825 protein-coding genes, 12 tRNA genes, 2 pseudogenes and 3 riboswitches (2 of these 842 running past the window's edge) are annotated in these 899,178 nt (G+C 68.5%); of the genes and pseudogenes, 445 read left to right on the top strand and 394 right to left on the bottom strand.

Annotation, left to right across the window (positions count from 1 at the left end; genetic code table 11):
- Nucleotides 1-607, top strand: the 3' portion of a protein-coding gene (locus ACMX37_RS14650; RefSeq protein ID WP_483146635.1) for an LON peptidase substrate-binding domain-containing protein. Its footprint begins 5 nt before the window's first position; 607 of the gene's 612 nt are visible here — the last part of the coding sequence; its start codon lies off the left edge, out of view; the stop codon is at nt 605-607.
- A 16-nt stretch (nt 608-623) separates the two neighbouring features.
- On the opposite strand, the gene ACMX37_RS14645 is transcribed toward ACMX37_RS14650, so the two are convergent.
- From ACMX37_RS14645 to ACMX37_RS14635, 3 genes are all read right to left on the bottom strand, one after another.
- Nucleotides 624-2,372: a methyl-accepting chemotaxis protein gene (locus ACMX37_RS14645; RefSeq protein ID WP_483146634.1), complete on the bottom strand. Its 1,749-nt coding sequence runs from the start codon at nt 2,370-2,372 to the stop codon at nt 624-626.
- Nucleotides 2,373-2,478: 106 nt separating this feature from the next.
- Nucleotides 2,479-3,345 (bottom strand): S-methyl-5'-thioadenosine phosphorylase, encoded by an 867-nt coding sequence (gene mtnP, locus ACMX37_RS14640; RefSeq protein WP_483146633.1) that lies wholly within the window; start codon nt 3,343-3,345, stop codon nt 2,479-2,481.
- A 34-nt stretch (nt 3,346-3,379) separates the two neighbouring features.
- On the bottom strand, nt 3,380-4,084 hold the full coding sequence (locus tag ACMX37_RS14635) for a glutathione S-transferase family protein (protein WP_483146632.1): 705 nt from the start codon (nt 4,082-4,084) through the stop codon (nt 3,380-3,382).
- 188 nt (nt 4,085-4,272) lie between these two features.
- Here ACMX37_RS14635 and ACMX37_RS14630 point away from each other — a divergent pair, with 188 nt between their 5' ends.
- The 3 genes from ACMX37_RS14630 to ACMX37_RS14620 are packed head-to-tail and all read left to right on the top strand — an operon-like array spanning nt 4,273 to nt 8,337.
- A complete protein-coding gene (locus ACMX37_RS14630) occupies nt 4,273-5,700 on the top strand; it encodes an aldehyde dehydrogenase family protein (protein ID WP_483146631.1) in 1,428 nt (475 codons plus the stop codon).
- A 4-nt stretch (nt 5,701-5,704) separates the two neighbouring features.
- Nucleotides 5,705-7,051 (top strand): phosphotransferase, encoded by a 1,347-nt coding sequence (locus tag ACMX37_RS14625; protein ID WP_483146630.1) that lies wholly within the window; start codon nt 5,705-5,707, stop codon nt 7,049-7,051.
- Entirely contained in the window at nt 7,051-8,337 is a 1,287-nt protein-coding gene (locus ACMX37_RS14620; RefSeq protein WP_483146629.1) for an acyl-CoA dehydrogenase family protein, read from the top strand. Before ACMX37_RS14625 ends, ACMX37_RS14620 begins: the two co-directional genes overlap by 1 nt.
- Nucleotides 8,338-8,344: 7 nt before the next feature.
- On the opposite strand, the gene ACMX37_RS14615 is transcribed toward ACMX37_RS14620, so the two are convergent.
- From ACMX37_RS14615 to ACMX37_RS14580, 8 genes are all read right to left on the bottom strand, one after another.
- Nucleotides 8,345-9,643 (bottom strand): APC family permease, encoded by a 1,299-nt coding sequence (locus ACMX37_RS14615; RefSeq protein WP_483146628.1) that lies wholly within the window; start codon nt 9,641-9,643, stop codon nt 8,345-8,347.
- 66 nt (nt 9,644-9,709) lie between these two features.
- The gene (locus tag ACMX37_RS14610; protein WP_483146627.1) at nt 9,710-10,696 is read right to left on the bottom strand and encodes a bile acid:sodium symporter family protein; all 987 of its coding nucleotides are present in this window, start codon (nt 10,694-10,696) and stop codon (nt 9,710-9,712) included.
- 76 nt (nt 10,697-10,772) lie between these two features.
- Nucleotides 10,773-11,498, bottom strand: coding sequence for a sigma-70 family RNA polymerase sigma factor (locus tag ACMX37_RS14605; protein ID WP_483146626.1), 726 nt, complete (start codon nt 11,496-11,498; stop codon nt 10,773-10,775).
- Nucleotides 11,495-13,510 carry a flagellar biosynthesis protein FlhA gene (locus ACMX37_RS14600; protein WP_483148421.1) on the bottom strand — a complete coding sequence of 672 codons (2,016 nt, stop codon included), beginning with the start codon at nt 13,508-13,510 and terminating at the stop codon, nt 11,495-11,497. The genes ACMX37_RS14605 and ACMX37_RS14600 overlap by 4 nt, the downstream gene beginning before the upstream one ends.
- A gap of 92 nt (nt 13,511-13,602) precedes the next feature.
- Nucleotides 13,603-14,622, bottom strand: a complete 1,020-nt coding sequence (locus tag ACMX37_RS14595) for a transglycosylase SLT domain-containing protein (protein WP_483146625.1) — start codon at nt 14,620-14,622, stop codon at nt 13,603-13,605.
- A 104-nt stretch (nt 14,623-14,726) separates the two neighbouring features.
- Entirely contained in the window at nt 14,727-15,092 is a 366-nt protein-coding gene (locus ACMX37_RS14590) for a flagellar protein FlgN (RefSeq protein WP_483146624.1), read from the bottom strand.
- 4 nt (nt 15,093-15,096) lie between these two features.
- Nucleotides 15,097-15,402, bottom strand: a complete 306-nt coding sequence (flgM, locus tag ACMX37_RS14585; protein ID WP_483146623.1) for a flagellar biosynthesis anti-sigma factor FlgM — start codon at nt 15,400-15,402, stop codon at nt 15,097-15,099.
- Between the two features lie 77 nt (nt 15,403-15,479).
- Nucleotides 15,480-16,019, bottom strand: coding sequence for a flagella basal body P-ring formation protein FlgA (locus tag ACMX37_RS14580; RefSeq protein WP_483146622.1), 540 nt, complete (start codon nt 16,017-16,019; stop codon nt 15,480-15,482).
- A gap of 189 nt (nt 16,020-16,208) precedes the next feature.
- Between ACMX37_RS14580 and ACMX37_RS14575 the strand changes: the two genes are divergently transcribed.
- Nucleotides 16,209-17,276: a GGDEF domain-containing protein gene (locus tag ACMX37_RS14575; protein ID WP_483146621.1), complete on the top strand. Its 1,068-nt coding sequence runs from the start codon at nt 16,209-16,211 to the stop codon at nt 17,274-17,276.
- Between the two features lie 4 nt (nt 17,277-17,280).
- Here ACMX37_RS14575 and ACMX37_RS14570 read toward each other — a convergent pair whose 3' ends face one another.
- Nucleotides 17,281-17,760 (bottom strand): hypothetical protein, encoded by a 480-nt coding sequence (locus tag ACMX37_RS14570; RefSeq protein WP_483146620.1) that lies wholly within the window; start codon nt 17,758-17,760, stop codon nt 17,281-17,283.
- Nucleotides 17,757-18,431 (bottom strand): MotA/TolQ/ExbB proton channel family protein, encoded by a 675-nt coding sequence (locus tag ACMX37_RS14565; protein ID WP_483146619.1) that lies wholly within the window; start codon nt 18,429-18,431, stop codon nt 17,757-17,759. The genes ACMX37_RS14570 and ACMX37_RS14565 overlap by 4 nt, the downstream gene beginning before the upstream one ends.
- Before the next feature lie 234 nt (nt 18,432-18,665).
- Between ACMX37_RS14565 and flgB the strand changes: the two genes are divergently transcribed.
- From flgB to ACMX37_RS14500, 13 genes are read left to right on the top strand one after another with little or no spacing between them, the layout of a single operon-like run.
- Entirely contained in the window at nt 18,666-19,019 is a 354-nt protein-coding gene (gene flgB, locus ACMX37_RS14560) for a flagellar basal body rod protein FlgB (protein ID WP_483146618.1), read from the top strand.
- A 23-nt stretch (nt 19,020-19,042) separates the two neighbouring features.
- Nucleotides 19,043-19,435, top strand: coding sequence for a flagellar basal body rod protein FlgC (gene flgC / locus ACMX37_RS14555; RefSeq protein WP_483146617.1), 393 nt, complete (start codon nt 19,043-19,045; stop codon nt 19,433-19,435).
- Nucleotides 19,435-19,755 carry a flagellar hook assembly protein FlgD gene (locus ACMX37_RS14550; protein ID WP_483146616.1) on the top strand — a complete coding sequence of 107 codons (321 nt, stop codon included), beginning with the start codon at nt 19,435-19,437 and terminating at the stop codon, nt 19,753-19,755. The genes flgC and ACMX37_RS14550 overlap by 1 nt, the downstream gene beginning before the upstream one ends.
- Before the next feature lie 32 nt (nt 19,756-19,787).
- Nucleotides 19,788-20,603, top strand: a complete 816-nt coding sequence (locus ACMX37_RS14545; protein ID WP_483146615.1) for a flagellar hook-basal body protein — start codon at nt 19,788-19,790, stop codon at nt 20,601-20,603.
- A gap of 13 nt (nt 20,604-20,616) precedes the next feature.
- Complete coding sequence (locus ACMX37_RS14540) at nt 20,617-21,363, top strand: flagellar basal body rod protein FlgF (protein WP_483146614.1); 747 nt, start codon at nt 20,617-20,619, stop codon at nt 21,361-21,363.
- A 23-nt stretch (nt 21,364-21,386) separates the two neighbouring features.
- Nucleotides 21,387-22,178, top strand: coding sequence for a flagellar basal-body rod protein FlgG (gene flgG / locus ACMX37_RS14535; RefSeq protein ID WP_483146613.1), 792 nt, complete (start codon nt 21,387-21,389; stop codon nt 22,176-22,178).
- Nucleotides 22,179-22,186: 8 nt separating this feature from the next.
- Entirely contained in the window at nt 22,187-22,915 is a 729-nt protein-coding gene (locus tag ACMX37_RS14530) for a flagellar basal body L-ring protein FlgH (RefSeq protein ID WP_483146612.1), read from the top strand.
- 22 nt (nt 22,916-22,937) lie between these two features.
- Complete coding sequence (locus ACMX37_RS14525; RefSeq protein ID WP_483148420.1) at nt 22,938-24,044, top strand: flagellar basal body P-ring protein FlgI; 1,107 nt, start codon at nt 22,938-22,940, stop codon at nt 24,042-24,044.
- Complete coding sequence (locus tag ACMX37_RS14520; RefSeq protein WP_483146611.1) at nt 24,041-24,340, top strand: rod-binding protein; 300 nt, start codon at nt 24,041-24,043, stop codon at nt 24,338-24,340. The genes ACMX37_RS14525 and ACMX37_RS14520 overlap by 4 nt, the downstream gene beginning before the upstream one ends.
- Complete coding sequence (flgK, locus tag ACMX37_RS14515) at nt 24,340-25,680, top strand: flagellar hook-associated protein FlgK (RefSeq protein WP_483146610.1); 1,341 nt, start codon at nt 24,340-24,342, stop codon at nt 25,678-25,680. Before ACMX37_RS14520 ends, flgK begins: the two co-directional genes overlap by 1 nt.
- Nucleotides 25,681-25,695: 15 nt before the next feature.
- On the top strand, nt 25,696-26,616 hold the full coding sequence (locus ACMX37_RS14510; RefSeq protein WP_483146609.1) for a flagellin N-terminal helical domain-containing protein: 921 nt from the start codon (nt 25,696-25,698) through the stop codon (nt 26,614-26,616).
- An 18-nt stretch (nt 26,617-26,634) separates the two neighbouring features.
- The gene (gene motA, locus ACMX37_RS14505; protein WP_483146608.1) at nt 26,635-27,498 is read left to right on the top strand and encodes a flagellar motor stator protein MotA; all 864 of its coding nucleotides are present in this window, start codon (nt 26,635-26,637) and stop codon (nt 27,496-27,498) included.
- A 1-nt stretch (nt 27,499) separates the two neighbouring features.
- Nucleotides 27,500-28,402 carry a flagellar motor protein MotB gene (locus ACMX37_RS14500; protein WP_483146607.1) on the top strand — a complete coding sequence of 301 codons (903 nt, stop codon included), beginning with the start codon at nt 27,500-27,502 and terminating at the stop codon, nt 28,400-28,402.
- Between the two features lie 27 nt (nt 28,403-28,429).
- Here ACMX37_RS14500 and ACMX37_RS14495 read toward each other — a convergent pair whose 3' ends face one another.
- Nucleotides 28,430-29,926, bottom strand: coding sequence for a beta strand repeat-containing protein (locus ACMX37_RS14495; RefSeq protein ID WP_483146606.1), 1,497 nt, complete (start codon nt 29,924-29,926; stop codon nt 28,430-28,432).
- A gap of 283 nt (nt 29,927-30,209) precedes the next feature.
- Nucleotides 30,210-31,022, bottom strand: coding sequence for a flagellin N-terminal helical domain-containing protein (locus ACMX37_RS14490; RefSeq protein WP_483146605.1), 813 nt, complete (start codon nt 31,020-31,022; stop codon nt 30,210-30,212).
- A 439-nt stretch (nt 31,023-31,461) separates the two neighbouring features.
- On the opposite strand from ACMX37_RS14490, the gene ACMX37_RS14485 reads away from it, so the two are divergent.
- The 18 genes from ACMX37_RS14485 to ACMX37_RS14400 are packed head-to-tail and all read left to right on the top strand — an operon-like array spanning nt 31,462 to nt 46,849.
- On the top strand, nt 31,462-32,619 hold the full coding sequence (locus ACMX37_RS14485; protein WP_483148419.1) for a sigma-54 interaction domain-containing protein: 1,158 nt from the start codon (nt 31,462-31,464) through the stop codon (nt 32,617-32,619).
- On the top strand, nt 32,616-32,978 hold the full coding sequence (gene fliE / locus ACMX37_RS14480) for a flagellar hook-basal body complex protein FliE (protein ID WP_483146604.1): 363 nt from the start codon (nt 32,616-32,618) through the stop codon (nt 32,976-32,978). The genes ACMX37_RS14485 and fliE overlap by 4 nt, the downstream gene beginning before the upstream one ends.
- A 3-nt stretch (nt 32,979-32,981) precedes the next feature.
- Nucleotides 32,982-34,643 carry a flagellar basal-body MS-ring/collar protein FliF gene (gene fliF, locus ACMX37_RS14475; protein ID WP_483146603.1) on the top strand — a complete coding sequence of 554 codons (1,662 nt, stop codon included), beginning with the start codon at nt 32,982-32,984 and terminating at the stop codon, nt 34,641-34,643.
- Nucleotides 34,640-35,671, top strand: coding sequence for a flagellar motor switch protein FliG (fliG, locus tag ACMX37_RS14470; RefSeq protein ID WP_483146602.1), 1,032 nt, complete (start codon nt 34,640-34,642; stop codon nt 35,669-35,671). The genes fliF and fliG overlap by 4 nt, the downstream gene beginning before the upstream one ends.
- On the top strand, nt 35,655-36,317 hold the full coding sequence (locus ACMX37_RS14465; RefSeq protein ID WP_483146601.1) for a FliH/SctL family protein: 663 nt from the start codon (nt 35,655-35,657) through the stop codon (nt 36,315-36,317). The genes fliG and ACMX37_RS14465 overlap by 17 nt, the downstream gene beginning before the upstream one ends.
- Nucleotides 36,314-37,648, top strand: coding sequence for a FliI/YscN family ATPase (locus tag ACMX37_RS14460; protein WP_483146600.1), 1,335 nt, complete (start codon nt 36,314-36,316; stop codon nt 37,646-37,648). Before ACMX37_RS14465 ends, ACMX37_RS14460 begins: the two co-directional genes overlap by 4 nt.
- A complete protein-coding gene (locus tag ACMX37_RS14455) occupies nt 37,641-38,078 on the top strand; it encodes a hypothetical protein (protein ID WP_483146599.1) in 438 nt (145 codons plus the stop codon). Before ACMX37_RS14460 ends, ACMX37_RS14455 begins: the two co-directional genes overlap by 8 nt.
- Nucleotides 38,079-38,104: 26 nt before the next feature.
- Complete coding sequence (locus tag ACMX37_RS14450) at nt 38,105-39,712, top strand: hypothetical protein (protein ID WP_483146598.1); 1,608 nt, start codon at nt 38,105-38,107, stop codon at nt 39,710-39,712.
- 32 nt (nt 39,713-39,744) lie between these two features.
- Complete coding sequence (locus ACMX37_RS14445) at nt 39,745-40,344, top strand: flagellar basal body-associated FliL family protein (RefSeq protein ID WP_483146597.1); 600 nt, start codon at nt 39,745-39,747, stop codon at nt 40,342-40,344.
- On the top strand, nt 40,341-41,291 hold the full coding sequence (locus ACMX37_RS14440; protein ID WP_483146596.1) for a FliM/FliN family flagellar motor switch protein: 951 nt from the start codon (nt 40,341-40,343) through the stop codon (nt 41,289-41,291). Before ACMX37_RS14445 ends, ACMX37_RS14440 begins: the two co-directional genes overlap by 4 nt.
- Nucleotides 41,288-41,644: a FliM/FliN family flagellar motor switch protein gene (locus ACMX37_RS14435; protein ID WP_483146595.1), complete on the top strand. Its 357-nt coding sequence runs from the start codon at nt 41,288-41,290 to the stop codon at nt 41,642-41,644. Before ACMX37_RS14440 ends, ACMX37_RS14435 begins: the two co-directional genes overlap by 4 nt.
- Before the next feature lie 18 nt (nt 41,645-41,662).
- Nucleotides 41,663-41,971, top strand: coding sequence for a flagellar biosynthetic protein FliO (locus ACMX37_RS14430; protein ID WP_483146594.1), 309 nt, complete (start codon nt 41,663-41,665; stop codon nt 41,969-41,971).
- Complete coding sequence (gene fliP, locus ACMX37_RS14425) at nt 41,971-42,771, top strand: flagellar type III secretion system pore protein FliP (RefSeq protein WP_483148418.1); 801 nt, start codon at nt 41,971-41,973, stop codon at nt 42,769-42,771. The genes ACMX37_RS14430 and fliP overlap by 1 nt, the downstream gene beginning before the upstream one ends.
- Nucleotides 42,768-43,040, top strand: a complete 273-nt coding sequence (locus ACMX37_RS14420) for a flagellar biosynthetic protein FliQ (RefSeq protein WP_483146593.1) — start codon at nt 42,768-42,770, stop codon at nt 43,038-43,040. Before fliP ends, ACMX37_RS14420 begins: the two co-directional genes overlap by 4 nt.
- 10 nt (nt 43,041-43,050) lie before the next feature.
- Nucleotides 43,051-43,836, top strand: coding sequence for a flagellar biosynthetic protein FliR (locus ACMX37_RS14415; protein WP_483146592.1), 786 nt, complete (start codon nt 43,051-43,053; stop codon nt 43,834-43,836).
- Between the two features lies 1 nt (nt 43,837).
- Complete coding sequence (locus tag ACMX37_RS14410) at nt 43,838-44,980, top strand: EscU/YscU/HrcU family type III secretion system export apparatus switch protein (protein ID WP_483146591.1); 1,143 nt, start codon at nt 43,838-43,840, stop codon at nt 44,978-44,980.
- A 30-nt stretch (nt 44,981-45,010) separates the two neighbouring features.
- Nucleotides 45,011-46,468 carry a flagellar filament capping protein FliD gene (gene fliD, locus ACMX37_RS14405; RefSeq protein WP_483146590.1) on the top strand — a complete coding sequence of 486 codons (1,458 nt, stop codon included), beginning with the start codon at nt 45,011-45,013 and terminating at the stop codon, nt 46,466-46,468.
- A 15-nt stretch (nt 46,469-46,483) separates the two neighbouring features.
- Entirely contained in the window at nt 46,484-46,849 is a 366-nt protein-coding gene (locus ACMX37_RS14400) for a hypothetical protein (RefSeq protein ID WP_483146589.1), read from the top strand.
- Between the two features lie 15 nt (nt 46,850-46,864).
- On the opposite strand, the gene ACMX37_RS14395 is transcribed toward ACMX37_RS14400, so the two are convergent.
- The 5 genes from ACMX37_RS14395 to ACMX37_RS14375 form a co-directional block, all read right to left on the bottom strand.
- Nucleotides 46,865-47,743 (bottom strand): alpha/beta hydrolase, encoded by an 879-nt coding sequence (locus tag ACMX37_RS14395; protein WP_483146588.1) that lies wholly within the window; start codon nt 47,741-47,743, stop codon nt 46,865-46,867.
- Nucleotides 47,744-47,811: 68 nt separating this feature from the next.
- Nucleotides 47,812-49,320, bottom strand: coding sequence for a lipopolysaccharide biosynthesis protein (locus ACMX37_RS14390; RefSeq protein WP_483146587.1), 1,509 nt, complete (start codon nt 49,318-49,320; stop codon nt 47,812-47,814).
- The gene (locus ACMX37_RS14385) at nt 49,313-50,416 is read right to left on the bottom strand and encodes a GNAT family N-acetyltransferase (protein ID WP_483146586.1); all 1,104 of its coding nucleotides are present in this window, start codon (nt 50,414-50,416) and stop codon (nt 49,313-49,315) included. The genes ACMX37_RS14390 and ACMX37_RS14385 overlap by 8 nt, the downstream gene beginning before the upstream one ends.
- Nucleotides 50,417-50,516: 100 nt before the next feature.
- Complete coding sequence (locus ACMX37_RS14380; protein WP_483146585.1) at nt 50,517-51,629, bottom strand: S-(hydroxymethyl)glutathione dehydrogenase/class III alcohol dehydrogenase; 1,113 nt, start codon at nt 51,627-51,629, stop codon at nt 50,517-50,519.
- A gap of 54 nt (nt 51,630-51,683) precedes the next feature.
- Nucleotides 51,684-51,869, bottom strand: a complete 186-nt coding sequence (locus tag ACMX37_RS14375) for a C1orf53 family protein (protein ID WP_483146584.1) — start codon at nt 51,867-51,869, stop codon at nt 51,684-51,686.
- Between the two features lie 151 nt (nt 51,870-52,020).
- Between ACMX37_RS14375 and ACMX37_RS14370 the strand changes: the two genes are divergently transcribed.
- Complete coding sequence (locus ACMX37_RS14370; protein WP_483146583.1) at nt 52,021-54,441, top strand: M1 family metallopeptidase; 2,421 nt, start codon at nt 52,021-52,023, stop codon at nt 54,439-54,441.
- The gene (locus tag ACMX37_RS14365) at nt 54,441-54,947 is read left to right on the top strand and encodes a DUF6702 family protein (protein WP_483146582.1); all 507 of its coding nucleotides are present in this window, start codon (nt 54,441-54,443) and stop codon (nt 54,945-54,947) included. The genes ACMX37_RS14370 and ACMX37_RS14365 overlap by 1 nt, the downstream gene beginning before the upstream one ends.
- Before the next feature lies 1 nt (nt 54,948).
- Here ACMX37_RS14365 and ACMX37_RS14360 read toward each other — a convergent pair whose 3' ends face one another.
- The 4 genes from ACMX37_RS14360 to ACMX37_RS14345 form a co-directional block, all read right to left on the bottom strand.
- Entirely contained in the window at nt 54,949-57,132 is a 2,184-nt protein-coding gene (locus tag ACMX37_RS14360) for a putative bifunctional diguanylate cyclase/phosphodiesterase (RefSeq protein WP_483146581.1), read from the bottom strand.
- A 90-nt stretch (nt 57,133-57,222) separates the two neighbouring features.
- Nucleotides 57,223-58,875, bottom strand: a complete 1,653-nt coding sequence (locus ACMX37_RS14355; protein WP_483146580.1) for a DUF885 family protein — start codon at nt 58,873-58,875, stop codon at nt 57,223-57,225.
- Between the two features lie 164 nt (nt 58,876-59,039).
- Nucleotides 59,040-59,126: transfer RNA gene (locus ACMX37_RS14350), tRNA-Leu, on the bottom strand.
- A gap of 109 nt (nt 59,127-59,235) precedes the next feature.
- Nucleotides 59,236-60,270, bottom strand: a complete 1,035-nt coding sequence (locus tag ACMX37_RS14345; RefSeq protein WP_483146579.1) for a zinc-ribbon domain-containing protein — start codon at nt 60,268-60,270, stop codon at nt 59,236-59,238.
- A 166-nt stretch (nt 60,271-60,436) separates the two neighbouring features.
- On the opposite strand from ACMX37_RS14345, the gene ftsE reads away from it, so the two are divergent.
- From ftsE to ACMX37_RS14325, 4 genes are read left to right on the top strand one after another with little or no spacing between them, the layout of a single operon-like run.
- Nucleotides 60,437-61,177, top strand: a complete 741-nt coding sequence (ftsE, locus tag ACMX37_RS14340; protein ID WP_483146578.1) for a cell division ATP-binding protein FtsE — start codon at nt 60,437-60,439, stop codon at nt 61,175-61,177.
- A complete protein-coding gene (locus ACMX37_RS14335; protein ID WP_483146577.1) occupies nt 61,174-62,121 on the top strand; it encodes a cell division protein FtsX in 948 nt (315 codons plus the stop codon). The genes ftsE and ACMX37_RS14335 overlap by 4 nt, the downstream gene beginning before the upstream one ends.
- 10 nt (nt 62,122-62,131) lie before the next feature.
- Complete coding sequence (locus ACMX37_RS14330; protein WP_483146576.1) at nt 62,132-62,662, top strand: YdcF family protein; 531 nt, start codon at nt 62,132-62,134, stop codon at nt 62,660-62,662.
- Entirely contained in the window at nt 62,659-63,351 is a 693-nt protein-coding gene (locus tag ACMX37_RS14325; RefSeq protein WP_483146575.1) for a lysophospholipid acyltransferase family protein, read from the top strand. The genes ACMX37_RS14330 and ACMX37_RS14325 overlap by 4 nt, the downstream gene beginning before the upstream one ends.
- 6 nt (nt 63,352-63,357) lie before the next feature.
- Here ACMX37_RS14325 and ACMX37_RS14320 read toward each other — a convergent pair whose 3' ends face one another.
- Together ACMX37_RS14320 and hisC are read right to left on the bottom strand one after the other, a co-directional pair.
- Complete coding sequence (locus tag ACMX37_RS14320; protein WP_483146574.1) at nt 63,358-64,266, bottom strand: prephenate/arogenate dehydrogenase family protein; 909 nt, start codon at nt 64,264-64,266, stop codon at nt 63,358-63,360.
- Nucleotides 64,263-65,369, bottom strand: a complete 1,107-nt coding sequence (gene hisC / locus ACMX37_RS14315) for a histidinol-phosphate transaminase (RefSeq protein ID WP_483146573.1) — start codon at nt 65,367-65,369, stop codon at nt 64,263-64,265. The genes ACMX37_RS14320 and hisC overlap by 4 nt, the downstream gene beginning before the upstream one ends.
- 150 nt (nt 65,370-65,519) lie before the next feature.
- Here hisC and metX point away from each other — a divergent pair, with 150 nt between their 5' ends.
- The gene (gene metX, locus ACMX37_RS14310; protein ID WP_483146572.1) at nt 65,520-66,620 is read left to right on the top strand and encodes a homoserine O-acetyltransferase MetX; all 1,101 of its coding nucleotides are present in this window, start codon (nt 65,520-65,522) and stop codon (nt 66,618-66,620) included.
- A complete protein-coding gene (gene metW / locus ACMX37_RS14305; protein WP_483146571.1) occupies nt 66,617-67,219 on the top strand; it encodes a methionine biosynthesis protein MetW in 603 nt (200 codons plus the stop codon). The genes metX and metW overlap by 4 nt, the downstream gene beginning before the upstream one ends.
- Here metW and ACMX37_RS14300 read toward each other — a convergent pair whose 3' ends face one another.
- Nucleotides 67,220-67,612 carry a VOC family protein gene (locus tag ACMX37_RS14300; protein WP_483146570.1) on the bottom strand — a complete coding sequence of 131 codons (393 nt, stop codon included), beginning with the start codon at nt 67,610-67,612 and terminating at the stop codon, nt 67,220-67,222.
- 111 nt (nt 67,613-67,723) lie between these two features.
- Here ACMX37_RS14300 and ACMX37_RS14295 point away from each other — a divergent pair, with 111 nt between their 5' ends.
- From ACMX37_RS14295 to ACMX37_RS14280, 4 genes are all read left to right on the top strand, one after another.
- A complete protein-coding gene (locus tag ACMX37_RS14295; RefSeq protein ID WP_483146569.1) occupies nt 67,724-68,113 on the top strand; it encodes a hypothetical protein in 390 nt (129 codons plus the stop codon).
- A 78-nt stretch (nt 68,114-68,191) separates the two neighbouring features.
- Nucleotides 68,192-68,860: a glutathione S-transferase family protein gene (locus ACMX37_RS14290; protein WP_483148417.1), complete on the top strand. Its 669-nt coding sequence runs from the start codon at nt 68,192-68,194 to the stop codon at nt 68,858-68,860.
- Nucleotides 68,861-68,932: 72 nt separating this feature from the next.
- Nucleotides 68,933-69,340, top strand: coding sequence for a peptide-methionine (R)-S-oxide reductase MsrB (gene msrB / locus ACMX37_RS14285; protein WP_483146568.1), 408 nt, complete (start codon nt 68,933-68,935; stop codon nt 69,338-69,340).
- A 119-nt stretch (nt 69,341-69,459) separates the two neighbouring features.
- Nucleotides 69,460-71,631, top strand: a complete 2,172-nt coding sequence (locus ACMX37_RS14280) for a transglycosylase domain-containing protein (RefSeq protein WP_483146567.1) — start codon at nt 69,460-69,462, stop codon at nt 71,629-71,631.
- A 69-nt stretch (nt 71,632-71,700) separates the two neighbouring features.
- On the opposite strand, the gene ACMX37_RS14275 is transcribed toward ACMX37_RS14280, so the two are convergent.
- The 3 genes from ACMX37_RS14275 to hflK all read right to left on the bottom strand — a co-directional run bounded on the left by ACMX37_RS14275 (nt 71,701) and on the right by hflK (nt 75,364).
- Nucleotides 71,701-73,239 carry a Do family serine endopeptidase gene (locus tag ACMX37_RS14275; RefSeq protein WP_483146566.1) on the bottom strand — a complete coding sequence of 513 codons (1,539 nt, stop codon included), beginning with the start codon at nt 73,237-73,239 and terminating at the stop codon, nt 71,701-71,703.
- 177 nt (nt 73,240-73,416) lie between these two features.
- Entirely contained in the window at nt 73,417-74,262 is an 846-nt protein-coding gene (hflC, locus tag ACMX37_RS14270) for a protease modulator HflC (protein WP_483146565.1), read from the bottom strand.
- 4 nt (nt 74,263-74,266) lie between these two features.
- Nucleotides 74,267-75,364 (bottom strand): protease modulator HflK, encoded by a 1,098-nt coding sequence (gene hflK, locus ACMX37_RS14265; protein WP_483146564.1) that lies wholly within the window; start codon nt 75,362-75,364, stop codon nt 74,267-74,269.
- Between the two features lie 132 nt (nt 75,365-75,496).
- Between hflK and ACMX37_RS14260 the strand changes: the two genes are divergently transcribed.
- From ACMX37_RS14260 to ACMX37_RS14245, 4 genes are all read left to right on the top strand, one after another.
- Nucleotides 75,497-76,504, top strand: a complete 1,008-nt coding sequence (locus ACMX37_RS14260) for an Mrp/NBP35 family ATP-binding protein (protein WP_483146563.1) — start codon at nt 75,497-75,499, stop codon at nt 76,502-76,504.
- A 3-nt stretch (nt 76,505-76,507) separates the two neighbouring features.
- Entirely contained in the window at nt 76,508-78,793 is a 2,286-nt protein-coding gene (locus tag ACMX37_RS14255) for a molybdopterin cofactor-binding domain-containing protein (protein ID WP_483146562.1), read from the top strand.
- Between the two features lie 79 nt (nt 78,794-78,872).
- Nucleotides 78,873-79,907, top strand: a complete 1,035-nt coding sequence (hemH, locus tag ACMX37_RS14250) for a ferrochelatase (protein WP_483146561.1) — start codon at nt 78,873-78,875, stop codon at nt 79,905-79,907.
- 66 nt (nt 79,908-79,973) lie between these two features.
- Complete coding sequence (locus ACMX37_RS14245) at nt 79,974-81,401, top strand: cytochrome P450 (RefSeq protein ID WP_483146560.1); 1,428 nt, start codon at nt 79,974-79,976, stop codon at nt 81,399-81,401.
- A 228-nt stretch (nt 81,402-81,629) separates the two neighbouring features.
- Here the strand turns inward: ACMX37_RS14245 and ACMX37_RS14240 are convergent, their stop codons facing one another.
- Nucleotides 81,630-81,788: a DUF1674 domain-containing protein gene (locus tag ACMX37_RS14240; RefSeq protein ID WP_483146559.1), complete on the bottom strand. Its 159-nt coding sequence runs from the start codon at nt 81,786-81,788 to the stop codon at nt 81,630-81,632.
- Nucleotides 81,789-81,844: 56 nt separating this feature from the next.
- Here ACMX37_RS14240 and ACMX37_RS14235 point away from each other — a divergent pair, with 56 nt between their 5' ends.
- Nucleotides 81,845-83,095 carry an RsmB/NOP family class I SAM-dependent RNA methyltransferase gene (locus ACMX37_RS14235; protein WP_483146558.1) on the top strand — a complete coding sequence of 417 codons (1,251 nt, stop codon included), beginning with the start codon at nt 81,845-81,847 and terminating at the stop codon, nt 83,093-83,095.
- A 53-nt stretch (nt 83,096-83,148) separates the two neighbouring features.
- Here ACMX37_RS14235 and msrA read toward each other — a convergent pair whose 3' ends face one another.
- Nucleotides 83,149-83,700: a peptide-methionine (S)-S-oxide reductase MsrA gene (gene msrA, locus ACMX37_RS14230; RefSeq protein ID WP_483146557.1), complete on the bottom strand. Its 552-nt coding sequence runs from the start codon at nt 83,698-83,700 to the stop codon at nt 83,149-83,151.
- A gap of 97 nt (nt 83,701-83,797) precedes the next feature.
- On the opposite strand from msrA, the gene ACMX37_RS14225 reads away from it, so the two are divergent.
- From ACMX37_RS14225 to ACMX37_RS14210, 4 genes are all read left to right on the top strand, one after another.
- Complete coding sequence (locus tag ACMX37_RS14225) at nt 83,798-84,682, top strand: class I SAM-dependent methyltransferase (protein WP_483146556.1); 885 nt, start codon at nt 83,798-83,800, stop codon at nt 84,680-84,682.
- 60 nt (nt 84,683-84,742) lie between these two features.
- Entirely contained in the window at nt 84,743-85,609 is an 867-nt protein-coding gene (gene aguB, locus ACMX37_RS14220; protein ID WP_483146555.1) for an N-carbamoylputrescine amidase, read from the top strand.
- A gap of 14 nt (nt 85,610-85,623) precedes the next feature.
- On the top strand, nt 85,624-86,124 hold the full coding sequence (gene folK, locus ACMX37_RS14215) for a 2-amino-4-hydroxy-6-hydroxymethyldihydropteridine diphosphokinase (RefSeq protein ID WP_483146554.1): 501 nt from the start codon (nt 85,624-85,626) through the stop codon (nt 86,122-86,124).
- A gap of 30 nt (nt 86,125-86,154) precedes the next feature.
- A tRNA-Lys gene (locus tag ACMX37_RS14210) sits at nt 86,155-86,230 on the top strand.
- Nucleotides 86,231-86,433: 203 nt separating this feature from the next.
- Here the strand turns inward: ACMX37_RS14210 and ACMX37_RS14205 are convergent.
- Nucleotides 86,434-86,724 carry a hypothetical protein gene (locus ACMX37_RS14205; RefSeq protein WP_483146553.1) on the bottom strand — a complete coding sequence of 97 codons (291 nt, stop codon included), beginning with the start codon at nt 86,722-86,724 and terminating at the stop codon, nt 86,434-86,436.
- A 420-nt stretch (nt 86,725-87,144) separates the two neighbouring features.
- Between ACMX37_RS14205 and ACMX37_RS14200 the strand changes: the two genes are divergently transcribed.
- A complete protein-coding gene (locus ACMX37_RS14200; RefSeq protein ID WP_483146552.1) occupies nt 87,145-87,651 on the top strand; it encodes a DUF305 domain-containing protein in 507 nt (168 codons plus the stop codon).
- A 6-nt stretch (nt 87,652-87,657) separates the two neighbouring features.
- Here the strand turns inward: ACMX37_RS14200 and ACMX37_RS14195 are convergent, their stop codons facing one another.
- Together ACMX37_RS14195 and ACMX37_RS14190 are read right to left on the bottom strand one after the other, a co-directional pair.
- Nucleotides 87,658-87,978 (bottom strand): MliC family protein, encoded by a 321-nt coding sequence (locus ACMX37_RS14195; RefSeq protein WP_483146551.1) that lies wholly within the window; start codon nt 87,976-87,978, stop codon nt 87,658-87,660.
- A gap of 61 nt (nt 87,979-88,039) precedes the next feature.
- Nucleotides 88,040-88,762, bottom strand: a complete 723-nt coding sequence (locus ACMX37_RS14190; protein WP_483146550.1) for a queuosine precursor transporter — start codon at nt 88,760-88,762, stop codon at nt 88,040-88,042.
- Nucleotides 88,763-88,977: 215 nt separating this feature from the next.
- Here ACMX37_RS14190 and ACMX37_RS14185 point away from each other — a divergent pair, with 215 nt between their 5' ends.
- From ACMX37_RS14185 to ACMX37_RS14175, 3 genes are all read left to right on the top strand, one after another.
- Complete coding sequence (locus tag ACMX37_RS14185) at nt 88,978-90,456, top strand: NupC/NupG family nucleoside CNT transporter (RefSeq protein WP_483146549.1); 1,479 nt, start codon at nt 88,978-88,980, stop codon at nt 90,454-90,456.
- A gap of 53 nt (nt 90,457-90,509) precedes the next feature.
- Entirely contained in the window at nt 90,510-91,451 is a 942-nt protein-coding gene (locus ACMX37_RS14180; RefSeq protein WP_483146548.1) for an isopenicillin N synthase family dioxygenase, read from the top strand.
- Between the two features lie 266 nt (nt 91,452-91,717).
- Entirely contained in the window at nt 91,718-95,038 is a 3,321-nt protein-coding gene (locus ACMX37_RS14175; RefSeq protein WP_483146547.1) for an outer membrane beta-barrel protein, read from the top strand.
- An 88-nt stretch (nt 95,039-95,126) separates the two neighbouring features.
- Here ACMX37_RS14175 and ACMX37_RS14170 read toward each other — a convergent pair whose 3' ends face one another.
- The gene (locus tag ACMX37_RS14170) at nt 95,127-98,120 is read right to left on the bottom strand and encodes an ATP-binding protein (protein WP_483146546.1); all 2,994 of its coding nucleotides are present in this window, start codon (nt 98,118-98,120) and stop codon (nt 95,127-95,129) included.
- 164 nt (nt 98,121-98,284) lie between these two features.
- On the opposite strand from ACMX37_RS14170, the gene ACMX37_RS14165 reads away from it, so the two are divergent.
- From ACMX37_RS14165 to ACMX37_RS14155, 3 genes are all read left to right on the top strand, one after another.
- Nucleotides 98,285-99,016 (top strand): energy transducer TonB, encoded by a 732-nt coding sequence (locus ACMX37_RS14165; protein ID WP_483146545.1) that lies wholly within the window; start codon nt 98,285-98,287, stop codon nt 99,014-99,016.
- A gap of 85 nt (nt 99,017-99,101) precedes the next feature.
- Nucleotides 99,102-100,142, top strand: a complete 1,041-nt coding sequence (locus tag ACMX37_RS14160) for a mannose-1-phosphate guanylyltransferase (protein ID WP_483146544.1) — start codon at nt 99,102-99,104, stop codon at nt 100,140-100,142.
- Between the two features lie 23 nt (nt 100,143-100,165).
- Complete coding sequence (locus tag ACMX37_RS14155) at nt 100,166-100,939, top strand: class I mannose-6-phosphate isomerase (protein WP_483148416.1); 774 nt, start codon at nt 100,166-100,168, stop codon at nt 100,937-100,939.
- Here ACMX37_RS14155 and ACMX37_RS14150 read toward each other — a convergent pair.
- The 5 genes from ACMX37_RS14150 to ACMX37_RS14130 form a co-directional block, all read right to left on the bottom strand.
- Nucleotides 100,936-103,488: an HWE histidine kinase domain-containing protein gene (locus ACMX37_RS14150; RefSeq protein WP_483146543.1), complete on the bottom strand. Its 2,553-nt coding sequence runs from the start codon at nt 103,486-103,488 to the stop codon at nt 100,936-100,938. The genes ACMX37_RS14155 and ACMX37_RS14150 overlap by 4 nt on opposite strands.
- Entirely contained in the window at nt 103,485-104,075 is a 591-nt protein-coding gene (locus ACMX37_RS14145; protein WP_483146542.1) for a biliverdin-producing heme oxygenase, read from the bottom strand. Before ACMX37_RS14145 ends, ACMX37_RS14150 begins: the two co-directional genes overlap by 4 nt.
- Nucleotides 104,076-104,221: 146 nt before the next feature.
- Nucleotides 104,222-104,521 carry a polyhydroxyalkanoic acid system family protein gene (locus tag ACMX37_RS14140; protein WP_483146541.1) on the bottom strand — a complete coding sequence of 100 codons (300 nt, stop codon included), beginning with the start codon at nt 104,519-104,521 and terminating at the stop codon, nt 104,222-104,224.
- A gap of 3 nt (nt 104,522-104,524) precedes the next feature.
- Nucleotides 104,525-105,343, bottom strand: coding sequence for a hypothetical protein (locus ACMX37_RS14135; protein WP_483146540.1), 819 nt, complete (start codon nt 105,341-105,343; stop codon nt 104,525-104,527).
- The gene (locus ACMX37_RS14130; RefSeq protein WP_483146539.1) at nt 105,343-106,554 is read right to left on the bottom strand and encodes a toxic anion resistance protein; all 1,212 of its coding nucleotides are present in this window, start codon (nt 106,552-106,554) and stop codon (nt 105,343-105,345) included. The genes ACMX37_RS14135 and ACMX37_RS14130 overlap by 1 nt, the downstream gene beginning before the upstream one ends.
- A 215-nt stretch (nt 106,555-106,769) precedes the next feature.
- Here ACMX37_RS14130 and ACMX37_RS14125 point away from each other — a divergent pair, with 215 nt between their 5' ends.
- The 3 genes from ACMX37_RS14125 to ACMX37_RS14115 all read left to right on the top strand — a co-directional run bounded on the left by ACMX37_RS14125 (nt 106,770) and on the right by ACMX37_RS14115 (nt 108,958).
- Nucleotides 106,770-108,269 (top strand): TIGR00341 family protein, encoded by a 1,500-nt coding sequence (locus ACMX37_RS14125; RefSeq protein ID WP_483146538.1) that lies wholly within the window; start codon nt 106,770-106,772, stop codon nt 108,267-108,269.
- Between the two features lie 125 nt (nt 108,270-108,394).
- Complete coding sequence (locus ACMX37_RS14120) at nt 108,395-108,751, top strand: DUF4440 domain-containing protein (protein ID WP_483146537.1); 357 nt, start codon at nt 108,395-108,397, stop codon at nt 108,749-108,751.
- Between the two features lie 30 nt (nt 108,752-108,781).
- Nucleotides 108,782-108,958: a hypothetical protein gene (locus ACMX37_RS14115; RefSeq protein WP_483146536.1), complete on the top strand. Its 177-nt coding sequence runs from the start codon at nt 108,782-108,784 to the stop codon at nt 108,956-108,958.
- A gap of 42 nt (nt 108,959-109,000) precedes the next feature.
- Here the strand turns inward: ACMX37_RS14115 and ACMX37_RS14110 are convergent, their stop codons facing one another.
- Nucleotides 109,001-110,734, bottom strand: coding sequence for a fatty acyl-AMP ligase (locus tag ACMX37_RS14110; protein ID WP_483146535.1), 1,734 nt, complete (start codon nt 110,732-110,734; stop codon nt 109,001-109,003).
- A gap of 254 nt (nt 110,735-110,988) precedes the next feature.
- On the opposite strand from ACMX37_RS14110, the gene ACMX37_RS14105 reads away from it, so the two are divergent.
- The 4 genes and pseudogenes from ACMX37_RS14105 to ACMX37_RS14090 form a co-directional block, all read left to right on the top strand.
- A complete protein-coding gene (locus ACMX37_RS14105) occupies nt 110,989-111,543 on the top strand; it encodes a regulatory protein RecX (protein ID WP_483146534.1) in 555 nt (184 codons plus the stop codon).
- Nucleotides 111,537-112,055, top strand: a complete 519-nt coding sequence (locus tag ACMX37_RS14100) for a DUF192 domain-containing protein (protein ID WP_483146533.1) — start codon at nt 111,537-111,539, stop codon at nt 112,053-112,055. The genes ACMX37_RS14105 and ACMX37_RS14100 overlap by 7 nt, the downstream gene beginning before the upstream one ends.
- A gap of 44 nt (nt 112,056-112,099) precedes the next feature.
- Nucleotides 112,100-112,531: an NADH:ubiquinone oxidoreductase subunit NDUFA12 gene (locus ACMX37_RS14095; protein WP_483146532.1), complete on the top strand. Its 432-nt coding sequence runs from the start codon at nt 112,100-112,102 to the stop codon at nt 112,529-112,531.
- Between the two features lie 167 nt (nt 112,532-112,698).
- Nucleotides 112,699-112,935, top strand: a pseudogene (locus ACMX37_RS14090) (DUF2155 domain-containing protein); the annotation flags it as partial.
- Between the two features lie 35 nt (nt 112,936-112,970).
- On the opposite strand, the gene aat reads toward ACMX37_RS14090, so the two are convergent.
- Entirely contained in the window at nt 112,971-113,798 is an 828-nt protein-coding gene (aat, locus tag ACMX37_RS14085; RefSeq protein WP_483146531.1) for a leucyl/phenylalanyl-tRNA--protein transferase, read from the bottom strand.
- Between the two features lie 94 nt (nt 113,799-113,892).
- On the opposite strand from aat, the gene ACMX37_RS14080 reads away from it, so the two are divergent.
- The 8 genes from ACMX37_RS14080 to ACMX37_RS14045 all read left to right on the top strand — a co-directional run bounded on the left by ACMX37_RS14080 (nt 113,893) and on the right by ACMX37_RS14045 (nt 118,150).
- Nucleotides 113,893-113,968 (top strand) — tRNA-Trp (locus ACMX37_RS14080).
- A gap of 189 nt (nt 113,969-114,157) precedes the next feature.
- On the top strand, nt 114,158-114,400 hold the full coding sequence (gene secE / locus ACMX37_RS14075; RefSeq protein WP_483146530.1) for a preprotein translocase subunit SecE: 243 nt from the start codon (nt 114,158-114,160) through the stop codon (nt 114,398-114,400).
- A gap of 55 nt (nt 114,401-114,455) precedes the next feature.
- Complete coding sequence (nusG, locus tag ACMX37_RS14070; RefSeq protein WP_483146529.1) at nt 114,456-114,992, top strand: transcription termination/antitermination protein NusG; 537 nt, start codon at nt 114,456-114,458, stop codon at nt 114,990-114,992.
- 149 nt (nt 114,993-115,141) lie between these two features.
- On the top strand, nt 115,142-115,330 hold the full coding sequence (locus ACMX37_RS14065) for a hypothetical protein (RefSeq protein ID WP_483146528.1): 189 nt from the start codon (nt 115,142-115,144) through the stop codon (nt 115,328-115,330).
- Nucleotides 115,331-116,216: 886 nt separating this feature from the next.
- A complete protein-coding gene (rplK, locus tag ACMX37_RS14060) occupies nt 116,217-116,648 on the top strand; it encodes a 50S ribosomal protein L11 (protein WP_483146527.1) in 432 nt (143 codons plus the stop codon).
- 4 nt (nt 116,649-116,652) lie between these two features.
- Nucleotides 116,653-117,345, top strand: a complete 693-nt coding sequence (gene rplA / locus ACMX37_RS14055) for a 50S ribosomal protein L1 (RefSeq protein ID WP_483146526.1) — start codon at nt 116,653-116,655, stop codon at nt 117,343-117,345.
- Nucleotides 117,346-117,488: 143 nt separating this feature from the next.
- Nucleotides 117,489-117,707: a hypothetical protein gene (locus ACMX37_RS14050; RefSeq protein WP_483146525.1), complete on the top strand. Its 219-nt coding sequence runs from the start codon at nt 117,489-117,491 to the stop codon at nt 117,705-117,707.
- A gap of 125 nt (nt 117,708-117,832) precedes the next feature.
- On the top strand, nt 117,833-118,150 hold the full coding sequence (locus ACMX37_RS14045) for a hypothetical protein (RefSeq protein WP_483146524.1): 318 nt from the start codon (nt 117,833-117,835) through the stop codon (nt 118,148-118,150).
- Here ACMX37_RS14045 and ACMX37_RS14040 read toward each other — a convergent pair.
- The 4 genes from ACMX37_RS14040 to ACMX37_RS14025 are packed head-to-tail and all read right to left on the bottom strand — an operon-like array spanning nt 118,109 to nt 122,387.
- Nucleotides 118,109-119,008, bottom strand: a complete 900-nt coding sequence (locus ACMX37_RS14040; protein ID WP_483146523.1) for a GNAT family N-acetyltransferase — start codon at nt 119,006-119,008, stop codon at nt 118,109-118,111. The two genes, ACMX37_RS14045 and ACMX37_RS14040, sit on opposite strands and share 42 nt — an antisense overlap.
- Nucleotides 119,009-119,021: 13 nt before the next feature.
- Complete coding sequence (locus ACMX37_RS14035; RefSeq protein WP_483146522.1) at nt 119,022-120,002, bottom strand: polysaccharide deacetylase family protein; 981 nt, start codon at nt 120,000-120,002, stop codon at nt 119,022-119,024.
- 55 nt (nt 120,003-120,057) lie between these two features.
- Nucleotides 120,058-120,819, bottom strand: a complete 762-nt coding sequence (locus tag ACMX37_RS14030; protein WP_483146521.1) for a competence/damage-inducible protein A — start codon at nt 120,817-120,819, stop codon at nt 120,058-120,060.
- A gap of 59 nt (nt 120,820-120,878) precedes the next feature.
- Nucleotides 120,879-122,387, bottom strand: a complete 1,509-nt coding sequence (locus ACMX37_RS14025; protein ID WP_483146520.1) for a flavin-containing monooxygenase — start codon at nt 122,385-122,387, stop codon at nt 120,879-120,881.
- Between the two features lie 303 nt (nt 122,388-122,690).
- Here ACMX37_RS14025 and ACMX37_RS14020 point away from each other — a divergent pair, with 303 nt between their 5' ends.
- Entirely contained in the window at nt 122,691-125,267 is a 2,577-nt protein-coding gene (locus ACMX37_RS14020) for a TonB-dependent receptor (protein WP_483146519.1), read from the top strand.
- A gap of 150 nt (nt 125,268-125,417) precedes the next feature.
- On the opposite strand, the gene ACMX37_RS14015 is transcribed toward ACMX37_RS14020, so the two are convergent.
- Both ACMX37_RS14015 and ACMX37_RS14010 read right to left on the bottom strand, forming a co-directional pair.
- Nucleotides 125,418-126,581 (bottom strand): acyl-CoA dehydrogenase family protein, encoded by a 1,164-nt coding sequence (locus ACMX37_RS14015; RefSeq protein WP_088913234.1) that lies wholly within the window; start codon nt 126,579-126,581, stop codon nt 125,418-125,420.
- 120 nt (nt 126,582-126,701) lie between these two features.
- Nucleotides 126,702-127,502 (bottom strand): crotonase/enoyl-CoA hydratase family protein, encoded by an 801-nt coding sequence (locus ACMX37_RS14010; protein WP_483146518.1) that lies wholly within the window; start codon nt 127,500-127,502, stop codon nt 126,702-126,704.
- An 89-nt stretch (nt 127,503-127,591) separates the two neighbouring features.
- Between ACMX37_RS14010 and ACMX37_RS14005 the strand changes: the two genes are divergently transcribed.
- Complete coding sequence (locus ACMX37_RS14005; protein WP_483146517.1) at nt 127,592-128,860, top strand: acetyl-CoA C-acetyltransferase; 1,269 nt, start codon at nt 127,592-127,594, stop codon at nt 128,858-128,860.
- Nucleotides 128,850-130,388, top strand: coding sequence for an acetyl-CoA acetyltransferase (locus tag ACMX37_RS14000; RefSeq protein ID WP_483146516.1), 1,539 nt, complete (start codon nt 128,850-128,852; stop codon nt 130,386-130,388). The genes ACMX37_RS14005 and ACMX37_RS14000 overlap by 11 nt, the downstream gene beginning before the upstream one ends.
- Before the next feature lie 103 nt (nt 130,389-130,491).
- On the opposite strand, the gene ACMX37_RS13995 is transcribed toward ACMX37_RS14000, so the two are convergent.
- Both ACMX37_RS13995 and ACMX37_RS13990 read right to left on the bottom strand, forming a co-directional pair.
- Nucleotides 130,492-131,130: a carboxymuconolactone decarboxylase family protein gene (locus tag ACMX37_RS13995; RefSeq protein ID WP_483146515.1), complete on the bottom strand. Its 639-nt coding sequence runs from the start codon at nt 131,128-131,130 to the stop codon at nt 130,492-130,494.
- Nucleotides 131,130-131,657, bottom strand: a complete 528-nt coding sequence (locus ACMX37_RS13990) for a VOC family protein (protein WP_483146514.1) — start codon at nt 131,655-131,657, stop codon at nt 131,130-131,132. The genes ACMX37_RS13995 and ACMX37_RS13990 overlap by 1 nt, the downstream gene beginning before the upstream one ends.
- 126 nt (nt 131,658-131,783) lie before the next feature.
- Here ACMX37_RS13990 and hppD point away from each other — a divergent pair, with 126 nt between their 5' ends.
- The 5 genes from hppD (at nt 131,784) to bchJ (ending at nt 136,462) form a co-directional block, all read left to right on the top strand.
- Complete coding sequence (hppD, locus tag ACMX37_RS13985; protein WP_483146513.1) at nt 131,784-132,899, top strand: 4-hydroxyphenylpyruvate dioxygenase; 1,116 nt, start codon at nt 131,784-131,786, stop codon at nt 132,897-132,899.
- Nucleotides 132,896-133,546 carry a dioxygenase family protein gene (locus ACMX37_RS13980; RefSeq protein WP_483146512.1) on the top strand — a complete coding sequence of 217 codons (651 nt, stop codon included), beginning with the start codon at nt 132,896-132,898 and terminating at the stop codon, nt 133,544-133,546. The genes hppD and ACMX37_RS13980 overlap by 4 nt, the downstream gene beginning before the upstream one ends.
- Before the next feature lie 14 nt (nt 133,547-133,560).
- Nucleotides 133,561-134,124: a VOC family protein gene (locus ACMX37_RS13975; protein WP_483146511.1), complete on the top strand. Its 564-nt coding sequence runs from the start codon at nt 133,561-133,563 to the stop codon at nt 134,122-134,124.
- A 129-nt stretch (nt 134,125-134,253) separates the two neighbouring features.
- Nucleotides 134,254-135,867 (top strand): magnesium-protoporphyrin IX monomethyl ester anaerobic oxidative cyclase, encoded by a 1,614-nt coding sequence (gene bchE / locus ACMX37_RS13970; protein WP_483146510.1) that lies wholly within the window; start codon nt 134,254-134,256, stop codon nt 135,865-135,867.
- Nucleotides 135,857-136,462 carry a bacteriochlorophyll 4-vinyl reductase gene (gene bchJ / locus ACMX37_RS13965; protein WP_483146509.1) on the top strand — a complete coding sequence of 202 codons (606 nt, stop codon included), beginning with the start codon at nt 135,857-135,859 and terminating at the stop codon, nt 136,460-136,462. Before bchE ends, bchJ begins: the two co-directional genes overlap by 11 nt.
- On the opposite strand, the gene ACMX37_RS13960 is transcribed toward bchJ, so the two are convergent.
- From ACMX37_RS13960 to ACMX37_RS13945, 4 genes are read right to left on the bottom strand one after another with little or no spacing between them, the layout of a single operon-like run.
- Entirely contained in the window at nt 136,459-137,439 is a 981-nt protein-coding gene (locus tag ACMX37_RS13960) for a hypothetical protein (RefSeq protein WP_483146508.1), read from the bottom strand. The genes bchJ and ACMX37_RS13960 overlap by 4 nt on opposite strands.
- A 44-nt stretch (nt 137,440-137,483) precedes the next feature.
- Entirely contained in the window at nt 137,484-137,807 is a 324-nt protein-coding gene (locus tag ACMX37_RS13955; RefSeq protein WP_483146507.1) for a hypothetical protein, read from the bottom strand.
- Nucleotides 137,800-138,015: a type II toxin-antitoxin system antitoxin gene (locus tag ACMX37_RS13950; protein WP_483146506.1), complete on the bottom strand. Its 216-nt coding sequence runs from the start codon at nt 138,013-138,015 to the stop codon at nt 137,800-137,802. Before ACMX37_RS13950 ends, ACMX37_RS13955 begins: the two co-directional genes overlap by 8 nt.
- A gap of 7 nt (nt 138,016-138,022) precedes the next feature.
- A complete protein-coding gene (locus ACMX37_RS13945) occupies nt 138,023-138,796 on the bottom strand; it encodes an SPFH domain-containing protein (RefSeq protein WP_483148415.1) in 774 nt (257 codons plus the stop codon).
- Nucleotides 138,797-139,103: 307 nt separating this feature from the next.
- Here ACMX37_RS13945 and ACMX37_RS13940 point away from each other — a divergent pair, with 307 nt between their 5' ends.
- Together ACMX37_RS13940 and ACMX37_RS13935 are read left to right on the top strand one after the other, a co-directional pair.
- The gene (locus ACMX37_RS13940) at nt 139,104-141,092 is read left to right on the top strand and encodes a TIR domain-containing protein (protein WP_483146505.1); all 1,989 of its coding nucleotides are present in this window, start codon (nt 139,104-139,106) and stop codon (nt 141,090-141,092) included.
- 52 nt (nt 141,093-141,144) lie between these two features.
- Nucleotides 141,145-141,375 carry a hypothetical protein gene (locus ACMX37_RS13935; RefSeq protein WP_483146504.1) on the top strand — a complete coding sequence of 77 codons (231 nt, stop codon included), beginning with the start codon at nt 141,145-141,147 and terminating at the stop codon, nt 141,373-141,375.
- Between the two features lie 54 nt (nt 141,376-141,429).
- On the opposite strand, the gene ACMX37_RS13930 is transcribed toward ACMX37_RS13935, so the two are convergent.
- The gene (locus ACMX37_RS13930; RefSeq protein ID WP_483146503.1) at nt 141,430-142,872 is read right to left on the bottom strand and encodes a trypsin-like serine protease; all 1,443 of its coding nucleotides are present in this window, start codon (nt 142,870-142,872) and stop codon (nt 141,430-141,432) included.
- Between the two features lie 70 nt (nt 142,873-142,942).
- Nucleotides 142,943-145,213: a trypsin-like serine protease gene (locus ACMX37_RS13925; RefSeq protein WP_483146502.1), complete on the bottom strand. Its 2,271-nt coding sequence runs from the start codon at nt 145,211-145,213 to the stop codon at nt 142,943-142,945.
- A 205-nt stretch (nt 145,214-145,418) separates the two neighbouring features.
- Here ACMX37_RS13925 and ACMX37_RS13920 point away from each other — a divergent pair, with 205 nt between their 5' ends.
- The gene (locus ACMX37_RS13920) at nt 145,419-147,392 is read left to right on the top strand and encodes a hypothetical protein (protein ID WP_483148414.1); all 1,974 of its coding nucleotides are present in this window, start codon (nt 145,419-145,421) and stop codon (nt 147,390-147,392) included.
- On the opposite strand, the gene ACMX37_RS13915 is transcribed toward ACMX37_RS13920, so the two are convergent.
- From ACMX37_RS13915 to ahpC, 5 genes are all read right to left on the bottom strand, one after another.
- The gene (locus tag ACMX37_RS13915) at nt 147,389-148,555 is read right to left on the bottom strand and encodes a GNAT family N-acetyltransferase (protein WP_483146501.1); all 1,167 of its coding nucleotides are present in this window, start codon (nt 148,553-148,555) and stop codon (nt 147,389-147,391) included. The two genes, ACMX37_RS13920 and ACMX37_RS13915, sit on opposite strands and share 4 nt — an antisense overlap.
- Nucleotides 148,552-149,391 (bottom strand): transcription factor jumonji, JmjC, encoded by an 840-nt coding sequence (locus ACMX37_RS13910; RefSeq protein ID WP_483146500.1) that lies wholly within the window; start codon nt 149,389-149,391, stop codon nt 148,552-148,554. Before ACMX37_RS13910 ends, ACMX37_RS13915 begins: the two co-directional genes overlap by 4 nt.
- Before the next feature lie 176 nt (nt 149,392-149,567).
- On the bottom strand, nt 149,568-151,787 hold the full coding sequence (gene katG, locus ACMX37_RS13905; RefSeq protein WP_483146499.1) for a catalase/peroxidase HPI: 2,220 nt from the start codon (nt 151,785-151,787) through the stop codon (nt 149,568-149,570).
- Between the two features lie 265 nt (nt 151,788-152,052).
- Nucleotides 152,053-153,642: an alkyl hydroperoxide reductase subunit F gene (gene ahpF, locus ACMX37_RS13900; protein ID WP_483146498.1), complete on the bottom strand. Its 1,590-nt coding sequence runs from the start codon at nt 153,640-153,642 to the stop codon at nt 152,053-152,055.
- 210 nt (nt 153,643-153,852) lie between these two features.
- A complete protein-coding gene (ahpC, locus tag ACMX37_RS13895; RefSeq protein WP_483146497.1) occupies nt 153,853-154,419 on the bottom strand; it encodes an alkyl hydroperoxide reductase subunit C in 567 nt (188 codons plus the stop codon).
- A gap of 444 nt (nt 154,420-154,863) precedes the next feature.
- Between ahpC and ACMX37_RS13890 the strand changes: the two genes are divergently transcribed.
- Together ACMX37_RS13890 and ACMX37_RS13885 are read left to right on the top strand one after the other, a co-directional pair.
- A complete protein-coding gene (locus ACMX37_RS13890) occupies nt 154,864-155,136 on the top strand; it encodes a hypothetical protein (RefSeq protein ID WP_483146496.1) in 273 nt (90 codons plus the stop codon).
- A gap of 51 nt (nt 155,137-155,187) precedes the next feature.
- Nucleotides 155,188-156,144 carry an NAD-dependent epimerase/dehydratase family protein gene (locus ACMX37_RS13885; protein ID WP_483146495.1) on the top strand — a complete coding sequence of 319 codons (957 nt, stop codon included), beginning with the start codon at nt 155,188-155,190 and terminating at the stop codon, nt 156,142-156,144.
- A 24-nt stretch (nt 156,145-156,168) separates the two neighbouring features.
- Here ACMX37_RS13885 and aroC read toward each other — a convergent pair whose 3' ends face one another.
- On the bottom strand, nt 156,169-157,245 hold the full coding sequence (gene aroC, locus ACMX37_RS13880; protein ID WP_483146494.1) for a chorismate synthase: 1,077 nt from the start codon (nt 157,243-157,245) through the stop codon (nt 156,169-156,171).
- A gap of 146 nt (nt 157,246-157,391) precedes the next feature.
- Between aroC and ruvA the strand changes: the two genes are divergently transcribed.
- Genes ruvA through ruvB form a run of 3 tightly spaced genes read left to right on the top strand, consistent with a single transcriptional unit; the run spans nt 157,392 to nt 159,402 of the window.
- Nucleotides 157,392-158,000 (top strand): Holliday junction branch migration protein RuvA, encoded by a 609-nt coding sequence (gene ruvA / locus ACMX37_RS13875; RefSeq protein ID WP_483146493.1) that lies wholly within the window; start codon nt 157,392-157,394, stop codon nt 157,998-158,000.
- On the top strand, nt 158,000-158,377 hold the full coding sequence (locus ACMX37_RS13870; protein WP_483146492.1) for a hypothetical protein: 378 nt from the start codon (nt 158,000-158,002) through the stop codon (nt 158,375-158,377). The genes ruvA and ACMX37_RS13870 overlap by 1 nt, the downstream gene beginning before the upstream one ends.
- Nucleotides 158,374-159,402, top strand: a complete 1,029-nt coding sequence (ruvB, locus tag ACMX37_RS13865) for a Holliday junction branch migration DNA helicase RuvB (protein ID WP_483146491.1) — start codon at nt 158,374-158,376, stop codon at nt 159,400-159,402. The genes ACMX37_RS13870 and ruvB overlap by 4 nt, the downstream gene beginning before the upstream one ends.
- Before the next feature lie 576 nt (nt 159,403-159,978).
- Here the strand turns inward: ruvB and ACMX37_RS13860 are convergent.
- From ACMX37_RS13860 to ACMX37_RS13840, 5 genes are all read right to left on the bottom strand, one after another.
- Complete coding sequence (locus ACMX37_RS13860; RefSeq protein WP_483146490.1) at nt 159,979-161,034, bottom strand: hypothetical protein; 1,056 nt, start codon at nt 161,032-161,034, stop codon at nt 159,979-159,981.
- A gap of 280 nt (nt 161,035-161,314) precedes the next feature.
- The gene (locus ACMX37_RS13855; protein ID WP_483146489.1) at nt 161,315-162,010 is read right to left on the bottom strand and encodes a prolyl hydroxylase family protein; all 696 of its coding nucleotides are present in this window, start codon (nt 162,008-162,010) and stop codon (nt 161,315-161,317) included.
- A gap of 34 nt (nt 162,011-162,044) precedes the next feature.
- The gene (locus ACMX37_RS13850; protein WP_483146488.1) at nt 162,045-162,548 is read right to left on the bottom strand and encodes a rhodanese-like domain-containing protein; all 504 of its coding nucleotides are present in this window, start codon (nt 162,546-162,548) and stop codon (nt 162,045-162,047) included.
- A gap of 8 nt (nt 162,549-162,556) precedes the next feature.
- A complete protein-coding gene (gene acnA, locus ACMX37_RS13845; protein WP_483146487.1) occupies nt 162,557-165,229 on the bottom strand; it encodes an aconitate hydratase AcnA in 2,673 nt (890 codons plus the stop codon).
- A gap of 119 nt (nt 165,230-165,348) precedes the next feature.
- Nucleotides 165,349-166,251, bottom strand: coding sequence for a DMT family transporter (locus ACMX37_RS13840; RefSeq protein ID WP_483146486.1), 903 nt, complete (start codon nt 166,249-166,251; stop codon nt 165,349-165,351).
- Between the two features lie 160 nt (nt 166,252-166,411).
- Here ACMX37_RS13840 and ACMX37_RS13835 point away from each other — a divergent pair, with 160 nt between their 5' ends.
- A complete protein-coding gene (locus tag ACMX37_RS13835; protein ID WP_483146485.1) occupies nt 166,412-167,857 on the top strand; it encodes a L,D-transpeptidase family protein in 1,446 nt (481 codons plus the stop codon).
- Between the two features lie 206 nt (nt 167,858-168,063).
- On the opposite strand, the gene ACMX37_RS13830 is transcribed toward ACMX37_RS13835, so the two are convergent.
- The 5 genes from ACMX37_RS13830 to ispG are packed head-to-tail and all read right to left on the bottom strand — an operon-like array spanning nt 168,064 to nt 171,953.
- Nucleotides 168,064-168,765 (bottom strand): murein L,D-transpeptidase catalytic domain-containing protein, encoded by a 702-nt coding sequence (locus tag ACMX37_RS13830; protein WP_483146484.1) that lies wholly within the window; start codon nt 168,763-168,765, stop codon nt 168,064-168,066.
- Between the two features lie 45 nt (nt 168,766-168,810).
- Entirely contained in the window at nt 168,811-169,758 is a 948-nt protein-coding gene (locus ACMX37_RS13825) for a histone deacetylase family protein (RefSeq protein ID WP_483146483.1), read from the bottom strand.
- 4 nt (nt 169,759-169,762) lie between these two features.
- Nucleotides 169,763-170,308 carry a manganese efflux pump MntP gene (locus ACMX37_RS13820; protein ID WP_483146482.1) on the bottom strand — a complete coding sequence of 182 codons (546 nt, stop codon included), beginning with the start codon at nt 170,306-170,308 and terminating at the stop codon, nt 169,763-169,765.
- Nucleotides 170,305-170,802 (bottom strand): thioredoxin family protein, encoded by a 498-nt coding sequence (locus ACMX37_RS13815; protein WP_483146481.1) that lies wholly within the window; start codon nt 170,800-170,802, stop codon nt 170,305-170,307. Before ACMX37_RS13815 ends, ACMX37_RS13820 begins: the two co-directional genes overlap by 4 nt.
- Nucleotides 170,799-171,953, bottom strand: a complete 1,155-nt coding sequence (gene ispG, locus ACMX37_RS13810) for a flavodoxin-dependent (E)-4-hydroxy-3-methylbut-2-enyl-diphosphate synthase (RefSeq protein ID WP_483146480.1) — start codon at nt 171,951-171,953, stop codon at nt 170,799-170,801. The genes ACMX37_RS13815 and ispG overlap by 4 nt, the downstream gene beginning before the upstream one ends.
- A gap of 104 nt (nt 171,954-172,057) precedes the next feature.
- Between ispG and ACMX37_RS13805 the strand changes: the two genes are divergently transcribed.
- Nucleotides 172,058-172,996, top strand: coding sequence for an alpha/beta hydrolase (locus ACMX37_RS13805; RefSeq protein ID WP_483146479.1), 939 nt, complete (start codon nt 172,058-172,060; stop codon nt 172,994-172,996).
- Here ACMX37_RS13805 and ACMX37_RS13800 read toward each other — a convergent pair.
- Together ACMX37_RS13800 and ACMX37_RS13795 are read right to left on the bottom strand one after the other, a co-directional pair.
- A complete protein-coding gene (locus ACMX37_RS13800; protein WP_483146478.1) occupies nt 172,993-173,943 on the bottom strand; it encodes an SDR family NAD(P)-dependent oxidoreductase in 951 nt (316 codons plus the stop codon). The genes ACMX37_RS13805 and ACMX37_RS13800 overlap by 4 nt on opposite strands.
- Nucleotides 173,944-173,959: 16 nt before the next feature.
- Nucleotides 173,960-174,472: a GNAT family N-acetyltransferase gene (locus ACMX37_RS13795; protein WP_483146477.1), complete on the bottom strand. Its 513-nt coding sequence runs from the start codon at nt 174,470-174,472 to the stop codon at nt 173,960-173,962.
- A 74-nt stretch (nt 174,473-174,546) separates the two neighbouring features.
- On the opposite strand from ACMX37_RS13795, the gene ACMX37_RS13790 reads away from it, so the two are divergent.
- Entirely contained in the window at nt 174,547-175,611 is a 1,065-nt protein-coding gene (locus ACMX37_RS13790; protein WP_483146476.1) for an isoaspartyl peptidase/L-asparaginase family protein, read from the top strand.
- A 112-nt stretch (nt 175,612-175,723) separates the two neighbouring features.
- Here ACMX37_RS13790 and bla read toward each other — a convergent pair whose 3' ends face one another.
- The 8 genes from bla to ACMX37_RS13750 form a co-directional block, all read right to left on the bottom strand.
- The gene (gene bla, locus ACMX37_RS13785; protein ID WP_483146475.1) at nt 175,724-176,659 is read right to left on the bottom strand and encodes a class A beta-lactamase; all 936 of its coding nucleotides are present in this window, start codon (nt 176,657-176,659) and stop codon (nt 175,724-175,726) included.
- The gene (locus ACMX37_RS13780) at nt 176,656-177,594 is read right to left on the bottom strand and encodes an RDD family protein (protein WP_483146474.1); all 939 of its coding nucleotides are present in this window, start codon (nt 177,592-177,594) and stop codon (nt 176,656-176,658) included. Before ACMX37_RS13780 ends, bla begins: the two co-directional genes overlap by 4 nt.
- Complete coding sequence (locus tag ACMX37_RS13775; protein ID WP_483146473.1) at nt 177,591-178,676, bottom strand: stage II sporulation protein M; 1,086 nt, start codon at nt 178,674-178,676, stop codon at nt 177,591-177,593. Before ACMX37_RS13775 ends, ACMX37_RS13780 begins: the two co-directional genes overlap by 4 nt.
- On the bottom strand, nt 178,673-180,040 hold the full coding sequence (locus ACMX37_RS13770; RefSeq protein ID WP_483148413.1) for a DUF58 domain-containing protein: 1,368 nt from the start codon (nt 180,038-180,040) through the stop codon (nt 178,673-178,675). Before ACMX37_RS13770 ends, ACMX37_RS13775 begins: the two co-directional genes overlap by 4 nt.
- A gap of 10 nt (nt 180,041-180,050) precedes the next feature.
- Nucleotides 180,051-181,013: an AAA family ATPase gene (locus tag ACMX37_RS13765; protein ID WP_172835916.1), complete on the bottom strand. Its 963-nt coding sequence runs from the start codon at nt 181,011-181,013 to the stop codon at nt 180,051-180,053.
- On the bottom strand, nt 181,010-182,314 hold the full coding sequence (locus ACMX37_RS13760) for a DUF4350 domain-containing protein (protein ID WP_483146472.1): 1,305 nt from the start codon (nt 182,312-182,314) through the stop codon (nt 181,010-181,012). Before ACMX37_RS13760 ends, ACMX37_RS13765 begins: the two co-directional genes overlap by 4 nt.
- Complete coding sequence (locus tag ACMX37_RS13755; protein ID WP_483146471.1) at nt 182,311-183,015, bottom strand: hypothetical protein; 705 nt, start codon at nt 183,013-183,015, stop codon at nt 182,311-182,313. Before ACMX37_RS13755 ends, ACMX37_RS13760 begins: the two co-directional genes overlap by 4 nt.
- Before the next feature lie 61 nt (nt 183,016-183,076).
- Nucleotides 183,077-183,982: a prephenate dehydratase gene (locus tag ACMX37_RS13750; RefSeq protein WP_483146470.1), complete on the bottom strand. Its 906-nt coding sequence runs from the start codon at nt 183,980-183,982 to the stop codon at nt 183,077-183,079.
- Nucleotides 183,983-184,079: 97 nt separating this feature from the next.
- Here ACMX37_RS13750 and ACMX37_RS13745 point away from each other — a divergent pair, with 97 nt between their 5' ends.
- Nucleotides 184,080-184,811 carry a c-type cytochrome gene (locus ACMX37_RS13745; protein WP_483146469.1) on the top strand — a complete coding sequence of 244 codons (732 nt, stop codon included), beginning with the start codon at nt 184,080-184,082 and terminating at the stop codon, nt 184,809-184,811.
- Between the two features lie 42 nt (nt 184,812-184,853).
- Here ACMX37_RS13745 and ACMX37_RS13740 read toward each other — a convergent pair whose 3' ends face one another.
- Together ACMX37_RS13740 and ACMX37_RS13735 are read right to left on the bottom strand one after the other, a co-directional pair.
- Entirely contained in the window at nt 184,854-185,513 is a 660-nt protein-coding gene (locus tag ACMX37_RS13740; RefSeq protein ID WP_483146468.1) for an RlmE family RNA methyltransferase, read from the bottom strand.
- Nucleotides 185,510-186,802 (bottom strand): Ppx/GppA phosphatase family protein, encoded by a 1,293-nt coding sequence (locus tag ACMX37_RS13735; protein WP_483146467.1) that lies wholly within the window; start codon nt 186,800-186,802, stop codon nt 185,510-185,512. Before ACMX37_RS13735 ends, ACMX37_RS13740 begins: the two co-directional genes overlap by 4 nt.
- A gap of 182 nt (nt 186,803-186,984) precedes the next feature.
- Here ACMX37_RS13735 and ACMX37_RS13730 point away from each other — a divergent pair.
- Nucleotides 186,985-187,058: transfer RNA gene (locus tag ACMX37_RS13730), tRNA-Gln, on the top strand.
- 33 nt (nt 187,059-187,091) lie between these two features.
- Here ACMX37_RS13730 and ACMX37_RS13725 read toward each other — a convergent pair.
- From ACMX37_RS13725 to ACMX37_RS13705, 5 genes are all read right to left on the bottom strand, one after another.
- Nucleotides 187,092-187,445, bottom strand: a complete 354-nt coding sequence (locus ACMX37_RS13725) for a tyrosine-type recombinase/integrase (protein WP_483146466.1) — start codon at nt 187,443-187,445, stop codon at nt 187,092-187,094.
- Nucleotides 187,446-187,529: 84 nt separating this feature from the next.
- Nucleotides 187,530-189,302: an ABC transporter ATP-binding protein gene (locus ACMX37_RS13720; RefSeq protein WP_483146465.1), complete on the bottom strand. Its 1,773-nt coding sequence runs from the start codon at nt 189,300-189,302 to the stop codon at nt 187,530-187,532.
- Nucleotides 189,299-190,219 carry a glycosyltransferase family 2 protein gene (locus ACMX37_RS13715; protein WP_483146464.1) on the bottom strand — a complete coding sequence of 307 codons (921 nt, stop codon included), beginning with the start codon at nt 190,217-190,219 and terminating at the stop codon, nt 189,299-189,301. The genes ACMX37_RS13720 and ACMX37_RS13715 overlap by 4 nt, the downstream gene beginning before the upstream one ends.
- Nucleotides 190,219-191,337: a glycosyltransferase family 2 protein gene (locus ACMX37_RS13710; protein WP_483146463.1), complete on the bottom strand. Its 1,119-nt coding sequence runs from the start codon at nt 191,335-191,337 to the stop codon at nt 190,219-190,221. The genes ACMX37_RS13715 and ACMX37_RS13710 overlap by 1 nt, the downstream gene beginning before the upstream one ends.
- Before the next feature lie 72 nt (nt 191,338-191,409).
- Complete coding sequence (locus ACMX37_RS13705) at nt 191,410-192,480, bottom strand: acyltransferase family protein (protein ID WP_483146462.1); 1,071 nt, start codon at nt 192,478-192,480, stop codon at nt 191,410-191,412.
- A 316-nt stretch (nt 192,481-192,796) separates the two neighbouring features.
- Here ACMX37_RS13705 and ACMX37_RS13700 point away from each other — a divergent pair, with 316 nt between their 5' ends.
- Entirely contained in the window at nt 192,797-193,684 is an 888-nt protein-coding gene (locus tag ACMX37_RS13700) for an LOG family protein (protein WP_483146461.1), read from the top strand.
- On the opposite strand, the gene thiD is transcribed toward ACMX37_RS13700, so the two are convergent.
- From thiD to glmM, 4 genes are all read right to left on the bottom strand, one after another.
- Nucleotides 193,651-194,481: a bifunctional hydroxymethylpyrimidine kinase/phosphomethylpyrimidine kinase gene (gene thiD / locus ACMX37_RS13695; RefSeq protein ID WP_483146460.1), complete on the bottom strand. Its 831-nt coding sequence runs from the start codon at nt 194,479-194,481 to the stop codon at nt 193,651-193,653. The genes ACMX37_RS13700 and thiD overlap by 34 nt on opposite strands.
- Nucleotides 194,482-194,556: 75 nt before the next feature.
- Entirely contained in the window at nt 194,557-195,789 is a 1,233-nt protein-coding gene (locus tag ACMX37_RS13690; RefSeq protein ID WP_483146459.1) for a hypothetical protein, read from the bottom strand.
- 48 nt (nt 195,790-195,837) lie between these two features.
- Nucleotides 195,838-196,062 (bottom strand): DUF1272 domain-containing protein, encoded by a 225-nt coding sequence (locus tag ACMX37_RS13685; RefSeq protein WP_483146458.1) that lies wholly within the window; start codon nt 196,060-196,062, stop codon nt 195,838-195,840.
- A 119-nt stretch (nt 196,063-196,181) separates the two neighbouring features.
- Nucleotides 196,182-197,519, bottom strand: coding sequence for a phosphoglucosamine mutase (gene glmM / locus ACMX37_RS13680; RefSeq protein WP_483146457.1), 1,338 nt, complete (start codon nt 197,517-197,519; stop codon nt 196,182-196,184).
- A 94-nt stretch (nt 197,520-197,613) separates the two neighbouring features.
- On the opposite strand from glmM, the gene ACMX37_RS13675 reads away from it, so the two are divergent.
- Together ACMX37_RS13675 and ACMX37_RS13670 are read left to right on the top strand one after the other, a co-directional pair.
- A complete protein-coding gene (locus tag ACMX37_RS13675; protein WP_483148412.1) occupies nt 197,614-198,906 on the top strand; it encodes a dicarboxylate/amino acid:cation symporter in 1,293 nt (430 codons plus the stop codon).
- 76 nt (nt 198,907-198,982) lie between these two features.
- Nucleotides 198,983-199,591, top strand: a complete 609-nt coding sequence (locus ACMX37_RS13670) for a superoxide dismutase (protein ID WP_483146456.1) — start codon at nt 198,983-198,985, stop codon at nt 199,589-199,591.
- Nucleotides 199,592-199,662: 71 nt separating this feature from the next.
- On the opposite strand, the gene ACMX37_RS13665 is transcribed toward ACMX37_RS13670, so the two are convergent.
- Both ACMX37_RS13665 and ACMX37_RS13660 read right to left on the bottom strand, forming a co-directional pair.
- A complete protein-coding gene (locus tag ACMX37_RS13665) occupies nt 199,663-200,286 on the bottom strand; it encodes a sigma-70 family RNA polymerase sigma factor (RefSeq protein ID WP_483146455.1) in 624 nt (207 codons plus the stop codon).
- Nucleotides 200,283-200,510, bottom strand: a complete 228-nt coding sequence (locus ACMX37_RS13660; protein ID WP_483146454.1) for a NepR family anti-sigma factor — start codon at nt 200,508-200,510, stop codon at nt 200,283-200,285. Before ACMX37_RS13660 ends, ACMX37_RS13665 begins: the two co-directional genes overlap by 4 nt.
- Before the next feature lie 147 nt (nt 200,511-200,657).
- On the opposite strand from ACMX37_RS13660, the gene ACMX37_RS13655 reads away from it, so the two are divergent.
- The gene (locus tag ACMX37_RS13655) at nt 200,658-202,457 is read left to right on the top strand and encodes a CHASE domain-containing protein (RefSeq protein ID WP_483146453.1); all 1,800 of its coding nucleotides are present in this window, start codon (nt 200,658-200,660) and stop codon (nt 202,455-202,457) included.
- Nucleotides 202,458-202,589: 132 nt separating this feature from the next.
- Here the strand turns inward: ACMX37_RS13655 and ACMX37_RS13650 are convergent, their stop codons facing one another.
- Together ACMX37_RS13650 and ACMX37_RS13645 are read right to left on the bottom strand one after the other, a co-directional pair.
- Nucleotides 202,590-203,378: a response regulator gene (locus ACMX37_RS13650; protein ID WP_483146452.1), complete on the bottom strand. Its 789-nt coding sequence runs from the start codon at nt 203,376-203,378 to the stop codon at nt 202,590-202,592.
- Between the two features lie 375 nt (nt 203,379-203,753).
- Nucleotides 203,754-204,929 carry an N-acetyltransferase gene (locus tag ACMX37_RS13645; RefSeq protein ID WP_483146451.1) on the bottom strand — a complete coding sequence of 392 codons (1,176 nt, stop codon included), beginning with the start codon at nt 204,927-204,929 and terminating at the stop codon, nt 203,754-203,756.
- Nucleotides 204,930-205,075: 146 nt separating this feature from the next.
- Between ACMX37_RS13645 and ACMX37_RS13640 the strand changes: the two genes are divergently transcribed.
- Nucleotides 205,076-206,191 (top strand): fatty acid desaturase family protein, encoded by a 1,116-nt coding sequence (locus ACMX37_RS13640; RefSeq protein WP_483146450.1) that lies wholly within the window; start codon nt 205,076-205,078, stop codon nt 206,189-206,191.
- A gap of 13 nt (nt 206,192-206,204) precedes the next feature.
- On the opposite strand, the gene ACMX37_RS13635 is transcribed toward ACMX37_RS13640, so the two are convergent.
- The 7 genes from ACMX37_RS13635 to ACMX37_RS13605 all read right to left on the bottom strand — a co-directional run bounded on the left by ACMX37_RS13635 (nt 206,205) and on the right by ACMX37_RS13605 (nt 213,128).
- Complete coding sequence (locus tag ACMX37_RS13635; protein WP_483146449.1) at nt 206,205-206,714, bottom strand: GNAT family N-acetyltransferase; 510 nt, start codon at nt 206,712-206,714, stop codon at nt 206,205-206,207.
- Complete coding sequence (gene lptG, locus ACMX37_RS13630) at nt 206,711-207,826, bottom strand: LPS export ABC transporter permease LptG (protein ID WP_483146448.1); 1,116 nt, start codon at nt 207,824-207,826, stop codon at nt 206,711-206,713. The genes ACMX37_RS13635 and lptG overlap by 4 nt, the downstream gene beginning before the upstream one ends.
- A gap of 10 nt (nt 207,827-207,836) precedes the next feature.
- Nucleotides 207,837-209,090 carry an LptF/LptG family permease gene (locus tag ACMX37_RS13625; RefSeq protein WP_483146447.1) on the bottom strand — a complete coding sequence of 418 codons (1,254 nt, stop codon included), beginning with the start codon at nt 209,088-209,090 and terminating at the stop codon, nt 207,837-207,839.
- A gap of 102 nt (nt 209,091-209,192) precedes the next feature.
- The gene (locus ACMX37_RS13620; protein ID WP_483146446.1) at nt 209,193-209,699 is read right to left on the bottom strand and encodes a DUF427 domain-containing protein; all 507 of its coding nucleotides are present in this window, start codon (nt 209,697-209,699) and stop codon (nt 209,193-209,195) included.
- Nucleotides 209,696-210,103: an ATP-dependent Clp protease adapter ClpS gene (gene clpS, locus ACMX37_RS13615; RefSeq protein ID WP_483146445.1), complete on the bottom strand. Its 408-nt coding sequence runs from the start codon at nt 210,101-210,103 to the stop codon at nt 209,696-209,698. The genes ACMX37_RS13620 and clpS overlap by 4 nt, the downstream gene beginning before the upstream one ends.
- A 185-nt stretch (nt 210,104-210,288) precedes the next feature.
- Nucleotides 210,289-211,098, bottom strand: coding sequence for a phasin family protein (locus ACMX37_RS13610; RefSeq protein WP_483146444.1), 810 nt, complete (start codon nt 211,096-211,098; stop codon nt 210,289-210,291).
- Nucleotides 211,099-211,211: 113 nt separating this feature from the next.
- Nucleotides 211,212-213,128, bottom strand: coding sequence for a PHA/PHB synthase family protein (locus ACMX37_RS13605; protein WP_483146443.1), 1,917 nt, complete (start codon nt 213,126-213,128; stop codon nt 211,212-211,214).
- Nucleotides 213,129-213,287: 159 nt separating this feature from the next.
- Here ACMX37_RS13605 and ACMX37_RS13600 point away from each other — a divergent pair, with 159 nt between their 5' ends.
- The 7 genes from ACMX37_RS13600 to ACMX37_RS13570 all read left to right on the top strand — a co-directional run bounded on the left by ACMX37_RS13600 (nt 213,288) and on the right by ACMX37_RS13570 (nt 217,874).
- The gene (locus ACMX37_RS13600; protein ID WP_088913335.1) at nt 213,288-214,487 is read left to right on the top strand and encodes an LL-diaminopimelate aminotransferase; all 1,200 of its coding nucleotides are present in this window, start codon (nt 213,288-213,290) and stop codon (nt 214,485-214,487) included.
- A gap of 105 nt (nt 214,488-214,592) precedes the next feature.
- Nucleotides 214,593-215,195, top strand: coding sequence for a hypothetical protein (locus ACMX37_RS13595; RefSeq protein WP_483146442.1), 603 nt, complete (start codon nt 214,593-214,595; stop codon nt 215,193-215,195).
- A 25-nt stretch (nt 215,196-215,220) separates the two neighbouring features.
- Complete coding sequence (locus ACMX37_RS13590; RefSeq protein WP_483146441.1) at nt 215,221-215,583, top strand: hypothetical protein; 363 nt, start codon at nt 215,221-215,223, stop codon at nt 215,581-215,583.
- Nucleotides 215,584-215,587: 4 nt separating this feature from the next.
- Nucleotides 215,588-216,094, top strand: coding sequence for a hypothetical protein (locus ACMX37_RS13585; RefSeq protein ID WP_483146440.1), 507 nt, complete (start codon nt 215,588-215,590; stop codon nt 216,092-216,094).
- Nucleotides 216,095-216,155: 61 nt separating this feature from the next.
- Nucleotides 216,156-216,584 (top strand): JAB domain-containing protein, encoded by a 429-nt coding sequence (locus ACMX37_RS13580; RefSeq protein WP_483146439.1) that lies wholly within the window; start codon nt 216,156-216,158, stop codon nt 216,582-216,584.
- Nucleotides 216,581-216,970: a hypothetical protein gene (locus tag ACMX37_RS13575; protein WP_483146438.1), complete on the top strand. Its 390-nt coding sequence runs from the start codon at nt 216,581-216,583 to the stop codon at nt 216,968-216,970. The genes ACMX37_RS13580 and ACMX37_RS13575 overlap by 4 nt, the downstream gene beginning before the upstream one ends.
- An 82-nt stretch (nt 216,971-217,052) precedes the next feature.
- Entirely contained in the window at nt 217,053-217,874 is an 822-nt protein-coding gene (locus tag ACMX37_RS13570) for a crotonase/enoyl-CoA hydratase family protein (RefSeq protein WP_483146437.1), read from the top strand.
- Between the two features lie 10 nt (nt 217,875-217,884).
- Here ACMX37_RS13570 and ACMX37_RS13565 read toward each other — a convergent pair whose 3' ends face one another.
- Nucleotides 217,885-220,203, bottom strand: coding sequence for a trypsin-like serine protease (locus tag ACMX37_RS13565; RefSeq protein WP_483146436.1), 2,319 nt, complete (start codon nt 220,201-220,203; stop codon nt 217,885-217,887).
- Nucleotides 220,204-220,266: 63 nt separating this feature from the next.
- Complete coding sequence (locus ACMX37_RS13560; RefSeq protein WP_483146435.1) at nt 220,267-221,046, bottom strand: acyl-CoA thioesterase; 780 nt, start codon at nt 221,044-221,046, stop codon at nt 220,267-220,269.
- A 138-nt stretch (nt 221,047-221,184) separates the two neighbouring features.
- Here ACMX37_RS13560 and ACMX37_RS13555 point away from each other — a divergent pair.
- The 3 genes from ACMX37_RS13555 (at nt 221,185) to ACMX37_RS13545 (ending at nt 224,898) form a co-directional block, all read left to right on the top strand.
- Nucleotides 221,185-221,258: transfer RNA gene (locus tag ACMX37_RS13555), tRNA-Cys, on the top strand.
- 50 nt (nt 221,259-221,308) lie between these two features.
- A tRNA-Thr gene (locus tag ACMX37_RS13550) sits at nt 221,309-221,384 on the top strand.
- A gap of 400 nt (nt 221,385-221,784) precedes the next feature.
- Nucleotides 221,785-224,898 carry a TonB-dependent receptor domain-containing protein gene (locus tag ACMX37_RS13545; RefSeq protein WP_483146434.1) on the top strand — a complete coding sequence of 1,038 codons (3,114 nt, stop codon included), beginning with the start codon at nt 221,785-221,787 and terminating at the stop codon, nt 224,896-224,898.
- Nucleotides 224,899-224,992: 94 nt separating this feature from the next.
- Here the strand turns inward: ACMX37_RS13545 and ACMX37_RS13540 are convergent, their stop codons facing one another.
- Nucleotides 224,993-227,734 (bottom strand): TonB-dependent receptor plug domain-containing protein, encoded by a 2,742-nt coding sequence (locus tag ACMX37_RS13540; RefSeq protein WP_483146433.1) that lies wholly within the window; start codon nt 227,732-227,734, stop codon nt 224,993-224,995.
- Between the two features lie 539 nt (nt 227,735-228,273).
- On the opposite strand from ACMX37_RS13540, the gene ACMX37_RS13535 reads away from it, so the two are divergent.
- From ACMX37_RS13535 to ACMX37_RS13520, 4 genes are read left to right on the top strand one after another with little or no spacing between them, the layout of a single operon-like run.
- Nucleotides 228,274-229,302, top strand: coding sequence for a glycosyltransferase family 2 protein (locus ACMX37_RS13535; protein ID WP_483146432.1), 1,029 nt, complete (start codon nt 228,274-228,276; stop codon nt 229,300-229,302).
- Entirely contained in the window at nt 229,289-229,978 is a 690-nt protein-coding gene (locus ACMX37_RS13530) for a class I SAM-dependent methyltransferase (RefSeq protein WP_483146431.1), read from the top strand. Before ACMX37_RS13535 ends, ACMX37_RS13530 begins: the two co-directional genes overlap by 14 nt.
- 4 nt (nt 229,979-229,982) lie before the next feature.
- Nucleotides 229,983-230,366, top strand: coding sequence for a GtrA family protein (locus ACMX37_RS13525; protein WP_483146430.1), 384 nt, complete (start codon nt 229,983-229,985; stop codon nt 230,364-230,366).
- Nucleotides 230,363-231,958: a hypothetical protein gene (locus ACMX37_RS13520; protein WP_483146429.1), complete on the top strand. Its 1,596-nt coding sequence runs from the start codon at nt 230,363-230,365 to the stop codon at nt 231,956-231,958. The genes ACMX37_RS13525 and ACMX37_RS13520 overlap by 4 nt, the downstream gene beginning before the upstream one ends.
- Here the strand turns inward: ACMX37_RS13520 and ACMX37_RS13515 are convergent.
- On the bottom strand, nt 231,940-233,664 hold the full coding sequence (locus ACMX37_RS13515) for an N-acyl-D-amino-acid deacylase family protein (protein ID WP_483146428.1): 1,725 nt from the start codon (nt 233,662-233,664) through the stop codon (nt 231,940-231,942). The genes ACMX37_RS13520 and ACMX37_RS13515 overlap by 19 nt on opposite strands.
- A 113-nt stretch (nt 233,665-233,777) precedes the next feature.
- On the opposite strand from ACMX37_RS13515, the gene ACMX37_RS13510 reads away from it, so the two are divergent.
- Complete coding sequence (locus ACMX37_RS13510; RefSeq protein ID WP_483146427.1) at nt 233,778-234,665, top strand: NAD(P)H-binding protein; 888 nt, start codon at nt 233,778-233,780, stop codon at nt 234,663-234,665.
- A gap of 51 nt (nt 234,666-234,716) precedes the next feature.
- Here ACMX37_RS13510 and ACMX37_RS13505 read toward each other — a convergent pair whose 3' ends face one another.
- Complete coding sequence (locus tag ACMX37_RS13505; protein ID WP_483146426.1) at nt 234,717-236,642, bottom strand: beta-galactosidase; 1,926 nt, start codon at nt 236,640-236,642, stop codon at nt 234,717-234,719.
- A complete protein-coding gene (locus ACMX37_RS13500; RefSeq protein WP_483146425.1) occupies nt 236,639-238,741 on the bottom strand; it encodes an alpha-galactosidase in 2,103 nt (700 codons plus the stop codon). Before ACMX37_RS13500 ends, ACMX37_RS13505 begins: the two co-directional genes overlap by 4 nt.
- Before the next feature lie 109 nt (nt 238,742-238,850).
- On the opposite strand from ACMX37_RS13500, the gene ACMX37_RS13495 reads away from it, so the two are divergent.
- The 8 genes from ACMX37_RS13495 (at nt 238,851) to ACMX37_RS13460 (ending at nt 249,560) form a co-directional block, all read left to right on the top strand.
- Nucleotides 238,851-240,335 (top strand): sodium:solute symporter family transporter, encoded by a 1,485-nt coding sequence (locus tag ACMX37_RS13495; protein ID WP_483146424.1) that lies wholly within the window; start codon nt 238,851-238,853, stop codon nt 240,333-240,335.
- On the top strand, nt 240,332-241,369 hold the full coding sequence (locus ACMX37_RS13490; protein WP_483146423.1) for a UDP-glucose--hexose-1-phosphate uridylyltransferase: 1,038 nt from the start codon (nt 240,332-240,334) through the stop codon (nt 241,367-241,369). The genes ACMX37_RS13495 and ACMX37_RS13490 overlap by 4 nt, the downstream gene beginning before the upstream one ends.
- 16 nt (nt 241,370-241,385) lie before the next feature.
- Nucleotides 241,386-242,570 carry a galactokinase gene (gene galK, locus ACMX37_RS13485; protein WP_483146422.1) on the top strand — a complete coding sequence of 395 codons (1,185 nt, stop codon included), beginning with the start codon at nt 241,386-241,388 and terminating at the stop codon, nt 242,568-242,570.
- 96 nt (nt 242,571-242,666) lie between these two features.
- Complete coding sequence (locus ACMX37_RS13480; protein WP_483146421.1) at nt 242,667-243,647, top strand: ArsR/SmtB family transcription factor; 981 nt, start codon at nt 242,667-242,669, stop codon at nt 243,645-243,647.
- Nucleotides 243,644-244,573, top strand: coding sequence for a methylenetetrahydrofolate reductase [NAD(P)H] (gene metF, locus ACMX37_RS13475; protein WP_483146420.1), 930 nt, complete (start codon nt 243,644-243,646; stop codon nt 244,571-244,573). The genes ACMX37_RS13480 and metF overlap by 4 nt, the downstream gene beginning before the upstream one ends.
- Nucleotides 244,570-245,613 (top strand): homocysteine S-methyltransferase family protein, encoded by a 1,044-nt coding sequence (locus ACMX37_RS13470; protein WP_483146419.1) that lies wholly within the window; start codon nt 244,570-244,572, stop codon nt 245,611-245,613. Before metF ends, ACMX37_RS13470 begins: the two co-directional genes overlap by 4 nt.
- Before the next feature lie 55 nt (nt 245,614-245,668).
- Nucleotides 245,669-248,329 (top strand): methionine synthase, encoded by a 2,661-nt coding sequence (metH, locus tag ACMX37_RS13465; protein ID WP_483146418.1) that lies wholly within the window; start codon nt 245,669-245,671, stop codon nt 248,327-248,329.
- Nucleotides 248,330-248,360: 31 nt separating this feature from the next.
- Entirely contained in the window at nt 248,361-249,560 is a 1,200-nt protein-coding gene (locus ACMX37_RS13460) for a serine hydrolase domain-containing protein (RefSeq protein ID WP_483146417.1), read from the top strand.
- 79 nt (nt 249,561-249,639) lie between these two features.
- Here ACMX37_RS13460 and ACMX37_RS13455 read toward each other — a convergent pair whose 3' ends face one another.
- The gene (locus tag ACMX37_RS13455; RefSeq protein WP_483146416.1) at nt 249,640-250,839 is read right to left on the bottom strand and encodes a cation:proton antiporter; all 1,200 of its coding nucleotides are present in this window, start codon (nt 250,837-250,839) and stop codon (nt 249,640-249,642) included.
- 140 nt (nt 250,840-250,979) lie between these two features.
- Nucleotides 250,980-251,080, top strand: a riboswitch (glycine riboswitch).
- Nucleotides 251,081-251,240: 160 nt separating this feature from the next.
- On the opposite strand from ACMX37_RS13455, the gene gcvT reads away from it, so the two are divergent.
- The 4 genes from gcvT to gcvPB are packed head-to-tail and all read left to right on the top strand — an operon-like array spanning nt 251,241 to nt 255,717.
- Complete coding sequence (gcvT, locus tag ACMX37_RS13450; RefSeq protein WP_483146415.1) at nt 251,241-252,374, top strand: glycine cleavage system aminomethyltransferase GcvT; 1,134 nt, start codon at nt 251,241-251,243, stop codon at nt 252,372-252,374.
- Between the two features lie 3 nt (nt 252,375-252,377).
- Nucleotides 252,378-252,749: a glycine cleavage system protein GcvH gene (gene gcvH, locus ACMX37_RS13445; RefSeq protein WP_088913358.1), complete on the top strand. Its 372-nt coding sequence runs from the start codon at nt 252,378-252,380 to the stop codon at nt 252,747-252,749.
- Nucleotides 252,750-252,787: 38 nt separating this feature from the next.
- Complete coding sequence (gcvPA, locus tag ACMX37_RS13440; protein WP_483146414.1) at nt 252,788-254,161, top strand: aminomethyl-transferring glycine dehydrogenase subunit GcvPA; 1,374 nt, start codon at nt 252,788-252,790, stop codon at nt 254,159-254,161.
- Entirely contained in the window at nt 254,161-255,717 is a 1,557-nt protein-coding gene (gene gcvPB / locus ACMX37_RS13435; RefSeq protein WP_483146413.1) for an aminomethyl-transferring glycine dehydrogenase subunit GcvPB, read from the top strand. The genes gcvPA and gcvPB overlap by 1 nt, the downstream gene beginning before the upstream one ends.
- Nucleotides 255,718-255,831: 114 nt before the next feature.
- Here the strand turns inward: gcvPB and ACMX37_RS13430 are convergent, their stop codons facing one another.
- The 3 genes from ACMX37_RS13430 to ACMX37_RS13420 form a co-directional block, all read right to left on the bottom strand.
- Nucleotides 255,832-257,142 carry a lipopolysaccharide biosynthesis protein gene (locus ACMX37_RS13430; RefSeq protein ID WP_483146412.1) on the bottom strand — a complete coding sequence of 437 codons (1,311 nt, stop codon included), beginning with the start codon at nt 257,140-257,142 and terminating at the stop codon, nt 255,832-255,834.
- 25 nt (nt 257,143-257,167) lie between these two features.
- Nucleotides 257,168-258,001, bottom strand: coding sequence for an NTP transferase domain-containing protein (locus ACMX37_RS13425; protein ID WP_483146411.1), 834 nt, complete (start codon nt 257,999-258,001; stop codon nt 257,168-257,170).
- Between the two features lie 117 nt (nt 258,002-258,118).
- The gene (locus ACMX37_RS13420; RefSeq protein ID WP_483146410.1) at nt 258,119-259,612 is read right to left on the bottom strand and encodes a CoA-acylating methylmalonate-semialdehyde dehydrogenase; all 1,494 of its coding nucleotides are present in this window, start codon (nt 259,610-259,612) and stop codon (nt 258,119-258,121) included.
- A 156-nt stretch (nt 259,613-259,768) separates the two neighbouring features.
- Here ACMX37_RS13420 and ACMX37_RS13415 point away from each other — a divergent pair, with 156 nt between their 5' ends.
- On the top strand, nt 259,769-260,674 hold the full coding sequence (locus tag ACMX37_RS13415) for an SMP-30/gluconolactonase/LRE family protein (RefSeq protein WP_483146409.1): 906 nt from the start codon (nt 259,769-259,771) through the stop codon (nt 260,672-260,674).
- Here ACMX37_RS13415 and ACMX37_RS13410 read toward each other — a convergent pair.
- Together ACMX37_RS13410 and ACMX37_RS13405 are read right to left on the bottom strand one after the other, a co-directional pair.
- A complete protein-coding gene (locus ACMX37_RS13410) occupies nt 260,671-262,023 on the bottom strand; it encodes a M24 family metallopeptidase (protein WP_483146408.1) in 1,353 nt (450 codons plus the stop codon). The two genes, ACMX37_RS13415 and ACMX37_RS13410, sit on opposite strands and share 4 nt — an antisense overlap.
- A 57-nt stretch (nt 262,024-262,080) precedes the next feature.
- Nucleotides 262,081-262,860 carry a citryl-CoA lyase gene (locus ACMX37_RS13405; RefSeq protein WP_483146407.1) on the bottom strand — a complete coding sequence of 260 codons (780 nt, stop codon included), beginning with the start codon at nt 262,858-262,860 and terminating at the stop codon, nt 262,081-262,083.
- 92 nt (nt 262,861-262,952) lie between these two features.
- Between ACMX37_RS13405 and ACMX37_RS13400 the strand changes: the two genes are divergently transcribed.
- The 8 genes from ACMX37_RS13400 (at nt 262,953) to ACMX37_RS13365 (ending at nt 271,538) form a co-directional block, all read left to right on the top strand.
- Complete coding sequence (locus ACMX37_RS13400; RefSeq protein ID WP_483146406.1) at nt 262,953-264,113, top strand: CaiB/BaiF CoA transferase family protein; 1,161 nt, start codon at nt 262,953-262,955, stop codon at nt 264,111-264,113.
- Nucleotides 264,094-264,909 carry an IclR family transcriptional regulator gene (locus ACMX37_RS13395; protein WP_483146405.1) on the top strand — a complete coding sequence of 272 codons (816 nt, stop codon included), beginning with the start codon at nt 264,094-264,096 and terminating at the stop codon, nt 264,907-264,909. Before ACMX37_RS13400 ends, ACMX37_RS13395 begins: the two co-directional genes overlap by 20 nt.
- 250 nt (nt 264,910-265,159) lie before the next feature.
- Entirely contained in the window at nt 265,160-267,355 is a 2,196-nt protein-coding gene (locus tag ACMX37_RS13390) for a TonB-dependent receptor (protein ID WP_483146404.1), read from the top strand.
- A 17-nt stretch (nt 267,356-267,372) separates the two neighbouring features.
- A complete protein-coding gene (gene wrbA, locus ACMX37_RS13385) occupies nt 267,373-267,975 on the top strand; it encodes an NAD(P)H:quinone oxidoreductase (RefSeq protein ID WP_483146403.1) in 603 nt (200 codons plus the stop codon).
- Between the two features lie 18 nt (nt 267,976-267,993).
- Entirely contained in the window at nt 267,994-268,542 is a 549-nt protein-coding gene (locus ACMX37_RS13380) for a VOC family protein (protein WP_483146402.1), read from the top strand.
- Between the two features lie 24 nt (nt 268,543-268,566).
- Nucleotides 268,567-269,382, top strand: coding sequence for an alpha/beta fold hydrolase (locus ACMX37_RS13375; RefSeq protein WP_483146401.1), 816 nt, complete (start codon nt 268,567-268,569; stop codon nt 269,380-269,382).
- Nucleotides 269,379-270,506: a cobalamin-independent methionine synthase II family protein gene (locus ACMX37_RS13370; RefSeq protein WP_483146400.1), complete on the top strand. Its 1,128-nt coding sequence runs from the start codon at nt 269,379-269,381 to the stop codon at nt 270,504-270,506. Before ACMX37_RS13375 ends, ACMX37_RS13370 begins: the two co-directional genes overlap by 4 nt.
- 60 nt (nt 270,507-270,566) lie before the next feature.
- The gene (locus tag ACMX37_RS13365; protein ID WP_483146399.1) at nt 270,567-271,538 is read left to right on the top strand and encodes a zinc transporter ZntB; all 972 of its coding nucleotides are present in this window, start codon (nt 270,567-270,569) and stop codon (nt 271,536-271,538) included.
- Nucleotides 271,539-271,559: 21 nt separating this feature from the next.
- Here ACMX37_RS13365 and ACMX37_RS13360 read toward each other — a convergent pair whose 3' ends face one another.
- A complete protein-coding gene (locus ACMX37_RS13360; protein WP_483146398.1) occupies nt 271,560-273,710 on the bottom strand; it encodes a PAS domain-containing protein in 2,151 nt (716 codons plus the stop codon).
- A gap of 392 nt (nt 273,711-274,102) precedes the next feature.
- Here ACMX37_RS13360 and ACMX37_RS13355 point away from each other — a divergent pair, with 392 nt between their 5' ends.
- From ACMX37_RS13355 to ACMX37_RS13345, 3 genes are all read left to right on the top strand, one after another.
- Nucleotides 274,103-275,257: an HWE histidine kinase domain-containing protein gene (locus ACMX37_RS13355; protein WP_483146397.1), complete on the top strand. Its 1,155-nt coding sequence runs from the start codon at nt 274,103-274,105 to the stop codon at nt 275,255-275,257.
- 38 nt (nt 275,258-275,295) lie between these two features.
- A complete protein-coding gene (locus ACMX37_RS13350) occupies nt 275,296-275,685 on the top strand; it encodes a response regulator (protein ID WP_483146396.1) in 390 nt (129 codons plus the stop codon).
- A 297-nt stretch (nt 275,686-275,982) separates the two neighbouring features.
- The gene (locus ACMX37_RS13345; RefSeq protein ID WP_483146395.1) at nt 275,983-276,825 is read left to right on the top strand and encodes a GIY-YIG nuclease family protein; all 843 of its coding nucleotides are present in this window, start codon (nt 275,983-275,985) and stop codon (nt 276,823-276,825) included.
- A gap of 228 nt (nt 276,826-277,053) precedes the next feature.
- Here the strand turns inward: ACMX37_RS13345 and ACMX37_RS13340 are convergent, their stop codons facing one another.
- Both ACMX37_RS13340 and ACMX37_RS13335 read right to left on the bottom strand, forming a co-directional pair.
- On the bottom strand, nt 277,054-277,563 hold the full coding sequence (locus tag ACMX37_RS13340) for a hypothetical protein (protein WP_483146394.1): 510 nt from the start codon (nt 277,561-277,563) through the stop codon (nt 277,054-277,056).
- 11 nt (nt 277,564-277,574) lie between these two features.
- The gene (locus tag ACMX37_RS13335) at nt 277,575-278,105 is read right to left on the bottom strand and encodes a hypothetical protein (protein WP_483146393.1); all 531 of its coding nucleotides are present in this window, start codon (nt 278,103-278,105) and stop codon (nt 277,575-277,577) included.
- Between the two features lie 87 nt (nt 278,106-278,192).
- On the opposite strand from ACMX37_RS13335, the gene ACMX37_RS13330 reads away from it, so the two are divergent.
- Entirely contained in the window at nt 278,193-278,456 is a 264-nt protein-coding gene (locus ACMX37_RS13330) for a sulfurtransferase TusA family protein (RefSeq protein WP_483146392.1), read from the top strand.
- Between the two features lie 503 nt (nt 278,457-278,959).
- Here the strand turns inward: ACMX37_RS13330 and ACMX37_RS13325 are convergent.
- Entirely contained in the window at nt 278,960-279,721 is a 762-nt protein-coding gene (locus ACMX37_RS13325) for an HNH endonuclease family protein (RefSeq protein ID WP_483146391.1), read from the bottom strand.
- A 119-nt stretch (nt 279,722-279,840) separates the two neighbouring features.
- Between ACMX37_RS13325 and ACMX37_RS13320 the strand changes: the two genes are divergently transcribed.
- Nucleotides 279,841-279,914, top strand: a tRNA-Gly gene (locus ACMX37_RS13320).
- A gap of 624 nt (nt 279,915-280,538) precedes the next feature.
- Here the strand turns inward: ACMX37_RS13320 and ACMX37_RS13315 are convergent.
- Entirely contained in the window at nt 280,539-281,588 is a 1,050-nt protein-coding gene (locus tag ACMX37_RS13315) for a phage portal protein (RefSeq protein ID WP_483146390.1), read from the bottom strand.
- Between the two features lie 12 nt (nt 281,589-281,600).
- Complete coding sequence (locus ACMX37_RS13310; RefSeq protein ID WP_483146389.1) at nt 281,601-283,511, bottom strand: terminase large subunit domain-containing protein; 1,911 nt, start codon at nt 283,509-283,511, stop codon at nt 281,601-281,603.
- Between the two features lie 151 nt (nt 283,512-283,662).
- Here ACMX37_RS13310 and ACMX37_RS13305 point away from each other — a divergent pair, with 151 nt between their 5' ends.
- The 27 genes from ACMX37_RS13305 to ACMX37_RS13175 all read left to right on the top strand — a co-directional run bounded on the left by ACMX37_RS13305 (nt 283,663) and on the right by ACMX37_RS13175 (nt 303,917).
- A complete protein-coding gene (locus ACMX37_RS13305) occupies nt 283,663-284,544 on the top strand; it encodes a GPO family capsid scaffolding protein (RefSeq protein WP_483146388.1) in 882 nt (293 codons plus the stop codon).
- Between the two features lie 75 nt (nt 284,545-284,619).
- Nucleotides 284,620-285,735, top strand: coding sequence for a phage major capsid protein, P2 family (locus ACMX37_RS13300; RefSeq protein ID WP_483146387.1), 1,116 nt, complete (start codon nt 284,620-284,622; stop codon nt 285,733-285,735).
- Between the two features lie 164 nt (nt 285,736-285,899).
- Entirely contained in the window at nt 285,900-286,637 is a 738-nt protein-coding gene (gene gpM / locus ACMX37_RS13295) for a phage terminase small subunit (RefSeq protein WP_483146386.1), read from the top strand.
- Between the two features lie 185 nt (nt 286,638-286,822).
- Entirely contained in the window at nt 286,823-287,329 is a 507-nt protein-coding gene (locus tag ACMX37_RS13290; RefSeq protein ID WP_483146385.1) for a head completion/stabilization protein, read from the top strand.
- Nucleotides 287,330-287,331: 2 nt separating this feature from the next.
- Entirely contained in the window at nt 287,332-287,547 is a 216-nt protein-coding gene (locus ACMX37_RS13285; RefSeq protein WP_483146384.1) for a tail protein X, read from the top strand.
- Between the two features lie 40 nt (nt 287,548-287,587).
- On the top strand, nt 287,588-288,058 hold the full coding sequence (locus ACMX37_RS13280; protein ID WP_483146383.1) for a phage tail protein: 471 nt from the start codon (nt 287,588-287,590) through the stop codon (nt 288,056-288,058).
- Nucleotides 288,051-288,530: a phage virion morphogenesis protein gene (locus ACMX37_RS13275; RefSeq protein ID WP_483146382.1), complete on the top strand. Its 480-nt coding sequence runs from the start codon at nt 288,051-288,053 to the stop codon at nt 288,528-288,530. The genes ACMX37_RS13280 and ACMX37_RS13275 overlap by 8 nt, the downstream gene beginning before the upstream one ends.
- A gap of 60 nt (nt 288,531-288,590) precedes the next feature.
- Nucleotides 288,591-289,511, top strand: coding sequence for a baseplate assembly protein (locus ACMX37_RS13270; RefSeq protein WP_483146381.1), 921 nt, complete (start codon nt 288,591-288,593; stop codon nt 289,509-289,511).
- Nucleotides 289,508-290,146 (top strand): phage tail protein I, encoded by a 639-nt coding sequence (locus tag ACMX37_RS13265; protein ID WP_483146380.1) that lies wholly within the window; start codon nt 289,508-289,510, stop codon nt 290,144-290,146. Before ACMX37_RS13270 ends, ACMX37_RS13265 begins: the two co-directional genes overlap by 4 nt.
- Nucleotides 290,146-291,405, top strand: coding sequence for a gp53-like domain-containing protein (locus tag ACMX37_RS13260; RefSeq protein ID WP_483146379.1), 1,260 nt, complete (start codon nt 290,146-290,148; stop codon nt 291,403-291,405). The genes ACMX37_RS13265 and ACMX37_RS13260 overlap by 1 nt, the downstream gene beginning before the upstream one ends.
- Nucleotides 291,402-291,857 (top strand): hypothetical protein, encoded by a 456-nt coding sequence (locus tag ACMX37_RS13255; RefSeq protein WP_483146378.1) that lies wholly within the window; start codon nt 291,402-291,404, stop codon nt 291,855-291,857. Before ACMX37_RS13260 ends, ACMX37_RS13255 begins: the two co-directional genes overlap by 4 nt.
- Complete coding sequence (locus ACMX37_RS13250) at nt 291,857-294,523, top strand: hypothetical protein (protein ID WP_483146377.1); 2,667 nt, start codon at nt 291,857-291,859, stop codon at nt 294,521-294,523. Before ACMX37_RS13255 ends, ACMX37_RS13250 begins: the two co-directional genes overlap by 1 nt.
- 33 nt (nt 294,524-294,556) lie before the next feature.
- Nucleotides 294,557-294,928, top strand: coding sequence for a hypothetical protein (locus ACMX37_RS13245; RefSeq protein WP_483146376.1), 372 nt, complete (start codon nt 294,557-294,559; stop codon nt 294,926-294,928).
- Complete coding sequence (locus ACMX37_RS13240) at nt 294,925-295,206, top strand: hypothetical protein (protein ID WP_483146375.1); 282 nt, start codon at nt 294,925-294,927, stop codon at nt 295,204-295,206. The genes ACMX37_RS13245 and ACMX37_RS13240 overlap by 4 nt, the downstream gene beginning before the upstream one ends.
- Before the next feature lie 53 nt (nt 295,207-295,259).
- Nucleotides 295,260-295,868: a TIGR02594 family protein gene (locus tag ACMX37_RS13235; RefSeq protein WP_483146374.1), complete on the top strand. Its 609-nt coding sequence runs from the start codon at nt 295,260-295,262 to the stop codon at nt 295,866-295,868.
- Nucleotides 295,865-296,092 (top strand): hypothetical protein, encoded by a 228-nt coding sequence (locus ACMX37_RS13230; protein WP_483146373.1) that lies wholly within the window; start codon nt 295,865-295,867, stop codon nt 296,090-296,092. The genes ACMX37_RS13235 and ACMX37_RS13230 overlap by 4 nt, the downstream gene beginning before the upstream one ends.
- Nucleotides 296,089-296,439, top strand: coding sequence for a hypothetical protein (locus ACMX37_RS13225; protein WP_483146372.1), 351 nt, complete (start codon nt 296,089-296,091; stop codon nt 296,437-296,439). The genes ACMX37_RS13230 and ACMX37_RS13225 overlap by 4 nt, the downstream gene beginning before the upstream one ends.
- Before the next feature lie 22 nt (nt 296,440-296,461).
- Entirely contained in the window at nt 296,462-296,596 is a 135-nt protein-coding gene (locus ACMX37_RS13220) for a hypothetical protein (RefSeq protein ID WP_483146371.1), read from the top strand.
- Nucleotides 296,597-296,605: 9 nt separating this feature from the next.
- Nucleotides 296,606-297,202 carry a phage baseplate assembly protein V gene (locus ACMX37_RS13215; RefSeq protein WP_483146370.1) on the top strand — a complete coding sequence of 199 codons (597 nt, stop codon included), beginning with the start codon at nt 296,606-296,608 and terminating at the stop codon, nt 297,200-297,202.
- Between the two features lie 209 nt (nt 297,203-297,411).
- Complete coding sequence (locus tag ACMX37_RS13210; RefSeq protein WP_483146369.1) at nt 297,412-297,783, top strand: GPW/gp25 family protein; 372 nt, start codon at nt 297,412-297,414, stop codon at nt 297,781-297,783.
- 18 nt (nt 297,784-297,801) lie between these two features.
- Nucleotides 297,802-298,968 carry a phage tail sheath subtilisin-like domain-containing protein gene (locus ACMX37_RS13205; RefSeq protein ID WP_483146368.1) on the top strand — a complete coding sequence of 389 codons (1,167 nt, stop codon included), beginning with the start codon at nt 297,802-297,804 and terminating at the stop codon, nt 298,966-298,968.
- A gap of 48 nt (nt 298,969-299,016) precedes the next feature.
- A complete protein-coding gene (locus ACMX37_RS13200; protein ID WP_483146367.1) occupies nt 299,017-299,526 on the top strand; it encodes a phage major tail tube protein in 510 nt (169 codons plus the stop codon).
- 172 nt (nt 299,527-299,698) lie between these two features.
- Complete coding sequence (locus ACMX37_RS13195) at nt 299,699-300,049, top strand: phage tail assembly protein (RefSeq protein WP_483146366.1); 351 nt, start codon at nt 299,699-299,701, stop codon at nt 300,047-300,049.
- Nucleotides 300,049-300,177: a GpE family phage tail protein gene (locus ACMX37_RS13190; RefSeq protein ID WP_483146365.1), complete on the top strand. Its 129-nt coding sequence runs from the start codon at nt 300,049-300,051 to the stop codon at nt 300,175-300,177. The genes ACMX37_RS13195 and ACMX37_RS13190 overlap by 1 nt, the downstream gene beginning before the upstream one ends.
- Nucleotides 300,174-302,348 (top strand): phage tail tape measure protein, encoded by a 2,175-nt coding sequence (locus ACMX37_RS13185; RefSeq protein ID WP_483146364.1) that lies wholly within the window; start codon nt 300,174-300,176, stop codon nt 302,346-302,348. The genes ACMX37_RS13190 and ACMX37_RS13185 overlap by 4 nt, the downstream gene beginning before the upstream one ends.
- Nucleotides 302,349-302,364: 16 nt before the next feature.
- A complete protein-coding gene (locus ACMX37_RS13180) occupies nt 302,365-302,886 on the top strand; it encodes a phage tail protein (RefSeq protein WP_483146363.1) in 522 nt (173 codons plus the stop codon).
- Nucleotides 302,883-303,917 (top strand): contractile injection system protein, VgrG/Pvc8 family, encoded by a 1,035-nt coding sequence (locus ACMX37_RS13175; protein WP_483146362.1) that lies wholly within the window; start codon nt 302,883-302,885, stop codon nt 303,915-303,917. The genes ACMX37_RS13180 and ACMX37_RS13175 overlap by 4 nt, the downstream gene beginning before the upstream one ends.
- Here the strand turns inward: ACMX37_RS13175 and ACMX37_RS13170 are convergent.
- Both ACMX37_RS13170 and ACMX37_RS13165 read right to left on the bottom strand, forming a co-directional pair.
- Nucleotides 303,914-304,495, bottom strand: a complete 582-nt coding sequence (locus tag ACMX37_RS13170) for a hypothetical protein (RefSeq protein WP_483146361.1) — start codon at nt 304,493-304,495, stop codon at nt 303,914-303,916. The two genes, ACMX37_RS13175 and ACMX37_RS13170, sit on opposite strands and share 4 nt — an antisense overlap.
- 9 nt (nt 304,496-304,504) lie before the next feature.
- A complete protein-coding gene (locus ACMX37_RS13165; protein ID WP_483146360.1) occupies nt 304,505-305,176 on the bottom strand; it encodes an XRE family transcriptional regulator in 672 nt (223 codons plus the stop codon).
- Nucleotides 305,177-305,261: 85 nt separating this feature from the next.
- Here ACMX37_RS13165 and ACMX37_RS13160 point away from each other — a divergent pair, with 85 nt between their 5' ends.
- The 27 genes from ACMX37_RS13160 to ACMX37_RS13030 all read left to right on the top strand — a co-directional run bounded on the left by ACMX37_RS13160 (nt 305,262) and on the right by ACMX37_RS13030 (nt 320,767).
- Entirely contained in the window at nt 305,262-305,624 is a 363-nt protein-coding gene (locus ACMX37_RS13160) for a YdaS family helix-turn-helix protein (RefSeq protein ID WP_483146359.1), read from the top strand.
- Nucleotides 305,621-306,064, top strand: coding sequence for a hypothetical protein (locus tag ACMX37_RS13155; RefSeq protein WP_483146358.1), 444 nt, complete (start codon nt 305,621-305,623; stop codon nt 306,062-306,064). Before ACMX37_RS13160 ends, ACMX37_RS13155 begins: the two co-directional genes overlap by 4 nt.
- 278 nt (nt 306,065-306,342) lie before the next feature.
- Entirely contained in the window at nt 306,343-306,705 is a 363-nt protein-coding gene (locus ACMX37_RS13150) for an ogr/Delta-like zinc finger family protein (RefSeq protein WP_483146357.1), read from the top strand.
- Between the two features lie 75 nt (nt 306,706-306,780).
- Complete coding sequence (locus tag ACMX37_RS13145) at nt 306,781-306,912, top strand: hypothetical protein (protein ID WP_483146356.1); 132 nt, start codon at nt 306,781-306,783, stop codon at nt 306,910-306,912.
- Nucleotides 306,909-307,190, top strand: a complete 282-nt coding sequence (locus ACMX37_RS13140; protein WP_483146355.1) for a hypothetical protein — start codon at nt 306,909-306,911, stop codon at nt 307,188-307,190. Before ACMX37_RS13145 ends, ACMX37_RS13140 begins: the two co-directional genes overlap by 4 nt.
- The gene (locus ACMX37_RS13135) at nt 307,187-307,489 is read left to right on the top strand and encodes a hypothetical protein (protein ID WP_483146354.1); all 303 of its coding nucleotides are present in this window, start codon (nt 307,187-307,189) and stop codon (nt 307,487-307,489) included. Before ACMX37_RS13140 ends, ACMX37_RS13135 begins: the two co-directional genes overlap by 4 nt.
- Complete coding sequence (locus ACMX37_RS13130) at nt 307,486-310,134, top strand: bifunctional DNA primase/helicase (protein ID WP_483146353.1); 2,649 nt, start codon at nt 307,486-307,488, stop codon at nt 310,132-310,134. The genes ACMX37_RS13135 and ACMX37_RS13130 overlap by 4 nt, the downstream gene beginning before the upstream one ends.
- Nucleotides 310,131-310,679: a hypothetical protein gene (locus ACMX37_RS13125; protein WP_483146352.1), complete on the top strand. Its 549-nt coding sequence runs from the start codon at nt 310,131-310,133 to the stop codon at nt 310,677-310,679. Before ACMX37_RS13130 ends, ACMX37_RS13125 begins: the two co-directional genes overlap by 4 nt.
- Nucleotides 310,672-310,845 carry a hypothetical protein gene (locus tag ACMX37_RS13120; protein WP_483146351.1) on the top strand — a complete coding sequence of 58 codons (174 nt, stop codon included), beginning with the start codon at nt 310,672-310,674 and terminating at the stop codon, nt 310,843-310,845. The genes ACMX37_RS13125 and ACMX37_RS13120 overlap by 8 nt, the downstream gene beginning before the upstream one ends.
- 181 nt (nt 310,846-311,026) lie before the next feature.
- Nucleotides 311,027-311,341, top strand: coding sequence for a hypothetical protein (locus ACMX37_RS13115; RefSeq protein WP_483146350.1), 315 nt, complete (start codon nt 311,027-311,029; stop codon nt 311,339-311,341).
- Complete coding sequence (locus ACMX37_RS13110; RefSeq protein WP_483146349.1) at nt 311,338-311,661, top strand: hypothetical protein; 324 nt, start codon at nt 311,338-311,340, stop codon at nt 311,659-311,661. Before ACMX37_RS13115 ends, ACMX37_RS13110 begins: the two co-directional genes overlap by 4 nt.
- A 30-nt stretch (nt 311,662-311,691) precedes the next feature.
- Nucleotides 311,692-311,910, top strand: a complete 219-nt coding sequence (locus ACMX37_RS13105; RefSeq protein ID WP_483146348.1) for a hypothetical protein — start codon at nt 311,692-311,694, stop codon at nt 311,908-311,910.
- On the top strand, nt 311,907-312,497 hold the full coding sequence (locus ACMX37_RS13100; protein WP_483146347.1) for a J domain-containing protein: 591 nt from the start codon (nt 311,907-311,909) through the stop codon (nt 312,495-312,497). Before ACMX37_RS13105 ends, ACMX37_RS13100 begins: the two co-directional genes overlap by 4 nt.
- Nucleotides 312,494-312,763: a hypothetical protein gene (locus tag ACMX37_RS13095; RefSeq protein ID WP_483146346.1), complete on the top strand. Its 270-nt coding sequence runs from the start codon at nt 312,494-312,496 to the stop codon at nt 312,761-312,763. Before ACMX37_RS13100 ends, ACMX37_RS13095 begins: the two co-directional genes overlap by 4 nt.
- A complete protein-coding gene (locus ACMX37_RS13090; protein WP_483146345.1) occupies nt 312,760-312,924 on the top strand; it encodes a hypothetical protein in 165 nt (54 codons plus the stop codon). The genes ACMX37_RS13095 and ACMX37_RS13090 overlap by 4 nt, the downstream gene beginning before the upstream one ends.
- The gene (locus tag ACMX37_RS13085; RefSeq protein WP_483146344.1) at nt 312,921-313,052 is read left to right on the top strand and encodes a hypothetical protein; all 132 of its coding nucleotides are present in this window, start codon (nt 312,921-312,923) and stop codon (nt 313,050-313,052) included. The genes ACMX37_RS13090 and ACMX37_RS13085 overlap by 4 nt, the downstream gene beginning before the upstream one ends.
- Before the next feature lie 75 nt (nt 313,053-313,127).
- Nucleotides 313,128-313,424, top strand: coding sequence for a hypothetical protein (locus ACMX37_RS13080; RefSeq protein ID WP_483146343.1), 297 nt, complete (start codon nt 313,128-313,130; stop codon nt 313,422-313,424).
- Nucleotides 313,425-313,447: 23 nt separating this feature from the next.
- Nucleotides 313,448-314,038 (top strand): HNH endonuclease signature motif containing protein, encoded by a 591-nt coding sequence (locus ACMX37_RS13075; RefSeq protein WP_483146342.1) that lies wholly within the window; start codon nt 313,448-313,450, stop codon nt 314,036-314,038.
- Entirely contained in the window at nt 314,038-314,319 is a 282-nt protein-coding gene (locus ACMX37_RS13070) for a hypothetical protein (RefSeq protein WP_483146341.1), read from the top strand. Before ACMX37_RS13075 ends, ACMX37_RS13070 begins: the two co-directional genes overlap by 1 nt.
- Complete coding sequence (locus ACMX37_RS13065) at nt 314,316-315,044, top strand: DNA methyltransferase (RefSeq protein WP_483146340.1); 729 nt, start codon at nt 314,316-314,318, stop codon at nt 315,042-315,044. The genes ACMX37_RS13070 and ACMX37_RS13065 overlap by 4 nt, the downstream gene beginning before the upstream one ends.
- Nucleotides 315,041-315,553 (top strand): ASCH domain-containing protein, encoded by a 513-nt coding sequence (locus ACMX37_RS13060; protein ID WP_483146339.1) that lies wholly within the window; start codon nt 315,041-315,043, stop codon nt 315,551-315,553. The genes ACMX37_RS13065 and ACMX37_RS13060 overlap by 4 nt, the downstream gene beginning before the upstream one ends.
- Nucleotides 315,553-316,599, top strand: a complete 1,047-nt coding sequence (locus ACMX37_RS13055) for a phage Gp37/Gp68 family protein (RefSeq protein WP_483146338.1) — start codon at nt 315,553-315,555, stop codon at nt 316,597-316,599. Before ACMX37_RS13060 ends, ACMX37_RS13055 begins: the two co-directional genes overlap by 1 nt.
- On the top strand, nt 316,592-316,831 hold the full coding sequence (locus ACMX37_RS13050) for a hypothetical protein (RefSeq protein ID WP_483146337.1): 240 nt from the start codon (nt 316,592-316,594) through the stop codon (nt 316,829-316,831). Before ACMX37_RS13055 ends, ACMX37_RS13050 begins: the two co-directional genes overlap by 8 nt.
- Nucleotides 316,828-316,995 carry a hypothetical protein gene (locus ACMX37_RS13045; protein ID WP_483146336.1) on the top strand — a complete coding sequence of 56 codons (168 nt, stop codon included), beginning with the start codon at nt 316,828-316,830 and terminating at the stop codon, nt 316,993-316,995. The genes ACMX37_RS13050 and ACMX37_RS13045 overlap by 4 nt, the downstream gene beginning before the upstream one ends.
- Nucleotides 316,996-317,094: 99 nt before the next feature.
- The gene (locus tag ACMX37_RS13040; protein WP_483146335.1) at nt 317,095-318,702 is read left to right on the top strand and encodes a recombinase family protein; all 1,608 of its coding nucleotides are present in this window, start codon (nt 317,095-317,097) and stop codon (nt 318,700-318,702) included.
- Between the two features lie 16 nt (nt 318,703-318,718).
- Nucleotides 318,719-318,946 (top strand): hypothetical protein, encoded by a 228-nt coding sequence (locus ACMX37_RS13035; protein ID WP_483146334.1) that lies wholly within the window; start codon nt 318,719-318,721, stop codon nt 318,944-318,946.
- A 369-nt stretch (nt 318,947-319,315) separates the two neighbouring features.
- Complete coding sequence (locus tag ACMX37_RS13030; RefSeq protein WP_483146333.1) at nt 319,316-320,767, top strand: helix-turn-helix domain-containing protein; 1,452 nt, start codon at nt 319,316-319,318, stop codon at nt 320,765-320,767.
- Nucleotides 320,768-320,792: 25 nt separating this feature from the next.
- Here ACMX37_RS13030 and ACMX37_RS13025 read toward each other — a convergent pair whose 3' ends face one another.
- The 7 genes from ACMX37_RS13025 to ACMX37_RS12995 all read right to left on the bottom strand — a co-directional run bounded on the left by ACMX37_RS13025 (nt 320,793) and on the right by ACMX37_RS12995 (nt 329,061).
- Nucleotides 320,793-321,317 (bottom strand): hypothetical protein, encoded by a 525-nt coding sequence (locus ACMX37_RS13025; protein WP_483146332.1) that lies wholly within the window; start codon nt 321,315-321,317, stop codon nt 320,793-320,795.
- A gap of 39 nt (nt 321,318-321,356) precedes the next feature.
- Complete coding sequence (locus tag ACMX37_RS13020) at nt 321,357-321,974, bottom strand: hypothetical protein (protein ID WP_483146331.1); 618 nt, start codon at nt 321,972-321,974, stop codon at nt 321,357-321,359.
- 198 nt (nt 321,975-322,172) lie between these two features.
- Entirely contained in the window at nt 322,173-324,449 is a 2,277-nt protein-coding gene (locus ACMX37_RS13015) for a penicillin acylase family protein (RefSeq protein ID WP_483146330.1), read from the bottom strand.
- Between the two features lie 119 nt (nt 324,450-324,568).
- Nucleotides 324,569-325,330 carry a TorF family putative porin gene (locus ACMX37_RS13010; protein WP_483148411.1) on the bottom strand — a complete coding sequence of 254 codons (762 nt, stop codon included), beginning with the start codon at nt 325,328-325,330 and terminating at the stop codon, nt 324,569-324,571.
- Between the two features lie 492 nt (nt 325,331-325,822).
- Nucleotides 325,823-326,818: a DUF6733 family protein gene (locus ACMX37_RS13005; protein WP_483146329.1), complete on the bottom strand. Its 996-nt coding sequence runs from the start codon at nt 326,816-326,818 to the stop codon at nt 325,823-325,825.
- A gap of 262 nt (nt 326,819-327,080) precedes the next feature.
- Nucleotides 327,081-328,151: an NAD(P)-dependent alcohol dehydrogenase gene (locus ACMX37_RS13000; RefSeq protein WP_483146328.1), complete on the bottom strand. Its 1,071-nt coding sequence runs from the start codon at nt 328,149-328,151 to the stop codon at nt 327,081-327,083.
- Between the two features lie 115 nt (nt 328,152-328,266).
- Nucleotides 328,267-329,061 (bottom strand): SDR family oxidoreductase, encoded by a 795-nt coding sequence (locus tag ACMX37_RS12995; RefSeq protein WP_483146327.1) that lies wholly within the window; start codon nt 329,059-329,061, stop codon nt 328,267-328,269.
- 173 nt (nt 329,062-329,234) lie between these two features.
- Between ACMX37_RS12995 and ACMX37_RS12990 the strand changes: the two genes are divergently transcribed.
- From ACMX37_RS12990 to ACMX37_RS12965, 6 genes are all read left to right on the top strand, one after another.
- Nucleotides 329,235-330,275, top strand: a complete 1,041-nt coding sequence (locus tag ACMX37_RS12990) for a phytase (protein WP_483146326.1) — start codon at nt 329,235-329,237, stop codon at nt 330,273-330,275.
- A gap of 10 nt (nt 330,276-330,285) precedes the next feature.
- Complete coding sequence (locus ACMX37_RS12985; RefSeq protein ID WP_483146325.1) at nt 330,286-331,644, top strand: alkaline phosphatase PhoX; 1,359 nt, start codon at nt 330,286-330,288, stop codon at nt 331,642-331,644.
- A gap of 10 nt (nt 331,645-331,654) precedes the next feature.
- Nucleotides 331,655-332,218: a hypothetical protein gene (locus tag ACMX37_RS12980; protein ID WP_483146324.1), complete on the top strand. Its 564-nt coding sequence runs from the start codon at nt 331,655-331,657 to the stop codon at nt 332,216-332,218.
- Between the two features lie 124 nt (nt 332,219-332,342).
- Nucleotides 332,343-332,804, top strand: a complete 462-nt coding sequence (locus tag ACMX37_RS12975) for a Dps family protein (protein ID WP_088913387.1) — start codon at nt 332,343-332,345, stop codon at nt 332,802-332,804.
- A gap of 70 nt (nt 332,805-332,874) precedes the next feature.
- Nucleotides 332,875-333,489: a 6-phosphogluconolactonase gene (locus ACMX37_RS12970; protein WP_483146323.1), complete on the top strand. Its 615-nt coding sequence runs from the start codon at nt 332,875-332,877 to the stop codon at nt 333,487-333,489.
- 4 nt (nt 333,490-333,493) lie between these two features.
- The gene (locus ACMX37_RS12965; protein WP_483146322.1) at nt 333,494-333,973 is read left to right on the top strand and encodes an NUDIX domain-containing protein; all 480 of its coding nucleotides are present in this window, start codon (nt 333,494-333,496) and stop codon (nt 333,971-333,973) included.
- On the opposite strand, the gene dinB is transcribed toward ACMX37_RS12965, so the two are convergent.
- Complete coding sequence (gene dinB / locus ACMX37_RS12960; protein ID WP_483146321.1) at nt 333,970-335,103, bottom strand: DNA polymerase IV; 1,134 nt, start codon at nt 335,101-335,103, stop codon at nt 333,970-333,972. The two genes, ACMX37_RS12965 and dinB, sit on opposite strands and share 4 nt — an antisense overlap.
- A 127-nt stretch (nt 335,104-335,230) precedes the next feature.
- Between dinB and ACMX37_RS12955 the strand changes: the two genes are divergently transcribed.
- Nucleotides 335,231-336,475 (top strand): multidrug effflux MFS transporter, encoded by a 1,245-nt coding sequence (locus tag ACMX37_RS12955; protein WP_483146320.1) that lies wholly within the window; start codon nt 335,231-335,233, stop codon nt 336,473-336,475.
- A gap of 141 nt (nt 336,476-336,616) precedes the next feature.
- Here ACMX37_RS12955 and ACMX37_RS12950 read toward each other — a convergent pair whose 3' ends face one another.
- From ACMX37_RS12950 to crtY, 7 genes are all read right to left on the bottom strand, one after another.
- On the bottom strand, nt 336,617-338,167 hold the full coding sequence (locus tag ACMX37_RS12950; protein WP_483146319.1) for an acyl-CoA carboxylase subunit beta: 1,551 nt from the start codon (nt 338,165-338,167) through the stop codon (nt 336,617-336,619).
- Between the two features lie 108 nt (nt 338,168-338,275).
- A complete protein-coding gene (locus ACMX37_RS12945; protein WP_483146318.1) occupies nt 338,276-340,180 on the bottom strand; it encodes an acetyl/propionyl/methylcrotonyl-CoA carboxylase subunit alpha in 1,905 nt (634 codons plus the stop codon).
- Nucleotides 340,177-340,665, bottom strand: coding sequence for a nuclear transport factor 2 family protein (locus ACMX37_RS12940; RefSeq protein ID WP_483146317.1), 489 nt, complete (start codon nt 340,663-340,665; stop codon nt 340,177-340,179). The genes ACMX37_RS12945 and ACMX37_RS12940 overlap by 4 nt, the downstream gene beginning before the upstream one ends.
- Nucleotides 340,666-340,800: 135 nt before the next feature.
- Nucleotides 340,801-341,754, bottom strand: a complete 954-nt coding sequence (locus ACMX37_RS12935) for a phytoene/squalene synthase family protein (RefSeq protein WP_483146316.1) — start codon at nt 341,752-341,754, stop codon at nt 340,801-340,803.
- 10 nt (nt 341,755-341,764) lie between these two features.
- A complete protein-coding gene (locus ACMX37_RS12930) occupies nt 341,765-342,346 on the bottom strand; it encodes an LOG family protein (RefSeq protein ID WP_483146315.1) in 582 nt (193 codons plus the stop codon).
- Nucleotides 342,343-343,905 carry a phytoene desaturase gene (locus tag ACMX37_RS12925; RefSeq protein ID WP_483146314.1) on the bottom strand — a complete coding sequence of 521 codons (1,563 nt, stop codon included), beginning with the start codon at nt 343,903-343,905 and terminating at the stop codon, nt 342,343-342,345. The genes ACMX37_RS12930 and ACMX37_RS12925 overlap by 4 nt, the downstream gene beginning before the upstream one ends.
- The gene (gene crtY / locus ACMX37_RS12920; RefSeq protein ID WP_483146313.1) at nt 343,902-345,149 is read right to left on the bottom strand and encodes a lycopene beta-cyclase CrtY; all 1,248 of its coding nucleotides are present in this window, start codon (nt 345,147-345,149) and stop codon (nt 343,902-343,904) included. Before crtY ends, ACMX37_RS12925 begins: the two co-directional genes overlap by 4 nt.
- A gap of 212 nt (nt 345,150-345,361) precedes the next feature.
- Here crtY and ACMX37_RS12915 point away from each other — a divergent pair, with 212 nt between their 5' ends.
- The 5 genes from ACMX37_RS12915 (at nt 345,362) to ACMX37_RS12895 (ending at nt 350,894) form a co-directional block, all read left to right on the top strand.
- Nucleotides 345,362-346,339, top strand: a complete 978-nt coding sequence (locus ACMX37_RS12915; RefSeq protein WP_483146312.1) for a MipA/OmpV family protein — start codon at nt 345,362-345,364, stop codon at nt 346,337-346,339.
- An 86-nt stretch (nt 346,340-346,425) separates the two neighbouring features.
- Entirely contained in the window at nt 346,426-347,706 is a 1,281-nt protein-coding gene (locus tag ACMX37_RS12910; RefSeq protein ID WP_483146311.1) for a metal-dependent hydrolase family protein, read from the top strand.
- 34 nt (nt 347,707-347,740) lie between these two features.
- A riboswitch (TPP riboswitch) is annotated at nt 347,741-347,850 on the top strand.
- A gap of 40 nt (nt 347,851-347,890) precedes the next feature.
- Nucleotides 347,891-349,762: a phosphomethylpyrimidine synthase ThiC gene (gene thiC / locus ACMX37_RS12905; protein ID WP_483146310.1), complete on the top strand. Its 1,872-nt coding sequence runs from the start codon at nt 347,891-347,893 to the stop codon at nt 349,760-349,762.
- Nucleotides 349,763-349,853: 91 nt separating this feature from the next.
- A complete protein-coding gene (locus ACMX37_RS12900) occupies nt 349,854-350,324 on the top strand; it encodes a hypothetical protein (RefSeq protein WP_483146309.1) in 471 nt (156 codons plus the stop codon).
- A gap of 57 nt (nt 350,325-350,381) precedes the next feature.
- Nucleotides 350,382-350,894, top strand: coding sequence for a Rid family hydrolase (locus tag ACMX37_RS12895; protein WP_483146308.1), 513 nt, complete (start codon nt 350,382-350,384; stop codon nt 350,892-350,894).
- A gap of 195 nt (nt 350,895-351,089) precedes the next feature.
- On the opposite strand, the gene ACMX37_RS12890 is transcribed toward ACMX37_RS12895, so the two are convergent.
- Nucleotides 351,090-351,794 (bottom strand): hypothetical protein, encoded by a 705-nt coding sequence (locus tag ACMX37_RS12890; RefSeq protein WP_483146307.1) that lies wholly within the window; start codon nt 351,792-351,794, stop codon nt 351,090-351,092.
- Nucleotides 351,787-353,130 (bottom strand): solute carrier family 23 protein, encoded by a 1,344-nt coding sequence (locus ACMX37_RS12885; protein ID WP_483146306.1) that lies wholly within the window; start codon nt 353,128-353,130, stop codon nt 351,787-351,789. Before ACMX37_RS12885 ends, ACMX37_RS12890 begins: the two co-directional genes overlap by 8 nt.
- 114 nt (nt 353,131-353,244) lie before the next feature.
- Between ACMX37_RS12885 and ACMX37_RS12880 the strand changes: the two genes are divergently transcribed.
- Nucleotides 353,245-353,850, top strand: coding sequence for a hypothetical protein (locus ACMX37_RS12880; RefSeq protein WP_483146305.1), 606 nt, complete (start codon nt 353,245-353,247; stop codon nt 353,848-353,850).
- 272 nt (nt 353,851-354,122) lie between these two features.
- Here ACMX37_RS12880 and ACMX37_RS12875 read toward each other — a convergent pair whose 3' ends face one another.
- Nucleotides 354,123-354,878, bottom strand: coding sequence for a GGDEF domain-containing protein (locus ACMX37_RS12875; RefSeq protein ID WP_483146304.1), 756 nt, complete (start codon nt 354,876-354,878; stop codon nt 354,123-354,125).
- A 263-nt stretch (nt 354,879-355,141) separates the two neighbouring features.
- On the opposite strand from ACMX37_RS12875, the gene ACMX37_RS12870 reads away from it, so the two are divergent.
- From ACMX37_RS12870 to ACMX37_RS12860, 3 genes are all read left to right on the top strand, one after another.
- On the top strand, nt 355,142-355,354 hold the full coding sequence (locus tag ACMX37_RS12870; protein WP_088913406.1) for a cold-shock protein: 213 nt from the start codon (nt 355,142-355,144) through the stop codon (nt 355,352-355,354).
- Between the two features lie 71 nt (nt 355,355-355,425).
- Nucleotides 355,426-355,656: a hypothetical protein gene (locus ACMX37_RS12865; RefSeq protein ID WP_483146303.1), complete on the top strand. Its 231-nt coding sequence runs from the start codon at nt 355,426-355,428 to the stop codon at nt 355,654-355,656.
- A 91-nt stretch (nt 355,657-355,747) separates the two neighbouring features.
- Nucleotides 355,748-356,101, top strand: coding sequence for an HPF/RaiA family ribosome-associated protein (locus ACMX37_RS12860; RefSeq protein ID WP_233996870.1), 354 nt, complete (start codon nt 355,748-355,750; stop codon nt 356,099-356,101).
- Between the two features lie 24 nt (nt 356,102-356,125).
- Here ACMX37_RS12860 and ACMX37_RS12855 read toward each other — a convergent pair whose 3' ends face one another.
- Both ACMX37_RS12855 and ACMX37_RS12850 read right to left on the bottom strand, forming a co-directional pair.
- On the bottom strand, nt 356,126-357,352 hold the full coding sequence (locus ACMX37_RS12855; RefSeq protein ID WP_483146302.1) for a hypothetical protein: 1,227 nt from the start codon (nt 357,350-357,352) through the stop codon (nt 356,126-356,128).
- Between the two features lie 73 nt (nt 357,353-357,425).
- On the bottom strand, nt 357,426-358,682 hold the full coding sequence (locus ACMX37_RS12850) for an FAD-binding domain-containing protein (protein WP_483146301.1): 1,257 nt from the start codon (nt 358,680-358,682) through the stop codon (nt 357,426-357,428).
- Between the two features lie 63 nt (nt 358,683-358,745).
- Between ACMX37_RS12850 and ACMX37_RS12845 the strand changes: the two genes are divergently transcribed.
- On the top strand, nt 358,746-359,180 hold the full coding sequence (locus ACMX37_RS12845) for a COG3650 family protein (protein ID WP_483146300.1): 435 nt from the start codon (nt 358,746-358,748) through the stop codon (nt 359,178-359,180).
- A 29-nt stretch (nt 359,181-359,209) separates the two neighbouring features.
- Nucleotides 359,210-359,617 (top strand): GFA family protein, encoded by a 408-nt coding sequence (locus tag ACMX37_RS12840; RefSeq protein ID WP_483146299.1) that lies wholly within the window; start codon nt 359,210-359,212, stop codon nt 359,615-359,617.
- On the opposite strand, the gene ACMX37_RS12835 is transcribed toward ACMX37_RS12840, so the two are convergent.
- A complete protein-coding gene (locus ACMX37_RS12835; RefSeq protein ID WP_483146298.1) occupies nt 359,614-361,083 on the bottom strand; it encodes a S41 family peptidase in 1,470 nt (489 codons plus the stop codon). The genes ACMX37_RS12840 and ACMX37_RS12835 overlap by 4 nt on opposite strands.
- Before the next feature lie 241 nt (nt 361,084-361,324).
- On the opposite strand from ACMX37_RS12835, the gene ACMX37_RS12830 reads away from it, so the two are divergent.
- On the top strand, nt 361,325-361,915 hold the full coding sequence (locus tag ACMX37_RS12830) for a YbhB/YbcL family Raf kinase inhibitor-like protein (protein WP_483146297.1): 591 nt from the start codon (nt 361,325-361,327) through the stop codon (nt 361,913-361,915).
- Between the two features lie 31 nt (nt 361,916-361,946).
- Nucleotides 361,947-362,198 carry an SWIB/MDM2 domain-containing protein gene (locus ACMX37_RS12825; protein ID WP_088913414.1) on the top strand — a complete coding sequence of 84 codons (252 nt, stop codon included), beginning with the start codon at nt 361,947-361,949 and terminating at the stop codon, nt 362,196-362,198.
- A gap of 40 nt (nt 362,199-362,238) precedes the next feature.
- On the opposite strand, the gene ACMX37_RS12820 is transcribed toward ACMX37_RS12825, so the two are convergent.
- The 3 genes from ACMX37_RS12820 to ACMX37_RS12810 are packed head-to-tail and all read right to left on the bottom strand — an operon-like array spanning nt 362,239 to nt 363,304.
- A complete protein-coding gene (locus ACMX37_RS12820; RefSeq protein WP_483146296.1) occupies nt 362,239-362,472 on the bottom strand; it encodes a DUF3253 domain-containing protein in 234 nt (77 codons plus the stop codon).
- Nucleotides 362,469-362,867 (bottom strand): DoxX family protein, encoded by a 399-nt coding sequence (locus ACMX37_RS12815; RefSeq protein ID WP_483146295.1) that lies wholly within the window; start codon nt 362,865-362,867, stop codon nt 362,469-362,471. The genes ACMX37_RS12820 and ACMX37_RS12815 overlap by 4 nt, the downstream gene beginning before the upstream one ends.
- The gene (locus ACMX37_RS12810) at nt 362,864-363,304 is read right to left on the bottom strand and encodes a cupin domain-containing protein (RefSeq protein WP_483146294.1); all 441 of its coding nucleotides are present in this window, start codon (nt 363,302-363,304) and stop codon (nt 362,864-362,866) included. The genes ACMX37_RS12815 and ACMX37_RS12810 overlap by 4 nt, the downstream gene beginning before the upstream one ends.
- Before the next feature lie 51 nt (nt 363,305-363,355).
- Here ACMX37_RS12810 and ACMX37_RS12805 point away from each other — a divergent pair, with 51 nt between their 5' ends.
- Nucleotides 363,356-364,672 (top strand): dipeptidase, encoded by a 1,317-nt coding sequence (locus ACMX37_RS12805; RefSeq protein WP_483146293.1) that lies wholly within the window; start codon nt 363,356-363,358, stop codon nt 364,670-364,672.
- Here the strand turns inward: ACMX37_RS12805 and ACMX37_RS12800 are convergent, their stop codons facing one another.
- From ACMX37_RS12800 to ACMX37_RS12770, 7 genes are all read right to left on the bottom strand, one after another.
- Nucleotides 364,673-364,834: a hypothetical protein gene (locus ACMX37_RS12800; protein ID WP_483146292.1), complete on the bottom strand. Its 162-nt coding sequence runs from the start codon at nt 364,832-364,834 to the stop codon at nt 364,673-364,675.
- 85 nt (nt 364,835-364,919) lie between these two features.
- Nucleotides 364,920-365,243, bottom strand: a complete 324-nt coding sequence (locus ACMX37_RS12795; protein ID WP_483146291.1) for a hypothetical protein — start codon at nt 365,241-365,243, stop codon at nt 364,920-364,922.
- A gap of 111 nt (nt 365,244-365,354) precedes the next feature.
- Complete coding sequence (dapD, locus tag ACMX37_RS12790) at nt 365,355-366,191, bottom strand: 2,3,4,5-tetrahydropyridine-2,6-dicarboxylate N-succinyltransferase (protein WP_483146290.1); 837 nt, start codon at nt 366,189-366,191, stop codon at nt 365,355-365,357.
- 174 nt (nt 366,192-366,365) lie between these two features.
- Nucleotides 366,366-367,448, bottom strand: coding sequence for a phosphotransferase family protein (locus tag ACMX37_RS12785; protein ID WP_483146289.1), 1,083 nt, complete (start codon nt 367,446-367,448; stop codon nt 366,366-366,368).
- Nucleotides 367,448-368,536 carry a Zn-dependent alcohol dehydrogenase gene (locus ACMX37_RS12780; RefSeq protein ID WP_088913422.1) on the bottom strand — a complete coding sequence of 363 codons (1,089 nt, stop codon included), beginning with the start codon at nt 368,534-368,536 and terminating at the stop codon, nt 367,448-367,450. Before ACMX37_RS12780 ends, ACMX37_RS12785 begins: the two co-directional genes overlap by 1 nt.
- A gap of 118 nt (nt 368,537-368,654) precedes the next feature.
- A complete protein-coding gene (locus tag ACMX37_RS12775) occupies nt 368,655-369,989 on the bottom strand; it encodes an acyl-CoA dehydrogenase family protein (protein ID WP_088913423.1) in 1,335 nt (444 codons plus the stop codon).
- 91 nt (nt 369,990-370,080) lie between these two features.
- Nucleotides 370,081-371,574, bottom strand: coding sequence for an MFS transporter (locus ACMX37_RS12770; protein ID WP_483146288.1), 1,494 nt, complete (start codon nt 371,572-371,574; stop codon nt 370,081-370,083).
- Between the two features lie 200 nt (nt 371,575-371,774).
- Here ACMX37_RS12770 and ACMX37_RS12765 point away from each other — a divergent pair, with 200 nt between their 5' ends.
- The 3 genes from ACMX37_RS12765 to ACMX37_RS12755 all read left to right on the top strand — a co-directional run bounded on the left by ACMX37_RS12765 (nt 371,775) and on the right by ACMX37_RS12755 (nt 375,071).
- A complete protein-coding gene (locus ACMX37_RS12765) occupies nt 371,775-372,968 on the top strand; it encodes an acyl-CoA dehydrogenase family protein (protein WP_483146287.1) in 1,194 nt (397 codons plus the stop codon).
- 150 nt (nt 372,969-373,118) lie between these two features.
- Nucleotides 373,119-374,258 (top strand): acyl-CoA dehydrogenase family protein, encoded by a 1,140-nt coding sequence (locus tag ACMX37_RS12760; RefSeq protein WP_483146286.1) that lies wholly within the window; start codon nt 373,119-373,121, stop codon nt 374,256-374,258.
- Between the two features lie 3 nt (nt 374,259-374,261).
- A complete protein-coding gene (locus ACMX37_RS12755) occupies nt 374,262-375,071 on the top strand; it encodes an SDR family oxidoreductase (protein WP_483146285.1) in 810 nt (269 codons plus the stop codon).
- Between the two features lie 17 nt (nt 375,072-375,088).
- Here the strand turns inward: ACMX37_RS12755 and ACMX37_RS12750 are convergent, their stop codons facing one another.
- The 4 genes from ACMX37_RS12750 to ACMX37_RS12735 all read right to left on the bottom strand — a co-directional run bounded on the left by ACMX37_RS12750 (nt 375,089) and on the right by ACMX37_RS12735 (nt 377,690).
- Nucleotides 375,089-375,991: a hypothetical protein gene (locus ACMX37_RS12750; protein ID WP_483146284.1), complete on the bottom strand. Its 903-nt coding sequence runs from the start codon at nt 375,989-375,991 to the stop codon at nt 375,089-375,091.
- 103 nt (nt 375,992-376,094) lie between these two features.
- Complete coding sequence (gene gmk, locus ACMX37_RS12745; protein ID WP_483146283.1) at nt 376,095-376,745, bottom strand: guanylate kinase; 651 nt, start codon at nt 376,743-376,745, stop codon at nt 376,095-376,097.
- 42 nt (nt 376,746-376,787) lie between these two features.
- Nucleotides 376,788-377,204, bottom strand: coding sequence for a hypothetical protein (locus tag ACMX37_RS12740; protein WP_483146282.1), 417 nt, complete (start codon nt 377,202-377,204; stop codon nt 376,788-376,790).
- A 6-nt stretch (nt 377,205-377,210) separates the two neighbouring features.
- Complete coding sequence (locus ACMX37_RS12735; RefSeq protein WP_088913431.1) at nt 377,211-377,690, bottom strand: SspB family protein; 480 nt, start codon at nt 377,688-377,690, stop codon at nt 377,211-377,213.
- Between the two features lie 136 nt (nt 377,691-377,826).
- Between ACMX37_RS12735 and hisB the strand changes: the two genes are divergently transcribed.
- From hisB to pal, 12 genes are all read left to right on the top strand, one after another.
- On the top strand, nt 377,827-378,435 hold the full coding sequence (gene hisB, locus ACMX37_RS12730; RefSeq protein ID WP_483146281.1) for an imidazoleglycerol-phosphate dehydratase HisB: 609 nt from the start codon (nt 377,827-377,829) through the stop codon (nt 378,433-378,435).
- A complete protein-coding gene (gene hisH / locus ACMX37_RS12725) occupies nt 378,428-379,054 on the top strand; it encodes an imidazole glycerol phosphate synthase subunit HisH (RefSeq protein ID WP_483146280.1) in 627 nt (208 codons plus the stop codon). The genes hisB and hisH overlap by 8 nt, the downstream gene beginning before the upstream one ends.
- Complete coding sequence (hisA, locus tag ACMX37_RS12720) at nt 379,051-379,782, top strand: 1-(5-phosphoribosyl)-5-[(5-phosphoribosylamino)methylideneamino]imidazole-4-carboxamide isomerase (RefSeq protein WP_483146279.1); 732 nt, start codon at nt 379,051-379,053, stop codon at nt 379,780-379,782. The genes hisH and hisA overlap by 4 nt, the downstream gene beginning before the upstream one ends.
- Nucleotides 379,779-380,540 carry an imidazole glycerol phosphate synthase subunit HisF gene (gene hisF, locus ACMX37_RS12715; RefSeq protein ID WP_483146278.1) on the top strand — a complete coding sequence of 254 codons (762 nt, stop codon included), beginning with the start codon at nt 379,779-379,781 and terminating at the stop codon, nt 380,538-380,540. The genes hisA and hisF overlap by 4 nt, the downstream gene beginning before the upstream one ends.
- A 119-nt stretch (nt 380,541-380,659) precedes the next feature.
- Nucleotides 380,660-380,977 carry a phosphoribosyl-ATP diphosphatase gene (locus ACMX37_RS12710; RefSeq protein ID WP_483146277.1) on the top strand — a complete coding sequence of 106 codons (318 nt, stop codon included), beginning with the start codon at nt 380,660-380,662 and terminating at the stop codon, nt 380,975-380,977.
- The gene (locus ACMX37_RS12705) at nt 380,977-381,357 is read left to right on the top strand and encodes a histidine triad nucleotide-binding protein (protein WP_483146276.1); all 381 of its coding nucleotides are present in this window, start codon (nt 380,977-380,979) and stop codon (nt 381,355-381,357) included. The genes ACMX37_RS12710 and ACMX37_RS12705 overlap by 1 nt, the downstream gene beginning before the upstream one ends.
- 94 nt (nt 381,358-381,451) lie before the next feature.
- On the top strand, nt 381,452-381,901 hold the full coding sequence (locus ACMX37_RS12700) for a YbgC/FadM family acyl-CoA thioesterase (RefSeq protein ID WP_483146275.1): 450 nt from the start codon (nt 381,452-381,454) through the stop codon (nt 381,899-381,901).
- A gap of 4 nt (nt 381,902-381,905) precedes the next feature.
- Nucleotides 381,906-382,613: a protein TolQ gene (tolQ, locus tag ACMX37_RS12695; RefSeq protein WP_483146274.1), complete on the top strand. Its 708-nt coding sequence runs from the start codon at nt 381,906-381,908 to the stop codon at nt 382,611-382,613.
- Nucleotides 382,613-383,056, top strand: coding sequence for an ExbD/TolR family protein (locus ACMX37_RS12690; RefSeq protein ID WP_483146273.1), 444 nt, complete (start codon nt 382,613-382,615; stop codon nt 383,054-383,056). The genes tolQ and ACMX37_RS12690 overlap by 1 nt, the downstream gene beginning before the upstream one ends.
- A 13-nt stretch (nt 383,057-383,069) precedes the next feature.
- Entirely contained in the window at nt 383,070-383,972 is a 903-nt protein-coding gene (locus ACMX37_RS12685) for an energy transducer TonB (protein ID WP_483146272.1), read from the top strand.
- 1 nt (nt 383,973) lies between these two features.
- Nucleotides 383,974-385,374, top strand: a complete 1,401-nt coding sequence (gene tolB / locus ACMX37_RS12680) for a Tol-Pal system beta propeller repeat protein TolB (protein WP_088913441.1) — start codon at nt 383,974-383,976, stop codon at nt 385,372-385,374.
- Between the two features lie 78 nt (nt 385,375-385,452).
- Nucleotides 385,453-385,968, top strand: a complete 516-nt coding sequence (gene pal, locus ACMX37_RS12675) for a peptidoglycan-associated lipoprotein Pal (protein WP_483146271.1) — start codon at nt 385,453-385,455, stop codon at nt 385,966-385,968.
- 4 nt (nt 385,969-385,972) lie between these two features.
- On the opposite strand, the gene ACMX37_RS12670 is transcribed toward pal, so the two are convergent.
- On the bottom strand, nt 385,973-386,122 hold the full coding sequence (locus tag ACMX37_RS12670) for a hypothetical protein (protein WP_483146270.1): 150 nt from the start codon (nt 386,120-386,122) through the stop codon (nt 385,973-385,975).
- Nucleotides 386,123-386,259: 137 nt separating this feature from the next.
- On the opposite strand from ACMX37_RS12670, the gene ACMX37_RS12665 reads away from it, so the two are divergent.
- Nucleotides 386,260-386,793 carry a J domain-containing protein gene (locus ACMX37_RS12665; protein WP_088913443.1) on the top strand — a complete coding sequence of 178 codons (534 nt, stop codon included), beginning with the start codon at nt 386,260-386,262 and terminating at the stop codon, nt 386,791-386,793.
- A gap of 116 nt (nt 386,794-386,909) precedes the next feature.
- Here ACMX37_RS12665 and ACMX37_RS12660 read toward each other — a convergent pair whose 3' ends face one another.
- The 7 genes from ACMX37_RS12660 to pdeM form a co-directional block, all read right to left on the bottom strand.
- Nucleotides 386,910-387,746, bottom strand: coding sequence for an SDR family NAD(P)-dependent oxidoreductase (locus ACMX37_RS12660; RefSeq protein ID WP_483146269.1), 837 nt, complete (start codon nt 387,744-387,746; stop codon nt 386,910-386,912).
- Between the two features lie 60 nt (nt 387,747-387,806).
- Entirely contained in the window at nt 387,807-389,120 is a 1,314-nt protein-coding gene (locus ACMX37_RS12655) for a cystathionine gamma-synthase family protein (RefSeq protein WP_483146268.1), read from the bottom strand.
- A gap of 166 nt (nt 389,121-389,286) precedes the next feature.
- Nucleotides 389,287-390,711 carry an SLC13 family permease gene (locus ACMX37_RS12650; RefSeq protein ID WP_483146267.1) on the bottom strand — a complete coding sequence of 475 codons (1,425 nt, stop codon included), beginning with the start codon at nt 390,709-390,711 and terminating at the stop codon, nt 389,287-389,289.
- A gap of 99 nt (nt 390,712-390,810) precedes the next feature.
- Nucleotides 390,811-392,037, bottom strand: coding sequence for a DUF547 domain-containing protein (locus ACMX37_RS12645; protein WP_483146266.1), 1,227 nt, complete (start codon nt 392,035-392,037; stop codon nt 390,811-390,813).
- A 141-nt stretch (nt 392,038-392,178) separates the two neighbouring features.
- Nucleotides 392,179-393,309 (bottom strand): DUF547 domain-containing protein, encoded by a 1,131-nt coding sequence (locus ACMX37_RS12640; protein ID WP_483146265.1) that lies wholly within the window; start codon nt 393,307-393,309, stop codon nt 392,179-392,181.
- 238 nt (nt 393,310-393,547) lie between these two features.
- On the bottom strand, nt 393,548-394,027 hold the full coding sequence (gene infC, locus ACMX37_RS12635; RefSeq protein WP_483146264.1) for a translation initiation factor IF-3: 480 nt from the start codon (nt 394,025-394,027) through the stop codon (nt 393,548-393,550).
- A gap of 137 nt (nt 394,028-394,164) precedes the next feature.
- Nucleotides 394,165-394,872: a ligase-associated DNA damage response endonuclease PdeM gene (gene pdeM / locus ACMX37_RS12630; protein ID WP_483146263.1), complete on the bottom strand. Its 708-nt coding sequence runs from the start codon at nt 394,870-394,872 to the stop codon at nt 394,165-394,167.
- Nucleotides 394,873-394,986: 114 nt separating this feature from the next.
- On the opposite strand from pdeM, the gene hemF reads away from it, so the two are divergent.
- The 3 genes from hemF (at nt 394,987) to ACMX37_RS12615 (ending at nt 398,360) form a co-directional block, all read left to right on the top strand.
- Nucleotides 394,987-395,844, top strand: a complete 858-nt coding sequence (gene hemF, locus ACMX37_RS12625; protein WP_483146262.1) for an oxygen-dependent coproporphyrinogen oxidase — start codon at nt 394,987-394,989, stop codon at nt 395,842-395,844.
- Between the two features lie 64 nt (nt 395,845-395,908).
- Nucleotides 395,909-397,999 (top strand): RelA/SpoT family protein, encoded by a 2,091-nt coding sequence (locus ACMX37_RS12620; RefSeq protein WP_483146261.1) that lies wholly within the window; start codon nt 395,909-395,911, stop codon nt 397,997-397,999.
- Nucleotide 398,000: 1 nt separating this feature from the next.
- Nucleotides 398,001-398,360 (top strand): VOC family protein, encoded by a 360-nt coding sequence (locus ACMX37_RS12615; protein ID WP_483146260.1) that lies wholly within the window; start codon nt 398,001-398,003, stop codon nt 398,358-398,360.
- A 78-nt stretch (nt 398,361-398,438) separates the two neighbouring features.
- Here the strand turns inward: ACMX37_RS12615 and ACMX37_RS12610 are convergent, their stop codons facing one another.
- Together ACMX37_RS12610 and ACMX37_RS12605 are read right to left on the bottom strand one after the other, a co-directional pair.
- Nucleotides 398,439-398,708 carry a DUF1905 domain-containing protein gene (locus ACMX37_RS12610; RefSeq protein ID WP_483146259.1) on the bottom strand — a complete coding sequence of 90 codons (270 nt, stop codon included), beginning with the start codon at nt 398,706-398,708 and terminating at the stop codon, nt 398,439-398,441.
- Between the two features lie 299 nt (nt 398,709-399,007).
- The gene (locus tag ACMX37_RS12605; RefSeq protein WP_483146258.1) at nt 399,008-400,063 is read right to left on the bottom strand and encodes a peptidylprolyl isomerase; all 1,056 of its coding nucleotides are present in this window, start codon (nt 400,061-400,063) and stop codon (nt 399,008-399,010) included.
- A 261-nt stretch (nt 400,064-400,324) separates the two neighbouring features.
- Between ACMX37_RS12605 and ACMX37_RS12600 the strand changes: the two genes are divergently transcribed.
- Nucleotides 400,325-400,415 (top strand) — tRNA-Ser (locus ACMX37_RS12600).
- Nucleotides 400,416-400,696: 281 nt separating this feature from the next.
- On the opposite strand, the gene ACMX37_RS12595 is transcribed toward ACMX37_RS12600, so the two are convergent.
- From ACMX37_RS12595 to ACMX37_RS12585, 3 genes are all read right to left on the bottom strand, one after another.
- A complete protein-coding gene (locus tag ACMX37_RS12595) occupies nt 400,697-402,226 on the bottom strand; it encodes a sulfatase family protein (RefSeq protein WP_483146257.1) in 1,530 nt (509 codons plus the stop codon).
- Between the two features lie 26 nt (nt 402,227-402,252).
- Nucleotides 402,253-403,497 (bottom strand): hypothetical protein, encoded by a 1,245-nt coding sequence (locus tag ACMX37_RS12590; protein WP_483146256.1) that lies wholly within the window; start codon nt 403,495-403,497, stop codon nt 402,253-402,255.
- 71 nt (nt 403,498-403,568) lie between these two features.
- Nucleotides 403,569-406,691, bottom strand: coding sequence for a TonB-dependent receptor (locus ACMX37_RS12585; RefSeq protein WP_483146255.1), 3,123 nt, complete (start codon nt 406,689-406,691; stop codon nt 403,569-403,571).
- A 367-nt stretch (nt 406,692-407,058) separates the two neighbouring features.
- Between ACMX37_RS12585 and ACMX37_RS12580 the strand changes: the two genes are divergently transcribed.
- Both ACMX37_RS12580 and ACMX37_RS12575 read left to right on the top strand, forming a co-directional pair.
- Nucleotides 407,059-410,493: a glycosyl hydrolase 2 galactose-binding domain-containing protein gene (locus ACMX37_RS12580; RefSeq protein ID WP_483146254.1), complete on the top strand. Its 3,435-nt coding sequence runs from the start codon at nt 407,059-407,061 to the stop codon at nt 410,491-410,493.
- A 28-nt stretch (nt 410,494-410,521) separates the two neighbouring features.
- A complete protein-coding gene (locus tag ACMX37_RS12575; protein WP_483146253.1) occupies nt 410,522-411,448 on the top strand; it encodes an ROK family protein in 927 nt (308 codons plus the stop codon).
- Nucleotides 411,449-411,451: 3 nt separating this feature from the next.
- Here ACMX37_RS12575 and ACMX37_RS12570 read toward each other — a convergent pair whose 3' ends face one another.
- From ACMX37_RS12570 to ACMX37_RS12555, 4 genes are all read right to left on the bottom strand, one after another.
- On the bottom strand, nt 411,452-412,684 hold the full coding sequence (locus tag ACMX37_RS12570; protein ID WP_483146252.1) for an ROK family protein: 1,233 nt from the start codon (nt 412,682-412,684) through the stop codon (nt 411,452-411,454).
- Between the two features lie 105 nt (nt 412,685-412,789).
- Nucleotides 412,790-414,403: a sulfatase family protein gene (locus ACMX37_RS12565; protein WP_483146251.1), complete on the bottom strand. Its 1,614-nt coding sequence runs from the start codon at nt 414,401-414,403 to the stop codon at nt 412,790-412,792.
- Nucleotides 414,404-414,410: 7 nt separating this feature from the next.
- Nucleotides 414,411-415,232: a class I mannose-6-phosphate isomerase gene (locus tag ACMX37_RS12560; protein ID WP_483146250.1), complete on the bottom strand. Its 822-nt coding sequence runs from the start codon at nt 415,230-415,232 to the stop codon at nt 414,411-414,413.
- Between the two features lie 11 nt (nt 415,233-415,243).
- Nucleotides 415,244-416,569 carry a sugar MFS transporter gene (locus ACMX37_RS12555; RefSeq protein ID WP_483146249.1) on the bottom strand — a complete coding sequence of 442 codons (1,326 nt, stop codon included), beginning with the start codon at nt 416,567-416,569 and terminating at the stop codon, nt 415,244-415,246.
- A gap of 251 nt (nt 416,570-416,820) precedes the next feature.
- Between ACMX37_RS12555 and ACMX37_RS12550 the strand changes: the two genes are divergently transcribed.
- Nucleotides 416,821-417,843, top strand: coding sequence for a formylglycine-generating enzyme family protein (locus ACMX37_RS12550; RefSeq protein WP_483146248.1), 1,023 nt, complete (start codon nt 416,821-416,823; stop codon nt 417,841-417,843).
- Nucleotides 417,844-418,390: 547 nt separating this feature from the next.
- Here the strand turns inward: ACMX37_RS12550 and ACMX37_RS12545 are convergent.
- From ACMX37_RS12545 to ACMX37_RS12535, 3 genes are read right to left on the bottom strand one after another with little or no spacing between them, the layout of a single operon-like run.
- On the bottom strand, nt 418,391-419,311 hold the full coding sequence (locus tag ACMX37_RS12545) for an SDR family NAD(P)-dependent oxidoreductase (protein ID WP_483146247.1): 921 nt from the start codon (nt 419,309-419,311) through the stop codon (nt 418,391-418,393).
- Nucleotides 419,312-419,324: 13 nt separating this feature from the next.
- Nucleotides 419,325-420,338, bottom strand: a complete 1,014-nt coding sequence (locus ACMX37_RS12540) for an NAD-dependent epimerase/dehydratase family protein (protein ID WP_483146246.1) — start codon at nt 420,336-420,338, stop codon at nt 419,325-419,327.
- A 7-nt stretch (nt 420,339-420,345) separates the two neighbouring features.
- Complete coding sequence (locus ACMX37_RS12535; protein WP_483146245.1) at nt 420,346-421,551, bottom strand: acetyl-CoA C-acyltransferase; 1,206 nt, start codon at nt 421,549-421,551, stop codon at nt 420,346-420,348.
- A 105-nt stretch (nt 421,552-421,656) separates the two neighbouring features.
- Between ACMX37_RS12535 and ACMX37_RS12530 the strand changes: the two genes are divergently transcribed.
- The 5 genes from ACMX37_RS12530 (at nt 421,657) to ACMX37_RS12510 (ending at nt 427,598) form a co-directional block, all read left to right on the top strand.
- Entirely contained in the window at nt 421,657-422,301 is a 645-nt protein-coding gene (locus tag ACMX37_RS12530) for a TetR/AcrR family transcriptional regulator (RefSeq protein ID WP_483146244.1), read from the top strand.
- Nucleotides 422,302-422,369: 68 nt separating this feature from the next.
- Nucleotides 422,370-423,980, top strand: a complete 1,611-nt coding sequence (locus tag ACMX37_RS12525) for a class I adenylate-forming enzyme family protein (protein WP_483146243.1) — start codon at nt 422,370-422,372, stop codon at nt 423,978-423,980.
- Complete coding sequence (locus ACMX37_RS12520; protein ID WP_483146242.1) at nt 423,977-424,762, top strand: enoyl-CoA hydratase/isomerase family protein; 786 nt, start codon at nt 423,977-423,979, stop codon at nt 424,760-424,762. Before ACMX37_RS12525 ends, ACMX37_RS12520 begins: the two co-directional genes overlap by 4 nt.
- A gap of 118 nt (nt 424,763-424,880) precedes the next feature.
- Nucleotides 424,881-427,046, top strand: a complete 2,166-nt coding sequence (locus ACMX37_RS12515) for a TonB-dependent receptor (protein ID WP_483146241.1) — start codon at nt 424,881-424,883, stop codon at nt 427,044-427,046.
- 96 nt (nt 427,047-427,142) lie between these two features.
- On the top strand, nt 427,143-427,598 hold the full coding sequence (locus ACMX37_RS12510) for a MaoC family dehydratase (RefSeq protein ID WP_483146240.1): 456 nt from the start codon (nt 427,143-427,145) through the stop codon (nt 427,596-427,598).
- Nucleotides 427,599-427,611: 13 nt separating this feature from the next.
- On the opposite strand, the gene ACMX37_RS12505 is transcribed toward ACMX37_RS12510, so the two are convergent.
- The 10 genes from ACMX37_RS12505 to cphA all read right to left on the bottom strand — a co-directional run bounded on the left by ACMX37_RS12505 (nt 427,612) and on the right by cphA (nt 438,089).
- Nucleotides 427,612-428,487, bottom strand: a complete 876-nt coding sequence (locus ACMX37_RS12505) for an alpha/beta fold hydrolase (RefSeq protein WP_483146239.1) — start codon at nt 428,485-428,487, stop codon at nt 427,612-427,614.
- Nucleotides 428,488-428,489: 2 nt separating this feature from the next.
- Nucleotides 428,490-429,506, bottom strand: a complete 1,017-nt coding sequence (locus ACMX37_RS12500) for a zinc-binding dehydrogenase (protein WP_483146238.1) — start codon at nt 429,504-429,506, stop codon at nt 428,490-428,492.
- A 16-nt stretch (nt 429,507-429,522) separates the two neighbouring features.
- Nucleotides 429,523-430,068 (bottom strand): 2,4'-dihydroxyacetophenone dioxygenase family protein, encoded by a 546-nt coding sequence (locus ACMX37_RS12495; RefSeq protein WP_483146237.1) that lies wholly within the window; start codon nt 430,066-430,068, stop codon nt 429,523-429,525.
- A gap of 16 nt (nt 430,069-430,084) precedes the next feature.
- Nucleotides 430,085-430,900, bottom strand: a complete 816-nt coding sequence (locus ACMX37_RS12490) for a metal-dependent hydrolase (protein WP_483146236.1) — start codon at nt 430,898-430,900, stop codon at nt 430,085-430,087.
- A gap of 157 nt (nt 430,901-431,057) precedes the next feature.
- Nucleotides 431,058-431,234 (bottom strand): hypothetical protein, encoded by a 177-nt coding sequence (locus ACMX37_RS12485; RefSeq protein ID WP_483146235.1) that lies wholly within the window; start codon nt 431,232-431,234, stop codon nt 431,058-431,060.
- Between the two features lie 77 nt (nt 431,235-431,311).
- Nucleotides 431,312-432,268, bottom strand: a complete 957-nt coding sequence (locus ACMX37_RS12480) for an NAD(P)/FAD-dependent oxidoreductase (RefSeq protein ID WP_483146234.1) — start codon at nt 432,266-432,268, stop codon at nt 431,312-431,314.
- Nucleotides 432,265-433,614 (bottom strand): NAD(P)/FAD-dependent oxidoreductase, encoded by a 1,350-nt coding sequence (locus tag ACMX37_RS12475; RefSeq protein ID WP_483146233.1) that lies wholly within the window; start codon nt 433,612-433,614, stop codon nt 432,265-432,267. The genes ACMX37_RS12480 and ACMX37_RS12475 overlap by 4 nt, the downstream gene beginning before the upstream one ends.
- Entirely contained in the window at nt 433,607-434,425 is an 819-nt protein-coding gene (locus ACMX37_RS12470; protein WP_483146232.1) for a cyanophycinase, read from the bottom strand. The genes ACMX37_RS12475 and ACMX37_RS12470 overlap by 8 nt, the downstream gene beginning before the upstream one ends.
- Nucleotides 434,422-435,306, bottom strand: a complete 885-nt coding sequence (locus tag ACMX37_RS12465) for an isoaspartyl peptidase/L-asparaginase family protein (RefSeq protein WP_483146231.1) — start codon at nt 435,304-435,306, stop codon at nt 434,422-434,424. The genes ACMX37_RS12470 and ACMX37_RS12465 overlap by 4 nt, the downstream gene beginning before the upstream one ends.
- Entirely contained in the window at nt 435,303-438,089 is a 2,787-nt protein-coding gene (cphA, locus tag ACMX37_RS12460; RefSeq protein ID WP_483146230.1) for a cyanophycin synthetase, read from the bottom strand. The genes ACMX37_RS12465 and cphA overlap by 4 nt, the downstream gene beginning before the upstream one ends.
- Nucleotides 438,090-438,460: 371 nt before the next feature.
- Here cphA and ACMX37_RS12455 point away from each other — a divergent pair, with 371 nt between their 5' ends.
- The 6 genes from ACMX37_RS12455 to ACMX37_RS12430 all read left to right on the top strand — a co-directional run bounded on the left by ACMX37_RS12455 (nt 438,461) and on the right by ACMX37_RS12430 (nt 443,968).
- Nucleotides 438,461-439,438, top strand: coding sequence for a methyltransferase (locus ACMX37_RS12455; RefSeq protein WP_483146229.1), 978 nt, complete (start codon nt 438,461-438,463; stop codon nt 439,436-439,438).
- Nucleotides 439,435-440,667, top strand: coding sequence for a dicarboxylate/amino acid:cation symporter (locus ACMX37_RS12450; protein WP_483146228.1), 1,233 nt, complete (start codon nt 439,435-439,437; stop codon nt 440,665-440,667). Before ACMX37_RS12455 ends, ACMX37_RS12450 begins: the two co-directional genes overlap by 4 nt.
- 143 nt (nt 440,668-440,810) lie before the next feature.
- Nucleotides 440,811-441,224, top strand: coding sequence for a hypothetical protein (locus ACMX37_RS12445; protein ID WP_483146227.1), 414 nt, complete (start codon nt 440,811-440,813; stop codon nt 441,222-441,224).
- On the top strand, nt 441,221-442,516 hold the full coding sequence (locus ACMX37_RS12440) for a PQQ-dependent sugar dehydrogenase (protein ID WP_483146226.1): 1,296 nt from the start codon (nt 441,221-441,223) through the stop codon (nt 442,514-442,516). Before ACMX37_RS12445 ends, ACMX37_RS12440 begins: the two co-directional genes overlap by 4 nt.
- Before the next feature lie 37 nt (nt 442,517-442,553).
- Nucleotides 442,554-443,300 carry a cytochrome c oxidase assembly protein gene (locus tag ACMX37_RS12435; RefSeq protein ID WP_483146225.1) on the top strand — a complete coding sequence of 249 codons (747 nt, stop codon included), beginning with the start codon at nt 442,554-442,556 and terminating at the stop codon, nt 443,298-443,300.
- Nucleotides 443,297-443,968 (top strand): cytochrome b, encoded by a 672-nt coding sequence (locus ACMX37_RS12430; protein ID WP_483146224.1) that lies wholly within the window; start codon nt 443,297-443,299, stop codon nt 443,966-443,968. Before ACMX37_RS12435 ends, ACMX37_RS12430 begins: the two co-directional genes overlap by 4 nt.
- Before the next feature lie 85 nt (nt 443,969-444,053).
- Here ACMX37_RS12430 and ACMX37_RS12425 read toward each other — a convergent pair.
- Nucleotides 444,054-444,701: pseudogene (locus tag ACMX37_RS12425) on the bottom strand (c-type cytochrome); the annotation flags it as partial.
- Between the two features lie 3 nt (nt 444,702-444,704).
- Here ACMX37_RS12425 and ACMX37_RS12420 point away from each other — a divergent pair.
- From ACMX37_RS12420 to ACMX37_RS12395, 6 genes are all read left to right on the top strand, one after another.
- On the top strand, nt 444,705-444,995 hold the full coding sequence (locus tag ACMX37_RS12420; RefSeq protein WP_483146223.1) for a c-type cytochrome: 291 nt from the start codon (nt 444,705-444,707) through the stop codon (nt 444,993-444,995).
- A complete protein-coding gene (gene coxB, locus ACMX37_RS12415; RefSeq protein WP_483146222.1) occupies nt 444,961-445,941 on the top strand; it encodes a cytochrome c oxidase subunit II in 981 nt (326 codons plus the stop codon). Before ACMX37_RS12420 ends, coxB begins: the two co-directional genes overlap by 35 nt.
- Complete coding sequence (locus tag ACMX37_RS12410; RefSeq protein ID WP_483146221.1) at nt 445,938-448,472, top strand: cbb3-type cytochrome c oxidase subunit I; 2,535 nt, start codon at nt 445,938-445,940, stop codon at nt 448,470-448,472. Before coxB ends, ACMX37_RS12410 begins: the two co-directional genes overlap by 4 nt.
- On the top strand, nt 448,472-448,771 hold the full coding sequence (locus ACMX37_RS12405) for a hypothetical protein (protein WP_483146220.1): 300 nt from the start codon (nt 448,472-448,474) through the stop codon (nt 448,769-448,771). Before ACMX37_RS12410 ends, ACMX37_RS12405 begins: the two co-directional genes overlap by 1 nt.
- Before the next feature lie 106 nt (nt 448,772-448,877).
- The gene (locus tag ACMX37_RS12400) at nt 448,878-449,984 is read left to right on the top strand and encodes an AI-2E family transporter (RefSeq protein WP_483146219.1); all 1,107 of its coding nucleotides are present in this window, start codon (nt 448,878-448,880) and stop codon (nt 449,982-449,984) included.
- 118 nt (nt 449,985-450,102) lie between these two features.
- Nucleotides 450,103-450,447 (top strand): hypothetical protein, encoded by a 345-nt coding sequence (locus ACMX37_RS12395; protein WP_483146218.1) that lies wholly within the window; start codon nt 450,103-450,105, stop codon nt 450,445-450,447.
- A gap of 78 nt (nt 450,448-450,525) precedes the next feature.
- On the opposite strand, the gene ACMX37_RS12390 is transcribed toward ACMX37_RS12395, so the two are convergent.
- Together ACMX37_RS12390 and ACMX37_RS12385 are read right to left on the bottom strand one after the other, a co-directional pair.
- On the bottom strand, nt 450,526-451,242 hold the full coding sequence (locus ACMX37_RS12390; protein WP_483146217.1) for an anti-sigma factor family protein: 717 nt from the start codon (nt 451,240-451,242) through the stop codon (nt 450,526-450,528).
- A complete protein-coding gene (locus ACMX37_RS12385) occupies nt 451,239-451,703 on the bottom strand; it encodes an RNA polymerase sigma factor (RefSeq protein ID WP_483146216.1) in 465 nt (154 codons plus the stop codon). The genes ACMX37_RS12390 and ACMX37_RS12385 overlap by 4 nt, the downstream gene beginning before the upstream one ends.
- A gap of 108 nt (nt 451,704-451,811) precedes the next feature.
- Between ACMX37_RS12385 and ACMX37_RS12380 the strand changes: the two genes are divergently transcribed.
- Nucleotides 451,812-453,071 carry a S8 family serine peptidase gene (locus ACMX37_RS12380; RefSeq protein WP_483146215.1) on the top strand — a complete coding sequence of 420 codons (1,260 nt, stop codon included), beginning with the start codon at nt 451,812-451,814 and terminating at the stop codon, nt 453,069-453,071.
- 98 nt (nt 453,072-453,169) lie between these two features.
- Nucleotides 453,170-454,057: a hypothetical protein gene (locus ACMX37_RS12375; RefSeq protein ID WP_483146214.1), complete on the top strand. Its 888-nt coding sequence runs from the start codon at nt 453,170-453,172 to the stop codon at nt 454,055-454,057.
- 309 nt (nt 454,058-454,366) lie between these two features.
- Here ACMX37_RS12375 and ACMX37_RS12370 read toward each other — a convergent pair whose 3' ends face one another.
- From ACMX37_RS12370 to ACMX37_RS12335, 8 genes are all read right to left on the bottom strand, one after another.
- Entirely contained in the window at nt 454,367-455,359 is a 993-nt protein-coding gene (locus ACMX37_RS12370; RefSeq protein WP_483146213.1) for an SDR family oxidoreductase, read from the bottom strand.
- A 166-nt stretch (nt 455,360-455,525) separates the two neighbouring features.
- Entirely contained in the window at nt 455,526-456,092 is a 567-nt protein-coding gene (locus tag ACMX37_RS12365) for a lysozyme inhibitor LprI family protein (RefSeq protein WP_483146212.1), read from the bottom strand.
- A gap of 11 nt (nt 456,093-456,103) precedes the next feature.
- A complete protein-coding gene (locus ACMX37_RS12360; RefSeq protein ID WP_483146211.1) occupies nt 456,104-457,000 on the bottom strand; it encodes a CPBP family intramembrane glutamic endopeptidase in 897 nt (298 codons plus the stop codon).
- A 45-nt stretch (nt 457,001-457,045) separates the two neighbouring features.
- Nucleotides 457,046-459,088 (bottom strand): M13 family metallopeptidase, encoded by a 2,043-nt coding sequence (locus ACMX37_RS12355; RefSeq protein WP_483146210.1) that lies wholly within the window; start codon nt 459,086-459,088, stop codon nt 457,046-457,048.
- Nucleotides 459,089-459,236: 148 nt separating this feature from the next.
- A complete protein-coding gene (locus ACMX37_RS12350; RefSeq protein WP_483146209.1) occupies nt 459,237-460,031 on the bottom strand; it encodes a hypothetical protein in 795 nt (264 codons plus the stop codon).
- Nucleotides 460,032-460,147: 116 nt separating this feature from the next.
- Nucleotides 460,148-460,942 carry a CPBP family intramembrane glutamic endopeptidase gene (locus ACMX37_RS12345; RefSeq protein WP_483146208.1) on the bottom strand — a complete coding sequence of 265 codons (795 nt, stop codon included), beginning with the start codon at nt 460,940-460,942 and terminating at the stop codon, nt 460,148-460,150.
- Nucleotides 460,939-461,619: a hypothetical protein gene (locus tag ACMX37_RS12340; protein WP_483146207.1), complete on the bottom strand. Its 681-nt coding sequence runs from the start codon at nt 461,617-461,619 to the stop codon at nt 460,939-460,941. The genes ACMX37_RS12345 and ACMX37_RS12340 overlap by 4 nt, the downstream gene beginning before the upstream one ends.
- 41 nt (nt 461,620-461,660) lie before the next feature.
- Nucleotides 461,661-462,332, bottom strand: a complete 672-nt coding sequence (locus tag ACMX37_RS12335) for a hypothetical protein (protein ID WP_483146206.1) — start codon at nt 462,330-462,332, stop codon at nt 461,661-461,663.
- A 77-nt stretch (nt 462,333-462,409) separates the two neighbouring features.
- Between ACMX37_RS12335 and ACMX37_RS12330 the strand changes: the two genes are divergently transcribed.
- On the top strand, nt 462,410-463,678 hold the full coding sequence (locus ACMX37_RS12330; RefSeq protein WP_483146205.1) for a helix-turn-helix transcriptional regulator: 1,269 nt from the start codon (nt 462,410-462,412) through the stop codon (nt 463,676-463,678).
- Between the two features lie 13 nt (nt 463,679-463,691).
- On the opposite strand, the gene ACMX37_RS12325 is transcribed toward ACMX37_RS12330, so the two are convergent.
- Both ACMX37_RS12325 and ACMX37_RS12320 read right to left on the bottom strand, forming a co-directional pair.
- Nucleotides 463,692-464,849, bottom strand: a complete 1,158-nt coding sequence (locus tag ACMX37_RS12325; RefSeq protein WP_483146204.1) for a L,D-transpeptidase family protein — start codon at nt 464,847-464,849, stop codon at nt 463,692-463,694.
- 38 nt (nt 464,850-464,887) lie between these two features.
- On the bottom strand, nt 464,888-465,280 hold the full coding sequence (locus ACMX37_RS12320; RefSeq protein ID WP_483146203.1) for a SpoIIAA family protein: 393 nt from the start codon (nt 465,278-465,280) through the stop codon (nt 464,888-464,890).
- Nucleotides 465,281-465,500: 220 nt separating this feature from the next.
- On the opposite strand from ACMX37_RS12320, the gene ACMX37_RS12315 reads away from it, so the two are divergent.
- From ACMX37_RS12315 to ACMX37_RS12305, 3 genes are read left to right on the top strand one after another with little or no spacing between them, the layout of a single operon-like run.
- Nucleotides 465,501-466,076, top strand: coding sequence for a hypothetical protein (locus tag ACMX37_RS12315; RefSeq protein WP_483146202.1), 576 nt, complete (start codon nt 465,501-465,503; stop codon nt 466,074-466,076).
- Complete coding sequence (locus tag ACMX37_RS12310; protein WP_483146201.1) at nt 466,073-466,519, top strand: phage holin family protein; 447 nt, start codon at nt 466,073-466,075, stop codon at nt 466,517-466,519. The genes ACMX37_RS12315 and ACMX37_RS12310 overlap by 4 nt, the downstream gene beginning before the upstream one ends.
- Nucleotides 466,520-467,398 (top strand): DUF3618 domain-containing protein, encoded by an 879-nt coding sequence (locus tag ACMX37_RS12305; protein WP_483146200.1) that lies wholly within the window; start codon nt 466,520-466,522, stop codon nt 467,396-467,398.
- 43 nt (nt 467,399-467,441) lie between these two features.
- On the opposite strand, the gene ACMX37_RS12300 is transcribed toward ACMX37_RS12305, so the two are convergent.
- The 8 genes from ACMX37_RS12300 to ACMX37_RS12265 form a co-directional block, all read right to left on the bottom strand.
- Complete coding sequence (locus tag ACMX37_RS12300; protein WP_483148410.1) at nt 467,442-468,026, bottom strand: DUF1989 domain-containing protein; 585 nt, start codon at nt 468,024-468,026, stop codon at nt 467,442-467,444.
- Nucleotides 468,026-468,715 (bottom strand): guanitoxin biosynthesis heme-dependent pre-guanitoxin N-hydroxylase GntA, encoded by a 690-nt coding sequence (gene gntA / locus ACMX37_RS12295; RefSeq protein ID WP_483146199.1) that lies wholly within the window; start codon nt 468,713-468,715, stop codon nt 468,026-468,028. Before gntA ends, ACMX37_RS12300 begins: the two co-directional genes overlap by 1 nt.
- A gap of 85 nt (nt 468,716-468,800) precedes the next feature.
- Nucleotides 468,801-469,823, bottom strand: a complete 1,023-nt coding sequence (locus ACMX37_RS12290) for a Gfo/Idh/MocA family protein (RefSeq protein WP_483146198.1) — start codon at nt 469,821-469,823, stop codon at nt 468,801-468,803.
- Nucleotides 469,820-470,776: an MDR/zinc-dependent alcohol dehydrogenase-like family protein gene (locus tag ACMX37_RS12285; RefSeq protein ID WP_483146197.1), complete on the bottom strand. Its 957-nt coding sequence runs from the start codon at nt 470,774-470,776 to the stop codon at nt 469,820-469,822. The genes ACMX37_RS12290 and ACMX37_RS12285 overlap by 4 nt, the downstream gene beginning before the upstream one ends.
- A 3-nt stretch (nt 470,777-470,779) precedes the next feature.
- Nucleotides 470,780-471,889 (bottom strand): inositol-3-phosphate synthase, encoded by a 1,110-nt coding sequence (locus ACMX37_RS12280; protein WP_483146196.1) that lies wholly within the window; start codon nt 471,887-471,889, stop codon nt 470,780-470,782.
- A gap of 26 nt (nt 471,890-471,915) precedes the next feature.
- The gene (locus ACMX37_RS12275) at nt 471,916-472,836 is read right to left on the bottom strand and encodes a beta-xylosidase (protein WP_483146195.1); all 921 of its coding nucleotides are present in this window, start codon (nt 472,834-472,836) and stop codon (nt 471,916-471,918) included.
- The gene (locus tag ACMX37_RS12270) at nt 472,833-473,651 is read right to left on the bottom strand and encodes a TIGR04290 family methyltransferase (RefSeq protein ID WP_483146194.1); all 819 of its coding nucleotides are present in this window, start codon (nt 473,649-473,651) and stop codon (nt 472,833-472,835) included. The genes ACMX37_RS12275 and ACMX37_RS12270 overlap by 4 nt, the downstream gene beginning before the upstream one ends.
- A 2-nt stretch (nt 473,652-473,653) precedes the next feature.
- Nucleotides 473,654-474,250 (bottom strand): histidine phosphatase family protein, encoded by a 597-nt coding sequence (locus tag ACMX37_RS12265; RefSeq protein ID WP_483146193.1) that lies wholly within the window; start codon nt 474,248-474,250, stop codon nt 473,654-473,656.
- Between the two features lie 241 nt (nt 474,251-474,491).
- Between ACMX37_RS12265 and ACMX37_RS12260 the strand changes: the two genes are divergently transcribed.
- Genes ACMX37_RS12260 through ACMX37_RS12230 form a run of 7 tightly spaced genes read left to right on the top strand, consistent with a single transcriptional unit; the run spans nt 474,492 to nt 482,081 of the window.
- A complete protein-coding gene (locus tag ACMX37_RS12260; RefSeq protein ID WP_483146192.1) occupies nt 474,492-475,607 on the top strand; it encodes an NAD-dependent epimerase/dehydratase family protein in 1,116 nt (371 codons plus the stop codon).
- A complete protein-coding gene (locus ACMX37_RS12255; RefSeq protein WP_483146191.1) occupies nt 475,604-476,686 on the top strand; it encodes an SDR family NAD(P)-dependent oxidoreductase in 1,083 nt (360 codons plus the stop codon). The genes ACMX37_RS12260 and ACMX37_RS12255 overlap by 4 nt, the downstream gene beginning before the upstream one ends.
- A gap of 5 nt (nt 476,687-476,691) precedes the next feature.
- Nucleotides 476,692-477,795: a glycosyltransferase family 4 protein gene (locus tag ACMX37_RS12250; RefSeq protein WP_483148409.1), complete on the top strand. Its 1,104-nt coding sequence runs from the start codon at nt 476,692-476,694 to the stop codon at nt 477,793-477,795.
- Nucleotides 477,792-478,889 (top strand): CgeB family protein, encoded by a 1,098-nt coding sequence (locus ACMX37_RS12245; RefSeq protein WP_483146190.1) that lies wholly within the window; start codon nt 477,792-477,794, stop codon nt 478,887-478,889. The genes ACMX37_RS12250 and ACMX37_RS12245 overlap by 4 nt, the downstream gene beginning before the upstream one ends.
- Nucleotides 478,886-479,977, top strand: coding sequence for a CgeB family protein (locus ACMX37_RS12240; protein WP_483146189.1), 1,092 nt, complete (start codon nt 478,886-478,888; stop codon nt 479,975-479,977). Before ACMX37_RS12245 ends, ACMX37_RS12240 begins: the two co-directional genes overlap by 4 nt.
- Complete coding sequence (locus ACMX37_RS12235; protein ID WP_483146188.1) at nt 479,974-481,068, top strand: CgeB family protein; 1,095 nt, start codon at nt 479,974-479,976, stop codon at nt 481,066-481,068. Before ACMX37_RS12240 ends, ACMX37_RS12235 begins: the two co-directional genes overlap by 4 nt.
- Nucleotides 481,065-482,081 carry an NAD-dependent epimerase/dehydratase family protein gene (locus ACMX37_RS12230; RefSeq protein WP_483146187.1) on the top strand — a complete coding sequence of 339 codons (1,017 nt, stop codon included), beginning with the start codon at nt 481,065-481,067 and terminating at the stop codon, nt 482,079-482,081. Before ACMX37_RS12235 ends, ACMX37_RS12230 begins: the two co-directional genes overlap by 4 nt.
- Nucleotides 482,082-482,091: 10 nt before the next feature.
- Here the strand turns inward: ACMX37_RS12230 and ACMX37_RS12225 are convergent, their stop codons facing one another.
- On the bottom strand, nt 482,092-482,868 hold the full coding sequence (locus ACMX37_RS12225; protein ID WP_483146186.1) for a 2-keto-4-pentenoate hydratase: 777 nt from the start codon (nt 482,866-482,868) through the stop codon (nt 482,092-482,094).
- A 118-nt stretch (nt 482,869-482,986) separates the two neighbouring features.
- Nucleotides 482,987-483,130, bottom strand: coding sequence for a hypothetical protein (locus tag ACMX37_RS12220; protein WP_483146185.1), 144 nt, complete (start codon nt 483,128-483,130; stop codon nt 482,987-482,989).
- A gap of 89 nt (nt 483,131-483,219) precedes the next feature.
- On the opposite strand from ACMX37_RS12220, the gene ACMX37_RS12215 reads away from it, so the two are divergent.
- Genes ACMX37_RS12215 through ACMX37_RS12205 form a run of 3 tightly spaced genes read left to right on the top strand, consistent with a single transcriptional unit; the run spans nt 483,220 to nt 487,096 of the window.
- Entirely contained in the window at nt 483,220-484,761 is a 1,542-nt protein-coding gene (locus tag ACMX37_RS12215; protein ID WP_483146184.1) for a DUF4153 domain-containing protein, read from the top strand.
- An 11-nt stretch (nt 484,762-484,772) separates the two neighbouring features.
- The gene (locus ACMX37_RS12210) at nt 484,773-485,483 is read left to right on the top strand and encodes a response regulator transcription factor (protein WP_483146183.1); all 711 of its coding nucleotides are present in this window, start codon (nt 484,773-484,775) and stop codon (nt 485,481-485,483) included.
- On the top strand, nt 485,480-487,096 hold the full coding sequence (locus ACMX37_RS12205; RefSeq protein ID WP_483146182.1) for a sensor histidine kinase: 1,617 nt from the start codon (nt 485,480-485,482) through the stop codon (nt 487,094-487,096). Before ACMX37_RS12210 ends, ACMX37_RS12205 begins: the two co-directional genes overlap by 4 nt.
- Nucleotides 487,097-487,275: 179 nt before the next feature.
- On the opposite strand, the gene ACMX37_RS12200 is transcribed toward ACMX37_RS12205, so the two are convergent.
- The 9 genes from ACMX37_RS12200 to ACMX37_RS12160 form a co-directional block, all read right to left on the bottom strand.
- Complete coding sequence (locus tag ACMX37_RS12200; RefSeq protein WP_483146181.1) at nt 487,276-487,599, bottom strand: cytochrome c; 324 nt, start codon at nt 487,597-487,599, stop codon at nt 487,276-487,278.
- Nucleotides 487,596-488,792: a molybdopterin-dependent oxidoreductase gene (locus ACMX37_RS12195; protein ID WP_483146180.1), complete on the bottom strand. Its 1,197-nt coding sequence runs from the start codon at nt 488,790-488,792 to the stop codon at nt 487,596-487,598. Before ACMX37_RS12195 ends, ACMX37_RS12200 begins: the two co-directional genes overlap by 4 nt.
- Nucleotides 488,789-489,400, bottom strand: coding sequence for a 3,4-dihydroxy-2-butanone-4-phosphate synthase (gene ribB / locus ACMX37_RS12190; protein WP_483146179.1), 612 nt, complete (start codon nt 489,398-489,400; stop codon nt 488,789-488,791). The genes ACMX37_RS12195 and ribB overlap by 4 nt, the downstream gene beginning before the upstream one ends.
- The gene (locus ACMX37_RS12185; RefSeq protein WP_483146178.1) at nt 489,400-489,972 is read right to left on the bottom strand and encodes an NADPH-dependent FMN reductase; all 573 of its coding nucleotides are present in this window, start codon (nt 489,970-489,972) and stop codon (nt 489,400-489,402) included. Before ACMX37_RS12185 ends, ribB begins: the two co-directional genes overlap by 1 nt.
- Nucleotides 489,969-491,459 (bottom strand): glycerol-3-phosphate dehydrogenase, encoded by a 1,491-nt coding sequence (locus ACMX37_RS12180; RefSeq protein WP_483146177.1) that lies wholly within the window; start codon nt 491,457-491,459, stop codon nt 489,969-489,971. The genes ACMX37_RS12185 and ACMX37_RS12180 overlap by 4 nt, the downstream gene beginning before the upstream one ends.
- On the bottom strand, nt 491,459-492,553 hold the full coding sequence (locus tag ACMX37_RS12175; RefSeq protein ID WP_483146176.1) for a YeiH family protein: 1,095 nt from the start codon (nt 492,551-492,553) through the stop codon (nt 491,459-491,461). Before ACMX37_RS12175 ends, ACMX37_RS12180 begins: the two co-directional genes overlap by 1 nt.
- A gap of 114 nt (nt 492,554-492,667) precedes the next feature.
- Nucleotides 492,668-493,948 carry an MFS transporter gene (locus ACMX37_RS12170; protein WP_483146175.1) on the bottom strand — a complete coding sequence of 427 codons (1,281 nt, stop codon included), beginning with the start codon at nt 493,946-493,948 and terminating at the stop codon, nt 492,668-492,670.
- Nucleotides 493,949-494,058: 110 nt separating this feature from the next.
- Nucleotides 494,059-496,374, bottom strand: coding sequence for a TonB-dependent receptor (locus ACMX37_RS12165; RefSeq protein WP_483146174.1), 2,316 nt, complete (start codon nt 496,372-496,374; stop codon nt 494,059-494,061).
- Nucleotides 496,375-496,493: 119 nt separating this feature from the next.
- Nucleotides 496,494-496,628, bottom strand: coding sequence for a hypothetical protein (locus ACMX37_RS12160; protein WP_483148442.1), 135 nt, complete (start codon nt 496,626-496,628; stop codon nt 496,494-496,496).
- On the opposite strand from ACMX37_RS12160, the gene ACMX37_RS12155 reads away from it, so the two are divergent.
- From ACMX37_RS12155 to ACMX37_RS12120, 8 genes are all read left to right on the top strand, one after another.
- Complete coding sequence (locus ACMX37_RS12155; protein WP_483148408.1) at nt 496,570-498,522, top strand: alpha-glucosidase; 1,953 nt, start codon at nt 496,570-496,572, stop codon at nt 498,520-498,522. The genes ACMX37_RS12160 and ACMX37_RS12155 overlap by 59 nt on opposite strands.
- Nucleotides 498,519-499,523 (top strand): LacI family DNA-binding transcriptional regulator, encoded by a 1,005-nt coding sequence (locus ACMX37_RS12150; protein WP_483146173.1) that lies wholly within the window; start codon nt 498,519-498,521, stop codon nt 499,521-499,523. Before ACMX37_RS12155 ends, ACMX37_RS12150 begins: the two co-directional genes overlap by 4 nt.
- A gap of 2 nt (nt 499,524-499,525) precedes the next feature.
- The gene (locus ACMX37_RS12145; protein WP_483146172.1) at nt 499,526-500,440 is read left to right on the top strand and encodes an aldo/keto reductase; all 915 of its coding nucleotides are present in this window, start codon (nt 499,526-499,528) and stop codon (nt 500,438-500,440) included.
- A gap of 127 nt (nt 500,441-500,567) precedes the next feature.
- The gene (locus tag ACMX37_RS12140; RefSeq protein WP_483146171.1) at nt 500,568-501,659 is read left to right on the top strand and encodes an LLM class flavin-dependent oxidoreductase; all 1,092 of its coding nucleotides are present in this window, start codon (nt 500,568-500,570) and stop codon (nt 501,657-501,659) included.
- Nucleotides 501,660-501,873: 214 nt separating this feature from the next.
- Nucleotides 501,874-503,070, top strand: coding sequence for an acyl-CoA dehydrogenase family protein (locus ACMX37_RS12135; RefSeq protein ID WP_088913512.1), 1,197 nt, complete (start codon nt 501,874-501,876; stop codon nt 503,068-503,070).
- A gap of 25 nt (nt 503,071-503,095) precedes the next feature.
- The gene (locus tag ACMX37_RS12130; protein WP_483146170.1) at nt 503,096-504,226 is read left to right on the top strand and encodes an acyl-CoA dehydrogenase family protein; all 1,131 of its coding nucleotides are present in this window, start codon (nt 503,096-503,098) and stop codon (nt 504,224-504,226) included.
- Between the two features lie 102 nt (nt 504,227-504,328).
- The gene (locus tag ACMX37_RS12125) at nt 504,329-504,853 is read left to right on the top strand and encodes a sigma-70 family RNA polymerase sigma factor (protein WP_483146169.1); all 525 of its coding nucleotides are present in this window, start codon (nt 504,329-504,331) and stop codon (nt 504,851-504,853) included.
- Nucleotides 504,854-504,855: 2 nt separating this feature from the next.
- Nucleotides 504,856-505,500 carry an NrsF family protein gene (locus ACMX37_RS12120; RefSeq protein ID WP_483146168.1) on the top strand — a complete coding sequence of 215 codons (645 nt, stop codon included), beginning with the start codon at nt 504,856-504,858 and terminating at the stop codon, nt 505,498-505,500.
- Here ACMX37_RS12120 and ACMX37_RS12115 read toward each other — a convergent pair whose 3' ends face one another.
- The 4 genes from ACMX37_RS12115 to ACMX37_RS12100 form a co-directional block, all read right to left on the bottom strand.
- Nucleotides 505,501-506,586, bottom strand: a complete 1,086-nt coding sequence (locus ACMX37_RS12115; RefSeq protein WP_483146167.1) for a PepSY-associated TM helix domain-containing protein — start codon at nt 506,584-506,586, stop codon at nt 505,501-505,503.
- The gene (locus ACMX37_RS12110; RefSeq protein ID WP_483146166.1) at nt 506,586-508,709 is read right to left on the bottom strand and encodes a TonB-dependent receptor; all 2,124 of its coding nucleotides are present in this window, start codon (nt 508,707-508,709) and stop codon (nt 506,586-506,588) included. The genes ACMX37_RS12115 and ACMX37_RS12110 overlap by 1 nt, the downstream gene beginning before the upstream one ends.
- A gap of 152 nt (nt 508,710-508,861) precedes the next feature.
- Entirely contained in the window at nt 508,862-509,893 is a 1,032-nt protein-coding gene (locus ACMX37_RS12105; protein WP_483146165.1) for a LacI family DNA-binding transcriptional regulator, read from the bottom strand.
- A gap of 8 nt (nt 509,894-509,901) precedes the next feature.
- Nucleotides 509,902-511,230 carry an MFS transporter gene (locus ACMX37_RS12100; RefSeq protein WP_483146164.1) on the bottom strand — a complete coding sequence of 443 codons (1,329 nt, stop codon included), beginning with the start codon at nt 511,228-511,230 and terminating at the stop codon, nt 509,902-509,904.
- A gap of 178 nt (nt 511,231-511,408) precedes the next feature.
- Here ACMX37_RS12100 and ACMX37_RS12095 point away from each other — a divergent pair, with 178 nt between their 5' ends.
- From ACMX37_RS12095 to ACMX37_RS12080, 4 genes are all read left to right on the top strand, one after another.
- Nucleotides 511,409-513,871 carry a TonB-dependent receptor domain-containing protein gene (locus tag ACMX37_RS12095; RefSeq protein WP_483146163.1) on the top strand — a complete coding sequence of 821 codons (2,463 nt, stop codon included), beginning with the start codon at nt 511,409-511,411 and terminating at the stop codon, nt 513,869-513,871.
- Between the two features lie 97 nt (nt 513,872-513,968).
- Nucleotides 513,969-515,054, top strand: a complete 1,086-nt coding sequence (locus ACMX37_RS12090; protein WP_483146162.1) for a glycoside hydrolase family 68 protein — start codon at nt 513,969-513,971, stop codon at nt 515,052-515,054.
- Nucleotides 515,054-515,923 carry an ROK family protein gene (locus ACMX37_RS12085; protein ID WP_483146161.1) on the top strand — a complete coding sequence of 290 codons (870 nt, stop codon included), beginning with the start codon at nt 515,054-515,056 and terminating at the stop codon, nt 515,921-515,923. The genes ACMX37_RS12090 and ACMX37_RS12085 overlap by 1 nt, the downstream gene beginning before the upstream one ends.
- Before the next feature lie 51 nt (nt 515,924-515,974).
- Nucleotides 515,975-516,874, top strand: coding sequence for an alpha/beta hydrolase (locus ACMX37_RS12080; protein ID WP_483146160.1), 900 nt, complete (start codon nt 515,975-515,977; stop codon nt 516,872-516,874).
- A 108-nt stretch (nt 516,875-516,982) separates the two neighbouring features.
- On the opposite strand, the gene eda is transcribed toward ACMX37_RS12080, so the two are convergent.
- The 4 genes from eda to ACMX37_RS12060 all read right to left on the bottom strand — a co-directional run bounded on the left by eda (nt 516,983) and on the right by ACMX37_RS12060 (nt 522,335).
- A complete protein-coding gene (gene eda, locus ACMX37_RS12075; RefSeq protein ID WP_483146159.1) occupies nt 516,983-517,591 on the bottom strand; it encodes a bifunctional 4-hydroxy-2-oxoglutarate aldolase/2-dehydro-3-deoxy-phosphogluconate aldolase in 609 nt (202 codons plus the stop codon).
- Nucleotides 517,591-519,402: a phosphogluconate dehydratase gene (edd, locus tag ACMX37_RS12070; RefSeq protein WP_483146158.1), complete on the bottom strand. Its 1,812-nt coding sequence runs from the start codon at nt 519,400-519,402 to the stop codon at nt 517,591-517,593. The genes eda and edd overlap by 1 nt, the downstream gene beginning before the upstream one ends.
- On the bottom strand, nt 519,395-520,834 hold the full coding sequence (zwf, locus tag ACMX37_RS12065; RefSeq protein ID WP_483146157.1) for a glucose-6-phosphate dehydrogenase: 1,440 nt from the start codon (nt 520,832-520,834) through the stop codon (nt 519,395-519,397). Before zwf ends, edd begins: the two co-directional genes overlap by 8 nt.
- A 211-nt stretch (nt 520,835-521,045) precedes the next feature.
- Nucleotides 521,046-522,335, bottom strand: coding sequence for a sugar MFS transporter (locus ACMX37_RS12060; RefSeq protein WP_483146156.1), 1,290 nt, complete (start codon nt 522,333-522,335; stop codon nt 521,046-521,048).
- Between the two features lie 152 nt (nt 522,336-522,487).
- Here ACMX37_RS12060 and ACMX37_RS12055 point away from each other — a divergent pair, with 152 nt between their 5' ends.
- Nucleotides 522,488-523,510, top strand: a complete 1,023-nt coding sequence (locus tag ACMX37_RS12055) for a LacI family DNA-binding transcriptional regulator (RefSeq protein ID WP_483146155.1) — start codon at nt 522,488-522,490, stop codon at nt 523,508-523,510.
- 45 nt (nt 523,511-523,555) lie between these two features.
- On the opposite strand, the gene ACMX37_RS12050 is transcribed toward ACMX37_RS12055, so the two are convergent.
- From ACMX37_RS12050 to ACMX37_RS12035, 4 genes are all read right to left on the bottom strand, one after another.
- The gene (locus tag ACMX37_RS12050; protein ID WP_483146154.1) at nt 523,556-526,321 is read right to left on the bottom strand and encodes a phosphoenolpyruvate carboxylase; all 2,766 of its coding nucleotides are present in this window, start codon (nt 526,319-526,321) and stop codon (nt 523,556-523,558) included.
- Nucleotides 526,318-527,313, bottom strand: coding sequence for a glucokinase (locus ACMX37_RS12045; RefSeq protein ID WP_483148407.1), 996 nt, complete (start codon nt 527,311-527,313; stop codon nt 526,318-526,320). The genes ACMX37_RS12050 and ACMX37_RS12045 overlap by 4 nt, the downstream gene beginning before the upstream one ends.
- 92 nt (nt 527,314-527,405) lie before the next feature.
- Complete coding sequence (locus ACMX37_RS12040; protein ID WP_483146153.1) at nt 527,406-529,538, bottom strand: S46 family peptidase; 2,133 nt, start codon at nt 529,536-529,538, stop codon at nt 527,406-527,408.
- Between the two features lie 60 nt (nt 529,539-529,598).
- On the bottom strand, nt 529,599-530,255 hold the full coding sequence (locus ACMX37_RS12035) for a DUF1826 domain-containing protein (protein WP_483146152.1): 657 nt from the start codon (nt 530,253-530,255) through the stop codon (nt 529,599-529,601).
- A gap of 169 nt (nt 530,256-530,424) precedes the next feature.
- Between ACMX37_RS12035 and ACMX37_RS12030 the strand changes: the two genes are divergently transcribed.
- The 10 genes from ACMX37_RS12030 to ACMX37_RS11985 all read left to right on the top strand — a co-directional run bounded on the left by ACMX37_RS12030 (nt 530,425) and on the right by ACMX37_RS11985 (nt 558,732).
- Nucleotides 530,425-531,282 (top strand): hypothetical protein, encoded by an 858-nt coding sequence (locus tag ACMX37_RS12030; RefSeq protein ID WP_483146151.1) that lies wholly within the window; start codon nt 530,425-530,427, stop codon nt 531,280-531,282.
- Nucleotides 531,283-531,611: 329 nt separating this feature from the next.
- Entirely contained in the window at nt 531,612-533,390 is a 1,779-nt protein-coding gene (locus ACMX37_RS12025; RefSeq protein WP_483146150.1) for a ShlB/FhaC/HecB family hemolysin secretion/activation protein, read from the top strand.
- Nucleotide 533,391: 1 nt separating this feature from the next.
- Nucleotides 533,392-543,324 carry a beta strand repeat-containing protein gene (locus ACMX37_RS12020; protein ID WP_483146149.1) on the top strand — a complete coding sequence of 3,311 codons (9,933 nt, stop codon included), beginning with the start codon at nt 533,392-533,394 and terminating at the stop codon, nt 543,322-543,324.
- Between the two features lies 1 nt (nt 543,325).
- Nucleotides 543,326-546,400 (top strand): CHAT domain-containing protein, encoded by a 3,075-nt coding sequence (locus ACMX37_RS12015; RefSeq protein ID WP_483146148.1) that lies wholly within the window; start codon nt 543,326-543,328, stop codon nt 546,398-546,400.
- A 21-nt stretch (nt 546,401-546,421) separates the two neighbouring features.
- Nucleotides 546,422-548,476, top strand: a complete 2,055-nt coding sequence (locus ACMX37_RS12010) for a CHASE2 domain-containing protein (RefSeq protein WP_483146147.1) — start codon at nt 546,422-546,424, stop codon at nt 548,474-548,476.
- The gene (locus ACMX37_RS12005) at nt 548,463-549,209 is read left to right on the top strand and encodes a hypothetical protein (protein WP_483146146.1); all 747 of its coding nucleotides are present in this window, start codon (nt 548,463-548,465) and stop codon (nt 549,207-549,209) included. Before ACMX37_RS12010 ends, ACMX37_RS12005 begins: the two co-directional genes overlap by 14 nt.
- Before the next feature lie 210 nt (nt 549,210-549,419).
- Complete coding sequence (locus ACMX37_RS12000) at nt 549,420-550,787, top strand: multiheme c-type cytochrome (RefSeq protein ID WP_483148406.1); 1,368 nt, start codon at nt 549,420-549,422, stop codon at nt 550,785-550,787.
- Between the two features lie 2 nt (nt 550,788-550,789).
- Nucleotides 550,790-552,745 carry a heme-binding protein gene (locus ACMX37_RS11995; RefSeq protein WP_483146145.1) on the top strand — a complete coding sequence of 652 codons (1,956 nt, stop codon included), beginning with the start codon at nt 550,790-550,792 and terminating at the stop codon, nt 552,743-552,745.
- 54 nt (nt 552,746-552,799) lie between these two features.
- Nucleotides 552,800-554,596 (top strand): hypothetical protein, encoded by a 1,797-nt coding sequence (locus ACMX37_RS11990; protein WP_483148405.1) that lies wholly within the window; start codon nt 552,800-552,802, stop codon nt 554,594-554,596.
- On the top strand, nt 554,596-558,732 hold the full coding sequence (locus ACMX37_RS11985) for an LVIVD repeat-containing protein (RefSeq protein WP_483146144.1): 4,137 nt from the start codon (nt 554,596-554,598) through the stop codon (nt 558,730-558,732). Before ACMX37_RS11990 ends, ACMX37_RS11985 begins: the two co-directional genes overlap by 1 nt.
- A 122-nt stretch (nt 558,733-558,854) precedes the next feature.
- On the opposite strand, the gene ACMX37_RS11980 is transcribed toward ACMX37_RS11985, so the two are convergent.
- The 4 genes from ACMX37_RS11980 to ACMX37_RS11965 are packed head-to-tail and all read right to left on the bottom strand — an operon-like array spanning nt 558,855 to nt 564,961.
- Entirely contained in the window at nt 558,855-559,739 is an 885-nt protein-coding gene (locus tag ACMX37_RS11980; RefSeq protein WP_483146143.1) for a phosphodiesterase, read from the bottom strand.
- Nucleotides 559,740-559,741: 2 nt separating this feature from the next.
- Nucleotides 559,742-561,544: a cytochrome c3 family protein gene (locus ACMX37_RS11975; protein WP_483146142.1), complete on the bottom strand. Its 1,803-nt coding sequence runs from the start codon at nt 561,542-561,544 to the stop codon at nt 559,742-559,744.
- A gap of 10 nt (nt 561,545-561,554) precedes the next feature.
- A complete protein-coding gene (locus tag ACMX37_RS11970; RefSeq protein WP_483146141.1) occupies nt 561,555-562,433 on the bottom strand; it encodes a hypothetical protein in 879 nt (292 codons plus the stop codon).
- Nucleotides 562,433-564,961: a cyclic nucleotide-binding domain-containing protein gene (locus ACMX37_RS11965; RefSeq protein ID WP_483148404.1), complete on the bottom strand. Its 2,529-nt coding sequence runs from the start codon at nt 564,959-564,961 to the stop codon at nt 562,433-562,435. The genes ACMX37_RS11970 and ACMX37_RS11965 overlap by 1 nt, the downstream gene beginning before the upstream one ends.
- A 121-nt stretch (nt 564,962-565,082) precedes the next feature.
- Here ACMX37_RS11965 and ACMX37_RS11960 point away from each other — a divergent pair, with 121 nt between their 5' ends.
- Nucleotides 565,083-566,033: a tetratricopeptide repeat protein gene (locus ACMX37_RS11960; RefSeq protein WP_483146140.1), complete on the top strand. Its 951-nt coding sequence runs from the start codon at nt 565,083-565,085 to the stop codon at nt 566,031-566,033.
- Between the two features lie 22 nt (nt 566,034-566,055).
- Here ACMX37_RS11960 and ACMX37_RS11955 read toward each other — a convergent pair whose 3' ends face one another.
- The 5 genes from ACMX37_RS11955 to ACMX37_RS11935 all read right to left on the bottom strand — a co-directional run bounded on the left by ACMX37_RS11955 (nt 566,056) and on the right by ACMX37_RS11935 (nt 572,109).
- Nucleotides 566,056-568,092, bottom strand: coding sequence for a TonB-dependent receptor (locus ACMX37_RS11955; protein WP_483146139.1), 2,037 nt, complete (start codon nt 568,090-568,092; stop codon nt 566,056-566,058).
- Between the two features lie 41 nt (nt 568,093-568,133).
- The gene (locus tag ACMX37_RS11950) at nt 568,134-568,673 is read right to left on the bottom strand and encodes a cytochrome b (RefSeq protein ID WP_483148403.1); all 540 of its coding nucleotides are present in this window, start codon (nt 568,671-568,673) and stop codon (nt 568,134-568,136) included.
- Nucleotides 568,674-568,788: 115 nt separating this feature from the next.
- Nucleotides 568,789-570,216 carry a porin gene (locus ACMX37_RS11945; RefSeq protein ID WP_483146138.1) on the bottom strand — a complete coding sequence of 476 codons (1,428 nt, stop codon included), beginning with the start codon at nt 570,214-570,216 and terminating at the stop codon, nt 568,789-568,791.
- Between the two features lie 148 nt (nt 570,217-570,364).
- On the bottom strand, nt 570,365-571,321 hold the full coding sequence (locus ACMX37_RS11940) for a quinoprotein relay system zinc metallohydrolase 1 (RefSeq protein ID WP_483146137.1): 957 nt from the start codon (nt 571,319-571,321) through the stop codon (nt 570,365-570,367).
- Entirely contained in the window at nt 571,318-572,109 is a 792-nt protein-coding gene (locus ACMX37_RS11935; protein WP_483148402.1) for a quinoprotein dehydrogenase-associated SoxYZ-like carrier, read from the bottom strand. The genes ACMX37_RS11940 and ACMX37_RS11935 overlap by 4 nt, the downstream gene beginning before the upstream one ends.
- A gap of 71 nt (nt 572,110-572,180) precedes the next feature.
- Between ACMX37_RS11935 and ACMX37_RS11930 the strand changes: the two genes are divergently transcribed.
- The gene (locus ACMX37_RS11930; RefSeq protein ID WP_483146136.1) at nt 572,181-572,768 is read left to right on the top strand and encodes a rhodanese-like domain-containing protein; all 588 of its coding nucleotides are present in this window, start codon (nt 572,181-572,183) and stop codon (nt 572,766-572,768) included.
- A gap of 27 nt (nt 572,769-572,795) precedes the next feature.
- Nucleotides 572,796-573,089, top strand: coding sequence for an EthD family reductase (locus tag ACMX37_RS11925; protein WP_483146135.1), 294 nt, complete (start codon nt 572,796-572,798; stop codon nt 573,087-573,089).
- A gap of 55 nt (nt 573,090-573,144) precedes the next feature.
- On the opposite strand, the gene ACMX37_RS11920 is transcribed toward ACMX37_RS11925, so the two are convergent.
- The 3 genes from ACMX37_RS11920 to ACMX37_RS11910 form a co-directional block, all read right to left on the bottom strand.
- Nucleotides 573,145-573,726, bottom strand: a complete 582-nt coding sequence (locus ACMX37_RS11920) for a c-type cytochrome (RefSeq protein WP_483146134.1) — start codon at nt 573,724-573,726, stop codon at nt 573,145-573,147.
- 85 nt (nt 573,727-573,811) lie between these two features.
- Nucleotides 573,812-576,175: a TonB-dependent receptor gene (locus ACMX37_RS11915; protein WP_483146133.1), complete on the bottom strand. Its 2,364-nt coding sequence runs from the start codon at nt 576,173-576,175 to the stop codon at nt 573,812-573,814.
- Between the two features lie 18 nt (nt 576,176-576,193).
- Nucleotides 576,194-577,159 carry a PQQ-dependent catabolism-associated beta-propeller protein gene (locus ACMX37_RS11910; RefSeq protein ID WP_483146132.1) on the bottom strand — a complete coding sequence of 322 codons (966 nt, stop codon included), beginning with the start codon at nt 577,157-577,159 and terminating at the stop codon, nt 576,194-576,196.
- A 143-nt stretch (nt 577,160-577,302) separates the two neighbouring features.
- Here ACMX37_RS11910 and pedF point away from each other — a divergent pair, with 143 nt between their 5' ends.
- The 4 genes from pedF (at nt 577,303) to ACMX37_RS11890 (ending at nt 581,240) form a co-directional block, all read left to right on the top strand.
- A complete protein-coding gene (gene pedF / locus ACMX37_RS11905; protein WP_483146131.1) occupies nt 577,303-577,737 on the top strand; it encodes a cytochrome c-550 PedF in 435 nt (144 codons plus the stop codon).
- 34 nt (nt 577,738-577,771) lie between these two features.
- A complete protein-coding gene (locus ACMX37_RS11900) occupies nt 577,772-578,614 on the top strand; it encodes a substrate-binding periplasmic protein (RefSeq protein WP_483148401.1) in 843 nt (280 codons plus the stop codon).
- A gap of 134 nt (nt 578,615-578,748) precedes the next feature.
- A complete protein-coding gene (locus ACMX37_RS11895; protein WP_483146130.1) occupies nt 578,749-580,494 on the top strand; it encodes a methanol/ethanol family PQQ-dependent dehydrogenase in 1,746 nt (581 codons plus the stop codon).
- A 92-nt stretch (nt 580,495-580,586) separates the two neighbouring features.
- Nucleotides 580,587-581,240 carry a response regulator gene (locus tag ACMX37_RS11890; protein ID WP_483146129.1) on the top strand — a complete coding sequence of 218 codons (654 nt, stop codon included), beginning with the start codon at nt 580,587-580,589 and terminating at the stop codon, nt 581,238-581,240.
- 3 nt (nt 581,241-581,243) lie between these two features.
- Here ACMX37_RS11890 and ACMX37_RS11885 read toward each other — a convergent pair whose 3' ends face one another.
- The 16 genes from ACMX37_RS11885 to ACMX37_RS11810 all read right to left on the bottom strand — a co-directional run bounded on the left by ACMX37_RS11885 (nt 581,244) and on the right by ACMX37_RS11810 (nt 598,671).
- Nucleotides 581,244-583,442, bottom strand: coding sequence for a hybrid sensor histidine kinase/response regulator (locus ACMX37_RS11885; RefSeq protein ID WP_483146128.1), 2,199 nt, complete (start codon nt 583,440-583,442; stop codon nt 581,244-581,246).
- Nucleotides 583,442-584,665 (bottom strand): FIST N-terminal domain-containing protein, encoded by a 1,224-nt coding sequence (locus ACMX37_RS11880; RefSeq protein ID WP_483146127.1) that lies wholly within the window; start codon nt 584,663-584,665, stop codon nt 583,442-583,444. The genes ACMX37_RS11885 and ACMX37_RS11880 overlap by 1 nt, the downstream gene beginning before the upstream one ends.
- Nucleotides 584,666-584,679: 14 nt before the next feature.
- Nucleotides 584,680-585,081 (bottom strand): DUF779 domain-containing protein, encoded by a 402-nt coding sequence (locus ACMX37_RS11875; protein ID WP_483146126.1) that lies wholly within the window; start codon nt 585,079-585,081, stop codon nt 584,680-584,682.
- Between the two features lie 118 nt (nt 585,082-585,199).
- Nucleotides 585,200-586,720 carry an aldehyde dehydrogenase gene (gene adh / locus ACMX37_RS11870; protein ID WP_483146125.1) on the bottom strand — a complete coding sequence of 507 codons (1,521 nt, stop codon included), beginning with the start codon at nt 586,718-586,720 and terminating at the stop codon, nt 585,200-585,202.
- A gap of 174 nt (nt 586,721-586,894) precedes the next feature.
- Entirely contained in the window at nt 586,895-588,250 is a 1,356-nt protein-coding gene (gene gdhA, locus ACMX37_RS11865; protein WP_483146124.1) for an NADP-specific glutamate dehydrogenase, read from the bottom strand.
- Between the two features lie 120 nt (nt 588,251-588,370).
- A complete protein-coding gene (gene hemN / locus ACMX37_RS11860) occupies nt 588,371-589,681 on the bottom strand; it encodes an oxygen-independent coproporphyrinogen III oxidase (protein WP_483146123.1) in 1,311 nt (436 codons plus the stop codon).
- Between the two features lie 89 nt (nt 589,682-589,770).
- Nucleotides 589,771-590,013 (bottom strand): hypothetical protein, encoded by a 243-nt coding sequence (locus ACMX37_RS11855; protein ID WP_483146122.1) that lies wholly within the window; start codon nt 590,011-590,013, stop codon nt 589,771-589,773.
- On the bottom strand, nt 590,010-590,171 hold the full coding sequence (gene ccoS, locus ACMX37_RS11850) for a cbb3-type cytochrome oxidase assembly protein CcoS (RefSeq protein ID WP_483146121.1): 162 nt from the start codon (nt 590,169-590,171) through the stop codon (nt 590,010-590,012). The genes ACMX37_RS11855 and ccoS overlap by 4 nt, the downstream gene beginning before the upstream one ends.
- Nucleotides 590,168-592,318 carry a heavy metal translocating P-type ATPase gene (locus ACMX37_RS11845; protein WP_483146120.1) on the bottom strand — a complete coding sequence of 717 codons (2,151 nt, stop codon included), beginning with the start codon at nt 592,316-592,318 and terminating at the stop codon, nt 590,168-590,170. Before ACMX37_RS11845 ends, ccoS begins: the two co-directional genes overlap by 4 nt.
- Entirely contained in the window at nt 592,315-592,770 is a 456-nt protein-coding gene (locus tag ACMX37_RS11840; RefSeq protein ID WP_483146119.1) for a FixH family protein, read from the bottom strand. The genes ACMX37_RS11845 and ACMX37_RS11840 overlap by 4 nt, the downstream gene beginning before the upstream one ends.
- On the bottom strand, nt 592,770-594,197 hold the full coding sequence (ccoG, locus tag ACMX37_RS11835) for a cytochrome c oxidase accessory protein CcoG (RefSeq protein WP_483148400.1): 1,428 nt from the start codon (nt 594,195-594,197) through the stop codon (nt 592,770-592,772). Before ccoG ends, ACMX37_RS11840 begins: the two co-directional genes overlap by 1 nt.
- 109 nt (nt 594,198-594,306) lie before the next feature.
- On the bottom strand, nt 594,307-595,233 hold the full coding sequence (gene ccoP, locus ACMX37_RS11830) for a cytochrome-c oxidase, cbb3-type subunit III (protein WP_483146118.1): 927 nt from the start codon (nt 595,231-595,233) through the stop codon (nt 594,307-594,309).
- Nucleotides 595,226-595,387 (bottom strand): cbb3-type cytochrome oxidase subunit 3, encoded by a 162-nt coding sequence (locus tag ACMX37_RS11825; RefSeq protein ID WP_483146117.1) that lies wholly within the window; start codon nt 595,385-595,387, stop codon nt 595,226-595,228. The genes ccoP and ACMX37_RS11825 overlap by 8 nt, the downstream gene beginning before the upstream one ends.
- On the bottom strand, nt 595,384-596,151 hold the full coding sequence (gene ccoO / locus ACMX37_RS11820; protein ID WP_483146116.1) for a cytochrome-c oxidase, cbb3-type subunit II: 768 nt from the start codon (nt 596,149-596,151) through the stop codon (nt 595,384-595,386). The genes ACMX37_RS11825 and ccoO overlap by 4 nt, the downstream gene beginning before the upstream one ends.
- Before the next feature lie 22 nt (nt 596,152-596,173).
- The gene (gene ccoN / locus ACMX37_RS11815; RefSeq protein ID WP_483146115.1) at nt 596,174-597,841 is read right to left on the bottom strand and encodes a cytochrome-c oxidase, cbb3-type subunit I; all 1,668 of its coding nucleotides are present in this window, start codon (nt 597,839-597,841) and stop codon (nt 596,174-596,176) included.
- Between the two features lie 92 nt (nt 597,842-597,933).
- Nucleotides 597,934-598,671, bottom strand: a complete 738-nt coding sequence (locus ACMX37_RS11810; RefSeq protein ID WP_483146114.1) for a Crp/Fnr family transcriptional regulator — start codon at nt 598,669-598,671, stop codon at nt 597,934-597,936.
- A 148-nt stretch (nt 598,672-598,819) separates the two neighbouring features.
- Here ACMX37_RS11810 and ACMX37_RS11805 point away from each other — a divergent pair, with 148 nt between their 5' ends.
- Both ACMX37_RS11805 and acs read left to right on the top strand, forming a co-directional pair.
- Nucleotides 598,820-599,500 (top strand): OmpW/AlkL family protein, encoded by a 681-nt coding sequence (locus ACMX37_RS11805; RefSeq protein WP_483146113.1) that lies wholly within the window; start codon nt 598,820-598,822, stop codon nt 599,498-599,500.
- 168 nt (nt 599,501-599,668) lie between these two features.
- Nucleotides 599,669-601,600 (top strand): acetate--CoA ligase, encoded by a 1,932-nt coding sequence (gene acs, locus ACMX37_RS11800; protein ID WP_483146112.1) that lies wholly within the window; start codon nt 599,669-599,671, stop codon nt 601,598-601,600.
- Nucleotides 601,601-601,603: 3 nt separating this feature from the next.
- On the opposite strand, the gene ACMX37_RS11795 is transcribed toward acs, so the two are convergent.
- The 5 genes from ACMX37_RS11795 to ACMX37_RS11775 all read right to left on the bottom strand — a co-directional run bounded on the left by ACMX37_RS11795 (nt 601,604) and on the right by ACMX37_RS11775 (nt 609,490).
- Entirely contained in the window at nt 601,604-603,319 is a 1,716-nt protein-coding gene (locus tag ACMX37_RS11795; protein ID WP_483146111.1) for an MFS transporter, read from the bottom strand.
- Nucleotides 603,320-603,371: 52 nt separating this feature from the next.
- Nucleotides 603,372-603,812 (bottom strand): META domain-containing protein, encoded by a 441-nt coding sequence (locus ACMX37_RS11790; protein WP_483146110.1) that lies wholly within the window; start codon nt 603,810-603,812, stop codon nt 603,372-603,374.
- Between the two features lie 148 nt (nt 603,813-603,960).
- A complete protein-coding gene (locus ACMX37_RS11785; protein WP_088913565.1) occupies nt 603,961-604,260 on the bottom strand; it encodes a lipocalin/fatty acid-binding family protein in 300 nt (99 codons plus the stop codon).
- Nucleotides 604,261-604,376: 116 nt separating this feature from the next.
- The gene (locus ACMX37_RS11780; protein ID WP_483146109.1) at nt 604,377-607,229 is read right to left on the bottom strand and encodes a M16 family metallopeptidase; all 2,853 of its coding nucleotides are present in this window, start codon (nt 607,227-607,229) and stop codon (nt 604,377-604,379) included.
- 47 nt (nt 607,230-607,276) lie between these two features.
- Nucleotides 607,277-609,490 (bottom strand): acylase, encoded by a 2,214-nt coding sequence (locus ACMX37_RS11775; RefSeq protein ID WP_483148399.1) that lies wholly within the window; start codon nt 609,488-609,490, stop codon nt 607,277-607,279.
- Nucleotides 609,491-609,705: 215 nt separating this feature from the next.
- Here ACMX37_RS11775 and clpB point away from each other — a divergent pair, with 215 nt between their 5' ends.
- The 3 genes from clpB to ACMX37_RS11760 all read left to right on the top strand — a co-directional run bounded on the left by clpB (nt 609,706) and on the right by ACMX37_RS11760 (nt 618,285).
- Nucleotides 609,706-612,282, top strand: coding sequence for an ATP-dependent chaperone ClpB (clpB, locus tag ACMX37_RS11770; protein ID WP_483146108.1), 2,577 nt, complete (start codon nt 609,706-609,708; stop codon nt 612,280-612,282).
- Between the two features lie 365 nt (nt 612,283-612,647).
- A complete protein-coding gene (locus ACMX37_RS11765) occupies nt 612,648-616,148 on the top strand; it encodes a TonB-dependent receptor domain-containing protein (RefSeq protein ID WP_483146107.1) in 3,501 nt (1,166 codons plus the stop codon).
- Nucleotides 616,149-616,296: 148 nt separating this feature from the next.
- Nucleotides 616,297-618,285, top strand: coding sequence for an alpha/beta hydrolase family protein (locus ACMX37_RS11760; protein ID WP_483146106.1), 1,989 nt, complete (start codon nt 616,297-616,299; stop codon nt 618,283-618,285).
- A 69-nt stretch (nt 618,286-618,354) separates the two neighbouring features.
- Here ACMX37_RS11760 and ACMX37_RS11755 read toward each other — a convergent pair whose 3' ends face one another.
- Nucleotides 618,355-618,933 (bottom strand): hypothetical protein, encoded by a 579-nt coding sequence (locus tag ACMX37_RS11755; RefSeq protein ID WP_483146105.1) that lies wholly within the window; start codon nt 618,931-618,933, stop codon nt 618,355-618,357.
- Between the two features lie 251 nt (nt 618,934-619,184).
- Between ACMX37_RS11755 and ACMX37_RS11750 the strand changes: the two genes are divergently transcribed.
- The gene (locus ACMX37_RS11750; protein WP_483146104.1) at nt 619,185-622,160 is read left to right on the top strand and encodes a TonB-dependent receptor domain-containing protein; all 2,976 of its coding nucleotides are present in this window, start codon (nt 619,185-619,187) and stop codon (nt 622,158-622,160) included.
- Nucleotides 622,161-622,292: 132 nt separating this feature from the next.
- Here the strand turns inward: ACMX37_RS11750 and ACMX37_RS11745 are convergent, their stop codons facing one another.
- The 6 genes from ACMX37_RS11745 to ACMX37_RS11720 all read right to left on the bottom strand — a co-directional run bounded on the left by ACMX37_RS11745 (nt 622,293) and on the right by ACMX37_RS11720 (nt 631,939).
- Nucleotides 622,293-623,996: a tetratricopeptide repeat protein gene (locus tag ACMX37_RS11745; RefSeq protein WP_483146103.1), complete on the bottom strand. Its 1,704-nt coding sequence runs from the start codon at nt 623,994-623,996 to the stop codon at nt 622,293-622,295.
- Nucleotides 623,978-624,724, bottom strand: a complete 747-nt coding sequence (locus tag ACMX37_RS11740; RefSeq protein ID WP_483146102.1) for a 2OG-Fe(II) oxygenase — start codon at nt 624,722-624,724, stop codon at nt 623,978-623,980. Before ACMX37_RS11740 ends, ACMX37_RS11745 begins: the two co-directional genes overlap by 19 nt.
- 1 nt (nt 624,725) lies before the next feature.
- Entirely contained in the window at nt 624,726-625,262 is a 537-nt protein-coding gene (locus ACMX37_RS11735; protein WP_483146101.1) for a hypothetical protein, read from the bottom strand.
- Between the two features lie 91 nt (nt 625,263-625,353).
- On the bottom strand, nt 625,354-627,228 hold the full coding sequence (locus ACMX37_RS11730; RefSeq protein ID WP_483146100.1) for a tetratricopeptide repeat-containing sulfotransferase family protein: 1,875 nt from the start codon (nt 627,226-627,228) through the stop codon (nt 625,354-625,356).
- A 5-nt stretch (nt 627,229-627,233) separates the two neighbouring features.
- Nucleotides 627,234-628,751, bottom strand: coding sequence for a putative 2OG-Fe(II) oxygenase (locus ACMX37_RS11725; protein ID WP_483146099.1), 1,518 nt, complete (start codon nt 628,749-628,751; stop codon nt 627,234-627,236).
- Nucleotides 628,752-628,822: 71 nt separating this feature from the next.
- Nucleotides 628,823-631,939 carry a TonB-dependent receptor domain-containing protein gene (locus tag ACMX37_RS11720; protein ID WP_483146098.1) on the bottom strand — a complete coding sequence of 1,039 codons (3,117 nt, stop codon included), beginning with the start codon at nt 631,937-631,939 and terminating at the stop codon, nt 628,823-628,825.
- Nucleotides 631,940-632,282: 343 nt separating this feature from the next.
- On the opposite strand from ACMX37_RS11720, the gene ACMX37_RS11715 reads away from it, so the two are divergent.
- A complete protein-coding gene (locus ACMX37_RS11715) occupies nt 632,283-633,455 on the top strand; it encodes an acetyl-CoA C-acetyltransferase (protein ID WP_483146097.1) in 1,173 nt (390 codons plus the stop codon).
- A 26-nt stretch (nt 633,456-633,481) separates the two neighbouring features.
- Nucleotides 633,482-634,267, top strand: a complete 786-nt coding sequence (locus ACMX37_RS11710) for an SDR family NAD(P)-dependent oxidoreductase (RefSeq protein ID WP_483146096.1) — start codon at nt 633,482-633,484, stop codon at nt 634,265-634,267.
- A 103-nt stretch (nt 634,268-634,370) separates the two neighbouring features.
- Here the strand turns inward: ACMX37_RS11710 and ACMX37_RS11705 are convergent, their stop codons facing one another.
- Nucleotides 634,371-634,652, bottom strand: coding sequence for a hypothetical protein (locus tag ACMX37_RS11705; RefSeq protein WP_483146095.1), 282 nt, complete (start codon nt 634,650-634,652; stop codon nt 634,371-634,373).
- 197 nt (nt 634,653-634,849) lie between these two features.
- Here ACMX37_RS11705 and ACMX37_RS11700 point away from each other — a divergent pair, with 197 nt between their 5' ends.
- On the top strand, nt 634,850-635,722 hold the full coding sequence (locus ACMX37_RS11700) for a crotonase/enoyl-CoA hydratase family protein (protein ID WP_483146094.1): 873 nt from the start codon (nt 634,850-634,852) through the stop codon (nt 635,720-635,722).
- Nucleotides 635,715-636,197 (top strand): MarR family winged helix-turn-helix transcriptional regulator, encoded by a 483-nt coding sequence (locus ACMX37_RS11695; protein ID WP_483146093.1) that lies wholly within the window; start codon nt 635,715-635,717, stop codon nt 636,195-636,197. Before ACMX37_RS11700 ends, ACMX37_RS11695 begins: the two co-directional genes overlap by 8 nt.
- Nucleotides 636,198-636,273: 76 nt before the next feature.
- Here ACMX37_RS11695 and ACMX37_RS11690 read toward each other — a convergent pair whose 3' ends face one another.
- From ACMX37_RS11690 to ACMX37_RS11660, 7 genes are all read right to left on the bottom strand, one after another.
- A complete protein-coding gene (locus ACMX37_RS11690; RefSeq protein ID WP_483146092.1) occupies nt 636,274-637,269 on the bottom strand; it encodes a type II secretion system F family protein in 996 nt (331 codons plus the stop codon).
- 19 nt (nt 637,270-637,288) lie between these two features.
- Nucleotides 637,289-638,260, bottom strand: coding sequence for a type II secretion system F family protein (locus tag ACMX37_RS11685; RefSeq protein WP_483146091.1), 972 nt, complete (start codon nt 638,258-638,260; stop codon nt 637,289-637,291).
- 121 nt (nt 638,261-638,381) lie between these two features.
- Nucleotides 638,382-639,662: a pilus assembly protein CpaE gene (locus tag ACMX37_RS11680; protein WP_483146090.1), complete on the bottom strand. Its 1,281-nt coding sequence runs from the start codon at nt 639,660-639,662 to the stop codon at nt 638,382-638,384.
- Nucleotides 639,663-639,665: 3 nt separating this feature from the next.
- A complete protein-coding gene (locus ACMX37_RS11675) occupies nt 639,666-640,331 on the bottom strand; it encodes a CpaD family pilus assembly protein (RefSeq protein WP_483146089.1) in 666 nt (221 codons plus the stop codon).
- A gap of 19 nt (nt 640,332-640,350) precedes the next feature.
- On the bottom strand, nt 640,351-641,940 hold the full coding sequence (locus tag ACMX37_RS11670; protein ID WP_483146088.1) for a type II and III secretion system protein family protein: 1,590 nt from the start codon (nt 641,938-641,940) through the stop codon (nt 640,351-640,353).
- 44 nt (nt 641,941-641,984) lie between these two features.
- The gene (gene cpaB / locus ACMX37_RS11665; protein ID WP_483146087.1) at nt 641,985-643,106 is read right to left on the bottom strand and encodes a Flp pilus assembly protein CpaB; all 1,122 of its coding nucleotides are present in this window, start codon (nt 643,104-643,106) and stop codon (nt 641,985-641,987) included.
- Nucleotides 643,107-643,195: 89 nt separating this feature from the next.
- Nucleotides 643,196-643,699, bottom strand: a complete 504-nt coding sequence (locus ACMX37_RS11660) for an A24 family peptidase (RefSeq protein WP_483146086.1) — start codon at nt 643,697-643,699, stop codon at nt 643,196-643,198.
- A 131-nt stretch (nt 643,700-643,830) separates the two neighbouring features.
- Here ACMX37_RS11660 and ACMX37_RS11655 point away from each other — a divergent pair, with 131 nt between their 5' ends.
- The 3 genes from ACMX37_RS11655 to ACMX37_RS11645 are packed head-to-tail and all read left to right on the top strand — an operon-like array spanning nt 643,831 to nt 646,133.
- A complete protein-coding gene (locus ACMX37_RS11655; RefSeq protein WP_483146085.1) occupies nt 643,831-644,784 on the top strand; it encodes an alpha/beta fold hydrolase in 954 nt (317 codons plus the stop codon).
- Nucleotides 644,781-645,896, top strand: a complete 1,116-nt coding sequence (locus tag ACMX37_RS11650; protein ID WP_483146084.1) for an NAD(P)/FAD-dependent oxidoreductase — start codon at nt 644,781-644,783, stop codon at nt 645,894-645,896. Before ACMX37_RS11655 ends, ACMX37_RS11650 begins: the two co-directional genes overlap by 4 nt.
- A gap of 60 nt (nt 645,897-645,956) precedes the next feature.
- On the top strand, nt 645,957-646,133 hold the full coding sequence (locus ACMX37_RS11645) for a YegP family protein (protein ID WP_483146083.1): 177 nt from the start codon (nt 645,957-645,959) through the stop codon (nt 646,131-646,133).
- 136 nt (nt 646,134-646,269) lie between these two features.
- Here the strand turns inward: ACMX37_RS11645 and rnhA are convergent, their stop codons facing one another.
- From rnhA to ispH, 3 genes are read right to left on the bottom strand one after another with little or no spacing between them, the layout of a single operon-like run.
- The gene (gene rnhA, locus ACMX37_RS11640) at nt 646,270-646,728 is read right to left on the bottom strand and encodes a ribonuclease HI (protein ID WP_483146082.1); all 459 of its coding nucleotides are present in this window, start codon (nt 646,726-646,728) and stop codon (nt 646,270-646,272) included.
- Between the two features lie 25 nt (nt 646,729-646,753).
- On the bottom strand, nt 646,754-647,737 hold the full coding sequence (gene thrB, locus ACMX37_RS11635) for a homoserine kinase (RefSeq protein ID WP_483146081.1): 984 nt from the start codon (nt 647,735-647,737) through the stop codon (nt 646,754-646,756).
- A 21-nt stretch (nt 647,738-647,758) separates the two neighbouring features.
- Nucleotides 647,759-648,736: a 4-hydroxy-3-methylbut-2-enyl diphosphate reductase gene (gene ispH, locus ACMX37_RS11630; RefSeq protein ID WP_483146080.1), complete on the bottom strand. Its 978-nt coding sequence runs from the start codon at nt 648,734-648,736 to the stop codon at nt 647,759-647,761.
- A 72-nt stretch (nt 648,737-648,808) separates the two neighbouring features.
- Here ispH and ACMX37_RS11625 point away from each other — a divergent pair, with 72 nt between their 5' ends.
- The 9 genes from ACMX37_RS11625 to tatC all read left to right on the top strand — a co-directional run bounded on the left by ACMX37_RS11625 (nt 648,809) and on the right by tatC (nt 656,271).
- Nucleotides 648,809-649,459 (top strand): hypothetical protein, encoded by a 651-nt coding sequence (locus ACMX37_RS11625; RefSeq protein WP_483146079.1) that lies wholly within the window; start codon nt 648,809-648,811, stop codon nt 649,457-649,459.
- Nucleotides 649,460-649,661: 202 nt separating this feature from the next.
- A complete protein-coding gene (gene argS / locus ACMX37_RS11620; protein WP_483146078.1) occupies nt 649,662-651,404 on the top strand; it encodes an arginine--tRNA ligase in 1,743 nt (580 codons plus the stop codon).
- A gap of 27 nt (nt 651,405-651,431) precedes the next feature.
- On the top strand, nt 651,432-652,136 hold the full coding sequence (locus tag ACMX37_RS11615; RefSeq protein ID WP_483146077.1) for an SPOR domain-containing protein: 705 nt from the start codon (nt 651,432-651,434) through the stop codon (nt 652,134-652,136).
- 133 nt (nt 652,137-652,269) lie between these two features.
- Nucleotides 652,270-653,292, top strand: coding sequence for a beta-N-acetylhexosaminidase (nagZ, locus tag ACMX37_RS11610; protein ID WP_483146076.1), 1,023 nt, complete (start codon nt 652,270-652,272; stop codon nt 653,290-653,292).
- Nucleotides 653,289-654,074, top strand: a complete 786-nt coding sequence (locus ACMX37_RS11605; RefSeq protein WP_483146075.1) for a segregation and condensation protein A — start codon at nt 653,289-653,291, stop codon at nt 654,072-654,074. Before nagZ ends, ACMX37_RS11605 begins: the two co-directional genes overlap by 4 nt.
- Complete coding sequence (gene scpB, locus ACMX37_RS11600) at nt 654,071-654,697, top strand: SMC-Scp complex subunit ScpB (protein WP_483146074.1); 627 nt, start codon at nt 654,071-654,073, stop codon at nt 654,695-654,697. Before ACMX37_RS11605 ends, scpB begins: the two co-directional genes overlap by 4 nt.
- 106 nt (nt 654,698-654,803) lie before the next feature.
- The gene (locus ACMX37_RS11595) at nt 654,804-655,043 is read left to right on the top strand and encodes a twin-arginine translocase TatA/TatE family subunit (RefSeq protein ID WP_483146073.1); all 240 of its coding nucleotides are present in this window, start codon (nt 654,804-654,806) and stop codon (nt 655,041-655,043) included.
- Nucleotides 655,044-655,082: 39 nt separating this feature from the next.
- A complete protein-coding gene (gene tatB, locus ACMX37_RS11590) occupies nt 655,083-655,469 on the top strand; it encodes a Sec-independent protein translocase protein TatB (protein ID WP_483146072.1) in 387 nt (128 codons plus the stop codon).
- Nucleotides 655,462-656,271 (top strand): twin-arginine translocase subunit TatC, encoded by an 810-nt coding sequence (gene tatC / locus ACMX37_RS11585; RefSeq protein ID WP_483146071.1) that lies wholly within the window; start codon nt 655,462-655,464, stop codon nt 656,269-656,271. The genes tatB and tatC overlap by 8 nt, the downstream gene beginning before the upstream one ends.
- A 142-nt stretch (nt 656,272-656,413) precedes the next feature.
- Here tatC and ACMX37_RS11580 read toward each other — a convergent pair whose 3' ends face one another.
- Nucleotides 656,414-658,060, bottom strand: coding sequence for an amidohydrolase (locus ACMX37_RS11580; RefSeq protein WP_483146070.1), 1,647 nt, complete (start codon nt 658,058-658,060; stop codon nt 656,414-656,416).
- Between the two features lie 153 nt (nt 658,061-658,213).
- On the opposite strand from ACMX37_RS11580, the gene ACMX37_RS11575 reads away from it, so the two are divergent.
- From ACMX37_RS11575 to ACMX37_RS11560, 4 genes are all read left to right on the top strand, one after another.
- The gene (locus tag ACMX37_RS11575) at nt 658,214-659,476 is read left to right on the top strand and encodes a threonine ammonia-lyase (RefSeq protein WP_483146069.1); all 1,263 of its coding nucleotides are present in this window, start codon (nt 658,214-658,216) and stop codon (nt 659,474-659,476) included.
- 220 nt (nt 659,477-659,696) lie between these two features.
- Nucleotides 659,697-660,554: an arginyltransferase gene (locus tag ACMX37_RS11570; RefSeq protein ID WP_483146068.1), complete on the top strand. Its 858-nt coding sequence runs from the start codon at nt 659,697-659,699 to the stop codon at nt 660,552-660,554.
- Entirely contained in the window at nt 660,523-662,904 is a 2,382-nt protein-coding gene (locus ACMX37_RS11565; protein WP_483146067.1) for an autotransporter assembly complex protein TamA, read from the top strand. The genes ACMX37_RS11570 and ACMX37_RS11565 overlap by 32 nt, the downstream gene beginning before the upstream one ends.
- A complete protein-coding gene (locus ACMX37_RS11560) occupies nt 662,904-667,157 on the top strand; it encodes a translocation/assembly module TamB domain-containing protein (protein ID WP_483146066.1) in 4,254 nt (1,417 codons plus the stop codon). Before ACMX37_RS11565 ends, ACMX37_RS11560 begins: the two co-directional genes overlap by 1 nt.
- 22 nt (nt 667,158-667,179) lie before the next feature.
- Here the strand turns inward: ACMX37_RS11560 and ACMX37_RS11555 are convergent, their stop codons facing one another.
- Nucleotides 667,180-667,743 (bottom strand): lysozyme, encoded by a 564-nt coding sequence (locus ACMX37_RS11555; RefSeq protein WP_483146065.1) that lies wholly within the window; start codon nt 667,741-667,743, stop codon nt 667,180-667,182.
- A gap of 168 nt (nt 667,744-667,911) precedes the next feature.
- Here ACMX37_RS11555 and ACMX37_RS11550 point away from each other — a divergent pair, with 168 nt between their 5' ends.
- Together ACMX37_RS11550 and ACMX37_RS11545 are read left to right on the top strand one after the other, a co-directional pair.
- Nucleotides 667,912-668,151, top strand: coding sequence for a helix-turn-helix transcriptional regulator (locus ACMX37_RS11550; protein ID WP_483146064.1), 240 nt, complete (start codon nt 667,912-667,914; stop codon nt 668,149-668,151).
- The gene (locus ACMX37_RS11545; RefSeq protein WP_483146063.1) at nt 668,148-668,810 is read left to right on the top strand and encodes a hypothetical protein; all 663 of its coding nucleotides are present in this window, start codon (nt 668,148-668,150) and stop codon (nt 668,808-668,810) included. The genes ACMX37_RS11550 and ACMX37_RS11545 overlap by 4 nt, the downstream gene beginning before the upstream one ends.
- A 73-nt stretch (nt 668,811-668,883) precedes the next feature.
- Here the strand turns inward: ACMX37_RS11545 and ACMX37_RS11540 are convergent, their stop codons facing one another.
- Together ACMX37_RS11540 and ACMX37_RS11535 are read right to left on the bottom strand one after the other, a co-directional pair.
- Nucleotides 668,884-672,525: an autotransporter domain-containing protein gene (locus ACMX37_RS11540; RefSeq protein ID WP_483146062.1), complete on the bottom strand. Its 3,642-nt coding sequence runs from the start codon at nt 672,523-672,525 to the stop codon at nt 668,884-668,886.
- A 156-nt stretch (nt 672,526-672,681) separates the two neighbouring features.
- Entirely contained in the window at nt 672,682-673,641 is a 960-nt protein-coding gene (locus ACMX37_RS11535; RefSeq protein WP_483146061.1) for a calcium/sodium antiporter, read from the bottom strand.
- A gap of 147 nt (nt 673,642-673,788) precedes the next feature.
- Between ACMX37_RS11535 and ACMX37_RS11530 the strand changes: the two genes are divergently transcribed.
- Nucleotides 673,789-674,850 (top strand): hypothetical protein, encoded by a 1,062-nt coding sequence (locus ACMX37_RS11530; RefSeq protein WP_483146060.1) that lies wholly within the window; start codon nt 673,789-673,791, stop codon nt 674,848-674,850.
- Nucleotides 674,828-675,499 carry a hypothetical protein gene (locus tag ACMX37_RS11525; protein ID WP_483146059.1) on the top strand — a complete coding sequence of 224 codons (672 nt, stop codon included), beginning with the start codon at nt 674,828-674,830 and terminating at the stop codon, nt 675,497-675,499. The genes ACMX37_RS11530 and ACMX37_RS11525 overlap by 23 nt, the downstream gene beginning before the upstream one ends.
- Nucleotides 675,500-675,581: 82 nt before the next feature.
- Here the strand turns inward: ACMX37_RS11525 and glnA are convergent, their stop codons facing one another.
- The 5 genes from glnA to ACMX37_RS11500 form a co-directional block, all read right to left on the bottom strand.
- Entirely contained in the window at nt 675,582-676,991 is a 1,410-nt protein-coding gene (gene glnA / locus ACMX37_RS11520) for a type I glutamate--ammonia ligase (protein ID WP_088913615.1), read from the bottom strand.
- 67 nt (nt 676,992-677,058) lie between these two features.
- The gene (locus ACMX37_RS11515) at nt 677,059-677,397 is read right to left on the bottom strand and encodes a P-II family nitrogen regulator (protein WP_054119870.1); all 339 of its coding nucleotides are present in this window, start codon (nt 677,395-677,397) and stop codon (nt 677,059-677,061) included.
- Nucleotides 677,398-677,629: 232 nt separating this feature from the next.
- On the bottom strand, nt 677,630-678,559 hold the full coding sequence (argC, locus tag ACMX37_RS11510; protein WP_483146058.1) for an N-acetyl-gamma-glutamyl-phosphate reductase: 930 nt from the start codon (nt 678,557-678,559) through the stop codon (nt 677,630-677,632).
- Between the two features lie 5 nt (nt 678,560-678,564).
- Nucleotides 678,565-678,927, bottom strand: coding sequence for a hypothetical protein (locus ACMX37_RS11505; protein WP_483146057.1), 363 nt, complete (start codon nt 678,925-678,927; stop codon nt 678,565-678,567).
- Nucleotides 678,928-679,024: 97 nt separating this feature from the next.
- Complete coding sequence (locus ACMX37_RS11500) at nt 679,025-680,410, bottom strand: leucyl aminopeptidase family protein (protein ID WP_483146056.1); 1,386 nt, start codon at nt 680,408-680,410, stop codon at nt 679,025-679,027.
- Between the two features lie 63 nt (nt 680,411-680,473).
- On the opposite strand from ACMX37_RS11500, the gene ACMX37_RS11495 reads away from it, so the two are divergent.
- Nucleotides 680,474-681,343 carry a PdaC/SigV domain-containing protein gene (locus ACMX37_RS11495; protein ID WP_483146055.1) on the top strand — a complete coding sequence of 290 codons (870 nt, stop codon included), beginning with the start codon at nt 680,474-680,476 and terminating at the stop codon, nt 681,341-681,343.
- Between the two features lie 32 nt (nt 681,344-681,375).
- Nucleotides 681,376-682,203 (top strand): type I methionyl aminopeptidase, encoded by an 828-nt coding sequence (gene map / locus ACMX37_RS11490; protein ID WP_483146054.1) that lies wholly within the window; start codon nt 681,376-681,378, stop codon nt 682,201-682,203.
- A gap of 56 nt (nt 682,204-682,259) precedes the next feature.
- On the opposite strand, the gene ACMX37_RS11485 is transcribed toward map, so the two are convergent.
- The 3 genes from ACMX37_RS11485 to ccmA are packed head-to-tail and all read right to left on the bottom strand — an operon-like array spanning nt 682,260 to nt 684,183.
- Nucleotides 682,260-682,922: a hypothetical protein gene (locus ACMX37_RS11485; protein ID WP_483146053.1), complete on the bottom strand. Its 663-nt coding sequence runs from the start codon at nt 682,920-682,922 to the stop codon at nt 682,260-682,262.
- The gene (locus tag ACMX37_RS11480; RefSeq protein ID WP_483146052.1) at nt 682,919-683,572 is read right to left on the bottom strand and encodes a heme exporter protein CcmB; all 654 of its coding nucleotides are present in this window, start codon (nt 683,570-683,572) and stop codon (nt 682,919-682,921) included. Before ACMX37_RS11480 ends, ACMX37_RS11485 begins: the two co-directional genes overlap by 4 nt.
- A complete protein-coding gene (ccmA, locus tag ACMX37_RS11475) occupies nt 683,569-684,183 on the bottom strand; it encodes a heme ABC exporter ATP-binding protein CcmA (RefSeq protein WP_483146051.1) in 615 nt (204 codons plus the stop codon). The genes ACMX37_RS11480 and ccmA overlap by 4 nt, the downstream gene beginning before the upstream one ends.
- Before the next feature lie 63 nt (nt 684,184-684,246).
- Here ccmA and ACMX37_RS11470 point away from each other — a divergent pair, with 63 nt between their 5' ends.
- Nucleotides 684,247-684,537: a 4a-hydroxytetrahydrobiopterin dehydratase gene (locus ACMX37_RS11470; RefSeq protein ID WP_483146050.1), complete on the top strand. Its 291-nt coding sequence runs from the start codon at nt 684,247-684,249 to the stop codon at nt 684,535-684,537.
- 107 nt (nt 684,538-684,644) lie between these two features.
- Here ACMX37_RS11470 and ACMX37_RS11465 read toward each other — a convergent pair whose 3' ends face one another.
- Nucleotides 684,645-685,451 (bottom strand): SDR family oxidoreductase, encoded by an 807-nt coding sequence (locus ACMX37_RS11465; RefSeq protein WP_483146049.1) that lies wholly within the window; start codon nt 685,449-685,451, stop codon nt 684,645-684,647.
- A 55-nt stretch (nt 685,452-685,506) separates the two neighbouring features.
- A complete protein-coding gene (locus ACMX37_RS11460) occupies nt 685,507-685,701 on the bottom strand; it encodes a hypothetical protein (RefSeq protein ID WP_483146048.1) in 195 nt (64 codons plus the stop codon).
- 200 nt (nt 685,702-685,901) lie between these two features.
- Between ACMX37_RS11460 and ACMX37_RS11455 the strand changes: the two genes are divergently transcribed.
- The gene (locus ACMX37_RS11455) at nt 685,902-686,213 is read left to right on the top strand and encodes a GIY-YIG nuclease family protein (RefSeq protein WP_483146047.1); all 312 of its coding nucleotides are present in this window, start codon (nt 685,902-685,904) and stop codon (nt 686,211-686,213) included.
- 107 nt (nt 686,214-686,320) lie between these two features.
- On the opposite strand, the gene ACMX37_RS11450 is transcribed toward ACMX37_RS11455, so the two are convergent.
- Nucleotides 686,321-686,938 (bottom strand): DNA-3-methyladenine glycosylase family protein, encoded by a 618-nt coding sequence (locus ACMX37_RS11450; protein ID WP_483146046.1) that lies wholly within the window; start codon nt 686,936-686,938, stop codon nt 686,321-686,323.
- Between the two features lie 106 nt (nt 686,939-687,044).
- Between ACMX37_RS11450 and ACMX37_RS11445 the strand changes: the two genes are divergently transcribed.
- The 33 genes from ACMX37_RS11445 to ACMX37_RS11285 all read left to right on the top strand — a co-directional run bounded on the left by ACMX37_RS11445 (nt 687,045) and on the right by ACMX37_RS11285 (nt 722,194).
- Nucleotides 687,045-687,362, top strand: coding sequence for a 2Fe-2S iron-sulfur cluster-binding protein (locus tag ACMX37_RS11445; RefSeq protein ID WP_088913628.1), 318 nt, complete (start codon nt 687,045-687,047; stop codon nt 687,360-687,362).
- Between the two features lie 18 nt (nt 687,363-687,380).
- Nucleotides 687,381-687,752, top strand: coding sequence for a DUF1905 domain-containing protein (locus ACMX37_RS11440; RefSeq protein ID WP_483146045.1), 372 nt, complete (start codon nt 687,381-687,383; stop codon nt 687,750-687,752).
- Between the two features lie 108 nt (nt 687,753-687,860).
- Nucleotides 687,861-688,883 carry a cysteine synthase A gene (locus tag ACMX37_RS11435; protein ID WP_483146044.1) on the top strand — a complete coding sequence of 341 codons (1,023 nt, stop codon included), beginning with the start codon at nt 687,861-687,863 and terminating at the stop codon, nt 688,881-688,883.
- The gene (locus tag ACMX37_RS11430; protein WP_483146043.1) at nt 688,880-689,317 is read left to right on the top strand and encodes a hypothetical protein; all 438 of its coding nucleotides are present in this window, start codon (nt 688,880-688,882) and stop codon (nt 689,315-689,317) included. Before ACMX37_RS11435 ends, ACMX37_RS11430 begins: the two co-directional genes overlap by 4 nt.
- Entirely contained in the window at nt 689,298-690,089 is a 792-nt protein-coding gene (locus tag ACMX37_RS11425) for a hypothetical protein (protein WP_483146042.1), read from the top strand. Before ACMX37_RS11430 ends, ACMX37_RS11425 begins: the two co-directional genes overlap by 20 nt.
- 392 nt (nt 690,090-690,481) lie before the next feature.
- Nucleotides 690,482-690,973: a division/cell wall cluster transcriptional repressor MraZ gene (locus tag ACMX37_RS11420; protein ID WP_483146041.1), complete on the top strand. Its 492-nt coding sequence runs from the start codon at nt 690,482-690,484 to the stop codon at nt 690,971-690,973.
- Nucleotides 690,970-691,914, top strand: coding sequence for a 16S rRNA (cytosine(1402)-N(4))-methyltransferase RsmH (gene rsmH, locus ACMX37_RS11415; RefSeq protein ID WP_483146040.1), 945 nt, complete (start codon nt 690,970-690,972; stop codon nt 691,912-691,914). The genes ACMX37_RS11420 and rsmH overlap by 4 nt, the downstream gene beginning before the upstream one ends.
- Nucleotides 691,911-692,477, top strand: a complete 567-nt coding sequence (locus ACMX37_RS11410) for a hypothetical protein (RefSeq protein WP_483146039.1) — start codon at nt 691,911-691,913, stop codon at nt 692,475-692,477. Before rsmH ends, ACMX37_RS11410 begins: the two co-directional genes overlap by 4 nt.
- Nucleotides 692,474-694,225, top strand: a complete 1,752-nt coding sequence (locus ACMX37_RS11405; RefSeq protein WP_483146038.1) for a peptidoglycan D,D-transpeptidase FtsI family protein — start codon at nt 692,474-692,476, stop codon at nt 694,223-694,225. Before ACMX37_RS11410 ends, ACMX37_RS11405 begins: the two co-directional genes overlap by 4 nt.
- Entirely contained in the window at nt 694,225-695,700 is a 1,476-nt protein-coding gene (locus ACMX37_RS11400; protein ID WP_483146037.1) for a UDP-N-acetylmuramoyl-L-alanyl-D-glutamate--2,6-diaminopimelate ligase, read from the top strand. The genes ACMX37_RS11405 and ACMX37_RS11400 overlap by 1 nt, the downstream gene beginning before the upstream one ends.
- Nucleotides 695,701-697,173, top strand: a complete 1,473-nt coding sequence (locus tag ACMX37_RS11395) for a UDP-N-acetylmuramoyl-tripeptide--D-alanyl-D-alanine ligase (protein ID WP_483146036.1) — start codon at nt 695,701-695,703, stop codon at nt 697,171-697,173.
- A gap of 51 nt (nt 697,174-697,224) precedes the next feature.
- Nucleotides 697,225-698,295: a phospho-N-acetylmuramoyl-pentapeptide-transferase gene (gene mraY / locus ACMX37_RS11390; protein WP_483146035.1), complete on the top strand. Its 1,071-nt coding sequence runs from the start codon at nt 697,225-697,227 to the stop codon at nt 698,293-698,295.
- Nucleotides 698,296-698,311: 16 nt separating this feature from the next.
- Complete coding sequence (gene murD / locus ACMX37_RS11385) at nt 698,312-699,685, top strand: UDP-N-acetylmuramoyl-L-alanine--D-glutamate ligase (protein WP_483146034.1); 1,374 nt, start codon at nt 698,312-698,314, stop codon at nt 699,683-699,685.
- Nucleotides 699,682-700,911: an FtsW/RodA/SpoVE family cell cycle protein gene (locus ACMX37_RS11380; RefSeq protein WP_483146033.1), complete on the top strand. Its 1,230-nt coding sequence runs from the start codon at nt 699,682-699,684 to the stop codon at nt 700,909-700,911. The genes murD and ACMX37_RS11380 overlap by 4 nt, the downstream gene beginning before the upstream one ends.
- Complete coding sequence (gene murG / locus ACMX37_RS11375) at nt 700,908-702,131, top strand: undecaprenyldiphospho-muramoylpentapeptide beta-N-acetylglucosaminyltransferase (RefSeq protein WP_483146032.1); 1,224 nt, start codon at nt 700,908-700,910, stop codon at nt 702,129-702,131. Before ACMX37_RS11380 ends, murG begins: the two co-directional genes overlap by 4 nt.
- Entirely contained in the window at nt 702,128-703,564 is a 1,437-nt protein-coding gene (gene murC, locus ACMX37_RS11370; protein WP_483146031.1) for a UDP-N-acetylmuramate--L-alanine ligase, read from the top strand. Before murG ends, murC begins: the two co-directional genes overlap by 4 nt.
- Before the next feature lie 83 nt (nt 703,565-703,647).
- Nucleotides 703,648-704,526, top strand: coding sequence for a UDP-N-acetylmuramate dehydrogenase (murB, locus tag ACMX37_RS11365; RefSeq protein ID WP_483148398.1), 879 nt, complete (start codon nt 703,648-703,650; stop codon nt 704,524-704,526).
- Nucleotides 704,527-704,617: 91 nt separating this feature from the next.
- Nucleotides 704,618-705,607, top strand: coding sequence for a D-alanine--D-alanine ligase (locus ACMX37_RS11360; protein ID WP_483146030.1), 990 nt, complete (start codon nt 704,618-704,620; stop codon nt 705,605-705,607).
- Nucleotides 705,585-706,511, top strand: coding sequence for a cell division protein FtsQ/DivIB (locus tag ACMX37_RS11355; protein WP_483146029.1), 927 nt, complete (start codon nt 705,585-705,587; stop codon nt 706,509-706,511). Before ACMX37_RS11360 ends, ACMX37_RS11355 begins: the two co-directional genes overlap by 23 nt.
- Nucleotides 706,511-707,851, top strand: coding sequence for a cell division protein FtsA (ftsA, locus tag ACMX37_RS11350; RefSeq protein WP_483146028.1), 1,341 nt, complete (start codon nt 706,511-706,513; stop codon nt 707,849-707,851). The genes ACMX37_RS11355 and ftsA overlap by 1 nt, the downstream gene beginning before the upstream one ends.
- Nucleotides 707,852-707,985: 134 nt before the next feature.
- A complete protein-coding gene (gene ftsZ / locus ACMX37_RS11345) occupies nt 707,986-709,704 on the top strand; it encodes a cell division protein FtsZ (RefSeq protein ID WP_483146027.1) in 1,719 nt (572 codons plus the stop codon).
- A gap of 65 nt (nt 709,705-709,769) precedes the next feature.
- Complete coding sequence (locus tag ACMX37_RS11340; RefSeq protein WP_483146026.1) at nt 709,770-711,356, top strand: tetratricopeptide repeat protein; 1,587 nt, start codon at nt 709,770-709,772, stop codon at nt 711,354-711,356.
- A 151-nt stretch (nt 711,357-711,507) separates the two neighbouring features.
- Complete coding sequence (locus ACMX37_RS11335; protein WP_233996898.1) at nt 711,508-712,014, top strand: type III secretion system chaperone family protein; 507 nt, start codon at nt 711,508-711,510, stop codon at nt 712,012-712,014.
- A gap of 114 nt (nt 712,015-712,128) precedes the next feature.
- Complete coding sequence (locus tag ACMX37_RS11330) at nt 712,129-712,920, top strand: pyrroline-5-carboxylate reductase family protein (protein WP_483146025.1); 792 nt, start codon at nt 712,129-712,131, stop codon at nt 712,918-712,920.
- Nucleotides 712,921-713,063: 143 nt separating this feature from the next.
- Entirely contained in the window at nt 713,064-713,810 is a 747-nt protein-coding gene (locus ACMX37_RS11325) for a Bax inhibitor-1/YccA family protein (protein ID WP_483146024.1), read from the top strand.
- Nucleotides 713,811-714,006: 196 nt separating this feature from the next.
- Nucleotides 714,007-714,954, top strand: a complete 948-nt coding sequence (locus tag ACMX37_RS11320; RefSeq protein WP_483146023.1) for a hypothetical protein — start codon at nt 714,007-714,009, stop codon at nt 714,952-714,954.
- A 111-nt stretch (nt 714,955-715,065) separates the two neighbouring features.
- Nucleotides 715,066-715,141, top strand: a tRNA-Ala gene (locus ACMX37_RS11315).
- A 192-nt stretch (nt 715,142-715,333) separates the two neighbouring features.
- Nucleotides 715,334-715,526, top strand: a riboswitch (cobalamin riboswitch).
- A 114-nt stretch (nt 715,527-715,640) separates the two neighbouring features.
- Nucleotides 715,641-717,581 carry a TonB-dependent receptor plug domain-containing protein gene (locus ACMX37_RS11310; RefSeq protein ID WP_483146022.1) on the top strand — a complete coding sequence of 647 codons (1,941 nt, stop codon included), beginning with the start codon at nt 715,641-715,643 and terminating at the stop codon, nt 717,579-717,581.
- Between the two features lie 14 nt (nt 717,582-717,595).
- Nucleotides 717,596-718,102 (top strand): hypothetical protein, encoded by a 507-nt coding sequence (locus ACMX37_RS11305; RefSeq protein WP_483146021.1) that lies wholly within the window; start codon nt 717,596-717,598, stop codon nt 718,100-718,102.
- Entirely contained in the window at nt 718,099-719,013 is a 915-nt protein-coding gene (locus ACMX37_RS11300) for an ABC transporter substrate-binding protein (protein WP_483146020.1), read from the top strand. The genes ACMX37_RS11305 and ACMX37_RS11300 overlap by 4 nt, the downstream gene beginning before the upstream one ends.
- Before the next feature lie 48 nt (nt 719,014-719,061).
- Entirely contained in the window at nt 719,062-720,138 is a 1,077-nt protein-coding gene (cgtA, locus tag ACMX37_RS11295; RefSeq protein WP_483146019.1) for an Obg family GTPase CgtA, read from the top strand.
- 26 nt (nt 720,139-720,164) lie between these two features.
- Nucleotides 720,165-721,280, top strand: a complete 1,116-nt coding sequence (gene proB, locus ACMX37_RS11290; protein WP_483146018.1) for a glutamate 5-kinase — start codon at nt 720,165-720,167, stop codon at nt 721,278-721,280.
- A complete protein-coding gene (locus ACMX37_RS11285) occupies nt 721,277-722,194 on the top strand; it encodes an NAD-dependent epimerase/dehydratase family protein (RefSeq protein WP_483146017.1) in 918 nt (305 codons plus the stop codon). Before proB ends, ACMX37_RS11285 begins: the two co-directional genes overlap by 4 nt.
- Before the next feature lie 31 nt (nt 722,195-722,225).
- Here ACMX37_RS11285 and ACMX37_RS11280 read toward each other — a convergent pair whose 3' ends face one another.
- The 11 genes from ACMX37_RS11280 to ACMX37_RS11230 all read right to left on the bottom strand — a co-directional run bounded on the left by ACMX37_RS11280 (nt 722,226) and on the right by ACMX37_RS11230 (nt 731,591).
- The gene (locus ACMX37_RS11280) at nt 722,226-722,846 is read right to left on the bottom strand and encodes a hypothetical protein (protein ID WP_483146016.1); all 621 of its coding nucleotides are present in this window, start codon (nt 722,844-722,846) and stop codon (nt 722,226-722,228) included.
- 80 nt (nt 722,847-722,926) lie between these two features.
- A complete protein-coding gene (locus tag ACMX37_RS11275) occupies nt 722,927-723,703 on the bottom strand; it encodes a phosphoadenylyl-sulfate reductase (RefSeq protein WP_483146015.1) in 777 nt (258 codons plus the stop codon).
- Nucleotides 723,693-724,148, bottom strand: a complete 456-nt coding sequence (locus ACMX37_RS11270) for a DUF934 domain-containing protein (RefSeq protein ID WP_483146014.1) — start codon at nt 724,146-724,148, stop codon at nt 723,693-723,695. Before ACMX37_RS11270 ends, ACMX37_RS11275 begins: the two co-directional genes overlap by 11 nt.
- Complete coding sequence (locus ACMX37_RS11265) at nt 724,145-724,546, bottom strand: RidA family protein (protein ID WP_483146013.1); 402 nt, start codon at nt 724,544-724,546, stop codon at nt 724,145-724,147. Before ACMX37_RS11265 ends, ACMX37_RS11270 begins: the two co-directional genes overlap by 4 nt.
- Nucleotides 724,533-726,197, bottom strand: a complete 1,665-nt coding sequence (locus ACMX37_RS11260; protein ID WP_483146012.1) for a nitrite/sulfite reductase — start codon at nt 726,195-726,197, stop codon at nt 724,533-724,535. The genes ACMX37_RS11265 and ACMX37_RS11260 overlap by 14 nt, the downstream gene beginning before the upstream one ends.
- Before the next feature lies 1 nt (nt 726,198).
- A complete protein-coding gene (locus ACMX37_RS11255; protein WP_483146011.1) occupies nt 726,199-726,498 on the bottom strand; it encodes a DUF2849 domain-containing protein in 300 nt (99 codons plus the stop codon).
- Nucleotides 726,495-727,253, bottom strand: a complete 759-nt coding sequence (gene cobA, locus ACMX37_RS11250; RefSeq protein ID WP_483146010.1) for a uroporphyrinogen-III C-methyltransferase — start codon at nt 727,251-727,253, stop codon at nt 726,495-726,497. The genes ACMX37_RS11255 and cobA overlap by 4 nt, the downstream gene beginning before the upstream one ends.
- Before the next feature lie 67 nt (nt 727,254-727,320).
- The gene (locus ACMX37_RS11245) at nt 727,321-728,352 is read right to left on the bottom strand and encodes a mechanosensitive ion channel family protein (protein ID WP_483146009.1); all 1,032 of its coding nucleotides are present in this window, start codon (nt 728,350-728,352) and stop codon (nt 727,321-727,323) included.
- Nucleotides 728,349-729,542: a cystathionine beta-lyase gene (gene metC, locus ACMX37_RS11240; RefSeq protein WP_483146008.1), complete on the bottom strand. Its 1,194-nt coding sequence runs from the start codon at nt 729,540-729,542 to the stop codon at nt 728,349-728,351. Before metC ends, ACMX37_RS11245 begins: the two co-directional genes overlap by 4 nt.
- A complete protein-coding gene (locus ACMX37_RS11235; protein ID WP_483146007.1) occupies nt 729,539-730,396 on the bottom strand; it encodes a sulfurtransferase in 858 nt (285 codons plus the stop codon). Before ACMX37_RS11235 ends, metC begins: the two co-directional genes overlap by 4 nt.
- Before the next feature lie 49 nt (nt 730,397-730,445).
- Entirely contained in the window at nt 730,446-731,591 is a 1,146-nt protein-coding gene (locus ACMX37_RS11230; RefSeq protein ID WP_483146006.1) for a hypothetical protein, read from the bottom strand.
- Nucleotides 731,592-731,763: 172 nt separating this feature from the next.
- On the opposite strand from ACMX37_RS11230, the gene queF reads away from it, so the two are divergent.
- Nucleotides 731,764-732,234 carry a preQ(1) synthase gene (gene queF / locus ACMX37_RS11225; RefSeq protein WP_483146005.1) on the top strand — a complete coding sequence of 157 codons (471 nt, stop codon included), beginning with the start codon at nt 731,764-731,766 and terminating at the stop codon, nt 732,232-732,234.
- A 115-nt stretch (nt 732,235-732,349) separates the two neighbouring features.
- On the opposite strand, the gene ACMX37_RS11220 is transcribed toward queF, so the two are convergent.
- A complete protein-coding gene (locus tag ACMX37_RS11220) occupies nt 732,350-734,542 on the bottom strand; it encodes a putative bifunctional diguanylate cyclase/phosphodiesterase (protein WP_483146004.1) in 2,193 nt (730 codons plus the stop codon).
- Between the two features lie 360 nt (nt 734,543-734,902).
- Between ACMX37_RS11220 and ACMX37_RS11215 the strand changes: the two genes are divergently transcribed.
- The 4 genes from ACMX37_RS11215 to ACMX37_RS11200 all read left to right on the top strand — a co-directional run bounded on the left by ACMX37_RS11215 (nt 734,903) and on the right by ACMX37_RS11200 (nt 745,865).
- Entirely contained in the window at nt 734,903-740,368 is a 5,466-nt protein-coding gene (locus ACMX37_RS11215) for an AMP-binding protein (protein ID WP_483146003.1), read from the top strand.
- A 106-nt stretch (nt 740,369-740,474) separates the two neighbouring features.
- Nucleotides 740,475-744,167 carry an SDR family NAD(P)-dependent oxidoreductase gene (locus tag ACMX37_RS11210; protein ID WP_483146002.1) on the top strand — a complete coding sequence of 1,231 codons (3,693 nt, stop codon included), beginning with the start codon at nt 740,475-740,477 and terminating at the stop codon, nt 744,165-744,167.
- A gap of 10 nt (nt 744,168-744,177) precedes the next feature.
- Nucleotides 744,178-745,104 (top strand): acetyl-CoA carboxylase carboxyltransferase subunit alpha, encoded by a 927-nt coding sequence (locus ACMX37_RS11205; protein ID WP_483146001.1) that lies wholly within the window; start codon nt 744,178-744,180, stop codon nt 745,102-745,104.
- A gap of 83 nt (nt 745,105-745,187) precedes the next feature.
- On the top strand, nt 745,188-745,865 hold the full coding sequence (locus ACMX37_RS11200; RefSeq protein ID WP_483146000.1) for a hypothetical protein: 678 nt from the start codon (nt 745,188-745,190) through the stop codon (nt 745,863-745,865).
- Between the two features lie 223 nt (nt 745,866-746,088).
- Here ACMX37_RS11200 and ACMX37_RS11195 read toward each other — a convergent pair whose 3' ends face one another.
- Nucleotides 746,089-746,373, bottom strand: coding sequence for a hypothetical protein (locus ACMX37_RS11195; RefSeq protein WP_483145999.1), 285 nt, complete (start codon nt 746,371-746,373; stop codon nt 746,089-746,091).
- A gap of 32 nt (nt 746,374-746,405) precedes the next feature.
- Nucleotides 746,406-746,897 (bottom strand): GIY-YIG nuclease family protein, encoded by a 492-nt coding sequence (locus ACMX37_RS11190; RefSeq protein WP_483145998.1) that lies wholly within the window; start codon nt 746,895-746,897, stop codon nt 746,406-746,408.
- A gap of 212 nt (nt 746,898-747,109) precedes the next feature.
- Here ACMX37_RS11190 and ACMX37_RS11185 point away from each other — a divergent pair, with 212 nt between their 5' ends.
- Complete coding sequence (locus ACMX37_RS11185; protein ID WP_483145997.1) at nt 747,110-747,811, top strand: hypothetical protein; 702 nt, start codon at nt 747,110-747,112, stop codon at nt 747,809-747,811.
- On the top strand, nt 747,811-748,200 hold the full coding sequence (locus ACMX37_RS11180) for a reverse transcriptase-like protein (protein ID WP_483145996.1): 390 nt from the start codon (nt 747,811-747,813) through the stop codon (nt 748,198-748,200). Before ACMX37_RS11185 ends, ACMX37_RS11180 begins: the two co-directional genes overlap by 1 nt.
- A gap of 110 nt (nt 748,201-748,310) precedes the next feature.
- Here the strand turns inward: ACMX37_RS11180 and ACMX37_RS11175 are convergent, their stop codons facing one another.
- Nucleotides 748,311-748,751, bottom strand: a complete 441-nt coding sequence (locus tag ACMX37_RS11175; RefSeq protein ID WP_483145995.1) for a hypothetical protein — start codon at nt 748,749-748,751, stop codon at nt 748,311-748,313.
- Here ACMX37_RS11175 and ACMX37_RS11170 point away from each other — a divergent pair.
- From ACMX37_RS11170 to ACMX37_RS11160, 3 genes are read left to right on the top strand one after another with little or no spacing between them, the layout of a single operon-like run.
- Complete coding sequence (locus ACMX37_RS11170) at nt 748,744-750,315, top strand: recombinase family protein (RefSeq protein WP_483145994.1); 1,572 nt, start codon at nt 748,744-748,746, stop codon at nt 750,313-750,315. The genes ACMX37_RS11175 and ACMX37_RS11170 overlap by 8 nt on opposite strands.
- The gene (locus ACMX37_RS11165; protein WP_483145993.1) at nt 750,312-751,208 is read left to right on the top strand and encodes a plasmid partitioning protein RepB C-terminal domain-containing protein; all 897 of its coding nucleotides are present in this window, start codon (nt 750,312-750,314) and stop codon (nt 751,206-751,208) included. Before ACMX37_RS11170 ends, ACMX37_RS11165 begins: the two co-directional genes overlap by 4 nt.
- Nucleotides 751,205-752,095 carry a plasmid partitioning protein RepB C-terminal domain-containing protein gene (locus ACMX37_RS11160; protein WP_483145992.1) on the top strand — a complete coding sequence of 297 codons (891 nt, stop codon included), beginning with the start codon at nt 751,205-751,207 and terminating at the stop codon, nt 752,093-752,095. The genes ACMX37_RS11165 and ACMX37_RS11160 overlap by 4 nt, the downstream gene beginning before the upstream one ends.
- Nucleotides 752,096-752,284: 189 nt before the next feature.
- Here ACMX37_RS11160 and ACMX37_RS11155 read toward each other — a convergent pair whose 3' ends face one another.
- The 4 genes from ACMX37_RS11155 to ACMX37_RS11140 are packed head-to-tail and all read right to left on the bottom strand — an operon-like array spanning nt 752,285 to nt 758,349.
- A complete protein-coding gene (locus ACMX37_RS11155; protein WP_483145991.1) occupies nt 752,285-754,495 on the bottom strand; it encodes a TniQ family protein in 2,211 nt (736 codons plus the stop codon).
- Between the two features lie 8 nt (nt 754,496-754,503).
- The gene (locus ACMX37_RS11150) at nt 754,504-755,400 is read right to left on the bottom strand and encodes a TniB family NTP-binding protein (protein ID WP_483145990.1); all 897 of its coding nucleotides are present in this window, start codon (nt 755,398-755,400) and stop codon (nt 754,504-754,506) included.
- Nucleotides 755,393-757,594, bottom strand: a complete 2,202-nt coding sequence (locus tag ACMX37_RS11145) for a Mu transposase C-terminal domain-containing protein (protein WP_483145989.1) — start codon at nt 757,592-757,594, stop codon at nt 755,393-755,395. Before ACMX37_RS11145 ends, ACMX37_RS11150 begins: the two co-directional genes overlap by 8 nt.
- A complete protein-coding gene (locus tag ACMX37_RS11140; protein ID WP_483145988.1) occupies nt 757,594-758,349 on the bottom strand; it encodes a hypothetical protein in 756 nt (251 codons plus the stop codon). Before ACMX37_RS11140 ends, ACMX37_RS11145 begins: the two co-directional genes overlap by 1 nt.
- Nucleotides 758,350-758,586: 237 nt before the next feature.
- Between ACMX37_RS11140 and ACMX37_RS11135 the strand changes: the two genes are divergently transcribed.
- Nucleotides 758,587-759,204, top strand: a complete 618-nt coding sequence (locus tag ACMX37_RS11135) for a hypothetical protein (RefSeq protein WP_483145987.1) — start codon at nt 758,587-758,589, stop codon at nt 759,202-759,204.
- 84 nt (nt 759,205-759,288) lie between these two features.
- Here the strand turns inward: ACMX37_RS11135 and ACMX37_RS11130 are convergent, their stop codons facing one another.
- The 4 genes from ACMX37_RS11130 to ACMX37_RS11115 all read right to left on the bottom strand — a co-directional run bounded on the left by ACMX37_RS11130 (nt 759,289) and on the right by ACMX37_RS11115 (nt 762,775).
- Entirely contained in the window at nt 759,289-759,870 is a 582-nt protein-coding gene (locus tag ACMX37_RS11130; RefSeq protein WP_483145986.1) for a hypothetical protein, read from the bottom strand.
- 518 nt (nt 759,871-760,388) lie between these two features.
- The gene (locus ACMX37_RS11125; protein ID WP_483145985.1) at nt 760,389-761,156 is read right to left on the bottom strand and encodes an HNH endonuclease; all 768 of its coding nucleotides are present in this window, start codon (nt 761,154-761,156) and stop codon (nt 760,389-760,391) included.
- Nucleotides 761,157-761,327: 171 nt separating this feature from the next.
- Complete coding sequence (locus tag ACMX37_RS11120; protein ID WP_483145984.1) at nt 761,328-761,795, bottom strand: hypothetical protein; 468 nt, start codon at nt 761,793-761,795, stop codon at nt 761,328-761,330.
- Nucleotides 761,795-762,775, bottom strand: a complete 981-nt coding sequence (locus ACMX37_RS11115) for a hypothetical protein (protein ID WP_483145983.1) — start codon at nt 762,773-762,775, stop codon at nt 761,795-761,797. Before ACMX37_RS11115 ends, ACMX37_RS11120 begins: the two co-directional genes overlap by 1 nt.
- Before the next feature lie 217 nt (nt 762,776-762,992).
- On the opposite strand from ACMX37_RS11115, the gene ACMX37_RS11110 reads away from it, so the two are divergent.
- From ACMX37_RS11110 to ACMX37_RS11100, 3 genes are read left to right on the top strand one after another with little or no spacing between them, the layout of a single operon-like run.
- Complete coding sequence (locus ACMX37_RS11110; RefSeq protein WP_483145982.1) at nt 762,993-765,869, top strand: SNF2-related protein; 2,877 nt, start codon at nt 762,993-762,995, stop codon at nt 765,867-765,869.
- Between the two features lie 30 nt (nt 765,870-765,899).
- A complete protein-coding gene (locus tag ACMX37_RS11105; protein WP_483145981.1) occupies nt 765,900-769,196 on the top strand; it encodes a DNA methyltransferase in 3,297 nt (1,098 codons plus the stop codon).
- Nucleotides 769,196-772,534, top strand: coding sequence for a hypothetical protein (locus ACMX37_RS11100; protein WP_483145980.1), 3,339 nt, complete (start codon nt 769,196-769,198; stop codon nt 772,532-772,534). Before ACMX37_RS11105 ends, ACMX37_RS11100 begins: the two co-directional genes overlap by 1 nt.
- 333 nt (nt 772,535-772,867) lie before the next feature.
- Here the strand turns inward: ACMX37_RS11100 and ACMX37_RS11095 are convergent, their stop codons facing one another.
- From ACMX37_RS11095 to ACMX37_RS11080, 4 genes are all read right to left on the bottom strand, one after another.
- Nucleotides 772,868-773,800, bottom strand: coding sequence for a helix-turn-helix transcriptional regulator (locus ACMX37_RS11095; RefSeq protein ID WP_483145979.1), 933 nt, complete (start codon nt 773,798-773,800; stop codon nt 772,868-772,870).
- A gap of 527 nt (nt 773,801-774,327) precedes the next feature.
- Nucleotides 774,328-774,400, bottom strand: a tRNA-Thr gene (locus tag ACMX37_RS11090).
- A 28-nt stretch (nt 774,401-774,428) separates the two neighbouring features.
- Nucleotides 774,429-775,313: a hypothetical protein gene (locus tag ACMX37_RS11085; RefSeq protein WP_483145978.1), complete on the bottom strand. Its 885-nt coding sequence runs from the start codon at nt 775,311-775,313 to the stop codon at nt 774,429-774,431.
- Nucleotides 775,310-776,629 carry a replication-associated recombination protein A gene (locus ACMX37_RS11080; protein ID WP_483145977.1) on the bottom strand — a complete coding sequence of 440 codons (1,320 nt, stop codon included), beginning with the start codon at nt 776,627-776,629 and terminating at the stop codon, nt 775,310-775,312. The genes ACMX37_RS11085 and ACMX37_RS11080 overlap by 4 nt, the downstream gene beginning before the upstream one ends.
- 116 nt (nt 776,630-776,745) lie before the next feature.
- Here ACMX37_RS11080 and ACMX37_RS11075 point away from each other — a divergent pair, with 116 nt between their 5' ends.
- Together ACMX37_RS11075 and ACMX37_RS11070 are read left to right on the top strand one after the other, a co-directional pair.
- Nucleotides 776,746-777,402: a PadR family transcriptional regulator gene (locus tag ACMX37_RS11075; protein WP_483145976.1), complete on the top strand. Its 657-nt coding sequence runs from the start codon at nt 776,746-776,748 to the stop codon at nt 777,400-777,402.
- Nucleotides 777,403-777,481: 79 nt separating this feature from the next.
- On the top strand, nt 777,482-777,916 hold the full coding sequence (locus tag ACMX37_RS11070; protein WP_483145975.1) for a hypothetical protein: 435 nt from the start codon (nt 777,482-777,484) through the stop codon (nt 777,914-777,916).
- An 18-nt stretch (nt 777,917-777,934) separates the two neighbouring features.
- Here the strand turns inward: ACMX37_RS11070 and ACMX37_RS11065 are convergent, their stop codons facing one another.
- The gene (locus ACMX37_RS11065) at nt 777,935-779,134 is read right to left on the bottom strand and encodes a glycosyltransferase family 4 protein (protein ID WP_483145974.1); all 1,200 of its coding nucleotides are present in this window, start codon (nt 779,132-779,134) and stop codon (nt 777,935-777,937) included.
- Nucleotides 779,135-779,291: 157 nt separating this feature from the next.
- Here ACMX37_RS11065 and ACMX37_RS11060 point away from each other — a divergent pair, with 157 nt between their 5' ends.
- The 3 genes from ACMX37_RS11060 to ACMX37_RS11050 all read left to right on the top strand — a co-directional run bounded on the left by ACMX37_RS11060 (nt 779,292) and on the right by ACMX37_RS11050 (nt 783,454).
- On the top strand, nt 779,292-780,470 hold the full coding sequence (locus tag ACMX37_RS11060) for a phosphoserine transaminase (RefSeq protein ID WP_483145973.1): 1,179 nt from the start codon (nt 779,292-779,294) through the stop codon (nt 780,468-780,470).
- A gap of 149 nt (nt 780,471-780,619) precedes the next feature.
- A complete protein-coding gene (gene serA, locus ACMX37_RS11055; RefSeq protein WP_483145972.1) occupies nt 780,620-782,206 on the top strand; it encodes a phosphoglycerate dehydrogenase in 1,587 nt (528 codons plus the stop codon).
- Nucleotides 782,207-782,338: 132 nt separating this feature from the next.
- On the top strand, nt 782,339-783,454 hold the full coding sequence (locus ACMX37_RS11050) for an ATP phosphoribosyltransferase regulatory subunit (RefSeq protein ID WP_483145971.1): 1,116 nt from the start codon (nt 782,339-782,341) through the stop codon (nt 783,452-783,454).
- Nucleotides 783,455-783,522: 68 nt separating this feature from the next.
- Here ACMX37_RS11050 and ACMX37_RS11045 read toward each other — a convergent pair whose 3' ends face one another.
- Nucleotides 783,523-784,587: an alpha/beta hydrolase gene (locus tag ACMX37_RS11045; protein WP_483145970.1), complete on the bottom strand. Its 1,065-nt coding sequence runs from the start codon at nt 784,585-784,587 to the stop codon at nt 783,523-783,525.
- 141 nt (nt 784,588-784,728) lie between these two features.
- On the opposite strand from ACMX37_RS11045, the gene ACMX37_RS11040 reads away from it, so the two are divergent.
- The 3 genes from ACMX37_RS11040 (at nt 784,729) to ACMX37_RS11030 (ending at nt 787,724) form a co-directional block, all read left to right on the top strand.
- Nucleotides 784,729-786,018 (top strand): adenylosuccinate synthase, encoded by a 1,290-nt coding sequence (locus tag ACMX37_RS11040; protein WP_483145969.1) that lies wholly within the window; start codon nt 784,729-784,731, stop codon nt 786,016-786,018.
- Between the two features lie 33 nt (nt 786,019-786,051).
- Nucleotides 786,052-786,606: a L,D-transpeptidase family protein gene (locus ACMX37_RS11035; protein ID WP_483145968.1), complete on the top strand. Its 555-nt coding sequence runs from the start codon at nt 786,052-786,054 to the stop codon at nt 786,604-786,606.
- A gap of 89 nt (nt 786,607-786,695) precedes the next feature.
- Entirely contained in the window at nt 786,696-787,724 is a 1,029-nt protein-coding gene (locus tag ACMX37_RS11030; RefSeq protein ID WP_483145967.1) for a MarR family transcriptional regulator, read from the top strand.
- A 17-nt stretch (nt 787,725-787,741) separates the two neighbouring features.
- Here ACMX37_RS11030 and ACMX37_RS11025 read toward each other — a convergent pair whose 3' ends face one another.
- Genes ACMX37_RS11025 through argH form a run of 4 tightly spaced genes read right to left on the bottom strand, consistent with a single transcriptional unit; the run spans nt 787,742 to nt 791,443 of the window.
- On the bottom strand, nt 787,742-788,551 hold the full coding sequence (locus tag ACMX37_RS11025; protein WP_483145966.1) for a precorrin-2 dehydrogenase/sirohydrochlorin ferrochelatase family protein: 810 nt from the start codon (nt 788,549-788,551) through the stop codon (nt 787,742-787,744).
- A gap of 7 nt (nt 788,552-788,558) precedes the next feature.
- A complete protein-coding gene (gene lysA, locus ACMX37_RS11020) occupies nt 788,559-789,818 on the bottom strand; it encodes a diaminopimelate decarboxylase (protein ID WP_483145965.1) in 1,260 nt (419 codons plus the stop codon).
- A 12-nt stretch (nt 789,819-789,830) separates the two neighbouring features.
- Entirely contained in the window at nt 789,831-790,070 is a 240-nt protein-coding gene (locus ACMX37_RS11015; protein ID WP_483145964.1) for a hypothetical protein, read from the bottom strand.
- Nucleotides 790,067-791,443 carry an argininosuccinate lyase gene (argH, locus tag ACMX37_RS11010; RefSeq protein WP_483148397.1) on the bottom strand — a complete coding sequence of 459 codons (1,377 nt, stop codon included), beginning with the start codon at nt 791,441-791,443 and terminating at the stop codon, nt 790,067-790,069. Before argH ends, ACMX37_RS11015 begins: the two co-directional genes overlap by 4 nt.
- A gap of 31 nt (nt 791,444-791,474) precedes the next feature.
- Here argH and ACMX37_RS11005 point away from each other — a divergent pair, with 31 nt between their 5' ends.
- A complete protein-coding gene (locus ACMX37_RS11005; RefSeq protein ID WP_483145963.1) occupies nt 791,475-792,032 on the top strand; it encodes a TlpA family protein disulfide reductase in 558 nt (185 codons plus the stop codon).
- A gap of 1 nt (nt 792,033) precedes the next feature.
- Here ACMX37_RS11005 and asd read toward each other — a convergent pair whose 3' ends face one another.
- The 3 genes from asd to ACMX37_RS10990 all read right to left on the bottom strand — a co-directional run bounded on the left by asd (nt 792,034) and on the right by ACMX37_RS10990 (nt 793,785).
- Nucleotides 792,034-792,879 (bottom strand): archaetidylserine decarboxylase, encoded by an 846-nt coding sequence (gene asd, locus ACMX37_RS11000; RefSeq protein WP_483145962.1) that lies wholly within the window; start codon nt 792,877-792,879, stop codon nt 792,034-792,036.
- Nucleotides 792,880-792,923: 44 nt separating this feature from the next.
- Nucleotides 792,924-793,676, bottom strand: coding sequence for an SDR family oxidoreductase (locus ACMX37_RS10995; RefSeq protein ID WP_483145961.1), 753 nt, complete (start codon nt 793,674-793,676; stop codon nt 792,924-792,926).
- Between the two features lie 33 nt (nt 793,677-793,709).
- A tRNA-Val gene (locus tag ACMX37_RS10990) sits at nt 793,710-793,785 on the bottom strand.
- A 68-nt stretch (nt 793,786-793,853) separates the two neighbouring features.
- Between ACMX37_RS10990 and ACMX37_RS10985 the strand changes: the two genes are divergently transcribed.
- The 3 genes from ACMX37_RS10985 (at nt 793,854) to ACMX37_RS10975 (ending at nt 796,444) form a co-directional block, all read left to right on the top strand.
- A complete protein-coding gene (locus tag ACMX37_RS10985) occupies nt 793,854-794,438 on the top strand; it encodes a GNAT family N-acetyltransferase (protein WP_483145960.1) in 585 nt (194 codons plus the stop codon).
- A 32-nt stretch (nt 794,439-794,470) separates the two neighbouring features.
- Nucleotides 794,471-795,469 carry an asparaginase gene (locus ACMX37_RS10980; protein WP_483145959.1) on the top strand — a complete coding sequence of 333 codons (999 nt, stop codon included), beginning with the start codon at nt 794,471-794,473 and terminating at the stop codon, nt 795,467-795,469.
- A gap of 204 nt (nt 795,470-795,673) precedes the next feature.
- Complete coding sequence (locus ACMX37_RS10975) at nt 795,674-796,444, top strand: hypothetical protein (protein WP_483145958.1); 771 nt, start codon at nt 795,674-795,676, stop codon at nt 796,442-796,444.
- On the opposite strand, the gene ACMX37_RS10970 is transcribed toward ACMX37_RS10975, so the two are convergent.
- From ACMX37_RS10970 to fmt, 3 genes are all read right to left on the bottom strand, one after another.
- Nucleotides 796,428-797,540: a zinc-binding dehydrogenase gene (locus ACMX37_RS10970; RefSeq protein ID WP_483145957.1), complete on the bottom strand. Its 1,113-nt coding sequence runs from the start codon at nt 797,538-797,540 to the stop codon at nt 796,428-796,430. The two genes, ACMX37_RS10975 and ACMX37_RS10970, sit on opposite strands and share 17 nt — an antisense overlap.
- Nucleotides 797,541-797,845: 305 nt before the next feature.
- Entirely contained in the window at nt 797,846-798,592 is a 747-nt protein-coding gene (gene truA / locus ACMX37_RS10965) for a tRNA pseudouridine(38-40) synthase TruA (RefSeq protein ID WP_483145956.1), read from the bottom strand.
- Between the two features lie 81 nt (nt 798,593-798,673).
- Nucleotides 798,674-799,579 carry a methionyl-tRNA formyltransferase gene (gene fmt, locus ACMX37_RS10960; protein WP_483145955.1) on the bottom strand — a complete coding sequence of 302 codons (906 nt, stop codon included), beginning with the start codon at nt 799,577-799,579 and terminating at the stop codon, nt 798,674-798,676.
- A gap of 115 nt (nt 799,580-799,694) precedes the next feature.
- Here fmt and recR point away from each other — a divergent pair, with 115 nt between their 5' ends.
- The 6 genes from recR (at nt 799,695) to ACMX37_RS10930 (ending at nt 803,508) form a co-directional block, all read left to right on the top strand.
- Nucleotides 799,695-800,291 (top strand): recombination mediator RecR, encoded by a 597-nt coding sequence (gene recR, locus ACMX37_RS10955; protein WP_483145954.1) that lies wholly within the window; start codon nt 799,695-799,697, stop codon nt 800,289-800,291.
- A gap of 66 nt (nt 800,292-800,357) precedes the next feature.
- Nucleotides 800,358-800,933 carry a peptide deformylase gene (locus tag ACMX37_RS10950; protein ID WP_483145953.1) on the top strand — a complete coding sequence of 192 codons (576 nt, stop codon included), beginning with the start codon at nt 800,358-800,360 and terminating at the stop codon, nt 800,931-800,933.
- A gap of 203 nt (nt 800,934-801,136) precedes the next feature.
- Entirely contained in the window at nt 801,137-801,529 is a 393-nt protein-coding gene (locus ACMX37_RS10945) for a DUF1622 domain-containing protein (protein WP_483145952.1), read from the top strand.
- A gap of 49 nt (nt 801,530-801,578) precedes the next feature.
- The gene (locus ACMX37_RS10940) at nt 801,579-803,054 is read left to right on the top strand and encodes a DNA recombination protein RmuC (RefSeq protein WP_483145951.1); all 1,476 of its coding nucleotides are present in this window, start codon (nt 801,579-801,581) and stop codon (nt 803,052-803,054) included.
- 5 nt (nt 803,055-803,059) lie between these two features.
- Entirely contained in the window at nt 803,060-803,317 is a 258-nt protein-coding gene (locus ACMX37_RS10935; protein WP_483145950.1) for a DUF3291 domain-containing protein, read from the top strand.
- Nucleotides 803,318-803,328: 11 nt separating this feature from the next.
- Complete coding sequence (locus tag ACMX37_RS10930) at nt 803,329-803,508, top strand: hypothetical protein (protein WP_483145949.1); 180 nt, start codon at nt 803,329-803,331, stop codon at nt 803,506-803,508.
- On the opposite strand, the gene ACMX37_RS10925 is transcribed toward ACMX37_RS10930, so the two are convergent.
- The 7 genes from ACMX37_RS10925 to ACMX37_RS10895 form a co-directional block, all read right to left on the bottom strand.
- On the bottom strand, nt 803,505-804,302 hold the full coding sequence (locus ACMX37_RS10925) for a TrmH family RNA methyltransferase (protein ID WP_483145948.1): 798 nt from the start codon (nt 804,300-804,302) through the stop codon (nt 803,505-803,507). The two genes, ACMX37_RS10930 and ACMX37_RS10925, sit on opposite strands and share 4 nt — an antisense overlap.
- A gap of 87 nt (nt 804,303-804,389) precedes the next feature.
- Nucleotides 804,390-804,668, bottom strand: coding sequence for an HPr family phosphocarrier protein (locus tag ACMX37_RS10920; RefSeq protein WP_088913720.1), 279 nt, complete (start codon nt 804,666-804,668; stop codon nt 804,390-804,392).
- An 11-nt stretch (nt 804,669-804,679) separates the two neighbouring features.
- Nucleotides 804,680-805,108: a PTS sugar transporter subunit IIA gene (locus ACMX37_RS10915; protein ID WP_483145947.1), complete on the bottom strand. Its 429-nt coding sequence runs from the start codon at nt 805,106-805,108 to the stop codon at nt 804,680-804,682.
- Nucleotides 805,109-805,215: 107 nt separating this feature from the next.
- Nucleotides 805,216-806,139, bottom strand: coding sequence for an RNase adapter RapZ (rapZ, locus tag ACMX37_RS10910; protein WP_483145946.1), 924 nt, complete (start codon nt 806,137-806,139; stop codon nt 805,216-805,218).
- Between the two features lie 5 nt (nt 806,140-806,144).
- Nucleotides 806,145-806,624, bottom strand: coding sequence for an HPr kinase/phosphorylase (locus ACMX37_RS10905; protein WP_483145945.1), 480 nt, complete (start codon nt 806,622-806,624; stop codon nt 806,145-806,147).
- The gene (locus ACMX37_RS10900) at nt 806,621-808,183 is read right to left on the bottom strand and encodes a sensor histidine kinase (protein WP_483145944.1); all 1,563 of its coding nucleotides are present in this window, start codon (nt 808,181-808,183) and stop codon (nt 806,621-806,623) included. Before ACMX37_RS10900 ends, ACMX37_RS10905 begins: the two co-directional genes overlap by 4 nt.
- Complete coding sequence (locus tag ACMX37_RS10895; RefSeq protein ID WP_483145943.1) at nt 808,176-808,955, bottom strand: response regulator transcription factor; 780 nt, start codon at nt 808,953-808,955, stop codon at nt 808,176-808,178. Before ACMX37_RS10895 ends, ACMX37_RS10900 begins: the two co-directional genes overlap by 8 nt.
- A gap of 338 nt (nt 808,956-809,293) precedes the next feature.
- Here ACMX37_RS10895 and ACMX37_RS10890 point away from each other — a divergent pair, with 338 nt between their 5' ends.
- Both ACMX37_RS10890 and ACMX37_RS10885 read left to right on the top strand, forming a co-directional pair.
- On the top strand, nt 809,294-810,907 hold the full coding sequence (locus ACMX37_RS10890) for a phosphoenolpyruvate carboxykinase (RefSeq protein WP_483145942.1): 1,614 nt from the start codon (nt 809,294-809,296) through the stop codon (nt 810,905-810,907).
- Nucleotides 810,908-811,027: 120 nt separating this feature from the next.
- A complete protein-coding gene (locus ACMX37_RS10885) occupies nt 811,028-811,351 on the top strand; it encodes a hypothetical protein (protein ID WP_483145941.1) in 324 nt (107 codons plus the stop codon).
- An 18-nt stretch (nt 811,352-811,369) separates the two neighbouring features.
- On the opposite strand, the gene ACMX37_RS10880 is transcribed toward ACMX37_RS10885, so the two are convergent.
- The 3 genes from ACMX37_RS10880 to ACMX37_RS10870 form a co-directional block, all read right to left on the bottom strand.
- Entirely contained in the window at nt 811,370-812,962 is a 1,593-nt protein-coding gene (locus tag ACMX37_RS10880) for a tetratricopeptide repeat protein (RefSeq protein ID WP_483145940.1), read from the bottom strand.
- 61 nt (nt 812,963-813,023) lie between these two features.
- A complete protein-coding gene (locus ACMX37_RS10875) occupies nt 813,024-814,685 on the bottom strand; it encodes an FAD-dependent oxidoreductase (RefSeq protein ID WP_483145939.1) in 1,662 nt (553 codons plus the stop codon).
- Between the two features lie 77 nt (nt 814,686-814,762).
- Complete coding sequence (locus ACMX37_RS10870) at nt 814,763-816,619, bottom strand: DUF885 domain-containing protein (protein ID WP_483145938.1); 1,857 nt, start codon at nt 816,617-816,619, stop codon at nt 814,763-814,765.
- 74 nt (nt 816,620-816,693) lie between these two features.
- Between ACMX37_RS10870 and ACMX37_RS10865 the strand changes: the two genes are divergently transcribed.
- Nucleotides 816,694-816,906, top strand: coding sequence for a hypothetical protein (locus tag ACMX37_RS10865; protein WP_483145937.1), 213 nt, complete (start codon nt 816,694-816,696; stop codon nt 816,904-816,906).
- A gap of 31 nt (nt 816,907-816,937) precedes the next feature.
- On the opposite strand, the gene ACMX37_RS10860 is transcribed toward ACMX37_RS10865, so the two are convergent.
- Together ACMX37_RS10860 and ACMX37_RS10855 are read right to left on the bottom strand one after the other, a co-directional pair.
- The gene (locus tag ACMX37_RS10860; protein WP_483145936.1) at nt 816,938-817,618 is read right to left on the bottom strand and encodes an energy transducer TonB; all 681 of its coding nucleotides are present in this window, start codon (nt 817,616-817,618) and stop codon (nt 816,938-816,940) included.
- A gap of 280 nt (nt 817,619-817,898) precedes the next feature.
- Nucleotides 817,899-818,555 carry an alpha/beta hydrolase gene (locus ACMX37_RS10855; RefSeq protein WP_088913730.1) on the bottom strand — a complete coding sequence of 219 codons (657 nt, stop codon included), beginning with the start codon at nt 818,553-818,555 and terminating at the stop codon, nt 817,899-817,901.
- A 175-nt stretch (nt 818,556-818,730) separates the two neighbouring features.
- On the opposite strand from ACMX37_RS10855, the gene ACMX37_RS10850 reads away from it, so the two are divergent.
- The 3 genes from ACMX37_RS10850 (at nt 818,731) to ACMX37_RS10840 (ending at nt 821,236) form a co-directional block, all read left to right on the top strand.
- Entirely contained in the window at nt 818,731-819,702 is a 972-nt protein-coding gene (locus ACMX37_RS10850) for a cysteine desulfurase family protein (RefSeq protein WP_483148396.1), read from the top strand.
- A 107-nt stretch (nt 819,703-819,809) separates the two neighbouring features.
- The gene (locus ACMX37_RS10845) at nt 819,810-820,904 is read left to right on the top strand and encodes a cysteine desulfurase family protein (RefSeq protein ID WP_483145935.1); all 1,095 of its coding nucleotides are present in this window, start codon (nt 819,810-819,812) and stop codon (nt 820,902-820,904) included.
- On the top strand, nt 820,901-821,236 hold the full coding sequence (locus ACMX37_RS10840) for a 2Fe-2S iron-sulfur cluster-binding protein (RefSeq protein ID WP_483145934.1): 336 nt from the start codon (nt 820,901-820,903) through the stop codon (nt 821,234-821,236). The genes ACMX37_RS10845 and ACMX37_RS10840 overlap by 4 nt, the downstream gene beginning before the upstream one ends.
- A gap of 6 nt (nt 821,237-821,242) precedes the next feature.
- Here ACMX37_RS10840 and ACMX37_RS10835 read toward each other — a convergent pair whose 3' ends face one another.
- Both ACMX37_RS10835 and ACMX37_RS10830 read right to left on the bottom strand, forming a co-directional pair.
- The gene (locus ACMX37_RS10835; protein ID WP_483145933.1) at nt 821,243-821,662 is read right to left on the bottom strand and encodes a YidH family protein; all 420 of its coding nucleotides are present in this window, start codon (nt 821,660-821,662) and stop codon (nt 821,243-821,245) included.
- Between the two features lie 16 nt (nt 821,663-821,678).
- Complete coding sequence (locus ACMX37_RS10830) at nt 821,679-822,212, bottom strand: type 1 glutamine amidotransferase domain-containing protein (protein WP_483145932.1); 534 nt, start codon at nt 822,210-822,212, stop codon at nt 821,679-821,681.
- A 148-nt stretch (nt 822,213-822,360) separates the two neighbouring features.
- Here ACMX37_RS10830 and parC point away from each other — a divergent pair, with 148 nt between their 5' ends.
- Nucleotides 822,361-824,670 (top strand): DNA topoisomerase IV subunit A, encoded by a 2,310-nt coding sequence (parC, locus tag ACMX37_RS10825; protein ID WP_483145931.1) that lies wholly within the window; start codon nt 822,361-822,363, stop codon nt 824,668-824,670.
- 54 nt (nt 824,671-824,724) lie between these two features.
- Here the strand turns inward: parC and ACMX37_RS10820 are convergent, their stop codons facing one another.
- From ACMX37_RS10820 to ACMX37_RS10795, 6 genes are all read right to left on the bottom strand, one after another.
- Nucleotides 824,725-825,255 (bottom strand): hypothetical protein, encoded by a 531-nt coding sequence (locus tag ACMX37_RS10820; protein WP_483145930.1) that lies wholly within the window; start codon nt 825,253-825,255, stop codon nt 824,725-824,727.
- 258 nt (nt 825,256-825,513) lie between these two features.
- Nucleotides 825,514-826,698, bottom strand: coding sequence for a CCA tRNA nucleotidyltransferase (locus ACMX37_RS10815; RefSeq protein ID WP_483145929.1), 1,185 nt, complete (start codon nt 826,696-826,698; stop codon nt 825,514-825,516).
- A complete protein-coding gene (locus ACMX37_RS10810; RefSeq protein WP_483145928.1) occupies nt 826,688-827,296 on the bottom strand; it encodes a CoA pyrophosphatase in 609 nt (202 codons plus the stop codon). Before ACMX37_RS10810 ends, ACMX37_RS10815 begins: the two co-directional genes overlap by 11 nt.
- A complete protein-coding gene (locus ACMX37_RS10805; RefSeq protein WP_483145927.1) occupies nt 827,293-827,847 on the bottom strand; it encodes a DUF1285 domain-containing protein in 555 nt (184 codons plus the stop codon). Before ACMX37_RS10805 ends, ACMX37_RS10810 begins: the two co-directional genes overlap by 4 nt.
- 54 nt (nt 827,848-827,901) lie before the next feature.
- Nucleotides 827,902-828,447, bottom strand: a complete 546-nt coding sequence (locus ACMX37_RS10800) for a GNAT family N-acetyltransferase (protein ID WP_483145926.1) — start codon at nt 828,445-828,447, stop codon at nt 827,902-827,904.
- On the bottom strand, nt 828,447-829,631 hold the full coding sequence (locus ACMX37_RS10795; protein WP_483145925.1) for a PQQ-dependent sugar dehydrogenase: 1,185 nt from the start codon (nt 829,629-829,631) through the stop codon (nt 828,447-828,449). Before ACMX37_RS10795 ends, ACMX37_RS10800 begins: the two co-directional genes overlap by 1 nt.
- Here ACMX37_RS10795 and ACMX37_RS10790 point away from each other — a divergent pair.
- From ACMX37_RS10790 to ACMX37_RS10770, 5 genes are all read left to right on the top strand, one after another.
- The gene (locus ACMX37_RS10790) at nt 829,630-830,253 is read left to right on the top strand and encodes a ribonuclease HII (protein WP_483145924.1); all 624 of its coding nucleotides are present in this window, start codon (nt 829,630-829,632) and stop codon (nt 830,251-830,253) included. The genes ACMX37_RS10795 and ACMX37_RS10790 overlap by 2 nt on opposite strands.
- 62 nt (nt 830,254-830,315) lie before the next feature.
- Nucleotides 830,316-831,035, top strand: a complete 720-nt coding sequence (locus tag ACMX37_RS10785; RefSeq protein ID WP_483145923.1) for a hypothetical protein — start codon at nt 830,316-830,318, stop codon at nt 831,033-831,035.
- A 189-nt stretch (nt 831,036-831,224) separates the two neighbouring features.
- Nucleotides 831,225-832,388, top strand: a complete 1,164-nt coding sequence (locus ACMX37_RS10780) for a DNA methyltransferase (protein WP_483145922.1) — start codon at nt 831,225-831,227, stop codon at nt 832,386-832,388.
- A gap of 9 nt (nt 832,389-832,397) precedes the next feature.
- Nucleotides 832,398-833,510 (top strand): dihydropteroate synthase, encoded by a 1,113-nt coding sequence (folP, locus tag ACMX37_RS10775; protein WP_483145921.1) that lies wholly within the window; start codon nt 832,398-832,400, stop codon nt 833,508-833,510.
- A gap of 313 nt (nt 833,511-833,823) precedes the next feature.
- Nucleotides 833,824-834,972: an alkaline phosphatase D family protein gene (locus tag ACMX37_RS10770; protein WP_483145920.1), complete on the top strand. Its 1,149-nt coding sequence runs from the start codon at nt 833,824-833,826 to the stop codon at nt 834,970-834,972.
- Between the two features lie 4 nt (nt 834,973-834,976).
- On the opposite strand, the gene ACMX37_RS10765 is transcribed toward ACMX37_RS10770, so the two are convergent.
- Nucleotides 834,977-835,735 (bottom strand): SDR family NAD(P)-dependent oxidoreductase, encoded by a 759-nt coding sequence (locus ACMX37_RS10765; RefSeq protein WP_483145919.1) that lies wholly within the window; start codon nt 835,733-835,735, stop codon nt 834,977-834,979.
- A 31-nt stretch (nt 835,736-835,766) separates the two neighbouring features.
- The gene (locus tag ACMX37_RS10760; RefSeq protein WP_483148395.1) at nt 835,767-837,203 is read right to left on the bottom strand and encodes a sigma-54-dependent transcriptional regulator; all 1,437 of its coding nucleotides are present in this window, start codon (nt 837,201-837,203) and stop codon (nt 835,767-835,769) included.
- A gap of 298 nt (nt 837,204-837,501) precedes the next feature.
- On the opposite strand from ACMX37_RS10760, the gene ACMX37_RS10755 reads away from it, so the two are divergent.
- The 15 genes from ACMX37_RS10755 (at nt 837,502) to ACMX37_RS10685 (ending at nt 850,093) form a co-directional block, all read left to right on the top strand.
- Entirely contained in the window at nt 837,502-837,624 is a 123-nt protein-coding gene (locus ACMX37_RS10755) for a hypothetical protein (RefSeq protein ID WP_483145918.1), read from the top strand.
- A gap of 10 nt (nt 837,625-837,634) precedes the next feature.
- Nucleotides 837,635-838,756, top strand: a complete 1,122-nt coding sequence (locus ACMX37_RS10750; protein ID WP_483145917.1) for an NAD(P) transhydrogenase subunit alpha — start codon at nt 837,635-837,637, stop codon at nt 838,754-838,756.
- Entirely contained in the window at nt 838,753-839,118 is a 366-nt protein-coding gene (locus ACMX37_RS10745) for a hypothetical protein (RefSeq protein WP_483145916.1), read from the top strand. The genes ACMX37_RS10750 and ACMX37_RS10745 overlap by 4 nt, the downstream gene beginning before the upstream one ends.
- A gap of 1 nt (nt 839,119) precedes the next feature.
- Complete coding sequence (locus ACMX37_RS10740; protein WP_483145915.1) at nt 839,120-839,401, top strand: NAD(P) transhydrogenase subunit alpha part 2; 282 nt, start codon at nt 839,120-839,122, stop codon at nt 839,399-839,401.
- 3 nt (nt 839,402-839,404) lie between these two features.
- Entirely contained in the window at nt 839,405-840,859 is a 1,455-nt protein-coding gene (locus tag ACMX37_RS10735) for an NAD(P)(+) transhydrogenase (Re/Si-specific) subunit beta (RefSeq protein WP_483145914.1), read from the top strand.
- On the top strand, nt 840,859-841,200 hold the full coding sequence (locus ACMX37_RS10730; protein ID WP_483145913.1) for a hypothetical protein: 342 nt from the start codon (nt 840,859-840,861) through the stop codon (nt 841,198-841,200). The genes ACMX37_RS10735 and ACMX37_RS10730 overlap by 1 nt, the downstream gene beginning before the upstream one ends.
- Nucleotides 841,201-841,257: 57 nt before the next feature.
- The gene (locus tag ACMX37_RS10725) at nt 841,258-842,457 is read left to right on the top strand and encodes a parallel beta-helix domain-containing protein (RefSeq protein WP_483145912.1); all 1,200 of its coding nucleotides are present in this window, start codon (nt 841,258-841,260) and stop codon (nt 842,455-842,457) included.
- Entirely contained in the window at nt 842,454-843,470 is a 1,017-nt protein-coding gene (locus tag ACMX37_RS10720; protein WP_483145911.1) for an SO2930 family diheme c-type cytochrome, read from the top strand. The genes ACMX37_RS10725 and ACMX37_RS10720 overlap by 4 nt, the downstream gene beginning before the upstream one ends.
- Nucleotides 843,467-844,453, top strand: a complete 987-nt coding sequence (locus ACMX37_RS10715; protein ID WP_483145910.1) for an alpha/beta fold hydrolase — start codon at nt 843,467-843,469, stop codon at nt 844,451-844,453. The genes ACMX37_RS10720 and ACMX37_RS10715 overlap by 4 nt, the downstream gene beginning before the upstream one ends.
- A gap of 82 nt (nt 844,454-844,535) precedes the next feature.
- Nucleotides 844,536-845,240 (top strand): aspartate/glutamate racemase family protein, encoded by a 705-nt coding sequence (locus tag ACMX37_RS10710; protein WP_483145909.1) that lies wholly within the window; start codon nt 844,536-844,538, stop codon nt 845,238-845,240.
- Between the two features lie 288 nt (nt 845,241-845,528).
- Nucleotides 845,529-846,692, top strand: a complete 1,164-nt coding sequence (locus ACMX37_RS10705) for a deoxyguanosinetriphosphate triphosphohydrolase (protein ID WP_483145908.1) — start codon at nt 845,529-845,531, stop codon at nt 846,690-846,692.
- Nucleotides 846,685-847,407, top strand: coding sequence for an NAD(P)H-binding protein (locus tag ACMX37_RS10700; protein WP_483145907.1), 723 nt, complete (start codon nt 846,685-846,687; stop codon nt 847,405-847,407). The genes ACMX37_RS10705 and ACMX37_RS10700 overlap by 8 nt, the downstream gene beginning before the upstream one ends.
- Nucleotides 847,404-847,853, top strand: coding sequence for an ABA4-like family protein (locus ACMX37_RS10695; protein ID WP_483145906.1), 450 nt, complete (start codon nt 847,404-847,406; stop codon nt 847,851-847,853). The genes ACMX37_RS10700 and ACMX37_RS10695 overlap by 4 nt, the downstream gene beginning before the upstream one ends.
- Before the next feature lie 73 nt (nt 847,854-847,926).
- Nucleotides 847,927-849,492, top strand: coding sequence for a long-chain-fatty-acid--CoA ligase (locus tag ACMX37_RS10690; protein WP_483145905.1), 1,566 nt, complete (start codon nt 847,927-847,929; stop codon nt 849,490-849,492).
- Between the two features lies 1 nt (nt 849,493).
- A complete protein-coding gene (locus tag ACMX37_RS10685; RefSeq protein ID WP_483145904.1) occupies nt 849,494-850,093 on the top strand; it encodes a DUF938 domain-containing protein in 600 nt (199 codons plus the stop codon).
- Here the strand turns inward: ACMX37_RS10685 and ACMX37_RS10680 are convergent.
- The 3 genes from ACMX37_RS10680 to ACMX37_RS10670 all read right to left on the bottom strand — a co-directional run bounded on the left by ACMX37_RS10680 (nt 850,090) and on the right by ACMX37_RS10670 (nt 851,430).
- Nucleotides 850,090-850,221, bottom strand: a complete 132-nt coding sequence (locus ACMX37_RS10680) for an Entericidin EcnA/B family protein (RefSeq protein ID WP_088913760.1) — start codon at nt 850,219-850,221, stop codon at nt 850,090-850,092. The two genes, ACMX37_RS10685 and ACMX37_RS10680, sit on opposite strands and share 4 nt — an antisense overlap.
- A gap of 100 nt (nt 850,222-850,321) precedes the next feature.
- Nucleotides 850,322-850,453, bottom strand: a complete 132-nt coding sequence (locus tag ACMX37_RS10675; protein ID WP_483145903.1) for a hypothetical protein — start codon at nt 850,451-850,453, stop codon at nt 850,322-850,324.
- Nucleotides 850,454-850,518: 65 nt separating this feature from the next.
- On the bottom strand, nt 850,519-851,430 hold the full coding sequence (locus ACMX37_RS10670) for a DMT family transporter (protein WP_483145902.1): 912 nt from the start codon (nt 851,428-851,430) through the stop codon (nt 850,519-850,521).
- Between the two features lie 65 nt (nt 851,431-851,495).
- Here ACMX37_RS10670 and ACMX37_RS10665 point away from each other — a divergent pair, with 65 nt between their 5' ends.
- A complete protein-coding gene (locus ACMX37_RS10665; RefSeq protein WP_483145901.1) occupies nt 851,496-851,750 on the top strand; it encodes a hypothetical protein in 255 nt (84 codons plus the stop codon).
- A gap of 4 nt (nt 851,751-851,754) precedes the next feature.
- Here ACMX37_RS10665 and ACMX37_RS10660 read toward each other — a convergent pair whose 3' ends face one another.
- Entirely contained in the window at nt 851,755-853,284 is a 1,530-nt protein-coding gene (locus ACMX37_RS10660) for a TadA family conjugal transfer-associated ATPase (RefSeq protein WP_088913763.1), read from the bottom strand.
- A 197-nt stretch (nt 853,285-853,481) separates the two neighbouring features.
- On the opposite strand from ACMX37_RS10660, the gene glmS reads away from it, so the two are divergent.
- Nucleotides 853,482-855,317, top strand: coding sequence for a glutamine--fructose-6-phosphate transaminase (isomerizing) (gene glmS, locus ACMX37_RS10655; protein ID WP_483145900.1), 1,836 nt, complete (start codon nt 853,482-853,484; stop codon nt 855,315-855,317).
- Between the two features lie 180 nt (nt 855,318-855,497).
- Entirely contained in the window at nt 855,498-857,756 is a 2,259-nt protein-coding gene (locus tag ACMX37_RS10650) for a putative bifunctional diguanylate cyclase/phosphodiesterase (RefSeq protein WP_483148394.1), read from the top strand.
- A gap of 9 nt (nt 857,757-857,765) precedes the next feature.
- Here the strand turns inward: ACMX37_RS10650 and purQ are convergent, their stop codons facing one another.
- Nucleotides 857,766-858,455, bottom strand: coding sequence for a phosphoribosylformylglycinamidine synthase subunit PurQ (gene purQ / locus ACMX37_RS10645; protein ID WP_483145899.1), 690 nt, complete (start codon nt 858,453-858,455; stop codon nt 857,766-857,768).
- Entirely contained in the window at nt 858,455-858,688 is a 234-nt protein-coding gene (gene purS / locus ACMX37_RS10640; RefSeq protein ID WP_483145898.1) for a phosphoribosylformylglycinamidine synthase subunit PurS, read from the bottom strand. Before purS ends, purQ begins: the two co-directional genes overlap by 1 nt.
- Before the next feature lie 315 nt (nt 858,689-859,003).
- On the opposite strand from purS, the gene ACMX37_RS10635 reads away from it, so the two are divergent.
- Nucleotides 859,004-861,226: a TonB-dependent receptor gene (locus ACMX37_RS10635; protein WP_483145897.1), complete on the top strand. Its 2,223-nt coding sequence runs from the start codon at nt 859,004-859,006 to the stop codon at nt 861,224-861,226.
- Nucleotides 861,227-861,305: 79 nt separating this feature from the next.
- Here the strand turns inward: ACMX37_RS10635 and ACMX37_RS10630 are convergent, their stop codons facing one another.
- The 7 genes from ACMX37_RS10630 to infA form a co-directional block, all read right to left on the bottom strand.
- A complete protein-coding gene (locus ACMX37_RS10630; RefSeq protein ID WP_483145896.1) occupies nt 861,306-864,188 on the bottom strand; it encodes a M16 family metallopeptidase in 2,883 nt (960 codons plus the stop codon).
- An 87-nt stretch (nt 864,189-864,275) separates the two neighbouring features.
- Complete coding sequence (gene purC, locus ACMX37_RS10625; protein WP_088913768.1) at nt 864,276-865,079, bottom strand: phosphoribosylaminoimidazolesuccinocarboxamide synthase; 804 nt, start codon at nt 865,077-865,079, stop codon at nt 864,276-864,278.
- Nucleotides 865,080-865,102: 23 nt separating this feature from the next.
- Nucleotides 865,103-865,177 (bottom strand) — tRNA-Phe (locus ACMX37_RS10620).
- Between the two features lie 129 nt (nt 865,178-865,306).
- Nucleotides 865,307-865,492 (bottom strand): DNA gyrase inhibitor YacG, encoded by a 186-nt coding sequence (locus tag ACMX37_RS10615; RefSeq protein WP_088913769.1) that lies wholly within the window; start codon nt 865,490-865,492, stop codon nt 865,307-865,309.
- Entirely contained in the window at nt 865,489-866,442 is a 954-nt protein-coding gene (locus ACMX37_RS10610; protein WP_483145895.1) for a ribonuclease, read from the bottom strand. Before ACMX37_RS10610 ends, ACMX37_RS10615 begins: the two co-directional genes overlap by 4 nt.
- Nucleotides 866,435-867,007 (bottom strand): Maf family protein, encoded by a 573-nt coding sequence (locus tag ACMX37_RS10605; protein WP_483145894.1) that lies wholly within the window; start codon nt 867,005-867,007, stop codon nt 866,435-866,437. The genes ACMX37_RS10610 and ACMX37_RS10605 overlap by 8 nt, the downstream gene beginning before the upstream one ends.
- Before the next feature lie 18 nt (nt 867,008-867,025).
- Nucleotides 867,026-867,271 (bottom strand): translation initiation factor IF-1, encoded by a 246-nt coding sequence (gene infA, locus ACMX37_RS10600; protein WP_007163491.1) that lies wholly within the window; start codon nt 867,269-867,271, stop codon nt 867,026-867,028.
- A gap of 238 nt (nt 867,272-867,509) precedes the next feature.
- On the opposite strand from infA, the gene ACMX37_RS10595 reads away from it, so the two are divergent.
- Nucleotides 867,510-870,749, top strand: coding sequence for a porin family protein (locus ACMX37_RS10595; RefSeq protein ID WP_483145893.1), 3,240 nt, complete (start codon nt 867,510-867,512; stop codon nt 870,747-870,749).
- 224 nt (nt 870,750-870,973) lie between these two features.
- Here ACMX37_RS10595 and ACMX37_RS10590 read toward each other — a convergent pair whose 3' ends face one another.
- Nucleotides 870,974-872,167, bottom strand: coding sequence for a BaiN/RdsA family NAD(P)/FAD-dependent oxidoreductase (locus ACMX37_RS10590; protein ID WP_483145892.1), 1,194 nt, complete (start codon nt 872,165-872,167; stop codon nt 870,974-870,976).
- A gap of 65 nt (nt 872,168-872,232) precedes the next feature.
- On the opposite strand from ACMX37_RS10590, the gene uvrC reads away from it, so the two are divergent.
- Both uvrC and ACMX37_RS10580 read left to right on the top strand, forming a co-directional pair.
- Nucleotides 872,233-874,194, top strand: a complete 1,962-nt coding sequence (uvrC, locus tag ACMX37_RS10585) for an excinuclease ABC subunit UvrC (RefSeq protein WP_483145891.1) — start codon at nt 872,233-872,235, stop codon at nt 874,192-874,194.
- Nucleotides 874,195-874,232: 38 nt separating this feature from the next.
- On the top strand, nt 874,233-874,916 hold the full coding sequence (locus ACMX37_RS10580) for a beta/gamma crystallin-related protein (protein ID WP_483145890.1): 684 nt from the start codon (nt 874,233-874,235) through the stop codon (nt 874,914-874,916).
- Between the two features lie 55 nt (nt 874,917-874,971).
- On the opposite strand, the gene ACMX37_RS10575 is transcribed toward ACMX37_RS10580, so the two are convergent.
- Nucleotides 874,972-875,889, bottom strand: a complete 918-nt coding sequence (locus ACMX37_RS10575) for an OmpA family protein (protein WP_483145889.1) — start codon at nt 875,887-875,889, stop codon at nt 874,972-874,974.
- A gap of 169 nt (nt 875,890-876,058) precedes the next feature.
- On the bottom strand, nt 876,059-877,597 hold the full coding sequence (locus tag ACMX37_RS10570) for a carotenoid oxygenase family protein (protein WP_483145888.1): 1,539 nt from the start codon (nt 877,595-877,597) through the stop codon (nt 876,059-876,061).
- A 149-nt stretch (nt 877,598-877,746) separates the two neighbouring features.
- Between ACMX37_RS10570 and ACMX37_RS10565 the strand changes: the two genes are divergently transcribed.
- On the top strand, nt 877,747-878,562 hold the full coding sequence (locus tag ACMX37_RS10565) for a universal stress protein (protein WP_483145887.1): 816 nt from the start codon (nt 877,747-877,749) through the stop codon (nt 878,560-878,562).
- Between the two features lie 40 nt (nt 878,563-878,602).
- Here ACMX37_RS10565 and ACMX37_RS10560 read toward each other — a convergent pair whose 3' ends face one another.
- The 9 genes from ACMX37_RS10560 to hisG all read right to left on the bottom strand — a co-directional run bounded on the left by ACMX37_RS10560 (nt 878,603) and on the right by hisG (nt 888,988).
- Nucleotides 878,603-879,949 carry an MFS transporter gene (locus ACMX37_RS10560; RefSeq protein ID WP_483145886.1) on the bottom strand — a complete coding sequence of 449 codons (1,347 nt, stop codon included), beginning with the start codon at nt 879,947-879,949 and terminating at the stop codon, nt 878,603-878,605.
- A gap of 170 nt (nt 879,950-880,119) precedes the next feature.
- Nucleotides 880,120-881,037, bottom strand: a complete 918-nt coding sequence (locus tag ACMX37_RS10555) for an acyl-CoA thioesterase (protein WP_483145885.1) — start codon at nt 881,035-881,037, stop codon at nt 880,120-880,122.
- 22 nt (nt 881,038-881,059) lie between these two features.
- Nucleotides 881,060-881,938 (bottom strand): cupin-like domain-containing protein, encoded by an 879-nt coding sequence (locus ACMX37_RS10550; RefSeq protein ID WP_483145884.1) that lies wholly within the window; start codon nt 881,936-881,938, stop codon nt 881,060-881,062.
- Nucleotides 881,935-883,095, bottom strand: a complete 1,161-nt coding sequence (locus tag ACMX37_RS10545; RefSeq protein ID WP_483145883.1) for a GNAT family N-acetyltransferase — start codon at nt 883,093-883,095, stop codon at nt 881,935-881,937. Before ACMX37_RS10545 ends, ACMX37_RS10550 begins: the two co-directional genes overlap by 4 nt.
- Before the next feature lie 189 nt (nt 883,096-883,284).
- A complete protein-coding gene (locus ACMX37_RS10540) occupies nt 883,285-885,405 on the bottom strand; it encodes a sodium-translocating pyrophosphatase (protein WP_483145882.1) in 2,121 nt (706 codons plus the stop codon).
- Nucleotides 885,406-885,552: 147 nt separating this feature from the next.
- A complete protein-coding gene (thiL, locus tag ACMX37_RS10535) occupies nt 885,553-886,428 on the bottom strand; it encodes a thiamine-phosphate kinase (protein WP_483145881.1) in 876 nt (291 codons plus the stop codon).
- 105 nt (nt 886,429-886,533) lie between these two features.
- Nucleotides 886,534-887,001 (bottom strand): transcription antitermination factor NusB, encoded by a 468-nt coding sequence (gene nusB / locus ACMX37_RS10530; protein WP_483145880.1) that lies wholly within the window; start codon nt 886,999-887,001, stop codon nt 886,534-886,536.
- On the bottom strand, nt 886,998-888,296 hold the full coding sequence (gene hisD / locus ACMX37_RS10525) for a histidinol dehydrogenase (protein WP_483145879.1): 1,299 nt from the start codon (nt 888,294-888,296) through the stop codon (nt 886,998-887,000). The genes nusB and hisD overlap by 4 nt, the downstream gene beginning before the upstream one ends.
- Nucleotides 888,293-888,988, bottom strand: a complete 696-nt coding sequence (hisG, locus tag ACMX37_RS10520; RefSeq protein WP_483145878.1) for an ATP phosphoribosyltransferase — start codon at nt 888,986-888,988, stop codon at nt 888,293-888,295. The genes hisD and hisG overlap by 4 nt, the downstream gene beginning before the upstream one ends.
- Nucleotides 888,989-889,033: 45 nt before the next feature.
- On the opposite strand from hisG, the gene ACMX37_RS10515 reads away from it, so the two are divergent.
- Nucleotides 889,034-890,128, top strand: coding sequence for a DUF2332 domain-containing protein (locus tag ACMX37_RS10515; RefSeq protein ID WP_483145877.1), 1,095 nt, complete (start codon nt 889,034-889,036; stop codon nt 890,126-890,128).
- Between the two features lie 117 nt (nt 890,129-890,245).
- Here the strand turns inward: ACMX37_RS10515 and ACMX37_RS10510 are convergent, their stop codons facing one another.
- From ACMX37_RS10510 to ACMX37_RS10495, 4 genes are read right to left on the bottom strand one after another with little or no spacing between them, the layout of a single operon-like run.
- Complete coding sequence (locus ACMX37_RS10510; RefSeq protein ID WP_483145876.1) at nt 890,246-891,139, bottom strand: alpha/beta fold hydrolase; 894 nt, start codon at nt 891,137-891,139, stop codon at nt 890,246-890,248.
- Nucleotides 891,139-891,948, bottom strand: coding sequence for an SDR family NAD(P)-dependent oxidoreductase (locus ACMX37_RS10505; protein WP_483145875.1), 810 nt, complete (start codon nt 891,946-891,948; stop codon nt 891,139-891,141). Before ACMX37_RS10505 ends, ACMX37_RS10510 begins: the two co-directional genes overlap by 1 nt.
- Nucleotides 891,949-891,998: 50 nt before the next feature.
- Nucleotides 891,999-892,451 carry an NUDIX hydrolase gene (locus tag ACMX37_RS10500; RefSeq protein WP_483145874.1) on the bottom strand — a complete coding sequence of 151 codons (453 nt, stop codon included), beginning with the start codon at nt 892,449-892,451 and terminating at the stop codon, nt 891,999-892,001.
- A complete protein-coding gene (locus ACMX37_RS10495) occupies nt 892,448-892,696 on the bottom strand; it encodes a BolA family protein (RefSeq protein WP_483145873.1) in 249 nt (82 codons plus the stop codon). Before ACMX37_RS10495 ends, ACMX37_RS10500 begins: the two co-directional genes overlap by 4 nt.
- A gap of 97 nt (nt 892,697-892,793) precedes the next feature.
- Between ACMX37_RS10495 and ACMX37_RS10490 the strand changes: the two genes are divergently transcribed.
- Nucleotides 892,794-893,387 carry a DnaJ domain-containing protein gene (locus ACMX37_RS10490; RefSeq protein ID WP_483145872.1) on the top strand — a complete coding sequence of 198 codons (594 nt, stop codon included), beginning with the start codon at nt 892,794-892,796 and terminating at the stop codon, nt 893,385-893,387.
- Between the two features lie 4 nt (nt 893,388-893,391).
- Here the strand turns inward: ACMX37_RS10490 and aac(6') are convergent, their stop codons facing one another.
- From aac(6') to ACMX37_RS10475, 3 genes are read right to left on the bottom strand one after another with little or no spacing between them, the layout of a single operon-like run.
- Nucleotides 893,392-893,838, bottom strand: coding sequence for an aminoglycoside 6'-N-acetyltransferase (aac(6'), locus tag ACMX37_RS10485; RefSeq protein ID WP_483145871.1), 447 nt, complete (start codon nt 893,836-893,838; stop codon nt 893,392-893,394).
- Nucleotides 893,835-894,467 carry a glutathione S-transferase family protein gene (locus tag ACMX37_RS10480; RefSeq protein WP_483145870.1) on the bottom strand — a complete coding sequence of 211 codons (633 nt, stop codon included), beginning with the start codon at nt 894,465-894,467 and terminating at the stop codon, nt 893,835-893,837. The genes aac(6') and ACMX37_RS10480 overlap by 4 nt, the downstream gene beginning before the upstream one ends.
- Nucleotides 894,468-894,486: 19 nt before the next feature.
- On the bottom strand, nt 894,487-895,326 hold the full coding sequence (locus ACMX37_RS10475) for an oxygenase MpaB family protein (RefSeq protein ID WP_483145869.1): 840 nt from the start codon (nt 895,324-895,326) through the stop codon (nt 894,487-894,489).
- A 117-nt stretch (nt 895,327-895,443) separates the two neighbouring features.
- Here ACMX37_RS10475 and cobS point away from each other — a divergent pair, with 117 nt between their 5' ends.
- Together cobS and ACMX37_RS10465 are read left to right on the top strand one after the other, a co-directional pair.
- Complete coding sequence (cobS, locus tag ACMX37_RS10470; RefSeq protein WP_483145868.1) at nt 895,444-896,433, top strand: cobaltochelatase subunit CobS; 990 nt, start codon at nt 895,444-895,446, stop codon at nt 896,431-896,433.
- Between the two features lie 49 nt (nt 896,434-896,482).
- Entirely contained in the window at nt 896,483-898,678 is a 2,196-nt protein-coding gene (locus tag ACMX37_RS10465; protein ID WP_483145867.1) for a transglycosylase domain-containing protein, read from the top strand.
- Nucleotides 898,679-898,795: 117 nt separating this feature from the next.
- On the opposite strand, the gene ACMX37_RS10460 is transcribed toward ACMX37_RS10465, so the two are convergent.
- Nucleotides 898,796-899,178, bottom strand: partial view of a PaaI family thioesterase gene (locus ACMX37_RS10460; RefSeq protein ID WP_483145866.1) — the 3' portion only. 13 nt of this gene lie beyond the right edge of the window; only the last 383 of its 396 coding nucleotides appear in the window; its start codon lies off the right edge, out of view; its stop codon occupies nt 898,796-898,798.

The following is an 899,178-nucleotide window of genomic DNA, read 5'->3' as shown; positions in this document are numbered from 1 at the left end:
CAAGCGACTTGCCATCTTCCCCCTGACGGGCGCGGTGCTGTTTCCCGGGATGCAGCTGCCGCTCCACATCTTCGAGCCGCGGTATCGCGCCATGGTGGGCGATGCGCTCATTCGCGACCGGCTGATCGCGATGATCCAGCCCCAGCGTCCCGTCGAGGGCGCGCCGCTCTATCAGGTCGGCTGCGTCGGGCGGATCGGCGAGATCCAGGCGATGGACGACGGGCGCTATAACCTCATCCTCGAAGGCACCGCCCGGTTCCGGCTGGTGCGCGAGCTTGAGGTCGCCACGGCCTATCGCCAGGTCGAAGCGGACATCTATGACGAGGCCGAGGACGAGACCCTCACTCACGCCCAGCGCGGCGGGTTCGAGCGCGAGGCGCGGGCCTTCGCCGACGCCCAGGGCTATTCGGTCGACTGGGATTCGGTCGAACGGCTCGACGACCGCTCGCTGATCAACGGCGTCTCCCAGATCGCGCCCTTCGATCCGGCCAGCAAGCAGGCGCTGCTCGAGGCCGAGACGCTGGCGGATCGCTGCGAATTGCTGGTCCAGCTGATGCAGTTCTACGGTCGCCACGACGGCGGCGAGGAAATCGTCACCCTGCAATAGCGGGGGCGCGTCGGCCTCAGCCGTAGAGCCGCAGGTCGACCGGCGCGCTTTCGGCGCTCGCCGGCGCGGTGCGGGTGAACACCGCCGTGCGCTGGGTCAGCCGGGTCACTTCCTGACGCAGCAATTCGCTCGCCGCGCTCGACTGCTGCGCCATTGCGGCGTTCTGCTGGGTGTCGCGCTCAAGCGCCGAGACGGCCGCGTCGACCTCGTCGAGATGCCTCGCCTGCGCGCTCGAGGCGGCGGCGAGGTCCTCCACCCGCTGACTGACGCGGTCGATAATCGCGATCATCTCGCGCAGGGCATTGCCCGAAGACGCCACCTGCTGCGACCCGTTGGCGATGCTCTCGCCGCTCCTGGCCATCAGCTGCTGGATCGCGGTGACCGCCTCGGAGGACCGCTGCGCCAGTGCCCGCACCTCGTTGGCGACGACGATGAAGCCCTTGCCCGCCTCGCCCGCACGGGTTGCCTCGACCCCGGCATTGAGCGCGAGGATGTTGGTCTGGAAGGCGATGTTCTGGATAAGGTCGGTGATGTTCGCGACCTCGGCGAAGGAGGTCTGGATCTGCGCCATCGCCTCGATCGCGGTTTCGACGATCTGGCGGTTGCTGGTCGCGTTCTGGCGGGCCAGCGCGACCTCGGCATTGGTCTGCTGCGCCAGTTCGGAACTCGACTGGATGCCCTTGTTGGTGCGCTGGAGCGCGGCGGCGGTCTCCTCCAGCGTCGCGGCCTGGCGGGCGGTGCGTTCGGACAGGTCTGCGGCGGCCTCGTTCACCTCGCTGGCGCTGCGGTGGATTTCGTGCGCGGAGTGCACCACCGAATGGATCACGTCGCGCAGTGCCGCCTGGGCCTGGTTGAAGTCCATGCGGATGCCCTTGTAGGCCTCGGCAAAGAAACTCTCGATCGGCTCGTCGAGATTGCCGGCCGCCATCGCGCTCAGCCGCTCGCGCAGCACGCCGACGATTCGCCTGCGCTCGGCATCGGCCTCCTGCGCCTCGAGGGCGCTCTTGCGGAACACCTCGATCGCGCGGGTCATGGTGCCGATTTCGTCGCGGCTGTGGTGCTCGCGCCGCCCCGCATCGAGATCGCCGTCGGCCATGCGCTGCATCGTTTCGGCGGTGCTCGCGATCGGCACGATCACCTTGCGCCGGAGCATGACCAGCGCGCCGCCGATGGCGAGCAGCACGATCACCACCACCGCAACCAGCCCGGCGAAGATCGCCGTCAGCGTGCCGTCGGCGCTCTGTTCAAGCTCCTTCTGGCGCTCGGCCGCGCCCTTGACGAGCGCGTCGATCCGGTCGCGATGCCGCACATAGACCGCATCGAGCGCAGCCAGCGCGCGCGCCTTGGCATCCACGTCGCCGGCCCGAGCCGCCGGGATCAGGCGGTCGTCGACGATCTGCCAGAAGGCGGCGCCGTCCTCCGCGACCGTGGCGGCGATGCCGGCCTTGAGTGCGGGATCGAGATCGGACTCCGCCCAGTGATCGGCACGCTCGCGCCACTGCCGTTCGAGCACCTCCAGCTTGGCCGCGAGATTTTCGACCTGGTCCGGCGCCCGGGCGACCAGATTGGTGACCAGATAGGCTTCGACCAGATAGGCGGGCGGCGGCAGGATGTCGGCGTTGAACTCGTGCAGCTGCTGGTTGACGCGGTGGATCTCGCCCCCGAAGCGGACGGTGTTGATCCCGTAGGCACTGAAAAGGATTGCGAAGGCGAGGATGCCGAGCAGCGCGAGGCCGCCCCTCTGGCTCGTGTGCTGGATGCTCATGGACGGGCGGCCCGGTTGTTCCTTGCAGGGAGTTTCGACGCGTGACTCGTCGCCCTGTTAACCGGAAAGGATTGAGGAGGCCGCGCCCCGCTCTCCGTGAAAAGCCCTAGCCGAACAACCGCCCCGCCACCGCGTCGAGCTTCGCCATCAGTGCCGGGTCGTGCTCGTCGGGCGCGGTGATCACGGCATCGTCCAATGCGGTGTCGATCGGGGAGGGCTCGCGCGCCTCGGGCAGGGCGGCGATGAAGTTCTTCACCATCGCCCGGGCGAGCGCGCCGTTGGCCTGCATCTGGTGGACGACCTCGGCCACATCCACCGCCTCGCCGTCGCGCCAGCAATCATAGTCGGTGACCATGCCGACGAGGGCGTAAGGCAGCTCCGCCTCGCGGGCGAGCTTGGCCTCGGGCATGGCGGTCATGCCGATGACGTCCGCGCCCCATTGGCGGTACATCCGGCTTTCGGCGCGGGTCGAGAACTGCGGGCCTTCCATGGCGAGATAGGTCGCTCCCACCGCGACCTTGCCCTTGGCGGCGGCGATGGCCTTCGCTGCCATGTCGGACAGGCGCGGGCAGACCGGGTCCGCCATCGAGACGTGGGTGACGAAGCCGCTGGTGAAGAAGGTGCTGGGGCGCGCCACGGTGCGGTCGATGAACTGTTCGACCACGGCAAAGCGCCCCGGCTCGAGCTCCTCGCGCAGGGAGCCCACCGCGCTGATCGCGAGGATATCGGTGCAGCCGGCGCGCTTCAGCGCATCGATGTTGGCGCGGGCGTTCAGTTCGGTCGGGCTGATCGGGTGGCCGCGCCCGTGGCGGGGGAGGAAGCGCACCTTCACCCCGCCGAGTGTCCCGCACAGGATCTCGTCCGATGGATCGCCCCACGGGGTCTCGATCGCGATCCACTGCGCGTCCTCGATGCCGTCGATGGCATAGAGGCCCGATCCGCCGATGATCCCGATGCACCATTCGCTGGCCATGCGTGGCTCTACCCTCTCTTGCTCCCTCAGGGCCTTAGGTCAGGTCGAAGCGGCTGGGCAAGGCCTTGCGGATGATCCTGTCCGCAGCCTGGTAGGGCCCGGCGATCTCGGGGAGCGCGAACATCGCGGCGAAATGGCGTTCGAGCGCGGGCCAGCGGCCGAGCGGCATCTCCGCGACCAGCGCGATCTGGAGCATGACGTGGGCGACGGTGATGTCGGCGATCGACAGCGCATCGCCGGCGAAGAACGCCGCGCCCGAAAGCCGCGTCTCGAGCACGTCAAACAGCGGCGGCATCTGCTTGGCCCAGGTCTCGCGCGCCTTGTCGAGCCCCGGCTCCTCGCCCTTGGAGACCGCGAAGAAGATCGGCCGGAAGATGCCGAGGCCGCCCGCCATCGCCAGCGATGTGTCGGCGAATTCCTCGATGAACAGCGCCTCGCCATAGGCCATGGGCTCTGCCGGATAGAGCGCCGGTTCGGGGTGCTTCTTCTCGATATAGGCGCAGATTGCCGAGGAATCGGGGATCGTCCCCCCGCTGCCCTGCTCGGCCACGCTGCGGTCGCGCAGCACCGGGATGCGCTTCATCGGCGAGATGTCGACGAACCATTCGGGCGGCGAGAAGACATTCACCGCCTCGACCTCGTGGGGGACGCCCTTGAGCAGGCACAGGCTCGCCACCTTGCGCACGAAGGGCGAAACGGGGCTGCCGTAGATCACCAGATCGGGGCGGGGGTCGGTCATGCGCGTCGGCTCCTCTCGTCGGTCTCCGGCCGCTTCCATAAGCGAGGCTGCGAATAGCGCAATCGTCAGGTGATCGCGCGCGGGCCGGTCGCTAGGCTGGGCGGCAAAGCAGCGATTGCGTTTTCGGATGCAACGCGCCAACCTTGGGCGAGAGAGACGAGTCCCCCATTCGTTAGAGAGGAACGAACATGGTCACCCAGTACAAGAACCTCATCGGCGGCGAGATGATCGCGACCGACCGCTGGCTCGATGTCGTCAACCCCGCCACCGAGCAGGTGATCGGGCAGGTCCCGGCCTGCGGCAAGGCGGAGCTCGACAAGGCCGTCGCCGCCGCGCGCGCCGCATTCAAGACCTGGAAGAACACCCCGATCGAGGAACGCCGCGCCGCGATCATGGCGATCTCGGGCGCGATCAAGGCCAATGCCGAGGAGCTCTACCGCCTGCTGACCAGCGAGCAGGGCAAGCCCCACGACCAGGCCCGCGGCGAGATCTATGGCGCGGCCGGGATGGCGGCGGCGCAATCGACGCTGAGCCTCGACGAGGAGATCGTGCAGGACGACGACACCCGCCTCCACCGCGTGCGCCGCGTGCCGGTGGGCGTGGTCGGCGGGATCGTGCCGTGGAACTTCCCGGTGATGATGGCGATCCAGAAGATCGTCCCCGCGATGCTCTCGGGCTGCACCATCGTCCTGAAGCCCTCGCCCTTCACCCCGCTCACCACCCTGAAGATCGCCGAGCTGATCGCCGGCGTGGTGCCCGCCGGTGTGGTCAACATCATCACCGGCGAGGACGACCTCGGCCCGATGATCACCAGCCACCCGGACATCGACAAGATCACCTTCACCGGCTCGACCGCGACGGGGAAGAAAATCATGGAGGGCGCCTCGGCCGACCTCAAGCGCATCACGCTCGAACTGGGCGGCAACGATGCCTCGATCGTGCTCCCCGATGCCGATCCCAAGAAGGTCGCCGAGCAGCTGTTCTGGTCGAGCTTCTCGAACGCCGGGCAGATCTGCGTCGCGGCCAAGCGCGTCTATATCCACGAGGACATCTACGATGAACTCAGCGCCGCCATCGTCGAATACGCCAAGACCGTGAAGGTCGGCGACGGCAGCGAGCAGGGCACGGGCGTCGGCCCGATCCAGAACAAAAAGCAGTATGAGCGCGTGCTCGAGCTGATCGAGGATGCGAAGTCGAACGGCTACAAGTTCCTGCTGGGCGGCAACGTTGACCCCTCGGGCACCGGCTACTTCGTGCCGCTGACCATTCTCGACAACCCGCCCGAGGATGCGCGGATCGTGGCCGAGGAGCAGTTCGGCCCGGTGATGCCGCTGATGAAGTTCTCCACCGAGGAGGAGGTCATCAGCCGCGCAAACAATTCCGAATACGGCCTCGCCGGCGCGGTGTGGACCGGCAATCCCGAGAAGGGCGTGGAGATCGCCGAGCAGCTCGAAACCGGCACGGTGTGGATCAACGAATACCTCCACCTCTCGCCCTTCGCGCCCTTCGGCGGGCACAAGCAGTCGGGCTTCGGGGCCGAATACGGCAAGGAAGGCCTCAAGGAGTTCACCTACGCGCAGGTGATCACCGTGAAGAAGGACAACGTCCCCGCCTGAGCCTGTGGGGATCGGCGTTGACGATCTGAGCGCCGGGCTGGCGCGGGTGTGTGCCCGCGCCGGTCTCGGCGCTTTGTCTTTGGCGCCGCAGCGCCTGACGGGCGGGGCGGTGATGGAAAGCTGGCGCTTTTCGGCTGGCGGTTCCGATTACGTCCTGCGCCGCGCGCCGAGCCTCGCCTTCATGGAGGGGCGGCCCTATGGCCACGCCACCGAGGCCGCGCTGATCGAGGCGGCCCGCGCCAAGGGCGTCACCGCGCCGGAGGTGGTGGCGGTACTTGAGGAGGGCGACGGGCTAGGCTCGGGCTTCTTGATGCGCGCCCTGCCGGGGACGGCTGATCCCAAGGTCATTCTCGCCTGCAACGATCCCGACGGGCTGCTGCGAGTCATCGCCCGCGACCTCGCCCGCATCCATCGCTTGCGGCAGGCCGACGTGCCCGCAGGCGTGCCGGTGATGGACTACCGCGCCGCCATCGCCGACCTCAAGGAGCAGTTCATGACTGCGGGCGGTGATCGCCCGATCATCGCGCTCGGCCTCAAATGGCTCGAGGACAACTGCCCCCCGCCCGTCGAGCCCGTCCTCAACCATGGCGATTACCGCATGGGCAACCTGCTGGTCGAAGGCTCGCGCCTGACCGGCGTGCTCGACTGGGAGATCGCCCATTTCGGCGACCGCCACGAAGACCTTGCCTTCGGCTGCATGGCCGTGTGGCGCTTCGCCCGCTACGACCGCCCCGCGCTGGGGCTGGGGAGCATCGACGACTACATCGCCGCCTACGAGGTCGAGGCGGGCGTCACAATTGATCCCGCAAGGTTCCGCTTCTGGACCATCTACCGCACCGTCTGGTGGGCCTTGGGTTGCCTCAAGATGGCCGCACAGTGGCGCAGCGGCGCGGACCGGATGCTCGAACGCGCGGTGATCTCGCGCCGGACCAGCGAGCAGGAACTCGACCTGCTGTTACTGCTCGAAAAGGATGCGCCGGAGGAGGAGCGGGCGCGGCCGGTTGTCCTGGAAACCCGGCCCGCGCCCAGGGGCGAGGCGACCGACGGCGAACTCGCGCAGGCGATCTTCGAGTGGCTCGGCAGCGTCAAGGACCGCTTCGAGGGGCATGACCGCTTTCAATACGCTGTCGCCCGCAATGCCTTGGGCATGATTGCGCGCTTCTCCCTTGGCTCGATCCCGGCGACCGAGAACCCTGCCCTCGCCACCCGGATGCTGGCCGGGGAGACAAGCCTTGCCGATCAACAGGTGCTGGCGGAATTGCGAGGCGCGATACTCGCGGCCGTCGCGCAGGATGTGCCGAAATATCCCGCGCTGGCCCAAGCGCGAAGAAAATGGACCGGAGAGAACTAATGGACTTCGCCATCCCCGCCGACCTTCAGGCCTATCTCGACGAGCTCGACGCCTTCATCGCCGCCGAGATCAAGCCTCTGGAGCAGCAGGATGACAACATCCGCTTCTTTGACCACCGCCGCGAGCACGCGCGCACCGACTGGGAGCGCGGCGGGCTGCCCCGGCACGAGTGGGAGGAGCTTCTGAAGGAGGCCACCCGCCGCGCCGACAAGGCCGGGCATTGGCGCTTCTCCGCGCCCAAGCGCTATGGCGGCAAGGACGGCAGCAACCTGTGGATGGCGGTGATCCGCGAGCACTTCGCGCGCCAGGGCTTGGGCTTGCACAACGACTTGCAGAACGAGCACTCGATCGTCGGCAACTTCCCCTTCGTCGCCATGTTCGACCAGTGGGGCACCGAGGAGCAGAAGCAGGAGTTCATCCTCGGCGGCTTCGAGCGCACCCGGCGCGTCGCTTTCGGGCTGACCGAACCGCACCACGGCTCCGACGCCACCCATATGGAAACCCATGCCGTGCGGGAGACCCGTGACGGGGTCGACGGCTGGCTGATCAACGGCGAGAAGATGTGGATCACCGGCATGCACGTCGCCACCCACTGCGCGATGTTCGCGCGGACGGCGGGCAAGGCGGGGGACGCGAGCGGGATCACCTGCTTCCTCGTCCCCAACCCCACGCCCGGCCTCGAGATCGACGAATGGATGTGGACCTTCAACATGCCCACCGACCACCCGCGCCTCAGCGTCACCAACGTCTGGGTGCCCGACAGCGCGATCCTCGGCGTGGAGGGCCGGGGGCTGGCGCTCGCGCAGAGCTTCGTCCACCAGAACCGTATCCGGCAGGCGGCGAGCTCCTGCGGGGCGGCGCTCTACTGCATCGACGAGAGCGTGAAATATGCCCGCGAGCGCAAGCCCTTCGGCGAGGAGCTGGCGAGGAACCAAGCGATCCAGTTCCCGCTGGTGGAGCTTGCGACGCAGGCCGAGATGCTGCGCCTCCTCATCTTCAAGACCGCGTGGGAGATGGACAACATGCCCCATGAGCAGATCGAGAAGACCATCTCCGACAAGGTCTCGATGTGCAATTACTGGGCGAACCGGCTGGTCTGCGAGGCGGCGGACCGGGCGATGCAGGTCCACGGCGGCATCGGCTATTCGCGGCACAAGCCCTTCGAGCACATCTATCGGCATCACCGCCGGTATCGCATCACCGAGGGCTCGGAGGAGATCCAGATGCGAAAAGTGGGGGCTTACCTGTTCGGCTACCTCGGGCCGAAGCGGGGGATGTTCTCCTGAAGCGCGGCTAGTCGAATTCGGGCTCGGGGACGAATGTCTCGTCGCGCCGGGCGACGAAATACAGCCCCGTGCCGAGCACGACCAGTGCGCCGAGCAAGCCGAACGCCGCGAGGTTCGCTTGCGCCGACGCGAAGATGGCGAAGGACGCGGCGATCGCGATGCACAGATACCAGCCCGGCCCCACGCCGACCGGGTGGCCTTCCTGCCCCCTGCGCCGCAACACGATGAAGGCACCGAGCGCGCTCAGCGTGATGATCTGGGAGGCAAGGCCCATGACCTCGGCCAGGAAGGCAAAGCCTCCGGTAAGCGAGAGCAGCACGATCAGCCCGGAGAACAGGTAGATGGCCCGGTCAGGCACTTCGCTGTGCGGCGCGAGGTGCGCGAAGGTGGCGGGAAGCAGGCCGCGCCGCGCCATCCCGTAAAGCACGCGGGGGCCTGCCATGTACATCGAGTGCTGGTTCGTCGCGATCGAGAAAATCGCCGCGAGCGCCATCAGCAGGCTGCCCGTGTCGCCGAGCAAAGCACCGCCCATCGCGGCTAGAGGGGTACCTCCATCGCCCACCTCTGGTGCCACGGCGTTGAAGGCAAACTGCACGAACATGTAGAGCGCAATGGTGCTGGCGAGCGAGACGATGATCGAACGCGGGATGGTGCGCCGCGGGTTGGCGACCTCGCCCGCCGCGTAAGTGTTCGAGAACCCGCCCGAAAAGGCGTAGTAGACGAGCAGCGCAGTGCCCTCCACCGCGCCGAACGTCGGCATCGTGAACTCGGCTACGATGCCCGCCTTGGCATAGCCGACGACGCAAACCAGCAGGATGGGGCAAAGCTTGAGCGCCGTGCCCACCAGCAGCCCGCCCACCGCTGCCTTCATCCCGAGGATGTTGATCCAGGTGAGCAGACCGATCAGCGCCAGGACCGTCAGGGTATGGATCTGCGGTTCCTCGAAGAACGGGAAAATCGCCGCAAGATAGGTCACGAGCACATGAAAATTCGCCGCGCGCGAGGCGATGACGGCGCAAAGCAGCAACCAGCCGATCTGGAACCCCGGCCCGTCACCGAAGGCGGCCTGCGCGTAGAGCTGCGGCCCGCCCGATTGGCGAAACATCGAAGCCAGCTGGGCGATCACCAGCGCCGAGCATCCCACCAGCGATCCCACCAGCAGGATCATCCACGGCGCGAAGTTGCCGAGCGCGCTGTAAAGAATCGCGGGCATGGCGAAGATGCCTGCACCGATCATGCCGTTGACGTTCATCAGTGCCGAGGCGAGCGGCCCGACGACGCGTGGCGGCGCCGCTGTGTTTGCCATGATATTGCCCCCGACATCGCCCCCCGCGATGTCCCCGGGTCCAGCATCGCAGCAATCTTTTCCATGTCAATCGCGCGTGCCGGACCGCTCCGGAGCCCGCCGCCGCCACCGCCCCGCGAGCAGGCTCCCGATCACCACGTGCCACACCGCCGAAATCGCCGCCGGGACGGGGGCGAGGGCGGCCTGCGCCACGTCCGCGAACTGCGCGGCGAAGGCGGGGGTCTTTGCCAGCCCTGAGCCGAGGCCCGAATTCTGCATCCCCACCTCGATGCTGATCGTCCGCGCCTCGACCTCGCCCAGCTTCAGCACCCGCGCCAGCAGGTAGCCGAGCGCGAAACCCAGCGCGTGGAGCAGGAAGGTCGCCAGCAAGAGCACGCCCGCATTGGCGATGATCTGCGCCTTCGACCCGCCGACGATCCCGCCCACGATCAGGATCACGAGCACGATGGCGACCAGCGGCAGCACCGCGTTCACCCGCGCCGCGGCGCGTGGGAACAGGCGGTTGAGGAGCGTCCCCGCCACCACCGGCACCAGCACGATGCTCACCATCTGGACCAGCAGGTTGAACCGGTCGATCTGCACGTAGGCTCCGGCCAGCCACCCTGTCAGCAGCGGTGTCAGCACCACCGCGGCGAGCGTCGAGGCCATGGTCATCGCCACCGACAGCGCCACGTGCCCGCGCGCGATATAGGTGACGATGTTCGACGCGGTGCCCCCCGGGCAGCACGCGACGAGGATCAACCCCACCGCCAGCCCCGGCTCCAGCCCCAGCCCCTTCGCCACGACGAAGCCCGCCACCGGCATCACTGTGAATTGCAGCGCCACGCCTGCCAGCAGCGCGCGCGGCATCGCTGCGAGCGCCCGGTAATCCTCGAAGGTCAGCGTCAGCCCCATTGCCAGCATGATCACCCCGAGCGCGAGCGAAAGCAGCGGCTGCCCGGCGAAGCGGATGCTCCCGTCGGTCATCCAGGTGAAGGCGGGCGGGAAAAACCACGCCAGCGCCACGCCCGCCAGCGTCAGGATGGCGAAATTGTTCGTGATCGTGCGCAGCATGGCCCGGCGGTTCCCCCTCGGCGATGCCCTAGCATCATCGAAGGCCCTCGCCAGCCCCGCTATCCGCACCGGGGCGTCAGGCCGCCTCGAGCAGCGCGCGCAGGTCCTTCAGCGCCTTGGCCCTGAGCTGGTGGACGCGCGGCACGCTGACCTCCAGCACGGCGGCGATCTCGGTGAGGTTCAATTCCTCGACGAAGAACAGTTGCAGCACCAGTTTCAGCCGGTCGGGGAGCCTCACCATCGCCGCGATCAGCCGCTCGCGATCTTCCGCCTCGCACAGCGCCTCGAAGGGGTCGGGATCGTCGCTGGCGAAGGCGAGGTTGCTTTCGTCATAGGCGTCCTCGATCGGGGTGAGCTTGACCCCCGAGGCCTCGATCGCGAGCAGTTCGGCGTCCGAAATGTCGAGCCTTTCGGCCAGTTCCGCACGACTTGGCTCGCGGCCCAGTGACCCGCGAAGCGAAGCGAGCGCCCGCTCGTAGGCCGATCTCTTTGCCCGCGCGGTGCGGCTGTCGTGGGCAGTGCGGCGCACCTCGTCGAGCATCGCGCCGCGCACCCTGATCTTGGCATAGGCGGCAAAGCCGTCCTCGGTCGGCCCGGCATGGCGCTGGGCGCATTCGGTGAGCGCGAGGATGCCGGCCTGCACCAGATCCTCGATCTCCAGACCTTCCCGGCCTCGCCCGTTGATGTGCCAGGCGGTGCGGCGCACCAGCGGGAGGAAGCGGCGCACCCGGTCCTCCACCTCGGCGCGCGACGGCGCGTAGGGCTGGACAAGAGCCCCGAAAGCGGCGTGATCGTGCTTCATGCGGCAAGCCCCTCGGGGGCGGCGAGGACGGGGGGCTCGCCGCCCGCGCCGATGGTGCCGACCACGGCGATCGGCTGGCTGGCAGGCAGTTCGGCGATCGAGAGCACGAGGCAGCGGGGCGCGCGCAGCTTGAGCATCGCGGCGAGCGCGCGGCGCGCGGGGGGCTGTACGATCAGCGCCAGCGCGCCGCCCTCGGCATCGGTGATGGCGTTGATCTCGCGCAGGATCATCGCCCCGCAATCGGGCTCGATCAGCGGCTGACCGGTGGCAGGATCGAGCATCCCGCCGAGGATCGCCGCCTCCAGCCCCGCATCGAGCGTGACGACCTTGAGCGGCTCGTCCGGCCCGGCGATGCGCGCCACCAGTCGCCCCGAGAGGTCGGCGCGCACGGCGTCGATCACCGCGTCGAAATCGCTGGTCTTCTGCAAGGCCAGCGCGAGCGCGGTGAACAGCGGCTGGGGGTGGGCGAGCCCGATCCCGTCGGCCATCAGCGCGCGCAGGGTGCGGGTCAGCGCGGCGAGGGGGAGCGGGTCGGGATGCACCGCCTCGACCAGTGCGGGGGCGCGGGTCTTCAGCCCGTCCACCCATTCACGCACCTCGTCAGGGCCCAGGAGCTGGTGCGCCTCGGCAAGCAGCGCCTGATTGGCGTGGGTGGCGATGACGGTGGCGGGATCGACCACGAGGAAGCCCTCGGCCACGGCATGGTCGCGCGCGGCGGGGGCGATCCACAGGGCGGGGCAATCGAAGGAGGGGTCGCGGGTCGGCTCGCCGGTGAGCCCGTGCCCGGGGCGTACGTCGCCCGCGTCGATGGCGAGCAGCTTGCCGGGGCGCACGCTGCCGCGGGCGATGCTCACCCCGCCCATCAGCACGGCATAGTCCTGCGCCGCCAGATCGAGCGAATCGCGGATCCGGAACTGCGGCAGCACGAAGCCGAGATCACGCGAGAGCTGCTTCCTGATCCCGGTGATGCGGGTGACGAGGGGCGCTCCCTGACTTGCATCGACCAGACCGACGAGGCCGTAGCCGAGCTCGATCGTCACCAGCGTGCTGTCGGCCACATCGGCCAGAGCGATGTGATCGGGGGCGACCTCCTCGGCGGCCTCGATCACCGGCTGCGGCGCGGCGGCACGGCGTTTCAAGTGCCACCAGATCGCGGCAGCGATGGCTGCGCCGGGGAGGAAGAAGGCCTGCGGCATGGCCGGCACGAGACCCACCGCGCCGAGGATCAGCGCCACCGGCAGCCAGCCGCGCGGGTCGGCGAACTGGCCGCCGATCTGACCTGCAAGATCGCGCTGGTCGCTCACTCGCGTGACGATCGCCGCCGCCGCAATCGAGAGCAGTAGCGCGGGCACCTGCGCCACCAGCGCATCGCCGACGGCAAGTGTCACATAGGCCTCGCCCGCCTCGGTGGCACTAAGACCGTGGGAGATCATCCCGATAGCGAAGCCCGCGACGATATTGACCCCGAGGATCAGCAGCGCCGCCATCGCATCGCCCTTCACGAACTTGCTCGCACCATCCATCGAGCCGTAGAAATCGGCCTCGACGGTCACCTCGCGGCGGCGCTCGCGCGCTTCGTCGGCGGTGACGAGCCCGGCGGCGATGTCGGCGTCGATCGCCATCTGCTTGCCCGGCAGCGCATCGAGCACGAAGCGCGCCGAGACTTCCGAGACGCGGCCCGCGCCCTTGGTGATGACGATCATGTTGATGATCATCAGGATCGCGAAGACGAACAGGCCGACGACGAAATTGCCGCCCACCAGGAAGGCGGCGAAGCTCTCGATCACGTGGCCTGCCGCAGCCCCGCCCTCGTGGCCGTGGACCAGCACGACGCGAGTCGAGGCGACGTTGAGCGCGAGCCGCAGCAGGGTCGCGAACAGCAGCACGCTCGGGAAGCTCGAGAAATCGAGCGGACGGCGGGCGTTCAGCGCGACCATCAGCACGGCGATGGAAATGGCGATGTTGAGCACGAAGAAGATGTCAAGCAGCAGCGCCGGGATCGGCAGCACCATCAGCGCCAGCAGCGCGAAGATGCCGACAGGCAGCGCCAGCGCGGCGGGCACCTGACCGAAGCGGGCGGACAGAGGGGCGGGCACGGCAGGCGTCACAGGCCGAGCGCCTTCAGCCGCTCATAGGCGCGGCGCACCTGCGGCGGGGCGGCGGGATCGGTGCCGAAGGTGCTGCCGAGGATCTGCGAGATCGGCGGCCTGCGGTCAGGGCGCAGCGTGGGGGACGGCAGCGAGGACTGGGTCAGGGCCGGGGGGATGCCGGGGCCGAACACCGCCTCGTCGGCGATCAGATAGGGGGCGGGGGTGAAGCCCGCGCCGACGCCGGTCGGCCTCCCATAGTCCGCGCGCGCAAAATTCGCCGCGCGCCCGTCACTGGCGCGGCCCAGCGCGCGGCCGAGCTTGCCCTCGATCACGTCCATCACCTGCGCGAGGCTGCGGGGGGTGCCGTCGGGGGCGTAGAAGATGCCGCGATTGGCGGCGGCCGGGCGGGCGAAGAGCGCGGGCGCGCTCTGGTGCGGGTCGGCCTGCAATTCGGACAGGAAGCGCCCCGCGCCGCCCGCACCGAGGAAATGGGCGAGATAGAGCTCGCCATGCCCCGGCTGGCGTCCGAGGATCGGCATCAGGTGCGCGCGGTTGTCCTCGGCGAGGCCGGCGGCCATCAGCGATGCGATTGCGGGATCGCTGCGCAGCGCAAGGATCGCCGCCCTCTGCGACGGATCGGCGACCCAGGCGCTGCCTGAGGCGGCCACGTCGATCTGGTCGGCAACGTGGCCCAGCCCGAAGCGGTGGCCGTGGCGCTTCATGGTGTCGAGCCAGGTGCTTTCGATGAACTGGTAGAGCCCGGTCGCGCTCGAAGTGGCGGCGCGGGCGTCGGGGTCCAACGCGGATTCGACCTCGGCCTGGGCGAGAAGGTAGTCGAAATCGACGCTGGTCGCCCGCGCGGCATTGGCGATCGCGGCCTCGACCGGTCCGCGCGGCGCGGCGATCTGGCGGGCGGCGGGCGCATCGCGCCCCTCGGCCCCTGCGCGCACCGCGGCATGGGCGCGCGCGGCGCTTTCGAACCCGGCGCGGATCGAACCGGCGGGCATGTTCAGCGATGTCGAGGAATGGCTCACGCGCCCTCCACCTGCTGCGGGCGCGCGCGGGACTGCGGCGCCTTCCGGGGTGGATTTAGCAAAGCGCGTGCCAGACGGGCCGGGTCTGGCCTCCGCAAGAACCCCTAGGCACGCGCCGGGGCGTAGGTCACCCGGGGCAGCCGCCGCGGCCCGCCCAGCGCCTCGATCCGCGCCGCGACATTGGCGGCGAGCAGATTGCGCACGCGGCGGTTGACTTCGTTCAGCTGGCGCGCGGTCTCGGCAAGGGTGCGGGTCTCGCCGTCGAGCGGCTGGGGGCCGATCGCGGCGATTTCATCGCACAGCGCCTCCTTGTCCTGCGCCGCGCCGACGAGGCCGTCGGCATCGAGCGCGGCAAGCGCCTGCCGCTCGCGTTCGAGAACGGCAATCATCTGCCGCAGGGCACCGGCCAGCGGGGTGGCCGGGGCGGGCGGCGCGGCGGGGCGGCGCGCGGGCACGAAGACCTCGGCCACGACGTCAGCTCCGCTCGGGCAGCGACAGGCTGACCTGCGCGGCGATCATGGCGTCGGCGATGCGGGTCGGCACCAGCGGGTAGGAGCCGTCGCGTAGCGCTTCGCGGATCTGGGCGACGCGCTCGGCATCGACCGGCGGGCTCACCGCTTCGGCGGCGGCGCTCACCTCGAGGCTGATGCCCGGCGCCGCGCCGGGAGTGGCGGCGGCGGGAGCGGGACGGGTGCGCGCCTCGATCTGCGCGCGCTCGCCGGGGGTCACGGCGCGGGCGGCGCTGACGCTCGGCAATTTGCTCAGTTCGACAGAGGGCATTGGTCTATCCTTCGATCAGGTCTCTGCGGGCGAGAACGGCGGCGGAAAGGGCAGTTTAAGGGCCGGCGGCGCAGGCATCATCCGGCGGGGATGACGGCGAGGCCGGGGCGCTCGATCCGGGCGCGCAGGCCCTCGGCCTTGCGGCCGGTGCGCACGAAGATCCAGTCGCCGACGCCGCCCGCCTCCATTGCCTCGCCGGACTGCTGGACGCTGAAGCCGCGCCCGCGCACCATGATGGTGAGCGCATCGCCGCGCCTGACGGCGGGCGCGACGCGCGCGGCGGCGGGGCCGCCCTGCGGAGGCGCGACGGCGACGAAGATCCGCCAGCTGGAGGGGCCCGGGCACTCGACCTGCACCGCCGTCCTTGCAGGCGTGTGCCAGCTCACCGCCAGCGCCCCCCCGCAGGCGGCGAGCCGCAGGCGCGGATCGGCAGGCACCCGCGCGCCGCCGGGGGTGCCGGTCGCCGCGCCGGTGAAGGCCGCCACCGCACGGTCGATCTCTGCCGGATCAGTGACGCGCGCCTGCGCCGCCGCGGGGGGATCGCACAGCGGCAGCAGCATCGGCAGGACCAGCGGAATGAACCGCCAGCCTTGGAGCCGGGATGTGGTCGTGTCCATGTGTCGGGCCTTTCGTGTCGTGCGCGCCGGGATCGTGCCCGGCGCGGGAATTGGTGCCCGGGGAGCAGCAAGGGCCATGCCAAGCGCCTCGCTACGCAGTTTCCCCGGGTTGGGCCGCGCGGGCGCTTAAGCATAAGCCGCTAAGTCCCGCGCCACCGACAATCACCAGCTTCAAGCCCGCGACCTGCCATGCCCTTTGCTTCCGGTTTCTCCCGTGCCGCCCGTGCCCGCGCCAAGTCTGCCGATGCCTCGGCTCCCCCCGAAGGCCGTGCCGAGGAGGCGCGGCGCCAGCTGCTCGAGCGGATCGGCGATTTCGTCATCCGGCACGATCTCGCGGTGACCGCCCAGAACCTTGCGACCGTGTGCGGCGCCCTGTCGGGATCGCACCCGGAACTGGCGAGCGCGCTGGTGCAGCGCGAGGCTTCGGGCGAGCCGGTCGACCAGCGCTGGCTCGACACCCTGGCGCGGCTCGATCCCGACGGGCACAGCCGCATCGCCGCGCTCGAGACCCTGTCCGACAAGCTCGAATATGCGCTGATGCGCTTCGCCCAGACCGCGCGTGCGGCGCAGAGCGAGACGAGCGACCATCGCGGCGCGATCGGGGTGCAGATCGAGACGCTGGCCGGACCAGAGGGACTGGCGCAGGTGCTCGACCTGTCGCGGGCGATGCTCGCGCGGATCGAGCAGGCCGAGGCGGCGATGGCGCGCAGCGAGGCGGAGGCCGCGTCCCTGCGCCAGAGCCTCGCCAAGGCGCGGATCGAGGCCGATGTCGATCACCTTACCCGCCTGCCCAATCGCCGCGCCTTCGAGCGGCGGCTGGTCTCGGCGGCGATGGAAACCCGGACGAAGGGCGAGCCGCTGGCGATCGCCTTCTGCGATGTCGATCATTTCAAGCAGGTCAACGACCGCCACGGCCACGCGGCGGGCGACCGGGTGCTGTGCGCGCTGGCGGCGACCCTGACCGAGATGGCGGGCGATTCCTGCTTCGTCGCGCGTCACGGGGGCGAGGAATTCGTGCTGCTGTTTTACGGTCTCGGAAAGGAGGCCGCCAAGGGCCGGCTCGACGCGATCCGCCGCGCCCAGGGCGCGAAGCTGTTGATGAACCGCGATACCGGCCAGCCTTTCGGGCGGATCACCTTTTCCGCTGGCGTGGCCGAGGTGACAGAGGATCCCGACATCCGCAGCGCCCTCGCCCGTGCCGATGCCGCGCTCTATTGCGCCAAGCAGCAGGGCCGCAACCGGGTGGAGCTGGGCTGACCGCTCAGGACTCCCCGCGACCGGTCTCCGCCAGCTGCGCGTCATAGGCGAGGCTGGCGGAAAGCTCCTCCTTGCTGCCCGCGGTGATGACGATCCGCACCCGCGTGCCGCGCGCCCGCGCCTCTGCGGCGAGCGCCTGCGCCCGCGCCCAGGCCTGCGCCTCGCCGCCTGCGGGATGGGTGGCGAGAACCGTCAGCGTCGCGCGCGGATCGGGAGCCTGCGCCGCGAGCCATTCGCCCAGCGCCGGACCGCCGGGGACGGGCCGGAACAGCGCCTGCGCACCCGCGATCTCCGGCAGGGGCACGCCTTCCGCCTCCTTGTCGCGCGCGGCCCGGTCGGCGAGCCGTTGCCCGGTCTCGGCCTCGGCGGCGGGCATGGCCGAGAGCGTCAGCAGGAACAGGATCAGCGCGAGATCGGCGAGGATCAGTTGCCAGCCGTGTCCCGTGCGCGCGCCCGTTCGCGGATGGGCGGCAAGGCTGCTCATGCGACACCCCTGAGGTGGGCGCGGCGCGCCCGGTCTGCGGCCTCGGCACCGCATATCTGGACGATGAACCATTCGGCGAGGGTGTCGCGCTCCTGCTCCTCGGCAAGGCCGCGCCGCTCGATCGCGCTCGCCAGCGGATAGCACAGCAGGTGCGCGATGAGGGCGCCGTAGAGCGAGGTCAGCACGGCGGTGGAGACCGCGTGCATGATCACCGCGCTTGACCCCGCACCCGCAGGCGGGGCGAGCTGCGAGAGGCCGTAGAGCGTGCCGACCAGCCCGAACACCGGGGCAAGCTCGCCCGCCCAGCCGAACACCTGCGCCGCATTGACCCGCCGCGCCTCGTCGAGCGCGCGTTCGGCGCGGCGGACCCCGCCGAGCGCCTCGAGCGCGCCGTGGCGCAGGTATGTCTCGAGCATCAGCCCCAGTGCGCGGTCGGGCGGCAGGGCCGGGTCGGCGCGGTGATGGCCGTCGCGCCGGATCGCCTCGATCGCGCGGGCGAGCGCCCTGCGGTTGGCCTCGACCGCGAAGCCGCCGCGCAGCAATCCGCCGGCTGCCCGCAGCGCCGCGCCGAAATCGCGCCACCCGCAGCGCGCCACCGTGGCGAGCACGGTTCCCGCGATCACAATGGCCAGCGAGCCGGGATCGAAGAGCGACGACAAACTGGGCGGCATGGCGGATCCCTCCTGCTGGTGACACCCACAGAACGGCAGGGAATTGAAGCGATTAAGCCCGCCTGCGCCAGCGGCACGGGCTTGCCCCGTCGTGTCCGTGCGGGCGGCAAAAGCCTGCCGCCCCCGGCGGGTCTCGCCCTCGCCCGCCCCGTCGCACGGTGGTTTGGCACGCTTCCTGCTGACCATCGCCCCGACCCCGCGGGCCCGCCCCGCAGCAGCAAGGAGCCCCGACGCGTGAACGAGCGACTTTTCGGTATCCACGGCGCCGCACTCACCCTGCGTTCCGAGCGCATGGGGGTGATCGCGTCGAACATCGCCAATGCCGCGACCCCCGGCTACAAGGCGCGCGACATCGATTTCAACGCCGCGCTCGACGCCCGCCTCGCCCGGGCGCGGGGCACGACGGCCGCCAATCCGCAGGCCGGGATGGTGTGGCGCGCGCCGACCATGCCCTCGCTCGACGGCAACACGGTCGAACTCGCCCGCGAGCAGGTCGCCTTCGCCGAGAACGCGGTCGCCTATTCGGCGACGCTCAGCTTCGTGCAGGGGAAGGTCAACACCATCACCCGCGCGCTGAAGGGCGAGTGAGCGCGATGCCCGACCGCAGCCCCATGACGCTGTTCTCCATGACTACCCGCGCGATGAGCGCGCAGATGGTGCGGATGAACGCGGCGACCTCGAACCTCGCCAATGCCGGGTCGGTCTCATCGAGCGAGGAGGGCGCCTATCGCCCGATCCGCGCCGTCTTCGCCACCGAGCTCGACCGCGCCTCTGGCCTCGCCGGGGTCACCGCCGGCGGCCTCGTGCGTGCCGAGACCGCGCCCACGAGGCGCCACGATCCCGGCCACCCGCTCGCCGACAAGGACGGCTTCGTCTTCGAGGCCCCGGTCGATGAGACCGCCGAGATGGTCGAGATCATGGAGAGCGCCCGCCAGTACCAGAACCTGGTGCAGGCGCTCCAGACCGCCAAGCAGCTGATGCTCGAAACCCTGAGGAGCCAGTGATGACCACCACCACTACCACCGTCGACCCGGCTGCGCGGGCCACGCTCGACCGGCTCAACACCCCCTCCCGGCTCAAGGGCAGCGGGATGCAGACGCTCGGCCAGGCCGATTTCCTGCGCCTGCTGACCACCCAGCTGACCATGCAGGACCCGCTCGCGCCCGCCGACAACAAGGAGATGCTGGCGCAGATGGCGCAGTTCTCCGCGCTCGCCGCCCAGACCGAGAGCGGCGCGACGCTGGAGGACATCTCTGCCAAGCTCGACCGCCTGATCGCGGCGCAGGAGGCCACGGCCCGCGCCGTGACCGCCCCGCAACCCTGAACCGCCCCACCCGCTGAAAGGATCACAGCACCATGTCGTTCTTCACTTCCCTGTCCGGTCTGCGCAACGCCGAGACCGACCTGCGCGTCATCGCCAACAACATCGCCAATGCCGAGACCGTGGGCTTCAAGAAAAGCTCGGTGCAGTTCGCCGATCTGGTCGCCACCGGCTCCGCCACCGATCCGCGCCGCAGCCCGGGCATCGGCGCGACCATCGCCGGGATCACGCAGGATTTCGTGCTCGGCCCGCTCGAACAGACCGGCCGCAGCCTCGACCTCGCGATCGACGGCGACGGGTTCTTCGCGCTCTCCAATCCCTTCTCGGGCGAGGTGTCCTACACCCGCAACGGCAATTTCCGCCTGACCGCGGCGGGCGAGCTGGAGGATGCCTGGGGCAACCGCCTGCAGGCCTTTCCGGTCGACGCCGCGGGCAATCCGACCTCGAACGTGCCGGCGGATGTCGACGTGCCGATCACCAACGCCGCCGGCTCGACCCTCGCCAATGTCACCATCAACGTGCGCGGGATCGTGATCGCCGCCTATGCCGACGGCAGCACCGCGCCGGTCGGGCAGGTGGCGCTGGCGACCTTCCCCGCGCCGGGCGGGTTGCGCACCATCGGGCAGACCAAGTTCCAGGCGACCGGCGATTCCGGCGCGGCAGTTTTCGGCAATCCCGGCATCGGCTCCTTCGGCGAGATGATCAGCGGCGCGCTCGAACGCTCGAACGTCGATCTGGCCGAGGAGATGGTCTCGCTGCTCACCGCGCAGCGCAACTTCCAGGCCAATGCCCGCGCGATCGACACCGCGACGCAGATCTCCACCACCGTCATCAACCTGCGGCAGCAGTAAGGGGCGCTGAGGCGTGGACCGGCTGATCTACACCGCCATGACCGCGATGAACGCGGCGATGGACCGGCAGCGGGTGGTGGCGAACAACCTCGCCAACGCTTCGACGCCGGGCTTCCGCCAGGAGGTCTTCGCGGTCACCCCGGCGACGCTGAAGGACGGCTCGCTGCAGGCCCGCGCCATGGCGCGCGGCAACGTGCGCGGGGCGGACATGAAGGCCGCCCGGGTGGTGCCGACCGGCAATCCGCTCGATGTCGCGCTGGAGGGCAAGGCGCTGATCGCCTTCCAGTCCCCCGACCGGCAGGGCGAGATCTACTCCCGCCGCGGCGACCTGCGGGTGGCGGCCTCGGGGGTGCTCGAGAATGGCGAGGGGCTCGCCGTGCTGGGCGAGGGCGGCACGCCGATCACCGTGCCCCCGGGCTTTGCCGTCAGCCTCGCCGCCGACGGCACGGTGCTGGCCAGCGATCCCGCCACGCCCAATGCCGCCGCCGAGGCGATCGACCGCATCCGGCTGGTCAATTCCGAAGGCAGCCCGCTCGCCAAGGGGATCGACAGCTTCCTCAAGGTGCCCGGCGGCGGTGTGCTGCCCCCCGATCCCACCGCCCGCCTCAAGCCCGGCGCGCTCGAGATGTCGAACGTCGAGACCGCCGACACCCTCGTCCAGATGATCGAGGCGCAGCGCGCCTTCGAACAGCGCGCGCGGATCATTATGACGGCGGGCGAGATCGACGAGGCCGGCAGCGGCCTCATGGCGCTGCGCTGACCCATTCCAAGGAGACCTGACCCATGCCCACTTCGGCCCTTCACGTCGCCCGCACGGGCCTGGAGGCGCAGGACGCGCGGATGCGCGTCATCGCCAACAATCTCGCCAATATCGGCACCACCGGCTTCAAGCGCGACCGCGCCGACTTCGCCACGCTCGCCTATCAGGAACAGCGCGTCGCGGGGCAGGCCTCGACCGGGCAGACGGCCTTTGCGGTGGGCCTCAACCTCGGCACCGGCGTGCAGGTGCAGGGCACCACGCGCATCTCGACGCAGGGGACGCTCGCGAGCACCGGCAACGTGCTTGACCTCGCGCTCGACGGGGACGGGTTCTTCCAGGTGGAACTGCCGCCGGGCGGGCAGATCGGCTTCACCCGCGCGGGCAACTTCACGCTCTCGAACGACGGCACGCTGATCACCGCGCAGGGCTATGCCCTCCAGCCGCCCTTGCAGGTGCCCGCCGGCGCGCAGTCGATCACCATCGCACCCGACGGCACGGTGAGCGCGCTCACCCCCGGCAATGCCGAGCCGACGCTGCTCGGCCAGCTGACCGTGGCGAGCTTCGTCAATCCGGCGGGCCTGCGCGCGATCGGCGACAACTTCCTCGTCGAAACCGCCGCCTCCGGCCCCGCCGAACTGGGCTTCGCGGGCGAGAACGGGCGCGGGCAGATCCGTCAGGGGATGCTCGAACAGTCGAACGTCAACGTGGTCGAGGAGCTGGTCGAGATGATCGAGGCCCAGCGCGCCTACGAGATCAACTCCAAGATGGTGAGCGCGGTCGACGAGATGCTGCGCAACGCCAACCAGACCCTGTGAGAAACAGCGTGAGGCATCGCATGAAGGGCCGTCTCGCCATCCTCGCCGCGCCGCTGTGGCTCGCCGCTTGCGGCGGGCTGGGCGGCAAGGGCCCCGCGCCGGGCTTTGCCGCGCCGCCGCCGCCGGGGGCAGCGCAGGTCGCTGCAGGCGTCAGCGATCCCCTGCCGGTCAGCGCGCCGCCGCCGATCAGCCCTGCGACCAGTGCAGGCGCGATCTTCCAGACGGGGAGCGGCTATGCCGGCCTCGTCACCGGCACCCGCGCGCGCCAGCTGGGCGACATGGTGACGATCATCCTCACCGAGGCGACCACCACCACCAAGAGCACGCAAGGGCGAACGGCGCGCGAGGGAAGCTTCGGCATCACCCCGCCGACCCGCGGCCCGCTCAATTTCCTGAACCCCGAGGCCCTTAAAGCTGCCGCCGAAGGGTCGTTCACGGGCGGGGGCAATGCCGCGCAGCAGAGCCGCCTCAACGGTGCGGTCGCGGTCACCATCGCCGCGATCTACCCCAACGGCACCGCCGAAGTGGTCGGAGAAAAGCAGATGATGTTCAGCCAGGGAGACGAGTGGGTGCAGTTCGCCGGCCGCATCCGGCTGGTCGACATCGACAGCGACAACCGCCTCGCCTCCTCGCAGGTCGCCAATGCCCGGATCATCTATTCGGGCAAGGGTGCCGTCCAGCAGGCGAGCCGCCCCGGTTGGCTGAGCCGCTTCTTCAACATGATCTCGCCGTTCTGAGGGGCCGCACGCGATGAACAGGATGCGCATTCTCCTGCCGATCCTCTACCTGCTGATCGCGCTTGTCGCCGGACAGGTGCCGGCCCCCGCCGCTGCCGAGCGCATCCGCGATCTCGGCCAGTTTGAGGGGCTGCGCGCCAACCAGCTGACTGGCTACGGCGTGGTCGTGGGCCTGCAAGGGACGGGGGACAACAATCTCGAATATGTGACCGAGGCGATGCGCGGGGTATCGGGCCGGCTCGGCCTGCCGCTGCCGCCCGGGGTCTCGCCGATCCTGCGCAATGCCGCCGCGGTGATCGTCACCGCCGAACTGCCGGCCTTCGCCAAGCCGGGGCAGCGGATCGACATCACCGTGTCGACCCTGGGGCAGGCGCTCAGCTTGCGCGGCGGGGCGCTGGTGCTGACCCCGCTCTACGGCGCGGACGGGCAGATCTACGCGATGGCGCAGGGCAATGTCGCGGTTGGCGGGCTGGGGGTGACGGGGCGCGACGGTTCGCAGGTCAGCGTCAATGTCGCCACGGTGGGCCGGATCGCCGACGGAGCGACCGTGGAGCGCGGCGTCGCCACCGGCTTCGATGCATCGCCCACCCTGCGCTTCAACCTCCACAAGGCCGATTTCCTCACCGCCGCCCGCGTGCGCGACGCGATCAACGCGCGCTGGCCCGGCATCGCCACCATCGCCGACGGGGTGAGCATCGAGCTTGCCCTGCCGCAGGGCAACGACGTGCGATCCGGGCTGATGGCCGAGATCGAGATGCTCGCTGTCTCGCCTGCGCCTGTGGCGGCCAAGGTGATCGTCAACAGTCGCACCGGCACGGTGGTGATCAACGATGCGGTGCGCCTCTCCCCCGCAGCGGTCAGCCACGGCAAGCTGGTGATCCGGATCGAGGAGAACCCGGTGATCGTCCAGCCAGCGCCCTTCTCAGACGGCGTGACCGCGCAGGAGGAGGCGACCGACATCACCGTGGACGAGCGGCAGGACCGCGTCGCCTACATGCCCGGCGCCGCCTCGCTGACCGAGATCGTGGATGCGCTCAACCTGCTGGGCGTCGGCGCCTCGGACCTGGTGGTGATCCTCGAGAGCCTCAAGCAGGCCGGCAGCCTGCAAGCCGAGATGGTGGTGCTGTGATCGGCCCCGTCACCCCCTCCGCCGCGCCGCTCTCCCCCGAGCGCGCCGAGCTGCGCAAGGCCGCCGAGGGCTTCGAGGCGATCATGGTGCGCCGGATGCTCGCCACCGCGCGCGCCGCGAGCTTCGCCGAGGACACTCCGCTCACCGGCGGGGGCATGAAGCAGTTCACCGCGATGCGCGACGAACACCTCGCCGAGATCGCCGCCAGGTCGGGGGGCTTCGGGTTTGCCCGCAGTATCGAGGCGAGCCTCGCGCAACATCTTCCGGCTAGGCCCGAGGAACAGGGGAACAGCTGATGCCGACCGCGATCTTCACCATCGGCCGCTCGGGCCTCACCGCGACCCGCCGCAGCCTCGAGCTGACGGCGCAGAACATCGCCAATGCCGAGAACCCCGACTATTCCCGCCGCAGCCTGACCCAGGGCGAGCTGGTGATGACCGGTTCGATCGGGGTCAATGCGCAGGATTCGCTCGGTGGGGTGCGCCCCGGGGCGATCGAGCGGGCCGAAAGCGCGTTGGTGCAGCGTCAGGCGCGCGATTCCTCCTCGGCGCTGGCTGCGGCGGAGGCCGAGTTCCTCGCGCTGCGCGAGGCGGAGAGCGCGCTCGAGACCTCGGGCGTGTTCACCGCCCTCGTCGATTACGAGGCGGCGCTGACCCGACTTCAGAACAATCCCACCGAACCCGCGCTGCGCCTCTCGGCGCTCGAGAGCGCGCGCAAGGTGGCGGGCAATTTCCGCATCGCCAACGGCACCCTCGCCAATGCCCGCAGCCTCGTCCAGGCCGAGGTGAGCGCCGAGGTGCTGACGGTGAACGAGCTGGCGAACGAGCTTGCCAAGATCAACGCCGACCTCGTCGGCGCGCGCGAGGGCACCGCGGGGCGCGCGGGGCTGCTCGATGCGCGGGACAAGGCGCTGCGGGCGCTGGCGGAGGAATTCGGCCTCCAGCCGGTCTTCAACCCCGATGGCACCGCCGACGTGACGCTGACCGGCACCCCGCCGCTGGCGCTGGTGACCGGTGCGACCGCCCAGCCCGTGACCGTCACCTATGCCGCCGACGGCACCGCCGCCTTCACGGTCGGCGGCATCGCCTTCGCCCCCACGGGCGGGGCGATGGCGGGCCGCGCCGCCGCGCTTTCCGATATGGCCGGGCTCCAGGCCGGGCTCGACGCGCTGGCGGTCTCGGCGATCACCATCAGCAACACGGCGCAGGCCGTCGGCGTCGGCGCTGACGGCACGACCGGCCAGCCGCTGTTCGCCGGAACCGGCGCGGGCAGCATCGCCGTGGTGCTGTCCGGTGCGGGCGGCCTCGCCACCGCTCCCGCCGGTGCGCCCGCAGGCAGCCGCGACACCGCCAATCTCGCCGCGCTGATCGCCGCGCTTGCCGCTCCGACCGGGCCGACCACCGGCGTCGACAGCCTGCTGCTCGGCCTTTCCAGCCGGGTTTCCGCGCTCGAGACCCGCACCGAGGGCCTCTCGGTCGTCGCCGCCAGCGCCGAGGCCGAGCTGCTGCGCGAGACCGGCGTCGATCTCGATACCGAGGCTGCCAATCTGGTGCGCCTGCAACAGGCCTTCGAGGCCAACAGCCGGGTGATCCAGGTCGCCGCCGAGCTGTTCGATACGATTCTGGGCCTGAGGTAAGGGAGCCCCACAGAGATGAGTTCCATCACCAATTCCGCCGGGTCCTTCTTCAACCGCTCGCTGGCGCAGATGGCGGCCCTGCGCAACGGCATCGAGCGCACCCGCACCCAGATCGCCACGGGCCGCACCATCGAGCGCGGCTCGCAGGATCCCGCCGTCGCCGCCCAGCTGCGCAGCGTTGCGCGGCGCGAGGCGCTGGCGCGGGTCGAGGGCGACAATGCCGCTCGGCTCGGCCAGGACCTCGGCGCGGCGGGCGACGAGCTCGAGGCGGTGACCGTGCTGCTCCAGCGCGCGCGCGAACTGGCGGTGCAGGCGGCAAGCTCGCCGCTCGGTGCCAACGGGCGGCGGGCGGTCGCCTTCGAGCTCGAACAGCTCGGGCAGGAGCTGTTCAGCCGCGCCAACGCCACCTCGCTGACCGGCGAGCCGCTGTTCGCGGGGCAATCCTCGGGCGCTGCCTTCACCCGCGATGCCTTGGGCAATGTCACCTATGCCGGCACGCCCGAAAGCGGGGCCGTGCCGGTCGCGCCGGGCACCGCGATCGAGCGCGGACTGCCGGGGAGCGAGGTGTTCGAATTCGATTTCGGGGGCACGCCCTCCAGCGCCTTTTCGGTGCTCGGCGGGCTTGTCGCCGCGCTCCAGGGCGGCGCGCCCGATCCGGTCGCGGCTGCCAGTGCCGCGATCGCGGGGATCGATGCCGCGCTCGATGCCACCAATCGCGCGACCACCATCATCGGCACCCGCATGGCGTGGGTCGAGCAGGTGCAGCAGCAGCAGGCCGACCGCAGCATCGCGCTGGCCGAACGCCGCAGCCGCGTCGGCGACACCGACATCGCCGATGCCGTCGCCCGGCTCCAGCAATCGCTGACCGCGCTCGAGGCGAGCCAGGCCGCCTTCGCCCGGGTCAGCGCGCTGACCCTGTTCGAAGCGCTGCGCTGATCCGGGGAGCAAGGGTCCGTGTTCGTCGCCATCGGCATCGTCGTGCTGCTCGCCATGGTGTTCGGCGGGTTCATCCTCGCCGGCGGGGCCATGGGCCCGGTGCTGGCCGCACTCCCGCTCGAATTCATGATGATCGGCGGGGCCGCCACCGGCGCGACCCTGATCGGCAACTCGATGCACGAGATCAAGCTGCTCGGCGCGGGGCTGGGCAAGATCTTCAAGGGGCCGAAATACTCCCACGAGGACCACATCGACGCGATCGCGCTGACATCGAAGCTGATGAAGCTGCTGCGCTCGGAAGGCGCGGTGGCGCTCGAGAGCCATGTCACGGAGCCGGGCTCCTCGACGATCTTCTCCGAATATCCGCGCCTTCAGGCCGATCCGGTGGTGACCGCGATGATCTGCGATCCGCTGACGCTGATGGTGGTCTCCTCGGGCACGCTCGATACCCACGCGGTCGAGGACGTGATCGACAGCGCGATCAAGACCCAGCTCCACGAGATGGACGAGCCCCAGCACATGATCCAGTCGCTCGCCGACGCGCTGCCCGCGCTGGGTATCGTCGCGGCGGTGCTCGGGATCATCAAGACGATGGGCGCGATCAGCGAGCCGCCCGAGATCCTCGGCAAGATGATCGGATCGGCGCTGGTGGGGACGTTCCTCGGGGTGCTGCTCGCCTATGGCTTTGCCGGACCGCTGGGGGCGCGGCTCAAGCAGATCAACGCCCACGACAGCCAGATCTTCCATTCGATCAAGCAGGTCATCATCGCCAGCCTGCACGGCTATCCGCAGCCGCTGGTGCTCGAGGCGGCGCGCTCGGGCCTGCCGCCGGCGCACCGGCCCAAGCTCACCGATCTGCTCGACATGATGCGGGGGCGCTGAGGTGGCCGAGGCCGACGCCAAGCTTGCCCCGATCATCGTCAAGAAGGTCACGATCGTCGAGGGCGGCCATCACGGCGGGGCGTGGAAGGTCGCCTATGCCGACTTCGTGACCGCGATGATGGCCTTCTTCCTGCTGCTGTGGCTGCTCGGCGCGACCGAGGAGAAGCAGCGCAAGGGCATCGCTGATTACTTCACTCCCACGCTGGTCAAGCTGCGGCAGGAAAGCGCCGGGTCGACCGGGTTGCTGGGCGGTTCCTCGTTAACCGATCCGGACAATTATCCGAACCGGCAGGGCCAGACCGGCACGCGGTCGATCACCATCCCCCGCGGCGTGACCGGCGGGCCGAGCGAGGCCGGCGGGCGCGGCGAGATGGAATCGAAGAAGCTCAAGGAGCTCCAGGACAAGATCGACCGCAAGCTCGTCCAGCGCCGCCAATTGAAGCATCTCGCGCGGCAGGTCAGGGTGATGCGCGCGCCCGAAGGGATCCGCATCGATCTTATGGACAACGCCGATTTCTCGATGTTCGAACTCGGCACGACGATCCTGACGAAGGAGGCGCGCGGGCTGCTGGAGGTGATGGCCGAGACCCTCGCCGAGGAGTCCTCCCCGCTGATCATCCGCGGCCACACCGATTCGCTGCCGTGGCGCGGCGGGGTGACGACCAACAACTGGCCGCTCTCCACCGGCCGCGCCGAGGCCACGCGCCAGGCGCTGGTGCTGGGCGGGGTGCCGCAGAAACGCTTTGCCCGGATCGAGGGCGTCGCCGAGACCGAGCCGCTGGTCGCCGACAACCCCGCCGATCCCCGCAACCGCCGCATCTCGCTGCTGCTGCTCGAGAGGCGGGCGGTAGCAGGGCAGACCACGCCGCCGCCCACCGGCGCCCAGGGCAGGCCGCCGCGCTGACGGCGGCCCGGCTGCGGGGCGTTGCGATCAGCTGCCCTGCGTGACGGTGGCGGTGTGACCGGCGCCCGACTGGGTGATGGTGGACAGGTTGGCGTTCGAGTTCTGGGTCACGGTGGCGGTGTGGCCGCTACCGCTTTGCAGGATGTTCGACAGGTTGTCCTCGCCCAGCTGGTCGACGCTGGCGGTCTGATTGTTGCCGGCCTGATCGACCATCGAGGTGTTGTCCGCGCCGTTCTGGAGCACGTCGGCATTGAGCAGCACCGCCCCGCCCGCGCCGGTCTGGATGACGGTGCTGGTGTTGCCGCCCGATCCGCCCTGGGTCACGTTGGCGGCGAGGCTGTCGCCCTGCTGATCGATAAGCGCGCGGTTGCTGCCCGAGAGCTGGGTGATGGTCGCCTCGTTGTCGCGGCCACCGTCACCGCCCTGGGTGATCTGCGCGCCGAACAGGAAGCTGCCCGACCCGATGTTGTCGTCGCCGATCTGGGTGATCGTCGCGCTCTGGCGTTCGCCTCTCTGGGCGATGTCGGCGGTGTTGTCGTTGCCGTCCTGCGTGACGAAGGCGTTATGGTCGCGCCCTAGGCCGCCGCCCTGTGCGACATCGGCGGTGTTCCCTTCGCCGTTCTGCCGCACGTCGGCGAGCTGGTTGTTTCCGAGCTGGTTCACCGTGGCATCGTTGTCGGCGCCGTCCTGCCGCACCTGCGCATCATGATCGGTCGCGGCATTGCCGCCCTGGTTGATCGACGCGGTGTTGAGATCGCCGCCCTTCTGTTCGACGAAGGCCGTGTGCAGCGCGCCGACCTGACGGATGGTGGCGGTGTTCTCGTTGCTGAGCTGGACCACGCCCGCCGATGCGGTGGTGCCCACGCCGTTGGCGGCACCGCCCTGAACGATGTCGGACAGGTTGTCGTCGCCGTCCTGCAGCACGTTCAGCACATGGGCGCCAACACCTTCCTGGGTCGCCAGCGAGGTGTTGTCGTTGCCGTCCTGGGTCACGATGGCCTGGTTGAGCCCGCTCGACTGGGTCATGGTCGAGGTGTTGCCGTCACCCCCCTGCGCGATCGTCGCGGTGTTGAGGTTGCCCGACTGCAGGAGGTCGGAATCGTTGTCCGACCCGGTCTGGGTGACGCTGGCCAGATCGAGATCGCCGCTTTGCGAGATGTCGGACTCGTTGCTGTCATTCTCCTGGACGACGGTGGCGGTCGAGAAGTCGTTGGTCTGCGAGACCACCGACACGTTCTCGCTGCCGCTTTGCGTGACGTTCGCGGTGTTGTTGTCGTCGGAGCTGCCGGTGCCGTTGTCCTGGGTGATGGTCGAGGTGTTGAGGCTGCCCGACTGGTCGAGCGTTGCCCGATTCAGATTGCCGCCCTGCGTCACGGTCGAGATGCCGTCGCTGCCCGACTGGGTCACGGTGACCGCACCGTTCGTGCCGGTCTGGGTGACAGAAGACTGGTTGCTTTGTGCCAGAACGGGCGCAGCCGCCGCAATTGCCAGCGCCGAGGCGCTGAGCACCACTTGAACTTTCATGACAATTCCCCCCCGTCGCACCAAGGGGGCCGGGATCTGCGCGCAAATTCCCGCGTCAGCCGCCCCCCGCGGCCCGTGATTTTCATCCAAAAGCTTGAAGCGACTCGTATTTTTTTAGGGTGAGTTTACGTCTTGTTAACTAATCGTAAAGCCTGAATCTGTGCGGCTTCCGCGCCGGCTTCTTGCTGTCCCGCGTTCGGACAGCGAGAAGCCCGGAGCCGCAAGGCTCCGGGCTTGCCGGTCCGTCCCCAGGGGAAAGGGGCGGGTTGCGGGGATGGGCGGCTTAGCGCAGCAGCGACAGCACGTTCTGCTGCGACTGGTTGGCCTGGGCCAGCATCGCGGTCGAGGCCTGGCCGAGGATCTGCGCCTTGGCGAGCGCGGTGGTTTCCACCGAGTAGTCGGTGTCCTGGATCCGCGAACGGGCATCCGACAGGTTGGTCGATACGTTGGTCAGGTTGTTGACCGCCGACTGGAGGCGGTTCTGGCCTGCACCGAGCGTGGCGCGGGCGGTCGAGACGGTTTCGAGGTTGGTGTCGATGGTGGCGAGCGCCGCTCGTGCAGCGGTGCCGTCGGCGCCCGTGATCGTGTAGGTCGCCGATCCGATCGCGCTGAGATCCGTCATGGTCAGGTCGATCGCGTCGGAATCGTTGGCGCCGGCCAGAACGGTGATGTTCGCGGTCTGGGTCAGCACGGCGATGCCGTTGAATTCGGTGTTGGTCACGATCTGGCCGATCTGCGCGCTGAGCTCGGTCACTTCGGCCTGGATGTTGGTGCGGTCGGTTGCCGCATAGGTGTCCGAACCGGCCTGCACCGCCAGTTCGCGGATGCGCTGGAGCATGTTGGTCACTTCGTTCAGCGCGCCTTCCGCCGTCTGGGCGAGGCTGATCCCGTCATTGGCGTTGCGCACGCCCTGCTGCATGCCGCGGATCTGCGAGGTCATCGAGTTGGCGATCGCAAGGCCGGCGGCGTCGTCGGCGGCGCTGTTGATGCGCTTGCCGCTCGATAGGCGCTCCATCGCGGTGCCGAGCATCTTGCCGGCCGCGACGGCCGAGTTGGTGGCACGCAGGGCCGAGGTGTTGGTGTTGATCACGTTCATTGTTCAAACTCCCGAATGGTCAGGCAGGACGAACAGGCCCGTCGCTGCTGGCCCTAAGAGCGGCCATGCGGCAGGATGTTTAAGCCGGAAAAATATATTTGATAAAACAGAGGTATAGAGGATTCGCTCCCGACCCGCTCCGGGGCCCGACCGGCTCCGCCCGGGGGCTCGCCGTGGCCCGTCTAGGGGAAGCTACGGGGGCTTAAATTTGCCTCGTGTCCAGCCTGTGTGCGGCAGGGACTTGCCACAGGCAACACAAGCAGGGGCAAGCATGATGCAACCGGCGAACGGCGCGATCCGCCGCAGGGCAGCACCGCCGCGCGAGGCGACGCAAGGCAGCGGCGGCGGGCACGACATGCTGATCGGCATGACGGTGCCGCTGATGGGCGGCAGCTGGCAGCGCGACCGGATCGTGCTCGGCGACGGCCTGCCCCCCCAGATGGCGGCGGGAATCGCGCGCGGCGGCAAGATCGCGATCACGCTCGATCACGCAGAGGGCACCGCGCCCGCGCTGGCGCTGACCGGCACCAACCGCGTTACGCTTTCCTATGATCCCGCAGCCCTTTCCTCGGCCCGTGCGGCGCTGATCGCGGCATCGGCGCAAGGGGGCTGGCCGGTCGCGGGCGATCCGCAGTCGCTCGCCCTGCTGACCCTCGCCGAGCGCATCGCGGCGAGCGACATCCCCGTCCTGCTCGAAGGACCGACCGGCACCGGCAAGGAGGTGCTGGCGCGCTTCGTCCACCGCCTCTCGGCGCGCGAGGGCGGCCCTTTTGTCGCGGTCAACTGCGCCGCCATGCCCGAAGCCATGCTCGAGGCGCTGCTGTTCGGCCACCGCAAGGGCGCCTTCACCGGCGCGGCCGAGGCGGGCGAGGGCCTGTTCCGCGCGGCCGACGGCGGCACGCTGCTGCTCGACGAGATCGGCGAACTGCCGCTGGTGCTCCAGGCCAAGCTGCTGCGCGCGCTTCAGGAGGGCGAGGTGCTGCCGCTTGGCGCGACGAAGCCGGTGAGAGTCGACGTGCGCGTGATCGCCGCCACCAACCGCAACCTCGCCGAGGAGGCCGCCGCCGGGCGCTTCCGCGAGGATCTGCTCTACCGCCTCAACGTCTTCCCCCTGCGCCTGCCCGCGCTGCGCGAGCGGCCCGGCGATATCGCCCCGCTCGCCTTCGCGATGCTGCTGCGCCATGCGCCCGCCCCCGGGCAGCCGGGCTGGATCGCGGGCGATGCCCTCGCGGCGCTGGAGAGCCATGCCTGGCCGGGCAATGTCCGCGAGCTCGAGAACGTCATCCGCCGCGCGATCCTGCTCGCGGGCGACGCGGCGGCGATCGCGCCCGGGCACATCGTCTTCGACACCGCCGTGCGCCCCGCCGCCGAGGCCGCGCCCGCCATGCCGGTGCCCGTTGCCGCCGCAACGCCGCGCTCGCTTTCCGATGTCGCCTTCGTCTCCGAGGCGCGGGCGATCCTCGAGACGCTCAGCCGCCACGGCGGCAACCGCGCCGCCACAGCCCGCAGTCTCGGCATCTCCGAGCGCACCCTGCGCTACCGCCTCGCCTCGATGCGCGGGGCCGGGATGCTCGCGGCAGCAGGAGGTGCGGCATGAGCGCCCTCAGGACAGGCTTCGGCGTCGAGGACGTGATGGCGCTGCGCAGTCAGGTGCTCGCCCGCAGCGCTGCCCTGCGCGCCGTGCGCGCAGCGAGCGAAACGGGCGGCGCGCTCCAGGCCCCCGGCCGGGCGCCGGGCGCGGGCTTTGCCGACACGCTCAACACGGCCCTCAGGCAGGTCAGCGCGGTGCAGGAGCATTCGAGCGCGATGCAGGTCGCCTACGAGCGCGGCCAGGTCACCGACATCGCCCAGGTGATGCTGGCGCGGCAGGAGGCGGGCGTTGCCTTCGAGGCGACATTGCAGGTGCGGAACAAGCTCCTCAACGCCTATCAAGACATCATGCGGATGGGGGGCTGATAGATGGCCGACGCCGCTCTGCCCGTTCCCGCCGATCCCCCGGGCCTGCCCGCCGCGCCTGCCGCCGGCGGATGGCGCGGGATGGTCCCGCCGCAGGTCGCCGGTTTCCTCGGCCAGCCCGCTCTCGCCCGCGCCTTGCCCGCGCTGGCGGGCGTCGGCGCGCTCGCCGCGGCGGCGGCGCTGTGGATGGCGATTTCCTCCGGCCCCGACCGCGTGCTCTACACCAGCCTGACGGACGCCGAGCGCGCGAAGGTTGTCGAAACGCTCGAGGCGGGCGGGATCGGCTACAGCATCGACAACGGAACCGGCGCGCTCTCGGTCGCCGAGGGCGACGTCTACCGCGCCAAGATGCTGGTCGCGAGCAATGCCGGGATCGCCGCGCCCGAAGGGGCCGAGGCGATGCTCGACGCGATGCCGCTGGGCACCTCGCGCACACTGGAGGGCGAACGCCTGCGCCTCGCCCGCGAACGCGAGCTGATGCTGACGATCCGCGAGATCGACGGGATCGAGAGCGTGCGCGTCCATCTCGCCACCCCCGAACGCTCGGTCTTCGTGCGCGAGAACAACCCGCCCAGCGCCTCGGTGATGGTGCGGCTGGTGAGCGGGCGCAACCTTTCGCAGGATCAGGTCGGCGCGATCGTCAATCTCGTCGCCGCCTCGGTGCCGGGGATGAGCGCGGATGCGGTGCGGGTGGTCGACCAGAACGGCCGCCTGCTCTCCGACCCGCGCGAGGCGGCGGGCGAGGGTCTGACGCTCCAGCGCGAGCACGAGGCGAAGCTGCGCGAACAGCTCGATGCCCTGCTGCTCCCCCTTCTGGGCGAGGGCAATTTCAGCGCGCAGGTGCAGGTCGAGCTCGACCGCGAGGAAGTCACCACCGCGCGCGAGACCTATGAAAAGGAAGGCTCGATCCGGACCGAAAGCGCGCGCGAGGCGACCCGCACCGGGGCTGCGCCCGCGGGCGGCGTGCCGGGCGTCGCGGCCAATACTCCGCCCCCGCAGGCGCAGCTGGTCGACGGCGCGCCGCAGCCCGCTGCCCCCGCCGCTGCCGGCGCCACCGACACCGAAACCGCCACCGACCGCGCCTATGAACTGGGCCGCGAGGTCGCCGTCACCACCGCCGGGCCGGGGCGGCTCAAGAAGCTCTCGGTCGCGGTCGCGGTCAGCGACAAGGCTTTGAAGGCCGCTGCCCCGCTGACCGCGCAGCAATTGCAGGCGCTGGTTAGCGCCGCCGTGGGCGCCGATGCCCAGCGCGGCGACAAGGTCGAGGTCGCGGCGAGCAAGTTCGAGCCCGCAACGCTCGAACCGCCTGCCTTCTACGAACAGCCGTGGTTCGCGATGCTGGTGCGCTACGGCACGGCGCTGATCGCGGTGCTGCTGGTGCTGCTCCTCGCGGTGCGCCCGCTGATCGGCAAGCTCAGGGGTAAGGGCCGGGACGATGCCGCGGCTCCCGCACCGGGCGAGGACACGGTCGCCATCGCGGCCGGCGATTCCGACGGGGCAGGAACCGCGCTCGCCGGGGACAACGGCATCGCGCTCGATGACCTGCCCCGCCAGGTCGAACTCGCCCGCCGTCTCGCCGCGAGCCAGCCCGAACGCGCGGTCGAGGCGTTGCAGCGGATGCTCGAGGCGCCCGACGCGCGCGGGCCCGAGGCGGAGGCGGCATGATCCCCGAACCGCTCCCTGCGTCCACTCCTGCGCCCGCCCTGCTCAGCCGGGTCGATCGTGCCGCGGTGTTCCTGATGCTGCTCGGCGACGAGGAGGCGACCGGCCTGCTTGCGCGCCTCTCCCCGGCGGAGCTGGAGAAGCTCGGCGCGGCGATGCTGGCGCTGGGCGAGATCGAGCAGCCGCACATGGCCGAGGCGCTCGCCGATTTCGCGGGCGAGGCGGCGCGCGAGGTCCTGCCCCGGCGCGGGCGCGACGACCGCGTGCGCAGCCTGCTCGACAAGGCGCTGGGCCCGGCGCGCGCGGAAAGCATGATGCAGCGCATCGAACCCGAAGCGGCGCCGCGCAGTCTCGAACTGGCGAAGTGGCTTGCGCCGGGCGTGCTGGTGCGGCTGATCCTCGACGAGCACCCGCAGGTGATCGCCGCGCTGCTGCTGCTGATCGATCCCGAACCCGCCGCCGCGGTGCTGGCGATGCTCCCGCTCGAGCTCCAGACCCTCGTGGTCGAGCGCGTGGCGAAGAGCGGCGCGATCTCGCAGGCCGCGGTCGCCACCATCGACACGCTGCTGACCCAGCGCATCAGCGCGACCTACGGCACGGCGGCGCTGATGCTGGGCGGCCCGCGCGATGCGGCGAACCTCATCAACCTTGCCGCGGGCGAGCTGCGCAACACCGTGCTCCCCGCCATTGCCGAGCGCGACGCGCCGCTGGCCGAGAAGATCGAGGAGGAGCTGTTCACCTTCGAGATGCTGTTCGAACTCGACCCGATGTCGATGGGCCGCCTGCTGCGCGATGTCGACAACGAGAAGCTGGTCGATGCGCTGAAGGGCCTCAGGGAGCCCGAACGCGCGCCCTTCTTCGCCGCCATGTCGAGCCGCGCGGCGGACGGTGTGCGCGACGAGATCGAACTGCGCGGGCGCTTGGCCAGGAGCGAGGTTGCCGCGGCGCAGAAGGCAATCGTCGAGATCGCCCGCGGGCTTGCCGATGCGGGCGAGATCGTGATCGGAAGCGGCAATGGCGAATTCGTCTGATTGGCTCGGCCGCCTGGCCGGGGCCGATGTCGACTTCGCCTCCGATACGGATGCGCCCGAGTGGCTCGCCCTGCTGGATACGGCGGGCGCCTTCCGCGAGGCTGCGCTGTTCGGCGAGCCTGCTCGGGAGGCCGATCTGCCCGAGCCGCTCCCCGAACGCGAAGCCGCCGAGCCCGCTCCCGATCCGTTGGCCGAGGCCATCGCCCTTGCGCGCGCCGAAGGCTTTGCCGAGGGCCGCGCCGCTGCCGAGGCCGAAGGCGAGGCGCGAATGGCGCGCCAGCGGGCCCTGCGGCTGACGTTCCGCGCGCTCGACGAGGCCGCGCTCGGCGTGCTCGCCGATGACCTCGCCGCCACCGTCGCCGCGCTGTGCGAGGCTGTGCTCGGCGAGGCGGCGCGCGATCCGGCAGGGCTGCTGGCGCGATGCCGCGATGCCGCGCGCCGGATCGGCGAGGCACCGGAGGCGCTGGTGCTGCATCTCCATCCCGACGACATCGCCCTGCTCGGCGAGGAGGCGCTTGGCACGATGCGGGTCGCGGGCGATCCTTCGCTCGAACCCGGCAGTGTCGTGATCGAGGGGCCCGACGGCTCGGTGGCAGACGGCCCTGCCGAATGGCGCCGCGCCATCGCCGCCGCGCTGCGCCCATGATCGCCGAACTCCAGCTCGACCTCGCCCGGATGCGCACCGCGCCGGTCGCCGCCGGGCCGGTGCTGACGGGGCGTGTGGTCGCCTGCGACGGCGGGCTGATCGAGGTCGCGGGCCTGCCCCTTCCCGTGGGCTCGCTGGGGCTGATCGAGAACGATGCGGGGGCCGAGTGCCTTGCCGAGGTGATCGGCTTTCGCGCCGGACATTCGCTGATGATGCTGCTGGGCGATGCCATGCTGCTGCGCCCGCAGGCGCGGGTGCGGGGGCTGGGGCAGCCGGGGGAGGTGCGGGTCGGCGAGGCGCTGCTGGGCCGCGCGGTCGACGCGCTGGGCGAGCCGGTCGACGGCGGCCCCCGGCTCGATTGCAAGGAGGTCTGGCCGCTCGCCGGGAGGCGCGAGGGCGCGCTCGAGCGGGCGAGTGTCGAACAACCCTTCGATTGCGGGGTGCGGGCGATCAATGCCCTGTGCGCGATGGGTGTCGGGCAGAGGCTCGGGATCATGGCCGGATCGGGCGTGGGCAAATCGGTGCTGGTCGACACCATCGCGGGCCACGCGGTCGCCGATGTCACCGTCGTCGCGCTGATCGGCGAGCGGGCGCGCGAGGTCTCGGACTTCGTGAACCGCCACATGGCCGGGCATCGGCGCGGGGGGATCGTGGTGGTGGCCGTGCCCGCCGACCACGCGCCGAACCTGCGGCTGCGGGCGGCGCAATATGCCTCCTCCATCGCAGAATACTTCCGGGCGAAGGGCAAGCGCGTGCTGCTGATCCTCGACAGCCTCACCCGCGTCGCCCACGCCGCGCGCGAGCTGGCGCTGGTGCTGGGCGAGCCGGGCGCGGCACGGGGCTATCCGCCCTCCGCGCTGGCGGCGATCACGCGCCTTGTCGAGCGCGCAGGCAATTCCGCGCGCAGCGGCGGGGCGGTGACGGGGATCTACACCGTGCTCGCCGACGGGGACGATGCCAACGATCCGGTGGTCGACACCGCGCGCGCGATCCTCGACGGGCATATCGTCCTTTCACGCGAGCTGGCGGCGCGGGGGCACTATCCCGCGATCGACGTGCCCGCCTCGCTGAGCCGGGTGATGGACGATGTGGTGAGCGCGCCCGTCGCCGCCGCGGCGCGGCGTCTGAGGGGTCTGATCGCGGCGCGCGAGAGCGGGCGCGATCTGGTGATGATGGGCGCCTACCGCGCGGGCGGCGACCCGCTGCTCGACGAGGCGCTGGCCCTGAGCGGCCCGATCGACGCCTTCCTCACCCAGCCGCGCGGGCAGGCCGTGGCGCTGGCGGAGAGCCATGCCGCGCTGCTCGCGCTGATGGCCCCTGCCGATGCGTGAGGCGCGCCGCCTCGCGCTGCTCCGCCGCCAGAGTCTGATCGCCGAGGTGGCGCGCAGGCAGGCCCTGCGCGCGCTGGCCGAGGCGCTCGAGGCCGAGGCGCGCAGCACCGCGCTCGCCGCGCGCAGCCAGCGGCTTGTGGCGGCGAGCGCGCCGGGCAAGGGGCCGACCACCGGCTCGGCGCTGGCCGCGCGTGCCGAGTTCACCGCGGGGCTCGCCAGGCTGGCCGTCCAGGCCGGGGAGGCGGCGCGCGATGCCGCCCGCCAGCGCGACTGGCAGGCCGAGACCCTGACCTGCGCCGAGACCCGCGCGCGGCGGCTCGCCGAGCTGGCCGCCGAGGCGCGCGCTGCGCTTGCCGCCGCCAAGGATCGCCGCGAGGCGGCGCGCGCCGTGCCGCTGGCACGCAAGTTGCACAGCCGCCCGCACAACTGACTGAAGCCGCAACGAGGTTGCCCGCCATGATCCCCTTCCTGCCCGAACTGCCCGCCACGCCCGCACTGCCGCTGCCCGCATCCGGCCTGCCGGACACCGGCGCAGGCATGGGCATGGGCATGGGCATGGGCATGGGCAGGGGCAGGGGCGCGGGCGCGGCGAGCGGCGGCGGGCTGGATTTCGCCGCGCTTCTCGGCGCTGCCGCCCTCCCGCCGCCGCCTGCCCTTCAGCACGGGACGCAGGCGGAGGACCGGCCCCTGCCGGGCGCGGCGAGCCTGCCCTTCCTCACCATGCCGGAGGAAGCGGCACCCGTCTGTTCCCGCGGGCCTGCGCAAGAGGTCCCTGCGCCGCCGGCTCCTGCTGCGGACCGGCTGCCGGACGGCCGGTTTCTGCCGGACGGGGGCGAGATCTTGCCGCACGCTGCCCCGCAAGCGGCTGCGTTGCGCCCGCCTGCATCCGCCCCGGCTGCCGGAGCGCCCCCTGCCCCCGTGCCCGTGCCGGTGACGCAGGCTGCGCCCCGCGCGCCTGCGGCGATGCGCGACCCGCGACCGGCATCCGCCGCGCCTGCCGGAACGACAGCGGCACCCGATGTCATCCTGACCGGGGCTCCGCGCCGGGCCGAACCGGACGAAGCCGCCGAACCGCGCGAAGCGTCCGCACCCCTTCCTTTCGCGGCGGAAACCGTGCCTGCTGCCCCGTCACCGCCGCCCGTGCCTGCCGGCGTGACGCCTGCGGTTGCGCCGGAGCCACCCGCTGCCCTGCCCGCGCCGGTCGAGGCGCCCCTTCCTCCCGCCATTATCCTTGCCGCCCCCGTGACCGTTCCCGCCGCCGCGCCCCTCGCGCTGGCACGGGCGGGCGCGCTTGCGGTGCCCGTGACCGGCGCGGATGCGCCCGCTCCGGCGAGGGTTGCGCTGGCGCGGGGGGCCGCGCCGCGCGCAGCCGCTGCCGATCCGGCGGCGCCTGCGGTGCCGGCCTTGTCCGTGCCCTCTGCACTCCCGGTCGCCGAACCCGCTCTGCCGGAGCCGGGACCGGACGCCCTCCCTGCGCCCGCCCCCGCCCCGTCGAACACGCCGGTTGCGAGCGCGGTGCCCGCCGCGCCCGCGCCTCTGCCCCCGCAGACCTCGCCCGCGCCCCAGCCCGCCGCCGAGCCCCGCCTGTCCGGTCCGTCCGCGCCGGTCGAGACCGCCATCGCCCAGGCCGGCACCCTGCGCGAGGCCCTCCGCGCCCAGCGGCCCGAGATGGTCGTGCGCCATGCCGAGTTCGGGATGATTGCGCTGCGGCTCGAACCGGCCGCGCCCGACCAGTGGCGCGCGGTGCTGGCCAGCCGCGATCCGGGCTTCGTCCCGGCGATCCAGGCCGCACTCGCCGAGCGGGCGCTCGCCCCGCTCCCGGCGGCGACCGACGGCGGCACGGGGATGGGCCAGAACGGGACAGGCGACCAACGCTACGGGGCTTCCCCTAACGGGGGCCAAGGATCGTCTCAACCATACCCGGGCCAATCGGGTGGCCGTGACGGCGAGGCTGCGCCGGACCACCGCCGCCCCTCGACCGCCGCCGCACTCGCGGCCCGCGCGGGGGAGCCGGAGGAGGACCCCGCGGGCGCCTCGAGGGCACCGGGCGGCCTGTTCGCCTGATCGCATGGGCAAGGCAAGGGAGCTGACAGGGCATGGCCAAGGGTAAGGACAAGGCCGAGGGCGCCGATGGCGGCGGCAAGTCCGGCAAGGGCGGGATGATCAAGATCATCCTCGGCGCGGTGCTTCTGCTCGGGGTTGGCGCGGGCGGGGCCTATGGCGCCTTCGCGATGGGCCTGATCGGCGGGGGCGGCGGCGCGAAGGAGCCCGACGAGCCCAAGCTGGTGCTCAAGACCGATGCCGATCCCTATCCCCTGCCCGGCGCCGAGAAGGAAAAGGACGCCGCCGCCCCCGTCTATGGCGAGGGCGGGAGCAAGTACCGCACCGCCTATTACTCCTTCGCCGAAAGCTTCACCTCCAACCTCGCGGATTCGCCGGGGCTGGTGCAGGTCGAGCTGGCAGTCTCGACCCGCCGCGACGGACGGGTGCTGCAATGGGTGAAAACGCACGAGTTGGCGATCCGCTCGGCGATCCTCGCCCAGCTCGCTGCCACCACCGAGGCCGAGGCCTATGACGTCGAGGGCAAGAAGCGCCTCGCCGGGCGGCTGACCAAGGCGGTCAACCAGGTGCTCGAGGAGAACGAAGGCTTCGGCGGGATCGACGCCGTCCACTTCCGGGGGTTCCTGGTCCAATGAGGATGAAGCACGCCTTCGCCCCCGCGCGCGCCGCCGCGCTGCATTGCGCCGAACTCACCGAACGCGGCCCCAACCCGGCCGAAAGCGCCGCGCTGATGGCGGCCTGGCGGCGCGATCTGGGGCGGCTGCTGGCCGACGACCTCTCGGCCCTGCTCTCGGGCGACCGGCTCGAGGTGAGCATTGCCGAGCCCGAGCGCATGACCGGCGCCGACGCGCTGCGCCGCATCGGGCCGCTCGCCGCCAATGCCCTGATCCGCTGCGGGGCGGGCGGGGAGACCGCGCTCGTCAGCTTCGATTTCGCCACTGCCATCGCGCTCACCGACCGCAGTTTCGGCGGCGACGGGCGGGTGACGGGGAACGTGCCCGAGGCGCTGCCGCGCTCGGCCGCGCTGCTGACCGAGGAGGCGGCGACGATGATCGCCGGGGCCATCACGGTCGCGGGGTTCGGCGACCTGCCGCCCCCGGCGGGGCTGGCGAGCCGCGGCGAGGTGATCGTGCGCAGCGAGAGCGCCGCGCGCCTCAAGCCCTTCGCGCTCGATGCCGGGGCGCTGGTCTTCACACTCGAGATCGCCAACCGCCAGGGCTGCACCTGGCGCGCGGTGCTGGCCGTGGCCGCCGAGCGGATGACGCGTCTGCTGCCCGGCGGCGGGCGACCCCCGCGCCCGCGCGCGCCCCGCGCCCCGGCAAGCGGGCTCGCCGCGCCCTTTGCCGCCGTGCCGGTCCCGCTCCACGTGGTTCTGGCCGAGTTCGACCTCTCGCTGGCGCGCCTCCAGACGCTGCGCCCGGGCGACATGATCCCGCTCGCGATCGGCCGGCAGGTGCCGCTGATGGCGGGCGAGACGCTGGTCGGCCACGGCAGCGTCGGCACCGCCGAGGATCGCATGGCGATCCGCCTCACCCGCATTCCGCCTGTCGTTTCCACCCCATCCGAAGGGATCGCATCATGACCGTCCATCAACCCGCCGCTTTCGCCCGCTTCGGGGACGTTGCCGTGCGCCTTTCGGTCGAGCTCGGCCGCGCCGAGATGCCCTTGCGCGATGTCCTGATGCTGGGCGAGGGCAGCACTGTGCCGCTCGACCGGATGACCGACGAACTGCTCGACGTCACGGCCAATGGCCGCGTTATCGCGCGCGGCGAGGTGGTGGCCGAGAAGGGGCGCTTTGCCCTCAGGATCGTGAGCCTGCTGGGCGAGGAGGGCGAGGAGCTGCCGCCTGCAGGCGAGGCTGCCGCACCGGAAGCGGCGACCGATTCCGCTCCCGCTCCCGCTCCCGCGCCGGGCGCGCTCGACGACGCGCTGTAACGGGCCGGGACCGGGCCGATGCTCGAATATCTCCTGCGCCTCGCGCTGCTGCTGCCGGTCCTGGCGGGGCTGATCTGGGGGAGTCTGTGGCTGACCCGCTGGCTCCAGACCCGGCTCGGCCAGATGCCGGGCGCGGGCGCCGGGACGGGCCGGCAGCTCCAGCTGGTCGAGACCAGCCTGATCGCGCCCGGCATGAAGCTCGCCGTGGTGCGCTTCCATGATCGCGAGATCCTTGTGGGCTGCACCCGGCAGGGCATGGTGCGCCTTGGCGAAGCCGGGCTGCGCGAGGCCCCCGCCACCCCCGACACGCAGGTGGAGACGGAATGATGCACCGCCTCCCGCTTTTGCGCGCGGCCCTGCTGTGCCTTGCCGCGTTAACCATGTTCTGCGCGCCCCAGATGGCGCTCGCCGCCGCGCCGGTGCCCGACCCGGTCGCGGCAGGCGTGGGCACCGCCATCGAGCGCGCGCTGGGCGATGAGGGCGCCGGCGATGACAGCCCCCTGAGCCTCTCGCTCCAGCTGCTGGTGGTGATGGGCCTGCTCACCATCCTGCCCGCGCTGGTGCTGATGATGACGAGCTTCCTGCGCATCCTCGTGGTGCTGGCCATATTGCGCCAGGCGCTGGGGTTGCAGGGCTCGCCCCCGGGGCAGGTTCTGGCGGGGCTCGCGCTGTTCCTCTCGCTCTTCGTCATGGCCCCCACGCTCGACATCGTGAACGCGCAGGCGATCGCCCCCTATGCCGCCGGCGCGCTGTCTGCCGATGCCGCGATTGGCAAGGCGGGCGAGGCCTTCCACGCCTTCATGCTCGCCCAGACCCGCGAGGCGAACCTCGTGATGTTCACCGACATCGCCGGCGGCGGCACCTTCAGGAGCGGCGCGGAGGTGCCCTTCTCGATCCTGCTCCCCGCCTTCGTCACCAGCGAGCTCGAGACCGCCTTCCAGATCGGCTTCATGATCTTCCTGCCCTTCCTCGTCATCGACCTCGTCGTGGCGAGCGTCTTGATGAGCCTCGGCATGATGATGCTCTCGCCCACGATCATCTCGCTGCCCTTCAAGCTGCTGCTGTTCGTGCTGGTCGACGGCTGGGCGCTGCTGATGGGCAGCCTCGCCCTGAGCTTCGCGACATGACCGAGGACGCGCAGCTTCTTGCGCTCGCCGATCAGACCCTGTGGGTGACGGCGCTGATCGCAGGGCCGGTGCTGATCGCGACGCTGATCGTGGGCCTTGTGGTCGGGATCGTCCAGGCCGCGACCTCGGTGAACGAGCAGACGCTCTCCTTCATCCCCAAGCTCGCGATCACCGCGCTGGTCTTCGTCGTGCTGGGCGCGGCGATGATGGGGCTGCTCGCCGATTTCACCCGCGAGATCATGGCGCAGGTCGCAGGGCTTGCGGCGTGAGGGGGGCGGCGTGAACGTCCTCGATTTCGGCCTCGGCAGCATCGAGGCGCAGCTGTGGCAGATCCTGTTCCTCTCGATCCGCTGCGGCGCGGCGCTGATGGCGGCGCCGATGGTGGGGGGGACGGCGGTGCCGGTGGAATTGCGCATCCTCCTTTCCCTCGTGCTCGGCCACTTCATCGCCGCCTGGGTGCCGATCGCCCCGCCGCCCGCCATGCTCAGCATCGCCGCGATCCTCGCCGTGCTGCACGAGATCGCGGTCGGGCTGATGCTCGGCTTCGTGCTGCAACTCGCCTTCGCCGTCCCGCTCCTCGCCGCCGAGCAGATTTCCGGCACGATGGGGCTTGCCATCGCCACCTCGATCGATCCGGCAAGCGGCGCGCAGGCAGGCGCGCTCGGCACCTTCTTCGGGCTGGTGATGAGCCTGCTCTTCTTCGCCACCGGCGCGCACCTGCTGTGGTTCGAGCTCTTGGTCGAAAGCTACCGCCTGCTGCCCGCCGGGCAGTTCGCCTTCGGCGCGTGGCGGGCCGAGGCGGTGGTGATGTTCTTCGGCTACGGCCTCGCCGCTGCCGCCGCCATCGCCCTGCCGGTGGTGCTGGTGCTGCTGCTGGTGCAGATCGTCACCGGCCTCGTCGCCCGCTCCGCTCCGGCCCTGAACCTCTTCGCGCTCGGCCTGCCGGCTGGCGTGCTGGCGGGGATCGCGGCGCTGATCATCGCCATGCCGGTGATGGCCGGGCAGATGCGCTGGGTGATCGAGGCCGCGCTCGACCAGTCCGCCGCGCTCGTGGGCCAACCCTGACATGGCCGAGGAGACCGCCGGCGAAAAGACCTTCGCCCCCACCCCCAAGCGGCGGCAGGACGCGGCGAAGAAGGGCGACGTGCTGCGCTCGAAGGAGCTCGGCGTCGCCGCCGCCACGGGCGCGGGCGCGCTGGCGCTGTGGGGGCTGGGTGCGTGGCTCAACGAGGGCATGGCGCGGATCGCGCGCGCCGGCTTCGTCTTCGACCGCCGCGCGCTCGAAGGCTTCACCCCGGGCGCGGCTATGGGCGATGCGGCGCTGGCCGCGCTGCCGCCGGTGATCGCACTGGGGCTGATCGTCGCCGCCGTCACCGCCGTCTCGCAGGTGCTGCTGGGCGGGGCGGACGGGCGCTTCGTCATCGGCAACACCGCCTTCAAGCCCTCCCGCATCAACCCGCTTGCCGGCTTCAGGCGCATCCTCGGCTGGCAGGGGCTGATCGAGCTCGGCAAGGGCCTCGCCAAGCTCGCCCTGCTGGGCGGGATCGCGTGGTGGTGGGGCAGGGACCGCGTGCCGCAACTGCTGATGCTCGGCACCCTCCCGCTCGAGGCGCAGCTGGCGCAGGCCGCCGAGGCGATCGCCAGCCTCGTGGGCGCGCTGCTGGTCGGCCTCGTGGCGATCGCCGCGATCGATTACCCGCTGCAACGCTTCCAGCGCGACAAGCGGCTGAAGATGAGCCTTCAGGAAATGCGCGAGGAGAACAAGCAGGCCGAGGGTTCGCCCGAGATGCGTGCCGCCCGCCGCCAGCGCCAGCGCGATCTGGCGCGCGGGGGCGTCGCCAAGGCGATGAAGGAGGCGCAGTTCATCATCGTCAACCCGCTGCACTTCGCCGTGGCCCTGACCTACGACCCGGCCCGCGCCCCCGCCCCGCTGCTGCTCGCCAAGGGCCGGGGCGAGACCGCGCTCGCGATGCGCGAGATCGCGGCGGAGGAAGGCCTTCCGGTGCTCGAATACCCTCAGCTTGCCCGCGCGGTCTATTTCACCACCCGCCCGAACCAGATGGTGCGCGAGGAGCTCTACGTCGCGCTCGCCTCGCTCGTCGCCTTCGTCATGGCATTGAAGCGCGGCCAGCGCCCGCGCCGCCCGGTGGTGGAGGTGCCGCAGGGGCTGAGGTTCGACGGGGACGGGAGGCCCGAGAACCATGCTTAAACTTCCCCGCCCGCACCCGTTATCCGTGCCATGACAACCGCAGGCTCCTCGATCATCTCGGCCCTCGGCGCAGGCAGCGGCGTCGATTTCATCAAGCTGGCGCAGGACATCTCCGCCGCCAGCTTCGCGGCGCAGCGCAACCAGCTGACGGCGCGCAGGACGACGCTGGAGGCGCAGATCTCGGCCGCGGGGCAGCTGCGCCGATCGGTCAACGAGCTGGCGAGCGCGCTCGGCGACCGGATCCGGAACGGCGACCTCGCCCCGCGCGGGACGCTCGCCAATGCCGCGGTCGCCACGGTGAACGTGTCCCCGGGCGCCTCGCCGCGGGGGAATTTCGCGCTCGAGGTGACGCAGCTCGCTTCGGGCCAGACGCTGCTCAGCCGCCCCTTCGCCAGCCGCGACGCGCTGGTGGGGGAGGGCACGCTGACCCTGCGCTTCGGCACGGCGGGTGCCTCCAGCTTCACCCCCGACGTGGCCCGCGCCCCGATCGAGATCACCCTGACCGAGACCGACACCCTCGCCAGCCTCGCGGCCCGCATCACCCAGGCGAGCGGGGGGAGCGTGCAGGCCTATGTCGCCACCGGCACGGGCGGCGCGCAGCTGGTCTTGAAGGGGCAGGAAGGTGCGGCGAACGGCTTCGTGCTCGAAGCCGCGCTGCCACCGTCCGCGCCGCCCGATCCCGACCCCGCGCCGCCGCTCGCGGCGGGCGATCCGCGCTATCTCGCCTGGACGCCCGCCGAGGGCGACACGCTGCGCACCGGCACCGCGCGCGATGCCGCCTTCCGGCTCGACGGGGTGGCCATGACCAGCCCCACCAACCGCGTCACCGGCCTGCCGGGGGGCTTCGGCCTGACGCTGACGGGCACCAATGCGGGCGCGCCGACCGCGCTCACCTTCGCGGGCAACAGCACCGCGATCTCGGCCGTGATGACCGATCTCGTCGCGGCGCTCAACGACATCGTCGGGCAGCTCAACGACCTCGCCGCGCCGGTCGGGGGCGAGCTGGGGAACGATCCCGGCGCGCGCGAGCTGCGCCGCGATCTGGCGGCGCTTGCCGGACAGGTGCTGATGCCCTCGGCCCCCGATGGCGCGCCGCGCACGCTCGGCGACCTCGGCGTGGCGCTGAACCGCGACGGCACCTTCCGGCTCGACAGCGCGCGGCTGGGTCGCACGCTCGAGACCAGCCCCGAAGCCGCGGCGGCGATGTTCACCACCGGGGTGACGGGCGTGTTCGCGGCGATCGACCGGCTGGCGCGCGAGACCGGCTTTGCCGCCGATCCGGGCTCGCTCGGTGGCTCGCAGCGGCGCTTGCAGCGCCAGCTTCAGGCGAGCGACGATCGCCTCGCGCGGATCGCCGAGCAGCAGGAGGCGCTGCGCGAGCGTCTGACCCGCGAATTCACCGCCTCCGAGCGGCGCGTGGCAGCCTCGCAGTCGACCCTCGCCTTCATCCGCCAGCAGGTCGACATCTGGTCGGCGCGCGAACGGTAAGGGGGAGGCGCAGGGATGCAGATGCTCGCCCGCAACCCCGCCGCCGCCTATCGCCGCGTCGCGCTCGAGGCGCGGATCGAGGCTTCGGGCGGGGCGGATCTCACGCGGATCTGTCTGGAGGAGTGCGAGGCCGCGATCGGGCAGGCGCATGGCGCGGTCATGCGCGGGTCGTCGGCAGGTCGTGAACCGCTCGTGCGCGCCCAGACGATCATGCTGTGGCTGGCCAAATCGGTCGCGCCCGGGCATCCGCTGGGGGCGAGCCTCAAGGCCTTCTACGGCGGCCTGGCCGCCCAGATCGGGGCGCAAATCCTACAGGCGGATGCTGCGGCGCTTCAGAATATCCAGAGCGATATCAAGGATATACTCGAAGCAGCGGGCTAGGCTGCCGGCAATGTTTCACGTGAAACCTGCAAAGTCCCCGATGATCCGCGCCGCATCCGCCGGGTCCTGGAAGGGGTGGAAGTGGGTCATGTCCGGCCGGTAGAGATCCACCCCCTGCGGCAGCACCTTCGCCAGCTCCGGCCAGGTCGGCGAGCTCTTGAAATCGTTGAGGCTGGTCATCTGCGCGCGCACCACCAGCACCGGGATATCGACACGCCGCGCCGCTTCGAGAATGCCGCCGTTGCTGCGGCTCGAGGCATAGACGCTGGCCTCGACCTCGGGGGCGCAGGCGAGTTCCAGCCCCTCGCCCGAAGCGGCGGGGACAAGCCCGTGGCGGCAGTAATCCTCGAACACGCGGGGGTCGAACAGGTCATAGGGATCGCGCGCGGCGAAGCGTTCGATCATCGCCTCGGCGGATGGGAAGTCGCGCTTGCGGCGGATCGCGGGGTGAGGGTTGTCGGCGGTGTAGAGCGGTTCGCCCGCGCCGTAGAATTCGGGCGCGAGGATCACCGGATCGAACAGCACCAGGCGGGCGAACGCCCCTGGGCGGTCGGCGGCGACCTGGAGCAGGGTGTGCGCTCCCATCGAATGGCCGATGCCGATCACACCGCTCAGCGATGATTGCTCAAGGAATTCAGAGACATCTCTGGCCAGAAGCCGCCAGTCGGTGATCGGCCCGGCGCGCGAGCGGCCATGCCCCCGCAGGTCGAGGGCGTGGGCGGGATGCGACGGGAAATGCGCGATGACCGTGTCCCAGACCCGGCCGTGAAACCCCGTCGCATGGGCGAAGACGAGCGGCACCCCGCCGCCCCTGGACGCCCATTCGTGGACCGCGAGATCGATGCCGTTGACGGGATGGAGGCGGGTGACGGGGGCAGGGCGCGCGGTGGTCATGCCGCCGCACAAGAGCATCGCTCGGCCCAAGTCAATCGCGCGCTTTTGCCAGTTCCGGCACCGCGCGTTCACTCCGCCGGAGCGGGCACGGCGGCGCTCCCGGTCTCGCCGCGGTTGCGGATGAAGCGCAGCGCCTCGAGAAGGCGATCGGGCGCGATCCGGTGGAGGAGGCCGAGGTAGAGCGCGACGCCGACCGGCACCGCGATGGCGAGCGCGGCAAGATCGGGCGCCCCCGCGAGGCCCCGCAGCACCAGCGCCACCCCCGCCGCCATCGCCAGCGCAGCGGCGAGCGGCGGCAGGATCGCGCGGGCGAGGCCCGCCAGGCTGAAGCCGATCACCGGGCGCGACAGCAGGATCGTCGCCCCCGTCAGCACCGCCATGCCTCCGACCCAGCCCCAGGCGAAGCCCGTGAGGCCCCACCACGATCCGGTGAAGAAGGCGATCGGCATCACGACGCTGCCGACCACCGTCACCCTCAGCGCGATCCCGGGAAAGCCGCGCGCGTTGGTCGCGGGGGAGAACAGGATCTGCAATGTCAGCATCGCCATCGCGCCGGCAAGGATCGGCAGCAGCGGGGCGATCTCGACCCATTTCTCGCCGAGCAGCACCGGCACCAGCACCGGGGCGACCACGGCAAGTCCGGCATAGGCCGGCAGCGCCACCAGCATCACCAGCCGGATCGTGGCGATGAGGGCCGGGGCGATCATGTCCGCCTCTCCCTCGGCCTGCTGGCGCGAATAGGCGGCATAGGCGACCTCGTTGATCGGCGGCACGAACTTGGCGGCGAGCAGCTGGGCGAGGAACAGGCCGGTGGTGTAGACCCCGAGATCGTGCGGATCGAGCACGCGTCCTGCGATCACGATGTCGGCCTGGCTCTGGGCGAACCAGAACAGCTGGGTCGCGGTCATCACCCCGCCGAAGCCCGCGATGTGCCCCGCCCCGCCGAAGCGGAACACCGGGCGGATCGGGGCACCCGCGGCCCATGTCATGCCCACGGCCTCGGTCAGCAGCATCGCCATCGGCGCGGCGACCAGCGTCCACACCCCCCAGTCCGACAACGCGCCGGTGAGCGCCGTCACCGCGCCGACCACGGCCGCGGCAAGGCGCACCTGCGCCGGACGGCGGAAGTCCATCCGGCGCGAGAGCATCGCGTGTGGCACGGCGCAGAACGGCACCGCGAGATAGAGCACCGCCTGCACCCGCAGGAGGTCCGCCACCATCGGCTGTTCGAACCACAGCGCGACCAGCGGCGCGGCGAGGAACTGGACCAGTGCCAGCACGCCGTTGAGCAGGATCAGCATCCCCAGCGTCTGGCGCAGCCGTTCCTCGCTGACGGTTTCCTCGCGGATCAGCGCCGAGGCGAGACCCCAGCCGTTCATCGTGTTGAGCAGGGTCAGCATCACCTGCGCCATCGCGAACAGGCCGTAGTCCTGCGGGGCGAGCAGGCGGATGACGATCAGGGTCGAGGCCCAGGAGACGAGCTGGGTCAGCACCTGGCTGCCCGAGCGCCAGATCACCGCGGTGCGCACCTGCGAGGCGAGCGAGGGGCCGGGGACCACCGGATCGGCCTCAGCCACGCCTGGCTCCGGGCTGCTCGAGGCGGGCAAGGCGTCCGGGCACCATCGGTTCGCCCCACAGGCGGGCGAGCATCGTGGCGGCGGTGCGGCTGCGCACGAACAGGAGATCGCTCATGGCATAGCCTTCGGCCGCGCCCATCTCCTCCTTGTAGCCGCTGTCGCCCACCCCGAGATCGAGCACACGCTGCCCTGCGGCGATGGCGTCCTCCATCGAGCGGTAATTGGCGAGCTTGCCGATGTTGAATCGCTTCATGTCCTCGACATAGCTGCTGGCGATGCCATAGCGCACCGGCCCGTCGTCGAGGTCGAAGCAGAAGGTGATCGGCCGGTCGTCGAGCATCAGGATCGCGGCCGAGAGGTTTCCGGCGATCACGGGATCGCGCAGGGCATCCTGCCACTGGGCGCGCTGGGCGGGGGTCATGAACTTCGCGCCGCGCCCGTCGGTGGTGCGGGCGATCCAGCTTTCGGCCTCGATCCGGCCCATGTCCTCGAGCGCCGTCTCGTTCCACCCGCTGCCGCGGACGTGGTGCCAGCGCAGCGTGCCGAGCTGCTCGAGCTTGCGCCACGCGGCGCGCAGCTTCTTGCCGACCGAGGGGCGGGGCCACCCCTTCGCTTGCGCGGCGTCGAGATCGACCAGCCAGCTGACGCCGGCGGGGCGGGCGAGGATCGTCCAGTTGGCGAGATGCGCCGCCTCGATCACCCGCGCGATCGTCGGGTCGCAGGTGCGGGCCGGGCCGATGCGCCATACCGGGCCGAGGCCGTAGGAGGCCGCATGGCCGAGCGCGTGGGCGAGGTCTGAGACGCCGCAGCCGGGCGCGATCAGGGGCGAGCGCAGCGGCCAGTAGCTCCCGGGCACCTTGCGCGCGCCCGCCACCTGCGGGCCGAAGGCGACGGTCGGGATCGCGGCGAGAGGCGCGCCGTTCGCGCCGCGCAGCACGAGGGTGCGGCCCTTGTCCGCCTGCCCCGCGCCATACCACGCCGCGCGCAGGAAGCCGTGGCCCGAGAGGTTGCACGCCGCCAGCGCGTCGATCTCGGGGCAGAAGCCCTCGACCGCCGCGACCGTCAGGTGATCGGCTGCAATCCTGCTCTCGTACATTCCTCACCTGCCTCGCCCGCGGGCGTCAGGCGAAGGCCATAGCAAGGGGGCGTAACCACGCGGTTAACCACGGACTTTGCCCGAGCGTGCGCGGCAGAGGTCAGTAGACGACGACGGAGCGGATCGACTTGCCTTCGTGCATCAGGTCGAAGGCGGTATTGATCTCCTCGAGACCCATGACGTGGGTGATCATCGGATCGATCTCGATCTTGCCGGTCATGTACATGTCGACGATCTTGGGCACGTCGGTGCGGCCCTTGGCCCCGCCGAAGGCCGTGCCGCGCCAGTTGCGCCCCGTCACCAGCTGGAACGGGCGGGTGGCGATCTCCTTGCCGGCTTCGGCCACGCCAATAATGACGCTGGTGCCCCAGCCGCGGTGGCAGGCTTCCAATGCGGTGCGCATCACCTCGGTGTTGCCGGTGGCATCGAAGGTGTAGTCCGCGCCGCCATCGGTCATCTCGACCACCTTCGCCACGATCTCCTCGCGGCTCATTCCCTTGGAGTTGAGGAAGTGGGTCATTCCGAAGCGCCTGCCCCATTCCTCGCGCGCCGGATTGATGTCGACGCCGACGATCAGGTTCGCCCCCGCCAGCCGCGCGCCCTGGATGACGTTGAGGCCGATCCCGCCGAGACCGAAGACCACCACGTTGTCGCCGACCTGCACCTTGGCGGTGTTGGTCACCGCGCCGACCCCCGTGGTGACGCCGCAGCCGATGTAGCAGGCCGACTGGAACGGCGCGTCCTCGCGGATCTTCGCCACGGCGATTTCAGGAAGGACGGTGAAGTTCGAGAAGGTCGAGCAGCCCATGTAGTGGTAGATCGGCTGGCCCTTGTAGCTGAAGCGCGTGGTGCCGTCGGGCATCAGGCCCTTGCCCTGCGTCGCGCGGATCGCGGTGCACAGGTTGGTCTTGCCCGAGAGGCAGCTTTTGCACTGGCGGCATTCGGGGGTGTAGAGCGGGATCACGTGATCGCCCGGCTTCACGCTGGTCACCCCCGCGCCGACCTCGCGCACGATCCCCGCGCCCTCGTGCCCGAGCACAGAGGGGAAGATCCCCTCGCTGTCGAACCCGTCCAGCGTGTAGGCGTCGGTATGGCAGATGCCGGTCGCCATGATCTCGACCAGCACCTCGCCGGCCTTGGGGCCTTCGAGATCGAGCTCGACGATCTCGAGCGGCTGCTTGGCAGCAAAGGCGACGGCGGCGCGGGTCTTCATGGGGCGGAACTCCTTCGCGCCCGCTATTCCCGCAGGTGTGCAGCTTTGCAAGTCTCAGCCGCGGCCCGGCACAGCCTCGTGATCGTAGGGGCAATGGCGGCATCCCGAGCCGCAGCACTTGCCGCGCTTCAGGTGCGCAAGGCGGGTGAAGACGGTGTAGCCGGTTTCGGGATCGCGATAGGTCGCTTCCCCGCCGGCGCAGGCGGCTTCGTGCAGGGCATGCCATTCGGGCTGCGTCATGGTCGCATCCGATAGGGCCAAAGTGTCCGCGATGCCATGCACGACATAAAATTGCCGCCCGGCGCACCATACCCGCTTGCGCGCTTGCCTGATTTGCGCTCTCTCACGCGCCTGCCATTCTTGCCGGAGAACGCTCTTGCGCCTCGTTCTGTTGCTTGCCGCCCTGTTTCTCGCCGTTCCCGCCCACGCCCAGGGCGTGCAGCAGACCAAGGGGGGCTTCGAGGACAAGTTCCGCCAGCTCGACGAGGTGCTGCCCGATCCCAACACCTACCGCAACGCCAGCGGCGCGCCGGGGCACGAATACTGGCAGCAGAAGGTCGATTACAAAATCACCGCCGAGCTCGACGAGACGAAGCGCCGCCTGACCGCGCGCGCGACGGTGCGCTACACCAACAATTCGCCCGACGCCCTGCCGTGGCTGTGGATGCAGCTCGACCAGAACATCTTCAAGCGCGATTCGATGGCCGAGCTGACCGACGTGTTTGGCGGGGCCGGCCGGCGCGGGCCGAAGGTCGCGCTGGGTTCCGGCAACGAGCCGACCAAGCTGTCGATGGACGAGCTGCGCCGCCAGCAGTCGATGGCCGACAATGATTACGGCTACGACATCGGCGCGGTGACCACGCTGACGGGCGCGAGGCTGCCGCACACCATCGTCGGCACCCTCATGCGCATCGACCTGCCCGAACCGCTCGCGCCCGGCGCGACGACCGAATTCGCGATCGAATGGGCCTTCAACATCGTCGAGGAGGACGCGGTCGTCGCGCGCTCGGGCTACGAGCACTTCCCCGACGATCCTAGGAAGGGCGGCAACGACATCTTCCTGATGGCCCAGTGGTTCCCGCGCATGGTGGTCTATTCGGACTACGAGGGCTGGCACAACAAGGAGTTCCTCGGTCGCGGCGAGTTCACGCTCGAATTCGGCGACTACGAGGTCGAGATGACCGTGCCCGACGACCACATCGTCGCTTCCACCGGCACGCTCCAGAACCCGGAAACCGTGCTCACCGCCGCCCAGCGCCAGCGGCTCGAGACCGCGAAGAACGCCTCGGCGCCGGTCTTCGTCGTCACCCCGCAGGAAGCCGCCGCCGCCGAGGCCGGCAATCCCCGCGGCAAGAAGACCTGGAAGTTTGCCGCCACCAACGTGCGCGATTTCGCCTGGGCCTCGAGCCGCAAATTTATGTGGGACGCGCAAGGAGTGAAGCAGCCCGGCGCCGAGCACGAAACCGTGCTCGCCATGAGCTTCTGGCCCAAGGAGGGCGGCGATCTGTGGAAGAAGTATTCCACCGCCGCGGTGGTGCACACCCTGAAGGTCTATTCGCGCTTCAGCTTCGACTATCCCTATCCCACCGCGCAGTCCGTGAACGGGCCGGTCGGCGGGATGGAATATCCGATGATCACCTTCAACGGGCCGCGCACCACCCTCAACAAGGACGGCAGCCGCACCTATTCGCTGGCGGAGAAGATGTTCCTCGTCGGGGTGGTGATCCACGAGATCGGCCACATCTACTTCCCGATGACGGTGAACTCGGACGAGCGCCAGTGGACCTGGATGGACGAGGGGATCAACTCGTTCCTGGATTCGGTCGCGGGCTACGAGTGGGACCCGAACATGCCCTGGACCCGCAGCCTCGCGCGTGACCTCGTGCCCTACATGGTCTCGAACAACCAGCAGCCGATCATGACCCAGTCGGATTCGATCACCGATCTGGGCTCGAACGCCTATGGCAAGCCGTCGGCGGCCTATCACGTGCTGCGCGACACGGTGATCGGACGCGAGCGGTTCGACTTCGCGCTCAAGGAATATGCGCGCCGCTGGAAGTTCAAGCGGCCGACCCCGGCGGATTTCTTCCGCACCATCGAGGAAGCCTCGGGCACCGATCTCGACTGGTTCTGGCGCGGCTGGTTCTACACCACCGACCATGTCGATATCAGCCTCGATTCGATCTACCGGCTGAAGATGGACAGCAAGAACCCCGACATCGACCTGCCGCGCCGCCGTCAGGAGCGGGCCGAGGAGCCGACGCCGGTCGGCATCGGGCTGAACAAGGAGCAGGGGCTGCCGATCTGGGTGATGGAGAACCCGGGCGTCACCGATTTCTACGACAGGAACGACGAATTCACCGTCACGCCCAAGGATCGGAAGGGCTACACCGATTTCCTCGAAGGCCTCGCCCCGTGGGAACGCGCCGCCTTCGACCGGGCGGTGAAGGAGGATGCGAACTACTACGTCCTCAACTTCACCAACAAGGGCGGGCTCGTGATGCCGATCATCCTCGGCCTGACCTTCAAGGACGGATCGAAGCAGAAGCTCAACATCCCGGCCGAGATCTGGCGCCGCAATTCCAAGGAAGTCGCCAAGCTGCTGGTCTTCCCGAAGAACAAGGAGCTGGTCGAGGTGATGGTCGATCCCGACTGGGAGACCGGCGATGCCAACCTCGAGGACAACCACTACCCGCGCCGCATCATCCCGAGCCGGATCGAGGCCTTCAAGGACGAGGCGTCGAAGTCGCGCGTCAGCCGTGATCTGATGGGCGAGGCCGCGGGCGCCGAGCCGGTCAAGAACCGCAAGTGATGCTGCGCCGGCTGCTGCTGCTGGCCGCGCTTGTGCTGGCCCCGCTCGCGGGCGGGGCGGTGCTGGCGCACCAGCAGAAGATCGCGATCAGCACCATCGCCCTCAACGCGCGCAGCGGCGCGATCGAGATCGCGCACCAGGTGCCGGTCCACGATGCCGAACACGCGCTGAGGGCACAGGGGGCCAAGAGCGCCGACATCATCGGCTCGGAAAAGAGCCGGGAGGCCTTTGCCCGCTATGTGACGCGGCGGTTTCTCCTGCAGGTCGACGGCAAGCTGGTCGAGCCTGCCTATGTCGGCAGCGAGATCACCGGCGGCAGCCTGTGGGTCTATCAGGAGGTGCCGGCACCCGCGGGCGGGCAGGCGGTGCTGCGGTTCAATTCGCAGATCCTCACAGATGTCTGGGCGCGGCAGGAAAACCGCGTCAACATCGGCGGCGGGACCAAGGTCAACACCTTCATCTTCAGGGCCGGTTCGGCGCCGGTCGATGCCCCGCTGACGCCCTAGCCTAGGCGCTGCGCCGGGCGACCACATCAGGGACCGCGAAACGGTCCTGCAGGTCATCCAGCAGCGCCGGGCGGCCATAGCGATAGCCCTGCACATGGCGGCAGCCGATGGCGCGCAGGAAGGTCTCCTGCTCCTCGGTCTCCACCCCTTCGACCACGACGCGCAGGCCCAGCGAGTGGCCCATCTGCACGATCGCCTGGATGATGAGGCGCGATTGGTGATCCTCGCGGATCGCGGCGATGAAATCGCGGTCGATCTTGACCTTGTGGATCGGGAACTGGCGCAGGTGCGTGAGCGAGGAAAAGCCCGTGCCGAAATCGTCGAGGCAGATGGTGAAGCCGCACTCGTCGAGCATCGCCAGCGAGGTGCGCAGGTGCCCGCTCGCATCGAGCAGCATGGTCTCGGTCACTTCGATGGTGATGTTGTGCGGCCCCAGCGGGCTGTCGTCGATCACCTCGATGAGGTGGCGCACGAAATCGCCATGCCGGAGGTCGGCGTCCGACAGGTTGATGCCGATCCGCGTCTCGGGACCGAACAATGCGAGGATCGCCGGCCCGTCGGCGACGATCTGGTCGAGCATCACCCGGCTGACCCGGCGGGAGAGCTCGGGATCGAGCAGCGCGGAGAAGACATCGCTCGCCGCGAGCAGCGTGCCCTCGGCGTCGCGCAGCCGCAGCAGCGCCTCGACCGAGACGATGCTGCCGCTCGCCAGTTCGACGATCGGCTGATAGGCGGCCATCGCGCGGCCCGAATTGAGCGCGCTGCGCAGCCGCGTGATTGCCTGCTGGCGCTCGGACTGGCGGGCCTCGATCTGCTCGTCCCAGCACACCACCGACCCGCGCCCCTCCTCCTTGCCGCGATAGAGCGCAAGGTCGGCGCGGCGCATGATCTCCTCGCTGCTCGCGGCGCTGTCCATCCGCGCCACCCCGCAGGTCGCGCCGATCCGGATCTGGCTGTTGCCGAGCGGCGGCATCTCCCCGAGTTCCGCGAGCAGTTCGTCGAGAAAGCCGGTGACCTCCGCCAGTGCCATGGCCGGGGGGAAGAGCATCGCGAATTCGTCCCCGCCCCAGCGCGCCAGGAACACGCCTGCGGCTGTGCGCATCTGCAACTGTGCGGAGATCGCTTCGAGGACCCGGTCGCCGACGAGGTGGCCGAGCGTGTCGTTGACGTCCTTGAACCCGTCGAGATCTAGCAGGGCGATGGCGACAGGCTCGCTCTCGACCCGCTGCATCGCCGCCGCCAGCCGCCGGTCGAAGGTCGCGCGGTTGTAGAGCCCGGTCAGCCGGTCGCGCTCGGCCGCGCGCTTGAGGGCGACGTTGCGCAGGTGCTCCTCGGTGCAGTCGAGGATGATCCCGGCGACGCAATCGGGCTGTCCGTCGACATCGATGCGCTCGCCCACCACGCGGATGCGGCGCTGTTGCCGGTCGCGGCGGGTGATGGTGGTTTCGAACATGAACGGCTTGCCGCCCTCGATCGTGTCGTCCATCGCCTTGCTGACCATCGCCCGGTCTTCCGGCTGATAGAGCTGCACGACGTCGCGCACGTTGATCGAATGGCCCGGCTCCAGCCCGGTGATGGCATAGACCTGGTCCGACCAGTGCAGCCGCCGGGTGGCGAGATCGACCCACCAGCTCCCGACATTCACGGCGCGTTCGGCCTGGCGGAAGATCTGGCTGGTCTGGCGCAGGGCGGCATTGGCGGTGCTGAGCGCGCGGGTGCGGGCGTGGAGCGCGATCGACTGTTCGGCGAGTTCCGCCAGCATCGCCAGCGGCGCGATCTGCTCCGGGCGGAAAGCGTCGGGTTCGGGCGAGATGCAGCACAAGGCGCCCAGCAGAACCCCCTCGTCCGAGCGAATCGGCACGCCGAGATACGAGCGGATGAAGGGGGCCCCGGTCACCAGCGCATTGTCGACGAGGCGCGGATCGGTGCGCGCATCGGCGATCAGCATCGGCTGCTCGCTCTGGATGCAGACCGCGCAGAACGAATCGCCGATCGGGGTTTCAATGAGGTCGGTGCCGGTGCGCCCGAGGAACCATTGGCGCTCCTGTTCCACCACCGAGAGCAGGGCGATCGGGCAGCCGAGCATGGTGCTGGCAAGCAGGGTGATGCGCGAGAACAGATCCCGGTCCGGGATTGCCTCGAGTCCGAGATTGCGGATGGTATCGAGGCGCAGCGGGTCGGTCACGCCCGCGGCTGTGCCTTCGAAGCCCTTAAGAAAACGTGCCCTGACCGGCGCGTATTGCCGCAAATTCTCCGTGGCTCCTCGCGCGCCGCATCATCGCGCGGGCGGGATCGGCGGCGTCGTCCAGAACAGCGCCACTTCCTCGCCATATCCGGTCATCTCGTATCGGGTCAGGGCGATCGGCAGCCGGCCCGCAGCAAGGAAGGCATCGTGGAACTCCCGCAGGCTGAAGGCGTCGCCGAGCTGCGCGGCGCGATCGGCAAGCAGGGCGTCCATCTGGAGCTTGCCGATGGTATAGGCGACCCCGTAGCCCGGCGGGCGGCGCAGGTAGATCTCGGCATCGACCCGCGCCACGTCCTCGTCGAGCCAGGGGGTGCGCGCGCGCATCGCCGCGACCGCCTCGGGCACGGTCATGCGGTTGTGCTGCATGGCGATGTCGGCCGGCACGCGGGCGGCGCGGAAGATGCCGAAGAGCTGCATGAACTCGTCGGCGCGCGGGGTGTGGCGGGTGCCGCCCGCCAGCATCATCGCCTCCTCGAGATAGGTCGCCCAGCCCTCGGCCCGCCCGCCGTCGCTGTAGGGGCCGCGGATCGGGCGCCTGTCGCGCGCCGCCAGCACGGCATCGAAGCGGTGGCCCGGTATCACCGCGTGGAGGTGATCGGGGATCGGATCGCGGAACTGGATCTGCTCCCAGAAATTGGGGCCGCCGGGGCGCTCGATATAGGGGGTGTTGGTGCCGAGCTCGCCGACATAGTCGGGGATGGTGACGATATCCTCCTCGGTGAGGAAGCGGCGCACGGCGGCGTCGGTCGCCCTGATCTTGTCGGCCTGCTCGGCGGCGCTGCGGGACAGGGTGAGCTGCGGCAGGTCGCGGTTGCGGTGGCGCAGCAGGGCGAGCGCGGCGGTCATCCGTTCGTGCTCGCGTTCGGCAAGGGTGAGCATCTCGGCGGCGGTCAGCGGGATCATGCGGACGTGGCGGATATACCAGTCGTATCGCTCCGCCCCGACCCCGCCGGGCGCGGTCATGCGCGGCCGCTCGGCCCGCAGCCAGTCGCGGAACGCGATCACCGCCGCCCGCGCGGCTTCGACATCGGCGACAAGATCGGGCCGCGAGGCGCGGCTGCGCGCCAGCAGATCGTCGTACCAGCCGATGATCCCCGCCGGGGGCACCGCGCGATAGGGGTGGTAGTGGTTCACCCCGTCGCTGTTCTCGAGATTGTGGATCGCCAGGTCGGCGAAATCGCCCGCCACCTCGGTGAGGTTCTGCCGGCCCGAGGCGAGCATCGGCGCCACCATCGCAAGCCGCGCGCGCAGCTTGGCAATGTCGGCCTCGCTTCCCGTCACCTCGCTGAAGGCGACCCCCATCAGCGGATCGAGGTAGAAGCCCGGGTCGCGCTTCCACGGGCGCAGCACCTCGAGGTTGAAGCGGTAGCCGTTGAGGATCGACTTGACGGCGAGGTAATCGACCTGCCCTGCGCGCGACCAGCTTTTCACCGGCAGGGCGGCGAGGCGCGTCTCGAAGGCGGCGAGCCCGGCCAGCTTGCGCGCCATCAGGTCATCGGCATAGACCTCGCCCACGCGTGCGCCGGAATCCATCACCACGCCGGCGGTGAAACCGGGCAGCATGTAGTCGCGAAGTTCCTCGTGCAGCGCCAGCAGGGCGTCGTATCCGGCATCCGTCTCCCCGGCGCGGAGGCCGCCCGCCCAGAACAGGGCGAAGCCCAGGAACGCCAGGAACCACCGCATAACCCCTCCCCCGCAAACCGCTCGCGCCGCAAAAACCGCAGGCCTCGTCCCGCGATGATGGAGCAGATTATGCGCTTATCCAAGAGGGTGCCGAAGCGCGCGGCATCGCGCCCGCCACGGCCCGCGGGCCGTGCCCGGGAGGATGGATTCCATCGGGATTGAAATGGTGCGGTCGAGAAGACTCGAACTTCCACGGGCTTTCGCCCACAACGACCTCAACGTTGCGCGTCTACCAGTTCCGCCACGACCGCACTCGGGGTTTGCCGGGGCAGCCAAAGCGCTGGCCCCGCGGTAGGAGCGCGCCCCTAGCAAGGGGTTTGCAGCCGCGCAAGCTCTTTGACGAAGACTTTCTCGCGCGCCCTAGCGCGGCGCCCAGCCGAGCGCCGCGCCAGCCGCGCCGGGCGGGATGTTGGCGATCGCCTCGGTCACGGTCACGGTCTCGCCCGGGGCGAGGCGGCGCTTGGAGGGGACCACCACCCAGTCGCCGATATTGCGCTCGCGCCGGTCGCTGAACACCACCAGCACGTTGGGCACATCGAGGCTCTCGCTCGCGGTGTTGGTGATGGTGCCGCGCACGCGGAAGATCACCTCGCCGCTCTCGAGCGGTTCGCGGCGCTGGTCGGCCTTGGGAAAGTCGAGCTCGAGCCCCGGACGCCCGACGCCGAAGGTCGGCCGCTGGAGCGGCAGCCAGTCCGGCAGGCCGTAATAGTTGACCGCGACCGCCGTGCCGGTCGCCAGCGCGGCGAACAGGGCCGCGGCGAGCGTCCACATCCTGAGCGTGTTGCGCGGCCGGGTGAAGGGCGCGCGGTAATCGAACTGCGAGCCCTCGCCACCGTCCGCGTCCTCGGCATAGCCCTCGTCATCGTCGAAGGGCGGGTCGGGTATGTTCTCTCCGGGGGTGGCCGCATCGGGGAAGGAGGGTGTTTCCGCAAAGACCGGCGGCGGCGGCGGAGGGGCCGGTGCAGGCTCCTCCTGGGCGGCGGCGGCGCGGCCCTGCCGCAGCGCCCGCACGGCCAGCGATGCGCTTTCGGGGGTGTAGCTCGGCTCGACCGGGTCCGCCGGGGTGCGCCAGTGGCTCACCGAGGGACCGCCGCTGTCCGCCTCGGGCACCGGAGTGGGCGAGGGCGGAGACGGGGGCGGAGGCGGCGGGGCAACCGGCGCAGGCCGGGGCGCGGCCGCAGCGGGTTGAGGGTCGGGTCGGGGCTGGTCGGGTTCCGGCCGGGGTGCGGGTGCAGGGGCGGGCTGCGGGTCTGGCGCAGGCGCGGCCCCGGTCTCGATCGGCTCCTGGAACCAGCTGTGCTTGCACTTGGCGCAGCGCACGGTGCGCCCCTCGCTGCCGATGGCAGCATCGGGCACCGCGTAGCGGGTGCCGCAGGCTGGGCAGGCGATGATCATGTCACACCCGGTGATAGTCCACAGGCCTGCGCAAACAAGAGGAAGCACCCCCGGGCCCCCGATTTACCCTCTGTTTTCCACATTGCGGGGCGTAAATCGGGCATTCCGGACCGCTCCCGGCGATCACCGGCTTTCCCGCCGCGCGCCCCCCTGATAGGTGCGCGGCATGAGCGAGACCCTCGACGGCCACGTGAAATTCGACAATGTCGGGCTGCGCTACGGCACCGAGCCCGAGGTGCTGAGCAATCTCAGCTTCACGCTCTATCCCGGCAGCTTCTACTTCCTCACCGGCGCGAGCGGCGCGGGCAAGACCAGCCTGCTCAAGATGCTCTACCTTGCCCAGCGGCCCTCGCGCGGGGCGATCCGGATGTTCGGGCAGGATCTCGTCACCATGCCGCAGAGCCGCCTGCCGGAACTGCGCCGGCGCCTCGGGGTGGTGTTCCAGAACTTCCGGCTGGTGCCCTACCTCACCGCCTTCGACAATGTCGCCCTGCCGCTGCGCCTTGCGGGGACCGACGAGAAGAAGGTGGTGAAGGCGGTGGGCGACATGCTCGATTGGGTGGGCCTTGCCCACCGCGCCCACGCCGTGCCGCCGACCATGTCGGGCGGCGAGCAGCAGCGCGTCGCGATCGCCCGCGCGGTGATCGCCCGCCCGAAGATGCTGATCGCCGACGAGCCGACCGGCAACGTCGATCCCGACATGGCGCTGAAGCTGCTGCGGCTGTTCGAGGCCTTGAACAACCGCGTGGGCACCACCGTGGTGGTCGCGACCCACGACGTGCACCTCCTGAAGAAGGTCCCGGATTCGCTGATCATGCGGCTGCACAAGGGGCAGTTGTCCGACCCGACCGGCGCGCTGCGCTATCCGCCCCGCCCGTCCGGGCCTACGGGAGGCAGCGCGGCATGAGCACGCTGCCGCCCCTGACCGGCGCGCCAGAGGATCCGGCCGAGGATGCGCCCCCCGTGCGTCCGAGCGGGCGCGCGGCGGCTCGGCTGCTGCCCCCGACCCGCCTCACGGGGCCGATCCCCTGGGTGATCGCGATCCTGATCGCGCTGGTGGTGATCGCCGCCGCAGGCGGGCTCGCCCTGCGCAACCTCGCCACCGCCGCGAGCGCGGGCCTGTCGAGCGCGGTGAGCGTCCAGGTGATCGAGCCCAACCCCGATCTGCGCCCCGCGCGGGGGCAGGCGGCGGTCGCGGTGCTGACCGGCATCGAGGGCGTGAGCGCGGTGCGGTTGGTGCCCGAGGCGGAGCTGGTCGCGATGCTCGAACCCTGGCTCGGTCCGGTTGCCGGCGAGGGCGACGTGCCGATCCCGGCGCTGATCGACGTGGAACTCGCCGGCAAGGCGGGCCCGGCCGAGATCGCCCGGATCGAGGCGGCGCTGGCCGCGCAGGTGCCGGGTGCGCGGGTCGATGCCCAGGGCGATTTCCTGCGCCCGGTGAACGATGCGCTGGCCGCGCTGCAGTGGCTCGCCCTCGCGCTCATCGCGCTGGTCGCGCTGGCGACGGCGGCGGCGGTGTGGCTGGCAGCGCGCAATGCCTTCGCCGCCGCGCGCGACACGGTCGAGATCATGCACCTGCTGGGCGCGAGCCAGAGCCAGATCAGCGCGGTGTTCCTGCGCGACGTGCTGCGCGAGGCGGCCGCGGGCGCGCTACTCGGCACGGGGCTGGGGGTGGCGGCGGTATGGCTGCTCGGGCGGCAGTTCGCCGCGCTCGGCAGCGGCATGGTGAGCGGCGGCGGACTGATGCTGGCCGACTGGCTGGCGATCGCCGCGATCCCGCTCGCGGGCGTGCTGCTCGCACTGGTGACGGCCCGGATCACCATTGCGCTCGCCCTCAAGGACATGCTTTAGGCGCGTGACGATGATCCGGCGTGCCCTTTCCCTGTTGTTTCTCGCCTGGGCGATCGGCTTCCTGTGGTTCGTGGTGGCTCTGCCCAAGCCGTCGGACGGCGTGACCACCGATGCGGTTATCGTGCCCACCGGCGGCCCCGGGCGGATCGCGCGCGGCCTCGCGGTGCTCGATCAGGGGCTGGCCGGCAAGATGCTGGTCAGCGGGGTCGATCCCGAGGTGCGCCCGCAGGAATTCGCCGCCCAGTTCGGCGTCTCGCCGCGGCAGATGGCCTGCTGCGTGACGCTCGGTTTCGCGGCGGTCGACACCCGCTCCAACGCCGCCGAAACCGCCAAGTGGGTGGCGCAGAACGAGGTGCGCTCCCTCAGGCTGGTCACGACCGACTGGCACATGCGCCGCGCCGCGGGCGAGCTTGACCGGACGCTGCCCGAGCATGTCACGGTGGTGCGCGACGCTGTGCCCTCGCAGCCCGATCTCGGCACGCTGTTCCTCGAATATCACAAGCTGATCGCGAGCCGCGCGGCGGGTCTGGCCGACCTTTGAGCTGGCTGATCGCCGCGCTGCGCTCGCTCGCCTTCTACGTGCTGTTCTATGGCGGCAGCGTGCTGCTGGTGAGCGCCTCGGTGGTGGCGGTGACGGCAAGGCCCGGCTGGCTGCGCGGCATCGTCGGGCGGTGGGGGCGCTGGCACCTGTGGTGCGTCGAGAAGGTGCTCGGCATCAAGGTGGTGCTCGACGGGACCCTGCCCGAAGGTCCGGTGCTGATCGCGGTCAAGCACGAGGCGTTCTTCGAGGCGATCGACACCCCGCGCCTGTTCGCATTCCCCGCCGTCTTCGCCAAGCAGGAGCTGTTCCGCATCCCGGGCTGGGGCTATTCGGCGCTGGTCTACGGCCTCATTCCGGTGGCGCGCGAGGAAGGCGCCAAGACCCTCAGGCAGATGCTTGCGACGGCGAAGGAGCGGGTGGAACAGGGCCGCCCCTTGGTGATCTTTCCCGAAGGCACCCGCGTCCCCGTTGGCACCCGTCCGCCGCTCCAGGCGGGGTTTGCCGGGCTCTACAAGCTGCTCAGGCTGCCGGTGGTGCCGATCGCGGTCGACAGCGGTCGGCTGTATCACCACCTGGTGAAGCGCCCGGGGCGGATCACCTACAAGGTCGGCGAGACCATCCCCGCGGGCCTCCCGCGCGAGGAGGTCGAGGCACGGGTGCACAAGGCGATCAATGCATTGAACGGGTAACTGCCGTCATTCCCCGTGTTCGCGGCCGAAATCGGGGCGGCGATCGTCCTGCCCCTGCTCGATCACCGCGCGGCGGATCGCGCGGGTGCGGGTGAAGAGGTCGAACAGCGCCTCGCCGTCGGCCGACCGGATCGCGCGCTGCATCGCGGTGAGGTCCTCGACGAAGCGTCCGAGCATTTCGAGCACGGCGCCCTTGTTGCTGAGGAACACGTCGCGCCACATCACCGGATCGGAGGCGGCGATGCGGGTGAAGTCGCGGAAGCCCCCGGCGGAATACTTGATGACCTCGCTCTGGGTCACCTCCTCGAGGTCGCTCGCGGTGCCGACGATGGTGTAGGCGATGAGGTGCGGGATATGGCTGGTCACGGCGAGCACGAGGTCGTGGTGCGCCGCGTCCATGATCTCGACCTTGGAGCCGAGGCCGGTCCAGAAGTCCGACAGCGCCGCGACCGCCTCTTGGTCTGCGCCTTCGGGCGGGGTGAGGATGCACCAGCGCCCCGCGAACAGCGTGGCGAAGCCCGCGTCCGGCCCGCTCTGCTCGGTCCCGGCGACAGGGTGGGCGGGGATCACGCAGGCGCCCGGCAGCGCCTCGGCCAGCGCGCTCGCCACCGCCGCCTTGGACGAGCCGACGTCGCTGACGATCGCGTGGGGGGCAAGGCCCGGCGCGATCGCCCGCGCGGCATCGCCCATCGCGCCGACGGGGACGCAGAGGATCACGAGGTCGGCATCGGTGACGGCGGCTTCCGCCGTCTCGCAGACCGTGCCCACCAGCTCGCGCTCGGCGGCCCTTGCGCGCACCGCGGCGTCGCGGTCCCATCCGGTGGTATGGATGTGCGGGCTGCGCGCCTTCGCCGCCAGCCCGATCGAGCCGCCTAGCAGGCCAAGGCCGATGATGGCGACCCGCGCAATGGTCATGCCGCTTCCCCGCACAGCGCGCGAAGCGTCGCGATGACGCGGGTCATGTCGTCGGTCTTGCCGATGGTGATGCGCAGCGCGTCGGGCAGGCCCTGCGAGGGCAGGTGGCGCACGGCATAGCCGGCGTCCGCCAGCGCCTCGAGCGCCCGCGCGGCGCTCACCGCGCCCGCGAAGTGGACGAGCAGGAAGTTCGCCTCGCTCGGCGTCACCGACAGGCCGTGGTTGCCCAGCGCCGCCACCGCCTCGGCCAGCCGCGCACGCTCGCGGGTATTGTGTTCGCGCGACGCGGCGACGAAGCCCTGGTCGCCGAGTGCCGCCAGCGCCGCCATCTGTCCCGACGCGGTGACGTTGAACGGCCCGCGGATGCGGTTCAGCACGTCGACCAGCCCCGGCGCGCCGGTGCCCCAGCCGATCCGTTCGGCGGCAAGGCCGTAGATCTTGGAGAAGGTGCGCGTCACCAGCACGTTGTCGGCCCTGGCGGCGAGCTCCATCGCCGCCGATTGCAGCGCCGGATCGACATATTCGCCATAGGCCTCGTCGACGACCAGCAGCACGTCGGCGGGCAGGCCGGCGTGGAGCCGCGCGACCTCGGCAGGGGGGAGGAAGGTGCCGGTGGGATTGTTCGGATTGGCGAGGAACACCACCCGCGTGGCGGGCGTCACCGCGGCGAGCAGCGCATCGACATCGGTCGCGAGATCGCGGTCCGGTGCCTCGACCGGCGTCGCCCCGCAGCGCCGGGCGGCGATATCGTAGACCGCAAAGGAGAAGCGGCTGAACAGCACCTCGTCCCCCGGCCCGGCAAAGCCCTGTGCGGCAAGGTTGAGCAGCTCGTCCGAGCCGGTGCCGCACACCACCCGCGCCGGATCGAGCCCGTGGAGCGCGGCAATCGCTTCGCGCAGCCTGCGCGAATCCGGATCGGGATAGGTCGCCGCCTCCCCGCGCGCGGCGGCCAGCGCAGCGAGCGCCGCAGGGCTGGTGCCCAGCGGGTTCTCGTTGGCCGACAGCTTCACCAGCGGCTTGCCGGAAGCCGATTGCGACTTGCCGGGCTGGTAGGCGTGGATCCCGAGGATCCAGGGCTTGGGTTCGGGTCTTGCGATAGTCATCGTGATGCGCCGCTTGAAGAAAAGGCAGTGGTTGGGCAAGCCCAGCTTCGCTTCCGACAAGCTCAGCACGAGCGGAATTTGCGAAAAGTTTCGTTAGCCGTTCGCCCCGAGCTTGTCGAAGGGCCGTTTTTCCGCTTTCGCAGCTTTCGCATGAACGCCGCCCCGCCCGTCTCCCCGGTCTACCGCGTCCCCCACCCCCTGCCGCTCGACAGCGGGCAGGTGCTGGACGGCTGCGACATCGCCTACGAGACCTACGGGACGCTCGCAGCCGACGCCTCGAACGCGGTGCTGGTGTGCCATGCGCTGACCGGCGACCAGTATCTCGCCAGCCCGCACCCCATCACCGGCAAGCCCGGCTGGTGGGAAAGGATGGTCGGCCCGGGCAAGCCGATCGACACGGACCGCCATTTCGTGATCTGCGCCAACGTCATCGGCAGCTGCATGGGATCGAGCGGCCCCGCCAGCCTCGCGCCTGATGGCCAGCCTTACGCGATGCGCTTCCCCGTCATCACCATCCGCGACATGGTGCGGGGACTGGTGGCCCTGCTCGACGGCCTCGGGATCGCGCGCCTGCACGCGGTGGTCGGTGGGTCGATGGGCGGGATGCAGGCGCTGAGCCTTGCCGCGAACTGGCCCGAGCGCGCGGCGCGGGTGCTGGTGATCGCGTCCACCGCGCGGCACTCGGCGCAGAACATCGCCTTCCACGAGGTCGGGCGGCAGGCGATCATGGCCGACCCGGCATGGAACGGGGGCGACTATTACGCGGGCGACGCCAAGCCCGACAACGGCCTCGCCGTGGCGCGGATGGCGGCGCACATCACCTACCTCTCCGAGGCGGGCCTCACCGAGAAGTTCGGGCGCCGGTTGCAGGACCGCGAGGCCAAGGGCTTCGGCTTCGACGCCGAGTTCCAGGTGGAAAGCTACCTCCGGTATCAGGGCAGCGGCTTCACCCGCCGGTTCGATGCGAACAGCTACCTCTACATCACCCGCGCGATGGATTACTTCGATATCGCCGAGGAGCACGGCGGGAAACTGGCCGATGCGTTTGCGGGGACGCAGGCGCGCTTCTGCATCGTCAGCTTCGATACCGACTGGCTCTACCCTACCGCCGAAAGCCGCCACGTGGTTCACGCGCTGAACGCGGCGGGGGCGAAGGTCAGCTTCGTGGAACTCTCCGCGCCCCACGGGCATGACTCGTTCCTCCTCGAGCACGACCAGCTCGACCGGGTGGTCAAGGGGTTTGTCGAATGACCCCCCCCAATTCCCCGCTACGCCCCGACCTTGCCGCCATTGCCGCCCATGTCGCGCCCGGAAGCCGGGTGCTCGACATCGGCTGCGGGGACGGCGCGCTGATGGCGGAGCTGGAGGCGACGAGCGGCTGCGATGCGCGGGGCATGGAGCTCGACGGCGCGCTGGTCGAACGTTGCGTCGCGCGGGGGCTTTCCGTGGTGCAGGGCGATGCCAATCTCGACCTCGCCAACTACCCCGACAAGGCGTTCGACTACGCGATCCTCAGCCAGACGCTGCAGACCGCGACGCGGCCCGACCTGATGCTCGACGAGCTCCTGCGCGTCGGTCGGCGCGCCTTCGTGTCGTTCCCCAACTTCGCCCACTGGCGCACCCGTGCGGCGCTGCTGTTCGGGGGGCGGATGCCGGTCACGCGCGCGCTGCCGGTCAGCTGGTACGAGACCGAGAACATCCACCACGTCACGGTTGAGGACTTCCGCGACCTTGCAAAGCTGAAGGGCGCCAAGGTCGAGCGCGCGTGGTTCTTCGCGAACGAGAAACAGATCGGCGCGCCAGCGGCTAACTGGCGCGCCGAGTTTGCTGTCTTCGAATTGAGTCGCTGATCAGCCCGCCCGGTGCAGGGCGCAGAGCTTGTGGCCGTCGAGGTCGAGCACATAGCCGAGATTGAGCGTGCCCATCGACCCCACGCGCGGTCCCGGCGGGTCCTCGATCGACTTGCCGCCCGCAGCCACGGCGGCATCGTGGAAGGCCTGCACCTGTTCGAGGCTGTTGCAGGCGAAGCCGATGGTCGACCCGTTCGAGCAGGTCGCGGGCTGGTCGTTGATCGGCTCGCTGATCGAGAACATGCCCCCGTTGTGCATCCAGAAGGCGCGCTTGTGGCCGGTGGCGGCGACGTTGATCATCCCCGGGCCGGCGCCGAGCACGCCGAGCACGCTGTCGTAGAAGGCCTTGGCGCGGTCGAAATCGCTGGTGCCGACCATGATGTGACTGAACATGGATTGGTGTCTCCTCTCATAGGACAGGTTGCGGATTAGGACGGAAGCTTCCCGCCCGCAATGCGGATTTCCGGTAGCCTTTGGTTCAGGTGAGGGGGCATAGGGAGAGCCATGCTCACGCCCCTCCTCGCCGCCGCGCTCGCGCTTCAGGAAACCCCGGCCCGGCCGGCTCCGGCCCCCGAGGCCGACGTCATTGTGATTGAGGAACTGCCGATCGAGCAGGCCGCCGCCGCGCGTTGCGCGCTCGCCTATGCCACCATCGGCCAGTGGCAGAAGACCGGCGATCCGCGCGGTGCGGCCTATCCCGACGTCAATGCCCGGGGCGGGCGCGAGTTCTTCGTCCGCGTCATGGCGCAGCTGATGGACACCGGCCTGACCCGCGAGAACATCGTCGCGATCACCGCGCAGGGGGTCGAACGGAACAACACCCCGGAAGGCGCCGAGCGGATCGCGCAGATGATGCCGGCCTGCGAGCTGATGAAGTCGGCCGCGGGGCTGTAGCGCCGCCGACATATCCCCCGCGCGCCCATGATGGGGCGCTGGATTCCCCGGGCCAAACGAGGCATGGAACGGGCCACCATGTGGCTCCTCTACCAATTCCCGCTATGCCCCTTCAGCCGCAAGATCCGGCTGCTGCTGAGCGAGAAGAACATTCCCTTCGATCTGGTGCGCGAGGACCCCTGGGCGGCCTCGGACCTGTTCTTCAACCTCAACCCTGCCGGGCGCACGCCCGTGATCGTCAATGCGGAGAAGAACATCACCATCCCCGACAGCCGCGCGATCGCGGAGTATTTCGAGGAGACGGTGGACCGCAATCCGATGATCAACGGCACCGCCACCCAGCGCGCCGAGATCCGCCGGCTGGTCGCGCTGTTCGACGAGAATTTCTACGCCGATGTCACCGCGCCGCTGCTCTCCGAACGCATGAAGAAGCGCATCCTGCGCCAGCCGCCCGACAGCGGCGCGCTGCGCAACGCGATGAAGATGGCGCACGGGCATCTCGACTATCTCGACTGGCTGATCGACAACCGCCCCTGGGTGGCGGGCTCGACCATGAGCCTCGCCGATCTGGCGGCGGCGGCGCAGATCTCGGTCGCGGACTATCTCGGCGGGATCGACTGGGCGGGGCACGAACAGTCGCGCGGCTGGTATGCCGTGTTCAAGAGCCGACCGAGCTTCCGCCCGCTGCTGACCGAGCGGATGGACACGATCAAGCCGCCTGCGCATTATGCGCTGCTGGACGGGTAAGTAACGAACGCCACCTCGCTTGCGAAACGCCACTCTCGGCCCAATATTGGCGCCAACGAGAGAGGTATTCCCATGACCGACGATCCCCGCACCATCACGGACGCCGAGTGGCGCGCAAAGCTCACCCCGATGCAGTATCACATCCTGCGCGAGGCGGGCACCGAGCGCGCCTTCACCGGCGAATACGACAAGTTCTACGACGAGGGCGAATATCACTGCGCCGCCTGCGGGACGCAGCTGTTCTACAGCACGGCCAAATACAATTCCGGCTGCGGCTGGCCCGCCTTCACCCGGCCTGCCGATGACGAGGTGATCGAGGAGCACCGCGACACCTCCTACGGCATGATCCGCACCGAGGTGCGCTGCGGCAAGTGCGGCGGGCATCTCGGCCATGTCTTCCCCGACGGCCCGCCCGAACAGGGGGGCCTGCGCTACTGCATCAATTCCGCCGCGCTGATCTTCACCCCTGCCGGCAGCTGAGCCCGCCGCCGCAACCGGGGAGAGCCGCGCAGCGCTGGGTTCACCCCCGGTTACAACTTGCCTATGCAAGGGGCCGCATTTCCGCCCCGGTTCAGGGGAGCATCAATCGGGCACGGGCCATGTCGAGACGGGGTGAGCAGTTGCAGAACAGGCGCGCGCGCGGCAAGCGCCGGGCGGCGGCGGAGCGATCCGGCGCGGCCGACCCCGCTCCGCGCGGCCCCGGCAGCAAGCCGCCCCGCACCGGCTGGCGGTTGTGGCTGCGCCGCCTGTTCGTGTGGGGTGCGGGTGTGGCGGTCCTCGGCCTCGTGTTCCTCGCCTTCGCGGTCGGCTTTGCCGCCTCGTCGCTGCCGAGCTTCGCCACGCTTCAGGCGACCCAGCCCGGGCAGACCATCATCATCCGTGCGCGCGACGGACGCGAGATTGTCGAGATCGGGCCGAGCTTCGGCGAATGGCTCGAATACGAGGAGATCCCCCGCAGCATGACCGACGCCATGGTGGCGGTGGAGGACAAGCGCTTCCGCTCGCACTTCGGGGTCGATCCCGTCCGCCTGACCGGGGCGGTGGCGGAATGGATCACCGGCTCGCGCGCGCGCATCGGCGGCACCTCGACCATCACCCAGCAGCTGGCGCGCAACCTGTTCCTCAACAACAACCGCACCCCCGACCGCAAGGCGCGCGAGGCGGTGCTGGCGATGGCGCTCGAATGGAAGTTCTCCAAGGAGGAGATCCTCGAGCTCTACCTGAACAAGGTCTATTTCGGCGGCGGCGCCTACGGGATCGACAGCGCATCGCGCAAGTTCTTCAGCCACCCGGCGAACGAGCTCAGCGTCGAGGAGGCGGCGATCATCGCCGGGCTGGTCAAGGCGCCGAGCCAGTATTCGCCCACTGCCGACGTGCAGGCCGCGGTCGACCGCGCCAAGGTGGTGCTGCGGCTGATGCGCGAGCAGGGCTTCATCAGCGCCGACCAGGCCGATGTCGACGTGAGCACGGTGCAACTCAAGGAGCAGGCCGGGCAGAACTCGGTGCGCTATTTCACCGACTGGGTGCTGCCGCAGCTCGATATCATCCTGCCGGAAACCTACGAGCCGATCGAGGTGTGGACCACGCTCGATATCGGGATGCAGCGCGCCGCGACCGCCGCGATCGAGGCCAACACCCCGAAAGGCGCGCAGGGCGCGCTGGTCAGCCTCGACCGCGACGGGGCGATCCTCGCGATGGTGGGCGGCACGGACTACGTCGCCAGCAACTACAACCGCGCCACGTCCGCGCTGCGCCAGCCCGGTTCGGCGTGGAAGCTGTTCGTCTATCTCGCCGCATTGGAGGCCGGCTACACGCCCGAGGACAAGGTGGTCGACACCCCCGTGACGATCGACGGCTGGAGCCCGCGCAACTCGAATGGCCGGAACGTCGGCGAAACCGACCTTCGCACCGCCTTCGCCTATTCGATCAACACCGTCGCGGCGCAGCTCGGCAACGAGGTCGGGTTCGGCACGGTCGCCTCGATGGCGCGGCGGTTCGGGATCGATTCCAAGGTCGACACCAATCCCTCGATGGTGCTGGGCGCCTCGGAGATGCGGGTGATCGAGATGACCCAGGCCTTCGCCGGGGTGGCCGCCAAGGGCGCGCCGGTCGAGCCCTACGGCATCACCAAGGTGACCGGCGCGAGCGGCGAGGTGCTCTATCGCCGCGAAAGCCAGCGCCAGTCGCCGGCGGTGCCCGATTACGTCGTCGCCGGGATCACCGATCTGCTCCAGGCCGCGGTTCAGACCGGGACGGGGCGCGCCGCGGATATCGGCCGCCCGGTGGCGGGCAAGACCGGCACCACCTCGTCGAACAAGGACGGCTGGTTCATCGGCTTCTCCAGCGGCATCACGACCGGCGTGTGGATGGGCCGCGACGATGCCAAGCCCGTCCCCGGCCTCCAGGGCGGCCGCGCCCCGGCGCAGGCCTTCGCCGCCTACATGCGCTATGCCGTCCGGGACCGTCCGGTCGAACCCTTCGACGTCACGCTCGAGCCGCCCGAATGGCTCGAACCCGACGAGGAGGCGCTGTTCGGCGAGCCGGAGGACTACTACTACATCGACGAGCAGGGCAACGCGATCGAGCCGAGCCGCCGCGATCCGGGTGCGGGGCCCTTCGGCGTGGAGGGCGAGCGCGGCCCCAACGCCCCGCCGGCCGCGAGCCAGGACTTCCTCGAGGAGGCGACCGGCGGCGCCCTGCCGCAGAACCAGCGACCGCCACCGCGCCGTCCGCCGCCGCAGCCGCCGGCGCTGAAACCGGGCGAGCAATAGGCCGAGTCATACGAAAAGGGCGCCGGGATCGGATCCCGGCGCCCTTTTCGTTGGCTCTTGCAGCGCGTGTCAGCGCAGGCGGACGGCGATGAAGGCTGGCGGGTTGGGCCCGCGCTGGATGCGCAGCAGGATCGCCTCGCGCTTCTCGGTGCGGGCGGCGGTGACCTGCGCCACCAGCGCCTCGACCGAGGCGACCGGCTGGTAATTGGCCGACAGGATGATGTCGCCGCGGCGCAGGCCCTTGCGGGCGGCGTCGGCATTGGGATCGACCGCCGCGACCACCACCCCCTTCGTCTCCGCGGGCACGCCGAGCGAGCGGGCGATGCCTGCGCTCATCGGCATGACCTGCATCCCGAGTGACTGCTCGATGGTCGTGTCCGAGGTGCCGGGCGCCATCGGCTCCTCGGCATTGGGATCGAAGGTCTGGTTCTGCGCCTGCAGCTCCTGCTCGCTCGGGCGCTTGCCGAGGGTGACGTTGATGGCCGTCCGCTTGCCGTCGCGCAGCACCTCGACCGGCACGGTCGTGCCCGGCTGGAGATTGGCGACGAGGAAGGAGACGGTCTGTTCGGCGGTCACTTCCTTGCCGCTGATCTTGGTGACGATATCGCCCGCCCTGATCCCGGCACGGCCCGCGGGGCTGGTGTCCTCGACCGACTGCACCAGCTCGCCGCGGCGCTTGGGCAGGCCGAGCGAGGCGGCGAGGTCCTCGTCGATCGGCTGGAGCCGCACGCCGAGGTATCCGCGCTGGATCTCCTGGCCCGAACGCAGCTGGTCGACGATCGGGGCGGCGATCTCGGCGGGGATGGCGAAGCCGATGCCCACGCTCCCGCCCGAAGGCGAGAAGATCGCGTTGTTGATGCCGATCACGTTGCCGCGCATGTCGAACAGCGGGCCGCCGGAATTGCCGCGGTTGATGCTCGCGTCGGTCTGGAGGTAGCGGTCATAGGCGCCGCCCTGGCCGGTGTTGCGGTAGACCGCCGAGATGATCCCGCTGGTCACCGTCCCGCCGAGGCCGAAGGGGTTGCCGATCGCCACCACCCAGTCGCCCACCCGCGCCGCGCTCGAATCCCCGAAGCGCACGAAGGGGAAGGTCTTGTTCGAACGGATCTTGAGCACCGCGAGGTCCGATGCGGCATCGGCGCCGATCACATCGGCTTCGTATTCGGTGCCGTCCGACAGGGTGATGGTGATCGCCTCGAGCTTGGCGCGGGTGTCGGGCGGGTTGATCACGTGATTGTTGGTGACCACGATCCCGTCGGCCGAGATGATGAAGCCCGAACCCAGCGACTGCGCCTCGCGGGTCTGCGGCTGGGCCCCGCCGCCGCCCTGGCGACGGTTGAACAGCTCGGCGAAGGGCGTGCCGGCGAAGGGATTGTTGGCGACCTCGACCCGCTGGCGGGTGGCGATGTTGACCACCGCGGGCTGGAGCTGGGCGGTGAGGTCGGCAAAGCTCGCCGGAGCGCCCGCGACCGGCACGACCCGGTCCATCACCGCATCGTCGTTCTGCGCCACCTGCGCGCCGAGCGGCGAGCCGGTGATCAGCGAGATGGCTGCGCCGCCCACCAGCAGCGCGCTCGACAGTCCGTATACGTAGCGCACGTTGTTCACGTCCTCTTGGTCCTTATCCTCTGGAGGAATGCGCAGGGCCCCCGCGCCGTTCCTCAAACCCTTTGACGGGGCCGGCACGAAGGCCGGCGACCCGCTGTGCAAATGCCCTTTCCGGGGCTGAACGCGGATTGAACACCCGCGCCCTTCAACGCCGTTCGTCGGCGCTTTGTCGAATGGTCAGTTCCCGCCCTTGAACTGGCGGAAATACTCGCTGTCCTCCGACAGCACCATCGTGCTCTGCCCTTCGCCGGCGAGGAAGGTCTGCCGGTAGCTCTGCATCGCGCGGTAGAAGTCGTAGAACTTCGGGTCTTTTCCGTAGGCATCGGCGTAGATCTTCGCGGCCTGGGCGCTGGCTTCGGCCTGGATGATCTGCGCATCGCGCTGCCCGGCGGCGCGGATCGTTGCGGCTTCCTCCTGCCGGTCGGTCTCCATCCGCGTGAAGGCGGCATCGAGCGGACGGCCTTCGGGAAGGTCGGCGGCCTTGATGCGCACGTCGAGCACCTGCGCGCCGTAGATGCGCGCCTGCTGGTCGAGCGTGGCGGTGATGTTGGCCATCGCCGTCCCGCGCTCGGCGTTGATCAGCGCCGAGAACGGCCGCCGCCCCAGCTCCTGCCGCAGCACCGAGGTGAGGATCGGCAGCAGCTGCGCCTCGAGCTGGCGCTCGGTCCCGGCCTTCTCGACCAGCTTTACGGGATCGATGATGCGGTAGCGCGCATAGGCATCGACCTGAAGGCGCTGCTGGTCGTTGGAGAGCACCTGGGTGCGCTCCATGTCGAGATCGAGCACCCGGCGGTCGATCATCCGCACCTCCTCGACGAAGGGGATGCGGAAATTGATCCCCGCGCCGGTCGAGCCATAGGGCACCTCGGGGCGGAAGATGTTGAACACCCGGTCGGGCTGGCCGGTGCGGATCACCACCGCCTGATGGGTTTCCGGGACGATCACCACGCTGGCGAGCAGCGCCACCACCAGCGCGACGAGGGCGATGACGATGTTGCGGGTGCTGCGGAAGACGTCGCTCATGGCCTCACTCCCCCTGCGTCTGCGGCTGCTGCTGCGCGCGCCGCTTGAGTTCGGGCAGCGGCAGGTAGGGGGTCACGTTGCCGGATTCGACGATCGTCTTGTCGGTCTTGGACAGGATCTGCTCCATGGTCTCGTAATAGAGGCGGCGCCGCGTCACTTCGGGCGCGAGCTTGTATTCCTCGTAGATGTCGTTGAACTCGCGCGCGTCGCCCTGCGCCCGGGCGAGCACCTGCTGGGCCACGGCGCGCGAACGGTTGATCGCCGCGTCCGCATCCTGCTGGGCGGAGGAGACGTCCTTGAAGGCTTCCTCCACGCGGCTCGGCGGGTCGACCTTGTTGATCTCGATGCCCTGCACCTGGATGCCCGAGCGATAGGCATCGAGCCGCGCCTGCATCGCCGCGCGGACATCCTGCTCGATCTCCGCCCGGCCTTCGCCGGTCAGCACCGTGTCGAGGTTCTGCTTGGCCACCGCCGCGCGCATCGCCGCCTCGCCGATCTCCAGCAGGGCGTTGCGCGGATCGTTGAGCTGGTACTTGTAGAGCGTGAGGTCCGAGATGTTCCAGCGGATCAGGTAAGAGAGGTCGACGAGGTTCTGGTCGCCGGTCAGGATAAGCTTCTCGGTCTTGGTGCCGGGCACCTCCTCCAGCCGGACCTGCGTCACATTTTCCTTCTCGACCATGTGGATCGGCCAGGGTGCGGTGATGTTGGTGCCGGAATCGAGCGTGTCGTAATACTTGCCGCCGAGCCAGGTGACGACCGCCTGTTCGCCCGGCTGGACGAAGTGGAAGCTCGTCACCGCCGCCCACACCAGCGCGACCCCGCCGATGATGACGGGCACCCAGCTCTTGCCGCCGGGCCTCTCGGGCAGGCGGAAGGTCGGCCCGCCGGGGCCGCCGCCGCCCGCGCGGCGCGGGCCTTCGGGGCCGCGGTTCTTGAAGATGTCCTCGATGCTGGCCGAGCGCCGCTTGCCCGGCTCGCCCCCGCCGGGGAGCCAGGGATTGCGCGGGCCCCCGCCCGAGCCGCCGCCATCGCCCGAAGGACCGCTCTCGCCCGGCTCGTCGTCGTTGCCGCCGCCGCCCCAGGGGTTGTTCCTGCCAGCCATGGCCAGGCCCTTGAGGCCAGTGCCAAGACGTTCTCTCCAGCCGTCCAATCTCTGCATAGGCCGTTTATAGGCACGCGGTCCGGCGAAAAACAGGGGTTCGCTGCGTGAATTTGGTGTTAGAGGCGTGGCGCAATGGACAACCCTGCCAATACCCCCCGTGACCCGGAAGCCGAAGAGGCGCTGATCCGGGCGGCGCTCACGCCCGAAATCAACCACCGCCTGCGCTCGGCCCGCATCGTCGCGCGCCGCGCCGTGATCGTCGCCGAGGCCGGCGACCTGTCCGACGCGGGGCGCAACGATCTCGAAGGCGCGATCACCTCTGCCCTCGGCGCCCTGCCCGAGGTGGACGAGGTCCGCGTCGCGCTCACCGGAGAGCGCCGCCGCCGCCGGCTGATCGCGGTGGGCTCGGGCAAGGGCGGGGTCGGCAAGTCGACGCTCACCACCAATCTCGCGGTCGCGCTGGCGCGGATGGGCCGCCGCGTCGGCGTGATCGATGGCGACATCTACGGCCCCTCGCAGCCCAAGCTGCTGAAGACGGAAGGGCTGAAGCCCGCCGCCACCCCCGACGGCAAGCAGCTGGTCGCGATCGACAGCCCCTATGGCGTCAAGGTGCTCTCGATGGGCCACATCGTCGCGCCCGGCAAGGCGCTCGCCTGGCGCGGGCCGATGACCGGCAAGGCGCTCTCGCAGCTGGTCGATGCCGACTGGGGCGAGAGCGATCTGCTGCTGGTGGACCTGCCGCCGGGAACGGGCGATGTGCAGCTCTCGATGCTCTCCGCCCACAAGCCCGACGGGGCGGTGCTGGTCTCGACCCCGCAGGATCTCGCGCTGATCGATGCCGCGCGCGCAGGCCAGCTGTTCGATCAGGGCGAGGTGCCGATCATCGGCCTCGTCGAGAACATGGCGGGCTATTGCTGCCCCGAATGCGGGCACATCAGCGATCCTTTCGGCAGCGGGGGCGTGGAGAAATTCGCCGCCGCGCTCGAGATCCCCTTCCTCGGCCGGGTGCCGCTGACGCTGGCGACCCGGATCGCGGGCGACAAGGGCGTTCCCCCTGCCGCTGGCGAGGGCGAGGAAGCCGCCCCGTTCCGCGCCATCGCCGAAAAGCTGGCGCGCTGGCTGGATACCGGGAAGCTCTAGGGCATGGCGATCACGCGGCGCGGACTGCTGGCGGGGGCGGCGGCCGGAGGTGGCCTCGTGGTCGCCTGGTGGCTGATGCCGCGCAGCTATGCGAGCCCGCTGGTCGCGGCGAGCGGCGAGCACGTGTTCGGCGCCTGGCTCAAGATCGCCACCGACGGGGTGGTGACGGTCGCCGTCCCGCAGCTCGAGATGGGGCAGGGCATCACCACGCTGCTGCCGCAGATCGTCGCCCAGGAACTCGGCGCGGACTGGCGGCAGGTCGCGGTCGACCCCGCGCCGGTCTCGGGCGCCTATGCCAATGTCCCGCTGGCGAGGAAGTGGATGGCGCTGTGGGACCCGGCCTTTGCCGGCCTTTCGGAAGGCAGCGACGATCTCATCGCAACGCGCTTCGCCCAGTCGCGGCGCTTCAACGCCACCGCTGCGGGGACCGCGCTCGAAGCCTACGAGGTGCCCGCCCGCGAAGCCGCCGCCGCCGCGCGCGCGATGCTGGCGCAGGAAGCCGCGTCGCGCTGGGGCGTCGCATGGGAGGAATGCGAGGTCGAGGGCGGTTTCGTCACCCACGGCAGCCAGCGCGCGAGCTTCGGCGAACTGGCCGAGGCGGCGGCGGAATGGACGCCGCCCGATCCTCCGCCGCTGCGCCCCGAACCTCCGCGCGAGAAGCCGCTCCCCGCCGATGTCGACGGCGCGCCCGCTTTCCCGCGCATCGACCTGCCGTCCAAGGTCGACGGCTCGTGGCGCTTCGCGGGTGACGTGCGCCTGCCGGGGATGGTGTTCGCCTCGATCCGCCACGGCCCGGTCGACGGCTCCGAGCTCGCCGGCTTCGACAGGGACGCCGCCGCCGGGATTCGTGGCCTTGCCGGGATCGTCGAGAGCAAGCGCTGGCTGGCGGTCGCCGCCGACACCTGGTGGAGCGCGGAAAGCGCGCTCGCCGCGATGAAGCCGCGCTTCACCACCGCCGCCCCGGTCAACAGCCCCGACATCGCCGCGCGACTCGGCACGCTGCTGACCGCGGGCAAGGCCCATGTCATTGCCGAGACCGGCTATGGCCGCGAGGCGATGCAGCGGGTCGACATCGGGCGGCGCTACGAGGTCGAACCGGCCTATGCTGCCCCGGTCGAAACCGCCACCGCGACCGCGCGCTTCGCCGACGGGCGGCTCGACCTGTGGATCGCCACCCAGGCGCCCGAACAGGCGCGCATCGCCGCCGCCCGGGCGATCGGCATCGCGACCGAGGACGTCGCGCTCTACCCCGTGGCCGCCGGCGGCAGCTTCGACGCGCGGCTTGAGCACGACCACGCGATCGAGATCGCCCTGATCGCGCGCGAGCTCGGACGCCCGGTGCAGCTCGTCTGGCCGCGCCGCGACGAGCTGATCCGCGCCCGCCCGCGCGCGCCCTACTGGATGCTGCTCGGCGCGCAGGTCGCCAAGGGCGGGACGAAGGGCGAGGGCGGCGCGATCGACGCGATGCGCATCCGGATCGCCACGCCCCCGGGCGCCCGCGAGTTCGGCAAGCGGCTGTTCGAGAACCTCACCCCCGCCGCCGCCATGCGCGAGACGGCGGGCGAGCCCGATCCGCTCGCCTGCGAGGGCGCGGTGCCGCCCTACCAGATCCCGGCGCTGCTGGTGGAGCACATCCCCGCCGAGATCGGCCTGCCCGTCGGCCGGGTGCGCGGCAATTCCCACGGCCCGACGATCTTCGCGATCGAGAGCTTCATCGACGAGATCGCGGCCAAGCACGGGCGCGAGCCGCTGTCGTTCCGGATGTCGATGCTGGGCGCCGACGTCAGGCTCGCGGCCTGCCTCCAGCGCGCGGCGCAACTCGCCGGGTGGGACGGGGGCGCCGACCAGAGCGGGCAGGGCCTCGCCTGCGCCCGCATCGGCGAGGGGCCCGAGGCCGCCCGCATCGCCTGCGTCGCCACCGCCCGGCAGGGCGAGGGCGGGGTGCGGGTGATCCGCCTCTCGGCCGCGGCCGACATCGGGCGGATCGTCAATCACGACATCGCCAGACAGCAGATCGAGGGCGGGCTGGTGTTCGGCATCGGCATCGCGCTCGGCAACCCGCTGGAGCTGCGCGCGGGCCTTCCCACGGTGGCGAGCGATGCGGCGCTCGGCCTCCCCACGCTTGCCGATTGCCCCGAGATGCGGATCGAATTCATCGAGAGCGAAGCCCCGCCCGCCGATCCGGGCGAGCTTGGCGCGGTGGTCGCGCCGCCCGCGATTGCCAATGCGCTGTTTTCGGCTACAGGCTTGCGGCTGCGGCGCCTGCCCCTACTTTCGGACGGCATATGACCCCGACATTTGTGCCACAGCCAGGGCAGGCAATCGCCGCCTGCCGGAAACGAAACGTGCACCGCGCGTTAGGCCGGTCATGACCTGGCAGACCCAGCGCCTTCCGGGCGACCATCCTCCTGCAAAAAGCGGCCGCATCGGCGTGCTGCTGATCAACCTCGGCACGCCCGACGGGCCCGACCCCGAATCGGTGAAGCGCTACCTCAAGCAGTTCCTCTCGGACACGCGGGTGGTGGAGATCCCGCCGATCGCCTGGCAGCTGATCCTGCGCGGCATCATCCTCAACACTCGGCCCCAGAAAAGCGCCAAGGCTTACCAGAAGATCTGGACCGAGCGGGGATCGCCGCTCGCCGACATCACCGCCCGCCAGGCCGAGGCGATGGCGGGCAGGTTCGGCGACAAGGTGCAGGTCGACTGGGCGATGCGCTACGGCAATCCGTCGATCGAATCGCGTCTCACCGCGATGATGGCGGACGGCTGCGACCGCATCCTTATCGCCCCGATGTATCCGCAATATTGCGCCGCGACGACGGCGACGGTGTTCGACGAGATCGCCCGCGTGCTCAAGGCGATGCGCTGGCAGCCGACCCTGCGCTTCGTGCCGCCCTATCACGACGATCCCAACTACCTCACCGCCCTTGCCGAGGACCTCACCCGGCAGGCGCGCGCGCTGTCCTTCACCCCTGAGGTCATGCTGCTCAGTTTCCACGGGATGCCGCAGCAGACGCTCGAGAAGGGCGATCCCTATTACTGCCACTGCATGAAGACCGCCCGCCTGCTGCGCGAGATGCTGGCGCAGCGGCCCGAGTTCGAAGGCGTGCGCTTCGAGACCACCTTCCAGTCGCGCTTCGGCCCCGCCGCATGGCTCGAACCCTCGACCGACGCGACCCTGATCGCCGAAGGGGAGAAGGGCACCAAGCGCCTCGTCGTCGCCGCCCCTGGCTTCGCGGCGGATTGCGTCGAGACGCTCGAGGAACTGGCGATCGAGGGGCGCGAGGAATTCTGCGAGGCGGGCGGCGAGGATTACGCCGTGCTCGACTGCCTCAACACCTCGGATGACGGCCTCGCCATGATCGAGACCATGCTGCGCCGCGAGCTTTCCGGCTGGATTTGACGCGGAGCATTATTTACACCAGAGTCAGTTGCGAATCCGAACCTTCACCGGAGCATCGAGAGAGACATGGCCACCCTTGCCGAAGCCCCGCAGGACACCGAAGCGACCGGCGGCAGCGCCCCCTCCGGCGCACCCCGCCACTGGAACGAACAGCGCCTGACCGAAGCCGATCTGGCCCACATCCCCGGAGAGGCGGGCTGGCCGCTGGTCGGCAACACCTTCACCATGCTCGCCGACCCGCACGCCTTTGCCGAGCGGATGATCCGCACCCACGGCAAGGTCTACAAGAACCGCGCCTTCGGCGGCTGGCAGGTTGCCCTCATCGGGGCCGAGGCGAACGAGCTGCTGCTGTTCAACAAGGACAAGATCTTCTCCTCCGAACAGGGCTGGGGCCCGATCCTCGACCAGCTGTTCCCGCGCGGGCTGATGCTGATGGATTTCGAGCATCACCGGATTGACCGCCGCGCGCTCTCGATCGCCTTCAAGCCCGAGCCGATGCGCCACTATTCGGGCGCATTGAACCGCGGCATCGCGCGCGAGGTCGCCACCTGGGCGGGGCCCAAGACCTTCTATCCGGCGATCAAGAAGCTCACCCTCGATCTGGCCGCCGACAGCTTCATCGGCCTGCCCTGGGGGCCGGAAGCCGACAGGATCAACGAGGCCTTCGTCGACATGGTGCAGGCCTCGGTCGCGCCGGTGCGCCGGCCGCTGCCCTTCACCAAGATGAAGAAGGGCGTGGATGGCCGCGCCTACCTCGTCGATTATTTCACCAGGGAAACCCTGCGCCGCCGCGCCGAGGGCGGGGGGCAGGACATGTTCAGCCAGTTCGCCACCGCCACCCGCGAGGACGGGAGCCTGCTGCCGGTCGACGAGGTGGTCGATCACATGAACTTCCTGATGATGGCCGCGCACGACACCATCACCTCCTCGGCGACCTCGCTGATCTATCACTTGGCCACCAACCCGGCCTGGCAGGAGAAGATCCGCGAGGAGATCATGGCGGTCACGGGCGGCCCCGACGGCGACGGCAACCCGCGCCCGCTCGACTACGACGATCTGGCGAAGCTCGACCTCACCGAAATGGCCTTCAAGGAATCGCTGCGGATGATCCCGCCGGTTCCCTCGATGCCGCGCCGCGCGCTGCGCGAGTTCGAATATGGCGGCTACCGCATCCCGGCGGGCGCGATGGTGGGCATCAACATCCACTGGACCCACCATTCCGAGGAATACTGGGAGAACCCCTACGCCTTCGATCCGATGCGCTTCACGCCGGACAAGGTGAAGGCGCGGCACAAATATGCCTGGGTGCCCTTCGGCGGCGGCGCGCACATGTGCCTGGGGCTCCACTTCGCCTACATGCAGGTGAAGATCCTGATGGCGCAGCTGCTCCAGCGCTACCGGATCGAGGCCGCGCCCGGCTACAATCCCGAGTGGCAGGACTGGCCCATCCCGCAACCCAAGGACGGGCTGAAGGTGACCTTCACCCCGCTCTAGGCGTGTTTCCTACTTGGCGCGTCTGGCGTAACCGGCAGGCGGCTCTTTGCGATCGTCGGGTCATGCCGACCCTTGGGCGGGGGTGTTTCCGCACGGCTGAAACGGCCGCTGGGATGCCAATTTGGCCGGCAAAGTGTCAACTTCAGTTTTGCCGTGCAAGCCTTTGAAAGATCATCAGAATTCCTGCAGGATTGCGAAGTTTACAGTGTCAACTTTGTAAACTTCGGCTCAGAAATCGACCGCGATCCCGTCCTTCTCCCAATCGCCGTAGCGGGTGGGGGAGAGCTTCTCCTCGTTCGCGACGGGCTTCGGCGCGGGGACGGGATCGTTGGTCCAGTGGGCCGGCTTCTTGAAGGCCTTGGCGGCCTCGGACTTTTCCTTGGTCATGCCGTCCCAAATGCGCGTGCTGGCACTTTGTTTCAAGGACGGTTAGGGGCGCAGGCATGGCTCTCCCCCCCGGACTTCCCGTGCGCCGCGCCGCGCTGCGCCTGCTCGACGCCGTGCTGCGGCGGGGCGAGACGCTGGAGCAGGCGGAAGGGCCGGCGCTGGGCGATATCCGCAAGGCCCCCGACCGCGCCCTCGCCCGCGCCATCGCCGGGGAGACGCTGCGCTGGCTGACGGACCTCGACGCGCTGATCGATTCGGCGACGAAGCAGCGCCTGCCCGAAGACGCCAAGGCGCGAATGGTGCTGCGGCTGATGCTGGCCCAGACCCTGCGGCTGGAGACGCCCCCGCACGCGGTGATCGCGACCGGCCTCGCGCTTCTCGAAGGCGGCCCGCGCAGGCTTGCCCACGGGGTGTTCTCGGCGCTGGTGAAGCAGGGCGCGGCCCTGCCCGAGGTGCCGACCCTGCCCGAGCGTGTCGTAGCCCGCTGGGGCGCGGAGCGGGCCGCCGCGATCGCGCCCGGCCTCGCCTTCCCGCCCGAGCTCGATCTCGCCCTGCGCGACCCTGCCGAGACGCAGACCCGCGCGGTGCAGATGGGCGGCATCAGCCTCGCCCCCGGCCATGTCCGGCTGCCGAGGGGCGCGGCGGTGGAGAGCCTCGAGGGCTTCAGGGAAGGTGCATGGTGGGTGCAGGACCTCGCCGCCTCGCTCCCCGCCCGGCTGCTGAGGCCGGGAGATGGCCGCAGCGCGCTCGACCTCTGCGCCGCGCCCGGGGGCAAGACCATGCAGCTTGCGGCGGCGGGCTGGAAGGTGACCGCGCTCGACCTGTCGAAGCGGCGGCTCGACCTCTTGAAGGACAACCTCAAGCGCACCGGTCTCAAGGCCTCGCCGGTGCGGGCCGACGCCTTGGCGTGGGAGCCCAAGCACCGCTTCGACGCGATCCTGATCGACGCGCCGTGCACCGCGACGGGCACCTGCCGCCGTCACCCCGATGTGCTCCACCGCATCGGCAAGGGGCTGGTGGCGGAGATGGTGGAACTGCAAAGGGCGCTGGCCGCGCGGGCGGCGGGCTGGCTGAACCCCGGCGGGGTGCTGGTCTATGCGGTGTGCTCGCTCGAGGCCGAGGAGGGCGAGGAACAGGCGGCGTGGATCGACGCCGAACTGGGCCTCGCGCCTCGGCCGGTGATGCCGGACGAACTCCCCGCCGGCCTCGCGCCCACCCCGGAGGGCTGGCTGCGCACCCATCCGGGGTTGCTCGCCGGGCAGGGTGGGCTGGACGGGTTCTTCGTGGCCCGGTGGGTGAAGTCATAGCCACACCATCGCCCCGGACCTCATCCGGGGCGACAGTGATCGAGGTCAGTCCCTCACTTCACGTATTTCTGGAAGCTCTTCCTGAGCTTCATCAGCTTGGGCGGGATCACAGCGAGGCAATAGGGGTTCCGCTGGCCCTCGCCGTCCCAGTATTCCTGGTGGTAGTCCTCGGCCGGATACCATTCCGCCGTCTGGACGCCGCCTGACAGGCCTTCGATGGTGGTGACGGCCGTCTTGCCGTTCTCGGCATTCCAGCGCGCGATTGCGGCCTCGGCCTCGGCGCCCTGCTCGTCCGACAGCGGGAAGATCGCGCTGCGGTACTGGGTGCCGATGTCGTTGCCCTGGCGGTTCAGCTGCGTCGGATCATGCGTGCCGAGGAACACGTCGTAGATCTCGGGCAGGCTGATCACCGCCGGGTCGAAGGTCACGCGGATTCCCTCGGCATGGCCGGTCGTGCCGGTGCACACCTCCTTGTAGGTCGGGTTCGCCTTGGTGCCGCCGATATAGCCGCTCTCGACGCTCTGCACGCCCACCACGTCGCGGAACACCGCCTCGGTGCACCAGAAGCATCCGCCTGCAATGATCGCCGTTTCCAAGTTGCTCATCGAATTCTCCGTTGCTTTGTGCCAGAGATAGGGCAGCACCCCGCGCGTTGCCACGTGTGGCCTGCCGATTATTTCCATTTGTCCGGAGAGAGACCCGATGAACAAGCCGATCCTCGCCCTCGCCGCCGCGAGCGGCCTCGCCTTCGCCGCGCCCGTGCTGGCGCAGCACGCCGGCCACGAAGGGCACGGTGCCGAGACCGAAGCGCACATCAAGGACACCGCCGCCTTCATGAAGCATCACGGCGAGGCGCTGTCGGGTGCCATCAACCACCCCACCCGCAACGAGGACCGCGCCCGTGACGTGCACCGTCACCCGGCCGAAACCCTCGCCTTCTTCCATGTCGGCCCGCACATGAAGGTCGGCGAATACTCGCCCGGCGGCGGCTGGTATTCGCGCCTGCTCGGCCACTATCTGGGCGGCGAGGGGCAGCTGGTTGGCCTCTACACCAACCCGCTCACCGCCTCCGCCGACCCGGCCCGCCAGCAGCGCATCCGCGATGGCGCTGCGGGCTTCGGCAAGGAAGTGGCGGGCTACACCGGTCTTCCGGAAGAGAAGTTCAGCGGCCTCACGCTCGACAAGGCGGCCGAGCAGAAGGGCACCTTCGACCGCATCCTGGTGATCCGCGCGATGCACAACATCATGCGCGCCGGGATCGCCGACACCGAGATCCGGGCGATGCGCGAGCTGCTCAAGGACGACGGGCTGATCGGCATCGTCCAGCACCGCGCCAAGGCCGATGCGCCGTGGTCCTACGCCAACGGCACCAAGGGCTATCTCAAGCAGCAGGACGTGATCGATTTCATGCGCCTCAACGGCTTCGAACTGGTCGCCTCGAGCGAGATCAACGCCAACGCCAAGGATCCGGCCAACCATGCCGAGGGCGTTTGGGAAATGCCCCCCACGCTCGCCACCAAGCGCGAGGACCTTAAGAGCCTCGGCGAGAGCGACCGCATGACCCTGCTGTTCAAGAAGGCGAAGTGATCGCCGCACCCCGGGGGCGAGAGGTTCCCCCCCGGGGCGAATCGCTGTAGGGGCGGCCGCATGACCGCCATCACCGTCGCCGCCCTGCAGCTCCCCCTCGGCTCCGATGACGAAGCCGCCAACATTGCGGCCGTCGCCGCGCTGGTCGAGGAGGCTGCCGCGCAGGGTGCGCAGCTGATCCTGCCGCCCGAGCTGTTCAGCGGCCCCTATTTCTGCCGCGAGGAGGACGAGGCGCTGTTCGCCCTCGCCCGCCCGCTCGCCGAGCACCCGAGCGTGATCGCGATGCAGGCGCTCGCCGCGAAGCTGAAGGTGACGATCCCCACCAGCTTCTTCGAGCGGGATGGGCACCACTACTACAACACCCTCGCCATGATCGGCCCGGATGGCGGGATCATGGGCACCTATCGCAAGAGCCACATTCCCGACGGGCCTGGCTACGAGGAAAAGTACTATTTCCGCCCGGGCAATGACGGGTTCAAGGTGTGGGACGTGCCGGGCGAGGGTGGCGCGCGCGTCAGGGTCGGCGTCGGCATCTGCTGGGACCAGTGGTATCCCGAAGCCGCCCGCATCATGGCCCTGCTGGGCGCGGAGCTGCTGATGTATCCGACCGCGATCGGTTCGGAGCCCTATGACCCCGGCCTCGACACCAGCCGCATGTGGCGGCGCGCGATGCTCGGCCATGCGGTGTCGAACTGCATGCCGGTGGTGGCGGCGAACCGCATCGGCGAGGAGTGCGGGCAGCGCTTCTACGGCCACTCCTTCATCACCGACGAATGGGGTGATTTCGTTGCGGAGTACGGCGCGGGGGAGAGCGGCGTGCTGGTGGCGCGGCTCGATCTCGCCCGCGCGGCGACGCACCGCGCCGGCATGGGCTTCTTTCGCGACCGCCGCCCCCAGCTCTACGGGCGCATCGCCGAGGACATCTAGGCGCGAAGGCCCGCTTGAGCAGCACCTATCTGATCGCGCTGGGGAGTAACCGGCGGCACCACCTCTACGGCGCGCCCGAGGGCGTGGTGCGCGCCGCGATGGAGGAGCTTGCCGCCTTCGGCACCGTCACCGCGCGCTCGCCCGTGATGACCACCCCGGCGATGGGCGCGGCACGGCGGCGCTTCGCCAATGCCGCGCTGGTGCTCGAGACCGAGCTCGCCCCGCCGGCGCTGCTGGCGGCGCTCAAGCGCACCGAGCGGGCCTTCGGCCGGCGGCGCGGCCGGCGCTGGGACGACCGGGTGCTCGATTGCGACATCGTGCTGTGGAGCGGGGGTGTCTGGCGGTCGGGCATGCGGGGCGAGGGCCTCGCCATCCCCCACCCGGCCTTCGCTTCGCGGCGCTTCGTGCTCGATCCGGCATGCCGCATCGCCCCGCGCTGGCGCGATCCGCGCAGCGGTTTGACCCTCGGCCAGTCCCAAGCCCGCTTGACCCGCCCGCGCCCCCTGCCTAGGTGAGCGCGCTCGCCGCGATAAGGCGCAGCGCGTGGGCCCGTAGCTCAGTAGGTAGAGCAGCTGACTTTTAATCAGCGGGTCACAGGTTCGAATCCTGTCGGGCTCACCATTTGTTTTTGTTCTGTTTTTTTGGCTTATCGGCGTGCTAGGTTTCGCTGAGAAAAGGCGGTCTAGCAATCACCTAGCTATCACGATGGGGAGAAATTTGCTCGCGCAGCTCATTGCGGCTCGTCTGCCAGAAGGCGCGCGGCGCAGCTTTCACATGGGAGGATTGCCCAGTGTCTCGATTTCTCGGGATTGAGGGCGAGCCATCTAAAGATTGATCAATTTTCCGTCACGAAGGCCTTCGATTCGCTGGATGTAATTCGAGTACATCCCGACGCGCGCATACTGCTCAGGAATGCGATAGCGCAAAGCAAGCTGATGGTCTGTGATCAGTCCTGCGCCATAATCCTCTCGATAGTGCCGCCGCAATTCGAGCGGGAAGAGGGTTTCCAAGGCAAGGATCTCTGCAAACTGCTCAGAGTCATGAGGCGCGAACGCTTCAAGCGTTGCACTAGCGTCCGACACAAGGAGCTCTGACAGCTTAAGCAGTGCATCCATGCCCGTAACGCGGTTGGTGGGATCACCCCGAAGCCCGCCAGCTTGCTATCCCACACGAAGGCATCCTTCGCCCCCGGCTTGAGTGTGTCGAGCAGTTGCTTGGTAATCCGCGCGGTTGCCATGTGATTGCTATTCCCATTGTCAGCAATCACCATAGCAGGAAGAATGGGGAACAACAAGGAAACATAGGGACGATGGCCCCAGCAAAGTCAGGGCGCAGCTAAATTCACGCCGAGAGAGTAGCCACTAACTTTTAATCAGCGGGTCACAGGTTCGAATCCTGTCGGGCTCACCAATCTTTCTGCGCGACCCCTTCCGCCCGCGCGCGGTTCGCGGTGCCTGTGCCACGGCACGGCCCGGTTTGGTGAACATCGCGCCGGACCCGGCGGTTGTCCCCGCATCATCGCGAGGGAGACGAGCATGGGACCGCAGCACGACAGCACCGGCAGCAACCCCTACTGGCGTTTCATGGCGATGATCGCGGCCGGAACGGTGGTGATGTTCGGCCTGATGTATCTCAACACCTACGCCCTTGATCATGTCTTCTGGAGCGAGACGCGGTTCTTGATGGCCTTCGTGATGGGGGCGGCGATGATGGTGGTGATGCTCGCCTTCATGTGGGGGATGTATCCCAGCCCGGCGCGAAACCTGATCGTCCTTGCCGTCGCGGCGCTGGTCTTCGCGATCGCCCTGTGGCTAGTGCGCAGCCAGCGGACCGTGACCGACACCGAATACATGCGCGCGATGATCCCGCACCACTCGATCGCGATCCTGACCAGCACCCGCGCGCAGATCCGCGATCCCAGGGTGCGCGCCCTGGCCGACGAGATCGCCGCGACCCAGCGCCGCGAGATCGCCGAGATGAAGGCGCTGATCGCGGATATCGAGGCGAACGGCGTCAGCACCGGGGCGGGCGCGCCGCGCTGAGCGGCATCACATCCCGCGCGGCACGGCCACCTTGCGGCAGGTCATCGGCGCCATCCGGCCCACGGTCCAGATCGCCTCGTCGCCCTTGTTCCAGAACTGGTGCGTCGGGCTCATGTATTTCGCGCCCGAGGCGGAGCGGTCTGCGGGAATGGTGACGGGAGCGTTGTCGTTCATCTGCACCATCACCCGGTCGCCATCGAGCGTGTCGACCTTCAGCCGCGTGCCGTTGCCGCAGTCGAAATAGCTGCTCGCGCCCGGCCCGCCGACGCTCTGGGTGCAGCCCGCCAGCGCCAGGGCCCCGATCGTGCAGAGGATAACCTGTCTCATGTGCCTCTCTCCCTCCGTTTGGAGCGGAGGGTATGGCCGGAGCATGGCGTTTTTGTGGCTGCTAGGCCTGGCCCTTCCTCGCATCGAGCCAGCGCGCCGCCTGCACTCCGAAAGTGATCAGGAACGGCACCATCACGAGGCTGAGGAACACCTTGGCCAGCACCTGCCCGATCATCAGGTCGGTGATGTCGAATTCGCCGTAGAAGGCGAGCGTGATGAAGATCACCGAATCGACGGCCTGGCTGAGCGCCGAGGCGACCGCGCCCCGAACCATCAGCCCGATCGTGCTCTCGCCGCTGCCGCTCCCGCGCAGGCGGTCGAAAATCCAGATGTTGAGCAGCAGCGAGGTGATGTAGCTCGCCGGTCCCGCCATCCACACGCGCCAGGTCGACTGGTGCACGCGCTCGAAGGCGGCGAGATCCTCGGGGCGGAAGGCGAGCATCTCGGAGGAGGCGGGCAGGGCCAGTACCAGCTGCATCAGCACCGCCGATAATCCCAGCGGCAGGAAGCCCCACCACACGATCCGCTTGGCCGCCTCGCGCCCGTAGAGCTGCGACAGCGTGCTCGAGATCACCACCAGCAGCAGGAAGGGGAAGATGCCGCTCTCCACGGCAAGGTCCGTCGGCCAAAGCTGCACCTGCTTGAAGGCGAGCACCCCTGCCAGCACCGTCATCCCGCCGTAGAGCAGCGTGAAGACGAACATGCCGAGGGGCATCGCGATGCCCGAAGGTGCGGTGGCGGCAAAGGGGGCGGCGGCCGGAACGGCGGGTGCGGGCGTATCCATCGCGCCAAGTGCTAGCCAGCGCGCCGCGAAAAGAAAAGCGGCGGCGCCCTGCCTGTCACCGCACTTTGCCCACCGCTTCGCGCTGCCGTCCGCCGCATCGCCGCTTGCAAGTCACCGCGCAAACTGCCACGCCAAGCCGGTGCGTGCCGGAGCCGGGCTGCGGCACGTGAGGGGTCGACACGCTTTTCCAGCCAGAACAAGGGCCATTCGCTGCCGTGAACGAGAGTATCACGTCCATCCTGCTGAGCCTTGCCGGCGTGCTCGCCATCCTCGCCATCGCATTTGCGCTGTCCTCGGCGCGGCGGCAGATCAACCTGAGAGTGGTGGGCTCGGCATTCGGGCTGCAGGCGCTGACCGCGCTCGTCGTGCTGCGCACCGATGCCGGCGTCGCGGTGATCGGGGGGCTGTCGCAGGGCGTGATCGCGCTGCTCGATTTCTCCAAAATCGGCATCACCTCGGTGTTCGGGCCGATGGAGAACAACCCCTTCGCCAACACCTTCGTGATCGCCGCGCTGCCTGTGATCGTGTTCTTCGCCGCGATCGTCTCGATCCTTTACCATCTCGGGATCATGCAGCGGCTGGTGCGCTGGGTCGGCGGGGCGATCGGCTGGATCACCGGGATCAGCAAGGTCGAGGCGCTGGGTGCCGCGGCCAACATCTTCGTCGGCCAGTCGGAAAGCCCGCTGGTGGTGCGCCCCTATCTCGCGGCGCTCAGCCCGGCGGGCCTGTTCACGCTGATGAGCGTCGGCATGGCCGGTGTGGCGGGCACGATCCTTGCCGCCTATGCGAGCTTCATCGGCGAGGAGGCGGTGCCCTTCCTGCTCGCGGCCGCCTTCATGTCGGCGCCCGGCGGCATCCTCATGGCCAAGATCATGATGCCCGACGTCACCGGACCGGGCGGGCGCGACCCCGCCGTGGGCGCTGCCGCCGTCGCCCGGGCGCGGGGCCGCAACAAGGCGCTGACCGAGGCCACCCGCGTGGTGATGTATGACGAGAACGGGCAGGAGGTCGAACTCCCGCAGGCCCGCATCAGCGCGGTCGGCCCCGCCTCGATCCTCGAAGGCGGCGCCAAGGCCGACGAGGTGAGCGCGGCGGAGACCTTCGAGGAAGGCCAGCGCCCCGCCAACATCATCGAGGCGGCTGCGCAAGGCACCCAGACCGGCGTCAAGCTCGCGGTCGCGGTGGGCGCGATGGTGATGGTGTTCGTCGCCCTCGTCGCGCTCGCCAACGGGATGCTGGCCGGGATCGGCACCGGCATCGTCAACCTCGCCGCCGGCGCAGGCAGCCCGCTTTCGCCCGAGGCCGCAGCGTGGCTCGAGGGGGTCAGCTTCCAGAAGCTGCTCGGCTACATCTTCGCGCCGGTGATGTTCCTGATCGGCATTTCCGACTGGCAGCAGGCGCAGATCGCGGGCGGGCTGTTCGGCACCAAGATCGTCCTCAACGAATTCGTCGCCTTCATCGATCTGGGCGCGATGGGGCCGGGCGCACTGACCGCACGCAGCCGCGCGATCATCACCTTCGCGCTGTGCGGCTTTGCCAATTTCTCCTCGATCGCGATCCAGATGGCGGTGACCGGAGGGCTTGCCCCCAACCAGCGCCCGGTGATCGCGAAGCTCGGATTGAAGGCGCTCGCCGCCGGGAGCCTCGCCAATCTGATGAGCGCCGCGCTCGCGAGCCTGTTCCTGCCATACTGACCGGTGCCCTGCCCCCTTGGCAGGGGCTCCCCGGCAGGTGTAAGGCGCCCGGCATGACCAATATCGCCCCCGGCATCGCCTCCGTCAGCCTCGCCCAGCCGCTCGAAACCATCGCCGACGAGCTCGGCCGCAGCTTTTCCGAATACGGCTTTGCCGTGGTGCGCGATCACGGGATCCCGCAGGAACTGATCGACGAGGCGGAAGCCGTCTCGAAGGCGTTCTTCGCCCTGCCCGACGCCGCCAAGCGCGCCTACCGGATCGAGGGCGGCGGCGGGGCGCGGGGCTACACCCCCTTCGGCACCGAAAAGGCCAAGGACGCCGAGGTCTTCGACCTCAAGGAATTCTGGCACGTCGGCCGCGATCTGCCGGAGGGCCACCCGCTCGCGGAATTCATGGCCCCCAACATCTGGCCCGCCGAGGTCGAGGGCTTCCGCGAGACCATGAGCGCGCTGTTCGCCGCGTTCGAGACCGCAGGGGCCCGCGTGCTCGAGGCGATCGCCCTGCACCTCGGACGCCCGCGCGACTTCTTCGCGGCGAGCGTCGAGGATGGCAATTCGGTGATGCGCCTGCTGCACTACCCGCCGCTCGGCGAAGGCGCGCCCGAAGGGGCGATCCGCGCTGCCGCGCATGGCGACATCAACACCATCACCCTGCTGCTCGGCGCCGAGGAGGCCGGGCTCGAATTACTGACCCGGCAGGGCGAATGGCTGCCGATTCCGGCGGTGAAGGGCGCGCTGGTCATCAATGTCGGCGACATGCTCGAACGCCAGACCGCCGGCCGGCTGCGCTCGACCACGCACCGGGTGGTGAACCCGCGCGGCGAGGCGGCGAAGCGTTCGCGCTATTCGATGCCGTTCTTCCTGCATTTCCGGCCCGACTTCCTGATCGAGCCGCTGCCCGAGTGCATCGATCCGGACGCCGCGACTCCGCCGCCCGCGCCGATCACGGCGCATGATTTCCTGATGCAGCGCCTGCGCGAGATCAATCTCGCCTGACATCGCACGCGAAGCACGCTTCGTCGGTCCGTCCCTGAATTGGGCGCGGCGTTGCTGCGATGCAACACCACTTCGCGCAACCCCCTGACTCAGGGGGCTTTTTCGGCGCGCGGGCGGGGCGTTTCCGCAAAATCGACGGCCTGACGCGAAGAGAGTCTTGAAACTGTCACAGAACCGTCGCTTTTCCGCAAGCCAGCGGGCCTAGGGCTGCCCGGCATCGACCTCTCCAAATCACGATTTCCACTTCGCAAACAGGGGCCTCAATCATGAAGCTTAAGTATCTCCTTGCCGCGAGCATCGTCAGCCTCGCTGCGACGACCACGATCGCTACGCCGGCTTTCGCGCAGGAAACCACTTCGTCGGTTCGCGGTAACGTGACCGACCAGAGCGGCGCGCCGATCGCCGGTGCGACCGTCACCGTGACCCACGTTCCCTCGGGCACGACCTCGACCCAGACCACCGACGCGAGCGGCGGCTTCAACGCGGCCGGCCTGCGTCTCGGCGGCCCCTTCAACGTCACCGTGACCGCCGACGGCTTCGAGACCGTCGAGCAGGAAATCGGCTTCCTCGCCGCCGGCCAGGCCCAGCGCCTCAGCGTCGCGCTGGTCGAGCAGGGCCAGGCGATCGTCGTCTCGGGCGCGCGCCAGACCTCGTCGATCAAGCTCGCCACCGGCGCCGCCACCGTGCTGAGCGCCCGCGACATCCTCGGCGTCGCCAACATCAACCGCGACATCCGCAACCTCGCCGCGCGCAACCCGCTCGTCAACCTCGACGCGACCAACAACGGCGCGATCAGCATCGCGGGCGCCAACAACCGCTACAACCGCTTCACCATCGATGGCGTGGCCTTCGGCGACCCCTTCGGCCTCGAAGCCGGCGGCCTCGTTTCGGCCCGCGGCCCGGTGCCGCTTGACGCGATCGGCGAATTCGCCGTCGAAATCGCGCCGGTCGACATCCAGCAGGGCTTCTTCCAGGGCGGCGCGATCAACGCGCAGCTCAAGTCGGGCGGCAACCGCTTCACCTTCCTCGGCGGCGCCTACTACCAGGACGACAGTCTGCGTGGCGACCGCGCGCGCGAGCTGACCCGCGTCGGCGCCTTCGAATCGCAGATCTACACCGCCCAGGTCACCGGCCCGATCATCAAGGACAAGCTGTTCTTCGCGGTCACTTACGAGCGCACCCGCGATACCGTTCCGGCGGACGTGGCGCCCTCGCAGCTCGGCATCACCGATGCCCAGCTCACCCAGATCAACGACATCGCGCGCAACACCTACCAGTTCGACACGCTGGGCGTTGCCAATGACATCGTCGAGAGCGACGACAAGCTCGTCACCAAGCTCGACTGGAACGTGGCCGACGGCCACCGCCTGAGCGCGACCTACATCTGGAACGAGAGCGCGCTGCTCGCCGGCCAGACCGGCATCGGCCAGATCAACGCCAACAACCCGACCTTCAACCTGCTGTCGAACAACTACACGCAGGGCGCGAAGAACCACTTCGGGATGATCCAGTCGAACAACCAGTGGTCGGACAACTTCTCGACCATGCTGCGCGTGTCCTATGCCGACTACGTGCGCCTGCAGGTGCCGATCGGCGGCAACCGCGACTTCGGCCAGTTCCAGGTCTGCCTTGCCGACAACCCCTCGGCGCCGCCGCTGGTCTGCCCGGCCGGGACCCGTCGTCTCCAGTTCGGCCCTGACATCAGCCGTCAGGCCAACGAGCTCGACAGCCAGAGCCTGAACATCGAATTCGCCGCGACGCTCAACCTCAACAACCACACCGTCAAGGTGATCGCCGAGCGCCGTACGCAGGACATCCGCAACCTCTTCGCCCAGCGCGTTTCGGGTGCGTGGTACTTCGACGGGGTCAGCGACCTGCAGGCCCGCCGCGCCAACGAAGTCGACATCGCCGTGCCGCTGCGCGGCGGCATCGACACCGTGACCGCGGACTTCGAGAACAACTCGTGGACCTTCGGGATCATGGACACGATCGACGTGACCGACACCCTGACCGTGGTGGCCGGCGTGCGTTACGACCTGTTCGACACGCCCGACCGTCCCTTCGCCAACGACGCCTTCCTCGGCCGCTTCGGCTTCTCGAACACCGCCACGCTCAACGGGCGTGACCTGTTCCAGCCGCGCTTCGGCATCAACTGGCAGCCGACCGACCGCCTGACGGTGCGCGGTTCGGCCGGGATCTTCGGCGGCGGTAACCCCAACGTCTGGATCTCGAACAACTACTCGAACCCCGGCCCGACGATCGGCCGCGTGCAGGTCCGCCGCGTGCCCGGCGCCACCCCCGCGCAGGACACCTTCACCGTTTCGGGCGTCACCGGCTTGTCGGCGGCGCAGCAGAACGCGATCGGCGCCGCCACGCTCAACAACGTCTCGGGCGGCACCGGCATTCCGCAGGCGCTGGTCGATGCGATCCGCACCACCGGCACCGCTGCCTCGCCGACCAATGCGCTCGATCCGAACTTCGAAGTGCTCTCGCAGTGGCGCTTCTCGGGCTCGGTCGACTACGAGGCCGATCTCGGCTTCCTCGGCGATGGCTGGACCTTCGGTGCGGACGTCGTCTATTCGAAGGTGCGTGACGCGCTGGAGTGGACCGACCTGCGCTCGGTGCCCAACGGCACCCTGCCCGACGGCCGTACCCGCTACAACGTGCTCCCCGGCCAGGGCACCACGGTGAACACCGACGTCCTGCTGACCAACACCGATTTCGGTGACAGCTGGAACATCGTCGGCCGCTTCGACAAGCGCTTCGACAGCGGGTTCTTCCTCAACGGCGCCTACACCTATGGCGACGTGCAGGACCAGAACCCGGGTACCTCGTCGGTGGCGTTCTCGAACTACCAGAACACCGCCGTGCTCGATCCGAACTTCGCCGCGCAGGGCATCTCGAACTACCAGCGCGACCACCAGTTCCGACTGGTGGCGGGCTATGACAACGAGCTGTTCGGCGACAACATCACCCGCGTCGAGTTCTTCTACAACGTGCGTTCGGGCCAGCGTTACAGCTACACCTTCGCCGATCAGGCTGCCGGTAGCGCCCGGTCGACCGTGCTCGGTGTGACCGGCCGCAACGAGCGTGGCCTGCTCTACGTGCCGAACGTGAGCAGCCCGACCGCCGATTCGCGCGTGCTCTACGCCTCCAACTTCGACTTCGCCGGCTTCCAGCAGTTCGTGCTGAATTCGGAACTGGCGGACTTCCAGGGCCAGATTGCGCCGAAGAACATCGCCAAGACCCCGTGGGTGCACAAGCTCGACCTGTCGGTGCGCCAGCAGGTTCCGCTGCCGCTCGGCGGCAAGATGGAACTGTCGATGGAAATGGAGAACGTCCTCAACTTCATCGACAAGGACTGGGGTACGATCCGTCAGGTCGGCTTCCCCTACACCGCGCCGATCGTGAACGTGCGCTGCCTGACCACCCCGGGCAACGCCGCGAGCGTCGCCACGGTGGCCCAGCCCTGCGCCCAGTACCTCTACGAGAACCGTTCGGGCACGACCTTCCGTGCGCCGGTCGAGGCGACCAACATCAACGGGTCGCTGTGGGGCGTGCGCTTCGGGGTGCGCGTGCTGTTCTGATCGCATCGCGCGAGCGAACCACTTCGAAGGGCGGCCCGGCAACGGGCCGCCCTTTTACTTTGGCAAGTGGGGCGGCTGACCTGCCGGATCAGGAACGGGCCATGCGCGCCGTGCCGGCCGCTGCCGAGCGGTCGGCCTCGGCCAGCAGCGCGGTGGCCAGCGCGGCGCAGGTCGCGGCGTCGGCGCCGCCCATCAGGGCCCGCTCGAGTGCGCCCGCGGCCTCGCCCAGCGCGGCCTCGCCGAACATCGCTGCCGTGCCCGCCAGCTTGTGGAGCAGCCGGGCGAGGTCTTCGGCCCGATCCTGCGACGCCTCCGGCCCCGAGGGCGCAGCGCCGCCGAGCCTGCCCGCGGCCAGCTCCGCCCGCACCGCCGCCAGCGCATCCGCCCGCCGCGCCTCCCACCGCGCCACCAGCCGCGGCGATCGCGCGAGGGCCGAGACACGCTCCGCCCGGCCGAGGGGAATGCGCGCGATGGGCGCATCGCTGCCGGCGCTCTCGACGATCCGCGTCGGCAGCCAGCGTTGCAGGGCGCGGGCGAGCTCGGCGAAGACCACCGGCTTGGCGAGGTGCCCCTGCATCCCCGCTGCCCGCGCCGCGGCGACATCCTCGGGAAAGGCATTGGCGGTGAGCGCGATCACCGGCAGCAGCCCGGGCCCGATCCCCTCGTCGCGGATCGCGCGGGTCGCGGCGAGCCCGTCGCAGCCGGGCATCTGCACATCCATCAACACCAGATCATAGGGCCGCCCGCGCATGACCTGATCGATAACCATCGCGATCGCCTCGTTGCCGTCATGCGCCAAGTCGACTTCCTGACCGCAGCGTTCGAGCATCTCGCCGATCAGCTCGCGGTTGATGTCGTGATCCTCGGCGAGGAGAATGCGCGACGGCACGAGCGCCGCGGCAGGCAGGTCGGCGGCCGCTAGCGGGGCGGGCAGGGCCGTATCGGGCGCGGGCGGGGCGAGGGTCGCGGGCAGCACCAGGGTGAAGCGCGAGCCTTCGCCGGGCACGCTCTCCACCTCGATCCGGCCGCCCAGCAGCGCGGCCAGCTGGCGGCTGATCGAGAGGCCCAGACCCGTCCCCCCGAACCGCCGCGCGGTGCTCGCCTCGCCTTGCGTGAAGGGATGAAAGATCGTCTCGAGTTGGCGCGGGCTGATTCCGATGCCGCTGTCGGCGACGGTGATCCGGACCTCCTGGCGACACAGGCGGTAGCCGACCCGGATGTGCCCTGCCTCGGTGAACTTCACCGCGTTGCCCATCAGGTTGAGCAGGATCTGCCGCAGCCGTAACCCGTCGGTCAGCACCCAGGGCGGGCGTTCCTCGCTGTAGCGGCAGGCGGATTCCTCGCCGTGATCGCAGGCCACCTCGAGCGTCAGCCCTTTCCGGCTCGCCGCAGGGCGATGGAGCGCGGCGCATTCGGTGATGCTGGCGTGGAGGTTGACCGGCGCCCGGTCGATCGCGAATTGCCCGCTCTCGATCTTGCTGAGGTCGAGCACATCGTTGAGCAGCATCATCATCGACCGGCCCGACTGCACGATCAGCTCGGCAAAGCGTCGCTGGTCGGCCGCCAGCTCGCCCTGGAGCATCAGCTCGGCGAAGCCCAGCACGCCGTTCATCGGGGTGCGGATCTCGTGGCTCATGTTGGCGAGGAATTCGGACTTCGCGCGCGCCGCGTTCTCGGCATGGCGGCGGGCGCGGGTTAGCAGCAGTTCGAGCTCGACCCTCTCGGTGACGTCGCGGGCCGCCACCACCACGCCCTCGCGCGCGCCGGTCAGCGGATCGTGGAACACCGCGCAGTCGGCCTCGAGGAAGACCGGCGAGCCGTCGGGCGCGTCGGCGAAGCGGCGATAGGTCACGCGCTCGTGCACGCTGGTCCCGTCGAGCAGCCGCTCCAGCGCCTGCACCGTGCGGTCATGGGCATCGGGGTGCAGGCGCGCGGTGAGATGCTTGCCGATATAGGTCTCTGGCGGGACCCCCATGACCGTGTGCACGGAGGGAGAGGCATAGGTGCACACGCCCGACAGGTCGAAGCGCAGGATCGCGTCGGTGATGTTGTCGGCGAGCAGATCGACCTCGCGCTTGCCCGCAGCGAGTCGCGCCACCATCCGGTCGCGCCCGGTGAGGATCGCTGCGACCGGCAGGCCGGTGAGGAAATTGGCAGCGATGAAGGCCTGCAGCAGGTGGAGCTGCGCGATGCCCCCGCCGCTCGCCGCCGCGATCGGGCCCTCGCCCGCGAAGGTCATCGCCCCGGCCACCACCGCCACCCCGCCGACGTTGAGCGCGCTGCCGAGACTGCCCAGCCGGAAGGCGTGAAGCAGGGTGATCGGCTGGATCAGGAACATCAGCGGATAGAGTGTCTGGTCGAACACCAGATAGGCGCTGACCATGCCGCCGCCGAGCAGGGCGACCGCTTCCGGCAGGCGGGCCGGCGCCGGGGGGAGGCGGCCGCGCAGCCGGTCCACCAGCAGCAGCGCGGCGGGCACGATCAGCACCATCGCCATGCTGTCGGTGAGGAGCCACGTCACCGCGCCCGCGCGCAGCTGTTCGAGGCTCGTGCCCATCACCGGCAGCGCCACCAGCGCCGAGAGCACCGGCCCCACCATCCCGCCCGCCCACACGAATCGGGCGAGATCGCCGAGGCGGGTCATGTCGGGCGGCGCCCGGCCCGGCACGCGCGCAAGCGCCAGCACCGCCACGATCTCGACCATGTTGGCGATCGAGAAGACCAGTGCGACGGCGTCCGGCAGCTTCACCACCGCATTGGCTGCAAGGCTCGCGGCGAAGCAGGCGGCGAGAAAGGGCACCTCGCAGCGCAGCCCGGCGCGCAGCAGCACCGCGACGGCGCAGGCATTGGCGAGCCAGATCGGGCTGACGGTCTCGCCTGCGCGCGAAAGCATGAGGCTGAGACAGGCAAGCGCGAGATAGCCCGCCCCGCCGACCAGCGCCGCGACGAGGCTGCGCCGGTCGGGCGGCCCGGCCGCGATTCCGGCGAGCGCCAGCGCCTTTCCGAGAAGGGCAAAGGGCGCTCCCGCCCCCCGCGCGCGGGGGCGCGCGGCAGGCACCGGTGCCTCGCAGGCGACACCCATGCCGGCATCCGGCGGATCGCTGCCGCCGTGCCTTTCGTGATTCCCTGCGCGCCCGATCGCTGCGCTCCATCGCCAATTGCCGGAGTGTTGCTATAGTCGGCCCGAGCGGATTGCAGGGACAACTGCATCCGGAATGGAGGAAACGGACAGGCAGGCGCGCGGCGATGGCGACACAACAACCCTTCGGCGCCCGGCGCAAGCGGCTCAGCTGGCCGCTGATCGCCGGCATCGTCCTGCTGCACATTGCCGCGCTCTACGGCCTCGCGCGCGCGCTTGCGCCCGACATCACCGCCGCGGTCGAGCGCGAGGTGGTCTCGGCCTTCAGCATCGCCACGCCGCCGCCGCCCCCGCCGCCGCCGCCCCCGCCGGAAAATCGCCCCGAACCGGATGAAGGCGCACAGGGCGCCCCCGGGCGCGAGGCGGTGGCGAAGCCCGTGACTGCCCAGCCGCCCAGGGTGCGGGTCAGGAAAGACGAGCCGCTACCCCGCGCCGCCTCGACCGGCACCGCGAACCGCTCGGGCGCGGCGGCGGAAGGCGAGGGCACGGGCGCGGCAGGCACGGGGCTCGGCACCGGCAGCGGCAATTCCGGCAGCGGGCGCGGCGGGGTGGCGGTATCCAAGCCCGTCCACATCTCCGGCAGCATCGACAATGCCCGCGACTTTCCGGTGCCTCCCGGCGGGCGCGAGGCGCGGCGCGGCACGCAGGTCATCGTGCGCGTGACCGTGGGCACGGATGGCCGCGCGCGCGATTGCAGCATCTACCGCCCCAGCCCCGATCCCGAGGCTGACCGCATCACCTGCCGCCTCGTCGAGAGTCGCCTCGGCTTCCGCCCGGCGCGCGATGCCGCCGGCAATCCGGTCGCCGCGCCCTTTTACTGGCGACAGCAGTGGTTCTGATGCGATAGGTGGCGGAATAATTCCGCCCAGTGCTACGTTTCGTCCAAACTTGCTGATAGGGCCGGACCAGACGAGGGGCATTCGCGTGACTGCAATCCATCCTGTGATCCTTTGCGGCGGCGGCGGCACGCGGCTTTGGCCCGTGAGCCGCAAGGCGCGGCCCAAGCCGTTCCTGCCGCTGCTGGGCGAGGAGACCCTGTTCGAACAGGCGGTGCGCCGGGTCGCCGGAGACGATCGCTTCGCCCCGCCGGTCGTGGTCGCGGGTGCGGACCATGCCGATCTGATCGAAGCGCAGCTCGGACCGGGTTCCGGCGCGCGGCTGGTGATCGAGCCGGCGGCGAAGAACACCGCGCCCGCCATCGCGCTCGCCGCCGCGCTGCTGCCGGGCGACGCGGTGATGCTCGTCTGCCCGAGCGACCACCACATCGCCGACAGCGACGCCTTCCGCGCCGCAGCCCTCGCCGCGGCGGCCCTCGCGCGGGAGGATCATCTCGTGAGCTTCGGCATTGCCGCGGACCGGCCCGAGACCGGCTACGGCTACCTGCGCCGCGGCACGCCGCTTGCCGGGGGCTATGCGATCCGCGAATTCGTCGAGAAGCCCGACCGGGCGCGGGCGGAGGCCTATCTCGCGAGCGGCGAATACAGCTGGAACGGCGGGATCTTCGCCTTCCGCGCCGGGCACCTGCTGGCGGAACTCGCCGCGTATCGCCCCGAGATGGCGCGGCTGGTGTCCGATGCGGTGGCGGGCGGCCGGTGGGAGGGCGCGCGCTTCCATCCCGCGCCAGCGCCCTTCGCCGCGATCACGGGCGATTCGATCGACTATGCCGTCATGGAGAACACCGCCCGCGCGGCGATGGTCCCGGCCGATATGGGCTGGTCCGACATTGGCAACTGGGCCGCGCTCGCCGACGCGCTGGCAGGCGAGGCCGACGGGCAGGGCAATGTCGTGCGCGGGGCGGTCGACCTTGCGGGCTGCCGCGATGTCTTCGCCACCACCGATGGGCCGCGCATCTCGGCGGTCGGGCTCGAGGGGGTGTGCATCGTCGTCTCGGGCGGCGAGGTGCTCGTCACCACCCGCGACGGCGCGCAAGGCGTGGGCAAGCTGCCCGGGGCGGCAAACCAGTGACGGCCCGCCGGCTCTCCACGCTGATGGTCGAAAAGGTCTGGGGCCGCGAGGTGCTGCCTGCTCCCTTCGCCGCGCCGCCCGGCAAACGGATCGGGGAGATCTGGTTCGAGCCCCCGCCGGAACTGCCGCAGGTTCTGGTCAAGTACCTCTTCACCAGCGAGAAGCTCTCGGTGCAGGTGCACCCCTCCGACGCCACGGCGCTCGCGCAAGAGGCAGGCAAGGAGGAGTGCTGGCTGGTGCTCGATGCCGAGGAGGGGGCGAGCCTTGCGATCGGTTTCACGCGCGAGGTGACGCGCGAGGAGATCGCCGCCGCCGCGCAGGACGGCAGCATCGAGTCGCTCCTCGCATGGCATCCGGCACGGCCCGGTGATCTGTTCTACCTGCCCGCCGGCACCGTCCACGCGATCGGCCCGGGCCTCGCGCTGGTCGAGGTGCAGCAGACCAGCGAAACCACCTTCCGCCTCTACGATTACGGCCGCCCGCGCGAACTGCATCTCGAGCGGGCCCTCGCTGTCGCTTCGGGGGGGCGCTATCCGCCGGGCAACAAGCGGTCGATCGCCGCCGGGCCGGTGCTGGTGGATGGTCCGCACTTCCGCCTCGACCGGATCGAGGGCATCCCCGATGCGGCGACCCTGATGGCGTGGAGCGGGCCGCTGCTGGCGCTGCCGCTGGCGGGAGAGGTTGCCGCAAAGGACGGGTCGGCCCGGGCGGCGGCGGGGGAGTGCCTGGTGGCGGACGGCCTCGACAGTCTCGATTTCAGTGCGGCGCAGGTGACCCTGCTGGCCCGCGCGGCCTAGGCGGGCTCCGCGCCGACGAGCAGCCGCTCGATCTCGGTCATGCCGTAGGGCTTGCGCAGCACCGCCGCCGCACCGAGCCGCTCGAAGCTGCCCGCCCCTTCGGCATAGCCCGTCGCCAGCACGAAGCGCACGCCCGCCGCGCGCAGGGCCTCGGCGATCGGCTCCGAGCTCTCCCCGCCGAGGTTGAAGTCGATGATCGCAAAATCGGGCGGGCTCTCCGCGATCGCCGCCAGCGCGCCTGTGACCGAGCTTTCCAGCCGCACCTCCGCCACCCCGAGGCGCTTCAGGTTCTCCTCGGTGTCGAGCGCGATGATGATGCTGTCCTCGACCACCAGCACCCGCGCGGGCGCATCGGGCGGCAGGCGGTCGGCGCGCAGCGGATCGGGCGTGGGCGGAGCGAGGCGCCGCCCGGGCGCATCGGGCGCGGCAAGATAGCGCGCGGGAACGAGGAATTCGGCCTCCACCCCGCCGAGCTTGTAGCGCACGTCCGCCTCTCCGCCGAGATCGTGAGGGATCGAGCGGGTGATGATCGTCGAGCCGAAGCCGTGGCGCGTCGGCGCGGTCACCGGCGGCCCGCCGCTCTCGCGCCAGCGCAGCGCGAGATCGCCGAAGGCGGTGCGCGCAAGGCTGACCTCGACCGTCCCGGCGCGGGCCGAGAGGCTGCCGTATTTGGCGCTGTTGGTCGCCAGTTCGTGCACCACCAGCGCGAGGATGGTGTAGGCCTCGGGCGTCACCAGCACGTCATCGCCGCTCAGGCGGAAGCGCGTGCGGGCCGTGCCGCTATAGGGCGCAAGCTCGGCCTCGATCAGCCGCGCGAGGCTTGCCGGGCCCCAGTTCTTGGCGGTGATGTTGTCGTGCGCGCTCGCCAGGGCGGCGATGCGCCCGCCGATGATCGCGGCAAAGCCGGGCACCGAGAGCGCCTCGGCCTGCGACTGCGACACCAGCGCGCGGATCAGCCCGAGGATGTTGCGCACGCGGTGGTTCAATTCGGCGATAAGGAGGTCCTGCTGCTCGGCCGCGCGGGCGCGCTCGCGGGTGAGATCCTCGCTCATGCGCAGGATCACCTCGATCAGCGTGCGGCGCAGGCGCGCGGCGATCTCGCATTCCTCCGCGCTCCATTCGGCCGAATGGCCGCGCACCGTTTCGGCCCAGGCGGCAAAGCTCGCGCGCGGCTGGAGCAGTTCGCCGGGCGCGGCGACCGCCTTGGTCGGATCGCCCGCCCATTGCACCACCCGTTCGAGCGGTCGGCGCCACAGCACCAGCGCATCGCGCGTGCCGCGCGACAGCGGCAGCACCAGCGCGCCCGCCGCACGGTGCGCGAAGGGCGCGGCCTCGGCGATCTGGTCGGCGAGGCGGGTGGTGGCATGGGTCGCCCCGCCGAGCGTCGTCGCCAGCAGCGGCGCGACGTTGCGGAAGGCGTCCTCGTCGGGCGCATCGCCGCTGGCGCGATATTCCCCGTCGGCGAAGAGCGAGATGCCGTCGTGCTGGATCGTGCCGCGCAGCAGTTCCTCGATCATCGGCAGGCTGTCGGCGAGGCTGACCCCGCCCGCCAGGCGCAGCAGCAGGCGGTCGTTCAGCTGCCGCGCCCGTTCGCGCAGCCCTTCGGCCTGTGCCACCAGGATGCGGTCGAGCATCAGCGAGAAGGTCTGGCTCAGCAGTTCGGCCACGGTGCGCAGCGAATAGGGCGGCAGGCGGGCCTCGCGGTGGTGGCACGAGATCATGCCCCACAGCCGGTCGTGCCGGACGATCGCGATCGCCAGCGAAGCGCCCACCCCCATGTTGCGCATGTAGGCGAGGTGCATCTTGGAATGGGCCCGCAGCATCGACATCGACAGGTCGAGCGGGGTGTCCTCCGGCCCCAGCGCGGGGACAATGGGCACGGGCTCGGCGGTCATGTCGGCGATGACGCGGAAGCGGTTGCGGCGGAACAGCTCGCGCGCCTGCTGCGGGATGTCGGCGGCGGGGTAGCGCAGTCCCTTGAAGGGCTCCAGGCTCCCGTCCTTGTCCTCGGCGATCACCTCGCCGCTTTCGTCGGGGTGGAAGCGGTAGATCATCACCCGGTCGTAGCCCGTCATTTGCCGCACCAGCCGCGCCGCGGTGTCGCACAGGGCCGCTAGGCTCGATGCCTGTTCGAGCTGGGCGATGACGGGAACGATCATGCTGACATGGTCGGCAAAGTCGCTCGCGGCGTGGGGCTCGAACTCGATGACCGACAGGCCGCAGGAGCGGTGCACGGCGCAGTCGAACAGCGTGCCCGTGCCGGCGAGATCGAGCCCGAAGCGGCGTTCGAGCATGTCCACCCCGGCAAGCCCGCCGAGTGCCTGTTCGAGCGTGGCGAGGGCCCCGGGAGCGAGGATCGCGGCAAGCGGGGTGCCGGGAGCCGGTGTCTCGGAAAGACCGAGCAGCTCTGCGACATTGGCCGAGGCGTGCACCACCTGCCCCGCGGCATCGGCCGCCAGCAATCCGCCGAAGCTCTGGATCGCGGCGATGTGGTGGATAGGCTCGCGATCGCATTCGGTGAGCGTGTCGCTGCGTTGGTGAAGGTTCATGACGCAGCGCCTTCCGGCACCTGCGCGCCCTCGGCGACGGCGAGGAAGTGGGCGAAGACGGCCTCGGCCGCGCGGGTCGCCCCTTCGGCTTCCTCGGCCCCGGCGGGGCGTTCGACCTTCTCCCTCAGGCCCTGCCAGAAGGCCATCATCGCCCCGTCATCGAGGAAGGCCACCGGCCAGGCGCCGCCGCCGATGCGGGCGACCTGCCTCGCGATGGCGCGGTTGCCGAGCGCCGATCCGGCCAGCACCCAGGCCGTGCCGAGCGCGTGCCCTGCGCCGGTGCGGCCGAGGGTGAAGAGCGGTGCGGGTGCGGGCAGGGCGCAGCCCAGAGCGTCAAGGTCGCGCGCGATCAGCCCGGATTGCGGCGGCGGGGCAAGGCCGCGCGGCGCATGGGCGCCGATCCAGGCTTCCAGAGGCGCGCGGGCGGCGTGTTGCAGGGCAAGGAAGCGGGCATAATCGGCGCGGGTCTGCCATCCGCTAGCCGCCTGCATCGCATGGTCGAGCAGGTCGTGCGCGGCCATCGTCGCGCTGCGCAGATGCGCGCGCAGGCTTTCGCCCGGGTCTGCATTATCCGTGACCGGTGCCATGCCACCCGTCCTTCCCGTCCGAATCGACCACCAAGCCGATCTGCCGCACGATCCCGAGTGTAAGGCAAATTAGGCAAACAATATGTACAGATATTGTTACATATGCAGGCCGTCATGGCAATCGCCCGCGCGCAGCGGGCCCCGGTTCAGGGGGCGAGCAGCCGCCCGCCTTCCTTCTTCACCGCCGCCTCGAGCGGGCCTTTCATCACCGAGAGCAGGAGCGGCAGGTCCATCTCGATCACCACCTCGTGATCGCGCACCTCGACGCCGCCGGGGATGGCCTGGCCCATGACCTCCGCGGTGATGTTCATGCGGTCCTCGTGCGGCCAGCCGGTGGTGACCTTGGCCAGGCCTGCCGGGAAGAACCCGCCGATCTCGTCGGCATGGGCGCGCATCCGGCGGCGGACCTCTTCCTTGGTGAGGTTGTGGGGAAGGGTCACGCGCATGGCTCAGCGCTCCTGTTTGGTCGGCAGAGCCGCGAAATCGGGCAGGGGCACGCCGGTGTCGGGCATCCCCGTCATGTCCTCGAGCGCCTCGGCACCGCCGTAGCGGTATTCGAGATAGCGGCTCCTGATCGCGAGATCGTCGAGCGCGCCCTCGGCGAGGCGGCGGGTGACGCGGTCGACCTCGCCCGAGAGCTTCTCGAGGCTTTCGGTCAGGCGTTCGTCGGCGGTCTTGCCGGCGTGTTCCTCGCCGCGCAGGTGGGCCGGGATCTTGCGGTAATTGTCGATGGTCTCGGGGATGTATTCGCCCACAAGCTCGCGCACCTCGGCCATCGCCGGTTCGTTGTCGCCGAGGCCCTTCAGTTGCAGCCCCAGCGCATCGAGCTGCACCCCGAGCCGGTCGACCACCGCCTGCGCCGGCGGAGGCAGGGCGGGACGCTGCGCCTCGAGCCACAGCTCGGTGCGGGCAACCATCTGGTGCGGATTGCCCTGCTTCAGCTCCTCGCGGCGCGGGGTCTTCACTTTCCCGGTCGCGGCGAACATGGCGAAGACGATCGCGGTGAGCGCCACCACGGTCATCACGCCCCAGAAGCCGATCCCGCCGATGATCGCACCCGTGATCCCGGCCCCGATGTAGAGCGCGAGCAGCGTCAGCACGATATTGCGCGCCTTCCTGAGCAGCGCCTTCGTCTTGACCTCGGCCGAGGCCTTCCCGATGCTCGCCCCGCGCGGTGCAGGGCGATGGGTACCGCCCTCGCGCTGGGTGACGAGGCTCCGCTTGGCCTCGCGCAGGATGCGGTCGGATTCGCGGGTGGTGTCGGGCATCAGCGGTCCAGCGCCAGCAGCGAGGGCGTCTGCGCGGCGACCTTGGCCTGGGCCTGGGCCTGGCCTTCGGCGCGGGCGATGTAGCCCTTGGACTTCTCGACCTCGGCGGTCAGCACGGTGACGGTCTGCTTCATCGAATCGAGCGCGCGGACCTTGAAGTTGTCGACCTCGTCCATCGTGTCGTAGATGTTCTGGAAGGCGCGCTGGAGCGTCTCGAGCGGGATCGTGGAGGAGGCCGCCTGCTCGTGGATCTGCGCGGTCTGTTCGCGCAGCAACGCGCTGGTCGAATCGATGATGTCGCTGGTGGTCTTGTTGAGCGCGGTGATCTGGCCGAGCACGAGCCGCTGGTTGGTCATCGCCTGCGCCACGGTGACGGCAGTGCGCAGCGCGCCGACCGTGGTGGTGCTGGCGCGGTCGACGCCCTTCACCAGTTCCACGTTGTTCTTCTTGACGAGGTCGAGCGCGAGATAGCCCTGCACGCTCACCGCCATCTGGGTGAGCAGGTCCTGGGTGCGCTGGCGGACATAGAACAGCGCGCTCTCGCGCAGCGCCTTGGCCTTGGCGGGATCGGACGAATCCAGCTCCAGCGCCTTCTGCTCGAGCCGCTCGTCGAGCGTCTTGGCGATGTGGATCATCTGCTCCAGCTCGCCCATCGCGGTCCACAGCTTCTGGCGCTCGGTATCGATCGCGGCGTTGTCGAGATGCAGCTCCTTTTTGCCGCTTTCGAGCCGCTGCAGGATCGACGCGATGTGCCCCTGCGCGGAGGTGTAGCTGTCGAAGTAGTTCTTGATCTTGTTGCCGAAGGGGATGAGCCCGAGGATCTTGCGCGGCCCCGACAGCTTGCCCTGACGGCCGGGATCGAGGTCTTCCACCGTGCGGCGCAGCTCGGCGAGATCCTTGCCGACGCTGCCGTCGGCATCCATCGCGCGCACCGGGCGGTCGAGGAAGCGGTTCGACATGGCGGCGGCGGCGCGGATCTGTTCCTGGCCCATACGGGTGATCTGGTCGACCTTCTCCCCGAAAGCGGGCGAGTTGGCATCGACCGAGACCAGCTCGTTCACGAAGGCATCGACCTTCGTGTCGAGCTTCGACTTCTGCTCGGATGTGACCGGCACCAGACCCGCGGCCTGCTCGGGCGCGACCTGGGGCACCGGATCGGGCGGGGTGAGGGTGAAGTCCGTCGCGGTCGCCGTCTTGGTTTCGGTGCTCATGCCTCGTCTCGTGCTCCCTCTGGGCCACCGCGCCACACAAGGCGCGAAAACGGCCGTGCCCACTGTATTAGTGATCTAAAACACGCCTTTCAAGCGCGCGTGCACATGCTACGCCTGAATCGCTCCCTGCGTCCATGCCCGCAAGGCCCGCTTGGCAATCCGCCGCAGGGCGGGCTAGGCTGCGGGCGCAAAAGGCGAAAGGCGAGGGGCTGACGATGAACCAGACCACGGATCAGGCCCCGCTCGGCGGCATGCTCGCCGGGGTGCGCGAATGGTGGGCCGTGCACGTCATCGGCCGCGTCGACCAGGCCGAGGTGACCGAGCGCCGCCGCGAGGACGGCCAGCTGTCCGAACACTACCTGTTCATGACCGCGATGAGCGGCGCCATCGCGATCCTCGGCCTGCTGCTGTCCTCGCCGGCGGTGGTGATCGGGGCGATGCTGCTCTCGCCGCTGATGGGGCCGATCATGGGCCTCGGCTTCGCGCTCGCGATCGGGGACTGGGACTGGCTAAAGCAATGCCTGCGCACGCTCATGATCGGCAGCGTGATGGCGGTGCTGCTGTGCGCGGTGCTGGTGTTCGTCTCGCCCATCCAGGCCGTCACCACCGAGATCGCCGCGCGCACCCGGCCCAACCTGTTCGACCTGTTCGTGGCGCTGTTCTCGGCCCTTGCCGGGGCCTATGCGATGATCCGCGGGCGCGAGGGGGCGATCGTCGGCGTCGCCATCGCCACCGCGCTGATGCCGCCGCTCGCGGTGGTCGGCTACGGCCTTGCCACCTGGAACTGGACGGTGTTCTCCGGCGCGCTGCTGCTGTTCGTGACCAACTTCATCACCATCGCGCTCACCGCCTTCGGCATGGCCAAGCTCTACGGCTTCCGCGCCAACCTGTCGAAGGGCCAGTCGCAGGTGCAGAGCTTCATGGTGGTGGCGGTGTTCATCGCGCTTGCCGTGCCGCTCGGCTTCTCGCTCCAGCGGATCGCGTGGGAGGCCAACGCCCAACGCATCGTGCGCAGCGAGATCCGTGCGCAGTTCGACGACCGCTCGCAGCTCGATGTCCTGGAGATCGATTTCGCTGCCGCCCCGGTGGGGGTCCATGCGGTGATCTTCACGCCGATGCTGCAGGCCGGCGTCGAGGCGCGGGTGGAGCGCGCGCTGGCCGAGCGGCTGGACGAGCCGGTCAAGCTCGATCTGGTGCAATACGAGGTCGGCACCAATGCCACCGCCGCCGAGCGCGCCCAGCTTTCCGCCGCGCGCGAACGCGACGAGCGCGCCGCGACCTCGCGCGCCGCAGCGCTGACGGCGCGGCTGGCGCTGGCTGCGGGGGTGGAGCCGGGCGAGGTGCTGATCGACAACGCCCGCCGCCGCGCGCTGGTGCGGGCGAAGCGGCTGGAGGGCGCGAGCCTTGCGACCTACCGCGCGCTCGAAGCGCGCATCGCCGCGAGCGAGCCCGAATGGCGGATCGAACTGGTGCCGCCGCCCGCCGCCCTGCCGGACGCGATCGCCTTCGCCGAGGGCGCGCCGACCGAGGCGGGCGCCCGCGCGCTGGCGCTGACCGGCTGGGCGGCGCAGCGGCTCGGCCGCGCGGTGGTGCTCACCGGCCCCGCCGCAACTGCCGAGGCCGCCGCCGAAGTGCTGCGCGAGGCAGGCGTCGCCGCCGAAACCCGCGCGGGCGCGGCCCCCTTGCGCGCAAGCTGGGCCGAGGAGGCGGACTAGGCCGCCCGCCGGTCCGCCTGCTCTGTTGGCGGGATGCCAGGCACCGGTCGTCCCGATCGCGCCCACCCCTGCGGAACGATCGCCCGCGCGGGCGCTACCCCAGCGCAGCCGGAAGGAGTCGGGTGATGGAAGATGCGCGGGTGTGGGAGTTCGAACGGAGCCTTTGGACCGGTGGTCCCGAGACCTACGAGGCGCTGATCGACGACGAATGCCTGATGGTCCTGCCGGCACAGCCCTATGTCTTCACGGCCGGGCAGGCGGTCGCCGCGGTCGAGGACACGCCGCGCTGGTCGGAAGTGACCTTCAGCGAGGAGCAGGTCGTGCGTCCCCAGGAGGGGCTGATCGTCCTTGCCTACAGGGCCGAGGCGACGCGTTCCGACCGCAGCTATGTCGCCTTCTGCACCAGCACCATCCGCAGGCTGGCGCATGACGAATGGCGGGTGGTGCAGCACCAGCAGACCGTGCCGCTCACCGCCGGCTGAACGCTATTTCGATTGCGAGGAGATGTGATCGTGGCCACCATCCCGCCGACTGAGCCCGACACTGTCGAGCCTGCTGTCCCTCCCGAGGAGGCGCCGCCGCAACCTGCCGAACCCTACAGGTCGCCGCCGCCCGAGACCGAGCCTGTTCCGCCCGATATCGACGAGCCGGGCCGCGGTCCCGACGAGGCTCCGCCCGAGAAGATCTGACGGGCCGGCTTACGGGGCCCGGAGGTTCAGCCTTGAGGCGCCTCAGGCTGCCAGCTGGATGGGGACGATCTCGCCTGCGAGGTAAAGCTTCTTCGCCTTGGCGCGGCTGAGCTTGCCCGACGAGGTGCGCGGCAGGGTGCGCGGGGGCACGAGTTCGACGATGCAGCTCATGCCGGTGACCGAGCGCACCTTGTCGGCGATCTGGTCGCGCAGACGCACCCGCTCCTCGGGATCGCTCACCTTGCAGTGCACCAGCACTGCGGGCGCTTCCTCGCCGTTCTCCATCTCGATGGCGAAGGCGGCGATGTCGCCGTGGTTGAAGCCGGGAAGCTGCTCCACCGCCCACTCGATGTCCTGCGGCCAGTGGTTCTTGCCGTTGATGATGATCATGTCCTTCGCCCGGCCGACGATGAACAGGTAGCCCTTGGCGGTGTAGCCCATGTCCCCGGTGTCGAGCCAGCCGTCAGCCAGGCAGTCGTTCGTGGCTTCCTCGTTGCGGAAGTAGGAGTGCATGACGGAGGGGCCCCGGCACCACACCTTGCCGATCTGGTGATCGCCGCGCGGATTGCCGTTCTCGTCGCGGATCGCGACTTCCATGTCGGGCAGCGGCTTGCCGCAGTTGACGATCGCGCGGTAGCGCGCCGGGCGGGAGAGGTCGCGCGGGGCGCCCGAGAGGCGCTCCTCCTCGACCAGCTCGACCCGGATGCCCTCGCCCGGCGGCATCACCGTCACCGCGAGCACCGCCTCGGCAAGGCCGTAGGAGGGGGTGAAGCTCGCCGCCTTGAAGCCTGCCTCGGCAAAGGCGTTGACGAAGTTCTGCATGACGTCGGGCCGGATCATGTCCGCCCCGTTCCCCGCGATCCGCCAGCGCGAGAGGTCGAAACGTTCGGCGACATGGCTCTGGCTCGAGATGCGGCGGGCGCAGATGTCGTAGCCGAAGGTCGGGGAATAGGAGAGCGTGTTGCCCGGGTTGCGGCTGATCATGTCGAGCCAGGCGAGCGGGCGGCGGGCGAAGGCGTCGGGCTTGAGGTAGTCGCCCGAGACCTGGTTGGCGATCAGCGAGAGCAGGCAGCCGACGAGGCCCATGTCGTGATACCACGGCAGCCAGCTGACGCAGCGGTCGTTGGTGCCGAGGTTCATCGTCTCGGCGTGGCCGTAGAGATTGTGCAGCAGCGCCCGGTGGGTGACGGCCACACCGGTCGGGAAGCGGGTCGAGCCGGAGGAATACTGGAGGTAGCAGATATCGTCCGGGCTGGCCTCGGGCAGGGTGACCTCGGGAGCCTCGCGGCGGGCAAAGTCCTGCCAGCTTTCGGCGGCGCAGCCCTGCCGCGCGGCGGCGGCGGCGGCCATCTCGGCGATCTCCTCGGGGTAGAGGAGGAGCTTGGGGTCGGAGCTCATCAGCTGGATCGCCAGCTGGTCGATGTAGTTGTCCTTGCCCCCGAAGGTGGTCGGCAGCGGCAGCGGCACGGGCCAGGCACCGGCATAGACGCAGGCGCAGAACAGCGCGGCGAATTCCGCGCCGGTCTCGGCGATCAGGGCGACGCGGTCCTCCTTGCCGATCCCCGCCGCGACCAGCCGGCGTGCCATGACCAGCGCATCTTCGCGCATGGTCTTATAGGGGTAGACGCGCGCCAGTTCGCCACGCATGTCGTGGAAGTTGAGCCCCTTCAGGCTCTGCGCAGCATAGTCGATAGCGTCGTTGAAGGTTGCGAATTGCGCACGGATTCGCGGCAGGTCGCAGTCGTTCGGCGTCGGCGTCAGGGCGGCGTCGGTCATGGTTTTTCAGCGATACCCGTCAGTTGCGGCGCGGTTCATGGTGGCACCCCTTCCGCGCTCTGGCATAACCCCGTGTCGCCGGGCATAGTCCGGCGTCTTCCAGAGTTCGCATTTGATAAGGAAAGTGGCACGAATAAGGCGAAATGGTTTCAGGTAAAGCGAATTCGTCATCGGCCGGTCGCGATACCGGTGAGGATCGCCGTACCCGGCGGCGGGGCGAGCGGCGGGCCAGGCCCCCGCTCACCGAGGCGAATTTGCGCGACCTGGCGCTGCATTACGCCGCCCGCTTCGCCTCCACGGGAGCGCGGCTTGAGGCCTATCTTTCGCGCAAGATCAGGGAACGCGGCCTCGCCGAGGATGACGAGGGGCGGACCATCGATCCCGATCTCCCCGCGCTCGTCGCCCGGCTGGCGGAGCTCGGCTATGTCGATGACGATGCCTATGCCCGGATGCGCGCCCGCGATCTGGGGGCGCGGGGCTATGGCGCGCGGCGGGTGGAGGAGAGCCTGCGCCATGCCGGGGTCGGCGATGCCTTGCGTGCCGCCCACGCCCCGGGCGAGGCGGCGAGCCGCCGCGCCGCGGTGCTGATGGCACAGAAGCGCCGGCTCGGCCCCTTCGGCGGGGCAGCCGACGACGACGCCGATCCGCTCGCGGCAGGCAAGGCCCGCGAAAAAGCCGTTGCAGCAATGCTGCGCGCAGGCCACCAGTACGAGCATGTGAAGGCCATCCTCGCCGCCACGCGGATCGAGGAGGTCGAGGAATGGCTCGCGGAACCGGGCGATGATGAAGGGACAGGCGGGACATGGTGAGGCACATTCTGGCCGCAGCGGGGCTGATGCTGGGAACGCTTGCTGCCTGTTCCCCGGGCGGGGGCGCGACCGCGACTGCGCAGAGCCCCGCGCCGCCCGCCGCCACCGCCGCCGCGCGCCACCCGGTCTCGGGGCTTCGGGTGATCGACCTCACCGTCGAGCGCGGGGGCAAGCGGCTGCCCTTCCGGGTCGAGCTTGCCGACACGCCCGAGGCGCAGGCGCGCGGGCTGATGTTCCGCACCCAGCTCGGCGATAACGAGGGGATGATCTTCCCCTCGGCCGTGCCCGAGACGCGCAGCTTCTGGATGAAGAACACGCCCCTGTCGCTCGACATCATCTTCATCGGGCCGGACGGGCGGATCGCCAACATCGCGGCGAACACCGTGCCCTATTCGCTCGATTCGGTGACCTCGAAGGGGCTGGCGAGCGCGGTGCTGGAACTGCGCGCCGGCCGGGCGAAGGAACTGGGGATCGTGCCGGGCGACAAGGTGAGTTACAGCCTGCCCCGGTGATCTCCCCCTTGGCGCTCCCCGCCAATTCGGCTAGGCGCGCCTCCATGGGAATCCTGATGAAGATCTTCACCTGGTGGGACGGTGCCACCATCGGCACCCACCTCTGGGCGAGCCGCGCCAAGGGCGAGCACGTCGGCACCGATGCCGCCGGCAACAAGTATTACCGCGCCCGCCCGAAGGCTGCGGGGCCGAACGACGGCTCCTATACCAGCCGCGAGAAGCGCTGGGTGATCTACAACGGCGCCAACGATGCCAGCCGCGTGCCCAGCGAATGGCACGGCTGGCTCCACGGCACCTATGACGAGGTGCCCGAAAGCCACCTGCCGCCGCCCAAGGTGTGGGAGGTGGACTACACCCCCAACGCCACCGGCACCGCGGCCGCCTATCGCCCGCAGGGTGCGCTCGAACGCGGCGGCCAGCGTGCGCGCGCCGTCGGCGATTACGAGGCCTGGACCCCCGGCGCCGCGGACGGCTGAGGCACCGCGTGCGGGCCTTCGTCCTCGTCCTGCCGCTGTGCCTTGCGGCCTGCGACTACTTCGCCGCGCCCGAGGGCGAGGCGGTCAAGGTCCCGCTCGAGGACGCGACGCCCGCACCCGCGGCCGCCGCCACGGCTGCCCCCGCCAATGATTACGGCGCGACCCCGATGAACGAGCGGGTCGCGGTGCTCGGCCTGCTCAACAAGCGCAACAACGTCTCCGAAGAGCTCCGCCTCAAGCCCGGCGAGGCGCGCGAGGTCGGGCCGGTGATCGTGCGCGTCTCCGCCTGCGAGCGCACCGCGCCCTGGGAGATGCCGCAGCAGACCGGCGCCTTCGTGCAGGTCGACATCCGCGAGCGCGGGGCGGCGCAGCACCGCCGCGTGTTCTCGGGCTGGATGTTCCTCGAATCGCCCAGCCTCAACGTGGTCGAGCACCCGATCTACGATGTCTGGGTCAAGGATTGCACGATGAGCTTCCCGGGCGAGGAGGGCCCCGCCTCGCCCAAGGCCGAAGCCTCCGGCCGTCCGGCCGCCGGTCCCTCGGCTTCGCCCACGGCTGCGTCGACGCCGGCTGCCCCTGCGCCCGCCGCTCCGGCTCCCGCGCCGCCTGCGACATAGCTCCCGGCAAAGGCGCGCCATGCCATGCCGAGGCTGGCGGGCGGCTGCCCCTGCGCGCGCTCGACCAGCCGCCGGTAATCGGCCTGCGACAGCTCGCGTGCGCCCATCGAGCGCAGGTGCTCCGTCATGAACTGGCAGTCGAGCAGCACCATCCCCGCCCGCCGCATCAGCGCCACCAGCCAGGCGAGCGCGACCTTGCTCGCGTCGGGCACCCGGCTGAACATGGATTCGCCGCAGAACACCCGGTCGAAGCTGACCCCGTAGAGCCCGCCGACCAGCTCCGGCTGCCCGCGCGCGCCCTCCTGCCAGCATTCGACCGAATGGGCGTGCCCGGCGCGGTGCAGGCCGAGATAGGACTGGACGATGCGTTCGCTGATCCACGTCTCGGGATGGTCGGGGCGCGGCTCGGCGCAGGCGCGGATCACCTGTTCGAAGGCGCGGTCGACCGTCACCGTGAAACGGTCCGCGCGGATCACCTTCCGCAGCGACTTCGACAGGTGCAGCCCTTCGAGCGGGATGATCGCCCGCTCGCGCGGCTCGACCCAGAACACCTCCGGATCCTCGCGCCGGTCGGCCATCGGGAAGATGCCGCTGCGATAGGCGAGCAGCAGGGTCTCGACGGGGATCGGAGGGCGTTGCGGCGCGTGCATGGTTGCAGCGCACAATACATGGCCGCCCCCTGCGAGGCAAAGAGGATTGCCTATCCCGGGCGCCTTGGCTAAGGGGCGCGCTCCAACGTGCTGCAGGGGTGTAGCTCAGCTGGTAGAGCATCGGTCTCCAAAACCGAGGGCCACGGGTTCGAATCCTGTCACCCCTGCCATTTCTCCGCCATCGCCGGTCCCCGCCGCTCTCTTGCAATCGCGGCCCCGTGCGCGTAAGGGCGTCGGCGTCTTTCCGACATCGGCAGATCATCCAGCCCCTCCGGCGACCTTGTCCCGGGCGGCGCGGAGCCCTACCTGAAAGCCGGCCGGACGAGACGTGAAGGCATTACGCGAAGGAACGAGGCTGCATGGCCGACAAGATGATCGCCCCCAAGGACGGGGCCGAGGAAAAGAAGCGCAAGACCTCGCCCGGCGAGTTCTTCAACCAGGTCAAGGCCGAGTCGAACAAGATCGTCTGGCCGACCCGCGAGGAGACGGTGCGCACGGCGATCTTCGTGTTCATCTTCATGCTGATCCTCTCGCTGTTCTTCCTCGGCATCGACAGCGCCTTCGGCGCGATCGTGCGCGCGCTGATCGGCCTGCTGCAGTAGGCCGACCCGCCCCCCCGATTCCTCTGCCCGTCAGACCCAATTCCAAGGACGACCCATGGCCCGCTGGTACATCATCCACGCTTACTCCGGTTTCGAGAACAAGGTGCGCGACGCGATCATCGCCGAGGCCGAACGCCTCGGCCTCAGTGAAGGCGTCGAGGAAGTGCAGGTCCCGACCGAGACCGTGACCGAGGTGAAGCGGGGCAAGAAGGTCCAGGTCGAACGCAAGTTCATGCCCGGCTACGTGCTCGCCAAGCTGAACATGACCGACGACATTTACCACCTCGTCAAGAACACCCCCAAGGTGACCGGCTTCCTCGGCTCGGGCAACAAGCCGCAGCCGATCTCCGAAAAGGAGGCCGCGCGCTATTTCGGCGGCGTCGCCGAGGCCCAGGCCACCCCCAAGCGCGACATCAGCGTCGATTACGAGATCGGCGATTCGGTCAAGGTCAACGCCGGGCCCTTCGCGAGCTTCAACGGGATCGTGGAAGAGCTCGATTTCGACAAGCAGAAGGTCAAGGTCAGCGTGTCGATCTTCGGCCGCGCCACCCCGGTGGAACTGGGCTTCGAGGAAGTCGAACTGGTGAAGTGAGGGGCCTCCGTGTGCGTGCCCGCCTGCGCGGGCACGTCCTCGGTGCTGTTCCCTCCGCTACGCTCCGGGGCACCTGCGGCTCGCGCGCGTGCGCTCGCGGCCTCTTTGAGGCCGATGCGTCACCGGTCTCCATGGTTTAGGGTCGTGGTGTGAAGACCCGCCCAGGCATCTGCCAGAAGAAGCGCCGCTTCGACACGCGCGAGGCGGCCGAGGCGGTCGCCGTCGCTGCCGACACACCCTTGCGCGCCTACAAGTGCGCGCTGTGCCGCCGCTTCCACCTCACCAGCCGGACCAAGGGCCTGCGCGTCCCGCGCCCGTCCGCTTTCGGGAACGCGTAGCGCGGGCGCGAATGGCCGGAGGTGGGTGGTTTTCTGCCTCCACGCCGCTTCAGTCATCGCTCCGTTCGTGGGAGAGCCTCGACTTTATGGAACCCGCAATCCTGATGAGTGCTCGCCCTAAACCGAACTCCAGACCTACGTAGGCAAGCAGTAGGAGCAGCACCACGCCCCCTCCTAGCAACTCCGCCGTATGGTCCCTGGGAGTGCCCAACTCCGCGACAAGTGTCTCCCCAAAGCTTCCGCCGTCGTTCACTGAGACCGTCCAACCAGTTGATGCGTCAACGCCGCACTATGCCCCAAGCTCTGATTGACCGCTATGGGGTCGATGGCTGAAAGGCAGGTTCAGGTCGGAACGGGGTCGAAGCCGCCATCCCTTAATCGTCGCCCCGGACTTGATCCGGGGTCAGGCTTTTCTTCTTCTGCGCGCGAAGGGAGGGCAGCCAAGCCCCGTGTCGAGCACGGGGCGACGAGCGGGGGACGGGTCGCGGCATTTCCTACACCGCTGGCAGCCGCTACGATGCGCCCCGGTTCTTTCCCATCGTTGTGCCCGGCCTGCGAGGCCGCCCGATGCCCGGGGCGCGAAACAAGGCCCCGCTTCCCTGTCCGTCCGCTTGGCGGATTCGGGTGTTAGCGTCTGAAACTGCTAGGAAAATGGCTGCGCCACCAAGCGGACAGCGTGTCCGCTTTGTCCGCTTGCGCTGCGCCGCCGCCACAGGCGGGTTGCTTTTTTCCCGGCTTGCGCCTAGGCGCGCGCCTTCGCTCGGGCTTCGGCTCCGGGTGATTCCGTGCGGGAGCCCTCGCCATGCACAAGGCAGGGGCGTTTGACCGCTTAACATGAGCCGGGCTGGAAACAGCGCGGCAAGAGTGCGAACAGGAGCAAGGCCTCATGGCCAAGAAAATCGAAGGCTATATCAAGCTGCAGGTGCCCGCGGGCTCTGCAACCCCCTCGCCGCCGATCGGCCCGGCGCTGGGTCAGCGCGGCGTGAACATCATGGAATTCTGCAAGGCGTTCAATGCCGCCACGCAGGAAATGGAAAAGGGCATGCCGATCCCGACGGTCATCACCGTCTACGGCGACCGTTCCTTCACCTTCGTCACCAAGACCGCGCCGGCGACCTACTTCATCAAGAAGGCCGCCAACCTCAAGTCGGGCTCGAAGGAGCCGGGCAAGGTCTCGGCCGGAACCATCAAGCAGTCGCAGATCCGCGAGATCGCCGAAGCCAAGATGGTCGATCTCAACGCGAACGACATCGACCAGGCGATGAAGATCATCGCCGGCAGCGCCCGCTCGATGGGCCTCGAAGTGGTGGAGGGCTAAGCACATGGCAAAGATCACCAAGAAGGCGAAGGTTCTGGCCTCGCTCGACCGCGAGAAGCTCTACACCATCGAGGAAGCGCTGGGCGTGCTGCGCCAGTTCAAGGGCAAGTTCGACGAGACCGTCGAAGTCGCCATGAACCTCGGCGTCGACCCGCGTCACGCCGACCAGATGGTCCGCGGCATGGTGTCGCTGCCCTCGGGCACCGGCAAGGACGTGAAGGTCGCGGTTTTCGCGCGCGGCGACAATGCCGAGAAGGCGCTGGCCGCCGGCGCCGACAAGGTCGGTGCGGAAGACCTCATGGAAGACATGATGGCCGGCAACCTCGACTATGACCGCGTCATCGCCTCGCCCGACATGATGGGCGTGGTGGGTCGTCTGGGCAAGGTGCTCGGCCCCAAGGGCCTGATGCCGAACCCGAAGCTCGGCACCGTGACCCCGAACGTGGCGCAGGCGGTCAAGGACGCCAAGGCCGGCCAGGTCGAGTTCCGCGTCGAGAAGCAGGGCATCATCCACTCCGGCATCGGCAAGCTCAGCTTCTCGGACGAGGCGCTGAAGGCGAACTTCAAGGCGCTGACCGAAGCCGTCGTGAAGTCCAAGCCATCGGGCGCCAAGGGCAAGTACGTCCGCAAGGTCTCGCTGACCTCGTCGATGGGCCCGGGCCTCAAGGTCGACCTGTCGGAAGTCGAAGGCGCATAAGCCTTCGCTGGGTCAACCGGTGGACACGAAAAGGGGTCGGAAGCCGCGCTTCCGGCCCCTTTTGCGTCGGGCGGCAGGGGAAAGGCGACCGGCGGCGGACCATCGGCCCCGCGGAAGGGGTAGCCCCTGCGAAGGAGCGCCCCATGCTGAAAGCCGCCATCGTCATAATCCTGCTCGTCACGGTCCTTGCGACCTATCTCACCGATTCGTTCATCGCCCCGCCGATCGGCGCGGCCCTGCTGTTCGTCGTGCTGCTGGCCAGCTGGCTCTACAACCGGGGCGACAGCCGCGCGAACCGGCGCCGGTCGGAGGATGCCACCCGCCACCAGCGGGAGGAACGCGCGCGCGGCGGCGACAAGTAGGCTGGCGGACGGGCGGCATGGGCCATTTGGCCCCTTGCGTTTCAGCCCGATTGCACCATCTTCCTTCATGGTTGCGCGGAACCTCTCCCCCTCCCCGCCCGCGCGCCGTGAAAGAGGTTCGCACCATGCCTGTTCCTTCCGAACGTCTGGCCGGATGGCTGTCGCTCAAGTGGCTCGTTGCAGGCGTCGCGCTCGCGGCTGACGGGCTGCTGATCAGCTATGATCTGCGGCTCGGCATCGCGGCGGGCTCGCTGCTGGCGGCGGTGGCCGTGATCTGGCTCTATATCGCGCTGCGCTACGGCTCGCTCAGCGGCACGCCTTCGGTGCGGATGGTGCCGGTCGAGCGGGCGCGCCAGCAGGAGAACCTGCGCCGCATGGCGGCAGCGCGCGACTTTGCGCGCTCAGGCGCGCAGCAGGGCGCGGATCCGGCCCAGCGCCCCTGATTGCTCGGCGAGCGCCTTGGCGCCCGCCACCCCCGCATCGAATCCCGCCCGCGCGCCCAGCAGGGTGCGATTGGCGAGCGTCGGCTCGAGCAGCACGAGGCTCGAACATGCCGCGTAATGCGTCCCGAACATCTCCTTGTGCGCCCCGTCCCCCTCGGTGAAGTCGAACCAGCGGAAGCGCCGTTCCGCGAAGAGCCGTTCGAGCGCATCCATCTGCAGCACCGTGCCGACCGAAAGCCGCGCCCAGTCGGGATCGTAGCCGAGGTGGGCATAGACGAGCGTCTGGCCGACGACCGGCAGGGACAGGTAGGCGACCGGTGCCCCGCCCGCATGGAGCAGGAAGGCGCGCATCAAGCCCGCCTCCGCCGCCTCCAGCATCGCCCGGCGCGCAGGCTCGTCCCCCGGCAGCCCGGCATCGAGCAGCCGCGCCTGGTAGGTGCGCGCCGACAGCGGCAGGGCAGCGGCGAGAAAGGCTGCGATCTCGTCCGGGGTGCGGTGCTCGGTGACGGTGTAGCCGCCTGCCTCCTCGGCGAGCTTCCTCGCCTTGCGCCGCAGGGTCGAGCGGGTCTTGCCCGAGAACTGAGCCATATAGGCCTCGAAGTCCTGTCCCATGTCGATGTAGTGGCGGCGGTAATCCTGCCGGCCGCCGGCGATGAAGCCCGGATAGCGCGCGGTGACGGCGGGGAGGCGCCCGGTCGGGGCGGAGAGCACCCGCACGCCGTCGCGCTCGCCCGGCGGGGCATCGGGCAGGGTGCCCGCGAGCACGTCCTCGAGGCTGAAGGCCCAGGTCGAAAGGCGGCGCGGCACGCTCAGCAGGCGGCGCGAGCCGAGGGTGAAGTCGATTGCCGCGCTGGCCATGCCGGCGGTTCCCTCAGAGCGCGCCGTAGAGCGTGTTGGAGACCAGCTGCTCGGCCAGACGCCGTCCGGTGCGCATCGCGCTCGCCGGGAGCGGCTGCGCGCTCGCGCCGGTGAGGCGCAGGACCGGCGGGGTGTTGGCATAGGTGCCGGTCGTCACGCCGCGCATCGTCGCGAGCGTCTTGACGAGCCCGCCGAAGCGGCGGCGCACGATGTGGTTCACCGCGAGCTTGCGGCGGTTGATGAGCTCGAAGGAATGGCTCACCAGCGTGAAGCTGTCGCGGTCGCTGTCGCGCGCGTGGCGGATCGCGCCGAGCATCTCGCCCAGCGTCAGCGCGGTGATCTGGGCGTGGCGCAGGCCGCCTCCCATCGTGCCGATGCTGCCGACCGGCACCTCGATGACCCCCATGTGGCCGACCGGATCGCGGTCCTCGCTGCCGAGGCTGATCGCGCAGGCGCTCGCGCCCACGAGAGCGGGGCAGTGGCTCGAATCGTAGTCGATCCCGATCGCCGCGAGCGCGCGCAGCGTGTCGTCGTCGGCGCCGTAATTGCCCGCGCGGAAGGCGACCGGGGCAGGGGCTCCGGCGGCGATCAGCGTGGCGCGGGCATAGTCGAGGATCGCGCATTGCTCCTCGAAGGGGAAGTCGGCGAGGTTGTGGCCCGTCGCCTTCGAGGGCAGCGGATTGGCGCTTCCGGCGATGGCGAGCCATTCGGTGTGGCAGTGGAGCTGCACGTCCTGCCCGGCCTCGAGGATCGGCCCGACGATGTCCTCGATCGCGGCAACGCCCCACACCAGCGCGGGCATCGGGTCGACGAAGAACACCGCCTTCTGGCCGTATTCGGCCAGCAATTGCAGCTTGTGGGTGATGCCCGCAGGGCCTTCCGGCGTGATGCAGGCGATCGAGCGGGCGTAATTGTCCGCCCGGTCGACCGTACCCGGCCCGGTATAGAGACCCGAGGAATACTCGGTGTCGATGGTGATGAACACGCGGGTCATGCAAGGCTGGCATAGCAGCCAAGGGTTAAGGCGAGGTGATGATATTTCCTGCCGGTCAGATCCCGCCGGGGGTGAAGTCGTGGCCATGGGTGGCGAGCCCGTCGGTCAGGCTGTCGCAGCAGCTTCTCAGCGCCTCGGCCGAGGTCGAGCGGACCACGAAATTCGCCCCCACCCGCCCTTCGCGGAAGAAGGGGTAGGAGCCGATCTGGCAGCCCTCGTGCGCGGCCTCGACCTCGCGCAGCAGGGTCGCGACCTCGCTTTCGGCGACCCAGCATCCGATGGTCTCCGACAGCAGCGGCGCGCCGCCCTCGAGCTGGCCGGTGAGCGCGTCGAGCATTCCCGCCGTGATGTGCGGCACGCCTGCCATCAGGAAGAGGTTGCCGCGCCGGATGCCGGGCGCGCCGGACATGCGGTTGGGGATCAGCTCCGATCCCTCGGGCACGCGGGCCATGCGCAGGCGCCCTTCGTTGAGGCCGCCGCGGGTTTCGTAATACCTCTCGAGCAGCGCGCGGGCCTCGGGGTGTATCACGACCGGCACGCCGAGGGCGGCGGCGACCGCATCGACGGTGATGTCGTCATGGGTCGGCCCGATTCCGCCGGTGGTGAAGAGGTAGTCGTAGGCAGCGCGCAGCGCGTTGACCGCCTCGACGATCCGGCTCTCCACATCCGGCACCACCCGCACCTCGGCAAGGCGGATGCCCTGCACCTGCAACCAGCTTGCGACCTGCGCGATGTTCTTGTCCTGCGTGCGGCCGGAGAGGATTTCGTCGCCGATGACGATGAGCCCGGCGGTCCAGATCTTGTCGGGAGAGGTCATGGGCTGTGGTTAGGCCAAGGCGGGCGCAATCGGAAGAGATTACCGCCCGCCTTTCGCCCTTATTCCGCCGCTTCGAGCTGCTCCTCGCCGTGCCGCGCGTTCGCGCCCGGCTTGGTGAAGGTAAGGATCCCGTCGGTGAGCGGGTCGTCCTTCATGCGCTTCCTGTCGACCACGTATTCCTGGTTGAGCCGCCAGGGATAGCTGACCGAGTTTCTCGGCATGATGTGCTTGCCGCGCTGAATGTAGCCGCTCGAGAAATCGAACACGTCGTCCTCGACGATCGCGGCCTCGCCTTCGGGCGTCAGGACGGGGGTGGCGATCGCCGTGCCGGTTGCGCGCATTTGTTCGAGCACGCGGCACACGTAGTCCGAATTGATGTCGGCCCGCAGGGTCCAGCTGGCATTGAGATAGCCGAACACCACCGCAAGGTTGGGCAGGTTCGAGAACATACAGCCCTTGTAGTAGAACCGCTCGTTGAACTGCACCGGCTCGCCCTCGACGCTGACCGCGATCTTGCCCGCGACGGCGAGCTTCAGGCCGGTCGCCGTCACGACGATGTCGGCAGGCAGGAACTGCCCGTCGGTCAGCCGCACGCCGCCCTTCTCGAACTTCGCGATATGGCCGGTCACGACGCTCGCCTTGCCCGCCTTCATTGCGCGGAACAGGTCCTCGTCGGGGACGAGGCACAGGCGCTGTTCCCAGGGGTTGTAGGGCGGGGTGAAGGCGGACTTGTCGTAATCCTTGCCGAGCGCCTTCTCGATCTTCTTGTAGAGCGCGTCCTTCACCTTCTGCGGGTTGTCGCGCGCCAGCTTGAAGGAGAAGTCCTGCATCTTGATGTTCTTGAACCGGGTGATCCGGTAGGCGAGCTTTTCGGGCAGGATCGCGCGCAGGAAGTTGGCGATGGCGTCCTTGGCCGGGCGGGTGAACATCCACGTCGGCGTGCGCTGGAGCATGGTGACGTGCCCCGCCTCGCGCGCCATCGAGGGGACGATGGTGACGGCGGTCGCGCCCGATCCGATCACCACCACGTTCTTGCCCTTGTAATCGAGGTTCTCGGGCCAGAACTGCGGGTGGAGGACCTGGCCGTCGAACTCGCCGAAATCGAAACCCGGATCATAGGGCTCGTCGTAATCGTAATAGCCCGCGCCGAGGTAGAGGAAGTTCGCGGTCATGCGGGTGCGCGAGCCGTCGGCCTTTTCCATCTCGACGTGCCAGCGCGCCTCATCGTGGCGGAAGTCCGCGCTGATCACCTTGTGGCCGAGGCGGATGTGCTGGCGGATGCCGCGTTCGTCGACGATCCGGTCGAGATATTCGAGGATCGCGGGGGCATCGGCGATCGACTTCTCGTGCCGCCACGGCTCGAAATCGAAGCCCAGGGTGTGCATGTCGCTGTCCGAGCGGATGCCCGGGTAGCGGAACAGGTCCCAGGTGCCGCCGAGATTGTCGCGCCGCTCGACGATGCAGTAGCTGTGGTGCGGGGCCTTCATCTCCATGTGCGCGGCCATGCCGATGCCGGAAATGCCGGCGCCGACGATCAGGACGTCGAAATCGGGTGGTGATGCAAGCATGACGGGTCTCTCTCTCCCTTGTTGACACCGATGTAACCACAGGCCCCGGGCAAAAGCGAGTCTTGAATGGCAAATTGCAACCGACCATGCACCGACGGCACCGGTTGCGGCACGGGGCAAGATTCTTGTCGCGCCGGCGCGCGCCCCGCATCATTGCTGCGCTGCAACAGGGGATGTGGCATTTTTGCTACTGTCTATCATAAGTTGGCTATGACTCTTGTTAGGCGGCGCGGCGCTGATAGTTTCCCCCTCACAAGCCAAGACCGGCATCAAGACCGGCTGGAATGTGGAGAGAGGACAGCCATGACGCGCAAGTTCGCAACTTTCGCCTGCGGCCTGATGGCCTGCAGCGCATTGACCACCCCCGCCTTCGCCCAGGACGAGGATGCCGAGGCACAGGCTACCCGAAACGCCGACAACGTCATCATCGTGACCGCGACCCGGCGCGCGCAGGACGTGCAGGACATTCCGCTCGCGGTGACCGCGATCGCGCCGCAGCAGCTCGAAGCGCAGCGCGTCGTCAACATCCAGCAGATCTCGGCCCTCGCGCCCTCCTTCACCGCCAGCCAGGCGCAGCTCGCCTCGGGCTCGGTGGTGCTGCGCGTGCGCGGCATCGGGACGACCTCGAACAACATCGGCTTCGAAAGCGCGGTCGGCATCTTCATCGACGGCGCCTACCAGGCCCGCCCGGGCGTGGCGCTCAGCGAGTTCGTCGACGTGGAACGCGTCGAGGTGCTGCGCGGCCCGCAGGGCACGCTGTTCGGCCGCAACACCTCGGCAGGCGCGCTCAACATCACTAACGCCCGGCCCGATGTGACCGAGTTCGGCGGCTTCGTGAATGCCGAATACGGCAATTTCGACGAAATCAGCCTGCAGGGCGCGGTCAACCTGCCGATCGTGAAGGACACCGTCGCGGTGCGCCTGACCGGTGCCTACCGCCAGCGTGACGGCTTCCTCACGGTGGTCGACCGCACCGGCCGCGAGGTCGGCGACACCAATGATGTCGACCAGTGGCTGGTCCGCGGCCAGATCGGCTGGGACACCGAAAGCGGCCTGCGCGGGCGCATCATCGCCGACTACTCGAAGAGCCAGTCGAGTTGCTGCGGCGCGATCGAGCTCTACCAGTCGCCGCTGGTGACCGGCGGGGCCTATGGCGCGGTCGGTCTCGGGGCGAATGGCGGCAACGGCCAGCCCTTCGTCAGCACCGCCCCGCGCGACAATGCCGCCTTCGAGCGGGCGATGGACAACCGCATCGTCTCGGCGAACTTCGCGCCCGAGGCCGATATCGACAACTACGGCGTGACCGGCGAACTCGAATTCCCGGTCTCCGAGAACGCCGACCTCATCTTCATCGGCTCCTACCGCAAGTACCAGAGCTTCGAGCGTTACGATTCCGACTTCACCGGGCTCGACATCTTCAACGTGCCGGGGCTCGACCTCGAGATCGACAACTGGACCGCGGAACTGCGGCTCCAGGGCGAGACCTTCGGGGGCAAGCTCAACTACATGATCGGCGGGTTCTATTCCGACGAGCAGATCGACCAGTCGGTCAGCTTCTCGCTCGGGCAGGACTACGGCGAGAACGTGGGCGCCCTGCTGTTCCCGGCCACGAGCGGCGCGCTCGGGCCCAATCCGCTGACCGTGTTCACCGGCCGCGATCCGGCGGGCACGACCAACACCAACCGCTTCCAGCAGGACGCCAAGAGCTACGCGATCTTCACCCACAATTCGCTGGAGATCACCGACGGGCTCGAGCTGACCCTCGGCGCGCGCTATTCGTGGGAAGACAAGTCGGGCGGGTTCACCCAGACCGCGGTCAACAACCAGATCTGCCCGGCGACGCTCAACGCGATCGGCGCCGGCACCGGTCCGGCGGTGGTGCCCGCGGCGCTGCGGCCGACCTTCGTGGCGCTGGGCTGCTTCGGCTTCACCGCGCCCGCCAGCCTGCCGCAGGCCGCCGTCCTGCCGCTGCCGCGCACCTTCCAGTCCAACTTCAAGGACGAGGAGCTGATCTACACGATCAAGCTCGGCTACGAGTTCAGCCCCTTCGTGACCTCCTACGCGAGCTTCACCCACGGCTACAAGGCGGGCGGGATCAACCTCGACACCACCGCCGCGGTGAACGGCGCCGATCCGACCTTCCTTTCGGAAGAGGTCGATGCCTGGGAACTGGGCGTCAAGGGTCAGACCCCGAACGGCGCGCTGACGCTCAACATCGCGGCCTTCTACGAGGAGTTCACCAACTTCCAGGTGCTCGAGTTCACCGGCACGGCCTTCGCCACCTTCAACGTGCCGATCGCCGAGACCCGGGGCGTGGAAATCGAAAGCCTCATCCGGCCCAACGACGAACTCACCTTCAACCTCGCCGCGACCTTCCTCGAAGCGAGCTACCCCAAGGACTGCGCCGGCAACCAGACCGCGCCGCAGGTGGTGTCGCTGTGCGGCTATGACCTGACCAACGCGCCGCAGGTCGTCGCGCTGGCGGGGGCGATGTGGGAGAAGCCGATCAGCGATTCGGCGGAGTTCTTCATCACCGGCCAGGTCCGCATGGAGAGCGACCAGCGCACCTCGACCCAGGCGATCGTCCCGCCGACGGTGGCGGCGGGCTCCTCGCAGGCGGCGGTCATCGCGGCGGCCGCGGCCCAGCCGCTGATCATCGCCGACGTGCAGGACGGCAAGGCCTTCGTGAACCTGCGCGCCGGCCTGCGCTTTGCCGACGGCGCCTATGCGATCGAGGGCTGGGTCAACAACCTGACCGATGAGGTGGTGCGCGGGGTGACCTTCAATACCACGCTGCGCGGCTCGGGCGCGGCCAACTCGCGCTCGGCCTTCACCCTGCCGCCGCGCCAGTACGGCGTGACCCTGCGCGCGAAGTTCTGAGCGCGCTCGACAGTTAGCTCCGAAAAGGAGCGGGAGAGGGGGCGGTTCGCGCGGAGCGAGCCGCCCTTTCCTTTTCTCTCTCAGCTGCCGGACATTGAAAAGGCGGCCCTTTGCAGGGCCGCCTTCGCAGTTCGTCAATCTGATGCTGCCTTACATGCTGCGGGCTATGAGCATTTTCATGATCTCGTTCGATCCGCCGTAGATGCGCGCGATGCGGGTGTCGCGGTACATCCGGGCGATGGCGTAGTCGTTGATGTAGCCCGCGCCGCCGTGGAACTGGAGGCACTTGTCGACCACTTCCGATTGCAGCTCGGTCACCCAGTACTTCGCCATGCTCGCGGTCGCCACGTCGAGCTTGCCTTCGAGCAGCTTGGCGATGCAGTCGTTGACGAAGACGCGGGCCGCCGTGCCGCGCGCCTTGAGGTCGGCGAGGGTGAACTGGGTGTTCTGGAAATCCCAGATCGTCTTGCCGAAGGCCTTCCGGTTCTTGACGTATTCGACCGTCACGTCGAGCGCCTTCTCGATACCCGCGATGGCGCCCATCGCGATCACGAGGCGTTCCTGCGGCAGCTCGCCCATCAGCTGGTAGAAGCCGCGCCCCTCGATCCCGCCGAGCAGGTTGTCGGCCGGCACGAAGACGTTGTCGAAGAACAGTTCCGAGGTGTCCTGCGCGTCCAGCCCGATCTTGTCGAGCTTGCGCCCGCGGGTGAAGCCTTCCGCGCCTTCGGTCTCGAGCAGCAGCAGCGAGATGCCCTTGGCGCCCTCGTTCGGGTCGGTCTTGGCGACGACGATGATGAAGTCGGCGAGCTGGCCGTTCGAGATCCAGGTCTTGGAACCGTTGAGGCGGTAGCCGTTGCCGTCCTTCAGGGCGGTGGTCTTGATGCTCTGGAGGTCGGAGCCCGCGTCGGGTTCGCTCATGGCGATCGCGCTGACGAGATCGCCGCTGACGAGGCGGGGCAGGTATTTCTGCTTCTGCTCCTCGGTGCCGTGGCGCACGAGATAGGGCAGGATGATGGTGTTGTGGAGCGAGGCGCCGAAGCCGTCGACGCCGTATTCGCCCTGCTTGGAGATCACCACCATGTCGTGGCGGAAGTCGCCGCCGTGGCCGCCATATTCGGTCGGGACCGAGACGCCGAGCAGGCCCGCGGCCCCGGCCTCGCGCCAGAACTCGCGTTCCACCATCCCGTCCTCGCGCCATTTCTCGACCCGCTTCTGGGGCGCGTGCTGGGCGTAGAACTTGCCGACCGCGTCGGCGAAAATCGCGATTTCCTCGTCTTCCATGAAGGCGGGCTGGGGCACGTCGATGACGGGCATTTCTCGATCCTCTCTCTCAACTCAAGGAACCGTCCGCCCTGAGCCTGTCGAAGGGCTGCACTTCTCTCTGGAAGAAAAGAACGGTGCTTCGACAAGCTCAGCACGAACGGAGGTTTGTTCTTACTTGCCGGTCCAGTTGGGCTTGCGCTTCTCGGCGAAGGCCGCCGCGCCCTCGCGGGCATCGTGGCTGACGAAGACCGGTCCGATCAGCTCGCCCTGCTTGGCGTAGCGATCTTCCATCGCCCAGCCGCGCGACTGCTTCATCACCTGCTTCGACACGCGCACCGCGAGCGGGCCGTTGGCGGCGATCCGCGCGGCGAGCGCCTTGGCCCCCTCGAGCGCGCTGCCCTCGGTCACTTCGTTGATGAGGCCGAGCTGGTAGGCGCGGGCCGCGTCGATGAAGTCGCCGGTCAGCGCCAGTTCCATCGCGATCCGCTCGGGGATCTGGTCGGGGAGCATCATCACGCCGCCGGCGGCCGCCACGAGGCCGCGCTTCACTTCGGGGATGCCGAACTTGGCATTGGCGTTGGCGACCACGAGATCGCAGGCGATCATCAGCTCGAGGCCCCCGGCAAGCGCATAGCCCTCGACCGCGGCGATCAGCGGCTTCTGCGGCGGGGCCTGCACAACGCCGCCGAAGCCGCGGCCCGGAACGCTCGGCGATTCGCCGCGCAGGAAGCCCTTGAGGTCCATGCCCGAACAGAAGGTCCCGCCCGCGCCGGTGAGGATGCCGACGCGCAGGTCGTCCTCCGCGTCGAGCCGGTCCATCGCCGCCGCGATCGCCTCGGAGGCGGCCTTGGTCATGGCGTTCTTGGCTTCGGGGCGGTTGATGGTGACGACGAGGACGCCGTCCTCGACTTCGGTCAGCACTTCGGGGGCAGCGGTGTCGCTCACGGGGCTCTCTCCTATCGATTTTGCCATTACGTTTCGAAACGCAATTCTTGTGCGAGTGGTGCAGCCGGTTTACGGACGCGTCAACCGCATTTTCGCTATTCCGGGAGAGGACCACCATGGCCGAAGCTTACATCATCGACGCAGTGCGCACCCCGCGCGGGATCGGCAAGCAGGGCAAGGGCGCGCTCGCCGCGTGCCACCCGCAGCACCTCGCCGCGACGGTGCTGAAGGCGATTGCCGAGCGCAACAAGCTCGACACCGCGACGGTCGACGACGTGATCTGGTCGGTGAGCACCCAAGACGGGATGCAGGCGGGCGACATGGGCCGCATGGCCGCGCTCGATGCGGGCTACGACATCACCTCCTCCGGCACCACGCTCGACCGCTTCTGCGGCGGCGGGATCACCAGCGTCGCGCTCGCCGCCGCGCAGGTGATGAGCGGGATGGAGGATTGCGTCGTCGCCGGTGGCACCGAGATGATGAGCCTCACCGCCGCCATGAGCCAGGAGAAGATGCGCGCTGGGATCAAGCCGCCGATGATGGGGAGCTACAACCAGCGGCTCCAGAAGGTGCACCCGCAGTCGCACCAGGGGATCTGCGGCGATGCCATCGCGTCGCTCGAAGGCTTCACCCGCGAGGAGCTGGACGAGGTCGGCTATCGCTCGCAAGTGCGCGCCGCCGCGGCGATATCCGAAGGGCGTTTCGCGAAGTCGGTGGTGCCGGTGGTGGCCGATGACGGCAGCGTGATCCTCGACCGCGAGGAATATCCCCGGCCCCAGACCACCCGCGAGGACCTTGCGAAGCTCGAACCCGCCTTCCCCAAGATCGCCGATGTTCCGCTGGACGAGGCGGGCACGACCTTCCGCAAGCTGATCAACCAGAAATATCCCGATCTGGAGATCAAGCACTTCCACCATGCGGGCAATTCCTCGGGCGTCGTGGACGGCGCTGCTGCGGTGCTGATCACCTCGAAGGCCTATGCCGAGAAGCACGGCCTCAAGCCCCGCGCCCGCATCGTCGCCACCGCCAACATGGGCGATGATCCGACGCTGATGCTCAACGCCCCCGTCCCGGCGGCGAAGAAGGTGCTGGCGAAGGCCGGCCTCTCGAAGGACGACATCGACCTCTACGAGATCAACGAGGCCTTCGCCGTGGTCGCCGCCAAGTTCGTGCGCGATCTCGAACTCGACTGGGACAAGGTCAACGTCAACGGCGGCTCGATCGCGCTCGGCCACCCGATCGGTGCCACGGGGTCGATCCTGATCGGCACCGTCGTCGACGAACTGGAACGCCGCGGCGGTCGCTATGGCCTCGTCACGATGTGCGCCGCGGGCGGCATGGCCCCGGCGATCATCGTCGAGCGGGTCGACGGCTTTGTCGACTGAGGTTGCAGACAACACCCCCGTCATCATCGGCGTGGGGCAGTTTTCGGAGAGGGTCGGCGAGCCCGGCTATGCCGCCCTCTCCTATATGGACCTCGCCGGGCGCGCGCTGGCGGGGGCGATTGCCGACAGCGGGGCGACGGGGTCAGTGGCGCAGGCCATCGACACCCTCGCCGCGATCCGCGCCTTCGAGATGTCGCGGCCCGATCGCAAGCCGCCGTTCGGGGCAGCAAACAATGTGCCGCGCGCAATCGCGAAGCGCGTGGGGGCGAACCCGGCGCGTGCGATCCTCACCACCACCGGCGGGCAGACCAACCAGCAGCTCGTGGGCGAGTTTGCCTCGGCCATCGCGGCAGGCCAGAGCAGCTGCGCGGTGATCGTCGGCTCCGAGGTGATCTCGACCGTGCTGGCCCTCACCGCCAAGGGCGAGATTCCCGACTGGTCGGAAGAGATTGGCGGCGATTTCGAGGATCAGGGTTTCGGCGTCGAGGAGCTGATGGAGCCTGCGCTCTTCTCCCACGGCGCGAGCGGCGCGATCCCGCTCTACGCGCTCGCCGAGAACGCGCGGCGGCACCGGCTGGGCATGGGGTTGGAGGAATACCGGCTCGAAATCGGCAGGCTGTTCGCGCCCTTCACCAAGGTTGCCGCTGCCAACCCGCATTCGGCCGCGCCGGTGGAGCGCACCGCGGAGGAACTCGCCACCGTCACCGACCGCAACCGCATCGTCGCGGAGCCCTATCCGCGCATGACGGTCGCGCGCGACCAGGTGAACCAGGCGGCGGCGGTGATCGTCGCCTCGGCGGGGCTGGCGCGCGAACTGGGCGTGCCCGAGGACAAGTGGGTGCACATCCACGCCGTCACCGCCGCGACCGAGCTCAAGCTCTCGCAGCGGCCCGACCTCGCCGACAACCCGGCCTCGCTGGCCAGCGTAGATGCGGCGCTGGCACGGGCGGGGAAGGGGATCGCCGACATGCGCTACCTCGACTTCTATTCGTGTTTCGCGATCCCCGTGTTCAACCAGTGCGACCATTTCGGCCTTTCGGCGGATGATCCGCGCGGGCTGACGCTGACGGGGGGGCTCCCCTTCTTCGGCGGGGCCGGGAACAACTACTCGGCCCATGCCATCGCCGAGGCCGTGCAGCGGGTGCGCGGCGACCGGGGCGCCTTCGCGCTGGTCGGTGCGAATGGCGGGTGGATGAGCAAGTATGCCACCGGCATCTATTCGACGCAGCCTGCCGACTGGTCCGCCAACGATCGCTTCGCCGTGCTCCCCAAGGCGACCGACAAGGTTCCGCTCGCCAAGGAACCGGTGCCTGCCGCGACGGTGGAAACCTACACCATCAACCGCGGCCCCAAGGGCGCCGAGGCGATCTTCATCGGCCGCTCCGACGCGGGCGAGCGGGTGGTGGGCAATGCCGACCTGACCGATGCCGCCACCGCCGAGGCCTTCGAGAGCGGTGAGCCTTTCGGCAAGCGCCTGTCGCTGACGCAGGACGAGCGGGGGCGGACGGTGGGCAAGGTTACTCCCTGAACCCGTTCGCCCTGAGCCTGTCGAAGGGCCGTTCTTCCTTCGGGAGCGAGGCTCGAAAAGAAGGACGGTGCTTCGACAGGCTCAGCACGAACGAGGTTCGAGTTTACCGCCTAGCCCCGCCCAGGAAATCCAGCGCATCGAAGCCCTCGGGCGCGGGCACTTCCACGATCGGATCGTCGCGGTCATCGAACTCGGTGCGCAGCGCCCGGCTCATCACCGCGTGCATCTGGTAGAGGCAGGTGATGTAGGTGAGCTCGAGGATCTCCTCGTCGGAGAACTGGGCTTTCAATTCCGCGAAGAGTGCGTCCGGCACCCGCCCGCCGTGGCACACCAGCCGGTCGGCATAGGCGAGCACGAGGCGCTCCTTCGTGTCGAACACCTCGGCGGTCTGCCACACCGGCAGCGCGGCGATCTTCTCCTCGCTCACCCCCAGCCCGCGCAAGCTCTTGCAGTGCTGCGAGAAGACGAACTGGCTGCCCGTTGCCCATCCCGCCCAGGTCTGCCCCAGCTCGCGCAGCACCGGATCGAGCTTCCTCTCGGGCGAGCGGTAATAGGCGAAGCCTTGCGCGGCGTGGCGCAGCGTGTCGGGGGAGTTGGCGAAGACCGTCCACCAGTCACCTCGCGTGCCGGTCGCGGTGCCCGGCTCGGCCACGGGATCGCGCTCCCCGAACAATTGCGCATAGAGCGGCTGGGCGACCTTGGCGTCGGCCTCGGCGCGGGGGATTTCGCGCAGGCGCGGCATCAGGCGTCCTCCGCCATCGTCGCGGGCGCGTGGCGCACGTCCTCCGGCCCGAAGGCGCGGGTGGTGGCGGCGAATTCGAGCATGATGCCGTTGGGGTCGGTGAAATAGACCGAGCGCACGAACACCCCCTCGTGCGTCTCCTTGGCGTAGCCCGAAGGGCTGTCGTCGTGGTTGAACACCATGTGGGTGTGCGGAACGCCCGCCGCCTGCAACCGCTCGAGCGCCGCTTCCAGCTCGCTCTCCTCCATGTCGAAGGCGAGGTGGTTCATCGAGCCCACCGCCGTCTTGGCGTCGAAGGGGAACTGCTTCACCGAGGCGATCCCCGGCGCCGCAGGGGGCGCGTCCTTCCACCAGAAGAACGCGACCGCATTGCCCCCGCCCGCATCGAAGAAGAAATGCTGGCCGCCGTCGGGAAGCTCCACCGTCTTGAACAGTGGCATGCCCAAGACCTCGGTATAGAACCGCGTCGTCTCCGCCATGTCGCGGCACACCAGCGCGATGTGGTTGATGCCCTTGGTCCTGATCATCGGCTTCTCTCTCCTCCGGCGCGAGACTGCCCCGATCCGGCGCGGCTGGCAATGCTTGCGCGAATCGGCCAATTCGGGTAGATGGTTTCAATTGAAACTATCTCGCCTCCGCAGGGGATCAGCATCATGAACGTCCAGAGCCAGGATCTTTTCGACAACCCCGCCGGCCTCGACGGGTTCGAGTTCGTCGAGTTCTGCGCGCCGGAGAAGGGCGTGCTGGAACCCGTCTTCGAGGCGATGGGCTTCACCCGCGTTGCGCAGCACCGCTCGAAGGACGTGCACCTGTGGCGGCAGGGCGGCATCAACCTCATCGCCAATTACGAGCCGCGCTCGGCTGCGTGGTATTTCGCCCGCGAGCACGGCCCCTCGGCCTGCGGCATGGCCTTCCGCGTGCGCGATGCGGCCAAGGCCTATGAGCACCTCATCTCCCGCGGGGCCGAACCGGTCGCCGTTCAGACCGGGGTGATGGAACTGCGCATCCCCGCGATCCGCGGCATCGGCGGCGCGATCCTCTATCTGGTCGACCGCTACGAGGGCGCGGAAGGCGGCAACGGCCTCACCATCTACGACATCGATTTCGAATATCTCCCCGGCGTCGAGCGCCGCCCCGAGGGTGCGGGCTTCCACACCATCGATCACCTTACCCACAACGTTTATGGCGGGCGGATGAAGTACTGGGCCGACTACTACGAGACCCTGTTCAACTTCCGCGAGATCCGCTTCTTTGACATCAAGGGCGAATACACTGGCCTCACCTCCAAGGCGCTCACCGCGCCCGACGGCAAGATCCGCATCCCGCTCAACGAGGAAGGCGAGGGCGGCAAGGGCCAGATCGAGGAGTTCCTGCGCGCCTTCAACGGCGAGGGCATCCAGCACATCGCGCTCATCTGCGACGATCTGGTGACCTGCTGGGACCGCCTCCAGAAACTCGGCGTCCCCTTCATGACCGCGCCGCCCGCGACCTATTACGAGATGCTCGAAGGCCGCCTCCCCGGCCACGGCGAGGATGTCGAGGCGCTCAAGATGCGCGGCATCCTCTTGGACGGCACGACGGAAGGCGGCTCCCCCCGCCTGCTGCTCCAGATCTTCGCCCAGGCGCAGGTCGGGCCGGTGTTCTTCGAGTTCATCCAGCGCAAGGGCGACGAAGGCTTCGGTGAGGGCAATTTCAAGGCCCTGTTCGAAAGCATGGAACGCGACCAGATCATCCGCGGCGTGCTCAATGTCGAGGAACCGGCGGAGTGATCGCCGCGCGGCCCGTCCTTGCCGCGACTATGCTGCTCGGACTTGCGGGCTGCGGCGTGGCGGGCGCGCAGGACGATGACGCTGCGCCTCTGGCGGGCAAGGCCCGCGCCGATCTCTACCAGTGCGAAGGCTGCGAAGGCGCGCTCGAGGCCGATGCCGCTTCGCTCGCCAGACATGCCGAGATGGCTCCCGCCGGCGAGCCGGGCGAGCCGCTGCGCATCGAAGGCACGGTCTATGCCGCAGGCGGCAAGTCACCCGCCGAGGGTGTGGTGATCTATGCCTACCAGACAAACGCCGCGGGGCTCTATGCGGGCGGCACACCGGAAACCGAGGCCTCGCGCCGCCATGGGCGGCTGCGGGGCTGGGTGAAGACCGGCGCGGACGGGCGCTACAGCTTCGTCACGATCAAGCCCGCCCCCTACCCGGACGACACGATCCCGGCCCATGTCCACTTCACCATCCTCGAGCCGGGCAAGCGCCCCTACTGGATCGACGACATCGTGTTCGACGGCGAGTTCGGCGTAACCGACGCCTATCGCCGCAGCATGACGAACAAGGGCGGCAACGGCATCGTCCCGGCCACCCGCGACGCGCGCGGCGTCTGGCAGGTGACGCGCGACATCATCCTTGAACGCCATCCCGAGTGAGAGAGCAGAGCGCCATGACCCATCCCGTGAACCTCGCCGGCATCCACCACGCCGCCTATCGCTGCAAGGACGCGAAGGAGACGGTGGAGTGGTACGCCCGCGTGCTCGGCATGACCTACACCACCGCCTTCGCCGAGGATCACGTGCCCTCCACGGGCGAGTATGATCCTTACATGCACATCTTCCTCGATGCGGGGAACGGCAACATCCTCGCCTTCTTCGAGCTGCCGAACCAGCCGGAAATGGGCAAGGACCCGAACACGCCGCAATGGGTGCAGCACCTCGCGCTGAAGGTGCCTTCGGAGGAGGCGCTGCTGGCGGCCAAGGCGCATATCGAGGCTGAGGGGATCGACGTGCTCGGGCCGACGCATCACGGCATCTTCAAGTCGATCTACTTCTTCGATCCCAACGGCCACCGTGTGGAACTCGCCGCGGACATCGGCACGGCCGAGCAATACGAGGAACTCGCCCGCGTCGCCCCGGTGATGCTGGAGGAGTGGTCGCAGACCAAGAAGGCCCCCCGCCACGCCGACTGGCTCCACGAGATCGCAAGGGCGGAGCACGCCGCGAAGGGGTGATCCCGCGCCGCTCGCCCCCTATTCCCACCCTCCCCTTGGGGAGGGGGGTTTTAACATTTGATCCAGCGCAAAGCCCCCACGCGCCAACTCCCCCACCTTGAGCGCACTCAAGAGGGGGGGAGTCGGCCCATGCGCATCCTGTTCGTTCATCCCAATTACCGTTCCGGCGGGGCCGAGATTGCCGGGACATGGCCGCCCGCGTGGGTCGCCTATCTCACCGGCCCGCTGAAGCGCGCCGGGTTCGACGACATCACCTTCATCGACGCGATGACTGAGGGTCTCTCCGACGAGGACCTCGCCGAGCGGATGCGCGCTCTCCAGCCCGATGTGGTCGGCACCACCGCCATCACCCCCTCGATCTACGCGGCCGAGCGCGTGCTGGAGGTCGCCGCACTCACCGTGCCGCGCGCGGTCAGGGTGCTGGGCGGCATCCACGCGACCTTCATGTATGCTCAGGTGCTTGCCGAGGCGCCGCATATCGACGTGATCGTGCGCGGGGAGGGCGAGGAGATCGCGGTGGAGCTGTTCACGGCGATCAAGGAAGGCCGCTGGCCGCACGAGGCGCGCGCGATCAGGGGCCTCGCCTTCCGCGAAGGCGACAAGGTCGTCGCCACCGAGGCCGCCGACACGATCAAGGACATGGCCTCCATCAAGCCCGACTGGGACATCCTCGACTGGAACCAGTACACCTACATCCCCCTCGGCACCCGCGTCGCCATCCCCAACCTCGCGCGGGGCTGCCCCTTCACCTGCTCCTTCTGCTCGCAGTGGAAGTTCTGGCGCGACTACCGCGTGCGGGACCCGAAGGATGTCGTCGATGAAATACAGGAGCTCCACGAGAAGCACGGCGTCGGCTTCTTCATCCTCGCCGACGAGGAACCGACCATCAATCGCAAGACCTTCATCCGCTTCTGCCAGGAATTGATCGACCGCGGGCTGCCCGACAAGGTCAAGTGGGGCATCAACACCCGCGTCACCGACATCTACCGCGACAAGGAGCTGCTCTCCTTCTACCGCAAGGCGGGCCTCGTCCATGTCAGCCTCGGCACCGAGGCGGCGGCGCAGATGAAGCTCGACCGCTTCAACAAGGAAACCAAGGTCGAGGAGAACAAGGAGGCGATCCGCCTGCTGCGAGAGGCGGACATCTTCGTGGAGGCCCAGTTCATCGTCGGCCTCGACAACGAGACGCCCGAGCTTCTGGAGGAAACCTTCCAGATGGCCTGGGACTGGCAGCCCGATCTCGCCAACTGGGCCATGTACACCCCCTGGCCCTACACCCCGCTGTTCGAGACGCTGAAGGACCAGGTCGAGGTCCATGATTTCAGCAAGTACAACTTCGTCACCCCGATCATGAAGCCCGCCGCGATGGAGCGCGGGGAGCTGCTCGACGGTGTGATGAAGAACTACCGCCGCTTCTATATGAGGAAGGCGCTGTTCCACTATCCGTGGCGCGGCACCGGCTTCCGGCGGCGCTACCTGCTGGGGTGCCTGTGGGCCTTCCTGCGCGCCGGGTTCAAGCGGACCTTCTACGATCTCGGCAAGGCGGGCTACTGGGGGCCGCAGACGAAGAAGAGCGTCGAGTTCCACTTCGACGAAAGCCGCGCCGCCGCGATCGACGCCGCCGCCGACTGGGAAACCGCCGCCGACCGCGCCGCCCAGGCGCAGGAGCGCCGCGAGGCTGTCCGCAGCCAGATGAAGCAGCGGGGTGAGCAACGCCGGCGGGACCGGATCGATGTCGATTGAGGCTCGCCTTCAGGGGCGCCGCAAACCCGGCGCGCTGATCGGGCCCAATGCGGTGCTCAAGGCGGTGGAGGTGATGGAGGAGCGGCTCGGCGATGCCGAGACGCGCGCGATCCTCCTCGATGCGCAGATCCACCGCCTGCCCACGGGCGAGCACATGATCCCCGAGATCGAGGCGCTGCGGCTCCACCGCTGGCTGTCGCTGCACGATCCGATGGGCGCCTTCGTCGTTGCCGAGGAGGCGGGCCTGCGCACTGCTGACTATATCATCGCCAACCGCATCCCGCGCGCGGTCTGCTGGCTGCTGCGGCGCCTTCCGGCGATGCTGGCCGCGCCGCTGCTGATGGCGGCGATCAGGAAGCACGCCTGGACCTTCATCGGCGCGGGCGCCTTTGCCGCGAAGGGGGCGTGGGGCTTCACCATCGACCGCTCCGCCGCCGACGATCCCACCATGCCGCCCGACAGCCTGTTCCACTGGTACGCGGCAGTCTTCACCCGGCTCTACCGCGAGCTGGTGGCGGCGGGCTGCACCTGCACGGTGATCGAGCCCGGCTGCGAGATCGTGCCGCGCCGCGACTACCGCATCGCCCGCGCCTAGCTGGCGGGCGGGGTGCCGCAGGCGAGGCGGATCTCGTTCTTCTCGAGATCATAGGTGAGCTCGGAGCAGTGGGCGATCTGGTTGCGACCTATGCGGGTGAGCATGTCGACCCGCCCGCGCGGCTTGCGTTCGGATACGACGATCTCGTTCGGGTCGAAGCCCGGATCGTTCTCCCCCGCCTCGCCGACATTGCGGGCCTTGCCGTAATCCGCGAGCCGCACCGCAAAGCGGTCGATCAGCAGGTCGCCGAGTTCCAGAGGCCGGGCGAGGCGCATCATCCGCGTGCGGCGCTCCACCCCGAAACGCATCCGCAGCTTGCCCTCGCTCCCGGGCAGGAACCCGCCGTCGAACCGCGTCGCGAGCCAGTTTGCGGTCGGCGCGGTGACGACATTGTCGGTGTAATCCGTGGCGAAGATCGCCTTGAGCCTCCGCCCGTCGGCGTCGATCTCGGTGCCGACCCGCATCGCGCGCTGTCCGGCAAAGCGTTGAAGCGGGAAGCGCTGGATCGTCTGTTCCCCGACCGGTGCGGCAAGCGGCATGACGACGCGCTTGTAGGGCAGGTTATGGATGCCGATCGTGCCGTCGGCCAGCATTGTGGGCAACCCGAAGCTCCACATCACCGGCAGGGTTGCCTTGCGGTCGCCGAAATCGGCAATCCGCAATGTGCCGGCCGATTTCAGCACATCGCCATTGCCGTAATCCCAGTAGGTCTGGAAGGTGGCGCCCCACCCCAGGCGCACCACGATCCTGGGATCGATGGCCGCCGGGCCGGAGGCGTCGGCGGTGACCAGCAGGCGCAGCGGCGTGCCGTCGATCACCACGGTGATGATGTGGTCTGGCGGGAGCACCAGCTCCTCGGCGGGGGCTTTCCGTTCGGCCGTGACGATGATGCCGGAGCCGGCGTCGGGCGTGTCCTGCGCGGCGAGCGGAAGCGGGATCAGGACGAAAGCGGCGAGCAGCGGCAGACGGAATGACATGGCATTTCAACGCTTTTTCCGAAGCACGGTTCCCCTGCCCAGACCTATTTCGGGCGCCGCGCCTTGCGTTCCGCCTCCCGCTTTAGCTTGAGCAGTTCCTGGACATCGACCACCTCGGCGCGGGCGCGCATCCACATGATGCCGCCGATCGCCCACACCGCCATCGCCAGGAGGAAGATCGCAAGCACGGCGGCGAACGCGGGGCTTGCGGGCCACTTGTGCGCGAACAGTGCGAAGCCCCCGATCAGCGGAAGCGGCAGCGCAAGCCAGGTCAGCATCAGCCGCCATCCCCGCGCCCCGCGCGGTTCGATGTTGAAGCCCACCCTGCCGTAGCGGGTGAGGATGAAGGGTTTGTCCTTGTCACGCATCTCCGGCTCCTTCGCTTCTCGCACCCGGCGGGCGGCCGCGCTTCGGTGTCTCGCTGCGGTCCACCTTCACGCCCCGCCGCGCCAGCGCCTCGCGCAGCAGTATCTCGATCTCGGCGTTCACGCTGCGCAGCTCGGCATCGGCGAGCCGCTGGACCGCATCGTGAAGCGCCGGATCGAGACGCAGGGCAAAGGCCTTCTTCGTACTCATGGCAGGATCAGTAGAGCGATCCCGCGTTGACCACCGGGGTCGTGTCACGCTCGGAGCACAGCACCACCATCAGGTTCGACACCATCGCCGCGCGCCGCTCGTCGTCGAGGTGGACGACGTCCTTGTCGCTGAGCTGTGTCAACGCCAGCTCGACCATCGAGACCGCGCCCTCGACCAGCTTGGCACGCGCGGCGATCACAGCTTCGGCCTGCTGGCGGCGCAGCATCGCGCCGGCGATCTCGGGGGCATAGGCGAGGTGGGTGAGGCCGCATTCGTCGACCGTGATCCCGGCGACCTGCAACCGCTCGATCAGGGCGAGGCGCAGCTCGGCGCCGACCTCCTCGTGGTTGCCGCGCAGGGTGACCTCGAGATGCTCGATGTCGTCATAGGGATAGCGCGAGCCGATCGCGCGCACCGCCGCCTCGATCTGGGCGGTGACGAATTCGCGGTAGTCGTCGACGTCGTAGAGCGCCTGCGCGGTGTCGGTCACGCGCCAGACGACCTGGGCGGCCATCTCGATCGGGTTGCCGCGCGCGTCGTTGACCTTGATCTTCTCCGAGATGACGTTGTTGGCGCGCACCGCGATCTTGCTGCGGGTCAGCCACGGGAGAACCCAGCGCAGGCCCTCGTTGCGGTCGGTGCCCTTGTAGGCGCCGAACAGCTGGATCGCGGCGGCCTCGTTGGGGTTGATCATGTAGAAGCCGGTGAGGATGAACAGCCCGGCGACGCCGGTGACGATCGCGCCGATCACCCTGAGCCCGTCGGGCTCCTCGGGCGCCATCGCGCCGATGAACAGCCAGACCGCCAGCGCCACGAGCACGAGGCTGGCCAGAAGCATCACATAGCCGCTCTGGGTCGAAGCCGGGACTTCCCGGCTGCGGTTGAGGGCGGGGGTATCGGATGGGGACATGACGAATCTCCGGTTTCGGTATTATTATGATATCATATTTATATCATGGATCAGCGGCGTCAAGCGACTTTCGGACGAGCCAGTGCCGGGCCGATACGCAACATCCCTTGGCGAGGGGGTGCGTTTCGCGGTAGCAGGGGGGCATCGGGCAACGATCGCGAAAAGGGGGGCAGAATCAGTGGACAGCACAGACGACGCATCCCCTGGTCCCCGCCCCCTGCTGTTCGTCAGCTATTCGCGCGGCGATCTCGCCCGCACCCGTCCCGTCATCGACCTGCTCGAAGGGGCTGGGTTCGACGTGTGGTGGGACGGACGGCTCGAGGGCGGCGAGAACTATCTCCAGACCACCGAGGCCGCGCTCGAGGGCGCGGATGCGGTGGTGGTGCTGTGGTCGGCCGCATCGACCCAGTCGCACTGGGTCCGCGACGAGGCCCAGCGCGGCCGCGAGCGCGGCTGCCTCGTGCCGCTGACGATCGACGGGACGATGGCGCCGCTCGGCTTCCGCCAGTTCCAGTTGCTCGACATCAGCGGCTGGGACGGCCAGCCGGGCAGCCCCGAGGCGGCGCGCATTCTCGTGGCGGTCAGGGCCAAGGCCGGGAGCGGACAGGGAGCAGGCCCGGCGCCGCGCATCCCGGCGGCCCCTGCTGCCGCTCCGGCTCCCGCCGCACAGCCGGCCGGCGGCTTCGCCCTGTCGCGGCGCACGCTGGTGATCGGCGGCGCGGGCGTGGCGGGGGCGGCGGGGCTGCTGGGGGCGTGGCAGTTCGGGATCTTCGGCTCGCCCGCCTCGGCGGCGATCTCGATGGTGGTGCTGCCCTTCGCCAACGAGACCGGCGATCCGGCCAAGCAGTATTTCTCCGAGGGGCTCTCGCGCGAATTGCGGAGCGTGCTCGCCCGCAACCCGCGGCTCCAGGTCGCCGCGCCGACCTCCTCGAGCGTGATCCAGAGCGAGGACGATTTCGCCATCGGTCGCAAGCTTGGCGTCGGGCACATCCTGCGCGGCAGCGTCCAGCGCGACACCGCGCGGGTGCGGGTCAGTGCCGAACTGGTCGAGATCAAGGGCGGGCTGGTGCGCTGGGCCGAGACCTACGACCGCGCGCTCGAGGATGTCTTCGCGGTGCAGTCCGAGATCGCGCAGACCGTGGCGGTGTCGCTGGTCGCCGAGGTCGCCACCGCCAGCGAGGCGCAGAAGGCGGCGGCGGCCCAGCAGGATGTCGGCGGCACCCAGAATGTCGCCGCCTATGAAGCCTTCCTGCGCGGCTATGCGCTCTACGAGGTTTCGGCAGGCACCGAGAGCGATCGCGCGGCACTGACGCAGTTCGACGCGGCCATCGCGGCCGACCCCGGCTACGCCGCCGCGCACGCGATGCGCTCGACGATGCTGGCGGCTATCGCGAACAACGTGGCGAGCGGCGAGGCCGAATCCGCCGAGCTGTTCGGCGAGGCGATAGCGGCCGCCGAGCGCGCCCTCCAGATCGAGAAGCGCCTGCCGCGCGGGCACCTGGCGCTTGGATTTGCGCTCAACAACGGAAAGCTCTCGCGGGCTGAGGCCACGCCCCATTTCCGCGCCGCGCAGGAGCTCGCGCCGGGCGATGCCGACGTGCTGCGCTCGGTCGCGGGCTTCCTCGCCTACGGCTCCGAGGTGCCACAGGCCGAGCAGATGATCGCCAAGGTGCTCGCGCTCGATCCTCTCAATGCGCGCGCCTACCGTTCAGCGGGGTATATCTCGCTGTTCGCGCGCGATTACCCGTCGGTCGTGGCGCGCATGGAGCGCGGCCTCGCGCTCAATCCGAGCCTGTCGAGCGCACAGTTCGGCATCGCCATCGCGCGGCTGATGCAGAACGATCCTGACAGCGCGCTCAAGGCCGCCGAGGCCGAAGTCGGCGAGGCCTATGCGCTCACCGCGATCGCGGTCGCGCGGCACCGGCTCGGCGATGCGGCAGGATCGGACGAGGCGCTGGCGAAGCTGGCGAGCGCCTATGACGACAGCAATTACCAGCAGGCCGAGGTCCACGCCCAGCGCGGGAACACCGCAGAGGCGCTGGCGCAGCTGGAAAGGGGCTATGAAATGCGCGATCCGGGGATGCTGTGGATGCCCAACGACCCGCTGCTCGATCCGCTGCGGGGCGAGCCGGCGTTCAAGAATTTGCTTTCGCGCCTCGGATCATGATAGCACCCCTCGGTCGCGCCCAATGGGGGGCGCGCATGAGGGGGTTGTTTGCATGAAGAAGATTGTGACCTTCGCCGCTGTCGCGGCTGGCGCCCTGGCGCTGTCGGCCTGCGGCGGCAAGACGGAAGAGGCCCCCGCGGCCGAACCGACCGCCGAGACTGAAGCCATGGCTCCGGCGGAAGAAACCCCGGCCGCCGAAGCGACCGATAGCCTGGACCCGACCGGCAACCCGATCCCGCCCGCTGCGGCTGCCGGCGCCGAAGCGGCGCCCGCCGCCGAGTAATCGCCGACCTGACCCTGCGCGGTCGGTGCCGACCGGCACCGCGCCGTGCAGGGTTCAGCGTGCCTCGCTGGCGATGCGTCGCCAGACCTGCGGCGGCAGCTGGGACTGCAGCCACGCCGCGACATTCCTGTGAGTGACCCGCACGAACTGGCTCGGCAGATTCGCATCGCCGCATCGTTTCGCGCCGCTTATCACGCCGATCAGCACGGGCGACCTCGTTCTCGCATCGTCGATGACCAGCGGTCCGCCGCTATCGCCGCCGCAATTGTGCCGTCCCCTTCCTTCCCCTGCGCAGAGCACCGAATCGAGCAGCAAGTTGCCGAAAGGGTTGCGCCTGATGCAGGATTCGCGATCCAGCAGATAGACTTCGCCCTGCCGGAGCACGCTCGAGGTTCGCTTGGCATCGGGCGAGGTCATGCCAAAGCCCAGCACCCTTGCAGGCTGCTGCGTCCCGATCCGGCGCTGTTGCAGCGGCACGGTATCGAGCGCAACCGGCGTGATGCTTCTGCCTCCGGCAACCCGGCCGCGCCGCTGCGGCGCTTCGGCGATGCGGATCAGCCCGATGTCCCAGGCCAGGCTCTTTTCCACCGCCACCGGCTTGAACCTCGGATGCCTGAAGACACCCGTGATCACGTGGGTGTTGCCTTGCGTTTCGTCGAAGGGATTGCTGACGCCCAGCCTTATCGTGTGTCCGCTTTCCGCCGTCACCGTCGCATTGCCCTCGGCGTCCTGGAGGCAGTGCGCTGCGGTCAGCACCCAGCCCGGCGCGATCAGGGATCCGCCGCAGGCCACGCGGGACTGGAGCGGGACACTTTCGGGGCGCCAGATGATCGCGACCCAATTGGCGCTGCCCGGAGGCAGAGGCAGGCCCCGGTTGATGCTTACCGCCGGCACGCAGTTGCTCACTTCCACCCCGTCGACCTCGGTCCACCTCTTGATACCGGGGCGGCCATTGACCTCGCAGTAGTCGTCAGCCTTCGTCGGATCGTCTGCCGGTTCCGGTTCCAGCGCCTCGCAGGCGTCCTGCTGGCCCGAGCGGCACAGCCGGCCCATCAGGTCGCGGGCGCGGGGAGCGTCGGCGGGGAGCAGCTCGCCCGAACCCAGTTCGCCCGCCAGCGTGCGGCAGGCGCCGAGCGATCCGCTGTCGCAGGCGCGCGAGAGGTAGGCGGTCACCACGGCAGAATCCGTGCCGCTCTCGTCCAGCGCGCGCTCGATCAGCATCAGCTCCCCGACGGTCGCGCAGGTCTCGGCCGCCTCCGCGATGGTCGCGGGGCTGTCGCACACCGGGCGCAGCAGGGCGAGGGCGCGGGGGCGGTCTGCGATGGGATCGTAGATGTCGGCCAGCCGCCTGCCCAGCGTGATGCAGGCGGCGCGTTCGCCCTTGCGGCAGGCGGTGTCGAGCGTGCGGACCTCGCGCGGATCGGCCTTGGCCGGGGACGCGCCCAGCACCGCCGCCGCCAGAACCAGACCTGCCAGCGCCCACCCCCGCCTGCCCATCGCCGTTCTCCCGCTTGTCCGGCAAATATGCCCTTTTGCAAAATGTTGCGCAATCAGCCTGGAACGGGGATCAGCGCCCGCCCGGGGCTGTCCTGAAGCCGGGCAGGTTCTCCTCCAGCCACGCCTGCACCAGCGGATGTCCGATCCGGACATAGCGGCTGGGCTTGCCGGTGGTACCGCAGGCATTTCCCGCGCTCACCACCCCGATCAGCGTCGGCACGCCCTTCTGGTCGCCATAGGTGACGAGCGGCCCGCCGCTGTCGCCGTCGCAGGCCTGTTCGCCGCTCTTTCCGGCCGCGCACAGGATCGAATCGCGGCGGTGGTCGCGGAACGCGGTGAGCTGGGTGCATTCCTCGGCGCCGCGGAGCATCAGCCGCGCGGCCTGCAACTGCGCGGGAATGCTGCCGGACGCGGCCTGCGCGAAATCGGCCCGGCGGCGGTCGACATACCAGGTGCGCCCGAAGCCGAAGGTGAACACCGGCGCGCCGGCGAGGATCGGCCGCTGCGCCGGCGTGCGCCGGTCGAGGTTGATCCGCGCCACGCCGGTGACGAACTCGCCCTTGGTGCCGCTGCGCGGGTCATACTCGACCAGTGCGATGTCGAAGGCATAGGTCTTCGGGTCGAAGCGCGGATGGCGGATCGCGCGGCGGATCGCGTAACTGTTGCCCTCGTCCTCGAACGGCCGGATCAGGCCGAGCCGGACCCGGTGGCCGCCGGTGACGATGTCGGTGTTCTCGATGTCGACGAGACAATGCGCCGCGGTCACGATCCAGCCGGTGCGCACCAGACTGCCCCCGCACAGCACCCTGTTCGCGCCTGTGACTTTGGTCCGCCCGATCTGCTCCGGCCGCCACAGCAGCGCCTGCCACGGCGCCTGCTCGAGCCGGGGGACCGCAAAGCCGCCGATCACCCGCCCGATATTGATGCACAGCGTATCGCTGTAGGTGACGCCCTCGAAGATCGCGGTGTTGGTCTGGCAGCGCCGCGCTTCGAATGCGGCGTCCTGCCGTTCGCGTTCCTCGCGGGCGATGCGCTCCTGCTCGGCGATTTCCTCTGGCGTCTGGATCGGCGGGTCGAAGCCCTCCGCCAGCGGCGCGGGGGCTGCCGGATGGTTGAAGCGCACCAAGGCGTCGCAGGCCTTCGCCCGCCCGGCGTCACATTGCACCAGATAAAGCTCTGCCGCCCGCTCCTTGTCGAAGGGCAGCATCCGGCCCTCGGCGAACTCGTCGGCAAGGGTTTCGCAGGCTCCTCGCTCCCCCGCCTCGCAGCCGCGCACGAGCAGGGCGACGGCGCGGCTTGCTTTCGCGTCGCTGTCGGGATCGCTGCTGCCGTAGAGCGTGTATTCGCCTGCCGGCCGGCACGCCGCGGCCGCCCCTGCCTCGCAGGCCGCGGCGAGCACCGCGATGGCGCGGTCGCGATCGAGCAGCACGCTGTCCCAGCGATAGAGCATCAGGCCGAGTTCGGTGCACGCCGCCAGCACGCCGCCATTGCAGCCCGCCGCGAGGTCCGGCTCGCGGGCAAGGTCGGCGGCTTCGGTGCAGGCGGACTGGTCGCCGCCCGCGCAGGCGTGTGTGAACAGGGCGGTGGCGGCCGCCCGTCCGCCCGGCCCCTGCGCAAAGGCAGCCTTCGCCAGAATGATGCAGCCCGAGGTGTCGCCCGCGGTGCAGGCCAGTTCGCGATAGGCCAGGGTGCGCGGCCCCTCCCCGTTCTCCTCCCCTTGCCAGTATTGCAGCGCATCGGCGCAGGCCTCGCGCCCGCCCGCGCGGCACTGCCGGTCGATGAGGGCGAGGCCCTCGGCAAGGCGGCGCGGCGTGCGCGGCTTGGCCAGCAGCATGGCGGCCAGAGACCGGCACGCCTCGGCGGTCCCTTCCGATGTCCGGCAGTCGGCCCGCAGCTCTGCCTCGACTTTGCGCGGATCGGGCGGCGGGAGGTTACATCCGGCGGGGACCCCGAGGCGGCAGGCCCGCGCCGTGAGCCATTCGGCCTCGGCCTTGTCCTGCGGGGAGCCGCGGTGCAACAGCAAGGCGGCGAGCTGCGCGCAGCCCGCGCCGTCGGCGGCGTTGCAAGCCCGGCGGTAGAGCAGCTCCGCGACCGGCCGGATCTGGGGCCGGCCCTCGCCGCGCTGGAAGGCGTCCCCGAGTGCGACGCAGCCGGCGGCAGTGCCCTCGTTGCAGGCCGCTGCGGCCGCGTCGGCGGCGACCGCCTCGCGGGCGGCGATGTCGGCGGGCGGGCTCTGCGAGGCACGGTAGCCGATGTCGACAGTCCGCGGGTAGGCGATAGCGGCGGGCGCTTCATCGGGGTTCGCTGCGCGGGCCCCCGACGCCAGCGCGATAAGGGCCATCACTAGCATGGCCATGCGCAATGCCGCCCTGCTCCCGGCCATCCCCCTGTCTCCCCAATAACTTGCGCGATGATGCCTGCTTCGCGGGACATCGTCAAACCCGCGCGCGCGGGGGTCGCTTCGCGGTTGCAAGCGGACGGGGTGAGCGATTAAGCACGATGCCACGGCCCGCGTCGGCGCGCGGGCAGGGGGAGACGACGTGCCGATGCCTGCCAGCCTGCCTGCCCCCGTCCGCGACAGCTGGCAGCCGCACCTTTCGCTCGGGATCACCGGGCACCGCGCCTCCAACCCCGCCTTCTCGGCCCACGCCCCCGCCATCGCCGCCGCGCTCGAGGCGCTGTTCGCGCGGATCGACGCGATTGGCGAGGGTCTGCCGGGGACGCGGGGTGCGGTGCGGCTCCATTCGCTGTTGGTCGACGGCACGGACCAGGTCGCCGCCGAGGTCGCGCTCGCCCGCGGGTGGGAGCTGGCCGTGCCGATGCCCTTCGGCGCGGCGCTCAATTGCGCGATCAACGCCCATGCCCTGACGCTGGCCGATGTCGATGCCGTGCTGGCAGGCCGGCCCGCGGGCGATCCCGCGGTCGAGGCCAGAGCCGCCGCGATCCGCGCCATCACCGCGCGGGCGAGCGTGTTCGAACTCGCCGACCGCGACGCCGAGGTCGAGGCGCTGTGGCGCGCAAGCCTCGCCGCGCCCGACGACCGCGCCGCCGCGCGCGCCTTCGAGGCGCTGGCGTCCGACAATGTCGCGCTCGCCGGGCGGGTGATGATCGAGCGCACAGATCTCGTCGTTGCGGTGTGGGACGGAAAGGTCGCGAACCTGCCCGGCGGCACCGGTCACACCGTCACCGCCGCGCTGGCGATGGGCGCGCCGGTGCTGCTGATCGACCCTGCGACGCCCGAGACCTGGCGCATCCTCGGGCGGCCCGAGGAACTGCACCAGCCTGCCCCGGCCGAGCCCGATCTCGCGCGGCTCGAGGCGATCATCCGCGCCGCGGTGGTGGTCGAGGGCTGGAGCCCGGCGCTGCTCGCCGCCGAGCAATGGCGCCCGCGCTCGAGCAAGGCCTTCGGCCTCTATCGCCGGATCGAGGCGGTGTTCGGCGGCGGCGGGGCGGGGGCCTTCGGCTCGCTCCGGGTCGACTACGAGGCGCCCGGCGCGATCGTCGGCGGCAGCGGGGCCGGGGTGGTAGCCGCGGCCGAGGCGATGCCCGGCGGCGATCCGCGCGTGGCGCGCGAACTGGCGGCGGACGTCCTGCCGCTGTTCGCATGGGCCGACGGCGTGGCGAGCCGGCTTGCCGATGCCTACCGGTCCGGCATGTGCGTCAACTTCGTGCTCGCCGCGCTGGCGGTGATCATCGGCATCGCCTTTCTCCCGCTGGGGCTTGCGGAATACAAGTGGATCTTCGCCGGGGGCGAGCTGCTGCTCCTTGGCGGAATCCTGGTGCTCACCGCGGCGGGATCGCGGCTCGGCTGGCACCGGCGCTGGTTCGCGATGCGGCGCGTGGCCGAATATCTGCGCCACGCCCCGGCGCTGCTATTGCTCGGCGTCGCGCGGCCGACCGGGCGCTGGCCGAGAAGCGGAGGACACGGCAGCGGCGGGACGGAATGGCCCGAGCACTTCGCTCGCCACGCGCTGCGCGATGTCGGCCTGCCTGCGGTCGCCGCCACGCGCGATTACCTGCGGGCGGGGCTGGCGGGCACGGTGCTGCCCCATGTCAGCGCCCAGCGCGCCTATCACACCGCCAAGGCGCACCGGCTGGAGACGGTCCACAGCCGGCTCGACAGGGTGGCGGCGACCTGCTTCAAGCTCGCGGTGGTCTCGGTGCTGGCCTATCTCGCGCTCAAGGGCGCGGGGCTGGCGGGGCTGGTGCCCAAGAGCCTCGCCGCCGATCTCTCGCCGATCTTCACCTTCTTCGGCGTCGCCTTCCCCACGCTCGGCGCGAACCTTTCCGGGATCCGCTATTTCGGCGATTTCGAACGCTTCGGCGCGATCTCGCGGGTCGCGGCGGAGAAGCTGCGCGAGATCGAGGAACGCATCGGCCTGTTGCTTTCGGGCGCCCCCGACGCGCTCACCTACCACGCCGCCGCCGACCTGATCCACGCGCTCGACGAGGCGGTGGTCGAGGAGATCGCGAGCTGGCAGTCGGTGTTCGGCGCCAAGCACCTCGCCCTGCCGGCCTAGCGGCTGACCACCCGCCGCCGCGCCGCCTGCGCGTGCATCAGCCTGTCGAACAGCGCGCGCCGCGCCGGACCGCCGATCGCCACGGCAAAGTCGCCGAAGGCGCGGCGGTCGGGCCATAGCGGGTCGTCGGGCGCGTCGGGCACGGCGCAGGTGTCGAACAGCGTCAGCCCCTCGGCCGCCGCCAACCCGGCGACCCGACGCATCAGCAGGCGGCCGGGGGCGAAGCTGCGGAACCGCTCGTCGAAGGCCATCTTGAAGCCGTAGCCGCGGCCGCGCTGGACGAGCCAGCTGGTCATCGCCACGATCGTCTCGCCCGTCGTGAGGCTGGCGAGCCGCACGGCCCCGCGGCGATGGCCTTCGCGGATCACCTCGCGGAACAGCCCCGCAGTGGCGGCATGGCAGCCGAGCGCGCTCGCCGCACGCCCCTTCCACCCGGCCCGCTCGAGCGCGAGGAAAGCTGCCAGCCACGGCTCGCAGTCCTCGGCGTGATCGTGCAGCACCAGCCGCACCTCGCCGTGGGCCTCGGCAAGCCTGCGTTCGAGGCCGTCGAGCCGCTTGTGGAGCTTCTTCGCGGCCTTCGGGTCGCCCGCGCTTCCCGCCAGCCGCGCAGGCCGCGTGAAGCTGCGGCACTGGTGGAGCGTGCGGCCCTGCTCGGCGCACAGGCTTGCCAGCGCAAGGGTGGCGGGATCGTCGAGCGGGAGGGTGTCGGCATAGATTCCGAGCGCCAGCCCGGGATGGCGGTCGAGATGCCCCAGCAGGGCCTCCCAGAACACCTTTTCGGCCCCCGGGCGCACCAGCGGCGTGCCGATGAACTGGTTGGCGCTGTGCCAGCTCTGGCGGCTCGGCAACGGCCAGCGCCCGATCACCGGATCGAGCGTCAGCGGCATCGCGCCGAGCCAGCCGCCAGCCGCGTCCTCGACCACTGCGAGGCGCAGCGAGCGCTCGCGCCCGCAATGGCGCAGCGCGGGTTCCATGAACCAGTCGGCGGCAAAGACGTTGCCGGCCGCCGCGCAGGTGGCGAGTTCGGCCCAGCGCCGCCGGTCAGGCAGCAGCAGATTTCCCGGGCGGTGGAAGGCGACCCGCGCCGGCGCCACCCCGCGCGGATGGGCCAGCGGGCGCGGGCGCGGCGCGATGTCCAGCGCGCTGTCGTCGAGCGGTTTCACAGCAGGCCGATCCTCTGCCCCACGCGCTTTGCTGCGGCCCGCAGCCAGGGCACATGCGCGGCGGAATGTGCGGCCGGGTCATAGGCGGGCAGGCCCACGCGGCGCATCACCGGGTTGAGCCGGAGCGCATCGGCCACCGCACGGCTGCGGCGGCATTGCCAGGTCACCGACAGCGACACCGAAAGCGCATCGCCCGCGTGCACCCAGTGCGGCGCGCAATGGGGCACGAACAGCGCATCCCCCGGTGCGAGCCGGTGCTCGGCCCCGGCTGCCGCATATTCGGGGCTCCAGGAAAGCATGTTCTCCCCCGCCACATGGTAGGCCTCGCACCGCGCCAGATCGAGATAGGGCGGAGAGGGCGGATAGGTGGCGAAGACCTTGTCCCCGGCGATCTGGAACAGGATGTTGTATTCGGCATCGAAGTGGAACGGGGTGTGGGTGCCGGGGGCGGAGATGAACACGAAGCCCTTGATGTCGCACACCGGCCCGGTCGCGGGGCCGATCGCCGGGGCAAGCTCGGCCAGCAGCCGCTCGAACAGGGCGCGGTAGGCCGGCAATTGCTCGATGTAACGTAGCATGATCCAGGCGCCGTCGATGCATCCGGCTTCGATCGCGTCGGCCGGGTGGGTGTCGGCCTCGATCATACGGAAGGCCTCGCCGTTGCCGGCATCGTGGATGCGCCGCTCGACCTGTTCGCGGGGCAGGGCCCGCGCGGCCTCGGCCAGCGCAGGCAGACCGAGCAGCGGCTCGGCGGCGAGGTTGTGGCGCAACAGGCCCGGCGCGCGCGGATAGTGCTGCGCCAGCCGGGGCACCGATTGCGGGGCGATCAGCGACATATCTGCGGCCCTTTGAAGGTATCTCTGCCCGATTTTCAGGGACTTATCGCAGCAGCGGTGAAAGGCCGGTTAATGCTGTCCGGACGCGCGCGGGCAGGCCGGAACCGCTGGCGGCCGCAAAGCAAAGGGCCCCCGGTGTCGCCACCGGAGGCCCTTCGTGTTCAGCCTGTCACCGCTCAGGCGTGGTATTTCGCCCAGGTCACATCGAAGCGGTCCGCGTTCATCACCTTGGTCCAGGCCGAGATGAAGTCGCACACGAACTTGCCCTCGTTCCCGCTCTCGGCATAGACCTCGGCCTGCGCGCGCAGGATCGAGTTCGACCCGAAGACGAGATCGGTGCGGGTCGCGCGCCACTTTTCCTCGCCGGTCGCGCGGTCGACGCCGACATATTCCTCGTCCCCGCTGTCATCGACCGGCGACCACTTGGTCCCCATGTCGAGCAGGTTGCGGAAGAAGTCGGGCGTGAGCTTGCCCGGGGTCTCGGTCAGCACGCCGATGCGGTGGCCGTGGTGGGCGTGATCGCTCACCGCGCCCAGCGCCCGCATTCCGCCGACCAGCACGGTCATCTCGGGCACCGACAGGCCGAGCAGGTGCGCCCGGTCGATCAGCATTTCCTCGGTGCGGACCTGCGCCTTGGTCTTGAGGTAGTTGCGGAAGCCGTCGGCGAAGGGCTCGAGCGGCTCGAAGCTCGCCGCGTCGGTGTGCTCCTCGGTCGCATCGCCGCGCCCGCCGAGGAAGGGCACCTCGACGTCGAAGCCGGCGTCCTTCGCTGCCTTCTCGACCGCAGCCGAGCCGGCCAGCACGATCGCGTCGGCCATGCTCAGCGAGCCGCGATGCTGCTCGATGGTGTCGAGCACCTTCGAAAGCTCTGCGGGATCATTGACCGCCCACGAACGCTGCGGCTCCAGCCGGATGCGCGCGCCGTTGGCACCGCCGCGGTGGTCGGAGTTGCGGTAGGTCGAGGCCGAGGCCCAGGCCGCCTTGACCAGCTCGCGCACCGACAGGCCCGAGTTCAGGATCGCCGACTTGAAGCGGGCGACTTCGGCATCCGAAGGCATGGTGCCGGCCGGAACCGGGTCCTGCCAGATCAGCGTTTCCGAAGGCACTTCGGGCCCGAGGTAACGGATCTTCGGCCCCATGTCGCGGTGGCACAGCTTGAACCACGCACGGGCGAAGGCATCGTCGAGCGCCGCCTGATCGTTCAGGAACCGCTCGGAAATCTTGCGATATTCCGGGTCGTTCTTGAGCGCCATGTCGGCGGTGGTCATCATCGTCGGCACCTTCTTCGACGGGTCGCGCGCGTCGGGAGCCATGTCTTCGGGATCGGGGTTGATCGGCTGCCACTGCCAAGCCCCGGCGGGGGACTTCACCAGCTCGAAATCGTACTTGAACAGCAGGCGGAAGTAGTCGTTGCCCCACTGGGTCGGGTTCGGCGTCCATGCGCCTTCGATCCCCGAGGTGGTGATGTTGCCCTTGGCGATCTCGTCGGCGTCGTTGAGCCAGCCGAAGCCCATCAGGTGCAGGTCTTCGCTCTCCGGCGCGCCGCCGAAGGTATCCGCAGGGTGCGCACCGTGGGCCTTGCCGAAGGCGTGGCCGCCGGCGGTGAGCGCGACGGTTTCCTCGTCGTTCATCGCCATGCGGGCGAAGGTCTCACGCATGTCGCGGGCCATGCCTTCGGGGTCATGCGGGTTGCCCTGCGGCCCCTCGGGATTGACGTAGATGAGGCCCATCTGGATCGCGGCCAGCGGATTTTCCAGCGCGCGGCCTTCCTTGGGATGGATGCGGGTGGGAACGCCTTCGTTGACCCACTGCTCCTCGGTGCCCCAGTAGACGCTCTCGGGCTCGAACACGTCGGCACGGCCGCCGCCGAAGCCGAACACGGGGCCGCCCATGCTCTCGATCGCGACATTGCCGGTGAGGATGAACAGGTCGGCCCAGCTGATGTTCTTCCCGTACTTCTGCTTGATCGGCCAGAGCAGGCGGCGGGCCTTGTCGAGGTTGCCGTTGTCGGGCCAGGAGTTGAGCGGAGCGAAGCGCTGCTGGCCGGAGTTCGCGCCGCCGCGCCCGTCACCCGTGCGGTAGGTCCCTGCGGCGTGCCAGGCCATGCGGATGAAGAAGGGGCCGTAGTGGCCGTAGTCCGCCGGCCACCAGGGCTGGCTGTCGGTCATCAGCGCCTTGAGGTCTTCCTTGAGGGCGTTGTAGTCGAGCGCGTTGAAGGCCTCGGCGTAGTCGAAGTCCTCGCCATATGGGTTTGCGCTGCGGCCGCCCTCGGTCAGGATGTCGACCTGGAGCGCCTGCGGCCACCAATCGCGGTTGGTCCGGCCCAGCAGATTGCGCATTTCCATGCTGCCGTGGAACGGGCAACCGCCGCTCATCTCTCCGGTTTTTGCGTCCATGAATGTGTCTCCTCTCACATCTGGGGGTCAGACTCGCGGGTCTGCCGCGTAGCCTACGGTGAGAGAATGACGCTTTGAGGATGTTGCGTCCAATCGATTAATGCGTGCTTTTTGATTGAGCGGGGCGATCAGTGGGGGTGCGGGCAAATAGAAAGGGTGGGCCGTTTCGGACCCACCCCCGGCCCCTCCCGCAAGCGGGAGGGGAGTGCCAGCGCCAACCGCTTCCCCTCCCGCTTGCGGGAGGGGTCAGGGGTGGGCGAGATTCTCAAGCCGCCTTGGCCACGTCCTCGACCGGCTCGTTGCGGATGAGGAAGTCGAAGGCGCCCAGCCCTGCCTTCGCGCCTTCGCCCATCGCCACCACGATCTGCTTGTGGGGCACGGTGGTGCAGTCGCCCGCGGCGTAGATGCCCGGGATGTTGGTCGCGCCGTGATCGTCGGTGACGATCTCGCCGAACTTGGAGAGTTCGAGACCCGTCTCGCGCAGCCATTCGGTGTTGGGGACGAGGCCGATCTGGACGAACACGCCTTCAAGATCGATGCGACGCTCATCGCCATTGGCGCGGTTCTTGACCACGATGCCGCTGACCTTGCCGTTCTCGCCGAGGATCTCGGTGGTCTGGCCATTGGTGATGATCTCGACGTTCGCCATCGAGCGCAGCTTGCGCTGGAGCACCTCGTCGGCGCGCAGCTTCGTGTCGAATTCGATCAGCGTCACGTGGCCGACGATCATGGCGAGGTCGATCGCCGCCTCGACGCCGGAATTGCCGCCGCCGATCACCGCGATGTTCTTGCCCTTGAACAGCGGGCCGTCGCAGTGCGGGCAATAGGCCACGCCCTTGTTGCGATACTCCGCCTCGCCCGGCACGCCGAGGTTGCGCCAGCGCGCGCCGGTGGAGAGGATCAGCGAGCGGGCCTTGAGGGTCGCGCCGTTCGCCATCACGACCTCGTGATAGCCGCCGACATCCTTTGCCGCGCGCAGTTCGACCGCGCGGGCGAGGTCCATCAGGTCGATGTCGTACTCGCCGACGTGCTTCTTCAGGCTGTCGGTCAGCTTCGGGCCTTCGGTGTAGGGGGTGCCGGGGAGGTTCTCGATCCCGAGCGTGTCCATGAGCTGGCCGCCGAAGCGTTCTGCCGCGATGCCGGTGCGGAAACCCTTGCGCGCGGTGTAGACCGCCGCCGCCGCGCCAGCAGGACCGCCGCCAACCACCAGCACCTCGAAGGGCGCCTTCTGGCTGAGCTTCTCGGCCTGCTTGGCATCGGCGTTGACGTCGAGCTTCGCGAGGATCTCGGCAAGTTCCATCTTGCCGTTCCAGAATGGCGCGCCGTTAAGGAAGGTCGCCGGCACGGCCATGATGTCGCGGCGCTCGACTTCCTCCTGGAAGGTGCCGCCCTCGATCAGGGTCGCGGTGATGCGCGGGTTCTCGAGCGCCATCAGCGTCAGCGCCTGCACCACGTCGGGGCAGTTGTGGCAGGTGAGCGAGAAGAACATCTCGAAGTGGTAATCGCCCTCGAGCGCGCGGACCTGCTCGATGAGGTCGGCGTCGACCTTGGGCGGATGGCCGCCGGCCCACAGCAGCGCGAGCACCAGCGAGGTGAATTCGTGGCCCATCGGGAGCCCGGCGAAGCGCACCCACTTCTCCGCGTCCGAGGCGCGGCGGATCACGAAGCTGGGCTTTCTCGCATCGGTCCCGTCGAAGCGCGCGGTCACGAGATCGTGCAGCGAGGCGATCTGTTCGATCAGCTGGCGCGTCTGGCGCGACTTCTCGCTGTCGTCCAGCGAGGCGACCAGTTCCACGCCTTCGCGAAGATTGCCGAGATAGGTCTTGAGCTGGGCCTGCATTGCGGCGTCGAGCATGGGTGTCCTCCGGGCGCGGATCATCGCGCGAGACATATGTGTTCGGTGTGTCGGGCAACACGGGACCGGATGCCGCCGCCCCGAAAGGGGGGGAGGGGCGGGAAACATCCGGTCCCGGCTACGACCCGAGGGCTCCTTGAAAGGCTCTCGGGATTTGCGGCCGCGCGGGGCCGAGGGGGGAGGGGAGAAGCCCCGCGCGTGCCGGTTCGCTTAGATCTTGCCGACGAGGTCAAGCGAGGGGGCGAGGGTGTCCGCGCCTTCCTCCCACGCCGCCGGGCAGACCTGGCCGGGGTTGGCGCGCACGTACTGGGCGGCCTTGATCTTGCGGGTCAGTTCGTTGGCATTGCGGCCCACGCCCTCGCAGGTGATTTCCATGATCTGGATCACGCCGTCCGGGTCGACCACGAAGGTCGCGCGGTCGGCGAGACCGGCGCCTTCACGCAGCACGCCGAAGTTGTTCGACAGCACGTGGTTCTGGTCGCCGAGGAACGGGAAGGTCAGCTTGCCGATCTTCTCCGAGGTGTCGCTCCAGGCCTTGTGGCTGAAGTGCGTGTCGGTCGAGACGGCATAAACTTCCACGCCCATCGCCTGGAGGGTGGCGTACTTCTCGCCCATGTCCTCGAGCTCGGTCGGGCACACGAAGGTGAAGTCCGCCGGGTAGAAGAAGAACACCGACCACTTGCCCGCGAGGTCCGCGTCGGTGACGGTGAAGAAGTCCTTGCCCTTCTGGAAGGCGGTCGCGGTGAACGGCTTGATGGTCGAACCGATGATACCCATGGGAGTTTGTCCTTATGTTGGGTCTTGAAGAAGAGGGGTCGTTTCCGACACTGCCCAGATAGGGCTTTTTGCGCTGCACAAAAGATCATTTGTGCGATTGCGAAAATCGGAATTTTCAATCGTGGCGACAGGAACCGGGCCGGATCTCGCCGCAAGCGACGTTAGCGGGATTGCGCAACGCGTCAGGTGCCCCCCGATCGACCAAATGGCGACCAACCGCCTCTCCTGTGCCACGAGCCGAGATGCGGGGCGGAAGGCTTGTAACATTGTATCTTGCGCAAAGGATTTAGCCCGGCGAAAATTGCGCTCGATCAAATTAACCCGACACTCACCGGCCCTTCTGGGGCCTGTCTTGCCGGCGCTCAATTTGCCAGCCCCCAAGCCACATGGCATGGCAAATGCTCGGGCGGGGAAACAGGCTGTCGAAGAGCCGGAGAGGATTGCATGTCGAAGGATTACGGCAAGCCCGGGATCACGCCCGTCGAATTCGATTTCGAGAATTCCGGGCTTCCCTGTGCCGAGGCCTACATGACCCTGTCGCGCAAGGATGTGCTCGGCATTGTCCATTCGGCCTTCGAGGAACTTGGCGGACAGAGCGAGCGCCTCCTGACAGTCAAGCGCGACGTGCTTGACGAAGTGAGCGAGGGGCGCCTCGCCCATGCGCTGCGCACCGCCATCGTCGGCGCGGGCAAGGCCTGCTGCACCTGCTGTTCCTGACCTGCGGCCCGGCCGCTTGCCTGTCGGACCAGGCCTGCTAGCACGCGCGTCATGCGGGTGCTTCTCACCGGATCGTCGGGCTGGCTCGGGCGCTTTCTCGCGCCGCTGCTGAGCCGCGCCGGGCACGCGGTCACCGGGCTCGACATTGCGCCGGGAAGCCATACCGACACGATCGGGAGCGTCGCGGATGCGGGCCTCGTCGAGCGCCTGTTCGCCGAACATCGCTTCGAGGCGGTCGTCCATGCGGGTTCGCTGCACAAGCCCGACATCGTCCGCTATCCCGCGCAGGCCTTCGTCGACGTCAACGTCGCAGGCACGCTGCACCTGCTCGAGGCGGCAGTGCGGCACGGGGCGGGCCGCTTCGTCTTCACTTCGACCACCTCGCTGATGATCACGCAGGCGATCCGCGACGAGGTGGCGACGCAGGCGGTGTGGCTCGACGAGCGCAGTGGCCCGCTCGCCCCGCGCAACATCTACGGCGTCACCAAGCGCGCCGCCGAGGAGCTGTGCCGGCTGTGGCACGACCTGCACGGCCTGCCGGTGATCGCCCTGAGGGTCGCGCGTTTCTTTCCCGAGGATGACGACACCCATGCTGTCCCGGCGGGCGAGAATCTCAAGGCCAACGAGTTCCTGAACCGCCGCCTGACGGTGGAGGACTGCGCGGCCGCCCACCTCGCCGCGCTCGAGGCTGCGCCGCGGATCGGCTGGGGGGTCTACGTCGTGAGCGCGCCTCCGCCTTTCGCCCCTGCCGACGCCGCGCGGCTGAAGGCTGATGCAGCCGGCCTGATCGCCGAACGCTTCCCCGATGCCCCCGCGCTCTACGCCGCGCGCGGCTGGGTGCTGCCCGGCACCATAGGGCGGGTCTATGATCCCTCGGCCATCGAACGCGATCTCGGCTTCCGCTGCGAGACGGACTTTGCGGCCGTGCTGAAGGCCTTGGAGGCGGGCGGCCCGTTGCCCTTCACCCACGATCCGGGCTACGTGCCGCCGAAGGAGTTCGTGCGCTAGCCGACCTGCGCGTTCTTGTTCGCGCTACCGCTGCGCTACTTGAGCGCGGTGCAGGAGCTTGTGGTCGGCGAGCACCAGCGCCATCATCGCCTCGACCACCGGGGTGCCGCGAATGCCGACGCAGGGATCGTGGCGGCCCTTGGTGACGACCTCGACCGCCTCTCCGGCCGAATTGATCGACTCCACCGGGGTCAGGATCGAGGAGGTCGGCTTGAACGCCACCCGGCACACCACCGGCTGCCCGGTCGAAATGCCGCCTGCCGTCCCGCCTGCGTGGTTGGCGAGGAATTCCGGCTTCCCGTCGGCGCCCGGGCGCATCCGGTCGGCGTTCTCCTCGCCGGTGAGGCGCGCGGCCTCGAACCCGTCGCCGATCTCGACGCCCTTGACGGCATTGATGCTCATCATTGCGCTCGCAAGGTCGCTGTCGAGCTTGGCATAGATCGGCGCGCCCCAGCCCGCGGGGACGCCGGTCGCGACACATTCGACGATCGCACCGAGGGACGATCCGGCCTTGCGCGCCGCATCGACCTTCTCCTCCCAGCGCTTCGCCGCAGCGGCGTCGGGGCAGAAGAAGGGGTTATTGGCGATCTCGCTGTAGTCGATGTTCGCAGGGTCGATCCGGTCGCCGCCCAGTTCGCAGACGTAGGCGGTAATGGTGACCTCGGGGATCACCAGCCGCGCCACCGCGCCCGCCGCCACCCGGGCCGCCGTCTCGCGCGCGCTGGAGCGCCCGCCGCCGCGATAGTCGCGGATGCCGTACTTGGCGTCATAGGCGTAATCGGCATGGCCCGGGCGGTATTGCCGGGCGATCTCGGAATAGTCCTTCGAGCGCTGGTCGGTGTTCTCGATCACCAGGCTGATCGGCGTGCCGGTGGTCTTGCCCTCGAAGGTGCCGGAGAGGATGCGCACCAGATCATCCTCGCGCCGCTGGGTGGTGAAGCGGCTCGTTCCCGGCTTGCGGGCGTCGAGGAAGGGCTGGATGAAGTCCTCCGAGATCGCGAGCCCCGGCGGGCACCCGTCGACGACCGCGCCCAGCGCAGGCCCGTGGCTCTCTCCCCAGGTGGTGAAGCGCAGCACGCGCCCGAAGGTGTTCCAGCTCATGGGGCGGTGCTTTTACCCAAAGTCCCGTTCGTGTCGAGCGCAGTCGAGACACCTGAGCCGGGGCCTCTCGACTGCGCTCGAGGCGAACGGGGATTGTAGCGGGGTTCGCTCTAGCCAAACCCGCACGATTGCGGCAGGAACAAAACATGATTGCGAAGCTCTCAGGCAGGCTCGATGCAACCGGCGAGGACTGGGCGGTGGTCGATGTCGGCGGGGTGGGCTACCTCGTCCACTGTTCGAGCCGCACCCTCGCCGCGCTGGGCGAGGTGGGGGAGGCCTGCACGGTCCACACCGAGTTGCAGGTGAGCGAGAACGACATGCGGCTCCTGGGCTTCGCGGAAGCATCCGAGCGTGACTGGTTCCGGCTGCTGACCGGCGTGCAGGGCGTGGGGAGCAAGGTCGGCCTGGCGATCCTTTCCGCCCTCTCGACCGCAGAACTGCGCGACGCCTGCGGTAAGGGCGACGCGGCGATGGTGGCGCGCGCGCAGGGCGTGGGGCCGAAGCTCGCGGGCCGGATCGTCAACGAGCTGAAGGACAAGGCAGGCGGGATGCCCGGCGGTTCGGGCGGCTTTGCGCCGAGCACTGCAGCAGCACCCGCAGGGAGCAAGGGCGCGGACGCGGCGAGCGCGCTGGAGAACCTCGGCTTCAAGCCCGCGGTGGCCGCACAGGCCGTGGCCCGCGCGCTCGAGGAACTGGGCGAAGGCGCGAGCGAGGGCGACCTCATTCGGGTCGCGCTTAAGAAGGCAGCGGGGTGATGCGAGGCGACTGGCGACTGGCGATCCTTGCGATCTACATCCTCGCAAGTGTCGGCCTGCTCTTTTCTGCGGGCTTGCCGGAGGATCTTTCCCAAACGGTGTTCTATGCCTTCATCTTGACCGTGATGACTGCGCCGCTCCTCCCGCTCTGCCTCTGGTCTTCACAAGCCAAGGTCAACGGCGCTGCTGCCATAGTGATCGGCGGCGGGGGGCTGTGGCTGATCATTGACACGATGTATTTCCAGCCGTCCGATGGACAGTCCGCGCTCGTCTTCCTGTTCGTCCCCGTCATGCAACTCATGGCCGTCGCGGTCTTCGGCCTGGTGTTTGCGATCATCTTGCGCCTGTCGCGGAATCAGGATGGCGCGGGACAATGACTGACCCCCTCCACGCCCCCATTCGCCAGCCCGGCGACCCGGACGCCGCCCTGCGACCGCGGCGGCTCGCCGAGTTCGTCGGGCAGGAAGCCGCCAAGGGGAACCTTGCCGTCTTCATCGCCGCCGCGCGGGCGAGGGGGGAGGCGATGGATCACACGCTGTTCTTCGGCCCTCCGGGCCTCGGCAAGACCACGCTGGCGCAGATCATTGCGGGCGAGCTGGGCGTGGGTTTCCGCGCCACCTCCGGCCCGGTCATCGCCAAGGCGGGGGACCTCGCCGCGCTGCTCACCAATCTTGAACCGCACGACGTGCTGTTCATCGACGAGATCCACCGCCTCTCGCCGGTCGTCGAGGAGGTGCTCTATCCGGCGATGGAGGACCGCGCGCTCGATCTCATCATCGGCGAGGGGCCCTCGGCGCGCAGCGTCCGCATCGACCTGCCGCCCTTCACGCTGATCGGGGCGACCACGCGCCAGGGCCTGCTGACCACGCCGCTGCGCGACCGCTTCGGCATCCCCGTGCGGCTCAACTTCTACACGCATGAAGAGCTGGAGCGCGTCGTCACCCGCGCAGCGGGGCTGATGGGCCTCGCGATCGCGCCCGACGGTGCGCACGAGATCGCCCGCCGCAGTCGCGGGACGCCGCGTGTCGCGGGGCGGCTCCTCAGACGCGTGCGCGACTTCGCCGATGTTGCCGGCAGCGCGACCGTCACCCGCACGGTGGCGGACGAGGCGCTCACGCGGCTCGAGATCGACCGCCTCGGCCTCGACACGATGGACCGCCGCTACCTCGGCATGATCGCCACCATCTACAAGGGCGGCCCCGTGGGGATCGAGACCCTCGCAGCGGGCCTCGCCGAGCCGCGCGACACAATCGAGGAGGTGGTCGAGCCCTACCTCATCCAGCTCGGCCTCGTCGCCCGCACCGCGCGCGGGCGGGTGCTCAACGATGCCGGTTGGGCGCATCTCGACCTGATTCCCCCCCGGGAATCGCCTGGCGGACAGGGCGGGCTGTTCGAGGACTGAGTCTGGCGCGTTAGCGTTAACCCTTCGGCTAACCGCTGCCCCCTTTTCGGTGCCAGTTCGGGACAGCGCGCCCGAAATCCCGCGAAATCACGGCAATTCCGGCCGGTTGGACGCCCCGCACAGCGTTAACGCGATTGCCCCTGTTCGGCTTCTGACATCAAAAGAAGGCTGGATTTGGGGGAGGTGCGATCATCGCGCTCCGGCCCTCGCAGGCAACAGGGTTACGATAATGTCGCTCAAACTGGCCATCGCGAAGCTTTCCGCCGCTGCCGCGGGTGTCGCTCTGCTTCAGGGCGGCGCCGTGCGCATGGCGGAGCCGATGAACACCGACGCGCCGGACTATTCGACCAACATCGACGGCAAGCTGGTGAAGGTCGATCCGGTGACGGGGGCGCGCTACATCAAGGGCAACCCGCGCATCATCGAGGTGCCCGAGCAGCGCCGCCGGCGGATCGTCGAGCGCACCATCGAGTGCCAGCCGGTCGGCCCCGGCCCCATCGGCGCGCCGAGCGTTCCGGCAGGCGCCGTCCAGGCCTATTTCAATCCCGAGGAATGCCCGCCGATCGCGCAGATCGCCTACATGCCCGCGCCGCTTCCCCCGCTTCCCCCGATCTCGGGCGGCGGCGGGCCGGGTGGCGGCTGGGGCGGCGGCTTTGGCGGCTTCGGCGGCGGCCTGGGCTTCGGCGGTGGCGGTTTCTTCGGCGGCTTCTTCGGCGGCGGCGGTTCGTCCTCGGGCGACGTCTCGGTGGTGAGCACCACCACCACCGGCGGCGGCACCAGCGGCACGACCTCGGGCGATTTCCCGCCGGCCCCGCCGACCTCGTCGGGCTTCCCTCCGGCGCCTCCGACCTCATCGGGCTTCCCGCCGGCACCGCCCACCAGCAGCGGCACGACCAGCAGCGGCATCGTGATCGACATCCGGATCGACAATTCGACCTCGACGACCTCGTCCTCGGGCCAGATCACCTCGTCGACCGGGGCGGTGTCGACCTCGACCTCGACCGGCGCCGTGTCGAGCAGCACCGGTGCGGTGTCTAGCACCAGCACTTCCGGCAATGTCTCGTCGTCGACCGGTTCGGTGTCGAGCTCGTCTGGCAATGTCTCGAGCAGCACCGGCAGCGTCTCGAGCTCCTCGGGCAACGTCTCCAGTTCCTCGGGCAATGTGTCGAGCAGCACCGGCGGGGTATCGAGTTCGTCCGGCAACGTCTCCAGCTCGTCCGGCAACGTGTCGAGCTCGTCGGGCAACGTCAGTTCCTCGACCGGTGGCGTGACAAGTTCGGGTTCGTCGTCCTCGTCTTCCTCGAGTTCGTCGTCCTCCTCCTCGTCGTCTTCGTCCTCGTCCTCGTCTTCTTCTTCCGGCGGAAGCAGCGGCAAGCCGGGGGGCAGTTCGGGCGGCTCGGGTTCGGGCTCGTCCTCGTCCGGATCGTCGAGCAGCAGTTCGTCGTCTTCGTCTTCGTCTTCGTCCTCATCGGGCGGAAGCAGCGGCAAGCCGGGCGGCAGCTCGTCCTCGGGTTCCTCGGGCGGTAGCTCGTCCTCCTCGTCCTCCTCTTCGAGTAGCAGCTCCTCGTCGTCCTCGTCCTCGGGCGGGGCGACCAGCGGCGGCAGCACCTCGGGCGACATGACCAGCAGCACCAGCAGCTCGTCGAGCAGCAGCTCCTCGTCGAGCTCCAGCTCCTCGACCTCGACAGGGTCGAGCGGATCTTCCGGCTCCAGCGGGTCCTCGGGATCGAGCTCCTCTAGCAGCAGCAGCTCGTCTTCCTCGTCTTCGTCGAGCAGCAGCAGCTCCTCCTCGACTTCGGGCGGTCACGATGTCCCGGCTCCGCCGATGACGATCCTGTTCGGCCTCGCGGCGGCGGCGATCCTGCGGCGCCGGCACATTACCGGCGCTTGAGAGGCAACGGACGCCGCCCGATCAGGCGGGGTTGATCAGGCGCCACGGCTCCTGGCGGTACCAGCGGGTGATGATGTGCTTGATGCCGCGCTTGACCGGCATCCCGGCGTGCAGCGTCGCCATATTCGGGTGCCCGTCGGGGGTCATGTTGTTCCACAGCATCAGCGTGCCGGTCTCCGGACGGAAGCTGTGGCCGAGCTTGGGAAAATCGGTCTCCCCGCCCTCGCGCGGCTCGTTGAGCCAGATCATCGCCGTCCAGGTGCGCTGACCGCCACGGCTGGCTTCATGCTGCCAGTAGCCTTCGCCGACCGCGAAGAAATCGAAGTGGTGCTTGTACTGCTGCCCGGCCTGGTATCGCTGCCCCTGGATCACCTCGCCGTGGTTGTCGTCGATGCCCATCAGGTCCGAGATGTATTGCTCGCAGCTTCGCGTGAGCGGGTCGTTGCGGCCGAAATGGTGGGTGAAGCTGGTGCGGAAGCCCTCGCGCTCGGTGCCGCGGTAGAGGGTCGAGGGCGTCGCTTGGTGGTTGATGACGTGCACGATCTCGCGGCAATCGCTGCGCTTGAGGAAGCCCTTCACGCGGAACACCTCGGCCCGGTCGGTGGCGATGCGCTCGACCGCGGGATGGCGCAGCAGGCGCTCGCGCACGATGTGACCGAACCACGCGAGCTTGCGCGGGTCGGCCATCGGATCGAAGGCGGTGAGGGTCCCGGTCATCCCGCCGCATTAGCACGGCAGGGTTAACGCCCGGTCAGCGTTTGGCGACCGGCTGGCCCGCAGCCTCCCAGGCGATGATGCCGCCCTCGAGGTGCGTTGCCGGAGCGCCTGTCGCCTCGGCCAGCTTTTCGGCGGCGATCGCCGAGCGGCGGCCCGAGCGGCAGTAGAGCACCACCTCGCGCCCGTCGTCCGTGGCGATCGCGGCGGGATCGAAGCGGTCAAGCGCGATGTGTTCGGCGCCGGGGATGGTGCCCTCGGCCACTTCCTCGTCGGTGCGCACGTCGATCAGGCGGACATCGCCCGCCTTGATCCGTTCGGCGAGTTCCTCGGGCGAGAGCGACACGAGCGACGCCTTCGCGGGCAGCGGGGCTGCCGCATCGTCCGTCGTCGCCGCCATCGCCAGTTCGAAGCCGAGCGGCCCGGCCGGTGCATCGCCCTTCCTGCCCTCGCCGCTTTCGCCCCCGCAGGCCGCCAGCGCCAGCATCAGCGGCGCGAGCGGGAGGGGCGACATCAGCAGGGCGAAGTCGGTGCGGGTCATGCCTCTCCTTATGCCGCAAGCTTGCGCAGAACGTAATGGAGAATGCCGCCGTGGCGATAATACTCCATCTCGTTCGCGGTATCGATGCGGCACAGGGCGGTGAAGCTGAACTGCGAACCGTCTTCACGGGTGACTTCGACCGTGACGTCCTGGCCCGGCACCAGATCGGCAAGGCCGCGGATCGAGAAGCTGTCGGTGGCCGCAAGGCCCAGCGTCTCGCGGGTGTCGCCTTCCTTGAACTGGAGCGGCAGCACGCCCATGCCGACGAGGTTCGAGCGGTGGATGCGCTCGAAGCTCTCAACGATCACCATCCGCACGCCGAGCAGGATCGTGCCCTTGGCCGCCCAGTCGCGCGAGGAGCCGGTGCCGTATTCCTTGCCGCCGATGACGACGAGGGGCGTGCCGTCTTCCTTGTGCTTCATCGCCGCGTCGTAGATCGGCATGGTCTCGCCGCCATAGGTCGAGAAGCCGCCTTCGACGCCGGGGACCATCTCGTTCTTGATGCGGATGTTGGCGAAGGTGCCGCGCATCATCACTTCGTGGTGGCCGCGGCGCGAGCCGTAGGAGTTGAAGTCCTTCTTGGTGACCTGGTTCGACATCAGGAACTTGCCCGCAGGCGAGTCTTCCTTGATCGAGCCGGCCGGCGAGATGTGGTCGGTGGTGACGCTGTCGCCGAGGATCGCCAGCGGCTTGGCATCGACGATGTCGGTGACCGGCGCCGGGGTCATCGTCATGCCCTCGAAATAGGGGGGGTTGGCGACATAGGTCGACCCGGCGCGCCACTGGTAGGTGTCCGAGGGCTCGACGGTGATCGCCTGCCAGTGCTCGTCACCGTCATAGACGTTGGCGTAGCGCGATTCGAACATCGAACGGTCGATGTTGGCGGCGCGGTGCTCGGCGATTTCGGCGTTGGTCGGCCACAGGTCGGCGAGCATCACCGGCGCGCCGTTCTGGTCGTGGCCGATCGGGGTGGTGGTGATGTCCTCGGTGACGGTGCCCTTCAGCGCATAGGCGACCACCAGCGGCGGCGAGGCGAGGAAGTTCGCGCGCACGTCGGGCGAGACGCGGCCCTCGAAGTTGCGGTTACCCGACAGGACCGAGGCGGCGACGATGTCGTTGCCGTTGATCGCGGCGCTGATGGGCGCCGCCAGAGGCCCCGAGTTGCCGATGCAGGTGGTGCAGCCGTAGCCGACGAGATCGAAGCCGACCGCGTCGAGGTGCTCCTGTAGGCCCGACTTCACGAGGTAGTCGGTGACGACCTGCGAGCCCGGCGCGAGCGAGGTCTTGACCCACGGCTTGGGCTTGAGGCCGCGCTCGTTCGCCTTCTTGGCGACGAGGCCGGCGGCGATCAGCACGTCGGGGTTGGAGGTGTTGGTGCAGCTGGTGATGGCGGCGATCACCACGTCGCCGTCACCGATGTCGTGGTCCTTGCCGTCCACGCCGACGCGGGCCGGGGCGCTCTTGCCGTAGACCTTGGTAAGGTCGGAGTTGAACAGGTCGTCGACCTCGGGGAGGATCACCTTGTCTTGCGGGCGCTTCGGCCCGGCGAGGCTGGGTACGACGGTCGCCATGTCGAGCGAGAGGGTCTTGGTGAAGACCGGCACGTTGGCCGGATCGAACCACATGCCCTGCGCCTTGGCGTAGGCCTCGACCAGCGCGATGGTTTCCTCGCTGCGGCCGGTGAGGCGCAGGTAGTCGAGGGTCTTGTCGTCGATGCCGAAGAAGCCGCAGGTCGCGCCGTACTCGGGGGCCATGTTGGCGATGGTCGCACGGTCGGCGAGGGTGAGGTTGGCGACGCCCGGGCCGTAGAACTCGACGAAGCGGCCGACGACGCCGACCTGGCGGAGCATCTGGACGCAGGTCAGCACGAGGTCGGTCGCGGTCACGCCCTCGGCCATCGCGCCTTCGAGGTAGAAGCCGACCACTTCGGGGATCAGCATCGAGACCGGCTGGCCGAGCATCGCGGCTTCCGCCTCGATCCCGCCGACGCCCCAGCCCAGCACGCCGAGGCCGTTGATCATGGTGGTGTGGCTGTCGGTGCCGACGCAGGTGTCGGGATAGGCGACCATCACGCCGTCAGGGCCTTCGGAAGACCATACCGCGCGGGCGAGATGCTCGAGGTTCACCTGGTGGCAGATGCCGGTGCCCGGGGGCACGGCGGTGAAGTTCTGGAAGCTCTTGGAGCCCCACTTGAGGAAGTCGTAGCGTTCGGCATTGCGCTCGTATTCGAGCGCCATGTTGGCTTCCATCGCCTTGGGGTGGCCGAACTCGTCGACCATCACCGAGTGGTCGATCACGAGGTTGACCGGCACCAGCGGGTTGATCTTGGCGGTGTCGCCGCCGAGCTTCTTGATCGCGTCGCGCATCGCGGCGAGGTCGACCACGCAGGGCACGCCGGTGAAGTCCTGAAGAAGCACGCGCGCCGGGCGGTACTGGATTTCCTCGCCGGTGACGGGGTTGTTCTGCCAGTCGACCAGCGCCTGGATGTGCGAGCGGTCGACCGTGAAGCCGCCGTCCTCGAAGCGCAGCAGGTTCTCCAGCAGCACCTTCATCGAGATCGGAAGGCGGGAGATGTCGCCCAGCTGCTCGGCCGCCTTGGCCAGCGAGTAATAGGCGTACTGCTTGCCGTTCACGTCAAGCATCTGGCGGGTGCCGAGCGAATCCTGGCCGATAGCGGTCATGAGAGGGTTTCCATCCTTCTGGTTGTCCCGCCCCCGATCCACCAAGGGCTTGGGATTTCGCCCGCGCTCCTGCGCCGCCTCGCGCGCGAGGTCAAGGGGGGCGCCGTCGGGAAATGGTCTCAGGCGGCGGCGACCGGGGCGGCGCGCTGCGGGCGGGTGGCGAGCCAGCAGCCGGTGACGATCAGCGCCGTGCCGGCCAGCGTCGGCAGCGTCACCGGCTCGCGGAAGAACAGCCAGCCCATGCCGGCCGCCCAGACGAAGCCCGAATACTCGGTCGGCACCAGCACACTAGCCTCGGCACGGGCATAGGCCCAGGCGATCGACAGCGAGCCCGCGACGGTCAGCGCGCCGGCCACCACCAGCGGCCACAGCGCCGCGGCCTCGGGCGGCTGCCACAGCACCGGCGCCAGCGTCAGCAGCACCAGCCCGCCGATCCCGCTGTGGAAGGTCGCGATCTCGAGCGGTCCGGCCACCTGCGCCTGCCGCCTGATGACGATGAAGTTATAGGCGTAGAGCAGCGCCGAGACCATCAGCGAGGCGATGCCCCAGGCGGCGTCCTCGTCGAACCGGCCCTCGCCGATCCGCCCGCCGACGATCACCAGCGTGCCCGCGAAGCCGAGCAGGCTCGCCCCGATCGCGGCGCGGCTGATCGTCTCGCCCAGCAGCACCCGGGCGAGGTAGAGCGCGATCAGCGGGGCGATGAAGGAGAGGGCGATCGCCTCGGCGAGCGGCAGCAGGGTCAGCGAATGGAAGAAGGTCAGCGCCATGAAGGCCGACACCACGCCGCGCTCGGCATGGAGCCGCCAGACCGCGCGGGTCGGCATGGCGGGCCCGCGCGAGAGCCACACCGGCGCGATCAGCGCCGCCCCGATGAAGGCGCGCAGCACCGTCGCGGTATAGGCCCCGATCAGGAGCGAGGCCTCCTTCATGAAGGCGTCCATGAGCGACAGGAACCCGACTCCGGCAAGCGCGGCGGCGAAGGGCAGCAGGGCGGGGCGGTGCGGCGGCATGAGCGGTGCCATAGGCCTGCGGGCGCGCGAGGTCACGCTGCGGCCACAGGGGTGTGAACATTAATGCAGGTGAAAGCCAAGATGGTTGATAGCGGCATGGCGCTGCGCGTAAGGTCGCGGCGCGGTTGGTGCGGCGCAAGGATGCCGGCACGGGGCAAAAAGGCAGCAAGTGATGATCAGGTTTTCGGGCAGACTGGCTGGCGGCGCAGCGATCGCCGCGCTGGTGGCGACGGCGACGGCGGCGATGGCGCAGGAGGGCGGGGCGCTCAAGGGGCCCGGCGTGATCCGCGGCGGCCAGCAGACCGGCGGGCCGGTGACCGTGCAGATTCCCGCGCCCGCGCCCAGCCCCTCGCCGACGCCCAAGAGCTCGGATGCCTTCACCCAGGCCTTCCCGACCGTCTCCGAACCGGTGGTGCAGGGCGGCGACAAGCCCGTGGTCCCGCTGGTGCAGGACTGGACCGTGGCCAACGCCGCCAGGCTCGTCGCGGTGATCGAGGGGATCGGCGCCGAGGGGCTCGACCCCAAGGACTACGACCTCGCCCCGCTCAAGGTCGCGCTCGCCTCCGGCCCGTCGAAGGAGCTGAACGAGCTCGCCTCGCAGAGCTTCATCTGGCTGGTCGAGGACCTGCGCGACGGGCGCACCCCGATGGAGGCGCGCCAGCAGTGGTTCGTGGTCGATCCCGACCGCGAGGCCCACCCCTCGGGCGAGGTGCTGGCCGAGGCGCTGAGGACCGGTGACATCGCCGGCACCCTCGCCAAGCTGAACCCCACCCACCCCGATTACGCCAAGCTCAAGGCGGAACTGGCCGCGACCCCCGCGAGCAATGCCGCCCGCCGCAAGCTGATCCGCGCCAACATGGACCGCTGGCGCTGGCTGGCGCGCGACCTCGGCTCGCAATACCTCATCACCAACGTGCCCGAGTTCCAGCTCCGGCTGACGGTCAAGAACCGCATCATCAGCACCTACCGCACGATCGTCGGCAAGCCGGGGCGCACCGCCACCCCGCAGCTCGCCGAGATGGTCGAGGGTGTGGTCTTCAACCCGACCTGGACGGTGCCGCAGTCGATCGTCAAGGGCGAGGGGCTGGGCGCCCGCGCGCTCGCCAATCCTGCCTGGGCCAAGCGCAACGGCTATGTCGCGACCAAGGGCGCCAACGGCTACATCACCGTGGTCCAGCAGCCCGGGCCGGGCAATTCGCTCGGGCAGATGAAGCTCGAGATGCCCAACCCGCACGCGATCTTCTTCCACGACACGCCCTCGCGGCACCTCTTCGCCAATGCCGACCGGGCGCTCAGCCACGGCTGCGTGCGGACCGAGCGGGCGCTGGAGCTGGCGATGACGATGGCGATCCTCGGCAAGGGCGCGACCAAGGAGGAAGCGGTCGCGATCTCGACCTCGGGCAAGTACACCAAGGTGATGCTCGAGAAGCAGTGGGCGGCCTACATCACCTATTTCACCATGGCGACCGACATCAACGGCCAGATGGCGACCTTCAAGGACATCTACGGCCGCGACGCGCCGGTGCTCGCCAGCCTCGACAAGCCGCGGGTGCGCAACCGCAGCATCCTGCCGACGGACGAGGTGATCGTGATCGAGGACGATCTGCGCGACAGCTAAGGGGCCAAGGCGAAGTTTACAAAGTTGACACTGTAAACTTCGCAATCCTACAGGAATATCTCTGCCATTTCATTGGCTTGCAGGCCAAAACCGAAGTTGACAGGTGTTCGGCGCGTTTTCCCGCTCGAGCTACAGTGCGGCAGGGCTTCGACGATGCGAAAGATCGGCTGCCTGCCTAGCTTTCGCCCGCCGGGTAGGAAAGCGTCCTAGTAGGCCGAGAGAGCAGGACGCGCGCCGGCCTCGAACGGGGCGCGCTCATAGAGCGCAAGCTCCGGCACCGGCTGGATCGAGCCGTCTTCCTCCAGCCCCATCGAATCCGCATAGAGCAGCCGCCCGCCCGAAAGGTGCAGCAGCGCCTCGCGGAACTGTTCGGTGCCCATTGCGAAGCACCCGTTGGAGCGGCCGAGGCGACCGAATTTCTCGAGGTGCGACGTCTCGGCATAGCTGGCGTGATGCATCACGATGTAGCGCCTGAGCGCCGCCTCGTTGGTGTGGTCGAGCCCGCCCAGGCGCACCGAGGTGCCGTAGCGGCCCTTGTACCATTCCCACGTCACATAGGCGCCGCGGCTGGTCGCGTTCGAGCCTTCGGTGTTCGAGAATTGCTTGAGCCAGCCGTCATGCTGCGGGTCGGAGCCCATCCCGTGGCTGACATGGTGCGAGACGATCTCGCCGCGTTCGAGATTGACGAAGTGGAAGCGCGGCTTGGCCGAATGCAGGCCGAAATCGGCGATGCCGACGATGTCGTGCCGCCAGATCGAACTGCCGGCGCGGGCCAGCTCGCGCTTGGCGATGTCGAACAGGATGCGGTCGCGCGGGGAGCCGGTCCTCACCGAGGCGAAAAGGCGCGCAGGCAGCGCCAGTGTCGCTCCCGCTGCCAGAGTGCCCTTCAGAATGTCGCGACGCTTCATTGTTCCCCAACGTAACCCGCGCGCGGCTGGTTCCCAATAAGGGTGTCAACGGTTCATCGCAGCTGTGCCCCGATTCGTGGAGCGCGGTGCGGGAAATGCGGCGTTCTCCTGCGCCATCGCGAGCATCGAGGCGGCATGGCGGGCGGCGACGGCGCGCGCATCGTCGCCGTAACCGCCGCCCAATGCGCTGGCGACGACAAGGCCACGAGCGCGGCACGACCCGACAACGAAGCGGTCGCGCAGCGCCAGCCCCGCGTCGGTCAGGGCGAGCCGCCCGAGCTTGTCGTCGCGGTGCGGATCGACCCCCGCCTGATAGAGCACGAAATCGGGGGCGAAGCCCTCCAGCACCTGCGGCAGGTGGCGCGCGAGGGCCTCCATGTAGCCATCGTCGTCGAGCCCGTCGGGCAGGCCGACATCGAGGCTGGAGCGGGCCTTCCTCACGGGGAAGTTCTTTTCGGCATGGAGCGAGAGGGTGAAGATGTCCTCCCGCCCGGCGGTGAGGCTCGCGGTGCCGTCGCCCTGATGCACGTCGCAGTCGACGATCAGCACCCGGGAGGCCTGCGCTTCTGCGATCAGGCGGTTGGCCGTCACGGCGAGGTCGTTGAAGACGCAGTAGCCCGCGCCCGTGTCGTGGAGCGCATGGTGGCTCCCGGCGGCGCTGTTCGCCGCATAGCCGTGCCGCAGGGCAAGCTGCGCCGCGAGCCAGGTGCCGCCGTTGGTGTGGCGCACGCGGGAGGTGATCGCTGGGGTGACGGGAAAGCCGATCCGCCGCTCCTTGTGGCGGGGGACTTCGGCGCGCAGCACCTCGTCGACATAGTCGGGGCAATGCACCGCCTCGAGCCATTCGCGGGGCATGGGTTCGGGGGCATGGACGGTCAGCGGCGCACCCGAGGCGCGCAGTTCCTCCATGACCAGATAGTATTTGTCGAAGCGGAAGGTGCCGCGTTCCGGGCGCGGGGCCATGTAGTCGGCATGGTGCACGACGTGGAGCATGGCGTCACAGCCAGCCGGAGTGTTCGGCGAGGATCTTGCACCCGAGGCCGATGAGGATGATGCCCCCCGCGCGTTCGGCCCATTCGCCGAGGTGATCGCCCGCGCGCCGCCCCAGCGCCACGCCCGCCCCGCTCAGGGCGAAGGTGACGAGGCCGATCAGGCCGACTGCCGTCAGCGGCGCGACGCCCAGCGTCGGCAGGGTGATGCCCGCCGCCAGCGCGTCGATGCTGGTTGCCACCCCTGCCACCAGCAGCGCCCGACCGGTGAGCGCACGGGCGGCCTCCGCCTCGCCGACATGCCCGCCGAGCATCCGCAGGCCTAGGAAGGAGAGCAGGCCGAAGGCGATCCAGTGGTCGATCGCCGCGACATAGGCCAGCGCCACCGCGCCGATGCCCCAGCCGATCAGCGGCATCACCGCCTGGAAGGTGCCGAAGGTCGCCGCGATGGCGAGGCCCCCCGCTGCCGAGGGCCGGAACCGCGCGCCCTGCGTCAGCGCGACGGCGAAGGCGTCCATCGCCAGCGCCAGCGCGAGCAGCAGCGCCGCGATCACGGCGCGGGCTGCCCGGCAAGGGCGGCGAGCTCGGCGTGGATCGCCGCCTCGCTGCGGCTTGCGGCGTTGCGCCATGAAGCGGCGGTGTCGAGGTTCACGGCTTGGCCCTTTGCGGTCAGCACCAGCAGCGCGGGGGTGCCGGCCATTTCGGCAAGGCCGAAGCGGCGGGCGATGTCGAGATTGCGCCCCTCGCCGGTCTGGGGCGTGCCGACATCGACGAAGACGACCTCGTAGCTTTGCGCCGCCAGCGCGGCGAAGCGTGGGGTTTCCAGCCACCCGGCGAGCGCGCGGCTGTCGTGACACCAGTTCGCGCCCAGCACCAGCAGCACCCGCTTGCCGCTCGCCGCGGCGCGGGCGAGCGCGGCGTCGACATCGCGCGCGGCGTCGGCTTCGGCGGCGTAGGGGCGTGCCTCGGGATGGGCCGCCGCGTCAGGCGTCGTCGCGCAGGCGGCAAGCGCCAGTGCGAGGCCCGCGGCCCAGGCGCGGCGGATCACTCTGCGGCGACGGCTGCTTGCGGCGCCGCGTGGGGATCGAAGGCGGTGGCCTCCCCGCGCTCGATCTCGGCGGCCTTTTCCTCGACGAGGCGCACGATGTGGTCGAGCATGTCCTCGTCCTGCACGGTGTGGTCGGTCACGCCGCGCAGGTAGACCATGTGCTTGCCCGCGCCGCCCCCGGTGAGGCCGATGTCGGTCTCGCGCGCCTCGCCCGGGCCGTTGACGACGCAGCCGAGGATCGAGAGGCTCATGGGCGTCTTGATGTGTTCGAGCCGCTGCTCCAGCGCCTCGACCGTGCGGATCACGTCGAAGCCCTGGCGCGAGCACGAAGGGCACGAGACGATGCGCACGCCACGGGTTCTGAGGCCGAGAGCCTTGAGCATCTCGAAGCCGACCTTGATCTCCTGCTCCGGCTCGGCCGACAGCGAGACGCGGATGGTGTCGCCGATCCCGGCCCAGAGCAGCGAGCCGATGCCAATGCTCGACTTGACGGTCCCGCCGATCAGCCCACCGGCCTCGGTGATCCCGAGGTGCAGCGGGCAATCCACGGTCTCGGCGAGGCCGTGATAGGCGGCCACGGCAAGGAACACGTCGGAGGCCTTCACCGCCACCTTGTATTCGTGGAAGTCGTGGTCCTGCAGCAGCTTGATGTGATCCAGCGCGCTTTCGATCAGGGCCTCGGGGCAGGGCTCGCCGTACTTCTCCAGCAGGTCCTTTTCCAGCGAACCGGCATTGACCCCGATGCGGATCGCGCAGCCATTGGCCTTGGCGGCGCGCACCACTTCGGCGACGCGGTCGGCCGAGCCGATGTTGCCGGGGTTGATGCGCAGGCACGCCGCGCCCGCGTCTGCCGCTTCCAGCGCGCGCTTGTAGTGGAAGTGGATGTCGGCGACCACCGGGATGCGCGCGGCGCGGGTGATCTGCTTGAAGTTCGCGGTGGATTCCTCGGTCGGGCAGGACACCCGGATGATGTCCGCGCCCACTTCCTCGCAGCGGCGGATCTGGTCGATCGTCGCCTTCACGTCCTCGGTGGGCGTGTTGGTCATGGTCTGCACGGTGATGGGCGCATCCCCGCCAACGGGGACGTTGCCGACCATGATCTGACGGCATTTGCGGCGCTCGATCGTGCGCCAGGGACGGATGCTGGACATGGGAACGCATATAGCCGCGCGCACGTGACGGGGCAATGACCGCGCGCACGCGCTTGACACGGGCCCTGCCCGCGGCAGTCTGCGAGGGCCGAAGGGGAGAAACCATGCTGACCGAAACCGCGACCGAACTGCGCAGCGCGAGCCCGAGCCTGCTGATGCGGGCGATCAAGTGGCTGGTGAGCCGGCAGGAACCGGTCTTCCCGCTCGACGAGGCGGGGTTCCACGCCGCGATGGCGGGCCGCACGCTGCCACTCGACGCGCCGATGCCCGAAGGTTTCCGCAAGCGTTTCGCGGTCGAGGAGCGCGAGGTGCTCGGCCACAAGGTGGTGACGCTCCACCCCAAGAGCGGGCCGGGCGCATGGCACATGATCTATTTCCACGGCGGCGGCTTCGTGCGGCCGATGTTCAAGGTGCACTGGCCGCTGGTCGCCGAGATGGTGAAGCGGTGCGGAATCAGCGTCACCGTGCCGCTCTACCCGGTGGTGCCCGAGGCGAGCTACGCCGCGCAGGACGCGCTGGCCGACGCGGTCCATGCCGATCTCGTCGCGCGGCACGATCCGGCGAAAATCATCCTCAATGGCGACAGCGCCGGCGGGCACATGGCGCTCGCGCTGGCGCTGCGGCTGGCAGGCGGGAGCGGACCGCTGCCGGGCAAGCTCGCGCTGTTCGCGCCGTGGCTCGATCTCGGCCTCGCCGACCCGGCCATCGCTGCGGTCGAGCCGCATGACGTGATGCTCAAGATCGGCACCCTGCGCGCCTGCGGGGCACTGGTGGCCGAGGGCCGGGAGCTGGACGATCCGGCGGTGAGCCCGCTCTACGCGCCCGCCGAGGCGCTCGCCCAGCTCCCGCCGACCCGCATCTTCACCGGGCGGCACGACCTGTTCATCGTCGATTCGCGGACCTTTCTCGCCCGCCTGCGCGCCGCGGGCGTGGATGCGAAGCTCTACGAATACGAGGCCGCGCCGCACGTCTTCATGGCGATCACCCCGACCCGCGAGGCGAAGGACGTGATCCGCCTGCTGGCGGAGTTCATCGCCGCCTAGCTCGGGAACTTCGCCCCCGTCAGCTGCTCGCTCAGCGCCCATAGCCTTTCGGCATAGCTGGGGTTGAGCGCGTAGGAGCGCACGCCGCTCACCTGGGATTCGTCGTCCACTTCGGCAACGTGGCAGTCCTCGCAATAGACCCCGCCGCGCCCTTCGAGTTCCTCCGCGGTCGCCGCCCAGCAGCTCGTCGCGGCGCCTTGGGGAATGGTCTTCCAGCGGAAGTTGCTGTCCGATGTGGTCACCCGCTGCATCAGCCCGTCACGCATCTCGGGCGACATGTGCCGCCCGAGATTGGTCTCGATCCCGCCCGGGTGCACCGCATAGGCGTGGATGCCGAGCACCGCGAAGTGCTGCTCCAGACCGACGGTGAACAGCACGTTGGCGGTCTTGGACTGGCCGTAGCTCGTCCAGGGATCATAGGGGCGGTGCTGGTAGTTCGGGTCCTCGAAATTGACCGGCCCCATGAAGTGCCCGCGGCTCGACAGGTTGACGATGCGCTTCAGGTGCCCGCGCTCGATCAGCGGCATGAGTTCCGCCGTGAGCGCGAAGTGGCCGAGGTGGTTGGTCCCGAACTGCATCTCGAACCCGTCGGCCGTGTGCAGGAAGGGTGTCGCCATCACGCCCGCATTGTTGATGAGGATGTCGATCTTCTGGAACCGCTGGCGCGCGCGCGAGGTGGCGGCGCGGATGTTCTCGAGGCTGGTCAGATCGACGGTGATGGTGTCGAGCTGCGCCCGCGGGTGATCGGCATGGATCGCGGCGACGCTCTCGTCCAGCTTGCCCTGGTCGCGCCCGGCCATGACGACATGCGCGCCCCTGCTCGCCAGCGCGCGGGCGGTCTCCTGCCCCAGCCCCGAATTCGCGCCGGTGACGAACACCGTGCGCCCCGACAGGTCCTTGCCTTCCAGCACCTCGTCGGTGGTGCTCGCCCAGCCGAATTCGCTCATCGTCCCTCTCCCGTGGTTACAGCTTGAGCTCATACAGGAATTCGGGGTCGATATGTTCCCCGACCCTGAAGGTAATGTCGGCGATCTTGCCGAAGCCGTGGCGCTGATAGAAGCGCTGGGCGCCGAAGTTCTCGGCATAGACGCTGAGCAGCACCGCATCGTGGCCGTGCTCGCGCGCGTGGGCGAGCGCCCAGTCCATCAGCTGCGCACCGATCCCGCCGCCGGTGAAGCCCGGCAGGGCATAGAGCTGGCCCAGTTCAATGGGGTCGCGCGCGTCGGTGTATGCGCCGAACTTCGTGGGGTAGCGCAGCTTGCAGAAGGCGACGAGGCTGCCCTCCACCTCGACGAGGCGGTGGGTGCATTCATCGCCCGCGATCTCGCCGGTGACGGCCTCGGGGTCGTGCACCTCGGCGAGGAAGGCGGCGAGGTCCTCGGGGCGGTAGAGGTGCCCGAAGGCGGCGACGAAGGTGTCGGCGCCGAGCTTCGCAAGGGCGGGGGCGTCGGCAAGGGTGGCGGGGCGCAGGATCATGCACTCGCCCTAGCGCGCGGGGGGCGTGCTGTTAAGCTGGCGAAAGCCGCAGGGCCGCGTTACACCCCTGCCCCATGAAGAAGCTCATCGCGCTCGCCGCTCTCGCCCTCATGACCCAGCCCGCCCTTGCCGAAGACGCCCCCGAATGGTCGCTCGCCATCCACGGCGGCGCGGGCACGCTCGATCCGGCGCAGATGACGCCCGATAAACGTGCCGCCTACGAGGCGGATCTGCAACGCGCGCTCGATGCGGGGTCGAAGATCCTCGCCGAGGGCGGCGATGCGATGGACGCGATCAAGGCGGCGATCATCATCATGGAGGATTCGCCCCTGTTCAACGCCGGCAAGGGCGCGGTGTTCACCTGGGACGGCACCAACGAGCTCGACGCCTCGATCATGGACGGGCGCGACCGGTCCGCCGGGGCGATCGCGGGGGTGAAGACGGTGAAGAACCCGATCCTCCTTGCTGACAGGGTGCGCACGGACAGCGAGCACGTGTTCCTGATGGGCGCGGGCGCCGAGGCCTTCGCCGCCAGCAAGGGCTTCGCCGTCACCCCGCCCGAATACTTCGCCACGCCCGCGCGCCGCGAATCGCTGGAGCGGCTGAAGGCCGAGAGGCTCTCCGCGCTCGATGTCGATCACAAGTTCGGCACGGTGGGCGCGGTGGCGCTCGACAAGAAGGGCAATCTCGCGGCCGGCACCTCGACCGGCGGGATGACCGGCAAGCGGTGGGGGCGCATCGGCGATGCCCCGGTGATCGGCGCGGGCACCTATGCCGACAACCGCGCCTGCGCGGTCTCGGCGACCGGCTGGGGCGAGTATTTCCTGCGCGTCGGCGTCGCCCACGAGATCTGCGCGCGGCTGCGCGCGACGGTCGAGGTCAAGGCCGCGATGGCGGACGACACGGCGCCCGATCCCGTCGTGCGCACCGAGGAGGTGCAGTACATCGCCGATGCGGTGATGGAGGACGTGAGGCAGATGGGAGGCGATGGCGGGGTGATCCTCGTCACCCCCGCCGGGCAGGCGGTCTTCAGCTTCAACACCACCGGCATGTATCGCGGCCGGGCGAACAGTGCGGGGCTGAACGAGGTGGCGATCTTCGGCGGCGAGGAAAGGGCCTCGGCGACGCCGGATCATTGAGCGGCAACCAAACCCGTTCGTGCTGAGCTTGTCGAAGCACCGTCCTTCCTTCTCGACCTTGAAAGAAAGAAGGACGGCCCTTCGACAAGCTCAGGGCGAACGTTGTCTCGTATCAGTAGATCTTCCCCACCAGCGGCAACCCGCGCTCGGGCTCGGCGAATTCCTTGATGATGCGCCCGACCCGCGCGAGCGTCTGTTCGCCGATGGGCTGCATCTGGTCGACCGTCTGGCGCGCGCGGAAATAGCAGGCGAAGGTGATCGGGGCCTGACCCTTGGGCCCTTCGGCAAAGCCGATGTCGATGTAGTTGTATTCGGTCCCGCCGATCAGCCCGCTGGTGCCGGTCTTGTCGCCCGCGACCCAGCCTTCCGGCAGCCCCGCGCGCACCCGCCTGAGGCCGGTTTCGGTCTCGATCATCCAGCCCTTGAGCTCGGCGCGCTGCGGTTCGGGCAGCACGTCGCCATAGACGATCTTCGCCACCGTGCGCGCCATTGCGGCGGGCGTGGTGGTGTCGCGGAATTCGGGCGTGGGGACGAGGTTCATCTCGGGCTCGTAGCGGTCGAGGCGGCTGACCTCGTCGCCGAGACTGCGCCAGAAGGCGGTGAGCGCCGCCGGACCGCCAAGCTCGCGCAGGAGGATGTTGGCGGCCGGATTGTCCGAGGTGATCTGCGTCGCCCGCGCCAGTTCGCGCAGGGTCGCGCCCGTCGCCATCCGCTCGCGGGTGAAGGGCGCGTGGTGGATCATGTCCGCCTCGCTCCACGTCACCCGCCGGTCGGCATTTATCGCGCCTGCCGCGTGGCGCTGGAGCAGCAGCGCAGCGAGGCTCAACTTAAACGAGGAGGCGTGGCCGAAGCGCTTGTCCTGGTTGATCCCGACCGAGCGCCCGCTCGCGGTGTCATGGATCTCGACCCCGAGCGTGCCGTCGCCGGCCGCCTCGATGATGCGCAGCTCCGCCGCCAGCCGGCCGAGCGGGCTCTGGTCGGGCGGGATGCAGGCGCTTGCGCCCAGCGCCAGGGATCCACCGATGAAGAACCGTCTGTCGATGCTCATGAGTGCTTGTCCGCCTTGCGTTTGCCGAACCGCATGTCGGCCTCCAGCTTCGCGCGCAATTGCGCATAGAAGGCCTCGAGAAAAGCCCTTTCGTCGCCCGCGCCCGGGTCCCAGCCGATCTTGCGGCAGATCGTGGCGTGGACCGCCTGAAGCGCCTCGGGCGGCGAATCCCGCAGCATCCTCTCGAGCGTCTGGAGCTCCTTCTCGCCATAGACCGACAGCTCGGCCTCGCCGAAATCGTAGCGCACCCCGGTCACCGTGCTCGCGCCCTCGGCCGCGGCCGCGCCCTGCGCCGAAAGCGCGGCGGCAAGGCGCGCGCTGGGGCGCTCGACCACCCATGTTCCCGCGACGATGTCGCCTGCGCGCAGGGCGTCGCGGTTGAAGAAGGGGAACAGCAGGAACAGCGCGAACCAGGCCGTCACCGCCCAGCCGAGGAGGCCGATGTCCTCGCCGTTCTGGGCCATCACGGCGAGAACCAGCAGGGTGATGAGCGGGTAGAAGATCTCGATATCGCGCAGCAGGTTGCGCGCGATCACCGCCTCGGGCGTGAGCCGTGCCCCGCCGCGCGCGGCGACGCGGATGCCGGTGATGCGCTTGCCCAGCGTCGCCCCGCGCGGGCCGAGCTCCTGCACGAGGAAATAGCCGTACCACACCACGAACACGAACAGCGCGAAGACGATGCCGAGGAACTCGAGCGCCGGTGGCGGCATCCCCGCGGGATCGAAGCCGGTGCCGCCTAGCATCCCGTCGGCGATGCGGCGGACCACCAGCTGGAAGGCGACGAGACCGGCGACGATAATCGTCACGTCGATCGCCAGCGCGCCCGCACGGGCCGAGCGCGGGGCGATGGTGATCGGCAGCGCCAGCCCTTCGGGCGTCACCAGCGTGCGCACACGCTTGTTGGCGGCGGGCGTCTTGGCAGCGCGCCTGCTCATGCCGGCCCCTGCGGCAGCGCGGCATCCTCGGCCGGCGGGGCGGGGCGGTAGAGGATGAAATAGGCGAGCCAGAAGGTCAGCATCGTGCCCCCGATCAGAAAGCGCCCGCCCGTGCCCTCGACCAGCTGGCGCGGGAAGGCCTCGAGCAGCGCGGCGACGATCATCATGATCACGACCCCCACCATCACCACCGCCGCGCGGCGCCCGGCGGCGGCGGCGGCATCGAGCACCGGGAGCTTGCCCGGAAAGGCCATCGCCCGCCCGATATGCAGCCCCGCCGCGCCCGACAGCAGGATGCCGAACAGCTCGGTCGTGCCGTGGACCGAAAGCCAGGCGGCAAGCTCCACCACCAGCCCCTGCGTGTCGAACAGCCACAGCAGTGCGCCGAGCAGGGCAAGGTTGTGGACCAGCAGCATCAGCGAGGGGATGCCGAAGGCGAAGCCCAGGGCGAAGGCGAGGATGCACACCGCCGAATTGTTGCTGAACAGCTGCGCGGCGAAGCCCGCAAGCCCCGCCGCGCTTTTCTCGTTGGCGAGGGTTTCGAGCAATTGCTCGCGGGTGGCGCCGGGCACGCGGGTCTCGCCCATGCCGGCGGGGAAGAGGCGGTAATACCACGCCTCGTCCCGCGCCACGAGCAGCCAGCCGACGATCGCGCCGGCGACCATCACGAACAGCGCGATGCAGATGTCGAGCCACAGGGCCCGCACCGCGCGGCTCCATCCGCCGAGGAGGAACCCGCGCAGCCAGCGCGCGAAGCCCTGCCGCGGCCCGTAGACCTGGAACCACGCGCGCTGCACCAGCGCCTCGAGATAGGCGAGGGTCGCGGCGTCGAGCGAGGTTTCGCGCGCCACCGACAGCGAGGAGGCGGCGGTGCGGTAGAGCGCGGGGAGCGCGATCAGGTCCTCGTCGGCGATGCGCTTCAGGCCGCCCTTCTCCATCCGCGCGAGGATCGCCTCGAGCCTGCGCCAGTCGCCCTCGCGCTCCAGCCGGAAGCGGTCGGAGCGCAGCGCCGCGCTCTCGATATCGGGCGGGGCGGCAACCTGCCCGCGCCCGAACCATGCGGAGATGACGGGGGCCTTCATCCTATCGCCTCGCTGGCGCGGATCGCCAGATAGCGGTCGATCAGGCGCGGGCCGATGCTTGCCCACGGCGCCTCGAGCACGTCGATCCCGCGCTGGCGCAGCCGCTGGAGCACCAGCTTCCTCTGCTGCGCGAGGCTCTCGGCGGTGACCGCGCGGGCGAGGGTGGCGATGTCGCCCGGCGGGGCGGCGATCAGCTCCTCGACCTCGCTGTCGGTCATGGTGACGAACAGCACGAGATGCTTGTTCACCAGCCGCCCGAGGCTCTCGACCATCAGTTCGGCCGCCGTGGGATCGGTGAAGTCGGAGAACACCACCACCAGCGAGCGGCGCTGGAGCCGCGCGGTGAGGGTCGCGAGGGCTAAGGTGAAGTTGGGCTCGACCGGCTCGTAGTCGAGCCCCGCCGCCGCGCTCTGGAGCCGGTGGAAGGCGCGGGCATCGGCGATGAAGGGGGTCATCAGCTGCGGGCGCCTCGCAAAGCCGAACAGCGCGACCTTGTCCCCGCCCTTCAGGGCGACATAGCCGCAGGTCAGCGCGGCGGAGACGGCGCGGTCGATGCGCGGCAGGCCGTCGACCGGCTCGCACATCGCCTGTCCGCAATCGAAGGCGAAGACGATCTGGTTGTTGCGCTCGCTCTCGTTCTCGCGGGCGAAGAGCTTCGTGTGGCGTGCGCTCGCCTTCCAGTCGATGCGGCGGCGGTCCATCCCGGGCTCGTATTCGGAGAGCGCCTCGAACTGCGTGCCCTCGCCCCGGATGCGCCGGTTGATGAGGCCGAGCTGGGCGTTCCTGAGGAAGGTCTGCAAGTCGGGTGCGCGCACGGGCGAGAGATCGGGCCAGATGCGCACCGGCCTGCCCAGCGCGTAATCGACCTGCCGCCCGCCGAGGCCGAGCGGCCCGGTCCAGCGGATCCATGCGCGTTCGATCATGGCGGTGCCGCGCCGCTCCGGCGTGAGCGTGGTCTCGCCCCGCCAGCCCGCACCATGCGGATCGGGCGCGAGAGCGAAGCTCGCCAGGCCCTCGGCGGCAAGGCGCGGATCGCAGGCGAGCGCGGCCTCGGCGCGGGAGGGCTGGCGGCCCCCGAAGCGCGCGGTGACGGCCAGCTGGCTCGGCTGGCCGACCTCGATATCCTCGGCGGTGCGGATCTCCCAGCCCTCGAGCTTGCCGGTCATCAGCGCGTCGGCCGCGATCAGCACCAGCAGCGCGCCCCCCAGCAAGGGCGCGGCGATCCATGCGCCGGGCGCGGTCGCGGCGATCACCACCGCGACGGGCGCGAGCCCCGCCGCGATCCACGCCGCGCGCTCGGTCGGCGCGACGATCAGCAGCGGCCGCAGCGGCAGCAGCAGGACCCCGAGAACAAGGCGCAGGATGCGCAGCACGCTAGCGCGGCGCCTCGGTCGCCTCGACCAGCTCGGCGACCAGCGCCTCCATGTCGCGGCCCTCGATCTCGGCGGCGGGCGAGAGCGTCAGGCGGTGGCGCAGCACCGGCACGGCAAGCGCCTTGACGTCGTCGGGGATGACATAGGCGCGCCCCTCCAATGCCGCGCGGGCGCGTGCGGCACCGGCCAGCAGCACGGCGGCACGGGGGGAGGCGCCGACGGTCAGCTCGGCATGATCGCGGGTCGCGCGCACCAGCCGCACGACATAGCGGGTGATCTCCTCGGCGACGGTGACCTGCGACAGCGCCGCGCTGGCGGCGGTGATCCCGGCGGCATTGGTGACCGCCGCGACCCCCAGATCGGCGGGGCGCTGCGGCCCGGACCGCTGGCCGTAGGTGGCAACGATCCGCGCCTCCTCGTCCTCGGCGGGGTAGGGCACCAGCAGCTTGAACAGGAAGCGGTCGAGCTGCGCCTCGGGCAGGGGATAGACGCCCTGGTTCTCGATCGGGTTCTGGGTCGCCACCACCATGAAGCGGTCGGGCAGGTGGTGGGTCTCCCCGTCGAGCGTGACGCGGCGTTCCTGCATCGCCTCCAGCAGCGCGGCCTGGGTCTTGGGCGGGGTGCGGTTGATCTCGTCGGCGAGCAGCAGGTCGCAGAAGATAGGCCCCCGGGTGAGGGTGAACTGGCTGGTCTGGAAGTTGAACAGGTTCGACCCCAGGATGTCGCCCGGCAGCAGGTCGGGGGTGAACTGGATGCGCCCGAAATCGAGCCCGAGCGCGGTCGCGAAGCTCTGGGCGAGGAAGGTCTTGGCGGTGCCGGGAGGGCCCTCCAGCAGAACGTGCCCTTCCGAGAGGAGCGCCACCAGCAGCATGTCGACCATGCCCTCCTGCCCGACGATCGCCTTGGCGATCTCGGCGCGGATGGCGTCGGCGAGGCTGCGGACGTCGTCGAGTGTCATGGTCATGCGCTGGCTTGTCCCTGTTGGAGCTTGGTGGCGAGGTCGTCGAGGTCTTGCGCCGCGGCTAGGATGTCGGCGGGCTTTTCCGCCGCCTCCAGCCGCGCGGCGCGGCGGGTGAAGGGTTCTTCGGTCGGCAGGCGGCGGGCGAGCGCGGCGTCGATTGCCTCGGGATCGGGCCGCGAAAGGCCGAGCCGCTCGGCCAGCCGCCGCGCGGCCAGCGCCGCATAGGGCCGCCGCAGCAGCGCAAAGCGCCGTGCGCGCACGATCAGCCCTGCGCCGTTGAGGATCAGCTGGCGCTTGCCGAAGGCGATGTCGGGCGCTGCCGCAGCGGGCGGGCCGAACCGCTGGAAGGCGCGCCAGCCGACGATCAGCAGCGCCACCATCAGGCTCAGCGTCGCGGCGAGGAAGGGCGGGCGGAAGGCCAGCGTCAGCAGGTTCTCCGAAGCGCCGAAGCCGTTGAGCGTCAGATCGAAGGTCACCTCGTAGATGTCGCCCTCGTCCGCCAGCCGGTCGACCAGCGCGATCGCCGCCGCGGCGCGGGCGGGGTCGGCGAGGCCATAATTGTTGGCAAGGTCGGGGTCGGCGAGGAAGATGACCGGGTAGGCGGGATTCTCCTCGTCGATGCCCTCGCCGGGGTTGACCGAAAAGGCCAGCACCCGCCCGCCGTCGTCGCGGATCAGCACCTCGTGCGGGGCGGCGGGGGCGGCGAACAGGGTCGGAGCGGCGGGCAATGCGCCGGAAAGGCCCATGCCGCTCCAGCGCCCCGGCGCCGGCGGCTCGGCGGGCTCCTTGGGCGGCCAGACCGGCTTGGGGAAGACCTCGTGATCGAAGCGGTAGGACTTGGACAGCTCCTCCGCCCAGGGCGCCGCGACGGCGCGGCCGAGCAGCACCCAGCCGCGCCTGAACTTCTCGCGCGCGCTCGGGGGGAGTTGCGGGGGCGGAGGCATGGCGCGCCACTTGGGCATGATCACCAGCGTCGGCCCGATGAAGGTGCGATCCTGCAGAATCTCGTCGATCGCCTCCGGGTCGGCGAAGGCCGGGGGTGTGATCACCAGCAGCCCCGTCGTCTGGAGCCCCCCGGGGCTGCGGGAGCGTTCGACATCGTAGTCCTGCGCCTCGACCAGCCGGACGAGACCGGCATAGCCGTTGAGGCCCACGCTGGACGCATGGGCCTGCCCGTTGCCCGGGTCGCCGCCGAAATCCTCGCCCGCCGCGATCAGCGCGAGCATGGCGAGGAACAGGGCGAGGCCGCCCGCCACCAGCGCGAAGGCGCCCGCCCGCGTGAAGGCCGGCCCGCCGCCGCTCATGCCGCGCGGCCCTGCGGGTCGATGCGGGCGAGGGCGAATTCGGCATAGGCGGCCCGCGCCGCCTCCCAGTCCGCGCGTTCGAGCGCCCGCAGCGCGAACAGCGAGGCCTCGACCCGCGCGGCGATCACCCCGAAGGCGGCACGCGCGGCATCGGGCAGCGCGGGCAGGGCGGCGAGTTCGCGCGCGGTGCTGGAGGGCTCGACCCAGTCGGGCCGGGCGGCGGCGATATGCCCGACGCTGCGCTGAAGCAGCAGCCGCGTCGCCGCGTCGAAGCGGCCCTCGGCGGCGAGCTTGTCGGCATCCTCGAGCAGGGCGAGGCTGGCGGCGACCTCGGGCCGCCATTCCTCCGCCGCCGCGCCGCCGGTGCCTGCGGGCCGGCGCAGGCGCAGCAGATCGGGCGCGATCAGGCGCACCAGCAGCACCAGCGCGAACAGGCAGACGATCCCCGCCACCACCCATTGCAGCCACCACCACGAATCGCCCAGCGCCGCGCCGACCGGCCCGAGCCAGTCGCCCAGCGTCTCGAGCAGGTCGGACAGCAGCCGTTCGAACCAGCCGGGCTTGCGGGGGGGGATGTCGGGAATGGTGACCGGCGCGAACTGGACATTGCCGTCGGCGCGCAGGGCCTCCCATCCGGCGGGAGGCGCTCCGACCGGCTCCGGCGGTGATCCTGTAGGCGTGTTTGCGGCCGCTGCGGTCATCCCGGGCATGGTGGTGGCATGCCCTCTGCCGCTGTGCAACGGGAAAGGTGCCGCCCCCGCCCTATCCCCGCGCGCGGCCCTGCGCGTAGCTGCCGAGAATGCGCAATTCCTTGGAATGGAACGCACATTCCTCCAGCGCCCGGTCGACTGCCGCATCCCCCGGCGCGCCGATGATATCGGCGTAGAAGGTCGTCGCGGCAAAGCTGGTGCCCTGCTGGTAGCTCTCCAGCTTGGTCATGTTGACCCCGTTCGTGGCGAACCCGCCGAGCGCCTTGTAGAGCGCGGCCGGAATGTTCTTCACCTCGAAGATGAAGGTGGTCATCACCGCCTCCCCCGCGAGCGCCGCGGGGGCGAGCGCCTCTTTCGCCAGGATGACGAAGCGCGTCATGTTGTCGGCGCTGTCCTCGACATTGTGCTCGATGATGGTGAGCCCGTAGAGCTCGGCGGCGAGCGCGGGGGCGATGGCGGCGACGGTGGGATCGCCGCGCTCGGCGACGTAGGCGGCAGCTCCCGCGGTGTCGGCGTGGCTCAGCGGCACGATCCCGCGCGCGCGCAGGTAACGGCGCGACTGGCCCAATGCCTGCGGGTGGCTGTAGGCGGCCTCGAACGTGCGCCCCGGCTCGTTGGGGCCGAGCGCCATCAGCGCGTGGTGAATCGGCATGAAATACTCGCCGACGATCGACAGGCCGCTTTCGGGCAGCAGGAAGTGGATGTCCGCGACCCGCCCGTGCTGCGAATTCTCGATCGGGATGATGGCGTGGCCCGCCCGCCCGTCCTTCACCGCCTCGAGCGCATCTTCGAAGCTGAAGCAGGGCAGCGGCAGCATGTCGGGGCGGGCCTCGGTCGCGGCGCGGTGCGAATTGGCACCGGGCGAGCCCTGGAAGGCGATCGCGCGCGCAGGCTCGGCCGCGGCGGCGGCGCGCATCCGGTCGACGATTTCGAGAGCAGGGCCGGGGAAGGATCGCATAGCCCCGCGCGCCTAGAGCCTCGTTGCATTCCGCGCAAGAATTCGTGCCACGATCGGTCTTGCGCGCATCGCGGGGCGACACTATGAGCCGCGCGGGATGACACAGGACAACTCTTCGCAGGATAGCGCCGCAGGCCAGAACGGTGGCGGCGATCTGTTCAACACTGCCGCCGGCTGGGTGCTGTTCGCGGCCGGTCTCGGGCTGGGTCTTTCGATCCTCTCGGGCAAGTATTTCCACGGCGACGATCCGCAGCGGCCCGAAAAGCTCGGCTACGTGATCGAGGGCGCGGTGGAAGAGAGCGCGGGCCCGGCCGAGATGTCGATGGCCGAGGCGCTCAACACCATGCCCGCCGCGGAACTGATCGCGGCCGGCGAGAAGGCCTATTCCAAGTGCCAGAGCTGCCACACCATCGACGCGGGCGGCGCCAACGGCATCGGCCCGAATCTGGCGGGCGTGATGGGCGGTCCGGTCGCGGCCAAGGGCGGCTTTGCCTACAGCGCCGAACTCAAGGCGCTGGGTGGCACCTGGGACTGGGACAAGATGAACGACTGGCTCAAGAACCCCAAGGGTTACGTGCCGGGCACCAAGATGAGCTTCGCCGGCTTGTCCAAGATCGAGGACCGTGCCGCAATTGCCGCCTACCTCAACTCGAAGGGTGCGAACCTGCCGATCCCGTCCTTCGTCGCCGACGCGGCGGGTGAGGGCACGGCGGTCGATCCGGCCGCTGCTGCGGCCCCGGTCGACGGCGAGGAAGCGAGTGCGGTGGAATCCGCCGGCGGTGCCAGCGCCGACCAGCCGGTCCCCTCGAACCCCGGCACCGGCCGCTGAGGCCTTGCCGGGCTGGCACGCGGCGCGCGGGTTGCGTGCCGCCTAGCCCTTGAACCCCTGAGCGATCACGTACCACTCCGACGAGCCCTTGCGGCTCGCCGGGGGTTTGGCGTGCTTGACGGTCGCGAAGTGCTTCTTGAGCAGCGCCAGCAGGTCGGCATCGGTGCCGCCCGCCAGCACCTTGGCGACGAAGGCGCCGCCGGGCGCGAGGTTCTCCGCCGCGAACCACGCCGCCGCCTCGACCAGCCCCATCGTGCGCAGGTGATCGGTCTGCTTGTGGCCGACGGTGTTCGCCGCCATGTCGGAAATCACCAGATCGGGCGGGCCGCCGAGCGCATCGGCCAGCATCGCGGGGGCCTTGTCGTCCATGAAGTCCATCTGGAAGATCGTCACGCCCTCCAGTGGCTCCACGGGCAGGAGGTCGATCCCCACCACCTCGGCCTTGGGCTTCTTCGCGCGCACCACCTGCGCCCAGCCGCCCGGCGCAATCCCCAGATCGACCACGCGGGTGGCGCCCTTGAGCAGGCCGAACTTCTCGTCGAGCTCGATCAGCTTGTAGGCCGCGCGGCTGCGATAGCCGTCGGCCTTGGCCTGCTTCACGTAAGGGTCGTTGAGCTGGCGCTCGAGCCAGCGCACCTGCGATGCGGTGCGGCCCCTGGCGGTCTTGACCCGCTTGCCGGTGTCCTTGGCGCCGCGCGTCATCGGGCAGGCCGCCCGGAGCCGTTTGCGCCGCGCTGGCTCTTGAGCGCCTTGAGCGAGCGTTCCGACTGGCGTTCGGCGGCCATGATGCTCCTCAGGATCCCCTCGCGGATGCCGCGGTCGGCCACGCCCAGACGGCGCGCGGGCCACAGGTCGAGAATCGCCTCAAGTATCGCGCAGCCCGCCACCACCAGATCGGCGCGGTCCTGCCCGATGCAGGGCAGGGTCGCGCGCTCGTAGGGGGTCATCACGGAAAGCCGCGCGCTGATCTCGCGCATCTCGCCTGCCGGCACGATCAGCCCGTCCACCGCCTTCCGGTCGTAGCTCGGCAGTTCGAGATAGAGGCTGGCGAGCGTCGTGACCGTGCCGCTGGTCCCTAGCAGGCGGATGTCGGGATGGCGCGCCGCGGCGGCGACCCGTTCGGCGAAGGGGGCAAAGCTATCGGCGACCATCGTGCGCATCCGGGCGAAGCGGGCGATCCGCGCCGCCTCGCTGTCCTCGGCGCGGCCGACCGTGTCGGTCAGCGAGACCACGCCCCAAGGGACGCTCTGCCAGTCGATAATGCGCGGGACGCGGTTGGTTTCATCCGCCTCGACCAGCACGAGCTCGGTCGAGCCGCCGCCGATGTCGAAGATCACCGCCGGCCCCTCGCCTGCCTCGAGCAGGATGTGGCAGCCGAGCACGGCGAGGCGCGCCTCCTCCTCGGCGCTGATGATGTCGAGCGCGATGCCGGTCTCGCGGCGGACGCGTTCGATGAATTCCGGGCCGTTCTCGGCGCGGCGGCAGGCCTCGGTCGCGACGCTGCGCGCGAGGCGCACGTTGCGGCGCTGGAGCTTGTCGGCGCAGATCGCGAGGGCGGCAAGCGTGCGGTCCATCGCCGCGTCCGACAGGCGCCCGCTGGTGGCGAGGCCCTCGCCCAGCTTCACCACCCGGCTGAAGGCGTCGATCACGGTGAAGTCGCGGCCCGAGGGGCGGGCGATCAGCAACCGGCAGTTGTTTGTCCCGAGGTCGAGCGCGGCGTAGGCCTCGCCGTGGGCCGCGCCCCGGATGGCGCCGATGTCGGCGAGATCGGGATCGGCGCGGCCTGTGCCTGCACCCGTCGCGCCGCCGTTGCCGGGGCGCACGGGGCGGCGGGCTTCGCCGTTTGTGCCCCTCGTCCGGCCATCGCGGCCAGAGGGGCGGGGATCGGGCTGAGGGGGGCGCTTGTAGCGGAAATCGGCTACCTTGCCGGACTTGCCGCCCCGGTGTTTCCCAGCACTTCTATTCCTGTCCGGCGGGAGTGTTTCCGCCATGATCGCACTGCTTCCATATCCACCATGCGCGATGCCTTCGGGCCGCATGGCACTTGGCACCAAGCTACCCCATGCACGGCGCGAGAGCAAGCAGGGGGCACGCAACCCGCTTGACCTCGGCCCCGCACGAAACTAGGGAGCGCGCTCGCAGACAGCGCCGGACATGATCCGGCGCCCGGCAATGCCCCGTCCTCTAATGGTAAGAGAGCGGACTCTGACTCCGTCAATCAAGGTTCGAATCCTTGCGGGGCATCCAGCCACAACCGAGTTCCAGCGGATTTCTAAGATGTTAAGGCGCTTGGGTGTCTGACTTTTCCGCTTGGTTAGACACTTCCGTGCCGTAGGCACGAGCCATCGCGGCATCGGCTCGGGCAGCGTTACCGGAATCGCCAGCATATCGGCGGTACTCTCTCACCGTCTTGTGGCCCGTGATCGACATGCCTTCTTCGTCGCTGCAGCCCGCTTCCCGAAGACGGCGCGCGGCAGATTTACGCAGTCCATCCGCCGAACAATGTGGAAGCCCTGCCTTGATGCAGGATCTCTTGATGAGATTGTAGAAGCCCTTTGCCGTGAAGGGCTTGCCAGCTTTGTCTTCGAGAAGGAGCTTCGGCCCGAGCGACCAGATGCACCACGAATGCCGCACTACGCACCACCAAGTTGATCACATTCGAGCCTCGGTCTGGCGGATCGTGCGTGCCTTGATCTGCCGGACAGCGTTTCGAGTAAGTTACCCCATTTTTGCGAAAACCCGCTCCAGATCGTCCTGCGGCGCGGAGATTACCCGGCCTTCGCGCAGCAGAACGATGTCGTCGCAGAAGGCGAGCGTCTTCTTGTGGTGCGAGATGACGATGGTCGTGCCTCGGCCTGTGCGAGTCTTCATGGTCTCGATGATCGCTGCTTCCGAGATCCCGTCGAGCGCGTTGGTCGCCTCGTCGAGGATCAGGATATCTGGATCGCGCAGCAGCGCCCGCGCGAGCGCGAGCCGCTGCCGCTGGCCTTCGGAGATGAAGGCACCACGATAGCCCAGCCACGTCCGGTAGCCCTGCGGCAGGGCGGTGATGAAGCCATGGGCTTCTGCCATGACGGCGGCGCGCTCGATCTCGGCGGCACTCGCACCGGGCTTGCCGTAGGCGATGTTGTCGGCGACGGTTCCCTCCGCCAGCTCGAGGTCCTGGCTCGCCAGGGCGATGTGGCTGCGCCATGCGGCGGGTTCGATCGTCCCGAGGTCGGTGCCGTCGACCAGGATCCTGCCACCCGTGGGCGCCAGCAGGCGGCAGAGCAGGTTGACCACCGTGCTCTTGCCTGAGCCGGAGCGCCCGACGAGAGCGGTGGCGCGCCCAGCGCGTATCGTGAAGTCGGCCGAGTGGAGAACCTGGCGGCGGTCTGTCCCGGGATAGGCGAAGTCGACAGCTTCGAAGGCGATCTCCTTCGCCAGTCCGGCAAATGGCTTTTCTCCAGAAGGCGCGTGCGCCGAGTCGCAGCCCGCGCTCACCGCGCGCACCTCTTCAAGCGAACCGCTCCAGCCGTGGAGCAGCGACCAGTTGGTCTGGATCTCGCGCAGTTGCGGTTGCATCCGGTATAGCAGGATCACGAAGGAAGCGATCAGCGGGAAGCTCGTCCCTGCCGCCCATGCGGCAATGATGATGCCGAAGAACAGGACCACGTGCAGCAGTTCGGTCAGCGCCGGCAGGGCCGCCGAACGCCGATCGAGCGCGAAGGCGGCGGCGCGCAGTTCCTCGGAATGCTGCGCGAAGCGCTCGGCCTCGGTCCGCTCCTGCTGGAACAGTCGCACCACACGCCCCGAATGGACGAGGTGCAGCATCGCCGAGGCCATTTCGCGGTTGGTCTCGGCCAGAACCCGTCCGAAGGGCTTGAGGCGGACCGAGAGCAGGTAGTGCAGCGCCTGCACGAGCAGGAAGCCTGCCGCCGCGAGCAGAGCCAGCTGCCAGGACAGCGCTACCAGGATCAGGCCGAAGATCGCCGCGGCGCTGGCGGCGATGGCGAGCTTCAGGAACACCTGCACGGCGTCGGCCATGCGCCAGGATTCGTTCGACAAAACGTTCAGGATCCGGCCAGGCCGCTCGGCGAGGAGGTAGCCGAAATCGGCCGAGAGGATGCGCTCGGCCAGCGTGGTGCGGGTGCGGTGCCCGCCCGATCCGTAGAGATGGCTGACCAGCAGCGCGTTGGCGTAAGCCACCACGTTCTTGAGCGCGACGAGGAGGATGATCAGCCCGCCAAGCATGACGAGGCGCGTCCCGGGTGGCAGGCCGACGCCGAGCCCGGCGAACAGTCGGCCGATCAGGCCGCTCGCCGCGTCGCCTTCGACGATGATCGACAGCACCGGGACGATCAGTCCGATCCCCACGCCCTCCAGCGCGGCGGCAAGAATGCCGAGCGCGATCACCATCGGCAGCAGACGGCGCTTGTCGCCGAGCGCCTCCAGCGCGGTGCGCAGCACCGTCCCGGCAGGAGGGGTCGGTGTTTCCGGAGCGCCGCTCACGTTCCCGTTCCCCGGCGTTGCAGGGCCCAGTAGCGGCGCATCCCGGCGAGCATGGTGGCGAGTACAGGGAAGTGTGACAGTCCCAGCGCGGGGTCGAACCGGCGCCCGGTCATGGCCTCGCGCACACAGGCTCGCACCAGCCAGCCGAACTGGCGGCGCATCCACGGCGAGGAGTGCAGGTGCTTGACGAGCAGCGCGCCGTTGCCGAAATTGTAGTCGGCGTGGACGGCCTTGATTGCGGCGCGGGTGGCGCGGCCGTGGTGGTGGCTGACCGCGAAGTGCGGTGCGTAGATCACCGGCACGCCCGCCTCGTAGGCGCGCACCACGTAGTCGGTGTCCTCGGCGGAGCGGAACAGGCCCCCTGCGCCGAAGCGCGTGTCGAACAGTCCGATCTGCGCGAAGGCGGTGCGGTCAAAAGCCAAGTTGCAGCCGAGCAGGAACCCGCCGGGTACGAGCCCGTCATGAAACCGCTCGGCCTGCTCGCCCGGACGCACGGTGTATTCGAAGTCGCGCGGGTCCCCGAGTGTCACCCGCCCGCCCATGACCGCCGGGCCGTCCGCTTCCTCGAAGGCCCGGATCAGCCCTGCGAAATAGCCGGGTGCAAGCCGGCAATCGTCGTCGGTGAAGGCGAGGATGTCCGCCCGCGCCGTCTGCAGGCCCGCGTTGCGGGCGCGGGCGAGGCCTTGGACAGGCTCATGCACCAGCCGTGCGCGCACATTTGCCTGCGCCTCCATCGCCCCGAGCACCGGCGCCGCGCTGGCGCCTGCGGAATTGTCCACAAGGATCAGTTCGACCTCGATCTGCGGCGCCGCAGCGGCGGCCGCGCGGATCGAGGCAAGGCAGTGCGCCAGCGCTGCGGGCCGCTCGCGGGTGCATACGATCATCGAGACGTCGGGAACGGGACTGCCTTGCGCCATCAGGACGATCGCCCCTGCACGCGGAAAGGCCGCGAGGTCGCATGGCGCTGCACCGCGTCGACCACGGCAAGGCCCCGCCACAGCATGTGTGCCTCGCCGAGCCAGGTGCCGCTTGCCGCGATGATCCGCTCGCGCCGCCGGACGAGCGCGCTGCGGCCGGTGCCCTCAAGCATCCGCTGCACGAGCCGCGCATCGCCCTCGTCGCGAACGAGCGTGTAGAAGAAGTAGAAGAGGTGGACGACCCCCTGCCTCCAGCTCTCCCGCTCGGCCTCGGGGCGCGTGGGAATGACCGCCTCGATCGCCGCCAGCAGCCGCGTCAGCCGGTCGATCGTGGTCGGGGAGGGCGCGCTCACCACCGCCTCCATCGCCTCCGGGTCGGCGAGTTCGCAGTCGGCAAGGTTCTCGGCGACGATCCGCACATGGGTGTGGCGCATTTCGCGCTTACGCCGCGCGCTGACGCTTGCTTCGTGCACGCGATAGCCGACGAGGCTGCGCCGCTCGGCGATGACCGGGTGGGCGAAGGCGATCCGCCGGAACAGGTCAAAATCCTCGGCATGGGGGTAGCGCGGGTCGTAGCGCAGCATGTCGGGCGGAAGCACCGCGCGGTCGAACATCACCGTCGAATGGATGAAGATGGTGTAGAACCGCGCGAGCACCGCAAGATCGCCCTGGGTGTAGATCGGATCGAGGCCCCCCGGGTTCATGCGTCCGCCGAACAGCGTATCGAACCCAGTCCCGCACATCGCCGCGCCCGGGCGGGCGGCAAAGGCAGCGAGTTGGGCGGCGAGGCGCTCGGGATAGGCAACGTCGTCGGCATCCATGCGCGCGATGAAGCGCCCGCGCGCAAGGCCCAGCCCTTCGTTGAGGGTGGCTATGAGGCCGCGGTTCTCGCGACTGACGATCCGGATACGGTCATCCACGCGTTGCGCCGCTCGCAGAATCGCCAGCGAGTCATCGGTCGATCCGTCGTCGATCGCGATGATCTCGAAGTCGCGGTGCGTCTGCGACAGCAGGCTCGCGAGCGCCGTACCGAGGAACGGCTCGCCGTCGAACACCGGCAGGAGGATGCTGACGAGAGGTTTGATGGCGAGCGCTCCAATTTCGCCGCGCGGGCGCACGGCTGATGTTGTGGCAAGCGTTCCACCCCCCCTGCCGATGCGAGCCGATGCCCTATGCCACGAGCAGGCGCGTTAACCTGCTTTAACCTGCTTGGTGGGTGGCGCCGCGCCGGGCGGACGGGTGTAGGGGAAGTGCCGTTTGTAACGGTTGATTGGTTCTTCCAACAAAAACCATGAGAGCGAAGCGGCCAAAATAGCGAGGCCTCCGCAGACGATGAAGCGGGACCAGCCGTTCTCGGCGAAACCCGGCACGTCGGGGAACAGCGTCAGCACCGCCCACAGGACGAAGAAATGGTAGAGGTAGATGCCGTAGCTGATCCGGCCGATGAAGCGTATCTGGCGATTGGCGAGCACCCGTCCGATCGGACCACGGAACCCGTCGACTGCGCCGTTGACGGCATAGAGCAGCACCGGCACCAGCAACACCTCGCGCGCAGCCCACTGCGCCCACAGCCCAAGCGCGCCGGAAGGTTCGCTGACATAGGCGACGCAGTATCCCGCGAGGCTCAGCGCGGCAACGAACCCGAGGCGGCCGCTGATTGGCACCTTGTCCTCGGCGCGATACGCCGCCAGTAGCGCGCCTGCGCCCAACGCATCGAGCGCCGCGGGGGGGAGCAGATCGCGGGTGATCGACGGCTCCAGCGTTATCGGCAGGAAGGCCCTATAGGCGATCGACAACGCGATCGCCGCCCAACACACCGCCTTCAAGCGCCGTGCGGGCGTCAGAAAGATGATCAGCGGCCACAGCGCGTAGAACTGCTCCTCGATGCTAAGGCTCCAGGTGTGGCCCATGATCCACGGGTTCCACTCGTCGCGGATCGCGTAGAGGAAGTTTGAGAGGAAGGTCACGTACCACTTGAGGGTGCCGATCTCGGTGACCGCGCCGACCACGAAGACCGCGAGCACGAGAAGGAGGTAGGCCGGCGCAATGCGCAGCACGCGGCGTGTGTAGAAGGCCGCGAGCGCCGTCTTCAGTCGGAAGTCGTCACTTCGGGCAACGTTGATGAGGATGCGGCTGATCAGGAATCCGCTGAGGACGAAGAACAACCGAACGCCCTGATGTCCGGCGAGTGAATGCTCGGCCAGAAAATGCGCGTAGAGCACGCCGCCCACTGCCAAGGTGCGCAAGCCGTCGAGCTGCACGTCGTGCGTTGTTGGGCCCGCCAGCAATCCTGCTACCTGCTTCGGAAGAGAGGCGTAACGTTAGCCTTGCCTGCGCAATGTTTTCATACCTCATGTTAGCGGATGCATGTTGAACCGGCGCGCTTGCGGCTAGGCACGAATCCCGCAGAAATCCGAGAGCGCAGTTCGGGCGTTAGACAGTTCAACCATTTGAGGAAACGAGATTGTCGATGTCCTTGCGGGGCATCCAGCCACCTTCCCGATCCCGATGTCGCCCGCGAAACACACTGTAACCCAAGGTATTGCGGGTCCGAGAGGGGGCCACTAGGGGTCAAGCATGACCGAAAAAGATTTGACCGACCGCAAGTTCTATCGTGCGGGCGAGGAGACCCGCTTTGCCGAGGGCGCGCCCGAGCGCACCCCGCAGACCGCCCACCCGGCCTACAAGCTCGCCTTCCGCGACACCGATTTCCTGCTGCGCGACGAGCTGCGCCCCGTGCGCTTCCAGCTCGAGCTGCTGAAGCCCGAGATGCTCCTCGACGAGGCGCGGGTCGGCTCGACGCTGGTGATGTACGGCTCGGCCCGCATTCCGAGCCCGGCGCAGGCCGAGGCGCTGGTCGAGGCCGCGAAGAACGGCTCGGAATATGAGCAGACGGTCGCCGCCCGCCTCGCCGCGAAGGCGAAATACTACGATGAGGCTTATGCCCTCGCCCGGCTCGTGAGCGAGAAGGGCATCATCGAGAACGGCCTTCGCCAGTTCGTCGTCACCACCGGGGGCGGCCCCTCGATCATGGAGGCGGGTAACCGCGGGGCTTCGGACGCGGGTTCGGAATCGATCGGGCTCAACATCGTGCTGCCCCACGAACAGGCGCCCAACCCCTACGTGACGCCCTACTTGAGCTTCCAGTTCCACTACTTCGCGCTGCGCAAGATGCACTTCCTGTTGCGCGCCCGGGCGGTGGCGGTGTTCCCCGGCGGCTTCGGGACCTTCGACGAGTTCTTCGAGCTCGTCACCCTGATCCAGACCGGAAAGATGAAGCCGATGCCGATCATCCTGTTCGGCAAGGAGTTCTGGAACCGCGTCATCGATTTCGAGGCGCTGGCCGAGGAAGGCACGATTTCGAAGAGCGACCTCGACCTGTTCACCTGGGTCGAGACGGCCGAGGAGGCCTGGGCCTGCATCGCCGAATTCTACGAGATCAGGGACCCTTCGCCCGAGGCCTGAGGCCGCACCGCCTGATGCCCCAGCGGCCCGCTCCCCGCGCCGAAGCCGGGGGCGGCTTCGATGGCGGCAAAGACGAAGCGGCGGGCCTGCGCCACCGCCCCGGCAAGGCTCTCGCCCCGCCCGAGCAGCGTCGCGATGGCTGACGACAGGGTGCAGCCGGTGCCGTGGGTGTGCACCGTGTCGATCCGGGCGTGATCGAAGGCGACGGGAGCCTCGCCCGGGACGATCAGCACGTCGGTGATGGTCGCGCCCTCGGCGTGGCCGCCCTTCGCGAGCACCGCCGCGCCGGTCCGGCGTGCCAATTCCTCGGCGGCCTCGACCATCGCCTCCCGGGTCGGCAGGGGATGGCCTGCGAGGTGCGCGAGTTCGGGGAGGTTGGGGGTGATCAGCGCCGCGCGCGGGAAGAGCATCTCGCGCAGGGCCGCGACCGCATCCGGCCCCGCCAGCGCCGCGCCCGAGGTCGCGATCATCACCGGATCGAGCACGACCGGCGCGGCAAGGCCCTCGAGCGCGTGCGCGACGGCGGCGATGACCCCGGGCGAGGCCAGCATCCCGATCTTGACCGCGTCCACTCCGATATCGTCAACGCATGAGGCGATCTGGCGCGCCACCATGTCGGGCGCGATCGCCGCGACCCCCTGCACGCCCACGGTGTTCTGCGCAGTGATCGCGGTGATCGCGGTCATGGCATAGCCGCCGAGCATGGTGATCGTCTTGATGTCGGCCTGAATCCCCGCCCCGCCCGAGGAATCGGACCCGGCGATGGCGAGGATGCGGGCGGGGTGCGCGCTGGTCATGCGCGGGCCATAGCAAGCCCGCGCAAGGGCGGGGACCCCTTTCGCGCCCGGCCGCTCACCCGCGCGCGTTCAGGCCTATTCGCACAGCCCCGCGGCGCGCTCGGCGAGGCCCTTGAGCCCCTTGCACTTGGGCTTGCGCGGCTTGGCGGGTTCTTCGCTGCCTGTCGCGCGCTCGCCCATGCCGCCCATCATGTCCTCCATGCCCGGGATCAGCATGGTCGAGGAGCGGAAGCGCACCCGCGCGATCCATTCGGGATTCCACGGCTTGCGGGTGTCGGCGGGGCGCGGGGGAAAAGCGAAATCGGCCTGCGGGCCATAGGCCTGGAGCGAGATCATCAGCCCCTCGCCGCTCGCCTTGATGACCTCGGCAGGAACGGTGCAGTCGCGCTGTTCGGGCGGCATCACCGTGCCCGCGGCAATCAGCTTTCGTACCCCTGCGGGCGAGATCCAGTCCCACAGCGGCCCGCCGAAGGCCTGCTCCTTCGAGGAGGCCCACCACACCATCTCGGTCGGGGCATCGCCTCTCCCCGCATCTTTCGCGCCCATCGCCCAGGCGTAATAGCCCGTCGCCTTCTCGAGCCCGCCCCACGACAGCCGGCTGCCGCCGCCGGGTGCGGCTGCGGTGCGCGCCTCGAGCGGGGGCATGAAGTCCTCGGCGAGGTTGAAGGATATCTCCTTGGCGTAATTCGCGGTGATCCGGTGCGCGCCGAGCAGCGAGGCATTGGCGGGGACTGTCTTGCCGTCGCTATCGTTGGGCCAGCGGGTGTAGGTGGCGCTGTTGGAGACCCTGACCTGCCAGTCTTCGGGCAGGTCGACACCTGACATGAACAGGCCTGGCGGGATCTGGCCCTTGGCCATCTTCGCGAAGTCGATCACCACCGGCTGGCCCTTGGGCGCGTGTTCGCCGCAGCCCCAGAACAGCAGCAGGCGGCCCTTGGGCATCTGCACCTCGCCCTGCATCCCGCCCGGCTCCCGCGTGAGCGGCAGCAGGCGCACCGATGGACCGAGCCCGGCGAGCTTTGGCATGAAGTGGTCGGCCTGCGGCTTGGGCGCCGTCGTGGAGGCGCCGTGGTGCAGATCGAGCGTGCGCACCGCCTGCGGGGGACGGCCGCTCATCATCCCCATCACCGCGCCCAGCCCGCCGCCGCCTCCGCCGGCCATCGCCCCCATGCCGCTCATGGTGGCGGCATCCATCGCGTAGCGCACCGGCGCGGGCGCAGCGGTTTGCGAGAGCGCCGTGGCCGAGAGCAGCGCCGCCGCGCTCCCCAATCCGCCCAGCAGCATCAGACCCGGCACAGACAGTCGCATGGTGATTCTCCCCCTCAAGGAGCCACCAGCATAACACGACCGTGCCGGTCAGCCCTTGTATTTGCGCGTCGTGGAGGGCGGATACTTTGCGTGCAGCGCCCGTGCGCGGGTCGGGCGGTCCATCAGCTCGCCCCCGCAATTGGGGCAGCGGTCGTCGAGATCCTCGGCGCACTCGGCGCAGAAGGTGCATTCGAACGAGCAGATGAAGGCGCCCGGCGCATCGGCGGGGAGCAGCACGCCGCAGGTCTCGCAGTCGGGGCGCATCTCGAGCATCGGATCAGCCTTTCAATTCACGTTCGTGCTGAGCTTGTCGAAGCACCGCATTTTCTTCTCTTCCGCTTTCCCGAAAGAAGGGCGGCCCTTCGCCAAGCTCAGGGCGAACGGGCATGGTCTTACACCGCCGCCCTGACGGCTTCGCAGATGGTGTCGACCACCTGTTCGACCTGGCGCTGGTCGTCGCCCTCGGCCATCACCCGGATCACCGGTTCGGTGCCCGAGGGGCGGATCACGAGGCGGCCCTTGCCCGCCAGCGCGCCCTCGGCCTCGGCGATCACCGCCTTGACCGCCGCGTTCTCAAGCGGCTTGCCGCCCTCGTAGCGCACGTTCTTGAGCAGCTGCGGCACCGGGTCGAAGACGTGGAGCAGCTCGCTCGCCGGCTTGCCCGAGCGCACGAGGCTTGCCAGCACCCGCAGCGCCGCCACGGTGCCGTCGCCCGTGGTGCCGTAATCGAGCAGGATCATGTGGCCCGACTGCTCGCCGCCGACGTTGTATCCGCCCGCCTTCATCGCCTCGAGCACGTAGCGGTCGCCGACCTTGGCGCGCACCAGATCGAGCCCGCGGCCCGCCAGATAGCGTTCGAGCCCGAGATTGCTCATCACCGTCGCCACGATCCCGCCGCCGCGCAGGCTCCCGCGCTCGTGCATCCGCCCGGCGATCAGCGCCATGATCTGGTCGCCGTCGACCGCGCGGCCCTTCTCGTCGACCACGATCAGCCGGTCGGCATCGCCGTCGAGGGCGATGCCGATGTCGGCGCCTTCCTCGACCACCTTGGCCTGGAGCGCGGCGATCGCGGTCGAGCCGACGCCGTCGTTGATGTTGGTGCCATTGGGCGAGACCCCGAGCGTCACCACGTCCGCGCCCAGCTCCCAGATCGCCGAAGGGGCGACCTGATAGGCCGCGCCGTGGGCGCAATCGACCACCACCTTGAGGCCGTCGAAACGGATTTCGCTCGCCACCGACTGCTTGACCGCGTGGATGTAGCGCCCCCGCGCATCCTCGATCCGCCGCGCGCGGCCGATCTTCTCGGCAGGCGCTAGGGGGATGTCAGTTTCCATCAGCCGCTCGATCTCGGCCTCGGCCTCGTCCGAGAGCTTGAACCCGTCCGGTCCGAACAGCTTGATGCCGTTGTCGGCATAGGGGTTGTGGCTGGCCGAGATCATCACGCCGAGATCGGCGCGCATCTCGCGGGTGAGGAGCGCGATGGCGGGCGTGGGCAGGGGGCCGGTCATGATCACGTCGATCCCGACGCTGGTGAAGCCCGCCACCAGCGCGCTCTCCATCATGTAGCCCGACAGGCGGGTGTCCTTGCCGATCACCACCCGGTGCCGGTGCCCCCCACGCACGAAATGGCGACCAGCCGCCTGCCCGACCTTCATCGCGGTCAGCGCGGTCATCGCCCCCGAATTCGTGCGTCCCCGGATTCCGTCGGTACCGAACAGCTTGCGTGCCATGATCGCGGCCTTGCCCCAAAAGATTGTCTCGTGCTTCTGGCGCGGTTATCGCGCCAAGGGAAGGGCGAGGCGCCCGCTTAAGGACACTTCATTGCTGGAAAACGACAGGACGCAGCCCGACGCATCGGGGCAGGGCAAGTTCGCGCTGGTTTCGATCCGCCTGCCGGTGGCGCTGACCTTCGCCGCTCTGGTCGGCGGGCTGCTGGCCGGCATCCTCGGCGCGATGGCGGGCGCGCCCGCTGCCGTGGCCGAGATCGCCGCGCTGATCGGCGGATTGTGGCTGCGCGCGCTGCAGATGACGATCATCCCGCTGGTCGCCGCGCTGCTGGTGCTCGGCCTCGTCCAGATGATCTTCGCTGCCCGGGTCGGCACGGTGGCGCGGCGGATGCTGGCGATCCTCGTCGCCGCGCAGCTCGCCGGCGCGACCTTCGCGACCATCGCCATGCCCGCGCTGCTGCGCGCCTTCCCGGTGCCCGCCGGGGCCGAGGCCTTCCTCGCGCAGACCCCCGCCGATGTGGGCGAGGTGCCCGCGGTGCTCGATTTCCTCGCCTCGCTCGTCTCGCCCAACATCGTCGCCGCCGCCGCCGAGACAGCGATGCTGCCGCTGACGCTGTTCTTCGTGATGTTCGCGGTCGCCATCACCCGCCTGCCGCTCGATCAGGGCGAACGGCTGACAGGCTTCTTCCACGCGCTTGGCAATGCGATGCTGCTGATCATCGGCTGGGTGCTCACCGCCGCGCCCGTCGGGGTCTTCGCGCTGGCCTATGGCGTGGGCATCCAGAGCGGGAGCGGGGTGTTCGCCGCCCTCGGGCACTATGTCGTGACTGTCACGCTGATGGGCACCTTCGTGCTGGCGCTGGCCTATGGCGTGGCGGTGCTGGGCGGCGGGATCGGCCTCATGCGCTTTGCCAAGGCGATGCTGCCCGCACAGGCGGTGGCGCTCTCGACCCAGTCCTCGCTCGCCAGCCTGCCGGCGATGCTCGACAGCGCCGGGCGACTTGGGCTGCGCGCCTCGACCGCCGAATTCGTCCTGCCGCTCGCCGTGGTGGTGTTCCGCGCGACCAGTGCGGCGATGAACCTGGCCGTGGTCTATTACGTGGCAGCACTCGCCGGGGTGGAGGTGCCGCCGACGGTCGCCGTCGCCGGGATCCTGATCGCCAGCGTCATCAGCCTCAGCGCCGTCAGCCTGCCCGGTTCGATCAGCTTCGTCGTCTCGATCGGGCCCATTGCCCTTGCGATGGGCGTGCCGGTCGAGCCGCTCGCGCTGCTGGTCGCGGTCGAGATGCTGCCCGACCTGATGCGCACATTGGGCAATGTCACCATGAATGTTGCTGTCACAAGCGCGGTTGACCGCAGCGCGCAAACCGGAGAGAGCGCGGCGACTTGAAGGTGCAACCCTTCACGCTCATCTGCGTTGGGACATCGTAACCGTCGAAATTCACCACACGACCCTGGAGGATACCATGGCTTTCGCACTTTCCCCGCTGCCCTATGCCGACACCGCGCTCGAGCCGGCCATCTCGGCCGAGACGCTGTCGTTCCACCACGGCAAGCACCACCAGACCTATGTCGACAAGATGAACGCGGCGATTGCCGGCACCGAGCACGAATCGAAGTCGCTCGAGGAAATCGTCGCCGCCTCGCGGGGCACCAACCAGGGCCTGTTCAACAACTCGGCCCAGACCTGGAACCACGCCTTCTACTGGCATTCGATGGCGCCCTCGACCACCGAAGCCTCGCCCGAACTCGCCGCCAAGATCGACGAGGCCTTCGGTTCGGTCGATGCCCTGAAGCAGCAGCTCAAGGACCGCGGCGTCGGCCACTTCGCGTCCGGCTGGGTGTGGCTGGCCGAGAAGGACGGCAAGCTGAGCATCGAGGAAACCCACGATGCCGACACGCTCGCCGACAGCGGCTTCAACCCGCTGCTGGTGCTCGACGTGTGGGAGCACGCCTACTACCTCGATCACCAGAACAAGCGCCCGAGCTATCTCGACGCGGTGGTCGAGAACAAGCTCAACTGGGCCTTCGCCAGCGAAAACCTCGCGCGCGGGACGGTGTGGACCTACGCCTGATCTTTTCGCAGGTTAGCGAGTGAGGAAGGCCCGGGGCGGAAACGCCTCGGGCCTTTCTGCTGTTAAGGGGATCAACCCCGCGAACGCACCCCGTTCCCCGCCGCGACCTCGTCGAGCTCCTCGAGGATCGCGGCATGGGCGACATCGTCGTCGGTCGAGCGGCGCGGGATGCTGCCGTTGGCGAGCATCTCGGTCAGCGCGGCGCGGGCGCGGCCGACGCGGCTCTTGATCGTGCCGACCGCACATCCGCAGATCGCCGCCGCCTCCTCGTAGGAGAAGCCCCCTGCGCCGACCAGCAGCAGCGCCTCTCGCCGTTCGGCCGGCAGCGTCAGCAGCGCGCGGTGGAGGTCCGAGAGGTGGATCGGCTCCTCCTGCCCGGCGGGCGCCGTCAGAATGCGTTCGGCGACGCCCTCGTCATACTCGCCGCGGAAGCGGTTGCGGCGCATGTCGGTGAGGTAGGCGTTCCTCAGGATCACGAAGGTCCAGGCGCGCATCGAGGTGCCCGGCTCGAACCGGTCCTGCGCCGCCCAGGCCTTGAGCAGGGTTTCCTGCACCAGATCGTCCGCAAGGTCGGGCCGGCCGCACAGCCCGCGGGCGAAGGCGCGCAGGTGGGGCACGACCTCGGTCAGCTCGCGCTTGAAATCGCGCTTGTCGCCCGCCGAAAGCGTTCCGCCGGGCTCCCCCCCTTGGCTCATTGGCCGGTGTCCCGGTCATCGCGCGAGCCGCCTCGGTCACCCGTCTTGCCGCGGGTGGGAGGGATTGCGTCGAGCCGGTCGAGCAGGTCCTTGAAGCTGTCGGGCAGCGCCTCTTCGACCACCGAATCATAGAGCTGTTTCAACCCGTCGGCCCATTCGGGCGCGCGCCGGGTGGCGTCACCGCCGCCGCTGCTGCCGCTGCCCTGTCTGTGATTCGAGGCCATTGCTCGGTCTTGTCCCTGATCCCGTGTCCCGGCCTCCCATCGAGGCCGATGCCGCTCCCGCGGGGTCGTGACTTGCCTGCCTGTGGCGCGCCGCCCGAACCCCCGCGAAGCCGAGTTTGGACGATTCGGGAACGATGCGCTACCTGTTTGGTTCCGCCAGCGGTCCGAACGTCCCGTTCGGGGCCAAGGCTCGCTCAGGACAGGCCCGTCATCGAACCGCTCGCGCTCAGCCCCCACACCGATCCGGCCGCCCCGCCGCCGCCGGCCTCGAGCGGGCGGGCGCGCCGCTGGCTGGTGCTCTATCCGCGCGCCGTGCCGCTGCTGATCTTCCTCGCGCTCGCGGCGATCACCGCGCTCAGCGTCTTCGCCATCGAGAGCAACGCCCGCGCCCGCGAACGCGCGGTCATGCGCGAATATGCCCAAGGCGTCGCCGCCGCGCTCGACCGCAGCGGGGCGGGCTTCACTTCCTACCTGCGTGCCGGCGCGGCGCTGTTCGCCAGCGTCGATGAAGTGAGCCCGGCGACCTTCGACAGCTTCGTGCGCGCCTTGAAGCTCAACACCGAATATTCGGGCGCGGAAGGGATCGGCTGGATCCCGGTGATCGAGGCGCGCGATCTCGACGCCTTTCTAGCCCGCACCCGCGCCAGCCAGCCCGCCTATCCGGAAATCTTCCCCGCCCCCGCCAGCACCACCAGTCGGGTCGCCCCGGTGGCGATGTTCGCGCCGGAGACCGCCTTGAACCGCCGGGCGCTGGGCTACGACATGTATTCCGACGCCGCCCGCGCCGCCGCGATGGCCGAGGCCGAGCTGACGCTGCGCCCGGCCGCCTCGGGCCGCATCGTGCTGCGCCAGGAGACCAGCGGCACCGCGCCGGCCTTCGCGATCTACATGCCGGTGTTCCGGATGGGTCCGGGCGAGGAGGACCGGCGGCTGACCGGCTTCGTCTACACCCCCTTCCGCGCCCGCGAATTCCTCGATGCCGCGATCGACCGCGAGGGGCAGGGGCGCTTCGGCGTCAGGCTCTACGACGGCGAGGTGTCGACCGGGCACCTGCTCGTCGCCCATTCGATCGGCGGCGCTTCGGGCGAGACCGCCCAGCAGGAAGTCACTATCGCCGACCGCAAGCTGATGCTGGTGATCGAGCGGGCCGGCACGCAGGTGCTTTCCCCGCTGTCGATGCTGACGCTCGTGTTCGGGCTGGCACTGGCGAGCCTGCTGATGCTGCTCGCCCGGCTGCTCACCCAGCAGGCCTTCGAGGACCAGGCGCGGCTGGCCTTCTTCGAGGAGCAGCACTCGATCAGGAACTCGCTCACGCGCGAACTCAATCACCGGGTCAAGAACACGCTCGCCAACGTGCTCTCGATCCTCTCGCTGACCCGCCGCCGGGCGAGCGGGCTCGACGATTTCGCGGACTCGCTCGAAGGCCGCATCCGCGCGCTTTCGGCCACGCATGACCTGCTCACCGTGACCGACTGGGGCACGACCCCGATCCGCGCGGTGATCGAGGCGGAGCTCCAGCACTTCCGGGCGGTGCTCGACGATGCGATCCTGCTGGACGGGCCGGAGCTCGAACTGGCGCCCAACGATGCGCTGTCCTTCGGCCTTGCGGTGCACGAGCTTGCCACCAATGCCGCCAAATACGGGGCGCTGAGCGTGCCCGGGGGGAAGGTCACGATCCGCTGGCAGCGCGGAGGTGTGCCCGGGGCCGAGACAGAATGGGCCGAGGTCGAATGGCAGGAGACCGGCGGTCCGCCGGTGGCCGCCCATCGCCGCCGCGGCTTCGGCACCGAGTTGATCGAGAAGGTCGTCGCGCACGAACTGCGCCAGCCGGTGACGCTCGACTTCGCACCCTCGGGGGTGCGCTGCGTGCTGCGCGTGCCGGTGCGCCGCCCGGCGGATTTCCGGATCAGGGAGAAAGAAGCGGACCGGCGGGTGGTGAAGCCTTAGTTTTTGGCCACCTTCGGTGACGCAGACCGCCCGCCCCGCCTCCCCCCCCGGCCACCAATAGTACCACTATGTTATGGTGGCCGGGTGGGGAGGCGGGGCGGGGGGTCTGCATCGCGCGTGAGCGCGATCCCGTTACAAGGGCCTGGTCGACCCGAAGAACAGCGCCTGGCTGATCGCCGCGCGCACCGTCGCCTCCTGGAAGGGCTTGGTGACGAGGTAGGTCGGCTCCGGCCGGTCGCCGGTCAGCAGGCGTTCGGGATAGGCGGTGATGAAGATCACCGGCATGCTGCCCACGCCCAGGATGTCGTCGACCGCATCGAGGCCCGAGGAGCCGTCGGCGAGCTGGATGTCGGCGAGCACCAGCCCGGGCATCGCCTCGGCGACGGCGGCGCGTGCCTGGGTGCGGGTGGCGGCGGTGCCGCTGACCGTGTGGCCGAGGCCGGTGACGAGGTCTTCGAGCTGCATCGCGATCAGCGGCTCGTCCTCGATGATGAGGACGCTGGTGGACTGCTCGCGCTCGATCTCGGCGATCGCCTCGGCCACCAGTGCCTCGATCTCGGCAGGGGTGCGCTCGAGGATCGCGGCGGCTTCATCGGTGGTGAAATCCTCGAGCGTCGTCAGCAGCAGCGCCTGGCGCGCGGGCGGCGTGATGACCCCGAGGCGCGCCTGCGCGCCGGCCTCGTGCTCGCTGGTCGGCGCGCCGGTCGCGGCCCCGCCCGAGGCGCTCGACCACACCTTGCCGAAGGCGCGGTAGAGCGGCACCCGCCCGCCCGCGAGGCTCGCCTTCAGGTCCTCGTCGGCGAGCACGGCCTCGAGCATCTCGCGCACGAAGGCGTCGCCGCTGGTCTGCGATCCGGTGAGCGCGCGGGCATAGCGGCGCAGGAAGGGCAGGTTGGCCGCGATCTGGCTTCCGAGCGACATGAGGTTCCTTTCGCGAGTCTGGCAAGACGGTCGATTCGGCCATAGCCGTTCCCCGCCCTGCCGTCGCCCCCATCCGGCAAGCGGCTGGAATCGCGCTTCTTCTACGCAGTATTGCGAGGGGCGAAAAAATTTTCGGAAGGCCGGGAACCGCTCTCGGGTCCGATCATTATAGGTCTGTCACCGCCGAGACCCCCCTCCCGTCCAAGCGGCTGGTGATACGATCCCGAAAGGCCTCCGTTGTTATCGCAACGGAGGCCTTTTTTCATTTCGAGCCAACTTCGGTGGCGCAGACCCCCGCCCCGCCTCCCCACCCGGCCACCAACGATACCATCAGGCTATGGTGGCCGGGTGGGGAGGCGATGCAGACCAGATCCATCAACCCAGCCGCTTCTCGTAGATCGCATATTCGCGATTTATCGTGCTCTGGATCGTGTCGGCGATCGCAACCATTCCCTGGTTGTCCTCGAGGATCCAGCCGATCTCGCCGCGCGTGGACTGGAACTTGCCGTTCGCCTCCAGCCGGATCGCCTCGATCATCATGAAGGCGAGCTGGCTGGCCAGCCGGGAATTGTGGAGCTCCTTCAGCACCCCCATCAGCGGCACCCGCATCCCTGCGCCCTTCGGATGGCGCAGCCAGCGAAGCATGGTGATCCAGCCGAAGGGGAAGAGCTTGCCCCTGATCTTCGCCAGCGCGTCGTTGACGTCGGGCCAGGTCAGCATGAAGGCGACCGGGCGGCCATCCACCTCGGCAATCATGTTGAGTTCCTCGAAGATCAGCGGGCGCAGCTTCTTGCCGGCATAGGCCACTTCGGCCGGCGTGAAGGGGACGAAGCCCCAGTTGTCCGACCAGGCATCGTTGAGGATGTCGAGGATCGTCGCCACCTCCGCGTCCCAATCCTTCTTGCGCACCCGCCGCACGTTGATCCGCGCATTCTTCTGCCCCGATTGCACGATGCGCTGCACCAAGGGGGGGAAGGGCTTGGTGATGTCGAGATCGTAGGTGTAGAGCGTCTTGGCGCGGGTAAAGCCCGCCGCCTCGATCCAGCCTGCGTAATGCGCTGGATGGTGCCCCATCATCAGCATCGGGGCGTGATCCTGCCCCTTCACCAGCAGACCGGGCTCCTCCCATACCGACAGAGAGATCGGGCCGAGCACCCGCGTCATCCCCTCGCCTGCCAGCCACGCCTCGGCGGCGGCGAGCAGGGCGCGGGCCACGGCCTCGTCCTCGGCGTCGAAATAGCCGAAGAAGCCGGTGCCCGGGCCGAAGCCCTGTTCGGGCGGCATGGCGAGCGCGAGTTCGTCGATATGGGCCGAAATGCGCCCGACCGGCACGCCCGCGCGCGAAGCGATGAACAGCTGTACGCGGGCGTGGCCGAAGAAGGGGTTCTTGTCCGGATCGACCAATTCGAGCTGTTCCGAGCGGATCTGCGGCACGAAATGCGGCAGCCGGTCCGAAAAGGCGCGCCCCAGGTCGACGAAGGCCGCCCGCTGGTCCTTGCCGGCGACCGGTTCGATCCTTATCTCTGCCGCACTGGCCGCCACATCTGTCACGCCCCGGTCCTCGTAGTTTGTTCTGGGTCAAGGTGTCTGTGTCCCGCCCGCGTCAATGACGCAAGGCTGTCGATCACTGTCACCAACAACCCGCGTTTGGCTTGCACCCCGATTTCGGGTAGGGCGGCCGCAGGATTTGCACCGAAATGACCCCGGATCTCTCTTTGCACCCGACCATCGATCCTGCCCGATCGGACCTGCGCGAACCGGCGCCGCGGGCGACCCGCGCGGCCTTCATGGCCGAGGACGACAAGGCGATGCTGCGCGCCGCGCGTGACCTGACGAAGGGGCTGGGCGAGGCGAAGCCGGGCATCTACTGGCCCGACATGCTGGTCTCGGCAGGCGTCGGCTATGCCGCGATTGCGGCGGCGATCCTGTCGCAGAGCCTTGCGGTGCAGATCGCCGCCGGCCTCGTCGCGGCGCTGGCGCTCTACCGTGCGCTGATGTTCATCCATGAGCTGACCCATATCCACCGCGACGCCCTGCCGGGCTTCCGCACGGGCTGGAACCTGCTCGTCGGCATCCCGCTGCTGACGCCCTCCTTCATGTACGAGGGCGTGCACACCATCCACCACAAGCGCACGCAATACGGCACGCCCGAGGACCCCGAATACCTCCCGCTGGCGCTGATGAAGCCGTGGAGCCTGCCGCTGTTCGTGCTCGTCGCGATCCTCGCGCCGGTGGCGCTGATCATCCGCGCGGCGGTGCTTGTGCCGCTGGGGGCGCTGATCCCGGCGGTCCGCACCTTCACCTGGGAGCGGTTCTCGGCGCTCTCGATCAATCCCGATTTCCGCCGCCGGCCGCCCGAAGGCGACTTCGTGGGGCGGGTGCGCTGGCAGGAGGCAGGCGTCTTCGTCTGGTCGTGGGCGCTGATCGGCAGCACCTTCGTGATCGGCTGGCAGCCGCTTGCCATCGCGCTGGCGATCCTCTCGCTGACGGCGGTGCTCAACCAGCTGCGCACCCTCGTCGCGCACCTGTGGGAGAACGAGGGCGAGCCGATGACGGTGACCGCGCAATTCCTCGATTCCGTCAACGTACCCCCGCCGGGGATCGCCGCGGAGATCTGGGCGCCGGTCGGCCTGCGCTATCACGCGCTCCACCACCTGATGCCCTCGATGCCCTATCACGACCTGCCCGAAGCCCACCGCCGTCTGGCGCGCGAGCTGGGGACCGGATCGACCTACGAAGGCGCCAACCATCCCGGGATGCTGGTGCTGGTCGGTCGGATCGCGAAGAGCACGATGGGGAAGAAGGCGGCCTAGGCCCGCGCCCCACTCAATCCAGAAAGCAGATCATCGCGCAGCGCCGGTCGGCGGGCAGGCCGTCCTCGACCTCGTTCGCCAGTTCGCCTGCGAGGCGCGGGTGCGCATCGAGCGCGGTGACCTCCTCGAAGCCGAGCCGGGCGTAGAACGGGGCGTTCCACGCCAGATCGCGGAAGGTGGTGAGGGTCAGTGCCCTGAAGCCGGTGTTGCGCGCGTCGATCATCGCAGCGCGCACAAGCCCCGATCCGATCCCGCGCCGCTGGAAGACGGGCGCGACATCCATTTCCCAGACGTGCAATTCCCGGCTGAAGGGCTGGGCGACGAGGAAGCCCGCCATCGTCTCGCCGGAATGGGCGACGAGGCTATGGCCCCTCCGGATCAGGCGGGCATAATCGGCTTCGGTGCGGGTGCGGGCCGGGTCGATCGACGCTTCGCCCGCAAAGGCGATGGCGGCTGCCCGCTCGATCGCGGGCATGGCAGCGGCGTCTTCGGGACGGGCCAGCCGGAGCGACCAGTCCTTCACTCCTCGGTCCGGATCAGCACCGTCTCGCCGACCAGAAGGAACAGCAGGAACGGCGCCCAGGCGGCAAGGAAGGGCGGGTAGCCGCCGAAGCTGCCCATCGCCAGCGCGGCGTTGTCGACCACGAAATAGGCAAAGCCCAGCGCCATGCCGATGATCGCGCGCACGAACAGCTGGCCCGAGCGCGCAAGACCGAAGGCGGCGACTGAACCAAGCAGCGGCATGAGCAGCGCCGAGAGCGGCCCGGAAAGGCGGTGCCACCACTTGGCGCGCATCTCGTCGGTGTTGCGCCCGGCCGCCTCGTAGGCATCGATGCTCTCGCGCAGCTCCCAGAAGCTCTGCGCGTCGGCGTCGACCGATTGCAGCATGATCCGCTCGGGGCTGAGGTTCTCGCCGACCACCATCGCCGCAGGGCGATCGGTGACGGCGCCGGCGACATCGAACTTCACCGGGTTCTCGAGCCTCCAGCCCGGCGCGGCGAAGGTCGCGCGTGGGCTGCGGACCTGTTCGCGGATGATCCCCCCAGGGGTGCGGGCATACCAGGTGACGCCGGTGAGGACGATCTGCTCGCCCGCCCCGGCGAGCGTCGCGGCGGCGAGGATGTGGTCGCCGTCGGTGAGGTAGATGTTCGAGCGCATTCCGCCCCCGGCCCCGTCGCCCGCCGCCTCGGGGATCGGACCGTATTCGGCCGCCTGCCACGCCTTCAGCGTCGCGTTGGCGCGGGTGACGATCCGCTCGTTGAAGCCGAAGCTCACCGCCGACACCACCGCTGCGGTGAGCAGCAGCGGGGCGAGCACCTGATGCGCAGAAAGGCCGGCCGCCTTCATCGCCACCACTTCGGAATTCTGGTTCAGCGTGACCAGCGTGATCAGCGTCGCCAGCAGCACGGAATAGGGCAGAAAACGCGCCGCCAGCTGGGGCGCGCGCAGCGAGGCATATTGCAGGATTTCGGCCTGCCCGTTGCCGGGGGCGGCGAGGATGTCGCCGGTCTCGGACAGGAGGTCGAGCGCCAGCAGCACCAGCACCAGCATCACCAGCACGGCGAGGATGCGCACCACGAAGAGCTTCGCCAGATAGAGCGTCAGCGTGCGCGAGGGGAAGAAATCGAGCTGCATCCTTGCGTGCCTACTCCGCCGGAGCAGCCTCTGCCGCCGGATCGTCCGGGAGGCGCCACGCGCGCGGCTGGCGGCGGGCGAAGAGCTTGCCGATACGCTTGGAGAGCTTGGCGAAGGCCATCTCCAGTGCCCCGATCGCCTGCCCGCCGGGGACATAGGCGACGCGGTAATACATCCACAGGATCAGCCCTGCGAAGAGCACGAAGGGCACCCAGAAGGCGAGAACCGGATCGAGCCGGCCGATCGCGGCGACGTCCTCGCCGTACTGGTTCACCTTGTGATAGGCGACCACCATCACGATCGAGACGAAGACGCCCAGCGCGCTGGTCGATCGCTTGGGCGGGATCGCCAGCGCCACCGCCAGCAGCGGCATCAGGAACATCATCACGATTTCGACCAGCCGGAAGTTGAAGCTGGCGACGCTGGCATCGCGCGCGTCGGGGGCGCTGTCGCGGCTCCAGCCGATGCGGAGCAGTTCGGGCAGGATGTATTCGCGCGTCTCGTCGCCGCGGGCGCGGAACTTCTCGATGGCGGGCAGATCGATCGGCAGGTCGTGGCGGCTGAAGCTCAGCACCCGCGGGGTCTGGCCCTTCATCCCCGTGTCCTGGATGATCGTGCCCTCGGTCAGGCGCAGGATGATCGTGTCGGGATTGTCGCGGGTGGCGAGGAAGGCGCCCTCGCGCGCCGAGATCGACAGCACCTGCCCCTTTGCGTTGGCGACCCGGGCGAAGATGCCGACCAGCCGGCGCCCCTCGTCCTCGCTTTCCTCGATGCGCAGCGCCATGCGGTCGGCGAGGGTGGTGAACTCGCCCACCTTGATCGAGGCCCCGAGCGCGCCCGAGCGCAGCTCATATTCCATCTGCTCGTAGTAGTAGCGGCTGATCGGCTGGATGTAGAACACCAGCGCGACATTGACCGCGACCAGCACCAGCGTGATCGCATAGGGCATGCGTAGCAGCCGGTTGTACGACAGGCCGACCGCGCGCATCGTGTCGAGCTCGGACGAGGTGGCGAGCTTCCTGAACGCCAGCAGCACGCCGAGCAGGAGGCCGAGCGGGATCGCGAGGCTCGCATATTCCGGGATCAGCGCGCCCAGCATCTTGAAGACCACGCCCACCGGCCCACCCTCGACTGCGACGAAATCAAACAGGCGTAGCATCTTGTCGAGCATCAGGAGGCTCGCGGCGAGCGCGAAGACGCCCAGCATCGGGACGATCGTCAGCCGCAGGATGTAGCGGTCGATGCTGGGGAGGAAGTTCGGCAAGCTCGGTTCCGTCGATTGCGCGCGGGCGGGAATGCCCTAGCCGCTTCGCGCGCGCGCGTCATGTCCCCAATTGCTGCGGCGTGCGCGCCTTGCGCCGGAGCCTCACCAGAAGCGGCTGCCGGGAATGCCCTTGAAGGGCCCGGCCTCGCGGCGGGTGATCCACCCGCCGTAGAAGCTGCCTGGCTGGGGCGTGACCTCTTCGCCGTCGACCGTCACGTTGTCGAAGGGCGCGGCGTAGAAAGCGATATGGCCGGCGATGCTCGCGAAGGCCGGCGTGGGCGAGGGGTAGGACCAGCCGGCGGCGGCGATCCGCTCGCGGCCGATCACCACGTCCCAATAGGCTGCCTGCCCCTTCCATTCGCACAGCGAGCGCGCCGGATTGTGCACGAGGTGTGCCATCGCGATGTCGGCTGGCGGCAGGTAGTAGGTCGGCGGGTGCGAGGTTTCGAGCGTGCGCCACGCGGCGCGGGTGTCGGCCAGCACCACGCCCTTGTGGACGATGCGGATATGGCGCGGCGTCCTTTCGGCGATGGCGGGGCGGGGGTAGTTCCAGACGCTTTCCTGGCCCGGCAGCACCGGATCGGGCTGCGGGTGGTGCGCCTGCCTCACGCCTTCTCGAGCGTGCACTGGAGCGGGTGCTGGTTCTGCCGGGCGAAGTCCATCACCTGGTTCACCTTGGTCTCGGCGACCTCGTAGGTGAAGATCCCGCACACCCCCACGCCGCGCTGGTGGACGTGGAGCATGACGCGGGTTGCCTGTTCCAGATCCATGCTGAAGAAGCGCTTCAGGACCAGCACCACGAATTCCATCGGGGTGTAGTCGTCGTTCAGCATCAGCACCTTATACTGGCTGGGCTTCTTGGGCTTGGCGCGGGTCTTGGTGGCGATGCCGACCTGGCCCTGCCCGCCGCCCTCCTTGCCGCCCTCGTCATCCTCGGCCGCGCGCACAGGCACGGCCTGCGGCACGGTCAGCACGCCGGCAGCGGCGCGGTCGGAGAGGGCGGGGATGCGCATAGGCCTCCATTATGGGATTCGCCGGCCGAGGTGCAAGCGGTTGCTTGGATTTGTTTGGTCGGGTGCGGCGCACAGAAAAAGGCCGGCCAGACGCTGGTCTGGCCGGCCTTGCGCCTTGCGGCGCGCTCTCGTGGACCGGGTTGGGAGAGAGAGGAGAGAGGCCCGATCCAGGAACTTGTCGTCGCTTACGCGGCGGTCTTGACCTTCTCGACCGCGACGCTGACGCGGTTCGAGATCGGGGCGAAGGCATCGTTGTAGAGCTTCACCCAGGCTTCGGTGCGCTTCGAGCCGTAGGCGACCAGAGCGTCGAAGTTGCGACGGGCGATCTCGCCCTGGAGCTGCATCAGCTCGGTCGGCGACTTGACGGCGGCAACCTTCTTGGCGTCTTCGGTGACGGTCTCGATCACGGTCTTGCCGGTCTCGACGTTGTCCTTGAGCAGTTCCTGCGCGCCGGCGAAGAAGATCTTGCCGCTTTCGACGACGGCTTCGACGTTCGCCTTGGTGAACTCGGTCGCCTCGGTCGCGAGCACGGTGCTCTTGGCGTAGGTTTCCTTGGCGCGGGCCTGCACGTCGGCCAGCATTTCCTTGGCGGTGGCGGTGATGTCGGTGTTCTTGGCGGTGTCCATGATGGTGTCCTTGAGCTTGATGACGGGATTGGTCTTCGGCGCGGCGGCGGGCTTGGCAGCCTTCTTGGCCAGCACGGGCTTCTTGACCGGGAGCTTGGCAGTTTTGGGCGCCGCCTTCTTGGCGGTCTTGAGGGTCTCGGCGGCGGCCTTTGCGGCCGGCGCGGCCTTGCGGGCGAGCGGGGCCTTCTTCGGCGCGGCGGCAGGCTTGGCAGCCGGGGCCTTCACGGCAGGAGCCGCAACGATCTTGGCCGAGGCTTCGGCATAGGCCTTCTCGGCAGCGGCATCGATCTTGGCGACCGGAGCCTTCGGCGCAGCCACGGCTTCGGGCGCGGCCTTCACTTCACCGGCAGTGTTCTCGACTTCGGACATGACGACCTCGCTTCATGTTGCACTGCACAAAATAGTTAGTGCGGATGCGAAGTCAAGCATTTTTGTGCAGTGCACAAAAACGGTGCAAATCCCTGAAACTCAGAAGTTTGCCTTTAGCGGGTTTTCACATAGCGCCCCGGGGCGTCCTCGATCACCCGGTCACCCTTGCCGCCCGGCACGCGCTTGCCCTTTGCCGGCACCCGGGTGTCTGACTGCTTGTGGAGCCATTCCAGCCAATGCGGCCACCAGCTGCCCGGATGCTCGGTCGCGCCCGCGACGAAGTCCTTGAGGCTCGGCGCTGCGCTGTCGCCCACCCAGTACTGGTATTTGCCCGCAGAGGGCGGGTTGACCACGCCCGCGATGTGACCCGAGCCCGCCAGCAGGAATTCCATCGGACCGGTGAAGTGCTTCGTAATGCGCCACACGCTTTCGGCCGGCGCAATGTGGTCCTCGCGCCCCGCCTGCACGAAGCTGGGGGTGGCGACACGGGTGAGATCGATCGGAGTGCCGTCAGCCTCCAGTGCGTCAGGCACCACCAGCCTGTTGTCGCGGTAGAGATCGCGCAGGTAGGCATTGTGCCACTTGGAGGGCAGGTTGGTCACGTCGCCGTTCCAGTGGAGCAGGTCGAAGGCTGGATAGTCCTCGCCCAAGAGGTAGTTGTTGACGACGTAGTTCCAGATCAGGTCGCGACCGCGCAGCGCGTTGAAGGTCGCCGCGAGATAGCGCCCGTCGAGATAGCCCTGCGGCGACAATTGCCCGATCATCTCGAGCTGGCCCTCGTCGATGAAGTGCTTGAGGTCGCCCGCGCGCTCGAAATCGACCTGCGCGGTGAAGAAGGTCGCGCTCTTGACCTTGTCCGCCTCGCCCCGCCGCGCCAGCACCGCAAGCGTTGCCGCCAGCGTCGTCCCCGCCACGCAATAGCCGATGGTGTGGACGGCCGGCACATCGAGCCGCGCGCGGACATGGTCGATGGCCTCGATCTGGGCGCGGATGTAATCGTCCCACACCACATCGGCCATCGTCTCGTCGGCGCTTTTCCAGCTGACCACGAAGACCGAGATTCCCTGATCGACCGCCCACTTGATGAAGCTCTTCTTGGGCGTCAGGTCGAGGATGTAGAAGCGGTTGATCCACGGCGGGAAGATCACCAGCGGCACCTCGAGCACCGTCTCGGTCGAGGGCGTGTAGTGGATCAGCTGGTAGAGCGGGGTCTCGTGCACCACCTTGCCCGGGCTCGCGGCGAGGTTCTCGCCAAGCCGAAAGGCATTGGGATCGGTGTGGGTGAGCTGGCCGCGCTTGAGGTCGTTGACGAGGTGCTGCATCCCGCGCACCAGATTGGCGCCCCGCGTCTCCATCGTGCGCTTCAGCACCACCGGGTTGAGGGCGAGGAAATTGTCCGGGCTCATCGCCTCGGCCAGCGCCGAGACCGCGAATTCGAGCTGCTGGCGCTTGGCTGGGTCGAGCCCCTCCATCCCCCGGACCGCCTGCCGGAAATAGTCGGCGAGCATCAGGTAGGTCTGGTGGAGCAGCAGGAAGGCGGGATGCTCGCGCCAGGCCGGATCGGCAAAGCGGCGGTCGGACTTGGGCAGGGCTCCGACTTCGGGCGCCTCGCCCATCTTGCCGCCGGTGGCGCCCGCCGCGAAGCTCTGCATCACTCCCGACCACAGCTGCATCTGGTCCTGCGCCAGCTTGGCCGAGGCCTCGAACATGCCCTTGGGCAACTGCCCGAGCATCGCTTGCGACATCACCAGCCACTGCGCCGGGTCCATCAGGTTGGCGCCGGTGCTTGCCTTGTCGGCGGCGGTCTGGGCCTGATGGGTGGCGAAATCGAGCCACAGCTGCTGGAGCTGGGCGCCGGTCGCCGCCCATTCGGCGAGTTCGCCCCCGTCCATCCCCGCCGGCATCGCCCCGGCCATCAGCGATTCGGCGCCCTTGCCGCCCATCATCTCGCGCAGCGCCTCGCCCTGCATGTCGAAGAAGCCCTTGAGGCCGTCGCCCGCTGCCGCCATCAGATCGCCATCCCGTGCCATCGCCTGCAACCGTCCCTTCCGCGCCGTTCCGTCCCCGTAGTGCCGCCAATCCGGCCGGACCGCAATTGCCGAAAACGCCTTCCCTCGGTCGGCGGGTTTGGCCTAGGGAGAGGGCGGCGGCCCCTATCGACCCCGCCCGAGACAAGGTGATGACGGACCATGAATGACCAGTTCTATCGCATGAAGCGGATGCCTCCGTATGTGATCGCGGAGGTCAACGCCATGCGTCATGCCGCAAGGCTGGCAGGTCAGGACATCATCGATCTCGGCATGGGCAACCCCGACCAGCCGCCGCCGCAGCATGTCATCGACAAGCTGTGCGAGGTGGCCGCCAAGCCCGATGCGCATGGCTATTCCCAGTCCAAGGGCATCCCCGGCCTGCGCCGCGCCCAGGCGGGGTATTACGCCCGCCGCTTCGGCGTGGAGCTCGATCCCGAGACCGAGGTGGTGGTGACGATGGGCTCGAAGGAGGGCCTGTCGAGCCTCGCGACGGCGATCATCGCGCCGGGCGACGTGGTGCTGGCACCCAACCCGTCCTATCCGATCCACACCTTCGGCTTCATCATTGCCGGCGCGACGATCCGTTCGGTGCCGACCACGCCCGACGAACACTACTGGGAATCGCTCGAACGGGCGATGAACTACACCGTCCCGCGCCCCTCCGTGCTGGTGGTGAGCTACCCCTCCAACCCCACCGCCGAGACGGTGGAGCTGCCGTTCTACGAGCGGCTGGTGGCATGGGCGAAGGAGAACCAGGTCTGGATCGTCTCCGACCTTGCCTATTCCGAGCTCTATTTCGACGGCAAGCCGACCCGCTCGATCATGGAAGTGCCGGGAGCCAAGGACGTGGCGATCGAGTTCACCTCGATGTCCAAGACCTATTCGATGGCGGGCTGGCGGATGGGCTTTGCGGTCGGCAACCGCCAGCTGATCGCGGCGCTGACGCGGGTGAAGTCCTATCTCGATTACGGCGCCTTCACCCCGATCCAGGCCGCAGCCTGCGCGGCGCTCAACGGGCCGCAGGACATCATCGAGAGCAACCGCCAGCTCTACCACAAGCGCCGTGACGTGATGGTGGAGGCCTTCGGTCGCGCCGGCTGGGACATCCCGCCGCCGCCTGCCTCGATGTTCGCCTGGGCGCCGTTGCCGCCGGCCCTGAAGAGCATGGGGAGCCTCGAATTCTCCAAGCAGCTTCTCACGCAGGCGCAGGTCGCCGTGGCCCCCGGCGTGGGCTATGGCGAGAACGGCGAGGGCTATGTCCGCATCGCGATGGTCGAGAACGAACAGCGCCTCCGCCAGGCCGCACGCAACATCAAGCGATACCTCCAGTCGGTCGGGGTCAACAGCTCGGCTGCCTAGAGCGTTTGAATGGTCCGTAGCATTCTGATCCGAAATGGAAGAAATCCTGTCCAGTTTGCGTTAGTTTCAGGGTAAACAGCCGATGAACTGTTGAAGGAGTGGGTCATGGAGTCCGGTGCCGCACGGCGGCTTACCGACAGACAGCGCGCGGTGATGGAGCGGATCGACCGGCGCGTTCCGATCAAGGTAATCGCCGCGGACCTCGGCGTGTCCGAGACGCGGATCAACCAGCATATCCGCGCCCTCAAGGACTTCTACGATGCCGCCAGCCTCGGCGAGCTGGTCGAGAACTACCGTGCCACCCTCGCTCCCGAAGCGGCCGAGGAAGCCGCCGCGCGCGACCTCGGGGGTGTTGCGGATGAAGCTTTGCTCAAGCCCTTCAGCGAACCTGCATACACAAATTCTCAGATTAACCCGGTAGCTGATCCGGCTGAACACGACGGCAGGGATGACCCGGGTCGGCTTGTCCTCAGCGATGCGATGCCGCTCATAGAACAGGCGCCGTGGCTGAGGTCGGGCGAGCCCCGGGTGGTCCCCGGAGTGCTCGATGGTGAGCATGCCGTCCTGGTGCGACTAGGGGCGATCGTCGGGATCGCCACGGGCATCCTGGCCTCGGTGGTCCTGGCGATCACGGCCGCGATGACGCTCAGCGCAGCGACGGAAGGCAAGGCTTACCTCTCCGTGGAAACCGGGGTCGTGACTGGGTGAGCGCCGGTCCGGCAGGAGACCGACGATGGACAATCGCATTCTCGCTGACGCACACAATCTCAAGAAGCTGGTCCGCGAAGCCGAAGCGCTCGCCGACGAATCGATCATCGCCATGGCGCGGCTCAAGCAGGCCATGCTGTCCGCCCGGCAGAACCCCCTGGTCGAGGTCAGCACCGGCCAGCGTGCGCTGCTGCGCCTGACCGAGGCCGAAAGCCAGGCGCTCGCCATGTCGACGAGCCTGCTACGGGTGCATGACGAGTTGAGCAAGGTCGCGCGCACCCACGTCCAGGCGAGCGGCGATCCCGGCGATCCGACCAAGATCCCGCCGAGCGATCTCGACGCCATGCCGGTGCGGCACATGCGCGACATGGAGCGGGTGCAAGCCTGATCCGATGGAGCACTGGCTCGAACTCTTCAACACCTACCGGGTCCCCGCCCAGCATCTGGTGAGCTTCCTGCTGGCAGGAGCGATCTGGCGCTGGGGCGGGGCGCCGGAACGCTGGCTGATCTCCATCTTCCTCGCCACGATGGTGCTGCCGGTTTACGTGATCTGGGGGTTCGATCTGGGCACGAAGGTGGTGGGCACCTTGCCGGGCGCCATTGTGGTCGTCGATGTGATCGCCACTTTCCTGTTCGTGGCCGTGGCGCTCAACGCCAACCGCAACTATCCGCTGTGGATCGCCGGCTTCCAGCTCGTTGCGCTCGGGGCGCATCTGGTGCGGGTGATGGTCGAAAGTGCCTCGCCGCTCGCCTACGCGATCCTGATCATCGGGCCGTCCTACTGCCAGCTGCTGGTGCTGGCGGTCGGGTTCGTCCGCCATGTCCTGCGCGAACGGCGGTTCGGCCCCTATCGCGAATGGCGCGAGGCCGCGCCCTTCGCCCGCGGATTGCAAATCTGACCTGAGGGGAGTTCCCCATGCCTGAATCTGCCGTCTCGCCCCTTCGCCGGGGCAACCGTCCGTGCTGACCACCGCGCTCGCCCGCACTTCCGGCGAGGATGCGCTCTCGCAGGAGCAGCGCGCCGCCGCGATGATCGGCTACCTGCGCAGCGTCGTGCTCGCCCCGCCTGCGCAGTTCGAGCGCGGCCACGCGGTCTTCGTCGATGCCCGGAGCGTCTGGCTTGGCGATGCGCCCTGCGGCATCGGCACCATGACCACGCTCAGCCTCAGGATGCGGGCACTGCTGGGCGAGGCGCTGCGTCACGATGCGGCTGGGATCATCCTCGCCCACAGCCACCCTTCGGGCCACTGCCGGCCGAGCGGCTGCGACATCGCCGCCACGCGCCGGCTCGCCGAGGTCGCCCGCGCACTCGACATCGCACTGATCGATCACCTGATCTTCACCACCGAGGCGGTCTATTCCATGCGCGCCGGAGGGCTGCTGTTGTGAACGCGCCGCTCCCCCCCCGCCACTTCCCCGGCGCCGCCGCAGGTGCGGGCGGCGTCCGCCGCTTTCGCGAGGCGGGCGACCTGACGCTCGATCTCAAGCATCGCGACGGGCGGGTGGACGACCGCTGGCTCGGCCTGTCCCCGTGCGAGTTCGGCCTTGTGTGGCGCCTGGCCGAACAGCCGGGCGAGCGCGTCACCGTCGGGCAATTGCTGGACGAGGTCTGCCTCGTCGCCTTCGGTCAGGCGTGTGGAGCCCTTCCGGAGGAAATCGCCGGCGCGCGCGCCAAGCTCGGCGCGGCGGGCTTTGCGCACCTGATCGGCGGCGACCCGGCCGTCGGCTATGTCCTCGAATTGCCTTACGCGTCCGGCCTGATCCGCCCCGGCTGAGAGGCCGCGCATGCTCTGGACAGGGTGCGGCGGATCGGCCAATCTCGCCTGCCAGACACAGCCTTTCCAAGGGATCACGCCAATGTCCGCCACCGCCGCCGCCACGATCGCCAACGACCGCGTCGCCATCACCATGGGCGAGGACGGGGTCGCCGAAGTCCGCTTCGTGCGCGCCGACAAGATGAACGCGCTCGACCCTCAGATGTTCGAGCGAATCATCGAGGCAGGCCATGCGCTCCAGCGGATGAAGGGCCTGCGCGCGGTGGTGCTCTCGGGCGAGGGCCGGGCCTTCTGCGCCGGACTCGACCTGTCGAATTTCTCGAGGCGCCCTCCCGAGGACGAGCCGGGACTCACCGAGCGCACCCATGGCAACGCCAACCGGGCGCAGCAGGTGGCGATGCAGTGGCGCAAGCTGCCCGTGCCGGTGATCGCCGCGGTCCACGGCGTGTGCTTCGGCGGGGGCCTGCAGATCGCCAGCGGGGCCGACATCCGCATCGTCCACCCCGAAACCCGCATGGCGATCATGGAGATGAAGTGGGGCCTCATCCCCGACATGGGCGGCTATGTCCTGTGGCGCGGGCTGGTGCGCGACGACGTGCTGCGCGAGCTGATCTACACCAACCGCGAGTTCAACGGGGCCGAGGCCGTTGCGCTCGGCCTTGCGACCCATGTCGACGACAACCCCCGCGATCGGGCGCTGGCGCTGGCCCGCCAGATCGCGCTCAAGAACCCCCACGCGATCCGCGCCGCCAAGCGCCTGCAGGCCGCGATGCACGAGCGCGAGACCGATGCGATCCTGCTCGAGGAAAGCATCGAGCAGCACGCGATCCTGCGCAGCCGGAACCAGGTCGAGGCGGTGATGGCCGAGATGGAGCGCCGCAAGCCGAACTTCGAGGACGTCTAGGCGGCCCTCGTCAGCGGGCGGCCTTCATCGTCCGCTCGATCCAGTCCCTCACCTTGGCGACGCGGGTATACTGGCTGAGCCTGCCGGTGGTGCCGCATTTCTTGCCTGCGCTCACCACCCCGATCAGCACCGGCCTGCGGCTATCGTCGCCATAGGTCACGAGCGGGCCGCCGCTGTCGCCGAAACAGGTTTGTTCCCGCTTCCTGCCGCCTGCGCACAGCGCCGCGTTGTCGAGCGCCTTGCGGAAGCCGGTCAGCGCGGTGCAGACCGGCTCGCTCACCAGTTCCATCGCGATCACCTGGAGATAATCGGTCGCGGCGCTCTTCTCGGCTGCGGTCCAGCCCCAGCCGAAGGAATAGACCGGCATTCCGTTGGCGATGCGGCGCTGGCCCAGGGGAAGCGGATCGAGCGTGATCGCTGCAATCGGCAGGCGCGACCAGGGCTGATTGGATTTCCCCCGGTCGGGTGCGCGGTGATCGTAGCGGATCAGCGCGATGTCGAAGAGATACTTGTTCCCCTTGTCGAACCCGGGGTGGGGGAAGGCACCGAGGATGGGGTAGCTCACCCCCTCGTCGACCTGCGGATTGAACACGCCGAGCCGGATGCGGTGTCCGCCGGTCACCACATTGACGTTGCTGTCGACAAGGCAATGGGCTGCGGTCAGCACCCAGCCGGGTGCGATCAGGGAGCCGCCGCACAGCACCCGCTGTGCCTCGCTCAGCTCGCTGCGGTTGAGCGTGGCGGGCCGCCACAGCAGCGCCTGCCACGGCGCCTGCCCCGGGCGGGCCCTGTCGCTGCCGATGCCCTTCTCGCGCTGCGAACAGTTCTCCTGGATCACCAGCGCCCCGCGGAACATCGCGCTGGCCGTGAAGCAGTCGGGAATGAGAGCGTAATCCATCCAGGTCTTCGGCTGGGTCGAATCGAGCGGCGCGACGTAGTCCTCGCTTGCGGGCCTGATGCGGGCGGCGGGGACGAACCCGGCAAAACGGCTCTCCGCGTCGCAGGCCGCCGCCGCGCCGGCATCGCAGAGCGACGCATAGAGCAGGACAGCGCGGTCCTCGTCCTTGTGGCCGAAGGTGCCCTCGGCGAGGCTATCGGCAAGCCCGAAGCAGGAATCCGGGTCGCCGGCCGTGCAGCCGGTTTCGAGGAGGTCGCTCTTGCGCGCCGGGTCACGGGTGACTGCCGCCGCATCCTTGCAGGCATCCCCGATACCGGCGCGGCAGGCCGCTTCCAGCAGCGCGAAGGCCTGCGCCGCGTCCCATTCCGGGGAGAGCACCACCGCAAGCGCCCGGCCGAGCGCGGCGCAGGTGCGCGGTTCCCCGGGTACGCAGGCGCTGCGCAGCTCCGGCATGGCGCGGAGCACCGTGGAGACCTCGCAATAGCCGGCATCGATCCGGCAGGCTGCGTCGGAATAGGCAATCGCCCGCGCGCGGTCCGCCGCGCCGCCGACACCCCTGAAGGTGCGCGCGTTCATGTCGATGCATTCCGAGGCATCGCCGGATCGGCAGGCAAGATCCTTGTAGCGGTTGACCTGCCCCTCGTCGCCCTCCGCCAGACCGATCATCTCCTGGCAGGCCGCGACCACCTGGTCCCGGCACATGATGTCGAGCATGGCGGTGGCCCGTTCGATGTCGCCCGGAGCGCCGGTCTCCCGCAGCAGGGTGGCAAGAGAGAGGCACGCTTTCGTCCCGCCCCTGGCGCAGGTGCTTTCGAGCAAGGCGTCCGACCGGGCGAGGTCGAGAGCCGGCAATGGGCCGACCCTGTTGCGGAAACCGTCTTCCGGTTCGGCGCCGCGCAGGCGCGAGGCGAACAGGTCGCAGCTGTCGAGGTGGCCGAGATCGCAGGCCTTCTCGATGTAGGGGTGCATGTCCTCGAAGCCGGGGGAGGCCTCGTACGCGATGCCGACCTGCGCGGTCTCGACCAGCGTCGCGAGCGCGGCGCAGCCGTCGCCCGCACCCGCATCGCAGGCCTCCTTGTAGAGTGTCTCGGCGATGCGCGCGATGGGCCACACGCCGTCACCTGAAAGGAAGGCATCTCCCGCGTTCACGCAGGCCAGGGCATTGCCGCTGTCACAGGCTGCGAGATCGGCTGCGAGTTCACCCTCGAGCCTTTCCCATTCCTCGTCGCTGTAGGTCTTGAGATTGATCCGCTGCGAGCGTTCCTTGGGGCTCAGGCGCCGGGCCAGCGGATCGAGGCCGTTGGCGTCGATATCGATGACCCTCGTGTCGTCCGGCTGTCCGGGTTCCTCGGCGGCGGCGATCTGTGCGGTGCCGAGCAGGACGAGGAAGGCCAGCAGCCGAAACCCGAAAGCCTGACGAAACAGCATCATGCACCCCCTCACCCCGGGGTGCAGTCCATCAGAGACTCCCTGCCGCGTCAAGTGCGGGGGCGGCTAGCCGAACACGGCCACGCACTGCATCCCGTCGAGCACTTGCCTCCCCTCGGCATCCCACATCCTCAGACGCTCGGAGGAATACCCGGCGTCGGCGTGCTGGCTGGCGTTCTCGGCGAGATACCAGCCATCACGCGAGCGGCTCCCGGGATCGAGCACGTTGAAGGACCAGTTGATCGAACTGATCGGTCCCTGCCGCCGCATCGCCCGCATCGCGCCGGGCGGCATGACATCGCCCATCAGCACAAGCGTTGCGACCGGATCGAGATCGTGTGCCTCGGTCAGCCGCGCCCAGCGCCGCACGGTCGCGCCCCGGTCGGTGCCCCTGGTCTGGCCGTGGCGCAGCTCGAAGTTCTTGGCGACGAAGGCGGGCGCGAACTGGTGGGTGACCACGGCGTTGTCCTCGGGCGGGCCGGGCCAGTCCTCGGGCATGGCGCAGGGGTGGACGGCATTCGCCTCGCGTCCCTCGCCGAACAGCCAGTAGGCGGACAGGGCGACGCGGCCCTCGCTCAGGATTTCGGAGCGGACCTGCGTCACGTTGCGGCCCTGACGGACGATCTCGGCGGTGAGTTCGATCTCCTCGCCCACGGGCGCGACGAAGGCGATTTGCCCGGCGCGCAGGGGCGGAAGGCCGGTGAAGGCGCGGGTCGCCATCGTGTAGGCCACCAGCGCCGAGGCACCGCCATAGAGCGTGCGGCCCTGCATCCAGTCGGCGGCATGGACGAGGCGGGCGGGGCCGGGCTGGCCGGTAACGGGTTCGAGCAGGCTGGCGATGGTCATGGCCCTGCGCTTTGCCTTGCCTCGTGTCCCGCGTCCAGATTGCCGTTGGGGAAGGTGGGCCGCGCGAACATAGATTGCCAAGCCGCCCCCGAATCGCTAGGGCGCGCCTTCCGTCCGGGGCATCGTCCCGGAAGGCTCGGCCCGATGGCGGAGTGGTGACGCAGCGGACTGCAAATCCGTATACGCCGGTTCGATTCCGGCTCGGGCCTCCACCTTTGCATTGCGCCCGCGCGCCCGCCGGATTAGGGCCGCGAGCAGGAATGCCGCTTTAGCTCAGTCGGTAGAGCACATCATTCGTAATGATGGGGTCACGTGTTCGAGTCACGTAAGCGGCACCACCTGCCTGTTTCCCGACATCGCTGGACGTCTTGAAAAACCGCCATTTTTGCGGAAACCGGCTTGCATCGGGATCACCCGAGGCAGGCGCCGGCAGGCCGCGTGCAGCGCATGCTGCTGGTGCAGCCGGAGAGCGAACTGCCGCGACGGCGCTGCTCGCTCGGTAAGCTATAACCTGGATCAATAACAATGATGTTTCGCCGAACAATTCGACGAACGGCCCTCCTGTCACGATTATTGCTTACTCTTGTTGTAATCTGACAACATCAGGTAATTCTGCGACGAAATGATCGTCATTGCGCGGGCGCCGGCCGGGCCCCGCCTCTAGTCTCTCGGTCAGACACCAGACGTGTCCTCTGCGGAGCCGTCCGCAATTGCATGACAGATGAGAGGCTTACCCCGATGACAACCTTTTTCTCCGCCTCCGCGCGGACCGGACTCTTTGCCGGCGCCGGCCTGGCCGCGCTCACGATCGCTGCTCCGGCGGTCGCGCAAGACCAGGCTGCCAACGACACTACTGTCACCTCCGCTGCCGATGACGCCGAAGCCGGCCTCGGCAATGCGATCGTGGTGACGGGCTCGCGCATCCAGCGGCCCAACCAGCAAAGCACCTCGCCGATCGTGTCGCTCTCGCTCGACGAGATCCAGTCGACCGGCGAGATCAACCTCGGCGATGCGCTGAACGATCTGCCCTCGCTGCGTTCGACCTTCAGCCAGTCCAACTCGACCCGCTTCATCGGCACGGCCGGGCTCAACCTGCTCGATCTGCGCGGTCTCGGCACCAACCGCACGCTGGTGCTGGTCAACGGACGTCGTCACATCACCGCGCAGCCCGGCGTTCCGACCAGCGTCGACATCAACACCATCCCCAATGCCCTGGTCGACCGCATCGACATCACCACCGGTGGCAACAGCGCGGTCTATGGTGCCGACGCCGTCGCGGGCGTGGTGAACTTCATCCTGAAGCGCGATTTCGAGGGTCTCGAAGGCCAGATCCAGGGCGGTATCGCCGATGGCGGCCATCGCAGCACGATCTTCGCCTCGCTGACCGCCGGCAAGAACTTCGCCGACGGCCGCGGCAACATCGCGGTGTCGGGCGAATACAGCCGCCAGGAAGCGGTCTACTTCACCGACCGCGACGAGATCACCGGCGCCTTCAGCGGCCGCCGCCAGCTCCAGCTCGTCGAAAACACCATCGGCGAGCCCGCCGGCGGCAACGGCGTGCCCGACCGGGTCTTCGTCGAGGGCGTGCGCAACATCAACATCGCCGAGGGCGGCCTCTTCACCGCGGCCTGCCCCGGCCTCGTCACCGGCCAGCCGACACCCTTTGGCTGCACCGGCGAGCGCAATCAGGCCGGCAATCCGCTGGGCCAGACCTTCGTCTTCGGCGCGAACGGCGAACTGCTGCGCAATACCCCGCTCAAGGACTTCCGCACGGTCGGGTCGGCCAACTCGATCGGCGGCCTCGGCTCGACGCTCGGTCTCACCGGCCAGCTGGCACCCGAGATCGACCGCAAGGCGGTGAACCTGCTCGCCAGCTTCGAGGTGTCGGAAGCCTTCCGTCCCTTCGTCGAGGCCAAGTATGTCCGCATCGACGCGATCCAGGAGGGCCAGCCGACCTTCTTCAACAACACCTTCTCGATCAACAACCCGTTCCTGACCGATCAGGCCCGTTCGACGCTGACCCAGGCCGGCGTGACCGGCAACTTCTCGGCCTTCCGCTTCAACGTCGACTTCGGCGGGCGCGGCGAGGATCACCGGCGCGAGACCTGGCGTGCGGTGGTCGGGGTCGACGGGACCTTCAACGACGACTGGACCTACGAGGTGGCGTTCAACTACGGCCGGCTCGAGACCTTTTACGAGACCGAGGGCAACGTCCTGCTCTCGCGTTATGCGAACGCGATCAACGCGGTGCGCAACGGGTCGGGCCAGATCGTGTGCGGCATCAATGCCGATGCCAATCCGAACAATGACGATGCGGCCTGTGTGCCGGTGAACCTGTTCGGCTTCGGTGCGCCCTCGCGCGCGGCGCTCGATTACTTCGTCGTGAATTCGAGCCGCGAGCAGGAGGCCGAACAGTACCAGGTCACGGCCTTCGTGTCCGGCGACACCTCGGGCTTCTTCGAACTGCCGGGCGGCGCGATCCAGTTCGCCCTTGGCGGCGAATATCGCAAGGAAACCGCCTTCTCGGCCTTCGACGAGACGACCCGTTCGGGCGCGACCTTCCTCAACGCCATCCCGATCTTCGATCCGCCGGCGCTCAAGGCCAAGGAAGCCTATGCCGAAGTCCGCATCCCGATCCTTGCCGATGTCCCGTTCTTCCGCGAACTGAGCGTCGAGGGCGCATTCCGCATCGCCGATTACAACATCGGCAATGTCGGCACGACCGAGGCCTACAATGCCGGGATCATCTGGCAGCCGATCGACAGCGTCCGGCTGCGCGGCAGCTATGCCCGTTCGGTGCGCATCCCGACCCAGTCGGACCTGTTCGCCGAGCCGAGCCAGACCTTCCTCAACGGCCTCGTCGATCCGTGCGACTCGCGTTTCATCAACGACAACCCCAACCGGGTGCGCAACTGCGCGGCGGCCGGGGTGCCGACCACGGTCGAGGTGGGCGGGGTGGCACAGCCCTTCACGAACATCCCGGCATCGGGGATCCGCGGCCTCAACGGCAGCAATCCCAACCTCGATGCCGAAGTGTCGGACAGCTTCACCGCGGGCGTGATTTTCCAGCCGGAATTCGTGCGCGGCCTGTCGCTCTCGGTCGACTACTACAACATCCAGATCGAGAATGTGATCTTCGCACTCGGTGCGCAGACGATCATCAACCAGTGCTACGACAACCCCTCGGGGGTCGACAATCCGTTCTGCGCGTCGATCTTCCGTCGTCCCGACGGGACCTTCCAGGGCCAGTCGGACCGGTTGCTGGGCGGCTCGACGGTCACCTTCCCGCTCGCGCCGACCGACCGCTCGTTCATCTCGGGGCCGTTCAACTTCGCCCGGCAGAAGACCTCGGGCATCGATTTCGATCTCAACTTCCAGCGGGATCTCGGCCCGGTGGCGATCAGCTTCCGCGGGCTGCTGTCCTACGTGATCGAGCGGGACAACTTCACCGACATCGACGATCCGAACTTCATCAACCAGCAGCTTCTGGAGCTTGGCGACCCCGAGTTCTCCGGCAGCATCATCCTCGGGCTCGATTTCGGCGTGCCGCGCCTGACCTACAACATGCGCTACATCGGCGAGCAGTTCGTCAACACCTTCGAGACCTTCAACCCGCTGCAGGGGCGCCCGCCGGAGAACCCGGACTTCTCCACCCCGAGCATCTATCCGGAAACCTTCTACCACAATTTCCGGCTCGATCTCGAAACCGAGGGCGGGCAGTCCTTCTATGTCGGGGTCGACAACGTGCTCGACACGATCCCCCCGCTGGGGCTGGACGGGACGACCGCCGGCAGCGGCATCTACGACAATATCGGCCGGTTCTTCTACGCAGGCTTCCGCTTCAGGTTCTGATCACGGCGACACATCGCCCTGTGCAATGGAAAAGGCCCCGGGAGACCGGGGCCTTTTCTGTTGGTGCGATCACGGGCGTTGCCGCCCTGGGCGATCAGAAGGCGAAGCTGATCCGGCCGTAGAGGAACCGTCCGTTGAAGCCGAAAGGCGAGAAGGACGAGAACGGCAGGAAGTAGTTGTTGACCGACAGGTTGCCCGGCTGGCCGGTGACCGGATCGGTGGCCCGTCCGGTCGGGTTCACGGTCGGGTACTGGTCGAACAGGTTGTTCGCCCCGACCGCCAGTTCCAGCCCCTCGGCAAAGCCCTGCGGGCGCAGGCGCAGTTCGAGGTCGGTGATCCAGCGCGGCTCGAGCAGCACGTCGTTGATCGGAGTGGCGCCGGCGGAGAAGACTTCGCCAAAGCGGTTGGTGCGCAGCGTCGCGCTCAGCCAGTTCCACTCCCAGTCGGCGCCCAGGTTGATGCGGTCGCGCGGCTGGCCACGCTCGATGCGCAGCGATTCGAGCCGTCCGAAGAGGTCGATGCCGGGCACCTGCGCAAGGCTGCCGGGGGTGGTCCGGCGGTCCGTGATGTCGATGTCGTTCCAGTTGTATCCAGCCGTCAGCGACAGCGTGCCGAGGTCGCCCAGCCCGGTGCGATAGGTCGCGATCGCATCGAAGCCGCGGGTGCGGGTGTCGATGCCGTTGAAGAAGAACCGCGCCGCCGAGATGCTGGTGAAGCCCGCGGCGTTGAGAATCTGCGCGATCCCGCGGCCCGGGTTGGTGCCGGAAGGATTGCCCGCCGCATCGCGGCTGGCGGTGAGGTTGTCGGTCAACACGATGCGGTCGTCGATGTCGATCTGGTAGTAGTCGAAGGTGACGTTGAGCCCGTCGATCCGGTCGAACACCGCACCCGCCGACCACGAGAACGACTTCTCGGCCTTGAGCGGGGTCGCCCCCAGCGCGATCGCGACCGGGTTGTTGACCGGCAGGGTGACCGCATCGACCAGCACGCCGCCGATGTTGTTGGTGGCGGCGGCCGCGAAGAACTGCTGCTGGAGCGAGGGCGCGCGGAAGCCGGTCGACACCGCGCCGCGCAGGGCGAAGCCGTCGAACAGCGCAAGGCGGCTCGCCAGCTTGCCGTTGAGGGTCGAGCCGAAGTCGGTGTAATCCTCGAACCGGCCCGCGACCTGGATGTTGAAGCCCTCGGAGATGTCGGTGTCGAGTTCGGCATAGAGCGAGACGTTCTCGCGCGAGTTGGGGAGCGTCACGTCGACCCCGCCGATGCGCGGCTGGAAGCCCGGGAACACCTGCGCGCCGGGCGCGGCGAAGGCGGTTGCCCCGGCCCCGGTGATGAAGGAGTTGTTCGCCCCGACCCGCACGGGCCCGGCGACATAGCTGTTCAGCTCGCCCGCACCCAGCTGGTACTCCTCGCGCCGCCACTCGGCGCCGAAGGACAGGGTCATCTGCTGGATGCCGGCGATCTCGATCTCGCGGCTGACGCCGAGGTTGGCCATCAGCTGGCTGTAGTCGATCGTGCCCGCGTCGAACTCGGTCTGGCTCGCCGCGCCGAGCGAGGCGTTGACCGAGTTGGTGACGCGGAATTCGGTGCGGTTCTCGCCGTAGGACATCGACAGGTCCCACATCCAGCCGCTGAAATCACCCTCGAGCCCGCCGACGATGGAGAAGTCGGTGGTGTCGGTGTTGATCAGCGGCAGGAAGCCGTCGGGATAGATCGCCAGCACGTTGCGGTTGTCGGCCGCGCGGCGGTAGAAGCCGGCGGATTCCGCATCGCGCGTGCCGTAGCTGCCGAAGGCGTAGAACTCGACATTCTCGTCGAGCGGGATGCCCATGTTGACGACGATGTTGAGGTCCTCGGTCGCCGGGTCGCCGTAGCGGTGGTAGCGCCGGTCGAGCGTGAGCTCGCGCGGGTCGAGCGGGCCGCTCTGGGCATAGTTGCGCCGCGGATCGTAGCCGGTCCGGTTGGTGTCGTTGCGGTCGCGGTATTCGGCGGTGATGTTGAGGAAGCCCTCGGGCCCCAGCGGCAGGCCGATATTGCCCGAAACGGTCAGCACCTCGCCGTCGGTGACCTTGAGGTCGCGCCCGTTGGTGTTGAGCTGCAGCACCCCGTCGGGGGTGAGCGTCGGCACGGCGCCCGCGGTGCCGTTCACGCCGGTCACTTCCTGCACGCCGGCGATGCGGGTGTTGAAGCCGCCGTAGTTGACGAAGAACCGCCCGCCTTCACGCGCATCGTTGAGCTGGAAGTTGATCACCCCGGCGATCGCGTCGGAGCCGTACTGGGCCGCAGCGCCATCGCGCAGCACCTCGACCCGTCCGATCGCGGAGGAGGGGATCTGGTTGAGGTCGACCGCGGTCGAACCGCGCCCGACCGAGCCGTTGAGGTTGAGCAGCGCGGCGACATGGCGGCGCTTGCCGTTGATCAGCACCAGCGTCTGGTCGGGGCCGAGGCCGCGCAGGGTGGCGGGGCGGATCGCGTCGGTGCCGTCGGTGATCGAGGGCTGCGGGAAGTTGAGCGAGGGCACGAGGTCGCGCAGCAGGCGCGCGGTCTCGACGAGGCCCGACTGGCGCAGCTGTTCGCCGCCGATCACGTCGATCGGAACCGGGCTTTCGGAAACGGTGCGGTTCGAGCGCCGCGTGCCCGTGACGATCAGCACGTCGCCGCTGTCGACGACGTCGTCAGCTGCCTCACCGGCCTGAGCCGCGGCCTGGGCGGCGGTGGTGACAATGACCGGGGCCTCGGAATCCGCGGCTTCCGCGGCGGCGGCCGGTGCGGCGCCGGTCAGGGCCGCGCCGAAGGCGATGGTCGAACCGGAGAGAAGCGCCTTTTGAATATTTCGCATTGTTCTTCCTTGTCTGTGTCTCGAATCCTGGATGCGCGGCGGCGGGGTGCCTCGCACACGGGGCTGCACGCCCGGATGGCCGGACGCTGCGTTCAGTCCCCTCGTGTCGTCTTTGCGGGAGGTCTTGGCTGCGCCTCGCGCGCTGCCCGTTCCCGCTCTTGGCATCAGCCGGACGCGACCCCCGTGCGACCCGCTGGCCTGCCAAAACTTGCGGCCGGCACGCAAAGGGTCAATGAAAAACAATCGCAAGGCGCCGCTTTGCGCACAATGCTTGCGCCGTGTCATGCTTTTGCAACAGTCCCCGCGCCCCTGCCGCCCGTCGGGGGAGCCGGGCGGGCCGGTCCACGAGAAGCCTTGATATTCTGCGGCCCATGCAGGATATAGCGCCGCCTGCGGGCGGGGCCGGACAGAACGCCGGTCGCTCAGGTCCCTCGGGCGGCACGGCACGGCAGAAGCGGGCGCACGGCCCGCCTCTTGCCGGGAACCACGGCCCGACGATTTCGGTTAGCTGCATCGGTCGCTTCAGGAGGAACTGGAACTTGCACGTTCCGCACACATTTTCGGGCTCCTGCGAGCTGTCCGTCGTCATCCCGGTCTACAACGAGGAGGCCGGGCTCGACGCGCTGGTCGAGCGCGTCACCGCGGCGGCGCGGGCGATCTTTGCCGACAACTACGAGCTGATCCTCGTCAACGACGGGTCGAAGGACGCCAGCTGGGCGGCGATCTGCCGCCACGCCGACCACGATCCGCGCATCGTCGCCATCAACCTGGCGCGCAACCACGGGCACCAGCTGGCGCTGACCGCGGGCCTCAATCACGTGCGCGGCGAGCTGGTGTTCGTGCTCGATGCCGACCTTCAGGACCCGCCCGAACTGCTCGGTCCGATGCTCGAGCAGGTGCGCGCGGGCTATGACGTGGTCTATGGCCAGCGCATCAAGCGCCACGGCGAGACCGCCTTCAAGCGTGGCACCGCCTCGCTGTTCTACCGCATGCTGAGCGCGATGGTCGACACCCCGATCCCGCGCGACACCGGCGATTTCCGGCTGATGACCCGCCGGGTGGTGGACCAGCTCAACGCCATGCCCGAACGCTACCGCTTCATCCGCGGTCTCGTGAGCTATGTCGGCTTCAACCAGACCGCCTTCCCCTACGAGCGCGACCCGCGCTTTGCCGGGGAGACCAACTACCCGCTGCGCAAGATGCTGGCGCTGGCGGCGGATGCGGTGACCAGCTTCTCGGTGGTGCCGCTGCGCTTTGCCTCGCATCTCGGGATGCTGTTCGGCCTCGCGGGCCTTGCCGCGCTGGTGTGGGTTGCCTGGGGGTGGCTCCGCGGCGGCACGGTCGAAGGCTGGGCGAGCCTTGCCGCGGTGACGCTGATCATGGGCAGCGTGCAGCTGCTGGTGATGGGCGTGTTCGGCGAGTATCTCGGCCGGATGTACATGGAGGCCAAGCAGCGCCCGCTGTTCATCGTCTCCGAGGTGCGCCGCCACCCGATCGCCGCCAACGAGGAGCCCGATGCCGCCGCAGCCGCGATCCAGCCGGACGAGGGCATCCGTGTCGCAGGCTGAATTCGACGCCTACGTTGACGAATACGACGCGCAGCACGCCCAGTCGGTGCGGCTGAGCGGCGAGGACCCCGACTTCTTTGCCGAATACAAGGCGAAGGAGGCCGCCCGCGCGACGGCGGCGGCGGGCGTCCACCCCCGGCGGATCATGGATTTCGGCGCGGGGCGGGGCAATTGCATCGCCCATCTCCAGCGCCAGTTCCCCGAGGCCGCGCTGACCGCGCTCGACGTGTCGGCGCGCTCGCTCACCCACTGCGAGGCCCGCGCGATCCGCCCGCTCGAGACGGTGTGCTACGACGGGCAGACCCTGCCCTTCGATGACGCGAGCTTCGACCTCGTCTTCACCGCCTGCGTCTTCCACCACATCCCGGAAGCCGACCACATCCGGCTGCTCGCCGAGATCCGCCGGACGCTTTCGCCCAAGGGCCGCTTCATCCTGTTCGAGCACAACCCCTGGAACCCGCTGACCCGCCACGCGGTCGCGACCTGCCCCTTCGACGCCAATGCGGTGCTGATCAGCGCGCCGGAAATGCGCCGCCGGTTCCGCGCCGCGGGGTTCGCCGACGTGGACCTCAGGTGGACGCTGTTCTTCCCCGGCTTCCTCGCCGCGCTGCGCCCGCTCGAGCGCGGGCTCGGCTGGCTGCCGCTGGGCGCGCAATACTGCCTCGTCGCGCGCTGACCCGATGCTGGCCCGCCTGTTCCGTTTCCTGCTGACCGGCCTTGCCAATTCCGCCGTGGGCTGGGCGGTGATCTTCGGCGGGCTGTGGGCCGGCATGAGCGGGCTTGCCGCCAATGCTGCTGGCTATGCGGTGGGGCTGGTGCTGTCCTTCACCCTCAACCGCCGGTTCGTCTTCGGCGCGCGGGGTGCGGTGTCGCTTGGGGAAGTCACGCGGTTCCTCGCCGCCTTCGCCGTCGCCTATGGCGCCAATGTCGCCGTGCTGCTGGCGGCGCAGAACGTGCTCGGGGCGGACAGCGCGCTCGCCCAGCTGCCGGCGATCGCGGCCTATGTGGCGATCTTCTTCCTGCTCTCGCAATTCGTCGTCTTCAGGCCCGCGGCGACCGAATGAGCCTTGCCTCCGCCTTCCCCGGCGTGCCGCCCGGCGGCGCGCGGCAGCCGCTTGGCTTCTTCGACCGCTGGCCGGTGATGCTGCTGGTGTGCCTCGTCGCGATCCTGCCGCTGCTGCCGGTGGGGATCGCGCCGCTGACCGATCTCTATGGCCACCTCGGCCGCCATGCGGTGCAGACGGAACTCGCGAGCCGCCCCGGCCTCCAGCCCTATTTCAGCTACGACTGGCAGCTGATGGGCAACCTCGGCGGCGACATCCTCGTGCAGGTGCTGCACCCGCTTTTCGGGATCGAGGGTGCGGTGCGGGCGACGGTGATCCTCACGCAGCTGCTCGGCGCGCTGGGGCTGATGCTGGTCTCGCGCGAGCTGCACGGGCGGATCACGCCCTTCGCCATCGCCGCGATCGCGCTGCTCTATGGCTATCCCTTCAACTACGGCTTCATCAACTACACGCTGAGCATGGCGCTGGCGCTGCTGGCCTATGCGCTGTGGCTGCGCCTGCGCCGCGAGGGCCGCGAACGGGCGGCGGGGCTGTGGCTGGCGGCAGCGGGCGCAGGCGTCTGGGTGAGCCACACCTACGGCTGGGCCTTCCTCGGGCTGCTGTGCGGATCGACCATGCTGGCCGAGGTCTTCGCCGCGCGGATGCACCCTTTCGCCGCCGTGCGCCGGATCCTTGTCGCCTGCTCGCCGCTGCTCCTTCCGCTGGTGCCGATGGTGATCTGGCGCGCGGGATCGAGCGGCGCGGCGATCTCGGGCTGGGACTGGGAGTTCAAGACCAAGTGGCTGATCGCCCCCCTGCGGACCTACTGGCGCGATCTCGACGAATATTCGGCCGCCGCGCTGGCGGCGTTCCCGCTCTGGGCGCTGTTCAGCCGGACCGTGCGGATGCACCGCGGCATGACCGTGGCCGCGGTGCTGTGCGCGCTGTTCTTCCTCGCCCTGCCGTTCCGCGTGTTCGGATCGGCCTTCGCCGACATGCGGCTGCTGCCCTATGCGATGGCGGCGGCGCTGCTGGCGATCGGGCCGGTGCGGCTCGGCGCGAAGACGCTGGCCGTGGCCGGCGCACTGGCGCTGGCGATCTTCGGTGTGCGGATGGTGACCACCGCTGCCGCCTATGTCGAGCAGGATCGCAAGGTGCAGTCGGCCCTGCTCGCGCTCGACAAGGTGCCCGAGGGTGCCCGGGTCGCGTTCTTCTCGGTCAAGCCCTGCCTCACCCCCTGGGCGCTGGCCCCGCTCGATCACCTTGCCGGCGCGGCGATGGCGCGGCGCAGCGCCTTCGTGAACGACCAGTGGCAGCAGCCCGGGGTCAACCCGCTCAAGGTGCGCTATCCCGCCGCCGAGCCCTTCACCCGCGATCCCTCGCACCTCGTCCAGCGCGAGGACTGCGCCCGCCCGACGACGCGCCCCAAGCTCTCCGCGGCGCTGGTGAAGCTGCCGCGCGAGGCCTTCACCCACATCTGGATCGTCGGCGAGTATGCCCCCGACATGGCGCCGCCCGAGGGCTTCGTGGCGGTGCCGGTCGCCGGGCGCAGCCTGCTCTTCGCCGCCGCGCCTGCGCCGTCCGCCAGGCGCGCTCAGGCCGCGGCCCGGTAGCCGCTCCCGCGCACCAGCCTGCCGGGCCGCGCGCCCGTGCTCTCGTCGAAGCGGCGGATCACCTCGCCCGCCACCATGGTCGCCTCGTAGCCCGCCGCGCGCTGGTGCAACCGGCGACCGCCGGCGGGCAGATCGCGGACGACTTCGGGCAGGTGGAGGGTGAGGCGATCGAGGTCGATCACGTTGAGGTCCGCACGCCTGCCGACATGCAGCGTGCCGCGATCCGTGAAGCCGACTGCCCGCGCCGCCTTGGCGGAGAGCATGTGCACCGCCTCGGCAAGGTCCAGCCCGAGGGGGCCGCCTTTCTGCACGAATTCGGTCAGCAGGTAGGTCGAATAGCTCGCATCGCAGATCGCCCCGTAATGCGCCCCGCCGTCGCCGAGCCCGGGCACGCAATAGGGATGGCGCAGCATCTCGTGCGCGCTGTCGAGCGAGGCATTCTCGTAATTGCCGAGCGCGGCAAGGAACAGGCCGCGCCCTTCCGTCTCAAGCAGCCGGTCATAGGCGACCTCCTGCGGGGTGCAGCCGCGCGCGGCGGCCTGCCCCGCCATGCTCATGTGCGCGGGCGGGGCGTAGTCGGGCGGATTGTCGAGCGGGAACAGCCAGCGCCAGTTGCGGGCGAGCTCGTTGAAGGGATGTCCCGGGGCGAAATCCTCCACAAGCAGCGCCGCGCGCATGGAGGGATCGCGCATGGCGGCGACCTGCTCGGGGATCGGAAGGTGCGCGATCTTCGCCCATGACGGGCACAGCACGAAAGGGTGCACCGTCAGCTCGAGGCCCGCGATCAACCCGATCGGGCGCGGCATGACCTGCGCATGGGCGACGCCGCCTGCGGCATTGGTGCGCTCGAGCATCTCCAGCACGCGCCGCCAGCGCGGCGGCCCGTCGTTGCCCGAGGCGAGCGTGAAGGTCGCCGGACGGCCGCTGGCGGCGATCATCCGGTCGATCACCGGGTATTCCTTGTCCCACCCAACGAAGGCATCGAGCACCACCTGGAACGTCCCCGCGCCCGCATCCGCCATGCCGCGGCCGATGGCTTCCAGTTCGGCGATGTCGGTGTCGAAGGTCGGGATCGCCGCGCCGTCTGCGGTCTTGTGGATCGACAGGCGCGAGGTCGCAAAGCCCAGCGCACCCGCCTGCATCGCCTCGGCGGTGAGGCGGCGCATCAGGGCAAGGTCGTCCCCGCTCGCGACCTCGCGCGCCGCGCCCCTTTCGCCCATCGCATAGACCCTCAAGGGCGAGTGCGGCAGGTAGGCTGCGACATCGATATCGCGCTTCCCGGCGGCGACCTTGTCGAGATATTCGGGGAAGGTCTCCCAGTCCCAGTCCAGCCCCTCGGTCATCACCACCCCGGGGATGTCCTCGACCCCCTCCATGACGTTGATCAGCATATCGTGATCGGCCCTGCGGCAGGGCGCGAAGCCGACCCCGCAATTGCCCATCACCGCGGTCGTCACCCCGTGGCTGGAGGAGGGCGAAAGCTCCTCCGCCCAGATGCACTGCCCGTCGTAGTGGGTGTGCACGTCGATGAACCCGGGGGTGACGATTTTGCCTTTCGCGTCAATCTCTTCCGCGCCGCGCCCGGCCACCTTGCCGATGGCGGCGATACGGCCGTCGCGGACCGCGATATCGCCCTCGACGAGGTCGCCGCCAGTCCCGTCGGCGATCGTCGCGCCGCGGATCACCCAGTCATGTTCGGCCTGCATCGGCTCGCTCTCCCTGTCCCCGTGCCGAGGATGAAGCGGAATGCTGGGGGAGGCAAGACCGGCGGGGCAACTGCCAATTTTGCGCTCGGCCGCAGGGCGGGTAAGGAGGGGGAATGACCGAGGGCACTCCTACGCCGCGCCGCATCCTGCTTGCCGGGGCGAGCGGCACGATCGGGGCGGCAGTGCTGCGGCGATTGCAGGCCGAGGGGCACGCCGTCACCGCCCCGGACCGCGCCGCGCTGGCCGATCCGCAGGGGTTGATGGCGACGGCCCGTCCCGAGGTGGTGATCTCCTGCATCGCCTCGCGCTCGGGCGCGCCGCGGGATGCACAGGCCGTTGATTATCAGGCGAATTCCGACCTTCTCCGGGCCGCCCTCGCGGCGGGGGCGGGGCATTTCATCCTGCTCTCGGCGATCTGCGTGCAGAAGCCCTTGCTCGCCTTCCAGCACGCCAAGCTCGCCTTCGAGGCGGAGCTTGTCGCGAGCGGGATCGGATACACCATCATCCGCCCCACCGCCTTCTTCAAGTCCTTGTCCGGGCAGGTGAAAAGGGTGCAGGCGGGCAAGCCCTTCCTGATCTTCGGGGATGGCAACCTGACCCGCTGCAAGCCGATCAGCGACGATGATCTCGCCCGCTTCATCGCCTCGGCCATCGACAATCCGGAGATGCGGGACCGAATCCTCCCCATCGGCGGCCCCGGCCCGGCCATCTCCCTGAAAGAACAGGGAGAATTGCTTTTCCGCGTTGCCGGCAAGCCGCCGAAATTCAAATCGGTCTCGCCGAAGATCTTCACCTTCGCCGAGCGTCTGCTGGCCCTTGGCGCGCCCTTTTCGGGGTGGTTCGCCGAGAAGGCCGAATATGCCCGCATCGCGCGTTACTACGCGACCGAATCGATGCTGGTTCTCGATCCCGAAACCGGCACCTATTCCGCCGAGCTCACCCCGGAATTCGGTTCCGAGACGCTGGAATCGCACTACCGCACCCTGATGCGCGGGCAATGACAGCGGGATGACCGCGCAACGACTGCGGGATGACCCTGTGCGAAAAGGCGCTCAGACCGGGGCCGGGCGAGGGGCGATATCCCATGCTGCCGGGCCGAGCGTCCGGCCCAGATGCGGGACGAAAACGTCTTTCGTCGCATGGTTGAACGTGAAGACATGCGCCTCGCTGCGGCGGACCCGGATGCCTTCCGGACAGTCGAGCAGGGCGACACCCGCCTCGCCCGCCATCCGTTCGACCAGCAGCGCCAGCAGGGCGCGGTCGGGCCAGACGGCGCAATAGCGCACGCGGTCCTTGTAGGAAACGACCGCCCGGCCCGCCGCGTCGACCAGTTCGGGGGCGAGGTCGCCGACAAGATCCTCGCGCCAGCGGGTCACGGCGAAGCCCCCTGAATCCTTGGCCGCACTCTCCGCCACCCCGTCGCGCAGGGACTCGACCCGGGTGACGGTCACACCGGTCAGCGACCGCAACGCGCCCGGGGCGAGGCCTTCGGGGATCGCGAAGCTCGCCGTCTTGCTCCCCGAACGCGGTCCCAGCAGCACCGGACATTCCAGCGCCGCGAGCCTTTCGGCGAAGCCCTCGGGCACGATCGGCAGGCTGGGGACCAGCACCATGCGGTAGCCCGTGAGGTCCGCCCCGGGCGCGACGATATCGACGTCCAGCCCCCGCGCGCGCAGTGCCGAATAAGTCTCGAACACCAGTTCGAGATAGCGGAAGCTCTGCCCCTGCGGCTGGATGCCGATCACCCATGCGGCTTCATAGGAGAACACCAGCGCCGCCGGGGCCTTGGTGCAAGCCTGAGGCCCGATCCCGTCCAGCACCGCCGCCGCGGCGCGCACCTCGTCTGCGGCTTCCGCCTCGCTGCTGTCGGGGCGCAGAAGGCCCGCGTGCATCTGCTCCTGCGCGAAAGGAGCCTGCCGCCAGCGGAAATAGCTCGTCAGCTCCGCCCCGTGGGCGCAGGCCTCGAGCGTCCACAGCGCGACCATCCCCGGCAGCGGCGCGGGGTTGAAGCGCGCCCAGTTCACCGGGCCGGGCTGCTGCTCCATCACCCCCCAGCGACCGTTCGAACAGCCGCGATAGAGATCGTGATGGAAGGCGGCGATATCGGGGTGGCCCTGCCTGAGATAGGCGCGCTTTTCTTCCGAGGAGAACCAGAACTGTTCGAGGAATCCCAGCGGATAGGAATCCCACGTCGCCACGTCGATGTCGCGGCCGACGGCGTGGTGATCGAACTCGGTGAAGAAGCCCATGAAATTGTGGGTGATATCGACGCCCGGCGAGAGCCTGCGGATGATGTCCACCTGCTCGCGATTGAAGCTCGCGACCTGATCGGAAGCGAAGCGGCGATAGTCGAGCCAGTGCGCGGGGTTGGCCTCGGTGACGGTGAGGTGGGGCGGATCGACCTCGGCGAAGCTGCGGTATTCCATGCTCCAGAAGACGTTGCCCCAGGCCGCGTTGAGCGCCTTCACCGTGCCGTAACGCGCCGCCAGCCAGCCCCGGAAGGCGCTGGCAGCGGCGGCGGAGAAGCTCAGCACGGTATCATGGCAGCCATATTCGTTGTCGGTCTGCCACATGGCGATTGCCGGATGCGCGCCATACCGCTCGGCAAGTGCGGTCACGATCCGGCGGCACTCGGCGCGGTAGCCCTCGTGGCTGAAGCAGTAATGCCGCCGCGAGCCGAAGCCGCGCGGGCGGCCCTTCTCGTCGAGGGCGACCATGTCGGGCATCCGGTCGACCAGCCACTTGGGGGGCGTGGCGGTGGGGGTGCCGAGGATGACCTTCAGCCCCGCCGCGTGCAGGGTGTCGATGGCGCGGTCGAGCCAGCCCCAGTCGTAATGGCCGGGTTCGGGCTCGATGCGGCTCCACGCGAACTCGCCGATCCTGACCAGCGACAGGCCCATTTCGCGCATCCGTCGCGCATCATCGGCCCACCACTCCTCGGGCCAGTGTTCGGGATAGTAGCAGCAGCCGAGTTTCATCCGGGCAGTCTTTCCAATGCGATCAGCCACGCGGTTTCGGGGTGGGTGAGGGGGAGGGCGAGGCCCTGCGTCATCAGCGCAGTGCCCGAGAGGACGAGACCCTCGCGCCACTCATCGGCACGGGCGAGATAGTGGCGGGCCTTGGCGGGCCACGGTTCGGGCAGGGTGACACGGTAGCGTGCATCAGGGTCGAGGCTCGCAAGGCGCAGCGGCGCGGCGTCGAACACGGGCGAGAAGGCGGTTTGGGCGACCAGCGCCAGCGCCTTGCTCTCGTGCGTCACCATCATGGCGGTGACGGCAGGATCGGGGTGGGCGAGGCGGTGCAGATCGCCCGCGTGCAGCACCCCGCGCCATGCCTTGTAGAGCGCGATATGGGCGGCGAGGCATTCGCGTTCCTTCTCGCTCATGCGCGCGGGGTCGGCCTCGACCCCCATGTGCCCGAACACCGCCACCTTGGCGCGGAAGTCCATCGACAGGCGCCGCCCGGTGATCGGATTGGGTGATGGGCCGACATGGCTGCCGAGCACTTCGAGTGGGAGGAACTGGCTCCATGCCGGAATGATCCGCAGGCGCTCGATCGCGTCGTTGTTGTCCGAGGGCCAGACGCGGTGGGTGCGCTTGAGGACGCCGAAATCGATCCGCCCCCCGCCGCTCGAACAGCTTTCGATCTCGACATGGGGGTGCGCGGCGCGCAGGGCATCGAGGAGGGCGTAGAAGCCCTCGGTCTGGCGCGGGGCCGAGGGGAAGAGGTCGCGGTTGTGGTCCCACTTGAGGTAGGCGATGGCGTTCTCGCGCAGCAGCGCGTCGAGGCGGCCGAGCAGATATTCCCGCACGTCCTCGCGCGCCATGTCGAGCGCCAGCTGGCCGCGCATGGTGGGGCGCTCGCGGCCGGGCGTGTGGAGGCACCAGTCGGGATGCCGGCGGTAGAGGTCGCTGTCGGGCGAGACCATCTCCGGCTCCACCCACAAGCCGAAATCCATCCCGAGGTCGTGGACGCGGGCGATCAGCGGGCCAAGGCCTTCGGGGAAGACGTCGGGAGAGACGAACCAGTCGCCGAGGCTGCTGCGATCGTCGCGCCGCCCACCGAACCAGCCATCGTCGAGCACGAAACGCTCGATGCCGAGGCTGGCCGCGTCGTCGGCGAGGCGCATCAGGGCGGGCTCGGACAGGTCGAACCCGAGCGCCTCCCACGAATTGAGGTGGACCTTGCGCGGCCCCCATGCGGCGCGGGCGGGCAGGACTTGGGCGCGCAGATAGGCGTGGAACTGCTGCGCCAGCGCCGTGCGGTCGGGGGCGAGGGCGAAGGCGGCTTGCGGCGTGGCGAGACGCTCGCCCGGGGCCAGAACCGTCGCGCCCGCCTCCGGCCCTGCGCCCATGAGCAGCAGCGGGCGGCCATCGGCGGACCCGTGCGTGTCGGGCTCGAGCGCCAGCCACCCGTTGCCGCTCCATGCGAGGTGTGCGCCGAGCACTTCCTCGCCGGCATGGAGCAGCAGCCATCCCGCTCCGGCAAAGCCCGGCTTGCCGACTGCGGCCCTGCGGGCGAGGCCGTCGGAAGCGATGGCGCGGCGGTGCTCCTGCATCTCGCCCGCCCAGCGGCCCGCATAGCCGGTGCATTCGGTGAAGCGTGCGGGCACCGGCAGGGCGAGGGCGGCGCAATGTTCCATCTCGAGCGGGGTTTCGCCGACATTGACGAGGGTCAGGCTGGCGCGGACCACATCGCCCGCGCCGATCCGCCAATGCACCATCGCGACCACGCCCGCGGTCTCGTCGGCGAAGGTGAGATCGAGCCGATCCGGCCCGTGCATCCAGCGCGCGATGCGGCAATCCGTCACGATCGAAGCCCCGCCGCGCCGCAGCGCAAAGGCCGGCGTCCCGCTCCATCCGCCCTTGCGCTCGGGCAGAAGCCCCGGCACCGGGGGCAGGTCGGGCTGGCTTTCGTGCCGCCCGCGCGCGGTCGCGGCGGCGAGCGTCGCGAGATCTTCGCCCCCCGGCAGGCGCGCGCCGAGGTAGACGATGTCCGCCCCCCGATGACCTGGGCCCTCCGTCTCCAGAACGAAGACCAGCGTCACCTTCTCGCCGTCCAGCCTGACGAATTCCACGCGAAGCCCTCTCCCGTCCCCGGGCGCCGGTGATGACCGGCGCTTGCGGGCTTGTCCGCAGCCCGCCATTGCGCTGTAACCCCGCTGAACGGGAGGGGAAAGCGCGCAGATGTTCGATGCCATGCCGGCGACAAGCCTGATCCAGATCGCCGTCTGCGTCGGCCTGACCGGGCTGGTCGCGCTGGTCACCTGGGCGACCATCCGCCGCGACCGCCACGACGGGTCGAGGAAGGACGTCTATCTCGCCGGCGGCAAGCTCTCGTGGCTCTTCGTGGCAGGCTCGATCACGCTCACCAACCTCTCGACCGACCAGCTGGTGGGGATGAACGGCAACCAGATGCTGCTGCTAGCCTGGTGGGAGATCGCGGGCTTCGTCGGGCTGATGATCCTCGCCTTCGTCTTCGTGCCGATCTACTACCGCAACAACTGCACCACCGTGACCGAGCTGCTGGAACAACGCTATGGCGGGCGCAGCATCCGCACGCTGATCGCGGGGCTGTTCCTTGCCGGCAACGTGCTGATCTACCTGCCGGCCGCGCTCTATTCGGGCAGCCTGTTCATGCGCGCGCTGTTCGGCGAGGGGGTGCCGCTGCTCGCCTTCGCCACGATCCTCGCGGCGATCTCGGCCGCCTACGCGATCTTCGGAGGGCTGCGCGCGGTCGCGGTGATGGACACCTGGTCGGGAATCGGTATCCTCGGGCTTGCCATGCTGATCGTGGTGCTGGGGCTGGCGGCGGTCGACTGGGACATCGTCACCGGAGTTCCGGCGGAGCGCATCACCATGCTCGGCGGGCCCGACAGCCCGATCCCCTGGCCGACCCTGCTGACGGGGATGATCTTCATCCAGATCTTCTACTGGTCCACCAACCAGAACCTCACCCAGAAGGCGATGGCCGCGCCCAGCGTCCGCGAGGCGCAGAAGGGGGTGATGGTGGCCGCGATCATCCGCATCCTGATCGTCCCGCCGATCGTGGTGATCCCCGGGGTGGTCGCCTTCAAGCTGTTCGGCGTCGTGGGCGACAAGGCCTACGGGATGCTCGTCGCCGAGATCCTGCCACCCTGGCTGTCGGGCGCCTTCGCGGCGATGGTCGCGGCGGCGGTGATCACCACCTTCAGCGCGGTGCTCAATTCCTCCGTGGCGCTCTATGCGGTCGATTTCCACGAGCAGTTCGTGGGCGAGGTGAAAAACCACTGGAGCCTGTCCGCCGTGGTCTGCACGCTGCTGACCGTCACCGCGATCCTGCTGGTGCCGATGTATGCGAACGCCACGAGCATCATCAACCTGCTCCAGCAACTGAACGGCCTCACCTCGATGCCGATCCTCAGCGCCTTCATCGCCGGGCTGCTGTTCCGCGGCGTCAGGGCGCCCGCGGCGATCGCCGGGGTGGTGTGGGGCGTCGCGCTCTACGCGCTGTTCACCTTCCACCTCGAGCCCGCCGGGATCGTCACGCTGCACTATATCCACTTCATGGTCGTGACCCTGGTGACGAGCGTGATCGCCGCGCTCGCCTTCAACCGCTTCGTGCTGGGCGGGCGGGCCACCTTCGCGCCGCGCTCGGCCTTTGCCGGGCAGGCGGGGGGAGCGGCGGGGTGAGCCTCGACCCGGCCTCTCCGCACACCCGCCCGCATCGGCGCTTCAACCCGCTCACCGGCGGCTGGGTACAGGTGTCGCCGCAGCGCATGGGGCGGCCCTGGCAGGGCGAGACCACACCCCCCGAACCGCTGCCGCCGGCTTACGATCCGGCCTGCTACCTGTGCCCCGGCAACACCCGCGTCGGCGGCGAGCGCAACCCCGATTACGCGGGCGTCCATGTCTTCGACAATGATTTCCCCGCTCTGGCCGACGAACCGGGTGGCGACACGCATGACGACCCCCTGTTCCGGGCCGAGGCCGCGCGCGGGGTGTGCCGGGTGATCTGCTTCTCGCCCGATCACGGCCGCTCGCTCCCGCTGCTTGCGCCCGACCAATTGCGCGCCGTGGTCGATTGCTGGGCCGACCAGACCGCCGAACTCGGCGCGCGCTTTGCCCATGTGCAGGTGTTCGAGAACAAGGGCGCGATGATGGGCTGCTCCAACCCGCACCCCCACGGACAGGTCTGGGCGAGCGCCCACCTGCCGCAGGAGATCGCCGCCGAGGATACCCGCCAGAGGGACTACCTCGCCGCCCACGGCAGGCCGATGCTGCTCGACCTTGCGGCGCGCGAAGCCGCAGGCGAGCGCGTGGTCGAGAGCAACGACGACTGGCTCGCCGTCGTCCCCTTCTGGGCGGCCTGGCCGTTCGAGACCCTGCTGCTGCCGCGCTTTGCCGTCCAGCGGATGCCGCAGCTCACCGGCCCGCAACGCGACAGCCTCGCCGCGATCCTCAAGGCGCTCACCACCCGTTACGACAACCTCTTTGCCACCAGCTTCCCCTATTCGATGGGCTGGCATGGTGCGCCCTTCGCGGCAGGGGCGAGCGATCACTGGCAGCTCCATGCCCATTTCTACCCGCCGCTGCTGCGCTCTGCGAGCGTGCGCAAGTTCATGGTCGGCTACGAGATGCTGGCCGAACCCCAGCGCGATCTCACGCCCGAGCGCGCCGCAGAAATGTTGCGTTCGGTGAGCGGCTTGGTGCATTACGCCGGCTGACAGGGGGCACGCATTCATGGATCGCCGCGAAAGACTGATCGCCCGCGCCCGGCAGGGCTACCGGCTTGCCTTCGGGGTCGAGCCGACCCGCTTCGTGGCGGCGCCGGGCCGGGTCAATCTGATCGGCGAGCATGTCGATTACAACGACGGCTTCGTCCTGCCCTGCGCCATCGACCGCGAGACGGTGATCGCCTTCGGCCCGGGGGCCAAGGACGCCAAGGTGCCGCGCTGCGAGGCGGTGGCGCTCGACATGGGCGACATGGCGAGCGCCCGCGACGGGTTCGATCTCGCCGGCTCGATCCCGCGCGGGGAGAACAACTGGCAGAACCACGTGCGCGGGGTGATCCAGGCGCTCGGGCGCTACGGGCACCGGATCAGGCCGATGCGCATGGCGATCGCGGGCGACGTGCCGATCGGGGCAGGCCTGTCCTCCTCGGCGGCCTTCGGGGTGGCGGTGGCGCTGGCGGCGTCGGAGTATTCGGGGCTGGGCCTCGCGCCAGAGAAGATCGCCAAGATGGCCCAGATCGCCGAGAACGACTTCGTCGGCTGCGCCTGCGGGATCATGGACCAGATGGCCTCGGCGGCAAGCGTGGCGGGCCACGCCCTGCTGCTCGACTGCCGCTCGCTCGAACACATGCCGATCCCGATCCACCGCCGGCTGGCGATCACCGTGATCGATACCGGCCTCAGGCGCAGCCTTACCGAGAGCGCCTTCAACGAGCGCCGCACCGAGTGCGAGGCGGCGGCGGCGCATTTCGGGATCGCCGCGCTGCGCGATCTGGAGGCGGACCGGCTCGAGGCCGCCCATGCCGATCTCGATCCGGTGCTCTACCGCCGTGCGCGCCATGTGGTCAGCGAGATGGGCCGGGTCGAGCCGGTGGCGGTCGCGCTGGCGACCGGCGACACGGCCGCGCTCGCCGCGCTGATGCGCGAGGCGCATCTCTCGCTCTCGGCCGATTTCGACGTCTCGCTGCCGCCGATCGACCGGCTCGCGGCGCTGGTCGCCGAGACTCTGGGCGAGGCGGGCGGGGTGCGGCTGACCGGCGCGGGCTTCGGCGGCTGCCTGGTCGCCGTCACCCACAAGGATGCGACCGGCGCGATCGACGATGCGATCGCGCGCTACAACACCGATGCCGACCTGCCGGCGCGCGCGGACCTGTTCCGGCCGAGCGACGGCGCGGCGCCGATTGTGCTGGGCTGATCAACCACTTCGCGCATCCGCCCGACCGGTTTCGGCGCGCTCGCCCTCAGAGGGTGATTTACACATATAAAAATGTCTTTATATGATGTCCGCACAATGGTGATCGAGGACATCTTCAAGGCGCTGGGCGATCCCACCCGGCTGCGCATCGCCCGCCTGCTGGGGACCATGGAGCTTGCCGTGGGCGAGCTCGCGCAGGTGCTGGGGCAGAGCCAGCCGCGCGTTTCGCGCCATGTCGGCATCCTGTGCGACACCGGCCTCGCCGAGCGCCGCCGCGAGGGAAGCTGGGTGTTCCTGCGCCAGAGCGAATCGGCCAGCCCGGTGATCGAGGCGGTGCAGCGCCTGCTCGCCATCGCCGAAGCCGAGGAACCCGCCTTCGCCGCCCTGTGCGAGGCCGATCGCAAGAAGCTCGCCGCGATCCGCGATGCGCGCGAGGCGGCCGCCGAGACCTATTTCGCCCGCCACGCCGGCGAATGGGACGAGCTGCGCGCGCTCCACAGCGCCGATGCCGAGGTCGAGACCCGGCTTGCCGAGGCGCTCGCCGAGGCGCCGCTCGGCCACCTGCTCGACATCGGCACCGGCACGGGCCGCATCGCAGAGCTCTTCGCCGACAAGGCCGAGCGGGTGGTGGCGCTCGACAAGAACCTCGAGATGCTGCGGGTGGCGCGCGCCAAGCTCCAGCACCTGCCGACGGCCCTCGTCGAACTGGTGCAGGGCGATTTCGCCGACCTGCCCTTCGCCGATGCCAGCTTCGATACGGTGATCCTGCACCAGGTGCTGCATTTCGCCCCCGATCCCGCCCCCGCGCTGGCCGAGGCGGCCCGCGTGCTGCGCGGCGGCGGGCGGATCGCGATCGTCGACTTCGCCAGCCACGATCACGAGGAACTGCGCACCCGCCACCAGCACGCCCGCCTCGGCTTTTCCGACCGCCAGATGGCCGAGCTGCTGCGCGCCGCCGGCTTCGCGGTCGCCGCTCCGCTGGCGCTCGACGGCGGGGCGCTGGTCGTCAAGATCTGGACCGCCAAGCGCCGCGCCTCCGCCACCCCCAAATCCGCTGCCCTGGAAACCGCGAAATGACCCCGACCCTCGACCAGCTTCAGGAATACCGCACCGCGACCGACACCCCGCTGTTCTCGGGGCTGCCCGGCGATGTCGCGGTGAGCTTCGAATTCTTCCCGCCCAAGAGCGCGAAGATGGAGGAGCAGCTGTGGGATGCCGTCACCCAGCTGAGGCCGCTGGGGCCGAGCTTCGTCTCGGTCACCTACGGCGCGGGCGGATCGACCCGCGAGCGCACCCATGCCACGGTCGCGCGGATCATCGCCGAGGCGAAGATGCCCGCCGCCGCGCACCTCACCTGCGTCGCCGCCTCGAAAGACGAGATCCGCGAGGTCGCCGAGCAATACTGGGAAGCGGGCGTGCGCCACATCGTCGCGCTGCGCGGCGATGCGGGCGAGCCGGGCGCGCCCTTCACCCCGCACCCCGAAGGCTATGCCAGCGCCGCCGAGCTGGTGGCGGGCCTCAAGGCCATCGCCCCCTTCGAGATCTCTGTCGCCGCCTATCCCGAGACCCACCCCGATGCGCTCTCGCCGCAGGATGACATCGACAACCTCAAGCGCAAGCTCGATGCCGGCGCCACGCGGGCGATCAGCCAGTTCTTCTTCTCGGCCGAGACCTTCTTCCGCTTCCGTGACCAGTGTGCCGCAGCGGGGATCGACGCGCCGATCCTCCCCGGCATCCTCCCCGTCACCAATGTCGCGCAGGCCCGCAAGTTCGCAGGCGCCTGCGGGGCGGCGATCCCGGCGTGGATGGATGGGCTGTTCGAGGGCCTCGACGAAAAGCCGGCCGCCCGCCAGCTGGTCGCCGCCACCCTCGCCGCCGAGCTGTGCCGCCGCCTCTATGCGGGCGGGGTGCGCGATTTCCACTTCTACACCTTGAACCGCCCCGAGCTCGCCTACGCCATCTGCCACATGCTCGGGAAGCGCCCGCAGGAGACCGGACAATGAGCGCCCGCCAGCAACTGCTCGATGCCGCGAAAAGCCGCGTTCTGATCTTCGACGGCGCCTTCGGGACGCAGATCCAGAACCGCAAGCTGACCGAGGAAGACTACGCCGGTTCGCTGGGCCTGCCCGCCGACCAGAAGGGCAACAACGACATCCTCGCCCTGACCCGCCCCGACGTGATCGCCGACATCACCCGCGCCTATCTCGATGCGGGCTCGGACGTGGTCTCGACCAACACCTTCTCGGCCAACCGCATCAGCCAGGCCGATTATGCGGCCGAAGGGCTGGTGCGCGAAATCAACCTCGCCAGCGGCCAGATCGCGCGCGCGCTCGCGGATGAATATGCGGCCAGGGACGGCAAGCCCCGCTTCGTCGCGGGCGCGATCGGGCCGACCAACAAGACCCTCTCGCTCAGCCCCGATGTCGAGGACCCGGGCTTCCGCGAGATCGACTTCGATTACCTCGTCGACGTATACCACGAACAGGCCGCCGCGCTGGTCGAGGGCGGGGTGGACTTCATCCTGATCGAGACCGTGTTCGACACCCTCAACGCCAAGGCCGGGATCATGGCGGTGAAGAAGCTCGAGCGCGAGCTGGGCCGCGAGGTGCCGGTGATGATCTCGATGACATTGACCGACCTGTCGGGCCGCAACCTTTCGGGCCACACCGTCGAGGCCTTCTGGTACGCGGTCCGCCATGCGAAGCCGCTCACCATCGGCCTCAATTGCAGCTTCGGCGCCGAGCAGCTGCGCCCGCACGTCAAGGTGCTCTCGCAGATCGCCGACGCGCTGCTGCTGATCTACCCCAACGCGGGTCTGCCCAACGAGCTCGGCGCCTATGACGAGGAGCCGGAGACCACCGCCGGGCTGGTCAAGGACTGGGCCGATCACGGGCAGGTCAACATCCTCGGCGGGTGCTGCGGCTCCTCGCCCGCCCACATCGCCGCGATCGCCAAGGCGGTCGAGAACAGCGCGCCGCGCGCCATCCCGCAGCCCGAACCGGCGATGAAGCTGGCGGGGCTCGAGGCGTTTATTGCTGCATAGAAGAACCCGTTCGTGCTGAGCTTGTCGAAGCACTGTCCTTTTCTTCTGAAGAGAAGTGCAGCCCTTCGACAAGCTCAGGGCGAACGGAATTGAGAGACACAAAGTGACCCAATCCTCCTCCCGCTTCATCAATATCGGCGAGCGCACCAACGTCACCGGCTCGGCGGCGTTCAAGAAGCTCATCATGGCCGGCGACTATGCCGCCGCGGTCGAGGTCGCGCGCCAGCAGGTCGAGAACGGCGCGCAGGTGATCGACGTCAACATGGACGAGGGCCTGCTCGATGCGGTCCACGCGATGACCACCTTCCTCAAGCTGATCGCCGCCGAGCCGGATATCGCCCGCGTGCCGGTGATGATCGACAGCTCCAAGTGGGAGGTGATTGAGGCGGGGCTCAAGTGCGTCTCGGGCAAGCCGATCGTCAACTCGATCAGCATGAAGGAGGGCGAGGAGGCCTTCCTCGAGCACGCCCGCAAATGCATGGATTACGGCGCGGCGGTGGTCGTCATGGCCTTCGACGAGACCGGGCAGGCGGACACGAAGCAGCGCAAGGTCGAGATCTGCAAGCGCGCCTACGACCTGCTCGTCAATGAGGGCTTTCCCCCTGAGGACATCATCTTCGACCCCAACATCTTCGCGGTGGCGACGGGGATCGAGGAACACAACAACTACGGCGTCGACTTCATCGAGGCGGTGAAGGAACTCAGGCAACTCTGCCCCCACGCGCACTACTCGGGCGGCCTTTCCAACCTCTCCTTCTCCTTCCGCGGGAACGAGCCGGTGCGCCGGGCGATGCACTCGGTGTTCCTCTACCACGCGATCCCCGCGGGCCTCGACATGGCGATCGTCAATGCGGGCCAGCTCGACGTTTACGACCAGATCGACCCCGCCCTGCGCGAGGCGTGCGAGGACGTGATCCTCAACCGCGATCCCGACGCCACGGAACGCCTCATCACGCTCGCCGAAAGCTTCAAGGGCAAGGACGCCAGGGCCGAGAAGGAAGCCGAGGAATGGCGCGGCTGGCCTGTCACCAAGCGGCTCGAACACGCGCTGGTGAAGGGCATCGACGCGCACATCGTCGAGGACACCGAGGAAGCGCGCCAGTCGGCCAATCGCCCGATCGAGGTGATCGAAGGCCCGCTGATGGACGGCATGAATGTCGTCGGCGACCTGTTCGGGAGCGGCAAGATGTTCCTCCCCCAGGTCGTGAAATCCGCGCGCGTGATGAAGAAGGCCGTCGCCCACCTCATCCCCTTCATCGAGGCCGAGAAGGACCTCCTCCCCGAGGAGGACCGCAAGGCCAAGGGCAAGATCATCATGGCGACGGTGAAGGGCGACGTTCACGACATCGGCAAGAACATCGTCGGCGTGGTGCTCCAGTGCAACGGATATGAAGTGATCGACCTCGGCGTCATGGTGCCCTGGCCGACGATCCTCGCCGCCGCCAACGACAACAAGGCCGACATGATCGGGCTGTCGGGCCTCATCACGCCCTCGCTGGACGAGATGGTGACAGTCGCCGAGGAGATGCAGCGCGCCGGCATGACCATGCCGCTGCTGATCGGCGGGGCGACGACCAGCAAGGTGCACACCGCGCTCAAGATCGACCCCGCCTATGATGGCCCGGTGATCCACGTGCTCGATGCGAGCCGCGCGGTGGGGGTGGCCTCGAAGCTCCTCTCCGACACCCAGCGCGACGATTACGTGGCCGAGGTCGCCGACGAATACACCCATGTCCGCGATGCGCGGGCGGGCAAGAGCGCCTCGGTGCTGCTGCCGCTCGAGGAAGCGCGGGCCAATTTCTACGACGCCTTCCTGTCCGACAAGCCCGCGCCGCCGGAACAGCCGGGCGTGCATGTCTTCCCCGACTGGGACTTGGCGCACCTGCGCGACTTCATCGACTGGACGCCCTTCTTCCGCGCCTGGGAACTCCACGGCAACTACCCCGCGATCCTCACCGACGAGGTGGTGGGCGAGACCGCGACCCAACTCTTCGCCGATGCCAATGCGATGCTCGACCGGATTATCGCCGAGAAGTGGCTGACCGCGCGCGGCGTTGCGGGCCTGTGGCCCTGCGCGCGCGACGGGGATGACGTGACCATCCACCTTGTCGACCAGGAGGAGCACGTGCGCCTCCCCTTCCTGCGCCAGCAGGTCAAGAAGAGCCGCGACCGCGCCAACATGTGCCTTGCCGACTTCATCGACCCGGCGGGCGACTGGATCGGCGGCTTTGCAGTCGGCATCCACGGGATCGACAGTCATTCGGCGCGCTTCCAGGCCGACAAGGACGATTATTCCGACATCCTGCTGAAGGCGCTGGCCGATCGTTTCGCCGAAGCCTTCGCCGAAGCCCTCCACCAGCACGTGCGCACCACGCTGTGGGGCTATGCCCCCAACGAGCAGCTCACCAACGCTGCGCTGATCAAGGAGGAATATCGCGGCATCCGTCCGGCGCCGGGCTATCCGGCCTGCCCCGATCACTCGCTGAAGCCGATCCTCTTCGACCTTCTGGATGCGCCCGCGAATGCCGGGCTGACCCTCACCGAAAGCTTCGCCATGTGGCCGACCGCAGCGGTGAGCGGGTTCTATTTCGGCCACCCCGAGGCCGAGTATTTCGGCGTCGCCCGCGTGGGCCGCGACCAGCTCGAGGACTATGCCCGCCGCAGGGGCGTGAGCGTCGAGCAGGCGGAACGCTGGCTCAGGCCGAATCTCGATTGACCCTGCGCGCAGGGCGGCGATGATGCGCGGCATGATCCGCCGTATCATCGCCGCCCTTGCCTGCCTCGCCGCCGTGCCGCTCGCCGCGCAGGATGCGCCGCCGCCTGCGGCCGTCGTCGTCTATTTCGACCAGCAGACGGTCCGCCCGCTGATCGTCGAGGGGCTGGCCAACAAGGCCACCGGACGCGCGGTAGAGGCCAATGATCCGGTGCGGATCGCCAGCGTCTCCAAGCTGGTCATGGCGCTCGCGGCGCTGCGGCTGCGGGCCGAGGGCAAGGTCGATTTCGACCGGGACGTGTCGGACTATCTCGGCTGGAAGCTGCGCTCTCCCCGGCACCCCGATGCTCCCGTCACCCTCACTCACCTGCTGATGCACCGCGCCGGCCTGTCGGACGCAGGCGGCTACAGCATCCCGCTCGGGGAGAGCCTCGAAGCGAAGTTCGCCGACCCTGGCTCCTGGCGCGACACCGGCCCTCCGGGCGCGGCGGCGTTCGAATATGCGAACCTAGGCTCGCCGCTGGTGGCGACCGTGCTCGAGGCGGCCTCGGGCGAGCGTTACGACCGCCTCGTCGAGCGGCTGGTCTTCGCACCGCTCGGCGTGAAGGCCTGCTTCAACTGGATCGGCTGCGGCCCCGGCATGGCGGCCCGCGCGGTGACGCTCTACCGCGACACCGGCGAGATCGCCGCCGACGGGCCGGACCGGCTGCCGCCCGCCTGCACGATCCCCGTCGCCGCGGGGACGCCTTGCGACCTCGACGCCTATGTGCCGGGCACCAACGCCTCGGTCTTCTCGCCGCAGGGGGGGCTCAGGATCGGAATGGTGGACCTCGCGAAGATCGGCCGCGCGCTCGTCGCCGAGCAGGAAGGCGTGTTCGAGCGCGCCACCATGATCCCCGCGCGCGACGCGCTGCTGGCCGGGCGCAATCCCGGGCAGGCGCTGTTCTGCCGCTACGGCCTCGCCATGCAGCTGATCGAGGCGGAGGAGGCCCCGGAGGATACGGACGAGGCCTGCGACGATGCGCTGTTCGGGCGCGGCGTGCCCTATATCGGCCATTCGGGCGAGGCCTACGGGCTGCTCTCGGGCCTGTTCTTCGACACGTTGGAGGGCCGGGGCTTTGCCTATTTCACCACCGAGAACCCGCCCCCGGCGGGCGGCGAGGACACCGGCACCTTCACCTCGCGCGAACGCGAACTGATGGCGCGGGCGCTGGAGATGGCGGGGGAGCGATAATCCCGTTCGTGTCGAGCGCAGTCGAGACACCCAGACAGGCCTCTCGACTTCGCTCGAGGCGAACGGAATCAGGGGCGGACTAGGCCTCCGCCTTCACCCGCTCGCCCAGCTTGGCGATGAGCGGCGTCGCGAATGGCTTGGTCAGCATCGTGCTCCCCACCGCCATCAGCAGCAGCGCAGTGAAGGTCGTCGGCGTGATCACGGCCTTGTCGAGCAGGATGTTGGCGAAGATGATCATGATCAGCGCCTTGGTCTGGAGCAGCCAGCCGATGAGGCTCGCCTCGGTGCGGCTCCAGCCGAGCAGCCGCCCGGCGATGTGGACGCCGAGGATCTTCCCGCCCACCGCCGCCGCAAGCAGCAGCGCGGCGACGCCGAAGACGGCGAGCCCGCCGCCCTCCCACTGGGTCCTGAGGCCCGTGGAGAGGAAGAACACCGGCATTACCGTCAGCAGCACGACGTTGCGGAAGCGGTCCATCGCCTCGTGGCCGAACCACTTGGCGTCGAGCACCACGCCCGCGAGGAAGGCGCCGACCATGTAGTGCAGCCCCGACCAGTCGCCCGCAAGGCCGCAGACGGCGAGCCAGATCAGGCCCACCGGCCAGCGGTCCGCCTCGGACAGGCGCGCCATCAGCCAGCGCACCGCCAGCGCGGCAAGCGCGAAGCCCACGAGGAACACCGCCTGCCGCCCGATCCGCTCCCAGTCGAGCAGGATGATCGCCAGCACGCCCCAGATCGCGATATCGTCGAGGCTGGCGTAGCGCAGAATGCGCTGGCCTAGCTGTTCGCGCAGGATGCCGAGCTTCTCCATCAACAGCACGAGGATGGGGAGCGCCGTCACCGCGCAGGCCATGCCGATGCCGAGCAGCGCCTGCCAGTATTGCCCGCTCGGGCCGCGCCAGCCAGGGAATTGCAGGATCACCGCCGCCGCCGCCGTTCCCCCCAGCAGCGGCATCCCCAGCGCGAGGCCCGCGGTCAGCCCCGTCTCGCCGCGGTGCTTCCACGCCTGGGAGAGGTCGAGCTCGATCCCGGCGATCCACACGAACAGCATCACCGCCCACCACGCCACGCCGTTCAGCGCCACGATCACGTCCGGCCGGAAGACGAAGGCGTAGTAGTCGGGAAACACCGCGCCGAGCACGCCCGGCCCCAGCAGGATGCCGCCCACGATCTGCACCACCACCAGCGGCGCCCAGTAGTCGGTGCGCAGCAGCCGCCACACGAGCCACGGCACCGCGAAGATGATCGTCAGGGCGATCAGGTAGATTTCGGTGAGGTTCATCCCGCGCCGGTGTCTATTCAGCCGCGCCGCCTTCCGCAAATGCGTTTTTCACACGGCAAACCGGCGATCGCCCGATTGACGCGGTGCAGCAATTCGGACAGGGCAGGGGCGTCTTCCGCCCGAGGAGCGATTCTCGTGCGGGCAGGCGAGCGGGAGAGCCCGATGCCCTTCGCGAAAGGGCAGAGGCGCCGAAGGAGCAACCGCCCCGGAAACTCTCAGGCCACCGGACCGCTCGGCTGCATGACACTCTGGAAAGCGTCCCGGACCTGTCCGGGGCCACCGAAGGGGAGGCTGGCCGCCTGCGGCCCGCCGAAGCTCTCAGGTCACCCGACAGAGGGGGCAGTTAATGGGTAGCGCGCTGGCGCTGCCGGACTGCCGTATTCTGCCCGGGAAGGCCCCTGATGAGCGACCACGATAGCGACGACACTCTCGAAGACCTGCCGCTCGAGGCGCTGCCGCTCGATGCCTGGCACCGCGCGCGGGGTGCGCGGATGGTGCCTTTCGCGGGCTACGAGATGCCGATCCAGTATGAGGGCATCGTTGCCGAGCACACCTGGACGCGCGAGAGTGCGGGCCTGTTCGATGTCAGCCACATGGGCCAGCTGGTGCTTTCGGGCGAAGGGCTTGATGCCGCTGTCGAAGCCGTGCTGCCGATCGACCTGTCGACGCTCAAGCCCGGCGCGCAGCGCTATTCGCTGCTGCTGGACGACGAGGGCGGGGTGCTCGACGACCTGATGGTCTCGCGGCTTGCGGACGGTTCGCTCTACCTCGTCGTCAACGGTGCGACCAAGTGGGACGACATCGGCACCCTGCGCGAGGCCCTGCCGGACGACATCACCCTCAACCATCTTGACGAGCACGCGCTGCTGGCGCTGCAGGGGCCGAAGGCGGTGGACGCGCTCGCCCGCCACGTGCCGGATGCGGCGGCGCTGACCTTCATGAAGTTCGGCCAGTTCACCCTCGCGGGCCATCCGGTGCAGATCGCGCGGGCGGGCTATACCGGCGAGGACGGGTTCGAGATCTCGCTCCCCGCCGAGGCAGCGGCCGAAATCGCGGACCTGCTTTGCGCCGAGCCCGAGGTGAAGCCCATCGGATTGGGCGCGCGGGATTCGCTGCGGCTCGAGGCGGGCCTCCCGCTCTACGGCCACGACCTCTCGCCCGAAACCAGCCCGATCGAGGCCGGGCTGATCTTCGGCATCAACAAGCGTCGCCGCACGGAAGGCGGCTTCCCGGGCGCGGACCGGATCATCCGCGAAATCAATGAGGGCACGGCCCGCAAGTGGGTCGGCCTCAGGATCGAAGGCCGCCTCCCCGCGCGCGAGGGCGCCGAGGTCTTCGTCGGCAGCGATAAGGTCGGCACCGTCACCAGCGGCGGCTTCTCGCCCACGCTCGGCGCGCCCATCGCCATGGCCTATGTCGCTGCCGCCCATGCCGCCAACGGCACCGCTCTCGAGGTGGAGGTCCGGGGCAAGCGCCTCGCCGCCACCGTCTCGCCCACACCTTTTGTCCCGCACCGCTATCACAGGGGGAACTGAACCATGCCGCGTTACTACACTGACGAACACGAATGGATCGACGTCGAGGATGACATCGCGACCGTCGGCATCACCGATTATGCGCAGGGCCAGCTCGGCGACATCGTCTTCGTCGAACTGCCCGAAGTCGGCGCGATGATCGAGCAGGGCAAGGACGCGGCCGTGGTCGAGTCCGTCAAGGCCGCTTCCGACGTCTATGCGCCCATCACCGGCGAGGTCACCGAGACCAACAGTGCGCTCGAAGACGACCCCTCGCTGGTCAATTCCGCGCCCGAGGACGGCGGCTGGTTCTTCAAGATGACGATCGCCGATGCGGGCGAGCTCGACAAGCTGATGGACGAAGACGGCTACAAGGCCTTCGTCGAGAGCCTCTGACACCTCCCACCTCCTCTCCAAGCCGAGGCTGAACACCCATGCGCTACCTTCCTTTGACCGACACCGACCGGCAGGCGATGCTGGCGAAAATCGGCGCTTCGACCATCGACGACCTGTTCGTCGATGTGCCCGAGGTCGCCCGTCTCGACGGGCCGATCCACGGGCTGCCGATGCACGCCAGCGAGATGGCGGTCGAACGCCACATGAAGGCGCTGGCGGCGAAGAACCTGGTGGCAGGCGAGGTGCCGTTCTTCCTCGGCGCGGGGGCCTACCGGCATCACGTGCCCGCCAGCGTCGACACGATCATCCAGCGCGGCGAGTTCCTGACCGCCTATACGCCCTACCAGCCGGAAATCGCGCAGGGCACGCTGCAGATGCTGTTCGAGTTCCAGACGCAGGTCGCCCGCCTCTATGGCTGCGCGGTGGCGAACGCCTCCCTGTATGACGGCTCGACCGCGTGCTGGGAGGCGGTGGCGATGGCGACCCGCGTCACCAAGAGGAAGCGCGCGGTGCTCTCGGGCGCGCTGCATCCGCATTATGCGCAGGTGGTGAAGACCATGGCGCACTTCACCGGCGACACCATCGCCGACGCCCTCCCCGCGATCACCCCCGATCCCGAGCTTTCGGGCCTGATCGGGCGCATCGACGAGGAGACCGCCTGCGTCGTGGTGCAATATCCCGACATCCTCGGGCGCATCGCCGACCTCACCCCGATCGCCGAAGCCGCCCATGCCAAGGGCGCGCTGCTGGTGGTGGTGAACACCGAACCCGTGGCTCTCGGCGCGATCAAGTCGCCGGGCGAAATGGGCGCGGACATCGTGGTGGGCGAGGGCCAGTCGCTCGGTGTCGGCCTCCAGTTCGGCGGGCCCTACCTCGGCCTCTTCGCGGTGCGCGATCCCAAGCATGTGCGCCAGATGCCCGGGCGCCTGTGCGGCGAGACGACGGACGCCGAGGGCAAGCGCGGCTTTGTGCTCACCCTCTCGACTCGCGAGCAGCACATCCGCCGCGAGAAGGCGACCAGCAACATCTGCACCAATTCCGGGCTCTGCGCGCTGGCTTTCACCGTGCACATGACCCTGCTGGGCGAGACGGGCCTCAGGCAGCTGGCGGCGGAGAACCACCGCCTCGCCTGCCTCGCCGCCGATCGGTTGGCGAAGGTGCCGGGCGTCGAGGTGCTCAACAACGCCTTCTTCAACGAGTTCACGCTGATGCTGGGCGGCAAGCCCGCACGGCAGATCGTGCGCGACCTTGCCGACCGCGGCGTGCTCGGCGGAGTGTCGCTCGGGCGGCTCTACCCCGGGGTCGAGGCGCTCGAACACGCGCTGCTCGTCGCCGTGACCGAGACCACCACCGAGGAAGACATCGAGCGGCTCGCCCAGGAGCTTGAAGCCAGCATCAAGGAGACCGTGTGATGAACGCCCCCAACAAGAGCGGCTGGAAGCCCGAGATGCAGGTGTCCGAGGACGGTTTCCACGGCGGCCCCGCCACCGTCACCGGCAACCGCGGGCTGATGCTGGAAGAACCGCTGCTGTTCGAGATCGGCCGCGCCGATGTGACCGGCGTCGACCTTCCCGCGGTCGACACCAACGCGCCCAACCGCCTCGGCGGTCTCGCCCGTGAGGAGGCGATCGGCCTTGTCGGCCTGACCGAGCCCGAGACGGTGCGCCACTACACCCGTCTCAGCCGCCAGAACTACGGGATCGACCTCGGCTTCTTCCCGCTGGGTTCGTGCACGATGAAGCACAACCCGCGCCTCAACGAGAAGGTCGCGCGCCTGCCCGGCTTCGCCGACATCCACCCGCTCGCGCCCCAGAACGCGGTGCAGGGGGCGCTGGAGGTGATCCACCAGCTCGGCCAGTGGCTCTGCACCCTCACCGGCATGCCCGCCGTTGCGATGAGCCCCAAGGCGGGCGCCCACGGCGAGCTGTGCGGCATTCTCGCGATCCGCGCCGCCCACGAGGCGCGCGGTGACGCGCGCGAGGTGGTGCTGGTGCCCGAGAGCGCCCACGGCACCAACCCCGCGACCGCCGCCTTCGCGGGCTACCGGGTCGAGGACATCCCCGCCACGCCCGAAGGCCGCGTCGACGTGGCGGCGCTGAAAGCCCGCCTCGGGCCGGACGTTGCGGGCGTGATGATCACCAACCCCAACACCTGCGGCCTCTTCGAGAAGGACTTCCGCGAGATCGCCGACGCGGTTCACGCGGCGGGCGGCTACGTCTATTGCGACGGGGCCAACTTCAACGCCATCGTCGGCAAGGTGCGCCCCGGCGACCTCGGCGTCGATGCGATGCACATCAACCTCCACAAGACCTTCTCGACCCCGCACGGCGGCGGCGGTCCGGGTTCGGGGCCGGTGGTGCTGTCGGAAGCCCTCGCGCCCTTCGCCCCGCTGCCCTTCGTCCGCAAGGACGATGCCGGGGGCTTCTACCTCGTCGAGGAGGAAAACCGCGAGGAACGTGGCCCCAGCTTCGGGCGCATGACCGCCTTCCATGGGCAGATGGGGATGTTCACCCGCGCGCTGACCTACATCCTCAGCCACGGCGCGGACGGCCTCAAGCAGGTCGCCGAGGACGCGGTGCTCAACGCCAACTACATCCTGCGCAGCATGGAGGACATCCTCCACGCCCCCTTCGGCGCGAGCGGGCCGTGCATGCACGAGGCCCTGTTCGGCGACAAGGACTTCACCAACGGTCTCTCGACGCTGGATGTCGCCAAGGGCCTGATCGACGAGGGCTACCACCCGATGACGGTGTACTTCCCCCTCGTGGTCCACGGCGCGATGCTGGTCGAGCCGACCGAGACCGAGAGCAAGGCCGCGATCGACCAGTTCATCGCCGCTTTCCGCGGTGTGGTGGAACGCGCGCTGGAAGGGGACGAGGGGCTGAAGCAGGCGCCCTACTACTCGCCCCGTCGCCGCCTCGACGAAACCGGCGCGGCGAGGAAGCCGAAGCTGGCGTATGAGGGGTGACTGAGCACAGCTTCCGTTCGTCCTGAGCTTGTCGAAGGACCGTCCTGTTCTTCCGGGCCGCGCAAGCGCCAGAAGGAAAGTGCAGGGCTTCGACAGGCTCAGCCCGAACGGGCTTCAGATTTTCGGAGGGGCGGGCCGCTGGTCCGCCCCTTCTTCGTCCGGCTCCACCACCAGCCTGAACTGCTTGAGGTTCACGATCGCCACGTAGAAGCCGACCACCGCAAGGATGCTCGAGCCGAGCACCGCAAAGCCCGCCCCCTGCGCCCCCTTCCAGTCGATCGCCATTTCCAGCATCAGCAGCGCGAGGATCGTCGGGAACAGCCGGACAAGGAAGGCGACATGCGCCTTGCCGGCCGAGACCAGCAGGCTTTCGAGGCTCGCCCCGACCAGTTCGACCGCGCCGGCGATCGAGAGGATGATCATCGCCCAGTAGAAGCCGGTGAACTCCTCGCCCGCGACCAGCGCGATGCCCTGGCGGCCGAACAGGATCGCGGTCACCACCGCCGTCACCCCTGCCATCGCGGCGATGTTGGCCATGCGCCGCGCGATCTCGACCGCCCCGTCGCGCGACTGGACGAGCTCGGGCAGGATCGCCTTGGAGATCGTCTGCGCGAGCGCGATCAGGGCCACGCCCAGCTGGTTGGCGATGCGGAAGCCGCCCGCCAGGTAGGCCCCGCCGAAGGTGCCGACCAGCAGGATCATCACCTGCTTGCCCGCCACCGCGAGGCTGCCCGACATGTTGGTCGACCACACGAAGCGCCATGCATCGCGGTGGCGTGCGGGGATGCTCCGCAGGCTCACCGAGGCGAGGCTCACCGGCTGCACCCGCGCCGCCACCATCCACAGCGCGAGGAAGGTCAGGACCTCCGAGGCCGCATAGGCGAGGATGAAGCCCGTCACGTCCGGCATCAGCCACCATGCCAGCACAGAGCCGAGCGTGCGCACCACCGGCTGCACCGCCTCGGCGCCGGTCGCCTTGCCATAGGCCGAATGGAGGCGCAGGATGCCCGTAGGCGTGGTGCGGATCGTCGCCAGCGAGATGACGCAGAAGAACAGCGCCAGCCACAACAGCTCGCGCGGCACGTCGAGCCACAGCGGCGCGGTCATCACCACCAGCACCGACACCAGCGATCCGCCGATCACCGAGATCAGATCGAGCCCGACGGCAAAGCCGGTCGCCTCGCGCGCCCGGGCGAGATCGACGCCGGGCGCATCCGGGTCCGCGCCCCAGCGCACGATGAACTGCCAGGTCTGGAAGCTCGAGAAGCCGACCATCGCCTGCGCCAGCGCGATGATGAGGGCGAAGTGGCCGAAGCCCTCCGTCCCCAGCGTGCGCGCGGCGATCGCGAGGTAGACGAGGCTCAGCACCGCGTTGAACCCGCGTCCGCCCAGCAGCCAGCCCATGTTGGCGAAGACCCGCTTCATGGTGACCCTTGTGCCTCGCGGAAAATCAGTGAGCAGCAGATACGCGAGGTGCGACAGCCTCTTTGCGTTCGCGGCAGATAAGGATTTTTTCCGTCACCGCAAAGGTCGTTTCGTTGTCGACGTCGATGGCATAGTGGCCGTCCGACAGCACCACCGGGACAAGCCGGAGCCCGAAGCGGCGGGAAATCTGCGCGAAAAGCTTCTCCTTGGTGCCGTTGCCGAGCATGAAGCGGAGGAGGTTGAGGAGCCCGAAGGCCTTGATGATGCGGCGCGGGAACTTCACGAACTGCCCGCCCTCCCGCCAGATCTCCGCCGCCTTGACCGCGCGCTCGCTGCCCAGCCAGTAGAGGTTGCAGTTGGAATAGCCCCCGTCGCGGAACTTGTAGAAACGCTGCTGGCCCTGCGGATCGGCGGCCTTGACGTCCTCCTCCCGTGCGAGCCCCGCTGCGCCCTCGGCCCGTGCGGCGCGGCATCCGGCGACGAATTCGCCGTAGCCCTCGGGCGTGACGAGGCAGTTGTCCGCAGTGGTGATCATCACCGGGAATGCCGCCCCCTCGGCCCCCGCCACGACGGAGTCGACCAGATTGTGATGGCCCGCGACGAAGGACAGCCGGCCCGCCCGCACGAGCGCGGCTATGCCGGGCAGGGCGGCGATCTCGTCATGCTCGTGAGCGACGATCCGGATCGCGCCGACATCGGGGCAGGCGGCGACCTGCTGCACCACACGCTCGATCATCGGCACGCCGCCCACGGGCACGACCGCCTTCTGCGCCACACCCGCGCGCGCCGCGAGGGGGTCAAGGGCGCCGGCACGTCTGCCCGCGAGGACGAGGGCGGTGACTTTCCTGCAACTCTCCATAGCTTCGAGACATAACCCGAAGCGTGTGACAGTTCCAAGGCGTCGGAACGTTCTTTCCGCAAGACGAGCGGAATCTGTTGCAGTTTTTGCCTTATCTTGCGCAGCGAAACGGGACGATCACCCCATCGTCGGGATGACGAAGGCGTTGCTGCCGTCGCCGCCGCCGTCTGGCCAGCGCTGGGTGATCTTCTTGTTCTTGGTCCAGAACCTCAGACCTTCCACGCCGTACTGGTCGATGTCGCCGAAGCCCGAACGCTTCCACCCGCCGAAGGAGTGGTAGGCGACCGGCACCGGGATCGGCACGTTGATGCCGACCATCCCGACATTGACCCGCGCCGCGAATTCGCGCGCGGCGTGGCCGTTGCGGGTGAAGATCGCGACGCCGTTGCCATACTGGTGCTCCGAGGGGAGCCGCAGCGCGTGTTCGAAATCGGCAGCACGCACGATCTGGAGCACGGGGCCGAAGATCTCCTCCTGATAGGAGCGCATCTGCGGGGTCACGTGATCGATCAGCGTCGGGCCGACGAAGAAGCCCTTCTCGTGGCCCTGAAGCGTGAAGCCGCGCCCGTCGACGACGATCTCGGCGCCCTCTTCCTCGGCGGTGGTGATCCACTGCTCGATCCGCGCCTTGTGCTCGGGCGTGACGACCGGGCCGTAATCGGCATCGGGATCGTTGGAGACGCCGATGCGCAGGCCCGCGATCGACTTGAGCAGCTTCTCCTTGAGCTTTTCGGCGGTTTCCTCGCCCACCGGCACCACGACGGGAAGCGCCATGCAGCGTTCGCCCGCCGAGCCGAAGGCCGCGCCGGTCAGGTCGGTCACGACCTGATCCAAGTCCGCATCGGGCAGCACGATCCCGTGGTTCTTCGCCCCGCCGAAGGCCTGGACGCGCTTGTTGTTCGCCGAACCGCGCGCGTAGATGTACTGCGCGATGTCGGAGCTGCCGACGAAGCTGATGGCGGCGATATCGGGGTGATCGATGATCGCGTCGACCATCTCCTTGTCCCCGTGGACGACCTGCAGCAGGCCCTCGGGCGCGCCCGCTTCGACGAACAGTTCGGCCAGACGCACCGGCACCGAGGGGTCGCGTTCCGAAGGCTTGAGGATGAAGGCATTGCCCGCCGCGCACGCCATGCCGAACATCCACATCGGGATCATCGCCGGGAAGTTGAACGGGGTGATGCCCGCGCCGATGCCGAGCGGCTGGCGCATCGAATAGACGTCGATCCCCGGCCCCGCGCCGTGGGTGTATTCGCCCTTCATGATCTGCGGCAGACCGCAGGCATACTCGATCACTTCAAGGCCGCGCTGCACGTCGCCGCGTGCGTCGGGGACGGTCTTGCCGTGCTCGGAGGAGAGCATTTCGGCGAGCGACTGCATGTTCGCCTCGACCAGTTCCTTGAAGGCGAACATCACCCGCGCGCGGCGCTGCGGGTTGGTGGCAGCCCATGCGGGCTGGACGCGCTTCGCGGTCTCCACCGCCCGGGCGAGCAGGGCGGCATCGCCGAGCGCGACTTCGGCCTGCACCTCGCCGGTCGAGGGGTTCCAGACCTTGTGCTTGCGGGTGGGGGCGGGGGTCTCGCCGACGATGAAGTGGTCGATCTGACGCATGTGGGGGTCTCCTGTCTGGCGCTCCCCATGCCCCCCGCGCGGGCCTCATGCAACCCTTGCGGGTCCCCTCAAAAGTGCTGGCATGGCGCGGCGCGGCAGGGCACTCTGCTCGCAGGACGGAACGAGGAGGAGCAGGCGATGGGCAGGGCTTGGACAATGATCGCGGGGCTGGCGGCGGCATGGACGGCAGGCGCTCTCGCCGCCGAGGAGGCTGCGCCGCTGATCGTCGAGGGTAGCCTCGAGCTTGCCGCCACCGGCTACACCTTCACCGAAGGCCCGGCGTGGGACGGGGCCCGGCTGATCTTCAGCGACATTCCCGGCGACACGGTCTACGTCCTGACCCCCGGCGAGGGCGCGCCCGAGGTGCTCTACACCCCCAGTGCCAACGCCAACGGACATACCTTCGACCGCGAGGGCAGGCTGCTCAACGCCGAACATGGCAGCGGCGAGATCACCCGCTGGACCAGCGAGGGCGGACGCCAGACCATCGCCGCGCGCTATGAGGGCAAGCGCCTCAACAGCCCCAATGACGTGGTCGTGCGCAGCGACGGGCTGATCCTGTTCACCGATCCGCCCTATGGCCTCGGCCAGCGCGCGGCGGAGCTGGCCTTCTCGGGCGTCTTCGCGCTCGACGAGGCAAGCGGGCGGACGGTGCTGATCGACGACGCGCTCTCGCGTCCCAACGGCCTCGCGCTCTCGCCCGACGAGCGGGTGCTCTATGTCGGCGACACCGCGACGCAGACGCTCTGGGCCTATGATCTCTCCGCCGATGGCACCGCCTCGGGCAAGCGGCTGGTCGCGGATGTGACCGACGAGAGCAAGCCGGGCCGCGTCGACGGGGTCAGGGTCGACACCGAGGGACGGGTCTGGTTCACCTGCCCCGGCGGCATCTGCGTGGTCGATCCCGCGCGCGGCGCAGTGATCGAGCGCCTTGCCACCCCCAAGCGCGCCACCAATCTCGCCTGGGGCGGGGCGGATCTCTCGGAACTCTACATCACCGCGCTGACCGACGTTTACCGGGTCAGGACCCGTGCGCGCGGAACGGGATCGTCGAGCCGCTAGTCCGAGGGAATCAGCGTGATTTCGGTCTGGCGTCCGTCGATGTAGCGCACGCTCTGGCCGTCGAAGAAGGCGTCCTCCTCCGTGCGGAAATCGACCCGCTGGCCGCCCCATTCGGGCACGTTCGCGTAGGACGTGAGTTCGATCGACCAGGCGGTGTTCGCCCGGATCGGGCCGTCCCCGCGCGGATCGGCGTTCTGGTTGTCCCAGAAGCCGATGCTCGGGCCTGCGCCGTGGCCGTGGTGGCCGATGGGGTGGGTGTAGATCGAGGGATCGAGCCCCGCCGCGATCGCATCGGCGCGCGCGATCGCCAGCGCCTCGTTGCCCGAGCGCCCGACCCTGAAGGCGCGGGTGAGGAAATCCTGCACCCTGTTGCTGTTCGCCAGCCCCGCCCTCAGGCCCGCGGGCGCTTCGGTCTCGCCGGGCTTCAGCACATAGGCGAGGTGCTGGGTGTCGGTGTTGAGCCTGAGGTAGGTGATGCCGAAATCGGTCCACAGCAGGTCGCCCGGCCGGATCACCTCCGCGCCCTCCAGCATCCCCTTCGCGCCCTGCCGCTGGATCGCGACCGAGGGGTGGAACCACGGCGTCAGGCCGAGCTGCATCAGCCGGTCGCGATACCACCACTGCACCTCCTCGGCGGTGGTGACGCCGGGGGTGATGACCTTGCGCGAAAAGGCCTCGCCGATCACCGCATGGGCGATGCGCACCACGGTGGGATAGAGCGCCATCTCGGAGGGCAAGCGGGTCTCGAGCCAGCGGATCGCGAGCGTCTCGCCCGAGACCACGCGGCCCTTGAGGCCGGCGGGGAGGGCGGCCATGAAGCGGTCGTACTGGCTCAGGGTCATCCCGTCTGCGAACTGGTAGAGATCGCTGGAGTTGACCGCGATCTTGGCCGGATCGCGCGCGGCGATCAGATCGGCGACCGCCTGCCACTGGTCGGGCTGCTTGTCCGGGTCCCACGCGGGGGCGAACAGCCCGCCGAGGCCGTAGCGGCTGACCGTCAGGCGCTCGACCGGCTTGCCCTCGCCGGGATCGTGGAAGATCAGGATCGTCCGCCGCCGCGCATGCATGTTCTCGGCGTCGAGCATGGTGGCGACAACCGGCTCCTCGAAATATTCGCGCGCGACCAGCAGCCACAGGTCGATCCCCTCCTCGCGCATGATCTGCGGGACGATGGTATCGAGCCTTTCGGCGAGGATGCGGTTTTCCAGCGCCGCGCGCTCGCGGGGGGCGAGGATCGGGGGGAGGGTGGGAGCGGCCTGCTCCGTCTCGGTGAGAGGCAGGGGTGCATCGGCGAGCGCGGGTGTCGCCGCGAGCGCCGCTGCCAGTGCGATGAGTTGCCGTCCGATCATGCCCATGCCCCTTGTCCTTGCCGCGGGACAGTGGCGCGGGGCACTCCCGGGATCAAGCTATTCGCCGCTGCCGTCGTCGAACCCGATGCGCTCGGCCGCCGCGCCCGACATGATGAAGCCGATCGGACGCTCGGTCTCCTCCTGGAGATGGGCGATGAGGCTCGCGGTGCGGGCGAGGAGCGAGATGCCCTTGAGCGCCGCGAGCGGAAAGCCCGCGTCGAGCATCACGGCAGGGATGGCGCCGTTGACGTTGATCGGCAGGCTGCGGCCGATGGCCTCGGGCAGCACGGCCTCGATGGTGCGCAGCATGGCGATGTGCTTGCCCTCCATCCCGTGCTCCTTCGCCAGCGCCAGCAGCCGGTGCGCGCGTGGATCGCCGCCCGAATGCTGGGGGTGGCCGAAGCCGGGGATCGCCTTCTTCTCGGCGCGCAGGGCCTTGACCGCCGCGGTGGCGGCAGCGGCGGGATCGCCCCCTTCGGCGACGACCTGCGCATAGAACCGCCCCGCCACCTCGGCGCTCCCGAGCACCACGCTCCCGCAGCCGAGCAGCCCCGCAGCGACCGCGCCGTGGAAGGCTTCGGGCGCGGCGGCGTAGGTCATGCGGGTGGCGACGACGCTGGGCACCAGCCCGTGTTCGGCGATGGCGCAGAGCACCGCATCGGCCAGCGCCTTCTGGGGCGGAGAGGGCATGGTGCCCGTCACCAGGAGCCAGAAATAGCTGGTGAAATCGACCTGACCGATCACCTCGGAGCACAGGTCGAGCCCGCGCACGGTGATGCTGGTCGCATCGGAGGTGCAGATCGAGGTGACGGCGTTATCCTGCTTGCCGATGCGCATCCCGGGTCCTTTTTCGCTAATCGAAGTTGATTTCGGTATGCGAAGAATATAGTATCACATTCTCCAACAGGCAAGCAGATGGGATACGCAGGATGACCGCTCGGCCCCTAGCAGGCGTTACGGTGCTCGAAATGGGCACCTTCATCACCGGGCCTGCCGCGGGGATGCTGCTGGCCGACCTCGGCGCGGATGTGATCAAGATCGAGCAGCCCGGCACGGGCGACCCCTTCCGCAGCTTCAAGGGCGAGCTCTACTCGCCCCACTTCCAGACCTATAACCGGAACAAGCGTTCAATCACGATCGACCCCAAGAAGGAAAGCGATCTTTCGGTGCTCGATGCGCTGGTGGAACGCGCCGACGTGTTCATCCAGAACTTCCGCCCCGGCGTTGCCGACCGGCTGAAGGTCGATGCGAAGCGGCTCCAGGGCATCAACCCGCGCCTCGTCTATGCCGCCATCTCGGGCTTCGGTAGCGAGGGGCCGGAGCGTGACCGCCCCGCCTTCGACACCGTCGCCCAGGCCGCGAGCGGGTTCCTGCGGCTGCTCGTCAACCCCGAGCACCCCCGCGTCGTCGGCCCGGCCATCGCCGATGCCATGACCGGCTTCTACACCGCTCTCGGCATCCTCGCCGCGCTCAACGAGCGGCACTGGACGGGGCGCGGCCGGGTGGTCGAGACCTCGATGTTCGAGGCGATGTGCCACTTCAACCTCGACGATTTCACCCACCTGCTCTCCGCCGACCAGGTGATGGGGCCCTACAGCCGCCCCCACGTCTCGCAGAGCTATGTCTTCCAGTGTTCGGACGGCAAGTGGCTGGCGCTGCACATGTCCTCCCCGCCCAAGTTCTGGGAGAACCTCGCCGCCGCGATCGGCCAGCCCGACATGCTGGAACGGCCCGAATTCGCCACCCGCGAGGCGCGCATCGACCATTACGAGGATGTCGTCGCCTTCCTCGCGCCGATCTTCGCCACCCGCACCCGCGCCGAATGGACCGCCGAGCTGACCCGCCTCGAAGTACCCAATTCGCCGGTCTACGACAGTGCCGAGGTGCTCGCGACCGAGCAGGCGAAGGTGCTCGGGCTCGAGGTCGCCGATCCGGACGGGCCCAAGGGGCCCTTCCGCACCATCCGATTCCCCCTGTCCTTCGACGGCGAGCGGATGGACAGCGTCACTGCGCCGCCCCTATTGGGGGCAGACGATGCGGCGATCCGCCGCTCCATCGAAAGGCCGGTGCATGGGATCCGCAGAGGCTGAAGCGGCAGGAAAAGACCCGGAGTTCCTCTCGACGCTCGAACGCGGATTGCGCGTGCTGAAAGCGTTCGACGAGGATCATCCGGAGATGACCCTCTCGGAGGTCGCCGCCAAGACCGCGCTGCCGCCCGCCGTGGCGCGGCGCTGCCTGATCACGCTGGTGGAGCTGGGCTATGTCGGCCAGCACGAGCGCAAGTTCCTGCTGCGCCCGGCGGTGCTGACCATCGGTTCGGCCTTCCTCGCCTCGATGCAGATCGAGCAGGTGGTGCTGCCGCCCTTGCAGGCCCTGCGCGACCAGACGGGGGACAGCGCCAGCCTTGCTGTGCTCTCGGGCGCCGACATTCTCTATGTCGCCCATGTCTCGACCGACCGCAGGTTCCGTGTCGCGGCGGGGGTGGGGACGCGCTTTCCCTTCCACGCGACCTCGCTCGGCAAGGCGATTGCCGCGCACCTGCCCGAGGACGAACGCGCCCCGCTCTATGCCCGCGCCCCCTACCAGCGTTTCACCGAGCGCACCGTGACCGACCGTGCCGCGATGGCCGACCGGCTCGCCCTGATCGCCGAGCGCGGCTATGATTCGGCGCTGGACGAGCTCGATTACGGCATCGTCTCGGTGGCGGTGCCGGTCTTCGGGCGCGACAGGCGCGTGATCGCGTCGATCAACTGTTCGACCTCCACCACCCGCATCTCGCAGGACGAGCTGGTCCGCACCCGCCTTCCGCTCTTGCGCCGCGCGGCGGGCGAGATCGAGGCGGCGCTGAAGCGCTGGCCGGCGCTCGAGGCGAGCCTGCGGCCCTGAGGGGCAGGCCCCAAGCGCATCGTGACGGGTGCGCGACGACATCGCGACGAGGTGACAACGACATCGCCACCGCTCCGGCATGACGCGGGAGCGGCGGGGCGCATCCGGCGCGCCCTCCCGTGGCCAATGCGCCACAGCACCAAAGTTTCGCATATCGAAGTTGACTTCGCATTGCGAATTTCATAACCAGCCAATCAGGGAGGGGTCGCCACAAGAGCGGCGCGTCTGCGCGCGCACAGGGGAGAGAGATATGAAGATTTCGGGCATGGGCCGCGTCACCCGCAGCCTCCTCGGCAGCACCGCCATCGCGGCCGCCACCCTCGTCGCCGCGCCGCTGGCCGCGCAGGATGCCGCGCCGGCCGCGGACACCGTCGACAACCAGGGCATCGTCGTCACCGGCCTGCGCCGCAGCGAGACCCTGCAGGACACCCCCGCCGCCGTCACCGCCTTCGATTCGCAGGCGATCCAGAACGCCGGGATCGAGCGCCCGGCGGACTTCATCGCGCTCACGCCCAATGTGAACCTCGTCGAGACCCAGAACGCGGGCAACGCCTTCGTCATCATCCGCGGCATCACCCAGAACCGCAATTCCGAGCCCAGCGTCGCGGTGATCGTCGACGGGGTGCAGCAGGTGAACCCCGCGCAGTTCAACCAGGACCTGTTCGACATCGAGCAGATCGAAGTGCTGAAAGGCCCGCAGGGCGGCCTCTACGGGCGCAACGCCATCGGCGGGGCGATCATCATCCAGACCAAGAAGCCGACCGACGAATTCTCCGGCAACATCACCGCGGGCGTGGACAATGGCTTCGGCTACTTCCTGCGCGGCGGGATCAGCGGGCCGCTGGCCGAGAACGTCAAGTTCCGCATCGCCGGTTCGTGGTACGACACCGAGGGCTTCATCCCCAACACCTTCCTCGGGGAAGATGCCGACCCGGTCGAGGATTTCTCGCTGCGCGGCAACCTCATCGTCGAGGCGACCGACCGGCTCACCTTCGACCTGCGCGCGAGCGTCAACCAGTTGCGCACGCAGGGCTTCTACTACAACATCGTCAATGACGTGAACACCATCGCCCCGGTGCGGGTGAACAACCCGGGGCGCAACGACCGCGACATCTACAACGTCGCGCTGAAGGTCGAATATGCCGGCGACAACGCGGTCCTGACCTCGATCTCGTCCTATGACACGCTTTCGGAAATCGTCACCGGCGACGCGTTCAACTTCCTGCCGATCCGGGAATCGCTGCTGTTCCAGTTCTTCGGCTTCGACATCAACCAGAGCCAGTACCTCAACGTGAAGGCGTTCAGCCAGGAAGTCCGGCTGGCCTCGCCCGAGGACGGGCGCGCCTTCAACTGGATGGTCGGCGGCTACCTGATCGACACCACCCGCTATATCTCGACCGGCAACCTGATCGACACCGGCAACGGGGTCACGGCGGTGTTCCGCAGCCCCTCGACCAATCCGCTGAACCCGCAGCTGACCTTCCTCGCCGACGGGCAGGAGAACTTCGCCTGGGCGCTGTTCGCCAATGCGGGCTACGAGTTCTCGCCGGAGTTCCGGGTCGATGCGAGCCTGCGCTATGACCGCGACCGGCGCGAGCAGACGACGCTGACCCCGCAGAACTTCCTGCCGGTGGTGCCCGGCGTGCCGACCGCGCGCAGCGGCGAGGTGCGCAATGTCGTGTTCGACGACTGGCAGCCCAAGATCACGCTGACCTGGGAACCGAGCGCCGACCTCACGCTCTACGGTGGCTATTCGCGCGGCTTCCGCTCGGGCGGGTTCAACCAGACGGGGGTGGGCGCCGAGGCGCGGCGCGCCGGGATCGTGGGCGTGGGCGACATCTTCCAGGCCGAAACCGCCGACACCTTCGAACTGGGCGCCAAGGCCCAGCTCGGCCCGGTGCGGCTGGCGGGCGCGGCCTACACCACCAAGTCGAAGAACGGCTATTTCTTCGTGTTCCTCGCCGACAGCTCGACCCAGAACCTCGGCAACATTCCCGAGACCCGGATCAACGGCTTCGAGCTGGAGGCGACCGCCGAAGTCCTGCCCGATTTCGACATCAACGCCGCGATCGGCGTGACCGACAGCGAGATCAAGGACTTCCCCGACGCATCCGTGATCGGCAACGAGGCGCCGCAGATCAGCCGCTACACGCTCAACCTCGGGGCGCAGTATGCCGGCGCGATCAGCGACAGCGTCGATGGCCTTCTGCGCGTCGATTACCGCCGCATCGGCAAGACCTGGTGGGAGCCGTTCAACACCACCGTGCGCGATCCGGTCGACATCGTCGACGCGCGCGCCGGGGTGACGCTGGCCAACGGGGTGTCGATCACCGCCTTCGCCCAGAACCTCTTCAACGAGATCTACAACGCCGAATTCTCCCCCGGCGGCTTCGTGTTCCGTGCCCGCCCGCGGCGCTACGGGGTCGAAGTGGGCTTCAAATTCTGACTTGAGGAACGACTGACATGACCAAGGTGCTGGTGCTCTACTATTCGAGCTATGGCCATATCGAGGCGATGGCGGCTGCCGTCGCCGAAGGGGCGGCCAGCGTCCCCGGCACCGAGGTCGTCGTCAAGCGCGTTCCCGAACTGGTGCCGGAGGCAGTGGCGGCGGCTTCAGGAATGAAGACCGATCAGAGCGCTCCGATTGCGACCCCGGACGAGCTGGCGGACTACGACGCCATCGTCTTCGGCACACCCACCCGCTTCGGCAACATGGCCGCCCAGATGAGGAACTTCCTCGATCAGACCGGCGGGCTGTGGTTCCAGAAGAAGCTGGTGGGCAAGGTCGGCTCCGTGTTCGTCTCCACCGCCAGCCAGCACGGCGGGCAGGAGACCACCATCACCTCGTTCCACACCACGCTGCTGCACCACGGCATGGTGATCGTCGGCCTGCCCTACACCTTCGAGGGCAATGCCGAGATGGGCGAGATCAGCGGCGGCACGCCCTACGGCGCCTCGACGCTGGCGGGCAACGACGGCAGCCGGATGCCCTCCGAAAACGAGCTTGCGGGTGCCCGATTCCAGGGGGCACATGTCGCGCAGATCGCTGCCAAGCTGGCGGCCTGATTCAGACAGGGAGAGAGCATGATGACCAAGATCCTCGCCAACCGCCTGCACCACACCGCCTATGTCACCAAGGACCTCGAGGCGACCCGCGCCTTCTACGAGGACGTGCTCGGCTTCCCGCTGATGGCGACCTATTGCGAGAAGGACGAGCTGTTCGGCAAGGAGCGCACCTATTGCCACGTGTTCTTCGAACTGGCAGACGGCAGCGCACTCGCCTTCTTCCAGTTCGCCGACCCCGAGGACCAGGCCGAGTTCGGGCCGGACATCCCCTCCAGCCCCTTCATCCACATCGCGCTGCATGTCGACAAGGACGGGCAGGACGAGCTCGCCCGCCGCATCGCCGCCGCCGGGATCGTCGAGCCGCAGACCTATGTGCTCGAACACGGCTACTGCAAGTCGCTCTACGTCACCGACCCCAACGGGATGATCCTCGAATTCACCCATGACGACGAGCGCGCCGCGCCGCTGGACGCCGAGCGCCGCGCTACCGCGCACGCCGAGCTGAAGCGCTGGCTGGCGGGCGATCACCACAACAACAACCCGTTCCGCGCCGCCGAAGCGGCCTGACCGGGCGCGGGGTGCAGAAGCGACATGCTTGCCGCGCGCACCCCGCAGCCTGACGGCCCGTGGCATGGGCAGGTGGCCGTGGCAGGCGGCCATCTGCCCATCTGCATGGCAGGAGACGGCGCACCGCTGATCCTGCTCCACGGCTGGACCCTCGATCACCGCATGTGGGCCCCGCAGCTCGAAGGGCTGGCGGACAGGTTCTTCTGCGTCGCCCCCGACCGGCGCGGCTGCGGGCGCGCGACCGCGCCGCCCGATCTCTCGCGCGAGGCCGAGGACGTGATCGCCATCGCCGACGCGCTCGGCTTCGAACGCTTTGCGCTGGCCGGCCTGTCGCAGGGGGCGGTGGTGGCGCTCGACGTGGCCCGCAAGTTCGCCTCGCGCCTGACCGGTCTGGTGGTCTCGGGCGCGCCGCTGCCGGCGCTGGTGGAGCGGCAGGAGGTGATCGACATCGACCGGTTCCGCGCACTCGCTGCCGCAGGTGATCTGGAGCGCCTGCGCGTCGAATGGTCGCGCCATCCGCTGATGGAGACCCACACGAGCGAGTCCCGGGCGCTGATGCTGGACATCCTCGCCGATTATGACGGCCGCGACCTGCTCTCGCACAGCCACGCCCCCGGCTTCCCACGCGAGGCGGCGGCGCTGCTGGCGATGCCGGTGCTGGCGATGACCGGTGCCCATGACACCCTGTGGCGGCGCGAATGCGCGCGCGTGCTGGCGACGCTGGCACCGCGTGCCCGGCACTTGGAGATTCCCGCCGCCGGCCACCTCGCCAATGCCGACAACGGGCAAGCCTTCAACGCCGCCGTCGCCGCCTTCCTCAATCCAAAGGCCCCGAAATGACCGAAAAGCGCTTCCTTACCACCCATGTCGGCAGCCTGCCGCGCCCCGAGGCCCTGCTCGATCTCGTCTTCGCGCGAGAGGGCGGGGAGCATGTGTCGGAGGAGGCCTTCGACGCGGCGGTGGAAGAAGCCACGGCCTATGTCATCCGCCGTCAGATCGAGGCGGGGGTGAGCATCGTCAACGACGGCGAGCAATCCAAGCCCTCCTATGCCACCTACATCAAGCACCGCCTCTCGGGCTTCGGGGGCGAGGCGGGGCAATACGAATTCGCCGACCTCGAGGCCTTCCCCGGCGCCAAGGCGCAGGTGTTCGGCAACAAGGGCCGCGCAAAGCGTTCCGCGCCCGCCTGCACCGCGCCGATCGAGGTGATCGACATGGAGGCCCCGCGCATCGACGCCGAGCGGCTGAAGCGCCTCGCCAATGGCCACGCCACCTTCATGTCCGCTGCCTCGCCCGGGGTGACCGCGCTCTTCTTCCCGAACCAGTACTACGCCACCGACGAAGAATATGTCTTCGCCCTCGCCGAGGGCCTGCGCCACGAATACGAGACCATCGCCGCCGCCGGGATCACCCTGCAGGTCGATTGCCCCGACCTCGCGATGGGCCGCCACGTCCAGTTCACCCACCTCTCCACCGAGGAGTTCCGCAAGCGCATCGGCATGAACATCGCCGCGCTCAACCACGCGGTGCAGAACATTCCCGCCGAGCAGCTGCGGATGCACCTGTGCTGGGGCAACTATCCGGGTCCGCACCACTGCGATGTCGCGCTCGACGAAATCGCCGACATCGTGTGGAGCGCCAAGCCGCAGACCGTGCTGCTCGAAGGCGCGAACCCCCGCCACGCCCACGAATTCGCCTTCTTCGAGCGGCACCCTCTGCCCGAGGGCAAGATCCTGTGCCCGGGCATGGTCGAGCCGCAGAGCCCTTACATCGAGCACCCGGAACTCATCGCCCAGCGCATCGGTCGCTATGCCGATCTGCTCGGGGCCGAGCGCGTGATGGCGGGGGTCGATTGCGGCTTTTCGGTCCACGCGGGCAGCAATGCGCTCGATCCGGAGATCGTCTGGGCCAAGCTCGCCGCGCTTGCCGAGGGTGCGGCGATCGCCAGCCAGAAGTATTTCTGACGAGCCGCACCCCGCCCCCGGCTTGCCGGAGGCGGGGCAGCGGGGCTAACGTCGCGGGCGATGGACGCCACAACCCGCCCGATCCACGTGCAGGCCCTGAAGGTGCAGGGCGGCACCGTCAGCGAGATCGGCCCGCTCGATGTCGCCACCTTCGACGGCTCGGGCTTCGTCTGGCTCCATGTCGAGAACATCGGGCACGGCGAGAGCATGGACCTGCCGGGCTACGTCCCGCCGATGGCCGCCAATGCCCTCGTCGCCCACGAGACCCGCCCGCGCTGCGACGATGTGGATGACGGCGCGCTGATCAACCTGCGCGGTACGGGCCTGGACACGATGCAGGATTCCGACGGCCTCGTGTCGATCCGCGTCTGGGTGGAAGGTTCCCGCGTGACCTCGGTCAGCCGCCACCGCCTCGCCGCGCTCGCCAAGGTCGAGGCGGCGATGCGCGCCGGGCGGCTGACCGACGGGGGCGATTTCGTCGCCGCGCTGGCGCAGGCGATCTCGACCGAGCTCGATCCCCAGGTCGCCGACCTCGGCGACAGTCTCGACGATTGCGAGGGGATGCTCGACGGCGGGGACATCTACGCGCTGCGGCGCAAGATCGCCCATATCCGCTCGCAGGCGATCGTGCTGCGGCGCTTCGTCGCGCCCGACCGCGATGCGCTGGCGGCGATGGCGCAGCTCGAATTCGACTGGATCAGCAAGGACGACCGGATGCACCTGCGCGAGGCGGCCGACCGCTTCGCGCGCATGGCGGAAGAACTGGAGGCGGTGCGCGAACGCGCGGCGCTGCTCCACGAACAGCTCACCGACCTGCGCGCCGAGAAGATCGACCAGCGCAGCCTCGCCATCGCGGTGACGGCCTTCATCTTCCTGCCGCTGACCTTCGTTACCGGCCTCCTGGGCATGAATGTCGAGGGCATCCCCTATGCCGCCGAGCCCTGGGCGTTCTGGGGGGTGGTGGTCTTCTGCCTCGCCATCGCGGCGGCGGTGCTGGCGTGGTTCGTCTGGCGCCACTGGCTCGACGACTGATCGGCGCCGCGCCGCGCGGCTCTAGGGCACCCCCGCTGCGCGCCGTCCCGCCGCCCGCCTCAGCGCCGCGGCAAGCAAGTGCGGATCGACCGGCTTGGTGATTGTCTCCGCCGCCAGATCGGGCGCGATCTGCTCTTCGGGTTCGGCATAGCCGGTGCAGTAGATGAAGGGCACGTCCAGCGCCCGCAACGCCCGCGCGACCGGGGCATTGCTTCGCGAGGAAAGATTGATGTCGAGGATCGCGAGATCGGGCACCTGCTCGCGGATCAGCGCCATCCCGGCCTCCACCGAATGCGCCGGGCCGACGACGGTGCAGCCGAGGTCCTCGACCAGATCCCTGAGCGTGAGCGCGATCAGCGCCTCGTCCTCGAGCACCAGCACGCGAAGTCCAGCGAGGTCCGTCTCGCCTGCCGTGCCGGGCCGGTCTTCCTCCGGCGCCCTTCCCGCAGGCGCGCGGCCGGGGCGATCCTCGACCACGTTGCCGGCTGCGGGGAAGGTGATGCGGCACCGCACCCCCTCCGGCGCCCAGTCGATCGCGACCTGCCCGCCGAGCTGGTGCTCGATCGCGCCGCGCACCGCGGTGAAGCCGAAGCCCGGGTTCGTCGGCATCACCACCGCGGGGCCGCAGGCTTCCTGCCAGCCGAGTTCCAGACGGGCCGCGCCTTCGCTCCCTGCCAGCCGCCACACGACGCTCAGCTGCCCGCCCTCGACCGACAGCGCCCCATAGCGCGCAGCGTTGATCGCAAGCTCGTGCAGCACCATCGCAAGGGCCTGCGAGGCATTGGGGGCGATCAGCAGCGAAGGCCCCGCGATCCGGATCTGCTCCGTCCCGCGCCCGAACGGCGCCAGTTCCTCGCGCACCAGTGCCGAGATCTCGACACCGTCCCAGCGGTTGCTCGCCAGCAGGCTGTGGGCGCGCGCGAGCGCCTGGATCCGCCCGGACAGCATCGCCTTGAACCCCGTCACGTCCTCGACCCGCGTCAGGCGCACGATCGACTGCACCACCGCCAGCAGGTTCTTGGCCCGGTGATCGACCTCGTCGGCCAGGAAGCGCAGCCGCCGCTCGGCGCGCTGCCTTTCGGTCATGTCGAGCGATATGCCGACGATCCCCTTCACCTGCCCGTCGGCATCGCGGAACGGGGTCTTGACCGATAACCAGTGGCTCATCCGCCCGTCGGGCAGGACCAGGTCCTCCTCGAGCTGCCGCGAGACACCCTCGTCGAGCACCATCCGGTCATGCGCCATGATCGCGCGGGCCTGTTCCCCGTCGCCCATGATCTCGACGTCGGTCCGGCCGGTGAATTCCTCGGGCGGGCAGCCGACCGCCTCGGCCATGCCGCGATTGCCGAGAAGGACGCGGCCCTCGGTGTCCTTGACATAGGCGGCGCCCGGGAAGCTGTCGAACAGGGTCCGCAGCAGGGTGTCGGCCCGGTCCCGCTCGCTCTCGATGGTGCGCATCGGGGTGGCATCGAAGTTGATGCCGAGCAGGCGCGCTGGCCGGCCTTTGGCGTCGCGGAACAGCTCCGCGCGGCCTGCCATCCAGACGGTCGCGCCGTCGTCGCGGATGTAGCGGAATTCGAGATCGAGCCGGTCGTGCCCGTCCCGCGCGGCTTCGAAGGCGGCGATGGCGCGGGGGCGATCGTCCGGGTGGATGCGGTCGATCACCGCCTTCACGCTCGGCTGGTGGTCGGGGCCGAAGCCCGCCAGCTCGTAGAAGGAGGGCGACCACCACAAGCCGCCGGTCTTGAGATCGAGATCCCAGATGCCGATCTTGCCGACATCCTGCGACAGGCTCAGCCGCGCCTCGCTCTGGCGCAGGTTGCGGTAGGAGGTGCGCAGGAGATGCGCGACCGCGATCAGGGCGCCGTTGGAAAGCGCGAACAGGATTATGTTCACGAGGCCGGTCGGCTCCAGCGAGAGGGTCCCCGTCGGCTCCAGCCAGAACAACGTGACCGCAACCGCGGAAATGGCCAGCGACATGAGGCCCGGCCCGAGCCCGCCCACCAGCGTGCAGGCCAGCACCACCGGGTAGAACAGGGAGAAGGGCACGATGCCTTCGCCCAGCACGTCGAGCGAGCGTCGCAGCACCACGGCCATGAGCGTCAGTGCCAGAGCGAAGCCATAGATGAACCACCACGGCCTTCGGCTCAGGAAACCGGGCCTTTCGGCCACCCCGGTGTAATGCCGGGTGTCGTCCGCTGGCGTTTGAACGCCGACGCTCTTTGCACTCTCAACCAATTTTCGCCCTCAGCCGGATCCCGCATTTTTTGCGAATCGCCGCGTATCAAATGTAATGACGCTTCCGGCGGGCCATGTCCTTTGAGATAAAGCCCGGGTGTTCTTTAATCCATGTTAGGTTTGATGACTAATCAACCATGATCTTTATCGCACGGCCTGCGGTTGGTTTTTGGGTTTATTGACGTATGTTCCTTTTCAGGACAGCGATTGACGCTTGACGGGGTGAAATCTGTCTGGTGTGGACAGTTTCAGGCTCCCTGCATCCCGTCGACGGAGCCGGTGCGACACGCAGGTGCCGGCCCCGAGATGGACGCGAGGACTACCGCATGGAACACCATGTCATCCACTATGGCGAATACATGCCGCACGGCATGTGCCTGTTGTGGCAGCCCTGGCTGGTCCTGCTGTGGGCCGGTTCCGACCTGCTGATCTTCCTGTCCTACACCGCCATTCCGGTCGCGCTGTTCATGGTGCTGCGCCGGCGCACCGAGATGCCGCAGCCGGCGCTGGTGGTGCTGTTCGCCGCCTTCATCCTGCTGTGCGGCATCACCCATCTCTTCATGATCGTGACGCTGTGGGTGCCGATCTATCCCTTCGTGGGCTGGCTCAAGCTCGCCACCGGCCTCGTCTCGATCGCCACGGCGGTGATGCTGTTCCGGCTGATCCCCGGCATTGTCAGCCTGCCCTCGCCGGCGGCGCTCGAGACGCTCAACCGCGGCCTCCACGAGGAGATCGCCGCGCACAAGGCGACGCTCGCCTCGCTCGACCTGCAGGTGCGCGAGCGCACCGCCGATCTCGAACGGGCCACCGCCGCGCTCGCGGTGCAGGCGCGCGAGGCGGTGCATCGCAGCAGCAACCTCCTGTCGGTGGTGCACACGCTGGCGCTGCAATCGGCCAAGGGCAGCCGGAGCCTCGCCGATTTTCTCGATCCCTTCCTCGGCCGGGTGCGGGCGCTCGCCGATGCCACGCGGTCGATGGGCGCGGACGGCGAGGCGCGGGCGCGGCTCACGGCGGTGGTTGAGGCGGCGCTCGCCGTGCCGAGCGCGACCTATGGCGATCGCATCGACCATTCCGGCCCGCCGCTCGATATCGGCCAGACCGCCGCCCAGCAGCTGAGCCTCGCGCTGCACGAGCTTGCCACCAACACCCACAAGTACGGGCTGGGCGCCACCGATGCGCTGCGCGTGAGCGTCACCTGGTCCGTCACCGGCGAGGACTTCGCGCTGCTCTGGCGCGAGCATGGCGGTGCGGCGGCATCGTCTGCCGCGGCAGGGGAGCCGCCGGCCGAGGGGTTCGGCACCACCCTGCTGATGAGCATCGTCCCGGCGACGCTGCGGGGCAAGGCCGAGCGCCGCTTCGATGCGGGCGGGATGACCTACCGGCTGGTCGTGCCGCTGGCCGCGATCCGCGACTGGCCTTCCTCCGGCGGTGAGGCGGACCTCGCCAGCCGGATCATCGAGGCCAGCTTCAGAAACGAATAGGTTCGGCCGCAAGGGCGACGAACGAGGGACATTTCTTCATGCCGCAGAGCAGGCTTTCGGGCCGCCACATTCTGATTGTCGAGGACAATTTCTACCAGGCCGAGGATACGCGCGACAGCCTTGCCCGGGCCGGAGCGGTGATTGCCGCCTGCCGGGGGACGCCGCCCGATCTCGAGGCCCTGCTCGCCGAGGCGCGGGTCGACATCGCGCTGCTCGACATCCACCTCGGGCCGGTGCGGTCCTTCGATCTCGCGCGGGCGCTGCGGGCGCGCTCGATCCCGGTCGTGTTCCTGACCGGCTATGATGCGGGCGTCGTGCCCGCCGATCTCTCCGACATTCCCCTGATCCCCAAGCCCGCCGACACCGCGACGCTCGTCGACACCCTCGCGCGGCGCCTGGAGGCCGAAGACGCGCCCCGCAAAGAATAACCCCGCTCCGCCGGTTGGGCCGGTCCCGGCGAACGGGTGTTGACCAGCGCCGCCCCCTCGTGGCAAGGGGCGGGCGCATCAGGCAGCCGGACCACCGGCCCCGCCAGCGCGATGCGGGTGTAGCTCAATGGTAGAGCAGAAGCTTCCCAAGCTCCCGTAAACGGCGGATTTCTGCGAGTTTCGGTGTATACCGAGCGAAAAAGCGCCCTTTAGATTTCCGACACTTGCTGAAGGAGTGTAAACCGAAAAGAAGGATGATGGTGCAACTTGTTGCACCGCTCACGGGGGGAGAAACTCGTGCCACTGACCTTCAATCTCGTGCTCCGGGAAGCGGGTATCGACCCGCGCGATGTCCGGCTCATGCGCCACCAAAGCGTTTCTGATGATGGGCTTACTCCCTATGCGATTTGGCGCGATGATCGGGCAGAGTTCGAGCGGTATCAGAGCGCCCAGCGCGCCAATCGCCGGAGCTACTTCGCAAGTCGCTATTGGGCGAGCTTCGTGGTCCCTCCTGACAGGAGCACGCTATTTGTTGGTCTCTACGAGGTGTTTGGACATCAGCCTGCCCCGGACGAATGGACCGATCCGCTTTGCCGTCAAACGCGTGCTGAGATGGCGATCGAACTCGACCTCTACGAGTTTCGGCGACTGCCAGAGTTCGAGCACCTAGCCGGATGCCTAAGGGTAGAATGGGGCGCAGGTGCGCGCTCATGGGCGCAGAGGGCAGATCGCGATACCGGGGACAAGCGGATCATTGAATTGACGCAGGGCTTCAGGGAACCTGACTTCCCCGGCTTCACACGGTTTATCGGAGACCTAGGGAGCCTACCGAGCCTGCCCGCCTCATGGATTGCCGTGCTCACGGCAAGCAGGGGCGTCTACCTTCTCACGTGCCCACGCACGCGAGAGCAGTATGTGGGATCAGCGCACGGTGTAGGCGGGTTTTGGGGACGGTGGCAGTCTTACATCGCGACAGGTCACGGCGGAAACGTCGGCTTGAGAAGCCGAGACCCCTCGAACTATCAGGTCAGCATCCTTGAGGTGCTCGGCTCAGCAGCAACCGCAGATGAAATCATCGCCGCAGAGCAACTCTGGAAGGTCAAGCTCCAAAGCCGCGAAATGGGGCTCAACTTCAATTAGAAGGTTCGTCTTCTTGATCGCGTCGGGCCATTTGTATCGCAATCCACTCGACACCCGGTCGGCCCAGCATATCGGGCCGCCTACTGATCTCTTGGAACGACAAGCCAGTAGAGAAGGCGATCCGCTCCAGTTCTCCCGATGAGACTTCGTACTCATGTCGGCGGTTCTCAGCGTTATTTCCAGAGCGATAGGTAAGGTAGATTTTCCCCGACGAGGTCAGAAGTTCCTTTAGGCGCTTGTGCTCGCAAGGTCCTCTGCTAGCCGATCATAGTACGCGACAGCTGCAATTCGGTTAGATTTGCTCATTTCGGATTGTCTGTCTCTCCAAACCACTAAAGCAAGTGCGATACTCGTCACCACTGCTAATCCTAGAAGTATTTGAAAGGTCACCCGAACGACAAAGGGCTGTTGTAAACCTTTCCCCTTCGCGCTCACAAACCCAGAAGGCAAAGCCTGTGAGAGCCAAGTCAAGTACTGCTCCATGATGTAGCGGAGGCGGTGGAGAATTACGATTAGGCCGATATTTCCTGCTGTGGCCATCAAGAGGAGGGCGAGTTGGAACGAGTGTAAGCCCTTCGCACTCGATACGCCAAACCACAATCCACCCGTCAAAGTCATGGCGATGAGTGGTATCTGCCACATCAACTGGTTAAGGGAGCGAAACGTCTCCACATTTTGATTGTATGCCGCAACGGTGAGTTCGTCGTTGAGCTTCGGATCAGACGGCGTTTGCGTCATGGCTCAATCGATTATTCCCAAGCGCGAATACGTCTAGTCTTCGCGTCAACGCGAACACGAGAAAGCGCTTGTCCCACCGGGAGATCAACGAGGCTTGAACCCTGTCCAAAGATCGCACGGGTAGCACCGGGTTTTGCTTGCGTATTGAAGCCAAGGGTCAATCCCATGTTATCGAGATACGCCGGACGATAGCCGCGACCAATCAAATTCACCCAGAAGGTGTGGTCGGCATCGGGAGCGGTGACAGCGACTGTGACTGGTAGCTCAAACGCGGCCGCAGCCTGCTCGATTTCGCTTTGCACCTTTTTGATGTGACCAATCACGAGCGGGCTTTCGACGAGGGTGTCGTTCGCCACGATGTGGACCTGTCGGGTGCGCTCTGACCGTGGGATCGCCATCAGGTGCTCGATAACCAAATGTGTAACGAGTGTGCTGTCCTTACCGCCTGAGAAACCCACGACCCACGGGTGCTTGTGATCCATTGCATACTCGGCCGCTATCTCTTTGCGGGCGGCTTCAATAAGTTGGTCGTATTCGAGCACTTTTTATCCCTCAGTGGCATACGTCGCCTTAGCGAGCGTTCCAGCACCCTTCTAGACAGATCGGGCTAAGATCGGCAAATCGCTGACATGAACAGCCAAACTATCGACTTATCCGGACTGGAGTGCCCTGTCCCATCCATCCGGACCAAGCGGAAGCTGAACGCAATGACGGCAGGCGCTCGACTGACCGTCATATGCACTGATCCGATGACCGCTCTCGACATACCGTTTCTAGTGTCTCAGCTTGGCCACCACCTCGTTGGACTTGAAGAGGGCCCAGATAAGCTCATTTTTGAGATCGAAGTGGCTCAGGGAGCCAACAAGGGAGAGAACACTTGGCCAACGGTTTAGGCGACTAGATCACATGAAGGTCCTTACGCCGGGCGGCTCGAACAGGGAGGCAGCGAGGTCGTTTGGTTCCACAAGGCCCTGCCCAAGTGGGAAAGCTTAATATGGCTCCATGAAGGGCCGAGAGCGTCCCACAGAAGTCGTTTTCGCGCTTCGGGACGTTTGCCCCGTAGGGTCATAGGGTCATGTGGGACGGTCTAGTCGCGGAGCGGGTTACAGTGCCCGCAGGCCCCGGAGAAAGACCCGTCCGCCCGGCCAATTGAGCGAGTGTAGCCACGTAACTCATCGACCGTTTCGCCAACCACCTTGTGATAGCCGCGTCCTGTGTATGCCCCATCATCTCGTGTTCTGGCGATAGTCCGGCAGTCGGCGCGATGCAGGACGGTGTAATTCGGGCCGGGATTGCTCCGGACATTCAAAACGAACCCGTTGGGGTTGCCGCTGATCCATCGTCTATAGCCTTGATCGTCGTTCGCGAACTCGTGCATTGTCTCCTCCGGCAGGGATTAGGCGGCGGTTGCAACGGGTTGCATCGTCAATCCAAGCAAGGCCGCAGGTGAGGGCCAAATCGCAGCCGCAGCCTCAAATAGCGACGCTGCGCGCGCCGACATACAGTCTTCATCCCATTGCTCCGGATAGTCACGCAACAACCGGGCGTTCAGTTCTAGCTTGGTGTGATCGCGAAGCCCCTTCTGTTTGGACGGTTTACCTTCAGGCGCGATCCAAGGTCCGTGGCTCATGTCTTTGTTCAAGGCGGCGCTGACTAGCGTCAGATTGCCGATGCCCTGAACCTTCCAATTTCGATCTTCGCGCGACATCTGCGGGTCGAGCGCCCAATGCTCCTCCCACTTCTGCGGCATGATGTGCTCAATCTCCAACTTGTCGAAGTTGAACACCAGCACTGGCTCAGACTTGAGATTGCTGTGCTGATAATGCTCCTCGATGGCGCGCAGGATCATCAAAACCCGGTTGCGACGGAGGTAACCGTAGAACTTCTTGTTCAGCCAATCCGACTTCAGAGCATCATCGCTCGGCCACCTATCCGGTCCGTCCGGTGAAGCAGAGAGCGCGGCGATTAGGGCTGGTCCGGCAGGTTCATCTGGCACACCGAGCGTGACCCCATCACTGGCGAAGAGAAGCGCACCCCGAAGCGGCTGCATGATCTGCGCGGGACCTTCGCCACCCGCATCATGACCCAATCGAAGGCCGCCCTTACCAATAGCGAGGTCGCCGGGATCATGGGTTGGTCCGTCGAGCAGGTCGATCAAATCCGCAAAAGATACGTTGACGACAAGGCCATTGTCGTGGAATTGACGCGTCGCCTCAGCGGCTCGGTGTAAACCACACTGTAAACTGCCGGGTTCTCGATAGCCTAAGCTATTGAAATGCGGGTGTAGCTCAATGGTAGAGCAGAAGCTTCCCAAGCTTACGACGAGGGTTCGATTCCCTTCACCCGCTCCACCTTTAGAGTAAGTCGGGCAGCTCGGCTCCGCGCGCAGTGATCTGCAGCGCCGGCCAGCTTGATGCCTCATGTCAGCCCCATTGCGCCACCGACCGCGAAAATCCGCAGAGTTTCGTCACGCACGCTTAAGTGATGGGTATGCTCGGGAACGACATAACATTTATAACATTGCCATAAAGTCAACAACTTACACCATAATATAGACATAACATTGATGTAACCAGATTATGTCCTCGGACCCCAATTTTCTCGGTTGTAGAAACCTCGGAAAATCAATGAGGTAATGTCTGGGCCTCAAAAATATTATGTCAGATTATGTCGCGGACATAATCTCGGAAACCGCAGAATTCTGCGGGTTTCAGGGCCGTTTTGAGCCGATGTTACAAATGTTATGTCTCTCCCGACCATACCCGGCTCTGTAGCCATCAGCCTGGCCACCGGATCTTGCATAACGTTCGCCGCGAAAGCCGAAGGCGTGGCGTGGGGGCGACCGCGGCGCGCGGGGGGGCGGGGGGAGGCTTTGCCCCCACGGGCCGAGTTCGGGCGCTGCGCACGCGAAAACGCCCCCGGCGACGGGCCGAGGGCGCCTGAAGTGTGTCTGAGAGGCTTTTCAGAGGGGGCGATCAGCCCCGGCGCAAGCTTCCTGCCGGCGTGATCGTCCCGTCTGGGTTGAGCTGGTCACCGTTGCTCATCGTGAACGGGTCGAATCGCAGGACCTCCACCCCGAACCAGTCGTTCATTTCCAGCATCCGCCCCATGATGGGGACGATCTCGAGGCGCATGAAGACGTCGAGTGTCTCGCTCACGTTGCCAAAGCCACCGGCGTTCTGCGGGATGATCCCGATCAGCTGGGGCGGCACGCGATGGGCGGAGAGCAGATCGTCGCGGCTGATGTTCTTCACGTTCATGAACTCGTCCTTCGCCGCGACGTCGGCGATCGGGTGGATCTGCACACCGTCCTTCTTCCCGCCCGGAGTGTAGAGGAACAGGTTCTTGAAGTTGCCGACCCCCTTGGCCGACTTGAACTTCTCGACCAGCGCGTCGACCGTCTCCTGGTTGATAAGCGTGTCGGAGACATGGAAGACGAACCCGGCGTGCGCGCCGTTGAGATAATAGCGTCGCCGGAACAGGGTCGCATTCTCGTTGAGCAAGCCCGACTGCAGCGCCGAGAGCCATTCGGGCATGCCGTAGATTTCCTGCGCCACGTCGGGCTGCTGCAGCTGATAGACCGTGCCGGGCTCGAACCGGTAATCGGGCTCGATGCCGTTCTCGACAAACCAGAAGACCCCCGGATCGACCCCGCGCCGGGTATGCCGGGCCGGGGTGAAGGCTGCGCGCTGCATGCCGCCCGCCATGTTGGGCACGCGCTCGAGATAGCCGTTGCCCATCTGCAGGAAGTCGATGACGAACCGCTCGAAGTCGTTCTTGCTGAGCCACCGGCTCGGCACCTGCTGGCTGACCAGAAGATTCGTCTTCAGCGCGATCGCGCTGCGGTGGTGCGGGCTCATGTTGAACACCTGGGCGAGCCGCACCATCGGCAGCGGCGGGTGGTACCAGTTGGTGTTGCGCCACACCTCGAAATACTGGGGCAGATCGCGGCGATCGATGACGCTCTCGGGATCCCCGAATGCGAACTGCGCGGTGGTGGCAAGGGCAGGGACGGTCTCTTCCATGGCAGGCGATCCTTAGTCCGAAAAGGCGACGACGGATGATCCCGCGCCGCTGGCAGCATGCTCGACATCGAGCGGTTCGTTGGAGAAAGCGTGCATGCACGCCCAGGCGATATCGGCGTGGCCGATCACCCCGTTGCGCGGGCTGGTGTAGGTCACGCCCTTGCCGCTGGCGGTGAGCGCGGGCTTGATCGCCATGAAGGCCTGCAGCACGTCGGTCCAACCCTGGTCGAACTCGACGCGGCCCGTGCGGAACAGGTTCTGCGCCTTGATCACCATCGCGGCCTTGCTGGCGAGCGAGTATTCGATCTTGCGCGCCTGAGGGAACCAACGCCGCACGATCTCGTAAACCGCCTGCCCGTGCCCCCCGGTCACGTCGATCGCGATGTCGGTGACATGGTAGACCTGCGCCAGCTGGCGGATGCGGTCGGCCTGCCCCTGATAATCGAGCCCGTTGAGCTTGTACTTGTCGAGGATGCGGAACTTGCCCACGCCCGGCTGATCGGGCGGCGCGATGATCGCAAGCGCCGCATCATCGCGGCCCTGCTTGTTGGGATCGTAGCCCAGCCACACCGGCTTGTCGGCGAAGGGGCGCAGGCCCGGAACCTCGACATGCGCGGGGTGAAAATCGCGCCAGGTGTAGAAGCTGTCCACCATCGCCGGGCGCAGCAGGCGCCAGGGGAAGCTCGAGGCCGCATCGTCGACGAATTCGCACTCGTAGAGGTTGCGGAACTCGTCCTCGCTGCTCTCGACCCGCAGTTCGTCCACGTCGATCAGGTCGCCCATCCCTGCGGCGACGGCATCGTGCACCGTGACGATCTGGCACCAGCTGCCATCGGGCATGATCGCCCCGTCCTTCAGCGCCTTGTGCGTGAGGTCGAAGAACTGCTGCTGGTTCTTGGGTCGGCCGCCGTTCCATTCCTCGCCCGACCAGAAGGCATAGGCCTGGTGTGTCTTGGTCGAGGGAGTCGAGAAGTAGGTGCGCTTGTAGATCGTGTGGGTCGCCATGGCGGCGGCGACCTTGCGCAGCTGGGCGAAGCCGACCGCCCAGAAGAATTCGTCGAAGTAGAAATCGCCGCTCTCGCCCTGGGCGGTGTTGGAATTGGTCGAGAGCGGGTAGAGCCCGACCGGATCGAGGGCGAGCGGCTCGCCGTCGGCATCGACCAGCGCCGACAGGTCGAGCATCATCGGATCGCCCTTCAGGTCGACGCCGGTCACCCGCTTGACCCAGCCCACGATCTCCCGGCGGAACTTCATCGCCTGCCGCTTCGAGGCCGAGAGGAAGATCTGGTTGCGGGGCTGCTCGCCGGCCAGCACCGCCTCGGCGATCTTGGCCACCGCCTCGCGCGCGAAGTACCAGGTGGCGCCGATCTGGCGGCTCTTCAGGATCTTGCGGGTGCGCTGGTTTCGCTGTTCCCACCAGACCTGCTGGTGGCCGAAGTTGTGCTCGTGGAAATCGTCGAGCAGCGCCTGCCACTGCTCACGGGTGAGCTGGTTCTTGCGTTTCTCGGCGCGCTTGGCCTTGGCGCTGTCATCGTTCCGGCGCTCAAGGTTGGGGTTGAGGTCCCCCTCTTTCCCGCTCGCGGTGTACTTCCGGATGCGGGCGGTGCGCTCCATCTGGCGCATCAGGAAATCGACCCGCTTCATGTCCCCTTCGGTGAAGGGTTCCTTGTCGAGCAGGGTGGCGATCTTGGCCTCGATGCGATCATCGACGATGTCGACGGGCGCGGCATTGGCCCACTTGTCGCGCCGCTTCCAGCTGCCGACGGTCTGGTAGGGGATACCGTATTCTTCGCTGATCTGGGCCACGGTCCACCCGCGCCAGTAGAGCGAGCGCGCAATGCGCCGCATCGCCGTCCAGGCTTCGCGGCCCTCGGAGACTTGGGCACTGACGTCTTCAGGGGCTGGGGCCTTGGGCAGGTGCATGGCCTTGCCATGCACCCCCCGCACGGGGGGCGCGCCAGAAGCTTGCGCGGTGGATTGCGCTTCCACCGGCCCGCGCCGTTGCGTCCTGACCCCGTGGCGGGGCCTTAGTGCCTCCAACGTCCCCGAGCCACAAGCTGGAGCACCCAGACCGATGAAGACCAAGCGTTTCCTGCTCGCCACCTCCGGCGCCACCGTCGATGGCCGGGTAATCGAAGCCGAGCACCTGCGCCAGATGGCCAGCAGCTACGACCCGAAGGTCTATTCGGCCCGCCTCAACATCGAGCACATTCGCGGCATCAGCTCCGACGGCCCGTTCCGCGCCTATGGCGACGTGCTCTCCCTCGAAACCGAGGAAATCACCGTCAACTTCAACGGCAAGCCCGAACAGCGCACCGCGCTCTACGGCGTCTTCGACGTGACCGAGGAAGCCCAGGCGCTCAACGCCGCCGGCCAGAAGCTCTATCCCTCGATCGAGATCCATCCGGACTTCGCGGGCAAGGGCTTCGCCTACCTCATGGGCTGCGCGCTGACCGACAGCCCGGCCTCGATCGCCACCGATCGCCTGCAGTTCACCAGCCAGCTTTCGGCCGCGGTGCCCGGTATCCAGCGCTTCTCGCGCGAGGAAGCGGGCGATGCCGCGCTGCTCGAATTCGACACCCCGGGCACCCCGGAAACCGCCGGGCTGCTGTCCGGCCTGAAGGGTGTGCTCGACAGCTTCGCCGACCGCTTCGCCCCGAAGACCCCGGCGCCCGCGCAGACCCCCGCGCACACCCCCGCTCCGGCCGTCGATCCCGCCGCGGCGCCCGCTGGCTTCACCGCCGATGATCTGCGGACCGTGTTCACCGAGCTGGCGAGCTCGATCGACAAGTCGATCACCAGCCTGCGCCAGGAGACCCGCGAGGCGACCGACGCGCTCGAGGTGAAGTTCAACACCCTCAAGCAGGGCCTCGAAACCACGCCGGCCGCCGGCCACACCGCCCGCACGCCCAGCACCGGCGGCCCGGGCAGCGGCCGCTTCCGCACCAACTTCTAACCCCCGAATCTTCTACCCCCAGCGCCCCGACAGACCGACCTTCGCTCCGCCTCAAGGCCAAAAGGACCCGAAACAATGCTGAATGCCACCCGTGCCCTCTTCATGGCCTATGCCTCGCATGTCGCGATGGCCAACCATGTCTCCGACGCGACGGTGAAGTTCGCGGTCGATCCGAACGCCGAGCAGATGCTCGAAGCCGAAATTCGCAACACCAGCGAGTTCCTCGGCATGATCAACATCCTGCCGGTGATCAATCAGCAGGGGCAGGTGCTGGGCGTGGGCGTGTCGCGCTCTATCGCGGGCCGGACCGACACCAGCGGCGGCACCCGCCGCACGCCGACCGATCCGGGCGCGGCGAACGAAAAGCACACCTACCTGTGCCAGAAGACCAACTTCGACTGGGCGCGCCCCTACGCGATCCTCGATGCCTGGCGGCATAACCCCGATTTCGAGCGCCTCATGCGCGACGATATCGTGCGCCAGATCGCGCTCGACCGGCAGATGATCGGCTTCCACGGCACCAGCGCCGCGGCGACCACCAACCGTGTCGCGAACCCGCTGCTGCAGGATGTGAACATTGGGTGGCTGCACAAGATCCGCACCGAGGCCCCGGCCCAGGTGATGGACGACGGCGCGCTGACCGTGCTCAGCAACGGCGCGAACAACGCCGCGCTCAAGGCGATCTACGTCAAGCCGGGCGTGACCCTGTTCGATGCCAGCGAAGCCAACGCGGTCACCGCCGACGCCGATTACGCCTCGCTCGATGCGCTGGTGCGCGATGCGATGCGCGGCATCCATGAAAGCCATGCCGACGACACCGACCTTGTCGTCATCGTCGGCCGCAACCTCATGGACGACAAGTACTTCACGATCGCGCAGGAAACCGGGGCGACCGCGACCGAAGTCGAAGCGACCGATCGCATCCTGATGTCGACCAAGATGATGGGTGGCCTGCGCGCCATGCGGGTGACCGGCTTCCCGGCCAACTCGCTGCTGATCACCAAGCTCAGCAACCTGTCGATCTACTACCAGGAAGGCTCGCGCCGCCGCCAGCTCAAGGATGAGCCGGAATACGACCGCGTCGCGAACTACGAGAGCGTGAACGAGGCCTATGTGGTCGAGGAATACGAGCTCGCCGTGCTGGTCGAAAACATCGTGATCGGCGGCGCACCGGCCCGCCCGGCGCCGTAACGGGACAACCCCCCGAGGGGCTTTGAAGGCGGTGGCTGACATCCGGGTCGGCGCCGCTGGAGCCAGCAGCCAGTGGGAAGAGCAGCGGATTGGAAGCCGCAGCCCGGTTCCCACCCCCCGCCGCCGGATCGAGCGGGGATCAATTCCAGAGCGAGGTGACCCGCATGTCCCATTCCCCCTTCCTGCGCCAGCGCCAGCAGAAACTGGCCGCGCTCGCCGGCTCTGCCCTAGCCGTCGTTGCCCTCGCCGAGCCCGATCCCGAAAGCGCCTCGGGTCAGGAGTACGCCGTCCTGCGCGCCGTGCTGCATGACAATCTGCGCAAGCTGCAGGACGTCGAAAGCCACGAAGCGCGGATCCCCATGAAGCGCGACTTCATGACCGAATTCGCCCCCTGGATCGCGGGCGTCCTCGAAGCCGACCAGCCCGTGCAGGACGAAATCCTGATGACCAATCTGGTCTGGGCGATCGACTGCAGCGAGTTCGATCTCGCGCTGGTGCTCGGCCGCTTCGCCCTGAAGCACGGCCTCACCCTGCCCGAACGCTACAGCCGCACAACCGCCTGTTTCCTGCGCGAGGACATCGCCGAGATCGCGCTCGCCCAGCCCGGCGCCGTGCCGCATGATGTTCTGGTCGAGATCGATCAGCTCACCTTCGGCGCCGACATGCCGGACGCCGCCAAGGCCAAGCTCGACAAGGCACTGGGCCGCAGCTGGCTGGCCAAGGCCGAAGACTTCGACCCCAGCGACGAAACCGGCCCGGCCGGCGGGGCCGGGGCCTATGCCACGGCAGGCCTCGAGCACCTGAAGCGCGCGCTCAAGCTCAACGCCAAGGTGGGCGTGAAAAAGGACATCGATCGCGCGGAGAAGATGCTGCGCGATCTGGCGGCGAAGAACGGCCAGTAGAAATTCCGGCCCGATCGGGCCGACACAGCGCGCCCCACGGCGTCGGGGAGGGCGGACAGGAAGGCGACGGGATTACCTCCCCCCGATCGCCTCGCTTGTCCCCACCCTCCCCACATCGGGGAAGCGCCAGCAACGTGAAGGGAGGTGATCATGTCCGCTGCGGGTGAGCAACAAAGGCTCCCGACATGACCGGCCTGACCGCGCCGCCCGACAATTTCGTGCCTGCCGGAATCACGGTCGAGGCCGATGGCTGGTTCCCTGCCACCCTGACCGAGGACGTGCGCAAGGCGATCCGCATGGGCGAGGGCACGGTCACCGACCAGCGCCTCGTGCAGGCGATCGAGGGTGCCATTCTCTCTGGCCTGCGCGACATGGCCGACTGGCGCGCCGCCCGTGTGCTCGAAGGCGCGGCCGAGCTGGCGGACGTGACCGAGGACCAGATCAACGGCAAGAACAAGGCCGAGCTGATCTGGCAGCGCATCGTCACCTTCTATGCGGCGGCCGAGCTTGCCGACATGCACGTCGATGTCAGTGCCACCGACGAGGCGATCGACCGCAACGAGGAAAAGCGCGACACAGCCGGGATCTACCGCACCAAGGCCTATGATGCGGTCGCCGATCTGCGCGCGATCGGCGCGGCGGATGATGAAGCCAAGGCCCGCGCCGCGCGCAACCGGGTGGAGCTTATCTGACCATGATTGCCGTCGCGCAGCACGGCGAGACGCTCGATGCCATTTGCTGGCGCGTTCTCGGCCGGACCGAGGGCGTGACCGAGCAGGCCTATGATCTCAACCCCCACCTGGCCGATCTGGGGCCGACCCTGCCGGGCGGGACGCGGGTGACCCTGCCCGATCTCGCCACTCCCACCGCCGCGCCGCCGACGCGCGCCACCGTCAAGCTCTGGGATTGATCATGTCCTCAAGTAGCGAAGCGATAGGACGCAAGGACCGGTGAGTAAAGCAAAGTCCCTCCGCGCCGCCTTGACCGCCGCCATCCCCGAGCTGCGCAACGAACCCGGGCGGCTGAAGCTGTGGATCGAGAACGGCGCCGTTCTCGCGCGCGGCACCGACAGCCACGGCTTTGCGCTGCAGTATCCGCTGTCGGTCCTGATCGAGGAGGCGAAGACCGATATCGCGATCATTGCGCTCGCCATCACCCGCTGGCTGCGGGTCAACCAGCCCGATCTGCTCGCCCCCAATGGCGACAGCTTCCAGTTTGAAAGCGACATCCTTGATGTCAGCACGGCCGACATCCTGTTCACGATCAACCTGACCGAAAATATCGCCGTCGTGCCGCAGCCGGACGGCAGCTGGCAGGTGACCTATCTCGAAGAGCCGGACCCGCTGTTCGCCGATGGCCTCGCCTTCGAAGGCGTCGACCCGATCCCGCCGCTGGCCGAAGTGCGGTTGAGCGATGGCTGATTACGATTCGAACGCGCTGGCCGCGCTCGATGACTGGTTCGGGCAGATGCTGGAGGGCCTGTCTCCCGCCCGGCGCAAGCGCGCGGCCATGAAGCTGGGCAAGGCTCTGCGCCGGTCGAACCTCGATCGCATCAGCCAGAACGTCGAGCCCGATGGCGGCCCGATGGAAAAACGCAAGGCCCGGCTCGACCAGCGCGGCCGGGTGCGCCGGAAGGCAGGCGGCCGGATGTTCCGCAAGCTGCGCCTGGCGCGCGAGTGGTCGATCAGGGCAACCCCCGACAGCGTCGAGATCTCTCCGGCGAAGAACGACCGGATCGCCGCCATCCACCATTTCGGCCTGCGCGGGCGGGTCGGCCGCGCCCCGGACGGAAGCGAGGTCTTCACCCGCTTTCCCGAACGGCGGCTGCTCGGCTTCGACGATGCCGATCGCGAAGCGGTGCTCGAGGTGGTGTCGGAGATCTTCGAGCGGTGAAACCGGCTTTCACCTGCCTGCGCCCTTCCATTCGCGCGCGCGTGACAGGCAGGTGGCGGCATGGCCAGCACCCCGCTCAACTTCACCAGCGCCAGCTCGACCGCGATTGATCTTTCGCGGCTGCCGCCGCCCGATGTGATCGAGCAGCTCGACTTCGAGGCGATCTACGCCCGCCGCCGTGCCGATTTCCTCGCCCGCTATCCCGAATTCACCGCCTTTGTCGAGAGCGACCCTGCGATCAAGCTGCTCGAGACCGGCGCCTATGCCGAGCTGGTGCTCCGCCAGCGGATCAACGATGCCGCGCGTTCTGTGCTGGTCGCCTATGCCGGCGGCGCCGATCTCGACAATCTGGCCGCGCTGTTCGGCGTCACCCGCCAGCAGATCGCGCCCGCCAATCCCCAGACCGGCGCGCCAGCGATTTTCGAAAATGACGCCGCCCTGCGCCGCCGCGTTTTGCTGGCGCCCGACAGTTACAGCGTAGCGGGGCCGGCCAGCGCCTATGTCTTCCACGCTCTCAGCGCCGATGCCGATGTCCTGGACGCCAGCGCCATCAGCCCGCGCCCTGGCGAAGTGACCGTCACCATCCTGTCGCGCAGCGGCGCCGGCGGCGCTCCCTCGCCCGAAGTCCTGGCGGCGGTTCGCGCCCTGCTGAACAGCGATGGCATCCGCCCGCTGACTGATCGCGTCACGGTCGCCGGCGCGGCCAGCGTTTCCTTCGACATCGACGCCCAGCTGGTCCTATTCCCTGGACCCGACCAGCAGCTGATTCTGGACACCGCAAACGCCGCGCTTGACCAGCTGCTGCAGTCGAGCCGCCGCCTGGGCCGCGACATCACCCGATCGGCGATCATTGCCGCGCTTCATGTCGGCGGCGTCCAGAACGTCATCCTGGCCGCGCCGGTTTCCGATGTCGCGGTCGACCTGACCCAGATCGCCAATGTCGGGACGCGCGCGGTCAGCGTCGCGGGCTTCGGGTCATGACCCTGCTGCCGCCCAACGCGACCGCCTTCGAACGGGCGCTGGATGCGGTCGAAGCCGACAGGCTGGGCGCGCTGCCGGTTCCGATCGGCGATGTCTGGTCGCCCGAGCGCTGCCCCGCCCAGCTGCTGCCCTGGCTGGCCTGGGGCGTGTCGATCGACATTTGGGACACCGCCTGGCCGGAACAGGTCAAGCGCGACGCGATCGCCAGCGCGATCGATGACCAGCGCCGCAAGGGAACGAAGCTGGCCGTGCGCCGCGCCCTGGACCGCATCGACCCGCTGATCGGCGTGACCGAATGGTTCGAAGATCCTGCCAATCTCGAGCCCTTCACCTTTCGCCTGGACCTGCCCGACCGCAACACCAGCGCAATCGACTATGACAGCGACACCATCGGCCAGCTTCTGACCGACATCGCCGCGGTCAAGCCGCTGCGCGCCCATGTCATCGCGTCCTATCGCATCTATGCCCAGGCGCAGCTGGGCGTCGTTTCCGGCGTCACCTTCGGCGCCTTCGGGCGGGTTGAAGCCGAAGCCGACCTGACCGCCGCCGAAGACCCTGTCTGGCAGGCCTACCTGCAAAGCGAAATCGGCGAGCCGCTTCGGGACGAAGCCGGCGCCTTCCTGGAGTCCGCCTGATGACCTTCCCCCTGACCATCACCACGGCAGGGCTCGATGCCCTGGTCGACGCCCAGACCGGCGTGACCGCTGCCATCCAGGTCGACGAAGTCGGTTTCAGCGACCAGGTCTTCACGCCCGCGCCGACGCTGACCGCGCTGCCTGGCGAAGTGAAGCGGATTGCCAGCGTGTCGGGCGCGGTCATCAGCGAAACCATCATCCACATGACCGCGCAGGACTCGAGTCAGGACGCCTATGACGTTCGCGGCTTCGGGCTGTTCCTGGCCGATGGAACCCTGTTCGCGGTCTATAGCCAGGCCGACCCGATCGTCTCGAAAGCGCCGATCCTCAACCTGCAGCTGGCCTTCGACATCGCGTTTCAGGATGCCATCAGCGGCGACATCACCTTCGGCGATGCGACCTTCCTGTTCCCGCCGGCGACCGAAACCGTCAAAGGCGTCGCCGAAATCGCGACCCAGGCTGAAGTCGACGATGGCGAGGATGACGAACGCATCGTCACCCCGCTGAAGCTGGCGACCCGCCTGGCCGAAGCCTTCGGCGCCATCGTCAGCGCGACCGAAACCGTCGAAGGCGTCGCCGAAATCGCCACCCTGGCCGAAGCCCTGGCGGGCGAGGATGATGACCGCATCGTCACCCCGCTAAAGCTGGCCGGCGTTCTGGAACCCGTCATCGCTGCGATCGCCGCCGAAGTCGTCAATCGCGCCGCCGCCATCGTGGCGGTCGAAGGCCTGATCAATGCCGAGCAAGTCGCGCGCCAAGGCGCAGACACCAGTCTGGCAGCGAACATCGCGGCGATCGCAGCGCGCACCATCACAGGTTCGGGGCTCGCCACCGGCGGCGGTTCCCTGGCTGCAAGCCGCGTCATCGCGGTCGCGGCTGCCAGCGCCGCGCAGGTCAGGGCGGGAACCGTATCGACCGCCGCGATCACGCCCAGCGCGCTGGGACCATTCTCCAAGAGTTTCGGAATGAACGGCTATTGCACGGTTCCCACCGCCGACCCTGCCAACACCCTGCTTATTCAATGGGGCCGCTTCACGGCGGCGCCGAACGGGACCACTTCGGTCAGCTTTCCGATCGCTTTCAGCCAGCCTTTCGCGGTCATCGTCGACGGCACGAGCGACAGCAACACCAACCGCCAGGATAACTATCCGGCGGTTCGCGATGGCACCGTCACCCAGACCGGATTCCAGGTCTTCCAGGCGAATGACATCAGTGATGGCTGCAACTTCATCGCGATCGGAAGGATTGATCTGTCATGACCGTTTTCTTCGCAATGGTCCCCGATGCGAGCGGCCAGCCCCAGCCCGCATTCTTCCTGCGCCGGTCGCAAGCGCCCGAAGGCGCGGTCGCGATTCCCGGCCGGCGTCACGCGCAGCTGGTCGAAGCCTTGGCCGATGGCCAGACCGTCACCGCGGGGCGCGATGGCAAGCCCAAGGTCGCCGCCCGCCGCGTCGACGCGACCATCCAGCGCTCCCAGCTGGTCGCCGCGATCAAGCGCGAAGCCGCCCGCCGCATCGACCAGGTCAGCCCGATCTGGCGCCAGCTGAACGACACCCGTTTGCCAAGCCCTGAAGGCGCCCGCCGCTTCGCCCAGATCGATGCCATCCGCGACGCATCGAACGCGATCGAGGCGCTGCTGGCCGATGTCGCCGCCCGCGATCTGGTCGCCTTCCCCGTTTCCGACAATCCCGCCTGGCCGGAGTTTGATTGATGCCGAAGATTAGCGACCTTCCCCAGACTGGACCGATCACCGGCGCCGAACAGCTGGTCGTCGTCCAGGCCGGCGCGACAAAGCGCATGCCGCTGGGCGCGTTTCTGGAAGACACTGTTGAAGCGGTCACAGCTGAAGCGACCGACGCAAAGAACCAGGCGCAGCAGGCAGCAGCCGATGCGGGCGAGGTTCTTGCCGATGTCGAGGAAGTCGGCGCAGCGCAGATCGCGGCAGTCGGCAACGCCGGCACCACCCAGCTTCTGACCCTGGAAAGCGCGGTCAGCGCGGGCGCGCTGGCCGTGTCCCTGCAGTTCCATAACCAGGCCGAAATGGTCACGCTGAAGGACCGCCTGGCAGCCCTCGCGCGCGGCGCGACCCCTGCTGTCGCGCTGGCCGCTCGCGTCCTCAATTCGGGCTGGGTTCTCGAAATCGATGTCGCCGAAGCCAACGCCGGCGGGACGTTCAACGCGGGGCTTATCGAGCTTCTGATGTATGACAAGGGCTTCGACCGCAACGCGCAAGCGGTCATCCGAACCCGTGTCCTTCGCGCCCGCCGCGCCCTGCGGCGCCCGCATCCGAACCAGGCGCAGGGCTTCCAGACCATCGCCGGCGGGATTGCGACCTGGCGCCTGTCGCTCGATCGGCAGGCATTCGCCAGGGCGAAAGCCAACACCGGCGGGCAGCTGGTCAATTCCGGCTTTGACCCGATCCTGCGCCTGAACGCGGGATGGTATTCGGTCGGCGGCAATGCGGCACCCGTCCAGGACGGGATGCGCGTCGCCAACAATTCGACCGAAGCCTATCCCAACATCGCGCTTCGCAACTTCCTGCCGCCCTATCGCCTGCTGGGCGCGACGGGCCGCTTCGAAGTCTCTGGGAACAGCATCCACGCCGCCGAAGGTCGAACCCTTGCAGCCGCGCGCTGCGACATCACGGGGCTGACCAGTGGCGTCACGCGCTCGCAGATTGTGGCGGCGATGACCGCCAGCACCGCTTTCCCGAGGCGAACGAACGCTGTCCCCGTCTTCGCCGCGCAGATCGACATGACCGCTTTCACTCAGGGCGAGGAAGTCGAAGAACGCTGGCGCGGCTATCCCTTCATCGGCGACACCCCGATCGACAGCCAGGCCGGTTCCTACCTGGCCGCGCAGTTCTGCAACTATCGGCACACGGTCAACCATGCCGGCACATTCGGCAGGGTCTTTGCGGTCGTCAATCCGGCGACGGGCAGCGACACTACCGGCGCGGCATCGACCGTAAGCGAAGCCGCCGCGCTCGCCACGCCCTTCCTGACCGAGCGCGCGGCACTTCGCGCGGCGCTGGCGCTGAACGTGTCGACCTATGGCCGCAACAATCAAAGCGGGATCGAAATCTGTTTCAGCGACACCACGCACACCCTGACCCTTCTGAAGACCGTCAGCGGCACAGGCACGGCGGCGAACTTCGACGCGAGCGAAATCGGCAAGGGCGGGACATGGTGCATCTACCGACCTGTCACCGGCGCGACGAATTGCCGCCTGCAGCGCGATGTCGGCTTCACTGCGGGGCGCACGGTTCCGCGCCGGACCTGTCTGCGCGGCTTTGCGGGAATTGATCTGATCGGCGTCACCAGCGGAACGCCAGCCTTCTTGGACGGGGGCGAGGTCAATGGCTTTGCCTACGGGCAGGAAATCTGGATCGACAACTCGCCCTTCATCGACGCGCAGGGCACGGCCAGCACGGCTGTTGGGATCTGGCAGGGCGGCATGATCTTCATGACCAACTGCGCCCAGCCCGCGCTGGGGCGCTGGGCGTTTGGGTTCGGCAATGTGCCGAACGAATATCTGCTGTTCCGCGACACAGACATCGCTGCGGTTCGCGAGTGGCCTTCCCTGTATGCAATCGGCGGGGTTGCGACCGATGCTTCGACGGGGGGCACCTTGATCGAGACTTCGCCGACGATCACCAGCAAGCCCGCGCAGGACAATATTGTTCTGGTCGGAGTGACCATCCGCAGCAGCAATGCTGGGAATTTCCCCGTCAGGTATGGGTCGAACAGGACGCTGACAGCAGTCGGCGGGCTGAACATTCTCGTCGAAGTCTATGGCGCGACCGGCCAGGGAGCGATGAATCTGGCTGGGGACGGGGTCAACATCGCCCAGAGGAACTTCTTCTTCGACTACGTCACCCTCGTCGGCGGTCGCCTGAACATCGGTTACGAAGACAGCTTCACGATGACCGACAGCGGCGACGCGGAAGAACAGCTGAAGAAGATGATGATCTTCAGACGGTCGGCGCTGTTCGAAATCAATACGAAGACCGACCTTCATCAGAATGTCGGCGCGCGCATTCACACCTGGAACGTCGCCCACCGTGTCGGATGGGAATACGTTCGCGTCCTGCAGGCCGCATCGGATGGCAGCACCGCGCCAGGCAACGGGGCATGGATGGGCGAGGCCTGGCCGGCATCGATCACTTACATCGGGCCGGATGCGCGCGCGCAGTTCACTGACTGGCGGGCGAACCACCGCGCGCCGGCGGTCACCGGCACGGGGGGCGGCAACTACATGCCAGTCGCCGGTTCGGTCCTGCTGGGCGTCATTCCAGCCAATGACGAAGCCTGCCCGATCGACCTGGTCGGCAATCCCCGAAACGGCGCGCTCGGCGCCCTAGAGCGCGCGGCGTGATGTCGCGCGAACCCCTGCCCAGGAGTCGCAGCTGTGCATGAACTGAAGATGCAATCCCTTAGCGGCGCACTGGCCGGCGTGTCCGCAATCATGGGCTTCGCCGCGCCCTGGCCGCATGTCATCGCAGGCCTGTTCTTCGCGATCGCGGGGGGCTTTGTCGGGATGACGGTTTCCCCTTCGACCGAACGCCTGGCGCTGCCGCTGACTGTCATCGTCGCCCTGGTCATCGGCATCTTCGCGGGGCTCGCCCATCCGCACTTCGCCGGCGGCGGGGCGATCTTCTCCTGGATTTCGGCGCTGCCCATCCAGCTGGTCATGGGCGTCGCGGGGCTGGCTTCGCCCTGGCTCGCCCGCCGCGCCGCTGCCGGCGACATGTCGCTTCCCTGGAAAGGGGGTGTGAAGTGACCATCCTTCTTACCATCGCCGACCTCGTGCTCGCGCTGGCGCTGTTCTGGCATTCGGCCAACAGCCCGGCGCGCGACGCGGTGCTGCGCGCCATGCTCTACGCCTTCGCCTTCGCGGTCATGTGCTTCGGCGCGGCACGTTTCCTCACGCTGTTCGGCGCCGCGCAGGCTGACTGGCGCTGGATGATCGACCTCGGCCACCTCTCCCTGATTGCCTTCGGGATCATGTGGGTGGCGCGCGAAACCGGCCGCATGGCCATGCTGAAAGGGAAATCCTGATGCACGATCCCCGCGCCCCCATCTTTGCAGCGGTTCGCCAGGCGCGACCGGCCGTGTTCAACGATCCGGTCGAGGGTCCGCTGCGGATTCGTGCGCTCGATAATGTGCTCGACGCGCTCGAAGTGCCGCGCGCCGGGCAGGCACCGGCAAGACCCGCCCCTTCGCCTTCACCGACCGCCAGCGAGCCGCGCTGGCTGGTCGAGGCGCGCAGGCTGGACGGCACGCGCGAAATCCCGGGGCCGAAGCATAACCCGTGGATCGTGGCGGGCTGGAAGCGGCTCGGCGCGGCATGGTTCACCGACGACGAGACACCTTGGTGCGGGCTGTTCGTGGCGCATTGCATCGAGCATGCGGGCCTGCCCTATCCCAAGCTGTTCCCGCGCGCGAAGGCGTGGGCGGATTGGGGCGTGCCCTGCCCGCCCATCGTGGGCGCGGTGGCGGTGTTCGGCCGGCAGGGCGGCGGCCATGTCGGCTTCCTCGTGGGCGAGAGCCCCGCGAATTACTACGTGCTGGGCGGCAATCAGAAGAACGCGGTGAACATCATGCCGCTGGCCAAAAGCCGCGTGGTGCCGAATGGGATCCGCTGGCCTGCGCAGCTCGGCCGACCGGCAGCGGGCTTGCCGAAGATGACAGGGGGCGTCGTCTCGACGAACGAAGCATGAAGCTTCCCCCGATGAACATGGCCCTCGCGCGCATCCTTGCGGGTGGCGGTGCTTTCGGCCTGGTCCTGCTGGTGTTCGGCATGATCGCCTTCAATCCCGAACTGGCCAAGGATGACCGGTTCAAGAGCCTCTCGCAGGCAGTCGTCATCCAGGGGCTGATCGGCCTCGTGATGGCGTTCCTATTCACGGGGCAGAACGACAATCGGGGAGGTGACGAGCCATGATCTTCGCATTCGGAACCCGCCTGCTGCTGGCCTTCGGCCTTGGCGACAAGCTCGCCAGGCGCTTCGCCTGGTTGCCACCGCTCATCCTCGTCGGGCTTGCCATCTGGCTTGTCATGTCGATCGCCAGCAACTGGTTCGAGCAGACGCTCGACACCGCCATGGAATCCGGCGCGGCGGAGGCCGTCGCTGCCGGGCACGAACAGACCCTCGACCAACTGGGAGACGCCAACAATGCCGAAGCTGACCTTCGCACTTCTGGTGAGCGCAGCGCTGCTCGCTACTCTGAGTGCCTGCTCGACAGTAGGGACAAGCAAGCCTGCGAGCGCTTCAATCCGGCAGCTGACTAGCTGGTGCCAGGGCGACCGTCTGGTGAGCTACGTGCCTGCCCCTGCGGCCGGTGCTGACGATCCCGGCAACCGCTTCGACACGGACGAGACGGTGCGCGAGCTGCAGGCGCACAACGCGCGATTGCGCGCCGCTTGCCCGCCGGATCCGAAGCCGTAGGATCCGCGCATGATCCGCCCCGCCCCGCAGGAAGACATCCCCGCCGATCTCGCCAGCCTGATCCGCATCGGCACGGTGATCGAGGTCGATCTGGCCGAGGCGCGCTGTGTCGTGCGCTTCGGCGACCCGGACGATCCGGCGCCTGCCCAGACCGGCCCGATCCGCTGGCTAACCCCGCGCGCCGGGCTGACCCGGGTCTGGTCCCCGCCCAGCGTCGGCGAGCAGGTGCTGCTGGTATGCCCTGACGGGCAGATCGGCGCGGCCGTGGCGATCACAGGAATCGTGCAGGACGCCTTCCCGCCGCTCGGCAGCACCGCCGCGGAAATGATCGAGTTCGCTGACGGGGCCAGGATCACCTACGATCCGGAAGAAAGCACGCTGGTTGCCGTGCTGCCGTCAGGCGGCACCGTCGACGTGACGGCCGATGGTGGGATCACACTGCGCGGTGATGTGACGATCGTCGGCAACCTCGGAGTGTACGGCAGCGCTGCTGTAGACCAGACCCTGACGGCCGCCGAGGACGTGATCGCCGACGGGATCAGCCTCAAGTCGCACAAGCACGGCCAGGTGCAGGCCGGCAGCTCGCAGTCGGGAACGCCGGTCTAGGCCTTCGATTGCGCCGCGAAGGCGGTTCCGCTACTCAGTCCACGGTGCCGCCCGCGTTGGCTAGGGGCGGTTGCAAGGGCGGCCGTCGTCATTGGGAGGCGGCGACCGCCCGATGCACCAGAATTCGCGAGCCTAAGGTTCCGGTTGAAGCCGCTCTCACCCTCCACCCCTCTGGCATTGCGCGCGCGAAGCGCGTTTCCCTCCTGCCCATGCAGGGCATGGACGCCACCACCGGAAAGCCGATCGGCGATGAGCGACACCTCGCGCAGTCGATCCGCGATGTCCTCTCGACCCCGATCGGCTCGCGTCCGATGCGGCGCGACTATGGCTCGCTGCTGTTCGAGCTTGTCGACAGGCCGATCAACGGTGCGATCCGCCTGCTGCTGCAGGCCGCTACGGCGATCGCGCTGCGCCGCTGGGAGCCGCGTTTGCAGCTAACCCGGGTTACGCTGGCAGGCGAGCCCGCTGTCGGCCGCCTTACAATCCGCATCGAAGGACGGCGCACCGATCTCCCTCCGTCGAATGCGCTCACCACCCTCACCATCCCGATCGACACCCGTCCCGCATCCGCTGCGCGGTAGGACTGAAAGGAAGACCCGATGACCGTTCACGGCCTGACCATCACTGAATCCGCTTCCGGCCCCCGCGCGCTCGGCGCCGTCAGCCTTGCCGTGATCGGCATCGTTGCCACCGCCACTGCCGAAGGTGCGCCGGCCCAGGCCGAACTCGATGCAGCGTTTCCGCTCAACACCCCGGTGCTGATCACCGGCGGGGTGGACGTGGCGGCCGGCAAGGCGGGCACCGGCGGCACGCTCGGACCGGTCCTGCGCGCGATCGGCGATCAGGCGAGCCCGGTGGTGGTGGTGGTGCGCGTCGCCGCCGGCATCGACGAGGCTGCGACCAACACCAACGTCATCGGCAGCACCGACGGCACCACTTTCACCGGCCTGCAGGCGCTGGCGGTGGCTGAGCAGCGCCTGGGCGTGAAGCCCCAGATCATCGCCGCCCCCGGGCTCGATACCCAGCCCGTGATCGAGGAGATGGTCAGCATCGCGAAGAAGCTGCGCGGCTTCGTCTATGCCGCCGCGGAGGGTGACGACGTCGCCGAGGCGCTGACCTATCGCGAGAACTTCGGCCACCGGGAACTCATGCTCATCTGGCCGGGCACGAGTGCGGCCTTTGCGGGCGATATCGTCGCCCGGGCGATCGGGCTGCGCGCGCAGATCGACGAAAGCGTGGGCTGGCACAAGACGATCAGCAACGTGCCGCTGGCGGGGGTCACCGGCCTCGATCGCGACATCAGCTTCGATCTCACCGACCCCAGCACCGACGCCGGCGTGCTCAACGCGGGCGAGGTCACCACGATCATCCGCCAGAACGGATTCCGCCTGTGGGGCAACCGCACCTGCGCAGACCCGGAGGCGAACCCGAGCTTCGTGTTCGAAAGCGCGGTGCGCACCAGCCATGCGCTGCAGGAGATTGTCGGCCAGATCGTCAGCCCCTTCATCGACCAGCCCATGACCGTGGGCCTGATCAAGGATCTGCTCGAAACCGGCAACGCGCGCTTCCGTCAGCTGGCGGTGCAGGGCGTGATCCAGGGCGCCGAGATGTTCTTCGATGCCGACCAGAATTCCGCGCAGGAGCTGGCGGCGGGTCGGCCGCGCTTCCGGATCCAGTTCACCCCGGTGGCTCCGCTCGAGAACCCCAACGTCGATCTGGTGATCACCGACTTCTACTACACCGACTTCGCCGACCAGCTGGTTTGATTGGTCCTCAAGTAGCGAAGCGGTAGGACAACGAAAGGACCTTCCCCCATGGGCATCCCGAAGAAACTGAAGAACCTCACCGCCCATGTCGACGGCGTGAACTACATCGGCCAGGTGGTCGAGTTCGAGGAGCCGCCGCTGGCGCTGCAGACGGAAGAGTACCGCGGCGGCGGCATGATCGGCCCGGTGATGATCGACATGGGCCTGCAGGCCATGCAGGCGACCATGAAGATGGGTGGCCACGTGGTCGAGCTGATCCGCAAGTTCGGCGCCACCCGCGTCGACGCGGTGCGCGTGCGGCTGACCGGTGCCTTCCAGCGCGACGACACGGGCGAGGTCGAGGTGGTGGAATGCTACATCGGCGGCCGGTTCAGCGAGATCGGGATGGGCACCGGCAAGCCGGGCGACGACACCGAGCACGATTACACCGTGCCCCTGTCCTACTACCGCCGGGTGGTGAACGGCCGCGTCGAGATCGAGATCGACATGGTCGCCGGCACCTTCATCGTCGACGGCATCGATCGCTACGCCGAGATCACGGCCGCGCTCAACAGCTGACAAGGTCCCGTCGGCCGGCGCTGTGCGGGGCGGCCGGTCGGCGGATGGGGCGGGACGGCACCCCCCTCCAAGGATCCCGGCCGTCCCGTCCCGCTTCGCCCCGCCCGGATGCCGCCAGTGACGGGGACCTGTCCTCAAGTAGCGAAGCGGTAGGACAACAAGGAATCCCCGCATGGCCGACAATCCCGACCCCGCAGCCGACACCGGCAACAAGTTCGAAACCGTCACGCTGGTTGAACCGATCCGCCGGGGCGACCAGGTGATCGACAGGATCACCCTTCGCAAGCCCCGCGCCGGTCAGATGCGCGGGCTGACCCTGCAGGACCTCATCAGCAGCGACGTTGGCGCGATCCTCAAGGTGATCCCGCGCATCAGCGATCCCGTTCTCACGCCGCACGAATGCGACGATCTCGACCCGGCCGACCTGACCGAAATCGGGGGCGCGATCCGTGGTTTTTTTATGACGGCGGGCGAGAGGAAGATGCTCGAGGCGATGATCGCGGAAAAACAGCCGAAGACCTGATGGCCGATATCGCCGGCATCTTCCACTGGCCGCTGAGCGAACTGAAGGCGCTCGACCTCGACGAACTGGCCGAATGGCGCGAGCGGGCGGTGGCATGGTGGAACAGGGTCAACAAGGCTAGATCATGAGCAACAAGCTTTCCCTGCTGGTGAACTTCGTCGGCGTCGACAAGATGTCCGGCGCCCTGCGCAACATCATCGGGCTGGGCAAGCAGGGTTCGCGCTCGCTCGGCGAGATGGCCAAGGAAAGCCGCTCCCTCAACCGGGAGCTGCGCGAGGTGCGCAAGGAAATGGCCGGCAGCGCGCAGGCGAGCCTGCAGCTGGCAGGCCGCGAGCGCGAGCTCGAGAGCGCGATCGCCAGGACCAATGCCGAAATCGCCGAACGCAAGCGGCTTTATGCGATCGAGGCCGGTCATCGCGCGGAGCTGGCCAAGGCCGATGCGCTGCAGCAGAAGGGCCGGGACAACATGGTGCAGGGCGCATCGATCGCCGCGCCCCTGATCCTTGCGGCCAAGGCTGCCGGTGACTTCTCGAGCGGCATGGTCGACATCCAGCAGAAGATGGGTCTGACCAACAAGGCGACCGACGGTTTGGCGGGCCGGATCATCTCCATGGCCGACAGGGCGCGGATGATGCCGGAAGAAATGCGCGCCGGCCTCGACATGCTTGGCGGGCTGGGCGGGCTGACCCTTCAGCAGATCGAAGCCGCCATGGCACCGGCGGGTCGGCTCTCGACCGCTTTCAAGGTCGAACTGCCGGATGCAGCCGCCAGTGCCCATGCCAGCATCACCAACCTCAAGGTCCCGGCCGCGCAGGTTGCCGCTGCCTTCGATGCCATGGCTGCCGCCGGCAATGAAGGCGGGTTCGAGGTTAAGGACATGGCCCGGCACTTCCCCGCGCTGACCGCCCAGATGCGGGCGCTGGGTGACACGGGCGTTCCTGCAGTCGCCGACCTGTCGGCGGCGCTGCAGATTGTCCGGAAGAGCTCGGGTGATGCCGACGAGGCCGGGAACAACGTGAAGAATCTGCTGGCGAAGATCAACGCGCCGAGCACCATCCGGGCTTTCGAGAAGAACTTCGGGGTGAACTTGCCGGCGGCCATGGAGAAGCTGACGAAAGAAGGGAAAACCTCGCTCGAGGCAATCGCCATGATCACCAAACAGGCGACCGGTGGGGATCTGAAGAAGCTCGGCTTTGCCTTCGAGGACATGCAGGCGCAGTCGGCAGTGCGCGCGCTCATCCAGGACTTGGATGAATACCGGGAGGTGCGCGCGAAGGCGATGTCGTCGGGTGGTACGGTTGATAAGGCCTTCGATCAGCGTGTCATGCGCGACGCCAACGTGAACTGGAAGGCTTTCATGGGCAGCGTGTCGGGGCTCGCGATCACGCTGGGTGCGACGCTTCTCCCTACCCTCACCAGCACGGCGGATAGCATCAACGTGCTAGTGCAGGACGTATCGGCTTGGGCCAAAGCAAACCCCGAGGCGGCCGGCACGATCATGAAGATTATCGGTGGCTTGGCCATGTTCAAGGTGGGGTTAGGCATCGCGCAGTTTGCGCTCGGCGGGTTCCTGAAGCCGATGTCGCTTTTCCACTCGGTCGTTATGAAGATGGGTGGCTACGGTACGGTCTTCAGCATCGTCCGCAATGGCATGATGTTCATGGCCAAGGGTGTGGTGAAGGCTGGCCTGATGATGCTCGCCAACCCGATCGTCGCCATCATCGTGGGAATCGTCGCGGCGCTCGCGGTGGCCGGGTACCTGATCTACACTCACTGGGACACGATCAAGGCCGCGTTTCAGGCGGGATGGGACTACGTCACCAACCTGCTTAGAGGGGCAGGGGACTGGCTTTCCAACATCGGCCAGCAGATGATGAACGGCCTGCTCCTCGCGATCGATCCCATGGCGCTGGGCAAGAAGCTGGTCACCATGGCGAAGAACGGGATCGCCGCCTTCAAGAACTATCTCGGCATCAAGTCGCCGTCGCGCGTGTTCATGGGGCTGGGCGAGGATACGGCCGCCGGCATGGCGCTGGGCCTGCAGCGCGGGCAGCGCGGAGTGCTGGGTGCGGCCGGGCGGATGGCCACAGGCATGGTCGCCGCCAGCTCGCTGGCCGCCGCTCCCGCCATGGCGGCGCCGTCCGGCGGACCTTCGCCAGCGCCGGGCAGCGGGCTCGCGGTCACCATCCACATTCACCAGCTGCCCGGGCAGGATGCCGCTGCCCTTGCCGAGGAAGTGCGCCGCCAGCTCGAACGCCTGGCCGGGCAGGCTGCGCGCAGTTCGTACAGCGACCAATAGAGGGGATTGAGAGAACATGGCCTCGCTTCCCCCCATCCCCGGCCTGCCCGTGATCCCCGGCCTTTCCGGCCTGCGCGATCTGCAGCCGCGCACCCCGGCCGCGTCGCGCGAGCTGCTGACACTTGGCATGTTCGTCTTCAGCATGGACAGCGCGCTCTATGAAGCGCTGACCCGCAGCCGCGAATGGCGCCATGCCACCGCCGAACGCTTCGGCGCACGGGCAGCGTCGCAATATGTCGGCCCGGGCGCCGACAATATCAGCCTGTCCGGGCGGATCGTGCCGGAGATCGCGGGCCGGTATTCGGCGCTCGAGACGCTCGCCGACATGGCCGCCACTGGCGATTCATGGCCGCTGATGGACGGGCAGGGACGCATCCTCGGCCATTACCGGATTGTCCGGCTCGACGAAGATCACGCCGTGATCATGGCAGGCGGGATCCCGCGCAACATCGCCTTCCGGCTCGAGCTCGAGCGCAGCGACGACGATCAGGACGCGCTGGGCAGCATCGCGGTGGCCCAAGGAAACCCGGGCGCATGACGGCCAATCGCGCCGCGATCCGCCTGACGCTGGAGGATGGCACCGATCTGGCCGACAGGATCCGGCCCCGGCTTGTCAGCCTGCGCCTTTCCGAGAAGCGCGAGGACGACGCCGACGAGATCGACCTCGTGCTGCACAACGCCGACGGGCTGCTGGCCATCCCGCGCACGGGGGTGAGGCTGGCACTGGCGCTGGGCTGGGAAAGCGGGGCGGACGTACCGGCGGGTCTGGTCGACAAGGGCCGGTTCACGATCGACGAGATCGAGTTGTCAGGTCCGCCCGATCAGGTTTCCATCCGGGGCCGCAGCGCGGACCTGACGGGCGCCCTGCGCAAGCGCGAGACCACGACCTGGCGCAACACCACGCTGGGCAGCATCCTCGGCGCGATCGCCGCGCGTCACAACCGTTTCGCCCGGATCGGCGGGGGGCTGGCCGACGCGGCGATCGACGTGATCGAACAGGAAGGCAAGAGCGACATGGCCTTCGTGCGCGATCTCGGGAAGCGATATGATGCGGTCGCCACCTGGAAGGATGACTTCCTGCTGTTCCTGCCTATCGGCGGATCGGCGACGGCCGCCGGCGCGCCGCTGGCCGGGCTGGTGCTGACCCGGCGGGACGGGTGGCAGTGGACGTTCCGCGAAGGCCAGCGCGAAAGCTACAAGGGCGCCGAGGCGCAGTGGCAGGACAGCGCGGCCGGACGGCGGCGGACGGTGAAGGTGGATGGGCCTGCCACCGCTGCGCGTGCAGGCGACACCGCGCCGACAGAGCCGAAGAAGCTGAAGCGGGTCTATGCCAGCGAGGCCGAGGCGCGGCAGGCGGCCGAGGCGGCGGCGAGCCGCGCCGCCCGGGTGCCTTACGAATTCAGCTATGACCTCGCGATCGCCGATCCCGGGATCCAGCCCGACATGAAGATCACGCTGCGCGGATGGAATCCGGTGATCGACGGCATTGCCTGGCTGGTGAAGTCGGTCGAGACCAGCTTCGACGCCAGCGGCGGGCTGCGGCAGAGGGTGGAGCTGGAGAGCGCTTAATCCGGCGCTTGCAAGGTGTTCATATCGACACCGAGCGCAACGAGCGGGCCCATCATGCCGGCCACGCACCCGATGGTCCCGGATTGGATCTGTTCCAGTGAGTCTTGGACGCCCGCCATCTTCGCTACGCCGCCGTCGCCATCGAGTATCTCACCGATGTCGTCGAGCGCAGCCCACTTGTTGATGTAGACCGTCGAGCAACTCTCCCTCGCTTCGCTCAGCTTGGCGTGTTGCTCTTTTCCAACGGAGACAGGAACCTCGATGGCCTTGATGTCTGAACCGACACCAAGGCAGCGATCTTCCGCTAACTGCACCTTTCGATAGGCGGCGACGGGATCTCCTTCGCCAAGGGCCTTCCCCGCGATCGCGAACTGGCTGTCGCAGGCCTGACCGGCGGCGATCACTCCCTTGTAGAATGCGACGGCGTCCTGTTTGGCGGTTTCCCCCGGCTTCTCGGGCACGCTGGGTTCGCTCGTTGATGAGCAAAATGCCAACACCAGAACAAGCCCCAGCGTGATAACACCGCAGCCGACCGCAACCGACTTAGCGTCGCCTTGAGCCCCCGCATCCTTCGTCATTCGCGCCCCCTAAACCCGCCGACCGATCCAGATCACCCGGCCGATCGTCTGCACCTCGCCGTCATAGGCGGTGAAGTTCTCCACGGCGGGGTTGTCGCTGATGATCAGCGCCCCGCCGTCCGGCTGCATGCGCACCCGCTTGATCATCCCCAGATCGCCGTAATTGAGGCACCACAGCCGGTCCTGCTTGACGATCGTCTTCTGCGCGGTGTCGATGATGACGAAATCGCTGTCGAGGATCGTCGGCATCATGCTGTCGCCTTCGCCCCGGGCGACGAACAGATCGCCGAAGGTGCCGCCGATCATCGGGCGCAGCCATTCGCGCGGGAAGGGCACCAGCGCGGTCTGGGCATATTCCTCGAACACGCTTCCGCCGCCCATCGAATAGCCGATGTCGAGCTGGGGGATCATCACCATGCCATCGGGAACCTCGCTGGGCGGGCCGCGCCATTCCAGCCTCTGTTCGCCGAGGGGCAACGTGGGATCGTCGGTTTCCCCGAGAAGGTACTCGGGTGTTGTCTTGAGGGTGCGGGCGATCTGGTAAAGTCGCTGGGGCTGGTGCGTCTCGCCCCGAACGATCTTGCTCACCGCTTGGGGCGAAACCCCGATAGCGCGCGCAATATCCGCCTGGCTGATCCCTGTGGCGTCGATGCGCTCTTGGATTCGCTGCCCCACCGACATGCCCGCAACTTTCGCAACCGCAGTTGCCGGTGGGAAGTCAAGAATGCTTGTTGACATTATCAACCTAGGTTGCCAACAAGCAAATATGGTTGACAAGCCCACCCCCTTTGAAGCGCTTCATCTGGCCGTCGAGAGGGCCGGGTCACAGGCCGAGATCGCCCGCATCGCTGGCGTCTCAACCACAGCCGTGTGGAAGTGGGTTCAGTCATCCAAGCGTGTCCCGGCAGAGTTCGTCCTCAAGATCGAGGCCGCGACCGGCGTCTCCCGCCACGACCTGCGCCCCGACATCTACCCGCGCGAGACCATGACCGATCGCCACGTCGGGGCGCGCTTTGCGGGCGTCGATCGCCATGCCGGGCTCGATCCAGTCCATGGTGCCTATCCTACCGCGCTCCGCAACGGCGTCGATTTCAATCGCGGTGCGGCTTTGAAGGGGGCAGCGCGGTGACCAAGCGGCGTGAACCCCTGACCTACCACCGTGCGCTCACCACGATCGCCGCGCGCATCGGTTGGGATCGCTGTGCCGCGATCTGCGGTGTGACCGAGCGCACGGTGCGTTACTGGTCGGACCCTGACTGCGAGACGGAGATCCGTCTGCTCGATGCCGAGCGGCTCGATCGCGCCTTCATCGAGCATGGCGGCGACCATGCACCTTTCCTTCGCCTGTTCGAGCTCCGGCTCGACGTCAAGGCGCGGGCCGAGGACGCGGATCTGGTCAGGCTGGCAGGGGAACTTGCCAAGGAATCGGGCGAAGCGATTGCCGCCACCATCGCAGCGAGCGCGCAGGCCGACTGCCCCCGGCACCAGCAGCGCGCACGGCAGGAACTCGAAGAGGCGATCGCGAAAATGACCGATTGCCTCGCCTCGCTCGGAGGCGGCGATGCCTGAGTGCAACAACATCGGTTCGCCGCTGGGGCGTGGTTTCGCCCAGCTGCATGCGCTGGAGGGCGGGGCAGGCGAAATCGGCCGCGCACCCTTCCGCCACAACCAGTTCCTGCGCGTGCTCGCCGCCACGCTGGGTTCATCTTCCCCGAAGGGGATTGCACACACCGCCCGACCAGCGACGGTGCGAAGCCATGGCACCGGCAGGAGTGAGCGGGGCCCCGAGGGGAACAGAGAGACCCCCGCGAATGCCATGGAAGCTGGGAACCTTTCAGGGGGCGGCCATGCGTGAGCGCGCGCCCAGCATCGAGCGGCCGATGGTCGAGGCACCCTTGCGGTTCCGGCTGCAGCCCGGTGGCAAGCGCGGGGGCGACGGGTGCTTCGTGCGCTGCCCCAAGTGCGATGCGCCGGGCATGATCCGCCGGTCCGACCGCCCGACGCCGACCGTCACCCAGATGACCGTGCACTGCACCGACAGCGCCTGCGGCCACACCTGGCGCGCGGACATCGTCTTCGTTCACACGCTGGTCGAAGGCAACATCGACCGGCCCGACCTCGACCTCCCCGTCTGTCCCAAGAGCGAGCTTGTGCATGTGCGCCCGCCATCGCGCGACGGGCCGGACGGGCAGGAAAGCCTGTTCGGCTGACCGGGCAGCAGGCCCGGCACCACCCACCACCACCCGAAATCTTGGCGCGGCCGCGATTGCCGCAAGGGGGACGCTTTGACCTTTCCGATCCGATACCACCGGCCCGAACGGCCTCGCCCAGACCATCTCGCCTCGCTGTGGTGCGCCCCCGGCCTGTTCGCCGCAGGGGCGCTGATCGGTCACCTGATCGAGGCGGTGGCCCGATGACCTGTCTGCGCACCGCTGAGGCCGATGTGCTTCGCTTTATCACCGGGTTCGAGATGAAGCACGGTCGGTGCCCGTCGACCACCGAGGTCGCCGAGCTTCAGTTCGACGGTGACACCATGACGGTTGCGGGCGCGATCGGCAGCCTTGTCAATCAGGGCAAGCTTCGCCGTTCCCTGCATTCACGCCAGCGCAAGCTGCAGGTCTTGCAGCCGCTGCCGGTTCCCCGTGCGCCGGATGGCGAGCCGCTGCACTTCGTCCGGATCGGGGGTGCCGCATGAACGGTTTCCGTCCCGGAGACCGCGTCCTCTACCGCGATGGCGACCGCTTCGGCGTGGCGCAGGTCGAACTGGTAAAGGACCGCCACCTCACGGCTTTCCCCTTCGATGTCGCACACCGCCGCTGGTCCCGTCGCAACCGGCGGATCGCGGCCAGCTTCGTCATCGGCAAGCTGCCCCCGCGCGAACATGCCGACCGCATCGCTGCCCGCATCGAGGTCCTCCGCCACCAGCGCGAGGCCCAGCGCCAGATCGCCAACCGCCAGTTCGAACAGGCCGTTCTGGAGCTCGTGCATCCGTGAGCCTGCAGGACGAGATCATGAAGGGCCTGCAGGCCCGCTTCCAGTTCCGCAAGACCAAGGGGGACTGGCTGCAGGAAGGCACGTGTCCGCAATGCGGCAAGCGTGAAGCCTACTGCGCGGCCAAGGAACCCAAGATCGTGCGCTGCGGCCGGGCCGAGCGGTGCGGGTGGGAAGACTCTGTCCGCAACCTGCTGCCCGACCTGTTCGAGGACTGGTCGAAAAACCACAAGCCGACGCCGGAAAGCCCGAACGCCACCGCCGATGCCTACCTGCAATTCGAACGCGGGCTGGATCTGAAGCTGCTGCGCGGCCTCTACACCCAGGAGGTCTACAAGGATTACGACAGCGGGCAGACCTCGGCCGCGATCCGCTTCCCGATCGGCGACAGCTACTGGGAACGCCTGATCGACCGGCCCGGTCGCTTCAGGAAGAAGGCGCACTTCCGCAAGGGTGGCAGTTGGGGCGGGCACTGCTGGATGCCGAACGGCACCAGCTTCGAAACACTCGCTCAGGCCGATGAGGTGTGGATCACCGAAGGCATCTTCGATGCGACCGCGCTCACTCAGGGCGCGGGCCTTGCCGCCGTGTCGAACATGTCGACCGGACCCTATCCCGAACACTTCCTCGAGGCGCTGGCCAAGGCCTGTCTCGATGCCAAGCGCCGCGACAGGCCCACACTGGTTTTCGCCTTCGACGTCGGCGCCGCTGGCGTGTTCTATTCGAAGAAGCACATCGAGCGGGCGAAGCGCGAGGGATGGGAAGCCACCGCCGCGCAGGTCCGCCCCGATGGCGAGGGCACCAAGCTCGACTGGAATGATCTGCTGCTGCGGCACCAGAGCTGGAAGGGCGAACCGGAGGAAGCCCCCCTCGCCCCCGCGGCGATCGCCGACTACCTCTACAACGGCAAGATCACGATCGCCGCCACTCCGCGCGAGAAGGCCAAGCTGATCGTCGAGCGGAATCCGGCGCGGTCCTCGTTCCACTTCCGCCACGGCAACCGCATGTTCTGGTGCCGCGTCACGATCGACGACGATGGTCGCCAGCAGATCGACACCAAGGAAATCTGCAACTGCGCCTGGCGCATCCTCTACCGCGAGTATGACCCGGTCGAGGATCAGGCGACCTTCTTCCTGCAGGTCGATTTCCCTTGGGGCGACGAGACCGTGCGCGCCCGCTTCAGCGCCGCGGCGGTCACCAACGCTGCCGAGTTCAAGAAACGTCTGATGACCTTCGCCGGATCATGGTCCGGCACCACCGAGCAGCTCGACATCATCGTCAAAGCCCAGACCCGCCAGCTCAAGAAGATCGAGCCGCTGCGGGTGCTGGGTTATTCGCGCAAGCACCAGGCATGGGTGTTGGGCGACATCGCCGTGCACAAGGGCCGCGTGGTCGAACCGAATGCCGAGGAATACTTCGAATTCGGGAAGCTTTCCGCCAAGCTCGCCAGCCCCGAACGCCCGCTCGAGATCAACTACGATCCCGACAGGCTGTCGACCGCATGGGTCGACGATCTCTGGACCGCCTACGGCGCCAAGGGCGTGGTGGTGCTCGCTTTCTTCATGATGGCGATCTTCGCGGTGCAGATCCGGCAGCGCGACGGTTCCCTGGGCTTTCTCGAGATCACCGGTCTGCCCGGAGCCGGCAAGTCGACGCTGGTCGAATCCCTCTGGCGGCTGCTGGGTCGCCCGGACTTCGAAGGCCTCGATCCCGTGAAGACCAGCGCCGCGGGTCTCGCCCGTGAGCTGGTCAAGTTCTCCAACCTGCCGGTCGGCCTGATCGAGAGCGGGCGCGAGGAAGACAAGGCCCATTCGAAGAAGTTCGATCCCAACGAGCTGCTGGTGCTGTTCAACGGCCGATCGCCGCGCACCATCGGGCGCCGCAGCGGCGGTTACGAGACCGACAGCCAGCCCTTCCAGGGTGCGCTCTACCTCATGCAGAACGAACGCATCTCGGCGATCCCGGCGGTGCTCGAGCGGCTGATGTCGCTCAACTTCGACAAGTCGCACTTCAGCGAGACCGGGCGCGAGGCGGCGTCCCGCTTCAAGCAGATCCCGCTGGCAGAGGTCTCCGGCACGATCATCCACGTCGCCCGGCGCGAGGAAGCCTATCTCGAGGCGCACCAACGGCGGTTCGCCCACCACATGAAGGACATGCGCCGCCGGGTCGAAGGGCTCGAGAACGATCGCGTCATCCTCAACCACAGCCAGCTCGCTGCCGCGATCGAGTGCCTGCCGCCGCTGTTCCCGAACTGCCGCCCCGAATGGGTGGCTGAGGCGGTCAGGCTGGTCGACGCCATGGCGATCGACCGCCAGCAATCGACCGGCGGCGATCACCCGCTTGTCGCCGCCTTCTGGGAGAACGTCGAATATCTGCTCGGCCGCGAAAGCCCGGGCGATCAGGAACTCGGCAAGAGCCTCAACCGCCACCGCAAGCCCGACCAGCAGATCGCGATCAACCTGCCCGATTACGAGGCACGCTGCCGCAACGCCGGTCTCAGCCCGCCCAACCTCGATGCCCTGAAGAAGCACCTCAAGGGCTCGAAGTCGCGCCGCTGGCTCGCCTGCAAGGCCGTGAACGCCGCCGACGGCCGCACTCAGCAGTGCTGGGTCTTCCAGATCCCCACCGAGAAAGGGCCCTTCGTATGAGCGCCGCCTTTGCCCGCCCCACGGGCCGCTGGTCCTCGCCCGCGATCGACGACACGGTCAGGCCCGGCGAGCGCCGCTGGCCGGCCGAAGGTCGCCCGGCGATCATCCTTCCCGAACCCCCACCCGCCTGGGCGGATTTCGGCGATCTGCGCCGCATGGCGGAAGCGATGCTGGCGAGCCGTCGCGAAAGCTTTCCCAGGCGCGTCGCCGCTGGCGAACTCGCCCAGGACGAAGCCCAGCGCGAGCTGCGCGCCTTCGCCGATCTGGTGCGCGACTGGGAGTTCATCTGCGACGGGGAGGGCGAGCCTGCCAGCAGCGCCACCGAACAGGACCGGCGCGATGCGCTCGACCAGGCGATCACCCGCATCGCTGCCTATGCCGCGCAGCACGGCGGTTTCTCCGACCAGCTCGAAGATCAGGCGCACCGCGTGATCGCCCTGCGCTGGCACCTCGAGCCGGGCCGGCGGACCGTGGCGCTCGCCCGCATCACCCATCAACTGCGGGCAGAGGCCCGTGCTAGCCAAGGGGAATCCCAGCATGCGTGAGCTCAACCGCCCGCAGCCCATCCACCCGGCCGATTGCGCCTGCACGCGCTGCGATCCGCGGCTGCTCGCAGGGCGCCGCCGCCTGACCATCGAACATGCCCTCGCCGGGCTGATCGTCGCCGCGTCCTTCGGGGTCGCGGCTCTCGCCATTCTTGGCGCCAACTGAAGGGAGTCCCTGACATGCTAGGCCATCTGTTCGAATGCGAATGCGGCAACTGCCACCGGTACCGGGAAGGAGTCATCCCGCCCAAGGCCCCGCCGGGCTGGCTGATCGGCCCCAACGGCAAGCCCATCTGCGATGATTGCGCCAGCGCCCAGCGCGCCCGCCGGAAGGGGAGGGCTGCGGCATGATCACCGAGAAAACCGCGCTCGACATCGCAATGGCCTATCGGGAAATCGCGCATGGCGAAAACCTGTTGAAAGAGGTCAAAGATACCCGCGACCGCTTCGCTAGCAGAGACATTCGCGATGCCTTCGGTCGGCGGGCCGATGGCCTCGAACTCGGCGTTCCGTCGGGCGAGGGATCGAAGCGCCTCTTTCAGGTCAAGTGGTCGCTGGCAGAGCCAGTCATCGAGGCGCACATCGCCGACAAGAAGGCCGAGCTCTCGGCATTGATGGTGAAAGCAGCCGCGGAGCTTGCCAATCCATCAGGTGCAGCATGACCCGCGCGCTCCCTACCCTGCGCATCGGCAGCCACGCCGCAATGTCGATCGACATCGATCACGTTCGCGTCTTCGCCGAGGATGCCGAGGCGTTCCGCGGCGTGATCGCCGCCCGGGCCGCGCTGGTCGAAAAGCAGATCACCCGCTTCGTCCCGCCGCACCGGGCGGGACAGGGCCTGTGCGAGGAAGCGCTCAACCTCACTCTCGATGCGCTGCTCGAGCTGCGCAACGCCGGCACCGATCGCGACAAGGCGATCCGCCACCTCGAACTCGCCGCCGCAATGGCGATCACCACCATCAACACCCTTCGGCAGGAGTAACCCGCGATGCCCTGTGACTGCGTAGAAAAGATGAACGCCAAGATGGCGGAACATAATACCAAGCTCGTCCTCACCTTTGGTTGGTTCAAAGACGGCTCCACTTTCACGCGACCCACCATCGAGACCGAAAAGATCGAGAAGAGGGTGCGCAAGGGCCCCGCGATCGCGGTCCCGACCTTCTGCCCCTTCTGCGGCAATCCCTATGAGCCCCAGCCAGCGGCCCCGAAGCCGGAAGGCGGTGCTGCATGAGCATCCCGCCCTATCCCCTCTCGTGGCCCGAAGGCCTGCCCCGCACCGAACCCAAGGTGGAAAGCCAGTTTCGAACCTCGCTGTCGGGCGCGCTCGACAATGTCCGCAAGTCGCTGACCGCTTTCGGCAGCGACACCGGCAAGAAGGTTGTCGACGTGGTGATCACCTCAAACGTCGCCGGGATCAGCCTCGAACCGCCAAAGGATACCGGCGTTGCCGTCTGGTTCGAATGGGATGGCGAGCGCCGCTGCATCGCGGTCGATCGTTACTGGAAGGTCCAGTGCAACCTGCAGGCGATCCACCATATCCTCGAGGCGCGCCGAACCGAGATGCGTCACGGCGGGCTGCATATCGTCCGCCAGACCTTCAAGGGATTCGCCGCGCTGCCTGCCCCCGAACAGTGGTGGCAGGTTCTCGGGGTGGGAATGCAGGCCACGGCTGCTGAGATCACGCACGCCTATCGAACGAAAGCGCACGCCGCACACCCTGACAAGGGGGGCAGCGACGCGGCCATGGCGAGGCTGAATGCGGCGCGCGACGAAGGGATGAAGAACCCGACGGCGCGTGCGACTGGCGGTGCGGCATGATCATCGTCCGCGTCGAACTCCACTCCGCGATCGACGGTCAGAAGACCGAGCTCGCCCGCATGATGATCGACAACGTCGGCGGCACCCCGACAATCGGCAATTACCGCTGCCGCACCTATCGCGGCCGGTCGGCCGAAGACCTCGACCGCGCGATGTTCACAGACTCTGTGACCCGCGAAGGCTCGGTCGAAGGGCACCGCCGCCTCGATCTTCATGTCTGGCACCTGGTCGCGAAGGCCCTGCAGGCGATGAGGTACGGCCAATGACTGACCTCGACGCCCTCCGCCCCAAGACCCTCGCAGGGGTCAAGCGCCTCGCCAAGCAGCTGAAGCGCCGTGACGGCATCCAGTACGCCGACGCGCTCGATCTCGCCGCCCAACAGGCAGGCTGCGCCGACTTCCAGACAGCAAGGATCGAACTCGCATGATCCCCCGTATCACCATCGCCCGCTGGAGCGGCTCCGATGACGGCCTCTACGATTACGCCGGCCGCTCGCTCGCCATCGAATGGCTGGGCCTCATCCTCGAACTCAACTTCGGAAAGGCGCGCCCATGACCCGCTCGCCCGTCACCTCACGCGGCGCCCTCTACCGGGCGTCCGTCCGCCGCCAACTCGCACAGGAGACCGCACATGAAGAACAAGCTTTCGGACCTCAACAATCACCTCTTCGCCCAGCTCGAAAGGCTCTCGGAAGAAGGCCTCACCCCCGAGCAGATCGAGCAGGAATGCCAGCGCACCGACGCGATCGTGGATGTCTCGGACCAGATCCTGCAGATCGCCAACACCCAGCTGAAGGCGGCAACGCTCATCGCCAACCACGGCGATCGCTTCGCCAAGATGCTCCCCGCGATCGGCGGGACCGAGCAGGCGACGGCGCTCCCGGGACCTGCCGGGGCCGCGCAATCCGGTACAGCCGGGAAGAGCTGACCTTCCTCGAAGCCAACGCCACTATGCCGCGCCGGGATCTCCACGCGGCATTCGTGGCGCGCTTCGAGCGCCCTGAGATCGTCCTCGACCACATCAAGGCGCTCTGCACCCGCAGGGGCTGGAAGACCGGGCGCGACGGGTGCTTCGTGAAGGGGCAGACCCCGCCCAACAAGGGGAAGAAGGTCCTCTCGCACCCCAACTCGGTCCGCACCCAGTTCAAGCCCGGCCAGCGCACCGGCATCGCCCAGAAGCACTACAAGCCGATCGGCTACGAGCGGATCACCATCGACGGCTACCGCGAGCGCAAGATCAACGACGATCTGCCGTTCAACCGCCGATGGAGGCTGGTGCATCTGATCGAGTGGGAAGCGGCCAACGGCCCTGTCCCCAAAGGCCACGCGCTCAAGTGCCTCAATGGCGACAAGCTCAACTGCGACCCCTCGAACTGGGAGCCGATCCCGCGCGGGATGCTGGCGCTCCTCAATGGAGGCCGGTTCCGCAAGACGCTCCCCTACGACGAAGCCGCGGCCGAATTGAAGCCGCTGGTCATGGCCACGGCCAAGCTCAAGCACGCCGCCCACGAAAAGCGCCGCGCGGCGGGGAAGGGGGCGTAATGGCGGCCCAACTCGACATGATCGAAGACATCGAGCGTCGCGAGCCGCAGGACTTCGGCGAGAAAGGCAAGCGCGCATGGTTCTGGCAGGATGGGCACTGGCAGGTCGGGACCGCATGGGAGATCGACCAGCAGGGCCGCGTAAACGGCATGTGCCGCGACTATGGCCCTTGGGGCTCGCGATACCCCGGTTCGATGCCCCTGCAGACTCATGGGCGCTGGCCGCAGGAAGAGGTGCGCTGGAAGCGTCCGCTCGACCAGTACCGGGGGCCGATCCGGTGACAGCCATCTTCACCATCGAGAACGAACTGCCCGGCAGCGGCACCCTCACCATCCGCCTGGGCAACCGCGTCACCCTCTACCGAGGCGACGCCTACGCCATCCGGCCCACTCTGGGCTGGATGGACGCCGACGTCATGGATCCGCCCTACCTCTTCGACAACAGCGGCGGCGGGGCCTTCCGCAAGAGCCGCGAAGGCAGCAATCGCATCGTCGAAGAGCAGCTCGACCAGGGCTTCGATCACCGCATCATCAACCCGCTGCTGTGCGGCGCGGCCGTGGTCTTCTGCCACAACGATCAGCTCCCCCAGCTGCTGCCCTTCATGGCCGGCAGCTTCAGCCGTTTCGCGCTGCTGATCTGGGAAAAGCCCAACCCCATGCCGATGCGGAACAAGCACTACCTGCCCGACACCGAGCCCTTCGTGCACGCCTGGTCGAAGGGCTATGCACCCGTGGGCGACCACCACGACATGCACCGCACGATCCGCGCGGCCTCGGTGAAGACCAGCGCATTTGATCACCCCACGGTGAAGCCCGACGCCGTCATGGACAAGATCGTCCGCAACGTCGCCGGCAGCACCATCTGCGATCCCTTCATGGGCACCGGCTCGACCGGCGTCGCGGCCGTGAAGGCAGGCAAGGCCTTCGTCGGGATCGAGCAGAACCCCACCCACTTCGAAACCGCCTGCCGCCGCATCGCGGCAGCACTGGAAGGAACCGCACCATGAAAGCACTCACCATCTGGCAGCCATGGGCCAGCCTGATCATCGCCGGGGCCAAACCCTACGAGTTCCGGGGCTGGCGCCCGCCCGCCTCGATCATCGGCCAGCGCATCGTGATCCACGCGGCTGCTCGGAAGATTGATCGTGGCGAAGCAGAGATGCTTGCCGACATTTTTCGCTTCCGCAAGGTGAATGACCTCGCGCGCCTCGCCGCCGCCGAGACATGTCTCCATCCCGATCTGGCGATGCCGATCTTGGCGAGGGCAATCTATCCTCACACCTGTGGCGGCCCCCTGCCTATGTCATCCGGCCTCGGCACCGCCATCGTCGGCGAGCCCCGCCTCGGCACCGAGATTGCCGAGGAATTCGGCGTCCCCCGCGCCAACGACAGCGACCGCGACCAGCACGCCAACTGGGGCTGGCCGATGCTCGGCATCGAAGCATGGCCCGAACCCATCCCCATGCGCGGCGCCCAAGGCCTGTGGAACTGGCCCACCCCCGAGGAGACGATCTGATGCCGACCGATATCGAATGGTCCGACGAAAGCTGGAATCCGATCCGCGCCCGTGCGCTCGATAATGGCATGATCGGGTGGCACTGCGAGCACGTTTCGCCCGGCTGCGAAAACTGCTATGCTGAAGCGCAGAACATGGCGCGCCGCTTCGACCTCGGCACCGACCTCGCCTACAAGCCCGGCCACCGCAAGGACATCGAGGTCTATCTCGACGAAGCCGCGCTGATGAAGCCGCTGTCGTGGAAGAGAGGCCGCAAGGTCTTCGTCTGCTCGATGACCGATCTGTTCGCCGATTTCGTGCCCGACGCTATGATTGACCGCATCTTCGCGGTGATGGCGCTGGCCCCGCAGCACACCTTTCAGGTGCTGACGAAGCGCTCGGCGCGGATGCGCGAGTATCTCGCCAATACAGGGGACTTTGGCATCTGCCATGGCACCCCTCGCCGCGTGTGGCAGGCGATGTATGGCGAGGCCAAAACCCGCGCTGCGGCCGAGACGCTTGATAGCTGGTACGGCGGCCCGAGTTCGGCTCAATGGCCTCTCCCGAACGTCTGGCTCGGCGTCAGCGTCGAGGACCAGCAGCGCGCCGACGAGCGCATCCCCGACCTCCTCGCCACCCCCGCCGCCGTCCGCTGGATCAGCGCCGAACCGCTGCTCGGCCCCATCAACATCATCGACGCAATGTGGGCGCGCGATGGCTTCTCCAGCATACATGCCACCATCGACTGGGTGGTGTGCGGCGGCGAGAGCGGGGCCAAGGCCCGCCCGATGCATCCGGCTTGGGCCCGTAACCTCCGCGACCAGTGCACGGAGTCCGGCACCGCCTTCTTCTTCAAGCAATGGGGCGCATGGTGGCCGAACCCGCCGGAAGCGACGATGACCATCCAGCAGTTCAACCGGCAGCTGCGCTACATCGACGTCGACACCGGTCGCGAGAAAACCGATCCGACCCGCACCAGCGATGCCTCAATGCGCAAGGTGGGCAAGAAGCTATCCGGTCGCCTGCTCGATGGCGTCGAACACAACGGGATGCCGGGCGATGTCTGATCCTCGCATCGAATGGCGCCCGTGGCACGGGATTGAGGCCCTCTACCTCGGCGAGATCATCGTCGGCCGCGTCGCACCGGATGGCGGCCAAGGCAACAAACCCCGCGCGATCTTCAACCTCGCCGCTACGGAGAGCGCGGCATTCTGGTTTACCCGCAGGTCGGTCGAACAGGCGAAGGCGGAAGTTGAATGTCGCCTCGCCGAATGGCTGGGGCGCGCTGGCCTGCGATGAAGACCTTCGATCGCATCTGGTACTGGCGCACCACGCTGCCCCACCGCAAGGGGCAGCGCTGCCGCATCCTCGCGCGCGGCACCATGAACGCCTGCCAGATCGAATTCGAGGATGGCGAGCGTCACATCGTCTCCCGCTTCGCGGTCAGGAAGGCCGCACCGTGAACAAGTCGCCGCCCCCTGCCATCTTCGAACTGGCGAAGGTGCTTGCGCGCGCGGCAGTGGCGCGGGACATTGCCCGCTCACGGGAAACCGATTCGACCCATGCGAACCCTGATCTACGCCCGCTACTCGACCAGCCTGCAGAATAGCCGCTCGATCGAGCAACAGATCGGCGTGTGCCGCGATCGGGCGAGCCGGGAAGGTTGGCCGGTGATCGAGGTCTTCACCGATTACGCGATCGGAGGCGGGGCAGGCACCAGCGAAGCCCAGCGCCCCGGCATCGCCGCGATGCTCGCCCGGGTTGAGCAGGGCGATATCGACCAGGTACTCATCGACACCACCAGCAGGCTCGCCCGCAACCAGGGCGATGCACACCACCTGCGCGAGCGGCTCAACTTCCACGGCGCGCGCCTCTTCACCTTGGGTGACGGGGAGATCGACAGCTTCAAGGGCGCGATCAAGGGCCTGCTTGATGAACAGCAGCGGGTGGAGCTGCGCCATAACATCAAGCGCGGGCAGGCGGGCACCGTGCGGCAGGGTCGGAGCCCCGCGGGCCTCGCCTATGGGTATCGCCTCGCCAACCGGATCGACGAAGGGGGCAGGGCGGTGCGCGGCCTGCGCGAGGTCGATGATGATCAGGCCGCGATCGTGCGCCGCATCTTCACCGAATACGCCGCCGGCAGAAGCCCGGTCGCCATCGCCCGCCAGCTCAACGCCGAAGGTATTTCCGGTCCCCGCGGAAATAGCTGGCGCGCCAGCACCATCCGCCCCGATCGCACCCGGGGCAATGGCATGCTCTCCAACCGGCTCTACATCGGCGAGCTGGTCCACAATCGCACCAGCAAGGTGATCGAGCCCGTCACCCGCACCACCCGGATCCGCCCGAACCCGGAAAGCGCATGGATCATCGAGCAGGTCCCACAGCTGCGAATCATTGATGACGCCCTGTGGGAAGCGGTGCAGGTCGAGCTTGAACGCAACCGGGTCGAGGCGAAGCCGGTCAAGGCCCGCCGCCCCCGCCACATTCTCTCCGGCCTCGGCCAGTGCGGCACCTGCGGCAGCGCATGGAACATCAGCACCGGCCGCTTCTGGTCCTGTGGAGCGCGCCGCGACGGCGGCACTTGCACCAACAACCGCACGATCAGCACCGAGAGCTACGAGCGCGAAGCCCTCGCCGCGCTGCAAGAGCACCTGCTGGATCCCGATGTCGTCTCGACCTACGTCCGCGAATATCACGAGGAATACGCCCGCCGCGCCCGGCAGGCCCGCCAGCGCAAGGCCACGCTCGAGCGCCAGCTGCAGTCCGCAACCGCCAAGGTCGAACGCCTGGTCGCCGCCGTCGCCGAAGGCGCGGGCGAATTCGCCGAGATCCGCGAAGCCCTGCGCGCTGCCCGCCTCGATCGCGATCGCCTCTCCGCCGAGCTGGCCGAGATCGACGCCGTCCGCGTCATCGCTCTGCATCCCGCCATCGCAGAGGAATACCGCCGCCAGGTCGAAGACCTGCGCACCGCCCTCGCCGAACCTGCCGCCCGCGAAGCGGCGATCCCCGTCCTGCGCGAACTGATCGACCGCATCATCCTCACCCCCAAGCGCGCGGGACGGGGTGTTACAGTCGAGGTGAGACCCCGCCTCGCTGCCGTGGTCGAACTCGCCACCGGCGAGCAACGGCGCGGCCCGACGGTAGGTCAGTCCCTCGCCCGCCGTGGATGAACGCGCGCGCCTGCGCATGACCCTCGATCGCGTGCGCGATCTCCCCGACTTCTACCCCGGCGACCGCATCTGGTGGCTCTACTTCCGCGAGGCCGTCCAGCACTGGCTGGAGAAGCACCAGCACCCCGGGATCCGCGCAGCCCATGACGGCGTGAAGGCTTTCCCCGAAAACCTCCCCGACGAACGCACCCGCTGGCTGGCGCTACGAGACCAGGTGCAAGCCCTGCTCGATCGCGGCACCTGAGACCCCTCAGGAATCGAACCCGCAGCCACTTACTCTAAAGCCCAGTTCCCTTCACCCGCTCCAGCGCTCTCTCACCGCCAGTGATGATCACCTCGTTGCCGGGGATCGCCGCGCCGCAGGTTCCGGCGAGCAGCCCGACCGTATCGCCCGGCCGGCATGAGGTGATCTTGACGCATTGGTGATGCCATAGGCGTTGATGATGTCGCGCAGCCCGAGTTCATCGTGGATGCGTTCGACGAGCACCTGCGGCACCGTCCGCGCAGCCCATTCTCTGGTTCCCCATCTGGGCAGCAAGGAACTGCAATCCCGGCGCAGCCCGCCCTGTCTTGCAAAATTGCAAAGACGGGTTTTGCAAACTAGACTCCGGCAATGGGCAAGCGGCACAGGATCTTTGCAGGGGCGCAGCTGCGCGTCCTGCGCGAGCGGCGGGGCCTCAGGCAGGCCGATCTGGCGGGGCAGCTGGCGATCAGCCCTTCCTATCTCAGCCAGCTCGAACATGACGACCGCCCGCTCACCCCGCGCCTGATCGAGCGGGTCGCGAGCCTGTTCCCGCTCGACTGGCAGGACTTCCCCGGCGAGGATGCCGAACAGCTCTCGCTCTCGCTGCGCGAGGCGGCGAATGATCCGCTGTTCGATTCACCCCTGCCGCCCGACGCGATCGCGCGGCTGGCCGAGCAGCAGCCCGCCTTCGCGCGGCGCTTCGTCGAGCTGCACGCCGCCTTCCGCCGCACCAGCCAGCGGCTCGAAATGGTCGACGAGACGCTGGCGGTGGACACGGGCGAAGGCGCCCGTCTGCCGTGGGAGGAGGTGCGCGACTGGTTCCACCTGTCCAACAACTATGTCGATCCGATCGACCGCGCGGCCGAGCGGCTTGCGCGCCTGATCGCGGGGCCGGACGCCGTGCCGAGCACCGAGGCGTTGCAGCAGCACCTCGCGCAGGTTCACGGGATCGCGGTGGAGATCCGCCCGGCCGAGGCGCTGCGCAGCTTCGATGCGCAGGGCAAGGTGCTGCGGATCGATTCGGGCCAGCCGGGCGCCAGCATCCGCTTCCAGATCGCCTATCACGTCGCCGCGACCACGCTCGGCCCGGCGATCCGTGCGATCGCCGACGCCGCCCGCCTGCGCAGCGAGGTGTCGCGCGAGCTGCTCACCATCGGGCTGGCCAATTACGCCGCCGGGGCGGTGCTGATGCCCTATGGCAGCTTCCGCGCGATGGCCCGCGCCTTCCGGCACGATGTCGACCGTCTCGCCCTGCATTACCAGACCAGTTTCGAGCAGACCTGCCACCGGCTTTCGACCATGCAGCGCGAGGGCGAGCGCGGCCTGCCGATCTTCTTCTGCCGGGTCGACATGGCGGGCAACATCACCAAGCGCCACAGCGCCACCCGCCTCCAGTTCGCGCGCTTCGGCGGTGCCTGCCCGCTGTGGATCGTGCACGAGGCCGCCGCGATCCCAGACCGGATCCTGGTCCAGCTTGCCGAAACGCCCGACGGGGTGCGCTATGTCTCGATCGCCAAGGGGCTGGTCAAGACCGCGGGGCGGTTCGACCGCAATCCGCGCCGCTATGCCGTCGCGCTGGGCTGCGAGGCGCAGCACGCGGGCGATTTCATCTATGCCGACGGGATCGATCTCGAATCCGGACGCTCGGTGACGCCGATCGGGGTGTCGTGCCGCATCTGTCCCCGGCCCGATTGCGAACAGCGCGCCTACCCGCCGAGCGACCAGACCATCGCGGTCGACCTGTTCCGCCGCGGCGTGGTGCCCTACGAGATGAACACGCGGCCCCTTGCCGACAATCCGGGACGCCCGCGCGGCGACTGAGCAAAGCCGCCGGTTTCGGGGCGGGTCAGGCGGCGGGGGTGAGGATCAGGACCTTGTCGCCGTCGGGATCGGCGGAGAGCTTCTCGAAGAGGTCCTTGCCGGCCGCGCAGAAGCCGTCCGGGTCGGTGGCGTGCTGCGCGAGCGCGCCGCCCAGCATCGTGTGGTAATGCCGCAGGACCTGGTTGACGACCGGCTGGGCCTTGTCCTGCTCCAGCCCTTCGAGGGCGGGGGCGAGGCTGCCGAGCATCACGGCCACCTGGCGCTTCTTGTCGACCGAATAGGCCGCACAGCTTGCGCCGACCGCCTCCTGCTTGGCGACCAGCACCATGCGCAGGAACAGCGGGCCGAGCTTGGCCTCGTCGGTGATGACGGGCTTCAGGTCCTCGAGCACGTGCCCGTTGACGGCGACGGCGATGCGGGTCGAGAGCGTGGTCTCGGCGCGGCTGATCTTCTTGCCCGCGGGTGCGGGGGCGTCGGCCGGCTGGGCGATGGCGGGACAGGCGAGCCCCAGCGCCACCAGCGCCGGGATCAGGGTGAGCTTGCGATGCATGATGAGCGATCCTTGCAAATGGCGTTTCGTGGCGGGCGGTCACACTTTCTTGAAGTCGGTCCGGCCCGAGCTGTAGGTGTATTCGCAGCGCCAGCGTTCGTAATTCACCGTGGCCGAGCTGCGGCGCGCCTGGAGGTAGACCCGCGCGCGCTTGGAATCGTGCGGCTGGCTCGATTCCACGTTGATGTTCCTGAGGCCGCGGTCCTCGGCGCGGTCGACACAGACCCGGCGCGCACGGTCGAGATCGCCGTTGCCCCAGCTTCCGCCGGAGCCGCCCCAGCCGCCGCCACCCGAGCCGCCCCAGCTGCCGCCCGAACCACCCCAGCCCGAGCCCGAGCCGAAGATCCGCTGCGTCCAGCTGTAGGAATAGTGCCCGCGTTCGTAGCAGGTACGCTGGCGCGGGAAGCATTCGACATTGCGCGCGGGGCTGAAGGGATCGCCGTAGCGGTCGCCGTCCCACTGGTTCTTGTCCTTGTCCTTGCCCGAGGTGGCGATCGCGATGCCGATCCCGAGCGCGGCGATCCCGGCGACGATGGCGGCGGTGTTGTCCTTCTTGTCCTCGTCGCTGCGCTTCTCGTCCTGGGCGATGGCGGGCATCGGCGTGAGGGCGCTGGCGAGCAATGCGAGCGTGCCGGCGGTGATTGCGGTCCGTTTCATGATCCGTCCTTGCGCAATGGGTGACGGCGCCCCGCAGCCGGGACGCAGGGCCAGCGATGACAGACGAAGCACGCAAGTTCGGCGCCAGCGGCAACGCGGCCCGATCCGGTGCGAGATCCCCAATCCCCTACCCCGGCGCAAGATTACGACGATCCAGAGCTTTTCACCAGCCGGATTCTTGCGGACGGGGGCGTGATTTCATTCGCTTATGCGGCGTGGCTTGCCGATCGCGGCTGCACGGATGTCGGCGCGGTGGAAGGGCAGGCGGTGCCACTGCTTCTCCGCATAGGCGCGGGTCTGGTCATAGGCGTGGGGCGAGGCCGGGTCGGTCGACTGCGAATAGCTGAGGATCGCATCGGCCACCGGGCCCTTCGCGTCGAAGCCGACGATCTGGATGTAGCTCGTCCCGTGGCGCGGGATCAGCTTGCCGCTCGCGGCGCGGTCGGATTCCTGCATGTTGAGGATGCCGAGCCAGCCCGGCCCGCCGTGGATCGGGATGGCGTCGTTGCCGGCCATGACCAGCTGTTCGTCCCCCCAGCGCGAATCGAGCGCGAGCCCCTGTTCCTCCATCGTCGTGACGACCGAGGCGAGCGCGGCGAGCAGCTTGGCGCCGTTCTCCCCCTCGGTTCCGAGGTCGCGCGGGGTGTTCACCGGATCGGCCGGGTCGAAGGGCACCGCCCACAGCCCCTTGATCGAGCCGATCCCCTGCCAGAAGGCGCGGAACAGGCGCGCGCCGCGGCTGTCGGCATCGAAGCGGCGGTCCCACTTGGCGAGTGCCGCGCAGCCGCGCGCGGCGGCACCCTCGGCGGCCGGGCAGAGGGTCAGCAGTTCGGGGAGGACGAGCTCCGCCACGAGGCTCTTGTTGCCGAAGGCGAGCGCCTTCGCGCGGGCATGATCGAGCTTGCCCGCCGCCAGCGCCGCGTCCGTCTCGATGAAGTTCGAACGGGTGCGCAGCGAGCGCGCGGTGCGGTAGTCGCCGAGGATCGGCGACAGCTCGCGGTGCGGGATCGCCGGGTTGCTGATCCAGTAGCTGTCGTTGGAGTTGGTCAGCCAGGTCTTCACGGTCGTGGCCGCCTGATCGCCCGCCGGCATCAGGCCGGGGGCGGGGGTGCCGGGGTCGGCGTCCCAGTCGCAGGACGACTTGCTGCCGTCGAGCAGGATCGCGAGTTCGGCGAACAGGCCCGAGATCGGCGTCGCGCAGGCCTTGGCCTTGGCGGCGGAGACGTTGGGCACGGCGGTGACATCGGCATGGAGCGCGTCGCCGTGGCGGTCGGCGGCGATGGTGTTGACCCAGGGGATGCCGAGCGTCTCGCTGACGGCAGCGCGCACATCGGCCACGTTCTTCGCCTCGCCGATGCGCAGCCAGGTCTCGATCCCGCGCTGGTTGCCGCGGTTGGCATCCTTCAATGCGAAGGCGCTCTGCTTGCTCCAGGTGATGCCGCGGTCGGGGATGATGAACAACGGACCCCAGCGGGTCGACCAGAGCGAGCGGGTGACGTCGGGCTGGCCCTCAGGCATCGGCACGGTGACGGTCTGCGCCGTCATCGCCTCGCTCTTGCCGTCGACCAGGTAGCGGGTCGGGTCGGCTGGATCGAGCGCCAGCTGGTAGAGCGTGAAATGCCGCGCGGCGGTGACGGTGTGGGTCCAGGCGACATCCTTGTTGAAGCCCAGTGTCGGCATCGGGGTGCCGGCAAGGCCCACGCCCATCACCTCGTAGCCGTTCGGGCCCTTGACGTGCACCTGCCAGAAGCGGTTGGGGCCCTTCCACGGGAAGTGCGGATTGCCGATCACCATGCCGCGCCGGTCGGCGGTGACATCGCTGCCGAAGGCCCAGCCGTTGCTGCCCATGCCGAGTTCCTTCGGGTCGGGCATATTGATCGCGACCTTCGGCGCGGGGCTCCCCGGCGGGGCGGCGTTGGCGATGGCGGACGCGAGGTTCAGCGAGCTGGCGAGGAGCATCTGCTTCTCGTTGAGGCGCAGCATGTCGTCGTCGGTGATGGGCCGCACCCAGGCCTTGCCGCGGCATTCTGCGGGTATCCCCTGCGCGCCCGCGTCCCTGAGGAAGCGGTTGTAGCCCGCGACATAGCCCGCCATCAGGTCCCGGGCGCGCGGCGAAAGCGACTTCGCCCCCTCGCGCAGGGCGGGCAGGTCGATCACCGCGCGGAAGAACACGTCGGAGGAGAGGTTGTCGACCTCCTCGAAGCCGAGCACCGCCTTGGCCGCGGGGCCGAAATGCTTCGAGCGTTCGCCCGCTACGGTCGCGAATTCCTCGGCCAGCAGGCAAAGGTTGTCCTCGGCATAGGCATAGGCGACCCCGAAGCCGACGGAGCGCCAGTCGCGCGCCTCGATATGGGGGATGCCGTAGGTGGTGCGGGTGAGGGTGGCAGAGGCGCGCCCGGCCGCCTCGGCCGCGCCCGACTGGGCCACGAACACCACAGCGGCAGCCGCCGCCGCCCCGACGAAATTGCGCATCATTGTCTCTCTCTCCCGCCGCCCTGTCGGGGCGCGGGGCGGAACCTATCGGGGGCCTGCGCAAAAGAAAAGGGGCGCCCCGCCGGTCCGGCAGGGCGCCCCCCTCCTGCGTCACGATCCGCTCAGAACGAGGCGGTGATCGAGAACACCACGGTCGCATCCGAGATCGAATTGCCCGCGAGCGTGGCGAAATTCGGGCGGAGGCGGTTGGCTTCGGCTTCGGAGATGTCAGTGTCGACATAGGCGACAGAGAGGGTCAGGCCCGAGATCGGCACGATGTCGGCGCCGATCAGCCAGTCGAAATAGGTGCCGGTGGGCGCGATGCTGGTGCCGTTGGGGCCGAGGCCGGGGTTGCCGTCCGAATAGCCGAGGTGCGCCTTGAGCGTGATCGGTGCGCCATCGACCGCATAGGCAGCGTCGGCGGCGAGGTAGAGGTTGTCCTCCTTGTCGCCGGGATCGAAGCCGCCGCCCACGGGGAAGACATTGCCGAGCGCCTCCTGCGAGGGGGCATAGGCGAGGGTCCCGGTCAGCGAGACCGGGCCGACCGCGCCCGAGAGCCGCGCGTAGAGCTCGGCGAAGTCGGTGGTGTCGGCGCCGCTCGGATACATGAACCAGGTCACGCCGGTATCGAGCGTGCCTTCGCCGACCGGGAACTTGAACCCGGCGATCAGGTCGAGCTCCATGTTGGCCCCGCCGAAGGTGCCCCAGCCCGCGAGGTTCGATCCCCAGGTGCCGACATAGAAGCCGCTTTCGTGGCTGATCGTGATGCCGCCCTGCACCGCCATGCCCTCGTCGCTCTGCGAGACGCCGCGGAAGCGGTAGTCGCTGGTCAGCGTCGCGGCGCCCGAGATGGTGATGGCCGGGGTGTCGTCTTCCTGACCCATCGTCCGCGCCGGATCGAGCGGGGCAATCGCGGGCAGGGCGAGGGACGCGGCCTCGGCTCCGGTAATGACGATGGCGGTGTCTGCTTCGGCTCCGGTGCCGGCCGCGGGGCTGGTGACGGTTTCCTGCGACTCCGCGGCGAAGGCGGGAGTGGCAAGGCTGGCGGCGAGTGCGACAGCCGAGGCGGCTGCTGCGAAACGGATGGACATAAGGAACGCTCCATGAAGAGGTTGGATCGTTCCACCTGCGCGGCGTGCAGGGATTATTCTCCGAAGAATCGGGCCCCCGTCACGTCACGGTCATCATCTTGCAAGGGCCGTTTGCGCACAAAGCTTATGTGGAGGGCGGGATTCTTATTATCTTCTTGCGTGTCATTCCTGCAACAGTTTGAAGGTTGGAAGGCCGGAAGATCGCGCAGCGCCTTCTCCGGAAGCACGAAGGGCGCTGCCGCCATCGCCGGCAGCAGCGCCCTTGGCTGCCTCGGGGCCGGGCGATCAGAACGACATGCCGACCGCGAGCTTGTAGAAGTCGCCGCGGTTGCCGGCGGCGCCGCCGCCTTCCTCGATGCCGCCGGTGAAGCGGGCGAAGAAGCCCTTGCTCAGCGAGAACTGCACGTAGGGGCCATACCATTCGTAGACGTTGGAGGCGCTCCCGCCGGGCAGGTCGGCACGGGTGTTGGCGAGGAACTCGATATGGGCGCCGGCCGAGAAGTTGCTGGTGAACTTGTAGCCGGCGTTGATCCAGGTGTGCAGGAAGTCGAGCGCGCCGACATTGTCGCTGCGGTTGCGCAGCGCGGCGTAGTAGCCGCCGTAGAACTCGCCTTCGAACTTGTCGTCGCTGTAGTTGATGGTGAGGCTCGGCACGATGCCGTCGAACACGTTGCCGCCGTTCAGCGTGGTGGTGGTGTTGCGGGGCCCGCGTCCGAGGTTGCCGCGCGACAGCAGCGCGCCGTTGGTGATGCCGATCTGCGGCTTGATCGCCAGCTTGCCGTCGGCGGCGATGAAGTTGGCGCCGATGCCGAATTCGGTCCACAGGTCGGAGCCGAGGCCGGTCGCGCTCGAGAAGTCCGAGGTGGTCCACAGGATGCCGTAGAAGCTGAGGTCGACCTTCTCGCCGACCGGGATGAGGCCGTTGAAGGTGGGGTAGAAGCCGAAGAAGGCATCCTGGTTGAGCACGACGGAGAAACGCTCCCCGCGCCCGCCCGAGCCGTCCTGCGCGGCGGCGGCAGCGGCAGCGACCATGACCGTGCTCGAGACGGCGGTCTCGCCGGTGCCGAGGCCCACGGGAATCGCGGTTCCGGCCGGGGCGGCGCCCACGGCGAGGTCGAAGCCGGCGGCTTCGTCATCGGCGGGTTTGGCGGCGTTGGTGACGACGATGGTGACGGCCGCGGCATCGATCGCGGCGGCGTCCGGCCCTTGCGCGAGGGCCGGGGCCGACAGGGCGCAGCCCAGGGTCAGCGCCGAGACGGCACAAGCAAAACGAAGTTTCATATGGAACGCTCCTGAAAGAGAGGTGGGACCGTTCCGCCTGCGTGCCGCGACTTGACCTTCTTTTGTTTCGAACGGGCTCCGTTCGCAGCAAGAAAGCCAAATAACGCCCGCCACACACCACACAATTCGTTATGTGGGGCGATCTGTCATATTATCCGGATACTGTTGCTGCGATGAAACAAATTCCAAATACTCATTCTATACTTATAAGAGTATTCGAGTAGATTTATCATCGAAGATAGCAGAACATGCAGATGTCTGCTCAGGCGGCGCGCAGGCTCTCCATGTCGATGACGAAGCGGTACTTGATGTCGCTGGCCTCCATCCGGTCGTAGGCGCTCTGGATGTCCTGCATCCGGATCACCTCGATATCGGGCAGGATGCCGTGCGCGGCGCAGAAATCGAGCATCTCCTGTGTCTCGGCGAGGCCGCCGATGCCGCTTCCGGTCAGCACCTTGCGCCCCAGGAGCACGCCGGTGTGCAGCTCGGGCATCATGTCGATCATCCCGACCAGCACCTGCACCCCGTCGATCCGCAGCAGGTGGAGATAGGGCGTGACGTCGTGGCGCACCGGAATGGTGTTGAGCACCATGTCGAACCGCCCGCGTGCGGCCTTCATCGCCGCCTTGTCGGAAGTGTTGAGGAAGGCGTGGGCGCCCAGTTTCTCGGCATCGGCGCGCTTGCTCTCGCTGCGCGAGAGCACGGTCACCTCGGCCCCCATCGCCGCCGCCAGCTTCACCCCCATGTGCCCCAGCCCGCCGAGCCCCGCGACCGCGACCTTGCTGCCCGGCCCGACCTTCCAGGTGCGAAGCGGCGAGTAGGAGGTGATCCCGGCGCACAGCAGCGGCGCGGCCTCGGCCAGCGGCAGGCTGTCCGGCACCTTGAGCACGAATTCCTCGCGCGCCACGATCCGTTCGGAATAGCCACCGTGGGTCGGCGAACCGTCGCGCCGGTCGGTGCCGTTGTAGGTCCCGGTCATCCCGCCATCGAGGCAGTATTGCTCGAGGTCCGCCTCGCAATGGGCGCATTCCATGCAGGAATCGACCATGCAGCCGATCGCCACCCGGTCGCCCACCTTGTGGCGGGTGACGCTCTCGCCGACCGCGGCGACGATGCCGACGATCTCGTGCCCGGGCACCACCGGATAGGTCGTGCGCCCCCAGTCGTTGCGGGCGGTGTGGAGATCGGAGTGGCAGATGCCGCAATGGGTGATCTCGATCAGCACGTCGTCGTGGCGCAGCCCCCGGCGGGTGATCGACATCGGTCCGACCCCGCTGTCGGGCGCAGTCGCGCCATAGGCCTTGGTGGGGTATTCGTTGGTTGCGGTGGCCATGGGTCTCTCCTTCGCATTCGGCAATGATCGAGCCGCAGGCTCGCAAGGGCAAACGCCCGCCGGCCGGTAGGCCGCCCCCGCGGAGGCGTTGGCGCAGCCAACTAGCCGTGAGCGATCATTTGGGCGGCATCCTGATCGCCCCGTCGAGCCGGAACTGGTGGCCGTTGATGTAGCTGTTGCGCGCGATCTCGAGCACCAGCGAAGCAAATTCCTCGGGCTCGCCGAGGCGCTTGGGGAAGGGCACGCTGGCATTGAGCTGCGCCCACATCGGCGGGTTCCTGTCCTTCATCCCCAGCATCAGCGGGGTGGCGAAGATCCCCGGCATGACCGAATTCACCCGGATGCCGAGGTCCATCAGGTCGCGCGCCATCGGCAGGACGAGGCCGTTCACCCCGGCCTTGCAGGAACCGTAGATCACCTGCCCGATCTGCCCGTCCTGCGCCGCAACGCTGGCGGTGAGGATGATGCAGCCGCGCTCCCCGTCCGCGTTCACCGGCTCAGCATTGGCCATGCCCAGCGCCGAGATGCTGGCAACACGGTAGCTGGCGACGAGGATGCCCTCGGCCCCGAAGGCGTAGTCCTCGGTGGGCAGGCGCTTGTAGGCCCCCGCCTCCTTGTCCCAGCCGAGCGTCTTGCCCCGCCGGCTCGCCATCGCACAGTGGAGCGTCACGCGCTCCTGCCCGTGCGCGGCGCGGGCGGCGGCGAAGCCGGCCTCGACGCTGGCCTCGTCCATGATGTCGACATGATGGAAGGTCCCGCCGATCGCCGCCGCATGGGCCTCGCCCGCCTCGTCGTTGATGTCGAAGATCGCGACCTTGCATCCCGCATCCGCAAAGGCCTGCGCGCTCGCCTTGCCGAGGCCGCTCGCTCCGCCGGTGACGACCACGGCCATGCCGCTTTCGAATTTCATGGCTTCCGTTTCTCCCACAATCTGTTTTGCCCGTGGCTAGGCCTTTCGCGGCGGCGGCGCTAGCTCTCGAAATTGCGGGACGCCCGGATCGGCGGCGCGCGGGGACGGTCGCCTAACTGTCATGCTTGCGGCCTAGAGGCAGGCCATTCGGGACGAAAACGGGGTATGTCGGCATGATCAGACCTTTCCACGGCTTTGCGCTGCTCGCGCTCGGCATCGCAGGCGCCTGTGCGACGGTTCCGGCGATCACCGGCGATCCGGCGGTCACCGTCACCGCGCGGGCCGAGACCCCGCCGGTCGGCACGGCGCGCGAGGATGCGGCCGACGATCCGGCGATCTGGCGCAATCCCGCGAACCCCGCCGCGAGCCTGATCGTCGGCACCGACAAGAAAGGCGGCCTTTACGTCTATGACCTGAAGGGTGCCCAGAAGAGCTTCCTCGCCGGCCCCGGCCTCAACAATGTCGACCTGATCGAGCTGTCCGCCGGCCACGTGCTGGTGGTGGCGAGCGACCGCAGCGACCTTGCGACGGTGCAGCTGTTCCTCGCCCTGCTCGACACCGCCACGGGCCAGCTCGCGCCGGCGGGCAGGATCGCGGTCGGCCCGGGCGAGGGCTACGGCATCTGCATGGTCAAGCCCGCCGGGCGCGAGGGCGTGATCGCCTTCAGCGCGCCCAAACAGGGCACGATCTACCGCACGCTCATCACGCAAGGGCCGGGCGGCACCTTCAGCGGCACCACGACCACTCTCGCGCAGGTGCCGACCCAGACCGAAGGCTGCATCGCCGACCCGCGCACAAACACGCTCTACATCGGCGAGGAAGATGCCGGGATCTGGGCGATCGACATGACCACCGGCGCCAAGCGCATGGTCGCCGCCGTCGACAACAGGATGCTGGTCGCCGATGTCGAGGGCCTCGCCATCGCACCGGAAGGCGCGGACGGCGGCTATCTCGTCGCCTCCTCGCAGGGCGACAATGCCTATGCCGTCTTCCGCCTGCCCGATGTGACGCCGGTGGGCCGCTTCCGCATCGCGGCGGGGGCTTTCGGCAGCGTCGAGGAGACCGACGGGATCGAGCTGGACAACCGCGATTTCGGACCCGATTTCCCCGGCGGCATCTTCATGGCACAGGACGGCATGAACGCGCCCAAGGCCCAAAACTTCAAATTCGTGCGGTGGGACGATATTCTCGCCGCGCTCCAGACAGGACAGTGACCCCCCGACCATGACGACCACGCCCATCGCTCCCGATCGCCGCCACTTCCTCGGCACCGCCGCCACCGCCACCGCCTTCGCGGCGCTCGTCGCCAGCGGCTGCATGGCGCGGGGCAACGCAGGATCGGCGGGGGTGACGGGCACGGGCGGCAGCGCCGCGCCCTACGGCCCCTTGCGGCCCGACCCTGAGGGCTTTCTCGACCTGCCCGAAGGCTTCTCCTACCGCGTCATCTCGCGCCTCGGCATGGCGATGGACGACGGCGGCACCGTGCCCGACCGCGCCGACGGGATGGGGTGCTTCGACCTCGGCAACGGCGAGATCGCGCTGGTGCGCAACCACGAGCTTCAGCCGCGTCACGATGCGGGCGGGCCGATCGCCAAGGGCTACGGCAAGCGCAATGGCGCCTTCGTGCCGGGGGGGACGACCACCATCGTGCTCGATGCGGCGAGCCTGCAAGTGAAGCGCCAGTTCCGCAGCCTCGGCGGCACGATCCGCAACTGTTCGGGCGGGGTGACCCCGTGGGGCAGCTGGCTGACCTGCGAGGAAGCCCCGACGGGCCCGGGCCAGCCCTATGGCGAGGGGCTGGAGCAGGATCACGGCTGGGTGTTCGAGGTGCCCGCCTCGGCCCCCGGCCTTGTCGATGCCGCGCCGCTGAAGGCGCTGGGCCGTTTCAACCACGAGGCCGCCGTCGTCGATCCGGCCACGGGCATCGTCTACCAGACCGAGGACCGCGACGATTCGGTGCTCTACCGCTTCCTCCCCAAGACCCCCGGGCGCCTTGCCGAAGGCGGGCGGCTCCAGGCGATGGTGGTCGAGGGGCTGCGCGACACGCGCAACTGGAACGGCACGGCGATGGAGGTGGGCAAGCCCTACCGCGTCTCGTGGATCGATCTCGATGAGGTGGAAGCCCCGAAGGACGACCTGCGCCAGCGCGCGGCGGCGCGCGGCGCGGCGCTCGTCGCGCGGGGCGAGGGGCTGCACATGGGCGAGAACGCGGTCTTCGCCTGCTGCACCAGCGGCGGGGCGGCGCAGCTCGGGCAGATCCTCAAGCTGACCCCGGGCCTCGCCGGCGCGCCGGACACGGTCGAGCTGTTCTTCGAAAGCCGCAGCAAGGCCCAGTTCGATTACGGCGACAATCTCACCGTCGCCCCGAGCGGGCACCTGATCGTGTGCGAGGACCAGTACACCGACGTGGTCGACAACCACATCCGCGGCATCACCCCGGCCGGCGAGGCCTATCCGCTCGCCCGGCTGCGAGCCCAGACGGAGCTTGCCGGCGGCTGCTTCTCGCCCGATGGCAAGTGGCTGTTCGTCAACGTCTATTCTCCAGCGGCGACGCTGGCGATCACCGGCCCCTGGGCGGCCTGACCGGGACGCGGTGGACGGCTTTCTCCTGTCGCTGCTGCTGGTCGCCGCACTCGCCGCGGGCGGGCGCGACCAGTGGATGGTGGCGCGCTGGGCCGGGACGCTGGGCCAGAGCGGGCAGCTGCTGGCGGTGGCGGTAGTCTCCTCCTGCCTCGCCGCCGGCGCGATGGCCTGGATCGGCGCCGAGTTCGCCAGCATGCTCCCGCGCCGCGCGGGCCAGATGCTGGTCGCCTTCGCGCTCGCCGTGGCCGCCGCCGAACTCGCCCTGCCGGTGCGCCCGAAGGCGCCGGACGAGCCGACCCGCTCGCTCGGCGCGATCCTCGTGGTGCTGCTCGCCCGCCAGATCGGCGATGCCGCGCGCTTCGCCGTCTTCGCCCTCGCCGCCTGGACCGCCTTGCCGTTCACCGCCGCCCTCGGCGGCGCGCTGGGCGGCGCGGCGGCGGTGGGGCTGGGCTGGGCGGCAGGGCCCGAGGCGCTGGCGCGGCTCCCCTTGCGGATGGTGCGGATCGCGCTTGCCGTGGCCCTCGCCCTCACGGCGCTCTTCATCGGTCTCGACGCCCGCTTCGCCGCATTCTGATCGCTTTTGTCGATCACGGCGAGGACAATTCTCCCGAAACCCAATCCATTTTCCTGCATTGGGATAATGACCATATGGGCGACACCCCTAAGTCACCCGCGAAACACAAGACGGAGAAAATGCAATGGCCGACGCCAAAGCCAATTCGAAAGCCGCTCTCATCGATGAACTCAACGGCCTGCTGGCCGATCACTTCGCCCTGTTCATCAAGACCAAGAACTTTCACTGGCACGTGCGCGGCCCGCGCTTCCGCGACCTCCACCTCTTGTTCGACGAACAGGCGCTGGCGATCCGCGACCAGATCGATGTCATCGGCGAGCGGGTGCGCAAGCAGGAAGCCACCACGCTGACCTCGGTCGGCTCGGTCGCGAAGAACACCCAGATCAAGGACCAGGACAGCGCCACCCTGAGCGCCGAGGAGATGATCGCCGAGCTGCGCGACGACAACCGCAAGGTCGTCGAGCGCCTGAAGCGGATGAAGGAACTCGCCGAGGAAGCGGGCGACAACGCGACCGACGGCCTGCTCGACGACTGGACCGACATGGCCGAGGAACGCGTGTGGTTCCTCTCGTCGCTGCTCGCGTAAGCGGCACGGCACAGCGATCCGCGAAGGGCCGTCCCCATTGCCGGGGGCGGCCCTTTTGCTATGGGAGGGCATGGCCGAAATCACGATCATCGAGAGCGCCGATGCCGCCGCGATCGCCGACTGGCTGGCCGCGCATCTCGCCGCGCCCGGCGCCGTCAGCCTGCCGGGCGGCTCCACCCCCTTCCCGATCATCGCCGCGCTGATTGCGGGTGGCCGGGTCGACTGGACGGGCCGTGCGGTCTGGCCCAACGACGACCGCATCGTGCCCGAGGATCACGAGGCCTCCAACACCGGCAAGCTGCGCGCGCTGCTCGAGCCCGAGGGCGCGGTCGTGGTGCCGCTGGCCGAGGATGCCCGTCCGCCGCAGTTCGCGCTGACATGGCTCGGCATGGGGCCCGACGGGCACATCGCCTCGCTGTTTCCCAACACCGATCCGCAGGTGGATGACCCGCAGACGGTGCGCCGTCTCACCCCCGATCCGCTGCCGCCGCACGCGCCCTTCGACCGCATCACCCTGACGATCCCCGCCCTTGTCGACACGCAGGCGATCCTGTTCACGCTCGGCGGAGCCGCGGAGAAGCGTGCGGTGTTCGAGGCGGCGTTGCAGGGCGACAACGACCTGCCCGTCGCCCGCCTGCTCGGCGCGGCGCGCGCGCGGGGCATTCCCGTCACGGTCTTCGCCTGAGCCGATGCCGAACCTCCTGCCCGCCCCGCTCCACCGCGCGCTGATGCCGCTGGCGCATGCGGTCCGCCACGCCTGGCGGCGCTGGCGCAAGGCGCCGATCGCGGGGGTGAGCGTGATCGTCACAAATCTTTCGGGTGATGTGCTGCTGCTCCGGCATTCCTATGGCCCTGCGGTCTGGGCCCTGCCGGGCGGCGGACTTGGCAGCGGCGAGGACCCCGCCGAAGCGGCGCGCCGCGAGCTGCGCGAGGAGTTGGGGGTCGAACTCGTCCGCCTCGAGCCGGTCGGCACGATCGAGGAGGTGCTGTCGGGATCGCCCCACACCGCGCACATCTTCACCGGCGTGTGCGACCGCCACCCCGAGCCCGACCGGCGCGAGGTGACGGAGGCGCGCTTCTTCCCCTCGCACTCGCTCCCCGAACCGCTCGGGGACACCACCCGCGCGCGGATTGCCATGTGGAAGGCGCGCGGGGTGGGGCAGGGCTAGAGCAGCGAGAGCTGCGCCTCGTCGCGCGCAGGCTTGTCGTCCTCCGCGCCCTCCAGCCCCGAGAGCGTCAGTCCCATCAGCCGGATAGGGCCGCGCAGGGGCAGCTCCGCCTCGAGCAGCGCGCGGGCGAGCTGCGCGAATTCCGCCTTGCCGCTCACCCACCGCGGCAGCGAGGTCGCGCGGGTCATGGTGCGAAAGTCGGTAAACTTGAGCTTGAGCGTCACCGTCCGCCCCCGTGCACCGGCCGCCTCGATCCGCTCCCAGACGATGTCGATGATGTTGGCCAGGGTCTCGCGCAAAGCGGCGCCGCTGCCGATGTCCTCTGAGAAGGTGCGCTCGCCGCCGACGGATTTCCTGATGCGGTGCGCACGCACGGGCCTGAGGTCGATCCCCCGCGCGGCGCGGAACAGATAGTCGGCCATGCTTCCGAAATGCTGGCGCAGGAAGGCGATGTCCTTGGCCGCGAGGTCCGCGCCGGTGAGGATGCCGAGCTTCTGCATCTTCTCCTCCGCCCGCGGGCCGACCCCATGGAAGCGCCGGATGGGCAGGCCCGCGACGAACTGCGCGCCTTCGCCCGGGCGGATGACGCACAGGCCGTCGGGCTTGTTCTGGTCGCTGGCGAGCTTGGCGAGGAACTTGTTGTAGCTCACCCCTGCGCTCGCGGTCAGCTGCGTCTTGGCGCGGATTTCCTGCCGGATCAGCTCGGCAATCCGGGTGGCGCTGCCGATCCCCAATCGGTCGTCAGTGACATCGAGATAGGCCTCGTCGAGGCTCAGGGGCTCGATCACCGGAGTGTAGTGCTCGAACACCCGGCGGATCTGGCGGCTCGCCTCCTTGTAGGCATCGAAGCGCGGGCGCACGAAGACGAGGCCCGGGCACAGGCGCGAGGCGGTGACCGAGGGCATGGCGCTCCTCACCCCGAACTTGCGCGCCTCGTAGCTCGCGGCGGCCACCACCCCGCGCCCGCCCGCGCCGCCGACCGCCACGGGCCTGCCCTTCAGCTCGGGATTGTCGCGCTGTTCGACACTGGCGAAGAAGGCGTCCATGTCGACATGGATGATCTTCCTGAGGCCCGGGCTGCCTGCGGTCTCGTTGTCGTCATCGTCGTCGGGCGGTGCGGCGCTGGCCATGTCCGGCAAATAGAACCTTCCCCCGCACGAAGGAACTGTTGCTGGAACAATTCGCCCCGCCTGCCATTTTGTGCAGATGCGAAAAGAACAGTGGTCATCCGGCGAACCGATGGGCAAGGGCCCGGCCATGGCCACCTCGCTCGCCCCCGCCACGCCTGCCCGCAAGGCGCTCGGAGAGACCGAGCTCATGTGGATGATGGCGCTGCTGATGGCATTGAACGCCTTCGGAATCGACGCGATTCTCCCCGCGCTCGAGGCGCTCGCGGCCGATCTTTCGGTGAGCGGCAACGACCGGCAGTTTGTGATCGGGATCTACCTGCTCACCGGCGGCATCGGATCGCTGGTGCCCGGCGCCCTCGCCGACCGTTTCGGGCGGCGGCCGATCCTGCTCGGCTCGGTCGCGGTCTACATCGCCCTGTCGCTGCTGTGCGCGCTGGCGCCGAGCTATGACGCGCTGATCGCCCTGCGCGCGGTGCAGGGCTTCTTCGCCGCCGGGATCGTCGCCCTGCCGCCCGCGATCATCCGCGACCGGGTGGGCGGCGACAAGATGGCGCGCATGATGAGCCTCATCTTCGTGATCTTCCTGATGGTCCCCGCCGTCGCACCGAGCATCGGCGAGGCGATCCTCCAGGTCGGCAACTGGCGCGCGATCTTCGGCGCGGGTGCGGTGCTGGGCGTGGTGATGGGCCTGTGGGTCTTCGTCCGCCTGCCCGAAAGCCTGTCCGAGGCGAACCGCCAGCCGATCCGCCCGCGCGCCATCGCCGCCAACATGGGCCGCGCGCTCTCGACCCCGAGCGTCGCGGGCTACGTGATCGGCTCCGCGCTGGTGTTCGGGGCGCTGTTCGGCTTCATCAACTCCTCGCAGCAGCTGATCACCGAGACCTTCGGCGCGGGCGACATATTCCCGATGGTCTTCGCGATCTGCGCCGGGTCGATGGCCTTCGCCAGCTGGTCGAATTCGCGCATCGTCGAGCGGTTCGGCGCCCGCCGCGTGAGCCACAGCGCGCTGTTCGCCTTCATCGCGGTGAGCGCCGCGCAGGTGATGTTCGCCTTCCAGCCGGACGAGAGCCTGTGGGTGTTCGTGCCGCTGATGGCGATCAACATGGCGCTCCTGGGCTTCATCGGCAGCAATTTCGGTGCGATCGCGATGAACCCCTTCTTCGCCATCGCCGGCGCGGCGAGTTCGGCCCACGGCTTCGTCCGCATGACCACCGCCGCGCTGCTCGGCGGGGCGATCGGATATGCCTATGACGGCACGGCGCGGCCCCTGGCGTTGGCCCTTCTGGCGAGCGGGCTCACCTGCCTCGTGCTGGTGCTGTGGAGCGAGAAGGGCAAGCTGTTCGGGCCGAGCGACGCGGAGATGGGGCGCTAATCCTCCCCCTTGGGGGAGGGGAACCATGCGCAGCATGGTGGAGGGGCAGGTGCCGTTGGTTCCGAACCCCTCACTGTATTGAGCCGCCGAGCGTGCCCCTCCACCACCCTGCGGGTGGTCCCCCTCCCCTGAAGGGGAGGACTACTCAGCCCCCAACCGCCGCCACGCCAGCCCTGCGAACTCGCAGAGCAGGGGCCGGGTGTCGCGCGGGTCTATGATGTCCTCGACGTTGAACCGCTCGGCTGACCGGAACGGCGAGGTGACCTTGGCGAGCCTTGTGCGGATCTCCTCCAGCAGGGCGTCGGGGTCTTCGGCGGCTTCCAGCTCGGCCTTGTAGGCGACCTCCAGCCCGCCCGCGATGGGGAGCGAGCCCCAGTCGCCCGAGGGCCAGCAATAGCGGTATTGATACCGGTCGGCATTGCTCATCGCGCTCCCGGCGATTCCGTAGGCGCGGCGCAGCACCACCGACGCCAGCGGCACCGTCGCCCGGTAGATCGCGTTCATCGCGTTGACCCCGTAGCGGATCGTCCCCGCCATCTCCGCCTCGCGCCCGATCATGAAGCCCGGATTGTCGACGAGGTGGACGATGGGCAGGCGGAACTGGTCGGCGAGCTTGACGAAGCGTTCGACCTTCTCGCTGGTCTTGGCCTCCCACGACCCGCCGAGATAGCTGGGGTCGGAGGCGATGACGAACACCGGCCAGCCGTCGAGCCGCGCGAGCGCGGTGATCGCGGCGCGGCCCCAGTGCTTGCCGATCTCGAACACGGTGCCGGCATCGAACACCATGTCGAGACAGCGGCGCATTGAATAGACCTGCTTCTCCTCGCGGGGGACGAGGCTGAGAAGCGCCCCCTCGCGGCGGTCGACCGGATCGCCCGTCTCCACCCGGCGCGCGGGCTGGCCGACATATTCGGGCATGAAGCCGAGGAAATGCCGGGCGCGGGCGAAGGCCTCGGCCTCGCTCGCCACCTCGTCATCCACCACGCCGTTGCGGGTGTGGATCGCGCTCCCGCCGAGCGCCTCTTTCGCTTCCTCGTGATTGGCCGCGCCGCCCTTGTAGGCGTCCCCCAGCCCGTCGACCACCGCAGGCCCCGCCGCGAAGATCTGCGAGAGGCCCTTCACCATGATCGAATAGTGGCTCGCCACCGTCCGCGCCGCGCCGAGGCCGGCCGTTGGTCCCAACGCGAGCGCCACCACCGGCACCGTGTCGAGGTTCGTCACCACATCGCCCCAGCCGGGCACGGCGGGGATATAGGTCGCGCCGATCTGTTCGAGCGTCTTGACGCTGCCGCCGCCGCCCGTGCCGTCGATCATGCGGATGATCGGCATCTTGAGCTGGTGCGCCATCATCTCGGCCTGCACCATCTTGCGCGCTATCCCGGCATCCGCCGCCCCGCCGCGGATGGTGAAATCGTCCGCCGTGGCGACGACGGGGCGGCCGCCCACCAGCGCCTTGCCGAAGAGGAAGGGGGCGGGGGTGACATGCACGAGGTCGCCATTGGCGTCATACTTGGCGCTGCCGGCGATCTTGCCGATCTCGCGGAAGGAGCCTTCGTCGCACAGCGCCGCGAGCCGCGCGCGGGCGTCCATCTTGCCCTGCCCATGCTGGCGCGCGACCTTGTCCGCGCCGCCCATCTGCTCGGCCAGCGCCTCGCGTTGGCGCAGTTCTTCGAGTTCCTTCTGCCACGACATCCCAATCTCCGTTCGGGCTGAGCTTGTCGAAGCCCCGTCCTTTGTCTTTGGATGCGGTGCTAGAAGAAAGTGCCGCCCTTCGACAAGCTCAGGGCGAACGGAGAGGCGTTATTCCGAAGCAGGCACCACCCGGCAGAGCACCGCCTCGACCTGCACCTGCGACCCCGCGCTGACCTCCAGCCCCTCGACCACCCCGTCGAAGGGCGCGGTGAGGGCGTGTTCCATCTTCATCGCCTCGAGCACCATGAGCCGCTGCCCGACGGTGACGGCCTGCCCCTCGGCGACATCGACCGCGATGACCTTGCCCGGCATCGGCGCAATGATCGCACCATCGGCGGCGGAGGCTTGGCCGGTGCCTTCCGGACGCTCAAGCCTGATCCGATGGGCATAGCCCTTCTCGAAATAGATCCGGGTCGGCCCGTCGATTACGCTTGTTCGCTTGGTGTCGAATGCCAATGCGTGTTCACCGACAGCCACTTCAACCAGTTCGCCATCGGCTTCGAGCCTCACGGTTCGGCGCTCAGGTCCGTTCAGCCGGAAGCCGAACCGCAATTGATGGAGCTGATAGAGCGGGTTGTTTAGGCCGCCCGGCACGAGTTCGGTGGAGAAGTCATCGGCAGCATACTGAAGCAGGGCGTCATCGGCCTTCGGCACGGCGATAAGTCGTTCGAGGTTGTCGCCGATGAAGCCGGTCGTCATCGCGCCTTGCCGCACGAGCGGTTCGTCACACAGGCGTGCAAGGAACCATGCGTTTGTCTTCACAGGTTCGACTTCCACCGCTTCACAGGCGTCGATCAGATTGTCGAGCGCATTGTCACGGTCAGCGCCCCAGCAAACAATCTTGGCAACCATCGGGTCGTAGAACGGGCTGATGATGTCGCGCTCTTCGACCCCAGTCTCGATGCGGTCGCCTGCTCCCAAGTTGAGGTAATCCAACCGCCCCGTGCTCGGCAAAAACCCCTTGGCCGGGTCTTCCGCATAGAGCCGCGCCTCGATCGCGTGGCCGTTGATCGACAGTTCCTCCTGCCGCTTCGGCAGCGGCTCGCCGCTCGCCACGCGCAATTGCCATTCGACCAGATCGACCCCGGTGATTTCCTCGGTTACGGGGTGCTCCACCTGAAGCCGGGTGTTCATCTCCATGAAGAAGATGCGGTCTGCGCGCAGGCCTTCGGAGGCGTCGGCGATGAATTCGATCGTGCCCGCCCCTTCGTAATCGACCGCCTTCGCGGCGCGCACGGCGGCGGCGCAGATCGCCTCGCGGGTGGCCGCGTCCATGCCGGGGGCGGGGGCTTCCTCGATCACCTTCTGGTGGCGGCGCTGGAGCGAGCAGTCGCGTTCGAACAGGTGGACGACGTTGCCGTGGCTGTCGCCGAACACCTGCACCTCAATATGGCGGGGCGAGGTGATCCACTTTTCCAGCAGCACCTCGTCATTGCCGAAGCTCGCCTTGGCCTCGCGGCGGCAGGATTCCAGCGCGGCCACGAAATCCTCGGGGGCATCGACCTTGCGCATCCCCTTGCCGCCGCCGCCCGCGACCGCCTTGATGAGGACGGGGTAGCCGATGGCCTCGGCCTCCTTGGTCAGGCGCTCGACCGACTGGTCGGAGCCGTCATAGCCCGGCGTCACCGGCACACCGGCGGCGCGCATCAGCTGCTTGGCCGCGTCCTTGAGGCCCATCGCGCGGATGCTGGCAGGCTTGGGACCGACCCAGATCAGGCCCGCATCCAGCACGGCCTGCGCGAAATCGGCATTCTCCGAGAGGAACCCGTAGCCCGGATGGATCGCATCCGCCCCGGTCTGCCTGGCCGCCGCGATGATCTTCGCGCCGACAAGGTAGCTCTCGGCGGCGGGCGAGGGGCCGATATGCACCGCCTCGTCGGCGCTGCGCACATGCAGCGCCTTGGCGTCGGCGTCGGAATAGACCGCGACCGTCGCGATCCCCATCGCGCGCGCGGTGCGCATGATCCGGCAGGCGATCTCGCCGCGGTTGGCGATCAGGAGCTTGGTGATCATCGCGCGGGCTCCTCCGGAGCGCCGAGGGCGGCGCAGCGTTCTGGCACTTCCATCGAGAAGCTGGTGTTGGCCACCTTCCAGCCCCTTTCGCCCCGCACGAGGCTCATCGAATTGATCCCGCAATGGCTGGTCTTCCCATCGGAGATGAAGCGATAGGGGCCCCACACCTGCGCCATGTCGCCATCGACCCGCACGGTGTCGTAGCGCATCACCTCGTCCACCATCGCCGTGCCCCTGGTCCAGCGTGCGAGGTGATCGGCGACGGGGATGACCATGATGCGCGGGGTGGCCGGGTTCATGCGGTCGCGGACATAGATCATCCCGCGCGGGTCCATCTCGCGGGCGAGCGCGGTGCGATCCTCGCTGCGCAGGGCGGTGAAGAAGGCGTCGACCGCGGCGGTGACGGCAGCCTCGTGCGGCAGAGGCGTTTCGGCGGCAAGCGGCGCGGCGGCGAGGAACGCGGCGGCGGTGAGAAGGGCTTTCATGCCTGCCGGATTAGCCCCGACTGGCGATAAAGAAAACCGTTCGTGCTGAGCTTGTCGAAGCACTGCACTTTCTTCTGGATCGGTCGGAAGAGAAGGACGGCCCTTCGACAGGCTCAGGGCGAGCGGACAGTGGAGTCACCCCTTGGGCCGGTAATCCGCAATGCCCCAGTCGATCCCGCCCTTGGGCATCTTCTCGCGGTTGATCACTGCCGAGAGGAAGGCGCGCACGCCGTAGAGCGCCTTCTCGCCCCTAGGCACATAGGTCCGCGAGTTCCACGCCTCGGTCCCCCGCGCGCGCACCTTGCGGCCGATCGCGCCGTAGATCCTTGCGGCGGAGAGCACCGCCCAGCGGCTGCGGAAGGGGAGCTTGGCCGCGCCCACCCTTGCTGCCGCCTCGTGCTTCTCCACCAGCGCGACCAGCCGCGCGGCCATCTCGGCGAGTTCCTTGCGGTGGTGCGGCTTGGTGTGCTGGCCCGGCTCGATGTCCTGTTCGACCAGCCATTCGACGGGGAGATAGCAGCGCCCCGCCGCATCGTCCTCGACGATGTCGCGCGCGATGTTTGAAAGCTGGAAGGCGAGGCCGAGATCGTTCGCCCGGTCGAGCGTTTCCTGATCCTCGGGCGAGACGCCCATCACCACCGCCATCATCACGCCCACCGCGCCCGCGACGTGGTAGCAATAGCGCAGCATGTCGGCCTCGGTGCGCGGGCGCCAGTCCTCGGCGTCGAGCTGGAAGCCGGCGATCACGTCCTCGGCCATCTGCGGGGTGAGGCCGACTTCAGCGGCGACCACGCCCAATGCGTCGAAGGCCGGATCGCCGGTGGGTTCGCCCGCGAAGGCCAGCGCGGTCAGACGGCGGATATGGGCGAGGCGTTCGGCAAGGTCGGACTGGTCGCCCAGTTCCCCGCCCAGTTCCTGGTTGTCGGCGATGTCGTCGGCGCGGCGGCACCAGGCGTAGAGCAGCCACGCCCGCTCGCGCGTCTCGCGGTCGAACAGGCGCGCGGCCGCGGAGAAGCTCTGCGAGCCGTGCTTGATCGTCAGCCGTGCGTGTTCGACCAGCGCGGCGCGGGTGGCGGCATCGACCCCCATGACGCGGACCCTACAGCTCCTCGGCCTTCATGCGGAAGATCGGGGTGTGCGGCTGGTAGGCTTCCATCTTGGCGAGCAGTTCGTGGATCGAGGTCGCCGCGATCAGGATGTTCTGGTGCGCGGGCCGCACGAAGCCGACCGCCGCCATCTTCGCGTTGAAGGCGAGCAGATCGTCGTAGAAGCCGAAAGCGTTGAGCAGGCCCACGGGCTTGGAGTGGTAGCCCAGCTGCGACCAGCTCATCGCCTCCCACAGCTCGTCCATCGTGCCCACGCCGCCCGGGATGGTGACGAAGCCGTCGGAGAGGTCGGTGAACTTCTGCTTCCTCTCGTGCATCCCGCTTACCGTGACGAGCTCGTCGCAATCGTGGTTGGCGACTTCGGCCCGCACCAGGCTTTCGGGGATGATTCCGATCACCTCGCCGCCCGCATCTTTCGCCCCCTTGGCGACCGCGCCCATGAGACCCAGCCTGCCGCCGCCATAGACGACCCCGATCCCGCGCCGCGCGAGTTCGGTGCCGACGTCATGGGCGAGCTGGATGTAGCGCGGATCCTCGGGCGAGGCCGATCCGCAGTAGACGGCGAGACGTTTCACGCAGGCACCCTCGCCAGATCCTCCAGCATCAGGCCGGCGGTCGCCTTGGCGCTGCCGACCACGCCCGGGATGCCCGCACCCGGGTGCGTGCCCGCGCCGACGAGGTAGTAGTTCTCGATCACGTCGTCGCGGTTGTGGCCGCGCAGCCAGGCGCTCTGCCACAGCACGGGTTCGAGGCTGAAGGCGCTGCCCATGTGGGCGTTGAGGTCGGCCTTGAAGTCCTTGGGCGCGTAGCTGAACTTGGTGATGATCCGCGAATGGATGTCGGGGATCAGGCGCCGCTCCAGCTCGTCGAGGATCATCTTTTCGAGGCGCGGGCCGACCTCGTCCCAGTCGAGCGGCATCTTGCCCATGTGGCTGACCGGCACGAGCGCGTAGAAGGTGCTCTTGCCCTCGGGCGCCATGCTGGGGTCGGTCACGGTCGGGTGGTGGAGGTAGATCGCGAAGTCCTCGGGCACCACGCCGTTCTTGTAGATGTCGTCGAGCAGGCCCTTGTAGCGCTTGGCGAACAGGATCATGTGGTGCGGGATGCCGGGCCAGGTGCCCTCGATCCCGAAATGCACCACGAAGAGGCTGGGCGAGAAGCTCTTGCGGCCCAGCGACTTGGCCATCTGCTTGCCGCGCGCGCTCTGCGACATCAGGTCCTTGTAGGAATGCATGATGTCGGCATTGCTGGCGACCGCGTCGAACCGCTGGCGGAAGCCGCTCTTCGTTTCCACTTCCGTGGCGCGGGTTCCCAGCGTGTGGACCTGCACCACCGGATCGCCGACGCGCATCGTGCCGCCGAGCCGCTCGAAATGGCGCACCATTCCCGCGATCAGCCGGTTGGTGCCGCCGCGCGCCCACCACACGCCGCCGTCCTTCTCCAGCTTGTGGATGAGGGCGTAGATCGAGGAGGTGTTCATCGGATTGCCGCCGACCAGCAGCGTGTGGAAGCTCAGGGCCTCGCGCAGCTTCTCGTTCTCGACATAGCTCGACACCATCGAATAGACCGAGCGCCACGCCTGCTCGCGGATCAGCGCGGGCGCGGCCTTCAGCATCGACTTGAAGTCGAGAAAGGGCTTGGTGCCGAGCTTCAGGTAGCCCTCGCGGTAGACCCGCTCGGAATATTCAAGGAAGCGCGCGTAACCCGCCACGTCGGCGGGGTTCAGCTTGGCGATCTCGGCGTTGAGGCTCGCCTCGTCGTTCGAATAGTCGAAGTTCGTGCCGTCGGGCCAGTTGAGGCGGTAGAAGGGCATGACCTTCATCAGCTCGACATCTTCCGAAATGTCGTGGCCGGTCAGCTGCCAGAGCTCCTCGAGGCACGGCGGATCGGTGATGACGGTCGGGCCGGCGTCGAAGGTGAAGCCGTCCTTCTCCCAGAAATAGGCGCGCCCGCCGGGCTTGTCGCGGCTTTCGATCACGGTGGTGGCGATGCCCGCCGATTGCAGGCGGATCGCCAGCGCCATGCCGCCGAAACCGGCGCCGATCACGCAGGCGGTGCGGCCTTCGTAGCGTGCCGCGAGCGCGGGGTTCACGCCTTTCGCGCCCGCAAGGTTGAGCTTCGCATCGGCGTTCATGCCGGGGTCTCCATGTTGAGAGGCTTGCCTGAAGAGAACAGCGCGCGGATCGCGCGCGGGATAGCTACGGGGGGCTTGCCGGTAAGGATGCGCAGGCGATCGGGCCATGTCGAGCGGCCCGCGTAGAAGCGTTCGACCAGCCGGCCCTTGAGCGCGTAGAAATGTTCGAAGACGACCACCCGCTTGTCGGGTTCGGCCGCCTCGAACAGCATCCGGCTGAGCATCCGGTAATAGGCAGTCGCGCCCCAGTGGCGGGTCGCGCGGCGCTTGCAGAAGGCGGCGAGTTCGGTGCCCGACACTTCCGGCCGCCGCGCCAGCAGCCCGGCGATGGCGAGCGCGTTGTCGACCGCGAAGGGCAGGGTGTAGCTCGTCAGCGGATGCGAGAAGCCGCCCCGCGCGCCCGCCAGCGCCACCCCGGGGATCGCGACCTCGGCCAGCGCGGCGCGGAAATCCCCGCCCGAGATCACCGGCAGAATGCCCGCCTCCTGGTCGATCACCTCGCCCTGCCAGCCGTGGCGGCGGGCATATTCGGCGACGCGGCCCTTCAGCACCTCGGCGTCCATCTTCGGCTGGTCGGCATAGTAGGTGTCCTCGACGAACACCTCGGTGGGCGAGAGGGGCAGGACATAGACGAAGCGGTAGGCCGCGCCGTTGCCGTGGGGCGCGACCTGATCGACGCTCGCATCCATGATCACGGGGCGGGTGAGGCCGTGGGGCGTCTCGCAGCGGAAATGCTGGCCGAGGAACACCTGCCAGCCGCCCGCGAGATGCTTCGATGACTTGAACGCGCGGCAATCGATCACGCGCCTGGCCGCCAGCCGGGTGCCGTCCGCCAGCGTCACCCCGCCCGCATCGAGCCCTGCGACCTTTGTCCCGAGCATCACCCGGCCTTCGGGCAGTTCGCCCATCAGCGCGCGGTGGAACTCGGCGCTGGCGAGCGAGCGGTAGGAGGTCGGCAGGGTGCGGCCATAGGCGGGGAAGGTGATGTCGTAGCCCTCGTCCCAGCCGTTCAAGCCGAAGCCCGCCATCAGCCCGCGCGCCTTGGGACGGATGTCGGTCTCGAACCAGCTCCAGCGGTGGTGCCCGCCGAGCGTGCGACCGGCCTCGATCACGAGGAAGCGGCAGCCGGGGACGTGGCGGTGGAGCGCGAGCGCGATCAGCCCGCCCGCAAGACCTCCGCCGACGATCACCACGTCGTGGGGGGCGGCATCGGCGGCGGCGGGGCTGGCGGGTGAATCGACCATCTCCACAATGCCCTAGGCGAGAGGTGCGCAATGGGCAATCGCGCTGCGCCCCCTCGGGCAATTGCCATGTTGCAACATCACGCGCGGGAACCTATGCGCGCGCCGCCGTTTCTCGCACCAGACCGCGCATGGCCCGGGCCGGGGTGCTCGTGCCGCCGCGCAGGAATGTGCAGGGACCGCCCCGAATTCCCCGCAAGAACAAGGATCGCACCATGTCACCTCGCCCGGCCCTCGCCCCGCTCGCCCTCCTCGCCGCCCTTGCGGCAACCCCCGCGCTCGCCGCCGGGGATGAAGGTGCCGCCGCAGACAGCGAAGCGACGGCCAGGGCCGAGGACGCGCCCGAGATCGTGACCGTTGCCGCCCAGGCCGCGCCGCAGGGTGCCCCCGCCGGATCGCCGCCGCCCTTCGCCTTCACCAAGCCGGTGTTCGACGACACCTGGGCGACCATCGGCCTCGGCGCCGGGCTGGTGCCGAGCTATGCCGGGTCCGACGACTACATCGCCTTCCCCTTGCCGCTGATCGTCGGCCGCGTCGGCGGGGTGGGGATCAGCCCCAACGGGCCGGGCTTCCTGATCGACCTCAACCCCGGCAAGCCCGGCCTCGTGCCGCAGAAGGGCGCGCGCATCGCTTTCGGCCCGGCCTTCCGTTTCCGCAACGACCGCAATGTCCAGATCAAGGACGATGTCGTGGCGCGCGCGGGCAAGCTCGACGCGGCGCTCGAGGTGGGCGGCCATGTCGGGCTGGTGTGGCGCAGCGTCGCCAAGCGGCTCGACCAGCTGAGCGTCGGCGTGCAGGCGCGCTGGGACGTGCTTGGCGCGCACGAGGGCATGGTGATCGAGCCGCAGATCACCTACCGCGCCGCGGTGGGCCGCAGCTTCGTGCTCCAGGCCCAGGCCAGCGCGGAATTCGTCGACGACAATTTCGCCGATTACTACTTCACCGTCAGCCCCGCGCAGGCGCTCGCCACCGGCCTGCCGCGCTTCCGCGCCGACGGCGGGCTCAACCGTGTCGGCACCACGGCGATCCTCTCCTACGATCTCGACCGCAACCCGCTGAACGGAGGGTGGGGCCTGACCGGCGTGGGCGGCTATTCGCGGCTGATCGGCGACAGCGCCGACACGCCCTACACGGCGCTGCGCGGCGATGCGAACCAGTTCATCCTCGGGCTGGGCCTGTCCTACACCTTCTGATCCGCTGCGCCCCTGACGCTCTTGCCTTGATCGCCCGGCCGCGCCATCAGGTGCGCGGGGTCGATCGAGGCGAGGGAGACAGGATCATGCGCAATTTCCGGAACATCGTGCTGGCAGGGCTGGCCGCCACAGGGAGCCTGCTCGCCGCGCCGCTCGCCGCCGAGACGGTCGCGATCCGCGCCGGGAGCGTCATCGCCGACGCTGCGGGTGAGCCGAGCGGCCCGGCGACGATCCTCGTCACCGACGGCAGGATCGCCGGCATCACCCCCGGCCACGGCCCCGTCACCGCCGACCGCGAGATCGACCTTCGGGGCAAGACCGTGCTGCCTGGGCTGATCGACCTGCACACCCACCTCACCGGCGATCCCGGCGGCGATTTCTGGAAGGAGGCGGTCGAGCCCGACGAATGGGGTGTGGTCGTGGGCGCCAAGAACGCGCGCCTCACCGCGCTCGCCGGCTTCACCACCGTGCGCGAGGCGGGGAGCGGCAAGGACACCGCCTTCTCGCTCCGGCGCGGCACCGCCGAGGGGCTGGTGCCGGGCCCGCGCATCGTCGCCGCCGGCCCCGCGCTGTCGATCATCGGCGGCCATGCCGACACCAACGGCTTCCGTTCCGAGGTCAACGAACTGCTCGATTCGGGCTTCACCTGCACCGGCGCGGTCGAATGCGCGGCCAAGGTGCGGCTCGCCAGCCAGAACGGCAGCGACGTGATCAAGATCACCGCCACCGGCGGCGTGCTGAGCCAGCAGGGCCGCGGCCTCGAGGCGCACTTCACGCCCGAGGAAATGAAGGCGATCGCCGACACCGCCCACTCGCTGGGCCTCAAGGTCATGGCTCACGCCCATGGCGCGCGCGGCATCCAGCAGGCGGCCGAGGCGGGGATCGATTCGATCGAGCACGGCACCTATCTCGATGAAGCCGCCGCCAAGGCGATGAAGGCCAGCGGCACGGTGCTGGTGCCGACGCTGATGGCGCTCGAGGGCGTCTCCGAGGGCCTCGGCAAGGGCGTCTACACCCCGGTCGTCGAGGACAAGATCCGCGCCGTCCAGCCGCTGATGAACTCGCTGGTGAGCCGCGCGCGCCAGTTCGGCGTCACCGTCGCCTTCGGCACCGATGCCGGCGTCTACCAGCACGGTCGCAATGCCGAGGAACTGGGCCTGATGAAGAAGCAGGGCATGTCCGACCGCGAGGTGCTCGCCTCGGCGACCACCGTGGCGGCCAAGGTGCTCGGCATGGAAAACCAGATCGGCCGCCTCGCGCCGGGCTATTCGGCGGACATCATCGCGGTCGAGGGCAATCCGCTCGCCGACGTGACGGTGCTGGAGAAGGTCGGCTTCGTCATGGTGCGGGGGCGGGTGATCGAGTGAGGCTCGACACCCCGCCGCAAAGGCTCTAATCCACACGCCATCCCCGGGGAGCGCGCTTGCGCTGAGAGGTGGGTGTAGCACCCCACGACCCGTCGAACCTGAACCTGTTAACACAGGCGGAGGGAGTGGGCTGGTCGCTGTGCCAAACCCCCGCTCGCTTTCCGCCGTGAGGAGAGAGAGCATCATGGCCGACATCAACAGCCCCGTCGAAATCGGCGTCACCACCGGTCCCATCCGCGGCAGCCGCAAGGTCTATGTCGGCGCGCGCACCGGCAGCGGCATCCGCGTGGCGATGCGCGAGATCGACCTCGAGGGCGGGGAGCCGAGCGTGCGGGTCTACGACACCTCGGGACCCTACACCGACCCGAACGCCCACATCGACATCAACGCCGGCCTCGCCCCGCTGCGCCGCGACTGGATCATGGCCCGCGGCGATGTCGAGGATTACGAGGGCCGCGAGGTGAAGCCGGAGGACAATGGCCGCCTCGGCCCCGACCGCTCGGGCGGCGTCGCGCAGTTCCCGAACACGGTGAAGCGCCCGCTGCGCGCGAAGGCGGGGATGAACGTCACCCAGATGCACTACGCCCGCCGCGGGATCATCACGCCGGAAATGGAATATGTCGCCGAGCGCGAGAATCTCGGCCGCGAGATCGCCAAGGACCTCGTCCGCGACGGCGAGAGCTGGGGCGCGGAGATCCCCGATGTGATCACGCCGGAGTTCGTCAGGTCGGAGGTGGCAAGGGGCCGCGCCATCATCCCCTCGAACATCAACCACCCCGAAAGCGAGCCGATGGCGATCGGGCGCAACTTCCTCGTCAAGATCAACGCCAATATCGGCAACTCCGCAGTCGCCTCGGACGTGGCGCAGGAAGTCGACAAGATGGTCTGGGCGACCCGCTGGGGCGCGGACACGATCATGGACCTCTCGACGGGGCGCAACATCCACGACACCCGCGAGTGGATCATCAGGAACTCCCCCGTCCCCATCGGCACCGTGCCCATCTATCAGGCCTTGGAAAAGGTCGGCGGCATCGCCGAGGAGCTGACCTGGGAGATCTTCCGCGACACGCTGATCGAGCAGGCCGAACAGGGCGTCGACTACTTCACGATCCACGCCGGCGTCCGCCTGCCCTACATCCCCATGACCGCCAAGCGCGTCACCGGGATCGTCTCGCGCGGCGGCTCGATCATGGCCAAGTGGTGCCTCGCCCACCACAAGGAGTCCTTCCTCTACGAGCATTTCGACGAGATCACCGAGATCATGAAGGCCTATGACATCGCCTATTCGCTGGGCGATGGCCTGCGCCCCGGCTCGATCGCCGACGCCAATGACGAGGCGCAGTTCGCCGAGCTCTACACGCTGGGCGAACTCACCAAGCGCGCCTGGGCGCAGGACGTGCAGGTGATGATCGAGGGCCCCGGCCACGTGCCGATGCACAAGATCAAGCAGAACATGGAAAAGCAGCTGGAGGCCTGCGGCGAGGCGCCCTTCTACACCTTGGGGCCGCTCGTCACCGACATCGCGCCCGGCTACGACCACATCACCAGCGGCATCGGCGCGGCGCAGATCGGGTGGTACGGCACGGCGATGCTCTGCTATGTCACGCCGAAGGAGCACCTCGGCCTCCCCGACCGCGACGATGTGAAGGTGGGCGTCGTCACCTACAAGCTCGCCGCCCACGCCGCAGACCTCGCCAAGGGGCACCCCGCCGCCCAGGTGCGCGACGATGCGCTGAGCAAGGCGCGCTTCGAGTTCCGCTGGCGCGACCAGTTCAACCTGTCGCTAGACCCCGAGACCGCCGAGCAATACCACGACCAGACCCTCCCCGCCGAGGGCGCGAAGTCGGCGCATTTCTGCTCGATGTGCGGGCCCAAGTTCTGCTCGATGAAGATCACGCAGGAAGTGCGCGACTTCGCCGCCAGGCAGAACGCCGGGATCGAAACCTTCGTCGCCAGCGAGGCCGAGGCCGAGGCGGGCATGGCCGAAATGAGCGCCAAGTTCCGCGAGGTCGGCAACCAGCTCTATGTCGGCGCGGGAGACCGCGAGCACGATTGAGGCGCACAAGTCCCCCTCCCGCTCGCGGGAGGGGTCAGGGGTGGGCCAGCGGGCCGCGAGGCCCGCGCCCGGACATGAGGGGGGAAGTGACATGACCAAGGCTAGGTCCATCGCGCTGGCTCTGGCGGCAGGCGCATTCGTGCAGGCTCCGGCGCAGGCGCAGCAGGTCGACTGGGCGGCGGCCAAGGCGGCGTTCGACGCGCCGAAAAGCCAGCCGCCCAAGGCCGTCACCCGCGGTGATCTGATCGCCTGCAACGTGTTCTGGACCGAATGGATGCGCCAGGGCGTCGGCCCGGCGACAATTGCGAAGGAACGCGGAGCCGATGTCCATCCTGGGCTGCTCGAACAGAATGTCTATGCCAACATGACCTCGACCGGCCTGCGGCTCGCCACCAAGGTTCCGGGCGAGGATATGGCGCAGATCAGAGCCCAGACCGACGCGATGACACGCCAGATGGAGCGCGCGGCCGACGAGACGGTGAGCAAGGCGCTGAAGGGCGACATGGGCACGATGCTGGGCATCATGGGTCTGCTGGGCAGCTGCCAGATCATGTCGGACTGAGCGCAATCAGAGCCCCGCGCCCACCCCAACCCCTCCCGCTTGCGGGAGGGGCAGGGGGTGGGTAAGCTTCCGGCCTTCAAGGGGGAGGGAACCACGATGCACCACACCACCATCCGCGCCGCCGCCGTGCTGGCGCTTTCGCTCGCCGCCACCACCGCCGCCCACGCCGAGGCGCCGCCCAAGCAGACGCTCATGCCCGAGGACCCCGAGGCCCGCGCCTTCCAGGAGGCGGTGGGCTTTTCCGATGCGGTGGTGCACGGCGACACCATCCACCTCTCGGGCGTGATTGCCGCGCCGCTGCCGGGCGAGACGGGCCTCGTCCCCGCCTATGAACGCGCCTTCGCCCGGATGGACGCGACGCTGAAGCGGCTCGGCGCGAGCTGGGACGACGTGCTGGTGTTCGACACCTTCCACGTCGGCCCGATGGCCGCGCAGCTCGACGATCTGGTGACGGTCAGAAGCCGCTACATCAAGGCCCCCTTCCCGGCCTGGACCGCGGTGGGCGTGGCCGAACTCTACGAACAGGATGCGGCGACGGAGATCAGGCTGACGCTGCGCAAGCCGGGGTGAAGGGGCGGATGTCCCCTCTATTCGAGAAGGGGGCAGAGGGTATCGGCTCAAGGCTGCGAGGACAGGGCGAGCGATGCGAAACCGAACTCTTCGGTTCAATCCCTATCCAAAAGGGAAGGGGCATTGCAGCGTATGACGATCTCAGCGATGGAGGGCGAGAGAGTCAGTAGCCGGAGAGAATTAGCGGCTCGAGAATTACTCGATGCAATTCTTCTGTTCAGACGCAGGCACTGGAATTTTCCAAACAATCACGTCTGTGTAGCGGCGATCGGACTTGGGATAAGTCTCTTTAGTAAATTCCAAGCCGCAGACCTTTGCAACGATTGTTTCGCCAGGTTCAAACGAAGAAAAATACCCGGGTGACCTATAAATATTCGTGCTGTTCACGCGATCTGGTGTGAATATTTCAATGGGGGTCAGCGATGGTTCTTGGTGCCCCTTGATTCCGTCCCCGGTCGTTTCGACCAATCCCCCTTTTCCGTCCGATTCGAGGTTTGGCCGTTCAAGCCACGCCTGGATTTCAATTCGTGGCGGCGCAGGCTTCGCAGGGTCGGCGTCTTCAGTCGCCTGGGTTTCAGATGCGCCCAAGCCATAGGCGCCGATCGTGACAAAAAGCGATATCAGTGCTGCACCCAACAGCGTCCTTACGAGCCGAGGCTCTTTCTCGGCGATCGCGAGGACGCTGATTGTAAGAACCACGAAAATGGAAAAACTGACAGCAGCAATTGCATAAAGCGATAGACCTGCCAGCCAAGTGACGGGTGCACTAATGATGGCCACTGCATTTGCTGCAATAGCTAAGTGCCGCTCATACCTCTGTGGCACAAAGCCGGCATCGGATTTGCTCTTGCGATCCTCCGGAAGACCTTCAGGCGAGTCTGGCGTGTCGGTCTTATTCATATTCAACAGGGATACTGTGCTTTTGTTCGCCGATGTTGAGGATCCAGTTCAGAACGATTGTCAGGATCGTTGCCGTGACGATACCATTGATCTCCGCACCAGCTACCTTGAAGGTCAGATTGCCCGCACCAGCCACAAGGCCGATACCGGCAACGATCAGCGTCTTGCTTTCCAGGAAGTTAATCTCGCCGTCGATGATGCCGCGTTGCCATATCGAGCCCGCTGCTGCGGTAATGAGGCCAAACATGGCCAGCGAGAGGCCGCCGATAACTGGAAGAGGAATGCTCAGAATAACTGCACCAAACTTTGGCGAGAAGCCAAGAGCCATTGCGATTAACCCTGCTGCAATAAACGTGATGGATGAAAAGTTATTGGACAGCCGCATGACAGCCATGTTCTCGGCATAGGTGGTCAGGCCAGGGCCTCCAAGCAAGCTCGAGCCCATCGTTCCAACAGCATCGCCAAGAAAAGTCTTTCCGATTTTGTCGTCAAGATTCTTGTTGATCATTGCGCCAATTGCTTTCACGTGACCCAAATTCTCAGCAATCAGGACTATAACGACTGGTGCAATGGTCAAGGCTGCCCCGATCGTGAAAGTCGGAGCTGTAAACTCTGGGATACCGAACCATGCTGCATCGGCAATCGCTGCAGTTTTTATCGGATCAATAAGTTGCAGAACATTGCCGCAAACGAAGTAGAAAACATAACCGACCACGCCGCCGATCAAGATCGGGATAACTTCGAAAATCCGCAGAAAACTTTTCTTTCCGTCATTTTTTCTCACAATCCTTCCCGGTGCATAGACACTCCATGCCACGACCACCAGTAAGGTAACGAAGGCCGAAGCGATGCCGATCGGCGACGACCCGATTTGCGAAATGGCAACCCCGGCGAGGCTGATCCCGATGATTGCGACGATTGTGCCGCTCACAAGATCAGGCAGAAGTCTTTCGATGAACTTCGGGCCAACAAGAATTACCAGGCCCGCGACTAGCGCATAAATTACCCCAGCAACAAAAATGCCACCAAGTGCAATATCGATGTTCGGATTGGGGCCGCTCCCGGAATACCCGCTTGCGACACCTACCGCTGCGATAAAGGCAAATGACGAGCCAAGATAGCTCGGAACCTTAAAATTTGTAATGAAGATGAACACTATAGTTGCTATGCCGGATAAAAAAATCGCGGTGTTAGGATTAAATCCCATCAAGATGGGTGCTAACACAGTCGCGCCGAACATTGCCATCACATGCTGAAGGCCTAGGCCAAAGGTGATAGGCGCTGGCGGATGATCTTCCGGCAGGAAGAGATTCGTTTTCGACGTATCCGAAGTCATGCCGCCCCCCTGTTAGCTAACAGATAGCAGCACAACCTCGAGTGAATTCCAAGACAAAACTTGCTGTGGTGATCACCCCTTTCCTACACCCCCCTCTCTCGTCATCCTCGCCCGATGACTCACGCTCCCGCTCCGCGCCCTTCGGGCCGTTCGCCGCAGTCTGCCGCGCTTGCCACCATCCGCCGGGATGGGTGGACCATCGAGCGGCAGACCGCCTTTCTCGAAGCCCTCGCCGCGGGCGCCTCGGTGGCTGGGGCGGCGCAGCAGGTGGGGATGAGCCGGCAGGCGGCCTATGCCCTGCGCGCGCGGTTGAAGGGCGAGCCCTTCGATCAGGCTTGGCAGGTCGCGGTGCGCTGCCGACTCGACGAGCTGCTCGACGCGGCGCTCGACCGGGCGCTCCCCGGGGTCGAGGTGCCGCACTTCCACAAGGGCCATGTCGTCCACGTCTCGCGCCGCTATGACGAGCGGCCGACGGTCGCGCTGCTCAAGGCGCGCGAACCGGCGCGCGGCGGGCAAAGGGCACCGCAGGGGCATCCGGCGCAGCGTTACGGGCGCGAGGATTTCGCCGCCTTGCTCGACCGGGTGGCGCAGGGCCCCGAGACATGGGACGCCGAGATCGAGGAGGAATACCAGGCGCTTCTCGCCCACGAAGCCGAGATCGACGCCGCCGAGGCCGCCGAGAAGGAAGCGCGCGAGAACGGCGAGTATGACGGGGACTAGGCCCGCCGAGGGGCGAAAAACGCCGCGCAAAGTGTCAACTTCGCTCTTGGCGCGCAAGGCTCGGAAAAAACAGCAGAAAGTGTGTAGGGTTCCGAAGTTTACAGTGTCAACTTTGTAAACTTCGAAGGGGAGGATCGGCCCGCAAAGCTTGGGCGATGGCCCGGTCCGCCAACGGACGGACCGCAAGGCCGAACGGCCGCCCGCAGGCGCCCGCAGCGAAGCGGAGGAACGGCGCCGCGGACGAGGGCGCGGAGGCGCCCTCGAAAGACAAGCTACGCCGCCTTCTCGATCCGGTTCCGCCCTGCCTGTTTGGCGGCGTAGAGGGCGGTGTCGGCGCGGGTGATCAGGCGGTCGGTCGCCTCGCCCCCGCGGCGCGCGGCGAGGCCGAAGCTGGCGGTCACGCGGTGGGGGCCGGCGGGCGTGATCAGCGGGGTGTCGGCGACCGCGACGCGCAGGCCCTCGATCCGCGCGGCGAAGGCGGCGAAGTCGGCGGTGCGGGCGGCGATCAGGAACTCCTCGCCGCCGATCCGGGCGATCAGCCAGTCGGCCGGGATCATGCGGCGCAGCATGGCGGCGAAGTGGACGAGGCTGGCGTCCCCGCCGTCGTGGCCGAGCCGGTCGTTGACGCGCTTGAAGAAGTCGAGATCGGCGATGGCGAGCGCGAGCGGCTCGGCGGCGGGGGCCCCGGTCCATGCGGCGAGGCGGGCGAGCGCGTGGCGGCGGTTGGCGAGGCCGGTGAGCGGGTCGGAATGGGCGAGCCGTTCGAGCTCGGCGCGCGAGGCCTCGAGGCGCAGGGTGAGGTCGGCGATCCAGGCGAAGGCGAGGCTGGCGACGACGAGCGGGATGGCGACCGCGGCGGTCATCGTCCCCGCGTAGTCGATGGTGCCGAACTGGGTGAAGGAGAGGTGGGCGAAGGCGGCCGAGGCGAACACCGAAGCGCCCACGACCAGCGCCCCCGTGCGCCACAGGCGGCGGCGCAGGGCGGGCGTTGCGCCGGGCGCGGCGCGGGGGGCGGCAGGCGGTTCCATCGCGCCGCAGGATACAGGAAAGCGGTGCGACAAGTCTTAACGCGGCCCTGCGTGGAGCGATGCGATTAGGTCGTGGGGGCAAAGCGTGCTACAGGGGTCCCGCTGACGTCGAAATTTGCGACGGACTTCCGACTTTGCGCTCCGCCGCTTGCCTCAGGGCCCCGGCGTTAACCAGACGACGACTTCCTTTCATCGGACGGCCTGACGCACGACCCTCCGGCATGTTGCCGGGGGGCAACCAACTGTTCTTGAAAGGAACACCCATGAGCAGCAAGACCGGAACCGTGAAGTTCTTCAACACCGACAAGGGCTACGGCTTCATCCAGCCCGACGACGGTTCGTCGGACAGCTTCGTCCACATCACCGCCGTGCAGGCCGCAGGGATGCACAGCCTCGATAAGGACCAGCGCCTGAACTACGATCTGGAACGCGGACGCAACGGCAAGGAAAGCGCCGTCAACCTTTCGGCCGCCTGATCCGAATACCGGGGGCAGGTCCGCGACTCGGCGGCCTGCCCCCCATGACCGACTCCCGCCTACCCCCTCCCATGGCAGGACACCCCCCGATGGCCCAGACCTACGAATTCTATCGCGAGCGCGCCGACGAAGCCGCCGCCCTCGCCGAGAAGGCGACCCTCGAGAACGTGCGCGAGCGCGAGCTCAGGTCGGAGAAGACCTGGCGCGGCCTGGCCGAGCATGCCCGCAAGACCATCGTGGAACGCGAGAAGGCCGAACTCGCCCGCGCCGAGCGCCGCGCGGCGGAGGACCCGTCGCGCTGAACGGCTCGCCCGATTGCGCTGGAAAGACGCGGGCAGATCATCCATATTCTTCCCGGGCAACAGGATACTCAAGCCAGAGGAGAAGATGCCCATGAGCACCATGCAGTTCCAGTTCAACACCGATAGTTCGGTGATGGGAACAGAGGAAGTGGCGCAGCGGATCGAGGCGCAGGTGCGCCAGCGGCTGGAGCGTTTCTCCGATCGCCTGACGCGGCTCGAGGTTCACGTCTCGGACGTCAACGGGCGCAAGCACGGTGCCGACGACAAGCATTGCACCATCGAGGCCCGCCCGCGCGGCTCGCGCCCCATCGGGGTGACCGGCAAGGCGGCCGATGTCGATGCGGCGGCGCGGATTGCCGCCAATACGATGGCAGAGCGGCTTGAGCGGTGGTTCGGCAAGGCCGAACGGCACAGCCGCGATCCCTCGCCCGACAAGCAGATCTGATCGCCACGGGCGCGCGGCGGGGCGCTAGGCCTCCTTGCGCCCGAACACCTTGGCCCTGAGGCCCCGGCCGCTGAGGCTCGGCAGTCCGGGGCGGCTCGGGCTCGGCGCGACCACGCGTTCGGGTGGCGGGGCAGGGGGCTGGGGCGGTTCGGGCGGCGCTGCCGGTTCGCCCGCCTTGCGCACCTCGAAGCGCCCGCCGATCCCCTCGGCCAGCTTGCGCTTCTCGCTCCACTCGTTGGCGAGCGCCATCTTGGCTTCCTCGTCGTCCGGCATGACCGCTGCCGGGAAGGCGCGGTCGTCGAAGACGTTGACGTCGGGCACGTGCTCGGGCGCGACGAAGCCGTGGTCGAGGTGCTTGAGCGGCACCAGTTCATAGACCGGCACCTCGGCGGGGGCGGTCTCGCCGTCGCCCATGTCCGCGCCGGCATCGTGGTGCAGCACGCGGTAGGACAGGCTGCGGTCCTCCGGGCCGAAGGTGTCACCATCGGGGATGACATAGCCGTTCGGCATGGTCGCGACCTTCAGGAAGGCGAAGATCGTCTCGTAATTGGCGGCCCAGGGCAGGACGTGGGGCCGCACGATGACCTCGCGCCCGAGCCAGTGGCGCGCACCGAAGGTCTGGATGCCGACCCGCGCTTCCTCGCCCGGGCCGGGACGCGGGCCGAACAGGAAGGGGTGGATATGGAGCGGCCCCGGCGCCTCGTTCGATGCGGCCAGACCGTCGAACAGCTCGCCCGCGACCAGCAGGTCGGACTGGGTCCAGTGCACCGCGAGCGGCATGGCGTGCTCGACGGCGATGCGCGCAAGCAGCGCGAGCAGCTGCAGCCGCCGCTCGAACTGGGCCTGCGTCGCGCCCGACGGGGGGCGACCGATGGACGCGAACATGGCCGCGATCTCGGGGTTCTCCTCGACCCCGCCGAACACCCCGTGCGAGACCTCGAGCAGGATGTGGCTGCCGCTGCGGGCGATGCGTTCGCGGATGTCGGGGGTGACGATGCCGGTGAAGGGCGAGGACAGGGCGGGGCGGAACAGCTCGGGCGCGGCGGGGTGGCTCAGGTATTCGAGCGTCACCATCAACTCCTCGGTGCCGCCGAACAGCCGGTAGAAGCGGCCCGGGTTGGCCTCGGGGACGTTGAACTGCGTGCCGGAGCGCATCTGCTCGATCCGGGTGAAGTCGCGCATGATCGCCTCGAGCTCGGTGATCGGCCGGTCGAACAGCAGACAGGCCTGGAGGCGGTTGGGATAGAGCATGGCGCGGCGGGCCCCCGGGGCGTGGATGACGGCACGCCGCCTTAGCGCGGGCAGGGTTAATTCCGGGTTGAGATCACCCCGCCGGGTCCGCCTCCGTGCCCGCGATCCCGCATTCCGCAAGCAGCCCCTCGATCGCCTTGGCGACCCCGAAGAACCCCGCCTTGGCTAGCGGCCAGGTGGCGCGGTCGAGATCGCAGAGCAGCGTCAGAATGCGGCCTTGCGCGGCGAGCGGGGCGAGTTCGGGCCACAGCGCGTCGCCGGTCCAGCCCACGGGGAGATAGGGGAGCGCGATGCGGCCGACCCCCGCCTTCGCCAGCAGCGGCGCGAGCGGTTCGCCTGAGCGCCATTCCACCGCCGGGCAGCCGAACGCCGCTGCCGCCTCGGCCATGCCGGAGGCGACCGCCCCTTCGGCGAAGGCCCGCGCGTGCTCGCCGACGGAGCCTGGCGAGCGCGCATCGGGCCGTGCTGCGCCGATCACCAGCGCAGGCGCGACCGGCAGGACGAGCGGCAAGTGATGCGCGGCCTCGTCATGGAGCAGCAGCGCAAAGGGCTCGGCGAAATCGGCTGCGGTGACGGGGCGGGGCAGGTCGAGCTTCCGGCGCGCATATTCCTGCGTCTCTTCGAGCGGTTCGGCCTCGTCCCCCGCGAGCCGCGGCGCGGCGAGCGGCCCCTCGGGCCTGCCCGCGGTATAGCGCGCGATGTTGTCCGCGCGGGCGAGGTAGTGCTTGCCCCGCGTATGGAGCCCCGCCACCCAGCGCCACGACAGCGTGTTCGATGCCGCATCGGCATCCATCAGGTGCCGCAGGAAGAAATCCGCACCGAGCCGCCAGTCGAGCTTCAGGGTGAAGATCCAGATGCTCGCAAACCACATCCGCGCATGGTTGTGGAGGTAGCCGGTGGCGACCAGCTCCCTCGCCCAGACGTCGAAGGCCTCGATCCCCGTGCGCCCCCCGGTCGCTTCCTCGTAGGCCTTGCGCAGACCCGCGTTGCGCGCGAGGGCGGCGCGCGCGCCCTCGAGGTCGCGGCGGAAATCCTCCCAGATCGCGGGGCGCTGTTCGAGGTAGCCCTTGAAGTAGATCCGCCAGAACACCTCGGCGACGAACTTCTCGGCCGCGCGCGGGCTGTGCTGGCCGAGCACCGCCTCCAGCACCTCGGTCTCGCCGAGCAGTCCGGCGTGGAGCCAGGGCGAAAGCTGGCTGACATTGCCGCGCCCGGAGCCGTCGCCCGGGCCGTCGTCGGCGTTGCGGGACTCGGCATAGCGGCGGCCGGCGGCGGGGAGGAATGCGGCGAGACGCGTCTGGCCGCGCGCACGGGTCGGGGTGAAGTCCATGCGCGCCCAATGCCTTGGCGCAGGGCTGGTTCCGGCCTATTCCTGCAAGTCAGGAGAGACGCCATGCAACCCCGCCACCTGCCGCTCGCCGCGCTGCTGATCGCGGCTGCCGCCTGCACTCCCGCTGCCCCGACCGACGGGATAGACCCGCAAGGCAAGACCTTCGATGCGGTCGGGCCGGATGAGGTCGTCACCCTTCTCGGCACCGAGCCCTTCTGGGGCCTGAAGGTCGAGGGGGACGAGGGGCTCTGGACCACGCCCGAGAGCCAGCCCGGCACCCGCTTTGCCGTGACGCGCTTCGCCGGCAACGGGGGCCTCGGCTTCTCCGGCACGCTCGACGGCAAGCCCTTCACCGCCACGCTCACCCCTGGCGAATGCAGCGACGGCATGAGCGACCGGCGCTTCCCCTTCGTCGCCACTATCGCTTTGGAGGGCACGACATTGCAGGGCTGCGGCTATACCACCGCACAGCCGTTCACCGGCGATCCGGCGCCCTGAGCGGCGCGTGAAGGGGGAGAGACGAGGCCATGACCATCACCGGAGGCTGCCTGTGCGGCAAGGTGCGCTACACCTGCGAAAGCGATCCGCTGCTCTGCGTCACCTGCCACTGCAAGAACTGCCAGCGCCAGGCGGGCAGCGCGCTGTCGGTGATCATCGGCGTGCCCGAGGACGCGGTGGCGTTCGAGGGCACACTCACCACCTACAACGACACCGGCGACAGCGGCGCGACGGTGCGGCGGCAGTTCTGCGGCACCTGCGGATCGCCGGTCTTCACCCGGGTCGACAGCCCGCCGGGGATGATGTTCATCAAGGCAGGGACGCTCGATGACACGAGCATCCTGAAGCCCGCCTTCCACTGCTACGCCAAGAGCAAGCAGGACTGGGTCGACCTCGGCGATCTCCCCGCCTTCGAAACCGTTCCCGAGGGGCTCTAGAACAGCCCCGGCAGCTCGTGCTGGGCGGGCTCGGGCCGGCGCGGCTGGAGCGGCAGGCGGTCGGGCAGATCGATGCCCTGGCGCGCGTTCTGGCCCTGGTCGATGCCGCCCGCCACATCCGGTGCCGATCCTCCGCTGATCGGCGTGCAGGCGCGCCCGGCGAGGAAATCGAGCGCCGCCGCGATCGAGGCCTCGCGCGGATCGCCGAGCGGGCGGGCGAGATCGTCCCCGGCGCGGCAGGTGTTGGGCACCACGCTCGCAAGGCCGGTGAAATAGTCGCCCTGGTTGTTTGCATTGACCGTCTGGAAGGCGACCGCGCGCACGCGCAGGTCGCAGGCGGCAAGGTCGAAGCCGAACTGGCCGACCGGCTTGCCGAAGGAATTGGCCCCGACCAGCGCGAGGTTGTTGCCGAGATAGGGGATCAGCGAATTGGTGACGAGCTCGCTCGCCGAGGCGCTCGATCCGGTCGTGATCACCGCCACGCGGGTCGGGGCGATGGCGTTGGCCTCGGTGCGGAACAGCCGGGTGGTGTTCTGCGAGGCCTTGGAGGGGCGCAGCACCTCGCGGCTCCACACCTGCCCGACGCGGCCCGCGCCCATCAGGTCGCCGAAGGTGTCGGCGACATCGACCAGCCCGCCGCCGTTGTAGCGCAGGTCGATGATCAGCTCGCGCACGCCCTGCGATGCGAACTGGCCGAAGGCGGCGCGCAGCTGGTTAGCGGCATCGGCCACCACGAAGGTCCGCAGGTTGATGTAGCCGATCCGCCGCGCGCCATCGTTGAGGATCAGCGCGCCGTAACGGTCCGACACCGGATCGAGCGCGAAGGTGGTCTTGGTGATCGACCGCTCGACGATCGCGCCGTCCGGCTGGACAAAGCGCAGCACGCGGGTGACCCCCGGATCGGACGGCCCGAGCGCATTGGCGACCGCCTGCGAGCCGCCGCTGGCGAACAGGCTGGAGACGGTCTGGAGGTTTGCGGCCGTGGTGCCGATCGCGGTGATCTCCGCCCCGCGGTCGAGCCCCGCGGCAAGCCCGCTCGCGCCTTCATAGGCCTCGACCACGAACAGGCGGCGATTGGCATTGTCGTAGGACAGGCGGATGCCGAAGCCTGCCGAGGAGCCGGAATTGATCAGCGCGTTCTCCTGCGCGATCGAGGTCGCGAAGGTGAAGAAGCGGTCGCGGTTGGCGGCGCGGGCCGGAGCGACGCGGGCGTCCAGATAGTCGTCGAGATTGTTGAACGAGGCCGGGTTGGCGTTCGCGAGCAGGTCGGGGAACAGATACCATTCGTTGAGCACGCTGTCGGCGAAATCCTGCTGGGCGCGCAGCGAGCAGCCCGAGGGCGTTGGCGTCGGCGCGGGCGTTCCCCCGCCTCCGACGGCGACCGGCGGCGCGGAGGAATCGCCGCCACCGCAGGCGGCCAGTTGCAGGGCCAGGACAAGGCTGAGAGCGGTGCGGGCGAAGGTCACGACGCGGGCAACTCCGGCAGGAAATGAGGCCGGGAAGGGGTTGGCCTCGTGCGGCAGGGATGCCTCGGGACCGGGCCGAGAGCAAGCTGCCTGCGGCGGGTCGCTGCCGAATTGGCTGAAAAGCGTGACCATTTTGCCTGCATTTGCAGGGTTTTCCTCAGAAACCGCCAAAATCCGTGTTGCAAAGTCTCGTATCGCGCATCCGAAGGGACTAGCACGAGGGCGATGAAGCGACAGAATCATGACTGATTTCCCCGCCTGGCTCGCACCATCGGTGCCCGCGTCCGCGCGTCATCCCGGTCTCGCCGTGGCGAAGCTGGGGTCGGCGCAGGCGCTCGGGCGCGGCGGTTTCGCGCTGACCAGCCCGGCGTTTCGCGGCGGGGAGGAACTCGATCCGAGCTTCACCGCGGCCGAGGAGGATGCTGTCGCCCCGCCGCTCGAATGGAGCGCGCCGCCGCCGGGTTCGGCGGAACTGGTGCTGGTGGTCGAGGATGCCTCCGCCCCGGGTGCAGATCCCGCCTGCCACTGGCTCGTCTGGGGCCTCGCCGCGCAGCGCGGCAAGCTGCTCGAGGGCGAGACCCCGCCGCGCACCGGCAAGAACGCCGCCGGCAATTCCGAATGGCTGCTGCCCGCCCCGCCCGAGGGCGAGACGCGCCACTACCTGTTCCAACTGTTCGCGACCGAACTGCCGCTGGTGCTGATGCCCGGCGCGGGGAGAGCGGAACTGCTCGCATCGCTGCAAGGGTCGGTGACGGCCTGCGCGGTCCTCCACGCCACGGTCACCGGCGGCGGCGAGGACGAGGATGGGGCCTTCGAAGACGATGATTTCTGATCAACCTGCCACTGACATAAGGGAGTAGAAGATGGCTGGAACGACCAACGCACTGCAGAAGCCGGTCACCCTTTCGGGTGATCTCGAGGCCGTGATCGGCAAGGGTCCGATGACCCGCGCCGAAGTGACCTCGAAGGTGTGGGAATACATCAAGGCCAACGGCCTGCAGGACAAGACCGACAAGCGCCAGATCAATCCCGATGCCAAGCTCGGCGCGGTGATCGGCAAGGACCAGATCTCGATGTTCAAGATGACCGCTGCGGTCTCGAAGCACCTCAAGTAAGTCTGGCGGTCGCCGGACGGCGGCCTTCAGCCTTCGCACATCAGCGGCGCGCGATCCGGTAGGGTCCGCGCCGCTTTTGCATGGCGGCGCCCTTCCACGACAGGGTGACGGTGCCTGCCTCCACGAGCGCATCGGCGGCGGCATGGACCGCATCCATCTCCGCCCGCCAGTCGCCCCCGGGGCCTGCGAGCCTTCGGGCGGCCTCGCTCGGGCAGATCGTCGCGCCCGCGGCGCGTTCGGCGAGGAGGGCTAGGATCGCCTGCTCGGGCGTCATGCGGTCTTGCGGCGCAGCGGCAGGCACTCGCCTACCCAGAGGGCGAGCCAGATGATCGCCGGCTGGGCGATCATCCGCGGCACGTGGTAGGCAAGGCCGAGCCCGCCATCCGGCTTCGCCATGTCGAGCGCGAAGTGGTTGATGTTGGCGGGCCACACGCACAGGGCGTAGAGCGCAAGGCCCCACCCCGCCGCCTGCCGCAGCTTCTTCGAGAAGGGCTGCACCAGCCCGATCGCGCCCGCGATCTCGGCCATCCCGGTCCACAGCACCACCGCCTCCGGGGCAGGCACCCAGTCGGGCATGATCGTGAGGAACGGCGCGGGCCGCGCGAGGTGGACGATGCCGGCCAGCAGGTAGAAGGTCGCGAGCACCCAGCGCAGCACCGCCCTCGTCACGCGCCCGGTTCCCACCCCGGCGCGGCGAGGGTGAAGCCGGCGAAGTCGAACCCCGGCACCACCACGCAGGAGACGAGGCTGAAGCCGTGCCGCGCCTCGCCGTGGGGCCGGGCGGCCTGCCATTCGTGCGGCGCGACGAGCCCCTGCAACTGCTGCCCCGCAGCGACATCGCTGCCGAGGATCACCGACCGCGCCGGACCCTCGTCGCCCGCGGCAAGCCGCAGCTCGACCGGATCGCCCGCCTGCCAGATCCACAGCTCTGCGGCATCGACCCTGTGCCAGTGCGAGGCCTCTCCGGCGCGCAGCAGGAAGACGATGGCGGTGCCCGCTGCGCGTCCGTCCGGCCCGGCCTCGCCCCGCCAGGTCTCGCGATACCATCCGCCCTCGGGATGGGCGGCGAGGCCCAATTGTTCGATCAGCCGTGCCGCGCTATCCATCGTCGTTCCTTGCCCGCATCCTCGCGCGCTCTAGCTTCGGGAGCCTCCCCCATGCAACTCTCCGCGATTGTCCGTCCCATGCCCTCGCTGGCTGCCCTTGCCGCCGCGCTGCTGCTTGCGGGGCCTGCCGCAGCCCAGCCGGTGAGCGAGGAACAGGCCGCCGCAACCGCGCGCGCCGCGCTCGAGGCGGCGCCGGTGTTCGACGGGCACAACGACGCCCCGGGCCAGCTGCGCTCGCGCGAGAACAACCAGATCAACGATTTCGACTTCACCGACACGCTCGACGAGCACGAACACGCCGAGGGCGCGGCGGGCAGCCCCATGCACACCGATCTCAACCGCCTGCGCGAAGGCAAGGTGGGGGCGCAGTTCTGGTCGGTCTACGTTCCCCACAATGCCGACGAGGCCAAGGCGGTGCAGGAGACCATCGAGCAGATCGACGTCACCAAGCGCCTGATCGCGCGCTATCCCGATGCCCTGCGCTACGCGCTGACCGCCGACGAGGTGGAGCGCGCGATGCGCGAGGGCAGGATCGCCTCGCTGCTGGGGATGGAGGGCGGCTATTCGATCGGCTCGAACCTCGGCGTGCTGCGCCAGTTCCACGCGATGGGCGCGCGCTACATGACGCTGACCCACAACTTCAACATTCCCTGGGCGGATTCGGCGACCGATGCGCCGAAGCACGACGGGCTGACCGATTTCGGCAAGGACGTGGTGCGCGAGATGAACCGGCTGGGGATGCTGGTCGATCTCAGCCATGTCAGCGAGGCAACGATGATGGACGCGCTCGACGTGGCGCGGGTGCCGGTGATCTTCAGCCATTCGGGCGCCCGTGGGGTGACGGGCCATCCGCGCAACGTGCCCGATTCTGTGCTGAAGCGCCTGCCGGAAAACGGGGGCGTGGTGATGGTGGTCGCCCTGCCGCGCTTCATCAACGAGAAGGTGCGCCTGTGGGATGCCCGGCGCGCGGGCGTGATCGCGGCGGCGCGGGTCGAGCATCTCGGCAATCCTGCGGCGGCGGCCAAGGCGGTGGAGGCGTGGGTCGCCGCCAATCCCGAGCCCAAGGCAAGCATCAAGGATGTTGCCGACCACATCGACCACATCCGCAAGGTGGCGGGCGTCGAGCATATCGGCATCGGCGGCGATTACGACGGGATGCCGACCGGCCCCGTCGGCATGGAGGACGTGCGCGGCTACCCTGCGCTGTTCACCGAACTCGCGCGGCGCGGCTATTCGCAGGCCGAGCTGGAGATGATCGCGAGCCGCAACATCCTTCGCGTCATGCGCGCTGCCGAGGCCCATGCCGCGCGCGCGGCAGACGAGCCGCCGATCGAGACGCTGATCGGCGCGCCCGCCGTGACGCCGTGATCAGTGCGCCGCGCGGGCGAGCGCCGGGATGATCCACACGAGGCTCATCGCAACCACCGCGAGGCCGAGGCTGAAGGCCAGCACGTAGCGCAGCCCGGTGTTGCTCACCGCGCCGCGTGCGGCTTCGTCGTTGATGCGGATCGATTCCCTCGGATCGGCCATTCTCGCTCTCCCCTGTTATTGGCTTACGTTACGGAAACATGTTCCGTAACGTCAATCAAAGCAGGAGGAGCGGAATGGTTCCCCGTCAGTCGGTGCCCGGTCCCGTGCCGGTCGGAGTGGCGGCGGGGCTTTGGGCGGGCTCGGTGGTCCCGGGGGCGATGAGATCGGCCTGCTCGGCGAGGTCTTCCTCGCCCTGCGCCTGTTCGCGCGCGGCCTCGATGCGGCCGGTGCTGGTGCCTTCGCTTTCCACCGGGCCCTCGGTCAGCGCGCCCGTCACCCAGATGACGGTCAGCGCGGCGATCGCGAGGGTGAGGCTGATCAGCAGCACCCAGCGCACGACGCCCTCGTTGCTGCCGCCCTTGGCATCGGTCTCGTCGATGCGGGTTGCGCGGCGGTCTGGTCGGGGCATGGGCGTCTCCTGCTCGGGTAAGGGCAGGGCACTACGCGCGCGCGCGCACCGGAGTTCACCGGCGAGGGACAAGGCGGGGTGCAAACGCGCCGGAGCGATCCGGCTGGCGCCTCAGTCGCGCAGCAGCTCGTTGATGCCGGTCTTGGAGCGGGTCTGGGCGTCGACCGTCTTGACGATCACCGCGCAGTAGAGGCTCGGCCCCATGGTGCCGTCGGGCAGGGGCTTGCCGGGCATCGAGCCGGGCACGACCACGGCATAGGGCGGCACTTCGCCCATGTGGACTTCGCCCGTGGCGCGGTCGACGATCTTGGTCGAGGCGCCGAGATAGACGCCCATCGAGAGCACCGCGCCCTCGCCCACGCGCACGCCCTCGGCCACCTCAGCGCGCGCGCCGATGAAGGCGTTGTCGCCGATGATCACGGGTTCGGCCTGGAGCGGTTCGAGCACGCCGCCGATCCCCGCTCCGCCCGAGATGTGGACGTTGGCACCGATCTGCGCGCAGGAGCCGACCGTCGCCCAGGTGTCGATCATGGTGTTCTCGCCGACATAGGCGCCGATGTTGACGAAGCTCGGCATCAGCACCACGCCCTTGGAGATATGCGCCCCGCGCCGCACCACCGCGCCCGGAACCACGCGGAAGCCCGCGTCCTTGAAGCGGTTCTCGCCCCAGCCGGCGAACTTCAGCGGCACCTTGTCATAGGCCGGTGCCCCGGCCGCGCCGCCTTCCATCACGCGGTTGTCGTTGAGCCGGAAGCTCAGGAGCACCGCCTTCTTGAGCCACTGGTTGACCTGCCAGCCGCCGTTGCCGTCGGGCTGGGCGACGCGCGCCTCGCCGCAATCGAGCAGGGCCAGCGCATCGGCGACCGCATGGCGCACCTCGTGCCCCGGGGTGATCTCGGCGCGGTTCTCCCACGCGGCTTCGATGGCGGCGATCAGGTCGTCATGCATGGGCGGTCTCCAAGAAACATCACCGACCCCGTTCGTCCTGAGCTTGTCGAAGGACTGTCCTTCTTCTTCACCGGTGCAGGAAGGGAAGTGCAGCCCTTCGACAAGCTCAGGGCGAACGGAAGTGGGAATGCATTGCGGGCCGCTTAGCCTTGAGGCCGAAACTCGGCAAGCGGCTTACGCGGGCATCCCAGCCGCCAATGCGAACTGGTAGGCCCGTTCCGCCAGCGGGCGGACCCGGTCGCTCATCGCCTTGGCGTGGGCGCTGGAGGCGGTGCCGTCGATCACCCGCTTCTTGATGCCCTGCATGATCCCGGCGAGGCGGAACAGGTTGTAGGCGAAATACCAGTCCATCGGCGGCACCGGATAGCCGGTGCGCGCAACGTAGCGTTCGACCGCCTCCTCCTGGGAGGGGATGCCGAGCGCCTCGAGATCCAGCCCCAGCAGCCCCGCGCGGCCATCGGCGGGGTTGTGCCAGTTGAGCATGAGGTAGCTGAAGTCCGCGATCGGATCGCCCAGCGTCGAGAGCTCCCAGTCGAGCACCGCGATGATGCGGGGTTCGGTCTTGTGGAAGATCACGTTGTCGAGCCGGTAGTCGCCGTGCACCACGCTCGATGCGTTCTGCGGCGGGATGGTCTGCGGCAGCCATTCGATCAGCCGCTCCATCTCGGGCATGTGCTCGGTTTCGGAGAGCTTGTACTGCTTGGTCCAGCGGGTGATCTGGCGGGCGCAGTAATCGGTGGGCTTGCCGTAATCGCCCATGCCGATCTGGTCGGGCTTGTTGAGGTGGAGATCGGCCATCGTGTCGATCAGCGCGTGGTATATCGCGCGGCGTTCCTCCGTCTCCATGCCGGGGAGCGCGCCGTTCCAGAGGCTCCGCCCGTCGGCCATGCTCATCACGAAGAACTTCGATCCGATCACCTCCACATCCTCGCACAGTCCATAGGTGCGCGGGACGGGGAAGCCGGTGGGGTAGAGCCCGGTCATCGCCGCATATTCGCGGTCGACCGCGTGGGCGCTGGGCAGCAGCTTGCCGAAGGGCTGGCGGCGCAGCACGTAGGAGGCGCCCGGGGTGTCGATCCGGTAGGTCGGGTTCGACTGGCCGCCCTTGAACTTGGTGTAGCTGATCGGGCCTTCGAAGCCCTCGACATTGGCCTCGAACCAGCGGGTCAGCGAAGCAAGGTCGAGCGCGTCCTTCTCGGTCACTTCGACCGTGCCGACCATTTCCTTGTCGAAATCGATCTGGGGAGCGTCTGTCATCAGTCGAACACCACCACCGTGCGCGCGGAATGGCCGGCGCGCATCGTGTTGAAGCCTTCGTTCACCGCCTCGAGCGGGATGCGCTCGGCGATGATCGTGTCGAGATCGAGGAGACCGCGCAGGTAGAAGTCGACAAGGCGCGGCAGATCGACGGGGAAGTGGTTCATCCCCATCAGCGCGCCCATCAGCTTCTTGCCGCCGAGGAGGTCGAAAGCGGACAGTCCGACCTTGCAGTCCAGCGGCATCATGCCGAGGATCACCGCCGTCCCGCCGCGCCGGAGCGAGGCCACGGCGAGGTCGGCCGAGGCTTGCCGCCCGACCGCCTCGATCCCCCAGTCCACCCCGCCGTTCGAGATGGCGATGATCTGCTTGGCCGCATCATCGGCCAGCGCATCGACCGTGTGGGTCGCGCCCAGCACCTTGGCGAGCTCGCGCTTTTCGGGGAGCGGATCGGCGGCGATGATCTTGCCCGCGCCGGCGATCTTGGCGGCGTTCACCACCGCGAGGCCCACCCCACCGCAGCCGACCACCAGCACCGTCTCTCCGGGCGTGACCTTGCAGGCGTTGAAGATCGTCCCCGCGCCGGTCGTCACCGCGCAGCCGAGCAGGGCTGCGCGGTCGAAGGGCATGTCCTTGTCGATAGCGACGCAGGCGTGCTCGTGGATCAGCATCTGCTCGGACAGGGCCGAGAGGTTGAGCATCTGGTTGACCGGCGACCCGTCGGCAAAGGCGATGCGCGAGGCATCGCCCTTCTGCCGCCGGGTGTCGCCGCCGAGGCACAGCGCCATGCGGCCGGTGACGCAGAACTCGCAATGCCCGCAGAAGGCCGAGAGGCAGGAGACGACGTGGTCGCCGGGCTTGACCGTGCGCACCTCGGAGCCGACCGCACGCACCACGCCCGCCGCCTCGTGCCCCGGAATGCAGGGCAGGGCGTGGGGGTAGTGCCCGTCGATGAAGTGCAGGTCCGAATGGCACAGGCCGCAGGCCTTGGTGTCGATCAGGACCTCGTGCGGGCCGGGTTCGGCATAGGTCACTTCGGCGATGCGAAGGCCCTGGCCGGGTGCTTCGAGAATGGCGGCTTTTGCCACAAGCAAACTCCGTTCGCCCTGAGCCTGTCGAAGGGCCGTTCTTCCTTCGCTGCTCAGGTTCAAAAAGAAAAACGGTGCTTCGACAAGCTCAGCACGAACGGCAGTTTTTTCGAGGTGCTTACCGCGCCACGCCCATGTCGCCCGAGCTGAAGCTCTGCGGCTCAGCGGCCCGCCCGTGGTCGCCGCGCAGGGCGTTGGCGGTGGGGCCGGGGCGGGGTGCGTGCTTGGCGAACTCCATGTGCGCGATCGAGCGGGCGTGGACCTCGTCCGGCCCGTCGGCAAGGCGCAGGGTGCGCTGGTTGGCGTAGCTCTTGGCGAGGCCGTAGTCCTCCGACACGCCGCCGCCGCCATGCGCCTGGATCGCGTCGTCGATGATGCGCAGCGCCATGTTCGGCGCCTGCACCTTGATCATCGCGATTTCCTGCTTGGCCGCCTTGTTGCCGACCTTGTCCATCATGTCGGCGGCCTTGAGGCACAGGAGGCGGGTCATCTCGATGTCGATGCGGGCGCGCGCGACGCGCTCTTCCCACACCGAGTGCTTGTAGACCGGCTTGCCGAAGGCCTCGCGCTCCTGGAGGCGGCGGCACATTTTCTCCAGCGCCTCTTCCGCCGCGCCGATGGTGCGCATGCAGTGGTGAATGCGGCCCGGCCCGAGGCGCCCCTGCGCGATCTCGAAGCCGCGCCCTTCGCCCAGCAGCATGTTGGTGACCGGGACGCGCACGTCCTTCATCTCGACTTCCATGTGGCCGTGCGGGGCATCGTCATAACCGAACACCGGCAGGTGGCGGATGATGTTCACGCCGGGGGTGTCGATCGGCATCAGCACCATCGACTGCTGGGCGTGGCGCTGGGCGTTGAAGTCGGTCTTGCCCATGACGATCGCGACCTTGCAGCGCGGATCGCCGAGGCCCGACGACCACCACTTGCGCCCGTTGATCACGTAGTGGTCGCCGTCGCGCTCGATGCGGGTCTCGATGTTCGTCGCGTCCGAGGAAGCAGTGTAGGGCTCGGTCATCAGGAAGGCCGAACGGATCTCGCCGTTCATCAGCGGGCGGAGCCATTCTTCCTTCTGCTCGCGGGTGCCGTAGCGGTGGAACACCTCCATGTTGCCGGTGTCGGGCGCGGAGCAGTTGAAGACTTCCGAGGCCCAGCCGATGCGGCCCATCTCCTCGGCGCACAGCGCATATTCGAGGTTGGTGAGGCCCGGCCCGTCGAATTCGAAGGTGTCGTCGACATGGTGGTGGCTGTCGTTGCGGGGCGGCATGAAGAGGTTCCAGATGCCCGCTTCCTTGGCTAGCTTCTTCTTGTCCTCGATGATCTGGATCACCTTCCAGCGGTCGCCTTCAAGGTCCTGCTGCTTGTAGGTGTCCATGTTCGGCCGCACATGCGTCTCGATGAAGTCGCGCACGCGGTTGCGCCAGTAGACCTGGCGTTCGGTGGGTTCGAAATCCATGCGGAGGTTCCTCTCTCGTCCTTAAATGCAATCGAATCTGGTTTCACCGTGGCAGAGGCTTCGCGAGCCGCCAAGCTCTCTTTTATGCGCGTCACGCGCCGATCGAATGGCCCTCCGGATCGGCGCGGGCGGCCTCGTCGAGCGGGCTGGCGGAGGCCCCGGTGCGGCGGTGCGCCAGCCTTTCGAGCCGCGCCTCGTGCTCGGTCCGGCTGATCGGGAAGCGCGCGAGCCAGAAGGCCGCGACCAGCGACAGAACCACGCCCGCAGCGGCAAATCCGAGCACGAGACGGGTGAGCACGTCCCCAGTCACCTCGGCCGGAGAGGCGTTGCCGGGAAGCTGCGAGAAGGCGATGATCTGCCCGGTAAGGAAAATGCCGAGGCCGGTGGCGCATTTCTGGATCAGCCAGTTGCCCGAATAGAACGCCGCCTCGGCGCGGCGGTGCGTGCGTTCCTCGAAGGCCTCGACGATCTCGGCGATCATCGAGGTCGCCGACACCATCGAGACTACCCCGAGCGTGTTGCCGAACATGAGGCAGGTGAAAAAGCCGATGGTCGAGGCGTAGCTGCCCACCTCCGGCCATGCGCCGGCCAGGAACAGCGCGTAGGGCACGAAGCCGACCGCCGCCCCCGCCACCGCCGTTATGGCAGCGGTGTGCGCCTTGCCGAAGCGGCGGTGCAGCGGGCCGATGACCATGAACATCAGCACCACCGAGGCGAACAGCACGAAGGGGTAGAGCACCAGCTGCTCGCGCGTCAGCCGCCAGACGAACAGGTTGAGGTAGTTCGAGATAGAGAACAGCAGGCCCTGGTTCACATAGGCGGCGACCGCGCCCGCCGCGAGGATCAGGAAGCCGCGTTCGGAGAAAGCCTCGACGATCTCGGAGAAGGCGACCTTCAGCGAGAAGGGCGGCGGCTTGTGGTCGGGCAGGCGCGCCAGCAGCCGGTGCTGCCCTGCCGCCGAGCCGATCACCGAGACCGCCATCACGCACGCGCCGAAGACCCCGAAGGCGAAATAGCCGTCACGGTCGAGCATGCCCTCGGCCCCCGGCATGAACACGGTATAGGCCAGCACCATCATGCCGAGCCCGCCGATCCATGCGGCCAGCGCGCGGTAGCGGAACAGCGTGGTGCGCTCGTCGTAGTCGCGGGTGATCTCGGGCACGAGGCTGATCGAGGGCACCTCGCAGGCCGAAAGCAGCAGGCGCACCACGATCGCGATGCCGACGAGACCGAGGAAACTCGGCTCCGCGCCCGCAGGCGGGCTCCACATCAGGGCCCAGGCCAGCGCGAGCGGGACGGGGGCGGCGTAGAGCCACGGCAGGCGCCGGCCCCATGCGGTGTAGGTGCGGTCGGAAAGGTTGCCGATCAGCGGATCGACCAGCGCGTCGACCAGCAGCGCGATCAGCAGCGCGAGGCTGACCAGCCCCGCGTCCATCCCCAGCACCTGATTGTAGTAGATCAGCAGGAAGAACGAAAAGCCGTTGTCCTTGACCCCGAAGGCGATGGCGCCCGCGCCGTGCACCAGCCGGAGACGCAGCGGCAATGGGCCATGCGCCGCCGTCACGAGGCGCTGCTCCGCGAGCACGCCGCCAGACCGAATCCGGTCAATCTCTCTCTCCCTTTTTCGGTTTCGAACCTAGACCGATTGGCCGGTCCGTCAATCCGCGCGCGCCTGACGCTACGGCATCGCGCCCGACGCCGGGGCCTCGCGAAGGACGCTTGCAGGGGCGTGCAAATTGCTCCTAACGTAAGCGTCAAGCGAGAGACGAGAGAGGAGAGTCGGTCATGGCCGATCTTGAACAATTCCGCACCGAAACCCGCGCCTGGCTGGAGGCGAACTGCCCGCCCGAAATGCGCGAGCCGGTGCGCGGCGAGGAGGATATCTTCTGGGGCGGCCGCAACGCCACCTTCAAGAACGACGCCCAGAAGGCATGGCTCGAGGCGTGCATCGCCAAGGGCTACACCGTGCCGATGTGGCCCAAGGAATATGGCGGCGCGGGGCTTTCGGCGCCCGAGGCCAAGGTGCTGCGCGAGGAAATGGGCCGCATCAATGCCCGCCCGCCGCTCAGCTCCTTCGGCATCTGGATGCTCGGCCCGGCGCTGCTGCACTTCGGCACCGAGGGGCAGAAGCAGCGGTTCCTCAACGAGATCGCCCGCGGCGAAATCCGCTGGTGCCAGGGCTATTCTGAGCCGGGCTCGGGCAGCGACCTCGTCAGCTTGCAGACCTACGGCGAGGACAAGGGCGATCACTGGGTCGTCAACGGCCAGAAGATCTGGACCTCCTATGCCGACCACGCCGACTGGATCTTCTGCCTTGTCCGCACCGACAAGGAGAACAAGTATGGCGGCATCACCTTCATGCTGTTCGACATGGCATCCGAAGGCGTCACCACGAAGCCGATCAAGCTGATCAGCGGCTCCTCGCCCTTCTGCGAAACCTTCTTCGACAACGTGAAGGTGCCCAAGTCCTATGGCGATGACGTGCCGGCCTACGTGGGCACGATCAACCGCGGCTGGGACGTCGCCAAGTATCTGCTCGGCCACGAGCGCGAGATGATCTCCGGCGCGGACGGCGGCGAGCGGGCGGCGGCGATCGGGGCGATGATGAAGCGCCATGCGGCCAAGCTCGGCGATGATCTCGACCCCGTGCTGCGCGCCGAACTCGCCAACTTCGATGTCGATGCGCTGGCCTATGCCGCGATGGGCGAGAAGTTCCTCGACGAGATCAAGGTCGGCAAGGCGCACCCCGCCCAGCCCAACATGATGAAGTATGCCGGGACCGAGCTGAACAAGCGCCGCCACGAGCTGATGATGGCGGTCGGCGGCTCGCGCAGCCTCGAGTGGGAAAGCGAGGCGACCGAAGGCGGCAAGCCGTCGAAAAGCTGGCTGCGCACCAAGGCCAACTCGATCGAAGGCGGCACCAGCGAGGTGATGCTCAACGTCATCGCCAAGCGCATCCTCGACCTGCCGGGGGCTTGATCCATCAATCTCCCCTCCCGCTTGCGGGAGGGGTCGGGGGTGGGAACGCGCGGCCGCTCGCAGGCCCACCCCGCTGCGACTAGCCAGCAAGCTGGCAAGTCTCGCTACCCCTCCCGCAGGCGGGAGGGAGGAATCTGGAGAGGGAAAAGAATGCCCCTGTATCACAACGAAGATCAGGCGATGCTCGCCGACACCGCACGCGGTTTCATGGCCGAGGAAGGCAACATCGCCAAGCAGCTGCGCCACTGGCGCGACCGCAACTGCAAGGACGGCTTCGGCCACGGCTTGTGGAAGCAGATGGCCGAGATGGGCTTCACCGGGATGCTGGTGGAGGAAGCCGACGGCGGCCTCGGCATGGGCCATGTCGAGGCGGGAATCGTGCTCGAGGAAATCGGCCGCAACCTTACGCCCTCGCCCTTCCTCACGTCGTCGGTGCTGGCCGCGACAGCGTTGAAGCATGGCTCAGACGATCTCAAGGGCCGCTACTTGCCCGGCCTGATCGCGGGAGACAGCGTGTTTGCCGTCGCCATCGACGAGACCGCCAAGCACCGTCCCTCGCGTATCACCACGCGCGCCGAGAAGTCGGGCAACGGTTTCCGCCTCAACGGTGCCAAGACCTTCGTCATCCACGGCGGCAGCGCCGACATGGTCGTGGTCGCGGCGCGCACCTCGGGCGGTGACGAAGATGCGGACGGCATCACGCTGTTCGCCGTGCCGAAGGACGTTGCCGGGTTGTTGCACGATCATGTGCGGCTCGTTGACAGTTCGATGGCCACTCATATGCGCCTCGACGGGGTCGAACTGGACGGCGATGCGGTGATCGGCGAGATCGACGGCGGGCGCGCGGTGCTCGATGCCATGCTCCTCGCCGGCCGCGTCGGCGCGGCTGCGGAGGGCGTGGGCGTCGCGCGCGGCGCGATGGACATGACGGTCGATTACCTCAAGCAGCGCAAGCAGTTCGGCAAGCTCATCGGCGAGTTCCAAGCGCTCCAGCACCGCGCAAGCCACCTCTATTCGGAGGTCGAGATCGCCCGCGCCGCGACCATCAAGGCGCAGCAGTTGCTCGACGGCGGTTCGGCCCATGCCGACCTCATGGCGAGCGTCGCCAAGGCCAAAGTCGCCAAGGCCGCCCGCCTCGCGGTGCAGGAGGGCGTGCAGATGCACGGCGGCATCGGCATGACCGACGAATACGACATCGGCCTCTACATGAAGCGCGACCGCGCCTTGGCCGAATTCCTGGGCGATGCCCATTTCCACGCCAACCGCGTGGCCGAATTGAGTGGGTATTAAGACATGGACATTCAATCGCTTTTCAGCCTCGAAGGCCGCATTGCCCTCGTCACCGGCGGGTCGCGCGGGATCGGCAAGATGTTCGTCGAGGGCCTGCTCGCGGCGGGCTGCGCACGGGTCTATATCTCGGCGCGCAAGATCGAGCAGATGCAGGCGACCATCGACGAATTCGGCGCCGACAAGGTCATCGGCATCCCCGCCGACCTCAGCCAGATGGACGGCATGGTGGCGCTGGCGAACGAGCTGAAGGCGCGCGAAACGCACCTCGACATCCTCATCAACAACGCGGGCGCGGCCTGGGGCCAGCCCTATCTCGAATTCTCCGAAGCCGGCTGGCACCGGACGATGGACCTCAACGTCAAGACCCCGTTCTTCCTGACCCAGAAGCTCCACGACCTGCTGGTCGAAGGCGGAAAGCAGGGGCGCCCCGCCAAGGTGATCCACGTCTCCTCGATCGATGGGCAGCGGATCAACCCGTGGGAGACCTATGCCTACCAGGCCTCGAAGGCCGGCGTGATCCAGCTCACCCGCCGCATGGCCGCGCGGCTGATCCAGGACAACATCGTCGTCACTTCGATCGCGCCGGGCGCCTTCCCGTCGGAGATGAACAAGGCCGCCAAGGACGCGCCCGACGCTTCGGCGAGCGGCATCCCCGCCAAGCGCATCGGCACGGCCGAGGACATGGCGGCGGCCGCGATCTACCTGTGCAGCCGCGCGGGAGATTATGTGGTCGGCGAGACGCTGACGGTCGACGGCGGGGTGGTGAACGCCCACCTGCCGAGCCACTTCGCCGATCCCGGCGGCAAGCACTGATCCGGGCGGCGCGCGCGTCAGGCGCGCGCCAGCATCAGGCTCCAGGTGGTGCACAGGTCCTCGGCGCTCTTGCCGCGGAACCGCTCGGGGAGGCTTTCCTTCTCCAGCGATTGCAACGCGCCCTGTGCCACATGGACCTGCGTGTCGGCGACGCGGAACCCTGCATCGGCCAGCAGCGCGACGTAGTCGGAATGGCGCAGCCGGTTGGTGTAGTCCTGCGGGTTGATGCACAGCATCTTCCAGCCGAGTTCGGAATAGCGCAGGAAATCGACGAGCGAGAGGTCGGCATCGTAGCCGCGGCGGTGATCGCTGTTGTCGATGCCGTTGCAGAACAGCCCGCCCTTGCCCAGCCGCGCGCGGACCAGCGCGAAGATCTCAGCCAGCGCGGCGGGCGGGATGTGTTCGAGCACGGTGTGGCTGTAGGCGATATCGATCCCGCCCTTCAGCGTCGTGCGGTCGAGCGGGACGACATAGGCAAGGCCGAGCGCATCCAGCATCGTATCGAGCCCGCCCTCGAGCGGCACGTCAAGGACCGTGTCGAAGCGCCAAGGCTCGATCCCGGCCTCCTCCACCAGCCGGTCCTGCCGCGCCCTCAGGAAGGCGACCGCCGCCTCGACCGACCGCGGGTGGAGCAGGTGGTGCTGGTCCGAGAGGATCACCTCGCGCGCGCCGGCGAGGCGGTAGATCAGCGGCGCGACCGGGATCCAGCCGCTGCCGATCTCCAGCACGCGCGCCCCGGCGATCCTGCCGCCGGCCCTGCGGATCATGGCGAGCTGTTCGATGATCCCGTCGAGCACCAGATCGTGATGCTGGCCGGGCACCGGCGGGCTGATCGTGTGCTTGAGCTTGCGCAGCTGCGTCTGGAAGGGAACGCAGGCCTTGATAGCATTCGCTGCGATGCGGGTCTGCCAGCCGGCCATATGATGATCCCCCTGTCCGTTATAGCGCGTGAGCCGCAAGGGCTTACCCGCTGACGCGAGGGTCGCCCGAACCTGGGTGCCTGACCCAGGTTGGGAGGCGGCGTCAGGCCATCAGCCCGCGCACGAACGGGATGAGCCCGGTCTGCCGCTGGCGCTTCATCCGCTCGGCCTCGAGGATCGCGCGGACCTTGTCGAAGCACAGGTGGATGTGGTCGTTGATGATGACGTAGTCGTAGCCGTCCCAGTGGCTGATCTCGGCCCGCGCGCGTTCCATGCGGGCGGCGATGACCTCGGCGCTGTCGGTCGCGCGGCCCTTGAGGCGGCGGTGGAGCTCGTCGATCGAGGGGGGCAGGATGAACACCCGGACCACGTCCTGCTGGTCCTTCTGGTAGAGCTGCTGGGTGCCCTGCCAGTCGATGTCGAACAGGAAGTCCTGGCCTTCCTTCAGCGCGGCGCGGATGATCCCCTTGGGCGTGCCGTAGCGGTGTCCGAAGACGTGCGCCCATTCGTAGAAATCGTCCTCCTCGACCATCCTGTCGAAGGTCTCGTCGGTGACGAAGTGGTAATGCACCCCGTCGACCTCGCCCGGGCGCGGCGGACGGGTGGTGGCCGAGACCGACAGCTTGATCTCGGGATCCTCCTTCAGCAGCATCCGCGACAGCGTGGTCTTGCCCGCGCCCGAGGGCGAGGACAGGATGAACATCAGGCCCCGTCGCTGGAGCGTGTCGGCAGGATCATGTGAGGAGTCGCCCATAGGCCCCGTTGCACCAACCGGACGGGCGAAATCAAGGGGTGGTCAGGATTCGCTGCCCGGCCGTGTCTTCGCGCGGCGCTTGGCCTCGAGCCGCTTGCCGCGGTCGTAGAAGACCTTGGCCGCAAGTCCGCCCGCCACCACCGCCAGCCCGAGCGGCGAGCGGCGGGCGAGGCGGCTCGCCCCGTAGAGCGCGAGGCTGGTCGCCACGCTGCGCCCGTCGACCAGCTTCTCGGCCTTGGCGGTATCGTAGCTCCTGACCAGCAGGCCCTTTTCCAGCCGGTCACGCAGCAGCCCGCCCGCGGCGCGCAGGACGATGTCGGCGATGATGAGGTTGGTGCCCGCAACGGGGCTTGGCAGCGGCACGCCGCCGGGGCCGGGAGCGGGACTGTCGCCGGAGCCCGCTACGGGAGCTTCGGCCTTGCCGCGCCTGCCCGCCTTCGCCCGCTTGCCCCCCGCCATGGCGGCCTATTTCTTGCGCCCGAAATCGATGCTGACGACGTTCGAGCCGTCCGGGTCGGTGTCGGGTCCGTCGTTCTCGGCATCCTCGTGCGCTTCCGGCTCGAGCTCCTCGACCGCGGCCTGGAACTGGAGGCCGAAATCGACCGCGGGATCGACGAAGGCGGTGATCGCGGCGAAGGGGATCGTGAGCTTGGCCGGCACCTGGTTGAAGGTGAGGCTGACCGAGAAGCTCTGCGGCAGCACCTCGAGATCCCAGAACTTGTTCTGGAGCACGATCGTCATCTCGTCGGGGAAGCGTTCGCGCAGGTGCGGCGGGATGCTGACCCCCGGCGCGCCGGTCTTGAAGGTGATGTAGAAGTGGTGCGCGCCCGGCAGCGTGCCGCCGCCGCTGACGATCGAACCGAGCACCCGGCCGACCACGGCGCGCAGGGCTTCCTGCACGATTTCGTCGTAGGGGATCAGGCTGTCGGGCGTGTCGCTGTTCATGGCTGACCGGATTCGTGGCGCGGCGCGGGGCCTTGGTCAAGGGGCTTTGAATTGAAATGTCTCGCCGGATTGACAGTCCGCCGGGCGATGCGGCCCACGCTTGTCTTGCGCCCCAAGCGGACTATAGCGCCGGTTCATGGCCAGCATCCCCGCCCGCACCGGATCGGTGAACCGCAACACCACCGAAACCAGAATCGCCATTGCCGTCGATCTCGACGGGACCGGCGCCTATGACGTGTCGACCGGCATCGGCTTTCTCGATCACATGGTCGAACAGTTCAGCCGCCATTCGCTGATCGACGTGACGATGAAGGTCGAGGGCGACCTCCATGTCGACCAGCACCACACCACCGAGGATTCGGCGATCGCGCTGGGGCAGGCGATCGCGCAGGCGCTGGGCGACAAGGCTGGGATCGGGCGGTATGGCGCGGCCTATTCGCCGATGGACGAGACCCTTTCGCGGGTGGCGCTCGACATCTCGGGGCGGCCCTACCTCGTGTGGAAGGCGAAGTTCACGCAGGAACGCCTGGGCGAATGGGACACCGAGCTGATCGAGCACTGGTTCCATTCCGTGTCGCAGGCCGCCGGCATCACGCTCCACATGGAGCTGCTCTACGGCACCAACAACCACCACATCTGCGAGAGCCTCTACAAGGGCTTCGCCCGCGCCATGCGGCAGGCGGTCGAGCGCGATCCGAGGAAGGGCGGGGCGATCCCCAGCACCAAGGGGCAGCTCGGTGGCTGAGGTTGTCGCGCTGATCGATTACGGCGCGGGCAATCTGCATTCGGTTCACAATGCGCTGAAGGCGGCGGGGGCAGAGGTCACCGTCACCGCCGATCCCTATGTGGTGCGCGCGGCGGACCGGATCGTGCTGCCCGGCGTCGGCAGCTTCAGGGCCTGTGCCCAGGGGTTGAACGCCATTCCCGGCATGGTCGAGGCGATGAAGGAGCGCGTCCATGTCGGCGGGGCACCGTTCCTCGGCATCTGCGTGGGGATGCAATTGCTGGCCGAACGCGGCCTTGAACATGGCGAGACGCCGGGCCTCGGCTGGATTGCGGGCGAGGTGCGGCTGATCGAGCCGAGCGACCCTGCGATAAAGGTCCCGCACATGGGCTGGAACGATGTCGCCATGCTGCCCCATGCGAAGGACCATGAGGTGATCGAGGAGGGGGAGGCCTATTTCCTCCACTCCTACCACTTCGCCGCCGCCGATCCGCACCATATCGCCGCGATGACCGATCACGGCGAAGGGCTGGTGGCAGCGGTCGCCCGCGACAACATACTCGGCGTGCAGTTTCACCCGGAAAAGAGCCAGGCTTACGGCCTCGCGACGCTCCGGCGCTTTCTGGAGTGGTTCCCGTGATCATCTTCCCCGCCATCGACCTCAAGGGTGGCCAGGTCGTCCGTCTCGCCGAAGGCGACATGGACCGCGCCACCATTTACGGCGACGATCCCGCCGCGCAGGCGCTGATCTTTGCCGAGGCCGGGGCGGAGCATCTCCATGTTGTCGATCTGGACGGCAGCTTCGCGGGCGAGAGCCGCAACCGCGCGGCGGTGGAAGCCATCGTCGAAGCCTTCCCGGGCTATGTGCAACTCGGCGGCGGCATCCGCGATGCGGCGGCGGTCGAGGGGTGGTTCAACCTCGGCGTGGCGCGGGTGGTGATGGGCTCGGCGGCGCTCAAGAACCCCGAGTTCGTCAAGGACATGGCCCGCGAGTGGGAGAACGGCATCGTCGTCGCGGTCGACGCCAAGGACGGCATGGTCGCGACCGAGGGCTGGGCGGAGGTCTCCGACGTCCCCGTCACCGATCTCGCTCGCCGCTTCGAGGACGCGGGCGTTGCCTCGCTGCTGTTCACCGATATCGGCCGCGACGGGCTGCTGAAGGGCGTGAACATCGAGGCGACCGTCGATCTCGCCCGTCGCGTCGACATTCCGGTGATCGCCAGCGGCGGGGTGAAGGGCCTCGACGACATCCACATCCTCTCGCTCCACGCGCACGAGGGGATCGAGGGGGTGATTACCGGCCGCGCGCTCTACGAAGGGCGGCTCGATCTGGCGGCGGCGATTGCGATGGGGGCGCGCGCTGCATGACCGTCCGCATCCGCGTCATCCCCTGCCTCGACGTCGCCGAGGGCCGCGTGGTCAAGGGCGTCAATTTCGTCGACCTCAAGGACGCGGGCGATCCCGTGGAACAGGCGCGCGCCTATGACGAGGCTGGCGCGGACGAGCTGTGCTTCCTCGACATATCCGCCAGCCACGAAGGGCGCGGGACTCTGCTCGACATGGTGCGGCGCACGGCGGAGGTGTGCTTCATGCCGCTGACTGTCGGCGGCGGGGTGCGCTCGCCCGAGGACGCGCGCGCGCTGCTGCTGGCAGGGGCTGACAAGGTGGCGGTCAACTCGGCGGCCGTCGCCCGGCCCGAACTGGTGGGCGAGATCGCCGAGCGGTTCGGCAGCCAGTGCGTCGTGGCCAGCGTCGATGCGCGCCGCACCCCGCGCGGCAATTGGGAAATCTTCACCCACGGCGGCAGGAAGCCGACGGGTATCGATGCAGTCGAATATGCGATGAGGGTCGCAGGGCTCGGCGCGGGCGAATTGCTCGTCACCTCGATGGACGGGGACGGGACGCAGAAGGGTTACGACCTCGCCCTCACCCGCGAAATCGCCGATGCCGTCAGCGTGCCGGTGATCGCGAGTGGGGGGGTGGGGAGCCTCGAACACCTCGTGGACGGGGTGACGAAGGGCCACGCCAGCGCGGTCCTCGCCGCCTCGATCTTCCACTTCGGCCACCACACCATCGCGGAGGCCCACGCGGCGCTGCGGGCGGCGGGACTTCCGGCACGCGGTTGAAACTTCGTCATTGCGGGCGTAGCGAAGCAATCCATGGACCGACCGTGCTGGTTGCGGAAAGGTCCGATCATGGATTGCCGCGTCGCCTGCGGCTCCTCGCAATGACGAGAAAGAGCCACGTGTCCGAAACCCTAGCCCGCCTCGAAGCGACCATCGCCCAGCGCCTCACCGCCTCGCCGGAGGAAAGCTACGTGGCGAAGCTTCACCACAAGGGCCTCGCCAAGATCGCGCAGAAGCTCGGCGAGGAAGCGACCGAGGCGGTGATCGCCGCGCTCGCCGGTGACGAGGCCGAACTGGTGGGGGAGGCGGCGGACGTGCTGTTCCACCTCATGGTGCTGCTCGCCGAGAAGGGCGTCAGGCTGGAGCAGGTTCTGGCCGAACTCGACCGGCGCGAGGGGCTGTCCGGCCTCGCCGAAAAAGCATCACGGAGCGAATAATGCCGATCGACCCGACCCTGCCCTATGACGACGCCAACATCTTCGCGAGGATCCTGCGCGGGGAAATCCCGTCCAAGAAGGTCTACGAGGACGATTGGGCCTATGCCTTCGAGGACATCAACCCGCAGGCTGAGGTGCACACGCTGGTGATCCCGAAGGGGCGCTACGTCAGCTGGGACGACTTCTCCGCCAAGGCCTCGGACGCCGAGATCGCGGGCTTCGTGCGCGCGGTGGGGGAAGTGGCGCGACGCAAGGGCCTTGTCGAACCGGGCTACCGCCTCCTCGCCAATATCGGCCGCCACGGCGGGCAGGAGGTGCCGCACCTCCATGTCCACATCTTCGGCGGCGAGCCGCTGGGGCCGATGATCGCGCGCCGTTGAGGGTGCCCTCGCTTCGGCGCTGGCCCGGCACCGTTCATCGGAGCTTCAGCCGTGGAAGGCTTTTGACCCGGATGATGATTGCGAGCCTCACCCCATGATATCGCCCCCTCTCCCCGGCGGCGTGCTCGACGGCCCACGGCATCTTTACGCGGTGCGGGTGTATTACGAGGACACCGATCTGTCGGGCATCACCTACCACGCCAACTACCTGCGCTGGTTCGAGCGTGCGCGCAGCGATCTCCTGCGGCTGCTCGGCATCGACCAACGCGCGGCGATCGAGGCGGGGGAAGGTGCCTACGCCGTTTCGGAAGTGAACCTCAGATACCTGCGCCCCGCGAGGCTCGACGACGATGTTGTGATCGAGACGCGCTGCACCGAACTTGGCGCGGCATCGTGCCGGATGCACCAGATTGCACGGCGCGATGACGAAATATTATGCGAGGCAAGTTTGCGTGTCGGCTTCATCACGCTAGATGGTCGCCCGCGCCGCCAGCCGGCCGAATGGCGCGCCGCCTTCTCGACCTTCATGACCAAGGACACCTGACCCCGTGACGTTTGCCCTGCTCGCCGCTGCCGCCCCTGCTGCCGCCCCGACCCGGCTCGACCCGGTCGAACTGTTCCTCCAGGCCGACATCATCGTGCAAGGCGTGATGGTCGGGCTGATCCTTGCCAGCATCTGGGTGTGGATGATCATCGTCTCCTTTTCCCTGCGCATCGGCGGCCTGTCCAAGAAGTCGGCCGAATACGAAGCGGAATTCTGGGACCAGCGCGACCGCGAGGCGCTGCTGACCAAGCAGGTGAGGAAGGAAGTCCCCGCCGCCCGGGTCGCCGCCGCCGGGCTCGACGAATGGCGAAAGTCGACCGCCAAGCAGCCGGTCGACCGCGCCGCCACCCGCGAGCGGATCGCCGCCGCAATGGACAGCCAGATCGCGGAAGAAGCCGACGAACTCGCCGGGCGGCTCAATTTCCTCGCCACGGTCGGCTCGGTCGCACCTTTCGTCGGCCTGTTCGGCACGGTGTGGGGGATCATGAACTCCTTCTTCCAGATCGGTGCGCAGCAGAGCGCCAGCCTTGCCGTGGTCGCCCCCGGCATCGCCGAGGCGCTGTTCGCGACCGCGATCGGCCTGTTCGCCGCGATCCCCGCGGTGATCGCCTATAATCGCTTCGGCGGATCGGTGGACCGCTACGAGGCGGGGCTCCAGCGGTTCGCCGACAGGCTCCACACCGGCCTCAGCCGCGAGCTGGACCGCGCCTGATGGGCATGGGCGTCTCCTCCTCGCGCGGGCGCAAGGGCAAGCGCACCCGCCGCGCCGCGATGGCCGAGATCAACGTCACCCCGCTGGTCGACGTGATGCTGGTGCTGCTGATCATCTTCATGGTGACGGTGACGCTCCCCGCGGTCGGCGTGCCTGTCGACCTGCCCGAAAGCCGCGCCGCCCCGGTCGAGGAGCAGCCGGACCAGATCACCATCTCGATCGACCGGCAGGGCACGATCTATATCGAGGAGGATGCCGTTCCTGCTGGCGGGCTGCCCGCCGCGCTCGAGGCGCTGGATCGCGGGGGCGAGCCGCCGCTGATCGTGCTGCGCGGTGATCGCAGCCTCGATTACGGCAGGGTAATGCAGGTGATGGGCGAACTCGGCAGGGCGGGCTTCACCTCGATCTCGCTGGTCACCGAGGGTTCAGTTTCGGCTCCATAACGCGAGGGAGGTGATGGGAGAGCTTGCGCTTCGCAACGACGAGAAGGTCGGTCTGGCCGCCGCAGTGCTGCTGCACGCGGCGCTGGTCGGCGTGCTCGCGTTGCAGACGGTGCGCAACGAGGTCTCCGTCTTTCCCGAGCGGATGACGGTGAGCCTTGCGACCGAAGTGGGGTTGGAGGCTGCCTCCCCCGATCCGGTCGCGGAGAGCAGGGCCTCGATCGCCCCGACCCTCGCCGACAATCCCGCGCCCGCGCCGCCGGCGCCCGCACCGGCAGCCGAGCGTGTGCCCTCGCCGCCGCCGCCGCGCCCGCAGCCGAGCGTTGCGCCGCGCCCCGCGCCGACCCCGCCGCCGCGCCCGCAGGCGACAGCTGCCCCGCGGCCCTCGCCCTCCCCGACGCAGGCCCCGCCCGCGCGTGACCGGTCGCGGCCGGACCGGACAGCCGCAGCGCAGCCCGCCGCCCGGACCCCGGCCTCGCGGCCCGCCACCAGCCCGGCACAGGCCGCTCCGAAAAGCGGCGGAAGCCGGATCGGGGACGACTTTCTGGAAGGCCGCGGCTCATCCACGACCACCAACGAAACCCGCGCGCCTGCCGCCGCCTTCGGGCGGGCCGAAAGGGCGGCACTGTCGAGCGCAATCACCCGCGCGCTGCGCCCGCACTGGACTGCGCCCTCGGGTCTCGATGCCGAACAGCTGATCTCGACCGTCAGCTGGGAGCTCAATCCGGACGGCACCCTGCGCGGCACCCCGCGCTGCCGCACCGATCCGGGCAGCATCACCGAAAGCAACCGCCCGCAGGCGGGCCTGCATTGCGAGCGCGCGATCCGCGCCGTGCAGCGGGCTGCGCCGTTCGACCTCCCCGACCAGTTCTACGACCGCTGGAAAGCGCTCGAATGGCAATTCGACCGAAGGCTGTGACATGACCAAGAAGCTCCTCCTGCTCCTTTCCGCCGCTCTGTTCGCCGCCCCGCCTGCCGCCGCGCAGGACCTCGGTGCCCCGATCCCGCAGGACCAGCGCGTCGAGCGCGTCACGATCGAGGGAGAGGACGATGGCCCGCTGCGCGGCACCGTCACCGACGAGAGCGCGTGGTCGGACATCGGCATCGCCATCCCCGCCTTCGCCACCGACCGCGAACGCGCCACCCCCGCCAACGAGGCCGGCACGGGTGCGCTGGGACGGGAGATCGCGCGGGTCATCACCGCCAACCTCAGGAACAACGGGTTGTTCAAGCCGGTCGGCCCCGACAGCCTGCCCCAGCCGACCTTCCCCCAGATCACCGCGCCGGCCTTCTCCACCTGGAGCGGGCGCAGCGCCGAGATGCTCGTTCACGGCTATGTCCGCGCGCGGGATGATGGCCGGCTGGTGGTCGGCTGCTACCTCTATGACGTGGCGCTCCAGAACGAGCTGGTGCGCGAGGGCTGGGTGGTCGCGCCCGGCGACTGGCGGCGCGCGGCGCACAAGTGTTCCGACCTGATCTTCTCGCGCCTCACCGGCGAGAGCCCGTTCTTCGACAGCCGCATCGCCTACATCGCCGAGACCGGCCCCAAGGACCGGCGCGTGAAGCGCCTCGCGGTGATGGATTCGGACGGCGCGAACCACCGCTTCCTGACGCTCGGCAGCGCCACCGCGCTCACCCCGCGCTATTCGCCCGACTATTCGAAGATCCTCTATCTCAGCTACGTCGACGGCAACCCGCGCATCTATGTCTACGACATCGGCACCGGCAAGCAGACGCTGGTGACCGAGAACCGCAACCCCACCATCGCGCCGCGCTGGTCGCCGGACGGCAAGTTCATCCTCTATTCGATGGCAGTCGCGGGCAACACCGACATCTACCGCGTCCCCGCCACGGGCGGCGCGAGCGTGAAGCTGACGGACAATCCGGGGATCGACGTGGGCGGCTCCTACTCGCCCGACGGAACCAAGATCGTGTTCGAGAGCGACCGTTCGGGCAGCCAGCAGTGCTATGTCATGAACGCCGACGGCACCAACCAGAAGCGCATCAGCTTCTTCGGCGGGCGCTGCGCCACGCCCGAATGGAGCCCGCGCGGCGACCAGATCGCCTTCACCCGGATCGCGGGCGACTTCAACATCGCGGTGATGAACACCGGCGGCGGGGCGATGCGCGTGCTCACCCGCGGCTGGCAGGACGAGGCCCCCACATGGGCGCCCAACGGCCGCATCATCCAGTTCTTCCGCACCGAGAAGAACACCGGGCGCTCCGGCATCTGGCAGGTCGATCTCACCGGCCAGAACGAGCGCCGCCTGCCGACCCCGGTCGACGCTTCCGACCCGGCCTGGGGCCCGATCCGTCCCTGACCGGATGACCCTAATTTCGCCATGATCGTCCCGGAGACAGAGTTCACACTTCCCCCCAACAGTCTGAAAGGAAATACCATGAACCGGAAGATTGCGACCGCCGTGCTGATGGCCTCCGCCATCGGTCTTGCCGCATGCTCCAAGAAGCCCCCCCAGACGCTGCCGCCCGCGCCGGTCGAGACCGGGTCGGGCCAGACCGGGCCGCAGGTGCAGCCCACCGGCCCGCAGGTCGGCACGCAGGCGCACTTCGCCGCAGCGGTCGGTTCCTCGACCACGATCTATTTCGACACGGATCGCTACAACATCGATTCGCAGGATGCCGCCGCGCTCCAGGCGCAGGCACAGTATTTCGCGCGCTACCCGCAGGTGACCTTCACTATCGAGGGCCATGCCGACGAGCGCGGCACGCGCGAATACAACCTCGCGCTCGGCGAACGCCGCGCCAATGCCGCCAAGTCCTACCTTGTCAGCCTCGGCGTCGATGCGAACCGCATTTCGGTGGTGAGCTACGGCAAGGAACGCCCGGTGGCGCTGGGCTCTGACGAAAGCTCGTGGGCGCAGAACCGCCGCGCCGCCAGCGTCATCATCAACTGAGGTATCAGCTGCGCAGCGGGCCGGCGGAAAGTTCGGCCTGCTGCGCGGCGACCGGCGCGTCCATCCCGGCCAGGTCGCGCGCGCCGGTGACCAGGCACAGGCCTGCCAGTGCGAGGACGCAGAAGAGGCTGGAGAGGGTCAGTTGCTGGCTCATGATGCGCGGTCCTTTTGCAATGCAACATTTCACATTGCAACTTGTTCCTGCTTCTCACGCCTTCCCATTCACGGCCACTGCGCCTAGATTGAACGCGTGACCCAATCGACCAACGACATGACGCCCGGGGCCTCCCGGTGAGCCGCGCGCGCCGGTCGATGGACTGGGGTTTCCCGCGCTGGCGGGGCTATGGCTCCTCGCAGGAAGCCGCTCAGGTGCGCATCTGCGACCGGCACGGCTGCAACGAACCGGGCGATTGCCCGGCGCCCAAGGCCCCGAACAGCCGCGACCGGTGGTATTTCTGCCAGAAGCATGCCGCCGAATACAACGCGAAGTGGGACTACTTCGAGGGCCTCGAGGCGGCCGAGAAGGAAGAACGCGCCCGCGCCGAGCGCCGCGAGAACGCCGGCTATGCCGAGGCCGCGCATTACGGCTGGGCAGGCTCGGGCGACGGCTCGCGCTCGGCCGACGAGATGCGCGCGCTCGAGGTGCTGGGGCTGGAGGCGGATGCAGACTTCAACGCGATCAAGAAGGCCTACCGCGCCCGCGCCAAGGAAGTGCACCCCGACGTGAAGCCGGGCGATGCCGAGGCCGCGCGGCAGTTCCAGCTGATCCAGACCAGCTACGAGGTCCTGCGCGCCGCCGAGGAAAGGCGCGAGTGGCGGGGGTGAGAATCAACCCCGTTCGTGCTGAGCCTGTCGAAGCACCGCACTTTTCTTCGTGACCGAATCTCAAAGAAGAAGAACAAGGCTTCGACAAGCTCAGCCCGAACGGAGTTGGGGCTGCCTCAGTCCGTAGGCCCCGCGAAGCCCTTGCCCTTGCTGTCGATCTGCGGATCGGGATTGTCGTTCCACCACGCGACATCGGTCCACGGGCGCACGTCGATCTCGTGGGTCCAGCAGTTCCGCGGCTGGTGGGCGAGGTGCCAGTAGGTCTCGGCCAGCGCTGCCGGATCGATGATCCCGTCGCGGCCCTTGCCCTGCTTGAAGGCCTCGTACTTGTCGCCCAGCAGCTTGCCGAGCGTGTCGGGGGCATCGACCGCGCCGTCGACCACCACGTGCGCCACGTGCACGCCCTTGGGCGCGAACTCGGCGTTGAGGGTCTGGCACAGCATCCGCCGCCCGCCCATCGCCGCGGCATGGCTGTGCTGTCCGGCATTGCCGCGCACCGCCGCGGTCGCCGAGGTCACGATGAGGGTGCCGTGCGGCCCGCCATCCTTCGCCCGCTCGACCATCCGGGGCAGCAGTGCATGGGCGAGACGGAACACCCCGTAGGTGCCGAGCCGCCAGCCGAGTTCGAAGATGCGGTGCGGGGTCTGGTCGAGCGCGCGGTTCCCGATCTGCGCGCCGAGATTGTAGAGCGCGGCGCGGATCGGGCCGATCTCGGCCTCGGTGCGCGCCACCAGTTCCTCGATGCTGCCGTCCTCGGCGGCGTTGAGGAGAGTGCCGCTGGCCGAACCGCCCGCCGCCTCGATCTCGGCGACCATGCGCGCGAGGCCCGCCTCGTCCGATCTGCGGGCGAGCACCGCGTGATAGCCCCCGGCCGCAAAGCGCAGCGCGGCATTGCCCCCGATCCCGGCCCCTGCGCCGATCACGAGGAACACGGGCTTGCGGCTGTCTGTCATGGTTGGTCTCCCTCCGCCGTGACACTGGCGCACCGCCGGTGTCACGGCAAGGGCCGCGCGTCAGACGTGCTCCAGCGCCTGCGCGAAATCGGCGATCAGGTCGTCCGCGTCCTCGATCCCGATGCTTATGCGCACGAGGTTGTCGGTGATGCCGAGCAGGTCCTTGCGCGCCTGCGGGACCGAGAGGTGGGTCATCGAGGCCGGGTGGCTCGCCAGCGTCTCGGTGCCGCCGAGGCTGACGGCGAGCTTGGCGATGGTGAGGTTGTCGAGGAAGCGGAAGCACTCCGCCTCGCCGCCCCTGATGAACAGCGAGAAGGTCGATCCGGCGCCGAGGCAGTGGCGGTCATAGATGTCCTGCTGGCGGGCGTCGGCGATGAAGCCGAGATAGCCCAGTCCCTCGACCTTGGGATGATCGCGCAGGAAGGCGCAGACCTTCGCCGCGTTCTCGCCCGCGCGCTGCATCCTGAGTTCCACCGTCTCCAGCGAGCGCAGCAGCATCCACGCGGTGTTGGGATCGACGATCCCGCCCATCGTGTTCCGCAGCGCCCGCACCGGGTCCATCCAGCGCTTGGCACCCGCGATGCTGCCCGCCACGAGGTCGGAGTGGCCGCCGACATACTTGGTCAGCGAATAGGCGACGATGTCCGCCCCGTGTTCCAGCGGGCGCTGCCACAGGGGGCCGAGGAAGGTGTTGTCGATCGCGATGGGGCAGCCTGCGAGGTTCGCGTCGCGCGCATCGCGCACCGCCTCCACATCGACCAGCGCGTTGGTCGGGTTGGCCGGGCTCTCGAGATAGATCATCGCGACCTTTCCGCCGCGCTCGGCCGCCTCGGCGCCTGCACGGGCGAGCACCGCGTCGAGTTCCTCGCGGGTCGCCCCGGCGGGGAAATCGACATAGCCCACCCCGAAGCGGCTCAGCACCTTGGCGACGAAGCCTTCCGAGGCGGCGTAGAGCGGGCCGGAATGGACGATCACGTCATTGGCGTTGGCATAGGCCATCATCAGGATGCAGATCGCGGTCATGCCGCTGGAGAAGGTCAGCGCATCTTCCGCCCCGTCCCACACGGCGAGGCGATCCTCGAGGATTTCCTGGTTGGGCCCGTTGAAGCGGGAATAGACGAGGCCCTCCGCGCCGCCTTCGCGAAGGCCGGTGATACCCTCGAAGTGGCGCTTGCCGGCGGCCGCGCTCTCGAAGGCGAAGGTGCTGGTGAGGAAGATCGGGGCTTTGAGCGACCCTTCCGAAAGGACGGGGTCGTAGCCGTGGCCCATCATCAGCGTGGCGGGCTTCAGGGGCCGTCCGGCGATCTCGCGGCGGGGGGGCTTGGGCTTGCGGCGGGGGGTGGGGGTGACGACAGCGTCGACGGCGTCAGGCATGGCCGTGTCCTTCCTATGCTCACGCTCCCAGGAAGGCGGGAGCCGTTCGGCGGCGGGCAGGGCACCCGTTCCTAACCTCCGCAGGAACGCCTCTCCGCTGCTGCCGCTGTGCTGGGGCAAGAGCTACCGCCTGCGTACAATTCTTTCAACCGGGCGGCGCAAGATTTCACACGAGAGTTGCGATCAACCACACCACGCCAACGATGAGCAGCACCCCCGCCACGTCGAGCAGCGCCCCGGCCCGCACCATCGCGCTGATCCGGATGCGCCCGGTCGACCAGGCGATGGCGTTGGGGCCGGTGCCGGCGGGGAGCATGAAGCCCCAGCTTGCCGCGAGCGCGGCGGGCAGGGCCAGCAGCACCGGATCGGCGCCCAGCGCCACCACCAGCGCCGCGACCACCGGGATGATCCCCGTGGCGGTCGCGACGTTGCTGGCGAATTCGGTGACGAGGATCACCAGCGCCGTCACCGCCAGCGCGACCGCCAGCAGCGGCCATGCCTCGAGCGGCAGCAGCGCCCCGCCGATCCATTCGGCGAGGCCCGAGGCCTGCATCCCCGCCGCGAGCGCAAGGCCCCCGCCGAACATGAAGATCACGCTCCACGGCGCGCGTTCGGCCTCCTGCCACACCAGCAGCGGGCGGCCCGTGCCGTCGGGCAGCAGGAACAGCACCAGCGCCGCGACCACGGCGATGGTGCCGTCGGTCCACGATCCCGGCGGCAGCAGCGGGGCGACGAGCGGCTGGGTGGTCCAGGCAAGGAAGGTGAGGATCGCCAGCGGCACGAGGCGCTGCTCCGGCGCGCTCCAGACGGCGTGACTGCCCATCGCGGCGCGCGCCGCGGCGACATCGAAGGGGTGCGCCGCCACCTGCTGCACCCGCGCCACGATCCACGCGGCGAGCGGCACGCTCAGCAGCACCAGCGGCACGCCGTAAAGCGCCCATTCGGCAAAGGTGATCCTGACGCCCGCGACCTTGTCGAGCAGGCCCACCGCGATGGCATTGGTGGGCGAGCCGACGAGGGTGCCGAGCCCGCCGATGCTCGCGGCGAAGGCGATGCCCATGGGGAGGGCACCGTGGACGCCCTCCTGACGCGGCGGCGCGCCTTCGGCCACGGCACCGCCGCCCCCTTCCAGCACCGCCAGCGCCATCGGCATCATGATCAGCGCGGTCGAGGTGTTCGAGATGAACATCGAGAGCAGCGCGGTCGAGAGCATGAAGGCCAGCAGCAGCCGCGCCGCGCCGCCCTCGCGCCCGACGATGCGCAGGATCGCGAGGCTCAGGCGGCGGTGCAGGCCGGTGCGCTCGATCGCCAGCGCGATGAAGGCGCCGCCCAGCAGCAGGAACAGGATCGGCGAGTAATAGGTCGCCGCCGTCGCCTCGGCATTCGATACGCCCGCCAGCGGCAGCACCACGAAGGGCAGCAGCGCGGTGACGCTGAGCGGCACCGCCTCGGTCATCCACCAGGCCGCCATCCAGACCGTCAGGCCCGCCACCAGCCAGGCGCCAGCCGGCATCGCCGCGGGCGGCGCGGTCAGCGCGGTAAGGGCGAGAGCCAGCGGGCCGAGGAATAGGCCGATCCGGCGCGCTGTCATGCCTGTCGGGCTCCCCGCAGAATGGACGGACCTTGCGCGGCCTACCAGCCCCGGTGCCGCGCGGGCAAGCCCGGCGGGCGCGTCATGCCCGGGCGCGCGCTACTCGACCGCGTTCTTGTTGGGCGGATCGCCCGGCAGGTCGATGTTCGAGAAGAACACCCGCGACACCGGCTGTCCGCGGCGCTCCATCCTGTCGAGCTTCAGCGCCCGGGCATAGAGGAGGTTGCAGGCCCCCTGACCCATTTTCTCGGTGCAGCCTAACTGTCCCGGGTCTGCGCCTGCGATTCCAGGGGCCACGTTGACGAACAGGTAGTTGGCCGGCAGCGCCCCGCCGTGGAGGTCGGAGATGTCGTGTTCACGCAGCGTCGCGACCGTCCGGTCGGTCTCGGCAAGGAGCTTTGCCACCGGTTCTTCGGCATATGCCGCGAGATGGGCACGCACGTCCTTCTCGAAATCGGGGAAGTAGAACCTCGCGACCTCCGCGTAGAGTTCCGAGACAGCCAGCTCGCCGGAGATATTCTGCGTGCCGCGCAGCGAGTTGACGAAATCGGCGGCGGCGATCTCGAGCAGCGGGCCGACATTGCTGCCGGTGAAGGCGTTGGTCTGGAGGTGCGGCATCCCGATCTCGCCGCGCCAGAAGCCGTAGATCACCTTCGGGTCCTTCCAGTGGCGGAACACGATGTTCTCGCGGATGTCGCGCAGCGACACCGGAATCCCGCGCAGGGTGATGAACTTGGCATCGTCCAGCGGCACCCCGTCAATCGTGATTTCCTTGGGTTCGCGCACCGGCCATTCCCGCGCGATCTGCTCCATCAGCGCGACATTGTGCAGGTTGAGCCAGAAGGCGAGCTGTTCGTTGCGCGGCAGGGCGGCGATGTTGTGGGTTTCGACGACCCGTTCGAGATCCTGGCGATATTCGGTGAAGCTCTGGATCACGTCCCGGTCGAAGAAGCGGAACATCACCATCGAGCCTTCGAGCCGGTAGCGCGATTGCGGGCCCTGCTGCCGCCGCGTGCCGGAGATCGGATCGGGCCGCCTTGCGCCCTGCCGGTCCGAAGGGCCCATCGAGATGACCAGATGCTTGAGCGCGTAGTCCCAGATTTCGTAATCGATGGTGGTGCGGACCGGGTCGGTGGTGGGGGTGAAGATCGCCAGCCGCTGGTCGGCCTCGGAGGCGCGGGCCTCGGCGGGGGCGATGCCGGGGACGAAGTGCAGCTCGCCGCGCGCGTTCTGGCCGGGGGAGGCGGGCGACACGCTCTCCGCAACCGCCGGGGACACCGCGAAGGCAGAGCCCGCCAGCAGCACGATCATGGACCTCGGCACCATCGAACTCTCCCACCAGATTCGAATCCGTCCCGGAAAGCACGATATGTCAGGCAGATAAACGGCGCATGAACGCAGGTTCCCGCAGATAGGTCATGGCCGATGAACGCGGGCGGCGGCTGCGGGCCAGCCGGCAGGTGCGGCCTATTCGACCTCGGCCGGTTCGCTCTCGTCGCCGGGCAGGGTGATGTTGCTGAAGGTCACCGTGCCGGTGCGGCCCTGGCGGATTATCTCCTGGAACTTGGTCTCGCGCTCGCGCAGCAGGGCGGCCATGCTCTGCGGGATGCGAAAGCTGGTCGAGACCCCGTTCGAGGTGATGTTCTGGTAGGTCGGCTCGCGCACGCCGCCCTCGATGTCGGCGATGTCGTGCTCGGCGATCACCGGGTCCGCCCCGCTTGCCTTCGCCAGCAGCGCGGCGGTGGTCTGGTCGGCATAGCGGGTGAGGTGGGCGCGCACGTCCTTCTCGAAATCGGGGAAGAAGAAGGGCGCGGCCTCGCGGTAGAGTTCGGAGACCTGCAGGCGCCCGCCCTGGTCCTGCGAGCCGCGCAGCGAGTTCACGAAATCGCCAGCACCCCGCTGCAGCAGCCGCGCCACGTTGTCGGCGTTGAAGGCCTCCTTCTGGAGCGAGGGCCCGCCGATCTCGCCGCGCCAGAAGCCGTAGATCACCACCGGGTCCTTCCAGTGGCGGTAGACGATCTTCTCGCGGATATCGCGCAGGGACAGCCGGATGCCTTCCACGGTGATGAAGCGCGCCTCGTCGAGCGGCACGCCGTCCACCTTGATGTCGCGCGGCTGGCGCACCGGCCAGGCATTGGCGATCTGTTCGACCATCGCGACATTGTGGAGGTTGATCCAGTAGGCGAGCTGCTCGTTGCGGCTGAGCGACTGGATGTCGACGATGTTCGCGGTATTCTCGAGATCCTTGCGGTATTCGGTGAAGCTCGCGATCACGTCGGCATCGAGGAAGCTGAACATCACCCGCGTGCCTTCGAGCCGGTAGCGCGAGACGTGTCCGTACTGGCGGCGGGTGCCGAAGGAGGGATCGGGGCGCGGGGCGCCCTCGCGCAGGGAAGGGCCCATCGAGATGACGATGTTCTTCATCGCCTCGTCCCAGATCGAATAGTCGATCTTGTCGTTGCCCGGGGCGTTCGAGGGGGCGAAGGTCGCAAGCTCCGCCTCGCCCAGCGGGGTCTGGGCCGCGGCGGGGGCGGCGCCGGCAAGCGCGGTGCCGGACAGCAGGGCGGCAAGGGCGAGAAGGCGGGGGAGATGCGGCATGGGCGGATGCTTCCCGATAAACGAAAGGGGGCTGGAATGGTGTCGAGGCGATCCGGAAGGGGCCGGATCATCCCTACGCCTGCCTGTTTTCAATAGCATGAACCGTCCGAACGGTGTCGTCAGCAATCGGTTTCCATCGGCGCTTTGTCGAGCCTTCGACACCGCTCGTCGGCAGGACAAAACAGAAGGGGCGAACCGCGACGGTCCGCCCCCTTGGTGTCTGCGGCAGGCGCGCGCCTTACTTGGGCGCGAGCACCATCAGCATCTGCCGGCCTTCGAGGCGCGGGAAGGCCTCGACCTTGGCATATTCGGCGACATCGTCCTGCACCTTCTTCAGCAGGTCCATGCCGAGGTGCTGGTGCGCCATCTCGCGCCCGCGGAAGCGCAGGGTGATCTTCACCTTGTCGCCATGCTCGATGAACTTGTGGACGTTGCGCATCTTCACGTCGTAATCGTGCGTGTCGATGTTCGGACGCATCTTCACTTCCTTGATGTCCTGCGTCTTCTGCGTCTTGCGCGCGAGGTTCGCCTTCTTCTGCGCCTCGTAGCGATACTTGCCGACATCGAGGAACTTGCACACCGGCGGGTCCGCGTTGGGGGACACCTCGACGAGGTTCAGGCCCTTCTCGTTCGCCTGCTCGATGGCTTCGCGGGTGTACATGACGCCCAGATTCTCGCCTTCGTCGTCGATGACGCGGACCTTGGGAACCTGGATCATGAAATCAAAACGAGGGCCGCTTTTGACAGGCGGGGCCAACGAGCGCCGGGGTGGACGTGATATGGGGTGTTCTCCTGTGGTAGCTTCGTGCTGGCGGCTATGTAGTGCGAAACGGCGGCGAGCGCCAGATGGAGTCTTCAGGCCGCCGCCTGCCAGAGCGGGAAGCGGGCGATGCGGCCGGCGGCGGGCATCAGCGCCTCGATCGCGCGGGCGGGCTGGAGCGCGCCGAGGATCTCGGGGTGGCCCGCGTCGAGCCCTCCGGTGAGCGAGCCGAAGGCGGGAAGGATCATGCGCTCGGCCCCGCTGTCGCTGCGGCCCATGACCGCGCAGGGCCGGGCGATGTGGCGGTTCCTCACATTGACGCGCAGCTTGGGGTGGTAGTGGCCCGAGAGTTCGGGCGCGGTCTCGCCGGCGCGGGCTTCATGGCGCAGGATCACGCCGCCCAGCTCGATCTCGGGCACGATCGTCCCGCCGAAGCCCTTCGGCAGCGCCTCGTCATGGTTGCCGGTGATCCACACCCAGTCAAGCGCGCGGGTCAGCGCCTCGAGCATCCCGGTGCAATGCGCATCGAGCCTGAGCGCCCCGGCATCATCGTGGAAATTGTCGCCCAGCGTGATGACCCGCCGCGCGCCTGTCTGCCTGACGGCATCGGCCAGCCGTTCGAGCGTGTCGCGGCTGTCGTAGGGCGGGAGCATCTGGCCCCTTGCGGCAAACCAGCTCGCCTTTTCGAGATGCAGGTCCGCGACCAGCAGCGCGCGTTCCGCCGGCCAGTAGAGCGCGCGGCCTTGCCCGAGCGCAAGCTCGTGTCCGGCAAAAGGGAAGGGGGCGAACATAGCGCGAACCATGCGCCTCCACTGCCGCCAAATCCGCCGCTTGGCAACACCCCTGCGGCGGGCAAAGTCGGGCTTGTGTGCGCTGCGCCTTCGCCTATGGTGCGCGGGAATGACGGACGGGGATGTATGACGGACTGGACACAACACACGGCCCGCGCGCGCGCGTGGTTCGAACATCTGCGCGATTCCATCTGCGCCGAATTCGAGGCGATCGAGCGCGAGGCTGGCTCCGACGCTGCCTTCCGGTACACCCCCTGGGACCGGCACGAGGAAGGCAATCCCGATCCCGGCGGCGGGGTGCAGGGGCTGATGAAGGGCAAGGTGTTCGAGAAGGTCGGCGTCAACGTCTCGACCGTGCGCGGCAGCTTCGCCAAGGAGTTTGCGGGCTCGATCAACGGGGCGAGCGCGGAGAACCCCGGCTTCGTCGCCACCGGCATCAGCCTCGTCGCGCACATGGCCAACCCGCACGTGCCCGCCGTCCACATGAACACCCGCTTCCTCACCACCACCAAGGCCTGGTTCGGCGGCGGCGCGGACCTCAACCCGCCGATCCCCTACGAGGAGGACACGGCGGAATTCCACGCGGCGATGCAGGCTGCCTGCGATCCGCACAACGAAAGCTATTACGAACGCTACCGGAAGTGGGCGGAGGAATATTTCTACATCCCCCACCGCCAGGTCCATCGCGGGGTCGGGGGGATCTTCTACGACCACCTCGAATGCGCCGACGATGCCGCCTTCGACCGCAACTTCGCTTTCACGCAGGATGTCGGCAAGGCGTTCCTCGCGATCTTCCCCGCGCTGGTGAGAAAGCGCATGGGCAGCGCCTTCACCCCCGAGGACGAGGCGCGCCAGCTCGAATACCGGGGCCGCTATGCCGAGTTCAACCTCGTCTACGACCGCGGCACGATCTTCGGCCTCAAGACCGGCGGCAACATCGACGCGATCCTGATGAGCCTCCCTCCCAGAGCCACCTGGAGCTGACCGGGGAGCCTGCGGCTTTCTTCGCACTTGCCGCAAAGCGCGCCCGCGCACATATTCGCTCGTGATGCTCCGCCAGTACGAACTCGTCGAGAAGGTCCTCGATTACGACCCCGCCGCCGACGAGGCGATGCTCAACCGTGCCTATGTCTACACCGTGCAGAAGCACGGCTCGCAGAAGCGCGCTAGCGGCGATCCCTATTTCTCCCACCCCGTCGAGGTCGCGGGGCTGATGACCGACCTGAAGCTCGATCAGGCCACGATCATCACGGCGCTGCTCCACGACACGGTCGAGGACACGCTCGCCACCATCGACGACATCGAGGCCCATTTCGGCACCGAGGTCGCGCGGCTGGTCGACGGCGTGACCAAGCTCTCCAAGATCGAGACCATGCCCGAGAACGAGCGCGCGGCGGAGAACCTGCGCAAGTTCCTGCTGGCGATGTCGGAAGACATCCGCGTGCTGCTGGTCAAGCTCGCCGACCGCCTGCACAACATGCGCACGCTGCACTTCATCAAGTCGCCCGAGAAGCGCCAGCGCATCGCCCGCGAGACGATGGACATCTACGCCCCCCTCGCCGAGCGGGTGGGGATGTACGAATACATGCACGAGATGCAGGCGCTGGCCTTCCGCGAGCTGGAACCCGAGGCCTATGCCACGATCACGAACCGCCTCGAGCAGCTGCGCTCGCAGGACGGCGGTCAGGTCGATGCGATTGCCCTGAAGATCAAGCAGCGCCTCGCGGAGGCCGGCCTCAAGGTCGAGGTCTACGGGCGCGAGAAGCACCCCTATTCGATCTGGCACAAGATGGCCGAACGCCATGTCAGCTTCGAGCAGGTGACCGACATCATGGCCTTCCGGGTCCTCACCGAGAGCGAGGAGGACTGCTACCGCGCCTTGGGCATCCTGCACACCACCTGGCAGTTCCTGCCGGGCAAGTTCAAGGACTACATCTCCACGCCGAAATCGAACGGCTACCGGAGCCTGCACACTTCGCTGATGTACGAGAACTCGATGCGCGTGGAGGTGCAGATCCGCACCCGCGAGATGCACCGCACCAACGAATTCGGCCTCGCCGCGCACTGGGCCTACAAGCAGGGCGACAAGCCCGACGGCGCGGTGGGCTGGCTGCGCGATCTGATCGAGATCGTCGATGCCAGCCACGATGCCGAGGAACTGCTCGAACACACCCGCATGGCGATCTATCAGGATCGCATCTTTGCCTTCACCCCCAAGGGCGCGCTGTTCCAGCTGCCCAAGGGCGCGACGGCGGTGGATTTCGCCTTCGCGGTCCACACCAATCTCGGCCTCCAGACGGCAGGCGTGAAGATCAACGGGCGCCACATGCCGCTGCGCACGCCCCTCAACAACGGCGACGTGGTGGAGATCATCAAGAACCCCCACGCCTCGCCGCAGCTGGCGTGGCTCAGCTTCGTCGTCACCGGCAAGGCCCGCGCCGCGATCCGCCGCGCGGTGCGCATGAAGGAGCGCGCCGAGGTCGCCGCGATCGGCTCCAAGCTGTTCGACGAGATCGCCGCGCGCGTGCCTGCCCGCATCGGCAAGAAGGCGATCCGCGCCGCCGTGGAACGGCTCGGCATGGATGAGCCCGACGACCTGATGTACGCCATCGGCGCCGCCAAGATCGCCGACCGCGACGTCATGGAGGCGCTCGTCCCCGGCTGCACCGCCGGGATCGAGGAGGACGAGCACTGGGAACGGCGCGAACGGGCGATCTCGATCCGGGGCCTCACCCCGGGTGTCGCCTTCGACCTCGCCCCCTGCTGCCACCCCGTCCCCGGCGACCGCATCGTCGGCATCCGCCGCAAGGGCGAGACCGTGCTGGTCCACGCGATCGACTGCATGGAGCTGGCGAACGGGATCGACAGCGACTGGATCGACCTCGCCTGGGGCAGCCGCTCGGTCGGGGCGGCGGGCCAGCTGTCGGTGACGATCTACGACCGGCTGGGGACGCTCGCCGAAATGGCGGGCATCTTCGCCCAGAACAAGGCCAACATCATCACCCTGATGCAGGCCCAGATCGACCATCCTTTCGTCACCTACGATGTCGAGGTCGAGGTCGAGGATGCCGCGCACCTCAATCGCATCATCTCCGCCCTGCGCGCGAGCGACGCCGTGGCGCAGGCCGAGCGGCAGTAGCTTGGGCGTTATCGGGCTCGATCACGTGCAGCTTGCCATTCCGGCAGGCGGCGAGGACAGGGCGCGGGCCTTCTTCGCGGGGCTGCTCGGGATGGTGGAGGTGCCCAAGCCTGCCAATCTCTCGCCTGCCGGCTGCTGGTTCACCGGCGGCGGCGCGGCGCTGCATATCGGCATCGACCCCGATTTCCGCCCCGCGACCAAGGCGCACCCCGCCTTTCTGGTCGACGACCTTGCGGACCTGCAGGCGCGGCTCGCCGGAGCGGGCTGTCCGATCCGCGAGGACAAGCCGGTCGAGGGTTATGCCCGTTTCTTCACCGAAGACCCCTTCGGCAACCGCATCGAGCTGATGCAGCGGGTGTGACCGCAATTCGCCGTCCGGCCTTCGCGACCGGTACGGCCATCATCCGATGGAACGCCTTCGCTGCGCTCGCGACGGCGATTATGCCATCACCCTCAGCACAACCTCCACCGCCAAGCCCTCCGCCAGCCCTTCGGCCAGCCGCACGGGCTTCCTGATCGGCAGCGTCCAGCCGCCTGCCCTGGCGTTGAGGCGCGTTTGCCACACGCTCGCGCCGATGCGCGCCTCGACCTTGACCGCCCCGAAAGCGCCCTTGCCGCCGTCCGCGAGCGTGATCGCGGCGATCTCGGCATTGGCGGCCTCGGGCAGGGCGACGAGGTAGGCCGGATCGAAGCCCTCTTCGATGAACATGCATGCGACTGGCGCCTTGAAGCGGACCTCGCGGCTCATGCGGCGTTGCGTCGTGCCGACACTGGCCCGCTGCGGGATTTCCTACTGCGCCGGCGTGCGATAGGGCGGCAGACGGCTCCTTCCCATCGTCCCGTCACAGCTTCCGGCCCGGAAGCCGCGAGAAAAACGCCTCGCACAGTGTCAACTTCGGCTTCTTGTCGCAAGCGCATGATTATAAAGCCAAAATCCTGTAGGATTGCGAAGTTTACAGTGTCAACTTTGTAAACTTCGCAAGAATGCTGCGCGGCTGCCCCGCCGCCCTAGGGCACCCGCCGCACCGGCACGCGGATGTTGCAGATGTCCGCGCCGCCCGCGGGCGCGATGAAGAAGGGATCGCGGCGGTTGGCGATGGCCCCGGCGTAGGCGGCGAAGGTGGCGCTTTCGGTCGAGAGGTATTCGAAGCGTGGTTGCTCGTTCATCGGCAGGTCGTTGGCGACTCGTACCGATGTGATCGGCGTGCGCTTGCCCGCTTCCTCGGCGGTGTAGAACCCCAGCGCGCCCTTGCCGCGGGGGAGAGAGGAGAGGTGCTCCATCCCCTCGATCACCCGGCCCACGAGGGCGATGTTGCGGTCCAAGTGGCGCGGCGCATGGCCGATCACGGTATAAAGCTCGGCGCCCGAGCCGGTGTCAGGCGAGTAGTTCCGCCCCACGCCGACCATGCCGTAGCAGTGGGTGGGCCACAACTTCGCTTCATCGCCCGTTCCTTTCGCAGCAAGGGGCCATCCCTTGTAGATCTCGACCCATTCGGCGTACGCATCGCGCTGATGCCAGCCGTCCGGATGCTCGGCAGTCCGTGTCGCCACCAGATCGGCTGGCTCGCCTTCCGGCTCCCTGATCGAGTCCAGAACATCCTCTGCACTGACCCATCTTGCGTTGGCTTCAGAGATCGCCTCGGCAGAGGCGACATACTCCGCCTCCCCCATCACCTTCAGCCCCTCGGGCAAGGGCTTCGGCTTCCCGGTCGCTTCGGGGTTGTCGTAATTGGGATCGCCCCACTGGGTGACGTAATTGTCCTGCACCCGGTTGACCGAGATGCCGTCGTACCACCCGGAGCGCGCGAAGAGGCGGATGTTGTGGACCCAGCCCTGGCTGAAGGGAGCGGGCATCAGCTGGATCACCACGGTGCGCGGGTTGCCCTCGGCATCGGGCGCGAGGGTCATCACCAGCAGATCCTCCGCCGGGATCGCCGCCCAGTCCGACTTGGGCGCGGCCGCGACGATCTCGGCCGGTGCGGGCGCCCCCTTCGGCTCCTCCTGCGCGGCGAGCGGGAACGAAAGGGCGAGGGCCGTCGCAGCGGCGAGGAGTGCGGTTCTCATGGGCAGGGGTGTGCCACAAGCGGGCCGCAAGCAAAAACCCCTTTCCGCGCGCCCAAGGGGGCGGAAAGGGGCTTTCGAGGGCAGCGTTCGCAGGGAATGCCGGATCCGCGCAGCGCTAAGCCCGTGCGACTCCTTTACCACGATTCCCGCGCGCCACCAATCCGCTCTGCCTTGCGGAGCCCGTCTTTCGCCGCTAGTGCGCCGCTCTTGCCGGAAGCTGCGCTCAAGCAGCGAAGCGGTAGCGCAACAAGAATGCGCAGCGGAGCAGTGGCCGAGTGGTCGAAGGCGCACGCCTGGAAAGTGTGTATACGGCAAAACCGTATCGAGGGTTCGAATCCCTCCTGCTCCGCCACCGGCCCAAGCCATCCGCTGCCAGCCAGTGCGCGCTGACCTCCACCCCGCACACCTTCGAGACGCTCACCCGCGAGTGGCACTAGCTCCAGCGCGAGCGCTGGGCGCCGAGGGCGATGTGCTCCCCACTTTGGACGAGTTCCGCCGGCCGAGATCACCGCGCCCCTGATCCTCGCCTCTTGCGGAGACACATTTTTCAGACCGACATGAAGGCTAATCTCGCCAACCTTCGGTCCTTGGTGGGAGCCAGCAGAGCCTTGCCGACAGCGCGATGCACAGACCTCACTTGGCACTACTCGTGAACAGCTCACGGTTGTCTTTTGTCGGACCAGCGATGTTCTCGGGCCGCTTCCACTGGAGCCGCGCGGCGCGGCCCTGTGCGGCCTCGCGCTGTCGCTGCATGAAGGCGCGTAGCGCTGAACGATCTAAGCGGACGTCGAACGCCTCCAGCAGATAATCGTTCGTCCTGACCATCTGCGCGCGGGTTGCGCGGCGCAATTGTGCGAGCACGGGGAAATGGGCCGGATCTCCCGCGAGATTGATCAGGCAATCAGGATCGATCTTGAGGTTGCACAATTCTTCCACCGGCGGGGACAGGTAGTAATCGAGCCGTGCTTTGGCCGCCGGATCGTCCAGTGCGTGCCTGACCAGCGCCTTGAAGGAGGCGTGGTTCATGTCGTCGTTCTTGAGCGCGTGCTCGCCATCGGACCAGGCGTTGAAGACATAGGCCCACTCGCGCCCTATGGTGCCGCGCATCGGCACGGGATAGCCGCGCGCGTTCTCGTCGAAGCTGCCGAACACGAAGTCACGCTCGGCCGTGCTGCCGCGCAGCAGCGAGCGGCCTGTGTAGTCCTTGCCATCGGGCATGGGGATCGCGGCCGCGTCGAGGATCGTCGGCATCAGATCGACAGCAGAAACCAGCCCCTGCTCAACCCCGCCGGGCGCAATCCGGCCCGGCCAGGTGATCACCAGCGGCGTGCGCAGGCCATTGTCGTAGACCGAGGACTTGGCAAAGGGGAAGGGCATCCCGTGATCGGAGAGGAAGATGACAAGCGTCTCCTCATCCAGTCCGCTCGCGCGAAGGGCCGCCATGATCGTGCCAAAGGTGTCATCGGCGCGCTTCACGGAGTTCTGGTAGTTGCGCACATCAGCCCGGATGCCGGGCAAGTCGGGAAGGAAGGCGGGCACCTTCACCTCGTCTTCGGCGATGATCCGGCTGGGCGCGAATGCATCGGCTCCGGAGGCGGCGGCCTCGGCATCGTTGAAGTTCGGCTTGTGCGGATCGGCAATGTTGACGACCAGATAGAAGGGCTTCTCGCCGCGTCGCGCCGTGCCGAAGAAGTGCGCTGCTGCCTGACTGACCGAGGCAGCGGAGTATTTCCGGGCGGAACCGAAATTCTCCTGAACGTCCCAGTATTTGCGCCCCCACGGCGCGGGATTGCTGTCCGCCGGCTTGCCAATCACCCCGGTGAAGTAGCCCGCGCGGCGCAATTCGGTCGCGATTGTCGGGGTGTCGGTATCGTCGATGTAGAAGAACCCGGTCGCGCCGGACTGCTGCGGCGTGAGGCCGGTCTGGAGCGCCACGCGCGAAGGCGAACAGTTGGAAGCGGCGACATAGGCCCGCTCGTAACGGCGGCCGCTGCGGGCGAGCGCGTCGATATGCGGAGTGATCCCTTCAATCGGCGCGCCGAAGGCGCCGACCGAATTCCAGTTCATGTCATCGACCGTGACGAGGAGGATGTTCACGCGGCGCGGCGCCGTTTCCTCGGCAAGCGCCCATGCGCTGCCGATCAGGGCCGCAAACACGGCCACAACCCCCGCGCGCCATTTCACGGCCATCAGCCGCCAAGTCGCGGCATGGTCTGCGCGAGCGCGTCCATCTTTTCGAAGCCCGATGCCTTCAGCAGGTCCAGCGCCCGCGCCCGGAAGGCATCGCCGCTCGGGTATGTGCCGGTCTCTCGGCAGGATCGCGCGACGAAGGCCTGCATCTCGGAAAGGTAGCTCTGATGCAGGGCATAGAGCGCGCGTTTGCGACCGCTCTCGTCGATCAGCGACATCTCCTTCGAGGTGCCGTTCTCGGCATACTCGTTGTTGTACATCTGCCAGATCAGCGCAAACGGCAGATCGAGCGCGAGGGCGCTCTGCATCACGAAGCGGCTCTTCATGTATTGTTGCTTCACGGTCAGCGGCTTCGACTTGTCGGCATGGTAGCCATATTCGCCGATGAACACGCGGCGCTTGAACGGCAGACCCTCCTTCGGCGGCAGCTGGGCTTCAAGATAGGCGAGCGTCTGTTCCAGTGGTTGCCGGATCGACATGAGATCGGGCTGGGGCGATTGCTTGATCGCCTCGTAGGCCGAATAGGACACCAGATCGGGATTGGCGTCGGGCAGCACCGACAGCGCGATACTGGTGCGGCCCGCCATGGCCTTCTTGACGAGGTTGACTTCGATGTAGTGGTACACCTCCACGTCCTTGTGCGCGACCTTGGCGCGAGCGGTGTCGATTGCGAGCTGGCGGATCTTCATCCACGCGGTCATCCCTTCGACTGCCGTCTGGGAGGGATCCAATTCACGGTTCTGCCGGCCCAGCAGCAGCCAGTCGCCTTCCCAGTTGCCCAGCATGAAGACCTTGCCAGTGCCGGAATAGCGTTCCAGCAGCCACGCGGTCAGGGCATACATCTCGTCGTAATAGGCCCGCGCCTCGGTCATATCGACCCCGTCGCGCCAGTCCGCCCCGGTGAAGGAATGGACCCACGCCTGATAGTAGGTGAAGTCCATGTCCAGCGCCTGCTGGACCGCGGGCGCGCCCTGCACATATTCGAGCGTCGACTTGGCTTTGCGGGCGGCTTCCTGCGAACCGTAATTGGGCGAGGCCCCCTTCGCGAGCGAGATCTTGAGCAGGTTCGATCCCATGCCCCGGACATTTGCGGCCTGTTCGATCAGGCGGTTGCCCTTGGTGTGCTGGTACGGGCCGCCGATTGCCTGCGTGCCGAGGATGTAGTTGTAGTTGCGCGCCGCCGCGTCGGGATCCGCGGCGCAGCTGGCCTGCGTTTGCGCGATAGCGGGAGCGCTTGCGATCATCGCAAGCGCTCCCGCCCCCCACAGCCGAAGTGCCCCCTTGCACAACCCGAACGTGCGGTGCTGTCTGCGCATCAGAAGCTCACCTGCACGCCGAAGTTGAAGCGCCGGCCCGCCAGCGACACGTAGTTCACCAGCGGTTCGTACTTCAGATAGCGGAAGGTGCCGGTGTTGGTGAGGTTCGTCGCATCGGCGGTGATGCGCAGGTTGCGGTTGATGATGACGCGCGCCGCCAGGTCCAGCTGTCCCCGGGCCGCCTCGATCTCCGGCAAGGCCTCGGGCCGGCCAAAGCCGAGTTGCACGACCTCGCGCCGGGTGAAGGCCGACCGCCAATTGTAGGCGAGGCGCAGGTTGAACTTCTTGTCGTCATAATAGGCGCTGGCGTTCCAGGTGTATTTCGACAGGCCGCGCCGCCCGATCGGATCGCCTTCCTGATCGCGCAGGTCGCTATTTTCGTCGATATAGGTGAAATTGCCCGTCACCCCCAGGTGGCGAAGGACGCCGGGCAGGTAGGTGAAGGCATGGGCCCCGCCCACCTCGACGCCCTTCAGCTTGGTGCCGCCGAAATTGCCGAAGGTCGTGACCGAGAATACCTCGCCATTGATATCGCGCGCCGTGGGAATGGGATCGCGGAAAATGGTGGTGTCGATGTCCTTCATGAAGGCCGCGACCGACAGGAAGCTTCCCTTGTCGTAATACCATTCGAACGACGCATCCAGATTGTCCGACCGCACCGGATCGAGGAACGGGTTGCCCGCCACACCGAAGCCCGCGAAGTTCGGATCGACGTCAGAACGCGTCAGTTCCAGCCCGGGCGAGATCTGGGTGAGGGCAGGTCGCCCGATCGTGCGCGAATAGGCGAAGCGGGCGATGACCTGCTTCGACAAGGCGAAATTGAAGTTCGCGGTCGGCAGCCAGTCGTCATAGGAGTTTTCGAACGTGACGATGCTGTAGCTGACCGGCGTGCCCGGATTGATCAGATAGCCCGACGAGGTGGTCTCGGTCTCGACATAGCGCAGGCCCACATTCCCGAACATCGCTACACCGCCGAGATCGGTCTTGAAATTGGCCCGCAGATAGCCCGCCAGCGTGGATTCGGTGATGCTGAAGCGTTCATCCTCCACCTCGTAGTACCCTGAGCCTGCCGCCGGGTCGATCGCGCGGATGTCGAACAGGTTGAAGTATCGGGCGACACTCGCGACGTCGCATCCGGCGGTCGATCCGAAGGTCATCGGCAGGTTGCCGCCGAAGCGCTTGAGGATGTCCGGATTGCCCGCCGTGGTCAGGCAGGAGCTGAGGAAGGTGGACGTCGCTGCGGCGCCCGCGTTGGTGGTGTTCGCCGGGTTGAGCGGCACCGCCCAGACGTTGACCGCCCGAACCGGATCGCGCACGCCCTGGCCCTCGATGGCCGCAATGTTGCCGCCCTCGTTGGGGTTTTCGTAACGCGCCCGTTCGAAGCCGCGCTCAGCCCAGCGGAAGCCGGCCTGAAACGACTGGAAGAAGCCGCTGTCGACGTCCCATGTCGCATCGAAGCGGAACGAATCGTCGGTGTTCTCGGTATCGGCCGCGTTCCGCTGGAACTGGCGGTAGCGATAGCGGGCGTAGCTGAGATCGCCGGGGTTCAGGACCACCAGTTGATCCTCGGGAACCACCGAGTTCACCCCGTAGGCCGCCGACGGGAAGGGGTTTTCGTAGAACGTGACGTTGGGGATCTTGTTGTCGCCGCGCCGGAAGTCGACGATGTTGTAGAAATCCTGCGCGTTGAACACCGGGGCGGTGCCGCCCTGCTGCTCGATACTGGCGCTCAATTGCCCGAAATTGAGGGTCGTCGCCTTCCCGCGCGACGTGGTGCCCTTCACATAAAGCGAGAGATTGGAGGTGACATCCCAGGTCGCCTCGGCCGAATACTGCTGGGATTCGCGGGAGACCTCGTTGATCGAGGGCGCCGCACCGACGCGGGTGGTGAAGGACGCCAGACGCCCGCTGGTCAGCACGTAGACGTCGCCGAACCCGGCCGAGGTGCCCAGCTGCTCGAAGGTCGCGCCGGGGCCGCCCACCAGAATGCCCGAACGCGGAATATTCGACACGATGTTCATGTTCGCGCCGGTCAGGCTCTCGTTCAGATCGGTCAGCACGGCATCGAACCGGATGTCGAGATTGGATGCGGGCTTCCACTGGATCGTCCCGTTGAAGGACTTGCGGGTGTCGTCGCGCACACGCTCGGACACGCCGAAAGCGCCGGGGATGTAATAGACATCATTGGCATCGCTCAGCCCGTCGCCGTTGGGATCGTCGAAGGCATAGCGATAGGGGTTGGGCCGCGATCCGCCGCCGGTGGCGTTGGGGATATTGGCGAGCTGGAAGAAGTTGTAATTGACCGCCGACTGGTTGGCCCCCTGACTGGCGGGCGGATCGATAGAGCCGATCTTGCGCGTCCAGATGCCGGGCGCGTCGATCACCTCGTTGCCGCCATAGACATAGGCGTAGCTGGCGATTTCCTTGTAGCCGACATTCATGATCACCCCGAAATCGCCGAGCGGCGTATCGAGGAATTTCTTCTGCACGAACAGGTTGGCGTCCTGACGGCTGAGATCGCCGACTTCGGCAAATTTGGCGGTGCCGGTGGCATTGACGATCAGGTCGCGCTTGCCCTTCAGCGGCGCGCGGGTCTGGAGGTTGATCGTCCCGCCAAGCGAGCCTTCGATCTGGTCGGCGGTCAGCGCCTTGAGGATTTCGACCCCGGCGAAAAGTTCGGCCGGCAGGTCCTGGAAGTTGACGCTGCGGTCATTGCCCTGGCTGAGATCGACATCGCCCGTACCCGAGGCAATTGCGCCGTTGATGGTGACATTGTTCTCCGACAGGCCACGCACCTGCACCTGCCGTCCCTCGCCGTCGTTGCCGCGGTTGACCTGCACACCGGTGATGCGCTGGAGCGCCTCGGAGATGTTGTCATTGGCAAGCTGGCCGATGTCCTCGGCGTTGATCACGTCCTTGATCTCGGTCGCGTTGCGCTTGTCCTCGATCGCGGTTTCAATCGATTGGCGCACACCGCTGACGACGATGACGTTGTCGGGTTCGGCGGCAGGCGCCTCGGAGGTGACGGGGGTGTTGTCCTGCGCGGCTGCGGGGCACCCCAGCGCCAAGGCGCCGGCGATCATCGCCAATCTCGAGCTCGATCCGACGAGATGCTGCTTCATGTATTCACTCCCCCGGCCGGCTTGTGCGGCCATTTAGACTTATGTTGTCTGCCGAAGGTTGCCGAGCCTTGGTGGGGGCATTGCCGCGCGCGGATCGCCCGATCCGTGCGGCATGACCCGCAGTCTCCTCACCCTCGGCCATCAGACTACACCTGCAAATTTGCATTAGTAAAGAAAATTGTTTCATTTAAATTGGAGGAGCTTGGGCGGCCCCGCGGTTCGGGTTCACACTGCGAGGTCACGAATCTGGGCGCGATTATCTGTAGCTCCCCGGCAGATGTGCATTACGGCTTGACCGCTGGCATCGGATATTAATAAAATGGTTTTTGTAATTAGGGCGGCTCGAATCGCCGGGGAGAGACAATCGATGGACTGGCTGCGGAAGGCTCTTGCCGTTCTGTGTATCCTTGCCGTGACCGCGTTAGCGACGGCGGGGCAGGCCCAGCCGGCCCCCGGAGGCGCTGTGCTGGCCGGTCCGGTCAATGTCATCTTCCCGCCCCTCGGCAATCCTGTCCGCAAGGATCTGTCCATGCCATTGGCCGCGTCCGGCGACTGGACGCTCAAGGGCTGGGTCAGGACCGACGACGCGCCGGGCGGGCCGCGGACGATTGCGGCGCTGATCGATGACAAGGGGGAGGAGCTTGTCACCCTCGTTCAAACCGGTGCCCGGATCTCTGCTTCGTCCGGCGGTGTCCCGATGGTCGCAGGCGGGAGGGGTAAGGCCGGTGCGTGGCAGCTGGTGACGCTGACCTCGCAGGCTGGCAAGCTCACGTTGGCGGTGGACGGCGGTGCTCCCGTTACACTCGGTGCCTCGCCTGCGTCCACCGCTGTCGCCCTCGTGCTTGCGCCGCGAAGCGCGGGGCGTGCGCCGTTCCGCGGGGCTGTCGCGAGGCTTGCGCTGTGGCAGGACTCCCCCGAACAGGCTGCGCGCATGGTCTGGACCTTGCCAGACGAACGTCTCATGCAGTTCGAGAACGCAAGCCCCGCATGGCCCTTGCAGGTCAAGCAGCAGATGGGGATGAGCGGGCCGCAGGATCAGGCGACCCTGCCGGTCAGCCGCGCGCCTGCTTCGGTTCCTGCAACCACCGCCAAACCGGCGCCCGCCACGCCCTCGCTCGCACCCGCCGGTGACAACCTCTGGCTGATCGGCGCATGGCGGCTCGCCGCGGCGCCGGATGTCGTGGCGGCCCCGGCGGCGATCGCGCAGCCGGGCTTCGATGCCCGCGACTGGCTGCCGGCGACCGTGCCGGGGACGATCCTTGCCACCTATGTCGCCAACGGCATCCATCCCGATCCGGCCTATGGTCTGAACAACCTGCACATCCCTGACAGCCTCAGCCGTCAGGATTACTGGCTGCGAACCGAGTTTGTCCGCCCGGATAGCGGAACGCGCGCTTTTCAGGCGATTACCTTCCGGGGGATCAACTACGCGGCGGAGATCTGGGTCAACGGCGAAAAACTGGGCACGACCAGGGGCGCCTTTGCGCAAGGGCGGTTCGTGTTGCCGGCGCAATTTGCCGCGGGCGAGCGCATCGCCGTGGCCGTGCGCGTCGCGCCGCCGCCGCATCCGGGGTTGCCGCATGAAGAATCGCTGACCGCCGGGCCGGGCCAGAACGGCGGGGCGATGACTATCGACGGTCCGACCTTCAGCGCCAGCGAGGGCTGGGACTGGATCCCCACCGTGCGCGATCGCAACGCCGGGATCTGGCAGGATGTGGTGCTCGAGGCGGTGGGAGATGTCCGGCTTGGCGATCCGCATGTGAACACCGTGCTCCCGCTCGCGGACAATTCGCTGGCAGAGCTGACCGTCGCGGTTCCGGTCATCAATGACAGCGCCGCCGAGCGCGCCGTGGAGGTAGAGGCCCGCTTCGGCGACATAACCCTGCGCCAGAGCGCGCAGGTGCCGCCACGCGCGACGGCAACCGTCCGCTTCACGCCAGAGGTTTTCGCCCAGCTGCGTATCCGCAATCCCGAATTGTGGTGGCCCAATGGCTATGGTGCACCCAAGCTGCACGATCTTGCCCTCGCGGTCTGCGTCGGCGGCAATGTCAGCGACACCCGCAAGATCCGCTTCGGCATCCGCGAGGTGAGTTACGAGCTCTCGTTGGTCGACCGGAACGAGGAATTGCAGCGGGTCTCGGTGTCGCCGGCTCGCAGCGGCGGCGAACAGTTGCTCGATGTGACGCACAAGGCGATCCGCAAGGTCGAAGGCGGCTGGGCTGTCAGTCTCGCGCGGGACATTACCGGATCAGCCGCGCTTGCACCGGTGAGCGACGCCGCCCTCGCACCGCATCTCCTGCTGCGGGTCAATGGCGTCCCGATTGCCGTGCGCGGCGGAAACTGGGGCATGGACGACTGGCTGAAACGCGTCTCGCGCGAGCGAATGGAGCCCTATTTCCGCCTCCATCGCGAAGCCAACGTCAACACCATCCGCAACTGGATGGGGCAGAGCACCGAAAGCGTGTTCTTCGAGCTGGCCGACGAATACGGCCTGCTGGTGCTCAATGATTTCTGGCTTTCGACCCAGGACCACAATGGCGAGCCGGGCGATAGCGCGCTGTTCCTTGCCAATGCCGCGGACACGGTCAGCCGGTTCCAGCACCACCCCTCGATCGCCCTGTGGATCGGGCGCAACGAAGGCGTGCCCCCGCCGGTGCTCAATGCCGGCCTCGAAAGGCTCGTCCGCACGCTCGACGGCACCCGCGCCTACCTGCCCAACTCGCGCGATGTGAACATGGCGAACAGCGGCCCGTGGAACTACCAGCCGCCCGAGGCCTACTTCACCCGCGTCGGACGCGGATTTTCGACCGAGGTCGGCACGCCTTCTTTCCCGACACTGGAAACCTTCAAATCGATGATGCCGCCCGAAGACCAGTGGCCGGTCAGCGACGCCTGGGCCTATCACGACTGGCATCAGGGCAAGGCAGGCGATGTCGCCAGTTTCATGAGGGCGATGCAGAACCGGCTGGGCGCGCCGGTCGACCTCGAGGATTTCGAGAGCAAGGCGCAATTGCTCAATTACGAATCCCACCGCGCGATCTTCGAAGGGATGAACGCCGGGCTGTTCACCCGTAACTCGGGACGGCTTCTGTGGATGACCCATCCCGCCTGGCCGAGCACCACGTGGCAGATCTACAGCCATGATTACGATACCCATGCCGCGTTCTTCGGCGCGAAGAAGGGATCGGAGCCGGTGCATGTGCAGATCAACCTGCCCGACCGCACGCTGGCGGTGGTCAACAGCCTCGGCACGCCGATTGCCGGAGCGAAGCTGCGGGTGCGCAATTTCGGGCTGGACGGGGCGCTTCTGGATGACCGGACGATCCCGGCCGATGCGCCAGCGCCGGGCGTCGTCACGCTGGGCGAGGCGGTGCCCGATGCGCTGCTTGCACGCGCCCCCGTGGTCATCACGAAGCTGGAACTGCACGGGCGTGATGGCGCGCTGCTGAGCGAGAACCTCTACTGGCTGGCGCGCGAGCCGGCGGATTATCGCGGCCTGGTTGCGATGGACGAAGCGGCGGTGTCGCTCACCGCCCGGCGCATTGCAGACAGCGTCGAACAGGTGATCGAGGCGACCCTGACCAATTCCGGCACCAAGCCCGCCCTGATGGCCAAGCTTTCCGTGCTCGATGCGGCAGGCACGCGCGTGCTGCCTGCCTACTGGAGCGACAACTACATCTCGCTGCTGCCCGGCGAGACCCGCGTGGTGACGATCCGCGCCCCGCTTTCGGCTGCGTCGCCGGACAGCATCGCTGTGCGCGGGTGGAACATCGCGCCGGGCATGGCGAAGGTGACGCCATGACAATCGGGCAAACCTGGGGGAGGTGGTGATGGCAGAGGCAATGCTGGCAGGCGTCGAACTGGGCGGGACCAAGTGCCTCTGTGTGCTCGCCACCCCCGAGGGCGAAATACTCGCGCAGGAGCGCGTCGATACCGAAGCGCCCGAAATCACTTTGCCGCGCATCCGCGCGATCCTGTGCGACTGGTTCGGGGCCGAAGCTCCGATCGGCGCGCTCGGCCTTGCCTCGTTCGGGCCTATCGAAGTCGATCACGAATCGCCCCGGTGGGGACGGATCGGGCAGACACCCAAGCCCGGCTGGACGGGCACGAACATCGTCGCGGCGCTGACGGGCGGGCTTGGCGTGCCGGTCGCACTCGATACCGATGTCAACGGCGCGGCGCTGGCGGAGATGCGCTGGGGCGCGGCGGCAGGGCTTTCGGACTACGCCTATGTCACCATTGGCACGGGTGTGGGCGTGGGACTGGTCGTCGGCGGCAGGACCATCGGCGGCTTCGGCCATGCCGAGCCCGGGCATATGCGGATCGCCAGGGTGCCGGGCGACAGCTGGCCGGGCGCCTGCCCCTACCATGGTGACTGCGTAGAAGGGCTGGCAGCCGGTCCCGCCATCGTCACGCGGGCGGGCAAGCATGCCAGCCTCATCGAGCCGGACGATCCGATCTGGCAGCTTGTCGGCCATGCCATCGCGCAGATGCTGCACAATATCGTGCTGACCGCGACACCGCGCCGGATCTTCCTCGGCGGCGGCGTGATCGGCGCGCAACCCCAACTGTTCCCGATTATCCGGCGCGAATTGCAGGCAAGCCTTGCAGGCTACCTCACCTCGCGCGAGCTCGACAGTCTCGATACCTTCATCGTTCCCCCGGGGCTTGGCGGCCTGGCCGGTCCGCTTGGCCCGATTGCGCTAGCCGCGTCGGTCGCCCCGGAGGCAGCGCGGCACCGCGATCCGGTTGCCTGAGCCTCAGGCGTCGATCTTCATCAGCGCGGAGCGATTGGGCAGGAAACGGCTCGAGAAGGGCAAGATCGCCGCGCCGATGGCTGCGGCATCCTCGGCCAGTTCGGCGCGGCGGATCGGGGAGCGGGCGGGCAGCGAGGCGCCGCGGTGACGAATGTTCAGCGCAAGCCGGTCGCACAGCTGGTCCACCAGCCCCGTCGGCAACCGTCCGCCGATGAAGATTGCATCGGGATCGATCACGGCGTTGATCACCATAAGCGGTTCGGTAAGCAGATCGGCCGCCTTTTCGACCCATTGCGCCGCTGCCTCCATTGCGCCGGCATCGCGCCGGTCGAAAGCCGCAGGGTCGGGGAAGCCGGCCTGTGCGAGATGGCTGGAATAACCCGATAGCGAAACCACGTCCTGCAAGACCACCGGATTGCGCCGCGTCCGGCCGATCGGAAGGAAGCCGATTTCGCCACTCCGCCCCGATGCGCCGCTGACCGAATGGCCATCGATCACCAGACCGCCGCCAAGACCTGCATTGACCAACAGGTAAAAGAACGTCTGCGAAACCCGGCCGTGCCCGAAATGCAGTTCGCCAATGGCTGCGGCGGTGGCATCGTTTTCAGTGACGACTTCAAGCCCGTGGCTGCCAAGGAGGTGTTTGGGATCGATCGTCTCCCAGATGCCGAATTCGGCCGGGCGGTTGGGCAGATCGACCCCGCCGAAGTCATCGGGAATGGCAAGCCCGATTCCCGCGATCCGGGTCATGTCGATTGCCCCGTTGGCGCGCATTGCATCAAGGTTGCGGCTGACAAAGTCGCGCACCTGATCGGGCATGGGAAATGGCACGTTCTCGACGACCCTGAAGCGAAGCTCGCCGAGGAAATCGAGCGCGACGATTGTCATGTGATCACGATCGACATTGACCCCGATCGAGAAGGCGCCATCGGGATTGATCGCCAGCTTGAGCGCAGGCTGCCCACGTTCCCCGCGCCGGCGTCCGGCCTCGATGATCAGCCTGTCGGCGAACAGTTTGCGCGCAATGTTGGTGATCGAGGGCGGGGTGAGGCCGGTGATCTCGGCCAGTTCGACCTTCGTCACCGGCGCGTTGAGCCGGATGGCCTGCAGCGTGACGCGAAGATTGTGCGAACTGCCGCGTTCGAGATTGGTGCCGGACAGGCCGTTGCTGAGCAGGTTCACCCGTTCTTCGGGCGCGATACCGACAGCTGACGGCTTGCGTTCAGGTGTCGCCATCTGAATATTCATCTCCGATCATGTTGGGCCCCCAGTCTAGTCCTGTGACCGGCACAGTGCAATTTTGCCGCGCCCCGAGGGCGAAACTTCCTTCGCCGGCCCGGCTCAATGCGGGTCCGGTCGTCCGCCTTCAGCCTTTTGCCCGTTGCCCAGATCGTCTTCGGTCCCGTCGCGCAGCCAGCGTTCCGGAAAATCGCCGGGTCCCGAACCTACGCGATTGCGCAGGACCGATCCTTCATCAAGCCGCTGGGTGAAGGTCACGCTGGAGCGACCCTGTTCCGGATCGAGGCTGGCGAACAGATCGCCGCGCATCTTCCTGACCACCGCCCGCAGCCTGGGGTCAGCGATGAGATTGCGCATTTCGCGGGGGTCAGCTTGAAGGTCGTAAAGCTCCTCGGTGTCCCACACGCCGTGATACTGAATGTATTTGTAGCGATCCCCCCGCAAAGCGAAGGTGGTCGGGGTCTGGGGGTAATTGTATTCCCAGTAATATTCATAGGTCAGCGAGGTGCGCCACGGACCGTCGAACGGGCGGCCCATCAGCAGGTCGGCATAGCTCATCCCGTCGAACCGCACGCCCTGCGGTGCCGCTGTCCCGGCGAGTGCTAGGAAGGTGGGGGCGATGTCGATATTGGCGACGATCTGGTCGACCACGCGCCCCCGGGGCATCCCTGCGCCAAAAGCGATCAGCGGCACCCGCATCGATTCCTCGTAGGCGCTGCGCTTGTCGATCATGCCGTGTTCGCCGAACAGGAAGCCATTGTCGCCCATCATCATGACAATGGTGTTCTCGAGCAGTCCCTTCTTCTCGAGCATCGCGAGTATCTGGCCGATCCCCTCATCAACCGCGCGCAGCGTCTGGTTGTAGCGCAGCTTGAAATCAGCCACGTCGAGTGTCGAGTGATAGGGGAACTCCACCCCGTGCCATGAATTGCGCTGGTCCTTGGTCCAGCGCGGCTTGCCGTCGTAATTCTCGGGCGTGTCGGCCATGCTGTCCGGCAGCTTGATGGCGTCGCGGCTGAGCGTGTCCTTGTGGCGGTCGGCCGGGATGAAGTCGGCGTGCACCGCTTTGTGGCTGAGATAGAGGAAGAACGGCTGCTTGCCGTCCTGCTGCTTCAGCCAGTCGAGCGCGAAACTGTTGAGCTCGTCGGTGATGTAACCCTTTCGCTCGACCCGCCGGCCATCGACATTGAGTGTGTGGCGTACACCTTTGCCATTGTCGGGGAGATATTCGCCCTGACCCTTGAAACTGATCCAGCGATCAAAGCCGGGCTGCGGATCGTCGCTGTGCCCGCCCATGTGCCACTTGCCGATGAAGGCCGTGCGGTATCCCGCCGTCTGCAGGGCCATCGGGAAGAAGAAGGTGCCAGGGCGGAACTTGATGTTGTTATCGGCAATCCCGTGATTGTGCATGTACTGCCCGGTCAGGATCGAGGCCCGGCTCGGGCTGCACAGGGCGGTGGTGACGAAGGCGTTGGGGAAATAGACCCCCTCGCGCGCGATCCGGTCCATGTTGGGCGTGCTCAATGCCGGATCGAGGAAGCCCATCGCGTCGAAACGCTGATCATCGTTGAGGATGAAGATGATATTGGGCTGGGGCCGGTCAGCCGCCTCGGCCTTGGCGTCGGCGTCGGCCGGTGACGCGCTGACCGTGACAGCCGTGCCGATGGCGAGCGTCGCAGCGGCTGCGATGCCGGACCAGAAACGCAGATAACTCATAAAGTCCTCACCTTCCGTTTGTTCCGCCCGTCCGCGCGACCAGCACGGTGGCACCATCCGCCAGCGTGATCTTTGCCGGCGTGTCGGCCAGCCACATCGTGCCGGGGGCAAGCACGAGATCGCCCGCCCGGCATTCGCCCGCAATCGGCATGATCCATGCCGGGTGCCCGGCGCTTCCAGCCACATGATGATCGGCGGCGTCTGACAGGCGTTCAACAGCGAACTTTTCGCTCGCGGCCAGCAGTTCGCGGCCGTGGCCGATCGAACGGATCGCGGCGGGCACGAAAGGCGCCGCCACTGCCGCCGCGATGCCATCGTCCAGATGCAACTCGCGCGGGCGACCGTAATCGTAGAGGCGATAGGTCAGATCGACATTCTGCTGGATCTCGACCAGCGAAAGCCCAGCGCCGATCGCATGGACGGTGCCTGCGGGCACATGGAAGAAATCGCCGGGCTGCACCGGATGCCATGTCATCAGCGCCTCGATGCTGCCATCGAGCGCAGCGGTCCGCAGTTCGTCTGCTGTCATGGTTGTGGCAAAGCCCGCACCGATCACCGCGCCCGGCTCGGCGGCGACGACATACCATGCCTCCTCCTTGCCGCAGGGGTAGCCACTCGCCTGCGCCAGCGCATCATCGGGATGAACCTGGATCGACAGATTTTCCGAGGTGAACAGGCACTTTGCCAGCAGATCGGGCGCGGCGTCGTCTGCGAACCAGATTTCGCCGACCGGTTCGGCGCGATTGGCAGCATCGCCATACATGGCAGGCAGATCGCGCCGCCCCCAGACTTTCTCGACCGCGTGGCCTTCAAGTTGCCGGATCGTCATTGCCCCGCCCCTCAATGCCCGCCCGGAGTGGCGCTGGCGCCGTTATGGATCACCGCCGTGCGGGCAGCGGCAAGGCCGAACACCAGCAGCACCAGATAGCATGCCGCCGGAACCACAAAGGCCGCCGCATAGCTTGTCACCCCCGACACCGCCCCGACCAGCAGCGGCACGAAGGCTCCGCCGACGATGGCAAAGCACAGGAAGCCAGAGGTCGCCTCCTTGCTCGCGCTTGAACGTTCGAGGGTAAGGGTGAAGATGACCGGGAACATAATCGAATTGAACAGCCCGATGCCGAGCGCTGCGTAGCCCGCCGCCATGCCGCCGACCAGAGCGACAAACAGGCAGATCACTGCCGCGGCACCTGCGAAGATCGCCAGAAGGCGGGTTGCCGGCACGCGGGTCAGCAGCGCTGAGCCGACCAGCCGACCGACCATCGCGCCGCCCCAATAGAGGCTCACCATCTTTCCAGCCTGCTCCAGCGAGACGCCGAGCACATCCCTGCTGTTGAGGAACAGCGCCATCTGCGTGCCAATCGCGACCTCCGCACCGACATAAAGAAAGATCGCCGCCCCGCCGAGCAGTGCCCAGCGCGAGGACGCCGCCTCTTCCAGCATGGCGAGGACCGAGGCGGGCGCAGGGTCCTTCGCGCCTTGCGCTGCCGCCCTGCCGATCAGGCCGCGGGCAATCCAGATGAACAGCGCCAGCATCCCGATCAGGACCGCGATCCACAGGAAGGCGGCGTCGATCCCGATCAACGCCGCCTCGCGCACGGCCGGATCAAGCGCCGCCCCGTCCTCGATTTCGACCCCCTTCAGGAACAGCAGCGCGCCGATATAGGGCCCGAGGAAGGTGCCCAGACTGTTGAAAGCCTGGCTCAGCGTCAGGCGGAAATGGCTGCGGTCGGGCCGCCCCAGCACCGCTGCGAGCGGATTGGCGGCGACCTGCAGGACCGTGATCCCGCTGGCGAGAATGAACAGACCGAGAAGCACCAGCGCGTAGATCGCGACATTCGCTGCCACCAGCATCAGCATGCAGCCGGCGATCATCGTCACCAGCGCGATCAGGACCGTTGCCACCGACTTGCGCCGCGCGAGCAGGGCGGCGGCGGGCAGGCTCATTACGCCATAGGCGATGAAGAAGGCCGACGCGCTCAGCTGCGCCTCGAAATCGGACAGGCTGAAGATCCCTTTCACTGCCGCAACCAGCGGGTCGATCAGCGAGGTGATGAAGCCCCAGGCAAAGAATAGGGTCGTCACCGACGCAAAGGCGAAGCCGGTGCTTGCTCCGCTCTCGCCCGCCCGCGGGACGTGACTGCCCGCTGCCGTGTCGACCGCCATGCCAATCCCCTCTTGCTGGTCCCGCGCTCTGCCCGCAAAACGCCGCTCACCAGAGAGCGTGCAGCAGGGGCGGTGACGTTTCTCTCCGCGCCGGAAGATACCTTCGGAACCAGCTGTGTAAAGAAAATTGTTTTAGTAATTTGAAGGACGGCGGGATGATGACCGCTTGCAGCTCGCGGATTGTTGCATCATAATTGTAAAATGATTTGTGGTATCCTGCTTGCGAGAAGCGGGGGCCCGAGGGGCGTGGGATGAAGGCATTTCGGAGAGGGGCGGGATGGCCGACGCTGCTGGCGCTGCTCGCGGCGGGCTGTGGCCGCGCACCGGAACAGCCGCCGCTGCCTGAGGCGGCGAGCGATTTCGCCGCGTGGACCGCCTGCCCGCCTGCGCCCTCGCAGCGGGTATATATCGAAGGCGGGGCCTTCATGATGGGCAGCGATGCGGTCTATGCCGAAGAAGGCCCGCCGCGCGAGACCCGCGTGAGCGAGTTCTGGATCGACCCGCACGAGGTCACCAACGCGCAGTTTGCCGCTTTCGTAAAGGCAACGGGCTATGTCACCATCGCCGAAAAGCCGGTCGACCCCGCCCAGTTCGGCGTTCCGGTCAGCCAAATTCCGCCCCATATGCTCCAGCCCGGCTCGGCCGTCTTCACGCCGCCCGATCGCCCGTCGCGCAACTATGCCGATTGGTGGGACTATGTTCCTGGTGCGAATTGGAAGAAGCCCTACGGTCCAGACGGCCCCGATGCCGCCCCCTCGCAGCCGGTGGTCCACCTCGCGTGGGACGACATGCATGCCTACGCTGTCTGGGCCGGAGGCCGCCTGCCGACCGAGGCCGAGTGGGAATTTGCCGCAAGTGCCGGGATGCCGGATTCCACCGCACAGCCCGCACCTGATGCCGCGAACAGCTGGCAGGGCGTCTTTCCCTTGGTCAACGAGGCGACCGACGGCTTCAAGGGCATCGCGCCTGTCGGCTGCTTTCGGCCTAACGCCTTCGGACTTTACGACATGGTCGGCAATGTCTGGGAAGTCACGACCGATTTCTACCGCGCCGGCCACGATTCGCGCGACCGCGAGAATCCGCGCGGTCCCAGCGAGAACGACGCCTATGACCCGCTCAATCCCGGCCTTACCAGCCGGGTGATGAAGGGCGGAAGCTATCTGTGTGCGCCGAATTATTGCCAGCGCTATCGACCCGAGAGCCGCCAGGGGCGTGATCCGGGTCTCGGAGCCTCGAATGTCGGCTTCCGCCTCGTTTATGACAGGAGCAGGTGAAGGGGGCGGGATACGCTGTCGGCCGTTGGCGGTGCACTTGAGCGCGTTCTGCTTTCCCAGACCGCCCATTCAGCTACCCACCCACTTGCGGTCATGAGCGGGGTCGATGCGCGATCCTAAAGCCGGAATGGCGGTTCCCGGCTAAACCAAACAATCAACTCCGCCACCGGGAATGACCGGGTCTGGATCGGCAGCTGCCGGAAGGTTTTGGGACTAGGAAGTCATCTCTTCCAGTATAACTTAGTCTAAACGCCCCCCTTCAGGCGGACCGGCTCCGAATCTCACTGCAATCGAACCAAATATTTCCGGTAGCCGCGGCGCCCCGAGAGGATCACGACTGTATCGCCTCTGCCGCGTTCATCGCCGACCTAATTGTGTCGAGAAGGGCCCGTAGCCGCCTCTAGCGGAGCATCATCGAACATAGCGCGCCCCATGCACCGCAGATTTCCGCCACTGATCGGGCATAGTTCGATTCCCTCCTGCTCCGCCACCGGCTCTCGAATATCCGGCCCGGGGTCCAACTTGAACCCCGGTGCAGAAAGCGCCGTCAGGTGAGGCTGACCCCCAGCGCAGTGGCGGCCTTGGTGATGAACTTCGTGACCTGCTGCCCGCCCTGTTCGTAAGCCTCGGCCTGGCTCATGTCGCTGATCTCGCCGAACCGGGCGGCGACGTTTTCGGGCGTGCAGTCTTCGGGCGCGAGGTAGATGCCGCCCGTTTCCATGATCACCGTGCGGGCAAAGCCGCCGGCGGTCGCATCGAGGATCACGCGCGAGGGAGCATCCTCGCTGACGAGGTAGAGCAGGCCCGGCGTCACCGCCTCGGGCTCCATCAGTTCGACGATCCTGGGCGGCAGAAGGTCGCGGGTCATCTGCGTCGCCGCGCCCGGGGCGAGCGTGTTGACCCGGATGTTGTTCTTCGCGCCCTCGATGTGGAGGACATTCATCAAGCCGACCACAGCCATCTTGGCCGCGCCGTAGTTCGACTGGCCGAAATTGCCGTAAAGCCCGGAGGAGGAGCTGGTCATCACGATGCGTCCGTAGTTCGCCGCCTTCATGTGCGGCCAGCAGGCCATGGTGCACACCGCCGAGCCGGTGAGGTGGACGCGGATCACCGCCTCCCAGTCGGCCAGCGTCATCTTCGCGAAGCTGGTGTCGCGCAGGATGCCGGCATTGTTGACGAGGATGTCGGCGCTGCCCCAGTCGCGCACGGCCTTGGCCACCATGTCGGCGACCTGTTCGGGATTGGCGACATCGGCGCCGTGAGCCATCGCGGTGCCACCCGCAGCGCGGATCAGCGCGACGGTCTCCTCGGCCCCGGCAGAGGTGCCTCCGTCAGGGCCGGCGCCGCCACCGTAGTCATTGACGACCACCTTCGCCCCGCGCGCGGCGAGCCCCAGCGCATGGCTGCGCCCGAGGCCGGCACCTGCCCCGGTGACGATGGCCACGCGGTTGTCGAATCTGATGGTCATTGCTGCTCTCCCGTCAAACTGTTGCCAAAGGTTCCGATGATGGTCTCGCGGCCCATTCGCGTCCGATCGCCGCTATCGCCTCGGGGTAGGAAACGCGCGGCGTCCAGCCGAGTTCGCGGCGGATCGCGCCGGCATCGATGCGGTTCGAAAAGCCGACGAGGTTGAGCCCTTCCATCGAGGGCAGGGCCTGATCGCGCGGCTCGACGAGGTTGGCCGGGTCCTCGTTCGCGCGCACCACCGCGAGCGCCGCATCGAGCGGGATCGCGGGTGGCGGGGGCTTTCCGACCACCGCGGCCATGTCGTCCATGAAGCGCCGCCATGTGACGCCGTTCCCGTCGCTCACATTGTAGGTCCGCCCCGCCGCATCGGACCGGGTGCCAGCGAGGAACAGCGCATCGGCGAGGTTTTCGACATGGACGAGGCCTGCGTCATTATGCTCGGCATCACCGAACACCGCGCCGCCGCTGGCGGCGATCGCCTCGAGCAGGCGGTCGCCCCACGCGCTTGCTCCGCCGAGACCATAGACGTTGGCGGGGCGGATCAGCGTGAGCGGCATCCCCGTGCGCGCGGCGACCTCGCGGGCGACGCTCTCCTGCCCCTGCTTGGCGCGGCCATAGGCACCCGCCCATGGCCCGTGCCCGTCGCTCTCGCGGCAGACCTGGGTCTGGATCAGCGTGCCGTAGACCGCGATCGAGGAGGCGACGACCGCCCGCCCGCCTTGTGCCGCGATGGCCTCGCAGACGTTGCGGGTGCCCTCGGCGATGACGTCCCATTGCCACTGGTAACGCCCCGGGACACCCACCGGCGCGGCGAGGTGGATCACGAGGCCGCATCCCTGCGCCGCGTCTTCCACCGCCGCCCGGTCGGCGAGGTCGCCGTGGACCATCCGCACCCGCTCGCCCCAGCCGGGAAGCGCCGCCTCGCCGGGGAGCGAGAAGCTGGTCACCTCCCACCCCGCGCCGAGGAACCGCGCGACGACCCGCCGTCCGATGAACCCCGGTCCTCCGGTGACAAGCACGCGCGCCATGGCGGGTTCAGGCGATCTCGAGCAGGCCGGCCGCGCCCATCCCCGCGCCCACGCACATCGTCACCACCGCGTAGCGCGCGCCCCGGCGCTTGCCCTCGATCAGCGCATGGCCCACGCAGCGCGCCCCGGTCATGCCATAGGGGTGGCCGACGCTGATCGACCCGCCGTTGACGTTGTAGAGCGCCGGATCGATCCCGAGCTTGTCGCGGCAATAGAGCGCCTGGCTGGCGAAGGCCTCGTTCAGCTCCCACAGCCCGATGTCGGAAACCTTGAGGCCGTGGCGCTCGAGAAGACGGGGTACGGCGTAGATCGGGCCGATACCCATTTCGTCGGGCTCGCAGCCGGCGGTCGCGAAGCCGCGGAAGAAGCCGAGCGGCTCGATTCCGCGGCGCACAGCCTCCGCGTCCGACATCATCACCACCGTGCTCGCCCCGTCCGACTGCTGGCTCGCGTTGCCAGCCGTCACGGTCCTGCCCTCGGCCATGGTCATGCCGTTCTTGAGCACCGGCTTCAGCCCGGCGAGAGATTCGAGCGTGGTTTCCGGGCGATTGCATTCGTCGCGGGCGACGGTGACCTCGACCTCGCGGGTCTCTCCGGTCGCCTTGTCGAGCGATTTCCACGTCGTCGTCAGCGGCACGATCTCGTCATCGAACCTGCCTGCGGCCTGTGCGGCGGCGGTGCGCTGCTGGCTTTCGAGCGCATACTGGTCCTGCGCCTCGCGGGTGACGCCGTAGCGTTCAGCGACGATCTCGGCGGTTTCGATCATGCTCATCCACAGCGCCGGATGGCTGGCGAAGAGCCCGGGCTCGACGGCGCCGTGCATGTTCATGTGGCCCGAGAGCTGCACCATCGAGATCGATTCGACCCCGCCCGCGGCGATCACCGGCACGCCTTCGGCCATGATGCGGTTGGCGGCAAAGGCAATCGCCTGAAGGCCCGAGGAACAGTAGCGGTTGACCGTCACCCCGCTGGTGGAGACCGGGCAGCCCGCCTTGATCGCCGCGTTGCGCGGGATGTTGAAGCCCGTCGCCCCTTCCGGCATCCCGACGCCGAGGATCACGTCCTCGACCTCGGCCGGATCGACCCCGGCGCGAGACATCGCATGGCTCAGTGCGTGGCCGGCAAGCACGATCGGATGGGTGGCGTTGAAGCTGCCCCGCACCGACTTGGCGAGCGCGGTCCGGGCGGTCGATACGATGGCAATGTCGGTCATTCTGCTCTCCCTTTCCCTCTTCAGCTATACAGATGTTCAGCATAAAGCAAGCTGTGGTCCGATTCTGTTCAGCGTGCTACAGCGGCGCGCTCTGGAGGGACACCAATGGCGAAGACCGCGGCGAAGAAGGCGAAACCCGCCGAACAGGCGAACGGCAAGCTGCGGCTGATCAAGGTCGCCATGCGGATGTTCGCCGACAAGGGCTATGACGGAATCACCGTGCGCGACATCTCGGCGGCGGCGGATGTTTCCGTCGGTCTGATCAACCACCATTTCGGTTCCAAGGAGGGCCTGCGCGAGGCGGTCGACCGCTACTTCATCGAGCAGTTCGAGGAGGTCCTGTTCGAACAGCGCCCCGTGCCCCAGTCCGAGGACGAAGGCATTGCCCAGTCGGTGGAATTCACCGAGAACTGGATCAACCGCCACATCGATGACTGGGATCTCACCAAGGCCTATATGCGCCGGGCCCTGCTCGAGGGTTCGGACTGGGGGTCGGGCTTGTTCGACCGTTTCTACAACGTGGTGCGTACCGCCGTCGACCGGGCCGACGCCGACGGCAAGATCCGTCCCGATGTCGACCGGCTGTGGCTGCCCTTGCTGGTGATGTACCTCGAACTCGGCACCCTGCTGCTCGAGCCCTATGTCGAGCGCGTGCTGGGCAAATCGGGCTTCGATCGCGATCTGTGGCGGCGCCGGCACAAGGCGTATGTCGACCTGATCTACCGCGGCGTGCGGCCGGATCCCAACTAAACATTTGCTCAGTCGCGTCGCTTTCGCTTATGATGCCCGCCAAGGGGTTTCAAGCGAAGGCACGGACCATGCAGCCGATCGAGCACATCTGGGCAGCCAACCAGGCGAAGTATGCGCGCCAGCTGGCTTGCAAGCGCATCCACGACCTGCTCGCGAGCCACGCCACGACGATCCCCGCGCGGACGGCTGCGGTCGACGGCGAGACGCGCCTGACCTATGCCGAGCTCGCCGAACGGGTCGATGCCATTGCCCGCGGTCTGATCGCCGCCGGCATCCGCCCCGGCGACCGCGTGGCGACGATGGTGCCGCCGAGCCTCGAATTCTGGCTCACCTATCAGGCGAGCGTCTCGGTCGGCGCGATCTGGATGGGATTGAATCCGCGCTACCAGTTGCCCGAGTATGCCTACCTCCTCGCCGATGCGACACCGCGATTGGTGTTCACGGTTGGCGAGTACGAGGGCCGTCCCTACGGCGCCGAGCTTCAGGAAGTCGGCCCTGCGGTCGAACGCTTCGTGTGCTTCGGCCAGCCGACGGGCCGGGCGGAAAGCTTCGAGGCTTTTCTCTCCGCCGGCAATGACGTGACCGATTCCGATCTCGCTGCACGGCGCGGCGCGGTCGATCCCGAGGACATCGCGGTGATCGTCTACACCTCGGGCACGACCGGCAAGCCCAAGGGGGCGATGCTTTCGCACCGGGCGATCATGGCCGCAGCGCTGTGCAACCTGTGCTGGATGGATGACGGGCTGGAAAGCACCATCAGCGTTGCCCCGATCAACCATGTGGGCGCGCTCAACAACGTCTGCATGAACGTCTTCGCCTATGGCGGGAAGATCGTCTTCCATCACCGGGTTGACCTTGCCGCCATCGCCGAGATCACCGCGCGCGAGCAACTGACCTATCTCGTCGCCAGCCCCACCAGTTTCGCCATGCTGGCCGCGCAGCCGGATGCCGGCGCGGTGCGCCTCGGGTCTTACCGCCTGATCGTGTTCGGCGGCGGGGCAACGGCCGAGGCGCTGCTCAAGCCCGTCCATGCGACCGGCGTCAGAATGTACAACGTCTATGGCCAGACCGAGACCTGCGGGATCGTCACCTCCACCGATGATGGCGCCAGCCCCAGGATCATGGCCGAAACCTTCGGCCGCGCCTTGCCCGGCGCCACGATCCGGATCGGCGACGCCGACGGCAACGCCCTGCCGCCCGGCACCGCGGGAGAAATCCAGGTCGCTGGCCCCTATTGCATGAGCGGCTATTTCAACCGCCCCGAAGCCACAGCCGAGGCCTTCACCGCCGACGGCTACCTGCGCACCGGCGACATCGGGGTCGAGCAGGCGGACGGCAACATCTCCTTCGTCGGGCGCCTGAAGGAAATGTTCAAGTCGGGCGGCTACAACATCTACCCGGTGGAGATCGAACTGGCGCTCAACGAGCATCCCTCAGTGACGCTGGCGGCCGTCCTGCCGGTTGCCCATCCGGTGTTCCAGGAGGTCGGCCACGCCTTCATCGAGACGAGCGATCCGGCGCTTGATGCCGAGGCGCTCAAGGACTTCCTCAAACCGCGGCTCGCCAACTACAAGATCCCCAAGAGCTTCAGCTTCGAACCCGAACTGCCCAAGCTCCCCAACAGCAAGATCGACAAGCAGGCGCTCAAACGCCGGCTGGAGGAAAAGGCCGCAGCATGAGCGAAGAGCATATCCGCATCGAGCGCAAAGGCGCGATTGCAACGGTCGTCCTCGCACGCCCCGAGAAACGCAACGCGATAACCCCGGCGATGCTGCTGCGGCTGCGCGCCATCGCCGAGAGCCTGCGGGACGAGCCCGAAGTCCGCGCGGTGATCATCCGCGGGGAGGGGGCGCATTTCAGCGTCGGTGCGGATATCAGCCAGATGGGCGGCGAGACTCCTCCCACGGTCCACCTGCGCCGCACTGCCGAGGCGGGCGCGCTGCTGATGCGGGCGATCCGCGAGATCCACCAGCCGACCATCTGCGCCATGCAGGGCATCGCCACGGGCGGCGCGACCTGCATTGCCACCGCCTGCGATTTCCGCATCGGCACGCCGGATGCGCGGATCGGCTATGGCGAGGTGAAGCTCGGCATCAACCTGATGTGGCACGCGCTGCCGCTCGCAATCCAGACCGTCGGCCTCTCGCGCGCCAAGACCATGGTGATGACCGGCGATCTGTTCGACGCCGAGACCATGCGGGAATGGGGGTTCTTCGACCGGCTGGTGCCGGCGGACGATCTGGTGGCCGAGGCCGAGGCGCTGGCCGGCAAGTATGCCGCGCTCCCGCCGATCGCGGTGCAGATGATCAAGCGCAGCGCCAATGCCTACGCCGGCGCGCTCGATCAGGCGGTGATGCACGCCGATGCCGACCAGTGGCTGCTCGCCACCCGCACCGGTGATTTCCGCGAAGGCGTCGCATCATTCTTCGAAAGGCGACCGCCCGACTTCACCGGCGAGTGACGGAACATCTGTTCAGTTTGATCTTGCATCGGACTGAACATATGTTTAGCAGAAGGTCATTGCGGACGACCGGTCGCACACGAACCGGCGCCGCGCGTCTCAGTGGGGAGGATCGCCGATGGCTCGTTCGAAGAATTCACGTCCGTTGCACGGCAGTGCCGGGTCGGCCGCGCTTGCCGCGGCGCTGTGCGCCGCGCCGGCCTATGCTGAGAACAAGGCGGCCGCGGCGGACGAAAGCGAGCCCGCGGAGATCATCGTCACTGCCCAGAAGCGCGAGCAGACGTTGCTCGAAGTGCCGCTCGCGATCCAGGCGATTTCGGGCAAGACGCTGGAAGAGCAGGGCACCAAGGAACTCAACGACCTGATCGAATCCATCCCCGGCGCTTCCAGCGTTTCGCGCACCGCACCCGGGTTCGAGACCATCCAGATCCGCGGCATCGCCAGCGGCACCACGGGCGATGCGACCGTGGGCTACTACGTGGACGACGTGCCCTTCAGCGTCCCCAACCTCCAGCTTGCCCCGCCGGCCCGCCTCTTCGACCTTCAGCGGGTCGAGGTGCTGCGCGGACCGCAGGGCACGCTCTACGGCCAGGGCGCGATGGGCGGGACGATCCGGATGATCACCGCCGCGCCGGATTACGACGACGCGCTTGGCCGGATGCAGATCGAAGGATCGACCACTGCGGGCGGCGAGGGCAGCTATGCGGTGGATGGCGTGGTCAACGTCCCGATTGCGGAGGGCAAGGTCGCGCTGCGTGTCAGCGGTGGCTACGAATCCGTGGGCGGCTTCGCCGATCTCGCGCGCTCGAACGGCGCAGGCGGCTTCAACGTCACCCGCAAGGATGTCAACGACCAGGAATCCTGGAACATCCGCGGCAAGCTCGGCATCCGCTTGAGCGATACCGTGGAAGTGGAGCTGGGCGCATGGCGGGTCGAGAACACGCTCGATTTCCGCAACGCGATGGACAGCGTCGATCCGCCGCGTTTCAACGATACCACCGGGCCGGACAACCGCCCCAACTACATCAAGACCAACCTCACGCTGCTCTCGGGCGTCATCAATGCCGACCTCGGCGGGGCGAAGCTGACCAGCTCGACCTCGTATATCGACAGCACGCTCGATTTCGATGCCTCGTTCCTTGCGGGGGGCATCCTCCGCAACGATTCCCGTTTCGATACCACCGCCTTCACCCAGGAACTGCGCCTCGCCTCGGCGGGTGACGGACCCTTCAACTGGCTCGTCGGCGGCTACTACAGCAACGGCCAGATCCAGAGCGACATCTGCCTCGGCCTGTTCCTGCCCTGTGCCGTGCCCTTCCCGCCGTTCAACATCAATTCGACCGGCAAGATCGACACCGAAGCCTTCGCCATCTTCGGCGAGCTGTCCTACGCCCTGTTCGACGAGCGGCTCGTGGCGACCGTGGGCGGGCGCTATTTCGAGGACAGGCGCACGACCTCCGGCTTCGATCGCTACACCAACACCGCGCCCGCACCCGACGGAGCGACCTTCGATACCTTCAACCCGCGCTTCAATCTGTCGTTCAAGGCGAGCGACGATGTGCTGATCTACGGCAACATCGCCAAGGGCTTCCGTAGCGGATCCTTCCAGACCCCCGCACAGGCCGCTTCGGCGAGCGCGGCGCTGGGTGTGACGGTGCCCACCGATATCCAGCCTGACACGGTGTGGAGCTACGAGGTCGGCAGCAAGGGCCGCATTGCAGACGGGCTAATCACCTTCGACGTCGCGTTCTACCATATCGACTGGAACAGCATCCAGCTGCAGACCACCATCCTCGGTGTCGCCACGCTTTCCAACGGCGGCGATGCGCGCAGCCGCGGGATCGATCTCGGCCTGACGCTCGAGCCGGTGCGCGGCTTCCAGCTCCAGGCTATCGGCAACATCAACGACAGCGAGTTCACCAGGGTGCTGCCCGCGATCGTGGCCTTCAATCCGGGCGCCGCGCCGGGCTCGCCGATCCCCGGCGTGCCGGACAGCAGCCTCAATCTCAGCGCCAGCTACCGCTGGGACATCGCGGCATGGGACGCCAAGGCAAGCCTTTCGGCGGGCTATGTCTACCGCGCCGAACAGCTCGATTCGAGCGGCCTTGCTTCCGATCAGCTCGACGAGTTGAACCTGCGTGCGGGGCTGGAGAAGGGCGGCTGGAAGCTGTTCCTCTTCGCCGAGAACCTCACCAACAACCGGGTTGCGCTGGTCAACGGGCCGCTGGGTGTGCAGCCCAACTTCCCGCGCCGAATCGGGGCGCGCTTTGCCATCGACTTCTGATCGGTTCGACTTCCCATGAATCGGCACTGGCAGCGTCCGACCAGGGGTCTGGCGCTGCCCCTCTGCCGTCCCGTCCTGCATTCCGAGGAGCCTGCCATGCAACTGCTTGACCCTGCTGCCGCCATGGCGTTGATCGGCACGGACCTCGGCGTGTCGGAATGGACGCTGGTCGACCAGCCCCGGATCGACGCCTTTGCCGAGGTGACCGGCGATCGCCAGTTCATCCACGTCGATCCCATCGCCGCCGCTGCCACCCCGTTCGGCGGCACCATCGCCCACGGGTTTCTCACCCTTTCGCTGCTCGCCTCGATGATGCCCGAGGGTGCCATCGTGCTGCAGGGGATCAGGATGGGGGTGAATTACGGCTTCGAGAAAGTGCGCTTTCTCCAGCCCGTCCCCTCGGGCAGCCGCATCCGCGCGCGTCACCGGCTGAAGGCGCTGGAGGACAAGGGGAGCGGGCGTTACCTCCTCACCACCGAGGTGACGGTCGAGATCGAGGGACAGGACAAGCCCGCCCTGATCGCCGACTGGCTGGGGATGCAGGTCTGCTGAACTGCGCGGACTGCTAGGCCGGGTGCCGCGTGAACCAGTCGATCAGGGCAACATTGACCGGGCCGGGTGCCTCTGCGTGGCAGAAATGGCCTGCGCCGGGGATCGAGCGGGTTTCGAGCCCCGCGGGAAAGTCGGCGTCGCGCATCCCTGCCAGGAAAATCTCTGCGGAAATGCATTGATCCTCGGTACCGCAGATCCCGAGGGTCGGCACCGTGATGGGACGCGTGAACAGCGCCCCGGTTTCCAGCGCGGCGGGCGAGACCGCGTCGAACGCCTGCCGATAGTATTCGAGCGCCGCACGCGCCACCCCGGTCTGCCGGAAAGCGGTCTTCATGTCGGCGAGCATCCTTGCCGGAATGTCCCAGCCGGGCGACCACGCGCGCCAGAGCGCCTCGAGGTAGGCGCAGTCGTTGGCGAGGACCTGCTCCTCGAACCCTGGCGTCTGGAACGCGAGGATATAGGCCGAACGCGCATGCTGCTGCGGATCGGCGGCGAAGGCCTCGCCGAAGCGGACGGGGTGCGGCACCGCGATGGTCGCGAGCGAGGCGAAGCGTTCGGGCGCAAGGCTGGCGGCGGCATAGGCGATGTTCGCGCCCCAGTCATGGCCGACGAGATGCACCGGGGTGTCCGAAAGTGCAGCGGCCCAGGCGACCACATCCTCGGCCATGCGCACCGCGTGATAATCGCCATCGGGCGGCTGCGACGAGGGCTCGTAGCCTCGCATGGTGACGGCCACCGCCCGGTATCCCGCCGCTGCCAGCGCGCCCATCTGGTCGTCGAATGTGGCGGGCGTATCGGGAAAGCCGTGGAGCATCAGCACAACCGGTCCCTCGCCCGCAGCATGGGCCGTGAAGGCGAGGCCGGCATGGGTCAGGGTCAGCGTCTCCACGCTCACAGCCGCGCGTCGCTCCACGGGTCGATCATGATCTTGGCGTGTCTCTCGGGGTCTTCGAGCGCGGCGAAGGCTTCGCTTATTCCTTCCAGCCCGACCGTGCCGGTCACCAGTGGCTGCCAGTCGATCCGTTCTTCCGCGACCGCCGCCAGCGCCTCGGCGAATTCGGCAGGGGTGTAGTAGAGCACGAACTGGAGGTTCAGCTCCTTGGCGATGGCGACCATCGGGTTGAAGCTGTCCTCGCCCTGCGGGATGCCGGCGACCACGATCTGCGAGCCGACCGGCGCGGTGTTGATCGTCTGCGAGAGCACGCCGCGCACGCCGGTGCAGTCGAACACGATCGCGGGAGCGGCCATGCCCAGCGCCTCGAACACCGGGCGTTCGGCGGGATGGACCACCTCGCTCGCCCCCATTGCCCGCGCCAGTTCGCGCCGCTTGGGCGAGAAGTCGGAGGCGACGATGCTGGTCACCCCGCGCATCTTCAGCACCGCGATGATGGCGAGGCCGATGGGGCCGCAGCCGAGCACCGCGCAAGGCAGGTCGCCATCGCCCAGCATCGATTTCGCGACGGCGTGCACGGCGATCCCCAGCGGTTCGACCAGCGCGGCGGCGGCATCGGGCACGCCTTCGGGGATCTTGAGCAGCAGCGCCTCGGTGCCGAGGAAGTATTCGGCATAGGCCCCGTCGACCTCGACATTGGCACCGATCGGCACCGGCGCGCCCTCGCGGATCAGGAACGGCACCGACACGACCCTGTCACCAATGGCCAATGACCGCACCGTATCAGGCCCGAAGGCGACCACTTCGCCGACATATTCGTGGCCCAGCACCATGCCCTTGTCGAGATCCTGCCCCGGCGCGCCCAGTGCGCGCGCGGTCGCGTCGATTTCGCGGGCGTGCTTGAACTGGTGGAGGTCCGACCCGCAGATTCCGCAGAGCCGGGTGCGCAGCAGCACCTCGCCCGGGCCGGGCTCGGGCATGGGCCGGTCCTCGATGGTGAAGGCCCGGTCCCGCATCACCGCCGCGCGCATCTCACGCCCCCGTGACGATCAGCTTGGAGGTGTCGAGGCCCAGGGCCTCGCAATAGCCGGTGTAGAGCTCCAGTGCAGCACGGGCGTCGATCACCGAGGTGATCTTGTGGTCGGCATCGACATTGATGTTCGCGCCATAGATCGCGAACCAGGCGATGGTGTCGCCCTCCTGATCCCCGGGCGTGCACAGGGTGTGGAGCGAGCCCGCTGGCTCGAACAGGTAGGAGCCGGGCGAATTCACCGCATCGGGGGTTTCGGCATAGAACCAGCGCCCTTGCAGTGTCACCGCGAAGACAAGGCCCGTGTGGTAATGCGTCGGCACGCGGTAGCCGGGCGGGATGCGCGATTTCGAGACCCACAGGTTCTGGTTCAGATCGACGTGGAGCAGCTGGAGCGCGCTGCCGTCGCCTGCTTCCATCCACGGCAGTTCATCGGCGCCCACGTGCATGGTCTGCTGGTCGGAATGTGTCGGCACGATCGGCCGCGCCATCACGCGCGCGACGAATTCCTGCAGGGCGGCAGGGATGGGAGGCGGGGTCTGTTCCATGGGGCGTCCTGTGGTCTCAGGCGGTGGTGAGGGCGGTCTGCGAGTAATGCTCGCGGGCGATCTGGAACTGCTCGGGCAGATCGACCTTGGCCGGGTTGTACCAGGGCATGTAGGTCGCCAGCACGCGCGGGATGCCGCGCCTCAGATAGTGGCTGTTGAACGCCTTGCGCCGCGCCCTGATCTCGGGGGTGTCATAGGCCGCGAACAGTTCCCCCTGCGGCGCCACCAGCACATCGCGGAACCGCTTGACCCACCCCAGGTAGTGCTTCTGCGACCACAGGCTCTGCTTCATGCGGTAGAACCAGCTTCCCACGATGTGTTCATAGACATCGAAGGCGACCGTGCGGTGTTCCAGCTCCTCCATCACGTGCCACTTCGCGAGGTCGGCGAGCGGGCTGTCGGTGCGGTCGTATAGCCCCACCTCGAACTGGGCGCGCGACATGGCGCTGGTCATGCTCTCGAAGCCTTCGGCATAGGCGAGCTTGAACTTCAGCGGCTTGTCGCGGGTGAAGGCCTTCAGCTCCGCATCGAGCTCCTTCTCCAGCGGCAGCAGCGCCTCGTAGGAGGGATGCAGCGCCCGGATCAACTCGTTGGCGCGGGCATGCTGCTTGTAGTGCTCGCCCTCCTGGGCGCAGAACCGCTTGAGATCCTCCTTGAGCTGCGGGTCGCGGATCTGCGGCAGCGCATCGCGCATGGTGCGGATGAGGAACGGTTCGAGGTAGGGGAGCATCATCCATGCGCCGAGGAACATGAAGGACATCTCGGGGTCGTCCTTCACGAAGACGAGATCCATGTCAGGCTGGAAGGCAAACTCCATCCGCCGAATCGTCATTTCTTCCATCAGGACTCTCCGGTGCGCGATTCTTTCGCGGCAGACTAAACATATGTTCAGTCTTTGGCAACGCCTTTCGAGCGTGCTTCAGGCGCGATGCATCGAACGCATCGCTTTGCGCGATCTCGCACGGGAGGGCCCGATCAACGAATGTCGCCTAGGTTGCGGGCTTGCCCTTGTCGGCGCGCTTGTCGTTGCCCTTGGTCTGTCCGGTTGAGGACTTGCCGCGCGCATTGTTGCCACCGCCCCGGCCCGTGCCGGTGCTGCCGCTCGCGCCGTCGCCGCCCTTGCTGGTGATCGCGCCGGGGTTACCCCCGGCTCCCTTCTGTGCCATGATCCGTCTCCTGTGTGGGCGCCCATCATCGCCGGGCGGCACGCAGAGACACTGACCTGGAATACCAGCACGCGCGCCTAGCCGCCCGCAGCGCTCGCATCATGGCCGAGCACCGCTTCCACCGTCTCCCCGTCGCGGGCGCGCAGCCAGTTGTGCGCCCGGGTCGCCGCGAAGGCACCGTGCCCCATCGCGACGCTGATCTGGTCGAGCCCCTCGACCAGATCGCCCGCGCACCACAGGCCGGGAATGTCGGTGCCGAGATGCGCGGTCTCGGGGGCGGTGCCCTCCTCGCCGAGGCCGAGCCCGAGTTGCCGCGCCAGAGCGTTGCGGGGCCGCGAGCCGAGCGCAGGGTAGAGCACGTCGAAGGCGAGAGGCGCGCCGTCGCCCTCGACGTGGAGCTGCATCGCGCGCTCCGTCGGCTCGAAACGGGTCACGGCCCGGCCCAGCACGTGAACGCCCGCCGCCTCGAGCTCGCGCCGTTCCTCGCCGGTCAGTTCGACGTCGCGGCGCGGGATCAGGGTCACGTCCCCGGAATAGCCCCTGAGGAACATCGCCTCGGCCGCGCCCGAGACGTCGCAGCCGAGCACCGCGATCCGCTGGCCGCGATGCTCGAAGCCGTCGCACACCGGGCAGTAGCGCAGCACGCCCGCATCGACCGCCGCCTGGTGCACGTCCTCGGGCAAGGGCGGCTGGTTCTGCGCGATGCCGGTGGCGAGGATCAGCGCGCGGCCCATCCAGCCTTCGCCGTCCGCGCCGGTGAGAGTGAAGAAGCCTTCGCTCGTGCGCCGCGCATCCGTCACATGGGCGGCCACGACCTCAGCGCCGCTATGCTCGGCATGGGCCGTCATCCGGGCGAGGAGATCGGGGCCGGCGATCCCCGCCTCGTGCCCGGGGACATTGTGCGAGAGCGGTATCTGCGCGGCGCGCGGCGTGCCGTCGTGGAGCACCAGCACGGAGCGCAGGAAGCGCGCGGCGTAGAGCGCGGCGGTGAGCCCGGCGGGCCCCGCGCCGACGATGAGGATGTCGTGGATCACGCCGGTGGCTGTGGCGCGGGGCCGCGCGCGGCGCCCTCACCAAGGTTGGTGTCCGGCCCGGTGATGAGCCGCGCCCCGCGCTGGAAGGTGACGTAGCGCCACAGCCACTGGATGCTCACCAGCACGCGCTGTTCGAAGGCGACGAGCAGGTAGACATGCACCACCGCCCACAGCAGCCAGGCCGGATAGCCCTTCAGCCGCCGCCTGCCGAAATCGAAGACGGCGGCGTGGCGACCGATGATGGCGGTGTTGCCGCGGTTGCGGAAGGTAAAGGGCGCGACTTCCCCGCCCTCCCGCAGCTGCCGCGCCAACTCGCGCCCGAGATGCTCGCCCTGCTGCTTGGCGACCTGCGCAAGGCCGGGCAGGGGATCGCCGCTCTCCCCCGGAGCTGCGGCCGTGTCGCCGAGCGCAAAGATGCCGGGATGGCCCTCCACCTCCAGCCGCGCATCGACCGGGATGCGCCCCGCGCGGTCGGGCGTGATGCCGAGCCATTGCGCGGCGGGCGAGGCGCGGATGCCCGCACCCCACACCATCGCGTTCGCTGCAAGGAACTCGCCGGGCAGCTGCACGCCCTGGACGTTCACCTCCTCGACCGCCTCGCCGGTCCGCACCTCCACGCCCAGCGCCTCGAGACGCCGCAGGGCATAGGCTGAGAGTTCCTCGGGGAACGCGGCAAGGAGGCGCGGTCCGGCCTCGACCAGCACCACCCGGGCCTCGCGCGGGTCGATGTGGCGGAAATCGCGGGCTAGCGCGTGGCGGGCGAGTTCGGCGATCGAACCGGCCATCTCCACGCCCGTCGGTCCGCCGCCGATGATCACGCTGGTCATCAGCGCCCGCCGCCGCGCCGGATCGCTCTCGCGCTCGGCACATTCGAAGCCCATCAGCACGCGGGTGCGGATCGCGCGGGCATTGTCGATGGTCTTGAGCCCCGGGGCGTGCTGTGCCCAGGCCTCGTTGCCGAAATAGTTGTAGACCGAGCCGGTGGCGATCACGAGCGTGTCGTAGCCGATGCCCGCGCCGTCACGGGTCAGCACTTCGCGCCCTGCGGTGTCGATGCCCGTCACCTCGGCCATCACCACCTCGGCGTTGCGCTGGCGGCGCAGCATCTTGCGGATCGGCTCGGCAATGTCGGCGGGCGAGAGCGCGGCGGTCGCGACCTGGTAGAGCAGCGGCTGGAAGAGGTGGTAGTTGTTGCGGTCGATCAGCGTCACGGTGACCGGCGCGCGGGCCAGCGCGCGGGCGCAGGCGATCCCGCCGAACCCGCCGCCGATGATGACGATGCGGCGGCGGGCCTGCGGGCCGGCAGGCAGGTCCAGCGGCAGACGTGCGGGGGCGGCATCAGCCATCGTGCTCTCCCTCGCCGGAAGCCGGAACCAGCGGCTTGCGGCCCGACAGGTCGAACGCGCCGCCATGGCCGAGAACGTGCAGCCCGAGGTCGTGCACCGTGATCGGCGTGCCCGGGCGCACCTCCGACACGTTGGAGTAACCCACTCCCCTGCCATCGAGGACATAGGCCGCCCCGGACCCGATGACCGCAAGCCTGCCGTTCTCCACCACCGCCGCCGTGTCCTCGTCGAGCCCGAGGCCGAGCGATCCCGGCGCCGCCGCCAGCGCCGCCACCAGCCGCCCGATCCGCCCGCGCTGGGCGAAGTGCTGGTCGATGATCGTGCCTTCGAGAAGGCCGAGCCCGGGGGCCATCTCCACCGCGCCGCGCCGTCCGCTTTCGTCGCTGTCGCCCGAGACCAGCATGGCCGCGCTCAGCGCCGAGGCGCCTGCGGAGGTGCCCGCGATCAGCCCTCCCTCGCCATGCAACCGCTGGAGCCACGCGTCGACTGCGGTGCCCGCGATCATGCTGGTGAGCCGCGTCTGGTTGCCGCCGGTGAAGAAGATACCCCGCGCGCCTTCCAGCAGGTCGCGGGTTTGCGGCCCGTCCGCTTCGCTGCGCCGGTCGAGATAGAGTTCGACCAGCTCGCCTTCGTGCAGACCTGCGAAGGCAGCCTGATACGCGTCGAAATATCCGGTGCGGGAGGGGCTGGCGGTGGTCGCGATCACCAGCTTGTCGCCGCCGAGCCGCCTTGCGATCGCGGCAAGGATGGTGCGGCGCCCTTCGGGATCGCGATCCTCGTGACCGCCGATGACGAACAGCGGCCCGTTCATGTGCGAGGCTCCTCGTCGCTCCGGAGCCAGATCGCGGGCCCGTCATCGCCGGCCCGCATCAGGGCCACGGCAAAGTGGGAGCTGTTGTGGGCAAAGCCGGGCTGGCCGCTGCGGTCGAGGGCGACCGCTCCCGCCTCGCCCCCCAGCCGCGCGATGCGTGCGAGCGCGCATTCGATCGCCGGCGTCACGTCCATCCGGTCGAGCCTGTCGACGATGCGCGATGCCAGCGCGAGCCGCGCGATTGCCTCGCCGTCGCCCGATAGCGCGACCGCGCCGAGCTCGTTGTCGGCATAGAAGCCGCAGCCCGGCAGCGGACTGTCTCCGACCCGGCCCGCGAGCATCCCCTCGAGCCCCCCGGTCGATGTGCCGGCGGCAAAATCGCCGTCGCTGTCGCGCGCCACCGCTCCGACCGTGTCGCCATCGGCATCGGCGCTCGCCGCGACCCGTAGCCGCTCGTGCCCGTCCTCCGCCCGCATTTCCGCGCCGAAATGCCGTGCGTAGGCGAGCGCGCCGGTGCCGGCGAGCAGGATCTCGCGCTCGTCCAGCACCTCGCGCGCGACACTGACCGGGTGGCGCACCAGCGGCAGGGCAGCGACGGCGCCCACCTGCAGCGTGGCACCGTCCATCAGGCCCGCACACATCTCGATGCCGCCGTCGCGGGTGGTGGCCGAGCCGCGGCCGGCGTTGAAAACCGGACGGTCCTCCATCACCCGGATCGCCGCCTCGACCGCCGCGACGGCCGTGCCGCCCGAGGCGAGTACCCCCGCCCCGGCGCGCACGGCCTCCTCAAGGCCCTCGCGGTTGGCCGCTTCATCCTCGGCGGCGATGGTCTTGGCGCCGCCGTGGACCAGGATCGTCCACCTCGTCTGATCACTCCTCACGCGCCGTGCTCCGCAAGGGCAGCGTGGGACGCCGGAGAGATCGCCTCGGCGGGCCGGAATTCGGTGACCTGCTTCCAGCACCCGGCGACATCGCTGGGCGTCAGCACCAGGAGGTCGCCCGGCCCGGCGAGCGCAAGGCCGATGGCGTTCGCCTCCGGCTCGCTCTGCACCGAGCGCACCGACCCGCGCAGAAAGCCGCTTTCCTCGGCGCCCCGGATGAGCAGGCCGAGCAATTCGCCGCGCGGCCTGCCGCGGGTGACCGGGTCCTCGCGGAACACCAGCTCGTCGAACAGCCGTGCCGATATGCGTGCCATCGCGAGAATGTCCTCGTCGCGGCGGTCACCGGGGACCGAGATCACCCCGATGGTGCGCTGGTAGCGGTGGCGCAGACCCTCGACCACTTCGCCGAGCGCCTCGATCCCCGCGACGTTGTGGGCGTAGTCCATGATCGCCCGGAAGCCGTGTGCATCGTGGACGTTGAGGCGGCCCGGGTTGTTCTCGAAATCCGACTGGAAGGTGCCCAGCGCCGAGCGGATCGTCGGCAGCGAGATGCCGTGCGCTGCCGCCATCGCCGCCGCCGCGAGCGCATTGGCGATGTTGAAGGTGGCAAGGCCGTGGAGCGTCGCCGGGATCGAGGCGGCGGGAAGGACCACCTCGCGAAGGCCCTCGCGGTGGAGCACGATCGTGCCCCCGTCCGGCCCCGGCTCGCGCACCACCGCCGCGCCGCCCGCCTCGATGTGGTCGCGCAGCCACCCCGCCATGTCCTCCTCGCCTCCGGCAAGCGAGAACCAGATCACCTTGCCGCCCGCGCGCCGCGCCATCCTGCGGGTCAGGGGATCGTCGGCGTTGAGCACCGATGCGCCGCGCCGGCGCACGCTTTCGATGATGAGGCTCTTGACCTCGGCGAGCTGCTCCAGCGTGTCGATGCCCTTCAGCCCGAGGTGATCGGCGGTGACGTTGAGCACCGCGCCGACATCGGCCTGATCATAGCCCAGGCCTTCGCGAAGGATGCCGCCGCGCGCGGTCTCGAGGATTGCGACCTCGACGCAAGGGTCGCTCAGCACCATCCGCGCGCTGCGCGGGCCGGTGGCATCGCCCGGCACGATCAGTGTATCGTTGACCCATGCGCCCGCCGTCGAGGTCATGCCGACGATCCTGCCGGTGAAGCGGAAGATGTGGCGCAGCATGCGCGCGGTGGTCGATTTGCCGTTGGTGCCGGTGATCGCGAAGATCGGCACGCGCGAGCGGGCGCCGCGCGGGAAGAGCATCTCGATCACGGGTCGTGCGACATCGCGCGAGGCGCCCTCAGAAGGTTCGAGATGCATCCGGAAGCCGGGTGCGGCGTTGACCTCGATCACCCCGCCGCCGGTCTCGCGCACCGGTGTCGCGATGTCGGGCGCGATGAAATCGACGCCCGCAACGTCGAGCCCGAGCACCATGGCCGCGCGTGCCGCGATGGCGGCATTGTCGGCGTGGACCTCGTTGGTGCGGTCGATGGCGGTTCCGCCGGTCGAAAGGTTGGCGGTGGCGGCGAGCACGACGGTCTCGCCCCTTGCGGGCACGCTGTCGCGGGTGAGCCCGGCCTGCGCCAGCAGGTCCTCGGCCGCCTTGTCGAGCGTGATGCGGGTCATCACCTTCTCGTGGCCCACGCCCCGGCGCGGGTCGCGGTTCACGGCTGCGACGAGCGCCTCGACGGTCGAGATGCCATCGCCCGTGATGGCGGCAGGCACCCGCTGCGCCACGGCCACGACCTTGCCGTCAACCACGAGGATGCGGTGATCGCGCCCGGCGAAGAACCGTTCGACGATGACCTCGCCGCGCCTCGCTTCGGCAAGGGCCGCCGCAAAGCCGGCGCACAGCTGGCGCGGTTCGAGGATGCCGGTGGTGATGCCGCGTCCGTGGTTCCCGTCGCGCGGCTTGGTGACCAGCGGATAGCCGAGCTGGGCGGCGGCGCGCAGGGCCTCCTCCTCGCTCCGCACCACCACCCCCGTCGGCACGGGGATGCCGTGCGCGGCGAGGAGCTGCTTGGTGTAGTCCTTGTCGCCCGCCGCCTCGGCCGCCAGCAAGGCGGTCTTGCCGGTGATGCTGGCGCGGATGAGCTGCTGGTAGCGCCCGTGGCCGAGCCGGATCAGGCTCCCCCGCCCGAGCCGCGTCACCGGGATGCGGCGCCGCTCGGCCTCGTCGACCAGCGCCTGCGTCGTCGGCCCGAGCGCGCGGGCGGCGGCGATCCGGGCGAGCTGCGCGCGCCGCCGGGCAAGGTCGAAGCCGCCCTCCAGCGGTGCGAGCCTGTCCAGACTCCCGATCCCCGAAAGGCGTTCGGGCAGCAGGTCGTCGACCAGTTCCAGCGCGATCCGCCCGGCTGCAAGGCCGACGTCCTCCTCGCGATAGGCGAACATGACGTTGTAGACGCCCGGGCGGCCCTTCACGCTGCGGGTCTTGCCGCGGGTGACGCGGTGGCCGGCCTCGCATTGCAGCTCGAGCGCGACGTGCTCCGCGACATGGCCGAGCCATGTGCCCTCGCGCAGGCGCTCGACGAAGCCCCCGGCGTGCCCGCGGCTGCATCGGTGCCGCGCGAGTCCGGGGAGCATGGCGAGCAGGCGGTCCGCGAAATCCTCCAGCCGCGAGGTCGGCCACTGCTCGAGCTGCCCGAGATCGACCATGAGCCGGATCATCGGCGTGTGGCTGTGATAGTGGGCGCCGCGATAGATCGTGTGATCGCGCAAGCTCCACGGTGCGCGAGGTTCCACGACATACGCGCTGAGATCATCATCCGGCCGACCCATCGGAAATCCTTGGTTTTCCCGAAAGGGAAGAGGAAAGGAGCCGATCATCGCCAGCGCAGGGACGCGGGGCCATAACATCGGTTCCAAAGGGAAGTGTGCGGCAGGAGTGATCACGGCGGGCGCCACTGGTCGGCCATGTTCCGGCAGCGGATGGTCGGGCCCGCACAAGCGGCGAAAAGGTGCGGGCAGGCCTCCCTTGACCCCCTGTCGTCCCCCTGTCGTCCCTTTGTCGTCCCCCGGTCGTTCCTCGCTTCAGCCGATGTTGCACGTCAGACATCGCAAGGTCGTGCGCTGGCGGAACAAACCCTTCCGCCGCTGTCTTGTCCCCCCACCCGGCGCATGGATCATACCGGGACAAGGGAGGTATCAGGATGAACGCGCAACGGGACACGGGCGAAATGGCAGCGCCGGCGCAAGCTCCGCCCGGGCACAGCGCGGCGATGGATTTGCTGGGGGCTCTCGAAAGGCTGGATTACGACTTTCTGGCCCCGACCCCGGCTTCGCATATGCGGGTTCTGGAACGCGAAGGACGCAAGGTGGGCGATAACCTCATGGATTTGCTGGGCTGGAGCCGTCCGTGCCGAAGCGATGGTCTTCCTGATCCCGTGCTGGGGGCGCTCGAGCGGGCGGAGTTCCTGGAACGGCGCGGCGACGGGCTCATAGTCTCGCGCGTCAGGGTCTCGCGGGTGTTCGGCAACCTCTTCATCCATTCGCGCTTTCCCACGGTGGAGCAGGACGCGGTGTTCCTCGGCCCCGACAGCCATCGGTTCGGGGATTACATCCTGCGCAATCTGGAGGGCCTGGCTGGTCCGGTGCGCATCCTCGACTACGGGGCAGGGGCAGGCGTCGGCGGCATCACCGCCGCGACCCATCTGCCCGGCGCAAGCCTGACGCTGGCGGACATCAACCCCCGCGCGCTGGCGCTCGCCGGGACGAACGCCGCCCATGCCGGGATCGACTTCGTTCTTGAGCAGGTGCGATCCCCCGACGAGCTTGCAGGCGGTTACGACCTCATCGTCATGCACCCGCCTTTCATGATCGACACCGAGCGGCGCGCCTACCGGGACGGCGGCGACCTGTTCGGCGGCAGGCTGTCGCTCGACTGGGCGCTCGGCGGGATCCGCCTGCTGGCGCCGGGAGGCCGGCTGGTCATGCATACGGGCGTTTCGATCGTCGCGGGCCGCGATGTGGTGCGCGATGCCTTAGCCGAATGCCTGCCGGGCGCGGATTACACGCTCGACTACCGCCTGCTCGACCCGGACATCTTCGGGGACGAGCTCTCCGGCGCGGCCTATGCCGGCGTCGATCGCATCGCGGCGGTGGGCCTGCGCATCGACCGCCGTCCATGAGCAAAAGGGGCTTCGCGCTCAACACGCCGCCTGTTCGCCTGCTGGCGGCGCTCGCCGGCGGGCTCGTCGCGGGCACGGTGGCGAACGGCAGCGGTTACGAGGCGGACCTTCTGGCCGTGGCCCGGCCGGTCGGCAAGCTGTGGCTCAACGCCCTCACCATGACGGTGGTGCCGCTGGTCACCGCGCTGCTGATCGCTGGCGTCTACGAGGCGGGCCAGAGTGGCGGCAACGCCATTTCGCGCCGCGCTCTGGGATGGTTCGCACTATTGCTCGCAGCCGCCGCGCTGATCGGCGGGGGCGTTGCAATGCTGCTGCTCGAAGCGTGGCCCATGCCGCAAGGTGCGGACCGGCTGGTCGGCGGCACGGCCCCTCCTGCGGCGAGTGGCGAGGGCGACTGGGTCGACGCCATCGTCCCTGCCAACATCATCGCCGCAAGCGCCGAGACCGCGATGGTGCCGCTCGTGCTCTTTGCCATGCTGTTCGGCTTCGCGCTTGCCCGGATCGAGCGCGAACTCGGTGCCGGGCTCGCACGCGTGTTCCGCGCCGTCGCCGATGTGATGCTGGTGATCGTCGGCTGGGTGCTGTGGATCGGGCCTCTGGGCGTGTTCGCGCTCGCCTTCGGGGTCGGGATCGCGCTCGGGGCGGGGGCGGCGGGAGTGCTGCTCCACTATGTCATCGTGATCATCGCGGTGTGCCTGTCGATCGCGCTGTTCATGCACCTGTTCGCCGCCATCGCGGGCCGCATTGGGATGCTTGCCTTCGCCCGGGCGGCGCTGCCGGCGCAGGCCGTGGCGATGAGCACCCAGTCCTCGCTCGCCTCGCTGCCGGTGATGGTCGCCGCAGCGCCGCTGGTGAAGGTCGACGGCGCGAGCGCGGGGATCGTCCTGCCGCTAGCCGTGTCGCTCTTCCGGGCCGCCAGCGCCGCCGCCAACGTGGCGGTCGCGGTCTATCTGGCGCAGGTCCACGGTGTGCCGCTCGCTCCCGCCACCCTCGTCATAGGTGCGCTGGTGGCGGCGGCTGTCAGCGTGGGCGCCGTCGGCCTCCCGGCGCAGGTATCGTTCTTCGCCGTGATCGCCCCGGTGTGCATCGCGATGGGCGTTCCGGTGACGCTGCTCCCCTTGCTGCTCGCGATCGAGACCCTGCCCGACGTGTTTCGCACGCTCGGCAACGTGACAGCCGACATGGCGGTCATGCGGCTAGCAGGAGGGCCGCCCGAAACTAACGCATAATGCAAACCTCCCGCATGGCCGCGGGTTAGGCGAGGCGTCAGGTTACGGCCGTTCACATCCTGCAGCCTTCGAGGTGCCGCCCTCCTCCGCCGGTTCCACCGGAAGAGTGCGTGTCGCCGCAAACCCGCGAGAAAGGAAAGCGAATGGCCGCGACGCATGCGTCTGACCGTCTCAGAATCCTCGACCCATTGCGGGCAGTGGTCATCGCGGGAGCCCCGCCCCTGTTCCTCGGCGCCCTGCTCGCCGACTGGGCCTATTCCGCGACATACGAGGTGCAGTGGACGAACTTCGCCTCCTGGCTGATCGCCGGAGGGCTGGTGTTCGTCGGCCTCGCGCTCGTCTGGACCGCCATCGAGGCGCTGCGCGGCGCTGGATGGATCGCCCCCGGTCTGCTGGCAGCCACGTTCGTGGTCGGCTTCGTCAATGCGCTGGTCCATGCCAAGGACGCATGGGCGGCGATGCCGACGGGGCTGATCCTCTCGCTGATCGTGCTGGCGCTCGCACTTGCGGCGATCTGGGCGGCCTTCACAAGGCTGCGCGGGCGGAGGCCGGCATGACCAGAGCTCTCCCGACCCTCGCCGCAGCCGTGCTGCTCGCGCATTGCGCCGGCGACCCCGAGGCAACGCAATACGGCCCCAACCCGGACCTGCCCGCCCAGCAGCGCGGCCTCGTGCCGAGCATGAACATCGCCAGCCCCGCCGGCTGGGGCGACCGGCGGCCAGTCGTGCCGGAAGGCTTCGCGGTGACTCCGATCGCCAGCGACCTGAAAATCCCGCGCCAGAGCCTCGTGCTGCCGAACGGCGACATTCTCGTGGCGGAGGGCATGGGCGGCAGTGCCCCGGTGCTGACGCCCAAGGACCTGATCGCCGGCTACATCAAGAAACAGGGCACCAGCCCGGTGAAGGGGGGCGACCGCCTGACCCTGCTGCGTGATGCCGACGGTGACGGCCGCTACGAGGGGCGCGCCGTCTTCGCCGAGAACCTCAACGCTCCCTATGGGCTTGCGCTGATCGGCAACCGCCTGTTCGTCGCCAACCAGGACGCGATCGTGCGTTTCGATTACGAGCCGGGCCAGACGCGCACGAGCGGCCCTCCGGTGAAGCTCGCCGACCTGCCCTCGGAAGTGAACCACCACTGGACCAAGGCGATGACCGCCAGCCCCGACGGGCGCTTCCTCTATGTCGGGATCGGCTCCAATTCGAACGTGGGCGAACGCGGCATGGAGGTCGAGGAGAACCGTGCGATGGTCTGGGAGGTGGACGCCGAGACCGGCGCCGCACGGCCTTTCGCCACCGGATTGCGCAACCCCACGGCGCTCGCCGTGCAGTCGGGCACCGGCCAGCTGTGGGCGGTGGTGAACGAGCGCGACGAGCTTGGCGCCAATCTCGTGCCCGACTACCTGACCACGGTGCGCGAAGGCGCCTTCTACGGCTGGCCTTACGCCTATTGGGGACCAAACGTCGATACGCGGGTGCAGCCGCAGCGTCCCGATCTCGTCCGGGCAACCGTAAGGCCCGACTATAGCCTGCAATCGCACACAGCGCCGCTCGGCCTCGCCTTTTCGGTGCCGGCCATGGGAGCGGGCTACGAGGAAGGCGTCTTCGTCGGGATGCACGGGAGCTGGAACCGCAACGAGCCGGTCGGATACAAGGTCATCTTCGTGCCCTTCCGCGGGGGTCGGCCCGCCGGACCGCCGGTCGATTTCGTGGCTGGCTTCCAGGCGGACGGCGACACGATGGGCCGCCCGGTCGGCGTGACGGTCGACCCGCGCGGGGCGCTGATCGTCGCAGACGACCTCTCGAACACGATCTGGCGCGTGACGCCGCCGGCGCGCACCGCTGCGCGCTGACCACCGCGGCGCTCGCCGCAGGACTGGGAGAACGGACATGGTGCAGGCGGGCCTGCCGCAGTGGCTGCCGTATTGCGGCGCCGCCCCGGAGCCGGGCGAGTGGCTGTCGCGCTGGAACCTCGACCCGTGGCTGCTGCTCGGGCTCGTCGCCATGCCGCTGATCTTCCGCGCCGGGCTCGGCCGGGGCGGCCGTTCGCGTCAGGCCTTCATTGCGGGCTGGATGCTGGCAGCGGTGCTGTTCGTGTCCCCCTTCTGCGCGCTAACCTCGGCGCTGTTCGCGGCGCGCACGGTGCATCACATCGTGCTGGTGGGCGTGCTGGCGCCGCTTGTTGCGGTTGCGATGCCCCCGACCGTCCGCGCGCCGGGGGGGCTGGCTCTGTGGACGGCCATCCATGCCCTCGTCTTCTGGGCGTGGCACGCGCCCGATCTCTACGCGGCCGCCTTGTCGAACCATACGCTTTACTGGGCGATGCAGGCGAGCCTGCTCGGGAGCGCCCTGCTGCTGTGGCTGAAGCTGCGCGCCGCCGAGCCACTCGCCGCCGTCGCGGCGCTGCTGGCGACGATGGTGCAGATGGGCCTGCTCGGCGCTCTCCTGACCTTTTCGCGCGCGCCGCTCTATGCGCCGCATTTCGGCAGCACCGGTGCCTGGGGTCTGGCACCGCTCGAGGACCAGCAGCTCGCGGGCCTCATCATGTGGGCGCCGGGGGCGGGACTCTATCTCCTCGCCGCCGCCGCGATCCTCGCCCGCTGGCTCGCCGGCGAGCGGGTGGCGGAGGCGGCATGATCGAGCGGCTGCGCGCCTGGGCCCGCCGGTGGACCGAGCGCGGCCACTACACCCCCGTCGGCATCGCCTTCCACTGGATCATGGCGTTCCTGGTGCTGTTCCAGCTCGGCTGGGGCTGGTACACGGGCTTTCTGTGGCCCGGCGGGGACAAGCTCTTCGCCTACGAGGTACACAGCGCTGCGGGGCTGCCGGTCCTGCTGCTCGCTGTCGGTCGGGTGATCTGGCGAATGATCATCCCGGGACCTCACAACGATGCCGACACGCAAGGGTGGCAGAGCACCTTTGCCTATGTGATCCACTACCTCTTCTATCTCGCCTTCTTCGGCCTTCCGCTGAGCGGCTGGGCCATGTGGTCCTCGGTCGCCGAGCCGGGGCCGCTCTATCTGGCCGGAGCGATCCCCTGGCCGCGCATGCCCTTCGAGGAATTGCCGCTGACGCTGCGCTGGAGCATTCTCGACTGGGCCGAGGACGTGCACCGGCTGCTTGTCTGGCTGCTCATGATCATCGTGCCGCTCCACGTCGGCGCGGCGCTGAAGCATCACTTCTGGGATCGTCACGATGTGCTGCGGGGGATCCTTCCGCAAGTGCCGGACGCCGAACACCCCCGGGAAGCCGGGCGGCAAAGTCAGACAGTTCCGCGATCTCCCGGTTGGTCAGATGCCGGCTGATCTGCAGCATCACGTCTCCCGGATCGGTCCGCCGCTTCGCCACCTGCCACTGATGCAGCTGGCGGGCGAGATAGGCCGCCGGTTGCCCTGCAAGCGCGGGATTGGCGGGTCCCATTCCCTGTCCGGCATCGCCGTGGCAGGCTGCACAGGGCTGCAAGCCGCGCGAAGGATCGCCGCGCTGCCAGAGGACGGGCGCCGGAGGCAGGACGGCCTCGCGTTCAGGCTGGTAGGGAAGCGCGGCATAGTAGGCCGAGACGGCGAGCTGCTCCGACTGGTCGAGCCTGCCGGCGATCCAGCTCATCTGTGCGTGCTGCCGCCGTCCATCGGCATAGGCGCGCATCTGCCGTTCGAGATAGCCGACATCGAGCCCCGCCAGCCGCGGAGCGCCGGCCCCGTTCCCGCGCCCCTCCAGGCCATGACAGGTGAAGCAGGCATTGGCCGCACCCGCACCGGCTCCGCTCAGGGCGATGATCTCGCCGGTGGCCGCGAACCGGCGATCGGACGCATCGTCGACGTCGGCGCAAGCCGCGATTGCCGGCAGCAGCAATGCGACCCGGGCCCGTCCGCAGGCACGCAGGAAACTCACCCGGGGGGGAACATGGCCGGCATGGCAAAGGTTCCGCAGCCACCCCTTCGCTCCGACCTTCTGCCGGGAGTTGCCGTGCCGAAAGCTGCCGCCTCGATCCTTCTGCTGGTGCTCGCCGCCTGCAAGCCGCCACCCGAGGAGCGCCATTACATGCCCGGAGCCAGTCCCGAGCGTGGACGCGACATCATCGTCAGGGTCGGTTGCGCCAGCTGCCATACCGTGCCGGGCATCCGCTGGCCCCAAGGGAAAGTCGGGCCGTCGCTCCACGGTTTTGCCGCCAGCAACCTCATCTCGGGCCGGCTGCCGAACCGGCCGGACGTGCTCGCGGCCTATGTCGCCAACGCCCCGGCGGTGCTGCCGGGCACCACCATGCCGGCCATGCCGATCAGCGAAAGGGAGGCGCGAGATGTGGCAGCATATCTCTACACGCTCGAGCCTTGATCCCCTGCTGAAGGGCTGGCCGCCGCCGGTGCTGGACCCAGCCGGGCCCTTCGCGGGCTCGATCGCGGTGCTGAGCTGGGTGCTCTTCGCCATGGCCGTCCTCGTGCTCGGCGTGGTCCTCGCGGCGCTGTGGGTGGCGCTGTTCGGACCGCCGGCATTGCGAGCGAAGCTGGGTGGCCAGACCTTGATCTGGATCGGCGGCGTTGCCTTCCCGCTGGTGGTGCTCACCGCTCTGCTCGTCTACGGCCTGTCACTGACCCGCAGCCTTTCCGAAGCGCCGCCGCCGGGCACGATGCGCGTGGCCGTAACGGGGGAGATGTGGTGGTGGCGCGTTGCCTACCTCGACCAGCAGGGCGAGGTGATGCTGCACGACGCAAACGAGCTGCACATCCCTGTCGGCGAGACGGTCGTGATCGAACTGCGGTCGGCCGACGTGATCCACAGCTTCTGGGTGCCGCGCCTGTCGGGCAAGCTCGACATGATCCCGGGCCGCGTCAACCTGATGAAGATCAGGGCGGATGAGCCGGGGACCTACGGAGGGCAGTGCGCCGAATATTGCGGCGGGCCGCATGCGCTGATGGGCTTCGTGGTGGTGGCGCACCCGCCCGCCGAGTTCCGGCAGATCATGGCTGCCCGGCGCGAGCGGGACGCCGCTGCCGCAGTCGCAGTCGAAAGCCGCGGTGCCGCCCTGTTTGCCTCGGCCGGGTGCGCCGCCTGTCACCGGATCGCGGGCACGCCGCACAACGGCATGGCCGGGCCCGACCTCACCCATGTCGGCACGCGCCGGACACTGGGCGCGGGCATCCTTGCCAACAACCGCGGCACGCTGATGGGATGGATCGGCAATGCCCAGGCGATCAAGCCCGGCAATCGCATGCCGCCCTATTCCGTGCTCTCAGCCGAGGACATCCGCGACCTCGCGATCTACCTGGAGCAGCAGAAGTGACGTCGGAGACCGGCTTCGATCCGGATCTCTACAACCGTTTCCCGACCAGCGAACCGCGGCCGGAGGGGGAACTCGACGCCCTGAAGCGCATCTGGGCCGCCCCGAAGGGCTGGGCCCGCCTCACCATCGTCAACAACAACTATGTCGGCCTGTGGTATGTGGGCGCGGCCTTCCTGTTCTTCCTGCTGGCGGGCGTGCTGGCGCTGGCGATGCGGGTGCAGCTCGCCTTGCCGCTCCAGGGCATCCTGCCGCAGGACACCTACAACCAGTTCTTCACCATGCACGGCACGGTGATGATGTTCCTGTTCGCGGTGCCGATGATGGAGGCGCTGGGGGTGATGCTGCTGCCGCAGATGCTGGCGGCGCGCGACCTGCCGTTCCCGCGCCTGTCCGCCTATGCCTTCTGGGCCTATTTCGTGGGCGGACTGTGCTTCTTCGCCAGCCTCTTCGTCGGCCTCGCGCCGGACGGCGGCTGGTTCATGTATCCGCCGCTGACGAGCAAGGCCTACTCGCCCGGCATCAATGCCGATTTCTGGCTGCTGGGCATCGGTTTCATCGAGATTTCCGCCATTGCCGGGGCGATCGAGATCATCGTCGGGGTGCTGCGCACCCGCGCACCGGGCATGACGCTCGCCCGGATGCCGCTCTTCGCCTGGGGGATGCTGGTCTTCGCCGCGATGATCGTCATCGCCTTTCCGGCGGTCATCATGTGCACCCTGTTCCTCGAGCTGGAGCGGGCCCTCAACTGGCCCTTCTTCGACCCGACCCGCGGCGGCGATCCGCTCCTGTGGCAGCACCTCTTCTGGTTCTTCGGCCACCCCGAGGTCTACATCATCTTCCTACCGGCCGCGGCGCTCGTCTCGACGATGATCCCGGCGCTCGCGCGCACCGCGCTGGTGGGGCACGACCTCATCATCCTCGCCTTCCTCGCCACCGCCTTCATCAGCTTCGGCGTGTGGTCGCACCACATGTTCACCACCGGTATGCCGGAACTCTCGGTCGGGTTCTTCGCGGCGGCAAGCATGGCGGTGAGCGTGCCCGCCGGCATCCAGGTGTTCTCGTGGATCGCGACCTTCGCGGTCGGCCGCCCACGCTTCAACACGCCGACGCTGTTCGTGCTCGGCGGGCTCGTCATTTTCGTGATGGGGGGGCTCACCGGCGTGATGGTGGCGATGGTGCCCTTCGACTGGCAGGCACACGACACCTACTTCATCGTCGCCCACCTTCACTATGTGCTGATCGGCGGGGCGGTTTTCCCGCTTTTCGCCGTGTTCTACTTCTGGGTCGGCATGGCGAGCCGCCGTCCGCTCTCGGAGCGGCTGGGCAAGTGGGTGTTCTGGCTGATGTTCCTCGGCATGCACGTGACCTTCCTGCCGATGCACGTGACGGGCTTCATGGGGATGCCGCGCCGGGTCTATACCTACCTCCCCGGGGCAGAGCTGACGTTCACCAACATGCTCTCGACCCTCGGCGCCTTCATCCTCGCCGCGGGCGTGGCGCTGTTCCTCGTCGATCTGGCGCGCAACTTCCGCTTCACCACGGGCGAGGGCGCGGGCAACCGCTACGGCGCGGCGACGCTGGAATGGCTGCCGACCGATCTCTACTCCGCCCGCTCGATCCCGGTGGTCAACAGCCGCTATCCGCTGTGGGACGATCCCGACCTCGCCCGCGACGTCGAGAAAGGGCGCTACTTCCTGCCCGGCGCGCCGACCGGGCACCGCGAGACGCTGATCACCAGTCCCGTCCGCGCCGAGCCCGAATATGTCCAGATCATGCCCGGACCCTCGGTCTGGCCGCTGTTCTCGGCCGTGACGACCGCCGGTTTCTTCCTGCTGCTGACCGTCGAGGCCTACACCCCGGCGATCGCGAGCGGGATCATCGCGGTTTTCTGCGTGCTGCGCTGGCTGTGGGACACCGATCGCCCCGTGGCGGCGGAGGAGGTGGACGTGGGCGCCGGCATCATGCTGCCGACCTATGTCACCGGCTCGCGCACCCACGGCTGGTGGGCGATGGTGATCCTGCTGATCGTGATCTTCATGCTCTTCCTGATGACCGTGTTCAGCTATCTCTATCTGTTCGGCGTGCAGCCGGACTTCTGGCGGGAGCCGCCCGCGCTTGCGACAGCCGCTCCGGTGCTGGCGCTCTATGCGGGGGCGGCGGGGCTTGTCCTGCTCGGACGATGGCTGCTGGCGCGTGAGAAGAGCACCCGGTGGTCGCCTACGACCGCCAGCATGGCCGGAGCCCTTCTGCTGCTCCCGTCGCTTGCCGCGGATTACTGGAGCCTGTCGCCGCGGCTCGATCCGGAACTGAGCGGACAAGGCGCGGTGGCGCATGCCTTTCTCGCCAATCAGCTGATGCTCGCTGTCGTCGCAGCGCTCATGGCGGCGTTTCTTGCCGGCCGCACCAGCCGCGACCTCGTCACCCGTCCGCGCAACAACACGGTCGATCTCATCACCCTCTTCGTCCTCTACGCCGCCGCGCAGGGGAGTGCCGCGGCGCTGATCGTTCGCCTCGTCACCGGAGCGGACTGATGCGCACCTGGAGGTTCCTGCTGGGCGGCCTGGTGGTGTGGACCGTCCACTTCTTCGGTGCCTATGCGATCGCCAGCATCTTTCCCGAGCGCATCCTTGTCGCCCGGCTCCTCGCCGGGGCGCTCACCCTGGCCTGCCTTGCGGCGCTGGTCTGGCTCACCCGGCGCGGCCTTGCGGCAATCCGGCGGGAAGGTGACGAATTCTCTGGCTGGGCGGCAATGCTCGCCACGCTGGTGAACGCCATCGCCCTCGTGGCTGTGTTGTGGCAGGCGTTTCCGATCCTGTTCGTGGGAGGCTGACGCTCCGCCAGCAAGGGACGCGGGAGCCGCCTCGGTCCTTCCTCGGTGAACGCCACCTCGCCGCGAGAGGCGGAACATTCCGGCGTGCAGACGCCTAAGGCATGCCATGCGAAGCAGCCCGCCCGGAGACGACCTGCGCCAGGGTGCGAAAGCATCCTCGCTCCGCCGCCATCTGCTGCTGGTGATCGCAGCCGCCGCCCTCTTCTGGCTGCTGCGCGAAGCCTATCCTGTCCTGATGCCAGCCGTGACAGCGCTGCTGCTGGCTTTGGGCGTCTGGCCACTCGTTGCCGCGATCAGCAACAGGGTTCCTCGACCGGTGCGCTGGCTCGGGCCCTTGGCGGGAACTCTCCTGGTCCTCGCGATCCTCGTCGCCTTTTTCACCGGGGTGGGGTTCGCCGCGCGCAGCATCTACCGTCTGGCCCGCGACATCGGCCCGCAACTCGGCGCGCGGCTCGAAGATCTGCCGTTTGCCTTGCCCGGCCCTCTGGGTGCCGGCTCCGGCCCGAGGGAGGAGGGGATGGAAATCGGCGGGCAACTGGCGTCCAGCGCGCTGACGATTCTCGACCTCACGGCCAGCACGCTGGGCGGCATCGTCCTTATCCTGTTCCTGATGCTCCTGATGCTCACCGAAGCGCCCAGCATCAAGGCGAAGATCCGTTCGATCTCGAGCGGGCGGGGCAAGGGGCAGGTCTGGCGCGCGATCGCACGGTCGGTGGGAACCAAGTTCCGCGCCTATTTCATCACCCGCCTGCTGCTGGGCGTGCTGACCGGGCTTCTCTACGCCGGGTTGCTGCTGGTGTTCGGGGTGGAATACGTCCTGCTCTGGGGCCTGCTCACGGTTCTCCTGAACTTCATCCCCACGGTGGGATCGCTCATCTCGGGAACCTTGCCGACCATCTATGTTTTTGTCACCCGCGATCCGGGAACCGCGCTCGCGGTCGGCGCGGGGCTGCTGGTGATCGAGCAGGTGATCGGCAACTTCGTCGATCCCAGGATCACGGGTCGCCGCCTCGCGATCTCGCCGCTGGCGGTGCTCCTGGCACTCGTCTTCTGGACGCTCCTGTGGGGTGTTGCCGGAGCCTTTCTGGCGGTTCCCCTGACCGTTCTGGTGACCGCCGTCATGATCCATTTCGAACGCTTCAAGCCCGTCGCACTGTTCCTCACCGATTGCGACGATCTGGAGGATCTCGAGAGATTTGATCAGCGCGACTGAGCTTTTCGGACTTGGCCCCGGACACGCGTGCCGGCCCGGTGAATTAAACCGCGCGCCTCGCTCGTTTCCTGTTCGACCGTCCCGCCCGGGGCGGAAGGTCCAGGAAAGGAGACACGCAATGAAGCTTGCAATCGCCACACCCGTCATCGCGCTCGGCATGCTGGCGGCCGCCGGCCACGCCGCCGTCGGCGACCTCTACGAGGAACGCCTTGCCCGCGAGGAGGAGCGCCGGATCATCACCAGCCCCATCGCCGGCATCCAGAACAGCCTGTGGTTCGACTACCGCATCGACATCACCGAGGCGCAGAAGGAACTGAGCGCCGACCTGCGCCGTGCCAGCGACATCGAGGACCTGCGCGATGCGTGGGAGGAATACGGCCGCGAACTGCGCAAGGAGCGCAAGGACTATGTCGAGGCGATGGCCAAGCGCGGCTATCGCATGGGCACCGTGACGGTGGACTGATCCGCCGCATCACAATCGACAACGAGGCACCGGGGAGGGGTCGGCAGAACTGCCGGCCCCTTTTCCGTGAGTCCTCGATCAGGGCTGCCAGCCCCTCCGGCGAGCCGCCTCTTCACCTGCTGCATCGAGCGCGCCGCCTGCGGCCATGTCCTGCGCCGCGGCGAGCAGGTCGGCCTCGCTGCCGGCCTGGCGGAACTCGGTCGCCGGTGAGTCACCGAGTGCGAACTGGCGTTCGATCTTCCATCCGGCCCCGTCGCGACAGGCGATCCCGCCCGTCTCCCCGGAGCGGTAGGCGCGGCACAGGTTCCCGCCCTCGCGTTCGAAGCTCAGAAGGATGCGGGTCGGCGCGTCGGAGGCTTGCGTGGCGGCCAGCTGGGTGTCGAGCACCGCCGCGAGCTCACCGCCAGCGTAGCCCTCCTGCGCGGGGCTCTGCCACGGCTGCCACAGCGCGAGGATCAGCGAGGCGGCGAGCGCGGGACCGGCGAAAGGCGCCCAGCGCCGGACGGCGGGCGGGAGCCCTCGCTTGCGGCGTTCGGCGGCAAGGCTGGCCACCTGCGGCTCCCCGGCGGGCGCCGTATCGCCTGTCCCGGTCAGGAGCGCCGCCAGATGCGCCGGCACCGGCTGCTCCGCGAGGGGCGCGTAATGCGCGGCGAGCCTTGCCTTGAGTGCGCGGTGGTTTTCGATCTTGCGCGCGAGCGCCGGGTCTGCGGCCATGGCAGCTTCGACCTCGGCCATGCCGGCAGCATCGAGCTCGCCATCGGCATAGGCCGCCAGCATCTCCTCGGTCACGCTCATTGCCCGTCCTCCAGCATCGCCATCAGCGCGTCGCGCCCGCGCACCAGCCGCGAATTGAGCGTGCCGACGGGGCAGCCGACGATTTCGGCCGCTTCCTTGTATGACCAGCCCTCGACCATCACCAGCAGCACCGCCTCGCGCTGGTCGTCGGGCAGGCGGGCCATCGCGCGGTCGACCATCGACAGTTCCACCGCAGCTTCCTGCGCGCCTTCTCCGCCCACCGAAAGACCCGCGTCCTCGTCCACGAAGGTCTCGCGGCGACGGGTGGTGGCCCGGCCCTCGTCGATGAAGATGTTGCGCATGATCCGGTACATCCAGCTGTCGAGCCGCGTCCCCTCCTGCCACTGGCTGCGGCGGGCGAGGGCGCGCTCGATGGTCATCTGGCACAGATCGTCGCCATCGGCCCGAGACCCGGCAAGCCCGATCGCGAACCGCCGCAAGCGCGGCAGCAGGGCGAGCACCTGGTTCTCGAAGCTCTGTGACAGCGTTCCGTGCCTTTCTTGAGGATGAAACGGATGGCCTCGTCCGTTTCATCCATGCTTAAGGCGATATGGAGGATCGAGACAAGGATGCGACACATTACCCGCCTTCGCATGATGATCGGCTGTGCCGCGCTGCTGACGGCTCCGGCGTCGGCACAGCTTGCGGTGCCCGGCGTGCCGGTCGGCGTCCCGCCTGTGGGAGGGGTGCTCGGCGAGGTGACGGACCGACTGGATCGAACCCTCGACACTGCAACCGAACTGACCGGGCGCGAGGCGCGGCAGCTCCTGCGGCTCCGGGACCGTGCGCTCGACCGGCTGCTGCGCGCGAACCCGCAGGCGATCGAGCGCGATGCGGCCGGCAATCTCGCCCGGCGCGGCGAGTTGCTGGCGAGCGGGTTGGCCGAGGCCGACCTTCGGAAGCTGGAGGCGGCGGGCTTCCGGGTGCTGGCGCGCGAGGAGCTGGAGGGGCTCGGCTTCTCGGTCGTGCGCCTTGCGGTTCCCCGTGGCCTGAGCCTTGCCGAGACGCAGGCGCGTGCCGCAGAGCTTGCCCCGGGTGTGGCTCTGGACGCGGACTCCCTCCACTTCGAGGCAGGCGCATCGTCACGGCCTGCCTCCCTTCCGGTCGCCGCCGCGGCTGCTTCCGCTGCGCCGGTCGGCGTGAAGGTCGGCATGATCGACGGCGGGAGCGGGAAGGGCGTGACGGTCGCGGCGCTGAAGGGCTTTGCAACCGGCGCGCCGCACCCGTCCGATCACGGCAGTGCGGTCGCGAGCCTGCTCGAAAGGCACGGCGCCGCGCGCCCATTCGTCGCCGATGTCTATGGCACCGACCCTGCGGGCGGCAATGCGCTCGCCATCGCGAAGGCGCTCGGATGGCTGACCGCGAGCGGCTGCAAGGTGGTGACGATCAGCCTCGTCGGCCCCCGCAACGGGATCGTCGAGCGTGCGGTCAGGGCGGCGCAGGCGAAAGGCGTGGTGGTGGTCGCGGCGGTCGGCAACGACGGTCCTGCCGCCCCGCCTGCCTATCCGGCCTCCTATGCCGGCGTGCTGGCGATCACCGGGGTCGACCGCAAGGGCCGCGCGCTGATCGAGGCCGGAAAGGCGCACCATCTCGACTATGCCGCGCCCGGAGCAGAGGTCCATGCCCTGAGCGCGAAAGGGGCCGGCAAGGTCTACCGCGGCACGAGCTTCGCCGCACCCCTGGCAGCCGTGCGGGTTGCCGCCGCAGTGGCGCAGGGGGGCGACTGGAGAAGCACGCTTGATCGCGAGGCCCGCGACCTCGGCAAGAAGGGCCCGGACGAGGTCTACGGCCGCGGCGTGCTGTGCGAGAGCTGCGGCAGGCGGAAGTAGCGCGCCCCGCCCGGCGTTGGATTAAACCCCGCGCCCCGTCCGTTTCCTTCATGTGCGAGCGACAAGAGCCTCGCTGCAAATGAGGAAAGGATACGGACATGAAGACTATCGTTCTGATCGCCAGCGCCTTCGCGCTTGTCCCCGGCCTGGCCCAGGCCCAGCTGCTCGGCGGCGGCGGGCTGGGAAGCGGCCTCGGCGGGGGGCTCGGAGGGACCGTCGGCGGCACGCTGGGCGGCACCATCGAGCGCACCACCACCACCGTGCGCGGCACGGTCGACAGCACCGTGAGCGGCCGGGGTTCGACCCGCGGCAGCCAGTCGGTCGATGCGCGCAAGGGGACAGTCCGGGCTGAGCGCAGCGCCGAGGGCTCGATCGCCGGCTCGACCGCGAGCCTCGCCGATCTCGTCGTGCCCCCGGTAGGCAGCATGGCGCAGGCGAGCGGCAGCGGTTCGGGGAGGGGGCAGGGCAGCGCCAATGCGCAGCTGATCGGCACCGACGCGGTGACCGGCACACTCGCGCCGGTGGCAGGTCAGGCGAAGAGCCTCGCCGCCAACGCCGCCGGCACTGCCAAGGGCGCCGCGGGGCAGACGGTGCAAAAGGCCAAGGGCCTCGCTTCGCAGGCGGCGTTGCCGGCCGGGGCGGGCGGTCAGGGCAGCGGCTCGGCTTCGGGCAATGCCTCGCTGGCGAACCCGCTCCTCGCGGCCGCCGGGAGCGCCGCTGCCGCCGGCGAGGGCACCGTCGAGGTCTCGCGCGGGATGCCGGTGATGACGCCCGAGGGCGCCTCGCTCGGCAAGGTGCGCGAGGTGATCGCCAACGGCCGCGGCGAGGTGGAGCAGGTGGTCGTCAAGCAGGGCAAGGTGACGCGGGCCCTGCCGGCGGGCATGTTCAGCGCCTCCGGTGGCGCGCTGATCGCCGGCGAGGCGCAGGCAAGCGGCCAGGGCCGTGCTGCCGATGCCGCGCCTGCGCAGGACGGTGCGCCGCACTGACCGGAAAGCCATCGCCGGCTCTGGTGACGGTGCCGGGTTCGAGCCTCGGAAGGCGGCTGCGGAAGCAGCCGCCTTTTGGCGCGAAGTTTACAAAGTTGACAGTGTAAACTTCGCATTCCTACAGGAATTCTATCACGAATTCAGACGGATGATCGGCAAAACCGAAGTTGACACTGTGTTTTGCGTTTTCACCGCCGGGGGCGCGTGCGCGGAAGGGGCGGACGATGCGAAAGAGCCGTCCTGCCCCATAGCGCGCGCCGCCAGTAGGAAAATGCGCGAGGCCTGCGAGGTGCCCCGCGCGTTCCCCCCTCAACGCTGGCGCAACGCGAGGCCAGCGACCCCGGCGGCGATCGCGACACCCGCCAGCGAGGCCAGCGGGCGGCTGCGCATCATGGTGTATAGGCTGGTGCGGCGCATTGACTGTTCGCCGTAGATCTGGCCCTCGCCGCCGCCCCTGTGAAAGCCGCCGCCCTCCTCGGGCCGCTTGGGCCGGTCCTTGTCGAGCGCGGTCTTGTAAAAGGAATAGGCGAAGAGCTGATCGGACAGGTTGGGAAACAGCGTGGCCAGCAGGGTCATCGCCCGGCCCGAGCCGCCGATGATCATGTCGCGCGTGGGATGTTCGGCGGCGCGGCAGATGGCCTTGGCGACGATGTCGGGCGAATAGACCGGCGGCGGCACCTTGGAACGGTCATCCATCGTGTTGAGCGCGTGTTCTCCGAAAGGCGTGTTGATGCCCGAGGGCTGGATCAGCGTCACCGAAACCGGCGCCTTTTCGTGGATCAGCTCCAGCCGCAGGGAATCGATATAGCCCTTCACCGCATATTTGCTGGCGGTGTAAGACGACAGCACCGGCGCGGGCATCTGCGAGGATATCGACCCGGTGGTGATCAGCGCGCCGCCGTTCTTCTTCAGATGCGGCAGGGCCTCGGTGGCGCAGTGGACGACGCCCCAGTAATTGGTGTCGAACAGCTGGTGGTGGTCCTCGTCCGAGAGCTCCTCGAGCTTGGCATAGACGCCGACGCCCGCATTGCTGACCCAGGTGTCGAAGCCGCCGTGGCGTTCGATCACCTCGGCGACGGCGGCCTTCACCTCCTCGCGGTTGCCGACATCGGCGCTGATCGTGTCGCAGCGCCCGCCTTCGGCGCGGATGCGGTCGGCGGCGGCCTTCAGGCCGTCCTCCTTGCGGGCGATGATGACCACGTTGGCACCGCGCTTGGCCGCCATGCGCGCGGTCGCGAGGCCGATTCCGGACGAACCGCCGGTGATGACGATGGTCTGCTGGTCGATGGGCTTGAGTTTCATGGGAGCTCCTGGGGCAAGGTGCGCGGCGGGGCGCGGTTGCGTTCTTCGCACAGGAGACAGGCAGGCGGCCCCCTCACGCCTTAACCTGGGGCAGGCCGCGCGGTCGGTCGTGCCCGGGATCGGACGGGCACCTGTCGCAGGGCGGCGAGGGCGGTTTGCGCGGGCCTCAGCGCCGGCAACGCTGCGCATCGCCCGCGGCGGTGCGGATCGCGAAGGCGTTCGGGCGGCGCGTGAAGACGAGGTGGGATTGCCAGTTGCTCCGCCCCGCGCTCACCGTCGCCGCGCCCGCCACCTTGCCCTGCGGATCGACCAGAACGATCCTGTCCGGCGCGAGTGCAATCGCCGCGATCCCGCTATCCTCGCAGCGTACCGGCTGCCGGGCGAGGGCCGGATCGAGCGGGCGCAGCAGAGCGAGCCGCTCGCGATACGCCGCCTCGGCACAGGCGCGGTGATCGGCGGCAAAGGCGCAGCGGCTGCGGCGCAGGAACCACTTGTCCTGCGCCTCGATCCAGCGCGAGGCGGCAGGCGGCCCCGCCTCGGCCAGCAGGACGGCCACCTCGCTGTCGAGCGCCCGCAGGGCCGGATCGGCGCACACCAGCTGATCGGTCGCGAAGACGGGCGCGCGGCAATCGGCGGTGTGCTGTTCGGCCGGAGGAGGCACGGGCGGCGCCTGCGCAATGGCCGGGGCAGGGGCCAGCAGGGCGAGGCTGGCCGCCGCCATCACTGCCGCCACCCCCCGCATCCTCAGGCGCTCGCCGGACGCAGTGCGGGCACGTCCCTGGCGCGGCTCCAGAAGGGCAGCACCACATGGCCGCGCTGCACGGCCTTGTAAGCGAGGTAGGCCCCGGCGCTCGTCGCGATGATGCAGGGAACGAGGCTCGCTTCGAGCCCGAAGCCGCCGCCGGTCATCAGATCGGGGCCGGTGAACACCGTCTTGAACAGGCCGGGTTGCGCGATGCTGCCCGAGACCACCCCGCCGAACACCGCCGACTGGGTGTAGTTCCAGGCGATGTGGAAGCCGATGCCCAGCCACAGCCTCCGGGTCAGCATGTAGGCTGCCGCCAGCAACAGGCCGGCCTCGATGCTGATGAAGATCGCGCCGGTCAGCGTCGCGTCCGGGTTCATCAGGTGCACGAAGCCGAACACCACCGATGACACCGCCACCGAAATCCAGCTGCCGAGCCATTCCTCGACGATCCGGTAGAGCGCGCCGCGGAACAGCAGTTCCTCGAGGAAGCCCGCGCTGCAGGCCTGGTAGAGCGCGGGGATCATGACCACCACCGGGTTCATGCCCTCGATCCTCCCGTAGCCGAGCACGATCAGCACCAGCACGCCGAGAGTGTAGAGCCCGGCCCCCACCACCATGCCGATCCCCAGCTCCTTGAGGCCCGGGCTCAGGGACAGATCGCTGACCTCGCGGCGCTCGATGAACCGACCGAAACCGACATAGATCCACATCGCCAGCGCGACCATGCCGGCCACGGCGAAAGCCGCCGCCAGATCGACGCCCCTGGTCAGGTCGAGGAAGGCATTGCTGAATCCGAGGCAGTAGAACAGCGGGTAGCCGAGCAGGAACAGCCTGATCGGCGGGAATTGCAGGATGCGCAGCCACAGCGGCGCCGGTTCGGCGTGTTCGGTCATGACATGATCCCCCTTGTCATTGGTCGATGATTGCCGGTGGGGCCCTCACCAGATCCGCACGCGCTTTTCGGGCGGCAGGTAGAGCTTGTCGCTCGGTTTCACCCCGAAGGCCTCGTACCAGGCATCGACATTGCGCACGACGCCGTTGACCCGGAACTCGCCGGGCGAGTGGACGTCCGAGACCACGCGGCGGCGGGTCTCGGCCTCGACCATGACATTGCGCCACAGCCTGCCCCACGACAGGAAGAAACGCTGGTCGCCGGTAAGGCCCCCGATCACCGGTGCCTTGCCCCCCATCCTCTCCGCGACGTAACGGCGATAGGCCGCATGGGCGACGGCGAGCCCGCCGAGATCGCCGATGTTCTCGCCGAGGTTCTGGCGGCCGTTGAGCTTCAGCCCGGGCAGGGGCTCGTAGCCGTCATACTGCTCGATCAGCCCTGCGGTGCGCTTCTCGAACTCGGCGCGGCTGGCATCGGTCCACCAGTTGCGCAGGCGGCCGTCACCGTCCTGCCGGCTGCCCTGATCGTCGAAGGCATGGCCGATCTCGTGCCCGATCACCGCCGCGATCGCGCCGAAATTGACGGCCGGATCGGCCCCGGGATCGAAGAACGGCGGCTGGAGGATGCCTGCCGGAAAGCTGATCGTGTTGCTCGAAGGCGAATAGCCGGCGTTGATCTCCTGCGGCGCATAGGGGAACTCCCATGGACGCGCGCCTTCCTCCAGCTTCCTGAGGCTGTCGTCGTGCGACCACCGCTGGAGGCGTGACTCGTTGCCGACGAGGTCGTCGGGCCCGATCCGCACGCCCGACCGGTCATGCCAGCGGGTCGGAAAGCCGATCTGCGTGGTGATCCGTTCCAGCTTGCGCAGCGCCTCGGCACGGGTCGGCGCATCCATCCAGTCGAGCTTCGCGATCCGCTCGGCATAGGTGGCGCGCAGGTAGCCGACCATGTCCTCGACCATCGCCCGGTCGGCGGCGCCGAAATGCCGGGCGACGTAGATCCGCCCGATTTCCTCGCCCAGCGCGGCATTGACGGCGGCGATGCTCTCGAACGCGGCCGGCCTGCGTGCGGGCGTGCCCTGGAGCTGCTTGCCGTGGAAGGCGAAGTGGGCCTCGACCCACGGCGCGGACAGCGACTTCGCCCAGTAATCGAGGGTCTTGAACATCAGGAAGGACTGCCAGTCCTCGACGGGCGTTGCGGCGAAGAGCTGCGCGACATCGCGGATGGCGGTGTCGGTGAGCACCTTGATGCGCGGCTGGCCGGCGATGCCCTGCTCGGCCAGGAAAGCGTCCCATGCGAACCCCGGCGCGAAGGCCTTGAGCTGGTCGGGGGACATGACGCTGTTCATCCGCACCACGTCGCGGGTCTGGGCGAGCGACCACTGGCGCTGGGCGATCGCCGTTTCCAGCGCCATCACCCGCTCGGCCCGGGCATCGGGACGGTCGATCCCGGCGCGGCGGAAGCTGTCCGCGATGTAGGCGAGCAGCGCCTTGCGGTGCCCTGCATAGGGCTCCTGATCGGCGAGGTAATAGTCGCGCGAGGGCATCGTCAGGCCGGCCACGCCGACTGCCGCGACATACCGGCCCGGGTTGTCGACATCGGACAGAACGCCCCCGGCGACGATGCCGTCCATCCAGGGATAGGCCATGATCCGGGCAAGGTCGGCCCGGTCGGAGGTGCCGCCGATGATCGCCAGCGTGCTGGCAATCGGGGACAGGCCCAGCGCGTTGCGGCGTTCCATGTCGGCGTGCGAGCGGTGGAAGTCGCCGATCATCTGCTCGGGGCTGCCCGGCTCGCCGCCCGCCTCGCGCGATGCCGCGATGATCGCGGCGACGCGCTGCTCGGTGGCGAGATAGACCTCGACCGAGGCATCGATGAAGGGCACGCCCTCCGGCGGCCTTGCGGTCTTCAGCCAGCCTTCGTTGACGTAGCGGTAGAAATCGTCGCCGGGGCGGATCGTCGCCGACAGGGACGCCGCATCGAGGCTCCGCTCGCCGTTTTGCGATGCGGTTTCCGACTGCGCGACGAGCGCCGGGCCGGGCAGGGCCAGCAGCGCGATCGTGCTGGCGCAAACAAGCAAGCTCCGCATCATCCCTCTCCTTTGCGGGTGGCGCGCGCGAAGCGGCGGCCGGAGCGAAGGAGGCTGCGGCTGACCGGGTTTGCCTCGGTCCCGGTCAGCCGCCTCGTGCCTTGCGCCTCTGCGCGAGACTTCGAGCCCTGATGGACGAACGGCCGTGTCAGTCCCGGCAGGTGCGGGGCGAGACGCTCTCGATCGAATAGATCGTGCCGCCGCTCGAGTTCGTGACGATGCACTGGCGCGATGCCTCGCGCCAGAAGGTCATGTAGCGCGTGTCGCCGGCGATCTTGTTGTCGCGCATCACGAAGCCGCGGCTCTGCAGCTGGCTGACGGCGTATTTGCGGTCCTGCCCCTGCAGGTCGTTGAATTCGGCATAGCCGCTGTAGCCGCCGCCGTAGTTGTAGCCGCCGCGGTAGCTCGTCTGGTTCGAGCGTTCGCGCACGCCGCTGTCATAGCCCGACGAATAGGAATCCGAGCGGTTGTAGTTGTGATAGGCCTGCCCATAGAGCCCGTCGCGGTGGCCGCGTTCGAACTCGGACATGCCGCGCTCGTCGTAGTCCGTGTCGCCGCGGTGGTGCGACTTGCTGGCGAGCGCCGCGATCCCGAGCAGCGCCGCCGCGCCGACCGCGACCGCCGCGGCCTTGTCGCCGCTGCCGCCCTTCTGGTTGCAGTCGGCATTGGTGGTCTGGTCGATCGACTGGAAATTGCCGTCGTAGGTGACGACCTTGATGCATTCCTTGGTGTTGCCGTTCCACCAGTAGTTGATCTTGCTGTCGTGATCGGCGTGGCCCGAGATCAGGTGGAAGCCGCGATATTCGAGCTGGTCATTGCCGCTCGAGCCGCGCGCGCCGACCAGATCGCGCACCGACGGCGGCGTCTTGGCGACCGCCGCGACCGGGGCGGCAACCATCGCCGCCGTGGCCAGCAGTCCGAACATCCTGCCTGCAAGTTTCATCAGCTTATCCCCCTCGTACACACCTTCGTTCCGATCAGGAACGTGACACATTCCCCTGCCCGGGGCATTGGACAAATCGGGCCACATGATGGGCGTTTTGCGCCATGCTGCGGCCTTCAGCCCAAAGTCCCGCGGGCCTTGAGCCCGTCGTCGCGCCAGCCCGCGCGGACGGTTTCGTTGCGCACCAGCCAGAGGCCGTAAAGGAACAGCGGACCGGTCAGCACCAGCCCGAAGGTCAGTTGCTGGAGTACCGAAGCGGGTTCGGGCGCGGGGCCGGTCGCGCCGCTGCCGACCAGGAACACGACGAAGTCCCACAAGGCGTGGATCGCCATGATCGGGATGATCGAGCGGGTGCGGATGCGGATCGCGAGATAGGCGGCGCCGCTCATGAAGGCGTTGAGCGCCTGCACCCCGGCCGCTGCCAGCTCGCCGGTCAGCACGGCGTTGAAGACATGGACCGAACCGAAGGTCGCCGAGACCAGCAGGAAGGCGGGCCAGAACGCGAATGCCCTGCGCGCGCCGCCCCACAGCACGCCGCGGAACGCCAGCTCCTCGCTGAAACCGACCATCGCCGTGTTGATCAGCACCATCGTCACCGCGACCGCGTCATGCGTGCCGGTGGCAAGCCCCAGCGTCGCGAGGCCCGCCAGATAGAGTGCCGGGAGCCACAGCAGCTTCCACCAGCCCGGCGGCGAGGGCGCGCGAAAGCCCATGTCGCGCCAGCCCGCGAGCCGCACCGCCACCAGCAGGAACGTCGCCGCCCCGGCGACGCCCCAGGCGAGGTTCCTCGTGATCAGCTCCTGCAGGGTGGTCGTCCCGTCGAGCAGCAGCGTGGGCACCACCATGGTGATCGCCGCCCAGACCGCGACGATGCCTGCGGCAAGCGCAAACCGCCCTGCAGGCGGCATCATGGCGCCTTCTCGGCAGCAGAGATGAAGCCGAGCACCATCCCCGCCAGAAGGACCAGCACGAAGGCGGCGAAAATCCCGCCCAGGGCGTTGGCCAGCGCCACGCCGTAGCCGCAGCCGAGCTTTGTGCGGAACCACAGGACCTGCTGCGACAGGTACCAGACGAGGCCGCCCCAGAAGATCGTATGGGCGACCAGCCCCGCGTTCGCATCGCCGACCTGCCACAGCAGCGTCGCCATGCCGATCATCAGGGCGATGGGCGCAGTCACGAAGCACTGGCTGTAGAACACCGGGCGCAGGGTCTCGCGGTCGAGCGCGATGCCGAGCTTTGCCATCAGGCGCAGCGACAGGACCAGCGGCAGCAGGCTGAAGATGAACACCCGGAAGATCAGCAGGTTCTGGGGATCGTGCAGGAAATGCGGGAGAGCCGACAGGTCCGAGGTGCGCAGGGCCAGCTCGACCAGATGGTTGAGCCCCAGGCACATCATCAGGAACAGCGGCGGGCTCAGCGTGTCGTTATACTGGTCCGACTGCACATCGCCGAGTTCGGTATCGGCATAGTCCATCATCCGCTGCGGATGGCGGAAGGTGAGGTAGAGGGTGCGCGGGAAGAACACCAGCATTACCATCACTTCGTAAAGCAGCTCCTCGAGCGACTTCAGAAGCTTCATGAAATCCATCGGCCGATCCCCCGAGCCGGTGTCGCGTCAGGCGAGAGGCGTCAGCCGCCGGTCACGAAGGCGTCCGGGATCTCGTAGGTTTCCTTGCCGAGCTTCGCGACCGTGATGTCGCCCTTCTTCTGCGAACTGATCGCCATCGCCGCGGTGCCGTCGGCCTCGGCGGTGCTGAAGCTCAGGAAGCTGCCGTCGGGATTGAAGAAGATCGCGCGCTTGGTCCCGTCGCCCAGCGCGACCTCGACCGTGATGCCCTCGGACGTGCGGATCACCCCGGCATCGCACATGCCGGCCGCCGCGCCCTTGTATCCGGCGCAGGGGACCTGCGCGGTGGCGTTGTAATCGGTCCCGGCGACCTTGGCATCTCCCTGACCGTCGCCCTCGCCAGGCATCGCGGCGCGGTCGTCCGGGATCGAGACGAGCGTCACGCCGTCGATCGTGGCAAGCACCTTGCCGCCGAGCTTGGCCGCTTCGTCCGCCGAGGGGCAGCCGACCAGCGCGGCGCTGTCGTCGAGGAAATCGACCGTCGCGGCGGATTCGCCGATCCGGCGGCACGGCGCGCCGGGGCCGGGATAGCCGTCGCCGACGACGGTGAGGCTGGCGGGCCATTCGAATTCCGTGGGCGCGGGCGTTTCGGAGCCCGTCGGCGCCCCGCCGCCGCAACCGGCCACCAGCACCATCATCATCCCCGACGCGGCGATCTTCGCGAAATTGTCCATGCCCGTTCTGTCCCCCTTCAGCGGCACCGGCCATGCGAGGCCCGGTCCTCAAGTTTGCGTGCCCATAGTGGGCAGGAATGGCCCTGCAATCCATTGTCATTCGTGGCCACCGGCTGGACAAATCGCGCCACGATTTCTCGCTCGGCTGGCGTATCCGCTTGCTCGTGCGGCGGTTTCTGCATAGTTTCGCAGCATCCGTAGCGTGGGGCGGGATCATCATCGTGCGGCCGGTCGACAGGACATCCTTGCAGCCGTCGGCGGGGCAACCCGGCGACCCGGGCGGCACTGCGCGCGACGCTGCCGAATTCGCCATCGCGATGATGGGGCCGCGCGCGGCAACCCGCGTTCCGACGGCGACCCTGCTGCATCTCGGCGAATGGCTGGGCTGGCCCGACTGGCTGCGTGCGGGTACCTCGCTGGCGCGCGGGAAGGGCCCCTTGCCCCCGATGATCTCGCGCGCCGACGACATCCGCATCATGGGCAACATCGTCGACAATGCCGATGTCTTCGCCCTCGTCGAGGCCATGCTGACGCGGCCGCGGCCGGCGCTCAGCCTCGCCGGCGAACTGGCGGTCCTGCACGGCCCCGATCTCGGCAGCTCGATCCGCATGGTCGCGCAGGGCCTCGCGGCGCGCAATCTGTGGGTCGTGGTGGACATGAAGGAGCAGGGGGCCGACTTCGTCATCGCCCTGCGCCCTGCATGGCCGATGGGGGAGCTGTTCCCGGCCTTCGCGCTCAGTGCGCTCACGCTGCTCCAGCGTTCGGTGGTCGCCTACCGCGGCGACCGGCTGGACGGCATGTCGATCGCCACCCGCTGGCACGATCATCCCGGAGCGCAGGGCGCACTGGCGGCCTTCGGCTGCCCGATCGCGCCGACGGGGGACGCCGAAACCCTGCGTTTCCCGCACGCGTGGCTGGGCCAGGCGAACCCGCATTTCGATCCGCTGGTCTGGGACGTGGCCTGCGCCAAGACCGCGGCTCTGGAGAAGGAGGTGCTCGGCGCCGAAGCCGTCGATCCGCTGCGCGCCTTCATCGTCGCGCAACTCGACGAGCTGAACCGCGTGCCGCGGCTCAAGCAGGCTGCGGCGCACCTCGGCATGTCGACCCGCACCATCGTGCGGATGCTGGCGCGCCACGGGACGAGCTTCCACAAGCTTGTCGAGGAGGAGCGCAAGGCCCGCGCCATTGTCCTGATCGGCGATCCCTCGGTCCCGCTGGCCGATGTCGCGCAGGCGCTCGGCTTCAGTGACATGTCGAGCTTCGGTCGTTCGTTCCGCGGGTGGTTCGGCGACACGCCCGGCCATCTGCGCCAGTCCGGCGGCGAACGGCGGGCGTCGGCCGGCTAGGCCGCGCGCAGCCTCACTTGCGGAACACCACCCTGGTGCTGCCGCTCACCATCTCGGCCAGCCGCGCCGCGTCCCAGTTCGTCAGCCGCACGCAGCCGTGGCTCTGGGTCCGGCCGATCGCCTCGGGGGCGGGGGTGCCGTGGATGCCGTAGTGCTCCTTCGAAAGGTCGATCCACACCACCCCGACCGGCCCGTTCGGCCCCGGGGGAAGCTGCTGCTTCTCCGCGCTGTCGGGCACGTCCCAGAACAGCGTCGGATCGAAGGAGAAGGGCGGGTTGTAGGCGACGCCCTTCACCTCCCAATCCCCGATCGGCAGCGGATCGTGCCGCGAACCGGTGGTCACGGTGAACATCGCCACCAGCCGGTCATCCGCATCATAGGCCTTGAGCCAGCCTTCGGATTCGTCGACGAGGATGCGCGCCACCTCGGGCTGGTCGGTGCCCACCCCGAGCGAGCGCAGCGTTTCGAGCCAGTCCTTGTTGTCGACCGCAGCGGCATCGATCGCATCGGCGCCGACATTGGGGACGCGCAGCTGCTGGCCGGGCGTGAACTGCGGCAGGGCGGCGGGACCCTGACCCGGCGACGCGGACGGCGAGGGGTTGCCCTGCGCGCCGGCGGGGCGCCCGCCGGGGTTCAGCTGCGCCAGCACCTCGGGGGTCGTGTGGAACCGCTCGGCGAGCTTTTCGGCCATGCTCTCGTAGCCGATGCGCGTCATCTGCGCCTGCGCGGCCATGTCATCGGGGACGGGAGCGAAGCGGACATCGCCCCATGACGCCGGGATGGTGACCACACGGGTTGCGGGAATGTTGTCCCACTGCGAGAGCGCCTCCCGCGTCGCCGCGTCGAGCTCGCCCGTCACCGGCAGGTCGCGCGATTCCTGTAAGCCCTCGATCGCATTGGCGAAGGACTGGCCTTCCTTGCCGTCGATGACGCCGGGGCCGAAGCCGAGCCGTTCGAGCACCACCTGCGCCTGCATGATCGGGCGATCCTCGCTGTCGGGCGGTCCGTCCGGGGCGGCTTCGCCCGGAGCGGGATCGCGCGAGGCCATCGCGTCCGCTCCGGCTTCGGCGGACGTTCCGGTCGGTGCAGGCGTGGCGGGGGCGTCCGGCTGGCCCGCCTCGCAGGCGGCGAGGGCGAAAAGCAGGGGGGCGCAGAACATGATGGTGCGCATGGGCGTTCCTTGCGTGGTCTGGACGTGTGGCGTGAGGTTCAGGCGCGCTCGCCCGTCACCCAGCGATGGGCCGCATCGTATGCGTCAGCCGGGAAGGCGCGGGATTCGAGCGGGAGCAGCTTGCCGAAGCCGTCGACTGCCGCCGCCGCGACGGCAGGAGCCCCGACCACCGCGTAGCGGCTGACCGGACCGATCGAGCGGAGGCTGGAGAGCAGCCCCTTGGGCGACAAGAAGGCGCCCGGCGCGAAACTCTCGGTCTGGCGCAGGTCGAGCAGCAGGCGCAGCTCGCCGCCTTGCGCGATGGCGTGGTCGACCAGCTCCGCCATCGCGACGACCTGCGCATGGTCGAGCCGGTGGTCGAAGGCGAAGATCAGGCAATGCGGCGGATCGGGCGAAGCGGCTGGTGCGGCGGGATCTGACATGGCGCCCATTGTCGCCGCCTTGCAGACACCGTCCCTAATCCAGGCGGCCAACCTCGATCAGGCGGGCGCGCCGGCCGGTCCTGCCAGATGAAATCCAGCATAATCAATCTATTGATCTGAGTTAACGCGCGGTCGTTCGGCGCATCGGCCTTTCGTCTGGGCGATAAGCGGGCAGCCCCGGACGCCCGCTTCGCTACACTCACCGCCACCCACAAGAAGGAGATTCACGATGACGCCCGACGGCCGCACTCCCTCCCCCCAAGGCTCGCAGTCCGAGGTTGCCGACGAGCTCCGGCAGGATGCCGGCCACCTCAAGGACAGCCTCGGCGCGCGCGCGAAGCAGGAAGCAGAAAGCCGCAAGGGGCAGGCGGCACAGGTCGCCGGCTCCGCGTCCTCGGCGCTCGACACCGCCGCACGAGACCTGCGCGACAATCCCGAGGCGCCGGAATGGATGGCCTCCGCCCTCCAGCAGGCCGCTCGCCGGATCGAGAGCCTCGCCTCCCATGTTGATGGCCGCAACATCGACGAACTGGGTGACGAGGTCGCTGAGTTCGCGCGGCGCAACCCCGGCACCTTCCTCGCAGCCTCCGCGGCGGCCGGCTTCGCTGCGGCCCGCGTGCTGCGTGCGGGCGTCGACAAGAAGCGCCACGAGCGCGGCGGCGACCGGTACGGCGGCGGGAACGGCAGCGATTTCCGCACCGCGCAGGACTGGCCCGCCGACGAGAACATCAGGCCGACCGAGGCCGGCGGCTATGCCCCGGCCTATGGCGGCGCCGGCGCCGATTTCGGGGGGACGACACGATGAACGATGTTCCCCGCACTCCCGCCCGCGGCGCCGCGCCGCCTGCGGGCGGTGACCACAACATCGTCGATCTGGTCGGCCGCCTGACCCAGCAGGGCGCGCATCTCGCCCGCGAGCAGGTGAGCCTGATGCAGGCCGAGATCCGCGAGGCGACGAACGACATCAAGGTCGCCGTCGGCGCGATGGTGGGTGCCGCGGTGGTCGGCATCGCCGGGCTCGGCGTGCTGCTGATGGGCATTGCCTATTACGTTGGCGATGCGCTCGACGATGTCCCGCTCGGCACAACGCTCGTCGGTGTCGTGACGCTGGTGATCGCGCTGATCATGTATGCCGGCGCGCGCAAGAAGGTGGGCGCGGCCAACATCAGGCCCGACCGCAGCATCGACACCCTCGCCGATACCCCTGCCGCCGTGACCGGCGACATTCCCCAATCCGGAGGACGATAAATGGCCCAGACACAAGACCAGCGCAGCCCCGAAGAGATCGAGCGCGAGATCCGCGCGACCCAGGCGGAGATGAGCCGCACCGCCCGCCAGATCGAAGGCGAGCTGACCCCGCGCAACATCATGGACGCCCTGCTCGACAAGGCCGGCGATAACGGGGTCGACGGGCGCTACCTGATCGACGCCGCGCGGCGCAATCCGCTGGCGCTCGGCATGATCGCCATCGGCGGACTGTGGCTCGTGAGCGATGCCGACGCCAGGCCCTCGGCGATGAAGCTGCCGATGGGACGGAACGGCGCCGGAAACGACGCCCAGGGCGACCACTGGCACCCCGAGCACCGCAGCTATGTCGAGCACATGGCGCGCTGCGAACCCCAGCCGGGGGAGGACGAGCAGAGCTATCGCCGCCGCCGCGATCACAGCCGGGCGAGCTACTTCATGCTCGAACAGGGCCACGACGAGGACGAGAGCGCCTTCCGCCGCCGGCTCGACGAGGCGACCGACGGGCTCCGCCAGCGCCGGGAGCGCATGAGCGAGGGTGCACGCGCCTTTGCCGGGCAATCGCGCGATCGCACCCGTCAGGCGATGGACGATGCACGCGGCTTCTATTTCGACAACCCGCTCCTGGGCGGCCTGGCGGCGGCCTTCGTCGGCGCGGTCGCCGGATCGGCCCTGCCCGCGACCCGGACCGAGGAGGACTATGTCGGCGGGCTCGGCGAACAGGCGCTCGATGCCGCAGGCTCGCGCGCGCGGCAGGCGGGCGAGGAGGTGCGTCATCGCAAGGACGACATGCTGGACGAGGTCGACCACCGGCTCGGCGTCGGCGAGACCGACGGGGAAGGCGGCAGCGACCGTCCGCCGCGCTTCGGCGAGCAGGCCTGACGCGAAGGGCGGCGGCGCGGGAGCCCGCGCCGCCGCCTTCGGCCTAGAGCACCCGCATCACCGCAAAATCGATCGGCTTGAAGGTGCCCCCGTTCGAGGCATAGGCCGAACAGGCGGTGAGACCCACGACCAGATCCATCTCCGCCCGGAAGCGGACGAGATCGCCGGGCTTCGTCTGCGGCGGGAGCACCGCCAGCCTGCCGTCCGGCGCGATGGTCACGTTCATGAAAATGTTGAACGCCGCCGGAATGCTGTCCGGCTTGACCCCGAAGGGCGCGAGCGCCTCGGCAAGATTGCCGAAGCAGCCGCGATGCACCGGCTTGTCGGGATAGAAGTGGCGGAAGGTGTCCTCGGAGCAGGGCGTCAGCAGGAAATCGTGGTGCGGGGCGGTGTCCTCGATGATCGTCAACATCACCCGCGAGCGGTTCGACCACAGCCGCGCGCCGGTGGTGAGCCGCAGGCTTTCCTCGTAATCGAAGGTGCGTCCGTTGGAGAGCATCTCGCGCGGATCGTCGGCCGACACGGCCAGCATGTCGCTGACCTGGCCGCCTTCCGGGTCGATCACGGTGAGTTCCGCCCCCCGCGGCAGGCGCACGGCAATCCCGCTGCGCGGCGCGATCCGCTCGATCACGATCCCCGCCCGCCCGGGGCGAAGGGGCAGACCCAGTCCTCGCCGACCATGCGCCCGCTGTACTGCCGCGCCTCGCTTGTCTCGCCGTGACGGGCGAGCATGGGGTTGGGCTCGCCGTCGAGCGCCGCGTCGCGGGCGAGGATGACCTCCCGCATCCGCTCGTAGCGTTCGGCCTCGCGCAGCGCGCTGAACTGGTCGTGCAGGTTGAAGACGATCGTCGGCGACGGTGCGCGGCGGGCGGCACGCGAGGCCTGCGGGTGGAGCCCGACCGCAAAATACGCCCTCCCGCCGAAGCTGAGTGCGAAGGAAGGATCGCGCGGATCGTCGCTGTAGCCCGGCGCCGGGACAAAGCCGCGCGCGCGGTCGATGGCGGTGAGCGCGGAGAGCCTGTCCCAAAGGGCTGCCTCGAAGGCCTCCTCGTCCAGCCCGCGCGGTCCGGCGAAGACCACGGCGAGGCTGCGGAAGGTTCCCTCCTCGCCGTCAGGCTCCCCGCTCCACCGCGCGATCCGGTCGTGGATGCGCAGGTCGTCGGCGCGGCTGGCGATCGAGAGGGCGGCCTCCACCGCAAGTCCCCCCTGCGCGAGGGCGGACTTGGCGCCGACACAGGGGAAATCGGGCTGTTCGATCAGGTCGATCAGCCCGGCCTCGAGCCATTCGCGCATGGCGGGGGCGGGAGCGGGGGGCATTGCGTGGCCCGGGGGGACGATATGTCTGGTCCGGATATTCACGCAAGCAGGGTAACGGTGCATCCCGGACGCGAACCCGCCCAGGTTAGGCCGGCGGGCAATCCGCGGCGGCTGTGCGCCCGCCTGCCGCATAGATGCGGTCGACGAGCTGTGCCGTGTCGATGAAGCGCAGGGCCTCCGGATCGAAGGCCGCATTCCCGGCGAGCCGCTCCGCCCAGGCCGCGGCGGCGCGCCCGCCCCAGTCGTCGGGCGGGGCGATCAGCCTTTCCGTGGCGGTGCCGCGGTGATGGAGCAGCTCGAAATCGTAGAAGCTGCCGCCGACATTGCGCAGGCTCGCGCCGCCGTGTGTGCCATAGAAGCTTGCCTCGATCCGCGCGTCCTCGCCCGCATGCAGGCGCCACGACTGCGCCAGCCGCACCGCCGCGCCGCCGGCGAGCGCAAAGCTTGCGACGGCGTAATCCTCGACCGCCTCGGGATTCTCGTCCAGCGGGCGCCCGCCTGCGAAAAGGCGCGCGGTGACGTTCTCCACGGCAGGAAACCCGGTCAGCCACAGGGCAAGGTCGACGAGGTGCACGCCGAGATCCATCACGCAGCCGCCGCCCGCCGCGGCGGGATCGTAGAACCACGCCTTGTCGGGGCCATAGGCGTTGTGGAACACCAGATCGGCCGCGAAGATCTCTCCGAGCGCGCCCGATTGCACCAGTTCGGCAAGGGCCGTCGCGGCGGCGGTCGTGCGGTAGGAGAAATCGACCGCGAGCAGGCGGTCGGCTGCCTGTGCCGCCTCGACCACCCGGCGCGTCTCGGCGGCGTCGCGGCCGAGCGGCTTCTGGCAGAACACCGCCATGCCGCGCTCCAGCGCCGCGATGGCCTGGCCGGCGTGGAGTGCGCTCGGGGTCGCGATCACCACCCCTTCGAGCCCGGCGTCGAGCAGGCTCTCGTAGCATGTCAGGATCGCCGCGCCCGGCGCCAGCGCCTGCGCCTCGCGGGCGCAGGCCTCGTCGGGATCGACGATTGCCACGATCTCGACCGCGCCGGTCGCGGCGATGGCGCCGAGGCGGTGGCGGCCGATCCAGCCGGTGCCGAGGAAGCCGATCCGCGGGCTGGTCATGCGAGGTCGATCAGCGCCTTGACGAAGCCCTGCGGCTTGTCGCGCGTCGCATCGAGCGCCTCGCCGAGCTGCGCGAGCGGGTAGCGGTGGGTGTAGAGCGGCGCGGGGTCGAGCCGCCCGCTGGCGACCGCCGCCACTGCTTCGCTGAGGCCCCGCAGCTGCACCTGCGGGTCGCGCTCGTGGGCGTTGATCACGTCGATGCCCTTCCAGTTCCAGCCCTGCATGTCGACCTGCCGGGGGCCGTCCTGATGGTACCCCGCGATCACCAGCCGCCCGCCGAAGCCGACCAGCTCTCCGGCAAGGTCGAGCGGCCATTGCTTGCCGACGCATTCGATCACCCGCTCACACAGCGCCTCGCCGGTGATTTCCGCCACGGCGTCGATGATCCGCCGGTGATCGTCCATCGCGATGGTGTGGGACGCGCCGTAGTGGCGGGCCAGCGCGAGCGATTCCTCGCGGCGCGAGATGGCGATGACCTCGGCCCCGGCTTCGCTGGCGAGCCGGGTCAGCACCGCGCCGAGGAAACCGATGCCGATGATCGCGACCCTCTGGCCGGGTGCGATGTCGCTACGGCGGAAGATGTTGAAGGCGCAGCCCAGCGCCTCGCCGGGGAAGGGTTGGCCGTCGAGCTCCGGCGGCAGCCTGGCCACCATGGCCGCCGGAACGCAATCGGCCTCGGCATAGGAGCGATAGGAGAGCGCGGCGACCCGGTCGCCCGCCGCGAGGCCATCGACCCCGGGCCCGGTCGCCTCGATCCGTCCCCAGCCCTCGTGGCCGAGATCGCCGGGCGGGGTGGGGTAGCGCATCCATTCGGGGCCCGCCCAGGGGGTGAGGTTGGAGGCGCACACGCCGCAGCCCTCGAGCCGCACGCGCACCTCGCCGGGGCCGGGTTCGGGCAGGGGCACCTCGGCGATCGCCACTGCGCCCGGGCCTGTCAGAACGGCAGCGCGCATCGCTCAGGCCGCCGCCGCGATGAAGGCTTCAAGCACGGCCCAGGCCTCGTCGTCGGGTATTTGGCGAGGCGGGTGCTTGCAGAACCACGCCGCGGCCGGGTGGATCGGGCCGGCAAGGCCCCGGTCGCTGGCGAGCTTGGCGCAGCGGATCATGTCGATCGCCACGCCCGCCGAATTGGGCGAATCCTCGACCGACAGGCGCAGCTCGAGGTTCATCGGCACGCCCCCGAACATCTCGCCCTCCATCCTCAGGAAACATACCTTGTTGTCGTTCTGCCACGCGACGTAGTCGGAGGGGCCGACATGGATGTTCTCGTCGGCAAGCCGCGCGGCGGCGACCGATTGCACGGCTTCGGTCTTGGAGACCTTCTTGGCCGCGAGGCGCTTGCGTTCGAGCATGTTGAGGAAGTCGGTGTTGCCCCCGGTGTTCAGCTGGTAGGTGCGTTTCAGCTCCACCCCGCGCTTCCTGAACAGGTCGGTGAGCACCCGGTGGACGATGGTCGCACCGAGCTGGGCCTTGATGTCGTCGCCGATGATCGGGACGCCGGCCGCGCGGAACCGCTCGGCCCAGTCGGGATCGCTGGCGATGAACACCGGGATGGCGTTGACGAAGGCGACCCCGGCCTCCAGCGCGCAGCCGGCGTAGAACTCGCTCGCGGCCTGCGATCCGACGGGCAGGTAGTTCATCATCACGTCCGCGCCCGTATCGCGCAGGGCCGCGACCACGGCCTCGCGGTCGGGCTCGGGGGCGTCCGAGGGCAGGAAGGTGCGATCCTCCGGATAGTCGTGCATGTGCGGGGCGATGCCGTCGAGCTTGCGGCCCATGCGCACCTTGGCGCCGGTCGGCTCGACAGTCTCGCAGAAGCGCGCGGTGCAGTTGGGCCGGGCGAAGATCGCCTCGGCGACGTCGCGCCCGACCTTGCGCCGGTCGATGTCCCAGGCGGCGCAGATGCGGATGTCGCCGGGTTGGTAGCCGCCGATCCGGCGGTGCATCAGCCCGGACGTGTCGTTCGCGCCGCCGCGGTAATGGGCGATGCCTTGGACCAGCGAACTGGCGCAGTTGCCGACGCCGACAAGGGCGACGTTGATCGTGCCGCTCGGGGGGGGCAGCATGTCGGTCTCCTGGGTTGGCGCGCGCGTCACGCGCGGGCGGACTGGCGCACCGGGCGGGCGGGCGCGTAGCGCTCGGTCATCTCGGTGCAGAAATCGGCGAAGGCCTGCGGGTCGCGCGCGCAGGAGGTGTGGTGCGCCTCGACGCCGAGGTGTTCGGGGGTGAAGCAGTAGGTGACCATCACCTCGAAGGGGGCGAGCGCCTCCATCTGCCGGTCGAACCAGTCGAGCGCGCCGGGGCGGAAGCGGTCGGCCCAGCTGAGGCCGGTGCGCAGTTTGCGCACGCCGAGGTCCTTCATGATCCGCACGGCATCGTCGAGGCGCGGGTCCTCGAAATGGAACCACTGCATCAGCCCCATGCGGTCCGCGACGCGGGCGTAGTGCTCGAGCGCCGGCTTGGGGCTCCCGTCGGCGCGGATCAGGCCCATGTGGAAGTGGCGGTAGTAGCTCGATCCTTCCGCCTCGCGGTGCCGCGTCTCCGCTCCCCATGCCTGCGGCAGGTCGAACAGCGAATACCAGTAGACATTCGGAACCCGCCCGATCAGCAGTTCCGCGGTGCGGTCGAGGCCGAAGACCTGCACCTCGTCCGCGCCGAAGCTGCCGACGCCGACTTCGGTCGCCCACACCGGCTTGTCGGGCACGACCGCCTCGATCTCGGCGATCTTTTCGGGCCAGGCGTGGATCGGCCACAGGTTCCAGTCGAGCGGGAAGCCGTGGACGGCGACCACGTCGACTTCGTCCAGAGCGCCGTGGCCGCGCATTTTCTGGACCCAGTGCGGGTCGATCGGCGACATCCCGCCGAGCACCCGCGTCACCTCCGGATTGACCGCCGCGATCGCGCGGCCGGCGCGGATCACCGTGTCGGCATAGATCGCCCAGTCGGGGTCGAGCTCGGGGTTCCAGTGCGACTTGTTGTTGGGCTCGTTCCAGATCATCGCCGCCTCGATCATGCGCGTGCCCCTTTTGCCGGATAGGCTGCTCCGGCGCCGAGGTCCGCAAAGGGCACGGGGGCGATGCGGCAGAGGTAGGTCTCGGCCTCGATCTGCGCCTCGACGACAAAGCCCGCCGCGCGCAGCATCGCCTGCGAGCAGGCGGCATTGGGGGCCCACCAGTTCGACCAGTCGCCCGCGAATTCGTGCTCGATGAAGTGCATCTTCGGATAGCCCGGCTCGTCGAAATAGGCGGGGGGATCGAAGGTACCGGGCTTGTGGAAGGGGTGGTCGGCGGGCGGATCGAATACGGCGGCGCTGCCCTGCTGCATCGTCTGGAACAGCAGCATGTCGCCCGCAACGTGCTCGCGGATCAGATCGAGCGCGAGCAGCGGGTGGCGCAGGTGATAGAGCACGCCCATGAAGATCACGAGATCAAAGGTCTCGCCGAGCGAAGCGACGTCGTAGACATCGCCTCGCGCGAACTCGATCTGCGGGAATCCCAGCGTGTCCGACGCCAGCCGCGCCTGTTCGAGGTAGCGCGGGTCGCTGTCGATCCCGAGCACCCGCGCCGCGCCCCGCCGGGCCATCGCGATCGCGTGGAAACCGGCGTTGCAGCCGATGTCGAGCACCGATTTGCCGGTCAGGTCGGCGGGCAGGGCGTCGGCGAAGCGGCGATACTTGAAGGCGGGGTAATCGCCGAGGAAATGGTCGGGCGCGGTCGTGATCCCGTTGCCGAGGTCGATGTTGTGGAACCACGGCGCCAGCGCCTCGACACGCGCGCGCAGGCTTTCGGCGGAGCGGTCGCGCAGGGCGGGGCGGGGGGCATCGGCCATCGTCACGCGGTCCGCTCGTTGACCGACAGCACGCGCTCGCCCCACGGCCCGGCGGCGATCCGCGTGACCGAGGCGGGGTCGATGTCGAAGGCGAGGATGCGGTCGAGCGACAGGCCGAGCACGCCTGCGACCGCGGCGCGGATCACGTCGGCGTGGCTCACCATCGCGACGACCAGCCCCTCGGCCCGGCGCGCGACGGCGCGCAGGTGGGCGAGGACGCGCTCCTGCACCGCGATCATCGCCTCGCCCCCCGGTGCACGGGCGGCGCCGCGCCGGGCGTTCCATTCCTGCCAGCGCGGATCGCCGTCGAGCGTGGCGAATTCCTGTCCGGTCCATTCGCCGAAATCGACCTCGTCGAGCGCCTCTGCCACCGTCACGGGTGCGCGGCGCACCATCGTCAGCACCTGCGCGGTCTCGCGCGCCCGGCGTACGGGGCTGGTCTGCACTTCGTCGACGCCTTCGCCCCCCAGCCGCCGCGCCAGCCGCATTGCCTGGGCGCTGCCCGCCTCCGACAGCGGCACGTCGCCGGCACGGCCGCACAGCACATGCCCAAGCTGCGAATGCGCTGCATGGCGGACGAGTATGATCGTGGCTGTCATGATGCTCCCGAGGATCGTGCGAAGGAAAGTAGAAGCCGACTCGCAGCGCCCTCTCAAGGAGGCAGGTTGCCAAACTGGATTATGGCCGGAGAGGTCGAATTCGCTTCATCGCCAATATTATGGCGTTCGGCTCGTTAAGCGGACCGATCAACATGAGTTAGCCTCACCATTTAGAAGGCAGCCGCCCTGCTTCGATTAGGTACTTACCAGAAGAAGAACCTTGTCGGGCGGGAGAGCTGTTTTGTCGGAAAGAATTCTGGTCACCGGCGGCGCCGGCTTCATCGGCCGCCATCTGTGCCGCGAACTGCTCGCCCGCGGTCACGAGGTGCGGGTGCTCGACGCGCTGATCGAGCAGGTGCACCCCGGCGGCGAGCGCCCCGCCGACCTTCCGGACGACGTCGAGCTCCTGCGCGCCGACATCCGCGACGGCGATGCCGTGGCGCGCGCGCTGGCAGGGGTCGATCGCGTGGTCCATCTCGCCGCCGAAGTCGGGGTCGGACAGTCGATGTACGAGGTCGAACGCTACACCGCGGCCAACGACCTCGGCACCGCGGTCCTGATGGAGCGGCTGATCGACAATCCGGTCAAGCGCATCGTCACCGCCTCCTCGATGAGCATCTACGGCGAGGGTCTCTACCGCGATGCCGATGGCGCGCTGGTCGAGGATGCCGCGCGCGGGGTGCTGCGCGACGGGCAGCGTGCATGGGACCCGCTCGATGATCGCGGGCGGCCGCTGACCCCGGTGGCGACGCCCGAATGGAAATCCGCCGACCTCGCCTCGGTCTATGCGCTGGGCAAGTTCGTGCAGGAACGCATGACCCACATCATGGCCGCGCCCTACGGGATCGAGAGCACCTGCCTCAGGCTGTTCAACGTCTACGGGCCGGGCCAGGCGCTCTCCAATCCCTATACCGGCGTTCTGGCGATCTTCGCCGCGCGGCTGCTCAACGGCCAGCCGCCGATGATCTTCGAGGACGGTGAGCAGCGTCGCGACTTCGTCCATGTCGCCGACGTCGCCCGCGCCTTCGCCGATGCGCTCGATCATCCTGCGGCGGCGGGCGGGACCTTCAACATCGGCTCGGGCGAGGACCGCTCGGTCAGGCAGGTGGCGCGCGCGCTCGCCGAGGCGATGGGGCGCAACGATTGCGAGGCCGAGATCGTCGGCAAGGCGCGAACCGGCGACATCCGCCACTGCTATTGCGACACCACGCTGGCGCGCGAGACGATCGGCTTTTCGGCGCGGCAGGACTTCGGCGAGGGGCTTGCCGACCTAGCCGATTGGCTCGCCGGGCAGACCGCCGAGGACCGCGCCGAGCGGGCGCGCGGCGAGCTCGAAGCGCGCGGGCTCGTGGCATGAGACTGGAGGAGGGCCTGACCATCCTCGTCACCGGGGGTGCGGGCTTCATCGGCTCCAATCTCGCCATGCGCCTGCTGGAGCGCGGTTGCCGGGTGCGGATCCTCGATTCGCTCGAGCGGCCCGGGACCGGGCGCAATCTGGAGTGGCTGACCGCGCGGCACGGCGACCGGGTCGAGCCGGTGGTGGCCGACCTGCGCGACCCCGCTGCCGTCGCACGCGCCGTGCGCGGGGTGGACGGGGCCTTCCACTTCGCCGCTCAGGTGGCGGTGACGACCAGCCTGGCCGACCCTGCGTCGGATTTCGCCGTCAATCTCGGCGGCACCTTCGCCCTGCTCGAGACCCTGCGCCACGAGCGGCCCGGCGCGCCGCTGATCTTCGCCTCGACCAACAAGGTCTATGGCGATCTTGCCGACATTGCCCTGACGCAGGGGCGCGACGGTTATGCGCCCGCCGCGCCCGATCTCGCCGCCCACGGCGTGGGCGAAGCGCGCCCGCTCGATTTCCACACGCCCTACGGCTGCTCCAAGGGCGCGGCGGACCAGTATGTGCTCGATTACGCGCGCAGCTACGGGATGCCGGCGGCGGTGCTGCGGATGAGCTGCATCTACGGCGAGCGCCAGATGGGCACCGAGGATCAGGGCTGGGTCGCGCACTTCCTCCTGCGCGCGCTGGCAGGCGAGACGATCACGCTCTACGGCGACGGGCATCAGGTGCGCGACATCTGCGACGTGGCCGACACCTGCGCCGCCTATCTCGCCGCCTTCGAGCGGATCGACAGCATCGCCGGCCGCGCCTTCAACTGGGGCGGCGGGCCGGACAACGCGGTGAGCCTGCTGACGGTGGTCGGCGAGATCCGGCGCATTCTCGGCACCGCGCCGCCCGTCACCTTTGCCGACTGGCGCGCGGGCGACCAGCGGTGGTTCGTCGCCGACACCCGCGCCGTGGATGCCGCGCTGGGCCTCGGCCCGCGCAAGGGCTGGCGCACCGGCCTCACCGACCTTGCTGCATGGCTCTCTGCCAACCGCGCGGCGTCCGCCCCTCCCGCCGCACCGGCGCCTGCGCGCGAGCAGGTGTGGTGAGCCGCATGGATGCCGGCCATGTCCTGATGACCACCGACGCGGTGGGCGGCGTGTGGCAATATGCGACCGGCCTTGCGGCAGAACTGGCGGGCGAGGGCTACGGCGTTACCCTGGCGGTGATGGGCCCTGCTCCCGATGCCGCCCAGCGCCGCTGCCTGGATGGCGCGGCGGGCGTGCGGCTGGTCGAGACCGGCCTGCCGCTCGACTGGATGTGCGACAACCCCGCCGAGGTCGCCGCCGCCGCCCTCGGCCTTGCGCGCCTTGTCCGGGCCTGCGGTGCCGACCTGTTGCACTGCAACTCGCCCGCGCTGCTCGGCGCCGCGCCCTTTCCCGTCCCCGTGCTGGCTGCCGCGCATGGCTGCATCACCACCTGGTGGCAGGCCGCAAGAGGCGGCGCACCGGTCGATCCCGCGCTCGCCTGGCACGGCGACCTGATGCGACGCGGGCTGTGCGTGGCCGACGCCGTGGTCGCGCCGAGCGCCAGCTTTGCCGCCACGCTCGAGGCGACCTACGGCCTCACCCGCCGCCCGCTGGTGGTGCACAATGGCCGCCCGCCTGCCGACGCGCTGCAACCCGGCGCGCACCGGCTCGATGCCGCTCTGGTGGTGGGACGGATGTGGGACCCGGTCAAGAACGCCGCGCTGATCGATGCGGTAGCGGCGCGGCTCGACCTGCGCTTTCTCGTCGCGGGGCAGCTGAGCGGGCCACACGGCGAGGAGGCCGCCTTCGCCCATGCCGTGGCGCTCGGCGCGCTGCCCGATGCGGACCTCGCCGCGCTCCTCGCGCTGCGTCCGATCTTCGTGTCGGCAGCGACTTTCGAGCCTTTCGGCCTCTCCGTGCTCGAGGCTGCCGGGGCGGGGTGCGCGCTGGTGCTGTCCGACATCCCGACCTTCCGCGAACTGTGGGACGGGGCGGCGGTCTTCGCCGATCCGCGCGATGCGGCTGGCTTTGCCGCCGCCATCGCGCGGCTGCACGCCGATCCCGACGCGCGCCGCTCGCTGGGCGAAGCGGCGCAGGCGCGCGCGCTGCGCTTCACTCCGGCCGCGATGGCGCGCGGCGTTACCGCCATTTACCGCCGGCTCTTGGCCGGCCGCGAGGTCGCCGCATGAAGATCGCCTGGTTCACCCACTCGCTCGCTTCCTGCTGGAACCACGGCAACGCCCATTTCCTGCGCGGGGTGCTCGACGAACTGATCGCGCGCGGCCACGATGCGGTCGCCTTCGAGCCGGCCGATGCGTGGAGCCGCACCAACCTGCTCGCCGATCACGGGGCAGCCGGCATCGCGGCCTTCACCCGCGCCTATCCGCGCCTTGCTTCGGTCATCTACCCGTTCGAGGCCGATATCGGCGCGCTGGTCGAGGGTGCGGACCTCGTGATCGTCCACGAATGGAACGATCCCGCGCTGGTCTCGCGTTTCGGCGCGCTCCGGAAGCAGGGCGCAAGGTTCCGCCTGCTGTTCCACGACACCCACCACCGCGCCGTCAGCGAACCTGCGGCGATGCGCGCCTATGACCTCAGCGGCTATGACGGCGTGCTCGCCTTCGGAGAGACGCTGGCCGAGGTCTATCGCGGCTGGGGCTGGGGGGACCGGGTGCACGTGTGGCACGAGGCCGCCGATACCCGCCGCTTCCATCCGCCCGCAGTGGAGGAACCCCGCGAGGGGCTGGTGTGGATCGGCAACTGGGGCGACGGGGAACGTTCGACCGAGATCGAGGAATTCCTCCTCGCCCCCGCCGACGCGGCGGACCTGCCGCTCGACATCTACGGCGTGCGCTACCCGCAGGCGGCGCTGGCGACGCTGGCGCAATACGGCGCGCGCTATCGCGGCTGGGCGGCGAACCCGCGCGCGCCGGAAATCTTCGCGCGCCATTGCGCCACCGTCCACGTGCCGCGCCGCTTCTACGTCGAGGCGCTCCCCGGCATCCCCACCATCCGCGTCTTCGAGGCGCTCGCCTGCGGCATTCCGCTGGTCTGCGCACCCTGGGACGATGCCGAAAGCCTGTTCCGCCCCGGCACCGACTACCTCGTCGCGCGGGACGGGGCGGAGATGACCGCGCACCTCACCGCTCTCGCCAACGACCCCGCGATGCGTGCGCAACTGGCCGCCGACGGCCTCGCGACGATCCGCGCACGCCACACCTGCGCGCACCGGGTCGACGAACTGCTCGCGCTGGTCGGCCAGACCGAAAGGGAGACCGCATGAACATCGCCTTCTACGGATCGAGCCTGCTGTCCTCGTACTGGAACGGGGCGGCGACCTATTACCGCGGCATCCTGCGCGCGCTGGCGGAGCGGGGGCACCGGATCACCTTCTACGAACCCGACGCCTTCGACCGCCAGCAGCATCGCGACATCGACCCGCCCGTATGGGCCGAGGTGGTGGTCTGGCCCGCGACGCCCGAAGGCCTCGCCGGCGTTCTCGCCGAGGCGGGCGCGGCGGATGTGGTGATCAAGGCCAACGGCGTCGGGGTCTATGACCGCGAACTGCTGGAGGGCGTGCTCGCCCGCGCCGCACCCCATGCGCTCAGGATATTCTGGGACGTCGATGCCGCCGCCACTCTCGACGAGATGCGCCGCGATCCCGCCCATCCGGTGCGCGCCGCGCTGCCCCGGCTGGACATGGTCTTCACCTATGGCGGCGGCCCCCCGGTGGTCGCGGCCTACGAGGGCTTCGGCGCGAAGGAATGCGTGCCGGTCTACAACGCGCTCGACCTCACCACCCACGTCCCCGTCCCGCCCGATCCGCGCTTCGCCTGCGATCTCGCCTTCCTCGCCAACCGCCTGCCCGACCGCGAGGCGCGGGTGGAGGAGTTCTTCCTGAAGCCCGCCGCGCTGCTGCCCGAAAGGCGCTTCCTGATCGGCGGCAACGGCTGGGCCGACAAGCCGATGCCGGGCAACGTGCGCGCCATCGGCCATGTCGGCACCGCCGAGCACAACGCCTTCAACGCCACGCCGCTCGCCGTGCTCAACGTCGCGCGGGATTCGATGGCCGAGGTCGGCTTCTCGCCCGCCACCCGCGTCTTCGAGGCGGCGGGGGCGGCGGCCTGCCTCATCACCGACGCCTGGGAGGGCATCCCGATGTTCCTAGAGCCCGACCGTGAAATCCTCGTCGCCCGCGACGGGCAGGACGTTGCCGACCACCTCGCCGCCCTCACGCCCGAACGCGCCCGCGCGATCGGCGCGGCGGCGCTCGAGCGGGTGCGCCGCGAGCACACCTACGAACTGCGCGCCGTGATCGTCGACCGGGTGCTCCACCGCCTCGCCGAAGCGCGGCGCGAGGTGGCGGCATGAGGCTCGTCGTCCTCGGGCTCGCGCTGTCCTCCTCGTGGGGCAACGGCCACGCCACCACCTTCCGCGCGCTGCTCGCCGCCTTCGCCGCGCGGGGGCACGAGGTGCTGTTCCTCGAACGCGACGTGCCCTGGTATGCCGGGCACCGCGACCTCGCCGATCCGGATTTCTGCGACCTCGCATACTACGACAGCCTCGCCGCACTCGCGGACTGGCGCGAGACAATCGCGGAGGCCGACGCGGTGATGGTCGGCTCCTACGTGCCCGAGGGCATCGCGGTCGGCGCCTTCGTGCAGGCCCATGCGCGGGGGCTGACGTGCTTCTACGACATCGACACCCCCGTGACCCTCGCCGCGCTCGACCGGGGGGAATGCGACTACCTCTCGCGCGAGGTGCTGGCGGGATACGATGTCTATTTCTCCTTCACCGGCGGGCCGACGCTGGAGCGGCTGGAGCGCGAATACGGCGCCCGCGCCGCACGGGCGCTCTACTGCTCGGTCGACACGGCGCGCTACCGCCCGCTGGAGGTGCCGGTGCGCTGGGATCTCACCTATCTCGGCACCTACAGCCCCGACCGCCAGCCGACGCTCGAACGGTTGCTGATCGCGCCCGCCCGCGCGCGGCCCGATCTGCGTTTGGCCGTCGCCGGGCCGCAATATCCCGAGGACATCGACTGGCCCGCCAATGTCGAGCGGATCGCGCATCTGCCGCCCGCCGACCACCCCGCCTTCTACTCGGCCTCGCGCTTCGCGCTCAACGTCACCCGCGCCGACATGATCGCCGCCGGTTGGTCGCCCTCGGTCCGCCTGTTCGAGGCGGGGGCCTGCGGGACGCCGATCATCTCCGACCGCTGGGACGGGATCGACAGCCTGCTCGCCCCGGGGCGCGAGATCATCCTTGCCCAAGACAGCGCCGACGTGCTCGCCGCGCTGGGCCGCGATGCCCGCGCCATCGGCACGGCGGCCCGCGCCGCGGTGCTCGCGCAGCACAGCGCCGAGGCCCGCGCCGCCGGGTTCGAGGCCGATCTCGCCCGCGCCATCGCCGGACGCAGCAACGACAAGGCAGACCCTGCCGACAGGAGAGAAGTGGCATGACACGACAAGAGGATGGCTGGACCCTGGTGGCCGGCGGCGCGGGCTTCATCGGCTCGCACCTGTGCCGCACGCTGCTGGAGGCCGGCGAGCGCGTGCTGTGCCTCGACAATCTCCAGACCGCGCGCCTCTCCAATCTCGATGCCCTGTCGGAATACCCGGCGTTCCGCTTCGTGCGCGGCGACATCTCGCAGGCCCTGCCGGTCGCGATCACCCGCGAGACCGGCGCGATCGCGCGCATCTACAACCTCGCCTGCGCCGCCTCGCCGGTGCTCTACCAGGCCGATCCCGAGCACACGATGCTGACCAATGTGGTCGGCACCGACCGGCTGCTGCGCCTTGCCGAGCAGGCGGGGGCGCGCTTTCTGCTGGCCTCGACCAGCGAGGTCTATGGCGATCCCGATGTCCACCCCCAGCCCGAGGCCTATCGCGGCAACGTAAGCTGCACCGGCCCGCGCGCCTGCTACGACGAGGGCAAGCGCGCCGCCGAGACGCTCGCCTTCGATTTCGCGCGGGGGCGGCGGGCGGATGTGCGGGTGGCGCGGATCTTCAACACCTATGGCCCCCATATGCGCATGGACGACGGGCGGGTGGTGTCGAATTTCATCTGCCAGATCCTCGCGGGCGAGCCGCTGACGATCTACGGCGCGGGCAGCCAGACCCGCAGCTTCTGCTATGTCGCGGACACGGTCGACGCGCTGATCCGGCTGATGCGCGCCGAGATGCGCGAGCTGGTGCCGGTCAACATCGGCAACCCGCACGAGATCACCATCGCCGAACTGGTCGAGACGCTGGGCGCGATCGCGGCGCGACCGGTGCGCGTCACCCACCGCGACCTGCCGGTCGACGATCCCGAACGCCGCCGTCCCGACATCGCACGGGCGCGCGCCTTGCTGGGCTGGGAGCCGGCGACGCCGCTGTCGGCGGGGCTGCGTCAGACCTTCGCCTGGTTCGCCGCCGAGCGCCGCGCGCTCGCGGCTGCGCCGCCGGTGGTGCGCGTCACCGCCGCCGGGTGAGCGCCGCGCCTCAGGCGATCCCGGCGGCGAGGCTGCCGAGACCGTCGAAGCGCGCCGTGGCGGTGCTGCCGGGGGCAATCGGGTGCACGCCCGTGATTGCGCCGCTCGAGATCCACCAGCCCGGCTCGAGCGCAATGCCGCGCGCGGCAAGGTTGCGGATCAGGAAGGCAGCCGCGCCGAAGGGGCCGTCGAGCATGGTCGCGGTGGTCGCCCGCCCGATCTCGCGCCCGTCGATTGCGAGCGTCACCTCGACAGTATCGAGCGCGTCCCACGCCTCGCGCGGGACCTCGGCGCCGAGCACCAGGCCGGCATTGTTGCCGTGGTCGGAAATCGTCACCAGCGGCCCGTCGGCATTGATCCGGGCATAGGGCGAGGAGGCGATCTCGATGCCGATGCGTAACCCGTCGATCCACGCCATCGCCTCGGCGGGGGAGGCGGGGAGGGGGCCGTCCTGCGGGGCGAGGCGGAGCATGAACTCGGCCTCGACCGCGGCGAACCCGCCGGGGAACACGGGCATCGTCGGCGTCTCGTCGCCCGCCATCACGATCGTGTCGCGGAAGATGGGGCCGGCCAGCCGGTCCGCCCCGAGCAGGGCGTCGCGCGGCGGCTTGATGCGGCCGACCTTCCAGCCGCCGACGGGCCTGTCCCACAGCGCCAGCGCGCAGTCCTGAATCGCGTAGGCCCCCGCCAGATCGACCGGCGGACAGCCCGGAAATTCGCCGATGGCCGTCCGGCCGCGGCGCGCGGCGACGAATGCGCCGGCGATGTCGCGTGCTTCGGATTGCACCTGTGTCCTCTCGTCCTCGTACCCCACGGCGCCGAGCCTTGGCGAAAATGGAAACCGGTTTCAAAAGCTTTCTTGCGCCCTTTCCGGGGGCACGGTGCCCGCCATCGGGCCGCGCGGCTCAGAAGCGGTAGGCGAGCCCGACGGGCGCGCCTGCGGCATCGACCACCGTCACCTCGATCCCGGCCTGCTGCGCCATGGCAGCGGGCGCGCCGATCACGCTGGCAGCCGCCAGAGCGGCGCCGCGTCTGCACGGGTTCTGCACGCAATGCGCGCGGGATCTCCACCGCGGCCGCCATCGGCCGCGCATGCGGGCCTGCCAGAGCGGCGGCGAAACCCTGCAAAGGAGAGCCCATGCCGCCCGTCGCCCCGCCTGCCCCCCCGCGCTTCAGCTTCCTCGCCAAGCTCGTTGCCGTCGCCGTCCTCGTCGCCGCGGGCGACGCGATGCTCTACGGCTTCGAGGGCGGGTCGATCATCGGCGCTTTCGGCTTGCTGTGGCTCGCCGTCATGGCGCTAGCCCGCCCGGCGGTGCGCCGCGCGAGGGGCGGGTGGATCGCGATCGGCTGCGCAGGCCTGTTCGCGGCGATCTGCGTGATCGAGCCCTGGCCGCTCCCCATCATGCTGTTCCTCGCCGCAATCGGCAGCGCGGCGCTGCTGGTGCGCCATGTCTTCGACAACGCGCTGCTGTGGGCGGTGCGGCTCGGCTTTCTCGGCCTGCGCGCGCCCCTCGGGGTCGTGGGCGACCTATGGCGGCTCGCCAGCCTGCCCGGACGCAGCGGAACCTCGGCGGCGGCGCTGGTGCTGATGAACCTTGTCATGCCGCTGGCGGGCGGGGCGCTGTTCCTTTCCCTCTTCGCCAGCGCCAACCCGGTGCTGGGGCAGGCGCTCGGCGCCTTCCGCCTGCCCGACATGACGACGCTGATCCTCCACGCCATCCTGATGATCGTGATCCTCGGCTTCACCTGGCCGACCCTGCGCCCGCGCGCGCTGCGGCTGGCGGGGGGCGAGTGGGCCCTGGCGCGCCGCCTGCCCGATCCGCCGGTGACGATGGCGCTGATCACGCTCGGGGTGTTCAACGCGGTCTTCGCGCTCCAGAACGCGCTCGACATCGCCTTTCTGTGGAGCGGCGCGCCGCTGCCCGAGGGCGTGACGCTGGCCGAGTATGCCCATCAGGGGGCCTATACCCTGATCGCGACCGCGCTGCTGGCGGGCCTGTTCGTGCTGGTCGCGCTGCGCCCGGGCGGCGTGCTGGCGCGCCGCGCCGGGGTGCGCCGGCTGGTGCTCGCATGGGTGGCGCAGAACGTGCTGCTGGTCGCCTCGAGCATGCTGCGCCTTGCCGACTACATCGCCGCCTATTCGCTGACCGAGTGGCGCATCGCGGCGCTCGGCTGGATGGTGCTGGTGGCGAGCGGGCTGATGCTGGTGTGCTGGCGCTTCCTGACGGGCAAGAGCCTCGCCTGGCTGATCAACGCCAATGCGATCGCCGCGGGGATCGCGCTGACGCTAGCCGCCGCCGTCGATCTCGGCGCGGTGGCAGCGCGCTGGAACGTGGACAACCTGCGCGATCCGGCCAAGCTCGACATGTGCTATCTCGACCAACTCGACGGGGCCGCGATCATCCCGCTGATCGAGCTCAGCCGGGCGCCGGTTCCCCCGGCCATGCAGGACCGGGCGCTCTATCTCGCGCATCAGGCCCGCGCGAACCTCGAGGAGCGTCAGGCCGACTGGCAGGCGTGGACGCTGCGCGGGGCATGGCGGCTCGCCCGGGCCGAGGCCCTGCTCGAGGGCGACACCCGCGTGCCCGCCCCCGCGCCCTATTCGCGCGGCTGCGGCGGCGAGATCCTCCCCCGGCCCTTCACCACATCTCCCGCATTGACGCCGCAGGAAAACCCGTGATCTTGGACAGCATGGAGCGCACCATCCTTGTCGTCGACGACGATCCCCACATCCGCCAGCTGCTGGTCTTCGCGCTCGGCAAGGCGGGGCTGAGGGGAATCGAGGCGGGCGACGGCGAGGAGGCACTCGCGCGGATCGCCGCTGAGGCGCCCGATCTCGTCATCCTCGACATCAACATGCCGCGCATGGACGGGCTCGAGGTGTGCCGCCGGGTGCGCGCGACCAGTGCCGTGCCGATCCTGTTCCTGTCCTCGCGCGACGACGAGATCGACCGGGTGCTGGGGATCGAGCTGGGGGGCGACGACTATGTCGTGAAGCCCTTCTCCCCGCGCGAGGTGGTGGCGCGCACCCAGGCGATCCTGCGCCGCGCCGCCGGTGGTGCAGGCGCGCCCGCGCCCGCTGCTGCGCCCGAAAGCGGGGTCATCACGCACGGCTGCCTCAGCCTCGATCCCGAATGCTGGCGCGCGCACTGGCAGGGCACCGAGGTGCCGCTGACCGTGACCGAGTTCTCGATGCTGCGCGCCCTCGCGTCGCGGCCGGGCAAGGTCTTCACCCGCGACGCAATCATCGACCGGCTGCACGGCCCGGGCTTTGCCGTCACCGACCGCACCATCGACAGCCACATCCGCAACCTTCGCGCCAAGTTCGCCGCGGTCGGGGCCGAGACGCTGATCGAGACCCGCGCCGGCATCGGCTACGCGCTCGGCCCCTGCACGGCATGATCCGCGCCGCGAAGGACTGGATCAAGGCGCGCTGGCCGCGCCTGCCGCTGCGCACGATCCTGTTCGCGACGCTGTTCACCGTCGCCGCCCTGCCGGGCTTTGCGGCGATGTTCCTGCGGGTCTACGAGAACACGCTGGTGCGCCAGACCGAGGCGGAACTGGTCGCGCAAGGCGCGGCGCTGGCGGCGGCCGCGGCGGCGGGCTGGCCGGGGGCGGAGGCCGGGCCCCTGCCCGACCCGCGCGATGTGCACCCCGAACTGCCGACCATCGACCTGAGCAGCACCCCGATCTTCGAGGAGCGCCGCCGCCCCTGGCCGATTTCCATGCCGCCCGATCCCGCCGCCGTGGCCGCCGCGCGCGCCCTGGCGCCGGTGGCCGCGCGCACGCAGCAGGTAACGCTGTCTTCGATCGTGATGCTCGACCGGCAGGGGCTGATAGCGCGCGAGAGCCGGGTGGCGGGGCGGGGCAGGAGCCTCGCCATGCTGCCCGAGGTGCGCGCCGCGCTGTCGGGCACCCCGCGCACCGTGCTGCGCCGCAACGCCGCCTATCGCGCCGGGTTCGATCTCGAGTGGCTGAGCCGCGCCGCGGGTCTCAGGGTGCATCATGCCCGGCCGATCGTCGTCGAGGGCAGGGTGGTCGGCGTGCTGCTGCTCGCACGTCCCGCCCGCGCGCTGGTGAAGGGGCTCTATGCCGACCGCGGGAAGATCGCCTTCGGGGTGGCGGTGATCTTCGGGATGCTGGTGGTGCTCTCGGGCGTGCTGTCGCGCGGGATCGTCCGGCCGGTCGAGGCGCTCGCCCGGGCGAGCCGCGCGCTGGCCTCGGGCCGGCAGGAGGACATCCCCGACCCGCCGCCCACCGCCGCCGCCGAGATCCAGGATCTCTACGCCGATTTCGCGCGCATGGCCGAGGCGATCGAACGGCGCTCGCGCTATCTCAGGGATTTCGCCCATGCGGTGAGCCACGAGTTCAAGACCCCGCTGTCGGGCATCAGGGGCACGCTGGAGATCCTCGGCGATCACGGGGCGGACATGGCCCCGGAGGAGCGCCGCCGCTTCCTCGCCAATGCCGATGCCGATGCGGCGCGGCTGACGATGCTGACGGCGCGGCTGCTGGAACTGGCCCGCGCGGACCTTGCCGGGGCGGACCCGGCGGCGCGGGCCGATCTCGCCGCGGTGCTGCGCCGCCGCGCCGATGCCTGCGCGCCGGATTTCTCCGTGGTGGCCGATCTGCCCGGGGACTGCCCGCCGCTGGCGCTGCCCGAGGCCTCGCTCGACGCCATTGCCGGGGCGCTGATCGACAATGCGCGGGCCGCGGGGGCGGGGCGGATCGCCTTCACCGCGCAGGCGGATGCGGTCAGCGGGTTGCTGCGGATCGCCGTGCAGGACGACGGCCCGGGCATCGCCGCGGCCGACCGGGCGCGGATCTTCGAGCCCTTCTTCACCACCCGCCGCGCGAGCGGGGGGAGCGGGCTGGGCCTGCCGATCGTCCTGTCGCTGGTCGCGGCGGCGGGGGGCGCGTTGCGGCTCGACGAGGCGGGCGGGGCAGGGAAGAGCGGCGCGCGCTTCGTGCTGGAACTGCCCTTCGCGGGCGGGGTCGCGCCAGACCCGGTCTAGGCCGCGCCGGACCCCGCCGGCCGCCGGTCGCCATGATATCGCGCGGGACATTCACCTGTCCGGCAATGGACGAGCGCGGCCGCTTGTCGTGTAAGACGCAGGACATGGCGCAAGCCGGCAGGTGCGGCGCACGCACACGGCGGTCAGGCGACCGGTTGCCTCGCCCCTGCCTTCGCGCTCTAGGACGCGGGCTGCGCCTCCTGCACATGCACCATGTAATCGACGATCGCCGGCACCGCGGCCTCGTCGACCGGCGCCTTGTAGAGGGTGCGCATCTTGCCGACGATCGATTCCCACTTCTCCCGGCTCACCTTCGGCTGCTGGAGCATGGTCGAGGGCGAGTGGCAGGCGGTGCAGTTCTCCAGCACCGCATCGCGCCCCGGGCCTTCGGGCAGGTCGAGCGGATCGTCGGGCAGGGTGATGCTCGCATCGGCGAAGGCGACCTTCGGCGCGCTGTCGCAGGCGGCGAGGGCGAGCAGCGCAAGAGCGGCGGCGGCTCTCATCGCGCCCTCAGACTGATGCGTTCGATCACGTTGCGGGCATAGCCCGAGGGGTTCCAGGCGAGGGTCTCGGGCTGGACCGCGCCCTCCGTGTCGGCGGCCCTGGCGCCGATTCCGGTCAGGTCACCTGACGCATTGTGCAAGGTCACGCTCCAGCGGCGGAAGGCATAGCGCCCCTCGTCCGGCCCGAGCGTGCAGGGCACTTCCCAGCCCTTGCCGACGAGGTCGACCCGGGCGAGCGCGGCATTGCCGCCGAAGGCGATCCCCTCCAGCACCAGCGGCTTGCCCCTGGCGACGGTGTCGCCGTCGGAATGGCTGGTGATGAAGGCGCGCGGGGGCATGGTGGTGACGGGGATGGTGGCGAAGTCCTTGTCCGCAGGGGTCACCGGCTGTGCGGGGAGGCGGTAGGATTCGGCGACATAGTAGCTCTCGTCCTCGCCGGTCAGCACCTCGATGGTGGCGAGCATCTTGACCCAGTAGGTCGAGAACCATCCGGGCACCACGATGCGCAGGGGAAAGCCGTGGAGGATCGGCAGGGGCTCGTCGTTCATGGCCCAGGCGACCAGCACGTCGTCGTGCATGGCGATGTCCATCGGGATGGACTTGATGAACTGCGGCGCGCCTTCGGTCAGCGGCACGTCGAGCCCGGCGAAACGCACCCGCTTCGCGCCCTCCGCCACGCCCGCCTTGGCCAGCACGTCCTTGAGGCGCACGCCGGTCCACTTGGCGCAGGCCATCGCGCCGTTGCCCCACTGCGTGCCGGTGACGCGCGGCTTGGACAGGCCCCGCCCGTTGCCCGCGCACTGGTTGACCGCGACGACCGAGACATGCTCGCCCGCCGCCGCGATCTCCTCGAGCGTGAGCGACACCGGCGTCTTCACCGCGCCCCCCACCGCCACGCGGTGATCGGCGGCCTTCACGCTGGTGGGCATGTCCCAGTTCCAGCGCACGAAATGGCGGTCGTTCGGGGTGATGACTCCCTCGCGGAACACCGCCATCGGCGCCTCGAGCAGGGGCGGGCGGATGCGCTGGACGATCATCTCGCCCTTGCCGGGAAACTGCGGGTCGAGCGGGCGCAGGCCGGGGCCGCCGGGAAGGCCGAGGTCGATCACCTTCTGCGCCAGCAGCGGGGCCGCGAGCGCCGTGGTGCCCGCGCCCGCGATCAGCGCGCGGCGGGTGAGCCGCTCGCCACTCATGCCTCGGCCCTCTCCAGCCTTGCGATCAGATCGCCGATCTCGGCCACCACGAGGTCGTGCGCCGCGATCAGATCGCCGATGTCGTCGAGCCGCGCCATCTCGCCGTCGTCGCGCATGATCGAGCAGATCACCGCCGCATCCCCCGCGCCCGCCAGACGGGCGAGGTCGATCGAGGCCTCACAGGCTGCGGGCCGTGCCAGCACGCCGCCGGCCTGCGCGATCAGCGGGAAGACGTGCCCGGGCGAATGGATGTCCGCGCTGCTCGCCCCTTCGGCGATGGCGACCCGCACCGTGTGCGCGCGGTCGGCGGCGGAGATGCCGGTCGAGACCCCGTGCGCCGCCTCGATCGAGCGGGCGAAGGGCCGCCCGGTCTGGCGCGCGGTGCCGGGGTTCACGAGGCTGAGGCCGAGCTGTTCGGCACGCTGCGGTGTCACCGCGAGGCAGATCAGGCCCCGGCCATGCGTCGCCATGAAGTTGATCGCCTGGGGGGTGACGTGGCTTGCCGCACACATCAGGTCGATGTCCCCGCCGCGCAGCCGGTCACCCGCGATCACCACCAGACGCCCGGCCGCTATCGCCGCCAGCGCCGTGTCGAGCGCCGCGCTCATCACGCAAGGTCCCTTCCGGCCGCGAAGCTCCTGGCGCCGAGCACCACCTGCCGGCCGACCAGTTCGAGCTGGCCCCGCGCGCGTTCGTCGAGGCATTCGCCGTCGGGCGAGAACAGGCCCTGGTAGGTGCGGATCGTCGCCCCCATCGGCGTGGGCCAGCCGCGCAGGGCATGGGTGATCGCACGCATGGTGAGCAGGGTCGACATCGACGCCTGATCCCCGAAGGCGGTGGCGATGAGACCCACCGCGCGGCCATCGAGATAGGGCCGCTCGTCGCGGGCGAGGTCTTCCAGATAATCGAGCGCGTTCTTGACCACGCCCGAGATCGTGCCGTGATAGCCGGGCGCGGCCACGAGAAGCCCGTCTGCCTGCCGCACCGCCTCGACCAGTTCCGCACCCGTCGCCGCCGTGTGGCCGGGGCCGCGATAATGCGGCAGGCCCGCGCAATACTCGCCGCCGAACACCGTCACCTCGGCCCCCTCGCCCGCGGCGATGGCCGCGGCGAGGCGCAGCGCCTGCTCGGTCGAGGAGCCGGGATTGACCGTGCCGCCGAGGGCTACAATTCGGGTCATGCTTGGCGTGTCCTTTCGGTGATGTAGGCGGCGAGGCGCGCGGTCTGTTCGGGGGTGAAGCGCAGGCCGAGCTTGGTCCGGCGCCAAAGCACGTCCTCGCAGGTGCGCGCCCACTCGCTGCGGATGAGGTGATCGACCTCGGCACCCGTGAGGCCGTGGCCGAAATCCTCGCCGCAATCGGCGCGGGTGGCGGCATCGCCGAGGAAGGCGGCGGCGCGGGTGCCGTAGAGGCGGATCAGGCGCTGCGCCTCGGCTTGCGAGAGGAAGGGGTAGCGCCGGCGCAGGTCGCCCATCTTCGCGCCCGCCTCGGTCATGCCGAAGTCGCCGCCGGGGAGCGGGGCGCTGCCGGTCCAGTCGCCGCCCTCGAGCGCGGGCAGGAAGGGGGCGAGCCGCTCCACCGCCTCGGCGGCGAGGTGGCGATAGGTGGTGATCTTGCCGCCGAACACCGAGAGCAGGGCGGGCGTGCCGTCCTCCCCGCCATCGACCTCGAAGCGGTAGCCGCGCGTCGCCGCCTCGGGCTTGCCCGATCCGTCATCGACCAGCGGGCGCACGCCGGAATAGGTCCACACGACATCGGCGGGGGTGACGGGGGTGCGGAAATATTCCGAGGCGCCCTCGCACAGATAGGCGATCTCCTCGGGGCTGGCCTTCACTTCGTCGAGGCCCTCCTTGTGATCGACATCGGTGGTGCCGATCAGGGTGAAGTCGCTCTCGTAGGGGATGGCGAAGAAGATCCGCCCGTCGGGCAGCTGGAAGAAATAGGCGTAATCGTGGTCGAACAGCTTCCGCACCACGATGTGCGAGCCGCGCACGAGGCGCATCTTCTGGGTGGTCGGCTCGCCGGCGCGGCCCAGCAGGTCGAGCACGCGCGGGCCTGCCGCATTGACGACGGCGCGGGCATGGAAGACCTCGCCCCCCGCCTCGATCCGCCACACCTCGCCCTCGCGGGCGAGCGCGGTGACCTCGCAGCGGGTGCGCACCGTCGCGCCGCGGTCGGCCGCGTCGCGGGCGTTGAGGATGACGAGGCGGGCATCGTCCACCCAGCCGTCGGAATAGGCGAAGGCGCGGGTGTATTCGCCCTTGAGCGGCGCGCCGGCGGGGTGGCGGGCGAGATTGACGTTCTGGGTCGCGGGAAGCAGCTTCCTGCCGCCCAGATGGTCGTAGAGGAACAGCCCCATCCGCACCAGCCAGCGCGGGCGCAGGCCCGGGCGGTGGGGGAGGATGAAGCGCAGCGGCCAGATGATGTGCGGCGCGATGCCCCACAGCACCTCGCGCTCGGACAGGGCCTCGCGCACCAGGGCGAACTCGTAATGCTCGAGATAGCGCAGCCCGCCGTGGATCAGCTTGGTGGAGTTGGACGAGGTGCCCTCCGCAAGGTCGCCGCGCTCGAGCAGCAGCACCTTTGCCCCGCGCCCCGCCGCGTCGCGCGCGATCCCGGCGCCGTTGACGCCGCCGCCGATCACCGCAAGGTCGAACACCTGTTCCATCAGATCGCCCACCGCGCGAAGGCCAGCGCCGCCGCGAGGCTGGCGACGGTCGCCGCCAGCACCGGCATCACCGCCCGCCAGCCGAGGCCGAGCAGCAGTTCGGTCCGCGTGCGCATCGCGGTGGCGGTGACCGCGAGCAGCAGCAGCGTCTTGGAGGCGGCGAGCGCCCATCCGGCGACATCGGCGGGCAGGGCGACCAGCGAATTGACCGCGACCATCGCAAGGAAGGCGAGGATGAAGCCCGGCAGCATCGGCACGCGGGCCTTGCCCACGCCTGCGGGCAAGGGCTGGACGCGGGCGATCCACAGGGCGGCGAGGGTCACCAGCGGGGCGAGCAGGGCGACGCGGGTGAGCTTCACCACGGTCGCCTGCGCGCCCGCCGCGTCCGAGACGGCAAAGCCTGCGCCGATCGCCTGGGCCACGTCATGGATCGCCGCGCCCGTCAGGAACCCGGCCTGCGCGTCGCTGAAGGCGAGCATCCGGGCGAGCGGCGGATAGGTGACGAGCGCGATGGCCGATGCGGCGGCGAGGATCACCAGCGTCAGCGTGAACTGCGCCTGGTCGACCCGCTCGCGCCCGATCACGCCATAGAGCGCCAGCGCGGCCGAGGCCCCGCAGATCGCGGTCGCGCCCCCGCCGAGCAGCCCGATCGCCGGGCTCTGCCCCGTCGCCCGCGCGGCGGCGAGCGCGGCGAGGAGCGCGGCCAGCATCACCAGCGCAAGGCCGGCGAAGGGGACGAGGCCCATCGCCATCACCTGCATCGCCGTGACCTGGAAGCCGAGCAGCACGATCCCGGCCCTGAGGCCGTGGCGCGAGACGGCATCGAGGCCCTCGTGGGTGCGCGGGTCTCCGGCGGCGAAGCCCATCGCGAGGCCGACGAGCAGGCCTGCGAGAATCACCGGCACGCCGTAGTTCTGGCTGAGCCACGCTGCCGCGGCACCGGCGATGGCGCAGATCGCGAGACCGGGCACGAAGCGCGACAGCGGCTTGCGCTCGGCCCGGGCGGCGGCTGCGGCGGCGCTGTCGGCGAGCACCATCTCGCCGAACAGGTCGCCGGCGAAGGTCTCGAAGTCGGGGCGGGGCCCTCGCGTCATGCCGGTCCGGTCCTGCCCATCGCCTTTGTGAAATCCCTCGGGTGCGCGCTTCTGTCTTGCGGTGTCATATCGTAGCCCGCATGGCCCGCCAATGCAACCGCGCCCGCAGGCGCATCAGGCGAAAGCGGCGCGCGCTTCCTCTTCCTCCGGACGCCGGATCACGGGGATCAGGAGCCGGAACCACGCCAGCGCGATCAGGTAGGAGGCGGCGGCGAAGACGAACAGCGGGACATAGCCGAGGCCGGCGTCGAGCACCCGGCCCGTCACCAGCGAGATCGCCACCCCGCCCATGTTGCCCATGAAGGCGCCGAAGGCCGTCACCCGCCCGACCTTGGCCTGCGGCACCACGTCGGTGATGGTCGAGAAGATCGACAGGGAAAAGCCCTGGTGCCCGGCCATCACCACGCCGATCATCACCGCCACCGGCCAGAAGCTGTCGAGTTGCAGGACCAGGGGGAGCGGGGCAACGACCAGGGCCGACACCAGCATCACGCCCTTGCGCACCCGGTCCGGGCTGACCCCGCGCTCGAGGAGCCTCGTCGATGCCCAGCCCGCCAGCAAGGCGCCGAGGCCCGACCCGGCGAAGGCAATCGCCAGCGGCACCGCCAGTTCGAGCGTCGAGAGGCCGAATTCCTTCCGGTAGTAATCGGCGAGCCAGAAATTGATGAACCACCAGGTCATGTCCGAAATGGCCTTGGCGACGACGATGCCCCAGGTCTGGCGGTTCGCGAGGATCGCGCCGTAGCGGTCAGGTGCCGGGGCGTCGCCGGGTCGTTGCTCTGCCGTTGCGGGGTCGTTGCGCAGCTGTTGCACGCCGCGGGCGAGCCATATCCAGGCCAGGAGCGACAGAAATCCGCCGATCCCGCCTGCCACCAGCGCCCCGCGCCAGCCTACCTCGGCCGCCAGCAGCGGGATCGCGAAAGGCATGGCGATCGTCCCCGCGCCGGCCAGCATGGTCGCGAACCCGAAGGCGAAGCTGCGGGTGTCGGGGGGGAAAAGCGCGGCGACGGTCTTGATCGTCAGCGGGGTCTGCACCGCCTCGGTCACGCCGAGGCCGACCCTTGCGGCGACCACCTGCCAGGTCGTCATCGCCCAGCCGTGGGCCATCGCCGCCAGGCTCCATGCCGACGCCCCGACCTGCATCGAGCGGTTGACCCCGAGCCGGTCGACCAGCCAGCCCGTGAACAGAAAGGCGAAGGCGGCGGAGAACTGCGTGACCGCGGCCAGATCGCCGAAGTCACTGTCGGTCCAGCCGAAATCGGCCATCATGTCGGGCTTGAGGATGGCGATGATCGGGCGGTCCATCGCGTTGAACACGCCCGCGATGCACAGCACCGTGAACAGTGACCAGCGCAAGCGGGGGGCGATCGGCGGGTGGGAATGGTCGGCGGCCATCACGGGTTCCTAGGCTTCCTCGACAGGGCAGGGCAAGCGCAGCGCCCCAGACAAAGCGGGCCGCCGGATCGCTCCGACGGCCCCCTGTTGCATCACGTTTCCGGTGCGGCTCAGCGCGTCCGGATGCGCAGGCTCACGCCGACATAGCGGTCCGCATCGCGCGGGATCTGCAGGCGGCGCCCGTTCTCCACGTTGAGCAGCACGTAGCCGGTATCGGCGATGTTGCGGGCGTGGAAGGTCAGGCGATACTTGTCTTCCGGGTCCGACACGCCGACCGAGGCGTTCCAGATGCCGTAGGAGTCGATCGGGCCGGCATTGCCGAGGTCCGAGAACTGGCTGCTGGTGTGGCGGAAATCGGTGTTGAGATAGAGCCGCGCCGCATCACCCAGGTCGGTGGTGTAGTCGCCCCCGAGGGTCCAGACGAATTCCGGCGCGAGCGGCAGGCGGGTGCCGTTGCGCGCGTCGGGCGCGTTGGTCAGCGGGTTGGGGTTGAACTCCTTCACGCGCGCATCGGCATAGGCCGCGCTCGCCCGCAGGTTCAGCCCGTCGATCGGGGCGACGATGAGGTCGGCTTCGAAGCCTTCCGACTTCACCGTGCCCGCGTTGGTCAGGTTCGAGACCGTGGCACCGTTGACGACGATGAAGTTGTTGGCCTGGAAGCCGTCATAGGTGACGGTGAAGGCCGCGACATTGAGCTGCACCCGGTTGTCGAGGAACTGCGTCTTCGCCCCGATCTCGAAGCTGTCGGACAGCTCCTCGTCGATCGGCCGCGCGTTGTTGGGCGCGGTGTGGTTGAAGAACACGTTGAAGGCCGGGCCCTTGTAGCCGCGGGTGTACGAACCGTAGAGCATGATGTCCTCGGTCGGTTCGAACTGGATGACCGCACGGCCAGAGAGGTTGCCGTTGGTGGTCGCACCGCGGCTGGTGTTGGTGCCGTTGCCGCCGTTGGCGACGAGGCCGCCCGCGGGGTTCGCCACCACGCCCGGGCCGGTCGCCGGCAGGCCGGTCGCAGCATTGACGCCCGGCGCGCGGGTGTGGGTGAACTCGAGGTCATCCCAGGTGTAGCGCAGGCCGCCGGTCAGCGAGAGCTGCTCGGTGAAGCGGTAGGTCGCCTGGCTGAAGATCGCGTAGTTCACCGAACGCACGTCGCTGCGCGAGGTGGCGAAGGGGAAGAGCGTGTTCACCCGGTCGTTGAGGTTGCACGGCCGCGCCCCGGTGCGCGGATCGACCGGCAGGGTCGAGCTGGCGCAGGTGACGTTGCGGCGGGTGAAGTCCTGCGAGTTGTCCGACTGCCAGGCGAAGACGCCCGCCTGGTAGAAGAACGGCTTGGTCTGGTCGGACGCGATGCGGATTTCGGCCGAGACCTGTTCGGTCTTGACCACACCGTCGTCGTGCAGCTCGCCCACGCCCACCAGCGGACGCGGCAGGAAGTCGCCCTCGCGCAGCTCGCGGTTGAACCAGTTGCGATAGCCCAGCACCACGCTCAGCGTGTGGGTGTCGCTGATCTCGAAATCGCCCGAGCCGGTGAGGCTCCACTGCTCGTCCTCGGTCGAGGTGACGAGGTTGTGGTTGATGAATCGCTGCTTCTCGCCGATGGCGACGCCGCCGGGCAGGTTCAGCTCGGCATCCTGCTGCGCGCCGCGGCTGGCGCCGGTCACGTCGGCGCAGCAATCGTCGTTGGCCTTGTAGTAGTCGGCGATCAGGCGGACGCGGTTGCCGCCGTCGTCATAGTCCATGATGCCGCGCACGCCGTAGCGTTCGTAGCCGTTGACCTTGCGGTTGGTGCCGCCGTTGATGTTGGTGATGTTGCCGTCGAAGCTGCCGTAGAAGCCGGTGAGGCGGGCGGTCAGGTTCTCGGCGATCGGGCCCGACAGGGCGGCGCGAAGGCGGTATTCCTCGCCCTCGAACCAGTCGGCATTGACCTCGGCCTGGAAGTTGTCGGTGCCGCCTTCCGAGACGATGTTGACGAGGCCCGCCGAGGCGTTGCGGCCGAACAGGGTGCCCTGCGGCCCGCGCAGCACTTCGAGGCGCTGGATGTCGACGAGGTCCATGAAGGCCTGGCCCGAACGGCTCAGCACCACGCCGTCGACAACGGTGGACACGCTGGGCTCGGCGGCGACCGAGAAGCTGATGGTGCCCACGCCGCGCATCACGATCGCGCTGTTGGCGCTGGTGGTGCCCTTGCGGAAGGTCACCGAGGGCACGACGGTGGAGATGTTCTCGAGGCTGAAGACCACCGCCTGATCCAGACGGTCGCCCGAGACCGCGGTGATCGCGATCGGCACGTCCTGGACGTTTTCCTCGACCTTCTGGGCGGTTACGACGATTTCCTCGACCTGTGCGGCGGCCGGGACGGTGGTCACGAGTGCGAGCGTGCTGGCCGAGAGGGCAAGCGTCTTGAGCGCGATACGGGTGGTGGCGGGCATTCGATTCTCTCCCCTGCAAGGTGATCGATTCTTTCGGGCGATGATGCGAAGACCCTCGCCCGTGCGGTCGATCTTTCGGCGGTCGGGTTGCGCTTTCTGTCCTGATCTGTCAAGCGGTGTCAGAACCGGCCGAGGGACAGGCCGGCATAGGTATGCAGGGTGGGAATGGTGCAGTTGGTGCCTTCGGACGGCGGATTGGGCTTGCGGCTCGCGGGCCGCACGATCCTGCGCCATGCGCCGGATTGTCTCGCCATTTCCGTGGCTTCGGGCAATCCGACGGTGACGATGGTGCGCGGCAATTTCCGCCTGTCGGACGCCAGTGTGGCAGCATCGCCACTCATTCGCAGCAATCGCGCGGACAAGGATGCCTGGCTGCTCGAAAGCGCCGATTCCGCGGCGCAGGTGGCGGTGCGGCTGGATGGCGCGCGGCTGACGCTGGCGGCGCTCTCGGGCCACGACCGCATGACCCTCGATTTCGCGCTGGCCGAGGGCGACGTGCTGTGGGGCGGGGGCGAGCAGATGAGCCACCTCGTCCTCAATGGCCGCAACTTCCCGATCTGGACCAGCGAGCCCGGCGTCGGGCGCGAACCCGGCACCCCGCTCACCGACCAGGCGAGTGCCGACGGGAGCTTCGCGGGCGGGGACTACTGGACGACCAACTACCCCGAACCCACTGTGCTGTGTTCGGGCGGCTGGGCGCTGAGCCTCGCCAATGCGGAATATGTCGAACTCGATGCGCGCGAGCCCGGTAAGCTCAGGGTCCACGTATGGTCAGGCGAAGTCGCCATCGACCTGTTCGAGGGCGCGCCCGCCGATTGCGTCCGGCAACTGGGCGAAAGGTTCGGCCCGCGCCACGCCCTGCCCGACTGGGCGCTGGGCGGCGCGGTGGTCGGCCTCAAGCAGGGCGAGGCCTCCTTCGACCGGCTCGCTGCCCTGATCGATGCGGGTGCGGCGGTATCGGGCCTGTGGTGCGAGGACTGGGTCGGCATCCGCGAGACGAGCTTCGGGCGGCGGCTGTTCTGGGACTGGCAGTGGAACCCCGCGCGCTACCCCGACCTCCCCGCCCGCATCGCCGCCCTGAAGTCACGCGGCATCCGCTTCCTCGGCTATGTGAACCCCTATCTGGCGGTCGATGGCCCGCTCTATCCTGAGGCTGCGGCCAAGGGCTATTTCGCGCTTCGGCTGGACGCCGACGAACCCTATCTGGTCGACTTCGGCGAGTTCGACGCGGGCGTGGTCGACTTCACAAACCCGGCCGCGTGCGAGTGGTTCGCGGAGGAGGTGATCGGCAAGCGGATGCTCGATTTCGGGCTCGACGGGTGGATGGCGGACTTCGGCGAATATCTCCCCACCGATCTGCGCCTCTTCGATGGCGACCCGATGCAGGAGCACAACCGCTGGCCGGTGCGCTGGGCCGAGGTCAATGCCCGCGCGGTCGCCTCGCGCGGCAAGACGGGTGACGTGCTGTGGTTCATGCGCGCCGGGCACACGGGCGTGCAGGCCCATTGCCCGCTGCTGTGGGCGGGCGACCAGTCGGTCGATTTCAGCCGCCACGACGGCATCGGCACGGTGGTCGCCGCGGCGCTGTCGTCCGGCCTCGTCGGCAATGCCTTCAGCCACTCCGACGTCGGCGGCTACACCAGCCTCTTCGGCAATGTCCGGACGGAGGAGCTGATTCTCAGGTGGTACGAACTGGGCGCCTTCTCCCCCGTCTTCCGCACCCACGAGGGCAACCGTCCGGACGACAATCTTCAGATCGACAGCACCCCTGAGCTGATCGCGGGCTTTGTCCGCTGGAGCCGGGTGCATGCGGCGCTCGCCCCCTATGTCCGCCACCTCGTCGCCGAGGCGCAGGCGACGGGCCTCCCGGCGCAGCGCGCGCTGTTCCTGCATCACCCCGAGGATCGCGAGACCTTCACGATCCAGGACCAGTATCTCTATGGTGCGGACCTCATGGTGGCACCGGTGATCGAAGCGGGGACGGCGATGCGCAAGGTCTATCTGCCGGCGGGCGAGTGGCGGCACCTGTGGAGCGGCGAGGGCTTCGCTCCCGGCTGGCACGACGTGGCCGCGCCGGTCGGACAGCCGCCGGTCTTCTACCGCGCAGCCAGCGCCTTCGCGCCGCTGTTCGAGGAACTCGCCGCATGAGCCGCGCCAACATCAAGGATGTCGCCGCCCGCGCGGGCGTGGCGGTCAAGACGGTGAGCCGCGTGCTCAACGGCCACCCCTATGTCAGCGCCGAACTCAAGGCGCGGGTCGAGCAGGCGATGGCCGAACTCGACTACCGCCCCTCGGTCGCGGCGCGCATCCTCTCGGGCGCGAAGTCGGGGCAGGTCGCGCTGATCTACGACAACCACAGCCCCTATTACATGTTCCAGATCCAGAAGGGCTGCTGGGACGTGTGCCACGAGGGCGGCATCCGCCTCCTCGCCCAGCCGGTCGACGTCGCCGATCCGCGCGTGGGCGAGCAGGTGCGCGGGCTCGTCAGCGAGACCCATGTCGACGGCATCATCCTGTCCTCGCCCGTCACCGACTGCGATCCGGTCCTGCGCGCGCTGGAGACGATGGACGTGCCCTTCGTGCGCATCTCGCCGGGGACAAACCACGCGCTGACCTCCAGCGTGTTCATGGACGATGCGCAGGCCGCCGACGACATGACCACGCACCTCATCAACGCCGGGCACCGCCGCATCGGCTTCATCAAGGGCCACGCGAACCACATGGCCTCGGACGACCGCCTGTTCGGCTACCGCCGCGCCCTCGACCGTGTCGGCATCCCCTTCGAGCCGAGCCTCGTGGTCGACGGGGAGTTCGATTTCGACTCCGGCGTGCGCGGCGCCAAGGCCCTGCTCGACCAGCCCGGCCGCCCCACGGCGATCTTCGCCTCCAACGACGACATGGCGGCGGGCGTGCTCGCGGTGGCGCATGACCGGGGCATCAAGGTTCCCGACGAGCTGTCGGTCGCGGGCTTCGACGACACCACGCTGGCGCGCACCGTCTGGCCGCCGCTCACAACCATCCGCCAACCGATGGCGGACCTCGCCCGCACGGCAACGCAAATCCTGATCGCGGGCGGGGACATCACCCACAAGCGCCTGCCCCACGAACTCGTCGAGCGCGCCTCGGTCGCGCCCCCAAAGAGGAACTGACAATGAGTGAACTGCCCCTGCCGCCCGCAACCCGGACCCTCGGTGCCAGCGGCATCGAAGTGTCGCCCATCGCCTGGGGAATGTGGCGGCTGGCCGAGAACGGCCGCACCGCGGCCGATGCGGCGAGGCTGGTCCACGCGGCGCTGGATGCCGGGATCACCTTCCTCGACACCGCCGACATCTACGGCTTCGATGGGCAGGGCGGTTTCGGTGATGCCGAGGTGCTGCTGGGCGAGGTGCTGGCTGCCGATACTTCCCTGAGGGACCGGATGGTGCTCGCCACCAAGGGCGGCATCCTCCCGCCGCTGCCTTACGACCAGAGCCCGGACTATCTGAGGAAGGCGATCGACGATTCCCTGCGCCGCCTTCAGGTGGACTCGGTCGACCTGTGGCAGATCCACCGGCCGGACATCCTCGCCCACCCGCAGGAGGTCGCCCGCGTGCTGGATGACGCGGTGGCGAGCGGCAAGGTCAAGGCGCTCGGCGTCTCGAACTTCACCAAGTTCCAGACGGCGGCGCTCGCGCGGTTCCTGGACAACAAGCTGGTGACCACCCAGCCCGAGATCAGCCCCTTGCGGATCGACTGCTTCGAGAACGGAGAGCTCGACCAGGCGATGGTGCTCGGCCTGACCCCGCTCGCATGGTCGCCGCTCGGCGGCGGGCGTCTCGCCGCGCCGCAGAGCGAGCGCGACAAGGCGGTGGCGGCTGCGCTCGATGCGGTGGCCGAGGCGCAGGGGGTGTCGCGCACGGTGGCGGCCTACAGCTGGCTGATGGCGCACCCCGCGGGGATCGTGCCCATCATCGGGTCGCAGAATGCCGCCCGCATCGCGGAAGGGGCACAGGCGCTGCGGGTCCGCTGGACGCGCACCGAATGGTACGCGGTGCTGGTCGCCGCGCGGGGCGTGCCTTTGCCGTAACGCCAAACCCCGTTCGTGCTGAGCTTGTCGAAGCACCGTCCTTCTTGAGGATGCGCGGGTGGTCTGAAGAGAAAAGTGGCCCTTCGACAAGCTCGGGGCGAACGGAAATTGGGATGGGAACAAAGCCATGACTGACCAGCAACAATGCGAAATCGCGTGGTTCTCCGCGCTGTGTGACGACGACTACGAGTTCCTCGGCGTGCCCGACAAATACCTCCAGTCGAGCTGGGAGCATTGCCGCAACATCGTGCTGCGCGCGGAAGAAGGCGGGTTCGACAACATCCTCCTGCCCTCGGGCTACCAGCTCGGGGTCGACACCACGATCTTCGCCGCTGCCGTCGCCACGCAGGTCAAGCGCATCAAGCTGCTCTGGGCGACCCGCATGGGCGAGGACTGGCCGCCGCAGCTCGCGCGCCGCATCGCGACCCTCGACCGCATCCTCGGCCCCAACGCCGCCGGCACCGGCGGGCGGCTGAACGTCAACATCATCTCCTCGGACATGCCGGGCGAAAAGATCGAGAGCGGCCCGCGCTACCGCCGCGGCACCGAGATCATGAAGATCGTCCGCACGCTGCTCAACGGCGAGCATCTCGACTTCGACGGCGAGTTCTACAAGCTCAAGCTCGATCCGCCGCGGATCTCCACGCTCTCGGGCAAGTGCCCGCCGTTCTATTTCGGCGGCCTTTCCCACGAGGCGCGCGAGTGTGCGGCCGAGGCGGCGGATGTCTACCTGATGTGGCCTGACACGATGGACAATGTCCGCGCCAACATCGCCGACCTCAAGGAGCGCGCGGCGAAGTATGGCCGCAGCCTCAAGTTCGGCTACCGCGTCCATGTCATCGTGCGCGAGACGGAGGAGGAAGCGCGCCACTACGCCGACCGCCTGCTCTCGAAGCTCGACGACGAGGCGGGCCGGGCGATCCGCGAGAAGAGCCTCGATGCCAAGAACTACGGCGTCCAGCGTCAGCAGGAACTGCGCGGGGCCGCCGATGGCGACGGCTTCGTCGAGGAGAACCTGTGGACCGGCATCGGCCGGGCGCGTTCCGGCTGCGGGGCGGCGATCGTCGGCACGCCCGATCAGGTGCTCGCCAAGCTGCGCGCCTACCAGGCCGAGGGGATCGAGGCCTTCATCCTCTCAGGGTATCCGCACATGCAGGAAGCCGACCTCTTCGCCCGCCACGTGCTGCCGCATATCCAGCACGGGCCGCTGGAGATGTAGGCCAGCGAAGCAGGGCTCGGAGTCGCCGCAGCGATTCCCTGCCCGTTGCACGGCCGTTGCCCTATCATCGGCAGGTCATTGCATGTTTCACGTGGAACATGACGCTACTGCATGCACGTCTCGCGGAAGGGCTGCGCAAATCCCTCTTTTCCGCGTCCGCGCGCCGTGACAAAGCGTATTGCAAAGCGGCAAACGCAGTCTGGAGAGAGACCCCATGAACCTCGAATTCACCCCCGAAGAGCAGGCCTTCCGCGAGGAAGTGCGCGCCTTCATCGCCGAGAACTATCCCAAGCACCTCGCCGATTTCGGCATGCGCGAGGACATGGCGCGCGAGGACTTCCTCGCCTGGCACAAGGTGCTGGGCAAGAAGGGCTGGTCGGTCCCGGCATGGCCCGTGGAATACGGCGGCACCGGCTGGACCCCGACCCAGCGCTACATCTGGTCGGAAGAGAACGCCCGCATCAACGCGGTGATGCCGCTGCCCTTCGGCGTGTCGATGGTTGGCCCCGTGATCTACACCTTCGGCAGCGAGGAGCAGAAGGCCAAGCACCTGCCCGGCATCCGCAGCGGCGAGGTGTGGTGGTGCCAGGGCTATTCGGAACCGGGCGCGGGCTCCGACCTCGCCAGCCTCAAGACCACCGCGGTGCGCGACGGCGACCACTACGTCATCAACGGCCAGAAGACCTGGACCACGCTCGCGCAATATGCCGACTGGGGCTTCTTCCTGTGCCGCACCGACCCGACCGCCAAGCAGCAGGAGGGGATCAGCTTCATCCTCGTCGACATGAAGACGCCGGGCGTGGAAGTGAAGCCGATCAAGCTTCTCGACGGCGGCTACGAGGTCAACGAGACCTGGCTCACCGACGTGCGCGTGCCGGTCGAGAATCTCGTCGGGCAGGAGAACAAGGGCTGGACCTACGCCAAGTTCCTGCTCGCGCATGAACGCTCGGGCATCGCGGGCGTGGCGCGCAGCAAGCGCGGCATCGAGAAGCTGCGCGAGATCGCCACGCATGAAACCCTCGACGGCCAGCCGCTGATCAAGGACTTCGACTTCGCCAAGAAGGTGAGCCAGCTCGAAATCGACTTGGCGGCCCTCGAGATCACCGAGCTGCGCACGCTCGCGGGCGAGCAGGCGGGCAAGGGGCCGGGGCCGGAAAGCTCGATCCTCAAGATCAAGGGCACCGAGATCCAGCAGCGCCTGACCGAACTCACGCTGGAGGCGGTCGGCACCTATTCCGCGCCCTACATGGGCGGGGTGTCGAACGACAACGGATCGAACGAGCACCCGGTCGGTCCCGACTATGCCCAGCACGCGGCGGCGACCTACTTCAACATGCGCAAGACCTCGATCTATGGCGGGTCCAACGAGATCCAGCGCAACATCATCACCAAGATGATCCTCGGTCTGTAAGCACCTCGAGGACGGGAGAGAATTCGTGGATTTCAACTTCACCGAAGAACAGGGCATGGTGCGCGACGGCCTCTCGCGGCTGGTGCGCGAGCAATACGGCTTCGAGGAGCGCCGCAAGGCCATCGCCAGCGCCGAGGGGTGGCGGCCGGAGATCTGGGCGCAGCTGGCCGAACTCGGCATTCTCGGGATGCCCTTCTCCGAGGCCGACGGCGGCTTCGGCGGCGGCGCGGTCGATGCGATGGTGATCATGGAGGAATTCGGCAAGGGCCTCGTGGTCGAGCCGTTCCTGCCGACCGTGGTCTGCGCGGGCGGGTTCCTGAAGCACGGCGGCACGGCGGCGCAGAAGGAAGAGCATATCGGCGCGATCGTCTCGGGCAGCGCGGTGTTTGCCTTCGCCTATGCCGAGCCCAAGGGCCGCTATGACTATGCCGACCTCGAAACCACCGCGAAGAAGGATGGTTCGGGCTATGTGCTGAACGGCCACAAGGCGGTCGTGATCGGCGCGCCCTGGGCGAGCCATCTTGTCGTCACGGCCCGCACCGGCGGCGAGCGGCGCGACCGGAGCGGAGTCTCGGTCTTCGTGCTGGCCAAGGACACCCCCGGCGTCACCACCCGCGACTATGTGACGGTCGATGGCCGCCGCGCCTCGGAAGTCTATTTCGAGAACGTCGCGGTTGGCGCGGAAGCGCTGATCGGGGCCGAGGGCGAGGGGCTGGCGCTGATCGAGCTCGTCACCGACGAAGCCATCGCCGCGCTGTGCGCCGAGGCCTGCGGGGCGATGAAGGTCGCCCATGCGATGACCGTGGAATACAGCCGCCAGCGCAAGCAGTTCGGCGTGCCCATCGGCTCCTTCCAGGTGCTCCAGCACCGGATGGTCGACATGTACACCGCCTACGAACAGGCGGTCTCGCTGACCTATCTCGCCACCCTGCGCCTCGGCTCGGACGAGCGGACCCGCAAGCTGGCTGTCTCGGCCGCGAAGGTCGGCGTCGGCCAGTCGGCGCGGCTGATCGGGCAGGAAGCGGTCCAGATCCACGGCGGCAACGGCGTGACCGACGAATATGCCATCGGCCACTACTTCAAGCGCCTGACGATCTTCGACAGCGAGTTCGGCAATGTCGACCACCACCTGAAGCGTCACGTCGCCCTGTCCTGAGGGCGGCCTGGCCGATCTTCAGAGCCCCGCTCCCGCCCGGCGAGAGCGGGGCTTTTTCATGGGCGCTGTAACCCCGCGACGCGCCCGCGCGAACCGGCGGGGATGAGAGCGGACGAGACCACTCTGGCGCGGTTGATGGCGCTCAGCCAGCAAGGCGACCGCCAGGCCTATGCGGCGCTGCTTGAGGCCTGCCGGCGGTGGCTGCGGGGCTATTACAGCCGCCGCATCGCGCCCGCGCAGCTCGACGATCTGGTGCAGGAGACCCTGATCGCGCTCCACGCCAAGCGCGCCTCGTGGGATGCCGCGCGGCCCTTCCTGCCATGGCTCGCCGCGATTGCCCGCTATCGCTGGGTCGATCACCTGCGCCGCCTCTACCGCGCCGACGAGCATGCGCTTCACGAGGAGCTTATCGGCACCGACGATGAGCCCGCCATCGCCGCGCGCATCAGCCTCGACCGGCTGCTCGGCCTCCTCCCCCCGGCGCAGGAACGCGCCATTGCCCTCGTCAAGATCGAGGGGCTGAGCATTGCCGAGGCCTCGGCAATGACGGGCCAGAGCGAGAGCCTGGTCAAGGTCAACATCCACCGCGGGCTGAAGAAGCTCGCCGCCATGATCGAGAAAGAATGACGATGCACAAGAGTTCCGATGCCCTGATCGCCCAGCTGGTGAGCGAGCTCGAAGCGGTGCGCCCGCTGCGCTTCGGCGAGGGGCTGGCGCTGGCGCTCGCCGCGGCGGGGGTGACGGTGGTGGCCGTGGTCGGGCTGTTCGGGCTGCGCGCGGAGTGGCTGGCGGGGCATCTCGATCCGATGCATCTGGTTTCCACCGGCCTGTTCCTCGGCCTTGCCCTCGCCGCGACCGTGGCGGTGATGGTCATGAGCCGCCCGCAGGTGGGCAGCGATCACGGCGGCTGGCGCTGGGCCGCGGCGATGGCCGGGCTGCTCCCGCTTGCGGGGGTGATCGTGGCGATGGGGCGGGGCGCCGGGACGATGTCGCCCGAGCTCATGCGCCACGGGGCGGAGTGCCTTGCGGGCGGCACCGTCTCCTCGCTGCTGGTGTTCGCGCTGCTGGTGCTGTGGCTGCGCCGCGGCGCGCCGACCTCGGCGGAACGCGCGGGGCTGGTGGCCGGGGTGGCGGCGGGCGCCTTCGGGATCTTCGCCGCCTCGCTCCACTGTCCCGACAACGATATCGTCCACATCGGGCTGTGGCACAGCGCGGTGGTGGTGGCGACGGGCCTGCTGGGCCGCGTGATCGTCCCGCGCCTGATCCGCTGGTGATCAGCCGGTGAGCCGCCCGCGCGGCATCGCGGGTGCCGCCGGACGCGGGCCCTTGCGGCTGCGCCAGAAGCTCACCACCGCGAGGCTCCCGAGCAGCGCCAGCCCCAGCCCCGCGAGCGTCATCACGATCCTGAGCGGCAGGGCTAGCGCGCTCCCCGCCATCCGCGCGGAGTGCAGCGGGTAGAGCGCGTGCTGCGCGCGCACCGCGAGCGGCGCGGCGGGCGCATCGCGCGCCATCAGCACCGTTCCCTCGCCCGCAAGCGTCAGCGTGGTGCGCCCGTTGGGATGCCATTCGGACGGTCGGCGCATCCGGACCGTCACCGCCTCGCCCGGCGTCTTGGGCCAGACGATCATGCGCGCCTGCGCATCGGGGAAACGGGTGCGCGCAGCGGCGAGGATCGCCGGCCAATCGGGCTGTGCCGCCGAGGGCGCCGCGGGCGGCTTTGCCTGCCACGCGGACACGTCGTGCGCGGGCGAGAGCGGTGCGAGCACCGCCTCGCCGAGCGGCTTCAGCACCATCAGCGCGCCGGTCAGCCCCGCGAGCAGGATCGGCAGCGCCAGCACCGCGCCGATATCGCGGTGGTGGAGGATGATCGCCGGGCGGGTGAAGCGCGGCGGCAGTGCCCGCAGCCGGAAGGTGCGCCGCGTCGGCCACCACAGGATCAGCCCCGTCACGCAGAACAGCGTCGCCGCGATGCCGAGCCAGCCGGAGATCAACTCGCCCGTCTCGCTCATCAGCAGGTGGTGGTGGAGATCGAACAGCAAGGTCTCGGGCCGCTCCCACACGCTCTGCCAGCGGGCGAGCAGCGTGCCGTCATGCGCGAGATAGGCCCCGCCGCCGCCCGGCAATCCCGCCTGTGCGGCGCCGAACTCGGCCGAGGGCAGGGTCACGTAGCCCGCCCCGAGCCGATCGGCCGCAGCGATGATCGCCAGCGTCTCGGCCTCGCCCGGCGCCCGCGCTTCCTGTGCTACGCCCGCCCACCACGGCTTCCACAGCAGCGCCGCACCGGTCAGCCCGAGCACCGCCAGCCCGAGGCCGACAAGGCCCCCCAGCCAGCGGTGAACCAGCAGGAGCGCGCCCCGCATCAGAAGGCGCCGAGCCAGCCGAGCGTGATCGACCGCCCGCGCCCGGCGAAGAAGCGCAGGTTGTCGGCGGGCCGCTGGGTGTCGGAATTGTAGTCGATGTACTGCTTGTCGAGCAGGTTCTGCGCAGCGAGGGTGACGTTGCCGAAGCCGGTCGCCACGGTCACCGACCCGTCGAGCAGGGTAAAGCCGCCGAAGTCGTTGCGCGGATCGCCGCCGTCGAACCGGCGGGAGAAGTGCGTGCGCGATTGCAGGCGCAGGCTGACCGGCCCGTTGGTGTAGTCGGCCGACAGGTTGAGGCGGTCGGGGCCGATATTGGCCCCGTCGAGATCGGCGTTCACGATCCCGTCGCCATTGGTGTCCACGCGCCCGTTGAGGTGCGCATAGCCCAGCCCCAGGCGCAGGCCGGGGACGGGGGTGGCGGTGGTGAGGTTCAGCTCAAGCCCCTCGATCTCGATGCGCTGGCGCTGCACCTCGAACACGTCGCCGACCAGCACCAGCAGCTGACCCTCGTCGCTGTCCGACCAGTACCAGGTGGCGCTCGCCGCGATGGGGCCGCGATTGACCTCGACCCCGATCTCGCGGTTGTCGGCGACGACGGGGGCGATGTCGAGGAAGCGGTCGAGATCGACATTGGGCGTGCGGATCGCGCGGGTGATGCGGCCCACGTCGGGGACGGTGTAGCCCTGCGCGTAGCTGGCATAGGCGCGGATGCCGGGGGTCGGCTCGATCACGATGCCGCCGTTGGGCAGCACGCGGTCGAAGCTGGGCGAGCCGCCGCCGACCTGCTGCGGCCCGTAGAACCACAGGGTGCGGTAATCGTCGATGGAGATGTCGACATTCTCCCAGCGCACCCCGCCCGCGAGGCGCACCTTCCCGTCCCACAGCGCGAGGTTGCCCTGCGCGAAGGGCGCGATCGAGCGGTAGTCGGTCGGCGGCACCCATGCGCGGTCGGTCGCCGCGAGTTTCTGCACCGTGTGGTCGTTGAGCAGGTCGACGCCGACCACGAGGTTGAGCGGGCCCAGCCCGCGCTCCCAGCTGGCGTTGACGCCCCACTTGCGGCTGATGTTCTGCGACTGGTCGAACAGCGTGCCGACGGGCGCGATGGCCGGGTCCTGGAAATCGGCGAAGACGCCGCCGCCGTAGATGTCGGCGGTGCGGTTCCAGAAACCGCGCACGCGCAGGGCGCCGCCCGCGAGGTCGTCGGCGGTGAGGGTGAGGGCGAGGCTTTCGGCGAGGTTCTCCGGCGCCTCGCCGGGGACGGTGCCGGGCGCGCCGGTCGAGGGCAGGCCGGTCGCGCGGTTGCCGGGAACCGCGATCAGATCGCCGTCACCCTGCAGGCGGAAACGCTGGCCCATCGCCTCGAGCCGCACGGTCTCGCCCAGTTCGACGCCGGCCTTGGCGAAGAAGGAGAGGCTGTCCGAATCCATCAGGTCGCCCTGCGTGCCGTCGGGCGCGATGCGGCGCTCGCGGGCGTCGCGGAACACGCCGCGCCGCTCGTAGGCGACACCGGCGACGACATCGAAGGCGCCCGAGCGGTTGGCGACGAGCGCGCCGGCCTTGCCGCCGAAGCCGTCGCTGCGGAAACCGCTCTCGGCGGTGCCCTGGAGGATGGTGCGCGCGCTCCAGCCGTCTTCGGCAGGGGCGGAGACGGTCACCTGGTTGATCACGCCGCCGGTGCCGCCGATGCCCTGGAGGGCGTTGGAGCCGAGGATCAGCTCCACCCGGTCGATGAAGAAGGGATCGATGGTGAAGCCGTCGCGCGATCCGTCACGCAGGGGGGCGGTCTGGGGAATGCCGTCGATCGCGAACAGCGGCGAGCGTCCGCGCAGTGTCTCGCCCTGTCCGGTGAGCTTCTGGCGGGCGGGGGAGAAGGAGGGGGTGAGCGCGGCGACGGCATCGACCACCGAACCGGATATCTGGAGCTGCCGTTCGAGCGTTTCGCGGTCGATCACCTCGGCGGAAAGCGGCAAGGCGCTGACAGGCAGGGCGGTGCGCGCGGCGCTGACGACGATCGGCTCGGCGCTCTCGCTCTCGGCGGCGAGGGTCTCGGCGCTCTCCTCGGCGGCCCGGGCGGAGGTGGCGAGGGGGAGCAGGGCGGCGGAGAGGAGGAGGGCAAGGCGCATCGGTAATCCGTTTCTGATAATCATTTGCGAGTCTCCTCTAAGAATGATTATCAATAACGCAAGCGGATTTCTGCGACTTTTGCGAGATAGGCGGGATCGTGAAAAACACCGGCCCCCGCGCCGTCTGCGGCGCTGGTCACGGGCGGCGGCAGCTAGGCCGTTTCGCGCAGCACCAGTTCGGGGGGCAGGACGAGGCTCTCGGTGGTTTCGCCCGCCAGCCGGCGCAGCAGCAGGTCGACAAGGCCCCGCGCCCCCGCCGCGATGTCCTGCCGCACGGTGGTGAGCGGCGGCACCGTCTGGCGGGCGATCGGCAGGTCGTCGAAACCGACCAGCCTCACATCGTCCGGAACGCGCAGCCCCTGTGCGCGCAGTTCGGTGAGGCAAAGCGCGGCGAGGGTGTCGGTGGCCGCGAAGATCCCGTCGATCTCCCGCCCGTGGGCGGCAATGTGGCGCGCGATCTCCTCGCCCGCGCGGTCGGGGGAGAGGTGGGTGGGCAGCGGCAGCACCGGCGCGACACCCATGCGAACGGCCACGTCCTGCGCCCCGGCAAAGCGCGCGGCGAATTCCATCGGCCCGGTGTCGCCGAGAAAGGCGATGCGCTTCGCTCCGCCCGCGATCAGCCGCTCCACCGCGAGCCGCCCGCCGAGCCGGTTGTCGGTGCCCACCACGCAGTGCCGCTGGCCCTCCTGGTGGTTCCCCCAGACGACCATCGGGGTGTAGCCCTCGGCCACCTCCTCGATCCGCTCGAACTGGTCGGACTGGCCGATCACGATCACCCCGTCGATCATTCCCGATCCGATGAAGCGGTCCAGCCAGTCCTCGTCGCTGTCCGGCACCACCCGGCGCAGCATCAGGTCGTAGCCTTCACGGGTGAGCTCGTCCGCCAGGAAGCCGAGCAGGGTCATGAAGAAGCTGTCGGAGATCTGCTGGCGGATGTCGTGGCCGAGCGGGATGGCGACGCCGATCACCCCGGTCTTCTGGCGCCGGAGGCCGCTCGCCATCTGGTTCGGGCGGAAGCCGTGTTCGCGGGCGAGCGCGACGATCTTCTCGCGGGTCCGGGCGTTGACGAGACTCTTGCCGGCAAGGGCGCGGCTCACGGTGCCGGGCGAGACCCCGGCAAGCCGCGCGAGATCGGTGATGGTGCGCACCGTGGTGCGCGCGGCCTTGTGGTCGCTTTCGGCCATAGAACTCCCTAGCCGGCGGCGAGCCCCTGTTCCCGGGGTCTGCGATGGCCGGCATCCACCAGCAACGTAGCGAGCGCGCCCGCCAGCATCAAGCCGCCGCCCAGAATGAGCACATGGCGCGGATCGCCGCCGAGCAGGGGGCGGTAGATCAGCGGCATGGTCAGCGTCTGGATCAGCATGGGAATGACGATGAACATGTTGAAGATGCCCATGTAGATGCCATTGCGCGCCGGGGGGATGCAGTCGGCGAGCATGACATAGGTGTTGCCCATCATCCCCGCCCAGCCGATCCCGATGCCGAGCATCAGCACGAACAGGCCCGCCGGCGTCGCGGCGCCCGGGATCATCAGCATCGCCGTGCCCGAGGCGGCAAGGCAGGCGGCATGGGTGGCGCGCGCGCCGAAGCGCCTGACGATCGGGATCAGCGCCAGCGCGCCGAGGAAGGCGACGAAATTGTAGAGCGCGCCGGCCTGCTGGGCGGTGAGGGTCGCCTCGCGGAAGGCGCCGCTCGCCGGATCGCTGGTGCCGTAGATCGAGCGGCCCACGGCAAACGTGATGTACTGCCAATAGGCGAACATCGCATACCACTGGCACAGCATCGCGCCCGCCAGCTGCTTCATCGGGCGCGGCATCTCGCGGATCGCCGAACCGATCTCGGCGAAGGTGGCGCGCGCGGTCAGCGGCCGCGATTCGAGCTCGGCCTGCTCTGCGGCGTCGAGGGGCAGTTCGGGCACGCGCCACACCGACCACACGATGGTCGAGATCGAGAGGATCGCCCCGATGATGAAGGCGATGCGCACGATCACCGGAATGCCGTTGGCGTCGAGCACGTCTTTCGCGACGAACGCCGTGAGCAGCGAGGGCGCGAGGTAGGACAGGGTCTGGGCAAGGCCGGTGAAGGCGCTCTGGGTCAGGAAGCCGACCGATCGCTGGCCCGGCGCGAGCCGGTCGGCGACATAGGCGCGGTAGGGCTCCATCGTGATGTTGTTGCCGGCATCGAGGATCCACAGCAGGCTTGCCGCCATCCACAGGGTGCTCGAATAGGGCATGGCGAAAAGCGAGAGGGTGCAGATGATCGCGCCGACGAGGAAATAGGGCGTCCGGCGGCCGAGGCGGGTGTTGGTGCGGTCGCTCATGGCGCCCACGATCGGCTGGACGATCAGGCCCGTCATCGGCCCTGCCAGCCACAGCAGCGGCATCGACGCCTCGTCCGCGCCGAGAAAGCCGTAGATCGGCCCCATGTTGGCCTGCTGCAGCCCGAAAGAGAACTGGAGGCCGAAGAAGCCGATGTTCATCTCGATGATTCTGAGCAGCGAAAGCCGCGGCTTTTCCGACATTTGGCGCCTCATCCCAGCTGTATGTCACGCGCACTATAGCCTGCGCTGTGGCTTGGAGGTGACATGAATCGGCGACAATTGCAAACGATTGCAAGATTCCTGTTGCAATCGTTTGCAGGATGATTAGGCAAGGCTCGTCAAGCGTCCCCAGAGGCGCGAACCCGAGAGGAGAGACACCATGAAATTGCGTTACGCGCTCTGCGCCGGTGCCGCCGCGTCGGCCCTCCTTGCCAGCCCCGCCTTCGCGCAGGACAACGCCGATGCACCGGCCGCCGAGGGTGAGGAAATCATCGTCACCGCCGTCGCCCGCGGCCAGAACCGCATCGAAAGCTCGGTCTCGGTCAGCACCATCGGCGCCGAGACCATCGCCAATCTCGCCGCGCCCTCCTCGGCCGACCTCATCCGCCAGATCCCGGGCATCCGCTCGGAAGCCTCGGGCGGCGAGGGCAACGCCAACATCGCGGTGCGCGGCATCCCCGTCTCGACCGGCGGCGCGCGCTACATCCAGCTCCAGGAAGACGGCCTGCCGATCCTCGAGTTCGGCGACATCATCTTCGGCAATGCCGACAACTTCCTGCGCGCCGACCGCTCGGTCGCCCGCGTCGAGGCGGTGCGCGGCGGTTCGGCCTCGACCTTCGCCTCGAACGCACCGGGCGCGGTGATCAACTTCATCTCCAAGACCGGCAAGCAGGAAGGCGGCGCGATCCAGGCCAGCGTCGGTCTCGATTTCGAGAGCTACCGGCTCGATTTCGACTACGGCGCCCCGCTCGCGGAAGACCTCTACTTCCACGTCGGCGGCTTCTACCGCACCGGCGAGGGCCCGCGCGATATCGGCTACAACGGCTATGATGGCGGCCAGATCAAGGCCAACATCACCAAGGAATTCGACGGCGGCTACATCCGCTTCCACGCCAAGTATCTCGACGACCGCACCCCCACGATTCTGCCCCAGCCGGTGCGGGTGACGGGGACGGGCGGCAACCCGGACTATCAGGCGATCCCCGGCTTCGATCCGCGCCGCGACAGCCTCTACAGCCCCTTCCTCGGCCGGGCGGTGACGCTCGACGGCAACAACAACCCGGCGAGCTACGACTTCCGCGACGGCCTCTCGGTCAAGAGCCTCGCCTTCGGGATCGAGAGCGAGATCGACGTGGGCAGCGGCTGGACGCTGACCAACCGCTTCCGCTTCGCTGACAATTCGGGCGGCTTCCTCTCGCCCTTCCCGGCAGGCGCGGGCGCGGCGCAGGCGGTGGCCAATTCGGTCGGCGGCGCGGGGTCGAGCATCATCTTTGCCAGCGGGCCGAATGCAGGGCAGCTCGCCAATGCCGCCACCATCGGCGGCAATGGCCTGCTCACCAATGTCGTCAACTTCAACGTCCGGCTCAACAGCCTCGACAACGTCACCAATGATTTCCGCGTCAACAAGGCGTTCGACATCGGCGGCGGCACGGCGAACTTCACCACCGGCTTCTACCTCTCGCGCCAGACGGTCGACACCGACTGGCTGTGGACCAGCCACCTCCAGACGGTGCAGGGCGACGGGCAGGCGGTGCTGGTCGACGTGCGCAATGCGGGCGGCCAGCTCGTCACCCAGAACGGCACGGTCGGCTTCGGCGCGAGCTTCTTCGGCAATTGCTGCCGCCGCTCCTACGATGTCGACTATTCGACCTACGCGCCCTTCGCCTCGCTCTCGCTGGAGCTGGACCGCCTGACGATCGACGCTTCGATCCGCTACGATTTCGGCGATGCCAGCGGCACCATCACCGGCGCGGACAGCGGCTTCGGTGTCGGCGTCGGCAGCTTCGACTTCGACCGCAACGGCACGATCAGCCCGGCCGAGGCGCAGACCAGCGTCCTGCCGCTCGGCAATGCGCGGCCGGTGAACTACGACTTCGACTATCTCAGCTTCTCGCTGGGGGCGAACTACCTCGTCACTGACGATCTGGGCGTCTTCGCGCGCTACAGCCGGGGCGGCCGCCACACCGCCGACCGCTCGCTGTTCTCGCCCGCCGTCAGCGCCGTCGACGGCAGCCTTCCGGGAGGCGATGCGGGGGTGATCGCCCGGGTCGACCAGCTCGAGGCGGGGCTCAAGTACCAGTCGGGCGGGCTCGCGCTCTATGCCACCGGCTTCTATGCCGAGACCTCGGAAACCAATGTCGACATCGCCCCGCTGGTGCTGTTCGACACCACCTTCGAGGCCTACGGGATCGAGCTTGAAGGCTCCTACCGCAGCGGGCCCTTCAGCCTGACGGCGGGCGCGACCTGGACCGATGCCGAGATCAAGGACGCACTCAACGCGGCCACCATCGGCAACACCCCCCGGCGGCAGGCCGACCTCGTCTACCAGGCGACCGCGCAATACGACGCCGACCTGTTCACCGTGGGCGCCAACATCGTCGGCACCACGGAGAGCTTCACGCAGGACAACAACGATCTTGTCCTGCCCGCCTTCGCGCAGGTCAACGCCTTCGTGGCGGTGCGGCCGATCGACCGCATCGAGATCGGGCTCAACGCCACCAACCTCTTCAACGCCACCGGCTTCACCGAGGCGGAAGAGGGCTCGATCCCGGCAAACGGCCTCGTGCGCGCGCGCTCGATCGCCGGGCGCACGGTGCTCGCCTCGGTCCGGTTCGACTTCTGACAGCCGGACCGGGCGCATGACGGCTGGCCGCCACCTCCTCCCCCGGCGGCCAGCTGTCTTTCTTTTCGAGATCTGACGTGATGGGATTCTTGCCGCGATGACGAGTGCCTGGACAGCCGAGCACGTGGGACGCATCGGACCGGCCGCACCGGCGGAGGCGCTGATCCCGGCGGTGGGCGCGGCGGAACGCTCGGCGCTGCATGCGGGGCGGCTCTACTGGGACATGTGGCCGGTGCAGGATGCCTCGGGCGCGCGCGTCCTGATCGGTGGCCGCGAGCAGTGGATGGCGCTCACCGCGCCCGACCGCGGCGATCCGGCGCTCCGCCATTTCGAGGCGAAGATCCACTGGATCGAGCGGGCGGACGGCGCCTGGCACGACCGCGGCCCGGTGCTTCCCGACAGGGGCGATGTGCCCTACGAGCGCGAATGGGCAGGCTCGGCCCTGCTCGACGACGGCGTGCTGACCCTGTTCTTCACCGCCGCCGGAAGCGCCGCGCGCTCCGGGGGTTACCGGCAGGAATTGTGGGCCGCTTCGGCGCGCCTCGGGCCGGACGGCTGGCCGCAGGACTGGTCGGCCCCCGCGCCGCTGGTGACGGGCTACGGCCCGCACTACATGGCCGCCGACGCCCACGAGGGCGAGCCCGGGCGGATCAAGGCCTTCCGCGACCCCGCCTTCTTCCGCGATCCTGCCGACGGCAGCGAATACATTGCCTTCACGGCCTCGCTCGCCGGTTCGGCCAGCGCCTTCAACGGCGCCTTCGGCCTCGCCCGCAAGGGCGCCTCGGGGTGGGAGCTGATCCCCCCGTGCCTCCATGCCGAGGGCGTCAACAACGAGCTCGAACGCGCCCATCTGGTGTTTTACCAGGGTAACTACTACGCCTTCTGGTCGACGCAGAGCGCGACCTTCGCCGAAGGTCTGCGCCACGCGCCGGGAGGGCTTTACGGGATGGTGGCGGACAGCATGGCCGGGCCGTGGCGACCGCTCAACGGCAGCGGGCTGGTGCTCGCCAACCCGTCGCACGCGCCGCAGCAGACCTACAGCTGGTATGTCGATGCGAGCCTCACCGTGTGCAGCTTCGTCGATGTGCTGCCGGGTGGCGGCTTCGGCGGCGTGCCCGCGCCGCTCCTGCGCCTCGCGCTCGACGGCGAGCGCGCGAGCCTTGCGCTGGAGAGCGCCGCCTGATGCTGGGCGCGATCGAGGCAGGGGGCACCAAGTTCGTGCTCGCGGCGGGGCCTTCGCCGGAGCGCATCCTTGCCCGCCATACCATCCCCACCGGCGACCCGGCGACGACCCTCGCCGAGGCTGCCTCGTGGTTCGCCGCGCAGGGCCCGGTGAGCGCGGTCGGGATCGGCAGTTTCGGGCCGGTGGAGCTTGACCGCGCCTCGCCGAAGTGGGGCTTCATCACCAACACCCCCAAGCCCGGCTGGGCCGATTGCGATGTGGCGGGCCATCTCGCGCGGGCGCTTGGCGGCGTGCCGGTGGGCTTCGATACCGATGTCAACGCGGCTGCCATCGCCGAACACGCCGCGAGCGGTCGGGATGCGAGTGGGAGCCTCGCATATCTCACCATCGGCACCGGCATCGGCGGCGGACTGGTGCTGGACGGACGGCCGGTCCACGGCATCGCCCATCCCGAGATCGGCCACCTCTACCCGCGCCGCCATCCCGAGGATCGTGATTTCGCCGGCATCTGCCCGCATCACGGCGACTGCCTCGAAGGCCTCGCCTGCGGCCCCGCGATCATCGCGCGCTGGGGCGCCTCGCTCTCCGAGCTGCCCTTGGACCACCCGGGCCATGCGATCATCGCGGACTACATCGGGCAGGCCTGCCACACCCTTTTCGCCAGCGTTGCGGTGGAGGAGGTGGTGATCGGCGGCGGGGTGGCGAACACGCCTGACCTCGTCGAACGCGTCGCGACCCGCGCCCGGGCGCTCGATGCGGGCTACCTGCCGGGCGGCGCGCGCCAGAAGGTGATCCGCCCGCGGCTTGGCGGGGATTCGGGCATCGTCGGCGCGATGATGCTGGCCAAGGCCGCCGCCTCAGGGGCTTGAAGCGCGCCCTCTCCCCGACCTAGGAAGGGGCAGAGAGAGGGAGGGTTGCCGATGTTCCGACTGCTTGCCGCGCTGCTCGCGCTGCTGGGCCTTGCCGCGCCGCTGGCGGCGAAAGACGAGGGGCGCCTGATCGAATACGAGCGCGTCCCCGCCGCAGACCTCCCCGACCAGCGCCTGACGATCTGGCTGCCCCCCCGCTACGACGCGGGCGAGCGGCGCTATCCGGTGCTCTACATGCACGACGGGCACAACCTGTTCGACATCGAGAAATCGAATTTCAAGAAGATCTGGGCCGCCGACAAGGCGATGCTGGCGGCAGTGGCGAGCGGCAAGGTCGAGCCGCACATCATCGTCGGCATCTGGGCGCCGGGCGCGGACCGCTATCGCCAATACCTTCCGAAGAGCGCCTATGACGCGGCGGGCGGGACCTTGCGTGCGCAGATGGACGCGGCCACCGGGGGCAAGATCGTCTCGGATCGCTATCTCGACTGGATCGCCGGGCCGCTCAAGTCATGGGTCGACGCAAGCTTCCGCACCCGTCCGGGTCGCGACGACACCGCGATCGTGGGCTCCTCGATGGGCGGGCTGATGAGCTGCTATGCCTTTCTCGAAAAGCCGCAGGTGTTCGGGCGGGCGGGGTGCGTCTCCTCGCACTGGCCCGCAGTCGATCCACGCGCCGTCGACGCCAATGAACTCAAGGCGCTGTGGGACGGCTGGTTCGCAGCGCGGCTCGGCCAGCCCGACGGGCGGCGGGTGTGGCTGGACCACGGCACGGCGACGCTCGATGCCTTCTATGCGCCCTACCAGCAGGTCGTGGACGCGCGGTTCGCGGCGCAAGGCTGGGAGAAGGGCCGCGACTGGGAGAGCAAGGTCTACGAAGGCGCCGAGCACGAGGAGAACGCCTGGGCGGCGCGTCTGCCCGAGATTTTCGGGTGGCTGCTGGCGAAATAGAACAAGATCCGTTCGTGCCGAGCTTGTCGAAGCACAGCACTTTCTTCTTCTGCCAGGACTGGAAGAAGAACGGCCCTTCGACAAGCTCAGGGTGAACGGAGGTTGGCGTCACCGCAGCGCGAAGGCCTCTTTCGCCAGCCGCTCCACCACCGCCTTGTCGGGCGCGCCCTTGGGTGACACCCACGAGCCGCCGACGCAGAGCACCGGATCGAAGGCCAGCCATTCGGGTGCGTTCTCGAGGCTGATCCCCCCGGTCGGGCAGAACCGGCACTGCCCGAAGGGCGCGGCGAGCGCCTTCAGGGCGGGAAGACCCCCCGCCGCCATCGCCGGGAAGAACTTGAAGCGGTCGAGCCCCAGGTCGAGCCCCCGCATGATGTCGCCCGCGTTGGCGATGCCGGGCAGGAAGGGCACGCCCGCCGCAATGGCCGCCTTGCCCAGCGGTTCGGTGAGGCCGGGGGAGACGATGAACTCGCTCCCTGCCTCCAGCGCCGCATCCAGCTCGCGCGGGTTGGTGACCGTGCCCGCCCCGACGATCGCGCCCGGCACCTCCTTCATCGCCCGGATAGCGCCCAGCGCGGCGGGGGTGCGCAGGGTGACTTCGAGCACCCTGAGACCGCCCGCGACCAGCGCCTCGGCGAGCGGGACGGCGTGGGCCTCGTCCTCGATCACGATCACCGGGATGACCGGCGCCGTGCGCATGATGGCGTCGATGTTCATCACATTCCTCCGGTGGCGAGCATTGCGGACGCTCCTGCTTCCGCCCCGTCGGCGAAGCGGCGCATCATGCCGAACAGCTCGCGGCCCGTGCCGAGTTCCGCGTGCGGATCGGGCGCGGAATCGCGGCTGGCGAGGTCGGCGGTGGTCGAGAGTTCGCCGGTGCGGGCGCAGACCTTGACCACATCGCCGTCGCGCAGCCGCGCCAGCGGGCCGCCGCCGAGAGCTTCCGGCGTGCAGTGGATCGCGGCGGGCACCTTGCCCGAAGCGCCCGACATGCGCCCATCGGTGACGAGCGCGACCTTGTGCCCGCGGTCCTGGAGCACGCCCAAGGGCGGGGTGAGCTTGTGGAGTTCGGGCATCCCGTTGGCGCGCGGGCCCTGGAAGCGCACGACGACCACCACGTCGCGGTCCAGTTCGCCCGCCTTGAAGGCGGCGGCGACGCTCGGCTGGTCCTCGAAGACGCGGCAGGGGGCTTCCACCGTCCAGCGGCTCTCGTCCACCGCCGAGGTCTTGAAACAGGCGCGCCCGAGATTGCCTTCGAGCAGGCGCATCCCGCCGTCGGGCTTGAAGGGGTTGCTGACGGGGCGCAACATGGTCTCGTCGCCGCTCGGGCCGACCTCGCGCCACACCAGTTCCTCGCCGTCCAGTCCCGGCTCCTTCGCGTAATCGGCAAAGCCGCCGCGTCCGACCGTCAGGATGTCGCCATGCGCAAGGCCTGCCTCGAGCAGTTCGCCGATCACGAAGCCCATCCCGCCCGCGTTGTGGAAGTGGTTCACGTCGCCCGAACCGTTGGGATAGACCTGCGCGATCAGCGGGACAGCACTGGAAAGCTCCGAAAGGTCGTTCCAGTCGAAGATCACGCCCGCCGCGCGCGCCATGGCGGGCAGGTGGATCGCGTGGTTGGTCGAGCCGCCGGTGGCGAGGAGGCCCACCGCCGCGTTCACGATCGCCTTCTCGTCGACCACGAGGCCCAGCGGGCGATAGTCGTCGCCCTTGCGGGTGATCTGCGCCACGCGGTGCACTGCCTCGCGGTCCAATGCCTGGCGCAGCTTGGTGCCGGGGTTGATGAAGGCAGAATTGGGGACGTGGAGCCCCATCATTTCCATCATCATCTGGTTGGAATTGGCCGTGCCGAAGAAGGTGCAGGTGCCCTGCGAGTGGTAGCTCCCCATCTCGCTCGCCAGCAGCTCGGCGCGGGTCGCCTTGCCTTCGGCATAGAGCTGGCGGACGCGCTGCTTTTCCTTGTTCGGAATGCCGGAAGGCATCGGCCCGCCGGGGACAAAGATCATCGGCAGATGGCCGAAGCGCAGCGCGCCCATCAGCAGGCCGGGCACGATCTTGTCGCAGATGCCGAGCAGCAGCGCCCCGTCGAACATCGCGTGGGAGAGGGCGACCGCGGTGCCAAGCGCGATCACGTCGCGGCTGAAGAGCGAGAGCTCCATCCCCGTCTCGCCCTGCGTCACCCCGTCGCACATCGCCGGCACGCCGCCCGCGACCTGCGCTGTCGCGCCGATCTCGCGGGCGTGGATCTTCAGCCGCTCGGGGTAGCGGTAATAGGGCGCGTGGGCCGAGAGCATGTCGTTGTAGGCGGTGACGATGCCGATGTTCGGCCCGCGCCCTGCCACCATCGCCGGCTTGTCGTCCTCCATTCCGGCATAAGCATGGGCGAGGTTCGAGCAGGACACCGCCGCACGGTCGCCCATGTTGTCGCCCTCTCGGCGGATGAGGTCGAGATAGGCCTGGCGGCTGGCGCGGGAGTTCTCGATCACCCGCTGCGTCACCTTGTGCAGGGTGTCGTTGAGGTTACTCATGCCACGTCACTCCGTCGCGCTCGGCAAGGGCGATAGCCGCGGAAGGGCCCCAGCTGCCGGCGGTGTAGGTCTTGGGGGTGAGGCCGTCCGCCTCCCAGCCGGCGCGGATCGCATCGACCCATTCCCACTGCGCCTCCACCTCGTCGCGTCGCACGAAAAGGGTCTGGTCGCCCTCAACCAGATCAAGCAGCAGGCGTTCATAGGCGATGCGCCGCACCGCGCCCGAGAAGGCATCGGGCATGGCAATGTTGAGCGGCACCTGCCGCAGGCGGATGCCCTCGCGGTCGAGGCCGGGGACCTTGGCCATCAGCGAGAGGGTGATGTTCTCCTCGGGCTGGATGCCGATGACGAGGCGGTTGGGCTGCATCGTCGCGCCCTTCCCGGCGAAGATCGAGTGCGGCACGCAGCGGAACTGGATGACGATCTCTGTGACGCGCTTGGGCATCCGCTTGCCGGTGCGCAGGTAGAAGGGCACGCCCTTCCAGCGCCAATTGTCGACATGGGCCTTGATCGCGACGAAGGTCTCGGTGTCCGACGGCTTGCCCAGCTCCTCGTCGTAGCCCGGCACCGCCTGCCCGCCGATCGCGCCCGCGCGGTACTGCCCGGTGACGGTCTCGTTCGAGCCGACCTTGCGCAGGGCGCGCAGGACCTTGACCTTCTCGTCGCGCACGGCGGTGGCGTCGAAGTGGGCCGGGGGCTCCATCGCCACCAGCGCGAGCAGCTGGAGCATGTGGTTCTGCACCATGTCGCGGATCGCGCCGGCATCGTCGTAGAAGGCGACGCGCCCCTCGAGGCCCACGGTCTCGGCGACGGTGATCTGCACGTGATCGATATGCGCCGCGTTCCACAGCGGCTCGAACATCAGGTTGGCAAAGCGCAGCGCCAAGAGGTTCTGCACCGTCTCCTTGCCGAGATAGTGGTCGATGCGGAAAATCCGGCTCTCGGGGAAAGCGCCCGCGACCGCATCGTTGATCTCGCGGCTCGAGGCGAGGTCGGTGCCGAGCGGCTTTTCGAGGCACATCCGCACGTGCTCGCCCGTCAGACCCGCCGATTGCAGGCCCTTGATCGTGGGGCCGAACAGGCTCGGCGCGGTCGAGAGGAAGATCGCGAGGCCGCGCTGCGGCGTGCCGACCTTGGCGGCGAGATCGGCATAGCCCTCGAGCGTGGTCGCATCGAGGGTCTGGTAGGAGAGACGGTTCATGAACTCCGCCATCCGCCCGCGCCGGTCGGCGGGGAGGTACTTCTCCAGCGCCGCGCGGGCGAAGTTGCGGTATTCGCCGTCGCTCATCTCGCTGCGTGCGGTGCCGATGATCTTCAGATCGGGGGCGAGGAGCCCGTCGGCGTCGAGCGCGAAGAGGCTCGGCAGCAGCATGCGCTGGGCAAGGTCGCCGGTGGCTCCGAACAGCAGCAGGCGGTCAGCAGTGAAGCTCATGCGCAAAGGCCCCTTCTCTTGCGCGCTCTACCTAGGCGCGCGTGGGGCTAACTGCCAGCGTCGCGCATACTTATTCAACTCAGATCGCGCCGACGCGCGATGCAGACCGCCCGCCCCGCCTCCCCGCCCGGCCACCAATAGTACCACTATGTTATGGTGGCCGGGCGGGGAGGCGGGGCGGGGGGTCTGCGCCACCGAAGGTGGCTGAAGATCAGGCAGGCCGACGCGCGAAGATCCCGAAGCCCGCGATGATCGCGTAGCAGGCCGCCGGCAGCACCAGCGCGAAGGCGAGGCTGGTGGCGTCGGCGAGGGCGCCGTAGAGCGGCGGGATGATCGCGCCGCCCGCGATGGCAACGTTGATGATCCCCGATCCGTCCGCCGCGCGCGGCCCCAGCTTCTCGCAGGCGAGGGAGAAGATCGTCGGGAACATGATCGCGTTCATCAGGCCGACCGCGAGCAGCGAGTAGCCCGCGACAACGCCGGTCGAGTTCGCCGAGATCGCGATCAGCGTGATCGCCCCCGCCGCCACCGTCGCCAGCAGCAGCCCGGGGCTGACCATGCGCAGCAGGCCCGAGCCGATGAAGCGGCCCACCAGCGCCCCGCCCCAGTAGAGTGAGATCAGCTTGCCCGCGTCCTGTTCGGGCAGGTTCAGCACCTCGGCCTGCATCAGGTAGTTGACGATGAAGCTGCCGATCGCGACTTCCGCGCCGACGTAGAGGAAGATGCAGGCCGCCCCGTAGCCGAAGCGCGGGCGCTTCAGCAGGGCGAGGCCGTCGGCAAGGCTGGTCTGCTCGTGCTTCTCGCCCTTCAGCCGGTCGCGGAACAGCCAGACCACGCCCGCCACCACCGCCAGCGCGACGGCAAGGCCGAGATAGCCGTTGACGATCGCCTGGCTCTCGGCGGTGCGGTAGGCGGCGAGCGCCTCGCCCGAAAGCTCGGCGGCGGTGACCGTGGCGAGGCTGCCGAGGATCAGGATCGCGCCCACGTAAGGGAAGATCGTCGTCCCCAGCGAATTGAAGGCCTGCGCGAAGGTCAGCCGGCTGTGCGTCGTGCGCTCCGGTCCCAGCAGGCTGATCAGCGGGTTGGCGACGATCTGCACCAGCACCACCCCGGTCGCGAGGATGAAATAGGCGAACAGGAACATCGGGAAGAGCGCGGTCTGGCTCGCCGGGATGAACAGCAGGCACCCTGCCATCATCGTCACCAGCCCCGCCACCGCGCCGCGCATGTAGCCCAGCTTCTTGACCAGCCGCGCGCCCGGGATGCCGACGAGGGCATAGGCGATGAAGAACCAGAACTGCACCAGGCTCGCCTCGAAGAAGTTGAGCGTGAACAGCTCCTTGAGCTTCGGGATGATGACGTCATTCAGCGAGGTGATCCCGCCGAAGATGAAGAACAGCGCGAAGACGAAGTAGTTCAATCCCGGCGCATCGACCTGCGGCGCATCGCCTGCGCTCTCGCCGAATCCCCCCGCCGCGCTCCCGCTCGGTGCCAATGCCATTGCTGCTCTCTCCCAAGGCGCTGTCTGGTTGCGAACGTTCACAATCCGCGCACCCGTGTCAACTTGCAAGAGCTTGGGGCGCAATTCCAGTGCGAATAGGAATGCATCCCAGCCTTGCGCGGGGATAACATCAGGCCCTAGAGAAAAATCCCATGAGCGGGGGACCGAAGAGACGGCCGACATCCTTCGATGTGGCGGAGCGGGCGGGTGTCAGCCAGCCGACCGTCAGCCGTGCCCTGTCCGGCTCCCCCGCGATCGCCGAGGCGACGCGGCGCAAGGTGATCGAGGCGGCCGAGGCGCTCGGCTATTTCGTCGACGAGCGCGCCGCGCGGCTGCGGCGCGGCTCCACCGGCACGCTCGCGGTCGTGGTGATCTGCCGCGAGGGCGACAGCGCCTCCTCCATCAATCCCTTCGCCTATGCGCTGCTGGGAAGCGTGTGCGTCGCGGCGTCGGAACGCGGGTTCGAGACGCTGGTGAGCTTCCAGGCGCGGCCCGACGACTTCTTCGGCCACTACCAGGAACAGGGCCGCGCCGATGGGCTGGTGGTGATCGGCACCACCACCAACCAGGCGGCATGGGAGCATTTCCGCGGGCTGGAGAGCGAAGGGCGGCGGGTCGCCTATTGGGGCTCGCCTTTCGACGAGCTCGACTGGGTGCGCTCCGACAACCGCGCCGCCGGGCGGCTGGCGGTCGAGCATCTGCTGGCCGCAGGCTACCGGCGCCCCTGCTTCCTCGGCGCGCTCAATACGCCGCAGGTGCAGTTCACCGAACGCTACGAAGGCTATGCCGAGGGGATGCGCGCCGCAGGGCTGGAGCCGTGCCTCGCGCCGACCGTCAACGCCGCCACCCGCGAGGAGGAAGGCCGCCGCGCCGCGCGGCGTCTGATCGAGCGGGGGGAGGGCGTCGATGCCGTCTTCGCCGCCTGCGACGCGATGGCGCTGGGCGCTCTAGAAGCCTTCGCCGCCGCCGACATCGCGGTGCCGGGCGAGGTCGGGGTGATCGGCTTCGACGATCTGGTCGCGGGCCGCTTCAGCCGCCCACCGCTCACCACCATCGCCCCCGACCCGGCCGAGGCCGGCGCGGCGCTGGTCGAGGCGGTGCTGGACGAAGGCGCGGCAGCGCGCCGCCGCGTGCCGGTGAAGCTGATCGTGCGCGGAAGCACGGCGCGTTCTTGATGTGCGATCGCGCTGACGCGCGGGCCCCGTCAGGAGCCCCGCAAATCAACCGTGCGCGCCGAATTCGTTGGCGATGGCGGTGCTGATCCGCAGGCTCAATTCCTGCGCCCTGGCGATGGGCGTCATGAAGTCGCGCTCGATCGCACCGTAGCCTTCCTCGCCGCCGTCGGGGTAGTCGGAAGGCTCGTCGAGCGGGAAGTCGCGCGGGCCGGGCACCCGGACGGGGAAGGCGCGGCGGAGCTGGGCGAGGGCCTCGTCGACCCGCAAGGTCATCACCATCTCGATCACGTCGCGGCGGCTGATGTCGTTGGCGCGGCTGAAGGCGGGAACCGCGACGGCCTTCAGGAACATGTGCTGGAGCAGCGCGAGCCGCAGCGCCTGGAGCACGCCGATGCGGCGGCGGACATGCTCGCGCGTCTCGTCGGGGGCCTCGTCCGGCAGGAGATCGGTCAGGCGGTGCAGCTTGATCGCGTCGATCCTGAGGCGCGAGGCGAGGCGGCGGAACACCCCCGTGCGGTCGTCGCCCACGAGATACTCCGCCAGCGCGGCGCAGGGGCCAGCGATGTGGTCCTCCGTCCCGCGATAGGTGCGGCTCGCCCAGTAGGCCGAATTGAACAGCTCGCCATAGGCCGCCACGGTCTTGATGCTGGCGAGCGCATTGGCCGCGCGCACCAGCCGCATGATCTGCCGCCCGCGCGCGGATTCCGTCAGCAGGGCGGCGATTTCCTCGCGGGTGCCCTCGGCCGCGCTGCCGATCCCGGCGATGACGTTGACGGGGTAGCCGAGCTGCTGGAGGATCGCGTTGTGCGGGATGGCGCGGATCTGGCGCAAGCTCATCTCGCGGTCGGCATTGATGTCGCTCTGGCGGCGCGAGACGCGGCTGCCGGTGGGGTTCAGGAGGCCCAGCCCGAAGGCCGTGACCGCCCGGGCATAGGTGCGGCTGGCGAGGTGATCGCCCTGATGCTCCTTGATCGCGCGGTAGAAGTCGAGGCTGAGGTCGGTGCGGTGGTAGAAGGGGTCGGCGGGCGCGGCGAGATCGGCCTCTGCCGGGCGCAGTTCGGCGATGCGGGTGAGGGTGGCAAGCGCCAGTTCGGGCGTGGCGAAGAACAGGTAGCCGTCGCCGCCCTGGAAGCTCACCTCGGGTTCCAGCCGGATCCCGGCGCGCGCGAACCGCCGCCGCGCCCAGGGCGACAGCGGCCATTCGAGCCGGTCGGCGAAGCTGGCGGGATGCGCGCCGCGGCCCATGCTCTCGCCGTGGGTGTTGAAGACCAGCGCGGCGATGTCGCCTAGGCCGTTCGCCGCCATCGCCTCGGCAAGGCGGCCCTGGAGGCGCTCGATCGCGAGGCTCGCCGGGATCTGGCCGACGAAGCGGCCCGCATCCGAGAAACCGGTCTGCACCGCCACCCGCCCGCGGCCCCGCGCATAGTCGCGGTAGGCCGGCTCGGCCAGCAGCGCATCGAGGAACCGCCCGCCGTGCTCCAGCGCGCGCTCGGTCTCGAACAGGGGGGAGACATCGACCTTGTCCGCCACGCCGAACAGCTTGGCGAAATAGAGCGCGGCAAGGACGGTGGCGGGCTGTTCGCACTCGGCCACCAGCATCCGGATCGGCGCGTCGGCATCGATGTGCTTGAGGATCTGCGCCATGGCGAGGAACTGGCGGATCGCGGTCGAGCTTTCGGTGGCGAGCGCGGCGAAATTGGTGCGCAGCGTTGTCGCTTCATCGACCAGTCGTCGCAGGGTCATCAGCGCGCCCTTGCTGGCGAGATCAATGCCTTCCTCGTCCTCCCCCAGCCGGCGGCGGATGGCGTTGTGGAGCTGCTTGGCGTTCACGCGGAAGTGGATCCAGCCCATGCCTAGCCCGTCGGCGCGCATCGCCGCGGCAAGGGTGAGAAGGCGGACCGCGCGCTCCGGAGCGGCGGTTTGCGCCTCGTCCTCCAGCGCGGCAATCAGCGGCGCGAGGGTGAGGAGGTTGTCCGCGTTCGGCGTGGTCAGGCGGTTGGCGGCGGCGGCGAGAGCCTCGGCCCCGGAGAGATCGCCCGCGAAATCCCCGGCCCGCGCGGCGGCGAAGGCGGCGGCGGGGCGCAGGGTCGCAAGCAGCGGGTGGGCCGGGTCGAGCGCCTCGAGGCTGGCGGTGTAGCGCGCCAGCCGCTCGGCCTTCTCGGCCAGGCGGAAGGCGATCGAGGTGTGCCAGCCGATGTCGGTGCGCCCGTCCATGTCGTAGCCGACCCAGCTCGCGAAGCGGAAGGGCAGGGGCCTCAGCCCGCGCCAGTCCTGCGGCCAGCGGTTGCGGGCTTCCTCGAGCAGCCGGGTGACGATCACGTCGCGCGCGTCCTGCGCCCTTGCCATCGCGGCCATCGCCGCGCGGTGCTCGTGGATCAGCGTCACCGGCTCCCGCGCGGCAGGCACGGCGCAGGCGGTGTCGTCGACCTCACCGGGCGCGGAGGCGGCCTGCGCGACCGCCTCGCTCTGCGCGGGCGCGAGCAGGAAGGTCGGATGGGCGGTGAAGACGGCGTGAAGCTGCGGGCGTTCCCAGCGCGCGGCGAAGGCGGCGAAGTCCTCGTCCTCGCCGGCTTGCGGCACCGGCGCTGCGGGCGGAGCAAGCAGGGCGCGCAGCCGGCGCGCGCGCGCCTTCAGCCCGTCGCATTCGAGTTCGGCCACCAGCGCGGCGACATCGTCGAGACTGGTTTCGCTCGCCTCCAGCGCCCGCGACAGATCGAGCGAGAGCTGGAACACCGGGTTGAACAGCGGCGTTTCCCGCGTGCGCTGGTGCAGCTCGCCGAGCCGCGCCTCGAGCGCCGCGACCGTCTTCACGCGCCCGCCCCGTGCTCGGAGGCGAAGGCGGCGGCCGCGCCGAACAGGCCGGGTTGCGGGTGGACGATCAGCTTGACGGGGATGTTCGCCATCAGGCTCTCGAACCGGCCCTTGGCCTTGAAGCGCGCGGCGAAGCCCGAATTGAGCAGCGTGTCGCGGATGCGGTAGCCGAGCCCGCCGGCGATCACCACGCCCGCAAAGCCGCCCTGCGCCAGCGCAAGGTCCCCCGCGACCGATCCCAACGAGAGGCAAAAGCGGTCCACTGCCGCCGCCGCGAGGCTGTCCTCGCCGCTGGTGCCGAGGTTCCAGATCTCGATCGCGTCGCGCTCGGGCTCGGTGCGGTGTTCGAGCGCGGCTAGCGCCTGGTAGATGTCGACAATCCCGGGGCCGGCCACCACGCGCTCGACCGAGACGCGGTTGTGGCGGCGGCGCAGGCGGGCGAGGATCGCGTCCTCGATGGAATCGAGCGGGGCGAAGTCGATATGCCCACCCTCGGTCGCCTGCACGCGGTAATGGGTGCCCGAGCGGTAGAGATGCGCCACCCCGAGTCCGGTGCCCGGGCCGATCACGCTGATCGTGCCCTCGCGGCCGAGCGGTGCGTCCGGTCCGGCAAGGTGCAGGAACTGGCTGTCCTCGGCCCGCGCCACGGCGTGGGCGACCGCGGCGAAATCGTTGACGAGGGTGTAGTGCGGGGTGCCCAGCTTCTCCGGGATCAGCGCCGGGCGGATGATCCACGGATTGTTGGTGAAGCGGATTACCGGATTGAGGTTGCCGGGGGTGCCGACCGGCCCCGCTATCGCCATGCTCACCGCATCCGGCAGACTGCCGCCCTTGCGCGCGCGGAAGGCTTCCCACGCGGTCTGGAAGCTGGCGTGGTCGGCGGTGTGGAGCGTCTCGGGCTCGTCGAGGCTGATCGCGCCGCCTTCACCGATGCTGGCGATCGCGAAGCGCGCGTGGGTTCCGCCGATATCGACCACCACCAGATCGCGCATCATCTTCTCCCCTTGCCGTTCCTGAGCGGCGCGGGTGTAGCAGGCGGCGCGCGGGAATCCCACGCGCCGCATACTTATTCAAATCGGCCGCCTTACTTGACGCCCATTTCCTTCAGCAGGTGTTCGGCGCCGTCGACCTTGTCCATGGTCCACAGCATGAAGCGGCTGTCGACGTGGATCGTGCGGTTGATCTTGGGATCATACATCCAGTCCGACACCACGCCCTCGATCGTCCCGTCGAAGGCGAGGCCCACGAACTCGCCCCTGGCGTTGAGCGTCGAGGAGCCCGAGTTGCCGTTGGTGATGTCCACGGTGGAGAGGTAATCGACCGGCAGCGTGCCCAGCGCAGGCGCGACATACTGGCCGTAGTCCTTCGCCTTGATCAGTTCGATCATCTTGTCCGGCGCATCGAATTCGCCGCGACCGGTGTGCTTGGCGACGATGCCCTCGGCGGTGGTGAAGGGCGTCCAGATCTGCCCGTCGACCGCCTTGCCGGTGACCTTGCCATAGGTGAAGCGCAGCGAGCCGTTGGCGTCGGGGTACATGGTCTTGCCCTGCGATGCCGCATAGGCGAGGCGCGCTTCCATCACCTTGGAACGGGCCTTCTGGACATGGCCCGAACGCGCCTTGTCCTCGGCCTCGCCCTTCATAGCCTCGTCATAGGTGGCCACCGCGAGCTGGATGAAGGGATCGCTGGACGCCTTGAAGTCGGCCGGGGTCTTGTTCATCCATTCGAGCCGCTTGGCGGTGGTGCCGAGCTCGGTCGTGGCATAGAGCGAGGCGAGGTCGCGACCTTCCATGAAGGCATCGAAGCTCTTGTTGCGGTCTTCGGCCGGCAGGGTGCGGTATTCGGCGATGCCGTCGGCCCACAGCTGCTGGTCGATGGCCTGCACGTAGCGGCGCTCGATGCGCTGCATGGCCTGCGTCATGAAGGCCTTGTCGCGGGCCTGATAGCCGGGTTCGCGGTCCTTGTCGGGCTTGGCCTGCTCGTTTGCCCAGCGGTAGAGCTGGCGCGCCGCGCCGTAGAGCTGGCCGCGACCGAGCATCCCGCGCTTGGCATCGGCGAGGGCGGCGGCATTGCCCTCGGCGATCAGCTTGTCGAGCTCGGCCAGCGCCGCGCCATACTGCGCCTGGCGCTTGGGATCGGCCTTGATCCAGGCGCGGAAGGCGTCCTCCTCGGCCTGCTTCTTGGCCACCAGCGAGATCGCCTCGGCGCCCGCCATCTGCCCGGCGATCTTCTTCTCGTAGTTCTCGACGCCCTGAAGCGTCGCGGCATAGGCGATGGTGGCGGCCTGATCGCCCTCGGTCAGCTCGTCGATGCGGTCGCCATATTCGGCCAGCATCCGCTGCTGGTAGGGGTAGAGTTCCTCGTAGTAGAAGCGCGCTTCCTCGGCGCTGCGCAGGCGTTCGGTGGTGCCGGGGAAGCCGGCGACCATCACGAAGTCGCCTTCCTTGACGCCTTCCTTGGCGATCGGCAGCCACGCCTTGGGCTTGAAGGGCACGTTGTCCTTGCTGAACGCCGCCGACGAGCCGTCGGGGGCGACATAGGCGCGGTAGAACGAGAAGTCGCCGGTGTGGCGCGGCCACATCCAGTTGTCCTTCTCGCCGCCGAAATTGCCGACCCCGCCGGCCGGGGCATAGACGAGGCGGACGTCCTGGATCTCGAGCTGCTGCTGGAGCCAGTACTGCGCCCCGCCGAAATAGGCGCGCACGTCGCAGCGGCGGTTGGCCTGCTTCTCGCAGGCCTCGATCAGCGCGGTGCGGTTCGCCTGGAGGCGGTCATAGCGCGCGCGGCCCTCGAGCTTCTCGGCGCCCTTGAGCACGTCGGCGGTAACGTTGCGAAGGTCCTCGATCACGTAGACCCGGCTGCCGGGCGCGGCGGGGAGTTCGTCGCCCAGCGTCTTCGCGAGGAAGCCGTTGGTGAGGTAGTCGTTTTCGGGCGAGGAATTGTACTGGAGCGAACCGGCGACGCAGTGGTGATTGGTTGCCACAAGGCCCTGCGGCGAGAGGAAGGCGGCCGAGCAGCCCCCGAGCGAGGCGATCGCGGTCAGCGGCGGACGCTGGAGATCGCCAAGGGTCCTGGCGTCGAGTTCGAGGCCGGCGGCCTTCATGTCCTCGGCGATCGCGCCGGTCTGGCTCGGCAGCCACATGCCCTCGTCGGCGTGCAGGGCGGCGGGCGCGGACAGCATCAGGGCCGAGGCCCCGGCCAGCAGGAACTTCTTCATCGGTGGACTTACCTCTCTCGCATGGATTGCCGCCCCTTTGCGGGGCGAATGGCCCGCCTGTTAGGGCAGATGGACGGGCGGCGGAAGGGGCGATTGCCGGCTTTCGACGAACGACCGGCTGGCCGGATTGAGCACCAGCAGCAGCCGCGCGCCGCCGTCGGTCCCGGCGATCGGCGGGGAGCGGTGGATCGCGGGGCGCTCTGCGGAGAGCTTGCCCTTGAACAGGCCGACATCGAAGGGGGCGAGCCGGTGGATGCGCTGCGGCTCGCCCCCGGCGGCGACGCGGCCGGCATCGGCCTCGTCGAGCCAGTGCGTGCCCTCGCCGAAATAGGTGGTGATCAGGCGGGCGGTGACGTAGTCGGCGTGGAACTTGCGGCAGGAATCGGTGCGCACGACCTCGAGCCGCAGCTCGAAGGTGGCGAGCCCCAACGCGTCGCAGAACAGGCGGGCGAGCTGGGCGGCATCCTCGACCAGCGCGCGGTGCAGCGCGGCATCGCCGGCAAAGCCGTTGGCCGCCAGCGCGCCGGCAAGGGTGGCGGGCAGGCCGGCGGGATCGCTCGTGAAGCGCAGGTCGTTGGGGGTGCCGCCGGTCAGCGGGGCGAAATCGGCAAAGGCGCGCCGCTGCCAGATCGCCAGGTTGCAATCGGGATCGCGGATCGCGGCGAGGATGGCAGGGCTGTCGGCAGAGCGGGCAGAGTTGTCGAGCAGTGTGGCCATAAGTGGTTGCGACCCCGGGCAGAAGAATAGGTGATACGTTGTAACATCCAACTATCCGCTGGGTTCGCCGGAGGCAAGCCCCGCCCGGCAAAAGCCTCTTGCGAGTGATTATCATCTCGGCCATGAGGCTCGCCGACAGACTTTCCGCGAACCAAGGACACCCCCGGCCATGAACACCACGCTCAAACTCTGGACCCAGCTCGGCCTCGGCACGGCGCTTGCCGGCGGGCTGCTCGCAGCCTGCGGCGGCGAAGCCGGGGGCGAGGCGGGCGCCACGGGCGAGGCCGGGGGCGAGAGTGCGGCGGTCGCCGGGGAGGGCGAAGGCGGCGCGGGCGGCGAAGGCGAAGCTGCGGTCGGCGCGGGCGGCGAGGGCGAGGGCGGTGTTGCCACCGCCGATGCCGCCAAGGACCCGGTCGCCTACGGCATCGCGCTCGCCGTGGCCGAAGCCCATGTGGTCGCCGCGCGCGACGCCTATGCCGCGGGCAAGAAGGACGCGTCCGCCGAGATGTTCGCCCACCCCGTGAGCGAGGTGCTGCTCGACATGGACCCGGCCTTCACCGCCCTCGGCGTCGCCGACGTGAAGCCGCTGTTCACCGCCGCCTCCGATGCCGCGCTGGCGGGCAAGCCCGTCGCCGAGGTGAACAAGGCCTATGACGCGATCATCGCCGCGCTCAGGGCGGCCGAGGCCAAGGCGCCGAAGTCGGACGCCAGCGCCGCCAAGGTCTCGACCGCGGTCGTTGCGGACATGATCGAGCGGGCGAGCGCGATGTATCGCCAGTTGCCGAAGAACGATGCCTACGAACCCTACCTCGACGGCTACGGCTTCGCCACCGTCGCCGCGAGCGCCTTTGCCGCCGACAGCGCCGCGATCAAGGCCGAGAATCCCGCCGCCCATGCCCGCATCACGGAGGCCCTCGCGCTGCTCAAGCAGGCCTATCCCGGCGCCGCGCGTCCGGCCAAGCTCCCGGCCGAACCGGGCGCTCTTTCGGGGGCCTCGGCCAAGGTGATGCTCGCCGCGGCGAACTGATCGCCAAACAGCGGGCTTGCCGGTCCGCTGCAAACCTTTGCAAGTTGTCCAAACGCGACAATCTGCGCGCGACTGCGGAACGCGGCGTGCTGCGTGCTTGTGTTTGCTGCAAGCCCGAGTAGTCTTGCAGGTACGAGGGGTCGTCGGTCGTCCGCGAACGTGGTGGGAGCGTGTCGCAGTACGGCCGGAGTATTGAGCAACGCAGCGCCAGCGGCCGGTGAGTCGCAGCGCGGCGGAGAAGCCTTTCGTGGGGGGGAAATTTGCCGGACGCACTCATCAGCCTGCCTGACGTGCAGCCTCGTTGGCGCGGGGCGCGCTCCCGGCGCAGCTTGCAAGGCCTGCTCCTCGCCGGTGCCGGAGCCGCCGTCCTTGCCCTGGTGCCAGCCCCGGTGCTCGCCCAGGCGCTGCCGATCACGCCGCCCAACCGCAGCGACCTTGTCCCGCCCGACCAGCGCGCGCCCGAGCGCAACGTCACGCTGACGGTCGACGGCGATTTCGAACGCGCGCCCTGCGCCCTCGACCGGCCCGACTTCGCGGACATCCGCTTCACCGTCCAAGGCGCCGCCTTCGCCGGGCTCGACCGGGTTCCGGGCCTTTCGCTCGAAGAGGCCTATGCCGGATATGTCGGGCGCGAGCTGCCGGTCTCGGTGCTGTGCGACATCCGCGCCGAGGCCAATGCCCTGCTGCGCGGGAAAGGATATCTCGCGACGGTCGAGATCCCCGAGCAGAGCCTTGCCGACGGTATCCCCGATTTCAACGTGGTGTTCGGGCGCCTGACCTCGGTCCGGGTGCGCGGCGATGCCGGCCCCTCGGAGCGCGTGGTGGCGGGCTACCTCGAGAAGCTCACCGCCGCCGACGTCTTCAACATCGAGGAGGCCGAACGCTACCTTCTGCTCGCCGACGACCTGCCGGGCATGGACGTGCGCCTCTCGCTGCGCCCGGCGGCCGGCGGCGCGCCGGGTGATCTGGTTGGCGAAATCGCGGTGATCCGGCGGCGCGGGATGCTCGATCTCAACCTCCAGAACCTCGGTTCGCGGGCGATCGGCCGCTATGGCGGGGTGCTGCGCGGCGAGCTTTACGATCTCACCGGCCTCGGAGACCGCACTTCGGTCGCCCTGTTCAGCACGCTCGATTTCGCCGAACAGCAGACGGTGCAACTCGCGCACGATTTTCGCGTCGGGAGCGAAGGGCTGCGGCTGGGCGGACAGGTGACCTGGAGTTCGGTCAATCCGTCGGTCGGCCTCGCCGGGATCTCGGTGGATTCGGAGACCTGGTTCGCCAGCATCAATGCCAGCTACCCGCTGATGCGCACCCGGCGCACCAGCGTGTGGGCCGCAGCAGGGTTCGACTACATCGACCAGGACGTCTCGCTCAACGGCTTCGGCCTCACGCGCGACCGGGTGCGGATGGCCTATGCCCGGCTCTCGGGCGATGTCACCGACCGTGGTTCGGTGCTGCGCGCCGGGGGCTATTCGCCCTACGAGCCGAAGTTCCGGCTCGATTACGGGATCGAGGTGCGACAGGGCTTCGACGTGATCGACGCGAGTCCCGATTGCCGGCCCAACCTGCTCGGGTGCCTGTTCGGCGGAGCCACCCCGCCGAGCCGGATCGAGGCCGATCCCACGCCCCTGCTGCTGCGGCTCAACACGGGGATCGAGTACCGGCCCGACCCGCTGCTGACCTTCGCGCTCGACACGCAGGCGCAGATCACCGGCGACCCGCTGCCCGCCTTCGAGGAAATCGCTGCCGGCAATTTCTCGATCGGGCGCGGCTATGATCCGGGCGCGGTGCTGGGGGATTCGGGCGTGCTGTCCTCCTTCGAGATCCGCTATGGCTCGCTCGCGCCTGCCGACATGAACGGCTGGGCCTTCCAGCCTTACGTCTTCAGCGACGTCGCCTTCGTCTGGAACGAGGATCCCAGCCGCAAGCCGACCAACCCCGACAGGCTGTGGTCTGCCGGCGGCGGGCTCAGGGTGGCGTGGGGGCCGGGGCTGCAGGGCGACTTCATGGTCGCCGTCCCGCTCGAACGCCCCGATCTCGCGCCCACCAAGGGCGATTTGCGCTTCCTGTTTTCGTTGACTGCCCGTCTGCTGCCCTGGAGATTCTGACATGAGCCACGCTGCACTCAAGCGTTCGCGCCTGCTGGTCGGCTGCGGGAGCGCGGCGCTCGCGCTCGGTCTGCTGCTCGGGCCTGCACCCGCGGCGGCGCAGGGTATCCTGGCGGAACCGGCCGTGGTCCTCGGCAATGCCTCGATCGAGAACACCAGTCCGACCGATACCGTCATCGAGGTCCGCAGCCCGACGGTCGTGATCGACTGGACGCCGAACGAAGACCAGTTCGGCAATGCGCTGGACTTCCTGCGCGCCGGGGCAACGGCGACCTTCTTGAACCCGCAGGGGCCCCAGATGGCGGTCCTCAACCGCATCCTGCCCAGCACCAACGGCAATATCGCCGTGATCGACGGCGCGGTTATCGGCCGGATCACCACCGCGGCCGGGCCGACCCCCGGCGGCACCATCGCCTTCTATTCGCCCACCGGCTTGCTGATCGGCGGCACCGCCACATTCGATGTCGGCAGCCTGCTGCTGACGACGCTCGATGCCACCGACACCGGCTTCCAGGACTTCGCCGAGCAGGGCGCCAACCTCACCCTCACCGGCGCGCAAGGGTCGACCGCGCGGATCTCGATCGCCGCAGGTGCACAGATCACCGCGACGCCGGAGAATGCCTTCTTCGCTGTGGTCGCCGCCGACGTCGAGATGCGCGGCATCGCGCGGATCAACGGCAGCCATGCCTATGTCGCGGGCGAGGTGGTCAATCTCACCTTCTCGAATGGGCTGTTCGACATCTCGGTGCCGGTCGGTACGGCAGCGGCGGGCGAGGTGGTGACGCTCGACGGCACGGTGGGCGGGCCCTCGAGCACCGGCAACGTCAACGACAACCACATGATCTACGCCGTGGCGCGCGCCTCGGCGGACCCGATCAGGATGCTGTTCAGCGGTAATCTCGGCTTCGATCCGGCACAGAGTGCGGGCGTGGTCAATGGCGAGATCATCCTCTCGGCCAATTACAACGTGTCCGGCCGGACGGTGAACGGCGGCTCCATCGCCGACGGCGCCAACGCGACCTTCGCCGGCAACGCGGCGCTGACCAACGTGCGCGCCGACATCGATGTCCGTGACTTCACCGCCTCCAGTCGGCTGCTGGCGATCGGCACCCATTCGGTGCGGGCCGCCGCGATCGGGGCGGCGAGTTCGGTGGCGGGCAATCTCCAGCTCGTCTCCCGCGAGCGAGCGGAGCTTATCGCCGCCAACGGCCGAAACATGACCGTCACGGGCGAGACGCTGGTCGATACGCGGGCCTATGGCCTCGTCGGTTCGATCGTGCAGGGCCCCAACGCGATCGACGCCGAGGCCGGCATATCGCGGATCGAGGCGCTTACCGGCGGGACCGTTACGCTCAATAACCGGGTTCTCGTCACCGCCGATGCGCAGGCCGGGGCAAATGCCGTGTTTCGGGTCGCCGGGCGGGCGCTGGCGGGGCAGGCGGAGGTCGCGGCCACCGGCGGCACGATCAACATCGCCGGCGAGACGACCATCAGCGCGCGGGCTTTCGGCACCAATGTCGGCGGCATCCTGACCGGCGCCGACGCCCGCGGCGGGCTGGCGCGGCTGTTCGCGTCGCTGGGCGGGCAGGTCACGATCGGCCAAAACCTGCTGGTCACGGCAGCGGCCGTTGCCGCGCAGAGCGACCTTGCCAACCCCTCGACTGTCTCCAACAGCTTCGGCGGCAATGCGACAATCCGCGCCTTCGTCGGCGGAGGCACGATCAATGTCGGCGGCACAACGCTGCTGGACGCCAATGCCTTCGCGGGCGCCGCCAACGCGGTCGGCGGCGGCGCGCTTGCCGACGCGGGCGAGGCGACCGTGTCGATCGAGGGGCCGAGCACGGTGGTGTTCGGCAGCAATCTCGAACTGTCGGCCAATGCTTTCGGCGGCAACAACGGCAACGGGCAGGGCGGGCAGGCGCGCGGAGGGGCCTCGCGCCTGCTGGTCGCCGGCACCGGCGCCTCGGTCACCGTCAACGGTAATTTCGCTGCGACCGCGCGGGCGGAGGCCGGGAACGGGACAAGCGGCGGCGACGGCTTCGGCGGCATCGCCGGCGCGAATGCCTTTGTCGGCACGATCGACATCAACGGTTCGGCTCTGGCCAATGCCGAGGCATTCGGCGGGGCGGCGAATTTCGGGTTCGGGGGCAATGGCGGGCTGGGGCGGGGGGGCAACGCCTTCTTCCAGGCCGACGGCACCCTCACCGAGGCCGCGCGCGTCACCATCACCGGCAATGCTGCGGCCTTCGCCAACGGGACGGGGGGCGCAGGCGGTGCCACCGACGCCGTGCTCGGCACGCCGGCCGGACGCGGCGGGGACGGGATCGGCGGGCAGTTCACCGTGCCCAACCAGGCCGATCCGAACCGCAACAGCGGCGCCTTCATTCTCGCGGGGGGCGACAACGGGACGATCGAGGTCGGCGGCGATGCGCACGCTGCGGCGACCGGTTTCGGCGGGCGTGGCGGCGACGGCACGAGCGTGCTCGCGGGCGGGCTGGGCGGCAACGGGTTCGGCGGGCTGGCGCAGGTCGGGCTCGCCCTGCTGGGCCAGAACGGCTCGCTCGGCCAGGGCATCGCGCGCTTTGCCAACCTGCGCGCGGAAGCCGACGGGTTCGGCGGTTCGGGCGGTTTCTCGCTCAACGACTTCCCCACCGGCCTGGGGGGTAACGGGACGGGCGGCAGCGCGCTGTTGACCGTGCGCGCGGGTGACGTGACCGCGAGCCAGATCGAGCTGCGCGCGGTCGGCACGGGCGGCGACGGCGTGGGAGCCGGCTCGGGCACCGGCGGCACGGCCTCGGTGCTGGGCTCGCTGGGCGGCACCCTGACGGCGAGCGGGCTCAACATCCTTGCCGGCGGCGTCGGCGGGGCGGCGGTTCTCGGCGGCGCAGGCGGCAACGGCTTCGGCGGCCGCGCCGCGATCGAGGGCGACGGGATCACCGTCACCGTCAACGGCAATGCGCTGATCGATGCCACCGCAACCGGCGGCGCAGCCGAGCTTGGCGCGGGCGGCAACGGCACCGGCGGACAGGCCCTGATCGCCACGGTCACGCCGGCCAATGGCGGCACGGTGACGATCACCGGCCATGCCCAGGTCTTCGCCAACGGCGACGGCGGCGCCACTGCCGGCGCCTTCGCGGGCGGCACGGGCACCGGCGGCCTCGCCTATGTCGATGCGCTGGGCGGCGGCGTGATCACGCTCGGGTCCGCGCAGGTCCATGCGGTCGGACGCGGCGGCGTGTCGCAGATCCACGAGGGCGGCGACGGCATCGGTGGCACCGTCCGGCTCAATGCCGGCGGCACGGGCAGCCGGTTGACCATCCAGAACAACGTGCCGGGCGGCTTCGGCAACGCGTTCGGCGGGCTGACGCTCGCCAATGCCAACGGCCTCGGGGCGGTGACCGTCGGCGGCGACGGGATCGGCGGCCTCGGGCGCGGCGGGACACTCGACCTGATCGCCGCGCAGGGCGGCACGCTCACCCTGCCGGTCGGCACGCCGACCTCCTACTTCGCCCGCGGCTTCGGCGGCAATTCCTCGGCGCAAGGTGGCACGGGCGGCGCCGCGTTCGGCGGCACGGCGGCGATCACCGTCGACGGCGGGACGATGGTCGCGGGCACCGCGACCCTTTCGGCCTTCGCCCAAGCCGGAAACTCGGCCGATGCCACCCGCGACATCACCGGCGGGAATGCGACCGGCGGCACCCGGAGGATCCGCGTGATCAACGGCGGCACGCTGTCGATGGAGGGCAATGGCGGCGGCGCGGGCGGTCAGGGCGGCAATGGTTCTGGCACCGGCAACGGCGGCGATGCCCTGGCCGGATCGGTGCTGATGGAAATCATCGACTCCACCGCCAACCTTGCAGGCAACTTCATCCTCTTCAACCAGTCCGCAGGCGGCAATGGCCAGCGCGGCGGGAATGCGAGCGGCGGGACGATCTTCCTCAACGCCACCAACGCACAGATCAATCTCGCGCCGGGCGCGTCGGGGCCGGGGGTGCTCACGCTCAGCAACGCGATGCAGGGCGGTCAGGGCGTCATCGCCGGCGGAAACGCGGTGGGCGGGACAGTCACCGCCACCATCACCGGAACGCAGATCGGCGGGGGACGGCTCGACTTCACCCAGACCGCGACCGGTGGCAATGCCGTGGCGGCGACCGGCACCGGCGGCAACGCGAACGGCGCGACGCTCTCCGCGACCTTCACCAATTCGACGCTCAATCTTGCGGGCGAGGTGATCTTCTCGGCCGATGCGCGCGGCGGGGTCGGCGGCACGGCGGGCACGGGCGGAACGGCGACGGGGGGCACGGCGGACATCAGCCTCGTCGGCACGACGGCCAACATCGTCGCCGACCAGCAGGGCAATCCGGGCATCCTGCGGGTGCGGGCGCAGGCCAATGGCGGCACCGCCGGGCAGACCGGCAACGCCACCGGGGGGCGTGCGCTCCTCCGTCTCGACGCGGCCACTCTGACGGCGAGTGCGATCGATATCGACGCCCGGGCGCTGGCCAACACCGCCGCGTCCGACCAGCTTGCCGGGGCCGCATCGGGCGGCGAGGCGCTGCTCAACCTTGCCGGCCTCACGCAGGTGACGGCGGGGCAGTTGCAGGTCACTGGCCTTGCCGAAACCTCGCAGGCCGGCAGTGCGGCCGGCGGGAGGGCCGCGATCGAGGCGCTGACCGGCAGTGCCGCAACTCTCAACATCGCCCAGATCACCGCATCTGCCGATGCCATCACCGGCGCCAACGCCACCGGCGGCATTGCCGGCACGACCTTGGGCGGTCAGGCCCTCGTCAGTGCGAGCGGCGGCAATCTCACCATCACCGGCGATGTCCAGGTTACGGCGCGCGGGGTGGGCGCGGCCTTCAGCGACGTCGTGACCGGGGCTGCGGCGCGCGGCGGCAATGCCCAGCTGAGGGCCCTGCAGGGCGGCAACGTCACTCTCAACGGCAACATCACCCTCGATGCCAGCGCGACCGGATCGCGCGGTTCGCTGACCAGCCCCTCGAGCGCCTCCAACGCCTTCGGCGGCAATGCCCTGATGCTCGTGCTGGCAAGCGGCGGATCTCTGACGATCAACGGCAATGCCACGGCCAACGCCGGCGCGCGCGGCGGCAGTTCGAACAATGCCGGGGCGGGATCGCTGGCCGATGCCGGGGTGGCGGTCGCCAATGTCGAGGCCGCGGGCACGATTGACGTGACCGGCTTCCTCACGCTCGACGCCCGGGCGCAGGGCGGTGAGAATGCGGGCGGCACCGGCGGGGTGGCGCTGGGCGGTCGGGCTTCGACGACCACGTTCGGCGGCGGGACGATCCGGCTGGGCAGGCTCAATGCCGACTCCCTTGCGGTGGGCGGCAATGGCCGCACAGGCGGCAACGCCTTCGGCGGGATCGCCGGAGCGAACGCGATCCTCGGTGAAATCGCCATCAACGGCCGGGCCTTCGCGGGGTCCGAGGGCGTCGGCGGCAGCGCCACCTACGGCGTCGGCGGCACGGGCGGGCTCGGTCGCGGCGGCAATTCCTTCTTCCAGGCCGACGGCAACCAGACCCAGACCGCGCGGCTTTCGATCACCGGCGATGCCATCGCCTTCGCGCAGGGCGTGGGCGGCAATGGCGGCAACGGGGATGCAGTTACCGCGGGCGGGCGCGGTGGCGACGGGTTCGGCGGCGGACAGGGCAATGTCGCCAACCAGGCCGATCCGGCCTTCGGCAGCGGAGCCTTCATCCTCGCAGGCGGCGACAACGGGACGATCATTATCGGCGGCGAGGCGGTCGCGGTCGGCACGGCGGCAGGCGGGCGCGGCGGCAATGGCGGCCCGGGCACGGCGGGCGGTCGCGGCGGTGATGCGTTCGGCGGCCTCGCGCAGGCGGGGCTTGCGCTTCTGGGAGGGACCGGCGCGGTGGGCCTCGGTTCGGCGCAGTTCAACCGGCTGCTGGCCCAGACCGACGCCTTTGCCGGCAATGGCGGGATCGCCAGTCTGGCGGCCCAGAACGGCGACGGCGGCAACGGCACCGCAGGCACTTCGGTGCTGACGGTCCGGGCGGGCAATGTCAGCGCCAGCACGGTCGAGATCGCGGCATCGGGCTTCGGCGGACGCGGCGCCACCGGCGGCGATGGTAGGGGCGGCTTTGCGGGCGTCTTCGGCAGCCTCAACGGCACCCTCTCGCTCGGGCAGTTGCAGGTGATCGCCAACGGGTTCGGCGAGGACAGCAACGGCATAGGCAACGGCGGCAACGGGCGCGGCGGCGAAGCCTTCCTCGATTTCTCCTCGATGCAGACCACCATCACCGGCGATGTGCTGGTCGAGGCGAGCGGGTTCGGCGACGCGGCCACGGTCGGCATCGGCGGCAACGGCATCGGCGGCACGGCGCGGGTCGGCACGCTCGGCACCGGCGCGGGCAACGGCACCATCGCCGGCAACACCCGCATCTTTGCCAATGGCGCGGGCGGCGTGGCGCCGACCGGCGGATCGGGCTTCGGCGGCCTTGCCGAGGCGGTCGCGCGCAACGGCAGCCTGTCGCGCTTCGGCTCGCTCCAGGTCACCGCAAGCGGCGAGGGTGCCACCGCGAACCAGGGCGGGAACGGCACGGGCGGCACCGCGAACCTGCTCGCCAGCGGTGCGGGCAGCCAGCTCGTCGTGCTGCGCAACACGCCCGGCGGCGTGGGCACGCCCCTCAACGAGGCCGCGATCCTCGCCGCGATCGGACGCGGCGGCAACACCACCGGCGGCAATGGCATCGGCGGCACCGGCACCGGCGGGACCATCCAGGTCACCGCACAGGGCGGCGGCACGGTCGCCCTTCCGGCCCAGCCCTTCAACGACCCGGGCACGATCGGCTTCAACCGCCTGTTCGCGCGCGGCTATGGCGGCGGCTCCTCGGTCGAGGGCGGCGCGGGCGGCACCGGCGCGGGCGGGAATGCGCGGCTGGTGGTCGACGGCGGCACGCTGAGCATGGGCGAGACCGTGCTCTCCGCCTTCGGTCTGGGCGGCTCCTCGCTCGATCCTTCCCGCAACATCGCGGGCGGCGCCGGGTTCGGCGGCGAGCGGCTGGTGCGCGTCATCAACGGCGGCGTCGCCAATCTCAACCTGATCGGCGGGGTCTCGGGCGGGCAGGGCGGCAACGGCTCGGGCACGGGCGACGGCGGCAACGCGACCGGGGGCACGGGGCTGATCGAGGTCACCAACGCCACGCTCAACATCACCGGCGAGCTATCCGTGGTCGACCAGTCGACCGGCGGCAACGGCCAGCGCGGCGGCAATGCCGTGGGCAACGGGCCGAACGGCGGCCTGCGCTTCATCGCGACCGGCGCCACGATCAACGTCACGCCCAATGCCAGTGGCGCAGGCGGGATCTTCATGGGCGGCGTCACCGCTGGCGGCCAGGGCGTGGTGGCGGGCGGCAGCGCCTCGGCACCGGACGTCACCCTCACCCTCGCCAACACGCAGATCAACGGCGGCACCATCCGCCTCGAACCGCTCGCGCAGGGCGGCGCCGCCAGCGCCGCGACCGGCATCGGCGGCGCGGCGAGCGCGGGGCTCGTCAGCGTCATCTTTTCGGGTTCGAACCTGTCGCTGGCCGGCGAGGTCATCGTCCAGTCCGACGCGAGAGGCGGCGCGGGCGGGGCAGATGGCCAGGGCGGATCGGCCAGCGCGGGCGCGGCGGACCTGACCCTCGCCGGCAGCACGCTAGCTATCGGCGCGAGCGCGACCGGCCAGCCGGGCACGCTCAGGGTGTTCTCGCGCGCAACCGGCGGTCTCGGCGGCATCGTCGGCAATGCCACGAGCGACCGCGCGATCCTGAACCTGGTGGGCGGTTCGCTCAACGCTGGCGAGATTTTCCTCGCCGCGAGCGCCACCGCAGCAGGCGGCACCGGGCAGACGGGCGGGACGGCCACCGGCGGCGAGGCGCTCATCGCGCTTGCGGGCAGCAGCACGCTCGCCGCGTCGCGGATCGAGATCGCGGGCAACGGGGTGACCTCGGCGGGCGGCACGGCGCAGGGCGGCCTCGCGGCCCTGAGCCTCGCCAGCGGCGGGACGCCGACCGTCAATGCCGCACAGCTGCGGATGGAGGCCGATGCCACCGGCGGCACGCCGGGCGGCCTGGCCAACATCGCGGGCCGGTTCTCGGTCAGCGTCGACGGCGGCAACGTCAATCTCGGCAGCCTCACGGCCCGGGCGAACGGCGACGGCGTAGCCGGCGATGTCTCCTCCTCGGAACTGGTGGCGGCGGGCGGCAATCTGAACGTCGCCGACAACCTGTTCGCCTACACCATCGACAATCTCCTCATCAGGAGCGGGTCGGGCGGTGTCATCGGCGGAACCGTGGCCTCCGGGAGCACCACGGCGATCCAGCTCGACGCCGGGAAATCGATCGAGATCAGGGGCGACGGCAGCACGACCGGCGGACTCGGCGGGCAGTCGATCAGCCTCCTGGCGGGACGCTCGATCGTGGTGAACGGCAACATCGCTTCGCGCAACGGCCCCATCACGCTGACCGCCAACCACGGCGGCGGGCAGGCGCTGGCCCAGCCCGGCGCCTCGGTCATCACCATGACGCAGAGCGGCCGTATCGACGCGGGCACCGGCACGGTCACGATGCGCCTGCTCGACGGCGGGGGCGATCCGCAGCGGACCAGCGGAGCGATCCAGCTCGCCGGGATCTCCGCGGGCCGGATCGACGTGCGCAACCAGGGCACCAGCCCCGGCAGCGACATCCGCGTCCTGGCCGGCGGCGTGCTCACCGCGTCGGGCACCGGCCGGGCGATCGACCTCGCCTCGCTCTCCGGCGAGGTCGTCAATCTCGCGGGTGATGCGGGGCTCGTGCTGACGGGCGGCGGGCATTACGGCATCTTCGCCGCCACCCCGACCGGATCGCAGATCGGCAGCTTCGCCAACTACGCCCGGCGCTACAACGTCGCGGACGCGGCGGCCTACGACGTGCTCAACCCCGGGGGCAACTTCGCCGCCTTCCGCTTCGCGCCGGTGCTCACCGTCACCGCCAACAACGCCACGCGCGTCTATGGCAATGCCAATCCGGCGTTCACGGCGAGCTTCACAGGGTTCCTGCCCGGCGACGGGATCGCGAACATCTCCGGCACGCCGCAGTTCGGCACCTCCGCCACGGTGACCTCGAATATCGGGACCTTCGCGATCACCGCCGCGCTGGGATCGCTGCTGAGCGAGCAGGGCTACCAGTTCACCTTCGCACCCGGCGTGCTCACCATCACCCCGCGCCCGATCACCGTGACGGCGAACAACCTGTCGCGGGTCTATGGCAACGCCAATCCGGCGCTGACCTTCACCGTCGGCGGCGACGGCCTCGCCAACGGCGACCAGCTGGTGGGCGCTCTGGTGACGTCGGCCGGAGCGACGACGGGTGTCGGCATCGTCCCGATCACCCAGGGCACGCTGGCGGCGAGCGCGAATTACGTGCTGACCTTCGTCGCCGGCCAGCTGACGATCACGCCGCGTCCGCTGACGATCACCGCGGCCAACCAGTCCAAGCTGTTCGGCCAGCCCGATCCGGCCCTGACCTTCGCTCTCGGCGGAGACGGCCTCGTCAACGGCGACCAGCTGACCGGCGCGCTGGCGCGCGATCCGGGCGAAGGGCTCGGCGGCTACGCGATCCGGCAGGGCACTCTCACCGCAGGGTCGAACTACGCGATCACCTTCGGGCAGGGCGAGTTCACGATCAAGCCGCCGCCGGCGCCGCCCGAACTCTCCAACCCGACCGTGATCGATTCCATCGCCGCAGGCTCCGACCCGGTGACCGCGAGCGAGGCGGAAGAGGAGGAACGCTTCGGCATGGACTTCCCCGAACAGCCCGATGCGCCGCTGATCTCGGAAGACCCGCTGCTCGACGATCCGGTCTCCAGCGGGGGGGATGCCTCGCTCTATGCGGGCGGCAGCGCGCCGCGCCCTGCCGGCGGGGAGAAGTGACATGAGCGGGACCCCCGGAACGATCCGCAGGACCCTCGCCGCTGCGGCCATGATCGGCCTCGCCGCAGTGCTGGCCGCAGCCCCCGGAGCAGCGCGCCCGCAGAAGGAGACGAGCCTCGCCCTGCGCGACACCTTCCCGATCGGCTCCAACGGGCTGTGCGAGGCCCAGATCCTCGCGCCCGAGCCGGGTGCCGGACTGTTCGACCGTCGCTACTCGATCATCTGCCGCGATGCCGCATTGCCGGTCGGCACGCTGTGGGTGGTCAAGGCCCGCGATGGCGGCGAGACCGGCCCCCGGCGTTTTGCCGGGGCCGATGCGACCTGCAATCCGGGCCGCGAGGGCGGGGGCGAGGTGCCGGGCCTGTCGGGCATGCAGCGGCTCGCCTGCGCGCGCGAGGGCAGCATCATCCGCAACGACCTGCTGATCGGCACCCGCGGCGGGCGCACCTATGCCGCAAGCGGGCTCGGGGCCTATGCCAAGGCGCTCGAACTCGGGCTAGCCTCGCTTGCCAACGACAAGGTCATGCCCGGCACGGTCGAGATCCCGCTGACCAGCGCGACCGACGATCTCGCCTTCGCCCGCCAGCAGGCCGAGGCGATCGCGGCCGACCAGGCGCTGGTCGAAGCCTATCGCCGCAGCAACGCCGGCAATTTCGCCGAGGCGGCGGAATTCTTCGCGGTGTCATCGGCGGCGCTCGCAGGGACGGACGCGGCCGAGGCGCGCCTCAATTCCGCGCTCCAGCAATCCAATCTCGGCAACTTCGCCGAGGCGCGCCGCCTGTTCGCCGCTGTCCGCAGGGACAGTGCGACAAGCCCCGTGCTCGCCCGCCTTCTGCGCAACTACGAGGCGATGGACGCGCTCAACCAGCGCAGGCCCGCGGCCGCGCTCGCGATCCTCGAGGCGCCCGTCGGCGCCAGCTTCACCGAGGCCGAGGACCTGCGCCAGCTGCGCCTCGGCCGTCCGCTCGCCAACCAGCTCGCCAGCGAAAACGAGCGCATCACCGGGGCCTTCAGCTCCACGCTCACCCCGGTCGAGCGGGCGCGGCTGCTCGACGGGCAGCACGCCTATCTCAAGGCCGCGACGCTGCGCCTGGTCGGGCGCGCGGGCGAGGCCGAGGCGCTGCTGCGCGAGGCCGAGGCGACGCTCGGTGCGGTGCGCGGCGGGCGGGTGGTGTCGGTCGCATGGCTGCGGGCGCAGATCCTCGGCGAACTGGCAGAGGTGGCCGAGACCTCAGGCCGCGCCGGGGAGGCCGAGAGCCTCCACCTTGCGGCGATCGGGCTGCTCGAGACCGTCTACCCCGGCTCGCCCGCGCTCGGCAGCGCCCGCGCGCAGCTCGCCGGGCTCTATGCCCGCAGCGGGCGGCGCGAGGACGCGCTGGGGATCTACCGAGCGATCATCGCCGATGCCGAAGGGCGCGCGCTGCCCTCGCTCAGGAGCGTGATGACGCCCTATTTCGCGCTGCTCACCGAAGGTGCCGCCGCCGATGACGCCGCTGCCGTCGATCTTTTCGCCGCCAGCCAGCTGCTCCAGCGCCCCGGTCTTGCCCAGACCCAGGCCGCCCTCGCGCGCGAGCTTTCGGAAGGCTCGGACGAGGCGGCCCAGCTGTTCCGCACCGCCACCAATCTCGGACGCGGGATCGAGCAGCTGCGGGTTTCGCTGATCGAGGCCGAGAACCAGCCCGAAGCCGGCACCCGCCTTGCCGCCCAGATCGCCGATCGCCGCGCGCGGCTGGCCCAGTTGCAGGAGCAGCAGGCCGAGGTGCTCGGGCGCCTAGCCGCCTATCCGCGGTACCGCGCGGTCACCGACAGCGCGATCACGCTGGGCGAGCTCCAGGCGATCCTCGGCGAGGGCGAGGCCTATGCCAAGCTCGTGACGCTCGATGCCGATGCCTATGTCGTCTACGCCACCCGCGAGGCGGCGCGGGTGTGGCGGGTCGATGCGACCCCGAAGCAGCTCGATGCGCTGGTGACCGGGATCCGCGAGAGCATCGCCGTGGTCGAGGGCGGACAGGTGCTGACCTATCCCTTCGACATCGTGCGTGCCCGCGAGCTCTATGTCCGCCTGTTCGGCCCCGTCGCCGAGGAGCTGCCGCAGGTCCGCCATCTCGTCTTCGAGCCCGACGGCGCGCTGCTGAAGCTGCCGGTCAACCTGCTCGTCACCGACGATGCCAGCGTTGCCGCCTATCAGGCACGCATGAAGCAGAAGAACGCCGACGAATACGACTTCCGCGGCACGAAATGGCTGGGGCGCGGCACGCAGGTGAGCACCTCGGTCGCCGCCGCGGCCTTCCGCGACGTGCGCCGCAGCCGCCCCTCGGACGGCAAGCGCGCCTATCTCGGGCTCGGCGAGAACGCGCCGATCGGCGATGCAACCCCGGGGGCCGCGCGCACCCGGGCGGCGCTCGAGGGCGGCGACAAGTGCACCTGGTCGCCCGCGATCTGGGCCAACCCGATCAAGGCCGACGAACTGCGCGAGGCGGCCTCCCGCTTCGGTGCGGGCGCGCAGGTCCTTACCGGCGAGGCCTTCACCGACAGCGCGATCCGCACCTTGGACGACCTCGCCGAATACCGGATCCTGCACTTCGCCACCCACGGCCTCGTCACCGCGCCCCAGCCCGAATGTCCGCCGCGCCCGGCGCTGCTGACCAGTTTCGGCGCCGATGCCGGCGAGGAGGGGGGATCGGACGGCCTGCTCAGCTTCGCCGAGATCTTCGGCCTCAGGATCGATGCCGACCTCGTGATCCTCTCGGCCTGCGACACCGCCGGCAGCGCCACCGTCGGCGCAACCCGCGAGGCGGGGGTGACGAGCGGCGGCGAATTCGCGCTCGACGGGCTGGTGCGCGCTTTCGTCGGCGCGGGCGGACGCACCGTGCTGGCGAGCCACTGGCCGGTGCCGGACGATTTCGACGCGACCGGGCGGCTGGTCTCCGGGCTGTTCGCCGAGGATGGTCGTGCCACCGCCGAGGCGCTCAAGGCCTCGCAGGTGTCGCTGATGGACGATGCCGAAACCTCCCATCCCTTCTACTGGTCGGCCTTCGCCGTCGTCGGCGACGGCGCGGCGCGCCTCGCGCGCTGAGCGCGGGCGGGCGGTCGCGGCATGGCGAGCGAGGACACCGGGTCCGCCGTCAGGCTCGGCTGGATCGCGCGCGGCTGGCGCAACGTGCGCGAGGCGGGCGGGGTGCAGCTCCTCGCGACGCTGGCGGTGCTCGCCGCGGCGCTGTTCATCGCCCGCTTCAGCTGGGTCCTGCCCGGCGGCGAGCCGACCCCGCTGACCAGCGAGGCCGAGCGCGCCTTCTATGACCTGCGCGCCTACTACGCCGCAGACCTCACCCCGCAGGACCCACGCATCGTGCTGGTGGTCTATACAGACCAGACCCTGATCAACGCCCGCAAGCGATCGCCGCTCGACCGCGGGATGCTGGCGCGCACCCTGCGCAATCTCGACACGATGGGCGCCAAGGCGATCGGGATCGACATCCTGTTCGACCAGCCGCAGGACGAGGACGAGGATCTCGTCGCCGCGCTGCGCGGGATGCAGACCCCGGTCGGGGTGGCCTATGCCAACCTCGCCACCAACCGCGACGACATCGTCTACGAGCAGCAGCAATATCTCGAGGCGTTCCAGGCCCGGCTCGAGGGCAGCCGCGCGCGGCCCGCCAGCATCCGGCTTGACAACACCTTCGGCGCGACCCGGGTGTGGCCGACCATCGTGCCCGGCCTGCCGCCGCTGCTGGGGCGGGCGATGCTCGCCGATGCGGGCGAGGCCGCACCGGCCTTCGCGGGGTATCAGGGCGCGATCGACTACCGCCGGGCGCAGTTCGTCGACGAGCCGCTGTTCGCCTCGCTCCAGATCGATCTCCTCGCCGATCCCGACCCGGAGGTGCTGCCCTTCCTCGCCGAGCAGATCAGGGGCAAATACGTCCTGATCGGCGGCGACATCGTCGATTACGACCGGGTCGAGACGACCTTCACCTCGATCAACGGCGAAGTGCCCGCAGGGATCGCGGTCCATGCCGAGATCATCGCCCAGATGCTCGACAACCGGATGCTCGCCCCGATCCCGCCCTGGGTGCTGTGGGCGATGGCGGTGCTGGTGGTGCTGTCGGCGGCGCTGACGGCGCTGCTCGAATGGCCCGCGCGGCGGCTCGCCCCGCTGCTGGCGCTGCTGCTGGTGGTCTTCATCGGGGTCCCGATCGTGCTGCAGTTCCGCAATGTCGATACCTACGGATTGCCCGCCTTCGGCTGGCTGGTGGGCTGGATCATGGCCTTCACCGCCGTCACCGCCGCTGCGCGTGCCTCGGGGGCGGTGCAGCGCAACTTCGCGACCGGCGCGCTCGGCAAGTACATCCCGCGCGACATCGCCCAGGCGATCATCGACAGGCCCGAGCTGCTCAGCCTCGGCGGGGAGAAGCGCGCGATCTTCGTGCTGTTCAGCGATCTCGAGGGCTTCACCAAGATGAGCCACGCGATCCCGCCGGAAATGGTGGCGAAGCTGCTCAACCGCTATCTCGACCTCCTCAGCCAGGTGGTGCTCGACCACGGCGGGGTGATCGACAAGTTCGTGGGCGATGCGGTGGTGGCCTTCTGGGGCGCGCCGATCAGCCGCCCCGACGACGGCGAGCGGGCGGCGCGGGCGGGCTACGCCATGTGGCAGGCGGGCGAGGCCTTCCGCGCCGAGGTGGCGGCGATGGACGCAGGCCTCCCGCCGATCGGCAAGACCCGCGTGGGGCTCCACTACGGGGAGGCGGTGATCGGCAATTTCGGCGGGGCGACCCGCATCCAGTATACTGCGCTGGGCGACTCGATGAACACCGCCGCACGGCTCGAGGCGGCCAACAAGGCGCTGGATTCGGCCGTCATGGCGAGCCGCGAATTCGCCGAGGCCTCGGGGCTGGGCTGGTGGCGCGAAATGGGCCGCGTGGTCCTGCGCGGCCGGGCACGCCCGGTCGACCTGTTCGAGCCCGCGCCGGGGTTTCCGGACGAAGACCGCGCCCGCCTCAGCGAAGCGAGCGCGCTGGCCGCGAGCGATCCCGCCGCCGCCCTGCGCCTCGCCGAGGCGGTCGCGGCGCGCCACCCGGACGATACAGCGCTTGGCAATCTTGTCCGGCGCATGGCAGCATTGCACGAAGGAGGAACCTATGTTCTCGGATAGACTGAAGGCCCGGATCGGCGCGCTCGCGCTGGCGGGTGCGGCGCTTGCCCTGCCGGTGGCGGCGATGGCCGGGGTGGTGGTGAAATCCACCGGCCCCTCTGCCACCCGTTATCCGGTCGGCACCAAGCTCGATGACGACGCCTCGATCACGCTCAAGGCCGGCGATGTGGTGACCGTGCTCACCGCCGACGGCACGCGCGTCATCCGGGGGGCGGGCACGTTCCGCGTCGGCGACCGCCCCAAGGTCGCGGCCGACCGCTTCGCCTCGCTCACCCGCAAGCGTGCCGCCACGCGCGTGCGCACCGGGGCGGTGCGCGGCGAGGCGGAGGAGAACCCGACCAATCCGAGCCTGTGGTATGTCGATGTCACCCGTTCGGGCACGATCTGCCTCTACGACCTTGCGACCGTGCGCCTGTGGCGGCCCGGGACCGAGGGGACAAGCACCTATGCCATCGCCGACCACGCCGGCACCGCGCAGGCCGAGGTCACCTTCGACGACACGGTGACGGTCGCCGCGCTCGATCCGGCGCGCCTGCCGGTCACCGAGCAGGGCCATTACATGATCACCGCCCCCGACGGCTCGACCACTGCCCATGTCAACTTCGTGCTGCTGGCGGAGGATTACGAAGCACCCGACGCGCTCGCCGAGGCGCTGATCGCGAAGGGGTGCTCGGTGCAGCTCGAGGCGCTGGCAGCGAGCCTCGAGGCTTCGGCGCCGGACGGGGAAGGCTGAGCGCGACGACGGTCTTTGCCCTTGCATCGCGCCGCCAAGCTTGTGACAAGAGGCAGGGGTCGGCCTGACGGGGGAATCGGCGAACGGACGGCATTTTCGTGACGCAGGACTACAAGCATGGCGCGGGCGCGCGGTGCTAGGTTGGCCGACAGTCGAAACCGTTCGGTCTGCAGACATCTCGGGGGGGATGGGATGAGGCGATTTTGGGCGATGTGTGTCGCGGGCGTGCCGGCAAGGCGCGCTGCCTTGCGGGCTGCGGCGGTGCTGGCGCTCGCGGCGCTCTATCCCGCGTCCGGCGCGATCGGGAACGGCACCTACGAAGGCGTGGCAAGCTGCGCGGGATCGACCTGCCACGGGCGGGCCGAGGGCAACGGCGCGGTCGTCCGGCAGGACGAGATCGCGACCTGGCAGGAACCCTCCTCGCCCTCCGGCGCGCACAGCCGGGCCTACGCGGTGCTCGGCGGGCGGCGCGGCCAGCAGATCGCCGCGAGCCTCGGGCTCGGCAATGCCCAGAGCGCGCCCGCCTGCCTCGGCTGCCATTCGACCTATGCGCCTGCGGGCCAGCGCGGGGCCAAGTTCACCCTGACCGACGGGGTCGGCTGCGAAAGCTGCCACGGGGCCTCGGGCGGCACCTGGCTGGCGGAGCACTATGCCCTGCCGGCCACCCATGCCTCGAACGTCGCTGCGGGCCTGACTCCGCTGGATAATCCCAAGGCGCGGGCGGGCGTGTGCCTCGATTGCCATTACGGGTCGGCCAAGCCGGGCCAGTTCGTCACCCACGCGATGATGGCCGCGGGCCACCCGCGCGTGTCCTTCGAGCTCGACCTGTTCAGCGCCCTCCAGCAGCACCACACCATCGACGCCGACTACACCCGCCGCAAGTCCGCACCGAGCGGGCTGCGCTTCTGGGCGGTGGGGCAGGCCGAGGCGGTGCGGCGCGCAGGGCAACTCTTCGCCCAGCCGAAATTCGCCTTCGAGGGCGCCTTCCCGCAGTTCTATTTCTACGACTGCCATTCGTGCCACCGCCCGATCACCGATGGCCCGCAGCGCAAGCTCACCTTCGAGACCAACCCCGCGCGTCCCATTCCCTTCGGCAACCCGCCCTTCAACGACGAGAACATCATCATGCTCCAGGCCGTGGCCGGTGCGCTGGTGCCGGGCGAGGCGGGGGGCTTCGAGGCAGCCGCGCGCGAATTCCACCGGGCGATGGGGCAGGGCCCCGCCGAGGCCCGCGCGGCTGCGCAGGCGTTGTCGGTTCGTGCGGGGGTGCTTGCCGATGCATTGTCGGCCCGTTCCTATGCCGATGCCGACGCTTTCCGGGTGATCGCGATCATCGCGGGCGAGGCCACGGCGCCGCGCTTCACCGACTATGCCGGTTCGGTGCAGGCGGTGATGGCGGTCGACACGCTGCTCAATTCCCTCGTGCGCGAGGGGCGGGTGACGCAGGGCGCGGCGGCCGGCATCCGCGGCGACATCGCCCGCGCCTACAAGGCGGTCGAGGCGCCCGAAGCCTATCGCCCCGCCGATTTCCGCGCCGCGCTGAAGGCGGCCGCCGGCGCGATCGGCAGGCTCTCCTGACGATGCGCTGGCGGGGGGGCATATCGCTGCTGGGCGCCGGGGCGCTGGTGCTCGCCTCCTGCGGGGGCGGCGGACCGTCCACCAGCGGCGGCGCGACCGGCGCGCCCGGACCGACGCCGACCCCGACACCTCCGCCGAGCGGGCAGGTCTTCGCCGTCCCCGCCGCTGAAAGCCTTTCGGGCGCGGAAGTCGGCACGATCATCGCCCAGGCCGCTGCCGAGGCCCGCGCGCGCGGCGCCGCGGCGACCATCGCCGTGACCGACCGGGTGGGCAACGTCCTTGCCGTCTTCGCCATGCCGGGCGCCGCGCCGACCGCGCGCATCCCCTCGGCCCGCGACGGCAGCAACCAGGACGCCCAGGGCCTGACGATCCCGAGCGCCGGTGCCGCGATCGCCAAGGCGATCACCGGAGCCTATCTCTCGAGCGGCGGCAACGCCTTCTCGAGCCGCACCGCGAGCTTCATCGTGCAGGAGCATTTCCCGCCCGCGCCGACCACGGCGGGGCTCGAAAGCGGCCCGCTGTTCGGGGTGCAGTTCAGCCAGCTGCCCTGTTCCGACCTCGCCGCCCGCGCCTCCGACGGGCTGATCGGCCCCAAGCGTTCCCCGCTTGGCCTTGCGGCCGACCCCGGAGGCTTCCCGCTCTACCAGAACGGCGTGGTCGTGGGCGGCATCGGGGTGATAGCCGACGGCACCTACGGCTTCGACCCCAATGTGCTGGACCGCGACAACGACCTCGACGAGGCGATCGCGCTCGCCGGCACGGTCGGTTTCGAGGCACCGGTCGGGATCCGCGCCGACCGCATCACCGCCGACGGCACGAGCCTGCGCTACACCGACGTCGAATACCCCCAGATCGGCAATGTCGCGGGAGCGAGCTTCGCCGCGACGGCGGGTGCGCTGGTGCCGGTCGCGGGCTATTACAGCGGCGCGGGCCTGCTTGCGGGCGCGACCTACGGGACCGAGGCCTCCGGCGTGCGCGCCTCGACGGCTGCCGAGTTCGCCAACCGCGATGCCTTCGTCCTGTCCAATGGGGCGGGGGCGAACCGTTACCCCTTGCGCGGGGGCACCGACGCGGGCGACGTTTCCGCGCCGCTGACCGCCGCCGAGGCCCGCGCGATCCTCGAGGAAGCCTTCACCGTCATGAGCCGCGCGCGGGCGCAGATCCGCCAGCCGCTCGACAGCCGGGCGCAGGTGACGATCAGCCTCGTTGACACCCGCGGCGCGGTGCTCGGCATCGTGCGCTCGCCCGATGCGCCGATCTTCGGGATCGACGTGTCGTTGCAGAAGGCGCGCACCGCCAATTTCTTCTCCGGCCGCTTCGCCGCGGCCGAGCTGCTCGCGGCGGGCGGAGAGGTGCCGCAGTTCGTCACCCGAACGCGCATCTTCCTCGGCGATGCCAATGCGCTCACCGGCGCCTTCGCCTTTTCCGACCGCGCCAACGGCAACCTGTCGCGGCCCTATTTCCCCGATGGCGAGGTCGGCCAGCCCAACGGACCGCTGTCGCGCCCGATCCAGCAGTTCAGCCCCTTCTCGACCGGGCTGCAATCGGCGCTGGTGGTGGGCAATCTCGCGCAGCACCTCGCCTTCGTGACCGGCGCGGCCGCGCAGGACACCCCGCGCGCCTGCACGGGGCTGCCGCAGGTCACGGCCGGGACGACGCGGCTGGCCAACGGCATCCAGATCTTCCCCGGCTCTGTGCCGGTCTATCGCGGCAATGTGCTGGTCGGCGGGATCGGCGTGTCGGGCGACGGGATCGACCAGGACGACATGATCAGCTTCCTCGGCCTCCACAATGCCGGCGCACGGGTCGGAGGCGGGATCGGCAATGCCCCGCCCGCGATGCGGTCCGACCGGATCGTGGTGCAGGTCGGCAGCCGTCAGGTGCGGCTGCGCTACGTCAATTGCCCCTTCGCGCCGTTCCTCGACACGGCCGCGCAGAACGTGTGCGAGGGGCTCTAGGTGGGCGCGCTGCTGCCCCTGCTGGTCCTCCTCCAGGCGCCGCCGCCCGAGGAGATGCAGCCGCCGCCCGCACCCCCGGGGGAGGAGGCCCCGCGCGACTGGGAGCAGCAGGCGCCGCCAGTCGACCCGCAGATCATCGAGGGCCGCCAGCGCCCCGGCTACACCGCGCCCCTGCCCGAACGCATCGAGCAAACCAACGAAGGCGCGGTCCGCGCGCCGCCGCCGGAAGCCTTCCCCAAGGACCAGCTTCCCATCCCGGACCGCTGGCGGCTGATCGAAAGCCTCGGCCTCGTGCGCGAGAACCTGTTCGATCCCTACAACCAGAACACCTACAAGGGTGACCGGCCCATCAACCGCGCCAAGGTGCCGTGGCTGCCGATCAAGGGGGACGACTGGTTCTTCGTCGCCAACCTGATCAGCGACTCTGTCTACGAACCGCGCACCTTCCCCATTCCCGTCGGGGTCCAGACCACCGAGGATCCGGACCGCAACGACGTGTTCGGGAACGATTTCAGCCAGGTCTTCAGCCAGACCTTCATCGCCGGCTTCGCGTTGCTGAAAGGTTCGACGACCTTCAAGCCGCCGACGATCGAATACCGCGTCACGCTGGCCTACAACGTCAACTATGTCGACGTTCCCGAGCGGCGGGTGCTGTTCGTGGAGCCCTCGCGCCCCTCGCACCGGCTCGATCAGTTCCTTGGGGTGCAGGAAGCTTTCGTCGATTACCACTTCAGTCAGTTCGACAACGACCGCTTCGACTTCATCTCGATCCGCGCCGGCATCCAGCCGTTCCAGTCGGACTTCCGGGGCTTCCTGTTCAACGACCAGCAATTGGGCGTGCGTCTGTTCGGATCGCGCGACAACAATCGCTTCCAGTTCAATCTCGGCGCCTTCTGGCGGCTGGAGAAGGACACCAATTCCGGCCTCAACGCGATCCTGCGCACCCCGCGCGACGATTTCGTCTTCGTCGCCAACGCCTATCGCCAGGACTTCCTGATCCCGGCGCTGACCAGCCAGTTCACCGTGGTCTACAACATGAACCGCGAGGCCGACGACATCCAGATCGACACCAACGGCTTCCCGGTGCGCCCTGCGCTGCTCGGCACGCTCAGGGGCCGCGAATACGATGTCGTCTATCTCGGCTACAACATGGACGGCCGCGTGGGCCGGGTGAACCTCACGGGCAGTTTCTACTGGGCGCTGGGCGAAGACCGCAACTCGTTCTTCACCGACCGTCCGGCCGACATCAACGCGCAGTTCGCGGCAGTGGAAGCGAGCTACGACCGCAACTGGATGCGCTTCCGCCTCTCGGCCGCCTATGCCAGCGGGGACAGCGATCCCTATGACGACACCGAGGGCGGGTTCGACGCGATCTTCGAGAACCCGGTCTTCGCAGGTGCGGACACATCCTACTGGATCCGCCAGACCATTCCCTTCGCAGGCGGCGGGCGCGCGATCTCGGTCAACGGGCGCAACGGCCTGCTCAATTCGCTGCGTTCCTCGAAGGAGCAGGGCCAGTCGAACTTCAACAATCCCGGGCTGATCCTCGCAGGGGTAGGCGCGGATTTCGACCTGACGCCGCAGTTCCGCCTCTCGGCCAATGCCAACCACCTGTGGTTCGAGAACACCGCGACGCTTCAGGTGCTCAGGAACGAGGGCACGATCCCGCGCGAGATCGGCTTCGACCTGTCGGCTGCGGCGATCTGGCGGCCCAAGGCCAACCAGAACATCGTCTTCCGCCTTTCCGCCGCCACGCTGCTTGCAGGTGACGGCTTCAAGGACCTGTTCACCGCGCGCGGCGGCGGACAGGAATTCGTATCGGTGCTTGCCAACGTGGTGCTGACCTACTGATGCTTACGATCGGCCGAACCTTCACCCGCCATGTCGTGCTGCTGGCAGCGGCGCTGGTGCTTGCCATCGGCCTGTTCGCAGGTGTCCCGATGGCCGCCGACAAGGAGAAGCCGGTCAAGCGCGACTACAGCCGCGTCATCGCCCCGCCCGCGCCCCAGCGGCAATCGGTGGCGGAGATGGAGGCCAAGTCCGAAGGCTGCCTGACCTGCCATATCAAGACCGACGCGCCGACGATGCATGTGAGCCCCGCGGTGCGGCTGGGCTGCACCGATTGCCACGGCGGCGACACGGCGGTGCGCGGCAATTCCGAGCTTCCGCACGATCATCCCGACTATGTCGCCGCGCGCGACAAGGCGCACGTGCTGCCCAAGTATCCCAAGTCCTGGCACTTCCCTTCCTCGGCCAACCCCCAGCGGTCCTATGCGCTGCTGAACCAGGAAAGCCCCGAGTTCGTGAAGTTCATCAATCCGAGCGACTACCGTGTGGCGCGCGAGGCCTGCGGAGCGTGCCACATCCAGGCGATCGAGGCGGCGGAACGCTCGATCATGGCGACGGGCGCGATGCTGTGGGGCGGGGCGAGCTACAACAACGGCATCCTGCCCTTCAAGAACTACCTCCTCGGCGAAGCCTACACGCGAGAGGGCGATGCTGCGAAGATCGTCACCCCGGGCGCGGGGCCGGGCGGCAAGCTCTCGGAGGATCAGGTCGCGCGCGGCGTGCTCGCCGAGATGTATCCGCTGCCGACGTGGCACGTGATCCCGCCGGGCGACGTGTTCCGCGTGTTCGAGCGCGGCGGGCGCACGATCAACTCGCAGTTCCCGGAAATCGGCCTGCCCAATCCCTCGGGCTCGATCCAGCGCCTCGAGGAGCCCGGGCGGCCCGACTTGAAGCAGTCGAACCGCGGCCCCGGCACGGGGCTCCGGGTGGCGATCCCGGCGCTCAACATCCACAAGACGCGCCTCAACGATCCCTTCACCTGGTTCATGGGGACGAACGACCAGCCGGGCGACTACCGCCATTCGGGCTGCGCGTCCTGCCATGTGGTCTATGCCAACGACCGCGAGCCGCGCCACTCGCTGACCTATGCGCAATACGGGCGCGACGGGCAGTCGATCACCCTCGATCCGACCATCGCCGCCAAGATCGAGCATGCGGCCGGCTATGGCGACAAGAAGAAGGGCGGGCACGGTGCGGTCAAGGAACCGGGGCACCACGAGGCCGACGACGGCCACGGGCACAGTGCGGCCAAGGAAGCGGGCAAGCGCGCCGACGACAGCCTCACCATGGGGGGACAGAAGAAGGAGAGCGGCCACCCGCTCCAGCACGTTTTCACCCGCGCCATTCCGACCAGCCAGTGCATGAACTGCCACATGCACCAGCCCAACATCTTCCTGAACTCCTTCCTCGGCTACACCATGTGGGACTACGAAAGCGACGCGCCCCACATGTGGCCGGAGAAGCAGAAGTATCCGACCGCCGAGGAGGTGCGCGCCGTCACCGACCGCAACCCCGAGGGCGCGGCGCCGCGCGGCAAGTGGGCGGACGTGGATTTCCTGCGCAACGTCTACGACCTCAACCCCAAGCTCAAGGACACCCAGTTTGCCGACTACCACGGTCACGGCTGGAACTTCCGCGCGATCTTCAAGCGCGACCGCGAGGGCAACCTGCTCGACGCCGAAGGCAGGATCGTCGATCCCGATGATCCGGAGAAGTGGCGCAAGAACGGCGAGGGCAAGTTCGTCCCTGCCGGCGTGAACCCGGGCAAGGCGGTCCACATGATGGACATCCATGCCGAGAAGGGGATGCAGTGCGCCGATTGCCACTTCGAGCAGGACAGCCACGGCAATGGCCTCATCTACGGCGAGGTGGCGAACGCGATCGAGATCACCTGCAAGGACTGCCACGGCACGCCCGACGCCTATCCGACCCTGCGCACCAGCGGCCCCGCCGCCCCGCCCGAGGGCCACAACCTTGCCCTGCTGCGCAACCCCGATGGCAAGCGCCGCTTCGAGTGGCTGGAAGGCTCCGACGGTCGCCGCAAGCTGGTCCAACGCTCGATCGTCGACCCGAACCTCGAATGGGAGATGAGCCTCGTCAAGGACACGGTCGATCCGGCGACGCCAACCTTCAACGCCAAGGCCGCGCGGGCCAAGCTCGTCAGCCGCTACGGGGCGGAGACGGGCAATTTCGAGTTCGGCGTCGGCATCGCCGAAAGCGACCGCGCGCACCGCGATCCCGAGATGGCGTGCTTCACCTGCCACCTGTCGTGGACGACCTCATGCGGGGGCTGCCACCTTCCCATCGAGGCCAACTGGAAGACCAAGATCCATCGCTACGAGGGCGGCGAGACGCGGAACTTCGCGACCTACAATCCGCAGGTCGCGCGCGACGAGATGTTCCAGCTCGGCAAGCACCAGACCACCAAGGGCAATCAGGTCGCGCCGGTGCGCTCGTCCTCGGCGCTGGTGCTGTCCTCGACCAACATCAACCGCGAGCGCATCTACGTGCAGCAGCCGCCGATTTCGGCCATCGGGTTCTCGTCACAGGCTTTCGCGCCGCACTTCCCGCACACCGTGCGCCTGACCGAGACCAAGACCTGCACCGACTGCCATCTCAGCGCGAAGGACGACAACAACGCCATCATGGCGCAGCTCCTTTTGCTCGGCACCAACTACGTCAACTTCGTCGGCCTCAACGCATGGACCGGCCTCGAAGGCGGCTTCCAGGCGACCCGCGTGACCGAATATGATGAACCGCAGGCGGTGATCGGTTCCTACCTCCACCGCTATGCCTATCCCGATTACTGGGGCCTGCATGTCGAGCAGAACGGGCGCGAGCTGAAGAACTGGGTGCGGGGCAAGACCTTCGACAAGAAGCTGTCGGGCGAGACCCACCCGCTCGAGGAATTCGTCAACGTCCACGAAGGCACCAGCGACCGCGTCGGCTGCCTCCAGCTTCGCGGCGAATACATGTTCGTCGCTGCCGGCAAGGGCGGCTTCACCGCCTATGATGTTGCCAGCATCGCCAACAAGGGCACCTCGGAGCGCATCCTCAAGGGGCCGTTCTCGGCCCTGGGCCATGACACGAACGTGAAGACCACCAACGCCACCTGCATGGCGCTCGCCACCAACCAGCCGATCGCTCCGACCCGCAACACCGAGAAGATGCGGCAAATGAACCAGGAGCAGGCCTTCCTGCCGATCTACAACTACGCCGCCGTCACCGATGCGGTGGAGGGGCTGATCCTCGTCAACGTGAACACGCTCGCCGACGGCGAATTCCGCAACAACCAGCTGCGCCGCCACACCTATGCCGACGGTTCGACCGCATGGAACCCGGGCGAGGTGCTCAAGGGCGCGCGGCATATCGTGCTGGCTGGCGAGGTCGCCTACATCACCGCAGACCGGGGCCTCGTCGTGGTAGACCTTGCCGATCCCGATGCGCCCAAGCTTGCCGCCGTGCGCGAGCTTCGCGATGCGCGCGCCTCGGCGATCCAGTTCCGCTACCTCTGGGTGACCGATGCCGAGGGGGTGAAGCTGTTCGATGTCACGGCCCTGCGCAATCCGGTCGCGGTGCCCGAGGCCACGGTGCCACTCGCCGATGCGCGGCGGCTCTACGTCGCGCGCACCTACGCCTATGTCGCCGCCAAGACCGAGGGGCTCGTCATCCTCGACGTCAAGAACCCGCGCGCCCCCCGCGTGCACCAGAAGGTCACGCTCGGCGGGGCGCTGTCCGATGCCGAGGACGTGATCGTCGCCACCACCAATGCCTCGCTGTTCGCCTATGTCGCCGATGGGCGCAACGGGATGAAGGTGCTGCAACTCACCAGCCCCGACAGCCAGCGCAATTTCTACGGCTTCTCGCCGGCACCGGTTCCCGAACTGATCGCGTGGGCGAAGACGCCGACGCCCGCAATCGCGCTCAGCAAGGGCCTCGACCGCGACCGCGCAGTGGACGAGACCGGCGGGCAGATGGCGGTGTTCGGCCGCCTCGGCTCGCGACCCTTCACGCGGCCCGAGATGGAGCGCCTGTTCATGACCCGCAGCGGCGTGCCGTGGAAGGTTTCCGACGAGGTCGACATGAAGCGCTGGGTCGGGTTTGCTCCGGCGGGGGCGCAACGGGCGAGCGCACGGTAGGGCCTCACTTCGTCATTGCGAGAAGCCGAAGGCGACGCGGCAATCCATGGCCCCGTCGCACGGTGCTGTAACGGCATTCCATGGATTGCTTCGTTTCGCTCGCAATCACGAGGTCGGGGAACTTACTCGCGCTCCGCGAACATGCCTTCGATCATCGGTTGCAGGCCGGCATGGAAGCGCGCCAGCACCTGCCAGTCGCCGACCCGCTCGTAATGCGAGACGAGGCTAGTGCCGTCCCAGCGGTGCAGCGCGTAGGTCGGCGGCTCGGTGGTGATGAGCTCGCGGTTGTCGGGCACATTCTGGTCGATGGGGTTGAGGTCCATCGCCACCAGCGGCGCGACCGAGGGTGTTACGCCGAGCGGGATGCCGGCAAAGCGCGTGGTGATCTGGCGGTGCAGGTGCCCGCAGTGGATCGCCAGCACCTGTGACTGGCCTTCGAGCACCGCGCGAAGGCGCGTGATCCAGCCCTCTTCCGGCGCGGGGTCCATCCAGTCGATCCCCGCGACCACCGGCGGGTGGTGCATGAAGATCAGGGTCGGCGTCTCGGGCGCCTCGGCAAGCCGCGCCGCCAGCCATTGTGCGCGCGCCTCGCAGAAGGCGCCGCCGTGGCGGCCGTCCTCGAGCGTGTCGAGGCAGATGATCCTGAGGCCCAGCGGGGCCTCGACGACATAGTGCAGGAAGCCGCCCTCGGCCGGAACCACCTGCGGGAAGGCGCCGAGCAGGCCCTCGCGGCTGTCGTGGTTGCCGACCATCGGCACGATCGGGAAGGGGCAGGATTCGAGCAGTTCGGCGGTCTTGGCGAAGCTCTCGGCATCACCGTGATCGGTGATGTCGCCGGACAGGACCAGCATGTCGGGGCGGTTCGGGCCCTCGATCAGCCGCGCGAGGGTCGCGCGGAAGCGGGTGAGGTTCAGCTCCTCGGGCTTTTCGTCGGGGGCGAAGCCGACATGGATGTCGGTCATCTGTGCGATCAGCACGGCGCGCGGTGGTGCGGCTTTGTCCCCCATCCCTATTTCCTAGCCTCCCCGGCCAGCGCCGCAACCTTCGTCTTGCCCGGTGCCGGCGGCGGGATCGGCTTGTAATGCGGCGCGGGGCCCTTGGGGGACCATTGCCCGGCGGGCAGGTGATAGGCGTGGCACATCGCACAGTCGGAGGGGACGATTTTCTTCGTCTTCACGGCAGTGGCGCCGAGGTGGCATTCGCGGCAGCTCTTGAGATCGGGTATCAGCAGGTCGCTCGCCGTCCGCGACGTGTCGGCGGCGTGGCAGTCGGTGCATTCCTGCTTCTTGTGCGCCTCGTGGTTGAAGAAGCTGCCGGTGAGGAAGCGGTCGGGCAGGTTGACCGGCATGAGATTGGCCTGACCGGTCGGGCCGGTGGTGGGCAGGTGGCACTCGGTGCAGACCCCGCCGACCGAAAGCGCGTTCGACAGGCCGATATAGGCCCGCACCGGACGGCCGAAATCGGCGCGGTAGGGCGAGGCGCTCCCCTGCTGCCCCGGCCGCGCGCGGGCCGGTGCAAGCCGCGGGCGGGGGCCCGAGGAAATCCGCGCGAGATCCTCGGCCAGATCCTTCACGTCGCCGTGGCGCAGCTTGCTGAAGCCGCCCGCCGCGGTGCGCCCGGAGACGAGGCTGTGGCACCCTTCGCAGGCGTCCTCCATCTTCACCTCGGTGAACGACATCCGGTCGGCTGTGAGCGTGTGGCAGTCGCTGCACTCGAGCGGCTTGCCGTATTGTCCGAGGCTCACCGCCATGCGCGCCGCCCCGCCGCGCGGGTTCATGTGGACATCGTGCGGGAAGACGAGGCCCGAGCGTTCGACCGGCTTCGTCCCCGGGGCCGCACGCACCGGCTTTGCCGCGCCGAAGCTGGCGAAATAGACCGGGCGCAGCTGCGGGTGGTCCTTGCCGAAGTCGTGGGCGTTGGCGAGGTCGGTGTCGGTGAGGCGCGTTCCCAGATCCTTGTGGCAATCGCCGCAGAAGGCCTCGGAGCCGGCGGGCGTGCGCACCGGTCCCTCGTGTTCCGAGTGGCAGGACACGCAGCCGAGCGGGCCTTCCTTGCCGAAGCCCTCGGCAATCTTCCATTGCAGCGCATCGCCATCGGAGAGCGGCGCCATCCCCTTGGCGAGGCGCGGCATCGGCGCGTGATCGCCGATATCCTTGTGGCACGAGACGCAGGTTTCGTCCTGCACGCTCTCGAAGGCGGCGACGTGGCAGCTCTCGCAATTGTCGGCGAGCGTGTGGTGCTTGAGCGAGAGCTCGCCGCTCGACCAGGCGCTGTCGAGCAGGACCGTGCCTGCTGTCCGCCCCGTCGGATCGGGCTTGGCGGGCGCACGCAGCAGGTGGCTCGCCACGGGGACCATCAGCAGCAGGACGAGGATCGCCGAGGCGAACACCCAGCTCATCGCGCGCTTGCCGGGGAGCACGCTGGCGAGAGTGAAGCCGCGCAGGGCATCGTTCCTGCCTTCATCGGCGGCGACCTGCCTGATGGTGACGCTGACCGTGCCGTCGCCCTCGCGCGCGACCGCCAGCCGGGCGGCGCCGAGCGCGATCTCGCCGCCGGTGCGCGGATCGATGGTGCCGTCGGTGACGCTGCGGCCGTCGAGCCCAAAGCCGAGCGTACCGAGCGCGCTAACCGCGAGCGTGTTGTCCGCCGCGGTGTCGATCCGCAGGTGATGCTGCTCGACCGCGAGATCGGGCAGGTGGATGTCGTTCTCCGCTGCGCGCCCGACGGTCAGGCTGTCCTGCGCGAGCGTCCGGTCGCGCACGATCTCGCGGCCGGCGGCGGTGAAGTCGATGGTGCGGATCAGGAAGGCCATCGTCCGCCCCTCACCAGTAGTAGAACACGCTGATCACATGCGCGGCGAGCGCGGCGATCAGGGCAATGGTGAGCGGAATGTGGACGAACAGCCAGACCTCCAGCAAAGCGCGGATGCGCAGGGCGCCGCGGATCTGGGCGAGCTGTTCGCGGCGCTTCTCGAGCAGGGCGACGACGCGGGCCTCGGCCTCCGATCCGGTCCCCATACCCCTGATCGCGCGGGCCGTGGCGCAGCCGGGATAGCTCCCCGTGAGCCGCGCCAGCGCGCTTCCGTAGAACACGTCCTGGCCGAGCGCATCGATCACCAGATCGGCCTCGGCCCGCGCAAGCGGCTGGGCGGCGCTTTCGAGCTGGCGGTCGATCGCGGTCAGCGCCTCGAGCATCTGTGCGCGAGTCATCTCCTTGCGGTTGGCCGAAAGGCTGGCGGGGAGCGTGGCATAGACCACCACCCCGTAGATGCCGGTCGCGATTACCAGCAGCATCAGCACGTAGGCGAGGGTGTGGACGTTCCAGCCGATCTGGAAGCCGGTGTGGAGCGTCGCGACGACGATCAGCGACAGGCCGAGATAGACATGGGCGGACGTCCATGCCTTGAGGCTCCACGCGCCCGGGTTGATACGTCGCTTCCTCACGCCGAGCAGCGAAAGCCACAGGATTAGCCCCAGCCCGACGGTGCCGAGGGTGTAGCCGTACCACGAGCCGCCATTGGGGCGCGGCTGCTGGTCGATCATCAGGTAGCCGGCGATGCTGGCCCCGCTCAGCGCCAGCGCGATCCACAGCCAGCGGAATCCCTTGTGCCTGAGGAAGCTGACGTGATCGGAATCGCGGCGCTTCTCGTCCTGCGAGAACCGCCCGGTGCCGCCGGTCGCCGTCTTCGCGCGCGTCGCCATCACTCGGCATCCTCGGCGAGCTTGGTGAAGGTCAGGAACTTGTCCGGGGCAACGCGGATCGCCGCGCCGGTCGGGCAGGCGCGCACGCAGGCGGGGCCGCCGTCGATGCCGGAGCACATGTCGCACTTGATCGCGAGCTTGGCCTTTGCGGTGCCCTCCTTCTCGGCGGCCTTCTTGCGCCAGGAATAGGGTGCTTCGCCGGGGCCGGGGCCCTTGCCGAACAGCATCCATTCGAGGAGGCTGGGCTTCTTGGGCGGCTTCGCGTCCATGCGGATCACGCCGTAGGGGCAGTTCCTCTGGCAATTGCCGCAGCCGATGCAGGTCTCGTCGATGAACACCTCGCCGTCCGGTCCGCGCTTGATCGCGTTGGGCGGGCAGTCGGCCATGCAGTGCGGGTGCTCGCAGTGGCGGCAGGAGGTCGGCACGTGGAGGTGGGCATAGGTCCGCCCCGCCTCGCGGTCCAAGCGCGACAGCCCGTCGTGGCTGTCGGCGCAGGCCTTCTCGCAATTGTCGCAGCCGATGCACAGCTTCTCGTCGATCAGCAGCACGTCGGTCGCCTCGCCGATGCCGTTGTCGACCAGGAACTGCGCGGTCTGCGAATAGAGATCGACCGCGCCCGAGAATTCGTCCTTGCGGCTTTCGATGAATTCATTGGTGGCGCGCCGGCCCGCCATGTCCTTCAAGGCGCGCTCGCGCAGCGCGGGGCGCTTGTCCATCAGCGCGAGGAAACCCTCGCCCGGCAGGCGGATCACCTCGGACTTGATCGCCGCCTTGACGGTGGCGGTGCGCGCCGAGCCGTCGATCACCGCCATTTCGCCGAAATAGCTCCCCGCCGGCAGGTAGGAGAGGAACACCGGCTTGCCGCCGATTTCCTTCTCGACGATCATCGATCCGCGGCGGATGATGAAGATGTCCTTGTCGTCCGCACCCTCGGTGACGACCACCTCCCCGGCGCGCTTCTCCTCGACCCTTGCGGCTTCGACCAGCGGGGCGACATCCTCGCGGGTGAGGCCCGAGCCGAACATCTGGAGCAACTGGCGCTCGATCGAGATGCGCTGGATCGCCGCCTTGGCGCTCGGCACCTGCGATTGCAGCTTGAGAGCCGCGAGGCGCGAGATCTCGACGACGATGGTGTCCTCCGCGGCGCGGATGGTCGCCCCGCGGCGGCGGCCCGAGATGAGGCCGACCTCGCCGAAGATCGAACCCGTCTCGATCGGGATGGTGATCGAGGGATCGGCGGGGTTGACCTCGACCGCGACCGACCCGCTGGCGATCCCGAACAGCGAGGACCCGGGCGCGTTGCGCTCGAAGATCACCTCGCCGGGACCGTAGAACTTGGCCTCGCTGTCGAGCATGAACTCGCGCATCTGAAGCGGGTTCATGCCGTTGAGGATCGACACGTTCGCCCGCAGGAATTCGAGCCATTCCTCGGTCGAGCGGTTGCCGGGCAGCCCCGCGAACTTGGCCGCGATGATCGGTTCGTCGGCGGGCTTCAGGTCGGTGTTGCCGTTGATGAACTCGATGACGTCGTGGCCCTGGTTCATGCAATGCTTGATCAGCGGATAGCCCGCCAGTGCGCCGATCACGAAGATGCCCGGCGCGGTCGATTCGAAGACCGGCGAGAGGCGCGGAAAGGCGCCGCGGTCCTCGCTGGTGAACTCGATCCCGCATTCCTCGACGAAGGCGCGGGGCGGGGCGGAGCCGATGCGGGCGATGATCCGGTCGCATGGGATGCGGATTTCACCGTCGCGGGTGGCAAGCGTGATCCAGCCGGGCTCGATCGCCTTGGTCTCGCTCTCGGTGCGCACCGTCAGCTTGCCGGCCTCGTGATCTGCCATCAGCGCGCTGACATTCGCCGCCTTGGCGGTCGGGAACTCGGTACCGCGGTTGAGGATCGAGACGGTGTTCCTCTGCGCCGGGTCCTCAGCCAGACCGCGCGCGTTCTCGATCCCCGCGTCGCCCGTGCCCACGATCACGATATGCTCGTCGACATATTCGGTGGGGTCATCGAGCTGGTACTGGACGTGCGGCAGGTCCGCACCGGGGCAGCGCATCAGGTTCGGGTTGCCCTGCGTGCCGATGGCGAGGATGACGTTCTCCGCCATCACCGTCTCGCCATTCGTCAGCTCGATGGCGTAGGGCGGGGCGTGGCGCTGGAGCTCGCGCACCGACTTGGTGCCGTCGCGCGCACGGGTGACGATCTGCTGGACCGAGCCAGGAATCGGATCGCCGGTGCCGCGGATCGCCTTGGCCTCGGCGTGGTATTTGACGTTGACCTTGTGTCCGGCGATCTGCTCGTCCCAGATCCCGAGGATCGTCTCGCGCTTGCCCGCTTCGAAATCGATGTCGGAGCGAAGCACCAGATTGCTGGGCGTCGCCATGACGTGCTTGCCCTTCTGGTACTTGTAGATCGTGTCGGAGAGGTGGTCGGTCTTCTCGAGCAGGACGTGATCGAGGCCGAGCGCGGCCGCGCGGGCAGCCGCGCTCAGGCCCGCCGGGCCCGAACCGATGATCGCGACCTTGAACATCCCGCTCACCTATCCTCCCCCCTTCGGATAGATCGCTCCCCAGAGACCTCACCATACCCAAAACGCCACCCGATGCCAGAGCGAATTGCCCCGGTTTGCCTGCGGTGCTAGCGCTCGCGCCATGGGAACAGGGGATCAGGCGCCCGGGGGCGGATCATCGAAGGCGGGCTGGTTGCTGCTCGGCGGCGCATTGCTGCTGGCGGCAGGCTCGATCGGCTATAATGTCTACGAGGGCGGGGGCGGCAGCAGTGCGCCCGAGGCTGCTGCGGACGGCGAACCCTCGATCGAACAGTTGCGGGCCGCCGCCGAGGCTTCGACCGACGATGCCGGGCCGTGGAGCGACCTTGCCTTCGCGCATTTCCAGAAGGGCGAGTTCGATGCCGCCGCCGCCGCCTACCGCCGCGCACTGGCGATCGCGCCGGAGGAGGCGGTGCTGTGGTCGGCGCTCGGCGAAACGCTCGTCCTCGCGAGCAAGCGCGACCCGCTCCCGCCCGAGGCTCTCGCGGCTTTCGGGAAGGCCCTGTCCTTCGATCCGCAGGACCCGCGCGCGCGTTATTTCATGGCGGCCAAGAAGGATATTGATAAGGATCACGAGGGCGCCATCGCCGCGTGGCTCGATCTGCTCGCCGACAGCCCGCAGGGCGCGCCGTGGGAGGCCGACCTGGTGCGCACCATCGAGCAGGTCGGGCAGATGAACGGCATCGAAGTCGCCCCCCGCATCGCCAAGGCGCAGGGCGAGCGCAAGCCCGCGCTGGTCGCGCCGGGATCGGGCAGCGTGGCAGGCGATGCGGCCTCCTCCAGCCTGCGCGGCCCGAGCGCGGCCGAGGTAGCGGCGGCGAGCGCCATGAAGCCTTCCGAACAGCGCCAGATGGCCGAGGGGATGGTCGCCCAGCTCGAAGCGAGGCTTCAGAAGGAGCCGAAGAATCTCGACGGGTGGGTGATGCTGATGCGCAGCCGCATGACGCTCGGCGAACCGGCCAAGGCGAAGGCGGCGCTCGAGGCGGCGGTGAAGGCGAACCCCGGCGCGGCGTCGCAGCTGCGCGAACAGGCGGCCGCGCTCGGCGTGCCCTGACCCCGCGCCTTCCGCACCCTCGTCAGAACCCGTAGCGCACGCCCAGCCAGAAGGTGCGCGGCACGCCCAGGTCGATCGAACCGCCCTGGTTGCGGGTGATGATCGCCTCGTCGGTCAGGTTCTCCGCCCGCGCGACCAGCGACACCCCGCCTCCGAGCGGCGCGGCGAGAAAGGCATCGAGCGTTGTCGCGGGGGCGAGGCGATCGGTCTCGCGATCGTCCTCGAACTGGGTCGAAACGTGCCGCAGCGTGCCTGCGAGCCGCCAGCCCGCGGCCGGTTCCCAGCCGAGCGTGAGGGTCGCCGCGAATTCCGGGGTCTGTGACGGGCGGTTGCCGTCGAGATCGGCCGAGGCGCCGCGTCCGCGCACCTCGGCATCGGTCCAGGCGAGCGCACCGTCGACGCTTACGGTTCCGAACTTCGCCGCCACGCTCGCCTCGATCCCGCGCGCTTCGATCGCCGGCAGATTCGCCCGGCGGCGCAGGTTGGGGCCGACGGTGACGTTGGCAATGGCATTCTCGACCTCGTTGTCGAAGGCGGTCACCGCGATCACGACTTCGTTGACCGGTTGCCAGTCGAAGCCGATCTCGAAGCCTTCCACCCTTTCGCTCGCGAGGTTCGCGTTGGCCTCGGTCGTGACGGGGAAGACGACGAAGGGGCGGTAGAGCTCGTTGAGGGTCGGCAGGCGCAGGCCGGTATAGGCCGCGGCGCGGATGTCGAGCCGCCGAGTGAGATAGAATAGCGCGCCCGCGCGCCAGTTCACCGCCCAGTCCGAACGGTCGGGGGCAATAATCTCGCTCACCGGAGCGCCGGCGGGGGTGACCGCGCGGTAGAAGCCGCCGGTAATGGAGGTGCGGTCGGCGCGCAGGCCGCCGTTGAGGGTCAGCGGCCCGATCTGCCAGTCGTCTTCGAGGAAGATGCCGAGGTTCCCGGTGGCCCCGCCCGCCCGGCGGCGCTCGGTGACGCGCCCGGTGACCGCGTTGAGCGCTTCCTCCTGCAACTCGCCGTCGGCGCGGCGGTAATCGACCCCGATGCGGATGTCGTGCCCTTCGAGCAGCGGCGGGCGCAGCTCGAACTTGCCGCCCACGCCGGTCGACGGCGTGCGGCGCTGGTCGAGTGTGGGGGTGAAACGGGTCGAAGAGATCACGATGTTGCCGAAGTCGCGCGCTTGGACATAGGCCAGCGCATCGAACTGCCAGTCGCCTCGCCCGACGAAGCGGATCGAGGCTTCCTCGCCCCGGCTGAAGGAATCCGCGCCCTCGAAGCGCAGCGTGCGATTGTCGCGGAAGGCGGCGACGCGGGCCTGGACCTCGACGGTGTCGGTGAGCGGGGCGACCGCGCGCAGGGCGGCGTTCCAGCTGTCGAAGGCGGCGCGTGCGGTGGCGGGAACGCGCTGGTCTTCGGGCGTGGTGAAGAAGCCCTGGCCGCGATCCCAGCGCCCGCTCGCGATGGCGAAACCGCCTCCGAGGCGCTGGGTCAGCACGCCGCTGGCCTCGGTCTCCGCCCGGTCGTTGATCGCCGCGCTGCCGAGGAAGCCCTGCGTTGCCCCCGGCTCGGCGCTTTCCATGTCGATCGTGCCCGCAAGCGCGCCCGCGCCGAAGGGGCCCGATCCGCCGCCGCGCGTCACCCGGATCGTCCCGAGCGTCTCGGGGGCGATGGCCGAAAGCGGAATGTACCCGAAGAACGGATCGGCGAGCGGCACCCCGTCGAGCAGCACCAGCGCGCGGCTGGTGGCATTGCCGCCGAGCGCGCGCAGCGTCACGCCTTGTGCGCTGGGGTTCGACGAACGGCTGTCCGAGCGGCGGAACTGCTGGAAGCCGGCGACATTGCGCAAGACATCCTCGATCCGGCCCGAGGGCGCCGCGACGATCGTCTCGCGCTCGAGGGTGGTGGTCGCGTAGATGCCGGTCGAGAGCGCCGGGTCGAGCCCGCGTCCGGTGACGATGATCTCTCGGCGCTCCTCGCCCGTCTCGTCCTGCGGCTCCACGCCGTCCTGCGCCGACAGGGGCAGGGCCGAAAGGAGGGCGAGCCCGCAGGCGGTGAGACGCAGCATCGTTTTCATCAGGCAGCTTTCATGTTTCGCGAAGGTCGGCGCGCGCATCATCACAGCATGCGCCGCAGGACATTATCCTTGAGCAGGAGATGGTGACGCAGCGCCGCGGCGATGTGCAGCACGGCGAGCGCGAGGAACAGCCAGCCGAGCAGCTCGTGGCCCTCGTGTCCCAGCGCGTAGAGCGGGTCCTCGCGGGTCACCGGAAGCTTCGGCAGGTCGAACAGGCCGAACCACGTCAGGGGATACTTGCCCGCCGATGCCATGATCCAGCCCGTCAGCGGCATGGCGAGCATCAGGGCGTAGAACAGGAGGTGCGTCGCCTTGGCGGCGAGCACTTCCAGTCCGCTCATCGCCGCAGGGTGGGGCGGTGCCGTCCAGGTGAGGCGCCAGGCGATCCGCACCAGCGTGAGCGCAAGGACCGTCATGCCGGCCGCCTTGTGCAGCGGCATCAGGTTGACCACGTCCTTGAGCGCGTCGTGCAGCAGCCCGCCCGCGATGTTGCCGAGCACCAGCGCCGCGATGATCCAGTGCAGCGCGCGCGCCGTGCGGTTGTAGCGATCGGCCCGGTCGGCTGAATGGGCAAAGGTCATCGCATCCACGGCGGGTTCTCCTCAGGGTCGGCCGGAGTTGGGCAAGGCCGGTGCCCGGGCGGCGTGATCGCCATCCCGGACACCGGCCTCATGCCCCCGGATAACCGGCCAGGGCCTAGAAGAAAAGGATCGCGCCCGCAGCAATGCTGCTGCTTTCCGCTTCGTTGCCGCCGTGGGCCTTGCTGGTCGCGCGGGTGTATTCGCCGATCAGCGTGACCCAGTCGGTGAGGCCGTAGCGGACCTGGCCGACATAGCTGGAATTCTTGCGCACCAGCGTGTTGCCCGCCGCAATCTCGAAGGCGGTGCGGTCGAGATTGCTCTCGCCGTAGCTTGCGCCCAGCGAGACCTTGCCGAAGGTCGCGAGGCCCTGGACATAGAACCCGTCGCTGCCCCGCGGATTGCCCCGCGCGTCGGTGTCGAGCAGGTTGAGCACCGTCGTCCCGAGGCCCTTGGCGGTGTACCAGTTGGCGACCGCCGCGAAGGGCCCGACCGAAACCTTGCCGCCCAGATCCATGCCGCGCCCGGTATAGGACACCAGCCCGCCCGCGCCCGCACCGATGGTCTGGTGCTTTTGCGTGACCCCCGAGGCCCACAGGCGCAGCCCGACCTTGTCGAAGGTCTTGTCGAAGGTGACCTTGCCCTGGAAGCCGGGCGCGGTGTTGGTCTGCGCCGGGGCGGTGAGCGACTGGAGCGGCTGGAACACCCCGACCGAGGCCTGGAACCCGCCGAAGTTCGGCGTGGTGTAGGTGATCTGCGGCTGGAAATCGGTGTAGATATAGCCCGATCCGATGCGCCCCAGGGTGGTGTTGCCCGGCGCGACATTGCCGCCCGGAGGGCCCGCGGCGAGCAGGGTGATGTCGTTGAGGATCGCCTCGGAGCCGAACAGCCCGATGTCGCGTCCCATCTTCACCGTGCCGAAGCCGCCGCCGATGGTGAGATAGACCTGGCGGAAGTCGATCCCGGCGGTCGCGAGCGCGGTCGGCTGGCCGCCGCTATTGGCGCCGAGCGGGCCCCAGACGGCCGAATTGATGCCCGGATACATTCCGAAATGGGCGCCGATGTCGAGCCCGGCCTGCTTGGTCGTCACGTCGATCAGCAGATAGCCGGGAAGCAGGCCGTTGCGCACCGCGTTCGAGCTGTCCGCCCCGACCGAGGCGATGCCGCCGGCGACCGCGGTGGTCGGGCCTGCGGTGTCGGGGTTGTCGTTGACGTAATAGGCGTTGATCGAGCCCGAGAACTTGATCGTCGCCGGGCCGACTTCGAGGCCGATGCCCTTGTCGGTCATGCGCACCACGCGGCTCATGTCGAGCGCGCCGGCGGCGGTGTCCTGGGCGGCCACCTGCGGAGAGGCGGCGGGAGCAGCGGCCGGGGCCGCGTTGGTCTCGGCCATCAGCGCCGCATATTCCTCGTCGGTGAGGATGCCCTTCTCGTGCAGGCGCTGGAGCAGCTGCTGGGTGGCGGTCGACTGCGCATGGGCGGGCGCCGCGGCGGCCCCCATCGCCAATGCGGCCACGGCTGCGTGCAGCAGAAATCTGGATCTCATGTCCTTCCCCCTTGTTCTTTGTTCTCGTGCCGTCCCTTGCGGCCCACGCGATGCTGCGCCCGAGCGGTCCGCGCCGAAATTGGACTTTGGTCGTCCGACTTTGGTCTGAGATGACGGGGCGGCGGGCCGCGGTGGCAGGCCGGCAGGATCAGCCGTCGATGCGGGGGAAGAGTTCGGCCTCGAGCCGCGGGTAGAAATGCGACACCGAGCGGGTCAGTTCATAACGGGCCGCCGCCATGCCGGCAAAGCGCGCCGGGATCGGCTGGTTCGCGGCCTCCGCCATATCGAGCCCGCCCGCCACCGCCTCGCGCAGCGCGGTCTCGAGCCAGGCGAGCCAGTCGCGGGTCTGGGCGATCGCCGCGCCGCTGCGGCACAGGGGGCCGTGCCCGGGCACGCATTGGCGGTGCGGGGTCGCCGCGAGCCGCGCAAGCGCCGCCTGCCACGGGGCGAAGGCGGCATGGGGGGTCGCGGGCGCCCGGTCGTGGAACACGAGGTCGCCCGCGATCAGCGTCCCGGATGCCTCGTCGAGGATCGCGAGATCGGCCTCGCTGTGCCCCGAGAGAGCGAGCAGCCTCAGGCTGCGGCCGCCGAAGACCACCGCGCCCTCGGCGGCGGCGGCGGCAGGCAGGATCACCTCGGTGCCGGCCATCCAGCCGTGCAGCATCCGGTACATCGCGTCCGAAAAGCCGCTACCGTCGCGTTCGAGCTCGGCCCGGGTGCCGGGCAGGGCGTGGATCTCGGCTTCGGGGAAGGCGCCGCTGCCGAAGCTGTGATCCGGGTGAAGGTGGGTGATGTAGACCCGCGCCACCGCCTGCCCCGTCAGCCGCCGCGCCAGCGCTCCGAGCGCAGCGCCGAAGGCGAGCGAGGGCCCGCTGTCGACGATGATCGCGCCTGCATCGCTCGCCATGATGACGCTGTTGGCGATCGCGCCGCCGTTGGCGAAGCCGAGCGCCTCGTCGGCGCCGCGCACCATCCAGATGCCCTCGCCGATGGGGGTCGCCTCGGGCGCATAGGTTCCTGCGAAGAGCTCGGCGCGCGCGGAGAAGGGCGCCGCCGCCAGCGGGAGGGCGAGCGCGCCGAGCAGCAGCCCCCGCCGCGCGATCATCGCGTGGCCGCCGCCGCGACCCTCGCGCCGCTTCCCGCCGCGAGCGTGCCGGCGAACTCGAAGCCGCCCGTGTCGCGCGCCGCCACCGCGAGGTCGCCCGCCAGCCCGGGGGCGAGCAGCATGGTGAAGGATGGGTCCTCGCTGACCGATCCGTGCACGGTCATGCGGGCGAGGAGGCGGCCTGCGGCGTCGGACACCGTCAGCTGGTCGATGTTGTAGGCCGGGATGTTCTCGACGAGGCCGGTGTCCATCGGATGCCGGAACGAGAGGCGCAGGCGGGTCTCGCCGGGTGCGCTCCACGCTGCCCCGCGCAGCTCGCCGAGGTGATCGGCCCAGTCCCCTCGCACGCGGCTCAAGGGCGGCGCCGAGCAGCCGCCGCCCGCGGCATCGACCCAGTCGCCTGCGACGTGCCACACTCCGTCGGCGGTGAGCACTGCGGCGCGCACCGGGGTGCGCTGGTCGAGCTTGATGCGGGTGGCGATGAAGGCCTGCGCGGCGAGCGGCGTGTATTCGACCGCGACGGGAATCGGGTTGAGGTCGGCGAAGATCACGATCCGCACCACTTCGCCCAGGGCGCGGGCATCGACGGTGACGGGCATGACGTGCTGGTTCTCGGTCAGGACAGGCAGAGCGACCTCCACCCGAGGATCGAACACCACGGGTGCGCCGGCGAACAGCTTGCCCGCGTGGTATTCCCACATCGGCGAGCCCAGCGGGTCGGCCGGCGGCGTCTGGGACTGCGCGGCGACCGGAGCCGCCAGCATCGCGAGCGAGAGAAGTGTACGCATCATACCATTGGACAATGTATTCCTGTCGCCCGCACGGGGCATATTGTACCTTGGACCAAGAGGGGACGGGGATGCACAGGGCAGCGATCGTGGCGGGCATGGCGGCGCTGGCGCTGGTGGCAGTCGCCCAAGCCAGCGAGCCGCAGCCGCAGCCCCGCAGCGCCGAGCCTACGCTGTTCGATGCGCAAGGCTACCGCGCCGCCCGCTACCGTGCGCCGGTCAAGGCCGATCCCGCACCCGCCGCCGCCATCGGTCTTGCCGAGGCGCTGGCGCTCGAACCCGGCCGGGACGCGCTGTTCCTCGATGTCATGCCGGTCGAAGGCGGGGTGCGCGATCCGGCCACTGGAATCTGGACGCTGAGCACCGGGCACCTCACCATTCCCGGCGCCCTGTGGTTCCCCGAGACCGGCCGCGCCCCCGTCGATCCGGTGCTGTGGCAGGCGCTCGAGACCGTCGTCCGCGAGGCCCGCCGCACCGCGCCGGACAGGCCGGTGATCCTCTTTTGCCGCACCGATTGCTGGATGAGCTGGAACGCCGCGCGCCGCCTCGCGCTGCAAGGCGTGCCCAATGTCCATTGGCTCGCCGAGGGCACCGACGGCTGGCACGCCGCGGGCCGCCCGCTCGCAGCCGCGACCCCGGTCGCGGTTCCCGCTTCATGACGACAACAACAGGAGGAGACCGTTAACATGGCCAATCTGGTGGTGAGCTACCCGCAAGCCGAAGGGGCGCGCTTCGATGCCGCCTACTACCGCGACACGCACATCCCGCTGGTCGAGGATAGCTGGGGCGGCCTCGGGCTGACGGGGTCGGAGATCCTCTGGCCCGCCGACGCGGCACAGCCGGCGGCCGCGATGGTGGTGCTGCGCTTTGCGGACAGCGCGGCGATCGATGCCGCGCTCGCCTCGCCCGCCACGGCGGCGGTGATGGCCGACATCGCCAACTTCACCGATATCCAGCCAAGCATCTACCGCACGGCCTGATCCCTGGGGGCGCGGGTGCAGGCGATCCCGTCCTGCCCCGCGCCGCCCGCGACCCTCAGCTCTGCTGCTTGAGGTAGTTGATGATTTCCTGACGCTTGGCCGCGTCCTTGATCCCGGGGAAGCTCATGCGGTTGCCCGGCACCAGCGCCTTGGGGTTCTCCAGCCACTTGTGCAGGGTCGGCTCGTCGAGCACGAGGCCCGCGCCCTTGAGCTGTTCGGAGAAGGCGAAGCTGCCCTTGGCGGCAGGCTTGCCGAAGACCCCGTAGAGATTGGGGCCGAGCTTGTCCTCGCCGCCCTTGTCGGCGGTGTGGCACACCGCGCAGCGCCCGAAGCTTGCGGGCGGGGCGACGGTGGCGGCGACCTTGACCACCTCGGCGGCAGGCGCTGCGGCGGGCTTTGCGGCAGCGGCGGGTGCGGCGGCGGCAGCCTTCTCGGGCTCGACGGCGGGGCTGGCTTCCGGAGCCGGAGTGGCCTCGGCGGTCGCATCGGCGACGGGCGCGTCGGCTGCGGGGGCAGTGTCCGCAGCCGGAGTTTCGGTCGCTGCGGGTTCGTCGGCGGCGGGCTCGCCGCCGGAACATGCCGCGAGAGCCAGGGCCAGGGCCAGCGAGCCGCCGGCGGAGAGCTTGCGCAGTTTCATGTTGATCCTCCCTCGAAAAATGTCGTTCGTTGGGCGTGACAATGACAGTTTCCCTGCCCTCCCGACATTGCACCTTCGGACGAAGTCAGAACCGGAGGCCAAGGCCCAGCGTGAACCTGCGCGGCGCGCCCGGGCCAAAGGCGCGCGGGTCGGAGGCGTCCGGCGCTTCGGCGAGATCGACCTCGTCCACCTCGCTGAAGGTGCCGAAGGTCGCAAACTCGCGGTCGAAGACGTTGCGCACCTCGCCGAACAGCGAGACGCCCTTCACCACCTCGATCCGCCCGCGCAGGTTGAAGACGACATAGCCGGGCACCTCGGGGTTCTGGTTCGCCTCGTCGCCGAAAAGCAGCAGGCCCGAGCGCGCGACCATGTCGCCGCCGATCGCGAAGCTGCGCGTGCCGATCCGGCCTTCGTAGTCGGCAGTCAGGGTGGCGCTGTGGCGGGGAATGCCGGTCAGCCGGTCGCCCGCTTCGACGAAGATCTCGCCCTCGTCGCTCGCCTCGGGGTTGGCGGGGCTGCTGAGCGTGACCGGCAGGCGGAAGGTCGCATCGATGAAGGCGTAGCTCGCCCCGATCCGGAAACCGCCGCGCCGCACGCCGAGGCTCGCCTCGAAACCCTGCCGCCGCGTGCGCCCGATATTCTCGAAGAAGCCGCGCCCGCGGGTGCTGGAGGCGATGAACTGGATGTCGTTCACGTTGGTCGCGCGGTAGGCCGAGGCCAGCCAGTCGATCTCCCAACCGCCCGCCCGGTGGCTGCCCGACGCGCCGAGCTCGAAAGTCTTGGCGACCACCTGTTCCAGTGGCGGATCGGCGATGAAGAAATTGGTGAGGCTGCACGGCGCGTCCTCGTCGGCGCAGGAGAGCTCCGCCTCGGTCGGCACGCGGTTGCTCTCGGCATAGCCTGCACGCAGCGTCACCTCGGGCGTCACCGCCCAGTCGAGTTCGATCCCCGGATTGAGGCGGCTGAAGGAATGGTCGCCGTTCAGCGCCGTGCCGATCTGGTCCTCGAGCACGATCCGCGCATGGTTCCAGCGCAGGCCGATTTCCGCCGTCAGCGTCTCGCCCAGCGGCAGGGTGTCGCTGGCGAACAGGCCCCAGAAGCGCGAGCGGGTTTTCAGCTCCACCGGGGCGATGGCGTTGTCGGCCTGGTCGATGAACACGCCGAGTCCCTCGACGCTGCGATCCTCGGTCAGGGCGCCGAGTTCGGTCGAGGCGGCGAAGTCGTTCTCGCTCGAATCGTAGCTCGCGCCCAGCACCAGCCGGTTGGCACGCGCGCCCATGTCCTGTTCGGTGATGATCTGCGCGAGGAAGCCTTCCGAGCGCGAGCGGATGCTGCCGCGGTTGAAGACGCCGTAATCCCCGCCGTCCAGCACGTCGCCGATCACATTGCCCGCCCCGTCGGTCAGCAGCGCCTGCTCCTCGTCGCCGTCATCGCCGACGCTTTCGAGGCACAGCAGGCCGGCGAGCGCCGGATCGTCCTCGCATTCCTCGATGTCGGCGGCATCGCCGTTAAGGAGCGATGCCTTGCGGCGCTGGCGGTAGAGGGTCGCCTCGAACCGCAGGCCCTCGCCGATCGCCAGCCACGGGTGGAGGCTGATGCGGCCATAGGAATTGCGCTGGTTGTCGGGCCAGGTGAACACCGACTGCCGCCGCGCCTCGAGCAGCTCGACCGGGGCGACGCCGTTGCCGGTGAGGTCGGTATCGGCCCCGATGGCCTTGAGGTGCAGCCCGGCGCGCTCCCCGTCATAGCCGACATCGACGAAACCGTTGACGAGGTCCGAGGGGCTGAAATCGCGCCATCCGTCTTCCTCGCGGTACTGCACCGCGCCGAACCAGCTGAACCCGCCGATCGCATCGCCTGCCGAGAGGCTGAGATCGCGCTCGCCGAATGAGCCGATGGCGGCCGCCGCCTCGACACCCTGCTCTGTTTGCCCCGTCGCGGTCTCGATCACCAGTGCGCCGCCCAGCGTGTTGAGCCCGTAGACCGGGCTCGCATCGCGCAGGGTCACGCTACGGATCGCGGCATCGGGGATCAGCTCGAAATTGACCGTGTCGCCGAAGGGCTGGTTGAAGCGCGCCCCGTCGACATAGGCGGCAAGCCCCTGCGCCTGCCCGACCAGCGGCGAGGCGACATAGCCGCGATAGACGAGGTTGGGCTGCCAGGGGTTGTTCTGCGCGTCCTGCGCGGTGACGCCGGCGAAATTGCGCTGGAGCGCGGCGAGGAGGTCGGGTGTGCCGGCCACCGCGATGTCGCGCCGTTCCAGCGCCAGCGCGTCGTCGAGATCGATGTTTCCGCCCGGTGCGGTGACGATGATCGGCGCGTCCGGAGCATCGACCGACGCCGCGTCCTCCGCCTGTGCCACCGCAGGAACGACGCACGCCGCCCCCGTCAGCAGAAATGCTGCAACCCTTCGCACTTCCCCTCCGTTCCGGCCGTCTGTCGCGGCCATCTTCCCTTTTCTTGTGTCCTATTCCGCCAGCACGACTCCCCAAGGCCCTTCGCCGGCGGGAATGCGGGAGACCACCTGCCCTGTGGCGAGTTCGACCACTGCGACATCGTCGCTGGTGCCGTTGGCGACCACGGCGCGTGTGCCGTCGGCGGTGATGGCGAGGTGCCAGGGGCGTCCGCCGGTGTTCACGTAGCCGCGCACCTTGCGGGTCTCGACATCGACCAGCGCGATGGAGTCCGCCCGCCCGAGCGCGATCACGGCAGTCTTGCCGTCGGGCGTGAAGCGGATGCCGCAGGGCAGCACCTTGTAGGGCATGGCCCCGGGCGGGGCGAAGGGGATGGTCTCGACGATCTCGCGGCTGGCCACGTCGATCACATGGACCGTCTGCCCGATCTCGGCGGCGATCCAGACGTGGCGGCCATCCGGGGTGAACTCGATGTGCCGGGGCCGCGCATCGGTTTCGATTTCGGCGACGGTCTCGCGGGTGACGACGTCGATCCAGCTGACGGTGTTCTCCTCCTCGGAGGCGACCAGCAGCCACTTGCCGTCGGGGCTGACCGCGATGCCTTCGGGCTCCTCGCCCACCTCGACCTGCCAGGCGACCTTGCGCTGCCCGAGGTCGATGGCGGTCGCGGCCGCATCGTCCTCGTTGGCCACGAACAGCGTGGCGCCGTCGGGGGAGAGGAAGAACTGCTCGGGATCGTTGCCCGCCGGCATCACCGCGACCAGCGCGCCGGTTGCCGCGTCGCGGATCTCGACCGCGTTGTCGAGGCTGGCGCAGATGTAGAGATACCTGCCGTCCTTGCTCAGCAGGATCCCGCGCGGGCGCTGGCCGACGTCGAAGGTGGCTTTCACCGTGCCGCTGGCGATGTCGATCACGCTGACCGTGCCGCCGCGTTCGTTGCTGACATAGGCCGTCTGCGCGGCGGCGGGGACGGCGAGAGCGGCAGCAGCCAGACAAAGGGGCATGCGACGGAATATCATGGCGACCATCCTACAGACCCCCTTTCGCCCCGCGATTGTACCAAAGTGCAATGGGGATTCGGGGGCTTACGCGTAATCTGATGGCACGGGAGAATGTCGCTGCGCGAATGGCGCGGCACCTGAGGCACGAAGGGGTTTGTGAGATGAAAAACTACGCCGGACGCATCCTGCTCGGTGCGGCGATCGCCTCTCTGGCGATGGCGGCCGGGCCCCAGATCATGGCCCATGGCGATGTCACGCCGCAGGCCGTCGACACATCCGACCTGCCCGACATCGGCGAGGCCTGGCTCGAGAAGAACCCCTACAGCGGCAACGCCCGGGCGATCGAGATCGGTACTTCGGCCTACAACCAGAACTGCGCGCGCTGCCACGGGCTCGAGGCGATCTCGGGCGGGATCGCACCCGACCTGCGCTATCTCGAACTCGGCGAGAGCGGCGACCAGTGGTTCATGGAGCGCTATCGCCACGGGTCGAGCCATGACGGCAAGGTCTATATGCCGCCCTTCGGCGACGTGCTCGGCCAGAAGGCCGGCTGGGCGATCCGCGCCTTCCTCGAAACGAAGTACACGGAAGAGTAAGGTGGCCGATAACCGCAGGGGATTCCTCGCCGGCATGGTCGGCGCGGGCTGCGCATTGGCGCTTTCAGGGCCGCTGGGGGCAGCGCCGCTCGCCAAGGTGCGGGAACTCGGCGTCCTGCGGGTCGGTCTCTATGCCGACAACCGGCCGTGGTCGTGGGACCGGGGCGGCGGGCAGCCGGCCGGAATTGACGTCGATCTCGCGCTCGCGATCGCCGAGCAGCTCGGCGTGAAAGCCGAGATCGCGCTGTTCACCGCCGACGAGGAACTCTCGGACGACCTGCGCAACGTGATCTGGCGCGGCGGCCTGCTCGGCTTCCGCCGCTGCGACCTGATGCTGCACGTGCCCTTCGACATGCAGTTGTCGGCGAAGGAAGACCAGGTGGTCTTCGTCGCGCCCTATTACCGTGAGGAATTCACTGCGCTCTGCTCGGCGCAGACACGCGACTGCGACCAGCCGCCGCAGCGTTTCGTCGGCAGCAAGGTCGGTGCGGAGCTGGATTCGATCCCCGATTTCTACCTCGTCGGCGGGTTCGGCGGGATCCTGCGCGGCGATGTCCAGCACTATCCCACCGGCCATGCCGCAGCCCTGGCGGTGCATGAAGGCGAGGTCGAGATGGCCGTCGCTACCCGCGCCCAGATCGAGGCCTCGATGGCCGATAGCGCCGGCAGCGGCGCGAAGCTGCGCAAGAGCCCGCTGCCGATGATCCCCTCGTCGGGCTGGGATATCGGCATGGCGGTGCGCGAGGACAGCCGCACACTGGGCTTTGCGGTCGAGGACATCGTCGCGCGCATGGCCGCCGACGGGCGCATGAAGGCGCTGTTCGCCAAGGCCGGCGTTACCTGGCAGGCGGCCGCCGCGACGAAGGCTATCGGATAGGCAGCCCGCCTAGTTCCAAGGTTCAATTGTTGCCGCTGGCACGGGGGCTAGGCTTGGATTTCCTGGTGGGGGTGTGACCCGCTCGGGCCCTTCGCGGCCGGTCGGGGACAAAGAGAAGAGACGAGGAGGGAATGATGAAGGGCTTGACCAATATTCTGGCCGCAGGCGTCGCGCTTGCCGGCCTCGCGCTGACCGCACCGGCTCTGGCCGAGGACGGGCCGACGATGGACCAGCTGATGAACGACGCCGCGACGACCGGCGACGTGCTGACCTACGGCATGGGGCCGCAGCAGCAGCGTTTCAGCCCGCTGGCGCAGATCAACACCGACAACGTCGCGCGCATGGTCCCGGCCTTCGCCGCCTCGCTGGGCGGAGAAAAGCAGCGCGGGCAGGAATCGCAGCCGATCGTCTATGACGGCGTGATCTACGTCACCGGCTCCTATTCGCGCCTCTTCGCCTTCGATGCGCGCACCGGCGAGAAGCTGTGGGAGTACAACCACCGCCTGCCCGACGGCATCATGCCCTGCTGCGACGTCGTCAACCGCGGTGCGGCGATCCACGGCGACAAGGTGATCTTCGCCACGCTCGATGCGCGGCTCGTCGCGCTCAACCGCAAGACCGGCAAGGTGATCTGGAACAAGATGACCGCCGACTACAAGGCCGGCTACTCCGCCACCGCAGCCCCGATCATCGTCAAGAACCTCGTCATCACCGGCAATTCCGGCGGCGAGTTCGGCGCGGTCGGCGAAGTCCAGGCGCGCAATGTCGACACCGGCGAGATCGTGTGGACCCGGCCCGTGATCGAGGGCCACATGGGCACCCTCAACGGCAAGGACAACGGCATCACCGGCAAGACCAACGCCACGTGGGAAGGCGATCTGTGGAAGACCGGCGGCGGGGCGACCTGGCTTGGCGGGACCTATGACCCCGACACCAACCTCGTCTTCTTCGGCACCGGCAACCCGGCCCCGTGGAACAGCCATCTGCGCCCGGGCGACAACCTCTACACCGCCTCGACCCTCGCCATTGATCCCGACACCGGGGTGATCAAGTGGCACTACCAGACCACCCCCCACGACGGCTGGGACTTCGACGGCGTCAACGAGTTCATCCCCTTCGACGGCGAGTTCAAGGGCAAGAAGATGAAGCTCGGCGCCAAGGCCGACCGCAACGGCTTCTTCTACGTGCTCGACCGCACCAACGGGAAGCTGATGAACGCCACGCCCTTCGTCATGCAGCCGACCTGGGCGAGCAGGATCGACCTCAAGACGGGGCGCCCGGTTTACAACGACGACAACCGTCCCGGCGCGCCGGGCACGGCGGACAAGGGCAAGTCGGTGTTCGCCGCGCCGTCCTTCCTCGGCGGCAAGAACTGGATGCCGATGGCCTATTCGCCCGACACCGAGATGTTCTACGTCCCCTCGAACGACTGGGGCATGGACATCTGGAACGAGCCGATCGCCTACAAGAAGGGCGCGGCCTATCTGGGCGCGGGCTTCACCATCAAGCCTATCGCCGAGGACCACATCGGCGCGCTGCGGGCGATCGATCCCAAGACCGGCAAGATCATGTGGGAATACAAGAACAAGGCCCCGCTGTGGGGCGGCGTCCTGACGACCCGCGGCAACCTGGTCTTCACCGGCACCCCCGAGGGCTACCTCAAGGCCTTCGACGCCAAGACCGGCAAGGAGCTGTGGAAGTTCCAGACCGGTTCGGGCGTGGTCGGTTCGCCCGTCACCTGGGAACAGGACGGCGAGCAGTATGTCGCGGTCATGTCCGGCTGGGGCGGCGCGGTGCCGCTGTGGGGCGGCGAGGTCGCCAAGACCTTCAAGGAAATCAGCCAGGGCGGCTCGCTCTGGGTGTTCAAGCTGCCCAAGTGAGGGCAAGCGCAGACGGGGGGCGGGGGCCGAGGCTCGCGTCCCCCTCTGCTGCGTCCTCTTGCTCCGCCGGGTTCAGGCGATAGAGATATCCCATGACCGAAGCGCCGCCTTTAGAACGCGTTCTGATCGTCGATGATCACGGGCTGATCCGCGACGGCCTCAGCGCCATCCTGCTGTCGAGTTTCCCCGACTGCGCCATCGCCGAGGCCGGCAGCTTCGCCGAGGCGCTCGCCGCGCTCGAGACGATGCCCGACCCTGACATGGTGCTGCTCGATCTCAACATTCCCGATGCATCGCGCTTCTCCGCGCTGGAACAGCTGCGCGCCGATTTCCCGAGCCTGCCGGTGGTGATGGTGTCGGGCTCCTACGACCGCGTCACGGTGCGCGATGCACTGGCGGCAGGCGCTGCGGGGTTCCTGCCCAAGACGCTCGACCGGGCGACCATCCTCGATGCGATCGGCCAGGTGCTGATGGGCGAGATCTACGCCCCCGGCGAGCTTCAGAGCGACCCGCTGGCGGACGAGGAGGAGGAGAAGATCCGCAAGCTGATCGACAGCCTCACCCCGCAGCAGCGCGTGGTGCTCGGGCGGCTGGTGGCAGGTCGGCTCAACAAGCAGATCGCCCACGAGCTCGACATCTCGATGACGACCGTCAAGGCGCACGTCTCGGCAATCCTGTGCAAGCTCAACGTCTTCAGCCGCACCCAGGCGGTGATCCTCGCCAATCGGGTGAATTTCGAGGGCTAAGGCCTAGGCCGGCACCGCGAGCTGGCGCAGCAGGGCGCGCAGCTGGGCGGGCTTGATCGGCTTTCCGAGCACCGGCAGGTCCTGCGCCGCAAGGCTCGCGCGGACTTCCTCGCTGCGGTCGGCGGTGACGATCGCGGCCGGCAGATCACCCTTGTGCATCGCCCGCACCCGCGCCACCGCGATATCGCCGGTAAGCCCGTCCTCGAGGTGATAGTCGGCGAGCATCAGCGACAGCCCGGCCTCGGCCGCGGCGCGCACCTCGGGCCGGTCTGGGCCGACCGCGGTGATCGCCCGATGCCCCCAGTTCTCCAGCAGCGCGCGCATCCCGGCAAGGATCGCCTCGTCGTTGTCGATCACCAGGATCGCGCCGCTCGCCGGAGCGGTCTTGCCCCCGCGCGCAGCCACCGTGGCCACGGCGGCCACCTCGGTATCGGCGGCGGGCAGCGTCACCGAGAAGGTCGAGCCGCGCCCGGGCGCTGAATCGAGCGCGACCCCGTGGCCGAGCTTGGCGCAGCTGCGCCGCACGATCGCGAGGCCGAGCCCGTGGCCGGGTATCTTGCGCGTCGCCTCGAGCCGGCGGAATTCCTCGAACACCACGCGCTGTTCGCCAGCGGCGATGCCGGGCCCCGTGTCGGTGACCGCCACCGTCACCCGGTCGCCCTCGCGCTGCGCGCTCACGGTGACGCTGCCTGCGGCGGTATAGCGGATCGCGTTCGACACGAGGTTCTGCAGCACCCGGCGCAGCATCTGCACGTCGCTCGAAACGTGGAGCCCCGTCTCGGCGACGCTGAAGGCGAGCCCGCGCGAACGCGCGAGCGGGGCGAACTCGATCCTCAGCGCCGACAGCATCCGGTCGAGCGAGATGGTGCGGATCTCGGGCTGGATTGCGCCGGCATCGAGCCGCGAGATTTCGAACAGGCTCTCGAGCAGGTCCTCGACCGAATCGAGCGCGATCGAGGCCTGACCGACCAGCCCGCGCGTGCTCGCCGCCAGCCGCTTCTCGTGGAGCGCCGAGACGAACAGGCGCGCGGCGTTGAGCGGTTGCAGCAGGTCGTGGCTGGCAGCGGCGAGGAAGCGGGTCTTGGAGAGGTTCGCCAGCTCCGCCTCGTCCTTTGCCTCGGCGAGCTGGCGGTTGACCTCGACCAGTTCGGCGGTGCGCTGCTTGACTGCTCGCTCGAGCGTCTCGGCGACCTCGGTCATGCTCTTCTGGAAGCGGATGCGGTCGGTCACGTCGTCGAAGGCGAAGGCCATGCCGCCGCTTGCCAGCGTGACCGAGCGGATCACGAAGTTGCGGCTGCCGAGCATGCAGTCGGTGGAAATCCGCGGGCCCCGGCCCTCGCGCCATTCCACCGCCTGCGGCCGGTCCAGCCGGCAGCGCGAGATGCAGTGCTGCACGAACTGCCCGTGGGTGCCGATCACCGCCATCACGTCGCGGTTGAGGTGCAGCATGTTGGCAAGCTCGTCGTTCCACGCCTGCAGCTGCCCGTTGGGACCGAACAGGCACGCGCCTTCCGAAAGGGTGTCGAGCGTGGATTGCAGCGCAAGGTTGCGTTCGGCCAGCTCGCGCGCGCGCTGGCGGGCGTCCTCGGCCTTCACGCTGGTGATGTCGGTGTAGATGCTGACCGTGCCGCCCTCGCTGGTGCGCAGCTCGTTGATCTGGAGCCAGCGTCCGTCCGACAGCAGCTGGACATGTGCCCCGGCATCGCGATGCCGGGCGAGGCGTTCCTGCTTCCAGCGTTCGGGCGCGAGCAGCGATCCGACCGCGCTGCCGTTGCCCGCGAGGACATCGACCAGCTCGCCGAAGCTGGGGCGATCCTCCACCAGATCGCGGAACTCGGGCCAGATCGCGAGGAAGGCGGTGTTGCACATCACCAGCCGGTCCTCGGCATCGAACAGCGCAAAGCCGTCGGAAAGCGATTCGATCGCGTCGCGCAGCCGCGCCCGGGCCGCGTCGGCGTCGTTGTGGGCGGCCTCGATCTGGGCGTTGATCGTCGCGAGGCGCACCATCGCGTCTTCCAGCTCGCCGGTGCGGCCGCGCACCATCGCCTCGAGCGTGATCGCGTTCTCGAACATGGAGAAGGCGCCGCCATGCAGGTCGCTGGCGCGCTCGACCCGGTCCATCAGGGCGGCATTGATCGCCTCGAGCTTGCGCACCTGCTCCTTCAGGCGGGCAATCTCGTCGCTCTCGAGCGTCGCCGTCATCAGCGGCCGATCACCAGGCAGCTGAATGTCTGGTTGAGATGGGCGGCACGGAACTGTTCGCCATAGGTGTTGAAGCCCGTCACGCGATTGGCGGCGTAGATGTCCGAGATCGCGCGGGTGATCTGGCGGGTTTCGGCATCGATGCGGTTGAGCACGCAGTCGAAGCCGAGCACGTGATCGACCTCGCCGAACTCGGTGCGCAGGCGGGCGAAGAAGGCTTCCGTCCGCGCGATCCGGTCGACCGGCTCGCCGACCGAAAGCACGATCCCGCGATCCACCGCGCCGTAGAAGGTGAGGCTGCCGTCGGAGTTGGCGGTCTGGATCGCGCGCACGTGATAGACGCCGCCGGCGCGCACCATCGGCGGATGGGCGGCGAAGAAGGCGGTGTCCAGCTCGGCCCCCGGCGCGCCGGCGAGACGGCGATATTCGTCGGCAGCGGGTGCGGCGTTGATCTCGTGGACGATGCGCCGTTCGGGATCGGCGGCGGTCACCACCATCTTGGCGGGGCCCGGCTCGTAGAAGCATTCCGAATGGACCTGCATCGGCCGGGCACTGGTGAGCATGATGATCGCCGCCGTGCCGGACCGGAAGGCGCCGTCGCAAAGCACGCCAGTCTCGCTGAATAGCAACCCGTCGCCGCTCGATCCGCCGATCAGCGGAATGTCGCCGAGCGCGTCCTGCACGGTCATGGTGAGCAGCTCCTCGCGGTGCGAGAGGCCGTCGACGAGGAACAGCGCGACCTGGCTGGCATTCTCGCCGAGAACGCGCGCCTCGTGGCGGGCATTGGCCGCGAGGTGGCGTACCTGGCGGCGGGCGTCCTCGGGGTCGAAGCTGTCGATGTCCGAGACGTGCAGCACGCGGAAGGTGAAGCCCTCCGCGGGGAAGCCCATGAACAGCAGGCTGTCGGCATCATAGCCGCGCCCGGTGATCTCGCCCGCGCTGGTGCAGCCGGCGAGCGGGATGTGGCCGAGATGCGCTCCGATCGCGGCGGCGAGCGTGTCGCGCGGGTAGGTGCTCGAACAGAAGATCACGCCGCCCGCCAGCGCGCGTCCCTCGATCGCGGCGGCGATCTCGGCGACGGCCCGTTCCGGACACGCGGCGTGCGAACTTGCAACGACAAGACCGCCAGCCGCCGAAGGGCGCGGTGCGTGCAATGGCCTCTCCCAGATCTCCCATGAAGGCCGGGCCTTCATCCCGGCGTCATAATGTTGCAGATTCGCCATAGCGGCAAGCCCTTTCAGCCCCCTGTCGGCGGGTCGCCCGCGGCATCAAGCGCGGCGGCCTCTGCATCGGTGAAGACCCGGCTGCGGGTGACGAAGCGCACGCCTTCGGGCGCCTCGAGGCTCATCCCCGAACCCCGGCCGGGCACGACGTCGATGGTGATCTGGGTGTGGCGCCAGTATTCGAACTGGCGGGCGCCGATCCAGACCGGCGTATCGCCCGCGAGGTGGCCGAGCAGCACGTCTTGCGCGCCGACCCGGAACTCGCCGCGCACGAAGCACATCGGGGCGGAACCGTCGCAGCAGCCGCCGGACTGGTGGAACATCAGCGGGCCGTGCGCAGCGGCAAGGCGCGCGATCCAGCCTTCGGCCTCGGGCGTGGCGAGGATTCGCGGGGGCAGGGTGTCGTCAGTGGTCATCGGGCATCTCTCCTTCGCCGACAAAGCGGGGCGGACGGCCTTGTGGCCATCCGCCCCGTGGGACGCCGGAACCTGCTCGGGGAGAGAGGTTTGCGGGAGGAGGTCCCGGCCTATCGGATCAGAAGAAGCCCAGCGCCTTGGGGCTGTAGCTCACCAGCAGGTTCTTGGTCTGCTGGTAGTGCTCGAGCATCATCCTGTGGTTCTCGCGCCCGATGCCCGACTGCTTGTAGCCGCCGAAGGCCGCGTGGGCGGGGTAGGCGTGGTAGCAGTTGGTCCACACCCGGCCGGCCTCGATCGCGCGGCCGAAGCGGTAGCAGGTGTTGGCATCCCGGCTCCACACCCCGGCGCCGAGGCCGTAGAGGGTGTCGTTGGCGATGGCGAGGGCCTCGGCATCGTCCTTGAAGGTCGTCACCGACAGCACGGGGCCGAAGATTTCCTCCTGGAAGATGCGCATCTTGTTGTGGCCTTCGAGGACGGTCGGCTGGACATAATAGCCCTCCGCCAGCTCGCCTTCCTGGACGAAGCGTCCGCCGCCGGCGAGCACCTTGGCGCCTTCGCCCTTGCCGATCTCGATGTAGCTGAGGATCTTCTCGAGCTGGTCGTTCGAGGCCTGCGCGCCGATCATGGTCGCGGCATCCAGCGGGCTGCCCATCTTGATCGCGTTCACCCGGGCCAGCGCCTTTTCCATGAAGCGGTCGTAGATCGATTCATGGATCAGCGCGCGGCTCGGGCAGGTGCAGACCTCGCCCTGGTTGAGCGCGAACATGGCGAAGCCTTCGAGCGCCTTGTCGAGATAGTCGTCATCCTCGCGCATCACGTCGGCGAAGAAGATGTTGGGGCTCTTGCCGCCGAGTTCGAGCGTGCAGGGGATGAGGTTCTCGGACGCATACTGCATGATCAGGCGGCCGGTGGTGGTCTCGCCGGTGAAGGCGATCTTGGCGATCCGCGGGCTGGTGGCGAGCGGCTTGCCCGCCTCGATGCCGAAGCCGTTGACGACGTTGACGACGCCCTCGGGCAGCAGGTCGCCGATCACCTCCATCAGCACCATGATGCTCATGGGGGTCTGTTCGGCGGGCTTCAGCACCACGCAGTTGCCGGCGGCCAGAGCGGGGGCAAGCTTCCACACCGCCATCAGCAGCGGGAAGTTCCAGGGGATGATCTGGCCGACCACGCCGAGCGGTTCGTGGAAGTGGTAGGCGATGGTGTCGTGGTCGATCTCCGAAATGCCGCCTTCCTGCGCGCGCAGGCACCCGGCGAAGTAGCGGAAGTGATCGACCGCCAGCGGCAGGTCGGCCGCGGTGGTCTCGCGGATCGGCTTGCCGTTGTCGATCGTCTCGACCAGCGCCAGCATGTCGAGATTGTCCTCGATGCGCTGGGCGATGCGGTTGAGGATGTTCGACCGCTCGGTGGTCGAGGTGCGGCCCCAGGCGGCCTTGGCCTTGTGCGCGGCATCGAGCGCGAGTTCGATATCCTCGGCGCTGCCGCGGGCGACCTGGCACACGCGCTTGCCGTTCACCGGCGAGATATTGTCGAAATACTGCCCCTTGACCGGCGCCACCCAGCGGCCGCCGATGAAGTTGTCGTACTTGCCCTTGATCAGGGACTTGCCTTCGAAATTGCTCAGGGCCTGTTCCAGCATGGTGCTTCTCCTCTCGCCGCGGGTTGTCGTGAGCGGAGTGTGCGCCTGTCGCGGGGACGGGCCAATTGTACCTTAGGCCGAGACGTGCGCCGCGCCGGTCATGGCCCCGAAACGGCAAAGGCCCCGCGCCGGACGGGCGCGGGGCCTTGCCTGATGCGCGCGGGCGCTTGCGGGTCAGACGACGCCGAAGGCCAGCATCGCGTCGGCGACCTTCTTGAAGCCGGCGATGTTCGCGCCCTTCACGTAGTCGATATAGCCGCCCCCCTGATCGCCGTAGCGGATGCAGGAATTGTGGATGCCCGACATGATGTCCTTGAGCATCTGCTGGAGTTCCTCCTCCTTCCACGAGCGACGTTCGGAGTTCTGGCTCATCTCGAGGCCCGAGACCGCGACCCCGCCCGCGTTCGACGCCTTGCCCGGCGCGTAGAGGATCTTCGCCGCCTTGAAGGTGTGCACCCCGTCGAGGTCGGTCGGCATGTTCGCGCCCTCGCTGACCGCGCGGCAGCCGTTCGCCACGAGGGTCTTGGCGTCCTCGCCGAGCAGCTCGTTCTGGGTGGCGCAGGGCAGCGCCACGTCGCAGGGCACGCCCCACGGGGTCTTGCCCGCATGGAAGGTGGCGCGCGGGAAGGCCTCGACATACTCCTCGATCCGCCCTCGGCGGTGGGTCTTGTGGGTCTTCACCCAGTCGATCTTCTCTTGGGTAATGCCGTCCGGATCATGGATGAAGCCGCCGCTGTCGGACAGGGTCAGCACCTTGCCGCCCAGCTGCACGATCTTCTCCGCCGCATGGGTCGCGACATTGCCCGAGCCCGAGATGACGGCGGTCTTGCCCTCGAGGTTCTCGCCCTTGGTCGCCAGCATGTTCTCGAGGAAATAGACCGCGCCGTAGCCTGTCGCCTCGGTGCGGATCAGCGAGCCGCCCCATTCGAGGCCCTTGCCGGTCAGCACGCCGGTGAAGTTGTTGGTGATGCGCTTGTACTGGCCGAACATGAAGCCGATCTCGCGCCCGCCCACGCCGATGTCGCCCGCCGGCACGTCGATGTCGGCACCGATGTGGCGATAGAGCTCGGTCATGAAGGACTGGCAGAAGCGCATGATCTCGCGCACGCTCTTGCCCTTGGGGTTGAAGTTGGAGCCGCCCTTGCCGCCGCCCATCGGCAGGCCGGTGAGCGCGTTCTTGAAGGTCTGCTCGAAGGCGAGGAACTTCAGCACGCTCTCGGTGACGGAGGGGTGGAAGCGGATGCCGCCCTTGTAGGGGCCGATGGCATTGTTGTTCTGGACGCGCCAGCCGCGCTGGACCCGGATGTTGCCGTTATCGTCCTCCCAGCACACGCGGAAGCTCACCACCCGGTCGGGCTCGGCGATGCGGCGGAGGATCTGCTGGGAGTGATACTCCTCCTTGTCCTCCATGAATTCGAAGATGTCCTCGGCCACTTCCTGGACCGCTTGGACGAATTCCGGCTGGTGCGGATTGCGCTTCTTCACGCCCTCCATGAAGCCGTTCAGGTCGACGTGATCGTTTACTGCCATGTTCATTCCCCCCCCTGTTGTCGATGTATGCGCCCGATAGAGACTCCGCTTGTCTGTTTGCGGCATTTTATCCGCGCAAAGCGGACCTCTGGCAAGCACCAAGAGGGAGGGGGAGGTCGGTCAGATCGCCGAGGAGAAGCGGCGGGGGGTCAGCGCGCGGTAGCTGTCGAACAGGGCGGCGATGACCCGGGCATAGGGGAGCCCGCCGGGAAGGATCGCGAGCCGCTCTCCCGACAGGGCGGCCAGCCCTGCGGCGGTGAAGGGGGCGAGGCGCTCGGCCGCGCCCGCCAGCAGGTCGGCGGGCACCGCCGCTTCGCCCCGGCACAGCAGTGCCTCGATCACGTCGCCCCGGCGCCGGTCCTCGGCCGAGCGGACGATCCCGTGCGAGGCCGAAAGGCGCCCTTCTCCGGAAAGCTGGCGATAGCGGCCAGTGTGCTTCTCGTTCTGGGCCAGCAGACCCGCAAAGCCGCTGATCGCGGTCGATCCGAGGCCGATCAGCGCCTCGGCCTGATCGTCGGTGAAGCCCTGGAAATTGCGCCGCAGCGTGCCGTTGCGCACCGCGCGGGCCATCGGATCATCCGGCAGGGCGAAGTGGTCGAAGCCGATCGCCTCGTAGCCCGCCCCGGTGAGGATGCGGTGCGCCTCGCTCGCCATGGTGAAGCGCGCCGCCGCGCCGGGAAGGGCGTTCTCGGGGATCATCGTCTGGCGCGGCACGAGGTGGGGCACGTGGGCATAGCCGAACACCGCGATCCGGTCCGCGCCTAGCTTGCGGGTCATCTCGAGGCTGTCCTCGAGATCCGCCTCGCTCTGGTGGGGGAGGCCATACATCAGGTCGAAATTGAGCGAGGTCACGCCCGCGCTGCGCAGCCAGTCGACGCTGCGGCAGATCATGGTGAGCGATTGCTCGCGCCCGATCGCCTTCTGGCAATGGGCGGCGAAGGTCTGGACGCCCATGCTCGCCCGCGTGACGCCGACCGCGCCGAGCACATGGCTCCATTCGGCGGTGAGGCTGCGCGGGTCGAGCTCGATCGACCATTCGGGCGCGGCGAGCGGCATGTGGGCGTGGAGCGCATCGACCAGCGCCAGGAACTCGCCGGTCAGGATCGCATTGGGGCTGCCCCCGCCGAAGGCGATACGCCGGACCCGTGCCGACGGCGGCAGCAGGCTGCCGACCGTGGCGATCTCCTGATGGAGCGCGGCAAGGTAGTGCTCCACCCTTGCGCGCTTGCCGGATGCGCCGGTGTTGCAGCCGCAATAGTAGCAGATCTGCTCGCAGAAGGGGATGTGGAGGTAGAGCGAGACATCGCCCGCCGCCTCGGCCACCGCGCGCTCGATGGTGCCGTCCTCGAGCGGGCCGAAATCGGCCGCGGTGGGGTAACTGGTATAGCGCGGCACGGGGGTCGCGAGCAGCTCGGGAATATATGACCACATCTTTTGTGCGCTCCTCGCGGAACTGGTCTGCGGATCGCGCCAGCGATCCCCGATGTGGCGCGCCAGTGGTCAGGCGTCTTTGCGCGAGATCAATTTGTCCCTTTCGGACGCTTTTGGTCGTCCTTCTGGCGGCAGGTGCCCGCATGGCAGCCCTTGGGGTGGCAATCGCGCTCCCCGGCGGGGGCGTCGCCGTCGCCGACCGGAATCGCGATGGTACCGCCGTTGCACAGCCGGGCGGTGATCGTCGCCGCCTGCGCAGGAAGCGGGCCGATCATCACCGGCACCAGCGCGAGCGCGGCGAAGAGCGGGGCGAGGACGCGAATGCGGGTCACGCGGGCTCGTCCCACGGCAGGTCGTCTTCGATCAGGATGCGGTTGGCCGCCCCGTCCATGTCGTCATACTGGCCCTCGCGCATCGACCACAGGAATGCGGCGAGACCGAGCAGGCCCATGCCGAGCGCGATGGGGATAAGGAAGGCAAGGCCGGTCACGCTTGTGCACTCCGGGCAAGACGCAGGGAATTGGCGACCACGACCAGCGAGCTCACCGACATCGCGATCGCGGCGACCAGCGGCGTGACGAGGCCCATCAGCGCCAGCGGCACGGCGAGGAAGTTGTAGAGGATCGAGAAGCCGAAATTCTCGCGCACGATCCGCATCGTGCGGCGGGCAACGCGCACCGCCAGGGCGACGGGCATCAGCCCCTCGCCGATGAACACGGCATCGGCGGCCTGCTGGCTGGCGTCGGACGCGGTGCCCGGTGCGATCGACGCGTGGGCGGCGGCGAGGGCGGGGCCGTCGTTGAGGCCGTCGCCGACCATCAGCGGGCGGCGCCCTTGCGCCTTCAGGCCCTCCAGCGCGGCGAGCTTGGCCTGCGGGCTCGCCTCGGCCTCGGCCGACAGGCCGAGCGCGGCCGCCACCGCCGCGACCGGCGCGGCTCGGTCGCCCGAGAGGATGCTGGCGGCCAGCCCCTCGCGGGCGAGGGCGGCGAGCGCCTCGGGCGCATCGGGGCGCAGCGGATCGGAGAAGGGGACGATCTGGAGCCGCTCGCCGATCCGCAGGCAGGTGGCGAGGAGCGGGCCCTCCGAGGCCCCCTCGGGCACCGGGCCCTCGGATTTCTCGAGCGCCACGGTGAGGCCCTGCCAGCGCCCGGTGAGGCCCTGCCCGCCGGTCTCGCGCACGTCATCGACGGCGGCGGGGGTCACGCCCTCGCGCGTCAGGGCGGCGGCAAGGCCGCGGCTCAGGGGGTGGCGGCTGGTCTGGGCGAGGGCGAGCGCGATGCTGCGCGCCTGCGGTTCGAGCTTGCTGACGTCCGCGCGCGGCTCTCCGAGGGTCAGCGTGCCGGTCTTGTCGAGCAGCGCCACATCGCATTCGGCGAGGCGCTCGAGCGCGCTCCCGTCCTTGACCAGCAGCCCGCGGCGCAGCAGCGCGCCCGAGGCGACGACCTGCGCGGCCGGCACCGCGAGACCCATTGCGCAGGGGCAGGTGATGATCAGCACGGCGATGGCAATGGTCAGCGAGGTGTGCCACCCCGCGCCCGCGATCATCCATCCGGCAAAGGCGACGAGCGCCAGCGTGTGCACCACCGGCGCATAGAGGCGGCTGGCGCGGTCGGCGATGCGGACATAGTGGCTGCGCGATTGCCCCGCCTCGTCCATCAGCCGCGCGATCTCGGCGATGGCGGTGTCCTCGGCGACGCGGGTGAGGCGGACGCGCAGCGCCGCGCCGAGGTTGATCGCCCCGGCATGGACCGGCGCGCCCGGCCCGACCGGCTCGGGCGCGCTCTCGCCGGTGAGCATGGCATTGTCGAGCGCGCTCGTGCCCTCGATCACCTCGCCGTCGGCGGCGAGCGCCTCGCCGGCCGCGACCAGCACCAGCATCCCGGGCTCGAGATCCTTGGCGGCGACGCGGCGGGTGGTGCCGTCGGGCGCGATGACGCTCGCGCTCTTGCCCATGCGGCCGAGCAGCGCGCCGATGCCGGCGCGGGTGCGGGTGCGCATCTCGGCATCGAGAGCGCGGCCCGCGAGCAGGAAGAACAGCAGCATCACGGCGCTGTCGAAGAAGGCGTGCTCCCCGCCGGTCACGGTCTCGTAGAGGCTGAGGCAGGTCGCCAGGATCACCCCGATCGAGATTGGCACATCCATGTTGGTGCGGCGGTGCGACAGCGCCATCCATGCGCTCGCGAAGAAGGGCCTGCCGGAATAGGCGACCACCGGCAGGGCGATCAGCGCCGAGAGCCAGTGGAACAGCTCGCGCGTCGCCCCCTCCGCGCCCGACCAGACGCTGACCGAGAGCAGCATGATGTTCATCATGCCGAAGCCCGCCACCCCCAGCGCGCGATTGAGCGCCTTGCGTTCCTTGCCCTCGTCGCCGAGCGGGTTGTCGGCGACCGGCTGCGCCTCGAACCCCAGGGCCAGCAGGGCGGCGGTCAGCGCGCCCTCGTCCAGTGCCGGATCGTGGCGTATCGCGACGCGCTTGGCCGAGAAATTGGCCCGCGCGGCGGCGATGCCGGCCGTCTTGGGCAGCTCGCGCTCGATCTTGCCGATGCAGCCGGCGCATTTCATGCCGGGCACGGTCAGGCGCGTGGTGACGAGGCCTGCCTCGTCGGTGCCGGGGGAGATGGCGGCAGGCGCGTTCACCGGATCTCCGCCTCCCCGGCCCAGGCCTGATCGCCCGCGCGGATCGCCATGCGAAGCTGCCAGCGGCCCGGTGCGAGCGCCTTGTCCGAAACCCAGCGGCCCGCGCCCGCAGGCGCGAAGGCGAGCGGCGTGTCATCGCGCGCACCGAGCGGGCGTTCGGCGGTGGCGGTGAGGGTGGCTTCGGCGGGGACCATCAGGGTCTCGATCACCACCCGCCCGTCCGCGCGGCGGTGCGGGACCGCCTGCCAGCCGAGGGCCTTCGAGGCCTCTGCTTTCGCGATCCAGCCGTTGTATTTCTGGCTGGCGACGTAGGAATTGTCGACCACCGTGCCGTGGAAGCTGCCGATGGCGCGGGTCGCCATGAACAGGTTGACCGCGATCACCACCGCGAAGCCGCCGACGAAGATCGCCGCCATGTGCCTGCCGGTGAAGGTTCCGGATTTGCTTGTCATCATTCGTTCCCCGGCATGGCGAAGGTGGTCTCGGCCAGATCGGTCTCGCGCTGCTCGTCGAGGCTGGTGAGGCGGAAGGTGAAGTGGTCCGCGCGCTCACCCTCGGGCAGCAGCACGTAGGCGCGCAGCACCTTGGTGGCGTTGGCGTCGACGGTGAGAACCTGCGTCGGCGCGGCGTTTTCGAGGGAGACGCTCTCGGTCCACATCACCGCGCCCTTGGGCAGGCCGACCAGCGCCACTTCCATGTCGCGCGGGCGGGCCTCCATGTTGCGCAGGCGCAGGGTGTAGGCGTTCCTGACCGAGCCGTCCTTCAGCAGCATGAAGGGCGGGTTGCGGTCGGGCGAGACCGTGAGGTCGGTGTGGGTGCGGGTGCCGAGCGCGAACAGGAGCCCCGCGCCAAGCCCGGCCCAGACGCCGAAATAGATGAGCGTGCGCGGGCGCAGCAGGGCTTTCCATGCGGGTGTCGCAGGGGCACCGGCGGCCTCGGCCTTGCACTGGTCGAGCGTGGCGTAGTCGATCAGCCCGCGCGGACGCCCCACCTCCTTCATCACCCTGTCGCAGGCATCGATGCACAGGCCACAGGTGATGCAGCCGATCTGCTGGCCCTCGCGGATGTCGACCCCGGTGGGGCAGACCGCGACGCACATGTTGCAGTCGATGCAGTCGCCATAGGCTTCCGGGTTCTTCGCCGCCTTCTTCACGGAGCCGCGCTGCTCGCCGCGCCAGTCCTTGTAGGTGACGATCAGCGACTTCTCGTCGAGCATCGCGGTCTGGATGCGCGGCCAGGGGCACATGTAGATGCACACCTGTTCGCGCATGAACCCGCCGAGCCAGAAGGTCGTGCCGGTGAGGATCGCGACGGTCGCATAGGCGACCGGCGCGGCCTCGCCGGTCCAGAAGTCGCGGGTGAGGGTGGGCGCGTCGGCGAAATACATGATCCACGCGCCGCCGGTCCAGAAGGCGATCGCGAGATAGACCGCCCACTTGGCGCTGCGCCTGGCGATCTTGGACGCGGTCCACGGCGCCTTGTCGAGGCGCATGCGCGCATTGCGGTCGCCGTCGAAGAAGCGGTCGACGTGCTGGAAGACGTCGGTCCACACCGTCTGCGGGCAGGCATAGCCGCACCACGCGCGGCCCACCGCGGAGGTGACGAGGAACAGGCCGATCCCGGCCATGATGAGCATCCCGGCGACGAAGTAGAATTCGTGCGGCCAGATCTCGATGTCGAACATGTAGAAGCGGCGGTTCGCCAGATCGACCAGCACCGCCTGATCCGGGGCATAGGGCCCGCGGTCCCAGCGGATCCACGGGGTGGCATAGTAGATCGTCAGCGTGACGAGCATGATGAACCACTTGAAGCGCCGGAAGGGCCCGTCGATCCGCTTGTTGTGGACCGTCTTGCCCTTCTCGTAGAGCGCGGAGCCCATGAAGCCCGCGTCCTCGGCCGGGGCCGCCGTGGGGGCGGCCTGCCCGAGCGCACCGGCCCAGTCGCGCCCCTCGGGCGCGGACGGGGCGGGACGCTCGAGCTCGTCGGCGTCAGCCATCGCTGTCGTCCTTCTTGGCGGCGGCGACATCGCCGGTCGCGTCGGCCGCCGGAGCGGCAGGAGCCGCCTGCTGGCCGCCGCCGCGCGAGTGGACATAGGCCGCGAGCATCTTGATCGTGACCGGATCGAGCCTGCCCTTCCACGCCGGCATCACGCCGTGGCGGGGGGCGAGGATCTGCTTCCTCACATCGGCCTCGGTGCCGCCGAACAGCCAGATCGCGTCATTGAGCGCAGGCGCGCCCATCGCCGCCATCCCTTCGCCCGACGCGCCGTGGCAGGCCGCGCAATTGTCGGCGAAGGCCTGTGCGCCGGCGGGGCTCGACTTGCCCTTGCCCGACAACGAGAGGACGTGGCCGGACAGCGCCTTGACCTGCGCGGCGTCGAACATGCCCTCGAAGGCGGGCATGAAGTTCGTCCGGGTCTCGTCGGCGCCCTCCCAGCGGATGCCGTGGGTGAGGGTGTATTCGATCTCGGTCAGGGTGCCGCCCCAGATCCAGTCGTCGTCGTTGAGGTTGGGGTAGCCCGGCGATCCTGCCGCACCCGCGCCGTGGCACTGGACGCAGTTGACCTTGAAGGCCGCAGCCCCACCCGCGACCGCCGCCTGCATCAGCGCAGGGTCTGCGGCGAGCGCCTCGATATCGGTCGCGGCGATCTTCGCCACGGTGTCCGCCCGCGCGGCTTCGGCGGCGGTCATCTCCTTCTGGAGATCGCCGCGGCTCGACCAGCCAAGCGTGCCCTCGGTCGCGCTGTCGATCATCGGCCAGGCGGGATAGAGCACCACGTAGACGAGGCTGAAGGCGATCGTCGCGTAGAAGGTGTAGAGCCACCAGCGCGGCAGGGGCGTGTTGAGTTCCTCGATGCCGTCCCATTCGTGGCCGACGAATTCGGTGCCGGTGGGCTCGTCGATGCGCTTAGTCATGGTCGTCTTCCCTGAAAATCGAGTGCTTGGCATCGGCCACGTAGCGCCGGGCGCCCGGGCGGAAGTGCCACAGGCACAAGGTGAGATAGAGCGCGAAGATCACCGCGAGGCCGTAGCTGTCGGCGGCGTGGCGCAGGGTGTCGTAGAGGCTCACCGCCCCTGCTCCTTGGTCAGCACTTCCTGCGCGGCGGCGCTGTTCACGTCGACCAGCGTGCCGAGCATCTGCATGTAGGCGACCAGCGCATCCATCTCGGTGACGCGCTTGGGATCGCCGTCGAAATCGCGGATCTGCGCCTTGGGGTAGCGGGCGGCGAGATCGCCGGCATCGGCCTCGGGATTGGCCTGGGCCATCAGGTCGGCCTCGGCCTTCTCGATGTCGGCGTCGGAATAGGGCACGCCCACCCGCCGCAAGGCGGTGAGGTTGGCGGCCGGATCGGCGACCTTCAGCGGGGTTTCGGCAAGGAAGGCATAGCTCGGCATGATGCTCTCGGGCACCACCGAGCGGGGCGCCTTCAGGTGCTGGACGTGCCAGGCATCCGAATAGCGCCCGCCGACCCGCGCGAGGTCCGGCCCGGTGCGCTTCGATCCCCACTGAAAGGGGTGATCGTACATCGATTCCGCAGCGAGGCTGTAATGGCCGTAGCGTTCGACCTCGTCGCGGAACGGCCGGATCATCTGGCTGTGGCAGACGTAGCAGCCTTCGCGGATGTAGATGTCCCGGCCCGCCTGTTCGAGCGGGGTGTAGGGGCGCATCCCCTCGACCTTCTCGATCGTGTTGTCGATCCAGAAGAGGGGCGCGATCTCGACGATCCCGCCGACCGCGACGACCGCAAGGGTCACGGCGGCGAGCAGGGTGACGTTCTTCTCGAGCTTCTTGTGGCTCTCGAAGACCTCGGAGTGGGCGGCGTTCTTGCTCATGTTCGCTTATCCTTCTCGCGCCTTATTCGGCGGGCTCGGCTTGCGGCTGGGGGAGGATCGGGCGGTCGGCGGCCTCGTCGTGCGCGGTGTCGCCCATCGGGGCTTCCTCGCGCAGCTTGCCGGCGATGGTCATGCCGATGTTGAAGGCCATGATCCCGGCTCCGGCGAGATACATCAGGCCGCCCACCATGCGCAGGATGTACATCGGGTGGAGCGCCGCGACGGTGTCGACGAAGCTGTTCACCAGGTAGCCGTCGGCCCCGTATTCGCGCCACATCAGGCCCTGGGTGATCCCCGCCACCCACATCGAGGAGGCGTAGAAGACGATCCCGAGGGTCGCGAGCCAGAAGTGCCAGTTGATCATCCGCAGGCTGTAAAGCCGCTCGCGGTTCCACAGGCGCGGGGCGAGGTAGTAGACGCAGGCGAAGGTGATCATCCCGTTCCACCCCAGCGCGCCGGAGTGCACGTGGCCGATCGTCCAGTCGGTGTAGTGCGACAGCGAGTTCACCGCCTTGATCGACATGAGCGGCCCCTCGAAGGTGCTCATCCCGTAGAAGGCGAGCGCGAGGACCATCATGCGGATGATCGGGTCGGTGCGCACCTTGTCCCACGCGCCGTTGAGGGTCATCAGGCCGTTGATCATCCCGCCCCAGCTCGGCATCCACAGCATCACCGAGAACACCATGCCCAGCGTCTGCGCCCAGTCGGGCAGCGCGGTGTAGTGGAGGTGGTGCGGGCCCGCCCAGATGTAGAGGAAGATCAGCGACCAGAAGTGGATGATCGACAGGCGGTAGGAATAGACCGGCCGCCCGGCCTGCTTGGGCACGAAGTAGTACATCATCGCGAGGAAGCCCGCAGTCAGGAAGAAGCCGACCGCGTTGTGGCCGTACCACCACTGGGTCAGCGCATCCTGCACGCCCGCGAAGGCGGAGTAGCTCTTGGCGCCCAGCAGGCTCACCGGCAGCGCGAGGTTGTTGACCACGTGCAGCATCGCGATGGTCACGATGAAGGCGAGGTAGAACCAGTTGGCGACGTAGATGTGGGGCTCGTGCCGGCGCAGGATGGTGCCGACGAAGACCGCCAGATAGGCCAGCCACACGATCGTCAGCCACAGGTCGACATACCATTCGGGCTCGGCATACTCCTTGCCTTGGCTGATGCCGAACAGGTAGCCGGTCGCGGCCAGCACGATGAACAGCTGGTAGCCCCAGAACACGAAGCGCGCGACGCCCGGCAGCGCGAGCGTCGTGCGGCAGGTGCGCTGGACGACGTAGAAGCTGGTGGCGAGTAGCGCGTTGCCCCCGAAGGCGAAGATCACCGCGCTGGTGTGCAGCGGGCGCACCCGGCCGAAGTTGAGCCACGGCTCGATGTTGAGCCAGGGGAAGGCCATCTGCGCGGCGATGAACACGCCCGCGAGCAGGCCGGCGATGCCCCAGAACATCGTCGCGATCACGCCCCAGCGGATCACGTCGTCGTCATAGCGGCCCGGCCCGGGAGGCATCCGGAAGATGCTCTGGGCGCGGGCCAGCGGGTCGTAGCTGGTCGCCGTGGCGATGATGAGGATCACCGCGACCAGCGCGACGATGCCGAGGTGGATGGCAAATCCGCTGTCCGCGGTAAGCGCAAGCCCTGCGATGCTGGCGAGCAGGACAAGCGCCCATACTCCCAGCCGCCTAACGACTGTTTCCATGTTGATTAATCCCTTCCGACGGCCGCCGCTTTAGCGTGCCACCCCATTCCTAGTGTTTGACGGAGATCAAAAACCGGTCCGCTTTTTTCGCGTCATTCCATCTGGACGCGGGTGCGCCCGGCCATTTTCGCGAGCGCGCCGATGTCGGACAATCGTACTTTGGACCGCCCCTCGGTCTCGACCAGACCCGCCTCGCGCAGTTCGGTGAGCTGGCGGCTGACGGTCTCGATCGTGAGCCCGAGCGAATCGCCGATGTCGCGGCGGCTCATCGGCAGCACGAAGTCGCAGGCGCCCGCAGTCGCCCCCGTCAGCCGTTCGGCCATCGAGACGAGGAAATCGGCGATCCGCGCGGCGGCGGACTTGTGCCCCATCTGCATCATCCGGGTGCGCGAGCGGTGCAGCGCCTGGAGCGAGCGCGACAGGACCGAGCGCAGCACCGCCGGATCGCCCTGGGCAACGTCGAGGAAGCGGTCGGCGGGGAAGATCGCGAGCTCGCAATCGGCGAGCGCGACGAGGCGGAAATCGCCGTCCGACTGGCGCAGCACCGAGACGAGATCGCCGGCGAAGTGGAAGGCCAGCACCTGTCCGCCCGGCGCGCCGCCGCCATGGGCGGCGACCAGCTTGGCCGAGCCCGAGGCGATCCACACCAGCCGGTCCTCTTGCGGGTCGGGCGCAAGCTCCTGCCCGCGCGCCAGATGCGCCGCCGTGCCCAGCGCGCAGAGCCGGCCTGCGGTCGGCCCGTCGCCCGTTCCGGCCGGCAGCGCGGCGCGGAATGCGGCCAGCTGCGGGCCGGCAGGCGTCGAGGCAGGCGGGGGGCTGAGTGTCGCCATGATGGATGCGGCAATGGGCCGGGCCGCGCAATTGGTCTTTGATCGGGATCAATGAGGCGGCGCGGCGGCGCGGTTTATCCGGCGCCCACAGGCAGCAACCATCCTGGGCCGCGGAGGGCGGCCACTGCTGCCGATGAGGACATATAAAATGAAGAAATTCCTGATGCTTGGCGGCGCCGCGGTGGCGCTTGCCGCGACCCCTGCGATGGCGCAGGCGGATACCGACCGGGCCGGCGACGTGCAGATCAAGGTGCTCGGCACCGCGGTGCTGCCCGACGGCAAGATCACCGACATCAACGTCAACCTGCCGGGCCTGCCGGCGACCTTGCAGACCAAGGCCAACGACAATGTCGTGCCGACGCTGGCGATCGAATACTTCCTGAGCAACAACGTCTCGATCGAGACCATTGCCGGGACCACCCAGCACGATGTCGACACGGTCGCGGGGATCCCGGCCGGGGCCGAGCTCGTCTCGGACGCGCTGCTGCTGCCCGCCACGGTGACCGCCAAGTATCACTTCGATCTGGGCGGGGTGAAGCCCTATGTCGGGGCGGGGGTCGCCTATTTCATGTGGCTCAAGGACGATCCGGGCGCCGCGACCCTGCCGCTGGGCGTGACCGAGACCAACCTCTCGGACGAATTCGGCGTGGCGCTGCAGGCCGGCTTCGACGTGCCGGTGAACGACAAGGGCCTCGGCATCAGCGTCGACGTGAAGCGGTACTTCATCGACACCACCGCGCAGTGGTTCGTGGGCAACACGCTGGCGATCGAGACCGAGCACAAGCTCGACCCCTGGGTGATCAGCGCCGGTATCAGCTACCGCTTCTGAGATTGCCGTTCAGGCGAGGAACCCCGTCAGCCGTGCGGCTGGCGGGGTTTCGCTTGCCTGCCGCAGGCCCCTCCCGGTGCGCCTTGCTGCCACCGGCCTAAGACCTTTGTCTGACAGCGCCCGGCGTGTAGTCTGGGCTAGAGTAGGGCAGAGTAAGGGAGAGTCGATATGATCCACGCCGTCGAGCGGCCCAAGGCCCACACCCCCACCCACTGCACGCCCGAACAGTACGATGCGCTCTACCGCGCCTCGGTGGAAACGCCCGACGCCTTCTGGCTGGAACAGGCAAAGCGGCTGGACTGGGTCAAGGCGCCGACGGTCGGCGGTGACTGGGCCTATGATCCGGTGGCGATCAGGTGGTTCGAGGACGGCACCCTCAACCTGTGCCACAACGCCGTCGACCGCCACCTGCCGCACCATGCCGACCGTGTTGCGCTAATCTTCGAGCCCGACGATCCGGCCGCCGGAAGCCGCACGCTCACCTATGGCGAACTCCACCGCGAGGTCCTGCGCATGGCCAATGCGCTGAAAGCCCTCGGGGTGTCGCGGGGCGACCGGGTGACGCTCTACCTGCCGATGATCCTCGAAGGCGTCGTCGCGATGCTCGCCTGCGCGCGGCTGGGTGCGGTGCATTCGGTGGTGTTCGGCGGCTTCTCGCCCGAGGCGCTTGCCGGAAGGATCGAGGACTGCGGCAGCCGCTTCGTCGTCACCGCCGACGAGGGGCTGAGGGGCGGGAAGCACGTGCCGCTCAAGGCCAATGTCGATGCCGCGCTCGGCCTTGCGGCGCACGTGACCGATGTCGCGGGGGTGCTGGTGGTCCGCCACACCGGCGGGGCGATCACGATGCAGGAGGGCCGCGACCACTGGCTCGACGACCTCGCCAGCGATGCCGATGTGCCCTGCGAGGAAATGGGCGCGGAAGACCCGCTGTTCATCCTCTACACGAGCGGATCGACCGGCAAGCCCAAGGGCGTGCTCCACACCACCGGCGGCTACGGCGTGTGGACTGCGACCACCTTCCACTACATCTTCGACTACCAGCCCGGCGAGGTGTTCTGGTGCACCGCCGACATAGGCTGGGTGACGGGTCATAGCTATGTCGTCTACGGGCCGTTGATCAACGGTGCGACGGCGGTTGTCTTCGAAGGGGTGCCCAATTACCCCGATCACGGGCGCTTCTGGGACGTGGTCGACAAGCACGCCGTCAACATCATCTACACCGCCCCCACCGCGATCCGCGCCCTGATGCGCGAGGGCGATCATCACGTGACAAGCCGCTCGCGCGCCTCGCTGCGCCTGCTCGGCAGCGTCGGCGAGCCGATCAACCCGGAAGCCTGGCGCTGGTATTTCGACGTCGTGGGCGAGGGCCGCTGCCCTGTGATCGACACCTGGTGGCAGACCGAAACCGGCGGCTGCATGATCACCACGCTTCCCGGCGCGCATGACATGAAGCCGGGGAGCGCAGGCCTCCCCTTCTTCGGCATCCGCCCGCAACTCGTTGATAACGAAGGCGCAGTGCTCGAAGGTGCGACCGAGGGGAACCTGTGCATCACGCACAGCTGGCCGGGCCAGGCGCGCACCGTCTACGGCGATCACGACCGTTTCGTGCAGACCTATTTCAGCACCTATGCCGGCAAGTACTTCACCGGCGACGGCTGCAAGCGCGACGAGGACGGCTACTACTGGATCACGGGCCGGGTCGATGACGTCATCAACGTCTCTGGCCACCGCATGGGCACGGCAGAAGTCGAGAGCGCGCTGGTGCTCCACCCCAAGGTCGCAGAGAGCGCGGTGGTGGGCTATCCGCACGATCTCAAGGGGCAGGGCATCTATTGCTACGTCACCCTCAACGCCGGCGAGGAAGGCACCGATGCGCTGCTCGCCGAGTTGAAGGCGCACGTGCGCAAGGAAATCGGCCCGATCGCCACTCCGGATGTGATCCACTTCACCGACGGGTTGCCCAAGACCCGCTCGGGCAAGATCATGCGCCGCATCCTCAGGAAGATCGCCGAGAACGAGTTCGGCTCGCTCGGCGACACCTCGACCCTCGCCGATCCCTCGCTGGTCGACCGCCTGATCGAGGGGCGGCAGAACCGCTAGGGCTTACTGGTCGATATTGCGGCGGAAGGTCTCGGGCAGCAGCACGAGACCGACCGCCACAGTCAGGGCGCAGACGATGATCGGGTACCACAGGCCCGAATAGATATCCCCCGTCGCGGCGACGATGGCGAAGGCGGTGGTCGGCAGGAAGCCGCCGAACCAGCCGTTGCCGATGTGGTAGGGCAGGCTCATCGCGGTGTAGCGGATGCGGGTCGGGAACAGCTCGACCAGAAGCGCGGCGATCGGGCCGTAGACCATCGTCACCAGCAGCACGAGCCAGGTCAGCACCGCGATCACCAGCGGGGTATCGATCGCTTCGGGATCGGCCCTCGCCGGATAGCCCGCCCCCGCGAGCGCCGCCTTTACCTCGTTCTGGAAGGCGGTGATCGCGGCCTTGCGGTCCTCGCCCGTGACCTTCGCCGGATCGGGCGCGGTGAAGGTCCGGCTGCCGATCCTGACCTCGGCGATGCTGCCTGCGGGCGCCTCGATCCGCGTGTAGCTCACGCCGCTCTTCGCCAGATAGGCCTTGGCGATGTCGCAGCTGCGCGCGTCGAAGCGGTTGCGGCCGACGGGATCGAACTGCACCGAGCAGTCCGCATCGTTCACGACCACGCTCACCGGCGCCGCCCGCTGCGCCCGCGCCAGCGCGGGGTTGGCCGCCTCGGTCAGGAGGTGGAAGGCGGGGAAATAGCTCAGCGCGGCCAGCGCGCAGCCGGCGAGGATGATCGGCTTTCTCCCGATCCGGTCCGACAGCCAGCCGAAGAATATGAAGAAGGGCGTGCCCAGCGCGAGCGCCACCGCGATCAGGATGTTGGCGCTCGCGCCGTCGACCATCAGCATCTTCTCGAGGAAGAACAGCGCGTAGAACTGCCCCGTGTACCACACCACCGCCTGCCCGGCGACCGCGCCGAGCAGCGCAACCAGCGCCACCCTGCCGTTCTTCCAGTTGCCGAAAGCCTCGGAAATCGGGGCTTTCGACGCGGTGCCTTCCTCCTTCATCTTCCGGAAGACCGGGCTTTCCTGAAGCTGCATCCGGATCCACAGCGAGACCCCGAGCAGGAGCGCGGAGATCAGGAAGGGCACGCGCCAGCCCCAGTCCGCGAAGGCCTCCTCGCCGATCAGGGTGCGGGTGCCGATCACCACCAGCAGCGCCGCGAACAGGCCGAGCGTCGCGGTGGTCTGGATGAAGCTGGTGTAGAGCCCGCGCCGCCCATCGGGCGCGTGCTCGGCGACATAGGTCGCAGCGCCCCCGTATTCGCCGCCCAGCGCAAGGCCCTGCACGAGGCGCAGGCCCACCAGCATGACCGGTGCCGCCACGCCGATGCTGGCATAGGAGGGCAGCAGGCCGACGGTGAAGGTCGCCGCGCCCATCAGGCCCATCGTCACCAAGAAGGTGTATTTGCGCCCGACGAGATCGCCCAGTCGCCCGAACACCAGCGCGCCGAAGGGCCGCACCGCAAAGCCCGCCGCGAAGGCCGCGAGCGCGAAGATGAAGCCGGTGGTCTCGTTCACGCCCGAGAAGAACTGCGCCGAGATCACCGTGGCGAGCAGGCCGTAGAGGTAGAAATCGTACCATTCGAACACCGTGCCCAGCGACGAGGCGAGGATCACGCGCTTCTCGGTCGCGGTGGCGGCATGGTGCTTGGGCAGGGTGTCCGCGCTGCCGTGCCTCGAGGTCGTTATGGTCTGTCTCCCGCGCAGGTGCCTCGGGCGCACCATGCCCACCGCCATGGCGCTTGCAAAGCCCCCACTGCGATCCTGGCGTGCGCGGTTACTCGGCGGCGGCGAAGGTGAAGCGGAGGTCGGGCGTCTCGATCACCAGCTGGCGTCCGTCGAGCGTGAGGGTGAAGCGCGTCGCCTCGGCAAGCCCTGCGCCGAGCTGGTCGCCGAAGCTGGGGGCGGGACAGAGCATGCGTGTCGAGGCGACCGGGCCGATGTCGATGCTGCCCGCCCCGTTCGCGGGCATGCCCGCCGTCCAGGTGCCGCGGCCGCGGTTGCAGTCGAGCTGCGCCGCCAGTTCGCCGCCGTCGCGGAAGGCAAGGGTGTGGCGGCGTTGCAGCGCCGGGGTGAGGGTGGTGGTGCTGCCCGCGGTGTCGATCGTGGTAAGCTGCCACTCGGTCCCGGCGAGCGGGTGCGTGTCGGGGATGGTCACGCAGCCTCCCAAGGACAGCGTTGCGGTGGCGGCGACGATGGCGGCGATGGCGCGATGCATGTTCCGGCGAACTCCCCTGTGGCTTGCCCGCCGGATGATAGCGCGCGATCCTGAACGCAGGCAATCCGGCACGCGCGCCCCGCAAACGCAAGAAAGCCGCCGGAGCGTGAACTCCGGCGGCTTTCGAAAAGCGTGATGTTCGCGGCGATCAGGCCTCGCGGGTGCCCGACAGCGGCATCGCGCCGAAGGCGCCGGCGTTGACCGAACCGGTCAGGGTGTCGCCGTCGATGGTCGCTTCGCAGTCGAGCGTCATCGGCATGGGCACGACCATGTTCATCTTCCACTTGATGGTGTTGCCCTCGACGGTGCCGTCGTTGATGTCCATCGAGCCGAGGCTGCCGACCAGCGAGCCGGTGAAGGTGTCGCCGTCGGGATTCACGGTGAGGGTGCCGGTCTGGTCGCCCATCGGGCTCTTGACGACGGTCTTGTAGGTTCCTGCAACAGACATGATCCAACTCCTTTGTTCAGTGCGGACCATCGGCGACCCGTCACTTCCGGCTGCGTTGCTTACAACAATGTCAGCGCGCTTCAACCGGATTCCGGTCGAGGCGCGCCGGCATTCTCCTACTCCCCTTCCATCTCGCGCTGCTCGACCGGCAGGCCGAGCGGATCGAGCTGGGCGCGCACCTTGCTGGCATCGCCGACCACCACCCACACGAACTTGTCCATGTCGATCGCCTTCCGTGCGGCCGCATTGAGGCTTTCGGTGGTCTGCGCGCGGTAAAGCCCCGCGAGCGTCTCCTGGTAGTTGTCGGGACGGCCGAACAGGGCGTTGCCCTGCATCGCGCCGAGCACCGCGGGCGAGGTCTCGAACCGGCCCGGCAGCGCGCCGATGTCGTTCGCCCGGTAGCGGTCGAGCTCCTCGGCGGTGATGCCCTTGTCGGTCAGGAACTCCTTGGTCTCGCGGATCATCTCGGCGAGCGAATCCCCGGTGCGGTCGGCCTGGACCCCGCCCGAGATGCCGTAGATCACCGCGTTCTCCCGCGCCTGCGCGCCGCCGCGCACGCCGTAGCTCCAGCCCTTGGTCTCGCGCAGGTTCATGTTGAGCCGCGCGAGGAAGTTGCCGCCCAGCGCGTTGTTGGCGCTGGTGAAGTCGACGAAGGCCGGATCGCCCGCGTCGAGCGGGGTGACCTGCGCGCCGAAGATGAAGCTCTGCGGCGAATTCGGACGGTTGACGAGGATGATGCGCCCGCCGGCACCTGCCTGTTTCGCCTCGACCTGCTTGGTGCCCTTGGGCGTTTTCGGCGCCTTCCAGTCGCCGAAAGCGGTGTTCAGCGCGGCGACGACTTCGGCCAGCGGCTTGTCGGAGATGACGAAGATCTCGCCGTTGTCCGGGCGGATCCAGCGATCCTTGAAGCCGATCAGGTCGTCGCGGGTGATGCTGCCGACGCTGGCGACCGTGCTCACCCCGCCATAGGCGCTGGCGGCGCCGAACAGCTCGGGGGTGAGGGTGCGCTGGGCGATGCCCTGCGGCGATTTCATCGCCTGCTGGATGCCGGTGATGGTCTGGTTGCGCACGCGTTCCAGGTCTTCGGGGTTGAAGGCCGGCTCGCGCACGATCTGGCGCATCAGGTCGAGGCTGGGGGCGAGGTTGGCCGACAGCGCCGCAAGAGTGAAGGTCGACCGGTCGTCGCCTCCGCCCACAGAGACGCTCGCGCCGAGCCGCTCGCCGGCTTCGGCGATCTGCTGCGCGGTGAGGTTCTTCGTCCCCTCGTCGAACAGCGCCATCGTCAGCCCCTCCAGCCCGCGCTTGTCGAGCGGATCGGCCGCGCCGCCGGCGTTGAAGGCCATCGCCACCCAGGTCGCCGGCACCGCGGTGCGGCGGGCGTAGGTGACCTTCATCCCGTTCTTGAGCGTCGCGCGCTCCACATCGGGGAAATCGAGCGCGGCGATGGTGTCGATCGGCGGCTTGGGGCGCTCGACGGAGACGCTGATCGTCTCGGACGCGCGGTCGCGCTCGGAGGCGTTCTCCCCGTCGGCCTTGACCGAGGCGGCTTCCTCGTAGCTCGCATCGCGCGCGCCCGGTTCGAGCACCACGGTCAGCGCCGGACGGGTCATCCACCGGCCCATCGCCGCCTTGACGTCGGCCGGGGTGATCTTGGCGAGCGCATCGAACTCGCGGGCGTAGAAATCGGGATCGCCGGCCAGCACCTTGCCCTCGGCAAGGGTCTGGGCCTTGCCGGTGAAGCCGCCGACCTGTTCGAGCCCGCGGATCGTGCGGGCAAGGTTGCTGGTCACCGCGCGGCGCACCTCGTCCTCGGTCGGGCCTTCGGTGATGAGCTTGTTCATGACCGCGTCCATCCGCGCCTCGAGCGTGGCGATATCGACGCCCGGCTTGGCGACGGCCTCGACCTGGAGCCCGCCGACGCGCTGGAAGATCTCGGTGCCCGCCGATACGCTCACCGCCAGCTGCTCGTCACGCACCAGCACGTTGTCGAGGCGGCTGGAGGCGAGGCCGCCGAGGATCGCCGCACCGACGTCGAGCGCGATGCGGTCCTTGCCGGTGAGGCCCTCGACCGGCCAGTAACGGGTGACGCTGGTGGCCGCGACCTGGTCCTTGAAGGTCTTGCGCACCGGCTCGGCCAGCGTCGGGACTTCGGCCTGAGCGGGATTGTTCACCGGCCCGCGCGCGATGCTGCCGAAATACTTCTCAACCAGCGGCCGCGCCTCGGCCGCCGAAATGTCGCCGGCGAGCACGAGGGTCGCGTTGTTGGGGCCGTACTTGTCGCGGAACCACGCCTTCACGTCCTCCATCGAGGCGGCGTCGAGATCGGCCATCGAGCCGATCGTCGAATGGCGATAGGGGTGGCCCTCGGGGAACATGGTCTTGAGGACCTCGTAATAGACGAGCCCGCCCGGCTCGTTGTCGCCCTGGCGCTTCTCGTTCTGCACCACGCCGCGCTGGTTATCGAGCTTGCCCTGCGTCACGGCGCCGAGCAGGTAGCCCATGCGGTCGCTTTCCAGCCACAGCGCGCGTTCGAGCGCGGGGCGGGGCACGGTCTGGAAATAGTTGGTGCGGTCGAACCAGGTCGTGCCGTTGAAGTCGGTCGCGCCCATCTCGGCGAGATAGGCGAAATAGTCCTCGGGGGCGTTCTCCGAGCCGTTGAACATCAGGTGTTCGAACAGGTGGGCAAAGCCGGTCTTGCCCTTGGGCTCGTCCTTGGAGCCGACATTGTACCACACCGTCACATTGACCACCGGCGCCTTGCGGTCCTCGTGCACCAGCACGGTGAGGCCATTGGCGAGCTCGAACTGCTGGTAGGGGATCTTCACCTGGCTGACGAGCGTCGGCAGGTCGGCGGTCGCCTGCGGGGCGGCGGAGGCGGCGGCATGATTGTCGGCCAGCGCCGGCGAGAACGGGACGGCAAGCGCAAGGGCGAGCGCCGAAAGGCTGGCAGCAGCAAGGCGGTGGGTCATGAACGGGTCTCCGGTGGCAGGATCAGGCGAAATGAATGAAGGGCCGGTCAGCGCCGGTTGGTGACGATGCGGCGGACGCTGGCTTTCGCCAGCACATCCTCGCGCCAGAAGCGGACAGGCTTCAGCCGGTGATCGACGAACAGCCGCATCTGGTCGGTGTAATGCTTTGATTGCGGGCGACTCGAAGCCGCGCCGAAGGGCTGGACCGAGCGCGAGACGACGCGCTGCCCCGGCGCCCATTCGATCCACATGATGAAGCTGTCCCCGTGCTTGAGGCTGAGGCGCCCGTCGGTATCGACGTCCCATGTGGTCGAGGCGCGCAGGGTGTCCGAACCGCCGTCGAGCGGGAGGTCGATCCCGCCCTGCCGCAGCCGCAGCAGATCGCCCATCGGCGGATCAAGGCGGCCGAAATGGGTGGTGAGGTGATCGGCGGCGGCTTGCAGCTTCCCGGCCACGTCGGGGAAGGGCTTGTTGCCGTAGTCGGCGGACATGAAGTCGCGGATCATCAGCAGCGCGATCGCGTCGGCGCGGCCCTTGCCGTCGGCGTTGAAGTCCCACGCCAGGAGCAGGTCGCGCGCCTCGGCGAGCTTGCCCTCCGCTTTCAGCGCGGCGAGCCCCTCGAACAACCGCCCGACATAGCCTTCGCGCTCGTATCCGGTGTCGTACTTGATCGCCTCGAGCGTCGCCCGGTCGAGCACGCCCGCCTCCGACAGCAGCCTGTAGGCGCGGCGCGAGCGGTTGGTCTGCTTGAGCTCGATCCCGAGAAGGGGCGAGAAGGCCTGCGGGTCGAGGTCGCTCCCGGCACCTGCCGCGGTGAAGGGGGTGTTGTTCGAATTGTAGAGCCACCCGCTCGCCGGGTTCACGATCCGCGGCAGGGCCTTGTAGTCGACCGCGCCCTGCCAGATCAGGTCGCTGCGGTCGCCGGGCAGCACCGAGCGCCAGTCCGCTTCCACGCCTTCGGGCCGCGCGGGGATTGCGGCGTTGTAGACATAGGCGATGGTGCCCCCCTTGTCGGCATAGATGAAGTTGGTCGAGGGGATGGCGAGGCGCGACAGCTGCGCTTCCCACTCGGCGAAGCTTTTCGCCTTGTTGAGCCGATAATAGGCGTCGAGCTGCTCAAGCCTGCCGATCCCGCCGTAGCGGACCGCGAAGGCGCCCTTGTCGTTCCGGATCACCGGGCCGTGGACCGACCGCAGCACTTCGCGCCTGATCGGCAGGACGACGGGGCCCATCTTCACCGGCAGCGTCACCCACCGGCTTTCCAGATCGCGCCACTCCCCGTCGAGCCGGTAGCGGGTGCCGGTCTCGTCCAGTTCGAGCTGGTAGACGTCGATCATGTCGGGGGTGTTGACCGTGTTGGTCCACCCCAGATCCTCGTTGTGACCAAGGAAGGGGAAGGGCGAGCCCGGGAAGTTCGCACCCGCGAAATGCCAGCCCTCGCCGCTCTCGACGACCAGTTCGTACCATGCCACGCCGCCGCGCAGCGGCTGGTGAGAGTTGGAGACGAGGGTCGTCGTGCCGCCACCTTTCTGCGGGGCGACGGCGAAGGCGTTGGAGCCCATGTGTTCGGCATCCTCGCCCAGCGGCAGCACCATCCTGCGGGCCTGCTGCGGGGCGGGCGCGGGAGTCGGCCCGAGCGGGTCGGCCGCGGGCAGCGGCGGACGCGGGAAGCCGGGGATGTCGGGGCCGTGTTCGCGCCGCAATTCCTCGCCGGCCACCAGCGGGCCGATCACGCTGTCGAGCCCGAAGAAGAACGGCTGGCGCAGCGCGAAGCCCGCCGCCACGTCGACCCCTGCGACAGGGAACAGGTTGGCGAGTTTGACCTCGTCCGGATGCTCTGCGGCATACTGGTTGAGCCCCGCGGCATAGGCCTCGAACAGCGCGCGGGTGTCCTGCGGGAGCTTCGGATATTCCCGCTCCGCCGTGCCGCGCGCGTCGATCAGGTGGTAGACGTAATCGACCTTCGCGCCGTCCTCTCCCGCGATCGCGCCGTAGCGCCCGCGCGCCATCGCCACCACGTCCTGCAAGGTGAAGAAGTCGTCCTCGGCATGGGCGATGGCGACGCCATAGGCGGTGTCGGCGTCGGTCTTTCCGTAGATGTGCGGCACGCCCCATTCGTCGCGGACGATCTCGGCGGCATAGGTGCGGCCCTGCGCGGGCGCGGCGGCGCTGGCGAAGAAGGGTTCCCATGTGGCGAGCACCGCCACCGCGAGCACAAGCAGCCCCACCAGCGCAAACGCGCCGCGCTTCACCCAGACCATCACCGATTTCTCTCCCAAATCGCGCGGGCCTTCCTTCGCTTGGGAGCCCGGCGAGGTCAAGGCTCGCGCGGCATTTGCAAGCCCTCTTGCCATGCGCCTCGCAGGAACCCACCTAGTCGGCTAATACACCTGTGCAGGAAATTTGCGGCGGGGTCTTGTGTGGCCAAAGTGCAACACTATCTGCCGGGTGTAACCTTTGGAGGGGTTAGACGATCATGAATCTCGAGAAGTTCACCGACCGCGCGAAGGGCTTCCTGCAATCCGCGCAGACCGTCGCGATCCGCATGAACCACCAGCGCATCACCCCGCTGCACATCGCCAAGGCGCTGCTGGAAGACAGCGAGGGCATGGCCGCCGGGCTGATCCAGCGCGCCGGCGGGCAGGCCCCGCTGGCGGCGACCGCGGTCGATGCCGGGCTGTCGAAGATCCCGGCCGTGACCGGTTCGGGCGCGCAGGCGACCCCGGGGCTCGACAATGACGCGGTGCGGGTCCTCGACCAGGCCGAGCAGCTCGCCGACAAGGCGGGCGATTCCTATGTCACCGTCGAGCGGCTCCTGACCGCGCTGGCCCTGTCCCAGACCCCCGCCGGCGAGGCCCTGAAGGCCGCTGGCGTCACCCCGCAGGCGCTCAACACCGCGATCGAGCAGCTGCGCGGCGGCAAGCGCGCGGACAGCGCCGGGGCCGAGAGCACCTATGACGCGATGGAGAAGTTCGCCCGCGACCTCACCAAGGCCGCGCGCGAGGGCAAGCTCGACCCCGTCATCGGCCGCGACGAGGAGATCCGCCGGACCATCCAGATCCTCGCCCGCCGCACCAAGAACAACCCCGCCCTGATCGGCGAGCCCGGCACCGGCAAGACCGCGATTGCCGAGGGCCTTGCGCTGCGCATCGCCAATGGTGACGTGCCCGACAGCCTCAAGGGCCGCACCCTGATGAGCCTCGACATGGGCGCGCTCATCGCGGGCGCGAAGTATCGCGGCGAATTCGAGGAACGGCTCAAGTCCGTGCTGGACGAGGTCAAGCACGCCGAGGGGCAGATCATCCTGTTCATCGACGAGATGCACACCCTGATCGGGGCGGGCGCGTCCGAAGGCTCGATGGATGCCTCGAACCTGCTCAAGCCCGCCCTCTCGCGCGGCGAGCTGCACTGCATCGGCGCGACCACGCTCGACGAATACCAGAAATATGTCGAGAAGGACCCCGCGCTCCAGCGGCGGTTCCAGCCGGTCTACATCCAGGAGCCGAGCGTCGAGGACACGATCTCGATCCTGCGCGGGATCAAGGACAAGTACGAGCTGCACCACGGCGTGCGCATCACCGACGGCGCGATCGTCGCCGCGGCGAAGCTGTCCGACCGCTACATCCAGAACCGCTTCCTCCCCGACAAGGCCATCGACCTGATGGACGAGGCGGCGAGCCGAATCCGCATGGAGGTGGAGAGCAAGCCCGAGGAGATCGAGGCGCTCGACCGCAAGATCATCCAGCTCAAGATCGAGGAACAGGCGCTCCAGAAGGAAACCGATGCCAATTCCAAGGATCGCCTCGTCGCCCTGCGCGAGGATCTTGCCAATCTCGAACAGCAGTCCGCCGAACTGACGACCCGCTGGCAGAACGAGCGCGACAAGATCGCGGCGGAGGGGCGCCTCAAGGAGGCCCTCGACGCCGCGCGGCTCGAACTCGAACAGGCGCAGCGCGAGGGCGATCTGGCGAAGGCCGGTGAGCTTTCCTACGGGCGTATTCCCGAGCTGGAAAAGCAGCTTACCGAGGCGCAGGGCCAGGCCGCCAACGCCATGCTGCGCGAGGAGGTGACCGAGGAGGACATCGCCGGCGTCGTCAGCCGCTGGACGGGCGTTCCGGTCGACAAGATGATGGAAGGCGAGCGCGAGAAGCTGCTCGACATGGAGAACATCCTTGGGCGTCGGGTGATCGGGCAGTCGCAGGCGATCGAAGCGGTCTCCAAGGCCGTCCGCCGCGCGCGCGCCGGTCTTCAGGACCCGGGCCGTCCGCTCGGCTCCTTCCTGTTCCTCGGCCCCACGGGCGTCGGCAAGACCGAGCTGACGAAGGCGCTGGCCGGCTTCCTGTTCGACGACGACAGCGCGATGGTGCGCATCGACATGAGCGAGTTCATGGAGAAGCACGCCGTCGCCCGCCTGATCGGCGCGCCTCCGGGCTATGTCGGCTACGAGGAGGGCGGTGTGCTGACCGAGGCGGTGCGGCGCCGGCCCTATCAGGTGGTGCTGTTCGACGAGGTCGAGAAGGCGCACAGCGACGTCTTCAACGTGCTGCTCCAGGTGCTCGACGACGGACGCCTGACCGACGGGCAGGGCCGGGTGGTGGACTTCGCCAACACGCTGATCATCCTGACCAGCAACCTCGGCAGCCAGTATCTCGCCAACCTCCCTGACGGCGCTGAGGTCGCGACGGTCGAGAAGGACGTGATGGACGTGGTGCGCGGGCATTTCCGGCCCGAGTTCCTGAACCGCCTCGACGAGATCATCCTGTTCCACCGGCTCGGCCAGGAGCACATGGCGCCGATCGTCGAGATCCAGGTCAAGCGCGTCCAGAAGCTGCTCGCCGACCGCAAGATTACGCTCGACCTTACCGACGCCGCGCTGCGCTGGCTCGGGCGGGTCGGCTACGATCCGGTCTACGGCGCGCGGCCGCTGAAGCGCGCGGTGCAGCGTTACCTGCAGGACCCGCTGGCCGAGATGCTGCTCGAGGGCAGGCTCCCGGACGGTGCGACGCTGGTGATCGACGAGGGCGACGGCCAGCTGTCGATGACGATTCGCTGAGCACGGGCCTTCGGGCACTCCAAGGCCGGCGCAACTTTCTATCTCCGCCGCGTTTCAAACGTGAAGCGCGGCGGTTTGTTGCGTGCAAACCTTGTCACATTTTAAGATATGGAAAGTCACAATCGAACAAAATTGCCCGAATGGGCTCGCTCGTTGCCTGAATGTGGGATTAACGCAACACGCCCCGGAAAAGTGCGCCGCTGCGACGGGCCGCTTTGACATCAAACCTTCGCCATTGCACAAAAAGGTCACTGCGGGGACTGAATTGGGCAACCTTGTGCGCCTGCGCCAACCACTGGGGGCAATCTTGTGGTGGCGGGGTGCGGTTGGCTGTTGCGTCTCCGGTTAGGGCAACTGGAGTGACCATGAAGAAATTTCACAGCAATTCGATCAAGGCGCTTGCCTTCTCGGCCTCGGCCATCGCTTTCGTGATCGCCGGACCCGCCTCTGCCCAGGATGCTGAAGACCAGCCGAAGGAAGAGGAAGAGGAGCAGGTCAAGGTCGGCACCGACGCCAAGGGCCGCACCGAACAGGGCGCCATCGTGGTCACCGGCTCGCGCATCGTGCGCGACACCTATTCGTCGATCTCGCCGCTCCAGGTGCTCTCGACCGAAAACCAGCAGGCTGTCGGCGCCTTCGACCCGGCGCAAATCCTGCAGCGTTCGGAAGCGGCCGCGGGCCAGCAGATCGACGCGACCTTCCAGGGCTTCGTGCTCGACAACGGCCCGGGTTCGCAGACGCTGAACCTGCGCGGCCTCGGCGCCGACCGCACGCTGCTGCTGGTCAACGGCCGCCGCCTCTCGCCCTCGGGCGTGGAAGGCGCGCCGTCCAACCCGTCGCTGAACCTGATCCCGGCCTCGCTGGTCGACCGCTACGACATCCTCACCGACGGCGCCTCGTCGGTCTATGGTTCGGACGCGGTCGCGGGCGTGGTCAACGTGATCCTGCGCAAGGACTTCGACGGTCTGGAAGTGCAGCTCAACGGCAACCTCAACGAATACGGCGCGGGTGACGACTTCACCGTCAGCGCCGCGTGGGGCTTCAACACTGACCGTGCGGTGTTCGGCATCGGGGCCGAATGGCGCCGGGTCGACCAGATCCTGCTCGACGACCGTCCGTTCCTCGCGGGCTGCGACCGTCACTTCGAAATCGACCAGCAGGGCAATATCCGCAACCTCGACGTGCAGACCGACGCCGTGGCGCGCAGCCGCTCGAACGGCCGCGTCCGCACCCAGATCCAGGAGTGCAAGTTCGGCAACATCGGCGGCCGCATCCAGCTGTCGGGCACGCCCGGCACGCGTCTGGGCGACGTCTTCTTCGATCCGCGCCAGTACGGCCTGACCCTCAACGGCCAGCCGATCGCCGGCAACACCGGCGTGCCGTTCTTCTCGGACAACGCCAACACCTTCCTCGATCCGATCGACCGCAACGGCGACGGGTTCCAGGACGTCGACTTCATCAACTACGGCCAGGTCGAGCCGGGCCGCACCTTCATCCCGCAGCAGGACACCTACAACGTCTTCACCTATGGTGAATACACCCTGCCGGGCGAAGCCAACCTGACGCCCTTCTTCGAGGCGGGCTACAGCCGCTTCGAGAGCTTCACCCCGAACAGCGGCACCCCGCAGTTCTTCCCCTGGGTTCCGGGCGTCAACCCGTTCAACCCCTGCAACCAAGCGGCGGGTGGCGTTTCGTGCCGCGCGGTCGACAACAACTTCCAGCAGATCAACCCCGGCCAGGCCAACTTCGGCCGCACCCCCGGCGTGAACGCGCTGGCGCCGGTCGGCACGCTCTCGGTGCGTCCGATCCCGTTCGTGCGCGGCGACCGCAACAACGTCGACGTGGAGCAGGAACAGTATCGCGGCGTGCTCGGCCTGCGCGGCGACCTGCCGTTCATCGGCTCGAGCTGGACCTTCGAGGCCTCGGGCGTCTACTCGCGCTCGATCGGCAAGTCGGTGCGTCGCGGGATCCGCGAGGACAAGCTGGCCTTCGCGCTGGGTATCGACCCGTCGGCCGACTTCGGCGGCAGCCCGCCGAACACCATCGACAACAACGGTGACGGCATCGCCGACGACTACATCAGCCTCGACCAGAGCCCGCTGCTGCTCGCGGCCGGCGGCCGTCCGCTGGGCACGCCCTGCAACCAGGCCGGTCTGCGCAACCCGGGCCTGCTGCCCGCAGACGTTCTCCAGGGCTGCGTCCCGGTGAACCTGTTCTCGCCCACGCTCTACGGCAACCCCGGCCCGGGCGGCAGCCCGATCGGCGACTTCGCCACCCAGGCCGAGCGCGACTACCTGTTCGGCGAGCGTTCGTTCAATACCGTCTACGAGCAGATCCTCATCTCGGCGTACATTACCGGTGACCTGTTCGAACTGCCGGCCGGCCCGGTGGGCGTGGTGCTCGGCGGCGAATGGCGCGAGGACTCGATCGACTCGCAGCCCAACTTCGTGGCGTCGAACGGCCTCTTCTGGGGCTTCTTCGCCGACGGCGGGGCCTCGGGTTCGAAGTGGATCCGCGAACTCTACGGCGAAATCGACATGCCGCTGATGGCGGGCAAGCCGATGGTCGAGGAACTGACCGTCAACCTCGCCGGCCGCATCACCGACGAAGAGTTCTACGGCACCAACGGCACCTTCTCGCTCAAGGGCGGCTGGCGTCCGGTGGCTCCGCTGCTGCTCAAGTTCAGCTACGGCACCTCGTTCCGTGCGCCGAACCTGCGCGAGAACTTCCTGCTCAGCCAGTCGGGCTTCGGCAACATCGTCGACCCCTGTGCCGTTCCCAACGCCGCGTTCCGCGCGGGCACGGGCTACAGCGCGGCGGACGACCTGCGTGACCCGGCCATCCTCGCCAACTGCCGCCGCGAAGGTCGCGATCCGACCCGCGTCGGGATCGACCCGCTCGGCCTCAACACCGTGCAGGCGACCAGCACCCAGGTCTTCAGCGGCGGCAGCCTCGACATCCAGCCCGAAACCTCGCGCTCGATCACGACCGGCTTCGCCTTCGAGGAAGACTGGGCCAGCGGCTTCGAGTTCGCCTTCAACTTCAACTACTACGACATCAAGCTGAAGGACTCGATCATCGAGCCGAGCGGCGCGTTCATCGTCGCCGACTGCTTCGGTCGTCTCGAAGGTGGCCGCAGCCCGTTCTGCGACCGCATCACGGCGAGCACGGATCCGACGGCGCGCTTCCTGATCACCCAGGTCCAGTCGGGCTTCATCAACCTCGACCAGGAATCGGTGCGCGGCATCGATATCAACACCACCTTCGGCTACCCGGTGAACATCAGCGGCGAGGAATTCGACCTCTCGCTGAACCTCACCGCCAACCACCTGATCGAGCGTTCGACCACGACGCGCGATGCGGCGGGCAACCGGATCACCGACAACTTCGCGGGCCGGTTCGCCTTCCCGAGCTGGATCGGCCGGGCGACCTTCAACATCCGCTACGACGACTTCCTGTTCACCTGGCAGACCCGTTACATCGGTGACGTGTCGCAGGATCCGGCCTTCGTCGACCAGTTCTCGGATGCCTTCGGCTTCGGCCCGGATGGCCAGCCGACCGGTTTCGTGGCCAACACCTGCCTCGGTGGCGGTTCGCGCACCAACGGCGTGCCGAACGGCATCGTCCCGGGCGACGGCGTCTACTGCCGCAACATCGGCTTCGCCGACGAGTGGTTCGAGCACACCGCTTCCGTGCGCTGGGACAACGGCAGCTTCCGCATCATCGCGGGCGTGACCAACCTGTTCAACACGGCGCCGCCGCGCGTGGACAGCTCGGAAGTGTTCGCGATCGCCAACACCCCGCTGGGTGCCGGCTACAACCTCGACGGTCGCGAATACTTCGCCCAGCTGCTGTATCGCTTCTGATCGAAGAATGACCTGACCGAACACAAGAATGCGGCCTTCCGGTTCCAGCCGGGAGGCCGCATTTTTCGTTTGACCCGGTCGCGCCGGACGCTGCCGCTCCGGCCCCGGTTACCGCTTCAACTCTCGCCCCCACGGGAACGCACGGATCATGCAACTTCTCAAAGCCTCGCTCGCCGCCGCCCTGGTCGGCGCTTCCGCCCTCGGCCTCCTCACCGCCGCCCCCGCGCCGACGCAGGCGCAGGGCAATGTCCCGATCGAGGTCTGGGCGCTGCGCGATGTCGTCAACGCGGTGCAGATCTCGCCCGACGGCAAGCACCTGCTGGTGCACAAGGTCGAAAGCCGCGAGGGCGACTACATCCTCGAGATCTACCGCACCGACGATCTGTCGAAGCCGCTGCGCCGGCTGGCAGCGGACCCGATGGAGATCATCTCGGCGACCTGGGTGAGCGGGACCAAGATCTACGGCAGCGCCTGGCAGGTGATCCGCAAGACGGTGAAGGGCCAGGAAGAGGACGTGCGCGGCTACCAGTCCTTCTTCTACGATCTCGAAGCCAACAAGTTCAGCCGCGTGGACGGCAATTTCGGCCTCGTGAACACCCTGCCCAAGGAACCCGACCACATCCTCGTGTCGACCGGCACGGCGGTGGGCGACGGCACCGGAAGCGATCCCTTCGCCCGCTTCCGGCCGCGTTCCTACTACAAGTTCGATCTCAACACCGGTGCCCGCACGCTGGTGCTGCGCGGTTCGGGCAAGTTCCCGCAGGCGACCTTCGACAACGACGGCAATCCGCGCTTCACCCAGAGCATCGATTCCGTCTCGAACAAGCTGCAGTTCTTCTACCGCAAGCCGGGCGACGGTTCGTGGACGCAGTTCCTCGAATATGATCTCAACGACGTGAAGAACGTCGCCACGGTCTACACCGACATTCCCGGCCTCGTCGGTCTCGATCCCGACAACCCCAACCTCGGCTACTTCGTCAACTGGGCCGAGGGCGAGGACAAGGCGGCGCTGTTCGAGTTCGACTTCCAGACCGGCAAGCTCGGCAAGAAGCTGTTCCAGGACAAGGACGCCGACGTGATGGGCGTCCAGACCCATTCGATCCCCGGCAACGACAGGATGGTCGCCGCGATCTATCCGGGTGCCAAGATGGAGCGCCACTGGTTCGACGAGGAGGAAAAGGCGCTCTACGAGGCGCTCGAGCAGCAGATCCCCTACGCGCACCAGGTCAGCATCTCCAGCCGTTCGGTCGACGGGCGCAGCATGATCGTCACCAATCGCGGGCCGCGCGATCCCGGATCCTTCTGGCTGGTCAAGGACGGCAAGCTCGCCAAGCTCGGCAGCCGCAACCCGCTGCTCAACCCCGAGACGCTCGCCGATGTCGAATACATCCGCTATCCCGCGCGCGACGGGCGGATCATTCCGGGCTACGTCACCAAGCCCAAGGGCAAGGGGCCGTTCCCGCTGATCGTGCTGCCGCACGGCGGCCCGATGGTGAACGAGGTCATCACCTATGACGAGTGGGGCCAGCTGCTCGCCAACCAGGGCTACATGGTGCTCCAGCCGCAATACCGCGTCACGGTCGGCTGGGGGCGCGAGCACTTCCTCGCGGGCTTCGGCGAATACGGCAAGGCGATGCAGGACGACAAGGACGACGGCGCGCTCCATCTGGTGAAGCAGGGCCTCGTCGACCCTGACCGGATCGCGATGTTCGGGTGGTCCTATGGCGGCTATGCGGCGCTGATCGCGGCGAGCCGCGAGCCCAACATCTACCAGTGCACCATCGCCGGGGCGGCGCTGTCGAACTGGCCCAAGCTGAAGGCGGTCTGGGGCCGTGGCCGCGACAGCGCGGTCGACCAGTACTGGCTCAACACCGCCTACGGCATGAACCCGGTGGACGAGGTGGCCAAGGTCAACATCCCGCTGCTGATGGTGCACGGCGATGTCGACCGCCGCGTGCTCTATTACCACTTCACCGATTACAAGAAGGCCTTCGAGCAGACCGGCAAGGACGGCCAGTTCATCACGCTCGAGGGGGCGGACCACTTCTACAACACGCTGATGTACAAGCACCAGCAGCAGTTCTTCACCAAGATGCTGGACTATCTCGCCAACGATTGCGGTCCCGGCGGGCTCTAACGCCCTTCCGCCCGGCGCACGAAGGGCCCGGCCAGCGATGGCCGGGCCCTTTCGCGTGGTGTGCGCAGGTCAGGAGACGCGCCGGCCCTTCACGCCGATCTGGCCGTTGATGCGGATGAAGTAGTAGCCGAGCGCCGCCTTCTTGAAGACCACCTTGTCGCCCGCGTTGATCGGGGCGATCTTGCGCGGCGGGTTGTTGATCTCCCACACGGCGCCTTCCACGGTGGTGAAGCGCCACGTGGCGGGGCCGACCTGGCGGCCGTTGGCGATCGTGGTCTCGAACAGGTCGGCGCTGTCCTTGTTCTCCGCCTCGTCCCTCGCGTCGGGCTTGAGGATGTCGACCTCGGGCAGGCTGAGGCCGAACAGCTGGCGGCGGGTCTTGCGCACCTGCTCGCGGTCGACCAGCCGCACGTCGCCCGCGTCCACCGCACCGAGCAGCGCGCCGACCTTGTCGTCGTAGCAGGCGAGCCTCTCGCTGCTGCCGGGCAGGGCGCGGCAGGCGCGCAGACCGTCGACAAGGCTCGCGGAGCCCTCGAATACCGGCTGGGCCATCACGGCTGCTCCGGCCACCAGCACCAGCCCGGCCGCGGCCGCGCTGCGGGTCAGGACGCGCCTTGCGGAGGGGCGAGGAACGGACGAACGGATCATGGCATGTCTCCCTTGCTGCGCTGCATAGCGGCGATCGCAGCCGCAGTCCAACCGGCACATCTGCAGCAAATTGCAGATATGTCACACAGGCGGCCCTAGGGCGGCAACCGAGGTGTATCCGAACTGCAACAGGCCTGACCCAAGTGTCTTCAAATCGCAACGGGCCGATTGCGAGCCTCGATGTGATTAACCTAGGAGGGCCTCCTTAGCTTCGTGCGCATGGCGCGCGCGCATCAGAGAGGGACCCCTAAATGCAACGCTTCCAGAAGGCATCGCTGCTCGCTGGCACTATCATGGCAGGCGCCATGTTCGCCGCTCCGGCCTATGCGCAGGATACCGAGACCGCCAACGTCTCGGGCACCGGCGCACAGACCGAAGAATCCACCGCCATTCTCGTCACCGGTTCGCGCATCCAGCGCACCGACCTCCAGTCGACCAGCCCGGTGGCGGTCGTCTCGCCCGAGGAATTCCGTCTGACCGGTGCGGTCAACGTCGAGCAGGTGCTCAACACCCTGCCGCAGGTTCTTCCCGGCCTGACCGGCTTCTCGAACAACCCGGGCAACGGCGCGGTGACCCTCAACCTGCGCAACCTCGGCGCCACCCGCACCCTGGTGCTGGTCAACGGCCGCCGCTGGATGTTCTACGATACCAACCAGATCGTCGACCTCAACACCATCCCGCAGTTCCTGCTGGGCGGCGTGGAAGTCGTGACCGGCGGTGCCTCGGCCGTTTACGGCTCGGACGCGGTCGCCGGTGTCGTCAACTTCAAGCTGCGTGACATCGAAGGCCTCGAACTCGGCGGCAGCTACTCGCTGACCAGCCGCGGCGACGGCGAGCGTTACCAGTTCAACGCCGCCATCGGCTCGTCGTTCGACGACGGTCGCGGTGCGGTGACCATGTTCGCCAACTACACCCGTCGTAGCCCGGTCTTCCAGGACGCCCGCGTGTTCTCCGAGCGCGCCAGCGGCGATGGCTGTATCGTTCCGGGCAGCACCGGCCGTGGTGACATCGGGACCCCGTTCCCGACCGGCATCGCTGTCGGCACCTGTCTCGCCCGCGGCGGCGAGCTCGGCTTCATTCCGCAGGGTTCGGCGACCACCCCGATCGGCACCTTCATCGCCGGTCCGACCGGTGGCCAGAGCACCTACATCGCCAACCCGACCGGTGGCGGTTCGCGTCTGTTCCAGGATCCGCAGGATCTCTACAACTTCGCGCCCGACAACTACCTCCAGCTTCCGCAGGAGCGTTACCTGATCGGGGCCTATGGCCACTACGAGTTCACCGACGGCATCGAAGCCTATTCGGAACTCTCCTTCGTGCGCAACGAAGTGGCCCAGGAACTCGCGCCGACTCCGGCCGGCGTTTCGGTTCCGCTGTTCGTGAACAGCCCGTTCTTCAACGACCAGACCCGTGCGCTGCTGCTGCAGAACCCGGTGAGCACCACCGCGGGCGCGACCCTCGGCAACCCGCTCTACCGTCAGACCCAGGTCAACTTCCGCTTCAACGACATCGGCTCGCGTAACTCGAACGCCAGCCGCGAAGCGTTCCGTGTCCTCGGCGGTATCCGCGGCGGGATCACCGACAACATCAACTTCGACGCGTATTACTCGTACGCCCGGACGACCAACACCAACATCCAGCAGGGCAACATTTCGGCCAGCCGTTTCCGCAACGCGCTGACGACCGAAGTGGTCAACGGCCAGCACCGCTGCATCGACGCCTCGGCGCGGGCTGCGGGCTGCGTGCCGCTCAACGTGTTCGGCCTTGGTCTCACCGACCCGGCGGCGCTGCGCTACCTGTCGATCAACGCCACCAACATCACGACCTCGGAAATGAGCAACGTGGTGGGCTCGATCAGCGGGACCCTGTTCAACCTCGGCTTCGGTGCGGATGATGTCGGCTTCGCGGCCGGTGTCGAATACCGCAAGATGGACTCGGAGTTCATTCCGGACACCTTCCTCGCTTCGGGCGACGTGCTCGGCTTCAACGCCGGTCTGCCGACCCGCGGCGGCTACGACGTGAAGGAAGTCTTCGGCGAAGTCCGCGTTCCGATCGTCGAGGACGGTCTGATCCACTCGATGACCGTCGAAGGCGCGTTCCGTTACTCGGATTACTCGCTCGATCGCGTCGGCGGGACCTGGACCTACAACGTCGGTGGCGAACTGTCGCCGATCGAGGGCATCCGCTTCCGCGGCCAGTACTCGCGCGCGGTGCGTGCCCCGAACGTGCAGGATCTGTTCGGCGGTGCCTCGACCGGCTTCCCGGCGGCTACCGACCCCTGCTCGAACCGCGGTCCGGTGGCCGAGCGCACCGATGCGCTGCGGGCCTTCTGCATCGCCTCGGGCGTGCCGGCCGGCGCCGTGTTCGGTGCGGGCGTCCAGCCCAACGCGCAGATCCAGGCGGACTTCGGCGGCAACCCCAACGTGGGCGAGGAAACCTCGGACACCTACACCATCGGTGTGGTGCTCCAGCCGAGCTTCGTGCCGCGCCTGAACATCACGGTCGACTACTTCAACATCACCGTTGAAGACACGATCAACACCCGTCTGGGCGGTCTGGCTTCGGCTCTGTCGCTCTGCTTCAACACGGTGCAGAACCTCAACGATGCGGCGTGCTCGGCCTTCGTCGGCAAGCGCAACCCGGGTACGGGTGCACTGGGTCTGAACTCGGGCGGCCAGAACCCGTCGCTGGTGCAGGACAACGTCGGCAAGCTCGAAACGGCGGGCATCGACATCCAGGTCGATTACAGCCTCCCGCTGTTCAACGGCGAGCTCGGGCTCTTCTACCTCGGCACCTGGCTCGACAAGTTCCGCAACACCCCGGTGGCCCTGCTGCCGCTGCGCGAGAACATCGTCGAGGGCACCTATGGTCTGCCCGACTACCGTCATAACGTCCGCGTGACTTACACCCAGGGCCCGGCCCTGTTCTCGGTGCGCTGGCGCTATGAAGCTCCGACGCAGGATTTCCGCGTGAACAACACCTTCAGCGGGAACACCCGGATCGAGAACAACGCTCTGCCGCTGCGCTCGATCGGTGCGTGGAACTACATCGACCTCGCTGTCGGGTTCGACATCGACGAGCGCATGACGATCAACGCGGGCGTCAACAACCTGTTCGACAAGCAGCCCCCGGTTCTGGGCGCCGCTGCCGAGCAGGCCAACACCCTGCCGAGCTTCTTCGACGTGCTCGGCCGCGACTTCTTCATGGGTGTGAACTTCCGCTTCTGATCCTGATCGGAAAGCGAACGAAAGGGGCGGCGGACCATCGGGTCCGCCGCCCTTTTTCTTTGTGCCGTGGTTGTGCAGTCGTCGGCGGGTCGTCGGCGGGTCGTGCGCCGGTCGTTTGCGCGTTCGCGGCGGTCAGACCCTTGCCGTGACGTCGAAGGCGACAGTCATCCGCGTGCCCTCAGTGATCGGGCGTGTGCCGTGGAACAGCGTGCTCGGAAACAGCACCAGCGTCCCCGCCTCGGGCCGCACCGCGTGCAGGCTGCCGAGCCCTTCGGCCAGCCCCGGGGGCGGATTGCCGAGTTCGAGCCAGCCGGGCTGGCCGGGGCCGTCGATCTCCTCGGGGACGAGCCAGTAGCTCGCCGAGGAGAGCAGCCCGCGCGGGTGGATATGGGCGGCGTGGTGGCCTTGCCCCTCGAGCCGGATCGACCAGCTGCCGACGATGCCCCAGGGATCATCCCGCCGCCGCAGCAGCGGGTGCGCGGGGTCGGGGGACGGAAGCCCCGAGCGGTATTCCTCCATCGCCGCCCGCAGCGCCGTCTCCAGCCGCGCCAGCTCCGGCTCGGCCCGGGCGAACAGCGCGCCCTTGGTCTGGCTGCCCTGCTTGACCGATTGCCCGATCGGCATGGCGGAATGGGCGTGCAGGCGGGTCAGAAGGGCGGTGATCTCCGCCCGCTCCGCCGCGCTCAGCGGCAGGGCGAGCTGGCGCACAAGGCCCGGCTGCCCATGGAGCCAGGCGTGCCGCGCATCGCCCGAAAGCCGCCAGGCGCAGTCGATCAGCGCCCAGGCCGCGACATCCTCGGGACGCAGGGCGAGCGCCTGTTCGAGCGCCCCGGCAGCCCCCTGCGCATCGCCCAGCCGGAGCCGGTTGCGCCCGCGCGCGACAGCCCAGTCCGCGTCGTTCTCGCCCGCGAAGGCATCGAGCACCGCCTGTGCCGCCTCCGCCTCGCCTGCCTCGCCGAGCGCGACCGCATGGGCGAGGGCTAGGCCCGTGTCCGCCGGAAAGGCCGCTCGCGCCCGGGCGAGGACGGCGGCGCTCTCGGCATGGCGATCGACCCCGTCGAGCGTCTCGCTCCAGGCGCGCCACACGGCAGGACCCGCGCCCGGGGCAGCGAGCGCCTGCTCGAAATGGGCGGAGAATTCGCCGCGTTCGCCCGCCGCCCAGCGCAGCTCGGCGTGGAGCTTCAGGGCCTCGGTCCAGCCCGGCAGGTGGGTGACGAGGGTGGTGGTGCATTCCAGCGCCTCGCCCATCCGCCCCGCGACCGCGAGCGCCTGGGCGTAGTCGAACAGCAGGTGCGGATCGCCGCGATTGCGCATCAGCGCCGCCTCGATCAGGGGCACGGCATCGGGCGCGCCGCGTTCGAGCGCGAGGCGGGCGCGGCTGCGGGCAGTCTGCGGCCCCTCGGGATCGAGCGCGACCGCGCGCGCCATGCTGGCGCTCGCCGCGGCATGGCGCCCGGCCTGCCGCTCGCTGTCGGCCCGGATCCGCCAATAGCCCGCATTCCCCGCACCCGCGCGTTCCAGCGGCGCGAGCAGCGCTGCGGCGCGCGCCGGCTGCTCCATCCGGCCGAGCGTGATCGCCGCATTCACCGCCGCCTCGACCAGATCGGGCGCCAGCGCCAGCGCGCGCTCGAACAGCGCCAGCGCGCGGTCGAGCCTTCCGGCCCGGAAGTGGAAATTGCCCGCGCTGTTGGCGAGCCGCGCGTCATCGGGAAAGGCCGCCAGCCCGCGGGCGTAGAGCGCCTCCGCCTCGCCGTCGCGCCCGGCTGCCGCCAGCTGGCTCGCCGCCTGCGCCACCCCTTGCGCGCTCGCGGGAAGGTTCATCGGCTGCGCAGCCATCCCGTGACCGCCATCCGCCCGATCGGCGCGAAGGGCGGGACATAGCTGACGCTGTGCGGCTGCGGCACGCGGAACAGGTTCAGGGCGTTGAAGCGCGGACGGAAGCCCTCGATCACGTCGCCCTCCTCGTCGAGGAACAGCAGATAGCCGCCCCAGTCGGGATGCCAGTCCTCGCGCGCGAGATTGAGGACATAGGCGACCTCCCAGCCTTCTGCCACGTGGCTGTCGATGTGGCGGCCGAGGTAGTGGTTCGGGGCGAACAGCGTGGCCTGGGCATCGGCCTTGAACAGCCCCGGAATGCCCGTCACGGCGCGGGCCAGATCGAGGAAGGCGGGGGCGTTGAGATGCTCGATCAGCACCTCGTGAGGCCCGCCCGGGTCACGGCCTTGCTGGAGCGCCTCGAGGATCGGGTAATGGGCGAAACGGAAGCCGTATTCGCCGCGGGCCGAGTGCTGTTCGGCATTGCGCGAGGCCTGCTGCAAGTCCTGCTGGCCCTTCCGCGTGCGGCTTTCGGCGGCGCTGATGCTGACCGGCTTCTCCGCCCCCGCACCCACCGCCATGCCCCACGGCGTGCCGCGCGCGAGCACCATCTGGAGTTCGCGCGCGCTCTCGGGCGTCAGGACATTGCGGATCTGCACCCGCCCCGTCGCCGCGAAACGGGCGGCGAGCGCGGGCACGTCGAGCGCCGGGTCGATCGCGAACAGGGTCTTCAGGTCGCCTTCCGACATCTCAGCGCACCCTCCTGCCCTTGACGCCCTTCTGCCCGTCGATGCGCAGGAAATAGCTGCTGAGCGCGCCGCTCTTGATTTCGAGCGACTGGCCGACCTTGGGCGACATCAGCCGCGAGGGCACCTCGTCGAGCTGCCATTCCGCGCCTTCCGCCGTGGTGATGACGTAGCTGCCCTTGATCGGCCGCACGCCTGCGATCGTGGTTTCGAGCGTCGCGAATTCCTCGGCCTGTGCCGGGTCCTCCTTGTCGGTCTTGCCGCCGAAGATGCCGAGATCGGGGAGCGCGAAGCCGAACAGCTTGCGGCGCGTCTGGCGCACCGCCTCGCGGTCGACGACGCGCACCTCGCCCTCGGTGCTGGCAGCGACCATCGCGGCAACGGCGGTGTCGTAGCAGGCGAGGCGCTCGGCCGGATCGGCCTTGGCCTGACAGTCGCGCAGCGCCGTGACGTAGCTGCTCTCGCCCTTGGCATCCTGCGCGGCGAGCGGAGCGGCGGCGAGCGCCAGGAAGGCGGCACCTGCGGCTCGGAAGGCGATCATCCTCGTCATGTTCCCTCGCATGGGGCCGCGAGGCCCCGTCCTTGCCGCCACCGTTACGCCGGTGCGGCGATGCTGGCAAATCCTGCGGCGCTCACCCGTCATAGCCCATCCGCGCGATCCACGGGGCAAGGAGCGGCATCACGGGTTCGAGTTGTTCGGCATAACGCTCCCAGCGCCCGCGCGCGCGGGTGTAGAGCCGCTCGCCGATCTGGGCATAGCTCGCCGTGCGCACGCGGCTGCGGGTGCGCGCGGTCTCCTCGTGGGCGAGCAGCCGGTCGTTCCAGGCAAGGCCGAGCCATTCGACCAGCGGCTGCAGTTCGGCGCGCGGATTCTCCACCAGCCGTTCGTAGCGCACCGCGCGGGTCTCGACGGGCAGCAGCGCCAGCGCCCTGTGCCACGCGGTGAAGACCGCGTCATAGGTGCGCGCGGCCTCCTCCAGATCGGTGAAGCTGCGCATCGCGTGGTTGAGCGTGAAGTTGGCCATGAAGCAGCTCAGCACGACATCGGCCGGGTGGCGTTCGGCGAGGATGAAGCGCGCCTTTGGGAAAAGGCGGTGGATCAGCGGCACGCGTGCCATGTTGAGCGGGTGCTTGTCGACCAGCCAGCGCGCGCCGTCCCAGCCGTGGGCGCGGGCGCTGGCGAAATAGGCCTCGCGCAAATCGGCGCATTGCGGACCGGTGAGGGTGGCGAGATCCTCGCTCCCGAGCAGCCGCACCACCTCGGTCACCATCGGCTGTTCCTCGAGCACGCAGAGCTCGGGCAGGCCCATGAGCATGGTGTCTAGCAGGGTCGTGCCCGAACGCGGGAAGCCCACCAGGAACACCGGATCGCGCCGCGCCGGATCGGGGGCGAGGGGCGGGGCCCAGGCGGCGGCCCAGGCCGGGGTCCAGCGGGCGCTCTCGGCTTCCAGCGCGGCACGGAAGCTCGGCCCGCGCTGGGGCGGGGCCTCGGCGATGGCGGCGGCGTTCATCGCGGCGAAGGCGGCAAAGGCGCGCGGGGCATCGCCGAGCCGCTCGGCGATGTTGCCGATCAGCGCCTCGCGGCGGACCGGGTGGATGGTCGGCGGGATCGCCTCGGCATGGCGCGCGGCATCTTCAAAGCGGCCCTCGCGCTGGGCGAGCCAGGCGTGGAGGAAGGCGACCTCGGGCGGGCAGGCGGCCGGATCGAGGCCCGCGAGGAAGGCGGCGAGATCGGCGGTGCGGTTGGTCGCCTCGTAGAGCCGCCCCAGTTCGAGATGGCTTTCGCCGAAGTCTGGCCAGCGCGCGACCGCCGCCTCGAGCACGGCGATCGCCTCGTCGAGCAGCTCGTTGTGGGCGAGCGCCATCGCCAGTTCGGTCTGCACGGCACGGTCGGTGGGCGCGAGAGCGGCGGCATCGCGCGCGACCTTGAGGCGGGCCGCGCCGCGGTCGGCCCGGCGCAGCACGTCGGCAAGGTTGAGGTAGATCGCGACCGCATCGGGCTGATGGGTGATGGCCTGTTCGAGCGCCGCGATGGCGGGGTCGAACCGGCCCGCGGCGGCGTGGATGTTGCCGAGATTGTTCCAGCTTGCAGCGTCCCCCGGCTCGGCGGTGAGGACGCGGGCATAGGCCGCCACCGCCTCGCGGTGCTGCCCGCGCTCGGTGCGGATCCACGCCTCGATCCGGGCAAGGTCGGGCTCCGGCGCGCCTTCCGCGAGGCGCAGGGCCTCGTCGGCCCGGCCCGCGGCGAGGAGCGCCTTGGCGAGGTCGGCGCGCACGCCCCGGTCATTCGGGCGCAGGCGCGCGAGCGGCTCCAGGTGGGCGAGCGCGCGCAGGCCCTCGCCCAGTTCCAGCGCCGCCAGCCCGGCGATGGCGAGGAAGGGCGCGCCTGCCTCGTCGGGGGCGGCATGGGCCTCGGCCAGGGCCAGCGCCCCTGCGGCATCGCCCGCCTGGCGCAGGCGGATCGCTTCGGCAAGCGCGGCGGGGGGCGGGGCGGGGTGAGGGGGCATGGGGTTCAATCCTGTCGGGGCCGGGCGATGTCGAAGGCGACCGTCAGCCGCTCGCCCTGCGGGAAGGGGCGGGTTCCGTGCCACATGGTCGAAGGGAACAGAACGAGCCGCCCCGGCTTGGGTTCGACCAGCCGGCGCGGCGTCAGGCCGGGGACGAGATCGCGCTCCTCGCCGAGGGCGAGCCAGCCGGCGTGGTCGCCGGTGCGGCCGCTCCCGAGTGTTTCGGGCAGCGCGACGTAGAGCGCCGAGCTGAACCAGCCCTGCGGGTGGACGTGATCCTTGTGGAAGCCCGCGTCGGTGAGCCGGACCGACCAGGAACCGGCGATGCGCAGCGGGGCGCGGGCGGCGGGGAGGGTGGGGTGGCCCGCCTGCGGTGCCGGAAGCTGCGCGACATGGCGTTCGACGATCGCCAGCAGCCGCGCCTTGAGGTCGCGGATCGCCGGTTCGACGCGCAGCAGCAGGTTGCCGTCGGTCTGGGTGCCGCCGCGCACCGACTGGTCGAGCGGGGCGTCCCGCGTCACGTGGAGTGCGCGCAGGTGATCGGCGAGGGCGGCGAGCTCTGCCGGGGATAGGCCGATGTCGTAGACCCCGACGAGGCGCGGATCGCCCTCGAGCCAGGCTGCGCGCGCGTCGCCGGTCATCCGCCAGGCGAGCGAGACATAGGGCCATAGCGGCCCCGCATCGGGCGCGGCGAGGCGCGGTTCGAGCAGGGCGGCGGCGGCCTCGGGGCGGGCGGCGCGGATCAGGTGGCGGGCGTGCATCCACGCGGCGTTGGCGTCTGCGGGCGGGCCTGCGGCGGCGAAGTGGGCATCGGCCTCGGCAATCGCGCTGGCCTCCGAGGCGATATGCGCGGCGAGCAGGCTGAGCCAGCCCGGGCTCCCGAGCGCCGCGCGGGCGGCTTCGACGGCGGCGGCGGCGCGTGCGAGGTCGCGGGCCTGCAGGGCGATCGCGATGGCGCAGTGGTGGAGTGCGTCGGAGCGGGGATGCCCGGCAAAGGCGGCGGCGACGCTCGCCAGCGGGTCCGCGCCCATCTGCCCGGCGATGGCGGCGCGGCTGCGGTGGCCCTCGACCCACAGCGGGTTCGCGGCCAGCGCGGCATCGAGCAGGGCGATGCCCTCGGCGGCGCGGCGCTCGTGCAGCAGCGCGGCCGCATGGCCGAGGATCACCCCGCCGTCCTGCGGGGCGAGGGTGGCGGCGGTTGCGAACAGGGCGGCGGCGGGCAGGCCCGCCTCGAGCGCGGTGCGGGCGTGGGAATGGGCGATCAGCGCATCGCGCGGGGCCATCCGGGCGGCAGCGGCGAAGGCCTCGTGCGCGATCAGGCTGTCGCCGCAGGCCCGCGCGGCAAGGCCGAGCAGCTGGTGCGCCCGGGCGCTTGCCGGATGGGCCTCGGCACAGCGGCGGGCGTGGGGGAGGAGGAGTTCGGGATAATCGGCGTTGATCAGCGCGAGGCCCTGCCCCAGCGCCGCCGCCGGATCGGCGAGGGGGAAGCGGGCGATCCGGGCGAGGGCTTCCTCGTGGTTCACGCTGGGGGAGATCCTCAAACGAAAATGGCGGGCCTCGCGGCCCGCCATTCGTGGTCTATCGAAGCGGACGCTTAGAAATCAAGCGTCACGCCCGCGAAGAGGTAGCGCCCGAGGGCGTCGTACACCTGCGCGAAGACGTTGCCGTTGCACGGGCCGGCAGGGCAGGCCTGCGAGCCGGTGACCTGCGGCGCCTTGTCGAAGACGTTGTTCGCGCCGAGGACGAAGTTGAAGTTGTCCCCCGCATCGAAGGTCAGCGCGAGGTCGAAGTAGCTGACCGCACTGAAGCCCGCGATCCCCGGCTGGGTGGTCGGCGTCAGGCCGTCGAAGTCAACCCCGTCGAAGTAGCGCCAGCGAACCGAGGCGCCGAGACCGTTGCGGAAGTTGAAGCCCAGACGGGCGTTGTGACGCCATTCGGGGTTCGGCGTGCCGCACAGGTTGCCGTAGAGACCCACGCACTCCACGTCCGCCGCGCCCGGGACGCCCGGGTTCGAGTTCAGCTCGTCCAGCCAGGTGCCGACGAAGTTGAACGTCAGGATGCCGGCATTGCCGATTTCCGTGCGGTAGGAGCCGTTGATGTCGACGCCCGAGGTGTTGAGCGAGCCGATGTTCTGCGGCAGGTTGACCACGAAGCCGCCCGGCGAACGCCACAGCGAACCCGAGGCGTCGCGGTTGACCAGGCCGCAGAAGAACGGATCCGCGGTGTCGGTGCACTGCTGGACGATGAGGTCCGCACCGATGCCCTGGATGGCGCCGTTCACTTCGATGTTGAAGTAGTCGACCGACAGGTTGAAGCCCGGCAGGAAGGTCGGGGTCAGCACCACACCGGCGGTGTAGGTGTCGGCCACTTCCGGCTGCAGGTTGATGTTGCCGCCCACGAAGCCGTTGTACTGTTCGGCCGGGTTGGGGGCGACGAACTGCCCGACGGCAAGGCCCTGGGCCCGGCAACCGGCGTCGGCAGCGGTGATCACGAAGCCCGCGCACGGGTCGGTCGAACCGTCCAGCGCGACCCGGTTCGGAGCGAACAGGTCCTGGATGGTCGGCGCCCGGACAGCGCGGTTGTAGCCGCCGCGGATGCGGATGTCGCGGATCGGGGCGAATTCGCCTTCGATCTTGTAGGTGTCGGTGTTGGTGCCGGTGCTGTAGTCCGAATAGCGGTAGCCGCCGGTGACGGTGAAGTCGTAGACCCAGCTGTCCTGCGCAATCGGGATACGGACTTCGGTGAAGAATTCCGTCACGTCGAAGCTGCCCGAAACCGGGAGCGTCGGCGCGCCCTGGCCCGCAAGGTCACCCGTGCTGAAGGCGGTGTCCGAGTTGAACTCGAGCTTTTCCTTGCGGTATTCCGTCCCGAACACGACGTCGACGCCCTGGTCGGACCAGGGGCTCTTGATGCCGTATTCGCCCAGCGTGCCCGACACGAATGCGTTGGCGACCTGCTGGCTCACGACCCCGCGCGAGAAGCCCGGAGTGGCGAGGTACTGGACCGAGGCCTGGCTCGGGGCGACGGTGCCCGGCGAGAAGATGTCCCAGGGCACGCAGTTCGCGTCCGAACCGTCGAGTGTCGAACGGCATACCGGCGTCCCGTTCGGACCGGTCACGACATCGAGCGCACGGCCGAGGCGCGTGACCGAGAAGTCGTTGAGGTAGGTCTGGGAGTAGTTGTTGCGACCGTACTGGTAGAAGGCATCGTAGGACCATGCCGGCGACAGGTCGCCCCTCACGCCGAGCACGGCGCGGTAGCTGACGTGCTGCAGGTCGTCCTGACGCCCGCCGCCTTCGACGTTGCGGCGCAGGATCTGCGCGAAAGCACGGTTGTAGGTGGTGCCGGTCAGCGGGTTGACGAAGTTGAACGGCGTGGTCGGCAGCAGGGGCTCGCCGAGGCCGCGGTCGATGCGCGCCTGGTTCTCCGCCGCGACGTTGCCGACGACGAAGAAGGCGTCACCCGGCAGCGGGCTGACGAGCAGGTTCTCGCCGTCGCAGATCTGGGCACGCTGGCCGGCGCCGAGCAGCGGGTTGTCGCAGTTGATCGACAGGGTGTTGCCGAAGTTGCCCGAGGGAGCGATCTGGGCGACCGTGCGGTCGTCCATGAACATGAACTCCATGTAAGGCTTGATCGCGCTCGAGATCTCGTAATCGGCAAAGACGCCCGCGGTGTAACGCTCGTCGGGACGCTGGAAGTAGTTCAGCGGGCCGAAGTTGAACGGCGTGAAGCCGCCCAGCAGCGTGCGGTTGGGGCCGAACTGGCCGATCGTCGAGGTCAGCGAATCCGCGACGCCGTTGCCGTCGGCATCGGTCAGGTCGTCGAAATCGTCGAAGTAGAACACGGTGCCGGTGGCCGAAGTGGCCGAGCCGCCGCAGTTGTACTTGCGTCCGCCGGCCGCGACCGAAGCCGCCGAGTTGGCCGAGAGGGCGCAGGCCGAATAGTCGCGCCGGGCCTGGAGCACCGGATCGATCTTGCGGTAGCCGGCATAGGCGGTGACGCGGCCGCGGCCGTCATCGAAGCTGCTGCCGAAGGCGATGGTGCCGTCGAAGGTGCCGCCATCGGTGACCATGCCCGACGGATAGCCGAAGCCGCGCGCGTCGAGCGCGCCGCGGATGTCGTTGCCCGAGCGGTTGTTGTGGTTGTAGACGCCGTAGTTGGCGTTGATCTTGAAGCCTTCGAAGTCGGTATCGAGCACGAAGTTGACAACGCCCGCGACCGCGTCGGCGCCGTACACCGACGAGGCACCGCCGGTCAGCACGTCGACGCGCTCGATCAGCGCGGCCGGAATGGCGTTGATGTCGGCGGCCGAGGTGCTCGGCGTGCCCGGCATCAGGCGACGGCCGTTGACCAGCACCAGGGTGCGCTCGGAGCCGAGGCCGCGCAGGTTCAGAGTCGCGGTGCCGGTGGCGCCGTTCGAGACGCTGCCGCCCTGGGCGGCGAAGACCTGCGGGAGCGAGTTGATGAGGTCTTCGGTGCGGGTCGTGCCGGTGAGCGAGAACTCCTCGGCGGTCACGACGGTGACCGGGCTCGCGGATTCGAGGTTGGGCGAGCGCAGACGCGTGCCGGTGACGACGATCGCCTGGACGGGCTCCTCGCCGGCGGCGGCGTCAGTGGTGACATCGGCATCCTGCGCATGGGCCGGGGCGCCGAGGGTGAGCGCGATGACGGCAGTTGCCGCACCGGCCTTGAGAAGCGTGTGCTTCTTCATTGTGGTCGTCCTCCTTTGGGTTTGACCGTCGATTGACACTTCAAACGTCAAGGGCGTCTGACGAAATCCCGCCAGACGACCCCCTCCACGCTGCTCGATGGGCGATGCATGGGGCCGGCGCAATTTCAACGTCACGAACATGCAATATTTTGCAGATGTCCTGTTCCTTATCTGCAACAGTTTGCAGGTAAGCCGTGCCCGCCGCACGACGAACCGGTGGCATTTTTGATCGCTTGATTTGGCCTCGGGCCTTCAATAGGCGGGGCGGCAGGCGAGTGGCGATGCGCAACTGATCGCGCATGCGCGGGCCCCTTTCGCCGGGGCCGAGGACAGAGGAGAGCTTATGAGCACAGCTTACATCGTCGAGGCCGTCCGCACGGCCGGTGGCCGTCGCGGCGGGCGTCTGGCCGGGGTTCACCCGGTCGATCTGCTGGCCAGGTCGCTGGATGCGGTCGTCGAGCGGTCCGGCATCGATCCTGCCGCGATCGACGACGTGGTGACCGGCTGCGTCACCCAGGCGGGCGAACAGGCAATGCAGGTCGGGCGCATGGGCGTGCTGGCCTCGAAGCTGCTCCCGCAGTCGACCCCGGCCGTCACCATCGACCGCCAGTGCGGATCGAGCCAGCAGGCGATCCAGTTCGCGGCCCAAGCCGTGATGAGCGGCGTGCAGGACGTGGTCATCGCCAGCGGCGTCGAGAGCATGACTCGCGTGCCGATGGGCTCCAACGCCACGCTGCACATGAAGGAGGGCCTCGGCCACTACATGTCGCCCGAGCTTCAGGCCAAGTTCCCCGGCATCCAGTTCAGCCAGTTCATGGGCGCCGAGATGATCGTGAAGAAGCACGGTTTCTCGAAGGAGGATCTCGACCGCTTCGCGCTCTCCAGCCACCAGAAGGCGGTTGCCGCGACGCAGGCAGGGGCCTTCGAGCGCGAGATCGTGCCGGTGGAGATCGAGACTCCCGAGGGCACCCAGATGCACACCGTCGATGAAGGCATCCGCTTCGATGCGACGCTGGAAGGCATCGCCGGGGTGAAGCTGATCAGCCCCGATGGTGCGCTGACCGCGGCCTCGGCGAGCCAGATCTGCGACGGTTCCTCGGCGGTGCTGGTGGTATCGGAAGCGGCATTGAAGGCCCACGGTCTGACCCCGCTGGCGCGCATCCACAACCTCACCGTCACCGCGGGCGATCCGGTGATCATGCTCGAAGAGCCGCTGTTCGCCACCGACAAGGCGCTCCAGCGCGCCGGCCTGACGATGGCGGACATCGATCTCTACGAGGTCAACGAGGCCTTCGCTTCCGTGCCGCTCGCCTGGCTCAAGCACACCGGCGCCGATCCTGAAAAGCTCAACGTGCATGGCGGCGCGATCGCGCTTGGCCACCCGCTCGGCGCGAGCGGCACCAAGCTGATGGCGACGCTGGTCCACGCGCTGCGCCGCCACGGCAAGAAGTACGGCCTCCAGACGATGTGCGAAGGCGGCGGCGTCGCCAACGTGACCATCGTCGAGGCGCTCTGATCACCCCCAATCCGAGAGGAAGACCAATGGAAGTTTCAGCCAACACCCCCGCCGTCGTCACCGGCGGTGCCTCGGGCCTCGGCGCGGCGACCGCCCGCGCGCTGGCCGCCAAGGGCGCCAAGGTCGCGATCTTCGACATGAACGCCGAAAAGGGCGAAGCCCTCGCGGCCGAGATCGGCGGCGTGTTCTGTCTGGTCAACGTGACCAAGGACGAGGACGTCGACGCCGGCTTTGCCAAGGCCCGCGCGGCCCACGGGCAGGAGCGCATCCTCGTCAACTGCGCCGGGATCGGCAACGCGATCAAGACCGCCAGCCGCAGCAAGGAAGACGGCTCGATCAAGCACTTCCCGATTTCGGCCTTCGACTTCGTGATCCAGGTGAACCTCATCGGCACCTTCCGCTGCATCGCCAAGTCGGCGGCCGGCATGATGACCCTCGATCCGATCGACGAGTTCGGCGAGCGCGGCGCGATCGTCAACACCGCGTCGGTTGCCGGTGAAGACGGCCAGATCGGCCAGGCGGCCTACTCGGCCTCGAAGGCGGGCGTCATCGGCATGACCCTCCCGATCGCGCGCGACCTCATGAACGAGGGCATCCGCGTCAACACCATCCTGCCGGGCATCTTCGACACCCCGCTGCTCGCCGCCGCGCCGCAGAACGTGCGCGACGCGCTGGCGGCTTCGGTGCCGTTCCCCAAGCGCCTCGGCATGCCGGTGGAATACGCCAAGCTCGCCATGACCATGATCGAGACCGGCTATTTCAACGGCGAGGACGTGCGCCTCGACGGCGCCATTCGTATGGCGCCGCGCTAAGTCGCTCGGTCATTTGCAGAAAAGCCGCTCGCACACGCAGGTGCGGGCGGCTTTTTTGTTGCCGGTCGAAGATGCCTTGGGGAGCCGTCTCCGACCTGTCGGGTCAGAATCCTCCGTTCCGGTCCGAGAACCTGGTCGGCTCGACCCAGCTTTCCTTCTTCTTCCTGTAGCGATGGACAATCAGCGCGTTCCACGGAATGCAAAGGGCAAGCCCCGCGACGATCGCCGCCGTGCGTCCTGCCGGCGTGTCGAACCACAGCGCAGCCACCAGAATGCAGGGGATGAACGGCAGGCCCCCCAGCGTCCTGATGTTCCAGAACAAGCCGCCTTCACCCATGCGGATCTGGCTGTCGAGCCAGAAGAGGATGTGTTCGTGAAGCTTCATGGCCTTGCCCGTTCGATCACGCGGTCGGGGGGAAGTAGCAGACAAGTGCGGCGGCCATAAGCCTCCGTGATGCCCTCCGGGCCGACAGGGCACTGCCAAAAACGAGGGCTCTGGCCGGACTTGTCTTTGCGATGCGGACAGTGTTTCTGTCGGGTCCAACTCAGGCGCACCGCGCAAGCAGACAAGGGGGCACCCGCATGACCCAGTACACCCAGATCATCGTCACCAAGGCCGACGGCATCGCCACCATCACCCTCAATCGCCCCGACAAGATGAACGCCTATACCCGCACTATGGGGCAGGAGATCATGGCGGCGATGGACGATATCGATGCGGACGACAGCGTGCGCGCGGTGATCTTCACCGGCAGCGGCGAGCGGGCCTTCTGCGCGGGCGCGGACCTGACGCCGGAAGGGGGCGGGCATGTCTTTTCCGATCCGACCGAGGTCAGCGATCTCTCCGATCCAAAGGTGCGCGATGGCGGGGGGCTGCTGACGCTGCGGCTGTTCGAGAGCACCAAGCCGCTCATCAGCGCCTGCAACGGGGTCGCGGTGGGCGTGGGCGCGACGATGCAGCTGGCGATGGACATTCGGCTCGCCAGCGCCACCGCGCGCTACGGCTTCGTCTTCGCGCGGCGCGGGATCGTGCCCGAGGCCGCCTCGAGCTGGTTCCTGCCGCGCATCGTCGGCATCCAGCAGGCGCTCGAATGGTGCTACACGGGCCGCATCTTCGATGCCGAGGAAGCGAAGGCGGGCGGGCTCGTACGTTCCGTCCACGCGCCCGAGGACCTGCTGCACGCCGCCCAATCGCTCGCCCGCGAGATCGCCGACAACACCTCGGCCATCTCGGTCGCCATGACCCGGGCGATGATGTGGCGCCTCGCCGCCACCGATCACCCGATGGAGGCGCACAAGATCGACAGCCGCGCGATCTACCGCCTCAGCCGGGGTGCCGATGCCAAGGAGGGGATCGCCAGCTTCCTCGAGAAGCGCAGGCCCATGTATCCGGGCAAGGTCAGCGCCGACATGCCCGATTTCTACCCCTGGTGGGGCGACCGCGCCTATGAGTGAGGGCGCAAGGCGGGGCGGGGCGGGGGAGCTGGCGGGCTTCCTGCCCTACCAGCTCTCGGTCACGTCCAACGCGGTGAGCGCGCTCATCGCCGAACGCTACCGCAAGCGGTTCGGTCTCAAGATCCCCGAGTGGCGGGTGATCGCGGTGCTGGGCGACAGCGGCGCCAGCGGCGGGCCGATGACCCAGCGCGCCCTGACCGCGGCGACGGTGATGGACAAGGTCGCGGTCAACCGGGCGGTGAAGGTGCTGGAGGACCGCGGCCTGATCGCGCGGGTGCCGAACCCGGTCGACGGCCGCTCGCACCTGCTGGCGCTGACCGACGAGGGCACCGCGATCCATGCCGAGGTGATGCCGCTCGCGCGGGCGACCGAGGCCGATCTGCTGGAGGGGTTGTCGCCTGCGGACGAGGCGCTGCTGCGCCGCCTGCTCGCCGATCTGCGCGAGCGCGCGATGCGGCTGGCCGAACCGCGCTAGCCCCGGAGACAGGAAGGGCCGGAGCAGGGGTGTCCCCGCTCCGGCCCCTGCCGTGTCCGTTTCCCGATCCCCGCGCCTACTTGATGAGGTTGTCCGAGATCGAGCAGGCCGCCGGGCCGAGAATGACCACGAACAGCGTGGGCAGGATGAAGACGATCAGCGGCACGGTCATGATCGCCGGCAGACGCGCGGCCTTTTCCTCGGCGCGCATCATGCGCTCGTTGCGGAATTCGGCCGAAAGCACGCGCAGCGCGCTCGCGAGCGGGGTGCCGTAGCGTTCGGTCTGGATCATGGTCGTCACCACGCCCTTCACCGCTTCCAGATTGACGCGGTAGGCGAGGTTGTTGAACGCCATGCGCCGTTCGTTGAGGAAGCTCAGCTCGATCGCGGTCAGGGCGAATTCGTCGCCGAGTTCCGGATAGGCGCGGCCCAGCTCCTTGGCGACGCGGTTGAAGGCGGCATCGACCGTGAGACCGGCCTCGGCGCAGATCACCAGAAGGTCGAGTGCGTCGGGCAGGCCCTTCTGGATTTCCTTGGTGCGCTTGGCGGCCTTGTTGCTGAGGTAGAGTTCCGGGCCCTTGTAGGACAGGAACACCGAGAGCGCGAAGGCGCCGAGCCGGGTCATCGGGCCCCAGTCGGGCCAGTATTCGACGACATAGATGAGCACGCCCATGATCGCGCCCACCACCAGCGGCAGGATCGCGCGGGCGCCGATGATGATGACCGCCAGTTCCTTGTTGCGGTAGCCCGCATGGGCGAGCTTCTGCTGGATCGACTTGATCTGGCTGTCCTGCAGCACGTTGAGGCGGTCGAGGCTCGACTTGACCTTGTCGGTCGTGTCGGTGCGGCGCACCAGGCTGGTGCGCTTCTTGGATGCCGCGGTGACGATCCCGGCCTTGAGCTGCTCGCGCCGCGCCTCGAGCGCCTTGACGCGCTTCGACATGGGATCGCGGATGGTGACGGCTGCATAGATCGCCAGCATCATGGCGAAGGCAGCCATCGCCGCAAGCATCGTCCCGACGAGGATGACGTCGAAGCCGAGCAGCGTTGGTCCGGCGGGTTGGTCGATCATTGGTCTCTAGCCCCCGCCGTCAGATCTCGAAGTTGACCATCTTGGCCATGATGAACACGCCGATGCCCATCCACACGCCCGCGCCGAGGCCCGCCACGATCAGGCGGTCGTCGGTGAAGAAGGTCCCCATGTATTTCGGGTTGATGTACATGATGGCGCCGAAGACGAGGAAGGGCAGCGAACCGACGATGTAGGCCGAGGCCTTCGATTCCGAGCTCATCGCCTTGATCTTGAGCTTCATCTGGGCGCGCTGGCGCAGCACGTTGGCGAGGTTCGACAGCGTCTCGGCGAGGTTGCCCCCGGTCTCGCGCTGGATCGCCAGCGTGATGGTGAAGAAGTTGAATTCCGGGATTCCGAGCTTGTCGCCGGTGTCCTGGAGTGCGTCTTCCATCGTCTTGCCGACCTTGATGCGGTCGATCACGGTCTTGAACTCGTATCCGACCGGGCCGGGGATTTCCTGGGCGACCACGCCGAGCGTCTCGGTCACCGGAAGGCCCGAGCGCAGGCCGCGCACGAGCAGCTCGATCCCGTCGGGGAACTTGGAGACGAAGGCGTTGGTGCGCTTGTTGATCAGCCAGTTGACTGCCAGGTGCGGCAGCCCCGCGCCGACGAACAGCCCCACGCCGAGCGAGAGCATCGGCGCCTTGCTGAAGACGAACATCACCACCGCCGCCGCTAGGGCGAGGCCGACCGAGGCATAGATGTACTGGGTGACGGTCCAGCTCTTGCCGGTGCGGTTGAGGCGCACCGCGAGAGCCTCGAGCCGCGAGCCCGAACCCGCGACCCGGTAGGCCTTGGGCTTGCGCGCGGCGATCGCGCGCTTGAACTGGGCATCGACCTTGGCATCGACGCTTTCCGAATGGCGGTAGCGCAGCGCCTGCATCCGGCGCTTCTGGGCCTTGGCTACGCCCGAACTGGCCACGACGGCATAGCCCATGACCAGCGTGGAGAAGATCACCAGCGTGATGAGCAGGGTTTGGAAGAAGTCCATGCTGTCGGTTCCTGCCTCGGTTCGCCGCAGGGCGGCGGGTGCCTGTTCCCGTGACGCGGCGGGAGAGCGGGGCGGGAAGGGCGGTCTGCCGCCCGTCCCGCTGCCCCCCGTGCGCGGTTGCTTATTCGGCCTCGGTCAGATCGACCTTCGGCTTCTTGGCAAGCATCGACTTCAGGTCGAAGTTGCCGAGCAGCGATTTCTTTTCGCCCGCAACGCCCGACCCGTCATCCGAGCTCACGCCCATCACGCGCTCGGCGATCTGGCGGATCGCCGCGGTCGCCTTGCTCGAGCGGTTGGCATCGACGAACACCTGGCCGAGCTTGGCCGCGTTCGAGGCCGCCTTGATGTCGTAGGGCACCACGAAATCGACCTTGCGCTCGATCGAGGCTTCGAAATCGGCCTTGCTGATCTCGGCGAGGCTCGGCTGCACCTTGTTGGCGACGATCATCGGGTGCGCATGGCTCGCGTTCGACTTGAGCCACGAGAGAATCCGGATCGTGTCGCGCGCCGAGGCGAGGGTGAGCTCGCAGGTCAGCACCACCAGGTTCACGTCAGCCAGCAGCTGCGGGAAGTTGATGAGCATGTTGCGCGGCAGGTCGATGACCGTCATCTCGAAGGCCTGGCGGAACTCGTCCTCCAGCTGCACGAAGGCCGAACCGTCGGTCATCAGCGGCTGGTTGATCGGGGCTTCCGCCGAGAGGATCGACAGGTTGTCGCCGGCGCGCACCATGGCGCGTTCGATGAACAGCGGGTCGATGCGGCTCGGGTTCTCGATCGCGTCGGTGAGGCCGCGGCCCGGCTCGAGGTCGAGGGCGAGCGCGCCGGTCCCGAAATGCACGTCGAGGTCGAGCAGCGCCGTCGGAGCCTTGTGCTGTTCGGAGAACAGCCAGGCGAGCGAGGTCGCCAGCGTCGATGCGCCCACGCCTCCGCGGGTGCCGACCACGGCGGTCGAGATGTGGCGCTTGGCAGAATCCGCATCGCCCGCCTTGGGGCTCATGAACACCGCCAGCGCCTGGTTGAGCGCATCATGCACCTGCTGCGGCGACAAGGGCTTCAGCAGGTAGTCGTGAATCCCGCTCGAGAGCAGGTCGCGGTAGAGGCGCACGTCGTTGACCTGGCCGATGGCGATCACCACCGTGCCCGGCTCGCAGACCTCGGCGAGCGCGTTGATGTCGTTGAGCGGATCGCCGCTTTCCGACAGGTCGACCACGAGGATCGCCGGCGAGGCGCTGACCGAGAGCGATTGGACCGCGTTGCGCAGGCCGCCCTTGTTGCACTTCTCCGGCTGCCAGCCGAGCTCGATCACCACCGGGCGCAGCACATCCAGCGCGTTGTCGTCGCAGATGTAGGCCGAGAAGGGATCGCGATTTCCGGGCAAGCCCGATTTCCAGGGTGCATTCATGGCTCAGTTACCTCCTCCGCCGCCGCCACCGCCGCCGCCGCTGCCGGCGCTGCCAGCGTCCATCAGGCCTTTCGCGCCGGTCGGGGCTGTTTCACGATAGCTCTTGATCGCCTTGTTCGAGGTCGCGGTCAGGGTTTCGCTGTCGCCCTTGCGGCCTTCGATCAGGTCCTGCGGGTCGGCGACCATCGCGGCAAGGTTACCGTTGACCGCGCAACCATAGCCGGGGCTCGTCCCGTTGGTGTAGTTCATGTCCGACTTCGCCGACCAGTCCGGGCAGCCGGGCACGCTGGCGCTGGTGCGGGTGATGACCACCCGCGCCTGGCCCGGCTGGATGAAACCCTCGGTGACCGGGGCGGTCTCGCTCAGCATCAGGCCGTAGCGCGCGGCAATGTCGCGGATCGCGTTCGTCACCGCCGGGTTCTGGCCCGGGTTCTCGATCGCGATGCGATCGCCGTAGCGCAGGTCCATCGTCTCGAACCAGCCGTTGAGGCGTTGCTGTTCGGAAATCGGCAGGCCCGCAGTGGTGGTGGCGAGATCGAGGGTCAGGTTCGTCCGCTCCACCACCGGCTGCTTGACGCTGTAGAGCGAGGTGTTGGTCGGCATCCCGCCACAGCCCGCAAGGCCGAGGCCGAGCGTCAGCGCGAGTGCAATCTGTCGTGCATTGGGCATCTGAGGCACCTTTCTCGGATTAGAGGCTGAAGCCCGGGGTGGCGGCACTGGCCGCGCGTTCCTGGCGGCGGTTCTTCTTGTCGGCGCGGCGCGGCTTTTCCGGGCTCGTGGGCACGATTGCTGCGGGATCGACCGCGCTCACCTTCGGCTGCGGCGCCTCGGGCTGGTTCGAGACCGGGCCGGGGCGCTGTTCGCCCGACTTGCCGGCGTTGTTCTGGTAGCCGAGCAGCTGCTCGAACTCGTTGGCCGAACGATAGCCGTCGGTCGGCAGCTTGATGTCCTTGGCGTCGACCGGCTTCACCAGATAGGGAGTGACGACGATCACCAGCTCGGTTTCGCCGCGGCGGAACTGGCGGCTGCGGAACAGGTTGCCGAGGATCGGCACGTCGCCGAGGCCCGGGGCCTTGTCGAGCAGCTGCTGCGAATTGGCGCTCATCAGGCCGGCGATCATGAAGCTCTGGCCCGAGCCGAGCTCGACCGTGGTCTCGGTGCGCCGCGTGGTGATCGCGGGAACCTGGAAGCCGTTCAGGGTGATCGCGCCCTGGGTCGAAAGCTCGGAGACTTCCGGGCGAACGCGCATCGAGATGCGGCCGTTCGAGAGCACGGTCGGGGTGTAGGCGAGGCTCACGCCGAACTGGCGGAACTGCACCGTCACCTGGCCGAGGCCCTGCGCGATCGGGATCGGGAACTCGCCGCCCGCGAGGAAGGTCGCGGTTTCGCCCGAGAGCGCGGTGAGGTTGGGTTCGGTGATGGTGGTCACGAGGCCGAGGCGCTCCGACAGGTCGAGCGCGCCGAGCACGTCCACCCCGAACAGCTTGCCGAGGCCCGACAGCGAGGTGCCGCCGCGCGAATCCACGGCCGGGCCGGGGATCTCGGTGCCGTCGGGCAGGACGAAGGCCGACTGGGCGACCGCATTGCCGGTGCCGAGCGGGCCGTTGGTGAACCACTGCTCGGTGCCGCCCAGCGAACGGCCGGTGCCGACGCCGAAGCGGAAGCCGCTCGAGCCGTCGATGGTGGCAAGGTTGCCGCCGATCTCGCGCAGCAGGCTGCGGTTGACCTCGGCGAACTTGACCTGGAGGTTGACCTGCAGCGGGGTCGCGGTCTTGAGGCGGCTGATGACGTTGGCGCCCTCGCCGAGGAAGGCCTGGACAAGGCGCTCGGCCTCGGCGGCATCCTCGGGCGCGCCGACGGTGCCGGTCAGCAGCACGGTGTTGGCCCCCATCGTCGCCACGCCGACCTTGGCATCGGGCATGGCGAGCGCGAGCATCTGGTCGATGCTGCCGATGTTCGAGCCGACCCGGATGTTGGCCGAGAAGATCACGTCGCCGCGTTCGTTGCTGGCATAGACGGTGGTCTCGCCGCCGGCCTTGCCGAACACGTAGAGCTGGCGCTGCGACTTCACCTGCACGTCGGCGATGTCGTCATTGGCGACGAAGACATCGGCCATGGTGCCGGGCACCGTCACCAGCTCGCCCTTGCCGATCGACAGGACGATCTCCTGCGAGGGGCTGACGACGGCCTGCGCGGTGGCGGTTGCCGCCGGCATCGCCGCCATCGGCACCGCGGCGAGCGCGGCCACCAGCAGCTTGGTCTTGAACTTGGGCTTCATGGGTTGTCCCCCCTCGGGATGGATCGGCATGGCTCTCGCTCCCCTCACTTGATCACGGTCGCGCCGGCGGACGGCAGGACCTGGCCGGTGCGGCGCAGGCCGCCCGACTGGCTGGTGAGGATCGCACCCGCATTGGCCTTGGCGCTCACGGGCGTTTCGGTGGTTTCCTTGCCGCGGGTGACGCGCACGCTCGGGCCGGTCGGGACCGGAGCCTCGCCGCGCCCGGCGCCGCCACGGTAGGACGGGGCCGGAGCCGGCGCGCTGTATTGCGGCTGGTTCTGGCTGGTCTTGGGCGGCACGGTGGTGCGCTGGAAGCGCGACACGTCGCCGCCGGTCACGAAGGTCGTGCCCTTGTCGATCGGGCGGCCCATTGCGGCCTTGAGCATCTTGTCTTCCTGCTCGGGCGTCGCGTTGGCCGGGATCTGGACATCGCCCGCGGCGACCGCACGCTCGAGATCGGCGGGGCTGTCGGCGAGCGAGCGCAGCACCAGGCTGATCGTGCCGATGGTCTGGGCGACCGCGACCTTCTCGGCGATCTTGGGCGTCACCTCGAGCGTCACGGTGCGGAATTCGGTCACCACGGTCTTTCCGTTCTCGTCGGTGGTCTTCTCGACGGTCTGGTCGGTGGCGAGCACGCGCAGGTTGCGCAGCACCGTCTCGGCGGTCTTGAGCGACGAGCTGTCGTCGGCGCCGTCGATCTCCTGGGTCAGCACGAGGTCGACCCGGTCGCCCGGGAAGACGAAGCCCGCGACCCCGGTCATGGCCGAAACCGGCACCGTCACGGCGCGCATGCCCGGCCCGAGCGCGGCGGCGAGGAAGCCGCGGTCGCCCGGCGCGACGAGCGAGCCCTGGGTGACCGGCTCGCCGGCGGTGATCGGGTAGCGCACGACGGTGCCGAGCAGCTTGTTCATGTCGGCCTCGCCGTCGATGAAGTAGGCGTCCTGCACCAGCTCCTTGGGCCAGGGCTGGAAGCCCAGCGCGTCGGCGGTGATGATGGTGCCCGCGGTCAGCGCCCGCTTGGCGACCAGCACGCGCGGCCCGGTGGGCACCGCGGCGGCTTCTGCATCGGGGGCGGCGCCTCCGGCGAACATGCTGCGCGCGGCAAACGCCGTTCCGATCGCGATGATCAGCGCACCGAGCAGCAGAACCAGTTTCTTCCTATCCATGGCTCAATTAGCCCCCTCGTAATCGCCCTTGGGTTGGTTAGCGGGCAGGTATGGTTGCAGTGCGTAAGGCTTGACTGGTTAAAATCGGGTTATGCGCCGGGAAATGCTCGCATCACCGCGTCGAGATGGTTGAGCGCGAGCACCCACAGACCGCCGATCGCGATCGCCACGCCATAGGGCAGGCGGCCGGGCGTCTTGGGCTTGAACACCACGCGCCGGACGATGAAGCCGATCGCGAGAAAACCCCCGAAGACCGCCATCACCATCAGCATCTGCACATAGCTGACGGGCGTGAACCACAGCGACAGCGCCGCCAGCAGCTTCACGTCGCCCCCGCCGAGGATCAGCACCTTGAGGCGGTAGCCGATGTAGGCGATCCCGATCAGCACGCCCGAGACGATCGCGCACAGCACCAGCTGCCAGCCCACGTCGGGCCACAGCTTCATCCCGCTCGCCCACCAGAAGGCGGGCGCGGCGAGCGCGATCCCGGCGTTCAGCCAGTTGTCGATGTGGCGGTGGCGAATGTCGGTCACCGCGGCAAAGACCAGCGCGATTGCCAAGGCGATCAGCAGAACGTAGGAAATGGAACTCATCGACTTCGTGCCCCCGGGCAAGGCCCGCATCGCCGCGGACCGTCCTTCTTTGGGACACTGCTACAGGTTATGACTTACCAAATGGTAACCACGATCTCCGCCCCGGCGCCCGCACGCAGGGCCTCGCGCGCATGATCGATCGCCGCGCGATTCCGCCCCACGCCGTCGAAAGCCGCTGGACCGCCGCCGACGGGCACGCCCTGCGCCGGATCGACTGGCCCGGCGCTGCCGAACCCCCGCGCGGCTCGATCCTGTTCCTCCCCGGACGCGGCGATTTCTACGAGAAATATCTCGAGACGCTCGAGGAATGGCACCGCGACGGCTGGCGCGTAACCGCCGCCGACTGGCGCGGGCAGGCCGGATCGGGGCGGCTCGGGCGGGACGCCGTGACCGGCCACATCGAGGATTTCGGCATCTGGATCGACGATCTTGCCCATTTCTGGGAAAGTTGGGTCGCCGAAACGCCGGGGCCGCACGTGCTCGCCGCGCATTCGATGGGCGGGCACCTTGTGCTGCGCGCGCTGGTCGATCAGCGGGTGCGCCCCGATGCCGTGGTGCTGAGCGCGCCGATGACCGGCGTCGCCGGCCCCCCGCTGCCGCTTCCCGTGCTCGCCCGCGTGGCGCAGGGCATGTGCCGCATCGGCGATCCGCTGCGCCAGGCGTGGAAGTGGAGCGAGAAGCCGGGCGAGCTGCCCTCGGCCCGGGCCAACCTCCTCACCCACGACCCCGAACGCTATGCCGACGAGCAGTGGTGGCGCGACCACCGCCCCGAACTCGTCATGGGCCCGGCCAGCTGGCGCTGGGTCGAGCGCGCCTATGCCTCGTGGATGCGGCTCGAGGCGCCCGGTGCGCTCGAGCGGGTGGAGGTGCCGGTGCTGATCGTCTCGACCGCCGCCGACAAGCTCGTGAGCCACCCCGCCAATGTCCGCGCCGCCGCACGCCTGCCGAAGGGCGAGCTCCTCGCGCTCGGGGCCGAGGCGTATCACGAGGTGCTGCGCGAGGTCGATGCCGTGCGCGGGCCGATCATGGCCCATATCGCCGCCTTCCTCGACCGGGTCGCCCCGCGCGAGACCGTGCACGCATGATCCACGATATCGCCGTGATCGGCGCCGGGATGGCGGGCGCCAGCATTGCTGCCGAACTCGCGCCCCATGCGCGGGTGCTGCTGCTCGAGGCGGAGGATGCACCGGGCTATCATGCCACGGGCCGCTCGGCGGCGTTCTGGGAGGAATGCTACGGCGGCCCAGGCGTGGTGCCGCTGACCCGCGCCTCGGGCAGCTATCTGGCCGAACACGGCTTCCTCACCCCGCGCGGCGCGCTCTATGTCGGGCGCGGGGAGGACCGCGCCGCGATGGCGGTCTTCCGCGAGAGCTACGAGGGCACGGGGGTGCGGCTGGAGGCGCTCGGGCCTGCGGCCCTTGCGCGGATCGTGCCGCATATCCGCCCCGAATGGAGCGAGGCGCTGCACCAGCCGGCCTGCGCCGATATCGATGTGGCCGCGCTCCACCAGCACTACCTCGCCCGCGCCCGCCGCGGCGGGGTCGAGGTGATCGCCCGCGCGCGGGTGACGGGGCTGGCGCGCGAGGGCGGGGCTTGGACCATTACCAACGAACGCGGCGCAAGCTGGCGCGCGGCCACCATCGTCAATGCCGCCGGGGCCTGGGCGGACGATATCGCCCGCCTCGCCGGCGCGGCGAGCGTCGGCATCGCGCCTTTCCGCCGCACCGTCGCCGTGCTGCGCGTGGCGCCTGCCGCGCCCGCCGACCTGCCGCTGGTGATCGACGTGGGGGGGAGCTTCTACTTCAAGCCCGATGCCGGGCGCCTGTGGCTCTCCCCGCACGACGAGATCCCCTCCGACCCCTGCGATGCCGCGCCCGAGGAGATGGATGTCGCCATCGCCATCGACCGCTTCCAGTCCGTCACCGACTGGCGGATCGAGGCGGTCGAGCACAGCTGGGCGGGCCTCAGGAGCTTCGCGCCCGACCGCCTGCCGGTCTACGGCTTCGATCCGCAAGTGCCGGGGTTCTTCTGGTTCGCGGGGCAGGGCGGCTTCGGCATCCAGACCGCCCCTGCGGCGGCGCGGCTGGGGATGCAGCTGCTCACCGGTCAGGGACCCGACGCGATGACCGCCGGGATTGCGGCGGAGACCTATGCGCCGGTGCGCTTCCTGTCCGCCCACGCTGTGCAGGGGGTCTAGGCAAGGCGCTGGCGATCTGCCATTTTCTCACTTGTGTTAACCACAAGAGAGGGGGCCGACATGGCGCACAAGTTCGAGATCTACAAGGATAAGGCGGGCGAATACCGGGTGCGGTTCAAGTACAACTCGGAAGTGATGTTCTCGACCGAGGGCTACGCCAGCAAGGCGAGCGCGCAGAACGCCATCGACTCGATCAAGAAGAACGGCCCCGGCGCCGAGGTCGAAGACAATTCCTGATTTCGTGTCGCGCTGACGCGCGACGCAGACCCCCCGCCCCACCTCCCCGCCCGGCCACCAATAGTGCCACTATCCTGTGGTGGCCGGGCGGGGAGGTGGGGCGGGGGGTCTGCGCCACCGAAGGTGGCTCACAAGATCAATGCCCGAAGGCCGACCGCGGATCGGCCTGCCGCTGCGCCTCCTCGCTGGCCAGCGCGTCGGCGCGTTCGTTCTCGGGGTGGCCCGAGTGGCCCTTCACCCATTCCCACGTGATCCTGTGCGGGCGCGCGGCGGCGATCAGCTCGCGCCACAGGTCCTCGTTGGCGACCGGCTTCTTTGCCGCGTTGACCCAGCCGCGCTTCTGCCAGCCGAAGATCCACTGCGTCATCCCGTCGATGACATAGCGGCTGTCGGTGTGGACGGTGACGGCGCAGGGCTCCTTCAATGCGGTGAGGCCGCGCAGCACCGCGGTCATCTCCATGCGGTTGTTGGTCGTCGCGGGCTCGCCGCCGACGAGCTCCTTCTCGTGGCCGCCGCTGCGCAGGATCGCCGCCCAGCCGCCCGGGCCGGGATTGCCCTTGCAGGCGCCGTCGGTGAAGATGTCGACCTCTTTCATCCCGGCCGCTTTGGCGGGCGGAGCCTCAGCCTGCAAGCAGCGCGGCGCCGTGGTCGTGGTAAAACTGCCAGCGGCGGGCGAATTGCATCGGGTCCTTGCGGGTGACGAGCGCATCGTCGGGGGTGTCGAGCCAGTCCTCGGCTCGGGAGGCAACGAAGCGCAGGCAGGCGCCCTTGGCGACCTCGGGGAACAGCGCGCGCTCCGCGGGCGTCAGGCGGCGCACGGACTGGTAGCCCTCGATCAGCGCCGCGCCGCAATCGGCGCGGTAGGCGTTGTCCGCATCGAAGCACCACGCGGCGTGGGTCACGGCAAGATCGAGCGCCATCGGGCCGGTGCAGGCGAAGTAGAAATCGATCAGCCCCGTCACCCGGTCGCCCAGCATCAGCACGTTGTCGGGGAAGAGGTCGGTGTGGGTCTGCGACACCGGCAGCGCCGACAGGTCGAGCGCGGCGGCGGTCTCGGCATGGGCGAGCATCGCGGGCAGGCCTGCGTCGATCGTCGCCAGCCGCTCCGCCCCGCACTTCGCGAGGATTGCGGCGCTCGCGGCGAAGTCCATCGCGTTGGCGCGCTCCATCGGGAAGTCCTCGGCGGCGATATGCAGGTTCGCCAGCACCGCCCCGATGCTGCGGGCCTGCTGCGGGGTGGGGCGGGTCGGCGAGACACCGGGCAGGAACTCGATCAGCGCGGCCGCCTTGCCCTCGACCAACCGCCACGACTTGCCGTCGCGGTCGTGCATGGTGCGCGGCACCGGGCAGCCCTTGCCGGCGAGGTGATCGAGCAGCGCGAGGAAATAGGGCAGGTCGGCATAGTCGATCCGCCGTTCGTAAAGCGTCAGGATGAAGCGCGTGCCCCCGAACCCCTTGGCCTTTCCGGAGCCGGTCGTCTCCACCAGCCAGTTGGAGTTGGACACGCCCTCGGCGATCCCCTTGGCCGAGACCAGCTCGCCCACGTCGTATTCGCCGATCAACCGGGCGAGATCCTCCGCGCCCAGATGGGTGTAAACCGCCACCGCAACCCCCCGCCCGTAACGCTATTCGGTCAGCTGGCGGGGCAGCTTGAAGACCATCTTCTCGACCGTGGCGGTGATTTCCTTCTCGTGGATCGTCCGCCGCTCGGCGAGCGCGGCGACCACTTCGCGCACGAGGATCTCGGGCGCCGAGGCCCCGGCGGTGAGGCCAAGACTTTGCACCCCTTCGAGCCATGCGAAGTCGATCTCGGACGCGCGCTGGATCAGTTTGGCGGGGGTGCCGAGCCGCTCCGACACCTCGACCAGCCGCAGCGAGTTCGAGGAATTGGGCGCGCCGATCACCAGCACCAGATCGCAGTCGTGGGCCAGTTCCTTGACCGCCGCCTGGCGGTTCGAGGTCGCGTAGCAGATGTCCTCGGCGCGGGGGCCGGAGATGTTGGGATAGCGCCATTCGAGCGCCTCGATCACCTCGCGCGTGTCGTCGACCGACAGCGTGGTCTGGGTGAGGTAGGCGAGCTCCTCGTCGGAATCGAAGGGCAGCTTGTCGACATCCTCGATGGTCTCGACCAACGTCATCTGCCCCGGTTCGACCTGGCCCATCGTCCCGATCACCTCGGGGTGGCCCTCGTGGCCGATGAAGATGATGTGGCGCCCCTTCTCGATCTGGCGTTCGGCCTGACGGTGGACCTTGCTCACCAGCGGGCAGGTGGCATCGACATAGAGCAGCTTGCGGCGCTTGGCCTCGGCCGGCACCGCCTTGGGCACGCCGTGGGCGCTGAACACCACCGGCGCGTCGTCCGGCACCTCGTCCAGCTCCTCGACGAAGATCGCGCCCTTGGCCTTCAGCCCCTCGACCACGTATTTGTTGTGGACGATCTCGTGGCGGACATAGACCGGCGAGCCGTAGCGTTCGAGCGCCTTCTCGACGATCTCGATCGCCCGGTCGACCCCGGCGCAGAAGCCGCGCGGGGCGGCGATCAGGAGGTTGAGGGGCGGCAGATCGGCTGCCGGCGCGTCGGAGGCTTGAAAGGGCGCGTTCATGTCACCCCCCCTAGCGTTTTCCGGCGGCTCTCGCTAGGGCGCACCGGATCGGAAATTCGAGGACGGCTTGAAATGATGCTTCGCGCGCGCGCCATTGCGGCACTGGGTCTGGTGGCCGTGCTGTCCGCCTGCTCGCAAAAGGGCGAGCTGGTGATCGACCAGGGCGTGGGCGTGGCGAGCGTGCTGAGCCTGTGCCCGGCGGTCGGCATCCCCGACTACACCGGCGATGTCACCACCTTCCGCACCCCCGGCGACACCACCATCGGCAATCTCGATGTGAGCGCGGCGATGACCAATCTGCGCGCCACCTGCAACGACACCGCCGACCGCATCTATTCCGAGGCGACCTTCACCGTGAACGCCCGCCGCACCGACACGCGCGGTGCGCGCAGCGTGCAGCTGCCCTATTTCGTCACCGTGCTGCGCGGCGGGAGCGCGGTCGTCTCCAAGCGCATCGGCACCGTCACCCTGACCTTCGCCGACGGGCAGGAGCGCGCCAGCGCGACCGCGACCGCGGGCGGCTACGTCAACCGCGTCGACGCCGCACTGCCCGACGACATCCGCGAGAAAATCACCAAGCGACGACGCGCGGGCGATGCCGAGGCGGCGCTCGACCCGCTCGCCGACCCCGAGGTTAAGGCGGCGATCGCCCGCACCCGCTTCGAGATGCTGGTCGGCTTCCAGCTGACCGAGGACCAGCTGAAGTATAACGTGACGCGCTGATTGTTTCGAAGGCGCCTCCGCGCCTTCATCCTCGGTGCTGTTCCCTCCGCTCCGCTCCGGGGCACCTGCGGCTCGCGCGCGTGCGCTCGCGACGCCTGCGGCGTCGAGGGAGACTTCGATCTATCGTCGTCCCGGGCTTGACCCGGGGCCCGGCTTCCTTCTTTGCACGCGCGACACACCGCGCCTCACGCACGAGACAACCATGACCAAGACCCTTTACGCCGCCCACGCGGCCCTGATCGAAACCGTGCTGACGGACCTCGTGGCCGAGGGCACCCTGCCTGCGGGCACCTCCTTCGCCAACGTCACGCTCGAGCCGCCGCGCGATGCCTCGCATGGCGACCTAGCCACCAACGCGGCGATGGTGCTTGCCAAGGGCGCGGGCATGAACCCGCGCGCGCTGGCCGAGGCGATCGTCGCCAAGCTGGCCGCACAGCCGGGCATCACCAGCGCCGCAATCGCCGGGCCGGGCTTCATCAACCTGCGCCTCGCGCCGGAAGCCTGGCTCGCCGAACTGCGCGCCATCGCGCAGCTGGGCGGCGAATATGGCCGCTCGCAGATGGGCGGCGGCACCACGGTCAACGTCGAATATGTCTCGGCCAACCCCACCGGCCCGATGCACATGGGCCATTGCCGCGGCGCGGTGGTCGGCGATGCGCTGTCCTCGCTGCTCGAATTCGCCGGCCACAAGGTCATCCGCGAATACTACGTCAACGATGCCGGCGCGCAGGTCGACGTGCTCGCGCGGTCGGTGCACATGCGGTATCGCGAGGCGCTGGGCGAGACCATCGCCATCCCGGAAGGCCTCTATCCGGGCGAATACCTCGTGCCGGTCGGGCAGGCGCTCGCCGCCGAATTCGGCGACGCCTACGCCGCCGCGCCGGAAAGCGACTGGCTGATCCTGTTCCGCACCCGCGCGGTCGCGGCGATGATGGACATGATCCGCGCCGACCTCGCCACGCTCGGCATCAACCACGACCTGTTCTCCTCCGAGGCCGAGCTTCAGGCCTCGGGCAAGGTCGATGCGGCCGAGGCATGGCTGCGGGAGCACGATCTCGTCTATGACGGCGTGCTCGAAGCGCCCAAGGGCAAGGCCCCGCCGGAAGACTGGGAGCCGGTCTCGCTGCCGCTGTTCCGCTCGACCAAGTTCGGCGACGATCAGGACCGGCCGATCAAGAAGTCCTCCGGCGCGTGGACTTACTTTGGCGCGGACCTCGCCTACCACTTCCAGAAGGCCCAGACCGCCGATGCGCTGGTCGACATCTGGGGCGCGGACCATGCGGGGACGGTGAAGCGGATCAAGGCGGCGGTTGCCGCGCTGACCAGCGCCGATGGCGCTGCGCCCAAGCCCTTCGAGGTCAAGCTCGTCCAGATGGTGCAGCTGATGAAGGGCGGCCAGCCCTTCAAGATGTCGAAGCGGGCGGGCAATTTCGTCACGCTGGCGGATGTCGTCGAGATGGTCGGCAAGGACGTGGTGCGCTTCACCATGCTCACCCGCAAGCCCGACGCGCAGATGGATTTCGACTTCGACAAGGTGGTCGAGGCCTCGAAGGACAATCCGGTGTTCTATGTGCAATATGCCCATGCCCGGATCCGCTCTACGCTGCGGAAGGCGGCGGACATGGGGATCACGCCTTCGGATGCGGCACTGGACAGGCTCGGGGCCGAGGAGCTGGCGCTGGTCGCCCGCGCCGCGCAGTTCCCGCGCGAGATCGAGCTGGCGGCGCGGGCGCGCGAGCCGCACCGGATCGCCTTCTATCTCTACGATCTCGCCGCCGATCTCCACGCCTACTGGAACCTCGGTAACGACCGTCCGGAAAAGCGGTTCATCGTGGAACAGGACCCCGCTCTGACCGCGGCGAGGCTTTTCCTTGCCGCCGCGATCGGGCAAGTGATCCGCGGTGGTCTCGGCGTGCTCGGCGTCGAGGCGGTCGAGAGCATGTAGCACAGCCGGGGGGCGCGGGATTCCGTCATGATCGATGCCGAATACGAGGAACTGGACGACGGCGCCGGCGAGCTCGATCTCGCCGACACCGACAGCCTGCCCTGGCTCGAGGCGGACGAGGAGGACGAGACCGCAGGCGGTATCGACACCGGGCAGATCGTGATGTTCGCGCTCGGCCTGCTGGCGCTGCTCGGCGCCGTGGTCGGCGGGGTGTGGTGGGTCTCCAACCGCGCCGCGGGCGGCGAGGCGTTGGCCGACGGCAGCGTGATCCCGGCGCCCGAGGGTCCGATCAAGGAAAAGCCCGAGGACCCGGGCGGCAAGACCTTCGCTGGCACGGGCAATGTCGCGCCGGTGGTGGGCGAGGGCGGATCGCGGCCCGCGGTGGTCGCCGATGCGCCCGTGACCGCGCCGAGCGCCGCGCCCGCACCTGCGCCTGCGGCTTCCGGGACCAAGCCGGTCCCCGTCGCCCCGCCCGCGGCCGGCCAGGCCCCGGCGACCGGCGGGGTCGGCGTCCAGCTCGCCGCCTACGGCACCCGCGCCCGCGCCGAGCAGGGCTGGACCGACATCGGCCGCCGCACCGATGCGCTCGCCGGGGTCAAGTATCGCGTGGTCGAGGGCAAGGTCGATATCGGCACGGTCTATCGCCTCCAGGCGGTCGCCGCGAACCGCGCCGAGGCCGAGCGCCTGTGCGCCGCGCTCAAAGACGACGGGGTCGATTGCCAGATCAAGTAGCGCGCGAGGGCGTCCCGCAGTCGTTGTGCAGTCGTCGCGATGTGGTTGCGGGGCCGTTGCGGGGGCTTTTCCCCGCTCTTGAGGCCCTCCGGCCCTTGCAGGCGCACCGCCACGGTGCGAACCTGACGGTCTTATGATTCCGGCGATTTTCGGCATTTCCGGCCCCGTCCTCACCGCGGACGAACGCGCCTTCTTCCGCGAATGCGACCCGGCGGGCTACATCCTGTTCGGGCGCAACTGCGTCGACCCTGAGCAGCTGCGCGCCCTGACCGACGACCTCCGGAGCATCCACGGGCGCGACCGGCTGCTGGTCTCGATCGACCAGGAAGGCGGCCGCGTGGCGCGCCTCAGGCCCCCGCTGTGGGCCGGCTATCCGTCGGGCCAAGCCTTTGATGCGCTTTATCAAATCGCCCCCGCGAGCGCGATCGAGGCGGCCCGCGCCAATGCCACCGCGATGGCGCTGGAGCTGTCCGCGATGGGGATCACGGTCGACTACCACCCCCCGCTCGACCTGCGCGTGCCGGGCGCCCACGACGTGATCGGCGACCGCGCCTTCGGGGCCGATCCGATGCAGGTGGCGGCCCTGGGTCGCGCCGTGCTCGAAGGGCTGGCGGCAGGCGGGGTGACGGGCTGCATCAAGCACATGCCCGGCCACGGCCGCACCGATGTCGACACCCACAAGGCGCTCCCCACGGTCACCGCCCCGGCAGCCGAGCTGGAGGCTGACCTCGCCCCGTTTCGCGGGCTCAATCAAGCACTTGTCGGCATGACCGGGCACCTCGTCTTCACCGCCTGGGACCCGGAAAACCCCGCCACCCTGTCGCAGACCGTGATCCGCGACATCATCCGCAGGAGCATCGGCTTCGACGGCCTGCTGCTCACTGACGACATCGACATGGAGGCGCTCGGCGGCGCGATCCCCGAACGCGCCGCCCGCGCGCAGGCGGCGGGGTGCGACATCATATTGAATTGCTGGGCGAAGATGGACGACATGGCGGGCATCTGCGAGATGCTCTCCCCCATGTCCGATGCCACCGCCGCGCGGCTCGACCGGGCGCTTGCCGGCACCCGCATCGCGCCCGTCCTCGCCCCCGAGGCCGCCGAGCTCCTCGCCAAGCGCGACGCCCTGCTGGCGCTCGCCGGAACCCCGGCATGAACGCCCCCGACGCGCCCTTCATGTTCCCGCCCGAGGCCGCCAAGGCCGACGAGAACGCGCTCTATCTCGAGCTCGGCGCGTGGGAAGGCCCGCTCGACCTGCTGCTCGATCTCGCCCGGCGGCAGAAGGTCGATCTTCGCCAGATCTCGATCCTCGCCCTTGTCGACCAGTACCTCAGCTACATCGAGCGCGCGGGCGCGCTGAAGTTGGAACTGGCCGCCGATTACCTCGTGATGGCGGCCTGGCTCGCCTACCTCAAATCGGCGATGCTGCTCCCCAAGGCGGAGCAGGAGGACCCTTCGCCCGAGGAACTGGCGCTGCGCCTGCAACTGCGCCTGCAACGCCTCGGCGCGATGCGCGAGGCGGCGGCGCGGCTGATGGGGCGCGACCGGATCGGGCGCGACGTGTTCCTGCGGGGCAACCCTGAGGGCCTGCGCACGGACCGCAAGACGGTGTGGCGGTCGGACCTCTTCACGCTGATCCAGGCCTATGGGCAGGTCAAGGCGCGCACCGCTCCGCGGATTTACCATGTGGCGAACCGCCCTGTGATGACGCTCGATTCGGCGCTGGAGCGGGTCTCGGCGATGCTCGGCGTGACGCTCGAGTGGATGGAGATCCGTGATTTCCTCCCGCCCCATGCCTCGCCGGAACTGCGGCGCTCGGCGCTCGCCTCGAGCTTCGTCGCCGCGCTGGAACTCGCCAAGCGCGGGCGGGCGGAGCTCGATCAGGAGGGCGCCTTCGCCCCCTTGCGCATCCGCCGCCTGAAGGATGCTGCGGCGTGACGGCCGAGGAACCCGGCACCCTCGAACGCGCGGTCGAGGCGACCCTGTTCGCCGCCGAGGCGCCCCTCACCCTCGATGCGCTCGCGGCGCATCTCGGCGGGTTGGCGACGGGCGACGTGCGCGAGGCGCTGGCACTGCTGGAGACCCGCTACCGCGCGCGCGGCATCCACCTCGTCGAGCGGGGCGGGCGCTGGCATTTCGAAACTGCGCCCGATCTTGCCCACCTGCTGCGGCGCGAGAAGGAGCAGGTGCGCCGGCTGAGTCGCGCCGCCACCGAGGTGCTGGCGATCATCGCCTATCACGAGCCCGTCAGCCGCGCGGAGATCGAATCGATCCGCGGCGTGCAGACCAGCGGCGGGACGCTCGACGTGCTGATGGAGGCGGGCTGGATCAGGCCTGCGGGCCGCCGCGAGGTGCCGGGACGACCGGTGATCTACGCGACAACACCCGAATTTCTCGACCATTTCGGTCTAGCCAGCCGCCGCGACCTGCCCGGCATCGACGAGCTGCGCGCCGCAGGGCTCCTCGATCCGGTCGACGAGGCGATGGAAGCCGCCATGCGCTTCGAGCCCGACGAGGCGGACGAAAGCGCTACCGGCGACGACGAGAATCTGGCGGACTGACTCGCAATTCGCGCAAGGCTGACCTAAATGGGCATCCATCGAACGCTGGGCGCGCGTCCCGGCCTTGCGGCACCTAACGCCCCGCCGCGGTTCAGGAGTTGAGACAATGGGTATTGGTTCGCTGTGGCACTGGATCATCGTTCTCGCGATCGTGCTGATCCTGTTCGGACGCGGCCGCATTTCCGAGATGATGGGCGATTTCGGCAAGGGCATCTCGAGCTTCAAGAAGGGGCTCAACGAGACCGAGGATACCGCCGCCAAGGCCGCCCGGATCGAACCGCCCGCGGCGCCTGTCGAAACCGCGGCTCCGGCCCCGGCCGAGAAGACCGACAGCACCGGCGCGTGATCGCCCGCCCCTGATCGCGGCGACCGGGACGCACCATCCATGCTCGACATCGGCGCCGGAGAGCTGCTGGTCATCCTGATCGTCGCGGTGGTGGTGATCGGGCCCAAGGACCTGCCGCTGGCGATGCGCACCGCAGGCCGCTGGATCGGCAAGGTGCGGCGCGTCTCGGCCCACTTCCGCTCCGGGATCGACGCGATGGTGCGCGAAGCCGAGCTCGAGGAAATGGAGAAGAAGTGGAAGGCGCAGAACGAGGAGATCATGCGCCGCTCCGCCGCCCTGACCGAAGCCGAGGCCGGCGCGCCGGTGATGACCGGCCCGCCGCCTGCCGACCCCGCGCCGCCACCGGCACAGGCCGAACCCGTCGCCGCGCCGGAGGCGGTCACCGATCCGGCTCCCGCTCCGGCCAAGGGCGCTGCCGATGTTTGAGATCAAGGACCTCGACGAGACCCGCGCCCCACTGCTCGACCACCTGATCGAGCTGCGCACCCGCATCATCCGCGCCCTGCTGGCGCTGGGGGTGGGCTTTGCGGTGTGCTTCTACTTCGCCGACGAGATCCTCGGCATCCTCGTCCAGCCGCTCAAGGACGCCTTCCCCGAAGGGGAGGGGCGGCTGATCTTCACGCGCCTTCCGGAGGTGTTCTTCGTCGAGCTGAAGGTCGCGCTGTTCGCCGGCTTCATGGTCAGCTTTCCGGTGATCGCCAACCAGCTCTGGGCCTTCGTCGCCCCGGGGCTCTACGCGCGCGAGAAGAAGGCCTTCCTGCCCTTCCTCCTCGCCACACCGGTGCTGTTCAGCGCGGGGGCGGCGCTGGCCTATTTCGTGGTGATGCCGGTCGCCTTCACCTTCTTCCTCGGCTTCGGCGGGACGACCGGCGGGCTCGCAGTCGAGGCCCTGCCGAGCGCGGGCGACTATCTCGGCTTGGTCATGCAGTTCATCCTCGCCTTCGGGCTGACCTTCCTGCTGCCGGTGCTGCTGCTGCTGCTCCACCGCGCCGGGATCGTCAGCCGCGCGCAGATGGTGGCTGCACGGCGCTACGTGATCGTGGTGATCTTCGTCATCGCCGCGATCGTGACGCCGCCCGATCCGGGCTCGCAGATCGTGCTGGCGGTGCCGCTGTGGCTGCTGTTCGAGGCCTCGCTGCTGCTGATGCGGTTTCAGGAGAAGGCGGTCGAGGCTGACAAGGCCGCGCGCGAGGCCGAGGCAGCCGCGGAACAGGTGGCGGCGGAGTAGCCTGTTCCTTGTGCCACCTTCGGTGGCGCAGACCGCCCGCCCCGCCTCCCCACCCGGCCACCATACCGTAATGGTAATCTTGGTGGCCGGGTGGGGAGGCGGGGCGGGGCGGTCTGCGGTTCGCGTCAGCGAACCCGCAACATCAACGCACCTTCACCCCGCCGATCCACACCTGGAGGATCTTCGTTTCGCGCAGCGCCTCGGGCGAGGCGAACAGCGGGTCGCGGTCGACGAGGATGAAGTCGGCGCGCTCTCCGGGCAGCAGACGCCCGAAGCGGCCCTCGGCAAAGCCCGCATAGGCGGCATCGGCGGTGAAGCCCGCGAGCGCCTGTTCGCGGCTCACGGCCTCCTGCGGGAACCAGCCGCCGAAGGGCTCGCCCTTGGCGTCGGTGCGACTGATCGCGGCGGCCATGCCGGCCCAGGGATCGGCAGGCTCGACCGGCGCGTCCGACCCGAAGGCGAGCCTGCCGCCGACCTTGATTACGCTGCGCCACGGATAGGCCCCCGCCAGACGGTCGGGCCCGAGCCGGGCCTCGGCCATCAGCCGGTCGGAGGTCTGGTGCAGCGGCTGCATCGAGGCGATCACCCCGTGCTGGCCCATCCGCGCGATATCGGCGGGATCGATGATCTGCGCGTGCTCGATCCGCCAGCGGCGGTCGCCCTTGTAGCTTTCCGAGAGCTCCTCGACCGCGCCCAGCACCTCGGCATTGGCGGCATCGCCGATGGCGTGGACGGCGGTCTGGAAATTGTCCATCGCCGCGCGGCTCATCAGGTTGCGGAGCTGCGAGGGGGAGAGCAGCGGCAGACCGCGGGTGCCGTGATCGTCGGCATAGGGCGCCTTGAGGCTCGCCCCGCGCGAACCCAGTGCGCCGTCGAGGAACAGCTTGATCCCGCCCATCCGCAGGCGGTCATCGTAGAGCCAGCCCGTCGGTTCCGGCCCTGCCATCAGTTCCAGCGTCTCGATCGAATCCGCATAGGACATGATGCGGATCATCAGCCGCCCGGAATCCCCTGCGCGGCGGAAGGTGCTCCAGTCGGGCGCCTTCGTGCCCATGTCGGCAACCGCGGTGACGCCGCGCGCCAGCAGCGCCTCCTGCGCCTTGGCGAAGGCGAGATCGCGGTCTTCGGGGCGCGGCGCGGGGACGACCTTGGCGACGAGCTGGATCGCGTTGTCGACGAACACGCCCGCGGGATTGCCCTTGGCGTCGCGGATGATCTTGCCGCCTGCCGGGTCCGGGGTCTTGGCGGTGATCCCGGCGGTCTGGATCGCCAGCGTGTTCCCCCACTGCGCGTGGTTGTCGGCGCGTTCGAGCCACACCGGCCGGTCGGAGACCACCGCATCGAGCTCGGCGGCGGTGGGGAAGCGGCCGAGCCCCCACTTCTCCTGGTTCCAGCCGCGCCCGATGATCCACGGGCGGCCGGGGTTCTCCTCGGCGAAGGTCTTGATCTTCGCCAGCGCGTCCTCGAGCGAGGTGGTGCCGGAAAGGTCCAGCGTCAGCGCGGCGAAGCCCATGTCCATGACGTGGACGTGGGCGTCGATCATGCCGGGCAGCATCACGCGGCCCTCGCCATCGAGGCGGTAATCGACCTGCGGGCGCTTGTCGCCGCGGGTAAGGACAGCGGTGACCTTGCCCTCATCGTCGAACACCAGGCCGTTGAAGCGCCTGACCTTGCCCTCGGCGTCGATCGTCACCCCGTCGACATTGTCGATCAGCGTGTCCGCCAGCGCGGGCGCGGCGAGGGCGAGGGCGGAGACGGCGGCAAGCGAGCGGGCAAGCGTCAGCAACATGGGATTCCTTGGGTATCGGCCGGAAGGGCAGGCGGCGTGTGCTATCGCCTTCGTGCCCGCTTGCCAACTTTCAGCCCCACAGGAATTCCTTTTGCACCCCGGGCGTGTCGCCGATTGCCCTTGCGGCTCCAAGCCTCTAATCGCCTCGGCACCATGTCGACACAGCTTGCCGCATCGAACCCCAAGGGCGCCGCCGCCACCCCGGCCGACCTGACCCTCGACGACGTCCGCGCCGCCGCCGCCCGCATCGCGGGCGCGGTGGTCAACACGCCGATGATGCACTCGATCACCCTCTCGGAAATCACCGGGGCGGATATCTGGCTGAAGTTCGAGAACCTCCAGTTCACGGCCGCCTACAAGGAGCGCGGCGCGCTGAACGCGCTGCTGCTTCTCACCGAGGAGCAGCGCGCCCGCGGCGTGATCGCAGCCTCGGCGGGCAACCACTCGCAGGGGCTGAGCTATCACGGCACCCGCTTGGGCGTGCCCGTCACCATCGTCATGCCGCGCACCACGCCGACGGTGAAGGTGATGCAGACCGAGAGCGTCGGCGGCAAGGTGGTGCTCGAGGGCGAGACCTTCGACGAGGCCTATGCCCATGCCCGCAAGCTGGAAGGCGAGCTTGGCCTCACCTTCGTCCATCCCTTCGACGACCCCCACGTCGCGGCCGGTGCGGGAACGGTGGCGCTCGAGATGCTGGCCGTGAAGCCCGATCTCGATTGCATCGTCACGCCGATCGGCGGGGGCGGGCTGATCTCGGGCATGGCGACCGTCGCCAAGGCGCTGAACCCGAAGATCGAGGTGGTGGGCGTGCAGGCGGGCCTGTTCCCGAGCATGTTCGACCGGATCAAGGGCGCGAACCTGCCCTGCGGCGGCGACACGCTGGCCGAGGGCATCGCCGTCAAGCAGCCGGGCGACTTCACCGCGAAGGTGATCGCCGAGCGGGTGGACGACATCCTGCTGGTCGACGAACCGGCACTGGAAAAGGCGGTGGCGCTGCTGCTCCAGATCGAGAAGACCGTGGTCGAGGGCGCGGGCGCGGCAGGGCTGGCGGCGGTGCTGCGCAATCCGGCGCGCTTCGCCGGCAAGTCGATCGGCCTTGCCCTGTGCGGCGGGAACATCGACACGCGCCTGCTCGCCAACGTGCTGCTGCGCGATCTTGCCCGCCAAGGCCGCCTCGCGCGCCTCAGGATCACCCTGCAGGATCGCCCCGGCGCGCTGTTCCGGGTGATGCGCCTGTTCGACGAGCACAACGTCAACATCATCGAGATCTATCACCAGCGCATCTTTACCACGCTGCCCGCCAAGGGCCTGATCACCGACATCGAATGCGAGGCGCGCGATGCCGAGCAGGTCGACCGGCTGGTCGAGGGTCTGCGCGCCAACGGCTACACGGTGCAGCTGGTCGAACTCGGCTGACGCACTCGGGAAATCACTGATCGCAGACCGGGCACCTGTCCCGGATTGCATCGCTCCGGCTGCGCTTTGCGGCAGGCCGCCCGACGTTCTGCGCGAAATTCGCGAAAATTCGTGGTTAAGGGACTTTTACCCGGGCGAGGGTACGGGCATAAGATTTTCTTAACGAATTCGATCCGCGATTCATCCGCAGTCTCCGGCGCACAAAGGATAGGCCCCACCCGTGACGGCACCGATCCGCTTTCCCCGGTTCTTTGTGACCAGCCCCGCGCCGTGCCCCTATCTGCCGGGGCGCAGCGAGCGCAAGGTGTTCACCGAATTGAAGGGTCCGCACGCGGACCAGCTCAACGAGGCGCTCGGGCGCATCGGTTTCCGCCGCAGCCAGACGGTCGCCTACCGCCCGTCCTGCCTCGATTGCCAGGCCTGCGTTTCGGTGCGGGTGGTGGCGGGCAAGTTCCGCCCCTCGGCCACGCAGAAGCGCGATCTCAAGCGCAACGCAGACCTGATCGTCACCGAATGCCGCCCCTGGGCGACCGACGAGCAGTTCGCCCTGCTCGCGCGCTATCTCGGCCAGCGTCACCCCGACGGCGGAATGTCGGCGATGGACGAGATGGACTACGCCGACATGATCGAGCACACGCCGGTCAACAGCGTCGTGACCGAATATCGCGAGCCCGGGCCGAACGGCAAGCCGGGCCGCCTGATCGGCGCCTGCCTCACCGACCGGCAGGGCGACGGGCTGTCGATGATCTACTCCTTTTACGAGCCGGATCACCCGACCCGCGCGGGGCTGGGCAACTTTATTATCCTCGATCATATCCGCCGCGCCGCAGCCGAGGCATTGCCTTACGTCTATCTGGGTTACTGGGTCGAAGGCAGTCCGCGCATGCAGTACAAGGTCCGTTATCGCCCGCTCGAGCGACTGACACGCGAAGGCTGGCAGCTCATGGACCCGCGCGACCAGCATCGGCTGATCGCGGCGGCGACCGCCCCCCGCCAGCCGCAGGATGAAGGCCCGGTCGCGACCGGCGCGGGCGCGCGGGGCAAGGATGGCCAGCCTGTCAAGTTTCCGGCAACCTGAGACGCAGCGCCGTCTCAAGCTCGGTCTCGCCATCGTCGCTGGATTGGGTCAGACCACGCTGGCGCTGAACGGTGCCCCGGCGCTGGCCGCGGCCGCGCGGCAACCGGCGGTGGCGCAGGAGCAGGGCATCGCGGACAGCGACGGTGAGGCGGCAGATGCGGCTCCGCCCGCGCCCGAGCCGCAATCCGATCCACCGGCGCCCGAGCCCGTGCCGCAGTCGCTCGACGATCTGATCCCCGAGACCGCCGTTACCAATCCCGAGAGCTGGGCTGCGGGCGGGGTCGCCGATCAGGCGCCGGTGGTCGTGCCGGTCGATCCCCTGGCCGAGGTCACGCTGCCCGGCTTCGATGCCGACTTCGCCGATCTCGATACCCCCGCAGGCCCCGATGCGCCGGTGACGGCGGAAGTGCTGCTTGCCGATCTTGCCATCGAGGACCCGCAGCCGCTCCCGCCCGATCCCGCGCTCGAGGAACTCGCCGCGATCGCCGCGCCGACCATCGCCGCGCTGCCCGAGCTCACCGAAACGCGCATCAGCAGCACGCTGGTGCTGGCGCTTCCGGCCGCGCCCGAGGCCTTCCCCGAGCGCGCCGAATTCGTCGCGCGGTTCGAAGACCTTTCGACCTTGCGCGCGCTGGACGACGGGGAGGAGAACGCCCCGCAGGTCTCGGCCCGCGCGCGCGCCGACGAGGAACTGCTCGGCGATATCCTGCGCACTTACGGCTACTACGCGGGCGATGTCGTGCGCCAGCTTTCGGGCGGACGGCGCGCAGGGTCGAATGGTGCGGAGGCGGACGAAGCTGCCGAAGTCGCGTCGCGCGAGCCGAGCGTGCGCTTCGACATCCTGCCGGGGCCGCGCTACCGCTTCGGGCGGATCGACCTCGGCGGGCTGCCCGCCCTGCCGGAGCCCGACGCCAGCCGCCTGATCGCGGCTTTCGGCATCCAGTCGGGTGATCCGCTCTATGCCGACCGCATCGTCGAGCGCGAGCTGGAACTGCGCGTCGCGCTCGGCGAAAGCGGCTATCCCTTCGCCGAGGTTGCCGAGCCCGAACTGCTGATCGACCATGCGCGCGAGGAAGGCGACCTGACGCTCGACGTCGCGCCCAAGGGCAAATACGTCTTCGGCGAGGTGGTCAGTAGCGATCCCCGCTTCCTTTCGGGCCGGCACCTCGGGCGCATCGCACGCTTCGATCAGGGCGACGTGTTCCAGCAGAGCCTCGAGACCGATCTCAGGCGCGCGATCATCGCCACCGGCCTCGTCTCCAGCGTCACCGTCACCCCGCGCGAGACCCGCGCCCCGCAGGACGGGCAGCCCGGCGAGGTCGCGCTCGATGTCGAAATGGAGCGGGCGCCCTTGCGGACCATCGCGGGCGCGATCGGCTACGGGACCGAGGACGGGCTGAAGGTCGAGGGGCGGTGGGAGCACCGCAACCTCTTCCCGCCCGAAGGCGCGCTGCGGCTGCGCGGCATCCTCGGCACCCGCGAGGCGCTGGCGAGCGTCGGGGTGAGGCGCAACAACTTCCTCGATCGCGACCAGGTGCTGACGGTCGACCTCTTCGCCAGCGACATCAACACCTTGGCGGTGGATTCACGCGGTTTCGGGATGCGCGCGACCTTCGAGAAGGTTTCGAACATCCTGTTCCAGAAGGAGTTCAGCTGGCAGGTGGGGGGCGAACTGCTCTACACCGACGAGCGCAACATCGACCGCCGCCGCAATCAGACCAATATCTTTCTTCCGCGTCAGACATTCCTGATCGGCGGACTTTTCGGCAGCGTCACCCTCGACGAGAGCGACGATCTGCTCGATCCGACCGAGGGCTATCGCGCCACGCTGTTCCTCGCGCCCGAGGTTTCCCGCTCGCAGGGGACGGAGAGTTTCTACCTGCGCGCCCAGGGCGACGCGAGCTATTACCAGTCCTTTGGCGATCTGGTCCTTGCAGGCCGCGTGCGCGCGGCGACCATCCAGGGCGCGGCAGCGATCGACATCGCTCCGTCGCGGCGGCTTTATGGCGGCGGGGGCGGATCGGTGCGCGGCTACGGCTTCCAGGGGATCGGACCGCGGGACCGCTTCGGCAATCCCGAGGGCGGCGCCTCACTGATCGAGTTCGCTCTCGAGGCGCGCATCGCCACGCCGCTGTTCGGCGGCAACGTTCAGATCGTCCCCTTCATCGATGCGGGTTCGGTCAGCCGCGGGTCGGCGCCCGATCTCAACGAGATCCGCTTCGGCGCAGGCATCGGGCTGCGCTACAAGACCACCTTCGGCCCGATCCGCATCGATGTGGCGACGCCGCTCAACCCGAACGAGTTCGACAGCCCGGTGGTGGTCTATGTCAGCCTGGGGCAGGCCTTCTGATGGCGGAAGGGGGCGAGATCGTGGACGCCGTGCCGCCGCCGCCGCCACAGGGCAGCGAACGCCGTCGGCGCTGGGGCAAGCGCATCGGCTGGGCGCTGGCGCTGCTGCTCGCCCCCTTCCTGCTCGTCGCCACCTTCCTCGCGACGCCCATCGGCAAGCGTTTTATCGCCGACCAGATCGCAGCCGCGGCCCCCGCTTCGGGCCTGCGCTTTACGGTCGGGCGGATCGAGGGCGACATCTACCGCACCGCGGTGCTGCGCCGTGTCACCGTGAGCGATCCAAAGGGCGCCTTCCTGACCATCCCCGAGGTGCGGCTCGACTGGCGGCCGCTGCACTGGCTGTGGAGCGGGCTCGACATCCGCGAGGTGACCGCCCGGCGCGGGCGGCTGACGCGCCTGCCGGAGCTGCTTCCCGGCGATCCCGACGCGCCGCTGCTCCCCGACTTCGACATCCGCGTCGACCGGCTGGTGGTCGAGAACCTCGTCATCGCCAGGGGGGTCGCCACGCCGCGTGACGAGCGCGCCAACCTCACCGCCCGGATCGACATCCGCGAGGGCCGCGCGCTGGTCGATGCAAAGGCGCAGCTCGGAGCGGAGGACCGCATTGTCCTCCTGCTCGATGCCGAACCCGATGGCGACCGCTTCGAGCTGGCGGGCGATTACCGCGCCCCCGCAGGGGGCGTGCTGGCGGGGCTGGCGGGTTTCGAGCAGGGCTACACGGCGCGCCTCGCGGGAGACGGCACCTGGACGAAGTGGCGCGGTGCGGCCGTGGCGCGGCGGATCGGCGCCGGGGCCGCGAGCGGGGAGCCCCCTGTCGCAGCCTTCCGCATCACCAACGATGCCGGGCGCTATGGCGTGCTCGGCCGCCTGCGCGCCGGGCTCCCCGCCGACACCCTGACCGGCCGCGCGCTGGGCGAGGCGACCGCGCTCGCCGCATCCTTCACGCTCGAGAACAGCGTTGTCGAGGGGCGGGCCGCCGTGGTCTCCTCCGCGCTCGACCTGCGCGCGGGCGGGGTGGTCGACCTCGCCGACAATGCCGTGGACGGCGCGCGGGTGCGGCTCGCGATGCGCGATCCCGACCTGTTCGGCGAGGCGCTCAGGATCGAGGGTGGCACGCTCGTCGCCGACCTCAACGGCGCCTTCGACGATCTCGGCATCAAGCATGAAATCGCGGTGCGCCGCCTCGAAGCACCCGGGGTGGTGGCCGCCACGGGCCTTGCCCAGGCGGGCACTGCGCGGTTCGAGCGATCGGTCCTCAGCCTGCCGCTGGCGCTTACCGCCGAGCGGGTGACGACCGGCATCGCCCAGGCCGACCCGCGCTTGGTGAATGGCCGCGCGAGCGGGCTGCTCACCTATGATTTCGACCAGGGCAAGCTCGCCGCCGACAGGGCGCGGATCACCTTCCCGGGTCTCGAGGCGACGCTCGCGCTGCGCGGCGACACCCGCTCCGGAGCCTATGCCGTCGCCGGACCGATCAGGGCCAGCCGCCTCAAGGTCGAGGGCGCCGGCGAGGTGAGCGCCAATGCGAAGATCCTCGCCAGCTTCGGCTCCGCCGCGCCGTGGAGCCTCAGCGCCAATCTCGACGGCGTCCTCAGCCGGATCGGCAATGCCACGATCGTCAACCTCGCGGGCGAGCAGGTGCGTTTCCGGGGGCAGCTCGGCATGGGCGCGGGCCAGCCGATCACGTTCCGCGACACCACCATCACCGCTCCGCGCCTCACCGCCCGGCTCGACAGCCGGGTGATCACCGCAGGCGGCGTCACCCGCACCGTGCTCGCCGGCAGCGGGCGGCAGGCGCAATATGGCCCCTTCCGCTTCGATGCCGAGATCGCCGCCGACGGGCCGCGCGCCGTGCTGGTCCTCGCCGATCCGCTGCCCGCCGCGGGGCTCAAGGACGTGCGCATCGCGCTCGCCCCGCGCGGGGAGGGTTTCGGCGTGGATGTCGCGGGCGGATCGCTGCTCGGACCCTTCGAGGGCGCGCTCGGGATCGTCATGCCCGAAAACGCCCCGACCCGGATCGCCATCGACCGGCTCGAGGTCTATCGCACCACGATCAGCGGCGGCGTGGTGCTGGCGGACGCGGGGCCTTCGGGCGACCTCAGGTTCGCGGGCGGCGGGGTCAACGGCACGGCATCGTTCCGACCGCAGCCCGGCGATGCGATCGGCTTCGCGGTCGATCTTGCCGTGCGCGACGCCATCTTCGGCGGCGCAACCGCGATCAGCATCGCCCGCGCCGACATCGCCGCCACCGGCCGCTTCGCCGAGGGCAGCACCAGCCTCGATGCCGACATCACCGCGAGCGGTTTCGAATATGGCGGCCTGCGCCTCGCCAACCTTGCCGCCAAGGCCGCTGTCACCAACGGGCGCGGCAAGGTGACCGGTACCGTCTCGGGCCGCCGCGCCGACCGCTTCGCGCTCAATTTCGACGCCAATGTCGCGCCCGAACAGGTCGCGTTGGTGGCGCGCGGGCAATATGGCAACGCGCCGATCACCATGCCGCGCCGTGCGGTGCTGACCGCCGACGAGGACGGCGGCGGCTGGCGCCTCGCGCCCACGCAGGTCGGCTTCGGCGGCGGCTTCGTCATCGCCGAGGGCGAATTCGGCGGGGGCGCGACGGCGCTCGAGCTCAAGCTGTCGCGGATGCCGCTGCGCCTGCTCGATCTCGCCGGTGCCGATCTCGGCCTCGGCGGGCGGCTGACGGGGATCATCGATTACCGGCAGGTAGGGCGCGAGGCGCCCACCGCGCGGGCGCGCGGGCGGATCGACCGCTTCAGCCGCGCCGGGCTGGTGCTCTCGTCGAAGCCGATCAATGTGCTCGGCGTGGTCGATCTCGGGGCTGACCGCCTGACCGCCGCCGCGCGCCTGTTCGAAGGCAACGACCGGCGCGGCGACCTGTCGCTGCGGATCGCCGACCTCGGCCCGGAGGGCACGCTGACCGACCGGCTGATGCGCGGGCGCCTCGACGGGCGCCTCGCCTTCGACGGGGCGGCGGAGACCTTGTGGCGACTCGCCGCGGTCGAGGCCTTCGACTTCGCAGGACCGGTGCGGATCGTGGCCAGCGCGACCGGCACGCTGGCCGAACCGCGCATCGCCGGCACCCTCGCGACAGACGACCTGACGGTGCAGAGCGCGCTCACCGGCACCCGTATCACCGGGGTGAGCGCGCGCGGGCGTTTTGCCGGATCGCGCCTCGAAGTGGTGCGCTTTGCCGGTTCCACCGCCGGCGGCGGCACGGTGAGCGGCAGCGGCACCGTCGACCTTGCCCGCATGAGCGCGACGCGCGGGCCGACGCTCGATCTGCGCGCGGCGGTCAAGAACGCGCGGCTGCTCGATGCCAACGGGCTTGCGGCGACCATCACCGGCCCCCTGCGGATCGTCTCCAACGGCCTCGGCGGCACGATCGCGGGGCGGGTGACGGTCGATCGCGCGCGCTGGGCGCTGGGCAATGCCGCCGAGGATGTCGCCCTGCCGCGCATCGCCACACGCGAGATCAACGGCGAGAACGGGCGTGCGCGCACGCAGGTCTCCTCCCGCGATGCGGCCTGGCGCTATCTCGTCAACGCCACGGCGCCCGGGCGGGTCGAGGTCGAGGGGCTCGGGCTCGAGAGCGAATGGGGGATCGACGTGGCGCTGCGCGGCACGGTCGACGATCCGCGCATCGGCGGCTCGGCGCGGCTGGTGCGCGGGGACTACACCTTCGCGGGCACCCGCTTCGAGCTGACCCGCGGGCGCATCCAGTTCGATCTGAACGAGGCGATCAATCCGCGTCTCGACGTACTCGCCGAGACCTCGAAGAACGGCACGAATGTCGACATCGCGATCACCGGCAACGCGCAGTCGCCGTCGATCACCTTCTCCAGCGACCCCGCGCTCCCCGAGGAGGAGATCCTTTCGCGGCTGCTGTTCGGCGGATCGGTGACCTCGCTATCGGCGACCGATGCGGTGCAGCTCGCCGCGGCGGTGGCGGCTTTGCAGGGCGGCGGTGGGGGGCTCGATCCGATCGGCCAGCTGCGGCGCTCGATCGGGCTCGACCAGCTGCGCATCGTCAGCGCCGACCCGCTGATCGGGCGCGGGACGGGTATCGCCATCGGCAAGAACATCACCCGCGAGATCTATGTCGAGCTGATCACCGACGGGCGTGGCTACAGTGCGACGCAGGTGGAATACCGGATCACCAGCTGGCTGGCGCTGCTCGGGACGGTGTCGACCATCGGACGCGATTCGGTGCTGGTGCAGGTCAGCCGCGACTATTGAGGCGGGCCGTCCGGGCCGGCTCTCACATCCCGCTCAGATAGAGCTCCGCCTCGGCCGCGCGGCGGCGCACCAGCCCCTTGAGTACCCGCCCGCCGGCACGGTTCCAGCGCGCGAATTCGCGCGCGGCGCCGGCATGGTCGCCGGCGATGTGGCGCTGGGTCAGGGTGGCGCGGGCGATCGCGCCGGTGTTGTAGTGGAAGCTGACGAGGGCATCGAACTGGGCTTGGGTGGTGGGCGCCTCGCCGATCGCGGCGGCGACCTCGGCGGCATGGACGGCGAGATCCTCGGCAAGGCGCGCGTCGCACTGGGCCTGCGTCCAGCGCGTGTCCGGGCCGATGCGCCCGCCAGTGAAGCGGTCGCGCCCGGTCGCGCCCCAGCCGATGGTCCACGGCTCGCCGCCGGTGCCCGGATCGGGATAGGCCTCGACGAGGCCGTCGCCCCTGAGCCGCGCGCAGCCCTCGAAGCGCTTGACGAGCGCAATGCCGGCTGGGCCGATGCGGCGCGGGGTGGCGGGGGCGTTCGCGGAGGGCAGGGCGGCGAGGCGGCGCATCAGCCTCAGGAGCGGGATGTCGGGTTTGAAGGGCATGGGCTTGCCTCCTGTCGGGGTGAGGCCCGGCAATTAGGCACGGCTTGCGTAAGTAGGAAAACGGTTTTCCTGCGGGGTGACAAGAGTTCTTGACTGACAAGAGTTCTTGTCTGTAAAGAGCTCTTGTCAGGCCTTGTTGATTCGGACGTGCGGATCGGCAGAGCCTGTATGCACTTGATCAACTTGCTGGCAGGAACGCAGGTGGAAAACCGTCTGAAGCACTATCGTGAGGCCGAAGGGTGGAGCCAGGGCGAACTCGCCCGCCGCCTCGGCGTATCGCGCCAGACGATCAACGCGGTCGAGACCGACAAGTACGATCCTTCGCTGCCCCTCGCGCTACGCATGGCGCGCCTGTTCGGCGTGGCGGTGCCCGAACTTTTCATCGATCACTGGGAGCCCGAGTCATGATGCTGGAAGACAAGACCCCCCGGAATGCCATGCCCGTCTGGGTCCGCAAGCTGCTGATCCCTGCCGCATTGGGCGGCGTGATCGGTTTCGCCGCTGCTTCGGCGACGATGCGTTTCGTCGACAGCGAGACCGTCGACGGGCTCGGCGCTTCGGCGCTTGCCGCGGTGATGGTGGCGCTGTTCTACACCCTGATGGGGGTGGCGGTCGGCTTCGGTGCCGCAAGCCCGCGCCTCGGTGCGCGCTTTCTCAATGTCGAGGACGCCGACGAACTGCGCGAGCAGAAGCGGGTGCTGATCTATTCCGGCGCCGCTATGGCGCTCTGGGGGATCGGCCTCCTCGCCCTCGCTCTTGCCGCGCCCGTGGGACCCGTGCCGCAAGGGATGGCACTCGTGCTCGGGGCAGGGGGGCTGCTGGTCGGGGGCGCGCTCTCGGCGGTGGCCTATCGCGCCTGCGACGAGCTGATGCGGATGGCCCATCTCGAAGCTGCGGCGATCACCTATGGGCTCGTCGTGCTGGTGGTGGGCCTGTGGTCGATGTTCGCGCATGTCGGCAAGGTCGCCGCCCCTGCGCCGCTCGACCTGCTGACCCTGTTCTACGTTCTGGTGCTGGCGGCGAGCTTCATCGTCGTCGGCCGGCGCGGGATGCTCGTGATCCGCTGACCGGGCCCGAGGCCCAAGCAAAAGGGGCGCCCGCCGTGTGGCGGACGCCCCTTCTCTTTGCCGTGAGCGGCGATCAGAAGCGCCAGGTCGCGCTGCCGCGCACCACCTGAGCCTCGGCATTGTCGCGGCCGATGGTAGTGTCCACCGAGATCGCCGTCTGCAGCGGTCCGGTGCCAAAGGTCGCCGCGATGCCGACCTCGCCCCAGGTGTGGTCGGCCGTGTCGAGCACGAAGTTCGCGTTCGGGCCGGTGCCGGTCGCGAAGTTCGCGCCGAGCAGCTGCGGACCGTCCTCGAACTCCCACACGAACTGCGCGTTGGCGTTGATCGCGATCTGCTTGCCCTGCTTCTCGTAGGCGAAGCCGAAGCGGGCCTGCTTGCTCTCGAAGCTCTCGCGCGCGAAGCTCAGGCCGAGCGTGCCGCCGGTCTCGCGGGTGGTGGCGAGATCGACGCTGGCGTAGCGCGCCTCAATCCCCGGCGAGATCGTGCCGATGCTGCTTTCGAGGTCATAGGAGATGCCGAGGGCACCCGAGACCAGCAGGTCGTCCGAGGTCGATACGAGCGTCTGCGGGGCGGTGAGGAACTGCACCTGACGCCGGGTGTCGAAGCCCATGCTGCCCATGCTGAACTGGCCGTCGATCACGGGGCCGTTCGCAAAGGCATGACGCAGGTAGATCGAGGCGGCGTAGGTGTCGCTTTCGACACGCTGGTCGAGCGGCGTGTTGGCGTCGATCGAGCTGTAGAAGCCCGAGATCCCGACCATGGTGCTCTCGCCCGGGTAGAACTCGATCCCGCCCGACAGGTAGAACCCGTCGAACTCGGTGGGCTGCGAGATCAGCCGGCCCGCGACCGTGTTGCCGACGGTGTAGCCGGGGAGCGAATCCGCGTCGCCGAACACCAGGCCGCCCGCCGCGAAGATCGCGACGTTGTCGGGCAGGCTGGTCTCGGTCATCGTGGTTTCGCCGTCCTGCACGCCCATCTGCATCCCGCCGAGGGGCTGGAGAGCGGGGGCCATGCCCATCTGCGCCAGCTCGAGCGGACGCCCGATCACCGCGACCTTGCCGCCGGCCCGCGACTTGTCCGCCTCGCGCAGGCGCGCGGCGTTGAAGTTCTGGAGCATGTTGACCGACTGCGCCGACAGCGAACGCACCGCCTGCTCGTTGACAGGCGCGAGGCTCGCGAAGGTGTTGCGGATCGTGTCGACCGACGCGAAGTCGAGGGCATAGAGGCTCGCCAGCGCCTCGTTGGGGCGGTTCTGGTCGAACAGCTGGGCGTAGGCGGTCTGGACCGTGCTGTTGCGATCGATCACCGAGTTGTAGCTCGCCGCGCGGATCTGCATCAGCACCGCGTTCTGCTGGTAGGTGAACTGCTGGCTGAGGATCGGCGAGAGGCTCTGGGCCGAGAAGGTGCCGGTCACCCCGCCGGTGGCGGTGAGGATGGTGAACTGGCGACCGAGGCCGTTGACCTGCCCGGTCACGCCCGCGCCGACCACCACCTGGCCGCCGACATTGGCCGCGCCCGTCACGGCGATCCGGTCGGATGCGGTGCCCGAGATGTCGACGAGGTACTGGTTGCCCGAGGCGAGCACGAGGTTGCCGCCGATCGACAGCGTCCCGGTGGTGCCGATCGTGCCCGGCGCGATCTGGCCGGCCACGCTGTTGACGAAGGGCGCGGTGATCGTGCCTGAACCCTGCAGCAGGCCGCCCATCACCGTGTAGTCGCCCACCGAGGTGAGCGTGCCGTTCACGTTCATGATCCCGCCGGCCTGCGTGATGTCGATCAGCGAGTTGAGGCGCGCGCCCGAGTTGATGGTCAGGCCGGCCGGGCCGCGCAGGGTCAGCCGGTCGATGGTGACCGTGCTGCTCAGCGTGGTGGTGCCGGTGTTGGCCAGCGTCACGTCGAAGTAGCGCGGCAGCACGCCCGCAAGGCGGTTGCCCGGGGTGTTGTTGGGCACGAAGTTGGTCGCGCCCGGCAGGCCGTTGGCGATGGTCGCCGGCGGCAGGACTGCGGTGTTCTGCGGCTCGTCGGAGGCGGTGAGGCCGCCGTTCGCGGCGAAGGCGCCGTCGGGGCTGATGACGTCGGAGCCGAAGTTGTTCGACAGCGCGCTGCCGATCCCCGCCCCTTCGCCGAGCGTGTCGTTGCCCGAGGTGCCGATGCCGCCCGGGGTCGGACGGATCTGGCCGGTCGCGAGGTTGAGGCAGGCGTCGCCGCCGCCCGCCGCCGGGCCCTGGACGCACAGGTCACCGAACTGGCCCGAGGTGCCGAGGTTCTGCTCGCCCGGGGTGGTGGGAACGCCGTTCACCAGCTGGCCGTTGGCGCCGATGATGAAGTAGTTGGGGTCCTGCAGCGTGACCCAGCGGGTCGGGTCTTCCCAGTTGCCGCTGCCGGCGACCGCGCCGACGTAGCGGTAGGGGTTGTTCGCCGCGATCCAGTCCCAGTAGAGGTAGATCGGCTGGTAGAACGAGGCCGTGCCGTAGCTCGAACCCGGCTGTGCACCGAAGAAGCGCGAGCCGCCCGAAAGGACGCCGATCACGACCTGCTGGGCGAAGGTCCGGTCGAGGATCAGCGGGCCGCCCGAGTTGCCGCCCGAGGTGGTGCCTTCGTTGGGCAGGGCGTTGTCGCGGAACACGTTGAAGTCGAACGGGGTCGCCTGCGGGGTGCCGCGGCGCGGATCGTCGAAGTCGATCCAGTAGAGGTTCTGCGGCCGGTTGACCGAGAAACCGCCGAACAGGAAGGTGTCGCGCACGTTGAGCGAGGTCAGCGCGCCGAGCCAGTTTTCGGCCACGCGGCGACGATAGTCGATCGCGCCGGTCGCGCCGGTGGTCCCGATGCCGTTGGCGCCGTAGCCGCTGATGGTAACGTGGTAGCCCGTGCCGTTGGCCGCGGTGATCTGCGACGGCGGGGTCAGGGCCGAGAGCAGGATCGCCCAGGTCGGGATGTTGCGGGCGGGCGTGTCGAGCGACGCGATCGCCACGTCGCCATAGAGGAAGCCCGCCGCCGCCGGCTCGAGCGAGAGCGGGTTATAGACCAGACCATTGACGGTGTAGAAGAATTCGCTGGTGCTGGTGGTGTTCGGGGCGCGGCCCTGCGCGGCCGAACCGAACAGCCAGTTCAGCAGCGGCGAAGTCCCTGCCGGCTGGCCCGGCTGGGTGGTGTTGTTGGCATTGTTGAAGCCGAAGCCGATCGCGACACCGCCCGAGTCCGAGCCGTAGGCGGTCGCGGGGCGGGTGTTCACGCAGTGCGCGGCGAACAGCACGGTGCGCGGGTTGATCAGCGTGCCGGTGCACAGGCCGAGGTTCACGCCGCCGCCGGCACTCGGGGTGCTGACGATCATCTGGCCGATGCCGTTGATATTGACCGGATCGCGCGCGGTGGTCGGGGTGCCCGGCAGCGAGATCACGATCTGGGATGCATCCTCGATCTCGACCTGGCCGACATAGGTCTCGATCTCGGTGCCGAGCGCCGGGGCGCGCACGTGGCGTTCGTCGAGAAGGTAGGTCGGGTCGAGGATCGTGCCGCCGTGCCGCTCGTCCAGCACCTGGCGCGGATCGAGCATCACGTCGCGATGCCGCGCATCCTCGAGCTCGGCGGCGTCGAGCCGCGGGCCGTTCACGCCCAGAGCGGATTGCGCATTGGCGGCTCCGGCGCCGAGCACCAGACCGGCCAGCGCGACACCCGTCATCAGCGCCGGGCGGACCCGACGATCACCTTTGATCATAGACACCTCTACCTTGTTGCGTCCCTAGGGGGAATTGAAGTTCGCAAGCTGTTGCGAAGTTTCGGCAAACTAGCCGCTCGCCGGAGCAGGGCAAGAGTGAAACAACATTTCCTGCCGGCGTTGCTTTCGGGCATCAGATCGCGTGCGGAGAGCGGTTCACCGTGTGGCGAGCAGCGCGGTGTAGCCGGCATAAAGCGCGACCAGCACCACGCCCTCGAGCCGCGAGAGCCGCCATCCGCTGCGCAGCTGGACGATCAGGAGCGCCGTCACGCCGAGCATGACCCAGATATCGAAGCCGGCGATTTCGGCGGGCACGTCGATCGGCTGGATAAGTGCGGTCGTGCCGAGGATCCCGCACAGGTTGTAGATGTTCGATCCCACCACGTTGCCCAGGGCCACATCCTCGTGCTTGCGCAGCACCGCGACGACGCAGGCGATAAGTTCGGGCAGGCTGGTGCCCACGGCGACCACGGTGAGGCCGATGACGCTCTCCGAAACGCCTGCCGCGCCCGCCAGCACGACCGCGCCATCGACCAGCCATCCCGCACCGAAGATCGCGGCGGCGAGCCCGGCCAGGATCATCCCGCCGAGCACCATCGGGCCGGCATCGGGCGGCACCGGCACGTCCTCCACCTCGTGTTCGTGGCGGGTCGCCTCGGGGCAGGGCGCGGCGCTCTCGGAACGGTAGGCCCACCAGATGTAGCCCACGAGGCAGGCGACGAGGACAATCCCCGCCAGCGGCCCGATCACGCCGAGCAGCACCGCCCCGGTGCACAGCAGCGCCGAACCGCCGAGCGCGATCGAGTCACGCGCGAAGGAGGCGGGATTGACCGAAAGCGGCAGGATCACCGCCGAGACGCCGAGGATGAACAGGGTGTTGGCGATGTTCGATCCGACCACGTTGCCGATCGCGATCCCCGGCGAGCCCCCCAGCGCCGCCTGCACGCTCGTCGCCAGTTCGGGCATCGAGGTGCCGAAGCCGACGATCGTCAGCCCCGCCAGCAGCGGCGAGATGCCGAGCCGCGCCGCCATGCCGACAGCCCCGCGCACGAGCAGTTCCCCGCCCAGCGCGAGCAACACCAGGCCTCCGGCAACGAGCAGCAGCGATTCGGTCATGCATGTCCTGATCAGTTGGCGGGCTATCCCGAGGTCCTAGCGACTTCGTGCGCGGAGGTGAAGCAACTCCGCCCTTGGGTTGCGAGCCTTGCAACCTCGTGGTAATTTCCGACGAAAAGAACGGGCGCACATTCAAAGGGGGTTTGAATGAGCGGAACGGATTGGGACCGGCGTTCGATGCTGCATGGCGGTGCCGGAGTAATGGGGGCTCTGGCAGCAGGTGGACTTGCAGCGCCTCCGGCCCGTGCGGCGGAGGGCATGGTGCCGCTCTCCGGCATGAGCCTGAAGAACTACCACCAGGTAATGGCCAAGATCCTTGCGCGCACGACGCGGATCGCCGTGCCGTCGTACCGGTTCGGCCTGGTAATGCGCAACGGCATGGGGGCCAGCAGCGGGCAGGGGTCGACCAAGGTCGATCTCACCGCCGACCTCGTCGGGGTCGATGCGGCGATGATGCGCCAGATCGCCCATCTGGCCTTCACCGACTTCATCGAGCGGCTGCGCGCCACCGGGCGCACGGTGCTCGGCTGGAACGAGATCTCGGCAAGCGAGGGCTTCAAGAAGCTCGACCCGACGCCCGATCCCTTCCTCAAGAAGCCCTTCGCGGATTCGCGCACCGTTGCCGTGGTGAGCCCGGAATACCTTCCGCTGCTGACCATCGGTCCGGAGGCGCCGCTGTCCGATCGCTCGCCCTTCAATCTCGGCAATGCCCGCGCCCTCAACGCGATGTCGGCGGCGCTCAAGTGCGTGGTGGTGATCCCGAGCCTCGTCATGGACTTCGCCGCGCTGACCGGCAGCGGCCATTCGACCTATGGAGGCGGGGCCAATGTGGGCATCCAGCCCGGCCTGTTCCTGGTGCCGCTGTTCACGCACTGCAATTTCTTCCACGCCAAGATCGCGCTGGCGGGCGAGATGGCGCGGGTGATCCTCGAGGACCGCGTGGCGGTCGGTCAGGCGGGGAAACTGGTGCAGACCAGCAGTTTCAACAACAATGCCGAGATCGAGGAATGGAACGCCTATGTGCGCTCCAACGCCTGGTGGACCGAGCCGAACATGGCCGCGCCCTCGCGCCCGACCTTCGGCTACAACTATTCGACCTACCAGTACCGGGTCGATCCCGCCCTGCTGCAGACCGCCGCGCTCGATGCCGCGCGCGCCACGCACGGGCTTTACATGGGGGTGATCAATGCCAATCCCGCTGCGGCCTAGCCTCGCGCTCCTCCTGCTCGCGCTCGCCGCGCCGGCCGGTGCCCAGACCAACCCGCTCGAAGGCGAAACGCGGGCGCCCCAGGCGGCGGTCGCGGTCGATGCGTCGGGCGGGCTCGTGATCCCTGCCGAGGCGCGCGGGCAGTTGCTGCCCGATCCCGACAATGCCGCGACCGGCGGGCTCGCCTTTGCCGACGAGGAGGGATGGTACCGCTTCACCATGCCCAATGGTGGACGGATCGACATGGCCGGGCCGATGCGCAGCTTCATCTTCGATGCCGGCACGATCGAGACGAAATGCGCCGCCCAGCGGCTCCCCGACGGCAGCTTCGCCGCCTTCACGATGGCCGCGATCCAGGCCGAGATCGATACGCTCTACGAGCCCTTCGACCCGCTGATCGCCCAGCTCGGCTTCACGATCGAGAACCGCGCGACGATGGTGCTCGACACGCCCGGGCAGCGCACCGCCGTTCCGCTCAAGCTGCTCGGCTGGGACACGCGCAGCAGCGAGGATGTGCGGGCGACCTGGGCGATCATGCCCGCGCCTGCGGGGCTGCTGCTGTTCGCCTGTTCGGGCGCGGACCCGGGCCATCACCGCGAAGTGATGCGGCGCTATCTCAGGATCGGCAGCGGCATGACGACAAAGCCCTGAGGACTGCCGCCCACGCAAAAAGGCCCGGGGAGCGATCCCCGGGCCTCTTGTCCGATGCTCCGGCCCCCGAAGGGGCGCGGGATCACATCGAGTAGTACATGTCGAATTCGACCGGGCAGGGGGTGGTCTCGGTGCGGATCACCTCTTCCCACTTCAGTTCCATGTAGGCCTCGATCTGGTCCTTGGTGAACACGTCGCCCTTGAGCAGGAACTCGTGATCGGCAGCCAGGCTGTCGAGCGCCTCGCGGAGCGAACCGCACACGGTCGGCACTTCGGCGAGCTCGGCCGGCGGCAGATCGTAGAGGTTCTTGTCCATCGCCTCGCCCGGGTGGATCTTGTTCTCGATCCCGTCGAGACCCGCCATCAGCAGCGCCGCATAAGCGAGGTAGGGGTTGGCCATCGCATCGGGGAAACGGAACTCGACGCGCTTGGCCTTGTCGCCCGCACCATAGGGGATGCGGCAAGAGGCCGAGCGGTTGCGGGCCGAATAGGCCAGCAGCACCGGCGCCTCGAAGCCCGGCACCAGGCGCTTGTAGCTGTTGGTGGTCGGGTTGGTGAAGGCGTTCAATGCCTTGGCGTGCTTGATGACGCCGCCGATGTAGTAGAGGCACATTTCCGAAAGGCCCGCGTATTCATTGCCCGCGAACATCGGCTTGCCGTCCTTCCAGATCGACATGTGGGTGTGCATGCCGCTGCCGTTATCGGCCTTGATGGGCTTGGGCATGAAGGTCGCGGTCTTGCCGTAGGCATGGGCGACCTGGTGCACGACATACTTGTAGATCTGCATGCGGTCGGCGGTCTGCACCAGCGTGCCGAAGGTCAGGCCCAGCTCGTGCTGGGCGGCGGCGACTTCGTGGTGGTGCTTGTCGCAGGGCAGGCCCATCTCGAGCATGGTCGAGACCATCTCGGCGCGGATGTCGACCGCGGAGTCGACCGGCGCGACCGGGAAGTAGCCGCCCTTGGCACGCGGGCGGTGGCCCATGTTGCCGTTGTCGTATTCCTTGGCGGTGTTGGTCGGCAGTTCGATGTCGTCGATCGAGAAGCCCGAGCCGGCATAGCCGTCCTCGAAGCGCACGTCGTCGAACATGAAGAACTCGGCTTCGGGGCCGACATAGACGGTGTCGCCGATGCCGGTCGACTTCAGGTAGGCCTCGGCGCGCTTGGCGGTCGTGCGCGGGTCACGGGCGTACCAGTCGCCGGTCGAAGGCTCGACGATGTCGCAGTTGATGATCAGCATCGGGGTGGCGCTGAAGGGATCGACCCAGGTCTCGCTCAGGTCGGGCTTCAGGATCATGTCGCTTTCGTTGATGACCTTCCAGCCGGCAATCGACGAGCCGTCGAACATGAGGCCGTCTTCCAGTTCATCTTCGCCCATGACGCTGGCCACCATGGTGAGGTGCTGCCACTTGCCCTTGGGGTCGGTGAAGCGCAGGTCCACCCACTCGATTTCCTCGTCCTTGATCTTCTTCAGGACGTCTTTTGCTTTCGACATTTCTTATTGCCTCCGGGTACTTGATGCGTTCGGCCTGCCCCCGCGGCAGGCTGGAGAGGGTGGAAAATCAGATCGCGTCGTCGTTGGTCTCGCCTGTGCGGATGCGCAGCGCGCTCTCGATGGCGGTGACGAAGATCTTGCCGTCGCCGATGCGCCCCGTCTGGGCAGCGGCGGCGATCGCCTCGACCACGCGCTCGGCCTGGTCGTCGGCGACGACCACCTCGAGCTTCACCTTGGGGAGGAAATCCACGACATATTCGGCGCCACGGTACAGCTCGGTATGGCCCTTCTGGCGCCCGAAGCCCTTGGCCTCGGTGACGGTGATGCCGGACACGCCGATCTCGTGGAGCGCCTCCTTCACTTCGTCGAGCTTGAAGGGTTTGATGATCGCTTCGATCTTTTTCACGTCGTCCCCGTCGATTGGCCCCGTTCGCGCCTGGCTGGAATGCTGACCGATTCTTAACAAGAATCGTGCCAAGCCATGGATGATGGCTGCGAACAATCCTTGCCGCTTGAAGACTCAAGGGGAGGGATGTCTTTCGCCCGTGCTGGCCGGTTAGCAACATTATGGTGCACTGCGCAATGGTGCACAGCATCAGATCACCGCATGCCTAAATTTTAAGCAAGGCGCTCTGCAGTCAGAGGCGCAGGCCGGTAGTTTCGGGCAGTCCGCACATGATGTTGAGGTTCTGGATCGCGGCTCCGGACGCGCCCTTGCCGAGGTTGTCGAGCACCGCGACAAGCCGCGCCTGCGTGCCGTCCGGCGAGGGACAGACATGGAGCGCAAGGCCGTCCCAAGGGCTTGCCGAGCGCAGCAGCAGCATCTCCCCCGGAACCGGCGCGAGCGGCGCGACCGACACGAGGCCGCTGCCCGCAAACTGCGCCGCGAGCGCCGCGTGCAGCGCATCGGCCCGCGGCTGGCCGGGCAGCGCGGCGAGCGGCAGGGGCACGTCGACCACCATGCCGCGATGGGCGGGGATCACGCTCGGCGAGAACACCGGCGCATGGGCAAGGCCCGCATAGGCCTGCATCTCCGGCAGGTGCTTGTGCCCGAGCGCGAGGCCATAGGCGCGGAAGGCGATGTCGGGATCGGCCTCGAAGCGGTCGATCAGCGCGTTCCCGCCCCCGGAATAGCCGCTCACGGCATTGACGGTATAGGGCCAGTCGGCGGGCAGCAGCCCCGCGCGCACAAGCGGCGCCACCAGCGCCAGGAAGCCGGTGGGGTAGCACCCCGGATTGCTCACCAGACGGGCATTGGCGATCGCCTCATGCCCGACCATTTCGGGAAAGCCGTAGGTCCAGCCCTCGGCCACGCGGTGGGCGCTTGAGGCGTCGATGATGCGCGTTGCCGCCCCGTCGGCCAGTCGTACAGCATCCTTTGCTGCTTCATCGGGGAGGCAAAGGATCGCGATGTCGGCTTCGTGGAGCGCGTCGCGGCGCGCGCTCTCGTCCTTGCGCTGGGCATCGTCCAGCACCAGCAATTCGAACTCGCCGCGCCCTTGCAGCCGCTCGCGGATCTCGAGGCCGGTCGTGCCCGCAGCCCCGTCGATGAACAGGCGGATCGCCACCCGCCTCAGCTCTCGCCGGGAGCGAGGTCGCTCGCCCGGCACCAGCCGGTCGGCCCCTGCGGTCCGGGGCAGCCCCACACCCATTCGCCCGCCACATCGAGCAGCTCGAACCGGCTCCCGGCGGGAAGGTTCGCGAAGATCTCACCATCCGCGCGCGGGGCGAGGCGCAGGCCTGCGCCCTCCGCGCCGACGGCGTGGACATGGGGGATCACGTAATGCGCGGCGAGGTGGCTCCCGGCGAGCGCGATGTGCGCCAGATCGCCGCGCAGCGGCAGCGTGCCGGGCGCAGGCTTTTCCACCGGGCCCTTCAGACCCAGCACGCCCGCAGGCACTGCATATTCCGTCGTCTCGCGCTGCGCGCCGCTCATGGGTTTACTTCTGGCCTTCTCAGGTGACGCCCGCGGCCTCTCCCCAGGCCGTGCAGCGTGGCAGGCCCGTTAGCGGCAAGCGGCGCGCGGGGCAAGCTCAGCTGCCGTATCGGGCGCGGATGGCGTGCCATGCGGCCCTCAGACCCAGCCCGCGCCCACCGCGCGCGCGACCCGGCTTGGGGGCGGGCGACCAGGCGAAGGTGTCGAAATGCACCCAGTCGATCCCCTCGCCCACGAAGCGGTCGAGGAACAGGCCCGCGACGCTTGCCCCCGCAAAGGGATTGGCGGCCGAGTTCGCCATGTCGGCCACGTCGGAGGCGAGGTATTCGCGGTATCCCTCGTGCAGCGGCAGGCGCCAGGCGGCATCGTCGTTCGCCTTGCCGGCGGCGAGGAAGGCGTCTGCGGTCTCGTCGCGGCGTGCGAACAGCGCCGGCAGGTCGGGTCCGAGCGCGACCCGCGCCGCGCCGGTCAGCGTGGCGAAATCGACGATCAGGTCGGGACTTTCCTCCGAGGCGCGGGTCAGCGCGTCGCCGAGGATGAGGCGCCCTTCGGCGTCGGTGTTGTCGATCTCGACCGTCAGGCCCTTGCGGCTCTTGAGGATGTCGCCAGGCCGGAACGCTCCACCCGAAATCGCATTTTCCACCGCCGGAACAATCAGATGCAGCCGCACCTTGAGCCGTGCGCCCATGATCAGACCGGCGAGCGCCAGCGCATGGGCCGCACCGCCCATGTCCTTCTTCATCAACCGCATGCCCGAGCCCGGCTTGATGTTCAGGCCCCCGGAATCGAAACACACCCCCTTGCCGACCACCGCCAGCACCGGGTGCGCCGGATCGCCCCAGACGAGGTGCATCAGCCGCGGCGCATGCTGGCGCGCCGCGGCCCGGCCGACGGCGTGGACCATCGGATATTCCTGTTCGAGCGCATCGCCCCGCACCACGGTCAGATCGGCCTTGTGGGCCTTGGCGAGGCGTTCGCACTCGGCCTCGAGGTCTGCCGGTCCCATGTCCTCGGGCGGCGCGTTGACGAGATCGCGCACGGCGATTTCCGCTTCCGCTTCAGAGACATAGCTGTCGATCTGCCCGACCTGCCCGGTCAGGAGGACGCGCGGGCCCTGGCTCTTGTCCTCGCTCTTGTAGCGGGTGAAGCGGTATTGCCCCGTCACCCAGCCGAACATCGCCGGCCCGGGATCGCCGCCGGCGAGCCGGTAGAGCCCCTCGGGCAGTTCCTCGGCGAGCTTGGCGAGGCACCAGCTCGAGAGGCTCTCGACATTCGCCACCCCGCTCACCACGAACCAGGAATCGCCATCGGGAACAATGGCATACTGGTAGCCGCCACCCTCGAACTTCTGCGCCGCGAGGGCCGCGCGCTGGGCTGCTGAGAGGCCCTTGGCGAAGGCCTCGAAGGTGTCCTTGGAAACGAGGTGGATGGCCACCGCGCTTTCGCCGCGGTCGGGCCGGATCAGGGCTTTGGCTTCGGTCATTGCCGTTCCATAATCCCCCCCGCGCCGATGTCACCAGCGGATTCGGACAGGGAGGGGGCCACAATGACCAGCAACATGTTCCACGTGAAACGGCAACGACCGGGGGATGAGGGCACAACGACATCGCGACGCCCGCGCATCGCCGCCCTGCTGGGCGCGGCGATCCTCGCGCTCGGCAGCCTGCCCGCCGGGATCGCGGCCCAGACGCCCCCGCCGCCCCCCGAGCCCTCCGCTCCCGCCCCGGACAAGACCGCCTTCGCCGAAACCGCCACCTATACCGTGAGGTCGGGCGAGGCGCTGCGCGAGTTTTCCTACACCTGGCCCGCCAAGGTCGCCGCCGTGCCCCAACTCACCGCCCGTTTCGCCGCCGAGCGCGACCAGCTGCTCGCCGAACAGCGCGCCGACTGGGACGAGGCCCTGCGCGAATTCGCCGAGGGCGACTGCCTCGGTTGCGTCAACCGCTCCTTCGAGAAGAGCTGGGACGTGGTCGCCGATCTGCCGCGCTTCCTCTCCCTCTCGGCGAGCTTCTACGCCTATACCGGCGGTGCCCACGGCAACGGCGGTTTCGATGCGCTGGTGTGGGACCGCAAGGCCCGGGAGGCGATCGACCCCAAGGCGATGTTCCGCTCGCCCGAGGCCTTGCAGGAGGCGCTCGGGCCGGCATGGTGCAAGGCGCTCAAGGCCGAGAAGATCAAGCGTTTCGAGGGGGCCTACAGCGAGGATGGGATCTTTCCGTGCCCCGCGATTGCCGATCTCACCGTGCTGGTCGGCTCGGGCAGCCGCAAAGCCTTCGACCGCATCGGCCTGATCGCCGCGCCCTATGTCGCGGGCGCCTATGCCGAGGGCGTCTACGAGGTGACGCTGCCGGTGACGGCCAAGGTGCTGGCGGCGGTCAGGCCCGAATACAAGGCGGCTTTCGCAGCCAGCAAGTAGCAATCCGCGCCCGCAGTCGCTATGTGGGGCCGATGCACGACTATCAACTCGTCGACGGCGATACGACCGTCTACCGCGATGGCTCCATCAAGCTCCACACGCCCGAGGGCTTCGAGGGCATGCGCAAGGCCGGCCGCCTTGCCGCCGAGATCCTCGACGCCTGCGTCGAACTGGTGAAGCCCGGCGTCACCACGGGGAGCATCGACGATGCGATCCGCGGCATGATGCTCGACGCCGGCGCGATCCCCGCGACGCTGGGCTACCGCGGCTATGCGCACAGCTCCTGCATCTCGATCAACCACGTGATCTGCCACGGCATCCCGGGCGACAAGGTGCTGAAGGACGGCGACATCCTCAACATCGACGTGACCCCGCTGGTCGACGGCTGGCATGGCGACACGAGCCGGATGTTCTACGCCGGCGAGCCGCCGCTCAAGGCGAGGAAGCTGGTCGAGGTGACCTATGAGTGCCTGATGCTCGGCATCGCGGCGGCCAAGCCCGGCGCAAGGCTGGGCGATATCGGCGCGGCGATCGAGGCGCACGCCTCGCAATTCCGCTACGGCGTGGTCCGCGAGTTCTGCGGCCACGGCCTCGGGCGCCTGTTCCACGACGCCCCCGAGGTGGTCCACGCCGCGCGCGCGGGCACGGGGCCGGAGCTCAAGCCGGGCATGTTCTTCACCATCGAGCCGATGATCAACCTCGGCAAGCCCTGGGCCAAGGTGCTCGGCGACGGCTGGACCGCGGTGACGCGCGACAAATCGCTCTCCGCGCAGTTCGAGCACTCGATCGCGATCACCGAGACCGGGAACGAGATCTTCACCAAGAGCCCGACGGGGCGCGATTTCCCGCCTTACGTGTAGCGCGGCAACCGACCCACGCATCCCCGGCTTGACCCGGGGCGCCGCTGCCTAAAGCCTCACAAGAATAACGCCGCCAGCACCGCGCTCATCACCACGACCAGCCCCACCGAGAACCCCAGCATCGCCAGCGTGGGCCGCGTCACCCGCCCGTGCAGCACCCAGTCGTAGCCCGCAGCAATCGCAATCGTGATCGGCGGCTGAACCGCAATCGCGACCGGATCGGGCAGGCCGAGCACCTGCACCACGCGGGCATAGGCGGGGGTCATCAGCGCCAGCGTCGCGATCAGCATCGCCTGCCGGTGGGCGGCGATGTCCCTCCGGCGGGCGTGGTGCAGGGCGAGGAAATAGAGCGGCACGAAGGTCGCGAAGGCGGCAAGGTTCACCACCGTCACCTCGGGGCGCCCGAGTTCCTGCCCGATGCGCCACGAGATCACTCCGCCGCTCACCAGCATCGCCCCCACCAGCGCGATCGAGGCGCGGCCCGTCGCCCGGTGCGCGGCCAGCCTGAAGCGGGCGGCGAGGAAGCTCTGGCTCGCCAGCAGGGTCAGCCATGCGATCATGCTCCCGGCGTGGAACACCACCAGCGGGGTGTAGCGCGCCTGCACCTGCGGATGGGCGACGGCCTTGAGCGCGAAGGCGAACAGGGTGAACCCCAGCAGCCCCAGCGCGATGTTGCCCATCAGGATGTTGGCGCGGACGTGGCTTTCGGGTGCTCTCACGAAATCTCTCTGGCGGCCCTGATCGCGGCCCCTGCGGCAAACGGCGCAAGGGCGACGAGGCCGAGGCTTATCGCACCAACGAAGCCGAGGCTCACAGGATCCTGCCGCGCCAGCGCCCCCGCGCCGAAGATCAGGATCGGCAGCGCGAGCGGGATCAGCAGCAGCCCCGAAAGCGCCGCGCCGGCCCTCAGCGAGGCGGTGAGCGCGGCGATCATCAGGCCGATGGCGGCGAGGCCCGGCGTCCCCGCGAGCAGACCGAGGAGGAGGATCTGGAAGCTCTCCCCCTCGATCTTCAGGAGCGCGGCGGCGGGGAAGGTCGCCAGCAGGAGCGGCGGGCCGAAGCTCAGCCAGTGGGCGAGGAGGCGCACCGCCATCATCGCCTCCTCGGTGATCCCGCGCAGGCGCAGTTGGTCGAAGAACCCGAGGGCGATGTCGCGCGCAACCAGCTTTTCCAGCGGCAGGATCGCCGCCAGCAGCGCCGCGATCCATACCACCCCGCCGCCCGTCCGCGCCAGCACGTTGGCATCCGGCCCGACCGCGAAGGGGAACAGCATCGCGACCGCGACGAAGAACACGACCGGCAGCGCCGCCCCGCTCCCGGTGAAGGGGAAGAACTGCGCCAGATCGCGGCGGAGCAGGGCGCCGATCATGCCTCCTCCTCCTCGTCCGGCGCGGGGGCGAAGTCCTCGATCGCGAAGCTGGTCATGCCCGGCACGTCCAGCGGCTGGTGCGAGGCGATCAGCGCGATCCCGCCGCCGGCACAATGCCCGCGCACCAACTCGCCGACCAGCTCTTGCGAAGCGGCATCGAGGCCCGAGAGCGGCTCGTCGAGCAGCCACACGGGTGCGGCCTGCCCCAGCACCCGGGCGAGCGCTGCGCGCTTTCTCTGGCCGGTCGAGAGGTAGCGCACCGGCACCTCGGCCAGCGCATCGAGCCGCAGCCGCGCCATGATCGCCTGCCCGTCGGCGACGCGGTCGATCCCGGACCAGAAGGCCAGCGCGCGGCCCAGCGGCAGGTCGGGATCGAGACCCGTGCGCTCGTCGAGCAGCGCCAGCGCGCCCTCGCGCCGGACCTCGCCCGCAAAGGGCGTGGTCAGCCCCGCCAGCGCGCGGATCAGCGTCGTCTTGCCCGCGCCGTTGGCCCCGGTCACATGGCACGCCGCGCCCGCTTCCAGCCGGAACGACAGCCGCCGGAACAGCAGCCGCTCACCCCGGCGGCAGGCGAGGTTGTCGGCGATCAGGCTGGGCGAGGGCGCTTGCATCGGGCCGCAGCGTTAGGGAAAAGGGCGCCCGCAAACAAGCGACCCGATCCGAGGAACCAACCGATGTCCGTCCCCGAACTCACCCCCGACGAAACCGCCGCGCTGCTGGCCGCGCACCCCGAATGGAGCCTGGCGCGCGAGGGCAAGGCGATCGCGCGGACCTTCCGTTTCCGGGACTTCTCCGAGGCCTGGGGCTTCATGAACCGCGTCGCCCTGCTGGCCGAGGCGCAGGATCACCACCCCGAATGGTTCAACGTCTACAACCGCGTCGAGGTGACGCTGACCACCCACGATGCGGGCGGGCTGTCCCTGCGCGATGCTCGGATGGCGGCCACGATCGACGGGCTTCTTTAGCACCGTTCGCCCTGAGCCTGTCGAAGGGCTGCACTTTTTCTTCGTGCTCTACGCCATGCTCAAGAAGAACAGTGCTTCGACAAGCTCAGCACGAACGGACTTCGGTTTCACTGCCCAAGCGGCCGCAGGCTCGCCCGCAGCTGCTTCCTGACCTTGCCCGGCATCCAGCGCTTGGCGAAGGCCATGCGCTTGGCGGTCGCGCCGACGAAGTAGTCGAGCTTGTCCCCGTGGACCGCGTCCCAGACCGCCTCGGCGACGCGCTCCACCGGCGTGATCTCCAGCCCCGCCGCGCGCACCCGGTCGCGGATCTGCTCGTTCGACCTGCGGTTGCCCGTGCCGTCGAGCAGCGGGGTCTCGATGAAGCCCGGGCACACCGAGGCGACGGTGATGCGGTCGCCGGCCCATTCGGCATCGAGGCTCTCGGAGACCGCGCGCACCCCGAACTTGGTCGCGCAATAGACGCTCATCCCCGCCGAGCCCGCGATGCCGGCGGCGCTCGCGATGTTGACGAGGGCCGATCCCGGGGCGGTCTTCTGCAGGTAGGGATAGACCGCCTGCGCGCCGTAGAGCACGCCCTTCAGGTTGATGTCGAGGCAGCGGTCGATTTCCTCCGGGTCGAGCTCGGAGAGCGATCCGCCGGTGCCGATCCCGGCATTGTTGACCAGCGCATCGATCCGCCCCCCGGCGGCCGCGGCGAAGGCGGCGAGCGCCTCGTCCCAGCCCTTGCGGTCGCGCACGTCGAGCGGGCCTGCCCACTTGGCGCTGCCCTGGATCAGGTTGAGCGTCTCGGCCATCCCGCCGGCATTGATGTCGGCCACCCCGACGAACCAGCCCCGCGCGGCGAAGTGCAGCGCCGTCGCGCGCCCGATGCCCGATCCGCCGCCGGTGATGAAGATGCTGCGCTGCGTGCTCATGATGATCCCCTCTCGATTGCGTTTTGCAACCGTCTAGAGCGGACTGACAGGCTTGTCAGCAGGCAGAGTGCGCCAACGCACAGCGGCGGGCGAAGATTACAAAGTTGACACTGTAAACTTCGATTTCCTGCAGGAATTTCCACGATATTTCATGTTGTTGCTCGGCAAAACCGAAGTTGACACTGTGTCTTGTGTTTTCTCCGCCTGAATGGGGAGCCGGACAGCCCTGCGCGGCGACCTCGCGCGGCATCAACGATGCGAAAGAACCGCCCGAGGCTAGCGGCAAGCCCCCCGGTAGGAAAGCGCGCCACGCGTCCGATTTCGGGAGTGCGGAAAGTTGGCACGAATGGCGGAAAGTGGGTGGGAAGCTGCCATTACCCCACACCGTCGCCCCGTGCTTGACACGGGGCTTGGCTGTTCTTCGTCAGCTGTGGCTGCGATACTCTGACGATGGAAAAGGGTGGCTGGGTCTACATCATGGCGAACCGCTTTCGCGGCGGGATGTATGTCGGCGTGAGCGCGGATGCGCTCGCCCGTGTTTATCAGCACCGCGAGGGCACGGGTTCGCGCCATGTCGCTGATTTCGCCAAGACGCGGCTTGTCTATGTCGAACGCCACGACACCATCGAAGGCGCCATCGCCCGCGAGAAAGTCGTCAAGAAATGGCGGCGCGAATGGAAGTTCGCGCTGATCGAGGCGGACAATCCCGATTGGGACGATTTGTGGGAGCGATGGTTCGCATCCCAGCCGGAGCAGAGGTAGCCAAGCCCCGTGTCAAGCACGGGGCGACGAGGGCGTGAGATGTCGGCTCCGGGGTCGATACCCGAACGGCAGCTCCTGAACCGAAAATGCCGATACCGGACGCAGCCCTAAAGCGCCGGGTTGGCGTAGTAATGCCAGGTGAAGATCGCCATCGCCCCGCGCTGCGGCGACCAGGGCTCGGCGAGAGCGCGGGTCGCCTTCTCTGCCGGGCGCTCCTCCAGCCCGAGCAGCCGCTTCACCCCCTCCTGCACCGCGAGGTCGCCGGCGGGCCAGATGTCGGGGCGGCCCTCGGCGAAGAGCAGGTAGATCTCTGCCGACCAGCGGCCGATGCCCTTGATGCGGGTGAGGAGGGCGATCGCTTCCTCGTCGTCCTCGGGCAGCGCATGGAAATCGAGTTCGCCCGCCTCGACCAGCTCGCACAGCGAGCGCGCATAGCCCTGCTTCTGGCGCGACAGCCCGCAGGCGCGCAGGGTGTCGAAATCCCGCTTCAGGAGGCATCCGGGCGTGAAGCCCTCGCCCAGTTCGCCCTCGAGCTTTCTCCACATCGAGGCCGCCGCCGCGACCGAGACCTGCTGGCCCACGATCGTGCGCAGCATGGTCACGAAGCCGCGGTCGCGCAGGCGCGGCTCGGGGTAGCCCACCGCCGCGATGGCGCGCGCCACCTTCGGCTCGCGCGCCGCCAGCGCATCCAGATCCCCGCGCAATTTTTCGGCGCTCAAGCCCACTCCCAATTTCCTTATCTTGCCTTGGCCCCGAGAGTATCTTAGCAGCCTCGGCGCATTCTCACAGCGCACAGTCTTGCGCTCAACAGCCCGGAAGGAACCGCACTCCATGCCCAGACTGGTCGTCACCAACCGCGAAGGCGCCACCAGCGAGATCACCGTCGATGACGGGCTTACCGTGATGGAGGCGATCCGCGACAACGGCTTCGACGAACTGCTGGCGCTGTGCGGCGGGTGCTGTTCGTGTGCGACCTGCCACGTGGTGGTCGATCCGGCCTTCGCCGACAAGCTCCCCAAGATGAGCGAGGACGAGGACGACCTGCTGGAATCCTCCGACCACCGCGCCCCGACCTCGCGCCTGTCGTGCCAGATCCCCTTCACCGCGGATCTCGACGGGCTGCACGTCACCATCGCCCCCGAGGATTGATCGGCAAGGGGCGGGCCGGTGGACGCCGATCTCGCCCGCTTCCTGCGCGACGAACTGGGTCACGCCCCCGAGGGCACCGCCGCGGGGCCGTGGAGGGTGCGCGGGCCGGTGTGGCTGTGGCAGGGCGCGGACGGCGCGCCCGCCAAGGGCAGCTGGTATTTCCTCACCATCGACGGCGAGACCGCCGGCGCGATCAGGGCCGCTGCCACGAAGGCCGATGCATGGGGCTCGGTCCGGATCGAGGCGACCATCGGCGGCACCACCTGGCGCACCTCGCTCTTCCCCTCGAAGGCGCATGGCGGCTGGCTGCTCCCCTTGAAGGCCGCGGTGCGCAAGGCGGAGAAGATTGCCGAGGGCGGCGAGGTCGAGGTGGTGCTGAGCCTCACCTAACTTCGTCATTGCGGGCCGCAGGCGCGTCGCTACGCTCCTCGCGATGACGAGAACGCTCCATCGCCTTGATCATTGCCCCGCGCGTCTCCAGCGCCTAACTCTGCGCCCATGAACATCACGCGCCCCTTCGGCGACACGCTCGCGCTTATCGGCAACACCCCGCTCGTCCGCCTCGCCGGCCCCTCGGCTGCGGCGGGCTGCGACATCTGGGGCAAGTGCGAATTCGCCAACCCCGGCTCCTCGGTGAAGGACCGTGCGGCCCTGTGGATGATCCGCGACGCGGAAAGCCGGGGCGAGCTGAAGCCCGGCGGCACGGTGATCGAGGGGACGGCGGGCAACACCGGCATCGGCATCGCGCTGGTCGCCAATGCGCTGGGCTACCGGACGATCATCGTCATGCCCGACAACCAGTCCAAGGAGAAGATGGACACCCTGCGCGCGCTGGGGGCGCAGCTGGTGCTCGTCCCGCCGACCAAATATTCCGATCCCGGCCATTTCCAGCACGTCTCGCGCCGCATGGCCGAGGAGACGCCGGGCGCGGTCTGGGCCGGGCAGTTCGACAATGTCGCCAACCGCAAGGCCCATATCGAGGGCACCTCGCAGGAAATCTGGGAGCAGACCGGTGGGCGGATCGACGGCTTCACCTGCGCGGCGGGCACCGGCGGGACCATCGCCGGGGTGGGCATGGGGCTGAAGGAGAAGAACCCCGACATCCGCATCGCGCTGACCGATCCGCACGGCGCGGCGCTCTACAACTACTTCGCCCACGGCGAGCTTCGGGCCGAGGGCTCCTCGGTCGCCGAGGGCATCGGGCAGGGGCGCATCACCGCCAATCTCGAAGGCGCGCCGATCGACACGCAATACCGCATCAGCGACGAGGAAGGCCTCGTCTGGGTCGAGCGGCTGCTGCGCGAGGAGGGGCTGTGCCTCGGGCTTTCCTCGGGCATCAACGTGGCGGGCGCGGTGATGCTGGGCCGCGAGCTGGTCGCCGAGGGGCGGGCGAACCCGCAGGTGGCGACGATCCTGTGCGACACCGGGTTCCGCTACCTCTCGACGCTCTACAACCCCGAATGGCTGAGGGCCAAGGGCCTGCCGGTGTTCGGCTGGCTGGAACAGGGAGCGGCGGCATGAGCGGGCTGTCCTGGCGCGAGCGGCTGCGGCGGATGAACCAGCGCAGCCTGTTCGGCACCACCGGCGATGCGGCGGCGGCAACGCCCGGCGAGCCCGACGCCGAGCCCGAGGACGTCACCACCGCCGGCGTCGTCCGCGCCGAGGCGGTGCAGCGACTCCAGGTCGGGCTGTTCGGGATCGGGTCGATGGTCCTGCTGGTCGGGCTTGCGAGCATCATCGGCGGGCAGGCCGACCGCAACGACAAGCTCGCCGCGCCCGAGGCTGCGCCCACCACCGAGCCGAGCGCGCCGCCCGCGCAGGCCAATCCGCTCGCCGATGCGGGGGTCGTGCCCGATATCGCCGCCCAGCCGAGCCCCTCGCCCGTGCCGCCGCCGCTCGATCTGCCCCCGCCGCCGCGCCCCGCCGCCCCGGGCAATGCCGCACCCCGGCAATAGGCCGCGCCGCGCCGCTATCGCGGCGTTGCTGCTGGCGGCGCTGGCGGGCTGCGAGGCTGCGCCCGCGACCCCTTCCGCGCCGCCGTCCGATGCCGCGCCCGCCGAACGCCTCGGCCTGATGACGAGCCTGCCGCTCTACTGGCCGCTCGGCACCGGGATCGACGCGCTGGCGGGCGGCACCGCGGCCGTGCCGTGGCAGCGTGCGGCGCTCGAGCGGGCCTACGTGATCGAGCCGCTCGACACCCTCTCGCCGATCCCCGGACTCACCCCCGATGCGCCCGAGACCGATCCGCTCGCCGGGCTGGAGCGGCTGGCGGTGGTGCAGCCGCGCGGGCTCTCCCCGGCCGACAATGTGGCGCTCGACGAGTGGGTGCGCGGCGGGGGGCGGCTGCTGCTGGCGCTCGATCCGGCGCTGACGGGCGAATACGACCTGCCGCTCGGCGATCCGCGCCGCCCGGTCGATGCCGCGCCGATCCCGCCGGTGGTGGCGCGCTGGGGCCTCGCGGTCGCTTTCGACGAGGGGCAGGCGGGCGCGGTGAGGGCGGAAATGCTGGCGGGTGAGGCCCTGCCGCTGGCGCTTGCCGGCACGGTGCGCGTCACCGATCCGGCGGCGGCGGACTGCACCATCGCCGCGGGCGGCGCGGCGGCGCGCTGCGCGGTCGGCAAGGGACGCGTGACACTGATCGCGGATGCTGGCATCTTCGAACATCCCGAGCTTGCGGGCGAGGGCGGAGCGGGTCTTTCCGCACTGCTCGCGGCGGCGCTGCGGTGAGCGGATCGGGAAAATCGCGGGATGGCCGGAGTCGCGGCCGGTCGGAGTCGGGGAAAGCACGGGAGGTGCACGGTTTGTTCCGCGAAATTCAGGTGTTTGCCGGTGCCGGGCGGGCAACGGCAGGATCGAGGGAGAATAGGGTAGTTATTTTGAAACAGTGACTTACCAAGTTTTCCCGTAAAATCCCCGAAAAATCCCTTCCATCCCCGCGCCTTCCCCGATATGACCGGGGTCCATCAGACATGCCTGTATGTCGCGCGCCGTGCCTCCAGTGGCCGGCGCACCGTGCCGCACGCGTGCGGCCGGGACGGGGAAGGCATGTCCGGGGGAAACGAGCGCGCAGCGGACCGCCTTCGAGGGGCGCCGCCAGGGGACAGAGGGGATCGCAGACAGTGTCTGCCTTTGGAGGATATAACGGCCAAGCCTACTCGCCCGCGGGCGAGAAGGGCCGCTTTGTCCTTCCGCCCGAGTTCCGCAAGGCCGTGAAGGAAAGCTCCGGCGGGAACCGCACCCTGTGCCTCGGCGTCCACGACAAGTTCGATTGCCTGATGGGCTTCGGCCTGTCGCGCATCGACCTGCTCAACGCCCGGCTCGACCGCGAGGAGGCCCTCGCCATCGAGCGCAAGGACTACGCCTTCGACCGCGACGTGCGCGCGGCGCAGCTGTTCGGCTTCTCGCAGCTGCCCTTCGACGACAGCGGCCGCTTCGTCATGCCCGAGCACCTGCGCGATCTCGGCAAGGTGGGCGACGGGCTCTATTTCCACGGCGCGGGCGATTTCTTCTTCGTCTGGAACCCTGAGGAACTGGCACGGCTCGGCCCCGAATGGCGCGGCGCGCAGGCGGCCTGCGCCAAGCTGATCGCAAGCGCGAGGAAGGCGGCATGAGCGCCGAGGCCCCCCACATCCCCGTGCTGCTGGACGAAGTCGTCGCCGCGCTCGCCCCGCGCGCTGGCCAGACCATCGTCGATGCGACCTTCGGCGCGGGCGGCTACACCACGGCGCTGCTCGAAGCGGGCGCGAGTGTCCACGCCTTCGACCGCGATCCCGACGCCATCGCCGCGGGTCAGGCGCTGGTGGCGCGCTTCGACGGCCGCCTTGCGCTCCACGCCGCGCGCTTCTCGGCGATGCGCGACGAACTCGCCGCGATCGGCATCGCCAGCGTCGATGCAGTGGTGATGGACATCGGCGTCTCCTCGATGCAGCTCGACCAGGGCGAGCGGGGCTTTGCCTTCATGCACGACGGTCCGCTCGACATGCGCATGAGCCAGGCGGGCGAGAGTGCCGCCGATTTCCTCAACACCGCCGACGAGGAAGCCATCGCCGACGTGCTCTATCGCTATGGCGAGGAGCGCCAGTCGCGCCGTGTCGCCCGCGCGATCGTCGCCGCGCGGCCGCTTGCGACCACGGGCGAGCTGGCCCGCGTCGTGCGCCGTGCGCTCGGCCACAAGCCGCACGACAAGAAAGACCCGGCGACCCGCACCTTCCAGGCCGTGCGCATCCACGTGAACGACGAGCTCGGCGAGCTCGAGGCCGGGCTCGCCGCCGCCGAGGCGCTGCTCACCGAGGGCGGGGTGCTCGCCGTGGTGAGCTTCCACAGCCTCGAGGACCGGATCGTCAAGCAGTTCCTCAAGGGTGCTTCCGGCGCGGGCCGCGCGGTCTCGCGCCACCTTCCTGGGGAAATCCCGGGGCCACCCCCCACCTTCGCGCAGGTTTCCAAGGCTATACGTCCCACGGAGGCCGAAATCGCCCGCAACCCGCGCGCCCGTTCATCCACCTTGCGCCATGCCACCCGCACCGGCGCGCCGCCCAGGAGCCTAGCCGCATGATGAACAGCTCACAGGCCCGTTCGCTGGGTTGGGCCGCCGTGCTCGCCACCTGCCTTGCCGCGGTGGTGCTGCTCAGCTTCAAGGTGCATGCGGTCAAGAGCGAGGTGCTGCTCGCCGAACGTCAGCTGATCGCGCTCCAGCGCGAGACGCTGCTGCTCGAGACCGAGTTCCAGACCCGCGCCAGCCAGCGCCAGCTGGCCGAGTGGAACGCGGTCGAGTTCGGCTACCAGGCCCCGCGTGCCGGCCAGTTCCTCGACGGCGAGCGCCAGCTCGCGAGCCTCGGCGAGATGCGCGGCCCCGATGCGCCCGCGCCGATCCGCCTCGCCCGCGCCGATGCCGCCGAGACCGCCGCCGGTGCGCCTGCCGCCGAGGCGCCGATGCGCTCGCCGGTCTCGGGTGCGACAGTGACGCTCGCCTCGGCAGAGGCCGAGAAGGATGCGGGCGCGGTCTTCACCCAGGCCTTCGGCGATTTCCTGATCGAGGCCTCCCCGATCCGTCCCGCCCGGGCCGAGACGCCGCGCGTCGGAAAGGCGGCCGCCGCCGCGCAGGGAAGCGGCGAATGACCGTGCTGGCAGCCCGCGCTGCCCACCTTTCTCCTGCCTCGCACACGGCCATGCCGGCCATCCCCGCAGGGCGCCTGCCCAGCATGGGTCTGCGCGCGCAGATGCTCTGGGCCGCGCGCTTCCGGGTGCTGTGGCTGCTCGGCGGCTTCGTCGGCATCGCGATCATCGCGCTGCTGCGGATCGTCTCGCTCGGCTTCGCCGGCCAGGCGCCCGAACGCACCAGCCTGGCCGAGGCAATGGTGCCCCCGCGCGGCGAGATCACCGACCGCAACGGCGCCCCGCTGGCGCGTGCCTTCCCGGCCTATGCCCTGTGGTTCGACCCCAAGGCGATGGGCGATTCCGGCGCGCCGCTGGTGCGCTCGCCGCAGGAGGTCGCGGGCGCCTTGAAGGCGATCTTCCCCGATATCGACGAGGCGCGCATGGCCCGCCGCCTCGCCTCGGGCAAGGCCGGCTACCTGCGCCGCCGCCTGCTGCCCGAGGAAGCCAACCGCGTCTTCGCGCTGGGCGAGATCGCGCTCGAGATTCCGCGCGAGACCGACCGCTACTATCCGCAGGGCACACTCGCCGCGCACGTGCTGGGCTATGTGGTCGAGGACGAGGGCGGCAAGATCGGCATGGAGCAGGTGCTCGAGCAGCGCCTCGCCCACCCCGACACGCGCACCCAGCCGGTCGCGCTGTCGGTCGACGTGAGGGTGCAGGGCGCGCTCGAGGACGAGCTGCGCAAGGGGATGCTCGCCACCAACGCGCTCGGCGCGGCGGGGATCGTGCTCGATGTCGACACCGGCGAGGTGATGGCGCTGGCGAGCCTGCCGGAGTTCGACCCCAACACCGCGGGCGCCGCCGGGGCGGTCAACGTCTTCAACCGCGCCACCAACGGGGTCTACGAGCTGGGCTCGACCTTCAAGCCGCTGAGCATCGCCGCCGCGATCGATGCGGGCGTGGTGCGCGATCTCGGCAAGGCGTGGGACGCCACCCCCGTCTCGGTCGGACGCCGCACGATCAAGGACCTCAAGCCCAAGGGCGCCACGCTCAACGTGCCGCAGGCGCTGGTCTATTCCTCCAATACCGTCACCGCCCGCGTCGCGGATGCGCTGGGGCCGGAACGCCTGCGGCGCACCATGATTGATCTGGGCATGGACCGCCGCCCCTTCATCGAACTGCCCGCGCGCGGCAAGCCGCTGTGGCCGCAGGGCGAGTGGAGCCGCGTCACCAACATGACGGTGAGCTACGGCCACGGCCTCGCGGTGACCCCGCTGCACCTCGCCTCGGCCTATGCGGCGATGGTCAACGGCGGGATCTGGCGCCCGGCGACGCTGATGAAGCTCGCGCCTGCCGACGTGCCGCGCGGGCGGCGGGTGTTCAAGGAATCGACCTCCTCGCGGATGCGCCAGATGCTGCGCATGATCTCGCTCTACGGCACCGGCAAGCAGGCCGACGCGCCGGGCTACCGCGTCGGCGGCAAGACCGGTTCGGCCGAGAAGGCGGGCGTGGGCGGCTACAACAAGACCGCGCTGGTCTCCTCCTTCGCCGCCGCCTTCCCGCTCGATGCGCCGCGCTATGTCGTGGTGATCGTGCTCGACGAGCCCAAGGGCACGGTCGCCAGCTCCTTCCAGCGCACCGCCGGCTACACCGCCGCGCCGGTCGTCGGCAAGCTGGTGCCGCGGATCGGCCCGATGCTCGGCGTCCAGCCCGACGATGCGCGCGATGTCGACATCTCGGACCTGCGCTATCTGGTGGACAAGCACTGATGCGGCTGGCCGAGCTTCTGGCCCAGGCAGGGCTGCCGCAGGACGGCGCGGGCGAGGCGACCGTCACGGGCTTTGCCATCGACCACCGCAAGGTCGCCCCCGGAACCATATTCGGCGCCTTCGAGGGCGCCACCGTCAATGGCGAGGACTTCATCCGCCCCGCCATCGCAGCGGGCGCGATTGCCGTCGTGGCCCGTCCTGAAGCCCGCGTCGAGGGTGCGCTGCACATTGCCGACGTCACCCCCCGACGCGCCTTTGCGCGCCTCGCCGCGGGCTTTTTTTCTCCCTACCCCGCCACCATCGCCGCGGTGACGGGGACCAACGGCAAGACCTCCACCGTCGAGATGACGCGCCAGATCTGGCGCATGGCGGGCGAGCGCGCGGCGAGCATCGGGACGCTTGGCGTCACCACCCCCGACGGAAGCGTCTCAACGGGCCTCACCACCCCCGACATCGTCACCTTCCTCGCCAACATGGCCGGCCTGGCGCGCGAGGGCGTGACGCACGTCGCCTACGAGGCATCGAGCCACGGCCTCGACCAGTATCGCGGCGAGGGGCCGACCGTCTCGGCATCCGCCTTCACCAATTTCAGCCGCGACCATCTCGATTACCACGGCACGATGGAGGCCTATTTCGCGGCCAAGATGCGGCTCTTCACCGAAGTCGTCGCGCCCGGCAGCCCGGCGGTGATCCACGATGCGGGCGATGGCTCGGAGTGGACCGCGAAGGCGATCGCCCGGGCCGAGGCGCGCGGCCTCAGGGTGATGACGGTGGGCGAGGGCGGACAGTTCCTCAAGCTGATCGGCCGCGAACCCGGACAGTTGGGCCAGCTTCTTCACATCGAGCATGAAGGCACGGTGCGCAAGGTCAACCTGCCGCTGATCGGGGCCTACCAGGCCGCCAACGCGCTGGTGGCGGCAGGGCTGGCGCTGGCGACGGGCGTTTCCGCCTCGGCCACGTTCGACGCCGTCACCCGCCTCCAGCCGGTGCGCGGGCGGCTGGAGCGCGCCGCGCTCAACGCCGCCGGCGCGCCTGCCTATGTCGACTATGCCCACACCCCCGACGCGCTCGAGGCGGCCATCGCCGCGCTGCGTCCGCACGTGGCAGAGGGTGGTCGCCTGATCGTCGTCTTCGGCGCCGGCGGTGATCGCGACGCGGGCAAGCGGCCCGAGATGGGCGCCGTCGCAGCGCGCGCCGCCGACCTTGCCATCGTCACCGACGACAATCCCCGCTCCGAGGACCCCGCCGCCATCCGCGCCGCGATTCTTGCCGGGGCGGGCGGCAACACCCGCGAAATCGGGGACCGGCGCGAGGCCATAGCTGCTGCAATCGGGGAAGCCGGGGCGCGGGACATTGTGCTGATCGCGGGGAAAGGCCACGAGCAGGGCCAGATTTTCGGAGCAGGAGACCAGATGCGGATCGAAGCTTTCGACGATGTCGAAGTGGCGCGCGAATGCGCCGGGGGGCGGTGCTAGATGAACGCGCCCGTTGCCCATCCGTTGCTGCATCATTGGCCGGTCGTTGCAGCCGATGCGCTGCCTCTTTCGCTGTGGACCGCCGCCGAAATCGAGGCTGCGACCGGCGGCATCGCCAGCCACGATTTCCAGGCAAGCGGCGTCGAGATGGACTCGCGCGACGTGAAATCGGGCGATGTTTTCATCGCCTTGCAGGGCGAGGCGATGGACGGGCACAGGTTCATCCCACAGGCCTTTGAAAAGGGGGCAGTCGCCGCGATCGTCGATCGTCCGGTCGAAGTTCCGCACGTGCTGGTCAGGGACACGACAGAGGCGCTCCACGCGCTCGCCCATGCCGCCCGGGACCGTGCCATCGAGGCGGTGCGGATCGGGATCACCGGCTCGGTCGGCAAGACGGGGATGAAGGAGGCGATCTTCGCCTGTCTCGACCGCGCCAGCCGCGGCGCGGCGCATCGCTCGGTGCGCAGCTACAACAACCATGTCGGCGTGCCGCTTTCGCTGGCGCGGATGCCCGCCCGCGCGAAGTTCGGCGTGTTCGAGATGGGCATGAACCACGCGGGCGAGATCGCCCCGCTCTCGGCCCATGCAAAGCCCCATGTCGCGCTCATCACCACCATCGCGCCCGCCCATATCGAGAACCTCGGCAGCCTCGAGGCGATTGCCGACGAGAAGTCGCAGATCTTCACCGGGCTCGTGCCGGGCGGGGTGGCGGTCATTCCGGCGGACAGCGAATGGACCGGGCGGATGATCGGCCATGCCCGCGCCTGCGGAGCGCAGGTCGTGACCTTCGGGCGCGCCGAGGGCGCCGACGTGCGCCTGCTCGACGCGATCCCGGCGGCGGGGGGCGGTTCGCTCGTCACCGCCGACCTCGGCGACCGGCGCATCTGCTACACCATTGCCGAACCGGGCGAGCACTGGATCGTCAATTCGCTGGGCGTCATGGCTGCCGTTCGTGCCGCCGGGGGCGATCTTGCCAGCGCGGGCCTCGCGCTGGCCGAGATGGGCGGATTGAAGGGCCGCGGCGCGCGCCACTCCATTCCGGCCGCGGGCGGCACCGCCTTGCTGATCGACGAGAGCTACAACGCCAACCCCGCCTCCATGCGCGCGACCCTCAAGGCGCTCGCGCAAACGCCCGCCACCCGCCGCCTCGCGGTGCTGGGCAGCATGAAGGAACTGGGCGACTTCGCCGATGCCTTCCACCGCCAGCTCGCCGAGCCGATTGCCGAGGCAGGGCTCGCCCACGCGATCCTCGTCGGGCCGGAGATGGCCGCGCTGGCCGAGGAACTGGGGAAAGGTGCGGGCGGCTCGCTTGGCAAGGCTCTCACCTTCGCCCATTGCGAAGGGCCTGCCGAGGCGATTGCGGCGCTCGCGGCATTCGGCCTCGCAAACGGGGATGCGGTGCTGGTCAAAGGGTCCAACTCGGTCGGGCTCGGCAGGCTGGTGTCACACCTTACCGACAACGCCCGCGCCTGAGGCGGGCACCGAAGCTCAGGCCCCAAGCTCAGGGCCGCAGAGGACGACTGAATGCTCTACCTGCTTGCCGAGTGGCTTGGCTTCGAAGGCATCCTCAATCTGGTGCGCTACCAGAGCTTCCGTGCGGGCGCGACGCTGATGACCGCGCTTCTGATCGGCCTGCTGATCGGCGAACGCTTCATCAACTTCCTGCGCGTGCGCCAGGGCAAGGGCCAGCCGATCCGGCTCGACGGCCCGCAGTCTCACCTCGCCAAGCGCGGCACGCCGACGATGGGCGGGCTGATGATCCTTGTCGCCCTGTCGCTCTCGCTGCTCCTGTGGATGGACCTCACCAGTCCCTTCGTCTGGGCGTGCCTTGCGGTGACCATCGGCTTCGGGGTGATCGGCTTCCTCGACGATTACGACAAGGTCGCCAAGAACAGCCATGCGGGCGTGCCCGCAAGGGTGCGGCTGCTGGCCGAGTTCGTGGTGGCGGGCGTGGCCTCGTGGCTGATCGTCAGCCAGATCAACACCAACCTCTACCTGCCCTTCCTGACGGGCGTGAGCATCCCGCTGGGCCCGGCCTATTACGTCTTCGCCGCCTTCGTGATCGTGGGTGCGGGCAATGCGGTGAACCTCACCGACGGGCTCGACGGCCTCGCGATCATGCCGGTGATCATTGCTGCAGGCACTTTCGCGATCATCGCCTATCTGGTGGGGCGGGTCGATTTCAGCACCTATCTCGGCATCCCGCACGTGCCGGGCGCGGGGGAGCTGGCGATCTTCTGCGCGGCGATTATGGGGGCGGGGCTTGCCTTCCTGTGGTTCAACGCGCCGCCTGCCGCCGTGTTCATGGGTGACACCGGCTCGCTGGCGCTGGGCGGCGCGCTGGGCGCAATCGCGGTCGCCTCGCATCACGAGGTCGTGCTCGGCATCGTCGGCGGGCTGTTCGTGCTCGAAGCCGTCAGCGTGATCGTGCAGGTCTTCTGGTTCAAGCGCACCGGGCGCCGCGTCTTCAGGATGGCCCCGATCCACCACCATTTCGAACAGCTCGGCTGGAGCGAGAGCAAGGTCGTGATCCGGTTCTGGATCATCGCCATCGTGCTCGCGCTGATCGGCCTCTCGACGCTGAAACTCAGGTAGGGGAGGGGCGGCCGGCGTGATCACCTCCCCCGCCTTCAAGGGCAAGCGTTTCTCGGTGCTCGGCCTCGCCCGTTCGGGCGCGGCGGCGGCCGAGGCCTTGCTGGCGAGCGGGGCGGAGGTGATCGCCTGGGACCGCCAGCCCCATGCGCGTGAGCCCTTCGAGGGGCGCTGCCGGCTGATCGACCCGCTGGAGCTCGACCTCACCGGCTTTGCGGGCGTGGTGGTCTCGCCCGGGGTGCCGCTCAACTCGCACCCCATCGGCCCGCACACCTGGCAATACGGCCTCCCCGTCATCGGCGACATCGAGCTCTTCGCGATGGCCCGCGCCAGCCTGCCGCCGCACCGCGTGGTCGGAATCACCGGCACCAACGGCAAGTCGACCACCACCGCTCTGGTCCACCATGTCCTGCGCGAGGCGGGCGTGCCCACGGTGATGGGCGGCAATATCGGCGATCCGATCCTCGGGCAGGACCCGCTCCCCGAAGGCGGGGTCTACGTGCTGGAACTCTCCAGCTTCCAGATCGACCTCACCTTCACGCTCGATTGCGACGTCGCGGCGCTCACCAACATCACCCCCGACCACCTCGACCGCTATGCGGGCTTCGAGGCCTATGCCGCGGCCAAGGAGCGGCTGTTCCAGATGCAGCAGACCGGCACGGCGATCATCTGCGACGAGGACGAGCCCACCACCGCCATCGCCGAGGGGCTCGAGACCGCGGGCAAGCCGCTGGTGCGGGTGAAGACCGCCGATCTCACAGCGGCGGGGCTGGCGGAAGGGCGCTCGCCCTCGCTGGCGGGCCCGCACAATGCCCAGAACGCCGCGGTCGCGGCCGCGATCTGCCGCGAACTCGGGCTGACGGACGCGCAGATCGCCGCCGGGCTCGCCTCCTATCGCGGCCTGCCGCACCGGATGGAGCGGGTCTGCGAGGTCGAGGGCGTCACCTACATCAACGACAGCAAGGCGACCAACGCCGCCTCCGCCGCCCCCGCGCTCGCCGCCTTCCCGCCCGATCCGGCGATCAACGGCGGCAGCCCCCGCATCCACTGGATCGTCGGCGGGTTGCCCAAAGAGGACGGGCTCGGGGCCTGTGCCGACCACCTCGCCAACATCGCCGCCGCCTATACCGTGGGCGAGGCCGGGCCCATGTTCGCCGATCTGCTCGAAGGGCAGGTCAGGGTCGAACGCTGCGAGCTCATCAGCGAGGCGGTGCGCCGCGCCGTCGAAGCCGCCCGCCCCGGCGAGATCGTGCTGCTCTCGCCCGCCTGCGCCTCCTACGACCAGTTCCGCGACTACGAGAAGCGCGGGCACCACTTCCGCCAGATGGTCGGCGCGATCACCGGCTGCGAGACCTGCGTGGATGACCCGTCGGCGCGGAGCATCCTGCCGTGACCGCGCCGGTCTACACCCCCGCCGCCCGCGGGCCTGGCAATTTCCTCCCGCCGGTGCCGGTGCAGCGCCGCTGGCGCGATGCCCTGCGCATCTGGTGGCGCGAGATCGACAAGGTGCTGCTGCTGCTGATCGGGCTGCTGATGGCGATCGGCATCGTCGCGGTCGCCGCCGCCTCGCCTGCGAGCGCCGACATGCTCTCGACCGCCACCAAGCGGGTGCCGGACTTCATGTTCTTCAACCGCCACATCGTCTTCCAGTTGATGGGCCTCGCCCTGATGATCGGCCTCAGCTTCCTGAGCCGCGACCAGGCGCGCCGGCTCGGCATCCTGGTGGGCGCGGTGATGCTGGCGCTGCTGTTCGTGGTGCCGGTGATCGGCGAGGAGAAAAACGGCGCGCGGCGCTGGATCAATGTCGGCATGAGCCTGCAACCCTCGGAATTCCTCAAGCCCGGCTTCGCGATCATCTGCGCCTGGGTGCTGAGCTGGCGGCTGCGCGATCCGGGGCTGCCGGTGATCTGGTACGTGAGCGGGCTGATGGGCCTGATCGCCGCGCTGCTGATGCTCCAGCCCAATCTCGGCGATGCGATCCTGTTCGGCGGGATCTGGCTGGTGATGGTGCTGCTGGCGGGCATGCCGTGGCAGCGCCTCGCCGCGCTCGGCGGCATCGGCGCGGGCGGGCTGATCCTCGCCTACCTGTTCTACGACAATGCCCGCCACCGCATCGACGGGTTCCTCGGCGGGGGCACGGCCTTCGACCAGGTAGACCTTGCCCAGCGCACCATCACCGCAGGCGGGTGGACGGGGACCGGCCTGTGGCTCGGCACCCGCAAGATGAACCTGCCCGAGGCCCACACCGACTACATCTTCTCGGTGATCGGCGAGGAGTTCGGGCTGGTGATGTGCGCGGGCGTGGTGCTGGTCTATTGCGCGCTGGTGCTGCGCGCGCTGGTGCGCCTGACGGGCGAGGACAACCTCTTCGCCCTGCTCGCCGGCGCGGGGCTGATCACCCAGTTCGGCGGGCAGGCCTTCATCAACATCCTCGTCAACCTCAAGCTGTTCCCCTCCAAGGGCATGACCTTGCCGCTGATCTCCTACGGCGGTTCATCGACACTGGCGGTGTGCTTCACGCTTGGGCTATTGCTGGCGATCACCCGGCGCAATCCGTTCCTCGCCCGCGAGGGCGGCGGCTTGCGCGAGCTGATCGAACGCAAGGACACGCCCGCATGACCAGCCCGACCCCGACCGGTGCTTCCCGCCATTACGTGCTGGCCGCAGGCGGCACCGGCGGGCACCTGATCCCCGCCTTCGCGCTTGCCGCCGAACTGCACCAGCGCGGCCACCACGTCGCTCTCATCACCGACGAGCGCGGGGCGGCGATCCCGGGCAAGCCCGACTTCCTGCCGGCCCACGTGTTGCCCGCAGGCCGCTTCGGCAAGAACCCGCTGGGCTGGCCCGCAGGGGTGAGCGCCGTTCTGGAGGGCCGGGCGATGGCGCTCCGGCTGTTCGAGAGCTTCCAGCCCTCCGCCGTCGTCGGTTTCGGCGGCTATCCGGCGCTCCCCGCGCTGCTCGCCGCCACGGCGGTCAAGCTGCCGAGCATCGTCCACGAACAGAACGCGGTGCTGGGCCGCGTCAACCGCCTGCTGGCCGGCCGGGTCGATGCCATCGCCACCTCCTACGAGAGCGTCGACCGCCTCAAGCCCAAGCACGCGGGCAAGGTCCACCTCGTCGGCAATCCGGTGCGCGCCGAGGTGCTGGCCCTGCGCGAACAGGATTTCCCCGCCTTCACCGACGAAAGCCTGCTGCGCATCCTCGTCACCGGCGGATCGCAGGGCGCGCGGGTGCTTTCGGAAGTGGTGCCCGATGGCCTCGCCATGCTCCCCCCGGCGCTGCGCCAGCGCCTCCAGATCACCCAGCAATGCCGGGCCGAAGACCTCGATGCGGTGCGCAAACGCTATGCCGAGCACGACATTCCCGCCGAACTCGGCACCTATTTCGAGGATATGCACGAACGGCTGGCGGACGCGCACCTGTTCATCGGCCGCGCGGGCGCGTCGACCATCGCGGAACTCACCGCCGTGGGCCGCCCGGCGATCCTGATCCCCCTCCCCATCGCGACCGACGATCACCAGGCCGCGAATACCCGCGAGATGGTGAAGGCGGGCGGCGCACGGATGATCCGGCAGGAGGCCTTCCAGCCCAAGGAACTCGCCAAGCAGATCCAGGTCATGGCGATGAACCCGCAGAGCCTCGCAAACGCCGCGCACTGCGCCTTCAACTGCGGGCGGCCCGATGCGGCGAAGGACCTCGCCGACCTCGTGGAGAGCATGAGCGGGATCGACCTGATGGACGTGATCCGCGTCGGCGAGGCCGCGCCCCGCACCGCGCAAACCGCCGTCCGGCCCCAGCCCTCGACCAGCAAGGCCGCAAAGGAGCGCGCGGACACATGAAGGGTGTGGGCACCGATATCGGCACCATCCATTTCGTCGGCATCGGCGGGATCGGCATGTCGGGCATCGCCGAGGTGATGCACAACCTCGGTTACCGGGTGCAGGGCAGCGACATCGCCGAAGGGGCGAGCGTCGAGCGACTGCGCGCGCGCGGCATCACCGTGCATATCGGGCACCGGGCGGAGAACGTCGAAGGCGTGGCGGTGGTCGTCACCTCCACTGCCGTGCGCCGCACCAACCCCGAGGTCGCCGCCGCTCTGGAAGCCCGCATCCCCGTGGTGCGCCGCGCGGAGATGCTCGCCGAACTGATGCGCCTCAAGTCCACCGTCGCGGTGGCGGGCACCCACGGCAAGACCACCACCACCTCGATGATCGCGACTCTGCTCGATGCGGGCGGGATCGACCCGACCGTGATCAACGGCGGGATCATCGAACAATATGGCTCCAACGCCCGCCTCGGCGATTCCGACTGGATGGTGGTCGAGGCCGACGAGAGCGACGGCAGCTTCCTGCGCCTCGACGGCACCATCGCGGTCGTCACCAACATCGATCCCGAGCACCTCGACCACTACGGCGATTTCGACGGGGTGAAGCGCGCCTTCGTCGAGTTCATTCACAACGTGCCCTTCTACGGCGCGGCGGTGCTGTGCGTCGATCATCCGGTGGTGCAGGCGGTGATCGGCGATGTCCGCGACCGCAAGGTCGTGACCTACGGTTTCTCGCTCCAGGCCGATATCTGCGGCGTGAACGTGCGTTCGGAAGATGGTGGCAACACCTTCGACGTGATCGTGCGCCAGCGGGGTCTCGAGGACCGCCGGATCGAGGGCGTGCACCTGCCCATGCCGGGCCGTCACAACGTGCAGAACGCGTTGGCCGCGATTGCCGTGGCGATCGAGATGGGCTGTTCGGACGAGGTGATCCGCACCGGCTTTGCCCGTTTCGGCGGGGTGCGGCGGCGCTTCACCAGGGTCGGTTCCGTCGAGCTGGCGGGCGGCAGCGTCACCGTGATCGACGACTACGCCCACCACCCGGTCGAGATCCGCGCCGTGCTCGCCGCCGCGCGCGAGGCGGTGGGCGGCAGCGGGGGGCGTGTCATCGCGGTCGCCCAGCCGCACCGCTATTCCCGTCTCAACGACCTGATGGACGATTTCCAGTCCTGCTTCGATCTGGCCGACATCGCCTATGTCGCCCCGGTCTACCCGGCGGGCGAGGAGCCGATCCCGGGGGTCGACCACACGGCGCTGGTCGCCGGCATGAAGGCCCGCGGCCACCGCGCCGCGCGCGAGATCGCGGGGGCCGATGCGCTGGCCGAGACGCTGGCCGGAGAGATCGCGCCCGGCGACCTCGTGGTGTGCCTCGGTGCGGGCGACATCACCCGCTGGGCGGCGGGCCTCGCGCCTGCCATTACCGCCCGCAGGAGCGTAGCCGCGTGAACCAGCCGGGCGACACCTACATCTACGACGATGGCTCGGCCCCGACCTGCGCGGTCGAGGGCGCGGTCAGCGCGCCGGTGCCCCTGGACGGCATCCGCGGCAAGCTGACCTGCAAGGCCCCGCTCGCGCCCTATACGTGGTTCAAGACCGGAGGGCCTGCCGACTGGCTGTTCGAGCCCGCCGACATGGACGACCTCAAAGCCTTCCTCGAACGGCTCGACGGCGAGATCCCTGTCATGGCCATCGGCCTCGGCTCGAACATGATCGTGCGCGACGGCGGGGTTCCGGGCGTGGTGGTGCGGCTCGGCAAGGCCTTTGCGGGGGTGCAGCACACGGGCGAGATGGAACTCACCTGCGGCGGCGGGGCGAGCGGCATTCTGGTCGCATCGACCGCGCGCGACCTCGGCATTGCGGGGCTTGAGTTCCTGCGCGGCATCCCCGGCACGGTCGGCGGCTTCGTGCGCATGAACGGCGGGGCCTATGGACGCGAGGTGGCCGACGTGCTGATCGACTGCGCCGTGATCCTGCATGACGGCAGCTTCATCACCCTGAATGCCGAGGAACTCGATTACTCCTACCGCCACTCCGCCCTGCCCGAAGGCGCGATCGTGGTTTCGGCGCGTTTCCGGGGGCATCCGGGCGATCCGGCGGCGATCGGCGCCGAGATGGACCGCATCGCCGCCGCGCGCGAGGCTTCGCAGCCGCTGCGCACCAAGACCGGCGGTTCGACCTTCAAGAACCCCGAAGGCCACAAGGCCTGGGAACTGGTCGACCGCGCCGGCTGCCGCGGCCTCACGCTCGGCGGCGCGCAGGTCAGCGAGAAGCACACTAACTTCCTCATCAACACCGGCACCGCCACCAGCGCCGACATCGAGGGCCTCGGTGAGATGGTGCGCGATAAGGTCTACGCTGCAACCGGCGTGAGCCTCGAATGGGAAATCCAGCGGGTGGGGCGGCCGTGATGCACTTTCCCTGCCCGTTCGTGTCGAGCGTAGTCGAGACACTCCGCACAACTCAGCCTCTCGACTTCGCTCGAGGCGAACGGAATTTTGTATGACTCTCCCCGCACCCCTCCACGTCGCGGTCCTGATGGGCGGCTGGGCGAACGAGCGGCAGGTCTCGCTGACCAGCGGCGCGGGCGTGGCCGACGCGCTGGAATCGCGCGGGCACCGCGTCACGCGCATCGACATGGGGCGCGATGTGGCCCTCAGGCTGCATGAAGCGAAGCCCGATGTCGTGTTCAATGCGCTCCACGGCGTTCCCGGCGAGGACGGGACGGTGCAGGGGATGCTCGACCTGATGGGCCTCGCCTATACCCATTCGGGCCTCGCCACCTCGGTGATCGCGATCGACAAGCAGTTGACCAAGCAGGCGCTGGTGCCCCACGGCATCCCGATGCCCGGCGGCAGGATTGTGACGCGCGAGGAACTCTACGAACGCGATCCCCTGCCGCGGCCCTATGTGCTGAAGCCGGTGAACGAGGGTTCCTCGGTGGGCGTCGCCATCGTCACGGCGGACAGCAATGTCGGCAATCCGATCAGTCCTGAGGCCAAGGGCCCATGGCAGGAGTTTGCCGAACTTCTCGCCGAACCCTTTATCAAGGGCCGCGAGCTGACCGCGGCGGTGCTCGACGGCCCCGACGGCCCGCGCGCGCTGGGCGTCACCGAGCTGATCGTCGCCAACGGCTTCTACGATTACGAGAACAAGTACACCGCCGGGCGCACGGAGCACATTTTCCCCGCCAAGCTCCCGCCCGAAATCACCGCGCTTTGCGAGCAGTACGCGGTCAAGGCGCATCAGGTGCTCGGCTGCCACGGCACCAGCCGCACCGATTTCCGCTGGGACGAGGAGGCGGGCGAGGACGGGCTCTTCGTGCTCGAGACCAACACCCAGCCGGGCATGACGCCCTTGAGCCTCGTGCCCGAACAGGCGGCGGGCTGCGGGATTTCCTACGGGGATCTCGTCGAGATGCTGTGCGCCGAGGGCCTGCGGGTCCACGCATTGAAACAGGGAGGCAGGCATGGCGCAGCAGATCAGGCGTAGCGGCACCTCCGGGGTCCGGCGGGCGGCCAAGGCGCAGAGCCGCGCGGTCGCCGCGCGCAAGGCGGGGCGCTCGGCGAGCAGTGTCGCCGACCGGATCATGGGCGTCCTGCCCTTCACCGAGGAACAGTGGAGCCGCATCTGGCTGGCGATGATCATCGGCGGCAGCGTGGGGATCGCCTTCGTGATCGCCAGCCTTGCGGGCGTGCCCGCGCTGGCGCAGGCGCAGGTCGCGGCGATCGCCGCCGATGCCGGGTTCGAGGTGCGCCACGTGCGCGTCACGGGCACTTCGCGGATGGACGAGCAGCAGGTCTATGCCCGCGCGCTCGCCACCCGGAACCAGGCCATGCCCGACGTCGATATTGCCAAGCTGCGCGACGATCTGCGCGCGCTGCCGTGGGTCAAGGACGCGCGGGTCTCGATCCAGCTGCCCCACACCCTCGCCATCGACATCGTCGAGCGCGAGCCCCATGCGGTGCTCGAAAAGCCCGACCGGCTGGTGCTGATCGACGCGACCGGCGTGGAGCTCGAACCCGTCGCCGCCGACAAGGCCAAGGGGATGCTGCGGCTCGCCGGGCCGGGAGCGGCGAAGCAGGCGCGCGCGCTGGAGACGCTGCTCGCCGCCGCGCCCGCATTGGCGCCCAAGGTCGAGGCCGCCGAATGGGTCGGCAACCGCCGCTGGAACCTCACCTTTACCACCGGCCAGCTGCTCGCCCTTCCCGAAGGCGAGGTCGAGAGCGCAACCGCGCTGGTCAAGTTCGCGCGGCTCGACGGCAAGAACCGGCTGCTCGGCGGCAAGGTGCTGGCCTTCGACATGCGCACACCCCCGAGGCTCTACATGCGCCTGCCCGAAGAGGCGGCCAAGCCCAAGGTGGTCGCGGCGAAAGAGAAGGGGGAGACGACCTGATGGCCTCGCGCGCCTCCACCCCCTCGCGCCGCCTTGCGCGCACCCATGCTGCGGTCAACATTGGCTCGTTCCGCATCTCGGCCATGATCATGGGCGAGACCGAGAACGGCGAATTGCAGGTGCTCGGCTCCGGCCACCGCGCCAGCGCGGGGGTGAAGCGCGGCTATGTCACCGACATGGCCGCCGCCAGCCATGCGATCCGCGACGCGGTCGAGCGGGCCGAGAAGGCCTCCGGCACCCCGGTCCGCTCCGTTTGGATCGCCTGCGCCGGGGCGGGCCTTGCCAGCCATGTCGTCTCGGTCGACATCGAGATCGGCGGGCGGCGGATCGAGGACGAGGATGTCGAGGCGCTTCTGGTCGAAGCGCAGCAGATGATCCAGCCCGACGGGCGCAAGGTGCTCCACGCCCAGCCCGCGCACTACACGCTCGACGGCGCGCACGGCGTCGCCAATCCGCGCGGGCTTCATGCCGAGCGGCTGGGGGTCGACATCCACGTGATGCTCGCCGACGGGGCGCCGGTCAGGAACCTCACCGAGGCGGTGCAGAACGCCCATCTCGAGGTCGAGGGCGTGGTCGCCGCGCCGCTCGCCGCGGGGCACGCCTGCCTCACCCCCGAGGAGCGCGAACTGGGCGTCGCGCTGGTCGAGATCGGGGCGGACATCACCAATGTCGCGGTCTTCGCGGGCGGGATGCTGCTCGGTCTCCAGGCCGTGCCGATGGGGTCGGGCTCGATCACCGACGCGATCGCCTCGAGCTTCGGCATCCGCCGCTCGCAGGCCGAGCGCCTGAAATGCGTCGCCGGCTCGGCCATCGCCAGCCCGTCCGATCACCGCGAGCTGATCCCCGTCAGCGGCCCCGGAGAGATCGGGGGCGAGGGCGGGGAGGGCGGCGTGCCCCCCGGTCCGCTGGCGCGCGGGGCCGACGACAAGAACCGCATCGTGCGCGCGGAGCTGATCGCGGTGGTGACCCAGCAATTGTCGGTACTGACCGGTGAGATCGGCAAGGCGCTGAAGGCCATGGGTTTCGCCGGGAGCCGCGCGGGGCAGGTGGTGCTGACCGGCGGCGGGGCGGAACTCGCCGGGATGGCCGATTTCATGCAGGGCGCGCTGGGCCAGCCGGTGCGGCTCGGCCGTCCGCCGCAGCTCGCCGGGATGCCCGAGGCGCACCACGCGCCGGGCTTCGCGACGCTCGCGGGGCTGTGCCTCTACGCGGCCGACGATCCGGTCGATATCCGCGCGGTAGGCGCAGGGCGCGGCGGGGTGTACAAGGCCTTCACCCGCGAGAGCGGTTTCCTGGCGCTGCTGATGCGCCTGTTCCGCGCGCTGAGGGAATATTTCTGAGCGCGCAAAGCATGCGGCGATGCTGTGGATAAGGGTTTTGCCGCTATAAAATGTGCATGGCGATTATGTCAGAGAGGAAAAACGCGGGGGAATAAGGTGAAAATTTCCATCCCCGGCGTCTGGAGGACCAGCAGATGAGCATCAATATCGGACCCGCGGCGAGCGACGACCTGCGCCCGCGCATCACCGTCATCGGGATCGGCGGGGCCGGCGGCAACGCGATCGCCAACATGATCGCCGCCGAGATCGAGGGCGTCGAGTTCATCGTCGCCAACACCGATGCCCAGGCGCTGGCGACCAGCCCGGCCGAAAAGCGCATCCAGCTGGGCCCCGACATCACCGGCGGGCTCGGCGCTGGCGCGCGTCCCGAAGTCGGCAAGGCCGCCGCGGAAGAGACCGTGGCCGAGATCGAGAAGGCGCTCGAGGGCGTCAATATGTGCTTCATCGCGGCCGGCATGGGCGGCGGCACCGGCACCGGCGCCGCGCCCGTCATCGCCGAGGCCGCGCGCCGCATGGGCGTGCTGACGGTCGGCGTTGTGACCAAGCCGTTCCTGTTCGAAGGCACCCGCCGCATGCGCGCGGCCGAGGCCGGGATCGAGGAGCTCCAGCAGCACGTCGACACGCTGATCGTCATCCCCAACCAGAACCTGTTCCTGGTCGCCAAGGCCGAGACCACCTTCAAGGAAGCCTTCCAGCTCGCCGACGAGGTGCTCCAGCAGGGCGTGCGCTCGATCACCGACCTGATGGTCATGCCGGGCCTCATCAACCTCGACTTCGCCGACGTGCGTTCGGTGATGAGCGAGATGGGCAAGGCGATGATGGGCACCGGCGAGGGCGAGGGCGAGAACCGCGCGCTGGACGCGGCCGAGCAGGCGATCGCCAACCCGCTGCTCGACGGTGTCAGCATGGCCGGCGCCAAGGGCGTGATCATCTCGATCATCGGCGGCGAGGACATGCGCCTGCTCGAGGTCGACGAGGCCGCCAACCACATCCGCGAGCTGGTGGACGAGGACGCGAACATCATCTGGGGCAGCGCCTTCAACCCCGACCTCAAGGGCAAGATCCGCGTCTCGGTGGTCGCGACCGGGATCGAGCAGAGCGCCATCGGCCAGTCCGAACGCTCGCAGCCGGTCTCGCTCGGCGGCGCGCGCGCCCCCAAGCGTCCGGTGCTCGAACTCTCCGAGGACGAGGGCCTGGGCGAGATTCCCTCCGCCCGCCCGGCACCCGCGCCGACCTCCGACTTCGGCTTTGCGGCGCCTGCGGCTGCCGCCACGGCGGCCACGGCCGGGGCCAGTTATGAGGACGAGCCCCTCGATCTCGGCGAAGAGGACGAGGATGAGGGCGATTACGGCACGGCCGCGCCCTTCGAGCTCACCGGCATGCAGGCCGGGGACGACTACGGCGAGGAATACGAGGACGATGTCGACGACATCGTCGATCCGCTCGCGGGCCTGCGCGGCGCGGACGATGCGCCGGCCTATGGCTACGGTGCGGCGACGCCGGCGGCGGTTCCCGCCGCTGACGACGAGGACGACGCGCTCGAACTCGACGATGGCTACGCGCCCTATTCGGAGGCGCCCGAGGGGCCGGTGCAGGACGATCTGCTCGCCAGCGCCGACCGGCTCGCGGCAGAGGATCGCCCGGTCGAGGCGCGGCTCGGCGGCAGGCGTCGCCCGCTCGTGGGCGGCGGCGAGGGCGGCGCCGGTGGCGGTGCCGGCGCCGGCAGCACGCTGTTCGAGCGGATGGCCAATCTCTCGCGCAGCACCGCGCGCGACGAGGATGACGACGACGGCGACGATGACGGCCCGGCACTCAGCATCCCGCGCTTCCTCGGTCGCCAGAACAACCAGTAGCCGCGCGCCAGACGCGCCGTGTCGCAGCATCGCTGGCGGGCGGGGCTGCGCTTGCTAGGGCCTGCATGATGGTGTCGCGCCTTTCCATCTGTGCCACGCTCGCGCTCTGCGGCGCGCTCCTGCCTGCGGGCGGCGCGCGGGCGCAGGACGTGGTGGCGCAGCCGGTGGTGCAGGCCCTGCCCTCGCCCGAGGTGCAGCGCCTCAACCGCGCCCTCATCGCCCTCGCCAAGATGCCGCGCGATCGCGACACCCTGATCGAGGCGGGGCAGGCCGCGCTCGGGGTCGACGACCTTGAGGCGGCGATCGGCTTCTTTGGCCGTGCGGCGGAGGTCGATCCGGGCCATCCGGCGGTCGCGCAGGGGCTGGGCGCGGTCTATCTGCGCGCGGGCCGCGCAGGCGAGGCGCTGGTCCAGTTCGACCGCGCGCTGGCGGGCGGCGCGCCCGAGAGAGAGGTGCTGACCGACCGCGCGCTGACGCTCGACCTCGTGGGCGAGCAGCCGGCGGCGCAGGCCGCCTATGCCCGGGCACTCCAGATCGATCCGGCGAACGATGAGGCGCGCCGCCGCCTCGCGATCAGCCATGCGATCACCGGCAACCGCGCGCGGTTCGAGGAGACGCTGCGCCCCCTGCTCGACCGGCGCGACATGGCCGCCCAGCGCGCCCGCGCTTTCGGCCTTGCGATCATGGGCGAGAGCGACCGCGCGACGGCGATCGTCGAGCAGGTCATGCCGCGCGATCTCGCGACGCGGCTGGTGCCCTATCTCGGCTACATGCCGCGCCTGACCAAGCCGCAGCAGGCGGCGGCGGCGAACCTCGGCATCTTTCCGCGCGCGGCGGACATCGGCCGCGATGACCCGCGCCTCGCGCGCTTTGCCGCCGATGAGCGCGCGGAGAGCCGCCTTGCGCCCTCCGGTCCGCCGCTCGATGCGCGCGCGCCGAGCGTGCCCACCCCGCAGCCGGCGACGGTGGTCTATACCCAGCCGGTCTCGGCCGCCGCCATCGGTTCGGCGCCCGCACCCGCGCCTGCGCCGACTGCTGCAGCTGTGTCTACGCCTGTGCCTGCGCCCTCTGCCGAGCGGGTGGCGACCGTCACGCCCGTGTCGGTGTCGACGGCGCCCGCGGCCGCAGCGGTTCAGACGCTCGCCGCCGCGCCAGTGCCCGCTCCCGCACCCGCACCCGCTCCCGTTGCGGCGGCCCCGTCCGCGCCGCCGCTGCGGGTGGCCGATGCCTTCGCCGATCTCGGCGCGCCCCTGCCCGATGCCAAGGTCGGCGGCGACGCGGTCGACCTGTCGCGAATCGCGGTGCGACGCGAAGCCCCGCCGCCACCGCCGGTCGCCAAGCCGGCCGAGAAGCCCAAGCCCAAGGAGCCGCCCAAGCCGGTCCATCCGAGCCGCGTCTGGGTGCAGGTCGCGACGGGGAAGAAGATCGACGCGCTCGGTTTCGACTGGCGCCGGATCAGCCGCGAGGGCGGCGCGGCGCTGGCGAAGCTCAAGCCTCACACCGCGCGCTGGGGCGAGACGAACCGCCTCGTCGTCGGCCCGCTCGACAATCGCGACAAGGCCCAGACCCTGGTGCGCGAGCTCAAGGGCAAGGGGCTCGACAGCTTCCTGTGGCTGAGCGACGAAGGCGAGGCGGTTCAGCCACTTAAGTGATGGGCGCGGGTATCTGTGCACAGGCTTTGCACAAGCTTGTCCGGTTCTCCCCAGCCGCCCCAACCTGAGCGATTGCCAATCGCCCCCTCCAGCGTCCATCCATCGCCGCGATGGTGAATGAACCTCTTCCCCGCCCCGCGAAAGCCAGGCCATGAGAGCAGCTGACATGGACTATTCCGCCGAGGACGATGCCGCCCCCGTCGAGATGCTCGCCAGCCTCTTCGCCGCGCGCGGGTGGCCCTGCGAGATGGTCTCGGAAGACGAGATGACCGGCGAGGTGCAGGGCAGCTGGGCCAATTACCAGCTTCGCGCGATCTGGCGGGCGGAGGACAGCGTGCTCCAGTTCCTCTGCCTCCCCGACATCCGCGTGACCGACGACAAGCGCGCCGCCGCCTACGAGCTGCTGTGCCTCGTCAACGAGCAGATGTGGCTGGGGCATTTCGACATCTGGTCGAACGGCGACGTGCTGCTCTACCGCCACGGCGCGCTGCTGGGCGATGCCGGGCGCCTCAGCCTCGACATGGCGCAGGCGCTGGTCGAGAGCGCGATCGACGAATGCGACCGTTTCTACCCCGCCTTCCAGTTCGTGCTGTGGGGCGGCAAGTCCCCCCGTGCCGCGCTCGAGGCGGCGATGGTCGACGCGGCGGGCGAAGCCTAGGAACCAGGCCCGTTCGCCCTGAGCTTGTCGAAGGGCCGTCCTTTCTTCTAGCGGTTCGCATAAAGAAGAAGTGCGGGGCTTCGACAGGCTCAGCCCGAACGGATTGGAAGATTAGTGAACCACCTCCTCATCATCGGCTGCGGCAACATGGGCGGGGCGATGCTAGCCGGGTGGCTGGCGGCGGGCGAGGATCCCTCGCGCTTCTCCGTGCTCGATCCGGGCCTCGCCGAGGCACCGCAGGGCGTTGCGCTCTACCGCGACGGTACCGGGGTGCCGGGCACGCATGACGTCGTCCTGCTCGGGTTCAAGCCGCAGCAATTGGGGGCGCTCGGGCCGGGGCTTCAGGAGGTGACGCAAGGCCGCACGGTCTGCTCGCTGCTCGCCGGGATCACGCTCGGCCAGCTTGCCGCCGCTTTCCCGCATGGCACGGCGCATGTCCGGGTGATGCCCAACCTCGCCGCGCGGATCAACAAGTCGCCCGTCATCCTCGCCGAGGCGGGCCTTGATCCCGCAGCGCGCGACGTTGTCTTCGCCTTGTTCGATGCGCTCGGCAGCGCCGTTTGGCTCGAGGACGAGGCGCGGTTCGATCTCGTCACCGCGCTCGCCGGATCGGGGCCGGGCTTCGTCTACCGCTTCATCGACGCGCTCGCGGGGGCGGCCATCGATCTCGGGTGCGACGAGGCCACCGCCGCCACCCTCGCGCTCGCCACGGTCGAAGGCGCGGCGGCGCTGGCGGCGGCCTCCGACGCCTCCCCTGCGACCCTTGCCGACCGCGTCGCCAGTCCGGGGGGCATGACCCGCGAGGGGCTGAACGTGCTCGACGCCGACAATGCGCTGCGACGCCTGCTGGCCGAGACCCTGCGCGCCACCCGCGACAAGGGCGCGGCGCTCTCGCGAGGTGATTAAGATTAACCTCTGTTAATCTGAACGAATTGCGCGCTTTGCAATCCGGTTTCGCTTGAAATGCGCAGGCGAAACCCCGATATTCGCCTGCATGGAGAGCGCGGGCTTTTCCCGCGCTCCGCAAACCAAGGATCAAGGGTTTCGCAATGGCTGACTGGAATGACACCTCGCGCAATGCGCAGCGGCTTGGCTCCGTGCCCCGCGCCGGAGGCGATGTCGCCGGCCGCGTGAGCTATGACGAGGGCCTGCGCTCGCACATGCTCTCGATCTACAACTACATGACATCGGGCATCCTGCTGACCGGGATCGTCGCGCTGCTGGCCTTCACCAGTGGCACCGCGGCGGCGATCTTCACCGGCGGCATCCTGCGCTGGATCGTCGCGCTCTCGCCGCTCGCCGTGGTGTTCGCCATGAGCTTCGGCGCGAACCGCTTCAGCACCGGCACGCTCCAGCTGCTGTTCTGGGGCTTCAGCATCCTGATGGGCCTGTCGCTCTCGTCGGTGTTCCTGATCTACACCGGCGGCTCGATCGCCACGACCTTCTTCGCCACCGCGGCGGCCTTTGCCGGCCTGTCGCTGTGGGGCTACACCACCAAGAAGAACCTGTCGGGCTTCGGCAGCTTCCTGATCATGGGCGTGATCGGCCTGATCGTCGCCTCGCTGCTCAACCTGTGGCTGCAGTCGCCGGCGTTCCACTACGCGATCAGCTTCATTGGCGTGCTGATCTTCGCGGGCCTCACCGCCTATGACACGCAGCGCCTGAAGAACGAGTACGAGTACCTGCGCGGCACCGAATTCGCGGGCAAGGCCGTGATCCTCGGCGCGCTGAGCCTCTACCTGGACTTCATCAACATGTTCCAGTTCCTGCTCAGCTTCCTCGGCAACCGCGAGTAATCCGGTCGCCGTCCGGGCCTCGGCCCGACGCACAGGTGTTGAAATGTCGGATGCCCGGGGCCCTAAAGGGGTCCCGGGCATTTGCTTTGGGGAATTGGGCGGCTATCGCTGCGGCTTCAGGCTGGAGCAAGCCCGGGGGGCGCATGACTGCCCCGCAGCGGCTGGCACGGCCCGCAGCAGGAGAGAGATACCCCCGATGAGCGCGGCTCCGCATACCCCGACCCGTCCCCATGTCCGTGGCACCACCACGCGCACGCCCTTCGGCCTTGCGATCACCACACTGATCGCGGGCGGTGCGCTGCTCGCCGCCTGCGCCACCCCGGCGCCGCCGCCTCCCCCGCCGCCGCCTCCCCCGCCGCCGCCGCCGGTGGTCGAGGCCGTGCCCTATCGCCCGCTCCCGCCCGGGGGTGCGCATTACGTCATGGAATTGCCTCCGCGCGGACCCGACGGGCGGCGCATCACCGTCAACAGCAGCCTCACCGACGATCATCTCGTGTGGCACCTGCGCTCGGCCTGGAACGTCGCCGCGCTCAACTGCCTCGATCCCGAATACGAGCCGGTCCTGCAAGGCTACCGCGCCTTCCTCAGCAACAATGTTCGCTCGCTGAAGGCGGTCAACGACCGGATCGAGGCGGAGTACATGAGGAAGCACAAGCCGCGCCGCGCCGCGATCGTCGCGCGGGACGGGCTGACGACGCAGGTCTACAATTTCTTCGCCCTGCCGGCCGCTCGCGCGGGCTTCTGCCGCGCGACGCTCGACATGGCGAACCGCGCGCTCGCGGCCCCGCCGAAGAACCCGCTCGTCTTCGCCCGCGAGAATTTCGATGGGCTGCTGGTGCCCTTCGAGGCCTTCTTCGACGAGTACGAGGCCTACCAGCGCGCATCGGCCGAATGGGACGCCAAGTGGGGCGCGCAATATGGCGCATCGCAGCCCGGCTGGGTGGCGGTGCAGCAGGCGCGGGCCAGCGGCCAGCCGGTGCCGAGCGTGATCGATCTGGGCGCGCAGGGCGTGCCGGTGCAGACCGTGATCGACCCGGAAACCGGCTTGCCGGTGCCGGTGATTCCGGTGAACGAGGGCGTCACCTCGCAGCCCGTGGTGCAGCCGATCGCGCCTTCCACCGCCACCCCGCCGCGCAAGCCCTGATACGGGGGCGCGCGCGGCGCAAAATCGCCGTTGCACGCGGCGATTCTTCCCGCTAATGCGCGCGCTCGCCCGCTCCCCTATGTGGTGTGCGGCGGGCGCGAGAACTGGAACGGGGCCGTAGCTCAGCTGGGAGAGCGCGTCGTTCGCAATGACGAGGTCAGGGGTTCGATCCCCCTCGGCTCCACCAGTTTTCTAGCTTCGCCAGAAAACTGGATTGTTTGTTTTCGCCCGCAAGCGCCGGGCGGCGGACATCCGACCGCATTGGCATCCCTCGCAAAGGCTCGGGCGCGCGTTCGCGCTTGCGGCCTTTCGGGCCGACACAGTGCGCTCGTCGAACACTGTTCTTTACGTGTCTTGCCGTCAGCCGCGCCTGACGCTATCGCTGCACCCGCGTTTCGGTAACGGGAATGCGGTGCAAATCCGCAGCTGTCCCTGCAACTGTAAGCGGTGAGTTCGGACATGCGCGCTCCCTTCATGGGGGCAGCCACTGGGGCCTTCGGGCAACCCGGGAAGGCGAGCATCCCGAGCGTCGATCCGTGAGCCAGGAGACCGACCGGAGCGTGTCGCTCTTTGCTTGGTTCAGGGGTTGGCCAGGCGCGGAAACAGACTTTCGTTGTGAGCGACATCGCCGGGCTGTGGGGGAGCTTCCCCCGCCGCCACCATGTTGCTTGTGACGGGAGGAATCCGTGAAGAATTCTGCATTGCTGGGAAGCGTCGCTGCGGCGGCGCTGGTTTGGGCCGTGCCTGCCTTGGCGCAGGACGAGGACGCGGTGTGCGTCGATGGCTGCCGGGACGGGAGCGCGACACTCCAGGACCCCATCCTCGTGACCGCCAGCCGTGGTCAGGGTGTGAGCGTCCGGGACTACAACGGCTCCGCACTGGTCATCACCGCCGAACAACTCGAACAGCGCCAGACCCGCGACATCGCCGATGTTCTGCGCGACATCCCGGGCGTGGCGGTCGCGGGCGTGGCGGGGCAGACCCAGATCCGCCTGCGTGGCTCGGAAGCCAATCACGTCCTCGTGCTGGTCGACGGGATCGAGGTGTCCGATCCCTTCGCGGGGGAGTTCGACATCGGCACGCTCCAGGCCGATATCGGCGCGCGGCTCGAAGTGCTGCGCGGGCCGCAGTCGGCGCTCTACGGTCCCGACGCGATCGGCGGCGTGGTCGCCTATGAAAGCGCCGGCGGGCGCGACGTGCCGGGCCTTGCCGCGAGGATCGAGGGCGGGACGCAGGGCACGTTGAACGGCGCGGTCCGATATGGCGCGGCGGGCGACGCGTGGGAGGCGGCGCTCTCCGCCGTCGTCGTCAGCACCGACGGCCAGCCCAACGCCCGGGGCGGCACCCGCGATATCGGGCGCGACAGCTACACCCTCGCGGGCAAGGGCAGCGTGGACGTGGCGGACGGCTTGCAGCTGCGCGCGGCGGCCCGCTTCATCCGCACCGAGGGCCTGTTCAACGATCAGGACTTCAACCCGGCAAGCCCGACCTTCGGCCTCGTGATCGACTCTCCCGGAACGCGCTTCACCAACGAGGCGGTCTACGCCCTCGTCGGTGCGCGGGCCGAGGCGCTCGACGGGCGCTGGACCCACGATCTCTCGGCCCAGATCGCCGACATCACCCGCGACACCTTCGGGCCGTTCGGGCGCTCCAATTCCTCGGAAGGCGACCGCGTCAAGGCGTCCTATGTCAGCGCGCTGAGGCTGGCGCAGCGGCACAGCCTGACCTTTGCCGCCGATTACGAGGTGGAGGGCTTCCGCAACACCACGCCGGGCGGCTTTGCCTTCGGCGGGCGGCGCGACATCGAGCAGGTCGGGCTGGTGGGCGAATATCGCTTTGCGGGTGAGGCCGTCGACCTCTCCGCCGCGCTGCGCCACGACATCAACGACCTGTTCCAGGACGCCACCACCTTCCGCGTCGGCGCGGGCTGGCGCCTGACGGAAACCACCCGCCTGCGCGCCGCGGCGGGCAGCGGGGTCAAGAACCCGGGCTTCTTCGAGCTCTACGGCTTCGTCGACGGGCGCTTCATCGGCAATGCGGCGCTCAGGCCCGAGAAGTCGACTGGTTGGGAAGTCGGCCTCGATCAGGACATCGCCGATGCCGCGCGCCTCTCGGTGACATATTTCGACAGCGAGCTGGAGGGGGAGATCTTCACCACCTTCCCCCCGCCGGCCTTCATCGCCACCCCCGCCAACCGCACCACGGAAAGCCGCCAGCGCGGGGTGGAAGTCTCGCTCAATGCGCGCCTAGGCGAGCAGTGGAGCCTCGATGCCGCCTACAGCTATCTCGATGCCGAGGAGAACGGGCGCGAGGAAGTGCGCCGTCCGGACCACATCGCCAGCGCCGCGCTGACCTGGACCGCACCGGGCGATGCCGCCTCAGCCACGCTGGTGGTGCGCCACAACGGCGCGGCGCTCGACGATGCCTTCACCGATCCGAGCTTCCGCCCGGTGCGGGTGCAGCTTGACGACTACACCCTCGTGAACCTCAACGCCCGGGTGAAGCTGACCGACCGCATCAGCGGCTTCGCGCGGGTCGATAACCTGCTGGGCGAGGCATACGAGCAGGTCTTCAGCTTCGTCTCGCCCGGCCGCTCGGCAGCCGTGGGCGTTGAGGCGCGGTTCTGACGGGAGGCGCGGACATGACCGGACTTCACAAGTCGCTCCCGCCGCTGGCGCTCCCCGCAATCCTTGCCGCGACGACGCTGAGCGGCACGGTGGTGCTCGCCTGCATGATGCCCTTCGCGGCCATCGCCACCATCGCCGCGCTTGCCATGCCGGGGCGGCGCGGGCTGGCGAGTGTGGCGGGGTGCTGGCTCGGCAACCAGGTGCTCGGCTTCGGACTCATGGGCTTCCCGTGGGACGGGCCGACCTTCGCCGCGGGGCTCTCGCTGCTCGCCTCGAGCCTTGTCGCTTGCGCGGCAGCAAGGGCTGTCAGGGGAGGGCCGATCCTTGCCTTCCTCGCCGCCTTCGCCGCGTTCGAGCTGAGCCTTTTCGCCTATGCGCTGCCGTTCGGCGACCCGGCGCTGTTCGCGCCGGAGATCGTCGGGCTGATCGCGCTGAATGACGCGCTGTGGTTCGCGGGGCTGTGGCTCGGCTGGCAGGTGCTCGCGCGGCTCCCCGGGCTGGAGGCGTCGCAGGCGCGATGAACCCGCCGGTCAGGATCGTCTCGCTGCTGCCCAGCGCCACCGAGATCGCGGTGGCGCTGGGGTTGCAGGAAAACCTCGTCGGCCGCTCGCACGAATGCGACTTCCCGACGGCGGTGAAGGCGCTGCCCGTCTGCACCTCTACCAAGCTGGAGAAGGGGCTTTCGTCCCAAGGCATCGAGGACCGGGTCAAGGCGATCGTCGAGAAGGGCCTGTCGGTCTATGATGTCGATTCTGCCCTGCTGAAGTCGCTGCGCCCGGACGTGATCCTCACACAGGCCCAGTGCGCGGTCTGCGCGGTGACGCCTGCCGATCTGGAGGAGGCGCTGGCGAGCTGGGTGGGGACGCCGCCCGTGCTGGTCTCGCTCGCACCTGACGATCTGGCAGACGTGTTCGGCGATCTCGTCCGCGTGGCCGAGGCCGCCGGCGTGCCCGAGCGCGCAGTCGTGGCGGCGGCGCGGATGCGGGAGGGGTTCGGCGCGCTCCCCGCCGCCCCTGCCACACGCCCCACCTTGCTCGCGGTCGAGTGGATCCAGCCGCTGATGGTCGCCGGCAACTGGGTGCCCGAACTCGTCACCGCCGCCGGGGCCGAGCCGCTGCTCGCCGCGCCCGGGGTCCATTCGCACTGGATCGAGACGGAGGCGGTCGTCGCCGCCGATCCCGACATCATCGCGCTGATGCCCTGCGGCTACCAGCTCGCCCAGACCCTGCCCGAAGCCCGCGCGCTGCTCGCCGAAGAGCCATGGCGCAGCCTCAGGGCGGTGCGCGAGGGGCGGGTCTATGCGGTCGATGGCCACCACCTGTTCAACCGCCCCGGGCCGCGTCTGGTCGAAAGCGCCGAGGTGCTCGCCTGCCTGATCCACACGCCCGATGCGGTCCCCGAACGCCTCCAACCCTTCATCCGGAAGCTCTGATCCGCCATTCCCCTCGCATTCGCAGCAGAATTTGCGTAGGGGGCCGCCATGCATTTCCTCGACCAGGCCAAGATCTACGTGAAGTCCGGCGGAGGCGGCCCCGGCGCTGTCTCCTTCCGGCGCGAGAAATATGTCGAATATGGCGGCCCCGACGGCGGTGACGGCGGGCGCGGCGGCGACATCGTGTTCGAGGCGGTCGCCGGGCTCAACACGCTGATCGACTTCCGCTATTCGCAGCACTTCAAGGCGCCGCGCGGCGGGCACGGCATGGGCAAGGACCGCACCGGCGCCAGCGCCAAGCCGCTCGTCATCAAGGTGCCGGTGGGCACGCAGGTCCTCTCGGAGGACAAGGAGGAGGTGCTCGCCGATTTCACCGAGGTCGGCCAGCGCGTCGTGTTCCTCGAAGGCGGGATGGGCGGGCGCGGCAACGCCAGCTACAAGACCTCGACCAACCGCGCCCCGCGCCAGCACCAGCCGGGGATGCCGGGCGAGGAAATGTGGGTGTGGCTGCGACTGAAGCTGCTCGCCGATGTCGGCCTCGTCGGCCTGCCCAACGCGGGCAAATCGACCTTCATCAACGCGGTCAGCAACGCACAGGCGAAGGTCGGCGACTATGCCTTCACCACGCTCGTTCCCAAGCTGGGCGTCGTGCGCCACAAGGGGCGCGAATTCGTGCTCGCCGACATTCCGGGGCTGATCGAGGGCGCGGCCGAAGGCGTCGGGATCGGCGACCGCTTCCTCGGCCATATCGAGCGTTGCCGTGTGCTGATCCACCTGATCGACATCACCGGCACCGATGATGCCGACCCCGTCGAAGCCATGCGCATCGTCGAGGAGGAGCTGGCGGCCTATGGCGACAAGGAGCACACGCGCCTCGATGAAAAGCCCCGGCTGGTGGTGCTCAACAAGCTCGACCTCGCCGATGCCGAACTGGTCGAGAGTTTCCGACAGGAACTGCTGGCCGCCGGCGCGGAGCAGGTCTTCGCGGTGTCGGGCGCGACCGGCGCGGGCATTCCCGACCTGCTCGACGCGGTGCTCGGCTACCTGCCCGATCGCACCGCGACCGAGACCAAGGCCGTCGAGGTCGAGGATGACGGCGACACCCCCGAATGGTCGCCGCTCTGATCTGACGCGATGCTGACGCAGCACCCATGAAGAATCTGGCCGACATCACCACCGCGCGGCGGATCGTCGTGAAAATCGGCTCTGCGCTGCTGGTCGGCGGCGGAAGCCCGCGCGCGGAATGGCTGGCGCGCATGGCGGGCGACCTCGCGGCGCTGCGGCAGGCGGGCGCGCAGGTGATCGTGGTGAGTTCCGGCGCGATCGCGCTCGGCGCGGCGCGGCTGGGCTTGGCGAAAGGGGGCCGGGGGAGCCTCGCGGACGCACAGGCCGCCGCCGCTGTGGGCCAGATCGCGCTCGCCGACCTGTGGAGCCGCGCGCTCGGGGGCGAGGGGATCACGGCGGCGCAGATGCTGCTGACCCTCGGCGATCTGGAAGACCGGCGGCGCTATCTCAATGCCGCCGCGACGCTCGACCGGCTGCTCGAGGCGGGGACGATCCCCGTCATCAACGAGAACGATTCGGTCGCGACCGAGGAAATCCGCTTCGGCGACAATGACCGCTTGGCCGCCCGTGTGGCGCAGGCGGCCAATGCCGATGTGGTGCTGCTGCTTTCGGATGTGGACGGCCTTTACGACCGCGACCCGCGCGAGGATGGCGCGGCGCTGGTGCCCGTGGTCGAGGCCGTGACGCCGGAGGTGATGGCGATGGCGAGCGGAGCGTCGTCCTCCGGCCTCGGCTCGGGGGGGATGGTCTCGAAGCTGCAGGCGGCGCAGATCGCGACCCGCGCCGGCATCGCGCTCGGCATCCTCAACGGGACGCACGAGGCGCCCATCGCCCATGCTCTCGCAGCGGGAACCGCGACGCTGTTCCTGCCCGTAAGCGCCGCCTCGGCCCGCAAGGCCTGGCTCGGCGGACGGCTCGCACCTGCGGGCGAGTTGCGCGTCGACAGGGGCTGTGCCGTGGCACTGCGGAGCGGTGCGAGCCTGCTGGCGGCGGGGGTGGTGGGGGTTTCCGGCACCTTCCGCCGCGGCGATCTGGTCAGCGTCCTGAGCCTCAAGGGCGAACGCCTCGCGCAGGGTCTTGCCGAATACGACGCCGCGGAGGTGCAACTGATCGCCGGCAAGCGCGCCGAGGATCAGGCCGAGCGCCTCGGCTACGCGCCGCGCTCCTGCGTGATCCACCGCGACCACATGGTGCTGCTGTGAGCCTTTTGGCGATCACCGGCGCGACCGGCTTCGTCGGCTCTGCAGTGCTGGCCGAAGCGCTGGCGCAGGGGCACCAGGTGCGCGCGCTCGCCCGCCGCGACCAGCCGCCGCGCGCGGGCGTCGAATGGGTGCGCGGCGATCTCGGCGACGAGGGCGCGCTAGCGGCACTGGTGGAAGGTGCGGACGCGGTGATCCATGTCGCGGGCCTCACCAACACCCCCGATCCGGCGCAATTCGACGTCGCCAATGTGACCGGCACCGCCAACGTGATTGCCGCCATGAAAGGGGCGGGGGTGAAGCGGCTGGTGTTCGTCTCCTCGCTCTCCGCGCGCCAGCCCGAACTGTCGCTCTACGGCGCCTCCAAGGCGAAGGCCGAGGCGCTGGTGGAGGCGAGCGGCCTCGACTGGACCACCGTGCGCCCGCCCGCCGTCTACGGCCCGCGCGACATCGACATGCTCGACCTGTTCCGCGCCGCGAAGTGGGGCGTGGTGCCGCTGCCGCCGGGAGGGGCGACCTCGATCATCCATGCCGACGATCTCGCCGCCCTGCTCGTGGCACTTGCCGCCGGCAACGCCGCGCCGACGCGCAGGAAGGTCTACGAGCCCGACGACGGGCGCGAGGGCGGGTGGAGCCACAAGGAGCTCGCCGCCGCGATCGGGCGGGCGATGGGCCGGGGCAGGGTCGCCGCGCCCCATCTGCCGCGCGGCGTGCTCGAAGCCGCCGCCCGCGCCGACCGGCGCCTGCGCGGGGACAGGGCGAAACTCACCGCCGACCGCGTGGGTTACATGTGCCACCCCAACTGGGTCGCCCGCTTCGACCGCAAGCCCCCGCCGGGCCTGTGGCAACCGCGCATCCCGGGCGAGGAGGGGCTCAAGGCCACCGCCGAATGGTATCGGCGCGAGGGCTGGGTTTAGGCGCCTGACGCGGCGAAGACGTCGGGGATGGTCAAGCTTTCGTGAGTTCCGCCTTCGCCTCGGCAAGCTCGCGTTCGACGAGATGCCGGATGTGATCCACCCTCTTGCGTGGCCCCTGAAAGGCATATTTGCGCAGCATCAACAGAGCTGTTGCGAAGATGACCACGAAAAGAACCACCGGGGTCAACACGCCAAGCGCCCACCCCACGATACTCACACCCAAGACTGTCACGACGACTGCAATGATCAGGGCAAGACAACCCTCGACAACGATCCCGCCGCCATCAAGATCGACACGATATTGACCGTCGGAAGAGCCGCTCACGATGTGATCATAAACCAGTCTGTCCGTGTTGTGGTTATAGTAAGCAACGCTGTTGCCACGATCCGCACCGACGCGGCCCAGATAGAAGACCGTCAGCACATGCCCCTCGCGTCCGACGATGTTCGCATTTGCCTGAACCGAGATTTCTTTTCCTGGTACAGTTTCGATCAGCAGGTCGGTCATGTGCGTCGTCGAAGACGAGACATAGGTGCTGTTGCCGCTCACCGAGGTTGATGACCGTGTATCGACCTTGGTGACGCTTCCCGTCTTGGAGAAAACCTCCAAGTCGTTGAGTCTGGCCCTCTTGATGTCCTTTGCCCAGTCCATGTCCGCCCCCGCATGACCATTGGGCTAGGATGATGCCTTGCGCCGGATGGAAATCAATACAAATCGCCGTGCCTTCTTCTTCAGAGGAACGGTTCCTCGCCCGGCTTGTGGATGCCGCATTCGGTCTTGTCCCAGCCCTTCCACCGTCCCGAGCGCGGGTCTTCGCCAGGCAGCACCTGCGAGGTGCACGGCGAGCAGCCGATCGACGGATAACCCTGCGCGATCAGCGGGTGGCGGGGGAGGTCGTGCTGGATGAAATAGCCTTCGATCTGCCCGGCATCCCAATCGATCAGCGGGTTGATCTTGAGCCGCCCCTGCGCGTCCGAGGTATCCACCTCGAAGCGCGGCAGCTTGGCGCGGGTCGCGGCCTGGAAGGCCTTCCTGCCGGTGAAGCTCGCATCATAGCCCGCCAGAGCCTTCTCGAGCGGCCTGACCTTGCGGATCTCGCAGCAGCCGTCGGGGTCGTAGGACCACCTGAGCCCGGTTTCGTCCTTCGCGGCGAGGTCCGCCGGATCGGGGGTCAGCACCACGAGGTTGAGGCCGAGGCGCTCCACCAGAAGGTCGCGGTAGGCCAGCGTCTCGGCGAAATGCTTGCCGGTGTCGAGGAAGAGCACCGGCACCGTGGGGTCAACGCTGGCGACGAGGTGCAGCAGCACCGCGCTCTCCGCCCCGAAGCTGGAGACCACGGCGAGGTCGCCCGCCAGACGATCGCGGATCACCGTCTCGAGCATCTCCGGCGTCGAGCTGCCGCGGAACATGCGGTTCAAACGTGAGGCATCATGCTCGGTGAAGCGCGGGGCGAGGTCGAGCCTGTCGCGGGTGCGGTCCCCGGGGGCGATCCGGAGTTCAGGCTTCATGGCGCTTGTCCGCGATGGTGCGGCGGCCATCCGCCGCACGCTGGTAGACGTTCTCCCACGTCGCGAAGGCGCGGGCCGCGTCCTCCTCGTCGAGGCGCTTGTCGGGGGCGAAGCTGTCGAAGCCGCAGCGGCGCATGTGGGAAAGCTGGTCGATCAGCACCTGCCCGACCGCGCGCAGCTCGCCGGTGTAGCCCGCCTCGCGCAGGATGCGGGCCGAGGAATAGCCGCGCCCGTCGCCGAAAGCCGGGAAGTTGACCTCGACCAGCGCCAGCCGGTCGAGGAAGGGCAGCAGCACGCGGGCATCGTCGCCCGGCTCGATCCGGACGGCGGTGGCGTTGGTCTGGTCCAGCACGGAATCGACCGTCACGGCGGCGTGATCGACCGGCTCGTCGTCGCGGAAGCGGAACTGCACCTCGTCGGGCGAGGTGCCGAGATTGGTGCTCATGCCGCTTCCTCCCGCAGACGTGCGACTGCCTTCAATTCGATGCAAAAGCCCGAAAGCCAGGTGACGCCCACCCCCGTAAGGGTGGGATAGGGAGGCTCGCCCCACCACTTCTCGCGCGCGGCGATGAAATGCGGCAGCATCACCTCGGGATCGACCACGTAAACGGTGAGGTCGACGATGTCGGCGAAGGTGCAACCGGCGGCAGCGAGGACCGCGCCAAGGTTCTCGAACGCCAGCTCGGCTTGCCGGGCGAGGTCCGGTTCGGGCGATCCGTCTTCGCGGCTGCCGACCTGACCGGAGGCGAACAGGAACCCGCCTGAGCGGACAGCTGGCGAATAGCGGAATTGCCCGTAGAGATCCTGTCGACCGGCCGGAAACACGGCGTCACGCGTGGCCATAAAGCGCCTCCTTGAACGGCTCCATGCCGATGCGGCGGTAGGTGTCGAGGAAACGCTCGTCCTCGGCGCGCGACGCGAGATAGACGTCTGTGACCTTCTCGACCGCGGCGATCACGCCGTCTTCGTCGAAGCCGGGGCCGGTGATCTTGGCGAGGCTCACGTCCTCGGCCTCGCTGCCGCCGAGGGAGAGCTGGTAGTTCTCGACCCCCTTCTTGTCGACGCCGAGGATGCCGATGTGGCCCGCGTGGTGGTGCCCGCAGGCGTTGATGCAGCCGGATATCTTGAGCTTCAATTCGCCCACCACCTCGGTCCGGCCCGTCTCGGCGAACCGCTCGGAAATGCGCTGCGCGAGCGGGATCGAGCGGGCATTGGCGAGCGAGCAATAGTCGAGGCCCGGGCAGGCGATGATGTCCTCGATCGTGTCCATGTTGGCGCTGCCGAGGCCCGCCGCGTCGAGTGCCTGCCACACCGCGGGAAGGTCGGCGATGCGGACATGGGGCAGCAGCAGGTTCTGCGTGTGCATCACGCGCAGCTCGTCGAACGAGTATTCGCGGGCGAGGCGCGCGACGAGGCGCATCTGCTCCGAGGTCGCATCGCCGGGAATGCCGCCTGCGGGCTTGAGGCTGATGACGGCCGAGACGTAACCCGGCGCCTTGTGGGCGTGGGTGTTGCGGCGGACCCATTGCCCGAACGCGCTGCCCTGACCGCCGTTCGCCTCGAGCATCGTCGAGAGGCTCTGTGTCCCGGCTTCGCTCGACACGAACGGGGGTGGGGCGAAGTGTGCGGCGATCCGCGCCAGCTCCTCGCGCGGCGGCTCGACGCCGACCGAGAGCAGGTGCGCGAATTCCTCCTCGACCTGGCGGATATATTCCGCCGCGCCCAGTTCGTGGACGAGGATCTTGATCCGCGCCTTGTACTTGTTGTCGCGCCGGCCGTAGCGGTTGTAGACCCGAAGGCAGGCCTCGGCATAGGTGATGAACTGGTCGATCGGCACGAAGTCGCGGATCAGCGGGGCGACCATCGGGGTGCGGCCCATGCCGCCGCCGGCGTAGAACTCGGCGCCGATCTCCCCGTCACGCTTCACGATGCGCACGCCGATATCGTGGAGCCGCATTGCCGCGCGGTCCTTCTCCGACGCGATCACCGCGATCTTGAACTTGCGGGGGAGGTAGGTGAACTCCGGGTGGAAGCTCGACCACTGGCGCATCAGCTCGGCATAGGGACGGGGGTCGACCACCTCGTCCGCCGCCGCGCCCGCGAAGTGGTCCGACGAGATGTTGCGGATGCAGTTGCCGCTGGTCTGGATGGCGTGCATCTCGACCGTCGCGAGATCGGCGAGCGCGTCGGCGCAATCCTCCAGCCGGATCCAGTTGTACTGGATGTTCTGGCGCGTGGTGAAGTGCCCGTAGCCGCGGTCGTACTTGTCCGCGATGTCGGCGAGCATCTCCATCTGGCGGCTGTCGAGCGTGCCATAGGGGATGGCGACGCGCAGCATGTAGGCGTGGAGCTGGAGATATAGGCCGTTCATCAGCCGCAGCGGCTTGAACTGGTCCTCGGTCAGCTTGCCCTCGAGGCGGCGGCGGGCCTGGTCGCGGAATTCGGCGACGCGGGCATCAACCATGGCCTGGTCATATTGGTCGTAACGGTACATCTCAGATCACCCAGTCCCAGCCGGTCTTCTGCGCGGTCGGCACGGCGAGGTCGCGCCGCACCGTGGGGCCGAGCGCGCGCACCCGGTCCTTGATATGGGCCGGGCGGACGTGCCCGGCGGCGTCGATGGTGGCTTCGATGGCGTAGGGGACGTTGACGCGGCGCGCGGCTTCCTCGCGGGCGAGGATTTCCTCGGCGTCCTCGCCCACGTCCACGGCATCGTCGACGAACAGCGACCAGCCGGTGCCGTTCCACCATGTCACCGCGCCGCTGCGCAGGTCGTTGCCGGTGAGGATCTTCATTCTGCACTCTCCTGTGCGAGCGCGGCCACGGCAGCGTCCTCGCGCGCGGTGACTTCGCCGATGACGATGAGAGCGGGGCTCTTGACCGCCTCGCGCTCCACGAGGTCCGGCAGCCCCGCGAGCAGCCCGCGCAGCACGCGCATCTCGGGGCGGGCGGCATTCTCGATCACGGCGACGGGCATGTCGGGGGCGAGGCCGTCGGCCATCAGCTTCTCGGCGATTTGCGGCGCGGTCGAGACGCCCATGTAAATGACGAGGGTGCGACCCTTGCCCGCAAGGCCCGACCAGTCCTGCTCGGCGAGGCCCTTGCACTGGCCGGCGACGAAGGAGACGGTGCTCGAGGCGTCGCGGTGGGTGAGGGCAATGCCGGCGGCCGCAGCGGCTCCGTTGGCGGCGGAAATGCCGGGCACGACCTCGACCGGAACCCCCGCGGCGCGCGCGGCCTCGGCCTCCTCGCCGCCGCGCCCGAAGATGAAGGGATCGCCGCCCTTGAGGCGCACCACATCGCGGCCGGCAAGCGCCTCGCGCACCAGCAGGGCGTTGATCTCCTCCTGCGGCATCGTGTGGCGGGCGCGCTGTTTCGCCACGGAAACGAGGCGCGCATCGGGGCGGGCGAGGCTCAGGATGTCGGGGCCGATCAGCCCGTCATGGACGATCACCCGCGCGCCCTCGATCAGGCGGGCGGCGCGCAGGGTGAGGAGGTCCACCGGACCCGGCCCCGCGCCGACGAGAAATATGGTGCCGGTTCTTCGCATGGTGCCGCAGATGGGCCACCGCGCGCTAGGGTGCCAGCGAGAATGGGTTGGCGGGCGCGTAGCTGAGCTATTGGCGCCCGGCATCCTCCTGCGCAGGCACCGCCTCGCGCCCGGTCAGGGCCGCCAGCACCGCGCGGGTCTGCGGATTGTCGCGCAGGTTGATGTCGCGCTGCGGGAAGGGGATCTCGATCCCGTTGTCCCTGAACATCCCCCACAGGTTCTTCAGCACCTCGCTGCGGACATTGCCGACGCCGTCCTCGGGATCGTCGATCCAGCAATGGATGGTGAAATCGACCGAGTTCTCGCCGAACCCCGTCCACCACACGGTCGGCGGCGGGGTCTCGAGCACGCGCCGCGCCTTGGCTGCCGCCTCGAGCATCAGTGTCTCGGCGAGCGCCATGTCGGTGTCGTAGGCGACCCCGACCTTGATCTGGATGCGCACGTTCTTCGAGGAATAGGACCAGTTCTCGACCTGGTTGATCATCAGGTTCTCGTTGGGGATCAGGTATTCGCGCTCGTCCCGCGTCGTCACCGAGACCGCGCGGATGCCGATCCGCCGAATCTGGCCGAAGGTCTGCTGTCCGGCCTGGTCGGCCACCGCGATCACGTCGCCCGGCTTGATCGACTTGTCCATCAGCAGGATGATGCCGGAGATGAGGTTGCCGAAGGTCTTCTGCAGCCCGAAGCCGATCGCGAGGCCGAAGGCGCCCGAGAACACGGTGAGCGCGGTGAGGTCGACGCCGATGAGGTCGACCCCGACGAGGAAGGTCATCGTCCAGATGACGATGGTCGCGATCTTCTCGGCGAGCACGGCCTGCGTTCCGTCGAGCCCCTTGATCCGGCGCAGGGCCGCGCGGGTGAGGCGGGTGGCGAGCATCGCCAGGGCGAGCACCAGCAGCACCGCGCCGACCACGAAGATCACGTCGAAGGCCGACACGCGCCAGTCGCCGACCTCGAGCGCGAAGGCATCGAGCCGGTTGACGATGCCGCCCACGGTCTGGCTGCGCTCGGCGATGTCCTCGCGCAGCACGTCGGCGCCGCCCACCGCCTCGCTGCCGCCGCCGCGGGAGGGCGAGGGTGCGGGCGCGGGAACGATCATCCCGCCTGCTCCAGCGCCTGCGCCAGATCGGCGATCAGGTCATCCGGGTCCTCGAGCCCGATCGCCAGCCGCAGCGCCGGCGCGCCGCCGGTGCCGGGCATGAGGCTGCGGTAGTCCTCGGGCCGGATCGGCAGGGCGAGGCTCTCGAACCCGCCCCAGGAATAGCCGATGCCGAAGAGTTGAAGCGCGTCCGCCACCCGCGCGGAGGCGGCGGGATCATCGCTCGCCAGAACGAAGGCGAAGAGGCCGCACCCGCCGGTGAAATCGCGCCGCCACAAGGCGTGGCCGGGATCGGAGGGGAGCAGCGGGCACGCCACGCGGGCGACCTGCGGCTGGGCCTCCAGCCACTCGGCCACGCGCAAGGCCGTGCGGGTCTGCGCCTCGAGCCTGACGCCCATCGTCCTCAGGCCCCGCGCCGCCAGCGCGGCATCGTCGGGCGAGACGACCTGCCCCAGCTCTTGGCTGACGCGCCGCAGCGCCGCATACCAGCGCTTGCCCGCGCTCGCGCTGCCCATCATCAGGTCCGAATGGCCGCCGACGTGCTTGGAGAGGCTCATCATCACGATGTCGCAGCCATGCTCCAGCGCGGCAAAGCCGAGCGGGCCCGCCCAGGTGTTGTCGATCATCGTCACCGCGCCCTGCGCGCGGGCGACAGCCGCGAGCGCGGGAACATCGCACATCTCGAAGGTGAGGCTGCCGGGGGCTTCCAGCCACACCGCGCGCACGTCGCCCGGCGCGAACAGCGCCTCGTAGGCGGCAAGGTCGCGCGGATCGAAGAAGTCGGTCGTCACTCCCAGCCGCGCCAGCAGCCCGGTCGCCATGCTGCGGGTGGGATCATACGCATTGTCAGCCATCAGCAGCCGGTCGCCGGGCCTCAGCACCGCCAGCATGCACCCCGCGATCGCCGCCACGCCGCTCGGCCAGAGAACCGTGCCGTGCGCGCCGCGTTCGAGCTGGGTCAGCGCCTCGGCGAGCGCCCACTGCGTCGGCGCGCCGCGCCTGCCGTAGAAGAACTGTCCGTCGGCATTGTTGCCGCCCGCCGCGTGACGATCGGCGTCGCAGTCGTAGAGGTGCGTCGAGCCGCGCCACACCGGCGGGTTGACCACCGGCCCCGTCCACTCCTTGCGCCGCCCGCCGCGCACCAGACGGGTGGCGGGCTTCAGGTGCTTGTCGTCGCCGCCGCCGCTCATGCCTCGGGCCCCTGAGCCTTCGGAGTGTCGGGATCGGCGCCCCACTCGCTCCAGCTCCCATCGTAGAGCGCCGTCCTGTCGACGCCCGCAAGGTGCAGCGCGAACAGCAGCACGCTCGCCGTTACCCCGCTGCCGCAGGTGGTGACGATCGGCCTGTCCAGATCGACGCCGGCCTCGGCGAAGGCCGCGCGGATTTCCTCGGGCGTCCTGTAGGTGCCGTCGGCGTTCAGAACCTCGGTGAAGGGCACGTTGAGCGCCCCGGGGATGCGCCCCATCGGCAGCCCGTGGACCGGATCGGTGCCGGTGCCATAGACCCGGTCGGCCGAGCGTGCGTCGACCACCTGTTCCGCGCCGCTGGCGAGATTGGCGAGCATTTCGGCCTTGCTGCGCACCCGGCGCGGGGGCGGCAGGCTGGCGGGGGCGATCGCCTCGCCGTGCTCTGCCCCGCTCGCCAGCGGGTGGCCGGCGGCGCGCCAGGCGGCAAGGCCGCCGTCGAGGATCGCGACCTTGCCCCAGCCCATCGCGGTGAGCAGGAACCACGCCCGCGCGGCGGTGCGGATCGCGCTGTCGTCGTAGAGCACGATCGCGTCCTCGCCCCGCACCCCCAGCAGCGCGAGGCGCGCGGCGAGCTGGTCGGCGGTGGGCAGGGCATACGGGACCGGCGAGCCCGCATCGAACAGACTGGCAAGGCCGAGGAAGCGCGCGCCCGGGATATGCCCGGCGGCGAACTCGGCGGCTGCGTCGCGCCCGGCGGCGGGCAGGTGGTGCGAGGCATCGAGCACGGCGAGGCCGGGCGCCTCGCGGTTCGCGGCGAGCCACTCGGCGGAGACGAGGGCGGAAGGAAGCGTGGTCATGACCGCGACCCTAGCGCCCCCCGCCCGCCGGTGCAAAGGGCGAGGGGGTTCAGGCCGCGGCGGAGGCAGGCGGAAGCGCGATGGCCTGTGCGACCAGACCGTCGAGCGCCCCCGGCGGCACGTCGAGCGGGATCGGGTGGACGCGCCCGCTGGCCGAGGGCGTGCCGACCACGAAGCTGCGGGCGAGCGGGCGCTGGCCCTCGCCTTCCAGCGTGACATGGACGAGCGGAACGAACAGCGGGGTCGTCCCTTGTCGCAGCGGGGCGATGGCCGAAAGCGGGAGCTGCACCGTGCCGGTGATGCTGCGCGCCTGATGCGGGCCGATGCGCGCGATGCTCTGGAGCGCCTGGGCGCTGCCGGCCGAGGGGGCATTGCCCGCGCCGCTCGCCCGCGCGCAGGCGAGCTGGAGCGCGAGCGCAAGGTCGTTCACCGCGCGCTCGGAGCGGTTGGCGATGGCGAGCCGGTATTCGAGCGTGAACATCATCAGGCTGCGGGTCGCTGCGGTGATCTCCAGCGTCAGGTCGAGGCGCGGCAGGTCGGGAGCGAGGGGCGCGGCGGCACTTTCGCGCGCGGCTGCGGCAGCGGGCGCGGCGAGGCGCAGCGGGCGCGCCTTGCGTCGCCGCCAGGCGAGTGCGCCGCCGCCCAGCAGCGCCAGTGCGCCGAGCCCGCCTGCGGCAAAGGGCCACCAGTCGGGGAGCGCCGGCGGCGGGAAGGCGTTCTCCGGTGCCGTCTCGATCCCGTCCGCGTCCGCAGGTGCGCTCGCCAGCGGGGGTGCTTCGCCCGATGCCGCAGGCGAGGGCGTCTCCAACGGCTCGCTTTCGGGCAAGGCGCCGGCTGGCGCGGTTGCGGCGGGCGAGGGGACCGAGGGAGCGCTCGCGCGCGCCGGGGGCGCGCTCTCGCGGGCGGGCGGCGGCGGCAGGGCTATAGGGGCGCGGTCGGGGAGGGGCGTGGGTGAGGGTGCGGCATCCACGCTCGGCGGCGCGGCGGGCTGGGCGCGGGGCGGGATGGCGACTCCGCCGCGCTCGTCGGCGGGACCGGCAGGGGCGGGGGTGGGCGAGGGGCTGGCAGGGGGCAGCTCGAAGCTCCCCGGCGTCTCCTGCGCGGCAAGCGGCGCGGCGAGCGCCAGCAGCGCGGCGGCGGGCAGGCATGCGGCGCGGCGGGCGGGGACGGGAAGCGGGGTCGGGCGGAGGATCATGGCGCGGCGGCGTTCCGGGCGTGGGTTGGCAGGGGCGACAAGAGGGCGGGCGGGTGTGTGCGGGGGCGCGTCTGAACCGCGCCTGTCCCGACATCGCCCCCCATAGGCCCGCCGCCCGCTCCGCGCCAGTTCCGGCCTTGCGCGCTGCGGCGGAACGCGGCAACAGCGCGGCATGGAAAGCACACCCCCGGCCAAACCCCAACCCCAGTTCCTCGGCAAGGACACCCCGCTCCCCGCCTCGCCCGAGGAGGCGGTGCTCGACTACGTGCCAAACCCGCGCCCGGGGCTGACCTATCTGGTGCGCTTCGTCAGCCCCGAGTTCACCTCGCTGTGCCCGGTGACCAACCAGCCCGATTTCGCCCATCTGGTGATCGACTACGTGCCGCAGGAGACGATCGTCGAGAGCAAGAGCCTCAAGCTGTTCCTCGGCTCGTTCCGCAACCACAACGGCTTCCACGAGGACGTGACCGTGGGCATCGGGGTGCGCCTGTTCGAGGAGATGCGCCCGCAATGGCTGCGCATCGGCGGCTACTGGTATCCGCGCGGCGGGATTCCGATCGACGTGTTCTGGCAATCGGGCCTTCCGCCCGAGGGGCTTTGGCTGCCCGACCAGGGCGTGCCGTCCTATCGCGGGCGCGGGTAGGCTGCGCCGGGGCGCATCACGCCCTCGTTGCGGGATCATCACGCGGTCATCCCGGTGTCATCGCGATGCGCTTCGCGCGTCCCGACCTGTTTCACGTGAAACAGCGGGCCCCGGATCAGGCCCCCGGCACGCTCAGTTCTAGCTGGACGAACTTCGGCACCGACTTGTTCGCCTCGCGCCACTTTGCGAGCGGGAAGGCGCCTGCGCCGAGCGCCGCGAGCGGGATTCCGGCCTCGGCGAGCGAATAGGGCGAGATGCGGTGGCGCGTCATGAACCCGCCGCTGCCGTCGGAGATCAGCGGGGTCTCGAACTTCAGGCCCTGGCTGGTCTCGGTGGCGTTGGCCACCTTGCTCACCACCAGCTGCCCGTGGCCGAGATCGAGCACCACCTCGGTCCCCACCGGCACCCCGGCCAGCCCGTTGATCCGCGCGCCGGTCTTGGAGAGGTTCCTGAGGATCACGTCGTAGTAGTGATCCTCGTGGATCAGTCCGACCTTGCGGAAGATGGTGATGCGTTCCGAGCGGTGACGCGGCGGGCCGCTGGGACGGAAGGTGCCCGAACCCTCGGCGAACTGGGCGAGCACCTGCTCCTGCGTCATCGGGCGCGAGAAGATGTAGCCCTGCACGAGGTCCGCGCCGCGCTCCTTGACGAGGGCGAGCTCGTCCATCGCCTCGACGCCTTCGGCCACGGTCTCCATCCCCAGCGCCTTGGCCAGCGCCACGATCGCGGCGATGATCGCGGGGTTTATGTCGCCGTTCTCGGTGCAGCCGCGCACGAAGCTCTGGTCGATCTTGATCTTGTCGAAATGGCCGTGCTTCAGGTAGCCCAATGACGAATAGCCCGTGCCGAAATCGTCGAGCGCGAGGCGCACGCCCAGCTTCTTGAGATCGCGGAAGATCGCGTCGACCGTTTCCAGGTCGCCGACGAAGACGCTCTCGGTGATCTCCAGCTCCAGCCGCTGCGGGGGCAGGCCGGAGGCGGCCAGCGCGGCGGCGACCGCCTTGCGGTAGCCCGGGCGGATGAACTGCTTGGCCGACACGTTGACCGCGACCCGGATCGTCTCGGGCCAGGCGAGCGCATCGATGCAGGCCTGGCGCAGCGCGATCTCGCCGATGCGGATGATGAGGTCGTCGTTCTCGGCCACCGGGATGAACTGCGCCGGGCTGATGTCGCCCTCTTCCTCGTCATGCCAGCGCAGCAGCGCCTCGAAGCACTTGACCTCGTTGGTGACGGGATCGACGAGCGGCTGGTAGGCGAGCCGCAGCTCGTCGCGGTCGACCGCGTCGCGCAGCCGGTCGCCGAGCATCGCGGTCTTGGACGCGGCGTCGCGCAGCTCGCTGGTGAAGAAGCAGAAGGTGCCGCCGCGGGTTTCCTTGGCGGAATAGAGCGCCATGTCCGCGGCGCGGGTCAGCTCGTCGGCCTCGACCCCGTCATAGGGCGCGATTGCGATGCCGACCGATGTGCCGATGATCGCCCGCCGGCCGTTGATCTGGTAGGGCTGGGAGACCGACTGGACGATGCGGTTTGCCAGCTCGCCGAGCGTGCCGCGGTCGTCCATGTCGGGCAGCAGCACCTGGAACTCGTCGCCGCCGAGGCGGCCGACCTCGCCGTGGTTGCCGACGATCGACGTGAGGCGCTGCCCGACCTGCTTGAGCAGCTCGTCGCCTGCCGGGTGGCCCATCGTGTCGTTGACCTGCTTGAAGCGGTCGAGATCGATCATCATCAGCGCGCAGCTGCGCTGGGTGATGCGGAAGGCGGCGAGCATGGAGGACAGGCGCTCGCCCAGCTTGCGGCGGTTGGCCAGCCCGGTCAGCTCGTCGACCTGCGATTGCCGCGCGACCTGGGTCTCGTACGCATATTGCGCCGAGATATCGACGGCGCTGCCGCGATAGCCGCGGAAGGTGCCACTCGCGTCGGTCAGCGGCCGCCCGTTGACGCGCCACCAGCGCGTCGCGCCGCGCGCATCCGGCACGGCCACGATCTGCTCCTCGAGCTTCGAGCGGGCGTTGAGCTTGAAGGCGAGGCTGCGCTGGGTCGGCGCGCCGGCTTCCTCCTCGATGTCCTGAAAGACCCGGGTGAGGGGCTTGCCCACCATGCTTTCGCTGCTCGCTCCGAGATCGTCGAGCGCGCGCTGGGAGAGGAAACTGAGATTGCCCTCGGCGTCGGTCGCCCAGAACATTCCGATGCCGAGTTCCTCGACCTCGCCGAGCACCGCGCCCCGATCGGGCGCGCCGGACCGGGCGGTGCGTCGCTCGGACGTCTGGCCCTTGGGGCTGCTGCTGGAAGCTTTGCGGAAACCGAGTGGCATGCCCAATCCTTGTCGCCGTTCCGTGTCGGGGCGTCTGTGGTCCGGTGCGGAGAAGATGGTCCGCGCAGGATGTCCCGCCATAGGCCAAGCGTCGTTGAAAAAGCGTTACGCCCGGACTTCGGGGCCAGCGCGCGGCAGACGGAGACACGCCAGCGGCAAGTGGCGCGGAACCGTTCGCGTTTCGCGGCGTTATCGCATCGTGCACCTGCGCGGCATTTTCTTGCCGATACGGGGCTGCCTTGCGTAATTTTGCTACATCACCACCGGCGTTGGGGACCGCGCCCTTGCGAACTTTGCGACAATCGGGGGGACTGCGTCATTACTGTCGACACTCTGCTGGCGAGCAAGCCCGATGATCTGGTGAACCCCGTCGCCACCCGCGCCGACTGGGAGGCGATGCGCGCGGCCGCGCTGGCCGATCCGGGCGCGTTCCACGGCGCGATCGCCGCACGCAACATGCACTGGTTCGTTGCCGATGCCGGCGCGGCCGGCGCATGGCTCGCCAAGGGCGAGGACGGGCGCTGGACCGGGTGGGACGCCGCCACCGCCGCACCGGTGGCTCCCGAGCTGCCAGCCGATTTCACCCCCTGGCACACCGGCTTCGACGGCTCCACCCCGCCGCACTGGCGCTGGTTCGTGGGCGGGCGCACGAACGCCGCCTTTTCCGAACTCGACCGCCACGTGCTCGCCGGCCACGGGGCCGAGGCCGCGCTGGTGTTCGAGGGCGACCGCTGGGATATGAGCGCCAACGGCGGCAAGGGCGCGCCGATCGACTGCTTCACGGTCAGCCGCAAGCGCCTGCTGCTCGAGGTCGCCAAGTGCGCCGTCGCGCTCGAGGAGCTGGGCCTGAAGCCGGGCGACCGCATGGCGCTGAACATGCCCAGCATCGTGCCCCAGATCTACTGGACCGAGGCCGCCAAGCGGATGGGCGTGGTCTACACCGCGGTGTTCGGGGGCTTTTCCGACAAGACCCTCAGCGACCGCATCGCCGACACCGGCGCGCGGGTAATTGTCACCAGCGACGGCAGCTACCGCAACGCGCAGGTCGCGGCCTTCAAGAACGCCTATACCGACCCGGCGCTCGACAATTTCGTGCCGGTGACGACGGCGCTGGACATTCTCTCCGGGCTCGATCTCGAACTGGCGGAGGAGGATCACGCAACCATCCTTGCTGCGGTGCGCGAGGCGCTCGCAGGCGAGATCACGGTCGACCGTTCGGACGTGATGCGCGGCGTGGGCAAGGCGCTGATCCAGCTCGGCAGCGAGGGGCGTATCACCTCGGCTGACGCGGCGCGGGTTCGGATCGCGATTGCCTCGAGCCTCGTCACCCTGCCGCCGCGCGTGGAGGCGGTGATCGTGTGCCGCCACACGCACCAGCCCGACATGATCTGGCGCGAGGAGCGCGACCGCTGGAGCCACGAGCTGACCGAGGCGGCGCTCGGCGCGGTGCTCGAGAAGGCGCGGGCCGCAGGCTTCGCCGTCCAGTCGGAAGCCGAGCTGATGGCATTGCCGGACGGCGATTTCGTGCGCGCGATCTGGGCTTCGTCCAGGCCCATGCCGGTCGATGCCGACTACCCGATGTTCTTCATCTACACCTCGGGCAGCACCGGCAAGCCCAAGGGAATCGTCCACAGCCACGGCTATGCCGCGGGCGTCGCCGAGACGATGAAGGTGAGCTTCGACGCGCGCCCCGGCGACACGCTGTTCGTGGTCGCCGATCCGGGCTGGATCACCGGGCAGAGCTATCTCATCTGCGCGCCGCTGATGACGCGGGTGACCTCGCTGGTTTCCGAGGGCTCGCCGGTCTTTCCTCACGCGGGGCGCTTCGCTTCGATGATCGAGCGGCACGGGGTGAAGATCTTCAAGGCGGGGGTGACCTTCCTCAAGTCGGTGATGAGCGATCCCGACAACCTCGCCGAGGTGCAGCGTTACGACATGAGCGGCCTGCGCGTGGCGACCTTCTGCGCCGAGCCGGTCAGCCCGTCCGTGCAGGCCTTCGGGATGGAGCACGTCACGGCGCGCTACATCAACTCCTACTGGGCGACCGAGCACGGCGGGATCGCCTGGACGCACATGTTCGCCAATGACGACTTCCCGCTGCGCCCCGACGCGCACGCCTATCCGCTGCCGTGGATCGTGGGCGACGTGTGGGTGGAGGACGAGGCGGGTCAGGGCGGCGAGGCGCCCTTCACCCGCTCCGACGAGGGCGGCGTGCCGTGGCGCAGGGCCGAAACCGGCGAGAAGGGCGAGATCGTCATTGCCGCGCCCTATCCCTACCTGGCGCGCACCATCTGGGGCGACATCGCGGGCTTCAAGGTCGCCGATGGCCAGGTCGATCCCGCCTGGCGCGGCGATGCGGCGCGCTGGGAAGACGGCTACTGGCGGCGCTGGAAGGGCGCATGGGCCTATACCCAGGGCGACTTCGCGATCCAGCACGCGGACGGCTCCTTCTCGCTCCACGGTCGCTCGGACGATGTCATCAACGTCTCGGGCCATCGCATGGGCACCGAGGAAATCGAGGGCGCGGTGCTGCGCGACAAGGCGCTCGCGCCGGACTCGCCGGTCGGCAACGTGCTGGTCGTCGGCGCACCGCACCGCGAAAAGGGGCTGACCCCGCTCGCCTTCGTGGTGCCGGTCGCCGGGCGCAAGCTGACGCACGAGGACAAGCGCCGCCTCTTCGATCTCGTGCGCACGGAGAAGGGCGCGGTCGCGGTGCCGGCGGATTTCATCGAGGTCAGCCAGTTCCCCGAGACCCGCTCGGGCAAGTACATGCGCCGCATGGTCCGCGCACTGGTGGTGGGCGAGGATGTCGGCGACGTCACGACGCTGCGCAACCCCGAGGCGCTGGACGAGTTACGCACCGTCATCGCCGACTGGCAGCGCAAGCAGCGCATGGCCGACGAGCAGGCGCTGTTCGACCGGCACCGCTATTTCCTCGTCCAGTACAACACGGTTGCGCCCGGCAAGCAGGTGGCGACCGTCACAGTCACCAACCCGCCGGTCAACGCGCTCAACGAACGCGCCATCGACGAGCTGGTGCTGGTGACCTCGACCCTCGCTCGCGACGACAACGTGGTCGCGGTGGTCTTCACCGGCGAGGGCACTTCGTCCTTTGTCGCGGGGGCGGACATCCGTCAGATGCTCGAGGAGATCCACACGGTCGAAGAAGCGATGGTGCTCCCCAACAACGCCCACCTCGCCTTCCGCACCATCGAGAGCATGAACAAGCCCTGCGTCGCGGCGGTGCAGGGCGTGGCGCTGGGCGGCGGCATGGAGTTCGCGCTCGCGTGCCATTACCGCATTGCCGAGCCGGTGGCCCGCTTCGGCCAGCCCGAGATCCGGCTGCGGCTGCTTCCCGGCTACGGCGGCACCCAGCGCCTGCCGCGCCTGCTTGCCGACCGGCGGGGGGCGGAGGGGGTGCGCGATGCGCTCGACCTCATTCTTGGTGGGCGGAGCATCACGGCAGAGCAGGCGGCGGGAATCGGTGTGGTCGACGCACTGGTCGAAGGCGCCGAGGATGCGCTCTCGGCGGCCCATGCGGCGGTGCGTGATTTCGTGAAGCACGGCCTCGGCAGCGCGCTCGGCTGCGCCTTCGCGGAGCGGCAGGCGGCGACCGTGCGCTGGGAGGAAGCGTCGGAGATCGACCTCGATGCGGTGCTCGAGGACGACTTCCTCCAGCGCATCCTGCGCCAGCTCGAATGGGCGGGCCGCGACGTGGCAGGCGCGCGGGCGCTCGATGCGGTGCGCACGGGTCTTGAGCACGGCATCACCCAGGGCACGGCGCGCGAGGCGCGGCTGTTCGCCGAAGCCATCGTCGATCCCGAGGGCGGGAAGACCGGCATTCGCCAGTTCATCGACAAGGTCGCGCCCCCGCTTCCCGTCCGGCGTGACGGGGTGTGGATCGATGCCGAGCACGAAATGCGCGCACAGGCGCTCGAGGCGGCGGGCGATCTGCTCCCCGTCGGCGCGCCCTTTTATCCGGGTGTGACGCCCATCCCGCCGTGGCAATATGCCTTCGGCATCGCCCGCGATCCCGACACGGGTGCGCCCCGCTTCGGCCCGCCCGCAAGCCACGAGAAGGAGCTGATCGTCAAGACCCCCGAGCCCGCGCCCAACGAGGCGCTGCTCTACATGCTGACGAGCGAGGTCAACTTCAACGACATCTGGGCGCTGACCGGCATCCCCGTCTCGCCCTTTGATGCGCACGAGGAGGACGTGCAGATCACCGGATCGGGCGGGATCGCGCTGGTGGCGGCGCTTGGCTCCGAAACGCGCGCGCAGGGACGGATCAAGGTCGGCGATCTTGTCACCGTCTATTCGGGGACGAATGACCTGCTCTCGCCGCTGGTCGGCAACGACCCGATGTATGCCGATTTCAGCATCCAGGGCTACGAGACCGAAACGGGCAGCCATGCCCAGTTCCTGACCGTGCAGGCCCCGCAGATGCACAAGGTGCCGCCCGATCTGACGCTGGAGCAGGCGGGGAGCTATGTCCTCAACCTCGGCACCATCGCGCGGTGCCTGTTCACCACCTTGCAGATCGCGCCGGGGCGGACGCTGTTCGTCGAGGGCGCGGCGACGGGGACCGGGCTGGATGCGCTGCGGTCCTCGGTGCGGACGGGCTTGCAGGTGACAGGGCTGGTGTCCTCGGAGGAGCGCGCCAGCTTCATCACGCAGGTGCAGGGCGCGGTGGGCGCGATCAACCGCAAGGATGCGCGCTTTGCAGCCCTCTACAGCGTGGTGCCCGAAGACAAGGCCGAGGCCATCGCATGGGAAGCCGCAGGCGCACCGCTGATCGAGGAATACAAGGCGCTGAACGGCGGCAAGCTGGCCGACTACGTGGTGAGCCACGCAGGCGAGACGGCCTTCCCCCGCTCGTTTCAATTGCTGGCGGAGGGCGGCACGCTCGCCTTCTACGGCGCCTCGTCGGGCTACCACTTCAGCTTCATGGGCAAGCCGGGGACGGCAACCCCCGAGGAAATGCTCCGCCGCGCGGCGCTGCGGGGCGGCGAGGCGGTGCTGATCTTCTACGGGCCGGGGTCGAGCGACCTGCTCGACGAAACCGGCCTCGAAATGATCGAAGCCGCGCGCCGCTTCAACGCGCGTTCGGTGATCGCCACCACCACCGACGGGCAGCGCGAGTTCCTGCAATCACTGGGGCTGGAGGACGCGATCGAGGGGATCGTCAGCCTCGAGAGCATCCGCCGCCGCGAAGGGGCGAACTTCCACTGGCCCGACACCATGCCGCGCCTGCCCGATGCCAAGGCCAATATCGAGGTCTTCAAGGCAGCGGTGCGCGACTATCAGGACCGGGTGATGAAGCCCTTCGGCTCGGCGGTGGGGAAGATCCTGCGCTCGCCCGACAACCCGCGCGGCAGCCCCGATCTGGTCTTCGAGCGCGCCGGGCAGGACACGCTTGGCATCTCGACCTCGCTAGTGAAGCCCTTCACGGGGCGGGTGATCTTCGCCGAGGATCTTACCGGCTGCCGCTTCACCTTCTACGCCCCGCAGGTCTGGACCCGCCAGCGCCGCATCTACATGCCGACCGCGCAGATCTTCGGCACGCACTTGTGCAATGCCTATGAGGTCGCGCGGATGAACGACATGATTGCGGCGGGCCTGCTCGAAGTGACCGAGCCCGAGGTGGTGCCGTGGGAGGGCCTGCCGGAAGCGCACCAGGCGATGTGGGACAACCGGCACACCGGATCGACGTATGTGGTCAATCACGCGCTCCCCGAAATGGGCCTCAGGAGCCGCGATGCGCTGCTTGAAGCGTGGGCGGCAACGGGAGGGGCATCTGCAAGTCCCGGGGAACCGGAAGCCTGACCCGCGCGTTGCGGTTTTTGAAACGTTCTTAACTCTCCTCCCCAGGGTTTGAACGAAGTGCAAAGCGAAGCGCGGCTTCGCGGCAATTTTCTGTGAGGAGAGTTCTATGGCGAAGTCCAAAGCCGCTGCTGCTGCGCCTGCCCTCCAGGGCGATATCCCGGGCCGCCTCGCCGGCAAGATCGCGGTCGTGACCGGCGCGGCGGGCAATCTCGGCGGGCATATCGTCACGCACTACCTCGCAGAAGGCGCAACCGTCGTGATGACGGGCCGCACGCCCGACCGCACCAAGGCGGCCGCCGAGGCCCTGCTCAAGGCAACCGGGGCTGACCCGGCGCGGCTCGCCACGGTCGCGCTCGACGGGGGCGACATCGCCTCGGTCCGCGCCGCGATTGCGGAAGTCGTGAAGCAGTTCGGGCGGATCGACATTCTGGTGAACAACGCCGGCAGCGCGGGCCCCAAGCAGCCGATCGAGAACCTGCCGCTGTCCGCCGAGGAACTCGCTGCGCTCCAGAAGACCGGCAGCACCGACAGCGAGACCGTGGGCGATGCGCTGCGCAACATCTTCGGCGTCGCGTGGAACGTCGCCCGGGTCGCGGCCGAGCACATCCCCGAGGGCGGCTCGATCATCAACGTCTCGACCATCTTCAGCCGCACGCCCTATTACGCGCGCGCGGCCTATGTCGTCCCCAAGGCGGCGATGAACGCGTGGAGCCGCGAGCTCAGCCTAGAGCTCGGGCCCAAGGGCATCCGCGTCAACCTCGTCTATCCCGGCCCGATCGAGAGCGAGCGGATCCGCAATGTCTTCGCCGCGATGGACGCCGCGCGCGGGGACGCGGCGGGCACCACCGCCAACCAGTTCTTCGACATGATGAGCCTCGAACGGGCCACCGGCGGCAACGAGAAGGCCAAGACCTTCCCCACCCCGACCGACATCGCCACCACCTGCGTCTTCCTCGGCAGCGACGAAAGCGCGGCCTACAACGGCCACGATTTCGAGGTCACCCACGGCATGTCCGTGCGCAAGGAGCAGCGATCGACCTATCTCGCGCGGCCCACCATGCGTTCGATGGACGGCACCGGGCTGGCGGTTCTGATCGCGGCGGGCGACGACTGGGAAGAGGCGCTGGAGATCGCGCAGGTGCAGCTCGCATGCGGGGCCGAGGTCATGCTCGGCCTGCCGCGCGCCGCCGACGTTGCCATCGCCGAGAAGCGCTGCAAGGCCTTGGGCCTTTCCGACAAGCTTGCGATCATCCGCTTCAGCCGCAAGGACCCGGCGGCGATGGAGGCCGCGCTGGAGGACTACACCAAGGGCGGCACGCCGGTCAGCGGCGCGCTATTCCTCCCTGCGTTGGGCGCGGGCGAGCTGTCGGGCGCGATCACGGCAGCGGACGACAGCGTGGTCGAGGCGCTGATGGACGCCGAACTGGCGGGCAACATGGCGCTCGCGCGTACCATGAGCCGCTACTGGAAGCGCCACGACAACCTGCTCCAGCCGCCGCGTTTCGTCTTTGTGAGCCATGCGAGCGACGGCAAGGGCGACATCTACGGCCATATCCTTCGGGCCGCGACCGAACAGCTGATCCGCATCTGGCGCGACGAGTCCGCGATCGACACCGAGCACGGCCGCCGCCGGCAAGCGGAATGGGGCAACCAGATCGTCCGCTTCACCAACACCGAGGCCGAGAACATCCGCTTCACCGCCGGTCACGCCGCGCGCATCCTACTCAAGGAGAGCAAGCTCGGCGAGATCACGCTCTATGTCCCGGCGAACATCGGCGAGGCGACCGGGGCGCGCAAGGCGATGCCGGGCTTCTCCGAGAACATCACCGGCCTGCACCTCGGCAAGGTCGCGCTGATCACCGGCGGTTCGGCCGGGATCGGCGGGCAGGTCGCGCGCCTGCTGGCGCTGGCTGGCGGCAAGGTGATGATGGTTGCCCGGCGCGAAAGCGAACTCGCCGTCGCGCGGGCCAAGATCGTCTCCGAGCTGGAGGACATCGGCTTCGCGGGCGTCGAGCGCCGGGTGCAGACCCTCGCCAATGTCGACGTCAGCAATTTCGAGAGCCTGAAGGGCGCGGTCGACGCGACGCTCAAGGCCTTCGGGCGGATCGACTACCTCATCAACAACGCGGGCGTTGCGGGCGCGGAGGACATGGTCGTCGACATGACCGTCGATGCCTGGAACTACACGCTCGATGCGAACCTCGTGTCCAACTACTTCCTGATGCACCACGTCGCCCCGCTGATGAAGGCGCAGGGCTCGGGCTACATCCTCAACGTATCGTCCTATTTCGGGGGCGAGAAATATCTTGCGGTGGCCTATCCCAACCGCGCCGATTATGCGGTGTCCAAGGCCGGGCAGCGCGCGATGGTGGAATCGATGGCGCGCTATCTTGGGCCCGAGGTGCAGTTCAACGCCATCGCCCCCGGCCCGGTCGACGGCGACCGCCTCTCGGGCACCGGAGGCAAGCCGGGGCTGTTCGAGCGGCGCGGCAAGCTGATCCTCGAGAACAAGCGGCTGAACGCCGTCCACGCCGCCGCGATCAAGGCAATCCGGCGCGGGGTCAGGGTCGAGGCGGTGCTGGCGCGGCTCGCCCGCAACGACACCGTGAAGATGAGCCACGACACCAACAACCCGCGCGAGCTGCGCGAGCTGGCGCTCGCCTGTGCGCGCGAGGGGGACGGCACCTGCACCTGGGACCAGTATCTCCTCACCCCCCAGATCGCCGCCGCGCTGGTGGCGCGCCTCAGGCAGGCAGGCCTGTTCCTCGATGCGCCTGAATGGTCGGAGCGCAAGCCCGAGGAGGACGGCGACTGGCTGCTGCGCGTCCCGCCCGAGGATGCGCCTTTCCTCCCCGCCGACAAGATCGCCGTCGAGGCGAACAAGGTCGGCAGCGGGGTGCTCTCCAAGCTCTACCTCGGCAAGATGCCGACCGAGCATGACGTTGCCCAGGCGACCGTCTTCTTCCTCGCCGACCGAGCCGTGTCGGGCGAGACCTTCATGCCCTCGGGCGGCCTCAGCGTCGAACGCTCAACCACCGAGCGCGAGCTGTTCGGCTCGCCCAAGCAGGAACGCCTTGACCAGATGCGCGGCAAGACGGTGTGGATCATCGGCGAGCACCTCGCCGACTACCTCGCCGAAACCGCGCGCGCCTTCATCGAGGATTGCCATGCGGCCAACGTCGTGGTGATCACCCGCACCGCCGAAGCCTTCGAGGCGATCAAGGCGCAGCTCGAACCCGAAACCGCCGAGGCGCTGACATCGCTGGTGAAGACAACCGACATCGAAGCCGCGATGGACGAGGCGCTGCTCGCCTGGGGCAAGCCCACCACCATCCTCTCGACCCCGATGGCGGCGCTGCCGGGCAAGCTGTTCGGAAGCGACGATCCGCTCACCCCGGAGGAGTTCCGGAGCGTGGTGGCCGACAATCTCACCCACCACTTCCGCGTGTCGCGGCGTGCCTCGCTCTACGACGATTGCCAGCTCGTGCTGACGAGCCCCGACGTGCCGATGGGCGACAAGTCGCCGGCCTTCGCGCTGGCGAACTTCATCAAGACGACGCTCCACGCCTTCACCGCGACGCTCGCGGTCGAGAACGAACGGCTGGTGCACGATGTGCCGGTCAACCAGATCAACCTCACCCGCCGCGTGCGGTCGGAGGAACCGCGCGATCTCGACGAGCATCTCGAGGAGGTCCGCCGTTTCGCCCGCGCGGTGCTTCTCGTCGGCGCGCCGCTGCCCGATGCGGAGGATTCGCGCTACCGCGCGCGCATCTATCGCGGGATGTCGATGACGGTATAAGCTGGCGGGCATGATCCAGTACCTGCCCTTCGAAAAGCCGATCGAGGCGCTCGACAAGCACGTTGCGGAGCTTTCCGCCCTTCCCGAGGGCACCGAGGAGGCGCGGATGCTGCGCGAGCGGGCCGAGAAGCTGCTCGCCGACACCTATGCCCGCCTCTCCCCATGGGAGCGCACGCTGGTGGCTCGCCACCCGCAGCGCCCCCGTTTCGAGAAGCTGGTGGCCGGGCTGTTCGGCGAGTTCCTGCCGATCGCGGGCGACCGCACCTTCGGCGACGATCAGGCGATCATCGGCGGCTTCGCCCGCTTCGAGGGGCGCAAGGTGATGGTGATCGGCCACGTCAAGGGCGAGGACACGCCCGGGCGGCTCAAGCACAATTTCGGCATGGCCCGGCCCGAGGGCTATCGCAAGGCGATCCGGCTGATGGAGCTGGCCGACCGCTTCGGCCTGCCCGTGGTGACGCTGGTCGACACCCCCGGCGCCTTCCCTGGCGTCGATGCCGAGGCGCGCGGACAGGCCGAGGCGATCGCCCGCTCGACCGAGGCCTGCCTTGCGCTCGGCGTGCCGCTCGTCGCGGTGATCATCGGCGAGGGCGGATCGGGCGGGGCGGTGGCGCTCGCGGCCGCCAACCGCGTGCTGATGTTCGAGCACGCGGTCTATTCGGTGATCAGCCCCGAAGGCTGCGCCTCGATCCTGTGGCGCAGTGCGGCGCAGGCAGCCACCGCTGCCGAGGCGATGCGGGTGACGGCAGGCGACCTGCTCAAGCTCGGGGTGATCCACCGCATCGTCTACGAACCGCGCGGCGGCGCGCACCGCGATCCGGCCGAGACGGTCAAGCGCCTGACGCTCGCCCTGCGTGCCGAACTCGACACCCTCGCCGCCATGACCCCCGCGGAACTGCGCCGCGACCGCGAGGAGTTCTTCCTGCGGCTGGGGTAGGGGCGGGGCGCAAGGGTGACGGATTCACCACGTGTTCAGGGCCGCCCGCCATGGCTGCTACGCACCATGCATCAGCCCGGAAGATGACACAGCCATCTGCCGCCTTGCGCGCGGCCGCGGCGGCCGTCCTCGTCACCCTTGCTCTCGCCGCGCCTCCGTTGCGGGCCGCAGGGGACGCGCTCGGCCCGGCGCAGCTCGCCGGTCTGGCCGAGGCAGATGCCTCCCTCAAGGCCGCGCGGGCCAGCCTTCCCGATTGCGAACCCGGCTGCATCACCCCAGGCGAGGCAACGGCGATGGCGCTGGCGCTGGGCGAGGACGAGGCGCGTGCCGGGCGGTTCCTGCTCGACGTTCGCGGCGGCGGGCAGAGCCTCCAGGGGCAGCTCGGCACCATGCTGTTCGTCAACTCGCGGCGGGATTACGCGACGCTCGGCACGCTCACCATCGCCTTCGAGCCCGAGGCCCTGCACGCGCTGCTGCGCCGGGCACGCGGGTGCGGCGCGGCGGATGTGGTCGACGGGCAGATTACGGTGAAGGCCTGCTACGGCGAGGGGGTGCCGGACCTCAACATGTTCACGATGATGCAGCGGCTCGGCGGACGCCGGCTGATCGTGGAGGGCGAGGTGCGCCGCAACTGGATCGACTCGCCACTGGGTTCGCCGCGGCCCGTCGCCAATTTTTATGGCGAGCACGAAGTCGGCTATTATCAGGTCTGGGTCCACGTAACCGAGGCCGCCCAGGTGACCTTCGCCGACGAGGGGTGAGGGAAGGTGGTGGTGTGGGACGTAATAACAGCTTGGACAGGCAAAACCAAAATACAATCACTTAGTCAGATGGCGTTTCCAGTATGCTTGGACAGAGCGCCACGAAAGCCTGGACAATCCGTTAGATAATTCAAAACAGCTTGGATCATCCAGCCGCTCGTCTCGGTGGAGGATCGAGCGAACCCTTCACGGGTTCCTTGAGTTAGGTTTGGGGTCACCATTGTCACGCAGGATGGCAATGGCCACAGGCTTTTGAGAATGAGCCATCTGAACGGCCAACGCGGCGGGCGAAACCTCGCAGTTCATCGAGATCATTGGCCACCACCTTCTGATAACCTCGATCGGTGTAAGCACCATCATCGCGAGCCTTCGCAATCGTTGAACAGGTCGCGCGGTGGAGGATCAGATATTCAGGCCGTGGATATCGTTCAACATTGACCACAAACCCCTCGGGATTTTCGGTGAGCCACCTGAGGTAGCCTGCGTCATCATTCTCAAAATGCTGCATCGGTAGGTCATCTTTCCGGTGGGATTGTGGCGCTATGCGCCAAGCCTGTGAGGATCATTTGCGAAAGGAGGCTTGCCATACCTCGCTCGAAACTCAGCCAATAGTTGCGCCTCATATAGGAGTGGATCCATGCTAGGCGTTGGCTTCCATCCAACGAGCAACCGAGCGGATTCCTCAAGTTGCCAGATCAGCCGCCCACCCCAATGTCCGATTTTCTGCCCTGCGCCAAACTTAGCGAACTCCCGAAGTCGGCGGCGAATGTTGTTCGCCTTCCCGATGTAGATGACCTCAGCATCCGGCACCCAATTGGCCTTTAGGTCGTCAAGCCCGACCGTGGGGTCTCGATCCTTGAACCAACCGCCGCAACTGCGATCGAGAAATTTGGGGGCAGAGTTGTCCGAACGGACGACCACATAAACCCCGCCTACATCCGGACATGGATCAGCATTCCGCAATTGGTCAAAATTCACCCAGCCACTGAAGCCATCTTGGGTGAGTTGCGGTCGAGTGAACTTGGTCGCCATTTGTTAATTCGGCATGATAGGATGCAAGGAGTCAACCACTTATAGGAGTCGCTATGCGGCGAGACGGAGCGGTCACAGCACTGGAAGACCTTGCGCGCCTAAGTCGCGCATCTAGCTCTAGCTCGCAATCGTAGCTGGGGTGGGTCGCGACTATGAGCAGAGTTTCGCAGCCTATCGGTGAGCGCGGGAGCCTCAAGTGGACTCAGCGGGCCGTGAATGAAACATGGCCAGCGCTGAATGAGCCTATTCTTAATGCGATTGGCAAAGACCAGACGATTGATTGGCGCTCACCGCTCCACACCGATGATTACGCGGAGTATCGCGACGGCTCCTTCCTGGAGCGGCTCGGCCTCGGTTATCTGCAGCCCCAACTTGCCGCCTTCTGGCCATCCAGAGGCCCGCAATGGGATGCCCTTGGCGTCACATCCGGCGGAACCGTACTTCTCGTTGAAGCCAAGGCGCACATTGCGGAAATGTGTTCGCCAGCGTCAAGTGCGAGTGAAGCCTCGCTGAACCTCATCAAGCTTCGGCTCCATGAAACTGCTGAGGCATTGGGGGCCAGGCGCGAGCGCGCCGACTGGCATATCGTCTTCTATCAGCTCGCCAACCGCCTGGCACACCTCCACTGGCTACATGATCAAGGTGTTGATGCGCGGTTGGTGCTAGTCAACTTTCTCAACGACAAAGAAATGGCGGGACCAATTTCAGCTGCCGAGTGGATGGCCGCTTACCGCGTCGCGCTTCATGCGCTTGGACTAAGTCCGCGCCATCGCTTGGCACCTTATACGATTGAGGTATTTCCGGACGTAGGAGATCAGACGTCGACATCACCGCAGGAGACTGACGATTTTCCTGTTCAGTATGACGCGCCCGTTCCTGCGCTGCCCAGCGCTCCGATAGGCAGGACTGGGTGATGCTGCGACGACGACTTAAGGTCTATTTCGACGGCGGCTGCCGACCCAATCCGGGCGCCATCGAGGTGGCCGTCGTCGCGCGCGGAATTACCTATTTCTTCGACGACCTAGGCTGCGGCACGAGCAGCGATGCCGAATGGATGGCCCTGCGTCAGGCGCTGCAGGTCGCGCAATCTTTAGGCGAGCCTGACTTTGATCTTATCGGCGACTCTCTGGAGGTCATCCGGCAGACCATCGGCATATCCGTTCCCGGCTCAAATGCTGCCGCAAAGCATCTCGCCTTATACGAGGAAGGTGCGGCAAAAGGGCGGCCTAGGCGCGTAAAGTGGACGCCTCGCGGTCAAAATCTTGCCGGTATTGCCCTTGCTCGACGCAATGCCTCACGATGAAATCTTGATCGGGTTGCACCTATAGAAGGACATGCCTGATCGACCTCACCCAGCAGTTAGACCAGCTTCTGCGCCAATCTAAGAGCAACTGTAGGCTGATTGGCGACAGGTCATGATCGGTCCAAGCCACGGAGCGCACGGATCCTCGCCAGGCTGGTTTCGAGCAATTGCTCTACAGCTGCCAGATCGTGAGCAATCTGTAGCCCGGTGTGCCCGGTTGCCCTCAGGATCGCCGCCATCACGTTATCAGACTGGGTAGCAAGCTCGAGCAGATGCAGGCTGCTAGGGCTTGTTTGTCCGTTCAGCCAAGATCGAGCGGTGTGGTCACTGACATGCGTCCAACGCATCACTGTCTTGGTTGCTTGGCGCGTTCCTCCGAGCTCTGCCTTTAGGGCTGCGCCAATCATATGGGCCAGGATCGCATCGGACAGGTCCGTGGGCGTTCCGCGAAGTTTGCTTCCGCTAATAGGAACCATTTTTCCCTGCTTTCTCGTGTAGCGCAGAGGACTGAAGCGCTCTTGCAAGCTGCGCTCGAGGTATTGCATGGTCATTCGATGGACGGACGACAATGATGACGAGCCCAAGCCGCCCTCAATGATCCGGGCGGCGCAGTACGTCCGCATGTCGACCGAGCATCAGCAGTACTCAACCGACAACCAAGCCGCGACGATCGCCATCTATGCGCAGAAGCGTGGGCTTGAGATCGTCAAGACCTATGCGGACGAGGGAAAGAGCGGGCTGAACATCAAGGGACGGCCAGCTCTTCAGGCCCTTCTTGACGACGTCGAAAGCGGTCGCGCCGACTTCAAGGTTCTGCTTGTTTACGATGTCAGCCGCTGGGGCCGTTTCCAGGATCCCGATGAGGCCGCCAGCTATGAGCTGCGCTGCCGGACCAAGGGGGTACGGGTTCTCTATTGCGGTGAGGAATGGGAGAACGACGGGAGCATCGGGTCATCGATCATCAAGACCGTCAAACGGGCGATGGCTGGAGAATATAGCCGCGAGCTCTCCGTCAAGGTGTTCGCGGGCCAGGCCAATCTCATCCGGCTTGGCTATCGCCAGGGCGGGCCTGCCGGCTTTGGGCTTCGCCGCCAGTTGGTCGACCAGCGCGGTGAGACAAAAGGCTTGCTGGGCCGCGGCGAGCACAAGAGCATCGCCACCGACCGCGTGATCCTCGTGAGGGGACCAGACGAGGAAATCACCATCGTCCGCGAAATCTATCGGCGCTTTGTCGACGATGGCGAGAGCGAAACCGAGATTGCCCTTGACCTCAATGCCCGAGGTGTTCGCACAGATCTTGGCCGGGAATGGACGCGCGGAACCGTCCACCAACTGCTGATCAACGAGAAGTACATCGGCAACAATGTCTGGGCGCGCACCTCCTGCAAGCTCAAGGGCGAGCATGTCGAGAATGCGCCCGAGGACTGGGTGCGTGCGAACGGCGTCTTCGATGCCATCATCCCCGCGCCGATGTTTGAGGCAGCACAGGCCATCATCGTCAAACGATCGGAAAAGCTTTCCGACGAGCAGATGCTGGCAGCGTTGTCGCGTATCTTTGCGCAGCGTGGCTTCTTGTCCGGCCTGATCATCGATGAAGCGGAAGATTGTCCGTCGAGCAGTGCATTCCGCTCGCGCTTCGGCAGTCTGCTTCGGGCCTACACGCTAGTGGGCTTCGCTCCAGACCACGACTATCGCTATCTTGAGATCAACCGCCAGCTGCGGGCTATGCACCCAAGAATCCTGGCAGGCATCATCGCCGGCATTGAAGAGGCAGGGGGGACCGTCGTCCGTGATCCAGAGACTGAACTGCTGCGGATCAATGGCGAGTTCTCCGTCTCGATCACGATTGCGCGATGCTTCCAAACGGCGGCCGGTGGCAACCGCTGGAAGCTCCGGCTCGACGAGAAACTGCGGCCCGACATCACACTGGCCGTCAGAATGGACACGGACAACGAGACCGCGAAGGACTACTATCTCCTCCCTGCGCTCGACATGCGCGAGGCAGCCCTCCGCCTAGCAGACTTCAACGGTCTCTCGCTCGATGCGTATCGGTTCGACACTCTCGAATTCTTCTACCGGCTGACCGCCCGTGCTTCGTTGAGGGCAGCAGCATGACCGGTGCAAAACCTGCTCAGCGAATTGAAATGATCCCGATCGACCGGGTCAACATCGTCAATCCGAGAGTTCGGAACAAGAAGTCCTTCCGCGACATCGTCGACAACATCGCCAAGATCGGCCTCAAGAAGCCAATCACGGTCACCCGGCGGATCGAGGCGGAAGGGCCGTTCTATGATCTCGTCTGCGGCCAGGGGCGGCTCGAGGCGTTCAAGGCGCTCGGTCAATCCGAAGTCCCGGCTCTGGTTGTCTCTGCTGACCCTGAAGACTGTCTCATCGCGAGCCTCGTCGAAAACTGCGCGCGCCGCCAGCATCGGGCGATCGATCTTCTGCAGGACATTAGGGGGATGCAGGAAAGAGGCCACTCCAATCCTGACATTGCACGCAAAACGGGGCTGTCCCTCGAATATGTGAACGGGGTCGCTCGCCTGATCGAGAAAGGCGAGCAGCGGCTGCTGCGCTCAGTCGAGAGTGGGATTGTCCCGGTGAGTGTCGCGGTCGAGATCGCGGAGGCAGCCGACCACGATGTGCAGGCAGCTCTCTCCAGAGCTTACGAAACCGGCCAACTCAAGGGCCGCAAACTCCTCGCGGCGCGGAAGCTGATCGAAACCCGTCGCCGGCGGGGGAAGGGGTTGGGAACCAAGGAGACCCGCTCTCGCGAGCGGGTCTCCGCCGATACTTTGGTCAAGGCTTATCAAGAGGAGACCGAGCGTAAGCGCGCGTTGATCTCGCGTGCTGAGGCGACGCAAAATAGGCTGATGCTCATTGCCGAAGCGATGCGGCGTCTATCGGCCGACGAGAGCTTTTTGGCGCTGCTCGAGGACGAAGGCCTCACGACGATGCCCGTGCGCCTAGCGGAGCGCCTGCATCCATCTTCAGGGCTCTCAGCATGAGCAGCAAGAAGCGCATCTCACTCCCCGACGGCTTCGAGCATACGACCCTGCGCATCCCGATCAGCGAGATCATGCCGTTGAGGGAGGTTCCGTCATCGGTTCGCAAATCGGTGAAGTACAAGCAAATCGCAGCCTCAATCGCCGAGGTCGGCATCATTGAGCCTCCTGTCGTGTTTCGAGATCGCGATGACCCAGCACGTTATCACTTGCTTGAAGGCCACCTGCGGCTAGCGATCCTGCTCGAACAGGGCGAGACCGAGGTGGTGTGCCTTGTCGCACTTGAGGATGAGGCTTTCACATACAACCGGCGCGTCAGCCGGATAGCGATCATCCAGGAGCACCGGATGATCCTCAACGCAGTCAAGAAGGGTGTCTCGGAAGAGCGGCTCGCCCGGGCGCTGAACGTCAACATCGGCAATATCCGCGCCAAACGAAACCTGCTCACGGGTATCTGCCCGGAAGCCGTCGACCTGCTCCGCGACAAGCATGTGCCGCTAAATGCCTTCACCGAGCTGCGCCGAATGAAGCCGATGCGACAGATTGCCGCTGCCGAGATGATGGTCGCGATGAACCGCTATTCGACCGGCTATGTCAAATCGATCGTCGCGGCGACGGCCGAAGAAGACCTCGTTGAGAAGAAGCACAAGGCCGTCCGCGGCCTGACCGAAGCGCAGATCGAGCTGATGAGCCGGGAAAGTGCCCAGCTCGACCGTGATTTCAAGCTGATCGAGCAGAGCTACGGAGCCGACCACCTCGATCTGGTTCTGGCCATAGGTTACCTTGGCAACCTGCTACGGAGCGCACCCATTGTGCGGTACCTGGCCCAGCACCATCCGCAGCTGCTCGCCGAATTCCAGAGGATTACTGAGCTGCAGCAGGCGGCATGATGGGGACCCGGACCCGATAAGCGCGGGGACCGCGGGAGACGCCGCACTGTGGGGCGGATCGAGCGCGGCGGTGGGAATGGCGGCGATCCCGCACGAAGCCTGCCAGAAGCCCGATAGGGTTTCGTGAAGAAGTGTGCCGGACGGCCGCAGTCCGGCACACTCCCCCAAATTACAATTCTCGAGGTCGTCCTAGAGGATCTGATGGAGTTGGTAGGCTCGCGTGATCACCCGATCGACAAGGATATTTGCGCTCGATCCGAGCGGGTCGGCCTCAATGGCATCATCGACGAGCACAAAGCCACCACCATCGGCGTTGCGCACGCTTGCTCCGGGCCAGATTTCTTCGGGCTCAATCGACGCTTCCTCTACCTTCTTCAAGCGGCCCTGTTGCCGCCTGTAGGTGAAGCTCGAGGTTAAGCTATATTGTGCCGGGCTCTGATCGCGCTTGATGAGCAAGCTCCATCTCCCCGTGGTCGCCCGGACTTCAATCGCCGGCTTTGGCGAAAGGCGCGTGGTCGCCGGCACAGCATGGGCGGCAAGTTCCTCGTCTAGCGCGGCTTTGATCGTTTGCCATTCCGCAGGCGCGATCAAGGCAACGCACGTCAGCCCTGTAAGGTCCATCACTTCCTCCCTATCAACAAACCGTTGGCCAGCTCCTTTCCAGTCGTTGATCGGCAGCACTCCCTTCCTACGCAGGATCTTCAGAGCTGACGTTGGAGAGCAGCCCAAAATCGGCGCGTAAGCAGAAGCCTTGACGTACCGGGATTCGAACTGATCCATCGATGCCGGGCAAATGCGGTCCTTTCCCCGCAGGTCCTTTGTAGTCGTGATAAGCGATGCTTTGATCAGCCCCCTGATCCCTTCATGTTTTGTTCCTAGCCGGGCTGCAGCTTCTGCATACGTTATTGCGTTGCGCACCTGAGCGTTGGGGCGGACACAACCGCGTCGCATTGCCTCTGGCGCCGAGGCTACCATCAAGCCATCGAAGAGTGCTGCTCCTTGATCGTGTCCAACGACCAACAAACTCTCTTCTCGCATGATGCGCGAAGCTGCTTCAGCTAACGAAATGCCAGCACTGTCGCAGAAGAGCGAAATGCGTTCGCCATCGAGCGAGGGGCCGTCGGAAGAAGCTGAGATCATTTTGTCGATGAAGGCATCCAGGTCCGATTTCGTGTAGTGGTCCTTTCCGCCCAGGCGGAAATCGGGGCGCAAAAGCCTACGAGCATCCAAGCTTTTCAGATCTCCAGGCGTGCATCCCAACAGTTTTGCCGCCTCTTCCGGACCAAAGGCATCAGCAATGTAGTTCTGCACTGATGCGAGCTGGTCCTGGCTGATCCGCTGGCGGCGAGGGCGTTCACAGTGTTTCGCGTCGGTTGTGAGCTTGTCGAGGAGAGAGCGCATAGTGTGTGGCGTCACACCCACACACCGAGCAGCAGTCTTGAGATTGAGGCGATTATCTTCTCCGTCGTACTGCGACAGCCGGCCTGATGGAGTGGCTAAGCCGTTGCGAATGCGCGCACGGGCGAACGTGTCAGTGATCAGTTGGCGAAGAGGTGGATCGTTGATTGAGAGGAGCATCTGGGGGACGCCGTCGCAGCGAGCGTTATAACGAACCTTGTCATAGCCCTGTTGCAGCCAGTCCGCTCCGCGCAGAAATTCAAGGATGGCCTCGGAACCTCCGAGAAGCGGTTCGAAACCTAGTTGGCAAAGACTACGCAAGTTCTCATGCGTTGCGACGTGGTTCTCATTGCCGCGATACAGCTTCCCAACGCAGGTTGACGCCGCCAAGATCGTGTTGAGCGCTATCCCATCCAGATGGCCGGGCAGAGCTACGCGGCCTCCGCTTACCGTCTCAACGATGAAATGATCCAGCTTACTGGCGATCTGTGCCGTGGCATGCTCGGCCCGGACCTTCATTCCGCTACGTGTACACCCGATCTCAGGGTGGCGCCAATCAAGCGGGTCTCCAGGCAAGCTATCGATCAAGGCTACATCATGGTGAGGGCAGCTTGCCAATGGGACGATATCGAACCAGGTGCGAACGTAACGCTGTTCTTCCAAACACATCGGGCAGACGCGGCGGCCGCTCTTCAAGATGAAACGATATGGCAACTTATGCCCGCGGATCTCGTAGCCATCTCCGCACCTCTTAGGTGTGCAATCTTCAAGCTGGGCAAAATCCTCGATTGGCAATTGCTGGACGATCTTGAGCAACTCATCATAGTCCCAATCGCGACCACTGAGGCCCAAAGAATCAACGAAGGAGTCAGTGCTCAAGGCATAATTCCGCTCGGCAGCTCTGTGGATCCAGCCCTGAATGGGCTCAAGCGGATAGGTCTCCGCTGGCCAGATGGGCATGGGCAGCGCTCCGATCGAGCTCGCCGAGACGTTGCTGGGCATTTGAGGGCTCACCTTTGCGACACGCGAAAAGGGTTGAAGATTTCGCCCGGCCGCTTCCTGGCATCATAAGCGTCTGCGAAGTGACGAAGCTCCAGCTGGATGGAGCCGTCCTCAATTGCCCGATTGCTGGCATCGATCAGGTAGTTCTTCAGGTGCCCGATGTGCCCCTCCGAAGCCTGGAAGAGGCGGTAAGCAAAGTCTGGGGCGCTGAAGCCGGACTTCTCGAAGGGCATTTCTTCGTCGAACTTGTGACACAGGACACGAAAGTTCGTCTGATCAAGCGGATCGTTCCAGTCGTACGGTGACAGGTGCGTGTGCTCCAAACCACCACGACCAAACAACTGCGGGTCCTCGGCAATGATGAAGTAGGTTTCGGGCAAGCCGATGCAAGCGATGTTGAACTGGTTCAGGTTGAGCATCTTGCGAAGGAGTCCCCGTGCGAAGGCGAGAATTTTTTTGTTCTTCTCGGGGAAGAGTTCCTGCGCCTCGTCGAAAATCACGAACTCGACTTCCGCACGCCGCAACTCACGAAGGATCACGTTGATCAGATTGGCGTTGGTCATCCGAGCGGACACCGTAAGGCCAAGCGCATCTGCGATGCTGTCCAAGATGCCACGGGTCCCACCCTCGATGGGACAATCGACCAGCAGGACGGGGCGCTTGATGCCGTCTTGACCGACTCGCGGCAAGTGTGCGGCCACAATGTCGTTCGCCGCGAAGCTTTTGCCAGTGCGACTTGGGCCAATCAGCGCGCAAATGCTTCCACGGTTATGAATGCCACCTTCCACTGGCATGTAGAACCGGTTGAGAGCCTTGGTGGCTTGTTGATGGTTCGGGTGATCGACGAAGATATTCCTGATGAGTTTCTGGCGTTCACCTGGGGTCGCGACGGAGATGTCAGTCATCGGTGCGAACTCCCGAGGCCATCTCGGACGCGAGGCGACCGATTTCGTCGTCGTCCTCTTCTTCGGACATGATGGGCCAATGGGCATTCGCTTGGTCAGGCTGCGCGACATGCTTTGCATCTGCTGCGCCCTGATCTGTTCCGATCAATGAGGGCACCGACATGATGGGAGAAAGAGGCATGGGTTCGTGCCCCTTGACGGTCTTCTCTCCTGCAACAACCTCCGGCTGCAGAAGCTGCAAGCGGGGCCCGTAGAGAAAGCGAAGAAGGTTGCGCTCAAGCTTCTTGCGGGCCCCCGACTTGAGCGCGCCCCGACCAGCTTCGATGATCGCGGCCTTCGCCTTCATCAGCGCATCCGGGTCGCTCCTCTGCTCTTCGCGGATGAGCTCATGCTGGCGACAGAGCCTATGCTGATGGACGGTGAGGCCTTGCGTGTAGCTGGCCCACTTTTCGACGGCAGGAAGCGTGATGATCTCATTAGAATGGCGACTGTGGAGATAGATCTTCGACAAATCATACGGATCACGATGGACTTGATACTTCGCAGACTGTCCGCCACTCGACCTTGAACGATGATCGGGATGCGTCAGGATGCGGTCGAGCTCATGTGACCAATAGACGATGTAGTCCCAGTCGACCCCATACCTTTGGATGGTGCGCTCTGCGCGTTCTCCCGCAAGAGCCACGAAGAGCTTCTCGTCCGGGAGGCTAGGTACGTCGAAATCATCAAGCTTGTCACGCCAAGCATCAATCGGCCTACGAGCCACGCCAGGCACTTGTCCTAAGGCGCGGTTCGGCCTGACATTATGGACCGTGACAATCCACTTGGTCACCATGTCACGAAACTCCGACATGGTCAGAACAGGAGGCTCAGGCTCCTCGAACTCGCGGTGCTCGACCGCATTGGAATGCGTGGTGCCAGGCAGACGGTGGGCAAACCTTGCCGCCTCGCCCATGAAGCGCTCGACAAGTCCCTTGAGCCACGGCGCGCGGGGCGGAAGGCGACAAATCTGAAAGCCGAGCTGGGCGGCCGCTGTCCGAAGGTGGGTGTTGGCGAACTCGAGGCCATTGTCGATGAAAAGGCTCTCGATCCTGCCCATGCAAGGCCAGTCCTCGTCCTTGAGGCCATCGATGTGGCTAATCTCCTTCCGATAGGTGGCGTGCTTGATCCCGTCCATCACCGCAGCATAGGTCGGCACATCGAACGTCACAGAGAAGCCGAGCACCATGCGGGTGGCGCGATCAAGGAGGGCGACCAGATAAGGACGGCCCAACAGCGCCCCTGACTCTGCCACGAGGATGACGTCCATCGGCGTGAAGTCGATCTCGACCTCTTGGTATGGGCGCTCAGGCAAGCGACGCGTCTGGAAGGTCGTGAACTTTCGACGGGCAGAATACTTCCCGACCCGGCCGGCTTGGACAACGAAAGGCGAAAGCTTCTGAGAGATTTCGCGCCGCAGCGTCGAGATGCTCGGTGCGGCTAGCGTTCCATCCTTGCGGAGGAAGCGCTGAGGAGCAACCTGACAATACTTCTTGCCCTCAGCTGTCTGATTGAAGTCGTGGATGAACGTCTGCGCCTCGACGTGCGCATCTTCGATGGAGCCACCTTGCAGATAGCGGTCAACAGAGCGATCCAGCGCTTCCCGCATAACGGGAGGCAGCCTCGAACCTCGCTTACCCTTCAGGTCGTGCCGGACGGCATAGGCGGCAAAGCCAATCTCATCGAAGTACGCATCATGAAGGCGCTTCCAGTTGATGACCGATCCGGGGGAGGGCGGCTGTCGATCGCCAAGCTGTTCTGCCTTCTCTGCGATGCGCGCTTTGATCCAGGGCTTGCTGGTCCGGAAGCCATCGGGGTGATCGCTCACGTACCGGACGTACTCATGCTTGCGCGAAGCGTCGCACTGCGCTGCCTCCATCAATACCTGCGGAGCGAGCGGGGAGAGAGGTTGATGCCGAGTGGGCCTCGAACGAAACTTCAGCTGTCCTGAGCCATGGAGGCGCAGCAACTCATCATCGGACTTGATGATCGTCTCGTTAGTATCGAGCTTAAGCAGGAGCCATCTGTCGCCGTGACGGGATTGCGCGAGGCACTCCTCGCCCTTGAGCCAAACAACATCCCTGGCTGCAATCCGCAGCCTTGGGTAGAGGGAGGCTGGCTCATTCGGTTCTTTGAAGACAAGCGCAGAGTTCATTAACCGACGCTCCGGAACCTGACCAGGGTGTCACGGCTATACTTCGTCCGCTCGTCGAGAATGAACTCGCCGGTCAGAGCGAGGCGCATAATGGCGCCATAGGCATCCGCGGGGGTGTGTGCGGCAGTCTGCACCAGATCATCACAGAGCCGTCCGATCGTAGCCTCGCCAAGCACGCTAAGCGAGCGGCGTGCGTCCAACTCGGCCGTCTTGTCTCGCGGCTCGAAACGATGCCGATACAATGAGCGGGCGTTGGAGAGCCGAGGCTCCGCCTTGAGCTCATGCTCGGTCCAGACGAGCAGCTCCGCACCAAACTCTTCACGATAGGCTGCGCGAATGAACGGCTCGCGCTTCGTCCATTTCTTGTCATTGGCGAAGCGGCTGGCCTTCGCATCGATGATCAGCAGCCGACCATCCTTCGTAAGAGCGACGAAGTCGGGCGTGTATTCGTGCTTGTCCTGTCCGCCTTCCGCATTGGGCATCCAATACTGAAGCTTGTGCGGCTGACAGGCGTAGCACTTGATACGCTGATCGACCGAAAGGAGAAGGTGGGCAAGCGCCTCGAGGCTGCTTTCAAAGGGTGCGTACTTGCTCAGACACTTCTGATTCTTCGGGAAAATCCCATCCCGTGCGATCCAGACCTTACCCGGCTTCCAGGAGCGAAGCGGGTTTGCATCAACATAGAGGCCCAGCTCCTGCATTCCGATCCGGCCAATGGGAGTTGCGTCAGGTTGCCAATTATAGGTGTACGCCATTTATATCTCCGATGCGTTAACATATCACTGATATGTTCGATATGATGCTGGCTGTGGCGCTGTCAACAGATTGCTCGAAATCAGACGGAGATAATGGCATTTCGTCCCAAGTTGAGACACAAATTGGGTTGTCGTTGAGCACTCTGGCCGAAAGGCCGATGACGCCTGGATAGATAAAGATTGCATTGATATTTTTTCGAAAGGGTCTAGTTCGGCTGACATGCGAAAGGATCTGCTATGTCGGCTTGGCAGCTAGAGTTTGCCCAACTCACAGCACTGGAGTTCTCAGAGATTGCCGATGTGCCGGTCGAAAACATCCGGCTTTGGCGGAGCCGGGGGCATATAGAAGTCAGCGGCGGCCGCGGATCGTCATATCCAGCCGATGTCGTCGCCCAGACAATGGTCAGATATGATCTGTCGCGCTTCGGAGGCATGCCACCGAGCCAAAGTGCTGAGCTGGGACGAGACTGCGCGACTGAGATTTTGAGGAGCGTACTTCTGAACTATGCAGGAGCATGCGAGGTCAGGGGGCCGGAGGCGGCTGTAAGGGAGTTTCACGCTCACTATAGCGACGGAAGTCGACTAGCTGATATGATCTTCGGCTCTGCCCATAGGGGCAGCTTTCTGATCAGCGTAGACGGCGCTGAACCCCAGTTCGCGGCCGGCGATCTTGCTGAGCTAATCGACTCCGAAGACTTCCGTAGCGCGCGCATCTTTAACCTCGCCGCGTATGCGAAGAAGCTCTCGTCGCTGAAGGCAAAGAGTGTTCTGGTTTTTCGCTTCCCCGTTCTGAAGGGGGAAAAGGAAACCCGATTGACGATGGAGGTTACCTCCAACACGATCCCATCCAAGTAGGCTGGCAAACGCTGTTGTTAGGATGGGGGGACCCCGAAGTGGGGCGGGGTCCCAAGAGAAGCTACATTGATCAATCAGGTCGGACTATGCCGCGCGCAGCTCCTTCGAGTGAACCGTGAACAGCGGGCCGACGCAAACGCGCTTGATCTGCTGCCCAAGATCGTCGGCATCGATAAGGAGGCGAGGCGCAAGACCCTGCGTCGCCCAGCTTGCGTTCTCGTCCGTCAAAATCTCGACATTCGTCGCGGAGAAGAACTTTGCCTTGTAGGCGATGGTGGCGACACAGCAGTTCGGCAGCAAACGAGCAATGTACGGGCGAATTTTCTCTCGTCCGCCATACAGGTTGGGAATGTAGTCGTGCCACTCTTGGGACGGTTCCGGGCAAGTCCAATTGTTCAAGTCCTCCGCCAATCGGAGCAGCGTCTCATTGCGAAGATGCGGAAGCCATGGCCGCATAGCGTAAGCCTCGAAACCGGCTCGTTGTCCTTTTCGCTGGATGAGCATGTTGATGGCAGTGCCGAGGTCAACCGAAGGCGCCTGTCCAGTCAGGAGGTTCTGCCCGCAGACGAAGGCGAGCCTTTCGACATCGAGGGAGCTGCAATCACAAAGGTGTTCGAGTTCAGACAAGCTCAACGCACGCTGCTGAGCCACAATACCTAGCTGCATATAGTATATCCTTGAAAGTTGACAATTTGGAGGGGGGGTGGGGCGAGATATGCCAACACATGCAACGTTACGCGGCCACCCTATAGCGCGAGGGCGCAGTATGTGTCATGAGTGCTGGTGAATTTTCCCTATAAAGTAAATTTGTCGGCATGTCAACTAAAATATTTAGAATGGCCAATTGATGCGAATAGGAAGATTTGTCCTATTTTTAGTTTTGAATAAAGAAAATTCATCTATAAATAAACTGATATTGTAATTATTCTTATAATGTTGATTTAGACTAATTATCTATCGAATGGCTGCATATGATGCCACCTTATGCGTTCGCTAAGGATTTTAATTCATTCCGGTTCATTAAAGGAACCTAGATTCTTAATTTGCTGAAAGCGTATTATGACTTTCTAAAGCGTTACAACCCCGGTGGTAGGACTTCCTCAAAGGTTGGCGGATCTCGAGACTTGCAGGATGCTCGCCTTCTTGTTCAGGGCGTGCGGGCAGAGTTGCTTCCTGTCTTCCCCTTACGGCCGGCCATTGACGATCCAATCGCGCAGCTCAGCGAGCGTAAAGGGTACGAGCCGATCCTTCCGGTGCGCCCGGCGATGACAGGTCGGGCACAGCACAATGAGATGCTCAGCAAGCGTTTGGCGCTGCCCCGTCGCTAAAGGGTTCGGGTGATGAGCGTCGAACATGCCGAAATCGGGGTGTGCTAAGCCGCATGCCTCGCAGGTTGGTGTTCCATGACGATCGGCTGAGAGTTGTTTAGCTGCACGCGCGAGCTCGGGGCGGCGCTCGATTGCGAGCTGGGTTTTCCAGACTCGCCTGCCTTCGTCCGATCCCACGCCCCCAGCAATAACCGGCCGCCTCCCATTGGACGCAAATGTCGGTACGCCACTGTCGAAGAAGTTGGCTGGCAGGGTGAGGCTGGCGAGGTCGATCGGCCAATCCGCCATCGCCTCCCAAAGTGCTTCGATGCGATCATCGTGGCGAACGATGCCATCGACCGCCCCTTCGAGCACGAGCCGGTCCGGCATGCCTAGATCTTCGATCAGCCGAGGATTGCCACGCACCTGCCATACGTCGTGAAGTGCGATGGCCACCGGCCAGCGGGCCAAGCGCTGAACTTCGATGGGGTCATCAAGCAGAGTAGCAGTGTCGCCATAGACGGTGCCCGCCCGTACTAAGTTGACCACGCAGCCCTTTAGGCCGTCGCGAACCTGAGCCCCGCCACCTACTGCGATGATATATGGCTGTGTGACCGCGCGCCGTGCCGCGCCTGCGGGCATCATATAGTAGCGCCTCGGGCTGTTATGATCGCCCCTGCCCGCAAAGCAAAGGACGTGTGAGCTCACTCGCCCGAACACTGCCTTGCATCCCATGATGAGCTCAGGCGAGGGAACGATATCGCGCACTACGGTCATGAGCAAAGGCTCTTGGGCACCGTCATTGTCATGCCAATTTCAGTACTCGCTGCGATAGTCAGAACTCATGTCCATTTGTTCGGCCAGACTGTCTAGCACGGAAATCGTCGTTTGCAGCAGCAGCCTCATTCGGTTTGCGTCATTCCAATAAGTGCTGCCGTGCTTGCCACCGTGAAACAGGTTGTTGCGCACGGCGTTTGCGAGCCGAACGACGCGCTCGAGATCGCTTGCCCCGGGATTGAAGCCGACTTCTCGAAAATCCAGGCCTGTCTCGGTTACGATCTGTCGCTTCGGGTTCGCTGCGATCAGCGCCTTGCCCGCTGCATCGATCTGATAGCCGTCCTTGTGCGCGTTGATGAAGCGGGTCCAGTCTGCCTCCGCCTTTGCGCCTGGCTCGAGCTTCTTCAGCATCCGCGCCTCTTTCAGCGCATATTCGAAGCGCGAGAACCAGAAGAAGAAGTCGTAGACGAGCGGACGAAGCTCGTCAGGGATTTCATCGTGTCTCATTAAAATGGCACATCTTCGTCGAGGTCATCCCAAGCCCGCGGCCCAGCGGGGAGCGCGCCTTTGGGCAACGGCAGATTGCTCACTACAAACAGGTTGAGAATATCGTCCCTGTCCATGAACATTACCTGTGACCGCTTACTTGCATCGAGCTTGTTGCCAATCCAGTTGCGCGCCTGCTTGGTGATTTCGCCTCCAGCAACGATGAACGCGTGATCAACCAGCACCCGGCGGCTTAGCTCAGGATCGAAGATCTCGTGGCCGAGCATCATCGTCACTTGATTGTGGATCTCTGCTACGTTGGAGGTGCTTACACCCGAAGAGTCCAGCTTTCCCTTCTTTGCCTGAATGCCGAAATAGAGGACGTGAAGGGTCGGCAGCGTGTATTTCATCCACACATCCTTCCCATATTCCAGTGCCTTGTCCTTGTGCCCTGCGGCTGTGATTCGGTGGAAGCCGAGCTGGCGGAAGAGCGGCAGTAGCACTTCCTCAATCAGCTCATCCTCGGAGCACTTGCCAAGATAGGCGAAGAGCTGATCGCGGCGCTCGACCTCGGATGGCGTGAATGGGCGATGGGGATTGGCCATCTGCGCGATGGTATTGGTTGCAACATGCCGAAGCTGTGCGAGGCCGTCCTCATCATAAAATGCGGCCCAGCCTTCACGAAGTAGAACGATATTGAGTGCCGAAAGCGCTTTCGAGCGATCGATGTCATCGCCCTCGGCTTCGCCCTTGTCGAGAAGGCGGCGGATAATCCGCAGAAAAGCGTCGGGCATAAATGTCTGGGTGGAGCCGGGCATGGCCAGCACTTTTTCGAGCCGCTCTGCTACCCAGACCGGGCGCGTTTCGCCATTATGAACGAAATCAAGATCACAGTCCTCGAAGAATTCGGTGATGTATTTGCTTGAGCGATACTGAAAATGCTCAACGTCGCCCACGATCATTCGGCTCAGATCGCGCAGGTTGCGAGGCTTCCATTTCATCGCCAGAACATACGCTTACGTCACCGACTCATCAAGGTGAGTAGCTGCGTGAAGATACCCTTCAACCTTTGATTTGAGGACGTCGCGACTGGGCAGCTCGACTCGATGCCCGGACAAGGCGCAGATTGGCGCAGAAAAGCTCGCGATACGAAGGGCTTCGTGTGGTTCATGAATTTCGGGGGCTAGTCTGATTTACAGGCCATGCTACCCAGTCTGGATGCGGATTACCGATTACCACGCCCGACTTTTCTCATACCAGGTGACCCGGCAGGCGCCATCCGGTGCTGAGGACAACCTGTCGATGTCGTTGTTCGACGCATCGGTTGATCTCAACCCGCACCAAATCGAAGCCGCGACTTTTGCGCTGCAATCCCCTTTGTCTCAGGGCGTCATTCTTGCCGATGAGGTAGGCTTAGGCAAAACCATCGAGGCGGGAATTGTTCTCTGCCAGAAGTGGGCGGAGCGTAAGCGCCGCCTGATCATCATCTGCCCCGCCGCCATTCGCCAGCAGTGGGCGAACGAACTTCAGGAAAAATTCAATCTGCCAGCGTTCGTTCTGGACGCCAAAACCTACCGCGAGCTGCGCCGAGAAGGTCATGCTTGGCCCCTTGAGCAAAAGGCTGTGCTGATCACGTCCTATCATTACGCGGCGAGGCTGCAAGACGAGGTACGTGCGATCGAATGGGACCTCGTGGTGATCGACGAGGCCCACAAATTGCGGAACGCCTACAGGCAGAGCAATCGGCTTGGGCAGGCGATCCGATGGGCAACCGAGGGTCGCAAGAAGCTTCTGCTGACCGCCACCCCGCTTCAGAACAGCCTGCTTGAACTTTATGGCCTGTCGACGTTGATCGATGAGGATCTCTTTGGCGACCAATATGCCTTTCGCGCGAAGTACATGAACGCGGGCGGCAGCATCGCGGAACTGCGTGGCCGCCTGACCGAATTCTGCAAGCGAACCTTGCGCCGACAGGTCATGGAGTACGTTCGGTACACGGCAAGGCATGCCCTGACCCAGCCATTCTATCCTACCGATGCAGAGCAGGAGCTCTACGACCTGGTCACGAAGTTCCTCGAGGAAGAGGGGACGTATTCGGTGCCGGATCGGCAAAGGCATCTCACGGTGCTGGTGATGCGAAAATTGCTCGCGTCATCGTCGGTTGCAATCGCTGGAACCCTATCGACTATGAAGTCTCGGCTCGAGGAACTCCGCAAAAGCGAAGCCAATTCCGGCAGTGATTTGCTCGAGGCCCTTCTCGAAGATGAGGAATTCGAGCCTGAGTTGCTTGAGGAGTGGGAGACGGAGAGCGATCCGGAAGGCCAAGAGCTGATCATTCAACCGATCAAACTGCGCAAAGAAACCGAAGAGATTGCCGCGCTGGTTAATAGGGCGAAGGCGATCCAGACCGACAGCAAGACTTTTGCGCTCCAAAAGGCGCTGGATATCGGGTTTGCCAAGCAGGCCGAAATGGGCGCCAAGCGCAAAGCGCTGATCTTCACTGAGTCCCGTCGGACCCAGGATTATCTTGGACGGTTCCTCGAAGATAACGGCCACCGAGGGAAGGTCGTCAGCTTCAGCGGCACCAACGCTGGCGAGGATAATCAAGCGATCTACGAGCGCTGGATCGCCGAAAATGCCGACAGCGGCCGTTCCACCGGGTCTCGCGCGATCGACATGCGTAGTGCCCTGATCGACCATTTCCGTGACCATGCCGACATCATGATCGCGACCGAGGCGGCGGCCGAGGGCGTCAACCTCCAATTCTGCTCGATAGTCATCAATTATGACCTGCCATGGAATCCGCAGCGGATCGAGCAGCGGATCGGACGGTGCCACCGCTACGGCCAGACCCACGACGTCATCGTCATAAACTTCCTCAACGAGCGCAACGCGGTCGATATGCGCGTACATGAATTGCTCCGCGACAAGTTCAAGCTGTTCGACGGCGTTTTCGGCGCGTCGGATGAGGTGCTCGGCGCCATTGAGTCAGGTGTCGATTTCGAGCGCCGGATCCTGGAAATCTATGAGAGGTGCCGGACTGAGGGCGAGATCAAGTCGGCCTTTGATGCCTTGCAGGCCGAGCTTGAGGAGCAAATCGCCTCCCGAATGGACGAGACCCGCGCCACGCTGCTGGAGCATTTTGACGAAGATGTTCATGTCCGGCTGAAGCTGCGTCTGGATGAGACCAAGGCTCAGCTCGACCGGATCAGCAGCAAGTTCTGGGACGTCACCCGGCACATGCTGGACTCGGCAGCACAGTTTAATCCTGCCAGCTTGACCTTCGACCTCCACCAGCCACCAGCACCCGAAATCTCCCGCGGCCGATACCACCTTATTTCCAAGCTGCGCGAAGACGGGCTGGAGGTGAACGCCCACGGAAGCTTCCTGTACCGGCTGTCCCATCCTTTGGGTGAGCATGTGCTCAATGAGGCGAAGGCCCTGCCCACGCCCACGGCCGAACTGCACTTCGATGTGAGTGGCCATCCAGTTCGCAACGCCGTCATGGAGGAAATGCGCGGGAGCAGCGGATGGCTGACCCTGCGCCGGCTTACCATTTCTGCATTCGAGGATGAGGAGCATCTCTTGCTCTCTGGCATGGATGATGACGGGCGCTCGCTCGATGCCGAAGTCTGCGAGAAGATGTTTTCGATTGGCGCGACCGTGGTGCGTCCGATCTCCGTCCCCGATGGCATAGCTGCGCGGCTTCAGGCCGGTGCCGAGCGTCTCGAAAAGGCAACGCTCAATCAGGCTGCCGAAGCCAGCGGCAAGCATTTTGCTCAGGCGCGAGAGAAGCTGGAGCAGTGGGCTGAGGACAAGATCTTCGCGGCAGAACGGGCGCTGAAGGACACCAAGGAGCAGATCAAGGCGATGCGTCGGCAGGCCCGCAATGCCGCGACCGTCGAGGAGGAGCACGAGGCTCAGAAGAAGTTGCAGGAGCTGGAACGGAAGCAGCGCAAGCAGCGGCAGGAAATCTTTGACGTTGAAGACGAAATCGCTGATCGCCGCGACAGCATGATCGATGCCCTGCAAAAGCGCATGCGGCAGCGGACAACCAGCGAAACATTGTTCACCATTCGCTGGTCGGTTGTGTAGGGATGCTCCTCAAGGGAGCATGATTCACACATGAGTAAGTTCGACGAACTCGTCACCAAGCTGCGCGAGATTTTCCAGATTGACCGGCCGGAGCTGGATTTCGGCGTCTACCGCATCCTCAATGCTCGCGCGGACGAGATCAACGAATACCTGACCAAGCGGTTGCGGGAGCAAGTGGAGGCGGCACTGGCCACAGGCTCCGCAGCCAACATGGAGGCTCACCAGCGCGAGCTTGACGAAACGATCAAGGCTCTGACCTCTGCGGGGGTCGATCCAGAATCTGCACCCAAGGTCAAGGAACTGCGCGCCGCGATCGCCGGTGCGGCATCCGGCGCGTCCGATCACGAGAACGCCGTGTTCTCGCATTTGCTGGCGTTCTTCTCGCGCTATTACGACAAGGGCGATTTCATCAGCCAGCGCCGGTACAAGGGCGACACCTATGCCATACCCTATGCCGGGGAAGAGGTGGTGCTGCACTGGGCCAACAAGGACCAGTACTACACCAAGTCCGGCGAGGCGTTCAGCAACTATGGCTTCAAGCTGCCCGATGGCCGCGCCGTCCGGTTCCAGCTGATCGCTGCGGATACCGCCAAGGACAATCGCAAGGACAACGACAAGGACCGCCGCTTCGCGCTAGCCGAGGCGCGCACCGTCACGCGTATCGATGATGAGGGCGTGCCATACGAGGAAGAGATCGTCCCCATCGCAGAGGAGGATGGCGATCTGGTCATCCGCTTCGAGTATCGGGCATTTCCACCAAAGACGACGCAGGAAAGCCTGGTTGCAGCAGCGGTGCAGGCCGTGCTGTCGGATGAGGCGGTAAAGGCGAGCTGGCTGGACCTGACCACCCGGGCACCGACGGACAAAAACCCGCAGCGCACCGTGCTGGAAAAGCACCTGACGACCTATACCCAGAAGAACACGGCCGACTACTTCATCCACAAGGACCTCGGCACGTTCCTGCGCCGCGAGCTCGATTTCTACATCAAAAACGAGGTGATGAACCTCGACGATGTGCAGGACGCCAAGATTTTCGCCGCGATCGAGGCCAACCTGCGAATGATCCAGTGTTTGCGCGCGATCGCGCAGGATCTGATCACCTTCCTTGCAAGCATCGAGGATTTCCAGAAGAAGCTGTGGCTCAAGAAGAAATTCGTGGTGGCGGCGCATTATTGCGTCACGCTCGATCGCGTGCCGGAAGCGCTCTATGACCGGATTGCAGCCAACCCCGCGCAATGGGCGCAGTGGCACGATCTGGGTATGCGCGACAGCGCTGCACCGGGCACCGCAGCAGACCTGAAAGCCCAACCCTATTTAATGGTGGATACAGCGCTGTTCGACGCGGCGTTTCGCGCCGATCTGCTCAAGGCCATCCCCGATCTGGATGCCAGCATGGATGGCCTGCTGGTCCATGGCGATAATTTCCAAGGCCTTACGCTTATGGCTCAGAGATATCGCGAAAAAGTAAAGTGTGTTTACCTCGACCCTCCCTACAATACCAATGTTAGCGCTATCCCATATAAAAATAGTTATCGCCACTCCTCATGGGCGTCCATGATGAGCGATAAGTTTCTGCAGATTCGTAAGATGATGGTTGATGCTTCCGCTTGCTTTGTAAGTATTGATAAAACTGAGAGAGATTCTCTTGTTGGTGCAATGGACTATGCATTCGGTCGAGAAAATCGAGTTGCCGAGCTAATCTGGGTTCAAAACACAAACGATGGACGTGCGAAGGCCTTCTCAACAAACCACGAATACGTGGAAGTATACAGCAAAAGCTTCGCGGAGGCCGAGCAAGATTACTCAATGTTTCGTGAGCCTAAGCCGGGTTACGAGGAGGTGATGGAGCTATCGGCTCAGCTTAGCTCAAGTTTCGCCAGTCCAGATGAAGCACAAATGGCTGTTCGAAAGCTCTACCGCGATCACATGAATGAGCTGCGCAAACAGATTGAGGCAGATGGTCTCGATTGGGAAGAAGAGAAGAGGAACGATCCCTGGAAGGGTGTCTACCAGTACAAGTTCTGCGAGTATCGTGATCCCGAGGGGCGATTCTGTCCATTTGAGGAGGCTCGAGAAAGAGGAGCGAAGCTCTGGTTCTATCGTGAAAGCGATTGGACGATCATGGAGTCGGATCAGAAGCAATCGCCTACAACGAAGGACCCGAGCCACCCGAATTTCCGGTATTATCAGCCGACTCACCCGATAACCGGAAAGCCCTGCGCGATGCCTTCTCGTGGCTGGAAAGGGACATTCAAAATTGACCCGACCTATCCAGGTCGTAACTCTTGGGAGTCTCTGACCGCAGATCATCGGATTGCGTTTGGGCCAGACGAAACCAAGGTGCCTCAGCAGAAGCGGTTCCTGCAGGACGTCGACACGAATGTTTCTAAAACTATAATTGTCGATTACTCCGACGGAGAGAAGGAGACTACCAATCTCTTCGGTCGTAAAGGTGTCTTCCTCGCACCTAAACATACCAATTTCGTCGCCCGGTTCGTGAGGATGGCGACGGGAAAAAATGACGTGGTTTTGGACGTGTTCGGTGGTTCGGGAAGCACTGCTGGTGCGGTTATCGAATCTAATCGTATTGATAGACTTGCCCGAAAGTACCTCTTGATGGAGGTGAACAGTTATATCGACCGAACCATCATTCCGCGTCTCAAGAAGACCGTTTACGCCTCTGTTTGGCGCGACGGGAGGCCGAAGTCCGTCGACGGTATCAGCCACGCCTTCAAGGTCCTCAAGATCGAGAGTTACGAGGACACCCTCAACAACCTGACGCTGAACCGTGACGCCGGGCAGCAGGGCCTGCTCGAACGTATGGGGCCGGGAGCCCGCGATGAATATCTAATGCGCTATATGCTTGACGTCGAATCCCGCGGATCGCTGCTCTCGGTCGAGGATTTCGCCAAGCCATTCGATTACGAGCTGGACATCGCGGTCGACAGCGCCGGTGCGGCCCAGCGGGCCAAGGTCGACCTGCTCGAGACGTTCAATTATCTGATTGGCCTCACGGTCAAGACGATCGACATCCAGCTCGCGCGCGGCTTCGCCACGGTTGAAGGCACGCTGCCCGATGGCAAGCGCACCCTGATCCTGTGGCGCGACTGCGAGAAGCTCGACTACGACGGGCTGACCAAGCTGTGCGACCGGCTCGCCATCAATCCTGGCGATACCGAATATGACGTGGTCTACGTCAACGGCGATCACAACCTGCCCACGAAACTGCAGGCCAGCGAGGCCGATGGCGGCGGTGAAAAGGAGCTGAATATCCGGCAGATCGAGCCCGAGTTCCTTTCCCGCATGTTCGATGTGGCGGATGCCTGATGGCACGCCCGCCTGCCAAGAAGCGCAGCTTCCATCAGGAGCTGGTGCTCAATCGCTGGATGCTTTCCCACTTCCGGGGGAAGAGCCTCGCCGTGCTCAAGGAGCGCCTGGGTGCTGACCGGCACGAGGGGTTGGACGATGACGGGCAGACGCGGTTCTTCCATGAGCTGGTGCGTGACCTGTTCGAGTACGACCGCATCAGCAATGCCGAGCTACGTCGCTATGACCTGAACATCGTCGGCCATTGGAAGGCGATCACCGAAAAACGCAACGTCGCCGAAGGCGCGGTGCTGACGATGAAGTACTTCCAGTACCTAAGCCTTCTGTTCAGCGAGATCTACCTCGACTGGTATTTCAACCATCGGCAGGACCTGCTCGATGGGCTGAACGCCGAGCTGAAGGCGTACAGGGAGGAAGAGGGTGCCGAGCCGTTCCGCCCCTATACCGCAGACGATCTCAACAAGATCGCCTACTGGAGCGCGACCGGGAGCGGCAAGACGCTGCTGCTCCACGTCAACATCCGGCAGTATCTGCACTATTACCGTGGCGGCAATGCCGGCGTGGGTTCGGGCGCATATCCCGACAAGATCATCATCCTCACCCCCAATGAGGGCCTGTCGCGCCAGCATCTTGAGGAGCTGTCGCTCTCCGGCTTCTCGTTCCACCGCCTATTCGACAAGAACCGTGCCCCCGACTTCCCCGGCACGATCGAGGTGATCGACGTCAACAAGCTCGGGGATGAGGGCGGCGACAAGACTGTCGCCGTGGACGCCTTCGAAGGCGACAATCTCGTGCTGGTAGACGAGGGCCATCGCGGAACCAGCAGCGGTGCAGGCGCATGGCTTGCCCGCCGCGAGAAGCTGGTGAGCAAGGGCTTTGCCTTCGAATACAGCGCCACCTTCTCGCAGGCCGTCGGCAAGGGCATGGCGGTCGAAAAGGCGGAAGAGGAACTGCTCAAGCGCAAGGCCAAACGGATCTTCCCGGAGCGCCAATGGCGCACCTTGACCGGTGACGAACGGGCGCAGCTGAGCCTCAGCCTCGCAGAGCAGAAGCGGGCGCGCAGCGATGCCGTGAAGGAGACTTACGCCAAGGCAATCCTGTTCGATTACAGCTACAAGTTCTTCTACGCTGATGGCTACGGCAAGGAGCACCTAATCCTCAACCTTGCGGACGACCGCGATGAGGAGACCCGCGCGCTCTATTTCACGGCATGCTTGCTGGCCTTCTACCAGCAGCTCTACCTGTGGGAGACGAAGCGGTCCGTCATGGCCGACTTCAATATCGAGCGGCCACTCTGGGTGTTTGTCGGCCACACGGTTGCTGGCGAAGAGAGCGACCTCATGGCGGTGCTTGGCTTCCTCGCCGGGTTCCTGAACAATGATGAGCGCGCCAAAGGCTGGATCGCAGAGCTGATCGCCGACCGAGCCCAACTGCTCGATACCAAGGGGCGCAGCATCTTCGCAGGGCGCTTCACTCCACTTCTCGGGCAAGATGCAGAAGCCGTCTATGCCGACATTCTGCGCCGCGTATTCAATGCGGAATCGCGTCAGCGGCTGAAGCTCATCAACCTCAAGAGCAGCAAGGGAGAGCTCGCGCTGCGTGTCGGCAGCTCAGAGCCATTTGGCCTGATCAACATCGGCGATGACAGCGGCTTCTTCAAAACGGCCGATGAGGCCGAAACAGGGTTCGATACCGAGAGCTACGATTTCGCTGGCAGCCTGTTTCATCAAATCAACCTGCCTGACAGCCGCATGTCGATGCTTGTGGGATCGCGCAAGTTCACCGAGGGCTGGTCGAGCTGGCGCGTATCGACGATGGGGCTGCTCAACATGGGCCGAGGTGAAGGCTCCCAGATCATCCAGCTCTTCGGCCGCGGCGTCCGCCTCAAGGGGCGTGACATGTCGTTGAAGCGTTCCCTGCCGACCGAACGGCCCAAGGGCAGCTACCTGGAAAAGCTGGAGGCGCTCAACATTTTCGGGGTGCGGGCCGACTACATGGCCACATTCCGCGAATATCTGATCGAGGAAGGGATTACGCCGAGCGACGAGATCGTCACGCTCGATTTTCCAACCCGCAGCAACCTGCCAACAGGCAGGCGCCTGAAAACCCTCAAGCTGCGCGATGGCTACAAGGACAATCAGGCCAAAGGCTTCAAGCGAGTCCATTTCCCATGGCTCTACGAGGTGCCTGCGGAATTCGAAGGCAAGATCAAACAGCCGCATGTCACGCTGGACCTCTACCCACGCGTTGAGGCCATGGCCTCTGACGGCAAGGGGCAGACGGATGACGGTAACGCGCGCCACATCGGCAAGATCGACCGGGCCATGATGGCCATGTTCGACTGGGATCGCCTTTTCCTGTCGTTGCAGCAGTACAAACTGCAGAAGAGTTGGAGCAATCTCCGCCTCGAGAAGGCTCGGCTTCGCCAATTCTGCGAGAGCCGCGACGACTGGTACACCTTGTTCATGCCAGCGAGCGAGCTAACATTCTCGGGCTTTACGACGGTCCTGAAACTTCAGGACGTCCTGCTTCAGCTGCTCTGCGACTACACCGACCGTTTCTATCAGGGCTTGAAAGCGGCCTATGAGGGTCAGCATTTTGACCTCGACGAGGTGACGGAAGAGCATGGCTCGATGCTCAAGCTTTATCAGTTCGAGATCGAGAACAGCGATGCCGGTGAAACCTACCTGAACCGTTTGAAGGCGCTGCAAGAGATTGTTGCCGCGGGTAACATCGGCGAAGCCAACAAGTGGCATGCGGCCAATATGGTGGCGATCAGCTTCGATCGGCACCTGTTTTACCCGCTGCTTTGCCCGGTGAAGGACGGCACGCTCCCATTGAAGATGCGGCCTCTAGGCTTGGGCGCAGAGAGTGAAGTCAGGTTCGTGAAGGACCTCATGGCCTTTTACGAATCCGATGCTGGGCGCAAAGCAATCGGGAAACGAAGCCTTTACCTGCTTCGAAATGCTGACAGCAAAGCCAAAGGGCTGGGCTTCGCCCTGGCTGGAAATTTCTACCCCGACTTTTTGCTGTGGCTGGTCGACGATGACACTGGCCATCAGAGCCTCAGCTTCCTTGACCCCAAAGGCATTCGTAATCTGGATCTCGACGATCCCAAGTTCAACCTCTACCGCGAGGTCAAGAAGCTCGAGGGTGAGGTCGGGGATGGCTCACTTAGCTTGAACGCATTCATCCTGTCCGAAACTGACTTTGGGGATCTGCTTAACTCGCGGCGGCTGAACCGTGCGGACCTCGAGGCGAGGAATGTCCTCTTTATGGAGAAGAGCAACAGCAGCTATATCGACCTGCTGTTCAGGGCCATCGTTGCGCCCCAGTAGGGGGCTCGCGACCGCCGACCTTAATGCCTCCAAGCAACGGTGATTATCGAGCTGTCCTCGGTTAGGACGATGTAGACGTTCCGGAACCGCTCATGTCCTGCGATCGCTGGGCCCATGTATCTTGCGAAGGTCTTCCATGTGGCTTTGGTGAAGCTGTATGATCTGCAAGCGCCGCCTACGAAGCGTTCGTCGCCAAAGTCGATGAGCGCGTCGATTATAAACTGCGGGACACACCGTTGAGCTTGTCGCCGATGGCCATGGCGTGAGAAGCGCAGATCACCGCGGCCGGAAATCATGCCATTGACGAACGGGGTTTTGTCCATGGTAGCCTCCTTATACGTTCACATTGATGAGCAGGTCGCCGAAGAGCCCTTGAAGTTTCAGGTCGTGCTTGGCTTTCTGCTCTCGCATCCAAGCAATTCTCGCTTCTGCGTCATCGGAAGTGCGAAGGGCTTTCGGGAGCTTTGCTAGGGGCACAGCCCCGGATAGAATTGCCCTTGCCAGATCTTCGTCCCCGTGTGCGATGGCTAGCGCTTCCTCGCTGCCAATCTCATACGACGGGCTTCGCCAAACCGGCCAAACATCTAGCGAAGGGGCTGTGTCACCGTCTGGCCTCACAGCTGAAAGACGGCGATTGAGATAGTCCACGAAGGGGTTATTGCACTCGTCGTCGTAGTCTACCGGTACGAAGGCATCTTCGAGGCTTTCATCGTCAAGCACGTAGGCGGCGCGAATATCCCTGTCCCTGATTGAGGCCTCCTCACGGCTTTCGACTTCTTCGGCATGCCAGTCATGAAGAAACCTGCCGCCTAGGTGGGAGTAGCGCTCGCCCATATTCGCGACCGCGTCTCGGCGGAGCCAGAGTTCCGCTAGGTTACGGCTGCGCTCGAGCAGGCTTTCTCGGGCCAAAAGATCAAACAGCAAGGGGGCTAGCTCGAGGATGGTCTCGCGTGTTTCGTTGTAGCGCATGGCCACGAGCTCGAGGGCGTTCTGAGCCGCGCTCGATATGTCGACGTTTAGCGACACGCGGTCGCTGAAAAGCGTTTGAGATTGTTCAACATCGGGAGGTGTGAACAAGTCCGAAGCCTGGCATTTGAGGGCATTTGCCAGCCTTTTCGCGGTCTCTGCCCGCGTGGCGCCTGCTGTTCCATTCTCGAGTCGAGTGATCGTCGCGCGACCGACGCCCGCTTCGACAGCTAGCGCTTCGGCTGTGAGTTTTGCTTCCTTGCGCAGGAAGATCAATTTCTGTGGATTGATGGTGCTCATAACGACCTCCTTCGGCCGATAATGACGCAAAAAAGAACCTTTACAACAATCAAATATGGATCAAATGGCGGACTTTGAGCATTTTTGTCGGCATGAATGGGAAGGTTTTGGCTCATATCGCGAGCCAATTGATGGTCGCTTCTGGCGGTTTAGGGCTCATCCAACCATTTGAATTGATCCAATGGCTCAAGGCATCGCGTCGCTCATCTCAGATTGGGTTCGTAGCAGATTGCAACAAGCAGTCGACGCGCGCTGATTAGGTCGGGGATCTCTTGGCGTTTGGATCATCGACGCTAGCTGGAGGGCGCTCACTTGGAGTGTTGTGCCATTCGGCGCAGGCGGATGCAATTTTCGCGCTCGGCGCTAAAGGAAGGCAGTCAGCAATTTAGTCGCAATGCGACAATACAAAAGCGTCACCACGTCTGATGCACTGAACAACTCACTGATTTTTAAGAAGGTAATGATCGGGAGTTTGTCCAAGCTTCTTGGATTTTGTCCAAGCTTCTATGACGTCCCACAGGTGGCGGTGCCGGCTGTCGGAATCGAACCAACGACCTGATGATTACAAATCAACTGCTCTACCAACTGAGCTAAGCCGGCACATGGCTTCAGGAGCCGGGCCTTAATCTCACAACGCGCCGAAAGTCCACCCTTCGGTTCGCGCCACTTCCGGCGTGAGGGCGGGCGGGTGCCACAGGTCGCGCGCCCCATGCACCTGCCGCAGCCAGGCTGCAGTCAGCAGCGCGTCGGAAGAGTGGTCGTCGATCGGCCCTGTTCCGGCGACGGGCGGACTGCCGAGTGCATCGAGCGCGTCGTTGAGCGCCTCCCGCGTGCGGATCTTGGTCGCGGTGCCTGTCACGCCGCCGTGCCTTGCGGCCATCGCGGTGTAGATTTCGGTGATGACCGACCCCTCGGACGGCAGCGGATCGACCGGCCAGACCGGCACCCTGCCGCCCAGCCGGTGGAGCATCCGCATGCCCGTGAGGCTCGACTTGCCCACCTGCGCGGCGCCCACGAGGTTGAAATTGCTCACCGGCCGCACCCCCTGCTTGCGCTGCGCGTGTTCGGCGAGGCGGAAGCGGCCCTCGCGGCCGGGTGCGCCGGAGAGGAGAAAGCGGTCGCCCGTCGCGCCTGCGCCGTGGCGGAAATAGCGCGCGGCCTCGGGGTGGGCGAGGAAGCCGCCGGCCTCCAGATGCGGGTCGGCGGTGCACAGCGTTTCGATCAGCGCCCACAGCCCGCGCGCGTCGGCAGGCGAGGCCTCCCACCCGGGGAAGAAGGCGCCGGCATCGGCATGGGGCAGGCTGATCCCGAGGTCGAGTCCCACGAGCGTCGGCGCTTCCAGGCCCGCCAGCAGCGCCAGCACCTCGCTGCGCGCCCAGCCGCGCGGATCGGGCGGGGCGACCAGCGCCGGCGGCCCGCCTCCGGCGAGTGCGACGGCGAGCGCGATCCCCTTCTGCCGCGGGCCTCGCGCTCCCGACCAGTCGACCGCGAGGAACTGCGCGAAGCGGCTCACCCGCGCTCGTCCCTGAGCTTGTCCCAGTAATCGAGGCGCTTCCTCACCTCGCGCTCGAAGCCGCGCTCGACCGGCGTGTAGAACTGCTCGGGCGCCATCCCCTCGGGCCAGTAGTTGTCGCCGGAAAAGCCCTCGGGCGTGTCGTGGTCGTAGGTGTAGCCCTTGCCGTAGCCCAGGCTCTCCATCAGGCCGGTTGCCGGATTGACGATGTTCATCGGCGGCATCAGGCTGCCGGTTTCCTTGGCGGCCTTCCACGCGGCTTTGTGCGCCATGTAGGCGGCGTTCGATTTCGGCGCGGTGGCGAGGTAGAGGCAGGCCTGCACCAGTGCCAGCTCTCCCTCGGGCGAGCCGAGGAAGCGGTAGGCCTCCATCGCCGCCATGCATTGCGGGAGCGCCTGGGGATCGGCCATGCCGATATCCTCCACCGCCATGCGCACCAGCCGCCTTGCGAGGAACAGCGGCTCCTCCCCCGCCACCAGCATCCGCGCGAGCCAGTAGAGCGCCGCCTGCGGATCGCTCCCGCGCACCGATTTGTGGAGCGCGGAAATGAGGTTGTAATGCCCGTCGCGGTCCTTGTCGTAGACCGCGACCCGGCGCTGGAGGAAATTCCCGAGGCCCGCAGGGTCGAGGGCCTCCTTCAACTCTGCCGAATAGAGCGTCTCGGCCTGCCCCAGCAGAAATCGCCCGTCGCCATCGGCTTGGGCGATGAGCGCCTCGCGCGCCTCGGGGGTGAGGGGCAGGGGGCCTTCCAGCGCCTCGGCCTTTTCGAGCAGCGCGGCGAGGGCGCTCTCGTCCAGGCGGTTCAGCACCAGCACCTGCGCGCGGCTGAGGAGCGCAGCATTCAGGGCGAAGCTCGGATTCTCGGTGGTCGCCCCCACCAGCGTCACCACCCCGCGTTCGACGTAAGGGAGAAAGCCGTCCTGCTGCGCGCGGTTGAAGCGGTGGATCTCGTCCACGAAGAGCAGCGTCTTGCGGCCCGCCTTCGCCATTTTCTCGGCCTCGGCAAAGGCCTGCTTCAGGTCGGCGACGCCCGAGAACACCGCGCTGATCGCCGCGTAGCGCATCCCCACGGCGTCGGCGAGCAGGCGGGCGATGCTGGTCTTGCCGGTGCCCGGCGGCCCCCACAGGATCATGCTCGACAGCCGTCCGGCGGCCACCATCCGCCCGATCGCGCCGGCCGGGCCGGTCAGGTGCTCCTGCCCCACCACCTCGGCGAGCGTGACGGGGCGCAGCCGGTCGGCAAGGGGCGCGTCGGGGGAAGGCGCATCGCCGCGCGCCGGATTTTCGGGAGCGTCTTGTCCGAACAGGTCAGCCATTGGTCGGGCGTGATAGGGCATCGGGCGGAAAAGGGAACCGTCGCAGGCGGCGGCGCTTGAAACGATAGGTCTAAGATATATCTTGGATGTATCTTCAACCCTCGAGGGAGGATGACATGACCTGGAACCGGTATGGCCGCGGCGGCGGCTGGGAAAAGTTCGCCGAGACGATGGCGATGATGGCAATGAACGGCAACATGAACTTCGGCGGCCCCGGCTGGAAGATGCGCGCGCGCTTCGACGAGGAGTTTCCGCGCGGTCGCGAGCGCGAAGGCGACGGCGAGGGCGAGGAGCGCGGCCGCCGCGGGCGCCGCGGGCGGATGTTCGCCCAGGGCGAACTGCGCCTTGCGCTGCTGGCGCTGATCGCCGAAACCCCGCGCCACGGCTACGAGCTCATCAAGGAGATCGAGGAAATGACCGGCGGCGCCTATGCGCCCAGCCCCGGCGCGGTCTATCCGACGCTCCAGCTGCTCGAGGACGAAGGCGCGATCGAGGAGGCCGAGGCCGAGGGCGCGAAGAAGCCCTTCGCCGCCACCCAACAGGGCCGCGACGAGCTCGAGAGCCGGCAGGACGAGGTCGATACGCTGATGCGCCGCCTCGGCCGCCACGGCGAACGCACCACCACCGTGCGCTCGCACGACCTGTTCCGGGCGATGGGCAACCTCGGCTCGGTGCTGAAGAACCGCGCCCGCGCGGGCAAGCTCGACGAGCACACCATCAACGAGATCGTCGACATGATCGACGAGATGGCCAAGCGCATCGAGCGCCTCTGACACGCAGCCGATTGCAGCTAACGCAAGTTAGGCATATCCTCTCCCCCGTTCGGGTCGCGCCGGATGGGGGAGAGAGCTTATGGCAACCGTGATCGGGGGGCGGCCTGCGACGCCGTGGCATCTGTGGCTGGTCGGCGGGCTGACGCTGCTGTTCAACGCGATGGGCATCATCAGCTACCTGACGACCAAGCTCGGCATGCTCGCCGAGATGGGGCTGACGCCCGAGCAGATCGCCTTCATGGAGAGCTATCCCGCCTGGATCAGTGCCTTCTGGGCGCTGGGCGTATGGGGGGCTTTCGCCGGATCGCTGCTGTTGCTGCTGCGCTCGAAATGGGCGGTGGCGGCGATGGTGGTGGGGACGGTCGGCCTCGTCGGCACGACTATCGGCAACTACCTCGTGCTCGAGGTGCCGGCCACGATGCAGGCCCACACGCTCGACGTGGCGATCTGGGTGGTGACGCTGTTCCTGCTGTTCTACAGCCGCCGCATGGCGCTCGCCGGGGTGCTCAGGTAGGGTAAAGCCCGCGCGCGTTTAGGCCGCCTCGCGGGGCGGCTTTGCGGCCCGCCGCCGTTCCTCGACGAGCTCGAGATAGGTGTCGGCGACCACCGCGTTGATCGCCTCCCAGCTGTATTCGCAGGCGCGCGTCTCGCCCGCCGCCCCGTGGCCCGAGCGCAGCGCCGGGTCGCTGCAGTAGGGCGCCAGCACGGCCGCGAAGGCGGCAGCATCGGCCTCCTTGCTGCCCGAGGGCGCGACCAGCCGGCCGGTGATCCCGTCGGCGACAAGGCTGGCGCTGCCGGTCGCCCCGGCGGCGACCACCGGCAGGCCGCTCGCCATGGCTTCCAGCGTCACGTTGCCGAAGGTCTCGGTGACGGACGGGTTGAAGAACACATCGCCGCTCGCGAGCGCCTGGCCGAGGGCCTCGCCGGTCTTGAACCCGGCGAAGATTGCGCCGTCGGGCAGGTTCGCCTCGAACCAGCCGCGCGCGGGGCCGTCGCCGATCACCAGCACCTTGTGCGGCGCGCCGGCGGCACTCAGGCGGGCAATGGTTTCGGCGAAGACGTCGAGGCCCTTTTCCATCACCAGCCGCCCGAGGAAGACGATCGCGACATCATCGTCGGCAAGGCCGATGCTGCGGCGCCATTCGCGGTCGCGGCGGGCGGAGGAGAAGATCGTGCGGTCGACGCCCCGGCTCCACAGCCCGATGCGCTCGTGCATCCCCATCGCCAGAAGCTCGTCGATCATCGACTGCGAGGGCGCGACCAGCGCGTCGCAGCGGTTGTAGAAGCGCTGGAGGCCCTTGACGATCAGCGGCTCGAGGAAGGCCATGTTGTAGTAGCGCGGGTAGGTCTCGAAGCGGGTGTGGACGCTGGCGAGCACCGGCAGGCCCCGCGCCCGCGCCCAGCGCAGCGCGGCATGGGCGGCCGGATCGGGCGAAGAAAGGTGGACGATGTCGGGCGCGAAGGCCTCGAGGTCGCGCTTCACCGCCGCGCCGAGGTGCGTCGGCATCCTGTATTCGCCGCGCCCCTTCACCGGCATCGGCACGTTGGGCAGGCCGACAAGATCGCCGGTCGGGGCGAAATCGGGCTGGGCGACCTTGGGCGAATAGACGCGCACCTTCGCCCCGCGCGCGAGCAGCGAGCCGACAAGTCGATTGAGGGCCTGGTTCGCCCCGTCGCGGGTGTAGTTGTAGTTGCCGCTGAACAGGGCAACACGCAGATCGGAAATGTCCATGGAGCCGCCCTGTTAGGGGGTTCGCGCGCATTTTGCGAGAGGGAGCTTGACCGCACCTCGTCCCCATTGGTCATTGACTTGTCACCGCGTCTCTCTAAAGCCGCCCACGGGCCACGCGGTCCCAACGCCGCGCGTGCTCTCTGCAAGGAGAGAATACATGACTGACTATGTTCGCGGGCTCGCGCATGAGCCTGTGCTGAAGCCTGAGCGCCCCTTCTTTTCCTCGGGCCCCACGGCGAAATTCCCCGGCTGGTCGCTGGACAAGCTCAAGACCGAATCGCTTGGCCGCTCGCATCGTTCGAGCCTCGGCAAGGCGCGTCTGAAGTATGCGCTCGATCTCAGCCGCGAACTGCTCGGCATCCCCGACGATTACCTGATCGGCATCATGCCCGCCTCGGACACCGGCGCGATCGAGGCCGCCATGTGGTCGATGCTCGATCCTGCGCGCCCGGTGACGGTCGCGGCGTGGGAGAGCTTCGGCAATGTCTGGATCCAGGACGCGGTCAAGCAGCTCAAGCTGCCGAACCTTCAGGTACTGACCGCCGACTACGGCGAGATCCCCGACCTCACCACCATCCCGCAGAGGAACGACGTGGTGTTCACCTGGAACGGCACCACCTCGGGCGCGATGATCCCCAACACCGACTGGCTCGAGCCGGGCCGCGAGGGTGTGACGATCAACGACGCCACCAGCGCCATCTTCGCGATGGAGATGGACTGGGCCAAGCTCGATGCCACGACCTATTCGTGGCAGAAGGTGATGGGCTCGGAAGCCCAGCACGGGATGCTGATCCTCAGCCCCAAGGCGGTCGAGCGGATCGAGAGCTACGATCCGGCCTGGCCGCTGCCCAAGCTGTTCCGCATGAAGAAGGGCGCCAAGCTCAACCGCGGGATCTTCGAGGGCGAGACGATCAACACCCCCTCGATGCTGGCGACCGAGGACTACATCGCCGCACTCGAATGGGGCAAGGCGATCGGCGGCCGCAAGGCGCTGGTCGAGCGGGCCAATGCCAACGCCAGACTGGTGAAGGACTGGATCGAGGCCACCCCGTGGCTGCGCAACATGGCGAGCGATCCCGCGCTCCAGACCAACACCGGCGTGTGCATGGTCTTCCAGGGCGACTGGTACGAGAGCCTCTCGGACGAGGACAAGGCGGGCGTTCCCAAGAAGATCGTGAAGCTGCTCGAGGAACGCAACGTCGGCTTCGACTTCAACGGCTACCGCGACGCGCCGCCGAGCTTGCGCATCTGGTGCGGCTCGACGGTCGAGCAGGAGGACATCAAGCGCCTGCTGCCGTGGATCGAGTGGGCCTACGAGAAGGTCAAGAACGGCTGAGGCCGTCCAAGCGCATCCCTATCCTCCCGTTCGTGCTGAGCTAGTCGAAGCACCGCTTTTCTTCTGATGCCGTGCCGCCCGCAAAGTGAAGGGCGGCTCTTCGACAGGCTCAGGGCGAACGGGTTTTCCCAGATTTGCGGAGAAATCCCATGACCAAGCCCAAAGTTCTCATCAGCGACAAGATGGACCCCAACGCCGCCCGCATCTTCGAGGAGCGCGGCTGCGATGTCGACGTGATCACCGGCGAAACGCCCGAACAGCTGATCGCCCGCATCGGCGAATATGACGGTCTTGCCATCCGTTCCTCGACCAAGGTGACCAAGGCGATCCTCGATGCCGCGACCAACCTCAAGGTCATCGGCCGCGCCGGCATTGGCGTCGACAACGTCGACATCCCCTATGCCAGCGGCAAGGGCGTGGTGGTCATGAACACCCCCTTCGGCAACTCGATCACCACTGCTGAACACGCCATCGCGCTGATGTTCGCGCTCGCACGGCAGATCCCGCAGGCCGATGCCCAGACCCAGGCCGGCAAGTGGCCCAAGAGCGGGTTCATGGGGGTCGAGCTCACCAACAAGACCCTCGGCCTGATCGGCGCGGGCAATATCGGCTCGATCGTCGCCAGCCGCGCACTCGGCCTCAGGATGAAGGTGATCGCCTATGATCCCTTCCTGACCGAGGACCGCGCGATCGAACTCGGCATCGAGAAGGTCGATCTCGACACGCTGCTGAGCCGCGCCGATTTCGTCACGCTCCACACCCCGCTGACCGAGGAGACCCGCAACATCCTCAGCCGCGAGCGGATGGAGAATGCCAAGAAGGGCATCCGCATCATCAACTGCGCGCGCGGCGGGCTGATCGACGAGGCGGCGCTCAAGGATTGCCTGGAGAGCGGGCAGGTCGCGGGCGCCGCGCTCGACGTGTTCGAGACCGAGCCGCCGGCGGCCGATCACCCGCTGTTCGGTGCGCCCAACTTCATCTGCACCCCGCACCTCGGGGCCTCGACCACCGAGGCGCAGGTCAATGTCGCGCTGCAGGTGGCCGAGCAGATGGCCGACTACCTCGTCAACGGCGGCGTCACCAACGCGCTCAACGTCCCCTCGCTGAGCGCCGAGGAAGCCCCCAAGCTCAAGCCCTACATGGCGCTCGCCGAGAAGCTCGGCAGCCTCGTCGGCCAGCTTGCCCACGGCAACCTCACCCGCATCGGCATCGAGCGCGAGGGCGCGGCGGCCGAACTCAACGGCAAGCCCATCACCGCCGCGGTGCTGGCGGGCTTCATGCGCCGCTATTCCGACACGGTGAACATGGTCAACGCCCCCTTCCTCGCCAAGGAACGCGGGCTCGAGGTCGCCGAGGTCCGCCACCAGCGCGAGGGCGCGTTCAACACGCTGGTCCGGGTGACGGTGGAAACCGCGCAGGGGCCGCGCTCGGTCGCCGGCACGCTGTTCGGGACGGAAAGCCCGCGCCTTGTCGAGATCTTCGGCATCGGGATCGAGGCGGAACTTGCCGGCCACATGCTCTACATCGTCAACGACGACAAGCCGGGCTTCATCGGCCGCATCGGGACGCTGCTGGGCGCGCGCGGCATCAACATCGGCACCTTCAATCTCGGCCGCCGCGAGGCGGGCGGGGAAGCGGTTCTGCTCCTGAGCCTCGACGAGGCCCTGCCCGCCGAGGTGGTGGCCGAGGCCGAGAAGCTCGAGGGCGTGAAGCTGGTCAAGGCGCTGAGCTTCTAGTCTCTCGCTCTCCCTTTCCGTTCGGGCTTAGCTTGTCGAAGCCCTGCTTTTTCTTCTAACGCGCTCAAGGAAGAGAAAGACAGCCCTTCGACAGGCTCAGGGCGAACGGAAGAGGGGGCGATCCGCCCGAAAATGACCAAGCCCAACGATCTCCTGCCCGAAGGCCTCGAAGACCGCCTGCCGCTTGAAGCTGCGCGCATCACCGCTGCGATGCGTGCCTGCCTCGATGTGCTGACGGCGCACGGCTACGACCGCGTGCGCCCGCCGCTGCTGGAGTTCGAGGCCGCGCTGGTCGGGCGCATGGCGGGCGTCAGCGTCGGCGAGCGCAGCACGATGTTCCGCTTCGTCGATCCCGCTTCCCTGCGCACCCTCGCGCTGCGCTCCGACATGACCCCGCAGATCGGCCGCATCGCCGCCACCAGCCTTGCCGCCGCGCCGCGTCCGCTGCGTCTGGCCTATTGCGGCGATACGGTGGTGATCAAGGCGAGCCAGCTCGACCCCGCGCGCGAGCGGCTGCAACTCGGCGCCGAACTGATCGGCTCCGATACCGTCGCCGCCGCGGGCGAGGCGGTGATGCTCGCGATCGAGGCGCTGAAGGCCGCCGGGCTCACCGGCATCTCGGTCGATTTCACCCTGCCCGATCTCGTCGACACGCTGGCGGTGAAGGCCTTCCCGCTCGCGCCCGAGCAGATCGAGGGCGTGCGGCGCGAGCTCGACACCAAGGACGCGGGCGGATTGCGCGCGGCGGGCGGCAGTGCCTACCTGCCGCTGCTCTATGCCACCGGACCACTGGAAGGGGCCCTCGCTGCGCTCCGGGATGTGGATGCGGGCGGGGCACTGAAGTCGCGCCTCGACGCGCTGGAGGCGATTGCCGGGCACATCGGGGATGCGGCGCGCATCACGCTCGATCCGACCGAGCGCCACGGCTTCGAATACCAGTCGTGGTTCGGCTTCACCCTCTATGCCGAGGGGCAGCGCCGCGCGGTGGGGCGGGGCGGCACCTACCGCATCGCCGGGAGCGAGGAGCCGGCGACGGGCTTCACCCTCTATCTCGACCGCCTCGCCGAGGCCGCGCCCCAGCCCGATGCTCCGCGCACCTGCTACCTCCCCCTCGGCCACGACCGCGCCGCGGCGGCGCGCCTCAGGTTCGAGGGCTGGCGCACCATCGCCCAGCTGGCCGAGGGCGAGGACCCGAAGGCTTTGGGCTGCGACTATGTGCTCGGGGGCAGCGAGCCGCAGGCGATCTAGGGCACGTTCCGGAGATCGCGCCCCATCCTCGTCGCCCCGTTCGCGACCGGGGGCTCGGCTTCCTTAGCCTATCCGCCCAGCACCTTCTTGAGCCACGCGTCCATCACCGGGGTCGCGGGGTAATCGGGCTGGCCGAGATTGCGGTTGATCTCCATGTGGCCGCGCAGGCCCTCGCCGGGGAAGCCCGAGACCTCGGCCTCGGCGCCCGCCTTGCGCAGCGCCTCGGCCAGCGCCTTCGACTGCGCCGCCGCATCGGGGCGCTGGACGTGGAGGAGAAGGAAGGCCGGGGCATTGGGCGCTGCGGCGTGGGCGATCGGGGAGAGCGCCTTGTGCCGCGCGGGATCGCTGCCGAAGGCCTGCTCGTAGGTTCCCCGCATCTGCGGTCCGGCGAGTGCCAACTGTTGGCCCACGTCATAGGCCGCGCCGTCGTTGGGCATCACCCCGTCGATGTCGGCGAAGGAGAGGCCCGCGTCCTTGAGATAGCGCTCGTCCGTCCCCACCAGCGCCACCAGATGCGCGCCCGCCGAGTGGCCGGTCAGCACCACGCGGGTCCGGTCGATCCCCAGTTCGTCGGCGCCCGCGAGCAGGTGGGCGAGCGCCGCCGCCACGTCCGCCGCCTGGTCCTCGACGCGCGCGGCGGGGACGAGCCGGTAGTCGATCGAGGCGAAGGCATAGCCCTGCGCCAGCAGGTGCCCGGGCAGGGCGCGGCCCACGGCGTTGCTCTTCGACCCGCGCGACCATCCGCCGCCGTGGACGAACAGCACCAGCGGGGCGGGCCTGCCCTCGGGCACCCACAGGTCGAGCGCCTGGAGCGGATCGCTGCCATAGGCGAGGGTCTGCTGCGGGGCGAGGGCGGGGCCGGGCGCCATCGCGGCTCCCCCGCGCCGTGCCCCCTCGCGGGCGCGCGCCTCGATCCGCTGGCGCAGCTCCGCCTGGCAGCCTTGGGAGAGCTCGGCATATCTCTCGCGCAGGCAGGCGGCGATCTGCCCCCGGTTGATGCCGCAAAGCCGCACCACCTCCTGCCGGCAGCTCGCGGGCAGGCGCTCCTCGCCGCGGCGCTGCTGGGCGAGGATCGGGCTGGCGATCACGGCCAACGCAGCGGCGGCGATCAGGGCTTGGGCGGCGGGGCGCATCGGCGAAGGCTTCCTTTCGAGCGGACGGCAGTTGCCCCGTCCAACGCAGGTCGCTCGCAAAACCCTTCGCGCCGTGCTTGCCTCGCCCGCCCCGAACGCCTAGGCCCCCGCCCGGTTCACCGCCACCGGATAAGGACACACATGGCCAACGTCACCGTGATCGGCGCCCAATGGGGCGATGAGGGCAAGGGCAAGATCGTCGACTGGCTTGCCAGCCGCGCCGATGCCGTGGTCCGCTTTCAGGGCGGGCACAATGCCGGTCACACGCTGGTGATCGACGGCAAGACCTACAAGCTCTCGCTGCTGCCGTCGGGGATCGTCTCCGGCACCCTCTCGGTGATCGGCAACGGCGTGGTGCTCGATCCCTGGGCGCTGCGCGACGAGGTCGCCAAGGTCGAGGGGCAGGGGGTCACCATCACCGATGACAACCTCGCCATCGCCGACAACTGCCCGCTGATCCTCCCCCTCCACCGCGATCTCGACGCCCTGCGCGAAACGGCGGCGGGCAAGGGCAAGATCGGGACGACCGGGCGCGGGATCGGCCCGGCCTACGAGGACAAGGTCGGCCGGCGCGCGATCCGGGTGTGCGACCTGGCGCATCTCGACAGTCTCGAGGCCCAGCTCGACCGCCTCTGCGCCCACCATGACGCGCTGCGCGCCGGCTTCGGCCAGCCGCCGGTCGACCGCGCCGCCCTTCTGGAAGAGCTGCGCGAGATCGCGCCCTTCGTGCTGAAGTTCGCCCAGCCTGTCTGGAAGCGGTTGAAGAAGGTCCGCCGCGCCGGCGCCAAGATCCTGTTCGAGGGCGCGCAGGGCGTGCTGCTCGATGTCGACCACGGCACCTATCCCTTCGTCACCTCCTCGAATACGGTGAGCGGCACCGCGGCTAGCGGCTCCGGCCTCGGCCCCAACTCCACCGGCTTCGTGCTGGGCATCGTCAAGGCCTACACCACCCGCGTCGGCTCCGGCCCCTTCCCGACGGAGCTGGAGGACGAGATCGGCCAGCGCCTCGGCGAACGCGGCCATGAATTCGGCACCGTCACCGGCCGCAAGCGCCGCGTCGGCTGGTTCGACGCCGTGCTGGTCCGCCAGTCCTGCGCGATCAGCGGCGTCACCGGCATCGCGCTCACCAAGATCGACGTGCTCGACGGGCTCGAGAAGGTGAAGATCTGCACCGGCTATCGCCTGCGCGGGCAGGTCTATGACTACCTTCCCAGCCACGCCGCCGACCAGGCCGCCTGCGAGCCGATCTACGAGGAGATGCCCGGCTGGCACGAGAGCACCGCGGGCGCGCGCTCCTATGCCGACCTGCCTGCCAACGCGATCAAGTACATCCAGCGTATCCAGGAGCTGATCGAATGCCCCGTCGCGCTGGTCTCGACCTCGCCCGAGCGGGACGACACGATCCTGATGCGCGATCCTTTCGTGGATTGATCGCAAGGCGCGGGGCGGGTTAGTCTTGCCCGCATGACCCGCCTCGCGCTCCTCCTGCTGCTCGCGCTTGCCGCCTGCGCCGCACCGCCGGTGGAGCAGGCGCAGGCCCCGTCCTCGCAGCCCCCGCTGGCGCGCGAGGCGGCGCGGATCGTGCCCGAGCGGCGCTTCACCAGCGTCGACTACCTCATCGTCGACAAGTCCGAACGGCTGATGGTCGCCTATGCCGGCGGGCAGCCCGTCAAGGCCTGGCGCGGCCTGCAATTCGGCGACAGACCGCAGGGCCACAAGCAGTTCGAGGGCGACGAGCGCACGCCCGAGGGCAAGTATGTGATCGAGGGCCGCAACCCCGGGAGCGCCTATCACCTCAGCCTCAAGGTCTCCTACCCCAACGCCGCCGACCGCGCCTTCGCGGCGCAATACGGCCGTTCGCCGGGCGGCGACATTTTCCTCCACGGCCAGCCAAACAGCCTGCCCTTCGGCCGCGTGCCGGGCGACTGGACGGACGGCTGCATCGCCTTTTCCAACGAGGAAATCGAGGAATTGTGGCGCATCGTGCCTGACGGAACGGTGATCGAGATCAGGCCTTGATGGGGTGCGGTCGAAGACCATCAGGCAGATTTCCTTGACCTGATCCTGTTTTGTTCTATTCTCGTTCCAACATTGTTGGAGTCGAGTCGATGCTGACATCCCCCGCCCTTGGCGCTTCCCCCCCGGATGATTTCACCTATGGCTGCGCCGATGACGGTGCGGGCCTGCCCGCCCGTGTGGCGATCTTCGCCGAGGACGAAGGGCTCCGCCGCCAGATCGGCGCGGACCTCGGCGGGGCGGGGTTCCGCAGCATCGACGGCGGGTCCTTGCGCGCGCTGCTCGAAGGGCCGATCGCCTTGCTGGGCGATGTGGTGGTGGTCGATTGCGCGGTCGTGGGCAGCCGCGGGCTCGACGCGATGATGCTGGCAGGGCTGGCGCGGCTCGACATGCGGGTCGCGCGGTCCGGTGCCAAGCTGATCGTCGCCACCAACCTTGCGGGGCTCGACGATGTCTTCGCCGTGCTCGACCAGTCCAACCCCCAGATCCTCGTTTCGCCCAGCCGCGCCGAACGGGTGATCGCGGTCGGGCGGGTGATGGGGGAGGCCGGGGCGGCGCGCCTTCGCGAAATGGGCGAGGAGGACCGCGTGGCCCTGCTGCGCCTGTCCCAGCAGGTCGAGGCGATCGCCCATTCGCTCGACCGCATGGGCCATGCCGTCTCCCCCGGCGCGGCACTGGGCGAGCTCAAGCGGGATTATCGCGGGCCCGGCATGGCGTCCGCGCCCGCCTTCGGTGCCCTGCAGGCAGACCCTGCCGCCGCCGCCGGCCCGCCGCTGCCCGATCCGCAGATGGTGCGCCAGATCATCGCCAACCGCCAGGCGCGCGCGCGCTTCTTCGCGCCCGAGCTGTTCGGCGATCCGGCGTGGGACATGCTGCTCGATCTGACCGCCGCGCATGGCGAGGGCGCGCGGGTCTCCGTGACCTCGCTGTGCATCGCCGCCGGCGTGCCCGCGACGACAGCGCTGCGCTGGCTGACCCAGATGGTCGAAAGCGGGATCTTCGTGCGGGTCCCGGATCCGGCCGATCGCCGCCGCGCCTTCATCGCCCTGAGCGAAAAGGCGATCGCCGCCATGTCGGGCTATTTCGCGAGCCTGCGCACCCCGGTGCTGCAGGCGGCCTGAACCTTGCGCGGGAGGCTCTAGTCGGGCCGCCAGCGCAGGATGAGAACAAGGCCGGGGGCGGGTTCGGCACCGGCCGCTTGGCCCTCCGCCAGCGGCCGCCGCGCGGCGTCGGCGCGGGCGCGGGCGAGGATCGCCGCGGGCACTGCACCGTCGAGCCACAGCGCATCGGCCTCGCCCAGCAAGCGTGCCTGCCGCAGGGTGAGGTCCTCGGGGTCGGGGCTGGTCAGGGTGATCTCGATGGGCGCGCCTGCGCCCTGATGCGCGGCCGTCCCTTCGGCCCATGCTGCGACACACGAGAAGGCTTGCGGATCGAGCGGGTCGAGCGGCCCGCCCTCGCGCAGGGCAGCATCGACGGCGCGGCGCCGCTCGGCCCCGTCGGGGAAGCGCCGCCGCAGCACCGGCCGCGCCGCCTCCAGTGCCCGCGCCAGCGCGCCCAGCGTCTCGGGCAAGACGCGCTCCAACCTGAGCCGCACGTGCTTCGCCAGACCTGCCGAGGCACCTCCGGTCCCGATCGCCACCAGCAAGGGATCGCGATCAAGGATCGAGGGCGTGGTGAAGTCGCACAATTCCGGCCGGTCCACGACATTGACCAGCATCCCGGCACAGCGCGCATTGATCGCCGCCACCTCGCAGGCCTGCGCGTCCTCGAAGGCGATGAAGGCCAGCCGGACGCCCTCGTCCACCGCCCGGGCAAAGTCGTCGATGATCACGCCGCCGGCGCGCTCCACCAGCCGCCGCTTGGGCTCTGCGGCGGGACCGTCGCCCAGCACCAGCACCTGCTGCCCAGCAACCTGGTGGAACAGCGGCAGGCTGGCAATGCGGCTCATCGGCTCCTCAGGCGAGCCATTCCGGCACGCGCTCGGCATCCATGATCGCCCCCGCCTCGATCCGGTCCGCGACCACGGCGAAGCGGTCGCCATCGACCAGCACCTCGGCCACGAAGCCGCGGGAGTTGTAGGACGAGGCCATCGTCGCGCCGTAAGCCCCCGCAGTGCGGAACACGGCGAGGTCGCCCGCCTCCAGCAGATCGCATTCGCGGCCCATGGCGAAGGTGTCCCCGGTCTCGCAGATCGGGCCGACGATGTTGGCGGTCATGCGTGCGCCCCGCGGCTCCACCGCCTCGAAATGGTGATAGGCACCGTAGAGTGCAGGGCGGGCGAGGTCGTTCATCGCCGCGTCGACGATCACGAAGGGATCCTTGATCCCGCGCTTGACCCGCACCACCCGGGTAAGCAGCACGCCGGCATTGCCGGCGATCACGCGGCCCGGCTCGAAGATCAGCGTGACGCCCCAGTCCTTCGTAACCCGCGCGACCATCGCGCCGTATTCCGCAGGCGCCGGCAGCACCTCGCCCACGCGGTAGGGCACGCCCAGCCCGCCGCCTAGGTCGACATGGGTGATCGTGTGGCCCGCCCCGCGCAGGGCCTGCACCAGCGCACCGAGCTTGCCGAAGGCGGCTTCCAGCGGCGCGAGGTCGGCGAGCTGGCTGCCGATATGCACCGCCACCCCTCGCAGGTTCACCCTCGGCAGGCCAGCGAGCTTGCCGAAGATCTGCCCCGCCTCGCTGATCGGCACGCCGAACTTGTTGTCGGCCTTGCCGGTCGAGATCTTGTCGTGGGTCCCCGCATCGACATCGGGGTTGATGCGCAAGGTGCACTGCGCGGTCAGCCCGCGGGCGGCGGCGATCTCGGCGAGTTCGACGCCCTCTTCCTCGCTCTCGATGTTGAACTGGCCGATCCCTGCGTCGAGCGCGGCGATCATCTCGGCGGCCGTCTTGCCCACGCCCGAGAAGACGATCTTCTCCGGCGCGATCCCCGCCGCGAGTGCGCGGCGCATCTCGCCCACCGAGACGACGTCTGCGCCCATGCCGGCCGCGCCCAGCACCTTCAGCACCGCGAGGTTGGGGTTGGATTTGACGGCGAAGGCGATCAGCTTGTCGGGCACGCTGTCCAGCGCCTCGCGGAACACCCGCGCGTGGCGCTCCAGCGTCGCGCGGGAATAGACGTAGACGGGGGTGCCGACCGCCTCGGCGATCTGCGGCAGCGGCACGTCCTCGGCGTGCATCACGCCGTCGCGATAGGTGAAGTGGTCCATCGGGTTTCGTTTCTATTCGGGGGGCAGGTCGAAGGGATCGTCCTGGCGTTCTTCGGAGCGGCGGCGCAGTTCGACGCTGCGTTCGGGCGCGGCGAGCGCCTCGCGGCGCAGCAGTTCCTCGGCCGAGGGTTTCTCGCTCGCGCCATAGGGAGCGGTCGGCAGGCTTGCGCCCTCGGGCGGGGTGAGCGGGGCGGCGGTGCCGCAGGCGGCGACGAACCCGGCGAGGGCCACAACGGCAAGGCGGCGCATCATTCCTCCATCCCCAGCGCCGCACGCGCGGCGGCGACCTGCAAACGGACCTGATCGGGCGCGGTTCCGCCATAGGACGCGCGCGCCGCGACCGAGGCATCGACCGAGAGCGCGGCATAGACGCTTTCGTCGATCCGCGCATCGACCGCCTGAAGGTCGGCGAGCGGCAGCTGGTCGAGCGCGATGCCGCGCTGCTCGGCCAGTTTCACCGCGCTCCCCGTGATGTGATGCGCCTCGCGGAACGGGATGCCGCGCGCGCGCACCAGCCAGTCGGCAAGGTCGGTGGCGGTGGCATAGCCCAGTTCGGCCGCGGCGCGCATCCGGGCGGTGTTGAAGGTCGCGCCGGCGATCATGCCCGTCATCGCCGCAATGCTGAGCGCCATCAGGCCCGCCGCCTCGAACACCGGCGGCTTGTCGTCCTGCATGTCCTTGGAATAGGCGAGCGGTAGGCCCTTCATGGTGATCATCAGGCTCGTCAGCGTGCCGATCACCCGCCCCGAATGGCCGCGCACCAGTTCGGCGGCGTCGGGGTTCTTCTTCTGCGGCATGATAGACGAGCCGGTCGAGAGGCTGTCGGGCAGGCGGATGAAGCCGAATGGCTGGCTCGCCCACAGGATCAGTTCCTCGGCAAGGCGCGACAGGTGGAGCGCGGTGGCCGAGCAGGACCACAGGAAGTCGAGCGCGAAGTCACGGTCGGACACGGCGTCCAATGAATTGGCGGTCGGCCGGTCGAAGCCGAGGGCGCGCGCCGTCGCCTCGCGGTCGATGGGAAAGCCGGTTCCGGCCAGCGCCGCCGACCCGAGCGGGCACTCGTTCATCCGCGCCATCGCATCGGCGATCCGCGCGCGGTCGCGCCGGAGCATCTCGTAATAGGCCATGAGGTGATGGCCGAGCGTCACCGGCTGCGCGGTCTGGAGATGGGTGAAGCCGGGCATGATGCTGTCCGCGTGCTCGCTCGCCCGCGTCACCAGCGCGCGCTGCAAGGCGGCCAGCCCCTCGTCCATCTGCGCTAAGGCATCGCGGACCCAGAGGCGGAAGTCGGTCGCGACCTGGTCGTTGCGGCTCCGCGCGGTGTGGAGGCGCCCCGCGACCGGCCCGATCAGCTCGGCAAGCCGGGCCTCGGTGGTCATGTGGATGTCCTCGCGGTCCCAGTCCTCGGGCACGCCGTCGCGTTCGTATTCGGCGGCGACCGCATCGAGGCCGTTGGCGATCACCAGCGCATCCTCCGCCGGGATGATACCCTGCGCGCCCAGCATCGCCACATGGGCCTTGCTCGCGGCGATGTCCTGCCGCCACAGCGCCTTGTCGAAGGGGATCGAGGCGTTGATTTCGCGCATGATGGCGCTAGGGCCGTCGGCGAAACGGCCGCCCCACATGGCGTTGGTCGCACTGCTTCCGGAGCCCGTCATGTCCCGCTCGCCTGTCATTCTCGCCGTATCGCTCCTGCTGCTGGCGGGCTGCGATAGGCCCGCAGAGGCCCCGGCGCAACCGGTTGAGACGGTGGCGGGCGCGGCCGGCACGGTGGAGCGCAGATTCGCGGGCACGCCGCTCCCGGCGATCACGCTCGCCGATCCGGCAGGCAAGACGCTCGATCTGGGCGCGCAGGACGGGCCGGTGCTGGTCAATCTGTGGGCGACATGGTGCGCGCCCTGCGTCAAGGAAATGCCGCAGCTCGATGCCCTCGCCGCCGAACTCGAGGGCGAGGTGCGGGTGCTCACCGTCAGCCAGGACATTCGCGGAGCCGAGGTGGTGGAGCCGTTCTTTGCCAAGGGCGGCTACACCCGCCTCGAACCCTGGCTCGATCCCGAGACGGCGCTTTCGGCGCAGTTCACGCCCGAGGGGGTGCTGCCGCTGACGATCCTGTTCGATGCGAGCGGCAAGGAGGTCCTGCGGGTGACCGGCGGCTACGAATGGGGCACGCCCGAAGCGGCGGCGCTCATCCGCGGCAGCCTCGCGGAGAAGTGACCTAGCCCAGCCGCTGCGCGATCGCCTCGCCCATGCGCAGGGGATCGCCCGCTTGCAGGTCCTCGCGCCACGCCACCCGGCCCGGCTCGAACAGCAGCACGACGGTCGAGCCGAGATGGAAGCGCCCCATCTCGTCCCCCGCCGCGAAACTGCGGCCTTGTCCGGCGAAATCCTCGTGCACCGGCGCGCGCGCATGGGTGCGGAACCTGTTCGGCCAGACCGTGTCGATCCCGGCGACGATCATCGCGCCCACCATGATGCTGGCGAAGTGCCCGTCCGGTCCGTCGAAACGGCAGGCGAGGCGCTCGTTGCGGGCGAACAGGCGGTCGACCCCGGCGGCGGTCGCGACATTGACCGAGTAGAGATCGCCCGGGATGTAGCTCGTCGCCGCAAGCGTGCCGGCGGCGGGCATGTGGACGCGGTGGTAGTCCCTGGGGCTGAGATAGATCGTGATGAAGCTCCCGCCCTCGAACCGCGCGGCCTCCGCCGGGCCGCATCCGAGGATTTCCGCCACGCTGTAGTCGCGTCCCTTGGCCTGGATAATCCGTCCGCCGCTGACGGGGCCGAGCTGGCTCACCGCGCCGTCGGCGGGCGAGAGGATGAACTGGCCGGCATCCGCCAGGGGCCGCACGCCGGGCTTCAGCTCGCGGGTGAAAAAGTCGTTGAAGCTCGCGAACTCGCCGATGCCCCGCGCGGCCTCCGACAGATCGACCCCATAGGCACGGGCGAAGCGGCGGATCAGCGCATCGCGCAGCCACGGCGTCTCGCTTGCGGCAAGGCTGCCGGCGAGGCGCGAAAGGGCGTGCTGGGGGAGAACGTGCTGGAGCGCGATGAACAGGGACGACATTGCCCCGCGCTAGGGGCCTTGGCGCCCTTGCGCAAGCGCAGGGGTTAGAGCGTCGCGGTCTGCCCGCCGTCGACCTTGATCGCGCTTCCCGTGATGAATCCCGCGCGCGGGGAGGCGAGGAAGGCGGCGATGTCGCCGAATTCCTCCGGCCGCCCGAGCCGCCCGGCGGGGATCGCCGCGACCGAACGGGCGGTGACCTGCTCCGGGGCGAGGCCCTGTCCGGCGGCCATCGCGGCATGGAGGCTGGTGAGGCGGTCGGTGGCGATCTGGCCCGGCAGCAGCAGGTTGACCGTCACCCCGTCGGCGGCGACCTCGGCGGCGAGGGTCTTGCACCAGGATGCCAGCATCGCGCGCACCGCGTTGGAGAGCACGAGGCCGGGGATCGGGGTGATAAGGCTGGTCGAGGCGACCGCGAGAATCCGGCCGAAGCCGCGCTCGCGCATGGCGGGAAGGAAGGCCTGGGCGAGCGCGATCTGGGCGTTGAACATCCGCGGGAAGACCGCGGCGAAGTCCGCAGGGGTGGCGCTGGCGGCACCGGCCATCGGCGGACCGCCGGCGTTGAGCACGAGGATGTCGGGCGAGCGGCCCGCGTCCCGCACGGCCGCGATGATGGCGTCAGGCGCATCCGGATCGTCGAGATCGGCGGCAATGTGGAGCACGCCCGTGTCTGAGCTCCCCGAGCGGGCGACGGTGACGACCTCGGCCCCTTCCGCTGCCAGCGCCGCAGCGATCGCACGGCCCAGCCCCTTGCTGGCACCCAGAACGAGCGCCGTCCTGCCTTCGAGCCCAAGGTCCATCGCCCGCGTCCTCCCCGCTGAATGCCGTGCGCATGGTGGGCGGTGACGGGCTCGAACCGCCGACCCTCTCGGTGTAAACGAGATGCTCTACCAACTGAGCTAACCGCCCCAAGGCGCGCGCGTCCGGGCGGTTTACCCGTGTCCGCGCGGCGGTCAAGCTGGTAGAACCTGCAGGCCATGACCATCCAGACCCAGCTCAACGACGGCACCCCGGTCAGCATCCGCCGCGTCCGGCCTGAGGACGAGGCGCGGCTGAAGGAGGGGATCGCGCGCCTCTCGCCGCAGTCGCGCTATCTCAGGTTCTTCTCGGGGATGCGCGAGGCGCCGCCGCAGGTGCTGCGCGCGCTGGCAAGCGCGGACGGGCACGACCACATCGCCTGGGGCGCGCTGCGCTCCGACCTTGCCGATACGCCCGCATTGGGCGTCGTCCACGCGTTCCGCGATGCCGACGATCCGGAAGCGGCCGAATATTCCGTCGCGGTGATCGACGAATATCACGGCCGGGGCCTTGCGCGGCTGCTGACGGCGGTGCTGCTGCTGGATTGCGCGCGCGAGGGGCTGGAGCGGTTCACTGTCCACATCCTGCCCGAGAACCGTCCGGCGCTGGCGCTGGCGCGCTCGCTCGGGGCGGAAGGAGTGGGCCACGAAGGCGGGGTCTCGGTGCTCGAGATCGACATCGCCGAGGCGCTCGCGGCCCTGCGCGCCGAGCCTGACGTGCCGGGGCTTGCGGCCGTGTTCGAACAGTTCGGCGAGCAGGCCTAGGCGAGGCCGTTCGGGGCGGCTAGGGCACCGGCATGACCAGGCAACCACGCATCCTCGTCCTCGGCACCGGCGGCACGATCGCGGGCGCGGGCGCGGGCGCGGGCGCGGGCGGCATGGGCGCCGCCTATCGCCCCGGCGGGCTGTCGCTCGAGGTGCTGGTGGGGCATCTCGCGGCGCTCGGGCTGGCGGCGGAACTGGTGCCGCAGGAGATCGCCCGGATCGGCTCGCAGGACATCGGTTTCGCCGAGTGGCAGGCGCTCCACGCGGCCTGCGCGGGCGCGATGACCGATCCCGCCATCGATGCGGTGATCGTCACCCACGGGACGGACACGGCGGAGGAGACCGGCCTGCTGCTCGATCTCACCCTGCCGACGACCAAGCCCGTCATCCTCGTCGGCGCGATGCGTCCCGCCGATGCCGTGGGAGCGGACGGGATGCGCAACTTCGCCAACGCCGTGAAGGTCGCGGGCGATCCGGCGGCGGCGGGGCGCGGCGTGATGCTGGTGATGGGCGACGCGGTGCTCGCCGCGCGCGATGCCCGCAAGGCCGCCACAAGCAGCATCGACGCCTTCCGCAGCTTCCCGAGAGGCCCGCTGGCCCGGGTCACTCCGGCGAGTCTCGACTGGTTCGGCCCCCCGCACCGCGCGGGCGAAGCGGCGCGCCATGCCTTTCCGGCAGAGCTGCCGCGCGTCGCGATCCTGACAGCGGGGGCGGGGATGGACGAAAAGCCGGTCGAGGCGCTCCTCGGCATCGGCGCGCGCGGCATCGTGCTCGCCGGCATGGGGCAGGGCAATGCGCCGCGCGTCGTGCTGGAGGCGCTCGCCCGCGCGGCGGCAAGCGGCGTGCCGGTGGTGCGCGCGAGCCGCGTCGACGAGGGGCTGGTCGATCGCAATGTCGAGGTCGAGGACAACGCGCTCGGGCTTGTCGCCGCCCGCGCGCTCGGCCCGGCCAAGGCGCGGGTGCTGCTGATGGTGCTGGTGGCGAACGGGATCACCGACGCGGCGAGCGTCCAGGCGGCGTTCGACGCGTAGGGCGAGCGGCGGTGATGGACGCGGACCCGCCGGGCGCAGAGTTGAGCCGCAAGACCCGTCGCCACGATGATCAGGCTTGCCGACTGCGAATGAGCCTGAGGCGAACCGGCAAGCATGGCTCGTGCGCCCATCGCTCCGACCGGACAGCTTGCGGCCGATCGCCCATACGATAGGATTGCCGATCGCTGACCGGGGGGCTGGACTATGAGCGGGGAATCGGTGGTTACGGAGCGCGTCGCGACGGGTGACGAGGGCTTCTTTCTCGGCACGGCGGCGGTCATGGCCGTGGTCGTGATCGGCGGCTTTCTCAATCTCTGGCTTCAGGGTGTCACGAGTTTCGCTGCGCCCTGGCCCGTCCATCTCCATGCTTTCGTGTTCATGGGGTGGGTCGGATTTTTCACCCTGCAGGTCATTCTGGCTACCCGCGGTTCGCAGTCCCTCCATCGCCGTCTCGGCTGGATTGCGCTCGCCTATGTGCCGGCGATCCTGATCTCGGGAACGGCCACCATTGTGCGGGTGATGCAGCTGGGCACCACCCCGCCGATGTGGACACCGGCCTATTTTCTGGTGATGAACATGATGGCGCTGGTCGGCTTCGTCGTTCTGACCGGCGCGGCGGTGGCCATGCGGCGACGCACCGACTGGCACCGCCGCCTGATGATCTGCGGCATGGCGGCGCTGCTTGTCACACCGGTAAACCGCTGGATGCCGGTGCCGGTGCTGTTCGCGGTGATGAGCCTTGCCTCGTCGCTCGTCATCCTGCTGTTTCCGCTGGCCGGAATGATCCGCGACAAGCGCCGTGGCGGGCGGCTCCATCCCGCCTGGGCATGGGGTCTGGGCGCGCTTGTCGCAACCGGCATTGCGACGGAGGTCGTGGGGCGCAGCGCGCTGGCCGGTGCCGCGGTAGCTGCGATCACCGAAGGCCAGCCGGCAGCTGGAACCGCGCCCCTTGAAAGGCCTATCCCCAGGGCGTGACGAGGTACTTTTCGCCGGTCTTCATCTGGCGGTAGTCGCAGATCGCGTCCTTCTCGAGCATCCCTTCCAGTGTCACCTTGGCCTTGTAATGCGAGGCGAAGGTGGTGGTCAGATTGTCGATCACCCGCTTGCGCATCCGCACCACGGTTTCCATGCCCGCGCGCTGGAGGAAGGGGGTCAGCAGCCAGCCCGCCACGCACCACTGGAGGCCGTAAGACGCGGTGAGGATGGTCGGGTTCTGGAGATCGAGCCGGCCGTAGATGTACATCTTCTTCTGCTGGTTCGAGCCGTAGCGCGAGAACTCGCTCATCTGGCTGACCGCGACCTGCTCCATCGCCTTCAGCACGCCGTCGGAGGCCTGCCCGCCGCCGATCGGGTCGAAGCCGAGGAAGGCGCCGGTCTCGGCGATCGCGGCACGCAGGTCGGCCATGTAGGTGGGGGCCGAGGAGTTCACGACATATTGCGCGCCCTGCGACTTCAGCAGTTCGACATGCTCGTCCTTGCGCACGATATTCACCAGCTTCATCCCGTCCTCGATGCAGATGCGATTGAGCATCTGGCCGAGGTTCGAGGCGGCGGCGAGGTGGACGATGGCCGAATGGCCTTCCATCCTCGCGGTCTCGACGAAGCCCAGCGCGGTCATCGGGTTGACGAAGCTGGAGGCGCCGGCTTCCGAGGAATGCTCGCCCAGCGGCAGGCACATCATGGCGTCGGCGATGGCGTATTGCGAGAAGGCGTTGCCGGGCACGCAAGCGACGCGCTGACCCATGAGAGCCTTCGCCATGTCGCTGTCGCCCGTGGCGATGACGGTGCCAGCGCCCTCGTTGCCCGCGGGGAGGCGCTGGCCGTGGCGGGCCTTGCTGCCGGTGAGGAACGGCTCGGGCATGGTCGCGACGACCTTGCCGGGGGTGTATTCGGCGTTCTCGAAATCGGCGGCGCTGGTGAGGATCGCGAGATCGCTCGGGTTGATCGGCGCGGCTTCCATCTTCACCAGCACCTGATTGCCGGTGGGGGCAGGGAACTGGCTTTCCGCCACTTCCAGCGTCAGCTTGCCGTCGGCGGTGAGGGTGGTGAAGAGCTGCTTTCCGGTGGTCATGGCGATCGTCTCCCTTGGTTGCCGGCCGGCCTAGGGTTTCTGGTTGCGATTGGCAACGGGCAGGGCGCCGTAGGAAATCGCTCCCCGCGGGAAGGCAGGAAGAAGGGGTTTCACGCAGAGACCGCAGAGGAAAGAGAGGCGCAGAGATGGTGCGCTTGCGGCGAAGCCGCATTCATCTTCGGACGGCTCTTCCTGGCGCGACGTCGCATAAGGTCAGGATGCCTTCGGCAGGCACAACTCCTCCGCGTCTCTCCTTTCTTCTCTGCGCCTCTGCGAGAAACAACCCGCGGCAATGCCGCGTAACCTTAACCCTCGGGATAGGTGGCTTCGACGAAATAGAGCCCGTGCGGCGGTGCGTTCAGCCCCAGCGCATTGCGGTCGCGCGCCGCCAGCGCCTTGGCGATGCGGTTCTCGGGCCATGTTCCCGCGCCGACGAGCTTGAGGCACCCAACCATGCTGCGCACCTGATGATGCAGGAAGGAGCGCGCGGCGGCGTGGATGTGCACTTCCTCGCCAACTTTCTCGACCCGCAGCTCGTCCAGCGACTTCACCGGATCGGGGGCCTGGCAATGCACGCTGCGGAAGGTCGTGAAATCATGCCGCCCGACCAGCGCCTGCGCGGCGCGGTGCATGGCCTCGGCGTCCAAGGGCTGGGGCACGTGCCACGCCTTGTCGCGCAGCAGCGTCAGCGGCGCGCGGCGGTTGGCGATGCGGTAGAGATAGCGCCGCCCGGTGCAGGAAAAGCGCGCGTGCCAGTCCTCCGGCACCACCGCGCAGGCGGTGACCGCAACCGGGTCGGGCCTCAGGTGCGCGTTGAGGGCCTCCATCAGACGGAAGGGATCGAAGGGCTTTTCTATGTCCACATGGCTGCGCATCGCCAGCGCGTGCACGCCGGCATCGGTGCGTCCGGCGGAATGCATGACGACCGTCTCGCCGGTGATCCGGTGCAGCGCGTCCTCCACTGATTGCTGCACGCTCGGCCCGTGGCTCTGGCGTTGCAGCCCGAAGAAGGGCGTGCCGTCGAATTCGAGGGTGAGGGCGAAGCGGGTCATGGCCTCCTGCCCTTGCCGTTCGTGGCGAGCGAAGTCGAGCCACCTGCGCAGGGCCTTTCGACTGCGCTCGAGGCGAACGGCCTAGGCAAGCACCGTCCCCGCTGCCACGGCCCGCCCGCGCAGGAACTCGGCCCGCTCCAGCACGGGCTTTCCGGCGCGCTGGAGCTTCAGGGGCCGGATCGCGCCCGTGCCGCAGGCGATGGTGAAATCCGCGTCGAGCACCGTGCCGGGAACGCCGCTCGCGTCCACCAATTCGGCGAGCAGCAGCTTCACGCGCTCGCCTTCAAGTTCGAACCACGCGCCAGGGAAGGGAGCGAGGCCGCGCACGAGGCGCTCGATCGCCTCGGCGCCCTGCGACCAGTCGATCTTGGCCTCGGCCTTGTCGATCTTGGGGGCGTAGATCGCCGCCGCATCGTCCTGAGCCTGCGGCGGGAAGGCGGGGAGATCGGCCAGCACCTCGATCATCGCCGCAGCGCCTAGAGCGCCCAGCTCCTCGAACAGCTCGCCCGTGGTCTTGCGCCCGACCGGCACCGTCACCTTGTGGAGCATCGGCCCGGTGTCGAGCCCCGCCTCCATCTGCATGATCGTGACGCCGGTTTCGCCGTCCCCCGCCATTACCGCCCGGTGGATCGGCGCGGCCCCGCGCCAGCGCGGCAGGAGCGAGGCGTGGATGTTGAGGCAGCCGTGGCGGGGCGCGTCGAGCACCGGTTGCGGCAGGATCAGGCCGTAAGCTGCGACCACCGCGACATCCGCCTGCAATGCCGCAAATTCCGCCTGCGCTTCGGCCCCCCGCAAGGACACGGGCGAGCGCACTTCCAGTCCCAGCCGCTCGGCCTCAATCTGGACCGGGGAGGGCATCAGCTTCTTGCCCCGCCCGGCCGGGCGCGGCGGCTGGGTGTAGACGCAGGCGATCTCGTGCCCCGCCTCCGCCAGAGCGCGCAGGGCCGGAACCGCGAAATCGGGCGTTCCCATGAAGATCACTTGCACAATACAAATCCCGTTCGGGCTGAGCTTGTCGAAGCCCTGCACTTTCCTCTAGCGCTGGCCATAAAGAGAAGTGCAGCCCTTCGACAAGCTCAGGGCGAGCGGATAGGGGAGTTTCATGGCCTCACAGGAAATCGAAGCCCTCAGTTCCGCGCTCGCCCGCCTGCCCGGTCTGGGCCCCCGCTCGGCGCGGCGGGCGGTGCTGTGGCTGGTCAAGCACCGCGAGAGCGCGCTGCCCGCCCTGCTCGAGGCGCTCGCCGGGGTCGCCGAGACGCTCGTCGAATGCCACATCTGCGGCAATGTCGACACCCGCGACCCCTGCGGCATCTGCGCCGACCCGCGCCGCGATGCGCGCAGTCTTTGCGTGGTCGAGGAGGTCTCCGATGTCTGGGCGCTCGATCGCGCGCGCCTGTTCCCCGGGCGTTACCATGTGCTCGGAGGCCGGCTCTCCGCGCTGGACGGGATCGGCCCGGAAGACCTCAACATCGCCAGCCTTCTCGCACGGGTCGAAGGCGGCGGCGTGGACGAGGTGGTGCTCGCCATGAACGCCACGCTCGAAGGCCAGACCACCGCGCATTACCTCGCCGAACGGCTGGAAGCCTTCCCCCTGCGCGTCACCCAGCTCGCCCACGGCCTGCCGGTCGGCGGCGAGCTCGACTATCTGGACGAGGGCACCCTCGCACAGGCCCTGCGGGCGCGAAGGCCTGTCGGCTGATCCGATCACCCTGATCGGAGCATCGCGCTTGCCGGAAGGCGGCGCGGCCCCTATCTTGCGCGCATTATGGCTATCCGCGAAATCCTCGAAGTGCCGGACCCCCGGCTCAAAGTCGTCTCGACCCCGGTCGAACCGCATGAATTCGGCCCCGAGCTGAACCAGCTCGTCGAAGACATGTTCGAGACGATGTACGATGCCCCCGGGATCGGCCTCGCCGCGATCCAGGTCGGCGTCCCCAAGCGGGTGCTGGTGATCGATCTCCAGCCCGACGATCCGGACGCGGAGCCGGTCGAGTGCACCAGCCACGGCGGGCACAAGCACACGCACCCGGCCACCAGGAAGGAACCGCGGGTCTTCGTGAACCCGGTGATCCTCGATCCCGCGGCGGAGCTTTCGACCTATCAGGAAGGCTGCCTCTCGGTCCCCGAGATCTACGCCGACGTCGATCGTCCGGCGACCTGCACCGTGCGTTATCAGGACCTCGAAGGGAACACCCACGAGGAACATCTCGAAGGCCTGATGGCAACCTGCCTGCAGCACGAGATGGACCACTTGGAAGGCATCCTCTTCATCGACCACCTCAGCCGCCTCAAGCGCGCGATGGTGCTGAAGAAGCTCGAGAAGATCAGGCGCGCGGCGTAGCTTGTTTGCGAACCCGCCTCCGCGCCTTCGTCCTCGCTAGACGCGCAGCAGAGCTGCGCCCGCTGCGGCTCGCGCGCGTGCGCTCGCGGCCCTGCGGGCCGATGCTTTCGCCCGGCGGCATTCTCTCGCCTCCCCGGGCCTGATTGGGGGCCCCGCTTCCTTGCCGTTGGAACCCCGCCGCCTCGGCCAGGGTAACCCCGCGCATGATCGACGATGCGACCATGCTCGCCGTCGCCCGCGGTGTGGCGCAGGTGTTCGAACTTGCCGGGATGGCGGTCATCGTCCTCGGCGCGCTGATCGCCGCCGCGGGTCTGGCAAGGCCCGGCTCCACGTCCGGAGAGGACCGCATCGCCTCCTTCCGCCGCGCCCTCGGCCGCGCGATCCTGACGGGGCTCGAACTGCTCGTCGCCGCCGACATCATCCGTACCGTCGCCATCGACCCGACCCTCGAGAGCGTCGTCGTTCTCGGCCTCATCGTGCTCATCCGCACCTTCCTCAGCTTCAGCCTCGAGGTCGAGATCGACGGGCGCTGGCCGTGGCAGAAGAAGGCCAAGGCCGCAGAATCCGGGCAAGCTCCGGGAAACGACGGGGGATAGACGCGCACGGGGGCTGGTGTTCTCTTTTCGTTCCGTGTAGGAACGGGGTATGGATACCTCGATTCTCCCCCTCCTCACGCTTGTTGCCGGTCTCGTCCTTGGCGGAGCCGGCGGCTGGTTCCTCGCCTCCCGCCCGCTCGCCGATCTGCGCGCCCGGCTGGCCGATGCGGAGCGCGCGGCGGCCGAGGACGAGGCCGAGTTCAAGCGCGCGGTCGCCGAACTGGGCGAAGCGCGGATCGAGGTCGCCGGACTGAAAGAGCGCGCTGCACAGGCTGACGGGCTGCTCCTGCGGCTCGACGCAGTGCAGACCGAGCGCGCCGATCTGGCGCAGCGCCTTGCCGCGCTCGAAAGCGCCTCGGTGGAGCGCGAGAAGGCCTTTGCCGAACAGAAGCAGGGCCTGCTCGATGCCCAGGAGGCGCTGCGCAAGGAATTCGAGAACGCCGGCAGCCGTGTCCTCGAACAGGCCCAGAAGGCCTTTCTGGAACGGGCCGAGGCGCGCTTCCGCCAGTCCGAGGAAGCGGGCGAACAGAAGATCAAGGCGCTGCTCTCGCCGGTGGGGGAGAAGCTTGCCAGCTACGAAAAGCAGGTCGCCGAACTCGAGACGAAGCGCAGCGATGCCTTCGCCGGGCTGAACCGGCTGATCGAGGAAATGCGCAAGGGGCAGGACGAGGTGCGGCGCGAGGCGCAGCGGCTCGGCAATTCGCTCACCAACGCGCCCAAGGCGCGGGGCCGCTGGGGCGAAAAGGCGCTGCAGAACCTTCTCGAGCAATGCGGGCTCGCGCAGCACACCGATTTCATCATGGAGCATTCGGTCGCCACCGAGGACGGCCGCCTGCGCCCGGACGCGATCGTGCGCATCCCCGGCGGCAAGGTCCTGGTGATCGATTCCAAGGTCTCGCTCAACGCCTATCAGGCGGCTTTCGAGGCGACCGACGACGATGCGCGCGCCCGGGCGCTGGCCGACCATGTCCGCTCGATGCGCAATCACGTCCAGACGCTCGGGGCCAAGAGCTACCAGTCGCAGTTCGAGGACGCGCCCGATTACGTGGTGATGTTCGTTCCCGGCGAGCATTTCGTCGCCGCCGCGCTGGAGGCGGATCCCGACCTGTGGAACTTCGCCTTCGACAAGCGCGTGCTGCTGGCGACGCCCACCAATCTCGTCGCCATCGCCCGCACGGTGGCGCAGGTGTGGCGGCAGGATGGCCTTGCGAAGGAGGCGCAGGAAATCGGCCGGATGGGCGCCGAGCTCTACGACCGCCTCGCCACCGCCGCCGAGCATCTCAAGCGCGTCGGTGGCGGGCTGGAAAGCGCGGTCAACAATTACAACAAATTCGTCGGAAGCTTCGAACGCAACGTGCTGTCCTCCGGTCGGCGGCTCGCGGAAAAGGGTGTCGAGATCGGCAAGCGCGAGATCGACGAGGTGCCCTTGGTGGCGAGCGCCCCGCGCTATAATGCCGAGGATGTTGCAGCGCTCGAAGCGCCTGATAAGGAAGGAGAAGACGACAATCGCGACGCGGCGGAGTAGGGTGCATGGGGGACGGGGTTTCGGGCTGGCAGCTGGCGCAGATCAATATCGGCAAGCTTCTCGCGCCCCAGGGCGACCCACGGGTGCAGCCCTTCTTCGATGCGCTCGAACGGATCAACGCCATCGCCGATGCCTCGCCCGGCTTCGTCTGGCGGCTGCAATCCGAAAGCGGCAACGCGACCGATTTCGACGTCGCCTCCGATCCGCTGCTCCTGCTCAACATGTCGGTCCCGACGCCGGAGCGCCCGCCTCGGGGCAGCTGAACTGGGCGATCGTGGACCTCGCCGAAGGTTACGAGGGCCCGGGCAAGCCCTTCACCCGGATTGTCCTGCCCGGCGGGGGCGGGACCGCCGTCGTCGAGACCGCAAGGCTGCGGAGCCTGATCGACTATCGCCTCCTCGCGACCAACACCCAGCAGGGCTGGCGGATCACCGCGCTGATCGCGGGCGACTAGTCGCCGAGCGCCGCCAGCACCTCGTAGGCCAGCACCGCCCCTGCGACGGCCGCATTCAATGAATCCGCGCGGCCCTTCATCGGCATGGTCACGCGCAGGTCGCAGGCCATCTCGTAGTCCTCGGGCAGGCCCTGTGATTCGTTGCCGACGAGGATGAAGCACGGCGCGGAATAGGGCGCCCCGCGATAGGGCACGGCATCCCGCAGCGATGCGGCCACAAGCTGGCCCTCACCCGCACGAAGCCAGCCGAGGTAATCCTCCCACCGCGCCTGGGCGAGACCGACGGTGAATACCGCGCCCATGCTCGCCCGCACCGCCTCGGCGCTGAAGGGGTCGGCGCAGTCGTCGATCAGGATCAGCCCGCCCGCACCGACCGCATCGCAGGTGCGCAGCATCGTGCCGAGATTGCCCGGATCGCGCAGCGCCTGCGCCGCCAGCCAGATCGGCGCGGCGCTCCGGTCGAGCCGCCCGAGCGATGTGTCCCATTCGTCGAACACCCCCGCGACAGCCTGCGCGTTCTCCTTGCCGGTGATCTTCGAGAGGATGTCGGGCGTGGTCGCGATCACCTCGCCGCCTGCCGCCACGACGTCGGCCTCGAGCCGCCCGAGCAGGGGGTGCTCGCGCCCCTCGGCCATCACCAGCGTGCGCGGCACGCGGCCCGAGGCGCGCGCGTCCTCTAGCAGGCGCAGGCCCTCGACGAGGAACTGGCCGGCGCGCTTGCGGTGCTTCTTGTCGCGCAGGGACCGCAGGTACTTGACCGTCGGATTGGAAAAGCCGGTGATGTGCTTGCGCATGGTGAGCCTATGCCGTTCGTGTCGAGCGTAGTCGAGACACCTCGCACCGGCCTCTCGACTGCGCTCGAGGCGAATGGCCTCGTGGTATCAATCCTCGCCGAAGCCGTCCGCGATCAGCGCCACCAGATCGGCGAGCACCGCATCCGCGCCGTCACCCTCGACCGCGACCTCGACCGTGTCGCCCTTGGCCGCGCCGAGCATCATCAGCCCGAGGATCGATCCCCCGGCGGCGCTGTGGGGGGTCTTGCTGACGGTGACCTTGAGCCCTTCCGGCAGGGCCGCGACGGCGCCGACGAACTTCGCGCTCGCCCGGGCGTGCAGGCCGCGGCGGTTGACGATGGTGACGCTCTGCCTTGCCTCCCCCACGGCGGCGACCCTCAAGCCTTGGCCCTTGCGGGCGGGGCCGTGTCCGCCCCCAGCAGCTCGCTGGCGATGGTGATGTAGTTGCGCCCCGCGGTCTGCGCGGCGTGGACCGCTGCGGTCACGTCCATCGCCTTGCGGGCGCCCGCCAGCCGGATGAGCATCGGCAGGTTGATCCCCGCGATCACCTCGACATGCCCGGCATCGAGCAGCGAGATCGCGAGGTTCGAGGGTGTGCCGCCGAACAGGTCGGTGAGGATGATCACGCCCTTCCCGGTGTCGACCGCGGCGATCGCCCCGGCGATCTCGGCGCGGCGCTGCTCCATGTCGTCATTCGGGCCGATGCAGACCGTGACGATGCCCTCCTGCGGGCCGACCACGTGCTCCATCGCCTCGACGAATTGGTCCGCGAGGCGGCCATGGGTTACCAGGATCAAGCCGATCATGTGTGACAAGGGGTCCGTTAACTGCCCGCCGGGAGGGCTGCCTTACGCGTTTATACCATGGCCGACAATGCGCCTTGCATTGCGCGGCCGAAATCCGGCACCGGGTGTCAGCGGCGATCGCCCTCGATGGCGTCGGCCGCGCGCGAACCCAGGTTGCGGTGCCGGACAGTGGGCGAAAATCCCGCGGCGCGCAAGGCCTCTGCCATGCGTTCGGCGGTGTAGACCGAGCGATGTCTCCCGCCGGTACAGCCGAAGGCGACATGGACATAGGGCTTGCCCTGCGCGGCATAGCGCGGAAGCAGCACCAGCAGCAGGTCGCGGATTCGCACGAACACGTCGGCGAAGGCGGGGTCGCGTTCGATGTGCTCGCCCACGGCCGCGTCCTGCCCGGTCTGTTCCTTGAGGCCCGGCACCCAGTGCGGGTTGTCGAGGAAGCGCATGTCGAACACCAGATCGGCGAGGGGCGGCATTCCGCGCGCGAAGCCGAAGCTCGAGATGGTGAGGGTCAGCGCGGTTTCGGCCTCGGCGGGGGCGAAAAGCTCGCGCACGCGGGCCTGAAGGTCATTGCTGGTGAGCGCGGTGGTGTCGATCAGCACCTCCGCCCATCGGCGCAGCGGTTCCAGCAGCTCGCGCTCGGCGGCGATGCCGTCCAGCACCGGACGGCCGGCGGCCATCGGATGGCGGCGACGCGTTTCGTTGAAGCGGCGTTCGAGCTCGCTCCCGCCGCAGTCGAGGAACAGCGAGGTAAGCGCCAGATCGGGCCGCGCGCCGAGATCCTTCACCAGCGCGATGATGTCATTCGGCACGAAGCCGCGGGTGCGCGAATCGAACCCGATCGCCAGCGGCGCGCGGGTCTCGTCGGGCATGGTGACGAGGCGCTTGAGCATCCGCACGGGGAAATTGTCGATGGTCTCCCAGCCCAGATCCTCGAGCACGTCTAGCGCGGTCGACTTGCCCGCGCCCGCCAGGCCGGTGACGAGCAGCAGCTGGCGCTTCTCGGGCGGGGCGGGGCTGGGCTCGGGCGTGTTCATCGGCCCTAGTCTGACGGGTTGGTGCCGCAAAGGGAAGATGGTTCGAAGGCAAGGCCATGCACCCGCAGCGCCCACTCCGCGCGCAGCGCCGGGGCGACGGGGCCGGGATCGAAGGCGAGCACGGGGATCGCCACCCCGGCGATCACGCGGGGGGGCAAGGGGGCGGGCGGCAGGCGCTCGGGCGCGGGTCCGCCGAGCGTCAGGACCAGCGCGACGGGCGCTGGGGGCGCGAGAGGCAGGCGGACAAGCCCCACGCCGCGCACCTCGATCAGTCCCGCGATGTTCGGCGGGGGCGCGGCAATCAGTCGGCCGTCCGCTGTGGCGGTCAGCGTCACGCCGTCATCCCCGATCAGCCCCGCGCCGCGATCGATCAGCGCGAGCGCGAGGCTCGACTTGCCCGCGCCCGGCGCTCCCTCGATCAGCAGCGCCCGGCCGCCGATCGCCACCGCGCCTGCCTGCATCACGACGGATAGCTGCGCGGTCACGGTGCGGACGGCAGGGTCAGGCGCAGGCACGCGCCGCCCGCGCCGTCAGGGCGGGCGTCTGCGATCAGCGTCCCCTCATGCGCCTCGGCGATGGCGCGGCCGATGGCGAGGCCGAGTCCCGAATGGTTGCCGAAGCTCTCGCCCTCGGGCCGGTCGGAATGGAAGCGGCGGAACACCGCCTCGCGCGCGTCGGCGGCGATGCCGGGGCCCTCGTCGCACACCTCGGTGACGACATGACGGCCGGCGAGACGGATCGTGACGCGCACGGTGCCCGCTTCCGGCGAGAAGGACACGGCGTTGTCGAGCAGGTTCTCGGCCACCCGTTCGAGCTGGCTCGGCACCCCCATCACCCGCGCCTGTCCGTCTTGCGCGGCGTCGAGTTCGAGCCGGCGACCGCCGTTCATCCCGCGGTCCTCGCGGCTGCGGATGAGGTTTTCGAACAGCGCGGCGAGGTCGACCCGCTCCAGCGTCGCGCGGCTGATCTCGGCATCGACCCGGCTGGCGGCGGCGATCTCGGTCACGAGCCGGTCGATCCGGCGCACGTCGTGGGCGGCGATGCCGACAAGCTGCTGGCGCAGTTCGGGATCGTCCACGCGCGGCAGGGTGTCGATCGCGTTGCGCAAGCTGGCGAGCGGGTTCTTGATCTCGTGCGCGACGTCGGCCGCGAAGCTGTCGACCGCGTCGATGCGCTGGCGCAGCGCGCCGGTCATGTCCGAGACCGCGCGGGCGAGCAGCCCGATCTCGTCGCTCCTCTGGGGCAGGCGCGGCACCTCGACCTCGCGGTCGCGCCCCTGCCGCACCCGCACCGCGGCGCGTGCCAGCAGGCGAAGGGGCGTGACGATGGTGCGGGCGAGGAACAGCGAGAGCAGCGCCGAGGCCGCCATCACCAGCAGCATCGCGACGAACAGCGTGGTCCGCGCCGCGCGCACGCTTTCGGTGATGTCGACCGCGTTGCGCACCGTCAGGAGGGTCGCGCCCTGGAGGCCCACCGGCACCGCCGCGGTGATCACCGGCGTGCCGTCGCGCCAGTCGTAGAGCCGGACCTGCGACAGGCCGAGTTCGCGCGCGCGGGCAAGCTCGGGCCAGGCATCGGCCTCCTGCGCCTCGGGCTCGACATAGTCCTGCACCGGTTCGGCGGCGACGATGGTGTCCACCGTGCGGTCGAGCCAGCGGGCGAAGTTCTGCTCCCAGTCGTCGTCGGCGATGTCGTTGAAGCGGAAGGCCGGTTCGGCAAGGGCGAAGCTGTCGGCGGTGAGCCGTCCCTGGGCATCGAAGGTGCGAAGCCGCATCCGCTGCTCCTTGCCGATCTGCACCAGCAGCGCCTCCTGCCGCTGGCGGGTCGCGCCCGCGAGCGCCTCGGCGGTGATCTGCGCCTCGATCCGGGCGAGCTTGAACCGCTCGTTGATCAGCTGCGTGCGGTAGCTGTCGAGATAGAACAGCCCGCCGCCGAGGATCAGCAGCGGCAGGATGTTGACCGCGAGGATCCGGCCCGTGAGCGCGAAGCGTCCGGTCGCGGTCAGCTGCTCGGCCCCGTTCGCGCGCCGCCTGAGTTCAGCCATCGGTGAAACTGTATCCGGCGCCGTAGAGCGTGTCGATCGCATCGAAGCCGGGATCGACCAGCTTGAACTTGCGGCGCATCCGCTTGATGTGGCTGTCGACGGTGCGGTCGTCGACGAAGACGTCGTCGGGATAGGCCGCGTCCATCAGCTGATTGCGGCTCTTGATCACGCCGGGGCGGATGGCGAGCGCCTCGAGGATCAGGAATTCGGTGACGGTGAGGCTCACGGCCTGGCCCTGCCATGTCACCTGGTGGCGCGCCGGGTCCATGAACAGCCGCCCGCGGGTGAGGCTGGCGGGGACCGGTTCGGGCGTCGCGGCGGGGCCGGTGCCGGTGCCGGTCGCCAGCGGCTCGGCCCGGCGCAGGATCGCGCGGATACGGGCGATCAGCAGGCGCAGGGAGAAGGGCTTGGCGATGTAATCGTCCGCGCCCAGTTCCAGCCCCGCCTCCTCGTCGCTCTCGTCGTCCTTGCTGGTGAGGAAGATGACGGGGATCGCCGAATTCTCGCGCAGCCGCCGCAGCAGCTCCATCCCGTCCATCTTGGGCATCTTGATGTCGAACACGGCGAGGTCGGGCGGATTGTCGAGCAGCGCCTTCAGGGCCGTCTCGCCGTCCGAATAGAGCCGGGTGGCAAAGCCCTCGGCCTGCAATGCGATCGAGACGGTGGTGAGGATGTTGCGGTCATCGTCGACCAGAGCGATCTGGAGCTTGCGCGCCTCGCCTGCCCCGCTCTCGGGCAGGGTCGGCGCGGGCTCGGTGGTGCTGTCGGACATGGGCTCGATCCTCCTGGCCGCCGCCATCGCTGGGGACTTTGGGTAGCGCCATCGCGCAGCCTTCGCAATCGGCGCGGCATTCGGTGAAGCGGGCGGAAAAGACGACGGTGCGGAGGACTGCCGGATTTGCCATGCGGGCTGCGGTTTGACGCCGCGCGGCTTGGCAATTATGGGGCCGGACAAGGGATCGGACGGCCTGTCGACTACGCCTCCGCCTGCGGTTGCATACGTATGCGCACCTGCTACGGGGATGTGACGAAGGGCGGGGGAGATTCGGCGGCACCAGCCGGATGATCCTTGTCCGACCTGCCCAAGCCGCCTCGCCCAGGAGACGTAAGTTGACCTCGCTCGCAACCCCGCTGGCCGCCCAGAACCTTCACACCGGCGCCACCATCCATGCCAATCTCGGGACCTCGGCGCTGGTCGAGCACGCACTGAAGAAGGGCGAGGGCAAGCTCACCAAGCACGGCGCGCTGCTGGTCGACACGGGCCGCTTCACCGGCCGCAGCGTCAAGGACAAGTACATCGTCCGCGATGCCGAGACCGAGAACACGATCAACTGGGGCACGATCAACCAGCCCATGAGCGAGGCGCACTTCGCCAACCTCAAGGAAGATTTCCTCAAGGAACTCGAAGGGCAGCAGGAACTCTACGTCGCCGACCTGTTCGGCGGCTCGCAGCCCGAATACCGCGTCAACGTGCGCGTCATCAACCAGCTGGCCTGGCACAACCTCTTCATCCGCACCCTGCTGGTGCGTCCGACCGCCGAGGAACTCAGCGGTTTCGTCCCGGAATACACGATCATCAACCTGCCGAGCTTCAAGGCGAACCCGGAACGCCACGGCTGCCGCAGCGACACGGTGATCGCGGTGAGCTTCACCGAGAAGCTGATCCTGATCGGCAACACCGAATATTCGGGCGAGATGAAGAAGGGCGTGTTCGGCCTGCTCAACTACCTCCTGCCCGCGCAGGGCGTGATGCCGATGCACTGCTCGGCCAATATCGGCGCCGACGGCAAGAGCGCGATCTTCTTCGGCCTCTCGGGCACCGGCAAGACCACCCTGTCGGCCGACGCCAGCCGCACCCTGATCGGCGACGACGAGCATGGCTGGTCGGACACCGCGGTCTTCAACTTCGAAGGCGGCTGCTACGCCAAGATGATCAACCTCTCGGCCGAGGGCGAGCCCGAGATCTACGCCACCACGAAGATGTTCGGCACGATCCTCGAGAACGTGACGATGGACGAGGAAACCCGCGAGCTCGACTTCACCGACGGCAGCAAGACCGAGAACACCCGCGGCGCCTACCCCATCGAGTTCATCCCGAACACCTCGGAGAAGAACCTCGGCCCCGCGCCGTCGAACGTGATCATGCTGACCGCCGATGCCTTCGGCGTGCTGCCCCCGATCGCGCGGCTGACTGCCGATCAGGCGATGTACTACTTCCTCAGCGGCTACACCGCCAAGGTCGCCGGCACCGAGATCGGCGTGACCGAGCCGGAAGCGACCTTCTCGACCTGCTTCGGCGCCGCCTTCATGCCGCGCCACCCGAGCGTCTACGGCAACCTCCTCAAGGAGCGCATCGCCAAGGGCAATGTGCAGTGCTGGCTGGTCAACACCGGCTGGACCGGCGGCAAGTACGGCACCGGCTCGCGCATGCCGATCAAGGCGACCCGCGCGCTGCTCAACGCGGTGCTCGACGGCAAGATGGACGATGTCGAGTTCCGCAAGGACGAGAATTTCGGCTTCGAGGTGCCGGTCTTCGTCCCCGCGCTGGCCGAGGCGGGTCTCGACCAGACCATTCTCGATCCGCGCAAGACCTGGGCCGACGGCGCCGAATACGATGCCACTGCGCGCAAGCTGGTGCAGCTCTTCATCGACAACTTCGCCCAGTTCGAAGCCCATGTCGATGACGGCGTGCGTCAGGCCGCGCCGGGGCTCATCGCAGCCTGAGGCTTTTCAAGAGTTGGAGAGGAAAGCCCCGCCCGGCCCGAGCCGGAGCGGGGCTTTTTCCTTGTATCGCCATGTTCCTGCGTCACACTCGGCCGCGAATCAGCGCAGGGGAGACGCGACATGAGCATTCTCGACGGCATCCTGAAGAACATCGGCGGCGCGCCGGACGATGTGGTGAACCTCGCGGCCAAGATCGGCATCGACCCGGCCATGGCCGAACAGGCGATCGCCGCGCTCGGCAAGACCCACGTGCTGGAGGGCGACACGGTGCAGCTGGCGGCCGAGAAGACCGGCCTCAGCCCCGACATCCTCAATCAGGTGGTCGCCGCGATCGGCGGCGAGGGCTCGCTCGCCCACTTCGCCTCGATGCTCGACCTGGACAAGGACGGCAATCCGCTCGACGACATCATGGGCATGGCCGGAAAGCTGTTCGGCAAGAGCTAACGCACAAGGGCCGCGGCGTCAGGCGGCAGGCTCGGGCCCGGCGTCCGAATCCTCCGCCCCGTCGGCTTCCTCCGCCTCGCCCGTTTCGCCGGCGAGCAGGCTCTCCGCGTCGATTGTTGCGCCTTCCGGCGCCTTGGCGAGGATGTCGGCGAGCGCCTTGGCCCGGCCCGCCAAGGGCCCGCCGTGCGGGTTGGCGGCAAGCGGTGCGAGGTAATCGCGCGCCAGATCGAGCTTGCCCTCGCGCACCAGCATCACCGCCGTGTTGATCTGCAAGCCCTGGTCGAAGGGGGCGAGCTGCGAGGCGCGCTCCAGCGCCGCGCGTGCGCCCTCGGGCGGCACCGCGCCGCGCTCGGCATAGCTGCGGTAGTAGTGGATCAGCGGCAGGGGGTGGTCGTTCTCGACCGCGTTCAGCGCCTGGAACGGCTGCATCGCCTCGTCATAGGCCGCCCGCTTGTCCTCGGCCTTGCGGGCGCGGCGGAACAGGGCGAAGCCCTTCTGGACATAGGCATTGGTGCGCGAGGGATCGGCGGCGATCGCCTTGTCGGCGGCGGCGATCGCCTCGGCATCGTTGCCGGCATCGTACTCCGCCTCGGCAAGCGCGGCGAGCACCCCCGGGTCGTCAGGATACTTCGCCGCCACGGCGCGCGCCTCGACGAGGATTTCGGCCGCCTCCTTCTCGTTGACGCCGCGCTGCGAGCGGATCACCAGCGGCATCATCGCCGCCTCGCCCGCCGGCAGCTTGCGCAGCGCGATCGTGCTGCCGGTGCTCAGCTTCTCGGGCGGCAGGACGAAGGTCATCATCGTCTTGGCGCGCAGATAGGAGCCCAGCTGGCGCTCCAGCGCATCGAGATCGCCGAAGGCGGCCTCGCCCGCTGCGAGCGGGGCCATGCCGTTGATCAGGTTGACCTGATACTGCTCGATCTGGCCTCTGCGGTCCGGGTTGAAGGTCAGGAAGTGATAGAGCAGCCAGCTCTTGCCATAGAAGGCGTCATAGCCCTTGCCGCGCTGCTTCTCGTAGAGCGCCGGGTCGAGCAGCTCGCGCACGTGGACCGGATCGGCGAGCAGCAGCTCGGGCCCGCGGTGCTGCGCGGCGCGGCCGATCAGCAGGCTGCCGTCGCTATTGAAGCTCGCCGCCGCGAAGAACTCCGCCGAACCCTCGCTTAGCCAGCGCGACAGGGGAAAGCGCGAGGAGGAGATGAAGAAGTGGTGCGCATATTCGTGCAGCAGCACGATGGTGGAGAAATGCGGGTAGCCCCTCTGGTTGCGGATGTCCTGCACGAAGGCGCGGCTCGCCCCGGCGCGCGGGATGTAGAAGCCCCCGACATAGCGGTTCCCGCCGGTCAGCGCCCGCATGTCGCGCTGCCCGCCGACCACGAAGATCGTCACCCGGTTGGAGGGGCTGGGCTTCTCCACCGTGCGCCCGGTCAGCGCGGCGATGGCGCTGTGATAGCGTTCGAGGTTCTCGGCGAAGATCCGGATGTCGCCTTCGCGGTCGTCGGCATAGATGACGAAGTGGTCGCTCGAGGCTTCGTACCATTCGGCGGAGGCGGGCGCTGCGGCTGCGACCGCCACGAGGGCCGCGAGCAGCAGGCGGTAAAGTCCGGAAATCATGGCGTGCGTCCCCTCCCGTCCGGTCTGCGACACCCGGACGATCGGCTCGAACATATCGGTTTTACCGCGCGACACCAGAGGCTTGCGGCGAAATGCCTGCCTCCGCGTGGGGCCGCGTGTCCTCGAGATATTGCCAGATGCGGCTGACCACCACCGAACCCTCGCCGACCGCGCTCGCGACCCGCTTGACGGAGCCCGCGCGCACGTCGCCCACAGCGAAGATGCCGGGCGCGGTGGTGGCGTAGTCGTCGGCCTGCCCGGCGGCCGCGCCGGTGAGGACGAAGCCCTTGGCGTCGGTTTCGGCAAGGCCCGAGAGCCAGCCGGTGTTGGGCGCCGCGCCGATCATGATGAACAGCGCGCGGGTGTCGATCCGCTGCTCGCTCTCGCCGGTCTTCAGGGTGATGCCTTCGAGCCAGCTTTCGCCGTGGAGGGCGGTGACCTCCGAATGATAGTGGATCGTCACGCGCGGATCCGCCTCGAGCCGCTGCATCAGGTAGCTCGACATCGAGGCGGCGAGGCTGCCCGATCGCACCACGAGGTGCACGTGGGCGGCCGCGCGGCTGAGATACATCGCCGCCTGCCCCGCCGAATTGCCGCCGCCGATCACCACTGCCTCGGTATGCGAGCAGAAACGCGCCTCCATCTCGGTCGCCGAGTAGAAGATGCCCGCGCCCTCGAGCGCCTCGAGGTTGTCGATCGGCAGGCGGCGGTACTGCACCCCGGTCGCGATCAGCACCGCGCGGGCGCAGAGCTCGTCGCCGTCATCGAGCGTCAGGCAATAGGCCCCGTCTTCGCGGCGGCTCATCGCCTCGACCCGTCGGGGCATGACGAAACGGGTGCCGAACTTCATCGCCTGCACCTGTCCGCGCCAGGTGAGGTCGGTGCCGCTGATGCCGGTCGGAAAGCCCATGTAGTTCTCGATCCGGCTCGATGTGCCGGCCTGCCCGCCCACGGCGGTATCCTCGACCACCAGCGCCTCGATCCCCTCGGAGCCCGCATAGACCGCCGCCGCCACGCCCGCGGGGCCCCCGCCGACGATCACGAGGTCGTAGGTCCGGCGCGAACAGATATCGAGATCGAGCCCGAGATATTGCGCGACCTTGCGCGGGGTCGGGTCCTCCAGCCGGGTGCCCGCGCCGAGCAGGACGGCGGGCTCACTGCCGACCAGCGAGCACACTTCCACCGTCTGCGCGTCCGAGGCGTCGAGATCGAAGCTCTTGAAGGGGATGCGGTTCCTCGACAGGAAGCGTTCCACCGCCTGCACCCTGGCGTCGCGGTCGGCGCCGATCACCTTGACCGCGGCATTGCCGAGCTCGAACTGCTTGCGGCGGCGCGCGGCGAAGACCGTGATGAGGTGGTCGCTGAGTTCGGGGATGCGGCTCATCAGTTCGAGCACGCCCTCGCGCGGGGCCTCGATCACGCGGGTATCCACCGCCGCGCGCATCTTCAGGTAATTGGTGCCGCGGTTCAGGAAGGCGATCTCGCCCATGAACTGCGTGGGGCCGAGCGCGGATGCAAGCAGGCGTTCGCCGGTGTAGGGATTGACCACCTCGATCTCGCCGTCGAGCACGTAGACGAAGCGGTCCATCGGCTCGCCGATGTCCATGACGATGGCGCCGGCGGGGTAGAACTTCTCGCCCCCGATCGCGCAAATGGCATCGACATGGGCGGGCGCCAGCGGCACCCGGCGCATGGTTTCAAGGTCCTGTCCGAGAGATTCCATGTCCGCCTCCTGCCGCCCGAAGGTTGCAAGATGGGGTCAGGGGCGCGCGATGGGAAGGGGGAGCCTTGCCCCCCCGACTAGGCCTTCGCCTGCGCGATGTAGCGGCCCACGGTGTTCGCCATCACGGAAAGCGGTGCATTGCCGCCCAGCACCACGGCGGTGTTGAAGGCCTTGAAATCGTATTTCGCGCCCAGCTCCGCCTGCGCCCGGGCGCGCTGGCGGACGATCTCGGAATGGCCGATCTTGTAGCCGCAGGCTTGCCCGGGCCAGCTGCAATAGCGGTCGACCTCGGAGGCGACCTCCTCGACCTTCGAGCCGTTTTCCTCGACGAAGAACTGGCGGCCCTGCTCGCGCGTCCAGCGCTTGGCGTGCAGGCCGGTGTCGACCACCAGCCGGCAGGCGCGGAAGGCGAGGGATTGCAGGTATCCCAGCCGCCCGACCTTGAATTCGTCATAGGCGCCCAGCTCGTCGGCGATCTGCTCGGCGTAGAGCGCCCAGCCTTCGGAGAAGGCGTTGAAGGCGAGGATCGAGCGGATCAGCGGCAGGCGGTTGGAGAACTCGCCCTCCCACACGTGACCGGGGATCGATTCGTGGAAGGTGAGGTCGGCAAGGTCGTACTTGCGGTGCAGGTCGGTGGTCCTGAGGTTGATCCAGAACCGGCCCGGGATCGAACCGTCCTTGCTCCCCGCGCCGCCATAGGCCCCGGGGGCGCCGGGCTCCTCGGTCAGCGGCAGGCGGCGCACTTCGAGCGGCGGATCGACCAGCCGGTTGAAGGCGCGCGGCATCTGCGACTTGATCCACGCCACGCGCTCGTTGATGAAGGCGAAGATCTCCGCGCGGCCCGGATCGCCCTCGGCGAACTGGTAGCGCGGGTCTTCCGCCAGCGCGCGCATCCGTTCGCCGACGCTGCCCTTGGTGTAGCCGATTTCCCTGAGGATCGGGTCCATCCGCCCGTGGAGCGTGCGCAGCTCGTCGAGCCCCTGCCGGTGGATCTCGTCGGGGGTCATGCGGGTGGTGGTCGAGGCGCGGATCGCCCAGTCGTAATAGGCCTCCCCGCCGGGCTGCGCCCACATCCCGGCCGCATCCTTGGCGGCGGCGCGCTGGACCTTGAGTTCCGCGAGCTGGCGCTCGAGCGCGGGGACGATGCCGCTGGCGGCGATGCGTTCGGCCTGGCCGGCCGCCTTGTCCGCGCCGGCGATGCCCGAGCCTTCGAGCGGCCCGGCATAGCTCTCCTTCGCCGCGCCGATGCTCGCCTCCATCTGGGCGATCGCCTTGTCGAGCAGGAAGGCGGGCGGCACCAGGCCCTCGCCGCGCGCATCACGGATGCGCTGGAGTTCGCCGTCGAGGATCGCCGGGACTTCCGCGAGGCGGTCCATGTAGGGGCCGATGTCCTCGCTCGTCTTGAGCGGCTGTCCCGAGCCGAAGAAGCGCGGAAGGTCGATATAGCCGCCGACATTCTGGATCACGACATAGGGCGCGTTGCGCCAGCTGCCGACCGCAACATCGCCATAGGGCTGGGCCATGCCCTCGAGCGCGCTGGTGAAGGCCGTCTCGACGACCTCGAAACCGATCTGCTGGTCGCTCGTGAGGCCCTCACGCGGGTAGGTGCGCACCTCGGCGACGAGTTCCTTGAGGGTTCCCGCATAGGCCTCGCGCCCGGCCTCGCCGGGGGTCCCGAAGGTCGAGCGCCAGGCGGCGTATTCGCCCGTGTCGACCCCAAGGCCCGTGGCGCGGCCCGGCTCGTGGGCGAGCATCCGGTAGGCGACCTTGTCGAGCGCCGCGTCGGGATCGAGCCCGGCGAGCGATGCGGGCGCGGCGGCGGTCGCGGGCGCAGCGGTGCGCGCGGCGCAGGCGGGCAGCAGGGCGATGGCGGAGGTGCCGGCCAGCCCTGCAAGGGTCTGGCGGCGGGTGACGGCGATGGTGCTCTCTCTCATGGCGCGAAGGTGTGGCGAGGCCTCGCGCGCAAGTCAATTGCGCCGGCCCTCGCTCCCACGCTAAGGCGCGCGCCATGACCGATATCGTGCTCTCGATCGTGATGCTCGCCGCGCTGGCGCTGGTGGCGGGGGCCTTCGTCCTGTGGCGGCGCACCGGCGAGGTCAGGAACCCCGCGCTGATGGTGCTGCTGGCGGTGATCGCGGTGGCGAACGTGCTGATCTGGACGCTCCCCACCGCGACGGGCGAGGCACCGATCGAGCAGATCAGGGCCGCCGGGGAAGAATGATCCTCCTCCCCCGGCGCGCCCCGTCACCCGGTCAGGGGATCTGCCAGGTGACGCTGCCGGAATAGCTGCCCGCGACCGGCCTGCCGCTGCTGTCGCGCGCCGCATCGAAGCGGGCGCGCTTCGTCACCAGCTCGCAGGTCGCCGCATCGAGCGGGGCGTGCCCGGTCGAGCGGGTGACGGTGCAGCCCGTCACCTTCCCGCCCGCATCGATCGCGAGGGTGAAGGCGGCGGTCCCGGCCATGTCCTCGCGGATCCAGCGCGGGCGGTAGTCGTCGTTGGTCACCCAGCGCCCGGGATTGTTGCGCGGCGCCGCGCCCACCGGCTTGAAGGGCGTGGTGCCCGGGGTCGGCTGCGGGATGATCGCATCGCCCGAACCCGCGCCGTTGCCGACCACCACCTCGCCCGGCCAGGGCAGCGGGATCAGCACCGGATCGCCGATCGTCACGTCCCGCGGTCCGATGGTCGTCGGGCCGGAGGGGTTCGCCGGAGTCTTCGGCGTGCTGTCGCTGGGGGGCGGATCGGGCGGAGGCGGGGGCGGCGGGGGCAGGGGGATGTCGGCGATCTGCCGCCCTTCCAGTCGCGGCTTGTCGGGCGCGGTCGCCACCGTCACCGCAAGGCCCACCACCAGCAGTGCGCCGAAGGCGCCGGGAATGCCGAGCGCGCCGGCAAGAGCGGCGGGGTTGGGGCGGCGGTTGGCAGAAGCATAGGTCATAGGGGGTGCTCCTCTCTCCATCACGTGGGAGCGGTGGCCGGAGCACCTTTCGCAAGCACGGCACGCCGGCCCCGCTCGCCTCGGAGAATACTATGACTTTTGCTAGGGGCGAAGCAGTTTCGCGTTGCTTTTCAATACCGTATTTTTTGCAATCAAATCAGTAGAGAAAATCGCGAGCGCACGCGCGCGAGCCGCAGGCGCCCGGACCCCGGACTTGATCCGGGGGGAGGAACAGCGCCGAGGACTGCACGCCGGAGGGCGTGCAGCACACAAGAACGCGTCACCTGATCGGGCAATCCGGCGAGAGGCGGAAGTCGAGATAGTTGTCGACCGCGCGCATCAGTTCCTCGAGCTCGTTCTCGAAGAAGTGGTTGGCGCGCGGGATTTCCTCGTGGTGGATGGTGATGTGCTTCTGGGTGCGCAGCTTGTCGACCAGCTTCTGCACCGCATTGGGCTGCACCACCGTGTCCGCCGCGCCCTGCAGGAAGATGCCCGAAGCGGGGCAGGGGGCGAGGAAGGAGAAATCGTACATGTTGGCGGGCGGCGCGACCGAGATGAAGCCGCGCACTTCCGGGCGGCGCATCAAGAGCTGCATCCCGATCAGCGCGCCGAAGCTGTAGCCCGCGATCCAGGTGCTCTGCGCCTCGGGGTGGATCGACTGCACCCAGTCGAGCGCGCTGGCCGCGTCCGAAAGCTCGCCGATCCCGCTGTCGAAGCTCCCCTGCGAGCGCCCCACGCCGCGGAAGTTGAAGCGCAAAGTCGCAAAGCCGCGATCCGCAAAGGTCTTGTAGAGCCGCTGCACGATCCGGTCGTTCATCGTGCCCCCGCCTTCGGGGTGCGGATGGAGGATCATCGCGACCGGCGCGCGCGGGCGCGGGGGCGGGGAGAAACGGCCTTCGAGACGGCCCTCTGGGCCGGGAAAGATGACGGACGGCATTGATCGACCTTAGGCGTGAGGGATCGCGAGCCGCCGGGTGGCGCTCGCCATTGTGCGCCTATATAGGCTGGGCCCCGCAAATCGCAATTTTTTCACGAGGACAGGCATCATTCCCGAACGGGTCTACCTCGACCACGCCGCCACCTCGCCCCTGCGCCCGGAGGCCAAGGCGGCGATGGAGGAGGGATTCAGGCTGTGGGCGAACCCCTCCAGCCCCCACGCAGAGGGGCGCCGCGCGCGGGCGGCGCTGGAGCATGCGCGCGAGCGGATCAAGCGCGCGCTGGGGTGGGAGGGGGAGCTGATCTTCACCTCCGGGGCGAGCGAGGCCCTGTGGATTGCGCTCAACCGCGCGAAGGTGGAGCGACGGATCGTCAGCGCGGTCGAGCATGATGCGGTGTTTAGGGCAGCGCCGAATGCCGAGGTTGTGTCGGTGGTCGATGGCGAGGTCGATCCTGACACGCTCCCCGATTGCGCAAGCGCGCTCGTCGCGGTGCAGCACGTCAATTCAGAAACCGGAACGATCCTGCTGCCCTACGTGCGTAACACCCTGCTTGAAACTGTCCGCGCGCAGGGCGGGCAGATGCTTGTCGATTGCTCCCAAAGCGCAGGCAAGCTTGCCTTGCCGGATGCGGACATGCTGGTGATCTCTGCCCACAAGTTTGGCGGACCGATCGGTATCGGCGCGCTGCTGCTGCGCGATTTCGGTCTGCTCGATCCCGTCGGCGGGCATGAACGCGGCTACCGGCAAGGGACGGAGAACCTGCCCGGCGCGATGGGCATGGCCGCGGCGCTGGAGGCGGCGCTGGCGGATGACTGGCGCGCCGATGCTTCCCCGCAGCTCGATTTCCGTGCGGCCTTGCGCTCTACGGGTGAGCTGATCGAACCGGGCTATCAGTGCGACTACATCCTGTCCGTCGCCCACCCCACGATGAGCGCGCAGGCCCTGCTGATCCGGCTCGACGCCATGGGCTTTGCCGTTTCGGCTGGGAGCGCATGTTCTTCGGGGACTCTCAAGAAAAGCCGGGTGCTCGATGCCTTCGGGGTGCCTGATGATGTCGCCGCGCGCACCATCCGGGTGAGCCTCGGGTGGTCGACCACGCCCGAGGAACTGGAGCGGTTCGCGGATGCGTGGGCTTCGCTGACCTGAACCGTTCGCCCTGAGCTTGTAGAAGGGCCGTCTTTCCTTTCGGACCAAAGCGCACAAAGAAGAACGGTGCTTCGACAAGCTCGGCACGAACGGGTAGGGGCAGGGGCATGATCTACCTCGACTACCAGGCCACCACCCCGCTCGCGCCCGAAGCGCGCGAGGCGATGCTGCGCTGGCTCGGCGGACCTGCCGACGACACCTTCGGCAACCCGCACAGCGCGCACCGCATGGGCCGCATGGCCGCCGCGGCGGTCGAGACCGCGCGCGAACGGGTCGCGGCGCTGCTGCCCGCGGGCGGCCAGCTGGTCTTCACGAGCGGCGCGACCGAGGCGATCAACATGGTGCTGCAGGGCACCCCCGGCGACGTCGTCACCTTCGCCACCGAGCACGCCGCGGTGCTCGATTGCCGGCGGGCGGTCGAGGCGCAGGGGCGGCGCTTCACGGTGCTCCCCGTGACGCCCGATGGGCGCGCCGATGTCGATGCGTTGGCCGGTCATGTCACGTCATCGACAGGTCTTGTCGCGGTCATGGCGATCAACAACGAGATCGGGGTGCGCAATCCGCTCGCCGCCGTGGTCGAGATCGCGCGGTCGGTCGGGGCGAGGGTGCTGGTCGATGCGGTGCAGGCCTATGGCCGGGTGCCGGTCGAGGTCGCGGCCGATTACATCGCAATCTCCGCCCACAAGTGCCACGGTCCCAAGGGCATCGGCGCCTTGTGGGTGGGTCATGGCGCTGTCGTCGCCCCCCTGTTGCACGGCGGCGGGCAGGAAGGGGGGCTGCGCTCGGGCACGCTCTCGCCCGCGCTGTGCGCCGGTTTCGGCGCGGCGGCGCAGGTCGCGCAGGAGAGCCTGTCGGAGCAGATGTTTCACGTGGAACAGCTCTGGACCATGGCGCGGGAGGCTTTCGCCGGGTGGGAGCTGAACGGCAGCGCGGTCGATCGCTGGCACGGCAATCTCAACATCAGGAAGGACGGTCTCGACGTCGCCCGGCTGATGAGCGACTGCCGTCAGGTGATGTTCTCCGCCGGCAGCGCCTGCGCCAGCGGATCGGGCCGGCCCAGCCATGTGCTGCGCGCGATCGGGCTGAGCGAGGCCGAGGCAAAGTCCTCTATCCGCCTCGGTTTCGGACGCTATACGACCCGGCAGGACATCGAGACCGCCGCCGCCGCGATTCTCGCGGGCGCGAAGGAGCAAGGCCTGTGAGCATCACCCTGACCTTCATCGATCCGCGCGGGAAAGCCGTCCAGACTGCGGCGGAAAGCGGCGACAACCTGCTGCGCGCAGGCCAGGCGGCGGGGCTCCCCCTGGAGGGCACCTGCGAGGGGCAGATGGCGTGCTCGACCTGCCACGTGATCGTCGCCCCCGAGTGGTTCGACCGCCTGCCGCCCGCCTCGGAGGAGGAGGAGGACATGCTCGATTTCGCCGCCGGCGCGCGGCGCACCTCGCGCCTGTCGTGCCAGATCGAACTGACGCCGGACCTCGACGGGCTGACCGTCTCCGTCCCCGCCGAAAGCAACGATCTGCGGCGGATGTAGCCCTCGCTATTCCGGGCGCAGATCGAGCAGCCAGATCGCCGCCACTAGCCCCGCGCTCGCCACCATCAGCGCGCCTGCCACCAGCTTGAGCGTCAGCCCCCGCATAGGCCGGGCCTTGTGGCACTCGAGCCGGTCGGCCACCTCCGCCGCCTTGCGCTGCGCGGCGTAGAAGATCGCGATGGCGACGAGGATGAAGACGCTCGCCAGCGCGCGCGGTATCCAGGGCGGATCGAGCCGTCCGAACAGCGCGTTGAAGCCGAGCCCGATGCCGACCGCGGCAAGGCCCGTGCGCATCCATCCGGCGAAGGTGCGCTCGTTCGCCATGATGGTGCGGTCCTCGGCCCAGTCCGTGCGCCGTTCCGCCCAGTCGGTGCGCTGCTCGGCGAGGCCGTTGCGCCCGTTCTCGTCAGCGTCCGCCTCTCCCATTGCCGCCAGCGCAGGCTCAGTCGGCAGGCGCCATGTCGAGCGCCGCCATCAGCGCCTCGGTAAAGGCGGGAATGTCGCCCGGCTTGCGGCTTGTTATGAGATTCTCGTCGACGACCACCTCCTCGTCGACCACCGCCGCGCCGGCATTGACGAGATCGGTGCGGATCGAGGGCCAGCCGGTGACCGTGCGCCCCTCGATCAGATCGGCCTCGGCCAGCAGCCAGGGCGCATGGCAGATCGCCGCGATCGGCTTTTCGGCGGCATCGAAGGCGCGCACCAGGTCGATCACCTTGCGATGGGTACGCAGGACATCGGGATTGATCTGGCCGCCCGGGAGCAGCAGGGCGTCGTAGTCGTCGACCGAGACCTCGCCGATGGTCAGGTCGACCGGCACGGTCTGGCCCCAGTCCTTCTTGTCCCAGCCGCGGATCTCGCCGGGTTCGATGCTGGCGATGGTGACCTCGGCGCCCGCTTCGACCAGCAGGTCGCGCGGTTTTTCGAGTTCGGACTGTTCAAAGCCGTCGGTGGCGATGATGAGGACGCGCTGCATGGAAATTCTCCTTGTGAAGATCGAGGCTAGTCGCGCCTCGCACATGCAGTTCCTTCGGGCGGGTCAGGGCGGCTACGGCGCGCGGCGGGCCGCTTTCCCTGTGGAAAGCCCTCTCCCTCGCGCCCGCGCGGGTTGCTAGACGAAGTCCATGTCCGATCCCACCATCACCGACACGCCCGACGATGGTTTCGACGCGATCGTCGATGCGCCCTTCGATGCCGCGCTGTCGGAGCGTTACCTCGTCTATGCCCTCTCGACGATCACCGCGCGTTCGCTGCCCGATCTGCGGGACGGGCTGAAGCCGGTCCACCGCCGCCTGCTGTGGGCGATGCGGCAGCTGAAGCTCGACCCTTCGAGCGCCTTCAAGAAATCCGCCCGCGTGGTCGGCGACGTGATCGGCAAGTATCACCCGCATGGCGATGCCTCGGTCTATGACGCGATGGTGCGCCTCGCGCAGGACTTCGCCCTGAGGTATCCGCTGGTCGAGGGGCAGGGGAACTTCGGCAATGTCGACGGGGACAACGCCGCCGCCTACCGCTACACCGAAGCGCGCCTGACGAAGACCGCCTTGGAGCTGATGGCGGGCCTCGACGAGGGCACGGTCGATTTCCTGCCCACCTACAACGGCGAGGAGATCGAGCCCGAGATCTTCCCCGGGCTGTTCCCCAATCTCCTCGCCAACGGCGCGAGCGGGATCGCGGTGGGGATGGCGACCAGCATTCCCAGCCACAACGTCGCCGAGGTCATCGATGCGACGCTGGAACTGATCGACAACCCCTCTGTCACGCATGAACGGCTGATGGAGCTGTTCCACGGCCCCGATTTCGCCACCGGCGGCCACGTGATCGACAGCCCCGCGGTCATCTCCGAAGCCTATCGCACCGGCCGCGGCGCCTTCCGCCTGCGCGGGCGGTTCCTTGCGCCCGAGGCGAAGGACCCCGCCGACGTCGAGGCCGGGATCGAGCGGCTCGGCGGCGGCCAGTGGCAGCTGGTGATCTCGGAAATTCCCTACCAGGTGCCCAAGTCCAAGCTGATCGAGCAGATCGCGCAGGCCATCGCCGACAGGAAGCTCCCGATCCTCGAGGACGTGCGCGACGAGAGCGACGAGGCGATCCGGATCGTCATCGTCCCCAAGAGCCGCAATGTCGATCCCGAACTGCTCAAGGAGAGCCTGTTCAAGCTCACCGACCTCGAGACGCGCTTCAGCCTCAACATGAACGTGCTCGACGCCCCGCCCGGGCTGGGGCGGACGCCGATGGTGATGGGGCTGAAGGAACTGCTCGAGAGCTGGACCTTCGCGCAGATCGACATCCTCCAGCGCCGCGCCAGGCACCGGCTCGCCAAGATCGCCGACCGGCTGGAGCTGGTGCGCGGCTACATCATCGCCTTCCTCAATCTCGACCGGGTGATCGAGATCATCCGCACCGAGGACGAGCCCAAGCCGGTGATGATGGCGGAATTCGACCTCACCGACCGCCAGGCCGAGGCGATCCTCAACATGCGGCTGCGGTCCTTGCGCAAGCTCGAGGAAATGCAGCTCAGGAAGGAGCAGGACGAACTGCTGGCCGAGCAGGACGAGCTCGAGAAGCTGCTCGAAAGCCCGGCGCGGCAGCGCACCCGGCTGAAGCGCGATCTGCGCAATCTGCGCAAGGACTATGCCGAGGACACGGCACTAGGGAAGCGCCGCACGCTGATCGCGGAAGCCGCTGCCACCGTCGAGTTCAGCATGGACGCGATGATCGAGAAAGCGCCCGTCACCGTGATCCTCAGCCAGAAGGGCTGGATCCGCGCGGCCTCCGGGCACGTGCCGCTCGACCAGGAGTTCAAGTACAAGGAGGGCGACGGCCTCGCCTTCATCTGCCACGCGCAGACCACCGACAAGCTGCTGCTGGCCGCCTCGGACGGGCGCTTCTTCACCCTGGGCTGCGACAAGCTCCCCGGCGCGCGTGGCTTCGGCGAGCCGGTGCGCACCATGATCGACCTCGAGAGCGAGGCCAGCGTCAGCGCGATGATGGTCCACAAGCCGGGCGGCCGCCTGCTGCTCGCCTCGAACCACGGCAAGGGCTTCGTCGCCGAGACGAACGAGCTGCTGGCCGAGACCCGCAAGGGCCGGCAGGTGGTCAATCTCAAGGATGGGGCGCGGCTAGCGGTGATCCGCCCGATCGGCGAGGGTCACGATCACGTCGCGGTCGTTGGCGAGAACCGCAAGCTGGTGGTGTTCAATCTCGAGGAACTGCCCGTCATGTCGCGCGGGCAGGGCGTCCAGCTGCAACGCTACCGCGACGGGGGGCTGTCGGACGCGACGACCTTCGTGCTCGCCGACGGGCTCAGCTGGCAGATGGGCGGATCGGGCGAGCGCACCCGAACGGAGACCGAAATCCGCATGTGGAAGGTGGCGCGCGGCGCTGCCGGACGGATGCCGCCGCAGGGCTTCCCCAAGTCCGGCAAGTTCGGCTGAAGCGACTGCGGGAGCGGCATGCTCCCGCAGTCCTTCTGCGACCCTGACGAAACCTCAGGAGGCGCCGCCGGTGGTCTTCGCCGCGCCGCCGCCCGTGGCCGCGCTGGCGATCTGCTCGCGGCTGTAGAGCACCGCCAGCTGGCCCTGCGGGTTCACCGCGAAGTGTTCCTTGCGCATCTGGAGCTTGCCCTGCGGGCTCTCGAGCAGGATGCGGTCGGCGGCAAGGTCGACCTCGGTCAGCTTGCCGACATCGCGGCCGCCGGCAGAGACGACGCTCGCGCCCACGACCAGCGCCGCATCGCGCTTGGCGTTCGCCTCGGCGACGCGCTGGTCCATCATCGTGTCGACCTGGTCGCGGGTGGCGTTGACGCTCTTGCCGGCATCGGCGTCGTAGAGCATGCTCACCGGCACCGCCGCCTTGTGCTTGCCGGTGTCGATCACCACCACCTGATCATCGATTTCGGAAACGGTGCCCACCGGGTTGCCGTCATTGCCGTAGATCGTCGCGCCGACGTCCTGCGCCATGGCCGCCGCGGGGGTGACGGCAAGAGCGCCGGCAAGCAGCGCCAGCTTGAGGGTTTTCATCTTTCAACTCCGTACTCTTGTGGCCGGGAGCCGTGCCGCGGGAACGGCACGACCGGCAGGGGATCGCGGGCGCGAGCGGTTCGGGAAGGACACCGCGGCGAGGGGCCGACAAGGCCGGGGAGAGTGACCGGTGCGCCTTCTTGGGGCTGCGTCCCGGTCTGGCCCGCAGGCCTGATGCTAACCTGCGTGAGACACGCGCGGCAACCGGAGCGGGGCACATCCGTCGCGGTTTTGGCCCCGTTCGCCCCGGCACGGGGGTCAGGCGCGCGCCTTGTCCAGTTCCTCGGCGAGCAGCGCCTCGATCCGCTCCCCATCGGGGAAACCCTCGGCGACCCAGCGTGCCTCGACAGCCTGAAGGATACGCGCGACGGATGGCCCCGCGCTCACGCCCCGCGCAACGATCGCGCCGCCCTTGAGCGGGAAGACGGGGACGCTCCACTGCGCCACGGCGCGCGCATCGGCACCCGCCAGCAGCAGGCGGTCGGCCGCGACCGGCGGGGTCAGGCGATAGGCGAGCGCCAGCGGCGCGGCCGCATCTTCGGGCGCGCGCTCGGCGGCAGCGACGAGACGGCCGCGCTGGGCCTTGGACAGCCGCAGGCGGGCGGCGACGGTCTCGGCCACGTCAGCCGAGGGCGGCAGCAGGGCGGCGAGGCGCCGCACCGGATCGGGCGCGAAACCCTGTTCCCGCTCGGCGGCGATCAGGCGGGCGAGGGCGGCGAGCTGCGGCGCGCAGGCCTCGGGCAGGATCACGCCGAGCACCCCACGCGCCCGCATCCGTTCGAGCGTCGGATGGGGATCGGGCAGGGCGAGCAGGGCCAGCAGCTCGGCCGCGATGCGCTCGCGGCTGAGGCCCTTCAGCGTATGCGCCAGCGCCGCGCAGGCATCCTCGGCCTCCTGATCGAGATCGGCGCCGAAGCGGGTCTGGAAGCGGTAGTAGCGCAGGATCCTGAGGTGATCCTCGGCGATCCGCGCCGCCGCCTCGCCGATGAAGCGCACCCGCCCGGCGGCAAGATCCTCGCGCCCGCCGAACCAGTCGTCGATCTCCAGCGTCTCGGGATGGGCATAGAGCGCGTTGATCGTGAAATCGCGCCTTGCGGCATCCTCGGGCCAGTCGGATGCGAAGGCGATCGTGGCGCGCCGTCCGTCGGTGGCGACATCGCGGCGCAGGGTGGTGACCTCGACCGGGCCGTCCTTCAGGATCGCGGTGACGGTGCCGTGCTCGATCCCGGTCGGCACGGTGCGGATGCCGGCGCGCCCGCAGGCGGCAATGACCTCGGCGGGCATGAGCTTGGTGGCGCAATCGACGTCCGCCACGGCGACGCCCAGTAGCCCGTCGCGCACCGCCCCGCCGACCCAGCGGATGTTCTCGGCCCCCAGCGCCGCCGTCAGCGCTACGAGACCCTCGCGGCGGGTCCAGTCGGCTTCGGCCAGATCACGCAGCATCGCGCAGCGCCTCCAGCGTGATCCGCCGCGACAGGTTGGCCATGATCGCCGCCGTCACGCCCCAGATGCGGAAGCCCTGCCATTCAAGCTCGAGATAGCGCCGCGTCGCCCCCCGCCAGAATGTCTCGTTGGTGGTCCAGCTGGCGGGATCGAGCAGCAGGGCGAGCGGCGCCTCGAACCATGCCTCGACCTCCTGCGGGTTGGGCACGAGCGGCAGGCCGTGCGGCACCACGCCCACCACCGGCGTCACCACGAAGCCGGTGCCGGTGTGATAGACATCGCTGGTGCCGATCACCTGCACCGCGCTGCGGGGGAGGGCGAGCTCCTCCTCGGCCTCGCGCAGGGCGGCGGTGACGGCATCCTCGCCCGGATCGATCTTGCCGCCGGGGAAGGCGACCTGCCCCGGGTGGTCGCGCATCGCGCGGGGGCGCTGGGTGAGGATCACCTGTGGATCGTCTGCCACGTCGGTGATCGCGATCAGCACCGCGGCCGGCGTCGCGCGGCCATCGCGGGCGAACTGCGCGTCGCTCAGCAGATCGGGGATGTCGCGCGCATGGCCCTCGGCAAAGGCGCGCGAGAGGGGGGCAAGGATGCTCATGGCAGCAGGCGGAAGGCCTCGCCCTGGCTCTCGACCAGCCAGCCGTTTTCCTCCGCCCCCTCCGCCAGCGCGATTTCGGCGAGCTGCGCCCAGGTCGAACGGTTGAGCCGCGCCTCGCAGCCGCGCCGCACGTGGAGGTAGAGCGCCGGTTCCTCGGCCGTGCCGGCAGCGCGCAGGGCATGATCGGGCCCGGCGATGACGATGTCGTCGGTGTTGAGCCGGAAGGCGAGGGCCCCCTCGGCGCGCACGCAGTCGACCGCGATGAAGGCGGCGTCCTCGACCTCGATGGCGAGCTTCTCGAAGGGGGTGACAAGCCAGTGGTGCCCGGCCTCGTCGCGGGTCAGCAGGCCCGCGAAGGCGCGCACCATCGCCTCGCGGCGGATCGGCCCGCCCTCGTGGAACCAGGTCCCGTCGGCAGCGATCACCATGTGGCTCTCGCCCACTTTCTGCGGCGCCCAGCTCTCGACCGGCGGGAGCTTGCGGTCGGCCACCAGCGCGGCAATCTCGGAGAGCGTCAGGCCGGCAAGGTGCGGGGGCGGTTCGTAGGGCATGGCGCAGGCAGGGATGACAGATGGGGCGCGCAAGGTGAAGGGGTTATCTCCCCCCTAGCCCTCCCACGGCCCCAGCATGCCTTCCGCCGGCATGGCGGCAAGCCCGTGGCCGCGGGCGAGCAGGCGGTGCTGTTCATAGGGGCCCGGGCAGCGCCAGCCGCCCGTCATCGCGGCGGAAAAGCCCCAGCGACCGTAATACTCCGCATCCCCGATCAGCACCTGCGGGAGGGCGCGACCACCGGTGGCGGCGAGCCGCGCGTCCTCGGCGAGCATGGCGCTCATCAGGCCGATGCCGAAACCCTCGCCCTGCCGTTCGGGGACGACGGCGACCGGTCCGACCATCACCAGCGGCACCTGCCCCTTTTTCGTCTGCAACCCGATCGGCCAGCACTGGATCGTCGCCACCAGCATCTCGTCCGCATCGAGCGCGGCGAGGCTGAGGCCGGGCAGCCAGTCCATGCCCTCCCGGATGCGATAGGCGGTGCGCGCATGGCGATCCGGCCCGAAGGCGCGGTCGAGCACTTCCTCGATCATGGCGGGATCGACCGCCTCGAGCGGGATGATGGTCGCGGTCTCGGCCGCGCGGGGGAGAGCGGCCATCAGCGCGGGGTCAGCTTCAGCAGCTTGGCGCCCTTGCCGTCCTCGGCGATCCACACCGCGCCGTCGGGCCCTTGCGCGATTGCGCGCAGGCGCTTGCCGAAATCGTAGCGTGCCGTCTCGCGCGCGGTCTCGCCCTCGATGGCGACCGCGATCAGCGCCTGCGGCTTGAGCCCCGGCATCAGCGCCTGGCCCTTCCACGCGGCGAACAGGTCGCCGGAGTAGAACAGCATGTCGCCCGGCGCGATCACCGGGGTCCAGCTCGCCGCGGGCTGGGCGAAGCCGTCCGAGGGCTCGTGATCGGGGATCGGATCTCCGTTGTAATGCTCCCCGTTGGAGCGCACCGGCCAGCCGTAATTGGCGCCGGGCTTGACGAGGTTGAGCTCGTCACCGCCCGCCGGCCCGCGCTCGACCTCCCACAGGCGGCCTTGCGCATCCCAGTCCATGCCGAGGATGTTGCGGTGGCCCCACGACCAGATCTCGGCATTCACCCCGCCCTGGTCGGCAATCGGGTTGCCCGCGGCAGGCGTGCCGTCGAGGTTCAGGCGCACGATCTTGCCGAGCGTGTTGCCGGTCTCCTGCGAGGGCTGCATCTTCTGCCGCTCGCCGCTGGCGATGAAGAGATACTGGCCGTCGGGCGAGAAGGCGATGCGGTGCGAATAGTGGCCGCGGCCCGTGACCTTGGGGGTCTGTCGCCAGATCACCGACAGGCCTTCCACCGCGCAGGAATCGACCGCGGTGCAGGCCAGCGTGCCCCGGCCGACTGCCGCGCCGCGCGTATCGCCCTCGCCGGCCTCGGCCCAGCTCAGGTAGATCGTGCGCCCGTCAAGCGGCTTGCCCGCCTCGGCCGGGAGGAAAGCGACCTCGCCGAGCCCGCCTTGGCCGCCGTAATCGACCTGCGGCGCGCCGGCGACCGTGCCCACCTTGCCGCTGGCGGCGTCGAGCACCTTGAGCGTCCCCGACTTCTCGGTGACGAAGAGCATCTGGGTGCCGGGCGCGAAGGCAATCGCCCAGGGTTCCTCGAAGCTCGCGACCTCGCTGACCGCGAAAGGCTTGCCCTCGGCTGCGGCGCCGGTGGCGGCGGTGTCGGCGGACTGGGCGCTTTCCCCGGTTTCGGCATTGGCGCAGCTTGCCAGCGCCAGCGCCGGGAGAGAGAAGGCGGCGAGGAATCGGGCGGAACGGATCATGATAGGGGTCACTCCGGTTTTGGCGATCAGGGACGAGCCGGTGGTGATCGGCGTCGACGAGGCTGGCCGCGGGCCGCTCGCCGGGCCGGTGGTGGCTGCGGCCGTGGTTCTGGGTGCGGCGATACCGGCAGGGCTCGACGATTCCAAGCGGCTTTCGGCGAACCGCCGCGCACGGCTGGACACGGCGATCCGGCAGGGCTGCGGCTGGGCCGTGGCGGTGGTCGAGCCGGAGGAGATCGACCGGGTCAACATCTTCATGGCGACGATGCTGGCGATGACCCGCGCGGTGGCGAGCCTCACCGCGGCGCTGGGCTGCGAGACGCGCGAGGTGCTGATCGACGGCAACCTCACCCCGCACGGGCGCTGCGCCGGGTGGTGCTGGCCGGCGCGCGCGATCGTCGGCGGAGACGGGCTGGAGCCGTGCATCTCCGCCGCCTCGATCATCGCCAAGGAATGGCGCGACCGCCTGATGTGCGAGGCCGCCGCCGCGCATCCCCATTACGGCTGGGAGCGCAACAAGGGCTACGGCACGGCGGAACACCTCGAGGCGCTGCGCCGCCACGGGCCGAGCCCGCTCCACCGCCGCAGCTTCGCGCCGGTGGCGCAGCTCCAGCTGATCTGAACCGACAATCAATAAAGATTTCAGGTTTTTCCCTTAAGCATGGCGCGAAAGGGTAATGCGTCATGACCATCCATCGTCCCGTTTTCGGCCGCAAGCAGACCGGTGCCGGCCAGCCTGTGGCCCCGCGCGCCGCGCCCCATGAGGTTGCGAACGACGCGCCCGCCAGGCGCATCCTGCCCGAGGAGGTGTGGGACGGGCCCGCGGGCGACACCCTGCGCGGGATGGGGATGCAGCCGGATTCGCCCGCCAACCACCGCATGACCCAGGAACGCGCCGACGCGCTCCAGCAGGAGCAGATCGACCGGCAGCGCCAGTTCCTCGAGCGGGTCAATTCCCAGCTTCCCGTGGGCACCACCGTGTGCGCCTATGCGATGCTGCCGTGGGCGCTCTGGAACGGTCCCTACGGCCACATGCTCGCGGTGACCTGCGGGCTGTGGCCGCAGCAGCCGTGGAACACCCTGCTGCTCGCTGCCGACCAGCGGTCGAGCTTCGTGCTCGACCTGCCCGAGCACCCGGGCGGCTATCCGCCCGATTTCGTCCCCCAGCTCGAGCGCCTGCTCGGCGAGTTGCGCGGGGAGATGGATGCCGAGATGGCCAAGGCCAAGGCCGCCGCCAGCCTCAGCTGGGATGCGGTCGCGGCATGGGATGCGGCGCGGGTGGCGATGATCCCGAAGATCATGGCGATGGCGCATTATGTCGGCCAAATGTGCGTCGGCGAGGAAGCCTACGCGCGGCACAAGAAGCTGTTCGCCAAAACGCTCGGCTGGCCCTTCGCGGACTGAAGCCGCGGCGCTTGAGTCCTTTGCGCCACACCCCCGCATATCGAGTCCGCCGGGTGGCGGAGGACTCTACATCTTGTGCCGGACTCGTTTCGTTCCGCGCCGCTGGCGTTGCCTGCCGCAAAGGGTGGGCAAAATTAGAGGCTTGACGCGGACTCTTCAAAGACTCATGCCTGTGGATAAGTTCCATGCATGAGAGGCGAGGGCCACGTGGCGGGCGTGATAGACAAGGTGAAGTCGCGGGCGAAAAGCGTTCAAAAGACGCAGGAAATCGTGCGCGCGCCCGATCTGCCGCTGGGCCGCATCCTGCCCGGTGATTGCATCGCCGCGATGCGCTCGCTGCCCACGGCGAGCATCGACCTCGTCTTCGCCGATCCGCCCTACAACCTGCAACTCGGCGGAGACCTCAACCGTCCGGATGGCAGCCATGTCGATGCCGTGACCGACCACTGGGACCGGTTCGACAGCATGGCGGCCTACGACACGTTCACCCGCGAATGGCTGACCGAGGCGCGCCGCGTGCTGAAGCCCGACGGCGCCCTGTGGGTGATCGGCTCGTACCACAACATCTTCCGCGTCGGCGCGATCCTGCAGGACCTGGGCTTCTGGATTCTCAACGACATCGTCTGGCGCAAGACCAACCCCATGCCCAACTTCAAGGGCACCCGCTTCACCAACGCCCACGAGACGCTGATCTGGGCGAGCATGGGCGAAAAGGCGCGCTACCACTTCAACTACCGCGCGATGAAGACGCTCAACGACGAGCTCCAGATGCGCAGCGACTGGGTGCTGCCGATCTGCTCGGGGAACGAGCGGCTGAAGGAGAACGGGAAGAAGGCGCACCCCACCCAGAAGCCCGAGGCGCTGCTCTACCGCGTGCTGCTGGCGACGACAGAGAAGGGCGACGTGGTGCTCGATCCCTTCTTCGGGACCGGCACCACCGGCGCGGTGGCCAAGCGTCTGGGGCGCGAATGGATCGGCTGCGAGCGCGAGGATGTCTACCGCGAGGTCGCTACCAAGCGTATCGCCCGCGAACTGCCGCTCGATGAAAGCGCGCTCACGACCATGCAGAGCCCCCGCACCGCGCCCAAGGTGGCCTTCGGGGCGGTGGTCGAGGCGGGGCTGATCCCGCCCGGCTCCGAGGTGTTCGACAAGAAGCGCCGCTGGATCGCCACGGTGCGGACCGACGGTTCGCTCGAGTGCGGCGGCAAGACCGGGTCGATCCACGGCCTCGGCAAGGAGCTCCAGGGCGCGCCGTCCTGCAACGGCTGGGCCTTCTGGCACTACGAGAGCGGCGCGAACGTGCAGCCGATCGACGCTGCGCGCCAGCTCTACCTGCTCGCCGCCGAGGACTGATCGCGGGCCATGGCCGCCGCGGTCTACATCCACCCGCTCACCCTCGTTTCCGGCCCGCAGGCGGTCGAGGGCGGGGCGGTGCGGCTCGGTGGCAGCATGGCCTATGCGCGCGAGTTCGCGCTTGTGGTGCGCGAGGGCGGGCAGGTGGCCGAGCGGACCTTGGGCACCCGCGAAGTGATCGAGGCGGCGATCGCGCGCCTTCCGGGCGGCCTCGCGCAGGACGGCGCGGAGCAATGGGCGAACCTCGCCAAGGTCCACCCGCCGCTGGAACTGGGCGCGCGCACCGTGCGGCTCGACCAGCCGCAGGTGATGGGGATCCTCAACGTCACCCCTGACAGCTTCTCCGACGGCGGCCGGCACGACGAGGCCGAGGCCGGCCGCGCCCATGCCGCCGCCATGCTCGAGGCGGGCGCGGCGATCATCGACATCGGCGGGGAGAGCACCCGCCCGGGGGCTTCGGCGACCTTCGAGGACGAGGAGATCGGCCGCATCCTCCCCGCAGTCGCCTATTGCGCCGCGATGGGCGCCGCGATCAGCCTCGACACCCGCCGCGCGGGCGTGCTGGCGGCGGGGCTCGCGGCGGGGGCGCACATGGCGAACGATGTCTCGGCCCTGCGCTACGATCCGCGCAGCATCGAGGTGGTCGCAACCGAGGGTTGCCCGGTCACCCTCATGCACGCGCCCGGAAGCGGCGAGGATCTGCACAAGGGCGGCGATTATGCCGACGTGGTGAGCGAGGTCTTCGACTTCCTGAAGGCCGCCCGCGCCCGCGCCATCGCCGCCGGCGTGGCAGCAGACCGCATCATCTGCGATCCCGGCATCGGTTTCGGCAAGTCGCTCGCCGAGAACCTCGCGCTGATCAATGCCCTGCCGCTGTTCCACGCGCTCGGCAGCCCGCTGATGCTGGGGGCGAGCCGCAAGCGCATGATCGGCGCGCTGTCGCACGAGGAGGAGGCGGGCGCGCGGCTGGCGGGTTCGATCGCGCTCGCGGTGAAGGGCATGGACGCGGGCGTCCATCTGCTGCGCGTCCACGATGTCGCCGAGACGGTGCAGGCGAGAAACGTGTGGCGCGGGCTGCGCGATGCGGCGCTCACCGATTTCAGCGCGCTCCCGCCGCTCTGAGGAGGCCAGCCGGACCCTTTCCTACGCCGGGGCGGTGCGCTAGGCAGGGCGGACGCGGGGACGCCTGCGCTGGCTGGGACGCCCGGAAAAATGCCGCGCACAGTGTCAATTTCGGTTTTGGGGGATAACGCGATGAAAGAAAAGCGGAAAACCTGTAGGAAATCGAAGTTTACACTGTCAACTTTGTAAACTTCGCCCGGCCGGCGGCGAGCGGGCAGGGCAGGCGGGGCGGGAGGCACCCCGCTGTCGCAACCCTGTCATCGGAGGTCGCCAGCACGGCCACGTCATGTCTGTTGTTTCAAGGAGTTCCCCGATGCGCCCTTCGCTGCTGCTCGCTGCCACCGCCCTCGGGCTTTCCGCCCCCGCCATCGGCGCGGCGCCGGCGCCGGTCGCCGTGACCCCGGACCAGCTGCTCGAGCCCTATTTCGCCGCCCTGCGCCAGCAGGTCGCCATGCCCGATGCGGGGCCCACGCCCGCGCTGAGCCCGGCCGCGACGCTCACCCGCATCGCCTTCGGCAGCTGCAACCACCAGAGCGCGCCGCAGCATATGTGGGCGCAGATCGCCGCGCAGAACCCGCAGCTGTTCCTGATGATCGGCGACAATGTCTATGGCGACAACGGCTGGGATGCCGACGCCGGGCTGGAGTCCCTGCGCAAATCCTATCTGCTCCAGGCCTCGCACCCCGAGTTCCGCGAATTCCGCACCAAGATCCCGATGATGGCGACCTGGGACGACCATGATTTCGGCCTCAACGATGCCGGGGCCAGCTTCCCTATGCGCCGCTGGGGCGAGGCGCTGTTCGAGAGCTTCTGGCGCTCGTCCGATGCGGTGAAGGCGCGGCCCGGGGTCTACGAGAGCACCATCACCGGCCCCGAGGGCAGGCGCGTGCAGGTGATCCTGCTCGACACCCGCTTCTTCCGTTCGGACCTAAAGCGTGTAGCGTGGAGCAAGGACCGCCCGCCGCTCGGCGGCTACCTGCCCGACGACAGCCCGGAAAAGACCGTGCTGGGGGCCGCGCAGTGGGCGTGGCTCGAACAGGAGCTGGCCAAGCCCGCCGATCTCAGGATCGTGGTCTCCTCGACCCAGGTCATCACCACCGCGCACCAGTTCGAGGGCTGGACCAACTTCCCGGCGGAGCGCGCGCGGCTGTTCGACCTGCTGGGGCGCCGCGAGGCGAGCGGGCTGGTGCTGCTCTCGGGCGATCGCCATGCGGCGGGCATCTACAAGACCGAGCACAAGGGCGAGACGCTGTGGGAGCTGACCAGCTCCTCGCTCAACCTCGCCTTCGGGGACGATATCGAGCGCAGCACCGCGCGCGAGCCCGATCCGGCGCGCGTGACGAAGTTCTTCCCGATCGAGAACTACGGCCTCGTCGACATCGACTGGAAGGCGAAGGCGCTGACGCTGACGCTCAAGGGCAACACCAGCGCCACGCTGGCGAGCCAGACCTTCAACTGGTGACCCGTCAGAGCGTGAAGCCGCCGTCCGACACCAGCACGTGGCCGGTGATATTGGCGGCGGCATCGCTCAGAAGGTAGCAGATGCTGTCGGCCATCTCCTCCGAGGTGGCGAAGCGGCCCAGCGGGGTGGTCTTGGCCATGGCCTTGAGGGTCGCCTCGCGGCCGATGGCGGCGACCGAGGCCTTGAAGTCCTCGCCGCTCTCCCAGATCGCGGTGTCGACGCCGCCGGGAGCTATGGCATTGACGCGGATGCCTTTTCTGGCGTTCTCGGCGGCGGCGATGCGGGCCATGTGGGCGACCGCGGCCTTGGAGACACCGTAGGGACCGATACCGGGGACGGGCTTGAGACCGGTGGTCGAGGCGACCACGACGACGCTGCCCGCCTTGCCCTCCATCGCCCGCAGCGCGGTCGCAAGGGTCATGAAGGCGCCGTCGAGATTGACGGCCATCACCCGGCGCCACTCGGCCAGCGACAGGCCCGCGATCGGGCCGCCCGCGCCGATGCCGGCGTTGACGACGGCGTGGTCGAGGCCGGCGAGGCGGGGTTCGAGCGCCTGCCACAGCGCCTCGTCGGCTACGCTGCCGGTGATGCGGTGGACCTCGCCGGGCAGGTCGAGCGCGTCGAGCCCCGCCGCGTCGACGTCGACGAGGAACAGCCGCGCCGCCCCCCGCGCGGCCAGCGCCTTCGCGCAAGCGGCTCCGATCCCCGAAGCCGCGCCGGTGACGAGCGCGCTGCGCCCGGTGAAGTCCTGAAGTGTGGTCATTGCCCCCGGCTAGAGCCGACGGCCGCGCCGATCAAGCAGCGTTGTCGATGCCGAGGTCGGAGAGCTTGCGGTAGAGCGTCGAGCGCCCGATCCCGAGCCTGCGCGCCACCTCGGTCATGCGGCCGCGATAGTGGCCGATGGCGAGGCGGATCACGTCGGCCTCGATCTCCTCGAGCGGGCGCAGGTTGCCGTCGGGGGTGTAGAGCATGATCCCCACGCCCTCGTGGCTGCTGGCGCTGGTGATGCTGCCCTGTTCGCCGAGCATCTCGGAGAGCTGCGGGAAGCTGTCGGCGGTGAGCGAATTGCCCTCGCAGTAGACCGCGGCGCGGAACAGCACCGATTGCAGCTGGCGGACGTTGCCCGGCCAGTCGTAGGCGGCAAGCAGGGCGAGCGCGCTGTCGCTGACCGAAAGGTGGTTGAGCCCCGGCTGCTCGCCGATACGGGCGAGGAAGTGGCGGGTAAGGGCGGGGATGTCGCCGGTGCGCTCGCGAAGGGGAGGCAGGACGATGCGGGTCGCGCCGAGCTTGGCTGCGAGCGCCGCGTCGAACTGCCCGGCCTCCACCATCCGGTCGATCCCGACATTGCTGGTGACCAGCAGACGCACCTCGACCCGGAAGCCATAGCTCGCGCCCACGGGGCGGATGATCCCGGTCTCGAGCGCCTCTGCGAGGCGCTGCTGGAGGACGGGAGTGAGGCGGTCGATCTCGTCGAGGATCAGGGTGCCGCCGTCGCAATGCTGGAAGGCGCCGATCTGGCGATCGAAGGCGCCGGGGAAGCTGCCGGGCTCGTGCCCGAACAGCACCGAATCGATCGAGCCGGGCGGGATCGAAGCGAGGTTGATGATGCGCAGCGGGTCCTTGGCGCGGGGGGAGGCGCCGTGCATCGCGCGCATCAGCATTTCCTTGCCGGTGCCGCTCTCGCCCTCGATCAGGACATGGCCGTGCCCGCGCGCGGCCTTGGCGGCCTGGGCGAGCGCGGCGCGGAAAGACGGGGCGGTGCCGATCATCGCGTCGAAATCGAGACTGGCCGACATCTTCTCGGTGAGCGGGGCGAGCTCGTCGCGCGCGGTCTCGCGGGTGGTGACGGTGCGCAGCGCCTCCATCAGCCGGTCGGGCGAGACGGGCTTGACCAGATAGTCGCTGGCGCCCGCGCGCATCGCCTCGACGGCGAGCAGCGGCGAGGCGCTGGTGGTGAGCATCAGGATGGGGAGCGCGGGGCGGCGCGACTTCAGCTCGGCGATCAGCGCGCAGGCATCGTCGCCCGGCACCCACTGGTCGAGCAGGATCGCGGAGAGCTGCATCCCCTCGCGCGTGCCGAGCATGGCGATCGCGGTCTCGGCATCGGGGGCTACGATCGTGCGCCAGCCGTCGCGCGCGGCAATCGCGGTGATGAGCCGCGACTGGGCGGGCTCGTCGTCGATCAGCATGACGATTCGCGCGTCTTCCTGCGCGTGGGGAAGGCAATCCATCTCTGCCATCAGCTGTGCCGCTCGGCTCCCTCGTTCGTCCGGGCGGGGCGCCCGGAAACGACATCACCGCGCACCCATAAGGCGGGGAGGTAAAGACCCGATTAAGGCTGTGCCGTCGCGGGACAGGGGCTGCGCGGCATCGGGCGGGGGAAGGGTCAGACTCTCACTAAAGGTGACTTGAGATAGCCGCCCTGCTCCGATACGGGAACGCCATGGACCGCCCGGTCCGATTTTTCGGCAACCATTCGGCAACCAATCGCGCCATCGCGCGTTGAGGGGCCCAAGGGGAATAAGCAGAATGACTGTTCACGACATGGAAAAGGCCCAGGCCACCTACAGCGGCTTCATGGGCACGCTCAAATGGGCCGTTCCGGTGATCGCGGTGATCGTGTTCGCCGTCGTCGCGGCGATCGCCAGCTAAGCCGCGCCACGTGAAAATCGCCATCCTGAAAGAGCGCGCCTCGGGCGAGACGCGCGTCGCCGCCACGCCGGAAACGGTGAAGAAGTTTGCCGCGCTCGGCTGCACGGTCGCGGTGGAGACGGGAGCGGGCGTGACCGCTTCGGTCGAGGATGCGGCCTATGCCGATGCCGGCGCGACGCTGGGCGACGCGGCGGCAACGGTGAAGGATGCCGACATCGTGCTCGGCATCCAGGCGCCCGACGTGGCGCTGCTTTCGGGAGCGAAGCCCGGCGCATGGGTGGCGGCGCTGTTCGATCCCTTCACCAAGCGCGAGGTGGTCGATGCCTATGCGGCAGGCGGCTTCGAGGCGCTGAGCATGGAATTCATGCCGCGCATCACCCGCGCGCAGTCGATGGACGTGTTGTCCTCGCAGTCGAACCTTGCGGGCTACAAGGCGGTGCTGGCGGCGGCGGACGCCTATGGCCGCGCCTTCCCGATGATGATGACCGCGGCCGGCACGGTGCAGGCCGCGCGCGTCTTCATCATGGGCGTGGGCGTTGCGGGCCTTCAGGCGATTGCGACCGCGCGGCGGCTGGGCGCACAGGTCTCGGCGACCGACGTGCGCTCGGCCACCAAGGAGCAGATCCAGTCGCTGGGCGCCAAGCCGATCTTCGTCGAAAACGTCGCCGGGATCGAGGGCGAAGGCTCGGGCGGCTATGCCACCGAAATGAGCGAAGAATACCAGAAGGCGCAGGCCGAACTGGTGAGCGGGCACATCGCCAAGCAGGACATCGTCATCACCACCGCGCTGATCCCGGGCCGGGCCGCACCGCGACTCATCACCGACGCGCAGATCGCGACGATGAAGCCGGGCAGCGTGATCTACGATCTTGCCGTGGCGCAGGGCGGGAATGTCGAAGGGTCCGTCGCCGATCAGGTGGTCGAGAAGCACGGCGTCAAGATCATCGGCTATTCGAACACCCCCGCGACGCTCCCCGCCGACGCTTCGGCGCTGTTCGCGCGCAATCACTACAACTTCCTCAGCGCCTTCTGGGACAAGGAGCAGGGCAAGCCCGTGCTCGACGAGGAAATCGGCAATGCGATCCGCCTGACCCAGGGCGGCAAGGTCGTTAACGAGCGGCTGACGGGGTGAGGTCGCTTGTTGCCCCCCTGGCGGCGCTGCTGATCGCGGCGGCGCCAGCCGAGGAACGCGCGGCGGCTATGTCGGGCGCGTGGACGGTCGATCTCCGGATCGATCTCGCGGACGAGCCCTATTCGCAGCCCATGGTGCTGACTGTCGCACCCGATGGAAGCGTGACGGGCAGTTTCTACAACAGCGAGATCCTCGCCGGGCGGGCCGGCAGCGCGCAGGGCCGCAACTGCATCGCCTTCCGCACGACTGACGGTCAGGGGCTCTATCACTCGTCGGCCTGTCTGGTGGATGGCAAGATCATCGGCCAGACCTGGGCGGAAGGCCGCAATTTCGTTCTGCCATGGACCGCAACAAGGGGCTGACATGGACTTTATCTCAATTCTCTCGATCTTCGTGCTGGCCTGCTTCGTGGGCTATTACGTCGTCTGGTCGGTGACCCCGGCGCTCCACACCCCGCTGATGGCGGTGACCAATGCGATTTCCTCGGTGATCATTGTCGGCGCGCTGATCGCGGCGGCCGAGGCCGAAAACCCGGTCGCCAAGTATCTCGCGCTCGCGGGGGTGGTGATGGCGAGCGTCAACATCTTCGGCGGCTTCGCGGTGACCGAGCGCATGCTCGCGATGTACAAGAAGAAGGAGAAGTAAAAGATGGACTTCTCCCTCCTTTCCGCCGCCGCCTCGGGCGAGGGCGCGACGCCCGCCTGGGCGATGCTCGCCTATCTCGTTGCGGGCGTGTTCTTCATCCTCGCGCTGCGCGGGCTCTCCAGCCCCGCCTCGAGCCGCGCGGGCAACCGCAACGGCATGATCGGCATGGCGATTGCCGTTGGCACCACGCTGGTGATGCATGGCACCAACCTCGTCGAGATCGGGGTCGCCATCGCGATCGGCGCTGTGCTCGGCGTCACCATCGCGCGGCGCATCGCCATGACGGCGATGCCCGAATTGGTCGCGGGCTTCCACAGCCTTGTGGGCCTCGCCGCGGTGGTGGTGGGTCTTGCCGCCTGGCTCAACCCGGCCGCCTTCGGGATCACCGATGCAGCCGGGCAGATCATGGCGGTGAGCCGCGTCGAACTCGGCCTCGGCATCGCGATCGGGGCGATCACCTTCTCGGGTTCCGTGATCGCCTTCCTCAAGCTCTCGGGCCGGATGAGCGGTTCGCCGATCCTGCTGCCGGGGCGGCATGTCATCAACCTCGGCACGCTGCTCGCGATTCTCGGCCTGATCGCTGCCTACACGCTGTCGGGCGCAGGCGGGGCCGGAGAAGGCCAGCTGGTGATCTGGATCACGGTGCTCGCCTTCGCCATCGGCTTCCTGCTGATCATTCCCATCGGCGGGGCGGACATGCCGGTCGTGGTGTCGATGCTCAACTCCTACTCGGGCTGGGCCGCGGCGGCGATGGGCTTCACGCTCGGCAACAGCGCGATGATCATCACCGGCGCCCTCGTGGGCTCCTCGGGGGCGATCCTGAGCTACATCATGTGCCGGGCGATGAACCGCAGCTTCATTTCCGTGATCGCGGGCGGCTTCGGTGCCGACGCGGGTGCGGGCGGCGCCGGCGGAGCGCGCGAGCAGCGCCCTTACAAGCAGGGCAGTGCGGAAGATGCCGCCTACATGCTGGAGCAGGCCGAGAAGGTCATCATCATTCCCGGCTACGGCATGGCGGTCGCTCAGGCGCAGCACGCGCTTCGCGAAATGGGCGACAAGCTGAAGGAAAAGGGCGTGGAGGTGAAGTATGCCATCCACCCCGTCGCGGGCCGCATGCCGGGGCACATGAACGTGCTCCTCGCCGAAGCCAGCGTGCCCTATGACGAGGTCTTCGAACTCGAGGACATCAACTCCGAATTCGCCCAGTGCGACGTTGCCTTCATCATCGGCGCGAACGACGTGGTGAACCCCGCGGCCAAGACCGACAAGTCCTCGCCCATCTACGGGATGCCGGTGTTCGACGTCGACAAGGCCAAGCAGGTGTTCTTCATCAAGCGCTCGATGGGCGGCGTCGGCTATGCCGGGGTCGACAACGACGTGTTCTACATGAACCAGACCGTCATGCTCCTCGCCGACGCGAAGAAGATGGTCGAGGAAATCGTCAAGTCGCTGGATTGATGCGCAAGCTGCTGATCGGACTTCTGCTGGCCGTTGCGCTGGCGGCCGGCGCCCTGTTCACCGGCCTCGCCGACCCGCTGGTGCGCTGGCAGGTGAAGGGCGCGCTTGTGGAATCCGGCATCGGCGAGAAACGCGCCGAATGCATGGCCGAGCGCATGGTCGAACGCCTCACCCTCGGCCAGCTGTGGAAACTGCGGCAGGGCATGGCGGCGCAGGAGGGCGAGCCGGAAGAGGGCTACGGCCTCGGCGAACTCGTCAAGCGCCTGCGCCGCGTCGACGACGGCGAGGCGGTCGCGGTGCTCACCACCTCTGCGGGGCTGTGCGCGCTGGGCGTCGGCTAGCCGCTTGCATTTCTTCCCCCCCTTGCGCCAGAGTGCGCGGCGGAGAGGGAGAACATCATGAACCGACTGGCACTTGCCACCGCGCTGCTCGCAACGGCCGCACCGCTCGCCGCCGAGACTCACCGCGTCGAACCGGGCGAGGGTGCAGCCACGCGCCTGCAGGAGGCGCTGATCCTCGCGCAGCCCGGCGACGTGATCGAATTGGGCGAGGGGCGCTTCGTGCTCACCGACGGGCTCAGCCTCGACGTTGACGGGGTGACGGTGCGCGGGGCGGGCATGGACAAGACCGTGCTCGACTTCACGACCCAGGCGGGAGCGGGCGAGGGGCTGCTCGTCACCTCCGACAACGTGACCTTGCGCGACTTCGCAGTCGAGAACCCCAAGGGTGACGGGATCAAGTCCAAGGGCGCGGACATGATCATCTATGACGGCATCCGCGTCGAATGGACCGGCGGGCCCAAGGCGGAGAACGGCGCCTACGGCATCTACCCAGTCGAGAGCACCGGCGTGCTGGTGACGCGGTCGATCGTCTCGGGTGCGTCCGACGCGGGCATCTATGTCGGCCAGAGCCGCGACATCACGGTGCGCGGCAATGTCGTCAGGTTCAACGTCGCCGGAATCGAGATCGAGAACAGCCGCAACGCGCTGGTCGAGCGCAACGTCGCCACGCGCAACACCGGCGGGCTGCTGGTGTTCGACCTGCCCGGCCTGCCGGTGATGGGCGGCGGCAACGTGATCCTGCGCAACAACGCCGTGTCCGACAACGACACCCCCAACTTCGCGCCGCCCGGAAACATCGTCGCCTCCGTCCGGCGCGGGACGGGCGTGCTGGTGATGGCCAATGACGGCGTGCTCATCGAGAAGAATGCCTTCGAGAACAACCCCACCGCCCATGTCATGGTGATCGCCTACACCCAGCCCTATGACGATGCGCGCTACAATCCCCATGCCCGCAACGTGATCGTCGGCTCCAATGCCTTCGGGCGCGGCGGGGACGATCCGCAGCTCGATGGCGCGGCGATGCTGCTGTCGGCCTTCGGCGGGGCGCTGCCGCCGGTGCTGTGGGACGGGATTGCCGAGCAGCCCGGCAACGGGCTGAAGATCGCCGAGGGCGTCACCGGCTGGAGCCTCAATCTCGCCAAGCCCGGCCAGAGCCTCGCCGAGGCGCAGCCCGGGCCGCTGATGCTGACGCCGGTCGCAAGCTGGGAGTTCCCGGAAGTCGGCGCTCCGGCGGCGCTGGAGGCGCGGCTGAAGTGAGGCGGGGCGTCGCGCTGCTGGCGGCGGCGGCCGCGCTGCTTTCGGGCACGATCGCCGCCCGCGGGGCCGTGCCCGCAGCACCGCGCGTCCACGACGGCGTGGTGGCGGGCGCGGGGATGCCGCGGGCGCTTTCGGAATTCGGGTTCTTCGCCGATGGCCGGCGGCAGGTGCCGGCGCCCGGGGTCATCCCCTACGAACTCAAGGTTCCGCTGTGGTCGGACGGGGCGGAGAAGCTGCGCTTCATCTACCTTCCGCAAGGCACGCAGCTTGCTGCCGAGGGGGAGGGCCTGCTGCGCTTCCCCGTGGGCGCCGCGATCATCAAGACCTTCGCCTTCGGCACAGGCGCGGATCGCCGGCTGATCGAGACCCGCGTCCTCCTGCACCGCGCCGATGGCTGGGTGGCGCTGCCCTATCGCTGGAACGCGGAGCAGACCGAGGCGACCCTTGCACTGGCGGGCGGCCGGCTCGATCTCGTCACCCCGGCGGGGGAGGCGATCTCCTATGCCATCCCGAACAAGAACCAGTGCAAGACCTGCCACAGCAAGGACGGGCAGGTGATCCCCATCGGCCCCAAGGCGAGGAACCTCTCGGCGCAGTGGCTGGGCGATATGCGGCGCCAGAGCCGGCTGGAGGGCGATATGGCCGCCGGCGACCGTCTGCCCGACTGGCGCACCCATGCGACCGGCCCCGCAGAGCCGCTCGCGCGCGCCTATCTCGACGTCAATTGCGCGCACTGCCATCAGCCCGGCGGCGGCGCGTCCAATTCCGGCCTCGACCTGCGCTGGGAGCAGACCGATCCCCACGCCATCGGCATCATGAAGCGCCCGGTCGCTGCCGGACGCGGCGCGGGGGGGCACGAGTTCTCGGTCCTGCCCGGGCGCCCCGATGCCTCGATCCTGCTCTACCGCATGGACAGCGCCGAACCGGGGATCGCCATGCCCGAACTGGGCAAGAGCAGTATCGATCATGATGGCGTTGCGGTGGTGCGGCGCTGGATCGCGGAGATGAAATGATCAAGTGGTTCCTGCGCGGATTGCTCGCGCTCCTCGCGGTGCTGGTGATCGCCTTCCTGGTCTTCCGCACGCCGGATACCGACGCGGCGGAAATGCGCGGCAAGTACGGCGCGCCGCCCTCGCAATTCGTGGAGATTGGCGACAGGGTGAGCGTCCACCTGCGCGACGAGGGCCCGCGCGATGCGCCCGCGATCGTCCTGCTGCACGGCTCCAACGCCGATCTCCACACCTGGGAGCCCTGGGTGCAGGCGCTCAAGGATCGTTACCGCGTGATCCGCTTCGACCAGGTCGGACACGGCCTCACCGGCCCTGACCCGCGCGAGGATTATTCGCGCGACAACTATGTCGCCGACATTCTCGAGGTCGCGGACCGGCTCGGCCTCGAACGGTTCGTCATCGGCGGCAATTCGATGGGCGGCAAGCACGCGCTGGCCTTCGCCGTGGCGCATCCCGAGCGGCTCGCCGGGCTCGTGCTGGTCGACGGCAGCGGCGGGCCGATGCTCAAGCTCGACAAGCCCAAGGAGGAGAAGACCTCCGGCAATATCGGCTTCAGGATCGCGCGGATGCCGGGCGTCAACCTGCTGGCCGAACAGATCACCCCGCGCAGCCTGATCGCGCAGAGCCTCGAGCAATCGGTGTCGAACAAGGCGATCGTCACCCCGGCGATGATCGACCGCTACTGGGAACTGCTGCGCTATCCCGGCAACCGCCGCGCCACGCTGAAGCGGTTCAGCGAACCCTATGATCCGCTGACCGAGGCCGAGGTCGCCGCAGTTGCCACGCCGACCCTGATCCTGTGGGGCGAGGAGGACCGCCTGATCCCGGTCGAGGCGGGCGAGTGGCTCGACCGGACGCTGCCCGACAGCACGCTGGTGATCTACCCCGGCATCGGCCACCTGCCGCACGAGGAGGCGGTCGGCGAAACGCTTGCGACCCTCGAGGCGTGGCTTGCCGGGCACGCCGCCCCGCCGAAAGCACCCTGACGCCCGCACCCTCTGGACGCGCGGAACGCTTGCCGCCTAAAGCCGTTCGCAGTTGCACATTGGAACAGGAAGGGACGCCCGTTTGCGCAAACTCGGGATCATAGGCGGCATGAGCTGGGTGTCGACCGCGACCTATTACGATCGCATCAACCGCATCGTCCAGAAACGCGCCGCCCCGATGGCGAGCGCACCGCTGCTGATCGAGAGTCTCGATTTCTGCCAACTCTACGCCCTCACCGAAGAGCGCGACTGGCAGCGCGCGGCGAGCGTGCTGATCGACAGCGCGCGGCGGCTCGAAGGTGCGGGGGCCGAGGCGCTCATCATCGGCGCGAACTCGATGCACCGGCTCTACGACGATGTCGCGGCCTCGGTGAACATCCCGATCCTGCATATCGCGGAATATGTCGGCCTCGCCATGAAGCGCGCCGGCAAGACCAGCGCAGCCCTGCTGGGAACGCGCAACGTGATGACCGAGAGCTTCTACCGCAAGCGCCTCGTCGCCCACGGCATCGACCTGCTGCCGCCCAATCTGACCTATGTCGAGATGCTCGACCGGATCATCTATGACGAGCTGATGGTCGGCAAAGTCACCCGCGAGGCGGAGCGGACGCTGAAGACGATCATCACGAACAAGGCGCAGGAAGGCGCCGAGGCGATCGTGCTCGCCTGTACCGAGCTCGACCTTGTGGTCGATGTTGACGCCAACGTCCTGCCGATCTTCGACAGCACCCGGATACACTGCGAGGCCGCCGCGAACTGGATTCTCGAGCAGGAAGTGGTGAATTAGTCCTCGGTTCGTCCGCCCATGCGGGCACCCTGCCGCATCGCAAGGTTGCATGGGGTGCAACGTCTTAACGCTCCTCCTATGTGGCGCGCGGATTTTGTCACGGAAACGTACTCGACATTATCCGGGTCTTCGGGTCGCACCGACAGGCCCTTGGGGCTGCCTCCCTTCCCCCCCAATCACCGGGGGGCGGCCCCATAATTGCCCGCACAAATCTTCGCCCTTCCGGCAAGGTTCCCGACCTGTTCCGGTTGAGCCGCGCGCTGCGCTCCCCTAATCGCTCCTACCGTGATGACCCGCGCCGCCTTCGCCGCCGATCCCGATGCGCCGGTGCTGCGCGAATTCGGCGGGCCGCAGAGTGCCGAGCGACGGGGCCCGCGCAGCGCCTTCCAGCGCGACCGCGACCGGATCATCCATTCGATGAGCTTCCGCCGCCTGAAGTCCAAGACCCAGGTGTTCATCGCCCCGGACGGCGACCATTATCGCACCCGCCTGACCCACAGCCTCGAGGTCGCCCAGATCGGCCGGGTGATCGCCCGGGCGCTGGGGCTCGACGAAGACCTTACCGAAGCCCTGTGTCTCGCGCATGATCTCGGCCATCCGCCCTTCGGCCATGCCGGGGAGGCGGCGCTTTCGGACGCGCTGGAGCGCCACGGCGGCTTCTGCCACAACGCCCAGGCACTTCGCACGGTCATGCGGATCGAGAGCCCCTATCCGGATCATGACGGTCTGAACCTCACCTGGGACCTGCTCGAAGGGCTTGCGAAGCATAACGGACCCGTGAGTGCGCCGGGCTGGGCGCTCGCCGAACTCGACGCGGCCTTTCCGCTGGATCTGGCCACCTGGCCCTCGCTCGAGGCGCAGGTGGCGGCGGTCGCGGACGACATCGCCTACGACAACCACGACATCGACGATGGCCTGCGCGCAGGCTTCCTCCAGCTCGACGATCTGCTGACGCTCGATTTCCTCGCAGACCAGTGGCGGGCGGTCGAAAAGCGCTTTCCCCACGCGCCCCGCGAGCGTCTGCTGCGCGAGATGATACGCGACCAGATCGGGATGATGGTGAACGACGTGATCGCCCACACGTCGGCGCAGGTCGAAGGCATGGGATCGGTCGGCGAGGTGCGCGCCGCCGGGCGGCAGCTCGCCGGATTCTCTCCCGCCATGGCCGCGCAGGAGCGGCGGTTGAAGGCCTTCATGTACGATCGTCTCTACTTCCACCCGGAACAGATTGCCGCCGCAGAGCGCGCCCGCGATGTCGTGGCGCGGCTCTATGCCGCCTATGCACAGGACGCTGGTCTTATGCCCGGGGACTGGCCGGCGCGTCTCCCCGCGCATGAGCCGCAGCGTTCGCGCATGATCGCCGATTTCATCGCCGGCATGAGCGACCGTTTCGCAATGGAAGCGGTGGCGCGCATCTACGGGACAAGGCCGGAAGGGTTGATCAATGTATGAGCCGCGCGTGACGGGCCCCGTGCGGGTGGCGCTGGTGGGCGCGACCGGGCTGGTTGGCCGCGAGGTGATCGCCACCGCCAGCCGCGGGGACGAGGTGCGCCTGCTCGGAATCGCCCGGCGCGAGGCGCCGCTGCCGCCGGGCGCTCGCATGGAGATGTTCGTTTCCGATCCCTGCAAGTGGGGCGACGTGATGGATGCGGTGCGCCCGCGCGCGCTGATCTGCGCGCTCGGCACCACCTGGAAGAAGGCGGGCAAGGACGAGGCCGCCTTCCGCGCGGTCGACCACGATCTCGTGCTCGCCACCGCCGAGGCGGCGAAGCGCGCCGGAGTGCCCAACATGGTGCTGGTCAGCGCCGCAGGGGCCGACGCACGCTCCAAGACCTTCTACATGCGCGTCAAGGGCGAGACCGAGGAGGCGCTGTCGCGCATCGGCTTCAAACGGCTCGACATCCTGCGCCCCGGCCTGTTGCGCGGGCAGCGCGAGGGCGATCTGCGCTTCGCCGAGCGCGCCGCGCTGATCGCTGCGCCGCTGATCGATCCGCTTCTTTCCGGTTCGTGGGCGCGCTATCGCTCGATTGACGCGGCGCTGGTTGCCGAAGCCGCGCTCGGGCTCGCGCTGCGCCGCGCGGGCGGGCGCTTCACCCACGACAACGAGGCGATGCGCCGCGCCGCGCGGGAATGGCGCCGGGTCGGCGAGACGGGAGAGGCGGCATGAGCTGGGATGCGGTGTTCGGTGCGGTCAATCTGCTCGCGCTGCTCGGTTGGGTGGCACTGATCGCCCTGCCGCGCTGGCCGGCGCTGCTGGCGGCGGTGCTCTATCTCGGCGTCGGGCTGCTGTGCCTCGTCTATGCCACGGGCCTGATCGGTGTCGTCAGCGGGCTGATCCCCAATACCGGGGGCGGGGGGGCGGACTTTTCGACCATCGCCGGCATTCGCGCGATCTTCGCCACGGATGCGGGTGTGACGATCGGATGGACGCATTACCTCGCCTTCGACCTCTTCGTCGGCCTGTGGATCGCGCGTGACGGGGATGCGAAGAACATCTCCCGCCTCGTCCAGGCGCCGGTGCTGTTCGCCACGCTCATGGCCGGGCCGCTGGGGCTGGGCCTGTGGCTGCTCATCCGCGAGCCGATCGCCCGGCGGCAGGGCCGGTTCCGCTGACAAGGAAGGGCTGGACGACGCCAGACGGTCGGCTAATCTCTCTGGCAAAAAGCCTGAGGGGAGAGAGACCGGCATGGCCCAGATCGCGCAGCACCGACTGCTGACCATCGATGACATCCTGACCCATTGGGCGGCCGAGCAGCCCGATGCGCCTGCAATCGAGGGCGGAGGCCATTCGTTCAGCTATGGCGAGCTTGACCGGCTGTCGCGCCAGATCATCGCGCTGCTCGCAGCGCGTGGGATCGGCGCGGGCGACAGGGTGGCGTTCCTGGGCAAGAATGCGGCGACGTACGGCCTGCTCTATTGTGCCTGCGCCCGGGCGGGGATCGTCATCGCACCGGTCGGCTGGCGGCTCGCCCCGCGCGAGATCGCCTATATCCTCGCCGATACCGGGGCAAAGCTGCTGGTGGCGGCTCCCGATTTCGTGGAGATCGCAGGCAAGGCGATGGCCGAGCTGGAGGGGCCGCCCGAACTGCTGGGCGATGCGGCGATGCTGGCCGAGGCGTGCGCCTGCGATCCGGCGCAGTTCGCGCCCTGCGGCGCGGATGATCCGATCCTCCAGCTCTACACCAGCGGGACGACCGGCCATCCCAAGGGCGTGCTGCTGTCCAACGCCAACCTAACCCGGCTGCGCAACGAAGGGCTGGCTGCAGGGCTGACCTACTACACCGATTACCGGCCCGGCGATTGCATGATGGTGGCCATGCCGATCGCCCATATCGGCGGCACGGGCACCTTCAATCTAGCCATCATTGCCGGGATTCGCTGCCGCTTCGAGGCCGAATTCACCCCCGGCGGGGTGCTGGACGCAATCGAGGCTGGCGCGACCCACATGTTCCTCGTGCCCGCCGCGCTTCAGATGGTGATCCAGCACCCGCAGGCCGCCAGCACCGACTTTTCGAACCTGCGCTATCTCATCTACGGTGCGGCACCGATGCCGCTCGAACTGCTCAAGCAGGCGGTGAGCACCATGCCCAGCACCCAGTTCCTGCAGGCCTATGGCATGACGGAGACCACCGGCACGGTCTCGATCCTGCCGCCCGAGGATCACAGCCTCGAAGGCAACGAGCGGATGCGCTCCGCGGGCAAGGCGCTGCCCGGGGTCGAAATCGAAGTGCGCGGGTCGGACAATATCGAGGTTCCGCGCGGGGAAATCGGCGAGGTCTGCATCCGCTCGCCCTCGAACACGCAGGGCTACTGGAAGTTGCCCGATGCCACCGCCAAGACCATCGATCCCGACGGCTGGCTCCACACCGGCGATGCGGGCGTTATGGATGAGGACGGCTACGTCTACATTCAGGACCGGATCAAGGACATGATCATCTCGGGCGGCGAGAACGTCTATCCGGCTGAAGTGGAGAGCGCGATCTACGGCCATCCCGCCATCGCCGAGGTGGCGGTAATCGGCGTGCCGAGCGCGAAGTGGGGCGAGGAGGTCAAGGCCTGCGTCGTGCCCAAGCCCGGATGCGAGGTCGACGAGGCCGACGTGATCGCCTGGGCGCGCGAGCGGATCGCCGCCTTCAAGGCGCCCAAAAGCGTCGATATAATCCCGATGATGCCGAGGAACGCCAGCGGCAAGATCCTGCGCCGCGAACTGCGCGCACCCTATTGGGAAGGGCAGGAACGGCAGGTCTCGTGAGGTGAAGCGCCACGCGCCCGCCACCCTGCGCAACCGCGAGCCCATCGCCGATGTGCTCGCGCGCGAATTGCCCGCGACCGGCACGGTGCTCGAGATCGCGGCGGGGACGGGCGAGCATGCGGTGTTCTTCGCCGGGCGTTTCCCTGCGCTGGACTGGCAACCGACCGACCCTTCCGCCGAGGCTCTCGCCTCGATTGCGGCCTACCGGGAGGAGTACGAGGGCGCGAACCTCGCCGCTCCGCAGCTGCTCGATGCGGCGGCGCCGGAGAGCTGGCCTGCGCGTCAGGCTGACGCCATTTTGTGCATCAACATGGTCCACATCAGCCCCTGGGCCGCAACTGTGGGGCTTTTCCGGGGTGCTGCCCTATTGCTGGGCAGCACCGGCGGTCCGCTGATCATTTACGGTCCCTTCATCGAGCAGGGCGTGGAGACGGCGGCCTCGAACCTCGACTTCGATGCCAGCCTCAAGGCGCGCGATCCGGCATGGGGCTTGCGCGAGGCCGAGGCGCTCGATGCGCTCGCCGCGCGGCACGGCGTGGCCCGCAGCGCGCGCCATGCGCTGCCGGCGAACAACATCGTGCTGGTCTATCGCGCCGGCTAGTCGATCGCGCGCTTGCCCGCCCGGCCGACGGACTTGATATCGTCGCCGAGCCCGTCGACGGTGTTGCAGGCGGTGGTGCCAAGCGCGAGCATGGCAAGGGCGGCGGTGGCGAGCAGGTTGCGAATCATCGGCAGGTCCCTTTTTCGTCGATCTCGGTCGATCAACGCATGAACCGGCTTAAGTTTTCCTGACAAGGCCTGCGTGGCCGCCGCCGCCCCGGTTCCAAGGTCAGATTTCCTCCCTCACCTCGCGCGAGGCCGATTGCAGGTCCTCGCCCGCGCCTTCGACGGTGTTGCAGGCGGCGGTGCCAAGCGCGGCAGCGCCAAGCGCAAGGGCGGTGATGAGAATGCGGGTGTTCATGGCAGGGTGCTCCTTCGTGATGGTCCCTGGGAAGGCAACCGGAGCCGGGCTGCGCAAGGTCCATCCTATTCGCCGGAATGCACCCGGGATCGGGCAAGCTGCCTCTCGCGCCACGCGATCAGGAGGCCCGCCCCGATGATCAGTGGCGCGCCGAGCCACAGGCTGGCGGGCGCGGCGCGGTCGAAGACATAGAAGCCGTAGAAGCTTGCCCAGAGCAGCGCCGTGTAGTCCATCAGCAGGATGACCGCCGCAGAACCGAAACGCAGCGAGGTCGTCAGCAGCATCTGCGCCGCCGCGCCGACGAGCCCCATCCCGAGGATCAGCGCCCAGGTGACAGGATCATGCGCGGCCCACACGAAGGGCAGGGCGAGGGCGGCGACCGGGGTCGAGAGTGCAGCGAACCAGAAGACGATGCTCCAAGGGTTCTCGGTGGTGTTGAGGTCCTGGATCTGGAAGCTGATGACCGCGACCATGAAGGGCGCGACGAGGCCCACGGCCACGCCTGCCGCCGTCACGCCTTCATGGAGGCCGCCGAAGGGCTGCATCACCACGATCACCCCCGCAAATCCCATCGCCACCGCCGCCCAGCGATAGGGGCCGATCCGCTCGCGGAGCAGCACGATCGCGAGCAGCACCGCGAAGACGGGTGCGGTGAAGCCGAGGGTGGTCGCCTCGGCCAGCGGCAGCAGCAGGACGGCGCCGTAGGTGAAGACCATGCCCACGACCCCTGCGGCGGCGCGGCGGGCGTGCGCGGGCAGGCGCCGGGTTCTGAGCAGCGCGAGACGACCGGTCAGGACGAGGCCGCCTGCCAGCAGGATCGTGGTCAGGAGCTGGCGCCAGAAGATCAGCTCGACAAGGTGAGCGCCGCGGCTCCCCGCCAGCTTCACCAGCATCCCCATCGTTGCGAGCGCGAAGGCGGCCAGCAGCCGCACGCCGAGCGCGAGGAGGGGGCGGGGGCGGGCAATCGAGCCATCCATCGCTCGCGGGCTTGGCCGAGCGGCAGGGATTGCGCAAGCGCCGCACGCGCCTACATGGGCGCGCGATGGACGTGCCGGTGAACCTGATCGCGCAATTCGAGCTGCTGAGCGATGCCGCACAGATGGCGCTGGCGGGCGGGGGCCTGTGGCTCTTTGCCGGATTTGCAGGCTTGATGGAGCGCCGCCGTGCGCGCGGGCGCGATCTGGCGCGGCTCGAACAGGTCGGCTGGGTGCCGTGGACGGGCCTGTTCATGCTCGCCGCGATCCTGGGCGGCGGGTGCCTCGCGATGAGCCTCCCGGTGGTGCTCGGCGCGTCCTAGCCGATTACAGGCAGGCCTCCAGATAGGCTTGGTCGAAGCCGAACTGCCGCGCCTTTTCGAGCGTGTAGGGGCGCAGGCCCGACGAGCGGAATTCGCCGAGGATTTTCCCGTCCTCGCTCTCGTCGAGATATTCGAACTTGAACAGCTCCTGCGTCACGATCACGTCGCCTTCCATCCCGATCACCTCGGTGATGTTGGTGGTGCGGCGCGAACCGTCGCGCAGACGCTTCACCTGCACGATCAGGTCGACCGACTCGGCGATCTGGCGGCTAATGGCTTCCTTGGGGATCTTGATGTCGCCCATCAGGATCATGTTTTCCATACGGCCAAGGCATTCCCGCGGGCTGTTGGCGTGGAGCGTGCACATCGAACCATCGTGACCGGTGTTCATCGCCGCGAGGAGGTCGAAACACTCCGCGCCGCGAATTTCCCCGAGGATGATGCGGTCGGGGCGCATACGCAGGGCGTTCTTCACGAGGTCGCCGATGGTGATTGCGCCCTGGCCTTCGAGGTTCGGCGGGCGGGTTTCGAGCGGCAGCCAGTGCGGCTGCTGCAGGCGAAGTTCCGCCGCGTCCTCGATGGTCAGCACGCGCTCGCCCGGGTCGATCATCTTGGAGAGGGCGTTGAGCATGGTCGTCTTACCCGAACCGGTACCGCCCGAGATGACGATGTTCATCCGGCACGCGCCCGCGATCTTCAGGGCGGTGCACATCTTGTCCGACATCGAACCGAAGTCGCGCAGCATGTCGAGCGTGATCGGCTTCTCGGAGAACTTACGGATCGAGATCGCGGTGCCGCGCAGGGACAGCGGGGGCACGATCACGTTGACGCGCGAGCCGTCCTTCAAGCGGGCGTCGGCGAGCGGGGTGGTCTGGTCGACGCGGCGGCCGACCTGGTTCACGATGCGCTGCGCGATCTGGAACAGGTGCTGCTCGTCGCGAAAGCGGATCGGGGCGAGTTGCAGCTTGCCCTTCTTTTCGATGTAGGTCTGGTCCGGGCCGTTGACCATGATGTCGGACACGTCCGGATCGTTCAGCAGCTCCTCCAGCGGCCCGAAGCCGAGCAACTCGTCGATCAGCACCTTCTCCAGCGCGAACTGTTCGCGCCGGTTGAGGGTGACCTTGAGCTCGGCCAGCACCTCCATGATGATCGGGCGGAATTCCTCGGAGAGCTCCTCCTTGGAAAGCGTCGCCGCCGCTTCGGGGTCGACACGCTCGAGCAGGCGCGGGAGCACCTGTTCCTTGATCTTGTGGACGCTGGCCTCGAAGCCGCCGACTTCCGAGTTCGCCTCGTTGACCGCGGCCATGCGTTCGTTGAGGCGGTCGATCGCCTCCGAGGTCGAGGCGGGCCGGGCCGGGGCGGGCTGGGGCGTCGGAGCGGGGCGGGGCGGCACGGCTTCACCGGGGATCGGCGGGAACTGCTCACCGCCGCGCGGAACCGCACCTGCGCCCTTCATGGGTCGTGCGACACCGAAGGCGGGCCGTGCGCCCGGCTTCATTCCGCCTGCATTGCCCTTTTTGCCGAATGCGCTCATTCCCAGCCCCCGAGGGTCTCAATCCATCTCGCGCACCTCGCCCATGACAAGCGAAGGGTGCGTCACGAAGAATGGTGAATAGGCGGTAATGGTTGTTTTTTTCCTAAGCCTTCCGAAGGGGCGCAATCGGGGGGCTTGCCCTCGCGCCGGGGGCGGCTAGAGCGGCAGAAACGGTCACAGGGGAACGAGCAGGGCTTATGTGCGGGATTATCGGGATCGTCGGCCAGACGAGCGTGGCCGACCGGCTTGTCGACGGCCTCAAGCGGATGGAATATCGCGGCTACGACAGCGCCGGCATCTGCACCCTGCACGATGGCGCGCTGGTGCGCCGCCGCGCCGAAGGACGCCTCGCCAACCTCGTGACGGTGCTCGCCGGCGATCCGGCGCCGGGCAATGTCGGCATCGCCCACACCCGCTGGGCCACGCACGGCGCACCGACCGCCGCCAATGCCCACCCCCACGCCACGGCGGAACTCGCCATCGTCCACAACGGGATCATCGAGAACTACAAGGAACTGCGCGCCGAACTCGCCGCCAAGGGTCGCGTCTTCGAGAGCGAGACCGATACCGAGATCGTCGCTCACCTCATCTCGGTCGAGGTCGAGGCAGGCGCCGATCCGGTTGCGGCGGTGCGCGCCGTGCTGCCGCGCCTGCGCGGTGCCTTCGCGCTCGCGATCGCCTTTCGCCGCCACCCCGACCTCTTGATCGGCGCGCGCCTCGGCTCGCCGCTGGTGGTGGGCTATGGCGAGGATGCCGAGGCGGGCGAGATGTATCTTGGCTCCGACGCCCTCGCGCTCGCCCCGCTGACCCAGCGCATCGCCTATCTCGAAGAGGGCGACTGGGTGGTGATCCGCCGCGGCAGCGCGGAAATCTTCGACGTCGAGGGCAACCCGGTCACCCGCGAGATTCAGACCTCGGGCGCCTCGGCTGCGGCGGTCGAGAAGGGCAATTACCGCCACTTCATGCAGAAGGAGATCTACGAGCAGCCCACCGTGGTGGCACAGACGCTCGCCTCCTACCTGCGCCGTTCGGACAACTCCGTGGCGCTGCCGCAGATCGATTTCGATCTCTCCGCGGTGCGCCGCCTCACAATCGTCGCCTGCGGCACCAGCTTCTACGCCGGCATGGTGGCGAAGTACTGGTTCGAACAGTTCGCCCGCGTGCCGGTCGACATCGATGTCGCCTCCGAATTCCGCTACCGCGAGCCGGTGCTGGAGGAGGGCGGCCTTGCGCTGTTCATCTCGCAGAGCGGCGAGACCGCCGACACGCTCGCGGCGCTGAGGCACTGCAAGGCGAACGGGCAGACCATCGGCGTGGTGGTCAACGTGCCGACCAGCACCATGGCGCGCGAGGCCGACCTGCTGCTGCCCACACACGCTGGGCCGGAGATCGGCGTCGCCTCTACCAAGGCCTTCACCTGCCAACTTGCCGTGCTCGCCGCGCTGGCCGCGCACATGGCGGTCAAGAAGGGCCGCCTGACCCGCGAGCAGGAGGCTGAGATCGTGCGTCACCTGCTCGAGGCCCCGGCCGCGCTCAACGCGGCGCTAGAGCACGATGACGATATCGCGGCCATGGCGCACCTCGTCGCCCCGGCCCGCGACGTGCTTTACCTGGGGCGCGGGCAGGACTATCCGCTGGCGCTGGAAGGCGCGCTGAAGCTCAAGGAAATCAGCTATATCCACGCCGAGGGCTATGCCGCGGGCGAGATGAAGCACGGTCCGATCGCGCTGATCGACGACGCCGTGCCGGTGGTGGTGATCGCCCCCTCCGGCCCGCTGTTCGAGAAGACCGTCTCCAACATGGAGGAAGTGCGCGCGCGCGGCGGGCAGGTGGTGCTGATCTCGGACGCGGAGGGCATCGCCCACGCAGGCGAGGGCTGCATCGCCACGATCGAGATGCCTGTGGTGCACCCGCTGATCGTGCCGCTGGTCTATGCCGTGCCGGTGCAGCTGCTGGCCTATCACGTGGCGGTGGTGAAGGGTACGGATGTCGACCAGCCGCGCAATCTCGCCAAGTCGGTGACCGTCGAATAGGCCGGCCGAGCCTTAACCATGGCGGCGCGCGAATTTCTCGGGCGCTTTACCGGGGCCTAACCATTCGGCGTTAAGGCCGCGGGCGTGGGCAACAACCGCACCTCTTCCACCTCGGCACCTTCTGCCGAATTGTCGATCGCCGATGTGCTTGGATTGACGCGCAATCCGGCGTTCGATCCCATGCGCCTGCGCGGCGACGAATATGCCGAACTCGCCTATGCCAGCCGCAACCGGATGCTTGCCAATGCGCTGGTGGCCTTCTTCACGGCCGCGGTCTTCGCGCCGCTGATCGGTCTGGTGGTGGTGGTGCCCTGGGCGGGTCTGCTTGCCTTCGTGCTCTACCGCTCGCGCCAGACCGACCTGTTGCTGGCCGCCAGCGGCTCCCGGGTCGGGCCGGCCACGCTCGAACGCTGGCAGAACCTCCACGCCATCGCCGGGGCAGCCTGCTGGGTGGGGGCGGTGCTGCTCTTCCCCCTGCTTTCGGGGGGCGCCCAGGCCTATACCCTGCAGATGATCCTGCTGACGCTGATGGTCGCCTCGACCTTCGTGTTCTCGACCTCGCCGCTGAGCGTCTTGCTCTATATCGGCATCCTCGGGCTGGGCGTGATGCTGTCGCTGGCGCTGGCGGGCCAATGGCAGGCCGTGGGCGGGGCGATCCTGTTCACCATCGCCAGCCTCGTCGCGACCATCCAGATCCGCACCACCTTCGTGAAGGCGCGCCTTGCCGAGGCTGCCGTGGCGGAGAAGGAAGCGGTGGTCTCGCTGCTGCTGCGGGAGTTCGAGGAGAACGAGGCCGACTGGCTGTGGGAGGTCGATCCGGCCCGCCGCCTGCGCTCGGTCAGCCCGCGCTTCGCCTTCGCGCTCGGCCGCGCCCAAAGCGAGGTCGAGGGCAAGCCGCTGCTCGAGATGGTGGCGGGCCAGAACTGGGCGAGCGGCCAGTTCCCGCCCAGCCTCCACGATCTGGCCGAGCGGCTGAAGAACCGCGAGAATTTCTCGAACATGCTGGTGCAGGTCTCCATCCTCGGCGAGGAACGCTGGTGGGAATTGTCCGGTACCCCGGTGCGCGACGAACAGGGGCGCTTCACCGGGTTCCGCGGGGTCGGCTCCGACGTGACCGAACAGCGCAAGTCCTCGGAGAAGATCGCCTATCTGGCGCGTTACGACACGCTCACCCAGCTACCCAACCGTCTCCAGCTGACCGAGGCACTGGGCGAGGCGCTGCGCTATGCCGCCCAGTGGCGCACGCGCTGCGCGCTGCTGATGGTGGATCTCGACCGGTTCAAGGCGGTCAACGATTCGCTCGGCCACATGACCGGCGACAAGCTGCTCGCGCAGGTTTCCGCGCGGCTGCAGTCGCTTATGGGCGAGAACCAGCTGTGCGGGCGTCTGGGCGGCGATGAATTCGCGATCGTGATCCGCGACGCGAGCCAGGTCGGGATCGTGCGCGATCTTGCGCGGCGCGTGATCGAACGGCTGTCCGAACCCTATCAGGTCGACCACCACACGCTCTATGTCGGCGCCAGCGTCGGTTCGGCCGAAGGTCCGCGCGACGGCAACAGCGTCGAGGAGATGATGCGCAACGCCGACCTTGCGCTCTACCGGGCCAAGGACATGGGCGGGGGCGAGCATTGCCGCTTCGAGCCCGTGCTCCACGCCTCGGCCGAGGAACGCCGCCAGCTCGAGGTGGCGTTGAGGAAGGCACTGGGACGCGACGAGATGGTGCTGCACTATCAACCGGTGGTCGACGCCCGCAGCGAAAGCGTGGTGAGCTTCGAGGCGCTGGTGCGCTGGAACAGTGCCGATCACGGCTTCGTCAGCCCCGGCAAGTTCATCCCCCTCGCCGAGGACACCCGCCTGATCGTCCCGATCGGCCAGTGGGTGCTGCGACGCGCCTGCGAGGAAGCCCGCAACTGGCCCGAGCACGTCAAGGTCAATGTCAACGTCTCGCCCGAACAGCTGCTCGAACCGGGCTTCCACGATCAGGTGGTGCAGGCGCTCGCGGCCAGCGGCCTGAGGCCCGAGCGGCTCGAGGTCGAAGTGACCGAGAGCATCTTCCTGCGCGACGCCAGCGTGGCGCGCAATGCGCTCGAACAGATCATGGCGCTGGGCTGTTCGGTCGCGCTCGACGACTTCGGGACGGGCTATTCCTCGCTCGGCTACCTCAGGAAGCTCAAGTTCTCGACCATCAAGGTCGACCGCACCTTCGTGCAGGGCGCGGCACAGGGCAGCGCGGAGAGCCTTGCGATCATCAACGCGGTGGTGGCGATGGCCAAGAGCCTGCGGATGACCACGACCGCCGAAGGGGTCGAGACCTCCGAGGAGGCCGAACTGATCCGCAACCTCGGTTGCGACAAGATCCAGGGCTTCTATTTCGGCCGGCCGATGACCGCCGAGGACGCACGCAGCCTGTTCGCCGCGATCCGCGAGCGCCGCGCCTGACGCCCGCCTTCAGGCCGTGGCGAAGCTCGACAGGATGCTCTCGAACAGCCGACGCCCGTCGGCCCCGCCGAGCGCCGCCACCGCGGCCGGCTCGATCGCCCGTTCGGGGTGCGGCATCATGCCGAGCACCCGGCCATTGGCGCTGAGCACCCCGGCAATGTCGCGCGAGGAGCCGTTGCAGCTCTCGGCATAGCGGAAGGCGACGCGCCCTTCGCCTTCCAGCCGGTCCAGAGTCTCGGCATCGGCATAGTAGTTGCCGTCATGGTGGGCGACAGGAATGCGGATCGTCTCGCCTGCCGCGTAGCCGGCGGTGAAGGGCGAGGCGGCGTTCACGACCGTCAGCGGCACGGTGCGGCACACGAAGCGCTGGCCGGCATTGCGCAGCAGCGCGCCCGGCAGCAGGCGCGCCTCGGTGAGGACCTGGAAGCCGTTGCACACGCCGAGCACCGGCACGCCGCGCCCGGCTGCGGCGATCACGGCGCGCATGATCGGGCTGGTCGCCGCCATCGCGCCCGAACGCAGGTAATCGCCATAGGAGAAGCCGCCCGGCAGCGCGATCAGGTCGAGCCGGTCCGGCAACTCGGCATCGCCATGCCACACCCGGATCGCAGGGCTGCCCGAGACCGCCTCGAGCGCCACCGCCATGTCGCGGTCGCAGTTCGAGCCGGGGAAGGTGATCACCGCCGCCCGGAACGCCATCACTGCGCGCCTTCGATGGTGAAGTTCTCGATCACCGTGTTGGCCAGCAGCTTCTCGCACATCTGGCGGATCGTCGCCTCGTCGGTGCCGTCGGCGAGGTCGAGTTCGATCAAGCGGCCGATCCGCACCTCCTCGACGCCCGTGAAGCCGAGCCCTTCGAGCGCGTGGTGCACCGCGCGGCCCTGCGGATCGAGCACCCCGGGCTTCAACCTGACGAGGACGCGCACTTGCATGACCTGATGCTCCATAATTCGCGAGGGACCGGCGCTTGGCCGTTGCGGCGTCGCTATAGCGTGTGACCGCGCGGGTGCAATCGCGCTGATGCGGCTTGTGCACGCAGGCCTCGCGCAGGGATGTGTCGCGCCCCTGTCACAAACCGGTCAATCATAACCCATGATTGTAACCTTCTTGCAACATGTGTCCCGAGATCGCCGCGCCCGCGCCGCTTTCTCGCCTTAATGCGAAGCTGCATGCTCGCGCGAATCGCGCAAAAATGTCACCGCGCCGCGCACCCCCTCTCCATCCGCTCCAACCAAAGAGGTTGTCCGATGTCTCACCGCTTCTCTGCCATCCGTGCAGCGTGGGCCGGTTCCACCGTGCTCGCCGCCGCCGCCTTCGGCTTCGCTGCGCCCGCTGCGGCGCAGGAGACTGCCGCCGCCGAAACCGAGGGCCAGCTCGCCACCATCATCGTCACGGCGAACCGCCGCGAGGAGAACCTCCAGGACGTTCCGGTCTCGGCCGACATCCTCGATCAGGAGCGGGTCGGCGCGATCTTCAGCGCGGCGGGCGACATCACCGCGCTCGCGGGCACCGCACCGGGCCTCAACGTCGAAAGCTCGAACGGGCGAGTCGCGCCGCGCTTCTATATCCGCGGTCTCGGCAACACCGACTTCGACCTCGCCGCCTCGCAGCCGGTTTCGGTGCTGCTCGATGACGTCGTGATGGAGAACGTCACGCTCAAGAGCTTCCCGATCTTCGACGTCGAGCGGGTCGAGGTCCTGCGCGGTCCGCAGGGCACGCTGTTCGGCCGCAACACCCCGGCGGGCATCGTGAAGATCGATTCCGTGAAGCCCAGCCACGACACCTCGGCGGTCGCCAATCTGTCCTTCGGCAGCCTCGACACGATCTCGCTCAACGGCGCGATCGGCGGCTCGATCGCCAAGGACGTGCTGGCCTTCCGCGCCTCCGTCCAGCTCCAGCGCCGCGGCGACTGGATCGACAACGGCTTCACCAACGACGAGAACGTGCTCGGCGGCTACACCGACATCGCCGCACGCGGCCAGCTGCTGTTCACCCCGAGCGACCGGGCAAGCATCCTCGCGGCGGTCAATTTCCGCGATCTCGACGGCTCCTCGACCTTCTTCCGCGCCAACATTCTCGGCCCGGGCAACAATCGCCTCAACAACAACTACGACCGCAACACCGTGTTCTACGATGCGGGCGGCGGCAACCTCGCCAACTACCAGCAGTTCGGCGCGACCCTGACCGCGTCCTACGAGTTCGACGGCGCGACCCTGACCTCGATCACCAGCCACTGGACCAGCGAGGGCTCGAGCCGCGGCGATATCGACGGCGGCTTCGGCGCGTCCTTCCTGCCCTTCATGGGGCCGGGCTTCATCCCGTTCCCCTCGGACACGCAGGATTCGATCGATCTCAAGCAGACCACGCAGGAAGTGCGTCTCGCCTCGAATACGGACGGCCCGCTGACCTGGCAGGTCGGCGGCTTCTACTTCGAGAGCGATTTCGACGTCACCACCGTCGGCTTCACCTTCCCGCCGCCGGTCACCGTCAACCACACCAACGAGGCGTGGGCCCTGTTCGGGCAGCTCGGCTACCAGCTCACCGAGACGCTGCGCGTCACCGGCGGCCTGCGCTATACCGACGACCAGAAGGACTTCTTCGTCCGCTCGGGCGCCGCGCGCCAGCCGCGCAGCGTGGGCGACGAGCAGTTCGACTGGGACATCAGCCTGTTCGCCGACGTCTCGGATGATGCGAGCGTCTATGCCAAGGTTGCCAACTCGTTCCGCGGGCCGACCATCCAGGGCCGTGACGTCGCCTTCTTCTCGCCCCCCTCGGTCGCGCAGTCGGAGAACATCACCTCCTACGAAGTCGGCTTCAAGAGCGAGCTGGCCGATCGCCGCGTGCGGCTGAACGGTGCGGTCTACTACTACACCGTCGAAGACCCGCAGTTCACCGCCGTGGGCGGGGCGGGCAACCTCGTCCAGCTGATCAACGCCAACAAGGGCGAGGCCTACGGCTTCGAACTCGACGGCGCGTTCCAGATCAGCCCGCAGTTCCTCGTGACGCTCGGCGTTGCCTACAACAACACCGAGATCCAGGATCCGAACCTCGCGGTCGGCATCTGCGCGCAGTGCACCGTGACCGATCCGACCCGCGTGATCGCCGGCAACCGCCGCGCGCTGATCGACGGCAACCCCTTCCCCAACGCGCCCGAATGGAGCGGTGACTTCACCGCCCGCTACGGCATCCCGGTGGGCAATTCGGGCGAGTTCTTCATCTTCACCGACTGGATCTTCCTCGGCGAGACCAACTTCCTCCTCTACGAAAGCCGCGAATTCAACGCTGGCAGCCGGATCGAGGGCGGTCTCAAGGTGGGCTATTCGGGCGACAACGGCCAGTGGGAAGTCGCCGCCTTCGCGCGCAACATCACCGACGAGGACAACGTGCTCGGCGTGGTGGACTTCAACAACAACACCGCCTTCGTCAACGATCCGCGCGTGATCGGGGTGATGTTCGGCGTCAAGTACTGAGGGTAGGCTCCCCGGCAACGGGGCGCGCACCGAAAGGGGAAAGCCGGCAGGGGGCGACCTGCCGGCTTTTTCTTTTGCCTCAGGGGCGGGGGCCCTCGCCTGCGGCTTCGGGCAGGACGGCGAAGGCCACCGCGCCTTCGGGATCGAGATACCTGAGCGCCGCGGTATGCACATCCTCGGGCGTGATCGCCGCCATCAGGGCGGGCGTCGCGAAGTAGCGGTCGAGCCGTTCGGGCTCGCTCTGCGCCCGCGCGGCAAGGCCCAGCCAGCCGCCCAGATCCTTGAGCAGGTTGGCGTATTCCTCGAGGAAGGGCTTGCGTGCGCGTTCGATCACGTCGGCATCGAGCGGGCCGGCGCGCAGGTCGGCGATCAGTTCCTGCAAGGCCGCCTGCGTCGGCGCGACCTGATCGGCGGCGACCGAGGCGCTGATCGAAAAGGTGCCATAGCCGGGATAGATGCGGCTGTTGCTCGATCCGGCGGAGGGGGAGTAGGCCTGCCCCAGCTTCTCCCGCAGCCGGTCGGTGAGTTCCAGCCGCACGATCCGGGCGAGCAGTTGCAGGCGCAGCGCCTCGGCCTGGTCGCGGTCGTCGGTCGTCGGCCAGATCCATTGCAGCAGCGCCTGGTCGGGTTCGCCCTTGTGGGTCAGCGTGCGCGGGCCGCGGGTGGCGGTGAAGCTGCGGTTGCGGTTCTCGGTGCGCGGCTGGAAGGCCTCCTCGCGCGGCGGCAGAGCGCCGAGCGTGGCGGCGACGGCGGCGATGGCGGCGTCCTCGTCGAGATCGCCTACAAGAGCGAGCTCGATCGCGCCGCGCGCCAGCCTGTCGCCGATCGCGTCGCGCAGCTGCACGAAGTCGAGCGCCTCGAAGGCGGATTTCGGCTGAAGGCTGAAGCGCGGGTCGTTGTCCGAAATGATCGCCCCGCTCGCCGAGGACAGAGCCCGTCCGGGCGTGGAATCGAGAGTGTTGAAGAAGTTGTCGATGTTCTTGCGATAGCGTTCCACCCCCTCGGGGCGGTATCCCGCGTCGGTCAGCAGCGCCGCCAGCACCTGCATCTGCAAGGTCAGGTCGCGCGGAGTGGTGGTGCCGCCAGTGCCGAAGGCGTCCGCATCGCTCGACAGGCCGAAACCGACGCTGCGCCCGGCCAGCACGCTGGTGAGCTCGTCCTGGCTGTGCTTGCCGAGCCCGCCGGCCGCCAGCGAATTCGTGAGGTAGGTGCGCAAGGGTGCCTCGCGCGTGTTCATCAGGTCGCCGCCGTCGACCGCAAGGGTGAAGGCGATGCGGTCCTTGCGCACATCGGTTTTCTTCAGCGTCAGCCGCACGCCGTTGGCGAAGCGCAAGAGGCGCAGGCCGAGGCGCGGCTCCAGCGTGTCCGACACCACCGTTCCCGCCGGGCCGAAGTCGCTGTAGCCGAAGGCGAGCGGGCCGTTGTCGGCCGGCGGGGCGATGGCGAGCGCCATGCCCTCGGCAAAGGCGCTGCGCAGCCCCGCCTCGCCGCCTTCGGGCGCGGTGCGGCCCTCGAAGCGGATCAGCGGATCGTCGAGCGGCGCGGCATCGTCCTTCACCGCTTGCCAGATCGCCTGCGGGGTCATCTCGGGAGCCAGCCGCTCGAACTCGGCGAGTTGCCATTCGGGCGTCACCGGCACCTGCTCGTTGCCGACCAGCCCGAGCGCCGCATTCACGAAGACCGCATTGCCGCGCGTGTCGGCCGCCTTCACCGCATTCTCGAGCGCGGTGCGGATGTTGGCGAGCTGTTCGTCGATCTCTGCCCGGGTGAAGCCGTAGGCGAGCGCCTGGTTCACCTCGCGGGTCGCCGCCAGCACGCCCTTGCGCCATTCGCCGTCGGCGCTGCCGACCTGGAGGCTGGTGATGCGCGCATCCTCGAAGATGTCGCCCGAACCGAAACTCGCGCTGCGGAAGGGCGCATCGGCGCCGCGGGCGAGGCGGGCGAGGCGGCGGTTGATGATCGCATAGCCGACGCCGCGGAAGGTCGCCGCACGGCGGTTGGCGATGGTATCGGGCTCGTCGCGCCAGGGGGCGAGGCGGCTGATGGTGACGCTTTCGGAAAGCGCCGGGTCGAGATGGATGTCGGTCAGCCCCTTGCGCGTCACGTCGATCGGCCCTGCGACGGGCCGGGCAGGGGCGGGGGCAGGCGCCCAGTCGGCGAAGCGGGCGCGGATCGCGGCCTCGATCACCTCCACCGGAAAATCGCCGACCACCACCAGCACCGTGTTCGCCGGGGTGTAGGTGCGCTCGTAGAGGGCCCTGATCTGCGCTGCAGTGGCGCCCGAGAGCACCTCGAGCGTGCCGATCGGCAGGCGCTGCGTGTAGCGCGCTCCGGGCGCGAGAAAGGCGGCGTTGTCCTCGTAGTTGCGCAGGGAAAAGCCCGCGCGGTCGCGCCGTTCGGCGAGGATGACCCCGCGCTCGCGCGCCACGGCGTCCTCGGAGATGGTCAGCTCGCTCGCGGTCTCGCGCATCAGCTTCAGCGCCGTGCCCAGCAGCGCCTCGTCGTTGCGCGGCAGGTTGAGCATGTAGGTGATCGCCTCGAAGCCGGTCGAGGCGTTGGTGTCGGCGCCGAAAGCCAGGCCCTCGCGTTCGAGGAGTTTGATCATCTCGCCTTCGGGAATGCCCTTCGATCCGTTGAAGGCCATGTGTTCGAGATAGTGCGAGAGGCCGCGTTCGGTCTCGGTCTCCTCGAGCGCGCCGGAATCGATCCGCATCCGCACCAGCGCCGTGCCCGCAGGGGTGGCGTTGCGGCGGATGATGTAGCGCATGCCGTTGTCGAGCTGACCGAAGGTGAAGCCCGGGTCGACCGGCACGTCGCTCGTCTCGAAGGCCCAGACGGGCGCGGGCGCTTCTGCTTCGGGTGTCGATTGTGCGGCGGGTGTTTCCTGCGCGGCGAGCGCCGATGTCAGGGCAAGCGGAGACAGCGCCAGCATCAGCGCGGCGGTTACGGGAAATTTCCGCATGGATTTCAGAGGTCTCTCACGGCTTGACGGTTACCGTGCCGAGACTAGCGCCGGAAACGCGGCTGTCAGCCTATTTCTCGGCCCCGCTCACTTCTTGAGCGGCGGCGGGCCGCGCAGGCGAGAGCGTGCGTGCGACAGGTCGAAGACCTCGCCCGGGCCATTGTCCTCCGCGCCCAGCAGGCCGAGGCGGCGGGCGACCTCGCGATATGCCTCCTCCTCGCCGCCGAGGTCGCGGCGGAAGCGGTCCTTGTCGAGCTTCTCGCCGGTCGCCATGTCCCACAGACGGCAGCCGTCCGGGCTGATCTCGTCGGCGAGGATCACGCGGCTGTAATCGCCATCGTAAAGCCGGCCGAACTCGAGCTTGAAGTCGATCAGGCGAATGTCGATCGCGGCGAACATGCCGCACAGGAAATCGTTGATGCGGATCGCCATCGAGGAGATGTCGTGCATCTCGTCGTTCGAGGCCCAGTTGAAGCAGGCGATGTGCTCCTCGGCCACCAGCGGATCGCCGAGCGCATCGTCCTTGTAGTAGTATTCGATCAGCGTGTGCGGCAACGGCTCGCCTTCCTCGATCCCGAGGCGCTTGCTGATCGAACCGGCGGCGACGTTGCGCACCACCACTTCGAGCGGGATGATGTCGACCTGCCGGATCAGCTGCTCGCGCATGTTGAGGCGGCGGATGAAGTGGGTGGGGATGCCGATATGGCCGAGGCGGGTGAAGACGTGCTCGCTGATGCGGTTGTTGATCACGCCCTTGCCGTTGATCGTGCCCTTCTTCTCGGCGTTGAAGGCGGTCGCGTCGTCCTTGAAATACTGGATGAGCGTGCCCGGTTCGGGGCCCTCGTAGAGGATCTTGGCCTTGCCTTCGTAGAGCTTGGTGCGGCGGGACATCGACGGTTTCCCTTTTCAGCGAATGGTGCCCGGGGGCGGATTTGAACCACCGACACGCGGATTTTCAATCCGCTGCTCTACCCCTGAGCTACCCGGGCATTCGCTGCGAGCGACGGGGCGAAGCCATCTGGCTGCCCCGGCGAGCAAATGAGAGCGGCCCTATGGCGAAGGGCGCGGGGGTTGGCAAGGGGTTTTCACGCCCTTTTTTCGCCTTTCTCCGCAGTGGCTCAATCCTGCTCGCGCCAGCTTTCCTGCGCGAGTTCCTCCGGATCGGCCGGCGGGCCGGGAACGGCATAGGAATCGGAAAACCAGCGCGCGAGATCGCGGTCCTTGCAACGCTGCGAACAGAAGGGATGATAGCTTTCCGAGCGCGGCTTGCGGCAGATCGGACAGGGCTTCGGCTTGGTGGTCATGCCGGCACGATCTGGGCACTGGGCGCCTCGAGCGCAAGTCCGGGATCGGTCTCCACCCGCACCGCGCGGCCCGTCCGGCGGCGCAGGTCCTCGAGCCACTCCGGCCTGAGTTTGGCCTTGAGTGCGGGGTGCACCGTCAGCAGCGTGACGCCCGCGCCTTCGACCCTTTCGGCCTGGCGCAGGGCAAAGCGCGCGCACATCCCGGTGCGCGAGGTGGCGAAACGGTGGAGGAGCGAGGGCCCTTCGAGCCGGGCGACGATCTGGACGAAGCCGAACCCGTTCATCGCGGTGCGTTCGTGCGGCCAGTGGTCGATCGCCGCCGCCAGCGCCTCGTCGACCGCGCGGCGATCCGCCTTGGCCTCGATGGTGGGGAAGTCGATCCCGATGTTGCCGCCGCTCTCGAACCAAGCCAGCGCGGTCGCGATGGCGGGCACGGCGGCGAGGGCCAGCGCGGTCGGGGCGAGCTCGCCGTCGATGTCGATGACAGTCATGGCCGGCGTCGCTGCGCACAGGATCTCGCCGCCCGCAAAGGCGATCGCGCCGGCCGATGCCGCGTGCCAGACATCCTCCCACAGGCCTTGCGGGAACCGGCGGACGATCTCGCCCTCGATCCCGACCGGATCGCCGCCGGGGTCGGCATCGCCCAGCCAGCGGGCCTGCGCGCGCTTGAGGCGTCCGCGTTCGTGGATCGGGGCTCGGGTCAGGCGCACCTTGCCCGAAACGCCTTCCGTCGCCTCGCGCGGGAGGTGGTCGATCAGCGCCTCGCTGCCGGTGTCGAGTGTCGCGATCCCCCTCCGGGTGCCGGCGAATCGCCGGGTCAGGCGTGCTGCGTAAACCGCACCGCAGACCGGCTCGCCCGGCCATCGCAGCCGTGCCGCCAGCACGCGCCCGCCCTCGACGAGAAGCGCCCGGGTCTCCCCGATGCCCTCCTCGACGAGCCACTCAGCCAATGGGGAACCCGGCCGCCTTGAGCAGCGCGCGGGCATGGTAGAGCGGCAGGCCCATCACCCCTGAATGGCTGCCGTGGATCCAGCGGATCAGCCCCTCGGCGGCACCCTGAATGGCATAGCCCCCAGCCTTGCCGCGCCACTCGCCGCCCGCGAGGTAATCGGCGATCTCCTGCGCGCTCAGGCGCTTGAAGCATACCACCGTCTCGTCGAGCCGCTCGCGCAGCGTGCCGTCGGGCGCGCGCAGCACCACGCTCGAGAGCACCTGGTGCCGCCGCCCGCTCATCAGTTCGAGGCAGGCGCGGGCCTCGGCCTCGTCTTCCGTCTTGGGGAGGATGCGGCGACCCACCGCCACCACCGTGTCACCCGCCAGCACGAAGCCGGGGGCGTCCACCGCAAGCGCCTTCTCGCGTCCCATGCGCAAGGCATAGTCGCGCGGGAGCTCGCCCTTCAGCGGGGTCTCGTCGATATCGGCGGGGGTGACGGCATCGGGCGCAAGACCAAGCCGCCCCAGCAGCTCGCGCCGCCGGGGGGAGGCCGATGCCAGTGTCAGATGGAGAGAGCCCATCCGGCGGGCCCCTGGGCCTTACTGCGGGCCGGGGCCGCCGCGACCCGGCATGAAGCGGTAGGTGATGCGCGCCTTGGTGAGATCGTAGGGCGTCAGCTCACACAGCACCTCGTCACCCACCAGCACGCGGATGCGGTTCTTGCGCATCTTGCCCGCGGTGTGGCCGAGCACTTCATGGCCGTTTTCAAGCTCCACCCGGAACATCGCATTGGGCAGCAGTTCGACCACGCGCCCGCGCATTTCGAGGAGTTCTTCCTTGGCCATGAAATTCCTTCGTATTCCCGTTGCGGCGCACAATACGCCCGTCGATGTGGGGCTGCGCTTTAGCGATGCGGGAACCAAAAGGGAAGGCTCGTGCGTTAGGGCCTTGATCTGCGGGTTTTCGCAGGTTGGGCGATCGGGCGCGCAAGGCGCTCCGGTCGCGAACCTGCGTGCGCCGGCGACCCGCGAGGGAGCGGTAACAAGCCGCCTCTGCCGAACTGACTGCAACTGAAGGGACACCATGAACCTCTCCCCGCTTTCCCGCGCGATGCTGCGCGCAGGCACCTGCGCACTGGGACTGGCCGCGATGACTCTGCCGCTGGCCGCTGCCGAGACCGGCACGGCCGTGCAGCCGCAGCCCGGCCCAGTGGCCGATCCGGACGAGGAAGAGCCCGCCAGCGCCAGCGACGCGGGTTCGGTCACCGCCAACGAGATCATCGTGCGCTCCGGGCGCCTCAAGGGCCAGCTGTTCGTCGACCAGGCCCCGCTGCTCGAACTCGACGAGACCGCCATCGCTTCGGAGGGCGTGACCTCGATCACCGACCTCATCGCCCAGATCAGCGCCCGCACCGGCTCGGCGCGCGGGCGCGGCGCGGGCGGGCCGGTGATCCTCGTCAACGGGATCCGCATCGGCTCCTTCCGCGAATTCGCCAACTACCCGCCCGAGGCGCTCGCGCGGGTCGAGGTGTTCCCCGAGGAAGTCGCCCAGCGTTTCGGCTTTCCGCCCGACCGGCGGGTGATCAACCTGATCCTCAAGGACAATTACGCCAACCGCCAGATGGACCTCGAGTTCGAGGCGCCCTCTCGGGGGGGCTACATCCGTAACGAGCAGCAGCTCGGCCTGCTCAAGATCGCCAATGGCGGACGGATCAACGCCAGCATCCGGGTGGAGGACACCAACCTCCTGACCGAAGACGAACGCGACGTGCCCCAGACGCCCGGTTCGATCTCGCAGGTCGCGACCGATCCCGACCAGGCCGCCTTCCGCAGCCTGCTGGCCGACACCTTCGGCATAGACGCCAACGTGTCCTGGGCCAAGGCGTTCATCGACAGCGGCACTTCCTTGAGCGCCAACCTCAACTACGCCCGCAACGAAAGCCGCAGCCTCGACGGCCTCAACACCGTGGTGCTGAGCAACGCGGCGAACCCCGCCGGCCTTCGCCGCACCTTCGGCGAGGACACCCCGCTGGCGCGGCGCACTTCGAGCGACACCCTCTCGGCTGCGGGGTCGGTGACCAGACCGGTCAATTCGTTCCGCCTCACCAGCACCTTCGATGCCTCGTTGACCGAGAGCGAGACCGAGATCGACCGGCGCCTGCGGGCCGACCAGCTCGCCGTGTTCCAGAATGCCGCTCTCGCCGGCACGCTGGCGCTCAACGGGCCGCTGCCGTCCGACACGGCGAACGGCTTCGACACGGCGCGCAGCCGGGTGATCAACGGCAGTACGCTGACGACGCTCGAAGGCCCGCTCGGCGAGCTGCCTGCGGGCGAGGTGCTAGCGACCTTCGACCTGCGCCTCGATTGGCAGCGCATCGAGAGCGCCGACACCCGCTCGGCGACCGAGGTCACGCTGACCCGGCGCAACCTCTCGACCGGGGCTAACGTCGTGATCCCGCTCACCAGCCGCCGCGACGAGTTCCTCGATGCGCTCGGCGACTTCACCCTGAACCTGCAGGCAGGGGTGGATGACCTCAGCGACTTTGGCGTGCTGGGCGACTGGAACGCGGGCCTGACCTGGAAGCCGTTCGACGGGCTCGACCTGTCGGCGACCTATATCTGGCGCGAGGTGGCGCCGGGGCTGGCGCAGCTCGGTAATCCGCAGATCGTCAACCTCAACGTGCCCGTCTTCGACTTCGTGCGCGGCGAGACGGTGCTGGCCGATGTCACCACCGGGGGCAACCCCGCGCTCCCGCCCGAGACCCAGCGCGACTGGAAGTTCTCGGCCAACTGGTCGCTGCCCTTCTGGGAGAACTCGCGGTTCGCGGTGGACTACATCCGCAACCGCTCGGACAACGTGGTCAGCGGCTTCCCGCAGATCACCGCCGACATCGAGGCCGCCTTCCCGGGCCGCGTCACCCGCAATGCCGCCGGACGCCTGATCGCCGTCGACCGCCGTCCGGTGAGCTTTACCGAGACCCGCGCGGACCGGCTGCAGTTCACCTTCTCGACCAACGGCAGTATCGGCGCCCCTCCGGGTGGCCCGGGCGGACCCTTCGGCGGTGGCGGCGGCGGACGCTTTGGCGGGGGCGGCGGCGCGCCTGCCGCGGCGGCCCAGCCGGCCCCGCCCACCACCGGACCGGCCCCCGCACCCCAGCCGGGCGCCGGCGGCCCCCCGGCAGGTGGCTTCGGCGGCGGCTTCGCCCCGACCCCCGAACAGCGCGAGCAGTTCATGGCCTTTCGCGCCCGCCTTTGCGCCGATGACGGGGAGGCCTTCCTGACGAGGCTCGTCGCCGCGATCGACAGCGGCGCGGACATCTCGGCCGAATACCCCGGGATCGACGCTGCGCGGCTCGCCCCGATGCTCGCCCGCCTGCGCGGCGCCGACGGGAAGATCGACCCTGCGCGCCTCGCCCAGTTCCGCACCCGCATCTGCGCCATCGACCCGGCGATGATGGGCGGCGGCGCGACGGCCGGCGCTCCGGGCGGTGCCCCTGCCGGACGTCCGGTGGGGCAGGCCATGCCGCCGCAGCTCGCCGCCTTCCGCGAGCGGGCCTGCGGCCCCGACGGCACCGCCGCGATCGCCGAACTGGTCGGCAAGATCGAGCGCGGCGAGGATGTCTCGGCCGAACTGCCGGGCGTTGATCCGGCCTTCATTAAGATGGCGCTCGACCGTTCGCGCCGCCCCGACGGGACGATCCCGCCCGAGGCGCTCGAGCAGTTCAAGCAGCGCTTCTGCGCCGCGGCGCCGCCGTCCGGCGGTGCTCCGGGTGCCGGCGGGGCTCCGGGTGGCGGGGGTGCGCCTGCGGGCGGCCCGGCCTTCAACCCGCTCGCGGGCGGGCGGCAGATGCAGGGCTGGCGCTACTTCTTCAACCTGACCCACACGATCGAGCTCGCCAACGAGATCCTGATCGCGCCGGGCATTGCCCCGCTCGACCAGCTCGACGGGCAGGCCACCGGCGCCTTGGGCCTGCCGCGCCATTCGAGCCGGCTGGAAGCGGGCCTGTTCGGCAAGGGCGTCGGCTTCCGCCTTTCGGGCATCTACACCGGCGAAACCCGGCTCGACGGGGCGGTCGGCACCAGCGACCTGTTCTTCGACGACATCGTGACCTTCAACCTGCGCATCTTCGCCAACATGGGCGAGGTGACGGGGAAGAACGAGGGCCTGATGAAGGATCTGCGCGTCAGTCTGATCGCCGACAACGTCTTCGACGCGCAGCGCCGGGTGCGGGATTCGGCCGGCGTCACGCCGGTCAACTACAATCCCTTCGTGATCGACCCGCTGGGGCTCTATCTCGGGATCGACCTCAGGAAGCTGTTCTGAGCGGGGCGGCGAAGTTTACAAAGTTGACACTGTAAACTTCGCATTCCTACAGGAATTGTTCTTCGAATTCATGGGGTAAGCCGCGTAAAGCGAAGTTGACACTTTGCTTTCGCTTTTTCCGGCCCGCGTGTCGGCGGGTAGGGGCGGGTGCGCGCGTGAACCATGGGAAAGAGCCGCAAGGGGCATAGCGCGCGGTGCGGGAGTAGGAAAACCCCCGCTGCCCCTCAGTCGGTGCGCGCGCCCAGCGCCTCGGCGCAGGCGTGGCCGCTCGCCCAGGCCCACTGGAAATTGTAGCCGCCGAGCCAGCCGGTGACATCCACCGCCTCGCCGATGGCATAGAGGCCGGGCACCTTGCCCGCCTCCATCGTGCGGCTCGAGAGTTCGGCGGTGGCGATGCCCCCGGCGGTGACCTCGGCCTTGGCATAGCCCTCGGTGCCGTTCGGGGCGAAGCGCCAGTCGGCGAGCTTGGCCTGTGCGGCGCGCAGGTCCTTGTCGCCGAGGTTCCCGAGCTCGCGGTCCAGCCCCAGCCGGTCCGCCAGCGCGTCGGCGAGGCGATCGGGCAGGCGTTCCCTGAGTAGCGTCCGCAGGTGGGTGCGCGGGCGGTCGCGCTTGGCCTCGATCAGCCAGTCGCTCGCGGCGTCGGGCAGGAAGGTGATGCCGACCGGCTCGCCGTGCCGCCAATAGGACGAGATTTGCAGGATCGCCGGGCCGGACAGCCCCTTGTGCGTGAACAGCGCCGCCTCGGCGAACTCCGCCTTTCCCGCCCGCGCCCGCACCGGCGCGGCGACGCCCGACAATTCGCGGAACAGCGCCTCCTCGCCCCCGAGCGTCAGCGGAACGAGGGCGGGGCGGGGCTCGACCACCTTGAGGCCGAATTGCCGCGCGAGGCGGTAGGCGAAATCGCTCGCCCCCATCTTGGGGATCGACGGCCCGCCGGTGGCGATCACCAGCGCGGGTGCCTGCCACGAGCGGCCATCGGCGGCGGTGACGGTGAAGGCGCCATCCTCGCCGCGCGCAACCTGCGCAACGTCGACCCCGCAGGTGAGGGTCACGAAGTCAGGCGGGCACTCGTCGAGCAGCATCGCCACGATCTGCTTCGCCGAGCCGTCGCAGAACAGCTGCCCCAGTGTCTTCTCGTGCCAAGCGATGCCGTGGCGTTCGACCAGCGCGATGAAGTCGGCCGGGGTGTAGCGGGCGAGAGCGCTCTTGGCGAAATGGGGGTTGACCGAGAGATAATTCGCCGGCCCCGCGCCGAGGTTGGTGAAGTTGCACCGCCCCCCGCCGGATATGAGGATCTTCTTCCCCGGCGCCTCGGCCTTCTCCAGCAGCGCGACGCGCAGGCCCCGCTGCCCGGCCTGCCCCGCACAGAACAGTCCGGCCGCGCCCGCGCCGAGGATGATGACGTCGCTCCGTTCCACGAACCTGCCGATAGGGGGCGCCGCGGCAATTGCCAATCGCCCCCCGCAGTCCCTATCTGACCCCCATGGCCCGAACCCCCGCAGGCACCCCCCACGACCCCCGCGGTGCGGAACGCTTCAACGAGGAGCGCGCCGCCTATACGGTCGCCTCGGCCCAGCCCGATCTGGAGGGCGGGGTGCGGGCGATCCGCGAGACGGTGAAGGTGCTCAAGCCCGTCCCGGGCGTCTACCGGATGCTCGATGCGCGGGGCGAGGTGCTCTATGTCGGCAAGGCGCGCTCGCTGAAGGCCCGCGTCGCCAATTACACCCAGATCGCCCAGCTCTCGGGCCGCTTGCAGCGCATGGTCAGCCAGACGCGCAGCATGGAGATCGTCGTCACCCGTTCCGAGGCCGAGGCGCTGCTGCTCGAGGCGCAGCTGATCAAGCGGTTCCGCCCGCCCTTCAACGTGCTGCTGCGCGACGACAAGAGCTTCCCCTTCATCCTGCTGCGCGCCGATCACGCCTTCCCCCGCATCCAGAAGCACCGCGGGGCGCGGCGGGCTAAGGGCAACTACTACGGGCCTTTCGCGAGCGCGGGGAGCGTCAACACCACGCTGAACGCGCTCCAGAAGCTGTTCCTGCTCAGGAGCTGCACCGACAGCTTCTTCAACAACCGCGACCGGCCCTGCCTGCTCTACCAGATCAAGCGCTGTTCAGCGCCCTGCGTCGGGCGGATCGACGAGGCGGGCTATGACGCGCTGGTGCGGCAGGCGAAGGATTTTCTCTCGGGTAAATCGGGCGCGGTGCAGGCCGATCTCGAACGCCAGATGGCGGAAGCCGCGGCGAACCTCGATTTCGAGACCGCTGCGATGCTGCGCGACCGTCTGCGCGCCGCGACCTTCATCCAGGGCAGCCAGGCGATCAATGCGCAGGGGCTGGGCGATGCCGATGTCTTCGCGCTCGCGTCGAAGAACGGGCAGATGAGCGTCCAGTCCTTCTTCATCCGCGGCGGGCAGAACTGGGGCCACCGCGCGCTCTTCCCCCGCCACACTTCGGACGTGGAGGAGGCGCAGGTGCTCGCCGACGTGATGCTGCAATTCTACGAGGAAGTGCCGCCGCCGCCGACCATCCTCGTCGACCGCGAACTGCCGGAGACCGAGCTGATCGAAGCGGCCCTGTCGGAGCTGGCGGGGCGCAAGGTGCGGCTCTCCGTCCCCGAGCGCGGCGACCGGCGCAAGCTGATGGAGCAGGCGCAGCGCAATGCGGTCGAGGCGCTCGAGCGGCGGCTGGCGGAGACCGGCACCAAGGCGCGATTGAACCGCGAACTGGCGGAGTTTCTGGAACTCGACGCGCCGCCCCAGCGGATCGAGGTCTATGACAACAGCCATATCCAGGGCACCAAGGCGGTGGGCGCGATGGTGGTCGCCGGGCCGGAGGGCTTCGAGAAGTCGCAATACCGCAAGTTCAACATCCGCGAGGCGCAGGCGAACGACGACTTCGCGATGATGCGCGAGGTGATGGCGCGGCGGTTCCGCAACTTTGCCGAAGGCGAGGAGAACCCCGAGGCGAAGGCGGGCGGGCACGAGACGATCCTCCCCGACCTGATCCTTATCGACGGCGGCAAGGGCCAGCTGTCGAGCGTCATGCGGGTGCTGGAGGAGATCGGGATCGCCGACGAGGTGGCGGTGATCGGCATCGCCAAGGGCCCACACCACGGGCGCGAGGGGCGCGAGGTGTTCCATTTCCCCGACGGGCGCGAGAAGATGCTCCCGGTGAACTCGCCGCTGCTGTTCCACCTCCAGAACCTGCGCGACGAGGTGCACCGTTTCGTTATCGGCGCGCACCGGGCCAAGCGGTCGAAGGCGATCACGGCATCGCCGCTCGACGAGATCCCCGGTATCGGCCCGGCGAGGAAGCGCGCGCTGCTGCTGCACTTCGGCACCGCGTCGAAGGTGCGCGCGGCCGCGCTCGAGGACCTCCAACGCGCCCCCGGGGTCAGCGCCACGGTGGCGCGCAAGGTCTATGATTTCTACCACGCGGGCGGCTGAGGCGGCCCGCCCGCGACGGGCTTGTCAGCACGCTCAAGGTGAGTCACTTTCGTCACCGGGATGCGCTGCGGCGCGCGGTCGAGGGGGAGATGGTGATGCAGCAGAAGATCTGGACAATTGGTGCGGGCGCGGCGGCGCTGGCGGTAATGACGCTGGCGGGCATGGGCGGCGCCACCGCGCAGGAGCCGGAGGAGCGCGGGCTGTTCGGCAACAATGCCGAAGCGACGGTCTACCGCGATGCGGGCTACAATGGCCCGGCGGTCACCGTCACCCGTGCGGAGCCGAACATGGGCCTGTCATGGCGGGTCCAGTCGGTGCGGGTGCGCTCGGGGCGGTGGGAATTGTGCGAGCAGCCGAGCTATCGCGGCGATTGCTGGACCGTCGACCGCGACACGCCGATGTTCGGCGCGGCGTTCAAGGGGCGGCGGGTTCAATCGATGCGCCCGATCGGCGGAAACGGGGGCGGGGGCGGCTGGGGCAGCCTCGAGCCGGGGCGCAACCCCTCGCTCAGGGGCATGGCCTCGGAGTTCTATCCGGCCCCGGCCCAGCGCGGCTACCGGGTTCTGGCCTGTTCGACGGGCTCCCCCACCGCCAACTGCGCCGAGCGCACCGCGAACCAGTTCTGCACCGCGATGGGGTGGCGGCGGTCGGCCCGCCAGACCCTCGAGACGGTGCGCCAGCGGGTCTATCTCGCCGACGTGCTCTGCACCAACGCCTATTGAGGCGCGGCACAGAGGGGGAGGGGCAGGCCGCCAATCGGCCTGCTCCCGCTCGCCCTTACTGACCGTCGAGCGCCTTGCTCACCAGCACGTTGACCGAGACGCGGCGATTCTGCGCGCGGCCCGCGGCGGTGGTGTTGTCGGCGGCCGGATCGGCGGTCGCCATGCCGGTCGGGGTCAGCATCCGGTAGGGCTTCCACTTGCACACCTGCTGCAGGTGGTTGACCACCGCCGCCGCGCGCCGTTCCGACAGGGTCTGGTTGAAGTCCTGCGAGCCGGTGATGTCGGTGTAGCCGAGCACCAGCATCAGCGAGTTCTCGTTGGCGTTGGCCTGCTGTGCGGCGTTGCACAGCTCGTTCTTCGCACTCGGCGAGAGCGCCCACTTGCCGGTGTCGAAATAGACGTTGGTGGTGCTCTTGAGGTTGTACTTGTCGATGTCGCCGAGGCGGCCGCGCAGGGCCTCGGTGGCGGCGGCATTGGCCTGGATCGCCGCGCCCTGCTCGCCGAACTGCTGCTGCGTGCCGCCGCGGATCATCGCCGCGATCTGGCGGTCGTCGCTGGTGAAGCGGACCTCGCTCGCCACCAGCCCCTCGCCATATTGCGAGGTCTTCACGATCACCGGCAGGCCGTTCATCAGCGCGTCCTGATCGAGGGTCTTGTTGCCGATGCCGAGGAAACCGCCACGGGTGCGGATCTCGGTCTCGGGGTGGAGCGTGACCTGCGTGGTCGCGCCGTCATCGCCGGTGATCTGAAGGCGCGAGCCCGTGCGGGCCGAGATGATCCCGGTGACGCGCGGCCCGGCTTCCATCTCGGCGAGCGGGGGGAGCGAGCCGTAGACGGTGGTCAGGACTTCGCCCTGCTGTTCGCCGGGCGGCACGTTGGCAGGCATGGTCTGAGCGCCGAGGCCGGACGCTGCGGCGGCACCCATGAGGGCGGCGAGCGCGATCTTGCGCGGGGTGAAGATGGTGGTGGTCACAGTGGTAATCCTCCTGCGGTGCGGGCCGCGATCCCTTGTTGGCCCCCGATGGCTTCGTGAGCGAGGCGTGGTTGTTGGTCGAAACCTTGCTCCCAGATGAACGCACCTGCCCCGCACCCCGCAGGAGGGGGTCATCAGGGCAGGGGATACGACGAGTTGACGCGCGCGGTCAGGCCCGGGCGGCGGCAAAACGGCTTGCATGGAAGGCCGCATCGGCCCGCAACTGGTCATGCTCGACCCACACGGAGTGGGTTCCCGAACAGATCTTGTGCGGCAGCGCGAGGCGGCAGATCGGGCCCTTGGTCACGTCCGAGGCATCGAGGATCGCGCATTCGGAGGTGCCGGTGTTCTCGTCGATCAGGAAGGTGACGAGATATCCGTCGTCCTCCGAAGTCGCGAGTCCTTGTCCGCCTACCGCTCCGCTACTTGAGGCGGGTTTGCGCGGGATCATCGGGCTTTCGCTGGCATAGACCCCCTCGGGCAGGCGGTAGACCTGTTCCTCGCCGGTTTCGGTGTCGTGCCGGACATAGCCGTTGAACAGGAACCAGCCGGGGCGCGTGGTTGTGGACCAGACGTAGCGGCTTTTCTTCATGGCGAAGCGCGGGTTGATCATCCCGAACTCGACGATCCGCTCGGACAGGCGCTCCTCGCGGGTCTCTCCGGTCTTCAGGTTGAAGCGCCAGCGGTGCAGGCGCGACTGGAAGGAGTGTTCGTCGACATAGGCCATCATGTGGCTGTAGCGGCCCATTTCCTCGAGCGGGTCGGGCATGGGCTTGGCCTGGTGATAGCCTTCGAGGATGACTTCGTCGCCTTCCTCCCACGCATTGGTCCAGTGGAGCACGTAGGTGGGCGAAGCCTCGAACCAGCGGATGTCCTGCGGGCTTCCGCGGCGCGGGATCAGGGCGAAGCGGGTGGGCACGCCCGGGTGCAGGCGCGCGGCGTGGATGTTGCGGCCCAGCAGTTCCTCGTCCCAGTAGAGCGGCATGTCGTTGAGGATCGACCAGTTCGGCGTGATCGCCATGTCGTGCGGCAGGCGCGGGCCGGGCAGGGGGACGGGGACGTAGTGGACCAGCTGGCCGGTGCGGTCGACCACGCCGTAATGCATGAAGGGCGCGTGCTTGGAATAGTTGAAGAACATCAGCTCCCCGGTCGCCTCGTCGACCTTGGGATGGGCCGAGATGCCGTCGAGCGGCACCCAGGGCGCCTTGCCGCGGCTGGCGAGCGTCACCGGATCGAGCATCCACGCCTCGCCGCATTGGTACAGGGTCGCGTAGGCGGTGCCGGCGTGAACGATGATATCGGTGCTGCCGGTGTCCTTGAGGCCCCCGTGCGCGCCGAAACCGGGGCGCACCGAGGTGCCCCACGGGTCCATCAGCCCGCCCCACAGAGATCGGCCCGCGATCTGCTCCGCCTCGAAGCAGTGGGTGCGCACGAAACGGTTGCGGTAGCTCGCCTTGCCGCCGGAGATGTTGACCTGATGGATCATCGCGTCGCCATCGAAGGGATGATGCCGTCCGAGCGGCTGGTGCACCTGGTTCTCGGTGTTGCGCAGGTAGATGCCGTCGATGTCCGCGGGGATCTCGCCTTCGATCACCGGCAGCTCGGCGACGTCCACCTCCTCGTGGAGCGGCGTCCACGGCCCCGTGAGGTAGGGGTGATTCGACGGTTCGAGACTGGTCTTCACCGGCGGATGGCGCGTGATCTGCATGTCCTTCTCCCTCGCGCAGCAGAATGAGCGCGCGCCTTGTCGATGGCAAGGTGCTATGCGCGCGCCTGCGCGGCCTGCAAAATTGATCCGGGTCAAGGCACAGCGCGACACTCGGGGCGATCATCCTCACCATGAATGGGAGACACGCCATGAAATCCATCCTGCTTCACATCGATCACGACAAGGCGATGCAGGCGCGCCTGCAGGTGGCGCTCGACATCGCCCGGGCGACCAACGGCCACATCACATGCCTTCAGGCGGTCAGCTACGAGGTCTTCGCGCCTGGCGACTTCTACGGCTCGGCGATCGCGGCGGCGATGCCGATCATCAAGGAGAACGCCGAGAAGCTGCGGGCCGAGATCGAGCGCGAGCTCGAGCACGAGGGCGTGCCGTGGGACTGGCGCTTCGTCTACGGCATCGCCCCGCACCGCCTGCTCGAGGCCTCGCCGCTGGCCGACATCGTGATCGTCGGCCCAGCCGAAGCGGGCAGCGACGGGCGCGGGCCCTCTGCGCTGGTCGGCGATCTGGTGCTCAAGGCGCCGGTGCCGGTGCTGGTGGTGCCCGAGGGAACGAAGAGCTTTGATGTCGGCGCGCCGATGCTGGTCGCCTGGAACGGCTCGTCGGAAAGCGCCCATGCGCTGCGGGCGGCGGTGCCGCTGCTGGCCTGCTCGTGCAAGGTGATGCTCGCCTGCGTGGTCGAGGACAGCGAACGCGCGCGCTTCGACCTGCCCTCGACCGAGGGCGCGCGCTATCTCAGCCGGCACGGGATCGACTGCGAGATCGTCGAAATCCCGCGCGGCGAGGCGGCGGTGGCGGAGACGCTGTTCTCGGCGGCGCAGCTGCGCGATTGCGGGCTGCTGGTGATGGGGGCCTATGGCCATTCGCGGCTTGCCGAAATGATCATGGGCGGGGTGACGCGGCGGATGCTGAGCGAGCCGCAGATGCCGGTCTTGCTGGCGCACTAGGTGTCCGCACGCCCAGCGGCTACGCGCCGCCGATCCCGCTCTAGGGTTCGCGCGGGGTGACGACGATCGGCGGCGCCCCGGCGGGCGCTGCCGCGTAGGCCTGCGACAGCCGCCGGTAGGAGCGCGAGGCGAAGGCGGCGAGGGTCAGCACCACGCCGAGTGCGCCGGTCAGGCAGAACACCAGCGCCATCCCCCGGTCCGCGCCCGTGCCGAACCACCCGCCGATCAGCGATGCGCCCGCGCCGGTCGTCATCCACGGGATCGCGACGAACTGCGTCAGCGGGCCGATCAGGAAGGCGGTGAGGGGCGCTGCCGCCTGTTCGACCGACTGCGCAAAGCCGAACACGCGCCCCTGCCGCTCGAAGGGGACGACGCGTTGCAGCGTGGTCTGCTCGGCCGCTTCCGCGAAGGGGCCGAAGAACATCCAGATCACGCAGCCGGCGATCAGCAGGGGGATCGAGGCCTGAATTGTGAACAGGCTCGCCGCGATCCAGATGACGAGGTTCACCAGCAGCAGCGTGCGCAGCGGGTTCCTGCCGAGGCCGGTGCGGGCGATCACCATGCCGCTGACGATGAAGGCGCTCGAGGCGGCGGCCCACAGCAGACCCCATTCCTCGACGCTCATCAGCGACAGGCCATAGCCGTCCATCAGCGCCATGAAGACGCCGCCGAGCAGGTTGTTGAAGGTCGCGAAGAGGATCAGGGCGAACAGCCCCGGCACCGCCGCCACGACCCGGATCGTGCCGTGCAGGTCAATGTCCCGGCGCGCGCCCCCGGCGGCGGATTCGGGCTCGGGATCGCCGATCGTCACCGTCAGCAGATGCACGATCGCGAGCGCGCTGAAGCCGATCGCCAGCGCCAGCGGCCCGCGGATGCCGTCCCATGCGACGAGGAAGCCGCTGATCGCCGAGGTCACCAGGAACCCCACCCCTCCGACGATGCCGACAAGGCCGTTGGCGCGGTCGCGCCGGTCGGGCGGGATCAGCACCGTCACCAGCGTCGCCAGCGCGATCATCCGGATGTTGCCCGCGATCACCGCCAGCATGACGAGCACGACGAAGCCCCACAGCGCCAGCCCGGCGGTATCGGCCATCGCCCCGGGCGGGCTCAGCTGCCACACGCCGAGCGCCGCCGCATAGAGCGCCAGCGAGGCCGCGCTCGATCCCAGCATCACCGGGCGCTTGCGGTGGTGATCGACGAGGCTCCCGAACCAGATCGCGAAGGCGCCGGTGAAGGCCAGGTGGATGCCGCCGATCATGCCGGTCACGAAGACCGACTGCGTCTCCAGATAGGCCCAGAAGACGAGCGCGAACCAGACCGTAAAATTGACCACGTTCTGCAACAGGCTGTTGGCGAGAATCGCGTGGAACGGGTCGATCCGGGGCATGGCGCGCTTATCGGCCAGCGCCACATGGCGGGCAAGGCGCGTGGCGGGTGCGCCACTGTCCAGATGCAGGCTCGGTCGCAAAGCGACCGCAAAGCCGAACGGCCGCCCGCAGCGACGCGACCTTCAGGTCGCATGAGCGAGGATTTCGCAGCCCAAATGGGCTGCGGAACTCAAGAACGCTTTCGCATCATGCCTTCCTGCGCGACGCTCGCGACGAGTTCGCCGGCGAGGTTGAAGATCCGCCCGCGGTTGAAGCCGCGCCCGCCGCCCGACCACGGCGCGTCGGTGGCGTAGAGCAGCCATTCGTCGGCGCGCGCGTCACGGTGGAACCAGATCGCGTGGTCGAGGCTGGCGCCGACCAGCTCGTTTCGCATCCAGCTCAGGCCATGCGGCAGCGCGCTGGTGCCGAGCAGGGTGTAGTCGCTGGCATAGGTGATGATCGCGCGGTGGAGTTCGGGCGTGTCGGCCTCGCCCGTGATCGGGGCGCAGATTCGGAACCAGGTGTGGGCGCGCGGCTCCCTCGGCTCGCGGCTCATCCAGTGCAGGCGATCGATGGTGCGCATCTCGATCGGGCGCGGGCGCAGCATCATCCGGCGCTGGGTCTCGGAGAGCCTGTCGCCCCACTGTTCGGCGAGTTCGCGGCGCAGCTCCATGTCGGGGCGCAGATCATCCGGACGCGCGACCTCGGGCATGGGCGAATCGATGTGTTCGAGGCCCTCCTCCGGCAGCTGGAAGCTGGCGGTGAGGTTGAGGATCGGCACCGGCGTGCCGTCCTCGCCCTCTTGCGAGGCGACCACCCTCCGATTGGCGAAGCTCCTCCCGTCGAAGTCGCGTTCGATGCGGTATTCGATCCCCGCTCCCTCGCGCCCGCCGCGCAGGAAATAGGCGTGGAGCGAGTGGGCGCACTTGCCGTCCGAAACGCTCGCCTGCGCCGCCTGGAGCGCCTGCGCGAGCACCTGCCCGCCGAACACCCGCCCGATCCCGTCGGCCTGCGGGGGCCCGGCATAGACGTCGGCGGCGCGCTTCTCGACCGTCAGCAGGCGGACGAGGCCTGCGGCAAGTTCTGCGTTGGTGGGCGTGTCACTCATGGCACGCGGCCATGCGTGCGGTTTACGCGCCCGTCAATCCCAGCTTCCTCATCGCCCGGAAGGCATAGGCCTTGGCATAGTTCTGCTGCGGCCAGCGTCCCGGCGCTCTCGGGCTGAACCCGCGCTCGCGCAGGATCGCGTTGAAGATGCGCGCATCGCTTTCGCGGTAGCTCCATTCCGAGCGCCAGGTGATCGATAGCGACACCGAGGGGGCGGGGCCGTTCTTCACGAAATGCGGCGCCATCACCGGCACGAACAGCGCCTCTCCCGGCGCAAGCGCGAATTCGGTGCCGTGGGGCAGCATCGCATCGTCCCACTGCAATTCGCGCGGGCCGCCCGAATGGTAGGTCTCGTGGGCCTCGTCCGGCACGAACCGGGTGTCGCCCGCAGGAAACTGGGTCATCACCTTGCTGCCCCTGATCTGGAGCAGGATGTTGTGCTCGGGATCGAAATGGTAGGGCGTGACCGAGTTCGGCGAGGAGACGAAGATGAAGCCCTGCGGGGTCAGCATCGCGCCGGTCGCGGCCTCGATCTCGGGACGGATCTCCTCGAGCAGGCTCATCAGCAGCGCCTCGTAGGCGGGCACCTGCTCGATGTTCTTGAGCACCGCCCAGCTCTCGGCCTCGGCTACCCGGCGGATGGTCTCAGCGATGGTCATGCCGTTGGAGCCCGGCTTGCCGTCGACCCCGATCGGCAGGTCGCCGCGGTTGTATTCGACCGAGGCGAGCGGCAGGCTCTCGGCGAGGTCGGCCAGCGCCTCGATCTCGAGCAGCGGGTGGCTGGTGAGGCCGTGCGTCAGGATGTGCGGTGTCTCGGGGTAATGGGCGGCGAAGCGCGCGCGCGCGGCGCCGTCGAAGACGGTCGCGGGCAGGGCATCGGTGAAACGGGCAGGGGCGTTCATGGCATCCTCCTCGGACGGGTTTCCCAGGCCATCAGCAGACGGAAACAGGCGCGGCGCAGCGGCCCGCCGATGGCGATGTTGCGGCTGATCATGCGGCGCTTGTCCCGCCACAGGCGTTCGATCATCGGGTGGCCTTCCACCGCGCAGCTGTCGGCCCATTGCACCTCGGGCCGTTCGATGAGGGCGAGGTTCTCCAGCTGCAGCAGCATCCCCGGAGAGAAGCGCGCGTAATCCTCGTCGAAGGCGGTCTTGAAGCTGTAGGCGCCCGGCGGGGTGATGAAGTTGGCGAGCATGGCGATGGCGCGCCCGTCGAGCCTGAGCGCGAGCCGTTCGAGCCGCCCTGCCGCCGCGGCGCCGGCCAGCGACTGTTCGAACAGGGCGCGGGTGTCGGGCGCGCTGGCGAGAGCCGAGCCGGCCTCGCCTTTCCACCCGGCGGCTTCGAGCGCGAGGAATTCCGCCGTCCATGCAGCGAGGCCCGCATCGTCCTCGCACCGTTCGAAGACGAGAGCGCCCTCCTCGGCGAGGCGATTGTGCTGGCGGCGCAGTTCCTTGCGCTTCTTCGCGCTCATCGCCGCCTCGAGATAGCCGGCGGCGCCTGCATCCCCGGCCAGCAGCGCGCGGTTCTCCTCGGCGACCATGTATCGCGCGCGCGGGTGGCGGGCGAGCACGCGTTCGAGCGCGGCATTGGCGGGGCCGTCGGCGGGCATCATCGGCAGGTGCAGGAACAGCGCCCGGCGCGCGCGGCGGTCGAAATGGGCGAGGATGTCGCGCCAGAAGGCGTCCTCGTGCCCGGCCGCGATCAGCGGCGCGCCGCAGAAGGAGTTGGGATGGGACCAGCCGGTCGCATGGGTGACGATGTGGCCGTAATAGGCCGCGCTGCGCACGACCGGCAGCAGCCCGGCGAGCCGGCCCTCGTGATACCAGGCCTTGGTGACGACCCGGTCCTTCTCGCCCCATTGGGCGAGCGAGGGCAGCAGGAACCACGGTTCGTAGAAGGGGTTTGGTTCCGCCGCGGTGAGCACCAGCCGTTCCCAGGCGGCGAGGAAGGCGGGCCGGGCAAGCTCGGCGGCGGTCAGCAGGTGCAACTCGCCATGCGGCAGGGCGCCGGGCGGATAGCCGCGCGGCGCGCCGGTGCGAAAACTGTCCGCACGTGCCATGTCCATCTGCGGTTAACCCCGTTCGGGCGCAGCCCTCCGCGCCTTCGGCGGCTGCAATGTCACATAGCTTTTAAGAAAGCTTGTTCCCTGTCGGGACCTGTCCGGTTGGGGGACAGGGGAGAAGGCAAAGATAAACCCCGCCGGGATCGCTCCCGGCGGGGTGAGGATTTTCAGGCAGGCCCGATGGGTTCAGGCCACCCCGTGCGCCAGCGCCGCGAGCAGCAGCAGGGCGACGATGTTGGTGATCTTGATCATCGGGTTGACCGCCGGGCCGGCGGTGTCCTTGTAGGGATCGCCCACCGTGTCGCCGGTCACCGCGGCCTTGTGGGCTTCCGAGCCCTTGCCGCCGTGGTTGCCGTCCTCGATGTACTTCTTGGCGTTGTCCCACGCCCCGCCGCCTGCGGTCATCGAGAGCGCAACGAAGAGCCCGCCCACGATGACGCCCAGCAGCAGCGCGCCCAGCGCCGCAAAGCCGTTGTCCTGCCCCGCGATCGCGGTGATCACGAAGTACACCACCACCGGCGCCAGCACCGGCAGCAGCGAGGGGATGATCATCTCCTTGATCGCGGCCTTGGTCACGAGGTCGACGGTGCGGGCATAGTCGGGCTTGGAGGTGCCCGCCATGATCCCCGGGTTGGTGCGGAACTGCTCGCGCACGTCCACCACCACGTCGCCCGCCGCACGGCCCACCGCGGTCATGCCCATCGCCCCGAAGAGGTAGGGCAGCAGCGCGCCGAGCAGCAGCCCGACGATCACGAAGGGGTTCTCGAGGCTGAAGTCGACATTCGCATCCGGGAAGAAGGTCCGAAGGTCGGTGGTGTAGGCCGCGAACAGCACCAGCGCGCCGAGGCCCGCCGAACCGATGGCATAGCCCTTGGTCACGGCCTTGGTGGTGTTGCCGACCGCGTCGAGAAGGTCGGTCTTCTCGCGCACGCTATCGTCCAGACCCGACATCTCGGCGATCCCGCCGGCGTTGTCGGTGACAGGGCCATAGGCGTCGAGCGCCACGACCATGCCCGCCAGCGCCAGCATCGCGGTCGCCGCATAGGCGATGCCCATCAGGCCAGCGAGGCCATAGGCGATGATGATGCCCGCGACGATCACCAGCGTCGGCAGCGCGGTCGCCTCGAGGCTGATCGCGAGGCCCTGAATCACGTTAGTGCCGTGGCCGGTTTCCGAGGCCTTGGCGATCGAGCGCACCGGGCGGTACTTGGTGCCGGTGTAGTACTCGGTGATCCAGATGATCAGCCCGGTGATGGCGAGGCCGAGGAGCGCGCAGTAGAACAGCTCGCGGCCGTTGAACTCGGTCATGCCCTGGCCCGGGTTGATCACCGTGTTCATGTCCATGCCGACCGAGCCGAGCGCATATTGCGTGACGAACCAGATCAGCGGGATCGAGGTGACGGCGGTGACGATGAAGCCCTTGTACATGGCCCCCATTACGTTGGTCCCGCCGCCGAGGCGCACGAAGTAGGTGCCGAGGATCGAGGTGACGATGCACGCGCCGCCGATCAGCAGCGGCAGCGCCATCATCGGCAGCAGCAGGTCGCCCAGCTGGGTGAGCAGCAGCGCGGTCAGCACCATGGTGGCGCCGACGGTGACGACGTAGGTCTCGAAGAGGTCCGCGGCCATGCCGGCGCAGTCGCCCACGTTGTCGCCCACGTTGTCGGCGATCACGGCGGGGTTGCGCGGGTCATCCTCGGGGATGCCCGCCTCGACCTTGCCGACGAGGTCTGCGCCGACGTCCGCCGCCTTGGTGAAGATCCCGCCGCCCAGACGCGCGAAGATCGAGATCAGCGAGGCGCCGAAGGCGAGCCCGACGAGGCCGTCGATGACGGTGCGGCTCGCCGGGGTGAGGCCCATCGGCCCGACCATGACGTAGAAGAACACGGCAATCGCCAGCAGCGCGAGGCCCGCCACCAGCATCCCGGTGATCGCACCCGCGCGGAAGGCGAGGGTGAGGCCGGCCTGCAGGCCCGTGCTGGCCGCCTCGGCCGTGCGCACGTTGGCGCGCACCGAGATGTTCATGCCGATATAGCCGGCGACGCCCGAAAGCACCGCGCCGGTGACGAAGCCGATCGCCGCGGTGGTGCCGAGCGCGAAGGCGACGATCGCGGCGACAACGACGCCGACGATCGCGATGGTGGTGTATTGACGGTTCAGGTAGGCCTGCGCGCCTTCCTGGATCGCGGCTGCGATTTCCTGCATCCGCGCGTTCCCGGCGCTGGCGCCGAGCACCTGCGAGCTGGTGATGATGCCATAGACGATGGCAAGCACCCCCAGCCCAATCGAAATGAGCAATAGATTCACGAGCAATCCCCTCTCGTTATGTCCTGTCCCCGGTGATGGAGACGCGCGCCTCTTGTTGGTCCGTCGGGCGCGAGGCGCACAGTCATAGGGTTTCGCGAAAGGCTGGCAAGCCTCCCGGAGAGTGCCAATCCCGGTTTTGCGACGGTTTCAGCAGTTTTGGGAGGGATTGCCGTGGCGATAGCCGAGGCTGGCAGGGTCGCCGAAGGTCTCCGTCCCGAGCGTCAGGGATGCGTCGGCGCGCGCGGTGACGGTGCCGATCCGGTGCGCGGGGACGGGCAGGCGGAGGGTCGGGGGTGCCGTGAACAGCAGCTCGTAATCGTCCCCCCAGCGGATGCATGCATCGGCCCGCGCCGCATCGGCGACAGGAATGGCCGCGGGATCGAGCGCGAGGGTCACGCCGCTCGCCTCGGCGAGACGGAAGGCATCGAGCAGGAGCCCGTCGGACACATCCATCATCGCCGTGACATGGGGCGCGAGTGCCTGTCCCTCGGCGAGGCGCGGGACCGGGCGGTCGAAGGCGGCGCGGTGCTCCTCGTTCCCCTCGAAGCCGAGCATCGCCCGGCCCACCGGCCCGGTCAGCCAGACGCCGTCGCCCGCCTGCGCGCCGCTGCGCGAGGGGACGGGGGTGTGGCTCGCCCGCCCGATGGCCGTCAGGCCGAGGGCGCGCGGGCCCTCGCCGGACACGGTGTCGCCCCCCAGCAGCGGCACGCCGAAGGCCGCGAGCGCCTCGCCCAGCCCCGCAAGGAAGCGCGCGTCGTCGCGCCCGAGCATGTGCCCGAGCAGCACCCCCACCGGCTCCGCGCCCTTGGCGGCGAGGTCGGAAAGGTTGGTGGCGAGAAGCTTCCACGCCACGGCCGCCATGTCGGCTCCGGCGCGGAAGTGGGTGCCCTCGACCATCATGTCGTGGGTGAGGACGAGAATCTCGGTGCCGAGGGGGATCACCGCGCAATCGTCCATGAGCCCGCGCGCGCCCGCATGGAGCGGCAGGGCGCGCAGGGCAGCGATGAAGTCGGGTTCGTTCATGGACAACAACCCTTAACCGTTCGGGCTGAGCCTGTCGAAGCCCTGCATTTCCCTTGGAAGAGAAGAGCGGCCCTTCGACAAGCTCAGGGCGAACGGAACTGGAGGCTAGCCCCGCGCCTCTTTCGCCACCGCATCGAGGATGCCGTTGACGAACTTCGCCTGCCCGTCGTCGAAGAAGGCCTTGGCGACCTCGACATATTCGTTGATCGCGACCGGCGTCGGCACGTCGGCGCGGGCGATCAGCTCGTAGGTCCCGGCGCGCAGCACCTGGAGCATCGCCCGGTCGAGCCGCGCGAGGCTCCAGCCGCTGGCGAGCTTGCTCGCCACCAGCGCGTCGATCTCGTCGCGGCGGGCATCAACCCCGCGCACGACGTCGTCGAAGAAGGGCACCTCGGCCTCGGCATATTCGGCCGCGTCGAAGGCATCCTCGTCGATGGTGCGGCCCAGCCGGTGCTGGTGGAACTCGTCGAGCAGCCGGGCGAGGGGGGTGCCCTCCATGTGCTGCTGGTAGAGCGCCTGCACGGCGGCGAGCCGCGCGGCGGAACGGGCCTGGGAGCGGGCGGGGCTGTTCATCGGATTCTCAATTCCACGGATTTGGCGTGCGCCGGCAGCCCTTCGGCATGGGCGAGGGTGGCGGCGGCGGGGCCGATGGCGGCGAAGGACGCGGCATCGAGGCCGAGGAAGCTGGTGCGCTTCATGAAGTCGAGCACCGACAGCCCGCTCGAGAACCGCGCGCGGCGTCCGGTCGGCAGCACGTGGTTCGGCCCGGCGACGTAATCGCCGACCGCCTCGGGCGTCATGCGGCCGAGGAAGATGCTCCCGGCGTGGCGGATCGCCTTCAGGTAGGGCTCGGGGTCGTCGACCGCGATCTCGACATGCTCGGCGGCGAGGCGGTTGGCGAGGGCGGGTGCTTCGGCGAGGAGGTCGTTGACCACGATCATCACCCCGTGCGCGTCCCACGAAGCGCGGGCGGTTTTCGCGGTCGCAAGCTGGGTGATCTGGAGGTCGATGCAGTCCTCCACCTGCCGCGCGAAGCCCGCATCGTCGGTGATCAGGATCGACTGCGAGGTCGGGTCGTGCTCGGCCTGAGAGAGCAGGTCGGCGGCGATCCAGTCGGGATCGTTCTTGCCGTCCGCGATCACGAGGATTTCCGAAGGCCCCGCGACCATGTCGATGCCCACGACGCCGTAAAGCTGGCGCTTGGCCTCGGCCACCCAGGCATTGCCGGGGCCGGTGATGACATCCACGGCACGGATGCGCTGGGTGCCATAGGCGAGCGCGCCCACCGCCTGCGCCCCTCCGACGCGCCAGATCTCGTCGATCCCGGCGATATGGGCGGCGGCGAGCACCAGCGGATTGGTCTGGCCCTTGGGCGTGGGCGTCACCACCACCAGCCGCTCGACCCCGGCGACGCGCGCCGGAATGGCGTTCATCAGCAGCGAGGAGGGATAGGCCGCGCGGCCACCCGGCACATAGAGCCCGGCCGCATCCACCGGCCGCCAGATCGCGCCCAGGCGCACGCCTGCCGCATCCACGTAGTCACGGTCCTGCGGCAGCTGCGCCTCGTGATAGGCGCGGATCCGGGCGGCGGCGAGTTCGAGCGCGTCGCGCAGGTCGGGCGCGAGGTCGTTGTAGGCCGCCTCGCAGGCCTCGCGGGGGATCACCCAGTCGCTCTCGGCGATCAGCGCGTGGCCGTCGAACCGCTGTGTGTATTCCACCAGCGCCGCATCGCCGCGCCCCTTCACCGCCTGGAGGATCGCGGAAACCTGCCCCGCGACATCGGTGTCGGATTCGCGCCGCGCCTCGACGATGCGGGTGAAGCGCGTCTCGAAATCGGGCTGGAGCGTGGAGAGGAGCGAGACGGTCATGCGGCGGCGGGAGCCTTCTGTGCGCGCGCCTCGGCCTCGCGGCGGAAGGCATCGACCAGCGTGGCGACGCGGCGGTCGGTCTTGAGGGCGGTGCGGTTGACGATCAGGCGGGCGGAAATCTCGAGGATGGTGGCGGTCTCGACGAGGCCGTTCTCGCGCAGGGTGGTGCCGGTCGAGACGAGGTCGACGATCTGGCGCGCAAGGCCCAATGAGGGAGCGAGTTCCATCGCGCCGTTGAGCTTGACGCATTCCGCCTGCACGCCCGCGGCCTCGAAGTGGCGGCGGGTGAGGCTGGGATACTTGGTCGCGACCCGCAGGTGGCTGGCGGTGCCTGCCTCGTCGGTGTCGGTGGCGAGGCGCGCGACCGACAGGCGGCACAGGCCGATGCCGAGATCGACCGGGGCGTAGAGATCGGCGTAGTCGAACTCCTCGATCACGTCGGAGCCGACGATCCCGACCTGCGCCGCGCCGTGGGCGACGAAGGTCGCGACATCGAAGGCCCGTACGCGGATCATCCGCATGTCGTCGCGGGTGCATGCGAAGGCCAGCGCGCGGCTTTTCGGGTCGTGGAAGTCGGCGGCAGGTTCCACCCCGGCGCGCGCCATGACGGGGAGCGCCTCGTCGAGGATGCGCCCCTTGGGGACAGCGAAGGTGAGCTGTCCGGGATTGTCGGGAAGGCCGATGCTGGTCATGATTGGCCGCGCACTTAGGGCTGAGAGGCGGAAAGGGCAATGGTGATGCAGGGATCCGGGGCGCGGCCAGCCTATGAATTCGTCGACATGAACACGGCAGGCCCGGGGGCGGTGGCAAGGGCTTTCGCCAACCAGGTCGCCTATTGCGAGGCGGCCGGCGCTCATGTCACCGCACGGGTGGTCGGCGGCATCGCCGCGGTTCTGGCATCGGAGGAGCGCGGGGAGCTGCTGGAGCGGGTGCGCGGCTGGCAGGGCGCGCCGCTCGCCGATGCGCTGCCCTTGCGGGTGGCGGGAGGGCTGCACGCGCTCCACCTGTCGGGCGCGGCGCCGGAGCTTGGGCCGATCTATCGCGGGGAGGCGGCTGAGGATGCGGCGGTGATCGCGCAGGTCATCGCCGCGCACGAGGCGGCGCTTCTGCCCTGGCTGGACGGTCCGCCGCAGACGAACGAGGCCGGGCGCTCGGCCAATTTCATCGCCGCGATGTTGTGGCTGGCAGAGCGGGGCCTGCCGCCGCGCTTCGAGTGTCTGGAGATCGGCTCGAGCGCGGGGATCAACCTGATGCTCAGGCGCTATGCCTATGATCTCGGCGGGGTGCAGGTGGGGCCGCAGGATCCGGTGATGGCCTTCGCTCCCGAGTGGCATGGCGCGCCGCCGCCTGCACATCGGATCGAGATCGCCAGCGCGAGGGGCTGCGACGTCGCTCCGGTCGATCTGACCGATCCCGCGCAAGCGCTCAGGCTCAAGGCCTATATCTGGCCCGAGCACGCGGTGCGCTTTGAGCGGATGGACGCCGCGATCCGCGCAGCCTCGCAGAGCAAGCCCGACATCGTGAAGATGAACGCCGCCGATTTCGTCGAGGCGGAGCTTGCAAGGCCGCAGGAGCAAGGCACCACGCGGATGCTGATGCACTCGATCGTCTGGCAATATGTGCCTGCCGACCAGCAGGCGCGGGTGACGGCGGCGATGGAAGCGGCGGGCGCGAAGGCCACGCCCGAGCGCCCGCTCGCCTGGGTGCAGGTCGAGGCCGACCGCACCGTCCACCGTCACAAGCTGACCGTGCGCCACTGGCCCGGCGAGAGCGAGGAGGTGCAGCTCGCCTGGTCCCACCCACACGGGGCGGATGTGGAGTGGCTCCTCTAGTGCCTTCTTCCCGTTCGCCCTGAGCTTGTCGAAGGGCTGTACTTTACTCGAAGCCTCGCGCTTGATTCGAAAAAGAAGGACAGTGCTTCGACGAGCTCAGCACGAACGGGGTTGGGGTCAAGAGGACAGGAATTCCTCCATCGCCGCGTTTACCGCCCCGGGCGCCTCCCACGGCACGAAATGCCCGCAATCGGGCACGCGCACGATTGTGAGCGGGTCGATGATGTCCTCGAGCCCTTCGAGGTTCTCCGGCGGCAGGGCGAGATCGTCGAGCGCCCAGATCACGAGGGTCGGGATGGTCAGCTTGGGCAGGGCGGGGGGTGTCCAGCCCTCGGGGACCGCGAAGGGCGCGTCCATCGTCGGCACGTCGATCGGGCTCGCGCGGTAGTAGTTGAGCATCCCGAAGGCCGCGTCGCGGTTCTGCCAGTCGCGCAGCAGCTGGTCGCGCTCCTCGGGCTCCATCGCGGTGGGGCGGTCCCACTTCACTTCCTTGAGCAGCAGGCCGGTGAGGCCGTGCTCCTTGACCAGCGCGTCGTTGGCGGGGTCGCGGAAGCCGCGGATGTACTGGCTCGCCTCGCGCTGCACGCGGTTGGTGTAGAGCAGCCGCTGGAACACCACCGGATGCGGCGCATTGGCGATCACGGCGCGGGTCACGCGGGCGTGCTGCCCGGCGAGCGCCACGCCCCAGGCAATCGCGCCGCCCCAGTCGTGGCCGACGATGGTGAAGCTGCCGATCCCCAGCGCGTCGGCCAGCAGGAAGATGTCACCGATCAGCTTGTCGGGGGTGTAGGCGCTGACCTCCTGCGGCTTGGAGGACCCGCGATAGCCGCGCTGGTCGGGGGCGATGCAGCGGTAGCGATCCGAGAAATGCCGGATCTGGTGCCGCCAGGTGCGGTGGCTTTCGGGAAAGCCGTGCAGGAAGATCAGCACCGGCGCATCGGTCGGGCCCTCGTCGACGATGTCGAGGTGGATGCCGTTCGGCAGCGCCACGCGCTTGAGGTCAAAGCTCATCACTGTTGCTCCAGCTTGTCCATGTAGCCCTTGGCGACCATCCCCGCGACCTGATCGAACAGCGCATCGGGCGTGCGGCGCGCCTCGCCCATCGCCAGTTCCGCCCCTTCCGCGACGATGATCTCGCGTTCGCCTTTGGCGATCCCGTCGAGCATAACGCGCGCGGCGGCATCGGCGGGGATGCCCTCGTCGATCGCCTTGTCCGAGCGGCCCCGTGCGGTGCCCTCGGCGGTGAGCGCATTGCGCGAGACGTTGGTGGCGACCGAGCCGGGGTAGATGGTGTGCACCGACACGCCGTTGATCGAGAGTTCCGCCCGCAGCGCATCGGCATAGCCTGCAAGGCCGAACTTGGCGGCCGAGTAGGCGGTGCGCATCGGCACCCCGACCTTGCCCGCGACCGAGGAGATGAAGGCGAGCCCGCCCGATCCCCGCTCCGCCATATGGCCGATCAGCCCCTGCGAGAAGGCGATCTGGGCGGTGAGATCGATGTCGATGATGTCGCGATAGACCTGCATCGACGTCTTGAGCGCGCGGCTTCGTTGCGAGATGCCGGCATTGGCGATGGCAAGATCGACGCCGCCCTTCCAGGCCATCGCTTTGGCGGTCGCGTCGGCCAGCGCCGCCTCGTCGCGCACATCGAAGGCGAGGATCAGCGTCTCGCCGCAATCCGCCGCCACTTCCTCCAGCCGCGCCGCGTCACGGCCGGACAGCACCACATGCGCCCCCCGCACCGCCAGTTCGCGCGCCAGCGCCGCGCCGATGCCCGAGGACGCGCCGGTGATCCACGCCACCTTGCCGTGATAATCCATGTCTCTCTCCCTTTGAGGGAAGGAGTAGCGGGCGCTCCGGCGCGGTGCAATCAGGTTGCGATATGGGACCGGATCATGTCGGCAAGGTTCACCGGAAACACCGCCTCATGCCAGCTTTCCAGCTCGTCGAGCGTGAACCAGCGGTGCTGCGTCATCAGCTTCCGTTCGAGCTCGGTATGGCCTGCCGTGTCGACCCGCGCTTCGCCAACGCGCACGAGAAAGAAGCGTTCGTCCGCCTGCACCGGCTCGCCCTCGACCGTGACGAATTCGGGCGTCATCCGGGCGATCTGGGGGCCGGGATCAGCGGTGATGCCGGTCTCCTCGAAGAGTTCGCGCCGCGCGGCGTCCGCGAAGCTCTCGCCCGGATCGCATTCGCCCCCCGCCGTCACCCAGAAGGGCGGCCGCCCCGGCACGTCATAGCGGAACATCAGCGCGCGGATTTCCGGATCGAGCACGATCAGCCGCGCCGCGCGGCGCAGGCGCAGGGCGGGGTTGAGCGTCATTCGGCGGGCACGCTCGCCTTGATCGCCACCGCATGGACGCGCTGCCCGACGATATCGCCCAGCGCCGCGATCACCGCGCGCTGGCGGGCGAGGCGGTTCATGCTCGCGAAGGCCGCCGCCTCGATCTCGACGGTGAAGTGCGATTCGCCCGAGCCGTCGTCGCCCATGTGGCCCGAATGCTTGGCGCTGTCGTTGATGATCGCGAGCTTCGTCGGCGCGAAGGCCTCGGTCAGAAGCGCATGCATTTCCTCGGCAACGGACATCGGGTCTTTCCTTCTTTGCAAGTTGCAGATGGCGGTTGGGGCTTGGAACTTGGGCACCCCATCGCCATTCACAAGCCTTATGCCTTCACCACGATTCCACGGCCGCGTCGAGAGCACAGGGCGCAGATGCGAGGCACCCGGCTGCCGCGAGGCGGGCGAATTCCGCGCGCCCGGACGGCGGCCGCACGGCTTCGACGGGCCGGGCGAGTGGCGCTGGTTCTGCCTCCAGCACGTGCGCGAATTCAACGCGGGCTACGATTGGTTCGAAGGCATGAGCGCCGAGGAGATCCTGCGCGCGCAATCGCCGATCGCCGGCTGGCAGACCGAAAGCCGGGTGTTCCGGCCCACGGCGGGCATAGCGGACGGACCGCGCTGGGCCGACTATGCCGATCCGCTCGATGCCATCTCCGCCCGCGCCCGAGGCATCAGGTCGCGTGCCGAGCGCGAGGCCAAGGCGGCGATGTCCGGGCGCTTCAGCCGCGAGGAGGCGGCGGCGCTCGAGGTGATGGGCCTCGGTTCGGACACCGACCGCACGCGGCTCAGACGCCGCTATTCCGAACTCGTGCGCCGCTATCATCCCGACCGCAACGGGGGAGACCGGCGGCACGAGGCGCAGCTGACGGCGGTCGTCGATGCCTACCAGCTGCTGCGCAGGAGCGCGGCGCTGGCCTGATGCCTCACAGCATCCGGCGGAAGAACACCACCCGCTCGGTCTCCTCGAAGCCGACCGCTTCGTGAAAGGCGTGGCTGGCGGTGTTGTCGAGCAAGGCGTTGGAGGCGAATTCGGTGCAGCCCCTGGCGCGGCCCCAATCGGCCACCGCCTCCACCAGCGCCCGGCCCACGCCGGTGCCGCGCGCGCCCGGCACGATGAACGCGCCTTCGCCGAAAGCCACGGGCGATGTGTCGCAGCCGTCGACATAGTCGTGCCGGATGCTCGCTTCGACAAAGCCGAGCAGCGCGCCCTGCGCGTCCTCGGCGAGGAACGCGACCTGATCGGGATCGCCCGACAGAAAGGTATCGGCGATGTCCCTGGCATGGCTCGCGGCGTCGTCATCGGGCCAGAGCCGGGCGCGCAGGGCCGCCCAGGCATCGACATCCGCAGCGGTCGCGGGGCGAATCCTCATGCGGTGGCCTGCGCCGCGGCGATGATCTTCGCGTCGATGGCATTCGCCTCGGCATAGGCCGGACGCTGGGTGATGCGCTCGACATAGGCCCTGAAGGAGCGCCGCTCGGGGATCGAGCGGAAGCGCAGGCCCCAGACGAACTGGCTGCCGACATAGGTATCGGCCATGGTGAAGCGGCTTCCGGCGACGAAATCGTTCGCCGACAGCCAGCTGTCGAGCGCATCCAGCGTCAGTTCGAGGCTGCCGAAGCCCGCCATGCCGGTCTTGCCCTCGGGCACCTGCCAGCCCATCGCCTGCGCCACCACCGCCTGTTCGAGCGGCCCCGCGGCAAAGAACAGCCAGCGGAAATAGGCGGCCTTCTCGTGCGCGTCGGGCAGCAGGCCCTTCTGCGGGTGGGCTTCGGCGAGGTAGTGGTTGATCGCCGCGCATTCGGTGACGACGTGGTCATGGCCGCCATGATGGTGCACCAGCGCGGGGACCTTGTTCATCGGGTTGATGGTCCTGAAGCTCTCGGGCCGCGTCGCCCAGTCGAACACCACGTGCTCGTAATCCGCGCCCGCCTCGTGCAGCGCCCAGCGCGAGATCTGCCCGCGGCTCATGGCCACGGTGTAGAATGTGAATTCGGCCATTGTCCTCTCCCTCGTATCCTCAGTTCTGCCGGAAGGCCCAGCGCAGCGTCCGCCCCATGCCCCATGTCGCCGCACGCGCGGGGAGGGCGGTGAGGACCGGGCGCTGGAGCCCGAGCATGTGCCGCGCCCAGTCGGGCAGCATCGACACGGCATCGGCGGTGATCATCGTCTGGACGCTGCGCGGCGTGCCGGGAGGGCGCTGCGCAAGCACCAGCTGGGCCACCTCCCGCGCCTCCGGCGAGGTGGCAAGATCATGGCGCAACTCGCGGAAAATCCTTTCCGCCTCGGCCCGCGTCTCGGGCACCGGATCGGCGCCCAGGGCGCGGGCGATGACGGCGAACTGGCGATAGTATTCGTCCTGCTCGGCGACCGGCATGGCGGGCCGGACGTGGCGGACATAGCCCGCAAGGAAGCTCTGCGCCTCGGTGACGTGGACCCATGCCAGCGTGCGCGGATTGGTGGCCTGATAGGCCGTGCCATCGGGCAGGGTGCCGCCGACCTTGGCATGGATGCGGTTGACGCGGTCGATCGCCTTCATCGCCTCGTCGCGGTGGCCGAAGGTGGTGACAGCGATGAACCGCGCGGTGCGCTGGAGGCGGCCGTGCATGTCCTCGCGGAAATTCGAATGGTCGAGTACACCTTGCAGCGCGTGGGGGTGGAGCATCTGCAGCAGCAGCGCGCGCACCCCGCCGGTCATCATGCCCACCAGATCGGCATGGACCAGCCGGATCGGCGTATCGCGGGCGAACAGCGCCTCGTCTGAGGGCGGGGTGGGGGTCTGGCCCTTGCTCGCATCGTGAAACACGCCGCGCACCTGGCTGACCAGCTTGAGGCGCAGGGATTCGACGGGATCGGCCATGGGCAGGGATATAGGCACAACTCTGCCGCCCCGCCATCGGGACTCGCCAAAATGCCAGCACCGCCTGTCAAACCACCGCTTGCAGCCCGGCCCCATGCGTTCTAACCGGACGCGGCAATGACTTCATCCTCCCGCTCCACCGTCGCCGGCGACAACGCCATGCCCACCCAGCCCGACACCACCGTCGACGTCCGCGAGGTCTTCGGCATCGATGTCGACTGGCAGGTTCCCGCCTTCTCGCAGCGCGACGAGCACGTGCCCGAGACCGACGGTGCCTATGTGTTCGATCCGGACACCACGCTGGCGATCCTCGCGGGCTTCGCGCACAACCGGCGGGTGATGGTGCAGGGCTATCACGGCACCGGCAAGTCGACCCATATCGAGCAGGTCGCAGCCCGCCTCAACTGGCCCAGCATCCGCGTCAACCTCGATGCCCACATCAGCCGCATCGACCTGGTCGGGCGCGATGCGATCGTCCTAAAGGACGGGCTGCAGGTCACCGAATTCAAGGAGGGCATCCTCCCCTGGGCGCTCCAGCACCCGGTGGCGCTGACCTTCGACGAATATGATGCAGGCCGTCCCGACGTGATGTTCGTGATCCAGCGCGTGCTCGAATTCGATGGCCGCCTGACCCTGCTCGACCAGAACCGGGTGATCACGCCCAACCCGTTCTTCCGCCTGTTCGCGACCACCAACACCGTGGGCCTCGGCGACACCAGCGGCCTCTATCACGGCACGCAGGCGATCAACCAGGCGCAGATGGACCGCTGGAACATCGTCGTCGCATTGAACTACCTCAAGCCCGAGGTGGAGCAGCAGATCGTCAAGTCAAAGACCCCGCAGGCCGACGACAAGCTGATCGCCGACATGGTCAAGGTCGCCGAGCTGACCCGCCAGGGTTTCATGAACGGCGACATCTCGACCGTGATGAGCCCGCGCACCGTGATCACCTGGGCGCAGAACGCGGCAATCTTCGGTTCGACCGGCTTTGCCTTCCGCCTCTCCTTCCTCAACAAGTGCGACGAGGCGGAGCGCACGCTGGTGGCCGAATACTACCAGCGCGTCTTCGGCGAAGACCTGCCGGAAGGGGCGGCGAAGAAGCGGTAACCATCCCGCTTGCTCCCAAGTGTCCTAGGCTGGTAACACAGCCGTCACCATGGCGTTCTTCGACCGATTCTGGAAAGGCTCGCGTGCCGGTGCTCCGGACGGGGCGGGCTCGCCTGCGGGGTTCTACCCGCTCTACGAATCGCAGCGGCCCCTCGACGACGACGAGGACGAGGACGAGGACGACGATCTTCCGCGCCCGCGCGTGTCCGCCACCCCGGCCTATGACGAATGGGACGCCAAGCTCGGCCTCGTCGACGAGGCGCTGGCGGTCGAGGAGAAGCGCCGCCTGCGCTGGTGGCAGCGCGATTACTGGCGGGCGCGGTCGAAGCTGTGGTGGGCAGGTCGCGGCGTCGTCGCCGCGTTCGCCGCTTTCGCCCTGCTGATTGGCTGGCTTGCCGTCACCGCCCCGCTCTCCAAGAGCCTTGAACCCATCGCCCCGCCACAGGTGACGCTGCTCGCCAGCGACGGCACGCCGATCGCGCGGCAGGGGGCGATAGTCGAGGCCCCGGTCAAGGTCGCCGACCTGCCCCCCCACGTGGTGCAGGCCTTCATCGCCATTGAAGACCGGCGCTTTTATTCGCACTGGGGCATCGATCCGCGCGGCATCGCCCGGGCGGCGTGGACGGGCTATGGCGGCGGATCGACGATCACCCAGCAGCTCGCCAAGTTCACCTTCCTCACCCCCGAACAGAGTCTGAGCCGCAAGGCGCGCGAGGCGTTGATCGCGCTGTGGCTGGAAAGCTGGCTGACCAAGGACGAGATCCTCGAACGCTACCTCTCCAACGCCTATTTCGGCGACAACCAGTACGGCCTGCGCGCCGCGAGCTTGCACTATTTCTACCGCCAGCCCGAAAAGCTGCGGCCCGAACAGGCGGCCATGCTGGCGGGGCTGCTCCAGGCGCCTTCGCGCTATGCGCCGACCAAGCATTACGACAAGGCGAAGAAGCGCATGGAGCTGGTGATCGGCTCGATGGTCGACGAGGGATATCTCACCGCTGCCGAGGCCAAGGCGCTGCCCGATCCGCGCATCGACGTGCGCACGCGCGACGACAATCTGCCGACCGGCACCTATTTCGCGGACTGGGCCCTGCCGCTGGCGCGCGAGGGGATGGAGGCGAGCTATTCCAAGCAGACCCTCACCACGACGCTCGATTCCCGCCTCCAGGCGCTGGCGAACCGCATCGTCGCGCGCGCCCCGCTGGGCGGCGCGCAGGTCGCGCTGGTGGCGATGCGCCGCAACGGCGAGGTCGTGGCGATGGTCGGCGGGCGCGATTACCGCAAGAGCCCCTTCAACCGCGCCACGCAGGCCCGGCGCCAGCCGGGATCGACCTTCAAGACCTTCGTCTATCTCACCGCGCTGGAAGAGGGCTGGGAGCCCGACGACACCATCCCCAACACCCCGATCACCCAAGGCAGCTACCGTCCCAAGAACGCGCGTGAGCAATATTCCGACCAGATCACGCTGGAGGATGCCTTCGCCTCCTCCAGCAATGTCGCCGCCGTGCGGCTGTTCCAGGCGGTGGGCAGCGACAAGGTGATCCGCACCGCCCGCCGCCTCGGCATCACCGCGCCCATGACCGAGGGCGACCCGAGCCTCGCGCTCGGCACCTCCTCCATGACCCTGATGGAGCTGACCGCCGCCTATGCGGGGATCGCGGCCAACGAATACCCGGTCGAACCCCATGCCTTCGCCCGCGGGGAGCGCAGCTGGTGGGACTGGCTGACGACGCGCCGGGATTCGATGTCCTCGGGCGATCACGAGGATCTCGAAGGGATGCTGCGCGCCGCGATCAATCGCGGGACGGGGCGCAACGCCTCCCTCCCGATCGCCAATTACGGCAAGACCGGCACGACCCAGGATTACCGCGACGCGCTGTTCGTGGGCTATGCGGGGGACCTCGTGGTGGGGGTGTGGGTCGGCAACGACGACAACACGCCCCTGAACGGCGTCACCGGCGGCAGCACCCCGGCGCGCATCTGGCGCGATTTCCTGCGCGGCGCGCTCAAGATCGAGGCCGCGCCGGCGCCGCAGGCGCAGGATACCCCCGATCCCGAAGGCCCGGTTCAGCCGCTCGATGTGCTCGAGGGGGAGGAGATTCCTGTCGGGCAGGACGGCACGACCCTCAGGATCGAACAGGGGGGCGTGACGCTCAGCCAGCCCGGCGTGCCGGTGGAGGTGCGCGTGGATGGCGGCGGGGTGGTGGTCCAGCCCTCGGCCTCGCCGAGCCCGGCACCCCCGCCCTAGATTTCTCTCCGAATTCCGTTCGGGCTGAGCTTGTCGAAGCCCTGTCCTGTTTCTTCCAGCTGTTCGCGATGAAGAAGAACAGTCCTTCGACAGGCTCAGGACGAACGGAGATTGGTTCTAGACCATCAGGATGTTCATCACGGCCGTGGCGATGGGCCGCGTGCGGTCGGACTGCCATGCCTCCACGGTCACGTTGGCATTGCGCCGCCCCAGCCGGGTAATCCGCCCCACCGCAAAGCTCGCCTGCGACTTGCCCGCCGCGAGATATTGCACCGTGATGTTGATCGGCTTCAGCAGCGGATCGCGCCCCGCCGCCAGCAGCGCGGTGCGAAGGGCGGCATAGCCCGCGTTCTCGAGCAGCCCTGCCGTCGCCCCGCCGTGGAAGTGCTGCGGCCGGCCCTCGACGTTTCCGCCGAAATCGACCGTCAGCACCGGCATCCCGCCCTCGGTCTCGCCGGTGAGCGTAACCCCGAGCGAACGGGCGTAGGCGGGAAGCTCAA

The sequence above is a fragment of the Porphyrobacter sp. THAI-01a genome (assembly GCF_056868655.1).
The sequence above is the reverse complement of the archived record's forward strand: the minus strand, read 5'-3'. Positions and strand labels throughout refer to the sequence as shown.

Excerpts from the sequence above, each read along its gene's own strand:
- ccmA (WP_483146051.1), bottom strand. The coding sequence starts at position 684,183 with ATGCAAGCGCCCTCGCCCAGCCTGATCGCCGACAACCTCGCCTGCCGC.
- ACMX37_RS13885 (WP_483146495.1), top strand. The coding sequence starts at position 155,188 with ATGCGGGTGCTTCTCACCGGATCGTCGGGCTGGCTCGGGCGCTTTCTC.
- ACMX37_RS11405 (WP_483146038.1), top strand. The coding sequence starts at position 692,474 with ATGACCGTGCTGGCAGCCCGCGCTGCCCACCTTTCTCCTGCCTCGCAC.
- parC (WP_483145931.1), top strand. The coding sequence starts at position 822,361 with ATGTCCGATCCCACCATCACCGACACGCCCGACGATGGTTTCGACGCG.
- ACMX37_RS12660 (WP_483146269.1), bottom strand. The coding sequence starts at position 387,746 with ATGACAGACAGCCGCAAGCCCGTGTTCCTCGTGATCGGCGCAGGGGCC.
- ACMX37_RS11355 (WP_483146029.1), top strand. The coding sequence starts at position 705,585 with ATGGCGCAGCAGATCAGGCGTAGCGGCACCTCCGGGGTCCGGCGGGCG.
- fliD (WP_483146590.1), top strand. The coding sequence starts at position 45,011 with ATGACAACCGCAGGCTCCTCGATCATCTCGGCCCTCGGCGCAGGCAGC.
- ACMX37_RS12975 (WP_088913387.1), top strand. The coding sequence starts at position 332,343 with ATGGCCGACGCCAAAGCCAATTCGAAAGCCGCTCTCATCGATGAACTC.
- hisC (WP_483146573.1), bottom strand. The coding sequence starts at position 65,369 with ATGACTATCGCAAGACCCGAACCCAAGCCCTGGATCCTCGGGATCCAC.
- ACMX37_RS13955 (WP_483146507.1), bottom strand. The coding sequence starts at position 137,807 with ATGCGTGACAAGGACAAACCCTTCATCCTCACCCGCTACGGCAGGGTG.
- ACMX37_RS13755 (WP_483146471.1), bottom strand. The coding sequence starts at position 183,015 with ATGACCGCAGCGGCCGCAAACACGCCTACAGGATCACCGCCGGAGCCG.
- ACMX37_RS13790 (WP_483146476.1), top strand. The coding sequence starts at position 174,547 with ATGAAGAAGCTCATCGCGCTCGCCGCTCTCGCCCTCATGACCCAGCCC.
- ACMX37_RS10570 (WP_483145888.1), bottom strand. The coding sequence starts at position 877,597 with ATGCAGATCACGCGCCATCCGCCGGTGAAGACCAGTCTCGAACCGTCG.
- ACMX37_RS13460 (WP_483146417.1), top strand. The coding sequence starts at position 248,361 with ATGATCCGCCGTATCATCGCCGCCCTTGCCTGCCTCGCCGCCGTGCCG.
- ACMX37_RS11545 (WP_483146063.1), top strand. The coding sequence starts at position 668,148 with ATGATGCTGGAAGACAAGACCCCCCGGAATGCCATGCCCGTCTGGGTC.
- metX (WP_483146572.1), top strand. The coding sequence starts at position 65,520 with ATGAACGCCGCCCCGCCCGTCTCCCCGGTCTACCGCGTCCCCCACCCC.
- ACMX37_RS13850 (WP_483146488.1), bottom strand. The coding sequence starts at position 162,548 with ATGACCCGCACCGACTTCGCCCTGCTGATGTCGCCCCTCCCGCTCGCG.
- ACMX37_RS14490 (WP_483146605.1), bottom strand. The coding sequence starts at position 31,022 with ATGAACGTGATCAACACCAACACCTCGGCCCTGCGTGCCACCAACTCG.
- ACMX37_RS12515 (WP_483146241.1), top strand. The coding sequence starts at position 424,881 with ATGGCTCGTTCGAAGAATTCACGTCCGTTGCACGGCAGTGCCGGGTCG.
- ACMX37_RS14300 (WP_483146570.1), bottom strand. The coding sequence starts at position 67,612 with ATGTTCAGTCACATCATGGTCGGCACCAGCGATTTCGACCGCGCCAAG.
- ACMX37_RS13480 (WP_483146421.1), top strand. The coding sequence starts at position 242,667 with ATGGTGATCGAGGACATCTTCAAGGCGCTGGGCGATCCCACCCGGCTG.
- cobS (WP_483145868.1), top strand. The coding sequence starts at position 895,444 with ATGACTTCATCCTCCCGCTCCACCGTCGCCGGCGACAACGCCATGCCC.
- ACMX37_RS13075 (WP_483146342.1), top strand. The coding sequence starts at position 313,448 with ATGCCGCGCCGGGATCTCCACGCGGCATTCGTGGCGCGCTTCGAGCGC.
- ACMX37_RS12120 (WP_483146168.1), top strand. The coding sequence starts at position 504,856 with ATGCACAAGAGTTCCGATGCCCTGATCGCCCAGCTGGTGAGCGAGCTC.
- ACMX37_RS13165 (WP_483146360.1), bottom strand. The coding sequence starts at position 305,176 with ATGTCGGTGGGGCAGCGAATCCAAGAGCGCATCGACGCCACAGGGATC.
- ACMX37_RS12165 (WP_483146174.1), bottom strand. The coding sequence starts at position 496,374 with ATGCCCGCCACCACCCGTATCGCGCTCAAGACGCTTGCCCTCTCGGCC.
- ACMX37_RS11255 (WP_483146011.1), bottom strand. The coding sequence starts at position 726,498 with ATGAAGATCCTCACCGGCAACGACCTGCGCAGCGGCGCGGTGACATGG.
- ACMX37_RS13035 (WP_483146334.1), top strand. The coding sequence starts at position 318,719 with ATGACCCTCGATCGCGTGCGCGATCTCCCCGACTTCTACCCCGGCGAC.
- ACMX37_RS11115 (WP_483145983.1), bottom strand. The coding sequence starts at position 762,775 with ATGAAATGGAAGCCTCGCAACCTGCGCGATCTGAGCCGAATGATCGTG.
- ACMX37_RS13125 (WP_483146352.1), top strand. The coding sequence starts at position 310,131 with ATGAGCGCCGCCTTTGCCCGCCCCACGGGCCGCTGGTCCTCGCCCGCG.
- ACMX37_RS12080 (WP_483146160.1), top strand. The coding sequence starts at position 515,975 with ATGTTCCGACTGCTTGCCGCGCTGCTCGCGCTGCTGGGCCTTGCCGCG.
- flgG (WP_483146613.1), top strand. The coding sequence starts at position 21,387 with ATGCCCACTTCGGCCCTTCACGTCGCCCGCACGGGCCTGGAGGCGCAG.
- ACMX37_RS13215 (WP_483146370.1), top strand. The coding sequence starts at position 296,606 with ATGATCCGCCCCGCCCCGCAGGAAGACATCCCCGCCGATCTCGCCAGC.
- rplA (WP_483146526.1), top strand. The coding sequence starts at position 116,653 with ATGGCAAAGATCACCAAGAAGGCGAAGGTTCTGGCCTCGCTCGACCGC.
- ACMX37_RS12020 (WP_483146149.1), top strand. The coding sequence starts at position 533,392 with ATGAGCCACGCTGCACTCAAGCGTTCGCGCCTGCTGGTCGGCTGCGGG.
- ACMX37_RS13315 (WP_483146390.1), bottom strand. The coding sequence starts at position 281,588 with ATGGAAGAGACCGTCCCTGCCCTTGCCACCACCGCGCAGTTCGCATTC.
- clpB (WP_483146108.1), top strand. The coding sequence starts at position 609,706 with ATGAATCTCGAGAAGTTCACCGACCGCGCGAAGGGCTTCCTGCAATCC.
- recR (WP_483145954.1), top strand. The coding sequence starts at position 799,695 with ATGGCCTCACAGGAAATCGAAGCCCTCAGTTCCGCGCTCGCCCGCCTG.
- pedF (WP_483146131.1), top strand. The coding sequence starts at position 577,303 with ATGAAAAACTACGCCGGACGCATCCTGCTCGGTGCGGCGATCGCCTCT.
- gmk (WP_483146283.1), bottom strand. The coding sequence starts at position 376,745 with ATGGGCGACTCCTCACATGATCCTGCCGACACGCTCCAGCGACGGGGC.
- msrB (WP_483146568.1), top strand. The coding sequence starts at position 68,933 with ATGACCGACGATCCCCGCACCATCACGGACGCCGAGTGGCGCGCAAAG.
- ACMX37_RS11480 (WP_483146052.1), bottom strand. The coding sequence starts at position 683,572 with ATGATCGGCGCCCTGCTCCGCCGCGATCTGGCGCAGTTCTTCCCCTTC.
- ACMX37_RS12650 (WP_483146267.1), bottom strand. The coding sequence starts at position 390,711 with ATGACAGCGCGCCGGATCGGCCTATTCCTCGGCCCGCTGGCTCTCGCC.
- ACMX37_RS12570 (WP_483146252.1), bottom strand. The coding sequence starts at position 412,684 with ATGGCGACACCTGAACGCAAGCCGTCAGCTGTCGGTATCGCGCCCGAA.
- ACMX37_RS13700 (WP_483146461.1), top strand. The coding sequence starts at position 192,797 with ATGACCGAAAAAGATTTGACCGACCGCAAGTTCTATCGTGCGGGCGAG.
- ACMX37_RS10845 (WP_483145935.1), top strand. The coding sequence starts at position 819,810 with ATGATCTACCTCGACTACCAGGCCACCACCCCGCTCGCGCCCGAAGCG.
- ACMX37_RS12915 (WP_483146312.1), top strand. The coding sequence starts at position 345,362 with ATGTCACCTCGCCCGGCCCTCGCCCCGCTCGCCCTCCTCGCCGCCCTT.
- ACMX37_RS11235 (WP_483146007.1), bottom strand. The coding sequence starts at position 730,396 with ATGACCACGCTTCCTTCCGCCCTCGTCTCCGCCGAGTGGCTCGCCGCG.
- bchE (WP_483146510.1), top strand. The coding sequence starts at position 134,254 with ATGCGCATCCTGTTCGTTCATCCCAATTACCGTTCCGGCGGGGCCGAG.
- msrA (WP_483146557.1), bottom strand. The coding sequence starts at position 83,700 with ATGAGCAACTTGGAAACGGCGATCATTGCAGGCGGATGCTTCTGGTGC.
- ACMX37_RS11950 (WP_483148403.1), bottom strand. The coding sequence starts at position 568,673 with ATGACCTTTGCCCATTCAGCCGACCGGGCCGATCGCTACAACCGCACG.
- ACMX37_RS10935 (WP_483145950.1), top strand. The coding sequence starts at position 803,060 with ATGGGGGACGGGGTTTCGGGCTGGCAGCTGGCGCAGATCAATATCGGC.
- ACMX37_RS12115 (WP_483146167.1), bottom strand. The coding sequence starts at position 506,586 with ATGCGGGGCGCGCTCCTGCTGGTTCACCGCTGGCTGGGGGGCCTTGTC.
- lysA (WP_483145965.1), bottom strand. The coding sequence starts at position 789,818 with ATGGACCACTTCACCTATCGCGACGGCGTGATGCACGCCGAGGACGTG.
- ACMX37_RS11765 (WP_483146107.1), top strand. The coding sequence starts at position 612,648 with ATGAAGAAATTTCACAGCAATTCGATCAAGGCGCTTGCCTTCTCGGCC.
- ACMX37_RS11655 (WP_483146085.1), top strand. The coding sequence starts at position 643,831 with ATGATCGATCGCCGCGCGATTCCGCCCCACGCCGTCGAAAGCCGCTGG.
- ACMX37_RS13060 (WP_483146339.1), top strand. The coding sequence starts at position 315,041 with ATGAAAGCACTCACCATCTGGCAGCCATGGGCCAGCCTGATCATCGCC.
- ACMX37_RS12205 (WP_483146182.1), top strand. The coding sequence starts at position 485,480 with ATGATCCGCGCCGCGAAGGACTGGATCAAGGCGCGCTGGCCGCGCCTG.
- ACMX37_RS12610 (WP_483146259.1), bottom strand. The coding sequence starts at position 398,708 with ATGTTCATCGAAGAGGGCTTCGATCCGGCCTACCTCGTCGCCCTGCCC.
- ACMX37_RS13290 (WP_483146385.1), top strand. The coding sequence starts at position 286,823 with ATGACCGGCCTGACCGCGCCGCCCGACAATTTCGTGCCTGCCGGAATC.
- ACMX37_RS13715 (WP_483146464.1), bottom strand. The coding sequence starts at position 190,219 with ATGGCGCAAGGCAGTCCCGTTCCCGACGTCTCGATGATCGTATGCACC.
- ACMX37_RS14345 (WP_483146579.1), bottom strand. The coding sequence starts at position 60,270 with ATGATCATCGCCTGCCCAGCCTGCGGCACCCGCTACGCGGTGCCCGAT.
- ACMX37_RS14245 (WP_483146560.1), top strand. The coding sequence starts at position 79,974 with ATGGCCACCCTTGCCGAAGCCCCGCAGGACACCGAAGCGACCGGCGGC.
- ACMX37_RS10885 (WP_483145941.1), top strand. The coding sequence starts at position 811,028 with ATGAGCATTCTCGACGGCATCCTGAAGAACATCGGCGGCGCGCCGGAC.
- ACMX37_RS12685 (WP_483146272.1), top strand. The coding sequence starts at position 383,070 with ATGGGAGAGCTTGCGCTTCGCAACGACGAGAAGGTCGGTCTGGCCGCC.
- ACMX37_RS13765 (WP_172835916.1), bottom strand. The coding sequence starts at position 181,013 with ATGACCATGACACTCGACGACGTCCGCAGCCTCGCCGACGCCATCCGC.
- ACMX37_RS11200 (WP_483146000.1), top strand. The coding sequence starts at position 745,188 with ATGACACAGCCATCTGCCGCCTTGCGCGCGGCCGCGGCGGCCGTCCTC.
- ACMX37_RS13095 (WP_483146346.1), top strand. The coding sequence starts at position 312,494 with ATGATCATCGTCCGCGTCGAACTCCACTCCGCGATCGACGGTCAGAAG.
- ACMX37_RS13805 (WP_483146479.1), top strand. The coding sequence starts at position 172,058 with ATGCTGACCGAAACCGCGACCGAACTGCGCAGCGCGAGCCCGAGCCTG.
- ACMX37_RS12315 (WP_483146202.1), top strand. The coding sequence starts at position 465,501 with ATGACGCCCGACGGCCGCACTCCCTCCCCCCAAGGCTCGCAGTCCGAG.
- hflK (WP_483146564.1), bottom strand. The coding sequence starts at position 75,364 with ATGGCTGGCAGGAACAACCCCTGGGGCGGCGGCGGCAACGACGACGAG.
- ACMX37_RS12760 (WP_483146286.1), top strand. The coding sequence starts at position 373,119 with ATGCCCCTGTATCACAACGAAGATCAGGCGATGCTCGCCGACACCGCA.
- gcvT (WP_483146415.1), top strand. The coding sequence starts at position 251,241 with ATGAGCGACCACGATAGCGACGACACTCTCGAAGACCTGCCGCTCGAG.
- ACMX37_RS12235 (WP_483146188.1), top strand. The coding sequence starts at position 479,974 with ATGAGGCTCGTCGTCCTCGGGCTCGCGCTGTCCTCCTCGTGGGGCAAC.
- ACMX37_RS14495 (WP_483146606.1), bottom strand. The coding sequence starts at position 29,926 with ATGAAAGTTCAAGTGGTGCTCAGCGCCTCGGCGCTGGCAATTGCGGCG.
- nagZ (WP_483146076.1), top strand. The coding sequence starts at position 652,270 with ATGATTCCGGCGATTTTCGGCATTTCCGGCCCCGTCCTCACCGCGGAC.
- ACMX37_RS12150 (WP_483146173.1), top strand. The coding sequence starts at position 498,519 with ATGAGCCGCGCCAACATCAAGGATGTCGCCGCCCGCGCGGGCGTGGCG.
- acs (WP_483146112.1), top strand. The coding sequence starts at position 599,669 with ATGATCCACGCCGTCGAGCGGCCCAAGGCCCACACCCCCACCCACTGC.
- ACMX37_RS12160 (WP_483148442.1), bottom strand. The coding sequence starts at position 496,628 with ATGGCGAGACAATCCGGCGCATGGCGCAGGATCGTGCGGCCCGCGAGC.
- ACMX37_RS10915 (WP_483145947.1), bottom strand. The coding sequence starts at position 805,108 with ATGATCGGCTTGATCCTGGTAACCCATGGCCGCCTCGCGGACCAATTC.
- ACMX37_RS12380 (WP_483146215.1), top strand. The coding sequence starts at position 451,812 with ATGCGACACATTACCCGCCTTCGCATGATGATCGGCTGTGCCGCGCTG.
- ACMX37_RS11840 (WP_483146119.1), bottom strand. The coding sequence starts at position 592,770 with ATGACAAGCAAATCCGGAACCTTCACCGGCAGGCACATGGCGGCGATC.
- ACMX37_RS12340 (WP_483146207.1), bottom strand. The coding sequence starts at position 461,619 with ATGGATTTCATGAAGCTTCTGAAGTCGCTCGAGGAGCTGCTTTACGAA.
- ACMX37_RS10940 (WP_483145951.1), top strand. The coding sequence starts at position 801,579 with ATGGATACCTCGATTCTCCCCCTCCTCACGCTTGTTGCCGGTCTCGTC.
- ACMX37_RS13350 (WP_483146396.1), top strand. The coding sequence starts at position 275,296 with ATGCCGCAGAGCAGGCTTTCGGGCCGCCACATTCTGATTGTCGAGGAC.
- ahpC (WP_483146497.1), bottom strand. The coding sequence starts at position 154,419 with ATGGGTATCATCGGTTCGACCATCAAGCCGTTCACCGCGACCGCCTTC.
- ACMX37_RS13590 (WP_483146441.1), top strand. The coding sequence starts at position 215,221 with ATGGACAATCGCATTCTCGCTGACGCACACAATCTCAAGAAGCTGGTC.
- ACMX37_RS14620 (WP_483146629.1), top strand. The coding sequence starts at position 7,051 with ATGGACTTCGCCATCCCCGCCGACCTTCAGGCCTATCTCGACGAGCTC.
- ACMX37_RS13650 (WP_483146452.1), bottom strand. The coding sequence starts at position 203,378 with ATGTCGCTCGGAAGCCAGATCGCGGCCAACCTGCCCTTCCTGCGCCGC.
- ACMX37_RS11270 (WP_483146014.1), bottom strand. The coding sequence starts at position 724,148 with ATGAGCACCAATCTCGGCACCTCGCCCGACGAGGTGCAGTTCCGCTTC.
- ACMX37_RS12435 (WP_483146225.1), top strand. The coding sequence starts at position 442,554 with ATGGTGCAGGCGGGCCTGCCGCAGTGGCTGCCGTATTGCGGCGCCGCC.
- zwf (WP_483146157.1), bottom strand. The coding sequence starts at position 520,834 with ATGAGCTTCACTGCTGACCGCCTGCTGCTGTTCGGAGCCACCGGCGAC.
- ACMX37_RS12945 (WP_483146318.1), bottom strand. The coding sequence starts at position 340,180 with ATGATCACCAAGCTCCTGATCGCCAACCGCGGCGAGATCGCCTGCCGG.
- ACMX37_RS10755 (WP_483145918.1), top strand. The coding sequence starts at position 837,502 with ATGACTGTTCACGACATGGAAAAGGCCCAGGCCACCTACAGCGGCTTC.
- ACMX37_RS12395 (WP_483146218.1), top strand. The coding sequence starts at position 450,103 with ATGAAGCTTGCAATCGCCACACCCGTCATCGCGCTCGGCATGCTGGCG.
- ACMX37_RS13395 (WP_483146405.1), top strand. The coding sequence starts at position 264,094 with ATGGGATCCGCAGAGGCTGAAGCGGCAGGAAAAGACCCGGAGTTCCTC.
- metF (WP_483146420.1), top strand. The coding sequence starts at position 243,644 with ATGACCCCGACCCTCGACCAGCTTCAGGAATACCGCACCGCGACCGAC.
- uvrC (WP_483145891.1), top strand. The coding sequence starts at position 872,233 with ATGGCCCGAACCCCCGCAGGCACCCCCCACGACCCCCGCGGTGCGGAA.
- ACMX37_RS11425 (WP_483146042.1), top strand. The coding sequence starts at position 689,298 with ATGCCGCACCCCGGCAATAGGCCGCGCCGCGCCGCTATCGCGGCGTTG.
- ACMX37_RS11680 (WP_483146090.1), bottom strand. The coding sequence starts at position 639,662 with ATGAATGCACCCTGGAAATCGGGCTTGCCCGGAAATCGCGATCCCTTC.
- ACMX37_RS13025 (WP_483146332.1), bottom strand. The coding sequence starts at position 321,317 with ATGCATCGCAAGCTCACCCTGATCCCGGCGCTGGTGGCGCTGGGGCTC.
- ACMX37_RS13140 (WP_483146355.1), top strand. The coding sequence starts at position 306,909 with ATGACCTGTCTGCGCACCGCTGAGGCCGATGTGCTTCGCTTTATCACC.
- ACMX37_RS12775 (WP_088913423.1), bottom strand. The coding sequence starts at position 369,989 with ATGGATTTCGAACCCACCGAACGCCAGGTCTACTGGCGCAACCGCGTG.
- ACMX37_RS11740 (WP_483146102.1), bottom strand. The coding sequence starts at position 624,724 with ATGTCGGAAGGCGACCTGAAGACCCTGTTCGCGATCGACCCGGCGCTC.
- ACMX37_RS11335 (WP_233996898.1), top strand. The coding sequence starts at position 711,508 with ATGAGAGCAGCTGACATGGACTATTCCGCCGAGGACGATGCCGCCCCC.
- ACMX37_RS13405 (WP_483146407.1), bottom strand. The coding sequence starts at position 262,860 with ATGCGCATCGGCAAGCAGGATAACGCCGTCACCTCGATCTGCACCTCC.
- ACMX37_RS12825 (WP_088913414.1), top strand. The coding sequence starts at position 361,947 with ATGGCTGGAACGACCAACGCACTGCAGAAGCCGGTCACCCTTTCGGGT.
- ACMX37_RS13370 (WP_483146400.1), top strand. The coding sequence starts at position 269,379 with ATGACCGAAAAGCGCTTCCTTACCACCCATGTCGGCAGCCTGCCGCGC.
- ACMX37_RS11805 (WP_483146113.1), top strand. The coding sequence starts at position 598,820 with ATGAAGAAATTCCTGATGCTTGGCGGCGCCGCGGTGGCGCTTGCCGCG.
- ACMX37_RS13840 (WP_483146486.1), bottom strand. The coding sequence starts at position 166,251 with ATGGCACCGCTCATGCCGCCGCACCGCCCCGCCCTGCTGCCCTTCGCC.
- fliE (WP_483146604.1), top strand. The coding sequence starts at position 32,616 with ATGAGCGCCCTCAGGACAGGCTTCGGCGTCGAGGACGTGATGGCGCTG.
- ACMX37_RS12785 (WP_483146289.1), bottom strand. The coding sequence starts at position 367,448 with ATGACAGACGCTCCCCAGATCGATTTCGACAAGGAAATGGTCGGCACG.
- nusB (WP_483145880.1), bottom strand. The coding sequence starts at position 887,001 with ATGAACAGCCCCGCCCGCTCCCAGGCCCGTTCCGCCGCGCGGCTCGCC.
- ACMX37_RS10895 (WP_483145943.1), bottom strand. The coding sequence starts at position 808,955 with ATGTCCGACAGCACCACCGAGCCCGCGCCGACCCTGCCCGAGAGCGGG.
- ACMX37_RS11340 (WP_483146026.1), top strand. The coding sequence starts at position 709,770 with ATGATGGTGTCGCGCCTTTCCATCTGTGCCACGCTCGCGCTCTGCGGC.
- ACMX37_RS11895 (WP_483146130.1), top strand. The coding sequence starts at position 578,749 with ATGAAGGGCTTGACCAATATTCTGGCCGCAGGCGTCGCGCTTGCCGGC.
- edd (WP_483146158.1), bottom strand. The coding sequence starts at position 519,402 with ATGAGTAACCTCAACGACACCCTGCACAAGGTGACGCAGCGGGTGATC.
- ACMX37_RS13455 (WP_483146416.1), bottom strand. The coding sequence starts at position 250,839 with ATGAACCTCACCGAAATCTACCTGATCGCCCTGACGATCATCTTCGCG.
- ACMX37_RS14240 (WP_483146559.1), bottom strand. The coding sequence starts at position 81,788 with ATGACCAAGGAAAAGTCCGAGGCCGCCAAGGCCTTCAAGAAGCCGGCC.
- ACMX37_RS13825 (WP_483146483.1), bottom strand. The coding sequence starts at position 169,758 with ATGCTCCACGTCGTGCACCATGCCGACTACATGGCCCCGCGCCCGGAA.
- ACMX37_RS13780 (WP_483146474.1), bottom strand. The coding sequence starts at position 177,594 with ATGAGCAGGCGCGCTGCCAAGACGCCCGCCGCCAACAAGCGTGTGCGC.
- ACMX37_RS13070 (WP_483146341.1), top strand. The coding sequence starts at position 314,038 with ATGGCGGCCCAACTCGACATGATCGAAGACATCGAGCGTCGCGAGCCG.
- ACMX37_RS11925 (WP_483146135.1), top strand. The coding sequence starts at position 572,796 with ATGGCCAATCTGGTGGTGAGCTACCCGCAAGCCGAAGGGGCGCGCTTC.
- ACMX37_RS13855 (WP_483146489.1), bottom strand. The coding sequence starts at position 162,010 with ATGACCGGGACCCTCACCGCCTTCGATCCGATGGCCGACCCGCGCAAG.
- clpS (WP_483146445.1), bottom strand. The coding sequence starts at position 210,103 with ATGCGCATCCCCGCCCTCTCCGACCGCGCCGCTGCCGGCGTGCTGACC.
- ACMX37_RS11050 (WP_483145971.1), top strand. The coding sequence starts at position 782,339 with ATGACCAAGCCCAACGATCTCCTGCCCGAAGGCCTCGAAGACCGCCTG.
- ACMX37_RS11965 (WP_483148404.1), bottom strand. The coding sequence starts at position 564,961 with ATGTTCAAGGTCGCGATCATCGGTTCGGGCCCGGCGGGCCTGAGCGCG.
- ACMX37_RS13160 (WP_483146359.1), top strand. The coding sequence starts at position 305,262 with ATGGTTGACAAGCCCACCCCCTTTGAAGCGCTTCATCTGGCCGTCGAG.
- ACMX37_RS12640 (WP_483146265.1), bottom strand. The coding sequence starts at position 393,309 with ATGCCGCATCTCCCCCGCCTTCTCGCCCTTGCCGCCCTGCTGTCCGGC.
- mtnP (WP_483146633.1), bottom strand. The coding sequence starts at position 3,345 with ATGGCCAGCGAATGGTGCATCGGGATCATCGGCGGATCGGGCCTCTAT.
- ACMX37_RS11990 (WP_483148405.1), top strand. The coding sequence starts at position 552,800 with ATGCAGCCGCCGCCCGCACCCCCGGGGGAGGAGGCCCCGCGCGACTGG.
- ACMX37_RS12800 (WP_483146292.1), bottom strand. The coding sequence starts at position 364,834 with ATGGCCGATCCGAGGGAATCGATCCGCATCAACGACGAAGCCGCACGC.
- ACMX37_RS14630 (WP_483146631.1), top strand. The coding sequence starts at position 4,273 with ATGGTCACCCAGTACAAGAACCTCATCGGCGGCGAGATGATCGCGACC.
- ACMX37_RS12510 (WP_483146240.1), top strand. The coding sequence starts at position 427,143 with ATGCAACTGCTTGACCCTGCTGCCGCCATGGCGTTGATCGGCACGGAC.
- ACMX37_RS13975 (WP_483146511.1), top strand. The coding sequence starts at position 133,561 with ATGACCCATCCCGTGAACCTCGCCGGCATCCACCACGCCGCCTATCGC.
- ACMX37_RS11260 (WP_483146012.1), bottom strand. The coding sequence starts at position 726,197 with ATGTACCGTTACGACCAATATGACCAGGCCATGGTTGATGCCCGCGTC.
- ACMX37_RS13085 (WP_483146344.1), top strand. The coding sequence starts at position 312,921 with ATGATCCCCCGTATCACCATCGCCCGCTGGAGCGGCTCCGATGACGGC.
- ACMX37_RS13230 (WP_483146373.1), top strand. The coding sequence starts at position 295,865 with ATGAAGCTTCCCCCGATGAACATGGCCCTCGCGCGCATCCTTGCGGGT.
- mraY (WP_483146035.1), top strand. The coding sequence starts at position 697,225 with ATGCTCTACCTGCTTGCCGAGTGGCTTGGCTTCGAAGGCATCCTCAAT.
- ACMX37_RS11070 (WP_483145975.1), top strand. The coding sequence starts at position 777,482 with ATGGCAACCGTGATCGGGGGGCGGCCTGCGACGCCGTGGCATCTGTGG.
- ACMX37_RS13250 (WP_483146377.1), top strand. The coding sequence starts at position 291,857 with ATGCCGAAGATTAGCGACCTTCCCCAGACTGGACCGATCACCGGCGCC.
- ACMX37_RS14565 (WP_483146619.1), bottom strand. The coding sequence starts at position 18,431 with ATGCCGCCCAGTTTGTCGTCGCTCTTCGATCCCGGCTCGCTGGCCATT.
- ACMX37_RS14140 (WP_483146541.1), bottom strand. The coding sequence starts at position 104,521 with ATGCGCGTGACCCTTCCCCACAACCTCACCAAGGAAGAGGTCCGCCGC.
- ACMX37_RS13560 (WP_483146435.1), bottom strand. The coding sequence starts at position 221,046 with ATGACCATCGCCAGCCTGCTCGAACCCGTTACCGGCCAGCCCGGCCCC.
- gntA (WP_483146199.1), bottom strand. The coding sequence starts at position 468,715 with ATGCCCCCCGCTCCCGCCCCCGCCATGCGCGAATGGCTCGAGGCCGGG.
- ACMX37_RS12210 (WP_483146183.1), top strand. The coding sequence starts at position 484,773 with ATGGAGCGCACCATCCTTGTCGTCGACGACGATCCCCACATCCGCCAG.
- map (WP_483146054.1), top strand. The coding sequence starts at position 681,376 with ATGCACGACTATCAACTCGTCGACGGCGATACGACCGTCTACCGCGAT.
- ACMX37_RS13925 (WP_483146502.1), bottom strand. The coding sequence starts at position 145,213 with ATGGCCCTTATCGCGCTGGCGTCGGGGGCCCGCGCAGCGAACCCCGAT.
- ACMX37_RS13830 (WP_483146484.1), bottom strand. The coding sequence starts at position 168,765 with ATGAAGCGTCGCGACATTCTGAAGGGCACTCTGGCAGCGGGAGCGACA.
- ACMX37_RS11885 (WP_483146128.1), bottom strand. The coding sequence starts at position 583,442 with ATGACGGCGACGCTCGAGAGCGACGAGATTGCCCGCCTGAAGGAGCAG.
- purS (WP_483145898.1), bottom strand. The coding sequence starts at position 858,688 with ATGCAAGTGCGCGTCCTCGTCAGGTTGAAGCCCGGGGTGCTCGATCCG.
- ACMX37_RS11745 (WP_483146103.1), bottom strand. The coding sequence starts at position 623,996 with ATGGCTGCGCAGCCGATGAACCTTCCCGCGAGCGCGCAAGGGGTGGCG.
- ACMX37_RS11935 (WP_483148402.1), bottom strand. The coding sequence starts at position 572,109 with ATGCGTACACTTCTCTCGCTCGCGATGCTGGCGGCTCCGGTCGCCGCG.
- ACMX37_RS12060 (WP_483146156.1), bottom strand. The coding sequence starts at position 522,335 with ATGGCATTGGCACCGAGCGGGAGCGCGGCGGGGGGATTCGGCGAGAGC.
- glmS (WP_483145900.1), top strand. The coding sequence starts at position 853,482 with ATGTGCGGGATTATCGGGATCGTCGGCCAGACGAGCGTGGCCGACCGG.
- gpM (WP_483146386.1), top strand. The coding sequence starts at position 285,900 with ATGTCCCATTCCCCCTTCCTGCGCCAGCGCCAGCAGAAACTGGCCGCG.
- flgC (WP_483146617.1), top strand. The coding sequence starts at position 19,043 with ATGACGCTGTTCTCCATGACTACCCGCGCGATGAGCGCGCAGATGGTG.
- ACMX37_RS11785 (WP_088913565.1), bottom strand. The coding sequence starts at position 604,260 with ATGTCTGTTGCAGGAACCTACAAGACCGTCGTCAAGAGCCCGATGGGC.
- ACMX37_RS13015 (WP_483146330.1), bottom strand. The coding sequence starts at position 324,449 with ATGATGCGCAATTTCGTCGGGGCGGCGGCGGCTGCCGCTGTGGTGTTC.
- ACMX37_RS12865 (WP_483146303.1), top strand. The coding sequence starts at position 355,426 with ATGGCAGGACACCCCCCGATGGCCCAGACCTACGAATTCTATCGCGAG.
- ACMX37_RS12560 (WP_483146250.1), bottom strand. The coding sequence starts at position 415,232 with ATGACGATCCGGCAACTTGAAGGCCACGCGGTCGAGAAAGTCTGGGGG.
- ACMX37_RS14280 (WP_483146567.1), top strand. The coding sequence starts at position 69,460 with ATGTCGAGACGGGGTGAGCAGTTGCAGAACAGGCGCGCGCGCGGCAAG.
- ACMX37_RS14155 (WP_483148416.1), top strand. The coding sequence starts at position 100,166 with ATGGTCGAAAAGGTCTGGGGCCGCGAGGTGCTGCCTGCTCCCTTCGCC.
- ACMX37_RS12430 (WP_483146224.1), top strand. The coding sequence starts at position 443,297 with ATGATCGAGCGGCTGCGCGCCTGGGCCCGCCGGTGGACCGAGCGCGGC.
- ACMX37_RS10670 (WP_483145902.1), bottom strand. The coding sequence starts at position 851,430 with ATGGATGGCTCGATTGCCCGCCCCCGCCCCCTCCTCGCGCTCGGCGTG.
- hisG (WP_483145878.1), bottom strand. The coding sequence starts at position 888,988 with ATGACCAGCATCGGCCTTCCCGACAATCCCGGACAGCTCACCTTCGCT.
- ACMX37_RS13750 (WP_483146470.1), bottom strand. The coding sequence starts at position 183,982 with ATGCGATCCTTCCCCGGCCCTGCTCTCGAAATCGTCGACCGGATGCGC.
- ACMX37_RS14170 (WP_483146546.1), bottom strand. The coding sequence starts at position 98,120 with ATGGGTGTCGCCTGCGAGGCACCGGTGCCTGCCGCGCGCCCCCGCGCG.
- ACMX37_RS11095 (WP_483145979.1), bottom strand. The coding sequence starts at position 773,800 with ATGAGCACCATCAATCCACAGAAATTGATCTTCCTGCGCAAGGAAGCA.
- ACMX37_RS13795 (WP_483146477.1), bottom strand. The coding sequence starts at position 174,472 with ATGATCCTGCGCCCCGCCACCCTTGCCGACGCCCCCGCCCTTGCGAAG.
- ACMX37_RS13040 (WP_483146335.1), top strand. The coding sequence starts at position 317,095 with ATGCGAACCCTGATCTACGCCCGCTACTCGACCAGCCTGCAGAATAGC.
- ACMX37_RS14225 (WP_483146556.1), top strand. The coding sequence starts at position 83,798 with ATGAACAAGCCGATCCTCGCCCTCGCCGCCGCGAGCGGCCTCGCCTTC.
- thiD (WP_483146460.1), bottom strand. The coding sequence starts at position 194,481 with ATGACCAGCGCGCACCCCGCCCGCATCCTCGCCATCGCCGGGTCCGAT.
- ACMX37_RS12040 (WP_483146153.1), bottom strand. The coding sequence starts at position 529,538 with ATGAAGAAGTTCCTGCTGGCCGGGGCCTCGGCCCTGATGCTGTCCGCG.
- ACMX37_RS14260 (WP_483146563.1), top strand. The coding sequence starts at position 75,497 with ATGGACAACCCTGCCAATACCCCCCGTGACCCGGAAGCCGAAGAGGCG.
- ACMX37_RS12605 (WP_483146258.1), bottom strand. The coding sequence starts at position 400,063 with ATGAGAACCGCACTCCTCGCCGCTGCGACGGCCCTCGCCCTTTCGTTC.
- ACMX37_RS14335 (WP_483146577.1), top strand. The coding sequence starts at position 61,174 with ATGAGCACGCTGCCGCCCCTGACCGGCGCGCCAGAGGATCCGGCCGAG.
- ACMX37_RS10785 (WP_483145923.1), top strand. The coding sequence starts at position 830,316 with ATGACCATCCATCGTCCCGTTTTCGGCCGCAAGCAGACCGGTGCCGGC.
- ACMX37_RS13960 (WP_483146508.1), bottom strand. The coding sequence starts at position 137,439 with ATGTCATTCCGTCTGCCGCTGCTCGCCGCTTTCGTCCTGATCCCGCTT.
- ACMX37_RS13920 (WP_483148414.1), top strand. The coding sequence starts at position 145,419 with ATGCCTGCCAGCCTGCCTGCCCCCGTCCGCGACAGCTGGCAGCCGCAC.
- ACMX37_RS12330 (WP_483146205.1), top strand. The coding sequence starts at position 462,410 with ATGGCCCTGCAATCCATTGTCATTCGTGGCCACCGGCTGGACAAATCG.
- ACMX37_RS11605 (WP_483146075.1), top strand. The coding sequence starts at position 653,289 with ATGAACGCCCCCGACGCGCCCTTCATGTTCCCGCCCGAGGCCGCCAAG.
- ACMX37_RS13005 (WP_483146329.1), bottom strand. The coding sequence starts at position 326,818 with ATGAAACTTCGTTTTGCTTGTGCCGTCTCGGCGCTGACCCTGGGCTGC.
- ACMX37_RS10505 (WP_483145875.1), bottom strand. The coding sequence starts at position 891,948 with ATGGATTATCACGGCAAGGTGGCGTGGATCACCGGCGCGTCCTCGGGC.
- ACMX37_RS13910 (WP_483146500.1), bottom strand. The coding sequence starts at position 149,391 with ATGTCGCTGATCGCCCCGCAATCGGTGCCCCGGCTGGCGCAGCACTAT.
- ACMX37_RS12735 (WP_088913431.1), bottom strand. The coding sequence starts at position 377,690 with ATGAACAGCGACACGCCCGACAGCCTGATCCCCTACGACGAAATCGTG.
- ACMX37_RS12400 (WP_483146219.1), top strand. The coding sequence starts at position 448,878 with ATGCGAAGCAGCCCGCCCGGAGACGACCTGCGCCAGGGTGCGAAAGCA.
- ACMX37_RS10815 (WP_483145929.1), bottom strand. The coding sequence starts at position 826,698 with ATGCTGCGTGATCTGGCCGAAGCCGACTGGACCCGCCGCGAGGGTCTC.
- eda (WP_483146159.1), bottom strand. The coding sequence starts at position 517,591 with ATGAACATCGACGCCATCATGCGCACGGCGCCGGTCATCCCGGTGATC.
- ACMX37_RS12950 (WP_483146319.1), bottom strand. The coding sequence starts at position 338,167 with ATGTCGTGGCAGAAGGAACTCGAAGAACTGCGCCAACGCGAGGCGCTG.
- ACMX37_RS14395 (WP_483146588.1), bottom strand. The coding sequence starts at position 47,743 with ATGACCACCGCGCGCCCTGCCCCCGTCACCCGCCTCCATCCCGTCAAC.
- thiL (WP_483145881.1), bottom strand. The coding sequence starts at position 886,428 with ATGAACGAACCCGACTTCATCGCTGCCCTGCGCGCCCTGCCGCTCCAT.
- ACMX37_RS12860 (WP_233996870.1), top strand. The coding sequence starts at position 355,748 with ATGAGCACCATGCAGTTCCAGTTCAACACCGATAGTTCGGTGATGGGA.
- ACMX37_RS11105 (WP_483145981.1), top strand. The coding sequence starts at position 765,900 with ATGAGTAAGTTCGACGAACTCGTCACCAAGCTGCGCGAGATTTTCCAG.
- ACMX37_RS13365 (WP_483146399.1), top strand. The coding sequence starts at position 270,567 with ATGGACGCCACAACCCGCCCGATCCACGTGCAGGCCCTGAAGGTGCAG.
- ACMX37_RS12420 (WP_483146223.1), top strand. The coding sequence starts at position 444,705 with ATGCCCGGAGCCAGTCCCGAGCGTGGACGCGACATCATCGTCAGGGTC.
- hemH (WP_483146561.1), top strand. The coding sequence starts at position 78,873 with ATGACCTGGCAGACCCAGCGCCTTCCGGGCGACCATCCTCCTGCAAAA.
- ACMX37_RS10810 (WP_483145928.1), bottom strand. The coding sequence starts at position 827,296 with ATGAGCATCCTTGCCCCCCTCTCGCGCGCCTTTGCCGAGGGCCATGCG.
- ACMX37_RS11615 (WP_483146077.1), top strand. The coding sequence starts at position 651,432 with ATGATCGATGCCGAATACGAGGAACTGGACGACGGCGCCGGCGAGCTC.
- ACMX37_RS13210 (WP_483146369.1), top strand. The coding sequence starts at position 297,412 with ATGCAGGGCATGGACGCCACCACCGGAAAGCCGATCGGCGATGAGCGA.
- infC (WP_483146264.1), bottom strand. The coding sequence starts at position 394,027 with ATGATCCAGGTTCCCAAGGTCCGCGTCATCGACGACGAAGGCGAGAAT.
- ACMX37_RS14380 (WP_483146585.1), bottom strand. The coding sequence starts at position 51,629 with ATGAAGACCCGCGCCGCCGTCGCCTTTGCTGCCAAGCAGCCGCTCGAG.
- lptG (WP_483146448.1), bottom strand. The coding sequence starts at position 207,826 with ATGCAGCTCGATTTCTTCCCCTCGCGCACGCTGACGCTCTATCTGGCG.
- glmM (WP_483146457.1), bottom strand. The coding sequence starts at position 197,519 with ATGGCACGCAAGCTGTTCGGTACCGACGGAATCCGGGGACGCACGAAT.
- ACMX37_RS13760 (WP_483146472.1), bottom strand. The coding sequence starts at position 182,314 with ATGAGCGGCGGCGGGCCGGCCTTCACGCGGGCGGGCGCCTTCGCGCTG.
- ACMX37_RS13415 (WP_483146409.1), top strand. The coding sequence starts at position 259,769 with ATGATCGCGGGGCTGGCGGCGGCATGGACGGCAGGCGCTCTCGCCGCC.
- ACMX37_RS12655 (WP_483146268.1), bottom strand. The coding sequence starts at position 389,120 with ATGCCTGACGCCGTCGACGCTGTCGTCACCCCCACCCCCCGCCGCAAG.
- ACMX37_RS14255 (WP_483146562.1), top strand. The coding sequence starts at position 76,508 with ATGGCGATCACGCGGCGCGGACTGCTGGCGGGGGCGGCGGCCGGAGGT.
- ACMX37_RS13265 (WP_483146380.1), top strand. The coding sequence starts at position 289,508 with ATGACCCTGCTGCCGCCCAACGCGACCGCCTTCGAACGGGCGCTGGAT.
- ACMX37_RS14320 (WP_483146574.1), bottom strand. The coding sequence starts at position 64,266 with ATGACCATTGCGCGGGTCGCCATCATCGGCCTTGGCCTGCTAGGCGGC.
- ACMX37_RS13255 (WP_483146378.1), top strand. The coding sequence starts at position 291,402 with ATGACCGTTTTCTTCGCAATGGTCCCCGATGCGAGCGGCCAGCCCCAG.
- ACMX37_RS12125 (WP_483146169.1), top strand. The coding sequence starts at position 504,329 with ATGAGAGCGGACGAGACCACTCTGGCGCGGTTGATGGCGCTCAGCCAG.
- crtY (WP_483146313.1), bottom strand. The coding sequence starts at position 345,149 with ATGGTCGATTCACCCGCCAGCCCCGCCGCCGCCGATGCCGCCCCCCAC.
- ACMX37_RS11400 (WP_483146037.1), top strand. The coding sequence starts at position 694,225 with ATGCGGCTGGCCGAGCTTCTGGCCCAGGCAGGGCTGCCGCAGGACGGC.
- ACMX37_RS11985 (WP_483146144.1), top strand. The coding sequence starts at position 554,596 with ATGCTTACGATCGGCCGAACCTTCACCCGCCATGTCGTGCTGCTGGCA.
- ACMX37_RS14575 (WP_483146621.1), top strand. The coding sequence starts at position 16,209 with ATGCCCTTTGCTTCCGGTTTCTCCCGTGCCGCCCGTGCCCGCGCCAAG.
- ACMX37_RS10945 (WP_483145952.1), top strand. The coding sequence starts at position 801,137 with ATGATCGACGATGCGACCATGCTCGCCGTCGCCCGCGGTGTGGCGCAG.
- ACMX37_RS14235 (WP_483146558.1), top strand. The coding sequence starts at position 81,845 with ATGGCTCTCCCCCCCGGACTTCCCGTGCGCCGCGCCGCGCTGCGCCTG.
- ACMX37_RS10690 (WP_483145905.1), top strand. The coding sequence starts at position 847,927 with ATGGCCCAGATCGCGCAGCACCGACTGCTGACCATCGATGACATCCTG.
- ACMX37_RS12030 (WP_483146151.1), top strand. The coding sequence starts at position 530,425 with ATGAACACCACGCTCAAACTCTGGACCCAGCTCGGCCTCGGCACGGCG.
- dapD (WP_483146290.1), bottom strand. The coding sequence starts at position 366,191 with ATGCATGACGACCTGATCGCCGCCATCGAAGCCGCGTGGGAGAACCGC.
- thiC (WP_483146310.1), top strand. The coding sequence starts at position 347,891 with ATGGCCGACATCAACAGCCCCGTCGAAATCGGCGTCACCACCGGTCCC.
- ACMX37_RS10545 (WP_483145883.1), bottom strand. The coding sequence starts at position 883,095 with ATGGCACGTGCGGACAGTTTTCGCACCGGCGCGCCGCGCGGCTATCCG.
- ACMX37_RS10925 (WP_483145948.1), bottom strand. The coding sequence starts at position 804,302 with ATGCGCAAGCACATCACCGGCTTTTCCAATCCGACGGTCAAGTACCTG.
- ACMX37_RS11275 (WP_483146015.1), bottom strand. The coding sequence starts at position 723,703 with ATGAAGCCTGAACTCCGGATCGCCCCCGGGGACCGCACCCGCGACAGG.
- ACMX37_RS13105 (WP_483146348.1), top strand. The coding sequence starts at position 311,692 with ATGAACGCCAAGATGGCGGAACATAATACCAAGCTCGTCCTCACCTTT.
- ACMX37_RS13545 (WP_483146434.1), top strand. The coding sequence starts at position 221,785 with ATGACAACCTTTTTCTCCGCCTCCGCGCGGACCGGACTCTTTGCCGGC.
- ACMX37_RS14015 (WP_088913234.1), bottom strand. The coding sequence starts at position 126,581 with ATGCCCGTCATCGACGTGCCCCAGCCCGCCTTCATGGAAGACGAGGAA.
- ACMX37_RS12545 (WP_483146247.1), bottom strand. The coding sequence starts at position 419,311 with ATGACCATCAGATTCGACAACCGCGTGGCCATCGTCACCGGGGCAGGT.
- ACMX37_RS11775 (WP_483148399.1), bottom strand. The coding sequence starts at position 609,490 with ATGGTCTGGGTGAAGCGCGGCGCGTTTGCGCTGGTGGGGCTGCTTGTG.
- ACMX37_RS12290 (WP_483146198.1), bottom strand. The coding sequence starts at position 469,823 with ATGACCAGCCCGCGGATCGGCTTCCTCGGCACCGGCTGGATCGGCCGC.
- ACMX37_RS11690 (WP_483146092.1), bottom strand. The coding sequence starts at position 637,269 with ATGATCGACCAACCCGCCGGACCAACGCTGCTCGGCTTCGACGTCATC.
- ACMX37_RS12900 (WP_483146309.1), top strand. The coding sequence starts at position 349,854 with ATGACCAAGGCTAGGTCCATCGCGCTGGCTCTGGCGGCAGGCGCATTC.
- ACMX37_RS11940 (WP_483146137.1), bottom strand. The coding sequence starts at position 571,321 with ATGATCGCGCGGCGGGGGCTGCTGCTCGGCGCGCTCGCCCTCCCGCTG.
- ACMX37_RS14435 (WP_483146595.1), top strand. The coding sequence starts at position 41,288 with ATGACCGTCCATCAACCCGCCGCTTTCGCCCGCTTCGGGGACGTTGCC.
- metC (WP_483146008.1), bottom strand. The coding sequence starts at position 729,542 with ATGAGCGGCGGCGGCGACGACAAGCACCTGAAGCCCGCCACCCGTCTG.
- ACMX37_RS12310 (WP_483146201.1), top strand. The coding sequence starts at position 466,073 with ATGAACGATGTTCCCCGCACTCCCGCCCGCGGCGCCGCGCCGCCTGCG.
- ACMX37_RS11145 (WP_483145989.1), bottom strand. The coding sequence starts at position 757,594 with ATGAACTCTGCGCTTGTCTTCAAAGAACCGAATGAGCCAGCCTCCCTC.
- ACMX37_RS12880 (WP_483146305.1), top strand. The coding sequence starts at position 353,245 with ATGACTCACGCTCCCGCTCCGCGCCCTTCGGGCCGTTCGCCGCAGTCT.
- ACMX37_RS13190 (WP_483146365.1), top strand. The coding sequence starts at position 300,049 with ATGGCCGATATCGCCGGCATCTTCCACTGGCCGCTGAGCGAACTGAAG.
- cphA (WP_483146230.1), bottom strand. The coding sequence starts at position 438,089 with ATGGGTCGGCCGGATGATGATCTCAGCGCGTATGTCGTGGAACCTCGC.
- ACMX37_RS13380 (WP_483146402.1), top strand. The coding sequence starts at position 267,994 with ATGATGACCAAGATCCTCGCCAACCGCCTGCACCACACCGCCTATGTC.
- ACMX37_RS11135 (WP_483145987.1), top strand. The coding sequence starts at position 758,587 with ATGTCGGCTTGGCAGCTAGAGTTTGCCCAACTCACAGCACTGGAGTTC.
- ruvB (WP_483146491.1), top strand. The coding sequence starts at position 158,374 with ATGACTGACCCCCTCCACGCCCCCATTCGCCAGCCCGGCGACCCGGAC.
- ACMX37_RS14440 (WP_483146596.1), top strand. The coding sequence starts at position 40,341 with ATGAGGATGAAGCACGCCTTCGCCCCCGCGCGCGCCGCCGCGCTGCAT.
- bchJ (WP_483146509.1), top strand. The coding sequence starts at position 135,857 with ATGTCGATTGAGGCTCGCCTTCAGGGGCGCCGCAAACCCGGCGCGCTG.
- ACMX37_RS10820 (WP_483145930.1), bottom strand. The coding sequence starts at position 825,255 with ATGAAAACCCTCAAGCTGGCGCTGCTTGCCGGCGCTCTTGCCGTCACC.
- ACMX37_RS12795 (WP_483146291.1), bottom strand. The coding sequence starts at position 365,243 with ATGCCCCGACCAGACCGCCGCGCAACCCGCATCGACGAGACCGATGCC.
- ACMX37_RS13285 (WP_483146384.1), top strand. The coding sequence starts at position 287,332 with ATGATTGCCGTCGCGCAGCACGGCGAGACGCTCGATGCCATTTGCTGG.
- ACMX37_RS10865 (WP_483145937.1), top strand. The coding sequence starts at position 816,694 with ATGACCGATATCGTGCTCTCGATCGTGATGCTCGCCGCGCTGGCGCTG.
- ACMX37_RS11220 (WP_483146004.1), bottom strand. The coding sequence starts at position 734,542 with ATGCCACTCGGTTTCCGCAAAGCTTCCAGCAGCAGCCCCAAGGGCCAG.
- ACMX37_RS11065 (WP_483145974.1), bottom strand. The coding sequence starts at position 779,134 with ATGGACATTTCCGATCTGCGTGTTGCCCTGTTCAGCGGCAACTACAAC.
- ACMX37_RS14550 (WP_483146616.1), top strand. The coding sequence starts at position 19,435 with ATGACCACCACCACTACCACCGTCGACCCGGCTGCGCGGGCCACGCTC.
- ACMX37_RS12585 (WP_483146255.1), bottom strand. The coding sequence starts at position 406,691 with ATGAAGCAGCATCTCGTCGGATCGAGCTCGAGATTGGCGATGATCGCC.
- ACMX37_RS13740 (WP_483146468.1), bottom strand. The coding sequence starts at position 185,513 with ATGACGCGCGGCGCCAAGGACACCGGCAAGCGGGTCAAGACCGCCAGG.
- ACMX37_RS11060 (WP_483145973.1), top strand. The coding sequence starts at position 779,292 with ATGACTGACTATGTTCGCGGGCTCGCGCATGAGCCTGTGCTGAAGCCT.
- ACMX37_RS11100 (WP_483145980.1), top strand. The coding sequence starts at position 769,196 with ATGGCACGCCCGCCTGCCAAGAAGCGCAGCTTCCATCAGGAGCTGGTG.
- ACMX37_RS14465 (WP_483146601.1), top strand. The coding sequence starts at position 35,655 with ATGGCGAATTCGTCTGATTGGCTCGGCCGCCTGGCCGGGGCCGATGTC.
- ACMX37_RS11435 (WP_483146044.1), top strand. The coding sequence starts at position 687,861 with ATGAACATCACGCGCCCCTTCGGCGACACGCTCGCGCTTATCGGCAAC.
- ACMX37_RS11915 (WP_483146133.1), bottom strand. The coding sequence starts at position 576,175 with ATGGCCGCGACAGACGGCCGGAACGGAGGGGAAGTGCGAAGGGTTGCA.
- ACMX37_RS12135 (WP_088913512.1), top strand. The coding sequence starts at position 501,874 with ATGAACCTCGAATTCACCCCCGAAGAGCAGGCCTTCCGCGAGGAAGTG.
- ACMX37_RS13115 (WP_483146350.1), top strand. The coding sequence starts at position 311,027 with ATGATCACCGAGAAAACCGCGCTCGACATCGCAATGGCCTATCGGGAA.
- ACMX37_RS13835 (WP_483146485.1), top strand. The coding sequence starts at position 166,412 with ATGATCAGGTTTTCGGGCAGACTGGCTGGCGGCGCAGCGATCGCCGCG.
- ACMX37_RS12270 (WP_483146194.1), bottom strand. The coding sequence starts at position 473,651 with ATGGCCGATGCCCCCCGCCCCGCCCTGCGCGACCGCTCCGCCGAAAGC.
- ACMX37_RS13390 (WP_483146404.1), top strand. The coding sequence starts at position 265,160 with ATGAAGATTTCGGGCATGGGCCGCGTCACCCGCAGCCTCCTCGGCAGC.
- ACMX37_RS12145 (WP_483146172.1), top strand. The coding sequence starts at position 499,526 with ATGAGTGAACTGCCCCTGCCGCCCGCAACCCGGACCCTCGGTGCCAGC.
- ACMX37_RS14195 (WP_483146551.1), bottom strand. The coding sequence starts at position 87,978 with ATGAGACAGGTTATCCTCTGCACGATCGGGGCCCTGGCGCTGGCGGGC.
- ACMX37_RS10595 (WP_483145893.1), top strand. The coding sequence starts at position 867,510 with ATGAACCTCTCCCCGCTTTCCCGCGCGATGCTGCGCGCAGGCACCTGC.
- ACMX37_RS13180 (WP_483146363.1), top strand. The coding sequence starts at position 302,365 with ATGGCCTCGCTTCCCCCCATCCCCGGCCTGCCCGTGATCCCCGGCCTT.
- ACMX37_RS12350 (WP_483146209.1), bottom strand. The coding sequence starts at position 460,031 with ATGAAACTTGCAGGCAGGATGTTCGGACTGCTGGCCACGGCGGCGATG.
- queF (WP_483146005.1), top strand. The coding sequence starts at position 731,764 with ATGGAAAGCACACCCCCGGCCAAACCCCAACCCCAGTTCCTCGGCAAG.
- gcvPA (WP_483146414.1), top strand. The coding sequence starts at position 252,788 with ATGCGCTACCTTCCTTTGACCGACACCGACCGGCAGGCGATGCTGGCG.
- ACMX37_RS13990 (WP_483146514.1), bottom strand. The coding sequence starts at position 131,657 with ATGATCAGGACCAAGGGCATCAACCACATCGCGCTGGTGTGCCGCGAC.
- ACMX37_RS12535 (WP_483146245.1), bottom strand. The coding sequence starts at position 421,551 with ATGACCGACATTGCCATCGTATCGACCGCCCGGACCGCGCTCGCCAAG.
- ACMX37_RS14430 (WP_483146594.1), top strand. The coding sequence starts at position 41,663 with ATGCTCGAATATCTCCTGCGCCTCGCGCTGCTGCTGCCGGTCCTGGCG.
- ACMX37_RS11975 (WP_483146142.1), bottom strand. The coding sequence starts at position 561,544 with ATGGCCTTCCTGATCCGCACCATCGACTTCACCGCCGCCGGCCGCGAG.
- ACMX37_RS14110 (WP_483146535.1), bottom strand. The coding sequence starts at position 110,734 with ATGACCGACGCCGCCCTGACGCCGACGCCGAACGACTGCGACCTGCCG.
- ACMX37_RS11880 (WP_483146127.1), bottom strand. The coding sequence starts at position 584,665 with ATGGCGAATCTGCAACATTATGACGCCGGGATGAAGGCCCGGCCTTCA.
- ACMX37_RS12940 (WP_483146317.1), bottom strand. The coding sequence starts at position 340,665 with ATGAAAGCCCTTCTCACCGCCGCCGCGTTCCTCGCCGCCGCGCCGCTT.
- rsmH (WP_483146040.1), top strand. The coding sequence starts at position 690,970 with ATGAGCGCCGAGGCCCCCCACATCCCCGTGCTGCTGGACGAAGTCGTC.
- wrbA (WP_483146403.1), top strand. The coding sequence starts at position 267,373 with ATGACCAAGGTGCTGGTGCTCTACTATTCGAGCTATGGCCATATCGAG.
- gcvPB (WP_483146413.1), top strand. The coding sequence starts at position 254,161 with ATGAACGCCCCCAACAAGAGCGGCTGGAAGCCCGAGATGCAGGTGTCC.
- ACMX37_RS10475 (WP_483145869.1), bottom strand. The coding sequence starts at position 895,326 with ATGGCCGATCCCGTCGAATCCCTGCGCCTCAAGCTGGTCAGCCAGGTG.
- ACMX37_RS11470 (WP_483146050.1), top strand. The coding sequence starts at position 684,247 with ATGTCCGTCCCCGAACTCACCCCCGACGAAACCGCCGCGCTGCTGGCC.
- ACMX37_RS12740 (WP_483146282.1), bottom strand. The coding sequence starts at position 377,204 with ATGGCGGGGGGCAAGCGGGCGAAGGCGGGCAGGCGCGGCAAGGCCGAA.
- nusG (WP_483146529.1), top strand. The coding sequence starts at position 114,456 with ATGGCCCGCTGGTACATCATCCACGCTTACTCCGGTTTCGAGAACAAG.
- ACMX37_RS10735 (WP_483145914.1), top strand. The coding sequence starts at position 839,405 with ATGGACTTCTCCCTCCTTTCCGCCGCCGCCTCGGGCGAGGGCGCGACG.
- ACMX37_RS11045 (WP_483145970.1), bottom strand. The coding sequence starts at position 784,587 with ATGCGCCCCGCCGCCCAAGCCCTGATCGCCGCCGCTGCGTTGGCCGTG.
- ACMX37_RS13520 (WP_483146429.1), top strand. The coding sequence starts at position 230,363 with ATGAGCCTTGCCTCCGCCTTCCCCGGCGTGCCGCCCGGCGGCGCGCGG.
- hisB (WP_483146281.1), top strand. The coding sequence starts at position 377,827 with ATGGCCAGCATCCCCGCCCGCACCGGATCGGTGAACCGCAACACCACC.
- ACMX37_RS11445 (WP_088913628.1), top strand. The coding sequence starts at position 687,045 with ATGCCCAGACTGGTCGTCACCAACCGCGAAGGCGCCACCAGCGAGATC.
- ACMX37_RS12390 (WP_483146217.1), bottom strand. The coding sequence starts at position 451,242 with ATGAGCGTGACCGAGGAGATGCTGGCGGCCTATGCCGATGGCGAGCTC.
- ACMX37_RS10765 (WP_483145919.1), bottom strand. The coding sequence starts at position 835,735 with ATGACCACACTTCAGGACTTCACCGGGCGCAGCGCGCTCGTCACCGGC.
- ACMX37_RS10510 (WP_483145876.1), bottom strand. The coding sequence starts at position 891,139 with ATGAGCTTTGACCTCAAGCGCGTGGCGCTGCCGAACGGCATCCACCTC.
- ACMX37_RS11660 (WP_483146086.1), bottom strand. The coding sequence starts at position 643,699 with ATGAGTTCCATTTCCTACGTTCTGCTGATCGCCTTGGCAATCGCGCTG.
- ACMX37_RS12550 (WP_483146248.1), top strand. The coding sequence starts at position 416,821 with ATGAAGGCATTTCGGAGAGGGGCGGGATGGCCGACGCTGCTGGCGCTG.
- ribB (WP_483146179.1), bottom strand. The coding sequence starts at position 489,400 with ATGAGCGCGGCGCTCGACACGGCGCTGGCGGCGATAGCGGCCGGGCGT.
- katG (WP_483146499.1), bottom strand. The coding sequence starts at position 151,787 with ATGGACGCAAAAACCGGAGAGATGAGCGGCGGTTGCCCGTTCCACGGC.
- ACMX37_RS11875 (WP_483146126.1), bottom strand. The coding sequence starts at position 585,081 with ATGACCACTGACGACACCCTGCCCCCGCGAATCCTCGCCACGCCCGAG.
- ACMX37_RS12705 (WP_483146276.1), top strand. The coding sequence starts at position 380,977 with ATGCCGATCGACCCGACCCTGCCCTATGACGACGCCAACATCTTCGCG.
- ACMX37_RS11180 (WP_483145996.1), top strand. The coding sequence starts at position 747,811 with ATGCTGCGACGACGACTTAAGGTCTATTTCGACGGCGGCTGCCGACCC.
- ACMX37_RS12240 (WP_483146189.1), top strand. The coding sequence starts at position 478,886 with ATGAACATCGCCTTCTACGGATCGAGCCTGCTGTCCTCGTACTGGAAC.
- ACMX37_RS11970 (WP_483146141.1), bottom strand. The coding sequence starts at position 562,433 with ATGGCGACGCGCGCGAAGACGGCGACCGGCGGCACCGGGCGGTTCTCG.
- ACMX37_RS10835 (WP_483145933.1), bottom strand. The coding sequence starts at position 821,662 with ATGGGAGAGGCGGACGCTGACGAGAACGGGCGCAACGGCCTCGCCGAG.
- ACMX37_RS12565 (WP_483146251.1), bottom strand. The coding sequence starts at position 414,403 with ATGAGTTATCTGCGTTTCTGGTCCGGCATCGCAGCCGCTGCGACGCTC.
- ftsA (WP_483146028.1), top strand. The coding sequence starts at position 706,511 with ATGGCCTCGCGCGCCTCCACCCCCTCGCGCCGCCTTGCGCGCACCCAT.
- ACMX37_RS10675 (WP_483145903.1), bottom strand. The coding sequence starts at position 850,453 with ATGAACACCCGCATTCTCATCACCGCCCTTGCGCTTGGCGCTGCCGCG.
- ACMX37_RS14130 (WP_483146539.1), bottom strand. The coding sequence starts at position 106,554 with ATGAGCACCGAAACCAAGACGGCGACCGCGACGGACTTCACCCTCACC.
- asd (WP_483145962.1), bottom strand. The coding sequence starts at position 792,879 with ATGTCGTCCCTGTTCATCGCGCTCCAGCACGTTCTCCCCCAGCACGCC.
- ACMX37_RS11495 (WP_483146055.1), top strand. The coding sequence starts at position 680,474 with ATGACCAGCAACATGTTCCACGTGAAACGGCAACGACCGGGGGATGAG.
- ACMX37_RS13375 (WP_483146401.1), top strand. The coding sequence starts at position 268,567 with ATGCTTGCCGCGCGCACCCCGCAGCCTGACGGCCCGTGGCATGGGCAG.
- ACMX37_RS12055 (WP_483146155.1), top strand. The coding sequence starts at position 522,488 with ATGAGCGGGGGACCGAAGAGACGGCCGACATCCTTCGATGTGGCGGAG.
- ACMX37_RS14005 (WP_483146517.1), top strand. The coding sequence starts at position 127,592 with ATGGCCGAAGCTTACATCATCGACGCAGTGCGCACCCCGCGCGGGATC.
- ACMX37_RS12285 (WP_483146197.1), bottom strand. The coding sequence starts at position 470,776 with ATGCGCGCTGCCGTTCTGACAGGCCCGGGCGCAGTGGCGATCGCCGAG.
- ACMX37_RS12265 (WP_483146193.1), bottom strand. The coding sequence starts at position 474,250 with ATGACAGCCACGATCATACTCGTCCGCCATGCAGCGCATTCGCAGCTT.
- ACMX37_RS11125 (WP_483145985.1), bottom strand. The coding sequence starts at position 761,156 with ATGATGCCCGCAGGCGCGGCACGGCGCGCGGTCACACAGCCATATATC.
- bla (WP_483146475.1), bottom strand. The coding sequence starts at position 176,659 with ATGAGCATCGACAGACGGTTCTTCATCGGTGGATCCCTGGCGCTGGGC.
- argS (WP_483146078.1), top strand. The coding sequence starts at position 649,662 with ATGACCAAGACCCTTTACGCCGCCCACGCGGCCCTGATCGAAACCGTG.
- ACMX37_RS12690 (WP_483146273.1), top strand. The coding sequence starts at position 382,613 with ATGGGCATGGGCGTCTCCTCCTCGCGCGGGCGCAAGGGCAAGCGCACC.
- hflC (WP_483146565.1), bottom strand. The coding sequence starts at position 74,262 with ATGAGCGACGTCTTCCGCAGCACCCGCAACATCGTCATCGCCCTCGTC.
- ACMX37_RS14445 (WP_483146597.1), top strand. The coding sequence starts at position 39,745 with ATGGCCAAGGGTAAGGACAAGGCCGAGGGCGCCGATGGCGGCGGCAAG.
- cgtA (WP_483146019.1), top strand. The coding sequence starts at position 719,062 with ATGCATTTCCTCGACCAGGCCAAGATCTACGTGAAGTCCGGCGGAGGC.
- ACMX37_RS12345 (WP_483146208.1), bottom strand. The coding sequence starts at position 460,942 with ATGATGCCGCCTGCAGGGCGGTTTGCGCTTGCCGCAGGCATCGTCGCG.
- aat (WP_483146531.1), bottom strand. The coding sequence starts at position 113,798 with ATGCACGCGCCGCAACGCCCTCCGATCCCCGTCGAGACCCTGCTGCTC.
- ACMX37_RS11650 (WP_483146084.1), top strand. The coding sequence starts at position 644,781 with ATGATCCACGATATCGCCGTGATCGGCGCCGGGATGGCGGGCGCCAGC.
- ccoN (WP_483146115.1), bottom strand. The coding sequence starts at position 597,841 with ATGGAAACAGTCGTTAGGCGGCTGGGAGTATGGGCGCTTGTCCTGCTC.
- folP (WP_483145921.1), top strand. The coding sequence starts at position 832,398 with ATGGCCGCCGCGGTCTACATCCACCCGCTCACCCTCGTTTCCGGCCCG.
- ACMX37_RS14420 (WP_483146593.1), top strand. The coding sequence starts at position 42,768 with ATGACCGAGGACGCGCAGCTTCTTGCGCTCGCCGATCAGACCCTGTGG.
- ACMX37_RS12360 (WP_483146211.1), bottom strand. The coding sequence starts at position 457,000 with ATGACCGAACACGCCGAACCGGCGCCGCTGTGGCTGCGCATCCTGCAA.
- ACMX37_RS11175 (WP_483145995.1), bottom strand. The coding sequence starts at position 748,751 with ATGACCATGCAATACCTCGAGCGCAGCTTGCAAGAGCGCTTCAGTCCT.
- ACMX37_RS11715 (WP_483146097.1), top strand. The coding sequence starts at position 632,283 with ATGAGCACAGCTTACATCGTCGAGGCCGTCCGCACGGCCGGTGGCCGT.
- ACMX37_RS10860 (WP_483145936.1), bottom strand. The coding sequence starts at position 817,618 with ATGACCTATGCTTCTGCCAACCGCCGCCCCAACCCCGCCGCTCTTGCC.
- rplK (WP_483146527.1), top strand. The coding sequence starts at position 116,217 with ATGGCCAAGAAAATCGAAGGCTATATCAAGCTGCAGGTGCCCGCGGGC.
- ACMX37_RS11565 (WP_483146067.1), top strand. The coding sequence starts at position 660,523 with ATGGCCAGCCTGTCAAGTTTCCGGCAACCTGAGACGCAGCGCCGTCTC.
- ACMX37_RS10975 (WP_483145958.1), top strand. The coding sequence starts at position 795,674 with ATGAGCGGGGAATCGGTGGTTACGGAGCGCGTCGCGACGGGTGACGAG.
- ACMX37_RS12750 (WP_483146284.1), bottom strand. The coding sequence starts at position 375,991 with ATGGCCGGCTGGCAGACCCGCATCGCAGCGAATGCTATCAAGGCCTGC.
- ACMX37_RS11890 (WP_483146129.1), top strand. The coding sequence starts at position 580,587 with ATGACCGAAGCGCCGCCTTTAGAACGCGTTCTGATCGTCGATGATCAC.
- ACMX37_RS12575 (WP_483146253.1), top strand. The coding sequence starts at position 410,522 with ATGGCAGAGGCAATGCTGGCAGGCGTCGAACTGGGCGGGACCAAGTGC.
- ACMX37_RS11230 (WP_483146006.1), bottom strand. The coding sequence starts at position 731,591 with ATGATCCTCCGCCCGACCCCGCTTCCCGTCCCCGCCCGCCGCGCCGCA.
- ACMX37_RS10465 (WP_483145867.1), top strand. The coding sequence starts at position 896,483 with ATGGCGTTCTTCGACCGATTCTGGAAAGGCTCGCGTGCCGGTGCTCCG.
- hisD (WP_483145879.1), bottom strand. The coding sequence starts at position 888,296 with ATGACCGTCTCGCTCCTCTCCACGCTCCAGCCCGATTTCGAGACGCGC.
- serA (WP_483145972.1), top strand. The coding sequence starts at position 780,620 with ATGACCAAGCCCAAAGTTCTCATCAGCGACAAGATGGACCCCAACGCC.
- ACMX37_RS12325 (WP_483146204.1), bottom strand. The coding sequence starts at position 464,849 with ATGCGCACCATCATGTTCTGCGCCCCCCTGCTTTTCGCCCTCGCCGCC.
- ACMX37_RS10970 (WP_483145957.1), bottom strand. The coding sequence starts at position 797,540 with ATGACCACCGGAAAGCAGCTCTTCACCACCCTCACCGCCGACGGCAAG.
- murC (WP_483146031.1), top strand. The coding sequence starts at position 702,128 with ATGAAGGGTGTGGGCACCGATATCGGCACCATCCATTTCGTCGGCATC.
- ACMX37_RS13585 (WP_483146440.1), top strand. The coding sequence starts at position 215,588 with ATGGAGCACTGGCTCGAACTCTTCAACACCTACCGGGTCCCCGCCCAG.
- infA (WP_007163491.1), bottom strand. The coding sequence starts at position 867,271 with ATGGCCAAGGAAGAACTCCTCGAAATGCGCGGGCGCGTGGTCGAACTG.
- ACMX37_RS10790 (WP_483145924.1), top strand. The coding sequence starts at position 829,630 with ATGATAGGGGTCACTCCGGTTTTGGCGATCAGGGACGAGCCGGTGGTG.
- ACMX37_RS10565 (WP_483145887.1), top strand. The coding sequence starts at position 877,747 with ATGAAATCCATCCTGCTTCACATCGATCACGACAAGGCGATGCAGGCG.
- ACMX37_RS12185 (WP_483146178.1), bottom strand. The coding sequence starts at position 489,972 with ATGACCCGAATTGTAGCCCTCGGCGGCACGGTCAATCCCGGCTCCTCG.
- ACMX37_RS11075 (WP_483145976.1), top strand. The coding sequence starts at position 776,746 with ATGACCTGGAACCGGTATGGCCGCGGCGGCGGCTGGGAAAAGTTCGCC.
- ACMX37_RS13185 (WP_483146364.1), top strand. The coding sequence starts at position 300,174 with ATGAGCAACAAGCTTTCCCTGCTGGTGAACTTCGTCGGCGTCGACAAG.
- ACMX37_RS14175 (WP_483146547.1), top strand. The coding sequence starts at position 91,718 with ATGAAGCTTAAGTATCTCCTTGCCGCGAGCATCGTCAGCCTCGCTGCG.
- adh (WP_483146125.1), bottom strand. The coding sequence starts at position 586,720 with ATGCTGGAACAGGCCCTGAGCAATTTCGAAGGCAAGTCCCTGATCAAG.
- ACMX37_RS12485 (WP_483146235.1), bottom strand. The coding sequence starts at position 431,234 with ATGGCACAGAAGGGAGCCGGGGGTAACCCCGGCGCGATCACCAGCAAG.
- ACMX37_RS10495 (WP_483145873.1), bottom strand. The coding sequence starts at position 892,696 with ATGCATGCGCTTCTGACCGAGGCCTTCGCGCCGACGAAGCTCGCGATC.
- ACMX37_RS14205 (WP_483146553.1), bottom strand. The coding sequence starts at position 86,724 with ATGGATGCACTGCTTAAGCTGTCAGAGCTCCTTGTGTCGGACGCTAGT.
- ACMX37_RS11465 (WP_483146049.1), bottom strand. The coding sequence starts at position 685,451 with ATGAGCACGCAGCGCAGCATCTTCATCACCGGCGGCGGATCGGGCATC.
- ACMX37_RS12470 (WP_483146232.1), bottom strand. The coding sequence starts at position 434,425 with ATGAACGGGCCGCTGTTCGTCATCGGCGGTCACGAGGATCGCGATCCC.
- ACMX37_RS12440 (WP_483146226.1), top strand. The coding sequence starts at position 441,221 with ATGACCAGAGCTCTCCCGACCCTCGCCGCAGCCGTGCTGCTCGCGCAT.
- ACMX37_RS12670 (WP_483146270.1), bottom strand. The coding sequence starts at position 386,122 with ATGAGCCAGCAACTGACCCTCTCCAGCCTCTTCTGCGTCCTCGCACTG.
- ACMX37_RS13565 (WP_483146436.1), bottom strand. The coding sequence starts at position 220,203 with ATGATGCTGTTTCGTCAGGCTTTCGGGTTTCGGCTGCTGGCCTTCCTC.
- ACMX37_RS11700 (WP_483146094.1), top strand. The coding sequence starts at position 634,850 with ATGACCCAGTACACCCAGATCATCGTCACCAAGGCCGACGGCATCGCC.
- ACMX37_RS11685 (WP_483146091.1), bottom strand. The coding sequence starts at position 638,260 with ATGGACTTCTTCCAAACCCTGCTCATCACGCTGGTGATCTTCTCCACG.
- ACMX37_RS14545 (WP_483146615.1), top strand. The coding sequence starts at position 19,788 with ATGTCGTTCTTCACTTCCCTGTCCGGTCTGCGCAACGCCGAGACCGAC.
- hemN (WP_483146123.1), bottom strand. The coding sequence starts at position 589,681 with ATGTGGTCATATATTCCCGAGCTGCTCGCGACCCCCGTGCCGCGCTAT.
- ACMX37_RS11595 (WP_483146073.1), top strand. The coding sequence starts at position 654,804 with ATGGGTATTGGTTCGCTGTGGCACTGGATCATCGTTCTCGCGATCGTG.
- ACMX37_RS12580 (WP_483146254.1), top strand. The coding sequence starts at position 407,059 with ATGGACTGGCTGCGGAAGGCTCTTGCCGTTCTGTGTATCCTTGCCGTG.
- ACMX37_RS12490 (WP_483146236.1), bottom strand. The coding sequence starts at position 430,900 with ATGACGATTCGGCGGATGGAGTTTGCCTTCCAGCCTGACATGGATCTC.
- ACMX37_RS11130 (WP_483145986.1), bottom strand. The coding sequence starts at position 759,870 with ATGCAGCTAGGTATTGTGGCTCAGCAGCGTGCGTTGAGCTTGTCTGAA.
- ccoP (WP_483146118.1), bottom strand. The coding sequence starts at position 595,233 with ATGACTAAGCGCATCGACGAGCCCACCGGCACCGAATTCGTCGGCCAC.
- fliP (WP_483148418.1), top strand. The coding sequence starts at position 41,971 with ATGCACCGCCTCCCGCTTTTGCGCGCGGCCCTGCTGTGCCTTGCCGCG.
- ACMX37_RS11540 (WP_483146062.1), bottom strand. The coding sequence starts at position 672,525 with ATGATCAAAGGTGATCGTCGGGTCCGCCCGGCGCTGATGACGGGTGTC.
- ACMX37_RS14355 (WP_483146580.1), bottom strand. The coding sequence starts at position 58,875 with ATGCGGTGGTTCCTGGCGTTCCTGGGCTTCGCCCTGTTCTGGGCGGGC.
- ACMX37_RS12840 (WP_483146299.1), top strand. The coding sequence starts at position 359,210 with ATGACCATCACCGGAGGCTGCCTGTGCGGCAAGGTGCGCTACACCTGC.
- ACMX37_RS11195 (WP_483145999.1), bottom strand. The coding sequence starts at position 746,373 with ATGCAGCATTTTGAGAATGATGACGCAGGCTACCTCAGGTGGCTCACC.
- ACMX37_RS12110 (WP_483146166.1), bottom strand. The coding sequence starts at position 508,709 with ATGCGCCTTGCCCTCCTCCTCTCCGCCGCCCTGCTCCCCCTCGCCACC.
- rapZ (WP_483145946.1), bottom strand. The coding sequence starts at position 806,139 with ATGAACACGCCCGAGCCCAGCCCCGCCCCGCCCGAGAAGCGCCAGCTG.
- ACMX37_RS10680 (WP_088913760.1), bottom strand. The coding sequence starts at position 850,221 with ATGATTCGCAACCTGCTCGCCACCGCCGCCCTTGCCATGCTCGCGCTT.
- ACMX37_RS14025 (WP_483146520.1), bottom strand. The coding sequence starts at position 122,387 with ATGCTTGCATCACCACCCGATTTCGACGTCCTGATCGTCGGCGCCGGC.
- ruvA (WP_483146493.1), top strand. The coding sequence starts at position 157,392 with ATGATTGCGAAGCTCTCAGGCAGGCTCGATGCAACCGGCGAGGACTGG.
- ACMX37_RS14045 (WP_483146524.1), top strand. The coding sequence starts at position 117,833 with ATGCCTGTTCCTTCCGAACGTCTGGCCGGATGGCTGTCGCTCAAGTGG.
- ACMX37_RS11300 (WP_483146020.1), top strand. The coding sequence starts at position 718,099 with ATGAACCCGCCGGTCAGGATCGTCTCGCTGCTGCCCAGCGCCACCGAG.
- ACMX37_RS13930 (WP_483146503.1), bottom strand. The coding sequence starts at position 142,872 with ATGGGCAGGCGGGGGTGGGCGCTGGCAGGTCTGGTTCTGGCGGCGGCG.
- ispH (WP_483146080.1), bottom strand. The coding sequence starts at position 648,736 with ATGAACGCGCCCTTTCAAGCCTCCGACGCGCCGGCAGCCGATCTGCCG.
- ACMX37_RS11710 (WP_483146096.1), top strand. The coding sequence starts at position 633,482 with ATGGAAGTTTCAGCCAACACCCCCGCCGTCGTCACCGGCGGTGCCTCG.
- ACMX37_RS14365 (WP_483146582.1), top strand. The coding sequence starts at position 54,441 with ATGCTGCGCCGGCTGCTGCTGCTGGCCGCGCTTGTGCTGGCCCCGCTC.
- glnA (WP_088913615.1), bottom strand. The coding sequence starts at position 676,991 with ATGTCGAAAGCAAAAGACGTCCTGAAGAAGATCAAGGACGAGGAAATC.
- ACMX37_RS12095 (WP_483146163.1), top strand. The coding sequence starts at position 511,409 with ATGAAATTGCGTTACGCGCTCTGCGCCGGTGCCGCCGCGTCGGCCCTC.
- ACMX37_RS13600 (WP_088913335.1), top strand. The coding sequence starts at position 213,288 with ATGAATGACCAGTTCTATCGCATGAAGCGGATGCCTCCGTATGTGATC.
- ACMX37_RS11110 (WP_483145982.1), top strand. The coding sequence starts at position 762,993 with ATGCGGATTACCGATTACCACGCCCGACTTTTCTCATACCAGGTGACC.
- proB (WP_483146018.1), top strand. The coding sequence starts at position 720,165 with ATGAAGAATCTGGCCGACATCACCACCGCGCGGCGGATCGTCGTGAAA.
- ACMX37_RS13120 (WP_483146351.1), top strand. The coding sequence starts at position 310,672 with ATGCGTGAGCTCAACCGCCCGCAGCCCATCCACCCGGCCGATTGCGCC.
- ACMX37_RS13540 (WP_483146433.1), bottom strand. The coding sequence starts at position 227,734 with ATGCGAAATATTCAAAAGGCGCTTCTCTCCGGTTCGACCATCGCCTTC.
- ACMX37_RS11995 (WP_483146145.1), top strand. The coding sequence starts at position 550,790 with ATGCGCTGGCGGGGGGGCATATCGCTGCTGGGCGCCGGGGCGCTGGTG.
- ACMX37_RS13400 (WP_483146406.1), top strand. The coding sequence starts at position 262,953 with ATGACCGCTCGGCCCCTAGCAGGCGTTACGGTGCTCGAAATGGGCACC.
- dinB (WP_483146321.1), bottom strand. The coding sequence starts at position 335,103 with ATGGCCAGCGCCGCACCGCCCGACGACGATGACGACAACGAGACCGCA.
- ACMX37_RS14525 (WP_483148420.1), top strand. The coding sequence starts at position 22,938 with ATGCGCATTCTCCTGCCGATCCTCTACCTGCTGATCGCGCTTGTCGCC.
- ACMX37_RS14600 (WP_483148421.1), bottom strand. The coding sequence starts at position 13,510 with ATGGTGCTGCCGATCCCGGCGCTGCTGCTTGACATCTTCTTCGTGCTC.
- ACMX37_RS10725 (WP_483145912.1), top strand. The coding sequence starts at position 841,258 with ATGAACCGACTGGCACTTGCCACCGCGCTGCTCGCAACGGCCGCACCG.
- ACMX37_RS11305 (WP_483146021.1), top strand. The coding sequence starts at position 717,596 with ATGACCGGACTTCACAAGTCGCTCCCGCCGCTGGCGCTCCCCGCAATC.
- ACMX37_RS11205 (WP_483146001.1), top strand. The coding sequence starts at position 744,178 with ATGATCCAGTACCTGCCCTTCGAAAAGCCGATCGAGGCGCTCGACAAG.
- purQ (WP_483145899.1), bottom strand. The coding sequence starts at position 858,455 with ATGGCGTTCCGGGCGGCGGTGATCACCTTCCCCGGCTCGAACTGCGAC.
- ACMX37_RS13745 (WP_483146469.1), top strand. The coding sequence starts at position 184,080 with ATGACACAGGACAACTCTTCGCAGGATAGCGCCGCAGGCCAGAACGGT.
- ACMX37_RS12810 (WP_483146294.1), bottom strand. The coding sequence starts at position 363,304 with ATGGATAGCGCGGCACGGCTGATCGAACAATTGGGCCTCGCCGCCCAT.
- ACMX37_RS12765 (WP_483146287.1), top strand. The coding sequence starts at position 371,775 with ATGGCCGATCTTGAACAATTCCGCACCGAAACCCGCGCCTGGCTGGAG.
- ACMX37_RS11795 (WP_483146111.1), bottom strand. The coding sequence starts at position 603,319 with ATGGTGCGCCCGAGGCACCTGCGCGGGAGACAGACCATAACGACCTCG.
- metW (WP_483146571.1), top strand. The coding sequence starts at position 66,617 with ATGACCCCCCCCAATTCCCCGCTACGCCCCGACCTTGCCGCCATTGCC.
- ACMX37_RS12870 (WP_088913406.1), top strand. The coding sequence starts at position 355,142 with ATGAGCAGCAAGACCGGAACCGTGAAGTTCTTCAACACCGACAAGGGC.
- ACMX37_RS13605 (WP_483146443.1), bottom strand. The coding sequence starts at position 213,128 with ATGGCACGGGATGGCGATCTGATGGCGGCAGCGGGCGACGGCCTCAAG.
- ACMX37_RS10980 (WP_483145959.1), top strand. The coding sequence starts at position 794,471 with ATGACCAGGCAACCACGCATCCTCGTCCTCGGCACCGGCGGCACGATC.
- ACMX37_RS14100 (WP_483146533.1), top strand. The coding sequence starts at position 111,537 with ATGGTGAGGCACATTCTGGCCGCAGCGGGGCTGATGCTGGGAACGCTT.
- flgK (WP_483146610.1), top strand. The coding sequence starts at position 24,340 with ATGCCGACCGCGATCTTCACCATCGGCCGCTCGGGCCTCACCGCGACC.
- ACMX37_RS12995 (WP_483146327.1), bottom strand. The coding sequence starts at position 329,061 with ATGAAATTCGAAAGCGGCATGGCCGTGGTCGTCACCGGCGGAGCGAGC.
- ACMX37_RS10850 (WP_483148396.1), top strand. The coding sequence starts at position 818,731 with ATGGAGGAGGGATTCAGGCTGTGGGCGAACCCCTCCAGCCCCCACGCA.
- ACMX37_RS12935 (WP_483146316.1), bottom strand. The coding sequence starts at position 341,754 with ATGGGGGTCGATGCCGCCACCCGCGCCGCGCTGGTCGAACACGCACGG.
- ACMX37_RS12180 (WP_483146177.1), bottom strand. The coding sequence starts at position 491,459 with ATGGAACAGGTGTTCGACCTTGCGGTGATCGGCGGCGGCGTCAACGGC.
- ACMX37_RS11505 (WP_483146057.1), bottom strand. The coding sequence starts at position 678,927 with ATGAGCGGCGCGCAGCGCGAGACGACGGAATATGCAGTGCCTGCGGGC.
- ACMX37_RS12910 (WP_483146311.1), top strand. The coding sequence starts at position 346,426 with ATGCGCAATTTCCGGAACATCGTGCTGGCAGGGCTGGCCGCCACAGGG.
- ACMX37_RS11155 (WP_483145991.1), bottom strand. The coding sequence starts at position 754,495 with ATGCCCAGCAACGTCTCGGCGAGCTCGATCGGAGCGCTGCCCATGCCC.
- ACMX37_RS13610 (WP_483146444.1), bottom strand. The coding sequence starts at position 211,098 with ATGTCCGAAGTCGAGAACACTGCCGGTGAAGTGAAGGCCGCGCCCGAA.
- ACMX37_RS10875 (WP_483145939.1), bottom strand. The coding sequence starts at position 814,685 with ATGGAATCTCTCGGACAGGACCTTGAAACCATGCGCCGGGTGCCGCTG.
- ACMX37_RS11930 (WP_483146136.1), top strand. The coding sequence starts at position 572,181 with ATGCACAGGGCAGCGATCGTGGCGGGCATGGCGGCGCTGGCGCTGGTG.
- ACMX37_RS11980 (WP_483146143.1), bottom strand. The coding sequence starts at position 559,739 with ATGGGGGACAAAGCCGCACCACCGCGCGCCGTGCTGATCGCACAGATG.
- ACMX37_RS14455 (WP_483146599.1), top strand. The coding sequence starts at position 37,641 with ATGCGTGAGGCGCGCCGCCTCGCGCTGCTCCGCCGCCAGAGTCTGATC.
- ACMX37_RS13275 (WP_483146382.1), top strand. The coding sequence starts at position 288,051 with ATGGCTGATTACGATTCGAACGCGCTGGCCGCGCTCGATGACTGGTTC.
- ACMX37_RS11910 (WP_483146132.1), bottom strand. The coding sequence starts at position 577,159 with ATGATATTCCGTCGCATGCCCCTTTGTCTGGCTGCTGCCGCTCTCGCC.
- hemF (WP_483146262.1), top strand. The coding sequence starts at position 394,987 with ATGACGGACTGGACACAACACACGGCCCGCGCGCGCGCGTGGTTCGAA.
- ACMX37_RS13300 (WP_483146387.1), top strand. The coding sequence starts at position 284,620 with ATGCTGAATGCCACCCGTGCCCTCTTCATGGCCTATGCCTCGCATGTC.
- ACMX37_RS10665 (WP_483145901.1), top strand. The coding sequence starts at position 851,496 with ATGGACGTGCCGGTGAACCTGATCGCGCAATTCGAGCTGCTGAGCGAT.
- ACMX37_RS12275 (WP_483146195.1), bottom strand. The coding sequence starts at position 472,836 with ATGATCGAGGCGGCGATGATCTGGAACGAGCCCAACAACAAGTCGCAC.
- ACMX37_RS11245 (WP_483146009.1), bottom strand. The coding sequence starts at position 728,352 with ATGATCGTTCCCGCGCCCGCACCCTCGCCCTCCCGCGGCGGCGGCAGC.
- fliF (WP_483146603.1), top strand. The coding sequence starts at position 32,982 with ATGGCCGACGCCGCTCTGCCCGTTCCCGCCGATCCCCCGGGCCTGCCC.
- ACMX37_RS12890 (WP_483146307.1), bottom strand. The coding sequence starts at position 351,794 with ATGAATAAGACCGACACGCCAGACTCGCCTGAAGGTCTTCCGGAGGAT.
- ACMX37_RS12090 (WP_483146162.1), top strand. The coding sequence starts at position 513,969 with ATGACGAGTGCCTGGACAGCCGAGCACGTGGGACGCATCGGACCGGCC.
- ftsZ (WP_483146027.1), top strand. The coding sequence starts at position 707,986 with ATGAGCATCAATATCGGACCCGCGGCGAGCGACGACCTGCGCCCGCGC.
- ACMX37_RS12250 (WP_483148409.1), top strand. The coding sequence starts at position 476,692 with ATGGATGCCGGCCATGTCCTGATGACCACCGACGCGGTGGGCGGCGTG.
- ACMX37_RS13055 (WP_483146338.1), top strand. The coding sequence starts at position 315,553 with ATGCCGACCGATATCGAATGGTCCGACGAAAGCTGGAATCCGATCCGC.
- ACMX37_RS10490 (WP_483145872.1), top strand. The coding sequence starts at position 892,794 with ATGCCTTCACCACGATTCCACGGCCGCGTCGAGAGCACAGGGCGCAGA.
- cobA (WP_483146010.1), bottom strand. The coding sequence starts at position 727,253 with ATGCGAAGAACCGGCACCATATTTCTCGTCGGCGCGGGGCCGGGTCCG.
- aguB (WP_483146555.1), top strand. The coding sequence starts at position 84,743 with ATGACCGCCATCACCGTCGCCGCCCTGCAGCTCCCCCTCGGCTCCGAT.
- ACMX37_RS14040 (WP_483146523.1), bottom strand. The coding sequence starts at position 119,008 with ATGGCCAGCGCGGCAATCGACTTCACCCTCGGCTCGCGCCGCCTGCTG.
- ACMX37_RS14375 (WP_483146584.1), bottom strand. The coding sequence starts at position 51,869 with ATGACGCAGCCCGAATGGCATGCCCTGCACGAAGCCGCCTGCGCCGGC.
- ACMX37_RS12985 (WP_483146325.1), top strand. The coding sequence starts at position 330,286 with ATGACGACCACGCCCATCGCTCCCGATCGCCGCCACTTCCTCGGCACC.
- pdeM (WP_483146263.1), bottom strand. The coding sequence starts at position 394,872 with ATGGTTCGCGCTATGTTCGCCCCCTTCCCTTTTGCCGGACACGAGCTT.
- acnA (WP_483146487.1), bottom strand. The coding sequence starts at position 165,229 with ATGACCGCTATCGGCCAGGATTCGCTCGGCACCCGCCAGATGCTTGAC.
- ACMX37_RS12175 (WP_483146176.1), bottom strand. The coding sequence starts at position 492,553 with ATGACGCGAGGGCCCCGCCCCGACTTCGAGACCTTCGCCGGCGACCTG.
- ACMX37_RS13100 (WP_483146347.1), top strand. The coding sequence starts at position 311,907 with ATGAGCATCCCGCCCTATCCCCTCTCGTGGCCCGAAGGCCTGCCCCGC.
- ACMX37_RS12335 (WP_483146206.1), bottom strand. The coding sequence starts at position 462,332 with ATGGACAATTTCGCGAAGATCGCCGCGTCGGGGATGATGATGGTGCTG.
- ACMX37_RS11080 (WP_483145977.1), bottom strand. The coding sequence starts at position 776,629 with ATGGCTGACCTGTTCGGACAAGACGCTCCCGAAAATCCGGCGCGCGGC.
- ACMX37_RS12355 (WP_483146210.1), bottom strand. The coding sequence starts at position 459,088 with ATGCGGAGCTTGCTTGTTTGCGCCAGCACGATCGCGCTGCTGGCCCTG.
- ACMX37_RS13195 (WP_483146366.1), top strand. The coding sequence starts at position 299,699 with ATGGCCGACAATCCCGACCCCGCAGCCGACACCGGCAACAAGTTCGAA.
- ACMX37_RS10650 (WP_483148394.1), top strand. The coding sequence starts at position 855,498 with ATGCGCCTGCGCGGCGACGAATATGCCGAACTCGCCTATGCCAGCCGC.
- ACMX37_RS10480 (WP_483145870.1), bottom strand. The coding sequence starts at position 894,467 with ATGGCCGAATTCACATTCTACACCGTGGCCATGAGCCGCGGGCAGATC.
- ACMX37_RS10950 (WP_483145953.1), top strand. The coding sequence starts at position 800,358 with ATGGCTATCCGCGAAATCCTCGAAGTGCCGGACCCCCGGCTCAAAGTC.
- ACMX37_RS13175 (WP_483146362.1), top strand. The coding sequence starts at position 302,883 with ATGACGGCCAATCGCGCCGCGATCCGCCTGACGCTGGAGGATGGCACC.
- ACMX37_RS12085 (WP_483146161.1), top strand. The coding sequence starts at position 515,054 with ATGCTGGGCGCGATCGAGGCAGGGGGCACCAAGTTCGTGCTCGCGGCG.
- ACMX37_RS14180 (WP_483146548.1), top strand. The coding sequence starts at position 90,510 with ATGACCAATATCGCCCCCGGCATCGCCTCCGTCAGCCTCGCCCAGCCG.
- ACMX37_RS11530 (WP_483146060.1), top strand. The coding sequence starts at position 673,789 with ATGAGCGGAACGGATTGGGACCGGCGTTCGATGCTGCATGGCGGTGCC.
- ACMX37_RS14605 (WP_483146626.1), bottom strand. The coding sequence starts at position 11,498 with ATGAAGCACGATCACGCCGCTTTCGGGGCTCTTGTCCAGCCCTACGCG.
- ACMX37_RS13150 (WP_483146357.1), top strand. The coding sequence starts at position 306,343 with ATGCGTGAGCGCGCGCCCAGCATCGAGCGGCCGATGGTCGAGGCACCC.
- ACMX37_RS12700 (WP_483146275.1), top strand. The coding sequence starts at position 381,452 with ATGATATCGCCCCCTCTCCCCGGCGGCGTGCTCGACGGCCCACGGCAT.
- ACMX37_RS10715 (WP_483145910.1), top strand. The coding sequence starts at position 843,467 with ATGATCAAGTGGTTCCTGCGCGGATTGCTCGCGCTCCTCGCGGTGCTG.
- ACMX37_RS11755 (WP_483146105.1), bottom strand. The coding sequence starts at position 618,933 with ATGATCCGTTCGTCCGTTCCTCGCCCCTCCGCAAGGCGCGTCCTGACC.
- ACMX37_RS12245 (WP_483146190.1), top strand. The coding sequence starts at position 477,792 with ATGAAGATCGCCTGGTTCACCCACTCGCTCGCTTCCTGCTGGAACCAC.
- ACMX37_RS10700 (WP_483145907.1), top strand. The coding sequence starts at position 846,685 with ATGTATGAGCCGCGCGTGACGGGCCCCGTGCGGGTGGCGCTGGTGGGC.
- tolB (WP_088913441.1), top strand. The coding sequence starts at position 383,974 with ATGACCAAGAAGCTCCTCCTGCTCCTTTCCGCCGCTCTGTTCGCCGCC.
- ACMX37_RS12375 (WP_483146214.1), top strand. The coding sequence starts at position 453,170 with ATGAAGACTATCGTTCTGATCGCCAGCGCCTTCGCGCTTGTCCCCGGC.
- ACMX37_RS13775 (WP_483146473.1), bottom strand. The coding sequence starts at position 178,676 with ATGAAGGCCCCCGTCATCTCCGCATGGTTCGGGCGCGGGCAGGTTGCC.
- ACMX37_RS13310 (WP_483146389.1), bottom strand. The coding sequence starts at position 283,511 with ATGCACCTGCCCAAGGCCCCAGCCCCTGAAGACGTCAGTGCCCAAGTC.
- ACMX37_RS10760 (WP_483148395.1), bottom strand. The coding sequence starts at position 837,203 with ATGGATTGCCTTCCCCACGCGCAGGAAGACGCGCGAATCGTCATGCTG.
- ACMX37_RS14035 (WP_483146522.1), bottom strand. The coding sequence starts at position 120,002 with ATGACCCGCGTGTTCATCACCATCGACACCGAGTATTCCTCGGGTCTC.
- coxB (WP_483146222.1), top strand. The coding sequence starts at position 444,961 with ATGTGGCAGCATATCTCTACACGCTCGAGCCTTGATCCCCTGCTGAAG.
- ACMX37_RS14150 (WP_483146543.1), bottom strand. The coding sequence starts at position 103,488 with ATGAACCTTCACCAACGCAGCGACACGCTCACCGAATGCGATCGCGAG.
- ACMX37_RS12170 (WP_483146175.1), bottom strand. The coding sequence starts at position 493,948 with ATGGCCGCCGACCATTCCCACCCGCCGATCGCCCCCCGCTTGCGCTGG.
- ACMX37_RS12445 (WP_483146227.1), top strand. The coding sequence starts at position 440,811 with ATGGCCGCGACGCATGCGTCTGACCGTCTCAGAATCCTCGACCCATTG.
- cpaB (WP_483146087.1), bottom strand. The coding sequence starts at position 643,106 with ATGGATAGGAAGAAACTGGTTCTGCTGCTCGGTGCGCTGATCATCGCG.
- ACMX37_RS11190 (WP_483145998.1), bottom strand. The coding sequence starts at position 746,897 with ATGGCGACCAAGTTCACTCGACCGCAACTCACCCAAGATGGCTTCAGT.
- ACMX37_RS12965 (WP_483146322.1), top strand. The coding sequence starts at position 333,494 with ATGCCGAACCTCCTGCCCGCCCCGCTCCACCGCGCGCTGATGCCGCTG.
- ACMX37_RS11210 (WP_483146002.1), top strand. The coding sequence starts at position 740,475 with ATGGCGAAGTCCAAAGCCGCTGCTGCTGCGCCTGCCCTCCAGGGCGAT.
- ACMX37_RS12855 (WP_483146302.1), bottom strand. The coding sequence starts at position 357,352 with ATGCTCTATCCCAACCGCCTCCAGGCCTGTCTGCTGTTCGACCGGCCG.
- purC (WP_088913768.1), bottom strand. The coding sequence starts at position 865,079 with ATGTCCCGCCGCACCAAGCTCTACGAAGGCAAGGCCAAGATCCTCTAC.
- ACMX37_RS11675 (WP_483146089.1), bottom strand. The coding sequence starts at position 640,331 with ATGCCCAATGCACGACAGATTGCACTCGCGCTGACGCTCGGCCTCGGC.
- ACMX37_RS13495 (WP_483146424.1), top strand. The coding sequence starts at position 238,851 with ATGTTCGATGCCATGCCGGCGACAAGCCTGATCCAGATCGCCGTCTGC.
- ACMX37_RS12830 (WP_483146297.1), top strand. The coding sequence starts at position 361,325 with ATGACTGATTTCCCCGCCTGGCTCGCACCATCGGTGCCCGCGTCCGCG.
- ispG (WP_483146480.1), bottom strand. The coding sequence starts at position 171,953 with ATGTCCAGCATCCGTCCCTGGCGCACGATCGAGCGCCGCAAATGCCGT.
- ACMX37_RS12525 (WP_483146243.1), top strand. The coding sequence starts at position 422,370 with ATGCAGCCGATCGAGCACATCTGGGCAGCCAACCAGGCGAAGTATGCG.
- ACMX37_RS13170 (WP_483146361.1), bottom strand. The coding sequence starts at position 304,495 with ATGACGAAGGATGCGGGGGCTCAAGGCGACGCTAAGTCGGTTGCGGTC.
- ACMX37_RS11920 (WP_483146134.1), bottom strand. The coding sequence starts at position 573,726 with ATGAAACTGCGCAAGCTCTCCGCCGGCGGCTCGCTGGCCCTGGCCCTG.
- ACMX37_RS14615 (WP_483146628.1), bottom strand. The coding sequence starts at position 9,643 with ATGGCAAACACAGCGGCGCCGCCACGCGTCGTCGGGCCGCTCGCCTCG.
- ACMX37_RS14610 (WP_483146627.1), bottom strand. The coding sequence starts at position 10,696 with ATGCTGCGCACGATCACGAACAATTTCGCCATCCTGACGCTGGCGGGC.
- ACMX37_RS11395 (WP_483146036.1), top strand. The coding sequence starts at position 695,701 with ATGAACGCGCCCGTTGCCCATCCGTTGCTGCATCATTGGCCGGTCGTT.
- ACMX37_RS11265 (WP_483146013.1), bottom strand. The coding sequence starts at position 724,546 with ATGGCCACGCGTGACGCCGTGTTTCCGGCCGGTCGACAGGATCTCTAC.
- ACMX37_RS11160 (WP_483145992.1), top strand. The coding sequence starts at position 751,205 with ATGAGCAGCAAGAAGCGCATCTCACTCCCCGACGGCTTCGAGCATACG.
- ACMX37_RS13200 (WP_483146367.1), top strand. The coding sequence starts at position 299,017 with ATGGGCATCCCGAAGAAACTGAAGAACCTCACCGCCCATGTCGACGGC.
- flgM (WP_483146623.1), bottom strand. The coding sequence starts at position 15,402 with ATGCCCTCTGTCGAACTGAGCAAATTGCCGAGCGTCAGCGCCGCCCGC.
- ACMX37_RS14330 (WP_483146576.1), top strand. The coding sequence starts at position 62,132 with ATGATCCGGCGTGCCCTTTCCCTGTTGTTTCTCGCCTGGGCGATCGGC.
- ACMX37_RS10660 (WP_088913763.1), bottom strand. The coding sequence starts at position 853,284 with ATGAGCGCATTCGGCAAAAAGGGCAATGCAGGCGGAATGAAGCCGGGC.
- ACMX37_RS14400 (WP_483146589.1), top strand. The coding sequence starts at position 46,484 with ATGCAGATGCTCGCCCGCAACCCCGCCGCCGCCTATCGCCGCGTCGCG.
- ACMX37_RS13525 (WP_483146430.1), top strand. The coding sequence starts at position 229,983 with ATGCTGGCCCGCCTGTTCCGTTTCCTGCTGACCGGCCTTGCCAATTCC.
- ACMX37_RS14095 (WP_483146532.1), top strand. The coding sequence starts at position 112,100 with ATGGGAATCCTGATGAAGATCTTCACCTGGTGGGACGGTGCCACCATC.
- ACMX37_RS10705 (WP_483145908.1), top strand. The coding sequence starts at position 845,529 with ATGACCCGCGCCGCCTTCGCCGCCGATCCCGATGCGCCGGTGCTGCGC.
- ACMX37_RS10630 (WP_483145896.1), bottom strand. The coding sequence starts at position 864,188 with ATGCGGAAATTTCCCGTAACCGCCGCGCTGATGCTGGCGCTGTCTCCG.
- ACMX37_RS13305 (WP_483146388.1), top strand. The coding sequence starts at position 283,663 with ATGAAGACCAAGCGTTTCCTGCTCGCCACCTCCGGCGCCACCGTCGAT.
- ACMX37_RS11035 (WP_483145968.1), top strand. The coding sequence starts at position 786,052 with ATGACCCGCCTCGCGCTCCTCCTGCTGCTCGCGCTTGCCGCCTGCGCC.
- ACMX37_RS12805 (WP_483146293.1), top strand. The coding sequence starts at position 363,356 with ATGCAACTCTCCGCGATTGTCCGTCCCATGCCCTCGCTGGCTGCCCTT.
- ACMX37_RS10730 (WP_483145913.1), top strand. The coding sequence starts at position 840,859 with ATGCGCAAGCTGCTGATCGGACTTCTGCTGGCCGTTGCGCTGGCGGCC.
- ACMX37_RS12755 (WP_483146285.1), top strand. The coding sequence starts at position 374,262 with ATGGACATTCAATCGCTTTTCAGCCTCGAAGGCCGCATTGCCCTCGTC.
- ACMX37_RS12970 (WP_483146323.1), top strand. The coding sequence starts at position 332,875 with ATGGCCGAAATCACGATCATCGAGAGCGCCGATGCCGCCGCGATCGCC.
- ACMX37_RS14020 (WP_483146519.1), top strand. The coding sequence starts at position 122,691 with ATGACGCGCAAGTTCGCAACTTTCGCCTGCGGCCTGATGGCCTGCAGC.
- ACMX37_RS13870 (WP_483146492.1), top strand. The coding sequence starts at position 158,000 with ATGCGAGGCGACTGGCGACTGGCGATCCTTGCGATCTACATCCTCGCA.
- ACMX37_RS12845 (WP_483146300.1), top strand. The coding sequence starts at position 358,746 with ATGCAACCCCGCCACCTGCCGCTCGCCGCGCTGCTGATCGCGGCTGCC.
- ACMX37_RS10560 (WP_483145886.1), bottom strand. The coding sequence starts at position 879,949 with ATGCCCCGGATCGACCCGTTCCACGCGATTCTCGCCAACAGCCTGTTG.
- ACMX37_RS10695 (WP_483145906.1), top strand. The coding sequence starts at position 847,404 with ATGAGCTGGGATGCGGTGTTCGGTGCGGTCAATCTGCTCGCGCTGCTC.
- ACMX37_RS10855 (WP_088913730.1), bottom strand. The coding sequence starts at position 818,555 with ATGCCGTCCGTCATCTTTCCCGGCCCAGAGGGCCGTCTCGAAGGCCGT.
- ACMX37_RS12500 (WP_483146238.1), bottom strand. The coding sequence starts at position 429,506 with ATGCGGGACCGGGCCTTCACCATCGAGGACCGGCCCATGCCCGAGCCC.
- ACMX37_RS11670 (WP_483146088.1), bottom strand. The coding sequence starts at position 641,940 with ATGAAGCCCAAGTTCAAGACCAAGCTGCTGGTGGCCGCGCTCGCCGCG.
- ACMX37_RS14200 (WP_483146552.1), top strand. The coding sequence starts at position 87,145 with ATGGGACCGCAGCACGACAGCACCGGCAGCAACCCCTACTGGCGTTTC.
- ACMX37_RS12320 (WP_483146203.1), bottom strand. The coding sequence starts at position 465,280 with ATGGGCGCCATGTCAGATCCCGCCGCACCAGCCGCTTCGCCCGATCCG.
- ACMX37_RS13950 (WP_483146506.1), bottom strand. The coding sequence starts at position 138,015 with ATGAGTACGAAGAAGGCCTTTGCCCTGCGTCTCGATCCGGCGCTTCAC.
- ACMX37_RS14030 (WP_483146521.1), bottom strand. The coding sequence starts at position 120,819 with ATGACCTCTCCCGACAAGATCTGGACCGCCGGGCTCATCGTCATCGGC.
- ACMX37_RS11430 (WP_483146043.1), top strand. The coding sequence starts at position 688,880 with ATGAGCGGGCTGTCCTGGCGCGAGCGGCTGCGGCGGATGAACCAGCGC.
- ACMX37_RS12200 (WP_483146181.1), bottom strand. The coding sequence starts at position 487,599 with ATGAGAGCCGCCGCCGCTCTTGCGCTGCTCGCCCTCGCCGCCTGCGAC.
- ACMX37_RS12955 (WP_483146320.1), top strand. The coding sequence starts at position 335,231 with ATGGCCACCTCGCTCGCCCCCGCCACGCCTGCCCGCAAGGCGCTCGGA.
- ACMX37_RS13800 (WP_483146478.1), bottom strand. The coding sequence starts at position 173,943 with ATGAGCGAATTCGGCTGGGCGAGCACCACCGACGAGGTGCTGGAAGGC.
- pal (WP_483146271.1), top strand. The coding sequence starts at position 385,453 with ATGAACCGGAAGATTGCGACCGCCGTGCTGATGGCCTCCGCCATCGGT.
- ACMX37_RS13050 (WP_483146337.1), top strand. The coding sequence starts at position 316,592 with ATGTCTGATCCTCGCATCGAATGGCGCCCGTGGCACGGGATTGAGGCC.
- ACMX37_RS13890 (WP_483146496.1), top strand. The coding sequence starts at position 154,864 with ATGTCGAAGGATTACGGCAAGCCCGGGATCACGCCCGTCGAATTCGAT.
- ACMX37_RS11580 (WP_483146070.1), bottom strand. The coding sequence starts at position 658,060 with ATGTTGCTGACGCTTGCCCGCTCGCTTGCCGCCGTCTCCGCCCTCGCC.
- ACMX37_RS11900 (WP_483148401.1), top strand. The coding sequence starts at position 577,772 with ATGGTCGGCGCGGGCTGCGCATTGGCGCTTTCAGGGCCGCTGGGGGCA.
- ACMX37_RS11015 (WP_483145964.1), bottom strand. The coding sequence starts at position 790,070 with ATGATGCGCCGCCTTGCCGTTGTGGCCCTCGCCGGGTTCGTCGCCGCC.
- ACMX37_RS12620 (WP_483146261.1), top strand. The coding sequence starts at position 395,909 with ATGCTCCGCCAGTACGAACTCGTCGAGAAGGTCCTCGATTACGACCCC.
- tatC (WP_483146071.1), top strand. The coding sequence starts at position 655,462 with ATGTTTGAGATCAAGGACCTCGACGAGACCCGCGCCCCACTGCTCGAC.
- ACMX37_RS10740 (WP_483145915.1), top strand. The coding sequence starts at position 839,120 with ATGGACTTTATCTCAATTCTCTCGATCTTCGTGCTGGCCTGCTTCGTG.
- ACMX37_RS12990 (WP_483146326.1), top strand. The coding sequence starts at position 329,235 with ATGATCAGACCTTTCCACGGCTTTGCGCTGCTCGCGCTCGGCATCGCA.
- ACMX37_RS13505 (WP_483146426.1), bottom strand. The coding sequence starts at position 236,642 with ATGAAACTCGGCTGCTGCTACTATCCCGAACACTGGCCCGAGGAGTGG.
- ACMX37_RS10870 (WP_483145938.1), bottom strand. The coding sequence starts at position 816,619 with ATGAGAGAGAGCACCATCGCCGTCACCCGCCGCCAGACCCTTGCAGGG.
- ACMX37_RS11120 (WP_483145984.1), bottom strand. The coding sequence starts at position 761,795 with ATGAGACACGATGAAATCCCTGACGAGCTTCGTCCGCTCGTCTACGAC.
- ACMX37_RS13260 (WP_483146379.1), top strand. The coding sequence starts at position 290,146 with ATGACCTTCCCCCTGACCATCACCACGGCAGGGCTCGATGCCCTGGTC.
- ACMX37_RS12230 (WP_483146187.1), top strand. The coding sequence starts at position 481,065 with ATGACACGACAAGAGGATGGCTGGACCCTGGTGGCCGGCGGCGCGGGC.
- ACMX37_RS13995 (WP_483146515.1), bottom strand. The coding sequence starts at position 131,130 with ATGCCGCGCCTGCGCGAAATCCCCCGCGCCGAGGCCGACGCCAAGGTC.
- ACMX37_RS14570 (WP_483146620.1), bottom strand. The coding sequence starts at position 17,760 with ATGAGCAGCCTTGCCGCCCATCCGCGAACGGGCGCGCGCACGGGACAC.
- truA (WP_483145956.1), bottom strand. The coding sequence starts at position 798,592 with ATGACCCGCTTCGCCCTCACCCTCGAATTCGACGGCACGCCCTTCTTC.
- ACMX37_RS14135 (WP_483146540.1), bottom strand. The coding sequence starts at position 105,343 with ATGCCCGACACCACCCGCGAATCCGACCGCATCCTGCGCGAGGCCAAG.
- argH (WP_483148397.1), bottom strand. The coding sequence starts at position 791,443 with ATGTGGGGCGGCCGTTTCGCCGACGGCCCTAGCGCCATCATGCGCGAA.
- ACMX37_RS11040 (WP_483145969.1), top strand. The coding sequence starts at position 784,729 with ATGGCCAACGTCACCGTGATCGGCGCCCAATGGGGCGATGAGGGCAAG.
- ACMX37_RS11325 (WP_483146024.1), top strand. The coding sequence starts at position 713,064 with ATGGCTGACTGGAATGACACCTCGCGCAATGCGCAGCGGCTTGGCTCC.
- ACMX37_RS12530 (WP_483146244.1), top strand. The coding sequence starts at position 421,657 with ATGGCGAAGACCGCGGCGAAGAAGGCGAAACCCGCCGAACAGGCGAAC.
- ACMX37_RS11500 (WP_483146056.1), bottom strand. The coding sequence starts at position 680,410 with ATGACCGAAGCCAAAGCCCTGATCCGGCCCGACCGCGGCGAAAGCGCG.
- ACMX37_RS13515 (WP_483146428.1), bottom strand. The coding sequence starts at position 233,664 with ATGCAGGCCGAACATGACTGGGTGATCCGCGGCGCGACGATCGCCGAC.
- ACMX37_RS12035 (WP_483146152.1), bottom strand. The coding sequence starts at position 530,255 with ATGGCCACACTGCTCGACAACTCTGCCCGCTCTGCCGACAGCCCTGCC.
- ACMX37_RS10605 (WP_483145894.1), bottom strand. The coding sequence starts at position 867,007 with ATGGGCTCTCTCCATCTGACACTGGCATCGGCCTCCCCCCGGCGGCGC.
- ACMX37_RS10985 (WP_483145960.1), top strand. The coding sequence starts at position 793,854 with ATGACCATCCAGACCCAGCTCAACGACGGCACCCCGGTCAGCATCCGC.
- ACMX37_RS10900 (WP_483145944.1), bottom strand. The coding sequence starts at position 808,183 with ATGGCTGAACTCAGGCGGCGCGCGAACGGGGCCGAGCAGCTGACCGCG.
- ACMX37_RS10800 (WP_483145926.1), bottom strand. The coding sequence starts at position 828,447 with ATGGCCGCTCTCCCCCGCGCGGCCGAGACCGCGACCATCATCCCGCTC.
- ACMX37_RS13030 (WP_483146333.1), top strand. The coding sequence starts at position 319,316 with ATGGGCAAGCGGCACAGGATCTTTGCAGGGGCGCAGCTGCGCGTCCTG.
- ACMX37_RS13355 (WP_483146397.1), top strand. The coding sequence starts at position 274,103 with ATGGAACACCATGTCATCCACTATGGCGAATACATGCCGCACGGCATG.
- ACMX37_RS14125 (WP_483146538.1), top strand. The coding sequence starts at position 106,770 with ATGAACCAGACCACGGATCAGGCCCCGCTCGGCGGCATGCTCGCCGGG.
- ACMX37_RS11165 (WP_483145993.1), top strand. The coding sequence starts at position 750,312 with ATGACCGGTGCAAAACCTGCTCAGCGAATTGAAATGATCCCGATCGAC.
- ACMX37_RS12195 (WP_483146180.1), bottom strand. The coding sequence starts at position 488,792 with ATGAGTGGCGAGCGGCTCACCCGCCGCGCGCTGATCGCGGGCGCGGGC.
- ACMX37_RS14460 (WP_483146600.1), top strand. The coding sequence starts at position 36,314 with ATGATCGCCGAACTCCAGCTCGACCTCGCCCGGATGCGCACCGCGCCG.
- ACMX37_RS11360 (WP_483146030.1), top strand. The coding sequence starts at position 704,618 with ATGACTCTCCCCGCACCCCTCCACGTCGCGGTCCTGATGGGCGGCTGG.
- ACMX37_RS12010 (WP_483146147.1), top strand. The coding sequence starts at position 546,422 with ATGGCGAGCGAGGACACCGGGTCCGCCGTCAGGCTCGGCTGGATCGCG.
- ACMX37_RS13570 (WP_483146437.1), top strand. The coding sequence starts at position 217,053 with ATGTCCGCCACCGCCGCCGCCACGATCGCCAACGACCGCGTCGCCATC.
- ACMX37_RS12850 (WP_483146301.1), bottom strand. The coding sequence starts at position 358,682 with ATGGACTTCACCCCGACCCGTGCGCGCGGCCAGACGCGTCTCGCCGCA.
- ACMX37_RS13430 (WP_483146412.1), bottom strand. The coding sequence starts at position 257,142 with ATGAAGCGGGTCTTCGCCAACATGGGCTGGCTGCTGGGCGGACGCGGG.
- ACMX37_RS14510 (WP_483146609.1), top strand. The coding sequence starts at position 25,696 with ATGAGTTCCATCACCAATTCCGCCGGGTCCTTCTTCAACCGCTCGCTG.
- ACMX37_RS14645 (WP_483146634.1), bottom strand. The coding sequence starts at position 2,372 with ATGAGCATCCAGCACACGAGCCAGAGGGGCGGCCTCGCGCTGCTCGGC.
- aroC (WP_483146494.1), bottom strand. The coding sequence starts at position 157,245 with ATGAGCTGGAACACCTTCGGGCGCGTGCTGCGCTTCACCACCTGGGGA.
- ACMX37_RS14190 (WP_483146550.1), bottom strand. The coding sequence starts at position 88,762 with ATGGATACGCCCGCACCCGCCGTTCCGGCCGCCGCCCCCTTTGCCGCC.
- ACMX37_RS11555 (WP_483146065.1), bottom strand. The coding sequence starts at position 667,743 with ATGCCCTTCAAACCCGACATCCCGCTCCTGAGGCTGATGCGCCGCCTC.
- ACMX37_RS12100 (WP_483146164.1), bottom strand. The coding sequence starts at position 511,230 with ATGTCGGAAAAGCCGCGGCTTTCGCTGCTCAGAATCATCGAGATGAAC.
- ACMX37_RS12590 (WP_483146256.1), bottom strand. The coding sequence starts at position 403,497 with ATGATCGCAAGCGCTCCCGCTATCGCGCAAACGCAGGCCAGCTGCGCC.
- ACMX37_RS11625 (WP_483146079.1), top strand. The coding sequence starts at position 648,809 with ATGATGCTTCGCGCGCGCGCCATTGCGGCACTGGGTCTGGTGGCCGTG.
- ACMX37_RS11750 (WP_483146104.1), top strand. The coding sequence starts at position 619,185 with ATGCAACGCTTCCAGAAGGCATCGCTGCTCGCTGGCACTATCATGGCA.
- ACMX37_RS11455 (WP_483146047.1), top strand. The coding sequence starts at position 685,902 with ATGGAAAAGGGTGGCTGGGTCTACATCATGGCGAACCGCTTTCGCGGC.
- ACMX37_RS14010 (WP_483146518.1), bottom strand. The coding sequence starts at position 127,502 with ATGGCAAAATCGATAGGAGAGAGCCCCGTGAGCGACACCGCTGCCCCC.
- ACMX37_RS12475 (WP_483146233.1), bottom strand. The coding sequence starts at position 433,614 with ATGGCTGATGCCGCCCCCGCACGTCTGCCGCTGGACCTGCCTGCCGGC.
- galK (WP_483146422.1), top strand. The coding sequence starts at position 241,386 with ATGGATCGCCGCGAAAGACTGATCGCCCGCGCCCGGCAGGGCTACCGG.
- ACMX37_RS13595 (WP_483146442.1), top strand. The coding sequence starts at position 214,593 with ATGGAGTCCGGTGCCGCACGGCGGCTTACCGACAGACAGCGCGCGGTG.
- ACMX37_RS12280 (WP_483146196.1), bottom strand. The coding sequence starts at position 471,889 with ATGCTGCCCCCCCCGAGCGGCACGATCAACGTCGCCCTTGTCGGCGTC.
- ACMX37_RS12370 (WP_483146213.1), bottom strand. The coding sequence starts at position 455,359 with ATGAAACTCAAGCCCATCGACCAGCAGACCATCGTCATCACCGGCGGT.
- ftsE (WP_483146578.1), top strand. The coding sequence starts at position 60,437 with ATGAGCGAGACCCTCGACGGCCACGTGAAATTCGACAATGTCGGGCTG.
- ahpF (WP_483146498.1), bottom strand. The coding sequence starts at position 153,642 with ATGCTCGACGCCGCAATGCAGGCCCAGCTCAAGACCTATCTCGGCAAT.
- ACMX37_RS12495 (WP_483146237.1), bottom strand. The coding sequence starts at position 430,068 with ATGGAACAGACCCCGCCTCCCATCCCTGCCGCCCTGCAGGAATTCGTC.
- ACMX37_RS12255 (WP_483146191.1), top strand. The coding sequence starts at position 475,604 with ATGAGACTGGAGGAGGGCCTGACCATCCTCGTCACCGGGGGTGCGGGC.
- rnhA (WP_483146082.1), bottom strand. The coding sequence starts at position 646,728 with ATGAAAGAGGTCGACATCTTCACCGACGGCGCCTGCAAGGGCAATCCC.
- ACMX37_RS12405 (WP_483146220.1), top strand. The coding sequence starts at position 448,472 with ATGCGCACCTGGAGGTTCCTGCTGGGCGGCCTGGTGGTGTGGACCGTC.
- ACMX37_RS10795 (WP_483145925.1), bottom strand. The coding sequence starts at position 829,631 with ATGATCCGTTCCGCCCGATTCCTCGCCGCCTTCTCTCTCCCGGCGCTG.
- ACMX37_RS14120 (WP_483146537.1), top strand. The coding sequence starts at position 108,395 with ATGGAAGATGCGCGGGTGTGGGAGTTCGAACGGAGCCTTTGGACCGGT.
- ACMX37_RS13640 (WP_483146450.1), top strand. The coding sequence starts at position 205,076 with ATGACCCCGGATCTCTCTTTGCACCCGACCATCGATCCTGCCCGATCG.
- ACMX37_RS10555 (WP_483145885.1), bottom strand. The coding sequence starts at position 881,037 with ATGAGTGACACGCCCACCAACGCAGAACTTGCCGCAGGCCTCGTCCGC.
- ACMX37_RS13670 (WP_483146456.1), top strand. The coding sequence starts at position 198,983 with ATGGCTTTCGCACTTTCCCCGCTGCCCTATGCCGACACCGCGCTCGAG.
- ACMX37_RS14385 (WP_483146586.1), bottom strand. The coding sequence starts at position 50,416 with ATGTACGAGAGCAGGATTGCAGCCGATCACCTGACGGTCGCGGCGGTC.
- ACMX37_RS12140 (WP_483146171.1), top strand. The coding sequence starts at position 500,568 with ATGACTGACCAGCAACAATGCGAAATCGCGTGGTTCTCCGCGCTGTGT.
- ACMX37_RS11730 (WP_483146100.1), bottom strand. The coding sequence starts at position 627,228 with ATGCCCCCTCACCCCGCCCCGCCCCCCGCCGCGCTTGCCGAAGCGATC.
- ACMX37_RS11695 (WP_483146093.1), top strand. The coding sequence starts at position 635,715 with ATGAGTGAGGGCGCAAGGCGGGGCGGGGCGGGGGAGCTGGCGGGCTTC.
- murG (WP_483146032.1), top strand. The coding sequence starts at position 700,908 with ATGACCAGCCCGACCCCGACCGGTGCTTCCCGCCATTACGTGCTGGCC.
- ACMX37_RS11150 (WP_483145990.1), bottom strand. The coding sequence starts at position 755,400 with ATGACTGACATCTCCGTCGCGACCCCAGGTGAACGCCAGAAACTCATC.
- ACMX37_RS13000 (WP_483146328.1), bottom strand. The coding sequence starts at position 328,151 with ATGGCCACCGCAACCAACGAATACCCCACCAAGGCCTATGGCGCGACT.
- ACMX37_RS11410 (WP_483146039.1), top strand. The coding sequence starts at position 691,911 with ATGATGAACAGCTCACAGGCCCGTTCGCTGGGTTGGGCCGCCGTGCTC.
- ACMX37_RS12925 (WP_483146314.1), bottom strand. The coding sequence starts at position 343,905 with ATGAACGCCGATGCGAAGCTCAACCTTGCGGGCGCGAAAGGCGTGAAC.
- ACMX37_RS10770 (WP_483145920.1), top strand. The coding sequence starts at position 833,824 with ATGCGCCCTTCGCTGCTGCTCGCTGCCACCGCCCTCGGGCTTTCCGCC.
- ACMX37_RS13665 (WP_483146455.1), bottom strand. The coding sequence starts at position 200,286 with ATGAGCCAAGGGGGGGAGCCCGGCGGAACGCTTTCGGCGGGCGACAAG.
- ACMX37_RS13735 (WP_483146467.1), bottom strand. The coding sequence starts at position 186,802 with ATGGCGGAAACACTCCCGCCGGACAGGAATAGAAGTGCTGGGAAACAC.
- ACMX37_RS14410 (WP_483146591.1), top strand. The coding sequence starts at position 43,838 with ATGGCCGAGGAGACCGCCGGCGAAAAGACCTTCGCCCCCACCCCCAAG.
- ACMX37_RS10615 (WP_088913769.1), bottom strand. The coding sequence starts at position 865,492 with ATGACCACCAAGCCGAAGCCCTGTCCGATCTGCCGCAAGCCGCGCTCG.
- ACMX37_RS14290 (WP_483148417.1), top strand. The coding sequence starts at position 68,192 with ATGTGGCTCCTCTACCAATTCCCGCTATGCCCCTTCAGCCGCAAGATC.
- ACMX37_RS11025 (WP_483145966.1), bottom strand. The coding sequence starts at position 788,551 with ATGAGCCGCATTGCCAGCCTGCCGCTGTTCCACCAGGTTGCTGGGCAG.
- ACMX37_RS11760 (WP_483146106.1), top strand. The coding sequence starts at position 616,297 with ATGCAACTTCTCAAAGCCTCGCTCGCCGCCGCCCTGGTCGGCGCTTCC.
- ACMX37_RS13420 (WP_483146410.1), bottom strand. The coding sequence starts at position 259,612 with ATGCGTCAGATCGACCACTTCATCGTCGGCGAGACCCCCGCCCCCACC.
- ACMX37_RS10550 (WP_483145884.1), bottom strand. The coding sequence starts at position 881,938 with ATGAACGCCCCTGCCCGTTTCACCGATGCCCTGCCCGCGACCGTCTTC.
- ACMX37_RS10500 (WP_483145874.1), bottom strand. The coding sequence starts at position 892,451 with ATGACGCTCAACCCCGCCCTGCGCCTGCGCCGCGCGGCGCGGCTGATC.
- ACMX37_RS11525 (WP_483146059.1), top strand. The coding sequence starts at position 674,828 with ATGCCAATCCCGCTGCGGCCTAGCCTCGCGCTCCTCCTGCTCGCGCTC.
- ACMX37_RS11320 (WP_483146023.1), top strand. The coding sequence starts at position 714,007 with ATGAGCGCGGCTCCGCATACCCCGACCCGTCCCCATGTCCGTGGCACC.
- fliG (WP_483146602.1), top strand. The coding sequence starts at position 34,640 with ATGATCCCCGAACCGCTCCCTGCGTCCACTCCTGCGCCCGCCCTGCTC.
- ACMX37_RS11780 (WP_483146109.1), bottom strand. The coding sequence starts at position 607,229 with ATGACCCACCGCCTTGCTGCTGCCAGCCTTTCGGCGCTCGCCCTTGCG.
- ACMX37_RS10880 (WP_483145940.1), bottom strand. The coding sequence starts at position 812,962 with ATGATTTCCGGACTTTACCGCCTGCTGCTCGCGGCCCTCGTGGCGGTC.
- gcvH (WP_088913358.1), top strand. The coding sequence starts at position 252,378 with ATGCCGCGTTACTACACTGACGAACACGAATGGATCGACGTCGAGGAT.
- ACMX37_RS13340 (WP_483146394.1), bottom strand. The coding sequence starts at position 277,563 with ATGACGCAAACGCCGTCTGATCCGAAGCTCAACGACGAACTCACCGTT.
- ACMX37_RS10515 (WP_483145877.1), top strand. The coding sequence starts at position 889,034 with ATGCAGGGATCCGGGGCGCGGCCAGCCTATGAATTCGTCGACATGAAC.
- ACMX37_RS11735 (WP_483146101.1), bottom strand. The coding sequence starts at position 625,262 with ATGATCGCCTTCCGAGCCGCAGGTGCCGCCTTCCTGGCGCTCGCCGCC.
- ACMX37_RS14580 (WP_483146622.1), bottom strand. The coding sequence starts at position 16,019 with ATGGACACGACCACATCCCGGCTCCAAGGCTGGCGGTTCATTCCGCTG.
- ACMX37_RS12450 (WP_483146228.1), top strand. The coding sequence starts at position 439,435 with ATGAGCAAAAGGGGCTTCGCGCTCAACACGCCGCCTGTTCGCCTGCTG.
- ACMX37_RS11790 (WP_483146110.1), bottom strand. The coding sequence starts at position 603,812 with ATGCATCGCGCCATCGCCGCCATCGTCGCCGCCACCGCAACGCTGTCC.
- ACMX37_RS11955 (WP_483146139.1), bottom strand. The coding sequence starts at position 568,092 with ATGAAAACGATGCTGCGTCTCACCGCCTGCGGGCTCGCCCTCCTTTCG.
- ccoO (WP_483146116.1), bottom strand. The coding sequence starts at position 596,151 with ATGAGCAAGAACGCCGCCCACTCCGAGGTCTTCGAGAGCCACAAGAAG.
- ACMX37_RS13045 (WP_483146336.1), top strand. The coding sequence starts at position 316,828 with ATGAAGACCTTCGATCGCATCTGGTACTGGCGCACCACGCTGCCCCAC.
- hppD (WP_483146513.1), top strand. The coding sequence starts at position 131,784 with ATGAACGTCCAGAGCCAGGATCTTTTCGACAACCCCGCCGGCCTCGAC.
- hisF (WP_483146278.1), top strand. The coding sequence starts at position 379,779 with ATGACCGTCCGCATCCGCGTCATCCCCTGCCTCGACGTCGCCGAGGGC.
- ACMX37_RS11810 (WP_483146114.1), bottom strand. The coding sequence starts at position 598,671 with ATGGCGACACTCAGCCCCCCGCCTGCCTCGACGCCTGCCGGCCCGCAG.
- ACMX37_RS10780 (WP_483145922.1), top strand. The coding sequence starts at position 831,225 with ATGAGAGGCGAGGGCCACGTGGCGGGCGTGATAGACAAGGTGAAGTCG.
- ACMX37_RS14050 (WP_483146525.1), top strand. The coding sequence starts at position 117,489 with ATGCTGAAAGCCGCCATCGTCATAATCCTGCTCGTCACGGTCCTTGCG.
- ACMX37_RS11705 (WP_483146095.1), bottom strand. The coding sequence starts at position 634,652 with ATGAAGCTTCACGAACACATCCTCTTCTGGCTCGACAGCCAGATCCGC.
- ACMX37_RS12540 (WP_483146246.1), bottom strand. The coding sequence starts at position 420,338 with ATGGCGCGCGTGCTTGTCACCGGAGGACCGGGGTTCATCGGACGGCGG.
- ACMX37_RS13410 (WP_483146408.1), bottom strand. The coding sequence starts at position 262,023 with ATGATCGGACGGCAACTCATCGCACTGGCAGCGGCGCTCGCGGCGACA.
- ACMX37_RS13690 (WP_483146459.1), bottom strand. The coding sequence starts at position 195,789 with ATGCGACTGTCTGTGCCGGGTCTGATGCTGCTGGGCGGATTGGGGAGC.
- tatB (WP_483146072.1), top strand. The coding sequence starts at position 655,083 with ATGCTCGACATCGGCGCCGGAGAGCTGCTGGTCATCCTGATCGTCGCG.
- ACMX37_RS13080 (WP_483146343.1), top strand. The coding sequence starts at position 313,128 with ATGAAGAACAAGCTTTCGGACCTCAACAATCACCTCTTCGCCCAGCTC.
- ACMX37_RS14295 (WP_483146569.1), top strand. The coding sequence starts at position 67,724 with ATGCTCACGCCCCTCCTCGCCGCCGCGCTCGCGCTTCAGGAAACCCCG.
- ACMX37_RS11945 (WP_483146138.1), bottom strand. The coding sequence starts at position 570,216 with ATGAGATCCAGATTTCTGCTGCACGCAGCCGTGGCCGCATTGGCGATG.
- ACMX37_RS13110 (WP_483146349.1), top strand. The coding sequence starts at position 311,338 with ATGACCCGCGCGCTCCCTACCCTGCGCATCGGCAGCCACGCCGCAATG.
- ACMX37_RS13510 (WP_483146427.1), top strand. The coding sequence starts at position 233,778 with ATGACCGAGGGCACTCCTACGCCGCGCCGCATCCTGCTTGCCGGGGCG.
- ACMX37_RS11005 (WP_483145963.1), top strand. The coding sequence starts at position 791,475 with ATGTCCCGCTCGCCTGTCATTCTCGCCGTATCGCTCCTGCTGCTGGCG.
- ccoG (WP_483148400.1), bottom strand. The coding sequence starts at position 594,197 with ATGGGCTCCGCGCTCTACGAGAAGGGCAAGACGGTCCACAACAAGCGG.
- ACMX37_RS12875 (WP_483146304.1), bottom strand. The coding sequence starts at position 354,878 with ATGGAACCGCCTGCCGCCCCCCGCGCCGCGCCCGGCGCAACGCCCGCC.
- ACMX37_RS13020 (WP_483146331.1), bottom strand. The coding sequence starts at position 321,974 with ATGAAACGGACCGCAATCACCGCCGGCACGCTCGCATTGCTCGCCAGC.
- ACMX37_RS11030 (WP_483145967.1), top strand. The coding sequence starts at position 786,696 with ATGCTGACATCCCCCGCCCTTGGCGCTTCCCCCCCGGATGATTTCACC.
- ACMX37_RS12215 (WP_483146184.1), top strand. The coding sequence starts at position 483,220 with ATGCCGCCCGTCGCCCCGCCTGCCCCCCCGCGCTTCAGCTTCCTCGCC.
- ACMX37_RS10635 (WP_483145897.1), top strand. The coding sequence starts at position 859,004 with ATGTCTCACCGCTTCTCTGCCATCCGTGCAGCGTGGGCCGGTTCCACC.
- ACMX37_RS11575 (WP_483146069.1), top strand. The coding sequence starts at position 658,214 with ATGTCGACACAGCTTGCCGCATCGAACCCCAAGGGCGCCGCCGCCACC.
- ACMX37_RS13225 (WP_483146372.1), top strand. The coding sequence starts at position 296,089 with ATGATCTTCGCATTCGGAACCCGCCTGCTGCTGGCCTTCGGCCTTGGC.
- ACMX37_RS11280 (WP_483146016.1), bottom strand. The coding sequence starts at position 722,846 with ATGGACTGGGCAAAGGACATCAAGAGGGCCAGACTCAACGACTTGGAG.
- ACMX37_RS14450 (WP_483146598.1), top strand. The coding sequence starts at position 38,105 with ATGATCCCCTTCCTGCCCGAACTGCCCGCCACGCCCGCACTGCCGCTG.
- ACMX37_RS11560 (WP_483146066.1), top strand. The coding sequence starts at position 662,904 with ATGGCGGAAGGGGGCGAGATCGTGGACGCCGTGCCGCCGCCGCCGCCA.
- ACMX37_RS12305 (WP_483146200.1), top strand. The coding sequence starts at position 466,520 with ATGGCCCAGACACAAGACCAGCGCAGCCCCGAAGAGATCGAGCGCGAG.
- ACMX37_RS12005 (WP_483146146.1), top strand. The coding sequence starts at position 548,463 with ATGTTCTCGGATAGACTGAAGGCCCGGATCGGCGCGCTCGCGCTGGCG.
- ACMX37_RS11535 (WP_483146061.1), bottom strand. The coding sequence starts at position 673,641 with ATGACCGAATCGCTGCTGCTCGTTGCCGGAGGCCTGGTGTTGCTCGCG.
- ACMX37_RS13470 (WP_483146419.1), top strand. The coding sequence starts at position 244,570 with ATGAGCGCCCGCCAGCAACTGCTCGATGCCGCGAAAAGCCGCGTTCTG.
- ACMX37_RS13935 (WP_483146504.1), top strand. The coding sequence starts at position 141,145 with ATGAAGAAGATTGTGACCTTCGCCGCTGTCGCGGCTGGCGCCCTGGCG.
- ACMX37_RS11170 (WP_483145994.1), top strand. The coding sequence starts at position 748,744 with ATGGTCATTCGATGGACGGACGACAATGATGACGAGCCCAAGCCGCCC.
- ACMX37_RS12000 (WP_483148406.1), top strand. The coding sequence starts at position 549,420 with ATGTGTGTCGCGGGCGTGCCGGCAAGGCGCGCTGCCTTGCGGGCTGCG.
- ACMX37_RS11645 (WP_483146083.1), top strand. The coding sequence starts at position 645,957 with ATGGCGCACAAGTTCGAGATCTACAAGGATAAGGCGGGCGAATACCGG.
- ACMX37_RS11960 (WP_483146140.1), top strand. The coding sequence starts at position 565,083 with ATGGGAACAGGGGATCAGGCGCCCGGGGGCGGATCATCGAAGGCGGGC.
- ACMX37_RS12555 (WP_483146249.1), bottom strand. The coding sequence starts at position 416,569 with ATGGCGGTCGACACGGCAGCGGGCAGTCACGTCCCGCGGGCGGGCGAG.
- ACMX37_RS14485 (WP_483148419.1), top strand. The coding sequence starts at position 31,462 with ATGGCGGCGGGAATCGCGCGCGGCGGCAAGATCGCGATCACGCTCGAT.
- ACMX37_RS13685 (WP_483146458.1), bottom strand. The coding sequence starts at position 196,062 with ATGCTCGAGATGCGCCCCGACTGCGAGACCTGCGGCGTGCTGCTCCCC.
- ACMX37_RS10995 (WP_483145961.1), bottom strand. The coding sequence starts at position 793,676 with ATGGACCTTGGGCTCGAAGGCAGGACGGCGCTCGTTCTGGGTGCCAGC.
- ACMX37_RS14165 (WP_483146545.1), top strand. The coding sequence starts at position 98,285 with ATGGCGACACAACAACCCTTCGGCGCCCGGCGCAAGCGGCTCAGCTGG.
- ACMX37_RS13135 (WP_483146354.1), top strand. The coding sequence starts at position 307,187 with ATGAACGGTTTCCGTCCCGGAGACCGCGTCCTCTACCGCGATGGCGAC.
- ACMX37_RS13205 (WP_483146368.1), top strand. The coding sequence starts at position 297,802 with ATGACCGTTCACGGCCTGACCATCACTGAATCCGCTTCCGGCCCCCGC.
- secE (WP_483146530.1), top strand. The coding sequence starts at position 114,158 with ATGGCCGACAAGATGATCGCCCCCAAGGACGGGGCCGAGGAAAAGAAG.
- ACMX37_RS11720 (WP_483146098.1), bottom strand. The coding sequence starts at position 631,939 with ATGAAGAAGCACACGCTTCTCAAGGCCGGTGCGGCAACTGCCGTCATC.
- ACMX37_RS13010 (WP_483148411.1), bottom strand. The coding sequence starts at position 325,330 with ATGGGTCAGGAAGACGACACCCCGGCCATCACCATCTCGGGCGCCGCG.
- ACMX37_RS12105 (WP_483146165.1), bottom strand. The coding sequence starts at position 509,893 with ATGGCCGAAAGCGACCACAAGGCCGCGCGCACCACGGTGCGCACCATC.
- ACMX37_RS13330 (WP_483146392.1), top strand. The coding sequence starts at position 278,193 with ATGAACAGCCAAACTATCGACTTATCCGGACTGGAGTGCCCTGTCCCA.
- ACMX37_RS12820 (WP_483146296.1), bottom strand. The coding sequence starts at position 362,472 with ATGACGCCCGAGCAGGCGATCCTAGCCCTCCTCGCCGAACGCGCCGCG.
- ACMX37_RS10805 (WP_483145927.1), bottom strand. The coding sequence starts at position 827,847 with ATGCCCTACGAACCGCCCCCGCACCTTGCCGGCCTGACGCTCTCCGAG.
- gdhA (WP_483146124.1), bottom strand. The coding sequence starts at position 588,250 with ATGGCAGTAAACGATCACGTCGACCTGAACGGCTTCATGGAGGGCGTG.
- ACMX37_RS13425 (WP_483146411.1), bottom strand. The coding sequence starts at position 258,001 with ATGGAGAGTTGCAGGAAAGTCACCGCCCTCGTCCTCGCGGGCAGACGT.
- ACMX37_RS11460 (WP_483146048.1), bottom strand. The coding sequence starts at position 685,701 with ATGCCGCGCGAGGTCGCCGCGCAGGGCTGTCCGGCTCCCCATTCAGGC.
- ACMX37_RS13270 (WP_483146381.1), top strand. The coding sequence starts at position 288,591 with ATGGCCAGCACCCCGCTCAACTTCACCAGCGCCAGCTCGACCGCGATT.
- ACMX37_RS14145 (WP_483146542.1), bottom strand. The coding sequence starts at position 104,075 with ATGGCACCGGTCACGGATAATGCAGACCCGGGCGAAAGCCTGCGCGCG.
- ACMX37_RS12045 (WP_483148407.1), bottom strand. The coding sequence starts at position 527,313 with ATGCGCGATCTGGTGGTGGTCGATATCGGCGGAACCCACGCGCGCTTC.
- ACMX37_RS10830 (WP_483145932.1), bottom strand. The coding sequence starts at position 822,212 with ATGCAGCGCGTCCTCATCATCGCCACCGACGGCTTTGAACAGTCCGAA.
- ACMX37_RS12645 (WP_483146266.1), bottom strand. The coding sequence starts at position 392,037 with ATGGTGCCGAGGTCCATGATCGTGCTGCTGGCGGGCTCTGCCTTCGCG.
- ACMX37_RS12015 (WP_483146148.1), top strand. The coding sequence starts at position 543,326 with ATGAGCGGGACCCCCGGAACGATCCGCAGGACCCTCGCCGCTGCGGCC.
- ACMX37_RS12885 (WP_483146306.1), bottom strand. The coding sequence starts at position 353,130 with ATGACTTCGGATACGTCGAAAACGAATCTCTTCCTGCCGGAAGATCAT.
- ACMX37_RS13660 (WP_483146454.1), bottom strand. The coding sequence starts at position 200,510 with ATGGCCTCGAATCACAGACAGGGCAGCGGCAGCAGCGGCGGCGGTGAC.
- ACMX37_RS11140 (WP_483145988.1), bottom strand. The coding sequence starts at position 758,349 with ATGGCGTACACCTATAATTGGCAACCTGACGCAACTCCCATTGGCCGG.
- ACMX37_RS14635 (WP_483146632.1), bottom strand. The coding sequence starts at position 4,084 with ATGACCGACCCCCGCCCCGATCTGGTGATCTACGGCAGCCCCGTTTCG.
- ACMX37_RS12520 (WP_483146242.1), top strand. The coding sequence starts at position 423,977 with ATGAGCGAAGAGCATATCCGCATCGAGCGCAAAGGCGCGATTGCAACG.
- ACMX37_RS13945 (WP_483148415.1), bottom strand. The coding sequence starts at position 138,796 with ATGGCGCCCGAGGAGCCCGACGGGCTCAGGGTGATCGGCGCGATCGTC.
- ACMX37_RS12455 (WP_483146229.1), top strand. The coding sequence starts at position 438,461 with ATGAACGCGCAACGGGACACGGGCGAAATGGCAGCGCCGGCGCAAGCT.
- ACMX37_RS11550 (WP_483146064.1), top strand. The coding sequence starts at position 667,912 with ATGCACTTGATCAACTTGCTGGCAGGAACGCAGGTGGAAAACCGTCTG.
- ACMX37_RS13090 (WP_483146345.1), top strand. The coding sequence starts at position 312,760 with ATGACTGACCTCGACGCCCTCCGCCCCAAGACCCTCGCAGGGGTCAAG.